Below are 922,746 nucleotides of genomic sequence, written 5' to 3'. Positions count from 1 at the left end.
AACCTATGCCGGTGCCGATGCTATTTCTGACGCCGCGATGAGTGATATCCGCTCTGATAAAGCCAAAGTGCGCGACGAGTATCGCAACCCTCAACAGACATTACGTTTTTTTGGTCTACAGCCAGACATGACCGTTGTTGAAATCTCGCCAGGTGGCGGATGGTATGCCGACATTCTTTATTCTGTTGTAAAACAAGACGGAAAATACGTTGCAGCCCACTTTTATGTAGACGATGAAACCAGCGGCTACTACAAAAAGTCAGTAGAAGGCTTTAAAGAGAAAATGAAGCCGGGCATGAAGTACGAAGGTGCAGAACTTACTGCTTTCGATCCTATTAAAGCATTAGACATAACTGAAGCTGGCAGCGCTGATATGGTGCTAACCTTTCGCAACGTACACAACTGGTATATGCGTCACGGTGACGAAGGTATCAACAATGCATTCGGCGCGTTCTTTAAAGCGCTTAAGCCAGGTGGCGTACTGGGCGTAGTGGAACATGAGCTTCCTGAAAGCGCAGATGATGAAGCAATGAAGAAAAGTGGCTACATGAAGCGCTCTTACGTCGTAGCAGCCGCTGAAAAAGCAGGCTTCGTGCTTGAAGCAAGCAGCAATGTCAACGCGAACCCGATGGATACCGCCGACCACCCGAAAGGTGTGTGGACGCTACCTCCTCGTTTGGCGCTAGACGACCAAGATCGTGAAAAGTATATGGCGATTGGCGAGAGCAATCGCATGACGCTAAAATTCACTAAACCAAAATCATAATATTAAACACTCAAAACGGAACAGTTAATGAACGTACTTGTAATTGGCGGCGGTGGCCGCGAACACGCGCTAGCGTTTAAAGCAGCGCAGTCTTCTGATGTTTCAACAGTATTTGTAGCACCTGGTAATGCCGGTACGGCTACAGAGCCTAAGCTCGAGAACGTGGCTATTGATGTAAACGACATCGCTGGCTTAGTTTCTTTTGCTCAAGGTAACGATGTTGCGCTTACTATTGTAGGCCCAGAAGCGCCGCTAGTTGCAGGTGTAGTAGATGCGTTCACTAACGCGGGTTTAATGATATTTGGTCCTACTCAAGCTGCGGCGCAGCTTGAGGGCTCAAAAGCGTTTACCAAAGACTTTTTAGCTCGCCACAATATTCCAACGGCTGAGTATCAAAACTTCACCGAGATAGACCCAGCCATAGCCTATGTTCGCAAGAAAGGCGCGCCTATCGTAGTAAAGGCTGACGGTCTTGCTGCTGGAAAAGGTGTTATTGTTGCGATGACCCTTGAAGAGGCTGAAGACGCTATCCGCGATATGTTAGCGGGCAATGCCTTTGGCGAAGCTGGCAGCCGCGTAGTTATTGAGGAGTTCCTAGACGGTGAAGAAGCGTCGTTTATTGTGATGGTAGACGGCAAGAACGTACTGCCTTTTGCGACCAGCCAAGACCACAAACGTGCAGCTGACGGCGACAAGGGGCCGAACACAGGTGGTATGGGTGCCTATTCTCCTGCTCCGGTTGTTACACAAGACATTCACGACCGTATTATGCAGGAAGTGATCATGCCGACGGTTGATGGTATGGCCGCTGAAGGCAACGACTATGTTGGCTTTTTATATGCGGGCCTAATGATTATGGCCGACGGTACACCAAAAGTCATTGAGTACAACTGCCGCTTTGGCGACCCAGAAACCCAGCCTATTATGCTTCGCTTAAAATCTGATTTGGTTCCACTTTGCCAAGCGGCGTGTAAAGGCGAGCTTGCGGGCAAAACCATTGAGTTTGACGAGCGCGCATCGGTAGGTGTAGTACTTGCCGCCGGCGGCTACCCAGGCAGCTATGATAAAGGCGATGTAATTACCGGTTTCGAAGAAGCCGCTAAATTAGATGGAAAGGTTTTCCACGCCGGTACTGCACTTCAAGATGGTAATGTTGTAACCGCAGGTGGCCGCGTACTTTGCGCCACTGCATTAGGCAACAACGTAACCGAAGCACAGCAAAAAGCATATGAACTACTAAAAACCATTCAATTTAAAGATGTGTATTACCGCACTGATATTGCGCACCGTGCGATTGCCCGTGAAGCTGAGGCTTAATAAGCGGCGCATACAACGAAAACACTAAAAACGCGGCGTAAGCCGCGTTTTTTATATCGCCTATTTTTTTGACTGTCTTACCAAGCTCTTACCAAACTCTCGCCTAACGCTCACATAACGCTCACATAACTCTCACTTAAAGGGTTAAAAACGCGCAACTTTTTACTTTGACCGTCTATACTTGAACTAAATCAAAGTACGAAAGAATTCATGGTGAATGAAAACCCTTAACATACTGGCAATATGCCTAGCATGCTTTACTTGTGCGGCAGAGAGTAGCGAAACACTCTCTGACTCAATAGGTATCAGTGGCTTTGCTAGGGTTGTTGGAGGACAACTAGACACTGACGAAGCTGAATTCCAAGGCTATTCAAATGATTTTAGCTTTTCTGAACAGTCCTTATTCGCGTTACAGGCAGACATAAGCATTAGTGAAAAGCTTAAACTGTCTGCCCAATTACTTGGGCATTCTAATGACGATAGAGATTCAGGTCTTGAATGGCTTTATCTAACTTATAACGCAAGCTCGAATTGGAGCTTTAAGTTAGGCAAATTGAGAACCCCATTTTTCCGCTATAGCGACGTACTTGACGTGGGCTTCGCTTACCCCTGGATTACGCCTCCCGAACAGGTTTATGGCGGTTTCTTATTTTCAAATTATGAGGGACTTAGCGCAACGTATCGCATCCACTTCAATAAATTAAATGTAGAAGTTGAAGCTTATTACGGTACTTATGATGGTACTTTTGACCGTGCAGGTGAAGAAACAGCCATTGAAGTAAACGATATTCGGGGTCTTATATTAGGCATGTCAAAGGGTGGCTTTCGCGCACGGGCGTCAGCCATAGTATCGTCTGACTTCTTCGCAGACATCCCGGGCTTTCAAGACTTTGCTACACTCTTGGAGCTTGCAGGATACACAGAAAACGCCGACGTTTTCCGATTTGACTCGGACGCGGTTGCGTACCAAGCAAGCTTGCAATATGACTCTCTCGATTATTTTGTTTACTCTGAAGTTATTAAAATTGAATCAGATTTAATCAGTGTTCCCGAAGTTAACGCATACTACCTAACCCTTGGGTATCACTTTGATGAGTTTCAAATATTTACTACTATTGCTTCTGCAAATAGCAGCAATGATGTTCCAACAAATCAAATTCCGAAGGGGCAATCACCACAACTCACTTCATTGTCTTTTGCCTATGATGCAATAGTCGATAGTCTTCCGCGCTATGACCTTGACTCACTTTCAGTAGGGCTTCGCTGGGACTTTAGACACAATATGTCTGCCAAAGCTGAAGTGACTTGGTTAAGTGGTGAGGAGGGGCAGAACTCATTTTACTCAGAAATTAAAAACCCGGCTTTTGATAGAAATGCGGTACTCACCCAGTTTGCACTAGAGTGGGTGTTTTAATGAAAATTCACTCGCTATTGTTTGCCATTCTTTTTGCCATGTTTGCTTCATTCGCAAAATGCGAAGAAGTCATGATTGTTGCTAACTTAGAATCACATGACGCGCCAACTGAAAAATGGCAAGTTCGAGACATCTTTATGGGAAACTCTTCTGACTGGGATATAGAGCCTGTAGGATTGCGCCCCCCCAATACCGCTAGGACAATATTCAACACTAAGTTTATTGCGCTCACAGAGTCTCGCATTCAAGGGTACTGGGCACAAATGCGCTTTAGTGGAAGAAAAACCCCACCAAAAGAGTTTAGTTCTCAAGAAGAGGCGTTGGCATACGTACTAAACAATAAAAACTCAATGACGTATGTTTTATCAACCACCGAAGTACCCCAAGGCCTTGTTGTTTTGTTTAAAGAACAGTAGCCACATTCGGCTTTGCCTATCGTTAATTCGATAATTGAATATGTGAGCACCCACAGCCAGTGGTTCGGCTTTATCTTATAGCAATGCACTGGCCGGAGGGAGCGCGCGAACTCATTTTTAAAACCCAAAAGCCTTGGTCAAGGTCTTCACTACTTCGCTAAAGTTACTTTCCCAAACACAGACGCATCTTTAAACCCTAAGTTTTTATCGCCGTTAACGGGAGTAATTTCATGAGAGCCTAAAAAGTGTTCTCTATCACCGCCATCGGCGTCACAGTAGGCCAACATAAAGCCCAGAGCCATGTTTTCTTTTAAGATTAATGGTGAGTTGTCTTTTCCATGCTGATAACTATCGTCAAATACACGCACAGCCGCTTCCCAATAAACCTTATGAGGCGCCGATATATCTCGCTGCCATTTGTTTTCAACATGATTGTTATACAGCTGCGGCACGGCTTCACCCGCTTTATTCGGACCAATATCAACAACTTGGTTGTCTAGCGCTAAGTGATAAGCGAACGCGTTGTAGTTATTAAAGTGATCGCCACCAGAGGCATCCGCATCAATAAAAATTTCTAGGCAATCATCATCCCAATATCGCTCAAGCGGGTTGGCATAGGTATCTGAGAGATGATCGTCTTCTATTTCTGCTAAAAGGTACAACGCCTTTTTATCCCAGCGTAGTTTATATCTACCAGAAAAGTCACTGGGCGCGGGACTGGTGCCCCACATCAGCGAGGTCATTTCGTGCCAATCACCTTCTTTCCATGCAGCATCATTTGCTACACCATCTATAACGGGTGCATGCACGGTAAACATAACACTGTCCGGCTTCGCCTGTGCTGTAGGAGTAAGCATTGCGATAAATAGTGCCGAAGTGAATGCTGATATTAGGGGTTTAGTACTTTTCAATTGAATACGCTCTTAGTTTGCCTTCCTGACGTTTAAACTAACATGTTTTTAGCCTTACTGCGTTTGAAAAGCTGCACAGCAACGCCTCTCTTGGGCATAAGCATTACCAATTTATCGCAGTTATTGATATAACAAGGTTAATCCTTTAATCACTAAAATAGCTATGTCATTTCGAAACGCGTGCTATCACATCCTTGCTCCCGCTAGCGAAGCCCACGAATACAAAAAACGTAGCACGTTGTTTGATATAGTGCTTATCGCGCTGATTATCGTAAATGTAGCGGCCATGATGCTAGAAACCGTACCGGGTATTCCTGCCCTTTGGCAGCGTGAACTGCATATCATTGAGGTCGTTTCGGTACTCATTTTCACTATTGAATACCTACTTCGCGTTTACAGCAGTGCGGCGGCGCCCGAGAATGGTTCCCAAGCTAACCGCAGCCCCCAAGAAAAAACGACGGTATGGCAAAAGCGTTGGGCTTATATAAAAAGCCCTATGGCGCTGGTGGATTTAATGGCAATTCTACCTTTTTACTTAAGCGTTTTCGTGGCATTTGACCTACGCATATTAAGGGTATTCAGAGTACTTCGAATTTTGAAAATTGGCCGCTATTCCCGTTCAATGCAAACCCTTATCACCGTATTGCGCAACGAGTCACATAGCCTCATCGCTGCTATTAGCGTACTTCTACTGTTCACTGTTATCGCAGCCACCTGTATTTACTATATTGAACACACCGCGCAGCCCAACGTTTTCAGCAGTATTCCAGCGTCTTTATGGTGGGCACTGGTCACGCTAACTACCGTGGGTTATGGCGATGCCGTTCCCGTTACAGCTTTAGGAAAGGTATTTGGTGGGCTTATAACCATCATGGGCATATGCTTTTATGCCTTACCAGCGGGTATTTTATCTTCAAGCTACACCACACAGATGCAGTTAAAACGGGACCGGTTCAAAGATACAGTGCAAAGTGTGTTAGACGATGGAAAGTTAAGTGAGCATGACATCCATCATTTAGAACACGTAAGAAAGTTACTTGATTTAGATGAAGAAGAAGCGAAATTAATAATACGTTTGTTGCAGCATCATCATAAGCTCGATCGTTGATTACGCGCAGGCTCCCGCCAAAACACATGAAATAAATAGACTTTGCGTGTCTGGTCGCCCCCTTGATTCTTGACGCGCATCAGCTTATAACTAGTACCCGTCATTTCTAAAAAGAATTCCTATGTCTGTCAAACACCCTATTATTGCTATAACAGGTTCTTCTGGCGCGGGTACTACTACCACGACCAATGCTATTCGCCATATTTTCAGGAACTTAAATGTTAATGCTGCAGTAGTTGGTGGTGATAGTTTCCATCGTTTCACTCGCCCAGAAATGGAAGTAGAAATTCGTAAAGCCCAAGAACAAGGCAGACATATCAGCTATTTTGGCCCTAAAGCCAACGACTTTGAACTGCTGGAGACGCTTTTTAGAGAATATGGCAGTTCGGGTACAGGGCAGTTTAGGCAATACCTTCACACCTTTGATGAAGCCGTTCCTTTTAACCAGATGCCAGGTACCTTTACCCCTTGGCAAGATTTGCCTCAAAACACCGACTTACTGTTTTATGAAGGCTTGCACGGCGGCGTAAAAACTGAAGAAAACGATGTAGCGAAGCACGTAGACTTACTGGTAGGCATGGTGCCGATTGTAAATTTAGAGTGGATTCAAAAAATTGTGCGTGATACCACTGACCGCGGTCATTCTCGTGAAGCGGTAATGAGCAGTATTGTTCGCGGCCTAGACGATTACTTCCACTATATTACGCCGCAGTTTTCGCGTACCCATGTTAACTTTCAGCGCGTGCCGACAGTTGATACCTCGAATCCGTTCAGTGCCAGGGAAATCCCAACCCAAGATGAAAGCTTTGTTGTAGTGCGGTTCAGGCGTGAAATGAAGAATGTCGATTATCCTTATTTGCTAAAAATGATCGACGGTTCCTTCATGTCTCGTATCAATACACTAGTTGTACCGGGAGGCAAAATTGCACTGGCAATGGAGCTTATTCTTACACCTCTGCTTGAAGATATTTTGAATAAGAAGCGAAGAGCTGGTCATCAAATGGATTGGCTCAGCACCAGCGAATAGCCGTAGGCTATATACACCGCTTCTATAGGCATGTATTTAAAACATTAAGTCGTAATGGCTCATTCCCTGCGTCAATCTAGGTTTATTATTGCTTAGCTTTTTTGACTAAGCTTTTTTTGACTAAGCTTTTTAACTGGGCCTTTTAACCCAGTTCTATGACCGTCGGGCACCTATTATGACTACAATTCAAAGCCAGCAAATTTGGATAGATCAGCAGAACCTTGCCAACACTAAAGTTGTTCACTGCGATATTAACGTAAGCGATTTACAGCAAGACGAAGTATTGCTTGAGACCGACAGCTTCGGCTTTTCTGCCAATAACATTACCTACGCGGCATTGGGTTTTAAAATGGGCTATTGGGGCTTTTTCCCACCACAAAGTGGTGACAATTGTGATAACCCAAACGGCTTTGGCATAGTGCCCGTTTGGGGCTTTGCTACCGTCAAAGCGTCTTGTCATCCTGACATCAAAGAAGGCGAGAAGGTATTCGGCTACCTGCCCATGGCGAGCCACTGGGTAATAAAGGCGGGAAAAGTCGCCCCACACGGATTTTCAGACGTACATGAAATGCGTAAAAGCATCAGCCCAGTTTACGACCAATATTTGCGCTGTGCGGCAGACCCTGGCTACGACAAAAACCGTGAAGCATGGCAGCTAAATTTTAGACCCCTCTATATGACGTCGTTTGTACTTGATGACTATGTTGCTGAGAAAACAAAGGGGGAAACCTTACTGCTATCTAGCGCTTCAAGTAAAACCGCGTTGGGTACAGCGCAACTACTAAAAGATCAAAAAGCGGTTCGAAACGCCAGCTACCAAGTGGTTGGGTTAACCTCTCAATCTAATGTGGATATGGTAAAAACAACTGGCTGCTACGATGCAGTGTATAGCTATGATGACCTATCCGCGCTTACGAGTGGCAGTAGCGATTCGCGTTACTGGCTTCTTGATTTTGCAGCTAACGGCACGCTAATCAATAATCTTAGCGAGCTGCTTGGCGATAGCTTAAGCGAAGTAACCTTAATAGGTGCTACAGATTGGAAAGCCGAAGAAAAGCCCAACCCCAAACTGCTTAACGCAGAGATTTTCTTCGCACCAGCTCGCGTAAAACTGCGCCAAAGCGAATGGGGGCATGAGGCCTTTTTAACGAAATATGCGGGTGCATGGCAGCGCTTCGCCTTAAAAATCAGCGACCAGTTCTTCGAACAGTCGCATCAGGGCGCTGATGCCATAACACAGTTATATCTAGAAACACTTAACGGCTCGGCCAATACCAAAGCCCTTAATGTCGCCACCTTTGATTAGCATTACATAAGCTACAGGGGTTCTTGTCTGTTTTAGACACTATTTGTAACAAACATGCTCTGCCTTTTACGCTTTTCTCGCTTTTGTATTTCACATCTTGTGGTTATAGTGAAACAAACGTAAAACAAAAGGTATGAGTATGGGTCAGGAAACCTCTAAAATTCTCGTTGTCGATGATGACATGCGTCTGCGAAGCCTATTAGAGCGCTACTTGCTAGAACAAGGCTATCAAGTTCGCAGTGCCGCCAACGCAGAGCAAATGGATAGATTGCTTGAGCGCGAGAATTTTCACCTTATGGTTTTAGATCTTATGCTACCTGGCGAAGATGGTTTATCTATTTGTCGCCGTCTTCGCCAGCAAGAAAACGACATGCCCATCATTATGCTTACCGCAAAGGGCGATGAAGTTGACCGCATTATTGGCCTTGAAATGGGTGCAGATGACTATTTGCCAAAGCCATTTAACCCCCGCGAGCTTTTAGCCCGCGCTAAAGCAGTATTGCGCAGACGCAGCAGCGAAGCGCCGGGCGCACCGTCTAAAGACGTGCAAATTGTGGAGTTTGGCAATTACAAACTTAATCTCGCCACACGTGAGATGACAGCAGGCGATACGCCGCTCACTTTAACTAGCGGCGAGTTTGCGGTATTAAAGTCTTTGGTTACCCACCCCCGCGAGCCTTTGTCGCGAGACAAACTGATGAACTTAGCGCGAGGCCGAGACTACAGCGCCCTAGAACGCAGTATTGATGTTCAAGTATCACGACTGCGAAGAATGCTTGAAGACGACCCAGCCAACCCTCGCTACATTCAAACCGTTTGGGGTTTAGGCTACGTATTTGTGCCTGATGGCGAGCAAGTATAGTAACTATGACGGATACGGCGGGTACCTCTGCCATAACCTATTCGCTAATGAAGTATGTTTACTCATGAAACCTAATTATGTTTTTACATGCTGCCATTGCAAGCACTGGTTCATGACACAAAGCGACGGCAAGCTATGCGTTTAATTCCCAAAAGTGCATTTGGTCAAACCGTCATGCTTATTGGCGTGTTGTTGCTCATAAACCAAATTGTGTCCTACATCTCGGTCACCTATTACTTTATTCACCCCAGCTACCAACAAATTAACAGCTTATTGGCAACCCAAGTTAAGTCTGTGCTGGCTAACGATTTACTGGTGACTAACCAAGAAACACGAGACCGCTACTTTCAGCAAACGCAGGTACAAGTATTTGATGAAAGCGTAGCGAGAAAGAATGGCCTAGAAAGCGCTGTCTATTACAGCTATATATCAACGCAGGTAAGTGAACAGCTTAGGCAGCTTGCTGACGTGCGCATTAGCACCACTACGCAGGCCAGCGACGAAAGTGCGCCTTACATTGTGTGGATATCTCTTAATCGCTATCCAGACACCTGGATTTCTATTCCTATTTCAGGGTTAAACGAAGCGAATATATCGCCCCTTACTATGTACTTAATGGTAATTGGTATATTGAGCGTAGCGGGCGGCTGGCTGTTTGTAAGGCGCATGACCCGGCCTTTATCCGCTTTACAAAAAGCAGCAATTGCCGTGGGCAAAGGTGAGCATCCAGCGCCGCTTCGCGAGCAGGGCAGTACCGAAATGATCCAAGTTACCCGCGCGTTCAACCGCATGAATCAGGGTATAAAGCAGCTTGAGAACGACCGTAATATCATGACAGCAGGTATTTCCCACGACTTGCGCACGCCGCTTACTCGTATTCGCCTCGCATCAGAAATGCTGCCAGAAGATCAGGACTGGATAAAAGACGGCATTGTGAATGATATAGAGGATATGAATGCTATTATTGACCAGTTCATTGACTATGCACGTTACGACACCGAAGAAGTCACACAAGAAACCGATTTAAACGCTATTATTGCTGAGCTGGTGCAAGCAAGGCATTTAGATGATAAACATCATATTGAATTAAAGCTAAACGCCATCCCTCCACTGTCACTGCGACGTATTGCAATGAAGCGAGTCATCGACAACCTTATTGAAAATGCCTTCAAATACGGCTCTGATGAAATCGCCATTAGCAGTTTCTATAACCGCCACGAAAAACGCGTGTACTGCAAAGTGCGTGATTTTGGACAGGGTATTCCAGAAGAAGAGCTTAACAGTGTTTTCATGCCGTTTGCGCAAGGTGATAAAGCCCGTAATTCATCTGGCTCTGGCCTAGGGCTTGCCATTATTCGAAGGATAATAGAGGCTCACGACGGAGAAGTGTCGCTTAGAAACCACCCGCAGCAAGGGCTGGTTGCTGAGTTTTACTTACCCTACCTTTCAGAGCTTCCTAAAAAGAAATAGCGCAGCGTTACGCCGTTAATTTGTAGCGCTTTGCATACCGGCTAGAAATGTTTGTTCTCGCAAAGCTATCTCTCTCTGCTTTCTTAGCCTTCTCAGCCTTCTCAGAGCGCTCAGCCTACGGGGTCTCTGTGGTACTTTATCTTTCTGCTATAACCGTAAGACGCTAGCCACAGCACGCATCCTCCCAATGGGATCACCCAAAACGCCGTGGTAAGGGGTACGAAGTTAGCCCAAAGCCCGGTAGAAAAAGAAGCCACTTGCACCCCGGTAGAATTACCGATAATAGCAATACCAGAAAGTACAGGGCCGTTGTCGCTGTCGATATTCATTGCCGCAGACAGTGCAAGCGGGAAAAGCCCTCCTAGCCCTAAACCTAGCAATAAATTACCCGCGCCTATGCCATAGAAAGTCGGCATCATTTTAAGAGCAAATACGCCAGCAAGCGAAGCGGTGGCCATGAGTACTATCATGCGATGCACGGACACAAAGCGAAGTAGAAATGGAAAGGTCAAGCGGCTTATCACCATACCCGCTGTAAAGCAGGCGAGTAAATTACGCGACTGTTCACCGCTAAAGCCTAAGCCGTTTTGCGCATAGCTTACAAACCAGTTAGCGTTACCAAACTCTACCGCGCCATAGCCAAACGTGAGCAGGGTTAGAAATATAAAAACAGGCTGTTTGATAATAGTGCCAAATGCCAAGGTTTTCTTCGGCTGTTTTGGTTGACCTTTAAGCACTTTTGCCTGCGACCGCGCCGCAATGAAGGTATAGCAGGATAGAATAATCATCACGCCTGCTACGACTTGAATAGGCAATCGCCAGTTTTGTTCAATGAGATATAACAGTGTTACAAAGAACGAGGCTGCAAATGTACCTAGGCTGAACATAAAGTCCATTAAGCCCATCATAGTAAAGCGCTTTTCTACGTACATCCGCGCAATCAATGTGTGCCCTATGGTAAAAATCGTTGAACTCACCACACCGATTAATACGGCTAACACTAGAAACCATTGCCAAGATGACAGTATTGAAACCAAAAGCAGAAGCCCCGTATTCATACTGAATAGGGTAGCTAGCAGGGGCATGTACTCAAATCGGCTGGCATATTTGCCACCAATTACGGCACCTAACATCATGCCCACCGAAAATAGCGAGAACAAAGCACCGCTGACGACCTCAGACATCTGCAAATCAGCGGCAATATCAGGCAGCAGTATTCCCCATAGAAGAAATAACTTACCAATTAAGAAAAAACCGGCAAAGATAACAATGGTAGCGGGAAGTCGACTCATTAAGGCTCCACGGTTAACGTCAGTTCGATGACATCGGATACGGGCTTGAGGGCACAGCGTTGATATGCCCCTTAATCACAAAGTGAACCTTCAGAGGACGCTGAACTTTACTGTGCAATAAAGAACAGCTGCCCTTAATTATCGCATAATCACTACCTTTACAGACTGCTGGTAGTCGCAGTTAAATGCAAGCGAAAGCGTTTTCCCTTTTTCATCCCATGCTACCGGTACGCTATGGCCATCTACTAAAACACGCGAAGGTTTTTGGCTAAAACCATGCACCACGTAGGTGATGTTGCGCTGCTTCGGCATACCGATATAGCTGCCCTCACTGCTAAGCAAAAGGGTTAACTCAGCGTTATCATCAACTGACGAGCGTAGCTGTAAACTAGTGTACAAACCTTTTTCAACAGACGCTGGATTCTTACCGTCATCTTCGTAATAGGTGTAAGAAGAGGAAGTTACAAAGCTGTCGTGCCAGTAATGTATCTCTAGCTCGCGAGCATTAAACTGCTCTGTACGGCTAAGCCCTTTTGACATCGGCATAAAGCTGCCTGCTTTAACCCATACAGGGAAGTTTTCTTTAGTTAACGGGTAATCTACCGTTTGCCCGCCTTGGTATTTGGTGTTTGAGAAAAAGTCGAACCAAACGCCTTCAGGAAGAGCTGTCGGCCATTGTGTCTGGTCAGGGCTAGTCACGGGTGACACTAACAGCGCGTCGCCCCATAAATAGCTGTCAGCGTTTTCAAACCATGAGCTTTCACCGTACGCCATAGCTAATGGGCGCATTAATGGCGTGCCGTAAAGCGCATTTTCAAAGGCCAATGAATAGTTATAAGGCAGCATGTCGTAGCGAAGTTGGATAAACTTGCGCGCAATAGACTTCACGGGGTCGGCATGGAAAACAGGCTCTGGGGCAATATTATCTTGAGCGTGAGGCCTAAATACCGGTGAAAAAGTACCGAACTGAAGCCAGCGGGTATAAAGCTCGGCATCAAAGGTTTCGCCTCCGGCAAACCCACCTAAATCAGAATGGGTATATGCCATACCAAAGACACTCATTTGAAGTGCTAATTCTACTTGTGGCTTAAGCCCGCCCCAGCTTCGGCTTACGTCTCCAGTCCAAGGCACCATACCGTAGCGTTGGCTGCCCAAAAAGCCAGAGCGCATGAGTACGAACGGGCGCGTATCAGGCTGAAGCTCTGTTAAGTTGTTATATACGGTTTTCGCCCACTGATGTCCGTAGGCATTGTGCACTTCTGCTCCACTTACTTTTTTCGACTGCCACATGTGCTGAACATCATCAGGGTGTACTTCAGGCTCGCCCAAGTCGCCCCACCAGCCAGCAACACCCTGTGCAGCAAGCTTTTCATAGTATTGCCAAAACCAGTCTTGGCCGCTTTCACTGAACACATCAACAAGGCCGGTATTGCCAAAATAAAAATCGAAGGTATACGGCGTGCCATTATCGTTTTGAACAAGGGCATTATTGGCAACAGCGCTTTCCCATTGCTTTGACGTCGTAAGAATAAACGGTTCTGTTATAAGCACGGTTTTTACGTCTTGAGCGCGTAGCTCGCTAATCATTTTTTCAGGCTCAGGGAAAGTGGCAGTGTCCCAGCTTAAGTTCCCCATGTGCCCTTTTATGTCTTTACCAAACCAGTAAAGGTCTAGTACCACAGCATCAACGGGAATATCTTGCGCGTTAAAGGCATCGACAACATCCATCACTTCATTTTGTGATTTATAGCCAAATCGAGACGCAAAGTTACCTAAAAGCCAACGCGGCGGAAGCGGCTGTTTTCCCGTGACTGCTACGGTATTCGTAACCGTATCTTCTAAATTTTCACCCAACACCATGATATAGCTAGCACGGCCGCCTTGTGCCTTGAATAGCAACTCGTCGCTGTTCGTTTTGCCAATATCTAGCTCACCAGAAGCGGTGTTATCGAACAATACGCTGTAATTTTTTGACGACATCACAGCCGACAAGCCAAAGTACATCTGATTTGAAGACGTGGTGTAACCATAGTGTGCTTTGTTATATAGCGGCATGCTATGACCACGACGATCCATACCTAAAACCCGCTGGCCGCCACCATAAAGTTTTTCGTTTTCATCTAATGCAAACGACAGGCTGACACCATCCTCGGTAATTGCCAGCCCGTCCCGCTCGTTGGCGACGACTTCACCGTTTAACGCATAGCTTATTGAGTGACTTTGCTTATCAATGCTCGCTGAAACATCGCTGTAGGTTAGCGTGATGGAAGTCGGGGTTTCAGAGAGTTCAACAGCAAGCATGCTTGTACTTTTACCTCCCGGAAGAGCCATAGACGGCAGGTTTTCATAGGGCTTACCGTTATCGTCTTTTATAAAAGTAACTTGGAAGCTCTGATTACCTAATGCTGTTACAACAAAGTCGTTAGTGTCTGTATCAACGTGAAGGGAGTGATCATCTAAAGAGAATTTCTCAACGTCGGCTGCTGCATTACCTGATAATAATGCAACAACAGGCAAAGTCGCCAACAGGCTGCGTGTGAACGCTGTGCTAATTGTGGAAGATAAAACCGAACGCGTGTGTCTTTTCGACATGCTAAAACCCTTTATACTATTTCGGTGTTGCACACACTGAAAACCTTTTTATGTTAATTAAATGATAACGGCAGCCAGTAGTGACTTAAATAAACATACGTATTCATTGTGTGAAAAATGTTAACGGGCATAAAAAAGCCCGCAACACGGTGCGGGCAAAACATCAATCACGTTGAGTGTGATGAACGTTGGGAAGGGGCGGACCGTGTGTTAGTTACCCGGTCCGGCTTTAACGATAGCGTCGCTAACGTCATATTTTTCAAAATTCTGTTTAAAGTCGTTAACTAAGTTAGCGGCGTATTCGTTGTACTTCTCTTTGTCAGCCCACGTGTTCTGAGGCACAAGCAAATTGCTGTCTACACCGTCTACTGCCACTGGCACATCTAGGTTTAACGCGTCAATGTGCTGGGTTTCAACATCAGCCAAATTACCCGATACAATGGCATCAATAATGGCGCGTGTGGTAGGGATATCAAAACGGCTACCTGTGCCGTAAGGGCCGCCTGTCCAACCGGTATTAACTAAGTAAACCTTTGCGCCGAACGCTTTAACGCGTTTAATCAGAAGCTCTGCATACACGCCTGCTGGACGTGGGAAGAAAGGCGCACCAAAACAGGTTGAGAAAGTAGATTCAATATCGCTAGTAGAGCCAATCTCAGTAGAGCCTACTTTCGCTGTGTAACCGCTTAGGAAGTGATACGCCGCAGCCTCTTCACTTAACACTGAAACAGGAGGCAATACGCCACTTACGTCACAGGTCAAAAATACGACTGAGCGAGGTTCGCCACCACGGTTTTCTGCAACACGCTTTTCAATATGTGAAAGTGGGTAAGCTGCTCGCGAGTTTTGGGTTAGCGATGTATCGGTGTAATCTGGCGTGCGTGTCTCATCTAACACTACGTTTTCCAAAATAGTACCGAACTTAATTGCATTCCAAATGACGGGCTCATTCTTTTGAGATAGGTCGATACATTTAGCGTAACAACCGCCTTCAATGTTGAATACGCTACCTGGAGCCCAGCCGTGCTCGTCGTCGCCAATTAGGAAACGCTTAGGATCGGCTGAAAGCGTAGTTTTACCTGTACCTGAAAGACCAAAGAACAAGGTCACATCGCCTTCTTCACCTACGTTGGCAGAACAGTGCATAGGTAGTACGTCTTTTGCTGGAAGCAGGAAGTTTTGCACTGAGAACATGGCTTTTTTCATTTCACCCGCGTAACGCATGCCAGCAAGCAACACACGCTTTTTCGCGAAGTTAATGATAACTGTGCCGTCGCTGTTTGTGCCGTCACGCTCTGGTTCACAGGTAAAACCAGGCACGTTTAGAATTTGCCAAGGCTGGTCGCCTTTAACATTCCACTTCTCTGGGATAATAAAAAGGTTACGAGCAAAAACGTGCTGCCACGCAGTTTGCGTTCTTACCTCAAGGGATAAAGCATGTTCAGGGTCAGAGCCCACTTGAAGGTGTGAAAGAAAGTGTTCTTGGGTAGACAGATAAGCTTCAACTCTATCCCACAGTGCATCGAATTTGGCAGCTTCAAAAGGCTTATTAACCTTGCCCCAGTCGATGTCGTTCTCTGTTGTTGGCTCTTTAACGATAAATCGATCGTTTGGAGAGCGCCCCGTACGTTTGCCGGTTTCAACGACAAGCGCACCGTTTTTGTCTAATACACCTTCGCCGCGCAATACTGCGCGTTCGATAAGCTCTGCATTTGGCAGGTCGATAAGTGGCGTTACTTTCAGTTCCGTTTGAATTGAGGCTGCTGCGGTCATGGCTGTTACCCTATATGTAATTTTTCAAAAGCACTTTCAAAAAAGTATCACCTCTTCAAGTGTAAAGTAAATAAGGGCCAGGGCGCATTTATAAGACATATAACCACTATTAAAAATGCTGAGATTTCATAAATATTGTAAATTAATTACAGTAAAAGCGTTTTCCCTAGATATAATTGCAGAAAATATGGGTAGCGAGGCTTGTATGATCGATGAATTTCATAATAAAAAATGCGTATTTTTTTTGAAAGTTGAAGCGAAAGCTTCCAATAAACCCAAAAAATAGGGAAGACAACAGGTCGTTGAAAACTTAAACACTTACTGCTGACTACTTTTTAACCACAAGTGAAGTATGAAGCTTCTTCTTTGGCTCTTTTAACGCATCTTTAGCATGAAAAGAAAAAGCCCTTTAAAGGAAGAGCTTTTTCTATAGTGCTTATGTAGGTGTCATGGTTTGCTTTGTGGCTAATGCCTAAAACCATTTACTGACTAAAATAGCTACTGATTAGAAGAGGATACGTCGAAGTTACCGCTGTGAATAGCCTCTACATCGATACTATCGAAGCGATATTCAGTATGACAGTATTGGCAGTTCATCTTTATTGCGCCTTCTTCAGCAATAATAGCGTGAAGTTCAGACTTCTCAACGTGACGAAGTGCTTCTGCGCTGCGCTCTTTTGAGCATGAGCAGGCAAAGGTTACGTCCTTCGCTGGATACATTTCCACGTCTTCTTGGTGATAAAGACGATATAAAATGTCTTCAACCGACAAAGAAAACATCTCTTCTTTGGTCAACGTTTCAGTCAATTTAGAGATATGAGCAAATTCATTGGCTTGCGACACATCAGTGGCGCTGGCATCGGTAGGTAAGACCTGAAGTAACACACCCGACGCTTTCGCGTTTTTGGGGTCACTCATGTCTGTCATTAGATGAACGCTGGTTGCAAGCTGTTCCGACTGCGCAAAGTAGCCTTCAATACATTCAGCAAGAGACGGTTTATCTAAAGCTACTACGCCCTGATAACGCTCGCCTTCATCTGGTGTAATCGTAATAACCAATACGGCCTGCGATAATAGTTCAGAAAAAGAATCTGGCAGTGTATCCAGTGTCTCATCCCACCGTGCCACACCGCGAAGCGTTTGCTCATGTGTTGCATTTAATACCGCGTAACTTACTGGCCCTTTGCTTTGAATTTGCAGTGAAATTTCACCTTTAAACTTAAGCGTTGCCGTTAAAAGTGACGTCGCCGCCGCCATTTCACTTAGCAAGGTTTGAATTTGCACTGGGTATTCGTAGCTGTGCACTATGTTCTTCAGGCTTTCATCTAGGCGTACTAATTCGCCTCGAACGTTAGCTTGAGTAAATAGAAAGCGGTGTAATTTATCGAAATCGCTCATAAATGATCCTGTTGAGCAGCAAATTATTGCTGCTTAAATTTAATAATCTGTCGTCGCTGCTTTTTATCAGGTCTATGATCTGGTTTGGGACTGTGAAACGCGCTCACTTTTCGAGCGGCTTGGTTTTCTTCACGTTTTGTTACACTTTCAGCCGTTTCTTCAAAAAGCGCCTGCGCCAAAGGCGCACTTAAACGCTTATCACTTAAGCCTAGCACCTTTATTTCACGAATATCCCATCCGGCGGGAACTTTAATCATGGCACCAAGCTCTACATGCTTACCAGGTTTGGCTCGTTGCCCGTTGTACTGGACCTTTCCCGACTGCACCATGTCTCTAGCGATGGCGCGAGTCTTAAAGAACCTTGCAGCCCATAGCCACTTGTCCAGCCTAATATTTTGTGGTGTATTGTTATTTTCCGATTGGCTCATGTAATAATTTCGTAATGGTGCGGCTTTAGTGTTTGACCCTCACCTTTACTAGGCTATTATGGGTTTGCTAAAGCGCGGTTAACCAAAAATTCACTATATTATAATAAAGCAGTACCATCAGTGGCAGCATGACATTCAATAAACCCAATTCACAATCTCTGGTTGTTTATCTAAGCCAGCATCAAAAACAGCTACATACCATAGTAGTGGTTCTGCTTAGCCTGTACTTAATTGCGTTTGCTGCCAAACTCGTGTGGCGAATTATACCTGAACCTCAACTATCTGCGACACCCACAGTAAGCCGAGCTCCGGTTATTTCATCGTCATCAGGCAAAAGTGGGGTCAACATAGCGAAAATACAACAGCTGAATTTATTTGGTAATGCGGCAGCTAAACCCGCTGAACCCGTTGCTGAAGTAACCGATGCTCCTGAAACGCGTTTGAATCTAACTCTAACAGGTGTAGTAGCAAGTTCAGAACAAGAAGCTGGTACGGCGATTATTGAAAACCGTGGAAGCCAAGCGGTCTATGGTTTAGGCGAAAAAATTGAAGGCACCAATGCCACGCTGCAGAAAGTGTATAACGATCGCGTCATTATTAAAAACGGGGTAAGAAACGAAACCCTGATGCTAGATGGCATTGATTACGACGAAGCTAATCGTCGCCGTGAAACACAGACCCGACAACGCCCAGCATCAAAGCAGGAAGAAGATAGATCACAGTTAAGCGAAGAAGCATTAGAAGCAACCGCGGCACTTCGTGAGCGGCCTGCTAGCTTTACAGATTTTATTTCCATATCGCCGAAAACCGAGGAAGGCCAGCTTATTGGTTATCAAGTTAGTCCCGGGAAAGAGCCTGAGTTATTCAAATCGGCCGGACTTCAAGCTGGCGATGTCATTACACAAATAAATGGGTTAGACCTTACCGACTTGCAACAATCGCAAGAGGCACTGTCTGAGCTACGCAATGCACAAAATATAGAATTAACGATTATTCGAGATGGCAGTTTAACCACGCTCTACTTAGATTTACCCGAGGCGTAACAACAACTAAAACGGTAACGGCTCGCTTTTTTACTAGTAAGCGTTTGTATGAGGTCAGCACTGTAACTGACAAGCAATTCAGCCATCGACATGTTAGGAAATGAAGGAAGTTAGAATGAAAAGGCGCACTAGCCACAAATTATTATCTCGCTTAGGCACAGCTATGTGTACGGCGCTTCTGTGTTTCTCGGTGACAGCCGCTGAATACATGCCTAATTTCAAAGATACTGACATTAATGAATTCATCAATATTGTTGGCAAAAACCTTGAGCGAACCATTATTGTCGACCCTAACGTACGCGGCAAAATTAGCGTACGCAGTTATGACATGCTTAATGAAGATCAATACTATCAATTTTTCCTAAATGTACTGCAAGTTTACGACTTCGCGGTAGTTGAAATGCCTAGCGGTATTTTAAAAGTTGTACGTTCAAAAGACGCAAAAACCTCTAATATTCCAGTAGTGGAAGGGGCGCAACAAGACGGCGATGAGTTTATTACCCGCGTTGTACCGGTCTATAACGTGCCAGTACGTGAGCTTGCTCCCATTTTGCGACAGCTTAACGATCAAGCAGGTGGTGGTAACGTGGTAAGTCACGACCCATCAAACGTTATGATGTTGACAGGCCGCGCCGCGGTGGTGAATCGTCTTGTGGAAATCATTGAACGGGTAGACCGCGCAGGCGATGAAGAAGTGGAAATCGTAAAGCTTCGCTACGCGTCAGCATCTGAAATGGTGCGAATTATCGAAAGCATCAATAAGTCGCAAGGCAAAGCGAATACCGGCGCAAAGTCAGAGCCTCGCGTGGTAGCTGACGATAGAACTAACTCGGTTATCGTAAGTGGCGATGTTAAAGCGCGTCAGCGTCTTATTAACCTTATTCAGCGTATGGACCAAGAGCTTGAGTCTAACGGCAACACTCGCGTATTGTTCCTTAACTACGCAAAAGCAGAAGATCTAGTTAAGGTACTTCAAGGCGTATCGGCCAGCATTCAAGCAGAAGAGCAAGGCAGCGGCACCACCTCACGCCGAGCAAGTTCGAACCGCGAAATCAGCATTGACGCACATGAAGACTCTAACGCCATCGTAATCACCGCCGAACCGGACATGATGCGCTCGCTTGAGGAAGTGGTGCGACAGCTAGATATTCGCCGTGCGCAGGTACAAGTTGAAGCCATTATCGTTGAAGTGTTTGAAGGCGATGGCAACACATTTGGCGTACAGTGGGTTTCAGAACAAGGTGGCGGCACGCAATTTAGCAACGGTGTAGTTCCCGTAGGTTCATTAGCGGTAGCCCTTAAACAAGCAGAAGATGATACAGACACCGAAGCCTATGTTACCGATGACGGTGAAGTGGTAACCGTTACCACCACTGATGAGGGCGACTATACTTCACTAGCAAGCCTTTTAGGCGGAGCTAATGGATTAATTGCTGGTATTATCGAAAATGGCTGGGGTGCAGTTGTCCAAGCGGTAAGCACTGATACCAATTCCAATATCCTTGCCACACCTCACCTAACTACGATGGACAACGAAGAAGCCTTTTTCATTGTAGGTCAGGAAGTACCGATTATTACCGGTACCACTACGGGCTCGAATAACTCTAACCCGTTCCAAACGGTGGACCGTCAAGAAGTGGGTATTAAGCTAAAAGTAACGCCACAAATTAACGAAGGCGATGCCGTTCAGCTATTGATTGAACAAGAGGTGTCGAGCGTAAGCGGTGCAACTTCAGTAGATATTTCAATCAACAAACGTGAAATCAAGACCACAGTAATCGTTGATGATGGTGGCACTATTGTACTAGGTGGCTTGATTGATGAAGACGTACAAGAAAGTGTTTCGAAAGTTCCTTTGCTTGGTGATATTCCTATTTTAGGTCACTTGTTTAAAAGTACATCCACCACTAAACGTAAGCGCAACCTAATGGTGTTCTTAAAGCCGACTATTGTCCGTGATGGTGCGACTATGAACGCTATTAGCCACCGTAAGTATAACTATATGCGTGCGCTTCAGCTTAAACGTCAGCAGGAAGGTATTACGCTAATGCCAAGTGCGGAAACACCTACAATGCCGAACTGGGACGATGAATTGTCGCTTCCTCCTTCTTTTGAAGAATATCTGACAGAAAAAGAGAAGCAAAAAGAAGGCAATGAGTAGTATGGCGGATGAACAACTTACTCAAGCACTAGAGGCGCAAGAAGAAGCCCTAGAAGCCATGGGTGAAGAGACTGGCTTACCCGAAGAAGAAGCCGGCCCTAAGCAGTTATCGTTTAGTTTTGCTAAGCGCAACCAAGTGTTGCTGGAAACCAACGAGACGCCAGCTATACTGTATTTTACAGAAAATACGCCGTTCGATGTATTTGCTGAAGTTAGGCGCTTTTATGGGGAACCGTTTGTACCTAAAACTATCCCTGCTGACGAGTTTGAAAACCTATTAACCAGTGCGTTTCAGCGCGATAGCTCTGCGGCGAAACAGCTAATGGAAGACCTTGGCAATGAAAGCGACTTGTTCGCCCTTGCCGAAGACTTGCCTGACACTGAAGACCTCCTAGACAGTGAAGATGATGCACCTATCATCAAGCTTATAAATGCCATGTTAGGCGAAGCGATAAAAGAGGGTGCGTCGGATATTCACATAGAAACCTTTGAGAATCAGCTTGTAGTTCGCTTCCGCGTAGACGGTGTATTACGGGAGATTTTGCGTCCTAACCGCAAGCTTTCATCTATGTTGGTTTCGCGTATCAAGGTAATGGCGAAATTAGACATTGCTGAGAAACGCGTACCTCAAGATGGTCGTATTACGCTTCGCATCGCCGGTCGCGCTGTGGATGTGCGTGTTTCTACCATGCCGTCAAGTCATGGCGAACGTGTGGTGCTACGCCTTCTAGATAAGAACAATGCGCGTCTGAATCTAGAAGATTTAGGCATGACGCTTCAAAACCGAAACCATTTTTCGTCTCTGATCAGAAAGCCCCACGGCATTATTTTGGTTACCGGCCCAACAGGCTCGGGTAAAAGTACCACCCTGTACGCAGGGCTAACCGAAATTAACTCGCGGGATAGAAACATATTAACCGTTGAAGACCCTATCGAATTTGACCTTCCAGGTATTGGTCAAACACAAGTGAACCCTCGTGTAGATATGACCTTTGCCCGCGGGCTTCGCGCTATTTTGCGTCAAGACCCTGATGTAGTCATGGTGGGTGAGATCCGCGACATCGAAACCGCGCAAATTGCTGTTCAAGCCAGTTTAACCGGTCACTTGGTACTATCTACACTGCATACCAATACTGCAGCAGGTGCTATCACCCGTCTAGAAGACATGGGTATTGAGCCTTTCTTGCTGTCATCTAGCTTATTGGCCGTATTGTCACAGCGACTTGTACGTACCCTTTGCCCAGAATGCAAAAAGCCACATACACCAGACGCTTCTGAACTTGAAGTACTAGGGCAAATTGCGACGAGCGACACCACTATTTTCAAACCCCATGGCTGCGCAGCGTGTAATCAAACTGGTTACCGTGGCCGTACCGGCATTCACGAGCTGTTGTTAGTTGATGAAAAAGTGCGTGAAATGATGCACGAAGGCGTGGGCGAACAAGCTATTGAACGTTATATCAGAACCTCGACCCCAAGCATTCGTGAAGACGGCTGCAGCAAGGTGCTAGTAGGAGAAACCTCTCTTGAGGAAGTGCTTCGAGTAACGAGGGAAGACTAAATGGCGGCATTCGCTTATAAAGCGGTTAATGCCCGCGGTAAAAATACAAATGGGGTACTTGAAGGCGATAATGCCCGTCAGGTGCGTCAACAGCTGCGTGAAAAAGGCTTAATTCCGTTAGAAGTCGAGCAAGTTGCAGAGCGGTCACAAACCGAAGGCAAAGGGCTTGCTTTTTCATTGTTTAAGCCACGTATTTCAGCATCGGACTTAGCGCTTCTTACACGCCAACTTGCTACCCTTGTCGAATCAGCACTTCCTGTTGAAGAAGCACTACTTGCTGTTGCCGAACAGTGCGAAAAGCCCCGTCAGAAGAACATGATGATGGCGGTACGCAGTAAAGTGGTGGAAGGCCACGGCCTTGCCGACGCGCTTGCACAGTTTCCCAGCGTTTTTGATGAGCTATACCGTGCAATGGTTGCAGCTGGCGAAAAATCAGGTCACCTTGATACCGTGCTTAATCGGCTAGCTGACTACACAGAGCGCAGACAGCAAACCCGCAGCCAAATCACTCAAGCGATGATTTACCCGTCGTTGATGCTGTTCTTTGCAATGGGTATCGTATTGCTGCTGTTGACCGTAGTAGTGCCCAAAATTGTTGGCCAGTTCGACCACATGGGGCAAGACCTCCCGGGCATCACCCAATTCCTTATATCGGTAAGTACATGGCTACAAAACTATGGTTTATTTATGCTTATCGGCATAGGCGTTCTTATTGTTATTATTCAGCGCGTGCTGCAGCAAAAGCACATGAAACTACGCTATCACAAAGCACTTTTAACCCTGCCTTTAATTGGCAGAGTTTCGCGGGGCTTAAATACCGCACGCTTTGCTCGCACCTTAAGTATACTAAGTGCCAGCGCAGTGCCGCTACTCGAAGCTATGCGTATTTCAGGCGATGTATTGGAAAATCAGCATATTAAAAATCAAGTAGCCGATGCGGCAGTCAACGTCAAAGAAGGCTCCAGCTTGCGCGCCGCGTTAGATAACACGAAAATGTTTCCGCCAATGATGATGCACATGATTGCATCAGGTGAAAAGTCCGGCGAGCTACAGCAAATGCTATCTCGCGCCGCAGATAATCAAGATAGGGAATTCGAAGCGCTTATTGGTGTCTCACTTAAGGTATTTGAACCCTTACTTATTGTATCGATGGCAGGCATTGTCTTGTTTATCGTTATGGCAATATTGCAACCAATTTTAGCATTGAACAACATGGTGAATATTTAATGAAAACACTTAATCGCAGTTCTGGTTTCAGTTTGATTGAAGTCATGGTCGTACTTCTAATCATCGGTATTATGGCCTCGATGGTTGCACCACAAATTTTGGGTAACCAAGAGGAAGCGCAGCTTAAAAAGGCCGCGGTAGACATTCAGCAAATGGAAAGTGCGCTTGAAATGTACAAACTGCGTAACAACCGCTTCCCAACCACTGAACAAGGTCTGGACGCGCTAGTAACAGCGCCGACTATCGACCCTATTCCACGCAACTACCCAGAAGGTGGCTTTATCAAGCGTCTACCTGAAGATCCATGGGGCAACCCATATGCGTTAATTAGTCCGGGAGAGCTTGGCGTAGTGGATATTTTCTCTAATGGTCCAGACGGTGAGCCGGGTACTGATGACGACATTGGTAACTGGAACATCAACGAATACTTGAACTAACCTATATGCGCTACCGCAGCAGTACATCGGCTTATAAAGCAGGCTTTACCTTATTAGAAGTCATGCTGGTACTGCTGCTTATGGGCTTGGCGGCGGGTTACGTTATGTTTAACGCCTTCGGCGCAAGTAAGTCAGACCTATTAAAAAACCAAGCACAACGTCTACAGGTGATTGTTGATATGGCCAGCGACTTTGCGGTGTTAAATCAGCAGCAGCTGGGCGTGCGTTTTGAAGCCAACAAAAACGAATACTACTTCGTTTACTTAGACGACGATGATGAGTGGCAGCGTATCGAAGGCGAAAAAACCTACGAGCCTTACACCTTACCCGAACCTTTTACCTTCACCTTAAATTTAGATGACCTCCCATGGGATGTTGAAGATAGACTATTTGACAGAGAATTATTCGACGAGAACCTAAGTGTTTCTGACGAAGGCGTTGAAATAGGTAAAGAAGAAGAGAAAAAGCTACCGCCACCGCAAGTGCTGATTATGTCGAGCGGAGAAATTACACCTTTTACCCTATCGTTTAATTATGAAGGCGATGACGGCGACGACCCTGTCTACTACAGCTTACAAAACCAAGACTTACCGCCTTTAGTGCTTGAAGGTCCCCTGGAGCGTCCACTATGAAACTGTCTATTATGAGTGCGCCCCGTATGAGCTCTACCACCGTAAGTACACTTGTAAAGCGCGGCGCTTATAATAAACGCCATAAGCAACGAGGTTTAACCCTACTTGAAGTTATGGTGGCCCTGCTTATTTTTGCACTAACAGGTACAGCGGTACTTAAAGCAGCTGGTGAGCATTTATCTAGCGTCGGCCAAATAGAGTCTGTCACTTTTGCCAATTGGGTGGCGAGCAACCGCCTAAACCAACTTCAGCTAGATACTACCTGGCCGCCAAAAAATAATTTAAAAGGCACCATGGAAATGGCAGACCGCACCTGGTACTGGCAACAAACCGTTGCGAAGACCAACGATAACGACTTACGTGCAGTTACCGTTTCGGTAGGCGAAGACGAAAGCTACAAAAGCTCAGTGACATCGGTTACCACCTTTGTGGCTAAGCCAACGGCGGGGAACTAGCATGCAGCGCGGTTTTACGCTTATAGAAATACTGATTGCCATGGCCATATTCACTCTCATCGGGCTGGCGTCAACGGGCTTACTCACCACAGTTATCGACAGTAATGATATTTCACAAGAGCGTTTTGCCAAGCTCCAATTGCTACAGCGGGCCATGATCACTATTGAACGAGATCTGCAACAAGCTGTGCCTCGCGCTTCTCGTGTAAACGGTGAAAAGCAAGATGTGGTAATGGCAGGTGGGGAAACCGACGACAGCGATGATGATGGTATTGGTTTTGTGCGAGGCGGTTGGCACAATCCGCAGCTAATGCTGCCAAGAAGTACCTTGCAGTTTGTTGCCTACAGGCTTAAAGAAAACAAGCTTGAGCGTCTTTATAGCAATTACGTGGATAATGTTATTGGCTACGAACCCAAAGTACGGGTGCTGCTAGAAGACGTTGAAAGTTTAAAAATTGAGTTTCTCGCCACCTCGAGCAGCAGCTCATTAGATGAAGACGAGGATATCTCGTGGAGTGAAAGCTACAAAGGCGCGGCACTACCTCGGGCAGTCGCGATAGAGTTTGTAAGTAAAGACTTTGGCAAAATTCGAAGGGAATTCACCTTAACCACGGGTGAATCGTCATAATGCCAAACACAGGAACACGCTTTTTAAAAAACCATACGCGCGCTAAGGCTGCAACATGTAAGCGTCTACTGTCTAGCCCACCTGCGAAGCAAAAGGGTGTGGCACTAATGATTGTGCTGATGATTGTGGCATTAGTGGCCGTGCTGGCTACAGAAATGGGCACGCGACTGCAGCTACAAGTGCAGCGCACTATGAATTTAAAAGATAATAATCAGGCCTATTGGTACGCCATGGGCGCCGAAGCTTTCGCACGCAAGTCAATTCAGTCGCTGATAGAGGAAAGCCCAGATACTATTTCTATTGACCAACCTTGGGCACAAGAATTTAGCTATCCGTTAGAAAACGGTGGCCTAACGGCTAATTTAGAAGACCTTCAAGCTTGCTTTAATCTTAACGCGATAACATCGGGTAGTGCTTCGAATGACGAAAATAGCGCCTCGAGTAATACCACCGAAGCTATGGAAGCCTTCCACACCATGCTGCTATCGCTAAGTGTAGATGGGCTGGATAACTTTACCGCCGATACACTGCGCGACAGCTTAGCAGACTGGGTGGATGAAGATGATAGTATGCGCCCCTATGGCGCAGAGGACAGCGAGTATGAGTCAAGAGAGTTTGCATACCTTGCGGCTAACGGACCACTGGCATCGAAAAGTGAATTGCGTATTATTAACGGGGTATCACCAGCGTGGCTGGGCGACTTAATGCCTTTGGTTTGCGTGATCCCAGATTACAGTGAATTGAAAATAAACGTTAATACGTTAGAAGAAGAAGATGCGCCACTGCTAGCGGGTTTAACAGGGCTTGATATACAGCAAGCTGCGAGTTTACTCAGCAGCCGTCCGCAAAACGGGTGGGATGATACGAATGCATTTTTAAATGAGCCATCTATTCAAGCGCTTAACCTAACAAGTTCTCGACAAGAATGGTTTGCAGTTAAAACTGAATATTTTATGTTGCATACAAAAACACAATACAACAAAGCAACCTTTAAGCTTTCCACCGTGTTTCATGCAAGTGCCGATAGTGGCGTTAGCATTGTGAATCGCGAGTTTGGGGGAACCTATTAATGGAACAATTATTGGTGCGTTTAGGCGCCAACTACACCGACCCAATAAGCTGGCTCGTTTATTCAAAATCTGAAGACGAGATCATTGCTTCTGGCGAACTACCCAGTGCACAAGACTTATCTACGCTCACTGAGCGCGCTGGTCAGCGAAGCGTTATTGCGTTAGCACCTAGCAGCGAGATACTGCTTAAATGGGTAGACCTGCCGCCCAAAGCAGGGCGCAAAATTATCTCTGCCATTCCATTTATGCTGGAAGACGAATTGGCTACCGACATTAGCCAGCAGTTTTTCGCCATTGGCCCTAAGCGCGGCGACAAACAAGCTGTTGCTGTGGTTAGCCACGAAAAAATGGAGCAGTGGCAAACTTGGCTAAGCGAAGCAGAGTTATTCTGCGACACCATTATTCCTGACGTACTCGCTGTTCCAGTTACCGAAAACGGCTGGTCGGTACTGACTTTAGGTGAACAGCTACTGGTTCGCCAAGATGAATTTAAAGGGGTTCAAGGCGAACAAACTTGGTTGCTTCCTACATTAATACACTTTACTGCGCAGCAGGAAGCGCCTGTGACTATCACGAACTACGCAGGTATCGATTTAAGCAGTCTGCCGAATATTGAAGAAGCACAGGCCCCACTTGAATTGCCTATGCAAGTATTGGCTAAAGAAGCCATGCAAAACAGCTTTAACTTGTGCCAGGGCGAGTACAAAATTAAACGTAAGCGCAGCGGTGTGCTTAGCCAGTGGCGTGTAGCCGCTGTGCTCGCTGTACTTGCATTGTGTACTAGCTTAGTAGATAAAGGCGTTACTCTTTATCAGCTAAAGTCGCAAAACCAAGCACTTAGCAGTGAAATAAGTAGCGCAGTTAAAGCCGGCTTTCCTAACATTGGTACCTATCGCAACGTACGGTTGAAGCTACAAAGCGAACTTGCCAAGTTAGAGCAGGGTGGCGGGGATGCCTCTATGCTTATCATGTTAGACCAGCTGGCCCCCGCGTTTGCATCCACAGACGTTAAGCCGCAAACATTGCGCTTTGACGCTACCCGCACAGAAATTCGACTTCAGGCGCAGGGCAAAAACTTTGAAGCCTTGGAACAGTTTAAACGCAGCGCTGAAAACGTGGGTTTTGTGGTTGAACAGGGTGCTATTAATAATCGTGACAATGGCGTTGTGGGTACAGTGTCAGTAAGGAGTACGTTGTGAACGCGCTTTTAGAAAAATACAAAGCCCTCACTGAACGAGAACAAAAGTTAGTGCTAATTTCTGCAGTAATGGTAGTAATCGCACTGTTTTATTTTGCGGTTTGGTCACCACTTAATGCTGCGCTAGATAAACAAAAACAGCTGCTAGATAACCAACAGTCGCTTTTAGTTTGGGTAAAAGACAGCGCTGCTCGCGCACAACAGTTACGTCGAAGCACAGGCAGTAAGCGGGCTTTTTCGGGGTCGTTACCGCAAGCAGTGAACCGAACAACCGCCCAACATGATATTGCTATTTCCCGTATGCAGCCTCAAGGTGATGAGCTTCAAGTATGGGTAGATCAAGCGCCATTTAATGCGGTTCTAGAGTGGCTTAAGGCCATGGAAAACATGGGCGTAGTTATTCTTCAAGCCGATATAGCTGAAGCGGATGCGCCGGGCTATATCAAAATTCGCCGACTACAGTTAGGTAAAGCATGAAGTCGAAAGTTAGTTGGATCATAGGCGGAATTCTTGCCTTCCTATTGTTTGCTATTGCTTATATGCCCGCACTACAGGTTATTGGTCGTGTAACACTGCCGAATAATGTCTCGGTAAGCGGAGTAAGTGGCACCTTATTTTCTGGTAAAGCACAGACCTTAGTGGTTAACGGTTTGTCTGTTAACAACCTAAAGTGGGAACTTAGCCCACTTCACATGTTACTGGGTAAAATTAAGCTAGACCTTAAAGCAGGTAATATTCGCGATAAAAACGACATCGCGTTTGAAGGGCCTGTTACCACAGGGCTTTTCAGCCAAGATACAATCAATACCGAGAACTTTACGCTGTACTTGCCTGTAGATAGAGTACTTGCACAAGTTCGCCTTCCCTTACCTGTCAATGCAGGCGGACGCTTTAAAGTCTCGTTAAATGAATTAACCTTTGGTCCAGCGTGTGAATCGCTAGATGGCACAGGAGACTGGTTAGACGCGACGGTTGCGGGTACCCAAGGGCCCATTGATTTCGGTACTTACTCAGCGAAACTTCGTTGCGAAGGGAAAGACATTGGCATAATGGTAAGCGAGCCTAACTTGTTAAGTTTATCTATGGACGCGGTTATTCCTACCAACATGAAAAATATCCGCGTTAGCGGTAAATTTAAACCCGACGATAGCTTGCCAAACGAAGTACATCAAGCGGCTCGCTTATTTGGTGCGCCTAATAGCAGTGGCTATATCCCAATTAAGCTTTAACGTGCTAAACCCAATTAATATCACAGAAGACGCCCTAGTTTTCATACTAGGGCCACTAGGAAACACACTCAACAAAGGATTGTACAATGAACAAACCTCTTTTAGCTGGCGCTGGCGTGACTTTAGTTGCGCTTGGTATTGCCCCTTATTTCATCGGTTCTAGCGTTGAAGATAACGTTAACGCTGCAGTAAACGGACTTAACGAACAGGCTGTTTATTCAGCCGAAGTACTCTCGTACGACAAAGGCTGGTTCTCAACAAAAGCGGAAATCAAACTTGCTATAGACTTTCAAGCGCTTTTCAATGCGCAAAATGTCGATGCAGCAGAAATGCCTTTAGACGAAAACCCTAACATTACTGCTACTTTGGTTGCTCATCACGGTCCTGTGTACTTTGGTGACGGCATTGGTTTAGGGCGCGTTCATTACACGGTGTCGATTGATGGTGATGAATTAAGAGAGTACGTTCAATGGGATGCGCAACAGTCCATCTATCACAATGAAGGTGTGGTTGGTTTATTTGGCGGTCTGAGTTATGAAGACGTAGTTCCGGCCCTTAGCGCTACTAATGAGGAAGAAGGCTTTACTCTGCTATTTTCCGGTTATGCAGGTGAAGCGAAGCCTGATGGAGGGCAAACCTTATATACGTCCTCTGGCGAGTCGCTAACTATAAACACCGATGAGTTTTCAATGAAAATGGCTAATTTATCTATGGATGTAGCCTATGACGGCGGCATGATGGGAGCTTTCAAGGGCGAATTATTTGAATCTAAAATTGAAGCGCTCATCGAAACCATGGAAGTATCTGGCCTTGAAGCAGGCGCTACGGTGCAGCTAGAAAATATTGCACTGATTACAGACACTGACATTGATGAAGACAACAACACCGCCAACGTGTATGTGGAATACGCCATTGATAAGGTTGTGGGGCCAGAGCTAGAAGCCTCTGATATGGTGTTAGGCGTTGCCCTAAACAACTTAGATGTAGATTTCATCAAGGCCTATCAAGACTTTAGCAACACATCTTTAATGATCCCTTCAGAAGAAGTTCCCGCTAAAATGATGGAGTTTGTTGAGGCTAACTTACTTCCTCAACTTAAAGCCGAGCCAGAACTTAACATTACCACGCTTAAAGCGACCTTACCTGAAGGCTCATTTACCGCCAATGCTAATACGAAGCTAGTAGGCATTGATTCGCTACCGGGTACGATGGAAGATGTGACTTATTGGGTAACACACTTACTGGCCGATGCACAAATAACCGCTGACAAGGCCTTTGCGCATAGCGTAGCGTCTGGTTATATGATGGGCCAATTGATGGCAACACCACAAGCGCAAAACATGACGGCAGAAGAACTCGAAGCCGCAGTAGAGCAGCAAATACCAATGATGTTAAACACCTTTGCTCAGCAAGGCTTGATAAAAGAAACTGAGAAGGGTTACGAGACAAAACTGGAACTTAAAGACGGCAAAGCCAGCGTTAACGGCACGCCTATTCCGCTGCCTTTTGCGCCTCAGTAACTAGTAGAACAGTATTTTAAATACCCGAAAAGCTAAATATGGTAAAAAGTACGGTTGAAAGAACAGTTAAAAGTACGGTTAACACAAAGCGTTAATCGCGCGATACATTGACTTATTTAGACTGAATTAAACATGCCTTATCTAAAAATGCAGAGCCCAAACGCTCTGCATTTTTTTTTGGTTCGCCCCACCGACTCAGCTTTAAACCTCCAAAACCCGCAAATCCCGACACTCTTATTACAGGGATGCGGGGGTGAGTTTTCTACTTGAAACTGCGGCTAGTTTTCATCAAGCAGCTTGATATTCATCAATTCTTGAGCAGCGTATACACGTCCTTCGGCCACAACCGTAATAGCCTCTGTAAGTGAGTCTAGACCCAACTCGCTTCGTTTCATAATATGAGACAGCACGATGCGTTTTGCTTTAGACTGGGCGGCGATATCGATGATTTGTGATGGTGTCATATGCAGATTCTTCGCAGCACGTCCCGCGTTATCGTCAATCGCGTTGTGCAGCACTAAAAGGTCAGCATTCTTAGCAAAGCGGGACAGGTTTCCCTCTTTATCGTTAGTATCACCAGAAAATACCGCTTCACATCCGTTAACCTTAACTTTCCACGCAAGTGTTGGTATAGGCCCGTGATTTACCGACATAGCTTCAACGCTAATGTCACTATTCACTGCGTATTCAAAGGGTTCCTCTAATGAAGCGTTTGCAACGCTTTTTGCCGATATTGTGTAGTCGTCTTGCCCTTTGATAGTGTAAGAAGACAGGTATTTAAACGCGCCTTCCTCGCCAATTAACGATGATACGTAGGCGTTAGTGGAGGGCATAGTATGGTTACCGTCTGGCCCCATTACCCATAAACTTTTCTCGCGATTGGTGAAATAGCCACCTTTCACGAAGCTAGGTAAATCAGCTGAATGGTCGGTGTGTAAGTGGGAAAGTAAAATCACATCGAGGGTTTCAAATGTCGCTCCCGCGGCGCCGAACTGGACACTGCTTCCACTGCCAGCATCTATCAACACACGGGCTTCGTTTTCAACCCAGACTAAATAGGCGCTAGATGTTCTTCCATCATCCAATTCAGGTCCGCCCGACCCTAACACCTGCACAGCGACCTTACCACAAGCCATAGATGAGGCGTTTGTACTCTCAATTTTTTGATGATTCGATTGTTGAGACCATGTATGAGGTGATATATCAGATTGGGATGATGTTTGAAGTAAGGCACTAGACGATGCCAACGCAACAGAAGAAAACAACAATATAGCAGTAGCAGCTAGGATGCTCAGCGAGCCCGCGCGCGCCTTTAGGCTTAGCTTCTCGCGCTTACTGGACCTTCTATTGTCCTTAATCTCAGTAATTAACCCTATACCGCTTATCTGTCTATGTAAGACCTTCATCGCCATCGCCCTGTGTCGCTTTATAAAAATTTATACATTCATATCAAAGGAAAAGACCGAAGATGGGCGCAAAATTATTCCATTGAAACCTAAAAGTAGCGTCGAAAGTTCGCAAATATAAAGGTAGGTATAAAAAATGGGGCACGTAAGATATGCCCCATTTTTAGATAATTTTTTACTTAGCTAATGGTTTTACTTAGCTAATGGCTTGATTTAACTAATAATCACTCAGCAGCGTTTTCGGCTACCATAATGGTTTTGATATTTACGAATTCGCGCATACCATAACCACCGTGCTCACGGCCATAACCACTATCTTTCACACCGCCAAAAGGTAGGTTCGGTTGTGCTAGAGAATACCCGTTAATGTTTACCATGCCAGTGTCAAATTCATCTTTCGCCAATGAAATTGCTTTATCAGTATCTGTACTAAAAATACCGCCACCTAGTCCATAGCGCGAATCGTTTGCGACTTCCATCGCTTGTTTATCGTCACGAGCTCGAATTAATGACGCAACAGGGCCAAACAGTTCATCATCATACGCCGGCATACCAGATGATACGTCTTCAAGCACAGTTACTGGGTAAAAGTAGCCGTTAGCGTCCGGGATTTCACCACCTAGGGTAAGTTTCGCCCCAGCTTCTACTGATTTTTTCACCTGCTCATGAAGTTCATCCCGTAAATCTTCTCTCGCCATAGGCCCAAGATCAGTATTTTCATCTGTTGGATCGCCTACTTTAAGCTTCTTACACTGCGCTACAAACTTATCTCTGAACTCGTCATAAACGCTATCCACGATTACGAAGCGTTTAGCCGCTACACAAGTTTCACCATTGTTGATAACACGGCCTTGAATACACATTTCTACCGCATGATCGATATCGGCATCTTCAAGTACTAAGAAGGCATCATTACTACCAAGCTCCATCACGGTTTTCTTCGATAAACTCGCTGCTTCTTTCGCTACTTGCTTACCTACTTCATCACTGCCGGTAAAGGTAACGCCGCGTACGTGTTTATGCTTAATTAAATCGCTTGCCGTACCGCCATTAATTAATAACGACTGATATACATTTTTCGGGAAACCAGCATCTTCGTACATCTGCTGAATGGCTTGCGCCATACCAAATACGTTTTTAGCGTGTTTAAGTACTGTCGTATTACCTGCCATGATGTTCGACACGCTGTAGCGAATAACCTGATAAAGTGGGAAATTCCACGGCTGAATGCCTAAAATAACGCCGATAGGTTGATAGGTGATGATTGCTCGCCCACCTTCAAAAATACGGTGTTCGTCTTCTAAAAATGATGCTCCATGCTCAGCAGTGTAGCGACAAATCTGAGCACACAACTGCACTTCTTGCTTGCCCTGCGCTGTCACTTTACCCATTTCGCGGGTCATCAGGCTGGCCAGATCGTCAATACGTTCTTCCATCAAATCCGCGAGGTTTTTGAATAGATCTGCGCGAGTTTCAAATGACGTGCGGCGCCAATTTAAATAAGCTTCTTGGGAGCGTGTTACCGCTTGCTCGGCGTCTTCAACTGACATCAAATGATAATGATCGATCTTTTCCCCTGTAGCAGGGTTGTAGGTATTAATTGTCTCACTCATTGTCACTCTCCTTAATCCGTTTGTTAGAGTGGAGGTGCAACTAAAAAGCCAAACTGCCAAAAAACATTTTTCACAACATATTCAAGTACATAGAGTAATCCCACAGCTAGAAAGGCGAGTGAGAATAAAACTAAAATCAGAAAAGATTACCTATCGAGGTAAAGATTTCAGAGCCAGCACTTCAGGAAAAAACAGGCGGCCCTCGAGGGGTTAAACTTGTTCGAGGGCCTATATGCTTCGTTTGGTAATGGCTAATGTAGTGAAAGGAAACTTAACCTGACTAGTCGGTATATAAATCGGGAAAATGAAACTTGGCCATAGCAAGGGTCAACGCAACTTCGTAAACACTTTGACGCGAAGCATGATTTAAAGTCAGTAACCCTATAGCACCGCCCTTTTGCTTTATATTTACCGTATCAAAAAGCTTGTCCATAACCGGTCCAAGCTCTTCGCCTCGCTGCAGCGCTTGATACACGCTAACAGGTAGCGGCAAACTCGCGCTTCGTGTTACCGACCAGTGACCTTCATGGTATATCGCCACGTAGGCAAAGGTCGCGGGGCCATCTTCAAATACATCAACACCCCCTTCGATTGCCACATACCAAGCATCGGTAAGCCCGCCCTGATGATGAGCCAGCATGGCCTTTACCCGATTAATAGCACCTAAGCGCGTTTCATCTTCATTCATTGGCTGTTCGGGTACACCGCTTGGTACTGCCATGCCTTGGGCGTCAAAATCGTGCTCTAGTGTGTCAGAAAGTGTATTGAGCGCAGCATTTATTTTTACCGGATTCAGCGACCCTACAAAAATTGTGCCAGAAACCATTTACTTTCGTCCTTTAAAAACGTCCTTTTGCAGCATCACCCACTGGGTTCTGCTGAATATCTTCTAGCATTAAACGGTAGTCGCGTACCGCTGGAAATTCGCTAATATTGCGATTTGGCAAGGTACTATCAGGGTTGTCGACAGCAAGTAAATGTTTGATACCGTACGTCTGTGCCGCTTTCAAAATAGGCAGTGAGTCATCCACAAATAGGGTGCGGCTATTATCAAATTGCACTCTCTTTTGTAGTCGCTTCCATAAAAGTTGAGATTCTTTGGTCACACCGAATTCATGGGTCGAAATAAGGTTGTCGATATGCGCATCAAGTTGGGTATGCTCTATTTTAAGCGCCAGACTATTTGGATGCGCATTGGTCACTAACACTACCTGCCGGCCTGATTCATGAAGCGCGTTGAGGAACGGAATAGTGTCGTCGCGAAGGGCGAGTAAATGTGCTAACTCTCGTTTCAGCGGCATAAACTCATTTTCTAAGTCCATTGCAAGGGTTTCAGCCCAGTAATCTAAGCAGTACCACTGAATTTGCCCAAATACTGACTCATATCTCGCGCTCATTTCCTGTTGACTCTCGGCCTCAGAAATACCTTTTATCTGAGCTAACCGTTTAGGTAAATGGTGCAGCCAGAACTGGTTATCATAATGAAGATCCAGCAAAGTACCGTCCATATCTAGCAGTACAGTTTCTATTTCATTCCAGGGCAGAAAGGGCAAGCGATTTTCCTTATAATGAAGTAAGCTAAGAAATTGTATACAAGTATGATAACAAAGTTGTAGCGAGAGACATGCCAAAAATTGACCCGAACAAACCGTTACCACACATTCATTCTCGTGAAATCGTTGCGCAAAGCAAACTCTTTAGGGTAGAACGCTTAGACCTTGAGTTTTCGAACGGCGCTACCCGTGAATTCGAACGGATGGCGGGTGGAAATCGGGGTGCTGTAATGATAGTACCTATGCTTGATGAAAATACCATGGTGTTAATTCGCGAATATGCAGCCGGCACACATTCGTATCAATTAGGCTTTCCAAAAGGCTTAATAGACCCAGGCGAAACGGCTATTGAAGCCGCTAATCGCGAACTGCAAGAAGAGGCTGGCTTTGCAGCAAACGATCTTATAGAGCTTCATAAGGTCAGCATGGCTCCTACATTTTTCAATGCCAATATGACCATAGTTTTAGCCCGCGACTTGTATCCTAAACAGCTTGAAGGCGATGAACCTGAACCTCTTGAGGTGATTCACTGGCCTTTAGATAAAGCAGATGCTTTACTTGCACGAGAAGACTTTGTTGAAGCACGCTGCATAGCCGCGCTGTTTTTAGCTCAAAAGTGGTTTAAGGAACAATAAACAATGCCCGATGACGCCCATGCCGACCTACTAGAACTTGCGAAAGAAATTGCCATTGAAGCGGGTCAAGCCGTATTAGAGGTATATGATAAAGGTGAGTTTGACGCTTATCAGAAAGAAGATGACTCTCCTGTTACCAGTGCAGACTATCTAGCAAACGATATCATTAACAAGCGCTTACAAGCTGCAACGCCCGATATCCCAATCCTCTCAGAAGAAAATAAGCACGCAAGTTTAGAAGAGCGAAAGCATTGGCCCCGATACTGGTTAATCGACCCAATCGACGGCACCCAAGAATTTATCGCCAGAAGCGGAGATTTTGCAGTAAATATTGCCCTAATAGAGAACAATGAGCCAACTATCGGCGTTATTTTCTGGCCTCCCGGGCAATCGTTGTATTATGCGGAAAAAGGCAAAGGTGCGTTCAAGTCATCCCCTGATGGCGATCACCCAATAAGCGTTCGCAAACTAGACGACCCTAAAAATAGCGTGGTGATGATTGCAATTAGCCGACGCCAGTCAAGAGAGAAAGTGCTTAGCAGAATGTGCGCTAAGCGCGTATACCAAACCCTTCCACTGGGCAGTTGCTCACTGAAAGCCTGCTTTATTGCCGAAGGCAAAGCTGATGTATTCATGCGCATTGGTATTACAGGTGAATGGGACACAGGCGCATCTCAATGCATTGTCTCTGAAGCTGGTGGGAGTATCGCCGCGGCCAACTTCGAACCGCTTACCTATAATCAGCGTCATTCGCTGGAAAACCCAGATTTTGTGGTAATGGGCGATCAAAGGGTGCCTTGGCAAGACGTAGTCCAGTATGATGACTTCGTAAACCCACATCAGCACTAGCGCGTATTATTTACTTAGCGCAGTGCTATAAACCTACGTATAATAGCGTAGTAATGTTGCTGGGCCACATTACTCTGGTATTGGTTAAATCAAGCCAGATGGAACCAAAAAGTAAAAGGAGTAACCTATGATGACTACACGTATTCGCACGTTATCTGCAGCATTGCTCGCATGTGGGCTAGCATTCCCTGCCGCAGCCGACTGGTCAATTGACGGCGAGACAAGTGCACTACATTTTTTATCAACTAAGAATGCACAGGTCACTGAAGTACATAAGTTTGATAGCTTTGACGGCACTCTGTCCGATAGTGGCAAGCTCTCTGTGGCGGTAGACTTATCGTCAGTTAATACCGCCATTGATATTCGCAATCAGCGAATGCAAGAGATGCTGTTTAACGTAAGCAAATATGCACAGGCTAAGTTTGAAGCCGATTTACCTAAGTCGATGATAAACCTGAAAGCGGGTCAAGTCGTTAACGGGAAAGTAGATGGCATTTTGATGTTACATGGAAAAGCCGTTCCTACATCATTCGCAGTTAAGGCGAGTAAAGTAGATGACGATACGCTAACTGTATCTACGACTGCTCCTACACTTATTAAAGCAGAGTCTTTCGGCCTTGCTGAAGGCGTAGCTGCGCTACAAAAAATTGCAGGGCTAAAGAGTATCACTACGACAGTGCCAGTGACGTTTTCCGTTACTTTTTCGCAATAAAATACTGCTATTGCTGGCCTCTATCGATAAGAGCTAGGCGGTGGTAAGTAAATACGAAGCATTAAAAAACCGCACGAAAACGTGCGGTTTTTTTGTTTTAAGAGCTTCTCTCTAAGACTGATGTAGTCTGTTAGGAAGTCTGTAACGCATAGGCAGTGGCTTTTGACTTAACGCTTGCTCTGGCATGCTTTGCCACACGTTATCTGGTAGTGACGGTACTTCTGCCTTGTGTTGAGAAATAGCGAAATACCCCATCGCAATACGTAGACGCTTCAGAGCTTTACACTCATTAACTTCCTGATCGATAACAAATACCCCCCACTTACGCATTGCTAATCCGAACTTATCACTACTTGTAAGGCGAATAATCGGCGCCGCCAAGACCATGCCAATCAGTACAGGTAGCAGCCACATAAATAGCGATGGTGTGAAGTAAAAAGTAGTTACGCCCCACGCTACAGCTAAACAGCTCATAATCTGAGTGTGCTTGATTGCTACGGTCCAGGGTACTTTGCGACCTTCACGCTCTTGCGCTTCCCATTTAACTGAGTGACCTATAAAAACACTGATCACAAAATAGCTGTGGTAGAACATCATCAGCGGCGCAATTAGTACAGCTATGGCTAATTCAATTGCAGATCCTTTAAGTAAAGACCACGCTCCACCAAACTCTTCGCGACGTTTGATTAAGGCTAACGCAATACCCAAAAGCTTAGGCAAAAATAGTAAGGCTGCAGTGCCCCACATGGTTACCATCATCATGTCCTGACGGGCTACCTGCCAACTAGGGAAAAGCTGATACTTAGATACGAAGAACTCTGGCACTGACATAGCGCGAATTAATGCATCTGCGGTACCTAACGCCAACATACAAAATAGTATTAATGAAGAGATGTACGCAAACGCACCAAATAAAAAGTGCAAACGATTCGCCATTTTAAGACCTTTCACCTTTAAGAGTCCTAAATGCTGTATGTTGCCCTGTACCCAGCGGCGGTCGCGAATGGCGTAGTCAACAATGTTGCTAGGCACTTCTTCATAACTACCTGTTGTATCGGTAAGTAAATAAGCCTGCCAACCTGAACGGCGCAGAAGCGCAGCTTCAACAAAGTCGTGACTTAGTATTTCGCCACCAAAAGGCGCACGTCCTTCAAGGGTGGGTAGACCGCAATGCTGCATAAAGGGAGCTATACGAATAATGGCGTTATGCCCCCAATAGTTCGCACTGTCCGTTTGCCAAAACGATAAGCCTGTTGCCAACATTGGGCTATACAGATGAGCAGCAAACTGCACGAAACGACCAAAGAAGGTGTTTTGTCGAACTGGCATGGGGATAGTCTGTACTAACGCGGTATCAGGGTTGTGCTCGATACGACGAGCCAAATCCTGCATACGCTCTCCAGACATTACACTGTCGGCATCTAACACAATCATCGACTCGTAATTTGCGCCCCAGCGTTCACAAAATTCTTTAAGGTTACCCACTTTTCTATGCAGATTTTTTTCGCGACGGCGATAAAACACTTGGTTAGAAAAAGCGCCTAAACGCTTTTTTAATCGCGTAAAAGCACGCAGCTCTGCTTCTGCTTTTTCCATATCTCGGGTATCGCTGAGCATGAAAAAATCGAAATTCGAGCTGTTCTCAGTTTCCATCAACTCGCGAACACAGGCTTCGAAGCCAACCATAATGCGGCGGGTATCTTCGTTATAAACCGGCATTACTACAGCGTGTTTTTGCTTTAACGGCGCTGAAACATCAGGTTTTACCTGGTTTCTACGCAAGCTCAGTGGATCTATATTGAAAAGCTGTAGAAAGAATCCAATGATACCTGTCCAAAACGCCATGCACAGCCACGCGAATAGAGTTAATCCCAAACCTAACTGCGCAATCTCCAAGTTCGTAAGGCCGTTCGGTAAAAATATCTCGTATAAGCTCCAACCGGCCAATGCCGTGCTTGGAATTACTAGCATTGCCATGATAAACAAACGCATATGCTCTCCTTTTAAGATGAAGTGTGAAGCACGTGCGGTGCTGTCACGTTTAACCAGAGGCACGGCTTTAGCCTCGTTCGATACTGATGTATGAGATGAATTATTTTGGCTGATAGACATAGTTCCAAACCTCACTCACGCGCTCGCCGTCTTTCTCAATGTAAGCGCGCATATCTACCGTTTGACTTTCGTTCGGCTTCACAAAGAAGGAGGCACGCCACTCTTGTCCGTCAGCAACAGGGTAAAGTCTTTGCTGAGAAATTGTGCCGTTAGTACCCTGTACCACAAGCTTCATAGTCTCGTTGTTAAAAGAAATGTCTGACGGAGCACTGAAGTCAACATTGAACTGGCGGGTAGTGTTTAAGCTATCATCTTTAAATTCATCGCCTGGTAACACGGCCTTTCCCTGACGGGTACGCAGAACTGAAGCAAATTCGCTTACAAAGGGGTTTTGCTCTACCGTTTTAAGGTCGTAAGAGAAATACAGGGACTCTCCCGATTTGAATGGCTTTTCAGGTGTCCAGAAAGCCACAATGTTGTCATGAATCTCAGACTTAGTTGGAATTTCCACAACTTCCAAGCGACCTTTCTCAAAGCCGGCTTCCGGGGTAACCCATAACCCTGGACGTATGTGATAGTTAGCCTCTGCATCGAGATAATTATCCCACTCGCCATCACGCTGAAGCATGCCAAACCCTTTGGGGTTAGTATCGCTAAGCGACGTTACCTGAAGGCGCGCAGGATTAGTTAGCGGGCGCCAAATCTCTTCTCCCGCATGAGTTACCATTAGCACACCGTCACTGTCGTGCACTTCAGGGCGATAATCGTCATGGCGCTTTTCTGTGTTCTCGCCATACAAGAACATACTGGTAAAGGGTGCAATGCCTAACTTACTTACGTCATCTCTGGCAAATAACCAACTCTCTACCTTTACGCTGGTATCAATATCAGGCTGGATAACAAACTTATAAGCGCCAGCCACAGAAGGACTCTCGAGTCGGGCATAAATAGTAATTGGCTTACCTTCACCAGGCTCGATAACCCAGAACTCTGTGAAGTGAGGAAACTCTTCGCCTTTCGCTAAAGCGGTATCAATTGCTAAGCCACGTGCTGAAATACCATAAACTTGATTTTTACCTACCAAACGAAAATATGAAGCGCCAAGGAAAACGGCAAATTCATCTTTGTACTCTTCGTTTTTAATGGGGTAGTGAACACGAAACCCTGCAAACCCCGACTTTTCATCCGTCATGCCTGCCAGACCTGCTGCAGAACCATCGTAGTTAAACATGTCACTATTAAATGCTAAGCGTTCAGGTTTATTGTTTTCGCCGATAGTGTGAATAGTGACAGGATATTCGTACAGAAAGCCTGGATGGAAAAACTGGAGTTCGTAGTCGTTCTCACCGTGCCAAAGACTTTGCTCAGGCTTAAAGCGAATAGAACGATAGGTGGTGTAATCAATTTCTTTTAACTTGCTGCTTAATCCGTGATCGTCTTGTTCATAGCTTTCTGTTGCTGATTTGCGAGCAGCATCAATAATAGATTGAAGAACGGGTGATGCTTTTAAAGGCTGATTGGTGTCATTAACCTCCACAGCGCCTGCTTGTTGAAATGCAAATAGGGCAATAACGCTGGTCATCGCTAAAAGAATGCGTGACAGCTTTCGGCGCTGGAACGCATTAGTTTGTAAATCTTTTTCGAAAATTAAAACTGGCTTAGCCATTTGTCCTCTCCTTATGAAAACAATGGTTATCCAGATGGTCGTCAATCTCTTAGCTTTATCGCTTAGCTATACATAGCGAGTAACAGAGTATCTGCTGCTTTAAAAGCGATGATGAGAAAAAGTATTCATTGAAACCATTCAAGAAAGGCGCTCTATTCCTTTCCTTATTCACTGGTATCGCAAAAAACCGAATTACGTGCCTGTTGGCAAAAGTGAATGCTGGATAACACACAAGTAGTTCAGCAAAAGCTGTTCCAACACTATAAAGACGGGCTTATTTATTATATTTACATTTATTTACAACAACTTAAAAACACAGACATTAAAGGTGGTGCGTAATTTCTTCGGTGTAAATTTGTCCGATGAGTTAGCCAAAAGGTTAATTGTTGTTTTTTAGAGACACTTCACCATGCCAATATGTTTATTTTTTAAACTCGACACGGCCTTTAGCTGTTTCAGCGTTCGCATAGAGCTTCTTCTTACTTTTAATTTCTCTATACTTATTAGATAGATAGTAACTTCTTATTTGAGTTTCAGCTGAGTTTTTTTCGAAGTTGGCAGACGCTTTGCACTTCACCACTTTGATAAGTACATCGGACACGATTTCTGAAAAGAAATAATTGAGATGACATGAAGACGTTTTTAGCTTTGTGTTCATCAACTAAGTAGCCCGCTGCAGTGCGATACATAAAGATAGCGCGGTGTAGAAGAGCAGTGCATCGCAAAAGCGCTGACTCTCGACACGCCTTGCAAACTCATTGAACGTTTGCGCTGCAGAAGGTGGGCTACTGAAAATACTAAGGAGTTATCACATGCGTAAATCAATCACACTTATTGCAGCGGCACTTACTGCGGCAACAATTCCTCTTACAGCAATGGCCGACAAGCCAGACTGGCGCTACGTAGAAGGTGGTTACACCAAAATGGACTTTGACGACAACGAGTCTTTCGAGCCAGACGGCCTAACCGTTAATGGTAAGTACCTTTTAAACAGCAACTGGTACTTAAACGGCGAGTACAGCTTCTTTGAAGAAGGTAATTTCGACTTCGATATGCTTACCCTAGGTGCAGGTTACCGCTTACCAGTAAACGCTACGACAGATGCCTATTTTGGCGCTAACCTAGAGCGTGTTGATGGTGACATAGATGATGAGACAGGTTACAGCATTAATGCAGGTCTTCGCTCGATGATTACAGAACAGGTAGAGCTTGCTGGTGAAGTAGGCTATTACGATGTAGACGACGGTGAAGCGACATTCAAAGTAGGCGCTAACTACTACATCACGCCTCAATGGGCTGTTGGTGCAAACTATAAAATCATTGATGATTTAGACATTATGCAGGTAACTGCACGCTACGCTTTTTAAGCCTTCCTCTCCTCAGGTAGGTAGCCGGGTTGCTCGACCCGGCTTTTTTGTATCTGCATTTCAATAAGACGGTTTTTCTTTCGCTTCGTTTTCTATTCAGCCGTGTCGCTGGGCTCAATATCTTCTTTTCTTTTTATATCCACACTTTCGTGAAGCTCTGAGTATACAAGTACTGCCTCGCCCGACTTTAGCCTGTCTAGCACCTGCTGAACTTTTACTTCTAGCTCAACTTCCTCAGCGCCATAGTCTGTGCCTTCGCGTAGTACAAAAGCTTCAGCCAAGCTATAAAGCGTATCGGCTTCTAACGCGTCGATGGGAATTATCATTCACCCTCCTGGGAAAAACGTTTTATAAAACTTGAACCACACCAATATCACTGCGGTATTAGCGGCTAACATAACCACAGGTTGAGTTTACCGGTAAGGCTTCGCTAACAAAGCGTTTGACGCGCTCGTGCAGCCAAACCTTCGGGTTTAATACAGAGCCTTGCATGAAGCCAACATGACCGCCGCGTTCGCTCAACTCTACGGTGACGTTACGCGCAAGCTCCTCTTCTTTTGGCACAATTAAGTGGTTCATGAAGGGGTCATCGATGCTATGCAATACTAACGTTGGGCAGTGGATGGCGCTTAAAAAGTGATACGCGCTACACTTTTCATAATAGTCTTGCGCATCTGCAAAACCGTGCAGGGGAGCCGTGATCTTTTCGTCAAATTGAGTAAAGCTAGTAATGCCTTCTACATCACTTTTTGTAAGCTGAATAAGCTTACGATAATCAATGTATTCCATCTTCTTACGCAAAGTATCTTTCATGCTAGTAAGTAAATACTTTTGGTATACCCGCGAAAACCCCTGATTAATTGACTTTGCGCACTCGGATAATTTAAGTGGAGAAGAGATGGCAACAGCCGCCTTCAGCCACTTTTGTGCCGGGTTTTCACCCAACAGTTTCAACAGCATATTACCGCCAAGCGAAAAGCCAATAGCTACTTTGGGAATACGAGGAAATTTATCGTGCAGCCACTCTAAGAAAAAACTGGGGTCTTCTGTTTCGCCACTGTGATAAGCGCGCGCTTTTAGATTTGGCACACCGCTACAGCCGCGATAATGCATCATTACCACCTGCCAACCATTCACAGACAGTTGGGCCATCATATCGTTCGCATAATGCGACTTGATGCTGCCCTCCAACCCGTGAAACATCACCACTATCCCTGATGTCTCTTGTGGTTTGGGGCCCCATGCTACGTCAACAAAATCGTCATCCGGTAAGGTTAAACGCTCCATATTGTAAGAAAGGGGTAAACGCTTTTGAATAAAACGCGGCCATATGGTTTGCACATGTCGGTTCTTTGCCCATCCTGGCACTTTAAAGCTACTTTTTATTATCTTTCCATGCGATAGCGCTGATTTGCTCATTGTATTTTCTTATTGTGTTTTTACGATAATTGATTAACCACAAGGCTCACTAACTGGCGCGCCTCGTTGTTGTCGCGTAACTCGTATGCATTAATGAACGCAGCGATAGACGCGTTAAATATATTCGCTGGCGAGGCCTGCTGACCCAAGTGCGTAACCGCCTGCTCATTAAAAGACGCAACGATATCTTGCTGCTGTTGTCTTTCGAGCTCTAATTCTTGCGCTTTAAGCGCATCGTAGGCTGTTTGCTCACCACCTTTTTCAGGACTTGCTGCTTTGCGCTTCTCACGATGCTGTTTTAGCTTTTCTTCAGTGGTCGCTGATGCCGCTATAACCGATTTAAGCTGAGGTAAATTAATAATGACATTATTCTCTAAACACCAGCAAATCAGCAAGAGAACGTTCACATTCACCTTGTGGTTGTCTTGAAGTAGAAGCGCGAGCGGTGCCATATCGCCTTTGGTGTAGCGAGACACGCTGTATTCCCAAAACACACTGCTTTTGATATTAGGCGCTGGCATTGTCATACTCTTGTCGTTTTTGTTCTATCTGCTCTTGAGCATCTAGCCATGCCATCTCTTCTTCTTCAAGCTGCTGCTTAAGCTGTGTTTGCTTATCGAGCAAGCCCATTAGTTCTGCTTTTTTATCGTCGGCGTAAAGCGAGGTATCGGCGAGTGATGATTCTACCTCTGCCAAGGCAGTACTGCATTTTTCCATGGCTTTTTCGTGCTTTTCGATGGCTTTTTTGAGCGGCGCGACGCTTTGCCTGAACTCGGCTTCGCGACGCTTTTCTTCTTTACGATCTAACTTGCGTTCCGGCTTGATCTGCGTTTCGTATTCAGCATCGCTATTGGCACTTTTAGCCTCACTGTTGGCCTTGGCTTTCTCTGCAGCCTGCTGTTTTAAAATCCAGTCGCGATAGTCATCTAGGTCGCCTTTAAATGGCTCAACTTCACCGCTGTCTACCAAATAGAAATCTTCACACACCGAGGAGAGTAGGAAGCGGTCGTGCGATACCAGCACCATAGCGCCTTCAAAGCCTTGAAGGGCAATATTAAGTGCATGACGCATTTCTAAATCTAGGTGGTTAGTGGGCTCATCCAGCAACAGTAAATTTGGCTTTTGGTAAACAATTAACGCCAATACTAAGCGCGCCTTTTCACCACCTGACATAGGTGCAACGGGCGCCAACGCTTCATCACCATTAAAACCAAAACCGCCCAGGTAGTCGCGAAGCTGCTGCTCTGTGGCTTTTTCGTCGATGCGCTGCAAATGTAAAAGGGGTGTGGCGTTAGCGTCTAGTGTTTCTAACTGGTGCTGCGCAAAATAACCAATCTTAAGACCTTTAGCGGTATTGAAAATGCCCTGCTTGGGCGCATGAACGCCCGCTAACAGCTTGATTAACGTTGATTTACCTTGACCGTTTCTTCCTAAAAGACCAATTCGGCTACCGGGTACTAAATTCAGTTTTACCTGTTGAAGGACTATATGGTCGTCATACCCCAACTGTATTTTTTCCATTTGAACCAGTGGGTTAGGAAGCGCTGTTGGCGGTGCGAAGGAAAAGCTAAACGGGCTAGCCATATGGGCAGGCATTAACGTTTCCATTTTTTCTAGCTGCTTAATACGGCTTTGCGCTTGCTTTGCTTTACTAGCCTTGGCTTTAAACCGCGTAATAAATGAGTTTAGATGGGCTACCTTTTGCTGCTGCTTTTCATATTCAAGGTTCTGTAAGCGTATACGCTCAGCACGCTGGGTTTCGTAAGCTGAATAGTTACCTGTGTAAGTAACAAGTTTTTGTTGCTCAACACTGATGATTTGCGCAATGGTATTGTCGATAAAGGCTTTATCGTGAGAAATAAGTAATAAGGTGCCGGCATAGCGTTGGAGCCATTTCTCTAACCATATTACGGCATCTAAGTCTAAGTGGTTAGTGGGCTCATCAAGCAGTAGTAGTTCTGACGGGCAAAGTAGTGCCTGCGCAAGATTCAAGCGCATACGCCAGCCCCCAGAAAAGTCGCTAACTGGTGCGCTTAACTGCCCATTGGTAAATCCGAGGCCGGAAAGTATAGTCGCTGCACGAGATTCAACATCGTAAGCCCCTGCCTGCTCTAGTTGCCCATGAATTTGGCCAATTTTGACGCCTTCGCCGCTTTTTTCAGCGGCATCTAGCTTAGCCTGTAAATCACGTAAATGTTTGTCACCGTCTATCACGTAATCTATTGCAGTTCGATCAGTTGCTGGCGTTTCCTGAGCTACACTCACAATTCGCCAATCATTTGGAACGCTGCAATTGCCGGCATCGACGCTTAATTCACTGCGCAACAGTGCAAACAGCGTGGACTTTCCGCAGCCATTGCTGCCTATAAGCGCCACTTTGTGGCCTGGAAAAACCTGTGCCGACGCTTCTTCCAGCAGCATTTTGCGGCCGCGAAGTAGCGATACATTTGAAAGCTTAATCATGACTAACCTGTGATAGAACAATCTAGGGCGCGTATAGTATCAAAAACTTAAGCTAAAAGCTGATCAACACATGCCATTTCAAGGTATAATACTGGCGAAACTCCCCAAAGGTGTATGTATGTCAAAACGTGTAAAACGTCGCTTTGTAGCAGGGGCTACGTGCCCAAAATGCCAAGAGCTAGATACTATTTCGTTATACTTTGAAAATAACGTGGAAAAGCTGGAATGCGTAGCGTGTGGGTACAACGAAGCGCAAACCGACGAAAAGGTCAGTGCCGCCACTCGTTCTAACGAAAACGTGATTGGTATCTTCAAACCTCACTAGCATTCCTACTCACTGTTAAGTAAATCTTACCGTTAGGCCTGTGTAATACCTTATCATACTGTACTCAGGCTTTTTAAAACCTTCTCTACACACTGCGCCAGTAGCGGCTAAGCCCTTACCCAGGAAAAACGCTCTCCAAGGCATGTTTTTTGTATTCCTTACTCTAAGGAGTGAAATATGAAACACGCTAAAAAACGATTTTGCTATGTAGTAGCAGGGCTATTGCTCATGCTCATCGCGCTTAGGTTGTACCTTCCTTACGCCGCAGCCACATACATCAACAACACACTAAGCCAATCGGACCAATACGATGGTCGTGTGGGCGATGTTGATTTAATGCTGTGGCGAGGTGCCTACAGCTTAGAATATGTGTTGCTGTATAAAGCGAATGGACAAATAGATAAGCCATTGTTTAAGGCTGACTATGTGGAATTTACACTATCGTGGTCACAGCTTTTTAAAGGTGCGGCCGTTGGCAGGGTGGTGGTAGATGCTCCCGAAATTAACTTTGTAGACGGAAACACGGAAGAAAAGAGTCAGTCGGGTAAGAACGAAAATTGGCTGTCTATTGCCGACCAATTGTTTCCGCTGCGTATAGATAAACTCACCATTAACGAAGGGAAAATTGCTTTTCACAACCCTGATACCTCTCCGGCTATCGACATTGCGCTGCACGATATTCATCTTGAAGTGAATAATTTGGTAAACAGCGACGATTTATCAGATACGCGCGTAGCCACAGCTTCAGCGCAAGGCCAAACCGCAGAGCAAGGTACTATTTCGTTAAACGCCAAGCTTAATCCTGCAACCAAAGCCCCTACCTTTGACCTAGACATTCAAGCAGACAACGTGGGTCTGGTGAACTTTAAAAACCTACTTGATACCTATGCACCTTTTGACTTAGAAGCCGGGACCCTCACGCTTGCGGCCGAGGTCGCATCTAACGAAGGGCAAGTGAAAGGCTATATCAAACCTATTTTGTATAACGTTGAAGTCTTTTCTTGGAAAGGCGACATTGAACGTGACGGGGACGGTTTTATTGAAGGCAGTATTGAAGCGATTTCCGCGTTTATCACTGAGCTGTTTGAAAATCAAAGCCAAGACCAAATTGCCACACGCATTCCTATTGAGGGCGATTTATCTAGCCCAGAAACTCAGACTTGGGAGGCATTTACGGCGATATTGAAAAACGCGTTTGTTAAAGCATTTCAAGGCGATGTGGAGGAAAGCGTAGAGCTCGACAGGTTGGAGTTAGACCGGTTGGAAAACCCTGAGGGGTCTAACTAAGGGCGCTGAGATTTTTCTTACGCGGCCAAGGGCGCGTTTAAAAGCTACGGGCGCTGTAAAGCCCGTAGCGGTTTAAATGATGCTATATGGTACAGCTATCACCACAATCGTTGGCACCGTCGCGCATGCCTTCAATTTCTTGGCTTTCTTGCTTATCTTTTTCAGCCTGCTTTTCGGCTACTGACTGCTCAACTGAGTCAAAATCGATGCTGTCAAACGCATCCATGTCAAAATCACTCATAATTTTCTCTCTCAAATAGTAAAAGGCTTCTCTAACTGAAGCCTTTGTATCGGGGCGCAAGTGTAATTCAATTAGATTGTCAGGATAAATGAAGTCTTAGCCTAACTCATAACAATATAAACTAGTGCTCGACGCAAAGCCTTTTACTGCTTAATACCGTCGATTATACTAATTTGGCGACTGTTTATGAGGCGCCCCTTTCAAACCAAAGTGGCGCTTACGCCATTTAAGGATGGCTAAAATTAGTAGTGCGGGGGCGGGGTCTCTTCTGATTGCTTAGCAATATTAGACGGTTCTATGCTTTTAACACGGTCTATTACGTGACTTACTTTAAACGCTAAATCATCAAGTTGCTTTTGTTGTGAAGCCAGCGCTTCATTAAGTGCCTCGATAGTGTGTTCTTGAAAGGCTACTTTCATCTGTAACTCTTCAATATAGCTATTGGCGCTATCTATTTGCTGTTGTAACTGCTCAGCGCTTTTGTCTGTCATGTAAATTCTCTATCTCTCTCGTTGCCATTCTTCGGCAAGGCCACTACTGCTTATAGACAATATATTATCATTGGGAAGGAAGCCGACGCCATAAACAACTGCGGTTGGCGGTGAAATAGACTCTCTCGATGCGACTTGAATTGACTGAACTTGTTCGCCGTTTTGCAAACTCCAAAGATAAACCTTCCTAGCTGGAGAGCCTGTTAGTAAATACTGACCATCTTTTGAAAACTCGACATCTGTGAAGATCTTTTGTCGTGATGCAAACTTCAGTGAAGTAACGGGCTGCCCGGTTTGTACATTCCACACTTGCGACTTACTTTGACTATCGGCAGTAAAAGCAAACCTTCCCTCATCATCTAGCGCAACTTTGGTCACTCGGGTGGGGTGCGTGAAGGTGTGGATAATCTGCCCAGTGTCAGTACTCCACAAATAGGCAATGTAGTCATTGCCACCAGTAAGGGCAAACTTACCATTTGGTGAGATATCAATGGAATTAACTTTTTCCTGATGCCCGAAAAATTCGAGACGGCGAGAAGTGCGCGGCTCAAAATACATCACCTTGCCGTTGGAGCGAGCGACGAGTATGCCATTACCATTATTGGTGACTACCACGTCGCGGATAGAGGACTCATCTATTCGCCAAAATCCTTCTGGCTCACCAGTTTCTAAACTCCACAGAGCAAACGCTTCACGGTCGGCAGTTACCACATAGCGCTTATCTGCACTGATGTGCACTGACATAACCAAGTTGTTACCTTCTCCCTGATGACTCCAATGATAGAGGGGCTCGCTCTGGCCAATTCGCCAAACGTTGACACCATTATTCACGCCAGATACCACCGCTAAGGTACCGTCGGTAGATATATCTGCCGCGTATGCACCCTCTTCTACATGACGCCACTGCTGTATTGGCGTAGTATCAGGGACAGAGCATCCCATGGAATTGCCAATAAGTAAGGTGAGTAACACTATTCTATGGAACATTTGAGGCCTAAACATAATCAAATGGGTTTCGCTTTGTAAACGCTAGGTTTAACATAGCATGGATCACGCATCTTTAACTATCGTGCAAACTGCCTTAGATGCAGCAGTATAGACATAGACGCATGATGATAATAATTAATGGAGACGTTTTTATGCAGAAGTCGCTCGTTGCCTTATCTACTATCGCTGCGCTAGGCCTTTTCGCTTGCCAGCCAAACACATCTGATGAGGCCGCTTCTACAAGCGCTGATAGTGCAAAAACAACTGCTGTTGCAGCAGAAGAAATGACAGATACACAAAAGCAAGCTTACGCCATGGGCGCGAGTATGGGCCTGTTTGTTAGCAACCGTGCCGAACAACAAGAGCAGCTTGGTTTAACCCTAGACCAAGATGCACTACAGCAAGGCTTTAAAGACGGCCTGAATGACACCCTTAAGTTCACACCAGAGCAAATTCAGCAAATCGCTCAACAAGGCGAAGAAGTATTGCGCGCTAAACAGCAAGAAATGGCTGAACAAGCTGCTGAGAAAAACATTGAAGCAGGTCTTGCTTACCTAGAAGAAAATGGTAAGAAAGAAGGCGTGACGACAACAGAGTCTGGCCTTCAATACGAAGTACTTGAAGAAGGCGAAGGCGCAAGCCCAGAAGCAACCGACATGGTAAAAGTTCACTACCGTGGTACCTTGCTTGATGGTACAGAGTTCGACTCTTCTTATAAGCGTGGCGAACCAGCTGAATTTCCACTTAATCGCGTAATCGCGGGTTGGACTGAAGGCGTACAGCTAATGAAAGAAGGCGCGAAATACCGCTTCCACATTCCATCAGAGCTTGCTTATGGCGCACGCTCAACGGGCGCAATCACGCCTAACTCAACGCTAATTTTTGATGTTGAGCTTTTAGAAGTGGTTAAACCTGAAGCCGAAGCGCCAGCTGAATAAGCTAAAGCTTTAAAAAAAGAGAAAGCCGACGCTATGCGTCGGCTTTTTTGTTTCAGTGAGTCAGCGTGATCCTTGCTTACCTTTTCCCTACGAGCTAGTGGATTTTCACCACGCGCGTACCCAAATAGTAATGTGGGTTATTCAATATGCTTGGTGCCTCGAATTACACTATTAAGCTTAGCCTAAAGTTAAAATATTTCACGGTCCTAACATAGGTTTTTTAGGAACAATTAAACCTTAAAAACTGGGGTTTAAAACCAAAGGTTTTAACGATTAGGTGCGCGTCGTCTTTCCGTATGGACTTTGAACGTCGCAAAGTGATTAAGCAGTGAGTGCCCTACTTTATACATAGCACACGCTAAGATCAGGTATATCACGGTTCGTACACTATTTAAGCGAACAACTATATCAAGTAAGGCATACAACAATAACAGCGCGCCGCTTAAAAACAGCATAAAACCTATGATAGTGCCACTGGTTTGAAGCGGATCGCTTCCCGACCTTCGGCGGTTCAACACAGGCATTCTGTTACGCATTCATTTCCCCTAATGGCTAATATGGTATTGATACTACGACACTGGCAGAAAGGTTTATGTTCAATAATTATTCAATCTGCCTGTTTTGTCACTTTTTACCTTATCGAAAGATTGCGTTTTGCCTTATTACCCACATAAAGTAGGGGTAATTAGCTGGATTATTTATAGGACATTGTGAAAACACCGCTTATCACTCGAAAGGGCTATTTAAAGCTTAAACAAGAATTGGATTTCTTGTGGCGTGAAGAACGGCCAGAAATCACTCGCAAGGTAACTTGGGCAGCCAGCCTGGGCGATAGGAGTGAGAATGCTGACTACCAGTACAACAAAAAGAAGCTTCGCGAAATTGACCGTCGGGTTCGTTATTTACGCAAATGCTTAGAGAACCTAAAAGTTGTTGACTATGATCCACAGCAAGAAGGAAAAGTGTTCTTTGGTGCTTGGGTTGAAATTGAAAACGAATTGGGCGCTGTTATGGCGCTTCGCTTAGTTGGCTATGATGAAATATTTGGCCGTAAGGACTACATCTCTATTGATTCCCCCATGGCTCGTGCTCTACTTGGCAAAGAAGAGGACGATGAGTTTATTGTTAAAACTGAGGCGGGTACTAAAGAGTGGTGGATAAACCGTATTTGGTACGACGCAACAGATAAACTTTGAATAAAGAGATGGTCTACTTAACTACTCAGTTGTAACACAATGATCAGACGACTTTCCCTACACCGCGGTGATATACTCACCGCTCTTATTTTCACTACTAACGCTGTGTATGTAAGCCTGTCACACACCGTTTATTCGCCATTGCCTAACGCGAACTTTTAGTATCTTAGAGCGACTTATGATTACCAATAAAATTGCAGAAGAGCTTAGCGTTCAACCCTCGCAAGTAACTGCCGCAGTAAAACTTCTCGATGAAGGAGCAACCGTTCCTTTCATTGCCCGATACCGCAAAGAAGTAACCCAAGGCCTTGATGATACGCAGCTGCGTAATCTAGAGCAGCGCTTGACATACTTACGTGAGCTAGAAGAGCGTCGCGACGTTATTCTTAAATCTATCGAAGAGCAGGGCAAACTAACTGACGAGCTCAAAAGCAGCATTACCAGTGCCGACAGCAAGACGACCCTTGAAGACTTGTACTTACCGTATAAGCCTCGCAGGCGCACTAAAGGACAAATTGCTATTGAAGCAGGTTTAGCGCCGCTGGCCGATGCATTATTTAGCAACCCTGACACAGACGCTGAAAGCAAAGCGCAAGAGTTTATAAACACAGACAACGGCGTTGCTGATACTAAAGCTGCGCTAGAAGGTGCTCGCTATATCCTTATGGAAAAGTTTGCTGAAGATGCCTCGTTACTAGCTAAAGTGCGCCATTACCTTACTGAAAATGCTCATATAAAAAGTACGGTTGTACCCGGTAAAGAACAAGAAGCGGCTAAATATAAAGATTATTTTGAACACAGCGAGAAATACAAAAAGGTACCCTCGCACCGCGCATTGGCAATGTTCCGAGGTCGCAATGAAGGAATGCTTCATATTCAGCTAGATGCCGACCCTCAATCAGAGGAAAAGGGCCCATCTCATTGCGAGCACATTATCGCAAGCCACTACGATATCATGCACCGCGGTCGTGGCGCTGATGATTTCTTAGCTCAGGTTGTGCAGTGGACGTGGAAAATCAAAATTGGTTTACACATGGAAACTGAGCTATTCAGCGCCCTTCGAGAGCGTGCTGAAGAAGAAGCCATTGAAGTATTTGCTAAAAACTTAAACGACCTGTTGATGGCTGCACCTGCAGGTGCCAAAACCACTATGGGCCTAGATCCAGGTTTGAGAACCGGCGTTAAGGTAGCGGTAGTAGACAGCACAGGTAAGGTGGTAGCGACCAACACCATATTCCCACACGCACCGCAAAATCAGTGGGATAAGTCTATTCGCACGCTAACAACCTTGTGCAAACAATACAAAGTAGACTTAATCAGCATTGGCAACGGAACAGGTTCCCGTGAAACGGACAAACTTGTAGGTGAAATGCTTAAGAACAACAGCGAACTTACTGCACAGAAAATTATGGTAAGTGAAGCTGGCGCATCGGTGTATTCAGCGTCAGAGCTTGCTTCTAAAGAACTGCCTGATCTGGATGTTTCAATCCGCGGGGCGGTTTCTATCGCACGCCGCCTGCAAGACCCACTAGCAGAACTCGTTAAAATTGAGCCTAAAGCTATTGGTGTAGGCCAGTATCAGCATGACGTAAGTCAAAGCCAACTAGGTAAGTCCCTTGACCGTGTTATTGAAGACTGTGTAAATGCCGTAGGCGTTGACTTAAACACGGCATCGCCAGCGTTATTGAGCTATGTATCCGGCTTAAACAGAACCTTAGCGCACAACATTGTGAATTTCAGAGACACCAACGGTGCTTTCCCAGACCGTAAAGCACTGTTAAAAGTAGAGCGCTTGGGCCCAAAAGCTTTTGAACAAGCCGCGGGCTTCCTTCGTATCGTCAATGGCAACAACCCGCTTGACGCCTCTGCGGTTCACCCCGAAGCATACCCGGTAGTCGATAAAATTGTAGATACGACTGCGGTTGCAGTTAATGACATTATCGGCAATACCGAGTTACTGAAAAGCTTATCGCCAGATACCTTTACCAGCGATGCATTCGGTTTACCTACCGTTAAAGACATCCTTAAAGAGCTGGATAAGCCAGGTCGTGACCCTCGCCCTGAATTCAAAACTGCTGCGTTTAAAGAAGGCGTTGAAAACATTAACGACCTTAAGCCTGGCATGATCTTAGAAGGCGTAGTGAGCAACGTAGCTAACTTTGGCGCTTTTGTTGATGTGGGCGTGCATCAAGACGGATTGGTACATATCTCTGCACTGACTAACAAGTTTATCTCAGACCCTCGCGAGGTAGTTAAAGCCGGCGATATTGTGAAGGTAAAAGTGCTAGAAGTAGATGTACCGCGCAAGCGTATTTCCTTCACCATGCGCTTAGACGATACAACAAGTCAAAGTAATAATGGCGGCAGCCATAGCGCTTCAGGTAAAACCCAGAACAAAGGGGCTGGGCGTGCTAACGCTAAAGCAAATCCTCGCTCAAATAAAGGAGGAGGCAATCGCAACAGCCAGCCTCAAAACAACGCCATGGGCAATGCCTTTGCTGACGCGTTTGCTAAAGCGAAAAAGTAAACCCTAGCTGTTTATTGTCGCTTATTTTGTCTTATAAAGAGCCTGTCGCACGGCAGGCTCTTTTTTATTGCTCTTCCATTTATCCTTTCGTTTTTGCTACATTAGTTCTGGTGCAATAGAAAGCATTAGCGCTCAGCAATGCTTGCTTAAAAAGCATTAATACCAATCCGTATAGATAAAGATACCGAAACAATGAAAAGGTGTGGGTCACTCCGAAACAGAAGTTCGGAAGTTCGTATATCGGTAGCGTTTAGCGAGTCCGTTGTCACGCTGTAGGCGCCTTAACGTTTAACGAAGGTAATGTTGCTCATTTGATCACAGCCTTTTTCCAGGCAGCACTATCGGACGACCATAATGAGTTAACGGCCACCGATCTTTGATGTACGCGCTTTTCATCTAGCTGTACAGCAAAGGTCATCTGCCCTAATCAGAGGATGATGTTATGAACTTACCTGTTTCAAAAGGCATGCTAAATGTCAGCGCAGACTACCCCGACCTTCGGGATCGCTATTACCAACCCAACCTCACACCGCTTAAACCTTTTATCGACCCGCCGGGTAACTTGGTTATATTAGACCAAGGCAAAGACGGTGCCTGTACAGGTTTTGCCTTGGCCGCCACCATAAATTTTATCTATCGCCACCAAGGTCGAAAACATATCGTGAGCCCATGGATGCTTTACGCCATGGCGAAGCGTCACGATGAATGGTTAGGCGAATCCTATGAAGGCTCTAGCTGCCGTGGTGCTATTAAAGGCTGGTATAACAGTGGTGTGTGCAGCGACTCACTGACAAAAGATATTAATCACAGCGACGAATTTGAAATGACCCTTGCCATTGCTAACGATGCTAGCAGCCATCGGCTAGGGGCGTACTACCGGCTTGAACGAGAAATTAGCGATTTTCATGCTGCACTCAACGAGGTGGGCGTAATCTTTGTTTCAGCCAGAATTCATGAAGGCTGGAAAGACGCCGAGGGTGACACGATAAACTTAAGACCTGAGCCCATGGGCGGCCATGCGTTTGCTATTGTTGGTTACAATGATGAAGGCTTTTGGATCCAAAACTCATGGGGTACAGATTGGAAAAAGTCCGGGCTGGCACTTTGGCGGTACGATGACTGGGCGTTAAATGTTATGGATGCCTGGGTTGTACAACTTGCGCTTCCTATTTCAGGCGCAGGTACTTACCATCAGGCTGCACGCTCTATCGCGCAAGGTGTGTTTTCTCGCTCTACGCCACGAGTAAGTATCCAAGATCACTTCGTTCATTTCGACGACGGGCATTTTGATACAAGAAGTAAATATTGGAGCAATAAAAACCACGTCGATGCCATTATTGAAAACCTCTCTGACAGTAATCATCGACATGTAATGCTTTACGCGCACGGCGGCTTAAATAGCATTAAAGCCTCGGCTAAACGCATTGCCGCAATGAAAGACACCTTTCTTAAAAATGATGTGTACCCCATTCATTTCATGTACGACACTGGCATGCTAGAAGAGCTAAAAGATATTTTAGGCTTTAAGAATGAAGAAATTAGCAACAAAGTTGGGGCATTTACCGACTACACCGACCGCATTTTAGAATGGGCGACACGTAAAGTGGGCGGCGCACTGTGGCGTGAAATGAAATCAGACGCTTGCACACCTTTTACTCGTACTACGTCTGATGGCACCTATTTTTTGACGAAGTTAGCCGACTATTTGAAAAACAACCCTACCATACAGCTTCACGTTGTGGGTCATTCCGCAGGCTCTATTTTTCATGCACACAGTCTTTCAAGGCTATTCAAAGTTAATACAAATATTAGAGTTAAAAGCCTTCATTTACTGGCCCCAGCCATTAGCTACCCGTTATTTAACGAAAAGCTTTCGGAGCTTTTAGAGGCAAAGTATGTCGAGTCGACCACGGTTTACAACTTATCCGAAGCCCTTGAGAAAGATGACCATGTTGCGCGTATTTACCAAAAATCGCTACTCTATTTAGTATCAAACGCCTTTGAATCTAAACCAGAGATGCCATTATTAGGTATGGCCGCGTTTCATCAGTCGCTGTCTAACGTAACGTTCAAATACAGCGAAGGAAAAGAAGGTGATGCGACGGCATCTACATCCCATGGTGGATTCGATAGCGATGTAGATACAATGAACTCGGTGCTTTCAGATATGACCGGTGGTGCGCCTAAATATCCGTTTACAAAAGCAATATTAGATTATTAAGGCTTACTGATTTAAAAAAACCTTCGCATAAATGAAAGTGCCACTCTTGCGATCTAGCTCGCAGCTTCTTAGGCTAGATCGTGAGTTATTCTGTGAGCTAAATTGTTGGTGTGACGTGATGTAGCCAGTGCTAACTTGACGCTATTATTCTTGAAGCTGGCTATTATGCTTGGAGAGATATACCTTCTCTAGATGGAGTGTAAGCTTGCAAATAAGCGTTTTGAATACGGCCTATTCTTGTCTGCATGGCGTCAGGCGCATTTGCGTCTAAACCCTGCGAAGATATAGCGTTTGCAGAGTTAGACGCAATATCCAACACTTCGTCTGCCGCCGCACCTGGCGTGAGACCAGCGTTAATTTCGGACTCAGTAATAGTTTCAATTCTTGAAGCTGTATCGACACTAACAGTTGGAGCCTGCTCTGTTGAAGATTCTGCGGCCGATAGGTTGTCAGCTTGTGCTTTGGCAATCTCACTTCGCGCCTCTGTCGCTTTTTGAGATGCCTCAGAGGCCACCTTTAAATCTTGTGAGGAAGGCTCAGCTGGCGCGAGAGCTGCGGCGCGCACCTGCTCCATTTTTTGGAGGGTTTCTTCTGGCGTTTTTTCTTCTGAGACGTCAATAGACACCTCGCCATCGGTAACATAGCGCTTGTTGTCAGGGCCTGTAGTGTATTCATATCGCGGCGCTCCAGCGTACTGCCCACCTGTTGCCGCATGCGCTTGCTCGTGAACTCTTACTTCCTGATCTCGAGCTTTTAGCTGTTCAATTTCCGCGGATTCTTGCTTTTCTTGTTGCTCTTGCTGCCTGTCTCTCGCGTCTTGCTTACCTGCACTCTCGTCCTGCGCATTGTCTTTTTCTTGCCCAAAAACGTTTTGGAAAGCGGCTTGAAGCTCGGTTTGTATTTGAGGACGTTCGTAGGTGACAGGGGCTGGCGGCTGACCCGGGCTTTTAGCCTTATCTGTTTCAGAACCTAAACCTTTTTGAGAAGCGCCTTGCTGGGAATCTGATGCTGGGGGGATAGTTTCCCGCTGCACGTTATCTCTACGAGCAGATTCTGTATTTACATTCGCCGTAGGATAAGCAATCGCGTTGAGGATTGGCGTTACTATATTCACCGTATCAGCTCCACCTAAGCCAATACGTCAATGATAGTGCCAAGCATCTCGTCGGCCACCCCTAAAACTTTGGCGGAAGCTTGAGCATTACGCTCGTTTACATTAAGCGCAATTAAATCGTCGGTTAAACGCGTAGTGCTAGAAGCCGAGTTAGAAGAGGTGTTGTTTGATTCGCTGGTAGCCACGGTAGGTTGTGCGGGTGCAATAGCATCTTCAGCCGTTCGCTGAGCAATATTTCCCGCTGCCTGCGATACGCCATCGCTTGCACTTTGTAACCCATACTGAGCCGCTGCAAATGCAGAGCCTGCACCTAAACCATCAATACTTGTCATACACTACCCCTAACCTCTCATGTGCAATTATTAACCAATTTCACACAAATAGAAAGACATGTATCAAACACTATCATTAACTTATTGTAAGCAGGCGACTTTTAATTGGCTATAACGAAAGGAAAAGCTTCAAACCACTGATTAATAGCAGCTTGAAGCCCTATTAAGGCGTTAGGTCAAGACGCTTTCTGCTGGTAAACACCCGCAGCAAAACGAAGTAGAATATCGGCGGTTTGCTGAGGATGAGAAATAAACGGTGCGTGGGAAGCATGTGGCAGTACGACGGTATCAGCTTGCGGATGAAGCTCGCAAATTCGATCTATACCACTGGTCGGCACCAAACTATCTAATCTCCCATACAATCGTAATGTTGGCGTAGTTATTCGCCCTACATCTTGCCGCATATCTTCAGTAGACAATATACGTAAGCCTTTTTTCAGCGCTTCCTCAGCAGGTTCTGGAAACTGCGTAACTTGCTCTCTAATGGCCTTAATATCTTGCTTTGCAGTTTCACTACCCATAGCTTGAATTGCTAAAAAACGTTCCAGTGTTTTTTGATAATTCTTTTCAAGCTGGGTTTCAAACATAGTAAGTAAGTCAGCCGCAATCCCCGGCCAGCAAGGTCCGGCTATAAAACGAGGCGTTGAGGCAATGGTAACTAGCCCGGTGAGCTTTTCAGGTGCGAGTAACGCTAATTTTTGCGCAACCAGGCCACCTAATGACCACCCGACTAACACACACTGATCTGGCAATTTGTCTACAATAGCTTGGGCAAGGGATTCAACGTTATAAGGTGAGGGCACGATACCTGCGTTTTCTCCAAACCCAGGAAGGTCAATGGTGGTAACGCGAAAATTATCGCTAATGTAAGGGATAAAGGATGTGAACGCGCCGCTGTTCATACCCCACCCGTGAAGAAATACTACATCTACGCCTGTACCCTTCGTACGGGTGACAAGCTCGCCGTTTGTATGCAAAATTTCCATTTACACCTCCTTAGGCAGAAACGTGTTTTTGAGGAAACACGAGATGATGAAAATAGGTCGACGTTCGACAATTCAAGGAAGTTGATGGAATCAACACTATGAACCTTTCATGCTTGCTATGTTATCAGGCAAGTCCTACGCCAGTATGTCACTGGTGTGAAGATGACATGTTTTTTTTCGAAGCGTCATTACATGGGAGTAACCTACTTCAATACGGCCCTGTGGCAGGCCACGTCAAGCATAGCCACTACGACGCACTATCAGTGCTGGGGCTCCATACATGGCCCATGTCATCGCTGGTTCACCAGTTAAAGTTTACGCATTCACTAACGTCAGGGAAAGTATTAAGTAACTGGTTTGTCCATAAAAAGCGACAGTGCACTCTATCAGTGCCAGATGTACTGCTTCCGGTTCCAATTAGTGCATGGCGGCTTGCAAAGCGGCACTACAACCAAGCTACGCTTTTGTGTGAAAGTTTAAGCAGTGAACTAGGCATACCCATTAATCAATCATGGGCAAGTCGCAAAGGCTTTAGTGTGCAGCACCACTTATCCAAAATGGCCAGAGCAGAGAACGCAAATCGTGTATTTACTTTATCCAAGCAATGTATCGATGACGAAATAGCGGCAGCGCGATGTAACGAAGAGGGCAGCGATTTCACCGTGGCGATAGTGGATGATGTTCTTACTACGGGCGTTACCGTAAATACACTTAGTAAAAGACTTAAGCAGCGCTACCCAAAGATACAGATTCAAGTTTGGGCAGCCGTATTTACGCCGCCACCTAAAAGTAGCTTATTCCAAAAAGCGTGAGGCTTGACAAGGAATACGAAAAGATAAGCTATTAAGGCGCGGCATGCACCGCGCTTCATAAACTGATTTAACGGATAAAGTGCGACTGGTAAATGGCATTGGCTAGCATTTTGTTCGTGCCGTACCAGTAGCCTCTAAATTGCGTGTTGTCGGTAAAACCAATGACTACACCACGCCCCATCTTCTGAGTCGTCACTGCGGTTGACTCAGCCATTAGCGCAACCATTCTTTTATCACTAAACCCAGCCATAAGTGGCTCGTCTGTGTAGCGTGCCGGTGTGACAAACGGCGAACTACTTGCTTCTACGACCATATTATTCGTTTTAAACATAGGTAGGGTATCATCGCTATAGCCATAAAAAAGTGGATGAGTATTATCAATATCTGCTTCAAATACAGCACCCGCCACCAACTTTCTGGCATAGAGCGACGAGCCATCTTCGTAGCTTAAATCGCTTTCATCGAAAGCATTATCTATGGTCTCTCTACTGACAATCTCCGCATCTAGCCACTTATGCTTTGCGAAGTAACGCAGTGCAGATTTCTGGCCTACGATAACACCACCGGCTTTCACCCAATCTTCAATTTTTTTTCTGTCGTTTTCAGTAAAACGATAGCGACCGCTAGGAAATAAAATATGAGTGTAGGTAACGCTAGGGTCATTAAGCGCACCTAATAGGTGTTGTTGCTCTACAATACTTGCAGACAAGCCGACTTTTGTATCGAAGTAGTGCCAAATTTCTCCCACTTCGTATTCACTGGTCCCCTCACCACCTACAATTAATACCTGCGGTAAGTCAACTGGCGCCATACTCCGGCTACCTAAATCATTACCTGTCGGCGTTAATCCACTGCGTAAGCTAAACACAGGTACCTGAAGTTGTTGCTGCGCTTTGCTCAAAATGGCCACTAAGTTTTCGGGCTGCCCCAAACCTTTAGGCACAACAATACTACCGGGCTGAAGGTCAACATTTTTGCCATCGTATTTAATAGCAGAAAACGCTTTTTCACTGCTTCGCACTTTCACTCCGGCTTCCAGTAAGGTTTGAAGCATGGCAGGCGCATAATAATGCTGCCATGAAAACGCGTAGGCATAAGCGTTTTCATGAATATCATTAAGTGTTGTTTGAGTAAGAGCAGAGTTGTCACTTAGCGTAAGACTTCGCACATCGCCTTGGTCTAAAGGCGCGTAGTCCAAGTTAAAGGCCAAAGCCAAATTCCACGTTGAAACATCATAGAAGGTGTTATTTTCAAATGATGTTTGCGTAGAAAAAATTGACTTTACTAGGCGGTATTGAGGTTGGTTAGTAGGGATAAATATTGCCTTCCCTGCCTTGTAGCTAATCTTCTTCGCGTTGAAGTTCTTTGTAAGCACTTCATATTCAATGTGATGCTGCTCAAGTAATGCGATAAAGGCGTTAAAACGAGCGGTATCATTGGATGCACTTACTACAAATCCAGCTTGGGCATCTTGCTTAGCCAAAGACTGCGTACTCTTCACAAAGCCCGATTGGTAGTCGAGGATTGCAGCCTTATTTGCCAATGCGCCCCTAAAGGTACTGAGAGACGTGGTAATTTGGTTCGCTATGGTGTCTTTAAAAGCAAGCTTGCCGTTTATAGAGTCTTGAAGGTGCCCTCGCGAACTGGCCTGCTCAAACAGAATACCCACGCTACCGTGTAAATCCGGGTAGGTAGACCCTTTACCAGCATAGAAGTCGTCAAATGCTTCTTCGGTGAAATACAGCTCGCCCTGTTCGTCAAACGCTGCAGCGTGATAGTGCGCAAGCGCTTCAGTTAAGGTGACGTTCTCGTCTGGCGTTAGAGGGTTTTTGCGCGAGCGTACGCCGGGCTGAAAGAAATAGGTACTGTCTGTGCCCATTTCGTGGAAATCGGTCAGAATATGTGGACGCCATTTGTGAAACTGTTTAATACGCGCCTGCGACTCTGGGTGCGCCAGCAATAGCCAGTCACGATTGAGATCGAACCAGTAGTGATTTGTTCTGCCAGACGGCCACCCCTCGTCATGTTCACGGTGGCGGCTGTCAGAAACTAACTGCTTGCCTTTGTGCATATTTGCCCACTGAGCAAAACGAGAGAGTCCATCGGGGTTGAAAGATGGATCAAACAGCACAATATTGTTGTTCAACAAGGCATCAATTTCTTCACCTTCAGCGGCGGCTAAGTAATAAGCCAGCGCTAGCGAAGCATTGGTACCGGAAGGCTCGTTACCGTGAATACTGTAGCCCATGTAAAAAATCAGAGGGGCGTCGTTACCTACTTTTTTGCCACTTTCCATGGCATCAATGTGCTGTTGCCTCATGGCTTCAATGTTGTTTCTGTTTGACGGCGCAGTGATAGTCATGAGTAAAAGCGGGCGATTTTCGTGGGTCCGGCCAGTTTCTTCGATGGTAATGCGGTCAGATTTTTCGGCAAGAAGCTGCATGTAATTTACGACTTGGTCGTGACGTACGTGCCACTCTCCAATGTTGGCACCAATTACAGATTCAGGCGTAGGAATAGCTGGGTTGAAGGATACGGAATCAGGTAAGTATGCTGTAACTGGCTGCCCGCCTGAATCAGGGGAAATTGTAACCACTGATGATAAGGCTGGCTGTGCCAATGCTTGCTGGCTGGTCGTCGCTCCAAGGCCGATAGTGCCAAGCGCCAACAATAAAGCGAGTGATAATGGGTTCTTTTTGGCGGAGTTTTTTAGCTTCGCTAACATAGCGCTTCCCGTCTTGTTGTTATGGTTGAAAGTAATAGCGGTGTACGTCACTCTCAACAAATTCGATTCACTGGAATTATTTATTTAATTAATACCTGACTGTTTTACTCAGGTAAATTTGATACAATAATCTAAATTTTCAAAATATGTAGGACTTGCTGATGATAACTATATCAGAAGAAGCCCAGGCTCACTTCGTAAAACTGCTGAGTAAACAAGAGTCTGGCACGAATATTCGTGTATTCGTCGTAAACCCAGGCACCTCGTCAGCTGAGTGTGGCGTGTCCTATTGTCCGCCGGACGCTGTCGAAGAAACAGACACTCGCCTTACGTTTAACGGCTTCGATGCCGTGGTAGACGAAGAAAGTGCACCGTACCTCGATGAGGCGGAAATTGACTACGTTACCGATCAAATGGGCTCACAATTAACACTTAAAGCGCCTAATGCTAAAGCGCGTAAAGTGGCCGACGATGCCCCTTTAGTCGAGCGAATCAACTACATGATCGAATCAGAAATCAACCCACAGCTAGCGAGCCACGGGGGTAATGTTGTACTTACCGAGTTAACTGATGATGGCTACGCCATTCTTCAATTCGGCGGTGGCTGTAATGGCTGCTCAATGGTAGACGTTACGCTTAAAGAAGGGATAGAGAAGCAAATGATTGAACAGTTCGCTGGCGAGCTTAAAGGCGTGCGCGATGCAACTGAACACCAAGCCGGTGAGCACTCTTACTACTAAGCGCAATACTGCGCTTATTTAGGTGCATATCACAATGCTGTCTCTATGTTGACGCAAGATCCACTTAAGAGCTGGCAACGATTTAAAATAGGCTTATCTATTTTCGTTGTCGGCGTCTTGCTGCTGTTTACCCTTAGCGAATTTCATATCGCGCTGCGCTACCTAAGCCTTGTGGTACTATTTCTTGGTTTTGCTATTGCTATGTTGGGCTACTGGGGAATTTTCATTCAGCGTTTCTCGTTTATAAAAGATAAAAAGCCGCCTCCTAAATTTTAGAAAACCAATTTTACCTATTTTTATCAGTTGTTTAATAACTCTTTCAGGACATTAAACACTCCTATCTTCCAGTCATACCCAACTATATAACACCGTTATCTTGTATAACCTTTTATCTACCATTTCATTGGCTTCGCTACTAGTCGTGAACACTTTTTATCGGTAGATTGAAAGTTGTACTAAGTACTCAAAAAAGGTGAATAGTGGAAAATGCTATAAACAAGCTAGGCTTGCTCGGCGGTATGAGCTGGGAATCAACGGTAAGTTATTACCAAGCTATAAACCGGGGCGTGAACGCGCGACTTGGTGGTCTTCACAGTGCGCCATTAATAATAAGCAGCGTCGATTTTGCCCACATAGAGCAGCTTCAACACAGAGGCGAATGGGATAAAACCGCCGACATTTTAATTCATGAGGCAAAGCATTTAGAAACAGCAGGTGCAAAAGCCATATTAATTTGTACCAATACCATGCACAAAGTGGCGGCTGAGATTAAGCAGAATATCAGTATCCCCCTTATTCATATTGCCGATGCAACGGGGCGCGAGCTACAGCGCAATAAGGTAAAAAAAATCGGATTGCTAGGCACACGCTTCACCATGGAGCAAACCTTTTATACATCCCGTCTTGAAGAGGTTTTTGGTATTGAGGTTGTTATTCCAAATGCGCAACAACGAGACACAATTCATAACATTATTTATGAACAATTATGCAAGGGCGTGATTTGTGTTGATTCTCGTGAGGCGTATATTGAAGTAATAGACGCGCTTGCGGCCGAGGGTGCTGAAGGCATCATTCTAGGCTGCACCGAAATTGCGTTATTAGTGCAACAACAGCACAGCAAGATTAGGTTATACGACACTACCGCTATCCATGCTAAAGCCGCGGTAGACTTCGCTTTAGGGCAATAAATAAACTAGAGCAGAGCACGAGTAACCTAATTTTATAAAAAGGGGTTACCCCTACTATTCCAGAGGACACAACTATGTTTAGCCACGTTATGTTAGGTGCAAACGACCTTGAGGCGTCGAAGAAATTCTATGACGCTATTTTAGGTGTATTGGGTTACGAGCCAGGCGTTTTTGATGAATATGGACGCGTGTTTTACTACACGCCCAAAGGTATTTTAGCCCTAACCAAGCCAATTAATGGCGAGGAAGCGACACACGGTAATGGAACAACCCTTGGTCTCGCAGCGCGTACACCAGAGATTGTAGATGAATGGCATAAAGTTGGAAGCGAAAATGGGGGAGTTCCATGTGAAGACCCACCAGGCATCCGGGGAAATGGCGAACGCCAATTATACCTTGCTTACCTGCGAGACCCGTCAGGTAACAAACTCTGCGCCACGCACATAGTAAGAAAATAAAAAGTATAGGCGTTACCTGTTGGCAGTTCTATGACCAAGGCTGGTAGCGTCTTACCCCCTTTCTGTACAAACTTTCCACTATACATTTTGGCTAGATGAATTAACCTTGAAGAAGCAAAATTTCAGCTAACAGATAGCATATGACTCCTGAAGAAACTGGCAAGGCCTACGACACCATTACTCACCGCTGGACGCGACCCGAGTTTAATCAGAAAAATGGCATAATTGCCTATCAAAAAGCTCTGTCATTTTTGCCGCAAGCCCCACAACCAGAGCAGGATAAAGTGCATAGTAAAGCGCCTAACAAGGGAGAAGTACTCAGTGAAAGAAAAACACAGGAATACGGCTACGCGCTAGACATTGGTTGCGGCTGTACAAATCGCTTTGTTCCCATTATCGAAAGTAATGGGCTAACGTACGAAGGCATTGATGTGTCTAGAGATATGCTGGCTATAGCTAAGTCTCAGTTACCTGCCCATACCTTCTATTGCGCCGATGTTTGCACGTTTACATTAACTAAGCACTATTCCTTCATTAGCGCTTGGGATAGCTTTTGGCATATCCCTTTGACGCAGCAAGAGCCTTTGCTTAAGAAGCTAATGAATCACTTAAACGATGGCGGCGTGTTACTTTTTAGCTGCGGTGGTACGTATGAAAGCGGTCAACATACTAACGAAGTGATGGGACCAGAAGTCTACTACGCCTCGCTTGGGCTACATAGATATTTAGAAATACTGATGGAAGCTGGCGGCTTTATTCGCCACGTTGAATTTGATCAGCACCCCGAGCAACACACTATTATCATTGTGCAAAAAAGAATAGAGCAAAAGTAAAGCGGAATAATGCATCAGGAAGACTTAAAGAAGCAGCGTGCTAGGCACGCTCTCCTTAAATAAGGACAGCGATACGCTCTAAAAACGCTAGCTTTGCGATGCCGCTAGTTCATCGCGTTTATCTAAACGGTAAAAACTCCACGCCAATGTTACGCCGCGAGCGAGTAAAAAGGCGAGTAGGGCGTACCACAGGCTAACGTTACCTTGGTCTTGCGTGAGGAACCAAACAGGGAAATACACAGCTAGTGCACTTATTATCATGGTATTACGCATTGCACTTGCTCGAGTAAGACCAACAAACACACCGTCGTACAAAAAGCACCAGTGGGCCAACAGAGGAAGCAATACCATCAAGCTTAGGTAAGGCCGCGCTGCGTCTACGATGCCGCCATGCTCAGTAAGCAGTTCGACAATGGCCTCACCTCCTAAACAGAATATCAGGCTGTAGATGAGGGCAAACACGCTTGACCAGGCTAGCCCTTGGTAAGTACGCCGTTTCACTTCACTGCTATCAGACGCCCCTTTAGCTTCACCCACCAGCGCCTCCACACCATAGGCAATACCATCTAAACCCAATGCGATTAAAACAAAGAACTGCATAAGTATGGCATTGACGGCCGCCGACGTTTCGCCGTAACGGGCACCTTGAATAGTAAGAAACGCTAGGCAGCCTTGCAGTGCCAGATTGCGTAGTAACATATCGCCGTTTAACTTCATTAGCACCTTACGTGCCGCCCGGTTAAACCAAGAAGCACTTACCGCTACACCGCCAACGTGTTTAAATGCCACCATAAACGCCATTATGGCCATAGTATATTCAGCAATAACACTGGCTAATGCTACACCGGCTACTGACATATTCAGTGAAAATACAAATACCATATCAAGTGCAGCATTTAGTAGATTGCCCACAATTTGAATAGTCATAACGCTGCGCGTTTTTTGCTGCCCCACTAGCCATCCTACCAACGCAAGATTAAGCATGGCAGCAGGCGCGCCCCATACGCGCACAGAAAAATAGCTTTGAAGGTGTAGGGCTACTTCGTTATTAGGTTGAGTTAAGGTTAATCCTAAAGAAAGGATAGGGGATTGAAGAACCAGTACGACTGCACCTAACAATAAGGCCACAGCCACCGTTTGCCACAATACTTTGGCAGATTCTAACCTATTATTGGGCGAGCCTTTCGCCTGCGCACTTAAACCTGTTGAAGACATGCGAAGAAACCCGCATACCCAGTATATTTGCGTTAAAATAAGTGCGCCTACCGAAGCGCCAGCAAGCATAGCAGGTAATGACATGTGCCCTAAAACTGCGGTATCTACTAAGCCTAATAAAGGCGTTGTGACATTCGCTAGGATCATAGGAAGCGCTAACGCCAACAGACGGGTATGGTCTTCAAAAAAAGAGCGCTGGCTGACTTCGGCACGGGACATAAATGATCTCAGTAAAGATTGGTTTCGCTATATACTAACAAGCTATGCATCAACATTAATGAAAGGTGAACTTGTCTATCTGCGTAATAGACAGTTAAGTTCTACTTTTTGGAAGTTTACCATGCTAATTAATTTAATCAGGCACTCAGTGGATGAAGATATGAAAAACAACTACCTAAATCAAAAAAGAACAAAGCAATCCACGGGACTGAAAGTTTTTTATTCAATGCTTGCAGGCGTTTTCTGTGTATTGTTAAGCACATCTGGATTTGCAACAAATTTGGATGCTAATGTGAATACGGCTACACGCGCGCAAGAGCAAGGCGCTGAAACCGACAAAATGAGTGTTAGCACCATACCTAACGCGGTCATTTTGCTTTATCACCACGTGTCTTCATCTACACCGGCCAGTACTAGTATTTCGCCTGAGACATTTAAATCGCATATGGAATACTTAGATACACATCACACTGTAGTGTCGATTCAGGACGTTGTTTCAGCTTTACAAGACAACAAAACACTGCCAGAAAAAGCAGTGGCTATCACATTTGACGATGGTTACGCGAATATCTTACACAATGCTCACCCAATACTGGCAGACCTAGGTTTCCCATACACGGTATTCATCAACCCTGATGAAATTGGCGTAGGTCCGAAGCAGCTGACGTGGGAGCAAGTTATTGCCATGCATAACGACGGCGTTACTTTTGCCAATCATACGCTTGACCATCTTCACATGCTAAACGGTGAACAAACAATGGGCAAAAGCGCATGGCTGGAAAAAGTATGGGAAAACGTAGAAAGTGCTGAAAAGAAGATAGAAGACAAGCTAAGTATAAGCCTCAAATATCTGGCGTACCCATTTGGAGAATACAATACAGCGCTAGCTAATAAGCTCAAAGCTGAAGGTTACATTGGGTTTGGTCAACACTCTGGGGCTGTAGGCCCAAATAGCGACATGCAGGCGCTTCCTCGGTTTCCAGCAGCGGGGCCTTACGCCAACCTTGCAACACTTAAGACCAAGCTAAATAGCTTGGCAATGCCAGTAACGCACAGTACACACGAAAACCCTCGCATGACGACACGAACCTTGTCCTCACCGATAAGCTTGACAATAGACAGTAACGATGTGCGCCTTACTCAGGTTAATTGTTTTTTTGGGGGCGATACCATCGAGACAAATCTTGAAGGTAAGGTGCTTTCGTTCACCTTAGATAAATCACTTCCTATAGGCCGTTCAAGGGTGAACTGTACAGCACCATCCAATACTCAAGCTGGTCGCTATTATTGGTACTCTACGCCTTTCTTTGTAGCAGATGAAAGTGGCAATTATCCTGACTAAGTAAATTAAAGATCTTGACTTGGAATTAGCCTAAAGCGGGGCGCGCGAGTTTTATTAAATGAACTCGCGCTTATATAAGGAAACGTTTACCTAAACGTTACGAGCAAATCTTATAAAGCCTTTATTTATAGACTCTTCTACAAACCCATGGTGTTGGTAAAAACGAATAGCCGGCACGTTCGACACTTCTACATCAAGCACAAGCTTACGTTTCTTTAACTTTTCCGCTCTTGAGTGCATTGCATCTACCAACATTGAGCCTACCCCCGTACGGCGGGCACTCTCTTCTACCGAAAGATGACCAATCATAAGCTCTGTATTGGTGGGGGGCGTAAGGTTTACCGCTACTGTTTGGTTACGCATGAGTACTGTCATAGCTTCATCAAGCGTAAAATATGACGTTATGCTGTCTAGAGTTGCTCTATCAAATGCAGCACCCAGTTTGCTATGCCAAGCAGTTACCACGCCTAGCACTTCGTCACCACTGCATGCCACCCAATGATTGTTGAAGCCATACTGACCGCCGCCTTGTTCCCAAGCATGAGCAAGGTAACCATCGGCTGTTTTATTCTTATTATGTCCAAAAATAGACGTTAATAATGACTGCGCCGCGTTCAATATGAGCGGCGTAGTTTGCGCGGCATCAGATGCCACACCTTGCCTAATTTCTATTTCCATACTACTGCTTCGAGGTAATTATCGGCATATCTGCCAATATTTGCTGAGAATCACTTATCGATAGCTTTCCTGGCTCTCTTTTTGGTTTGAATCTTCCTATCACCCTAGCCTCAGGGTCGACAAGTACAACAGATGCACTGTGATCAACTAAATAGTTGGGGTTATCGGTACTTTCAGCAATAGCATACATCATCCCTAAATTACGTACGAACGGGAATAGCGCTTTGTGCTCTCCGGTAACAGCGATGAACTCCTCATTAAAATAGCTCACATACTCTGAAAGTCTTTCTATTGAATCGCGATTCGGATCAACGGATACAAATACAACTCGAATTGGTTCGACAGTATTTAACGCTTTTAGTTCAGGGTATATTCCGTTTAACTCGGCCATGGTTGTGGGGCAGATATCTGGACAAAAAGTATAGCCCACAAATACTAAGCTCCATTGGCCTTTAAGCGAGGAATTATCGAATACGTCACCTTCATGTGACGTTAGTGTAAAAGGTGATAATGCCCTTGGCTCAGGGTAGGTTTGAAAATATTCAGGCTGACTTTCAACACCTGGAGGCGCGATATAAAGCGCCCCGACAATGCCTGCACACAACGCTAAAAATGCAACAAGACCGACAATAGTTCGTTGGTTCATAAACTCAATGGAATGTAATGATCTAAGAGTAATACTACAAACAATACCATGAGATGAATAATAGAAAACCTAAAAGTTTTCATTGCCGTTTGAGGCTGTGCATCAAATTTTAGCTTTAATGCATAATATAAAAAACCAATATTAAGCACGCTTGAACCAATTAAATAAATGAGGTCGCTCATACCTGTAAGGTAGGGCAGCAAGCACACAAGCCCTAGTAACACTGTATATAACAATACTGAAGTTTTCGTAAATGAAACACCATGTGTTACCGGCAGCATAGGCACCTTCGCTTTGGCATAGTCTTTTTCTCTATGAATGGCGAGGGCCCAAAAATGCGGAGGGGTCCAAGTAAAGATAATCAGTACCAAAAGTAGTGCATGGGCATGTATTTCCCCGGTTACTGCCGTCCAACCTAAAAGTGGCGGCGCAGCACCCGCCAAACCACCGATTACAATATTTTGAGGCGTAGCGCGTTTTAAATACATGGTATAGATGAACGCGTAGCCTACTAAGCTCGCTAGGGTCAGCCACGCGGTTATCATATTTACAAATAAGGCCAACACCACGAACCCTACCACACCTAAGATACCAGCAAACCACAGCGCGTTGTTTACACTGACTTTGCCTTTCGCCACAGGCCGGTTAAATGTGCGCGCCATCACGCTGTCTATTTTATGGTCGACAACGTGATTAATGACTGCTGCAGAGGCCGATAACATACCAATACCTAATAAGCCGCAGATGAGTACTGTTGCATTTACCCATGTAGGCGTAGCTAAACACATTCCCACCAGCGCAGTTAACAACAGCAGCATAACCACGTTTGGCTTAGTCATTTCGTAATAGTCGCGCCACGTTACTATAGTGTGTTGGCGGGAAGTACGTGCATGTAAAGAGACCGATTTAGCCATGGAAACCTCCTGGAGCTTTAGGGAGAATGTGCGAGGACGTAGACCCGCTCAAAGGATCTTGATAAGAGCCGCGTAAAGATGCGTATTCAGATTCGTGTAATGAAGTATTACGAGCTTGCTGGTTTCTAAAAGCCTGCTGTTTTCTATAGGCGCCTTGCAGCGGTTCAGGCACCGAGAATGGCGCTTTACTTTGCTTTTCTAAACCGAAAACCTGATCGTTTTCCAGAATTCGGAAAACGGTAAAAATAAGGTTTAGCAAGGATAGGAGCAATACCGCTGCAACCGCGTTATGCATGACGGCGACAGCCAAAGGCAGCATAAATACAATGTTACTAAGCCCCAAAGCCACTTGAGTACACAGCGCTACCAACATAAATGCGCTCACAAACTTTTGTTTATTTGTAGCGTAACGGCTAACTAACACGTTTATACCAAGTGCTAACAAGTATAAAAACGTAACCACTGCGCCAAACCTGTGAACGATATGCATAGTGACCCGCTCGCCGTAATCGTGAGCGCCAAATTCATAGTTGTCTGCGTCAGGTACGCTGAATGCACCTGCAATATCGATTCTGTCCTGCCATCCGCTTTCACAAATCGGCATTTCCGTGCAGGCTAACGCAGCATAATTGGCAGAAGTCCATCCTCCCAGTGCAATCTGTGTAACAAGTACGCCGAGTCCAACAAAGGCGAAAAGTTTAAGGTTTCGCTGAAAGATTTTGGCTTGAGGTAGGTCGGTAATATCCTGATCATGCATAGCTGACGCTATGGGCGCTTGTTTAGTTTTCGGTGCATCGCCTGCGGAATTGCGCAAGCGAAGATAGAGAATAAATAGGCAGGATATTACGGAGAAGCCTCCTAACAAATGCCCCATTACAACAACGGGAAGCAGGTTGAGTGTCACTGTCCACATACCAAGGGCTGCTTGAAATATTATGAGCCCCAAAAGTAAAAGCGGCAGTTTAACAGGCGTACCCTTATCGCGCTGCCGAAGGGCGATAACCGCGATAGCCAACACACATAGTCCTAATGTTCCTGCAAAGTAGCGGTGAATCATTTCATTCCACGCCTTAAATGCTTCAACTGGACGATCAGGATAGGCGGCATTGGCTTGTGCCACCTTTTCTTCACTTAAAGGCACAGTTAAATTACCGTAGCACCCAGGCCAATCGGGGCAGCCTAACCCGGCATCGGTCAAACGGGTATAGGCACCTAAAATGATAACAACAGCCGCTAAAAATATACTGAATAGGGTTAACTTTTTCATAGCGTTTATCCTATGCGTGATAGCTTTAATAGCTTTCTTATGTCTGCCAGCATGTTGCGGCTTTCCATCACGGCGTCTTTTCTATCGTCTTTGATCTCGTAAAAAAGCATAGCGTTATTTTGGGTATCGACGATATAGACACTGCTAGAGGCGAGGGCAGTTGGCATGGTAACCGGCAAGGTTTCTACAAAGGGATAGTCCGCTAAGGCTGCTATCGCTACTTGATCACTTGAATCACTTGTAACGACCACGGCTTGGGCGCGATCAGACTCTTTACCTAAAGCAAGCCATACCTGGTTAATACTAAAAAGTGCGTTCTCGCACACTGCATCGCACTCATTCGGCATGACATAAAGTAAACGCCACTTAGGCTCTGCGTCTTTCAAAAGTGCACTCATGTTGATTGTTGGCGCAAGCAGCTGACCTTTATTTGTAGCGCCTTTGGTAAACCAATCGTTATCAAGTGCAAGCTTCGCCATGACGACAGGCAAAACGAACACAGCTACCATGATAATTAACGTTTTTTTCGAAGCAGTATTACTCATAACTACGTCCTTTCTTATTTATTGCAAAACCACCTATGGCCGCAGCGGCAATGGCTAAACCGAACCACTGAACGGCATAACCCAGGTGCTTTTCGGGAGACATTACAACGGCCTGATGTTCGCGAATAAACGCAGGATCTGGCGTAGTAAGTTGAAGAATAAAAGGTAAAAAATTTCGATCTAAGGCATCGCTTAATTCGGGTAATTCGATGTGTTGTATAAGCGCGGGGCTTTGCGCCAAGGCCATGTTGGTTTCTTTAATTAAAGGGTTATTACCCGGCACACTGATGACACCGGTAAAATCGCGAATTTCGCTCGTAAAGCTTATATCCGGCAAGGTGCGAGTTAAATCTGGTGCGGGCACCCAGCCAAAGTTCACTAAAAGCCATCCGGCATTGGTATATACCGGCGCTATCACGTCAAACCCTACCCGTTGATTGTAAATCTGGTTGTCTAAAAGCAATAGGTGATTTGCATCTAAGGAACCACTGAAAGAAACGGTGATATCTCTTGGATCTGTGTGGTTCAGTGCCTCTTCTAAACTCAAGGTTCCATTACTTTGCTTTTGCGCTATGCTAGCTAAACGTTGTTGCTTTTGGACCATGCGATCAAGTTGCCAGTAACCTAACCCGCACATAATCGCCACACTAAAACCCGTGAGTAACCAAGGAATAACGTGGCGAGTGCGAAAAAGCATGATTATCTCGCACCCTGCAAAATGAGAATAAAAACAGAGGTGAGTATGTTGATAAAAATAGTCCTTGTTGCTTTGGTACTGTACATGATTGTTAATCTGTTCATGGCGATGCGCATTATGATAAAAAACGACACATCTAAGGGGCCAATGAGCAAATATATTGGTCGACGTGTGCTCACTTCTGCCATCATCGTCGTTATCATTCTTATAGCTATTGGTACTGGTTTAATTACCCCAAACCCAAGACCTTATTAAGTTTGGGGCGTTATTTTTAGAGCACGTAAACAAAGATGTAGAGCATGACCCACACCACATCTACAAAGTGCCAATACCAGCTTCCCGCCTGGAAGGCGAAGTGGTTTTCTGGCGTAAAGTGACCTTTTAATACTCTAAAAAACAGTACAATTAAAATGATGGTACCAAGAGTCACGTGCATGCCGTGAAACCCGGTCAGCATAAAGAAGGTGTTGCCGTAAATGCCTGACTGAAGCGTAAGCCCTAGATCGCGATAAGCATGTATATATTCTTCCACTTGCAAAAACAGGAACCCACACCCGAGTAAAATGGTAATGCCTAGCATTAGCGTTAACTGCTTGCGTTTGTTTTGCTCTAGACCCACATGGGCGAAGTGCAAAGTAATAGATGAAATGAGCAGGATAATTGTATTAATAGTCGGTAGCCCAGCAGCGCTCATTTCTTGCGTAGTAATGCCGCCTGGCGTTGATACCAGCGGCCACATGGCCTCAAACGTCGGCCACAAGACTTCATTGGTCATAGCGTTATTCGATGCACCACCAAGCCATGGAACCGAGATAAACCGTGCGTAGTAGAGCGCACCGAAAAACGCAGCGAAAAACATTACTTCAGAGAAAATAAACCAGCTCATCCCTTGGCGGTACGAGCGGCCTAGCTGGTCGCTGTAAAGCCCAGCCATAGACTCATCAATTTGGTTTTTAAACCAGCCCACTAGCATAACCAGCAACACGGCTATCCCCGCTAAAAGGATATGACCGCCATAGCCGGTTTCGCCTTTGGTCGCCTGCACCACATAATTGCCCGCACCTACGGCGATAAGAAATAGAGCAACGGCCCCAACAATGGGCCATGGGCTTTGTGCGGGTACATAGTATTTTTGGTATTCGTGATTCTGTACTTCGGTTTGCATTTTCTTCTCCTTATCCCTTCTGCTTATTCGCCAGTTGATGGTGTTGAAGCCATAAAGGGATTCGGTGTTGTCGTTAGGTCACTGGCTCGCGCTGTGACGTCATAGAGTGTGTACTGCAAGGTAAAAAAGGTTATATCTTCAGGAAGCTGCGGGTCGACGTAGAACTGCATAGGCATATAGGCCTCACTCCCCGCATCAAGTGGCTGCTGATTGAAGCAGAAGCATTCCGTTTTATTCAGATAGAGCGCTGCTGTGCCGGGGGATACAGAGGGTATGGCTTGAGCAACGATATTATTTGATGCAGGATTTCTCACATAAAACGATACCGTGTTTAGCTCGCCGGGGTGCACTTTCACACGCTTAGTTTCGGCGCGAAACTCCCATGGCATACCGGTATTTGTGCGAGTAATAAACTCTACGGTCACTTCTCGCGATTCATCAATCTCAACTGATTGGTAAACTGCTGCCGTGTTCTCGGTTTTGCCATTAATTCCCGCTACGTCACAAAATACGTCATACAAGGGAACCAAGGCAAAGCCAAAGCCAAACATGCCAATGACAATAGCAACAAGCTTGATAACCATCTTGTTATTTGCACTTTGCTGTGACATCACGCAACCTCCGGGTAACTTCAAAGATGGATGTTGGTAAACGTTCGCATAACCGCTTATCTACTCCACCGTCAGCAATGTGTGAAAGTCATTCATACCGCTGCTGCCTAGCCTTTTACAAGAATGACTAATTCACAAACCCCACCTATCGTTACTTCACGACAGGCGGTGTTTCAAACGTGTGATAAGGAGCAGGTGATGGAATTTCCCATTCCAACCCTTCTGCGCCATCCCAAACTTGCGCCGATACCGCTTCACCCTGCTTTTTGCACGCTTTTATAAGCAGAGCAAGGAAGATAAGCTGAGATAAACCGAAAGCGAAACCACCTAAGCTTATCCATTTATTGAAATCAGCAAACTGTAATGCATAGTCAGGAATACGACGTGGCATACCTGCCAAACCAACAAAGTGCATAGGGAAGAACAAGACATTTACCGATACTAAAGAGCACCAGAAATGCCATTTAGCTAAAGTGGTGTCGTACATTTTGCCTGTCCATTTAGGCAGCCAGTAATACACGGCTGCTATAATAGAAAAGACTGCGCCTGTTACTAGAACATAGTGGAAATGAGCCACAACGAAATACGTGTCGTGGTACTGGAAGTCCACAGGTGTTATCGCCAGCATTAGCCCTGACAACCCACCAATGGTGAACAGCACAATAAAGGCAATAGCGAACATCATTGGCATTTCAAAGCTTAGTGAACCGCGCCACATGGTTGCTACCCAGTTAAACACTTTCACACCAGTAGGTACCGAGATAAGCATGGTGGCAAACATAAAAAACATTTCCATGTATACCGGCATGCCCGTGGTAAACATATGGTGAGCCCACACCACAAAAGAAAGCAGCGCGATAGACGCTGTGGCGTAAACCATAGACGCATAGCCAAAGAGTTGCTTTCTGGAAAAGGTAGGAACAATTTGCGAGATAATGCCAAAAGCAGGCAAAATCATAATGTACACTTCAGGGTGCCCGAAGAACCAGAAAATATGCTGGAACATAACCGGGTCGCCGCCACCTGCAGCATCAAAGAAGCTGGTTCCGAAGAACTTGTCCGTTAATACCATGGTCACCGCACCGGCGAGCACCGGCATTACCGCAATAAGCAGAAATGCAGTGATAAGCCACGTCCACACAAATAGTGGCATTTTCATCCAGGTCATGCCCGGTGCACGCATATTGAAAATAGTCACTATCACGTTAATCGCGCCCATAATGGATGAAATACCCATAATGTGAACAGAGAACACGAAAAGGGCCGTTGAATCTCCACTATAGGTCGTTGAGAGCGGCGCGTAGAATGTCCAACCGAAGGCAGGGCCGCCACCTTCCATAAATAGCGAGCTAAGCAGAATCAAAAAGGCGCCAGGTAGAATCCAGAAGCTCCAGTTATTCATGCGCGGTAACGCCATATCTGGGGCGCCGATCATCATTGGAATAAGCCAGTTCGCGAGCCCAGTAAAAGCAGGCATAACAGCACCAAATACCATGATGAGTCCGTGTACCGTGGTCATTTGATTAAAAAAGTTTGGCTCAACAATTTGTAAACCGGGTTGAAACAGTTCAGCACGGATCACCATGGCCATCGCGCCACCAACTAAAAACATAATAAAGGCAAACCACAGATAGAGTGTGCCTATGTCTTTATGGTTAGTGGTAAACAGCCAGCGCGTTATTCCTTTAGGAATATGGTCGTGGTGTTCATGATCATCATGTAGATGATCGCCCTGTGAGTGACCACCATTTACTTGACCAATGTGAGTCGCAGAGGTATCTGGCGAAATAACTTCAGTTGCTTTGCTCATTTGTCTGCTCCTAGTTTCCGTTTGCCACTGCATTAACGTCTTTGGCTTGAACCATATCGCCAGTGTTATTGCCCCACGCATTGCGCTCGTAAGTGACAACCGCAGCAATTTCTTTAAGGCTCAGCATTTTGCTAAACGCCTGCATAGCTGTACCCGCCTTACCATGTAGGACAATGTCGATGTGACCTTGCTGATCTTCTAACGCCATCTTGCTACCTTTAAGTGCTGGGAATACGCCCGGTAGCCCCTCACCATTTGGCATATGGCACGCTGCACACGTGGCGTTGTAAACGCGCTCGCCTTCTTTCATTAATTCATCCATCGACATATTCATTGAAAGTAGGCGCTGCTCTTCTTCTTTCGCTTTACGCACAATTTCTTCTTGTTCGCCCATCCATTTATCAAACTCAGCGGGCTCTTTAGCGATAACCACTACTGGCATGTAGCCATGGTCTTTACCACATAGCTCTGCGCATTGACCGCGATAAACGCCAGGTTCATTGACCTTGGCCCAAGACTCATTAATAAAGCCTGGGTTGGCATCTTTTTTCACGGCAAAGTCAGGAACCCACCACGAATGAATAACGTCATCTGAAGTAATGAGAAAACGTACTTTCTTACCAGTTGGAATAACTAACGGGCGGTCAACTTCTAGTAAGTAGTTGTCGGTTTTCTGAAACTTATTTTCTATTTGCTCGCGCTGAGTAGCTAGCAGAGAGTAAAATTCGACGTCGCTATCCATGTACTTGTAGTGCCACTTCCACTGAGAGCCTGTGACTAACACTGTCATGTCAGGCTCAGACGTGTCTTCCATTGCAATAAGCGTGTTCGCTGCAGGCACAGCCATAAAGATAAGAATAAGAAAAGGGATAACGGTCCACGCTATTTCAACCTTCACATTCTCATGAAAATTGGCAGGCTTAGCGCCGCGAGACTTCCGATGCAGATACATTGACGCAAACATAACCCCAAACACGACGACCGCGATCCCTACACAAATAAAGAACATCAGCATATGCAGGTCATAAACCTGCCCGCTGATGTCGGTAGCACCGCGTCTTAGATTAAGTGAAGAGGCTTCTTCACTAACTTCTTGCGCAAGAAGCAACGGGGAAAAAAGCAAAAACGGTATTGTTGAACACCATTTTGCGAAAACGGTCGTTAGTTGTTTCACTCAGCACCTCCGTAATAGCAAGACCAAAAACGCTGATAATTTTGCGCGATGCCCTACCAAATGGTTTGCGAACGATTGACCCATCACCTCAACTTGTAAAACAAATTTAGAGTCATTGTTATTATTTTGTTAATCTCTGTATAAGAATTGCGCAATAATGCCGTGCCGTCTAGTCTTTTCTATTAAAAATTTAATGAAAAGGTTAATTTTTAACCATTTCATGTGGCAGGCTTACGTTACAAATTCTGTAGAGTAGGTATGAGGCGTGCTGGCGGCGGTTAAGAAATCAAACGCGCATTTTGAACGGGATGTTGATAAGGATGAAGCTTTATTTGGTCATAAAATCAACAGCTAACACATCATTGAATGTGTTTTTCAAACAAACTTTCAAATAATAGATACGTTTTAAACGTTTCATTCAGAGACTAAATAGCGCTTACCTTTTACATAAAAGTTATCTCAAATGCTATAGTCTTGAACCTTACTAACAGAGGCTAACATAAGAAAACTGGCTAAAATGTACCATTAAAAGGCATAAAAAAAGCGGCTATTACGCCGCTTTCAGTTGAACATGCCAAAACCTTACATCCAGTCGGCGTTTCTTATAACACCCACAGCAATACCTTCTATCGCAAAAGGCTCATTGGCAAGGTCTACTTTAATTGGCGAAAACTCTTCGTTTTCGGCATGAAGTAAGACCTCACGACCGCGTTTCTCTAAACGCTTAACCGTAACGTCTTCATCCACCCGCGCTACAACTACCTGGCCGTTGTGAACATCAGTGGTGCGATGCACGGCAAGAAGGTCGCCATCTAAAATACCAATGTCTTTCATACTCATACCATTCACACGAAGTAAAAAGTCGGCCTGAGGCTGAAACAAAGCAGGATCGACCTTGTAGTGGGATTCTACATGCTCTTGCGCCAAAATTGGCTCACCCGCAGCCACGCGCCCGATGAGCGGCAAACCTTCTTCTTCTGGTGCATTATCCTCAAGAGGGATATTGAGCTTAATACCACGGGAGGTACCAGGCAGGATTTCGATTACGCCTTTACGCGCCAAGGCTTTCAAATGTTCTTCTGCTGCGTTGGCAGAACGAAAACCAAGTTGACGAGCAATTTCCGCACGCGTTGGCGGCATCCCCGTTTCTTGCATGGTTGTTTTGATAAGTTCTAAAACTTCAGTTTGTCGAGCTGTGAGTGGGCGCATAAAAGACCTGTCTGTTCATACAGTTCCTGTAAGTATATACACCTAAAAACAAATAACAAGCACTTGCCACGTCTTTTGCCATACGCAAGCGTATAAAGTAATTGCAGTGCTCTTATTTCGCAAGAAGAGTTATATCTGGGCTACCTATTCTTAGCTTCAACTTTTCTTCGCTGTTTTCGCGGTAACGCATGCAATTTATTGATACGATTGTGGGGCTTAGCTTCGCCCGACTTCGCAAATCAGATGACAAAACTTATTGTGACTCCTCCTCCCATACTACTTGATTTCGGCCTTGCTCTTTCGCTTTGTAAAGGCATTTGTCTGCCGTCGATAAAAGCGCGCTAAAATCTGCGCCATAGGTGTTATCTATAAAGGTTGCACCAATACTAATTGAAAGCTTAATTGTGTCGGTTTTGTAGGTAACAACGCTTTCTTCAACAGCTATACGAAGCGCTTCTAGCTGTGTGTTAATTTCTTGCTTATTTTTACCCAACCTCACGATAGCAAACTCTTCACCTCCAAGCCTGGCCACCACATTGGGTGCGTTGTTTTGTTTAGCTATTTTCCTTGCAACTGTAATAAGCGCTTGGTCACCCGCATCATGTCCATAGGTGTCGTTTACCTTCTTAAAGTAATCAATATCAACAATAGCAACGCATGCGCTAAAATGCTGTTTTGAAAATGCGATGCATTCATCAATAAATGCTCTACGGTTATATAAGCCAGTCAATGAGTCAGTCATAGCTAGTTGTCGAAGCTTTTCTTCTGCAACAGCACGAGCTTCTTCTAATTCTACCGCATAGAAAAGACCTGCTAATGCATCTAATAAAGGCTGTATAAATTTCGCATCTTCCACCGTGTAGGGCTCAAATTTATTGGCTAAGCCAATCATGCCCACCACTCTATCTTTGACCTTTATAGGCAGCCCTAAAAATCGACTAATACGAGGATGTCCCTGTGGCACCCCTTTTGAGTTTGGATGACTCCCTGAGGTATTACTTATCGTTACCTCTCCGGTTAATATTGTGGTACCGAAAAGATTATCAAAGCTACTGAAATACAAGTTTCGCTTTTTATACTCGTTGTATTGCGTAAAGCTGCTGCTGTCCCACACTATTTCAGAAATGGCATGAATAAACAGCTTCGAGGCATCACCTTCGCCTTTCATTTGCCCTATGAAAGCAAACTGACTATCTGAAATATCAATAAGCTCAGGCAATACTGTTTGGCAGGCCATGGTTAAATCGTTGTTCTGAAGGTAAGAGGCACGGGTCTTATTGATAAACTGAAGTAGCTGGGTTTTCTTTATCTCATGAAGTTCACTTTCCATTCTCTGCGTAATGTCGCGATGAATGCCAGCAACGCGAATAGCCTTACCCGCGACGTCAAATTCGACAGTTTTCCCGTAGGTTTCAACCCAAATCCACGAGCCGTTAGTATGTTTCATGCGAAAAGTGGTATTGAAAACCTTGCTCTCACCTGTAATGTGTTCGTTTAATTGCTTTTCTACTTTTACATAGTCCGCAGGGTGAATTAACTGCCTGAAAAAGCGAGAGCTGGTGTCATAGTACTCATATTCAAGACCGACGATATCACACCAACGTTTGTTGACTTGGTTTACATCAGCGGCCAAATTCCAATCCCATGTTCCCAACTCGGAGGCTTCCAATAGCAGTCGCATGCGTTGATTCGTTTTGTGCAGTTTGTCTTCAACATATTTTTGATCGCTGGTATCGAAAAGAAAGGCTTGCACTGAATACAGCATCCCGTCCTCCCGAAAGCTCGCCGTAGAAATCATACTTACCCAAATAGTCCGCGTAGGGGTGGCTATTTGAAGGCGGCATGAATGGGTTTCCACACCTTCTATGTGCGCCTGCATAGCAAAAGTAAAGTCGCTTTCAGCTTCTTGAGTTAGGACATCGCCAAGCTCGACAGCGCCGCTGAGTAAGTCTTGTGCCGATATACCCAATACACGCTCACTGTTTTGAGAAATATGAACTAGCCGTAGTGACGTAGTATTGCGCCAAGTCGCCAACACTATAGGGGACTTTTCAATTAAACCATGTTCACGCTTAAGTGCTTCATGCTCTTTAGAAAGAGAAATATGCTGGCTAACAAGCGCGCCAATCCTGTTTAGGACTTCTAAATGTTTAGCATCGATTTCACGAGGTACAGTATCGATTAGACATACCGCGCCAATAATCTGCTCATTGATTTCAATGGGAGTTCCTGCATAAAAGCAGATGTGCGGCTCACCCGTCACTAGTGGATTATCTTTAAACCTGGGGTCTTCATGTGCATTGTTAACCACAACTTGTTCGCGTTCTTCCACAACATGACTACAAAACGCATGCTCACGGCTCACTTTAGAAAGTGTAGTTCCATATCGCGCTTTGAATGTTTCTTCAAATTCACCAACTATTCCTATTAGCGCGATAGGCACCTTATATGCCCCCGCTAGCACAACCATAAGGTCGTCAAGATCCAACGGCACCTCATTGCTGAGCAAAAAGTCATCAATCGTCTTTAATCGGTTTTGATCATCCACTACAACATGCTCATATTCGTTAATCTTTATAAAAATAGTAATAGTCACCACTTATAGCAATATAATAAATGTTGGATTGCCAACAGTCTCAGTGAGCCTTACCATAAATAGTGCTACACAAGGCTTAAAGACACAGATGCTTTTCAGCTTCTTGAACTTACTGGTAAGTAGGGAGTCAGTACAGCAAGCAAATCAATAAAATTGGCCCGTCGCGAGATTGTGATGCGTTTGTGTTACACTTCACCCGTTTTTATTTCATAGGATTACATAGTTCATGTCGTGGATGCGAAAAGCCCTTTTGTCGGTATTTCATTATCCTGTTAAGTTACTGGTTAAAGCCCACAGTATTCCAGTAAACGTTGAAACCGAATTAGGAATAGATAAAAGCAAGCCTATTGTTTATCTACTTCCCACTAACTCAGTGACAGATCAGCTTGCGCTGAGAATGTCGACTAAATTCCTAGGGCTACCGAGCCCAACAGACACGCTGACACTGGCAGGTCGAGAGTACTCATCTACTCTGTTTTTACGTAAAACTCAGCCTCTTTTTCGCTCATCAGCCAAAGATACGGGAATTGAAGAGGTCTTCACTGATCTTTTCCACTTGCATCGAGACCATGAAAACCTCGATCTACAAGTAGTTCCTGTTTATGTGACCTGGGGCCGAGCCCCAGGGCGCGGCAACCCGGGTTTAAGTGACTTAATTGCTGATAAAGCTGCTCCGAGCTGGCTACGCAAGCTTTTCATCGTGCTATTTTTAGGCCGAGATAACTTTATTAATTATTCTAAAGCTGTCTCTGCACGGGCCATGTCAAATCAACATGGTAGCGATCAAAGCATTGCTCACAAGCTCGTACGCGTAGCAAGTACTCACTTTCAGCGTAAACGACAAAGCATGACGGGCCCTACCCTGTTAGAGCGTCAAGAACTCAACAACAGTGTATTGGGTTCAGATGCGGTACGCCGCGCCATCGCCGAAGAGTCGAGAAGCAAAAAAGTCACTCATGAAAAAGCAAAGGAGCGGGCTCAAACCTATATCACTGAGATTGCTGCAGATTATCGTGAAGGGCTAATAAGGTTCGGCGACAGACTGCTGACTCGAATCTGGAATAAGATTTACAACGGCATTAGTGTAGGTCACGCTGAACGCATTCGTGAATTGGCCGCTAACGGTCACGAAATCATCTATGTGCCTTGCCACCGCAGCCACATGGACTACCTGTTATTAACTTACGTGATTTATCACGAAGGTATGGTAACGCCTCATATTGCAGCAGGTATCAATCTTAACTTTTGGCCTGTCGGAAAAGTATTCCGTAGAGGTGGCGCTTTCTTTCTCCGCCGCAGCTTTGCAGGCAATAAGCTGTATACGGCCGTATTCAGAGAATATTTAGAGCTGCTGTTTAACAAAGGTTACTCAGTAAAGTACTACCCTGAGGGTGGACGTAGCCGCACCGGTCGCTTAATACCGCCGAAAACCGGTATGCTGGCCATGACAATTCAAGCCATGCTTAAAGGCGTTAATCGCCCAGTAAGTATTGTTCCTGTCTACATTGGCTATGAGAATGTGATGGAAGTGAAGAGTTACCTGAACGAACTTAAAGGGTCAAAGAAGAAAAAAGAGTCCAACCTTCAGGTTTTCTCAGCCATTCGTAAGCTTAAGAATTATGGGCACGGATATGTGAACTTTGGTGAGCCTATTGCGCTTAATCAGTTCCTTGAAAGCCATGTGCCGAACTGGCGCGACTGTCGTGATGCCGAGCCAGAGAAAAAGCCTGCTTGGTTAACGCCTGCTGTTAATGAATTGGCCAATAACGTTATGACGCGCATTAACCGCGCTGCGGCACTTAACGGCATGGCTTTAGCTTCGCTATGCCTACTGTCTTCTAAAAGGCAGACCATGAGTGAAGTAGAGCTTAAACAGGCCATGGATGACTTCATGAACTTGTTCAAAACAGTGCCCTTTAGTAATGACGCCACTATTCCAGATTCATCAGCACAAGAATTGCTTCGGGATACGTTAAAATTAGGCCGTTTTGATATTAAAGAAGACGATTACGGACGTTTGATCAGTCCTCAGCCTAAATCTGCTGTATACCTGACCTATTATCGCAACAACATTTTGCATTTGTTCGCCATACCAGGTCTTATCATGGCGTCTATCTTCGCTAAAAAAGGCGCAACTAAGAACAGTATTTTACAACTAATTGCAGCACTTTATCCTTTGCTGCAAAAAGAACTGTTTTTACATTTAACACAAGATGAAGCGCTTGCGCATACTGATGCATTGATCACCGCGATGTTAGACAACGGACTATTGCGTCAAAAGGACGGAGAGCTTTTACCGCCAGATGCGCACTGCAAACAGTTCCATTCTGCGTGGTTACTAAGCCGCTGTATGCAAGAAACCTTGCAACGTTATGCCGTGGTGTTGACTATTCTTGATAAAGAAAAGGTGATTAGCCGCAGTGCATTAGAGCGAGAAAGTAAACAAGTCGCTGAGCGCTTATCAGCCCTTTACGGCTTAAGCTCTCCTGAGTTTTACGATAAGAACGTGCTGTCTAGCTTTATCGGCGCACTGAAAGATAACCACTGGTTAGATTCTGAAAAAGACGGTAGCTTAAAATATTCGGAAGAGTGTGAGGCCTTGCGCGCTGACGTGATGGCGCTAATATGGCCTGAGATGATTCAGCATCTAGAAAATGTTGCGCTTAACACAGCTAGCTAGCTTCGTTTGCCCCCCAAATTATCGCTTTCTTACAGGCGTAAAAAAACCCATGCTTTGCATGGGTTTTTTATTGGCCGTTTGCCTACCTAATAGGGCCTTTTATTAACAATGACTCGCTAGGGGTAGTAATAGTGCCGCTTTGTATCGCTCCTCGGTAAACCTGCGCTTAACGTGAAGCAATACAAAGCGAAAAAAGGTTTAAAACGAGCTAAGTTTCGCTTTTGAATGTATAGCTATCAAAGGCTGTTCTACATAGCCGACAAAACGTTATGCTGGTTGTGACAGAAAAAAGCGATACGCAGGGTTATCCGTTACTTCTTCTACCTTATAGCCCAATTCAGCTACATGCTGGTTAAAGTCATCCCGGCTTTCTGGCGCAATGTCAAAACCAGCCAGTACCAAGCCTTCCGCAGCGCCGTGGTTGCGATAATGGAATAAAGTGATGTTCCACTGCTCGCCTAATGTATTTAAGAAGTTTAGTAGTGCACCTGGGCGTTCCGGAAATTCAAAGCTGAACACCTGCTCGTTTAAAATAGTCGGCGGGCGGCCTCCTACCATATGCCGGACATGAAGCTTTGCTAACTCGTTGTCTGTTAGGTTAACGCAATCATATCCTTTACTTTCAAGGTCACTTTGAAGGGTCGCAAATTCTTGTTGACCGCCTTTTAGCTTTACCCCAACAAAAATATGCGCTTCGCTCTCACTTGCATAGCGATAGTTGAATTCAGTAATCGCTTTTGCCCCAACGCATTCACAAAACTGTTTAAACGCGCCTTTAGTTTCAGGAATTTTAACGGCAAAAACGGCTTCTTTCTGCTCGCCTAATTCACAGCGTTCAGACACATAGCGTAGGGTATGAAAGTTGATGTTTGCGCCACATAAAATACCGCCTAGCTTTTTACCTTTAAGGTCATGTTGCTTGGCATATTTGCGAATTGCCGCTACCGATAATGCACCAGCAGGCTCGGCGATAACGCGAGTATCATCGAAAATATCTTTTATAGCCCCGCAAATCTCATCATTGCTAACCGTAATAGTTTCATCAACTAAGCGGTTACACAGGCGAAAAGTTTCTTGCCCCATCACTTTCACAGCCACGCCATCGGCAAAAATACCTACGCTTTCCAGCTCAGTAGGCTCGCCTTGCGCTTTTGCTTTAATGAAACAGGCCGACTCTTCTGACTCAACGGCTACAATCTTAATACTGGGTTTGAGTTGCTTTAAGTACACTGCAATGCCCGCGGCTAGGCCGCCACCGCCTACAGCAATAAACAAAATATCCAGGTTTGGGTTTTGCTCTAACAGTTCTCGTGCAACCGTACCTTGTCCGGCGATTACATCGGGGTTATCGAAGGGCGGAACAAAGGTATACCCGTGGGTATCACACAATGCTTTGGCATGGTTGCTTGCCTGGTCGAAGCTCGTGCCATGCAAGACTACATTTACGTTATCACCACCGAAACGACGTACAGCGTCCACTTTAATGTCAGGGGTGGTTTCGGGCATCACGATAGTTGCTTGAATGCCCTTCATTTTTGCACTGTATGCTAAGCCTTGCGCGTGATTACCCGCCGATGCGCCAATTACGCCTGCTTGCAGCTGTGCTTCACTTAACGAACAAATACGGTTGTAGGCACCGCGCAGCTTAAAGCTTTTTACCGGCTGCTGATCTTCTCGTTTCAAAAAGATCTCGTTGCCAAGCTCCGCTGAAAGCAAAGACATATAAGACAGTTCACTCGCCACCGCCACATCGTAAACGGGAGCGAGTAATATCTTTTTCAGATACTCGTGGTCGCTAACGTGCTCGTTTTCCATTACAAGTCTTCCAACTTACTGACATCGCGCACTGCACCTTTGTCGGCACTGGTTGCCAGCGCGGCAAAGGTCTTAAGTGATGTAGACACTTCGCGCACGCGATTTTTCGGTTTCCAAGGCTTATCGCTTGCTTCCATTTTTGCACGGCGCTCGGCGAGTGCTTCATCAGAAATAACGATGTTGATGCTTCGGTTAGGGATATCTATTTCAATCTTGTCCCCGTCTTCAACTAAACCGATACCGCCACCGCTGGCAGCCTCCGGGGAACAGTGTCCGATAGACAAGCCGCTTGTCCCACCACTGAAACGTCCGTCGGTGACTAGCGCGCAGTGCTTGCCTAAACCTTTAGATTTCAAATACGACGTTGGGTACAGCATTTCTTGCATACCTGGACCACCGCGAGGGCCTTCATAGCGAATAAACACGACGTCACCGGCTTTTACTTCATCGCCCAATATGCCTGCCACTGCATCATCTTGGCTCTCGTAGATACGGGCAGTACCGTTGAATTTTAGAATAGATTCATCCACGCCAGCGGTTTTTACAATGCAGCCATCTTCGGCCAAATTACCGTAAAGCACCGCTAAGCCGCCTTCTTGGCTAAACGCATTCTCGATAGAGCGAATACAGCCGGTTTCACGGTCATCGTCCGCGTCATCCCAACGGCAGTCTTGACTAAAGGCTTTGGTAGTGCGTATACCTGCAGGGCCTGCGCGGAAAAAGGTAATCGCGTCTTTGTTCTCTGGATTAGTGATGTCCCACTCGCTGATAACCTCAGTAAGTGGCTTCCCAAGAACATGGTTAACATCGCTATTCAGCAAGCCTGCCTTGTTCAACTCGTTCAAAATGCCCAGTACGCCCCCGGCACGGTGAACGTCTTCCATATGATATTTAGGAGTAGAAGGCGCCACTTTACACAAGTGAGGCACCTTGCGAGACAATCGGTCGATATCATCCATAGTGAAAGGCACTTCACCTTCCATTGCCGCCGCTAACAAGTGCAGGATGGTATTGGTTGAGCCGCCCATAGCAATGTCTAAGCTCATGGCGTTTTCGAAAGCTTTAAAGTTGGCAATGTTACGTGGCAATACACTTTCATCATCATCGCCGTAGTAACGCTTACAAAGCTCTACAATTTGCTTGCCGGCCTGCTTAAACAAGCCTTCACGGTCGGCGTGAGTGGCTAGCATCGAGCCGTTACCCGGAAGCGATAGACCTAACGCTTCAGTTAAACAGTTCATTGAGTTAGCTGTGAACATACCCGAACAAGAGCCACAGGTTGGGCAGGCAGAGCGCTCAATCTCATCAGTATCTGCATCGCTAACTTTATCATCAGCAGCCGCTACCATGGCATCAACCAAATCAAGCTTGATAAGCTGGTCGGAAAGCTTGGTTTTACCCGCTTCCATAGGGCCGCCAGATACGAATATAACCGGTACATTAAGGCGCATAGACGCCATTAACATTCCTGGGGTGATCTTGTCGCAGTTTGAGATACACACAATGGCATCAGCACAGTGTGCGTTCACCATGTATTCCACTGCATCAGCAATGATCTCGCGAGAAGGTAAGCTGTAAAGCATTCCGCTGTGGCCCATAGCAATACCGTCATCTACCGCAATAGTATTGAACTCTTTGGCGACACCACCTGCTTCTTCCACGCTACGGGCCACTAGCTGACCAAGGTCTTTAAGGTGAACGTGCCCAGGTACAAACTGCGTAAATGAGTTAGCAATAGCAATAATAGGCTTGCCGAAATCTGAATCTTTCATTCCGGTTGCACGCCATAGCGCTCGAGCGCCGGCCATATTTCTACCTTGTGTGGTAGTTGCAGAACGTAACTTGGGCATAAATCCTTCCCGTTAATTTTAGGTACTAGGGGTTAATGCTAGACCTTTATGTGAAACTTAAAAACAGTGGTAAACCAGTAATGCTTTGGCTCGTTTTCCAATACGCGCTGTTTTACTCGAAATTGCATGTCATACTGATGATGTATTAAATCATTTTAGGTCGTACAAGCGAAGGGCGACAAAGCCTTACTGCTTACAGATCAGTAGCGCTTTGTTTTATATGATATCTTTGACTTATAATGCCGTATTCCTTTGGCATTATAAAAATGAAATGTTGTTCGTTAGGGGCTATGGCTTTACCCCTACACGCAATGCGCGGTAAAACGCGAATTGGTATTTCGCAAAGAAATAGCACGAAACACACGGTTTGATCAAGTTTTTTGCGGTAGAAATAGCGAGTTCTTAAGAGTAGTAAAAGGGTAATAAGCATGTTCGATTGGTTTCACTGGCTAAACCTGGCAGGCGTTGCCGTGTGTGCAATTTCAGGCACCCTTATGGCTTATCAAAAACGCATGGATGGATTTGGCGTGGTAGTGCTTGCCAGCGCTACAGCCATTGGCGGCGGAACCTTGCGAGATGTGATGCTAGATGTACCCGTGTTTTGGATTGCCGATACCGATTACTTGTATACCACGCTAATTGCCGCCTTTATTCCCATTATTTGGCTGCGCATAAGCCCACGCTTCCCTTTTCACTACCTGTTAATCGCCGATGCTTTTGGGCTAGCGCTATTCAATGTGGTTGGTATAGAGAAAGCCTTAGCCAACGACACAGGTATGGCTGTAGCGGTTGCAATGGGCACCATTACTGGCGTATTTGGTGGGTTATTACGGGACGTTATCTGCCGCGAGGTACCGCTGGTACTTAATGGCGAGCTTTATGCGATGACCTGTATTGCAGGTGGCGTGGTTTATGGAATAGGCATGCAAATAGAGCTCGCTACACAGTGGTGTGGTATTGCAGCCCTTGTCACTACCGTACTATTTAGACTCGGCGCTATGCGCTGGCATTGGCAGCTACCTGTATTTTACAACGATCATCATTAGCAACTAACTGTCCTCGCCGAGCACGGTAAACAATGCCCTAGCTCGGTGCGTTTTAAGAGTAAATCCCATCGTTAGTACAGTTACATCTTCATTCCACTCTCTCTAGAGTTTATGCCAAGTGCGTTGGCTATTTGGCGGCGGCAAGGCTTTAAAGTTTGAACTAACTGAACAATGAGCGTGTAAGAAGAGAGGATGTCCATAATATGGGAATGGCTGTTGTTAAAACCTTTGCAGGGCAGGGCGTGTCTGCTCCAGAGGTAAGTGTGGAGATTCACTTGGCTAATGGCCTACCTGCCTTTCAACTGGTCGGTATGGCGGAAACCAGTGTGAAAGAAGCCCGTGAGCGGGTACGCAGCGCGCTAATTAACAGTGGTTTCGAGTTTCCTGCCAAACGAATAACGGTTAATTTAGCGCCGGCTGATATCCCAAAGTTTGGCGGCCGGTTCGACCTTCCTATTGCCGTTGGCATTTTAGCAGCTTCGGGGTACATTTCAGATATTAGCCTGCTTAATATTGCCTTTGTGGGCGAGTTAGCGCTAAACGGTGAGATTAAACCGGTTAACGGGCTTATTCCTGTAGTGATGACGGCAGCGAACGAAGATATAGCCCTTGTTTATCCGGGAGATAACGATGTTGAAGCTGCCTTGGTTTCCCACGCCACACGCTTTCCCGCATTTGATCTCCTCTCTGTTTATGAACACCTTACTGGGAACAAAAAACTCGCTAAAGGGCAGCCTTTCACTTCTCACTCATCACGCAGCTCGACATCTGGTTGGGATGATATTATTGGGCAAGAGCAGGCAAAACGGGCTTTAATAATTGCAGCTAGCGGGGCTCACAACTTATTGATGGTAGGCCCGCCAGGCACAGGTAAAAGCTTGCTTGCCAGTCGAATGTTGTCGCTATTACCGGATATGAGTGAAGAAGAAGCCTTGGAAGTCGCTGCTATTCACTCAGTGAAAGGCGAAAAGCTAAATGCTGAACGTTTTCTAACCCGCCACCTGCGTTCGCCCCACCATACCAGTTCAGCTGTAGCGCTTACTGGCGGCGGGTCTAACCCTGTGCCAGGGGAAATTTCGCTGGCCCACAACGGTATTTTGTTTTTAGACGAACTCCCCGAATTTGGCCGAAAAGCGCTTGATGTATTACGCGAACCACTTGAAACTGGCGACGTTCATTTATCCCGTGCATCAGGAAGTGCAACCTACCCAGCCAACTTTCAGCTGGTCGCGGCAATGAATCCTAGCCCCACAGGGGATATTGATGACAATCGGCTTACACCACAGCAACAGCTGAACTACTTAAACCGTTTATCAGGTCCATTGCTCGATAGAATAGACATTCAAGTAGAAGTGCCTCGCTTACCCGACTACGACTTGCCAGAGCGGGGCAATAGACCTGACGACTCGTTACATGACATGCGGGAAAGGGTGATAGCTGCACGGCAAAAACAAGAGTCTCGACAAGGCAAACCCAATGGCGCTTTACACGCGGGTGAGCTTGCCGACATCTGTTTGCTAGATAACGCAGATCTCCTATTTTTACAGGCAGCCGCAAAACAACTTAATTTATCTATGCGTGTATTTCACCGCACGCTAAAAGTGGCTAGAACCATTGCCGACCTTGAAAAGGAAAGCGCCGTTTCCAGGGCTCATATCGCAGAAGCGCTGGGCTATCGAGCTCTCGATAACCTTATAAAGCAGCTCAGTGCTAGCTAAGTGCAATTAATAAATTAACTTATCCACGGGAGTGTAAGTTTAGCTGCATAAAGGCGTTGATAAGCGGTTCGTTTTGCTTATCTTGTAAACAACATAGGCCGAGGGCATAAGGCTCGATATCTTCAACCTGAATTTGGGTTACCGCATTAGCCATACTGGAGTGATCGAGTACTACTTTTGGCACAAAGCCTACACCACACTCTAGCGCTACCATGCTTACAATAGCTTCGTTACCGCCTACATAAGCATAGACATTAGGCCGAATACCGTGTTCGGCAAACCAATGATAAGCAGTGCGTCGCGTTGGCCCTGTTTCAGGCATTATTACCTGATGTTTGGTCCAATCTAGCTGGCTTAGCTGAGTAAGCCGCCACTCTCTTGGCGCAATAAGTACCAAAGGCACGTTATCTAGCGCTGTGAAATGCAAATCTGTCGGCATATCAGGGGTGTAAATAGCAATAGATAAATCACATTGCTTACTTTTTACTTTTTCAATAGCGAGGGCAGGGTCACCGGTTATTAGGCGTATATCAACCCCAGGGTGTTGCTGCCTAAACTGCCTTAGCATGGCGGGCAAATGGCTTTGACTAGCCGTTACCGAGCAAAAAACACTTAGTTCCCCCTGAAGTGCATCGCTATCTTCTTTTAAATCAATTTTTAATTGCTGCCAATCAGCTAACGCTTGTTTCGAGAATGACAGTAGCTTGTGCCCGCTATGGGTGAGCGCGACCTTACGGTTATCCCGTTTAAACAAGATGCAGCCTAACTCGTCTTCAAGACGCTGAATTACACGGCTTAACGTAGATGGCGATACATACATGGCCTCGGCGGTGACGCCGAAGTGTAGGCTGGTAGCCAGGTGGTTAAAGAGCTGTAAACTGCGAAAATCCATATACATTTCACTTTATGCAATATTATCTTGCAAATATATCATTTTCCAAAACAAAAGAAATCTTTTAGTCTCACTACCAAGTCGTCATAGACGAGGTCTGTCAACGCCAAGGTCGGTGTTTGATATTGACAAAAATGAATGTTGTTCGGAAATTTTTATGGCTAATTATTTCAACACCCTGTCACTTCGCCAGCAGTTAGATCAGCTTGGCCGCTGCCGTTTTATGGCACGCGATGAATTCTCTGACGGTTGTCAGTTCTTAAAAGGCAAGAAAATTGTCATTGTAGGCTGCGGCGCGCAGGGCCTTAACCAAGGCCTGAATATGCGTGACTCAGGGTTAGATGTTTCTTATGCGCTGCGTCAGGCAGCGATCGATGAGCAACGCGACTCTTACAAACGCGCTTCAAGCAATGGATTTACTGTTGGTACATATCAGCAGCTTATTCCAGAAGCTGATGTAGTTTACAACCTAACACCTGATAAGCAGCACGCAAGTGTAGTAGAGGCAGTAATGCCGCTTATGAAAAAAGGTGCAACGCTAGGTTACTCACACGGCTTCAACATTGTTGAAGAAGGCCAGCAAATTCGTAGCGATATCACAGTAATTATGTGTGCGCCGAAAAGCCCAGGCTCAGAAGTACGTGAAGAATATAAGCGTGGTTTTGGTGTGCCTACACTGATAGCTGTGCATCCAGAAAATGACCCGGAAGGTAAAGGTTGGGATCAGGCCAAAGCACTGGCAAGTGCAACTGGCGGTGACCGCGCAGGTGTACTTGAGTCATCATTTGTGGCTGAAGTTAAATCTGACCTTATGGGTGAGCAAACCATTTTATGTGGTATGCAACAAGTTGCAGCAGTACTTGCTTTTGAAAAAATGGTTGATGACGGTATCGACCCAGGTTATGCAGGTGCGCTGATTCAGTACGGCTTAGAAGCCATTACTGAAGCACTTAAGATTGGCGGTGTAACTAACATGATGGACCGTCTATCAAACCCTGCAAAAGTGAAAGCGTTTGAGCTTTCTGAGCAATTAACTGATTTACTTCGTCCGCTATTTGAAAAGCACCAAGACGACATCATCAGCGGTGAGTTCTCTCGCACCATGATGGAAGATTGGGCAAATGGCGATGCGAACCTACTTAAGTGGCGTGAAGAAACCGGTGAGACCGCGTTTGAAAACGCACCGGCTTATGAAGGTGAAATCAGCGAACAAGAATTCTTTGACCATGGCATCTTGCTAGTTGCCATGATCAAGTGTGGTGTTGAGGTTGCGTTTGACGTAATGGTTGAAGCTGGAATTCTGCCTGAGTCTGCGTACTACGAATCACTGCATGAAACACCGCTAATTTCTAACACAATCGCACGTAAGCGTTTGTATGAAATGAACGTGGTTATTTCAGACACAGCAGAATACGGAAACTATTTGTTTGCCAACGCAGCAATTCCAATTTTGCGTGAGAAATTTATGCCTGCTATTGATACCAGTGTTATCGGTAAGGGTTTGACTGCTGCTTCTAATCAAGTAGAGAACAAACGCCTTGTTGAGATTAACGAAGCCATCCGCTCACACGGTGTGGAATCGGTAGGTAAGACCTTGCGTGGCTACATGACTGATATGAAAGCCATCATAGGATAGGACAGTTTCTGTCGTTAGGTGCTTAACTAAGCCCTCTTGCCCGACCATTTTGGTCGGGCTTTTTTATGCCTGTAACTCAGTGAGTCACATATCCTTTTACAGCGAACTGCTTAGCTAACTCAAAGCAGTTACTAACAACCACTTATCTCTCTAAGAAACAACCACTTCCCGAACACGCTCAGCGAAGCGAACTGATGCGTAAGCTAATGCAAAAAAGATAAGAAAGCCCCAACCGATGGGCATTAAGTTTCCATTCAAAAAACTATCAACGATAAGGGCAACGGGCACCGAGAACAAGCTTGAAAAGCAACCAATAATTGCAGCACCTAAACCTGCCATATCGCCAAGAGGCTGCATGGCCATAGCGTTGAGGTTACCAAATAGAATGCCCACAAAGAAAAAGCCAACGAACATGACGGCCACGGTTGGAATTAGTGGCGGCAGACCATCGTACGCAAACAGCAATGCTAGATACGCCACCGCAAACCCATTTACACCTTTTAGCGCAAATCTACACAGCTTGCGCATGCCAAAACGCATTACCATTTTGCCGTTGAAGTAAGAAGCAAGCCCGATAGAAAAGGCAAGGGTAGCGAAGATATACGGGAACCACTCTCCAACATTGTAAAACACGGTAAATATGGTTTGTGACGCGCTTAGATACGCCAAAAACGCCCCGAAGATACAACCCATGGCAAAGGTATAACCCATAACTTCTGGATGGGTCAGAATAAACTTTGATGATTTAAAAAAGTGTGCCCGCGAGAATTTTCTGCGCTTTGCACGAGGCAAAGTTTCGCCTTGACGAGAAAAGAACCAAATCCCCGCCATAGTAGCAACTAGCAGAAATAGCGTGAATATATGGAACCAAGATGTCAACTCCATCACAGTTTGCCCAATAATTGGGGCCAACATGGGCACTAAGATAAACACCATCATAATAAACGACATAACTTTTGCCATCGCATCACCTACGTAGAGGTCACGTATAATTGCCATAGAGGCTATGCGAGGGCCAGACACGCCAAACGCTTGAATAACACGCCCCACCAGCATGGTTTCAAGATTAGTGGCAAGCATACATACAAAGGTACCCAACGCAAAAATACATAAACCCACTAAAATAGTAAGACGGCGACCACGGCTATCTGAGAACGGACCAAAAAACATTTGGCCAAATGCCATACCCAGAAAGAACACGGTGACAATTAAATGGGTCTGATGCGCCTCTTGCACATTAAGTGACTCACCAATTTGAATAAGGGCGGGCAACATAGCGTCTATACTAAGTGCGACCAGCGATGTCATGGTCGCCATCAAAGCAACAAATTCAACAAGGCCAAGCGCGGGCTTTTGCACAACTGCAGTATCATCAGATACGCCATTAGATGTCTGGGGCATAAAGTCTCGAATATGAAATTAAGTGAGGGAATTAAAAAAGGCGCGAAACCGTCGCGCCTTAATTAGTATACCTGAAACCTGGTTAAAAAGCCGTCAGATTTGGCTATCTTATCTTAAATACTATTACCTTTAACGAGTGTTATTCCTCTGACAGACTAGCTGTCACCGCCTCGCCGTTCTTAGTCGGTTTTAAGTATTGGTTTAAAAACACATCCATTTCTTTGAAGAATAGGTGACGGTTGCGCTGAATAGAAAGGCTGTGGTCTCCATTTTCAAGCTCCACGTATTTAAAAACTTTGTCGTAGTCTTCTAACTCATCAGCCATGTAGCGGCTGTGAAGAGGTGGAACAACGCGGTCTTCTTCGCCATGCACAAGTAGAATAGGCGTCTTGATCCCTTTTGCGTTGTAATAAGGCGAGCGTGCTTCCAAATCATCGTAGTCGTCACCAATTTGATTTTTAACGAACTCATTATTGAGAAAGCGACGAGAGTGAATGATAACGTGTTTAAGCGAACTCACGCCGGCAAAACTTACGGCGCATTGAAATAGTTCAGGGGTTTTAACCGTTGCCATTAACGCGGCATAGCCACCATAACTTGCGCCAACTATGCACATATTATCTTGCTCTGCGTATCCCTTTTCTACCATCCAAGTTGCGGCGTCAGTGATATCGTCTTGCATAGCTAGGCCCCATCCTTTCATTTGGCTTTGCGCAAAACTATAACCATAGCCTCTTGAGCCTCTAAAGTTTGGCCTCAACACCGCGTAGCCTTTCGAGGTGAAGTATGCAGTCCAGTAGTCGAAACCGCTGAAATCCCGAGCCCCCGGCCCGCCGTGAGGATGAATAATGGTTGGGAAGGGCCCATCCCCCTTAGGAAGGGTTAAATATGCTTCAATCTTGATGCCATCTCTGGCTTCGTACTCAATGAGTTTATGCTCGGATAGTTTTGTCGAATCTATTTGGCTGTATTGCTCAAATAGCACGTTCAGCGTGCCTTCCTTGCGATTACCCAATAAATACACACCAGGCAATATGTCAGACTCAGAGTAAACAATATAAGTTTGTTCATCCTCACTGAAACTAACTAACGTGTTGTGATAATCAGGAAGTCCCTGGTCGATTCCGTTTTGAAGTGCAACATAGCGTTCATCCCAGTAAAAACGACCATCATGACGCACACCGATAGCATCTCGCGTAACTGGCGAGTAAATAAGGCTTCCGTTGACGTCATAGCCTTCGTCGGCATATACCTCAGTTCGCTCGTTGGTTTTAAGGTTTAAGCTATATAATGCGCGATAGTCGCCCTTGTAGCCTTTGTAATAAAGAATATTTGGGTCTTTAGCAAAGCCCACTGGGTATTCGCCTTTCTCCGTCATCGCGTTATAGGCAAATAAGGTTCGCCAGCCATCTTCTTCTTTTAGAAAGACTTCGCGCTCACCGCTATCATAGTTGAGCGAAACGCCAATACGAACGTTACTTTGTTGGTCGGTAAGCCAATCTCTGATGCGCTTTTTACCGCGCATAATGCGACTTACGCCTCCTGTGTTAACATTGACTTTATACACTGAAGGTAAACCTAGCACCTCGGCATCTATTGCTATAAGCACATGATCCGGGTCATCAGGTAGCCAATCGATAACCTCATCTTGAAATTGGGGAATGTGGTTGGGGTTACCGGCCCGACGCTTAATTCGTTCCCATTCAACCATATTAAACGCGCCGCCCTCGCCATCGAATTTAATACTTAACAAGCGGGTGTCATGCACTTTTGTAGTACCACGGCGAGTTTCATAGCGCGCACTAACCACTACACGTTCATTGTTCACCCACTTATACCAATTAATTTTTACACGTTCATTGTCAGAGCGAAGTAGGTAATGCTTTTCACCCTTTTCCAAGTCGAAGGTGGCGAGCATGGCAAACGCCTCTTCTTGTTCAACATTTTGAACAAAAGCGATTTTAGTTCCATCGGGTGACAAAGATGGCGTCCAATAGGTTGGCAGCGTACTAAAAGCGTCGTAGCTATTATTCTGCGCAGCCGGTTCAGCGCTTAACGTGGTCGAAATAGCTAGCAGTAGTAGGGCAACAAGCGTAGCAGGTGAGAAAGCCTTTTTATAAGACATAACATTCCCTTGTAATTTTTTATTGTGGGCGGAACTTAGCTAGTGAGCAAACCTCAAAACTATGTTAATACGAGTATACAAATTTGTTGCCGTATGTACAAAAACAAACCGACATGCTTGATATAAACGATATTGGCGCGATAATTTGATCTCTCGTCGTACTTTGCGAATACAAAATACGGATATGGTATTATTAACCACAGATATAGTATGGATTTTACCCAATAGCGGTAAGCACCTAAGCCCAGCGTTATCTTAAGGATTTAGCCTTTTCATGCCTTCAATTTGGAGCGGGCTTGCCACTTCGCAAGACCTATTATTCCGACAACTTGTGCTCAGAACATCCAAAGCATCTTCTTTACTAGCAAGAGGGGTATGGTGTTTGCTGCTGTGCTTGTTATGCACGTTTTCGCATGCCCAGGAGACAATAACCTACGATATTCAGGGTGTTGAAGATGCAAAGCTTCGAAATAACATTCGGCTGCATTTAAACGGACTTGATGTAGAAAAAGCACTGCTAACTGACCCTTATTGGCAAGACGAAGTTGCAGAAACGGTGGCAACGGCAGTACAACCCTATGGCTTTTACAACAGTGAAACAAAGGTAAGCATACAAGAAGGGGACAAGGTCACCGTAAAAGTTGCGTTGAATACACCTCTTACCATCAACAAAGTTACCCGAGAAATTATTGGCGCTGGCCGTGAAGATAAGGCCTTTAGAGAGCGCTTTAACTCGCTTAAACTCAAAGAAGGCGACGTATTAAATCAGACTGTCTATGAGTCATTTAAATCTTCAATTTTTAACTACGCTCTTTCCAACGGTTACTTCGATTATTTCTGGCAGGCAACACGGCTAGATTTAGTACGTGGCGAAAAGCAAGCGAATGTGCTTTTAATTGCGCAAAGCGGGCCTCAATATAAGTTTGGGGAACTCAAATTCGTAGGTGATGATAAAGCTAAAGCGATTATTGAGCGCCTAAAACCTTTTAAAACCGGCGATGCTTATTCATCATCAGTGTTAGGCGACTTTAACAGACGTTTAAATCAGTCGGGCTATTTCAATCGAGTGATAGCAAGGCCAGTAGTGAGCGACGCAGAAGGGTTACTGGTTCCTATTGAGGTCTCACTTCAACACAGACCTACGGATTCATTTAATGTCTCGGTCGGTGCAGCTACTGATACAGGTCCGCGAGTACGTTTGGGTTGGGAACGTCCTTGGGTAAATGACAAAGGCCATTCGGTTTCATCAGATATTTTCATTTCAGAGCCTGAGCAGTCGGTTACCGCGGACTATCGCATTCCAATGAAAAATATCACTCGCGACTATGCCAGTATCGAAGCAGGCTATCAGTTTATTGAGTACGCCAATACGTCATTTGAAAGCGAAACCCTTTCTTTGTCAGCACATAGATACACGCAACAAGATGGTTCGCCCTGGCAACATGATTATTCCGTAACCTACCTTAGAGAGACTTACGATCAGGGGGACCTTGATACCAATACCACCTCGTTAGTTTTACCGGGCTATTCACTAACCTACCGAAATAAAGACGATGAACTAAACGTTAGCAAAGGCACCTATGTTCAAGCACTGGCTCAATATGGCAAAGAGGGTTTTGGCTCAGATATTGACTATGCCAAAACCGCCGTTGAAGCTATGTTAATTCGTACATACGCCGATAAGCATAGAATAACTTTACGCGGAGAAATTGGAGCAATTAAAACAAACTCTTTCGATGATGTACCTGCTTCACTTCGCTTCTACGCTGGTGGTGACCAAAGCGTTAGAGGGTTTAAATTTCGTGATTTGTCGCCTAAAGCAGATGTTATTAATCCAGAGACTGGCGAGCTTGACGTTGAGTCTATTGGTGGAAAGTACTTGGTCACATCAAGCATAGAATACGCTTACTCGATTGCAGACAACTGGCGAATAGCCGCTTTCTTAGACGCGGGTAAAGCAGCAAACGATATAAGCGACCCCCTCGCTTATGGTATAGGCCCCGGGGTTCACTGGCTGTCACCTATTGGCCCTGTAAGAGTATACTTAGCCAGAGGGCTATCAAAACAAGGAAATGATTGGCGCATTCACATCATTTTAGGGCCTGAGCTATGAGAAAACGTACGCTTTCGGCCATTTTACTATCGCCCATACTTCTGCTAGTTGCTATTTATGCGCTACTTATTAGCCCGCTGGGCGGCCCAACGGTAAAACTTATCGCGAATAGCTTGGTTACAAACCTTTCCATTGATGATATTGAGGGCGGTTTTGCCGATACGCTTCAAATACATAATGTACATTGGGAAAACGCGCAGTGGCGGGTGTCATTTAAGTACGCTTATATTGATGTAACGTGGCGTTGCGTCTTTGAGCCGAAAGTATGTGTTAATGAACTCTCGCTTGAAAATGCTACATTAATGCAACTCGCTGCCGCTTCTGAAGCCGATGAAGAAAAAGAGTCTAGTGGTGAGTTTAACTTACCTATACCCATAGAAGTAGGGTATCTGGCGCTTGCGAATATTAACATTGAGCTTCTTACCACAACCGTTGAAGTCGATGAGCTAGAGCTTGCGGATTTCAGCGGCGACCAGACGCTGGTTCTTGACAGTATAGCTACGAAAGGGGTTCGTATAGCTTTAGTAGAGGCAGATGAAAAAGCTAGATCACCAGCGGCGAATACGGCTTCTCAGACTCAGTCTTCCACGTCAAAACAGACGCTTGAACAAAGCGCTGATAAAACAGCAGGGCAAGCGACTCCAGATGAAGAAAGCACCTTGCCTAGCTCTTACTCGCTTAGCTATGAAGCACCTGAATTACCAACAATTAGCGCTCCTATTCCCGTATCGCTTGGTACTTTATTGGTTGAAGATTTACACTTTACACAAGCTGGTAGCACACAACAAATAGCATTGATCTCGCTACTTGATGCGCAGTTCAAAGACAGTGATATTGCCATTGAAGAAATGGTATTTGCGCATGAACAAGGGGAAGTAAAAGCAAAGGCAAGGGCCACCCTTAGTGGGAACTTCCCACTAAGCATTGCTGCTAGAGCTAAAACCGTGCTTGATGATGCTCCGCTTACCGTAAACTTAAACGCATCGGGGGCATTAGATAAATTAACCCTTTCCGTCAGTGCAACAGGAGCGGTAAACGCCGATGCTAATTTGGCGGCAAATGTTCTTAATACCGAACTCCCCATTGAATTCACTGCAAAATGGAAAGAACAACCCATTCCAACAATGGAAAACGCCACGTTAAAAGCAGGTACGCTGTCACTAGAAGGTACTATGGGCGATTACCAGCTAAAAGGCGCTGGTGCAGCAACCTTGCCAGACATAGGCAATGTGCCTGTATCACTGGATGTCGTGCTTAAAAAGAACAATATCTATGTCAATCAGGCGAATATAAAGGCGCTAAACGGAAGTTTAGTTAATACAGGCACTCTTTATCTAAACGAAAATATTGCTTGGGAAGGTAAAACTACGCTTTCAAACGTGTCAGCGCAGCAATTCAGCACCTACGCACCTAAAAACTTAAGCGGCGAGATAGAGAGTATTTTACAGTACTCAGAGCGCGGCGGGCTGCATATGAGCTTAAAAGATATGCAGGTATCTGGCGTGCTACAAGGTAAAGCGCTAAAGGTAAAAGGTAACGCCGTATACGCCGGCCCAAGCGACTTGTTCGTGACTAACGTCAATATTGTGCAAGAAGGGGAGAATGAAAAAAACGTTATTCGAGCTATTGCACAGGTTTTAAACAAGCGTCATTTAAACGCCGATATTACTATTGGCGCCAACGCTATAAATAGTCTTTATCCAGAAGTTTCCGGTGCGATAAACGGTAAAGTATCCGCCTCTGGCCCCTGGAAAAATCCTCGCGCTAACGGCAAGTTAAGTCTATCAAACATCACTGTGTCGCCAAGCTTAAATGCTTCTGCCGCTCAGCAAGGGCCATTGAGCGGCGAGATAACACTAGATGGAACTTATAAAGATCACCAAGCGCAGCTAGACGTTTCTGTGCCCAATAATCAAGTTGCGTTTAGCCTTAAAGGCGCATGGGCAAACAATCATTGGATAGGTGAGATTAGCGATACCCAGCTAGAGCTTGCTAATATGCAATGGGTGTTATCAAGCCCGTTCACGCTTGATATAGGCACTGCACCTGTTACGGCCAAAATAGGCCAGCACTGCTGGACATCACGTCGCGAAGGAGAGCTGTGTATCTCGAACGTGAATTATCAAGACAGCAAAGCAAGTTGGGATATTAAGGCAACGTCACTACCTGTAGGGCTGTGGGCGAATGAACTAGTGCCGACCGTGGTTTCATCTCCTTCAGAAGCGACGTTGAGTATTCAAACAATAGGCAGCTATTCACAACAAGATCCTATCGACGCCACCTTTACCGCGTCAATGAGCGCCGCCCCATGGCAATTAGGTGAAACCAGACCGTTAACGCTTACCATTAACTCTTTTGAAACTAGCGGTAAAATAAAGCAAGGGCAGTTGGAGTCAACTTCACTGATCTCCAGCCAAGACATTGGCGATGCTACGCTTACCTTAAACACCCGACCGTTTGAAGAGGAAATACCTTTGGACGGTAAGTTGATAATGGAGGGGCTTGATGTAGCGCCACTGAAACCTATTTCACCCGCTATTCGCACCTTAACAGGCGTGCTTAACGGTAATATCACCCTTAGCGGTTATGTCGATGACCCATCTCTAAATGGCGAGCTTACTGTTTCTAACGGCGCGATAGATATCCAAGATACGCCTGTCACATTAGCCGACTGGAATCAAAAAGTGGTGCTTAGCGACCAAACTGCAGCGCTCGATGGCAGTTTTATACTCGGTGGCGGTAAAGGTACGCTAAAAGGCGATCTCGACTGGTCATCTGAGCCTAGCGCGACTTTCAAGTTAAAGGGCAACAGCTTTGAAATAAGACAGCCAAACATACGCCTTAAGGTGTCGCCTAATATTGATGTTGCTGCAACCAAAGAAAAGGTCGATGTAACGGGCGAGGTCAACATTCCCTGGGCCCGTATTGAGGTAGAATCCTTGCCTGAAAGCGCAGTGTCGCCATCAAAGGACGTGCATTTGCGTGGAGAGCCAGACAAAGAAGAACCACTGGACATTGTTCATGCTTCGGTTCTTGTTAACATTGATAAAAACAAAACAGAAGAAGTAAAGCTTGAAGCCTTTGGCCTGACGGCCAGCTTATTCGGCGGTATACGCGTGAACACTCAACCCGCGTTAGTTGGCTATGGAGACTTACAAATAATAAACGGTCGCTACAGTGCCTATGGTCAGCAGTTGATCATTCAAACCGGAGAAGTGCAGTTCAACGGTCCTATCGACCAACCGCTGTTGCTGGTAGAAGCGATACGAGACCCCGCCAAAACCGATGATGATGTTATAGCGGGTATTCGTATAGACGGCGCCGCTGACGCACCGAGCATTAACTTATTCTCTGAACCCTCCATGGATCAACAGGGCGTATTATCGTATCTATTAACGGGGTCTGGGCCAGATTCAGGCAGTTCAGCAGATCCTAACTACGCAGCTCTGCTATTGGGTTTTGGACTGTCGAACACGGAAACCCTTACTGGGCAGGTAGGCAGTGCTTTAGGTATTGATGACTTTAGCTTAAGTACCAATGAAAATTTGCTTTCTGTTACCGGCCAAATCAACGATAGGCTTTCGGTGGAATACAATGTGGACGTAGGTATAAAAGATAATGATGCCAATAGCACCTTAAGACGTCGCCAGCTACCACCTGATTTAGCACTTAAATACCAGCTGCTTCCTAGCCTGTATTTAGAGGCAATCCAAACCACGCTAGAAGACCAGTCAGAGTTTGCGTTAGACCTTTATTATGAGTTCTTTTTAGGTGATACCAGAAACCGCAAAAGCGATAACGGCGATGATGACAGTGATGATATCGATGAGGTTGATAATAATTCAGAGTCATCACAAGAAAGCAATGAAGAGACCTCAAGCTCCAGCAAAGACAGCTAAACGCTCTGCGTGTTAATACAGTGTATTAGCTTGGTCCTATTTTCTAGCGCTGCTGCGCCATACCTTCTAGCGTTTTGAGCTGCCGCTCGAAGCGCTTTTGTCTTTTGTGTGCCCATACATACCACAATAGCATTCCGATACTAAGTGATGTCATGACTATCGCCATCTTAGTGGTTTTCTCTGGCGTAGGATCACCGAAAAAATAACGTTCCAACAAGAAGGCATATCCAAAAAGCACTGCAGTCCACGTTGAGTGCTTAGTGATAAAAGCAATCTTCACGTTGTTTTTAATTTGTTTAGTCAGCTGAATGAGGTGATCAACGGTTTGCGTATCTTTTGAAAATGCAGCCACTCTTCTTAGCCATAGCTGATAGACAAGCAGGGGAAGAGCAGTAATCAACATGAATACAAACATTGCGTGGGCGACGAACGTAAATTTATCCCAGCTATTAATTAAAAAATAAATCGCTGGGATAAATGCTAGCGAGTCTATCACCATATACCAACGCTGCTTTGTTCGTTCGCTGCGCAAACTGGATTTTACTTCCTCTAAATTAATAGCCGTAACAGGTTGAGCCTGCCAGAGTGCAGACAAGTTATCGTTTTGTCTGCACTCTGCAGTGTTATCTGTCGTCTTTTGATTTTCTTTATCTGAATTATGCATGCGGTTGCTCCTGCATGATACTTTGCTTGGCGCGTTTTAATACCACCCCAACATGGTTCTTGGTAAGGCCACATACGTCTGCAATTTCGTCGTAACTTAAGCCTTCAAGGGAAAGGGTAAGCACCTGTCTTGGCTGCAGTGGCAACGCTCTTACGGCGCGCAACAGGCGTTCTAAAGACTGGTGTTGACTAGACACTTCTTCTGGAGAGTGAGTGTTACTCGCGTACCCGTCAGTACCCGTATCATCGTGGTCGTATTGATGGGTATCAATACGCTTCACTTGACCTGCTACGTGAGTAACCGCACGGTTGTGAGCAATTTTCAAAATATAGGTTTTGACGCTGCTATCGCCTTTAAATCGAGACAATCCCTGCCACACTGCAATAGCAATTTCTTGCAATAACTCTTGTTGCATCGCCTCGTTTGCTTCATAGCTGTTAGCTACACGGCCAAGGAGTGCCCCATACTGCGCAAAAACATCTTCAAAACCCTGCCCCAAGGTCCCATCCCTAATAGTAAAAACTGCTGTTATTTTATTGTGTTACTTCTATCAGTCCGCCCATACCAGTTTTTATTACAAACTTTTTTTATTTCCGCTGTAATTTTTTTGAACAGCTCTCGACTACTTAACATAGAACTTGAAAATACCACACGAAGTAACGGGCGGTGAGGTCACTTACGCTAAAAAGCTTCAACTTTTAAATTTTGAAATTTAAATGAGGAAAACACTATGTCTACGCTAAGTTTAGTTTTGTTAATTGGCAGCATCACGTCGCTTGTGCTTTTGGCAAGCTACCTAGACGCAAAGTTTCAGTGGCGATTGAACGACTGGATGAACGGCGAGTGCAGCAACCCATTCGTTAAAAGCGTGACCGACAAACAGCAGCAGCGTTTAGAGGAAAAAGACGCGCAAATTGAAGCCTTGATGACGCGTATTGAAACCCTTGAAACCATCGTCACTGAGCCTGCTTACGAGCTAAACAAAAAAATAAATGCGCTTAAATAAATGATTTTACAGGGATTGTCGAATATCACGTGCAGCAAAGTTCAACAGGCCCTAGCTAGATACGGGTGGACGGCGCATAAAGCGGGGCACTTTTCCCATTGCAATAGCGTTACCCACTAGCACAATCACGACGCCAAGTACGGATAACACGCTCCAGGTATAGCCTTCAAAAAACGTTGAAATAATCAGTGCAACCATGGGGTAGACCAGCACGACATAGGCTGCCTTGTCAGCTCCCATCTGTTTTAAGAGCTTCATATAGGCGCCAAACGCGAACACGGAACCAAAAATTGCCAAATAGACGAGTGATAGATAAAACTCAATGTGAGTAGGGATCCGTAATTCACCAGGCATAGCCAGCGAGGTGATGAAAAGCAGGATCATGGCATAGCTCATGGCATAAAAATTCATTTGGATAACAGGTGTACCCGAAGTCAAAATACGCTCGGAAATAACGTTGCCCGTTGAAGCACAGAAAAAGCTGACAAACGCGATGGCAAGACCGGTGGCAAGCGCCGCGTCCATAGTTACTTTTGAAAACTCAGGCACAAACAAACACACGATACCTACCAAGCCAAAGGTGGCCCCAATGACCACTTCTTTCCTTATGGGTTCTTTTAACCACCAGCGACGAAGTACAACGTTAATGTAAATAATGCATGAGCTCATCAGTGCCAGCAGTGCACTAATGATATGAGCTTGCGCAATATACAACAGCGTGTAATTTAAGCTATACAAGAAGAGCCCTACTGCCGCCATTTTTACATGAACATGCAGGGGGAGCTTTAGCGGTAAACGTTTAATAACACAGTATGCTCCCAAACACGCCGACGCTAAGAAATAGCGAAGCGCTATGGCAAACGTTTCTGATGTGTGTCCGATTTGATAGGTTATTGCTATCCAGGTTGAACCCCAAATTAGGCAACAAAGAGCAAATAAGGTCGCGTTGTTCATAACCGCGTTTTACCCCAAAAACTCTGTTAAATGAGCAAGGGCTTTATCAAGCAGCTTTTGCCTGGCTCCATTCCCAATCCACGCATTATGTGGCGTCACCAATAAATTAGGTAACGGTTCTTTTAGTAATATATGATCGACGGGCGGTGGCTCTACGCTCAATACGTCTAAGCCTGCCCCACCAATCTTGTTGTGTTTAAGGGCGTGATAAAGCGCCTCTTCATCAACCAGACCGCCACGAGCGGTATTGATAAGGAAAGCCGTTGGCCGCATCAATGACAGTGAATCTACGTTAATAAGCTTTTCGGTGTCTTTCTTAAGCGGGCAATGAAGGCTTATGACATCGGCATCGGGTAAAAGGGATGTAAGGCTAGGGCGAGGGTCGTCTTGTTTACCGGGGCGAGCAGCAATACTCACTTTCATTCCCATAGCTTTGAACAATGCTTCTACACGCTTACCAAGTTCTCCATGCCCCACTATTACCGCGTGTTTACCTGCAAGCTCGATCACTGGGTGATTAAGCAAGCAAAAATGAGAAGAAGCGGACCATGCCTGTTTATTCATATCACGCTGATATGCCACAAAGTTCGTAGCCAAATTAAGCGTTAAGGTTAACGCGTGCTGCGCCACACTATCAGTGCCGTAGCCTTCTACATTTTGAACGGTAATACCCGCTTGCTTACAATAATCACGATCGACATTGTTTATACCAGTGGCCGTTACACCAATATACTTAAGCTGTTCTGCCTGCTTTAAATCTTCGGCGTTTAGCACAACTTTATTTACTAAAACCGCATCGGCTGCTCGAATACGCTCACCAACCTCTTCAGCATGGGTCTGCTGATAAAGTGTGACGTCGGCATTAAGACTATCGAGTACCGAAGTATCAAGGCTGGGTAAATCCATGGTTTCAGCGTCTAGAAACACAACACGCTTTTTTAGCCCGTTGTGAGATGATTGCGTTTGGTTATCTTCGACTTTACTTTTTGAAGCGTTGTGTTTTGTCATTGTCGATAGGCCTACATTACTTCCACAATAGATTCTAACGCCGCTTTCACGTTTACAGGAATGGGAATAGCTTTATCGGTCTTTCTATCTACAAACACATGCACGAATTGACCATGCGCCACCCGTCGCTTATTTTCGCCCGTATACACAGATAACCCATAGGTTACTGAACTTCTACCTATTTTTATTACCCGTAGCCCTACAAAAATGTCTTCGGGGTATGCCGCTGGTGCCACGTATTGACATTGACTGCTTACCACATACGCAACGGTTTGCCCGTTGTGTATGTCTAAATTGCCTTTTTCAATTAAAAAGCGGTTTACCGCGCTATCAAAGAAACCGTAATACACAACATTGTTGATATGACCATATGCATCATTGTCTTGCCAGCGGGTGGCAATAGTGACGTTATAAGGGTAGTCGGCAAGTGTTGGTGTAATGTCAGTCATGATCAATCCTTGGCATATATATTTAAGAGGGTGTTGTTGCCCAATCAATACAAACAGTGAACAAATATAGCGCCTAAGCGCTATATCGTATTCTATTGATAGTGCTATGAATAAAGCACCATGTCGTCACGGTGAACGGCAACATCGCTTGTTTCATAACCTAACACACTGGCGATTTCTTTCGACTTTTTCCCTTTTATAAGCGTTAAGTCTCTTGCGTTATATAAGCAAAGACCTTTAGCGATAATTTCTCCATCGCATAGCACTTCAACGGCATCCCCTTGTTCAAATGAACCAGTCACATCTACTATACCAGTGGGTAATAGCGACGCACCTTTGCTTACTAGCGCCTCTTTTGCACCGCTATCTACGACTATTCTGCCAGCGGTTTTTAGGGTGTGGGTAAGCCAAAGCCTACGGGCGCTGGCTGGCGTGCTGCTAGCAGTGAACAACGTCCCCGGCACCTTGCCTTCAAGTAAAGCATCGAAGGTTTCGCCTTTTCGCCCGTTAACAATAAGGGTTTGGATACCACTACTGGTGCACTTATCCGCAGCTTCAATTTTCGTACGCATACCACCTGTGCCTACCGCAGTACCTGCGCCCCCCGCTAGTCCGTAAATAGTACGGTCTATTTTATCCACCTTCGGAATAAGGGTCGCAGCGCCATCTTTTCTGGGGTCTGCAGTAAATAAACCGTCAATATCAGAGCAAATAATTAAGGTGTCAGCCTGCGCTACCAATGCCGTGTAAGCACCCAAATTATCGTTATCACCTACTTTAAGTTCATTAACAGCGACTGTGTCATTTTCATTCACAATGGGTAGTGCATTGTGATTTAAAATTTCACGCAAGGTGTTTTTGATATTTACGTAGCGCGTTCTATTGCGTAAATCATCTGCGGTTAGCAATACCTGCGCGCAGGGGAAGTCGAAAAAACGCTGCCAGTTGGCCATCATAAGATTCTGACCAATTGCAGCCATGGCCTGCTTCTCCGCAATAGAAGCGTTATGGCGAACTTTAACTTGGCTACGACCAGCAGCGACACTGCCAGATGACACAAGGATTATTTCTTTGCCAGCCTCTCGGCTTGCGGTAATAAATCGAGCAAGAGACAGAAGGTAGCGTCCGCTACACCCGCTACCTTCAGGAGCAATAAGGGCACTGCCAACTTTAATAACGGCACGTTGCCAATTAAAACGGTTCATAGAGGAGAAGATAAAAGATAACAAGAGCTTAAGAATACGACAGTTAAAGCGTTTAACAAAACGTTCTGTTACAGTTTTTTTGCGTTAAAACATGGCTAGTTTACGGTCAAAAAATTGGATTGTGCTTGTCATACTTATATACTAGCGAGTGTTATCTTATAACAATTCTAACTTACAAGTTGCAAGGAACCCGCATGAGCACCCCAAAACGACACTTTTTCTGGCTAGCGCCAGTGTTGTCTATGCTGATTTCTCTTCCTAGTACCGCCGCTATAAAACAAACAAAAGGCGACTTTGAAGATAAATTCCGTCAGCTAGACGAAGTACTTCCTACTCCCAATGTTTACCGCAACGCCGCGGGTGAGCCAGGTCATCAATACTGGCAACAGCAAGTAGATTACGATATCGACGTAAAGCTGCTTGAAGACGAGCGCCGTATCGAAGCAAGCGAAGAAATTACGTATTACAATAACTCGCCCGATACGCTTAAGTACCTTTGGGTTCAGTTAGATCAAAACAAGTTTCGTGATGATTCAATGTCTGCGCTTACTACCACGTTTGGCGGTATCGGTAATCGTGGACCAGGTACACAAGCAGCCAACGGTGATGCCCCAGCAAAGCTAAGCATGGGTGCTCTGCGCCGCCAGCAGTTTGTTGAAGACAATGAGCTGGGCTACACCATTTCTCGCGTTGAAGACAAAGCAGGCAACGACTTACGCCACACTATCGTTGGTACGCTAATGCGTGTTGACCTAGCTAAGCCACTAAAGCCGGGCAGTAAAGTAACCTTTGATATCGACTTTGCCTTTAATATTGTTGAAGAAGATGCGGTTTCAGCACGTGCAGGTTACGAGCACTTCCCAGATGATGAGCGCGAAGGCGGCAACGATATCTTCTTGCTAGCTCAGTGGTTTCCTCGATTAGCAGCTTACACCGATTACGAAGCATGGACTAACAAAGAGTTCATTGGCCGTGGTGAGTTCACCCTAGAGTTCGGTAACTACGAAGTAGATATTACGGTTCCGGCTGACCACATCGTATCGTCAACAGGTGTGCTTCAAAACCCGAAAGACGTGCTTACCAAAACACAGCGCGACCGTTTGAAAAAAGCAGAAAAAGCAGACCGTATCGTATTCATCGTTTCTCCTGAAGAAGCCATTGAAAACGAAAAAGAGGGCACCTCTAAGCTTAAAACGTGGACATTTAAAGCGGATAACGTACGTGATTTTGCATGGGCTTCGTCGCGTAAGTTTGCGTGGGATGCACGTGGCTACCAGCAAGGGGGTGACACTCAGCCGCTTGTAATGGCAATGTCTTTTTACCCGAAAGAAGGTGGTGAGCTTTGGCAGAAGTACTCAACAGAGTCAATCATCCACACCATGGATGTTTACAGCCGCTTTAGCTTCGATTACCCATACCCAGTAGCGCAATCAGTAAATGGTCCAGTAGGCGGCATGGAATACCCCATGATCACCTTTAATGGCCCGCGTACAGAACTTCGTGATGACGGTTCACGCACCTATTCGCTAGCAGAGAAACGCTTCCTAATTGGCGTAGTTATTCACGAAGTGGGTCATATCTACTTCCCTATGACGGTAAACTCTGATGAGCGTCAGTGGACGTGGATGGATGAAGGTCTTAACAGCTTCCTAGATGGCGTTGCCGGTCGCGAATGGGACCCTACAATTCCATGGGGTGTAGAGCCGCGTGATATTACAGGCTACATGAAGTCTCAGACTCAGGTGCCAATTATGACGCAGTCTGATTCGGTACTTCGCCTAGGTCCTAATGCTTACACCAAGCCAGCGGTAGCACTAAACATTCTTCGTGAGACAATTCTTGGTCGTGAGCTTTTTGACTTCGCGTTTAAAGAATACGCACAGCGCTGGATGTTTAAACGTCCAACTCCATCTGATTTCTTCCGCACTATGGAAGAGGCGTCGGGTGTGGATCTAGACTGGTTCTGGCGCGGTTGGTTTTATACTACAGATCACGTAGATATTAGTCTGGACAGCGTACACAAATTGCGTTTAGACACTGAAGATCCAGATATAGACTTTGCTCGCGAACGCGAAGCGGAAATGGAAAAGCCTAAGTCACTTACCGATATTCGCAATAAAGAAGAAGGTAGAAAGCTGTGGGTAGACCGCTTTGAAGATATCAGCGATTTCTACGATGAAAACGACCGCTATACTGTAACCAACAAAGAGCGCAACAAGTACAAGAAGTTCCTTGATAAGCTTGAACCTTGGGAGCGTAAAGCCTTTGAACGTGCTGTAAAAGAAGACAAAAACTACTACGTGCTAGATTTTAGCAACAAAGGTGGTTTGGTTATGCCGATTATTCTTGAGCTAGCCTTTGAAGACGGTACGACAGAAGAAATGCGCATTCCAGCAGAAATCTGGCGTCGTACACCTAAGGCTGTAAGTAAGCTTATTGTGACTGATAAAGACAAAGAGCTGGTAAGCGTAACGGTTGACCCACATTGGGAAACAGCGGACGTAGACGTGGAAAATAACCACTACCCACGCCGTATTATTCCTTCTCGTATTGAAGCGTATAAGAATAAGCCGCGTAACACTTACGAGTACCGCGACCTTATGCACGACTCAAAGACCGAGTTAAAAACTGACGACGAGGATAAAGATGACGAGTAAGTTGTCTTTAGCCCGCTTGCTGCAGGGCCCTCAGGCTCTGTTTGCAAGCGTTAGTGGATTGGTTATTGTGGCAGCGCTGTTCGTTAGCACGATGTCGTTCAGCACAACTGCCCAAGCGCATCAAATAAAAGCAGCGATAACAACGGTACTGTTCAACCCTAGAACAGAAAATATTGAAGTAATGCACCGCTTTAATTTGCATGATGCTGAACACGCGGTTAAAGCCTTGTTCGATAAGCATGCAGACATAATGGACGATGTTAAAACGCAGAAGCAGTTTGCGGTTTACGTTGCCAAGCATTTTGCTATTTTGAACGCGGCAGGTGAACCGTTACAGCTTGCTGATGTGGGCTTTGAAGTTGAAGGTAAGCACTTTTGGGTTTATCAGGAAACCGCTGAACCGCCTGTGCTAGAAGGCATTAAAATTCGCCACGATGCGCTGCGTGACTTATGGCCGAAGCAAGTGAATACACTGAATATAGAGGGTAAGGGCGATATTAAAACCCTCACCTTTGCTGATAGTGTAAACCTGCTGGAAGTGAGCTTTAAGAGTCAAGGTAGCGATCATCACTAAAATTTAGCGGTTTAAAGTTATTAAAAGCCCACCGCCTTTCACTGTTGAAGGACAGTTAAGGCCGGTGGGCTTTTTTGTATTTAAGCGTGCTCTAATAATATGTGGTGTGAGACCGAAGTCTTATAGTCATATCTGCAAGCATGCTCTACCTTATCAGTAGAAAATACGTTACTGACATCTAGTTAATGAGGTATATCATGACCAATAGCGCTGCAGCACCGTTGCCTTCACAGGTCAAGAAAACCCAATCAAGAAGTGAGCGCCGCGCTAGAAAAATGCGTACTGCTAACGCAGCAGAGCGCGCTGAGCAAAAGGTAAATGCTGAACTAACACCAGATGCTAATTTAGCAAAGGGTAAAACCAGTAATGCGTTCGCGGATAAGAAAAATATCATGTGGGTGCTGTTGAGCGGCGCCATGGCACTGACATTTATCGTAATGCTATTTCTGCCCGATACAGGCATGGGCGGCGGTATTATATCGACTTATTCTGCAATGCTATGGTGCGGATTCTTTGGTGCTGCGCTTTGGCGTTACAGAACAGCTAACGGCTGGGCTGGGTTTGCTTATGGCAGCGTTATTGGCCTAGTGCTTCAATTTATTTCACAGATCATCTAAATATATAGCAATGTGTAAACCGCACACTTATGCAGTGCTAAGTCATGTTTTTAAATCTCTGCCTGATTCTATAATCTTAACCTTACAATCAAGCTATTCGATTAGATAGTTGGTTGCTTATGACCCTTACACCCGATCCAGCCACCGTACTTAAATGTATAAAGGGTCAGAGTACTTTTTAAGTCATGCTTTAAACGATAAATATTAATGTTCCTTTCCATCTTCAATAAAACAGAGTGAACCTATGGCAGAGAAGCCAACTAAAACCGCTGTATCGCCACCCCGTTCAAGTAAAGCAGTACCCTCGTCTCGCTTATCTCGTATAGGTCGCTTAGGCACGTTAGCAGGTAGGATTGCAGGTAATGTGGTTTCTCAGGGCGCAGGCCAGCTGCTAAAAGGTGAGAAGCCGGTCTTGTCTTCGCTGCTTTTAACACCAAAGAATATTTCAAACATTGCCGATCAGCTTGCCAGTATGCGTGGCGCAGCTATGAAACTAGGGCAACTCATTTCCATGGATGCGGGAGATTTTTTACCCGAAGAACTCGCCGCTATTTTAGGACGGCTGCGAGATGATGCCGACCCTATGCCAAAGGATCAACTCATATCTACGCTTAAACAGGCTTGGGGTGAAAAGTGGCAGGATGACTTATTGTATTTTTCCTTTGCCCCCGTTGCCGCCGCCTCTATAGGCCAAGTTCATAAAGTCATTACGATGGACGGCAAGATGTTAGCTGTTAAGGTGCAATATCCAGGTGTTAAGAAAAGTATTGATAGTGATGTGGATAACGTGGCAACGCTCATAAAGCTTACTGGTTTGGTCCCCAAGTCATTAGATATAGGCCCGCTATTGCAGGAAGCCAAAGCACAGCTTCACCAAGAAGCGGATTACGAGCGAGAAGCCGATATGCTTAATCGTTATCGCAACCTAGTTGAAGCGACTGAAATCCGATGTGAAGAACAAAGCGCGTTTATTATTCCAAAGACCTATGCACCGCTTACCACAAGTACGGTGCTAGCCATGGATTTTATCGAGGCACAAGATTTGGATGTACTGATTGATGAACCTCAAGAAATTAGGGACGCCGTAATGACAGCGTTGATGACATTGTTTTTCAATGAAATTTTTCACTTCAAACTGCTGCAAAGCGACCCTAACTTAGCCAACTATCAGTTCAAATCAGATACCAAGGAAATCGTGCTGCTAGATTTTGGTGCCACTCGCGAAGTGCCTGAAAATATATCTCAGCAATACCAAACTTTACTTAAGAGCGCCGCAGACAATGATAAATCACTGATGCAGCAAGCTGCATACAATATTGGGCTTATTGATGACAGTCATTCTCAGATGCAAATTAATGCAGTCATCGATATAGGCATGGAAGCCTGTGAAGCCATTCGCTTTGAGGGGGCTTATGATTTTGGAAAAAGCGATTTAATCGCAAGGCTTCACGAAAAAGGAATGGCGCTTACAATGAAGCACAACTTTTGGCACACGCCGCCAGTTGACGCGCTCTTTATACATAGAAAGCTGGGTGGTTTGTTTTTGTTAGCTAAGCGGTTGCAAGCCAAAGTGAATATGCGCAAAGCCGCAGGCGACTGGCTTTCCTCTTAACGAGGTTTTGTTCCGTTTTACAATGGGCCCTATCGCGCTTTATGCAGTTAGCTTGAGGTTGAGATTATCGGCAAATGGCGAAAACTCAGATGTATGCCTTCGCCTAAATCTAGCACCTCCCATGGCGCTGGGCTGATATTATTGCGATAAATTGCGTTGTGTTTAGTAGGGCAATTCCATACTAAAAGGTAAGGCCATCTGCTCTTTGCTTTTCGGCGGGTTACCAATCATCTCGTCGTACGGCGTATCATGCTTCATTACAGCCTGCTGAACGCGACAATGGGCGAACGCTTCACGTATGTGCCCGGCACTAAAAAAGCGCATTGGCTTGTCTTTATTGTCGTAAAGCATGCCGCTTTGGTTATCGATAGTCAGATAAACCAAATACACGTTCATTTCATATGACTGAACTTCCAAGTAATCAATAACCGTCGGCGAGTCTTCAATATCCCGAAAATTAAACTTATGCATTTTTCTACCTCATGATGAAATCAGCGAGCGCATTACACTCGCCCTGCTTAGTTTTATTTTCATTGAATATAGCCAAGACGAGATAATGACGGTTATACGCTATGCGAGGTTTTCAGGTTCATTCACAAGATGAAGCGGAGGGCGGTGATTTTTATATCGCACTGCATTGGCTAAAACCAACAACGAAGCAATAGAAAAAGCGGTGTATACCAAAGCAGCTAACCCCATTCCAGTCGCAATCCATAAAAGTGGGAAAACCAACAACCGAGGCCCTTCTGCCGCTAGTGCTACTTTTGCTCTCGATAAGATAAAGCCATTTTGTATGCCCATAACAACCACGGTTATTACAGTAATAAGTTGATGATGCATTGGCAGACTATGCATATTCATAAATAGATAAAGCATTATCCCTAATGCAATAACGTATTGTATCGCTGTGTATCGTTTAACAGCTCGGTGTAACTTCGGATGATATGATTTAAATTTACTCACGCTTATTATCCTACAAAGGCACATTTAAGTAACACTGGATTTGGAACCTAAAATATTAATTACTGTAGATAGCAGTGCTCTAGCATTTGCTTTTCAAAGGTTAATCAACACATTAGTACACAAAACCGAAAATGTTAAACAATTGTTTTAAAAAATACTTTCATGTTTACATTCTATTATGATTCGGAAGAAGTAAAAAATGAGGAGTTCCCACTAATTTTTGCTCAAAAAAAAATCGAAAAGTGTCTTTTAGACGTTAAAACCTGTTCAAAATAAGGAATTTGGATTGTGAGGGAACAATTCTCTTGATTGATTTTCTAATTTTGGGTGTTATCTCTGATAGTATTACCGAAAGGATATTTTTGTAGCGGAGTCATTATGAGCGAATCGTCAGAAAAGAAATCGTTAGGCCCACATTTTATTATTGTTGGCATTCTTCTTATCGTTATTCTGGCTGTAGTTTTTTGGCCAAGCAACGAAGAGCCTGAGTCAGTGACTACACCCGAGCCTGAGGTGACCGAGCCAGAAGTCACTGTGCCGGAAGAACCGGAGGTTTTTGAGCCTACGCAGCCAGCGCCAGCTGTTGAACTCGAAGAAAACGACGACGTTGAACCACTGCCAGAGCCCGTTGAGCCAGACCCAGAGCCGTTAGATACTAGCGACCCAGCAGTTAAAGCGTCACTAATTGAGAGTTCGTCTGCAGACGAAGAAACTGTAAACCGTATGTTGGTTAACGAAGGACTTATCCAACGCTTTGTAGTATCTGTAACGAACCTAGCGAACGACGAGATGGCACCAAACCATCAACTCCTTACGCCGCCAGAACAAAACTTCCGAGTTTATTCTCAAGCAGGAAAACAGTGGATTGATGCAGCAAGTTATAAACGATATACGCCGTATGTAGATATGCTGGAGTCGTTCGATAATGAAGCACTGCTTAACATCTACGGTATTTATAAAGACGATATACAAGCGAAGTTTGCAGAAATTGGTGATCCAGACCAAGACTTTAACGGCGTATTGCTAAAGGCCATCGACCAGTTGCTTGATACACCAGAAGTACCGGTTCCTGTTGAAGTGTATACAGATTCGGTGGCATATAAATACGCAGACGATCGTTTAGAAAGCCTTAACGAGCCACAAAAGCAGCTACTGCGTACCGGGCCAGACAATATGCGTCGTATTAAAGCAAAACTACGTGAATTGAAAGTTTTGGTTGAAGAGCGTGGATCTAACTAGGTTTCAACATCAGCTTAAGGGCACGTCTTCAAAAGCGCGCCCTTTGCCCCCCGTTGACCAATGGAATCCAGATTTTTGTGGTGATATTAATCTGACGATAGCCCTCGATGGCCGATGGTTTTACGAGGGCAGCCCTATTGGACGGGCCAGCCTGGTTAAGCTTTTTGCCTCTGTACTGAAGCGGGAAGGCGATAAGTACTTCTTAGTCACCCCGGTGGAAAAAGTAGGAATTACTGTTGAAGATACGCCGTTTCTTATCACTCAGTGGCATATGGAAAGAAATGAAGGCGGCGAAGTGAGTGAAGTTGGGCAAGAAGGTGAAGCGGATAGCGATAGCGCCTATATATTCGCTACGCAAACAGGCGACATTATTCGCTTAGAGCGCGCAGACCAGCTAGAACTTCGAGTTCCGCCAAAAGCTATACAGGATTCACAGGCAACACCTATTCCTTACATTCGTGTTCGCAGTAACCTATGGGCTAGGCTACATCAAAACACTTATTATCAACTGTTAGAACAAGCCGAAGAGTCATCTGATGGTTCTGGCACACGATTTAGTATTCGATCTAGCGGTACAACATTTGTGTTAGGTGAAATACTTCAAACACCCTAATGCGCGTTTTTTATTGTTACGCTACTATTGTTATATTGCTATCCTGCACTTGTAACCTGTCCTGCCATTACATTATTTATCACCATTAATGTACCATTAACAGCACTTTGTTTTGCGTTATCACGTTGTGTGCATTACATTCGATGTAGTCTATAAAACAATTAAAAGAAGACCTACATCATGAAAAAGCCTTTAATCACCCTTGCGATTACAAGCGCACTAATCTCATCATCTTTGTCTGCGGTTGCCGATACCCTTATACACGCCGGAAAAGTATTTACTGGTACGTCAAAATCACTTCTGGAAAGAATGACAGTTGTTGTAGAAGACAACAAAATAACAGCGTTAAAGGAAGGGTTTGCCAAGCCACAAGAAGGCGACACCGTCATCGATTTAAGCGCTTCCACGGTTATGCCGGGTCTTATGGATATGCATGTTCATTTATCGTCGCAACACGGCGGGCCACAAACTTACTTAGAACGCTTTTCACTTAATGAAGCCGATTACGCACTGCGTGCAGCAAACTACGCGCAAATAACCTTAGATTCAGGCTTTACCACAGTGCGCAACCTAGGTGATGGCTATAACGAAACAGTGGCTTTAAGAAATGCTATTGCGAAAGGCTATGCTACCGGCCCACGTATTTACACAGTAGCTAAGTCTATTGCGACTACCGGTGGGCACGCTGACCCAAGCAACGGTATGTCTCACCTACTTCGACCTGACGTTGGCCCTAAACAGGGTGTAGTTAACGGCGAAGTGGAAGCCCGCGAAGCGGTACGAGCCCGTTATCAAGATGGTGCCGACCTAATCAAAATTACTGCAACTGGCGGCGTACTAAGCGTAGCTAAAAGCGGCCAAAATCCACAGTTTATGACCGATGAATTAGAAGCGATTGTCGATACAGCAAAAGACTACGGTATGACGGTGGCTGTGCATGCCCACGGTAAAGAAGGTATGAAGCGCGCAATAGAAGCTGGAGTAGATTCTATTGAGCACGGTACCTACATGGATAGTGAAATTCGCGAGCTGATGAAAAAACACGGCACCTATTACGTACCCACTATCTTGGCTGGAAAGTTTGTAGCAGATAAAGCCAAGATCGATGGTTTCTTTCCTGAGCTAGTTCGCCCTAAAGCAGCAGCCATCGGACCCTTAATTCAAAATACCTTTGAACAAGCGCACAAAGCGGGCGTAAAAATTGCTTTTGGTACAGACAGTGGTGTATCAGCCCATGGCGATAATGCACAGGAATTTGCATTAATGGTTGAAGCCGGAATGAACCCTGCTGACGCACTTCTTAGTGCTACCGTTAATAGCGCAGATTTATTGGGCATAAGCGATATATTAGGTACATTAGAACAAGGCAAGCTAGCAGATATTGTGGCAGTTCAAGGCAACCCGCTTGACGATATATCGCTTATGGAAAGCGTGTCTTTTGTGATGAAAGACGGGGTAGTTTACAAGCAGTAAAACAATAAAAGTGGTAGAGGTTACATGGCACTAGGTAAAAAAGTTAAGCACAAAACCAAAAAGCTTATCGATTCCAAACATATGTTAAAGGGTATTACTCTGGCGTCATTTTTAGAATCGACCATTGTTCCTATACCGCTTGAAGCCGTTATGGTGCCGTTAATGCAAGCTAGACGAGATTCGCTCTGGAAAATTGCGTTAATGGCCACCGTGGGCTGTGTGATTGGCGCTGTTTTTGGCTATGCCCTTGGCTATTACCTTTTCGACCTAGTTGGTCAGTGGGTTATTGATACCTTCTTTAGTCAAGATCAGTTCGACAGCGTTAAACAACAAATGCAAAACCAAGGCTTTTGGTTTGTGATGACGCTAGGCATTGCGCCTATTCCTTTTCAAGTGGCCATGTTAGCTGCCGGCGCCACCCAATACTCACTTCCACTTTTCCTTTTAGCCACGGTTATTGCCCGCGCTATTCGCTATTTTGGCCTTGCAGTAGTGGTGTACTACGCCGGTGACAAAGCAGAGCAGCTTATAAAGCGCTACAAGGTAAAAGCCGTATTCGCTATTACGCTGGTGGTCGTCTTATTATGGTGGCTGTCTAACATGCTTTCCTGAACAAAAGATTCCTTTGGCTAGAAGGCACTAGAGCCTTTAAAACCACGTTGCCAAAACAATACCAGCCACTTTTTAGATAGCCATTTCAAATCACGGCAATAGATTTTTTGAACTTTACATTTGATAATGATTCTTATTTGCACTAATGTTATAAAAAACAGGAGGTGCTTATGTGAATGTTCAACGTCTATGCCCAGTTTACAGAAAATGGCTACAGCTAAATCCTTCAAGCGCACGAGAGCATCGCTTAGCAATGCAGGCACAAACTCAGCAAGCTCACCAGCAGGGTAAATTAGATTGTGCCAGAGAGTTGGGGTATCAAACCTTTGAAGCCGCTAAGGCGATTCTCAATGCGCTGCAGCCCATATCTTCTGAAAAAGTGAGCGCTGTGCAAGAAGACGTACTCGCGTTCGGCACTATGGGCATGTACTTATCTTCTTTACTTGCTCAAGAAGATAAAAAGCAAGAATCTCACGCAATTTTGCAGGAGTGCCAACAACAGTTAATTGCCATATTGCCTTTGCATGCCACTAATCCATCTGTATGTAGGCTTATATCCGCTATTCAGCACACGCTTGAGCAAACCTATGAACCTAAAATTAGCAGGCCGCTGGCGTCTGCGGCCCTGCATTAAACCAAAAAGTTGAAGGAGCGAATGATGATGTCGAAACAAATACCAAATGAAGACGGCTTTGTCTCTTTGAGTGTGAGAGCATCTGTACTTCAAAAAATGCTTAAAGGTGAAGTTCTACATATGACAGACGTTCACTGCAATTGTGCCCACAGTAAACGTACACTTCAAAACTTGCTGCTAAAAGCTGCTGCAGACAGTTCAGAACGTTAACCTGAAATACTAGTTCGCAAGCGTAAAATACAGATACGAGCAAAACGGAACATAACTTGATAGCAGAATAACTAACTGAATCTTTTTTATTTTGTAATTAAGTTATGAGAGGACACCGTGGAACCTTCGTCTAAATGGAAAGAGATAACCGCTAGAGCGGGATATAGCGCCAAAACCGTCATGTACGTTATGCTTGGTGTCTTCATTCTTACATCTGTATTTACTGCGTTAAACCGTGAAAAAGCCTCTCAGTCCAATGTCTTTATTACACTTAAAGAGCAACCACTCGGACAAATTCTTCTGGGAATTCTTGTTCTCGGCTTAGCGTGTTATGCCTGCTGGCGTTGGCTGCAGATCTTTATTACTGACAAATCAAACGACGACAGTTTATTCATTCACATTATAAATAAGCTGTTCTTCTTTATATCAGGCGCGTTCTATTTTGTTGCGGCTTATGCGGGGGGTAAAACCTTATTAGAAGTACAAAGTAGCTCTTCATCCCAAGGCAGTGGAAAGAAGGTGAGTGAGTTTTTGATGCAATATGAATGGGGGCTGTTGCTTGTGGCCGCAATCGGGCTTTGCATCATCATATTTGCCGTTGTGCAGTTCAAACATGCTTACACCGCCGACTTTTTAAAGAAGTTTTCACTACACACTTTAAATCAGCGCATTAGAAAAAGTGTGAAAGTGACGGGACGCCTTGGGTATACCGCAAGAGGGGTCGTTTATTCATTAGTAGGTGGCTTTTTTATCCTTGCCGCCATATTAAGTAACCCGTCACAAGCCGGTGGGCTACAAAAAGCGTTAGAAACATTAATGAAGCAGCCCTTCGGCCCTTATCTCATTGGTGCAGTGGGCGCAGGCTTTGTTATGTTCGGCCTTTATTGTGCGCTAGAGGCGAAATACAGAAAGGTAGAATAGAAATTTAAATGGAAGGCGCTAAGAGCCTAAATTTGAAAGTAAAAAAGGCGCTTAAGCGCGCCCTTTTTTAATAACGTACTGGTAAGGCAAGGTCTCTGTTTGAGACGCTACCAACGTATGATCCATAAAGCGGCAAAAGCTAGGAATATCTCTTGCCGTCGATGGGTCATCAGCCGTGACCGATAAGGTTTCCCCGTCGGCCAGCTTACGGATATTCAAACGCACCATCATCACTGGCTCTGGACAACGAAGTCCTAGCGCATCCAAGTGTTGATTTGCAGCGCTGAAGGCGCTATCAAAATCAGATGCCATAGTTTTCACGGTAAGTGTTGATAGCGTTAATCTCGCTAGCATATCCGCCTTTTTCAGTCAGATAAGCCACCACATCGGCAAGCGATACAATAGAAATCACCTGAGTGCCAAAATCGCGCTCGACCTCTTGAATAGCTGACAGTTCGCCATTACCGCGCTCTTGTCTGTCTAATGCGATCAACACACCAGACAAACTTGCCCGCTGCTGTTCAATTAATGTCATTGATTCGCGAATAGCCGTACCCGCAGTGATCACATCATCCACCAGCATAACCTTACCCTCTAGTGGGCTGCCAACTAAATTGCCGCCTTCACCGTGTGTCTTTGCTTCTTTACGGTTGAAGCAATAAGGCACGTCAAGGTTGTGGCTATCGGCCAGTGCAACCGCGGTAGTCGTCGCAATAGGAATGCCTTTATACGCTGGACCAAACAGTACATCGAATTCGACACCTGCATCCATTAGCGCATCAGCGTAAAAACGCCCTAGCTTGGCCAAATCGCCGCCGCGATTAAACAAGCCCGCATTAAAAAAGTAAGGGCTAACGCGGCCAGACTTTAAAGTAAATTCGCCAAATTTTAGTACGCCACGCTCAATGGCAAACTCGATAAAATCACGCTGAAACGCTTTCATGATGACCTCTTAATTACTAACTAATACGTAGGCGTTAAATACGCTTAATTGCCTCGCTTACGCAAGCGCCGCTTTTTGAATATCAAACAATTCGCGTAAGCCGTGCTTACCAATTTTCAATAATTCATCAAGCTCTTCAAATGAGAAAGGTTCACCCTCAGCAGTACCTTGAACTTCAATCAGTTTACCAGTTTCGGTCATCACGATGTTCATATCTGTTTCTGCTTCAGAGTCTTCCGTGTACTCAAGGTCAGCAATTGGCGTACCTTCGTAAATGCCCACCGAAAGTGCAGCAATCATGTGCTTAAGCGGGTTTGTTTTGATAATGCCTTTTGCACGCATATAGGTAAGCGCATCAACAAGCGCGACACATGCACCGGTAATTGATGCCGTGCGCGTACCGCCGTCGGCTTGAATGACATCACAATCAAGTGTAATTGTGTTTTCGCCCAGAAGTTTTAAATCAATCGCCGCGCGAAGTGAGCGCGCAATCAAACGTTGAATTTCTAGCGTACGACCACCTTGCTTACCACGCGCCGCTTCACGACCGCTACGCGTATGGGTAGCACGTGGAAGCATGCTGTATTCGGCGGTAACCCAACCTTTACCTTGGCCCTTCATAAAGCGTGGTACACCTTCTTCCACCGTCGCATTACACAACACCTTAGTGTTACCAAACTCTACTAAAACAGAGCCTTCTGCGTGGCAAGTGTACTGGCGAGTAATAGTAACAGGGCGAATTTGACTGGCGGTTCTTCCGCTTGGACGCATAGTGTTCTCCACAACGTAAATGCTTAAAAAAGGGTAGCGTTTTACAGGTTTTTCGTGCGATATGGGTATAGAAAGCTCAATTCGCGGTCAATCCCTGTAAATTCGATATAGCTACGAAATTGCGCTTAAGTATAACGCATTACCCACAGCCGTTAAAAACGAACTTTACATGTTTGCTTATTGAATTACGTAAATGTGCGCTAATATACAAAATACAAGAAAACCTGCTCTAGATATTCACGTATACAACACGACGTTCGGGTTGTTTTTGCAGGCTTTCAGTTAAATTTAAAGGATAATTATGATTTACAGCATGACAGCGTTTGCGCGCGTAGAAACCAAAAAAGAGTGGGGCTCAGCCGTATGGGAAATACGCTCAGTTAACCAACGCTTTTTAGAAACTTACTTTCGCCTACCGGAACAGTTCCGCTCGTTAGAGCCGGTTTTGCGCGAGCGTTTTCGTAAAAAGCTGGCGCGAGGCAAAGTTGAATGTGCGCTTCGTTTTACCGCGAACGACGCTGCTGTAACCAAGTTAAGCCTAAACGAAGAACTGGCTAAACAAGTCCTTCACGCCGCCGATTGGGTGCAATCGCATGGCCAATCTACCGGAGTAAACCCACTAGACGTTTTGCGCTGGCCTGGCGTAATTGCAGCGGAAGAAGCCGACATGGATACCATTCACGGCGACGTAATGGCAGCGTTCGATCAAGCGTTAAACGTCTTTATCAGTGCTCGCGCTACAGAAGGTGAAGCCCTTAAAGGTATGATCACGCAGCGCCTAGACGCTATTGAAGTTGAAGCAGAAAAAGTAGCCGCGCGTATGCCTGAAATTATGGTGTGGCAACGAGAAAAAGTGCAAACCCGCTTTGAAGAAGCAAAGATAGAGCTTGATGCTGGCCGTTTTGAACAAGAAATGATTATGCTTGCGCAAAAAGTCGATGTTGCCGAAGAGCTAGATCGCCTAAACGCCCACGTCAAAGAAACGCGCAATATCCTTAAAAAGGGCGGGGCAGTAGGTCGCCGTTTAGACTTCATGATGCAAGAATTTAACCGCGAGTCAAACACCTTAGGTTCAAAGTCTATCAGTACCGACATCACACAATCAGCCGTTGAACTTAAGGTATTGATTGAGCAGATGCGTGAGCAAATTCAGAATATAGAATAGGTTCTTGTGTAAAAAGCAACCCGATCAAAGACGTCTTAAAAGCCCTGTTATTTGCTTGTAAAAACAGGGCTTCTTTATTTTCCCCGCTCAAACCGGTTTGCAGATAGTGCCCAAAATCATCTTAAAAGGGGAAGTTTTGCCCAAATAGCGCACCTTTACACTTTTACGCGCATAAAAATGTAAAATTCCACACTTTAATGCGCGAAAAATGTGGGATAAGTTATACTATAAGCAGTTAACAGTCTCAATTGGCGGGAAATGACAATGCAGCGCAACCTACTAAACGCTCTCATAGCATGGAAAAATCAACCTGTGCGTAAGCCATTATTGATCGATGGTGCAAGACAAACAGGTAAAACCTATCTGCTGCAAGAGTTATTTGGGAACACCTTTGCCAACATCCTTCGTATCGACTTCCTCGAAAACCCTACTTACAAAGAAGCGTTCGATGGCTCGTTGTCACCTGACGAGCTAGTAATGAACATTGAATTGTTAACCAACCAAGCGTTCAATCCAGGAACAGACTTGTTAATATTAGATGAAATTGGCGAGTGTGAACGAGCCGTCACTTCGCTGAAGTATTTTGCCGAAAAAGCACCGTCCTATTTTGTCGCAGCCAGCGGCTCTAACATTGGTTTGCTTAATACCTTCCCTGTAGGCAAGGTAGAACAATACAATTTACGTCCACTGACCTTCCAAGAATTTGTTTACGCATCCAACGAGCAAGCCCTGATCAAAGCGTTTGATAGTCAAGCAAGCACACCGGCAGTACACACTAAATTGATGGACAAACTAACCGACTATTTTTTTACCGGTGGTATGCCGGAAGCCGTTTCTGCTTGGTATCAGTTTAAAAATTCAAGCATTCTAGAGCGTGTTGAAAAAGTCACAAAAATTCATGCCGACTTAGTTGAAGGTTATCGTCGCGACTTCGGTAAGTACGCGGGCAAGGTCGATGCCACACTGATTGAATCGGTATTCAATAGCATTCCAGCGCAGCTATCACTTGTCAGCGATGATTCGGTTAAACGCTTTAAATTTAAGCATGTGCATAAGCGTAAATCTCGTTATAGCGATTTTGAAACCGCGATCCATTGGCTTAACTGTTGCCGCTTAGCTTTGCCAAACTACCCTATAGAAGGATTGCCGAAATCTCCGTTGGCGGCCTATAAAAAAGAAAATATGGTTAAACTGTTTCTTTTTGATGTGGGCCTGCTCAATCATATGCTAGGCAGCAGTTATAAAGAGATTAAGCAACAAAACTATGAATACAAAGGCTATGTAGCTGAAAACTTTGTGCAACAAGAGTTCACTGCTATTGGCGTTGACCCAAGCTATTCTTGGAATGACGCCCGCGCCGAAATCGAATTTATCTTGGCGACCGATGTTGGCGATATCGTCCCTGTTGAAGTCAAAAGTGGTAAACGTACAAGAGCAAAATCGTTGGCATCCTACATTGAAAAATGTAATCCAAGTAAAACTTTTAAGTTGACCGGTACACAAGGTTCTTCAGCGTTAGAAAAAACCAATATCGTGATGCCTTTGTATTTCACGCAGTATTTACCTGAAAGATGGTAAAAGCGAGCTGCTAGGCTCACTGTTAACGCGCGACCTGCCGCCAACAACTAACGCTTCAAATAATTCATTTCAAATACTGTGTTAAGAAGGCCTCGTGCGCGGGGAGTTTAGCTACATGGTTATCCACCTGCTGTTTTAATCCTGCCATAAATTGCTTTAAAGACTGCTCACTCATTTCATCGGCCACGCGGTGATATTGCTTGGGCGTCATGCCTTGGCCCATCAATACTTGAGTCCAGGAGTCGACACGAAAGATATCTCCATCATCTAAAAACACCCGGCCAGACTCGGCGAACAAAGCCAATTTATGTGTAAGTGACGGCGGTACGTCCATGCGCTGGCACTGTTGCCAAAATGGACTGTCTTCGCGCTGTGTCACCTTGTAATGCATAACAATGAAGTCGAGTATGGCCGACATTTCACTATCAAACTTGTTGTTGTATTCATCGATTGCGCTTTGGGTGATGCCATCAAAAGGGAATAAACGCATTAGGCGTATAAGGCCGGTCATTATTAGATGAATACTAGTCGACTCTAGTGGCTCAATAAAGCCACTGGATAGCCCTAACGCTACGCAGTTTTTATTCCAACCACGCCTGCGCTTACCGGGCGTAAAGCGAATCACTCTCGGCTCATTAATTGGCGCGCCCGGCACCTGCGATTTCAGTGTATCTATTGCTTCACCATCGCTCATAAAGCGGCTACAAAATACCAATCCGTTACCCATGCGTTCTTGAAGTGGGATCTGCCAGCGCCATCCCGCCTGATGTGCCACGCTTTTGGTGTACGGCACAGGTGGCGCAGTAAGCTCCGTTTGCATGGCAACTGCTCTATCGCAAAATAAATAGTGCTGCCAATCGTCATAGCCAGTGTGGAGCGCCTGTTCAATAAGCAGCCCTTTAAAACCCGTACAGTCTATGAAAAAGTCACCATCTACCACTTCACCGCTTGCTAATTGTAGGGATTGGATGTTGCCTGATTGCGGGAAAACATCGACCTTTTCTATATCCCCTATCTTGTGTGTCACCCCAGCTTCGCAAGCTAACGATTTTAAAAATCGACCGTAGGCGACGGCATCAAAATGATAAGCAAAGTTGAGCGGCATAGCTTCTGATGTAGCAAATTTATTCTGCTTAGCGGCAATCAGTTCAGGGCAATAATCACCAAACTCGCCACCAAACCCGTATTCTTTAGCCCGTAGCCAAAAATGGTGAAACTCGCCTGCCCAGCACTCTCTTCCGGTAATGCCAAACGAATGTATATAGCTGTGACCCTGTTCACGCCAGTTTTCAAACTCTATACCCAATTTAAACGTTGCTTGTGTAGCGCGCATGAAGGCTTTTTCGTCTATACCTAGCAACTTATGAAATGTTCTAATCGGCGGAATGGTGGCTTCGCCAACGCCTACAATACCAATATCTTTTGATTCAACTAGCGTAACCTTTATAGACTTACCCAAAAGCCGGGAGAGCGCCGTTGCCGCCATCCACCCTGCAGTACCACCACCTGCAATAACAACGTTTTTAACGGGCGTTTGATTGTTACTGCTATCTAAACCCGATACGGTCATAAGAGGTGTCCTTTTTATTTAAAGAGGTATTGTTATTTATATCTGTAGCGCTATTACTTTCACTTGAAGCGCAAGCGTGGCCATAGTCCTGACGTTGAAAATGCGCGTGAAGGTGTTTTTGTTCGTCGTTATAGCGCTTTGCGATATCTTTGAGCAGCGCATTATTAGTCGGCAGCCCCTGAAAATACGTATTTTTAGTTTGTTGTAACGTTTCGCGAATATGTAGGGATTTTCGCTTTTCTTTTTCGTTCAAGCATAGTGGCGGCGCTAGCGTAGTAAAGCCCATACCGTACAAAACATATTGGTAGCTAGCGGAGGGAAAAATCTCTTCGTTCTCGATAAGATCTAAGCGAGAAGGGCTTTGGAACTTCCACAGTTTAAGCAGCTCAGCGAGTGAGTCAGGAATTGAAGCATCACTTCTCTGTGCTACCCAATAAGGCTCTTCTCTATCACTCAGAACATAATGTAGCTTCAAAAAGTCGATGACTCGCTGCCAGCGGTATTCAAAGCGCGTGTTGTAGCGTTTACTGACTATTTCCATATGTGCTTTATTTTGCGGAAAAGCTTCACAGAGCATGCGTAAGCCAAGCTCAACCATGGCAATGGCTGATGCTTCTAGCGGTTCAACAAACCCCGAGGACATACCTAAGCTTAAGCAGTTTTCAACCCAAAACTTTGACCTGTAGCCAGGCTCAAAAGACAGTGTGCGAAAGGCAAGTTCATGCTCATTTGCACCAGGATAACGTTCACAAACATAGTCAATAAGGACCTGCTTTGCCTGTTCTGCATTTGTGAATTGAGACGAATAAACAAGGCCAGTACCCCGCCGGTGCTGCAATGCAATATCCCACGTCCACCCGCAGGTTTGCGCCGTAGCCATAGTGGTACTTTTTATTTCATTATCATTATCTGCGTAAGGCACTTGCAAGGCTATGGCTCTATCGTTAAGCATAGCGTGCTTAACGGGTACCCACGGTACATTGAAATGTTTATCAATAAGCAAACCGCTGCTTCCGGAACAATCGATAAACAAGTCGCCAAACACCTCTTGTCCACATTCTGTTACTACTTTTTCAATGTCGCCATTCGAATGTGAAGTGACCGAAGCAATATGGCCTATAAGGTGATTAACGTTCAGCTTCTCTACACAGTGCTTTTTCAATAAATCAGCGAGCTTTGTGGCGTCAAAGTGGTAACCGTAGTTAAGCACATGGGCATAGTCGGGCGTGGCAATTTGCTTGGGCGCCTTGCCTAATGCACACATTGCCGATTGTAGAGAAAAGGCGTCTTCGTATGGCATGTCGGGCGCAAAAGCTTGCCAACAAGCATGAATATTAAGTTCGTTGTAGCCCGTTGGAATAGTGAATGGATGGTGATAGCGATGCCCGCCTTTGCGCCAATTCACAAAACTAGAGCCTTGCTTGAAAGCACCTTGGCATAGGGTTAAAAATTCAGTTTCATTAATACCAATATCAAGAAGTGTATCGCGAAGTGACGGCCATGAACCTTCACCAACGCCGATGGATGAGATAGTAGGAGATTCAACAAGGGTAACCGAGTGTTTTGCGCTAAGCTTCGCTGCAAGAACGCCAGCAGCAAGCCACCCTGCAGTTCCACCACCAACAATGACGACCCGATGCAGACCGCATTGGTTTTGTGAATTACTCATATAACGATAACCACGCTATCTTGAAAAGCACTGTTTCTCTCACGTGTCGGATTTTTTGTTTACTATTCAAACAGCACTATGACAAAAAAGCCCGCTAAAGCGCAACCCTAAGCGCTATAACGGGCAAATACACCCCAATTTTTAGAATGTATATCTAGCACTTAACGCATACCTTGCGCCAAATTCATCCAAGTTCCAAAGCATTGCACTGGTGCGCCCATGTCGGCGAATATTTTCTTCAGTAATATTGATACCTTCAAAAGCCACGGTTAAGTCATCGGTTATATCGTAAGAGATACTCAAATCAATTTGAGAGTAGGCTTCGGTGTACCCTGGTTCATTAATATACTGAGATGTAGTGTCTAAGAACTTGTCACGCCAGTTGTATGCAATACGAGCTTGCAGCGCGTCTTTCTCGTACATGAATACTAGGTTTGCCGTGTCACTTAATCCCACTAGCGCGAACTGAGTAATAGAGGGTGCCGCTTCATTGTCAAACCCAATGTCACCTTTAACTGACGTATAGTTAGCTAACACACCAAAACCACTGTCGCCGAAGAAATGTTGTGCAGCCAATTCAAAGCCATAGATATTTGCGGCTTTATTGTTCACTGGCTTTGAGTTTATAAAAGTTATGAGAGGGTCGTCGCTGTTCGGTAAAATATCGAACTGTTGCTCAAATTGCTCATCGGTTAATGAGTCATATTCAATGCCGTTTTCTATGGCAGCAACCATATTAAAGAGAGATGTATCGTTTACTGGTATTCCACGGGCTTCTAACTCTGCACGCGCAGCTTCTGCGCGAGGGCCATTTGTCACATCTCTTAAGCCAAATACGTTCTCTTCAACTTGCTCGTTACCTATGAAGTTTTTCACTCGCTTGTCGTAAAAGCCCACAGACACATAGCTTGTTTCATCGAAATAGTACTCAACAGATAGGTCTAAATTATCGGACTCAAGCGGAATTAAAGATGGGTTACCAGAACTCGCCGTTGCTGTAATACTGTCGGAAAGGAGGGTAGGTCCACTCTGAGGTGATACAGATGCAGCAGCACTTAAGTTGTTGTATGTGGGTCGCGCGATGGTTTTACTGTAAGAAAAACGAGCAATGACATTTTCAACCACTTCAATATCGAAATCTAACGAAGGAAGTACATGGTCGTAGCTAGCCTCTACTTCAACGTCTTCCATTGCACTACCGAAACGCACGTTGAAGTCATTGTTCCCTTCCCAAGCTATACCGCTGGGCAGGCTGATATTTGCAATTGAAGTAACATCAGTATTTTCATAACGCACACCGGTCAGAAGGTTATATTCCATACCGTTTAACTCGCCCGATAGATCTAGCTCGAAATAAACGGCGGTAATATCTTCTTCAATGGTTCTGTTTGTTGCAAACGGGTTATTAGCAACCAAGTCGAAACCATACTGCTGCGCTGCAAATGCACCAATTTGCCCAACACTTCCGGTAAAGCCTTGAGAAAACATACCATCAGTATTGAAGTCATCAAACTCGTTAGCTAAATCGAGCGGGGTTAATGAACCTGAAGGTAGCTCTCCTGGATTTTCTATGCCCCAGTTACCCATAGTGTGGCGGGTTAGCGACTGAAGCGACGTACTTTCCATAGAACGAGATTCTATACCAAAGTTGATGCTTCCAGTGTCCATTGTATAAGAGCCATCAAGACGGGCTTGGGTGATTTCGGTATCTTGGGATGAAAAGTTCATGTCCAAAATTGATGTACCCACATCATCTTGGTCTAACACGCCGTTACCGTTCAAATTATCCCGCGCTGCATCGTCAAAATCGACAAACATAACAGGGAAATCACCGCTAAAGTCGACGCCTTGTCCTTTAACCACATTTGCACCTAGCCCTAAGTTAGTCCACGTCCCATAAGGGGCATCGGGGCGGCCTTCAGCTGACGAGTTATGAAGGTCAAAAACCAGAGTAAAGTCGTCATTAACGAAGTACTCAAGGTTTAGGCCAATCGATTTATTTTCGTTTACTTGGTTAAGTTCTTGTAGCGCTAAGCCTAAATCACGAGGAAGCAAATCCCGGCGCTCTTGTGAAATTAATATTGGTGTTTTAACCGCTTCATCATCGAAAGTTAGCTCAGCGAAATACCTATCGTCCATCCAAATAGACTGTTCAGCGCGCGCTTCATAAAGATCTTGTTTCGAATAAGTATAATCAAGCGTAGCCGTCATTTTTTCTGAGGGCGCAAATTGGAACGTTAGCTGTGCATTGGTTCTCTCACGCTCTCGGTCTGCCATGTAATAACGAAGGTCAGAAGGAATAGCAAACAGTTGTCCCATAGCTGGCGCATTATTTAATACAACAGGGTCACCGCTGTCTGGGTTCGCTGGGTCTGGAGATTGAGGAACAGTTCCATCGAAAGGATTTACTCTCCATTGATTAACAAATGCACCTTGTGCTGCGCTGTCACGCTGTTGGAAAGAGCCCGTAAATGTAACGCCAAAAGTGTTATCATCGTTGAGATAATTAATAAACCCTGACAGTTCTGGCGTAACATCATCGCCCACGCGATTGGTGGTATCGTGCAAGGCTTTCGCCCCCACGCTAGCAGTAATGCCATTGTCTGCTGCACCAAATGGGCGGGCAGTACGAATGTTAACCGTTGCACCAATACCGCCTGTTGCAATGCTAGCCCTGCCGGTTTTATACACTTCAACAGCCCGTACACTTTCAGAGGCAAGATCTGAGAAATCAAACGCGCGAGAATTTGGCGTACCGCCTCCTCCAGGTAAAGCAGAGCCTGGCATGGTCCTGCCATTTAAGGTAACCATATTGAAGTCAGGACCAAAACCTCGCGCTGTGACTTGGCTGCCTTCACCATTATTCCGGCTGATAGAGATACCTGTTATACGCTGCAATGATTCAGCTAAGTTGGTATCAGGAAATTTTCCGATATCTTCTGCTGAAATAGCATCGACAACACCCGACGAATCACGCTTTATTCCCATCGACTCTTGGACACTACTTCTGATACCTGATACTTGAATTACTTCAATATCGCTCTCTGATTCTTGGGCGGCGACCGGTGACATAACGCCACTGCTTAATGCGGTTCCCAGTATTAACGACAAGCTTGTTGCGATTTTACTTTTGTGTGGTGTTTTGTGTGTCACGATCGCTCTCTCTTTCATCTGTTATATAAGTGTGTTTGAACCTTTCGCGCCATGAGAAAGGGCTTTCCCTATAAATGAATGAAAAACCCTCAATAAGAAAGCGCTTTCCGAACATTAATTCAACAAAAGGATCAGATCAACACATTTTTTACAAAATATTCACAGAAGGTGCGTTTTGGGTAATTAAAAAAAAACTAATCACAAAAATAAATCCAATAAAATTAATAACATAAAATATAAACTTTAGTCTTAAAGTATTGCTCATTTTTTATGTTCGATAAGAGAAAACTATATACTCTATTAACGTTAACCTGACATTTTGTGAGAAAGCGCTTTCTAATTGTTTTTTATTTATGCTATAAATCACCTCTCATGAAAATTAGTCATACTGCTCTTTAGCGCAATATGTATTTTGCGCTTTAAGAAAAAAGGTTATCTATTATGCACAGTATTTCTCTACCCGCGGACAGCCCTTTGTTAAAGCGTTCATTTCTTTATGGTACCGCTACATCCAGCTTTCAGATAGAAGGTGATGCGGAAAATCGCTCAGAGTGTATATGGGATAGATTTTGTGAGCGCCCTTCTGCAATTGCCGATCACTCAAATGGCGAGGTGGCCTGTGACCACATAGCGCGTTGGAAAGAAGATTTCGAGATCTTGTTAGACTTAAATGTAGATGCTTATCGCTTCTCAATTTCTTGGCCTCGCGTCATGACGCAAGATGGTGAGTTAAACCCGAAAGGCGTAGCCTTCTACAAAACACTAATTGAAGCGCTGAACGAGAAAGGCATAAAGCCATTCGTAACACTGTATCATTGGGATCTTCCGCAATATTTAGAAGATAGAGGGGGATGGCTATACAGACAAACGGTTTATGAATTCCAAAACTATGTGGATAAAATCTCGCGCGCTCTCGGTGAAAACGTTTTTTCTTACGCTACTTTCAATGAACCGTTTTGCAGCGCTTACTTAGGTTATGAAATTGGCGTGCATGCGCCGGGTAGAACTGGAACAAAAAATGGGCGCACCGCAGCACACCACATTTTGCTAGCTCATGGTTTAGGCATAAAAACACTTAGAGAAAATGTTCCTAACAGTGAAGCCGGTATCGTATTGAATTTCACGCCATGCTACCCCGCCACTCAAAAACCGGAAGACTTATTAGCCACCCGCAAAGCAGATGAATATATCAATCAGTGGTATATGCTGCCAGTAATGGAAGGTAGCTATCCTGAAGTCATATACGAGCTAGACGAAGCAGATAGACCACCGATAGAGGAGGGGGATTTGGATATTATTTGTCAGCCTATCGACTTCTTAGGTGTTAACTTCTACACGCGTTTACACTATTCAGCGCCGAAGGAAAAAAACGCATTATTTTTCGAACACCCTCACCAAGGGCCGCTAACTGATATTGGGTGGGAAATCTATCCACAAGCGCTTTATGATTTACTTACATCATTGAATGAAAGGTATGCGCTGCCACCTATGTTCATTACTGAAAATGGCGCCGCTATGGCAGATAAATTAATAGATGGCGAAGTTAACGATGTCGACCGTGTTAAGTATTACCATGAGCATTTGAATATGGTCCACAAGGCAGTCAAAGAAGGAGTGAAAGTAAGTGGTTACTTCGCATGGAGTCTTTTGGATAACTTTGAATGGGCAGAGGGTTATGAAAAACGATTCGGGTTAGTTTACGTTGATTTTAACACCCAAAAACGTACGCCAAAACTTAGCGCTAATGTATACAAAACTTTGCTAGCAAGTCGAAAATAGTAATATTGGAAAAAACGATGGACCATAAACTAACGCTAAAAGAAAAGATAGGTTATGGCATGGGCGATGCTGCAGCTAACTTGGTATGGCGAGGCGCTCTCGCCTACCTTGCCGTTTTCTATACTGATACCTTTGGTATCACTGCTGCCGCTGCCGCCGTATTGTTCCTTGTGGTTCGTCTTTCAGACGGCGTTACCGATATCATTATGGGAATGATTGCCGACAGAACACAGACCAAAATGGGAAAGTTTCGCCCTTGGATATTAGGCTCTACGCCATTTCTCGGTCTTTTTATGGTCCTTTGTTTTACTACTCCAGAACTTTCTTACTCAGGTAAATTGGTTTATGCCTACCTGACTTACATCGGACTTACACTGGCGTACACGGCGAATAACGTCCCGTATTCAGCCTTAATGGGCGTAATGACAACTGACGATAGGGAGCGTACAAGTTTATCTGGCTTTCGATTTGCGGGAGCTTTCTTAGGCGGGCTGATAGTTATGGGGTGCCTACCTATGTTGGTAAATTGGTTAGGAAAGGGCAATGACGCTGCCGGCTATCAGTACACTATGTGGCTGTTCGCCACCTTACTTGTCACGCTAATGCTCATTACAGTATTTACCACGAAAGAACGTGTAACAGTACAACCACTTTCAGAGTCTGGACACTCTAAACCGCGTTTATCCGATGTAAAATTAGGTGACCAACTATCGTCCGCACCTCGCTCGCTATCATCTGAGCTTAGCGACTTGGGTAAGCAATTGCCGTTAATTTTAATCCCTCTTTCAGCTATTACCGCCTTTTTTTATTATAGAGACATCCTAACAGGCGCAATATTCATTATTGTTATGGCGCTTACTACTATCGCCATTAGACGTCTAATTCGTCGTCCAGAATCTAAAAACTCCCGTTCTCAGCAAGATATTATCGATCTGCTTTCAAATAGACCCTGGCTTATTTTGTTAGGCATGGGCTTCTTAACCATGATGTTTAATGGCATTAAGTATGGCGTTATTGCTTATTATTTTAAATATTACATAGGAAACGAACTACTTACCGGGTACTTTTTCATTGCTCTTCTGTTGGTATCCATTGTTGGAGCACTAGCAACATCAAAGCTATCTTCGATAGTGGGGAGAAAGAAGCTTTTTATAGTCGCGCTATTAGCGAGTAGCTTACTAACCTGTGGCATTTACTTTGTGCCCCAAGGTAGTGTGCGTGGAATATTCATTTTAGGCTGCAGTGCCGAATTTTTTGCCGCTATTTTACCCACCTTATTTTTCTCTATGCTGGGCGACGCCGCGGACTATAGTGAATATAAAACGGGACGCAGAGCTACTGGACTTGTGTATTCTGCTGGCTCATTTGTTCAAAAGACTGGGGGTGGCTTTGCAGGTGCCTTAGTACTGTTGGTGTTGGGTAGTTACGGTTACAACGGTCTCGATGTCAATACTATCAGCCAATCGCTTCCTGGTATGAAGTCACTGATGAGCTGGATACCTGCATTATTCGGTTTCGCTGGTGCAGCACTTATTTGTTTGTACCCTCTAGATGACGAAAAACAGCGAGAAGTTACTAAGGCATTGCTCACTCGACGTAGCGAACAACCGCCGATAACGGCATAATACAAAAACGTTAAGTGATTGTTTTAATAAACGAGGTTTTTTCACGTGCCTACCATTTACCAAGTTGCCGAGCGCGCAGGTGTTTCTTTATCTACCGTATCCCGCGTTTTAAACGGAAAAGCATCGGTAAATAAGGTGTTGAGAGAGCGTGTGGAAAAAGCGGTGGAAGAATTAAACTACCGACCGAATTCCGTCGCGCGCTCTTTGGCTAATAGCCGAACAGACAGTGTAGGTGTGCTTGTACCCGAACTAAATGCGCCTTTTTTCGGCGACTTGATGCAAGCAGTAGAGTCAACGCTACGTGCTGCAGATAAACACGTCATTATCACAGTAGGGCGAAATTGTCTTGAAACTGAAAAAGATGCGGTAGAATTTTTAATAAGCCGTAACTGCGATGCGCTTATCATGCACGCCGAAGCGCTGACCGATGAATACTTATTAGAACTTAATCAGTCCAAACTTCCTATTGCTTTAGTTAATAGACAACTAGAGGGTCTCTCTGAGGCCTGCACTACCTTAGACAATGAAAAAGGTGGATATATTGCCACCCGCCACTTGCTCGAATTGGGCCATAAGAACATTGCATATATTTCAGGTCCTATCGAAAAGGATGATGCCAAGCTTCGTTTGGAAGGACACAAACGTGCGTTGTCTGAAGCTGGACTTTCAATAAACTCCGAACTTATCTTCGAAGGTAATTATACTGAAGAAGATGGAAAGCTTGGCTTATTGGAACTTATGGCTCGCGACCTACCATTTACGGCACTTGTCTGTGCTAACGATTGGATGGCATCAGGAGTAATAAGCTGCGCCCGAGATTTGGGCATGAGTCTTCCTCACGACTTATCTATTGTAGGTTTCGATGACGTCGTTTTCGCACATCATGTGTTCCCACGCTTAACGACGGTAAGTAACCCTGTTGCTAACATGGCCGAAATGTCAGCGAAATATATTTTAAACAAAGTCTATGGGCTATCTAACGAGGTGAAGCTGAGCTTCGAGCCCACGCTTATAGTGCGAGAATCTACGATAAAGTATGATGGCTAAAGCAGGTAGCACCCCTTATCCGTTATCGAATTATTAAGGGAAGTCTGTTTGTATTAAGCAGGTGGAGCCAATCGAGACATTAGCTCCGTATAATGCGAAAAAATAACGCGTTAGAGACTGTTCCATGTGGAACCTGGTAGAACGGTAGCCACATCGTGGAAAATTAGATGGGAAGTGGACAGGAGGAAGTGATGAGGTATTTATTATTGGGTTTTCTATTGCTTTGTTTAGGAGTAGGGACTAACGTCAGTGCCAATACTGACAAAATATCGGTAAACCGAACTCTTGACGCGCTGCATCACAATGCCTCTGTTGCTGACTTTCAAGGTTATTTCGACTTATATCATGATAGTGCCATTTTCATCGGTACTGATGCGTCTGAAGTTTGGAACAAAGAAACATTTAAGGCTTACGCGAAACCTCATTTCGATAAAGGTACAGGGTGGACCTATCTCCCCAGAAACAGACACATATATTTCTCTTCAGACCGTAATGTAGCTTGGTTCGACGAGTTGCTGGACAATAAAAGCTTAGGCGAAACAAGGGGGACTGGCGTTCTTATAAAAGCTGGCGAGGATTGGAAGCTAACCCAATACCATTTAGCTATACCTATTCCTAATTCTCTAGCTGACAGCGTTGCCGAGCAAATTAAATCAATGGATAAAGCAAAAGCCCCGCTATGAAACGGGGCTTTTGCAACTTTAACTTACTACCTATTGACCGTTAGGTATTAGATTGAGTAAGAGGCTGAATTTCCATCTCGACACGACGGTTCATAGAGCGGTTTGCCGCACTGGTGTTAGGCACTTTTGGCGCGTATTCGCCCATACCTACCGTTGTAATACGCGTAGGATTAACTGAATAGTTAATCAGTAAGTTTTTAACCGCACCCGCACGACGTTCAGATAAAGACTGGTTGTACTGCTCAGACCCCGTATCATCAGTGTGCCCTTTGATCATCAAAACGGTTTTCTCATAGTTGTTTACGACTTTCGCAACATCTTGAAGGACTGGGTTAAAATTGGGGCTAATACTTGAGCTATCTGTAGCAAAAGTAATATCACCTGGCATAATTAATCTTAGGTTATCGCCTTCACGTACCACTTGAACGCCAGTATCAGAAAGTTCACTTCGAAGCTCTTCTTCCTGTTTATCCATGTAATTACCAATTGCACCACCAGCAACAGCGCCTACCGCAGCACCCCACGCGTAACGACTTTTATCGTTATCGCCAGTAGCCTTACCTAACAATGCGCCCACTACAGCGCCGATAGCGGCGCCTTTTTGAGTATTATTAGGATCAGTTGCACAACCAGCTACCGTTAATGATGCAGCAATTAAACTTACAGCAAGAGTCTTTTTCATAACTTCCTCTTATTACAATTAAAAGCCCTGCATTGAGAAGCGGCAGATGTCCTTTGCCGCGCTCAATAAGCTTTGTATAAAAACTTTTATAAATATCTTTACGTTAAATTAGCAATTTGTGTTCCATTCATTGAAGGTCAAATAGCCATCATCGAATAGATACTACTCTCTACACATTAGTTTTAATAAATTATTGCTGTTAGATCAAAGGCTAACGAGAGTCCCTTGTATCTTTGTTAGCAGTTATTGCTAAATTGTAGAAGACACATGCTGAACGTAAGCTAAATGAATCAGTTTATTTTTGCAGAAAGTGAAAAAAGAGGCGTAACCTCACAGTGTAAACTCTACACTCTGTTGCCAATCAGTAACGTTTTATCCAACCGAAACCGAACGCTCAAAGAATGCATTTACATCTATTTTGTAGTCTGAAGCGATAACAGCCTTTGTGATGCTTACGGTTTTATCTATAGATAGGTCAATATCTTTCGGTGTTAAATAATGACTGTTACGGACGGAATAGAAAACCTTTACTAATGGCGTAAGAGGTGAACCTTTCTGTTCCAGTACCATAGCTAGCCTTTCATTAGACAATAATACTAGGCTACCTACGGGATAAACACCTAGGCATTTTATAAATTGCTGAACAAGCGATTTATCAAGTCGGGTGGGGGCATCATTCATTAAAATAGAGAATGCTTTTTGGCTAGACATACCTGCTTTGTAAACCCTATCCGCAGTCAACGCATCGTACATATCTGCAATAGCCAACATACGTCCTGCTTTGCTAATGTCGTCACCCTTGGTTCCGGCTGGGTAGCCTAGACCGTCTAAACGTTCATGGTGTTCACTAATTGCCTGTATAAGCGGTTGCGCTATGTCTGTTTCTTTTAGATAGTCTACGCCGTGCTTTACATGCCCCTTCATAATATCCATTTCGCTATCTGTTAAGCGACCTGGTTTATGAAGTATTTCATCTGGAATTTTTATTTTGCCTAAATCATGCAAAAAACCCGCGTAAGAAAGATCTTGAACCTCTTCTTCTGACATACCTAAAAACTTGCCAAAATTCGCTAACAGAATAGCAACGTTAAGGGAGTGTTCTAGTAAGTAATCATCTTTTTCGCGAATTTTAGTTAAGCAAAGCAGCGCATCAGGATTTCTATCAACTGACTCCACCAGCTTGCTCGAAAATGCTTTTGGAATGCTTGCATCAAAAGGTGTTTCCTTTTGAACACTAGCAAGCAAAAGCTTTTGAATCGCTTTGCCTTGTTCGTGAAGTTTGGATGCCCTCGTTAGCTCATTTTCAAGGGAAACTTTTTTAGCTTTTTCAGCCTTATTCGAATTATTCGGCTTACTATTGTCCGTAGAAGAAGTTGAATTATTACTAGGATCAAATGCTTTCTCAGTATCGATAGCTAATGTTTTTACGCCTTGCTTCTTCAATACATTAACGACATCGTTTGATATAACACGCCCTTGGCTTTTAACCGTTAAAGTACCTTTTTGCTCTAATATTTGATGAACAAACATACCCGGTATTAGCTGATCTATCGTAATCTTTTTAATCATTCTAAATGCACAACACTATTTTCCAAATGCAGTTCGGTGCTATTAAGGAGTTTCATAACTGTAAACCCTAATACTTTAACTCTACCAGTATAGTGTGTAAATCTGGCGTCCATGCGAATTTTCTCATATTGACCCGGTTATTTTTAACTACAACACCTTCCGCTGTTAAACGCTGTCGTTGCTCCTCTGCTTTTTCCGAGCCAGCAGGAAAAGCAATTTTTCCGTCACTACGTAATACTCTATGCCAGTTACAGTCTATGGTTATCTCTCTTAAACATTTTCCCATCATTCTTGCTCTGCCAGGTAACCCACATAAATCAGCGAGTTGGCCGTAACTAATTACATGTCCTGATGGTACGTAAGAAAGCGTTTTCTCTACTCTAGATTGTACGGCTTCACCTGCCATGATGTATATTATCCTATCTGGTAAGTTGCGCTGTTAAATAGGTGATTGCGATAAATGAACGCAGTTAACATTGTAAAAAAGGTAGAGAAATTAGGTAATGCGCCTTTATTGTAAAAAATGTGGATACCCCGAAGCAACGTGTATCTGCGCCCATATTAGCACTGTGAATACGTCGTTGAATATCATCATTATTCAGCATGAAAAAGAAGCCTATCATGCAAAAAATACTGCAAGGCTAGTTTCTTTGTGTATTCCAACAAGTCGTATTGTTCTTACAAATGATGCGCAAGCTATGGGTAGCTTGCCCAACGAGTGCTCTCTAGAACATACAGCACTCATGTATCCCAGTGATACCAGTATGCCGATAGAAAGAACTGCACCAGAAAGACTAAAGCAATTGTCTACCTTGTTGTTAATAGACGGCAGTTGGAAACAGGCATTCGGCATAGTTAAACAACATCCATGGCTCGCTACTTTGCCTACATTTCACTTTTCATCGGCGCCAACGTCTAATTATGCAATCCGCCACACAAAATTAGAGCACGCGCTCTCTACACTCGAAGCGACTGCCTATTCGATAAGTTGTTTAGAAAAAACCGACGTATCTGCACTTCACGAAGCACAGTGTGCCTTACAAAAACATTGGCAAGGGCCAAAGTCCCATAGAAGACAAATCTAACGCTTAGAAGGCCACAGGTCTTTCTAAATGTTCATTGGTATAAAGCCTTTGTGCTCTTTAATTAAACTTATCCAATGGCGAATAGCAGGGTACGCCGACAAGTCGAAGCCGCCTTCATGAGCTACATGGGTATAAGCAAACAGTGATATATCAGCTAAGCTAATGGTATCGCCTATCAAATAGGGTGTGTTGTTAAGTTGATGTTCCATTACCTCAAGCGCTCGGTATCCACCCGCTTGCTTAGACTCATATTCCGCTTTTCTGTCATCAGGCAACCCTAAATAGATATTGATGTAGCGGGCAACGGCGATATAGGGTTCGTGGCTATACTGTTCGAAAAACTGCCACTGTAACAGTTGCGCAAAGTGATAGGGGGAAGAGGGAACGTAGGGCGTATTAGAAGCAAGGTAATGCATAATAGCGTTTGACTCTGACAACACCCTTCCGTCATCGAGTTCAAGTATGGGAATTTTACCGTTAGGCGTTTTTTCAAGAAAGGAAGGGGCTCTAGTCTCCCCCTTCATAATATCAACATCAACCCATTCACAGGCTTTGCCTAATAGAGAAAGAAGCAATTCGAGTTTGTAGCAGTTTCCAGAACGTTTATCGCCGTATATTCGCACAGTAGTAATCTCAATACAGTTAGGTAGAAGGCAACATGCAAGTGAATCAGCTTAAGCACGCTGATTCACTTAGCTACATTAACCTTTATCTATACACGCAGTAAAATTAGAATTGCAGTATTTTTCTTTCAGGCCAAGTAAATATTCTATTTCTTTGCTTCTTTCTGAGGTCACACTTTCTTTTATTAGGCACTCTATTCTTTTATCTAAATCGCTCGCCAGTGACTGTTTTGCCTTTCTTAATTTACGATAATAATTGATTAATGGCGAAACGAGTAGGAGCGTTAAAAACAGGCATAATGAAGATATAAAAACCATATCAAACAAATGAATTGATAAGTTCATCCAGAATACAGGCATTATTAAGAACACCAGTAAAATTGTGGCAATAGTGATTGCGGCCACGGTCATTACACTCTGATACATCTTTATTTTAACAATAAGCTCCATACCTTCTGTATTAAGAAACTTCCTGAGGTGCCGATTCACTGTCGTTATTTGGAATATGTATAGAGACATCAGTAACCAAAAAGGTATTGCTCCCACAGCAACGATAAAAACTTCTTTCTGGTTTATTCTCGAAATAACTCCTTCAGTTACCATATACAAAATAGGCATTATAAAACCTAAAGTCGCTGACCAAATCAGGTGCATTTTGAAGCGCTCTGATAAGGTTCTTCTATGTACCCAAAAACTATGACGCCGATTAGTTACATCAAGAATAAGTAAAAGGTGTTTGGCAACACTCTTTTGAATGACTCTAATAGATAAAAGAAACGCACCACTAAGTAGTGATGTTCCGATTGCCGTATTAAAGTCTCTCTGTGCATCTTTAGAGCTAATATCAAGCTGTATTGTGCCGCCAATAATGTGTAAAACGATCATGGAGGTTACGAGTAGTACGGGATACGTTAGGTTTTCTAGTAAATTAACTTTATTCATAAGAAGAAATTAGGTACAGGCTCTTATAAGTGCATTTTGAAGCTGGGGGAGAAAATTAAAACGATCCCCCAAGAAATAGCTATTAATAGAGCGCAAGCAATAAACCTTATTTTGTCTTTAACCCCGTATAGATTTATCGATAGCGAATTTATCCCTTCTAATTCTTGCTCGGATAGCACTAACTTTTCTGAAGACATCTCTTTGTTCACTCGTTCATTAAGCTCTTTGCACTTTTTATTTTTCCCGTTAAGCCACTGAGAATGTAACTTTAAAACTGGGTAAAATAGGTAAAACGCTATAATGCATAAAACCAATAACGTCATAGCAATATCCAAAAAAGGAACGTTCTTGTTTATCCAAAATATAGGGAAAAGAGAAAATGCGCCAATAGATAAAGTCGCGTTAGTTAAGGATAAACGAGCCAAAGAGGAGAGAGAGTTTAAATAGTCAATGTAGTTCTCAGTTTGACTTAGTACGTGCTTTTTTAGATAGCTTACGTTTGACGTAGACTGAATTAAAAAGAGAAAAAACAAAAACCAAAAAAGTACTGCACATCCTGTAATCACGTATTGATACAACTTTACCTCGGAAAAAAGCAGGTTTTCTACAATTACGTACATTACAGTCGCAAAAATAGCAGTAATAAGGCTATTTATGGTGTGTAGCTGGAATTTTGTGAAAAGTTTTTGCCTATGTTGGCTCAAATGACTCAACTGGTTTGTTTTTACCAATATTGAGATCATTGTGCTTAGTACATTCTTATGATTTAGTTGTAAACAAAGACAAAAATACCCAGAAAGCAAAGTCATGCCAATTGCTGAATTAAAGTCTCTTTGCTCACGAACGCTTCCGTTATTGTCCAGCGCTAAAACACCACTGAAGTAGTGTATAACTAGAAGAACAACAACCAATAAGAATGGATACAATCCTATAAATACACCGTTATGCGCATTTGAATATGGATTTAGTTTCATTATTTAAATAATTATTTAAAGGTAGTTCTTCTTACTTTCATTTAATTTAAAGAACGCTAAAGAAGCATACCCATGGGCTACTGATACCATCACAACCTTAAGCGTTAAAGCCAGCGTAAGCAATATAAATAAGCGTTAGAGAATGTGAACGTTCACTTTTCGTTCGACAATAAAAAACCCGCCAGATGGCGGGCTTTTTCAAAGCTGTGCTTTTTACTTGCGTAACTTCTGAATAAGACGAAGTTGTGCAATTGCTTCTGCAAGCTCGTGAGCTGCTTCGGCATAGTTAAAGTCAGCGCCTGGATTGGCGATGTGCTCTTCTGCACGTCGTTTGGCTTCTTGTGCTGCCTGCTCGTCAAGATCTTCAGCTCGAACCGCGGTATCAGCCAGTACGGTAATGTTGTTAGGCTGTACTTCTAGTACACCACCTGCAACATAAATAACTTCTTCTTCACCGTGCTGTTTAACCAAACGCACCATACCAGGTTTAATAGCAGAGATAAGTGGCGCGTGTCCTGGGTTAATACCCAATTCACCTTCGCTACCTGTCACCTGAATCGATTCAACGCGTCCAGAGAAAATCGCTTTCTCCGCGCTTACTACGTCCAAATGTACTGTCATTGCCATGTGAACCTCCTGATTAGGTACGTTAGCATGATGCTAGGCTAGCTAATGCTAGCCCCGCCATTATGCTTTCTTGGCTTTCTCTAGCGCTTCTTCGATAGAACCAACCATGTAGAAGGCCTGCTCTGGAAGGTGATCATACTCACCGTCTAGAATACCTTTAAAACCACTGATTGTGTCTTTTAGAGAAACATATTTACCAGGTGCACCGGTAAATACTTCTGCTACGAAGAACGGCTGAGATAGGAAACGCTGAATCTTACGAGCACGTGATACCACTTGCTTGTCTTCTTCAGATAGTTCGTCCATACCTAGGATCGCGATGATGTCTTTCAGCTCTTTATAACGCTGAAGAACAGTCTGTACGCCACGTGCTACGTCGTAGTGCTCTTGACCTATTACTAGCGGGTCTAGCTGACGAGACGTTGAATCTAGTGGGTCTACCGCAGGGTAAATACCAAGAGACGCGATATCACGAGAAAGTACTACCGTTGCATCCAAGTGAGCAAAGGTTGTCGCTGGAGATGGGTCAGTCAAGTCATCCGCAGGTACGTATACCGCTTGGATTGAGGTGATTGAACCAGTCTTCGTTGACGTAATACGTTCCTGAAGTACACCCATCTCTTCTGCAAGAGTAGGCTGGTAACCTACCGCAGATGGCATACGACCTAGAAGTGCTGATACTTCAGTACCTGCTAGAGTATAACGATAGATGTTATCTACGAAGAAAAGAACGTCACGACCTTCGTCACGGAACTTCTCAGCCATAGTTAGACCGGTAAGTGCAACACGTAGACGGTTACCCGGTGGCTCGTTCATCTGACCATATACAAGCGATACTTTATCAAGTACGTTTGAGTCGTTCATTTCGTGATAGAAATCGTTACCCTCACGAGTACGCTCACCAACACCTGCGAATACTGAGAAACCGCTGTGCTCGATCGCGATGTTACGGATAAGTTCCATCATGTTTACGGTTTTACCTACACCCGCACCACCGAATAGACCAACTTTACCACCCTTAGCGAATGGGCAAACCAAGTCGATTACTTTGATACCAGTTTCTAGTAGTTCTACCGAGCTAGACTGATCTTCGTAGCTAGGCGCTTCACGGTGAATAGACATACGCTCTTCTTCACCAATTGGGCCTGCTTCGTCGATTGGGTTACCCAATACGTCCATGATACGACCTAGTGTCTTTGTACCAACTGGAACCATGATTGGGTTACCGGTATTTTCTACTGCAAGACCACGTTTTAGTCCGTCAGTAGTACCTAGTGCGATGCCACGAACAACACCGCCACCTAATTGCTGTTGCACTTCCAGGGTTAGACCTGACAAGTCACCTTCGGTAACTCGTAGTGCGTCATAAACTCTTGGTACCGCATCTTGTGGAAACTCAATATCCACAACGGCGCCAATGATTTGGACGACCTTACCTTGACTCATAATTTGTCCTCGTTATCTCTTTTAAACCTTTGCCTACACCGCTGCGGCACCGCTAACAATCTCACTAATTTCTTGTGTGATCGCAGCCTGACGCGCTTTGTTATATACCAGTTGTAACTCATCAATAAGGTTACCGGCGTTGTCGGTTGCTGCCTTCATGGCAACCATTCGCGCAGCTTGTTCTGACGCCGCGTTTTCTACAACACCCTGATACACCTGAGACTCAATGTAACGAACCATTAGTGCTTCCAAAATTTCTTTTGGATCTGGCTCGTAGATGTAGTCCCAACGATGTTGATATTCTTCGTCTTCTGACTTTGGCAAAGGCAATAACTGATTGATCACAGGTTTCTGTGTCATGGTGTTAACGAAGTCATTAAATACCAAGAATACTCGGTCAATTTGCCCTTCGTCGTACGCCTTAAGCATAACGCGCACAACACCCACTACATCGCTCACAGACGGCTTGTCACCTAAACCAGATTCAGCAGCAAGCAACTTGCCACCAAAGCGGTTGAAGAAACTGCACGCTTTAGAACCTAATGCAGCGAAATCCACTTCTACACCCTGTTCACGCCATTTTTTGACGTCTTGGGTGACGAGCTTAAATTCATTGGTGTTCAAGCCACCACATAAGCCTCGGTCAGTGGAAATCACAATGTAACCGACGCGCTTGACTTCACGCTCTTCCAAATATGGATGGCGATATTCAAGGTTACCGTTTGCAATGTGACCAATCACTTTAAGCATATTTTGTGCATATGGACGGCCAGAAGCCATACGTTCCTGCGCCTTTTTCATTTTAGACGCAGCAACCATTTCCATCGCACTGGTAATCTTTTGAGTATTTTTGATACTCCCAATCTTACCTTTTATTTCTTTACCGCTGGCCATGACTATCTCTCCGATTACTCAACGAATTGCGCTGGTGGTTAAACACCAGCACCATTGATTACCAAGTTTGTGTCGCTTTAAAGTTTGTTAAAGCGTCGTTCAACTTAGAGGCAATCTCGTCGTTGTAGTTACCTGATTCGTTGATAGTCTTCATAAGGTCAGCGTGTTCGCTGTTCATGTAAGAGTGAAGAGCGGCTTCAAAATCTAGGATTTTGTTAAGCTCGATACCCTTAAGGAAACCTTTTTCTACCGCGAACAGAGATACACCCATGTTAGCAATTGATAGTGGAGCGTACTGCTTCTGCTTCATTAGCTCAGTTACGCGCTCACCGTGCTCAAGTTGCTCACGAGTTGCATCATCAAGGTCAGAAGCAAACTGCGAGAACGCCGCAAGTTCACGATACTGAGCTAGAGCTAGACGGATACCGCCACCCAATTTCTTGATGATTTTAGTCTGTGCAGCACCACCAACACGAGATACCGAGATACCAGCGTTAACCGCTGGACGGATACCTGCGTTAAACAAGTCAGTTTCTAGGAAAATCTGACCATCGGTAATTGAGATTACGTTAGTTGGTACGAATGCAGATACGTCACCAGCTTGCGTTTCGATAATAGGAAGCGCAGTCAATGAACCAGTCTTACCTTTCACTTCACCATTAGTGTAACGCTCAACGTATTGCTCGTTTACACGTGCAGCACGTTCTAGTAGACGTGAGTGAAGGTAGAATACGTCACCTGGGTAAGCTTCACGGCCTGGTGGACGCTTAAGTAGTAGTGAGATTTGACGGTAAGCAACAGCTTGCTTAGACAAATCATCATATACGATTAGCGCATCTTCACCGCGGTCACGGAAGTATTCACCCATAGTACAACCAGAGTAAGGCGCTAGGTATTGAAGCGCTGCAGACTCAGAAGCAGATGCTGCTACCACGATAGTGTGGTCAAGGGCACCGTGCTCTTCTAGTTTACGTACTACGTTAGCGATAGTAGACGCTTTCTGACCAACCGCTACGTACACACACTTAATGCCTGTACCTTTTTGGTTGATGATAGCGTCAACAGCCATTGCTGTTTTACCACACTGACGGTCACCGATGATAAGCTCACGCTGACCACGACCTACTGGGATCATGGCATCAACTGACTTATAACCAGTTTGTACTGGCTGGTCTACTGATTGACGTTCAATTACGCCAGGTGCAATTTTTTCAACTGGCTCGAAACCAGCCGCGTCAATTGCGCCTTTACCATCAATAGGTTCACCTAGTGTGTTTACAACACGACCAAGAAGTGCGGTACCTACTGGTACTTCAAGAATACGGCCAGTAGATTGTACTTTATCGCCTTCTTTCAGGTCCGCATAAGGACCCATAACAACTGCACCTACAGAGTCTCGCTCAAGGTTTAGTGCAATTGCGTAACGGCTTCCAGGAAGCTCAATCATTTCACCCTGCATTACATCTGCAAGGCCATGAATGCGGATAATACCGTCAGTTACTGCGACGATAGTACCTTCATTACGTGCTTCACTGCTTACATTGAACTGTTCAATTCTTTTCTTGATCAGTTCAGCAATTTCAGTGGAATTAAGTTGCATGCTCTTATCCCCGTTATGCTTGCAACGCGTCTGCTAGACGGTTCAATTTCGACTTTACGGAACCATCAATTACTGTATCACCGGCATTTATTACCATTCCAGCGATCAGGGCAGGGTCCACGTTACAATTAAGCTTCACTTTACGTGCCAAACGTTTTTCCAAAGATGCTACCAATTCATTTGTTTGGGCATCAGTCAGCGTAGATGCTGAGGTTACGTCCACTTCTACTTCTTTATCGTAATCTGCTTTAAACGCATCAAACAAAGTAGAAATTTCAGGCAACGCGGCTAAACGTTTATTCTCAGCCAGAACCTTTACTAGGTTTTGACCGTGTTCGTCGAGTTGCTCACCACACACATTATTAAAAATGTCGGCTAGTGTATCAGCGGCGATAGCACCAGTTAGCAACTGGTGCATATCTTCATTTACTGCTACTTCACCTGCGAAGGTGAGCATTTCTTGCCATTTTGCAACGGCATTTTTCTCGACAGCAAAATCGAAAGCAGCTTTAGCATAAGGACGAGCAACAGTAGTCAATTCAGACATGGCTCATCTCCCAATTAAAGCTCAGCGACAAGTTTTTCAACAATGTCGTTTTGTGCGTTAGCATCGATTTCACGTTGTAAGATTTGCTGTGCGCCAGCTACTGCAAGAGCAGAAACCTGCTTGCGCAAATCTTCTTTGGCACGATTGCGTTCAGCTTCAATCTCGGCATAACCAGAAGCGATAATTTTTTCGCGTTCCGCATGGCCTTTTTGCGTTTCATCGTCAACCAATTGGTTGGCACGCTTTTTAGCCTGCTCGATAATTTCAGCTGCTTGCGCTTTCGCATCTTTAAGCTGCTCAGTTGCTTTCGCTTGAGCTAGCTCTAGGTCTTTCTCTGCACGTTCAGAAGCTTCAAGGCCATCGGCAATCTTCTTCTGACGTTCTTCAATCGCTGCGATTAGCGGCGGCCATACATATTTCATGCAGAACACCACGAACACAGCGAAGGCGATTAATTGACCAATAAAAGTGGCGTTAATATTCACTATCGCCTCTCCTCATAAAAGTTCGCTAGAGTATGAATTAAAGTAGGTATTGAGGTGGAGCGAACAATAGGAATAGTGCGATACCAACACCGATCATCGCGATAGCATCGATAAGACCCGCTACGATGAACATTTTAACTTGTAGTTGTGGTGCAAGTTCTGGTTGACGAGCAGCAGACTCTAGGAATTTACCACCTAGAAGACCGAAGCCGATAGCGGTACCAAGAGCACCCATACCAATTAGGATAGCAACTGCGATTGCAAGCATGTTTAAATCTCCGATTTAAAGTTTAGTTAAGGTTAATGTTTAAAATAAAACTCGGTTAAAAACGGTACCGACAAACGTATTCCCGGTACCCGTTAATTCTTAGTGGTCTTCTGCCGCTAGGCTTAAGTACACGATGGTTAGCATCATGAATATAAACGCCTGAAGCGGAAGTACCAGAATATGGAACACAGCCCACATGAAGTGCAGTGGAAGCTGGAAGTAGCCAATCGTCGCGATAAGGATGAAGATTAGCTCACTCGCGTATAGGTTACCGAACAAACGTAGCGCTAGTGAAAGCGGACGCGCAAGCAAAGTAACGGTTTCAAGAATAAAGTTCACCGGAATGAAAAGCGGGTGACCGAAAGGCTGCATCGTAAGCTCTTTAGTAAAGCCACCAATGCCTTTCATCTTGATTGAATAGTAAAGAATTAGGATGAATACACCCGCTGCTAGCGCAAACGTAAGGTTAAGGTCAGTGGTTGGTACCGCCTTCATGTATACGTCATGAGGGTCCATACCAAACGCTGAAGAACCAATTAGGCCCGCGATGGTAGGTAGCAAGTCAACTGGAACAAGATCCATAAGGTTCATCAGCAATACCCAAACAAAGATGGTTAAAGCTAATGGCGCGATTAATGCGCTTTTACCGTGGAAAGTGCTTTTTACATTGTCGTCAACGAATTCAACAACAAGCTCAACAAACGCCTGCATTTTGCCAGGTACGCCCGTTGTCGCTTTTGATGCAACGCTTCTAAAAATGATTAGAAAAAGAAGACCAAGACCAATAGACCATGCCAATGTATCAACATGCCACGCCCAAAAACCGGCGTCAGAACACGCTTTGTTAAAAGCAATTCCGTTGTCAGTTGAGCACATGGTGGCATTGGTCAAGTGGTGCTTGATGTATTCTGAGGTAGTATATTCAGATGCCATTGTTTAACCCAAGTTGTAAAGTGTAAAAATTTGGTGACTGGTTCTTGTGTTTCGTTCGGTCGAATATATGGTTTTCGTTATCGCAACGCCTTGCGTTGTCTTTATTGTTTCGTACCGTAATGAAACATGGCTAGACCGTGGCTAGCCGTTGTAATCACAAACGCCAGAAAGATTTCTAATGGCGCGGCGTTTAAACCTTTAAAAGCAATTACAAATAAAATAATTGTCAATGCCAGCTTCAATTTCGAGCCTTGGCTAAAACTCCGTGCAACAAGTTGGTTTTTACTTGCCCCTGCGTAACGAAACGCAAACGCCGCAAACGCGATATTAGGCAAAATGCTAGTCACTGCACCTGCCGCTGCTGATACAGCTGAATGAGCTCCCCCAGAGGCGCCAGCAATGACTGTAACGAGCAGTGCCGTGACAACCTGAAAAAGTAGCCCTTTTTTAGCGAGGTCTAGCCCGCGTTTTGCTAACTTGTTCGTCACTTTTACCCGCAGCTTGTTCACGTCTTACAAAAAGCGTCAGAAGTATACTGTTTTACCGACAATTTTCAACAGTACATCGCTTTTTGAAAGTTATTCTGAAAATTTTCTATTGCTATAACCGGAAAGGAGAGTGTCCGCTAGTAGTATTGGACAGCATTTCAATTGCGGGTAGGCAAGGGAATTACTTCGGTTTTTATCAACTTAACCTATTGAATCTTAGAGATAATTCCGTCTAATTGTTCAAGGTCGCTAAAACTTATCGTGAGCTTACCTTTGCCTTTAGCGTTATGGTCGATAACCACAGGCGTACCTAAATTTTCTGAAAGTCGAGTCATAAGATTTTGAACATCAGGATCAACTTTCTTCTCAGGCTTAGGCTTTGCAGGCTCTAAAAGCTTTTTCACAAGCTTTTCGGTGTCACGTACGGTAAGGCCTTTGCCCGATACCACTTGCGCTGTTTCTGACTGGGTTTCACCTTCTAAAGCTAAAAGCGCCCGGGCATGACCCATTTCAATATCGCCATGCTCAACCAGCAGTTTTACATCGTCGTTTAGATTGTTTAAACGAAGCAGATTAGTGACAGTTGTACGAGATTTTCCTACCGCTTCGGCCACTTCTTGATGAGTTAACGCGAATTCGCTCATCAAGCGGTCTAGCGCCTGAGCCTCTTCCATTGCGTTAAGGTCTTCACGCTGAATATTCTCGATAAGGGCTATGGCAACCGCCGCTTCATCAGGTACGTTTTTGACTAAGCACGGCACTTCGTCTAGTTGTGCTAGCTGCGAAGCTCGCCAGCGACGTTCACCGGCGATAATCTCATAACGGTGTTCATCGACCTTTCTCACAACAATAGGCTGTATAATACCTTGTGCTCGAATTGAAGAGGCCAACTCTTCTAATGCCTCAGGCGACATGTCTTTACGAGGCTGATACTTGCCCGGCACTAAGTATTCAATAGGGAGCTTGCTTAACTCACCGTTGGTTGAATTTACCTCGGCGGCATCTTGTTCTTTTTGAGCAGATGATTGGCTGGTTGCGAGTAGCGCATCTAAACCGCGGCCAAGGCCTCTTTTACGTGCTGACATAGTGTCCTCTATGGCATGTGCTGATGGTATTCAGCTTATTGTGTTTAACTAGCTTTTGCCTGTTTAGGCGATGTTTTGTCCCTACGGCGCAGTATTTCACCGGCCAATGCTAGGTAGGCTTTAGCACCTGTCGATGACTTATCATAGTACATCGCTGGCGTGCCGAAGCTTGGCGCTTCAGCTAGGCGAACATTGCGCGGAATAACCGTACGATAAACCTGTTCACCAAAATGGCGCTTCAACTGTTCTGAAACGTCGTTAGCAAGGCGGTTGCGCGGGTCGTACATAGTACGCAATACGCCTTCAATCTTCAATTCAGGATTCACCACTGACGCCAATTTTTGAATGGTATCCATAAGAGCAGTAAGACCTTCAAGTGCATAGTATTCGCACTGCATCGGAACCATTACCGAATCAGCTGCAGCTAAGGCGTTCACGGTTAACTGGTTAAGTGACGGCGGGCAGTCGATAAAGACAAAATCGTAATAGTCCATAACTGGCTTTAACGCATTACGAAGCCGTACTTCACGGGCAAACATTTCCATCAGCTTAATTTCTGCTGCGGTAACATCACCGTTAGCGGCGATAAGGTCATACTTGCCGCTTGTCGCTTTAACGATAACATCGTTAATTGGCTTTTCTTCAATCAACAACTCAAACGCCGTAGATTCAACGTCGTATTTATCAACGCCGCTGCCCATGGTCGCATTACCCTGTGGATCGAGATCAATCAGCAACACCTTACGTTTGGTTGCTGCCATTGACGCTGCCACGTTAACTGCAGTGGTTGTCTTTCCAACACCACCTTTCTGATTCGCGATCGCGATTACCTTAGCCACGTTAGATCCTGTTCTCGTCTATTTCTATTTTTCGGCTATTTCTTTTTTAGCCAAACCAGATGTCGTTCGCCTACTAAATTTGGCACAGTGAGGTTTTCCGTTTTACTCACATGGAAGTAATTACTTACTTCTTCTATCTCATCTTTTGGAAACTGACCCTTAAGCGCCAAAAATTGACCTTCAGAATCTACCAGATGCTGACACCAGTGCAACATATCTTTTAGCGAAGCGAAAGCTCGGCTTAAAACAATATCGTAGGGCGTCTCGCCATTGTGCTGTTCGACGCGGCTTTGCACTGGAGTTACATTAGTTAATCCAAGCGTGTGCACACATTGCGTCATAAATCGTACGCGTTTGCCTAGTGAGTCAAGCAGCGTAAAAGATTTATCTGGGAACGCAATAGCCAACGGCATACCAGGAAGGCCAGGCCCTGTACCAACATCAATGATATTGTCGCCATCAAGAAAGGGGACAATCGCTAACGAGTCCAGAATGTGTTTGACCATCATTTGCTTAGGGTCGCGCACAGAAGTAAGGTTGTACGCCTTATTCCATTTATCCATAAGCATCACATAGTCAACTAACTGCTGCTGTTGCTTGTCACTCAAATCAAGTGAAAGAGCATCAAGTCCAGAAACCAAAATGGTGCGCAATTCTTGCTGTATCGTCATTAAAAAATCTTTCTGTTCGCGTTGAAGTTTTTAACTTAACTCAGTCTTTAGCATAAACATTAGCGGCGAACCGTAATTTGTTTTATGCATTTGTCACACTTTTTGCCATCGTTAACCAACGCAACTTCTTCACGTACAAATCAAATGTACTTTTAGTAGAAGCCGCACGACGCTAGTGAAAAGGAACAATAGAACTGTATGGTAAGCGCCTAGTTTTTCTAGTTTTCACATAGTTAGGCAATTATGATTAGCATAATACGCGAATAAATAGGAAAAACTAAGCGCTGCGAGTAGCCTGATGAGTTAAGCGCGTGTTTTACGCGCTAATTTTCTCTTGCTTACGTAACATGCCGTGTTTTTTAAGATAAACCAGCAGTAAAGAAATAGCCGCCGGGGTAATGCCCGAAATGCGCGACGCTTTACCGATTGTTTCTGGTCTAGCTTCCGTTAGTTTGGCAACAACCTCGTTCGACAGGCCAGAAATCTTGCTGAAGTCCATATCAACCGGCAACAATGTATTTTCGTGTCGCTGCGTTTTCGCAATCTCATCCATTTGACGGGCAATGTAGCCAGCGTACTTAATTTGAATTTCAACTTGCTCTGCCGCTATCGGATCTTCAAGGCCCGGACCTATGCTCTCAATTTCCATTAACTGACTATAAGTCATTTCAGGTCGGCGTATCAGTTCTTCAAGAGAATGCTCGCGGCTCACCGGATTTTTTAACATAGGATTGAGTTCAGGTGTAGCTGCATGATCAGGATGGATCCACTGTCCGCGAAGGCGCTGTAGTTCGCTTTCGACCGCTTCCATCTTGTCGTTAAATTTCGCCCAGCGCGCATCGTCAACAAGACCAATCTCGCGGCCCATCGCGGTTAGACGACTATCGGCATTATCTTCACGAAGCAGCAGTCTGTATTCAGCACGGCTAGTGAACATGCGGTATGGCTCTTTCGTACCCATTGTCGCTAAATCGTCAATAAGTACGCCCATGTACGCTTGATCACGACGTAAAGTCAGTGGATCCTTCTCTTGAACCTGTAGTGCCGCATTCGCGCCAGCTACTAAGCCTTGTGCGCCCGCTTCTTCGTAACCAGTAGTACCATTGATCTGGCCAGCAAAGAACAAGCCCTTAATAAATTTGGTTTCTAGCGTTTGTCTCAAATCCCTTGGATCAAAGAAGTCGTACTCAATAGCATAACCAGGGCGAACAATATGTGCGTTTTCAAAACCTTTGATCGAACGAACAAGGTTCATTTGCACGTCAAAAGGCAAGCTTGTAGATATACCATTAGGATAAACTTCAATGCTGTTTAAGCCCTCTGGCTCAACAAAAATTTGGTGCGAGGTCTTGTCAGCAAAACGGGTTATCTTATCTTCAATACTCGGGCAGTAACGAGGCCCAATACCTTCGATAACGCCGGTGAACATTGGCGAGCGGTCTAAGCCCCCGCGAATGATATCATGGGTTTTTTCGTTAGTATGTGTGATGTAACAAGGGATCTGCGTAGGGTGCATGGTTCTGTCACCCATAAACGAGAATACCGGTGTTGGATTATCACCCGGCTGAGGTTGCATCACAGAAAAGTCTAACGAACGCGCATCAAGCCGTGCTGGGGTCCCCGTTTTTAAACGTTCAACGCGAAAAGGGAGCGCACGTAGTCTATCTGCAAGTGCGATAGACGGTGGATCGCCTGCACGACCGCCGCGATAGTTTTCAAGTCCTATGTGAATCGTGCCGCCGAGGAAGGTGCCTACTGTGAGTACGACAGACTTAGCTTTAAACTTCAGCCCCATTTGCGTAACCACACCGCAGACCTGATCGTTTTCAACAATAAGATCGTCAACGCTTTGTTGAAACAAGGTTAAGTTCTCTTGGTTTTCAACAATATCTCGAATGGCGTTTTTATAAAGCGTCCTGTCAGCTTGTGCACGTGTTGCTCGTACCGCTGGACCCTTTGAAGAATTCAATGTTCTAAATTGAATTCCACCCTTGTCGATCGCCAGTGCCATTGCGCCACCTAACGCATCGATCTCTTTTACAAGATGTCCTTTTCCGATCCCGCCGATTGCTGGGTTACAGGACATCTGACCGATCGTTTCGATATTGTGAGTTAGCAAAAGCGTATTCACTCCCATGCGAGCAGCTGCAAGTGCCGCCTCTGTACCTGCATGTCCACCACCTACTACGATGACATCAAATGCTTCAGCATAAAACATGGTTAAACCTCACTATTAACTTACGATAAGCCGATTAAAAACTAATTTTTCTCAAGTCAACACTGTCGAAAAAAGGGCGCGTATTTTATCTGACTTATTGCATAAAGAAAATGATTAAATTTTCCTCAAAACCTGTTTTTAAAAACGCGTGATCGAATAATAAGATCTTAAGATCTCTTTTAGATCTGTTTATTTTTACTTTTATTAGGATCATCAAGATCTGTGGGTAACCGATCAAAGAACATAAAGATCATCAAGTTACGCGATCAACAACATTGGGAAACCCCGATCCATAACCCTACTTCAAACTTGTGTATAAATACCCTTTTTATCCACACCCTGATTTGTTTGAAAAGTTATTCTTTTTTGGATCAAAGCTTATACACAGTGGTTTGTAGGATCCTATCCACAGGGGTGATCAAGATGTGATCCAGCTGGGGATAAAATGTTTGCTATTTATGTATTATGATCTAAAGATCGTGTAACTACGTGCGTTATAGCGCGATCTTATTGTGGAGGAGATCTTCTCGAAAAGCTGTGATTAGATCGCCCGATCGCAATTGTGCGCTTTTCTAAAAAAGTGCATTGTTTTATCAACAACGAAATTATTTTTTTCAAGATAGGCTATTTTTCGAGAAAAAAACATTAATGCTGAACAAAATATAGTCGCAGTTAAAACCAAAATCTGAGGAATATAGAAGACTCAACCGTATAAATTAATGGGATCGATATTCATATCTATGAATTGTAAAAGTGGTCGCTTAGTTAAACGAGTGTTGAGCAGGCAAATTGATCCGTTCTCTAATAGCGCAAACTGAGAGGTGAATAAGCGTTTATAAAGGAGAAAGCGAAGAAAAGTAATATATTGAAAGGGTGTAAACCAGGTGCTATTAACGCACCTGGTTAGGTTGATAGCGTGGCTGTGCAACAGAACCTTGCATATCTTCTTGTTCGATAGTTAGGCCTTCACGGCGGCTAGGACCTTGGAATCGTACCTTGTAAGTGTCGTATTCTTTTATGGACTCGAAGCAATAACGACCAAGAGCATTTTCCAGTTCAGCTAAGTTGTGATTAGTGATTAAGATACAGTTTTTCTTATTTACTAAGCGCTGTCTCAGCAAGTTCCCAAACCAGCTCTGTGCGTTTTTCTTTAGTGCAGACTCGTTCACACAGACTTCATCTAAAATAAGCAGATCTACGTCTAAAAGCTCTTGGTTTATTTCTCGAAAACGCTGACTAGCATTATCGGTAGCGGAGAAATCAAAGGAAAAGTTGCGCATTTCGAGCAGAGTCGAAAGTTGACGGTACAGCACAGAAATCTCATATTGCTCGATAAGTTGATGGGCAATAGCACCTGCAATATGTGACTTACCGCGACCATAATCGCCATAGAAAATCATCATATGAGAGCCACTTTGGCGCCACGCTGGATCATCATGAGCCGCAATAAACGACTGCGCAATAGAAACCGCTTCTATGACATCGTCACTGTCTTCCACTAAGTTGGCAAACGTCCACTTCGGATTTAAGTCAGAACGGCCATGGATCGCTTCTACACGCGCTTTCTTACTGCGCTGCTGTAGTTGTGACACTTCTTCGTTAGCTTTCGCTTCATACTGCTTGCGCAGCGTCTTGTAGTCGATGTACTCACCATTGGGATCGACATCTTTTTTAAGCGCTTTGGCAAGATTAGCAATTTTGTCAGTTATACGATCCATAATGAATTAACTCTTCTTTGTTGCGGCATACTTTTCAACCAGCTTTCTTGCATTATCATCTGCTTCTATGCCGGCTGCAACTTTCACTTGCTGCGTTCCTACCACTTTTGTTGGAGCGTAGCCTGAAGCCAAGCGTTTGCGCTTGATATTGTTAGCAAATTTTTGTGTCCATTGAAATTCACTAAACACGGAGCTTGGTCTTCCCAACCAGTAGGCGATGAATTCACCCACCTCGTTGTCATCAAAAGTCTTGTCGATAATACCAAGTAGCGAGGCCATTTCTTCAAACAGCGCTTTATTAGGCGTCCAATTTGGGCTCATGGCACTATGACGAGCATGGAGTTGCTCAAAGTCTGACTGTGGCTCACTTAAAAGCGGAAGAAGAAGCGTTTTCCCATTAATCGTGTGATCAAGGTCAAGCTCCAGGGGCAGGGCAACTAAACCCACCTGTTCAAGCTGTCTTACTAAGCTGTTGACCTGCCGGCCACGCTGATAAGGCGCTTCTTTGTCATCGCCGTTTAGTAAATTTAATAGTTGCTTGTAATCAATAGGCGCAGACGATGTGGTCGCTGAATTTGCATCCGGGCGAAGGCCGAGTAAATAAAGTACCCGACAGTCGTTAGAAAGAGGGGATTGTAATGCAGCGAGTTCAGCTTGGGTGAGGTTGCTGTTCATAGCGCAATGTCCACATTGAAGCTCTTGTTAAGCATTTGCCAGCTTTTCTTCAAACCACTCTACTGCAGCATCTTCAGGAATAGGATGTTCAAGCACATCGATGTAAAGGGCATCAGTGATTAATGTTCCACCAGCCTTTGCTATGTGCTTCTCCATTTCTTTCGCACCGAAACAAAAGGTGTCGTAGCTGGTGTCGCCCAGGCCAATAACGTAGGCGTTAACTGAGCTTAGATCAGCATTTTCTAGCTGTTTTGCAAACGGTTGGATATTGTCAGGTAGTTCACCTGCACCATGGGTAGACGTACAAACGATCCACGTTGAGTCTGTATTGATCTCTTCTAAACTCGGTTCAGCATGAATAGTGTAGGTGTGCCCCTTTGCATCAAGTTTTTCTGCAATGGCATCTGCCACGTACTCTGCGGCACCTAACATAGTGCCAACAATTATTTCAAAGTGCTTGCTCATTAATGGGTTACTTCTCTATTTACAATTGTCGTCTTAACGCAAGTAAGTCTTATCCGTTAGGTTATTTACCATCTTACTTAACACTTTATTGGTTACGCTACTTGCCGATACAAAACGACGAAAAAATCTTGCCAAGCAAATCGTCGGATGTGAACTCACCGGTTATCTCACATAGCGCCTGATGCGCCAAGCGTAATTCTTCAGCAAGTAATTCACCGGCCATGGCATCGTGTAGCTGTTGTTCACCTGTGCTTACATAGCTGTAGGCTTGATCAAGTGCATCTATGTGTCGTCTTCGAGCAATAAACTGACCTTCAGTGGTCGTATCAAAGCCCATGGTTTTTGCTAGATGCGCTTTTAGCGTATCAACACCGCTACCTTCTTTGGCTGATAAGTTGATAATCGAGATATCGCCTTGTTCGGTAGCAACCGTGCTTTGTCCGATGTCTAAAGTACTTAAGTCAGCTTTATTGCGCACCACTGTAACGGGGATCCCTTGTGGCAGTCGCGCCATAAATTCTGGCCAAATCTCATAAGGGTCGATAACCGACGTTGCGGTAGAGTCCACAACAAACAGCACATGGTCAGCTTCGTTAATAGCTTGCCATGCGCGCTCAATGCCTATTTGTTCTACTTTATCTGGGCTTTCACGAAGACCTGCAGTATCGATGATATGTACCGGCATACCATCAATGTGAATGTGCTCTTTTAGTACATCGCGTGTAGTACCGGCAATATCAGTAACAATAGCGCTGTCACGTCCTGCTAAGGCATTTAACAAACTCGATTTACCCGCATTAGGGCGCCCCGCAATCACCACCTGCATACCTTCGCGCAACAAGGTGCCTTGTTTAGCCTGTTCGCGCACTTTTGTTAAGCTTTGCATAATTGCGCTTAAGTCACCTGAAACTTTTCCATCAGACAAAAAGTCGATTTCTTCTTCAGGAAAGTCGATAGCGGCCTCGACAAACATACGAAGGTGTACAATTTGGTCAGATAAGATCTGAATTTGTGTGGAAAACTCACCCTGCAATGAACGAAGCGCACTTTTCGCAGCCTGTTTCGAGCTTGCATCAATTAAGTCAGCAATCGCCTCTGCCTGCGCAAGGTCTAACTTATCATTCAAAAAGGCCTGTTCACTGAATTCACCCGGATTGGCTAAGCGAGCATGACCTGTAGCTAGTACAGCATCAATCAGCATATCCATCACTACCTGACCGCCATGGCCCTGTAATTCAAGCACATCTTCACCTGTAAACGAGTTTGGGCCTTTAAAAAATAGGGCGATACCTTGGTCTATCACACTGTTGTTGGCGTCAACAAACGGCGTATAGGTTGCAATACGTGGTGTCAACGCACTAGGAACCAGTGCCTCAGCAATGGCTTTAGCCTTTGGGCCGGATACGCGCACTATACCTACGCCGCCACGTCCTGGTGCCGTGGCCTGTGCGGTAATAGTGTCGGTAGAAAGGGTGAGTGATTCCATAAATTAGTCGCGGAAGTTCTTAAATTGAAAAGGTTGACCTAAATTAGATTCTTTTACGAGTGCTATCACTTGCTGTAAATCATCGCGCTTTTTACCTGTTACGCGAAGCTCTTCACCTTGAATGGCGGTTTGCACTTTAATTTTGGCGTCTTTAACTAGCTTTACAATCTTCTTTGCCGTTGGCTGTTCAATACCTTCTTTAAACGCAATGGTTTGGCGATAGGTTTTACCATGGGCGTCATAAGGCTTCACATCCATCGAAGAGGTGTCTACATTGCGCTTAGACATCGCTGTTCGAAACATGCTTTCCATCTGCTGAAGTTGGAATTCAGCTTCGGCTTTCATAACTACGGTTTTATCTTTGTATTCAAAACTGGCGTCGATGCCGCGAAAGTCAAAACGCGTGGATAGTTCGCGACTGGCGTTCTCGGTGGCGTTACGAACTTCTTCCATGTTGATTTCAGAAACAATATCAAATGATGGCACAGGTTAATCCTCTATCTTTTAAGACAAAACAGCCCGCATAGGCGGGCTGTATAATTTATTGATCAGCGTGTTATTTACTGCTGATGCCCCGCTTCTCCATGGAAGCATAAATCATTTTGGCTTGAACCAAGGTAATTACGTTACTCACTAGCCAGTATAGTACCAGACCTGCAGGGAACCACAGGAAGAACACACTCATTGCTACCGGCATCCACTGCATGATTTTTTGCTGCATTGGATCAGTAATGGTGGTCGGCTGTAGCTTTTGCAATAGGTACATACTTGCGCCTGTTAGAATAGGCAGTACAAAGTATGGGTCCTTTGTAGAAAGGTCAGTTATCCAAAGCACGAAGTCTGCGTGGCGTAATTCAACACTTTCCATCAGCACCCAGTAAAGGGCTAGGAAGATAGGCATTTGCAGAAGAAGGGGTAAACAGCCGCCCATCGGATTTACTTTTTCTTTGCGGTACAGCTCCATCATAGCTTGTGACATTTTTTGTCTGTCATCGCCAAAGCGGTCTTTAAGCTGTTGCATCTTAGGCGCTAAGTTGCGCATACGTGCCATTGACTCGTATTGTTTTTTAGTTAGCCAGTACATGGCACCTTTCACTACAATAGTGATAAGGATAATTGCCACACCCCAGTTATTAACTAAGCTATGCAGGAAAGTAAGTAGGGCGAACAGTGGCTGTGAAATCCAGAAAAGAATGCCGTAATCAACAGTTAGATCTAAACCGCGGGCAATCTTGGCAAGCTTATCTTGGTCTTTCGGGCCCATATATAGGGTAGACGCAATAGTTTTGGTTTCACCAGGGGCTACGCTTTCAGACGGTGATAGAACACCAATTACTGCATACTGATTTTTCAAGTTACGCGAGTAAAGCGTATTAGTTTGCTCTTGTGAAGGTACCCAGGCTGACACAAAGTAGTGTTCTAGCATGCCAACCCAACCGGCCTTGGTTGTTTCACGCAGCTTTTCATCTTCGATATCGTCAAACGAGTACTTTTGGTAGCGATCGTCTTCCGTTGAATAAGCGGCACCACGGTACGTTGGCATAAACATGTTGCCGTCGTCTTCAAACTCCATCACTTGCTTAAGCTGTGCATACGGCTGAACTGTTGCCGCACTCCCGGTACCATTTTCAACGCTATAGCTTACGTTTACGTCGTAGTGCCCTTTTGTGAAAGTGAAGGTTTTGGTGATAGCCAAGCCTTGATTGTTTTTCCAGGTTAGAGGAATTACAAGAGTGTCGCCCGTCATTTCATAGAATTCACTTTGCGCATTATATACGGGGCGGCCACTGCTGCTTGCATCTGGACCCTGAGCGCCAATAAGACCGCTTTGCGCGACATATAGACCGTTGCCAGAACGTAGCAGGCTGTAAGGAATGTCCGAACCTTGCTCTACTGGAAACTTAAGTAAGTCTGCTGATACTACATCACCGCCTAACAAATCGATGCGTAAGTCTAGCGTATCGGTTTTTACTTCAATAATACGGTTCGTGTTTTGCGCCGCAGCAACAGGCTGTGCAGCGGGCACGCTATCACTGCTAGGTACATCTTCACTACCGTTATCATTGAATGAAGGTACACCTTGTGCTGTTTCTTGCGTTTGTTGTTGCTCAACAGGCACAACTGGCTGCGGCCCATAATCTTTTTGCCATGATTGCCAAAGCAAAAAGCTAACTAGCGCAAGGCCAATTATCAGAAAACTACGTTGCGATTCCATAGAGGTCTCTTTATTTTGAGTGTTTATCTTGTTGTTTTTCCGGCACTGGATCATATCCGCCGGCATGCAAAGGGTGGCATTTTAATATGCGTTTAATAGATAACCAACCGCCTTTTACTAATCCGTGTGTTTTTAATGCGTCTATAGCATACCAAGAACAAGAAGGATGGAAACGACATCGTTGCCCTAATATCGGGGAAATGAACCATTGATAAAATTTTATCAAGGCCAAAGGCACAGCAATTAAGAGTTGCCGCAACGCTTGTTTAATTTTTTCCATAGCTTGTCCAATGTAGCGAAAACTTCTTGGTTGCTAAGGTTGTCAGCGCCTGACTTGCCAATAACGATAATATCGACATTGGGTAAGTTGTGCTGCTTATGCCGAAAACTCTCTCTAACTAATCGCTTTAACCGATTTCTATCGTGAGCTTTACGAATACGTTTTTTAGCAAGCGTAATACCCAAACGAGGATTAGAGAGTGTATTTTTTCTAGCTAGAACAGTAAAAGAGGGGGATACAGCAGGGGTTGCGTCATCAAACACAAAGGTAAAGTGGGTGGGAGTTAACAGACGTAACTCCCTTGAAAAATTATTCTCACCCACTTTTGGCGTCTTTCTTATTAAGCAGAAAGACGAGCGCGGCCTTTTGCACGGCGAGCTGCTAGTACTTTACGACCATTTTTAGTCGCCATACGAGCACGAAAACCGTGAGAACGCTTGCGCTTTAGATTGCTCGGTTGAAATGTTCTTTTCATGACCAAAGTCTCACTTATATTTAGTTAAACATAGGCGTTTTTGGTAACACATTATACTGTTGCCAGAACAATGCGGTGTTTTCACCAGAAAAGCCCATCGAAAAAGGACGCTGAATTCTAGAGATCTCGGGGCCTGCTGTCAATGCATATTCTCGCTTTTCGGACGAATAAGTGAACAATTTATGCTGTTTTTTGAACGATAACTCTGTTTTTTACACAATTTACTTGTGAATAACGCATAAATTTGACTCAGGTTATCCACAGCGAATTGTGAAAAACATGACGTTAGATGTAAATTGCAAGGCGATCTAGCGGTTTTCTTAGTGAAATTTAGAATGATTTTTTCTGCTTATAGTTAGATTTGATCTAAAGGTTAATGTTTTTTAAATCAATGAGTTAAGGTTTTGATCGAAAAGATCGAGCAGGATCGCCATTTACATTATGTTGATAACGTAAGATAATCCACAGCGATTAAAATGAAAACTTAAATTTCTCGCTGCTACTCTACACCTCCAACGCTATTTTCTTCTAATGGCGCGCTTTAGTGCCTGCTATTCTATGCTTGGCTTTCAAAAGGGTGGTTTCTTTAGCGAGTTACGGGAGCTAACAACGTACCATGTCCTTGTGGAACCAATGTCTTGAAAGACTGCGTCAAGAACTACCTACGCAGCAATTTAGTATGTGGATACGACCGCTTGTTTGTGAAGAGCAGGGCGATGTTGTAGCACTATATGCTCCTAATCGTTTCGTACTTGATTGGGTAAGAGACAAGTACCTAAATAATATCACTGCTCTGCTAAGGGAGTTTGCTGGAGCCGATGTGCCCCAATTGCGTTTAGAGGTAATGAGCCGCAATAGCGTAAACCGTTCTCAGCCGTCCGCGGGGAATGCCTCTGGTTCAGTACATAGTACAAATGGTGATAGCTACACCAGTAGTTCTACTACTGTAAATTCGCCGTATCCGGGAGCTAATTCGCATTCCAGCGCGCCGCAATTCACTAACCGCAACGACGAAAGCCAGGGCCAGCATTCGGCGTATCAGCGTCAGTCCACATTACCTCAAAACAGCAATGCGGCGATGGGGGCTAACGGTAGTGATCACTTTAATTATAAAGAGCAAAATAGGGATCAAGGCGCTTATTCACAGCGAGCTGATCACAATAACACTACTGCACAAAATGTAGATCCGAGTGGTCAGAATCATTACGGTAATCACGCGCCACGTTCGTCAACGTCGCCAAAGGTGATCCCGATCCCTGAAGCGATGAAACATAAAAGCAATATTAATCCGACTTATCAATTCGATAATTTCGTTGAGGGTAAATCCAACCAGCTCGCGCGTGCGGCGGCTACTCAGGTAGCAAATAATCCAGGCGGTTCTTATAACCCATTGTTTATTTACGGCGGAACAGGTTTAGGTAAAACTCACTTATTGCATGCGGTAGGTAATGGTATTGTTGCGAATAATGGCGATGCAAAAATAGTTTACATGCACTCTGAACGTTTCGTACAAGACATGGTTAAGGCGCTTCAAAATAATGCTATAGAAGATTTTAAACGTTTCTATCGAAGCGTCGATGCGCTACTTATTGACGATATCCAATTCTTTGCTAACAAAGAGCGTTCGCAGGAAGAGTTCTTCCATACGTTCAATGCGCTATTAGAGGGCAACCAGCAAATTATCTTAACCTCTGATAGGTATCCCAAAGAGATTGATGGGGTTGAGGATAGATTGAAGTCGCGCTTTGGGTGGGGCTTAACTATTGCTATCGAGCCACCTGAACTTGAGACCCGTGTTGCCATCTTAATGCGCAAAGCGGCTGAAAACCGCATTCACTTACCAAATGAAGTTGCGTTCTTCATTGCTAAGCGCTTGCGCTCGAATGTACGTGAGCTAGAGGGCGCATTGAACCGAGTTATTGCAAATGCGAACTTTACGGGCCGACCTATTACCATTGATTTCGTGCGCGAAGCCCTGCGCGACTTATTAGCGCTTCAGGAAAAGTTAGTAACCGTTGATAATATTCAGAAAACTGTCGCCGATTATTATAAGATAAAAGTAGCTGATATTCTGTCGAAAAGACGTAGTCGTAGCGTGGCCCGTCCTCGCCAAGTAGCGATGGCGTTGGCTAAAGAGCTGACCAATCACAGTCTGCCTGAATTAGGCAATGCCTTCGGTGGGAGAGACCACACTACCGTTTTGCATGCGTGCAGAAAAATAGAGCAGCTAAGAGAAGAAAGTCATGATATAAAAGAGGACTATAAGAACCTCATTAGGACTTTGTCTTCCTAACAACACGACTTTAGAGGCGAGATAGCACTGCGATGAAATTTTCTATAAGCCGCGAACAATTTTTACAACCCCTACAACTTGTGTCAGGTGCTGTCGAGCGTCGACATACATTGCCAATTCTTTCTAACGTTCTTATTAAGGTTAGTGAGGACGCACTTTGGCTCACCGGTACAGATTTAGAGGTGGAGCTAATTTCTAGTGTGAAACTAGAAGGCGAATTCACCGAAGGTGAAATTACTGTTCCTGCGAAAAAACTCTTCGATATCATTCGTGGAATTTCTGAAGGTACAGATATTCATTTTTCGTTAGATGGAAGTAAAGCGCTTATTCGGGCTGGACGAGGTCGCTATACGCTTTCAACATTATCTGCTAACGATTATCCTAATCTTGAAGATTGGGAAGGTGAGGTTGAGTTCGAATTATCGTGTAGCGACTTAAAACGTCTTATCGACGCAACTAGTTTTTCTATGGCTCAACAAGATGTGCGCTATTATTTAAATGGTATGTCCCTTGAAACTGAAGAGAATATCATTCGAACCGTTGCTACGGACGGTCACCGTTTAGCGCTTTGCCGTTTAAACTATGAAACTGCGTTACCGTCTCGCCAGGTGATTATCCCTCGAAAAGGGGTATTGGAAATTTCTCGTCTTATTAGTGAAGATGATAAATCGCTAAAAGTACAAATTGGTGCCAATCACCTACGTATATTCTCAAACGATTTTATTTTCACCTCAAAGCTTGTTGATGGTAGGTTTCCAGACTATCGTCGTGTATTACCTCAAAATGGTGACAAAGAGATTATTGCGAGCAAAGCGGTACTTAAAGAAGCTTTTTCGCGCGCAGCTATATTATCTAATGAAAAGTTCAGAGGTGTACGTTTAAACCTATCCTCTGGCGAACTTAAAATAACGGCAAATAACCCTGAGCAAGAAGAAGCAGAAGAAATCGTTGATGTTCAGTATCAAGGCGATGATTTAGAAATTGGTTTCAATGTTGCCTATCTTATAGATGTGTTAAATGCGCTTGGGTCTGATGGCGTAAAAGTAAGCCTGTCAGATTCTAACGCGAGTGCGCTTATCGAAGATGATGCTGATGATGCCGCGCTATATGTAATTATGCCAATGCGACTATAGTCTCCTCTATAGAAGTACTAGCATCGTTTTCGTATAACGACTCAATTTTGTTATTCACGTATCCAATCCAAGAAGCGATAAGTTTTGTTATTTATCGCTTCTTTTTTATCTTTAGTGTGACCTCATGAAACTGGACCGCGTCCAGATTACTCAGTTCCGTAATCTTACTTTTGTAACGCTTTATCCTTCAGCATCTTTAACTATTATTAAAGGTGCAAATGGCAGTGGAAAGTCATCTTTAATTGAAGCGCTCTACTACTTAGGTTTTGGCCGTTCTTTTAGAACGAATAAACATAGCTCTGTTATTCAAAATGAGAGAGAAAGCTTTAGTGTCTTCGCTTCTTGCAAAACGGAGGCAGGGGAAGAGTTAAAACTTGGTTTCCAACGAAGTCGAAATGAGACCTTTACCTGTAGTATTAATGGGGAACACTCAAACAAATTGTCCGATTTAGTGAGCCTTGTACCGGTCCAACTTTTTACCCCCCAAAGTACTGACTTAATTATTGGTTCGCCATCTGAACGTCGTCGATTCTGTGATTGGGGATTGTTTCACGTGGAACATCAATTTCAGTCTCTTGCTAATCAGTATGGCAAGTTCTTAAAACATAGAAACGCATTATTAAAACAGCAAGCAAACTTGACCGCACCACAAAACCAGTATTGGGAGTCACAGTTCGTCTCACTAGGTGAGACGTTAACGTCAATGCGGCAGAACTATGTCGATACTCTTACACCTATTTTTAAAAATTATGCAGAAGAATTTCTTCCGAACTTTAACGTGGAATTAAGTTACTATAAAGGGTGGGAAAAAGATGTCGCTTTATCAGAAAGCTTAGTTAAAAAACGTGAGTATGATGGTAAAATAGGACATACCTTCTCTGGGCCTCACAAAGCAGATTTAAGGCTTAAAGTGAATGGGGTAAACGCCCAGGAGCTTTTGTCGAGAGGGCAGCTGAGAATGGCTGTGGCTGCATTACAAATGGCCCAGACAAAGCTGTTCAACTCGGCAACGCAACGAAGGAGTATATTTTTACTTGACGATGTTGGTGCTGAGTTAGACTCTGATAAAAGAGAACAATTTATTGATGGGTTGCTCGAAATGGATACGCAGGTTTTCGTTACTGCAATTGAATCCTCGCAGCTCGCATTTATACAAAAATACAACGAAAAGAAAATGTTTCACGTGGAACATGGAAGCGTGAAAGAGGAGTAAAAGCTAGTATGTCAGAAGAGAACAACTACGACTCGTCCAGTATTAAAGTACTTAAAGGATTAGATGCAGTAAGAAAGCGTCCAGGTATGTATATCGGTGATACTGATGATGGTACCGGACTACACCACATGGTATTCGAGGTGGTCGATAACTCTATCGATGAAGCACTGGCGGGACACTGTTCTGAAATAACTGTGCAAATCCACAGTGATGGCTCAGTTTCCGTGTCTGACGATGGACGTGGTATACCTACAGAACTGCACCCTGAAGAAGGGGTCTCTGCAGCCGAAGTTATAATGACGGTACTTCACGCAGGAGGTAAATTTGATGATAACTCATATAAAGTTTCTGGCGGTCTTCACGGCGTAGGTGTATCGGTAGTAAATGCACTTTCTAGTCGACTAAAGCTTCGCATTCGACGCGCTGGTAAAGCTCATGAACAAGAATACCAACATGGTGTTCCACAGGCTCCACTAGCGGTTACAGGCGATACTGACAAAACAGGAACAATGATTCGTTTCTGGCCAAGTTCTGATACGTTCACAGATACACTTTACCATTACGATATTCTTGCTAAACGCCTTCGTGAGCTTTCATTCCTAAACTCTGGTGTGTCAATTCGTCTGAAAGACGAGCGCGACGGTAAAGAAGACCACTTCATGTACGAAGGTGGTATTCAAGCTTTCGTTGAATATTTAAATCAAAAGAAAACGCCTGTACATCAAAAAGTATTTCATTTCGCAAGCGAGCAAGAAGATGGCATTGCGGTGGAAGTGGCTATGCAGTGGAACGATAGTTTCCAAGAAAACGTATTCTGTTTTACGAACAATATTCCGCAAAGAGATGGCGGTACTCACTTAGCAGGCTTCCGTGGAGCGCTAACGCGCACGCTAAACAACTATATGGAAAAGGAAGGCCTGAATAAAAAGGCTAAAACCAATGCCAGTGGTGATGATGCTCGAGAAGGGCTTACTGCTGTAATTTCAGTGAAAGTGCCTGACCCTAAGTTTAGCTCACAGACAAAAGACAAGCTTGTATCTTCTGAAGTTCGTCCAGCGGTTGAATCTGCAATGAATGAAAAGCTAGCAGAGTTTTTATTAGAAAACCCTGCTGAAAGTAAAATCATTGCGGGTAAGATTATTGATGCCGCTCGCGCTCGTGAAGCTGCACGCAAAGCTCGTGAAATGACACGCCGCAAGGGCGCACTAGATCTAGCCGGTCTGCCAGGTAAGCTTGCTGATTGTCAGGAAAAAGACCCTGCATTAAGCGAACTATATATAGTGGAGGGTGACTCTGCGGGAGGTTCAGCTAAGCAAGGTCGTAACCGTAAGAACCAAGCTATTTTGCCGCTTAAAGGCAAAATCCTAAACGTTGAAAAAGCACGTTTCGATAAGATGCTTTCCTCACAAGAAGTTGCGACGCTTATCACTGCGCTAGGCTGTGGTATTGGTCGTGACGAATATGATCCAGAAAAATTGCGCTATCACAGCATTATTATCATGACTGATGCTGACGTAGATGGCTCTCACATTCGTACGCTTCTTCTGACCTTCTTCTATCGTCAAATGCCAGAAATCATTGAGCGAGGATATGTTTATATTGCACAGCCTCCGCTTTATAAAGTGAAGAAAGGCAAACAAGAGCAGTATTTAAAAGACGACGACTCTTTAACTAATTACCTCACAGGTATCGCTATTGATGGTGCATCATTACACACCAGTGATGAGGACCCAGGTATTAGTGGCGTAGGACTGGAAAACCTTGTTAAGCAATATCAATCAGTAGAGAAAATGATCGCGCGTATGAAACGCAAAATGCCTTCAGCAATTCTTTACCGTATGCTGTACACGCCTACATTAAACCTTGAAGACCTGAAAGATGAGTCAGCTCTAGAGCATGTGGCGAAACACTTCGTAGAACAGCTTACAGAGCGCGAAAACGACGGTGCTACATACCGATATGAAATTCGTACTGATGCTGAGCTTAGTGAATATTACATCACAATCATCATGCGGATGCATGGTATCGATTATGAGTATATTATCGATCACGAATTCATTGAGTCGTCTGAGTATCAACGCTTAAAAGAACTTAACCTTGCTATTAATGACATGATGGGAGCTGACGCTTACATCAAGCGTGGCGAGCGTAAACAACCAGTAGAATCTTTCAAAGAAGCGCTAGATTGGTTGATGAATGAAGCGAAACGCGGTCAATACATTCAGCGTTATAAAGGGCTAGGTGAGATGAACCCTGAGCAGCTTTGGGAAACCACTATGGATCCTGAAAGCCGACGTATGCTTCAAGTGACCATTGAAGACGCCATTGGCTGTGATCAACTGTTTACAACATTAATGGGCGACCAAGTAGAGCCGCGTAGAGAGTTTATCGAAGCGAATGCGCTGAAGGTAGAAAACCTAGACGTGTAGTATATTAATCGGTAGAAAAAAAGCGACCAAAGTGGTCGCTTTTTTTATGCCTATAGAAGGAGTGAACGCAGTTTAAACTAAAGTAACTTTATAGTGTGTTTACAGTAATGAAATTAGTAATCAACGAATGATGTAAAAAGATGCCGCAGTAGTACGGCATTCGTTTTAAATCTTGGTTACTACCAGTGCAACTTCACCCGCGCTTGCAGGGTTTACGGTGAAGCGATAAATACCTGTAGTAGAGGGAGTAAATTGCAAGTTCTCTGAGCCTTGCTCACAGACTAAATAAGCGGTAGAGCCTAACATTACAGGCTGACCTTTATATTTACCGCCACAACTCTGTGAAGGCGTCCATTTTGCGTCGGATAACCTGAAGTCATAGGGTTGTCCGTCTGCAATGAGTTCAACGTCTACGGTCCAACCTGAATTTGAGCGCTTAAACTTGTAACTTGGGTCAGCTTCCCACCAGTTAAACACACCTCTTAGAAACATGTTTTCGAATTGAATGCGGGGCACGTCCGGTGCAATTTCTGGAATCTTAAAGCTTCCACTGCTTGAGCATGCGGAAAGTGCTATGCACATAGAAGCAATAGTTAATAACTTTTTCACAGCGTCTCCATTAATAAAAAAGCCCAACGTTAAGGCTGGGCTTTTTGTTTTTTTGCGGCCTATAACCACATTAACTTTAGCTAGCCTACGACTTCGCGAGAATCGAGATATCCGCAGTAGTAAGGAAAAGTTGCCTTAAAAGCGATAGCAAAGCAAGTCGATTATTTTTAACTGCTTCGTCATCTGCCATAACCATTACGTTATCAAAGAAGTTATCGATTACATCACGCAGCGTTGCAAGTGCTGACAGAATACGTGTGTAGTCATGCGAAGGTAGCGCGCTATTTACTTCTTCCTGTGCAGCTCTGAGCTCAGTATACAGTGCTTTTTCGGCGTCTTCCGCTAGTAGCGATTCGTCGATATTAGCCGCGTTTGACACATCTACTTTTTGCTTAGCGAGAATATTTGCTACGCGTTTGTTAGCGGCAGCTAACGCTTCTGCCTCTTCTAATGCTTTGAATTTATCTACCGCATGGACACGGGCTAGATAATCAGATGGTTTAGTAGGGCGACGAGCGGCTACAGCTTGGATAACGTCAATGGCAATAGCTTGGTCCTGTAAAAGAGCATTGAAGCGACCTAATACAAAATCAACAACCTGAGATTGTGTTTCAGCATTCGTTAACTTATCGCCATACACATCGATGGCTTTGCTTACTAGCGTTTCAAGATCTAGCGGCAGTGACAGCTCAGTGACAATACGTAATACACCGATAGCTGCACGACGAAGCGCAAATGGGTCTTTATCACCCTTAGGTAACTGGCCAATACCAAAAATACCCACAAGAGTATCCAGTTTGTCAGCAAGCGCGACCGACGCGCTTACGCCAGAACTTGGGAGTGTGTCACCTGCAAAACGCGGCATGTACTGCTCATATAAGGCTTCAGCTACAGGTGTATCTTCGCCGTCGTTTAGCGCATAGTATTTACCCATAACACCTTGAACGTCTGGGAACTCCATAACCATGTTCGACATCAAGTCGGTTTTAGCTAGAAGACCTGCTCGTGCAGCTTGTGTTTCATTCGCCTCTATTTGCGAAGCGATAAACGCCGATAGGGCAGAAATGCGTTCAGATTTTTCTTTTAGCGTACCAAGCTGTTTTTGGAACAAAACGGTTTCTAAGCTTTCAAGGCGGCTTTCTAATGTCGACTTTTTATCGCTGTTAAAGAAGAACTCTGCATCGGCAAGGCGAGGGCGGATAACCTTTTCGTTACCAGAAATAACTTGAGACGCATCGCGACTTTCGATATTCGTTACGAACAAGAAAGTGTTTGAAAGTGCACCATCGCTATCTAGCAGCGGCACATACTTTTGGTCGTCCTTCATTGTGTATATAAGTGCTTCTTTCGGCACTTCTAAGAAACCCTTATCGAACCCTGCTTGCAGTACTACAGGCCACTCCACAAGAGAAGCAATTTCCTCGAGCAGCTCTTCATTGTAATCTGGCTTAAGAGATAAGTTTTTGGCTGCGTCTTCTAATTGCTGGCGCACTTTATCTTTTCGTGCATCAAAATCAGCAAGCACATATTGTTGCTCTAGGGCAGACGCATAATTATCAGCATGATCAAGTTCAAAACGACCTTCACCGTGGAATCGGTGACCTTGAACAACGCGGCCGCTTGTTAGTCCCAATACTGAAACGTTAACCACTTCGCTTCCATAAAGCACACAAAGGGTGTGAACAGGGCGAATAAACTGTGTGTTGTAGTTACCCCAGCGCATAGGCTTTGGAATAGGAAGCTTGCTTACAGCTTGATTAATTAAACCTTCTAACAACTCAGCAATGGTTTGACCAGGCACATGTGCTTTATGAAGAAGCCATTCACCTTTATCTGTAACTAAGCGCTCTGCGTCAGCAACGTCAATTCCATTACCGCGCGCCCAGCCTTGTGCTGCTTTGGTGGGGTTACCGTCTGCGTCAAACGCGGCAGATACTGCAGGACCGCGTTTCTCTACCACTTTGTCGGCCTGACCTTCAGCAAGACCAGATACGTACACCGCCAAACGGCGAGGCGCAGCAAACCAGCTTACCGAGTCAAAGCTTAAGTCTGCGTGGGTTAGCGCTGCTTCAAACTGAGTGGCAAAGGCTTCACCCAAAGACTTAAGCGCTTTTGGTGGTAGTTCTTCAGTACCTAATTCAACTAAACAATTTTCTGTACGCACGCTTATGCCTCCTTGTTACATAGCGGGAAGCCTAATGCTTCACGTGCTTGGTAATAGCTCTCTGCACACGCTTTAGCCAGCGTTCGAACGCGAAGAATATAGCGTTGGCGTTCTGTAACTGAAATCGCGTGACGTGCATCAAGTAAGTTAAATGCATGAGACGCCTTCATTACCTGCTCGTAGGCAGGAAGTGGAAGGTTATTCTCGATAAGCTTTTTGCTTTCGGCTTCACACTCATCGAAGGTTCTAAACAGTGCTTCTACATTGGCATGTTCGAAGTTATACGTAGATTGTTCTACTTCGTTTTGATGGAATACATCCCCATAGGTGACTTTACCCATAGGGCCGTCAGTCCATACCAGGTCGTAGATACTATCAACACCTTGAACGTACATAGCCAGTCGCTCTAGACCGTAAGTGATTTCGCCGGTAACTGGTTTACATTCAAGGCCACCTACCTGTTGGAAATAGGTAAACTGAGTCACTTCCATTCCGTTTAGCCATACTTCCCAGCCTAGACCCCAGGCTCCAAGCGTTGGTGATTCCCAGTTGTCTTCTACAAAGCGAATGTCGTGAACCAGCGGATCAAAACCTAACTCTTTCAAAGAGCCCAAATACAATTCCTGAATATTATCAGGTGAAGGCTTAAGCATTACTTGGAACTGGTAGTAATGTTGTAAGCGGTTTGGGTTCTCACCGTAACGACCATCTGTGGGTCTACGGCACGGTTGAACATAGGCGCTACTCATTGGCTCTGGACCTAAAGAACGTAGGAACGTCATAGGGTGAAAAGTACCTGCACCCACTTCCATATCCAGAGGCTGAATAATAACGCAGCCCTGACGCGCCCAATAATCTTGAAGCGCAAGGATCAACCCTTGAAAGGTCTTAATATCGTATTTCTGCATACATCCGCTGCTTATTAGTTAACTGACTAAAAATTAAGGTGGGATAGTATACAATTTGTGAGGCATAGTATGTAGGTGTAAAGGGTGAAAAAACGTCACGAATAAAGGCAATATGCCACTTCACAACAAGGATTTAATCTTTAGCCATGACCAATCAAATAAAAACAGAACAAAATATGCCATTACACCGATGTGGTTGGGTGAGCAATGACCCTGTTTATCTGGCTTATCATGACAACGAATGGGGCGTACCTGAGCTAGATAGCCGAGCTCTGTTTGCTAAATTATGCCTAGATGGTCAGCAAGCAGGTTTATCTTGGTTAACAATCCTCAAAAAACAACAGAATTTCGAGCGGGCATTTCACCAGTTCAACCCGGAAAAAATAATAAAGATGGATGCCTCTGACGTCGAAAGGCTTATGCAAGATAGTGGCATTATTAGAAATAAATTAAAAATAGAGTCTGTGATTAAAAACGCGAAAGGATACCTGGCCATAGAAGAAACTCGGCCGTTTAGCGAGTTTATTTGGCAATTCACTGGCGGACGTACTGTAATAAATGCATGGGATAACTTTAAGCAAGCACCCACCTCTACGGACGCGTCGAAAGCCATGTCAAAAGCATTAAAAAAGCACGGTTTTAATTTTGTTGGTGAAACGATTTGCTACGCATTTATGCAGGCAGTGGGAATGATTAATGATCACGAAGTAGGGTGTCACTGTTATCAGCGTACCTGTGACCTAGCAGTAAAGTGATATAGAAAGCGACATAAAACGCGGATATAGAAAGTAAGCTAGAGAAAAAAGACCGAGCACCTAATGATAATCGGTCTTTTTTATACAATGCCAAATGATTTTGTTTTACGCCGTAGCACTACCTTCTATTGAGCGCTTACCAGAGTTTCACAGTATGCTTTAAGCGGTGGTAATTCATCTAATACCTTAGACTCGTATTCAGATTCAATTTGCTCTCGTGCGATATCCTGTTTTCTTCGCTCACTTTTGGGAAGTTGTTGTCTTGCTTCTAAAATCGCGAAGCCACTGACTTCGGTGAAAAGTGCATGAACTTGCGGATACTGCGCTTTAAAATCAGGTGGCGACTTAATAGGAAGGGCGTTAAGCAAGTTAACGATGCGAATGACACCTTCAGATAGGTCACACTGCTGTTGCTCCATTGCCTTAGCAATCACTATGATGCTATCAGTAATATTAGCAATGCGAGATTGTCTTGCCGCTTCCTGTCGAGCTTTCTGCTGCTTTAGCATAAACAACAGTTTACCCGCGTAAAAGCCAAGCCCAATAATTGTTAGTAGCGCAATGCCTGAAAGTACTGCCCAAAGCATAACGTTTTCCCGTATCTATTAATGCTTAAAGTCGTCGATGTTAATAGCGTCTAAGTCGTTGAATGGATCCATATCGTCATCTTCATCATCGTCTTCCACTATACCTAACAGATCACAAAGAATGCGGTGACGTGCCATTTTTTCGTCTACGTATGCTTGTTGCTCGCGAGTAAGCGGCTTGTCATCATCAAGCTTATCGAGTAAATCTGTTAAGCGTTGATCTGCTTCTAGGGCTGCCAGCTCTTGGGCTGGAGTAGCGTACTTTTTCTTTTGAGCAGGGGTTGATGTTACTGCTGTTTTTACAAGCTGAACGGGCTTCTTACTGCCGTGACGAGGATCTTTATTCTCAGCACTCTTTTTACCAGTTACTTTTTTCTGTTCAACATTGTGGCGGCTACCAGCAGGCTTACCCTTGTGCTTTTTAGGGCGAGGCGAGTCTGATTTGCGGTTTTCGCTAGGTTTAAAGTCAGGGTCTTTACGAACGCCGATTTGACCGACTTTACGTGATTTCTTTGAACGTGCCATAATTTCCAAATAACAAAGAGAGTGAAAAAACAACGCTATTATAGCGCGAATTAGTGTCTACGTATTGATCTTTGGGTGTGTGGTTAAAAATCAATACGCCATATAGTTAGTGATAGATAATCTACTTCAGCGCTTCTTCATTAGCACCACGTCATTTGCTGGAAAACTAACATCATAGCCATCTCGTTGTGCCAAATACTGAAAGGTTGCTTCGCTGAAAAAGCTAACGTGGGTGACGTCGTTTTTATAGTGCCAATTTGCAAACCTGGCTTTATCAAGTACGCGCTTAGTCATGATGGCAAGAACGCCACCAGAAGCTACAAGTTTGTTAAATAGCGCCCATTCCATATGTGGCGCGTGAAAGTGTTCGATAGCCTCAGTACAAGTTACAATGTCGTAGCGTTTCTCTAGTGCCTTTAATGTGGGGGCATAGAAAGGATCGTATGTACTCATATTCACCCCATCTTCTGATAGCATGCTCGCTAGAACAGGCGCTGGGCCACAGCCAAAGTCTAATCCAGATAGCGCTTTTGCGTTAGTCGCTTTTATAAGAGGTGAAAGTGGCGTTAAAACTTTTCCTAAAAACTTTCGATAACCTTCATCTTCGAAACTATTTTCGTGGAGGTCATATTCCTGTTTTTCGATTTCTTTTGACGGTAGAAATTCAGGAGAAACATAAACAAGGTCGCATTGACTACACTGAAGGTATTCCCGCTTTTTATCAGTGTGGTAGTGAGACGATGTATTAGCGCTTTGACATAAAGGACAAGACATAAAAGGCGGATATTAATAAAGGGACTAAAAAAGAAAAAGGCGATGGTTTTCACCATCACCTTACATTGTATGAGTGTCAGATGACACCTCTCCCGTTATACACATCTATGTGTAGCTGGCTTCCCTAGCTGTGCTCCCCTTATTTTTATTTTTAGCAGAGCTGTATTGTTGTTTTTGGCCCTCGTGGCTCTTTATCCCGTCTTCCATGTTGCATTTTTATTATTATTCTTGTTATTTAGTTTGTAAATTTTCAAAGGCACCTACAAACTACGCCGTTAGATTACACGAATAATTTTAAAATACAACTTTTCTGGTAACAAAATTTTAACAACAGTGTGTAAAAACGGTAAGGCTTAGTGTAAGCCTGCGATATAGTTAGATAAAATTTCGATATCTTCGTCGGTTAATTTCATCGCAATATCACGCATCATACCATTCATATCGTTGTGACGTTGACCAGAACGGAAAGCTTTTAACTGAGATGCAGTGTAGGTAGCATGCTGTCCGCTGATGTCAGGGAAGCCTGCTAGTGCCATACCGTTACCTTTAGGTCCATGGCAAGCGATACATGCTGTTACGCCTCGTGACTCGTCACCACCTTGATAAAGTGCGCGTCCAGCTTCTACATATTGTTCTGGCGTTTCGCCCGCTTTAGGCTCTTGGCTTGAGAAATAAGCAGCTAAGTCTTTCATGTCTTGCTCTGATAGTGGAGCAGCCATACCGTTCATCACAGCATTGTTACGTCCTTCCTCGCCACCTGTTTGAGAGGCAAGCTTAAATTCGGTTAATTGCTTAACAATGTACTTCTCATGCTGGCCAGCAAGTTTCGGGTTCATGTCAATCATGCTGTTGCCATCAGGGCCATGACAGGCTGCACATACTGCAGATTTCGCTTTACCTGCCTCGGCGTCGCCTTCTGCTATAGCAGTTGCGCTCAAACCCAAAGACATACACACCAACAAACACAGTTTTTTCATAATAAATCTCTTAAATGGATCCAACGGCTCGCGTGATATACGTGATATCATGCGTATTTTACACATTTAACGCGTCAGAAAAACCTATTCCATGATAAAACTATGGTTTTTAGCTGGTTTATTCATTAAAAAACTGTAAACCGAAGGTTGAGACGCATGTGGAGGTAAGTCTAGATGTCGTATTACACCAAAGCAAAATTCTTTACGAGTGCACCTGACATTCGTCATTTAAAGAATGACAGCGGAATTGAAGTTGCATTTGCGGGTCGCTCAAATGCGGGCAAGTCGAGTGCGCTTAACACATTAACCCGTCAAAGAAACTTAGCGAGAACCAGTAAAACACCAGGTCGTACTCAATTAATCAATGTATTTGAATTAGAGGAAGACTTGCGCCTTGTCGATTTGCCGGGTTACGGATTTGCTAAAGTCCCGGTTGCGATGAAAAAGAAGTGGCAAGCGTCATTAGGTGAATACCTTCAAAAGCGTAAGTCGCTAAAAGGTTTAGTGGTACTAATGGATATTCGTCATCCTTTTAAGGATTTAGACCAAGACCTCATTCATTGGGCAGTGGCGTCCAATATCCCTGTACTCGCTCTTCTTACGAAAGCCGATAAATTGAAAAGCGGAAAGCGCAAAGCACAACTATTAATGGCCCGTGAAGCTGCTATGGCATTTATGGGTGATGTAACGGTACAAACCTTTTCGTCATTAAATAAACATGGTTTACCAGAGCTTGAGCGTATCTTAGATTCGTGGTTCGGGTTAGGCAAACCGGTCGATGAAGACACAGCTGATAGCGAAGTCCAATAAAGTAAACGAAGAATTTCACTTTTTCTGACTTCATGTATTTGGTTGGGCGGCTCGATGCGCCAGAAAAAAGAACGCCTCGCATAGAGCGAGGCGTAAACTGAGAGAAAACACATAAAAACCGTAGATATAGAGTAGTAGTAATCAAAGAAGTTCAGAAAAAATAGAAAGAAAAGTTATTTAAATGGTTATGTGTCTGATATTTAAAAGCTATTTATTTTCTACAGACATAAAAAAACCCCGACAAAACTGTCGGGGTTAAAGCAAAGGTTTGAAAACAGCTTTCTCACCTCTGTACCCTACATGTGTAATATTACAACAAAGCACAGAAAAGGCAAGGGCGTTATGTAATTAAATTACCAAATTTAATGAAAATAAACGCGCTTTTAATGTCAAAACTGTAATCTAATTACCAAACTAGTGAGCTTCATCCCAGTTTTCGCCCACTCCCGCCTCAACAACCAGCGGTACATTAAGCGTAGCTGCGCTTTCCATAAGTGCAGTAATAGTAGCGACATAGGTATCAACCTTGTCTTCTTTTATTTCGAAAACCAGCTCATCATGCACTTGCATCATCATGGTTACATCGTCAGATGCATTTTTCCTGATCCAGTCGTCAACTTTAATCATGGCCATTTTAATAATATCAGCCGCCGTGCCCTGCATTGGCGCATTGATAGCCGCGCGTTCTGCGCCTTTTCGGCGTGCGCCATTACTTGCTTTAATATCAGGCAAATAAAGCCTGCGTCCAAATACGGTTTCTACATAACCCTTTTCTTTTGCACTCTCACGAGTTGAGTCCATGTACTCAAGCACACCAGGATAGCGTTCAAAGTAAAGGTCCATATATTTTTGCGCTTCGTTACGCCCAATATTAAGTTGCTTAGACAATCCAAACGCACTCATACCATAAATTAATCCGAAGTTTATTGCCTTTGCACTGCGGCGTTGCTCGGTTGTTACCTCATCAAGTGGTACACCAAAAACTTCAGCAGCCGTTGCTTTATGGATATCTTTACCATGAGCAAAGGCATCGAGTAGGCCTTTATCGCCAGAAAGGTGCGCCATAATACGCAGCTCAATTTGAGAGTAGTCAGCTGCGACAAACTTATTTCCTTCTCTTGGTACAAATGCCTGACGTACGCGACGACCCTCTTCATTTCGAATAGGAATGTTTTGTAAATTAGGATCGGTTGAAGAGAGGCGTCCCGTGGCTGTTACCGCTTGGTGATAAGAGGTATGCACCCGACCAGTACGATGATTGATCATCTTAGGAAGTTTATCTGTGTAGGTGTTCTTAAGCTTAGTTAAGCCGCGGTATTCCATGATCTTTTGAGGCAACGAATACTCAAGAGCAAGTTCTTGCAGCACATCCTCAGAAGTAGAAGGCGCGCCTTTTGGCGTTTTCTTAATAATTGGCAGCGACATTTTTTCAAATAGGACATGCTGAAGCTGTTTGGTTGAGCCTAAGTTAAATGGCTCACCGGCTTCTTCATGCACTTCACTTTCAAGCTCGGTAATACGACTAGCAAGATCTTGGCTTTGTTGACTAAGCCTTTGGCTATCAATAAGTACACCTTCTTGTTCCATGCGAGAAAGTACGCACGCAAGAGGAACTTCAACGTCTATCAACAAGTTTTTAAGTTCCGGTATGTCTTTTAACTTAGTCCAAATAGCATTATGTAAACGAAGCGTAATATCAGCATCTTCTGCTGCATAAGGGCCTGCTTCTTCTAAGTCAATTTGATTAAAGGTAAGCTGTTTTGCACCTTTGCCAGCAATTTCTTCAAAATGAATGGTTTTATGACCAAGGTAGGCCAGGGCTAGCGAGTCCATATCATGGCGCTGGGCGGTACTGTTCAGTACATAGCTTTCAAGCATGGTGTCAAAGCCAATGCCGTTCAAGGTTATGTCATAGTTCGCTAATACATTTTTGTCGTACTTAATATGCTGGCCCACTTTGATAATCTTGTCTGATTCCAAAATTGGCTTTAATGCATCTAGTACGAACTCGCGCGATAGTTGTTCCGGTGCGCCTGGGTAATCATGGGCTACAGGTACGTAGGCCGCTTCACCTTCTTCTATACAAAATGAAACGCCAACTAATTCAGCATCCATGTAGTTAAGGCTAGTGGTTTCGGTATCAAAGGCGATTAGCTCTGCCTTTTCAAGTTTAGCGAGCCAAGTGTTAAAACTCGTTTCATCAAGCACGGTTTCGTACTTTGACTTGTCGATGTCTGCCGAGGTACTTTGCTCACTTTCTTGTGCACTGCTGTTATCTTCACTGGCAGTCGTTTCACTATTTGAGCTATCACCGCCCGCCACAAGCGCACTTACTTCTGTATGCCAGCGTTTAAATTCGTACTCAGCAAATAGATCGCGAAGTTTTTCATTATCGGGCTGACAAGGCATCAAGGCTTCAACATCATAGTCTAGGTCAAGATCGATGCTAATAGTGGCTAGGGTATAGGAAAGTCGCGCTTGCTCCTCGTACTCCTGCATTTTCGCCGCCATTGATTTGCTACCTCTAAACGATAGGTCGGCAATCTTATCTAAGTTTTTATAAATATCATCGATACCGCCAATACCATTAAGTAGGGCTTGAGCACTCTTATCGCCCACACCAGGAACGCCGGGAATGTTATCTACTTTGTCGCCTTTTAGTGCAAGAAAGTCGATCACAAGCTCTGGGGGAATGCCAAACTTAGTATTTACGCCTTCAACGTCCATTACCTGGTTAGTCATGGTGTTGATCAAGGTGACATGTTCATTAACCAATTGCGCCATGTCTTTGTCGCCAGTGCTGATAAGGGTATCAATCCCTTTCTCTGTGGCATGTTTGGCTAATGTACCTATAACGTCGTCCGCTTCTACGCCCGACTCGACAATAACGGGTAAGCCCATTGCCTTAATAATAGTGTGTAGTGGTTCGATCTGGCTTCTTAGCTCATCCGGCATGGGTGGACGATTTGCTTTATATTCTTTGTAGATGTCGTCGCGAAAAGTTTTTCCTTTGGCATCAAAAATTACCGCCATATGCGTAGCGTTGTATTGTTTGATCAAGCTTTTAAGCATGTTCACAACACCATAAATGGCACCGGTATCTTGGCCTTTTGAGTTCGTTAATGGTGGTAAACCGTGGAAGGCACGAAAAAGATATGACGATCCATCGACAAGAATAAATGGGGGCTTTTTAGAATCTGGCATAGCGGGCGATTTTCCAATATACAATATGAGCGCAAGGATGCCACAGGCTAGGGCAGATCGCCATATCATGAAGGAAGATTAAACGTGACATGCGATCACTATTTACCTGTGGATAACTTTGTGATCTAAAGTTTCAGGTACAGTGATCCCGATGATCTTTGTCAAGTTAAAGATCACCTTCTAAATCAAGAAAAATAAGGGAATGAGACTAAGGTGTGAAAACAGCGTACCTGCTACTAATCATTCCATTTTATGTGGATAACTTGGTGCACGTTTATTTTTGGTTTAACCAAGTTGGTCAAGTAATGTAGCATAACCGTTAACATTGTATACACGTATTTGTAAGAACTTTTTTTGTACACTTGTGTGTTTAATAGCCAAATTTTGAATAAGTAGATGGCATAACGTCTGGGAGGACAATATGAAACAAGTAGCCGTTATTTTAAGTGGTAGTGGTGTGTTCGACGGGGCTGAATTACATGAAGCGGTATTAACGCTCTTAGCCATTGAGCAAGAAGGGGCGACTTATCAATGTTTCGCGCCAGATGTTGAGCAACTTCACGTGGTCAATCATCTAACTGGTGAAGTAGCAGAAGGTGAAACCAGAAACGTATTGGTAGAGTCGGCCCGTATAGCCCGAGGCAATATAAAGCCTATAACTGATTGTGACGTTGATGCGTTTGATACACTTATATTGCCAGGCGGCTTTGGTGCGGCGAAAAACCTGTGTACCTTTGCCGTGGACGGCGATAAATGTACTTTTAATGAAGATGTACTTGCAGTCTGTAAGGCATTTGCACAAGCTAAAAAACCTGCAGCTTATGCGTGTATTGCTCCAGCCTTAGCCGCTAAAGTGTATAGCAACAACACCAAGTTGACTATTGGTGACGATGAAGCCACGGCTTGCGGCTTGAATGCGTTAGGTGCCACTCATGTGGAGTGCCCAGTAGATGAGGTTGTGGTGGATAATGATGCAAAGCTGGTAACCACGCCTGCCTATATGCTTGCGCAAAGCGTTAGTGAAGCGAATGCGAGTATTAGCAAAATGGTCAAGACTGTTCTTGCTATGAAATAGAAAGCTTGGGGCTGGCTTTTCTATACCGAAAAGTTAAGCTTCGTTTTGTTATAATTAGCTTAATGTTGTGGGGAGACAAAGGTTTCCCCTTATTGATTATAGTCCTATAATCAAATCCCTATACGAAACACATTGAGCTCTACCTTTCTTGTTTAAGGTAACGACGTTTGTTTTTTTGAATTGAGTTCAAAAAAACATTAAAACCAGGGTACTTAAGCCCTTATGCGCGCTATAAAAATAAAGGCATAATAAACAATGCACTACCGTGCCATCATACGAATACTCGGGTTACTAATAGCGCTTTTTAGCGTAACCATGATCCCACCAGCTATTGTGTCGTTGATTTATCAAGATGGTAGCGGTCTTCCTTTCACTCTCGCCTTTATATTCTGTGTCGTTGGCGGTATGGCCTTGTGGTATCCCAATCGTCAGCAAAAAAATGACTTAAGAGCGCGAGAAGGCTTTTTAATAGTTGCGCTATTTTGGTCGGTACTGGCGAGTGTGGGGGCAATTCCGCTTATCTTGCTTGAGCAACCAAGCATGACAGTGACCGATGCTTTTTTTGAGTCCTTTTCTGGTCTGACGACCACGGGCGCCACGGTTATCGAAGGGATAGATTTTCTTCCACATTCAGTGCAGTTTTACCGCCAGCAGCTTCAGTGGTTAGGTGGTATGGGTATCATTGTACTTGCCGTTGCCATACTACCTATTCTTGGCGTTGGGGGCATGCAGCTGTATCGAGCAGAGACACCGGGCCCGGTTAAAGATAATAAGATGACACCGCGCATTGCCGATACGGCAAAGCATCTATGGTATATCTACCTAACCATAACTATTGCGTGCGCTGGTGCATATTGGCTTTCAGGTATGAATGTCTTCGACGCCATCTGCCATGCATTCTCTACAGTAGCCATTGGTGGGTTTTCTAACCATGACGCGAGTCTAGGTTACTTCAATAGCCCCATGGTAAACGTGGTTTGTACGGTCTTTTTGCTTATTGCTGCGCTGAATTTTTCACTGCACTACGCCGCGGTTAGCTCACGCTCAGTGAAAGGCTATTTTAAGGATCCTGAATTCAAAGCATTCTTTATTATTCAAGCGTCGCTAATTGCTATTTGTTTTTTAGTATTAACACTATCAGGCTACTATAGCTCCGCGGAGCAAGCCCTAGATCAGGCTATGATTCAGGCTGTGTCCATCAGCACAACGGCCGGTTTCGCTACTACTGATTTTTCTGTATGGCCTACGTTTTTGCCCATTATGCTTATTTTTTCTAGCTTTATAGGCGGTTGCGCCAGCTCCACAGGTGGTGGCTTAAAAGTAGTCCGCGTGTGTTTGTTGTTTTTACAGGGCAAGCGAGAAGTTGATAGGCTTATCCATCCTAAAGCCGTGTACAGTGTAAAGTTTGGCGACCGCGCTATGCCCGACAGAGTGGTAGAAGCTGTATGGGGTTTTTTCTCAGCTTACGCCGTGGTGTTTGTGGTAATTATGATAGGCCTAATTGCTACAGGTTTAGATAACCTTAGTGCTTTTACGGCAACGGCGGCCATGCTAAATAACTTAGGCCCGGGCTTAGGCAGTGTGGCGGCAAACTATGCCGACGTGACGGATGTCGGCAAGTGGATCCTGGTAACGGGTATGGTGTTTGGCCGATTAGAGGTTTTCTCATTACTGGTATTGTTCTCGCCTACGTTCTGGCGAAGCTAATATTTTTATGGAAGGCTTTGCTCAATCGCAAGCTTAAAAGCAAAGGGCGATATCCATCGCCCTTTGTTCTAGATGTCTATATTCGAATAACTGTACCCGGGTATCTTTGCAAAGCTCCACAAAGAGTGGGGTATAGCGCTAGCCAAAGAAGAATGCACTGGGCTGGAAAAGCTTTTCTACATCATTGATGTACTTCTTATCCACCAAGAACAAAATTACGTGGTCGTTCGCTTCTATCTTGGTATCACTGTGAGCAATAATAACCTGATCGTCGCGAACGATAGCGCCAATTGTAGTACCAGGTGGTAGCTTAATATCGCCAATTTGCCTACCAACTACTTTAGACGTGTTTTCATCGCCATGGGCAATGGCTTCGATAGCCTCTGCCGCGCCACGACGTAATGAGTAGACGTTAACAATGTCACCACGGCGCACGTGCGTAAGTAGTGCCGAAATAGTGGCTTGTTGTGGTGAAAATGCTATGTCTATCTCGCCACCCTGAACGAGATCTACGTAAGCACTTCGCTGAATAAGTACCATGGCTTTTTGCGCGCCCATACGCTTTGCCAGCATGGCCGACATAATATTCGCTTCATCGTCGTTGGTAACCGCAATAAAGGCATCGACCTGTTCGATATTTTCTTCGCTAAGCAATTCAGGATCAGACGCGTCACCACTGAAGACAATGGTTTTATCTAAGTTGGCAGATAGGTACTTTGCCCGCTCTGGGCTGTATTCAATAAGCTTAACGTTATGATTGTGCTCAAGCTTTTTCGCTAACCCTGCGCCAATTAAACCACCACCGGCTATCATAATTCGCTTGTAGCTAGACTCGAGCTTTTGAAGCTCACTCATTACTGCACGAATGTGCTTGGTGGCGGCAATAAAGAAGACTTCGTCATCTGCTTCTATAACCGTCGTTCCCAGTGGACGAATAGGGCGTCCTCGACGGTAAATGGCTGCAACTCGGGTTTCAACGTTAGGCATGTGATCTTTAAGCGCTGATAACGCGTGTCCCACCAATAAGCCACCGTAATAGGCTTTAACCGCTACCAAGCTGGCCTTGCCTTCAGCAAACTCTACCACCTGAAGGGCACCGGGATAATCGATAAGGCGTTTAATTGCCTTGGTTACCAGTTGCTCTGGGGCAATAATGTGGTCTACCGGAATGTCTTGCTGCTTATATAGCTGCTCTTGGTAAATAATGTATTGTTCTGAGCGTACGCGAGCAATTTTGGTAGGCGTTTTGAAAAGGCTATAGGCCACCTGACAGGCTAGCATGTTGCTTTCATCACTATTGGTCACGGCTATCAGCATATCAGCATCTTCCGCTCCGGCTTTGCGCAATACATCAGGGTGTGAACCCACACCTGTAACCACCTGTAAATCAAGGCGGTCTTGCAGTGCGCGTAAAATAGTGGGGTCAGAGTCAATAACGGTAATTTCGTTATTTTCACCTACTAGGTTTTCAGCAAGTGTTCCGCCCACCTGACCGGCCCCTAAAATGATGATCTTCATCGTTATTATTTTGCCTTCATATCTGTGCAGGTCATATCTATGAAACCTGCACAACTATTTAACTCAGTCTGCCGACTTTACCAGCCTCGCATAATAGAAACCATCCATTTGTTGTTCCCCTGGCGTTATCTGACGACCAGGTTTATCTATGGTTTCTGTTTTCACTACAGGCGATAAGGTGGCATTTGGCGTGTCGGCTAAAAATTGCTGTATTTGCGCCATGTTCTCTTTTGGTAAAATAGAACAGGTTGCGTAGAGCAGCGTGCCGCCTGGTTTTAATAGGCCCCAAAGCGTATCTAATATGCGGCGCTGCAGCTGTGCTAAGTTATCGATGTCGTTCGATTTTCGAAGCCAGCGAATGTCAGGGTGACGTCGAATAACGCCAGTAGCAGAGCAAGGGGCATCCAGTAATATTCTATCGAAGGGCTTTCCATCCCACCATGCATCAGGATTAGCAGCATCACCTTGCTTAATATCGACAGTGTGTTGTAGGCGTGTCATATTTTCTTCAACACGTTTTAGGCGAAAGGCATCGGCGTCCAGGGCTAACACGTACTCTGTATCCGGTGCACACTCTACAATGTGCCCTGTTTTACCACCAGGCGCAGCGCAACAATCTAAAATACGCTCATTTGCTTGTGGCTGTAAGTAGTGCGCGGCTAATTGGGCTGCGCCATCTTGCACCGCAAAGTGCCCTTTATCAAAGCCAGGCAGGGCGGTAATGTCTTCACGTTTAGTTAGAATTACTGCATCTGCGTGATTTTCGCTAAGGGTATATTCTACGCCAGCACTATCGAGCGCCTCAGTAAATGCTGCCAATGTTGTTTGCAGTTTATTAACGCGAAGCCAGATGGGGGCCATAGCGTTAGTTTCGCTACGCACTTGATTCGCATCGTCGCCATAGGCGTTTTCTATCGCTTTAAACAACCACTTGGGTAAACCGCTGTTTATAATGGCATCGTCTACTGGCTTATCGGCAAGGTTCTCTCGCTGAAAGTTGCGCAGTACCGCATTTACCAAACCTTTGAGCGCTGCTGCATTTAAATAAGACGCTGCGGCAACGGTTTCACCCACGGCAGCGTGGTTACTAACACGTGAAAAGTTAAGCTGGTATAAACCAAGAAGTATAAGGTGTTCAATAACCTTTTTATTTCCCTTTAAGGGTCTATCTAGCAAAGAGCGAAGCCAATGCTGTAAAAGGGGAAGGCGACGCATTACCCCTAACGACATTTCTTGAATCCATGCGTTATCTTTGGCGTTATGTCTGCGCTGGACGCGTTCTAAGCATTCACGCGATGACTTGCCTTGCTCTAAAATTTGATAAATAACCCACGCACAATCTGCGCGCAGGTTCTTTTGTTTGGGTAGGGGTAATGGTTTCACGTTTAGTCCGCTTGTGTCAGACAACGACCCACTTCAAACCACGTTTGGCGAGCATTGATAACGTCTGACGCTGGTAGCGCCTTTTTACCTGGAATTTGAAGTGATGTGATGCAAAGTGCATCTTGCCCTGTCGCTATGGTTATGCCTTCTTTATTAGCACTGACTATCGTACCTGGCTCGACATCTTTATCTAGTGTTACAACGGTAGCTGACCATACCTTCACATTCTGATCTTCTACCTTCATCCACGTTACCGGCCAAGGATTGAAAGCCCGAATGTTTCGCTCTATCTGGGCGGCATCGTCTGCCCAATTGATAAGGGCTTCTTCTTTAGATAGCTTTTTTGCGTAGGTGGCTTGAGAATCATCTTGTTTGGTGGGCGTATAGCTTTCAAAATTATCCACGACTTCTACTAACGCTTGCGGCCCTAATTCTGCAAGCTTTTCATACAAAGTTGCGCTGGTGTCTTCAGATGTAATAGGTAATGTGGCAATGTGCAGCATATCACCCGTATCTAAACCTTCGTCCATTTGCATTATGGTTACGCCAGTTTCAGCGTCTCCCGCCCATATAGCGCGCTGTATAGGAGCCGCGCCGCGCCACTTTGGCAAAATAGAACCGTGCACATTAATACAACCTAGTTTAGGTGCATTGAGCACAGCAGTAGGTAATATTAGGCCATAAGCAACCACCACCATTAAATCAGCGTTTAGTGAGGCTAATTCTTCCTGTGCCTCTGGCGTTTTTAACGACTGAGGCTGGTACACAGGAATGGTATTTTCTTCAGCGAGCAATTTAACTGGACTGGCTGTGAGTTTTTTACCTCGTCCGGCAGGCCTATCCGGCTGGGTGTAAACAGCAATAACCTCGTGCCTACTCTCTAGCAACGCCGACAGATGTTTAGCTGCAAAATCCGGAGTACCGGCAAAAATCACTTTTAATGGAGTTGTCACGTTATTCCTTAGGCTTTTGCGGCAAGACGCGCTTCTTTCTCAAGCTTTTTACGAATACGCTGGCGCTTAAGTGGCGATAGATAATCGATAAAAAGCTTACCTTTTAAATGGTCGAGTTCGTGTTGAATACAGATAGCTAACAGGCCCTCAGCATCCAATTCAAAAGTGTCACCGTTTTGATCTAAAGCTTTAACCGTTATTGCTTCAGCGCGCTCAACTTTGGCGTAGTTACCCGGTACAGACAAACAGCCTTCTTCGCTAATTGTGGAACCATCTTTACGAGTAATTTCAGGGTTAATAAATACGCGAGGCTCGTTTTGATCTTCCGATACGTCCATTACAACAACTTGAACGTGGCGGTTAACTTGCGTCGCTGCAAGGCCAATACCGTTCTCGTCTTTCATGGTTTCGAACATATCCGATACCAATTGTTTAATTTCGTCGTTAACCTCTTCTACGGGCTTAGCTACCGTGCGAAGACGTTCATCAGGAAAACTTAATACGTCTAAAATTGCCATTTCTCGCTTACTTCACCTTTTCGCTGTATAAATTCATATACGATCTAATTGCCAGCACGCTTTACAGTGCTTATTAAGTTACTATTCTAACGTATATCGGGTGGTTTCGTGCAGTTTTTTGCCTAAACCCTATAAGAATACGTACTTCTGCCGATATAGTGCTATTGTCTGAAAAATCAACAATAAATGACAGTGAATAATTTGCAGGTGGTCAATTTGAAAAAGCGATTAACAAACGCGCGTCGTGCAGCAATATTTATTCTTGGAGTGCTTTTGTCTTTGCCTGCGTTCGCGCTTCAATTAAAAGACACGGCACCTGAGACATATACAGTGAAGCGTGGCGACACCTTATGGGAAATTGCGAGTATTTTTCTAAACGAGCCTTGGCTATGGCCAGAGCTTTGGCGAACGAATACGCAAATAGATAACCCTCACCTTATCTACCCTGGTGATGTCATCGTTGTAGGTTACATTGATGGTCAGCCTGTCTTAAGCGTGAAGCGCGACAAACTGGCTTACAATCTGTCTCCGTCTACTGATAAGCGAATAAAGCCAAAACCTGTTGACGTCCTGTCTTGGACAACTATCTCTCCTTTTGTAAGACAGCATATGCTGTTAGACGAAGACGACTATTCCGAATTGCCTAGACTCTTAGGTAACCAAGACGGAAATGTCAGGTTTGCGTCAGATGACTTTGTGCTTAGTCAGCAACAATTCAGTACTGACGACCAGTACAGAGTTATTAGAAAGCACGCTACTATCAAAAACCTAGATGGGGAAACGTTAGGCATTCAGGTTACGCACGTATCTAATGCTTCGTTGGTAGAGAAAGACCAAGCAGACGATACTATGCTGCTGTTTATCGATGACGCCAACCAAGAAGCAAAACGCGGTGACAAACTAATGGCCGGTGGCTTTACTCATCCAGAAGGTTTCGAGCTTACGCCTGCTACCTCACAACGAGGAGTAGTTGTTGGCGATTTGCATGATCATGACTTACTTGGCAAATATGATGTCGTCATTGTTGACCTTGGTGCGATGGATGTAGCGCCAGGCACGGTACTGGGGGTGTATGCTCAAGGACCAGCCATTATCGATGAAGATAGCCCGCGTTATGTTAATGAACCCGGTGCTAAAAACGGTGGTGAGTGGTTCATTGATACGGTAGCACAGCCCGCGCTCAAAGTAGGTGAAATTATTGTTTTTAAAACGTTTGATGCGGCAAGCTATGGATTAATAACGCGAGCGAACAGAGGAATAAAGCGCGGCTTTATTGTCGCAAAGCCTTAAGCGCCACAGATTTCATTGTCGCTCACAAAGGAGCGACAATGAAACAGCACACTTCTCAATCAGATAGCGAATTATTAGCATGGGTAGCACTGGCTTCCGCTCAGCGCATTTCTCCTAAAATCTGGTTACAGACACTTGAACACTATAAACTATCGCCCGCTGATTTAGCCGGTAATGCATCATTGCTTCCTGACGCTGTGATACAGCTCGTAGACCAAATATCAAAGCCCCTTATTGATGCCGCCCTTGCATGGCAGCAAACTGCTGATAATAGACACATTATTCACTATGCATCTTCATACTACCCACAATCGTTAAAACAATTGGACAGTCCACCCCTTGTACTGTTTGTAACGGGGGATAGTACTTTGCTGCGTAGCCCACAAGTTGCCATTGTCGGCAGCAGAAGGGCCAGCATTCAGGGTAAACGTATCGCCAGTGAATTTGCATTAGGGTTGTCTAATAATGGGGTTGCAGTAACAAGTGGCCTTGCTATGGGCATTGATAGTGCCGCGCATCACGGCGCTTTGTCTGGTAATACAGGAACAGTTGCGGTAATGGGGACGGGGCCTGAAAACGTCTACCCTGCTAAGAACCGTAATCTCTACGAATCGATTAATAATAACAAGGGCATTACCGTCACAGAGTTCTTTCCTGGGCAGGGGCCTAAACCTTGGCACTTTCCTAGGCGAAATAGAATTATCGCAGCGTTATCGCTTGGAACCTTAGTGGTAGAGGCAAAAATTAAGAGTGGCACCTTGATAACTGCGAATTTGGCCGCAGATATGGGGCGAGAAGTATTCGCTGTGCCTGGTAGTATCTTTCACGCGTACTCTGAAGGCTGCCATTGGTTAATCCAACAGGGCGCCAAATTAGTAACTAATATTAACGATATTCTTGATGAAATTGGTCTTCAGCCTGGACAACTGGGCTTGGATGTAAATGAGCAAGACGAAAAAAGTGCAGCGAATAGCTTGGCAACCGATCAATTATTAGCTAGTGTGGATTATGATATCACCGCTATTGATGTTATAGCTCAGCGCAATGCCTTATCAGTATCGCAAGCAATGGCATCATTATTAGAATATGAGTTGCGTGGTTTAGTAGCCGCTGTCCCTGGTGGTTACGTTAAATTGAGGGGAAAATAATATGTTCGATATCCTCATGTATCTGTTTGAAAACTTCATTCACAGTGAAACGGAAATTCGTGTTGATCAAGACGAGCTAACGGAAGAGCTTGTGCGCGCAGGTTTCCATCACGATGAGATTTATAAAGCCCTCGCATGGTTGGAAAAGCTAGCGGCTCTGCAAGAAACGGATATAAAACCGTATTTTTGCAAAGGGATTAGCACTAGCTTAAGCCGTATTTACACGCACGAAGAACAGATGCGTCTAGATGTGGAATGTCGTGGTTTTCTTATGTTCTTAGAACAGGTCAATGTATTAGATGCGTCTACACGTGAAATGGTGATAGACCGCGTTATGGAAATTGATTCCAGCGAATTCTGTCTAGAAGACCTTAAGTGGGTTGTGCTAATGGTACTGTTTAATGTACCGGGTAAAGAAAAAGCCTATGCGCAAATGGAAGATCTTTTGTTCGAAGAGCCAGATGGTGTTCTGCATTAATGCAGGCTTGCCCACTGCTCTTTACATCTATACTTAACTAAATGCGCTGTGCAACAGCAGCGCGTTTAAGGCTTTTACGTCCACAACATGTCTAAAATAGACCATTCACTTTTTTCTGCACACGAGCACGCTCTTGATGATAACTTCGGAGATTGCCCTGAGTGTGGCAAACCTCTTCATATAAAGAACAGTAAATCAGGCCCTTTTATCGGGTGTACCGGTTATCCTGAATGTAACTTTAGTAAGCCACTTCACGATAAACAAACCACAATACTTAAAATCTTAGATGGTATTGCCTGCCCCGAATGCGCTTCTGATTTAGCAATTAAAAAGGGGCGGTTTGGCATGTTCATCGGCTGTACCAATTTTCCTTCATGCCATCACATAGAGCCTATTAAAGAAAAAGAAGACACCTTGGTAGATTGCCCTAAATGTAGGAAAGGGCATTTGATCTCACGTACTAACAAATACGGCAAGCAGTTTTTCGCGTGTAACCATTATCCACAATGTCGATATGTGCTAAATTTCACGCCGGTAAATGAAAGCTGCCCAGACTGTGGTTGGGGAGTATTGATAGACAAAAAGGGGCAATTACAGTGTCCTCAGCCTACTTGTGGCTTTAAAAAGTAACTATATGATTAACTAAACGAACAACTAAACCAAGAACTATACAAAGAGATCAAAACCATGTCTGATACCCAAAATGGGAACGTAAATACGTTTACACCCGTTGAGGCTAATTCATCTGAAGTAGACCCTGATGTTGCCGCTTTTAAAGCGGGAAGTTTAATCGTTTATCCAACCGAAGCGGTGATGGGTATCGGGTGTGACCCAGACAACGAAGCAGCGGTAAATGCGCTGTTAGCGTTAAAACAACGACCAGTAGAAAAGGGCGTTATTTTAATAGCTGCCAATTACAGTCAGCTATTGCCCTATGTCAACGACAATGCCATACGACCACACCGACGTACCGATATTTTCTCAAGCTGGCCTGGCCCTAACACCTGGCTATTACCTAAGTCATCATCGGCGCCCGTTTGGTTAACCGGCAAACATAGTAAAATAGCAGTACGCGTAACTAATCATCCAGTTGTAGTAGAGCTTTGCAACAAGTTAGGGAAGCCTCTCGTTTCTACAAGCGCTAACCTAACCGGTCAACCGCCAGCCACCACCACCGAAGAAGCAAAAGCCGTATTCGCTGACTCTGTTTTCTACGTTGACGGTGTAGTGGGCGGTGCAACTAAACCCAGTACTATTCGCGATGGTGACACAGCAGAGGTAATAAGAGCATGACATCAGCAGAATTACTGGACGGTAAAAATGCCGCTGAAATAATAGAACAAGTAAAAAGCTATCTATTAGGGTTGCAGGACACAATCTGTCAAACCCTTGAGCTCGCCGATGGTAAAGGTCAGTTTGTTGAGGACAGCTGGCAGCGCGAAGAAGGCGGCGGTGGACGCTCTCGCGTATTAAAAAACGGCGCGGTGATTGAGCAAGGCGGTGTTAACTTTTCTCACGTTTTTGGCAGCCAAATGCCTGCATCAGCAACGGCAAATCGTCCTGAACTTGCGGGAAGAAACTTTCAGGCCATGGGCGTATCACTTGTTATTCACCCACATAACCCGTATATCCCAACCTCACACGCTAATGTTCGCTTTTTTATTGCGGAAAAAGCAGGCGAAGCTCCTATCTGGTGGTTTGGCGGTGGTTTTGACCTAACGCCGTTTTATCCGTTTAAGGATGACGTTGTGCATTGGCATGACACTGCTAAGAAATTGTGTAAGCCGTTTGGCGATGAGGTATACCCTAAGTATAAAAAGTGGTGTGATGACTACTTTTATTTAAAACATCGCAATGAAACTCGCGGCGTGGGTGGGTTGTTCTTCGATGACCTGAATGAGTGGGGCTTTGAACAGTCATTTGCGTTTATGCAGGCGGTAGGCAATGGATTTATCGATGCTTACGTTCCTATTGTTGAACGCCGCAAGCAAACCGATTTTGGTGAAAGAGAGCGAGATTTTCAGCTATATCGCCGAGGCCGCTACGTTGAGTTTAATCTAGTGTTCGACCGGGGTACCTTGTTCGGATTGCAAACCGGTGGGCGCACAGAGTCTATTTTAATGTCGATGCCGCCACTAGCCCGCTGGGAGTATTGCTATACGCCCGCACCGGGTAGCGCAGAGGCTAAGCTGACAGATTGGTTAAAACCTACCGATTGGTGATTAATTGGTAAATGGGGCAGCCCTTAAATTCTAAAACTTACCGCCTATAACAGCACTAATCTTGAATGACTGAAAAAGGCCGCATTAACGTTAATGCGGCCTTTTTTTTGATCTACATCAAGGTCGAATATCATCAGTGTTTCAGTGCGTTATCGAGCTTGCGCTGGATCAATGTTTCTTTTAAATAAGGGCGTAAAGTAGCGCCATCTTAGTTAAACACAAAAGAGATACATCATGCGCACACACACTTTATCTGCACTTTGTCTTACACTGGCTGCACTTTCACCTTTAGCTAGCGCTCATCAGCAGGGCGATTGGATAGTCCGTGGCGGCCTGACTACCGTTGCACCAGACGAATCGACGTCTAACATCGTCGCTGGTGGTACTGATCTTGGTGTTGCCCTTAATATCGATAACGATACCCAGCTAGGTTTGAACGTCGCGTATTTTATTACTGATAATATTAATATTGAACTACTTGCCGCAACGCCCTTTAAGCACGACGTTAACTTTTCCGTAGCTGACCCTCTAGGTACAGGAAACCAGCTTGGTGAAGTCACACACCTTCCACCTACACTAACGGCGAACTATTACTTTAACGATACAAGCTCTGCATTTCAGCCGTACATTGGTGCCGGTATCAACTATACCTTTATCTTTGATGAGGAATTTACGGGAGTAAATGAAACTGCGGGCTTAAGCGACCTATCGCTAGATAACTCATTTGGTTTATCAGCTCAAGTCGGTATGGACTATCAAATAGATTCCAAGTGGCATGTAAACGCATCGGTTCGTTACATAGATATTGATACAGAGGCCACCTTTAAAGTGGGCGATGCTGCTGGAAAGGTTAGTAATATTGAAATAGACCCTTGGGTGTACACGATATCGGTAGGTTACACCTTCTAAGGCCTAAACCTAACAGTTGAACCTTTCATAATTGCACTACTTTATACGCCAACAAGAGCGTAGACAGTAATAGGGGATTCGCGCGTTAAAAGGTTAACCCTTTCAACGCGCTTTTTTATTTTGTATTCACCATGTGATTGGCAAGTTGATCGAGTGAATCAATTAATTGTTGGGCTAAAGCGATATCATCAACCGTTTTAAACATAGCTTTGCGCATACAATACATCCACTGGGCCTTTAACTCTGGTGTTACTGTGTAGGGGAGGTGGCGTGCACGCAAACGTGGGTGGCCAAATTGCTTCTGATAATCATCAGGACCACCCAGCCATAAACTCAAATATAAAAAGAATACGTGGCGAATTCTGTTTAATGGCTGAGGGTGAATAGCAAGTAGTTCATTTGCAAGTGGGTCGGTCTCCATAATGTCGTAAAACGTATTTGCTAATTCCCGTACTTTCTCCTCTCCACCTACACGCTCATATGGTGTACTCTGCGAAGCACGACTATCGCTTTTCTTCTTTTTATTAAATAAGTCTCGTATTCCCATGAAAAAATTCGCTGTATTCGGAAATCCTATTGCACAGAGTTTATCACCAACTATTCATCAAATGTTTGCTGATCAAGTTGGAGAAAAGATTTCTTATGAAAAGATACTTGCGCCTGAAGATGGTTTTGTTGAAGCCGCCAAAGCGTTTTTAGCTCAGGAACATGCTGTAGGCTGCAATGTCACCATGCCTTTTAAGCTTGATGCCTTTAACTTAGCAAAGGTAGATGACCAAGCAGCTAAAGATGCACGGGCTGTTAATACTCTAATGAATGGTGACAGTGGTGAGCTATTAGGGTTCAACACAGATGGTGTGGGGTTGGTAAATGATTTACTTAATAGTGGAGTGGAAATTAAGGGCAAACGCGTGTTGCTTATCGGTGCCGGCGGCGCAGCCCGAGGCGTTATTTCTCCGTTGTTAAAAGCGGGTGCTGCTTCACTGACTATTGCGAACAGAACGAAAGCAAAAGCTGAAGAAGTCGCAAGCGCCACGTCTAACGCTAAAGTGCAGGTGGTGTCCCTTGAATATATCGCAACGATAGCACCTCATATTATTATCAATTCCACAGCCGCTAGTTTAAGTAATGAGTTGCCGTGTAGTTTGAATGATGGTGTTTTACAACACTGTGAAGTCGTTTACGACATGGTATATAAAAACTCGCCCACGCGGTTTATGAGAGATGCGGCTGAGTTAGGTGTAAGTACACAGATAGATGGGTTAGGGATGTTGGTTGAACAAGCTGCCGAAGCATTTTATATTTGGACGCAAAAGCGCCCTGATACCTCGGACATTGTGAGACAGGTTCGCGATATCGTTGAGCAAAGTGAGAAGCGAAACTAGTTCGCTTCTTCAAGGTACTCATCTTTCAATACAACATAGTTAACGGCAGACTGTTTCAGGAATGCCATTTCAGCGTCGTTGAGCGGTCTTTTCTTTTGCATGGGGTTCCCAACGTAAAGAAATCCGCTTTCTAATCTTTTGTTTGGCGGTACTAATGTACCTGCACCGATGAACACGTCGTCTTCAACAACAACGCCATCCATTACAATAGCGCCCATACCGACCAGAATACGATTACCCAATTGGCAGCCATGCAGCATACATTTATGCCCGACGGTAACGTCGTCACCAATAATAAGTGGGAACCCATCAGGGTTTTTCTCTGATTTACGGGTAACATGCAAAACACTGCCATCTTGAATATTACTGCGAGCGCCAATACGAATCTTGTTCACGTCACCGCGCGCAGCAACTAATGGCCAAATACTAGCATCATCTTTTAGTACTACATCACCGACAATTCTTGCCGAGTCGTCAATATAGACATTCTTTCCTAAAGTAGGTGAGACACCCTTAAAACTATCAATTGGTTTATGCATTAGAGCAACTCTTGTTTATTACCGTTTTACTGTGATGATTCTTCTATTCCTACGCGTGCCTTTATTACTTTATTCTTTTTAGTATCTTCACGTATTGCTTTGCTTCTCTGTAGCATTTCTGGCGTAACATATCCGCGTTTATGGTCAAGGTGTATACACACTGCGGAATAACGTATGCGTTTAGCTTTTAAGCCATAGTTAACTAATCGATCGCCAAATTCACAATCCTGACCACCATATTGCATGGTTTCCTCAAAACCGTTTACGGCCAGAATGTGCTCTTTGTAACATGAAGCGCTATGTCCATTCCAAGTCGGGCGAGCCGGGCTAATCTTATTTAAAAACTCTGCCCAGGCTCCTCTTGCAGTGAGCTTCATCGTTTTATGCGTCTTTTTTAATCCTTTACTCACTAACCAATCCACATTGAATGCTCGCTGACTTACGATATCCTCACGTGTGATTGCTTTACTTACACTCATGGGTAATTTGAAATACCCACCAGAAAGATAGGTATTTTTCTCTGATAGTCTTAGATGTTGCTCTACAAAGTCGTTTCGAGGAATGCAGTCGCCATCTGTGAAAATTAAGTATTCGCCCTCAGAGGCTACAATAGCTTTATTAAGAATACGGCACTTTTGGAAACCATCGTCTTCTTGCCAAACGTGTTTGATAGGTATATCTGTTTCTTGCTTGAGACGTTGGATAAGTTCTTTGGTGTCTTCACGAGAGCCGTCGTCCGCAATAACAATTTCGAAATTATCTGCGGTTTGTTCGAAGAAACCCCATAGTACTTTCTCTAACCACGCGGGTGAATTATAAGTTGTAAAAATGACGCTCGTTTTCATAATGCGTGATAGACCTCTATATAGTGTAGTTAAGCAATATTGATATTACGTATCCAACTTCCCGCTAACAGATGCTTATATACTGACAAAATTAAAAGCAAGTATCGGCAGGTTATTTCCCGTAGTTTATCTAAGTGTGGAGAGTAATGACACTGCCGCTGTTAATCACTATGAATCATATGATTATTTGAAAAAGGATTGTGCCCTGCCTATAGAGTTATTCTTTTTTACAAACTTAAAGCTAATGTGAGTATCCGAACTGACATATATAACAGTTCGATAAGTACTGTTTTATAGCTAAATAGATGCCAATGCTTTAGCTTGAGAGCTTTAAGTTGTTCGAATAAAGCTCATGTTGTGGGTAATTTGAGCGTTCAAAGCGAATATGACACTTTTTTTAAAATAAGTGTTGACGTGAGCGCTCATTTCCCTAAAATGCGCATCCGCTTCGGGGGAAAAGCAAAACAGCAAGCCTCCTGAAGTAAGTCTCTACTACCTACATAGGCCAGTAAAGACGGGGGTTTAGAAAAAACGCTTCAGAAAATAAATTTTCAAAAAGTGTTGACAACGAAAACTTCCAGCGTATAATGCGCACCTCACTCGAACAGGGTGAGTCACTAAGAAGCAACGGCTTCCGGTGAATTGCGACGAAGTCGCAACGTTCTTTAACAATTTAGACAAGACAATCTGTGTGGGCACTCGTTAAGGGTGTCAACATAACGACGATTCATATTTCGATATATTTAATTGAAGAGTTTGATCATGGCTCAGATTGAACGCTGGCGGCAGGCCTAACACATGCAAGTCGAACGGTAACAGGAAGTGCTTGCACTTCGCTGACGAGTGGCGGACGGGTGAGTAATGCTTGGGAACTTGCCTTTGCGAGGGGGATAACAGTTGGAAACGACTGCTAATACCGCATAATGTCTTCGGACCAAACGGGGCTTAGGCTCCGGCGCAAAGAGAGGCCCAAGTGAGATTAGCTAGTTGGTAAGGTAAAGGCTTACCAAGGCAACGATCTCTAGCTGTTCTGAGAGGAAGATCAGCCACACTGGAACTGAGACACGGTCCAGACTCCTACGGGAGGCAGCAGTGGGGAATATTGCACAATGGGGGAAACCCTGATGCAGCCATGCCGCGTGTGTGAAGAAGGCCTTCGGGTTGTAAAGCACTTTCAGTTGTGAGGAAAAGTTAGTAGTTAATACCTGCTAGCCGTGACGTTAACAACAGAAGAAGCACCGGCTAACTCCGTGCCAGCAGCCGCGGTAATACGGAGGGTGCGAGCGTTAATCGGAATTACTGGGCGTAAAGCGCACGCAGGCGGTTTGTTAAGCTAGATGTGAAAGCCCCGGGCTCAACCTGGGATGGTCATTTAGAACTGGCAGACTAGAGTCTTGGAGAGGGGAGTGGAATTCCAGGTGTAGCGGTGAAATGCGTAGATATCTGGAGGAACATCAGTGGCGAAGGCGACTCCCTGGCCAAAGACTGACGCTCATGTGCGAAAGTGTGGGTAGCGAACAGGATTAGATACCCTGGTAGTCCACACCGTAAACGCTGTCTACTAGCTGTTTGTGGCTTTAAGCCGTGAGTAGCGAAGCTAACGCGATAAGTAGACCGCCTGGGGAGTACGGCCGCAAGGTTAAAACTCAAATGAATTGACGGGGGCCCGCACAAGCGGTGGAGCATGTGGTTTAATTCGATGCAACGCGAAGAACCTTACCTACACTTGACATGCTGAGAACTTTCTAGAGATAGATTGGTGCCTTCGGGAACTCAGACACAGGTGCTGCATGGCTGTCGTCAGCTCGTGTCGTGAGATGTTGGGTTAAGTCCCGCAACGAGCGCAACCCTTGTCCTTAGTTGCCAGCATTAAGTTGGGCACTCTAAGGAGACTGCCGGTGACAAACCGGAGGAAGGTGGGGACGACGTCAAGTCATCATGGCCCTTACGTGTAGGGCTACACACGTGCTACAATGGCATTTACAGAGGGAAGCGAGACAGTGATGTGGAGCGGACCCCTTAAAGAATGTCGTAGTCCGGATTGGAGTCTGCAACTCGACTCCATGAAGTCGGAATCGCTAGTAATCGCAGGTCAGAATACTGCGGTGAATACGTTCCCGGGCCTTGTACACACCGCCCGTCACACCATGGGAGTGGGATGCAAAAGAAGTAGTTAGTCTAACCTTCGGGAGGACGATTACCACTTTGTGTTTCATGACTGGGGTGAAGTCGTAACAAGGTAACCCTAGGGGAACCTGGGGTTGGATCACCTCCTTACCATTACGTCGAAAGACGCACTTGATGCAGTGCCTACACAGATAGTCTTGTTTATATTTAAAGATGACTTAAATAAAAGCCCTTAGCTTTGATTTAAGATCAAACCTAAGTGTTTTGAATTAAGCACTATGCTCTTTAACAATTTGGAAAGCTGATATTAATAGTAATCAATCAAAATTGAGTAACTGAGAAGTCGAAAGACGTACTTTTTACTCTACTTGACTGAATTGCTTGTTATCAATTTATTGATAACAAGGCAATTCTTCCGATTAGCTTGTCATTCATGCGACATAACTTAGACAGAAGTCAAAAGGCTGTTTGGGGTTGTATGGTTAAGTGACGAAGCGTATACGGTGGATGCCTTGGCAGTTAGAGGCGATGAAGGACGTGTAAGTCTGCGAAAAGCTGTGGTGAGCCGACAAAATGCATTTGAGCCACAGATGTCCGAATGGGGAAACCCACCTGTTTACAGGTATCGTTACGTGAATACATAGCGTAACGAGGCGAACGAGGGGAACTGAAACATCTAAGTACCCTTAGGAAAAGAAATCAATTGAGATTCCCCTAGTAGCGGCGAGCGAACGGGGAACAGCCCTTAAGCTGTATTGAATGTAGTGGAATCCTTTGGGAAGAGGAGCGATACAAGGTGATAGCCCTGTACACGACGCAATCTTTACAGTGAAATCGAGTAGGTCGGGACACGTGTTATCTTGACTGAATATGGGGGGACCATCCTCCAAGGCTAAATACTCCTAACTGACCGATAGTGAACCAGTACCGTGAGGGAAAGGCGAAAAGAACCCCTGTGAGGGGAGTGAAATAGAACCTGAAACCGTATACGTACAAGCAGTGGGAGCCCTTCGGGGTGACTGCGTACCTTTTGTATAATGGGTCAGCGACTTATATTTAGTAGCAAGGTTAAGCGAATAGCGGAGCCGTAGCGAAAGCGAGTGTTAACTGCGCGTTTAGTTGCTAGGTATAGACCCGAAACCCGGTGATCTAGCCATGAGCAGGTTGAAGGTTGAGTAACATCAACTGGAGGACCGAACCCACTGACGTTGAAAAGTCAGGGGATGACTTGTGGCTGGGGGTGAAAGGCCAATCAAACCGGGAGATAGCTGGTTCTCCCCGAAATCTATTTAGGTAGAGCCTCGGACGAATTCCATTGGGGGTAGAGCACTGTTAAGGCTAGGGGGTCATCCCGACTTACCAACCCTTTGCAAACTCCGAATACCAATGAGAACTATCCGGGAGACACACGGCGGGTGCTAACGTCCGTCGTGGAGAGGGAAACAACCCAGACCGCCAGCTAAGGTCCCAAAATATTGCTAAGTGGGAAACGATGTGGGAAGGCATAGACAGCTAGGAGGTTGGCTTAGAAGCAGCCACCCTTTAAAGAAAGCGTAATAGCTCACTAGTCGAGTCGGCCTGCGCGGAAGATGTAACGGGGCTAAGCAATATACCGAAGCTGCGGCAGCATAGTTTACTATGCTGGGTAGGGGAGCGTTGTGTAAGTGGATGAAGGTGAGTTGTAAAGCTTGCTGGACATATCACAAGTGCGAATGCTGACATGAGTAACGATAATGGGAGTGAAAAACTCCCACGCCGGAAGACCAAGGTTTCCTGTCCCATGCTAATCAGGGCAGGGTAAGTCGGCCCCTAAGGCGAGGCAGAAATGCGTAGTCGATGGGAAACGGATTAATATTTCCGTACTTATATAATCAGTGATGGAGGGACGGAGAAGGCTAGGCAAGCTTGGCGTTGGTTGTCCAAGTGAAAGCGAGTAGGCCGAGAATTTAGGTAAATCCGGATTCTTAAAGCTGAGACGCGAGACGAGCTCCCAAGGGAGTGAAGTTGTTGATGCCCTGCTTCCAGGAAAAGCTTCTAAACTTATGATTATATGAACCGTACCCCAAACCGACACAGGTGGTCAGGTAGAGAATACTAAGGCGCTTGAGAGAACTCGGGTGAAGGAACTCGGCAAAATTGTACCGTAACTTCGGGAGAAGGTACGCCTCTGTTTGTGAACACTTCGCGTGGTAAGCAAATGGAGGCCGCAGTGACCAGGTGGCTGGGACTGTTTATTAAAAACACAGCACTCTGCAAACTCGTAAGAGGACGTATAGGGTGTGACACCTGCCCGGTGCCGGAAGGTTAATTGATGGGGTTAGTCTTCGGACGAAGCTCTTGATCGAAGCCCCGGTAAACGGCGGCCGTAACTATAACGGTCCTAAGGTAGCGAAATTCCTTGTCGGGTAAGTTCCGACCTGCACGAATGGTGTAACCATGGCCACGCTGTCTCCACCCGAGACTCAGTGAAATTGAAATCGCAGTGAAGATGCTGTGTACCCGCACCTAGACGGAAAGACCCCGTGAACCTTTACTACAGCTTGGCACTGAACATTGAACCTACATGTGTAGGATAGGTGGGAGGCTTTGAAGCACAGTCGCTAGATTGTGTGGAGCCGTCCTTGAAATACCACCCTTGTATGTTTGATGTTCTAACATTGGTCCCTTATCGGGATTGTGGACAGTGTCTGGTGGGTAGTTTGACTGGGGCGGTCTCCTCCCAAATAGTAACGGAGGAGCACGAAGGTTAGCTAATCACGGTCGGACATCGTGAGGTTAGTGCAATGGCATAAGCTAGCTTAACTGCGAGACAGACACGTCGAGCAGGTACGAAAGTAGGTCATAGTGATCCGGTGGTTCTGTATGGAAGGGCCATCGCTCAACGGATAAAAGGTACTCCGGGGATAACAGGCTGATACCGCCCAAGAGTTCATATCGACGGCGGTGTTTGGCACCTCGATGTCGGCTCATCACATCCTGGGGCTGAAGTCGGTCCCAAGGGTATGGCTGTTCGCCATTTAAAGTGGTACGCGAGCTGGGTTTAGAACGTCGTGAGACAGTTCGGTCCCTATCTGGTGTGGGCGTTGGATGATTGATGGGAGCTGCTCCTAGTACGAGAGGACCGGAGTGGACGAACCGCTGGTGTTCGGGTTGTGATGCCAATCGCATTGCCCGGTAGCTATGTTCGGAACGGATAACCGCTGAAAGCATCTAAGCGGGAAGCCGGCCCAAAGATGAGTCATCCCTGAACTTTAAGTTCTGGAAGGGTTGTTATAGACGATGACGTTGATAGGCAGGGTGTGGAAGCGTTGTAAGGCGTTAAGCTAACCTGTACTAATTGCCCGAGAGGCTTAACCATACAACGCCCAAAAAGCTTTAGGCTTTTGAGCGTTGTAGACAAGCTAAAGCAAGTAGAGTGAAAAGTAGTTACTCACTGATTGAATTGATATCCAGTTTTCTAGATTGTTACCAGTTTTTCCTGGCAGCCATAGCGATACGGTACCACCTGACTCCATTCCGAACTCAGAAGTGAAACGTATTAGCGCCGATGGTAGTGTGGGGTTTCCCCATGTGAGAGTAGGACACTGCCAGGTCCCATTAAGAAGAACCCGCCTAACGGCGGGTTTTTTGCTTTCTGCAGCAAAGAAAAAGTAATGGGGTCAGAGTCGCGACTCTTACCCCATTATTCTTCCATTTTTTTTCCTGGCAGCCATAGCTATACGGTACCACCTGACCGACATGTCGGCCCATCGAGTGGCGACCAACCACATCCCGAACTCAGAAATGAAACGTATTAGCGCCGACCGGTGACCGGCGCAGGGATAGTGTGGGGTTCCGGTGACCGGCCCAGCCTCATGTGAGAGTAAGACGGGCTGGCCCTCCAGACTGCCAGGTCCCATTAAGAAAAACCCGCCTAACGGCGGGTTTTTTTGCGTTTCGGAAAAGAAAAAAGGGGGTCAGAGTCACAACACTGACCCCATTTCATTAGAAATGGTAAGCGTAGGATAGGTTTAGGAAGTCTAATCCTGGGTTATCGTTGTTAAACCCGCCGTTTGAAAAGTGCATATAACGTAGAGCAACATGTTGCTTTTTATCGATCTCTACAAACACACCTAACCTGTCTTCAAATTGATAGTTAGAACCAATGTCTTTACCTGCAACTTTTTGATCGCCAATGTAACTTGCGCCAATACCTGCTTCTATATATACAGGATACTTGTCATATAGCGTGGATACCTGTTTCATGAAAACAGGAGTCAGTGACGCGCCATAACTAGTACTGTGCGTATCGTTCTCGCCATATTCCCAAACAACTGCACTAACTTCCCAATAGAGCTTTATGTCGCCAAACCAAGCTGTAGCTAATGTTTGTTCCAGCGGTCGGTATGCGAAGCGCATACCGTCAATATCATCAAATCCGTGCATATAGTCGACACTGACGGTTTGCCTTGCCTGCGCGCCATTAGCGGTAAAAATGATGATAAAAGAAAATAAAAGTAGTGATAACTGTTTCATAATTGCTCCTTGATTTGTTAATCAACAAGCAAAAAATCATCCAACCAAAAAAAAGCAATTATTTCAGTTGGATAGTGTTTTAAAATAGAAGAGAGTTAAGTTCTAGAAAGTCTACATTACTGACATTATTGAACTTTTTACAAGGGCTTCCATACTGCGTTCTTATTAATACCTTGCTCATTTATTAATTGTTTCTTCAGTTGCGTTGTATCTTCAATACCATATCTTTCTTTTATATCATTTATCTCGTCAGAATTAGTCAGCAAAAAGGCATTTAATTCGTCAATAATGTCTGCGTGATTTAACGTAGATAAGGAAAATGAGACAACATCATTAGGTAACGTTAAGTCGGCAACAAATGAAGCTGACTGCGGAAGGCGTTGTATAAAGTATAATGCAGCATTGTATTCCACATCAAAAGCGTCCACTTTATCGTCCTGTAAAAGCTTAAGGCCTTCATAAATACTGCTAACGCCTATTACTTCAACCGACCCGTTTTTAATGTGTTGTTTCCATTTAACAGGCGAAAAGCCTTCGGGCGTTGCAAGTTTTGAAATGTTGCTAAGCTCTGTGCCTTGGTTTTCTTTTTTAACTAGAGTTACTGCAAATGTGTCGGTAAGTGGCTCAGAATAAACTTTACCGAGCTTATGTGTTATTTGGTTATACCATTTAGGATTGTCAGGAAAGACGAAATCTACATTGCCCTTCTTTAACTCTATTTGAAGGCGCGTAACCGGCATGTTTAAGTAAATGAAATTATGTCCAGTTTTCTTGGAAAAGGCATCAAGGATAGCTCTACCTAGCCCTTTATCGTGCTCTGATGAAAAGTTGTAATACGGATAATATTCTATGTCTTGTGCACCTACGATATAGGTATGGGCACAAACAAATGAGCTTGAAACGGTAAGCGTCAGTAATAAAGTAACGACACGTAAAAAGCGACAGACATTATTTCCAAACCTCTTCAATTTTCAATCCTTGTTCGTTAAGAAGCTGTTGAGACAATTGCTCAAAAGGGGTTATTCCGTATTTCGCTTTTATACTATCAATTAATTCGGGGTTTGAGGATATGAAATCATTCAGTTCACTAATAATGTCTTTATGATATAGCGTAGACAAAGAAAAAGGGATTTCGTTATGAGGAAGCGTTAAATCTAAAGTAAATGCGCCTTTCTCATACGCTAGCGGTGCGGAACTTTGGCTGACAAAGTATTCCAAATCTAACCCGTCGACGCGCTCTTGATATAAGAGGGCTAAACCCTGTTGTATATTGTTAACCCAAGTTATTCGTGTATGTTTATTGTCTATTCTATCCTGCCAGTTTACCGGTGTGAAACCTAGAGGCATGGCTAAATGCTTTATCTCATCAATGCCTTCTCCTGCATGCTCTCGCTTAACGATTGTTCCTGTTACTGCATTGGTTAAGGGGAGTGAAAAATGCTTATCGCTTGAAGTGGTGATGCTGTTATACCAGCCTCTGTTATCAGGGTATACAAAATCAACATTACCTTTCACCAGCTCTAGTTGAAGCCGTCTTATCGGCAGACTCAAATAAATAAATTCGTGTCCAGAAGCGTCAGAAAAGGCTTCTAGAATTGACCATGCTACGCCTTTATCTACTTGCGAAGAAAAGTCGTAGTGAGGGAAGTACGCTAAATTTTGTGCGCCAACTATATATTTATCTGCGTAGCTATTACCACTGAATAAGCAGATAATACAAAGCGCCATCCATCGCATCATTTTATACTCCGAAAATGACAACTGTGCTCTACAGGTATCGAGAAATTACTTGTATGTTACCTCACAAAGAAAGAAATTATTAATCAAAAAATCATTGATTTGCGCACCATAACCTATCGCTTTGAAGCTCTAAAAGATTCAGTGAAAATCTCTAGAGTTTAAAGACAGCTTCTCGAGCCAAGACGTACGGTCGATAAGCTTACCCGCAATGATGTGAATAACCCCTTCTTTTGAATGTTCAATGACTCCGTTAACTTGAAGAAGTTTAGCTTTCAAAAAAGTTTTCTGCTGAGCGCGCGCTGTAGCTTGCCATACCACAACGTTCATATTGCCGATATCATCTTCTAAAGTCAGAAAGGTAACGCCTGCGGCTGTACCTGGGGCCTGTCGACCAGTTACTGCCCCAAGTACTTTAACAACAGATTTATTTTTTTTACCTTTAAGCGAATTAGACCAGCTTATGTCTTTAAGCTCATGTTGCTGCTTGAGCAATGAAATAGGATGGTTATTTACAGACAGGCCTGTCGAGGCATAATCTTCTAGTAAATTTTCTGCTTCAGAGGGGGCTGCTCCTAGCTTTTTTCCACTTTTATCTGCATCGTAATCATCGTTATCAAATAGCGGTAAACGCGTTTGTGTATCCATAATTCGCCAACGGGTTTCGTACCGGTTTCCTGAAATAGTACGAAGCGCATCTGCGCTGGCAAGTGCCTCGAGTTCATTACTTTTTAGCGATAGCGCCTGCAACTGTTCAACATTGGTGTAGCCTTTATCTGAACGGTTTTCCACAATAAGCTGGGACGATGCTTCACTTAAACCTTTAATAAGCTTAAGGCCAAGCTGTATGTACTTTTCTTGCCCCTTTGCAACTAACGTGTGCTCTGTGCTCGACTGGTTAACGCAGGGCGCCTCTACACGTATGTGATGACGCTTAGCGTCTTGAACTAACTGAGAAGGAGAGTAAAACCCCATGGGCCAGCTATTTAACAGCGCCACGTAAAACTCGATGGGGAAGTAAAACTTCAACCAGCAAGACACATAAGCTAATACCGCAAAAGACGCTGAGTGAGATTCAGGGAAGCCGTACCCTGCAAAGCCTTTAATTTGTTCAAATAAGTTATGGGCGAACGTACTGTCATAACCTTTATCCGTCATACCCTTAATGAGCTTATCTCTGAATTCAAAAATTCTGCCGTCCTTTTTCCAGCTAGCCATAGCACGCCGCAGTTGGTCAGCTTCTCCACCACTGAAGCCAGCGGCAACCATGGCAAGCTGAATCACTTGTTCTTGAAAGATAGGCACACCCATAGTTCTAGATAGCACCTTTTCCACATCTTTAGACGGGTAGCTAATGGTTTCATTGCCGTGGCGACGTATTAGATAAGGGTGGACCATGTCGCCTTGAATCGGTCCTGGCCGTACAATGGCTATTTGTACGACTAAATCGTAATAGCGACGGGGTTTAAGCCTTGGCAGCATAGACATCTGAGCCCGGGATTCTATTTGAAAAACACCAACTGTATCGGCTCGGCAAATCATATCGAAAACCTGCTTGTCATCCCCGAGCTTGGTGATAAATGGAATGCTGGTTTCAATAGGATACTGTTTATTGATAAGAGAAAATGCGCGGCGTATAGCGCTTAACATCCCAAGCGCCAATACATCGACTTTTAAAAGACCTAAGGTTTCAATGTCATCCTTATCCCATTGAATAATGGTACGGTCTTCCATTGAGGCATTTTCAATAGGGACAAGGTCATAGAGGGGGCCTGCGCTAATAACAAAACCGCCCACATGTTGCGACAAATGTCGGGGCGTGCCCAGTAAAGCTTCGGTAAGGGCAATTAATTGCTGTACTCTAGGCTCTTCAGGATTAAGCCCAAGCCCTGCCAGCTGAGATTTCCACGGAATAACGCTGTCTCGGCGGTTGATTTGTTTTACCACAAAATCAAGCTGAGACTCGCTAAAGCCCAGTGCCTTGCCTACATCTTTAAACGCTGACTTAAAGCGATAGCAAATAACCGTAGCTGCGATAGCGGTTCTTTCCCTGCCGTATTTTTGATAAATGTATTGAATGATTTCTTCACGGCGTTGATGCTCAAAATCCACATCAATATCGGGCGGCTCGTTACGTTCTTTGGATATGAAACGCTCGAACAGTACGCTTATTTGCCTTGGATCTACAGCCGTTATTTCCAGGCAATAACACACCACAGAGTTTGCTGCCGACCCTCGTCCTTGGTACAAAATCCGCTGCCGCTTAGCAAACTGAACAATGTCATAAATGGTTAAAAAGAAATACTCATAGTCTTGTTCGGCAATAAGCGTCAGTTCTTTTTCTATAATTTGACGGATTTCAGGGGTTATACCTTCTGGAAAGCGCACTTTAATACCGGCTTCTACGCGCTCCCGTAAATACGATGTAGGCGTATACCCTTCTGGCACGAGTTCCGAAGGATAGTGATAGCGCAGTTCTTCTAAAGAAAATGTGAATGCCTGGGCTAGGGCATTGGTATTGGCTACCCACTTCTCAGGGTAAAGCTTCTTTATTTTTTGTATGGTACGCAGACTACGCTCTGCGTTACTCAATGCTTCCCGACCTATTTTATCTACACTGGTATGTATGTTAGTAGCGTGCAGCACATGTTGAAGCGGTAGCCTGTCAGCGTGATGCATGAGTACACCCGTACAGGCAATAACCGGAAAGGGGTAGGCAGACTGTAAATGGTTGTAGTGCGCAAACCTCTGGTGATCCTGTCCGTCTAATAGGCGCTGAGCACCAATATAGGCATCGATGCTTGAGTGCTTTTGCAGCCACTCAGCCCAATGCTTATCATGGGCTTCTTTTCCGCTTGGTAGCCAAATGAACTTGCAGTGACGAATGGTACGTAAGTCCCACTCGGCTAGTTGATATTCTCCTTTTTCAGAGCGACGCCTCGCGTTAGTAATAATTCGACACAGTTCGCTGTAGGCTGCTTTGTTCGGGCACAGCAGTATAAAAGATAAAGTGTCATCAAATACAAAGTAACTGCCAACAATAAGCGTAATAGGTAGACCCTGATGTGTTATTTCATCGAAAGCCCGCACTACTCCTGCTACCGAGCATTCGTCAGTAATGGCAAGCGCGTCGTAGCCAAGAAAAGAAGCCGTGGTCACAAGCTCAGCAGGAGAGGAGGCGCCGCAGAGAAAGCTATAGTTACTTTGGCAAAAGAGTTCGCTGTATCTCATTATTTCGCTTTTACCTTTTCCTCTTCTTTAAGCGCATACGGCTAGCAAAAAAGGCCCTGTACCCACCAGCAGCTCTCTTCGTCTTTAAATACTAAAAGTCTTACACATTGCTCAGTCTGGGCGATGAAATAATCTCGCTTTGTTGGACTGTCGTGCCACCACTCGCTGTGTAACCGCACGGGGCCAAAGCAAATTTGGGTCGCCTGAATAAGCGGCTTAGGTGTATCAAAGGTAAAAGTGGGCGTAATGTCACTGCTATAAGCGTAATTACCGGTGCCGTCGCCAGCGCTCGATTCAGTTGCCGTCATGTATTCAAACTGATGACTGTCGGCAGCGCGAGGTTGAAACGTACTGTTATCGCCTAGCTTGGCATTTAAGCGCCCAACTAATTGTTTTTGTGCAACGTCATTAAACCTATCGCTAAAAAAGTCGCCATTCTGCGAATCTATTTCTTCAAATTGCTGACAGGTGAGCGCAATCGCTGTGGCAGGTTCGGGTAACTCCAAGTTCTCAGTTTTAAGGCTAAACAGCGGTAGCCAACTTTGTACTGAGGACTGAGGAAGAGCCGATTGAATATTAATATCCATTACAGGCGCTTCTCTGAAGTGTACGTGCACGCCGATGCTCGATGTATATAAGTTCCTGGCGCGTAAATAGTGGGACAAATGCTCAAATTGCTGCGTGACGAAAGGGGTTAGGTGCTGCGTGTTTTCAATATCAAAAGGCAATAAGGTAAAGTTATCAAAATGCTCTAAAGGCCTAAATAGCGTAACGCGGGGAAAAGTTTCTCCTCTGAGCGCAGTTAGATACATAATGGTGTTATTGTCGAAGCGCCGCCCCAGTTCTTGTACCGGCATGGCCAATAGCTGCTGTACACGGGTAACCCCCACCCTTGCCAGGGGCTCAATGACTTTAGGTGACAAAGCTGTAATAGAAAGCGGACACGTACTGAGCGCTTTTTTTATGTCATCGGGCGTATGTAAATAGGTATTGTGTTTATGAAGGGCTAATACCTTTGCGGCCTCAATTGTCCATGCACTGGCAAAATGATAACGAATATCTGCCTCTGCGAGTGCTTGAGTTAGGGTTTTCCATAGTGGCTTATGCCCGCCATAGTAATGAGTTAGGTTATCTAGCCTTACTGCCAGACCATTTACGCTATTCGAGTGAATGTGGCTGTCTAGTACGATGTCAGAAGCAAGAGGGTACAGCCGATGGGCTAGTTGTGTCAGCATATGCTTTTCGGCTTCTTCACTGAAAGGCAGAATATGCACGTAGGGGCACAGTGCCGCGGCTTGGGCAAGTCCATGATCAATTTCAATGCCTTCTTTTTTCGCAATATCATTACACTGCGTAATTTTGTTCGTTTTACTGCAATACACAGCAATAGGTGTATTCGACGGTAATGGCGAAGAACTTTTGTTAGCTTCGTTTCTAGCCCCTTGCCTGTGCGCACGTTTACTTGTAGCCGCTTGTATGTGGCTGTCTAAAGTAAGTTGATAACAGTAAATATAGGCCCACAGCATTATTAGTTCACAGAGTGTAAAGCCTGATCGGAAAGCGTGTTATGTGCCATGGCCCATTTAATGGCATGATTATCAGGGGTCCACCGATGAGAAATAACAATGTTATCTTTTGGCCACCCATGACGTTGTTTGCGTATGTTCACCGACACAGCGTGGGGTTTGCCAAGTAGCGCAATATCTAAAGTAATGGGCAATGAGTTATCGTTTTGGCTTGGTGTGTGCGAGCTTGTTTGTGATAACTGGTGTTGCGGTGGAGTATACAGCAAGCACAGCGCATCATTATGCGTTGCTGCAACTTGCAGACGGCGCGCTTCTTTTTGATTTACAGCATCGCTCCACAGTACCACGCAATGGCAAGCTGTGCTTTTTAAACATTGCTCTGCCGCCCACAACGCCTCCTGTGCTGCACTTGTTTTTACTACCAGCACTTGTTGCGCTTTAAGCCCCAGATTTTCTAACCAAGGTGACTGTAGTAGCCCCGGAGGGTTAATAAATACCACCAGTTTATGTGTGCGATGCTGGCAAATAACCCGTTTAAATAGCGAAAGTTCACCTACGCCAGTGAGTGAGGAAATACGTACAAGACCTGTAGAGGCAACGCCACCGTTAAGTGCTTTATCCAGACACGAAAAACCCAGCGAAAATTTAGTTTCACTTTGTTTCTGGTCTCTAGCCCGCCAAATATGCGGATGATTATTAAGCGTGGATAACGTTTTTTTCATAGCACTCAAAATAAACTGTATTTTTATACAGTATTATAGTGCAGCAATAACCCTTTTCAAGACAAAAGGTTTTTGTCTTGTTGTTTTAAGCGCTAACTTACTGATTAGTTTAAAAAGGTAAAAAGATTAAACTTTTAAAAGGGGAGGGAGTTTCGACTAGGGTCGCTGACCTCACTACTTAGCAAAGCGAGCGACCCTCTCATATAGTTAACACTGTATCAGCGCCAACTAGAGAAGTAGAGTATTACTCTTTAAGGGACGGTTCTTTTTGTGATTTTGCTGCAGTACCGCTTACGGTGGCTGTAACGGTTTGGCAAAAAGCAATAAATCCATCTGCGGTATTTTTTGCCCACACCATGCGAACGTTGCTAGGTAGGGCCTTCACCACTTCACGAATTTCCTCAAGCGTGACTTCTTCATTCTGCAACGCCTTATTCAAAGATTCTTCAAGGGACATACCTTTTTCACAACAAGCCATAATAATGGTTGAAAAGTTGCGCATAAGCGGGTGTAGCGCATTGTATTGTGTCTGGTCGATAAGACGGCTTTTATAGGCACTTTCAATACGCGCGGTAAGGTTCTTTTCCAACGCATCTGTAACAAGCACAAGGTTGCGATAAGCATACGTAACCTTATTGCTGGTTTGCTTATTCGAGTGGCGCAACAGCGCCAGCTCTTTTTGCAAATTCTGCGCTCGCAGCACAAAGTAAATTAACAGCAGGATAAGTAATCCTATAACACCAAATGCAACGATCATGTTTATTTTACCTTTTGTTCTTTTATAAACGTGTTGATGTTTTGTTCCAATATGAAAAGTGGAACTGAGCCGTTTTCTAATACGGCGCGGTGGAATTTACGCACGTCAAAACGTTCACCTAACGCTTGTTCTGCTTTCTTGCGAAGGCCTTTGATTTTGATTTCCCCAATCTTGTAAGACAAGGCCTGCGCTGGCCAAGAGATATAGCGGTCTATTTCCGTATTGACGTTGTGTTCTGAAAGCGCGGTGTTTTCCATCATATAGTCCACCGCTTGTTGACGACTCCAGCCCATCGTATGCATACCGGTATCAACAACCAAACGACATGCTCGCCACATTTCATAGCTCAAGCGCCCGAAGTTGTCGTACGGCGTTTCATAAATACCCGCTTCAATACCTAAAAACTCAGAGTACAGACCCCAGCCTTCACCAAACGCAGAAATGTAAGTATTGCGACGTACCATAGGTAAGTCTTCAAGCTCTGCTGCTAATGAAATTTGAAGGTGATGACCGGGCACTGCTTCATGTAATGTCAAAGCAGGTAGCGCATACAAAGGGCGCTTATCAAGGGCGTAGGTATTAACCCAGTAATATCCTGGCTGGTCATCGCGGCTAGGGTGGATATAACGGCCCGTAGTATATTTGGGCGCAATAGCATCTGGCACGGGTGCTACGCCGTAGGGCGTTCTTGGTAGATACTCAAAAAGAGAAGGGAGTTTCGCGTCCATTTTCTTTGCAATAAACGACGCTTCTTTTAGTAAATCTTCCGCACTGGTGGCATAGAACTGAGGATCTTCTCGTAAAAACGTAATGAAGTCGTTAATGTCGCCATCAAAGCCCAGTTCATCCACAATTTGCTGCATTTGTGCGCGAATGCGTTTTACTTCAGACAGCCCTAAATCATGGATTTCCTGAGGCGACATATCCGTGGTGGTGTAATGCTTAGCTCTATTCGCGTAATACGCCACACCATCAGGCCAACTGTTTGCGGCTATATCTTCACGGGCGTTAGGGATATATTCATCTACCATGAAGTCGTAGAACATTTGATATGCAGGGAGCACGCTGTCGTTTATGGCTGCTTTGCCTTGCTCTGTTAGTGCAGCTTTTTGCTCGGCAGTAAAGTACTCAGGAAAACGAGTAAACGGAGAATAAAAACCACTGTCCACTGCATTTTCAACAATATACGACGCAACTGAGTCTTCAAACCCTTTCAGCACGACTTTAGGCTGCGTGTAGCCTTCTTTTAGCGCCTGCTTCATGTAAGTAATTTGCTGGTCAAAATAAGGCTTAAGCGCGTTTAAGCGGCTAATGTATGCTTGGTAGTCTTCTACGCGCTTAAACGTAGATAAATTGGGAAGCGAGGCCATGGCACCATGAAAGCCATATTCTGAATTGATGGGCACTAAGTGTGCGCGATAGGTATACTCATCCACATAGTTGGCTAAACGGTATTGCTGCATTAGCAAAGCAATATAAGCGTCAGTAGAGATATTCTCTTTTTTATACTGACTTAAGGCTTTTTGAAAAGCGCGCCATTGTTCATTTTGTGCTTTAAGTGCTTCGGGCGAAATATCGGGTAGCACATGAGCTAGAGAGCTATCGCCTTCGCGAGAGGCTAAAAGCGGCGAAACCGAAAGCTCGTACTGCCAAATGTCATCAAGTAGTTGATACAGGCTTTCATCGTCAAGGCTATTTGCAGACGAACTAACGCTGCAAATAAATAGTAATGCTGCTAACAGATAGCGATACATAAGGGTCTCCGGTAACCTTCACCGGATTGACGCCGGTGGCTACTCTTTCGTTGGTGTATATATTGGACTAGGGAAAGCCGTTACTTTATCAGATTTATTTTCTAAATTAGTAATTTTGGCTGTTCCTTTTTTGTTTACGGCGTCAATGCGTAAAACGTTGTGCATAGGAACATAAGTTTTTGTTACTTCAGAAAATTCAGCTTTTAACCTTTCATGACTAGGATCTACAACAACACTCGTGTGGGTATCCCACACAAAGTCGCCTATCTCGATGAAGCCAAATAAAGCGCCTTGCATAAGGGTTTTTACATATAACTCATAACGTTCATTATTGCTGATAAATTGAACGCGATAAAGAATATCGTCTTTCGACATGGTTGCTGCTCTTAAGTAAAAAAATATAAATACTCCCGGAATCTGATCCGGCGTTTGGCTAACAATTTTACCTTGCTCCTAAAATGCGAGCAACGGTAGGAAACTCATGGTAAACGTATGCAGTTTAATAGTATTTCGGCTATTAACTGCGTTACCATGACGCACACTTAGTTATATGGTGAAATTACAATGATAAAAAAACTACTTATAGGTAGTGCAATGACGGCAATGACCTTTGCTGCTACTGCGCATAACCACGCATCGACAGACAATGCTTTCAACCCTGATACACAGCGTATTAAATCACATCTGTTTTTCTTAGCAGATGATTTACTTGAAGGTCGTGATACTGGCTCTCGCGGTCATGAAATTGCGGCGCTTTATATTGCTACCGAATTTGCCAAATATGGTTTAAAGCCGGCAGGTACAGACGGTTACGTACAAAACGTATCGTTTCGTAAAGCTAATCTGGTTCAAGAATCTCCTAAGTTTACCTTCACCCAAAACGGCGAGACCATCAATTTTGATTATCCAAAAGAGTACTTAGCTAGTCCGAGCTTGCTTAGCACCGAGGCCAATGTAAAAGGCGAAATGGTATTTGTCGGCTACGGTATCGTAGCTGACGAGCTATCTCACGACGATTACAAAGACCTAGATGTAAAAGGTAAAATTGTGGTGGCCCTTGCGGGCAAACCCAGCGACTTTCCATCAGAAGAGGGCGCTCACTTTGCCTCTGGCTATCAAAAGCAAAAGTATGCGGTAGATAATGGTGCTATTGGCATGATCACCATTACTACGCCTAAAAATGAAAAAGTGCGCCCTTATCAAAGTCGTTTGAACTACATTCATACACCGCGTATGGCCTGGTTAGACGACAAAGGTCAGCCTGCGAACCGCTTTTCTCAGCTTAAAGGCGGGGCTTATATGAGTGAAGGGGCTGCGATTAAGTTATTTGAAGGCGCAGAAAAAAGCCTTGATGATGTTTATGCACAGCTTGAAGCAGACAAAGTACCGCAAGGTTTTGCGTTAAACGGTGTGGTAGATATCAGCAAGAAGAGCGTGCACGACACCATTACAAGCCCAAATGTTGTAGGTATATTAGAAGGCTCAGATCCCGAGCTTAAAAACGAATACGTGGTTTTCTCTGCTCACTCTGATCACATTGGCTTTGCCAAAACAGTGAAGAAAGACAACATTAACAATGGTGCCATGGACAATGCGTCTGGTACGTCAGTGATGTTAGAAACTGCACGCCTGTTTAGCGAAATGAAAGAAAAGCCAAAGCGCTCAATTCTGTTCGTGTCGGTAACCGGTGAAGAGAAAGGCCTGCTAGGTGCAGACTATTTCGCTCGTAACCCAACGGTACCTGTTACATCAATGGTGGCGAACGTAAACTTAGATATGCCAATTCTAACCTACGAGTTTGCAGACGTTATTGCTTTTGGTGCAAACCACAGCGATTTGCAAGAGTCAGTGGAAAAAGCGGCTGCTAATGCCGATATTGAGCTAAGCCCAGATCCATGGCCAGAGCAGGCACTTTTCACTCGCTCAGATCACTATGCGTTTGTAAAACAAGGTGTACCTTCAGTGTTTATGGTGCCGGGTCTTAAATCTAAAGATCCTAACGTAGACGGAAGCAAGGTGTTTGGCCAGTTCTTATCTACGCACTATCACAAGCCTAGCGATGATATTAATCAGCCATTTAACTGGAATGCTGCAGAGACGTTCACTAAGGTCAACGCACAAATCGGTTGGACGTTAGCAAACCAAAAAGATAAGCCGAAATGGAACGATGGCGATTTCTTTGGTAACACGTTTAGTAAGTAAACGGCTATGTATGAGCTAGCAGTTCACTGCTAGCTCATAACGCTGTTATAGCTTTCTTTTAAGGACGGTAGAGCTAACGTTGGGTGTATAGTCAAAATAAACCATATCACAGGTTACGCTAGGATATTTTCCCTTCCAATCAGAACCCACTGAAATCGCATCAATATTGTATTCATCTACCACTCTTTGTTTATTTTTATCCACCTGAGGGATAACTTCATCCACATATCGGTTGGACTCGAGGATGGAAATTCGTTCCTCAAACGGGATAAGCGGTGGGCGTCCTTTAGACTTCTCGATGAGATCGTCGGTAGAGACGCCTACAATCAAATAATCACAAAGCGCTTTTGTCTTCTTCAGTATATTTAGGTGCCCTTGATGAAAAATGTCAAAGCAGCCTGATGTATACATTCTTTGATATTTTTTACCCGTCTCGGATGCGTTAGTAGATGAAAGTAATGCAAAGTCAGCGCGTAACGTTGCTCTTAATTCAGTAAAATAATCATCATCTAATTCAAGCTTTTCGCTTAAGACAGGTGGCTTAGGCCAATGTTTGTCTTCAAAAGATTCTTCGCAAAAAATCACTGGATGTTCATAACGGGGAATAACGTGGAAATGGACAGCAGGATCCACCATCATTAACATTAAATAGTTTATTTTGCAGAAGTTGAAGCGTTTTTTGAGCACCTTTTCTATATCTGCAACAACGATCTTTTGTTCTCTAGCCGCCTCTTCTGAAATATCAGAATAGTTAAAGACATTGTCTTTACATATAAGAACTAATGAACCAAGTGTTACCTGTCCAGGTCTGAGTAAAACATGCCAGTAGTCGTATGTTTTAAGAAGATTATCGGGATAACCAAATTTAGATAAGGTAGTGTTAAGCATAGATCATGTTTTATGAATGGCATTTTGCACACTGTAATACAAATAAGGTATTACGCACAGTCGCTTATTTCTTTTTGATACTTACAATAAATAATTATAAGAAAATTTATGAAGATAGCTTTTGACACCGTTAATGTATATTACTTACCTCAATTTATTCCTATATGTGAAGAACTTGCTAAGCGCGGTCATAAAGTTAAACTCGTTTGCTATAGCAATAAAAACAATGTTCAGAAATTCGAAAAAGTTTTATTGTCGCTAGGCTATGAGTTTTGCTGGGTAGATGATGATAAAGCCGCCAGAGACTTTTATTTGAAAGAGTCCCCTGATTGGATTTTCTTTGGCAATGGCTTTCCTTACTTAGATGATATTCACAAAGCCAGTAAAACCGCACAACTCGGTCATGGTATTGGGCCTAAACCTAGCTACTATCACAAATCAGCTACGCCTATGACGGTTAGGTTTATAGAGGGTAAACTACGTTTAGCTAAGATTAGAGAGCTATACCCGAATGACGAGTTTGTTCAGGTTGGCTTTTCCAAGCTCGATCCCTTATTCAACAATACAGAAACAGGTTTAAAGTACAATGAATTGGGTTTGGATGAGAATAAGCCGACCCTATTGTTCGCTCCCACGTTTAACCCAAGCTCACTTGAATGTTTTCCTGATAATTGGCCAAGCCACTTTCCTGATTTCAATATTCTTATCAAGCCACATACCTTTACCTACTCTCGTGAAGCTTACAAAAATCAGCGGAAAAAACTGAAAAAGTGGGAAGAGTTTAGCAACACCTATGTAGCAACTGAAACAGACATATCTTTACTTCCTTTTATGAAAGAAGCGGATATTTTAGTCAGTGAAGCATCGAGCACACTCTTTGAGTTTGTTGCGTTATCTAAACCTGTGATTGTATGTAATTTCTTTAAGTTGAAGTGGTCGTATCGAGGTATTTTCAAATACCGCTTTAAGAAGCGCTTTGGTAAAGATAACGTGATTTATCAAAATATCGGGCTTCATATAAACAGTTATAAAGAACTACGAGGCGCGATAGAAAAGCAATTAGAAAATAGAGATTTATATAAAGAAGAGCGTGAGGCATATACGGAAGATCACGTAGGCCCTACGGATGGTAAAAGCTCGCTACGCATAGTTGATTATATTGAGAAAAATTAACTGCGAATAGCTGTGTGGAAATGAAGCAGAAAAAGCATCAGTGATATGCGAAAAACTGATGCTTAGTCTAAATCTAATCCGTTACACAAACATCTGTTTAAATGCGGCCCACTGTTCATTGAACTGCTCGGTGGGCTTGCGGGTAAAGCCGCTGCGAATGAAGCCGTTGATACGTCCATCTGTATAGCAAATCATCATATTAGCGATGGTCGCTTCATCGGCGGAAAGGGTTTTCCCTTCACGCAGTTTGCGCTCTCTTAGCACTTGTTTAAGCTGGGTTTCTAAACGTTCAAAAAGCTTGGCGATACGCGCACGTAACCGGTCTTGCTCACCCATTAACGCATCGCCGTTCAAAATACGTGTAATACCTGGGTTCTTTTCGGCAAAGCCTAAAATAAGGTGAAGAATAAGCTGACAGCGCGTGAGTGAGTCTTTTTCTTCGTTCACAATTTTGTTGATACGCGTAAAAAGCGTTTCTTCAATAAACTCAATAAGCCCTTCAAACATTCGCGCTTTACTGGGGAAATGGCGATACAGTGCCGCTTCAGACACGCCGACTTTTTCCGCTAACTTAGCAGTAGTGATACGTTGACCTGGGCTGGTTTCTAACATTCCAGCAAGTGCTTGCAGAATTTGGGCTCTGCGATTTGTTTTTTTGACAGCAGGCATGACGAAAGTGGTTCCTCCGCTACCGAGTATAGCAACCCGGGCTCCGTGTTAAGTTGGCTTACGCCAAAGCGTTTATATTTATCGTTTTTATTATCGACACTTAATAAGTATCTGTTAGTTTTTATTATTTAAAGCGAAACGTTCTGCAATGAGCGTTAGCAGCTGCTCGGCTAAAGCAGCTTTGCTGGTGGCAGGCAATCGTTTATCGCCGTCTTGCCATATTACGTGCAGCGCGTTTTTATCGCTATTAAACCCCAGACCTTCAGCCGTTATATCATTTGCCGCAATCATATCTAGCTTCTTTTTGGCAAGCTTGCCGCGGGCGTAATCTTCTACATTTTGGCTTTCAGCTGCAAAGCCTACGCAAAATGGACGGTCTTGTCTGTTGGATACAGTTGCTAGAATATCAGGGTTTTTAACAAAAGTAAGTGTTAACTCATCCCCTGTTTTCTTTATTTTATTGTCCGCCACTGAGCAGGCCTTGTAGTCGGCAACTGCAGCGGTACTGATAAAGATATCAGTGGACGGGGCAAGTTTTTCACAAGCGTTAAGCATTTCATCTGCGGTGGTAACATCAATACGGTTACAATGGGTAGGCGTTGAAAGTGCTACTGGCCCTGCAACTAGCGTTACGTTCGCGCCCGCTTGTGCTGCAGCTTGTGCAATGGCAAACCCCATCTTTCCAGAACTGTGATTAGAGATATAGCGTACCGGATCTAACGGCTCTCTGGTTGGCCCTGCAGTAATGGTGATTTGCTTTCCCACTAAACCTTTTAATGCTAAATCCAACACTGAAGACTCAGTTTCATTTTTATTTAATACATTGGCGATATCTACAGGTTCAACCATGCGACCTGAGCCTACATCACCACAAGCTTGCTCACCACTTGCTGGGCCAATAAAGGTTACACCGTCTTCTTGAAGTGCAACAATGTTGCGCTGTGTCGCCGATGCTTTCCACATTTGCTGGTTCATTGCGGGTGCAACAAAAAGTTTAGCGGTTGTGGCCAAGTAAAGCGTGGTTAGTAAGTCATCTGCCATACCGTGAGCAAGTTTAGCGATTGTATTTGCCGTGGCTGGCGCAATAAGTAGGATGTCGGCCCATTTTGCTAATTCAATATGTCCCATAGCGGCTTCTGCGGCTGGGTCTAGAAGGTGCTGATGCACCGGGTTTCCTGACACAGCTTGAAGCGATAAAGTGCTCACAAACTCTGCAGCAGAGTCGGTGACTACAACACGTACGTTTGCACCTAATGCGGTGAGCTTTCGCACTAAATCTGGGGCTTTATAGGCGGCAATACCACCCGTCACACCCAGCAAAATGTTTTTATTAGCAATAGACATAAAAGAACACTAAATCTAAATATTGATATTAGCCTACCATGGTGACAAAAAATCGGATAGCTGAACAAAAGTCGATCTTGGCGTTTAGATACTGTTTGTCTTTTATCTGTTCAATTTCAACAAAAGAAACCCGCCTTTTATACAGTCGTTAATTTCTTTCAATTCAACTATAACCACTGTTTTATTGAGTTAACGGACCAAGAACATGTCGATAAAAGTATGGCCGATAAGTGAGAGGCCAAGAGAAAAGCTACTACAGCACGGCGCAGAAAGCTTGAGTGATGCTGAGCTTATCGCAGTGTTGCTGGGTAAGGGTATTGAAGGAAAGAATGCCCTATCTGTAGCGCATGAATTGTTAAACGAACTCGGATGTTTGCGAGGAGTGGTAACCGCAACGAAAGAAAGCTATTCAAAAGTGTCAGGTATTGGGCCGTGCAAGTACGCCCAGTTCCAAGCTGGGTTTGAAATTTTTAAACGTAATTTAGAAATAAAGCTTAAACGGCAAGATGTATTTAACAACGTAGATGACACTAAGCGTTACTTGCAGGCCAAATTAAGAGACTGCGAAAGGGAAAAATTTGCGCTTTTGATGTTAGATAGCCAACACCAACTTATCGCTTTTCGCACCATGTTCAACGGAACGATCAATAGCGCTGCAGTGTATCCGCGAGAATTGATCAAGCAAGTTATGATCGACAACGCGGCGGCGATCATTTTGGTCCATAACCACCCTTCAGGCGTAGCAGAACCGAGCCATGCAGACATTCGGCTAACAGCCGAGATCAAAAATGCCATGGCATCGATCGATGTGCCCGTGCTTGATCATTTTGTAGTGGGAGACAAAGAAACCATTTCATTTGCGCAGCGTGGCTTGCTAACATAAGATTTCTAAGTCATTTGTCGATTATAATCTAGTCAAATGGTTGAAAATGATTTAGCATAGGACTTAGTGGGTAATTTTATTAAAGGACTGTTATGAAGAAGTCAATTATTGCATTGTTTGCAGCTGCTACTATGGTAGCTGGTGTTAACGCACAAGATAACGAAGGTGGAACTTCAGGTATTGGTGGCGTAAGTGGTGGCATGATCGCTACTGGTGTTGTTGCTGCAGGTATCATTGCTGGTGTAGCAAACAACAACTCTGCAGATGCGCCAGGAAATGGTGGCACTACTCCAGGTGAACCTACTTGCGAAGGCGACGACCAAATCGTAGACGACGTATGTGTTGGTACAACTAACACTGTTACTGTGACTACTTCTGGTACAAGCACTGTAACTAAAACAATTACTGTGCCTGTTACATTTACTTACGCGCCGACCGTACAGTAAATTTAAGTGTATTCGAAAAAGCCGCTTCTTTTAGCGGCTTTTTTTATTTTTACAGCAAAACTTTCTCATTCTTAGTGTTTGTCGGCGTACTTTAATGAAACTATATATTCTATCGGCCTTTATCGGCTTTCTTTGCCTTTCTCTTTCGGGTTGTTCTACAACCACACTCGCTTATTACAATACGCTTAAACTTGCTTTAAAAGACCGCACAGTAACTTACACCGTTGAAGAAATCGCGGTGAGTAAGGCGGATATTATGCAAATTAAAGCGGGGGAACGAGACACAGCCTCTCTTGCATTAGCCTACATTGATGGTGATAAGTATAAATGGGTCTCGGGTGATAGAGTCATCTTCACCATGCACCACGGCATAATTGTTAAAACTGAAGGTTTAGATAACGACCTCTTTTATACAGGTAATTTGCAACATAATCCGTTAGCCACCAATGATGTATTGCCTTTTAGCTGGAAGCGTAAAGTGGATATCGACGCAATTGGCTACGGTGTTCCGGTGGACTCTTCATGGCGAATTGTGGGAGAGGAAACTCGCGAATATCTAGGCTTTTCTGTGCCTCTTATTAAAGTCGTAGAAACCGTAGACTTTTCAGAATATACCCCCTTTATAGACGTGGGACTGTCGTGGGAAAATACCTATTTCCTACATAAACACACGAAAGAGCTTATGGCCACGAAGCAACAGTTCAGCCCTGAGGGTGACGTATACGACATGGTTTATTTAAGCCGTGTGGTACGTGAGATGAACAAACAAGGAGTAACGCAATAATGAAGTTTATTTCTACGCTTTTTATTGCCTTAGGTCTTATTACATCTACAAGCTTGTACGCCAATGACGGTCTTGTAAGCGTGATGGTGAACAAGCAAACTTATCAGTTTGACCGACCAATCAGGTTATCAAGTGTGTTGTCCATAGTGGCTGACAATGGTGATTGGTATTGGCCTACAGCTTCTGCATTTGATTTAACCAATCCAACAGCTGAAAGAGAAAAAGAGATTGCGTTGTCGCAAATAAGAGAACTGCTAGCTAGCTTTGATAAAGACTCAGACACTCACAAAGCGCTACAAAATCTGTTTGAACAAGTGTCATCATGGACAGTGTCTACGCGCATCGATATGCCTATTTCTTACAACCGAGCTCGGTTGTTCTTCGAAGAGAATCCTATGTTCCAGCCGGGTAAATATTGGATCCGTCTGAACGGGCGACCTAACGTAGTGCATTTCTCGGGTGCGGTAATAAAGCCTGGTGCTTATCAGCATCAAAGTGATACCTCAATATATACAGCAGCTCATACGGTTGAAAAGGCGGTAGACGCCGACAGAAGCGTCGTTTATGTCATTGATCCAACGGGCAATATAGAAGAGAAGGGTATTGCATACTGGAATTTAGATTTTGCTCAGCTTATGCCTGGTAGCCAGGTTTATGTGCCTATTTCTTCAGAGCTTTTCAGCAATAAACTTAAGCAATTAAATGAGCGGGTTGCCGCGTTAGCTGTACATAGGGTTTTACCTCAATGAGTGCGCCATTATTATTTAAGAAAAAAATATCTAAGAAAAAAACACTCGCGCTGGTAATTGGCAGCGCATTATCTTCTGCCGCATTGGCTGATACTCAACTTCGCGTTACGCCATCGCAGATGGTACAAGGTGGTAATGGACTTATCCAAACTCCAACCGCGCGCATGCGAGAAGAAGGCGGAATGGCCATCAACTACACCGACAACGGTGAATATCGTTTTTGGTCAGTGAATATTCAGCTTTATGACTGGATGGAAGCAACCGCTCGCTATACCGATGTACGTACCCGTCTATATAGCCAAGTTGAATCATTCAGTGGCGACCAAACCCTAAAAGATAAGGGGCTAGACGTTAAATTCAGGCTATGGAAAGAAAGTTATTACCTACCTGACATCAGCGTTGGTTTTAGAGACTTCGGCGGCACAGGCTTTTTTGAAAGCGAATACATAAACGCCAGTAAATCTGTGGGGCCATTCGATTTTCACTTAGGATTGGGGTGGGGATATTTAGGTACAGCTGACGATATCACTAACCCGTTTTGTGAGGTTAGAGACAGCTTTTGTGAACGCCCAGACGGATTCTCAGGTCGTGGCGGTAAGGTCGATTACGATCAGTTTTTTAAAGGTACTACAGCTTTCTTTGGTGGCGTAGAGTACCAAACGCCGTGGGAACCGTTAACGCTAAAGCTAGAGTTTGAAGGAAACGATTACTCACGTGACAGAGCCGGTCAGTTAGAGCAAGATTCTCGCTGGAATGTGGGAGCGGTATATCGCTATAAAGCCTTTGATTTCTCGCTAAACTACCAACGTGGAAACACTATTGGTTTTGGCGTGACATATCGATTCAACATGAATACAGCATCACAGATCAAGTTTGACGATGCGCCGCGAAACTTATTGGGAAGAAATGCTCCGTCCGATGTTAAAGATGTGAATAAATCGCGTCTTTACAATGACCTTTATAATTCAGGCGGTTTCGTTTTATCCGATGCTGAAATTAAAGAAGACAGCGCAACTTTCTACGGAACGCAGGTTAAGTATCGCGATCAAGATGAAGCTATTGAGCGGGTAGGTCGTGTTGCGGCTTCTGAGCTTCCTGATAGTGTTAAAACTTATCATATGGTAGATAATCGTGGCGGCATTCCTATGGTCGATACACAAATAGATGCAGAAGCCTTTATCTCTGCCGCCCGCTATGAGTCAGTGGATGCTGATATAACTGAGACCTACACAAGAACATCACCTTCTGAAGAAGTGATGGACGCTTACGACCCCGCAAATACGTCAGGCTTTTTCTATAGCACCGACTTCTTTTTCACTCAATCGTTTGGTAACCCAGAGGACTTCTACCTTTATCAAACTGGGCTATTACTGAACGGTGGCTATGCGTTTAATGAAAACTTCTCGGTGGTGAGTAGTGCACGAGTGACGCTTCTTGATAACTTCGATAAGTTTAATTACCTCGTGGATGGTGAAGACGTGTCTTTACCTCGCGTGCGTACCCGGGTACGTGAATATGTGTCTGAAAATGATGTATGGTTAGATACCGCGTTTTTACATTACAAAGACGATATTGCCGACGACCTTTATGCTCAAGCATACGCAGGTTATCTTGAAACCATGTTTGCTGGTGTAGGTGGTGAAATTCTTTATCGCCCTGTCGATAGTAATGTCGCCTACGGCATCGATATTAACTACGTTAAGCAGCGTGATCCTTACAGCCAAACAGGCTTAGAGGATTACGACACGATAACCGGCCATGCAAGTGTCTATTGGCAGCCTGAATTCCTAGATGATACGCAAATTACGGTTAGTGCAGGTCAATTCTTAGCGAAAGATAAAGGTGTAAATATTGATTACGCCAAACGCTTTGATAGCGGCATTATAGTAGGTGCTTACGCTGCCTTCACTGATGTATCGTCAGAAGAATATGGAGAGGGCAGTTTTACTAAGGGCTTCTATATTTCCATTCCTACCGATTTGTTCTTGTTAGAGCCGTCGAAAGGGCGAGGATTATTCCCTTGGGTACCAATCTCTCGTGACGGTGGGCAAATGTTACGCCGACCTTCAAGGTTGATAGATTTAACTGAAGTTAGGTCGCCTTTTTTTGACTAAATAGAAAAGCGCCACGTGAATGTGGCGTTTTTTTTGCCCGTAGGTATTTCAATTTAGCTATGAAATTAAAGCGTAGATTGAGTATTTATTCGTAGCTTAACTGCGAAGAGAAAAGTACAATACAGGCCGTGAAAAATGAGTGCTGGTGGTATTTTGTGCAAAAATAGTACGTAAAAGTAACCTTTTTGTACTTTCTTATTGAAATGATCCTGCCTTTGCTGTATAAAATGCGCCCTCTAATTTATAGTAATACGTCATTTGACCCAACCACTGTTTGAGCGCTTGGGATTAACTGACGCGACAGTTATCGTTGTTCTGGAGACAAATACAATGTCAAGAGTATGCCAAGTAACAGGTAAGCGTCCAACGGTTGGTAATAACCGTTCACACGCACGAAATGCGACTCGTCGTCGCTTTTTACCAAACCTTCAAACACACCGTTTTTGGGTTGAGAGCGAAAGCCGTTTTGTAAAACTACGTTTGTCTGCTAAAGGCATGCGTATCATCGATAAGAAAGGTATTGATTCAGTACTAACTGACATCCGTGCCCGTGGTGAGAAAATCTAAGGAAGCCGACAATGCGTGATAAAATTAAACTAGTTTCTTCAGCAGGTACAGGTTTCTTCTACACCACTGATAAAAACAAGCGTAACATGCCTGGCAAAATGGAGATCAAAAAGTATGATCCCGTTGTGCGTAAGCACGTTATGTTCAAAGAGGCCAAAATCAAGTAATTAGCTTGCTTTTGTCTCCACGAAAACCCAGCCTTTGCTGGGTTTTTTGCTTTTTTACCTTTAGCAATTGTTCGTATACCTCCCAGATCTCTGCCAGATCGCAACGTAGCGTACAAATGATCCCTGATAATTAATGGGCCAATAATGTCCTTGTCTATTTCAGACCAAACGTTACCATCAGCCCGAAAAAAGTTTGCTTCTAAAATATCAAGACACATAAAGCTCAGCACCAAACGCTAAGTGGCCCATGGTTTATGTAAACAAATGCCCATACATTTTCAAAGCCATCTAAAAATATTGAGTTAGCTTATAAGAGAGCGAGGTATTACTATATTCCGGTATTTATAGTCGACCATTTTACAGGAACAACGCGTGGCAAGAATTTCTCAGCGGGCAATGAACAACGTCGTTATCATTGCAATGCTCATTATGATTGCACTATTCAATTTAGATAGTTTGGTACCAAAGAAAAACCCTGTACAAACGCGCAGCTTATTGCCCGAAGATGCTTACGTCCTAAAGATAGAGCATGATAACAATAGCCTGGAACGTGTAGGGCAACAATGGCGTCAAAAAGGTCTTAACACCAGCCTCGCAGTAAAACCTGATGAGCAGTTTTCACATTGGCAACGGGCTATGTTGAATCCAGCAACTGAGGTACCTGAATCGGTCTTGAATACACAGCCGTTTATTGTAGTGGTGTGGCTGGCGGGAAATAGCGACGGCAAGGTTTACGCTATTTATCCTAATACATCACCTGTAGTGATCAAATTCGAAAATAACTGGTACACATTAACCAATACCGACCTTGATAAATTATTACCTTGGACACGATAAATGCCTGAATTACCAGAAGTTGAAGTAAGCCGTTTGGGCGTATCACCTCATCTAATCGACAATACCATTACTCAGGTGGTGGTAAGAGAACGTAGAATGCGCTGGCCCATACCAGAGGAAGTCTCGCTGGTAGAAGGGCAAAAGGTAATAGCGGTAAAGCGTAGAGCGAAATATCTACTAATTGAAACTGTCACAGGTACACTGGTTTTACATCTAGGTATGTCAGGCAAACTGCGGGTTATTGACGCAACTACACCCGTTGTGAAACACGACCACGTGGACATTGTTTTAAATACTGGTAAGTGTTTGCGCTTAAACGACCCTAGACGCTTTGGGGCGGTTTTATTTCAGGCGCCCAATACGCAACAATCAATGTTCGACAACTTGGGCCCAGAGCCTCTTACAGACGACTTTGACGATAAACGTTTATTCAGTCTATCGCGCAACCGCAAAGGCCCGGTAAAGAACTACATCATGGATAACGCTATCGTTGTCGGTGTAGGCAATATCTATGCAAACGAAGCCTTGTTTCTAGCGGGCATCGACCCGAGAAGAGCCGCGGGTAATATCAGTGCCGCTCGCTATAAGTCACTTACTGCAACAATAAAACAAGTACTTGCTAAAGCCATCGAGCAGGGCGGTACTACGCTAAAAGACTTTGCACAAACCGACGGTAAGCCAGGCTACTTTGCTCAGCATTTAAACGTTTATGGAAGAAAAGGCGAGCCTTGCGAAGTGTGCGGCAAAGTAATTGAAAGCAAGGTGATAGGGCAGCGCAATACATTTTTCTGTACTCGCTGCCAACGCTAAATATAGCTAAAAAAGAGTCATAGCTAGTAGCTACTCAACACTGGAAAAGCCGGTTTATTTAGCTTTTTTTACCTAGCCTGTCTCTTAACGCTTGCTCTACTACGGGGTGACAAAAACCATTTACTGCACCCCGGTGCAGCGCTACTTCTTTTACTAACGTAGATGATATAAACGAATTTTCTTCCGCTGGGGTTAAAAATACACTTTCAAGTTTTGGATTAAGACGTCTATTCATATTGGCCAGTTGGAATTCGTATTCGAAATCAGACACCGCACGTAAACCACGAATCAAAATCGTCGCGTTTTGCTCATCCGCAAAGTCCGCGAGTAAACCCGTAAACCCTACTACCTCAACATTAGGTAGATCGGCGGTAACTTTCTTTATCATTTCTACCCGTTCTTCTAACGTAAATAGCGGCTTTTTGCTTGGATTAGAAGCGATAGCCACAATAACGTGAGAGAAGAGCTGAGATGCGCGTTCAATAAGGTCTGCATGACCGTTAGTAATTGGGTCGAAAGTACCTGGATAAAGTGCTCTAGTGTGCATAAAATTGAATCTTATTGTCGTATAGGGTTTATAGGTTCAACGGGGCTACTGTACCACATTAATGAGTAATGCTAAGTACTGCTGCAATTATGTTTATTATTCGCGGTTTTTAACGCTTTACCAATTCCTTATAGCCATCTAAGCATGCAGTCCAGTCGTCTTCTTTCCAGTGAAATACCGGGTTTTTGGCTCGCTCTTTATGCAAAGAACGCAATAGGCGATCTAAGTTACTTTGCTTCCAGCTATCCCCTTGACGCTTCGAGCATCGATCAAAGTCGATAAGCCAAATTTGCTTATCGCTATCAATCATAATGTTTCGAATATTCGCATCGTGATGATACACCTGGCAATTGTGCATTCGAGCTAGCGCTCGCCCTACCTCATACCATTCGCCTTTTGATAATGGTTGCTGGCACAAAACCTGGTGCAGATCTTGGCTGTTAGGAATGTTCAGGGTGATGATATCGCCCCGATAAATCAAGCCTCTGCGATGAATACGTGCAGCAACAGGCGTTGGTACCAAAAGGCCCTCAGCTCGCATGTATTCGAGCAGTGTAAATTCTTCGAAAGGTCTAGAGTGTTCAATACCATTAAAAAAGTACTGGTCGCTAAGTACTTTCCCCACTAGGCCGCCGCGCATAAAGTGGCGTAAAACCCATTGTTGACCTTCATGCTCAATGAAGATGGTTGTACCACGTCCTTTGGCTTGACCTGTTATCTTGTTTTGTAGCTGCCAAAATTCAGGGCTGAACATTTCTGTATTAGGCTGACTGACCAAGGTATTGTCGAATATAAAGTGGTGCCCAGCACCTATGTCTCGTCGCATTGTCGTCATGTTGCCCACAACTTATGGTAAATTTCACATTCTAATGATTTATTTTGGTTTTTCAGCAACGAGAGAGCTTCTGTGGGAAAAAAGATTTGTTTAATGCGCTTATCGGCCATTGGGGATGTATGTCATGCCGTCGCTATGGTTACTCGAATTCAATCACAGTGGAGCGATGCTGAAATTACGTGGGTAATAGGGAAAGTGGAGTATCAGCTCGTGAAGCTGATGCCAAACGTAAGGTTCATTATTTTTGATAAATCAAAAGGAAAAGCTGCAGTAGAGTCGCTCAAAGCACAAGTGGCGGGTGAAACCTTTGATGCTTTATTAATGATGCAGGTGGCGCTACGGGCGAACTTCGCTTCGCGAGTGATTAAAGCAAAACAGCGCATAGGTTTTGACTGGGCGCGAAGTAAAGAATTGCACTGGTTGTTTGCTAATAAACGGGTGGCTGCTACAGAACACGCTCATGTGCTTAAAGGTTTTATGGATTTTGCCGATGCATTGGGCGTACCCGAGTCAAAACCTGTCTCTTGGGATATTCCTGTTGCATCAGAAGATGCGAAGTGGGGAGAAGAACAAGCAAAAACGTTGGGTAAATATGTCGTTATCTCACCAGCGGCAAGTAAGGCAGAAAGAAATTGGTTGCCGCAACGATACGCTAGTATTGCTGACTATATCCAAGAGGCTGGAGTCACCGTGATATTATGCGGCGGTCCAGGAGAGTTAGACCGCAAAACTGCCGATGCAATTAAAGCGCGTGTGAAATATCCGCTTAAAGACTTTACTGGGCAAACAACATTGCATCAGCTGCTTATGTTACTAAAGCATGCCCACCTAGTTATTGCACCAGATACTGGGCCTGCCCATATGGCAACTACCGTGAGCACGCCTGTTATTGGGCTATACGCTCATTCTAATCCACGTAGAACAGGACCTTATAACAACCTTGATAGGTTGGTATCGGTATATGATGAATGCATAGAAGAGCAAAAAGGGAAACCCTGGAGCGCCTTACCGTGGGGAACGCGAGCCAAAGGGAGTCAGTTAATGGAAAAAATTACCGTGGACATGGTTAAGCAGAAAGTTGCGCCGTTCCTCGCTTAATTTTTTTATCTTAAGGTAAAACTACCAACTATTATCTACACTTAGCGTTGTGCTGTGTACTTCTTTTTAACAGGGAGTCATTACTGAATGAAAAAGCCCGCTTTGCGATGGCTGTCCGCGATTCATACTTTTGCTGAATCTAAAAAAGTACTGCTAACGCTAGCGGTGCTATTTTTGTGTGTGCCTAAAGCAAATGCATCGGAACTTAATGTCATGGTGAACGAAAGTGTAATGGTTGAAGAACTTAGTCGCTCAGAACTTCGACAGATTTTCACGGGGCAGCGCCAGTATTGGGAAAATGGCACTAAAATTACCGTTTTTGTACTGCAAGACAGCAATGAGTTACACCGTCAATTTTGCCGCGATATTCTCCAAATGTTTCCTTATCAGCTGTCTCGTCTTTGGGACCAAATTACCTATTCTGGACAGGGCATTACCCCTATCAGAGTAACCTCTTATCAAGCGCTAGTTGATGCATTGGAAAATACGGTAGGTTCTATCGGTTATGCTGAACGAACTGATATCGTTAAGCTTAGACGCGTTGAGGTAGATTTAGAATGAAAGTATACATCGCTTTAGCGCTTGGGCTATTCAGCTCGTCTTTTGTTAGCGCGCAATCAGACTTTACATGGCATGGCTATGTTTCACAGGGCCTAACCCAGTCGAAAGAAAGTAGTTTTATTACTGACGATAATAATGTGACGGGTGAACTCACCGAAATCGGTTTAAACGGTTATTATCAGCTTGCTGAAAATATATCTATTGCTGGCCAAGTTAACTATCTAGAAGGAGGGAACCGCTTCGAGCAAGGTGCCCGCCTCGATTATTTATTTGTCGACTGGAAACTGCCTAATTTACCTGGCAAGTGGCGAGGGCAAATTCACGCAGGGCGCTTTAAAAACATCCACTGGCTTTATTCATCGACCAGAGATGTCCCTCAAACGCGATATACCTCAATATTGCCTCAATCGGTATATAACGACGGGTTTCGCGATGTTGCATTGGGCAGTAACGGCATACTGACCAGTTTTTCTAATTACGGTAAGGAATATACTTGGGAGCTTAATTGGAGCTACGGACGCTCGAATATTAACGATTCTCAGCGCGAATTTCTCTTAGGTAACGAAGTTAAAGGCAAAATCAAACAAGACTTTGTGCACCAAGCAAGTGTGTTTTTACAACCCTCATCCATGACATGGAAAATAGGCGCTGGCTGGCTTAATTCCGATTTCAGGTACACGCCTTCGTCAGATGAAGATGGTTTGCCGGGCAGCGCGAATATAGAACGATTTATGGTGTCTGCACAATACTTTGCTGAACGTTGGGAAGTGTCTGCAGAAATAATTCGCGATAAACAAAACAGCCAAGGGCTGTTTGCACCTGACTTTACCGAAAAGCGCACTGGTGAAGGTGGTTTCGTTCAATTTAGGTATTTATTTAACAACGAAATCAGCGGTCTTATTGGCTACGATACCTATATTAACGATACCTCTGACAGTGACGGCAAAGACCTAGAGGAAAGTACAGGGGGCCTTATACCTGCCTACTTTGGGTATCAAGACACTTACACGGTGGGTTTACGCTGGGACATTGCACCGAAATGGCGATTACAGGGCGAATATCACTGGGTTGAAGGGGCAACGCGTGTAGTCAGTTTATTAAACCGTGATGTGGCATCCCACTCTGATAAGCATTGGGAAATGTGGTCAATACAATTGATGTATTGGTTTTAAGGGTAAAAGATGAAGGTTCAGGTATCTTTCACCACGAAAACCATTGCTATTTTGCTGGCTATGGTTTTAACCGTTACTATCGTTATATCCACCGTGCTAATTCAAGAGTCTGAAGCACAGGTTGTGATGCAGCAGCGGGAAAGCCAAATTAGCAACCAGCGTCGGGTTCAGCTATTCGAAGATATACTTCATAGCCGTATGATCACCCTTATTGATATCTTAAGCCGTAAAAATGGTACGTATTCTAATAACCTTGGTGATTTGCATAATACGCTAGATGACCTAAGCGAATACCTAACCCTCAATTTTCAGGTAGAAACCCTTTACTTATTCGACGAAAACGGGGTCGTGGGAAAGCCCACTTACCCTGTTAACGGCACTATCAAGCGGCTAGTAGATTCTACTCGGGCAACATTTGAAAGCCGTTCGTTACTGGTCTGCGAAAGCGTATGTACTCACTACATTTCCATACCTATAATGGCATCGAGTGATAATGTGCCGGTTATTATCTTGTCTACTTCCATGCGCGAGTTACTGTACCTGTTCAGTCGCGCCACTGATGTATATAAAGTGGCGGTTGTTCAGGCAGATGAATCACAGGTTGAGAAAATTGCGTTAAAGGTATCGAGTCAGGTTTCCGCTGCTAATAAACAATTTTTAAATTCGCTTATTAAGGCATTGCCTGAAAACTGGCGTGTTGACGACCTTGTGATAAAAGGGGTCAATGTAGAGTTAGACAGTAAGCAGCTTTTAGTTAGCCTTCTACCTTTCGACCATGCCGCTGGCGATCACCCTTATTTGCTTATCGTTCAAGATGTGTCAGCAATGATACGTCAAAACGAGCAATATCAGTACGTGGTTATCTCAAGCGCCATCGCTTTATTTCTTCTTTTCTCTTCATTGCTATACCTTTTCTTAAATCAATATCGCACAAGGCTGTTAGACATAAGCGAACGCCTGCCTATGTTGGCAGAACATAAATTTAGCGAGTTTTATACGGTTGCGGCAAAGCGTCGAAGGTTACCCGTATTTAAGCTTACCGACGAACTTGATGTAGTTGAAGAGGCGGCGAACGATTTAGCGCGGCAGTTAGAAAGTTTTGACGGTCAAATGGCGATAAACACCGCTAAGCTAGAGAAAATGGCGATGTTCGACGTGCTGACAGGGCTGCCTAACCGCAACATGTTGACCTTTCAAATCGAAAAACAACTGGCCAGTTCAATTCGCGATGACAGGCTAGTTGCGCTTATGTTTATGGATTTAGATGACTTTAAAAAAGTTAATGATAGTCATGGGCACGATGTTGGCGACAAGTTGCTTAAAGCTGCTGCAATGAGAATCTCAAGACCTATTCGGGAATCTGATATTGCGTCACGGTTTGGGGGCGATGAGTTTGTTATTTTGCTGTCCAATATAGAGAGCAAAAAACATGTCGATACGGTCGCGCAAAAAATTATCGACGAGTTCCAAGAGCCCATTATTGTTGATGGCGTTACTTTTTATGTTTCAATCAGCATTGGTATTGCCATTACTAATCACTCCCGCGCTACACCGGTAGAGCTGCTGCGCCATGCCGATATTGCAATGTACGAAGCCAAGGCAAAAAAAGGTGCTGAGTTCAGGGTGTATGACGCCACCATGAATCTCAAGGTGATGCAAAAAGTTGAATTGGAGTCTGAGGCTCGTGAGGCGCTAAGAGGCAATCAGTTTAGTCTTGCCTTGCAACCACAGATAGACATGCACAGCGGCAAGCTTATGGGCTTTGAAGCACTACTGCGCTGGTATCATCCTAAAAAAGGGCATATATCGCCGGGCGATTTTATTCCTCTGCTTGAAAACACGTCATTTATGCTTGAACTTGATTATTGGGTGATCACGCGCTCCACCCATTTAGTTAACGAGCTCAAAAACAGCGGCTACCCAGATATTAAGGTGGCAATAAACTTGTCTGCGGGGCAGTTCCTCGACCCTAGCTTGCCTGAATTTTTGCAGCACCAAATTATCAAAAACAATATCGCTCCCGACCAAGTTTGCCTAGAGCTAACTGAAACCGTATTGGTCTCTGATATCAAACGGGCAACAGGAGTAATGCAGACCATACGTGACATGGGGTGCATGTTAGCGATTGATGACTTTGGGACAGGCTATTCATCCTTAAGCTACTTAAAATCACTGCCAGCCGACTACATAAAAATAGATCGCTCTTTTGTTGCCAACATTGGCAGCAGTGCAGATGACAGAAATATTGTGCATTCCACCATATCAATGGTGCGTAATATGGGCATGCAGGTGGTAGCTGAAGGCATTGAAACCAATGAGCAATACGAGTTGCTTTGTCATTTCGACTGCCACCAGGGACAAGGGTATCTTATCAGCCGCCCTATACCTGAAGTAAACCTCTGGGACACATTAAGAGACAAAGTAGAAAACGGATTTTGGAAAGATTTTGCCTAGTACTTAAAACCAATTAGCGTGATTCAGGCGTTTTTCGTTGGGTGTGCTGAATAATTTACAAACTTAGTCGACAAACCCATTAAATACAGCGCATGGGTGTGTACCCTTTCACGCGCTTTCATTACACTAGCGGGTTTTATATACCCACACTTGGAGAATGGCATGTCTGCGGCATTTATTTCTCATTTGCAATCGCAAATTGAAGCCACGAAAGAAGATGGTTTGTACAAAAAAGAGCGTGTAATTACGTCGCAACAACAAGCGGATATTGGCGTTGCTGGTGGCGAGCACGTTATTAACTTTTGTGCTAACAATTACCTTGGCCTAGCAAACAACGAAAGCTTAATTGAAGCGGCGAAAGAAGGTTTGGATAGCCATGGCTTCGGTGTAGCATCTGTGCGATTCATTTGCGGTACACAAGACATTCACAAGCAACTAGAAGCCTCTATCAGCGACTTCTTAGGCACCGAAGATACCATTCTTTATCCTTCTTGCTTTGACGCCAACGGAGGTTTGTTTGAAACCCTACTTGGGCCGGAAGACGCCATTATATCTGATGCGCTAAACCACGCGAGTATCATCGACGGAGTTCGCTTGTGTAAAGCCAAACGTTATCGCTACGCTAATAACGACATGGCAGTATTAGAAGAGCAATTAAAGCAAGCCGATGCCGACGGCGCGCGCTTTAAAATCATCGCTACCGACGGCGTATTCTCTATGGACGGTGTTATTGCCGACCTTGCTTCAATATGTGATTTAGCCGACAAATACGGTGCCATGGTAATGGTTGATGACTGTCACGCCACGGGTTTCTTAGGCGAAAACGGTAAAGGGAGCCATGAATACTGCGGCGTAATGGGTCGTGTAGATATTATCACAGGAACGTTAGGCAAAGCCCTTGGCGGTGCCTCGGGCGGTTATACCTCGGGTAAAAAAGAAGTTGTAGAATGGCTACGTCAGCGCTCGCGTCCTTACCTATTCTCTAACTCAGTTGCGCCACCTATCGTTTCAGCATCGTTAAAGGTGTTTGAAATGATGAAAGAAGGCGATGAGTTACGCGCTAATCTATGGCGAAATGCCAACCATTTTCGCAAGCGCATGGAAGAAGCGGGCTTTACCCTTGCAGGTAAAGATCACGCCATTATTCCAGTAATGCTGGGCGATGCCCGCTTAGCCAGTGAAATGGCCGACAAACTGTTAGAAAAAGGCATTTACGTTATTGGCTTCTCTTACCCCGTTGTACCAAAAGAACAAGCCCGCATTCGTACGCAAATGTCAGCAGGTCATAGCCTTGAACACGTTGATAAAGCCATCGATGCGTTTATCGAAGTAGGCCGTGAAATGGGAGTGATTTCATGAAGTCGCTAGTAAAAGCGAAAGCGGAAAAAGGTATTTGGCTACAAGACACGCCAAAGCCTGAAGTAGGGCACAACGACCTACTGATTAAAATTCGCAAAACCGCGATTTGCGGTACTGATATGCATATTTACAATTGGGACGAGTGGTCGCAAAACACCATTCCAGTACCTATGGTAGTCGGGCACGAATATGTGGGCGAAGTAGTGGGAATGGGACAAGAGGTAAAAGGCTTCAAAGTTGGCGATCGTGTATCCGGCGAAGGTCATATTACCTGTGGTCACTGCCGTAACTGTCGTGCTGGCCGCGTTCATTTATGCCGCAACACCGAAGGTGTGGGCGTAAACCGCCCTGGCGCATTTGCAGAATACTTGGTTATTCCTGCATTCAACGCGTTTAAAATCCCAGACAATATCAGCGACGACCTTGCGTCTATATTCGACCCCTTTGGTAACGCTGTTCATACCGCGCTTAGTTTCGACTTAGTCGGTGAAGACGTACTTATCACAGGTGCTGGACCTATCGGGATTATGGCGGCAGCGGTCGCCAAACACGTAGGTGCCCGTCATGTTGTGATTACTGATATCAACCCGTATCGTCTAGAGCTTGCTGAAAAGATGGGGGCAACCCGCGCTGTTGATGTAAGTAAAGAAAACTTACAAGACGTTATGGACGAACTGGGTATGTCAGAGGGCTTTGACGTTGGCCTTGAAATGTCTGGTGTGCCGGTAGCTTTCAGAGACATGCTCGACAAGATGAATCACGGCGGCAAAGTGGCTATGCTAGGTATTCCTCCGCAAGACGTTGCTGTCGACTGGAACCAAGTTATTTTCAAAGGCTTGGTGATAAAAGGTATCTATGGCCGAGAAATGTTCGAAACCTGGTACAAAATGGCGAGCTTACTACAAAGCGGCCTGGACCTTTCACCCATCATCACCCATACCTTTTCCATTGATGACTTTCAGAAAGGGTTTGATACCATGGGGTCTGGACACTCAGGTAAAGTTATTTTGGATTGGCAATAATGACAACATTCTCACACATTAGCGTAAACGACGTGGCTAATTTTCAAGGCGACGTAACTATTGTGGATATTCGCGATCCTCAATCGTTTGCTAATGGCCATATGCCCAATGCGGCACCGCTTAACAACGATAACTTTGGGGCGTTTATAGATCAAACACCTAAAGATATCCCCGTTGTTGTAGTGTGTTACCACGGCGTAAGCAGCCAGCAGGCTGCGCAAGTGATTGCTCAGCAAGGTTTTGAGACCGTTTACAGTATGGACGGGGGCTTTGAAGCGTGGCGACAGGCGAACCCAGTAGTAACCGAATAGCGATTTTATAAAGGTGCACAATGTGCACCTTTATTTTATGTTTTGCAGGTCTTTCACTATTTCAGTATAAAGAGTCAGTGACGAGAGCTAGGATTCCACGTTCTCGCACATCTTTATCGCTTCACACTCTTTTTGCTTTTGGGGTAACAACTAGCTTATGGGTCATCCTTTAATTGCGTTTAATCAGCAAAGTCCAGCGCACCTTCTCGCCAACTATTTAACTAGTCAGCATATCAACGCTAATGTAGTACAGCACGAAAAAGAGTTTGTGGTTGTGCTGGATAACAATGAGCATATTGACCGCGCAAAAGTTATCGCAGAAGATTTTTTAGCAAATCCAACGAACCCTAAATATCAGCAAGCTGCATGGGACAGTGGGAAGAACGTGCATCTGGCCCCATCAGGTAGCGGCTTTTCGTTAAGCAAAATAATGTCTGATGCTGTTAAGGCACCGTTTACCTCTGTGGTGTTTGTGCTGTGCGCAGCGGTGTACCTATTGTCTTTATTTGGGTTATTTGCCCCCATTGCACAGCACTTATTGATGCAGCCGTTTTCTGTGTTGTTACAAAATCACGAATGGTGGCGGCTGCTTGGCCCAGCGTTCATCCATTTCTCGGCACTTCACATCATATTCAATTTATTGTGGTGGGGCATGCTGGGGGCCAAAATTGAACGTACATTGGGCATAAGCATGTTGCTTATTGTTTTTCTCGTTTCAGCGACGGTTTCAAATGCCGCACAAGCGCTATTTAGCGACCCTGTACAAGGTAACCTATTCTTATTCGGGGGCCTATCTGGTGTGGTATATGCCGTGATGGGCTTCGTGTGGTGGCTAGGTTGGCTGCGCCCTAGTTGGGGCTTATCGCTGCCAAACTCTATTGTTGGCTTTATGCTTGTTTGGTTGGTAATTGGCTATGCCGACATACTTTGGGTAAGCATGGCGAATGCTGCGCATACAGCCGGGCTTATTTCAGGCTGCTTACTTGCCGCCATACTAAGCTTGGGTTCTGCTAAGCGTTAGTAGCTAGCCAGCGCAGGTCTTAGCTTAACTTAAAAAGGTACTAAAGCGTCTAGTATTGCAGTGTATGGGATGGGATTGCAGGTCGCGCTTACCGAGAGGATTAGCGTATTACACGCTAATGAAATACGGTAAAGCTGCTATAGAAAAAAAAAGCGAGCTCGTTAAAAGCTCGCTTTTTTAGTAGCTTCGGCGGCGGTTATACTGCTTAAGCACCCTGGTATAAATACTTAGTAAAAATAACGTTCTTAATTACTTCACCACCGGTTTCTTGTTTCATGTGCTCTTGAAGCGCTTTTAAAATCGCGCGGCGAATATCTTCACGACCAGTTAGCGATTTTACTTTTTCTGCGGGCTGCTGCCCGAAAATTTCAATGGCGGTAGAGCGTAGCAGCGGCATATGGTGCTCGGCAATTTCCAGTTGGTTCACATCATTAATCATCAACTCTACCGACACGCGAACATAACCTAGCTTCTGCGCGCTGTCGCTAATATAGTTGGTAACAATCTCTGGCTCTAAGCCCAAATAAGCATAATTGGCTTTATCTTGCGCCAGCGCTGAATTGCACCCTAAAACAAAAAAACTAACCGCAAAAACACGTAAAACTAGTGACTTAAACATAGTGGAGTCCGAAACACCAAAGTAATAAATTCACTTGGTAGTGTAGCAAATCTCTGATCAAACACACTACTGCAAAAGTTTAACCAAGTGAAAATATTCTCACATGACGTGTTATCATACTAACAGATTCATTATTCGGGCTTTTCGTGTGAGTTTTAATGCCACTTTTCCAGTGGGTTTGGCGGTTGACTGGCAAGCACCTTCTGGCATCACAATTCCTAATGCGCAGCTTAAAAACTGGTTGTTAGACACAGGGTCATTAACCGAGCGAGTGCAATCCTTAAGCGACCATTTTTCACTGGAGCTTATTGGGCAGCGCGCGCAAATTCCTCACGACAACGAGCTATCGCTTTTACACAGTAACGGCAAAACCAGCTATCAAGCCCGCGAAATTCTGCTGTGCGGTAACCATCAGCCCTGGGTGTTTGCACGCTCTATTATCCCTCAAGCATTTGTAGACAGAGAGCTTTCTGACTTAGGATGCGAGCCGCTGGGAAAACGCTTGTTTAACGACTCACGGTTCACCCGCTCAGAATTTCAATTGTGTACTGCCCAAGCTTTCCAGTTTGGCATTAACAGTAACCAAACCTTATGGGGAAGACGCTCGTTGTTTACGTTGGATAACTACAGCATGATAGTGGCAGAAGTTTTTCTTCCACATTCTCCGGTTTACGGTCAGTTAGCGACAAGCGAAAAGGAAAGCGAACAACAATTATGAAACACAATTGGAATGCATACGCGCGACTTATGCGCCTAGACAAGCCCGTGGGTATTTATTTACTGCTGTGGCCTACATTGTGGGCACTGCTAATGGCGGCGCAAGGTTTCCCGCCTTTAGGTATTATGCTTATCTTTGTGGCAGGCGTAGTCGTTATGCGTTCAGCAGGCTGCGTTATCAACGACTATGCCGACAGAAAGGTGGACGGGCGCGTAAAGCGCACAACACAGCGTCCGTTGGCAACCGGTGAAGTTAAACCTAAACAAGCGCTGCAGTTATTTGGCACACTAATCGCCATCGCGTTTATATTAGTGCTGTTTCTTAACTGGCAAACTATCGCATTATCTGTCGTAGCACTTCTACTTGCAGCAAGTTACCCCTTTATGAAGCGCTATACCCACTTGCCGCAGGTGGTATTAGGCGCGGCATTTGGCTGGGCCATTCCCATGGCTTTTATGGCCGTGCTAGAAACTGTACCAACGTACGCTTGGTGGTTGTTTATTGCTAACTTACTATGGACAGTAGCGTACGACACTATGTACGCCATGGTAGACCGCGACGACGATTTGCAAATAGGTGTTAAATCTACCGCTATATTGTTCGGTAAAAACGACGTGGTAATTGTAATGTTGTTGCAAGCCTGCGCGCTAACTATTCTGTGGTGTATAGGCTTAACAATCAATGCGACATGGCCTTACTACACAGCCGTGCTGTTTTCTGCTTTGCTATGCGTGCGTCAATATCAACTTATTAAACGCCGCCAGCGTGAAGGCTGTTTCACCGCGTTTATTGAAAACCACTACATTGGCTTAGCCATTACGCTTGGAACGGCGCTGCATTTTTATTTGGTAAGGTAAAACTTACCAACAGCAAACTTCAACCTGTACCAATGTCCCCTTATAACTTATTTATAGCCAGTCTAAAGTATTTACTCGCTTTTATAGGCACGCGCTTGACTCACTAAATGTTTTTAAAGTCGTGCACAAAATATGCTACTAAGTGTTATACTTTAGGTGTCGAATGGAATCTATACGCATATATAAATTGAAGTGGTTCAAGAGGTGGGCGAGTAAGGAAGGTTTATCAGACAGCTTGCTAAAATTAGCAATCGCAGAAATGTAACAGGGATTAGTTGACGCCGATTTAGGTGCAAACGTATATAAAAAGCGAGTACCTCTTTTGGGGCAAGGCAAAAGCAGAAGTTTAAGAACCCTCATAGCTTTTCAAGTGGATAATAAAGCCTTTTTTATTTACGGCTTTTCCAAAAGCACCCGCTCTAACATTAGTGTTAAAGAGATGAAGTCTTTAAAACTCTTAGCTAAAGAGCTACTGAACTACAGCGAGGAAAAGCTTAAGAAAGCTATTGATTCGGGTAGTATTGAAGAGGTGAGATAACATGAAAGAAAGCATTTTAGATGTAGTACATAGTACTGCAAAAGATTTAAGCGAAGCCGGAGTAATGGATAAGCAGACTATGCATAAGTTTGATGCATTATGTTTACCCAAACTCAAGCAATATGATGGACAGCGGATAAAAGCGATACGTGAAAAAGCAAGAGTAAGCCAAGCTGTTTTTGCTGCCTATTTAAATATTACGCCATCTACAATCAAGCAGTGGGAGCAGGGTAACAAAAAGCCACGAGGTACTTCTTTAAAGCTTCTGAGCCTTGTTGAGCAGAAAGGTTTAGAGATCTTGATGTAACGTTTCTTTTGTTCTGCGCTTTTGCAAAGACAGAAGAGCATTCTTTATTTTATCGGTTTCAATAAAAAAAGCGCCATGAAGGCGCTTTGAGTTTTCTATAAGCTGTGAACAACTACTTTTCTGCTAGTTTCGCTTCAAGCTCGGCAATGCGACTTTCCATAGCGTCTAGCTTTTCGCGAGTGCGAATAAGCACTTGGCTTTGAATATCGAACTCTTCGCGAGTCACTAAATCAAGTTTCGACAGCTGCGACTGCAATACTGTTTTCACTCGGCCTTCTGCTTCTTCAGCCATATTTTTAACGCCTGGTGGTACGGCATCAGCAATTTGTTTCGCTAAATCTTCGAGTTTCTTCGGATCCAACATGGAATTCCCTTATAATGCGCAGCTCAAAATATGAAAGCTATTCTATCGGTATCGTCGCGACATGCAATGAAAACCGTGTTACGCCCAAATGTACGTTGTTTTAGGAATTAAATGAAACTAAATGAAGCTCAAGAATCTGCCGTAACCTATGTGTCTGGCCCATGTTTGGTGCTAGCAGGGGCGGGCAGTGGTAAAACTCGTGTAATTACCAACAAAATTGCTCATTTAGTTAGAAACTGCGATATGCCAGCACGCTATATTGCAGCGGTAACCTTTACCAACAAAGCAGCACGTGAAATGAAAGAACGTGTGGCGCAGACCCTGGGTAAACCAGAGGCGCGAGGGTTAAAGGTATCTACCTTTCACACCATGGGTTTAACCATTATTAAAGCCCATGTAAAAGACTTAGGCTTAAAACCGGGGTTCTCACTGTTCGATGACAAAGACTCGTTTGCCCTGCTTAACGACTTAACCTCTGACACCCTAGATGGCGATAAAGATCAGCTTCAGCTACTGCAAAGCTGCATTTCGAACTGGAAAAACGACCTTATTCTGCCCGATGCGTTATTAAAGTCGGCAACCAGCACGGGCGAACGAGAATTTGCAGAAGCCTACAAGCGCTACCAAGACAACCTAAAAGCCTATAATGCACTAGATTTTGACGACCTTATTCTGCTTCCCACACTGCTTCTAAAAAGTAGCGAAGCAATAAGAGCAAAATGGCAAAGTAAAATTCGCTATTTGCTGGTGGATGAATACCAAGATACCAACACCAGTCAATACGAGTTAGTAAAGTTATTAGTAGGCGAGCGCGCACGCTTTACCGTGGTTGGCGATGACGACCAGTCTATTTACTCATGGCGAGGTGCGAAGCCGCAAAACCTACATTTGCTGCAAGAAGATTTCCCTCGATTAAACGTGATTAAGCTGCAGCAAAACTACCGCTCGTCAGGGCGTATTCTGCATTGCGCGAATATACTTATTCAGAACAACCCGCACTTGTTTGATAAAACCCTCTTCTCAGAGCTGCAGTACGGCGAGCCGCTTAAAGTGATAGAGGCAAAGAACGAAGAGCATGAAGGTGAGCGAGTGGTGGCAGAGCTGCTGGCGCATAAGTTCATGAACCGTACTCAGTTTAAAGACTACGCTATTTTGTATCGTGGAAATCACCAAAGCCGTATTTTTGAAAAGCTGTTAATGAGTAACCGCATCCCTTACAAAATAAGCGGTGGCATGTCGTTCTTTGGTCGTGCCGAAGTGAAAGACATCATGGCCTATCTACGGCTATTAGTGAATCAAGATGATGATAATGCCTTGCTTCGTATCATTAACACGCCAGGGCGCGGTATAGGCCGCGCTACGCTAGAAAAACTAGGCAACTTTGCTAATAGTTTGGGCGTGTCTATGTTTGAAGCGGCTACCCACCCTAATTTAAATAGCGTGTTGCCTGATAAAGCCTTTCATTCCGTATCGACCTTTGCCCGTTGGGTAGTTGAGCTGTCGGACAACGCAGAGCGCGGGAACACTGCTGATGCAGTGCGCAGCATGATCCGCACCATGGGTTATGAAGAATGGCTTTATGAAACCAGCGCCAGCCCCAAAGCAGCTGAAATGGCTATGGCCAACGTAAGTACCTTGTTCGGCTGGGTTAACGACATGCTGGAAGGCAACGACCTAGACCAACCCATGACCTTAACCGAAGTAGTGAACCGCTTAATTCTGCGCGACATGATGGAGCGCGGCGAAGACGACGGGGAAGGGGACCAAGTTCAGTTAATGACCCTGCATGCCTCAAAAGGTCTAGAGTTTCCCATTGTGTTCTTAGTGGGCATGGAAGAGGGGTTACTTCCCCACCAAAGCAGTATTGATGAAGATAACGTAGAAGAAGAGCGTCGACTTGCTTATGTGGGTATAACACGAGCTCAGCGTGAGCTGGTGTTTAGCCTTGCCAAAGAGCGCCGTCAGTTTGGTGAAGTGATTAACCCAGAGCCAAGCCGCTTTCTATTCGAGCTACCTACCGATGATGTGCAGTGGGAAAACCAAAAGCCGAAAGCGACTAAAGAAGAGCGCCAGCAAAAAGCGCAGGTGGGTATTGCTAACCTAAGAGGTATTTTAGGGAAGAAATAGTATAGTTAGAAGCGAAAGTAAGTACTTACTGTTAGCCAGCTAACAATGCCATATCAAGCACTTTTGCGTGCTTTAATATCTTGCCCTGACCGTATGAACATTCAATTTCACTCAGGGCATCAAGCTGGGCCTGGGAATCCACTCCCTCTGCAATTACCTGAAACTTTAAATGTTCAGAAATAAGCATCACCGATTGAATAAGCTTTAAGTTACGCTGGGAGCGCGGAAGTGATTTTACAAATCGGTGATCAATCTTTATGAAGTCGAAGGGGTAGGCAAATAGATAACTTAACGAGGCTAATCCGCTTCCAAAGTTATCAAGAACAAGCGTTACGCCAGCGCGTTTAAGCTTTTTAATTGCCGGTAAGATAAACTGCGAACGCCGGTTCAAATCGTTCTCATCAAATTCAAACACAAGCTGACTTGGCGTAATATTAGATGCTGCAATTACATCTATCATTTGATTAACCATAGAAGCTTGTAGTAAATGGTTAATCGACACGTTAACCGCTATTTTGTTGATAGGCTCATCGGTATTTTTGTAGTGGTTCAGTAATGCACATGCTTTGTTGAGCTGAAATAAATCAAGGTCCAGCGTGAGGCCGCTCTGCTCAGCCACTTGTCTGAACTGCTCCCGGGCTATTTTGCCATAGGCCGGGTGAGACCAACGAATATACATTTCTTTGTAAAGCGTGCTGTTGTCATTTAAATCAATAACGGGCTGCAAAAAGTAATCGAACTCTTCTTCACGTAATGCACGTCTGAATTCATTTTCAAGCTCAAGTTCTTCTATCAATCTTTCGCGCATGCTTTTATCAAACATCACGTAGCGGCCACGACCAAGGGTTTTTGCTTGATACATTGCTGCGTCAGCGTCGCGTAATACTTCGTCGGCGCTGCGATAATAAGTTTCTAAGTGGGCGATACCTACACTGGCGCCGGAATACATTTCGCGACCATCCAGTAAGAATGGCTCTGAAATTGAAGAAATGATGCGACTAGCCACTTCTTCAACATCAGCTTCATCTTCAAAGTTATCCAGCAGCACAACAAACTCATCACCCCCTAAGCGAGCTAGTAAGTCGTGACCGCGAATGCACAGAGCAATGCGCCTTGCGACCTCAATTAAGAACTCGTCACCCGCATGGTGCCCTAGCGTGTCGTTAATAACTTTAAAGCGGTCTAAGTCGATAAATAACACCGCAAATAAGTTATCGCTGTAACGCTGCTTACTGGCTACCGCTAGCTCTAAGCGGCTTGTGAACATGGCGCGGTTGGGTAAATCGGTTAACGAGTCGTGGTGGGCGTCGTGAATTAGCTTAAGCTCAATTTCTTTACGCTCTTCAATTTGCTGCTTTAGAAACTTGTTCGCGCGGTTAAGCTCTGCAGTACGCTCTTTTACACGCTCTTCAAGCTCAATGTTATAGCGCTGCATCGACTCGGTGTTGCGCTTACGCTCAATGGCTACCGCAATATGGTGCGAAACAAATCGCAGAAGCTCTTGGTCGCGGGCATTGTATTTTGCCAGCTTGCCATAAGTTTGAACCGCAATAACCCCGGCTATCTCGCCTTCAACAACAAGTGGCGAACCAAGCCAAGAGTTAGCGCTATTTAGCATGGTCTGAGCGACAGACACATCAAGGTCTCCCGACTCTGCCAGTTCTAACACCTTTGGCGGGTTTACCAGCTCTGCTTGGCCCGTACGTAATACATATTCGGTAAGCCCTAAACCGAGCGGTCTGGAACTAATCTCTTTTTCCTTGGTGTCGCTGAAGTACGGAAACTCCAGCATTTCTTTGTCTTTATCGAGAATCGCTATGTAGCAGTTCGGGGCGCTAATAAGCCGTGCAAGAATATCGTGAAGGCTGGAGTAAAAGGCGTTCATGTCGCCTTCTAGGTTAGCCGCCAGTTCAGAGATTTCAAACAGCGCTTGCTGTAACGACTCGACTTTTTGTCGCTCTAAAATTTCTTCTTGAAGGTCGTCGTTAATTCTTCGAAGCTGGCGAGTACGTTCTCGTATGGTGCGCTCGGTAAGCTCTCTGTTTTTTACCCTATCTACCGTGGTGACGATATGCTGGGAAACAAAAAGCAGAACTTCTAAATCTTCTTGGCTGTAATGCACGCCTTCATCATAAGTCTGCACTACCATTGCGCCAATCACTTGGCTACCGCGTTTTAGGGGAACGCCCAAAAGTTCATAGGGCTGTGAGCCTACTAGCTTGATATCGTGCTCAGAGGCAAAAATTTCTTCTTCGTTGCGTTTGTAAAAAAGGTAATTGCCCGTTCTAAGAATATAGCCGGTCATACCGTCCATTAAAGCCTCAGCAGGAAGCTGAGGAACGGTTTGTTCGTCGAATTCATCAATAAAATAGGCAAAATCGACAACGTTGCTTTCGGGTTCGTAAAAGGCAACAAAGAAATTGTCGGCGTTCATGAAATCGGCAATGATTTCGTGAATAGCGGAGTAAAGGCGGTTAAGGTGGCTTACAGAGCTGGCTAATTCGGAAATATCAAAAAGCGCCTTCTGAACACGTTCAGCGCGCTTATATTTATCGGTGAGTTGTTGAAGCTGCGGTATGAGTTCGCGCAGTTCTTCTTCTGTCAACTCATGTTGCGTCGAATCTTGTGACATTCCGCTCGCCAGTAAAAAAAAGTAACGTTTCCCAACGGGTTAAATTACCCGATTAGTCGGTAAAACGCTACTTTTTCCATCAAGTTGTTGTGATCGTGTAGGTATTAGATACCTTCGATCATATACTCAATAGCGGCTTTGATTTCGTCATCAGAACAGTTGCCACAGGTACCGCGAGGAGGCATAGCGTTAATACCGTTCAGAGCATTTTGCCATACGCCGTCAAGACCGCGCTCGTCCAAACGAGGCTGCCAATCGGCTGCAACGTGAACCTTAGGCGCGCCCAGAACACCTGCAGAGTGACATGCTACACACGCAGAGTTATAAACGTCTTCGCCAGACTTTGCACCGCCAGCTGCGCCAGCACTACCTTCAGCTGCTGCACCAGCAACATGTACCTGACCTACCGGCTTAATGCGATCGGCAATTTCATCGTTACTCATTTCTTGTGCTTGTGCTGCAAAAACAGTTAGCGCAGTAGCAGCAACAGTTAACCAAGTCTTTAATTTCACATCTGTCTCCAGGCAATGATGAATTTGTTTAAAATATAACTGGCCAGATTATAACGGTTAATTGGGGCTGAACAACTATTTGAGGCCAATTACCCATAAAAAGTAAGGATTTTTAACACTTATGCCAAGCCATCTAAAGAGATTTTAATAAATGAGTTGAAGCCAGCCCGTAGCGTCAGTATTATTACGCCCCGTTTGCAGCATACGTGCAGTCGCGTATTCATTGTTGTAAACGCTCGGTGATTATCTCACTGGTTCTACAAACCGCCCTTAGCTCAGCTGGATAGAGCGCGGCCCTCCGGAGGCCGAGGTCAGAGGTTCGAATCCTCTAGGGCGGGCCATTTATTGAATATTCTTCGATCTATAACAGTACTTTCAATGCAGAGTTTATTCCCACACCCTTAAAAAACGTTTTAGCTACAATGGTCTACTTATATTGTGGTGAGAGCCCTAGCGGGTCCGCTCTTCTATCTGAAGAGAGCACAACTGCAGATACTAAAACGAAAAATAGTACAACGAGGCCTATGATTTTGTACGCATCAGCGAAGCCAATTTTGTCATACAGCATACCTAGTAATACTGATAAACCGCTTGCGGCAACTTGTCCCATGAATTGAAAGCCCACGATGTAAATTGTTGCCGACAGTCTTGCGTCAAAAATTGCGGCAATATATTTAAAAATGGCTACCAGCATAATGGGGAGTTCGGCGGCGTGTAGAAGTTTCATGGCTGAAATTGAAATAGGATCGCCGGCATAGCCAGAACCTATAATGCGCAACGCCATTATAGCTCCGCTTAATAATAGACCGTTTTTAGCACCGATCTTGTTAACAATGAAAGGCGCAATGAACATACCGCCAGCTTCAAGAAGAACTTGAAAGGAATTTAAGTATCCATACATAGAATTACCTTCAGCCTGGGTTGGAAATTGCGCTGCAAAGTAAACGGCAAATTGCTGATCGTAGACACCATAAATACAAGAAACACCTATAACCCAAGTCGCGAAAGCCCAAAATTTACGCTGACGAAATAGAGCAATAGCGTCACTTAATTTAAGCGCGTTAGCCTGTTGGTTAATAGCCGATTCCTTCGTAGTATTCTCACTTACCTTAACGAAGTAAAGGCAGGATAGAAATATGAGTGCACAAAGGCTGGCAAGCACAAAATTCAAGCTTGGGGATACATTAAAAATTTGACCTGTAAAAAACGTCGCTATCGCCCAACCTACCGAGCCCCACATACGGGCCTTGCCAAATTCAAATCCTGTCGTGCGTCCAACCCTTTCAATGTAGGTTTCGACAGCACCTACACCCGCAAAAAATGCGGTAGAGCAATAAAATCCACCAATGACTGCGCCTAGGTAAAGAGAATGCTTAAGTAATGGTGTGTATATATAGATAAAAAATGGGCCGCTGAGTAGCAGCATTACGCCAATAAACAAGAGTAAATTTTTACGCATACCTAATTTATCTTGCAGAAAACCGTAACAGGGCATTACGAAAAGAGCGGTTAAAGCATTAATGCTAAAAACTAACCCTGTCTCTGTACCGCCCAAACCAATCGACTGATTCAGCCAAATTGGGTAAATCGAAAAACAAAATGACCATGTTAAAAAAAAGCTAAGTATACAACCGCTCAGTAACCAGTAATTGCGTTTTGATATGGCATCGGTCATTAGTTTTCCTTGGTTTTGGTATTAGATAGCGCGGTGCGAATCACGCAAAAGTAATTGCCCGCTAATCTCTTGAATTTTGGTGTTTATTTGTAATGCTTTATCAATAGCTATTTGTGCGGCAATCTGCCCCATGTCAAAGTAAGGAAGGCTCACTGTAGTGAGTTTCGGCACAAGGTTTTCTGCAATCAATTTATAATTGTCGTAACCAACGACTGAAATGGTTTCAGGTATTTTGTACCCCATTTTTCGAATAAGCATAAAAACACGCATTGCCATTTTGTCGTTACCACAGCAGATCGCAGTAGGCCTTTCCGGCATAGACATAATGTCCTTTAAAATACCTTGGAGATTAGCGAACTCATCATCTGGGTTCTCACAAACACCCACTACAATCAATTCGTCTTCAACGCTAAGCCCCGCTTCTTGGTGCGCTTTTCTAAAGCCTTTTACTCGAAGAGGCGTTGCGGTCATCTCTTCAAATAATGTTAGGTAGGCAATTTTCTTATGTCCGGACTTGATCAGTTCATTGGTGAGATTGAACGCACCTAAATAATCGTCAGGTAGTATTGTTGGATGTCTCAAAATGCTTTCGTAACAGTTGACCAATATAAGCGGACATTTGTTGAACGACTCTTTAATGCTTACCTCTTTATGAGATACGGTAGCAAAAATAATTGCTTCGGCGCGTTGTCGCCTAAAATCATCGACAAGACGAGAAAAGCTTTTAACATTGCCACCTGACTCACCAATCATGAGTAATTTGCCGTGCTTTTCGCACTCGTGCTGGATTCCCGCAATAATGTCGAACGAGTCAGGGGTTGTAGTAAGGTTCTCGGTTATGAGACAAACGATGCCTTTTTCCTGTCCTCTCAACGCTTGTGCAGCAGCTGAAGGATAAAATTCTAACTCCTCCATCGCCTTATTTACCTTCAGCCTTGTTTTAGCGCTTACACCGTCATAATTGCTCAGCACTCTTGAAACTGTTTTAACTGATACACCAGCTTTTGCGGCTACGTCTTTTATAGATGACATGAATATATACTTCGATAAGTTTATGGAGACATAATTGTCTCACATTTGTTCGAATTTGTTGACAAACTGTTAAAATCAGTCATCATAATGACCAACGATAGACATTTAATCAAGTCTTTTTTCCCACATTCGTAATGATGAGTAAGTTATGCATAGTACCCTTCGCGAGACATCCCCATCGCAAAATGGCAAATGGGAGCCACACTTTCATTTTTACAAGTTTGGTCATTGGATAAATGACCCTAACGGACTGTTTTATCTAGATGGTAAATATCATCTTTTCTTTCAGCTAAACCCTGATGCAACTGTGTGGGGTAATATGCACTGGGGAGCTGCAGAGTCGACTGATTTAATTAATTGGGTGCACAAACCAATAGCGTTGTATGCTGAGCCAGAAGGTTTGGGATACATTTTCTCGGGTGGGGCAATAGTGGATGAAAAAAATACTTCAGGTTTTGGTATAGATAATGTTCCTCCAATAATTGCTACTTTCACGCAACAGTCTGTTAAAGAGGAGCAAGTACAGAGCATCGCCTATTCTGTAGATGGCGGTAATACGTTTAGCATGTTCAATGAAAACCCTGTGATTGCTAACCCTGGTATTAAAGACTTTAGAGATCCGAAGGTGGTTTGGTTTGATGGTCAAGACGGACAATACTGGGTTAAAGCTGTAGTCGCGGGGCATTGCGTACATTTCTACAAGTCTGAGAATCTCAAAACATGGACAAAATTGTCAGAGTTTGGTGAGGGCGTTGGCGCTCATGGCGGCGTTTGGGAATGTCCTGACTTGTTTCCTTTACTATGTGAAGAAACAGGGCAGCAGTTTTGGGTGCTATTAATCAGTATTAACCCTGGTGGGCCCTAATGGCGGATCTGCAACTCAATATTTCATAGGTAGCTTCGACGGTATCGAATTCGTACCGCAAGATGATGAAATTCGTTGGTTAGACCATGGTACAGATTGTTACGCAGGTATTACTTGGGATAATACACCAAACATACTTGAAGAAAGAGTGTATACAGCATGGATGAGTAACTGGGACTACGCAAATAATACCCCAGATGATACGTGGCGTGGTTCGATGACGCTACCTAGACGAATTAAGCTGGGTAAACGCAGTAATTCGTATCGGCTGTTGACGCCAGCTTTTCCAAATTTTAGCGAATATGGAACGCAAGAAGCAGATTTTTCGCGTAAACAGGCTCTACCTCGAGCCTACAAGCTTTCCTTAAATATATCGCCAAGCGAAGAGCAGACCGATATCGTATGGACTAACAAGGAAGGTGAGGTCTTTTCTATTTCTATTGATCTAAAAAGGTCTGAAATAACAGTTGATCGAAGCCAGACTGGTTTTTTTGAAAAAGGGTTTGATTCAGCGTCGACCATACCCATCGTGTTTGATACGAGCGATACTATTTGTTTAGAGATTTATGTTGACGCTTGTTCATTCGAATGCTTTTTTAACGACGGTGAGCAATGCATTACTTCGTTAGTATTCCCTTCATCATCTCTGAATAACGTAAATATTTCCGAGCATGTTACCAAGATTTCTCTAACGGACTTTACTTAGAAAATTAAGCGCTGCAATGTAATATTTAGTGGAGTCACTATACAAAATATTACGTTTCAGCGCTTATTCAAACTACATTTTACAGTAATTCTCTACGTAAGCGCCGTGTTCCGGCATCGACTTCGCGTTTACATCAATTATGTGTTTTATATCAGACATTCTCTTCTTCAGTTCTTGTTCCGAGTAGATGTCTGCATTTGCATCATACCCGCGAGAAGTAAGGCCCTGGCCAACCATAACTGCAAGCCAAGAATAACGGTTAAATAGCTCCTCGTTTTCTCTGAAGATCCGTCCTCGGCTTTCAAACAGCGAAAGCTTGCGTGATAAGCTATCTGGTATCTCCATGTTTTTGCAGAACTGCCAATAGCTTGAATCGGTGCGCTCTGTCACCTTGTAGTGACAAATTAAAAAGTCACGAATCTGTTGAAACTCGGTGACAGATTGCTCATTAAAGTGATCGATATCAATTTGTTCAAAATCCAAATCTGGAAACAGTCTAATGAGCCTAGATATACCAGACTGGATTAAGTGAATAGACGTTGATTCCAAAGGCTCTAAGAAACCAGATGATAGCCCGATTGCAACGCAGTTTTTCACCCAAAACTGGGCTCGATGTCCCGTTTTGAAGCTAATTTTTCGTGGTTCACCTACTAATTTTCCTTCTATATTTTGTAGCAGTGTATCTTGTGCACTTTGATCATCCGTGTGCACATTAGAATATACAATGCCATTGCCTGTACGTGATTGTAGTGGTATCCGCCATTGCCATCCGGCTTCTACAGCGGTAGAGCGGGTAAAAGGAGGTTGAGAAGTCAGCTTTTCACTACCCACGGCCCAAGCGCTATTGTTAGGTAAGTAGTGGCTCCAGTCGACGAAAGGTACCTTAAATACTTTATCTATAAGTAAACCGTAAAACCCTGAACAGTCGATAAATAAGTCGGCTTCTAAGGTTTGTCCGTTTTCCAATGTAATACTTTTTAAAAAGCCATTGTCATTTCGCAATGTAGTATTAACGACTTTACCTTCAATGCGCCTTACGCCCTTATTTTCTGCGATACCGCGCAAGTAAGAAGCATATAACGCGCTATCAAAGTGATACGCGTAGCCAATTTCAGATAGCGGCGTATTCTTCTGCTGAACGGGGTGTCTAAAGCGATGTTGTTTAGCTGCCATCGCCATTATGTTGTATTGATCTAAGGTGTCGCTGTGACCACAGGTCTGCAAACGTTGCCAAAACGCATGGAAACTCACGCCATCCATATCAACACCATATGGCCCGAAAGGGTGAAAGTATTGATGGCCCTTTTGCTTCCAATCAACAAACTCAATGCCTAATTTAAACGTGGCCTGAGTTCGGCTCATGAAATCTTTCTCTGTAATCCCTACGTGGCGATTAAATGTCTTTATGTGCGGAATACTTGCTTCGCCAACACCAATGGTTCCAATTTGATCAGATTCCACCAAGGTGATATCTACACTGTTTTTTTTAAGGGAGTTTGCTAAAGCAGAAGCACTCATCCATCCAGCAGTACCGCCACCAACTATGATTACTTTCTTTATTGCATTATCGGGTTTGCGCATATTTAAACTCTCAATATCAACCTGAAATATTCAGTGTTCTTATTAAATTCGTAAAATGTGCATAACGAAAAAAAGAGGACCAAAGGCCCTCTTTCACGCTCTTAAAACAAGAGCTACACACTGCTCTCACATGTCGGGTCCCACACAGACCCATAATGGAGAGACACACTTACACATTGCCATGTAAATTCATTTAGAAAGTATAGTTGATGCTTGCAACTGCACTTCTACCGCTAATTGAACGCATTCTCACATATTCATTAGTAAACGGCTCTGATGCACCTACAGCAGCATTCTCACCTTCAGTTAAACCAATTTCATCTGTTAAGTTGTTAACGTTAAGTGATACCGACAAGTCATCATTGAACCGATAAGTGGCAAACAGATTTGTTGTTAAATAACCAGGCATTACTAACACATTTTCATTTCGTACATATGAGTCAGTCGTGCCAACTATGTTTAGTCCTACCGTATATGACTCTGTATCGTAAGATGCTATAGCAGAATATACCCAATCTGCTTGGCGTTGCGGTACGTTTCCAACAAAGTCAGGGAATAAATCGTCGGCTGCAATCTCAGCATCTGTCCAGGTTACATTGCCAGAGAAGTTAAAGTTATTGATAGAGTAGAACGCTTCTACTTCGATACCTGAAGACTCATAATCGCGTAAAGATAATGGGCCGCCAGTAACACGGCTTTCGCCTACGACTTCTTGAGTTTCGGCTGAGAAATAAACGGCGTTGATATCTAAACTATCGAAACGATACTTAACACCGATTTCTAACATTTTTACTTGATCTTCAATGCGCTCATCGTCAATGTCACCCACTTTTTTACCAAAGGCTGAGCTATCTGGGTCGACAACATTCGCAGGTGTATAAACCAAGCCAATAAGACGTTCTGAGTTAGCGCGATAGCCTACAGAGTATCGGCCAAATACACTTAAATCAGTATCTACTAGGTAATTTGCACCAAGGGAATATGAGAAATAATCATAATCGAAATCGACAGCAAATTCAGGCTCAGGGTTATGTAAAGACACCTGACCTTCTACGCCCTCTATACTACCGTTGTTATTAACATCAAAGTCTGTAACACGAATTGAGTTAGCATCGAGCGAACGAGAACCCGTAGTGCGCCCTGAGTCGTAACGGAGACCCGCATCAAACGTGAAGTCACCACTGTAATAGGTAGTATTCACATAAAAGGCATCAATCTTCGTATCTAAATTGAAGCCCCCGTTACAGCAATTTCCCCATTCAGCGGGGCCATATGAAATTAATCCACCGCTAGTCAGGGTTTCTCCGCTCACGTCGTCTACAACATCAACATATGCAGTGTCGCCACCACCTTCAACTGATGTCAGATACGAAGGCCAACTCTGAAAGTTCTCAATTGCTTGTTCTGAGTGATACCAACCTGCGTGCACTTCTAACTCAGAATCATCAGATAAAGAGAATACCTTGCTCAAGTCTAAGTTATTCATCAGGTTGCTTAAATCTTGCATCTCTGTATTAAACGTGTGGATAACAGCCACAGATGTATCGGGCGCAAGTGCTTGACCTGTATTGGGGCCCGTTGCATAAATATAGCTAAAGTCTGTTCGACCTTCTGAGCCTGCTAGATAGTTTCCAACGAACGCGCCACGGTTGTCCTGGGTGCCTACCGAAGCAGGGAAGGGCACCACAAACTCACCGCTTATATCGGCCGTTTTAAAGCGGTTTAATAATGCCCAACCGCCGCCAATGTCATCTAAACTGGCTTCAAAGCCAAATTGCTTTACGTCAGATTGCATGCCGTCTGAAAGACGCTTTTGCACCACATTATTTTGCTCATCCAATACCTGAATAATATCTGTATGAACGCTTTGTAGGGTATCGCCATTAGCCGAGTAACCCGGAATAGAGCTATATGACGGATTCGCATTTGTACCACTTACGAACATAGGCGTTGGCATATAACCCACTGCACGGTCGTTAAGTATTTTCATATTACCGCGGATATAACCGCCATCAAATTCTTTCGTAAGGTTAGCCTTGATTTGACCACCTTTGTTAACATCATATCCAGCTTCACGAGGGCCTTCACCTACTCTGTAAAAGCCGCCGATATGGCCATACCAACCATTTTCCCAGTTATGACCGGCTTCAAAATCTAATCGAGTAGTATCGTAAGTTAGCCCTTTGGTAAGTCTTACTGTGCCGCCGCCTTGCTCACCCGTTTTACTGATAAAGTTGATAACACCACCGGGTGAGTTACTGGCAAGTATCGATGCCGAACCACCTCGAATAGCTTCAACTCGTGCTACGTTTGCGTCTGCTCTTAAAAAGATATCCGCGTTAGCAAAAGAGATATCGCCAAACTCTAATACTGGAAGGCCGTCTTCCCAAAGCTGCAAGAATTTTGCACCGCCAGAAGCTATTGGTAAACCGCGAATTGCAATGTTCGCATTACCGTCACCACCGGACGCTTCTGAACGGACTCCTGGAATCTGTCTAAGTATTTCAGCGGTTGTACGAGATACTTCAAAAACTGGGCTGTCTGAGTCTATGCTAGAAATTGATACTGACGACTCTAGTGGGTCTACGCTTCCCCCTGGCACTGCAGTAACAAAAATTCGTTCTATTTCTTTTTCTGGTTTTTCCGGCACTTCTTCTTGTGCATAGGCTAGGTTGCCCATTGCTAACATGCTTACCCCCGTGCATGCGAAAAGTGAAGATACTAAAATAGATAAGCGCTTTTTCTGAAAATGCTTTGTGTTGTGTTGACTTGTTTGACGATGACCCATGAAGCCTCCTGACAGACCTTGTAATTTTGAGTGTGCTTTTTACACCGAAAACTGCATACCGTAATAATGTGCATATTTATGACCAACGATGGACATTTTACAAATCTTTTACTCGTTTGCAACAACAAAATGAAGCATTTTTTTCTTTATATTTAAATTTATACTTTTGATTAATAAAACAGAGGCTAACGAATGACGCTTTTTTCTGTACGAAAGCCTCTCATAACTTCGCAAAAGCTATGGATATTTTCAGCTTGAGGAAGAGGGCGGGGCAAGATTGGTGTCTGAGGCTACAGAGATAGATTAATTGGCCTTTGGTTTCAACCAATGCTGAGCCAGCATACCAACAATCATGGCACCTACAAACAACAGCACGTCAGTTTGAAGCGAGGCAATCGCCACTACAGCAGGGCCTGGGCAGAAACCACTGATTCCCCAGCCAATACCAAACGCGGCAGAGCCTAATATCAACTTTGCATCAATGGTTTTGCTGGTAGGGATATCGAATTTATTCGCAAAAAGCGGTTTACTGCGCTTGCGTACCCAATACATACCTGGTGCAGCTACTAAAATAGCGCCGCCCATTACGAACGCTAATGTGGCATCCCAATTAGCGCTTAGATCTAAAAAGTTCAGCACGCGGGCAGGGTTGCTCATACCCGATACAATAAGGCCGAAGCCAAACAGAAGCCCGCAAATAAGCGAGGCGATAATTGCTCTCATAACATTCTCTCCTCGGTTACTTACAGATGTCTGATAATTGTGGTGGTGAGTACAGCCGCGCTCATAAACGTGAGTGTGGCAACAATAGAACGCGGGGATAGCCTTGAAAGACCTGCAACGCCATGGCCCGACGTACATCCAGAACCAAGGCGTGTACCAAAGCCCACCAACAAACCAGCCACAACCAACCATGCCGAGCTCATTTGTGTTTGAACCTGTAAATTACCAACAAACACCATGTAAAGCACAGCAGCTAATACAACTCCTAATAAAAACGCCAGCCGCCAGTAGCGTTCAATGCCGCGCTGTGTCATCGCGCCTGCTGCAATGCCCGATATTCCGGCAATACGACCCAGTGTATAAAGTAGAAGTACCACTGACGAACCAATAAGCAGCCCGCCTGCTAACCCAGCTAACGGTTCAAACGGTGTTGTTGTCCAGCTTTCCAATGCGCTCTCCTTTAAAATTCACCAATAAAAAACGTATAACACACGCCTTTATATAATAATAATCTAATGTTTTATATTCTACGTTTATTCAACCAAGAAGTCTGTTCATTCAATCGCGTAAATACATCCATCTGACCCGTTTCAGTGTTTAATTTATTAACCGGCCAAACGCTGTAATAAACATGCATAACATAATTCTGATAAACTGTTTTAAAAGATTGTCCGTTTAAAGCTTCATTGCACAATGGCATCGATAAAAAGTAAAACAAAGGATCGTGTATGAGTAGTAATACCCGTGATACGGCCTCGCCGAAGGTCTCCACTGAAAAGGAAAGCGCGTTTAGCGTAATTGATAAGCCAACTTTCTTTGGCTCTCTTATTCTTCTTCTTTCTGTCACCCTTCCTCTTATCATTTGGCCCGACCAAGGCGCACAGTGGGTAGCCTCAGCCAAAGAATTTGTTACCAGCAAGCTGGGCGTTTTATACCTATTGCTAGGTGTAGGCGCAGGTGGCTTCATGGTGTACATCATGTTTAGCGACATTGGCCAAATAAAACTGGGCGAGCCTGAAGAAAAGCCTGAGTTCTCGGCCGTATCTTGGGCCGCCATGCTGTTCTGTGCCGGTATTGGGGCGTCTATCTTGTACTGGTCTATGATTGAGTGGGTGTACTACTACCAAGCACCGCCGTTTCACATAGAGGGCGAAACCCCTGAAGCCGCAAAATGGGCCGCGGCCTACGGTATATTCCACTGGGGGCCGTTAGCCTGGGCTATTTACCTTATTCCTGCGGTACCTATTGCCTACTTCTACTACGTACGTAATCACAGCGTACTTAAAATATCCGAAGCCCTTATGCCGGTAATCGGCGAGAAAATGGCCCACGGCTGGTTAGGTAAAATTATCGATATCAGCTTTATTTTCGGCATGCTAGGCGGCGGGGCGACAACGCTTGGTTTAGCTGCACCTATGATAAACGAAGGGGTACACGAACTATTCGGGGTTCCAAAATCGTTAACTACGCAAGTAGTGGTGCTAATTACCTGTACCGCTATATTTGGTTACAGCGCCTATGTTGGCCTTAAAAAAGGCATTAAGCTGCTGTCAGACATTAACTTTTGGCTGGCGGTTGGTTTGCTGTTGTTCATCTTTATTGTGGGCCCAACTTTGTTTATGGCCAACACAGGTTTAGATGCCTTAGGCCGTGTACTTAGCAACATCATAAAAATGGCCACATGGCTAGAACCCTTCGCCGAGTTTAACGGCTTTGAAAACACGCACTTCCCGCAAGACTGGACCATATTCTACTGGGCATGGTGGCTGGTATTTGCACCAAGCGTAGGCTTATTTATCGCGCGTATTTCAAGGGGCCGTACCATCCGTACTATGGTGGCGGGCTCTATGTTCTTCGGTACCATGGGCTGCTTCTTATTCTTCATGGTAATGGGCAATTATGGCCTGTACCTACAGCTTTCAGGTGAACTAGACGTAGTCACCATACTTAACCAACAAAGCCCAACGGCGGCCATTTTTGCCATGCTGCATACGCTGCCTATGGACTACCTAGTTATCTTTGTATTCACCTTATTGGCGTTAATATTTACCGCCACTACCTTCGATTCTATTTCTTACATTCTAGCTGCTGTAGTGCAAAAAGAAGTAGACGAAGAGCCGCTGCGCTGGAACCGCTTATTCTGGGCCTTTGCGCTATCATTCATGCCCATAGTGCTTATGTTTGTGGGCGGGCTAGAAACACTACAAACCGCATCAATAATAGGGGGCGTACCGCTATTAGCTGTTGCCTTTATGTTGTGTATTGCCATTGTGCGGGCCGCAAACTACGACATGCGTTACCAGCCCGACTACTCGGTAAAAGAAATCAATATTGGTGAGTTCCCAGACGACGACCCATGGAGCGCAGAAGGCACGTGGGATATTGACGATGAAGGTGAGGAAGCCGAAGAAGAGGTACCTATAGCGGCAAAACCTAAACCTCGGGAACCAAAAGATCACATTGAAGGCGACCCGCACAGCAGGCCATCGCGGCTATAGGTTTTACTGGTTAAGTCATAAATAGTGATTAAGCTATTAAGCAAAGCGTTGCCGAAGGGTGGCGCTTTTTTCATTTTGAAACACCACAATTAACTTTCACGAACGGCTTGCTGTGTTAACGTAGCGACCACAAATAGCCCTGTTTTTTAGCAACAACTTTCAGATAAATAGCAGCATGTCAGTAAAGAATTACCAAAAATTCTATCAGCCACTAAGGGCCGTAAACTCAGAAGACTTCGGCTGCTGTTTTTACTGCGGCTGCGAAACCGCCCGCCAAGACTATATTCCGCCCATAAAATTCATACACGACTGGCAAAGCGGCCATCTGCAGGCCGACTTCATTTCCGTACCTTCATGTAACGAATGCTTCGACCTACTAAAAAACGAAAACAACGGCACCCTAGAACCCAGAATAAACACCTTAAAAAAGCGATTGGCAGTAAAGTACAAAAAGGCCATTAGGGTGTTTAACCATTGGAGCATGGAAGAAATAGAAGAAATGGACGCCGCATTTCAAATAAGCCTAAAAGGCGGTATGCGATTGGGCAAAGAAACCCTTTCACGCCTTCAATTTCCTGGGTTCGACTATGAAGTAAACGGCAACATAACGCGGGTAGCAAAACCACAGGGCGAAGTGCTCAAAGTATTCGATGAAGAATTTAGTAGCTTTAGAGAAGCGCTAGCCTTTGCCAGCGCTACCTACAAAATAAAAAAAAGCCGACTAAGCCAGCTTTATTTCGACAACGATGAAAGCTTTGATAAGGCGATTGAGGCTTTTCATGGGCAGGTTGAGGGTAAGCCATGAAAATTTAACTGTTACTCCTCAAAAGCAAAGTGTTTCAGTGGTCAATTTACTCATAGAATTTTGTTTTTTACTATTGTAGTCAACTGGTCTGAATAATTAGAACAAATAAGTATCTGCAATTAAGAGTTGTTACTATGACGTTTTCTAAATTCTGAGGGGGTAATCCCTTCTTTTTTATTAAAAAAAGTATAAAAAACTGACTTACTATTGAATCCCACGTCAAAGTAAATGTCGGTAATAGATTTGTTTACGTCCTCTACCAACAAAGTTTTAGCTTCTTCAATTCGGTAATTGTTAATAAATTCGTAAAAATTCATTTGAAAATGACGATTTAAAGTAACTGATAAATCTTTAGTTGAAACGTGCAGTTTTTTGGCCAATTCATCAATGGTAATATCTGATAAAAGATAAGGCTTTTCCTTCCGCATTATAGTTTCTATCCGTTCAATATAGACGGGTTTGTACACACTCTTTTCGTCAAAATTCTGATTTTCATCTGTTGTTGGAATGGGAATAATAGAATGGGATTTAGTTACACTATAAAATAATAAAGAGACTACTAGCAAAAAGGTAATGTAGTAAGAAAGTAGACCTATACTAATAAACGTTTCTACTTCAATTGCATAGCTAAGATTGATGACTTTCAATATGCTTAAAAAAGCTTCTGTGAGCATAATGGCCAAAAAACCTATAAGAAGTAAACGAAGCCAATTTAAATCAATAGTTGAAATATCCGCCCGCTCTTCTTTATGACGTTTATGGTATCTAGCGATTAAAACAAAGCAACCGATTAAGTAAGCTAACCTGAGGAGCTTAATAGAAGTATCAGTGGCAACATAGTGCCATGTGCTATACAGCCCCCAATTCTCAATAACGATTTGTTTTGCGATGTCACTAAGGCTGTAGTAATTAAAGATCAAATAGATGGCGTATAGGAAGAAAGGAATAAGGTGCACTAAATATTTTTTAGAAAATTTGAAATCACTAAACACCGATGACTTAATATAAAAGTAGAGCAATACTGCATCTAGACAATACGCGAGACTACCTACAAAAAGTATATTTGGCGCAAATTCCAAGGCTTCAAAACGAAACTTTTCTCCGAAGAAGGTCAACTCATGAAAAGCTATAAATGCGTGGGAAATTAAGAATGCTGCGAGTAAGTAAGCGCTATTATCATTCATACGGTGACTGGATAACAGCATTAAGGAAAACAAAATTGACAGAACAATAGTCATTACTAATGTGATGTCATTTAAGTTAAATACAACGCTACTCATAGAGCGTAACTACACATTTAAACGTCGACATAGGCGTAATTAAATAAAATCCTTCGAAAGGTGTCCACTGTACACCGCAATAATTTGTCAGAATATGTGAGTAATGAATCCGCTACCGATGCTATCGTAATTTTCAATCTCAACCAACGAATTTGTTGATAGGGAAGTTACCAATACCAATTACGATATATGCTCTAGCAACCTGCTGAAAACTTGTCCCAAGATATTGCGTTATTCTAAGAACAAGTTTTCTTTATCAGTTGTAGCCAGCTATCCGTTAGCTCAATTACAGCTAAATGTCGCTTCATCGGAAGGCTGCGGAATGAACCCTATTTCCGATAGTGATATTTGCATTGCACCTGCAGATTCTAATGAAAAAGGCGACACTAAGCTATCAAACTTAATACCCATTTTCGCAAAGCACTGCAAGTCAATATTCAGAGGATGCCACTCGTCAACCGGCAATGCATCGACTATTGAGCTGATATCTAGTCTCCCACTGCAACTGCCTGCGTCGTCGCCAAAACTTTCACAATTCATGGCGATGTAGACATTGTCGCTAGGTTTCTTAGTCACTTTGATTAACATTGATATTGTACTGCCAGCCAAAAATTCTTGGTTGAGGTCTTCCTTAAAATGACTTTCACTGACTATTTTCACACCAGACAATTGATTGCCATCTAAATTAACTAAAAACGAATCCTCTTGGACCTCTCTATCCACAGTGCGAAAAGTTAATCCGTTTAATTGATGAGAGTTAGAATTAACCGCAATTTCTTTCTCACCAGAAAATAAATGCATTTCCCATGGTTTGTGCATAGCGCCTGTATATAACATTGTGCGCTGGGTTTGATTTAAATTCAGCTCGACTTGCTCAGACAGATTATCAGCTAACAGGTTTTCATCTTGGTAGGTTAACCCAAACCCATAGGGTAATAGCGGCGCATAGTCTAAATCACCATGGTTTACAGTGGTTTGCTGAGCAGATTTAGGCCAAGAAAAAGATAGTTTACCTTTGAAATCGTGTTGAATGGATCCATCCGGATTTGCGAGTATTACTTCGGCGATACCATCTCCTTCAGAGCCTGGAAGCCAAGCAGCAACGAATGCGTCTGAAGTATTAAGTTCGGCGTTAACCCACATTGGTCGTCCCGATATGAAAACCGCAACCACGGGGATTCCTTGTGCTTTCAGTTTCTTCAATAGGGCGAGGTCTCGTTTGTTTCCTTGTTGATAAGCCAAACTAGCTCTGTCGCCATGCCCTTCTGCATAGGGTTCTTCGCCAAATACCACAATGGCAACGTCGGGCTTATTGGTAAAATCGCCGTGCTCATTTAGCTCTACCTGCCCACCAGCTGCATTGATCTGCTTACTTAACCCCGCAAATATTGAGCTTCCCCCTGGGAAATCTGCATTGCTATTGTTAGTGCCTTGCCAAGTAATCGACCAGCCGCCAGATTGTTTGCCAATGTTATCTGCTGCATCACCGGCAATCAGAATTGTCTGCTTCGGATCTAATGGTAGCAAGTGATTTTTATTTTTTAATAAAACTAAGGACTCGCGAACCGCTTGTCGTGCAACTTCTCTATGGCTTTTATGACCAATTAATTCGCTTTGCCCAGAAAATTTGCGCTTTGCTGGGTTGGGCTTATCGAATAATCCCGCACGCACTTTAACTCGTAAAATGCGCGTAACAGCGTCATTGATACGCGACATTGGAATAGTGCCGTTTTTAACCTGAGCTATGGTATTTTCGTATAAAGGAAGCCACGCACCTGTTGGCACCATGAAAATATCCAATCCTGCATTAACGGCTTGGGGGCAACTTTCATTGCTGCAATTTTCGACTTGGCCGTGGCCATTCCAATCACCGACAACAAACCCATCGAAGCCCATCTGTTTTTTAAGTACCTCGGTCAATAAATACTGATTACCGTGAATTTTATCGCCTTGCCAACTATTGAACGAAGCCATTACAGACTGAGCGCCTGCGGTTAGGCCTCCCACGTAACCCTGAGCATGGATATCAAACAATTCTTGTTCGCTACTGATATTGTCACCTTGGTCATCACCATCTAAAGTGCCACCATCACCAATAAAGTGTTTCACCGTACTAATCACTCGGTTGTCTGACAAAAAGTCTTTATTCGCCTCTCCTTGTAACCCCTTTACAATGGATGCGGCATAGTTTCTGACAATTTCAGGGTCTTCTGAGTAGCCTTCATAGGTGCGTCCCCATCGATCATCGCGTACCACTGCTACGGTAGGTGCAAAAACCCAATCAATACCAGTGGCCATTACTTCAGTGGCCGTAATGTTTGCAATTCTTTCAATTAAATCCGGATTGTTGGCTGCGCCCAACCCGATGTTATGAGGAAATAAAGTCGCGCCAATGACGTTATTGTGACCATGCACAGCGTCAGTTCCCCACATAGTAGGGATAGTTGTGCCATCTAAGCTGTCATCCACGGAGGCTAAATACATTTCGTCGGCCAACTTAACCCAATCATCGGCGCTGGAATGTTTCTTGTTGTTTGGGAAAGCTCCGCCACCGTTTAGATAAGAACCGAAGCCATATTTACGCATATCGGCCACTGATATATCGCGTATTTCTGGCTGAATCATTTGCGCGACTTTTTGCTTTAGCGTCATCGTCGCCAATATTTGTTTAACTTGTTCTTCTACCTGTGGGTCTTGCTTCACCGCAATATCCAATTTTGGCCATATGTCAGCGGCATTTTTGGCAGAAGGTGTTTGTGAATTATTTTCACTTTTACATGCAGCGAGACCACACACCAAGCTTAGGATTACACTTATAGTTATTAGTTTACTCATGTTCGTTTCCAATCACGTTAAGCTGTTACTCGGCTTCCTACCAAGCCGTAGTAAGCAATATATAGATAGCAAAAAAGAGGTAAAATAAAGGCTAATTGCACGCCTAGGATGTCTGCTAGTACACCCTGGATAAGAGGGACAATGGCACCGCCCACAATGGCTAAACACAATATGCCAGAGCCTTGAGGAGTCAGTTTTCCTAAGTTGTTTAAGGCCAAACTGAAGATAGTGGGAAACATCACTGAGTTGCACAAGCCAATCAGCAATACGGACCACATGGCAACGCTGCCAGAAGCTAGCACGGTAAACAGTAATAGCACACAGGCTGTAGCGGCGTTGAATGCCAGTACCTTTCCGCCAGAAACTTTTTGTAACGCCGCGGCGCCAATGAAGCGTCCGATCATGGCTCCACCCCAATAATAGGTTAAGTATTTTGCCGCCTCTGCTTCTTCTAGCGCCGCAATATTCTTCTCGCCTAAAAAGTTGACTATAAAGCTACCAATCGCAACTTCAGCACCGACATACACAAAAATACCCAGCGCACCTAATACTAAATGGCGCTGTTGCCATGCACTAGCGCCTATGGCTTCACTTTCAGTCACTGTAGCGCTGGGGATGTGAGGTAGTTTGATAAGCGCAAAGATTGCCGCTAACAATAATAACAATGCCACCAGCACTAAATAGGGCCCTTGCACCGACTCAGCAGATGGGCTAACTGAAACTGTGCTTACTGCTTCGTTAAGAATAAATAACGCCCCCAAATAGGGCGCAATTGTTGTACCCAAAGAATTAAATGCTTGAGTTAATGTTAAACGCGAAGACGCAGTCTTAGTTGGCCCTAGGAAGGTCACATAAGGGTTTGCTGAGACTTGTAAAATAGTGATTCCCGAGGCAAGTACGAACAACGCAGAAAGGAATAAAGGGTAACTATGGCTAGAGGCGGCTGGGTAAAATAGTAAACAGCCTAATGCAGCTATCACCAAACCCACCACAATCCCTTTTTGATAGCCGATGCGTTTCAGTAATTTACCTGCGGGTAATGAAACAATGAAATAGGCCCCAAAAAAACAGAATTGAACCAACATTGCTTGGGTGTAACTTAAGCTAAATGCTGCTTTTAAATGGGGGATCAGTATATCGTTTAAACAGGTGATAAAACCCCACATAAAAAACAATGAGGTGAGCACCGTTAGTGGGAACACGTACCCACTAGGGTTTTGCGTATGGTGCTGGCTATTGATAACAAAACTAGGAGTTGTCATCGCGCTTCCTTGGTAATATAAAATCAAGATAAATACGTTGATCAAGGCCTCGCGAATCTGAAGAGATATCACGAGGCCTTGCTTGTGCGGTCAACAAGACCAATTGGTATTGTCAGTTAAAAGTTGTATCCAACTCGAATGTTCCAGTTACGTCTTGCTTTACCAGCAACAGGTGTACTACCAGAATAGCCTTGCCACCAGTTCACATCTTCATCGGTAAGGTTATAAATTCCCCCTTCTATATACCAAGTACTATCAGCTGTCTCGTACTTCAAGTTCGCATTAATCATCGCCCATGCTTCTCGTTTATCAGAGTAGATATCTAAATCAATTCCTTCGTTTAATGCTTCCGCAGGAATATCCCATTTATCGGTATTGTCGATTGAGGTATAAGAGTCGTCTTCCCAATGAATATTAACGAATGGGATGATTCGCCCACCGTTACTCAACTCAAAGGTATGACTGATATTCAATGTAAACGAGACTTCGGGGGAGTAGGCTAACTGATTGCCTTTTAGGTTCCTAAACCAAGGCTGAGACGTATCTAGGGTTCCTGGTATCTCTACGTCGTCTGGATTAGCAAAAACTTGTGATGGTTCTGAGCCCCAAGCTTTCCAATAGTCAGATGTAATTTCGGTATCAAGAAAAGTTAAATAACCGCCAATGAAACCACCTTTCCAAGGTACTAAATCCATCTCTAACTCTAAGCCAGAGATTTTTGAGTTAGATGCATTGCGGGTTAAAAATGTCCCAAAATCTTGGGTCATTTCAATCATCTCACCGGTACGCGGGTCTTCCTGCATTTCAGTAATAGTGTCGTAAATTGTCCAAGTAGAGAACTGTTGGTTTTTATAATCACTGAAAAAGTAATTTGCGCGCAGATTCATCTTGCCGTCTAACAGTGTTGTTTTGGCACCAATCTCATAAGTCACCACTTCTTCACCATCGTAACTGGTATCAAAGCGTGTACCATCTGATTGCTTGATTAAAATGTCGCCAATACCGCCGCCTTTAAAGCCATTGGCAATATAGCTATAAAACAGGGTATCTGCAGTGGCTTGATAATCTAAGCCCACACGCCAAGTGGTTTTTGACCAGCTTTGTTTTACGTCATTTTCGCTGTCTACTTCAGCCCCTTCAACAGGCGAGTCGTAGTAATCAACAGGTAGTGCATTTAAATTCGCACGCACCGCGCTGGTATTCTCAATTTGCTCATCTAAAGGAATTGACCAATCAATATAATCCCAGACCTCTCCCCAAGCCACATCGGTATAACATTCGTTTGAGAAACACCCTAGGTTTCGGCCACCTTTATCTTCTTTCTGGTCTTCCGTATATCTAGCACCTAGGGTTAGAAACAACTTATCCGTAAACGCGTAAGTACCCTGCGCAAAAAATGCCTCAGACTCTACCGTGCGCGATGGTTGAAGCCACCATGAGACCCCTCCCATTGCCCCATGATATTGGCCGTTCATTGAGTTATCTTCTTTAAGATTGAAATAGCCCACAATCCATTGTAAATCGCTTTCACCCGTAGACTTAAACTGTAACTCATGGGACCAAGAGTCATAATCCGTATCAATCCATTTGAGTATTTGATCATAGAAATACATACCCTGATCTAAATCAACCTGTCCTGAACGCTCCTGGCTTTGAAAACCTGCTAAATAGGAAAACTGAATATCGTCGGTTATGTCATAGTGAATGCTCGAACGATAGCTATCTAGGGTCAAATCTACTTTACCCGGAACATTTACATATACGGTATGATTATCCTCCGTTCCCCACAAATCGGTACACGAGCCACCATTCACATCAGAAGGTCTATCTTTTATCTTCTCACAATCACGGGAAGCAGCTGTGCCAGCACCTTGATCAACATAACGCTCGAAAGTCAACTGCCAAGAAAAATCTATACTTGGGGAATATAGCCCAGAAATCCTGAAAGCATATTGGTCTGAGTTATTATAAAAATCAGCGGGATCGGCTTTTATGGGTTCATATAAGGTGTCATTAAAATAGGTGCGGTTGTCAGTATCGCGATCCGCTGGAGTGATGCCTTCACTGATGGGCGTAAGTTGTGATGTATCAAGACCTAGGTAACGCTGATCCCATTGGTTAGGGTCGTAATAACCGTTTAAATTAGAGTCTCTTGTTTCTTTAAAGAATGAGCCTCTTAACGCAAATGAATCTGAAATAGGAACATTTAATACTCCTTTGATGACTTGTTGATTCCATCGTCCCGCTTCTAATTCAATTTTGCCTTCTACCTCATTTAAATTCGGTTTTGCGGAGATGATATTCAAACTCCCTACCGTAGAGTTACGTCCAAATAACGTACCTTGAGGACCACGTAGTGCTTCAACTCGCTCTACATCGAAAATTAACGAAAGGGCACCTTGGGGGCGCGGTGAATAAATCCCATCATAATGCACACCAACGGCAGGATCTCCCCACTCAGTAGTATTGGTTGAGCGTACGCCTCGCATGGTAATGATTGGAGCTGAAGACTCTCTATCCGTCATGATGCTCATATTAGGCACCACGTTATTCAAATCTTTTACATTAGTAATGCCTATCTTGTTCAATTGCTCTTCGGTGAAGGCAGAAATTGCAACTGGCGTGTTCATTAGGTCTGTATCACGTTTGGTAGCAGATACAGTAATTCTCTCTAAAACTTCAATATCTGGGGCATCGTCGGTGTTTTCTTCCTTTTCAACAACGGGGACGTCGTTATCGATTTCTTGAGAAAAACTTGGCAAAGAATAAGTTAAATTGGCAGCGGCCATAGCGACAAAAATGGGACTAAGTTTTACACGGAAATTGAGCTGGTTTAGTTTCATATGTTTAGCCTTTTACTTTCATTTATGAGCAATATGTCAGCCATTTGAAAGTAACTTATTAAATTATTATTTTTAGGAAACAATCTTCGTCATACACGTTTTATAGCAGCACTTAGCGTATGCTATGCAGGCAGTACAATGACAATTTGTTATTTCCAGTTCTTGTATATGTTGATGTTTTAGAGTGGGTGCTTTACTCGAATAAGCAGCACTTTGTAAGTTTTATGGCAACTGCTAACTCGCCTCATAACATCGACAGGCTGGAATCTATGAAATTCATGTTTGCTAAGCGTCCTTTTTAACAAGCGCACATTCAAACAAGATGTTTTTGAGTTCTGATAAGGGTTCGTAAACTCGAACAACCCATAATTGACGGGCCTTGTAGCCCATTGAGCGAGTTAAAAATAAATCTCAAAAAAGTTAATTTATTACGATTAAAAGTTAATCAGTTGTTTATTGTTGGTGCCAAAGATAGATGGAATTTAGGCGTTTGTGGCGTTATTAGGAATGTACAACGCCTGAAATCTTCATAAGAGTTAATTGTGTAAAGTGGTTATCGGTGGCTACATCATCTTACGGCTAAGCGCGGTTTTTCCACCGACTTTAAGGTAGAAGCATCGCGTTGTTTTGATAGTCTTTGTTGCAAGGGCGCAACCATCATTCTTGACCGTTTTTTAAGAAGTACAAATCAGAAAACCCCATTTTTACAAATTCGGTATCTCTGAAGTTTCTTACGGTTTTTTTGTCTTTACTGATAGCGGCAAGTTGCTGTTCAGTTTGCAGGAATTGGGAAAGGTCTATTCCCTCAGCATCGGCCACGGCTTCATGCATATTTTGATGGCGGCTGTAAGAAAAATTAATCTCTTTTGCCACACCTTTAAACTTATAACGTACTTTATGGGCCATGTTCCACTCACATTGGTCGATGTAATTCAAAAGCTGTTTAACCGCTATTATAAACTGAATTGGCGCCAATAATTACCGAATTAAAAAAAGCGGGTGGCAAAACCGCAGCGTGAGGTGTTTAAAGTATTCGATGAAGAAGTTAGTAGCTTTGAAGAAGGGCTGGCCTTTGCCTGCGCTACGTACAAAATAAACAAAAGCCGACGAAGCCAGCTTTATTTCGACAATGATGAAGGCTTTGATAGGGTAATTGATGGCGTTCACGGGTTAGTATTGTAAATTTGAAGCTCTCAATGCCTATCCTTTCCTTCGGCTACGCTAAAGGAGCGATTCTATACGCTCTGCTATAGCATCATAAATAAGCTCACTCTCATGCTCAGATGCAGCTATCAGTGGTTCTTCTGGAGTGTTGATGGCCTGAAACTTAGCTATCGTTTCTTCTCTGATAAAACGGCATGGTTTCAGAATTACTGGAATTATCGTAGCGCCATCGGAACTGGCTTTTTCTAAAAGAGGAGGAAGTTCATTATCTACAATAAAATCAGACGCCAGAAAATCTGCACTCACTAGCAAAACTGCAACTTGAGTTTTATTAAGGGCGCTTTCAATCTGCTTTTTCCATAATTCGCCAGCAGATATACGTGTGTCACTCCACGGTTCTATTAGCCCCTTCTTTTCCAAAGGTTTTAAATGGGTGGAAAGTCGATCAAAATAAGTCTTATCTCGATGCGAGTAACTAATAAATACTTGCTTTCTTTTTGAAGTGGTTTTGACTTTTTCTTTCGTTGGTATTTCGGCATCAACGATACCTAACGTACTTTTCAACAGATCTATACGATCCTCGTTAATACCAATTGGGCTTCCTCTTTCGAGTAGTGAGATTACGGGTTGAGATACGCCAACTTCTTTAGCAAGGCTTGCTTGATTTATATTTTTTCTTTTCGTTTATTATGAATAATTTTGCCAAAAGATTCCCAATCTATTTCGCTCATAACATATTCCCTTATCTTTATGTAAAACTTTTGTTTTTATAACACGGGCATTCTAAACAATCCAATATTGTTGATTAAATTATGGACTCGATTATTTTCTTGTCTATATTCTTGCTGCCCAAGCCTAAATGTGATTTCTTACATATCCGTGTTGCTGACTCTTTAGTTTCGGTTAACGTAGAATGCGAATAAATTTCGAAAGTAAATACATAGCGGTACAGGGAGTCATAATGCTTAAGTCCCTTAAATATTCAATTCTTGTTTGCAAATAACGGCAAAGTCTTAACCGTTGAAGCGTGAGTGATATGCTGCTTAATTTCCACTTTGGCAATCAAGCAGTAATCTAAATTAGGTTTTTAAAACGCTCTTCAATTAAGTCTATTGGAATGGCATCAGTCATATGCGACCAAGACACTCTAATAGACCCTGCGATTTCGTCCTCAGTAAGCCCCATAGCAGTTAAAACATGTGATGGTTGGTAGCTTGAAGATGTGCAAGCAGAACCATTCGAAACTGCTATCACATCTTTCAGCATAACCATCGCTGCTTCTGAATTCACGCCGGGTATATAAAAATTAGTAACGAAAGGGGAAGTATTTTCGCCGATAACCTTTCCTCCAAGCCTACTAATCAAAGCCAAGAATTTTTCTTTTATTTTTGTGCTGTGGTTCTGCCAATCAACCTTATTCTTTTGAGCCAACTCACAGGCAAAACCAAAGCCTGCTATTAGCTGGACAGGAAGTGTACCTGGTCTAAGCCCTTTCTCTTGACCACCACCAAAATAGAGCGGCTTAAGCGGCGCTTTCAAGAAACCACGCTTTCGAGTTACTAATGCTCCCACTCCCTTGGGCGCGTAAAGTTTGTGCCCACTAGCACTGATAAAATCAATTCTTTTGTTATCCAGTTCGTCACTGAACTTACCAAAGCTTTGAGCGGCATCTACGTGTAAATAGGCACTGTGCTCATTGAGTAAATTACAAATGGCTCCAATTGGCTGAATACTTCCGGTTTCGTTATTAACATGCATAACAGAAACTAGAAGGGTATCTTCTCTCAGTGCTTTACCGATACTTTCTACATCAATTACTCCAGACTGATCGGGTTTGATGTAAGTTACTTCGAACTCATGGCTCACAAGGTTTTCAATAGGTTCAAGTACCGCTTTGTGTTCAATGGCGGTAGTGATGATGTGCTTCTTGTTATTCTTTTCGGCGTACCCTTTTAAGCCCAGAATCGCAATATTGTTACTTTCTGTGGCGCCGCTTGTAAAAATGACCTCTGACTTATCAGCGTTAACTACATCGGCTACCTGCTTCCTTGCTTTTTCAACAGCCTGTTTTGCGGTGGCACCGAATGAATGAGTTCTGCTTCCGGCATTTCCGTATTCCTCTACCATTAGTTTGTAAACTAAATCTGCTACTTCTGGCAGTACGGGGGTAGTTGCGTTGAAATCTAAATATGTAGTCATCACTTTCTATTAATACTTACCAAGGTACAGGCGACATCTTGAAATTTGTGTTGTACTATACCACCATTTTGTTCGTAAGAACATTTTTCGAATTGTACGAACGGTAATTAACTTTAAGTCAAAATATGTCACAGATAGCATCAGGGATGTCCTTTCCGGCAATCAAAGGACAGCAGGCAAATGACGAATATTTTATCGTAATGTGCCCCTTAAAAAGACTGAAAAAGATATTCAGTTTTGATGAAGGGCAACTGCCTGTAGATAAACGAGCGCAGCGGATCATCAATGAAGAGCGCATTCCTGATATTGCTAATTATATATTGGCCAACAGAGATGATTACGTATTCTCAGCGCTTACGGCATGTATTGACGGTGAGTCGGAGTTTTTAGCTATTGGCGAAGCCAAGCACGAGCAAAAAATTGGCACACTTGTTATTGATGAAGATGCCGAATTGTATATCACAGACGGTCAGCATCGGAACGCAGCTATTCAAGAAGCTCTAACACAAGACCCAACACTAGGTGATGAAACGATTTCTATTGTTTTCTTCGCAAGCAAGTCTTTAGAGGAACGTCAGAAAATCTTTAAAGATTTAAATCTCTATCCAGTTAAGACGGATTCATCATTAAGCATCACTTACGGTGATAGTCCTGACGCAAAGCTATCAAAAACGATAATTTTCGAAAGCGAGCAGTTACGAAAGCTTGTTCATATGGAGAAAAGCAACCTTGGGCCTCGCTCTAAAAAGCTGGTAAGTCACAGTGCAGTAAACACCGCTACAAAGGCGCTTTTGGGCAATATTACCGAGGCTAACTATCAAGAGTTAACGCCCATTGCTTCAGAATACTGGCATGAGGTTTTAGTAAACATGCCGAGTTGGATTCTCGTCTGTAATGATGAGGCCTCTGGCGGTGAAATCAGGGAAGAATCAATCAATGCGTACTCCGTGACTTTCCATGCGTTAGGGCTACTTGGCTGTTGGTTACTCAAGCATGACAAAAAGTGGAAACGAACACTAAAACGACTGAAAAAAGTCGATTGGTCTAGAAGTAACTCTGACTGGGCGGGGAGGTGTGTTGTAAACGGAAGCATGTACAACAACACAAAAGCAGCCAAGTTAACGTGTATCAAAATCAAACAATTGATGAGTATAGAGCTGTCTGAAAGCGAACTATTAGCGGAACAGGCGTTGCAAAAAGAGGTTACTCAACAATGAGCCAAGTAAGTATTCAATCAGCTTTTAATGAAGTTGGTTTAAAAAATTCTGTTTCTCAGTCAATCGAACACGTAAAAAAACTCTACCTTAGTGACAGTATCCCTTGGGTTATCGGTTATAGCGGCGGTAAAGACTCTACAGCTACACTACAATTGGTATGGTATGCCCTTCAAGAATTAGTGAAGGAAGGAAAGGCCGATAAGAAAGTACATGTAATCAGTACCGACACTTTAGTTGAAAATCCAGTTGTGTCTTCATGGGTAAATAAATCACTAGAAAAAATGAAAGCGGCAGCTGAAGAACAGAATTTGCCGATCGTTCCTCATAAGCTAGTTCCCGAAGTTAAAAACCGTTTCTGGTACAACCTAATAGGTAAGGGCTACCCCGCACCGCGAGCTAAATTTCGCTGGTGTACTGACCGTCTTAAAATATCGCCTTCTAATAGCTTTATTCAGAACCTTGCCGACAAGAATGGCGAGGCTATTTTGGTGTTAGGAACTCGCAAGGCAGAAAGTTCTGCCAGGGCGGCCAGCATGGATAGGTTTGAAAGCTCAGAAACGAATACTCGGAAAGCATTAGGTTTAACAGAGAACGGTTCGTTGGATAGAGTGTGGGTTTATACCCCGATAGGTCACTGGACCAATGATGATGTATGGATTTATTTAAACAGCATAAAAAATCCGTGGGATTTCCCAAATCATGACTTAATGGGTATGTATCAAGGCGCAACAGAAGGCGGAGAGTGTCCTTTAGTAGTTGATAAATCAACGCAAAGTTGTGGCGACAGTCGATTTGGCTGCTACGTTTGTACCATGGTGTCTGAAGACAAATCGATGAATGCCATGATCGCCAATGACGACGAGAAAGAGTGGATGATGCCGCTCGTAATGCTAAGAAACGAAATTGAAGTTAATGATGCTAGTCATGACAAGAAATTAGAAAAGCTAAGACGAGATAAAGGCAACCGCGATTTTAGGCGCATGAACGGAACTCTAACCGTACATGTAACTAAACACGGCGCAGACCTAGTGCCAGGACCATATGTTCAGTCGTTCAGAGAGCATATGCTTAGAAAAGTACTAGAGGCACAAGTAGCTGTTCAGCAAATGGCTCCTGCAGAAGTAAATGATCTAGAGCTAATTTCGATTGAAGAATTAGAGGGTATAAGAGAAGTATGGCTTAACGATAAGCATGAAGCGGAAGACTCATTACCCCTGATTTACGAACAAGTTATTGGAAAAGCATATCCGGGTAAACGCAGGGCGCATCACCCGATAATAAACAAGAGCGTGTTAGACAAGCTAAAAGCACATTGTGCAGAGCAGGGCGATGAAGATGGCTTGCTCTATCAGCAAATGCGAGCTGTGCTAAACGTTTCTAACAAATACAGAAATCAGCTGCGTCGTGCCAAGTTGAAAGATGAACTTAACGATGTACTAGATAAAGGTGCGTTTGATAACTTATTCGAGGCGAAAAAATTTGCGTTAGAACGAGAAAGGCACCGAAGACAGATAGAGCTAGAACATATCCAAATTAAGATAACTAATTCCCAAGCAGAAAGCGCGCATAGTGATGCTGTAAAAGAGCTGCAACAACAACAAGAGTCACTTGAAGAGAGTATCGCGATTATAACGAAGTCATTGAAAGAAGATGGTTATAGCTCTTTATTAATTGAGAGTGTGGAAAACGTCTAATGCAACTTAAATCATTAACCATAGAAAACTTTGGAATCTACAAAGGTACCCACACTGTCGATTTAACGGTAACAGAAGAAAAGCCTATTGTTTTATTCGGCGGCTTAAATGGCGGTGGAAAAACAACCTTCTTAGATGCTCTACAGTTGGTTTTATATGGAAAACACGCTAAATGCTCTAATCGTGGAACCCAAGCATTTGGCTCTTTTCTAGCAAGTACCAAAAATAGATTTTCTGACCAATCTGAAAATGTTTCATTAACGCTTGAGTTTACGCATAAAGCTGAAACTGATGAATACACCTATATCGTTAAACGCGCTTGGTCGGTTGCCAGCAGCCCCGAGAACACAAAAGATAAACTAAAAGTTTTTTGTAACGGCGAGGTAGATGAATTCGTAAGTTCAAACTGGGATGATTTCGTAAATGAGTTTATACCGCAGTCACTATCCGACTTATTCTTCTTCGACGGTGAGAAAATTGAAAACTTAGCGAACCCTGAAAGAAGCTCTGAGCTTATCCAAACCGGACTAGAGAATTTATTAGGCTTAGATTTACTCACTCAACTACGTTCAGATTTAACCGTTATCGAGAACGAACGTAAAAAAAGCAATATTGATGAAAACCTAATAAAAAGAGTTTCAGACTGTGAAGATGAAATAGGCGAGCACGATATTTTGTTACGCGCTTTAAGAAATGAAGCTGCAAGTTTAGAAGAAGAAATAAGTGGTCTTAATGTAGCAATCAAAAAAGCACGACAGACCGCTCGTATGTCAGGGGCTCACTTGATTGAAGAACGCGATTCAATCAAATTTGAACTTGGCGCGATAGATCGCCAATTAAAAGATAATTTACAGCAAAGGGTAAAGATTGATGCTGGCGCATGTCCGCTTGGACTTATACCAAAGCTGTTAGAGGAAACTAAACAACAGATAGCGATAGAAGCGAAAGCAAAACAAGCTAAAGAACTCGACGCTTCAATTTCTGACTATGAAGGACAGATATTGAATACTTTAACGCAAGGTAAGGTCGACACGAGTACTCTAAACGCTATTAATCAACTTGTTGAAGATAATCGAAACGAGCGCAGAGGTTTTGCTGCTAGCGACTGTTACATCGATTTACCACTAAGTATTTTTACCGGGCTTGATGAGCGTATTGCGAGCGAGCAAGCTGAGCGCAAAAAGCTTATAAAGGTTCGTGAAGAGCTAAAAGAGAAAGAAGCTTTATATATCAAGCAAGAAGAAGCAATACCAGACTATAACGATGTAAAGGCTATTCTAAGTGAACTTGCAGCACTCGAAGCAGAATTTGAGAGTAAGACTACGCTACTAGAACATAACAAAGCGCTGTTAGCACAAGCAATCGCAAAACGTGACGTGTTAAATACAAGATATACAAGTCTTTTAACTCAGCAGAATAAAGATACGTTTGAACAAAAACGTACGCTTCAAGTATGTGAGCATGTGAATAAGCTAAAAGCGACTATGCATAATTTCGCGAAATCTATGATCAAAGAAAACATAGCGCTAATTGAACAAAAAATAGCTGAGAAGTTTATCGGGCTAACTCGTAAAGATAGTTTGATTAACGCTGTTTCTGTGGATACAGAAACCTTTAGCCTAACGTTGCTTAGCCATGAGGGAGAAGAGCTAGCACCAAATCGCCTTTCTGCAGGTGAAAGACAGCTGCTTGCAATTGCTATTCTGTCAGCGTTGGCTGAAGCTTCAGGCAAAGAACTTCCAACGGTTATCGATACACCATTAGGTCGCTTAGATGGCAAACATCGAACTAAACTTATTAAAAATTACTTCCCAAAAGCGGCTAGCCAAGTACTACTTCTATCTACCGACGAAGAAATCACCGGTAAGTATTACGACGACTTGAAGCCGTTCGTAAATCGTGAATATCAAATTGCTTTCGACGAAGAGTTTAAATCGTCCACTATTTCAGAGGGCTATTTTAATGGCTAATACTATCGATACAATCAGGCTATCTGAGAAGCAAAAACAACAGCTTATCCGCCTCAAATCAAAAACAGGTATCGAAAACTGGAATGTGCTTTGCCGATGGGCATTGTGTATGTCGCTTGCAGAAGAGACTGTTCCACCTGTTGAAGATATCCCATCTGACAGTAATGTTGAGATGAGTTGGAAGGTATTCGCTGGGGAGTATGCGGATGTTTATCTTGCTGTTCTTCGGCAAGCTTACGAGAAGCAAAAAGAACTCTCAACGATAACTTTAGTTGACTTTGTCAAGCTACATTTAAGTAGAGGTATAAGTTACTTCCTTTCTAACAGTAACTTTTCGTGATGTCGCTTTTTTAACAGCAAAATCACTTTGTTTTCTACCTTTCTACCAAGTATAGAGAAATCGGAAAGCTATAATAAAAAACGTTCTTTCACTGAATCTCGTCGAATATATCTGTTTTCTCTATTATCATGGTCTTTACAAATAACCTTCATGCTCACAGGTGTGATTGCTTTGGAACTTCCCAGTTGTGAACATACAGTTAACTCCGAGTTCGTAATGTTGTTATTACACCCAGCTACTTCACATTTTCTTTTTAACCCTAAGGTTCTTATCACCCAATAATAAAAACTAGTAGGGAAAAGTTTACTAGCCCCGCTTACTTTTGTGCCCGTGCTGTATCCAGTAATGTGGTTGCTTTTTACTCTGTTAGCCCAACCACAAATTAAACGGTAGTTATTCAAATCATCTGGGCCTCCGTAAGAAAAAGGAAATAGATGGTCGACTTCGATACATAGATCTCTTTCATTTGTTCCTATTGGTCTGTATCTATCTACAAATGTGGGAAGTTGTATTGGCTGTTTATCTACTTTCTTAGCTGTAAAATTAAAAACAGCCTCTTGGGAAAATTTTAATCCTGTAAGCCAGCACCTCGGTTCTTGACCATAGATTGTCAATAAATCTTCTTTTATTGTTGTTGTTATGTTTTTTCGGTTTCTATCATCTTGCTTTAAAAAGTTGATACGTTGCTCAACACTGATACTTATTAGTTCAGAAATTTTTTGTTTGTCATCTTCGTCCTTCTGATTGCCTATCAAAAGTTCTATACTGTCTCTAACGTCAGTGTAAATTTCAAAAAAGTTTGTTTTTTCGTTAAAAAATCTCTTATCTACAAACTGGTCAACGATCCATTTAAACCACTCTCTTGAAATGTCCCCTTGAAGTAGGTCGACTCGAGGTCCAATTAAGTAATCAGGATTTTTAAAAGCCGATAGTTGTTTCTGGACAGAAATATCCCAGTTATTATTTGGTTGTAAAATACTTCCTGCTAGCTGGCTTTCTATATGTAATGTCATGATTTTTTAGCATTTCTGTAGCTTTTTGCTTGAGGAAGCTGATCTGGACTCTCTCTGTACTCCGCCCAGTTTTCGGCCCATCTAGCTCGAATACCAGGACTGTCTTTTTTGATCCCGGCCAATTCCCAGTCTTGGTCAAAGTAAGCTCTATTTACATCTTCAAGCCAGTCATTTACCAATGTATTAATGTCATCAACCGAGTTAATAACTTGTTTTGTTGTAACTAAAAATTTGAAAAAGTCTGAAGCTAAAATTGTTAAGGATATCTTGTTAAAAATATTAGATTTCCTCGTATTACCCCAGTAGTTATGGCGACTTGGATTTTCGTCTTGTGAGAGCTCTTGCTTTACTTTATTCCAGAACGCAATAAATACCTGTTGCCATGGTCCATCGAGAGCGCTCCATTCTTGATAAGCATCCATGAATTCGTCGGACCTGACTATTTCACTCTTGGTAAGAAACTTTTCCTTCCAACGCTTTGCGTAATCATTTTTAGCATGAAACAATTTCCCTCCTTTTAGCTCCCTAAATATACTGATTAGTGAACCCATTACATTCCATTGAAGTAAATCTTTCTGCTCGCTTTGCGTGCCCCTTTCAACAAGTCCATAGAAGGGGCTTGCGGCGTTCCTAACAGCCCACGTTATAGCTCTAGCATCATCAAGCGCAATCCCGGAAGCAAGTAATCGCTCGTTTACCGATTCCATTTCCTCGGAGGTTAGTGTCGTAGAGATGATAGTGCCTAATAGTGACCTACCTATTGGGGTTGCTTTTTGATTGATAACAACAAATTGAAAAACTTGCTCTTTTGGTTCGTCTTCCATCAATAGTGAAATAGGCAACTCTCTAGAATACTTATTTTTCAAACCAGAAAAAACTTCTTCTGGGGAAACTCCTTTCTTTATAAGGTCCAAACCTTCTTGTCTTTGATTATTTGCAATTTCTTCAGCCGCGAGCACTGCACCTTTCAAACGATGTTGTCCATCAACTAACGTTATAGGTAAAAGAAATGAAATTAACGAAACACGGTCGAAGCCAAGAAATTTATCTTTGTCAATTTCTTCATTATTTAACTCTTTAAGTAATTCATGCCTGATGGCTATATCTTCTAAAAAGTCATTTAGGTGGCTTTCTTCGTAAATAGCTGCTTCTATACCACCTTCACTATCTCCCTCAGTATCATCTTCTATGTCTTCGGAGTTTGCTTCATTATCTTCTGAAAATAGACCAACTCTTGATTTTAGTTCAAGATATTTGGGTGATGAAGTATCTACAGCTACTGCACCGATTCGCGACTCCAGCGACTCTCTCAGCAGGCCAAACAATGCAAGCCAGGATGCAGTGTAAAAGTCTGGGAACTCTATTATTAATTTCCCCACCATCTTTGAATGCTGGCTTTCTAAAAATTCAACCTTGCACCCCTTAAGCTTTCTGAGACTGCATATTAAATTGTTTTGAACTACATTTTCTTTATTTTGGTAAAAGCTGCTGAGTTGGCGTAATCGATTTTGATTTTCTGTCCTCTGAAAACCGGTCGTCTCAGCAGAGCCAGGGTTTAATGTTTTTTTCTGTGGAATTCCAGCCCATTGCTCAATATCAGTTGCTTTAGCCCCAAACAAAATTAACGGCTTACTATTTTCTGTTTGGATAACGCGTACAGCGTCGTATTCATATTTTTTTGTTTCCACTTTGATCATATCCCTTTTATCATGTTGTAACTTGAGCACATTGTATTCTTACTAACTTACCTTCGGACTTGAGATAAGCATCTCCTTTGCCATTAAGCACCTCCGCACCTTGGTCATCAAGAATTACACGGCTCTCTGTACCATTTTTCACTCGAAGTGCTAATTGTGCTGGAAGGTTAGAACGTAAGTTTGTGCTAATGACATCCCCACTGGGTTTTTGAGTGGCAATAATTAGATGGATACCAGCTGCACGAGCTTTCTGGGCTAGACGCTTAAGCTCGGCTTCGATGTCCTTCTTCATTTCTCTATCTGAAGTAAGATCCGCGTATTCATCTAGCACTAAAATCCACCAGGGAATTCGCTCTTCATCGCTCACTTTCGCGTTGTAATCCGGGAGAGATCTAACGCCAGTTTTTTTGAACGTGGCATATCTACTTTGCATCTCTTCTACCGCTTCACTCAATAGTTGGAGTGCGTCAGCGTCGTCCCAGCCAATTTGTCCTAGTAAGTGAGGGTATCGCTCAAAATCATTAAGCTCAGTACCTTTAGGGTCAATCAGCATTAGTCGCAATTCTGATGAGCTGTAATGTTCACACATGCCATACAAAATGGTGTTGAGAGCTTCTGATTTACCGCTACCGGTTGTGCCACCGATAAGAAGGTGAGGGCAGTTAGAAGATGAAAAGTTTATTTTCACAACGTTTCCAAACCGGTCCTCCCCCAATGGCACTTCTAATGCGTTGATTGGGCGTTGCCATGACGGCCAGATGTCCTCTTGGTCAACATAGTATCGCTGGCTGTCGCTTTTGGGCACATCGATTGTCACGCAACCCTTATCTATCGCGAACCCAACTTCTTGCTCTTGTTCAAGCCTTAGGTCGAGCTTTAATGCCTGCGACTTTTCAAATAGCTTTCTTGGGTCCGTGCCAGGGTTAAGTTCAACTCTGAAAAGTATTGAAGCGGGTCCTTCAACGTAAGGCGCTTCGCTTGTAGGTTTTGAAACTGGGATATTGTAGCTGTAGTAACAATCGATAATGCGTTGATAAAGTTCCAGTAACTCGCTTTCAGGCATTTTTTTGCGTTTTACTTCTGAATGCTTTGCATTGGCTGTTTCAGCAGGTGGCGCAGATGGTTCACCTATCGTATTGTTTTCTATTTCAATGTCAGTTTTAGTACTAACTGCGGGTACTGTCTCTTCACTTCCAGCATAAGACGCTATTGGTTCTATTTGCGTTTCGCCATCCAGAATATATTTATCTTCTATGTGATATAGGTTTACTGGTTTTAATTCGGCGTAAAGTTTTTGCAGTGGTGTTCGAAGTATGTGACTTATGTTGCCCTGTGAATCGGTCAAATCGCCGGCTGGAATCTCAATTTTTAAGACATCTTGAACCTGGGTAAAGCTGGCCTTAGTAAAGTCCTTATCTTCAACATTTACGAACAACATTGCCTCTGGATAGTTGGTTAATTGCGCTAGGCTATAATCACCCTGTAACCACCAAGCAAAGTTGTCTGTAACTGGTTTGAAATAGTCATTTGGGTATACGTCATAAAGCTTGTACTTATCGATTTGCATCATAATCTGACGAATAAACAAACCGCGATACAAATGACTGGCTAAACTCGTTTTACCTAATAGCTCTTCAAAGTAGCGTTTAAGCTCTTTAGCTTGCGTTACGCCTTTGCTGTGGGTCTGTCTTTTGCCCGTTTTAACTTCAACAGGTAGAAGGATAAGCTTATGGTCTTTGAAGCCTACAAATAAAACGTCGTCTGATATAGCGCCAGACTTGAAGCCTTGAGAGAATCTCGAAAAGTCACTTTCTTTTGCTTTTAAGCCAAGATTTCCCGCTACCCTTATGATTTCAGCGATAGAGAGTGGTACCCACGTAATGTCTGACTTGTGTAGTAGGCAGTTAACAAATTTGTATGCGCCTAAAATGCCTCTTTTTTCCTTTCGCTCATTACTATTAGCGGTAACCAAGTTAAGTAACCATTCACCATTGAATGCATTAAACTCTCCAATAAGGCCGCCGTTATCGTTATCCAGTACCTTGTGATACAGGTCAGTCTGCTCAGTTACCGTGATGGCATCATAGTTAACCGAGTTAGTGTAGTTATCTGAATAATGAATAAGCACCATATCCTTTTCACCCTCAAAGAAATCTAACGTTACTTTGGGATCGATGATGGTGGTCCAAATTGAATTTTTGTAAGAAACATCAAGCAGGTTTTTAAAGTTGTCGGTTACCACTAATGCCTGAGATCTTGTCGATGTATATTGCACATGATTTGAGCGAGCTGGTTTAATAAGTGCAGAGTACTTTTCTATAAGCTTCAGAGGTGCAGAGCTTTCCGTATTTACTCCCTCTAAACCAAAAGCTGTATAAAAGCTACCGTGCTTATTAGATGCAGCTTCGCCAGGCATTAAACCATGACATACAACTCCGCTTTTTTGCTTGAGGACGTTTATATCTTCTGCTCTAACACGCTCATTATTTTTGAAGAAACAGATATGTGCATACGCTTGGGAGTCGTGATTGTCCGTGATCTGGAACTTACTGTAGGTTAGTCGTGTGCGTAGCAGGTCAACAATCGTATCTGCCTGTTCTTTGATTGGTCCTCTGTTTAATTCACATAGGCTTTTTATTTCATCGTAACTTGCAGTGTCTGCAAACCTATCGAACCACGTGTAATGGTCTTCTTCGTTATATAGATTTACATGAATGCGCGTAATTTTACCTTTTTTACGCTTTACATAATCTACAACGCCTAAAAATAACTCTTCATTATGTAAGTTGTTTACAGAGTTTATGATTAGTGTTGTTTTACTACCGGCAGTAAATAGGTGCTTGAACGCTGCCGTGAACTTCTCGACTTTGTCTGAAACTAAAGACCGAACATAGTCATAGCTGCTATCTTGCTGTGGTATTAACCTAGACCAAAATACATTTTCTTTTTCCGCATGGTTATAGGAAAAATCATGAGTAGGGTCATAGATAAATGGTAGTAAACCTTGCGCACTCAATCGGTTTATTGTGATCGAAGGCAGTTCTTTGAAGCTGCCTGAGTCGAGTTTATCGCCAAGCAAAGCGTTTGCTACGTTCAAGTTATAGGCTAATACAGCTGGGTGGAATGGCGTAATATATTCCTGAACTATTCCTCGTTCTTCAAACTCAGCAAAGCCTATTAGTACTAACTTCTTATGCGCTTGGCTAAGCGGGGCATCGAATGGAATCTTAGAAATTTTATCGATATATATATCAACGATTCTTGATACGATTTCTCTGAACTCCGGCTCCCAACCGGCAATACTGATTAATGTTCTGTTAGTTACTAGGTAATCGAAAAGCTTGTTATATTCAGCGAAAAGATCAGGGTAATCGCTACTAATGCTGTCTAAGCAAACGTCATCTGAAGCGTAATGTTTTGAAAGTACTCGCTCATCTAGAAGTTGCGCTTCATTTTGAAGTAGTTCTAATCTTCGCTGCTTGGGCGCAATTTCTTTACCATCTAAAAGTACTTTTGATTTATTCCTGTTAAATTGGCCGTTGTAGCCTTTTTCAAATAAGTAGTTAAACCGCCCCTGATCTAACAGTAATGGAAGGGTTAACGATTCAGTCGATACTTCACCTTCTACATTGAATAACAGTTCACTGTACTGACCTTGTACGCAGAAGAAGATTTCATCTTTTTCTGAGGCAAGCTGTTTAAAGTCAACAATGCCGTAATCGGCAGCAGGAATTGTTTGGTAATTTTCGGTAATAACGAAGGTCGGTTGTTTATCACTGACTTGCAAAACTTGATCGTCAGTTTGTAGTGTTATCCATTTCTTAGCCGAGTCTACCAAGTATATATGTTCAAAGTGAGCTACATCAAAGTCACCTTTTCGAAGGACTAATACTCGAAATTTATGTGATTCTTGAGGCTTATCCGTTTTGACTTGAAGAGAAAAGAACCGAGCCTCTCCGTCGAAATTGCTAGTTAATACAATTCTGCTTCTAATCCCACCACTATTGTTAATATCTATAGATATTGGGGGTTGTTCTTTATTGTGCTGTATTGTGCAGCTAGACGTTGAAATGCGCCCATTAATAAAGGTAAATTCAAGGTTGAACTCGTTTTGTTCTTCTTCAAGAAGCAATATTAGGTGTCGTTCTCTTTTCCCAGCACCTTTATCGGACTTACCTTTTTTTAGTAGTTCGCCAAATAAAGTTGACTCTTTTTCCAATTCCAGAAGGTTTGTACGATTTTTTTGCTGCTCCTGATAGCACTGCTCAAGCTCAAGACTTTCACGCCACTGGTCGGGGTTTTCTGTTTCAAAATGCTCTTTTACAAACGTTTCACTGAAGTCTAGAGAAGCAAGCTTTTCCGGAAGTTCATTAGGAAAATGCTCTGTAATGAAGTTTAATTCATCACTTAGTTTTTTATTCTCTTGTATGCGAAAATGTATTTGTTCTTCGTTGTTCCACGACAAAATAGCTTCGTCGTTTAATAGCCCCAGCTCCGGAAATCTTAGGTCGCCATCAGACACCGCGTAATAAAGCTCTTCAAAGCCAAACATAGTCGCTTTATCATCGAGAATTTGATCAAACTGATAATCCAGTAAGCATTCAGATACTTTCAGCTTCTCATCATTCTGGTCAAGCTCTTGGTAAAGCATATGCTTTATATTTTCAGGGTTCCAGACATGCCCCTGTTGTGCAACGTCTTCAGCTGAATTGATTATTGTATCTAAAGAGGAGTTGTGAATAATGAGTAGGGCGCAGCCATCTAGTACTTCTGGCTGGGCTGCTATTTCGTCACGTAAATGTGATATGAAATTTTCTGAAAATCCGCTCTCATCACTATGAAAAACGGGAATTAGTGAAGCTTTCTCATACTCAATACAAGGAAGTTTGGTACCTTTTACTTCAACATATCTCGATTGCTGTTTTAAAAATGCAGAGTGAAGTTTCTGACCCCTAACATTGTCAGGGGTTGCAAATTGATAGCGATGCCCGGGAATCAGAGACTGCTTGGCCCAATTGTTAAAATGAGAGACAAGGAAATCTTCAAACTGTTTTTTTGACATATACTGCATCTCCGCTATCGCTCATTCTTTCAACTATTCCCATGCGTTCATAAAAATTGACTAAATTTTGTTGGCTCTGTTTGTCAAAATATATTCCACGACTTTCAAAGGCTTTTATTAACTCATGCAAACGCAACTTTTCATTCTCTCCGATTGCTAAGTTAGTGAGTAAAACAATATAGTCTTGATTGAACGTAAGTACTTGACCGGCTTGTCCACGTTTTTGAATGAAAGGGGCGCAAATGGTTTTTAAAACACCTTTAACTGCTGTTTGATTATATTCCTCCAAAGTGCCTCGCTTCTTATCAAATTGCCAGTAGGACAAGTTGAGTAGCTGCTGAAAAGCATCTTCAGTAAGTGTTTGTTCTTCTACAGATATGGGATTTCTGTAAAACTTTGAACGAGCTTCGCTAAAATCTTCCGTAAATTGATTCAAATTAGACAGGGCTGCTGTGTCACCTTTTATTGCCTCAAAGAGCTGCCACAAGGGTTTAGTCTCTCCTTTTTCTTGTAAGGTTTCATTTATAACTAAATAAGGGAAAAGGTAGTTCAAATACTCTACTAATTGCCCATAGCCATAGTTCTGAACGTGAGTCCGTTCTCTACTCGCTTTTTCGTTGTCAACAATGAAGAAACACGGTTTATGGGATGGAGCCCCATTTTTCCAATCTTTAATGTTTAGCGCCAACTGGGAAATGTATAGAAAGCTGTAAAGCTTTATGAAGTCAGAGAACTGCGCAACTAAATAACTGGGGCGCGAATTAAGAAACTCCAAATCCTGTTGGAAGCACTTTGTTAAAAACGGTAGGTATGGAGTTTGGTTCTTCTTAACCGGTTGTTTAACTTTGGTTGAAACGTAGAATGCATCAAATTGAGCTTTAATTTCTTTTGCAAGAATATTTAAGTTTGTCTCAGGCGAAGAATCCACAGAGAAATCGTTTAGCAGACTAGCAAGCGTATCGCCAAGCTTTTTGCTGTTAGGGTCAATTTCATCTTTTGTCGCTTTAAACATCAATAATTCTGGTGAAATCTTAAAAAGCTCTTCGTTCTCGAAGTACATCGCTTCTATTTCTTTCCAAAAGTTTGGCTCATCAAGTATTTCAGCAAATCGTTTTTCACAAAGTGCTTTAAAGCCGTCAAGTTCAATGTTTAACAATGCTCTGTTATAGGCAGAATGAACAAAATATCCAAGAACAGTATCCCAGCAAAATTTGTAATGTTTATCTTTTGTTCTCAAAAATGGGATAAATGTACTTAGGCTATTACTTGATGGAACTTTTAAATCTGACTTAAGCACATTAAACCTCACTTACTTCAATATCATCGTCTTCGACTTTTCGTAGCTCAAATCGCTTACGTCCTCTTACTACTTGGATATCGTGAGATTGGTTGGCTACCTTTGTGATGTCGTCGACTAATTCGTCAAGAATGACAATAGAGCTTTTGTCATGTTTGTTGGGTCTGAAACCATTCACTATTTCGATCAATAAACTAAGTAAATTTATGTTCAGTGGTATAGGCCTAATTTTAACTTCACTATCATTAACTTTAACCTTCAAATGAACGTTAAAATATGAAGCTGATTGAGGCTTATCGTTTTGGATGGACTTGTAATCTGGCTTTATATCTAACTTTGCAGTCAGCAGGTAACCGTTAACCTCGGCAGTTAAGTATTGATTTTTACTCAAATATGGAGCGTTTCGGTTGATATGTTTGCGAACAGCTTGGATCAAAGTCTTGTTGTAAAAGTTCTTTAAAAGCTCTCTTTCTGCTTTGTCGCCATTGAAGTCACGATGAAGCTTATAACAATGAATATACTTCTCGATTAGTGACTCTGAAAAGTCGCTTCTGAAATTCGCGTGATAGTTATTGCCGTAATTGTCATACCTCAGAGCGTAGAAGAGCCTTAGATATGAATGCGCTTTTTTTACGTTATTGATTCCAATGTTCGTAAGCGCTTCACTGAAGTCTTCAAAATCTTTGTCAGTCAACTTCAGTTCAAACGCTAAGATAAACCTATCAATTTGTTTGGTTCTTAAGTTCGCAGGATCGAATTCTGCAATTTTTTCAGCTAACTCGTTATCACCGCCACTAAATAGGTTGTCGAACAAATAGCCTGGTCCAGCTAGAAGCCCAAAAACGAAGTCGAGTAATGCCCTAGCAGTTAGGAATTGATCCTTTTTCAAACGGGCTTTGAAAAGCAAATCAATTATTACAGTCTGAACAGAAGGCAGACTTAAAAGCTCATAATTTGCGAATAACCTTTTACTGTCTACATCGTTTTTATTTGCTTTATCTCTATCGTAAAGCTGACGGAGGATATTATCGTTTTGCTGTGTAATTCGCTTTAGGAACTTTTCCGGAAATTCAGCATGGTACTCATTATCGCCAATTTGAAACTTGGGAAAGTCCTCAAAGTTGATGAAGATAAATTCATCACTGTAGCTCTGACGATCTAAGTATGCTTTTATACTTTGAGCAACATTTTCGTTAGCGCCTTCTTCGGCGTAGTTAGCCAGCATGCCCGTATTGATGCCAATAACGAGAGGAGCATTTCCCGATAGGTAATTTTCTATTTCGCGATCTAAAGTTTGAATAGCATTTTCGTTTGGAGCAAAGCTGTGCGTAGCATCAAGGTGGAAGCGCACTCTCGAGTCAAAAGTCTTTTTACATCGAGTAAGAATTTCAGATTTTCCGTCGCCGCTACTTCCACATAAAAACAAAATTTTTTTATTTTGGGTACTAAGTGCCGATATCGTAGAAAGAACTTTTTCTTCTACAGGCGACTGGATATATAAGTATTCTTTGATTTCGTTAAGAAGAGATGACTTTTGCCCACTGTTTTCTGTCGAGACAGCAAAAGGGGAAGATTTTGATAAAATGGATAAAGCCTCAATGAAGCTTACATTGTCTACCATGCGATGAACCTCCCTATTTCTTTTAGACAACACACAGCATTTCACCTGCTGCTCTAAAATATTGCTAAACCACACCTAAAGAGTATAACTAATTGGTTGTATTTAGACTTTCGTATAATCTACATTACTGGCAGAGTTTTTTCTATTGTTAATCGATAGTTAGAGTATAAGCAACAATTTAGTTTGTAGCTAAGCTGGCTCGCTATCGTAAGTGTATGTATTTAATAGCGCTTGCAAGTGACTTTCCTTAACCACGTTACTACGAATTTATTTAGGTCTACATATGAGCAAATTAACCATTGTTGAAGCAGCAGAAACGGCATTAGAAATTTTAGATGCTCCAAGTTCGGTTAAGCAAGTGTATGCCAAAATATTAGAAAGGTCGCTTTATAAGTTTGGCGCACAAGACCCTGTTAGCGTTTTGAGAATTCAAATGGAACGGCACTGTGTTGAAACGTCATGGGCAAGTGATGCGAAAGTTAAACGCTTCAGAAAGAACGAAGCCGGACTTTTTTCGAACATTGAAAGCGGTAATCTCCGAGAAAAAAATAGAACGGTTCGAGAAGTAAAAATCGATGATCTGACCTTAATAAATCAGCTCGCTCAAAAGCTAAAGAGTAATACTATTCGGCACATTATCGACCACTTATATGGCCTAGAGCCCGAGGATTTTGAGTCTTTCTGCCAAAGATTTTTAGAGCGTTACGGTTTTGAGAACATGACTGTCACTAAAAAAGGCAGAGACGGTGGAATAGACGTAAGAGGTTATTTAGAGGTTGGTATTTCTCAGCTTCACGTTGCAGCGCAATGTAAACGGTACAAACGAAACAATAAGGTATCTCGCCCTGATATTTCACAGTTCAGAGGTGATATTCAAGGGGAGTTTCAACAGGGAATATTTATAACTACAAGTGAGTTTACTCAGGAAGCAAAGGATATTGCTTTCAAACGAGGGTGTGTACCAATAGTTCTTATCGACGGTGAAACGCTCGCTGAGATAATGATAGACAGAGAGATTGGCGTTACTAAGAACAACATTCCAATTTATGATTTTGAGATAGATAGGGTTTAGAGCTAGTACGTCTATATTACTTCGTAGCAGACATTATCCCTTCACCACTTCAACCGTAACCCACTTCACATCATCTCGCTTTAAACCATCCTGACTCGGAACTGGGTTTAAATTACGTGCAGTTAGTCCATTATTTTTCGCTAAGGTTGCCAATTCCCCATAGCTTACAGGGTGCATGGGCCTTGCCTCATCATTTGGGCCGAATCGAAAGCTTATGTACATGGTTCCGTTTTCCGAAAGTAATTCAGCTAACCGATTTAAAGCAGGTGGCCTCTCAGCTTCCGGCAAGTGCATCCATACCGCTGAAAGCAGTATTAGGTCGTATGTTTTTGGCCGTTGGGGTAGGGCGGTAAGCGCGGGTAAACTAGCGTCACACCATGTAACACTGTTATGTGAATTGGCTTGTGCAAGGTTTCTTAGTTCATCGGCAGGTTCTGCGGCTATTACTTTCCAGCCCTGTTCAGCTAGCCAGTTAGCGTCGCGGCCACTACCAGCACCAACGTCTAACGCTGTGCCTGCTTTGGCGTCTTGTAGAAATGCTTTCCAATCGCCATGTACACTTTCGGCGTCTACCGAGTTATACAAATCGTAATAGTGTTGTGCTTTTTCGCTGTAATGCGTAATGGTTTTTTTTGTATTGCTGGTCAAAACGTCGATGTCTCCCTGATCTAAAGTACAGATTATCGCATTACCCTCAGCGCAGCCAGCGTTTAGCGATTTCACCTCTTGCTGAATTGTAAATAGTAATAATTATCATTTAAATTTGGTTTAAGCTGCTTTATACTCCCGCTCGAAAAAACAACCCTCCAAAACCAACAACAGAGAAAACCATGAAATTAAGCAGTTTATTTGCACTAACGCCTATCGCGTTTGCATTGTCGGTAAATGCGCAAACTACGCAAAACGATACGGTAGAAGTTAAAGAAGCAGACGTTGAAAAAATTCGTATTGTGGGCGTTCGTCAAAACCGTGTTAGCCGCGGTGCAACGGGCTTAACCATGGAAATTAGCGAAACGCCGCAGTCTATTAGCATTCTTTCTGAAGACTTAATGCAGTCGTTTGGCGCGTTTAATATTAATGATGCGCTAAAGCTTGCGCCGGGTATTAACGTAGAAGAGTGGGAAACCAACCGTACTAACTACACCGCCCGTGGTTTTGAAATTAAAAACACTCAAATAGACGGTGTGGGCCTGCCGAACGACTGGGGCATTGTTACCGGCTCTGTTGAAGCTTACGGTTATGAAGAAATTGAAGTTATTCGTGGTGCTAACGGCCTGCTAACCGGTGTGGGTAATGCGTCAGGTACCATTAACTATGTACGTAAGCGTCCAACCAACGAAGAAGGCGGTGAAATTGGCGCAAGCATTGGTTCGTACAACTTTAAGCGTGTTCAGGGCGACTATTCAATGCTGCTTACTGAAGATGGCAGCTGGGCAGCCCGTGTAGTAGGTAGCTTTGAAGATAAAGAGTCACACCTAGATGGTTTAGAGAACGATCGCAGCTTTGTTTATGGTGTTATCGACGGCCAGTTAACCGATAACGCTACCGTAACGTTTGGGTTGTCTTATCAAGATGCGAATACCGACGGCAACACCTGGGGCGGGTTAGTATTTAACTACACCGATGGCACCCAAGCCGAGTGGGACATTAGCGATACCACTGCCCAAGAGTGGAGCAAATGGGATACCGAAACTACTAACGCGTTTGTAGAGCTAGACTATGTGTTCGATAACGATTGGCAGCTTCTACTTAGCTATAACTACCGCGACTTTGAAGATCAAAGCAAACTGTTTTATGCCTACGGCGCAATTGATAAAGACACGGGTTTAGGCCTTGTTGGCTGGCCGGGTCGTTACGATTCTGAGCGCGATTCTCATCTTGTAGAAGGCCGTGTATTTGGTGATTTCGAGCTGTTTGGCCGCAATCACGAAGTGAACTTTGGTGTAAGCCACGCTACCAGCGACGATGTGTCTTCTGCTCACTCATTTGATTACGCTACTACGCCTGCATTCGGCCCAACGCCAGCGTTCCCATACGCGTTAGATGCTATTGCCGAACCTGAGTGGCTACCCGCTGCCGAGTACTCGAACATTGAGCAAAACCTAACGCGTTACTTTGGTTCTGCGCGTTTCAGCGTTACCGATGAAATGCATGTAATTGCTGGTTTCAACGCTATTGATTTCGAGCGTACAGGGCAAAACGCAGGCGCGGTTATCGATAACTCAGAAAGCGAAGCCAGCCCCTATGTTGGTGCTACTTACGCGGTAACTGAAGATGTGAACGCGTATGTAAGTTATTCAGATGTGTACCAGCCACAAGAGCAGTACGACATTAACGGCCAGTACCTAGACCCTACCAAAGGTCAAAACTTTGAAGCGGGTGTGAAAGCCCAGTGGTTCGACAACCGTTTATTAACAACGTTCGCTTACTTTACTGCAGAGCAAGACAACCTAGCCGCTTACGCTGGCACTAACCCAGAAACCCTGCAGTATTACTATGAGGGTGTGTCGGTAGAGTCTGATGGTTTTGAAATTGAAGTGGCGGGGCAGGTAACCGATGCACTGCGTGTTAATGCGTCTTATACCGCTATCGACGTAGAAGATGAACAAGGTAACGATGCTAACCTATGGGCGCCGCGCGACGTAGTAACCTTCCAACTAGCGTACACCGTACCGCAAGCACCAGAGGTAGAAGTAGGCTTTGGCGGTCGCTGGCAGTCTGAGATAAGTAATGTCGATTATAACGTTGAACAAGGTGCGTATTTCTTGGGTAATGTGTATGCATCGCAAGCGTTCACTGAAAACCTAACGGTTCGCATGAACATCAACAACATCTTTGATAAGAAGTACATTAACAGCCTACATACTGTGGGTTACTACGGCGCAGGCATTAACGCGCAATTAAGTGCTTCGTATAGCTTTTAATAAAGCGCTATTAAATGGCAAAGGTAGCTAATCTTTCAGGGTTAGCTGCCGCTTGTCTAATAACTACCCTGATTACAAAACCTTAAGAATAATTAACCCTTCTACTTTCAGCTCGCTTTACCTTAAGTAAAAGCGGCCCTAAATCCCATCCTTCAGAAAGCCCAAAAGCGACACTATCCTAAAGACTAATATAAATTACGCCTTATGAGTGATAATTATCTCTTTCAGGGTTCTTTTTTAGTTATTCCATTCTAATTGTTCGATGTTTATTAGTGTAACTGTCATGCGTATTTATTGGCAGTCACTGCTAAGTATTACCCACGCCAATAATAAAAATATTAAAACCATATAAAAAACAACAAGTCTTGAAGGAGAAACACAGTGGATCAAGGTAACTTCCCTAAGGGAAAAAAACTTAATCGAATAACTTCAGCCATTATTGCTAGTTCTTTACCGTTTTTTGCGGCAATGTCAGCGCCAACTTTTGCACAAGAAGCAGAAGAAAAAGCAGAAGACGTTGAAAATATCATTGTAACCGGTACGCGTATGAGCAACCGCTCAGCGGCAGATTCACCTGTGCCGGTAGACGTAATTACCGGCGATGAATTCCGCCAGAACTCATCTAGCGACGTGCAAGACATGCTGCGTACTAACGTACCGTCGTTCGATGTAAACACACAGCCAATCAGCGATGCAGCTACCATTGTGCGCCCGGCAAACATGCGAGGCCTATCACCAGATAACGTGTTGGTGTTGGTAAATGGTAAGCGCCGTCACCGTGGCTCTATCATTTCTTTCCTTGGCGGCGGTATTTCAGACGGTGCGCAGGGTGTAGATATATCAGCAATTCCTTCGCTGGCCCTGAAGCAAGTAGAAGTACTGCGTGACGGTGCATCGTCGCAGTACGGTTCAGACGCTATCGCAGGTGTACTTAACTTCTTGCTTCGCGACGATGATGAAGGTTTCGAGTTCCGCGCAAACTATGGCTCTACCTATGAAGGCGATGGCGACAACTACACTATTTCAGCCAACGCCGGTTTCTCGCTAGGTGCAGACGGCTTTGTGAACATCACAGGTGAAATTCGCGATGTTGAAGGTACCGTACGCTCAGTCGTGCGTGACGACGTACAAGGTATGGTCGATGCCGGTTACTTAAGTCAGTCAGATTTTTCTACCATTAATACCTATACCAATGAAGTACCTCAGTATTGGGGCCAGCCAGACGTAGAAGACGACTATAAAGTATTTATTAACTCAGCGTACGAGCTAAACGACAAAGCCGAGCTTTACTTATTTGGTAACTACGGTAAACGTACGGTTACCGGTGGTTTCTTCTACCGTAACCCGGTAACGGAAGGAAGCCAGCGCGGCGGTGTATATGCAGGCCCAACGGTTGACCCACTAACAGGTTTAGCCGACCCAGACGGCGTACACTCAGTACTTGTTGGCGACCTAGACGGTGTAGGCGTAGGTGGAAGCTGTATTGACGGTATTCCAATTGGCGGTGAAGGCAATGTATTCCCAGACCCAACATTCCTAGCACAAGTACAGGCTGACGATAACTGTTTCTCGTTCATTGAAACCATCCCAACGGGCTTTGTACCGCGCTTTGGTGGCGATAACGAAGACATGGCGTTTACCGTAGGTGTACGTGGTGACTTAGAAATTGGTAACGGCTTAGGCTACGACTTCAGTGCCCAGCGGGGCTCTAACCGTACTGACTTTTTCATTAAGAACACCATTAATGCGTCTTTAGGCCCAGATACACCGCGTGATTTTGTGCCTGGTGGACAAGAGCAAACCGAAACCTTGGTTAACCTTAACTTTGTATACGGTGTAGATGTAGGTTTAGCATCTGACTTAAACGTTGCGTTTGGTGCAGAATACCGCAAAGAAGAGTTTGATTTGTTTGCCGGTGATGAAGCGTCTTACGCACTAGGCCCGCTAGCAAGCCAAGGCTTCTCGTCTAGCTCGAACGGTTTTGGTGGTTTCCCTCGTGATACCAGCTCGTCGCAAGACAGTAACGCGGTTTATATTGATTTAGAAGCTGACGTTACCGATCAACTAACCTTGCAAGCAGCGTTGCGTCGTGAAGACTTCAGTGAGTTTGGCGATACTACCGACTTTAAACTTGCGGGTATTTTCCACGTAACTGACGATTTCCGTTTACGCGGTGCATACTCAACCGGTTTCCACGCGCCAACAGCGGGGCAGGCAAGCATTACTAACGTTACCACGCAAAACGTGAACGGTGTGCTAATTGACCAAGGTACATTGCCATTATCGTCAGCGGCAGGTCAGCTAGCGGCAGATTTCATTGAAAGCCAAGGTAACGGACGCCCAGACTTGGGGCCAGAGGAAGCAGTTAACTTCTCGTTTGGTGCATCAATTGATGTGGCAGACATGAGCTGGACCATCGATTTCTATAACATCGAAATGGAAAACCGTGTTGCACTAGGTGCCAACGTCAACTTCCTAGACGCACTTAACTTCGCAGGTGGCGGTACAGACTACGCAACCGTATCTGAAGCGCTTACCGAGCTTGATGCATCGGGCATTATCGACCGTTCAGACTTTATTGGTCTAGACGACCTATCACAGTTCCGCTTCTTCTCGAACAGCTTCGACACTACTACACGCGGTATCGACATCGTAGGTAACTACAGCTTCGATTTATGGGAAGGTAATTCACGTATTACGCTAGCGGCAAACTACAACGAAACAGAAGTGGACGATGTAGGTACGCTTAACCCAATTGGCGAAGGCCGTGTTGCTGCAATTGAAGACTTACTGCCAAACCTTCGCGGTAATATTTCTTGGACTCACACGCAAGGCGCACTTCGCACCCTAGTTCGTGCTAACTACTACGGTGGTTGGGACGACACAGGTAATGGCGTAGATGGTATTGATGCGGCTATTTTGATAGACGTAGAAGCCAAATACTCTTATAGCGAAAACTTAGATCTTGTTGTTGGTGTAAACAACTTGTTCGACGAATATCCAGAAGAAAACCCTAGCGCAGGAAGCTTAGGTCAGCTTTATTCTGAGTCTAGCCCGTTTGGCTTCAATGGTGGTATGTGGTACGTGCAGGCTCGCTACACTTACTAAGCCAGTTTTAGCTAGGTAATAAGCTAACTAGCTAGTTTATAAACAAAATTAAATACCGCTTCTTTGTTATAGGAAGCGGTATTTTTTTGACTGAAATTTATCCAAGTGCTAGTTTAAGAAATGTACAAGTAAAACAACGAGGAAGTTAATTGTGATAAACCCACGTAAATACGGGCTTCATGCCATTAAAACAGCTGCGCTTTCGCTAGCGCTTGCAGCAAGCTTTCAGGTAGCCGCGCAAAACGACAAAGAACGCGTTGAAAGCATTGAAGTATTCGGCGAAAAGACCACGCCGCAATTAAAGAAAGCCTTCGATAAACAGCGCTTCGAATTCTTAGAGCTGTACAATAGCATCAATGAAACTGCGAAATTCGATGTTATCTGCAAGTATGAAAAGCCCATTGGTAGCCAAATTGCCCGCAAGAGTTGCGAGCCCCGCTTTGTGAAAGACTTTCGCGCAATGAAGATTCGAACCTCTTCTACAGGCGTAGGAATTGACCTCAATCGCTTACCTAGCGATGACGATATTCGTTTTCTTACTAAAGACACGCGAGAAGAAGCTTTCGAGCATGTTGCAGCGTTAGTTGCCACACACCCAGACCTGTTCGACAGCTTTAGCAAGCTAGACGCGCTACATCAGCGCATCGAGCAGCGTAAAGAAGACAACTAGTTCTTTGAGCTTCTTAGAACCTATAAAAAAATGCGGCATTAAGCCGCATTTTTTATATTAGCTTTTGCTATTGGTATTTTTTTAACTCTAAGCGCGACACCATACCTTTATGTACTTCGTCAGGGCCGTCAGCTAGGCGAAGGGCTCTGGCGCCAGCGGCAAAGCGTGCTAGTGGGAAGTCGCTACACATACCTGCGCCGCCGTGAATTTGCAGTGCCATATCCACCACGTTTTGTAGCATGTTCGGCACTACCACTTTTATGGCCGAGATCTCTGTCATAGCGTGCTTAACGCCTAAGTTATCTATCTTCCACGCCGCGTGAAGGGTAAGTAATCGCGCTTGCTCAATAGCCATGCGAGCATCGGCAATGCGTTCTAAGTTACCGCCTAAACGGATGATAGGCTTACCAAAAGCAACGCGCTCATGACCGCGTTTAAGCGCAAGCTCTAAAGCTTTTTCGGCCATGCCGATTGCGCGCATACAGTGGTGAATACGGCCAGGGCCTAAGCGGCCTTGCGCTATCGCAAACCCTTTGCCTAAACCCATTATAATGTTGTCTTTACTTACGCGAACATTGTCAAAGTGCATTTCGCCGTGGCCGTATGGCGCGTCGTAATCGCCGTAAGCATCTAGCATACGCTTAATGGTAATTCCAGGCGTGTCTAGCGGCACTATTACCATACTGTGGCGGCTGTGTTTGTCGTTGTCAGGGTTCGATAAACCCATGAATATAGTGAAGGCCGCGTTAGGGTGCCCTAAGCCTGTCGACCACCATTTCTTGCCGTTAATAACGACGTCGTCACCATCTTCAATGATGGTTGCGGCCATGTTGGTGGCATCAGACGACGCAACGTCAGGTTCGGTCATGCCAAACACTGAGCGGATCTCGCCAGCCAGTAAGGGTGTTAGCCACTGTTCTTTTTGTGCATCGCTACCGAAGTGATAAAGCACTTCCATGTTGCCGGTGTCAGGTGCATTACAGTTAAATATTTCAGGGGCAAATAAGTATTTACCCATGCGCTCAGCCATTGGCGCATATTCAAGCGTGGTAAGGCCTTGGCCTAATTCAGCATCTGGTAAAAATAAGTTAGCTAAGCCCGCTTCACGTGCTTTGGCTTTAAGTGCTTCAGTGCCAGGGTGTAGCTTCCAGCTTTTCCAATCGCCGTGATTATTCTCTTTATGATGAAAGTCGTAAACTTCATTTTCAATTGGCGCAATATGCTCAGCAATGAAGTTATCAAGCTTTTCTAATAAAGCTTTGGTTTTGTCGTTATGTGAAAAATCCATAGGGCACCTTTTTCTTTATACCGTTTGCTCTAATTTGTAATGTTTAGGAGCAGCGTGTTTTAGCTTCGCGCTATATATTCGGGCTGTTTAATCAACACTTACAAACCATGTTTATTAGTAAGCACTGAAGCTATGCAAAAGCTATTCGTCAAGTTCATACTAGAGAAACTTGCTCGGTGAATGAAATGAAATATAATCCTTAAATAGTGTGAATTTCATTCATGGTGGTGCGGGTGTTAGAAAATAGGCAATTTGAAAAGCTAGATTTGAACTTACTCAAGGTTTTCGAAGCACTCTGGCAGCATAGAAACATGACCCGCGTGGCCGAAGCGCTGCACATTACGCCGTCGGCAGTGAGCCATGCCATGCGAAGATTTCGAGATATTTTAGGCGATCCGCTTTTTGTAAAAGAAAAACAAAGCATGTTGCCTACCGCTGCCTGTGAACGGTTAGCGCCCGCTATCTTAAAAGCCCTGGGCGATATTCGAAAGGCGTTAGGGGAGTTTGCCGATTTCGACCCGCTACACAGCCATCAACGTTTTGTTGTTGCCATGCAGGAGTCGTTAGAGTTAGGGGTTTTGCCTGTACTGCTTTCAACCTTAGAAAAGCAAGCGCCTAATATCGAAATAGTAAGCACTCGCTTACATCGCGATACCATGTTGGCAGACCTATCAAATCGAAATCTTCATTTAGTTATTGATATTGGTCGTGCCGTTGCCGCGCCTATTTCACATTCGCTGTTACGTCGCGATACTTACAAAGTGCTTATGAATAAGCAAAATCCTCTGGCACAGAGTTTAGATAAGAAAAAGTATGTAACGGCCCGTCATATTACGGTGTCTAATCGTGCTAAAGGTGCGTCGGTGGAAGAAATTGCGCTGCAACAGCTAGGCGTAAGTCGGCCCTCTTTGTGGCGCTGCCAAAACTATCGCGCTGCGGCAGATGTGGTGGCAAATACTGAGGCGCTATTAACTTTGCCGGGTTCGGTGGCCGATGCAGTAAGCGACGATAACTTGATCAGCACTAAACTCCCTTATCAAATACCCGCACTGGAAACACACCTTTACTGGCATAGCCAACAAGAAGGCGAGCCAGGATTGATGTGGCTACGGGATTTGATGCTACACTTGTTTGCTGAATCTGGTCATACCAGATAGGTTTTGATAAGGTTTATACCACTCGTCGCTGGGGAAAGGCGAATACCAGCAAAGTGTTTGTGCATTGTGGTGCTTCGCGACTTTATAGTAAAAGGCTGTGATGGTTTTGAAAGTGGGTAGAAGTAAGTGCGCGTGCTTCTTACGAAGTACTTTTAGCAAGCGCTGCAGGTTCGGGTGAAAAGGAAGTAGTAATGAAAATTCACACATTATCAGGCTACATACAGCATATTTATCTTGTTGAAGACAGCAGTGGCTTGCTGTTGCTCGATGGCTGTAGTCGAGCCGATGTAGACAATGTGTGTAAATACATTACCCAATCCTTGGAGCGCCCTTTAACAGACCTAAAGCTTATTGTGGTTACCCACATGCACCCCGATCATGCTGGTGGCGCCATTAAATTGCGTAAGCGCACAGGGGCACAGGTGGCCTCTCACCCCAAAGCTATCAACTGGTATGCAGGCTTTGCCGGGCGTGCCGCTCATGGTATCGATTTGTTGCTAACCTGGTGGGTGGCAAACCGTATTGGTAAACCTAGAATGCCTATTTGGTACAACCCAATTTTAGCGCCAGATATCACGCTTGCCGACAATCAGCTTTTGCCGGGTTTTCCCGATTGGCAGGTAATGTACACGCCCGGCCATACCGATCACGACTTAACGCTTAAGCACATACCTACGCGGCAGGCTTACATCGCCGATGTATTGGTACAAGTAAAAGGCGAACTAGTACCGCCGTATCCGTTATGTCATCCAAATCAATATCGCGAAAGCTTAAAAAAGCTGGCACAGTCACACATTGATACATTCTTTTGCGCCCATGTGCCGCCAACTAAAAAGTCGGATATTGATTTTGAGCACGTTATCGAGAACGCACCTCGCAAACCTAAGAACCACTGGCACTCCAGCAAAAACCGCATAAAGAAAAAGTTCTTTAATCAAACTCGCGAGCATTAGTTAACAGCCTGTAGACAAGGCTATGTTAACTGGAACCAAGCGTGTTTAAATGGCACTGCCCTTGCTTTTCCCCTACGAAACCGCATTACTCTTATATCGCTAACGCTATGCTAAAGTGGGGGCAATGAAGTGAAAGCTGCTCTCGCGGCACCTTATCTTCATGGTAATAGGTTCAAAGGTATAGGTTTAAAGCTATAGGAGCTGCAAAGGCAGAACACAAAACAATAATGCAGAAAAACATCGCTACACTTTTTGACAAAACTCGGGCTATGGCGTCGCTAACTGGCGACAAACTTAGCAGTGCGTTTAACAAAGAAACGCACCGTTTCACTATTACCGGGCTAAGTCGAAGTGGTAAATCTATGCTGTTCACGAGCCTTATCACCATGCTGAAAAGCCGAAGTGAAGAGGGCTATGCCTGTCTGCCGTTGCTGCGATATTTACCACCTTCCCAGGTGCTTGATATGCGCATAGCGCCCATTGAAGGCTATAAACCCTTTCCGCATTTGCAGAATATTGCTGATCTTGAAAACGGCCAGTGGCCTAAGGCTACTGAAGAAGCGTTTGGCTTTAAGTTAGTGGTACGTTTAAAAGAAACCGCTTCACTTAAGCGTCATGTTTTGCCCCATAGCGAAGTTGTGTTTGAATTCATTGACTATCCTGGCGAGTGGGTTACCGATATTCCCATGTTAAGTAAAACCTATGCTCATTGGTCAGACTCTGCATGGGCGCAGCTTAGCAGCGGGCCGCAGCAATACTTTGCAAGCCAGTGGAAAGCTTTTGTTAATCAGTTTGATTTTGAACAAGAGCCCACGGAACAGCGCATTCAGCTGCTTGTTAACGCCTACCGTGATTATTTGGTTGAGGCTAAAGCTAACGGCATATCCTTGCTTCAGCCGGGCAGTTTTTTATTGGAGTCGAGCGATTTTGATTGGCAGGCTTTTGGCTTTACGCCGCTGCCTTCTAGCATTACCAGCGACGTGTCGCACCCGTGGTTTAAAATATTTGATAAGCATTTTTCGAAGTTTCAAAGTGCTTGGCTAACACCGTTAAAGCAGTCCATTTTCAAAGAAACCGATAAGCAAATTATTCTTGTGGATTTGTTTGAAGGGCTTAACCACAGCAGACAGCATTTGTATCAGTTAAAAGAAACGTTAAGTCACTTGGCCGATACTTTTGTGTACGGCCAAAGTACTTGGTTTTCCCGCAATATATTGAAAAAAGAACAGATAGGAAAAGTGGCGTTTGTTGCCACTAAGTCTGACTTAGTGCCGGTAAATCAGCGCGTAAACTTACTTAACTTGCTCACCCAAATTACAGAGGGAGCCAGAGCACGGTTCGATGGAAAACCTATTCAGTTTGAACACTTTTTGGTGTCTAGCATGCAAGTCACTGACGACGGCAGTAACCCAGACGCTATTCGTTACAAAGACACCGATGGCCATTATGTAGAATCTACGTTTGAATCCATACCCCGTACATTAAAAGATATGGAAGAGGGCAGTCACTTCCCGGTACCTAATGTAAGTGTGCCGAGTGATTTCAAAGCGCGTATTTTAGCGGGTAAGGGCGTAGACAGATTGCTTCAGTTTTTACTGGGCAAAGGAGAGCAAGAATGAGCGATAAACCTTATACATTTGACGAAAGCCCAGAGCCGCCTCGCTCGTCCGATATTAGCAACTCGCCCAATATCAGAAGCGAAGCGCTTTATGGCGCAAATAGCGATCAGCAAGATGAAGCAAACCCGAAATCTCAAACAGCATCTCAGGGCGAGCAAAATAGTAGTGAAATAAACAAGCCGCAGTATAAAACCAAAGTGAAAACGCAAACTTTAGATATCGCGCAGCCTGAAACCAAGCTTCCACAGCAAGTCACCGAAGACGTCTGGGAAGTAGAAGCGAAAAAAGGTGGCTTTTCGTTAGGTGCAGCAACCTTGGGTTTTGGTGTTGTTTCGTTAATTGGCTTTTTTGTATTTGAAGCCTACACCACCCTTGCCGCGAACGCTTCTGAGCATCCCATTGGAACAGGCGTTTTAGGTGCGCTGCTGGTGGGGTTTGTTAGCTGTTTTAGCTTTCTAAGCTTTAAAGAGTGGCGTGGCTACAAGCAAGTAAACACAGCGATGGAAGATGCCAGCGTTATTCGAGATTTGCTGGCTAATAAAGGAAGTGAAACATCGCCGCAACAAATAGACCGCGTGTTAAATCAGCACGGCAAACGCTTTTCTCGAAGCTCTTACGCGGCGCATTGTTTTGACCGCTACAAACAGCAGCTTCAAGATGACATGACGGGGCCTGAGCGACTTGGCCTTTACGAAGATACGGTATTGAAGCCAGTGCAGGAAAAAGCACATAAGGTGTTAAATAAAGAATCGGTAACCGCAGGAAGCCTGGCATTTATTAGCCCTAACAACCTTATTCAAACCTTTGCCGTAGTATGGATTAGTTTTCGCACTATTCGCCGTATGGCGCGAGTATACGGGGTAAGGCCAAGCACAGCGGGAAACTGGAAACTGCTAAAAGTATTGGCGCAAAACATTGCAGCGCAGGGCGTATTCGACTTAGCTACCGACGAAGTGGCTAATCAAATTGGCGGTAGCTTGTCAGCCAAGTTTATGGAAAACTCGGCTGAAGCCATTGCCGCAGGTGCGCTTAACGCTCGCTTAGGAAGAGCGCTAATCAAGCTGCTTAAATAGCGCTTCTAGCTACGCTACCTTTTTAAAGCTGTCTTTTTTAAGCTTGTTTAGGGAAACCTGCCACTTACAAGTTAGCGTTATTAACTTGCTAAACAAAGGTTTGGTTTCCCGAGGCTGCGCCGTAACAAACGCTGTTACAGCGCCTTTTTGGTGGGCATAACCACGTTAGCAAAGATAAGCCCAGCTACTAGCGACATGAAAATCAAAAACACCTCTTGGCCCAAATGATCGGCCTTCACAAAGTCTTGACCGGTCATAAACGAGTTTAAGCCAATGTAGGTTTTCGACCCCGGCACTAGAACAATAAGCCCGTGCATTGCAACTATGGTGGCAGGCTGGTTGGCAATGCGGGTGAAGGCATTAGCAAAAATACCTAGCGCAAACGCGCCTACAAATGCACCTAACCCAGGGCTTATGTAATCTGAACTCCATGCAGTTGCACTGTAAGCGATAAACGCCGCTGCCAGTGCCCACGGGATGTGTTTAATACGGGTTCTAAATATCGCAACAAGCGCAATACAAAGTAAAAACACAGCAAGCCAAGTTGCCCAGTAAGGCAACGATTCAGCCGGGGTATACACGTTTTCACCAAATACGCTAAAGCCTACCGATACACCCAAAAACGCACCGAAATACAGTTTGAATAACTGCATAATGGCGTCCATAGTGCGGGCTGTGCCCGACACCATGTTACGGGAAGATAGTTCCGCTAAGCCCATCGTCAGCGCAAGCCCAGGCACAAATACAATGACCGATGAAAGCACAACCAAGGGAATGTTAATTCCCGGGTCAACATACTGGCTTATGGCACAGGTTAAAATGCCGCCTACGAATGCCGTAACAGGTTCTAGCATTAGGTTTACGCGCTTCGAGCGCTCTGCCCATAAGGTCCACAGGTAGGCTATAATGCCCAGTGCCGCAGACCAGCCAATTTCGCTCCAGCTTGCACCCATTAGCATAGCGAATGCGCCCGTGGCCATGGCAAACGCCGTTCCGGTAGATAATTTGCCGTAGGGGCTGCCCATCGCATCTATTTCATTTAGACGCTTATCGGCTTCAGTTAGCGAAAGGTTTCCCGATAATAGCTCGCTAGCTAATTCGTCGGTTAGCGACAGCGCGTTCATATCTAAATCACCTGGCTGTAATCGCGCTGAGTGGTTGTATTCGTCTTCGTGACGGTCGCTCCAGATTACAAAAGTGAGCGAGGTTGGAGTAGAGATAAAAGAAGCATGTACGCCTAAATACTCTGCCACGTCGCCAAGGTAGGCCTCTAGCCGAAATGCAGGCGTACCGTATTTGTGAAGCATTTTTCCAAGCTTCACAATAAATTTTCGAATTTGAATAAATTCAAAAGTATCCAACGCCAATTCCTTAACTTCTGATAAATGTAATATGGAACAAATAAGACGAAAAAGCCAGACGCTTAAAAATAGCGTCTGGCTAAAATTTGGGCGGATTTTACGGAGGGTTTTACACGAAAGCAAAACAAATTTTTTATTTATTTTGCCTTAAAAAAACTAATGTTTGATGGGCTATAAATCAGCGCTTTAATCATGCCTTGAGCGTTAGTAGGCATCCAGTGTAGTAAGCCTAAACACGTACTTCAAAGGGCATCCAATCCTTCCAAACAGGCTCTAGCCCTTTCCTTGCAATCGCATTTACCACTTCTGGCACCGAGCGACTGTCATCAATATCAAACTGATTTAGTGCCTGTGAAGGTTCACTGTAACCGCCGGGCTGAGTTTGTGACGCAGCGCTCATCGATGTGATACCAAGCGGCATTACGCCGTCTCTAAACGCAGCCGACTCGCGGGTAGACAGGGATAACTCCGCTTGCGGGTTGAACAAGCGGTGGGCGCAAATTAACTGCAACAGGTCTCGCTCATTTGGCAGCTTGCTGTTGGTGAGCGCATTCCCGCCAGTGCTATTACCTTCGCAGCTTCTAAGACGCGGAAAAGCAATAGATACACGGCTTTGCCAATAATGTTGCTGAATTAATTTGCCGTGAAGGGCGGTCATAGCACTATCAACTCTCCAGTCACCTAAACCAAGTAGCGCACCTATACCTATTTTATCTATACCGGCTTGCCCTATGCGGTCGCTGGCTTCTAATCGCCATAAAAAATCCTGCTTTTTACCTCGGGTATGGTAGCTGGCGTATTGCTGGGGAAAATAAGTTTCTTGATACACTAAAACAGCATCTAACCCTTGGTGTTTTAGGGTTTCGTATTGCTCTTTTTTTAATGGCTGCACCTCCATCATAAGGTAGCTTACCTTGTCGCGAATGGCGCTGAGGGTTTGCTCAAAATAGTCCATGCCCACCTTAGTTTCGTGTTCGCCTGTTACCAGCAACACCTGAGAAAAGCCCATGTCTTTAATAGCTTCGATTTCGGTAAGTACTTCACTTATAGATAGGGTCTTGCGCTTTATTTTGTTACTCATGGTAAAGCCGCAATAGGTACATTCGTTGGCACACAGGTTCGATAAGTACAAAGGCACAAATAGCTGCATGGTATTGCCGAACCGGTGGCGGGTGAGTGCTTGCGCGCGACTTGCCATGGCTTCCAAGTAATGTGAGCCAGCAGGTGAGATAAGCGCCATAAAGTCATCTAACGAAAGTGTATTTGCGTTTAACGCTCGCTCTACATCGTTCGCGGTTTTACTGTTAACTGACATAGCTAGATGAGCTAAGTCTTGCTGCATTAGCGCCCGTGCTACCTTCATACCGCTGGCTCCAAAAAGGCAGTAAGCGGGCTTGAAGCCTGCGCCAAATCAGATGTTGCCCCAAGCCCTGCTTCAAATGCTTTTCGGCCTGTTTCCACAGCATTTGCAAAGGCCTCTGCCATAGCAACAGGGTTTTGGGCAGTGGCAATGGCCGTATTTACTAATACTGCGTCGACGCCCATTTCCATGGCCGCCATGGCTTCACTGGGCTTGCCAATACCTGCATCTACAATGACCGGAATAGAGGCTTGTTCAACAATAATTTGCAAAAAAGGCTTAGTTTGTAATCCTTGATTGCTACCAATGGGTGCACCTAACGGCATAACAGCGGCGCAGCCTACTTCTTCTAAACGTTTACACAAAACGGGGTCTGCGCCACAGTAAGGCAGTACGTTAAACCCTTTTTTTACTAGTGCTTCGGCGGCCTGAAGGGTTTCTATGGGGTCGGGCAGCAAATAGCGCTGGTCAGGGTGAATTTCCAACTTTATCCATGGGCTACCAAGCGCTTCATAAGAAAGTTCTGCTGCAAATATAGCTTCTTGGGCATTTTTAGCCCCCGATGTGTTAGGCAGCAGGGTAACCCCTAACTCTCGAAGCGCCGTTAACGTTTCATCTTGCGCGCTATTACTTGCCACGCGCTTCATTGCTAAGGTAACAATGTTACTTTGTGCAGCGGCCACTGCGTCTTTCATAGTGGCGGCGTTGCTGAACTTTCCTGTACCGGTTAAAAGGCGTGATGAAAAAGTGTGGTTTGCAAGCGTTAGCATATTAGCCTCCTGCCACTAGGGTGAAGATATCAACGGTGTCGTTGTCTTTAAGGTAAGTGGTCGACCATTCTTTTTTACTCACTATGGCGGCATTTTTAGCAATGGCGGTACCGTCGTCATTCAGTTGTTTGAGGGAGATTAACTCGCTAAGTGAGATCGGCGAGATAACGTCCATAGGTTGATTGTTTACGTTTACTTTAATTTGTGTCATTGCAAACCTCACAAGTAGAAGAGGGGGGTAATGCAAAGCTTTGTAGGGAACCTAAGCCAGCATTCCCGGTCAGGTAGTGGCCCCATTTAATGTCGGCCTTAAACCCTTTTGCTAAAAACAACAAAGCTTGTGTTGCCTGATGGCATGCTGCCATACCAACTACGGGGCCAAGTACGCCTTTGCTCAGGCAGTCTTCGCGTACGGCTATGTTATTCACTATGCACTCGTAACAACCACAGGTCGCTGAGTTTTGAGGCAAGTTCAGCGCTTGCCAGGTGAGCCCGCTGGCCGCCGCTATAAAAAGTGGAATCGATGCGCGATAGGTCGCCGCATTTATCTGTCGTCTTACTGTAATATTGTCAGTGCAATCGAGTACACAGGTGGCTGATGAAATTAAGGTTGGTAAGTTATTACTATCAGCAAACTTACTTCTAAACTGTATGTTTAAGTGAGAGTTAACTTTGCGAAGTTCGTTATACAACGACTTAGCTTTGAGCTCACCTAAGTGCATTTCGTTGTAGCTAACTTGGCGTTGTAAATTACTGATATCGACAGTGTCGCCATCTATCAAAGTAATATTACCAACACCTGCGCCAGCTAAATATCGGGCGGTTAAGCTTCCTAGGCCGCCCAGCCCCACAACAACGGCATGGGCGTTCGCTAGATTAAGCTGACCATCGTGGTCAATACAGTCGAGTAAAAGCTGTCTGCTGTAACGCTGTATATCTTGGTGCGAAAGTTGGGGGCTAAAGCCGCTAGCGTTATTACGTGGGCCATTAGCGTAATTAAATGGGCCATTAGCTGTATGATGTACAGATTGACTAGGCAAAACCCGCCTCCTGCGTCAGCGCTTGGTAAGCTTTTAGCGGATGCTCCGCATGTGTAATGGCACTAACCACGGCAATACCGTCAACGCCGGTTTTAGCAACGTCACTTATGCGCGATAAGTTAATACCCCCAATGGCTACGGTGGGTATGCCTTCACACAGCTTCACATACTTTGCCAAGCGCTCTATACCTTGGGGTTTAGACGGCATGTCTTTGGTATTGGTTGGAAATATATGACCAAGAGCAATATAAGACGGGGTCAGTGCGCGAACGCGCTGAATTTCAGCGAATCCATGGGTTGAAATACCCAGCCTTAGCCCTGCGCTTCGAATGGCGTTTAAATCGGCGGCATCGAGATCTTCTTGGCCTAGATGTACGCCATAAGCCCCAAGCTCTATGGCTAACTCCCAATAGTCGTTAATAAATAACTGACAGTTGGTGTGCGCTACTAACTCAATAGCATCTTTTATCTGCTGGCGAATTTCTTGTTGTGAGCCTTCCTTTACCCTAAGTTGAATGATTTTTACGCCCGTCGGCCAAAGCCGCGCTATCCACTCAACGCTGTCTACCACGGGGTAAATGCCTAGGTTCGTATGAGTGAGTGTAGGGAAGCGGGCTATATTACCTTGCTCACTTTCTGAGGGGGGGACGCTGTTCGATAAATTCTCTAGGCACAAATCTTTATTGTAAAAAACAGTGCCACCTTGGTGAAAATTTACCTTTGGAAAACTTGCAGCGCGCGAGGGGAAACCGTTAGACCGCGGGAAGTGCGTGGGTAAACTATCCCCATGATTATGCGCCTTAGCGCTGTCCGTATCAGGCTCGCAAAGGGTACTTCGCCTTACTTCACACACATAGGCATTCGCTAGGGTTAGTGCATCTTCAATGCAATAGTCGTGAACGATAAATGCCGCAATCGCACTTGCTAGCATGCATCCCGTACCCCGAAGTTTGCCGTTATTGACCTTCACCTGACAAAAATGAAGAGTGTGTGAGGCACAGACAAAGGTGTCATATGCCTGTGCTTGCCATTCGGCGTGGCCGCCTTTTACGTAAACACTCTTTGCCCCTTTACCAATGAGCCGGTTTATTGCTGAAGCTAAGTTTGTATCATCGCTCACCGGTAAGTTAGACAGCCAGGCAAGCTCGTCGATATTTGGGGTAACCAAATCTACCGTATTTAACAACTCGTCGATGACACTTTCACTTAAGTCGGTTAACACGCCTCCAGATGACGATGACAGCACAGGGTCCCATATCACAAAGGGGCGAGGCTTTATTAACGACTGAATACGTGCGCATAGCAACAGCGCTTGTTCATCGTTTGCTATGGCGCCAATCTTAATAGCGCGTGGTGGTGTATCTTCGTATAGCACCTGCCATTGCTGATTTAACGCAGATGCACTCACGCTTTCTTTATTCAGCAACTGCAGGTTTGATTGCACGGTAAGCTGAGTGGTTAGCACGCAGGCATGAACGTTTAAATCGGCAAGCGTAATGGCGTCGCGGGTTATTCCCGCGCCACCACTCGAGTCAACGCCGCCTACACACCATATCACTGGCAGCCCCGCACAAGGTGGCTGTGAAATGGATGTGTTTTGGTGGCTGTTTGTCATGGCAACTCTACCTTGCTATCTGCACTGTGATAAAGCTGAGCACCCGACTGATTAAACGCATCAGCCATGTCTTTCATGCCTTTTTCTTTCTCAAACTCTTGTTGCTCTGCTTGTTTAGCGACATCGCGCACCTCTTGAGAAATTTTCATGCTGCAAAATTTGGGGCCGCACATAGAGCAAAAGTGCGCAACTTTACCAGACGCCTGAGGCAGGGTTTCATCGTGATAAGCACGAGCAGTGTGGGGGTCGAGGGCTAAATTGAACTGATCTTCCCACCTAAACTCAAAGCGCGCTTTCGACATGGCATTGTCGCGTATTTGCGCGCCGGGGTGGCCTTTCGCTAAGTCGGCAGCATGAGCTGCTATTTTGTAGGTAATAAGCCCCTGCTTAACGTCTTCTTTGTTAGGCAACCCTAAATGCTCTTTAGGGGTTACGTAGCAAAGCATTGCGCAACCGAACCAACCAATCATGGCGGCGCCAATGCCTGATGTGAAGTGATCGTAGCCAGGTGCAATGTCTGTAGTAAGTGGGCCGAGCGTGTAGAACGGCGCTTCGTGACAGTGCGTAAGCTGCTCTTCCATGTTCTCTTTAATCATGTGCATTGGTACATGCCCTGGGCCTTCAATCATTACTTGAACATCGTATTCCCAGGCAATTTTAGTTAGCTCACCCAGGGTACGTAACTCAGAGAACTGCGCATCGTCGTTAGCATCAGCCACGCTGCCGGGGCGCAAGCCATCACCAAGTGACAGCGCCACATCGTACTTGGCGCAAATTTCACAAATCTCGCGAAAGTGTTCGTATAAGAAGCTTTGCTGGTGGTGGCTTAAACACCACTTTGCCATTATCGAACCGCCCCGCGATACAATGCCAGTTACCCGTTTTGCGGTAAGGTGAACGTATTCAAGCAACACGCCTGCGTGAATGGTAAAGTAATCCACACCTTGTTCAGCTTGCTCGATAAGCGTGTCTTTAAACATTTCCCAAGTTAAGTCTTCGGCTACACCGTTTACTTTTTCTAGCGCTTGATAAATGGGCACGGTACCAAGAGGAACTGGGCTGTTACGTAGCAGCCACTCGCGAGTTTCGTGAATATTTCTGCCGGTAGACAAGTCCATGATGGTGTCGGCGCCCCAGCGCGTAGACCACACTAGCTTTTCTACTTCTTCTTCTATTGATGACGTTACTGCAGAATTACCAATATTCGCGTTTATTTTCACCAGGAAGTTACGGCCGATAATCATTGGCTCTAGTTCGGGGTGATTGATGTTACATGGAATGATGGCACGGCCTGCGGCTACTTCTTGGCGTACAAATTCAGGCGTAATGGTGTCGGGTAAATTCGCACCAAAGTGCTCGCCTTTGTGCTGTTGCGTAAGCTCGGCATCTTTAATGGCTTGGCGGCCCATGTTTTCACGAATGGCAATGTACTCCATTTCAGGGGTAATAATGCCTTGTCTTGCGTAGTGAAGCTGGGTTACGTTTTTGCCTGCTTTTGCCTTTAGTGGTTTGCGGCTTCGAATAAAGCGAAAATCTTCGGTAAAAATGTCGTTTTCTCGCTCTTTCGCGAAGCTTGATGAAACGCCTTCTAATTCGACAGTATCGCTGCGTTCTTCAATCCACTTTTGTCTAAGTGGTGCTAAACCCGTGTGTACATCTATGTTTTCTTGCGGGTCGCCGTAGGGCCCTGAAGTGTCATACACCGGAATCGGTGGGTTGGGCTCTAAGATAGGGTTTTCTTCGGTGCCACCGACTAAGCTGTCGTGCTGGTGGATAAGGCGCATGGCCACGCGAATGTCGTCGCGGCTACCACACTCGTAGTGGCGTGTTGAATTTGGGTAAGCTTCGCCCGCTAGTTCATTTATGAATTGCTGAGCTTGTTGGCGTTGTTCGCGTCTGTTCGACATAGCATTTTACCTTGTAAAAATAGGTTCTAAAAATGCTTGTCAGGAGTGAAGGAGAATACAGTGTGTAAGTGTTAAGAGGAGTAAACCTCTACTGTAGTAAGGTTGAAAGTAAAGATGCTAAGAATGAGCCCGTTACCTTTTACTGTTGTTTGCTCTTAAGGTCTGGAGCAATTTACTTTGAGTTGCAAATGGCATCGTTGGAATTTGATGCTTTATCTCAAAATTAACGCTTAGTGCCCGTTATAAAAGTGCCAAGCAAACCACTAAAATTCTAACCTTGCTTCACAATGCCAAACTGTTGCTTAACATCGTACACATTGTATTTTCTTGTTCCCTTCGCAGGTACTAGCCTGATCAGGTTCTACGGATCCCACTTTCGCGGTCTCAGCTTACTGGATTAACAGTGAAGCACTCCGACAAGTTGTTTGTTTCAATTCGGGCTGTTTTTTGCTGAAGCAGCCCGAATTGAGAATTCCTTTTTACTATAGCTTCAACTTTAGTTGAAATACAAGTACTACCAGAAAGCTAAACGAATATTCATTTAGCTAGCTAGTTGTTGACCTTCTTTGTAAAGCTGAAGGGCGGTGGCTGTGTCATGCTTGCGCTCACTAATGGCAGATAGCAGCAATAAATCTTCTTTACGCGACTGCATTTTAGTGGCTTTAAGCAAAGCTTTCTCAGCTAACACATCATCGCCAGAGTTAAACGCCACTTGGCCTAGCGTGGAATAAAGCTCAACGTTTTCTTCGTCCTGTTTTATCCAGCTTTCAAGTAAACGTAATGATGGCGATGCATCTGGAATATTAAGCTGTGTGAACAACGGGAATAGGGCGCTGTTCGGTCCACGTTTTTGCCATTCAACTAACAAATCCTGAGCGTCGGCATGCATGCCTTGGTCAAGTAGCTGTTGAACGTAAGCGGCGCGATAAGCGTCGTCGTGACGCAGCTTACGGGGCAGGGTGTCCCAATACGATTTAAGCTCAACGGCACCTTGCTTACTGGCAATTTCTGCAAACTTACCCTTAGCAATACGCTGGCTCCACGCGGTGTAGTCAGCTTTAGGCAAGGCTTTACGCCAGCCTGATAAATTCTCTTGAAGCACCTGCCACTTACCTAGCTTGGCAAGAATTTGTGCTTTCAATTGCACAACTTGCTTGTTCTCACGGTCTTGTTCGTCTAGCTCGTTAAGCTTTTCTAACGCCGCATCAAACTTTTCTTCAGCTACATCAATGCGTGCATGCATTACTGTTGCGGCTACTTTTGCTTTCGGAAAGTCAGTGGCTTGAACCAGAAAATAACGGGCTTTGGATAGGTCGTCGTTGGCAAACGCAATTTGCGCTGAGGCTAAATAGTTTACGCCTTCAAAGTCACCATTGGTGGTTTTACCTAATGCTTTTTGCGCCGAATCAAAATCACCTGCGGCCATGGCGTGTAAGCCATCGTAAAACGCGCGCTTGCGCTTACGTTCACCTAAGGTGCCAAACCATTTATGTGAGCCTGTAATTAAGCTTAATGCCCACAGAGCAAAACGAGATAACACATACCAGGCAATGACGGCACCTATGACCAAAATACAAAAGCTGATCACGGTCATTTCAATAGCTGTACTTCCTAAGGAAATAAGTACGTAACCTTTATCGCCAAGTATCATTGGACCAACAATAAGCGCAACAACGAATGCGGCTAATACCGCAAGGGCAATAGCTAACCATTTCATAGTGCACTTGCTCCTTGACCAAACACCTGTTTAACGCGGCTATCCAGTAAACGCTCTAGCGGTTTTTGTGACGCTAGCTCTGTTGGAATTGGGCGTGATACATCAGTAGCAATCAGGTTTTGAAGTGCATCAACAAAGCCGGTTACCTGGCTCTTCTCAGTATCATATTTTTCAATAAGCAGCGTTTGCGCATACTGAAGCGATTGGCTGTAAAGCCCGGCATCGCCCTGAAGCGCTGCGGTTTGTGCGTGCATAAGCTGTAGGCGAAGCTGCTCTTTTGCCAGGAACTGCGCTTCTAATGAAAGTACTGGCTCTACAGGACCTTCAATGGTTTTAACCGTAAGAAAATCATTCACCAACGAACGCCACACCTTCGCAAGGTTTTCCTGCCAGTCGTCAGCCGACTCTGACAAGGTGGTGTCTTCTGCGTTAGCATCTTCTGGCTTTTCAAAAGTATCAAGAGGAAGCTTATCGATTTGCGCAATCATACCGGTAAGGGCAAGCGCTACTGAGCTTTGCGAGACAGGGTTTAGCTGCTGTAGCGTTTGAATATCTTCAGCTAGGCTAGCGCGAACGGGTAGCACCGATGGGTCAGCCAATGATTTTAAACGCTTATCTGCATTAACCAGCAGCAAAATTGCTGTACGAACATCGTTTTCAAGCCATAGCTTTCTGCCTGCCATGCGAACTAAATAGTCGGCTTCAGCGATTAGCCAGTCGGCTGGGCGACGACCTTCCATATTGTTTAGCTGTTGAAGGGTAGATTCTGCTTGAAGACTAAGCTTTTCATTCTGTGCTTTAAGCTCGGCTACCGTACCTTGCAAAGCTTCATTTGTTCGCGACACGGCTTCTAGCGACGCTAGAATGTCGCTACGCTCGCGCTCGATAGTATTTAACTTGGTGGTGTTGCTTTGCTGTGTGGTGGCAGTATCTGCGCTTGCCGACTGCTGCTGCATGTAATACCAATAGCCTGCGCCAGCCATGCCTATCACTACCAAGAATAAGATGATAACGACGAACCACAACAGGCCATTGCCTGATGATTTCTTTTTCTTAGCGCCAGATTCAGTCGATTCACTCTGCGTGGCAGAAGACTCAATTACTTCTTTTTCAGCTTCCACTTTTACGAGTTCCTCTTTTTGTGGGCTATTTTCATTATTGTTGGCCATTCAATACTCCCAGTTATCCTTTACCCAGGCGATGAGTGCCTGATCGGTGGCTCGCTGACAAACCGCTACCTCTTCAACACCTTTGCTGTTAAGGGTTTGGGCGACTCGGTCACTCACTGTTAACCATTTAAAAGCTAACAAAGCGTTACCGAATTCTTCTATCAGTTGCAGTGCCATTGCTTCGCTTGTTGCGATAATGCCGCTAACTTCGCCCATTTTCCACCGTTTTGTGTAAACTGGGCGCGTAAGTTGCTCTCTTTTATAAACGCAAAAGCTATTCACTAAAATACCTTTTTCGTCTAATCCTTTAGCTATGGCGTCTCGCCCACCTTCACCTTTAATAATAACGACATGCTGACAGTTTGCCTCATTAAGTTGGTGCATTGCCAGTATACCTTCGGATGTATGGACCTTTGGAGTAACCACGTTGGCCGAAGAAAACGTTTCAAGGCCAGCCTGCAACTTGCGCGCAGTGGCATCGCCAACGGCAATAATCAAAGGGAGTGGGGTGGCAGTGTTACGCAGCCCCGAAATAACACTATTCACAGCGTATACGCTGGTAACAATAATTGCGTTTACTGTATTTGAAGCTAAATACTCTTCAGAGGCTTTTTGTTCAGATGGAATATCAATAATGTCAGAGGTGGCTACGCCTACCGCATTAATGCCCGCTTGTTCGAAAGCCGAAGCACTCGCTTTTAATTTTGGCAGTGGACGCGTGAACAGAAGCATTTTATCGAACTCTCATCCTTTTAAGTTTGTTGCGCATTCCTATGTGCCTAGAAATGCGCGCTTCTACTGAATATAACTTAGTTATAAAGTGCTTTAAGGATTTCTCCGGCACCTTGCTCTAAAAGCGCGTCAGCCACTTCGACGCCGATGTCTGCGGCTTTTTCACGCGACGCGGTAGCCGACGCAAACAGCAGTTCAGTACCATCTGGTTTTCCAACCATACCGGTTAAAGTAAGTACGTCGCCATCAAGGGTTGCAAAACTACCGATAGGTACTTGGCAGCCGCCTTCCAATCTTTCATTCATGGCGCGCTCTGCGGTAACACGGGTATTGGTATCTGTATGATTCAACGCTTGTAGTAAGTTAATCAGTTCTTCGTCGTCGTTACGGCATTCAATACCTACCGCGCCTTGGCCAACAGCTGGTAGCGAAATATCAGCAGGTAACGGCATACGAATGCGAGATTCCATTTCAAGGCGAATAAGACCTGCAGAAGCTAGGATAATGGCGTCGTATTCGCCCGCATCTAGCTTTGCTAATCGCGTGTTCACATTACCGCGTAAATCTTTAATGATGAGATCTGGGCGATACTTGCGAATTTGGCATTGTCTGCGAAGGCTAGATGTGCCCACTACTGCGCCTTGTGGTAACGCATCTAGGCTATCGTGATCGTTAGAGACAAAAGCGTCAAACGGGTTTTCGCGTTCACAAATAGCGTGCAAACCAAAACCTTCAGGAAACGCTACGGGCACGTCTTTCATTGAGTGCACTGCAATATCAGCACGGCCTTCCAACATAGCTATTTCAAGTTCTTTAATGAACAGGCCTTTGCCGCCAATTTTGGCCAGTGGCGTATCTAAAATTTTGTCGCCCTGAGTGCTCATTGGTACAAGCTCAACGGTCATCGATGGATAGTGCTCCATTAATTTTGCCTTCACATACTCTGCTTGCCAAAGCGCTAGCGCGCTTTTTCTGGTAGCAATTCGAACGGTGCGGGTAGTGTTGAGGTAACTCATGGCTATTCCAAACTCTGTAAAAAATAAACTTAAACGCTGTAACTCAGCGTTATACGAGATACTTTGTAGTATACGCATTTTCTGCGTTAATGTTTGAAATTAGACGCAGTTTTCTACTTGGTTTTCGCGTGGATATACGTCTATGCTGTAGATGGACAAAGTGTCTGCTTATAAATTTGGGGAGTAGAGTTGTTAGTATGGACAACACGCCAATTGGACAGTTACTAAGAAACGCGCAACAAGACGAAGCTGAAGTAAAAAGACGCAAACTTACGTTGTATTTCATTTCCTATGTTGGTGGCACCATAATCGCGTTTATGGCGTGGCTTAATTTTGGCACCAATAACCCATTATTGGTTAGCGTATTAGCTACATCTGCCACCGTTATTTACCTTAACGTTGCGCTCTCACATATTTTCCCAAAAAGTGATGTGTTTTATTATTTCGCAGGGCTTATTGTTCTTTTCACCATCAATGCCTTGGTTTATACCGGCGGGCTTAATAACACGGGCTTGTACTTCATATTTCCACTACTTTTTATACAAATAATAGTAGTGCGATTTAAGCCAGCTATGCTCTATGTTGCGGTTACCATAGGGCTGTCGATTTATATGCTCTATAACCAAGACGTTATCGTTGCAAAATATCCTGCTGAGCATGTTTCACGGTTTTTGATTGCAACATTCTGTTTTATTAGCGTTGCCTTTATAAGCGAAAATTTCTGGCACAAAAGCCGAAAAGAAATGCTGCGTGAAAACTTAGAGCGAATGAGGCAAGCGAATACAGACCCGCTAACCAAATTACCAAACAGACGCTTTTTAGAAACTGTCTTTTTTGAACGAGCCATGAAAGACCCTGGCGCCTATTTCCCTCTAACCGCGGTTGTTGTCGATATAGACCACTTCAAAAAGATTAACGACACCTATGGGCATGATATTGGTGATGAGGCGCTAATCCACTTCACTAGCATTATCAAAAGCGCAGTTAGAGCGTCTGACATTATTGCGCGCACCGGCGGAGAAGAGTTTTTAGTGCTCTTTCCTCTGGCTCCGCTGAGCCAAGGCGTAAAACTTGCGGAAAAAATGAGAAAGGTGGTTGAAGAAAGCCCATTTATAGAAGGGGATATCAATCACAATATTACCGCCAGCTTTGGCGTTGCAACTGCACTTACCGACGACAAACTTCACGCTAGCTTAAAGCAAGCTGACGATAATCTTTATAAAGCGAAAAATGGAGGCAGAAACCGCGTCGCTGAATAGCGCTATGTTTGAAACGTTTTGCTATGCATCTTAATGCAGAGTATGGGGGCGACGAGTACATATAACGGTAGTAGTCAGAAAGCTGCGGGGTTCAGTGTGATAGTTGGGCGTGTTGTAGCCAGCTATCACACTGGATAGTGCATGGTAAAATTTAGTTTAGAACTTTTTGAAGCCAAGCACTGATGTCGTTAAGTTCTTGCATACATACATTGTGTTGCATGGTGTAAGTCTGCCACGTAGCGTTAAAACCGCCCTCATTTATCGTTTTAAATGCCGCGTTGCCCATAAATACGGGTACCACTTCATCTTGGTCACCGTGGGCCATCATAATAGGCGTTTCACGGTTGGTGTCTGACGCCTCACTTTCAAGTAGTGATGGCTCACACATGTATGTAGATAGCGCGATAACCCCAGCAAACTTACGGGCATATCTAGGCGCTAGGTGAAGTGCAATCACACCGCCTTGAGAGAATCCAGCAAGCACTATGCGTTCACTGGGAATACCACTTTCAATCTGCGCTTCAATAAGTGCTTCTACTTGTGCAGCAGATTCTTTTACGCCTTCTAAGTCTGCACGGCTTTCAAAATCCAGTGATTTGATGTCGTACCATGCACGCATACGCATACCACCGTTAATGGTTACGGGGCGCTCAGGTGCATGGGGGAATAGAAATTTGACGGCCATTGATTCAGGAAGCTTTAGTTCAGGCACGATAGGCGCAAAACCGTGGCCTGAATCGCCTAGACCGTGTAGCCAGATAACGCAGGCATCAGGCGTAGTGGAAGGGTTTATCTCTACGCACGGCAGAAGTTGCTGAGTCATTCTTTGTTTCCTAATTTTGTTGTTACCCTATTACCAATGGTTATCCTTTCTCACGGGCAATCTCTGTCTTTTCCGAGAATGATGGGGTCAGAGTCACGACTCTGACCCCATCATTCTTAGGAGCTTATTATTGTTATTTGGTTGGTTTGCGCCGGCTATAATTGAAATGGGCGAACCATCAATGGATAAACCAGATAATCGCAGTTACGGCGCAATGGCTTCATATGCTATCATTGCCACTTGAAATAACCACATTTTGATAGAATTTTAATATCCTATGGCTTCACTACTTGGCAATTTATTTATTCTTGCAGCTCCGTCTGGTGCTGGAAAATCAAGCCTTATCAAGGCGCTAATGGAAAAGTACGAAGGTAATGAAACTTCGCCTATGCAGGTGTCTGTGTCTCATACCACGCGTCAACCGCGTCCGGGTGAAGTAGACGGTGTGCATTACCATTTTGTAAGCCGAGAGCAGTTTGAAGCGCTTATCGAACAGGGCGTATTTTTTGAATATGCTGAAGTGTTTGGCAATTATTACGGCACATCCCGCGTAACTATCGAGCAGACACTTTACCGTGGTATTGATGTTTTCTTAGATATCGATTGGCAGGGTGCTCGCCAAGTTAAAAAACTCATGCCAGATACTTGTGGCATTTTTATTCTTCCACCATCACTTGATGTATTAGAACAACGCTTAAACAACCGCGGCCAAGACAGTGAAGAAGTAATTGCAGGGCGCATGGCACAAGCCGTATCAGAGATGTCTCATTTTAGTGAGTTCGATAGCGTGATCGTTAACGACGATTTTGCGACTGCATTGAGTGACTTAGAAGCCATTGTGACAGCTCAGCGTTTGCGTACACTAAAACAGCAAATGCGTCATCAAGTGCTATTGGACGAACTGCTCGGTAGCGCTTGAAATTAGAAATGATTCAATTAATAAAAAGGTAAATATCTTCGATTGAGCAATCTTCAGTTGATGCTCGACCTAAAGCCGTAGTTAGCTTCATTGTAGCGTGAAACCCAATTAAGATGAAAAACTGAGTTGCTATAATAAGTTTATGCAGCGAAAATTACAGGGTACAAAAAGAGAAGCTTAATTTTCAGCTTCTCTTTTACACAACTTATCGGTAAACTTTTTAATTACGCATACTTTTCCTGTCTGAGAAAAGACGGTAACTGCCTCTTAATTACCGCCAAATCTTCGGTGTATGCGCTTTAAATATTCGAGGAGTCGTTTTACCGATATGTGTCAACCGGATATTCACCACCTTCTTCCCCTATTGCCATAGTGGTATAGATAGGAAAATATTTAAATACAGGGTATCTAGGTGGAGGCGCAACGCCAGTAAGTCTATCGTCAAAAGTTTGGCCGTCAGTTAGCTTAAAACCGTTCGATCCACCAGTGACTAAGTTTATTGCTTGTTTATTCAATGCAAATGGGTGCATAGTTTTTCCTTATTACATTTTGTTTACGATAAGCCTTCCCGCCAGAAGACTTATCTTTCGGCACACGTGATCACTATGGATCACTTCTTTTCTCATCGAGCAAATACTAGGGAGCAATTTTTGTAGAATTCGAATGAGTATTTAATTAAAACTATATCGCTAATTTTGAAAGTTATTGCAAATTAACGAGTAATAACAGGTGGGTACTCCCCGCCTTCTTCACCGAGAGCCATGGTTGTGTAAATAGGTGGAAACTCGGGGAAAACACCAATTTTTCTATCGTTAAGTGCTTTTCCATCGTTAGGTGTAGTTACATTAGCCCCGCCAGTTACTAATGCTGTTGCTTTTTGATTTAATGCAAATGGATGCATAATTTTTTCCTTATTACATGTTTAAAGTTAATGATGCTTTCTTTCCGAAAGCTTTTTTTTTCAGCAAATTATACTGAAACTTAGTTGCATCTAAGCCGTAACTCGATGCATATCTTTTACTTGTGAAAACCCTGGTTTGCCCTTAGCTAAGAACGAAATCAGATGGTCTGTGATTGAAATGCCAGTCTGAACTTCAAACCCATAAAACATAGGCGACGGATTCGCCTCTAGGAAGTAGTAAACACCGCTCTTGTCTCTTCTCCAATCAATAGCAGTCCAAGTCATATGCAGGGTTTTCATAATTGATATAGCCTGTAAGGCAATATCTTTCGGTGTTTCGATTGGAATGACATCCGTATTTTTATCCTCGCGAAAATCAACACTATCACTACGTATTTCCGCAGAGAAAACTTGGTCACCGATAACAAATGTTCGAATGTTAGTGCCTTCAATATATTCCTGGACAGTTATTGGCGCTTTTGATAACGCATCGGTAATGTGAGCACTGTCAAAATGGGCGGCACACAAAATCTCTGTGTGTGTGCCGCCTGTGACAGGTTTGAATATGCTTTTTTCTAAAGATGTATACCAACTTTTAATCTCGCGAATATCGTTAGTCACTAATGTTCTTGGAATGTTTAGGCCTAATTTTTTTGCCTTCGATAACTGCCAAGGTTTTTCTTTGTGGTGCTCATAGGCTTGCCAACTATTAGCCCATAGTGTGTTTTCAGAAACATTGAACCAGCTACGCAAACATGCCATGCTATCTTTTGCCGAAATATATTCAGCTGTGCCAAAATTGCCTCGATGTGCTTCATCTGATACGCCACAAAAATTACGCCAGTAGACAGACTTAACTTCTTCGAAAGCCAATTTATTGCCATCACTTGAAATTAAATGGCCAAAACCATTTGACGGTGAGTAAGCCAATTGAATACAGCGAGGAAAGTCACTTGACTGCAATAGATGTGCGTTTAGCCCTTTTTTTCGCATCGCGTCAAGCATATAAGTAGCGTGCAGGTCTTTCTGGTGGCCTAGTATGACGTGGTGCATGAACGTTTCCCTTCTCAAGTTTTCAATATTGGTTTCGATGTGGACAAGCCCTTAATCAGTTAAGCTTATTAAGCTGAGCATGCCCGCTAACGTTTTCTAATTTAGTTTTCCTATTCGTGAAGCTATTATTTATTCAAGGTAAGGAAAAAATCAAACTCTGCCTAAATGGTAAATATCTAGTAATTTCAGACAGATATATCTAATTGTTATCTTTCGATAATGCTATTTTTTAAAAGGTATGGTTTGCTAAGAATATTTTTTCAACAATATATTTCTCATAGAAAATAGCAATTCTTGTAGCTAGTGTAGAGAAGTGCTTAATCGATGTTTATATCGATCTATTAAACAAATATTGATAATAAATTTGACTGATTATGGCAAGGCTTGGGAGTAGAAAATGGTACGGAGATTTTAATTTTTAGAGGAATTTAGGGACTTTATTTAAACGCTCATGTGTTAACTTCTCATTGGAAGTTGTACGTTCGTAATTCCTCATTACTTAAGATGAATATTTAGTTAAATTGAACAATGAGATCTTAAATGGCGGGAAAAGCTATTGCTGTTTAATTTAGGATTGTAAACAGGAAGTATTGTTGAGTTAGTTAAATAAAATCTGAATGATGGCGGATATGTAAGAAAGGGCGAAAATGCTTTCGCCCTTTAAAGGACAATTAATAGTTGTCAGTGTAAGACCGAAATTTAGTTAAGGTTAAGCGCGAAGAGTGCCCAATGTGGCATCGGATACCCATAGTGTTGTTCGAACAATATTGGGTTATCAGCGAATAACGCACCGCCTGAAACATTTTTGATTTCATTTTGTTTAAGAGTTTCCATTATTTTTCCTTATTACATTTAATAGTTTTGCTCTTTGAATCAGAGCAATTTTGCAGTTGTTGCACATTTAGTTACGAGTATTCTCACTCGCTACCAAATTAGTTTCAGCTAAGCTAATTCAAAATCTGAACCGAGTGGTTCATATTCGCCCGTGGTCGGCTCAGCGTCGATATTAAGAACAGTAGATGTTGAGCTTTCATCATCTTTGTAGTGTGTAGGTTCTACGCGTTCTATTAGCTTTCCATACCTTAGCTCTAAAACTCGGTCTGCACTGGCAATTGTTTCGGGGCGATGGGCAATAATAATTCGGGTTACATCTAGCGATTTAATAGCATTATTTACAGATGCCTCAAGCGTCGTATCTAAATTGCTAGTGGCCTCATCCATAAATAAAATTTTTGGTTTTCTGTAAAGTGCTCTAGCGAGCAATAAGCGCTGAATTTGGCCGCCAGATAAAGCTGCTCCCATGTCACCCACCAAGGTATTGTAGCCCATGGTCATTTGGCTAATATCTTTATCTATGGCTGCGATATTAGCCGCCCACTCAACGCGTTCCATATCTTTTTGAGGGTCAAAAAAAGAAATATTATCCGAGATTGAACCTGATAGAAGCTGATCATCTTGCATAACGGCGCCAACTTGCTTTCTATATTCACCCAAGCCCATTTGCTTTATATCTATTCCATCTACTTCAACTTGCCCGCACTCAGGAGAGAATAAACCTAGCATGACTTTCGCCAGAGTGGTTTTTCCACACCCTGAAGGGCCTACAAGCGCCACGGATTCGCCGGCGTTGATGGTTACGTTTAAGTTAGAGAAAACGGGGCGGTCTTTTTCATTGTAGCGATAAGTCACGTTTTTCAAATTTAGCGTACCTTCCAGGGGGCGAGACGTTCTGCTTCCTGTAAGATTCTGCTCTTTTTCGGTCAGCGATATATCTGCCAATCGGTTGAAATGCAGGTTAAGCATCTTAAATTCAATGAGTTTTTCAATTAGGTTAGCTGCTTTTTCTGTAAACTGACGTTTGTATGACATGAAAGCGAATAGCATACCAACTGTAAGGTCACCACTCATTACAAGCATTGCGGCGAAGTAAACAACCAGAACGTTTTCGATGCCAAAGATAAAGCTATTGAAAGCTTGGTAACCAATGTTTAAATGCCCAACTCTGATACCAGCATTTAAAGAGTCAGCAAACTTGTTGTGCCATACACCTTGGCGTTGTACTTCACGACCGAACAATTTAATTGTCTGAATACCCCTTATTGTTTCCATAAAGTTGGATTGTTCTTTTGCTTGACTAACAATGACTTCCTCAGACATCTGCCTAAGAGGCTTGTACATCGCAATTCTAAAAGCGGCATAAATGAGCATGGCAATTAGAACAACTAAGCTCAATTTGGGACTGTAAATAAAAATCATTACTAGTGTTGTGATCGCCATAAGGCCATCGATAAGGGCTGCAATAACACCTTCGGTCAAAAGGCTCTTAACCTGTTGTAAAGAGCCGAATCGTGATACAACATCTCCGATATGTCTTTTTTCGAAATATTGCAAGGGCAGCCTGACTAAGTGGTGAAACAGGTTTGCACCAAGCTGTATACTCAATAAGTTTCCAAAGTGAAGTAACAGTGTACTTCTCACTGCCCCAGTAATCATTTCTATGAGCATAAGTATGGCAAACCCTATTGCCAGAACAGTAAGCAAATTTTGGTCGTAGCTAAGGATAACCTCGTCAACAACAAGCTGCATGTAGTAGGGGCTTGCAATGGCAAAGACTTGCAACAGTATTGACAGTACAAATACTTTTAGAAGGGTAGACTTTAATCCAGAGATGGAGTCCCAAAAATCCGATAGCTTCATATTTACACGGCTATCTTGGGACTTGAACTCTTTGGTAGGAGAAAGCTCTAATGCAACTCCGGTAAAATGCTTGGAAAACACTGCTTTGGTGTAACGTCGAGTACCTAATGCGGGGTCGAGGATTTCGACATGGTGCTTACTCACTTTTTTAAGGACTACAAAGTGGTTCATATCCCAATGTAGTAAACATGGCGTTTTCAGCTGATGTAAATGCTCAAGCTCAAGTCTGAGTGCGCGGGAGCTCATATGCATTTTGTCTGCAATCTCCATCAGCTCTTCTAAGCTGGCGCCTTTTAACGATATGGAAAAGCTCTGACGTAGATGTGTAAGATCGGTCTTGTACCCGTGATAGCCCGCAACCATTGCAAGGCACGCTAGCCCGCATTCAGCAGCCTCTGTTTGCATGATCATTGGTAGCTTTCGCGAGCCACCAAACTTCAGGAGATGTCTTGGATTTTCCATTATACGGCTCCCTTAATACTGTAGATGGGTTCCAGAAGCCATTCGAATAAACTGCGTTTATCAACCATTATATCGGCCTCGAGCAGCATTCCAGCCTGTAGAGGAACAGTAACGCCGTAAGCCATGGCACCCTGCTTTTTAAGTGTAACGACTACTTGGTATACGGGTTCCTGAAAACTAACAGGTAAAGAGGCTTCATTTGGTAAAATAACTGCTTTGGAAACTTCCGTAATATCACCTTCATAAATACCAAATCTTTGATAAGGGAAGGCCTGATAACGAATGCGCGTTTGCTGACCAGTACTAACAAAACCGTAAGCTCGGGTGGGAACGTAAAGGACAGCTTCGAGTGAAGCCTCAACGGGTAGTATTGTCATGATGGGCTGATTAGTATTAGCCATCATCCCACTATTGACGAGTAAGTTTGTTACCTCACCGGCTTTGTTGCTAACTATTTCAAAGCTACGTTGTGAATCAGCTTGTGATATTTGCTGATTGATTCCTGCAAGTTGTGACTTAAGCTTCGAGATTTTATCCTCGTGTTCTACAGGAAGCTGTTCGTACTGGTAATCTAACTGGCTGAGATTGTCTTTTGTTGAAAGAATCTTAGACTGGACGTCTTCGAGCTGTTGTTTAATTGCGAGTAATGAATCTTGTTGATTTTCTAGCTCTCTTTGGGATGCGAAGCCTTGTTCAATGAGTGCCTTAATATCGTCTATCTTATTTTGACTTAATTTAACCCTTTCCTTTAATAGTGTTCGTTGTGACAAGGCTTGTTCGAACATTGCTGAGGTGTTCTTCTTCTGGCTCTGTAGTCGTTTCTTGTTTGCCTGATAAAGCTGTTGCTCGTGCTCGATATTATTCTTAATCAGTTCTTTCTGTATTACTAACTCTTGTATGATGGTATCGTTGGCACCTTTTCCCGAACTCAATTGTCGATCCATTCTAATTCGGGCAAGTGGCTGCCCTTTTTTTACAACATCACCTTCTTCCACATAAACTTCATCTACAAGTCCCGGTGCGATAGCGTAGACCTTGCTTAATCCGGTTGTGGGTCTTAAATACCCAGGCACTACTTCTTTTCTGTGATACTCACCCCAAAACAAGTAAGCAATACAAATTAAGACTACTGAAACCAATAAAAATGCGACAATACTGAAAGACATATGAGTAGCAAGTGTTACTTCACCGTCTAGCCTTTGCCCTTGATGTGCAATGGCTTCCTTTCTAAACAAGTTAGCCATTTTGCTTACGCCTCTTTTACTCTTAAGCATGCAGTACTATGAACCTTCCAATCTTGGTCGGGCTTTCGAGTCATTACATGCAAATTTTCCGATTGGTTAGACATGACCTGTGCTCCCTGCTTTCCTTGAAAATTAATTTTATCGCGGATAACTAGTAGGTCATTTTGCTTGGCGACCAGCTCAATAGAGAGCACTTCAATGGTCATCTCAAGCTGTTGGCGAATTGACTCATACTGCGCTTTTACATTAGCCAGAAAAGGGGAATCACTATGATAAAGCTCGTCCAATGCATTTAAGTCGCCGTTACAAATAACATCGTAGTAGTGTTTAAAAAAATCGTTAACTGTCATATTTTAATCCTCAGCGTGCCGGTATAACTTGAACAGTTAACCTTTTCACTTTCGCTTTATTTCAAATAGTTATTTCTGGCTCAATTGAAATGAAATATCTAATTCCTGCGGTTTTGTAGATTCAAGAAGAACCATTAATTCTGACAACTGGTCTTGCGATGAAAAGTAGAGAAAGTATCTGTCGTCATGCTTCGTGACATCGCTTACTTGAACTGTAAATGATTCCTCGTTAACAACAATGCAGCAGTACTTTCCTATACTTAGTTGATCGGTTATTTGTGGATTGACATCCAAACTAATAACGCCGTCAACGTACTTTGTTTGCAACACTGCTACGAAATCTCCAGCTTGCAGGTGCTTGTCTACCTTTACATTGGAGCCATAGCGCTTCAACTCACCTCGTTGAGGGGCTTTGATAACGCTGCTAACGTCTCCTCCTCGCACAAGAATAAGAGCATCGCCTTTTTCCAACACGTCTCCCACTTGCGCCAATATGTCGTCTATATCTCCGCCCTTTCTTGCCAGAACAACGGCTGCGCTTGGTTTAAATAGCTGGACTTCTGTGCCATTAGTAAACCCGGAAACAATTGTACTAAGCGCAGCTGTCACGGTTATTAAAGGCATTGTCTTCATTTCTTTTAAAGCCGTGGATATGTAGAGCTAAAGGTAATATTGGTCGACGCGGCTCGCACATTTTCTTGTCTGTAAAAACCGTCGACTTGTTCTTTGTCATTTGTCCCTCCAACAACGGATCTTGTTGCCTCTCTGGGAATTACCGCACCGTCTAAACTTAAGTTCTTCAATGTTGTTTTATTAAGCATGAGCGTTGGTTGGTTGTTGTGTGCCATAGTATTTCCTTATCGTTTTATATTGAAAATATTTTGTGAGAGTGCATTCTATAAGCATCGCAAATCACATGCACCGCAAAATGATGATTAACGAATTGAGAGGAAAAGTCGCTTATGAAGATGTTAGAAAATAAAAATAAGATTGTGATTTATGTTTTTGTTATATATAGCTTTTTATTTTTTGCTAAGTTTTAATAATGTTGACATAAGATAAGAATGGCCTTGAAAAAAGGGAATGTAGACCTTACTATTTAAATTCCTTATTACATTTGCAAAATCTCGCACTTGTAAGGAAAGCCTCGACACCGCCATGTTGAGGCTTTTTTATGCCCCGAATTCAGCTCTCAAGCGCATTACTTACATAGTTTTTCAATAAGACTGCAAAAGTTAGCCGAAAATGAGCTCATCTCTATCGCTAAAGATAAAGCAGCTTTCAACCTCTGTAATCCTCTGATACGTTTCTATGTATAAATTGTCGAAAGGGTAGCATGTAAGCAGTTGCTATACGTTGGTAGAAGATGCTGTAAAGGCAGTCGTGTGATGCGTAAGATTATATGAGTCCGCACTTAATACAAGATTTAAAGCAAGTACATCATTATTTAACTTATTTGTTTATGAGGCAGGCTTTAATGATGCTATTTTAATTGCTAATTTACCGTTACATAATGGAATAAACGGTGTTTTACAATGAAGCAGACTAGTGCTCCTGATGGTTTTTTCGTTCTTCGTATACCAAGATTACCTTTTGATCTTCTCAAGCCACTGTTTATCGCGTCTAATGATGCAGACGAACTCTTATTAAATTGGCTGAATCGCGAACAGGTAATGGAAAGCTTATATATTGCTAGCCCATCTTTGCATTCGCGTATTGCCATATGGTCAAAGCGGCCGCACTCTAAGCAAGGCAAAAAAATACGAAATACCCTGATTAAGTACTTTATTCGTATGTCGTCAAGACCTACGCCCTTTGGGCTGTTTTCTGGCATAAGCATGGGTAAGCCATCGGAGCATACAAAATTAATAGTACCCGCTTATAGTAGATATACGAGAAAAACACGGTTTGATATATTGATGCTTAGTCAGCTTAAAGCTGCCGTATCAAAAAGAGAGGTTAAAAATCTATCTTATCGCGCGAACCCTTCCATAGCTGCTTGCGCTGAGACGATCCGTTACATCGAGTCATATGACAGCGAAGATGCAAAGCAGTATAGACTCTCATCCGTTCAAAAAACTGATATTCTAGACTTTGTATTATCGTTTTGCGACTTGCCAGTTTCTTTCGACGACATAACGCTGAAATTACATGCACAATACGAAAGCTTCTCCGTCGCAGAACTTGAAGCGTTTGTGAAGCAACTGATAGATGAGTCTATCATTATTCCACACTTACCACTGTCTTTAACTGCTTCATCACCTGATAAAGCATTGCTAGCCTCACTTGAACCATTTGCCGAATATGATGGGTTAAAAAAAGGTGTGGAATTATTGCAACGTATTGATGAAGACGATTGCGCCAGCATAGAAGACTATAAAAACGTAATTACTACGCTGCGTGATTTACCAATCAATATTCAAGAGAATAAACTGTTTCAGGTAGATATAGCACCTGAAATGGTTAAGAGTGAATTAGCGGTGGATGTTACCTCCACAATTCAGCAGGCCATTGAGTTGCTCTCTCGAGCAAGTGCGGTCACACATAATCCATTTTCTAATTTTATTTCACAGTTTACTAAACGCTTTGATCAGCAGCTCATCCCTTTAACAGCAGTATTAGACGATGAATCTGGTATTGGTTTCTCAGAAGATACGGGTTATGAATCGAGCTTGCTATCAAATTTAAATCTACGAAGTCGTTTATCAAGTCGTAAAACCAATGAATTGAGCCCTATGCATAAGCTAATCTTGCAAAAGATGAGCCTTCCGAATTATCAGAACACAGAAACACTTACATTGTCTTCGAAAGAACTAGCAGATGCGATTGACTCAACACAAGACAATACAAAGCTTCCATATTCTTACGGCGCGGTTGTCTCTATGTTTAAAAATGACGACAAAGAGTTAATCAAACTTATATCAGTTTATGGTCCCTCGGCGGCAAATCTAATCGGTAGGTTTTGTCATCTCGATGAAAATTTGAAAGAACACGTTAAAGTACACCTTAAGCAAGAAGAGCTTCACTCTGAGGATGTCGTTTTTGCCGAAGTCGTTCACATGCCGGATGGACGTCCGGGTAACGTGATTGCGCGTCCGCGCTTAAGGGATTATGAGATTGTATTTATGGCTGATAGCGATATTGAAAATGAATATTCTATCTCAGTAAACGATCTATATGTTTGGGTGGAAGAAAATAGAATAAAGTTATGGTCTGAAAGACTGAAAAAGCAAGTGATACCAAGAATGTCGAATGCCCATAACTTTTCGAATCGAAGTTTAAGCGTATACCGATTTTTGTGCTCGATTCAGTATCAATATTACTCAATACCCACAAATATCATGCCCGATGTATTTTCGACATATTGTTTTACACCAAGAGTAATGTTGGATGATATCGTGCTGCACGAAAAAACGTGGCGTATTCCCCACTCCGCTTTATCCAGCGTTCTTGAGAAAAACAAATATTGTGATAACCGATATAATGCGTTGAAAGAAAAGTATCAGCTTGATGATGTTGTAGTCTTTTCTGTTGGTGACAACGCACTGACCCTCGACCTCAAAAATCCCTTACTTTTTACTATGCTCGTTGAAGAATCGAGAATGTTCAAAGAAGTAGTTCTTAAAGAGTCACTACCCAATCAGTATGTTTCATCAGTCAAAAACGAAAAGGGTGAGGGATACGCTAATGAGATTATCGTCCCTTTGGTGAACAAAAAAGCGGCTTCTTATAAAGCCATTCGGTTAAATCAACGCCATACAATGATTGACAACAAACCGCGAAGCTACTCGCCAGGTTCAAAATGGATGAGCATTAAAGTGTATTCCGGCAATAATCAAGTTGAAGGTGTATTAGCTTATCACCTGGCGTCATTTATTAAATCGTCGACATCACTATTTGATAAATGGTTTTTCATTCGTTTTGGTGATCCTGATTGGCATCTGAGAATTAGGTTTCTAGGTGAGCCTGAGGTGCTATATGGGAAGCTTTTGCCCCGTATACACCAGCATCTTCAACCCTTTATTGACAACAATGAGGTCGATCGTGTCGAGCTTTTTACTTACCAGAGAGAGTTAGAGCGCTATGGAGGCGAACAGCTACTAGAACACTGTGAAACACTTTTCAGGTTGGAAAGTGACTTAGCTACCGAGTTAATCCCATTGGTTCATATTTATGGAGATGATATTCGATGGAGGGCTGCCGCGCTTTGTATTGACCGAATACTGACCTATTTTGGTTACAGCTGGCCTCATAAACTTGCTTTGGTAAACGCTTTAAGAGAAGCGTTTGGAAGGGAGTTTAACGAGAATGTAGAGTTACGAAAGCAATTAGGCGAGAAATATAGGAACTTAAAATCAGTATTAATCAATGATTTTCATTTTGTCCTACGGCCCGAAGAAAAAAACGGCGCAGAGACACCGCAAGAATTATTCTCTAAGATTGAAAGCTGGGGTCGTGAATACGAACAAGCCGTCGCTGCTGCAAGCTCAGCTCTGCGATCATCAAGTATAAATAAAGATGAGCTGGTAACGTCTATACTACATATGCTTAATAATCGGTTGTTCAACGCGTACACGCGAGAACACGAATTCGTTATGTATGACTTGCTACGACGTTTTTATCTATCTCTTACTAGTAGAAAGGCATTTGTAGACGAAATGAAGAACGGTTTTTATCAACAATAAAAATTTGACGATTTCACTCTACCACTAGCCAATTGTCGTGACTGCATCATCACTTATCTGGGCTAGACTGGATAAGTAATTCCAAATAGCTGTTGTCATCAATGTGACTGCACTGAGATGCTGATTGCCTATCAGAGACAGACTTCCTCAGATTTTGTTAAATCACTTCAAGGTTAAACTCAGTAAAGTCTGTCTGATTTTAAGGCTACTGAATTTTTAATGTTAAAACGGCTATGAGATTTAGTATCTAAAATAAAGTGATAAGAAGAAAAAGTATTATCAAAACGTATTAAAACATATCATCCAGTTTTTTAAGAGTAATAATCTGATCTCACTTTCAGATTTTTAATGATTATTCTGTTTTTTTTGAAGGTTTGACTTGCTGTCTAAAATCAATCATCGTTTATTTCGAAACGAGTTTAATATTTAGTATTTTAAGGTGAAGAAATGTTAAAAAATTTCGCGTCAGCGCTTTGCTTGTCAGTAATCTGTAGTTTATTTTTCTTGATGTTTGATTGGTTAAAACCCGTTTATCTTATTTTCGTGGTGTTCAGTATAACGTTCACGTGCTTACTCTTTGGGGGTATTTCACGTCTTCTGAGCGGCGGTCAAGTTCTTAAGATTGAACGAGGTTTTTTTTCGGTTGTTAGAAAATAAATCTCGGAATTGCCAGCGATTCATTAGACCCTTCTTAGTTGAGTAAATTAATTAAAAAGAAAGGTGCACACGAGCGGTAAGGCTAACCTCAAGAACTTAACATTGAAGCGATAAAATACTGCTTAAACCAATGGCAGAAGCTGGTTCGATACACACTCGATGGTCACCTCGCCAGCGACAATAACCCTGCAGAGCGCGCGATAAAACCGTTCGTCATCGGCCGGAAGAACTGGTTGTTCAGCCAGACTGCTAATGGTGCGAATGCCAGCGCAGTGCTCTACAGCATCATCGAAACCGCCAAAGCCAACGACCCTAATGTGTTCGAGTATGTGATGACTTGCCTGGATGAGCTCGGTCGAGCCAATGACGATATCGAGCAACTACTACCATGGTAATTCGCTAAGCGCTAGGTGGGATTAGCGGACGCTTACATTCTGTTGCTGCTTTCATTAGATTTTAGACTTTGAACCTATAGAGAAGTCCGCACCTATTTTTTTGCCGATTAAGCCGAATATCAACATAAAAATAAATACAACTGAACCTTCATTTAAGCCTACATTAAGACCAAATATTCGTGTGATAACTAAAGCAAGTGAGCCACCCAGAAATATGCCAATTCCTAATCCAATCCAATTTAAATTCTGCATGCTAATACTAATTTAAAAGAAAAGGGCCTTGAAACTAGACCCCAAAAATAGTTTCTTAATCCAGAAACTCATTCATGAACAACCCAGCACCAGCTGAAGCTACTGAACCCGCAAGACCCGCTTCTGATCCAATGGTAGCACCAGCCCACGCCCCATTGAGAGCAGTCATACCGATATCCCTCATTGTACTGGATACCGACTGAGAACCAATGAGAAAAGCTTGCACGTTAAACACTCGACGGCCAGCTGAGTATCGATAATATTCGCTCTGAGCGCTAGCTGGGATTAGCGGACGTGTACGGCCGAGTAATGTATGCCTATGAAAATAAGCACGGTTGCTCGCTCTACAACTTCAAGCCTGGAATCCTCTCCCTACACGATTTCGTGTCTATGTAGTATTTTGGTGGGAACAAAAAAGATATCTCTTTAACCGCTCCGTTATTTTTCTCAACGATGATATGCTTTTTCTCGATAGTAACGTTAGCAACTTGCGCGAGTGAAAAAGAAATGTATTGAGGAAAAGAAGCGACGACGAGCTTTTGCCCTTTTACAAACATCGAATATCGAGAACAGGCAAGGATTAACAATAGAAGAGGACCTAACACTATAGCGATTAGAAAAGCGAAACCATAATCGTGATTTTCTAGTGTTTGAATAAAAATGGCGAGTAAAACACCCCAAATAGGAGCGTATATGCCCAAATATATAATCAGTAAAAAAAAAGACTTTATGTTCATAGGTGTACTCTGGCTCATTAATAACTCATCTTTTAACGCTTAAAAATGAGGTAGCTAACCGCTACCTCCAAAGACGCTTATGGGTAACAGAAGTAAGCGCCAGCCGCTCCTCCAAGTATTGCGCCACCGGCAATTCCATAGCGAGCACCAGCAAAACCGCCAAAATAACCACCGGCGAAACCTCCAAGAACACTCCCGCCAATCGTGAATGCATCCATACAATCGATACCGCCGTTAACAGACTGTATCTCTTTTTGAGCTAATGTTTTCATGACCACTCCTTAGTTTATGGATAACAAACAGCGCTACCAATTCTAGAACCCAGACCCGCTCCCCACAGTGCTCCTGGCCCCATTCCCAACCCTGCAGTAGCAATACCACCAGCTATAAAACCACCTAGTGCGCCTAATGCAGTGAAGCCGCTATAACATGCAAACTCTGCAGCACCGCCACCGTTTACAATTGATAGGTCGTTACAATTTAGTTCTTTCATTACAAATCTCGCTTATAAAATTAAATTAACAATAACGAACCATATCTCCCGCCAGAGAAGTTATGATTCTTGTGAGTAACTTCAATCATCGGTTTTAGTCTTAAATCCCAAAACTTGTTGAAGTACGGTCTCTAAATTGTCTTTATTTTACGGCCTTGTCAAAAATTACATAGTTTACTATTTTCAATAGTTTGCGTTTAATTGTTATTGTTTAGTAACGATTTATTAGCATTTATAATATCTGTAATTTGATATGTTTTTGCCATTTAAAACTAGTAATGGGTGAATATGCAAAGGTGCTATCTAATTAATTAAACCTCATGCAGGCAATGCTTAGCTAAAAAGCTACAATACATTGAAAAAAGCCATGTGTAGAGCAGTCTTCGAATGAATGCTTATTTGTCTTGTCAGGTTAAATCGAAATTGTCTATGTCATTTGCCGGGCGGCGAACGAGCCGCTATGGGCATTTAGAGGCTTGAGGCGTGTAAAAAATCGAACCAAAAGAATAGTCTACGCTAAAGCTCGCGACCCTTACCGCAGGACCAAAGATAAATATGAGTGACTCACCGAATGTACCTTAGCGTAGTTCAAAAGCCTTGCTTGCTTAGCGGTAAGTAATGCCAAGCCAGTTTATTCCTATAGGCTTGGCATTACTAAAAGTAGCGGTGGTGTGGCGTTAAAGTTGCTCTATTTTATATCCTTTATTTTCTAGTAACTTAAGGACGTTACCTTCACCTACAAGGTGACCTGCACCAACCAATATAAACTCTTGATCTTCGTCGCCGAACATGGCCTCAATATGTGGCACCCAGTTCGCGTTTCGCTGAGTAAATACTTCGTTAAAAGATACGGGTGACTCACGTTTAAACTTTTCAACAACATATTCGTTTATTTCTTCGGTATCGCCGTTTCTCCATGCCTTAATAGTTTGTGTAAGCAGTTCTTTAAGTTCGGGTAATGTGGTTAGGGTTTCAGAGATAAAGCGATCTTCTTCGCCTTCGCCCATGTTTGCCATCATTTGGATTTGAAAGTCTAAGGTCTCCAAGTAATCTCTTGTTTTGCCGTCGCGTTTTGCTAGTTGGTTAAAATAGGCATCAACTCCTTCGCCTGCCAATTGGTTACGTTGGGCTTCCATAGCAACAAGCATAGAGACGACCATTCCAGGCTTGAAGCTCGCCACTTGGTCTGCCGTGGCACCAAATGCGCTTAAATAGGTATTGAGAGCGCCATAGGTTTCTTCGGAAAGCTCATCTTTAAGAGACTGGCCATCTTCGTAGGCGACTGCGGCCATTATTTTTCGTTGTGCAGCTAAATCAGTAGGGGCTGGTAATTCTGCTTCAAGCACTATTGTATCGCTTTTCTCATAGGTAGTGCTAAAAGCGTCTGGTAGTGGAAATTCTGATATTGGCAAAATGTGTATAGTGCCACCTATATACACTGTGTCTTCCCCATTTGATACTTTCCAAACCGACGTTGTTGCGTCGCTTGCTAATGTGTTAGTTGACCAGCAAGCCAGGGCAAGTGCAAGTGTTACAATTTTTAATGACAGGTTTTTCATAACGTTAATCCTTATATGTTTAAAAGTGAATCAGTAAGTGTTTCAAGTAGCGGTCCTTACTGCTGTGCACGATCACGCTCAAGTTTAACCGGAGAAATTAAACTATTCTCTTACGAAAGCCTTATAGTTTTATCCGTAAGTAAAAGCTTTTTCGTAACCTTCTATCTATATTTGTAGGGTTTTTGATGAAATCTTATGAGGGTATTATCACGCAAAAAAAGTATGAGTGTTGAATTGCTGTATAGGTTTTTACTTATGTGTCGCGTAAGAAATATGAGGGAACGATTGATACTCGAGCCCAAAGCACTAAGTAAAGAGTTTGATAACCAGCTACCTCAATTATTGGCACGCTTAGCTGTGCCACCCCGATTGTAGAAGATGTTAGCCGACCACTTCCTCGGTATATGATTCGACCTTCGTGACTTCACGCTTCACCTGAACGAATTTACTACTAGTTTGCTGAAGCTGAATATCATGACGTCGATCATAGTAGGTTTGAACGTTAGTCTGCTGCTGGCAACTAAATTCTACCGCAGCGAGTCCGCTTTGTTTATTTGCTCAAATTAGTTGAGACAGTCTTGTACTTCTCTTCGTTGATGTTGCTGAGGGTCATTCTCCTTTGCAAAGAGAAAACTTTGCGTAGCTCACTTATTAATTGAACGTAGAGATTACCAGACGGACACTATGTACTGCTTACATTGTACTTAGTAGTAAAAACTTGACTCCGTTCCCACGGTAACAAAAGGCGGAATATGCTAAATGTAAATTACGGATGTAAAATTTCTTGGCACCTATATTTAAATGGATCCTCGAACACTATTATAAATTATTATAAAAGCCGTATGGTTTCGTAATATAAGGTTGCAAGTTGTTGTTTTCTTGTGTGTATTTGGGTTTTTTCTTAAACTTGTGATTTTAACGCTTTTGTTTAAATATCTATTTGGCGACTTAATACTGTCGCTCAACATTCAATAATATTAATGGATAAATTTGGCGGATATTTCATTAATTTCAGAATGTAATAAGGTAAAGATGAAAAATTATTCATTTTTTTTAACACATAAATAAGGAATAAATCATGAGTGAATTAACAATTGAACAAGTGCAAGATGTAAACGGTGGGCTATTATTTTTAGCAGCAGCCCCTGCTTTTATTAAAGGTGTAGGTGCTGGTCTTGGCTTAGTAGCGGCTGGCGCAGGCATTTACGCAGCATTGAAATAAGGGGAAATACATGACTAATTTTGATTCAAGCAATATTCAAGAATTAACGCTGGAGCAGGTGCAAGAAGTTAATGGTGGCGTCGTTCCTTTCATCATCGGAGTAGCTGTAGGAATAGACATTGGTCTTAATATCGCCTTAATTGCATTAACAAGCGAATAATGATCTAAATCTAAGATACCACAGTGAGCGTCCGCTCACTGTGTTCACAAACGGAGCCTAGAATGAAAAAAGTTAAAGTTATATTTGACATCGCGCTGATAGTATTTTTTTCCTTCTCAATTTATTACCTATTGAATGATAGCATCCAGTTTAACAAATCGTTATTAGCGATATTAGTCTCTTTAACTGTAATGTACTTAACTTTGAAATCCATAAAAGCGCGTTAGTGATTTTTAAGTTCTTTTTCGTTCATACCACTATTATCCCGTATTAACCTGCTGTAAGTTTTTATTGGCAGGTCATGTAAAGTGGTACTTCTTGAGACGTTTATACCAGAGTGCAAAGCCCGTTTTATCCCAATTGAGTACTTTGACGTTATTGCGCTTTTTGTTGCTCAAAATAAGATTTCCACTTCCCTATTAATAAGACAAACTTAATTGGAGTTTTCTGCAATTATTAACGCAGGACGCGACTATGAAAAAAGTGTCCGTCCGGTAATCCCCACATTCAATTCATAAGTTAGCTACGGCATGGTTTTCTCTTTGCTAAGGAGAATGACCATGCAGCAACATCAACGAAGAGACATCCAAGACTGGCTCAATCTATTTGAACAAACAAAACAAAGTGGACTTACTGCGGTGGAGTTCTGTCGCCAACAGCAGATGCATGTGAGTGAACAGCAGTTACAGTGGCTATTATCGGGCTACGATGTCACAGGCCATCAGCCGCTGCACTACAATACATCCGGCTTATAACCTGTGATCATAAGTAGCAATTAAAGATCACGAAATAGTCTTAATAATGTCGGGTAGTCAGCGGCTTATTACATGATAACAACGTCATGAATATTGATGTCGAAAACTTACCTGACGACCCAGCGACACTGAAAAAGATGTTGTCGCAAGTTATGTCGCGCTATCAATATCTTGAAAAGCAGTTTCGTATTGCCCAGCACAAGCAGTTCGGTAAAAGCATTGAAGGCGACCCTGGGCAAGATGTGTTGTTCAATGAAGCGGAAGAGCTGGTTGTTGAAACTGAGACAGCCGAAGAAGCGATTCGCTACACCCGTAATAAGCCGACACGTATCCCCTACCTAAAGACCTACCTCGTGAAGTTATCGTTCACGACATTACGGATGAAGAAAAATCTGTGACTGTTGCTCGGGCGACTTATATCGCATCGGTGAAGATAAGTCAGAGAAGCTTCAGTTTATCCCAGCTCAGGTTAAAATGATTGGGCATGTTCGCCCCAAATATGCGTGCCGTACCTGTGAAAAGGACAGAATAAGCAACGGGGTAAAACAAGCACTTGTGCCTCACAGCGTTATCTCCAAAGGTTATGCGACGCCAAGCTTGTTAGCGCAAATCATTACCAGTAAATATCAGTATGGGTTACCGCTTTATCATCCAGAGGCGATGTTTAAACAGCATGGTATCGAACTAAGCTGTAAAACGATGGCTGATTGGATAATCCGTTGCGCAAAGCTGTACAAACCACTTTATGAGCAGCTTCATCAACAGCTGCTACAACAGCGGGTTATCGCGGCGGATGAAACCACGTTGAAAGTGGTTGAGTCTGAGAAAGTGCGTAGCTATATGTGGCTGTACGCTAGTGGCGCTGACTCACCTACTGGTAATGCACCCAATTCACCAACATTCATATCGTGCTGTATGACTATCACAATAGTCGCGCTGGGCAATGCACGGGATTACTGAGCATTGATAATAATCGCGCTGAGCGCGATTAAGCCGTTCGTCATAGGCAGAAAAAACTGGCTGTTCAACCAGACCGCCACAGGTGCAAACACCAGCGCCGTGCTCTACAGCTTCATAGAAACCGCAAAAGCCAACGACCTCAATGTGTTCGAGTAAGTGAGCACTTGCCTTGATGAACTCGTCAACCCGGAACCTAACATCGAGCAATTACTACTATGGCAGTTTGCCAAGTGCTAGGTGGGATTGCCGGACGCTTACTGAAAACCGTATTTTACTAACGCAAGTAATCAATCACGACTTTTCGAGAAAGAACCTATTGTAATAAGATATTTCAAGGGCAAGAGTCCACCACCAATTAGAATTATCAATCTAATGAGGCTATATTCAATGAACATATCTGGGGTAAAAAAACACGCAATTATGACCATACAGGTGATAAGTGAGAAAATTAAATTACTCCAATAGGATAAACGGTTTTTCATCTTTCGTTTACTCGCCCCGATGCATACTTCTAAATTGGGCTGTTGTTAGATGATTTGAAGCAGGGCCAGAGGGCCCCGTATTGCCTGAAGGTGAAAAGTCATATGTTAAGCCCATTAAATAAGCAGCGCCTGCCATTACGAATCCATTTCCTCCTGATACCGCGCCAGCAAACATAGATGCCATAAGTTGGTTTGTTTCTCTGTCTGCGTTTCCACCTGTTACATTTGACAAGTTAGTTTCGGTTAGTTCGTACATAAATAGTACTGTCCACTTCCCCTTTAAGTTAACAACATATTGACCGAGCGGCCTCTATAAGGCGTCTCGATTCTTAGTAGTACTAACAACTCGATAATTTGATAAAAGCAACCCCAAGCTGAAAGTCCATCTAATCCTGTACCTAAATTACGGCTAAGTCAAAAATCAACAAAGTGTATTAATAACAGCTACTTATGCGTAAACATTACTGTTTCATAATGATGTCTCAGGAATTAATAATATTAACATTTTTAAAATGTAACTAAATATGTACAAATATCGCGTTTAATAAGTGTTGAATCCGCGAGTTTTTGAATAGTCTAGGTTATCTTCGACACTAAATTGCTTTTTCAGTATGTGTACTAAGGAGTAAAGATGTCTTAGCGATTTACAGAAGAGTTTAAAATACAGGCCACTAAAAAGTTATTGACCGAGATAATTGGGTGGCAAGCGCTTGCAATACAGTAAACCAAGTTCTATGCATGGATGGATAAGCCAAAGTCAAAACGACAGTTAGAAGACGAAAGTCTAAAAGCAGGTACGTACAAACTCAGATCAGATTAGTCAATTTACAAGCTATGAATGCAGCGACTTTATAACAGAGTACGAACTCAAGGCTACAATAATTTGTCGAAGCGACTGCAAAGATAATGTTGTAGCAGAAAGCTTCTTCGAACTATTCGAGCGAGAACGAATAAAGAGAAGAATTTAAACAGAAAATCAGTCTAGTATAGTCTGGTCGATTCATTATGGTAGCTATAAACCGAAACTAAAATCCATCAATCGAGGGGCGCTTTAAATTCGATATCAAGCTTTAACAGCATATTATTTTTCTGCTCTATTAATGTGAGGAATAGCTCCGGCTGCTTTCCGCTATTATTAGCTGTTAATCGCCATATTTCCTTTTCATGCGTATGCGCAACCTTCTTTACCTTATTGTTCTGATCATTTAGAGGTACTTGGTATACTGTGGTTGCATCTTCAGTGTAATAAATAAATCGTTCATTAACTGTCCAGCGCAGCTTAGCTGCTGCAGATAGTTCTACCACAATAGTTTTCTCTCCAGTATCAAGGTTTTGCTTAACAAGATTATGATCGTAGTTCAGATAAACTAAAGTATTGCCATTAACGACTCTTGCAGCGCCGAGGACGTCTTTGGCAATCAACACATATTTTTTTGAATCAAGGTCATAAAACCAAGCATTTGCTTTGTCGTCCACTTCATATGTGATGAGCAATGTGTTGTTGAACGGCCACGAAAAATCGCTGATCAAACCGGGTGGACTAATTTCATCTACTAATTCAAGTGACTTAGTGTTGTAGATGTAAATTGAGTCTTTATTTGCCAACCCAAATTTAACGTCATTTGGGGCAACGGCCATATAGCTGATTTTTTTATCCGGCATCGAATCAAATAACTCTTGCCTAGACCCGTTTTCGGCCTTCCATAGCGCCTGTTTTTTCCAGCCAACTAAGTACATTATGGCCTCGTTATTGTGTAATGAGGATGCTGTTATTTCTAAACGATTTGTGCTCGAGAAATCTTTTGGCTGAAGTTCGTTGGTACTTAGACTATACAAGTTTGAGTCTGCATAATCGGTTGCTATAATCATTGTGCTTTCATCCACCAGGTTAATACCAATTTTGCCACCCTCTACCGATTCTGTGTCCAACGTGTGATAAGACAACTCCAAAGAGTTTATTGATAGAGACACAATTGATGTGCCATCGCGATTAAGCCAGAAAAGCCGAGAGTCATCTTCTGACCAGCCAATTGCATCGACGAAGTAATCAACAGAAATCACTTCTCGAGGGCTACTTCCATCTTTGTTTGCAACAAGTATTTTAACGCCTTTAGCTTGTTTGCGTAAAATAGCTACTTTTTTGCCGGAATGTGAGATCTTAACAAAATAGTCTCCGAATTCTGAAACCTGAGGCGAAGATATTTGGAACTCAGTGTTTTTTTCTAGGTCTCTATGTACAATAGAAGATAAATTCGGAATGTTGCGGTAGTTAAATTTAGTGTATAGCAGGGTTTTGCCATTGTCAGAAGTATCAGCGTGCAGTAAGTTAATGCCGTAACAGTCGAATAATTTGCTATGATTACTGTTAATACCATTTTCTGCCAAATCGACTTTCCATACTTGACAGGGTTGTTCCGCTTCCATATCCACCATTTGATAAAAGAGACTGTCTTCTTCTGACCATGCAATGGGATATAGCTGTGCGCCATCTTCCGAAAGACGCATCTCTTCAAGTGTTTCAGTATTCTTAATGTATAAACCGAAAGAAGTGTCGTCAGAACCCTTGTATGTGTAGGCAAGATAGCGCTTGCTTTTAGACATTAACGGCGCCACTGAAACACCTTTTTTCCATGATAGTAATGTTTCTTTTACTGTAACGGGGCTCTGTTCCTGTGATTTAGATGCTCTGCTTGAAGTAAAGTAATATGCAGCCGCGATGGCAAATACGAGAGTCAGTAAGACACCAGGGAAGAATTTCATCTTTTTTGTTATTTTAAAGTCAGTGCGTTCAGCTATGTCACTGCTTTCTATCGCTTCTGAAGGAGCAGGGGAGACTGGTGTTTCTTTTTGCTTCGATACATCAATATACTCAACTTCGGGCACTACAGAGAGGCTATAGCCAACGCGATAGTGGGTTTTGATGATCTGTGCACGTTGTTTTTCTGACTTCAGCGCTTTTCTTAGTTCAGACATCGCTCGATTTATCGCGTTGTCGTCAACGTAGTTTTGTTTCCATACTTCATCGGCAAGCTCTTGCCTAGTAATGACTCTGTCGTTGTTTCTGATAAAATATACGAGGATACCAAAAATAAGGGGTTCTAGCTCTCTAGAAATGTCACCGTCGTTAAGAGTTTGGTGTTTAATTGATAGATGCCAGTGACCCAAGATAACATGCTTAATTTTTCTCGAAAAACTGATCTCGTTATCTACTACATGTCCCATTTCAACACACAATTCCCTTTGATACAAAAATGAAGTGCTAGGTCGGGCTCTTCAGGTATATTACGATTCAGATTAAAGAAATAGCCTAGCATTCTAATATTCAATCAATAGTAAAACACTACACAAAACCTAACCATTATGATAGGTTAAGGAATCATTTTTTAAAACATGTTTTGTAATATTTAATATTACTTTTTTATTACAATATATAATACGACGATAAATTAACTTATACAGTAAATCTCTAGCCTGTTGATGCTCTATCTTTATACCTCGGGTTTCACGGTTTAGTGGTACGATCGCGACTACCTTTGGTTAGTATTGTCCAAGTTAGGAATAATATTTCATTAACGATAAGGTCGCCCTGCGATCTGACTGCTTCAAATTCAAACAAAATACTAGGATCGTGCAGTGTATCTGTGTATACTACGCGGCCGTTTTTTGAATAACTTGCTCAACCTAATTTTCGGAGAAATACATGGCTCGCGTAACTGTAGAAGATGCCGTAGATAAAATTGGTAACCGCTTTGACCTAGTGCTTGTTGCTGCACGCCGTGCTCGTCAAATTGCCACTGGAGGCAAAGATCCTATGGTTGACGTTCAAAACGATAAGCCAACGGTAACAGCGCTTCGTGAAATTGAAGAAGGTTTGGTAACTGCATCGACTCTTGAACAAGCAGAACTTCAAGCACAAGAGCAGCAAGAACACGCTGAATTTGCATCAGTGGCAAATATTCTATCTGATCAATAAGACCTCTTTTTAACGGTTTTATCGATATTTTGGCGCCAGTGCTTTGAAAAAAGCACTGGCGCTTTGCTTTTGGTGTATTGGCTTATTGCACAATTAAACGTATTCTTAGGGTGTCAAGATATATAAGGGTAACGCTTCACTGTGTATTTGTTTGAAGGTTTAAAGCAGAAAGTTGTAGAGTACTTGCCAGCAGAGCGCGTTCAGCTGGTTCAGGATTCTTTTGTGCTAGCTCAAGATGCGCACGATGGGCAAATGCGTTCAAGTGGCGATCCGTATATTACTCACCCTGTGGCTGTCGCGGGTATTCTTGCCGATATGCACCTTGATCACGAAACGATCATGGCAGCGCTTCTTCACGACGTTATTGAAGATACCCATTACAGCAAAGAAGATTTAGCTGAAGCGTTTGGTGAGACCGTTGCCGAACTGGTAGAAGGTGTTAGTAAGCTAGATAAACTTGCTTTTAGCACTAAACAAGAAGCGCAGGCGGAAAACTTTCGCAAAATGATGATGGCCATGGTGCAAGACATCAGGGTTATTCTTATTAAGCTTGCAGACCGCACCCACAATATGCGCACGCTGGGCTCTCTACGTCCTGATAAGCGCCGTCGTATAGCTCGCGAAACGCTAGAAATATATGCACCTATAGCCCACCGTTTGGGTATTCACGATATTAAAAATGAGCTTGAAGATTTAGGTTTTCAGGCCATGTACCCCATGCGTCATCGGGCATTAAAATCTGCGGTACGTCAAGCGCGGGGAAATCGTAAAGAAATCATCGAGAATATTCGCGAAGAGCTTAACACGCGCCTTGATGCCTACGAGATAGAGTCTGATGTATTAGGCCGTGAGAAGCACCTGTATTCCATTTACCGAAAAATGAAAAACAAAGAACTTATGTTCAACGAGGTAATGGATATTTATGCGTTTCGTATAGTCGTTAAATCAGTAGACAGCTGCTATCGCGCGCTTGGCGCCATGCATGGTTTGTACAAGCCAATTGAAAACCGCTTTAAAGACTATATTGCTATTCCTCGTACTAACGGCTATCAGTCGTTACATACGTCGTTAATTGGTCCTCATGGTATTCCTGTTGAAATTCAAATTCGAACCCAGGAAATGGACCAAATGGCAGATAAAGGGGTAGCTGCGCACTGGCTTTATAAAGAGCCGGGCGATAATGGTACTACTGCACAGCTACGTGCTCGCAAGTGGATGCAAAGCTTGCTTGAGCTACAACAATCGGCTAGTTCATCGTTTGAATTCATCGAATCGGTTAAGACTGATCTATTTCCTGATGAAATTTACGTATTTACGCCAGACGGGCGAATTATCGAGCTGCCAACGGGCGCAACCGCCGTCGACTTTGCCTACGCGGTACACTCTGATGTAGGTAATACCTGTGTAGGTGTGCGCGTTGAGCGCAGGAACTTCAGCTTAAGTAAGCCCCTTGAAAACGGCCAAACCGTGGAAATTATTACCTCGCCTAAAGCGAAGCCTAATGCGAACTGGCTAAACTTTGTGGTGAGTGCCCGCGCGCGAACGCGTATCCGCCAATACCTGCGTAAACAGCATTCTCAAGAAGCTGTGAACATGGGGAACCGACTGCTTCGCCATGCGTTAGGTAGCGTTAAATTAGACGATATTCCAAATGAAGATATCGAACGTGTGGTAGCGGAAACCAAGCACGCTAATTTTGACGATTTGTTAGTAGATATTGGCCTTGGTAACGAGCTAAGCGCCATCGTAGCGCGCCGTTTATTAGGTGAAAGCACCACTGATTTATCTGACAAAAAAGGCAATGTGGCTATTCGCGGTACAGAAGGCTTGCTTGTGCACTATTCTCGCTGTTGCCATCCTATTCCTGACGATGAAATTGTAGCGGTATTAAGCCCAGGCCGCGGTATGACTATTCACCAAATTGGGTGCAATAACATTCGCAAGCTTACTCGAGAAGAGCCTCAGCGCGTGCTGCCTATGCAATGGGACGACAACCCGCAGGGTGAATTCAAAGCATCACTGCGCATAGAACTGATAAACCATCAGGGCACACTGGCAACTTTAACGAACACTATTTCAGGGTGCGATTCCAACATCATTGGTCTGCAAACTGAAGAAAAAGAGAGTAATATCTACTTTATCGACCTAGAACTTACCACGCACAACCGAGTGCACTTGGCGCGAGTAATGAAGAAAATACGCACCATGCCGGAAGTTCAGAAAGTGTCTCGTCATAGTCAATCACGACACTAATTACTACAAAATTTAGGAACTACTATGTCTAAGTCTATTATTCAGACCGATAAGGCACCTGCTGCTATTGGTACTTACAGCCAAGCGGTAAAAGCAGGCACCACTGTTTACCTTTCAGGCCAAATTCCATTGGTTGCAGAAACCATGGAAATGGTTTCTGACGATTTTGAAGCGCAAGCGGTACAAGTTTTTGAAAACATTAAAGCTGTTTGTGACGCTGCTGGCGGCACCACGAACGACTTAGTAAAAGTGAATATCTTTCTGATTGATCTGGGTCACTTCGCAACGGTTAACGAAATTATGAGCCGTTACTTCAATAAGCCTTACCCAGCTCGCGCTGCCGTTCAGGTATCAGCGCTGCCTAAAGGCGCACAAATTGAAATTGATGGTGTGATGGAACTGCCGGAGTAAGCCATGTCACCTGAGCGTTACCAACGCATTAGAGATGTGTTGGAAAAAAGGCAAACTGACCTTACGGTTTGTCTTGAAAATGTGCATAAGCCTCACAATGTTTCTGCCATAGTGCGAACCTGTGACGCCGTTGGAATTCATCGCGTTCACACCGTGTGGGAAAAGAAATACCAGTTTCGACGTGGCACGGCCATGGGCAGCCAGCAATGGGTGCGCCAAACCAACCACGATGGTATTAGCGATGCAATGGCTGAGCTAAAAGGCCAAGGTATGCAGGTGCTGGTCACTCATTTATCTGATACAGCGGTAGATTTTCGCGATGTTGATTACACAAAGCCTACTGCTATCTTATTCGGCCAAGAGAAATACGGTGCCTCTGATGAGGCGAAAGCCATTGCCGATCAAGACATCGTTATTCCCATGATGGGCATGGTGCAGTCGCTAAATGTATCGGTAGCCGCAGCGTTGGTGCTTTATGAAGCCCAGCGTCAGCGTACTATTGCGGGTATGTACAACACCCAGCAGTTACCTGAAGAAGAATGCCAGGCATTGGCATTTCAAAATGGTTACCCTCGTTTGTATAAACTTTGCCAACGCAAAGGTTTGCCACTACCTGCTATTAATACTCTAGGTGAAGTGGATGCCGAAGATAGCTGGTGGCAAGAAATGCAAATTACGAAAGCAGAAGCTAACGCGCTAGAAGCCGACTAGTAACTAACGTACAAGTTTTGCTTTTACTTTTGCTCTCACTTGCATAGGGCCAGCGTAAAAAACTGGCCTAAAGCGTACTCGCCAACCCTGCTACAATCCTTTACACTTCTTTTCTAATAATACGTTGAATAACACCAGCTTGTGCCCTTTAAAGGCTAAGTAAACTATGTTTCATAAGAAGGATGTCGCTTGATGCAAGCACTGGCCACTACACCCATAACTGCGCTTAAAGGCGTAGGCGCAAAGGTGGCAGAAAAGCTCAATAAAATTGGCTTGTTTACCCTTCAAGATATTCTGTTTCACCTCCCTCATCGCTACGAAGACAGAACCCGTATTTACAGCGTGGCAGAATGCCGCCCGTTTACCCATGTAAGCGTACAGGGCGAGGTAATGAGTGCCGACATTCAATACGGCAAGAAACGCATGCTCGTGGTAAAGCTAAGCGACGGCACAGGTACAATAACCCTTAGGTTTTTCCACTTTGGCGCCGTACAGCGGTCTATCATGACGCCAGGAAACACGGTGCGCTGTTTCGGCGAAGTGCGTACTGGCAAGTGGGGCATTGAAATGATGCACCCTGAATTTAAGCTAGTGGACGAAGACGCGCCACCCACAGAAGAGTCACTTACGCCGGTTTACCCGACGACAGATGGCGTAAAACAACTTACTTTGCGCAATTTAACTGACCAAGCCTTACAGCTTTTAGATAAAGGCGCGTTGGCCGATTTGCTACCAGAAGGCATTTATGACGATCAGATTAGCCTTAACGAAGCGCTTCATTTGGTGCACCGCCCGCCGCCTGATGTAGACGTACATGAAATGGAAGAGGGGCTGCACCCTGCTCAATATCGATTAATTCTGGAAGAACTGCTGTCTCATCATTTAAGTGTGCTTAAGGTACGAAAGCAATCAGACGCGCAGCCTGGTATTCCTATTAAGGTTAACCAACCGCTTATCGATAAAATGCTAGCTCAGCTGCCGTTTTCGCCTACCGGTGCACAGGCAAGGGTAGTCGAAGATATACAAAAAGATATGCAGCACGCGCGGCCTATGATGCGCCTTGTACAAGGTGATGTGGGCTCGGGTAAAACCTTAGTTGCAGCACTGGCCGCGTTATCGGCCATTGGCGCTGGGCACCAGGTAGCGTTAATGGCACCAACAGAGCTATTGGCCGAGCAACACGCCAATAACTTTCGAGGTTGGCTAGAGCCACTAGGTATTGAAGTGGGCTGGCTTGCCGGAAAGCTGAAAGGTAAAGCGCGCAATGAAGTTATGGCGCGCTTAGAGGCTGGTGATATTCAAATGTTGGTGGGTACTCACGCCATTTTCCAAGAAAGCGTGAACTATCAGCAGCTAGCGCTGGTTATTGTGGATGAGCAGCACCGTTTCGGTGTACATCAGCGTTTAGCTCTGCGTGATAAAGGCGAACAACAAGGTCGCTATCCTCACCAGTTAATTATGACGGCAACGCCTATTCCAAGAACATTGGCCATGACAGCTTATGCCGATTTAGATACTTCGATAATTGATGAACTGCCGCCCGGCAGAACGCCGGTACAAACCGTGGTGCTTCCTGATACACGCCGCGCCGATGTGATAGAACGCGTGCGTCAGGCGTGTAAAGATAATGGCAGACAGGCTTATTGGGTGTGTACGCTTATCGATGAGTCGGAAGTGTTGGAGTGTCAGGCAGCTGAAGACGCTGCGGTAACCTTGCGTACCGCATTGCCAGATTTGCAAGTAGGCTTAGTTCATGGACGGTTAAAGCCTGCTGAAAAAGCACAGGTTATGGCCGACTTTAAAGACGGTAAGCTGGACTTACTGGTGGCTACGACGGTTATTGAGGTAGGTGTAGACGTACCTAATGCCAGCATCATGATAATAGAAAACCCTGAGCGCCTGGGTTTGGCACAGCTTCACCAGTTACGAGGCCGAGTTGGTCGTGGTGCAGTAGAAAGTCAGTGTGTACTTATGTACCAAAGTCCGCTATCTAAAACCGCTACTCAGCGCCTTGGTGTACTGCGTGAGTCTAACGACGGGTTTTATATTGCCCAGCGTGATCTGGAAATTCGAGGGCCGGGTGAATTTATGGGTACGAAACAAACCGGAATGGCGGAGCTTAAAATAGCTGATCTAGTACGCGATGCTGCTCTTATTCCTAAAGTACAAGAAATTGCCTATACCCTTTGGGACAAATACCCGTCTCACGCTCAAGCTATCATTAATAGATGGATAGGGCATAAGGAGCAATACGGCCATGCTTAAAAGTGTGCCTTTAGTTATCTTCAATGACACAAGTCGCGATGACGCCGAATTAATAAGCGCAATCAGCGAAAAATGGGGCTTTCCTGTTATCAGTGATGGTGAAAAGCCCGACGAAGGCTTGTATCTACAGGTGCAAAATGGCGTGCTGGGCCTTGCTGACGCAGGTGAGAAAAAAGTGCATCCCGTTGAAGTAGATTTTGCGTCACCGGCCAGCTTATATCGCAAGCAACATGGCGGTGGGCGAAAAGAACCCATAGTTAAAGCTATTGGCCTTAAAGGCAATGAAGCGTGGCATGTGGTAGATGCAACGCCAGGACTTGGGCGTGATGCCTTTGTGTTGGTTAGCGTGGGCTGCAAGGTCACTATGATTGAACGATCGCCTGTGGTTGCCGCCTTGCTTGAAGATGGTATTCGCAGATTAGCACTTAGTTTTCCAGAACTTGCAGCTAAAATGTCGCTTCAGCATGGAAATAGCGCTGAGGTAATGCAATACTTCACTGGTGAGAATGTGAACGCTATTTATCTAGACCCCATGTTCCCACACAAAAAGAAGTCAGCCTTGGTGAAAAAGGAAATGCGGCTGTTTCAGCAACTGCTTGGTCATGACCCAGACGCAGATGCGCTGTTACCGCCAGCACTAAAGCTAGCTACGCACCGGGTAGTGGTTAAACGCCCAAACAGTGCAGATGTGCTGGCAGGAATAAAAGCATCAATGGCTATTGAAAGCAAAAAACACAGATTTGATGTGTATTTGTGTCAAAAAAATCTAGGAGAGTAGCATGATACAAGTTGGGGGCACTTTGCCTGAAGTAGATTTTAGCCTTTTAGAAAATGGCGAAATAACTAACCCAGGAACGAACGAAATGTTTTCGGAAAAGCGCGTTGTACTATTCGCAGTACCTGGCGCTTTTACACCTACTTGCTCACAAGCACATTTGCCAGGCTATGTAGCGCTTGCTGATAAGCTTAAGGCAAAAGGTGTTGATAGTATTATTTGCCTTAGTGTGAACGATGCATTCGTTATGGATGCATGGGGTAAAGCAAATAATGCAGAAGAAATTACTATGCTGGCCGACGGTAATGGTTTCTTTACCAAGCAAATTGGCTTAGACATGAGTACAGGTAACTTCGGTGGCTTGCGTTCGCTACGCTATTCTATGCTAGTAGAAGATGGCGAAGTGAAAAAGCTAAACGTTGAAGACCCTGGTCGTTTTGACGTAAGCGATGCCCAGAGCATGTTAGATAGCCTTTAATTTTTTCAAAAGGCGTTAATTACTCAAAGCCCGCAACAATTGTTGCGGGCTTTTTTCTTTTAGCTTTTTGTGAATATTCATTAATTTATATATGCGTATACTTGGCCGCTATTTTCATTAAAATGTAACCAAACTATGATCTCACAGTTTGCTAATTGCGTTGAATATCAAAGTGTTCAGCGAAGGTTAATCATTTAACCTGCATTATCTTGGTGAAAAACGTAGAAAAATTAAAGCCTAGCGTAAGACCGATGCACTGCGTTACTTAGCATGTAGCCTCGGTTAGTTACCTTTACTTGCTTAATGATAATAAGTATCATTTGCGAGATAAGACAAATGTTTTAGGAAAAAATATGACAACAACACTGAAAAAAATAAGTGCTTTGGTACTGGCTTCTGCGGTTACTTTCTCAATGCTATCCTCTCAGGCGCTTGCAAATGGTGCCATTGGCGAACACGTGAACAATCTTCATGCGCACATCGGCGAATATACCGAAGAAGTACATTGGTTAGAAAGCAAGTTTGGTAGTGTTGTTGACGCGTATGAAGCGAAAGATAAGTCTGTTAAGACAGACGCGCTTATTGAGTACTGGGAGGAAGTAGATTTTCACTCAGCTATAGAAACACAATACGTGCCTATTTACGCCTCAATTTGGCAAGGTATTTATGGTGTAAAAGTAGCTATTGATGAAGGTAAGCCAGTTGCTGATGTGCGCGTCGAGCAAGAGAAGCTAAATCATGCCTTGTGGCAGGCGTTAGGCGCGGTTAAACTTGCGTCTCAATATCAAAAGAAAGGTCTGGTAGGCCAAGTTCAAACCACTGAAGAAGAACCTACTACAGGCCCTGAAGTTATCGATGATATTAAAACACGTCTTGATCGTGTTGTTGCCAAGTACGCAGAACAGCTTCACGAAGTCGCAACAACATTAGTTCACGACACCTACCTTCAGCGCTTTGAAGGTGTTGAAGGTGACTTAATTGCGAAAGACGCAGCCTTGGTAGAAGACCTAGAAAAAGACTTTAACGTAACGCTTCCTCAGGCCATTTCGAAAGATACTGGCGTAGATTCAGTACGCAAAGTTGTAGAGTCTATGCAGGCTAAACTCGATCGCGCTCGCGCACTTTTAGTTGAAGTTGAACAAAGTCGCAAAGACGTATTTTAAGGAAGGGGTATGCAACGTAGAACATTCTTGCAAGGTCTAGCCGCAGCTGGTGCATTAACTGGCTTGCCGTTTAGCTTTGCTCACGCTATGACCCAAACAGGCAGCGTGTCAGTAGAGTCTTTGCCTAAACTAGAAGGTGATCTCACCTTATATTTGGGGCGTGGTGAAGGCGGCCTGTACGAAAATGTTCTAAAAGCCATCGAAAAACGCAACCCTAAACTAAACTTAAAAGTTAGACGCGGCGGTTCAGCAGCACTGGCAAATACCATTGTTGCTGAAACAAAAGCTGGCGTTAAACGTGCTGACCTGTTTTGGGCTGTAGATACGGGCTCTATTGGTGTTGTTACTGATACCGGCGCTGCAAAGCCGTTGCCTGACGATTTGCGTTCACAGCTTCGCGAAGACTTTCAGTATCCTAGCTGGTCACCGGTAACAGGTCGTGTGCGCACACTGCCGTATAACACAGAACGTGTTAAGCCCGAGCAAATCCCAGAAAGCGTGATGGCGTTAGCAGATAGTGATTTAAAAATTGGCTGGGCTCCCGCTTATTCGTCATTCCAGTCTTTCGTTACCGCCATGCGCATTTTGGAAGGCGATAAAGCGACCAAAGCGTGGCTTAAAGGCATTAATAAGCACTCTAAAAAGTACGCCGGTGAGCTTGGTGTAGTGATGGGCGTTGAACGTGGTGAAGTAGATATTGGTTTTGCTAATCACTACTACACCCTTCGTCTTAAATCAGGTAAGCCAAACGCGAATGTGGCTCTTGCTTACAGTAAAGGCGATGCGGGATGCCTCGTTAACGCTTCAGGCATTGTGGCGTTGAGCGACGGTGATTTGCCGGTTAACTTTATTCGATACCTGCTGTCGCATGAAGTGCAGTCTTACCTTGCTCGCGAAGCATATGAAATACCTTTGGTTCAAGGGGTTGAACCACCACAGGGCTTAGCGGATTTAAGTACGCTTTCGCCACCTGAAATGGACCTTCGTAAACTGGCTGATTTACGCCCAACACTTAACCTTATGAGGGAAGTTGGCGTACTGTGACAAAATGGCCAAAGTCGTATCCACTGGCACTACTTATTGCGCTGATGGCTTTATTGCCCGTCGGCGTTTTATTTTCTTTAGCTCAAGATAGTGCGCAACTTTTCGATACCCATAACCTTCGTGTGCTAGGCAATACTATCTCATTGGTAGTGCTTACTATCATTGGTTCGGTGCTTATAGGTGTCCCCCTTGCCTTTTTAACTGCCTATGTGCAAATGCCATTTAAACGGTTCTGGCTTATTTTGCTGGCCGCGCCGCTGGCCCTGCCAAGCTATATTGGCGCATTCGCCATGTATTTTTCTTTCGGTCGTGGTGGCGAAATAGAAAATATATTAGGGTTTTCTACCCCGCCAATTAGCGGTTTGTGGGGCTCTGCTTTGGTTATGAGCCTATACACCTATCCTTTTGTGATGATGACAACCCGTTCAAGCTTGCTGAGTTTAGATGCCAGTTTGGTTAACGCGGCGCGTACACTAGGGCTATCGCTAGGCGCAAGTTTATGGCGTGTGGTGCTACCGCGGGTAGTAAATAGCGTTGCTGCGGGAGCATTGCTTGCTGCGCTTTACGCGTTATCTGATTTTGGCACGCCCGCGATAATGGGCTTTGACACCTTCACTCGCGTTATTTTTGTTGAATACAACGCTTTTGGTTTAAGTCAAGCGGCTATGCTAAGCCTGCAGCTTATGGTGATTGTTGGGCTTATTCTGTTTATAGAAAGTCGAATAGGTGGGGCTCAAGAACGCCCAGGAAAGCACTTGTCCTTGTTTCCTGCGCGCTGGCAGCGAAACCTAATGCTGCTTGCGACTATGCCCGTAGTTTTTATGGCCATTGTACTTCCCCTTGCTATCTTTACGCTGTGGTTAGTGCGAGAGGGGACAGGCGGCTTTGAATTAAGCTATGCGTGGAATTCAGCCCATGCGTCGTTTATCGCCGCGATTGTAGCCGTGCTACTTGCCATTCCGGTGGCTCACGCGGCCATTGCAGGTAAAGCTGGCCGCTTTATGGAGCGTATTACTTATTTCGGCTTTGGCGTTCCGGGCATTGTTATGGGAACAGCGCTGGTTTATGTGGGCCTTAAATATCTGCCTGCGCTGTATCAAACCTTAACTTTGTTGGTGATGGCCTATGTACTGCGTTTTATTCCTCTTGCGGTAGGAAGCGTTAGAAGTACCGCTGAGAATATTGATTCGGGATTAGTGAAGGCTGCACGCGTGCTTGGTGCTAGCCCAAGAGAAGCCTTTATACGAGTTACGCTGCCCTTAACCCTTCGTGGTATGATTGCAGGGGCTGCTTTAGTATTTTTGGAAGCCATGCGTGAGCTGCCCGCCACCTTAATGTTGGGGCCTACAGGTTTTGAAACCTTAGCTACTTACATGTGGCGTGTTTACGAGGCAGGTTACTTTGGACGCGCTGCCGTACCTGGGCTTCTACTGGTTTTATTATCTGGCGTGGGGCTGGTTCTCATGCTGTCGGGCGAAAGAAAAGCCCAGTTTACTGTTACCGAGGATGATCGTTCGTAATGCTTAGTGTAAGTAATTTGTCAGTGAATTATGGGTCTACCCGCGTTGTCGACAAGTTAAATCTTGAGCTTGGGCAAGACGAAATCCTGATGTTGGTGGGGCCAACTGGCTGCGGTAAAACTACTATTTTGCAAGCATTGGCAGGGCTTATCCCTATTTCAGAAGGCGCTATGAGCCTAGGTAATTGGGAAAGTACAGCAAATAAACACGTGCCGCCTGAAAAGCGTAACGTTGGTATGGTGTTCCAAGACTTTGCGTTATTTCCCCATCTTACCGTTCAGCAAAACGTATGCTTTCGTTTAAAAGACACTAAGCTTGCGGATCACTGGCTTAAACTGTTAGGTCTAGATAATTTCCGCGATGCTAAACCTGCACGTCTTTCAGGTGGTCAAAAGCAGCGTGTTGCATTAGCCCGTACCCTAGCGCACGAACCTTCTTTTGTACTGCTAGACGAGCCCCTTTCAAACTTAGATGCAGCGTTAAAAGACAGCTTGCGTTGGGAAATTCGCGATGCGCTTAAAAAGGCAGGCGTACCCGCAATTTGGGTAACGCACGATCAGGAAGAAGCATTAAGTGTTGGCGATAGAGTAGGGATACTGAATAAAGGTGTACTGGAGCAATTAGACACCCCTGAAGCCTGCTACTCTTCACCAGCTAGCCGCTTTGTGGCGCGTTTTATGGGTGAGGCAAGCTTTTTAAGTGCAACATTTGATGCTAGTGAAGTAAATACAGACAAAACAGTTGTTACAGAGATCGGCAAGGTGCCAGGCACGCCGCTTCAAGGCGCTAACGGCAATGTAGATTTGCTGGTACGCCCTGATGATTTAAGTTTAGATGCAGCCCATAGCGAAACTAACTGTACGGTGAAGTGGGTGCGTTATGAGGGCGAAAGTCGACTTTACGCTGTTGTACTAGATAGCGGTGATGAACTTAAAGTACGTGTAAGTCATGAGAATGCGGTTAAGCCAAATTCTCGTGCTTTCGTTCAGTTAATTACTACTCATCCTTTAGCCGTATTTCCAAAAAACTAAATAGTAAGTCGCTTAAAACTCACTAAAAAAAACAGAATGCAAAAAGGGCAGCCTATGGGCTGCCCTTTTAATCACTAGCACGTTATTTTTTACATACGCGCTATGCGTTTTCGTTTACCACAATCACTTTACGGTGCGGGAACGGAATTTCAATGTTAGCTTCATCTAGCGCTTTCTTAACTTGCTCTGGCACTGAGAACAGAATGTCGAAATAATGCTCACCGTGACAGAATGGACGAACAATAAAGTCTACTGAGCTATCGTTAAGCGTAGATACCTCAACAAATGGCGCTGGGTCTTTAAGTACGTGCGGGTGGTTTGCCAGTACTTTATCTATAACGGCGCGAGCGGCATCAATGTTTTCGTTGTAGGCAATACCAAAGGTCATGTCTACACCACGAATTTCATGATGGGAGTGGTTAACAATTTGCTCGCCCCAAATTTGGCTATTCGGGATAATAATTTGCTTATTATCGAAGGTCTGCAAAATAGTAGTGAATAAGTCGATTTCAGTCACCTTACCGAACTTGCCCGCTGCATCAACAAAGTCATTAACTTTGTAAGGGCGGAAGATAAGCAGCATGACGCCCGCAGCTAAGTTAGACAGTGTGCCCTGAAGTGCTAAACCAATAGCAAGACCGGCAGCACCTAAAAGCGCAATAATAGACGCGGTTTGAACACCAAAGCGATTCAGTACCGCTATGCCCACGAAGGCAAGAATGGTATAGCGCGCTACGCTACCAAAAAACTTAAATAGTGTGTCATCGAGTTGAGGGTGGCGGTTGGCAATTGAAACAATGCCTTTGTAAACCTTGCTAGCAACCCAAAGACCAATAATTAGAATGGCTAGCGCTAGGAGTATATTGGTCGCCCAAGCTAATGCTGCAGGCAGGTACTCGTTAATATCGAGTGATGCTAAGAACTCTTCCATGGATACAATCCTCTGTAATTTGTGAAGTAGTTACTGCTTGTTTTGTTCGTTTGTTCGTTCAAATTGAGTTGCACCTCAATTCTGGTGCGTAGTTATAGGTGAATTAAAAATCTTTTAGTATTGTTAAAAAGTATTAAAACCCATAATTTTCTACTAAAGAACTAGATTAAATTTACAGTAAGATTCGGCTTTGCATTGTGTGGTATGGCTTATTACGTATAATCCCGAACTCCTAACCTACGCTGCAAAATGCGTGATTATTTTTGGCTTGATGTAAGGTAAATACAGAGTGATTGAGCGCGATGTTATAGTTATTGGAGCAGGTGCCGCAGGGCTGTTTTGCGCCGCACAAGCAGGCGCGCGCGGGCGCAGCGTAGAAGTGCTCGATCACGCCAAAAAAGTGGGCCGGAAAATTCTAATGTCAGGCGGTGGACGGTGTAATTTCACCAATATGTATGCCGAACCTGCTAATTTCTTATCGCAAAACCCGCACTTTTGTAAGTCAGCACTAAGCCGCTATACCCAGTGGGACTTTATTGGCTTGGTAGCCGAGCATGGTATTGCCTACCACGAAAAGACCCTGGGCCAATTGTTTTGTGATGACAGCGCAAAAGACATCGTCGATTTATTGCTTAATGAATGTAATAAAGCGGGCGTTACCATTACTACACGCTGTGAAATTCAGACTGTAGAGAAAGTGGAAAGTGGGTACTTACTTAAAACGTCGAACGGCGAATATAGCTGCGAGTCTTTAGTTATCGCAACCGGTGGCTTAAGTATGCCTAAACTTGGTGCCACTCCATTTGGTTACAAAATTGCTGAACAATTTGGGTTGAAAGTATTACCCACTCGCGCAGCACTCGTGCCCTTTACCTTGCACGATAAAGACAAAGAGACGCTGGCAGAGCTTAGCGGTATTGCCGTTGATGTTTACGCTAGCTGTAACGATACTACTTTCAAAGAAGCGATGCTTTTTACCCACCGCGGTTTAAGCGGCCCCGCTATGCTGCAAATTTCAAGTTATTGGGAGGCAGGTGATAGCTTAAGCATTAATACATTACCCAATGACGATGCCACTGCACTTATACAAAGTGCACGTACCGAAACGCCAGATGCATTGCTTGCTACCTGCTTAAATAAAGTGTTTCCCAAACGCATGGTGCAAAGCTTTATCGAATATCACAACTGGCGTAATGTACCAGTGAAGCAGCTCACCCACAGCGAGTGCGACGCTATTGCTGACACGCTAGAAAATTGGCAAATAAAGCCCAATGGCACAGAAGGCTACCGAACAGCGGAAGTCACCATAGGTGGCGTAGACACCAACGAACTTTCGTCAAAAACCATGATGGCCAAAAACGTCGAAGGCCTTTACTTTATTGGTGAAGTGGTTGACGTTACCGGCTGGCTAGGCGGCTTTAACTTCCAGTGGGCGTGGAGCAGCGGCTGGGCAGCAGGGCAGGTGGTTTAAAACGACATACCAATCGCAAGCCCCGCAACAACCGCGCTTTTGTGGTTACGATGATAGTCGTAATGAAGCTGCGGCGACACGGTAATGCCCGACATTTCAAATTCGTATAGAAAGCCCAACCTTGCCACTTCCATTTTATGGCTACCGTGAAACTCAACGCCAGGGCCTATCTGTGCAATAAAGTTATTTGTAATATGAAGGTCGGCAACTAGCAAATAAGTATAAGCGTCTAAGTCTTCAAAAGCGTATTCTGCAACAAACCCCACGCCTAAAAAGTCGCTAAGCCGATACTCATAATCGATGCCCAATGTGAATGCGTTGCCACACTCTTTTGTGTAAGTGGTACCTATTAGTGCCGATAAATGATGGGGTGACGTTTCCCAATGATGAGCAGCGCCACTTGCAGCCCCCTTAGCTTCAGCAATGGGGGGAAATACCAAGAAAGTGGCAATACCTAAAAGTGTTGATACTCGCATAGTGGAGCTCGCTTTTTTTACCCGTGACTTCTTAGAAGATTAAACCTCTAGCACTTAATAAAGCGTAGGTGTTATGCCTCATCCTCACCAATGAACTTTAGTTGTACCCATCAAAAACAGTAGAAAAACAATACTGGACCTTTGGTAAAGGCAGCTATCTAAAACTAGCAAATACCGCTAAGGTATACAGGCAAATAAAAGGGATGCGAAAATGCAAAACGAGAGTGAAAAACAACTATTTTTAGACGCCTGCAAAGCGCAACTGGTAAGTCTTTACAAGGCAAGTAAAGATGGGAAAAAAGTAGAGGCAGAAAAATATCGCGTGCAAGGGTTCATGCACGCCGGTGAAGTAATAGGCTTAATCAGCAAAGAACAAGGTAAGGCCCTTATAGCCGATTTGCACATGGAAGTATTTGGAGAAACCATTAACGAAAGGGCACAGAGAAAGCGCAAACTCGACGCTTTAAAAGAATCAGACTTAGATGCTTACTTTGCTATACCAGCCATTGAGCGACGCTAAATAAAAGTAACTTTTTTCGAGCGAACTGAAATTTATAAACTAAACTTAATGTGTGTTGGTTTTTATACCTAAATATAACCAAGCATAACTTATCTTAGTGTAATAGCCGTACAGGGATATTTTTGCTACATGGATTTGGCTGCGGTATCAGTAGGAAGCAAATCTATGACATGGCGTGTGTCAGGTAGTTTTATTCGCTTATTTATAGGGCTTGTTTTATGTGTAGCAAGTGCCCACTCGCTTGCTAAATGCAACTTTGAAAACGAAATTGATGCGCCCACTACAACAGCCTTTCTTCTTAAAGCGGGCGATCAGCGACTTGTGTTAAGCTGTAATGTCGATGCGCAGTATGTTTTGTATTTCCCGCGTAATTATATTAATTACAACCAGCTATACGATAGCAAAATGCGCAAAGTTGAAAGGTTACCTAGTGCCTTTGAAGCATACTTAATTGACAGTTCAAGCAACCGCTTTTATCTGGATATTAATGCTCAGGTGGAACGCCGCGTATCGTTTAAAGTAACATCGCTTGGTAATTTCCATAAATTCGCATCTATTCACACCCTCACGATGAGCCTATTTATTGGCTTTTGTCTGGCGCTTACTCTATACGTAGGCATGCTGGGGGCAAGTATGCGCAACTATGGCCTGTACTCCTATAGCTTTTACGTTTTCAGTGCTGGTGTATTCTTTTTACTCCAAGAAGGGTTGTTAAACATTGTATTTCCGCAAGTCGCTTTGCTTGCGAATTTCCAACTGCATTTACTATTTGCTGGGATCACCCTTTTTGCAGGCGTGAAATTCTTAGATCAGCTACTTGATTTTAAAGCGCTTCTAAAAGGGTGGCAGCGCCAATTTATGTTAGGAATGGCATGTGCAGCACTCGCGTTTTCCGTAGTCCAGCTTATTCTTCCAGTCTCAGATGCCATGAAAATAAACAGCATGTTGAGTCTAATTACCCTTATTACTATGACGTGCACGCTATCAAGTTGTGTTTACGCTGCCTATCGCAAAGTGCATTGTGCAAATTTAGTAATGCTGGGGATCGCAGCGATGGTTTTGTCCATGCTTTTCCGTTTAGTTTTTACAGAAGTATCGCCATTTTTGTATCGATACTCCCTTGTGTTAGGGATAACTATAGAAGCCTTTATTTTTGCTATTGCTACGTCAAGAAAAGTTAAAAAACTTAATGACGACAGGCTTAGTGCATTTAAACGCGCATCGACAGACTCGTTATGTAATGTGTTAAACCGCAGCGGTTGGGAAGGGGTGGCGCAGTCGCTGCTGAATAATTTCAACAAAGAGGGGGGCTACTTAACACTGCTCTTCATTGATATTGATAAGTTTAAAGAAATTAATGACCATTATGGACACCACGCAGGGGATAAAGTCTTGCAGGTGGTTGCGAAGATTTTAATGAGCCGCTGTCGCGAACAAGATGCCGTGGGGCGCTTGGGGGGTGATGAGTTTGTGGTATTAAGTCACTGCTATAGTGAAGGCCAATCCGAGCGACTGGCCGCCCGCATTGAGGAAAGCTTCTCTGAGCGGGACATTAGAACGGAAAACGTTGTAATAAACACCACGGCGAGTGTAGGCGCTTACATTACAAAAGAACGCTACAAAGACTTGCCGAGCTTATTAAACAAAGCTGACAAGTTGATGTATAGCGTGAAAGAAAAGCGTAAAAACGCCGAGTGCGCTACTAGCTCGTAATACGGTGTTATCTTAACTGAACCTTCGCGACCTTTGTAACAGCTTTAGTAAGGTCGGCAAGTGCAGCCGACTCAAGTGTTGTGTAGTGCCAAAAAAGAGGAACAGCTAGCGCTTTGTCTGGGAACAGTGCAACAAGCTCGCCTTCTTTCACCTCTTGTGCCACTTGAAGAGTGGGGAGTAACGCCCAAACCACGCCATCCAGCGCCATTTTTACGAAGCCATGTGACGAGGGATACCAGTGACACGTGGTAAACGTAGGCGAAATATTCAAACATTCTCTTTGAAAGTCAGTGAGAAGGGTCACATCGTATTCGTCGTACAAAAGGCCTGGCGTGTTCATCACATTTTCAGGCGTTATGCCTTTGTGAAGGTATCGCTCAATAAACCGCGGTGACGCATATAGCTGATAGCGCATGGTGCCCAGTCTTACCGATTGACCGCCAGTAACCGGTGTACCTGTTTGACTAATACACGCCATAACACGGCCTTGCTGAAGAATATCTCTGGTTTGTGTTTGATCTGCATTAACAATGTGAACAGGATTAGCGCGCTTATCGCTAAATGCTGCCATAACTTGCGAAAACCAAGTAGCAAGCACATCGTTATTTACCGCCACGCTGATAGGTACCGCCGAAGCCGCTAGACCACTTTTTATATTCAGTGCTTCTTCCAGCACGCTCACTTTTTGTATATGCGAAAGCAATTCTTGCCCCAATGGTGTAGCACGAAGTGGTTTGGTTCGCACCATAACAGGTCCGCCAACGCTTTGTTCAAGGCGTTTAATTTTTTGCGAAACCGCAGACTGCGTAAGGTTTAACGCTTGAGCACCTTTTTCAAAGCCACCGTAGCGCAGTACCTCATGGAAGCATCGAAGCGCATCGTAATCGAGCATTTTTTAAAACCTGTAAAAGGAAAGTTAAAATTATTAATTTTACTAATTAAATACTAGTATCATTAATTTAATTAAGTGTTGCAAGGTGTATAAAATAGCGCCACTTCGAATTCTTGTTTAGCTGGCGATAACCAAAGTTAGGCAGCACAAAGCCAAGCAACGAAAGACCGAGAAATAAAACCGTACATTCAATTTATTATTTTAAGAGGCATTTAGCATGTTAGCGGCAGCAACTAGTGGTTTTGTAATGGGCGGTACCCTTATTATCGCAGTAGGTGCGCAAAACAGCTTTCTGATTGAACAGTCAATGAAAAGACAGTGGACAACTCTATTTGTCTTGCTGTTTATTCTAAGTGATGCCATTTCCATTAGCTTGGGCGCAATGGGCTTTGGCTTGTTGCTGCAAGAGTACCCAATGCTAGTAACGGTGACCAAGTGGGCTGGCGTAGCCTTTTTGCTGTGGATAGCGTTTAACAAGATAAAGTCTTCGCTGGCAAATGACGCCCTTGTTTTAGAAATGGCACAAAAGCAGCTGTCGTTTAAAAAGGCGCTACTTATTGCACTAGCGGTAACCTGGTTAAATCCACACTTCTATTTAGATACATTGTTGCTAATGGGAAATTTGGCGAGCCAGTGGCAGGAAAATAAATGGTGGTTTGTGGGTGGTGCGATTGGCGCATCGGTTGTGTGGTTTATAGGGTTAAGTACCCTTACTGCCCGTTTTGCCCATCATATGCAGCGTCCCAATTTTTGGCGCTGGTTTAATCGCTTAAATGCAGCAGTACTTGGAATGGTAAGTATCCAACTGGCGAGCCTCTAGTAAGAAAAACGCTGAATAGCAAATTACTAAGGTGCGTTGAGTATCTTGCTTTCGACGAATAAGTATACTTTTACAAGTAAGCCAAACCTGCTGTTTTTAAGGATACATAAGTGAGCTGGATTTATTTGATTGTTGCGGGCTTACTAGAAATTGGGTGGCCCGTAGGACTTAAAATGTCACAAGAGGCGGAAACCCGTATTATGGGAATTCTGCTAGCCATAGGTTTCATGGCTGCCAGTGGTTTTTGCCTCTGGATGGCACAAAAGCAAATACCCATAGGTACAGCGTATGCTGTATGGACGGGAATAGGTGCCGCGGGCACGTTTTTAGTGGGCGTGATGTTTTACGGCGACCCCTCGTCATTGGCGCGTTACTTCGGCGTGGCGCTTATTGTGGCCGGCGTAGTGGTGCTCAAACTCGCGCACTAGTATAAAAAAGAACTCTGGTTTCAATTGCCGCTTAAACCAAATCGATTGAAAGACCAAAAAAAGCCCGTCAGTAATTCACTGACGGGCTTTTTAGTTTGCATTTATTCTTTAAGGTGAGCTTAGTGATAACCTAGCTGGTTTCTTAACTCGACCATAAAGGTTTCAATTCGTTCAGCATTTTTGCCTAAGTCGCTCTTGCCTACTCGCGACTTGCTGCGAATATCAACAAGCGTATCATCACTTTTAACTGTTAAGCGAATGACCACATCGTCCTTAAAGCCGAACCATGCCGTTGTATCCGTGGCTTCTAGCGTGTTGGGCAGTGCGCCTTCATTTATGCGCTCCCACCCCAGAACTTCTATGGCTTTTTCGGCAGCCATATAAACTTGATTTATAGGTTGAGGAAGCAGCTGAGTTTTAATCTCAGGGTACGCTTCAAGCTGTTGCTTCGTCACATCACCGCCTTCATAGGCAATAGAATTTGGCGCACCTTCTCTAAGCGGTGCAATGGCAACAAATTCAGGTGGGTTTGTTACGTCGGTAGTAATATCGTGAATTGGCGGAACGGCGCTAGCTTTGCTCATCATACTAACGGGCATGCCAACGGCTACTAAAGCAAGAACAGCGCATATGAATGTACTACCCCAGCTTACGTTCTTGCGATTAATCAATACTTGTAAAATAATCAGTATTAGCGCTGCACCACCTACGTATACACCAAAGCGAAGTGACGTAAATGCAGTACCTAAATTAACACCAGCATACTGATAGAGTGGTCCGGGTAGTACCACCATCAAAAAACCAACAATACTGGTAAGGGCAATGAGTGCTTTCAAGGGAACTCCAAGGTTATTCTTTTTAGTTTGACCAATCTACTTTAACAGCGAAAGCGGTAATTTGGTTTACTTTTGTTAAAGAAAAATTCAACTAGGCCCACGCCTAACATATTTGTACACTGGTCCTGTCTTTTTTATCGGCATTAAGTTAAAGGTACCAGGTTTTGTATACACAATCGGACGCCAGTCACACGTACGCAATCCAAGCTGAACTTCTTGTTGATATCTTATCAACGCAAAAAAGCCGGTTTATTAATGGTATTACTGAGTATGCGCTTATTGAGGTGCTAAAAAAGCCGCCTTATCAGCTTTTCGATGAAGGAGCCTTGCGAGACCCGCTCATGCTTTTTAAAACGCACTTTATTCTGTTTCATGCACTGTATCAGTTAAGGCAGCATTGGATAGAACAAAACGAAGGTGTGCTAGAGATCCACGCACTTGGCATAAAGCTAAACCTGTTTAACGAGAGTGCTTTAACGCCAAGCAATGATGCACTTGGTGTGGTAGCTTTAGAGAGTCCTGGTCCACTTGCTGAGTATTATCTCAATTGGCGTAATTTTGAAGAAGCTGACCGCGATACCGTGGATACCCTGTTAAACGCGTTTTGGCAAAAAATGTCGCGTGGAGATACCAGCAGCTATACGCAAGGTGGTATCGAAAAAGCGCATGCTGTACTTGGCCTTTCCCTAAACGAGCCTGTCACGCTTTTGCAGTTAAAACGTGTTTACAAACGCAAATTGCAATCGGCTCATCCTGATAAAGGTGGAACACAACAAGAAGCTCAAGCGGTCATTTACGCCTATCAAACTCTTACCCGTTATTATTCGTTTAAATAGAACGTGTATCGGCGTTTAACTTCGTATTATTCGCATAATGTATACAGGCTTCGGTAATTGACCGACAACATCGGTAACTTCAGCTTCATTGACTTTTCTTGTATGTGATAAATGCGCACAATATGACCTATAAGAGCGTAGATTCGTATCAATAATCGCTTAACTATGCCACGTCTTTTCCGATAGTTCCCACGTCCAAGTTATAGGATTAGGATGAATCGGCGCATTGGAAGCAAAACTTACGTTTAATTTATCCATATAGAACACAAATCGCGTTCTATATGAAAGTTATTGGGAAATAGAAAATTTATGAGTCGCATTTTTTATGTTACTGCAGCACTAATAACACTGTTCGGTGTTGTTGGCTGTTCGAATGAAGGCGAGCAAGCGCAGCAAGGTGCTCAGCAAGGTATGCCTGCACCTTCGGTGTCGGTAGTTACGCTGAAACAGCAACCTGTAGTACATGAGATGGTATTGCCAGGACGGATAAGCCCGTCGCGCCAGTCGCAAGTGCGTCCTCAAGTAGATGGCGTTATTACTGAGCGCTTGTTTGAAGAAGGCGCATATGTGGAAAAAGGGCAGCAGCTGTATCAAATAGATGAAGCGCGCTACCTGGCCCAGTTAAACAGTGCCAAAGCAGATCTGAAAAGCGTTCAAGCCAATCTAAAGACCTTAGAAGCCAAGGCGCGACGTTACGACGACCTTGTCGCACAAAATGCAGTAAGTAAACAGGAATACGACGACGTAATTGCGCAAAAAGATCAGGCGCAAGCTGCTATTAGCGTGGCGGAAGCGGCAGTCGATGTCGCAAAGGTAAACATGGGCTACACCAAGGTGTACGCGCCTATAAGCGGTCGAATTAGCCGTTCATATGTGACCGAAGGCACCTTGGTTACCACGAACCAGGCACAGCAGCTAGCCACTATTACCCAATTAGACCCTGTTTATATTGATATGCAGGAATCTGGCTCTTCCATCATTACGCTACGTCAGTCTATGCGTAAGCAAGGCTCAATGGATGTTGAGCTCACAGTAGACGAAGTGACTGGCAAGCGCTACGAACAGACAGGTAGCGTGAAGTTTTCTGAAGTGACCGTAGATGAATCTACAGGCTCGGTTACCCTTCGCGCCGAAATGCCAAACCCTGATGGCGTGTTGCTTCCAGGTTTGTTTGTAAAAGGTCATGTTATTACTGGTCGTGAAAATGCACTATTAGTTCCCCAGCGTGCGACGACCCGACAGCCAGACGGTTCGCTTTCAGTATACGTAGTAAATCAGAATAATGAGGTAGAGGGCCGAACATTAGAAATTGGCAAGGTATACCGTGACCAGTACGTTGTACTAAGTGGCGTAAGTGAAGGCGAAAAAGTTATTGTAACTGGTTATCAGAAGGTAAAGCCGGGGGCGAAAGTTAACCCGTCAGAATGGCAACCTTCATCACGTGGCTCGCGATAGCAAACAAGGGATTTAAGTAATATGGCTCGTTTTTTCATAGACAGGCCCGTGTTTGCATGGGTGCTGGCAATTATCACAATGATGGCGGGTGTGTTGGCGATAACCTCACTCCCCATTGAACAATACCCTAAGGTAGCGCCACCATCGGTCACTATCTCGGCAACCTATCCTGGTGCATCTGCTGAAACCGTCGAAAACTCGGTGACGCAGGTAATTGAGCAAAGCTTAACAGGCATAGACAACCTCCGTTACTTTTCGGCAAGTAGCTCTAATAGCAGCATGTCTATCACCCTGACATTTGCGCCGGGCGCAGACCCTGATATTGCACAGGTACAAACGCAAAACAAGGTGCAGGGCGCGTTACCGTTACTGCCGACCCAAGTTCAACAGCAAGGGGTTACCGTTACAAAGGCAAATAGTGCATTTGCACTCGCCGTAGGCTTCTACTCTGAAGACGATTCGATGACGCAGTACGACCTCAGCGACATGCTCGTTTCAAACTTTCAGGACCCTATTTCCCGGGTAAACGGTGTAGGTAACGTAAGGGTGTTTGGTGCGCAGCGCTCTATGCGTATTTGGCTAGACCCAGACAAACTGTACAGCTATAACCTAACGCCAACTGATGTACAGGCTGCAGTTCAGGTCCAAAATACCGATGTTTCTGCAGGTCAGCTAGGCGGGTTACCCGCTATCGAAAACCAGCAAATCAACGCTACTATTCAGGCGCAAAGCCGCCTTCAAACCGTAGAAGATTTTGAAAATATCGTGCTACGTGTGAACACTGACGGTTCCCAGGTACGTGTGCGTGACGTGGCTCGAGTAGAACTGGGTGCGCAAAGTTACGATGTTATTGTTCGTTATGATCGCAAACCTGCATCGGGTATGGCAATAAGCCTTGCGTCTGGCGCCAACGCGCTAGATACCATCAAGGCAGTGAAAGCCCGCGTTGAAGAGTTGCGCTCAAATCTGCCTGACACTGTAAAAGTGGTCTACCCTGTAGATAGTTCGCCTTTTATCGAGCTTTCTATAGAGTCGGTGGTACATACGCTTATTGAAGCGGTTGTGTTGGTATTCTTAGTGATGCTGCTGTTTCTTCAAAATTGGCGCGCAACGCTCATTCCCACCATCGCCGTACCGGTTGTATTACTTGGGACTTTTTCGGTGTTACTGGCGTTTGGTTTTAGTATCAACGTATTGACTATGTTTGCCATGGTACTGGCTATCGGTCTTCTTGTTGATGACGCTATCGTTGTTGTAGAAAACGTTGAGCGAATCATGGAAGAAGAAGGCTTACCGCCAGCAGAAGCGACGAAGAAGTCTATGTCGCAGATTACTGGCGCACTTGTGGGCATTGCCGCTGTGTTATCAACGGTATTTATTCCCATGGCGTTCTTTAGCGGTTCTGCCGGGGCTATTTATCGTCAGTTTTCAGTAACTATTGTATCTGCGATGGCGTTTTCTGTGCTGGTGGCCATCGTGCTTTCGCCTTCTTTATGTGCAACGTTATTGAAACAGCACTCGGAAGATCACGATAAGAATAAAGGTTTCTTTGGCTGGTTTAATCGCACGTTTAACAAAGGGCGCGACCGCTATCAGAAAACGACCAACCATATGGCGAATCGTTTTAAGCGTTACTTCGTTGTATATGGCTTACTTGTCGGTGGAATGGTGTTTATCTTTAGCCAGCTTCCTGGTGCCTTCCTTCCCGACGAAGACCAAGGTCGAATGATGGTGTTGGTAAGCACACCTCCGGGTGCTACTGCGGGTCGTACTCTTGAATCTATTAAACAGGTGGAAGATTACATCCTTGAAGAAGAAAGCGAAGCGGTAAACGGTATGTTTGCGGTAGTGGGCTTTAGCTTCGCGGGACAAGCACAAAATGCCGGTATGGCGTTCTTAAACTTCAATGACTGGAGTGTACGTGACGAGAGTAACTCGGCTTTCGCCGTAATGAAGCGAGCTTTTGGCGCATTTAGTCAGATTGAAGATGCGTCAGCGTTCCCTATAGTACCGCCGCCTATTATGGAATTAGGTAATGCCACGGGCTTTGATATGCAGCTAGTGGACCGGGGTGGTAACGGCCATGAAGCGCTTATGAATGCGCGTAATCAGCTGTTAGGTATGGCTGCACAAAATCCGAAATTGGCGGGCGTTCGTCCTAATGGTTTAAGCGATGTTCCGCAGTTTAAGATTAACATCGATAGTGAAAAGGCTTCAGCCCTTGGCCTGAACTTGAGTGAGATTAACAACGCACTACAAATTGCTTGGGGTTCCAGCTATGTGAACGATTTTATCGACAAAGGACGGATTAAGCGGGTGTACATGCAGGCGGACCTTCCCCATCGTATGACGCCAGAAGACCTCGATAAATGGTTTGTGCGCAATAGCGACGGTGAGATGGTGGCTTTCAGCACGTTCTCAACAACCGAGTGGGTATATGGCTCGCCCAAGTTAGAACGTTTTAACGGTATTTCTTCGGTAAATATTCAAGGTAGTGCGGCACCTGGAGTCTCTTCCGGCGAAGCCATGGCTGAAATGCAAAAGCTGGTTGAACAGTTGCCTGCTGGTTTTGCAATTGAATGGTCAGGCTTATCTTATGAAGAACAAGAGGCTGGCTCGCAGGCGCCTATGCTTTATGCGCTCTCAATATTGGTGGTATTCCTTTGCTTAGCCGCACTGTACGAAAGCTGGTCGGTACCGTTTGCGGTAATGCTAGTGGTGCCGTTAGGGATTTTGGGCTCAGTTACCGCTGCCTTTATCTTTAATTTACCGAATGATGTTTATCTGCAGGTAGCGTTTCTAACGACGGTAGGTCTTGCAGCGAAAAACGCCATTCTTATCGTTGAGTTTGCTAAAGAGCAGTATGAAAACGGTGAAGACCTAATGACGGCTGTGTCTAACGCGGCTGCTCAGCGCTTCCGCCCAATATTGATGACGTCTATGGCGTTTATCTTGGGGGTTACGCCTTTGGCACTTGCCAGTGGCGCAGGGGCTGCGAGCCAGAATGCTATTGGTATTGCGGTAATGGGCGGCATGTTTGCAGCGACCTTCCTGGCTATATTTTTCGTTCCCATGTTTTACGTTATGGTAGAAAAACTATTTCATAAGGAAGACAAGTAACAAGTAAGTACGCTAGAGTGAGAAAAATTTTTCATTTTTTACATAGGGATATTGGTAATGACCACGGTTGTTTTTTCTCACGGTAAAGAAAGCGGGCCATGGGGCAGTAAGATAACTACGCTTTCGAATGTAGCAAACGATATGGGCTTTGGTGTTGAGAGTATCGATTATCAAGATCTCGACTGTCCCGAAGCCCGCCTAGAGCGGTTAAAAGAAACTATTGCTGAAAAATGTAATGACGTTGTATTAGTAGGCTCCAGTATGGGCGGCTATGTATCACTTGCCGCGGCCAGTCAGATCTCTGCCAGAGGCGTATTTTTAATGGCACCTGCGCTTTATTTGCCTAACTATAAAGTTCAGCGCTTCCCGTACGATGGCTATGTTAGCTTAGTGCACGGTTGGAACGACGATATCGTGCCTATTGAAAACAGCCTGAAGTACGCACGCCATCAAAAGGCGCAGCTGTTGCTGCTAAATGATGGACATCGCCTTGCGAACAGTAAGTCGGTTATTTCACCTTTCTTCAGAAATTGGTTGGAAAAATTCCGCTACTAGGGGGTAAAGTGCCAACACAGTCGCTGTAGGGTTTTAATCTTCTTTAGCTATGCTATCGCGCTTCGTTAGGGACCCATGCTAAATAATCAAAACGCGGCGACCTATACTAGGCAATGCCTGGCAATTAAAAGCTAAAAACACTGTTAGAAGCCTACTTATCGATAAACGCATGAGGTGATTATCGATTATGTAGGCTTTTTTGTATCTGCGTTTCATTAAGACTAATCGCTTATAGTGCTGCGTCGGGTTAATACATGAAATTGCCGGTATTTATGGCATGATGGGCTATTGCTTAAAACAGGGCAGATGGAAATGGCATTTAACTTACCTCAAGCGCCGCAATGGTCGTCGCTGATAAAGTCGGGTTGTCGTGTCTTTGTTGGCGGAAATGCGGCGGTACCGCACGCGCTGGTTCAGCATCTTATAGATAACAGCGAAGGTTTCAGCGACATCGAACTGGTGCATATGTTGGCATTAGGCGATACCCGATGGGTCAAGGAAGAGTACAAAAATCTTTTTAAAGCCAATACATTCTTTATTGGTGGTGAAGCCATGCGAAAGGCTGTCGATGAAGGTCGCGCCGATTATACACCCGTTTTCCTCTCTGAAATTTCAAGCTTGTTTAGCGATGGCACGCTGGCGCTAGATGCTGCCTTGGTTAATGTAAGCCCTCCTGATGAATTCGGCTACTGCTCACTAGGCCCAGCTGTAGATATTGCTATGTCTGCTATTAGGCAAAGCAAAAAGGTCGTTGCTCAAATTAACCCTCAGGTGCCGAGAACCTCAGGGCACTCTTATATTCATATAAGTGAGATAACGGCGTGTATAGAAGCGGAGGAGCCACTAGTAGAAGTGACGCCGCCGCCAATAGATTCAGTCGCAGAACGTATTGGCCAGTACGTATCTATGCTGGTGGATGATGGCGCAACGCTTCAGTTTGGTATTGGAAAAATACCCAGCGCCACGCTGAAATACCTGTGTAATCACAAAGATTTAGGCATCCACAGTGAAATGCTTACCGATAGTATTATCGAACTGTTGGAATCTGGTGCTATCACCAACAAGAAAAAGACGTTTCACCCCGGTAAAATTGTTACCAGTTTTGCTATTGGTACCCGCCAGTTATACGATTTAATCGACAGCAACCCGCATATTGAATTTTACCCAAGCAGTTATGTAAACAAGCCGACTAATATTGCCAAAAACGACAATATGGTTGCTATAAACAGTGCCCTAGAAGTGGACTTAACCGGGCAGGTGGTGGCCGACTCACTGGGCTATGACTTTTACAGTGGTATAGGTGGACAGGTAGATTTCGTCACTGGCGCGTCTATTAGTAAAGGCGGTAAAGCCATTATTGCACTTCCTTCAACTGCGAAAAATGAAACTATCTCGCGCATTACACCGCGTATAAGTGAAGGCGCAGGCGTGGTAACTTCCCGCGGTAATGTACAGTATGTGGTAACCGAATATGGTATAGCGTCACTTAAGGGTAAAAGTATTCGAGAACGTGCTCTAGAGCTTATACGCGTGGCCCATCCTAAGTTCCGCGCGGCACTTTTAGAAGAAGTGCGTCAGCATTATTGGGTGCCCCATTATCAAGAAAAATACCCCACAGATATCCCAGAGCTGGGCGCTATTCAGCTTAAAAAGCTCAACATTCAAGGGGAGACGTTTTATATGCGCCCGCTGAATCCGGCGGATGAAAGACGGCTGCAGGAATTTTTCTATTCCCACACTAAAGAGACGTTAAGGTTGCGCTACAACTACGACCCCAAACAAATGTCTCGCGAGAAATCGTGTAACCTGGTGTCGGTGGATCAAAGTGCTGATGCGGCGCTGTGTATTGTGAGGCAAGAAGGCTCGCGCATTACTATTCACGCGGTAGGCCGCTTCTACTACAACCCAAACGACAATACCTGCGAAGCTGCCTTTGTTACTCGTGAAACCCAGCAAGGGAAAGGCATGGCAAGCCGCTTGTTGAACGAGCTTATCACAGTAGCAAAAACAAGGGGCATAGCGAAAATGATGGCCTATGTACGTGGAGATAATAGCCCCATGATCACTATTTTTGAACAAGCCCAATTTAAACGAAAATTTACTGGCGACCCCAGTGACATAGAGTTAGTTCTAGACGTGGCAGCACTGCATGACAATTAAAATTTTTCGCGGCAAGCACGGTACTAAACACGACTTAGGCAAGGACCACCCCGAATCGCCAGACCGTTTATTCGCCATTGACGACCAATTACTTTCTTCAGGGCTCGATATGGTATGTGAGCATGCTGATGCCACTCCCATTGCTGAAGCCTACCTGAAACTAGCGCACGACCCATATTATGTGAAAAGTGTGTTTGAGCATGCAGCTCAATCTATCTTTAATGACCACGAGAAAACGCTGTATTCAGATAACAAAGACAATGTGGCTTGGTTAGATGAAGACACAGGTTTAATGCGCCACAGCTTAAATGCTGCGCTGGAGTCAGCCGGTGCAGGGTGTAATGCTGTCGATTGGGTTATGAAAGGCAATGATAGGCAAGCCTTCTGTGCCACTAGACCCCCTGGGCATCATGCGACATACGACAGTGCTATGGGATTTTGTATTTTCAATAACATTGCTATAGCTGCTCGCTACGCGCTTCAAAACTACGAACTAAAACGAGTAGCCATTGTCGATTTTGACGTGCACCACGGTAATGGCACCGAGCAAATAGTTGCCGGTGATCAGCGCATTATGCTTTGCAGTAGCTTTCAGCACCCGTTCTATCCGCACAGTGGTTCTCCGGTGTTAGCAAGTAATATTCTGTCCGTACCACTCGAGGCAGGTGCTACCGGTGAGGTTTTTAGGGAGAAAGTAAAGCATTGGTTTGACGCATTACGCAACTTTCAACCTGAACTAATTTTTATCTCTGCCGGTTTTGATGCTCATGCTGAAGATCCAATGGCCCATCTACGCCTAGTAGAAGATGATTATTTTTGGGTAAGCCAACAGCTTCGCGCCGTTGCCGATGCTTGTTGTGAAGGCCGCATAGTAAGTATGCTAGAAGGCGGCTACGACTTAAGTGCGTTAGGGCGCAGCGTGGTGTCGCACCTAAAAGGCATGAGTCGTCCTATTGAAGAAACACAATAGGACGACGGGTTATATAACCTCAACAATCTTTCAGCCTACGCCAGCCAAGCTGATAGCATATAAAGTCCTGCGCCTAGCATAGCTAGGTTTTCGGTTAATGAGATAAAGCCAAGAGGTAAGTCTGAATTACCGCCCACGCAGGCACATTTAAGCTCCCGGTTATCAATATATACCGCTTTAATAACGGAAACCGCTCCAATAGCGCCGATAAAAATGGAAACCGGTGAAACCAATAGCGCAGGGAGTCCAGCAAGCATGCCAAGCCCAGCAAACGCTTCTGCAAAAGGGTATACATAAGCGTATCGAACCTGTTTCATTGCCAGTAAGTCATAGGTGATAAACTGGTTTGAGAAAGCCACTAAGTCTTGTAGCTTTTGCAGGGCAAGTATCACCATTGCCACACCAATAAAATTCAATACAAAAGGCTCAATGCCTGTTGGTAGACCGCCTTTGAACATAAGCGCGAATACCATAAGTGCCGCTAAAGAAAAAATTACGATAATAGGTGTGTAGCGCGACCCAAATTCACTTTCTTGCTTTAAATTGAAGTAATCTCTTAAATCGTCATAACCGCCAATACGCCTATCGTCTATAAACGTCTGTGGGGTTGTTTTCACACCGTGCTTCTCTTTAAATGCGTCGGTTTCACTTCGGTTAGTTAAATGATGATCATCAACCTCATAGCCTTTCCTCTCGAGCAAGTCTTTCGATTTGAGTCCAAAAGGGCAAATATGCTCTGGGGTAACCATGCGATAAAGTACTGCGCGCTTAGACATTGGGAACTCCTTGTAAAGCTTTCAGATAAAAAGCAATGTGCGTGCAAGATTTGCCCGTTTTTTGCTCTATCTAAAGTGATATTGCGAGATACAAAGAGGGTTACATAATTTGTGCCAGCGTTTTAGCAGAAGCAACCTGTAGCATCGGTATTTATAACGGCACCTGCATAGGGAAGTTGCGTGGTGTAGCTTACCACTTGTTCGACGAGGTTTTTGCCCGTAAAGCAGCCGTAGCCCGTTGCGTAAGGGCCTAGATAGCGAAGTTGGTTTTGTTTGTCTAACACGATAAGTGCTGGCACGGCCTCAAGCATAGCCGCTAGTTTAGGTACATCTTCCACATTCAATCTAACTTGGTGAAAGTCGTCGCCGAGTTTCGAGAGAAGCTGAGACTGGTGTGGTGTTGTAAGCGTGTCGCAATAGCAGCGGGACTGTGTACCCACATGAATAACTGATCCTGCGTAGATGTTCTTACTTTTTAACAATTCAACGAGGGATGCGTCAAAGTTTGGCGCCGTAGTGCGGTGCAGCAATTCGCCGTTGGGGTCGAAGTCTGATAGCTGACGCTGACTATATACTAATAGGGCAGAGAGTAGCCCTATCGCCCATATTACAAGTAGCAGCCAGCTCGCCTCTTTACGCATGAGGCAAAACGCCTTCATCTTTGTTTTACGTTTTGTGTTTAGAGCTTAAAGCTTAAAGCGCTCAATTGCGCTGCGCATGCGCTGAGATATTTGTGATAACACTTCCACTTCACCTGCAAGCGACTCAGCGGTAGCAAGCTCTTCAGAAGTAAGCTCACTCAAACGCGCAGTGCTTTGTGCAATGGATGCTGAAGCGGTTTCTTGTTCCACAGCAGAGGTGGCAATTTCAGTCATGCTCTCACTGGCTTCGCGAATTTGCTGCATAATTTCGGTCATAGCCGAGGTAGCGCTTTCACTTGAAACAACGGCTTCATCGACCAGTTGTATGCAGGTTTGCATTTGATCAACCGAGCTTGCCGTTTGGGCAACAAGTTGTTCGGTAATACTAGTAATTTGGTCTGCACTTTCTTTTGAACGAATTGCAAGAGTGCGTACTTCGTCGGCTACCACGGCGAAGCCGCGACCGTGTTCACCAGCGCGGGCTGATTCAATAGCAGCGTTAAGCGCCAGCAAATTAGTTTGTTCAGCCACAGCAGTAATTGAGCGCATGGCATCAGAAATATGAGAACACTGTTCATTTAGCGCTGTGTTAGTTTGCGCTGCCGCATTCAGTGTATTACGCAACGAGTCGATAGTATGGCTGGATTTAGATATAGAATCCCGCGTAGACTGAGACGCATTTTGCGCTGCCGACGCTTTGTCACTAGCAAGGGTAGTTTGCTCTGTTGAAAGCTGCATGGTTTGCGCAATTTCTTCTGAAGATGCCGATACCATGGCAAGCTCTTGGTCGGTATTTTTGGTGATTTCAAACATGTTATTTGCCGCTAACTCCATATTTGAAGCCCCTTTCACCACTTCATCAGTCAAATTAGAAGCAAGCTCAATGAGCGATTTCACTTGATCAATAAGTTCAGCGAAAGGCCTTACTATTTTATTGTCGCGATTTAGCTCAACAGACAAATCAAGTTTGCCATCAGTTTGCTGCATGGTTTCAATGGCTAGGCGCAGTTCGGCGGCGCCTGCGCCTTCTTGGTGGGCTTGCTTGGCCATGTAAATCAACACACCACCCTCTGTTAATGCAAATGCTGCGTGCATAAGTAACATAGTAAAGGCGACATGACCCTCTTCAAAAATAATTACTGGCGCACCGCCTGCCTGCAGGAAAAAGAACGAAATATGATGAACAGCCACAACCGCAGTTCCTGTTGCAACCACTTTCCAGTCTCGGAAATAAGAAAGAAAGGCAAGAAGTACGAAGATTTCAAAATGAACTTCAATTAACCCAAAAGATTGATGAATATGAAGTGCAGTGAGTAGCTGCACACCTATAGCCATTGCATGACGGCTTATCGCCGAGTAAGGGTTTTGAAGGCTGAGTATAAGGGGCAAAGCTGCAATGGGAACTCCAAAGATAAACGCAGGTAGAAGTTCACCAGTAAACACACCAATAGCTACAGCAATCAGTAATTGTACAACAATGACAACGCGAAAAATTTTGTGACCTTCAAGGAGCCAAGGGTACTGCATGCCAATCTCCAATGATTGTTTTGGAATAAGTGTAGGTTAAAAATTGTAGGTGTGCTAATTTCGCCCCAGTCTACGCAAATCGTGGCGTCTACGCTATTTGACTTTGGTATAGGTGTTATAATTCTTACAAAACTTTAATGCGCTGAAGCCCATGTAAACTAAGGACTCGTTTATGCCCGCTATCGCTTTTTTGTCGACCGATAATCTTGAAGATTTTTTTGTCTATGACGAACTGTTAATCCCGTTTTTTGAAAAACGCGGGTGGACTGTTAAAACCGTCTCTTGGCGTAGCACATCAGCAAATTGGGATAAGTTCGACTATGTTATTGTTCGCAGCACATGGGATTATCAGCAGCACGCTGAAGACTTTTTAGCTTGTTTAGAAAGCATTGAAGCGTCGAGTGCGGTGTTATTGAACCCGTTATCGTTGATGAAGTGGAATATTGAAAAGCACTACCTGAAAGACTTACAAAGCAAAGGGGTTCCTATTGTCGAAACAATGTGGGGAAGCGAGTTTAATAACAATGTTATAGAGGAAGCATTTGCACAATTTAGCTGTGACACCGTGGTGGTTAAACCCACGCTTAGTGCTAACGCTGATGATACCTTCAAACTTTATGCTGCTGACTGGCGTCAGGGGCATGTGAATCAGGCAGTACTTTACAACACATTTCATCAGCGGGATTTTATGGTCCAGCCGTTTTTAAGTAGTGTTGTTGATGAAGGGGAGTACTCATTATTTTATTTCGGTGGGGATTTCAGTCACGCCATTAAGAAGGTGCCACAAGAAGGCGACTTTCGCGTACAAGAAGAGCATGGCGGTAGCTTACACTCTATTTTTGTAGACAGTGAACAATTGACTATTGCTGAAAAAGCCTTGGCAGCTATGCCGTGTGATGCGTTGTACGCGCGGGTTGATTTGGTGAAACAAAACAATTACTGGGCGATAATGGAGCTTGAGCTTATCGAGCCCTCACTGTATTTCAACTTAGATGCGCAATCCCCACTTCGCTTTGTAGAAGCTTTATTAAAATTTCACGAACCCGCACACTGAGCCGATTGTAAAAAGGCTTGCGACTGAATATCGCAAGCCTTTTAAAAAATATAATATCCCTTCGCGTTTTGCTTAAAGCCTAGTGTTTATAGCTGTTTCCCTTTGAAGCACTGCGCTCTACACGAGATATTTGTCTTTGCGACTTGTCTCGACTGGTGTGTTTCACCGACCTATTGCTACTGGCTCGCTCGATTCGTTTGGGCTTGCTTGTCTCGCGAGCAATTGAGCGATGTTGCGGACTTGTTCTCTCAACACGCTGGCGGTTGATGTTTTGCTTCGTCGGTCGTTGCGTTGTTTGACCTTGGTTAGCGTAGCGCTTCGACTCTGAGACCGACGTTATGCGAGCGGGTTTGTCCTGTTTTAACGCTTTTAATGTATTATCTCGTGTTGGCCTCTTACTGCTAGCTACCGCTTGATTTCGTTTCAGCGCATGCTCTATCGATTGCTTGCGCTTTACAGTATCTTGCTTTCTCTGAAGGCGACTTTCTCTTAGCGGTGTTACTTGTTTAGGCTCAATCGTTCGCTTTATCGGTTTAGCATTATCGGTACGTGTCACAGATTTAACTGAGCGCTTGTTGTCGTTATGCGTTGCACGGTTTGCCGTTCTAATATGTTTATTAGACACATGTTTTGCACGCGTTACACCACTATGTTCATAGCGCGCAGGCGCACTGTGAACTACGCGGTTAGAATAACGTGCCCGGCGATGCACAGCGTTGTGCTCCCATCGGCGATAGTCGCGGCTAACTACGCGTTTTCTCGGGCTGCCGTGATAATACTTGCGCAAGGGTTCGCGATGAATGACCACATGACGGTTGTGCCAATGCACACCGCCAAAGAAAAAGAATGCAGAAAGGCGAACGCTTGGAGACCAATATACATTGCTATGGTGATGGTAGCTTACATGGTGTCTCCAACGAATTGGAGAGACTGGGTGCCACCAGTGACCGTATACAACATGTGGGTCGTAATAAGGTACATATACCACTTCTCGATTGCGCGGCTCTATGTAAATGATTTCTCGAGTGCTTTCACGTTCTCTTTCAACTTCAATGTAGTCGTTAGTTACCAAGTTACCTGTGTTATGAGCATGCTGCCTAAGCACCTGAACACGATCTAACACTCGGCTTTGATCAATAAGTACATTGTCGCCAAGCTGCTGTAACCACTCAAGATCATTGGCCATAGTATTAAGTAGCTCGGTGAATGGAGCGAGCGCTTTTACGCTCGGGTCCCAACTTACGCCATCTAATACACCCTCTACTTGCTCAGGCGTTAGATGCTTATTACTTTGACGCCAACGATCGGCTGCAACTACATCTAAAGGGTAGGTAGAGGCGATTAAAATATGAGTAAGCAGGGTGTCGGGGTATAGGGCAATGGGCGCAAGTGCACTATCTAATTCTGCATCAGAATATTGCTGAGTTGCAGACGACACCTGAGCAAGGCTTGTATTCGACTGAGCAAGTGCAGGCAGTGCCTGCGCACTGGACAGTGCTATAACTATTGATAAGGTTATGTTTCTCATACATTCTCCTTACATTGCTATGCTGCAAAGCCGCTGCTTTTTGCGCGCAATGTGGTAAGTCTGTATACATTATGCTCGAACGATAATTAACCGAAACTGAATAGAAAACGCCCACGTAGATGTGGGCGCTTTTAGAAGATATTAATATTAGCGTTTATGGCTTTGCCAATGTCCCTAGTTATTTGAATACATGCGGGTCGAAGGCGTGACCGAGCTTCTCTGTCTTCGTTTTAAGGTAGTGTTTGTTGTCTTTAGTAATACCGTGATCGATCGGTTTTCTTGCTACAACATCTATTCCCAGTGCTTTTAGCGCGGCAAGCTTCTTAGGGTTATTTGTCATTAGCTCCACGTGTTTAACATTGAGGGTGTCTAACATAAGCTTGCAGATGTCGTAGCTTCTAAGGTCTGCGTCAAAACCAAGGTGTTCATTAGCTTCAACGGTGTCCATGCCACTATCTTGAAGGTTATAAGCGCGGATTTTGTTTAAAAGACCAATGCCCCGACCTTCTTGGCGTAAGTAAAGCAGTACACCATGACCGTTATCTACAATATTTTGCATGGCTTTTTCTAACTGAAAACCACAGTCGCAGCGGGTACTAAATAAAGAGTCACCGGTTAAACATTCTGAATGAATACGAATAGGCACTACGTCATCTTCTTTCCACTCTCCGTAAGAAAGAGCGACGTGCTCTTGACCACTGGCTTCAACAAAGCCGTGTATTTTAAAATCACCCATGCGTGTGGGTAATTTTGCGGTACTGACATATTCGTATTTAGGCTGTTTGCTACTCATGTTACTTCTACACTTTGGACAGTGGGCAATAAGTGGGGATGACTTCTATTTTTGCAAGTCTACCACTTTATTATACGCGAGTTGACGCTTGTGCTATCACTTTTTTCGTAAAGCGTGTATCAGGGATAGTTATCAGAGGGGTTTAAACTCTCGTAAAGGCGCGGGTTTAGCAACACCGTAGCCCTGGGCGAAATCAATACCCATTTTTCCTAGCTGTGCCATGGTACCTTCATCTTCAACAAATTCGCCAACTGTTTGCATACCCATGGCCTTTGCTACATCGTTAATTGAAGCAACCATAGCCGTGTCTACACTATCGTTGAGCATGTCTTTAATAAACATACCGTCAATTTTTACCTGACTCACGGGTAGGCTTTTAAGATAGTTGTACGACGAAAATCCACTGCCGAAATCGTCTAGGGCAAAAGAGCACCCGAGGCGGTTAAAGGTACGCATGAAGGCGAGGGTGACTTCCATTTTAATGATGGCTACCGACTCTATAACCTCAAAACATATTTTGTTATAAGGGATATTGAAGGTTTCGAATGCATTTAAGATGAACAAGGTAAAATCTCTATCTGCCAGTGAGTGGCAGTTAAGGTTGATGCTGCATCGTTTCAACTTTGCAAGGTGCTCAGGGTTTTCAGCCAGCCATTTGAATGTGTTCGTTACGACCCATTTATCAACACTGACATTCATCTCAAACCGCTCAGCAGTGGGTAAAAAGTTGGCGGGCTCAACAAGGTTTCCGTCTTTTTCCCTAAGGCGTAGAAGGACTTCGTAGTAGTGCCCGTCGCTGGCTTTACTTAATGGTCTTAGCGATTGATAAAAAAGCTCGAAGCGACCTTCTTCTAACGCGTTGTTAATAGAGGATACCCAATCAAGCTCGCGCTGGTAGCGCTGCATACTTTCATCATCTTTGTTGTATCTATGAACCTGATTTCTGCCTTGCTCTTTAGCGAAGTAGCATGCGGCATCGGCCATACTCAAATATTGACCTGGGTCGACGTCGGTATCGTCGCATACCACCATACCTATACTCACGCCTAAGTTGAAAATGCGGTTGTCCCACATAAAGCGATAAGCCTGCACAGCGTTGAGGATCTTTATGGCATTTACATAAACGGCATCGCTATCGATATCTGAATAAATAATACCAAACTCATCGCCACCAAGGCGGCCTAATTGCGCGTCTGGAAGCAAGGTGTTCTCAATCAAGCGGGCAATATCTTTAATAAGTACATCGCCAGCTTTGTGGCCACAGGTATCATTAACGACTTTAAACCTGTCGAGATCTAAAAATAGTAAACAAACTGGGGTGTCGATTGCGTTCACTACTTTATCTTTAAACATGGATTCAAACTTGCGTCGGTTATAAACGCCAGTCAGCGAGTCATGGGTAGCTAAATACTGCAGGCTTAAGTCTGACTGTTTCTTTTCTGTGATATCTACAATAGAGCCGTAAAGAAAGTTACCTTCGTCATTTTCTCGGATTTGACAGGATAGGGAGAACCAAAACTCACTGCCGTCGCGTCGCCTACCTCTAATTTCCTTTCCAGTAACATGGCCGTTTTGTGAAATTTCGCCGAGTAAAACCTGCCGGTCTTCCACACTGGCGTAGAACACTTTTGTATTTTCTGCTTCAGCAAGCATCTCCTCTTCGTTTTCATAGCCGAATACGTTACACATGGCCGGGTTGACGGAAATAAGCTTTCCATCCCACGTTGAGGTGTAGTGCCCTTCCGCTGAGTGTCGGAATAAGTCATAGAAGTGATTCAAGCTTGATATTGTTTCAGCTTGTGTAGAAAGCTGGCGCTGATTTAACACGTCTTCTTTAGCGATGACAGCAAAGCCAAAACACAGAAAGCCGATAGTGAGAAAGAACAGCATTCCGATAGCAACGTCTGCGGTATAAACCAAGTTACTGAACAGGTTTTGTGTGACTAACGCATAAAATGCAAAAAAGGAAAGCCAGGCAAGAATGTAGGTGATACTTACTGTGCGACTCCCTTTATCTTTAAATACTAATGCCAGTAAAACATGATAAAGCCCCATGCCCGCGGTTAGCAGCAGAATCGTGATGGACGTTGTATAAGTGTTAACCGTAAAACAGAATGCAGTAGCTGCAACAGGTGTAAGATAACTCAAAGAGCGCAAAACAATGGGAATACGGATGAAAAGATGGTGTGTTACTTTAGCAATGCACAGTAACAACATGCAAAAACAGACCGCATAGAAGTGCTCGCTGCCGTTAGTCAGTCTTGGCCAAATTGCGAGTCCTCCTGCCGTTATAAATAACAGGGTTATAAGAACGAGCGAGGACATGGTGAGCCAGAACCGGGTGGCAATGCGCTGATACAGATAAGAAAACAGGAAATAGAGCGCAATTAACGCCATGATACCCGTTACCGCACCAAGCAGAGTAAGCATATTGGTGTCATGCTGTGCGAGTAAATCTCTTTCCCACAAAGTGATTGGAAAGTACTTAAGCCCTTCGTCTTTTACTGCGATGAGTAAGCGAGCATCCTGATAAGGCTGAAGAGTAAAAGAAAGTCGTATATTAGGCAGTGGCTGCTTTAAAGAGTAATCACCTTTCCCTGCTTGGTACCGGTAGGATTTGATGATTCGTTCGCTGCTATCAAGAAGAAATATCTGTAAATCGTCAACGTTCAAGCGGTCAATATTAAGCACTAACGGGATAGGGCTATAGCCTGTATGAATCAGTTCGGTGGAATACCATATGCGTTCATCGGAAAAAGAGGCGTTGGCTGAGGTGTCCTTTGTGTTTCCATTTAAAACATCAAAATATGTGGCGCTAGTGGGGGCGACAGACAAACGTGCATGGAGATTAATAATCTCCCGCTCAAAGGACTCATTGACAGTAAGCTGATTACTAGCCGAAACGTTTAGGCTTAGCAACATCCAACTGACGAGCAAAGCTGATACGTACTTAAATAGCCGGGCTATTACCACTCGTTAATTCCTTGAACCACATAGTAAGAGGATGTTTATAAAGGCGAAATATGTGTCGTTAAGCCCTCTGATCCTTCGGATGCTTCCCTTAGAATAATACTAGTTTTAACGAAAAGCCAAACCCAACGTACAGTGGTAATTCAGGTGTTATGCTTGCAAAAGGTAGTTAAAAATTACCGATGGCGACTGCTGCGTGCCTATGGGCTCTAGCCATATCGCTTCGCAAAGCCACTCTATACAAAGCATACACTGTAAATCTGCGTCGCTCGCATTTACTGTGATGACCGCTTGAAACCGGTCAGCTCCCCAATCTGTTTCTGAGAGTTTGAAATTAAACAAAGCACAAAATTGCTCCGCCCACTGTTGAGTTTTAAGTGGGGTAGCGGGTAACGCCACGCGAATTTCTACACTGCCTTCGTTAACAAGAACGTGTTGTAGAATGTCTTCTTTAGTGAGGTTTTGCATAGAAGTTATCAATTTATTGGCTTTAGTAAACCCGCTCGCTTTAAAAAGTGTATATAGTACAACATAAAAACAATAGCGTTAAACTAAGCGTATTAAGGACGAGGTATGCTAACACTTCACCATTTGAATAACTCTCGCTCACAGCGAATTTTGTGGCTTTTAGAAGAGCTGGGCTTAGAGTATAAAATAGAATTCTATCAGCGAGACAGCAATACGAATCTAGCGCCTGATTCGCTGCGGACTGTTCATCCATTGGGGCGCTCGCCGGTGCTTACTACGCCACATGGAGCGATTGCAGAATCTGGCGCTATTGTGGAATATTTAGTACGCCATCACGCTATCGACGCCTTTGCTGTGCCCCAAGACCCCGAGGCACTTCAACAATATTGGTTCTGGCTGCATTTCGCTGAAGGTTCATTAATGCCGCCATTGGTGGCGAATTTGGTGTTAGAAAAAGCACGTCAAAAAGGCTCGAAACCCTTTTTTATCAAGCCTATCACCAACAAGTTAATAGACGGCATTCTCAATGCCTACTATGGCCCTAACTTGGCGCAGAGTTTACGATACGTAGAATCTTACTTAGCGAAAAATAATTGGTTCGCAGGTGATGCGCCTAGCGGTGCCGATGTTCAGATGATATTTCCGCTTGAATCACTGGTGGCCAGTGGACGAGCTAAAGACTTTACCGCTATCCAAGGATACGTAAAGCGTGTTCATGCTAGAGAAGCTTACAAAGCAGCGTTAAAAAAAGGCGGTGAGTACGCTTACGCTTAGCGTGTGCGGCTCAATGTGTTGCTACACGCTTTGGCCGGTGGGAAGATAATCCTATAGCTGGCTGTTAAGCCTTTAGTGATCGCGGTTTATATAGTCGTTGATGAGCTGAATAAAGGCCTCTCCATAGCGCTCGAGTTTGGTTTGGCCCACACCACTTACCTCTAGTAGCGTGTTGCGCGTAGTAGGGAGTTTACACGCCATGTCAACCAAAGTAGCGTCGCTAAATACCACATACGGCGGCACTTCATTTTCTTCTGCCAACACTTTGCGCAGGTGTTTAAGGCGCGTAAACAGGGTTCTGTCATAGTTAGCGGGCGCTTGCTTAGCCTTTTTCTTATCGGGCTTAAACTCAAGTCGCGGTACGGCCAATTGAACGGCGACTTCGCCTTTTAGCACAGGCCGCGCAGCTTCTGTCAATCTCAACGCGGCGTGAGCAGTTATATCAACGCGAATAAGCCCTTTGTGAACAAGCTGGTTGATAATATTATGCCAGTAGCTGTCCGATTTATCCTTACCTATGCCATAGGTAGAAAGCTGATGATGGCCAGCTTCCTGAAGGCGTCTTAGCTGCTTGCCTCGCAGAACGTCAATTACATACTGGCTAGACGCTTGTTGTGAAAGCCTTAGTACGCACGACAGTACTTTTTGTGCTATCACTAAACCGTCAATCATTTTAGGCGGGTCTAGGCAGATATCACAGTTGCCACAGGCGCTGTCGCTGAATTGTGAAAAATAGTTCAGCAGTACTTGCCTGCGGCAGGTCTGCGCCTCGGAAAAGGCTTCCATAGCCGCAAATTTTTGCAGCTCTATTTGGTTACGTTCGGCTATTTCGCCTTGCTCTATCCATTGTTTTACCCGAGCCGCGTCTTTTTCGTCAAATAACAATAAAGCTTCAGACTCTAAGCCATCTCGCCCGGCGCGCCCGGTCTCTTGGTAATAGCTTTCAACACTGCGCGGTACGTCATGGTGCACGACGTAACGCACATTTGATTTGTTGATACCCATTCCAAAGGCAACTGTAGCAACCACAATATCGATTTTGTCGTTTAGGAATTGGCGTTGTACCAATTCTCGTTCGTCGTTATCCATACCGGCGTGATAAGCCGCGCAGCGAAACCCCTGCTTAAACAACTTTGCGTGAAGGTCGTCGACTTTAGCGCGGCTGTTGCAGTAAATAATGCCGCTACCTTCTTGCTGCTTTACATAAGCCACAACTTGATCGAAAGCCTTGTACTTACTCATTACACGGTAGCGAATATTAGGTCTGTCGAAGCTTCCTTTGTAAACGAGCGGGTCGTTTAGGTTTAGCTGCGTCAGTATGTCTACTTGAGTCGCTGAATCTGCTGTGGCCGTTAAGCCGATGACTGGAATAGTGGGAAAACGAGACTTTATTTGCCCTAGAGCGCGATAATCTTGCCTAAAATCGTGACCCCAATGGGAAACGCAGTGCGCTTCATCAATGGCAAATAAGGCTATATCGGCGTGCGCTAGCGACTGCTGAAAGTAGTACTGCATTAAACGTTCAGGCGAGACGTAAAGCAAATCTAGTTTGCCTGCTTGGAGTGCATCGTTTATGCGCGCTTGTTCGTCGGCTTCCAACGTTGAATTAAGGTAGGCGGCATTTACGCCCAGCGCTTTTAGCTGCTCTACCTGATCTTGCATCAAGGAAATAAGCGGTGAAACAACAATAGCGGTACCAGTTCGCACCAGTGCAGGAATTTGATAGCACAGCGATTTACCGCCACCTGTAGGCAGCAGAACAAGTGCGTCTTTTCCTTCACATACTTGGTGAATGACTTCGCCTTGACCATCGCGAAAAGCATCGTAACCAAATACCTCTTTTAAGATGGTTTCAGGTGTTTTTGCTCGCTGGGTTTCAGGCGTTAATTCTGATGGCGCTATTGCAGTTGTCATGGTGCAGGATTTTACGCGTTTTTAGGCTTGGCTTCACGGGTCAATTTAAAAAACTAGACTAAAATGCAGCGATGACGTGGGTAATCACTGTGTAACCGAACAAGCTCGTATGCTTTTTGAACAAGTAATGTGTCGGGATGACGCCGAACCAACGAAGGGCCTAATGTCACATAAACGAATCTGATTAGGTGATATTGGTTGGATTAATTTCCTCGCTTGATGTGTTCAGTAGTAATGTTGTGGGTACAGTCACAATAAGTGGATTACACAATGCCTATCAATGAAGAGACTACGGTTAATAAGAATTTAAACCACCAAATTATGATCGATCATGTCATTACGCTTTTTCGTGATAATATGCCCTTTAATCAACTGTTAGGCTTGGAGTTTGTTACACAAGATACCGGTCTAGATACACAGATTTCGTTGCATCTTAATTGGCAACCTACGCTTACCGGTAATCCTTTGCAAAAAATTCTACACGGCGGCGTAACAGCGACTATGCTAGACACCATCGGTGGTTTAGTTTCAATTATAGAGACCATCAAGCAAACCACAGAAGAGCACCTTGCAGATTTGCAGATTAGATTGCCCACCATGGGTACAGTTGATATGCGTGTTGATTACCTGCGGCCAGGACGAGGCGAACGCTTTATTGCGACCGCAGCGATTATACGCAAAGGCACTAAATTAGTGGTTTGCAGAATGGAATTGCACAACGAAAAAGGCGATCACATAGCCTTCGGCACAGGTACTTACATGCTGGGATAGCATTCTTATCGATAGGTATGCACCATCCCTTAACTTTAGTGCTTATGTGAGTAAAGGACGTTAGCGATATAATGGGAGGTGTAGCATGGCAGAGCCATTACCTGATTTAATTGAAGAGATTGTCACTGAAAGTATGGCAGACGATCCGGCTACCTTACTTGCTGCTTTAAGCGGGCAAGATGAGGTTTATATCGCATCACTGCTAGAGTCACTGCCAGTTGAAGAGCGTTTAGCCGTGTGGGATGGCATCTCTCGCGACCGTAAGCTTGATGTACTTGTTGAGATGCGTAGTGACCCGCGTGAAATCCTTATCGACAATACGCCTCACAATGAATGGACGTCGATATTTGCTGATATTGACGCAGAAGATCTACTGGAGCTACTTGATTCGTTGCCAAAGCGCCTCGTCGATATGGCGTATGAGTCACTTGACTCCAAAGAGCGAAAGTACTTCAGAGAAGCCACACAATTTCCCGATAATCAAATAGGGCACTGGGTGAACCACGAACAGTTAGTGCTGCCGTCGAACGCAAAAGTACGCGAGGGTTTGCGCTTATTAAGGCGCGATATACCTCAGCACTGCGACAGTATTTTTCTTGTGAATCGGTCCGGCCAGTTTTCAGCCCTGGTTAAAATTAGCCACCTGTTTAATGCACAAGATCACGTGTCGCTATTTGATTTATCTGAAGAAAACGTGACTACTATCCAAGGAGAGGATGACACCATGAATGCATCGCTCCTTGTGCAGCGTTCAGGTCTGGCGTCGCTGCCGGTAGTTGATGAGAGCAACAAACTGTTAGGTCGATTAGATGTGTCCTCGGCGAGTGAATTGGTCAATGAATTTTACGAACGCCAGGTGATGGCTTCGGCCGGTATGGATGAAGACGAAGATTTATTCTCGCCTGTAGCAAAAAGTGCGAAAAACCGCGCCCTATGGCTTGGCATTAATTTGCTTACCGCGTTTATGGCATCATGGTTCATAGGGCTATTTGAGGGCACGCTTCAACAGGTTGTTGCCCTAGCGGTTTTAATGCCAGTAGTGGCAAGTATGGGTGGCATTGCAGGTAGCCAAACGCTTACCTTGATTGTACGCGGGCTTGCATTAGGACAGGTGACCCCAGCTAACTTACGGGCGCTAATGGTTAAAGAGCTCAAAGTAGGCGGGGTGAATGGCGTAATATGGGCGCTGGTAATAGGTGTTGTGGCATATTTCTGGTTCACCGACGCTATGCTTGGCTTAGTAATTTGTCTAGCTATACTGTTCAACATTGTGGCTGCAGCCTTGGCTGGAGTGTTTGTCCCCGTCATTTTGGACAAGCTAAAAATAGACCCTGCGCTATCTGGCTCGGTCATCTTGACTACTGTCACCGATATTGTAGGTTTTGTGGCGTTTTTGGGTTTGGGAACGCTCTTCCTTCTGTAACCCGTATACTGCGGTATGCTTAAATATTGCATAAAGGCCTCGTGCTTATAAGGTAACGGCTTATAAGTACGAGGGGCTCTTCATAATCAGCTAGGCCTTAAACGCGGAACATTTCGCGCAGTTTACAACCTTTGCCGCATTGGAAAGCGTTAAGGGTTGAGTATTCATCTAACCTGATGAACAATACGCGCCTTCTTACCCTGAATCTCGTTGGAGCCCGCCGTGTCTAAGCAAGCCAGTGCCGCCCAAGTTGGCGTAATTTGCGCGATTGCCGCATACAGTATGTGGGGTGTTGCACCTGTTTACTTCAAACAGTTGATGGTATTACCCGCCGCTGAAATACTTATGCACAGGGTAATTTGGTCTGTTGTGCTTTTAGTTGGACTTATCGCTGCATTAAAGCAATGGCCAAAAGTGGGGGCAGCGCTTCGCAATAAGCGGGTTATGCAGATTTTGTTCGTAGCCGGGCTGCTGCTGGGAGCAAACTGGCTTTTGTTCATCTGGGCGATTAATAACGACCATATTCTTGATGCTAGCCTTGGCTATTACATTAACCCTCTTATCAACGTTTTCTTAGGCCGGTTATTTTTAGGTGAGAGACTACGCAATCTTCAGCGCGTAGCGGTTGGGCTTGCTGTGATTGGCGTTGCCATTCTTATTTTCTCTTACGGTCACGTGCCGTGGATTGCCTTAGTACTTGCAGGAAGCTTCAGCGTGTACGGTTTGTTGCGTAAGCAGGTGGCAGTAGATTCGCTACCGGGCCTTTTTATTGAAACCTTAATGTTATCGCCACTAGCTATCGTCTACTGGGTATTCTTTGGTTCTGAATACAGTAACTTATTTAATAACGACGCCACCCTAAACTCCCTTATCCTAGCGGCTGGTATTGTTACCACTGCGCCGTTACTTTGCTTTACCGCTGCAGCGCGACGTATTATGTATTCAACTTTAGGCTTTTTTCAGTATATAGGGCCAACGCTTATGTTTATATTGGCCGTCTATCTTTATGGCGAGCCCCTTGAAGAGTCGCGTTTGGTTACTTTCGGGTTTGTGTGGCTTGCGCTTATTTTGTTTAGTGCCGACTCGTTGGTTAATTACCGCAGCCAACGAAAAGCTCAAAAGCTTGTAGTAGAGTAGGGGGCTGTTCTTGCAGTCCTGCGAGACGTAAAACCATACGCAAAGCAGCAGTTTAAAGCGCCCAGTTGCACAAGCAGTGCGCTTTTATCGATAGTAGTGCAGTGTGGGAAAATACTGAGTTACGCCATGTAGGTTAGGCGAGGTTTGTTTAAGTAATGAAGCTAAAGCCAAAGCAAAAAAGTTAAAGTAAAGAACCTTGCTCTTGGTGAGGTGCATCGGGTGGCTCGCACTTGACCTGATTTCGTCCGCTATTTTTGGCGGCGTACAGCTGTTTATCAGCCAGGCTTAATAGTTTATCCACCCTTTGGGTGTGGGCGCCACTTGCTCCAATACTGCAGGTAACTTTTATATCGGTTTTGGGAAGCTGGATAACTTCAGCTTCCACCACTTTTCTGAAATCTTCCAAGCGTTCGCAGGCTTCATCAAGTTGCGTTGAAGGCATGTAAATACAAAACTCCTCACCACCAAAGCGCGAAATAATTTCATCAGGGAAGTAAAACTCAATAAGTGCGGCTACGGCCTTAAGCACAATGTCACCGGCGTCGTGACCATGGGTGTCGTTAATCGACTTAAAGAAGTCCAGGTCGATAAGTGCCAGGGCATGATCATCAGATAAATATTGATGCTGTACCGTGACCATGTAAAAGAAGTGGCGTCTGTTGGGTAGGCCGGTTAAATAATCCGTATTTGCTACGCGGCGTATTTCCTCAACACTTTCGATATATTCCACGTTTTGCATTACGCGACACAAAAACTCTTCATGGCAGTAAGGTACGCGTAAGAAATCATTAGCGCCGCTTTTGATAAAGTGCGCAGACATTAGCATGCCTTTACCTCCAGCAATGCCCATTATGGCTAGCTGTTCTTTAGAAAATGCTTTCCTTAAGCTGGCGACAAAATGGGTGCCCGTCATGTCGGGTAGCGTGTTATCGGTAATAACAAGACGCACATTTTTATGTTCAGAAAGGCACTGCATTGCGTCGGTAGCCGTTAAACATTCAAACGCTATAAAGTTATGTCGCTGAAGTAATGAAACCGTTTTTGAGCGCAAAACACGATTGGTACTTACCACTACAACGCCGGTAGATTTGTTTTTTTCTAGACGGCTTATCAGACGGTTTAGGTAGTCGTAGTTTTGTGAATTTTCTTTAGGAATGTAATCGACAACATCTCGTTCAAGCACCTTGTCGCGAATAGCATTGTCTAGGTTTTCGGTTGTCGCAATGGTAGGAATGAAAGATTCAACGGCAAAGTCGATGGCTTCACCTTTTGGCGCATCGGGTAATGAGTAAGCAACAATGGCGCACAAAAAACTTTCAGGTATTTCTTGTGCAAAGCGTGCCTTTCCTTCGGTAAGCGACGTTGCGCCCACAGGCGTAAGACTCGAGCGGCGTACTAGCTTCGCGATTAGTTCAAGGTTACCTTCACCATTTTCGATGATCAGCACGTGTTGCTGCATACATTCCAACTTAGAGTTAGGCTACCTTGCCAATTAATAACGTTACGCTTTCTCCAGCTTTGCGTAAGCAAGTACCAGCCATTTGCTGCCAAATTCATCGAAGTTTACTTGAACTCGGCCATGCTCACCACTACCTTCGTAGTTAAGCACAATGCCTTCCCCGAATTTACGGTGCACAACGCGCTCACCTAAACTAAAGCCTGTTTCTTCAAAACTGGCGTGCGAGGTCGCTTGGCTAAAGCGATTATGTACAGGCCGCGAAATGGTGGATTTAAGCCTGACTTCTTCCACACAATCTGCTGGCATCTCGCGAATAAAGCGCGAAGCCGTATGATACTTGTCTTGACCATATAATCGACGACTTTCTGCGTAAGTGATATACAACTTTTGCATAGCGCGGGTCATACCAACATAGCAAAGTCTGCGTTCCTCTTCCATTCGACCTGGTTCGTCGTTAGTCATCTGGCTAGGGAACATACCTTCTTCCACGCCGGCTAAGAACACCAATGGAAACTCAAGGCCTTTGGCTGTGTGGATAGTCATCATCTGCACCGCATCTTGGTCTTTATCCGCTTGGGTTTCCCCGGCTTCAAGTGAAGCGTGGGCCAAAAACGCGGCCAGCGGCGACATTTCTTCGGCTTCTTCGGGAACGATAAAGGTTTTACAAGCACTGACCAGTTCTTCTAAGTTTTCCAGTCGTGCCTGGGCCTTTTCACCGCGCTCAGCTTGGTACATGGCGTACAGGCCAGATTGGCGAATGGCTTTATCGGCCTGCTGATCCAGAGGCTCGTCTAATGTGGCTTGTTCAAGCTCTGTAATTAGTAATACAAAGCTTTGCATAGCGTTTAGTGCACGGCCTTTAAAGCCACCTTCGTTTATAAGCAGCTGGCTGGCTTGCCACATAGAACAGTTGTGCATGCGCGCAGTATCGCGCACTTGCGAAAGGGTTTTTTCACCAATACCGCGACTTGGGGTATTTACCACACGCTCGAAAGCAGCGTCATCGTGCGGGTGGCTCACCATACGCATGTAGCCTAAGGCATCTTTAATTTCTTGGCGTTCGAAGAAGCGCAAACCACCGTAGATGCGATAGGCCAACCCTTCATGTAATAACGCTTCTTCCAGTACACGGGACTGGGCGTTGTTTCTGTAAAGAATAGCGGTGTCGCTAAGAGCGTTGCCTTGATTTAGCCAGTCTTTAATTTTTGAAACAATAAAGCGCGCTTCGTCGAGCTCGTTAAAACCCGCATAAACAGAAATAAGTTCTCCCTGGGCGTCTTCTGTCCACAACTCTTTCCCTAAACGGCCAGTATTATTGTCGATAACCGTATTCGCTGCTTTCAGAATGTTCCCGGTAGAACGGTAATTCTGCTCAAGGCGAATAGTGGTAGGCTCATTAAAGTCTTTTAGGAAATGCTGAATATTATCTACGTTTGCACCGCGCCAGCCGTAAATAGACTGATCGTCGTCGCCAACAATCATAATGTTATTATTGTCGCCGCTGCATAGCATACGAAGCCATGCATATTGGATGTTGTTGGTATCTTGGAACTCGTCAACTAACACAGCACGGAAACGGCGCTGGTAGTGAGCCAACACCTCAGGGTTCTTTGCCCACAATTCATGAGCGCGCAGCAATAGCTCAGCAAAATCAACCAAGCCTGAACGGTCGCAGGCGTCTTGATATGCAGCGTAGACCTCGCGCATGGTCTTTTGGATATGATCGCCATGGGTCTCGATGTGCTGAGGGCGCAGACCTTCGTCTTTATTACCATTTATATACCACTGGATTTGTCGAGGGGCCCAATGTTTTTCATCTAAATTCATGGCTTTCAGAATGCGGCGAATCAGACGATACTGATCGTCAGAATCGATTATCTGAAAGTTTTCAGGCAAATTAGCTTCAGCGTGGTGCGCACGCAATAGGCGATGTGCAAGCCCGTGGAAGGTACCAATCCACATATTGTGCAGGCTGCGCCCCATTAATGATTCAATACGGCCGCGCATCTCTTTCGCTGCCTTATTAGTAAAGGTAACCGCTAGAATAGAAAAAGGTGCGATGTTTTCGACTTCCATCAACCACGCAATGCGATGCACTAATACACGGGTTTTACCACTACCTGCACCAGCTAATACTAGAGCATTAGATAATGGGGCTGCTACTGCTTCACGCTGTTTGTCGTTAAGCTCGTCTAGCAGTCGAGATACATCCATAGTTGGCACCTGTAAGTTGATATTGTTACACATTCAGCAGCACGCTATTATGCCATCAGCCTGTTAATTTATACAGTCCAGTTTTTTTACCCTTTTCGCCAAATAAAAGAACGGTTATTTACCTATTTTAAGGCGTGCGGTTATACGCATCCCTTAATGAAATAAACGGGCGTTTTAACTAGTGTAATTAAATAGTGATAGAGCCAAGTGCGGTCAAAGAAAGATTCAAAGGTGCACAACTGAAAGATACAGTTATTAGCTATAACGAATTAATACGATAAATTGATCGAATTATGCGCTTGGCAGGTATCACATCGGTATTGCATCACGCCAAACTCGGGTAAACTTTCCGCTCGTTTATCTTGGTTATCTCTGCACTTTCATACAAGGCGAGAGTTAGCAAAAGAGTTAAGCTATTTTAGACAAGCTGAAAAAGCACACAGCCCCAACTTTTAATCGACAAACATTGGCACACAAACAGCACATTAACGGGATATGCTTATGACCGCACTTTCTACGCCCATCGATTTCTGGTCGACGCTCAAACAAGAAGCGCAAATTGTTGCTGACAACGAACCTTTGCTATCTAGCTATGTACATGCCAGTGTTCTTGCGCACCATAATTTCGAGTCGTCGCTAAGCTTCATTCTGTCAAACAAAATGGCAGATGACGTAATGCCTGCGCTTGCTATACGTGAGGTGTTTGACGAAGCCTACTTGTTAGAGCCAGGCATTAGCGAGGCCGCTATTGCTGACATTATGGCGATTAATGCGCGCGATGCCGCAGTGAACGATTACCTTACCCCTTTACTGCACTTCAAGGGTTTCCATGCCGTGCAGGTGCATCGAATGGCGCATTACCTTTGGGTTCACGGGCGCCATCAGTTAGCCCTGTTTTTGCAAAGTCGTAACTCATCAAGCTTTGGCGTAGACATACATCCAGCAGCGCGAATTGGTAAGGGTGTTATGTTCGACCACGCTACCGGTATTGTCGTGGGTGAGACTGCGGTAGTAGAAGACAATGTATCTATTTTGCAAAGCGTTACGCTGGGCGGTACGGGTAATGAATCGGGCGATCGTCACCCCAAAATTCGCCAAGGCGTGTTAATTGGCGCTGGAGCCAAAATCTTAGGAAATATCGAGATAGGTGAAGGCTCAAAAGTCGGCGCTGGTAGCGTAGTACTTAACAGTGTTCCAGCCCACGTGACCGTGGTGGGCGTTCCTGCGAAAGTGGTTGGGAGACCAGTTTGTCAAAGCCCCTGCGAATCCATGCGCCAAAACGTCCTAGAAGATAACTAAAATTGCGGGGTCAGAGTCCTGACTCTGACCCCATTATTTATAGGAAGTGGGTTAGCTCGTTGAGGTTGTCTAGTGCTACGTGGGGCAGTACGCTCACAGGTTCGTAGGATAACTTCATGGGCCTGTTACAGGCAAACCATGCTGCCTGATAGCCAGCGTTAATTGCTCCTTGTACGTCTTTGATGACGTTATCGCCTACGTGAAGAATGTGTTTTGGTGCAATGTGTAAAAGTGCTGCGGCTTCATCATACATGTCGCGGGCTGGTTTCATTGGCCGTGATGTGCTGGCGTGAAAAATGGTCTTAAAATAGCCATCAATACCTACCTTTTGTGCGTTTACGTTACCGTTAGTAATACCAATAATCGGCAGCTTACTGCTCACGGCTTTTAACGCTTCGTGCACATCGTCTGCAAGCTCAAAGTTACTTCTCGCATCGTAAAAGCAGTTAAAGCATGCCTCTACTGCCTCACTAAGTTCACCACTGTTGGCCAGGTCTGTTTTTAATTTTTCAGGTGCCGTATTAGACAGTGCGGCGGTAAGCACTACACGTCTAAGCTGACCCATATCAGAGGCTAAGCGCAGATCTTTTTTAATTGCAGCTCGCTTTAGTGCTAACCAGTCGTTTGCCGACAACGCGGCGGCTGACTTGTGGTGCTTAGCAATATGCGCTTGAAGCGCTTCCTCGGCCCGTCGAATAATAGGGTCGTTATTGTAAAGGGTGTCGTCAAGGTCGAAGGTCATTGCTTCGACTTTGTTAATAGACCTAAAAAACTGCATGGTGAAACCTTAGGTTAGCTTTATTTCTTGTGCGCCCGTGGATGAGCGGCATCATATACGTTGGCGAGATGCTGGAAGTCGAGATGAGTATAAACTTGTGTTGTCGATAAGTTAGCGTGACCTAACAACTCTTGAACCGCACGTAAATCGCCACTGGATTCTAATACGTGGGTAGCGAAAGAATGGCGCAGTTTGTGAGGGCTTACTTTTTGCGATAGACACTGTTCTTGCGCCATTTTGTCCAAACGATTTGCGACTTGCCTATTCGAGATACGGGTTTTACGCTTACTTACAAATACTGCACTTTCATAGGGCGATGCATAGGCGGGGCGTACTTTTAACCAGGCGTTAAGTGCTTTTTGCGCGTGCCGCCCTAGTGGCAGTATACGTTGCTTACTCCCTTTACCCATGACCTTTACCGTACCGTCTTTTAAACAGTCGGATAAATTAAGCCCGGTAAGTTCGCTTAAGCGCAGGCCACAGCCATATAGCAGCTCAAACATAGCTACATCCCGTAACTGCATGCCTTCATCGTCGTCACTGCTTCGAGGCGAGGCATTAAGCAACTGCTGCATCTCATCCACGCTTAGCTGCTTAGGTAACGGCTTTCCCTGTTTGGGGGCTTGAATGCCCTCAACAGGGTTGCTGAATAGCTGCTGGTGGTCGATTAGGTATTGGCAGAAGGTTCTTAGTGCCGATAGCCTAAGCGCAATACTGCGTGGGCTGTGCCCAGACATTTTGGCATCGGCCATAACGCGCTTAATATCGCTTGGCGTGAGCCCAGACCATTCATAAAGCCCAAGTAGCTTTGCCACTTCGGTTAACTGGCGCTGGTAATTTTTGATGGTATGTAGGGATAAACCGCGCTCTACCTGCAAATGAAGTAAAAATTTATCGAGCCATTGTTGGCAAGGTTCGCTGATTAAGGCGTCCCTAGACACAGCACTTAATATCCCATCATTTCAGGTAAGATAATATTTAGGACTTGCTGAAGCTGTTGTAGCAAAAGCGTATCCATATCCGGTGTGAAATGGCTAGCATCGCTGCTGCTGATGCCTAAAATGCCTAACTCACGGTTATCACCAAGTAGCATTAACGCGACAGATTCCGCAGGACTTTCTCCGAAGAGAAGTTGACGTTCGTGCTGTGACAAACGCCCAAAGAAGAAGTTGGTATTTTTAAAGCGCTTTTCCGTGAACAAACGTTGTTGCAGTTCAGGAATGGCGTGCGGGCCTTTAAAGCTCTTGATTACCGCAGAGGACAATTGCAAACGCTCTTGCAGCACATCTTCTAAGGTAAACTGTACTTCGGCGACGCTTTCACAGCGTAGTAGCTGCACATTTAAGTCAGTGTAAACGCGATAAATCTTCTCGTTTTGCTTCGCGATAGTCACCAACTGGTTTAGCTTGAAGTTAAGCTGTCTAACTTTTTGTCTTAACTGTTCACTTTGAATTTCAACAAGAGAGACACTGCCTTTGTGCTCATGGGGAAGCTTAATTTTTTCGAGAAGGTCGGCATGCTCGGTAAAGAACTCAGGGTTTTGTAATAAGAACGCGCGCACATCGGCACTCGACAATTCCGTTGTGTCGTCAAATGGCTCAATTAATTGCGTGGCGTTAGATTGCCCTGATACTTCGCTCATAAGTTTATATGTCCATCATATACGTGTTCGGCAGGTCCTGTCATTTTTAACACGTTATCTGGTCCTGGCCAGCGTATACGTAAACTGCCTCCGGGCAAATCTACCCGTACGTCTTTGCTTAATTTACCCTGTATTTGGCCAATTGCAACTGCTGCACATGCACCACTACCACAGGCTAGGGTTTCACCTGAACCTCGCTCAAATACGCGAAGTTTAATATGCGAGTCGTTGATAATTTGCATAAAGCCCACGTTTACGCCTTCGGGAAAGCGTTCGTGCTTTTCAACAAGCGGACCAATTTCGGCTACATTGGCCGTATTCACATCGTCAACTTCCATTACGCAATGGGGGTTGCCCATAGATGCTGACCCAATAAATAAGGTGCGTTCGCCCACACGCAAAATATACGTATTCTCTTGTTTATTAGCTGTAAGCGGAATATTCGCAGGCTCAAACTCAGGTTTGCCCATATTAACGGTCACTTGGCCGTCTTTCTCTAGATATAGCACCATCTTGCCTGCTTTGGTGCTTACTACGATCTTATTGCGATTTATAAGGCCTTTTTGCTTAACAAAACGTGCAAAACAACGGGCGCCATTGCCGCACTGTTCTACTTCTGATCCGTCAGCATTGAATATGCGATAGTGGAAATCTTGTTCAGGGTCGTATGGCGGTTCTACCATCAACAGCTGGTCGAAGCCAATACCGAAGTTTCGGTTAGCTAATTGCTGAATTTTCTCTTTAGAGAAAAAGACGTTTTGAGTAACGTTATCAATAACCATGAAATCGTTACCCAAGCCGTGCATTTTAGAAAATTGAACCTGCATTAAACGCGCATCTATCTTGTTAGTTTGTCTCTAGTTTACGGAAGTTTGTACTCACCTTGCCAGAGATCTTTTTGTTTTTCTCTTTCGCGAACCACAATTGCTTTGTCACCGTCTACCATAATTTCCGCTGGACGACAGCGGCTATTGTAGTTTGACGCCATTACAAAACCATAGGCACCGGCGCTGCGAACCGCAAGTAAGTCGGTTGGCTCAATAGCTAATTCTCGATCTTTTCCTATAAAGTCACCGGTTTCGCAAACAGGCCCTACAACATCATAGGTGCGTGGCGTTGCCGTACTTCCTTCTCTTACAGGAATAATATTTTGCCATGCAGAGTAAAGCGCGGGGCGCAATAAATCGTTCATTGCGGCATCAACAATGGCAAAGCTCTTCTCTTCACCTTCTTTTATAAATTCGACTTCAGTGACCAAAATACCCGCGTTAGCTGCAATAGCTCGGCCAGGCTCAAGAATAAGCTTGAGGTTTTCACGACCTACCATTTTTTCCGCCATGGCTTGCGCGTAAGCTTTAGGATGAGGCGGTTGTTCATCGTTATAAGTTACGCCAAGACCACCACCAACATCTAAGTGCTCAATAATAATGTTGCGCTCAGCCAGTTCATCAATAAGCAGAAGTAAGCGCTCTAATGCATCGACAAAAGGGCCAATTTCGGTGAGCTGTGAGCCTATGTGACAGTCCATGCCAACCACATTTAAATGAGGTAGCGATGCAGCTAATTCATAGGTAGCAAGTGCGCGCTCACGAGCAATACCAAATTTGTTGGCCTTCAAACCCGTAGAAATGTATGGGTGAGTTTTGGCGTCAACGTCAGGGTTTATGCGTAGTGAAATAGGGGCTTGTACGCCCATTTCACCAGCCACTTGGTTGATGCGATGAAGTTCTGGCTCTGATTCTACGTTAAAGCACATAATGCCTTGCTCTAGCGCATAGCGAATTTCGTCGTGTTTTTTGCCTACGCCTGAAAATACGACTTTGCTCGCGTCACCACCGGCTTCGATTACTCGGGCGAGTTCACCCGCTGAAACGATGTCAAAGCCTGAGCCTAACTTCGCTAAAACACTCAACACACCAATGTTTGAGTTAGCTTTTACTGCATAACACACAAGGTGAGGGTGTTCACCGATAGCATCATTAAAAGCGTGCCAATGGCGCTCTAACGTAGCGCGTGAGTAAATATAAACCGGCGTTCCGTGCTGGGCTGCAATATCAGAAACAGCCACTTGTTCAGCGTGCAGCTGACCTTGGCTGTAGGCGAAAAAATCCACTAGTTCAGCTCTCCAGAAGTAGTTGCGGGGGAAGGGGTATTGGCACTTGTCGAAGCATCGACTTCTGCATTTTCAGAAGACGTTGGTTCAGTAGAGGTGTTTTGTGCAGGCGCGTCAGGAATATAGAGCGCCCCTTTATAACCACAGCCACATAATGCTGTGAACGTTAACAAGAAAACAACTGACTTTTTAAGCACGAAAAATCCCGCAAAGAATACGACAAATGCCGCTATCATCGCATTGCGGTGTTAAATTGCAAGAGCCAATAATCGTTCTTGTGTTTTATCGCCGTATTGAACGTTTTTCCAAAGCGTATCGCACAGGCTTTTGGTATCAGAAAAGTCTTTATTTTTAAGCCAGTCAATAAGGATATTCGGGTTGTCTGGAAAGGCAATAGCTTCGTTTTCAGGCGCCTCGAGCCATTCTTCCACAATATCGGTATCAAGTTGAAACAGGGTCTGGCATAAATCCAATTTGTTGAGGGTTAACACATTGGATAGCTGCTCAAACTGCCCGTGTAACGGCTTAATGAGTAGCTTTTTGCCTAGTTGAAGTGCTTCGCTTGATAGCTCAAAGCCGCCATTAGCAATTACGCCACTGGCATGTTGTAGCGCTTTTTGAAAGTGCTTTTTAGAGGTTGGGTGCCAATGGATATGACCCATTTCTTTCGCTTCATCGATGTTCGGATGAAAGCATTCGAATACCTGATCGCTCAGCGGCTCAAGCATTTGTTGAATATCTTCGATATCTTCAAAAGGCAAGTAAACCAAAACGTGGCCATTACCGGAAGACACAACGGGTTTTTCTGAAACGAAAGGCGGGATGATAGGCTGATTAAAATGATACCAGTGTACACCTAACTGAAGGTCGGTAGGCGCGAATAGCTTCATTATCAAGCTATCAAAAATGGTATGGCCACTTTTAGGTACATTATAGGTAAAAGCCGCTTGATGGCTTATGGAGATAGACTTTAATCCCTGCTGTTTTGCTGCCCATGCCGTAACGGGTTCAAAGTCATTAACCAGCAAATCGTAGCCGCGTGTATCGAATGCTTTTATATCCTTATTGAGCTGGCGAAGGTTCGCGTCTTTAACGGTAGACCATTTGTCTACGCGCCCGCTTTTGGTAATAAAGCTCAGCCCCTTGTATGTTTGGTATTTCCCAAACACTTCCATATCAAAATATTTTTCTGGGGCGCGACCGGTAAACACAAAATCAACGCTAATGTCGTCTCGTTTCGCCAGCGCCGCAGCCATAATTCGTGCTCGGGCAATATGTCCGTTACCTGTGCCTTGCACACCATACAATAGTTTCATGCTACCCCAGAATTGAAATGCTTAATGTCGCAATTGTTACGCCTAGCAATGACCCTGCGACCACATCAGAAGGATAGTGTACGCCTAGAAGCACGCGCGATAACCCAATAAGTGCTGCCCAGCTGTAGGCAAGTAAGGCAAATGGAGGATAATAGTGCGCGACTATACAAGCCATTAGTGTGGCAGCAGCAGTATGACCCGAAGGAAGGGAAAACTTATCAGATGGGGTGACATGTGCTGTTAAATTCATTAGAAAATCGCAAGGGCGAGGGCGCTTGAACATTTTCTTAAGCAGCACATAGATGGGTAATTCCAGCGCATATGCCATCAGCGCTGTGTAAAGGAAAAGCTCACCGTGCTCTGGCTCAAAAGCCCAAAGCAGCATACCGATAACAAAGTATAAGTATCCGTCACCTGTTTTCGACAGCCATACAATACTTCTGCAGTTTCTTTTTTGCGTCAGTTTGTAGAGGCGATAAAATAAGTCAGTGTCGTATTTGGTCAAGGATTTCATCAACATCGCCTTGTCCCCTATCGGTTAATTACTGCACAGGCTAAAGTGCGTCTGTGACCAGTGGGTGACGGAAAAAAGAAACTTTTTTGACAACTAACGTGATTTCCATTTTTAGCACTGTACCCTTTGCACATACGGGGAAAGTGGTTAATAAACAAAATTTTTTAGCAAATGAATCTCAGCTAAATGCATGAAGCAAAATACGTGCTCAACTAAGAGCGTTCTGCGCTGAATCACTGCTTTTTTAACAAAACATAAAAATTTGATGAAACGCGCTAAATCAACCATTTGCATCATCGGAATAAATGCTATGCTAGGTCTAACGAGCATAGAGCTTCAATGCTTCTCAACTTTAGTAAGGCAAAATAATGGAATACAACACATCTGAATTATGCGACTTGTTTGCTGACAGCGTAGACGTAGTAGATCCGATTTTCGCAAGCTTTGGTGGTCGTTATTCTTTTGGTGGCGAGATTACCACCGTTAAATGTTTTGAAGACCGAGGCCTTATCGACCGCGTGCTTGCTCAGCCTGGTGCGGGTAAAGTACTGCTGATAGATGGCGGGGGCTCAAGTCGTCGCGCATTGTTTGATGCATCATCTGCTCAAATTGCTATTGATAACGATTGGGAAGGGGTTGTAATTTACGGTAGCGTACGTGAAGTCGATAGCCTTGCCGAACTTGATATTGGCGTATTAGCCGTAGCAGCAATTCCAGTAAATGCCGAGTGTGAAAGCATTGGTGAAGTTGACGTGCCGGTTAACTTTGGTGGCGTTACGTTTTTACCTGAAGACCACCTATATGCTGATAGCACGGGTGTTATTCTATCTCCTGAGCCGCTAGATTTAGATTAAAGCTAAACGATAAACAGAAGCTACCACTTGCTTTGAGAAGACATGAAAAAACGGAGGCGTAGGGCCTCCGTTTGTGTTTTTAATATTAGCGGGGTTTCCGATAGCACCAATAAGACTAATTGATCAGCTTTGAAACAACTGCGAATGGTTGCAGATGTTACTTAAAAACTACTTGTTCGCTTCTTCAAACACTTGGTTTAAATACATAGCGATGCGAATACCGGCCATCTGCAAACGCTTTTTAGCAGTAGGCAGATGATTGTATAAGTAGTCATAGCTCATGTTATTTGCGTCATCTGGATAAATGGTATCGCGAATAGCGGTGCTTTCCTCAATCCACACCATAGGGTCGGTAGTTGCCCAGCTGCGAATGTCTTTTGAGGTAATGGTTTGAGTAAGCCATTCAGTCCACTCAGAGTACGACAAGTCGCGTTGATCTAGCATTTGTGAATCCCACACTCGGTGCAAGTTAGAGTCTTGCCAGAAAAAGCGTACTTTTACATCGTTACCACCACGGTCAGTGCCGTTTCCAGCGTGCAGTGGTTGATGCAGGTCGCCAATAATATGCACGATAAACTGAAGCGCTAGGCGCTTCTCTTCAATACTGGCGGTGTCGTTTTTTAAAGTTTCAGTGAATTGTTTTAACGCGGTGACTGCATCACCTTGCTTTGGTGCACCCACTTCTTCATAAGTTTTACCTTTAGGCACAGATACATAGTGCCAAGGACTAGCCGTTTTTTGCCAAAATTCGCTGGGGTTAGAACGCATTTCATCAGCATGGGTAGAAGCTTCAGCCAGCGAACCATATGGCAGTAAATCCATAAGCGCCGCCTGAGAAAGGGGGCTTAAATACTGTTGGGCAATAGCGCCCGTTATTCTATGACCTGTTTGTCCCCAGCCAAAGGCAGGTGAGGCAACGCACAACGTAAATAGTGTGCTCAGCGCTACTGCGCAAATCTTGTTTGCAAATGCGAACATAATTAATCCTCAGAATGTTTAGAAGACTGATAGCCCCATCTTGCGACAAGAGACTGCTCAATACCTAGGTGGTCTAGTATGCGGGCCACAACAAAATCCACCAAATCATCGATAGTTTTAGGGTTGTGATAAAAGCCTGGCGCAGCAGGCATAATAGTAGCGCCCATTTGCGAAAGCTTGAGCATATTTTCTAAATGAATAGAAGAAAGCGGCATTTCACGTGGCACCAAAATAAGTTGGCCCCGTTCCTTTAATACCACATCAGCTGCACGCTCAATAAGGTTGTCGCTTGCGCCAATACTAATCGCCGAAAGGGTGCCTGTAGAGCATGGACATACCACCATTTTAGCCGGCGCAGCCGAGCCTGAAGCTACTGGTGAAAACCACTCTTCTTTTCCAAACACTTTTATTTGGTCTGGTTTAGCACCGCAATGCTCGGTAAAAAACGCCGCTGCGTCTTCGGGGCGGCCCGGTATTTTTACGTTCTCTTCAGTGGCAAATACCACCTTGGCCGCTGAAGAAATAAGTACGTAAACTTGATAGTCTGCATTAACCAGCGATTGCAGCAGTGTTAGAGCATAAGGTGCGCCAGATGCACCTGTAATAGCAAGCGTAACTTGCTTGTCGTGTTTCATTTTATAGCCTCTGTAGATAACCAGCCTTGCGGCTTGCCTATCGAATATAACGTCGTTTTTATTTTTAAAGTTTGGACTTCATTTTTAAAGCGTCGAGAATACGGCTGTGGATGCCTTCGAAACCGCCGTTACTCATTACAAGAATATGATCGCCCGGTTGTGCTACGTTGCAAACGTCTTGAACGATCTTCGCTACATCTCTGAAACAGTGAGTAGGCGCACTGCTGTGCGCTACTGAATCGACTAATGACCAGTCCATGCCTTCAGGTTCATAAAGGTACACCTCATCGGCTTTTTGCCACGAATTAGCCAGCGTATCTTTGTGTACACCCATTTTCATGGTATTCGAGCGCGGCTCTAGCACAGCCAAAATACGTGCATTGCCCACTTTTTTGCGCAGTCCATCCAGTGTAGTTGCTATTGCGGTAGGGTGGTGTGCAAAGTCATCATAAAGCGTGATGCCGTTGACTTCGCCCTTGACTTCCATGCGGCGCTTAACATTTTTGAAAAATGAAAGCGCTGCTATCGCGTCGGTTAACGTAACGCCTGCATGGTGGGCTGCTGCTATTGCCATAAGGGCATTGTCTACGTTGTGCTGACCTACAAGTGACCAGGTTACGGTTCCGGCTATAACGCCGTTATGTAATACATTGAATTCACTGCCGTCTTTCTTTAGCAGCTCAGCATGCCACTCTTTGCCCAGTGATTGTCGAGAAGACCAACAGCCTTTCTTTAACATATCTTCAATGGCAGGTGTGTTGTTTGGCGTAAGAATAAGCCCATTTTCTGGCACCATGCGAACCAAATGGTGGAACTGGGTTTGTATAGCTCCAAGATCTGCAAAAATATCGGCATGATCAAACTCAAGGTTATTGATAACCAAAGTTTTTGGGCGGTAGTGTACAAACTTAGAACGTTTATCGAAAAATGCGCTGTCGTATTCGTCGGCTTCTATGACAAAAAAGGGGCTTTCACCCACGCGAGCCGATACGCCAAAGTTCTCTGGAACGCCGCCGATCAAGTATCCAGGGTTAAGGCCTGCGTGTTCAAGAATCCACGCCACCATACTGCTGGTTGTTGTTTTACCGTGGGTACCAGATAGACCAATTACCCAACGATCTTTGAGTAGGTTGTCAAGTAACCATTGCGGGCCGCTGGTGTAAGGTAAGTTACGATTTAATACGTACTCTACTGCCGGGTTGCCGCGCGACATGGCGTTACCAATAACTACCATATCTGGAGCTGGATCAAACTGGCTCTCGCAATAGCCTTCGGTCAGTTCGATGCCTAGTGCCTCCAGTTGGGTACTCATAGGGGGATAAACGTTTTTATCAGACCCTGTAACCTTGTGGCCGAGTGCTTTCGCAATGGCAGCGATGCCACCCATAAAACTTCCACAAATGCCTAAAATATGTACATGCATAGCGCATTCTCGGTGATTTATCATGATATTGGGATACTGTATCAGAACCCTACGACTGATAGATAATCCAATTTACATCGAGTAATAGTGGCTGCCAGCCTTTGTTTAAAGCAAACATTTGAATATTCGCAGCTTTCAAACTGGTATGGTGTGTGAATGACTTTTTGAAGGTGTGTTCCACTTAACTAAGAACACGGTTACAATCTAACCACAGGTAATAAACCTGCGTGCCCCAGGTCAAAGCCAGTAAGGAAAGCTGAGCGGCTGGTTGCACAACACCCTACATACAAAAAAAGGCTTACATTCAATGAAACGTTTAAATTCCCAATTGCAACAAGACGGTGCACCGCTTGAGTTAATACTACTCATTCGTACACTGCTAGCGGGCTGTAAAGAAATTTCTTTCCGCGTGAGTCAAGGCGCACTTGCTGGCGTGCTTGGTTCGACTCTTTCAGAAAACGTACAGGGCGAAACGCAGAAAAAGCTCGACGTTATTTCAAACCATATTCTAAAGGATACGCTTAGGGAATCTGGTTACGTTAAAGCCATTTCATCTGAAGAAGAAGACGATGTTGTTCCGTGCAATCCGGAAGGTAACTACTTAGTGAGCTTCGACCCGTTAGATGGCTCGTCAAACACTGAAATTAATAGCCTAATTGGCACTATATTCTCTATTACCCATGCACCGCAGTGGATGAAGCCAGACGACCCGTCTGCTTTCTTGCAGCCTGGTACGCAAATGGTTGCGGCAGGTTATGTGCTTTACGGCCCCTCTACTATGTTAGCGCTGACTACAGGTCGCGGCACGCACATCTATACCCTTGATAAAACTCACGGTGGCTTCCTACTGACTCATCCAAATATTCAAGTGCCTGAAGAAACATCTGAGTTCTCGATTAACGCATCTAACCAGCGACATTGGGAACCGGCAATGCAAGCTTATATTGCTGATCTACTAGCGGGTAAAGAAGGCCCACGTGGCAAAGACTTTAACATGCGCTGGGTAGCGGCAATGGTGGGTGATATTCACCGTTTACTTTGTCGTGGTGGTATCTTTATGTATCCATTCGATAACAGAGATCCGTCAAAACCAGGTAAATTGCGTTTGCTTTACGAGGCAAACCCAATGGCATTTTTGATGGAACAAGCCGGTGGTAAAGCGGAAACGGGTGCAGGCCGAATTCTAGAAGTTATGCCTGAAGAAATTCACCAACGCGTACCTTGCATTATCGGTTCGAAAGACGAAGTTGAAATGTGCTTAAGCTACAACGACAAAGCGTAGTAGAGAAAATGGCCCTTCGGGGTCATTTTTTATTAAAAAGCAGCAAAATTTAGCGAAAAATAAAGAGATTAGTACGACTTGGGTCGTAAAGCGTTTTTATTTTGCTGCTGTCACCGTATACTTACGACCAAAATTTTTAATCCAATATTGAAAGGACCTAAGAATGAGCTTGAGTGCTATTTCTGCTGGTAAAAATGTACCAGATGAAGTGAACGTAATCATTGAGATTCCAGCACACGCTGACCCGGTGAAATACGAAGTAGATAAAGACACAGGCGCAATGTTTGTTGATCGCTTCATGGCGACTTGCATGCATTACCCAACTAACTACGGCTACGTGAACAACACTTTGTCTGAAGACGGTGACCCAGTTGACGTTCTTGTTATGACGCCGTTCCCACTACTTTCTGGCTCAGTTATCAAATGTCGCCCTGTAGGTGTACTAAACATGACTGACGAGTCGGGTAAAGACGCAAAAGTACTAGCAGTACCAGTAGACAAGCTTTCTACGATTTATCGCGACGTACACGAAATTGCCGACGTACCTCCGCTTCTTCTTAAGCAAATTGAGCACTTCTTTGAGCACTATAAAGATCTAGAGCCAGGTAAGTGGGTGAAAATTGACGGTTGGTCAGATGCAGCTGCTGCAAAAGCTGAAATTACCTCAAGCATCGAGCGTTTCGAGGCAGAATAATTCACGCTGCCTCAAATTAATGATACAAAGGGCTGGTGCAATACCAGCCCTTTTTGTATGTGGCTAAAAAATTAAATTGAATACGAAAAGCAAAAGCCGATTCAAACGAGCGAACAGAATAGTCAACGATAGAGAGCAGTATGACCTACCTAAAATTATCCGTGACCTCATTATTTGCTGTACTAATGATGGTACTAACTTTCGACGCTATTGCAGATGAAGCGTCGGTTCAAGATCCTGTAGAAGTATACTGGGAAGATCTGGTGCCCGAGGGGTTTAATGAGCTTGCGCCTCCTTCAGTTCAACACAATGGTGAGATGAGCCAGCTTCAACCCGACGCGCCAGTGGTCGATACTTTTGATGGAAAGCGTGTGAAAATACCGGGGTTTGTTGTGCCGCTAGAAGGTACGGCTGAGCTTACAACCGAGTTCTTACTTGTTCCGTATTTTGGCGCCTGTATTCACGTGCCACCACCACCATCTAATCAAATTGTGTACGTGAAATTTGAAGAAGGTGTGCGAATAGATAATATTTACGACGCGATTTGGGTAACCGGCGAACTGTCGACTGACGGTTGGAAAGGCGATATTGCGTCTGTAGGTTATCGCTTAACGGGCGAGGCAGTTGAAGGATTTTAAAGGGTAAAGTTCTGAGGATAGGACTACTCTAGGAAAAAGGCTCTACTACCAAAAACGCCACAGCGTACTCAACGTAGAGACTGCAAAAAGATAATGTTCTAACGTTAAGAAACACTAAACGTTTAAAAAGGATATCAGGTGTTTACAGGTTTATCAGCGTTTCCCATTACCCCATTTAAACAAGAGACTATCGACTACAAAGCGTTTCAAGGGCTTGTTGATAATTTAGCCTCAGCTAACGTAGATTCAATTTGCGCGATAGGCTCTACTGGCCTGTATCCTTACCTAACGCGAGGAGAAAAGTACAACGTAGCAAAGCTCGCCGTCGACCATGCAAATGGCATTCCTGTTATGGCCGGCGTTGGGTCCTTGCGCACCTTTGACGTGCTAAAAAATGTTGAAGCTGTGCAGCAAGCGGGCGTTAATGCTGTATTGTTGGCTCCTGTCTCATATCAAGTGCTTAACGAAGAAGAAGTGTTTGGCCTTTATGAAGCTGTTAGCCGTGAAGTATCTGTTCCCATCTGTATATACGAAAACCCACGAGTCACTAATTTTACCTTTAGCGATGACTTATATCGCCGCCTAGGGCAGTTACCGAATATAGGGGCGATTAAAATACCGGGTTTTCCGTTTGGCAAAAGCGCAACTGATGGTAGTACTAGTAACGGTGTTCACCGTTTAGCATCATTACGGGAGGTAATGCCTGCACACATTGCTATAGGCGTGAGTGGTGATAGTTTTGGCGCAGCAGGAATGAGTGAAGGTTGTGACCTTTGGCTTTCTGTTATTGGGGGAATATTCCCGCAGACCGTTATGCGCCTAATTGAGGCAGCACAGTCTGGTAATGCTGTTGATGCACAAGCCCAGTCACAAGCGTTAAGCGGAATATGGAATATGTTTGCACGAAATGGCGGCGGCTTGCGTGTGGTAGCAGCCGCAGCAGAAATTTTGGGTTATTGTGAAACGCCTAGCTTGCCTGCTCCCTTCTTGCCTATCGTCAACAAAGAGTACGCCGAGCTAGAACAGATTATTGAGCAGCTGTCGTTAAGCTAGGCTCGCTTAGGCCTGCGTATAAATCTGCTCAGCGCGGTTAAATAGAAGCCACGACGTTAGAATGTACTTGTCGTTACTTTTTGGAATTTGGCCGCGATGGGTGTGAGTAAAGTAGGCTGGCGCAATAACCATTCTGCCTGCTTTGGGTGTAACCGCACGGTTTTGGTAGTAAAATTCTGTCTCGCCGCCTTCGTCCACATCATTTAAGTAGTACATAAATAGCAACACGCGGTGCAGGGCATCGTTATGTTGAAGCTGTGGATACACTTCTGAGTGCCAATACGGGTAGCCACCGTTGCCCGCGGTGTATCGCTGTGCATTAACATCGCCTACACGGAATAGGTAGTTAACCAGGTTGGCTAAATTTGGCTTACCCACTTCTTCAAAATTCTCCCCAGTTACTTTCACCGGTTCACCCGTTTTGGGGTGGCGTACGGTTAAGCCAATAGGCCCAACAAGCGTAAAATAGTATTTTTCGATATAGGCAACCAGCTGTTTTCCAGTGTACTGCATTACTTGCTGGAATAAGTCTTTGAATTCCGGGCTTCGGCTTATCGACACATCCATGCTGCGCTTTTTATCTAGGTCAACGCCACCACCGGTGCGACCTTGACTTAAATTAGGGCTGCTTTCAAAGCGCGCCATAAGCTGTGAGCACAGCTCAGGTGGTAGTACATCGTCAATAACTTCAATTAAATCGCTCATGGATACCTCTTGCTGCGCTTTATTACTTAGTGGGTAGTTCTTTAAAATGTGACTGTAGTTCCGACTTCACATTATCTGGAATAGGCGCAGAACGCTGCGTTTTATAGTCAAAATGTACCATGGTCGTTACGCCAGTTGAGCATAGCTTGTCGTCTTGCCAAAGCTCCTGAAACACGTCGAATGCACTGTTTCCCAGCCGACTAATGTAAGTTTTAACCGTTACTGGTTTTCCATAAAAAATTTGAGCTAAAAAGTCGACCTTGTAGCTGGCTAAGATTAGTGGCCAGTTTTGTAAGTCTAGCTCAGGCGTAAACATTCTGAAAATGGGTTCTCTGGCTGCTTCAAACCACGTAACTAGTGCCGTATTACTAACATGTTGTAAGGCATCGGTTTCGCAAAAACGCACGTCAAAAGAAGTGATAAGTGGTGCTGTATTACTCATAATTATTTGTAGGCATTGTTATAAGTTTAAATCCTACTCTAGCATTATGGGCAGGAGTTTTCAGTAAGCCCTTGTGTAAGCGATTGTGTTTAAGGCAAATCGTTGTGTTTTGATTAGCTTTCAGGGGGTGTGCCGTTAGGTTCTTTTGCATTACAATCCGCTTCTAACTTTTTGAGCGAACATACTATGACTGCGATTGGGATTGACTACGGTACATCAAATTCTGAGGTTGTGTATTTTGATGGAACGGCCCATCAGCACATCAAACTTGACCCGCTAGATAAGAAGGGCAATAAAATTCGTTCCTCGGTGTTCATCTACTTTGAAGATGAACTGCCGCCGCCTCCTGATGCTATGGTGGAAGCGAAAGTTGCGCAGTTACAGCGAGTAATCAGCGAACAAATAGACAAAGCTAAAGACGGCTATTACTCGGCGAAAGACCCGAAAGAGCAGGCGATGTATAGCAGCCGAATCGACTCGTTGCGTGGTGATCTGCATAACAAACCAGCCCTTCAGAGAAAAGCAATTCAGCAGTTAATGCACGCTATGTCGCTAGATGAAATTCCTTTGCTACGCTTAGTAGAGCACGGCAAGTTTGCGTTTGGTGAAGAAGGGTTTAGACGCTTCCTTAAAATGCCTGACAAAGGCCGACTTATCTATTCGCCTAAGAACTTTTTAGGCGCATCACTAGACGGCGACCAAAAACAGGCGTTCATTGGTATCATAGCTAAGCAATTAGCGTACTTTAAACAGTGTGCCGAACAACAGCTAGGCAAGGTGGTAAACAATGCGGTTGTCGGCCGCCCTGTTAAGTTCCATGGTACCCGCGGTGAAGAAGGCAATGCTCAAGCCATTCAAATTATGACTGAAGCGGCGACGAACGCAGGCTTTACAGGGGTTAATTTCTTAGATGAACCTATTGCCGCGGCGTACAAAATTGAGCAAACCTTGCCAAAAGACACTACCACGCTAATTGTTGATATTGGTGGGGGAACCACGGATATTTGCTGTATTAAGCTTTCTCCTGAGCGTTCCAACCAGCTTGACCGCAAAGATGATGTGCTAGCGGTTACAGGCAGACGTTTAGGCGGCATGGACTGTGATAAAAGCTTAGTTCTTAAAGGCATAGCGCCAGAAATGGGTATGGGCCTTAAAATGATTAACGGGCTTCCTGTTCCGCCTACCTATTTTTCAGACATGTGCGCAGTTGATAACATTCCAGCGCTTACTCGCTTTTTCTCTGATGATTACGGCTTAGATATTTCACAAACCATGTCGGTAATTAAAGAGCCCGCCCAGTTAGAACGTCTGCTTATTGTGCAAGAAAACAAGTTGTCTGCTCGAGTTGTAAATTCAGCGCGATTGGCCAAAGAACTACTGTCGAGCAAGCAAAACATTACGCTGCCGCTGCATTACATTGAAGATGACTTTGACGTAGAGATTTCACAAGACTCACTTAAAAAGGCGTTAAAACCTTGGCTAGATAAAGTGAAAGCGTTAGTCGTGGAATGTTTGGAAAACAGCAGTGAAAAACCAGAAGTGGTGATGATAACCGGGGGGATGAGTTTATCGCCTATCGTGGTTGATGCACTCTATGAAAAACTACTTACGGGGTTGCCTCGGTTAGAAAACGACGCATTCAACTCGGTGTGCGAAGGACTAGCGATTCAAGCAGCTAAGCACGCTTAATCTTTTCTAATTTATTTCAGGTGTGAAAAACACTAAGCCTTAGCGCAGTAACATAGACTACGCTAAGGCTTTTTTAATTAGTGCTTAAGAATATTGTGTTCTTTCAAATAAACTGCGATAGCCTCTGGCGACTCGAAAGCATTTAACAGCATTTCTTGTGCGCGCGCTTTCACATCATTATCTTCAGATGATGAAAGTAAGTGGTACCAAGTCTTAACTAAGGCTAGTGGTGGCGTTTGAGTCATTGGGTTTCGCTCCAGCAATTCTTACTGCAAAATTCACATAAATCATCGTAACGTATGATTTGCCAAAACAAGCTCTGACCAGCGTAAAAAACAAGTAAATAAACGTCAACGCGCACTTTTTACAAGCTGCCGTGTAAATTACACAGCAGTTAGTAAGAAGAAGTCGTGCGCTTGACGCCTAGGAATTTACATCATCACCGGCTCAAGCTTGTGTGAGCATGGGTTTCAGAAAACGTCCAGTATGTGAAACTTCTTGTTGTGCCACATGCTCAGGAGTTCCTTCTGCAATAATCTGGCCACCTCCAGATCCGCCCTCCGGTCCAAGGTCGACAATCCAATCTGCGGTTTTAATTACATCTAGGTTATGCTCAATAACCACAACGGTATTACCATGATCGCGCAGTCTGTGAAGGACGGCTAACAACTGCTTAATATCGTGGAAGTGCAAACCTGTAGTCGGCTCATCCAAGATATAAAGTGTCTGCCCAGTGTCTCTTTTTGATAACTCTTTCGCCAATTTCACGCGCTGCGCTTCACCGCCAGATAACGTGGTAGCAGCTTGGCCTAGTCGAATGTATGACAAGCCTACGTCCATGAGGGTCTGCAATTTACGTGAAATAGCCGGAATAGCATCGAAGAACTGACGGGCATCTTCCACCGTCATTTCTAATACTTCGTGAATGTTTTTATCTTTGTACTTTATCTCTAGGGTTTCACGGTTATAGCGTTTGCCCTGGCATACATCACATGGCACGTAAACGTCTGGCAAAAAGTGCATTTCCACTTTAATCACGCCGTCACCCTGACACGCCTCACAACGACCGCCTTTAACGTTAAAGCTAAAGCGGCCAGGCTTGTAACCTCGTGAACGCGACTCTTGTGTTCCGGCAAACATTTCACGAATAGGTGTGAAAATACCAGCGTAAGTCGCCGGGTTAGAGCGCGGTGTTCTGCCGATAGGGCTTTGGTCAATATCGACCACTTTGTCGAGTTCATCCAACCCCGTCATCGACTTATGCGGCGCCGGTTCAGAAGTGGTCGCCTTGTTCAGCTCGCGCTGAGCAATTTTGTAGAAGGTGTCATTAATCAGCGTTGATTTACCCGAGCCAGATACACCGGTTACACAGGTCATCACACCCGTAGGAATACGTAAATCTACGGATTGCAAATTGTTACCAGTAGCGCCTAAAAGCTCTAGCCACTTGTCGTCTTTCACCGGAGTGCGTGTTGCAGGGATTTCAATCTTCTCTCTACCAGATAAGTATTTTCCGGTAAGTGAGTCCTCACTGTTTTTAATGTCTTCCAGTGAGCCCTCGGCAATTATTTCACCGCCGTGTACACCCGCGCCCGGGCCAATATCCACGATGTAGTCAGCTTCGCGAATCGCATCTTCATCGTGCTCAACAACTAATACTGTGTTACCTAGGTCCCGCAAGCGCGTAAGTGTACCGAGTAATCGCTCATTATCTCGTTGGTGAAGACCAATAGATGGTTCATCGAGTACGTACATCACACCAACAAGGCCCGCGCCAATTTGGCTTGCCAGACGGATACGTTGAGCTTCACCGCCCGAAAGAGTGTCGGCGCTGCGCGACATAGAAAGATAATTAAGGCCCACGTTTACCAAAAAGCTCAAGCGGTCCATAATTTCTTTTAAAATCTTCTCAGCTATTTGCGCTCGCTGACCTTCCAGGTTCAGTGACTCAAAAAAGCCAAACGCATCTGCAATCGACATCTCGGCAATGGCTGGCAGATTGGTATCTTGAATAAACACATTGCGCGCTTCAACCCGCAAGCGCGTGCCGTTACAACTGCTACAATGTTGCTGACTTAAATATTTAGCGAGCTCATCGCGTACCGAGTTTGACTCGGTTTCGCGATAGCGGCGCTCCATATTAGGGATAATGCCTTCAAATGGATGCTTACGCTCCATGACATCGCCACGTTCGTTGATATATTTAAACGACAGCGACTTGCCTTTAGACCCGTAAAGCACGATGTCCTGGTGCTTTTTATCAAGTTCTTCAAATGGCACGGTAAGGCTAAACTTATAATGGTCTGCTACCGCCTGCAGCATCTGGAAATAGTAGTAGCTACGCTTATCCCAGCCGCGAATCGCGCCGCCAGAAAGACTTAATTCGGTATTACCGACCACGCGTGCCGGATCAAAGAACTGTCTTGTACCTAGCCCGTCACAGGTGGGGCAGGCACCTGCTGGATTGTTAAAAGAAAACAAGCGCGGTTCTAGTTCGCTAATGCTGTAACCGCAGTGTGAACAGGCGAAGTTAGCAGAAAACACAATTTCTTCTGCGTCTTTGTCGTCCATATCAGCCACCACCGCGTTGCCGCCAGCAAGGTTGAGGGCTGTCTCAAATGATTCTGATAAACGCAGTGCCATGTCGTCACGCACTTTAAAGCGGTCGACCACAACTTCAATGGTGTGCTTCTTATGCAAATCCAGTGGCGGCGGATCGGACAAATCACAAACCTCACCATCAATACGAGCGCGTATAAAGCCTTGTGCTGAAAGGTTCTGCAGCGTCTTAACGTGCTCACCTTTACGCTCTTTAACAATGGGCGCAAGCAGCATCAGCTTACTGCCTTCTGGCATAGCTAACACTCTGTCTACCATTTGACTAACCGTTTGTGCATCCAGTGGCACATCGTGCTCAGGGCAACGTGGTGTGCCTACGCGGGCAAACATCAAACGTAGGTAGTCGTAAATCTCTGTGATTGTACCCACAGTGGAGCGCGGGTTATGAGATGTTGATTTCTGTTCAATGGATATTGCTGGTGATAAACCCTCAATATGATCAACATCCGGTTTTTCCATCATAGATAGAAACTGACGGGCATACGCAGACAAAGATTCAACGTAACGACGCTGACCTTCTGCATATAGCGTGTCAAATGCAAGAGACGATTTACCCGAGCCAGAAAGGCCGGTTATCACCACCAGTTTGTCTCGTGGCAGTGTTAAATCGATGTTTTTCAAGTTATGGGTGCGAGCACCGCGAATTTCGATTTTATCCATTGAAGCCTAAATGAGAGAAAAAGAATCAGTATGCCATAGGTGTCAAGTAAAGTGATATGACATTCAAGTTATACTGTGAGTGGAGTAAGCAGATCACCTTAACGCGTAAGCTTACGATTAGATCTAACGACACTGTATTGTAAAGTGGTGATTTTATCCCCACTTTTAAACCCCTATGAAGGCGAATGGGCTAAATCAACCTCGCGAGTTGAAGAAAATGCCAATTGCATTAATCGAATTTAAGGTAAGTGGGCATAAATGCAATTTATGCTACACTTCGCGACCTTATTTTTAATGCAGCAGAAACTGGTGTTCTCTGCGCGCTTTCACGTTTTTTGATTATATTTATTGAGGGAAACAGACGCTTTGAACGCTTTGGAATTACGCGCCGCGCTTGCACTCGCCTCCGTTTACGTATTACGCATGATGGGGTTGTTCATGGTTATGCCCGTATTGGCCGTGGCCGCTATGGACTACCCAGATTACTCGCCTTTACTGGTGGGACTCGCTGTGGGTGGATATGGTCTGACTCAAGCTGCGCTGCAAATTCCCATGGGTATGATGTCTGACAAATGGGGACGTAAGCCTGTTATTTTGCTAGGGCTAGCCGTGTTTGCATTTGGCAGTTTTGTCGCGGCTAATGCCGACAGCATGGTTATGATGATTGTTGGGCGTATCCTTCAAGGAGCAGGCGCGATTGCAGGTGCGATAATGGCACTTGCTACCGATGTTAGTCGAGAAAGTCAGCGGGCTAAAGTGTTAGCGATTATAGGCATCGCCATTGGTTTCTCTTTCTACTTAGCCGTTATTCTAGGGCCTCTTATTGCTAATAGTTATGGCCTGGCTGGTGTGTTTGGAATTACTGGCATTTTAGCCATTCTGTGCATGCCGTTGGTTAAATGGGTAGTGCCAAATGGTGTACAACTCAGTAGTGGCGATACACTTCCGCAAAAAGACCAGCTAAAGCGCTTGGTTTTTTCTTCTCAGTTATGGCGTTTAAATGTCAGCGTAATGATTCTGCACATGTTAATTACGCTATTGTTTGTTCAACTGCCCGTTACGCTTTTGAATTTTGATATGACGTTAGACAGTCACTGGACGGTTTACTTACCTGTACTTGGTGCGTCAATAGTTGGTCTCATCATTATGATGGGAGCAGCAAGAGGCCGCACCCCAAAATCACTGCTTGTAACAGGTGTTGTGCTGATGGGCGGCGCTTTTTTAGCGCTTAGCTTAGAAGACCAAAGCTGGTGGTGGGTCACCGCTGCAGTCGTGCTGTTCTTCACTGGCTTCAATTATTTAGAAGCGAATTTCCCTGCTTTGGTATCAAGTATTGCTCCTGCTGGTCAAAAAGGAACGGCCATGGGGCTTTACGCCAGTTTTCAGTTTTTCGGTGCGTTTCTAGGTGGTGTAATTTCAGGTTTCGTTACCGATATTTGGTCGCAAGAATTAGCTTACGGTATTGGCGCGGCTAGCACCCTGCTATGGCTCTTCATTATTTTTGGTGTGAAGGAAGTGAGCCGGGTCAAACGCGTGATGATGAACGCAGAGTTTGATAACTCAAAAGCTTCCACAATCGAATCAGAATTAATGCTAGTACCAGGCGTGCTGGAAGTCACTTTAAACGGTCAAAATAATGCGGTATATCTTAAGGTTGACCGTGACTTTGACGCGGTAAAAGCGCGAGACGTACTGTCAGCGTAAAAAGGGCCGTACGTTAAATACCAAGATAGGTTAACACTATCCAATTTTTAAAAAGGACTTGAGCACCATGATTGACCTAAGCCGTTATAAAGCCATTATTTTTGACATGGATGGCACTTTGGTTGATTCAATGGGCGCGCATATTGATGCTTGGCAGATTACCTGCAACGCGTTTGGTTATCCCTTCGACCGAGATTATCAATATAGTCTAGGTGGGGTTCCTACCTTCGAAACCGTACATCTTATGAATGCCAAGTATGATAAAAGTCATGATCCAGCAGAAGTGGCTCTGTATAAAAAACAAGCCTTCGAAGGGCTTGAGCATGTGCCAAAGCTAATTCAGGACACGCTAGATGTGTTCAATCATTACAAGGGAAGTATGCCCATCGCTGTAGGGACGGGCTCAGAAAGGCAACATGCAAGATGGGTGTTAAGTGAGCATGGATTACTGGATCAACTGTCGGCGCTGGTAACCGCAGATGATGTGACTAAAGGTAAACCACATCCTGAAACCTTTGTACGTGCCGCGGAATTAATGGGCGTTGCTCCACAGCATTGTGTGGTATTTGAAGATACCGAAATGGGCAGAAAAGCCGCCGTCGATGGTGGTATGACGTGCTTTATGGTCGATAACACGCGGCTTATCTACTAAAAGCTTTGCGAGTAAGTCTAAGTATTTACCGCTTTATAGCCACTTAAAAAATATTCTCGGAAACAACATTCTTAAAAGTAAGATGGCCTTTGGTTATTGCCGCAATATTTTAAACTGCCTCTAGTTCGTTAAGCGCATCGCCACAGTTATGCAAAAGTGATGACTTTATACGTTTGGTAGCATCATCAATGGCAGTTTTCATCGCATCAATGGCAATTTGATTGCTTTGCTTTTCACCCGTATTCACGTTCATGCTTCTGCCTTTAAAAACAGTAATGGGCGAATACTCTTCTGCATAGGCGGGCTTGTAGCTTACGTTAAGAACAACGGTAGCAACCAAATTACTTCCTAAGCTTTTTACAAAAGCGCGGTTAAGCACAACTTTCACGCTATTACTTGCATCAATGTTCGGGCTTACATTCATGGTCTCCAAGCTTTGCTGTAGCATCGTATAAAGCGCATCTTCGGTGACGTTACTGCTGCCTACTAATAAATCTTTACTAGACCGAGTATCGACAAGCTCCGCCAAGTTTACCGGGCAAGCCTTTGCTTTAGACATTGTCAGTCGGTAATCGGCCTTTTGCGACTCGGGTATTAGTGACGAATCGAATTCGGGCGGAGTAGACTCACAAGCAACGAGTAAAGGCAGAGCGCAGCAGGCAAGACAGACTCGTGCTAATGGCGCAATAGGGGATGAGAAAAATGTTTTATTTTTCATTATTTTAATTTTTTCTTATGGATAGCTTATGTCAGTAATATAGACTCAAGTATAAGAAAGTTTGTAGCGTGAAGAAACTTAACAACTGTTGCAAACTGTTACAGCTGGTTTAGCATAGCAAAGCGCAAAGTTTGTTCAGCAATGTGACCTTCAAGCACTCATAGGTTAAATATAAATTCTCCTATTACCAATCAACACGGACAGTTCTTAAATGATGACCTTTAAAAACGCAGTAATCAGTGTAGTTGCCAGTGTTTCACTATTGGGGTGTGCAATTAACGTATCTCCTTCAGCGTTCTTTTATCAAGATACGCAACAAAAACCTCTGGATACCACAAAGTTGCACGCTGCTATTCAGAAAGATAAAACCTCAGCAGGTATTACTCGTGTTGAAGTTAAAAATGAAGCTGGATTAACCCTTAGAGGTGTTGCCGTTGCATACCCTGAACCTATCGTTAATATTGTTTTCTTCGCAGATAATCGTATGCCGGTAAGCGAGAATAACAGTATTATCCACAGACTAGGAAAACTGCCAGCTAACATTTTATGGCTCGATTATCAGGGAGTAGGGGCCAGCGATAAGGCAGAAAACTTGAGTATAAACGCTATAAAACAAGACGCGTTAACTCAGTTCGATTATGTTGAAAATGCTTTTGATGCCTCGCTTCCCACCATAGTGCATGGGCGCGGTATAGGCAGTTATTTTGCAAGTTATGTCGCTGCCAATCGAAACATTGATGCACTGGTCCTAGACGGGGCTTTTAACAACATATCTGATTTGATTGCTAATATGGTACCAGGGTTCTCTAATTCATTTACCAATATGAAGCTTCACGACGAGGTCCACAGTATGCAGATTGCGCCTATTCTTCGTCACTATGAGGGCCCGCTGTGGTTGTTGGTAGGTGAGCAAGACAAGATAACCCCTTATCCAATCAGTCAACAGTTGCTAGAAGATGCGTCTAGCAGTGAGAAATACATCTCCGTCATTCCTGGGGCTACACATAACGCGACGTTAAAAAGTGACTATGCTATTGAACAGTACAAACAATTTTTAGCGAGGTTCACACAATAAGTGAGCTTTATCTTCTGTGGATAAATAGTGGAAAACCTTGTTGGTAAGTCTGTTAATAGCCATATATACCGGCAGATCACGATCTTACAGCAGCCTTCTGGTCGGATCACGAAATGGTAGTGAAATCAAGCGTTGTAGAGCATTCCATGCTGATCTTAATGTTTTTTGATCGTAAATATGCGCAGGATCAGGCAGTTTTTCTGATTGGGGATAAAAGTCTAGGGTGAAACGATCAGGCGAGTATTTTTGTCAATAGTTTCGTGTAATAAAATTTTTAGAATACAGTTGCACGGTATTGCATCGAATTGCGATTAATCACTCATCAAACAGACTTATTACTGATTAAAAACAATACCCGCCGAATGCGGGTATTCGTCAATTTCTACTTTCGTTAAATATGAGATAACGGAAGACTACACCCTTACCACAGAATCTCGCTTAACAACCGTGGGTGTATATTTAAAGGTTAAGCCTTCTTCTGGTTTACTTCCCGAGGCGTACTTCAGTGCCAGTTCAGCGGCCTTTGCTGCCATCATTTCTACCGGATAACGCAGAGTAGTTAATTTAGGTCGACAGTATTTGGCTAGCAGTACATCATCGTAGCCCATCACGGAAACTTGTTCGGGAACGGAAATACCGTGGTCCTGCAGCATGGTCATTGCACCGGATGCCATCGCATCGTTATAAGCCAATACTGCGGTGAATTTTGCGCCGGTGGCTAGCAAGTTTTGCATGGCTAGTTCGCCCCCTTCTTGATCAGGCGTGGCGTACTCAATCATACTCTCAGGTAGGCTTAGCTTTGCGCTATCGATAGCGTTTCTAATTCCCTCCAGACGATGATTCGGATCGTCGATACGGTATTGGCTGCTTATTACCGCCACATGTTTATGCCCTTGATTAATGGCATATTCTGCCATTAGCCGACCACCGGTCACGTTATCAAGCCATACACAGCGGTTCGCTATTTCTGGGATGTATCGGTTAATTAGAACAAAGCCTGGTACTTGACTAGCAAAGCCAATCAACGTCTTATCATCAAGGGCTTTGCTGTGCACTACCATGGCTTCAACGCGGTGTTCTAGCAGAGTTTCAATAGCCCGCAGCTCTGTTTCTTTTTCAATTGACCCAGCACTTAACAGTATTTGAACGTTATTTTTGCGTGTTATGGATTCAACGCCATGGGCTAACATTGCGAAAAATGGATCGTGGAGTTCAGCAATAACCACACCCAATGAGGCACTGCGTTTAGTTACAAGAGCCCGCGCATTTGCGTTGGGACGGTAGCCCATTTCTTCCATGATTTTTTTAACGCGTTGTCGAGTATCGTTGCCTACTTTTGGGCCGTTATTGATAACCCTGGATACTGTGGCTAACGAAACGCCAGCGGCTTGGGCTATATCTTTTATTGTTGCCATTTTCTCTTTAACTTTGTTTTTTTAATGCATTGAAGACCTTGGGGTCTGATTGGCATAGCGTACATTATATTTACATAAAAAGGTAAAATTCTCACTTTCTGTGCTATGGCGGCACATCTCAAGCAATAGATAAAACTATCAAGTGGTTTTACCATACGCAGTTCTTCACCAAACCCCTGTCAAAAAAGATGGAAAACGTATAACCTTTTAGCATTTCTAAACGCTCTACCGATTCTAAAACTTTGCAGGCGAGCACGATAAATTGCCCGAGCTTAATTAAACGAGCTCCCGATAAGGTAAAATAATTGTTATGAAAATAAACGTATCTACATTTGGTGAAGTAAGCGGCAAAGCTGTTAATGCTTTTACTTTAAGTAATGATAACGGCATGTCAGTCACCTTGCTCAACTATGGCGGTATTATCAAGGAACTCTATTTTCCCAATGCGAAGGGCGAATTGATTAGCTGCGTTCAAACCTTTGATACGTTGCAGGGCTATATCGATGACCCTAGCTATCGCGGTGCAATTGTAGGGCGCTACGCTAATAGAATAGGGAATGGCACATTTACCTTAAACGGCCAGCAGTACACGTTAGATAAAAACGGCGGAGAACATAACCTTCATGGGGGCTATGTCGGCTTTCACAAAAAGTTGTGGCAAGCTAGTACCCAAGAATCTCCCGAGAGTGCCAGTGTAACATTTACCTTATCTAGTCCAGACGGCGAGGGTGGTTTTCCAGGAAATGTTAATGTCGAGGCTTGCTATACACTTAATCAGGAAAATGAGTTAACGCTTGTAATCAAAGCAACGACAGATCAAGAAACACCACTTAGTTTCACACAGCACGCCTATTTTACGCTAAGCAATGATGACAAAGTGGGTAATACGCTGCTACATATCGAGGCGAAAAAGGTGACAGACGCTGATAGCACGTTATTACCAACAGGGGATTTAGTTGAAGTCGCTGATTCACCCTTTGATTTCACTTCATTTAGTGCAATCAAGGAAAGGGCTGAACAAGACAATTCACATCCGCTGTTTGACCGAGTAGGTGGCTACGACCACAACTATGTGCTTCAAGCAGCTTCTTCGAGTATCCCACAAGCTACAGTTAAAGCGCCCGATACTGGCGTTACGATGGAATTATACACTAGCCTTCCCGGGCTTCAGTTTTATACGGGGAGCCTGCGAGAAGATGAGCAACTTGGCGCCCTGTGTTTAGAACCCCAGCATTTTCCCGACGCACCTAATAAACCGTCGTTTCCGAATTGCTTCGTAAAGCCGAGTGAAACTTACGAAGAAACGATTCGATATAAGTTTAGCGCCGAGTAAACTCACGGAAGTATTAAAAGAAAATTAATTGTTATTGATTTAACAATTAATTTTCTTTGTTAGTTAATTGATAAACAGCATAGCTTGCTATATTATTGCTAGGGTAAACGTTTAACCCCTAAGTGTTATGCAAAAGCGTTATGTGAAAGCGCTATGCTAGAGCTTAACCAGTCTATTCAGAGAGAGTGATTATGGGAACCCCTTTCGACCCAACCAATGATCCGCATCGCCGTTATAACCCATTGTTGGGCGAGTGGGTGCTAGTATCGCCACATCGTGCTAAGCGTCCTTGGCAGGGTGCTTCTGAAGAGCCGAATAACGAACAAAAGCCGTCTTACGACCCTACCTGTTACCTTTGCCCAACTAACACTCGGGTGAATGGTGAGGTAAACCCGGATTATAAAGGAACGTTCGTTTTTCAAAACGATTTTGCTGCGCTGAAGCAAGACACTGAGCAGGCCAGCGAGAAAAAAGGCCTGTTCCAATTTGAAACAGAGCAAGGCTGTAGTCGCGTTATATGCTTTTCACCTGATCACAGCAAAACACTTCCAGAGCTTACTGACGAAGAACGAGTAGATGTAGTTAATACGTGGAAAGAACAAACCGCTGAACTAGGTGAAAGCTATCGTTGGGTACAGGTTTTTGAAAACAAAGGCTCAATGATGGGGTGTTCAAACCCTCACCCGCATGGTCAGGTATGGGCGCAGCAGCACATCCCTACAGATCCAGCAAAAAAACTAGTACAGCTGAAACAGTACTTTGGTGAAAACAACGCCCCTATGTTGTTGGACTACGCTGAGCAAGAAGTTATTAAGCAAGAGCGCGTAGTATGCCAAAACGATGATTGGGTGGTTGTGGTTCCATATTGGGCTGCATGGCCATTTGAAACGCTATTACTGCCCCGTTTTGATGTTCAATCTTTGCATAAGCTATCTGACTCGCAATCGTTTTCACTTGCCAAAATTATTGGTGAAATAACGGCGAAATACGACAATTTATTTGAAACGTCTTTCCCATATTCAATGGGTTGGCATAGTGCGCCATTTGATAATGAAGACCACCCTGAGTGGACGCTCCATGCTCATTTCTTCCCGCCGCTATTGCGCTCAGCAAGTGTTCGCAAGTTTATGGTTGGATACGAAATGATGGCCGAAGCACAACGAGATTTGACCCCTGAACAGGCGGCAGACAGATTAAAAGCACTGCCTACGGTGCACTACAAGCAACGTGAGAATACTAATGGATAACCAAGTACTTTCTTCTACATTTGAAGCGCATTACGGCAACGAGCCAACGCTAATCGCACACGCCCCTGGTCGCGTGAACATCATAGGTGAGCACACCGATTATAACGAAGGGTTCGTCTTTCCGGCTGCTATCAACTTTGGTACTTGGGTTGCGGCAACTAAGCGCGACGATAATGAGATTCTAGTTACTGCTATGGACTACGAAAATCAGCAGAATCAGTTCTCCTTATCAGACATTAACTACGACGAGGAACAGGGTTGGGCAAACTATGTTCGCGGCGTAGTGAAAGTACTAAAAGAGGCTTTGCCAGATTTTGGCGGGGCAAACTTGTTGGTTACAGGTAACGTGCCACAAGGCGCCGGTCTAAGCTCTTCAGCGTCTTTTGAAGTGGCTATTTTAAAAGCGCTTAGCGCGCTTTACGAGCTACCACTCGACGGTGTACAAGCCGCGCTATTAGGTCAAAAAGCAGAAAACACTTTCGTAGGCTGTTCGTGCGGAATCATGGATCAGTTAATTTCTGCCATGGGCAACGAAGGTATGGCAATGCTGCTTGATTGCCAGTCATTAGCCATCGAGCATTCACCGCTGCCAGATTCGCATCAAATCGTAATCATTAACTCGAATGTAAAACGTGGTTTGGTAGACAGCGAGTATAATTTGCGTCGCCAGCAGTGCGAGCAAGGTGCATCGCTACTGGGAGTTTCATCGTTGCGCGAAGCAACCATGGAGATGCTAGAAGAAGCCAAAGCACACATGCCTGAGGTGGTTTATCGCCGTGCGAAGCATATCATTACTGAAAACGCGCGTACGTTAGCAGCAAGTCAGGCGTTAAAGTCTGGTGATATTGAAACGGTAAGTGACGCTATGGCGCAGTCTCACGTTTCTATGCGTGACGATTTCGAAATTACCGTACGCCCAATTGATTACTTGGTTGAGATTATTGGTGAAGTACTTGGTAAATCTGGAGGTGTCCGCATGACGGGCGGAGGTTTTGGCGGCTGCGTTGTAGCGCTTGTCCCTACAGACAAAGTCGATGCTGTGAAGCAAGTAGTCGCAGACAAATACTTTGACGAAACTGGCTACCATGCAGACATCTACGTGTGCACTGCAACACAAGGCGCATTTGCCTAAAGATTCATCAGCAGGAACAAAGATTTTAGGTACAGAACGTTCCCTTTTCTAAACAATCCTATTCGCTAGAATTGTTTGTGTCCCTTAAGCCGCTTCCATAGGTAGCGGCTTTTTTTTTAACAGAAGTACACATTTCTTGTTAAAAAAAAGCAACAAAGTGTGTTACTAATACTATCCGCAATAACACGGTGCATGTGTCGGTGGTTTTCTGACCAATGGATGCTTTATCGTAAAATGCGAAACGCGTTTTCATACGCGACACTGGTGTGGCAAAAACCAATAAAATAATAAAAACAATTTTTCACCTGTGTACCCTGCATATTAATCGCCGCACCCAAAATAAAAACTTTGGGAAAAATTATGAAATTAGCATCAATAGATATCACATTATTCGTGATATACGTCGTCGCGCTAGTCACAATTGCCTGGTGGGTCTCACGCGAGAAGCAGGGGCATCAAAAAGACACAAATGATTATTTTTTAGCAGGCTCAAGCTTGCCATGGTGGGCAATTGGCGCATCGTTAATTGCCGCCAATATTTCCGCCGAACAAATTATTGGTATGTCTGGCTCAGGCTATCAATTAGGTCTTGCTATAGCGTCTTATGAATGGATGGCCGCCATAACATTGCTCATTGTCGGCAAATTCTTTTTACCTATCTTTTTAAAACACAAAATATACACCATGCCTCAATTCTTAGAGCAGCGGTATGATCATCGCGTGCGCAAAGTAATGGCAATATTCTGGTTAGGCGTTTATGTATTCGTAAACCTTACTGCTGTGTTGTGGTTGGGTGCTCTGGCTATTAACACTATTTCCGGTGTAGATATGGTTTACGGTATGATGTTTTTAGGTCTTTTCTCGCTAGCCTACTCACTTTACGGCGGCCTGAAGGCGGTAGCGTTAACCGACATTATTCAAGTGGTGCTGTTAGTTATTGGCGGGTTATTTCTATCGTATACCGCATTAAACCTAATCAGTGATGGAAACGGTGTTATTCAGGGTTTTGTCGATTTAACCAATAAACTACCTGAAAAATTCGACATGATTTTGTCAAAAGACAACCCGCACTATATGGACTTACCGGGCATTTCTGTACTGGTCGGCGGTATGTGGATAATGAACCTGTCGTACTGGGGCTTTAACCAGTACATTATTCAGCGTACGTTGGCGGCAAAAAGTGTGCAAGAAGCCCAAAAAGGTATCGCGTTTGCGGCATTCCTTAAGTTACTTATGCCGTTAATAGTGGTGTTGCCTGGCATAGCTGCGGTACTCATTGTGCCTGACCTAGCTAAGCCTGACCAAGCTTATCCAAGCTTGATGACGCTAATGCCTGTAGGCCTTAAAGGTATTATCTTCGCCGCGCTTGTGGCGGCGATTGTCTCATCACTAGCCTCAATGACAAACAGTGTTTCAACTATCTTTACTATGGATCTTTATAAAGATAAGCGCCCGAATGAGTCGCAGCAACATTACGTAAAAGTAGGGCGGATCGTAAGCTTGATAGCGCTTATCATAGCAATGGTTGTGGCTAAACCACTTTTAGGCAATTTCGATCAAGCATTCCAATACATTCAAGAGTTTACCGGTTTCTTTACACCAGGTATCTGCGCGCTGTTCGTTTTGGGTATGTTCTGGAAGAAAACCACAGCAAACGGTGGCCTATTAGCCGCCTTAGGTTCATTTTTATTAAGCATTGTGTTTAGACAGTTCTGGCCTGAACTGCCGTTTATCGACCGTGTTGGGCTCGTATTCCTGCTTTGTGTTGCTTTAGCTGTGGTTGTTTCTCTGCTAGAGAAGAAAGGCATTAGTGAAAACGCGGTTGACCTGAATGAAGTGCAGTTCAAAACCACAAGTTGGTTTAACGTAGCGTCAATCGCCGTAGTGATTTTGACCGCAGCGTTTTATATTACATGGTGGTAGCAAGTATAAGAGGGCGTTTTTAATCGTAACGCCCTAACTAAGCTTTGCTCAAAACAACGCGAAAGTTCAGAAGACGCTGACAATAAATTTTGTTAAGTTCTAGAATGTGTTGCAGTTAGTGAAGTAAACGTGAGGCGAAAAATTTCAAATTTTCCACATAAAATACGATATACTAACCGGCTAATATTCGATGAACTTTCGCGCTTGCTGATGTCTTACTTAATGAAGAGTTATACAGCAAGCCACTAAAAACGTTACAGGAGACATCAATGGCAACGAAAGGCGTTAATAAGGTTATTCTTGTTGGAAACCTTGGCAATGATCCTGAAGTTAGATACATGCCTAACGGAAACGCCGTTGCGAACTTAAGCCTAGCAACTAGCGAAAGCTGGAAAGACCAACAGGGTCAGGTTCAAGAGCGCACTGAGTGGCACCGCCTTACAATGTACCGTCGCTTAGCAGAAATTGCCGGAGAGTACCTGAAAAAGGGCTCGCAGATTTACGTTGAAGGTAAATTGCAAACGCGCAAGTGGCAAGATCAGCAAGGTCAGGACAAATACACTACCGAAATTATCGTAGACCAAATGCAAATGCTTGGCGGTCGCGGCGGTGAAGGCGGTGGCGGTAACGGTGGTTATCAGCGTCCTCAAAACAACCAGGGTGGTTACAACCAAGCACCAGCGCAGGGCGGCTATAACCAAGCGCAACAGCAAGGCGGTGGTCAACAAGGGGGTTACAATCAAAACCAAGGTGGCGGCTACAATCAAGCGCCTCAAGGTGGTAACCAAGGTCAGCCTAAGACCCCCCCAATGGCCGAGCCAGACTTTGATTTCGACGACGATATTCCGTTCTAGGGAACCAAAATCGAAACTGTAAAAGTGTAAATATAAATCACTTTATATTAAAAGATTTGACTAAACCCAGTGTAAAAGCTGGGTTTTTTATTCTCGCTCTGTGTTTGTTGTACTGTACATAAGGCACGTGGTTACGGCTTTTGGAAGTTACTTTCCTAAGACCTGTGTTTCCTGTTAGCAAGCTAATTGAATGCAGTAAAGGCAGTACTAGCCTTGTTTTAGAAAGCCGTATTTTAATTTAAGGGCTATAAAGAGAACTGAAATTCTTAGATTAATAAGTGACCCTTCTAGGAAGCGTCATGAATTGAAAGGAGTAATACGTTTCACCTTTTTAATCATTACTTCTTATTGTTTCTAATTACCATTATAAATAACGCATATCTTGCTCCTCACTCGTTAAAAGGTATTATTATTTTATTAACTTATTAAAAAAATGCCTATCATCATGAAAACGTTATCCCTACTTGCTAGTACGTTCGCTTTGGTTTCAGCAACCACCATCGTTTCACCCACAGTATCAGCTGCTCAAAAGCTGTATAAGCCTTTTCCTGCCGACGTGATGCCGTCGCTCAGTGAGAAAGGTACACATACAGTTGGCGTAAAAACTATTGAAGCCACGTATCCTGAAAAAGTAAAAGATATCGCCGGAAATGATATCAAGCGCAAATTGACGCTAGAGGTCTGGTATCCAGCTTCAAGTGCTGCTGAGACGGCGACGTATGTTAATGAAACACGAAGTGGTCAAGTATTTGAAATTGAGGGTGATGCCAGCCGCGATGCGCCTATTGCCGCAGCAGAATCTGATTACCCGGTGGTGGTTATATCTCACGGGTATACTGGTTATCGCACGCTTATGTATTATTTAGGTGAACACCTTGCGTCTCACGGCTATGTAGTAGCAGCAATCGACCACACAGATTCTACGAATAAAGATGTTAATTTTGCAGAAAACCCGTATTCAGGTTTTCCAAGCACATTACTAAACCGCTCACGAGACCAAGTACTTACTTTAAACAGCATCAGCGAAAACGAATTTTTCAAAGAGAGTGTTGACGCAAGTAAAGCAGGGGTAATTGGTTACTCCATGGGAGGCTATGGTGCGGTAAGTACAGTAGGTGGTTGTTATGCATTTAACGATCAAACAGCAGCAACCTTTACCGGTACGCAAGACCCTAAAGTGGCCGCCCTTATCAAAGATGCGCTAAATACGTGCGCAGGTGGCGAAGAAAGTAGCAAAGATGTGCTGCCAGCTTGGAAAGCAGCGCTAGCGCTTGCTCCATGGGGCGGGCAACATCAGCTATTTGATGTTGAATCACTTAACAATATCAAGGTGCCGGTTCTTTATGTGGCGGGTGATAACGACGATATTTCTGGTTACGATGGTATCAAATGGTTATTCGAAAATACCGGCAGTAAAGGCTCTAAGCTACTTACCGTTAAAAATGCGCGTCATAACGTAGCGCCACACCCAGCACCTAAAGAAGCCTATGGCAGCGAGTTTGATTTGGGCAGCTACATTGAACCTGCATGGGAAGTGCAAAAGTTGAACGCTATCAACGAGCACTTCGCTTTGGCGCTTATGAACTGCCATGTGAAAGGCTTAAAAGATGATTGTGAATACCTGAACGTGAGTGGCAGTAGTGCCCAAGTACCCGTAGACGGTAAGAAGCCAGAGCCTTGGAAGGGCTTCGACGACCGATGGGCATTGGGGCTAGAAATGGACAGTAAATAACAGTTTGAAAAGGATGCTTCGGCATCCTTTTTTAATTTTGTTACATATTTATTTTTCTATCGTAACGCATAGTGGCGTAATATAAGACTGCTTCTACCAATCATTGATAATAAAAAGCGCTCTAAAGCGGCATCTCAGAATACCTTATCGAACAAAGCATAAACTAAACCATAAGGAAGTGAAAATGCGTAAATATACTGTGTCAGCACTATGTGCCTGCTCTATTTTGTTAATGCCGCCCATGGCTATTACCGAAAGCTATGCAGCAGCACAAGACGTTGCTGCAGCAAGCGCCGATGAGGTAGCAAGGCTAAAGGCCTACTTCAAACAAGGTGACTTTAAATACGTTGTAGAATCCCTCGAAGCCGTTAAAGGCAAGTCGCCAGAACAGCACAACATGCTTATTTCTGCCCTGATGAACATAGATTTAGATGAGGCAGAAGAGGCAGCAGAGCAGTTTATTCAGGATTACAGTGATAACTATAAGGCTTACCATACACACGCCAGCGTGATGGGAGCCCAAGCCTCAAGTAGTATATTTTCAGCTCTAGGCTATGCGAAAAAAGCAAAAGAGAGTTTAGAAAAAGCAGTGGAAATCGCCCCAGAAGAGGTTGCTGTTTACCAAGCCTTAATGCAGTTTCACTTAATGGCTCCTTCTATTGCTGGAGGGGACATGGATGAAGCCATGACACTTGCGCAAACAATTTCAAAACTAGATGCTACCGAAGGCCAGTTTGCCTTAGCTAAGGTTTATTTGGAAAAAGATAAACAGGAAGAAGCAGAGGTGATCTTTGCCTCTTTAATTGAAGGTGACAGCACCCAAATTCGCGCTAGGGTTGAGCTAGGTAGTTTCTATTTAGGTAGTGAGCAGTACGCGGCATCTTACGATACTTTGTTGCCGTTATCAGATACAGATGTGGCTGCGGTTTCCAAAGCAGATACTGAGGCTTGGGATACTTATCAAAAGCGTAAAGCCAGTCTTATGTATGGAAAGTATCGCTTAGGGCAAGTTGCTGTTGAAAGTGGCGAGTACACAACTTCAGGTATTAACGCGCTAAAAAGCTATTTGGAGGACTACCAGATTGCGACCATTGATACTGAAGGTCTACCAACAGCTAATTGGGCTCAGCTACGCTTAGCTGAACTTCTTCTTAATGCAGATAAAGTTATTGAAGCGCAAAACGTTGTTGAAGCGATAAAAGAAGAGAAAAATGAACGTTTTGCTAAGACACTCAAAAAAATCAAAAAGGCACTAAAAAAGCGAGCGGCGGTGTAATACCGCATAGCTCGCTTAATTGTATTTTCCTTAGGCAGCGCTTAGAAAGCTAAAGCGCTTAAAAAGCTACAGGGCTTTAACAGTATAAATCAGCGCTGTTTGTGGGAAGAGTACCGGCAGTTGCATACCGTATTTCATCAAGACTTCGCCAGAGAACACTTGTCCTTCAGTTTGCTGTAAAATTGAAGGAGTGTATTCTTTCAGCTTTTCAGGCCACACACGCTCAATGGTGTATTGCTTGTTAGCGTCAAGCCCTGCGAAGTAGAAACGGTTAGGCGTAGTACGTACGGTTTCTGTAACACTGTTATATGCAAAAATACCCTCCTGCTTGTCTTTCGACACATAACCAAATTTCACATTCATGCTGTCATCATCCATGCGGAATAAATCGCCGCCGTGGGTAATATGGCGATATTTCTTATAAAGCGAAATAGCGTCTGTTAGCACGCTTTGCTCGTGGTCTGTCAGTTCACGTGGGTCCATTTCTATGCCCATATGACCAAACAAGGCTACTGCTGAACGAATCTCAATAGGTAGGTTACGACCTGTAATATGGCAGTCACGCGGACCTACGTGCGCGCCCATTACTTCAGATGGGAAGAAGTAAGAGCAGCCGCGCTGAATATATAAACGGTCTAGTGCATCGTTAGAGTCTGACGTCCAGAAGCGATCCGTGTGTGGCAATATGCCTAAATCTACTCGTCCGCCACCTGAACAGCAGCTTTCTATTTCAATGCCTGGCTTAGCTGCTTTTACGCGGTCAATCAAGCCGTAAAGCGCTGCCATTTGGCCGTGCATTGCCGGTTTGCCTTGCAGGTTGCCCGGATGGTTTACGTCGCGGTTCATGTCCCATTTGATGTAGCTTATTTTGGGATAGGCTTTAAGTACATCAGTAATAACTTTATAAAGGTACTCAACCACTTCTGGATTGGTTAAATCTAGAACGTATTGGTTTCTAAATGGCACATGAGGGTTGTTTTCAGTTTGAAGTGCCCATTCAGGATGCGCGCGATATAAGTCGCTATCTGGGTTAACCATTTCTGGCTCAAACCAAATGCCGAATTCCATGCCAAGACCAGTAACATGGTCAATTAACCCGTCTAGTCCTTCAGGGTAGATGGCTTCATCTACAAACCAGTCACCAAGCCCAGCTTTGTCGTTTCTGCGGCCTTTGAACCATCCATCGTCTAAAACGAAGCGTTCAATACCTAGCGGCGCTACCTTGTCAGCCAAGGCTTTAAGTTCGTCTTCGTTATGATCGAAATAAATCCCTTCCCAGGTGTTGTAGTGAACTGGGCGAGGCTTAGACTCAGCGCTATGGTTTAGCACATTGCTACGTATAAAATTGTGGAACTGTTGCGACAGGGATGAAAAACCTTCACAGCCATAGCCTGTGTAAAGAACTGGTGATGTATAGCTGTCCCCAGCGTTAAGTACTACTTCACCTGGAAATAATAACTCACCAAACTGTACGTAGCTTCTACCATCAGCCATTAGCTCGGCGCGAAGCTTGTGATTTGCAGAAGCGCCCAGGTGATAACCATAGCACTCACCGTTAAGTTCACCCGTACCTTGAGGGAATGCAATAAGGCCAGGGAAGGTGTCGTGAGAGGTTTTGCCACGGCGGTTTTCACGTACATAGCTGCCAAAGAATAGGTCGTGATCTTTGGTTTGGAATTCAGCAGACCAACGACCTTCGAATGTTTTGATTTTACTAACCGTTGTAGGAAGTGGAAGGCTAGCAGCATTTAGGTAATTGAGGTTCAGCGCACTGCTGCCGGTGTTTTCTACACGAGAAACATATTTTACAACGCTGGTCGCAGTATCAAGCTCTACACTTGTGATAAGGCGCATACCGCGATGTGCATCTTCAGCAATGAAGGCAACCGATTGAGCGTCTTGATCTATTTCTACTAAATTAAAGCCTGCTGACCACTGGTCCGCATCACCGGAAACTTCAAGGCCTGGCTGTCCTGTCCAACCTTCACCATGGGTTGGCACTAAAGTAATGGGTGGCTCTATTACTGGCGCACACTTAGCTTCTTGGCGTGTGTTTAAAACGCTAAGCATTTCAGGCGTTGTGCTGTCACTTAATGGCGCACCATAGTAAATGACTTTTGGCATACGACCCTGACAGTCGAATATTAAGGTGACTTTTTCGTTCGACAGGCGTACGAATTGAGAAAGTGACGACATAAAAACCTCAGCGTTAATAAAACGTAAATTAGGTGGTGATACAACTTTTTTACAACGTAAGTAGTGTCTTCTTACGCCATAATTTCGCATATTAAATCACGTTCACTATACCTATTCTACAATTTTAGGGTAAACGTTTTACTTTCAATGGTAGTCTGCATTTCGAAGGAAATGAAGTCTGACCAATAAGTGTAAAATATAGACGATATTAATTGTTAAAAACAAAAAAGGATGCCAAAAGACATCCTTTTTCTAGATGTTGCTAATTTGTTAGGCTTCTTTTTTATAAAGCTCTAACGAAAACTCTGCCTTCTGGTTAAACACCACACGGTTCACAATAAGAGCAAAGGCGACACAGCCAATGAGGGTTGCGAACATTAGGTGTATGTAATGAAGTCCAAACGGTGCATACAGAGGTGAAGCTTCAAAGCTCATTAACGCGTAAATTGAAACACCGAACAACACTGCCCCAATGGCTGCGAATGCATGCACATTTCTAAACAGTAAGCCAACAATGAATACCGAAAGAATAGGCATACTTAATAGGCCATAAAGCTTTTGAACCAAGTTAATAATACTATCAGCTTGTTGGTATACTGGGATTAGCGCAAGCGATACTAGGCACAATAAAACCGTAACGTAGCCGCTTAGCTTAGGTACGTTAGGTGTTTTGTTGATATAGCTTTCGTGAATGTCGCAAACGTAAAGTGCAGTAGCAGAGTTCAGGTTACTGTTAAACGTGGTTAACACCGCAGCTGCCATGGCCGCTGCGAATACGCCAGAAAGCCAATCAGGCAATACCGTTGCAACAATTTTTCCGTAAGCACTATCACCAATATCACCAAATAGTTTGTATGAAACGATACCTGGAATAACAATAATGGCAGGTACAATCAGCAAGCGAATGCCGGCCGCAGCGAATACGCCTTTTTGCGCTTCTTTCAAAGAGGGTGCTGCCATTGCGCGCTGAGTAATTACTTGGTTAGTACCCCAATAAAACATTTGGATAAAGATCATACCGGTAAGTAGAGTGTGCCAAGGGATCGGAGACTCATCATCGCCAATTAGCGTAAGTCGCTCTTGCGGAATTCCATCAAAGTTATAGTCGATGGCTTGAAGCGCTAAAATAACCACCAATACGGCCATGGTTAATAGAAGCACGCCTGAGTAGGTATCAGACACGGCTACCGCACGAAGACCGCCGAAGATAGCATATAGGGCACCAACGATAACGAATATAACTGCAATGTACATAAGCGGCAGTTCAACGTTAAACATAGACTGCATGAACAAAGAGCCAGAATAGATTACAGCCGGGCAAAATATTAAAGCACTGCCTGCGAAGAAGAGCGCACTAATAACTGCGCGTATATGCTTGTCGTGATAGCGCTGCTCTAGAAGTTCTGTTGTGGTTGTACACTTGAATTTGTAATACACAGGCAGAAATACTTTTGCCAGTACGAAAAGGCCTACAACGGCTGCTAGTTCCCATAGGGCTAACAAGGCCATTTGGTTACCGTTCATACCTACTAGCTGGTCGGTACTTAGGTTGGTGAGCGTGATACTACCTGCAACGAAATACCAAGCTAGACCTCCGCCTGCAAGAAAGTATTCGCGGTTTTGGTTTTGGGCATTTCTATTTTGTCCGCGGCAACTTAAATAGGTTAGAAAACCAATTAAAGCAGTCACAAAGACAAAAACAGACACCTGAATAGTGCTGGAAAACATGTTTTACTCCTAGAGGGCAGTTATGACTTGCTGGTTTCGAACTTAATGTTGTTAACAGCGCGATCAGGGAATTTAGTGTTATGAAGACGGATAACGCGGTTCACCTGCAAAATAGAGCCAAGAATATTAAAAAGCACGTTTAGCAGGCCCTTTTGATTCAAATTAGCTAGTTCTTCACCTGTAAGGCTTTGCAAGCGCTGTTCATTCACCGTAGCTAATCCGCCCACGCGTTGATTGGTGTTGTCCTTGTACTCTATGATCAAGTCAACAGTATGAATGAGCCCCATCTCGCTAATTTGATTCATCATTACAGCGGTTTGCTGCATGGCGGTAACGCGCTCATCTAGCAATTTCTTTTTGTTATCTAAGTACGCAGTAGGGCGCTTTGAAGGCAAAAAGAGCGCTTCACCGTTTTGAGAAGAAACGGCTGGCGAGTCGACATCAACTAAAACTTCTTGCTGCTCAGCATCATTTCCCAATCGCACGATAAAAGGTAAGGTGCGAAGACTAAGCGGTGCATAGTGACCAAGCCATGTACCTTGCGTTTCAAACACGTTTTCTTGGGGAGCTAGGCCGCACAGGGCCGAAATTGTCCAATACTGCGCTTCAGTAGGTTTACTGAAAAACAAAGGGAAGTCGCTAGATGCTTGAACGGCTTCCTTTATCTCAATGTTGAGAAGATGAAATTTCGAATAAGTACTAGCAAGCTTGCTCTCGTCAATAGTAAGAGCACTGTGGGTATCAGCCGATAAGGTTTCAAATGTTGGCATATTATAATTCTCGTTAGCTTGCCAACCACTGCTCAATGTAGTCGCGGTGATTAGGTAAGCTGCTTAGTTTTTGCTGCGTGATTAGCTGATTTTGTTGAATTACTTTATCTGCTAGGTCACGTTCGTTGTAGAAATGAGATTGCAAAGAAAAGTCTGGAGAAAATCCCATTCCGTATAACACATACTGATAGCTGGCGGCAGGGAATAGCTCTATTGCCGCTGAAAAATCAGCAATTTGTGGTCCGCGATACTTCCAAATTTCCAAATCTTCTTTTAAAGAGTCGGGGATAGAAGACGCATCGCGATTGGCAACCCAGTAAGGTTCACTGCGTTGATTAAAAATATAATGAAGTTTCAAGAAGTCGATAATGCGTTGCCAACGATAGTTCATTTGCTTGTTAAAGCGCTGGCTGACTATAGGCATAGCTGTGGCGGGCAACGGCATTTGCTCTGCAATATAACGTGCTGAAATCTCAATAAGCATAAGGGCGGTTGCTTCTAATGGCTCTACAAACCCTGCGGAAAGGCCCACGCCAATGCAGTTGCCTTTCCAAATACGCTTCTTGTAACCAGAGTTAAAGCGAATTGTGCGCGCTTTCAAGTCACCCTGCTCGTCACCTACGTATTGACGCAATACTTCTTCCGCCCGTTCGTCGGTAGTAAAATCGGTCGAGTAAACATGGCCTACACCTCTTCGAGAAGACAAACCAATATCCCAAATCCAGCCTGCTTCTTGAGCTGTTGCTTGGGTATAGGGCTTAATTTCAAAGTCTTCTTCGTGGGGTACATGAAGGGCAAGGGCAGAGTTATTAAATAACACATCGTCTGTAGAAACAACGCTTTCACCGAGGGTTTCGCCAAGTAATAGTGAGCGAAAACCAGAACAGTCGACAAATAAATCGGCATGTAAAACCATGCCGTTGTTAAGCGTAACGCTTTCGATATGTTCGTTTGAGGTTGCGGCTACGCTTTCTACAGTGGCGACAATGTGTTTTACGCCTAGCTCCGTTTTGCTGAAGTCTCGCAACATGTCAGCAAATGCACCAGCATCTAAATGATACGCATAGTTCGACTGTGCGCTGCTGTATTCTTGTTCGCTTAGCGTACGAGGCGCCATATTGCGTTCACACACGTGCTGCTGAAAGTTAGTGGCATTGGCAAAATTTGCAATGTCGCCTACGTAGGGAGCCATCTCAACGCGGCCATAACCTAGCGGTACGGTAAACGGGTGATAGTAAAAATCGCCATCGCCATTTACCCAGTTAACAAACTTACCGCCCTGCTTAAAAGCAGCGCTACAGCGTCTAAATACTTCTTTTTCAGATAGGCCAATATCTTTAAGCGTGTTACGCATCGTTGGCCACGTACCTTCACCTACGCCTACAGTAGGAATGTCACTAGATTCGACCAGAGTAATGTCTAAGCCACATTCACCCATTGCTACCTTGTGTTTAGCTGCGACTATGGCGGCAGTAAGCCAGCCAGCGGTGCCGCCACCTACGATGACAAGACGCTGTTTTTGAGATCTATAAGATGAATGGTTCATGAAACAACACTGCTTAAATGGAATTATGACTGTTTTCTACATTTATCCATAAACGTACTCGTTTTGCCAATAGGCTTATGGATAAATGGCAGGGTTTTACCCCTGCCAAAACACACACACAAATCTTAGAATGAGCCTCGGATACCTACAGAGTAGCGAGCACCATTGTCTTCAATTGAGTATATTTGGTCTGGGAAGCGGCCTATCTGCGAAAGCTCTTCTTCCGTTACGTTAATACCTTCAACAAATACCGTAAGATGTTCGTTGATGTCGTAACTTGCACTTACATCCCACTGACCGTAGGTTTCAGTCGTAATTGGCTCGCCTGTCGCGCCGCCAACTTCAGTATTATCTAGTGCAAATAGGAACGACTCTCGGTTATTAAACGCTACACGAGCCTGGAACGCATCGCGCTCGTAGAACACGATAAGGTTTTGTGAATCACCAAGACCTGCTAGCGCAAACGTCTGTGTTGTATCGCCAGATACTTCCGCATCACTGTTAACTACAGTAGCGTTAGCGGTTACACCAAAGCCGTTATCCCAAACGTGGGTAATCGCTACTTCGTAACCATTAACCGTTGCCGTTTCGCCGTTTTGAGGCCGTGTAACAGTATAAACTTCGCTTGCGCCATTAAGCTCTTCTGTGTCAGCCACTACGTCGCGATCAGGGTCTTGTGGGTCAAGCGATACGCCCACCGCACAATCTTCCGCCGCACAGCGATAGTCATTTGGAAGACGGTTCGTCATGGTATAAGTTTCATCGCCAGAAAGCGTGACAATGAAGTCTTCTACTTCTTTGCTAAATACTGCAAACGAGAACACAGAATCATCGCTGTAATACCACTCAAATGATAAATCCCAGTTTTCAGCGCTAAATGGCTTAAGATCTGGGTTACCGCCGCTTGCCTGTAGGTTTTGACGACGAGGCTCGTTGAAAGTGGTCGCTGGAGACATCTGAGACATAGTAGGGCGTGTCAAAGAGTCGTAGCGAGAGAAACGCACAATCATATCTTCTTGTACTTCTAACTTAACGTTCAGGCTAGGTAGAAGGTTGGCATATGAAGATGAACCTGTAATGTTTTCTGATGGAGCGAAGACATTTGAGAACAAGGTTAAGTCAGTAGTAGGAACAACGTCGGCGATAAGCGCTTGTACTGCAGAAACTGAAACACTGGTTTCTTCGTAACGGGCACCGAAGTTCATGGTTAACGGCATGTCACCAATGTCATAACCAAATTCGAAGTTAGCGTAAAGCGCCGTTACGTCTTCTTCAATGTTGTAATAGTTCGGCTGAAGCGTAGGTACTACTGGCGCACCTTGTGATGCAAGGTAGTCTAGGTATGCATCGCCATCGTAAGTATACCAAGTGTCAATCAGACCGCTGAAGAAGTTGTTTGCAGTAAACGGACGAATGTTCAGTTCATCGATTGGAGCCTCTGTGCCATAACCACAGAATGCACATTGTGACGCAAACTCTTGGTAAACAAATTTTTCACGCTCTGAACGTAAGATACCGAAATCTACCTTACGAAAAACGTCAGAATCGGCTAAATAAGTGAAGTCAGCTTTGTATTCTGTTACTTCATCTTCTGAGGCAACAACGTTACCTAAGTCGTTATAGTGAAGGCGGTTTAGTGAGATATCAGGCAATTGCCCATCGGCGAAACCATCGTGAATTACAGTAGGTGTGCCGCCTGTGCTATCGAACTCGTAGTTGTTGATGATACCAACAACATTAAAGCGACCTTCGCCAGCTACATCATTTTCAGCTTCAGAAGTTGAAACATCAAACGTTGCAGATAACGCGTCAGTCACTTGCCAATCAACATTTAAACCAAAGCCTTTGTTAGTTACATCACGTACACCACGAGTTGATGATACGAAGTCAGATGCAGGGTTACCGCTACCTTGGTGTAAGTCAATTTCTTGTGTAAATTGTAAAGCCGTACCAAACTCAGAAATAGTTGCAGAACCAACACGATCTGGTTCAAACCATGATGCAAGGTCAGTAACTTGAGAATCAACCTCAAACTTTGAAATAAAACCGTCTAACGTGATGGTTACATCATCAGATGGCGCGAACTGTGCAACAAGTGATGCGTTAGTACGAGTTCTGTCTTGTTGATCAACAACTTGGTCCCAGTTACGTGGCAAATAAACGTCAGTAGCAATAATCTCAGCCGTTTCGCCATCGCCACGGTTAGAAAGTGTTAGACCTGGACGCCAGCCTGCCGTTTGAATACGGTTAATTTGAACTTGACGCTCTTGATGCGATACCGCTAGAAGTAAACCAAACTTATCGTCGGCAAATGTATTACTTACCAAGAAAGAGGCTTGTGGAGACGTTTCTTCAGAAAGGGTTTCATAAACACCCTTCACGCTACCTACCGCTTGGAAACCGTCATAGTCAAATGGGCGAGCAGTAGATACATTGATGGTTGAGCCGATGCCACCGGATTGAAGGTTGGCAACGCCACTTTTGTAAATACTAGCGCCAGTAATTTGGTCGGCAGCGAGTACGTCGAAGTTAAACGCACGGCCAGCATCGTCGGTAGCTAGTTGGCGACCGTTTACAAGTACAGTGTTAAACTGTGGGCCGAAACCACGTACCGTAACTTTTTGGCCTTCACCACCGTTACGGTCAATAGAAACACCAGTAATACGCTGAAGTGATTCAGCAACGTTTAGATCTGGGAATTTACCTAAATCTTCCGCTGCGATACCGTCTGAAACAGCGAGGTTTTCTTTCTTATCAGACATTGCTCTTTTCAAGCTGCTTACAATGCCGCGAACTTCAATAACTTCAACAGGTGCATCGTTTACACTTTGAGTGTCAGCATCTTGAGAAAATGCTACCGGTGCGTGTAGGGCAGAGGCGATAGCAACACCTAAAAGTGAGCGTTTCGCAATTGGGCCTAACTGTGATGTGTTAATTTTATGTGTCACTGTGTTTTCTCCGTGAGTAGGCTACGTTTTAACGTACTTTGCACTTAAATTACGTTTTTAGTATGTGCGGATCAAGCTTATTAACATTACTTTTACACATTTAACGTTATATTTTCTCGATTATTATTTGTAACTTTATGAAATATATAACGTTTCTATTTCAAGGTAAAAGGTGAAACGTTTACCTTAGATCCAATACTAGCACAAAATGACAATGTAATTACAATGTTATAAAAATTTTTTTGTATAAAAAAAGTGCGGTATATAACCGCACTTTATTAACAATAGGAAAAATAAGGAGAAATTAGCTACAACGGATACGGTCTACAGCGGCCTTCCAACCGTCATAGGCTTGATCACGTTCCTGCTTCGATAGTCTGGGGGTGAAAACGCTATCACTTTTCCAGCATTGGGTTAGATCATCAATACTACTAAACACACCTGCTTGTAATCCAGCAAGGAAGGCAGCGCCTAACGCGGTTGTTTCGGTGATTTCAGGTCGCTCTACTTCAGCACCTAAAATATCCGACAAAAAGCCCATGACCCAGTCATTACGCGACATTCCGCCGTCTACACGTATATTTGTAGGGCGAGCTCCGTCGCTTTCCATCGCCTTTTGAAGGTCTTTGGTTTGGTAGCAAACCGATTGCAGGCCTGCCGCAACGATTTCGCTTATTCCTGTATCACGAGTAAGTCCTAAAATAGCGCCTCGAGCATCGGGGTCCCAATAAGGCGCGCCTAAGCCGGTAAATGCGGGAACTAGAAACACACCGTTATCTTCTCTAGCGCGTTGTGCTAACGCTTCAGATTCTGCCGCATCATCAATAAGCTTTAAGCCATCGCGAAGCCACTGTACGGTAGCGCCAGCCATAAAAATACTGCCTTCTAGGGCGTAAGTCGTTTTACCATTAAGCCGATAGCCCACTGTTGTAAGTAAGCGGTTCTTAGATTGAAGAGGGGCGTCGCCGGTATTAAGGATCATAAAGCACCCCGTTCCGTACGTGCTTTTTGCCATGCCTTTTTCAAAACACGCTTGACCCACCAGTGCTGCTTGCTGATCGCCTGCAACACCCTGAATAGGGATAGCTTTGCCGATGATATCTTCTTTAATTACCCCAAAATCCGCGGCACAGTCCATAACTTCCGGTAGCATTGAAGCAGGGATATTAAATTTATTGAGTAGTTTTTCATCCCAACACTGATTATTAATGTCAAACAGCATGGTTCGAGACGCATTTGTGGCGTCAGTTTTGTGTGATTCACCGCCCGTTAAGCGCCAAATCAAATACGTATCCACGGTACCAAACAGAAGCTCGCCATTTTCCGCCTTCCCTCGGGCGCCTTCAACATTATCCAGTATCCATGCGACTTTTGTTGCTGAGAAATAAGGGTCAAGTAAAAGCCCTGTCGACTCTGTAATATACGAAACGAAGTCTTCGTCTTCGCTAAAATCTCGGCAATATTGTGCTGTGCGTCTGTCTTGCCAAACAATAGCAGGGTAGACAGGCTTTCCTGATTGTTTATCCCAAACTAGCGTGGTTTCGCGCTGATTTGTGATACCAATAGCGGCGATGTCAGAAGGGGTTATATTACATTTGTCAAAAACTTCCTTCAGGGTTGCGACAACGCTTTCCCAAATTTCTTCCGGGTCGTGTTCAACCCAGCCATCTTTAGGGTACTTTTGAGAAAACTCCTGTTGAGCGATGGCCTCTATACTGCCTTTTGCAGAGAAAATAATGCTGCGAGAGCTTGTTGTGCCTTGATCAATGGCAAGAATATGTTGTCCCATAAGGTCACTCCTGAAGATAATTTTCATAGAGTTTGCATCATTTACAGGTGTTTAACAATGCCATATTTTCGAAAACGAACATTTGGTTTTCGTTTTATCGCGTGAACTTTGTTGTTAAGCACGTATAATTATTGTCGATTTTACTTTTGAGGATGTGTGATGAACCAAACGCAAAGACACGAAAAAATTGTTGGGCTAATAAAGCAACATGGTTTTATGTCTATTGATGATTTGGTTAGTGCTTGTGAAGTGACGCCACAGACCATTCGAAGAGATTTAAATCAGTTGGCTGAAAACGGTGTAGTTAGTCGCTATCACGGTGGCGCTGGATTAAACAGAAGCTGGGAGAATACGCCCTATCAAGAACGGAAAACGCAGAACAGTGAAGTAAAAGAAAAGATTGCTGAAGCGGTTGCAGCCATGATCCCCGATGGTGCGTCTTTGTTTATAAATATTGGTACTACGACTGAGCTTATCGCTACTAAGCTGCTAAATCATAAAAATCTACATGTAGTAACAAACAACATCCATGTGGCAACTATCTTATCTGCCAAAGAAGACTTCTCGGTGATTATCGCCGCAGGTGAAGTACGCTACCGCGACGGTGGTATTATTGGCGAAGCGACCTGTGATTTTATCAGTCAGTTTCGCATGGACTACGGCATTATCGGTATTAGTGGAATAAGCTCAGACGGCGCGTTATTAGACTTTGACTTCAGGGAAGTGAAAGTCTCACAAGCTATTCTAGAACATACCCAACACGTCATCCTTGCGGCCGACTACAGTAAATTTGAACGCCGCGCCATGGTTGAACAGGGCCATATATCCCAAGTCGACTGTTTAGTTTGCGAGAAAACACCACCGCCAAGTATAGGTAAAATTATAAAAGAAAATAACATTACTTTTGTAAAAGCATAACTATAAGTCGTCTTACTCATTTATCATCATAATCACAGATCTGTCATAAATCTGGACTAGCTTTAACACTCGATAACGTTGCGCGTTACTGCAATGCTAATTACTCCTTGCACATGGTTTTGTGTTGATTCACTCGGCTAGTTGTATTTTCAAGCATGCGACTCAGTGCCTATATATTAGCTAAACCTTTTGTTCTTTCTTTGCTTTATATATCAGCAAACTAACACATAATTGGGTTCATTTAACTTTCTTTAATGTTCGATTATGTTCGTTTTGTGTTGACATGTTTTCTTTTTGATTGTCAAATAGCCAATAATTAGATAAGGCAAATGTGAATACGAGCAGGGGCAAACTATGAGTCACAGCAATGAATCTGAAAAAACAGTCGACGTTTTGGTCGTAGGCGGCGGCGTTAACGGTGTCGGCGTAGCGCTTGACGCTGCAGGACGCGGGCTTTCAGTAGCATTATGTGAGAAAGGTGACCTTGCTGGCGCTACATCTTCATCAAGTAGCAAGCTCATTCACGGCGGCCTTAGATATCTAGAACATTACGAGTTCCGTTTAGTAAAAGAAGCGTTAGCCGAACGGGAAGTATTGCTTCAAAAAGCCCCTCATATCATGTGGCCCTTGCGCTTTCGCTTACCGCATCAAAAGCATTTACGCCCAGCGTGGATGATTCGAATTGGTTTGTTCCTTTACGATTCGCTGGCGAAACGCAACATGCTGCCTCGCTCACGTAAGCTGTCGACAACAAGTGAAAGCCCGTTAGTTAGCGATATTACCACCTGTTTTGAATATTCTGACGGATGGGTAGATGATGCACGCTTAGTGGTATTGAACGCACTAGCCGCACAAGATCAAGGCGCACAAATTTACACCCGCACTGAATGTGTTAAAGCTGAAAAGCAAGACAACCTGTGGAGTGTTGAGCTTAGAACAGCAAAAGGGAAAACGTTTACAGTAAAAGCGAAGTCTATTGTCAATGCTGCAGGCCCTTGGGCGGTATCCTTCTTAGATCGTTTAGTAAATGTTAACAACCCAAATGCTATGCGTATGGTGAAAGGAAGCCACTTCATTGTGCCTAAACTTTACGATACTGATGAAGCATACATACTGCAAAACAAAGACGGGCGTATTGTTTTTGTTATTCCGTACGAAGGGGATTTTTCTCTGGTAGGCACTACTGATGAAGACTTCAAGGGCAACCCATCAGATGCTGCTATCTCGGACGAAGAAACCGAATACCTGATAGATGTAGTAAACACCTACTTCAAGTCAAAAATCACTTTAAGCGATATTGTTCACTCTTACAGTGGCGTAAGACCTCTACTGGAAGAAAAGAATGCTTCTGCTCAAGAGTTAACCCGAGACTACAAAGTTGAGCTTAAAGGCGAGACAGGTAAGCCAGTGCTGCTTAATATTTTTGGCGGGAAAATAACGACCTACAGAAAATTAGCTGAGCATGCGGTAGACAAACTGACTACATGTTTCCCTAAGGCCAAGAAAGCATGGACGAAAGATGTGCCTTTACCAGGGGGGGCCTTCGAAAGCCAAGACGAGCTTGTTGATAAGTTAACGGGTGAGTTTCCGTGGTTGAACAAAGATATTGCCCAACGTTATGCGCGTCAGTATGGCCTTTTAAGCTACAAATTTTTAAAAGGAAAATCGTCAATTGCTGAGATGGGAGAAGACTTTGGCGCAGGAATGTATCGCGCAGAAGTAGACTATTTAATTGAGTGTGAATGGGCATATACCTTGGAAGATGTTATTTGGCGCAGAACTAAGCATGGTTTGCGTTTAAGCAAAGCGCAACAAGACGCGCTATCCCAATACATTGAACAAAAAGCGCACTCCCTTGATAGCGAGCAACCCGCTATTGACCCAGTATTAGCGAGTGCGTAACTTTATTAAGTGGTTACGACAAATTGAAAGGGCGTTGCATTTAAAATGACGCCCTGTATTTCCGTATACTCTAGGTCTTATTAATCTAGTGCCGTTTTGTAGAATCTTTTACGCTAGTTAGAACACAATCTCGAATTCACCGGATCGAAAATGAACACGGATGTCATGAAAGAAAGCGCAGTGAAAGAAGTGATTTTCATTCGCCACGGAAAGCCACTTTCAGCCCACAATGAGAAAGTGAATGCTGCGGAATATGCAAGCTGGGTTCGTAACTATAATAAATCTCCTCTAGACCCAGCCAGCCAACCAAAACAAAAAATAGATATAACCGGTAGCTACATCGCCGTCAGCCCGCTTTTAAGAGCAAGGTTAACAGCAGCTCAATATGGGGCCACTTCAATTGATGAAGAGCTACCGGAATTAAGAGAAATGGATATACCTTATTACAAGCTACCTTTCACTTTGCGCAGTTGGCACTGGGTTGTGCTAAGCCGTGCTCTTTGGTTTATGGGAACTAAAGGCCGCTTTGAAAGTTTCAAATTTGCTAAAAAACGGGTTGAAAAACTTTCCCTGCATATTAATAAACTTAGCGAAAAACACCCTAGAGTGGTTCTTTTTGGGCATGGGATGACGAACTACTATACGCGAAAAGCGCTAATGAAAAGCGGGTGGCAGCTAAAGCAAAAAGACGGTGATTTCTGGGGAATCACTATTCTACAAAAAAACGTTTAACCAAGCGTCTTCCTGCGAATTATCGATACTTGTAAATAAGTTAGACCTAAGGTTTCGTTTAATTATCTATGCGGACTAATGGTATAACTTCATATTTCCTTCAAAATGCCGATAAACTAACAACATAGCGATGTGGTTTTCACAGCTATAGCAATTTCATATTGCGCAAATAGCGACAAACCCCACGCTAAACAGGGTTTAATACTTCAGTTATAAGCTGAGGAGCCACAGATGAATAAAAATAATAAAGATACCGACACCATTAAAAACGTTATTAAAGCTTCTATTGCCGTTGCTTTCGCGCTCTTGTTAGGCATAGCGATTAACTATTTTCACATTGGCGAAGAAGATACGACTACAAAGGCCTTTGCTGAGCGTTTAGATACGTTCAAGCGGCATGTGGTTTCTTCACATTGGCAATGGCGAGTACGCCAACCTACCACTATGATAATGCTTATTCACTATGATGACTCAGGCAGCGAAATGAACCGATCGCCAGTTCGTATGAACCATAATGGGTGGCCCACGGCAGAAATGTCAGATAAGGGATGTGAAAAAATCTGGTCATCATTAGTGGCATCTCCATTACGAGTCGACGGGTTCAAAGTGCATGCAAGATACTACGCCGAGCTTGAAATGAATGAGGATAACTACTGGTGTCGCTTCAGTTTAAGTAAAGGAACCTACTTCGACTATTATCCAGCAAGCGGTTCGGTAACTGCCCTAGAAGACTAGTCAGGTATTCATATACATCCATATTAATATAAATAATCCCCTATGTAGGTATTTGGTTTATTTAGGTAATTAGTCTACTTTTGAGTTAGCGCCATGTCACAAACTGGCACCTTAAGGTATTGTTGATAATAAGATAATACTCGACACTAACGAATTAAGTAGACATATGCTTGCTAGCTTATTCTCTTCGCAAAAGAACAATACAACGCTCACTGTAGGTGTGTCTGTGAGTGCTGCTGAGTTACATATTGTCGCTGTCAACTTTGGGGATAGTGGTTATGTACTCAGTTCTGTTGCGTCTGTTCCCTTTGATAATCGGCAACCTCTTGAACAGCAATTAAGTAACGTGGCGCGTGATTTTGAAAAAGAGGCGTGTCGAGTCTCCGTCGTGCTTTCTCAAGAGATGTATCACATGGTTCAAGTGGAAAAGCCTGATGTACCGGAAGAGGACATCACGACAGCACTACCTTGGACTCTTGGCGAGCTGGTTCCTTTTGATTCTAGCAATATGGTTTTGGACTATATCGATTATCCAGTTCAAACACGAACCGGCGGTAAGAAAATAGATGTGTTTGTTGCCGATAAGTCTTCGCTTTCTTCACTGGTTCAAAGTCTATCGAAAAAGAAAGAGGTTAAGCTCACCCATATCCATGCCAAAGAAGCATTGGCTACAGAAATGGTGCCTGATGATGATTACGCGCGATTACTCATCATTCAAGAGCCCAATAGCGAACCATTTTTGATGATCGTACGTTCTCGTGCTATTTGGCTATCGAGACGGTTAAGGGGCTTTGTTAAAAAATCCGCCGCGCAAGAAGATCTGGCCCAGTTAAGCGATATGCTTGGGTTAGAAATCCAGCGTTCAATGGATTTTTACGAGTCGCAATTGAAACAGCCTCCGCTAAAAGAAATCTTATTCAGAACTCAATTTGATTGTGAGCCTGTTATCGAACGCTTAAAGCCATTTCAGCCTGCGGCTATGAAAAAGTTCGTTCCGCATCTCGAATTAGCTGATGTTGTTGAGCCCGCTTGCCACTTTGCCTTGGCCAGTGCACTTGTTGCAGCGAGGGAAGCACAGTGAAACGTACGATTAACCTTTATCACCCCTCGCTTAAGCCTAAAAAAGAGCGCTTACCCTTATCAAAGGTGCTTTGGGTTAATGGCCTAGCGTTTGGAGTAATGCTCATTGCCGTTGTGGCTTTAAATGTGATGCTAAACGCTAAACAAGAAAAAATAGAACAGCAATCTGCTTCAACCCGCCAAATCAATAACGAAATTAAAACGCTGAATGACGCGCTAGAGAAAAAGCGCGATACCAAAGCGCTTCAACAGCAGCTTGAGCAAATAAATGCCAAGATTGAAAACAGAAAGCAGTTGCTTGCCTATCTAGAAAGTGGAGAGCTGTCTTTTGACGCCACCAAGTATGGCGAAGTAATGGATGATTTAGCCGACTATCACAACCAAAACCTTTGGCTTACCAGCATAAACATAGATACTCAGAAAATTCGTTTGTTAGGGCAGACGGTGGCTCCGTCGTCTATCCCTCTTTGGTTAAAGAAGTTACAGCAGTCACCTTTCTTTCAAGGTAAGTCATTTTCATCAGTGAAGTTTGACGAAGTAGACGGTGATGAAAACGTGAAGCAATTTTTGATATCAACTGACTTTGAAGGAGATGCTGATGAGCCAGTACCAACAGCTCTCTGATAAGTTTTCTGCGCTTGAGAACAGAGAAAAGCAGCTTATTTTGTGGGTGAGCTTAGGTCTTATTATTTATCTGTTTTTTTGGTTCGGCGTATCACCAGCACTTGATGATATGTCTGCTGCTGACAAAACCGCTACTCGAAAAGAAAGTGAGTACAAGGCGCTAGTCATTCAGCGAGATGCCATTGTGCAAGCACTGACAGTCGATTACACGCAACGTATGCAACAGGAACTTGATAACGCGAGAAAAGAATTGCTTAACGTCGACGAAGCACTGCTTTCGTTGAACGAAGGCTTCGTGGCTGCCGACAGAATGCCTGAGTTGCTAATGACGCTGTTAAATGAAGAAAACAACGTGAGCTTGGTTAATTTTAACGTGGAAGCCACTCAAGCCATTCGTTTTGGCGAAGGTGAAACGCAAAGCACATCATTCTATCGTCACAATATGCGTTTAGTTATTGAGGGAAGTTACTTCGACTTGCGTAGTTACCTCGCGCGTCTTCAATCGGCACCTGAAAAAGTCATTGTGACTGACTTCGCTTATAACGTCGTCGAATATCCCAACGCATCACTGACGTTGGGGTTAGCGACAGTAAGCAATAACGCTACCTTCATTTCGCTTTAGGGAGTCTAGGTGAAGACAATGAAATGCTTCATATTTAGTTTGTTAGTGGTAGGCAGTGTTCTCAAGCCTGCAATAGCTTCCGTAGACCCAACCAAACCTGCCCAGTTCAAGGGGGCGAGTGCAAGCGAAAGCAACCTTTTAGATGGCGAGCTGGCACTGCAGTCAATTTTTAAACGCAGTTCCGGTTACAGCGCGATTATCTCAGGGAAATCTTATCGAGAGGGTGACACGCTCAATGAGTTCACGGTGTCCAAAATAAACCGTAAACACGTGATTATAACTGACGGTCGTCAGCAGAAAATACTAAGAATGTATGCATATGAAATTAAAAAATAGCCTTATTTCTAACGCACTGGTCCTAGCTGCGGCGTTTGTTATAGCGGGTTGTCAAACCTATGGTGTTGGCGAGGAAGTGAAACCGCATATTCGCGATGAACTCAACCGCTCCCAAAATGCACCTGTTACCAAACCAGCGCCTCCACCGCAGTTAAACCAAGAATTGCTGTCAGAAGTGGCTCGCTATCAGTCGCTACCCGCTCCTACCACTCAGAAGATGTTTGCAGTGTCCGCCAATAATGTGGATGTTCGCCCGTTCTTCGATGCGCTGGTGGAAGATACGCCATATAGCGTGGCTGTGCATCCAGCAGTGTCTGGTCAAATCAGTTTAACGCTTAAAGACGTGGCCCTTGATGATGTACTTACTATTATTTCAAGAATGTATCCGCTGGATGTATTTTTAGAAGGTAAGGTCATTCAGGTGATGCCGTCGCAACTAAAGACAGAATCTATCCCGGTTAACTTCCTAATGATCAAGCGCTTTGGTGTTTCGAACGTGAGCGTGATTGCCGGAGGCGTCAGCGAGCAGGATCAGAATAACGGTGGAAACAACGGCGGTATTAACGGAAACAACAATATCAGCGGTAACGCTCTGGGCGGTCAGAGTGGAGTAGGAGGTAACAACAATATACAGCAACTCAATGGTTCAAATATTCAAACCACCAGCGAAAACGATTTTTGGAGCGACTTGAAAGAGGCATTAAAAGTGCTGGTCTCGCCCACAGAAGGTCGCCAAGTTGTGGTTTCACCGCAAGCTGGTTTAGTCACTGTTCGTGCGCTTCCTAGTGAGATTGCCGTGATCAAGGATTTCTTAAAACAAAGCCAAGAAAGCCTGCAGCGTCAGGTGGTATTAGAAGCTCGCATTATCGAGGTAACTCTTGATGATGGCTATCAACAGGGCGTTCGATGGGATCGGATTGCCAGCGGTTTAACTGGCAGCCTCAATTTTGGGTTTAGTGGTGGGGCACTTGCTTCTAATTTTGCGGCAAACACTGCTGCGGGAATTGACCCAGCTATCAACGCAGTTAATGCTATCGGCAATACTATCTCTACCGATATCGGTGGGGTATCGACGTTACGTATTTCCCGCGGTGACTTTGATGGCGTTATCAATATGCTTCAAACCCAGGGCGATGTGCAAATGCTAAGTAACCCTCGAGTAACGGTAACTAACAACCAGAAAGCCGTTATTAAAGTAGGGCAAGATGAGTACTTTGTTACTGATGTGTCTACAAGTGAAGATGAGAGCACAACCAGTACTGAAAGCGAAAACGATATCGAACTTACCCCCTTCTTTTCTGGTATTGCGCTAGATGTAACACCACAAATAGACAGAAGTGGTTCTGTGATACTGCATGTTCACCCTTCGGTAACAGAAACGGCGGAACAGACAAAGGTTATCCAAGTTGGCGACCAACAAATCTTGTTACCGCTTGCACAAAGTAACATTCGTGAATCAGATACTGTGATCCGCGCCCGTGACGGCGAAATTGTAGTGATCGGCGGTTTGATGGAAACCGTTACCAGCGAGCAGGAATCTAAGACGCCGCTGTTAGGGGATATACCTATTATCGGTAACGCCTTTAAAAACATAGCAAAAACTCAGAGCAAGCGCGAACTGGTCATTCTTATTCGCCCTTCTGTGGTGCAGCCGGATACGTGGGAAAAACAGCGCCTTCGTACCCAGTCACTGCTTGATCAATGGTATAGAAACTAATTATGTACCAAGGCTTTTATCACTTCACAGAAATGCCGTTTTCGCTTACGCCGAATACAGATTTCTTTTGTGCGCTGGCGCCGCACAATGAAGCGTTAAAAGTCATTTTGTCTGCGTTAAGTATGTCTGAAGGTTTTATCAAAGTGACTGGTGAAGTAGGTACAGGTAAAACCCTGTTGTGCCGCAAACTGATAAACCACCTGTCGGACAAATTCGTAGCCTGCTACTTGCCGAATCCATACCTAAGTCCTGATGAGTTGCGTATAGCTTTCGCCAATGAGTTAGGTATTGATACAGGTAAAAACGAAGCTTCTCAGGGGTTACACAGTGCCATAGAGTCAAGGCTTTTAGCACTTAAGCAAGAGGGGCGGCAAGCGGTACTGATTATTGATGAAGCGCAATCGTTAAGCTGGGATGCACTTGAGATGCTGCGCTTATTTAGCAACTTAGAAACTGAGAAAAGTAAGCTGCTTCAAATCGTTTTATTTGGTCAGCCAGAGCTTGACGCTAACCTGTCAAACCCCAAGGTTAGACAAATCCGTCAGCGCATAAGCTTTTCGTACACGCTGCGTACAATGACGTCGGCAGAAGTGGACTATTACATAGGGCACAGGCTAACAACGGCCGGAGGCAGCGAACAATTAATTACTAAAGGTTTACGCGCTTTTATTGCGTTAGTCACCCGTGGAACACCACGGTTGGTCAATATTGTTTGCCACAAAATTCTTCTTCGTGCTTACGGGCAGGGTAAAAGCGCTGCGAATTGGCAACATACGATAAATGCTGTGTTTGATACTGATGACTGTAAGCGAAGGCTTGTTCCTAGACAAAGCATTGTTATTTTATCGATTGCTGCCGTTGCTGTAGCTAGTGCGCTTCACCTTTACGGGGCACCGGGCTTATGAGCATTTTAAATGACACTTTAAAATCGCTAGATGAGCGAAACCAGAGTGAAGATTTTGGTTTGCCACCTACGGTTCACGTCGCAAATCGCTCGATTTGGCCAAAAGCGCTTATTTTGCTCATTGTACTAGGTCTAGTTATATGGTTAGTGTTGAGCATTATGACTGGGCCTGTGGATAGTAATAGTGCTAGTAATACAGGTAGCACTGATACTGTTGCAAAAGTCGATATACCGGATACAGCAGCAAGCCCAATTCAAAATGAGCGCATTGAAACGGACAGTGAAAGTACTTCCAAGCAAGATGTCGATAGTGCCGAACATCGGTTAGAAGGCATGAAGTCTACGCCGTTATCCGAGCAAGATTTAGCAAATCAAAATACGCCGTCAGATGTGGCCGAGATTGTATTTAATAGTATTGATGAGACGGTAGCCGACGACGAGGCAGAATATAGGCAGCGTACGCAAGTTGCTAGTTCTTCAAGCCTAAACTCGAATACCCAGTCAAATAAAAAGTCAGATAAAAAGGCAACCGAAGTTGAAGACGAAACCATATCTGCCGCAAACATATCAGTAGAGACAGAAGAAACGGGCTCGGCAGTAGTGAAAGCCTCAGGCTTAACCCAAGAAAACGCCAATATACAAACGGCCAACAAGACAAACGTTAAAACAATCGGTGAATTAAGCACGTCCAGACCAGAAAGCATTATTTCACGTCAGCCCACAATCGACGTTACGCCGAAATCACCAGCGCAGCAAAGCGCTATTCATTTAGAGGCAGGGCTCAAAGCTTACAACTTTGGTATTTTCGACGAAGCGCAAAAAAGCTTTACCCTTGCACTGTCTACTTACCCGCAAAACATCGAGGCCCGCAAACAATTGGCCGCGCTTTATTTTGGTCAAAACAACAACCTACAGGCGTTACAGGTACTTTCAGAAGGCGTTGTGATGTCGCCAGAGTCGTTAGTGTGGCGCGAACTCATGGCCAAAATTTTGGTTCAAGAAAGCCGTTTTGAAGAAGTACTGAACCTTATGCCAGACAGCTTAGATGCTAAAGCACTGGCTGAAAAACGTATCGATTACCTGATATTAAAAGGGACGTCTGCTCAAACAGTTAATAAACCAGAACAAGCTATCTCGGCGTTTAGCGCCATGACCTCGCTACAACCGAATAATGCAAAATGGTGGCTGGCACTGGGCGTTAATTACGATGCACTGTCTGACAAGCGTTTAGCCATATCTTCATATTCCAAAGCCCTTGCGATTGGTGACCTCTCTTCTACATCATCGCAATATGCTAGTGCCCGCCTAACTGATTTACAGGAGCAGCCTTAATGCGTCCTCGATTAAAGATGCGCCTCGGCGATTTATTAGTTCACGAAAATATTATCACCAGCGAACAGCTTGATGATGCGCTATCGGCGCAGCGTTCATCTGGGCGCAAACTTGGGGATACGCTTATTGACCTAGGGTTTATCAGCGAGCCTCAACTTCTTCGCTTTCTCGCTCAGCAGCTCAATATTCCTTTTTTAGATATTACCCAGCGTCGAATCGATCCAGAACAAGCACAACTTATCCCTGAAACTTATGCAAGACGTTATCGCGCGCTAGTACTAGAAGCTGACGACGATGAAGTGCTGCTAGGTATGAGCGATCCCACTGACTTAGGGGGCCTCGACCAGTTAGGACCGCTTATTGCGCCCCGTAATATTGAACTAGCAATAGTACAAGAGAATCAGATGCTGGAAGCGTTTGACTCGGTTTATCGTCGTACTCAGGATATTGCGTCATTCGCTGAAAAGTTAGGTGAAGAGTACGCCGATGAAGCCGACTTTGAACTCTCTGCCTTAGACGATACCACTTCCGATGCCACAGTAGTAAAGCTACTACACTCTATTTTTGAAGATGCGGTTCAGGTGCGCGCCTCTGATATTCATATCGAGCCGGATGAAAATATCCTGCGAATCAGACAGCGTGTAGACGGTGTATTGCAAGAAAATACGCTAAACCAGGTAAAAATTGCCTCGGCATTGGTGCTTAGGTTAAAGCTAATGTCTGGTCTCGACATATCAGAAAAGCGTATTCCTCAAGATGGACGTTTTAATATAAAGGTGAAAGGCCACACCCTTGATGTACGTGTTTCCACCATGCCTGTAGCCAATGGCGAAGCGGTGGTTATGCGATTGCTAGATCAATCCGCAGGTCTTCTGACGTTAAATCAGACGGGTATGCCTGATGCAATGGCCGAAAAGTTTCGCGCTGCCATAAACCGACCTCATGGCATGATCTTGGTTACTGGACCAACGGGTTCGGGTAAAACCACCACCTTGTATGGCGCACTAAGCGAGCTCAATAAGCCCGATTTAAAAATTATTACCGCCGAAGACCCCATTGAATATCGCTTGCCTCGTATAAACCAAGTACAAGTTAACTCAAAAATTGGCCTCGACTTTGCGTCTATTTTGCGTACCACCCTTCGACAAGATCCTGACATTATCATGGTGGGGGAGATGCGCGACCAAGAAACCGTAGAAATAGGGCTTAGAGGCGCGTTAACTGGCCACTTGGTATTGAGCACGCTTCACACCAATGACTCTGTAACTAGCGCTATACGTCTTATCGATATGGGGGCAGCGCCCTATCTAGTAGCTACTTCACTACGCGGGGTATTGGCGCAGCGTCTGGTACGCCGTTTATGTGAAAACTGTAAAGAGGAGCGGGCGCCCAGTGCGCAAGAGCAAGCTTGGGTTGGCTTCTTAAAACCAGAATTAGCAAATGCGACCTTCCACAAAGGTAGAGGCTGCAATAGCTGTAACCATACAGGCTACAAGGGTCGTATTGGTGTTTTCGAATTTTTAGAAATGAACGAAAACATGATGGAGGCCCTGCGAGATGATAATACTCAAGGTTTTGTTGATGCCACAAAGACTAATAAAGACTTTGTGCCCCTTTCACATATGGCACTTGATTATGCCGCAGAAGGTAAAACCTCGTTAGATGAAGTTTTTAAGGTGGCCGAATTTGTGCCTGAGGTAGTGAACCACTAATGCCTCAGTTTAGTTATGCGGGTAAAACGGCTCAAGGTGGCCCTCAAAAAGGCATTATTGAGGCTGCGTCTGCCCAAGCAGCGGCGCAAGCCTTGTTGTCTAAAAACATTGTTCCTATTTCAATAGAAGAAACTAAAAAGGCAGCGAAAGCGAGCAGTGGTTTAGACATAGGTCATCTATTCGAACCTAAAGTGGGATTGGATGAGATGATCATCTTTTCTCGACAAATGTACTCGCTTTTAAAAGCGGGTATTCCAATTATTCGGGCAATTAAAGGGTTAAGTGAAAACGCCTCGCATAAGCGTTTCCAAGAGATTTTAAAGGACATTGCCGATCAGCTTGAGCAAGGCAGAAGCTTATCTTCGGCTATGTCGAAGTATGAAAAAGTCTTCACGCGGTTAACCATTTCTGTTGTCGTAGTAGGTGAAAATACCGGTAAGCTGGACGATGTTTTCCTGCAATTAGCGCTTTATTTTGAACGGGAACAGGAAACGCGAAAGCGCATCAAATCGGCGTTGCGATACCCCACTTTTGTTTTGATAGCACTCGCTATTGCCATGTTTATATTAAATCTTTTCGTTGTGCCCGTTTTCACACAAATGTTCGAGCGGTTCGACACCGAGCTACCCATAATGACTCGCGTTTTAATAGGAACTTCAAACTTCTTTGTAAACTACTGGTGGTTAATTTTAATCGTATTAGTTGGAATAATTTTCTCTGCTAAACAATACGTTAATTCGACTAATGGACGACTTAAATGGGACAAATTTAAACTAAAGTTGCCTGTCGTAGGCAGCATTATTGAGCGATCATTATTATCAAGATATAGCCGTAGCTTTTCTATGATTTTACGTGCAGGTGTGCCGTTGACGGCGGGCCTGTCACTAACAGCGGATGCTGTAGATAACGCTCATATGCAAATGCGCATTAAAGAGATGCGCCAAGGCATAGAAAAAGGCGAAAGTTTGCTGAGAGTTTCGAAAAATAGCGAACTGTTTTCTACACTTGTACTACAGATGATAGCTGTGGGTGAGGAAACGGGTCGATTAGAGCCGCTTTTAGAAGAAAGTGCAGACTATTACGAACGTGAAGTCGATTTCGACCTTAAGAGCTTAACCGCCAAGATAGAACCTATTTTGATCGGTTTTGTGGCGGTCATGGTGTTGATACTGGCGCTTGGCATCTTTACACCAATGTGGAACATGATGTCGGCGGTGAAAGGCGGGTAATAGGTTTACTTCAATGGGGTAAAACGTGGCTAGCACTAGAGCAGGGTTATTTAACTTTATCGTGATCGGGTTGGTGCTCGCTGTTTTGGCTACATCGTACGTGTATCACGCAGCACCAGTGATAGAAGAAGCTGAACAAGTAAACAAAGAAAATGCAGTGGCTCAGTTTCAGCGGGTTGTTATGTTAGCCAGGGCCCAATGGATAAAGACGAAGCAATCCACGGTTTTGATTTACGAAACTGATTTTGATGCCAGTGGCGGCATAAAGCATCAAAAAGAAGTGGCTGCAGAGTTATTTGTAAATACAAAGGGTTGGCCTGAGGGGCTGGAACCGAATCGAGGAAATGCGTGTGAATACATGTTCACATTGGCCACATTAAGAGAGTTTGATGTGTCGTCTAAAATATCGGTAAGCGATAAATACGTAAACGGATATTTGCAATGCGCATTCTTTATCCAAGACAAAGTTTGGTTTGAATACAACGCCGGTAGCGGCGTAGTAAGAGAAAGAAAAAGTTAACTAGGCGTCGGAGTTATGCGCTTATTTGTAATCTAGGAGATGCTATGAACACGAGACAACAAGGCTTTACGCTAATAGAGCTCATCATTGTTGTAATTATTTTGGGCTTGCTTGCGGCTACGGCGCTACCGCGTTTTATCGACGTTACTGATGAAGCACGAGAAGCCAGTGTAGAAGGTGTAGCAGGTGGCTTCGCCGCCGCTGTTGGTCTTGTGCGCGCACAGTGGGAAGTGGAAGGTCGCCCCAGTGGCAACAATGGAAACGGCAATGGCACAGTAGTCACTTATGACCAAACGCCTGTGGGCGTTGACGGCACCATTGGCTACCCTACCGGCAGCTCTACTGGTAATACGCTTATTTCTACGGTTAACAACACCGAATGCAAAAACACATTTGACCTAATCTTACAGTCGGCGCCTACCAACACGACATCAACGAACGATACGGTTGTTGCTGACTTCAGATACGCGGTACGTTCAGATGACTCTGGCGCAAATACGCTTTGTGTTTACTACTTAGTCGAGTCTATGGGCTTACCTAATAATTCAGCACCAGCAGACGGCACGCCTGACGGTACCTCGTTTGACGGTTTCACTTACAACCCAGCCACTGGCCAGGTTACTGTTTTTTAATTAATACTCAGGAAGTTTGATTATGCAAAAAGTATCAACACAACAGGGTTTCACCCTAATCGAGTTAATCATTGTTATTGTATTGCTGGGTATTCTAGCGGTAACCGCAGCACCTAAGTTTTTGAACCTTCAAGACGATGCGCGTGATTCTGTATTGCAAGGTATTGCTGGATCAATAGAGTCAGCAGCATCTGTTGTTTACGGTAAGGCCTTAATTAATGGCGAGGCGAGTGCAGCAACAGGTTCGGTTAATGTAGGGAACGGCACGACTATTAATACGGTTTATGGTTACCCAGATGGTGGAACGGCAACCAACTTGACCAACCTTTTAGATGCAGATATTGATAACGCTGGTGACTATTTGACTACTACTGTCGCTGGTTCTGACCCTGCTGAATTACTAATTTATTACAAAGGTTACACAGGTTACAGCACGACTGCTCCTACTGCAGCTAACGCACCATGTACGATTACTTACACGAATTCATCTGGTGAAGGTGTTCGTCCAACCATCAATGTTGTTTCTTGCGTCCAGTAATGTGAAGAAAAACGGTTTTACACTAGTAGAACTTATTATAACCATATTGGTTATTGGGGTGCTGGCGGTAACCGCCGCACCCCGCTTTCTTGGTAGCGACACCGAAGAAGCCATCGCGCTTCGTGACAGAACCCTTCAGCTAGTGCGCAATATGCAGCTTCGCGCTATGCAAAACGTACAAGACAGCAGCTGCGTGAAAATAACGAGTACAGTTATTGCTCCCCCTGCAGGACACGATTGCGCAAATGCTCTTTCCACTGCTTTTGATGACGACCAAGTTATCAATGCTTCTAATACTGATTTCACTTTTCAAACTGCAGATGAAAACGGCGATAGCTTTTCTCAAATTCAGTTTGACGGATTCGGCCGACCAAGCAATATTGCCTGCTCAACTAACTGCAAAATTCAGATAAGTACCTTTACCCTGTGCTTGCAAAGTGAAGGAGCTATTTATGCGTGCTAGCGGAATGTTTCCTACGCCTAGAAAACGCAGTGAAGGCTTTACTTTATTAGAGCTAGTAATTGGTATTGTTGTATTTACTATCAGTCTAACAATAGTGCTGTCGCTTATTGTGCCCCAGGCTGAACAAACGGCTGAGCCATTTCGTCAAGTAAAAGCTGCGAAGTTAGGTCAGTCGTTAATGAACGACATTCTAAGCCGCTCCTATGATGAAAACAGCGACAGAAGCCCGCCTTTCGAAACCTGTAATGCCAAAGGAAATTGCTCAACAACACTCGGACCTGATGAAGCGAGTGAAGACGACTATGACGATGTTGATGATTACAACGGCTATGTGGTTAGTAATGTGGGAGGAAACTATAACAATTTTAGTTTTGCAGTAACGGTAGATTACGACAGTGACTTAGATGACAGTACGCCAACAGACGGTCAAACGTACAAGCGTATTGATATAGCTGTTACCGCACCAGACGGCCAAGTCTACAACTTCAGCGCTTATCGAGGGAGCTATTAGTGACTCCACGAAAAGCACAGCGCCAGCGAGGTTTTACGCTTATAGAGCTTATTTTAGTTATCACCATTTTAGGCGTAATTAGTGTATCTGTGGCGCAGGTCATTTCTTTAAGTGCACAAATCTATATAACCGGTGCAGAGCGTACTCGTCTTGTTTCAGACGCGCGCTTTATTATCTTGCGACTGGAAAAGGAGCTACGCAATGTGGTGCCAAATTCAGTGTCGTTTGATGCGAGTTTAGGGTGTCTGTCTTATTACCCGATTAAAGAAAGTGGCACCTACGTAGGTGATGCGTTTAACAACCCCATGCACGTGGTTGTCTTCAATAGTCAGTTGAGTGAGGGTGACACCCTCGTCATTTACCCCACAAACCCGCAGAGCGTGAATGATAACGGGCGAACCATAGATGCTATTGCGGATGCGGCTTCTGAGCCGACTAGCGATAATCAATATGATCTTACGCTTAGCGCCGCGAACACACAATCCTCTCCAGGCAAACGCTTCTTCGTTCCTGAAGAACAAGTGACAATATGCAGAACATCTACCGCGCAAGGAGAGCGTTTAATAAGAAACCAAGGTGCTCACTCCGGCGTTATAGGTACTAATGTGGCTTCGTGGAGCGCGAACGTAGTAACCGCGGGGCTACGACAAAATGGTCTTATAGAGCTGCAAATGACCTTAGAAAGCAGTGATGATGAGCTGATATCGGTTGTACACGAGGTTCACTTCCCAAATGTGCCATAAAAATACGCGACCAAACTTTTACCATAGCAAACACCGACGGCCTGTCGGTCTATGTCATTCGCCAGTCCGGCAAAAAGGTTCTACGACTATCGTGGCTATTATTATAAGCATTGTTCTTTTAGGGCTTGGTATTGCATTGTCTAATCAAATTTCATCAAACATCCGTCAGCAATCTATTGAATATTATGGCGCTCGCGCTTATTTAGCCGCGCAGAGCGGAATGGAAGTTGCGATATCGAGACTGATTAACGGAAATAACCCCGGGTGTAGTGCTATTACTCAGCCAGTAACTATCAGCGCAGCTAACGTGCAAAATTGTACAATTACACTATCTTGTGAGCTGGAGCCCGAGGTTGAAGAGCCAGAGGTAGCCGCTGGTGAAATTAGAGTATATGCATTAGGGGCAGAAGCGCAGTGCAGCGCAGGGCAACTTGAAACCTCAAAACGCGTTCTTGTTGAAGTAAGGCAGGAAGAATAATGACACACCGTATATCTCTTTTTCGAGCCCTATTTATTGGGATGCTATCTGTATTAGCTTTGCCCGTGCTAGCCGTCCCTCAAATCGAAGGCAGGTTCATCGAACTCCAAAATACCTACAATAAAGCTGAGTGGACAACCATAAGCTTTTCGCAGGTGTACGACGAGCCGCCAGCGGTATTTATGCTATCGACCAATCAGGGGGGGAACCCTGCTATTGTTAAAATCCGCAACGTTACCAGAACTGGTTTTGAAGCACTGCCGCTTGAGCCCTCTGGTGAAGATGGCCCTCATATCACTATGGGAGGTCATTACTTAGCTATTGCCTACGGCGTTCATGAATTTCCTGACGGCGATATCGTTGAAGTGGGCAAAATGGAGGTGGGTGCTGATACTATACAGGCATCGGTAAATTCTCCTTGGTACGAGCCCAATGGGCCATTGAAGGTTGGCGAAGAAGACGCGCGATACGCACAAGTGCCACTGCAAACAGATTTTGGCGAAAAGCCGGTATTTTTCCATTCGCTTCAAACTGTCAATAACCAAGTTGATGTACGAGGGGAGGCCCCCCCTGACACTTATCTTCTTCCTTATTTGACGGTGGCTGCGAAGTACGACGCTATTGGCAGCAATGCCCAACCGCCTACTCCTCAGCTCAGCCAAGCTTATTTTGTTGCACTGGAGGCATCAGAAACGCTCTATGAACCCGTTACACGCACAGAGACACTGGCATATATGGCAACTACAGAAGGCGATGGCCGCGCTTTCTTTGACGACAACGGGGTGCAAGTTGATTGGGAAGCATTCTTTGCCGATGACCAAATAGTGGGGTGGAGTGACAGGTGTACGTACAATTTTTATAGAAATAATTATGCCCAAACGCCTCTTGTTGCTGCCAGTAAAATTAGTCGCAACGGTGGCGATGGGGGATGGTTGAGAAGCTGTGGTGTAAATAGTAACCGTTTAGGTCTTCGCGTTGACGAGGACAGAAGTCTTGATAGTGAACGAAATCACGACCCAGAAGATGCCAGTATCATTGCGATGACTTCGGAGTTTGTTTTTAGTGGCGAATTCCCTAGCTGTGAGGTTGCTTTCCCCGGCGCTTTGGCTACCTTCGGAGGCTCTGAAATTTATCTAGGCGCTGATAGCCGAGTCTTTGATGATAACGGTGGGGTTTTAACTACCCTAGGTATTACTAGTGATTCAGATACTGCCGAGACTTTTCCTAAGTGTGGTGAAAATGCCGTTGCATGCTTTCCTTCAAATACGGATGCGCTAAGTGAATCTCAAGCGCGTGCTATACCTTCCATTACTATTGATGACAGTGGCCCAGGAATTACGCCGGGGGATTTAGCCGGGGATTATTACTTCAGTCGAACTACCGTTAACATGGGGTTGGGCATTTATAATGTTATTGCACCAACGCGAATTTATATCAATGATCCGGGGGATAACCCTTTAGGGGTTTCAACGATTTTCTCGATGGTAGATGCAAGCATAAATGTCGCTGACGGCGCTTACCTTGCTATCTATGTCAACGGCGATGTAGTGATTGATGGTTCAAATCCACAGGCTGTAGTGCTTGCAACAGGAAGTATAACGTTTGTAAATGTATCAGGCGAAACCATTGTGGGCTCTTTTACCGCAGGTGGTGGTATAGACTCGCAAGCAGCGTTAAGTGTTCAAGAAACGGCCGTTCCAAGCAATATACCGGGCATTTGCGGGCGAGAAGTTATCGAGGTATTGAATCACTATCGATTTGAATTAGCCGACAATAGGGGCAGTAGTTGTGCCGCGAAAGAAGTGACATTAAAAGCGTGTGCGGACGTTAATTGTGACTTGTTGTATTCTCAAAGCGCAACAGTAGGCCTATTACCAAGCTCCAACAATTATACATGGGCGCCAAGCGACAGTGTTACCTTCATTGGGCAAACATCACTTACCATAGATAGCCTAAACGGAAATGACCCCACGCTCGCTACTTCAGGCGAATCGCCTTCGTCACAGCTTCGATGCTTTATCGGTGGCGCAGAGGTAAACCTCAATAGCTGCAAGGTAAATTTTGAAGCTGATGGCCTTACCTTTAAAAACCTTACAGACAATAATGATACCTTGCTCACTCAATTGTCAGGTAAGCCTTCGGATGTGGGCTTCAACGAGAAGCAATATGCTATTGAGGCTTGTGGAGATACAGACTTACTTAGAAACAAGCTTGTAGATGTTGAATTGAATTACAACTGTGGAAGCGCGTCTACCTGTTCAAATAAACTGGTATTTGAAAATAATGGCAATGAATATGAACTAGGAACGAGTTCAGAGACATTCTCGCTACAGTTTGACGATAATTCGCAGGCTATTTTTTCTATTCAGTATCCTGATGCTGGCGAACTATCCCTAAGTGCTGAAATTGCTGATCGTAGTCCTATTTCTGGATCATCCAATACTTTCATAGTTAGGCCGTTTGGTTTTGCTCTTGATATATTAGACGATTCAGGTAGTGCGACAAACCCAAATGGCTATGCGAACAACGCCAACGATTCACTACTTAAATTAACGGGTGAAGATTTTATTCTAGGGATAAAAAGTGTGCAGTGGGTTGATGGTGAAGACGCCAATGATGATGGTATTCCCGATAATTATGGGCAACTGCAAAACAACCGCACGGCAGAGCATTTCTCTGGAAGCGTTTCGCTTTCGCCTACCACTTCACTACCAGCAGGTGGAGCCACAGGTACGCTAGCTGGAGCTGAAAGCGGTGTACTCTTTGATGATGAAAGTGAATTAAATATAGCGTTAAATTACAGTGAAGTCGGGATAATAAGTATTGCCGCCACAAGTAACTACCTCGCTAGTACTACAGTAACAGGCTTAGCATCGAACGTAGGTCGTTTTGCGCCCTCAAACTTTACTTTGTCTGGCGAAGTGACCCCAGCTTGTAGTGCAAATGGAAACTTTACTTACTTTGACCAACCGCTTCAGAGCGTTACCTATACCCTTGCTGCAACAAATCATTTGGGCTCGGTTACTCAGAACTACTTTGCAGGTTTTGATAAGTTAAACGCTATGGGGCTAGAGATTGCCTACGACACGCCGCTAACAAGGCTAGACAGGCTTATTAATGACGATACCGGCATGTGGCCGCAAAGCGGGGCTACAGGTGTATTGAGTGTTATCGATAACGACGTGATATTTACGCGTTTGGGGAGTTCTGCAACAGATACAGACGGACCTTTTGAGGATACGTCGCTAGTGCTAACGTTTGCGTCGTCACTTATTGATGGTGCCACGGTAAATAACATTTCTTGTGATAGCGATTGTGTTGCCATTATTGATAACGATTTAATGTTCGCCTATGGCCGAGCCACGCTAATAAACAATTACGGCGGAGCTGATGAAGCCTTGTTGCTTCCCCTTCGCACCCAATACTGGGATGGTCAAACGTGGCGCATAAATACGTATGATAGCTGCACAGATTTTGCCCACGCAAATATCAATGACGCTTCCGGTGAGCTAGTTTCCTCTGAAGACGGAACCCTTAATGAAGGGGCGTATACCACCGGTGAAGGCATGCGTTTATCATCGCCAAATGGGGCGGGTAATTATTCTGTGACTTATACCCCTGACGCTTGGTTACTGTGGGATTGGGATGGGGATGGCGAAGCTGATAATCCGCCTAGCGCCACGCTAACCTACGGTGTTTATAGAGGGAACGACAATATCATTTACAAGCGTGAGCAAATTAACAATTAACCAGAAAGGTGTGTTATTTGGTTGTGATATTGCGTTCAAAGAAGGGCATCGCCCCACCTATATAAAAAAGACTTGTACAATCCATGGATTGTTTTTTGAACCTTCCATTTTTCATGGGGTCATTAGTGGGTCTAAAGTAGGAATCAATCGATTAACGCGTAAGTGCTATGCCTTTATGGGGCAGACGCAGAATTTGCTTGTTAATAAAGTAGTTATTTTGGCTCTAAGTGACAGCATCACTTGCCCAAAATTGCCCCCATTGTTAAAGTGTGCGAATAAATATCGACTTCACGTTAAAGCGTCGCCATCTCACCTTTGCAAATACGCGTTAACATAGGAACAGGAATACACACTTCATGTTTAAAAAGCTTCGAGGCATGTTCTCTAATGATCTGTCCATCGACCTCGGAACAGCTAACACGCTGATTTATGTAAAAGACCAAGGTATTGTTCTAAACGAGCCTTCAGTAGTAGCTATTCGTCAAGAGCGCGCAGCAGGACCGAAAAGCGTTGCTGCAGTAGGTGCAGAAGCTAAGCGAATGCTTGGTCGTACGCCAGGCAATATACGTGCTATCCGCCCGATGAAAGACGGTGTTATTGCCGACTTCTACGTAACTGAAAAAATGCTTCAGCACTTTATAAAGCAGGTGCATGACAACAATTTCTTGCGTCCTAGTCCACGCGTATTGGTATGTGTACCTTGTGGTTCAACACAAGTAGAACGCCGAGCGATTAAAGAGTCTGCACTTGGAGCCGGAGCGCGAGAAGTTTATCTAATTGATGAGCCAATGGCTGCGGCGATCGGTGCAGGTCTGCCTGTATCAGAAGCGCAAGGTTCTATGGTAGTAGATATCGGTGGTGGTACTACTGAGGTTGCTATCATCTCACTAAACGGCGTGGTCTACTCATCTTCTGTTCGTATTGGTGGTGATAAGTTCGATGAAGCTATCATCAACTATATTCGTCGTAATTTCGGTTCTCTTATTGGTGAAGCTACTGCTGAGCGTATTAAACACGAAATTGGCGCGGCATATCCAGGCGAAGAGGTTCGTGAAATTGAAGTTCGTGGTCGCAACCTTGCAGAAGGTGTACCTCGCGGATTCACGCTAAACTCAAATGAAATTCTTGAAGCGCTTCAAGAGCCGCTGACGGGTATTGTTTCTGCTGTAATGGTGGCGCTAGAGCAGTCTCCGCCAGAGCTTGCGTCTGATATTTCTGAGCGCGGCATGGTACTTACCGGCGGTGGAGCACTTCTTAAAGACCTAGATAGGCTACTTATGGAAGAAACGGGGATCCCAGTGGTTATCGCTGATGACCCGTTAACCTGTGTAGCACGCGGCGGTGGTAAGGCTTTCGATATGATTGACCTTCACGGTGGCGACCTGTTTAGCTACGAATAAACAGGAAAGGCAACCGTAAGGTTGCCTTATTTGTATCATGGATACTATTTTTACTCGCGGCCCTTCTCTAAATATCAGGCTTACGCTGGCGCTTGTGCTGTCAGTAACACTGATATTTGTTGATCATAAAATGGATGGCTTCAAGTCTACGCGGGTGTACCTCAATTCCTTAATGAGCCCACTTCAATACATTGCTAATCTTCCCGGATTGATGCTTAGCGAAAGCGCACAACGCCTTACCTCTAAAGAACAGTTACTTGCAGAAAACCAAACGCTTAACAATCAACTGCTGTTGATGAGTGAAAAACTTCAGCAGTTCGAGGTTATCGAAAAAGAAAACGCACAGCTTCGAGAATTGCTGCAAGCACCTGTGCGTCTATCTTCAAAAAAGATGGTTGCCGAACTGATGGCGGTAGATAAAAATCCCTATAGTCAGCAGGTTGTCATTAATAAAGGGGCAATAGATGGGGTATATCCATCGCAACCGGTCCTAGATGAAAAAGGCATTGTGGGCCAAGTCATGGAAGTGGGGTCAACCAACAGTCGCGTATTGCTGATTGCTGATGTGACGCATGCCATTCCCGTGCGCTCTCTTCGAAATGATATCCGCTTTATTGCCACCGGCAGCGGGGCTTTGAACGAGCTGTATCTTGAGCATGTACCGCACAGCGTCGATATTCAAGAAGGGGATACGCTTATTTCATCGGGTTTGGGTAAAGTATTTCCAGAAGGTTACCCGGTAGCAACGGTCAAACAGGTAGTGAGAGATGAAAGTCGCCCTTTTGCTCGGGTTATTGTTACACCGATGGCGAATTTAGACAGACTTCGCCATCTTTTGCTTTTATGGCATGAAGATGGCCCATCTCAAAAGTCTGAGCCAGATAAGGATGAAAAGGTAAATAAACCTGCTACCAACGAGGAAGAGTCTTCAGATGCGTAAACGTAACCTCGTTATTTGGTTAAGCCTGCTAGTGGCGCTGGTACTGCAAATTGTTCCTTTGCCCACTCAAGTCGATGTGTACCGCCCCGACTGGGTGCTCGTTGTGCTGGCATACTGGAGTATGGCATTACCCCACAGAGTGAACGTTGGGGTAGCATTCCTAACTGGCGTTGCAATGGATGTGCTCGTCGGCACAACATTGGGCATTCACAGCTTTGGTTTGAGTATTTGTGTTTATGTGCTGGCTGCCAATTACCAGAGGCTCAGAAATTACTCCGTGTGGCAGCAGGCAATTATCATTGGTCTACTTGCTTCGCTTTACCATTTATTGACGTTTTGGGTTCAGCACCTCTTAACGGATATCTATTTCCAAGTCGATTACCTGTGGCCAGTTTTAACGTCTATGGTGCTTTGGCCGTGGGTGTTTTGGCTCCTTAGGCGCACGCGTAGACAACTATCAATTTCTTAATGTAAACACCTTCACGATTAAACCAAAGGTAAGCCAATGACAAAATCGGTAGTGTTAGCGTCAGCCTCACCACGACGCACTGCTTTGCTCAAGCAAATGAACATAGCCCATACAATACAAGCTGCCGATATTGATGAGTCGCCCCGTGACAATGAACCACCGCTGGAGCTTGTAGCAAGGCTTGCTACTGAAAAAGCCCTAGCAGTAAAGGCGCAGTTAGTGTCTCAGCAAGCAATGACGAAGGACAAACTCATTTTAGCTAGCGACACCCTGATATCTTTCAACGGGCAAAGTGTGGGTAAGCCCGAAGATAAAGCCGACTCAAAACGCATCCTTACCATGCTTTCTGGTAAAACTCATGACGTACTTACTGCTATCTGTGTACTCGATAACGCTCAGCAACAGACTCAAGTCATTACTACGTCTGTAACTTTTGCAGCATTGACGGATGCGCAAATTGACGCATACTGGGAAACAGGAGAACCTGCTGATAAAGCAGGGAGTTACGCTATTCAGGGTATTGGTGGTGAATTTGTGGTCTCTATCAACGGTAGTGCAAGTGCCGTAATAGGCCTACCGCTATACGAAACCCGCCAATTACTTAATGCATTTGGACTGAATGAATTTGGAGTAGTATCGTGAGTGCTGAACTGCTTATTAACGTTACCCCGTCAGAGTCACGGGTGGCGCTTATTGAAAACGGAATACTGCAAGAAATTCACGTTGAGCGTCATACTAAACGGGGTTTAGTTGGCAATATTTATCGTGGAAAAGTAAGTCGTGTATTGCCGGGCATGCAGGCGGCATTTGTAGATATAGGCTTAGAAAAAGCGGCGTTCTTACATGCCTCTGATATCGTTATCCATAATGAAATCGCTGAAGAAGTCTCGGCCAGTCATATTCAAAAGCAAGACATACGCGAGCTGGTGCGTGACGGTCAAGATATCGTGGTTCAAGTGGTAAAAGATCCCATCGGTACCAAAGGAGCGCGCCTTACCACAGATATCACTATCCCAAGTCGTTATCTTGTATTTATGCCTTCGGTAACCCACGTTGGTGTATCGCAACGCATTGAAGAAGAGTCAGAGAGAGAGCGTTTAAAATCTCTTGTACAAGAGTTTTGTGATGAGAACGGCGGCTTTATTCTTCGTACCGCTGCAGAAGGCGTGGGTAAAAATGAATTGCAGTCAGACGCCGCGTTTTTGCGAAGACTGTGGGATAAAATTCAGTCTCGAATGAAAAAGCGCAAGTCGAACGTGCTTTACGAAGACTTACCGCTTGCGCGACGGGTGTTACGAGACTTTGTAGGTACAGAGTTAGACAGAATTCGTATCGACTCGAAACTGTCATTCAACGAACTACACCAGTTCACCAAGGAGTACGTGCCTGAAATGAACGGCAAACTCGAGTACTACCCGGGTGATAGACCCATTTTTGATTTGTATGATGTGGAAAACGAAGCGCAACGAGCGCTAGAGCGTCGTGTAGACTTAAAATCAGGCGGCTATTTGATTATCGACCAGACCGAAGCCATGACCACTATCGATATCAATACGGGCGCTTTTGTTGGCCACCGAAACTTAGAAGAAACGATTTTTAACACTAATATTGAGGCGACGCAGGCGATTGCTCGCCAACTGAGATTGCGTAATTTAGGCGGTATGATCCTCATCGACTTCATCGATATGATTGAACCAGACCACAAACGACGTGTCTTACACTCATTAGAAGTGGCGACGAACAAGGACAGAGCTAAAATAAATATTCACGGTTTCACTGCGCTAGGGCTTATTGAAATGACCCGTAAGCGCACCCGTGAAAGCATTGAGCATATACTGTGTGGTGAATGTCCGGTGTGCAAAGGCCGTGGCACAGTAAAAACAATTGAAACCATTTGCTTTGAAATTATGCGTGAAATTGTACGGGTGAATCGCGCCTACGACGCAGACAAGTTTGTGGTTTATGCATCACCAAAAGTGGCAGAAGCCTTAATGGGTGAAGAGTCTCATATGCTGGCGGAACTTGAAGTATTTGTGTCTAAACAGATCAAGGTTCAAACCGAAACACTGTACAATCAGGATAAGTACGACGTCGTCATGATGTAATGCATTAACGTATACGAAGGCAAAATGTGACAAATTTTTCGTCGGTAGCCGCTTATCTACTTAAGAAGTTTTGGCTACTACTTGCCGTATTGCTTGTACTTTTCGCGCTTGTTTTAAGCGCTGCACGCTATGCTCTGCCGCATATTGAGCACAACAAACACTTGTTGGAAAATTATATAAATGAGCAGTATGGCGTAAATCTATCCATTAAAAGTGTGCATGCTGTTTGGCAGCGCAGTGGGCCCAGCATTGTGCTCAATTCTGTGTCGCTGGCTAAAAATGATGCATCCCCCGTGGCGTTGGATATCAGACAAATCTATGTTGAGCTAGATTTTTGGGAATCGCTACGCCATCAGCTCATTTCATCCAATCGTTTTGAACTTCGGGGCTTAGAACTCGATATTGATGCTGACCGCCTTTCTGGTGACGGTAAAAATAACTTTCCCGTGGTGAAGGCCCTTGAGAGGCTTTTTCTAGAGCAACTTCAAAGCTTCTCGCTAGAGGATGGTGTGGTTTCTGTTACCCATTTCAGCGAAACCAATTCCTTTGATATAGAGAGCTTATCCTGGAACAACGATGAAGAAAGGCACCAAGGTTTAGGGCAACTGAAAGTGGCAGATTTAGCCGCGAATTCAGCCTCTTTCATTATTGATATAACGGGAAAGCGAGAAGAGTTTGAAGGCGTGTTCTACGCCAAAGCCGAAGAGCTTGATATTTCTCCTTGGGTAAGCGATCTGATTAAAACGAAGCGTCCGTTAGCTCAAAGTCGTGCAAACTTCGAGGTATGGACTCACTTTTCTCAAAGTGAAATTACCAGTATACAAGCCGAGCTAAGTGAAAGCCTTTTGGAATGGGGGAGTGGCCGCGCGAAAACGGTAACGGGCGTCAGCGGTGGCAGTCTTCAGGCGTTACCAAACCCTGAAAGTCATCAGGGCGGTTGGAATGTCAGAGTCGATCAGCTCGTGCTTAATTCCAGCAATGAATCACTGACCACCGATCTTATTGGTAGCATTAGTGCAAACGGTGACGTGCTGATAAATACCATGAAGCCCGTGCAAATTAACCCCTTTTTATTGCTATTACCCCTTTTTATGGATGATACCAGTGAAGAAGAAATACGCGGGCTAAATCCAAAAGGTGAGTTAGCTACATTGCAAATTCAACTGCATAACGGCCAGCCTTCTTTGGCCGCTAAAGTACTCGATTTGCAGTGGGATAAAACGGACAAGGTACCGGGGCTTTCTTCCCTCAACGCCGAGCTCTTTTGGTATAAAAATAATGGTGCCGTTTACTTAGAAAGTCACGATAGCGTGTTAAGCGCTGATGGCGTCATCAAAAAAGACATCAATATAAAGCAGCTTGAATCTCGATTTTATATTTATCCAGAGCAAGCAGGCCAAACAGAGAAACAGTGGATAGTGAAAGGTAGTGACATGCTACTAGATAGCGATGCTGTTACTTTGCATCCACAGTTTAAACTGAATACGGCAACGGGGTTTATGTCGCTGTATGTCGATGTAAGCCCGCTGGCTTTAAATGAAGTGAGTAGCCTGTTTCCGACTTCCCTAATGGGTGCTAATACCGACAAATATCTTACTCGAGCCTTTACTGGCGATGGCGAAATTACAAATGCGCGTGTGCTGTGGCATGGCCGAACAAGTGACTTCCCCTTTGAAGACAATACCGGTATTTTCCAAGCTTATGTCGATATTAAGCAAGGGGATTTTCTTTTTGCGCCTAACTGGCCTGCGCTCAATAACTTAGATTTGTCTTTGTTTTTTGTGAACAATGCCTTAGTGATGGAAAGCCCAAGTGCAACCCTTGCCGATGTAAAAATAAGCAATATGTCGGCTGCTATACCAAGCTTTAAGCCTGGTACTCGCTTGGAAATCTATGCCACCGGCAAAGGTTCTGGTGAGGCGCTTACGGTGCTAATGATGGACTCATCCCTTAAAAATTCGCTGGGTAAGGTATTAAGCGATGATGTGCAAATTAGCGGGCCCCTGTCTGCTGATATTAAATTAGATATACCTTTTAAAGGCAAAGATGTGGTGGCATCGGGTATCGCGCATTTATCCAATAACCCTGTCTATATCACAAAAACTAACATGCTTTTTGATAAAGCGTCGGGTGATGTGTCGTTTACTAATGGAGATATAGACGCAAGCGGTCTTACCGCCCAATTTCTTCAGCAGCCGGTGAATTTGTCGCTGTCTGGCAGGCAGGGCGACATGTACGATCTCAACGTAGAACTAGATGGACGTTGGCATGTCCACCCGCTGGCTAACTATGTAAACACGGACCTCACTGAGTACATCGATGGTGAAGGTGATTGGAATACCAAAGTAGAACTTACCCTTTCTAAAGATGGCTTTGAATATTCCGCAAATCTCACGGCAGATTTAACGGCAACACAAAGTATATTACCTGCTCCCTTCGATACTTCAGCTGGCAGTAGCTTTCCTCTACAAATAATAAGCACTGGCGATGGTAAAGCATCGAACGTTAAAGCTACGCTTGGCAGCAATATCCGTTTTGACGGCGTGCTTCCTCACAAAGAAATGAAGTTCTCGCGGGCGCATTTGGCTCTGGGTGAAAGCGATATTGCCAATATTGGAACCGGTTTTAGTATCAGTGCAAATTTGGCTCGAGCCGATGTACAAGAGTGGTTTAGCACTATCGATATGTTACTTTCTGGCAAAGGGAAAGACACCGGCGATGCCTCTGCAAAAACTAATGATCAGTTAGCTAGCCAATCAAAAATTACTGAAGGTAAGCGCACGAACCTGTTCGGAACACCCTCGCGTATATTTGCTAAAGCCGACATGCTTAATCTTGCCGGTCATACCATTAAAAAGGCAGAATTGAACGCAACTGAGCGCAATAAGGATTGGATCTTAGACCTCGCTTCACCTCAGGCTAGAGCAACTATTCGCATCAACAGTGATTTAGATGAGCAAGGCATTGAAGTAAATGCCGACTACTTGTCGTTAGATAAACCTGCTGAACCTGAAGCATCTGCCACAGCAGATAATAATAACGCGTTAGCCGCTACTGGCGTTGCTCCAATTGAGGAAGATGAGTCACCTTATAGTATTGACCCCAACACGCTGCCCCCCATTTATTTTTACTGCCAGTCTTGTGGCGTGCATGGTATTGATTTAGGTGAAGTAACGTTAGACGTTGCGAAAGAAGATGGTGGTCTAGCCATACGCCAGCTCTTAGTGAAGTCTGATGAAAGCAACCTAACCGCTACGGGTTACTGGAAGCACATTGGCGGCGAGGTTAAAAGCGCGTTAAACGGGACATTAACGTCTCCAGATGTTGGGCAAATGCTGAAAGAGTACGGCGTTGAATCGGGAATTAAAGACTCTAGTGCAAATGTTCAGTTCGACATTAACTGGCCCAATGCGCCAATGGACTTTGGGTTTGAGCAGCTTAACGGTAACGTAGAGTGGTCGCTGTCTGATGGTTATCTTACAGAGTTAAGTGACAAGGGCTCGCGTATTTTTACTCTATTTAGCTTAAACTCGTTAGTAAGAAAGCTGAGCCTTGATTTTCGAGACGTTTTTGCCAAAGGCTTTTTCTACGACGACATGGGCGGCACCTTAAGCATTGTTAACGGCAAAGCGTATACTGACGATACTGAAATTGACGGCGGCGCTGGGGAAATAGAAATTACCGGCTTCACCGATTTAAATACGGGTGGGTTAAATTACAACGTGTCGTTCGCGCCCAATGTAACCGGGAACCTTCCGTTTCTTGTGTATTTTTTAGCAACGCCGCCTACCGCATTAGCTGCCCTTGCCATTGACCAAGTGTTGACCTCTGCGAAAGTCATTTCAAATGTGAACTATCGCGTAACGGGTACCATAAAAGAACCTAAGTTCGATGAAGTTGAACGTAACAGTAAAGACATTAGCTTACCTGCCCAAAATGTGCCTGTTCCAGAGAACCCCCAAGACAGGCCATTAACGGATGATGACGTACGCAGGCTGAAAATGGAGGTGATCGATGGTTAATTTAGTAGCACTACAAATGACTTCTACGCCAAACGTGGAAGAGAATCTCGATACGGTGGCAAGTGAAATGGCGGCGGCCACTATCGCAAAAGACAGCTTGGTCGTGTTGCCAGAGTGCTTCGCTTGCTTTGGCGGTAAAGACAAAGGTCAACTTGACGTCGCTGAAGTAAAAGGTGATGGTGCAATACAGCGCCGTTTATCGTCACTTGCTAAGCAACACCAATGCTACATAGTGTCAGGTACATTTCCGGTCAAAACTGAAGACCCTGAAAAGTTTTCTGCGGCATGCATGTTATTTGGCCCAAGCGGCGAGCTTCTAGCTGATTATCGTAAAATTCATATGTTCGATGTATCGGTAAACGACAACACGGGCAGCTACAAAGAGTCGGCTACCACCGAAGCAGGAAGCGAAGTGGTCACTGTTCAAACACCAATAGGCAACATTGGGCTTGCGGTGTGCTATGATGTACGCTTTCCAGGGTTATTTACTGCAATGGGCGATATCGATATTTTGGTGTTGCCTGCGGCCTTTACCCAGCGCACTGGAGAGGCGCATTGGCATGCGTTGTTGCAAGCCAGAGCCATCGAAAAACAGTGCTATGTGGTAGCGCCAAATCAAAGTGGTGTGCACGCTAACGGTCGCGAAACTTATGGGCATAGTATTATCCTATCGCCTTGGGGCGAAACCCTTGCCGAGCGAGCTTCCGAAACAGGGCTGGTATCGGCAAACGTAGATATTGCAGCAAGAGAAACCATTAAACAGAATATGCCGGTTGTCGAACATAACCGATTCAGGAGTCATTTTGTCTAAATCTGTTGAGCGTCATTTATTATCTGACTCAGGCCTAGATATTACTAAGCTAGAAAGCGCGCTAGCGACCATTCATCGCCACGACACCGACTATGCCGATTTATATTTTCAGTCGAGCCAACATGAAAGTTGGGTATTAGAAGACGGTATTATCAAAGAAGGCAGCTATAACATTGAGCGCGGAGTAGGCGTGCGTGCTATTAGCGGTGAAAAAACGGGTTTTGCTTATTCTGATGAAATAAGCGAAGAAGCGTTAACTAAAGCATGTAAAGCGGCTCGCGGTATTGCGCCAAGCGGCGGAACCCAACAGGTAGCTGGCTTGGGTCACAAGAGCGTTGAAGCACGTTACTCTGAAAACAATCCCATTCTTGCGATGCAAGACGCTGAAAAAATTGCTTTGCTTAAAGCTGTAGATACCTATATTCGTAAGCAAGAACCTTCGGCTAACCAAGTAGTAGTAAGTCTAAGCGGCGTGTATGAAGAGATATTAGTGGCTGGTAGTGACGGTACGCTAGCCACAGACATTCGTCCGTTGGTGCGTTTAAACTGCTCAGTATTGCTAGAACAAGGTGATAGACGCGAGCGCGGTTCAGCGGGGGCTGGTGGTCGATATGCTTACTCATTCTTTAAGCAAGATGACGATGGCAAACCCTATTATGAGCAACTAGCCGATGATGCCCTACACATGGCGCGAGTTAATATGCAGGCAGTGGCTTCACCAGCAGGTGCTATGCCTGTGGTATTAGGCAACGGTTGGCCTGGCGTATTGCTTCACGAAGCAGTAGGGCATGGTCTTGAAGGTGATTTTAACCGTAAAGGTGCATCAACTTTCAGCGGTCGCATTGGCGAGCGCGTAGCCGCCAAAGGTGTAACGGTTGTTGATGACGGTACATTAAGCGACCGTCGCGGTTCATTATCAGTGGATGACGAAGGCACGCCAACGGCGCACAACGTGTTAATTGAAGACGGTGTTTTGAAAGGCTATATGCAGGATAAACACAACGCTAAGCTGATGGGTGTTGCGCCTACCGGAAATGGCCGTCGTGAATCTTACGCTCACCTGCCTATGCCACGTATGACCAATACTTACATGCTGGAAGGTCAGCACGACCCGCAGGAAATTATCGCCTCTATCGACAAAGGGATTTACGCGCCTAACTTCGCTGGCGGTCAGGTAGATATTACCTCTGGTAAATTCGTGTTCTCTAGCGCTGAAGCTTACCTTATCGAAAACGGTAAAATTACTGCACCAGTTAAAGGGGCAACCTTAATTGGCAACGGCCCTGAGGTTATGCAAAAAATATCAATGATCGGCAACGACACTGCGCTAGATAAAGGCGTGGGTGTGTGCGGTAAAGACGGTCAAAGCGTACCAGTAGGTGTAGGCCAGCCTACGCTTAAAATTGACGAGCTAACAGTAGGTGGTACGGCTTAGTTCAGCTCACATAGCCACTCATAGAACTAAAAAAGGTTGGGCATAAGCACCAACCTTTTTTGTATCTGAAGATCACTCAATGCCGAGAAGGCGATAAGTTAATCTTCGTGAATAACGTCTTTCAAATACTGAAACAGCTCTCTGAACGCTTTCGGTGGCGCATTCTTTTCACGCTCTTTTTTAATTTGGCGGTGGAATTGACGCAGCTTTTGGCGATCAAGCTCAGGGTGCGCTTCAATCAACTTCTGAATAGCTGGGTCGCCCTCTTCAATTACCGCTTCTCTGGCCTTCTCTAGCGCATGAAAAGCCGCGTTTGAAGCTTGGTGCTGGTGGGTAAGTTTCGCAAGAGCTTCTTCTATGTCGGCAGTATCGCGATTACGCAGTGCTTTACCAATAAACTGAAGTTGGCGTCGATAGCCATCTTTTTTCTTGTTAACTTTACGGGCAATAGCAACTGCATCGGCCAGCTCTTCATCCATAGGAATAGTGGCAATGTTTGCATCGGTTAAGTTAACCAAGGTTTCGCCTAGCTTGTGAAGCTCTTTTGCTTGACGCTTTAGCTCAGTTTTACTGACAAACTCTTCCTCTTCGAACTCATCTGCTTGCGCATCTTCGAAGTAAGGATCTTCAGGAGAATTGTATTTCTGATCACTCATTTCAAACTCATTAGTGTTACACTTTAGCTAAATTGTAACTATCACAGTCGAATTAAGACAGCGAAACTTACTATGCAAATTGAGCAGCAGTTAGCCGACATTCAAAATGTCGTAGATGATGTACTAAAATTAGCCGTTTCAAAAGGCGCAACGCAAGCCGAAGCCAGCATGTCGAAAGTGCAGGGCATTGCCGTATCTTCACGTATGCAAGAAGTTGAAAACGTTGAATTTACCAACGACGGTGGCTTAGGTATAAGCGTATACGTAGGCAAGCGAAAAGGTAGTGCTTCTACTGCTGATTTAAGCAAAGCAGCATTAACTTTAGCGGTAGAAAAAGCCGTAGATATTGCACGTTACACCAGTGAAGATCCTTGTACTGGTTTGGCCGACGCTGACCTTATTGCTACTGAATTCCCAGATTTAGACCTGTATCACCCTGAAGAGTTAGATACTGAGAAGGCCATTAAAACCACTATTGAAGCTGAAAAAGCGGCAATGGATTACGACTCACGCATTACTAATTCCGATGGCGCGTCGTATAACGCAAACTTAGGAATGCGTGTTTATGGTAATACTCATGGTATTAATGCTGGTTATCCTAGCAGCCGTTATTCACTAAGCTGTATGGTGATTGGCGCACAAGATGACGACATGCAGCGTGATTATGCCTACACGGTAAGCCGTAAGGCCGATTTGTTGCAATCAGCAAGTGCTGTAGGCATTGACGCTGCAAAAGCGACTGTAGACCGCTTAGGCGCCCGTAAGATTAATACGGCGAACGTACCTGTACTTTTACACCGCGACATTGCATCTAGCTTGTTCGGTCATTATGTTGGTGCTATCAGCGGTGGCAGCCTTTATCGTCGTTCTAGTTTCTTACTTGATAGCCTTGGCGAGCAAGTTTTCCCAGAATGGCTTAATGTTGAAGAGCGCCCGTTTATTAAAGGCGGCTTAGCAAGCTCTAGCTTCGACAACGAAGGTGTAGCCTGTTCAGATATGACCATTGTAGATGGCGGTAAATTAGCCACATACCTTTATACTACGTACTCTTCGCGTAAGCTAAATACTCGGTCTAACGGCCATGCTGGTGGTATTCACAATTGGCTAGTAGGCGATACAGGGCATAGCGACGCTGAGCTTCTAAAAGAAATGGGCACAGGACTATTTGTGACCGAGCTTATGGGGCAGGGCGTTAATGGTGTAACCGGTGATTATTCAAGAGGCGCTGCGGGCTATTGGGTTGAGAATGGCATCATTCAATACCCAGTCCACGAAGTAACCATTGCTGGTAATCTAAAAGATATGTTTAAAGGCATTGTGGCAATCGGTGCTGAAAAGGATGTGCGCGGCAGTGTACAGACTGGTTCTGTACTCATTGACCAAATGAAGATAGCGGGCAGTTAGCTCGCAGTTTCTCGAAACGCTGAAGGAGAAAGACCTGTCGATTTCTTAAAGCGTTTTGAGAAAGTAAATACATTTGTGTAGCCCACATAGCTTGCAATGTAGGAAACGGGCCACTGCGTGCTTAACAATAAGCTTTTGGCCCGTGCCATCCGCAAATGAATAACGTGCTGTTTTGGGCTTCGCCCAAACACTTGTAAGCACAACCTATGAAGGTGAGGAGCAGAGTAATGCGCCTTTTCACTTAAGCTTTTCATATCCCAGTCAAACTGAAGTTGTTTATCCACCACTGAAAACAGCGCATGTACCCGGCTTATTTGGCGCCGCTCCTTATCGTCACAGGCATGCTTTTTACCTAATGGAGCATCAGCTATGCGGTACAGATAACGAGAAACAAACTGCATGGCAGCGCGACGGCTATCAAGGTCGCGTTCCAAGTACACAAGTTCCATGGCGTGATGGAGTCCTTCTAGCATGGCGTTATCTACAACTAAGGCATCGTTCTTTCTAAATGACTTCCAGCGCTCGGTATTAGCTAAATTTACCCAAATTATGTCCCACTGCTCGCTGATAATGGAAACTTCAAAGCTTTGTCCAGCAGGTAAAATAATAAGCTGCCCTTCATTTAGCTGTAGTTCGCCTGATGGAACGCGAAACTTTCCTTGCCCTTTTATGCTGTAGAACAAGGTATGGTTAGGCGGAGAAACACGCCCCACTGTATAGTTCCCTGATAAGTTAGAGCATCCTGCCAGTTCAATGCCTAGGTTGCTGATTTCTGGCGCGTTGCTACTATCTATAAAGCGTTCGAAGCAGTTGGGGCCAATATCTACAATGTCTCTGAAGCTAGGTTGCATAAATGTAAAATGATAGTTTTGGATAAATAGATGTAAGTTTAGAGCATAAAGGATCTGTAGAAAGTTAGCTATATTTCGCTTAACGAAAAAGTAAAGGATATGACATGCTTAATGTTTCCCAAGTAGTCGCTCAAAAAGACTGGCAAAACCCAGTTGTGTTTCAAAGAAACCGCATCAGTGCCCACAGTCCACATTACGGGTACAAAACGCTAGAAGATGCACTGCACAGTACCAATGCGCAAAAGCGCAGTTTAAATGGTCAATGGGATTTTCGTTTGTTTGATGCCCCAGAAAGCGTACCTGACAGCCTACTTACTAAAACGTTGAGTAACGATGAATCTGAAAACTGGCAGCCTATAGCCGTGCCGTCCAACTGGCAGCTGCAGGGGCATGACAAACCTATTTATTGTAACGTTAAGTATCCGTTTGCAGTAAACCCTCCTGTGGTACCTAGCGACAATCCAACGGGTTGCTATCGTACTACGTTCAACGTTACCGATGATGAACTAAAGCAGCGTAACCACATTGTGTTTGAAGGCGTAAATAGCGCCTTTCACCTTTGGTGTAACGGCGAGTATGTAGGTTATTCTCAAGATAGTCGCTTGCCTGCTGAATTCGATTTATCCCGCCTCTTAGTAGAGGGAGAAAACCGCTTGGCTGTTATGGTGATCAGATGGTCTGACGGCAGCTATTTAGAAGACCAGGATATGTGGTGGCTCAGCGGTATCTTCCGAGACGTTAATTTGGTCACCAAGCCTCAGCATCACATTCAAGATGTGTTCGTTACACCAAAGCTTGATGCGTGTTACCGCGACGCTACGGTTTCAGTTCGTACTGCCATCAATGCGCCATCTACCTTTAAAGTGGGCATCCAGCTTTTTGATGGTGATAACGCTGTTACCGAGCAAGCTATTACCGGCACCAATAATAAGCGTATTGATGAAAAGGGAGGCTGGGATGATGTGGTTTTCCAAGCGCTAGACGTGAAAGAGCCCAAACATTGGACCGCAGAAACGCCAAGCTTATACCGCATTGTGGTATCCCTTATTGATGAGAGCGGTAACACGGTGGACCGTGAAGCCTACAGCGTTGGCTTTAGAAATATTGAAATGATAAACGGCCAGCTATTGGTTAATGGCAAAGCTGTGCTTATTCGCGGTGTAAACCGACATGAGCACCATCAGTTTAAAGGTCATGCCATCAATGAAGATGACATGCTTGAAGACATAAAGCTTTTAAAGCAGAACAATTTTAATGCCGTGCGTACTGCGCACTACCCCAATCATCCTCGCTGGTATGAGCTTTGCGATGAATATGGGCTCTATGTGGTCGATGAAGCGAATATCGAAACCCACGGTATGTTTCCCATGGGTAGGTTGTCTCGCGACCCGCTTTGGGCAGGCGCTTACATGGCTCGCTTTACCCAAATGGTTGAACGAGATAAAAACCATCCAAGTATTATCATTTGGTCGCTAGGCAATGAGTGTGGCCACGGCCCTACCCACGACGCCATGTATGGCTGGGCGAAGTCATTTGACCCATCACGACCTGTGCAATATGAGGGTGGGGGCGCTGACACAACGGCTACCGATATTATCGCGCCTATGTATGCGCGGGTAGATACGGATGTAAAAGACGATGCTGTACCTAAATGGGCTATCAAAAAATGGTTGTCGATGCCGGGTGAAAACCGTCCCGTTATTTTATGTGAGTACGCTCACGCGATGGGTAACAGTTTGGGCAGTTTTGATGAATACTGGAAAGCATTTAAAGACTATCCACGTCTTCAGGGCGGCTTTATTTGGGACTGGGTTGATCAAGGGTTAACCAAGTACACAGACAGTGGTGAAGCCTACTGGGCTTACGGTGGCGACTTCGGTGATACCGATAACGACCGTCAGTTCTGTATTAACGGCTTGCTGTTCCCAGACAGAACGCCTCACCCCCACTTATTCGAAGCAAAATATTGTCAGCAGCACTTGAGCTTCTCGCTAATTGAAAGAGACAACAAGTTTGAGCTTACCGTAAGCAGCGATTACCTATTTAGACATACAGATAATGAATTGTTGTGTTGGCAAGTACTAGAAGACGGAAAACCAATTGCTAATGCAAAGGGTGAATGCGAAATCAATATAGGTCCGCAGCAAACAAAAATGCTGACGCTAACCCCTGAAATTACGTTTAAAGTTGGGGCTGAGTATCACTTAAATATTGATGTGGTATTAGTGAATGACTGCACGTGGGCTAATGCTGGGCATAATATGGATATGGCCCAGTTAGAAATAGTCAACAAGGCGGGAATAATGCCGTTTTGTACCAATGAGAGTGACATAGTTAACGGCACGAGTGAGCTGTCAATTGAAGCTCAAGATGGGGTGTTGCTGGTACACGCCCGAAACAACGTGTTTAGCTTTAATAGTGAAAGCGGGCTATTGACGTCGTGGCTTAAAAACGCAGAGGAAGTTCTGAGCGCGCCGCTAGAGGATAGTTTTTTCCGGGCACCGCTAGATAACGACATTGGGGTAAGTGAAGTTGATAACCCAGACCCTAATGCTTGGGAGTCTCGCTGGCGTCGTGCTGGTATAGGTGAGTGGTTACGCACTTGCACGGGCGTAAACGTCGAGCAGGGCGCGCAAGACGTGCGTATAACATCGTTATTTGAATATCATTATGATCAAAAGCTGGTGGCTTCAACCAAGTGGGTTTATACCATAAACACGCAAGCCGAACTTTCAGTAGAAGTAGAGGTGTTATTAGACGATGGCTTACCTCCCATGCCGCGTATTGGTATGCAAACCGCAGTGCCAGAGTCACAGGAACAAATGCCAGTAACATGGCAGGGGCTAGGGCCGTTTGAGAACTACCCAGACAGAAAAGCGGCGGCGCGCTATGGTCACTACACCTTGCCTTTAGAAGAGATGCAAACGCGCTATGTATTTCCTACCGACAATGGCTTACGCAGTCACTGTAAAGAACTGGCTATCGGCGAATTTACTGCCACCGGGCAGTTCCACTTCAGTGTAAGTGAATATGGGCAAGCACAGTTGGAGGACGCAAAGCATACCTGTGATTTAGTCCCTCAGGATTGCGTGTTTGTTTACATTGACCATGCACATATGGGCGTGGGCGGCGATGACTCGTGGAGCCCAAGTACACACAAAGCATTTTTATTAGAAGAAAAGTATTACCGCTATTCGGTTTGCTTTCGCGCTACTGCTAGCTAGTCTGATACCATCACGTACAAAAAAGCCGCTACATGGTAGCGGCTTTTGTATTAACTTAATATCCATTCAAGTAGCGACTTAGCCGTCAACCTGACCGCAGAAGCGGTAACCTTCACCGTGGATAGTTACAATCAATTCTTCATCTGTTGGATCTGACTCGAAGTGCTTACGAATACGACGAATAGTTACGTCAACCGTACGGTCGTTTGGACGAAGCTCGCGTCCAGTCATTTCCATAATTAGCTGTTCACGGGTAAGGATCTTACCTGGGTTACTTAGGAAAAGGTGAAGCGCACGGAATTCACTACGAGGTAGACGGAATTCTTTACCGTTAGGAGAGATCAATGAACGGCTATCACCATCAAGGGTCCAACCATTAAAGCTCACACGGCTTGGCAAATCGTCATCTTCTGAAGAGTTTGTTGTACGAGACAGTAAGTTGCGCGCGCGGATAGTTAATTCACGCGGATTGAACGGCTTAGTCAGATAGTCGTCTGCGCCAATTTCAAGACCTAGAATGCGGTCAACGTCGTTGTCACGGCCTGTTAGGAAAATAAGACCAACGTTCTTACGATCGCGTACTTCACGCGCTAGAATTAGGCCGTTTTTACCTGGAAGGTTAATATCCATGATAACCAAATTGATAGCGTGATTCTCGAAGAAATCATGCATTTGATCACCATTTTCGGCTTCAAATACATTATACCCTTCCGCTTCAAATAAACTCTTAAGCGTGGTACGGGTTACCACCTCATCTTCAACAATTAACACATTTGGCGTCTGCATGGTGTTTTACACTCTTTCTAAAATACGATTTAAGCAACTAACTGGTTAAATTTTAATATTCATGTACTTGATTGCAAGTAACTTGTGAATATTCTTATTGTTAAGGTATTGGGGTTAGCCAATAAAAATCAAGAAAAGTTCATACTTTATACAACTATTCTGATGTTTTCGCATTAACAACAGGGAAGATAATGACAAATTCTACCCCGTTGCCCTCCTCGCTGGTAATCGAAATTGAACCATTAAGGGCTTGCGTCACTAAGTTGTACACTAAGTGCATTCCCAATCCGGAGCCGCCTTGACCACGCTTTGTGGTAACAAAGGGGTCGAAAATCCGCTTGCGGATTTCCGGGGAAATGCCTTTTCCGTTATCGGTATAAACAAGCTTGAGCTTATCACTGCTAACCAACTCGGCACGAATATCAATGGTGCCTTCATCCATGGTTTCAAACCCATGAATTACCGAATTCATGATTAAATTAATCAAAATTTGATTTATCGGGCCAGCCTTCGTTTCAACGCTAAGGGTAGGGTCGCAATTTACGTTGATGTTGTGTTTTAATTTTTTAAGTCGAGGCTGCAATGACAACAGTATCTCATTAACTAGCTGCACAACGCAAAAACTTCTACTAGATTCTGAGGTTTGATCTACGGCAACCTGCTTAAAACTGCTAATAAGCTCGGCAGCTCTATTCAAATTACGGTAAATAATATTGAGGTTTTCGTTACTTTCTTCCAAGAAGCGCTTCATTGCGCTGGCTTTCAGGGTTTTATTTTCAAAGTCCTTGTGAATAACAGCTAACCTATCTAACATCATGGTTGATGCAGTTACGCCTAAGCCAATTGGTGTATTAACTTCATGGGCGACACCGGCAACCATGTCACCGAGAGAAGCCATTTTTTCGTTCTGCACGATTTGACGCTGGAATTGATGCAGCTTTTCTAGCGTTTGTATAAGCTCTTGGTTTGCGTCTTTAAGTGCTGTCGTTCGATGGCTGACCATATCTTCAAGACTGGCATTTAGTTTTCTGTGTTGCTCCTCTGCCTGCCTCTGTTTTTGCATGTATTCTTGCATGCGAAGCAGCATTACATTGACCGCATCAGCTAAAATATCGAGTTCTTTAATGCTTGAACCATTAGCACGGGCTGAATAGTCACGCTGTCGAGACGTGCGCTGTAAAAAGTTAGCTATGCCTTCCACTGGGCCGGTTACAAAGCGCTGCATTCTAATAGCAGAGTAAAAGCTTATGGCTAACAGCACTAAAGCGACTGCTAAATTTAGCCAAATTGACTTTCCAACCAGTTGATTAAAGTTTTCCGAGGAGACCCTTAAATATACCCAACCCAACTGGATGTTCGTTTCCGGGTCAAACACTTTGGCGCTCAGTTCAAGGTAGTGCCCGTTATCTGCCAGTATTGGATTCATAACCATGGGAGCTAACTGGTTTTCCTTGCCACCTAATAAAAGCTGCCCCTCTTTATTGTACGAAGCAAAAATTTCTGGCTGCAATGCACCGTCTTGAGCTTTGTAAACGTGAGCATTGAGTACATGCTCAGCAGCGGTAAGATTACTTAACGCAACTTCTATACGTTCAGGGGTGTCATCATAAAGGTAGGTCGATGAGCTTCTAGCCACCAACTTGGCCAGCATCATTGCGTTAGATTCAAGCTCATGGCGATAGGTTTTTATTTGCGTATAAACAGCAAGGCCTGACAACACTGCAATTGAGAAGGTAATAATAGACATCACTACCCAAAGAAAGAGGCTTTTTATAGAAAGCTTTACTGCCTTATCCGTCATACCTGCCTTGTGTACTGTCCATTTACGTCATCCGTTTTTTAATAGTGGCGCAAAAGTAAGCAAAAAGAAAGGCGCTTATAAACAATAATTAATGTAGAAGGTAATGAAGCTATAACCTACTTCATCTACGGTTTTTGTGCGCTTTTGTCGTTGCTAACTATGATAAAAGACACAGTTAAAAAACGGTACAAAACGATAAAAGAACAACAAATTAGCGTCTAGTTAGTCGCCGATAAATACAGCTGCTGATAACTTTTAGCTGACGTTTCCCACGTAAAGCGGGTTCGCATACCTCGTTGTTGCATTGCTCTGAACTGGGCCGCATCTTCATAGAAAGCCAGTAGAGCCCGACGAATACAAGCTAACAAAGCACGGGGCGTAGGTTCATCAAACACAAATCCCGTACCTTCACTATCGTTGCTATAGTCGATGACTGTGTCTTTAAGCCCTCCTACTGAGCGCACAATAGGGATAGTGCCGTAAGCCAGGCTGTACATTTGATTTAATCCACATGGTTCAAACTGTGAAGGCATAAGGAAAAAGTCTGCGCCAGCTTCTACTAAGTGTGCATGCTCTGAACTAAACCCATTAATAAATGAAAATTTGTCAGGATGTTGTTGAGCAAATTCACCAAGGTCCATACATACTTTGGGGTCGCCAGTACCTACAATGACCATTTGAATGTTATGCTTAATAAGGTCGTCTAAAATGGGCAGTATATACCCGAAGCCTTTTTGTTCTGTAAGGCGGCAGACCATTCCAATAAGTGGGATGTTGCTATTCTCAGGCAGTGCTGACTTTTCTTGCAATACTCGCTTACAGGCCGTTTTTGGATGAAGGTTCTCTACGCTGTAGTGCTCTGGTAGAAATGTATCTGTTTCGGGATTCCACTGCGTATAATCACATCCGTTGAGAATGCCGCTTAAATCGGCTTGACGGTTAACAAGACGTTCGTGAAGCCCATGACTGCCTAAGTCGGTAAGCAACTCCCTTGCATAGTTAGGACTTACAGTCGTCACTTTCGAGGCAAACTCAATACCGCTTTGCAACATGTTGATGTATCCGCCATGTACCTGCGCCAAGATGTTCGGGTGATGCCGAAGAAACGGGATGGTTTCTAGTTTATGTACGCCTTGGAAAGCGGCATTATGAATAGTGAATACTGTTTTGGTGTTATCGAAATACCCAGATTTGTCGTGAGTAAGTAAAAACGGAAGCATGGCCGTGTGCCAGTCATGACAGTGAATAATATCCGACTTTTTATCAATCGCTTTAAGCGTCTGTAGAACAGCGCCGCTGAATAAACTAAAGCGCTCACCATTGTCTTCGTAAGCTTCAAAGGCGTTGGCGTATAGTCCCTCACGCATAAAGTAATCAGGCGCGTCTACAAAGTAAATTGGAATGTCGTGCCATTGCATGTAGCGAATATCGAAGTGGTACACTTGCCCTTCAGTGAACAGTGTTTGTTGCTCGGTTACCGTGGGCAGGTTTAATTGCTCTGCCAACACTTGGTAATAAGGCATTATTATCGTGATGCTTTCGCCCAAACTATGTAGTGCGAGAGGGAGCGCTTTGCCAACGTCAGCAAGTCCGCCAGTTTTGACCAACTCTTCAACTTCTGAAATAGCAAATACAATATTCACAGGTAATCTCCCAGAGCGTACATGTAGTGCACTCGTAATGCTTAAGTTTAGTGTACGAAAAGCGCTGAGTGCCATTGTGAAGTATTCACAATGGCATAAGCAACAGGTAGAAAAGCTAAGTTAGCATAAGCCAATGGCTTTTTTAATTACAATGCAGCCTGATAAACAGAAAATTGCGATGTTTGTGCTGTGGTATAAACCGTTTGGAAGTGCTCAGCAAGCAAACCAGGGTAGGGTAAAAATCGGTTTGCCACCATTTGCATAGTGCCACCACGGCTTAAGGTTGCCTTTGCGTCTGAGATAAATCGCTTCGTAATGGTGTAGTCGGTTTTAATGCCAGTGTGAAACGGTGGGTTGGTCACAATATGCTGTACTTTTTGAGTTAACCCATGTAAACCATCCGCAGCATATAAGGTTGCTGCCAACCCGTTTTCAGCTAGGGTCAAAGCACTACAATACACCGCAAGGGCGCTCACATCGGTAAGGTGCAGCTTTAAATGCGGGTATTTCAGCATAATGTAGCTACCAATCACGCCGGCGCCACACGCGAAATCTAATACATCACCGCTCAGTGACGCCGAAAGCTTTTCAAGCAGCAACTCTGTTCCCGCATCCAGCTCTTTGTAGCTGAATACCCCAGGCATTGAGGATACTTGCCATTCTGTACCTTCAACTTGATAGGTATTCATGTCAAGCCAAGCATCGGGCTCAAAGGCAAGGTGGGGTTCTTCAACCATGACGGTAATCAGGCTGCAGTGGCGCGCCGAATCAACCTTTTGTGTAGGGCCATATTGTTGCATTAATTTAGCAGCACTTTTAATACCGCCTTTGTTTTCACCAACCACATGAATGCGACCATGTTGGCCGACCATACTTGCGGCCATTCGCAATAACATTTGAAAATGGGTTTTTGCTTTGGGTAAGAAAATCATCACGTCACTGTGAGATTTTTCTAAAGCCAAGAAAGGCGCAAAAATATGCGTATGATTGCCAACCTTTTGCGTCACCTCAAAGCCTGTGTGTGTAATGTCTCTGCTATCAAACGATACTGAAGGTATGACGCGCACGCATTCCGAAAAAATATCGAAATACTGGTGAAGAACCGTGACTTCTTGCGATTTAAGGCCGTCTAGGAAATACGCGTCAGCAGGGTTAATAAATGCCCACTGGCCTTCATCGAAAAGCGCAATATTACGTTCTAACAGCTGACTTTGAGGAGATAAAATCATTACTTAGTTCGCTCGAAAATTAGATCCCACACTCCATGGCCTAATTTCTGACCGCGAGTTTCAAACTTAGTAATTGGACGGTAGTCCGGACGAGGCACATAATCGCCATCGGTTGCGGTATTAGTGTAGCCCTCAGCATGGGTCATAACGTCTAGCATGTGTTCAGCGTATTGTTCCCAGTCAGTTGCCATATGAAAGCAGCCGCCAATAGCTAACTTGGTGCGAACTAATTCAACAAACTCGGGCTGTACAATACGACGCTTGTGGTGACGCTTCTTGTGCCACGGATCTGGGAAAAATAATTGCAGGCGGCTCAATGAGCCATCAGGGATCATATTTTTCAGCACTTCAACCGCGTCATGCTCCATTACACGCAAGTTCTCAACGCCTTGCTCACTGGCGTCAGCTAAGCATGCACCTACGCCAGGGCGATGTACTTCAATGCCAATAAAATCTTTTTCAGGTGCGTTTGCCGCCATCTCAACTAGAGATTTACCCATGCCAAAGCCAATTTCCACAACCACTTCTGCGTCTCGGCCAAACACCTCTGGTAAATACAAGGGGGCGTCAACATAGTCTATGCCTTTGGTTGGCCAGTAATCTGCTAGTGCTTTTTCTTGTGCTTTTGTAAGTCTGCCTTCGCGCTTAACAAAGCTCTTTACTTTACTTACGTATACTCCAGCGGCTTCTGCTTCCGCCTGACTTTTGAATTGCCTCATTTGCAATGCCTTTCTAACCCAATTTTCTGGTGGCGCATTATCCACTTACCCACGGCTTATGCAACGCTATAGTGGTAAATATGATGTAATTTTATACGCTAATTTGTTTCGCAATAATAGACGCTACGGCGTCAGTTTGCTCAAGCACCAGCATATGTCCGGCATCACCAATGGTATGGAAAGTTGCTTTAGGCAATACGCTTTTAAGTCGTTGTATTGCATCTGCTGGCGCAATCGCGTCCTGCTGAGCGGTAATTAACGTTAATGGCGCATTGATCTTCGCCAGTGCTTTTACGGTACTCTCTCGTGGTGTTGTGGCGAGCGTGTGGTTAAGAAGCGTTGTTTTACCTAAATCCTGAGCCATTGATCTTACAACGCCAGCCACGTTTTCATCCTCTAAACGAGAAGGGTGAATAAACCGCGAGAGATAAGCATCATTGTCGGGTTTAAACTTTCCTTGCTTAAGCATAGTAGTCAGCTGCTTACGTTTGGCAATTTCTTCTTTCGACAAGCCTTCTGGGTTGTAACCTATCAGCGTAACAGAGGCTACATTGTTAGGGTTGCGCTGTGCGACTAGTGCCGCAATAAACCCACCCATGGAGTAACCTACTAGGTGCACTTTTTCGTTATCGAGAATACGGTCTTCACTTAATGCCAGCATTTCTTCTTGCGATGCTGCCCACTGGAGTGGCACATAGCGACGTTGCGGAATGTTTAGCTTACGCCAAAGCGGTAAAAATACGCGCTCGTCGCAAAGTGTACCGGGAAAAAACAAAACAGGGTGCTGCACAGACACGTGTGCTCCTTAACATTAAACTAGCTAGTTACATGCTACCATAGCGCGCTTGTTAATGAATGGTCGTTAGAAAGAAAGCATTAAGCTTTGTGGCGCTAACCTTTATTAGTAAAAGAATCAGCAGCAACTACCCATATAGATAATTATGACAGAACAACAATATTCAGGAAGCTTTGCAGAGCGAGTGCTTGCCTGGTTTGAAAAGCACGGGCGAAAGCATTTGCCTTGGCAGCAAGACGTAACGCCTTATAAAGTATGGGTGTCGGAAATTATGCTGCAGCAAACCCAGGTTACTACAGTAATTCCTTACTTCGAACGTTTTATGGCGTCATTTCCCACCGTACATGACTTAGCTAAGGCGTCTCAGGACGACGTGCTTCACCATTGGACGGGGCTTGGCTACTACGCAAGAGCAAGAAATTTGCACAAAGCGGCAAATACACTGGTGGATAAGTACGACGGTGAATTTCCTTACAGTCTTGAAGAAGTAATGGATTTGCCCGGCATAGGACGCTCAACGGCTGGTGCTATATTGTCGCTGTCTCGCAATATGCGCTTTGCTATTTTAGATGGCAATGTAAAGCGTGTATTGGCCCGTTACTACGCAATAGGCGGATGGCCGGGGCAGAAAAAAGTTGAAAATCAGCTTTGGGAGGTGGCCGAGAAAAACACACCTACCAACCCAGAAGGCGGACGTTGTGCCAGCTATACCCAAGTAATGATGGACTTGGGCGCAATGATCTGTACGCGAAGCAAGCCAAAGTGTGATGAATGCCCGCTTCAAGCCGACTGTATTGCCTACGCCCAAGGCGCGCAAACTGAGTATCCAGGTAAAAAACCGAAAAAAACGCTGCCCGAGAAATCTACCTATATGATGGTGGCACAGTTTAACAGCCAAGTGTATTTAGAACAGCGTCCCTCGACAGGACTGTGGGGCGGTTTGTATGGCTTTGTTGAGGTATCTTCAATAGAAGAGGGGCTTGAGCAGCTTAACAAGCGGGGGATCAGTGTCGAAGAAACCCGAGAGCTTGAAGGTTTCCGCCATACCTTTAGTCATTTTCATTTAGATATCACCCCGGTAATGGCCGTGGTAAACTCTGCTCCAACAAAGCGCGTAGCTGAAACGGCATATCGCTGGTTTTCGTTGAACGAGCCTATTGAAGTTGGTTTAGCGGCACCTACAACCAAGATAATTCAGCAGTTAGTGCGTTAGGCTTGTAAAGGTAGCCTTATATTAATTGCTAAGCAGATAGCGAACGAAAGGAAATAACATGGCAAGAACGGTATTTTGTCGCAAGCTTCAAAAAGAAGCAGACGGCTTAGATTTCCAACTTTATCCAGGTGAGCTGGGTAAGCGTATTTTCGACAACATTTCTAAAGAAGCATGGGCCGAATGGCAAAAGAAGCAAACCATGCTAATTAACGAACATAAGTTAAATATGATGGAGCCGAATGCCCGTTCATTTTTGGAAGAAAAAATGTCGGCCTACTTGTTTGACGACGTAGAACCTACGATTGAAGGCTACGTTCCGCCTGAAAAATAAGCAAAAAAGCGTTTTTTGAGCAAACAATGCGCAAACAGTAATAAAAGCGCAAAAAAAGCGAGAAAAACGGTTGACTTGTGAAGGCGAAAACCGTTTAATACGCACCCACAGCAGGACAGGCAGTAAACGCCTAGAACGCTAACAAGTTTCAGCCTCGATAGCTCAGTTGGTAGAGCAGCGGATTGAAAATCCGCGTGTCCCTGGTTCGATCCCGGGTCGAGGCACCATCATTCAAGCCCTTGCAGAAATGCGAGGGCTTTTTTGATTCCGGCGGTTGAAGAACCAGGCACACGCTAACGTGTCCCTGCGGCTGCGCCGCGCGTTACAATCCCGGGTCGAGGCACCATCATTCAAGCCCTTGCAGAAATGCGAGGGCTTTTTTGATTCCGGCGGTTGAAGAACCAGGCACACGCTAACGTGTCCCTGCGGCTGCGCCGCGCGTTACAATCCCGGGTCGAGGCACCATCATTCAAGCCCTTGCAGAAATGCGAGGGCTTTTTTGATTCCAAATCCTTTCCCCTAGTTTGAAATCGTTTTTGTAAATACTCGGATGGCAGCTTTAGCGCTTCGCATCGTATAATGCGAAGACTATATGCAAAGAGTTTGAGAGCAGGGTATGAATCGTCGTAAGAAAATTTTCACTAAACTTAAGAAAAAAGATAAGAAAGCTAAGGCTAAACTTCATAAAAGTAATAAGCCAGCTTACATCTCTAAAGCGGAACGGGCAAAGCTTGCAGAACAAGAGCACGATGAATTGTCTGTGACAGAAAAAAGTACTAAACCAGTCGACAGATAAAATAGCGGGCAAAATTGGCGATGAAGTTACCCAGCTTAAACAATGGGACCGATTTTTCTGCCCAGCTGGGGTGAGCAATTTCGAGTACAAATGCCACAGTGAAACACCGTTATCGATTTTGGAATGCTATCCGGGTAATACACCCTAACGAACTGTTTTGTCTCGCACTATTTTGAATTATAAAAAGATAAAGTAACGATATAGCCAGCTTGTAATGAAGCTGGCTATCTTTCAAGGGTTATTTAGTCATGCGTTACATCAAGCGCATAGAAGGTCGCTTGAACATAATCATCACCATCGCCCGTATTATTTTGATTGTAAACGCCTGCCTTGAAGTACATGTAGTCATCAGCAACATCATAACCACTATTACTCATATCCACCTCTTCAGTTAGCGTAGGTTTACCCTCGCGCAATATTTTAACGGTAAGGGTGTTGCCCGTTACGTCAATTTCGTAACTGAACACTTCATTCAGTGCGATACCGTCGCTAGGCTCACTTGCTGAGCTAGAGCGTGAACCAATCATTTCATACCATTGCTCGGCATTGCCATTGCCAGGCTCATGGGCAAAGTAAATCGAGCCTTTGTCATGTCCTGGTAGTTTTCTGTAGTAAAGGCGTACCGGTTCATCTGAATCTGCATGTATCTGCCCTATGATCACACGACCTACTTGCCCGCTATCGCCCGTTGTGGTTACGTGATTAACAGCAACAGTAGCTTTCATATTCCCATCAACACCGCCTGCCGCATTCTGTGCAGAAGAGGGCGCAGAACTAAATACCCAATTGTTTTTATTAACACCTTGCGTATCTATAGAAGTGTCACCTGCCCTTAGCATCTCCCGGAGCTCAGAACGAGTATAGCTAGTGTTAGTTGATGTTTTATAACCATCTATTTCACTTCTAAATGTCATTCCACCATCGTTAGCCGTATAAAAGAAACGACTATCTTCAAAACCTGCGTTAAGTTCGTCTTCTTTAATTGAATCTGCCTTTCCATTGCCATCATCGTCGGTTTGAATGCTGAGGTACCAACGAGACAAATCAAAATTGGTTGATGGTGGCGCGCTTGGATCTAATGAAGGGTTTGATGTCGGAGGCGTAACAGAGCCGCCTTCATAGACTTCAACTTCTGTAATATTCGTCCAAGTTGAATTTGCTGTGTTAGAAAACGTTTTGATGCGAATTTGTTGAGCTGCAATATCATCAATATCAAAAACTTCAATATCGGACGTATTTCCACTGCTCACGTCATCAAATACTTTTGTCCACGACCCGCTAGTTCCCGGGCGCGCATATATTTCAAACGTGTAAGCCTGCGTATCCCCTCGTCCCCACGCTATACCAACTTCAGATACCGTAGTGGTTTGGTTCAGCTGAACCGTTAAATTCACCGGCGAGCCGCTACCTGCCCAACGTGATGAGAAGTCGGTATTTCCGTCAATAACATTGGTCGCGGGATAACTGCCATGGCCGCTACCATCGTCAAAAGCGGTGTTAATTGTCACAGAGTTCCCAGCATTGCCCGTAGATGGCGAATCTGCGTCTGTTCGAGTTAGTTCCCATTGTTGGTTTACATTACTGTTGTTGGAAGACCAAAGATATAGCGGTTGTTGTCTCGTTGCGCCGTTTCCTCCATCAATCGAATAGCCAGAGGCGTTACGCTTCTCGAAGCGATAAATTTCTGTGCCGCTAAACACCTTTATTTTTTCCCAATGTTGATCGTAATTCGATGCATCACAAGGTTCTAAAGTTATAGCTTGGCCATTAGAGCCGCCGCTACCACCATCCCAACAAAGGTTTGTATCTTGTTTTTTATATGAGTAATAGCCATCGCCATGACTAATCTGCACCCACTGCTGGTTAACATTGTTGAAATTCGTGTTCCATAAATAGGGCTGTTGGCCAACAACAGCACCACCGTTTCCATCTATAGAAAACGCAGTGTTATTTTTTTCCATTACAAAGGTTGCTGCGTGCGCATTAGTAGCGGCAATAGCTAGCAATGCACAAGGTAGGGTAAAGGCAACTTTCATTATTAAATCCTTACTTAATTATTAAAAGGTATAACCAATTTAATGCCAATTTGTATAAAATTGGTTAACATAATGTAAGTGCATATTTGAAATAGATCAAAATAACAATGATATTTATTTTTATTATCAAGTATAAATAAATGAAAATATTACTTATTTTTATTTTATGATATTTTTCTATAAATATTTTGGTATTACCAATTTAACTTTATTTTAAACGGTTAATAGTAAGACTCGTGATCAAAGAGACACAGGCAATCGCTGAAACACCGTTCCAGCCGAATTGAGCATAAAGCTTCACGCCTGCAGATGAACCTACAGCACCGCCAATGTAATAGCCCAACATGTATACACTGTTCACACGACTTTGCGCTTGTGCATCTATGGAAAAAACTCTGACTTGGTTAGCAACTTGGGCGCTAAATACGCCAAAATCGATAAGTACAATGCTTGCAACTAGCCCCCAAAGGATGTTCTGAGTAAAAGCTGAAAGGGCGAACCCTGAGATGATAACAAGAATTGAAAAGGAAACGCTTTGTGCTGCCCCTACTTGGTTTACCCATTTGCCCGCTAATTTAGCACCTGCAACACCGGCCAAAGCGACTATGCCGAACATACCCGCTTGTTGAGCATTGAAATAGAAGGGGGCTTCGCTGACGTGTAGCGCTAATGTAGCCCACAATGCGTTAAAAGCTGCAAACCAAATCATGCCGGTATAGGTCGCTTTTCGTAGCGTTTTGTGCTCGTTAAAAAGCTGAAGCAAGCTTTTTAACAGCGCCGTATATGACATAGAAAGGGTAGGCTTTCGATTGGGTAAAATGCGGTACAGCATTAGGCCCACTATGCCAGCTAAAAGTGCAGACATTACAAAAACCGCGCGCCATCCAAAGTGAGTTGCTATCGCGCCGCTGACGGTTCGAGAGAGTAAAATGCCTACGGTAAGCCCCGTCATTACGGTAGCAATGGCTGGCCCTTTTTTATCGGCACTCATCATAGATGCCACTAGGGGGATGATTTGCTGAGTAATATTGGCACTTAAGCCAATTAATACACACGCTACACCTAGCATCACGATATGACTGGAAACTGATGCGATACACGCTCCAATAAACAGTAAAACTGAGAGCACCGCAATGATTTTGCGCCTTGCTAGGACATCGCCTAAAGGTGATATGAAAATAATCGCCATGGCATATCCTATTTGCGCAAGAGCGGGAATGGTGCCAAGTGCGCTTTCTTTAACACCTAGGCTTTTGCCTATTAAAGGCAGTATAGGTTGGGTGTAATAAAGGTTAGCTGCAGTTGCTGAAACGGCGCAAGCTAATAAAAAAAGCTGTTTTTTGGTAAGTTCTGAAAAAGAGGATGGCAAAACAATCTCCCATGTCTTATTGATGGAAAAATTGTACGCGCCCACAACTTATACTAGAAATGATATTAATGGAGAGGCTTAATCTCGTACTGACATAAGTGGCTATCAGATACGAAACGTTCCTTCATGCTCTTCGTACCAGGTTAACCAGGCGCTAGTCACGGCTGATGGCTGTTTGGACCAATGCATACAAAGCTTAACGTTCATGCCGGGATTCAAAGGGATGAAAGTACAGCCATAGGTTTGCAAGTTCTGAACACAGCTAGGAGCAAGCGCGACACAATTGCCACTTGCTACTTCTGTCAGTAAAGCTTGCATCGAATGGGGTTCACTTACTAGATCTACACTTAAGTTTCGTTCGTGAAATAATGCCATCAGGTTATCAAATTGGTCAGGCGCATGTGTTCTTGAAAACAAAACCAACGGATGCTCGGCCACAATCTCCGGCGAAACTTCATTTAGCGCTCGCAATTCATGCTCATCTGATACCACAGCTTGGATAGGGTCATAAGCAACAGACTTTTCCTGTAGCAATGACTTGTATGTATTTGATGCTGGGCGTGAGAATCCTATATCAATAGAGTTTTCACTAAGTGCTTGAAGTTGCTCAGCCACTGTCATTTCGCTAATTTTCACTTTTACGTTTGCATGCTGCTTGGAAAACTGGCGTAACATGTCTGGCAAAAAATGCGCTGTTGAAGAGCTAAGATAAGCAATTCTAAGTAAACCTTTGTGTCCGCTCTGCACTAATTTCGCCTCTTCTTTGGCATCGCTGCAGTGCTTAACAATAGCCAGAGCGTGGCTAAAAAAACTTTTGCCTGCTTCAGTTAGCTCAACCGTGCGGGTATTACGCAATAGCAAGGTCACGTCTAAATCTTCTTCTAAAGCATTAATATGGCGGCTTATAGCACTTTGCACTGTGTGAAGCCGAGTAGCCGCGGTTGAAAAACTCTTACTCTGCGCAACTTCAATAAATGATTTAAGGTGCTTAAAATTCATGCTTATGCCGTTTTGAGATTAATGAGATTGAATAATATCATTTAAGGGATGGCTAGCAAGCCGTTACCATTGCGCCTAGTTTCAATACAAAGGGAGCACTTTATGAATATCTCTAATAACCTTTCGCGCACCGGTGAATTTACATTGCTCTTATGCGCCACCCTTACAATTATGGTTGGAGCAGCTGTTGCACCGGGGCTGATTCCGATAGCCGAAGGGTTGTACTTCACCGAATATCCATCGTTACTCATCACATTACCCGCGCTTGGCGCTATTGTCTTCGCTCATTTCTTTGGACGCTGGATAGACAAACACGGCGCGCGAAAAACGCTGCTATTTAGCTTATGGAGCTACTGCGTAGTTGGCGTATCTGTCGTCCTGCTTAGCGGTGAAGCGGCGGTTGCTGCTAACCGCATTATATTGGGTGGGTTTGCCGCTGGTGTTATGGCGTCAGGAACTGCCCTTATATCCCAATGGTACGATGGTGAAGCGCGTTTAAAAATGATTGCAAAACAGGGAATGGCTATTGAGCTTGGTGGCGTTATTTTCCTGTTTATTGGTGGATTACTTGCGCAAGTTCATTGGAAAGCCGCGTTTTTACTATATGGAATTGCTGCTGTGTGTGCTTTTTTAATCATCTTTTCTGTACCCAGCAAATCTAAGTTATCCGTTTCAAAAGTTAGCGCTAGCCGCACTAAAGTGGAACACACTGCAACAAATCCAACTAGCATTAAATCAATTCTAAGTTTTGCTATATGTGCGATGATCCTATTTTTCAGTATGGTTGTCTCTCTACCTCAACACCTTGAAGCGCTTAGTTACTCAGAAGCGCAAATTGGCTATATTTTATCGTATATTTCGCTGGTTGCTGTCTTTGCGGCTTTGATATTGCCCCGTGTTGTTAAAGCAATAACTGAGAAAAGAACACTGTCACTTTCATTTCTTTGTTTTGGCGCAGCGCTGTTGATTTTCGGTATGTTTAGTGAGATCCAGACTATAATCCTAGCAGCGACATTTGCAGGTGGCGGCTTTGGTTTATCAATACCACTACTCAATCATGCTACGGTAGAAATAAGCCAAGAGGGGAACCGAGGGCGAAACCTGTCGTACTTTGCGATGGCCGTGTTTGCCGGTCAATTTTTCACGTCTATTATCGATTTTCTTCCTCTAAATCTGAACCTAGTATTTCTGATTTTCTCAGCGGTGGCAGTGTGCATATCGATAGGTACTTTCCTGACGACATTTGCTAGCACGTTAGACACAAATAGCGACTAAAACCTGCTCACATCATCAAAGACTTTCGTCCAAGAGCCGCAAGTTCCTGGGCGTGCGTATATTTCAAATGTGTATGCCTGCGTATCGCCTCGACCCCAAGCTATGCCAACTTCTGATATCGTAGTGGTTTCGTTAAGCTAAACTAGTTAAATTTACTGGCGAGCCGCTACCAGCCCACCGTGATGAAAAGTCGGTATTACCGTCAATAATATTGGTCGCAGGATAGCTACCATGGCCGCTACCACCTTCCCAGCAAAGGTTTGTATCTTTTTTTTATATGAGTAATAGCCATCTCCATGACTAATCTGCACCCGCTGCTGGTTAGCATTGTTGAGATTCGTGTTCCATAAATAGGGTTGCTGTCCAACAACCGCTCCACCGTTTCTATCTATAGAAAACGCAGTGTTATTTTTTTCCATTACAAAGGTTGCTGCGTAAGAGCATACGAAAGGGTACTTAACTTAGCGAGTGGTGTACTTGTTGATTTTTAATCTAAGTAATTTCATGCACTTAATTGTCGAGGTTTGATTTAATGCGTTTTGCTTTATGCATGGGCTACGACTAGGCTTTAGTTGCGGACTTTCACAATTTAAATTAAGAGGGAGTTTTAATTATAATGCCTAAGTATATTCATAATTCTCTATCATCGAATAAAAGCCATCGAACACGTTCGAAGTCGCCAAAATTAGTCAAATTAGGTACTTATGTATCACTCTTCGTGGTTTCATTTATTGTATTTTCTGGTTCCACATTAGCAAAAACGGTTTGTAGTACTGAAGTGGTAGAGGAAAAAGGCACCCCTAATCTTAGTTCTGGGCTGATTGATGCAATGTATGAAGCAATTAGCACTAACACTTTTGACCTTGACGAACCTTATACTTTGATAAGTAAGAAGCATTTCTGTACGGGTGTAGGAGATTCTAATAAAGGAGCCGATAGTTCTTTTGAAACTCTTAACAGTGTTCCAAATCCTGATCCAGCACCGAAAGAAGGTGATAAGCAAACAGTCAAGCAGACTAGAGCTGATGGAACCAGGGAGTGGACTTATACTTATGTGGATGGAGTTTTGGTATTGACTGGATACAAGTACATACCTTTGCCTGATACTGATAGTCTGGAGCCATAATTGATCGGCCTCTATTAAATAGATCCGCAAGATAGATGAATTTGGGCATGATAATGCCCCCTAGTGGGGCTTATCGATAAAATCGAAACTGAACAGATATTTTCCTCTATTAAACTGAATGAAGCGGAATTGAAAGGCCAATAAACGCCTCTAGTAATTGATAATGACGAATACACAAGCGCTACGACATCTGAACCAAAATTAAAAACTCTTGAAGCGAAGACACATGGAATTGTGCTTTTAGTGGCTTTTTAACGCCCGTTCGAAGTATCTGAACCGTTTTCATGCCTAAACTATTACCTGCACTAATTTCGGACTCCCTACTGTCTCCAATAACCCATACCTCATTCGTAGCTGAATTATATTTTTCAACCGTATAGTCCAAAGGCTTACCTCAAAAAAACAGACGCATTTCTTGACTTAAAGAGGGAGTTAAATCGTTACGCTTATCTGACTCAATGACAGTAAATAGAGGTAACAAAATGTCTTCACCTACACTATCGCTCGGTGTTAAGCACTTGTCGAAATCAAAAATTAATAATGGCATATATGGCTAAATTACTAGGAAGTGGTGTGCATCATAGGCGCACTTGAATGTTTCGATTTCAGAAAGAGCACCCTGCATAGTCGCATAGTGGAACGACGCCAAATACTCTGAAAACAAGCCTGATAAGAACTAGTTTACGCTTTTTAGACGCAGTTAAAGCCAAAGAGAGCTTTTTTTATAAAAAACTTATGCTTGTTCTTGCCTACTTTTCAAAATGGGTACTACGCTTACTTCATGTGTGCAAAGACAATTAAACATAACTTTGTTACCTACCTTGTCTAACAAGGTTATGTGGTCTTTGCGTTAGGCGGTTTTGCCTATTGGCGCTCGCAATGGCGAGCGCTGTACTTTGTAATTCGTTAATAAGTAACGTGCTTTAGTATGAAAGAGTGCTGCTGGTGTTAAGTCACAGTGTTTTTTCAAGGAGAGTTTTTTTGTCAATTAATAACTTACCTTCAACGCAGCAAGGGGCTTTAAAAAGTATATATGTACTTTGTGGAGTAGGCATAGCTGCTTCTTGGGCTTTATTCTTTTTTGTGTCTGGTGTTACAGCTTTAGTGGTACTGACAGGCATAGTCATAATAAGTGCTGTCGTTTCTGCAAAGGGGACGGGTGATGTCGAAGAGATTTACGCCAATAATGAAAACCTGGCGCAAGGCTTACAAGCAGATAGCACTGAAATTAAGAAGGCGAGCGACGAGCTTGCTCTATCTTTAAGCACGTGTGATACCAATTTATCGTCCATTAAATCTACGCAAGATGACGCCGTAGAAACCTTATCTAATGCCTTTAGCAGCCTAAAAGCGCTTGTTGCACAGCAAATTCAATGTATCGACGCGTTATTAAGCGTTGATAGTACGCAGACACAATCGTATTCAGAACGCATGCGTACGTTTGCACAAGAAACAGATGGAACTCTGACCCAGTTTATCGATTCAACCGAACAAATGTCCTCGTCAACCAAGCACCTTATGGAACAGGTGCAAACCATTCAACAGGCGATGCCTACAGTTATAGATGCACTTAGCGGCATTGATGATATTGCCGCGCAAACTAACTTGTTGGCCCTAAATGCCGCGATAGAAGCGGCAAGGGCGGGTGAGGCTGGTAGAGGTTTTGCGGTGGTGGCAGATGAAGTACGCGCATTATCAACTCGCTCTACACAGTTTAGTGACGTCATTAAAACCCAAGTTGAGAACATTCGTAGCTTGGTGGATAAGCTCACCGACACAGCAGAATTTGTAGCCTCGCAAGATATATCTCAGGTAGTTAACGCTAAATCACATATAAGTGATCAACTAGCCGAAATCATTAGAAAAGCAGAAGCTGACCTTGTTACTACTAAACAAATTGAAGATATAGGGTCACAGCTTGATGAGTCGATAAACGCCGCTATCCGGGGGATGCAGTTTGGGGATATAAACGGTCAACACATTCAGTATACCCAAGACATGATTACGTTCATTCTAGAACAGTTGGCTACGTTAGATGCTGGCAATATTGAGAGTTTCGTCGATGCATTAAGCGAGTACCAAAAAGGGCTTGCAAAAAAAGGTAAAAATGATCACAACCCGGTGTCTGCAACCTCTATGGACGCTGGAGAAGTGGAATTGTTCTAAGCTAAGAAAGGAACAGGAAGCACGGTCAGTAATGACATACTTTGGAGAAGTGAGCATATGAGCAAACATATTTTAGTTGTCGACGATTCAGTGTCGATTCGTCAAATGGTAGAGATGACACTAAAGGGCGCCGGATATACCGTTACCACAGCCCAAGACGGTCAAGAAGCCCTGGATAAATGTAAGAGTCAGCAGTTTAACTTTGTGCTCACTGATCAAAACATGCCTCGTATGGACGGTCTTACACTTATAAAAAATTTACGTGGGTTAGGTGCCTACAGCAGAACTCCCATTGTCATGCTTACTACAGAAGCGGGCAACGATATGAAAGCAAAAGGTAAAGCCGCAGGTGCGACAGGCTGGATGGTAAAACCTTTTGACCCAAACAAACTTCTTGATGTTACTAAGCGCGTCTTAGGTTAAGCCCATCTTCTAATACCTTAAGTCTGGAAGGATTCAGAATGAGCATCGATATTGAACAGTTCCATAGCGTATTTTTCGACGAGAGCGATGAGCACCTCGACGATATGGAACAGCTATTGATGAGCTTAGACGTCGAGTCTCCGGATCCCGAAGAACTCAATAGTATCTTTCGCGCTGCTCATTCCATTAAGGGCGGAAGCGGTATTTTCGGCTTTGATGCGTTGATGAATTTAACGCATGTGATGGAGAATTTACTCGACAAAGCCCGTAACAATGAACTTAGCGTCACAGCTGACATTGTCAATGTACTTTTAGAAACTCTCGATGTCTTAAAAGACACGCTAAATGCCTACCGCGATGAAACACCAGTTCCGCAAGAAAGTATTGTTGAGCGCATCAAAATACTAAACGACGTAATGAATGGGCAAAGTGCTAAACTTACGCCGGATGGAACAGGCGAAGAAGAAGGCGCAAGTAAACAAGCCGAAAGTGCTGAGGATGACAGCTTTGGCTTCTTTGATGATGAGCCCTCTGAGGCTAGTTCAGCTACTGACGATGGTTTTGGCTTTTTCGATGAAGAGCCTGTTCACAATCAATCTAGCGAAAGCAGCGAAGCAGACGATGATGACTTTGGGTTTTTTGATGACGTATCGGATGATAGCGACCTTCAACACAGTGAAACACCCCAATCGTCACCCCAAGCTGACGACGGCTTTGGGTTCTTCGATGATGAAGAAACCCAAAGTAATGGTCTGGAATATCAAGCGGAAAAATCAGAAGCCGCAAAAGCTGAAAGTGATAATAAAGAGGAAAGCCAAGGCTTTGGCTTTTTCGAAGACGTACCTTCGGCGAGTCAAATAAATACTGCACCAAACACAAGTAGCGCGCCGCAAGGGCAAAATGCAAATACATCTCAAAATCTTGCACCAGCATCTAACGATGTAAAAGCACCACAAACAGGGGCGGGCTCTACCCCCGCACCGGCTAATAAGAAAACTAAACCATCTGCGAAAAAAAGCACTGCTCGAGAGTCTGCTTCAATTCGGGTAGATACCACTAAAATTGACGCCATGGTTAACTTGGTAGGCGAGCTGGTTATCACCCAGTCAATGCTGTCCATGATAGGGCAAGACGTTGAAGGGCAAGTTGGCGAGCGGCTGCAGCTTGCTATTGACGAGCTACAGCGAAACACAAGGGAAATTCAAGAGTCGGTTATGTCTATGCGTATGCTCCCGCTAACCGCAACCTTTAATCGCTTCCCGCGTTTAGTAAGAGATCTCGCTGGGAAGCTAGGTAAACAGGTAGAGCTTGTGCTTCAAGGCGGCAGCACGGAAATCGATAAAAGCTTAATTGAAAAGATTGTCGACCCGCTTACTCACTTAGTGCGAAACAGTATCGACCACGGCATCGAAATGCCCAACAAACGCGCTGCTGCTGGCAAGCCAGAAAAAGGCACGGTTATTCTAAGTGCCGAACAAAAAGGCGGCAGCATTATTATTAGCATTATTGATGATGGCGGTGGTCTTCATCGTGACAAAATTCTCGATAAAGCGCGAAGTAACGGGCTTGATGTATCTGATGATATGTCAGACGCAGAAGTATGGCAGTTGATATTCCAGCCCGGTTTTTCAACTGCCGAAGCCATTACCGATGTGTCTGGAAGAGGTGTTGGTATGGATGTAGTGCGTCGCAATATCGAGTCAATCGGCGGACGTATTGATATTGAATCGAGTGCTGGGGAAGGCTCAGCTTTCTTCATTCACCTACCGCTTACGCTGGCCATTGTTGACGGCATGTGTGTGTCAGTGGGTAAGCAAATCTTTGTTATTCCTCTTTTAAATATTATTGAATCTTTCCAGCCTACAAAGCAGCAGCTGAAAACCTTGGGCAACGACACCGTACTGTACATCCGAGACCAATATTGGCCTTTAGTGCCCCTTTACGACTTTATGGAAGTAGAAGACGCCGCGCTTTCTCCCACAGAAGGAATTGTGGTGCTACTTGAAAGCAGTAAAAAACGCTTTGGTATTTTAGTTGATGCGTTAGTAGGCCAGCAGCAGGTGGTTATTAAAAGCTTAGAGGAGCATTACCGCAAAGTGGCTGGAATCGCGGGGGCAACCATTATGGGGGACGGTAAAGTGGCACTTATTATCGATGCAGACTCCATTGCTACAACCTACACCTCCAGCCAAATAGAGGAGTTACTTTCATGAGTGAAACTGCCTTGCATCAAGCGGTTACCGGCGGACAAGACAAAGAATACTTAAGTTTCGTACTTGGCGATGAGCATTACGCCTTGGACATAACCACAGTGAAGGAAATAAGAGGGTACGAACAAGTTACCAAAATTGCGAATGCGCCGGCGTTTATCAAAGGCGTAATTAATTTACGTGGTGACATAGTTCCTATCGTGGATTTGCGTATTAAGTTTAACGTAGGCGAGGCCACATATAACGACTTCACAATTGTGATAATGCTGAATATACAAGAGCGTATTGTTGGCATCGTGGTAGATGGTGTATCCGATGTAATCCGCTTGTCTGAAGAGCAAGTACTTCCGCCACCAGAGTTTGGCGTAGCTTTTGACAGTAGGTATCTGCATGGCTTAGCCGATGTAGATGAAAACATGGTCATTCTGGTGAACATCGAAAGCTTAATTACCAGCGAAGAACTGGGTTTAGTTGCACCTGATAGCGTTAACGATGACGCGTAGTAACAAGGTCCTCCACTAAACGGAAACACCTGAAAATGGGAAATATTAGTTATGGGCGTATTTAATTTTCTTAACGGCGAAGAGTTAAAAATAGCGAAACACGACGCGCTATTAAAGTCGAATATTTTAAAGGCTAGCGCCTCAAACTTGTTAGTTATCGACAAGTCCGGGGTTATTCACTACTGCACGCCGGCATTCCTGCACATGGCAAAAGCCTATCTCAAGGACTTCTCTGTCGGCAGTGGCGAGTCGACATTATCAGGAAGGCATATTGACGATATTACTGTTGGTGCAAGTTCAGCAGAAAATCCGTCCTATTTACTCACCCATGCTTCAGGTGACAAAAAGCAGCTTGTTTCACTCGCTGAACATAGCTTTTGCGTAAGTGCATCTGCAATAACAGTGGACGAAAACGGTACTCAGCTTTTCGTCACAGAGTGGCGGGACAATACAGAAAATAAACGCAATAAAGGCATGGTCGATGCCATTATGCGAAGCCAAGCTGTGATCTCGTTTACTACAGATGGGGAAATATTATCCGCTAACGACAACTTTTTATCCGCCATGGGGTATAGCGAGGGTGAAGTAGTCGGAAAGCACCATCGTATTTTTGTAGACAGTGACTACGCACAAAGCGATGAGTATAAAGCGTTTTGGGCAAAGCTTAAAAGCGGAGACGTACACAGTGGTGAGTTTTGCAGAGTCAATAAGCAAGGCGACGAGGTATGGATCCAAGCTACCTATAACCCTGTATTTGACGACAACGGCGAGGTGGATTACATCATTAAATTTGCCTCTGACATTACTGCGCAAAAACAGAAAAATGCAGATTTCGAAGGGCAAATTATTGCAATTAACAAGTCTCAAGCCGTAATCGAGTTCGACCTTGAGGGAAATATTTTAGACGCCAACGAAAACTTTCTTGCCGCAATGGGCTATAGCTTGTCAGAAATTAAAGGGCAGCATCACAGTATGTTTGTCGAGCCAAGGTATAAGCTCAGTTCAGATTACGCCGCTTTTTGGCAGAGTTTAAAAGCAGGAGAGCATACCGAGGGTGAATACAAACGCCTTGCAAAAGGCGGCAAAGAAATATGGATCCGCGCGTCTTACAACCCCATTTTTGACAGTACAGGCAAGCCATTTAAAGTGGTTAAATTTGCCACCGACGTAACGAAAGATAAGCTAAGAAACGCGTATTTCGAAGGGCAAATTAAAGCTATTAGTAAATCTCAGGCGGTCATCGAGTTTGATGTAGATGGCAACATCATTACCGCTAATGACAATTTCCTCAACACCATGGGTTACCGTCTAGATGAAATCAAAGGTAAGCATCATCAGTTATTTGTAGATGAGGAAAACAGACAAACAGACTCATATCAACGTTTTTGGTCTGAACTTAAAGAAGGCAAATTCTTCTCTGGCGAGTTTAAGCGCGTAAGTAAGTCGGGTAAAAGTGTTTGGATTCAAGCCTCGTACAACCCTATAGAAGACATGAACGGCAACCCGTTTAGGGTAGTAAAGTACGCAACTAATATTACTGAAGATAAATTGAAAAATGCTTACTTTGAAGGTCAGTTGAACGCCATAAGTAAGTCTCAGGCGGTCATTGAGTTTGACCTTGAAGGCGTAATCTTGAACGCGAACAGTAACTTTTTAGCCGCGATGGGCTACACCCTTGATGAAGTAAAAGGTAAGCACCACAGCATTTTTGTGGACCCTGCCTTTAAAAACAGCCCTGAATACGCAGCATTTTGGGATCAGTTGCGCCAAGGCGTTTATGCTAGCGGTGAATATAAGCGTTTCGATAAATCAGGAAAACCAGTTTATATTCAAGCCTCTTACAACCCTATTTTAGACCAAAACGGTAAGCCGTTTAGAGTAGTGAAATACGCGACAGATGTTACGGGTAGAACCTTAGCAGTAGAAAGTATCAAATCTATTATGGCTAGCCTAACAGAAGGCGATTTATTGAAAACAATAGATGAGCCCTTAGACGGCGACTTTAAAGTGCTTGGTGAATCCATTAATCATTTTATTGGCGAGCTGCGCGACACCATAGTCAAAATTCACACCGCTGTGGAAACCATCGACACTGCTTCAAATGAAATAGCCACGGGCAACGCCGACCTATCCAGTCGTACCGAGCAACAAGCGTCTAGCTTAGAAGAAACAGCGTCAGCCATGGAGGAGCTAACGGGGACAGTGAAGTTAAACGCAGAAAATGCCGATCAAGCAAAAGGGTTAGCAAGCCAAGCGTCGGATGTAGCCTCCGAGGGCGGCAAGGTTATTGAGCAAGTGGTGCATACTATGGGAGAGATTAATGACTCTGCTCAGCGTATTTCCGACATTATCGGTGTGATTGACGGCATTGCTTTTCAAACCAATATACTGGCGCTAAACGCAGCCGTTGAAGCTGCAAGAGCCGGGGAGCAAGGTCGCGGATTTGCGGTTGTTGCCTCTGAAGTAAGAACACTGGCCCAGCGTTCAGCAGAGGCAGCAAAAGACATTAAGGCGCTAATTTCCGCATCGGTGGATAAGATTGGCGATGGTAATGTATTGGTGAATAAGTCTGGTGAAACCATGGCTAATATCGTTACAGCCATAAAGCGTGTTAACGACATCATGTCTGAAATTGCTGCGGCATCATCTGAGCAGGCTACTGGCATTCAAGAAGTCAGTAATGCAGTAGTTCAAATGGACGAAATGACCCAGCAAAACGCCGCGCTAGTTGAGCAGGCAGCGGCCGCCGCTGACAGTATGCGGCAGCAGTCGGGCGAACTTGCGCAGCGGGTATCGGTTTTCAAAGTAGGAAATAATCGAAAACCAGAACAGGTTTCTGACGTACGCTCTTTAAATGGCAGTCACGCATTACCTAAAGAGCGCGAAGTGCCAAAACAGCGGATTAAAGCGCTGAATCCAGCCGCGCCTGATGCGTCGGATTGGGAGGCATTTTAGTGTATGTCGGCCATACAAAGCACAGACGCGCAAAGGGAGTTTTCATATAGTCGAAGAGACTTCGAACGCGTAAAAGGTCTGCTTTTTAAACAAGCTGGCATTAACCTAGCCGACTCTAAAGACGCGATGGTATACAGCCGCCTAGCAAGGCGGCTGCGCACGCTCGACATAAATAGCTTCAAAGAATATTTAGCTTATGTTGGAAGTTGTGAAGATGAAATGGAGCACTTCATTAATGCGCTTACCACCAATCTCACTGCGTTTTTCAGGGAGCCACATCACTTTGAGGCGTTGGCTAACCATCTTCGAAAGCGTCCGCAAATTAAACGTATTTGGTGCGCGGCGAGCAGTTCGGGTGAAGAGCCTTACAGTATCGCGATGACGGTGGCGTCTGTGTTCGGCACCTTTACGCCTAATATACAAATACTTGCCACCGATATTGATAGCAAAGTGTTGCAGAAGGCCCGCCAAGGCGTTTACGCCCAAAACAGTATTAGTCAGCTTTCTTACGATTATAAAACCCAATTCTTCTACAGAGGTAAAGGTTCACAAACCGGAAGAGTAAGGGTGGTAGATGAGCTACGAAAAATGGTGCAGTTCGAACCACTAAACTTGATGTCGCCAAACTGGTGCTTAGATGCGCCAATAGACGTAATTTTTTGTCGCAACGTCATGATTTATTTCGACCGACCTACGCAGCGCAAAATTTTAGCGCGCATGGTGAAGTTGATGCATAGCGACGGCATGTATGTGGCAGGGCACTCTGAAAATTTCACTATGTATCCTGAACTGGTTGCGCCCATGGGGAAGACTATTTACCGGCCCGTTGTTTAAAGGAATTAGCTGTATGAGTCAGGATGAAAACCCCATACGTTATTTTGATAATCGACTTCAAAAAGAGGCCGTGAAGCTCTTACCAGGGCAATACTATGCAACTGCTGCAGATAAAGCACTGGTCACTATCCTCGGTTCGTGCGTAGCGGCGTGTATTTTCGATCAAGAAAAGAAAATTGGCGGTATGAATCACTTCATGCTGCCCGATCTCAACTTCACCAGTAATCTCGATGGCTGCCTTGCCACAAAGTATGGCGTGCACGCTATGAATATGCTGATAGACCAGCTCGTGCATTTGGGCGCGCGACGTAACAAGCTGGTGGCTAAAGCATTTGGTGGCGGAAAGGTGCTACCAGGGTTTGTTCAGCAAGACATTGGGCGAGTAAATGCTGAGTTTGTCTCAGAGTATTTAGATAATGCGAATATTCCCCTTATTAGCAGCGACTTATTGTCTACTTATGCACGCAAAATTTATTATTTTCCGGTTGACGGGAAAGTTTATATGAAGCGAATTCGCGAGTTCAACAATGCTACGCTTTACGAGCGTGAATCTACGCATCGCGTTTTACTTTCTGAGCAAGCGAAAACGGGTGTTATTTCATTTTCGGAACAGTCACATGCCTATAAAAGTTCTCGTCGTTGACGACTCTGCCTTAATACGACAAATTTTGTCAGAAATCGTCGGGAAAGCGCCTGGGTTATCATTAGTTGGCGCAGCGCCCGACGCCTACGTAGCTAAACGAATGGTCCAAGAATTTAGACCTGATGTTATTACCCTAGACATTGAAATGCCGAAGGTAGACGGGCTACGTTTTCTAGAAGTAATGATGAAGGCGATGCCGACCCCGGTGGTGATGATTTCTACGCTTACTGAACGAGGTGCTGATGCAACATTGCGCGCACTGGAGTTGGGAGCTGTTGATTTTATGGCAAAGCCAAAGTTAGGTGTCGCGCAAGGTATGACTGAATATGCCGCTGTTATCATTGAAAAGATAAAAGCAGCTGCTCACTCCAAGTTAGGTCACCCCACCGAAACACGCTGCACTAAGCATGCCTCCATGCGCTATACCGGCACGGAGAAAATAATTGGTATAGGGGCGTCAACGGGAGGCACGGAAGCGATAAAAGATGTCATCATGCACTTTCCTCGCAATGCCCCCGCCACCGTGATCTCCCAGCATATGCCACCAGGCTTTACCACCACCTATGCAAAGCGACTTGATAATCTTTGTGAAATAAGCGTAAGAGAAGCGCAGGGGGGAGAGCGATTGTTGCCAGGCTTTGCCTATTTAGCGCCAGGAAACAAACATCTGAAAGTAGAACGAAGTGGTGCCGATTATCGCTTGAGCCTTGATGATGGGCCTAAGGTATCGGGGCACAAGCCCTCGGTTGACGTCATGTTTGATTCGCTCGCTGAGCATGCAGGCGCAAACGCGGTGGGTGTATTGCTTACTGGTATGGGGCGTGATGGGGCAAAAGGCTTGAAAAATATGCACACTAAAGGCTCTATCACCTTCTGCCAAGACGAAAAAACCTGTGTTGTATACGGCATGCCTAAAGCCGCAGTAGAAATGAAGGCTGCAAGCTTCATTAAGCCTTTAGAAGAAATTTCTGACGCTATACTCGACACTCTCGAAGCATTAGGCGCGGGTAGTCGCCTTTGAGTGGTTCTTACTCATCCTATTGCTTCAGTTTCTCCCACAATCCTTTCTTTTCCTTTCCCTATTTCTACCCCTATATCCACTTACAATTTTTTTACTCACAACTGCGCGTGTCGCAAATGTCACAAAAGTAATAAATTAATAAAAATATTCAAAAGTATAATTGTTGAAGCGAGAAATTTGACCATAATTTGATTGTGTTTTGTACAGTCGTTAACGCGGTGGTAACAATTGAGGTGTATTTGTGGTCGCCATAGCAGCAAATTATTTTGACAACTTCTTCTCTAGCAAGAGCAATGCTTTCATTGTGGCATTTTTAACGATGTTAGGGAGCTGGAGTTTATCCTTTACTTCAGTTTCGCATTTAGGCCTTGCTCTCAGTTCTGCTTGCGTTATGTTTCTGTTGTTCGTATTACTGAAAGTGACAAGTGTAAGTCAGGCATTAGAAACACACGGTGCGCACCCTTCTACAGTTCACGAACCTTCTTCAATTGAGATTTCGCTAGCGTCTGATTCAATGGTGGGTGCCGTATCCGACGCAAGTGAAATACTGTCTGTTACTTCATTAAATATTGGCGACATCTTTTCCACACAAACCGACGCGGTCGCTACTTTAAGTAACTCGTTTATCTCGCTTCAGACACTGCTTGGTCAGCAAGAAATAAGTATAAACAATTTGCTAAAAGACGATGATGACAGTGACTACGCTTACGCTGACAAGATGCGCGCATTCGCCTCAGACACCGATAAAACGCTAACGCAATTTATCGCGTCAACCACTCAAATGACCGATTCTACAAGAGCGTTAGAAACCCAAGTTCAAACAATTCAACAAGCAATGCCTACCGTGATTGAAGCGTTAAGCGGCATCGACGATATTTCTTCTCAAACCAATCTGTTGGCGCTCAACGCAGCTATCGAAGCCGCCCGCGCTGGTGAGGCGGGTCGCGGATTTGCCGTTGTTGCGGATGAGGTTCGCGCGCTATCTACCCGTTCTACGCAGTTCAGCGATGTGATTAAAACCCAGATAGAAAATATCAAATCGCTTATCGATAAATTGACTGAAACGGCTGAAGTGGTGGCTTCCCAAGATATCTCTCATATAGTCAATGCAAAAGGTGCCATTAGCGCGCAGCTTAGGGGCATTATCAAAAAAGCGGAAGCCGATATACAGGGGGCCAGCGAGCTTGAAGCCATTCGACAACAGCTTGCCGACGCTACTTCCGCAGCCATTCGCGGCCTTCAATTTGGCGATATAAATGGCCAAAACCTCACGTATACCCGCGAAATTATCGACTTCATTGTTGAGCAACTTTCAGAGCTCAACCCAGAAAGTGCAGCACGTGTGCGAGAAAACCTAGAAAACTATCAATACTCGCTTACGGAAAAAGGCCAGGCAGATCATAACCCTGTTTCTGCTACTTCTATGGATGCAGGTGATGTGGAACTTTTTTAGCGATAACAAAAAATCGCTTCAAAGCAAGCTTAGAGCAACTTTGACAATTCAAAAGGTGATTGAATTATGAGTAAAAGCATATTGATTGTTGACGATTCTGTATCTATTCGTCAGATGGTTGAAATGACCCTCAAGTCAGCAAATTACAACGTAACTACTGCGCAAGATGGTCAAGATGCATTGGATAAATGCCAAAGTGCTCGCTTCGACTTCGTGCTTACCGATCAAAACATGCCTCGCATGGATGGCTTAACGCTCGTTAAGTCTTTGAGAGGCTTAGCTAACTTCCGGTCGACGCCAATTGTCATGCTTACCACAGAGGCTGGCGATGATATGAAGGCCAAAGGCAAGGCGGCGGGTGCCACGGGGTGGATGGTGAAACCTTTTGACCCAAACAAGCTGCTAGATGTGATGAAGCGAGTGTTGGGCTAATCGAACGTCGGTTTTAATAGGGCAAATGGGAGTCAACCATGACCATTGATGTAAACCAGTTTCACGGTGTGTTTTTTGATGAGAGTGATGAACACCTCCAAGACATGGAGCAGTTGCTCATGACTTTGGACGTGGAGGCTCCCGACCCCGAAGAATTGAATAGTATTTTTAGAGCAGCACACTCCATAAAAGGCGGAAGCGGAATTTTTGGCTTCGACGCTTTAATGAACCTTACTCATGTAATGGAGAATCTGCTTGATAAAGCCCGCAACCAGGAAATACAGGTAACGGCAGAAATCGTTGATATTTTCCTGCAAACCTTAGATGTACTCAAAGACACCCTATCTGCTTACAAAGAGCAATCAGAACTTCCCCAAGCGCAAATTGATGAAAGCATAAAAGTACTCGAAGCTACGCTTGCTAGCGCTTCGGGAGATATAGCACATGAGCCTCCTGAGCAATGCGAAGCCCTTGACGCTACCTCTGATAATGAGATTGAAGGATTTGGCTTCTTTGATGAAGAAGAGGCTGAGGCGCAAAGCGGCACGTCTGAAACTTCGCAAAGTCAAAAAGATATTGAGGAAATTGAGGGCTTCGGTTTCTTTGACGACGACAAGGTCGATGTGGATAAACTGCCTGAAGCGACGCCTGAAGCCTGCAAAAACGACGAAGGATTTGGCTTCTTCGAACCAGAGAGCCTTCCTGTTAAACCAGATGTAACACAAATTGCTTCACCACAAGACGCTCCCAAACAACCTATCGTCAAGCCAGTAAAAACCAAGCCTAAAGCGGCCACAAAAGAAGCCGCATCAATTCGTGTAGACACCACCAAAATTGATGCCATGGTCAACCTAGTGGGCGAGCTTGTTATCACACAGTCAATGCTTTCTAACGTTGGGCAAGAAGTAGAGGGGCAAGTCGGTGAGCGCTTACAGCTTGCCATTGATGAGCTACAGCGCAATACCCGCGAAATCCAAGAGTCGGTGATGTCTATGCGCATGTTGCCGGTGAACATGACATTTAATCGCTTTCCTCGTGTTGTGCGCGACCTCTCCTCAAAGTTAGGCAAAAAAGTTGATTTGGTCATTCAGGGTGGCAACACTGAAATTGATAAAAGTCTTATCGAAAAACTGGTAGACCCGCTTACTCACCTAGTTAGAAACAGTATCGATCATGGAATAGAAAGCCCGGAAAAACGCCTTCAAGCAGGCAAGGCCGAAAATGGTACGGTTATTTTAAGTGCAGAGCAGAAAGGTAGCAGCATCATCATTGGCATTATTGACGACGGTGCGGGCTTAAATAAAGCGCGTATTTTAGATAAAGCTACGCAAAATGGTCTAGCGGTTACTCCGGAAATGCCGGACAGCGAAATTTGGCAGCTTATATTTCAGGCAGGTTTTTCTACTGCCGCCGAAGTTACCGATGTGTCGGGCCGTGGCGTGGGTATGGATGTGGTTCGCAGAAACATTGAGTCTATTGGTGGGCGCATTGAGATTGAATCGTCGCAGGGCGAAGGCTCAGCGTTTTACATTCATTTACCCCTCACGTTAGCTATTGTTGATGGCATGTGCGTATCGGTAGGCGACCAAATATTTGTTATTCCTCTGCTCAATGTTATCGAGTCTTTCCAGCCTACGACTTCTCAAGTAAAAACGCTCGGCAATGACAGGGTACTGTGGATTAGAGATCAGTATTGGCCTCTGGTATCGCTTACTCAGCTTATGCAAGTGGACGACGGCATCACAGAGCCGACCCAAGGCATAGTAGTACTGCTAGAAAGCAGCAAGAAACGCTACGGCGTGCTAGTGGACTCTTTGGTAGGTCAACAGCAAGTCGTCATCAAAAGCTTAGAGCAACATTACAGAAAAGTAGCCGGGATTGCAGGCGCCACCATTATGGGCGATGGCAAGGTGGCCATGATTCTGGATGCCGACTCGGTGGCAGCAAATTGTACCAATATTCCAAATGAAGAGGTTTCACTATGAGCGAAGCAGCATTACAGCAAGCCGTTAGTGCGTCAAAAGAGAATGAATTTTTAAGTTTTGTATTGGGCGAAGAACACTACGCCTTAGACATCACAACGGTGAAAGAAATTCGTGGCTATGAACAGGTCACCAAAATTGCCAATGCCCCAAGCTTCATCAAGGGGGTGATAAACCTTCGTGGCGACATTGTGCCTATCGTGGACTTGCGGATTAAGTTCAATGTAGGCGAGGCCACCTACAATGACTTTACTATCGTCATCATGCTCAACGTGCACGAGCGTATTGTTGGCATTGTGGTCGATGGGGTGTCTGACGTTATCCGCCTTTCAGAAGAGGACATGCTTCCCCCACCTGAGTTCGGTGTAGCGTTCGATAGTAAATATCTTCACGGGTTGGCTGATGTAGATGAGCACATGGTTATTTTAGTAAATATCGAGAGCTTAATTACAAGTAACGAATTGGGCTTAGTTGAAACAAAAACACAAGCGGTTGAGGGCTGAGACAATGGGAATTATGACGTGGTTAGAAGACTTCACGAAAGCAACGGACGTTAACCAAGCATTAAGAAACAAACAGGCGCTTGATGTCACCACCTGCTGCATCATGATGGCTGACGCAGACAGAAATATTATTTATGCCAATCAGTCGGTTAAAACACTGCTTAAAGAAAATGAGAAGAAGCTACAGGCGGTTCTTCCCAGCTTTTCTGCTGACAATCTTGAGGGGCAGAACATCGATCAGTTCCACCGTAACCCGTCGCATCAACGTAATATTCTTGCTGAACTGAAATCGACCATGACCTCTACAATAAGCATAGGCGACTTGAATTTCAAACTTACGCTTACCCCTCTTTTCGACCAAGATAGCAAAAACATAGGCACTATGGTTGAGTGGGTTGACCAATCTGAGTTGCTCATTAAAAGCACCATGCTAGATGCCCTTAACAACGCACAAGCGGTTATAGAGTTTAATGCTGATGGTGTAATTCAAAACGCTAACGACAATTTCCTTATTGGTCTTGGCTATAGCCTTAACGAAATTGTAGGCAATCATCATAAGATGTTTTGTGATGCTCAGTATATTCGTACTGAAGAGTACGCACAGTTTTGGCGCGACCTTAAAGCGGGCAAGCTACAAAGTGGCGAGTTTTGCCGCTTTGATAAAATGGGTAAAGAGGTTTGGATTCAAGCCACCTACAACCCGGTATTTGATGGTGATGGTAAGGTCATTCGCGTAGTGAAATTCGCCACCGATATTACCGAAAGCAAGCTTCGTAACGCCTATTTCGAAGGACAAATTGAAGCAATAAACAAAGCGCAGGCGGTAATTGAATTCGACCTTGACGGAAAAATTTTAAACGCCAACGAGAATTTCACCAACACGGTTGGCTACAGCCTAGACGAAATTGTCGGCAAACATCACAGCATGTTTGTAGAAGATGAATACAAGCGCAGTGTCGAATACAGCCAGTTCTGGGAACAGTTACGCCAAGGCGTACAGTTCACCGATGAGTTTAAGCGTATAGGTAAAGGCGGCAAAGAGGTCTGGATCCAAGCATCTTATAACCCCATTTTAGATCAAAATGGCAGGCCGCATCGCGTGGTGAAATATGCCATCGATATTACGGGTAGAAAGCAGGCTATAAGTGATATCAAGACAGCTATGAATGAATTAGTTCAGGGAAATTTAGACTGTCGCATTGAGCATGAGTTCGACGGCGAGTTTAAAGAACTAGGTACATCAATAAACCGCTTCATTGATGATATGCGCCGTATTATCGGCTCAATAAGTGATGTGATGACCCGCTTGTCGGATGGCGACTTAACCGCAGAGCTTGATGAACAGTTCCAAGGCGAGTTCCAAGTATTGGGGGATGCCATAAACCAGTTTGTCGGTGAAATGTCCGGCACTATCGGTTCTATTTACCAAGCAGTAGAAACCATTAATACTGCATCGTCTGAAATAGCCACGGGTAACGCTGACCTTTCAAGCCGTACCGAGCAGCAAGCGTCTAGTCTTGAGGAAACCGCGTCAAGCATGGAAGAGCTTACAGGTACGGTAAAACTCAATGCTGAAAACGCAGAGCAAGCTAATAGTCTGGCTTCGCAGAGCTGCGATATTGCCACAAAAGGGGGGGAGTTAATTCGTCAGGTAGTCGATACCATGTCGTCGATTAACGAGTCAGCCCAAGAGATTTCAGACATCATCGGTGTTATCGATGGCATTGCATTCCAAACCAATATACTTGCTTTAAATGCTGCTGTGGAGGCGGCACGAGCGGGTGAGCAGGGCCGTGGCTTTGCAGTGGTGGCCTCAGAAGTAAGAAGCTTAGCTCAGCGTTCTGCTGAAGCGGCGAAAGAAATTAAAGAGCTTATTTCGGATTCGGTGAGCAAAATTGACGGGGGGAATAAACTCGTTAATCAGTCTGGTGACACCATGGAAGAAGTAGTGACGTCTATCAAGCGCGTTAACGACATTATGTCGGAAATTGCGGCGGCGAGCTCTGAACAGGCGTCCGGAATTGAAGAGGTCAGCAAAGCCGTTGTGCAAATGGATGAAATGACCCAGCAAAATGCGGCTTTGGTAGAAGAAGCTGCGGCAGCTGCTGAAAGCTTGCAACAGCAATCCGGTAATCTATCTGAGCGTGTATCGGCGTTTAATATTGGTGATAAAGCTGCAATTGCAGAAACGAGCCCGCAGAAAGCGCCAAAGGTAGTGTCAGAGAAAAAGGTGGCTTCAGTAGCCATGTTAAAAACAAATAAGAAGCTAGCTCCTAAAGTACCAAACAATGACGAGTGGGAGTCTTTTTAGTTAACTAGAGGCGAATTCTTCAAAAGGGAATTCGCCTTTTTTATTACTTGCAGTTTTATTCAGCGCTCCAAACACGTAGCGCTACAAAAAATAGGTGATGCTATGGGTGTTTTTAATATATTTCACAATGAAGAATTGGTTGCTGCTCAAAGCCTTTCGCGTTTTCAAGAGCAGGCGTTGAGTGAGAGCACGGCATGTTTAATGCTGGTGGATGCATCGGGAATAATAACCTTTGCCAATAAAGCGTTTAAACAACTTGCAGCAGAGTATCGGGCACAGTTCAACCTCTCCCTTCCCAATATTAACCTTGACGCTATAACCGGTACCTCGGTTACAGGCTTTTTTACTAATAGCAAAGAACTGAGCCAGCGATATAGCGCCTGTAATAGTAGCGATACCTTTTTACTACAAGTAGACGACCTATTATTTACTCTAAAACTGACCACAATTAAAAGCGTTGAGGGTGAGAAACTTGGCACAATGGTGGAATGGATAAACGACCAGGAGTTGCAGCATAAGTCTGGCTTACTGGAGGGCCTCGACCGTTGCCAAGCCGTTATTTCCTTCACTCCCGAAGGGATAGTTGAAGATGTTAACAACAATTTTCTAAAAGTAACAGGCTATTCGAAAGAAGACATTATAGGTCAGCATCACCGACTATTTGTGTTACCTGATTATGGCATATCTGAAGAATACAACCGTTTTTGGGAAGACCTGAGAAATGGAGAACTCAGCAGTGGAGAGTATTGTCGTGTAGCTAAAAACGGTGACAAAATTTGGATCCAAGCCTCGTATAACCCTATCTACGATAAGTTGGGCAATATTGTTCGCGTTGTTAAATTTGCCACAGACATCACCGCGCAAAAGCGCAAAAATGCAGACTATGAAGGACAGATAAACGCTATCGATAAATCGTTAGCTGTCATCGAGTTTGACCTAGATGGTGTAATTCAATACGCCAACGAAAACTTCTGTGCAACAACAGGCTATGAGCTAGGTGAAATAAAGGGACAACATCACAGCATGTTTGTCGAGCCCAACTATAAAATGAGCCCTGAATATGCAGCATTTTGGCGAGATTTGAATAAAGGCGAGTTTAAGTCAGGGGAGTTTAAACGGGTAAAAAAAGATGGTAGCGAGCTATGGATTCAAGCGTCTTACAACCCTATTTTTGATGAGTTCGGTCAGCCTCAAAAAGTGGTGAAATACGCTTCCGATGTTACTGAACAAAAGCTGCAAAACGCATTTAATACCGGTCAGATAGATGCGATCGGTAAATCTCAAGCAGTCATCGAATTCGATTCCAACGGCAACATAGTAACCGCAAACGATAACTTCTTGGCCACGGTTGGATATGCACTAGATGAAATTCAGGGTAAACACCACAGAATTTTCGTCACTAGGGAAGAGCGTGAATCTGAAGAATACCGCACCTTTTGGAAGAAGTTGGCTGAAGGCCAGTTTTATTCTGGTGAGTTTCACCGTGTTGCGAAAGATGGCTCTGATATATGGATTCAAGCCACCTACAATCCCATTTTCGATATGAGTGGCAACGTTGTCAAAGTGGTGAAGTATGCCAGCAACATTACCGAGCAAAAGGTTAAAAATGCGTATTTTGAAGGGCAGTTAGCCGCCATTGGTAAATCTCAAGCGGTTATTGAATTTAACATGGATGGCATTATCCAAAATGCCAATGAAAACTTTTTAAATACAGTGGGTTATACCCTAGAAGAAATCAAAGGTAAGCACCACAGCATGTTTGTCGACCCCGCTCATCGCGCAAGCCCTGAGTATGCTGCATTTTGGGATGCGTTGCGCAGCGGTACTTACTCTTCAGGTGAATATCGCAGAGTAGGTAAAAACAACAAAGAGATTTTTATTCAAGCTACCTATAACCCCATTTTAGACCACAATGGTAAACCCTTCCGGGTAGTGAAGTTCGCTACCGACATTACAGGCAGAACCCAAGCGGTTGATGAAATTAAGCACGTTATGACTAAGCTTACTGAAGGAGATCTAACGGTTAACATTGACCACGCGTTAGATGGCGATTTTGCCGTGTTAGGCGAAGCAATAAACCAATTTATTAATGAAATGCGTGGCACCATCACCAGTATTAATGAAGCGGTAGAAACTATCAATGTAGCTTCAGGTGAGATAGCAACGGGCAACGCTGACTTATCAAGCCGCACAGAACAACAGGCCTCTAGTCTTGAAGAAACTGCATCAAGCATGGAAGAACTAACTGGAACCGTGAAGCTTAATGCCGAAAACGCTGAGCAAGCAAACAGCCTTGCAGCGCAGGCAAGTAAGATTGCCTCTCAGGGCGGAGATGTCATCGGTGAGGTCGTGGATACCATGACCGAAATCAATGATTCTGCGCAAGAAATTTCAGACATTATTGGCGTTATCGACGGGATTGCCTTCCAAACCAACATACTGGCATTAAACGCCGCAGTAGAAGCTGCGCGTGCTGGAGAACAAGGGCGCGGTTTTGCGGTTGTCGCCTCTGAAGTGCGCAATCTAGCACAGCGCTCTGCTGAGGCTGCAAAAGACATTAAAGAGTTAATTTCCGACTCGGTGAGTAAAATTGCAAGCGGTAACCAGCTAGTAGTGAAGTCGGGTGAAACCATGGCCGAAGTTGTGACCTCAATTAAAAGAGTGAACGATATTATGTCTGAAATTGCAGCGGCTTCCGCCGAGCAAGCTTCAGGAATAGAGGAAGTAAGCAAGGCCGTAATTCAAATGGATGAAATGACGCAACAAAATGCTGCGCTGGTGGAAGAGGCAGCCGCTGCGGCCGACAGCCTTAAGCAGCAATCGCTGCAGTTAAATGAACGGGTGTCTGTATTCGTAATAGGAAAAGGGCTAAACAGTGACCAGCAACATATAGCGGCTCTTACTCATGGAGATTTTCGCCAGCCGCAGCGCTTATCTGCGGGACCCGTTCATCGCGTGCCTCAAGCCAAGACGCTAACACCGGCTATGCCTAGTGAAGCAGAGTGGGAGTCATTCTAATGACAGCGGCTGTTACAACAAAAGATAGCACCAGGGAGTTCGCCTTTGAAAAGGCGGACTTTAAAAATGTGCAGCAGATGTTGTTTAAAAAGGCTGGGATAAATCTATCTGACGCTAAAGAGGCAATGGTTTACAGCAGGCTAGCTCGTCGGATAAGAGCAAGAAACCTGCGTAGTTTTAATGAATACCTGGCCTTGGTAAATACATCGGAATCGGAGTTAGAGCAATTTATCAATGCACTTACCACGAACCTTACGTCTTTCTTTCGCGAGCCGCACCACTTTACTGCACTATCTGACTATTTAAGACAGCATAATGTTACTAATATTTGGTGTGCTGCTAGCTCTACTGGTGAAGAGCCATATTCAATCGCGATGGTAGTAGCGGAAGCGTTCGGAAGTTTTAAAACACCCGTCAAAATCATTGCTTCAGACATAGACAGCAAAGTTTTAGCAAAAGCCAGAGCCGGTGTTTACCCCTTAGCTTCGATAGCGAAAATACCGCAACACCAACAAAAGCAGTTCTTCCACAAGGGCAAAGGCGCCAACGAAGGAAAAGTAAAAGTTGTCGATGAGCTTCGCAATATGGTGCAGTTTAAAAAGCTCAATCTGACCGAGGCGAAGTGGGATGTTAAGGGGCCGCTAGACGTTATATTTTGCAGAAATGTAATGATCTACTTTGATAAACCAACGCAGCTCAAAGTACTGCAAAAAATGGTCGGTATGCTAAAGCCAACGGGGTTATACATGGCCGGGCATTCTGAAAATTTCAATATGTATACTAATCTTGTTAGACCGGTGGGGAAAACTATTTATCGCCCCGTCGATTAGGAGATATTGTGGCGCCCCCCAATTTTGAACTGCCCATAAGTTACTACGACAAACGTTTTTCTACAGAAGCGGTAAAGCTTTTACCCGGTCAGTATTTTGTTACCACACAAGACAAAATGTTGGTTACGGTGCTCGGCTCTTGTGTAGCGGCTTGCTTGTTTGACCCCAATACGGGAATTGGCGGTATGAACCACTTTATGTTGCCAACCGTGAATAAATCGGCGGGTGAATTTAAGCAAGTGCAAGGAATGGCTGCAAAATACGGCGTTCACGCTATGGAAATATTGATTAATGAACTCGTTAAAGTAGGTGCACAGAAGAACCGGCTTAAAGCAAAAGTCTTCGGCGGCGGTAAGGTTGTTCCTTCTTTTGTTCAAAACGATGTGGGTAAGTTTAATGCCGAGTTTGTAACCCAGTTTTTAGAAACCGAAGGCGTACCTATTTTAGCCAGCGACTTGTGCGATGTTTATGCGCGAAAGGTGTATTTCTTTCCAAGTAGCGGACACGTGATGATGAAGCGCATTCACGAGCTTAACAATGCAACAATTATTGAGCGAGAAAGTCAGCACCGCTGGGAATTATCGAAGCAAGCGCCAAGTGGCAGCGTAGATTTATTTGAGGACTAGACATGACAATAAAAGTGTTGGTAGTTGATGATTCAGCGCTTATCCGCCAAATACTCAGCGAAATAATAAAAAGCGAACCAGATATGACGCTGGTAGGTGCAGCGCCAGATGCGTTTGTTGCCAAAAAGCTAGTACTTGAGAAGGCGCCCGATGTCATAACATTGGATATTGAAATGCCAAAAGTAGATGGCTTGCGCTTTCTCGAAGTGCTTATGAATGCCAGACCAACCCCTGTGGTTATGATTTCTACCTTGACAGAAAAAGGAGCGGAAGCCACTTTGCGATCGCTAGAATTAGGTGCGATTGATTTTGTAGCCAAACCAAAAATTGGCGTGGCACAAGGCATGGCTGAATATCACGATTTAATTGTCGATAAAATTCGAACTGCCGCCCGTTCAAAAGTAAAAAAAGCTTCGCCTGCTAAAGTATCTTCCGTCAATAAAGTGAGTTACTCAGGAACAGAAAAGCTCATTGCAATAGGCGCTTCTACAGGCGGTACTGAAGCTATAAAAGAGGTACTGCGAACCTTTCCAGCTAACGCCCCAGCAACAGTGATTACGCAGCATATGCCGGCGGGCTTTACCTCTACTTATGCACGGCGGCTAAACTCTGTGTGTCAAATGCAGGTGAAAGAAGCGAAGGGAGGTGAACGTCTGCTTCCTGGGCAAGCATATTTAGCGCCGGGCGACAAACACATGGAAATAGAAAGAAGCGGTGCAGATTATCGCATTAAGCTTACTGACGGTGCGCGGGTATCAGGTCACAAACCCTCTGTTGATGTGCTGTTTAATTCGTTGTGTAAAAGCGCGGGCAACAACGCGATAGGCGTATTGCTAACGGGGATGGGGAGTGATGGCGCTATCGGGCTTCATGAGTTATTCAATGCGGGCTGTGAAACCTTTTGTCAGGATGAAGCAAGCTGTATCGTTTTCGGAATGCCGAAAGTAGCCATCGAGAAGGGAGCTGCAAAGCATGTACTTGGATTAGATGATATGGGTAAAGCAGTTATGCAGACGGTAGAGAAGCTTTCCGCTGGCAGTCGCTTGTAGTGTTACGAGGCATAAAACATCTCGTATCCCCTGATTTATGTAAAAGGATTGTTATGCTTCCCTTGTCCCTAAAAAGCTAAGGTGTTTTAATAGCATCGCTTAATAAGTAGGTAATGCTGCTTCAGAATGCTGTTACTGAAGCCGATACTATGGATAGGCTTACTTGGAAGTGCGTAAAAATATAAAAATCGATACGTAAGTGGAATGGTAAGGTCAAGCGTTGTTGCCATAATAATAAAAAAGACAACGGTTTATGTGTAATAGCGGCGGCAAAGTAGTGAAGGTTTTATTACTACGTATATTTTGCTGTACCTAATAACAAAAAAAGGCCTGCTATATTCCTTACAGATTTGAGAGCAAGTATATGCTCATTCTTACGGTAAAACACTAACCCGAGATAATAACGAGTAGTTGGGGACTCTTATGAAACAGCAAACGCTAATTGCGCTATCAGCCTTAATGTTTTCTTCTTCAGTTTTAGCTAACGGTGGCTTTGAACCGAATAAAAAAGCATGCGTTAACGTCGGAAAAGAAATCACTCGCGTAAGCACTGAAATGGACGTAGCAAAGTCCGGTATTCAAAAATCATGGCTTAAGCGTCAGCTAAGTGCATTAGAAACTAAGCGATCTTCATGTAGTACAAAGGGCTTTAAAGCTAACCGACCAGAGTTAGCAAAGCTTTAATTGCGAAGCGTGTTTAGAAACAAAAAAGTCTTACCTAGGTAAGACTTTTTTTGTTTGTACAATAAATGAAGTTAGTCAGTCACTATACTTATTAAATCATTTAGCGAACTAATACTGTGATCAGGTACTAGCCCTAATGGATACATCATTTTACCTGAACGTTCTACAAATGTAGTCTGCATACCTGTTGCCTTAGCGCCGCTTACATCCCAGCCATGGGCCGCTACCATCATGGCATCTTCGTTCTTCACATTTGCCTGTTGGCAGGCCCAGTGATAAACCGCTGCATGTGGCTTGTAAGTTCGCACGCTTTCCACACTTAATACATGAGAAAAATACGGCTTAATATTGGCGTATTCAAGCTGCGCATCCAGCCCTGCTTTTGATGAATTTGAAAGTGCCACCAAAGAGAACCCCGCACTTTGAAGTGCCTTCAACGCTGGGATGACGTCACTATGAGCGGGCAGTTTAGTTATATGCTGTTTAATGGTGTCTTTCGCGGTAGTCTCATCAAGGGCTATTCCCTTACTGTGGGCCACCATGGTAAGTACTGCTGCTCCAATATCGATGAAGTCATGAAACTGCCCCGACGTTACATCCACCAAGCTATGATGTAGCAAGTTAGCAAACCATAAGTCGACTAGTGTCTCATCGCCATTTAATACTGATGCCAAGCCTGTTTTAATAGCCTGCATATCTAAAAGTGTTTCATTGATATCGAAAAAAATAACCCTTGGCTTCACAATTCACCTTCCTATTATTAATGGCAGAAAACGTTGCGTGTTGTCCTAAACCGCTTGTTGCTTATACCACTGTAAAACAGAATTGGTTTTGCTAAAGCCTTATACGACCAATGTCGATGGATTGGCGTTGAAGGAGATTGTGAGGAAACGGGAAGCGCGGCACTGCAAATGTGTGTCGCGTTTTTTATTTAAGCTAATCGGTTTCAATGTGGCTGCTCATATCAATCGACATGGCGATGTCATCGAGTATGTCGTTTAGACCAGTAATTTTTTCGTTAGCAATAAAGACGCTCATTTGAGACTTAACCACAATGTTGTTGTCTGAGTTGTCGCTCTCAAAGGTGTTTTCTAGTGCACTTTGTACTCGGTCGAAGAATTGGCGTGCGCTTCGTTCTTCAATATTGTGAAGACATAAAATGAATTGATCGGTTCCAAAGCGGCCTACAATATCGTTGCCACGAGTTACGTTCTGAAAGGTTTGTGCAATTTGTCGCAATACAAGATCGCCTTTTGTTGAGCCTATTTTTCGCGTTATTTCACGTAGGTTGCTGATGTCGAATATTGCAATAGCAATGGCTCGTCCTTTTTTAGGGGCATCCAGTTTATTGATGCGGGCAATAGCTGAATCGGCATTAAGTAACAGTGTTACTGGGTCAATGGCTTTCCGTGCTAGATGCTTTTTACGTAAAACGTAACCGGCAATAACAACCAGCAATAAGAACACAGCAATAGCGGTATATAAGGTATTTCTTCTTTTTTCTTCAGCTTTTTCAATGGTTGATTCAAGATCATAAATACGCGTATACAAGTTGGCGGCACCGACAATCATCGCGGTATCTTGGGTAACTTCTCTTCGCTTAATGACCTCTTTTGAGTAGATACTATGGGCTTCTTTTGCGCGCTCTATATCGCCTAAAGCCAAAAATATTGAAACGTTGAAGCTCAAATAGTCTAGGTTGGTTTCGAAAATCCTTGGAATAGCATTTTTATCTAACGCACCTATGTCAGCTAGGTATTGCTTTATACAGGTTAGGTTATTGTTGTGTAAGCATAGTTCAGCTTTGTGCCAATCAACCAGCATTTGACCAAAAGAGCTAGAGATATTGGCTGTTGCTTCTTCTAAATCGGACAGAGTATAGGCTAGGTTATTGTAATCTTGCGTTTTTCTATAATAGATAGACAGTGCATATTGATACAAAAAATTGCTAAGCGGCGTGTTTATTTCGCTATTCAGTGCACCTAACTCCAAAATGCTTTGATAAGCTTTGTCGGTTTGACCGCTACTTAACAGTGATACAATGGCACTAATGATAATACTTACCTTATTACTGCCTTTGTAAACAAGCAGACCCATTTCATGGGCTTTTAGATACTGCTCCGCGGCCAAAGCGTGTTGTTCTAAATCGCCATAGAGAAGGCCGATAGCATTGTGGATATGCGCCAACTCGCCTGGGCTACCGTTGTCGGAATAGCGTTTAAGCACGCCAAACATTTTACCCAGCCTTACCTCGGGTGACGTAGACTCAGAACAATAGTTAATAAGCCCTAGCGAAGAGCTGGTAAAAATATCACTGTGGCGCTCTGGGGAAGATAAATCTTGTGCTTGTTTGTAGTACTTGCAGCGCGCCGGGTTTTCTCTGGCATCATAAGAAAAGCCAATTTGATAAATAGCCGATGCAAACGCGTACGAGCTTTCATCTATATTGCTCTGCATAATGGCTTTAAGCAGCATCTTTTCTGCTTCTTCATACTTGCCGCGACAAATCAAAAACTGCCCTTTGGCTACGGTCAAAGCAAAACGTTGTTGGGGTGTGAGGCTTTCTAAAGTAAGCGTTTGTTCTAGTTCTGGCAGCAACGATTGACTAGGGCAATCGTACGAGGGCGAGCGAACTTTTTCGATAACGGCATCGACATCAGTATTTGCCAGAGTCGCAGAAGACGCGAACAACACGCTGAAAAAAGATAAGAGTGTTAAATATAACCTTCGAGTCATAAGGGATAACGTTTACGTTTTTTCTTTATAATATCGATTTGAGCCAATAACTACTATATAAAGCCCGTAAATCTTACTGCTTTTTTGTATCTTTATGCGTATTTTGTGTCTGAACTTAGCAGCTACTAAAAAGTGGTAAGCACATTATCCCTAATGCACAGGCGACCCAAAACTTACCAAAATGGCGACCCCGACTAAGGCAACGGCAGACCATGCAATGGTGGCTTTTGTCGCTTTTTCACCAAGCACCCAGGCTACCCCTAACGACATTAACGCACTTGTGGCAATTAACGTTTGAACAACGGCGGCTTTGGAATAAGCGAACGCAAACATTTGTAAGTAGATAGCGGCAGTAGTGCCAAGTAGCGTGGCCAACACAAAAGCGGGCCACACTCGTTTTCCGCTGTCGCTTTGGTAATTAATAACAGGCATATAGCGGGTTTTGGTTAAGGCTATAAGCGGTATCACAAAGACCATACCGCCTACTAATCGCAAAAATGCTGCACTTGCAGCATCAATTTCACCGGCGCTTAAAATGTCGCGGCTTACTACTGCTCCGATTGCCTGACACAACGCTGCCCCAACACCATATAAATAACCACTGGTAGCAAACACATGAGTAGTGCTGCGTTTACGTGCCTTTATGACCATATCTACCGAGAATAAAACTACTGCTACGCCAACCCACTGCTGCCAGGTAATCCATTCGCCAATAAAGGCCATAGCAAAAAGTGCGGTAAATAAAGGCGCAAGGGTTTCGGCAACCAGTACCGCTTGGCTATCGCCAATGCTCTGTAGGGCTTTAAAGAAACAGGTGTCGCCAATGCCTATGCCTATTAGGCCGCTAAGCAATAGCCACAACACTGCGCTGGTGGTAAGCCCAGTTGGCTGAACGAAAAGTAGCACAACGGCCAAGATGGCAATTGAAATTAAGCCTTTCCAAAAGTTCATCGTAAGCGGCGAAAACGCGTTACCCGTACCACGGAATAAGCGCGCAGCAATTGCCCAACAAAGCGCAGTACCTAGCGCAGCAAAAACACCCATAGATTACCTGTTAACAATATGAATAAATGAGAAGGGCAAAGTTTAGTCTGCCAAAAAGAGCGGCTATGCTAATGCAAGGTGTAGTTGGCGTAAACTTAAATCATTCAGTTAGTTTTTAGCCAAAACATCATAGCCTTAAGTAAACGTAACAGAAGCTGAAGGGCTTTCGTGGCATTATACGGATAACAAAAAAGGAGCGAGACCGCGCTGAACTATTTTAGGTGAGCGTTAATCGAGTCTCTAGAATATTACTGAAGTGAAAGGGCTAGAAAACCGTGAGTATTGAGCAGATGAACTTAAGCGGCATAAAAGGTGTAATATTCGATTTAGACGGCACCTTGGTAGAGTCGAGCCTTAATTTCACGCAAATGCGCGCCGACATAGGTTGCCCACAAAACCAAGACATTCTTACCTTTGTTGATGCCCTTAACTGCGCCGAAACCAAAGCGAATGCACACCGCACTATTTTGCAGCATGAACTAATTGATGCAGAAAATGCCAAGTGGTTACCCATTGGCAAAGCCATGGTAGAAAAAGTGCAGGCACACAAACTACCCATGGCGATAGTTACCCGTAACTGCCGCCAGGCCACTGCAATTAAGGTAGCCAATAACAGTATACCCATCGATTACGTGCTAACCCGCGAAGATGCCCCAGCCAAACCCGATCCAACCGCCTTATTAATGGTGGCGAACACATGGCAGCTTCAACCTGAAGACTGCCTGTATGTGGGCGACTTTATTTACGACCAGCAAGCCGCCGAAAATGCTGGGATGAAGTGGTTGTTGGTTTAGATGTCATCTATCCACATCTGGTTTTTTGGGTTTTATCGGCCCTATTGGTAAAATAAAATAATAACCTTCATCCAATAATGGCACGTTAATCCCTGCATATACTTTAGTATAGTCTTCCTCTTCCAGCTCTTGCATGTTTGTTTTTTGTTCGATATTCATGTCCCTTCCTATTTTTTTTAATCTTCCTGCTCTTATGAGCAATTAAAAAGTACACGTTATACAGGGATGTAAGATATGACTACTGAGACAGTTCATCGATATCGACTGAAGACTCATTCTTATGTCCTAATTTTCCTTGTCTATTTGATTTTTCTTCCAAAAACGGGCCAAGCCATAGGTGTGAATTTAGAGGGTAGGACCACCTTCGGCGGGATTCCTTCAGGTGTAATCCGCGATATGGAGGTTTCAAACAGAGTGGTTTATATAGCCGCGGAAAATGGTGTGTTCGAAGTAATTGGGAAGGAGTCCGAGCGTTTAAAATTCAACACGACCAGTAATGCTACGGGTATCATCTCTGATATTCACTTGATTGGCGTTAGTTTGTGGGTTGTCGAATATGGCGTGGGTATTTTCGAAATTAATTTGAAAACCAAAGAAGCAAAGCAGCTATTTGCCGATAGAAAGTGGTCACGCTCTGTTTGGGCCATGACAATGACTTCCACAAACTTTTATTTTTCTGTCATCGACGATGTTATACAAGTGAATAGACAATCTAGTCATTCAACCAAGTTAAGCTCCCAATTGGCAGCTTTAAAGTTAAATGGTGTTTACTCTCTTTTCTCTGAAAAAAGTAACGTGCATATAGCTTCAGACAAAGGTTACGTCTCAATCTCAGAAACGGCAGGTAATGTGGAAGAGTATAAACTAAGAGACAAATTACCGTTGCTATCTAGTGCGACGTTTATCAAGGTGATCGATAAAGAGCTATACATTGGAGGTCCAGAGGGACTTTACATATTTGGCAACAAAGAGCGATATATTCCTACTGAGGGAATTAGTGGTACTTATATAAACGATGTAATTAAAACAGAAGATAACAAAGTTTGGGTATCGGATGGGAGGCTATTAATTTTAGAAAACGAGAAGCTTTCAACGCCTCCCTTTATGAACCCAGTGCTTACATCTGAGGCGATTCGATCTATAACCAAAATTGCGGTTGGTCCTTATGATTCAATGCTTATTGCTTCATCTCAATTGGGCTTAATTTCTTTACCCAAAACAAAGTTGTCGACAAACCTAGTATCGCTTAACGGGAACGCTCTAAGAGAAAATATTCAGAAATCTGCTATCGACGAAACGGAAACATTGGTCAGAATTGAAAATGGTCTATTTACTTTAAATGAATATAGTGGGGAGCTAACTGAGAAAACTCTAGTAAAAAATAAAGTCGCCCATTGTACGTCACACAAAGAAGAAATTTTTGCTCGGTTAGCAGGTTTAAATCCATTGGAACTGTGTAGAAGTGATTTCATCCATTTTATTCAAGTCAATAAAGACGCTTTCTATTTTTACTTCGATGATGGGGTTAGCGCCAACTACTATTATTTAGTGAATGAAGCCATAAAAGACACCATCAAAGCTCCTCGTAAAATTGTTTATAGCGCTTTGTTAAGTGGTGGTGAGCTAGCTGCTTTTGATGTGTTTGATAATGTGCACTTTCAGTTGTCTAGGTTTAATTGGCGGACAATTAGCTCAGACGAAGGGAATTGGTTTGGACTTCAGTGTTTAATTGAGTTTGAAAACGCTTATTTGTTATGTACATCTGGGGCAGGCTTAAAAGAAATCGATAAGAAGAGTGGCTCGGTCAACTCTTCGTTTATTCAGGGGCTAAGTGAACTAAGGTTTATTCGAGGGGCTATGGTTACCGAGAGCGGTAATCTATGGGTGGCCTCAAATATGGGGCTTTTCATAAAGCCTCGGTCAAGCGAGTCAGCTTTTAATGTAGACATGCAGTTTGGTCTTTTTGATACAGACTTTGAGTACAGAAGTTTTGAGGAACTGCGCACAAAAGTGTTAGTGAAAGGGGATAAATACAGTTATTTGCTCGATGAAAAGGAATTAATACAAAGCCTTAAAAATCTACCCACTAGAGTGGAAACTACTGTTCTAACGCAAATTAAATGGAATGATAAAAGGGGACAGAACGAGCTCCACTTTCCTGAGCACCTCAATTTTAACTTCGACAGCGGTTTTAAAGAGGTCACCTTTAATTTTGTCGATAGTGATGTTTATAGCAAGAGCGAGGGAATTGAGTTCAAGTTAGATGATGATGCTTGGTTCTCACATAACAAAACATCAATGAGTTTAACTTTAAGTGACTTGGGCTTTGGTACTCACACGCTTAAAGTCATTACCAGCCACAATAGGGATACTTCAAATGGGTTGACTATAAAGTTTGATATAGCTCCGCCTTTCTGGGCTTCTAAATGGGGCATCATTTTATATCTTTCTATCGTCATATTGTTTTTTTACTTATGGAAGGTGGGTATAGCAAATAAGCTTTATGAAAAAATCAAAGCCACCAATCTATACGCACATCTAACTCGTTATGAGATTACAGATGGGCATTCAAAGTTCGAAAAAATGCTGCGTAGTAAAGAGCGTTTCATCAACGAAATTACCTCTGAACTTCGAACACCTATTCAAGTGATTAACGGTTCGTTAGAAAAAATTTCTGATGCAGATAAGGGCACGCGCAAAGAATTAGTCTGTATTCAAGACAATGTGAAAAGGGTCGAGCAATTAATTAACCAGATGAGTCAGGACGTCCCTACAGCTTTCAAAGCAGAAGATTATTACAAGTCCTATTCACCCGAAAATATCCGTTTTATTTTGCTATCTCTAGAGCCCCTAGCCAAACAAAAGAGGCAAAATCTTGAAGTGCGGATAAAGGTCAAAAAAGGTGTGTCTCTGATCAGTGAAAGCCTAGAGAAAATCTTGGCTAACTTGGTTCAGAATGCTATTAAGTTTACACCTGAACTTGGCACGATAAAAGTTAGCGCAATACAGGATAGCAAGGCGCTAAAGATTATTGTAAATGATGATGGTGAGGGGATAGAAGAGAACTTGCAAAGCAAAGTGTTTGAAAGGTTTGCTAAGGGCAACACAAAATTAGATGGAAATGGTGTGGGATTGGCTAAGGTTAAAACTCTAGTAGAGTTAAACCAAGGAGAGATTGCGCTTCAAAGCCAAAAAGGTGTCGGAACAAAAGTAACCGTAACGCTGCCGGTTGATGATATTACTTTTGTGAATTCGCACGCTGAAGATCTTTTGCCAGCGGACGCTAAAACAAATAAGAAATCGCTGTTAATTGTTGACGACAGCAGAGAATTCCGTTCTTATCTTTTCGACCTGTTCTCAGACAAATATCGCTGTCTAGTCGCGCGAAATGGTGTGCAAGCCTTAGATGTAATGCAGCATTATTTGGTGGACTTGGTAATAACGGATCAAATGATGCACGAAATGGATGGGCTTGGTTTAACTAAGGTTATTCGCCAAAACTCTAGCTACGCAAACATTCCGATATTAATGCTCACTGCTGAAACCGGAGCTGAACTGGAGAAAGCAGCGCTAGAGGAAAAGGTCGATTACTTCTTAGCAAAGCCAGCCTCAAATGAAGAAATAATACTGCGTGTTGAACACTTATTGTCGGTCAGAGAAGCAAAAGAAAAAGAAGAAGATGAAAGTGCGCTTCCCGTTTTCAAATTCGGGTGCTTAATAATTCCAGAATTTGATAACGAGAAGGATATGGCATTCTATCTAAACTTCATCGCTGTTCTTGAAAAGAACTATCAAGATGAAGCATTCAATAGAGATCAAGCTGCTTCCCAGTTATTGATAAGCCCAAGAAGTTTAAATCGAAGGATGTCTGAGTTGTTCGACTACAATTTCAGCGAGTTTCTGTCGCGCTTTAGAATCGAAAAATCTATACCACTGCTGCTAAAAGGAAATAGCATTTTAGATACATGTCTAGACGTGGGTTTTGGAACAGCTGCGTACTTTTCTACCTCGTTTAAAAAGGTCATGCATCTACCACCTAAAAAGTACATAGAGCAATATAGTAAAACAGTCGCTTAGTCTTTCGGTGCACGACAATAAGGCTTATCAAACATACCTACGCCTTTCAGCCAAAAAGCCAATCAACAGAAATGATGCCACATAGCCTGCTCCTTGGTAAGGCCAAGGCAAGTAGGCTAGGGTGTGTTTCAAAAAGGGGCCGCCGTACAAGGTTAGTGCACCATAGCCAAAGGCACACAGCACTACAAACAAACTAACGCGAATAATAAAGTGATAAGGTGCCAGTATGCGTTTTACATGGCCGTTAATCAGGTCGCCATACACCACCAAAATTGTGGCCATAAGCATAATGCTCATTTCGGTGTAATAGGGGCTTAATGCGCGAGAAAGGGCACTGAAAAGTTCACTCATAAAATTACTACTATTATGATGCTTTGCTATGTGCCCATTATAACCACGGCAAGGTCAAAAGCGTTAGCTAACGCCTTTATTTAATGCGCTTACTGCTTTAAAGCCTTGTTCAATAGTGGCTATGCGGTCGGTGGTTTGGTCGCGCTCTACAAATTTATGTTCAATGCCAGCTAACTTACCGTGCGCAAATATATCTTTAAAGTTAATAGTGCCTGTGCCCACGTCAGCAAAGCTGCCGTCTTCAGCCAAATCTTTCACATGCCAAAGCTTAAATCGACCTGGGTACTGCTTGAAATAATCAACCGGGTTTTTACCTGCTTTTACCGCCCAGTATAAATCAAGTTCCATGGTAACAAGGTCTGGATCGGTTTGGGTAATTAGTACGTCTAACGGCGTTTTGCCGTCGCGTATTTCAAATTCGAAATCGTGGTTGTGGTAGGCAAGGGTAATGCCTTCTTTCCTACAGGCTTCACCAATGGTATTTAGCTTATCGGCTAGGGCTTGGTAAGGCGCTATACCCGTACCGCGCTGGGCTTCGCTAAGCCAAGGCACCACTAAGTATTTGTGGCCAACGGTGTGAGCGTCATCTAAAATTTGTGAAAGGTTAGTATCGAACGCATCTAACTGAATATGAGCCGATGGCGCAGTAAGGCCGTTTTCATCAAGCAGTTGCTTAATCTCTTTTGCGCTATGGTCAAAGTAGCCTGCAAATTCCATTTCTGTGTAGCCTACGTCAGCGACCAGTTTAAGCGTAGCTGGTACACTTACCTTCATAATATCTCTTAGGGTATAAAGCTGCAGGCCAACCGCGCTATTATGCATGCCCTTCATCATTGCTCCTTTATCACCGCCATGCCCCTTAGCCGAACTAGTATGTGCCAAAACAGCCGGAGCGCTCATAGCCGCCAATAAACCAGACGAGTATTTAATGAACTGTCGTCTAGAAACGCCAGAGCCAATGTCGCTGGCCGCGTCTAAAATTACTGTCTTGCTTAAGTTTGCTTTACTTAAATTCACTGCTTGCTCCTTTTCTGTAGTGGTACATAGGTGATGAAGCATGGCTATCATCAATTAACCCAAAGCTTTGCCCGTACTCTCGCGCACAATAAGTTCAAACGGCATGATAACTTTGGGAGCCTTGCGAATTTTTCCGTTAAGTAAGTCCACTAAAAGCGTAACCGCTGTTCTACCAAACTCTTCTGCGGGTTGTGCAATGGTAGTTAGTGGCGGGTCAACAAACGCTGAGAATGCAATGTCGTCAAAACCTGCCACAGAAATATCGTTTGGAACATGCAAGTTAGCTTGCTTGAAGGCTTGCATGGCACCAATAGCGGTTTCGTCGTTTTCACAAAAAACAGCGGTGGGTCTGTCTTTCAAACGGGCGATAGTTTCACCGGCGTTGTAGCCGGCCTGCAACGTAAAGTCGCCTGGAAACAGCAAGTTTTCCTCAAAGGAAATACCAGCTTGCGTTAGTGCGTCTTGGTAGCCAGCTAACCGGTCTTGGGTTAGCGGGCTTGAGTTTGGCCCTTTGATCATGGCGATGCGGGAATGCCCTAACGATATTAAGTGTTCGGTCATTGCCTTGGCTGCAGCACGATTGTCTAACGACACAACAGGGTATTGACCATCGTCAATTACTTCACAGGCATTGACCATGGGAAGCAGACCGTTGTCGTTAACCATAGAGGCATCAAAAGGATTGTGTGCACGCAATTGTATAAGTCCATCAGCCTGTGAAGTGCTGACCATTTTGGCGTAATGACTTTCTATTTCACTATTACCAAGGGTGTTGGCAAGTAAAATGGAATAACCTAGTTCTGCGGCGGCTTCCTGCATACCGCTAATAACACGGGCAAAAAATACGTTCGCTACCGTGGGCACAAGCACCACCAAATTGTGGCTTTTACCCGAGCGAAACTTAACCGCCATTAAATTAGGTTTGTATCCCACAGCCTGAACCGCAGCCATCACCTTGTTGCGTGTTTTAGGAGAAACACGCTCAGGTTGTTGTAGTGTTCTTGATACGGTAGCAACCGAAACGCCGGCACTATCTGCTACATCTCTAATATTTGCCATTGATATTTTTATTGTTTGTTAGTTCATGTATGCATTGTAAACCCAACCAGCTAACGGTAGGCGTTATACGATGGTAGCGAATTCAAATTTACTTAAATTTAAAATGTAACCGTTTTCATTTTAGGTAAGAGAATACGTACTTTAGCGAGAACGTCAAAGGTTATTTGTAGATTAATTGTAAATTAGAGGCTATTTGCGTTTCAAGCTTAGCAATTTAAGTAGCTATTAAAGCTAGTTAGAAACTGAGTTTACGCCCAAAATGTAAACTTTAGATTAATAAAATGCTGTTTTTTGTGTTGACCAATAAAATGTAACGGGTTACATTTTGTCGCATTAGCGACACCAATAGTGCAATTGCACAATGAGGAATTTCGATGCAACCAATACGAATGGGAATGATCGGCGGCGGGGAAGGCGCATTTATCGGTGCCGTACATCGCCATGCCGCAGGGTTAGACGGGAACTACCAGTTAGTGTGTGGGGCATTTAGTCGCAATGAAGACAATAACTCACGCACTGCCACATCGTTAAACGTGCCGTTAACTCGCGCATACAGTAGTTGGCAGGCAATGCTTGACGAAGAAGCTAACTTACCTGAGCAAGAGCGCATGCAGGTGGTGGTAATCGTCACACCTAATCATCTTCATGTGCCCATTTCAATTGCCGCTATTAAAGCGGGCTTCCATGTGTTCTGTGAAAAACCAGCAGGCGTTAGCTTTGCAGAAGTAAAAGAGCTGCAAGATGTTATTCACGCAAATGAATCACTATATGGCTTGGCCCATACCTACCTTGGCTATCCAATGGTATGGCAAGCACGTCACCTTATTGAAAGTAAAATGCTGGGCAACATTAGAAAAGTATATGTTGAGTACCCTCAAGGCTGGTTGTCTGGCGAAGAAGAAACGCACAATAAACAAGCGCAGTGGCGCACCGACCCAGCAATTTCTGGGGCAACAGGTGCAATGGGCGACATCGGCACTCATGCCTTTGGTCTAGTTGAGTTTGTATTAAACGACAGTGTTACCTCGCTATGTGGCGAGTTGAACACGCATGTTGAAGGGCGTCGATTAGATGATGACGGCGCTGCGCTTATTAAAACTAGAAAGGGCGCGTCGGGTGTGTTGATTGCTTCACAGGTATGTGCCGGTGAGGAAAACGCATTGAAGATCCGTGTATACGGTGACAAAGGCGGTTTACAGTGGTGTCAAATGGAGCCTAACTCTGTTACTTATCGTCCCATCGATGCACCTTATCAAGTGTTAAGAGCGGGCCAAGGTCAAGTTGGGCTATGTGATGAGGCATCTGCACGTTGTCGTGTTCCAGCTGGTCATCCAGAGGGTTACTTAGAAGCCATGGCAAATTTGTATACCGACTTTGCCAAAGCAGTGCGCGCTAATCAAAAAGGCAAAGCCGAAGGCGTTCCCGGAATAAATGCTGGCTTACGCGGAATGGTATTTATCGACGCCATGCTAGCGAGTACTGACAGTGACACTAAATGGGAATCGGTTAGTCAGGAAGGAGTGCAGTAATGCGACTACAACTTAATACGAAAAAGGTGAGCGCTTATGGCTACTAACCAACAACCTATAAAAGGGCCCGCAATCTTTCTTGCTCAGTTTATGGGAAAAGAGGCGCCTTTCGATACGCTTGAAAATATGGCGAAGTGGGCAGCGTCGCTTGGCTATAAGGGAATACAAGTTCCTACCGACCCTAGTCTTTTTGATTTAGAAAAAGCGGCTGAAAGCCAAGAGTACTGCGACAACATTGCTAAAATTTGCAAAGACGCAGGGGTAGAAATAACAGAACTTTCTACACATTTACAAGGTCAGTTAGTTGCTGTTCACCCCGCTTACGACGAATTATTCGACAACTTTGCGCCAAAGCATCTGCATGGTAAGCCACAAGAGCGAACCGAGTGGGCAATCAACCAGCTGAAATGTGCGGCTATTGCTAGTAAACGTTTGGGATTGAAAGCTCACGCTACCTTTTCAGGTGCATTAATGTGGCACTTAGTTTATCCATGGCCTCAGCGTCCAGCTGGTTTGGTTGAGCAAGGCTTTGCTGAACTCGCTAAGCGTTGGAAGCCCATTCTAGATGCATTCGACGATGCGGGTGTTGACGTATGCTACGAAATTCACCCTGGGGAAGACCTGCATGATGGCGCTTCGTTCGAACAGTTTTTAAAAGCTGTAGATAACCACCCACGAGCAAATATTCTTTTCGATCCAAGTCACTTTGTTTTACAGCAGCTTGACTACCTTGACTTTATTGACCGCTACCACAGCCGAATCAAAATGTTTCACGTCAAAGATGCCGAGTTCAATCCTGACGGTAGAAACGGTGTATATGGCGGCTATCAAGACTGGCAAGAACGGGCTGGCCGTTTTCGCTCTCTTGGCGATGGGCAAGTCGATTTCAAAGGAATTTTTAGCAAGCTTACCCAGTACGGCTTCACCGGCTGGGCAGTACTTGAGTGGGAATGCTGCTTAAAAGACAGTGCACAAGGCGCTGCAGAAGGCGCACCGTTTATCGCTTCACACATTATCGAGCCAAGTAAATATGCGTTTGACGACTTTGCTGGCGGTGCCGTGAGTGAAGCGAAGAATAATCGTATTTTAGGGCTTGAGCGCTAAGCGCCATCAACAGGATAGCAATAACTATGATAACCCTACGCCTGAGTTTGATGATGTTCCTTCAGTTCTTCATTTGGGGAGGCTGGTTTGTAACATTAGGTACGTATTTGTCGAATACCTTGGCTGCTAATGGTGGGCAAATCGGTATGGCTTTCTCAACCCAGAGTTGGGGCGCCATTATTGCCCCCTTCATTGTGGGACTTGTTGCCGACCGATTCTTTAATGCAGAAAAGATCCTTGGTTTCTTACACCTCATTGGCGCTGTACTTATGTATTGTATGTACCAAGCGAATGATTTTGTCAGCTTCTACCCTTATGTGTTGGCGTACATGATTGCCTATATGCCTACGCTGGCACTGGTCAACTCGGTGTCATTTGGGCAAATGGTCGACCCATCAAAAGAATTCGGAAAAGTTCGTGTGTGGGGCACTATCGGCTGGATTGTGGCTGGTCTTATGATTAGCTATGTATTCTCATGGGATTCTGCCCAATCTATTGCCGATGGTATGCTCAAAAACACCTTCTTATTATGTAGCATTGCCTCCTTAATTTTAGGTGTGTTCAGTTTTACGCTACCTAACACGCCTCCTCAATCTAGCGGCAAAGCCGTAACCATACGGGATATTCTAGGCTTAGATGCGTTGGCATTGCTCAAAGATAAGAACTTCTTTGTGTTCTTTTTATCTTCGGTACTCATTTGTATTCCGCTGGCCTTTTACTACCAGAATGCTAACCCTTTTCTTACCGAAATAGGCGTTGAAAACGCCACGGGAAAAATGACATTGGGCCAAGTATCTGAAGTACTGTTTATGTTGGCTCTGCCAGTATTTTTAAATCGCTTCGGCATTAAAGCCACCTTAGTGATTGGTATGGCTGCATGGGTAATTCGCTATGCGCTGTTCGCATTTGGAAACGCTGACGAAAGTTTGTTCATGCTTATTATCGGTATTGCACTGCACGGTATTTGTTACGACTTCTTTTTTGTATCAGGGCAAATCTATACCAATGCAAAGGCGGGAGAACATGTAAAAAGTGCCGCGCAAGGGCTAATTACCTTGGCCACGTACGGCGTAGGTATGTTGGTGGGTTTTGCCGTAGCAGGCGCAATTACCGATACCTACACGATGGAAACAGGTGCGCATAGTTGGCAGCAGGTTTGGTTATTCCCAGCAGCGTTTGCCGCGGTGGTGTTAGTGCTCTTTGCCGTTCTATTTAGAAAGGAGAAGGTAAATGCCGATGCATAACAATGCCCGCAGAAAATTACTTCAAAGCATGGCAATGACTGGGGTAGGAATAGCTGGAGTAGGGCTAACCGCCTCTGGTTTAGCAGCAGCCGAGTCAACCACAGCAGGTAAAGGTAGTAATGCCATGAATACACCGCTTAAAGGCAATGTGAATCACTCGGTAAGTCGATGGACATACGGTGATTTAAGCATTGAAGAGTTGTGCCAAACCGTAAAAGATCTGGGCTTTAGTGCGATTGACCTAGTTGGCCCTGAAGATTGGCCCGTGCTAAAGCAATATGGCATCGACTCTTCTATGTGTAATGGTGCCGAGATAAGCCTTGAAGACGGCTTCATTCACAGCGAATTACACGATGAATTAGAAGCGCGCTATTTAAAGCACATCGATTTAGTCGCCAATGCAGGTTACACCAACCTTATTTGTTTTAGCGGTAATGCCAGAGGCATGTCGCCAAAAGACGGGCTTGAAAACGCCGTCAAAGGATTACAGCGAATTCTACCTTACGCTAAAAAACGCAACGTAGTGATCTTCATGGAGCTATTCAACAGCAAAGTCGATCACCCTGATTACATGGCCGACAACTCAGCGTGGGGCATAGAGCTTTGCAAACGCCTTGGCTCCAAACACTTCTCACTACTTTACGATATCTATCACATGCAAATTAATGAGGGAGATATCATTCGAACTATTCGCGAGAGCCATCAGTACTTCGGTCATTATCACACGGCCGGCGTTCCTGGACGTCACGAAATAGATGCTTCACAAGAACTCAACTATGAAGCCATTGCTAAAGCCATTGTTCAGACCGGATTCAAAGGCTATCTAGCACAAGAGTTTATACCCACATCGAAAAGCAAAGCCAGCAGAATCGCGTCGCTACACCAAGCGATTCAAATCTGCGATGTATAACGTGCGAACAGGCACAGCGACGAATGAAGTTTTAAGGACGTGTTATGGCGAGTAACGAATACGATGCAATAGTCATTGGATCTGGTATCAGTGGCGGCTGGGCAGCTAAAGAGCTTACAGAGAAAGGCTTAAAAGTGCTTATGCTCGAGCGTGGTCAAAATATTGAACATATAAAAGACTACAAAAATGCCCATAAAGAGGATTGGGATTATCCACATCGAGACTTACCTACACAGGCGATGAAAGTAGATTATCCCGTACTCAAGCGCGACTACCCCTTAAATGAAAAAACCTACGGTATGTGGGCAAACGAAAAAGCAAATCCTTACACAGAGGATAAGCGCTTTGACTGGTACAGAGGCTACCATGTAGGCGGGCGCTCACTGTTATGGGGGCGCCAAAGCTACCGTTTGAATAAAGAAGATTTTGAAGCCAATGCTAAAGAAGGTATAGCGGTTGATTGGCCTATTCGCTACGAAGACTTGGCACCCTGGTATGACTATGTAGAGAAATTCGCAGGTATCAGCGGTAACCGAGATGGTTTAGATGTGTTGCCAGATGGCATTTATCAGCCGCCGATGCCAATGAATATTGTAGAGGAAAGTGTTGCAGCCCGCGTTAAAAAAACCTATGAAGGCGCGCGCCACATGGTGCATGGCCGCACTTCAAACATGACACAAAGTAAACCTGAAGAAGGGCGTGTTCATTGCCAGTACCGCAATAAGTGCTGGTTGGGTTGTCCGTTTGGTGGCTACTTTAGTACGCAAGCGTCTACGCTTCCGGCTGCTGTTAAAACAGGTAACTTAACACTTCGACCTTTCTCGATTGTGAAAGAGATCTTGTTCGACAAAGACAAAAAGCGCGCGACGGGCGTAGAAATTATCGATGCAGAAACTAACAAGACCTATGTATTCAAAAGTAAAATCGTTTTCGTTAATGCGTCAGCACTTAACTCGGCTTGGGTACTAATGAATTCAGCCACGGATGTGTGGGATGGTGGATTGGGGAGCAGCAGCGGTGAGCTGGGCCACAACGTTATGGATCATCACTTTAGAGTAGGTGCTTCTGCTGAGGTTGAAGGTTTTGACGACAAATACACCTACGGTCGCAGACCAAGTGGCTTCTATGTGCCAAGGTTTAGAAATTGGGGTAGTGATAAGCGTGACTATCTACGTGGGTTCGGCTACCAAGGAAGCGCAAGCCGTTCGGGCTGGCGCAAAGACATTGCCGAGCTTGGTATAGGTGTAGGGCTCAAAGATGCGATTACCGAGCCGGGTCTTTGGACCATCGGCATGACAGCTTTCGGTGAAATTCTTCCGTACCATGAAAACAAAGTGTACCTGAACAAAAAAGTCACCGATAAGTGGGGCTTGCCAGTACTTGCCATGGACGTTGAGATCAAAGAAAACGAACTCAAGATGCGTAAAGATATGCAGCAGGACGCCGTTGATATGTTCGAAGCGGCTGGACTTAAGAATGTTCAAGGATGGGATGCCGACTATGCTCCTGGCATGGGTATTCACGAAATGGGTACGGCCCGTATGGGCAGAGATCCAAAAACCTCCGTGTTAAATGCGCATAACCAAGTATGGGACGCACCTAACGTATTTGTTACAGACGGTGCAGCAATGACATCAGGCAGCTGTGTTAACCCGTCGCTAACCTATATGGCGCTAACGGCTAGAGCTGCTGAGTTTGCCGTGGAAGAGTTAAAGCGAGGAAACCTTTAATGGAGCGCAGAGAACTACTTAAACTTATCGCGACAGCCACGGGTACGGCGTTATTTGCGGGGAATGCGTTTGCATACAAAGATATTCCTGCGGTACCGCTAAGCAACACATTATTTAATGAAAAAGACGTGGCTCTACTCAATGAGATGGGGGAGGTGATCATCCCCCAAACAGATACGCCTGGAGCAAAAGCTGCAAACGTTGGTGCAACAATGGCTGTGCTGGTAACAGATTGCTACACACCCTTACTTCAAAAGACGTTTGTCGATGGTATAAAGAAAATATCTTCATTAAGTGAAAGTCGCTTCAATAAGTCATTTATCCAGCTTACCAAGCAAGAGCGCGAAACCTTCTTCAACGATTTGGATGTGGAAGCAAAAGCGGCAAACCTTGCTAACGGCGTTTATCAAGGCGTTGAAACAGGAAAGCCAAGTCAATGGGAACCTGGTACCGATGAGCCAACGCCTCACTACTTCACCTTATTAAAGCAGCTGACACTTTATTGCTTTTTCACATCTCAAGTTGGCGCAACCAAAGTACTTAGATATGTCGCTATTCCTGGGCGTTACGATGGTGCATTTCCTTACAAGAAGGGCGACAAAGCTTGGGCCACGTAAGCCTGGTATACATAGGCTTGATAGACATAAGCCTGATACAAAAGCTTAGTGAATAAAGCAAAAACAAGAAAGCCAATCGCTACATAGTGATGAAACAGATTATAAAAGGTACTTACACAATGAATAAGACTCTTCTCGCCTCTACAGTGGCGCTACTCATGCCACTTACCGCGTGCGCTGCAACAGAAGCAAATTCAGAGAAAAGCGAGTCACGTCTATCTCGTGAACAGCAGGCAGCCAAAACAGAAGTTTGGGAGCCGGTTCCGGAAGTTGTTTTTTTTAGTGAGATTGGCGTGCCTTCTGATGCCACCATTTTAATTGGCAATGACTTATCAAATTGGAGTTCGGTAAAAGAAGGTGAGGCTAAGTGGGCGCTTCAAGATGGTGTACTTACCGTAAAACCGGGCACGGGTGATATTAAAACGAACGAAGCATTTTGTGACGTCCAGCTGCACGTAGAGTGGAAAGTACCGCAACCAGAGGCGGGTATGGAAGGACAGCAGCGCAATAACAGTGGTATCTTCCTTCAGCAAAGGTACGAAATTCAAGTATTAGACTCATATCAGAATAAGACCTATCCCAATGGTCAGGCGGCAAGTGTATATAAGCAAACAATCCCTTTAGTTAATGCTATGAAGGCCCCTGGCGAGTGGCAAACCTATGACATTATCTATAAAGCCCCTACCTTTAAAGGTGAAGAGTTAGCAACCAAGGGCTATGTTACTGTTATACACAATGGCGTAGTAGTTCAAAACCATACCGAGATCCAAGGAACCACAGAATGGATAGGTGCACCAAAATATAAAGCTCACGGATGCGCGCCGCTTCAATTACAAGATCACGGTAACTTAGTGAGCTTTAAAAATATGTGGGTAAGACCGCTTTAAAACGCGAGTCGGTATATATCTTCAATCTCTTTAATACTTAATTGCTTGGGATTATTGCGAAGGAGGCGAGTTACTTTACTCGCTTCTTCTGCTAGTTCCCCTACACAAGTTGGCGAAATATTAAAATGGGTGAGTGAATTTGGTATGTCTACATCCCTACACAGCTTTTCTATAGCACCTAATAGCAGTTTAACTGCTTCTTCCTTTGAATGGTGGCGCTCACATACCTTCAGTAGCTTAGCTACGCAATAAAGTTTGTCTTGGCAGAAAGGCGCATTAACTTTCAAAACGTGAGGAAGCATTACCGCGTTACTCATGCCGTGTGATAAATGAAAGCGCCCTCCTAATGGGTAGGCCAATGCATGTACTGCGCCCACGCCGGCATTTCCAAATGCAAGACCTGCCATTAAACTGCCGGTGGCCATATCTTCACGAGCTGATAAGTTCTCTCCATTATTATAAGCGTGTGATAATGAATTAAATATAAGCTTAAGCGCCTTCTCTGCAAGCGCGTCGGTAATGGGGCTGGCATTAACACTTATATAGGCTTCAAGCGCGTGAACAAATGCATCTATACCGCTCGCTGCTGTAATTGAGGGAGGGCACGTTTTTGTCATCTCAGGTGCAACAATTGCTACATCGGGTAATAAGCAGTGACTAACAATGCCTTTCTTCATTTGTGCTTTAGGATCAGACAAAATAGCAATGTTGGTAACTTCGGAACCTGTACCTGCGGTAGTGGGAACAACAATAAGAGGGAGGTTTCTTTGTGTAAGCGTATTTTCACCGAAGAGATCTACAAGGGGGCCGGTATAGTCATATGTAGAGGCAAGTACTTTAGCGCTATCAATAGCACTGCCTCCGCCCAGCGCGATTATTCCGTCTATCTGTTTTTCCCGAAGCAAGCACAACTTTCTTTCTATAACATCTACTTCAGGCTCAGGAGGTATGTCATCAACAATAAGTAAAGGTTTAGAAGGAATGAGCGTGAGTATTTGGTCGAGAAGCCCTGAAGAAGATACGCCTTTATCAGTTATCACAGCACAGTTATTTATGCCTAAACGCTTCATTTCATCAGTAAGGGCTTTAATAGCACCTAGTCCAGTAATGAGTTTTCCCGCGGTCTTAAATTCCGAAACCTTCATAGAGTGCTCCTGATAAGAACGTACTTTTAATAGCTACGAGTTAACTAATTTATAGTACAACACAGCGGATACCACTTAACTAACCTTATAGATGGTTAAAAGTGAGATGAATTCGTGGTTTTAATGAACGTTTTGTGTGTTGTTTGTGCAAACGATCGAAAAATAAGGTTTTTTTCGAAATAAGTGTTGACGTGAGCGCTCATTTCCCTAAAATGCGCATCCGCTTCGGGGGAAAAGCAAAACAGCAACCCTCCTGAAGTAAGTCTCTACTACCTATATAGGCCAGTAAAGACGGGAGTTTAGAAGAAACGCTTCAGAAAATAAATTTTCAAAAAGTGTTGACAACGAAAACTTCCAGCGTATAATGCGCACCTCACTCGAACAGGGTGAGTCACTAAGAAGCAACGGCTTCCGGTGAATTGCGACGAAGTCGCAACGTTCTTTAACAATTTAGACAAGACAATCTGTGTGGGCACTCGTTAAGAGTGTCAACATAACGACGATTCATATTTCGATATATTTAATTGAAGAGTTTGATCATGGCTCAGATTGAACGCTGGCGGCAGGCCTAACACATGCAAGTCGAACGGTAACAGGAAGTGCTTGCACTTCGCTGACGAGTGGCGGACGGGTGAGTAATGCTTGGGAACTTGCCTTTGCGAGGGGGATAACAGTTGGAAACGACTGCTAATACCGCATAATGTCTACGGACCAAACGGGGCTTAGGCTTCGGCGCAAAGAGAGGCCCAAGTGAGATTAGCTAGTTGGTAAGGTAAAGGCTTACCAAGGCAACGATCTCTAGCTGTTCTGAGAGGAAGATCAGCCACACTGGAACTGAGACACGGTCCAGACTCCTACGGGAGGCAGCAGTGGGGAATATTGCACAATGGGGGAAACCCTGATGCAGCCATGCCGCGTGTGTGAAGAAGGCCTTCGGGTTGTAAAGCACTTTCAGTTGTGAGGAAAAGTTAGTAGTTAATACCTGCTAGCCGTGACGTTAACAACAGAAGAAGCACCGGCTAACTCCGTGCCAGCAGCCGCGGTAATACGGAGGGTGCGAGCGTTAATCGGAATTACTGGGCGTAAAGCGCACGCAGGCGGTTTGTTAAGCTAGATGTGAAAGCCCCGGGCTCAACCTGGGACGGTCATTTAGAACTGGCAGACTAGAGTCTTGGAGAGGGGAGTGGAATTCCAGGTGTAGCGGTGAAATGCGTAGATATCTGGAGGAACATCAGTGGCGAAGGCGACTCCCTGGCCAAAGACTGACGCTCATGTGCGAAAGTGTGGGTAGCGAACAGGATTAGATACCCTGGTAGTCCACACCGTAAACGCTGTCTACTAGCTGTTTGTGGCTTTAAGCCGTGAGTAGCGAAGCTAACGCGCTAAGTAGACCGCCTGGGGAGTACGGCCGCAAGGTTAAAACTCAAATGAATTGACGGGGGCCCGCACAAGCGGTGGAGCATGTGGTTTAATTCGATGCAACGCGAAGAACCTTACCTACACTTGACATGCTGAGAAGTTACTAGAGATAGTTTCGTGCCTTCGGGAACTCAGACACAGGTGCTGCATGGCTGTCGTCAGCTCGTGTCGTGAGATGTTGGGTTAAGTCCCGCAACGAGCGCAACCCTTGTCCTTAGTTGCCAGCATTAAGTTGGGCACTCTAAGGAGACTGCCGGTGACAAACCGGAGGAAGGTGGGGACGACGTCAAGTCATCATGGCCCTTACGTGTAGGGCTACACACGTGCTACAATGGCATTTACAGAGGGAAGCAAGACAGTGATGTGGAGCGGACCCCTTAAAGAATGTCGTAGTCCGGATTGGAGTCTGCAACTCGACTCCATGAAGTCGGAATCGCTAGTAATCGCAGGTCAGAATACTGCGGTGAATACGTTCCCGGGCCTTGTACACACCGCCCGTCACACCATGGGAGTGGGATGCAAAAGAAGTAGTTAGTCTAACCTTCGGGAGGACGATTACCACTTTGTGTTTCATGACTGGGGTGAAGTCGTAACAAGGTAACCCTAGGGGAACCTGGGGTTGGATCACCTCCTTACCATTACGTCGTAAGACGCACTTGATGCAGTGCCTACACAGATAGTCTTGTTTAAAAATGAAGAACGACACAAGTTTATGGGGCTATAGCTCAGCTGGGAGAGCGCCTGATTTGCATTCAGGAGGTCAGCAGTTCGATCCTGCTTAGCTCCACCATCTACTTGACACTGAGCTTGCATAAGCGAAGTACTGAAGGCTTGTAGCTCAGCTGGTTAGAGCGCACCCCTGATAAGGGTGAGGTCGGCAGTTCAAGTCTGCCCAAGCCTACCATTCACCTGCACTTGCTTTGCAAGTGGTCGTGAAAAAGCCGCTTAACCGGAAGGGAACCTTCCTGACGGTTTTTCTACTCGCTAAAGTTAGCGGTAGTCAAAGGCTAAAGTGGAAACCGATTTTATGTGTCACGTTGGACCCTAAATCCTAATGAATATTTACTGTTTCAGTAAGCATTGATTAGGGTTTTTTACTCTAAAGTGAAATGACTCGTCATTTTGCGAATGTTCTTTAACAATTTGGAAAGCTGATATTAATAGTAATCAATCAAAATTGAGTAACTGAGAAGTCGAAAGACGTACTTTTTACTCTACTTGACTGAATTGCTTGTTATCTAAAAGCGCTGAAAAGCGTGCCAATCGGCAAGCCGATTAGCAAAAAGATAGCAAGGCAATTCTTCCGATTAGCTTGTCATTCATGCGACATAACTTAAGCAGAAGTCAAAAGGCTGTTTGGGGTTGTATGGTTAGGTGACGAAGCGTATACGGTGGATGCCTTGGCAGTTAGAGGCGATGAAGGACGTGTAAGTCTGCGAAAAGCTGTGGTGAGCCGACAAAATGCATTTGAGCCACAGATGTCCGAATGGGGAAACCCACCTGTTTACAGGTATCGTTACATGAATACATAGTGTAACGAGGCGAACGAGGGGAACTGAAACATCTAAGTACCCTTAGGAAAAGAAATCAATTGAGATTCCCCTAGTAGCGGCGAGCGAACGGGGAACAGCCCTTAAGCTGTATTGAATGTAGTGGAATCCTTTGGGAAGAGGAGCGATACAAGGTGATAGCCCTGTACACGACGCAATCTTTACAGTGAAATCGAGTAGGTCGGGACACGTGTTATCTTGACTGAATATGGGGGGACCATCCTCCAAGGCTAAATACTCCTAACTGACCGATAGTGAACCAGTACCGTGAGGGAAAGGCGAAAAGAACCCCTGTGAGGGGAGTGAAATAGAACCTGAAACCGTATACGTACAAGCAGTGGGAGCCCTTCGGGGTGACTGCGTACCTTTTGTATAATGGGTCAGCGACTTATATTTAGTAGCAAGGTTAAGCGAATAGCGGAGCCGTAGCGAAAGCGAGTGTTAACTGCGCGTTTAGTTGCTAGGTATAGACCCGAAACCCGGTGATCTAGCCATGAGCAGGTTGAAGGTTGAGTAACATCAACTGGAGGACCGAACCCACTGACGTTGAAAAGTCAGGGGATGACTTGTGGCTGGGGGTGAAAGGCCAATCAAACCGGGAGATAGCTGGTTCTCCCCGAAATCTATTTAGGTAGAGCCTCGGACGAATTCCATTGGGGGTAGAGCACTGTTAAGGCTAGGGGGTCATCCCGACTTACCAACCCTTTGCAAACTCCGAATACCAATGAGAACTATCCGGGAGACACACGGCGGGTGCTAACGTCCGTCGTGGAGAGGGAAACAACCCAGACCGCCAGCTAAGGTCCCAAAATATTGCTAAGTGGGAAACGATGTGGGAAGGCATAGACAGCTAGGAGGTTGGCTTAGAAGCAGCCACCCTTTAAAGAAAGCGTAATAGCTCACTAGTCGAGTCGGCCTGCGCGGAAGATGTAACGGGGCTAAGCAATATACCGAAGCTGCGGCAGCATAGTTTACTATGCTGGGTAGGGGAGCGTTGTGTAAGTGGATGAAGGTGAGTTGTAAAGCTTGCTGGACATATCACAAGTGCGAATGCTGACATGAGTAACGATAATGGGAGTGAAAAACTCCCACGCCGGAAGACCAAGGTTTCCTGTCCCATGCTAATCAGGGCAGGGTAAGTCGGCCCCTAAGGCGAGGCAGAAATGCGTAGTCGATGGGAAACGGATTAATATTTCCGTACTTATATAATCAGTGATGGAGGGACGGAGAAGGCTAGGCAAGCTTGGCGTTGGTTGTCCAAGTGAAAGCGAGTAGGCCGAGAATTTAGGTAAATCCGGATTCTTAAAGCTGAGACGCGAGACGAGCTCCCAAGGGAGTGAAGTTGTTGATGCCCTGCTTCCAGGAAAAGCTTCTAAACTTATGATTATATGAACCGTACCCCAAACCGACACAGGTGGTCAGGTAGAGAATACTAAGGCGCTTGAGAGAACTCGGGTGAAGGAACTCGGCAAAATTGTACCGTAACTTCGGGAGAAGGTACGCCTCTGTTTGTGAACACTTCGCGTGGTAAGCAAATGGAGGCCGCAGTGACCAGGTGGCTGGGACTGTTTATTAAAAACACAGCACTCTGCAAACTCGTAAGAGGACGTATAGGGTGTGACACCTGCCCGGTGCCGGAAGGTTAATTGATGGGGTTAGTTTTCGGACGAAGCTCTTGATCGAAGCCCCGGTAAACGGCGGCCGTAACTATAACGGTCCTAAGGTAGCGAAATTCCTTGTCGGGTAAGTTCCGACCTGCACGAATGGTGTAACCATGGCCACGCTGTCTCCACCCGAGACTCAGTGAAATTGAAATCGCAGTGAAGATGCTGTGTACCCGCACCTAGACGGAAAGACCCCGTGAACCTTTACTACAGCTTGGCACTGAACATTGAACCTACATGTGTAGGATAGGTGGGAGGCTTTGAAGCACAGTCGCTAGATTGTGTGGAGCCGTCCTTGAAATACCACCCTTGTATGTTTGATGTTCTAACATAGGTCCCTTATCGGGATTGTGGACAGTGTCTGGTGGGTAGTTTGACTGGGGCGGTCTCCTCCCAAATAGTAACGGAGGAGCACGAAGGTTAGCTAATCACGGTCGGACATCGTGAGGTTAGTGCAATGGCATAAGCTAGCTTAACTGCGAGACAGACACGTCGAGCAGGTACGAAAGTAGGTCATAGTGATCCGGTGGTTCTGTATGGAAGGGCCATCGCTCAACGGATAAAAGGTACTCCGGGGATAACAGGCTGATACCGCCCAAGAGTTCATATCGACGGCGGTGTTTGGCACCTCGATGTCGGCTCATCACATCCTGGGGCTGAAGTCGGTCCCAAGGGTATGGCTGTTCGCCATTTAAAGTGGTACGCGAGCTGGGTTTAGAACGTCGTGAGACAGTTCGGTCCCTATCTGGTGTGGGCGTTGGATGATTGATGGGAGCTGCTCCTAGTACGAGAGGACCGGAGTGGACGAACCGCTGGTGTTCGGGTTGTCATGCCAATGGCATTGCCCGGTAGCTATGTTCGGAACGGATAACCGCTGAAAGCATCTAAGCGGGAAGCCGGCCCAAAGATGAGTCATCCCTGAACTTTAAGTTCTGGAAGGGTTGTTATAGACGATGACGTTGATAGGCAGGGTGTGGAAGCGTTGTAAGGCGTTAAGCTAACCTGTACTAATTGCCCGAGAGGCTTAACCATACAACGCCCAAAAAGCTTTAGGCTTTTGAGTGTTGTAGACAAGCTAAAGCAAGTAGAGTGAAAAGTAGTTACTCACTGATTGAATTAATATCCAGTTTTCTAGATTGTTACCAGTTTTTCCTGGCAGCCATAGCGATACGGTACCACCTGACTCCATTCCGAACTCAGAAGTGAAACGTATTAGCGCCGATGGTAGTGTGGGGTTTCCCCATGTGAGAGTAGGACACTGCCAGGTCCCATTAAGAAGAACCCGCCTAACGGCGGGTTTTTTGCTTTCTGCACCTGAAAAAGTAATGGGATCAGAGTACATTCACCCATTCCTCCCCCAGCAAACACTCAAAAATGGGGTCAGAGTACTTTAGTACTATCAAGATCAGAGCGCGGTTATAACCTTATCTCCAGTACAGAAAATTCAAAGAAATATACTCTCGTTTTTATTCAAACGAAAAAATGTACTCTGACCCCATTGTTATTTTTTATCACACTGATATCGCTATATTATTTGTGGGGATAACTCAGACCCCTTTATTTAAAGGGGGGAACGATTTTACACGATTAAACTCGCCTAACGAGGGTTTTTATCAATATGCTTCCATCATTTATTTCATCAAGAACCGCTTACCAGTAAGCGTTAAGCGTTTACGCGTAGTAATATCTTACAAATGATTTTAAAGCCTACATTACAGAATGTTAGGCATTTCAACCTTGAAAAGGGTATTGTAAGAAATCTCAAATTTAGTCTAGCTAACTTGCTATTGGTGTATTAGCGGTAAGTCATTTCATACATTGATTAGCTAGACGCTTTAATAGGCTATAAGAGGGAACTGCTTATGTCTGAAAAGATAATTATAAATGCCACCTTTAACCCGGCGGTAAAAATTTACTGGCTTATAAATTTATTGTTATTGTCTACGATTACTGTAGTCGGTATACCTTTTTTGATCATATCTATCCCTTTGTTCTTTCTAATAAGTAGCAGAATATTGGCTGCTATGTCTGCAACAGTGACAGAGCGAAAACTCGTCGTGAAACGGGGCGTGTTTCAAAAAGAAGAGAAATCTATCCCGTTAGAAAAGATAACGGATGTTGCTATGGTGCAAGGGCCATTAATGCGAGTGTTTAACTTATATAGACTTTCATTTGAAACAGCAGGGCAGTCTGCGCAAGGTGCCTTAGTCTCGCTAATTGGTATCAATGATGCTGATATATTTAGAGAAACTATCCTTGCGCAAAAAGATAAGTTACTAACGGGTAATAGCGAAATGCCGGAACACAGAAATTATGAAAACAGCGATATGAAGGCGTTAGTTGAAAGTGTTAAACGAATAGAGTTGCTGCTTGATAAAGCACTAAAAGAGCAATAGCGGCGGATATGGGGTGTTGTCAGTATTTCTAGACATTCTTATTCGATAAAAGCCTTAATAGAATCGACTTACTTTTAGCAATGTGGAGGTTTTTTGGTAAACTCTTGCGAATATCATTTTAGTCGAAGTAAATAGGACGAACTAATGGCCGTATTCGGTACAGTATTCATGCCACAAATGGCACTTGCTACCTTTGTCAACGATAAATGGACTGACACCGAATTTGTCAGTGCAGACAGTATTTCACTTCATCCTGGCGCACACGTGCTTCATTACTCAAGTACGTGCTTTGAAGGTTTAAAAGCATTTAAGCACGAAGATGGCAGCATCAATATTTTTAGAATGGATAAAAACATTGAGCGTTTTGCTCAAAGTAGCCGTCTTTTAAATTTGCCAGAAATAGATAAAGCGCAAGTTGAAAAGATGATCATCGATATTGTAGCAAAGTATGCCTCTGAGGTTCCAGAGCCTCCTGGTTCTATGTATATTCGTCCTACTCATATCGGTACAGAAGCGTCTATTGGAAAAGCAGCTGCACCGTCTGCAGATTCGATGCTATACGTATTATTGTCTCCAGTCGGTGATTATTTTGCGGGCGGAGCAAAGCCGCTTCGCTTGTTACTAGACGAAACAGGGATGCGCTGTGCATCGCATATGGGAATGGTAAAAAGTGGCGGTAATTATGCCAGTGCGTTACCACCTATTCTCAAAGCCCGCGCAGAAGTGCAAGCTGATCAAATCTTGTTTTGTCCCAACGGTGACGTTCAGGAAACAGGTGCAGCTAACTTCTTACTTATTGACGGAGACGAGATCATTACGAAAGGGTTGGACGCTAGCTTCTTACACGGAGTAACCCGTGCAACCGTTCTTCAAATTGCCAAAGATCACGGCATGAAAGTAAGTGAGCGTGATATTACAGTTGAAGAGTTACTAGAACGCTCTGCAAAACCAAATACAGAAGCTGCGCTGTCTGGTACAGCGGCTGTGCTTACGCCAGTGGGTACTTTTATTCATAACGACAAAGAGTATCAGGTTGGAAGCGGCGAAGCTGGCCCGGTGACAATGAAACTTAGACAGGCGTTAAATGATATCCAATGGGGTAAAGCCGAAGATACCCACAACTGGCTAGTCAAAGTGCCAAACTAGTATAACATCCATAAAAAAGCCTGCTAACGCAGGCTTTTTCGCATTTACTAAGGCGCTCGCTTATTTCGCTTGGCCTTGTTTAGCAACTGCATCCATCATTGCTTTAATTGCATCCGCATCGCCAAGATACTCTTTAGAGATTGGCTTAAGGTTTTCATCTAGTTCGTAAACTAGTGGCACACCTGTAGGGATGTTAAGACCTAATACTTCTTCGTCTGACATACCATCTAAATACTTAACAAGCGCGCGAAGGCTGTTGCCATGGGCCGCTATAATGACACGCTTACCAGCTTGGATGTCTGGGCGAATAACGTCATGCCAGTAAGGTAATACACGTTCGATAGTAAGTTTCAGACTTTCACCACGTGGTAGAATATCAGCATCTACATTATTATAACGTGGGTCGTGACCTGGGAAATGTTCACTGTCGTCTTCAACTGCCGGAGGTGGAATGTCGAAGCTACGACGCCAGATTTTCACTTGCTCTTCGCCGTGCTTAGCAGCCGTTTCCGCTTTGTCTAGACCGGTCAATGCACCGTAGTGACGCTCGTTCAAACGCCAATGGCGCTCAACTGGAAGATAGTGTTGACCCATTTCTTCAAGGGCAATATTAAGCGTTTTGATTGCGCGAAGAAGTACAGACGTATATGCCTGGTCAAATGTAAATCCAGCATCTTTAAGAAGCTGACCTGCGGTCTTTGCTTGTGCTACACCAGTGTCGGTCAAGTCAACGTCGTGCCAGCCCGTGAAACGGTTTTCTAAGTTCCACTGACTTTCTCCATGACGAATAAGTACCAATTTATACATAGTTGGGTTACCTGCGGCGTTAAAGTGAAGTAGTCTGAGATAATTCCAGAAGTTGGACGTTCAGACGTATATTTAAAATCTGTTGTCATCATCCTTGATTGGCGCTAAAAAATCCAGTTTATGCACTCATAAAATCGCAGGTAAGACGTGTGTTTGCTGTCAAAATAAGAGATTTATTAGATAAACCGTGTAAGGTCTGGGTGGGCCACTTTTATCCATTCTTTCATTGATGGTTCTTCAATAAAGCTAAAATCTTTAAAATCAAACCCTGGCGCAACTGTGCAACCTACAAGTGAGTAATCCCCCATAGTTGCAGCCGCTTGAAAATTACCCGCTTCAACTACCTCAACATAATCGTTATTGCCACCACCTATACGGCGTTCCCATAACTGTTGTTGTTGAATTTGGAATAGCTGTAAGGGAGCCCCTTCGTAGTGATTCCATACCTCATCGTGCAAAACGCGATGAAAGCGACTGACTTGCCCCTTAAGCAACAGAAAATAGATATGGGTGAGTGCTGGACGACTGGCACTATGAACAAACGAAGTAGTCTGATTTTCTGAACGGAAAACCTGACGATAAAAACCTCCCTCAGGATGAGGTTCAAGGTTGTATTTCTTAATAAGGGGATGGGTCATGATAACGTCTTTATTGTTGTTATTGCTTTTTGTCGGCGCTCGCCCTTCAAGGATTTTCTGAGCATATATTAAGGCATTAGGCGTTTAGCGTGGTACTAAGCATAACGCTTGCAAGATTATAAGAAAATAAAAATGTTACATAATTGTAAATTGGTGGGCTGTCTGACATTTCATTCTTAATAAAGGTTTCCGCTTCAGTACAGACCAAAGCTTCTATTTGCTCACAATAGCTAACTATTTTAACTCGTAGTCTATTGCTGACATGAAACGCTTTATCCGTTCACCTTTTTAAAAGCATAAGTTGAAACGAAAAAGAGGTGATACCAATAACTAATGGTAGGTGAACTTTTTTTCATGTTTAGGCCGTACAAACTTGAAAATAACGCGACGGATTAAACACGTCGCTCGTTTCTTACGATGGTAAATTTGAAACGCAGACAACATTCACGAACAGGCAAAGAAGGATGAGAGCGTATGACATATAAGTCTTTTTCGCAGCTTGAAGTAGACGGTAAGAACTTCAAGGCGGTCAATTTTGATAGTATAGGTAAACAGTATGCGCTCGACCGGCTACCTTTTTGTATCAAAATTCTCCTCGAGAACCTAATTCGACATGAAGATAAAGAGTTTGTTTCAAGCAGTGATATTGAGGAAGTAGCTAAGTGGGATACTGAAAACCACGCTGATCACGAAGTATCATTTGTTCCTGCGCGGGTTATTCTTCAGGACTTTACCGGCGTTCCTGCCATAGTCGATTTAGCTGCTATGCGTGATGCAGTTAATCGCTTGGGAGGCGACGCGCAAGCAATTAATCCTTTGAACCCGGTAGAGCTGGTCATTGACCACTCTGTGATGGTTGATCATTTCGCTGAAGAGAATGCACTAGAAAAGAATACCGATATAGAGATTGAGCGCAATAAAGAGCGTTATCAATTTCTAAAGTGGGGACAGTCTAGCTTTGATAACTTTAAAGTTGTCCCTCCAGGTCGCGGTATCGTACATCAAGTTAACTTAGAATATTTAGCTCGTTGTGCGTTCACCAAAGAACAAGATGGTGAGACATTGGTTTATCCGGATACACTCGTGGGTACCGATTCTCATACTACAATGATTAATGGCCTTGGCGTACTTGGCTGGGGTGTAGGTGGTATTGAAGCAGAAGCGGCAATGCTTGGGCAACCCGTTACTATGTTACTGCCGAAAGTCGTAGGCTTTAGATTGTCAGGTAAATTACCTGCTGGCGTCACTGCTACAGACATGGTGCTTACTATCACTCAGCAGTTGCGTGGACACGGAGTTGTCGGGAAATTCGTAGAGTTTTACGGCCCGGGCCTTAAACACTTAACCACAGCAGATCGAGCAACAATTGCAAACATGGCACCAGAATATGGTGCAACGTGCGGTATTTTTCCAATAGACGACGTGGCGCTAGATTACCTGCGACTTACAGGTCGAGATGAAGACCAGATAGCCCTTGTTGAAGAATACGCTAAATTTAGTCACCTATGGCATGATGACCATTCAAAAGATGCTCAGTACCATGAAACACTTGAACTAGATTTGGGCGAAGTAGTGCCATCACTTGCTGGGCCTAAGCGCCCACAAGATCGGATAGCGCTTGATAAAGCCGCAGAAGCATTCAATGAATGGCATCGTTCACAAATTGATGTAAAAGTACTAGATGAAGAAACCGATTTAATTGCCGAAGCTGGGCTGGGCACCAGTGATGATGTAGATGAGGGTCATGACTCCTTTGTTGAATTCAGAGGTAACAAGTTTAATTTAGAAGATGGCGCTATCGTCATTGCTGCTATAACCAGTTGTACTAATACATCGAATCCCTCTGTGCTTGTTGGGGCAGGGCTACTTGCTAAAAAAGCAGCGGAAAAAGGGTTGACCCGTAAACCGTGGGTTAAAACTTCATTGGCACCTGGCTCTCAGGTTGTTACTCAGTATTTAGAAGATGCTGGCCTTATGGACCCGTTAGAATCCCTTGGATTTAACTTAGTGGGTTATGGCTGTACAACCTGTATCGGCAACTCTGGGCCTTTGCCTGACGCAATTACTGATGCTATCAGAAAAGCTAAACTCACGGTTACATCTGTGCTATCAGGTAACCGTAATTTTGAAGGTCGCATTCACCCCGACGTAGCTGCAAATTACCTTGCATCGCCACCGCTCGTAGTAGCGTATGCGTTAGCGGGGAACATGAATGTAGATATCACCAAAGAGCCACTGGGCCAAGCAAGCGATGGTTCACCTGTTTACCTGAAAGATATTTGGCCTTCTGAAGATGAGATTCAGCAATATATTGCTGAAAACGTAACAGGCGACCTATTTAAAGAAAAATATGCGGATGTGTTTAAAGGCGCCGGCGAGTGGAATGAATTAGAAGTAAGCAAGACATCAGTTTATGACTGGCCAGAGTCGACTTACATTAAACATCCACCTTTCTTTGAGGTCATGGGTAAAGAGCCAGAAGCCCTGACCGTAATCGAAAATGCACGATGCCTAGTAAAAGTTGGCGACTCAATTACAACCGATCACATTTCACCAGCAGGTGCCATTGCTAACGATAGTCCTGCTGGAGAGTATTTACAGGCTCAAGGCGTTGAGCCTAAAGACTTCAATTCATACGGTTCTCGTCGTGGTAACCACGAGGTTATGATGAGAGGTACGTTTGCGAACGTTCGTCTTCAAAACCAATTGGCGCCGGGTACACGAGGCAGTGCAACAACCCATTTCCCAAGTGGTGATAGCATGTCTATTTTTCATGCTGCGATGCGCTATAAAGATGATGGTGTTCCGGCAGTTGTCATTGGTGGTAAGGAGTACGGTACTGGTTCCAGTCGAGACTGGGCAGCTAAAGGCCCGTCTCTTATGGGCGTGAAGGCCGTGCTAGCGGAAAGCTATGAGCGTATTCACCGTTCTAACCTAATAGGAATGGGTATTCTTCCACTTCAATTTAAGCCGGGTGAAAGTGCTAGTGCTCTAGATTTGAGAGGCAATGAAACTTTTTCAATTGGCGCAGTAGAGCGTGGGCAATCAGAGGTAGAAGTAAATGTGGTTACTGACGAAGGAGAAAGTAAATCCTTCATGATGGATATTAGAATTGACACCTCTAACGAGTTCACTTACTTCGAAAATGGTGGCATTCTCCATTACGTCATTAGAGAGTATTTGAAGAAGTAGCATTACAGGTTTCTAACAATGAACCCAAGACTAAGCGACCCTTTAAAAGGGTCGCTTATTTTTTAGAACTAGTAATAACGTTTTTCGCAAATAATTTCTTTAATATTAGAGCCAATAGCGGCACGCTTTTCACATCGTAAATCTTGCGCTTTTGCGCCATACAGTGAAATGTATTCGTCTACGTAAGGTTTCAAAGCGGTTATGTAGTCGTCAGGGAGCGCGTCTTTAATTTGTCGGTATGAACGATTCCACTCAGCCGTTTTCTGCTCCATAGCTACGCTCAACCATAACCAACCTTCTTCGTAATTTACTGGTGTGCCCCATCCTTGGAAGTACATCTGTGCCAAATAATATTGACCTTCTTTATTTCCCATTTTTGCTGAAGCAGTCAGCTTTTCCATAGCCTTATCGTATTTTTCAGCTTTCAAGGCATGAAGGCCTAACTCTAAAGTTGATAAGTATTCTGATTTCCAGATGTGATTCTTTGTTTTAACCTGGGCTAGTGTAGAAGCCGAAAACGTCAAACATGAAATAGTTAGAACTAAGGTAATAAGTTTTTTCATTTGGTATCCCTTCCTTTTTTTATGTATTTATACGGTACTTTAAGGTGCAAGTGAACCGCTTGAAAGTACAGTTTTGTAAGATTTATAGTTACAGCGTTTAAAGAAACGCCATTATTCTCCTCCTATAATTTGCACTTGTGCTAGGTCGGTGTCTCCTTTTAGCACTTTGAAAATGGCATCTTGTACAAGGGTGCGCATGCCATCAGCAGCAGCCTGAGATTTCATATCGGCAACGCTGGCTTCTTTATACACCATTGAGCGAAGCTCTGGCGTCATACCCAATAATTCGTGTACACCTGTCCTACCTTTATAGCCCGTATTCCCGCACTCGTCGCAGCCTTTGGCCCTGTAGAGCTCTAACGGCGTTTGGAGTTTAAGCTCTGACAGATGTTCTTGGCCGTATTGTCGTTCAATAAACGCCATATCTTTCTCGCCTGCAACATACTTCTCTTTACAGTTCCCGCACAGGGTTCTAATTAGTCTTTGGGCCAATATGCCCACACATGCATCAGAGAAGTTTACCGGATCAAGACCTAAGTCAAGTAAACGGGTGATGGTTTCTGGTGCGGAGTTAGTATGGAGCGTTGAAAGTACTAAGTGACCAGTTAATGACGCTTCAATACCCGCATGAGCGGTTTCCTTATCACGCATCTCACCAATAAGAATGATATCTGGGTCTGCACGCAAGAACGCTCGTAGTGCCGCGGCAAAGTTAAAGCCGATTTTAGGGCTTACCTGAACTTGTTGCAGACCAGGCTGGGTAATTTCAACCGGATCCTCAGCCGTCCAAATCTTCTTTTCTGGCGTGTTCAAATATCCCAATATCGCGTGAAGAGTGGTCGTTTTACCTGAACCTGTAGGACCTACAACAAGTAAAATGCCGTGTGGCTTTTTAATCATTTCTTCCAACCTTGTGCGGTTGGTAGGGGCCAAATTCATTTTGTCGATAGGCATTGCGCCACCGGAGGCCAAAATACGCATTACTACACCTTCACCGGCAACGGTGGGAATGGTAGCTACACGCACTTCGACAAGCTTACCGTTCATTCTAAACGCGAGTTTACCATCCTGAGGTACGCGCTTTTCCGCAATATTAAGATTTGACATGATTTTAATACGCGCAATCACCGCATTATGGTGCGAGTGAGGTACTTGGTTCATATCGCGGCATACGCCATCTACGCGCATACGAACACGAGTAGGGGCATTCTTTTCAGGGTCTATATGAATATCTGAGGCATTTAAACGTTTAGCGTCGTGAAGTATACGACTTACCAAACGGACAACAGCCGGCGCGTCATCTGAAAGCTCATCAATATGATCTTCATTGTCATCGGTGGATGAGCCAATTTCATCGAGAATATCGCTCATTTCACCAGGGCCGCCGCCACCGCTATTCTCCCCTAAATATTGAAGAATAAGGTTGGGTAAGCTTACCGCGATTTCGTAGCTATCTATGCCCATTGCACTTTCAATTTCCATTAGAAGCGCGGCATTGTTTGGTTCAGCCATCAGAACAATGGGCTTGTCGTGGGCATCGGCAATAACTGCCACGTAGTTTCGCTTAAGATAAGAAACGTTTAAGCGACTTTCGTTTTCAAACCTGTGATATTTTTCTGGCAAGTAAGAAATGAACGGCACTTGATAGTGAATTGAAAGAGAGTTACCTATTTCATCTTCCGATATGCGATGTTCAGATATTAACCGCTGAACCAAGGCGCGTATATCCGGAGTTGTCGTTTGTATGTCGGCGAGGGTCGCTTCTTCTAGCAAGCTTTTGTGAACTAAAAGGTCAAACGGGTTATTAGTGCCGCCTAATTCAAATCTGAATTTATCACCGAGAATAAGCGCCAATGCATTCCCGCGCTTGAGGTCCTCTTCGGTAAACCCGCCGCTTGCCTTGTTGATGATTTGAATGACACCCATTAACACCCCTGCGTTCATTATCGGTACGCAGAGGATGTTTTGTGTTCTAAAGTCATTGTCTTTATCGAACTTGTCGGCAAAGCGAAGACGAGGATGGATGCTTTGAAGTAGCGTAGGGCTGTACGGATCATCAATGACCACAGGCTTTTGGGAAAGCGCAACGTAGCCAGCAATAGACATGGGGCTTATCGGTACTTTTATTTCCAGGGTTTCTTTCCCTGTTTTGAATCTGGCGACCAAGTCTTGATGTTGACGACGACGTTGAAAAATACTCATGCGAGTGGCGTCAAACAAGCCCAGTATCATAGGTTCTAATAGGCTGTAGGCATCTAACAACGTAGAGTGGTTATTTAAGATGCGTTTTATTTGTGCAAATGTTTGCTGGTTATTTACTACTTCCATATTCTCACTACTAATAATGTTGGCGCCCATTCCTTTACGCTTGTGGCGCTATAAGCATATTTTGCTAGGGTATCAAGATATACTGTTACCACGAAAGCAACAATACTACTTATAGACAGTTACATACACTGTTATAGCGTAAAAATATGTGTATAAAAAGCAAACTGCCACTTGCATTGCCCTCTGCTTTCTGTATAATTCGCGCCCACTGCCCAATTAGGGTATGAAGTTTTTAGCCGCAACCTCACTGTTTTTAGGGTGGTTGCCGAAGTGACGGATTTATCATTACTGATTAGCCTGTTGCTGGCGTGCTAGAAAAAAGAACAGGGTTCCGATAGGGAACCATCGGTTTACGCACATCTTTTCTTTCCGAAATTAATGGAAGAGAAAAGGTGAATTTTTTTGTTCTTTCGATTGGAGCTTAATCGATGCCAAATCAAAGAATTCGCATTCGTTTGAAAGCGTTTGATCACAAGTTGATCGATCAGTCTACGGCTGAAATCGTTGAAACTGCGAAACGCACTGGTGCTCAGGTAAGTGGTCCTATTCCTCTACCTACTCGCAAAGAACGCTATACAGTTCTGATTTCTCCGCACGTTAACAAAGACGCGCGTGATCAATATGAAATCCGTACTCACAAGCGTTTGGTAGACATCATCGAGCCAACTGATAAAACAGTTGACGCGTTGATGCGTTTGGACTTGGCTGCTGGCGTTGATGTTCAAATCAGCCTGGGCTAATAAGAGAGGGTTATAACAATGGCGATTGGTCTAGTCGGTCGTAAAGTGGGTATGACTCGCATCTTCACTGAAGATGGTACGTCTATCCCTGTGACTGTTATTGAAGCGACCCCAAACCGCGTTACTCAGCTTCGTACTGAGGAAACTGACGGTTATCGCGCTCTTCAGGTTACTGCTGGAACTAAGAAAGCTAACCGCATCAACAAAGCTGAAGCAGGTCACTTTGCTAAAGCTGGTGTTGAAGCTGGACGCACTCTAGTAGAATTCCGCCTAGAAGAAAACGAAGGTGCCGATATTGAAGTAGGCAGTGAAATCACTGTTGAAATCTTTAACGACACTAAAAAGATTGATGTAACTGGTACATCAAAAGGTAAAGGTTTCCAAGGTGCTATCAAACGCTGGAACTTCAGTTCACAGCGTATGACACACGGTAACTCTTTGTCACACCGCGCACCTGGTTCAATTGGTCAAAACCAATCACCAGGTAAAGTATTCAAAGGCAAGAAAATGGCTGGTCAGCTTGGTAACAAGCAAGTGACTACTCAGTCTTTGGAAGTTGTACGTGTTGACGTAGAGAACGGCCTTATCCTAGTTAAAGGTGCCGTACCTGGCGCAACTGGCAACGATGTAATCGTAAAGCCAGCTGTTAAAGCGTAACGTCTGGGGAGTGAACTGATGGAATTAACATTGAAAGACGCGCAAAGCGCTCTTGAAGTATCCGAAGCGACCTTTGGACGTGAATTCAACGAAGCCCTGGTACACCAGGTAGTTGTAGCTTACGGTGCAGGCGCTCGTCAGGGTACAAAAGCGCAGAAAACTCGCGCTGAAGTTCGTGGTGGCGGTAAGAAGCCATGGCGTCAAAAAGGTACTGGCCGCGCTCGTGCTGGTACAATCCGTAGCCCAATTTGGGTTGGCGGTGGCCGTGCTTTCGCAGCAAAGCCTCGTGACTTTGACCAAAAAGTTAACAAGAAAATGTATCGCGGTGCACTTAAGAGCATCCTGTCTGAACTAATCCGTCAAGACCGTTTGGTTGTTGTAGAGAAGTTCGGTGTTGACGCACCTAAGACTAAAGCTCTTATTTCTGCACTTAACGAATATGAACTAAATGATGTTCTAATCGTTACTCCAGAAGTTGATGAGAACTTGTTCCTTGCGGCACGCAACTTGTACAAAGTTGACGTACGTGATGTAGCAGGCATCGACCCAGTGAGCTTGATTGCATTTGAAAAAGTGCTAATTACTGCTGATGCGGTTAAACAACTTGAGGAGGCGTTAGCATGAAAGAAGAACGTCTACTGAAGGTGCTAGTAGCACCTCACGTTTCAGAAAAGTCTACAATGGCTGCTGAAGCGAACAACACAGTTGTATTTAAAGTAGCTAAAGACGCGAACAAAGCTGAAATCAAAGCTGCAGTTGAAAAACTGTTTGAAGTTGAAGTTGAAGGTGTTCGTACTGTGAACGTTAAGGGTAAAACCAAGCGTCACGGCATGTCTTTCGGTAAGCGCAGCGACTGGAAAAAGGCCTACGTGGTTCTTAAAGAAGGTCAGGACATCGACTTTGTCGGTGGTGCTGAGTAAGAAGGGGATTAGAAATGCCATTATTGAAAGCTAAGCCAACTTCTGCCGGTCGTCGTCACGTTGTTCAGGTCGTAAATCCTGACCTGCACAAAGGTGCACCGTACGCACCTTTGCTTGAAAAGAACAGCAAATCTGGCGGTCGTAACAACAATGGTCGTATTACCACTCGTCACATTGGTGGTGGTCATAAGCAACACTACCGTGTAATCGACTTTAAACGCAACAAAGACGGCATTCCAGCCAAAGTTGAGCGTTTAGAATACGATCCAAACCGTTCTGCAAACATTGCACTAGTATTGTACGCAGACGGTGAACGTCGTTACATTCTGGCTCCAAAGGGTATGAAAGCAGGTGATGCAATCCAGTCTGGTTCGGGCGCTCCGATCAAGTCTGGTAACACGCTACCTATGCGTAACATCCCTGTAGGTACTGTTGTACACGCAATTGAAATGAAGCCTGGCAAGGGTGCTCAAATCGCACGTTCTGCTGGTGCTTACGCTCAGATCCTAGCACGTGACGGAAACTACGTTACCCTACGTCTACGCTCTGGCGAAATGCGTAAAGTTCTTTCTGATTGCCGCGCCACCATTGGTGAAGTTGGTAATGCAGAACACATGCTTCGTTCACTAGGTAAAGCTGGTGCTACACGCTGGCGTGGTATTCGTCCTACCGTTCGTGGTGTTGCCATGAACCCGGTTGATCACCCACACGGTGGTGGTGAAGGTCGTACATCAGGCGGTCGTCACCCAGTAACTCCTTGGGGTGTTCCTACCAAAGGTAAGAAAACCCGAAGCAACAAGCGTACTGATAAACTTATCGTACGTCGTCGTAACAAGTAATAGCGAGGATTCACCATGCCACGTTCTCTCAAGAAAGGTCCTTTTATTGACCTTCACTTGCTGAAGAAGGTAGAGGCTGCAGTGGAAAAGAACGAACGTAAACCAATCAAAACTTGGTCTCGTCGTTCTATGATCATCCCAGATATGATTGGGTTGACCATTGCGGTCCATAACGGTCGACAACATGTACCTGTCATTATTAGTGACGAAATGGTCGGCCACAAGTTGGGCGAATTTGCGCCAACGCGTACTTACCGCGGCCATGTCGCGGATAAGAAAGCTAAACGTTAAGGGGTAGGAAGATGGAAGCATTAGCTAAACACCGTTTTGCCCGCACGTCGGCTCAAAAGGCACGCTTGGTTGCGGATCAAATTCGCGGTTTACACGTTGAGAAAGCTTTAGAAGTTCTTGCGTACAGCCCGAAGAAAAGCGCAGCGCTAGTAAAGAAAGTTTTGGAATCTGCGATTGCTAACGCAGAGCACAACGAAGGCGCGGATATCGACGAGCTAGTCGTTGCCAAGGTTTTCGTTGACGAAGGTCCAACTATGAAACGTATCAAGCCACGTGCTAAAGGCCGTGCTGATCGTATCTTTAAGCGCAGCAGTCACATCACTGTGGTTGTAGCGGATAACTAGGAGTAGATAATGGGACAGAAGGTACATCCTACAGGTATACGCCTGGGTATCAGCAAACCATGGACATCTACCTGGTACGCTAATACTGCAGACTATGCAGACAACCTGTATAACGATCATCAGGTACGTCAGTATCTGACTAAACAACTTAAGAACGCTTCACTTTCTAAAATCGTGATCGAGCGTCCTGCTAAGAGCATCCGTGTGACTATTCACACTGCTCGTCCAGGCGTAGTAATCGGTAAGAAAGGTGAAGACGTAGAGAAGTTGCGTAACTACGTATCTAAGCTAGCCGGTGTGCCAGCTCAGATCAACATCGCTGAAGTACGTAAGCCAGAGCTAGATGGTCAGCTAGTAGCTGACAGCATCTCTAGCCAGCTAGAGCGTCGTGTTATGTTCCGTCGTGCTATGAAGCGCGCTGTTCAAAACGCAATGCGTCTAGGCGCGAAAGGTATTAAAGTTGAAGTTAGCGGCCGTTTGGGCGGTGCAGAGATTGCACGTTCTGAATGGTACCGTGAAGGTCGCGTTCCTCTGCACACTTTCCGTGCGGACATCGATTACGCAACCTCTGAAGCGTCAACTACTTACGGTATCATCGGCGTTAAAGTATGGATCTTCAAAGGTGAAGTTCTAGGTGGTCTACCTACAACTCAAGAGCAAGCACCAGCTGCTCAACCTAAGAAGAAAGGCCGCAACGCTAAGCGAGAGGGCTAATCATGTTACAACCAAAACGCATGAAGTTCCGTAAGATGCACAAAGGCCGCAACCGCGGCTTCGCAGCGGGTAGCACTGTTGCCTTTGGTACTTACGGCCTTAAAGCAGTTGGCCGTGGTCGAATGACTGCGCGCCAAATCGAAGCAGCGCGTCGTGCTATGACTCGTCACGTTAAGCGTCAAGGTAAAATTTGGATTCGAGTTTTTCCTGACAAGCCAATTACTGAGAAGCCTCTTGAAGTGCGTCAAGGTAAAGGTAAAGGTAACGTTGAGTACTGGGTATGCCAAATTCAGCCTGGTCGTGTTCTTTACGAGATGGAAGGTGTTCCTGAAAATCTTGCACGCGAAGCGTTTGAATTGGCAGCGGCTAAACTGCCATTTAAAACAACCTTTGTAACTCGGACGGTGATGTAATGAAAGCGACTGAACTGAAAGACAAAAGCGTAGAAGAGCTGAACGCAGAGTTGATTAACCTGCTACGCGAACAGTTCAACCTACGCATGCAGCACACAACAGGTCAGCTTGAAAAAACTGATCAGTTGAGAAAAGTACGTCGTAACATCGCGCGTGTTAAAACCATTCTGACTCAAAAGGCTGATGCGTAATGACTGAGCAAAAAATTCGTACAGTACAAGGTCGTGTGGTTAGCAACAAGATGGATAAAACCATCACTGTTGTAGTTGAACGTTTTGTTAAGCACCCAATCTACGGGAAGTTCATCAAGCGCTCTACTAAGCTTCACGCCCACGACGAAAACAACGTGTGCAACCAAGGTGACGTAGTAACAGTACGTGAATGTCGCCCGCTATCTAAGAACAAATCTTGGATGCTAGTTGACGTTGTTGAGAAAGCTGGCGTTTAATCGCTAACTTTTTTCAAAGTCTTAAAAAAGCCGCTTTCGAGCGGCTTTTTTGTTTTTCTTGACCGCTAAAACACACAGGAAAAAGACGCGGTTTTATCGATACAATAGTGCCTAATTTATATTCAATAAATAGTCATGCTTCATGTCACTCACGCATTAGTAATTTGGTTATAAAGTACTGTGTACTCTTTTGCCATATTCTCTATACTGAAGTGCGTTTTCACATGCTTGTGAAGTGCGCTAGCTAATGCTTTATTTTTATCAGGTTTCGTGAGTAATAAAGTTACTGCTTCCACAATACTGCTAACATCCCCAGGCTCAACCATTAAACCCGTTTCCTGATGTTTTACAATTTCCGGTATTCCGCCAACGGGGGTTGATACAACAGCACATTTGCTTATCCCTGCTTGAAGAAGTATAACGCCAAGGCCTTCGGCGTAAGCGGGGTGAACCAGCGCGTCTATATTAGGCAAAATGCTAGCGACTTCATTAGTAAACCCACACAGCTTTACATTACTGTGCAGATTATACCTGTCGATTAACGACTTATAGTGTTCTTCTTGAGAGCCCTTACCAAAAAGCAGGCACGTTAAGTTATTAAATTGCGCTGTTAGTTCACGCATAGCGAGTATTAAATCAGCTTGCCCTTTTCGGGGGATATATTGTGCAAAATTAGCGATAACGAAATGGTGCTGTGGAATATTATACTTATTCTTTAACCACTGCTGGTTAGCCGGCTGTGCGTATTCTTCCTGGTCGACGGCAGAGTGAATAACTTCTTGGTATTTTACTTTTTCGCAATGCTTTGAGACAATTTTTCGTACACCCTCCGATATGCTTATTACAGCTTGGTACTCTCGATATTTAAAGCGAGCGAATTTACTTTCAGTATTGTCTACACGGCGGGTACATATTGCCGGTATTCCAGTGAATTTTGCTGCCAGTGCGCCCCAGACATCAGCGCCACGTCGACTATGTACGTGAATTACGCCGGGCTTAATACGCTTTACAACATCAAGCAAACGCTTAAAGCCTATTAGGTCGGCATCGCCTTTGTAGCCAATAGAAAAAGTTTTACAGCGGTCAAAATTGTAATTACTGATTTCGCTATTAGCGGCACAAACAAGATGTTGAGTAAACCTACTGTCTTTATCTAGCGCATCTATAAGATAAGTTACTTGCTTCGCACCACCGTATAAATGCCTACCCAATTCGATATGCAACACGTTAATGTTGGAAGAATGCTTATTGCCCATACTAGTGACTTATATATGCTTTAAGCTGATTAAAGACTTGTTCAGGAGTAACGAGCGTCATACAGTCAAAGTGTCCATCACACGTAGGTTTTCGCTTACAGGGAGCGCACGCCATGTCTTCAAACAGTACATGGGTATATGCATTGTCGGTTACGGTGTAGGGTCTCGTTGAACCAAAAATGGCAACAGTAGGTTTTTTATAGCTTGTTGCTAAATGGGTAAGACCCGTATCTACACCAACAAATGCATAGCAAAGCGATAGCACGCTCACTGACTCCTCTAAGCTAATTTTTCCTGCCAGCGAAATTACCCCTTTACACTCAAAGGTTAAGGCTTCGGCTTGTGCTGCATCCCTAGGGCCTCCTAAAATGGCTATAGGTAAATTAGAGTGTTTGCGTATCTTGCGAATTAAAGTTTGCCAGTGCTTAGAAGGCCAATGCTTTTGAGGGCGAGTGGTAAAAGGCGCGATGACTATAAAGGGTTGTGTTAAGCCTAAGTGACTAGTTTTCGATATCGCTGACTGCATCGCAACATTACTAGATCTAATACACATTTCGTAACTCATGCTGTCATGGTCTTCAGCGCTGCAAAGTGAATGTAGCGTTTTCGCGAGGTGTCGATATTCGCTGCTAATCTGTTGTGATGATGGCTTATTTAGCGCGAGAGTGAGTAATCTTTGGCTATTTTCTTTGCTTTTAAAACCTATACGTTGCGAGGCCCCGCTGAGGTAAGCGAAAAAGGCGCTTTTCAACAGGCCTTGTCCTTCTATAGCCACTGTGAAATTCTTTTCTCGAAGCTGTTTTCTAAACGCTTTGATAGCATTAAAAAGCGCCCAGTATTTTCTAGCCTTTAATAGAGCTCGCCATTCGCTTTTGGGCCACGTAATAACGTGGTCGACATAAGGGTGATTGCTAACTAACGCCTCATAGGGGGCTTCTACTAGCCAGGTTAATTCAACGGCTTTACCGTTATGGGAATAACTTTGTTTTATGCTAGACGGTAAGCCAGAAGCCATTACAATATCGCCAATGGCGCTAAGCCTGATAAAAAGAATTTGTTGTACGTCTTTAGGCATTAGAATAGGCTTTCAAAATTCATGTGGAGCTAACTAATTAGCTATACCAACACAGTTTGACGACACTTTAATGACGCACACTCCATTAACGGCTATGTATGCGTTTATGTTTACCATTAAGGACAATTTATGTTTGCTGCCGAGCGTAACGGCTACAAACCCACACTTATCGAAGATATATGCCGATGGGGGTACTCGCTGGTATTAGTGTTCATTATTCCCTTCGCCTTTTTACAGTTAATGTTAAGAGGTTCCACGAGAAACAAAGACTATAACCGAAGAAGGTTTGAACGTTTTGGGTTCGTCGCACATGCCCCTAAAAAAGATGGATACTTATTTCACTGCGTTTCAGTGGGAGAGGTGGTAGCGGCTTCATGTTTGATTAAGCGTATCATGACGGACGAGCCCGATTGTCAAATTACTGTGACCACCACTACGCCTACAGGTTCTGCACGTGTTCGCGCGATCTTCGGTGACAGTGTGCATCACTTTTATTTACCTTACGATCTGCACATGGCTATGGCAGGAATGCTAAAAAGAATTCAGCCCAAAGCTGTGCTAATTACTGAGGTAGAGCTATGGCCTAACCTTATCCATGCATGCTGGAAACGAGACATCCCTGTAATGGTCGTTAACGCCCGTATGACAGATAGGTCTTCCAGGCGTTATAAAAAGATTGGTAAGTTGTTTAACCCTATGCTTGCTAAGCTTTACCATATTTGTGCACAAGGACAGCGCGATTACAAAAATTATGCATGGCTTGGTGTGCCTGAAGAAAAACTAACGCTTACTAATAACATCAAATTCGATCAGGTGGCATCTGCTACAGCACCCGGCCAGCCGTTTTTAAGTTTGAGTCAAGCGGATTACCCCATACTTGTAGCGGGGAGTACCCATGACCTTGAAGAAGAAGCAGTACTTAAAGCGGCAAAACAGTTGTGGCAAAAAAGCCCTTCATTGAAAGTAATTATTGTTCCTCGTCATCCCGAGCGTTTTGATGCAGTAGCTAAGCTTATTGAAGCTAAATCGCTACCCTTTGTACGAAGTTCTCAGGTGCAGTCCGTACCTCAAAATACCAATGTGGTTTTACTCGATGAGATGGGTAAGTTAAATGATGCCTATGCGGTAGCTTCTTTCGCCTTCGTTGGTGGCTCCATAGCTGATAGAGGGGGGCACAATGCCCTAGAGCCTGCAAGCTTTTCTATTCCGATAATAATGGGCCCTCACACGTATAATAATCCGGTGATCTGCAGTTACTTAGAAGAATGTGGCGCGCTGCTAAAAGTGGAAAGTGGAGAAGCAATGTCGACGATTGTTGATAGGTGGCTCCATAACCCCAATGAGCGAAAAAAGGCGGGCCAAGCAGGTCGTAAAGTACTTGAAGAAAATAGCGGAGCACTTGAGGCTACTGTTCAGTGCATACGAAAATACGTTAACTAATTGTTTTATGGTTAAAAATTGAGCCCCTAAATAGTGCGTCTGTGCACTTAAATGGGGTTTTCTATGATGTGATTGTAAAGCTAGAGCATGTAAATTAGTGTAAGTTTTTGTAAAATATGATTTTTACTAATATGGTCTACTCCTTGCTATAAAGGCTACGACAGCGTAGCGACAGTAAAATCCAAATAAATATGCACCTTTAAAAAAGGGCACTGTGTTACGTGTTCTCCAGGGAGAGACCTCCTGCCGAGAGGCAGGAGGTTTTCTTACTTTTACTCTTCTACTTTGTGCTCAGGCTCAGGCTCAATCAAGCTGATAATACGCCAGCCAGCTTTAGGCTTAATACTGTTTCCGTTAATAAAGGTGTAGCTTTTACCTTCGGCGTTAATGGCAATAAGCGGCGTAGCCCGTTCACCATACTGCTTCGTATACTGCTCAAAGGTAAACTCTTCTGAAAGCCGAGTCGTTTTAACTGCAGATTCACGGGCAATGGCTGATGCTAAATAGCCATAGGTAACACCTTCATCAAATAACGTAAGCTTTTTAGCATACTGCTCGCTAACTTGGTGACTAGGACGCGTAGACTGTTCATTATTAGTCAGTGCCCACACTTTGTCTTTACCCATAGTGTATTCAAAGTGATAAGCAATAAGCGGGTTTAATTGTTTGTAGGGCGACATAATTAGCACGGTACCAAAGGTGTTTAAATCGAGGTTTCGCGCTGCATGATCTGACATAGGATTTCCGAAATATACCGGAATATCCATCATGCGCGCCTCTCTAATAGCATCCCAGTTGGTATCTGCAATAGTCACCTCCAATTTTTGATTCAACATCTCACTCGCAAGCGCACGGTTAAATCTGCTCCCCCCAAAAATAAGGTAGCCAGTAGGTGCAGGCGCTCTAACCTTAAGAAGAGATGCAACACTGCGAGAGGTAAGGCTTTGCACTACAACTGTTGCGATAATCACCATAAAGACGATAGGCACTATAATGCCCGCTCCTTCATAGCCGATTTCTTCAAGCTTCAGAGAGAATAGTGCAGAGACCGCTGCAGCAACGATACCACGCGGTGCAATCCAACTTAGCAACGCTAATTCATTAAGCTTAAGTCCAGTACCAATAGATGATGCTAATACTGACAGGGGCCGTGCTACAAACATAATCGCGGCTAGAACAACAATCGAGCCCCAACCTACATCTACGACAGACTGTAAGTTCAAACGCGTGGCAAGAAGTATAAATAAGCCTGAAATAAGTAAAACGCTTAAGGTTTCTTTAAATTCGAGAATGTCTTCTACATCGACATCTTTCATATTGGCCAATACCATGCCAGAGATGGTCACGGCCAGAAGGCCCGATTCATGCGCTACGTAGTTCGATGCAGCAAATACACCTAAAATAACGGTTAGCACAGCCGTGTTAAGCAGATAGTGGGGGATCCATTCCTTGCGAATGGATAGGCCCAGTAAATAGCCTGAGGCGAGCCCCAGTACAGAGCCAATACCAACAGTTTTTCCAAAAGCAATGAGCGTGTGTGTGATGGCTGTTTCTTGCGATGCTACGATAAATTCGAATACCAATACCGCTAACAAGGCGCCAATAGGGTCAATAACAATTCCTTCCCAGCGTAAGATATTGGCTAGGTTGGTTTTAGGTCGCACAGTCCTTAGCATAGGAACAATAACAGTTGGTCCAGTTACAGTAACAATAGCACCGAACAAAAAAGACAGCTGCCATGAAAGGTCTAAGCTATAGTGAGCGGCTGTTGCCGCGACCACCCAGGTGACTAATACACCGATAGAGCACAGATTTCTAACCATATTGCCATGACCCGCAATATCGCTAAATTTCAGCGTCAGTGAACCTTCGAACAGGATAATGGCAACAGAAAGAGATACCACGGGAAACAGTAATTCGCCGAATAAGTCGTCCGCATTAAGCACACCGAATACCGGGCCGACAACAATACCGACTATTAAGAGTGGCAAAATTGCAGGAAGCCGTACCTTATAAGCTAAGTATTGGCATGTTATTGACAGCAGTCCTACTGCAACGAGTGAGAGAAGCGGGTCTGACAAAGTGAATCCTTATCGCGTTGTTATTTATCCATCCTATATCAGCCTAAATATTTGTCATATAGAGACTTTAGGCCAAGCATTAGCTTATAGCGATATACGCTTGGGCTTGAAGTTTAGACCAATAGACCATTTTTAGCGCGCTAATTGCATATTCGATGTTTAAAACCTTTGTTATTATGGCAAAAGATTACTGGCCTTTTCGGAGCGACTTCTTTGAACTCTTTTTCTAAATCTGCACTTGTATCGTTAGCGTTTTTTTTAGCATCAGCGTGCGCGTATCAATATCCTACGACGGTTGCTTCGTTTGACGTTAAGAGTGTTGTTGAATTGCCTGAAGAGCTTTCGGAAACATCGGGTTTGTTTTGCGAAGTTGAAGGTATGTATTCGCTCAATGACTCAGGCAATGCACCAGTAATTTACCGTATTAATTACCAAGGTGACATAACTGAGCGTACGCGCTTACCTCTTACCAATAGGGACTGGGAAGCAATAACCGCTGACAGCACGTCTTTTTATATTGCAGATGTTGGAAACAATAAGGGAAAAAGAGAGAAGGTTGAAGTTCACAAAGTGAGTCGCCGTAACACAAACGATATAACTACCTTCACGCTAAAATATGCAGGAAATAATGCTTCAAGCAACATTCCTTACGCACACGATTTTGATTCCGAAGCGATGGTCAAATACGGGAATGAACTGCTTCTGTTTTCAAAAAGCTGGAGAACGGGCATTACTCATGTTTACAAGGTTAACGAAGGGGAAATCGAGCAAACTATCAGCCCTTTTGCATCGATTGATGGCTTGCCTGGTGTGGTAACCGGCGTTGACTTCGACCGCCATCAAGGCAAATTTGTTATCACAGGGTATAAATCAGATCCCTTTGGCAACTTTGCTACGTTTATTGCGCAAATCTCGCAAGACTACAAGCTTCTTGACGTATGGCAGTTAGAGCAATTTAAACAAGTTGAAGGTGTTTGTGTGGATAACAATGGCACCTATTGGTTTAGTGAGGAAGCAACTGAAGGGCGCAAAGCGTCATTGTCTAGTGCTCAGGTAACACCAAAATAAGCGGAATTTGGCCGTTACATTTATTTTATCTTATACACGACCGTGAACACGCACGGTCTCATCATCAATAGTAATTCTTTTTAAGTTATCTTTTAGCTGTTGTTAGTAAAATGGCTAATACCCAACTTGCTATTTTCCCGTCTATACTGAAATTGTGTTCGAATAAGTTGTAGCCAACCACAAGCTCAGAGGCAACCAAAATGCGACGTTTACACCAGTCCCTTTTATTGATGTGCATTTGCCCATGTTTATTAATGGCCAATGCAGCTAATGCCTCAGTGGTTGAAAAGGCGCAACAATGGCTGAACAAATATTCAGACAGCGACGATATTTTCTCTTTAACCCTTACCAAAAACAAAATTAAATTCAAAGGCTGTAAACAGAAGCAGTACCAATTAGCGTTCAGCCAAAAGATAGCGCCTACGTTTAACGTTGAAGCCATAGTGCACTACAACAAAGGGCTTCTTGACTACGGTGTTTTATCACAGCGCGTAAAAAGCCACGAATTTGAAGTAGTCAGCTGGTGGGACAGAGGAGTTTACCGTTTAGGGTTGAGCCACAAAGTGCGCCCTCGCCATGAAATGCGTATTCCGGTTGCCGATACTATTAGACTACCAACTAGCACGACGGCTGGCTTATACGTTGAAGTTCCGTTTAACGAAGACAAGCACTTACTTACCATTGGTGCTATGAGAGAGTCGTGGGAAAGTGGTGATGCGTCACTTCAACTGCCATGGCGTTCAAGCCGCGATAATCAGGTAACAGTGCAATACGCCATCACGTTCTAAATGATGGCGCACACCTAGATAATAAAAACAGTGCGATTAGCGCAAAGCGATCCCCTCAGATCCATCCGTAGGCTCGCATTACATGGGTTGTAGTCAACGAAGCTGCTACAGTTTGAATCTGCTTACCTCTGACGCAAGTTCTTGTGCTAGCTCATCGAGTTTATCACTTACATTCACCAATATTTGCGTTGCATTTAAGGTTTCTTCACTAGATGCGCTGATATCGTTAATGTTTCGATTTATATCTTCAACCACAGTCGCTTGTTCTTCGGTGGCAGTGGCAACCTGCGTATTCACGTCATTGATATGAGCAATCTCTTCGGCAATATCTTGAAGCAATTTGTCTATCTCAGTGGTAGCGGTTACTACATCAGTAGTGCGTGCACGGCTTGACTCCATTTGCGAAACCGCCGATTTGGAATCCTGCTGGAACTTGTCAATTTTGACCTGAATTTCATCGGTCGCTTGGGCAGCACGTTGCGCCAAAGTTCGTACCTCATCGGCAACAACAGAGAAGCCTCGACCGTGATCCCCAGCCCGCGCTGCTTCAATTGCAGCATTTAGTGCAAGTAGGTTAGTTTGCTCCGAAATACCTCTTATCGTATCAAGAATACCGCCAATGGCTGCGGTGTGTTCATCTAGCGACTGAATAACCCGTGATACATCTTGAATTTGTTCTGACAGGCCGTTTATCGCATGCACCGCACGCTGGGTAATTTCGCGACCGTGCGCCGAATTTGTAGTTGCTAAATTCGCATTTTGCGCTGCATGAGTTGCTGACTGGGCCACTTCATTTACCGTGCTGCCCATCTCTGTTAAGGCCGCCGCTGCTTGCAGGGTTTGATCGCGCTGACTTTTGGTGGAATTCTCAGTCTGATGCGACTGCAGTGCTACATCTTCGGCAGATGTTTTTAATGCATGGCTTGTTTTAGCTACTTGAGAGATAGTGCCGTGAAGGTGGTCGATAAAGTTATTAAACCCTTCTACTAAGCGGGCAATTTCTTTTTGTTCAGGCATAGGAATTCGAGAGCGCAGATCACCTTGACCTCTGCCAAGCTGTTGGAAGACATCCGCGAGTGATTCAAGTGGTTTAGTTAGGGTGCCAGCCAGCCATATTCCGATAAATGCAAAAGCACCGGCTATTATCAACGCCCAAATAATGATTTGGCGACTACCAGCATCTAAAGATGCATAGAGTTCGTGCTCGGGAACTTGCGCTACCACATACCAACCCGCTTTTTCCACATAGGTACTGGCAAATAGCTGAGTATCGCCTGCTGAGTCGCTGGTGGCCATGGCGAATCCCTGACGATTAAGCAGTTGCCCCGCTGTGTTCGAATCGCTTATTGAAGCTAATTTGGCTTTGCCCAGTAACTCAGTATTGGGGTGAGCGATAATAGTGCCGCTACCGTCTACAAGAAAGACAAATCCCGTTTGCGCAATTTTAACGGCATTGATAATACCTAATAACTCATCTACCGATTTAGCTACGCCCGACATACCTCTGCCGTTTACTTGCTGATAATTAGCAAACAGGCGGTAACCCTGTCCGGGTTCGTTGTACAAGCTCAGCGAGATGGGTTCGCCACTATTTTTGTAAGCGAAAAACCACCCATCGAATTCATCGTCTTTAAGTACACGCAAAAAGCCATCTTGGTTCCAATATTTGTAGGTGTTTCTGTCTACGAACGAGGCTACCGTTAAATCGTTAAATCCAACGATATTGTTTAGATAGCCCAGTAGACGCCGTTCGCCAGCGCTATCGGCACCGGATGATGACCAAGCGAGAATATCCGGGTTAGAGGCAATACTATGTGCTACGGTAAGCATCACGCTAGCCTCTCTGTCTACGCGGTTGCCAACCTGTTTCAGTAAAGATGGGAGCTGTAGTTCTTCCATGTTCTCTTTAACGAGATCACGGGCAATCCATTGGCTAATTGAACCTACAAGAATAGCTGCGGCAAGTACTGCCACAATAAGAGAAATAATAAGTTTTTGTTTAATACTGAAAGTCATGACTTTCGACCACGTAAGTTAATGCTGAAAATTAATAGATCAAAGGTGACGTGGCATTGCAGGCACAGCAACGTCTGATACTGAATCCTAGGCGGATCAGTACTACTTGATGATTCTTACGCCCATGCTTTTATTATTTTTTGAAAGCGCAGATAAATTATCGACCTATTCCTTGCAAAGTTTATACTTTTTACTAATAAATAGGATAAATCGATTGTGAGGCATAATTGACCAACAGGTCAATAAAAAGATTAGGCTTTATACCAGTCTGCATAAATAAAAAGGCTCTCGAATTTGTCGAAACAAAAACGAGAGCCTAAGCATTTTAGCAGCGGGTTTGCGTAGTTACAGGCATTAGATTAACCCGCTGCGATCGCCATTTTTCCTACTCTTTGTTTTCCTTAGGAATAGGGAAACCACGGTCACGCATTAGTGCGTCTACCTTGGCGTCGCGGCCGCGGAACTTGCGATATGCTTCAGCTGGATCCATTGCGTTACGTACGGCGAATAGATATTTCACTAAGCGATCGCCTACTTCTTTATCGTAGAAACCACCCGGTGCTTCCATAAAGGCTTCTGCTGCGTCAGCGGTTAATACCTCTGCCCACATGTAGCCATAATAAGCCGCTGCATAACCTTCGCCTGAGAATACGTGGCCGAAATGAGGTGAGCGGTGACGCATAACAATTTCTTCCGGCATGTCTAGTTTCTTAAGTTCTTCACGCTCAAAAGTGTCAGGGTCAATCTTGCTAGGATCGGTAGTGTGGTACTTCAGATCCATGATGGCAGAAGCCATGTACTCGGTCGTTTTAAAGCCTTCGTTGAAGGTTGAAGCCTTTTTAATTTTTTCTACCAACTCAGCAGGAATAGGCTCACCTGTTTCGTGGTGAACCAAGTAGTTGTTGATAACCTCATCGGTAGTTAACCAACGCTCTAATAACTGAGACTGGAATTCAGTGTAATCGCGTACGCCAGAATGCGATGACGGGTATTCGACGTCAGACGCTAAGAAGTGAAGTGCATGACCAAATTCGTGGAAGTAGGTTTCAGCATCGTCCCACGAAATAAGCGTGGCTTCACCATCAGCGCCTTTTACGAAGTTCGAGTTGTTAGAAGACAATACGGTTTTCTTGCCATCGAAGGTTGTGTAAGAGCGGTATGTGGTTGCCCAAGCGCCAGAGCGCTTACCTTGACGTGAGAATGGGTCAAGATACCAAAGACCAATGTGTTCACCGCTGTCTTTATCTGTTACTTCCCATACTTTCACGTCTTCGTGGAAAACCGGCACTTTGCCTTCTTCAACAGGTGTAAAGTTGAAGTTGAACAAGCGACCTGCAACGTAGAACATCGCTTCGCGAAGCTTATCAAGCTGTAAGTACTGCTTTACTTCGTTTGAGTCTAGGTCGTATTTAGCCTGACGCACTTTCTCTGCATAGAAGCGGTAATCCCAAGGTGCAATAGTGATGTCTGCACCTTCCTCATCGGCTATGGCTTGCATGTCAGCCACTTCTTCTTCAACACGAGCAATGGCGGCAGGCCATACTTTCATCATCAGGTCCATGGCGTTTTCTGGGTTCTTTGCCATGCGATCTTCTAAGCGCCACTGAGCGTAGTTTTCGTAACCTAATAGCTCAACGCGCTCGTCTCGAAGGGTTAAGATACGCTTAATAATGTCGTTGTTATCAAACTCGTCAGCATTGTCACCTCGGTTGTAGTAAGTACGCCATACTTTCTCGCGAAGCTCTCGATTGGTGGAGTATGTTAAGAACGGATCCATTGATGAACGCGTGTTGGTAATTGCATATTTACCTTCTTCGCCGCGAGACTCGGCTGCCGCTTTTGCTGCCTTAACAAATGAGGCAGGCAAACCGTCAAGCTGGTCTTCAGTAATATAGGTAACGTAGTTTTCTTCATCTGCTAGTACATTGTTAGAAAACTTAGTGTGTAGCGTAGCAAGCTCTTGGTTAATTTCAGCGTAGCGTTTTTTCGCTTCGCCATCTAAAGTCGCGCCATTGCGTGCGAAGCTATTGTAAGTCATCCATGTTATACGCTGTTCTTCTGGCGTAAGTGAATCTAACTCGTCAGATTCATATACCGTTTTGACTCTTTCAAAAAGCTTTTCGTTTTGAGTAATTTGCGTGAAGAAAGCTGATAGCTTTGGCGACATTTCTGCCTGAATTTCGCGGAATTCAGGGCTCGACTTGTTTGAGCTCCAAATACCGTAGTAAGTGAATACGCGGCTAAGTTCTGCACCAGCCCGCTCCATTTCTACAATAACGTTTTCAAAAGTTGGCGGAGCTTCATTGTTCGCGATAGCTTCAATTTCTTTAAGATTCAGCTCCATGGCTTTCTCTAGCGCTGGCTTTAAATCTTCAAGGTTCATCTTATCGAAAGCAGGCACTCCGCCATAGGGGCCTTTAAATTCTTGAAGCAGCACGTTATCAAACTGTGCTTGTTGAGATGCCGTAGTATTTTGCACATCTGTGCTAGACGTTTCTGGCGCCTTTTGTTCTGAACATGCACCCAGTGCGACCACAACCGCCATAGCGGTAAGTGATGTTTTAAATTTACCCATGAGTTTTCCTGTCTGTTTTTATCTATAGGTTTTTTGACAAAAACCATCTTAAGATAATGTAAAAATAAGTTAAATGCTCTTTAACGTAATTCCTTGCAGTACAACGGTTTGGAGGGGAAATCGTACTGGTATGCAATTCGTCGAAATTGCACAAATTTTGATTGGCTTTGCGCTGGTTGGAAATTACACTGCGCGCGTTCTGAATTAGCTGTATTCCACAGCGTGTAAACCACTGACTTATTTACTGTGATCACCATGTTTGAATTACTTCTTCACGGGTTTCCCGTAGCATTCGCTTTGGCCTCTTTTTGGTCGAATACTGAGCGCAAATTACTGCTGCTAAATTTAGGGTTATGTATTGCTATTGGTTCTCTTTTGGCTTTTGAGCAAGCATGGGGAGGAGTTGTAGTTATCACGGTAGCAGGAATGAGTACCAGCTATCGCATAGTAAAAAATAAGCTACTGTCGCCTATTGCAACTTACATTACTTTAATCACTATGATGGTGATTGTACTGACAGTAAATAATTTAACCGGCAAAACCTCGCTGATTGAGGCTATGCCTGTGTTAACTTTCATGGCTTATCGCTTTGGTGAACTGCACTGTAAAGAAGCAGGCCTTCGCGTGTGTATGATTATTGGTTCAATCAACTTCACAGCATACGGTGTTATTACTCAAACATGGGGGTTAGCTATTACTGAAGCGCTATTTGCAGTATCAAACCTGTGGTACTACATGAAGCTTAGACGTGCCATGCGCACTAGCCCAATTTAGTTGAATATATAGCCGTTTTGTGATGTATTTATTGTCAAACGGAATTGAATCCACAGGCAAGGTAATGCAACGCAAACCCATCGACAGAGTAATATTTTTTTGTGTTCCGGCTTTTCTATTGGCACTTTTTATTTTAAATATAAATGCAGACGGTGAAGTGAAACTAGCGGCTATCCTTGGTAGCGTAGGGTTATGTGTTAGTTATTACTCTTTCTTAAGAAGCGGCTGTGTCAGCAGAAGGTACCCTATCGAGGATTTGATAGAGAGAGATGGCGAGTCCTTGATCTTTCATTATTTTCACCGTCACGAGCGCCAGCCACTAAAAGTGAACGCTGACACAATTTATGCGCTTAATTTTTCTCACCGATATCTAGGGGTAATTTTAGATAGGAATGGCAGAGGATTTGATTTTCACTATCCACACAAAGAAGCCGTGATAAAAGCTAGGCTTCAAGAGGTACTTGGTGAATATAAGTTCAATAACGTGAAAAAAAACGTCTAGATAAAGCGAAAATAGACCAAATCAAAGCCCGAGAGTAATTTTACTGTCGGGCTTTTTCATTAGGTAATCGTAAAAGCTTACGCAAACACCACGGTTTTGTTTCTGTGAATAATTACGCGGTCTTCTAAATGGTAGCGCACGCCGTGAGCTAGCGCGGTTACTTCACAATCTTTACCTTTGCGTACCATGTCTGTAGCACTGTCACTATGACTAATACGCTTCACACTTTGCTCAATGATGGGCCCTTCATCCAAGTCTTTGGTGACATAATGACAGGTTGCGCCAATTAATTTTACGCCGCGATCATACGCTTGCTGGTATGGCTTAGCGCCGGCAAAGCTAGGTAGGAAGCTGTGGTGAATGTTAATGGCTTTGCCTTCCAGCTCCTGGCATAGCGTATCAGGTAAAATCTGCATGAAACGGGCAAGTACGGTCAAATCAATCTTGTACTCTTGTAGTAAGGTGGTGATTTGCGCGAATGCCGCGTTTTTGCCTAACGCTTTAAAGTCTACCCAATGAAAAGGGACTTTGTACCAGTCAGCAAACTGTTTCATTTGCGGGTGGTTGCCAATAATCACTGGGATATCACAGTGCAGCTCGCCAGTATGCCAGCGGTGAAGCAGGTCAACTAAACAGTGAGATTCAAGGCTCGCTAACAAAGCAACGCGCTGTTTTTTGTCTGAGTCACTGAGTTTCCAGTTCATCTGGTACTCGTTAGCAAGTGGGGTGAACTCTTTAACAAAGCTTTGGTGGTCTAGTTTTAGCGAATCGGTACTAATTTCATGGCGCATGAAAAAGCGGCCGGTCTGTAAATCGGTATGATGGCTGGCTTCAACGATGGTAGCGTTATGGTCGGCTAAAAATTGCGACACGCTGGCAACTAGCCCGATTTGGTCAGGACAGTCTATAACTAATCTAAATGTTTGTTGCATGTGGGCAGTTTGAATAAAAAAACAGGCTATCTTTTTACCCGTGACGCTAGGCGTTGTAAAGGCTATAGGCAATTTAAAACCAGCTTAAATTGCTATAACTCATAATTATACTCATCGTTCAGAGCTACTTAGCTCTTTTACTCGTCCGTAATTCCTCGGCGAAGTTTCTCTCTTACCGACATATTGTGTTTCAACGGCCAAGATTGGCGAATAGGGTAGGTTACCCCCTGCGGCGTAGTTACAGATTCAAATAGGTGAAATGCTGAGATGTGAACGTCTACGCTCGGGCTGTAAAGCGGTAGCGGCAATGTCGACGTAGCCTTTCTTACAAGAGTGACGTGAGGCTTATACTCTCTGTTTTCTACTTCGATTGCCGCTTTACGGGCCGCTTTTCGCGACAATTTAGCGAGCTCATTAAGGGCTTTTGGTGTATCTGTAGGCGCAGCAAAGAGTATTTTAGGCCCATTCCACAACCCTGTGGCATTGAGAGTTAGAGAGAATGGTTCACTGACGAGCTGATCGAGTTCATACACAAGCGCTTCGTGCTGGCGGTGGTTTATCTCGCCTAAAAAGCAAAGCGTGATATGAAAGTTTGCTGCTGGCACAGCATAAGGTATTGCGGGGCCTTGGCTGTTGATGTGCTCGTTACGCTGGTTGCCAGACTTACGAGTACGAGTTACCTCACTTTTCACCCATTGACGTGGCATTACTTCAGGCAATGCCTGTTGACGCCAGCTATCTAGAGCAAGTTTTTCTGTGGCGCTAAGATCTAAACCTATAAAGCTTCGCATAGCTTTCCTCCTTTAAATTTGCCCTATCTATGTACATTAAACAGTAGTACTGCCCACAAGCTTAAGACGGCAGCGGACGTCCGTACGATAATAAGTTTATCATGGCGCTGTGGACGAGTTCCAAAACAAGTCGCGCGTATTGAGTATTTACCAAATTTAAAAAAATAGCTGTGATGTTCGAGTGCATTGTTTACATCAGGTACACTATACCCACCAACTTATAACACCTATATGCCCTTTATGTTACAGCCGTTTTCTCACCTACCCGCTTATGAACTTGTTACGCCGCTACTAGAAGCCGTAGCGACTAACAACATCATCATAGGGGCGCCTCCGGGGGCGGGGAAATCTACTGTGCTGCCTTTGTCGCTGCTGCAATCTTCGCTAAAAGGAAAAATATTGCTAATGCAGCCACGTCGCGTGGTGGTGAGAAATCTTGCTGACTACTTAGCAAAGCAATTAGACGAAGAGGTTGGGGAAACCGTTGGTTATCGTATAAAGGGCGAGTCGAAAACCTCGTCAGCTACTCGGCTTGAGATAATAACCGAGGGCGTGTTAACGCGCATGATTCAGCAAGATCCAGAGCTTACTGGTGTAGATGCTATTGTGTTCGATGAGTTTCATGAGCGCAGTATTCATAGTGACTTTGGTTTGGCGCTGGCACTTGAAGTCCAGTCTGGGCTTCGCGATGACTTACGCCTAGTGGTGATGTCGGCCACCTTAGATATTGCGCCACTTCAAACACTGTTTAATGCGTTTAGCGCACTGCCAGTAGTGAACTTGGAAACTCAAGGTCGTATGTTTCCTGTTGATGTCCGCTACACCCAGGACGTGCAGGCTTACGAGTTGGTATCGAAAACCAGTAATCTTATAAAACAGGCAGTAAGCGAGCACGATGGTTATATCTTAGTGTTCCTCCCCGGCCGAGGTAGCATAAATGCTGTTGCCAGAGAGATAAAAGGGTTAGCTGAGAGTGCGGACATAGCCGTACACATGCTCTACGGTGCTTTAGAAAAATCAGCGCAACACGCAGCCATAGCGCCAGACCCACAGGGCAAGCGAAAAATCATATTATCTACCAATATTGCAGAGACAAGTTTAACCATTGAAGGCGTGACAGTAGTTATTGATACTCTGTGGGAGAACAGTGCTCAGTATCATCCTTTAAGCGATATTACCGCGCTTACCCAGCAACGTATTTCACAAGCATCTGCCATTCAAAGAGCAGGGCGAGCAGGACGGGTAATGGCCGGTACCTGCTATAGGTTATGCAGTAAAAGCAGCTTCGAGCGCTTGGCCAAACATAATGCAGCGCAAATTGAGAAAGAGGACTTAAGCAGCTTCTTGCTTGATACTCTAGCGTGGGGTAGCAACCCAGATACGTTGGCATTGTTGACTAAACCTACACAAGCACAACTGCAGGTCGCACAGCAAAAGCTTTGCCGAGTTAATGCTGTTTCAAAGGCAAACATTACCCCTTATGGAAGAGCGTTAGCCAAGTTGCCATGTCAGCCGCATTTAGCCCACTTATTGCTAACGGCAAAAACAGGTATAGAGGGGCTAAGTGCTGATGAAAATAGCGCGCTTCGTTTTGCTGCACCGTTTGTTGTGGCAATAAGCGAAAGCAATATTAATGTGAATGGTGCGACAAACGTAATGGATGCGCTGCTTCTTGCCAATAGCAGCACTCGCAATCAGCTAATACAACAAGCTTCCCGTTATGCGCGCTATGTGCAAAGCGAGAAGGGGAAAGCGCAGACTTTTAAGCCTGACATTAATGCATTAGACGAAAGCGCCCTTGGCCTCTGTATCGCCATCGCATTTCCTTTGCAAGTGGGCTACCGGCGAAATGCGCCAAGCAGTTATGGCGGTAACTCTGGTAATTCGAAAGTTACGACGAAGGGGGCTACACGGAGCGGTGCTTCTCAATCTCATATTATTGAGTACAAGTTGGCGAATGGGAAGGGGGCTGAGCTAACCGCTACAGCCGGTAATACATTTTCCAATGAAAGCGAGAAAGATAATGAACCTTGGATAGCGGTACTTGAGGGTCAGCTTATTAAAAGCATAGTGGCAATACGCCTAGCTCAGCATGTGCCCGAACGCTGGTTGTGTTTGGCTTTCCCTGACGCATTTAGCGAAAAGCGTAGCGTTATTCTTAACAGCGACACTGGCGTAATGGAAGCCAGAGTAAGTACGGGGTTTTATGACATAACGCTAAATAGTGCGCCAGTATCAGGACAGGAAAAAAGCCGCGAAAAAGCGTTTTGGGATAGCGCAATGTGCGATGCCTGGTTTGCCTATCTCGATACCTTGCCGTTATCCAATTGGCCGCTGTCGGATGCCGATTGGCAATGGTGGCGAAGAGTTCTGATGGCCGCAAAGCTCAATCTACCGCAAGATAAAGCTTTTGACGAACCGGAACCCTGGCCATTGTCATTAAGCGACCTGGTGCATAAGGCAAAAGACAGCCTAGCGCCTGTTTTAAAAAACTGTAAAAGTATTAAAAACCTTAAGCAGTTACCGTGGAAAACAGCCTTGAATAATGGGTTATCTTGGCCTCAGCAAGATGCATTGGCCACGCTTTTGCCCACTCACATGACTATACCCACGGGCAGAGAGGCTAGCCTAGATTATCGCGACAATGGGGATGTGGTGCTGTCGGTCAAAATGCCAGAATTGTATTCGCAAAACACGCCATTAACCTTAGCGGGTGGGCGAGTGACTGTTGTTTGCGAGTTGCTCTCGCCAGCAGGTAGACCACTGCAAACCACCAGTGATTTAGGTGCGTTTTGGCAAGGTAGCTATAAGGAAATACAAAAAGAGATGAAGGGGCGTTACCCCAAGCACTTTTGGCCGGATGATCCTGCCAATGCATTGCCGACCAGCAAGATAAAAAAACATATGTAGCCGCTACTGCGGCCATACCTCTTACTGTTTTTAGTTGATTGTTGTGTATTTCAAACACCAGTCATTGCTTATACATCAGTTTCTTACACAGTCTGTTTTTAACGACAGTGGTTATACAATAAAAACTAAGCTAAGTTGAGGGTAGCAATTACAAACTTTCATTTAGGTAACCTTAAGCTATGAAATTATCCAGTTTAGCCACCGCGGGCTTTCTGTTTGCTACATCTTTAAGCGCTCAGGCTCATGACTTTTGGTTAGAGCCAGCAAGCTACCGCTCACAAGAGCCAAGTGCTGTTGCCTTGCAGTTTAAAGTAGGCCATAAAGAAGATACCTCTCACTGGAACCTGTCATGGGATAGGATAGTCGCGTTGCGCACTTATTCTTCTAACGGCGTGAGTGATATGGCCGCCAGCGTAGTACCTAAAACGTCAATGCTGCCCGGCATGGCTAAAACGGCCAAGCTTTCACCTGGCACCCACGTTATAGGGTTTGAAAGCTATCATGCTACTAGTGTTCTAAAAGCGAAGAAGTTTAATCAGTATGCGAAAGATGAAGGTTTAACCGAAATACTAGCCCATCGCGAGGCGAGAGGGCAAAACGATATCGCCGGAAAAGAGCTGTACTCAAGGAAAGCGAAAACCATAGTACAAGTGGGTGAGGCAATAACGGGCAATGCCCTAAAACCCATTGGCCATACGTTAGAAATAGTGCCCCTTGAACACCCATATAAACTTTCAGATAACACCCTACCTGTTCAGGTGTTATTCAAAGGAAAGCCCTTAAGCAATGCACTTATCAGTGCAGTATCCTTAGTTGATCACCAGGCCGAAGAGCAAGCGGTTAAAACTGACAGTGAAGGAAAGGCGACGTTTAAAGTTAATGTGGAAGGGCCTGTTATGCTAAATACGGTTTGGGGCGTACCCCTTACAAATAGTACTGCAGCAGATTTCGAGACCTATTTTTCAAGCCTAACGTTTGAATACCTGCAGTAACCTGAGCTGCTTTTACCTTACTGGTCACTGAAAATACCAAGTGATTAAGGCGCCCCTCGAAAGGGCGCTGTTTTAATCAAGATTGAGAGGTAGCTTTGCCTGCTAGGTCGATATTAAGTGCAGCCATCACTTCCAGACCTGGGAACCCATCTGCAATCATGTTGTTGCGAATTTGGTAGTTGCGGATACCCTCGCGAGTGGCAGGGCCAATGATGCCGTCGGGTTTGCCCACATCGAAGCCTAAATTATTTAGCTTACTTTGAAGCGCAATAATGTCTTTGCGACTGTAGGCGGGGAGATCAGGTAAGCTTGCTTTAATACCAGACGCCCCAGCGATGCGGTCGGCCAATACGCCTACGGCGATTGCATAAAACTCAGAGTTGTTCCAGCGCATAATAACGCGGAAGTTCTTGTAGGCGATGAAGGCAGGGCCGTTATGCCCAGCAGGCACAATAACATAAGCTGTGGTATCGCCTTCGCCCAGCGCAGAGCCATCGGCTTTCTTCACGCCTTGAGCGTTCCATTCGCTAAGAGGTTTTCTATTTTTATAGCCAGACTCTTGATAGTCAAAGTTCTCAGGCAGCTGCACTTCACGACCCCAGCGGAAGCTGCGCTCCCAACCTAGGCTTGCAAGGAAGTTTGCGGCAGAAGATAAGGCATCTTCTTCACTTGCCCACAAATTAATTTGTCCGTCGCCGTCGCCGTCAATGGCATAGTGGGTATAGGCTGAAGGCATAAACTGAGTGTGCCCCATAGCACCAGCCCACGAACCAATCATGTCTTCTTTTTGAAGCTTTTCCCGTTCCATTAGCTTCACGGCCACAAGGAACTCTTGGGTAAAGTACTTACTTCTTCGTTTGTCACAAGCCAGCGTAGCAAGAGAATCAAGTACCGGCATTTTGCCTTTGTAAGAGCCAAAGTTTGTTTCTAAGCCCCAGAAAGCGAGCAGGTAGTGAGGAGGCACGCCGTACTTATCACTTAGTTTGTGCAAAAGCGCTTCGTGCTTAGCGTACATCTCTTTGCCTTTTTCAGTGCGCCAATCGGTAACGCGCTTACTAAAGTATCCTGGAAAGGTTTGTACAAATTCGGGTTGGCTTCGGTCTAACTCAATCACACGGTCCTGGTGAACAAGGTGAGGAAATACATCATCAATGGTTTGCTGGCTAACCCCTGCTTGCTTTGCTTTATCTGCAAGTACGGCGGTGCAACTAGCAAATTGTTCATTGGCATACGCGGAGTTAATCGACGCACTAGCAATAAGCAGAGCCAAAGATGTACGAATGAATGAGGTGTAAGACTTGGTCTTCTTAGGCGAACAATCCGAAAGAAAAGAAGACTTAAATGAAGCTAAGCGCATAGTACGATTCCTGTGTTACTTGCCAGCATGCTATCGCATTGTGACCGTGAAACGCGAGTAAAATTCACTTTTCCTAGTGCGTACAGAAGTACTTTATCCCGCATCAATAGTAAATGGACAATAGGTGTGCATATTTGGAAACAGTTGTTGAGCGGCGGCCCGAATGGTAATGTTGATACTATTAAAACTAACGTTTTAAGCGACGTTTGTTAAACCTATATCGCAAAGTATGCGATGTCATCCTCAATGATCTTCATGGCGTTTTCACGTGGCAAAAAAACAGACACAAAACAAAACATCTTCAAAAAGCAAAGCAACCAACAAGGGTAAGAGCTCAGCCAAGCGCTCGTGGTTTTTCAAGCTGTTCTGGCGAGTCACTTTAATTGGCTTAGTGGTGCTCGGGGCTTATGCGTTTTATCTCGACGCACAAATTAAACATGCGTTCTCGGGTAACAAGTGGGAAGTACCTGCGCAAATTTTCGCACGTCCTTTAAAAGTGAGTAAAGGCGAGGAGATCACGCCACAAGAAGTTATTGATGAACTCAATTTGCTGGGCTATCGCAAGGTGACTTTTGCTGACAGTAGCGGTGAATATAGCTATCAAAACAAGGTGTTAACCGTGCAGCGTCGAGCGTTTCAGTTCCCTGAAGGCGCTGAGCCTCTTCGACACTTGGTAATAACGTGGGAAGGTGCACGCATTGGGGAAATTTATGACAAATCGCAGGGGCGCCCTTATGGTTCTGTAAAACTAGAACCTTGGTTAGTGACGCGTATGACAAGCGGTTCGCAAGAAGACCGAATGCTTGTGACCCTCGATACTATTCCTGAAATGTTACCTAAAGCGCTGACGCTGGTGGAAGACCGCAATTTCTATAACCACCATGGTGTTGCACCACTTTCAATATTGCGCGCCCTAATGGCGAATATTGCTGCTGGTCGTACGGTTCAAGGTGGCAGCACGCTGACGCAGCAGCTGGTTAAAAACATGTTTTTAACCCGTGAACGCTCAATTGTGCGTAAGGCAAAAGAAGCTATCATGGCGGTGATCATTGACGCACGCTACAGCAAATCAGAAATTATTGAAGCTTATTTGAATGAAGTGTTTTTAGGTCAAAACGGTGACATGGCCGTACATGGTTTTGGACTTGCCAGCTATTTCTACTTTGACCGACCAGCCAACGAGTTAAGCACGCCTGAAATAGCCACGCTCGTTGCCATTATTAAAGGCCCATCTTATTACAATCCACGCAAATATGCCGAGCGAACAAAAGAGCGACGTGATTTAGTACTTCGCATGTTGTTCGATGAAAATGAAATAAGCCGTCAAGACTACGAACGTTTCGTGAATATGCCGTTAGGGCTTGCCAGTGGTGCGAGTTTAGCAAGTGGCAAACACCCTGCTTTCATGGAGCAGGTACGTCGAGAGCTTAATGAAATTTTAGCAGAGCCAAGTTTAAGAGACTCGGGCGTTAAGGTGTTTACAACACTTGATATCGTAGCTCAGCGCCGTGCAGAAAGTGCATTGTCAGGCACATTAGACGGTTTGCAAAAAGACAGACAAGTGCCATTACAGGGGGCGATGGTTGTGACTGACAGTGCAACTGGTGAAGTGCGCGCAATTGTAGGCGGTAAAGACTTTGCGTTTAAAGGTTTCAACCGAGCACTAGATGCTAAGCGGCCAATAGGTTCTCTGATTAAACCTGCTGTGTACTTAACTGCTTTGGAAGATCCTACCCAATTTAACTTGGCTACCCCCCTTGAAGACGAGCCAATTACCCTTGAAAGTAGAAACGGAACCGAATGGTCGCCGCAAAACTACGATAAAGAGTTCAGAGGGCAGGTGCCTCTGCTTCAGGGGTTAGTCGAATCTTTGAACGTGCCAACAGTTAATTTAGGCATGCAGATAGGCCTAGATGCGTTAGCCGATACCATTGAGCGCTTAGGAATTACTACGCCAGTAGATAAAGTACCGTCGTTAACCCTAGGCGCCTTCGAACTGACGCCGTTTAGCACTAATCAAATGTATCAAACCCTATCTAACGACGGGCGTTATATACCTCTTCACACAGTGACTTCTGTAGTGACAGCGGATAATGCTTTGCTTTGGAAAAAAGCGGAGTTCTTTAGTCAGCAAACTGATGAGGCTGCCACCTATCTGCTTAACTACGCGTTGTACAAAGTAACAACAGAAGGCACTGCGAAACGTATAGGCTGGAACTTTGGTAATGTAAACATGGCCGGTAAAACGGGAACCACAGACGACTACCGCGACAGCTGGTTTAGCGGCTTTGATAGAAACAATGTGGTCACGGTTTGGGTAGGTAACGATGATAATAAACCCGTCAACTTAACCGGTGCAAGTGGCGCGCTTCCCGTTTTCATTAACTACATGAAGTCTCAATCACCTAAATCATTATCAAGACGTTTCCCTAAAGGCTTAGGAATCGCACATTTCGATGCAAAAACCGGGGCAGTCGTTGTTGCAGGTTGTGCTGAAAGCTTAAGCGTACCGGCTATTTTGGATGTACTACCTCCGCCTCAGCAAGACTGCTCGGGTCGCCCAGTAGATAAGGACAGCGATAAAGACGAAAAAAGCTGGTGGGAACGCATATTCGGATAAAAAAACTCCAGTAAGAAGATAGAAAACACAATCACTTGGCTCTGGGAACGCATAGCTAGCGTACAGTCCGTGCTTTCTATCTCCCTCTGGAGTAAAAGGCCCAGGGAAGGCAAAACAGGTTGTGGTAGTCGGTTTGGCACCTATTTGTTTTTATTGCGTTTTCAATGCCCTTTCTGTAGGAATAGGCGCGCTGTAGAAAACACCAGCGCACTCACAGCAAACGCAATAACCGGCCCGAGTACTATCATAAATAGGGTGGCGGCGGTTAACATGTGCACTCTCCTTATGCGTCGTTATCGTCCGAGCTGATAGGCTCAATCGGGGTTATAGTTATCTCTGCAACTAACGAATGGGCTTCTTCTACCTCTGGTTCAAATGTGTGGCTTGTAGTTAACACGTCATAGGTCACATCCAGCGCTAAGTTCTGCTTTACGTCGTACATGGCGCTTTCAACGATAAAATCTGTATGTGAAACAATGTTGCTCTGAGATTCGTCAGCGAATACTGCTGCGCTCAATACGCTAGTTGCTAAAGTTAGTGCAGTGAAAGTTTTGCGACCGATAAACATAGTAATCTCCTAAAAAATAAGTTGGACACTGCACTTGAACATACTGCGTGGCAGCTATCATGTTGCTAAAGGTTTCGATAATAAGTCGTTATCAATTAACAATTAGTTTATAGCGAGGGATGTGCCAACTCGTTATAAATACATATGTAATTGAAATTCTTAAATTTTATTTTTTGTGGGAAAGTGAGTGAAAAGTTTGCTTGTAACAAAGATACTAAAATTTAGTGTTTTTCATTTGGAGGTGGTCAAAAAGACTAACGCAGCCTTTTTGAGAGTGTGGATTAAGGTATCTTTTGTCAGATTAAGTGCTAAACGGAGGGGCAGCGGTACAGAAAGCCGCGACGCCCTCGCTTAAAAGAGAAAGTGAAAAAGCAAAGTAAAAAGACTAAACAAAAAGGTAAAGCACAGAGCACGGCCCTAGGATTTTTTGCCTTTGAATTTCGAAACCATTGTCACAGCCAGCGCAATGACCACACCCGCAGCAATACCAACCACACCATCAGCGAGTATAGACATAACTAGCGAGGCATCTGGGACAAGCGCAGTAAACCAGTCGGTAAAAATATGTAAAAAGCCTATGCTGTGAGTAAGGATTCCGCCGCCCACCAAGAACATAGCCACCGTACCCACTACCGCAAGGGTTTTCATTAGTGCGGGCGCGGCAACTAACAATGCTCTGCCGATAAATCGTTGAAGGCTGTTCATTGAACCTGTTAATGACTTGCGAAGCATGTAAAGGCCCACATCGTCCATTTTAACTAAGCCCGCGACTAGTCCATATACGCCAAGTGTAATGGCCAAGCTTAGTGCCACTAACACACCAATTTGCGTTGTAAGCGTTGCATCTGTCACGGTACCTAACGCAATAACAATGATTTCAGCAGATAATATGAAGTCGGTGCGAATAGCGCCTTTAATTTTATCTTTCTCAAATGCCACCATATCCACATTTTCGTGGGTAAGTGCCTCTATTCTGGCTTCTCGTGTTTTTTCCTCATCTTCGTGGGGGAGGTATTTATGCAGCAGCTTTTCTGCCCCCTCAAAACATAAATATAAACCGCCTAGTACCAAAAGGACGGTTATTAGTGAGGGAACAAAAGCACTTATGGCTAACGCGGCGGGAACCAAAATGGCTTTATTGATAAGTGAGCCTTTTGCTACCGCCCATACAACGGGTAGCTCTCTATCTGCTTTAACACCTTGAACCTGGTCGGCATTCACCGCTAAATCGTCGCCTAAAACACCCGCTGTTTTTTGTGCAGCGACTTTTGACATGGTCGCGATGTCGTCCATTAACGTTGCTATATCATCAAGTAGGGCAAGTAAGTTAGCTGCGGCCAAAGTGATTTTCCTTGTGTTCGTTGTTATAAAGTGTGCTGTTTTTATATTTCACTAACATAGCGAATCGGCAAGCGATAAGTAGTTGCGGCATACAAAGAATACGCGCAGCATATTACCTTTGGCAACTTATGTATAACGAGACATCAGAGAAAAAGGCTGGAATCAGTGTGAGTAACGATAGAGAAATAGTTGAAGCAACAGAGTTACCCTCGCTTTCAGTTCGTTCTTATGCCAGAAAAGCCCGTAGACACGCACACCCTTTTTATCAATTAGTATTGCCCGTAAACGGGCATATAGAAATAGTACAAGACTATTTTACAGGCAGCGTCGGTGTAGGGGAGGGAGTGTGTATTGCGCCACTCGAAGTACATAGTTTTAGTGCAAACGAAAATGCAAAGTTTGTGGTCGCCGACTTACTTTCAGTACCGGTACAGTTGCAAGACAAACACCATCCTATTTTTCAGGTTAATACCGCCCTTCAAGCTTTCTTAAGTTTTGTCGAAGTGCAGTTAACGCATTACGCTTTTTACGGGCACGATGAAATGACCGCGTTATTTCAGGTATTGCTGGCAAAAAGCGAGGTGGGCACGGGAGCAGACAAGCGAATCACCCAAGTAATAAGTCATATACATGGAGACTTAGGGACATCGCATACGTTGCAGTTGCTTTCAGAGATGGCTTGTATGGGAACCACACAGTTCAAAACTCGGTTTAAACAAGCCACTGGGCTTAGCTTACGTGATTACCTAGTGAAGATAAGGATGGAGAAAGCCAAAGCGCTTCTTAGAAATACCGATACGCCTATGTCGAGCATAGCTCAAATCACGGGGTATGAAGATGTTGCGGCATTCAGTCGTCGGTTCAAAGCGTATTTCGGGCAACCACCAAAGTCTTTTAAGAGGAAGTAATACGCCTTGCTAAAGGGGGCCCTCGCCGGATATGGACAAATTAAAAAAAGCACAGAAATAATTAATACGGCCTAGTTTCGATTTTCCTCTAGGGGTAATTTATTAACTCTGGCGTCTATAAAACGTTTGTGATCGTCCATTTTGGTGCATTTTAAGGTGCCACCGGCAATCCCACTCAATATCGCCAAGGTTTTATTGGTCGTACTGCTACAGTTTACACGTTTTGAAGGACGTCGATTTTCATTAGCTTGTATTTGCTGTGTGCTTGGCCCGCTGAGTACTGGGCTATTTTTATGCTCTTGAAACGCTCTCGCTGCTTGTTCAGCTTCTTCAGAGACTTTGTCACTGTGGTACTTTTCAAAGTAATGGGCCGCACCATCTTTTGCCGATAGATTCAACGAGCCAGCGCGCCGATTGGCATCTTTTGAAGTAGTGGGCGTTGGTAGCACATTGGTCGGTTTACTTTCTACGGGGACTTGCTGTATGTCGGGCTCAGTAACTTTCTGCTGCTTTGTTTCAGGAATTTCAGAAAATTTATCTTTACTATCAGTTGCTTCAGTGGTTTGAGTGACATCTGACTTCAACTTAATTTCTTGCCTTTCTGAGGAAACATCGACTGCTTGAGTGTCTTCTGTTTCGGCTTGAACCGAGGGGCGCGGAATTGGAGGGTAATAAAGTCTGGCACTAATCTCGGGCGTTCGCTCTAAAGCATTTACTCGCACTTTTTTATCGTTGATTGTCAACTGAGAAAGTATGACTACCACAATGACCCCAATAACATGCGCACTACCCGAAATTAGTAGCGGCCGCCACGCCGTTTTTTTTGCAACGGAATGGTACTCAAAGCTGCGTTCTGGCGCAATAAAAGAGGGGGTGATAGTCGTCATAGTAAACAACAGACCATCCGCGCTACCGAATAGTTCCATCCTAATTTCACCGCACTTTTTAGTCACCTTACCTCAGTTATTCCTTTATCCGCTTCATTGTTGGGCATTTTTTACCTTGTGCACCATAAGTGTGCATTATTTTTGTGCATGACCTGGCTGTTTGTGATTATGTCTATGATTTGTATGGGGAAACATTTATGGCATGGCTCTTGGTTTATCTTCCCGTAGTTGGAAACACGACCATAAATCACAGAATAACCAAAACAAACTGGGAGCAACTCATGAAACTAGTCACAGCGATCATCAAGCCGTTCAAGCTAGATGATGTTCGTGAAGCCATTTCAGAAATCGGTATCGACGGTCTGACCGTCACCGAAGTGAAGGGCTTTGGACGTCAAAAAGGACACACTGAACTTTACCGTGGAGCGGAATATCAGGTCGATTTTCTACCTAAAGTCAAACTGGAAATTGCTGTTCAGGATGATCAAGTAGAGCGCCTGGTAGAAGCCATCGTTGGCGCTGCCAAAACAGGCAAAATTGGAGACGGCAAGGTGTTTGTTTATGACCTTGAACACGCCGTTCGTATTCGAACTGGTGAGTCGGATAGCGACGCGCTGTAAGCCACAACGATATATTTGCGGAGAAAACCATAATGGAAATCACTTTTGAACTTGGGTATGCGCTAGATACCTTTTATTTTCTAATCTGCGGTGCACTGGTTATGTGGATGGCTGCAGGTTTTGCGATGCTTGAAGCCGGTCTTGTTCGAGCAAAAAATACCACAGAAATTCTAACTAAAAACGTGGCACTATTTGCAATTGCTTGCACCATGTACATGATCTGCGGCTACGGTATTATGTATGGTGGTGGCGACTGGGGTCCATTCCTAAGCGGGATCATGGGTGATGGCGCGACAGGTGTAGCTGAAGATCCAGCAACATACGCACCTTCTGCTGACTTCTTCTTCCAAGTAGTTTTTGTTGCTACAGCAATGTCTATCGTATCTGGTGCGGTTGCTGAGCGTATGAAGCTTTGGGCATTCCTAGCATTCGCAGTTGTTATGACAGGTTTCATCTATCCAATGGAAGGCGCTTGGACGTGGGGCGGCGAAGCGGTATTCGGTATGTATACCCTTGGCGACCTAGGTTTCTCTGACTTTGCCGGTTCTGGTATTGTTCATATGGCCGGTGCGGCTGCGGCGCTTGCTGGTGTGCTTGTACTTGGTGCCCGTAAAGGTAAATACACTGCAGACGGTAAAGTAAACGCGATTCCAGGTGCTAACCTGCCGCTTGCAACTTTAGGTACATTCATCCTTTGGATGGGTTGGTTTGGTTTTAACGGTGGTTCAGTACTGGCTACTGCAACAGTTGAAAGTGCAAACTCAGTTGCAATTGTATTTATGAACACGAATGCTGCAGCTGCAGGTGGTGCTATTGCTGCACTTATCGTAGCACGTATTCTATTCGGTAAAGCTGACTTAACTATGGTACTTAACGGTGCGCTAGCTGGTCTTGTTGCTATCACGGCGGAGCCATCTACACCAACGCCTCTTCAAGCTACTCTATTTGGTGGCCTAGGCGGTATCCTAGTAGTGCTTAGCATTGTTGCACTAGATAAACTTAAGATTGATGATCCAGTGGGCGCAATTTCAGTTCACGGTGTGGTTGGTCTACTAGGTCTAATCCTTGTACCTTTCACAAATGACGGTTCAAGCATCTCTGGTCAGCTAATTGGCGCCGCGACTATCTTTGTATGGGTATTCGTAGTAAGCCTAGTGGTATGGCTAGTGATTAAAGCGGTAATGGGTGTACGTGTGAGCGAAGAAGAAGAGTTCGACGGCGTAGACATGAGCGAGTGTGGTCTGGAAGCATACCCAGACTTTACAAGCGGCCGCTCGTAAGAGAGTCTCGATTAGGCAAATGAAATAACAATAATAATGCCTTATTACTTCGTTTAAGCCCCGCAGTTGCGGGGCTTTTTTCGTTTGAAGTCATGTACTTTTTAGTTGCTATAAGACTAAAGAAAAGGGCCTAGGCGTAAAGTGACAATAACGCTACACTATGTTTAAAAATGCTTAGGTTTTAAAATGCTTAGGTTTTAAAATGCCTAGGTTTTAAAGGGCTTAGGCTAGATTTATCAACGGCAATGTTTTAGTAAAAGGATAGTTATGACTGCATGTGTGCGACTACTGCCTTTGATATTGGCTTTTTTCAGTATCAATTGTTTGGGCTATGACAGAGTAACGGGGCAACCCTTTGCAAGTCGCTCAGAAGTTATTGCAAAAAATGGCATGGCAGCCACTAGCCAACCATTAGCTACGCAAGTGGCTTTGGATATTTTAAAGCAAGGTGGCAGCGCGGTTGATGCGGCTATTGCGGCCAACGCAATGTTAGGGTTGGTTGAGCCTACGGGTAGTGGTATTGGCGGCGACTTATTCGCTATTGTGTGGGACGCAAAGGAAGAAAAGCTGGTGGGTTTAAACGCTTCTGGCCGTTCACCCAGACAACTTACCAAAAAGGTCTTTGCCGAACGCGGTCATCATCAAATACCCAAATTTGGGCCCCTGCCCGTGTCCGTCCCTGGAGCTGTGGATGGTTGGTTTGCGCTACACGAGAAATTTGGCAAGCTGCCCATGTCAGCGTTGCTCACGCCATCTATCAAATATGCCCGTGAAGGGTTTCCGGTTTCAGAGGTCATTGCTTACTACTGGCAGATGAATCAAGAACGGATTGGTCATTACGATGGTTTTGCAGAGACCTTCCTTATCAATGGTAAAGTACCGCAGAAAGGTGATATTTTTAAAAACCCTGGGTTAGCCGTGACCTATGAAAAGATAGCAACTGGGGGGCGTGATGCCTTTTATAAAGGGGATATCGCCCGTACTATCGATGCCTATATGAAGTCCCAAGGGGGCTTTTTATCATACCAGGATTTATCTTCGCATACCTCTGAGTGGGTAGAGCCTCTTTCCGCTAACTATCGCGGCTATGATATATGGGAGCTTCCGCCAAACGGACAAGGTATAGCGGCACTACAGATTCTTAACGTGCTAGAACACTATGATATTGAAGGGATGGGGTTTAACTCAGCTAACTACATACATACCTTCGTTGAAGCCAAAAAGCTTGCCTTTGAAGACCGTGCTAAATTCTATGCTGATCCAGATTTTAATCAGATTCCAGTGGACTGGCTAATTTCGAAAAAGTACGCCGCTAAGCGTCAGAAGCTCATTGATAATGAACGCGCTGCAGAGCGTGTTGACGCGGGCATTTATGATGGAGATACCATTTACCTCACCGTTGCTGATAAAGAAGGTAACATGGTGTCTTTGATTCAAAGCAACTACCGCGGTATGGGGTCAGGTATGACACCGCCTGGACTTGGTTTTATCCTTCAAAATAGAGGCGAGATGTTTACGTTAGAAGAAGGGCACTTTAACGAGTACCGCCCGGGTAAGCGTCCGTTCCACACGATTATTCCAGCTTTTGTAACAAGAAACGGTAAACCCGTGATGAGCTTTGGTGTAATGGGCGGAGGAACACAACCTCAAATGCATGCGCAAATTATAGTGAACATTCTCGACTTCGGTATGAACTTGCAAGAGGCGGGGGATGCTCCTCGTATACTACACAGTGGTTCAAGTAGCCCCACTGGGGCACTTATGACCGATGGCGGCTATGTGAGCTTAGAGTCTGGCTTTAGTGAAACCGTTCAGCGAGAGCTCATGGAGCGGGGGCATAAGCTTCAGCGCGTTGTAGGGGCATTTGGTGGCTACCAAGCAATAGCTTGGGATGAGCAGAAAGGCGTCTATTTCGGCGCCTCAGAAACGCGAAAAGATGGACAAGCCGCTGGCTATTAAGCACACTAGTGTAAATATTGAGCGATAGGTTATCTGCTTAATAAAACTTAGCTTCACTTGAAAAGGTTTTTAAGTTTGAAGTAGTTGCTACAATTAATAAAAAGGTTCGCAATACAAAGCGTGGCGAATGTTCGTCAGCAGCGAAACGTCATAGTGAGACGTTAATAACAAAAAGAGCGGCAATGACACAACCACAAAAAGGCCTCTGCGCTGAGCCCAACTTACATGCACAGTATTTGTTACTGAACGTAATTGACGATGATAGCCAAGCCGTGCGAGCAAAATTGTCTCGCGTGCTGGATATTTTTGAGCACTTCGAAAATGAGCATTATGAGGCTATGGTTACAGGAGTAGTAGCCATAGGTACTGGTTATTGGGCAGAAGTCTACCCGGGTTTGATACCTGTTGAACTTGCCCCCTTTCCCGATATGCAGTGCGAAGACCGAAGTGCGCCCACCATGCCCTGTGATCTCTTTATTCAAATTCGCGCTGATAGGCTAGATATCTGTCATGCCGTTGGCATTGAAGTGATGGATCTGTTGCGCATTCACGTTGAGCTTGTTGAACAGATAAGAGGGTTTAGATATTTAGATGGCCGTGATCTCAACGGGTATCTTTATGGTACGGATAACCCTCGGGGAATGAAGCGCAGAAAAGTGGGTATTATTGGAGAGAGTGACCCCGATTTTAGCGGTGGCAGTTATGTGCATATTCAGCGCTACCGCCATGATTTAAGGCGCTGGAACAGCCTTTCTAGCCGCCAACAAGAACAGGTAATGGGCACAACTCAAGAGCATAACTTAGTCAGTAGCGAGCAGTCAGAGTCGTCACATAGTGTAAGGGCAAGTACGGTTGCCCCTGATGGCGATGAACCAAGACTAATAAAGCAAGGCATGCCTTACGGCGATATGATTTCCCAAGGGTTATTCTTTGTAAGCTGTAGTGCGAGTGCGCGCCCTTTTAAACAAATGCTGCATAGTCAGATCTACGGCAACGGTGAGGGTGACTACGACCGCTGGCTAGACTTCACCAGCGCTGAAACAGGCGCTGCGTTTTTTGCGCCATCGGTGACCTTTATTCGTCAGCAGGCGAAGCTTTCAGATAGCTGAGAACATTGAAACAATACCCCTCTTCATTGGAAGAGGGGCATGCTCCAACAAGTAATTAACAGTCGCAAGATGTCGGGTGGATTAAGCTAGAGAATCAAAGCGCCGTCCCAGTCAGAGGCAAGATCTAGGCTTCTGTAAATACGGCACACGTCAAGGTGGTGATGGACAAGTGAGTCATTGGGGCTTATTGCAAGCGCCGTTTCAAAGTATGCAATCGATTCGTCCCACTGCTGATTAATTCTGCACGCCAGACCCGCTGCAATTTTCGTTTGCACCGCAAGTTTCTTCTCTTGCTCTTGTTCTGGAAGATGACTAAGTATTTCGTATATCTCAATAGGCGCTTTTCGCCCTTTAACTCTCACCCAGTCAAGAAGACGCGTTTTAATTGGATATCCAGGACCTATAATTTGTAGCACCTGAGCACTTACAATAATGTCGGCCTGGTATTTGGGCGTTAGGGCTTCTAGTCGAGAAGCGATATTTACACTGTCGCCTATAACCGTGGTATCCATTCTATCTTCCGAGCCCACGGTCCCCATAATGACTTGGCCGAAATGAATACCTATACCCATATTAATTGCTTCGTAGTCGCAGTTTTTCCGGTGCCCGTTATAGATAGTTAATGCTTTCCGTAAATCCAATGCCGCTTGCACCGCATCCAATGCTTTTTCCTTGGAGGTGCCGCCTTGATGGTCGAATAGCGCCATAATGCCGTCACCCATAAACTTATCGATAAAGCCTCGGTTTTGGTGAATAGGGTCATTCATACGCGTGAAATATGAATTGAGGAAATTCATCAGTTCTTGCGGGGTAATACGCTCGGAAAAACCTGCAAAGCCTCGAATATCACAAAACATGATAGCAACATCGTTTTCAGCCGCATAGCCAAGCTCTAACGAATCTACATCTGTGGTAGCCATATGTTCAACGAACTGGCGGGGCACAAATTTTTGAAAAGTTTGGGTAAGTTTTAAGGCTTCATCAGCAGCTGCCTGAAATCGGGCTTCGTCTGCAGCCTGCAGTGTGGCTTCATACTTACTTGAGTTGCGGGATAGGGCTTTTCTGAGTCGAATTTTAAAGCGCCTGCTTCGCCTGACATAAAGAATACTTATAACAGTACTATAAGCAGTAAGTGCAACAAGCGCGCTTATTTGCCAATCCATTGTTAATCACACCTTTCAATTTCCTACAGAAAAACAGCAAAAATGTGGTCATAAATTATGCTGCCAAGAAAGTATAAAGGAGAATTCGGCGTTAACAAATTACTTTTAATTACATTTACAAAAAGTGTTAGCGCCGAGCTTTAATTAACGGTAAAGGGCAATTAATTTATAGGGTTGAGAACACTTTATCTGCCGCAGCCAGAGTTTTTTCAATGACATCTGCATCATGTGCTTTCGATACAAAACCTGCTTCGTAGGAAGCGGGGGCTAAGTAAACACCCTGTTCTAACATACCGTGATAAAACTTATTGAATTGCTCGGTATTACAGTTAATCGCCTGCTTGTAGTTAGTGACTTTCTCTACGTCCGTAAAGAATATCCCAAACATACTGCCAGCTATATTAGTAGTTAGGCTAATATTGTGTTTGTCAGCCAGTGCCTGAAATCCATCAACTAGCTTTTGAGTATTCTCAAAGATGGAATCGTAAAGACCAGGCTGTTTAATTTGGGTTAATGCTGCAAGGCCTGCCGCCATAGCAACAGGGTTACCCGAAAGTGTACCTGCCTGGTAGATAGGGCCAGTTGGAGCGATATGAGTAATGATGTCGCGGCGTCCACCGAAACAGCCTACAGGCATACCACCACCGATAACTTTACCCAAGCAAGTTAGGTCTGGTTTAACCTTGTAGCGCTCCTGAGCGCCGCCACGAGATACGCGGAAACCTGTCATCACTTCATCAAATATAAGTACGCTGCTGTACTCATCGCAGATAGCACGAAGCCCTTCAAGGAAACCTTCCACTGGAGGGATGCAGTTCATGTTGCCCGCGACTGGCTCAACAATAATACACGCAATATCATCGCCGTGGGCTTCAAAAATTTCTTTTACGCTATCTAAGTTATTGTATTCAACTGTCAGCGTGTGCTCGGCTACGTTAGAAGGTACGCCCGGAGAGCTAGGTACACCAAGGGTTAACGCACCAGAGCCTGCTTTTACTAAAAGTGAATCGGCATGACCGTGATAGCAACCTTCAAACTTAACAATTTTGTTTCGGCTGGTATAGCCGCGAGCTAGTCGAATGGCTGACATAGTGGCTTCTGTGCCAGAGTTAACCATGCGTACCATTTCCATAGATGGTACCAATTCGCTGACAAGTTCAGCCATGATCACTTCGGCTTCGGTAGGTGCACCGAATGAAAGGCCACTGTGTGATGCTTCAATCACTGCTTCGCGGATTTTTGCATTGTTGTGACCTAGTACCATCGGCCCCCAAGACTGGATATAGTCAATGTATTGTTTACCGTCCGCGTCCCACATATAAGCACCATCAGCTTTGGTAATAAAGCGGGGTGTGCCGCCTACCGCTTTAAATGCTCGAACAGGTGAGTTTACGCCACCAGGAATGGTTTTTTGGGCGCGGGTAAATAGGGCTTCAGATTTTTGCATGTAATTACTTACTCTTATTGCTGTACCAAACGACATCGCGCTCGTATTTGGTGAGAAGGTTTTCTACACCAAGGGTTAGCGCAAACAGGGCCATTCTTACAAGCACACCATTGTCGGTTTGCCTAAAGATAGCGAGGTTTGGATTAAGGTTTAGATCGTTATCTAATTCGTTGGCTTCCATACGTGAGTCGCGAGGAAGTGGATGCATAATAACGGTCTTCGACTGAAAGTGTTTCGTATAAATCGATTGATTTAAGCGGAACTTACCTCGGTATTTGTTCGCTTCTTCTTGAGAAGGGAAGCGCTCTTCTTGAATGCGAGTCTGATAGCATATATCCGCATCCATATTTCCTTCGAGCGTATCTGTAATAGTAAGCTGATGTCCAGCATTCTCAATTGCATCAATAACTGGCTGAGGCATGGCCAGCTCTTTTGGTGATATCAGCGTAAAGCGAATATTCTGAAACAAGCATAATAGCCGCGATAATGAATGCACCGTTCGCCCGTATCGCAAGTCACCAATCATCGCGATATGCAAACCGTCAATGCCGTGACCATTGTATTCAAGCTCACGTTTGATTGTGAATAAATCTAACAGTGCTTGCGTGGGGTGTTCGTTTGCGCCGTCGCCGCCATTAATCACAGGTACTCGGCTACCTTCGGCAAACTCGGCAACGGAGCCGGCTGCAGGGTGTCGCATAGCGATAATATCAGAGTAGCCGCTTAGCACCCTGGCAGTATCATAAAGCGATTCGCCTTTAGCGAGTGCAGAGCTAGACATGCCGGTAGTTTCTCTTACTTCACCACCTAGTAGATTAAAAGCGGTACCAAAGCTTACGCGAGTACGTGTGCTTGGCTCAAAGAAAAGGTTTCCTAAAATAGCGCCGTCTAATACGGTCGTGCGTTTTTGTCGCTTAGCATAAGGCTTCATGGAGTTGGCGACTGAGAATATTCTCTCAATGGCGTCGCGATCGAATTGATTAACCGAAAGAATGTGGTTACCGGTAAAGTCAGACATGCGCTTCTCAATCATCAACGAAAACGCCGCTAGTTTATAATACCGCTGATGTTAAGTCATTAGCGTAAGGTTAATCTTGCTTTACGTTTTTCCCGGTTTGGGCCATTGGTAAAATGGTATTTGTGCTGTTTAAAAAGGCTTCAATAATTTCAGCGTTAACTACTTTGCTGCGTGTAATGAGTAAAAAGCAGTAGAATCTTTTCAGCAGCGCTGTCAACGTGAGCTGTGATTTCGTCGTCTTTTAGCGGAGATTGTATGCCGCATAGCATCATAGTGTGGTACTCACCTTTAAGGAGTGCGCAATAATCCACGGCTAACTGCTGAGCAACATCAGCACTTAAACTGCCTTGCCCAAATTTTTCAATCACATCGCTTAGTGTAGCGAGCGACGCTTCAGGACCTGCTTGATAAAACAGTGTGGCCACATGGGGGCTATTTACTGCTTCGGCTATAATTACGCGAAATATAGCGATAGCTTCAGGGTCCTGTAATAGGCGTACAAATTGACAACCTACTTTTCGCAAGCATTCAAATAGTGAAAGCGAGCCTAATGAAGCCTCGATAAGCTGTTGAGTGTCGAGTTGATACGACACGCATTTAGAAGAGATAGCCGCTTTGAACAGAGCATCTTTGCTATCGAAATGGGAGTAGACCGTTTGTTTTGACACCCCAGAAGCCTTAGCCACGGTGTCCATTGATGTACTAGCAAACCCTTCCTTTAAAAACAGGCACGACGCTGCGTGTAAAATAAGGTGATATTTCTCTTCACTTTTGGGACGGCCTTGCTTTTTGATGATAGCCACGTACGTTCTCACTTTATTGCAGAGTATTTAAATATCAAACTGGACGGTCTAGTATTTATATACTAGCATAGCACAATAAGTATGCAAATATAGCCTAAAGCACACGCCGAATTGGTTAAAGGAACTGTTATGACTGCTGCAAATACCCCATCTAAAAGTGGCAAATTCACGTTACTTATTTCGATTGCCGTTTTTACAGCAGCACTGGTGGTATTACTGATGACTGCCGGTTTGGGTAACGCCACGCAAACGCCAGAAGCCCGGCTACCGGTTGCGGTTTCCACGGGTACCATCACCATTCAATCAGGCTTTGAAACGCCTATTAATGTGTTCGGTTTAGTTGAATCGCCGAAGGCGACATCGGTGTCATTTGATGTTGCGGGTCAGATTACCCAGCTATTGGTTGAAGAAGGAGAGGTAGTAAGTAAAGGCGACATTCTTGCCTATCAAGATCTACAGCGCCTAAATGCAAGAAAGCGAGAGCTACAAGCGGCACTTGAGCGGGCAAATGCAGACTTTGCTCTTGCTAAAGTGAACAGTGATAGAACCATCTCATTGGTGGAAAAAAAGCTAGAGTCAGCGCAACGTTTAGATGAAGCAAAAGCGAGTTTGAACGTAGCGAAAGCGCAAGTTAGCGAAATACAGGCTGCGCTCGAATCTCTCAATGTAGAGATAGAAAAAACTACCCTCGTTTCACCTTTTGATGGTGTGGTAAATCGCCGGTTTTTTGATGAAGGCAGTGTGGTTAGTGCAGGAAGCCCTGTATTTGGCATTACGAGTATCGATAACTATCAAGCGCGCTTTGCGGTACCTGCTGACGTCGTAGAGCAGTTTGATGTAAATGAACCCGTACTTGTGCGTGTTGGTAATATCGATGTTGCGGGGACGGTATCTCAGCGCCTTCCCGTGCGTAACGTGCAAACTAGAACCGTGGATATTCTGGTCACACTTAATAGTAACGAACAGGTTCGTCCTGGCGATATGGCGATCCTGTCTGCCTTTCGTTCCCATTCTGAAACTGGCGCTTGGCTTCCGGTAAACGCGCTCAGTAACGGTCTTAGAGGTTTGTGGCGTGTTTTTGTCTTATCCAGTGAGGCAAATGCAACCTTAGAAGCACGTGTTGTAGAGGTGGTATACACAGATGGAAATAAAGCGTTTGTTCGCGGCGCGCTTGAAGATGGTGATATTTACGTTAATGACGGCACCCACAAATTAGCGCCTGGACAAATGGTAGCGATACCCAGTCAACAACACGCTGGGGCCCGTTAATGAAGTCATTTAATTTCGACACCGATAAATCCTACCCCTGGTACACACTCTTTTATCGACGCGGTCACTTGCTGATTTTAAGTTTATTGATTTTGATTACCGCAGGGTTATCAGCCTTAAGTTCATTGCCGCGAATAGAAGACCCGCGAATTGATACAAGAAACGCACTGATTATAACGTCGTATCCCGGCGCTTCAGCCGAGCGAGTTGAAGCCCTAGTCAGCGATGTACTTGAAGATAAATTAAGAGAAATATTTGAAATTAAAGAGGTGAAATCCACGTCTCGTGCGGGGATTTCCATCATATTAATTGAGACACAGGACTGGATTGATAACACTAGTAACGAACAATTATTTAGTGAGATCCGCGATGCAATAGGTGCTGCCGCTGAGTCATTTCCAGAAGGCGCAATGGCGCCAGTTTTTGATGAAAAGCGCGGTGCGACAGCCTTTACCCTGTTGCTTTCTGTTCGGGCGGAACACGTTGAAAATATCCCTATAACGCTTACCGCTCGTTTAGCTCAAGAGCTTACCGACCGACTCCGCAATGTTAACGGCACTGAGTTAGTGCGTGTATACGGCGCACCGGAGGAAGAAATTAGTGTAAACATAGACCCTATTAAGCTTGCCGCTACGGGCCTTACACTACAGCAAGTTAGCAGTGCAATTAGTCGCGCTGACCCTAAATTGCCTGCAGGCATGCTGAACACCGAACAAAATAACCTTCGATTTACGGTGGCTGAGGGCTTAAATGGTGTAAATATGATAGCGTCTATCCCCCTTGTTAATGAACAAGGGCGCTACCTGAGAGTAGAAGATGTGGCGTCGATAGAACGCAGTTACTCCACCCCGCGAGAAGAGATAGCTTTTTTAAATGGTGAAGAGTCCATCTTTGTAGCAGCTCGCATGCAGCCGTCATTGCGTTCTGATGTATGGACGAAAAATGCATTAGCGGTGGTAGAGCAGTTTAATAAAGATTTCAGCGGAACATTAACCGCTACGGTGGCATTTGAGCAAAATGAATATACTGCCACCCGACTTGCCGATCTATCGATGAACTTATTGATGGGATGTGCGGTTGTTATGATGGTTATTCTACTTTTCATGGGGTTTCGCGCAGCATGGATTGTGGGGTTAGCACTACCATTGTGCGCGGCTTTTGCGTTGTTTTCATTGAGCTTTTACAACGAGCAAATACACCAAATGTCAATCTTCGGCATGATCATCGCCATCGGCCTGCTTATTGATAACGCTATCGTAATTACTGATGAAATACGCATTAACTTACAAGACCCTAACCTAACGCGTGTTGGGGCTATGGCAAAAAGTGTTTCTCACTTATTTGCGCCACTTTTAGCTTCGACACTTACGACTATTCTCGGCTTTATGCCTATCTTTCTTCTTGATGGAAATATAGGTGATTTCGTAGGGCCAATAGCGATAAGCGTAGTTATGGCACTCATTGGCTCTTTGTTTATTTCACTGACTATTATTGCCGCGCTAGCCGCAAGATTTTTACCAAAGCACGATAATGCTTCGCAAGGTAAAGCCGTATCCAATACGTGGTGGAAAGTTGGTCTTCAAGCGCCGCAGTTAAGTCTAGCTTTTAAAAGGCAATTAGGTCGTTGGATAAAACAGCCCATTCTCGTGCTACCGGTTGTTGCCATGCTTTGCCTATCTGGCTTTGTGCTGTCTTCGACACTGGCCAATGTGTTCTTCCCAAGCGCAGATAGAGACCAGTTTGAAGTTTATCTGTGGACGAAAGAGGGAAGCAGCATTGACAACACTACCCACTACGTTAAAGAAATTGATGCCGCTATTCGCTTAGAGCAAGGTGTGAAACAGGTTAGCTGGTTGGTGGGCGGCTCTGCCCCTTCGGTGTATTACAATCAAATGATGACCCGTGACAACATGCCTTATTTTGCCAATGCCGTGGTTTCTACTCACACGGTAGAAGAGGCGGTAGCGCTGGTGGGCGAATTACAACATTCTCTTGATAGCGAATATCCTGAGGTACAAATTGTAGTGCGAGCGTTTGGCCAAGGTCCACCAATTGCCGCGCCGGTAGAAGTCGAAATATTCGGTCCAGATCTTAATATACTGAATGACCTTGGCGATAAAGTACGTATGTTGATGTCACAAGTTGACGGCATATCTCAGTCGATCCCCAGTATCTCAATGGGCGAGCCCGAGCTTAAAATCAATGCCGATAGCGATAACTTGTCCTATCTCGGCTTATCCCTTTCTGAACTTGCTAACCAAATGCAGATTAACTTCTCGGGGATCACAGGTGGCTCGGTACTGGAGAGCACAGAAGAAATTCCTGTTAGAGTAAGGCTGGATGAGGCTTACAGACGAAACGTCACCGGCGTGGATGCAATGCCCATACCTGTAGCCGGTGACAACGCTATCTCATGGTCGCCACTTGCCGCGGTTACTAATTTAACGCTACAGCCTGCAACCAGCAGTATTACCCGTGTCGATGGAGAGAGGCTTAACCGTATTCAAGCTTTTCTACTTCCAGGTGTCCCGGCAATTGATGCCAGTAACCAGTTAAGAGATCTGCTTGAAAGTCAGCTTGTATTGCCCGAAGGCTACAGGATCCATCTGGCAGGCGATGCCGATGAACAGCAGCAAGCACTAGGTAAGCTTGCCACTTATGCGCCTGTTTTATTGGTTCTTATGATAACCACGCTCATATTGACATTCACAAGCCTGCGTATGGCAGGTGTTATCGCCTTAGTCGCGATACTTTCAGTGGGACTGGGAATGTTTAGCTTATGGATCTCAGGCTTGCCAATAGGGTTTAACCCTTTACTTGGCTGTGCAGGGCTTATTGGTGTTGCAATTAACGGTTCGATAGTGGTCATTGCTGCAATCAATGCCAACCCCAAAGCAAAGCAAGGCGATACCAAGGCCATTGTTGAAGAAACTATGAGCTGTAGCCGTCACATACTTTCGACAACCTTTACAACGGTGGGCGGTTTGATTCCACTGCTACTATTTAGTGAAGGAAGCTTCTGGCCACCACTGGCCGTCGTGCTCGCAGGTGGAGTCGGTTTCTCGGTTATTTTGTCGTTAGTATTCACCCCAACCATAGTGGCAGCATTTCAACGATATCGTTATAGAAACCATACATTAGCTTAATTTTGCGGTTAAACTATCCCTTTCTAATAAGCGTATTGAGAAGGGGTTATCAGCGTATGCGAAAATCACATCCAATATTACGCTGGTGGCAGACTGACTGCGTGAAGTGTAAACGCGTCAGACTCTATATCGTTTGGGCCATAATTATGTTGGTGGTGTACTTGTATGTCTGGCACTAGTGTTGAACCTATCTATATCCGAGCCGCGTCAAAAAGTAACGGCATTACTAGCCTGGTATTGGGCTGCGTAGGACTGTTTGTCGCAGCCTTGTGGCTGGCCTTTTTGCCAGATTGGTTGTTTTTAGCCGGTATCTTTCTGACAAGTGCGGCGCTGGTGTGTTTGCTAGTTGGTTATTTTAAGGTGCGCGAGCCAGACTACAGCTTGGAAATCGCCAAAGATTACATCACCTACCGCCATCGCCTTGGCAGTTGGCGAATTCACTGGGATAACCTACAGCGCGCAGATTGCCCGCGTGTACGCCATGGGTTGGATCACGTTCCCTTAGAAACAATCGGCTTCAAAATAAAAAGTTATACTGATTTTCTAAACACAATATCGCCTAGGCTTGCGACACATCTACTGATGGAACAACGACCTTTGCTTATGCAAAATATTGGCGAAAACTGCGCGTCGGGAAGCTGTTACGAACAATCGATGTTTGACGATAAGCAATACGTTATGGAAGACGGTACTATTATCAAAGGGATAAAAGCTATGTTAGCTCACCGTATGGTAGAGCTTCGAAAACGACTCGGTTTCGATATTTTTATTGCAAGTTCTGAGTTAGATAGGGACGCCAGCGAATTTGCCAGATTAATTGCTGAATGTCAGCAATCACGGCAGTCTTTTCCCGAGGAAAAAGCCACGCAATAACCAGTGCGATATGCGTGGCGAATAATTCGTTATACACTGGGCTTACTCTCCCGCAACACTTTCTCGGCTTCAGCGATAAGTGCAGGCAAATGCTCACCTACAAGTTTATGTTGGCCTAACTTGAGCGCGCTTTCAGTGTCATTCGCCAAATGCTGCATGCGCGGCAAACCAGTATAACAGCATGCCCCGTGAAGCTTGTGTACTTCGGTTTTAAGCGAGTCATAATCTTGTTCTTCCAACAGCGCTGAAAGTGTATCAATGGTTTCCGGAAGAAGCGCGATAAAGCCGTTTAACATTTCTTTTGCGGTGTCTTGGTTTTGATTAGCGCGGTTTAGCGCGAGTTGCCAGTCAACAGAGGGAAGCTCTATTTCCCCTGGTTCAATGCTATGACACCAGGATTTGATTAGGTTAATTAGTAATTCTACTTCGATAGGTTTAGGAAGATAATCATCCATACCTGATGCGAGCAATCGCTCCTGTTCTTCCTTAAATGCGTGAGCGGTGACAGCGATAATGGGCGTGCCCATATTTACAGGCGACTTTCTAATTTCTCTGGTTGCTTGTATACCATCCATCCCTGGCATCTGAACATCCATTAAAATCAGGTCGAACTCTTGTGTCTGACACCGATTTACCGCATCTTGCCCGCTAATGGTTGTAATGAGCTCTACAGGTGAATGGTCAAGCCATGTATGTAAGAGTTTTAGATTCATTTCCATGTCATCAACAGCTAATATTCTCACGTTCGGTAAGCTGCTAATCTTTTCTTGCATGGCGTTTTTCGCAGGTGTTGCATGCTGGTTGACTAAGCTATCCAACTTAGTCAACGTTATTGGCATACGTATCTGCGAATGGAAGTGCTGCGATAGACTTGGATATTGAGCGTACGGCTCTGGACCAGAGTACCAAAGCACTCGTTTTTGAGCAGAAAACTGAACAAATCGGCTTAAGTAAGTATCGCGCAATGCCAATTTACTTACCGGTACTGTTGCCATAAAGAAGTCATATTGACCACTTAGCGTAGCTAAATAATCTAAGGACTCCACTGAGGTGACCTTGGCCCCCAATATAGACAACATATTCGCGCTTGAACGCCGGGTTGCGGGAATGGGGTCGAAAATAACGACGTTTTTCTCTTTCCAATCTTCGCTACTTGTCAACGAATACTTTTGACTAAGCTGATTCATGCGGAGGGAAACGCCAAACGTGGAGCCCTGTCCCAGCACACTCTTAAGCGTAAGGTCTCCGTTCATCAGGCGAACGAGTTCTCTGCTAATAACAAGACCTAAGCCCGTACCTTGATAATTGCGATTTAGCGCATCGTCTACCTGTGAAAAGGCGCTAAATAGCTTTTTCCTATCTTGTCGACTAATGCCAATTCCCGTGTCTTCAACGAGAATATTCAATTCGTGGATACCATGGGGAAGCGAGCGCCCGCTTGCTGAGAATGTAATAGCGCCACTAGAAGTGAATTTAAGCGCGTTACTGAGTAAGTTGTTAAGCACTTGCTTAATGCGAAATACATCGCCGATAAGTTTTTCAGGCAGCGGATTTAAGTCAAAAACGAACTCTATGCGCTTACTGTGCGAAGATTTAGCCATGATAGTGACCATCTCTTCGAGCAGTTTATTGGGTGAAAAAGGTTGGTTGTTTATTTGTAGTTTGCCCGCTTCAATTTTTGAAAAGTCGAGTACGTCATTAACAATAGTGAGCAGGTTTTCAGCTGCAGTATTAACTATTCGCACCTGCTCTTGCTGGTCAGTAGGTAGCAATGCGTTGTTAAGTTCTTTGCTAAACCCTAATATTGCATTAAGCGGCGTCCGTATCTCATGACTCATATTCGCAAGGAACTGGGATTTTACGTTACTGGCCTTTATGGCATCTTTTCGCGCAATGTCTAAGCGTGCATTCTGCTCTTCAATAAGCTCAACATTATTACGTAAATCATCGGTTGCTTGTTCTACTTCACTTTCAAGCTGACTCCTGCTTTTCTCCATGAGAGCAAAAGAAAAGAGCCCAGCTTCAAGGAAAACGCCAACTTGGAAGCAGTAGGTAGTAAAGTCGTTTGAGGGCAGCGCGCCGATAAGGCTCAACATGCCAATAATAGCGCCGGTAGCAAGCATGCCCCACGCAAAAATAAAGTAGCGTGCAGGTCTGAAATTATTAAAGAAGGCCTCAACTCCTGCGTAGATATAGCTCAAAATCGCTACCAGTCCTACGCCATATACCAAGTTGTTTTTCCAAATGGGGGGAAGTAGATCTACGAAGCAAACGAGTCCAGTCAGTGCCTGACATGCCAATAATAAGTTTATAATAGGATGAGCAGTGGGTGAGTGCTTTTCGGTTTCTAAGAAGGTCATGGTAAACAAGCCTGAACTGATACCTATAATGACGAATATCAATTCTGAATGACCGACCAGCCACAAAGGGATTCCTTGGGTGAACAATAGATGTGTATGTCCGCCCCACACAAATTGCCACAAGATAACCGCTAATATGTATCCAACATAAGCAATCAGACTTTTTTCTTTTACGCCGAAAAATAAGGCCAAATTGTAAATGGCAAGTATGAGTAAGCCGCCGTAAAAAAAGCCCCAGAGCAAACTGTCCATTTGGAAATAACTGCTGTGCAAAGGCTCAGCTTGTATGCGAAGTGGTGCGATGAGACTTGATGAGTGGCTCTCAATGCGTATGTAAAGGTCAACGGGGTCGCTGTTAGCGAGTTCAACCCGAAAGGTAGGAACGCGAAAACGCTGTTCTTTTTGCGCCTTACCTTGATGACTTTGGCTAATGACCTTTCCATTTTGTACTAAATAGAAATCGACGTTATCGAGCTGACTGAAATTTATTGAAAATACCCAGTTCTTGTCGTTTGAAACATTGGCAACGGAAGTTAGTAACCACATACCATTATTGCGAAAACCGAAATTCGGGTTACCGTGAGGATGCATAAGGAAGTCATTTCGCCTTCTTGATACATCACCAATGGTAAGCTGATAATCGGTTTCGAACAAAAAGTACAGCGAGTCTGATAAATCTAGCGTACTTTGTTCGTCAAAAAGCTGCTCAACATGTTGCGCATGGGAACAAGAAGGCCAGAAGCTACCTAGCAAAATAAATAGGAAAGAAAATGCGCGAAAGGTTGCCATATTATTCTGTACTTTAACTACCATTTAAATAAGGGTTTTATTATTTTTAGGGCGAATACTGAATGGAAAATTTAACCCGTTCTATTTAAACACTCTATTTGCAGAATAACAAAGCAAACAATTAACACATTGATAGCGTTCAGAGAGGGAGAGTCTTTGCTGCATAGCCAAGCCAGTTAGGCTTGGGCTATTTGAAAAGTGATGACAATTGTTTTCAAAGATTGCACACAATTGCGGTTTACCCCACAATAGCCTAAACGCTCGCGTACATTTAGTAAGTAGTGCGCTACACAAAACGCGAATGGCGGCCTTTCTATTACGAGCGCATTGGTATTAATAACAAAACGAAAAAACTATCATGAGTGACGAGATCATCATTAATCGCGATGGGGTAGAGCAACTTCCTCTTCGACGTTTCACCGAAGACGCTTATCTTAACTATTCCATGTACGTCATCATGGACCGTGCTCTTCCGCATATTTCAGATGGTTTAAAGCCGGTACAGCGACGTATTATTTACGCGATGTCCGATTTGGGCTTAAGCGCGAATGCAAAATATAAAAAGTCTGCCAGAACCGTAGGTGATGTACTGGGTAAATTTCACCCTCACGGTGACTCTGCCTGCTACGAAGCCATGGTGCTTATGGCGCAGCCTTTCTCATACCGCTATCCCTTGGTTGACGGTCAGGGAAACTGGGGCGCACCGGATGATCCTAAATCCTTTGCAGCCATGCGTTATACAGAAGCTAAGCTTTCCCGCTTCTCGGAAGTGCTGCTAAACGAGCTTGGCCAAGGCACGGTAGACTGGGTGCCTAACTTTGACGGTACGTTAGAAGAGCCAAGTGTACTACCCGCCCGTTTACCGCACATTTTACTTAACGGTGTGACAGGTATCGCAGTGGGTATGGCAACCGATATACCCCCCCATAACGTAAGAGAGCTGGCTAACGCGTGTGCTATGTTACTGGATAACAGTAAAGCAGAGCTCAGCGATGTTTTAGAGCATGTAAATGGGCCTGACTACCCAACTGAAGCCGAAATTATTACGCCAAAAGCCGACATTAAAAAGCTTTATGAGACGGGGCGAGGCTCAATAAAAATGCGTGCTGTCTACGGCGAAGAAAATGGGGATGTGGTTATTACCGCTCTACCTCATCAGGCGTCTGGCGCAAAGATTCTAGAACAAATAGCTTCGCAAATGCAGGCGAAAAAGCTGCCAATGGTAAGCGATCTTCGTGATGAGTCTGATCACGAAAATCCGACTCGCTTAGTGATTACTCCCCGTTCAAATCGCATTGACGTTACCCAATTAATGCAGCATCTGTTTGCAACTACCGACCTTGAGAAAAACTACCGAGTTAACCTGAACATGATTGGTCTGGACGGTCGTCCTCAGGTTAAAGACTTGCGTACTATTTTGACTGAGTGGTTACAGTATCGAAAAGATACGGTAACGCGTCGGTTACAGTATCGTTTAGATAAAGTACTAGCTCGCCTGCATATTCTAGAAGGTTTGCTAATTGCGTTTTTGAATATCGATGAAGTTATCGAGATCATTCGTACTTACGACAAACCCAAGCCAGAGCTGATGTCGCGTTTTGGTTTAAGTGATAAACAAGCTGAAGCCATTTTAGAACTGAAACTTCGCCACTTAGCCAAATTAGAAGAAATGAAAATTAAGGGTGAGCAGGATGAGCTAGCGGCCGAGCGTGACAAACTACAGCAACTGCTTGGTTCAGATCGTCGCCTTAAAACCCTCATTAAAAAAGAAATCCTTGCTGATGCCGAAAAATACGGTGACGACAGGCGTTCACCTATTGTCGAGCGTAGCGAAGCTAAAGCGCTGTCTGAAAAAGAGTTGGTGCCTGCTGAATCAGTTACAGTTGTGCTTTCAGAAAAAGGCTGGGCACGCTGTGCAAAAGGTCACGACATTGATGCCGAAGGGCTCAGTTATAAAGCGGGTGATGCTTATTTATCTAGCGCCGAAGGCAAAAGTAATCAGCCAGCGGTATTTATGGATAGCTCAGGGAGAACATTCTCGTGCGATGCTCACGGGCTTCCGTCTGCACGAAGCCAAGGCGAGCCTTTAACCGGCCGTTTCAGTATTGTTGGTGGGGAATCCTTCCAGCACGTCATTATGGCGCAAGACGAAAGTAAGTTCTTGGTAGGTTCTGATGCGGGCTATGGTTTCGTTGGCACATTTAAAGACATGGTTAGCAAGAATAAGGCGGGTAAAGCCTACTTGTCCTTACCTACAGCAGCGAAAGTAATGAAACCAATGCCTGTGACTAATCCTGACTCTGATTGGTGTTTAAGTATTTCTAACGAAGGCCGCATGCTTATGTTTCCGCTTCGTGACTTGCCAAGTTTAGGCAAAGGAAAAGGTAATAAGCTGATCAATATTCCTTCGGCAAAATCACAGTCCCGTGAAGAGTATGTGAAAGTACTGACCGTTGTGCCTGACGGAGCAGCCATCAAGGTTGGAGCAGGGAAACGCAACATGACGTTAAGTGCTGAAGATCTTACGCATTATCAGGGGGAAAGAGGCCGTAGGGGGAATAAATTGCCTCGTGGGTTACAGCGGGTTGATAGCGTAGAAGTTGTGCTACCAAATAAGAACGAAGCACCTGAAGATTTGTCATAAAGTTTAAGTTGTTCTTATGCTTAGGTGAACTACACTCATTAAAGGAACGAATGAGGAATTTACATGTTAGGCATAGTTTTTACATCGTTAATCGATATGCTTGAGGAGAAGGTATCTCCCGAGTTCGCTGATGATGTCATCATGGAAGCTGAGTTAGAGAACGACGGAGCTTATACCGCAGTGGGTTATTACCCGTTCGAGCAGATGCAACGCCTAGTAGGTGTGCTGGTGGAAAGAACGGGTAAATCTGCCAATGAACTCTTATACGACTTTGGTTTTTATTTATTTGGTAAGTTAGGCGCTGTACACGGTGACGTATTAGCCAATACCAATAGCATGCTAGACATGCTCGAACACTTGGACGGCGATATTCATGTCCAAGTTAAAAAGCTTTACCCTGACGCAGATCTCCCCCGTTTTAAAGTGCTGTCACGCACAGACACCTCCATGCGCCTACAATACTACTCTGAAAGAGAGTTATACCCCTTAGCGGAGGGCTTGATGGACGCCGCTGCAGCCCATTACAACTGCAAACTTGAAAGGGAAACCCATCAGCTAGAAACGCCTTACACGTACGAATTTAGCATATCTCTTGTTGTTTGACGGGGGATGTAATGTCAGATGAAACATCGAATGGCAAGCCCGGCGATAATGACGCTTCAGCTTTAATTGGGCGTCGTTTAAAACGAGAGCGAAATGCCAGAGAGCAAGCAGAAACGTTGCTCAGAGAAAAGACGCAAAGCTTATATGCTACTTTACAGAAAAGCCAACGTGCGCAAAAGGACTTGGAACTGGCCCTGTGGGCATCACAAGAGTCATTTTGGAGTTGGGAGGCGCAAAGCGACGTCATGGAGATTCGCTCGTTTTCTCTTCACTCACAAAGCGTGTCTACGTGGTCGGGCACCTTAATTCAGCTTCTCGAGCGGGTACATGAAGACGATTTAGAAGGGCTTCAATTTCACTGGACTATGGCACTTCACGGTAATCGCGATCGCGTTGAATTTTCCTTTCGTTTAATGTTAGAAAAAAGCTACCAATGGGTAAGATTGCGCGGTCGTGTACTGGAGCGGGGAAGCGCGGGTGAAGCACTGCACATTGTGGGAACCACCAAAGATATTACCCAGCAGCGCAAAGCCGAACAATCTTTTCATTTAATGGCCTCTGCGTTCGCTAGCTCAAGAGAGCCAATGTTAGTCCTCTCTCCCGATCTCGCTATTACAGAGTGTAATGATGCCTTTATAAGGTTAATTGCTGCCTCGGTTAAAGAGCAGTGCATTGGGCTGGATTTTAACCAAGTATTTATCGCAGAGAAAGTTGACAAAGCTCAACTGGCACTCGACAAACAGGTTCGATTTGAGTCTAAGATCAAAACACAAAGCGGCGAGATAAAGGCGGTAGATATTTCTGTAGCTTTGTTCGAAACCTATCAACAAACCTCGTCTTATTTAATCGCAACTATGCGCGATATCAGCGATAGAAAGCGCAACGAGGCGAAGCTTCGTCAACTCGCGTTGCATGACGAATTAACAGGCCTTTCAAATCGTAACTCGCTACGTGAGTCTATTGCAGCTTTAGTGAAGAAAGTGCAGCCTTTTTCTCTTGTATTTATAGACCTAGATGGATTTAAAGCCATAAATGACAACGCAGGGCACGAAAGGGGGGATGTAGAGCTGCAGCGCATAGGCGCATTACTTACCGGTATGTTCGGTCCTATTGGCGAAGTTGGTAGGTGGGGCGGTGATGAGTTTATTGCCGTGGTGCCTAATCAAAATATTGAAGAAATTGGCGAACGCTCACAGGAGCTTATTAGCCAAATTGAAGAAGACACCATTGGTGTAAAAGGGACGGAGCTCAGACTGTCGGCCAGTATTGGTATTGCTGAATTTCCAGAACACAGCGCTAACATTGAAGGCTTAGTGCAGTGTGCCGATGCGGCAATGTATCGCGCAAAAGAGCTTGGGAAAGGGCAAACCTTTGTTTATGAGCCAGGGCTTTATGAGAGCATGACGCAGCAGGTCAGTATGGTAAACGACTTGCGCAAGGCTGTAGAGAACCACCTCCTTGATTTTTATATTCAGGGTAAATATGACTTAAATGGTGTATTAAAAGGTGGTGAAGTGCTATGCCGCTGGATTTCTGGCTTGCACGGTGTTGTATCGCCAGCAGTATTTATACCCATCGCAGAAGAGCACAAGCTAGATAGCGCCATTGGTCTACAAGCGTTAGAAGCCGCATGCGACTATATTTCGATAATGGAGTCGCAACAAGGCGAAGCTATTCCGCTATCGGTTAATATTAGTGCTAATCAAATGCTCGACCCGGAATTCCCTGACCAGGCAGCCTCCGTTTGTCTGGACAACAACATATCTCCCGAGTTTATAGAGCTAGAGCTCACTGAGTCAGTGTTTATACGGGACGAAAAGTCAGCGCTAAGGGCATTAAATACATTGAGAGAGAGTGGGTTTAGGTTGTCTTTAGATGACTTTGGCAGTGGTTTCTCATCACTTAGCTACCTGAGGAGTTTTCAGTTTGAAGTGGTCAAGGTAGATAAAAGCTTAATTCAAGGTATTCACCAAGATAGCAAAGCGAACGCGCTTTTTAATGGTCTGATAGCTATGTTGAAGAGTCTGCAAATAGATGTAGTGGCTGAAGGGGTAGAGTTAGAGTCTTATTTGCCTTTTATGGAGCAAGCGGATATTAAGTTAATGCAGGGGTTTTACTTTGATAAACCTATGCCTTACGATCAGTTTCTTGCCAGACATACCACTGAGCCTAAGCGGTAATGTCTTTTGCTAAGCTTAAACAAAAAAAAGCCCTAACGGGCTTTTTTTAATGACTAAGCAAGCTCGTTACTTAGCATTGGTACTTTCAAAGATCTTGTCTGCCGATGCAGCAACAAAGCCTTTGTAAAGCTTGCCGTCGGGCATCTCATAGCGTTGTGCGAATTCGTAAAAACAGCTTGGAATAGCCACAGTTTCATCGCTAAATGCTACGTCAGCACGGTCAGCCATAGTTGAAGATTGGGCTAAAAATACGTCTGGACCGCCTTTTATCTCACCACCCGAAGTGTTCAGCACAAAGCCTGCTTCTTTAAGCAATGTGTTTACGTCGGACAGCTCGTCAGTGGTGGTTAAGTGATTAACACTTACCGTGAAGTGGTTAGCACGAAAGCCCCATGCCGCCATCCACGCCGCGTATTCTGACTCGTTAAGCAGTGTGTCGTACTCTACTTTAGTGACGTCCCAATGCTTACCCGAGTACAAGAAGTTATCAGCATCCACTACAGATTCAGGCATTTGCTCTACCATCTTTTTGATAATAGCTTGAGCCGTCTCAGAAAGCTCGTTTACCCGAAGCTCGCTGATAAATACTTTTGGTTTAGTATCGTCAGGGTGCTCAAAGTGCTTTGCAGTGAGCTTTTTAGCTTCAAAGTCATAGTCGCCTTTCGCTTCATAACCCAATGCTAAGAAGTGCGCAGCAAGCTTGTCTAAGCGGGTTTTATCAAGAGCAAAAGTTCTAAAAGCTACATGGTCGTTAACGATATCGTTCGTGTTTTCCTCACCCGCCAAAAGTGCATGGATTTTATGCGCTGAAGGAGTGATGGTTACGTAATCGTCCCACATGTTGCTAAACAACGTATCGATGTTGCTATGCATGATGATAGGGTCCTTTCTGTCGTCGACTATTTCTAAATGAATAGTTCGTATAGGGTTGGTGCTTAATAGGCCGACGCACTCTACATCGGCCTTTAGAACGCTGTAAAAGCTTAGGTTACATCGACAAACCAGGGCTTAACTTGCCCGGCATAGTGACTTTATCAAGCTCTACGGATGCAACTGGGTATGCACAGTAATCAGCGGCATAAAATGCGGAAGCTCTGTGGTTACCACTATCGCCCACACCGCCAAACGGCGCAGCACTGCTAGCACCCGTGATAGGTCTGTTCCAGTTTACGATGCCAGCACGAATACGCGCGAAGAAGTAGCGGTAGTCTTCTTCGTTGTCACCTAGAAGGCCTGCTGACAGGCCAAAGCTGGTGTTATTCGCTTCTTCAATAGCAGCATCAAAGTCGCTGTAGCGGATTACTTTTAGCAGTGGGCCAAAGTGTTCTTCGTCTGGCAGTGAAGCAAGCATGTCGGTAACATCAATAATACCTGGGGTAGCAAAACCTTTGGTTTTGTCTTTTTGTTCAAGGCGAACCAGCACTTTACCACCAAGGTTTTCAAGTTCTTGCTGTGCTTTTACCATTAGAGCAGCAGCATTACTTGAGATCATTGCGCCCATAAACGGCTGATCTTCAGCATCGTATTCGCCAACTTTAATGTTTTTGGTTACTTCTATTAGGCGAGCAAGGATTTGGTCGCCCTTAGCGCCAGCTGGTAAAAATAGACGACGTGCACACGTACAGCGCTGACCTGAAGTAATGAAAGCAGACTGTACGATATCGTGTACAGCTGCATCAACATCCGCCACGTCTTTCACGATAAGAGGGTTGTTGCCGCCCATTTCAAGGGCCAAGATTTTACCCGGGTGTCCAGCGAACTGCTCATGCAAAATTTTTCCTGTACGCGAGCTACCTGTGAAGAAAAGGCCATCGATGTCGTTGTGCGACGCCAACGCTTTGCCTGTTTCAACTTCGCCTTGTACCAAGTTAAGTACGCCCGCAGGCAGGCCAGCAGCGTCCCACAATTTCACCATTTCTTGTGCAACCATAGGCGTCAAATCGCTTGGTTTAAACACAACTGTGTTTCCTGCAATAAGGGCTGGAACAATGTGTCCGTTTGGCAGGTGACCAGGGAAGTTGTATGGGCCAAATACAGCAACAACGCCGTGAGGTTTATGGCGAATGAATGCTTTACCTACTGGCATTGGGTTTTCAACGTTGCCCGTGCGCTCAAAGTAAGCTTTTTCAGAAATGCCGATTTTGCCCATCATGGCACCCACTTCAGTAGCGGTTTCCCATTCTGGTTTGCCCGTTTCTTTTGCCATAACTTTGGCCAGGTGCGCTTTAGCTTCTTCTAGCTTAGTGCCGTAAACCTTGATAATTTCAAGACGCTCTTCAACGGTTTTCATGCTCCAGGCTACAAGCGCAGAACGAGCGGCGTTAATGGCGTCATCAATTTGAGAAGCAGTCGCAGACTTCCCTTCCCAAATCACTTCGTTTTTTGCAGGGTCAACTGACGTTAAGTCGTGCCCTTGCCCGGCAACCCATTCACCGTTGATAAAATGTGTATGTAGCATAGTGGGTGTCCTTTTAATCTCTGAATGTAACGGGGGCAAAACGCACGTGCTCACCCTCTGCGACATTCAATGCAGCAGCGGCCTGGCGAGATAGCACAGCAACTTGCTTTTCTTCGCTTACCGTCATCTCGGTGGCGACTGCACGGAAATCAGATACTGATGTGTTAATGATGTAGTGCGTTTGCCCTTGAGCAGCTGCACTATCGTCAATGACTACAGGCAGTTTTAAGCTCGACTGAGCCGTGCGGATGTGGCTCAAGTTTGCTTCTACCGTTGGGCCTGCGTCGAAAATGTCTACGTAGCCACGGCAAGAAAAGCCTTCCTCTTCTAAAAGCTGAAGTGCAGGGCGTGTTTTGTCATGGACTTCGCCAATGACTTCTTGCGCTTCTTTGCTAAGCAGATTCACGTATATTGGGTACTTTGGCATAAGTTCAGCAATAAACACTTTATTACCAATGCCGGTTAAGTAGTCGGCAGTCGGGAAGTCCATCGAGAAGAAGTGGGTTTCTAACCACTCCCAAAACGGTGAACGCCCTTCTTCGTCACTTACGCCGCGCATTTCAGCAATTACTGTCTCTGAGAAGCGTTCGCGATGCTCCATCATGAACAAGAATCGAACCTTCGAAAGAAAGCGGCCGTTAATGCCTCCGCGGGCTTGTTCACGAAGAAACAGGGTACATATCTCAGTAACCCCTGTGTAGTCATTACAAAACGTTAGAATGTCTACCGTGTTGTGAATGTTCAGTTCGCGTGAGGCATGCACAACCTTGCTTAGGTGATAATGATAAAACGCATCATCTATGCCTACTGCGGCTTCAATACCTGTCGTGCCCACTACCTGTCCGGTAGTGGTATCTTCCATTACAAACAAGTACGACTCATCGCCAGGTTCTGTTACGTTTGGCTTGTTAAACGCGGTTTCTGCACGGTCAATTTTACGCTGCAGCAACGCGTCGTTGACAGGTAAAGACGTAAAGCCAATACCCGATTCGACGGCGATTTCTTTAAGCGCGTTATAGTCGGCCTTCGTGATAGGGCGAATGATATTCATGTTCGCTACTCGTGTTGTAATTATTCGGCGTTTACAACGGCGGCAACGGCGCGCTCAAAACGTGCAAGACCTTCTTTAATATCTTCGTCAGGAATAACCAGTGAAGGTGCGAAACGAATAACGTTCATGCCAGCAACAAGGCACATAAGGTTCTCTTTGGTCGCTGCCATCATGAAGTCGCGTGCGCGGCCCTGATATTTTTCATTTAACGCACAACCTAACAGCATGCCTTGACCACGTACCTCTTCAAATACGTTGTACTTGTCATTGATAGCGCCAAGTAACTCGCGGAAAAGCGCTTCTTTCTTAAGTACGCCTTCAAGCACTTCTGGTTGATTTACGATATCTAACGCTTTTTCTGCAACCGCACAGGCCAGTGGGTTACCGCCGTAAGTACTACCGTGGGTACCTGGCTTAAGGTGTGCAGCAATTTCATTTGTTGTTAGCATAGCGCCAATTGGGAAGCCACCACCAAGGGATTTAGCTGTAGTTAGGATATCGGGTGTTACGCCAAGGCCCATGTAAGCATAAAGGTGACCAGTACGACCAACGCCTGACTGAACTTCATCAAAAATCAGTAGTGCATTGTGTTTGTCACAAAGCTCACGTACACCTTTTACAAAGTCGGTGTCCGGTGGAATGATTCCGCCTTCACCTTGAAGCGGCTCCATCATTACCGCACAAGTTTTATCTGAAATTAAGGCTTCAAAGGCAGCTAGGTCATTGTAGTTACAGTGATCAACAGCGCCTGGCTTAGGGCCAAAACCATCAGAGTAAGCCGCTTGACCACCTACCGTTACGGTAAAGAAAGTACGACCGTGGAAACCTTTATTAAAAGCAATGATTTGATTCTTGTCTTCACCGTGCTTATCAAGTGCCCAACGACGAGCTAGTTTAAGTGCCGCTTCGTTGGCTTCTGCACCAGAGTTGGCAAAGTAAACTTTGTCAGAGAAGGTTGCGTCGTTAAGCTTTTTAGCAAGGCGAAGGGCTGGCTCGTTGGTAAATACGTTACTAAGGTGCCAAAGCTTGCTGCCTTGTTCGTTAAGCGCTTTAACTAGTTCAGGATGGCAGTGACCTAAAACGTTTACTGCAATACCGCCTGCAAAGTCGATGTACTCAGCTCCATCTTGATCCCATACGCGTGAACCTTCACCTCGAACAGGTACCATGCCTGCTGGGTTATAGTTAGGAACCATTACATCATCAAATGTAGCGCGAGTTACGTTCATCTTTGTTACCTCTGCATTGGGCGCCAATCACAATATGTGAGCCTGCTTGTCTAATCGATGCGCACGTTTTATTCGTGCTGCGTGAGTCGATAAGCATCAATTGGGCGCATAAAAACTAATCGGATTTAATTTACAGTATGCCATTTTTTTTAACATTTGTCTTCTATGCGAAGGGCTGCAGCCCTTTATTTATAAGGACTGTGGCTTAATTTGCAGGAAAAGTGAATAACTATTAACTACTGGGCTATATCAATTAGTAATAATCAACTTTTACGCTAAGAAAAGCGCCGCGTGGTGATTTAACGGAATAAAAAGGGGGGATGGGCCGTAACGAGCTTGCCGATTTATTTAAGCATAAAACAGGCAAACCACTGAGTTAACGTCAATATTTTTGAGTGTCAGACACCAAGGACGAAAAAAGTGCATAGCCAATGCATGAATATCCACAAATTATTTAGCGTTTTGTACGCTATGTTGCCCGATTTTTGTTCTAAATGGGCAGGGTGTGGCAATAAGCCCTAGTAACTATCCTCATTTTTCACTAGCGGAAGAGTAAAGATATCCGTGCTCTTAAGTGCCTCTAGTGCACCTGCAGGGTATTTTTGTTCTGCAAAAAGTGGTTTAACTTCTTTTATATCGACAAGCTTTAACTGATGCAGCATTCGTATTTGCGTGTAAGCGCGCGCTTGGTGGAGTATTTTGCTCAACGTTTTGGCCTGTGCAGGCTGTTTATCAGCACACGCACGCATTGGTTGTGCAATTGGCAGGCGGGTAAAGTGCATCCACTCCATAATGTCTGCGCTAATTGCATCAGCAAATTCTTGCTGTAAGGCAATAAGATGATTTGCTGATGGGGCAATTTTTAGTAAAGCCTCGTGACGCTTTTGTTCTTTATCTTTTTGACACTCTTGCAGCAGGTGCAGTTGAATTTTATCGAACAGTTTGAAGTAAAGCCGCGTAACGGCGCAGCGACCAAGGTTACTTACCATTGCCAATACATAGGCTTGATTTTTGTTGAGGTCACTTAATGTAGCGAGACGTTTGGCAGTAAGCGCAACGCCCGTGGAGTAATGCGTCAGTTTTTGTTTTATCAACGGGTAAGGGTCAGTAATTTGAGGCATTGCCCGCTTTAAAATCAATGAGGGAATTAGCGTACGTAAGTTTTCGATGCCTAAAAAGCTTAACGCAGTGCGTAAAGTTTCCACCACAATAATACGTCCCCGCGAGTCTTTTCGTCTAAATTGGGGAGTATTTACTACCACGATAAGTTCGTCGTAAAGCCATGGCATGGTGGCGACTATCGGCTCTAGTTTTGAAACTGAGCACGCTTTTACAGATAAAGCATCTAGTAGCTCACCAATGTTTTCAGGCAAGTTGAGCACTTTCTGTACGAGTTCGTCGGTATAGCTCAGTTGTTCAGTTAGTTCACCAAGCAAAATCTCGTGAAGGTGGTGGCTTACTGATTCTAAATAAGAGGCTTCTGTTTTTTCCTGCAGGCGCTTGTTTTCAATTGCCACTTTTTCAACGTGAAGTAAAAGCCTACGTGCGTCTCCCTGTTCTGACTGTTCGAAGCTGACTTCGCCCACCTTGCGCTTCCCTAGCATTTCAAGCACACGCTCGGGTGATATGATCATATTTTCAAATCGATCATCTATCGTCGGCGGTGTGGTTGCCCCCATTGTCATATTAAAAGCACTCCTGCTCATAACTTTTTGGTGAACGGTAATATTATCGTACATTAGGGGCCTTTATAACTTTCGCTACGTAATGATGAAGATGTAGCTACCACTTAAAAGCACAGTTAGCACCCTGCAATGATTAATATCGCTTATGTAACTTTCCACATAAAGCTCTGTTAGCACCTTGGCTAAACTTGATTATGAAAAGTTAAACGAAAAATCAGTGAATTGCGAATTTTAACGGCCTTCAAGCGTAACCTTTTACACTATCTAGGGTATCGGCAACGAGTCTGTAGACTTAAACGTTTTTACAGTGAAGAAAAGCCCTAAGTACGCTATGACCGTGTTCGGTAAGCAACGACTCAGGATGGTACTGAACCCCCCATATAGGGTAACGATTATGGGAAACCGCCATAATTTCTTTGGTCCCTAAAGCTGTCTCGCACCAAGCATCGACGCGCAGTGATGACGGTAAAGACCCAGGGTCTAACACCAACGAATGGTAGCGGGTCACATTAAAGGTGTCAGGTAGCCCTTTAAATAAGCCTGTATTGGAATGGGATAACGCTGAAACTTTACCGTGTTTAATTTCTTTTGCGCCTACCACGTCAGCACCAAAGACTTGACCTATGGCTTGATGACCTAAGCAAACGCCCATTATGGGGATTTTACCGGCAAAGTGCTCTATTGCAGATAAACTGATACCTGCTTCGTTAGGCGTGCAAGGACCTGGGGATATAACAAGCTGAGAAGGTGCTAAGCGCGATATATCGTCAATATTGAGGGCGTTGTTTCGCACTACTTCAACGTCAGCCCCGAGCTCTGTGAAATACCTGGCAAGGTTATGAGTGAACGAATCGAAGTTATCAATTAACAGCAACACAGCAGCGTTAATCCTTGGTATGTTTATAAAGCTACGGTTGAGACATGAAGCGCTCTATTAGCGCTTCATGCCCTTTGCATACTGTATTTAAGTTACGGCTTTGGAATAAAACCCACTGCTTTGTAAACTTTGGCCAGCGTCTCTGCTGCACGGGCTGATGCTTTCTCAGCACCCTGGCGCATTACCTCATCCAAGTACACTCTATCTGCACGAATTTCAGCGTAGCGAGTTTGAATAGGTTCAAGTAAAGATACCACTGCATCCGCGACATCACCTTTCAAGTGACCGTACATTTTATCTGTATACTCAGGCTCGAGCTCTTTTACCGATTTACCCGTAGCTAAAGAGAGCAGGGTAAGTAAGTTAGATACACCTGGCTTCTCGGTTGGATTGAAGTAGATATTAGCTTGTTCGTCAGAGTCGGTTACCGCGCGTTTAATCTTCTTAGCCAGTTTTTTAGGGTCTTCTAGCAAACCAATGAAGTTATTTGGGTTGCTGTCTGACTTTGACATCTTCTTTTCTGGCTCCTGCAGGCTCATGATACGAGCTCCGAACTCTGGAATATAAGGGTCAGGTAATTGAAACACGTCGCCATATAAGTTATTCACGCGGGTAGCAATGTCACGTGTTAACTCAAGGTGTTGCTTTTGATCTTCACCCACAGGCACTTTGTCCGCTTGATAAAGCAAAATGTCTGCTGCTTGAAGCACAGGGTAGCTATACAAGCCCACATTTATGTTGTTCTCATTTTTCGCAGATTTATCTTTAAACTGCGTCATGCGGTTTAGCTCGCCCATTTGAGCATAGCAATTTAATACCCACGACAACTGCGCATGTTCTGGCACATGCGATTGCAAAAATAGCGTGCTCTTTTGCGGGTCAATACCGCACGCTAGGTAAAGAGATAGCCCGTCCAGGCAAGCTTCGGCAAGCAGCTTTGGATCTTGTCTTACGGTGATCGCATGTAAATCGACAATCATGTATAAGCAGTCGTGATCGTCTTGCATGGAAACCCACTGTTTAAGTGCACCCATATAGTTGCCAAGGGTAAGTTGTCCTGAAGGCTGGCAGCCACTTAATACAACGGGTTTATTACTCATTTCTATTTACCTGTAATACGTTAAATACTGTTAAAAACTATGCTTTAGATAGCGATGAAAGTTCTTCGCGCATTTGCGCAATCACATCGCTGTAATCGGGCTGAGAAAAAATGGCCGAACCAGCCACAAACATATCTGCACCAGCTTCTGCTATTGCGCGAATGTTATCGACTTTTACGCCACCGTCAATTTCAATTCGAATATCGTAGCCGCTTTGTTGCACGCGCTGCTTCACCGCACGCACTTTATCTAGGGTGCTGGGTATAAACTTTTGACCACCAAAGCCAGGATTCACCGACATAATAAGTATATGGTGTAGTTTATCCATAACATGATCTAGGTAGTGTAGCGGCGTGGCCGGGTTAAATACCAAGCCAGGTTTGCAGCCCGCGTCAATAATAAGCTGAAGTGAACGGTCTATGTGCTCAGACGCTTCTGGATGAAAGCTGATATAGCTTGCGCCAGCGTTGGCGAATTTCTCAATAAGGCCATCTACCGGCTTTACCATAAGGTGAACATCAATCGGCGCGGTTATACCGTACTTTCTCAATGCTTCGCAAATCATTGGCCCAAACGTAAGGTTTGGCACATAGTGGTTATCCATTACATCGAAATGCACCACATCGGCGCCTGCGTCTAATACTTTTTCTACATCTTCACCAAGTCTAGCGAAGTCGGCAGAAAGTATTGATGGGGCAATTAAAAACGGTTTCATTGCGTGTCCTTCAAATCAAAAACAACAAGGTGCGTTGCCACTTACGTTATAGGGTTGCGAAAGTTTACCCAAAACCATGCTTCTTTACTATGCAAAGGGCGCAACAAGGATGATTTGACATGAATTTAAGACAAACAACCGTGAATGGTACCGTTGCCCAATTGTGGGGAGGCTGCGTTTTATTGGTGCATTTTTAAACGACAATTGAGTCGTATAAATTACGAGAGCGATAGTGAGTGAATTTATAAATTGTTATTTATCAGTGGATTATAGTTATTTTTGCGAGCTTTTTTAATGAACCATAAATGGGCATCAACCTTGCGTTACCCAGTCCAAAAAGAAAAGACAGACAGAAAAAACGAATTACAACAAGTTTGAATTTGACTGGAGAACACACATGAAAACATCTACAAAAAGAACCTTACTTGCCGCTGCTATTTCTTCAGCGTCTCTACTAACTGCAATGCCGAGCTATGCCGAAGGCGAATTTACTGCCAATGCAAGTGCAACCAGCAACTACATTTGGCGTGGTCTAACACAGACAACTAACGAAGCTGCTGTACAGGGCGGTATCGACTACGCTCACGAAAGCGGTTTTTATGCAGGTACGTGGGCGTCTAACGTAAATTACGGTGCAGGTGATGTATATTCATACGAGCACGATATGTATTTTGGTTTTGCTGGCGAGTCTGATGGCATTGCGTATGATTTCGGTTACCTTTACTACAACTACGATGATGAAGCGAACTTCGACTTTGCGGAATTATACGGCTCAGTAGGCATGGGAGGCTTTAGCCTTACCGTTTACTTACTAGCTCACACTGAAGCCGATGAGCCAGAAACAATGGATTTTGGATTCGCTCAAGCATCATACACATCACTTGATTACAGCACGGAAATTTTAAACGGTACTGAGCTTGGTTTTCACGTTGGTTACCACGAAGGTGACTTTGCTGAGGCGTTCAATGGCGTTGAAGGTTATTTAGACTACGGCGTTTCAATTGCAAAAGACGGATTTAGTTTTGCGATTACGGGCACTGACCTTGATGATATGGGCGGTGACGACGAATTCGATAACGATGCAGTTAAATTTACTGTAGCTTATTCAGTAGACTTCGAGCTTTAATTTTTAAAAAAGAGTTCGATGGAACGGCCTCTTAATTAAAACGTTGAGTTGTAAAAGCCTGATGTCATTGCATTAGGCTTTTCAATTTGAACAGCAATGCATTTTTAACTTGTTCGTTACCTGCTTTTGATTATAATGAGATTAAATTTTAAACGAGTGTAAGGGGTATTCAGGATGAAAGTTCTTCCTTTTTTTGCGATTTGTGGAGCCGTCGCCCTAGTTAGCGTAGCCGTTACAAATCCGCCCAGCTCACGCTCGTCTGTTTGTGAATTTCAACCTGTTACCGAATTTAATCCAAAACTTCCTGCAAGCCACATTCAAAACCAATGCGCCCGTCATCAAGAGGGAGTAGAAGAAGTCAGCTGGCTATCATGGATAGCAGGAAAATCTCCTTCCTTTCAGTTTCACTTTTTAGATTTACTAGAGTTGCTTCACAGCGACGATGGCAATCGGGATTTCACCTCACCCTCAAACGACTCTTAAGGGAACATTATGCAATCTGGTACTGGTTTTTGGTCAGTTCTAGGTAGTGTAGTGGCAAGCCTGTTCGGTGTTCAAAGCCATAAAAACTATGAACGTGACTTTACTAAAGGTACTTTTATCAGCTTTGCTGTTATAGGTGTTATTTTAGTTGTGATATTCGTTGTTTCGCTTTTCATGTTTGTAAAGTGGTATACAGGCTACGGCTGATAATTCTTTCACACTTAGCAGAAGCGCTGAGTATCTTCTTGCTTCAAATTGGTATTCTCTAACCTCTTTTGCAGTAATTATTCAGCAGAAGAACGCGGGGCTATTTTTTCTTACGTGTTTTTCGCTTCGCAATAACTTTTGCCGGTGGAAAATAAGCCAGTATTTCATCTACTGGCTGTCGCTTCGCGCCATTTTGACTAATCGAGCGTTTAACTGAAAGCATGCTAAAGTCTGCTCCTTGATATAAAGCACGGGTTAGCGGTAGGTCGTGGTTCGATATCAACACCGGTATACCACGCTTTTTAGAAGCTCGGGTGGCTAATTCCGCTAGCTTTTCTTGAGATTCTTGCCCAAAACTTCGCGCTGCATAACTGGTGAAGGCTGCTGTCTTACTAATAGGTGCATAGGGAGGGTCACAATAAATAACATTGCCTCGTCTAGCCCTCGAAAAAACCTTCTCAAACGGTAGGCAGGTAAAGGTGGCCTTTTGTGATTTTTCAGAAAACACAAACATTTCGTCTTCTGGAAAGTAGGGCTTTTTGTAACGGCCAAACGGCACATTAAAACGACCTTGAAGGCTATATCGACATAAACCGTTATAGCCGTGGCGGTTCAAATAGAGGAAAAGAATAGCGCGATAGTATTCGTCTTGTGTGCCGTTAAACTCTTCTCGTAAGTCATAATACATCTTTTCTTCATTGCGGCTCCCGTCAAAAAACGAGCGCGCGTCGTTAATAAGTGCGTCGGGTTGGGCTTTTAAGAAGTTGTATAAGTTAATGAGGTCAGGGTTGATGTCATTAAGCAGGTAGCGTTTGTATTGCGTATTCAGAAATACAGATCCGGCACCAACAAACGGTTCTATAAGTTTGTTAGCTTGCGGTAATCTGGCCTGAATGTGCTCAACCAAGCTGTATTTGCCACCGGCCCACTTTAAAAAGGCACGGTTCTTTTTCTGCATCATGCTTAAACGTTACTACCTAGACGGAATGAAGACGGTGGTTTTTCCTTGCGCCGCCGTTCCAAGGGAAAGGGTCGTCTTTATACTTTTATGCTGATCAGTATCAGATATCACCACGCTAAAGGTAGATTGTAACTTTCATCAGTAAAACGGACAACCAACAAGTGTCGCAAGAGTGGAATTTTGCTAAATAATCAGAACTAATTACGCCTTTTGGTCTTTGAATCGGCTTAATTTTGCGCTTTGTCTATTTCAGCTAGGATCTGACTACCTCGCTTTATAAACGCATTTTGTTTGCCCGGATATTCAGGTAACGCTGCGCGAGTTTGCTGTGCTTGGGATAGTGACGGATAAACTTCTCGAAAAACAACCACAAACCAATCGCCACCGTAGCGTTCAGTTTTATAAATGCGGGTTTGCGCTACAAGATTGTTTTCACGCAAGAACGCATTGAGCACCGATTCGCTTTTCATCGCTAGCATTTGAATGGCGTAATCGTTAGCGCTAATCCACTGCTCTAGCTGAACTGTTGGTTGGTTCAGCGTTTCGCTACCAAGCGCTGTATCAGTGTTTTGCGGGCTCGTTAGTGTTGTTTGTGTATTATCTGCAGCCCTTTGGTCAGTAGTTTTACCCGCACTAGTATCGAGTGAGGAAGAACTTCCACTTTGTGCGCTTGGTATAATATTACTATTATTGCTTTCTGGTTCAGGCGACGAACCTGCATTAGGCAGTGATGATACTGCGCTTTCCCAATCGGTAATTAGCGAGTCATTCTCTGCTATTTCATTCTCTACTGGCTTATCAAGGGTTGGCTGACTGGTTAACACAGGTGTTGCACTTGGTGTTGAAACAATTTCCACATTACCGGTTTGCGTGTTCACACGGCCTTGCATACCATCAGTTGTATCTTCTTCGATTTTCTCAACAGCGACGTTGCGCCCTTCTTCATCCTCGCCGCCAGCAATGAGCTTATCGTAGGCGGAACCCGGTTCTACCTGGGTGTCGTTAGCTTCAAGAGTTTGTCGGCTAATAGGAGAGAAAATTGATGCGAGCTTTTCACCGTATTGCCAATAGATAAGGCCACAGAAAGTGGCCAGAAACACCAGAGCTACGCAAGCATAAAACCATTTTGTTTTTAGCGGGTTAGTGAATGTCTTAGTATTTTCACGCTGTCTATTTTCTAAATGAGCCTGAAACGCTTCTCTGCGGGAAGCTATCATTTTGTCGAGGTCTGACTCGTAGTTACGCTGCTCGCTAATAACAGACTGGCTACTAATAATAAGAGGAGTTTCAGTATTTTTAGCAGGAAGCCATTGTTTAGCGCGCTCAGCCCATGCGTTATTTGCGAATAACAAGACGTTTAAATGCTGTTTGTTTCCAGCGAATCGGCTTTGTAAAACTAAGTCCCACAGCTCTTGTAACAGCGCATCAGGAAGGTTATGAGCTTGGGTGATAGCAATTAGAATTGGGCCTTCGTGGCTATTCAAGTCAGAAAGCAACTCATTTAGGGGGCGAACAAAGCTTCCTACTACTTGGCCAAGTAGCTGCCGACAAAGCTGTCTACGATAGTCAGAAGGCTCCATATTATCTTGCGCAGTCAAATACGCAATTTCGGTATCATCGTGCTGTTGGAAGACAAAGGCTTCAAGGGTTTTTTGTTGCTGAGCAATAGACTCGCCGCTGACAAAGATCAGCTGAGAAGAGTAATTAACCAGATATTCCAAACGTTCATGCAGCTCACTTTGCATGGGAGTTTGCCCTTATTCACCGTTGCTTTAAAAACTGTCTAGCAACGCACCTTATTAAAAGTTTCCCGCGTATCAGGAATAATAAAAGGACACGCTGCCAGTTTGTCGCGAACGCGAATGACTAAGATAGAATGTCAGTAAGGATGGCGTCTGTAACGTCTTTGGTGACAACCGCTTTGCCAATGCCTTGAGGAAGTACAAATCGAATACTGCCCGCTTCCACTTTCTTATCGCGTTTCATGTGCTTAACATAGTCGTCTTTCGTCATGCTACTAGGCCCTGCAATAGGCAGCGCAAAAGCTTCGAACAGCGCTGACACGCGTCGGGTTTCTGACGCTTCAAACCATGTTAATGCTTCAGCAGCTTTACAAGCAATTATAGTACCAGCGGCTACCGCTTCGCCGTGTAGCCAATTGCCATAACCTTGTTCGGCTTCAATAGCATGACCAAACGTGTGGCCTAAGTTAAGAATGGCGCGTAGGCCACCTTCCCGTTCATCTTTCGCAACAACTTCTGCTTTTATTTCACAGCAGCGGGAAATGGCGTAGGTAAGGATTTCAGTATTAAGAGACGTAAGTGCGTTAACGTTTTCTTCAAGCCACGTAAAAAACGATGCATCGTAAATGATGCCGTATTTAATAACCTCTGCCATACCAGCAGCAAATTCTCTTGTCGGTAGTGTCGCCAGCGAGTCGGTATCGATAGCAACATAAACAGGTTGGTAAAAAGCACCAATCATGTTTTTACCCAGAGGGTGATTTACTGCGGTTTTTCCGCCTACCGAGGAATCAACTTGAGAAAGCAGGGTAGTAGGCACTTGAATAAAAGGCACACCGCGTTGGTAAGTTGCTGCAACAAAGCCTGTGAGATCTCCTATCACACCACCACCAAGGGCGATTAATGTGGTGTCTCTTGCCGCATTCAATTCGAGCAGGCGAGTCATGACCACTTCGAATTGTTCTAAATTCTTGTACTGCTCGCCATCTGGCAAAATGATAGTTTCAACGTGAACGTCACCACATGCTGCCTTGGCGGTTTCTAAGTAAAGGGGCGCAACGGTCTCGTTTGTTACGATAACTGCCAGCGGACCTTTTATACAGGCACTAAAAAGGCCGGGTTGCGAAAGCAGCCCAGCCTCTATCTGTATAGGATAGCTACGTTCTCCAAGTTCCACAGTTAAGGTTGACATTGGCGTAGCACCTCCTAATACATATTTAATTTATAGACCGATTTTACTGATAATTTGATTTGCTACAGCACGCGCGCTCTGGTCGTCTGTATCAACAATGTAATCAGCAACTTCTTCGTAAAGCGGGTTGCGCATTTCTGCAAGATCGCGAAGAACTTGTTCCGGATCTTCGTTTTGTAGCAAAGGGCGACGTTTGTCGCGTTGTGTACGTGCAACTTGCTTATCGATTGTGGTTTGAAGGTAAACAACAATGCCGCGAGCAGATAAACGATTACGCACCGCTTTAGTTACAATAGAACCGCCGCCAGTGGCAAGTACAATACCTTGCTTATCTGTCAAATCGTTAATGACGTTTTCTTCACGATTGCGGAAACCGTCTTCGCCTTCTAAATCGAAGATCCAAGCGATATCTGCACCTGTACGGCGCTCAATTTCCTGATCCGAATCAAAAAAATCTAGGTGAAGTTCGTCTGCCAGATGTCTACCGATGGTACTTTTGCCAGCACCCATTGGGCCAACTAAAAAGATATTACGTTTTTCAGCCATATTTGCTTATATCACAACTTAATCATGTTAGGGGCAGTGCACTGTTGCCTTACCAGCCTACCCATTGACTCGTGCCTATTTAGTTTCCAATAAGCACCACTCCTTAAACCTCGCTTAAATTTCGAGGCAGGGATTATCTCAGTTTCATGCAAGGCGATGCAAGTTTTGTTACTAACAAATAGTGTATACCTGTAAAATTAGTTACAAAAAAAGCCTCAAAACAAAAAAAGCGCATCAAGATGCGCGTTTTTTGTAGGTGAAAATGTACTTATGGTCTTTCGGTTACTATTTTAGGCGTAACAAAGATAAGTAGCTCTCGCTTCTGTTGAAGTTGTGAGGTATTTCTAAATAAGGCGCCTATAAAAGGTAAATCACCAAATAAAGGAACCTTTGATACGCCGTCCGAACTAGTCTGTTGGAAAATTCCGCCAAGTACGATAGTTTCACCATTTTCTACCAGTACTTGGGTTTTAATTTCCTGGGTATCGATGGCTACTGCATCGCCGGTTGATGTAGACACAGTTTCACCGCGCGTGTCTTGAGTTACAACTAAATCCAAAATTATGCGATTGTCTGGCGTAATGTGCGGGGTAACTTTAAGCGATAGCACAGCCTTTTTGAACTCTACCGACGTTGCACCGCTCGATGTTGCCTGAACGTAAGGAATTTCTGTACCTTGTTCAATATAAGCTTCGTGCTGATTGGCGACGGTAATACGAGGGCTTGCAATGATTTCACCCTTGTTCTCTGATTCCAAAGCAGAAAGTTCAAGGTCTAAAATTGTGCCGTCAACTAAGCTCGCAATTTGAAAGCCGATGCTTCCCGCAGCGCTAGTTACCGGAAGATTCACATTAAGACGGTTATCAATGCTAGGCACCACGCCTCCGGCAATGGTATCGGCCGCTTCAAGAGTACCTGATACGCCGTTATCGTCTTGGCGGTCGCTAAACCCCCACCGAACGCCTAACTGCTCGTCAACATCATCAAGCACAGTAACCATGCGGCTTTCTATCAGCACTTGCTTCACTGGAATATCTAACGCATTGATAGTTTTTCTTGCTTCATCAATAGAGGCTAAGGTATCGCGAATAAGTAATGTATTGGTTCGTTCGTCCACGGTAACGCCGCCACGGTCCGAAAGTATCCCACCCTCGGTAGATTTCAATATGGTGGCTAACGCTGAGGCTTTAGCATAGTTAACCGAAATATTTACCGTGTGCAGTGGGGCTAAATCCGACACCTGCTTTTTAGACTGGAGCGCTTGGGTTTCACGTGCAGATAATTCGTCGGCAGGCGCAATTAACAAAATATTGCCTTCCAAACGCTTGTCTAAGCCTTTAACGCGCAGAATCATGTCTAGGGCTTGATCCCATGGCACGCCAGACAAGCTAATTGTGACGTTCCCTGAAACTGTGTCTGTTGTGACTAAGTTAAACCCATTTACTTGCGCGATAATTTGTAGAACCTGCCTTACAGGAACATCTTGAAAATCTAAAGAAATGGGGTCGCCAGTGTATTTTTGTTCTGCGTCTAAAGCTTCTTGTTGTTCGCTATCCATAGGCGAAATGGCTACGCGCAGTACACTGTCTTTTACCGTATTTTTAACGGTAACTTGGCCAGAGTAGTTAATCTCAATACGTGCATCATTTTCATCTTCAAAGGTTTCTATGGTTGAAACAACAGTGCCAAAATCGGCCACACTAAGCTCGATGAGCTGGTCTTCAGCTAAAGCGGTATTGGTAAGTGTAAGAGACACCTTTCCCTGCGACTCAATGAGCTGCACTTTGGGTACTGAACCGACGAACTCCACCAGGGTTACCGCTGTACTATTGGTCGCTTGTGTGAAGTCTACATTCGTAACCGTAGTAGCGGGAGCCGTTTCGTTTTGTTTAGCGCTGGGGTCTACCAGCAGGGGTTCCTGTGCTCTTACGGGGTGAGACACCAAAAAAGTAAATGAAAATATTGCAGCGACAGCAAAAGCCAGCCAATACCATCTAGGCGCTCTTCGGTTGAGAGACTTATTAAAAATGTATCGTTCGGCCATGCTTACTCTCCCGCCTTCGATGCTGTAGTCATTGTTGTTGTTTTCCTTTGCCAGCAGCCTGCACCATCAGGTAATAATTGTTCAATAGTAATTGAGTCGGTGCCAATTTGCATAATTTTGCCATAAAACAGGCCGATACGGCTTCCTACTTTAGCTTTATGTAGCGCGCCATCGTTGCTTTTTAGTAATGCCCACTTTTCTCCCTTGACGGCAAAATTGCCCGCGAGGGCGAGGGCATCTACACCATAAGCCTCCAATGCTTCCTTCGGGCGTTGAAAGTTGGGCTGTAGACAGTTTTCAACCCTTGCTTTAGCTACCGGCGTCGTATTTTTGCGCGGACGGTCGAAAGGACTTCTAAGTGTGCTCGAAGTATAGCTAAATGGCGGGTGCGTTTTGAACTCCGGGTAGGGTTCAATTTGAGGCTGTGCACGTTCCTTGACACTTTGGGTATAGACGTGAAGATCATCAAGCTTTGGTGAACAGCCCGTTATGAGTAGTATGATAAAAAGAGATAAAAGTGAACGAATCATTGTTTATCTCCTTCAACATCCGAAGCATTTTCAGAGCGGTAAGTTTTTGCTTGTAGTTTAAGAGATAAACCGCCGACTTCGCGCTTAATATCGAAATCATGTAGCGTAACGATACGGGGTAAGTCGGCTACTTTAGATACGAATTCGCCGAAGTCATGATAGCCTCCGCTCACTTCCATCTCAATTGGAAGCTCGGTATAAAACTCTTTTGGTACTTCTTGTTGCCAGTTAAGTAGCTCAAACGTCAGGCCAGACGATGTGCCGACATATGTGATGTCATCAAGCAGTCCTGGCGTTTCGTTACTAGTTGGCAAACTTTTAAGCATTGAAGAGAAGTCTTCTTTTATTTTCGCAAGCTGCTCTTCATACGCTTCTAGATTAGCCGCAATACGATATTTTGCTTCAAACTGTAGCTTAAGCTCTTGCTCCTTTAGCTCGGCGGCATCCTTAATGGGTAGTTTGGGACTTACCAAGGTGTAGTAGCTTATTGCGCCTACCAATATGGCAAGGAACGCAGCAACAACAATGCGGACTTCGTTCGGCCAAATCGCAATTTGTTCAAAGTCGAGTTCGTTGAGTTCTTTTAGTTTCGAAACATCAAACTTCATGATTATTGCGCCTCACTACTTACAATTTCTAAGGGAGCAACGTTCGGGTTTATCGAAAACGTAAGAGTAAAGTTGCTAATCGCTCTGGCAGCACTGCTGTCAGATTTTATGGTAGAAAGCTCTGCGCCCATGAATACTTTCGAATTGTCTAATGCACGCATAAAATCTGATAAGCGGTTGTTTGAGTCGCTGATCCCTTCTATTCTGATGATGTTATTGGTTCTTGTCATTGATTCGAAAGCCACACCTTGGGGCACTAGCTTGGCGAGTTCATCAAACACAATAGGTGCAACGTTACGGTTTGCCTGGAGTTGCTCAATGAGCGCCATGCGCTGCTCTACCGCGCTCTTTCTCTCTTTTACTTTTTTAATCTCACCAATTTGCGCATCGAGCACGGCTATTTCGCGTTCAAGATATTGGTTACGAGAGTTTTGATTATTAATCTGCTGGTCGATAGCTTGACCAATAAACCAAAAAATTAAGCCCACAATAGCTGCAACTGCAACTAAGCCCGCTAAATATTGTTGCTTTTGATGTTGGCGCTGCTTTTCTCGCCAAGGCAGTAAATTTACATGTGCCATGGCGTAAAGCTCCGGCTCGCCAGACCCGCAGCAATTGCAAGCTGAGGTGCAATTTTGCTAAGTCGCGTAGTATCAAGTTTTGGGTTTATCGTCATATTGCTAAACGGGTTGAAGCAATCAACCTCAAGGCCTAAGTCTTGTTTCAGTATATCCACCAATGGCTCAATGGTCGCCGCACCACCACTTAATAGAATTTTCGTTGGTCGCTCAGCATGTAAAGTACTCATATACATTTGAAGCGCTCGGTTGATATTCTGCTGAAGGTTAGCGGCGAAAATAGGCAGTGTATCTTCCACCCAGTTAGCTGAAAGCGTTCCGTCTAGTAACTGGCGTTCTGCTACCTCGCGTTCAACCATATGAATGGCGCTGATATCATTGACTAGTTGGTTAAGCCCGAATGCGTGCTCTTTCGTGTAAATCACATCACCATTTTTAATTACGCATATTTGTAGCAGAGAGGCACCCACATTTATGCAGCAAAGCGGTTCATCTTCAGCATGAGGCTCGTGGAAAAAGTCTAATGCATTACCAATGGCGTAATTTTCCATATCGACAATTTTAGGTTCGAAGTTAGCTTCTCTTGCTAGCAATAACCGACTGTCGACGAGGTCTTTATGAGCGGCAGTTAACAAAACATTGACTTTACCCGTGTGAGTCGGGCTTGGTCCCATTTCTTCAAAATCTAAATATACTTCCTCGAGGGGATAGGGAATGAGACTGTCTGCTTCTATCTCAATTTGATTTTCAAGGTCGTAATCGTTTTGTTCAGGATCCATATAAACAATTTTGCTAATGACAGACGTGCCTGCTACCGCAACATTCGCCAACTTTAATTTGGTTTTTAACGATTTACGAATTTTTTTAAGTGCGACGCTTACCGATTCATAATCTTTAATATCTCGCTCTGAAAAAGCGATTTTAGTAATGGGTTCGCAGGCATACCCTTGAAGGACGAACCCGTCTTTTGATTGTTCTAGCCATACCGCTTTTATTTGACGCGTGCCTATATCTAAGCCCACAATGGGCGGCAGCTTTTTTTTGAACAGCGATTTCATGTGCAAGTGTCCAGTTTCAAAGGTAGTTGCTCTAAAGTACAATATTACTCTATTAGTATTGTGCGTATGGTTCTACAGATAACACATACGTATAAAATATACGTCATTTCAACAAAATGTCTTGGTATCCGTTACAGTGAAGTACATTAAACCACTTATTTTATTTAGCTTTCTATCAGGCCTTCTTGGTTTTGCAGCGCTGGTAGGTATTTACTTTTATATCAAACCTGACCTACCAAGTGTTACTGTACTTAAGGATGTAAGGCTGCAAACCCCCATGCAGATATACACCAAAGACGGAAAACTTATTTCGCAGTATGGAGTTAAACGGCGGATCCCGGTAAAACTTGAGGAAGTTCCGCAAGAATTAATTGATGCCATCCTTGCAACTGAAGATAGTCGCTTCTACGAACACCACGGTATCGACCCTATAGGTATTGTTCGCGCTGCAGTGAGCCTGGTGCTTACTGGTGAGAAGCGTCAGGGTGCAAGTACGTTAACCATGCAGCTAGCAAGAGGATTCTTTCTTAGCCGTGAAAAAACCTATATTCGAAAAATAAAAGAAATTTTTATTGCGCTTCATATGGAGCAAGAGCTTTCTAAACAAGAAATTTTAGAGTTGTACCTAAATAAAATTGAGTTGGGACACAGGGCGTTTGGTTTCGGTGCTGCTGCTCAGGTGTACTATGGCAAACCGCTAGGCGAACTTTCTTTAGCACAGATTGCTACTATTGCTGGTCTGCCCAAAGCACCCTCGTTACTCAACCCTATTAGTGGGCCACAGCGCTCTGTCGAGCGTCGACGTGTTGTACTTCTTCGAATGCTCGATGAAGAATACATAACTAAAGCTCAGTTCGATGAAGCGGCTAATGCGCCGGTTACAGCGAAGAAGCACGGGGCCGAAATCGAAGTCGATGCGCCGTATTTAGCAGATACCATTTACAACGAAATGGTAGAAATTTATGGAAAAGAAGAAGCAGAAACGGGTGGTTACCAGGTTTATGCTACAGCAACCTCTGATCTGCAACTTGCCGCGCAACGAGCAGTGGTGAGAAACCTTCACGATTATGATGAGCGTCATGGGTATAAAGGTGCACTCGGATATTTGTGGGATATTCCTAAGTCAGAAGGAAAAAATGACCCTATCCCTCAACTTTCAGTAAGTTTTGATATCAGCAACAAAACAACACGAGAAGACTGGGACAATGAGTCTCTCATGCGAGTGCTTGAAGAAATTCCTCACATCAAACCCTTGTTACCCTCTGTCGTTACAAAGGTTAATGAACAGTCGATAGATGTGCTGACAGTTGATGGTAGAACGATAACTGTCGAGTGGGACGGTCTTGATTGGGCCCGTCGTTACATTACAGACTTTAGACAAGGTAGCGACCCTAAAACCGCTTCAGATGTCACCCAAGAAGGCGCGGTAATTTACATCAGGCAGCAAGATGGGCAGTGGCGTATCTCGCAAATTCCAGAAGTTAGCGGGGCTTTTATCGCGCTTAACCCTAAAAACGGCGCCGTTGAGGCTGTGGTTGGCGGCTATAGCTTTTATCAAAGCCAATTTAATAGGGCTACTCAGGCCAAACGGCAGGTGGGTTCAAACATTAAACCTTTTGTTTATTCAGCAGCAATAAACAGCGGTTACACACTCGCATCTATTATAAACGATGCGCCTATCAATCAATGGAATGCCGCTACAGGCGTTGCTTGGCGACCGCAAAACTCACCGGCAGAGTACGATGGACCGATAAGAATGCGTAAAGCCCTAGGTAAATCTAAAAACGTAGTATCGGTTCGTTTACTTCGCGGTGTTGGACTTAGAGAAACGGCAGATTATTTAACCCGGTTTGGTTTTAATAAAGACGATATCCCGCTGGATGAAACTGTATCTCTTGGCTCGAGTTCGCATACGCCACTTGAAGTAGTAAGAGGTATGTCGGTCATTGCGAACGGTGGCTATCTAGTAAACCCTCACTTTATCAGCAAAGTACTTGACGAAAACGGTGATGAACTTTGGAAAGCAAATCCGGTGTGGGCGTGTAATCGTTGTGAAAATCAAAGCGAGCAAGAAATGCTGCCTGAAGATGAAGAGGCGGATATTGAAGCCTTGCTGGCCGCTGAGTTAAACCAAGATATCTTACTCGGTGATAGTGACGTGGATGAAAGCGGAGAAAAAGCAATAGCGCCTCAGGTTATTACGCCTCAAAATGCCTTTTTGGTGGCGGAGATGATGCGCACTGCTGTTCGAGCTAATGGTAACTGGAATAAGAAAACTTATTGGCTTGGTACGGGATGGCGTGCTCGCAACATCCTTCAGCGTACTGATATTGCTGGTAAAACAGGCACCACAAATGATTCGCGGGATACCTGGTTTAGTGGCTTCCATAAAGACTTGGTGGCCACGGCCTGGGTCGGGTTCGATAACATGGGCCGTCAGTTAGGTCGTGCAACGCGTAACCAAAACCTTATTAATAAGAATCCTGATAAGTTCAACTGGATTGGTAATGCTTTGATCGGCATCGAGGACGGTGCTAAAGCGGCAGAGCCGGCGTGGATCCGTTTTATGCAACACGCCCTTGAAAGTAAACCGCATACACCTATGCCCGTACCAGAAAATATAGTACGTGTTCGCATTGATCGTACCAGTGGGAAGTTGACCAGACGTACAGACCATACGACACTATTCGAATACTTCCTGCAAGGTACTGAGCCGACGACTTACGTTCGCGATGACGAAGTGTTGGATCCAGCCACGCAGGATGAGACTACTGCACCAGAGCCAGAAGAAATATTCTAATTACAAAAAGGGCACGCCATGGGCGTGCCGCTTCAGGCTTTAGGTGATGTATTTGCCTGAACACATTATCGGAAAACCAATGTCAGAAGATTCACAGCGATATCTTTATATTCCTCATGCCGGCCCTTCATTGCTGGAAACCCCCCTACTGAATAAAGGTAGTGCCTTCACAGCACGTGAGCGTGCGGCCTTTAACTTAACTGGTCTAGTACCTCCAAGGTATGAAACGATTGAAGAGCAAGTGGAACGTGCTTATATGCAATACAGCAGCTTTGATGAAGCGCTAAACAAGCATATATATCTGCGCGCTATTCAAGACAACAACGAAACCTTGTTCTATCGCCTCATTCAAAAGCACATTGATGAAATGATGCCAATCATCTACACCCCAACGGTAGGTGATGCATGCGAGCAATTCTCTGATATATATCGCAGTTCTCGTGGCTTGTTTGTGTCTTATGAAGAGCGTCATCAGCTAGATGACATCGTTCGCAATGCGACAAAACGCAAAGTGAAAGTGATCGTTGTGACTGATGGTGAGCGCATACTAGGACTGGGTGACCAAGGTATCGGTGGTATGGGCATTCCTATCGGAAAGCTGTCGCTGTACACCGCTTGCGGTGGTATTAGCCCGGCGTATACTTTGCCTGTCATGTTAGATGTTGGAACTAACAATGAAAAGCTACTTAATGACCCTATGTACATGGGCGCCCGCCACCCCCGTATTGGACAGGAAGAATACGACGAATTCGTTGATATGTTCATTAACGCTGTGAAGCGACGCTGGCCTGATGTGATGATTCAGTTTGAAGATTTCGCGCAACCAAACGCTATGCCGTTATTAAACCGTTATCGCAACAACGTGTGCTGTTTTAACGACGATATCCAGGGTACCGCTGCGGTTACGCTTGGTACTATTTTGGCGGCGTGTAAAACTAAGCAGCAAAAACTACGCGACATGAAAGTTGTCTTCGTGGGCGCGGGTTCTGCGGGCTGTGGTATTGCCGAAATGCTTATTCAGCAGATGGTGTTTGAAGGCCTTACAGACGAACAAGCGCGTAAGCAAGTGTTTATGATTGATCGTTTTGGCTTGGTTACCGAGGGTATGGAAGGTTTACGTGACTTCCAGCAAAAGCTTCAGCAGAAAAATGCAGATTTGGCTGATTGGACATTCAGTGGTGATTACGCATCACTGTTAGACGTTATGTACTGCGCGCAGCCTGATGTACTTATTGGTGTTTCTGGCCAGCCAGGTTTGTTCACCGAACAAGTTATTCGCGCTATGAAGCAAGGCTGTGAACTGCCAATTATCTTCCCGTTAAGTAACCCATCTCGTCAGGTTGAAGCACGTCCTGAACAAGTAATTGAGTGGACCGAAGGTAAGGTGATCATTGCAACAGGCAGCCCGTTCAAGCCTGTTGAGTACAATGGCAATATTATTCCTATTGCTCAGTGTAATAACTCGTATATTTTCCCAGGTATCGGCCTTGGTGTTGTTGCATCAAAAGCAAAGTTAATTAGCGATGAAATGCTAATGGCAGCAAGTAACGCGCTTGCGGCAGCGTCGCCATTAGTCAACACTGGTCAAGGTTCACTATTGCCACCCCTTGCAGCCATTGCAGAAATTAGCCGTGAGATAGCTTTTGAAGTAGGTAAAGTAGCGATGGAGCAGGGACTAGCCTTGGAAATGTCTGATGACGCACTGCTTGCCAGCATTGAGCGAAACTTCTGGAAAGCTGAATATCGCCCTTACAAGCGGGTGAGTATTTAATTACCATAAACGTTATAAAAAAGCAGGCGAAGCCTGCTTTTTTTGTGCCTGTAAACTAGGTTTACGCCATTACTTTTCTACCATCAGCAGAAATAACTAAACGCTTTCTGTTTGCTTTTCACCCATCTCAAAGAATTATCTCTACCAAATGTAAAATGGTGTTGCCTATGCGCAACATTTCCTTCGTTTTATCAACTCTTTCTGTGTATGGGTTTTAATTAAGTGGCTGAAAATATGAGGTTAATTTCAGTTGGCACAATGATTGATACATCTCTTATCAGTTACAACAAGGAGCAAGAGGTGTTATTGATGACAAAGTTAAAAACCAAGATAAATCCTTTCTGTGCGCGAGTTATTAAGCGCTCATTCTCTACGTCGTTAGTTATGGCAGCTCTTGCAACAATTTCCGCTTGTGATGCAAATAATGTTGATGTTGTAGCACATGATGAAAAGGCTACGGAAAAAGCTATCGAACCTGCTTCAGAAAGTACCGTAGATGACCAAAGTGAAATGTTTGCCTATTTGGATGAATCCGATCTAATTGACGCCTACTACAAGGTTAAGTAACTCACGATTACACGCTATCGATATGGCCACCGTTTTTTCTTTTGAAATTTAAACAGTGAGTATCGAGCAGCACCAGTTTGCGGGCAATGGACTGCTCGCCTTTTATTCTTAAAGCCGTGCTTTGTACCTTTACCAAGTGCGGCTTTTTTATGTCAGTAACCGTATATCACCGTTTATTAGTCGACAGTGTTGAGCTATATGTCTTTAAAAGCTGTTCTTAGTAGCTATGTATTGCAGTAATTTGATCAATAATGAACCTCGAAGGATTTGCTATGTCGACAGAAAATAATTATACGCCTCCAGAAGTTTGGACTCAGGCCGAAGATGATGGTAACAAGTGGGCCAGTATCAACCGTCCAGTCTCGGGCGCGACTCATGATAAAGAGCGACCTATGGGAAAACATGGTTTGCAGCTTTATTCGCTTGCCACACCCAACGGCCAGAAAGTAACTATCATGCTAGAAGAACTGTTGGCTGCCGGCGTGAGTGAAGCAGAGTATGACGCTTGGCTCATAAATATTGGTGAGGGCGATCAGTTTTCTTCTGGGTTTGTTGATGTGAACCCGAACAGTAAGATTCCGGCAATGGTTGATACTACAACGGCTCCAGAAACTAAGCTTTTTGAATCAGGCTCGATATTAGTTTACCTTGCAGAAAAATTCGGTAAGTTTATTCCCCAAGATGCCCATGCTAAAGCTGAGTGTTTTAACTGGCTATTCTGGCAGGTAGGTTCAGCGCCATACTTAGGTGGTGGTTTCGGGCACTTCTACAGCTACGCGCCATATCCGATGGAATATCCTATTAATCGCTTTACTATGGAAACTAAGCGTCAGCTAGACGTGCTAGACAAGCACTTAGCTAATAACGAATTTATGGCGGGAAGTGAATACAGCATAGCTGATATGGCTATATGGCCATGGTATGGCAACCTAGTACTTGGCAACCTGTACGATGCAGCGACGTTTCTTCAAGTACACGAGTACACCAATTTGGTCCGATGGGCTAAACAACTAGAGCAGCGAGAAGGAATAAAACGTGGCCGTATTGTCAATAAGACCTGGGGCGACGACGGTCAGTTAGAAAACCGCCACAGCGCAAAAGATATTGACGACGCCCTCGCCAACACCTAAATAATGGGGTCAGAGTACATTACTTAAAGGACGGGGTCAGAGTACTTTAGTTGTTTTTATCATCTTTTTAGCATCAGAATGGCTGAAGAAGAGCATCGACAAAAAGCGGGACCAAAAAGCACTCTGACCCCAATTTTTAGATGAGTTCGGCGACACTCTTTAAGTAGGCTTGTTGAAGTGGTGTGAAATCCCATTCGTTTAGGGCTTCATCGAACTCAAAGTCGCCCACACGGGCTTGCCACCTCTCTGTAGGTGCGGTTGCCCAGTTTTTCATATACACCAGCTTTCCATGCAGGCAGTGTAATACTTCACGTTTTGTTGGTTCTGCCTCACCGTAAGCTACATGCTCCGAGACAATAGCGCCTTCTTCACAGTCTTGGTCAAAAAATACAAAGCCGCGATAATTTCCGCTTTCAGTAATGGTAATAAGCGAAGCATATTCTTTGCTGTCGGATACTTTTCTCAGTGCCGGCAAATAGCCATCGACTCGCTTAATTTGAAGCCCTTGTGATTTGTTATGCCACTGCCAACCAGAACTGCCCATAAACGCTAGCTCATTGTTCTTGTCGTCAATATGAACAAGGGTTTCGAAGGTGTTCCAAGACGCAAAGATAATGATGCTTAACATAATAAAACCGGTAATGAATATGAGTGGCTTTGTCATTACGCAAGCCCTTAGTATTTGACGAACTGTTGTTTCTTTATTTACGGACAAAAGCTAACGCTAGACCTTTATTGCAAAAAAGTAATATGTAGAGGAGTGGACGTGCCGCAGCCTTAAGGCGCCCTAGTGCTGAATTCATAGCTAGAGAGGCTTAATACTAGTGTCTCTTTTTTATTTTAACATCAACTAAAGTTGCATTTTTTAGGTGCAAGGCTGTCAAGAAAATATACAAAAAAGTCGTGTTAAAAATATGTAAATCATTGAAGTGCATGAGTTTATTAGAGTTTCAAAGTTGGTGTGATTTTTGCTTTTTAAAGCCAAAAATGGTACGCTAACAGAACCATTTTCATTTCCGAGTATTTTAGGCAGCGTCCTTAAAGGACTAGCGCTTTTTCTAGTTTCGCTAACACGTTGGGTAGTCGTTTTATGCGTTTTGCACTTTTTTTTGTTTTTTGCGTTGTTCAATTCACCGCTGTAGCGGCTGAAACCGCCAGCACGAGTACAACGACATCGAATGTGCTCGGCACTTATAATCTTATTTTGCTAGAAGATTACAACTTCCAAGGTGGAGATGTTGAAGGACAGGCATTTATTGGCGGAAATTTGAACGCTCAAGGACGCACTGCTGAGTTTGGTAGTCGGTTAGCCAATACCGACACAGCTATTGATGCGGTTACCATTGTAGGTGATGTCAACGCGAATGGTATTCGGGTGCTTAGAGACAATAATCTCGTCTACGGCGGGGCCTTAAATACATCGACGGTAGAATTGAACGACGGTGATGACGGTCAGGCTATTTATAACCCCGATGTGTCTATTACCGACATTGCTAATTCTTTATACGCAGATACTGCTTACTACTCAAGCCTTACAGAAAATGGAACATACAGCAACGGCACGTTTAATTATACAGGTATTGATGAAATTGCTGTGTTTAATGTTTCAGCCAGCGAAGTGTTTGCCCAGAACAGTTCATTAAACTTAATTGCAGGCAGTGCTGAAACTATTATCATTAATGTGTCTGCCAGCGACTTGCAAGGCAAGAACATTGTTATTGGTGGTGGCGTAAACAGTACAGGTGATTTCACCCAGCAAAGTTACTATTCTAATATTTTGTGGAATTTTTATGATGCTGAAAGCATTGATTTCAATAACCTGAATGTAAAAGGGTCTGTACTTGCGCCTTTTGCAGACACTACAGGCGGGTCATCATTTGACGGCGCCTTCGCGTCTGAGTCTTACACTGGGGCTCGTGAGTTTCATAACTTTGTATTTAACTATGAACGTGAAACGAATGTTGTTGAAGTTCCAGAGCCCCACTCAAGCTTGTTCTTGATACTTATCGCCAGTATATTGATGGTTACACGCAGGCTTAAAGTAACCCGTTAAATAATGAGAAAACGAATTTGTGTAAGTGTTTTTAGTTTCATACTTACACTTTCATTCACGGCATTAGCCAATGCTGATCAAAAAGATACTGCGAGTGTAGATTATGAATCTGCCATTGTTAGTTATGAAGCCAAAGCTTTCAACGACGCGTTTATCCATATAAAGAATGTGCTACAAGCTAACCCCGATTATCTTCCTGCACACCTACTTTTAGCCAATCTTTATTTCGAAACAGGGTTGTGGGAACAAGCCCACAACACCTATTTACATGCCTATGAAAAAGGTGCGGACCCCAATTTGGTGTTGCCTAATTGGTCCAGAGTATTGGTGCGCCTGCAAAAGTCAGAGCAAATACTAGCCATAGACGTATCTACCGACTTATCTAAGGCCCACTTGGCACAATGGCGCGCTACTCGTGCTGAAGCGTGCCTGATTGAATCGAGACGGCTATGTGCCCAAAGGGAATATGATGAATTGCTTACCCAATTACCAGAGCATCCCCTGGGATTAAACGGCTTGGCCTTGTTGGCCATTGAGGATGGTCAATATAAACAGGCAGATACCTTGCTTCAACGCTCGCTTGCTGAGGACGACAGTCAAGCCTTCACATGGTGGGCGCTTGGCCGTCTTGCAAGTGCAAGAGGGGATGTGCTGCTGTCACAGCGTTATTTCAACAACGCCTATCGAATTTCGCCCAATAACGCGAAAATTGCACGAAGTTTAATTGATGCTTATTTGGCCATAGCCGATTTGGACGCTGCGTTATTAGTCACCGAAGATTTGTTATTGGAAACGGAAGATGACTTATACTTAATGTTTGTCAATAGTTGGCTTACTAGCCAGATAGATGCCTTATCTAATATTCGCCCTCAACTAGAGCAAATCGATCAGCGTTTATCTATCGTGCCAGAAGAAATGATGATAGCGGAACCTTCCTTGCTCTATTTGCGGGGTATGGTGGCCCTGATGCAAGGCAATTTTGAACAAGCAAGAGATAGCTTTAATCTATTTACAACTTACAGCGAACAAGACCTGCAAACCGCGATTTTGCTAGCAACTACTAACATGGCGTTGGGCGATAAAAAAGCCGCCATGTTAGGGCTGCAAAATCACGAGGAGGAATTGATAGAACAACATATTGAGCAGGCAATTTTTCTAGGAAGTTTGTATTTAGAAAACGCCCGTAATTTTAAAGCAGTAAGATTGCTATCTTCCTTAACTGAACTGTATTCCGATAATGTAGACGTTGCTTTGTTTGCGGTACGGGTAGAATTCTCCCGAGGTAAATTTAAAGAAGCTGCAGAACAGTTAAACAATTTATTAGAGCAATACCCAGACAATCGACAAGTGTTAGTGGCCTATTCTCTTTATTTTCTCGATATCGGCGAAACCCAAAAAGCCGCAAAAGCCATCGCCACTTTAAGAGCGCAGTTTACTGATGATATAACGATTCTGAATATGTACGCTGCTCAATTGCTGATTGAAAAAAAATACGCAGAGGCTGAAGTTGTACTATCCGATGTTCTCAACCAGGCGCCTGATCTTTTTGCTGCGCGATACAATCAAGCAACAATGCTAATCAACAAAGGATTGTTAGACGACGCTGAAGTTATTTTACTTTTGCTTGAAGAAGAAAAAGGAAATCATCTTCAAGTGGTGTTTCAATTGGCGAATATTGACATGCGTCGAGGCGATTTTGAATCGGCCGATAGACGGTATAGATACCTTTTACAAGAATTTGGACCAATAGGAAAAATCACTTTCTCCGCCGTGGCTGCAATGAATCAGCAACGAGACTACAGAAGTGCCATTGCTGCATTGCGTGAATTAGAAGTGAAGGAGCCTGGCAATCCTTTGGCATTAGTGCAACTGGCTACGTTTTACATCAAAGCAAACGATGTAGAAAATGCAAAATCAACTCTTCTAAAACTAGAATTAATATTTGATAGGCCGGTAAACGTACTGGTAAGTGAATCGCAAAATTGGTTGGCTGTGGGTGATGAAGATAAAGCCCTGAGTAGTATGGATAAAGCTCGATTATTGCAACCAAAAAACCTAAATTTACAACTTCAGTGGGTGAAGCTTTTATTAGCATTAAATAAAGTTGAACGTGCAGAATCTAGTCTGTCAGCAATAATAAAAAGTTATCCTAAGCACCCTCAGGTGTTATTCAAATTTGGTGAATTAGCCCAGCAAAAAGGTCGTTTCACTCAAGCGATGACATTTTATCAAAAGGTGCTGAATGAAGATGAAACCTTCGATTTAGCCTTCGCCAAACTGTATGCCCTAAGTGTGAAAACAGGTGATTTTTCGGCGTTGATTAAGCGTTTAACTGCGACGGTAGAACAAGAGCCCGATAGGTATTTCACCCGTAATTTACTGGCGCAATATCACTATTATTATGGCGATGCTAACACCGCAATCAACCACTATCTTTATATGTTAGAGGTAGCACCAGAAGCAAACCGGTTTGCATTATATAATCGATTAGCGGAGCTTCATTTACTGATAAATAACGAAAAGAGCTTACACTTTGCTGAGCAAGCGTACCGATTACAACCCAAAGACGCCGGTGTGCTGCACACTTATGGTTGGGCGCTAACCATTAATGGCAAACCACAGGCCTCGCTGCCCCTGCTTCGACAAGCGTCAGTGCGAAATGCGACATCTTTGTCACTACAATATCATCTTGCCTATACCTTGGTAGAATTAGAAAACTACTTAGAAGCGAAACGCATTTTAAGTCGCTTAGTCAAGTCATCAACGCCTTTTGAACAACGAGAAAAAGCAAACGCACTGCTGTCTCGCATGGAACAAATACGCTAGTTTTCCACAAGCTCTACCAAAAACTGAAAGGTTTGGGGCCAGATGTACTGATATTTTTGTGAGAAAAAACTTCATATGACCTATTTCTTTCCCCTTAAAATCGCTAGGGTGAAGCATCTTTATTTGTGCGCTGACGTTAGGAAATATTCGCACTACATTCTCTACATTTTTTAAGTTAGCAATGGCATTATCAGCGGCGAGTAACCATTTTGATGGTAGTGTAATGTCATCGTAAAAATGGGTGTAAATGTCTTATTGGAACGCAGTTTCGACATTGCCATTGCCGTTACACCATCGCTGCCATTGTTTGACTATTTGCTTAGGTGGGGCGCGCCCATGACTACCCACTGTAATTTGGTATGCCCAAGGAGCAAGCTACTGAGCGGTATAAACACCTTCGTAAAAAAGTACGCTCTGAACAACTAGCGCCCACTTTTCCCAGCCACACTAAGCTTGCTTATACATGCCCCTGCAATACGAAGCCCCCGATAGTTAAATAATAAGTGTCAAACCTGCCATCTAGTAACAAGCGCTTCAGCGTGATTTGAAATCACGATTAGTACTATCTATTTTGTTCGTTTTAATTGCTTTAATAAATCAGCGATTATATTTCTAAATGAAAAAGGTAATTAACAAAGCGTTGTTAATTATTAAAGTAAGCCCCGTTTTAGCGAGACTGTTAGTAAAGCTGAAAAGAGGGGCAGAAATGAACTAGAAGGAATTCGCAATGAGTAAGTGTCCATTTTCAGGTACAGCTATAAACCCTACTACGCTAACGTCTAGCAATGGTGCGCCCGTTGCCAATGACAATCAAAGTCGAACTGCAGGCCCACGTGGCCCGGTTACTTTCGACAATCACTATTTGTTCGAGAAGCTTGCGCACTTTAACCGCGAGCGAATTCCAGAGCGGGTTGTTCACGCTAGAGGCAGTGCAGCGTATGGTACTTTTACGCTAACCAAAAGTTTGTCTGATTATACTATTGCCGACTTCTTGCAAAAAGAAGGGCAAAAAACCAATGTGTTCTTACGTTTTTCTACTGTAGGTGGGGGGCAAGACTCAAGCGATTACGCTCGGGACCCTCGTGGTTTTTCGGTGAAGCTTTACACCGAACAGGGTAATTGGGATATGGTCGGCAATAATACCCCCGTATTCTTCTTACGAGATGGTATTAAGTTTCCTGACTTTATTCACAGTCAAAAGAAAAACCCGCGCACTAACTTGCCTGACCCGCAGGCGGTCTATGAGTTTTGGGCGAACAACCCACAGTCATTACACCAATCAACGATTTTGATGTCTGATCGCGGTATCCCGCTTTCATATCGTCACGTGAATGGTTATAGCTCACATACTTTAAGCTTTTGGAACAACGCAGGTGAGCGCTATTGGGTGAAATGGCACTTTAAAACGAACCAAGGTATTAAAACGCTAACTAATGAAGAAGCGGCGAAAATGCCTGCCTTCGGTGCCCAGCAGGACCTTGTCGAAAGTATCGATAACGGTGAGTTCCCATCGTGGACAGTGAACGTGCAGATCATGACTGAAGAGGAAGCCCGTAAATATCATATCAATCCGTTTGATTTGACTAAAGTATGGCCTCACAGCGATTTCCCATTAATTGAAGTAGGACAATTGGAGTTAAACCGCAATGTTGATAACTACTTTGCAGAGACTGAGCAAGCAGCGTTCGCGCCGAGCAATTTGGTACCGGGTATTGGTGCGTCGCCAGACAGAATGCTTCAAGCGCGACTAATAGGATATCAAGATGCACACAGATACCGCATAGGAGCCAACTACAACCAAATACCGGTAAATGCGCCACGTTGCCCGGTACACAATTATCAACGTGATGGTGCTTTTGCAGGGATTAACCCAGCACTTGCGGGGAGCGGGGCAAACTTCTACCCAAATAACCGTGCTCGCATTGGTGAACCTGCTGAAATGTCAGAGGTACAAGAGCCACCAATGCCACTAGAGCAAGATGCGTGGTTAGACATTTATGATAACCGTGATGAAGACAACTACTCTCAGGCTGGAGATCTGTATCGCATTATGAGTGAAGATCAAAAGCAGCAGTTGGTAAACAATATTGCGGAAGGTCTAAGCCAAGCTACGAAGGATGTACAGGAAGCGATGTTTGTACAATACGAATTAGCCGATAGCGACTATGGAGCACGGGTAAGAAAAGCGGTGGCGAGCAAGTAGCATATACGGGGATCAGAGTAAATTAATGCAACATTACTCTGATCCTTTTTATTCGAGAAATATTTACAATTTTAAAGGTAAGAAAGCCTGCATATTTTGTAATAAGAGTTACGGCAGTGATAAAACGCATTCCCTTTCATTAATTATCATCAGCCTGTAAGCCTTATGGGCTCTACAATAGCTAAGATGAATTTTCAAGTAGGCCCATGGCTTGCTACTAAAATATTAAATGACTTTAACTGACGAAATAAGGAGATATATTATGTTACGTTGGGCTTTAATATTTTTAGTTGTCGCATTAATTGCAGCGGTTTTAGGGTTTGGTGGAATTGCCGGCTCTGCAGCGGGTATTGCCAAAATTATATTTGGTGTTTTCGTTGTTTTACTGATTATTTCAGTTGTCATGAATCTGGTTAGGGGCAAAAGTTAAGTCACGACCGGATTTGAACTTCATATTACGGACAGAAAAAGACAGCTGTCAGTCGTTTAGCAGTAGGCGGCTGTTTTTTAACTTTAGTAACATCAGCGGATAGAACTACCGGAGAACACCATGAGTAATAAAGAACTCATTACGAATGTGGGCATTGGTCTCGCCGCAGCGTCTGCAGGAATTCTCGCGAGAAAAACGCTCCAAAAGTCTTGGGAAAAGGTAGCTAAGCAACCTGCACCTAAAGATAAAAAAAGTGAAAATACAGACCTCAAAGAAGCCGTTACTTGGGCTGTTATATCGGGCATTGGAGCAGGTGTTGCAAGAATGGCCGTTCAATATGGACTAGACAAGCGTAATTCAAAATAGCACAAGAAGATTGTACTACAGGGTAGTTAGCGCGAAGGCATAAAACAGAGCATTAGCAAAATCAAACCGCGCCAGCGACTTTATTTGCTCGATGCTATGTGGGCTCACCTCACAAACGCTTTCCCTTTTGCATTATTGCGTAGCGACTAGGGCGTAAACGTGTAGGCGAATGGCTTGCAGCGCGCGTTCTTTCCAATTGTTCCAGGTAATACGGTTGCTAATTTCATGCTGGTTCAATGTAATATAGCCGTGATTAAGCGCCCAGACCTGCATCGCTACATCTTGTTTTTCTTCGACAGACAGGTCTTTTTTTATCAACGCAGCGGTAAGCTTAGTTAGTGAAATAAAGGCTTTTTCACCAGCTTCTATTGCTTCATCTGAAGGGGTATAGTCTTTCAAGTCGGAAGCGAAAATTAGCCGGTAATGAGCTGCATGGGTTTCTGAAAACGTTAAAATACGCTCACAGCCATTAATCACTTTTTCTGCCGCAGTATTACCATCCGCCGCCAGCATTTCACGCTCTACAAGCTCGAAACCTTCAATATAAAGCGCATCAAGAATGCCTTGTTTACCTTTGAAATGGCTATAAATGCCAATAGTTGACATACCCGCGCCTTCAGCAATAGCACGCACGCTAAGTGCATTTGTACCGCCTTTCAAAAACAGCGCTGAAGCAGCATCTAAGATCTTTTGTCGCGTATCTTTTTTCATTTACACATCATTTACATGTTGCGCAATATAACATCGTTATGTAAAGTTGTTTAATAACGCTGTTATATTTCTAGGTTTAACACTTAACCTGCCTGCCCGCAGGTTATTCATAAGGACACTATATATGAAAACTGAGCAATTAACCTGCGATTATTTGATAGTAGGCGCTGGTGCTGTAGGTATGGCATTTGCCGACGTGTTGTTGCATGAAACCGATGCCAACATATTGATTATAGATAAAAACGCTAAGCCGGGTGGTCATTGGAACTACGCTTATCCCTTTGTGACACTCCATCAGCCTTCAGCTTTCTACGGCGTGTGTTCTAAAGAATTAAACCGCGGCATAATTGACAAGTGTGGTATGAACGAAGGGTTAATGGGGCTTGCTTCAGGACAAGAAGTCAGCGCGTACTTTGATGCAGTGATGAACGAGACCTTCCTTCCTAGTGGACGAGTTCAGTACTACCCAATGTGTGAATACCAAGGAGATAAGCAATTCATTTCATTATTAAATGGTAAGCGCTATGAGGTTAGCGTAAAGAAAAAAATAGTCGACGCGACTTACTTAAATACAAGTATACCGCTTACTCATACCCCAAGTTTCAGCCTAGACAGCGACGTAGATTTCACGCCGGTAAATACAGTCGTCCCTCGAATTGGTAAACACCAAAACTACGTGGTAATTGGCGGTGGAAAAACCGGTGTTGATACCTGCCTGTGGCTGCTTCAAAACCACGTGTCGCCAGATAATATTCACTGGGTTGTATCACGTGATGCTTGGTTACTGAACCGAAAGAATACGCAGCCATTAGATAGTTTTTTCTTTGATACCATAGGCGCTCAAGCTAATCAGATGGAAGCCATAGCATCTTCCAGCTCGATAGATGATATGTTCGACAAGTTAGAAGAAAGGGGCGTTTTACTGCGTATTGATAAAGATGTGCGGCCCAGCATGTTTCACGGAGCTACAGTAAGCGAGTTAGAGCTAAGTGCGTTGCAATCGTTAACTTCTATTGTCCGACACGGCCGCGTTACTCACATAAGTAAAGATGAGCTGCACTTTAATGGCGCTACATGGCGTATGCCAGAGAGTTCCCTAGTTATAGATTGCTCGGCCTCTGCAATAACTAATTTAGATATTAAGCCGGTATTTGATGGTGATGTAATTACACCTCAGACGGTGAGAGCGTATCAGCCTGTGTTTAGTGCGGCGCTTATTGCTCACGTCGAAGCAGCTTATGCTGATGAAAAGCAAAAGCAAGTATTAACACAGGTGGTTCCGTTGCCTAATAGAGATCTAGATTGGCTACCAATGACGGCTGCAATGCTACGCAATATGAAAGTTTGGGGCGAAGATGAAGGGTTAAGAGCTTGGATTTATCATTGCCGACTTGATGGTTTTTCTCGCATTGTACACGGTGTGGCAAAAGACGATATGCAAAAAATGCAAGTGTTAGGTCGGTTAAAAGAGGCAGCCGTCCCTGCAATGCAAAAATTGATGACTTATATTCATGACCTAAAAGCCAAAGGCCAACTTTAAAAGGGGATAAGTAATAATGGAACAATTTCAAGTTGATAAGACTGACCCTAGTCGTTACAGAGTCGTCACCACCGGTGATATGAATAGTAAAGCTCAAACGACGGATAAAAGCCTAGTGCTTGAAGTGGAAAGATTTGCGTTTACTGCTAACAATTTTACTTACTATATGGTGGGGGAAAAGCTAGGTTATTGGCAGTTTTTTCCGCCGATTGTGCCTGAGTCACTGGAAAAAGTTAGCGATAATAATTGGGGGGTTATCCCCGTTTGGGGAGTGGCCCGTGTGCTAAGTTCCACAAATGATGCTGTGCCGGTAGGAAGTCGCTTTTTCGGGTACTTTCCTCCTGCAACTCGCCTTGTTATGAGTAATACCACTTTGAACAATAATACCCTGGTCGATTGCAGCCCCCATCGTTTAAAGTTGCCCCAAGGCTACAATATTTATCGCCCGCTTCCCGCTCAAGCCGAAGGTGTGAACAATGAGATTAGTGCGAAGCAGCATATGCAAGAAAATTTGCAGATGCTGCTTTGGCCTTTGTTTGCAACGTCATTCTGTCTGTGGGAAGTAGTAAACGGTATTCCATCGTCGAAAAGAGAGCAATTGCTAGTATTAAGTGGCTCAAGCAAAACAAGTTTAGGCCTTGCCTTTGCGTTGAAAAATGCAGATGTAAAGGCCATTGGCGTCACTTCCGAAAAACGTGTCGAAGCTCTTACTTCTCTAGATATCTACCACAGCGTTATCAGCTATGAACAGTTAGAGTCTCTGCAGTGTATACCGACTGTGGCGGTAGATATGTCAGGTAACGCTAAAGTCAAAGCCCTAATAAGTGAGAAACTTAAAACGCATTTAACCCGATACGTCAACGTAGGCTTAACTCACTGGCAAGATGTTGAAAGTGAAGCGGAAAATGATGACGCCGACAGCGATTTCTTCTTTGCTCCCGCCCATATTCAACAGCGAATGAACGAGATAGGCGCCGCTGAATATCAAAAGCAGAGTAGCGAATTTGTATTTAAGGCAATAACATGGAGCAGTAGTTGGCTAGAGGTGAACGAACGCTCGGGTTTAAAAGCACTAGAGGATGATTTTAACGACCATCAGCAAGCTCGAATACCGGTAAAGGAAGGGCGTATTTATACGCTTAAATAAGCACTCAATTTATCGCTGCCCTTAATTTTACAGGGCAGCCAAAGGTCAATACGTGGCTTAGCTAACTAATTAAGCTTACCCTACAGGAGAGAGCGTACGACTCAGCAATTCGCTGCTTTCCGAGGACATTTTCGCCACCTATTAAGTGTACTGATTAAAGAATTCCGTGATCTTAGGCCATAAGTGCTGACATTTCCGTGAGAAAAACTTCATATGGCCTATTTCTTTTACGTTATTAGCATGAGGATCGAGTTCCTCCACCTCAGCTTCCATATTGGGGAAAACGCTAATCATATCGTGGACGTTGTGAATGTTAGCAATGTCGTCGTCCTTGGCGAGTAACCACTTAGAAGGCATTTGAATGGTGTCGTAGTGGTGCTGGTTAACATCACTGCCAAACCCTGTTTTTACGTAACCTTTACCGTTACACCATTTTTGCCATTGGCGCGCCACTTTTTTAGGTAATGGCTCGCCCATACCGACCCACTGGGATTTAGTATGGCCGAATAGTAAATTACTCACGGGTATATAAAAATTCATGAAAAAGTGAGCTTTAAGCAAATAGCTTTTACGCATGTTTCGCAAGCTACCTGATGAACTACCAAAGTTACAAAAAGCAGTGAGGTCATGTACGTTATGCATCAAACCTAGTAGCTGACCTCCTGCGCTATGACCAACAAGAAAATAAGGCACATTAGGGAAGTGAAACTTTAGTGTCTCTAACACCGCCGGCATATCTTGCTCACCCCAGGTTACTAGCGATGCATCACTTTGTTTAGGGCTGCCTTTTGCCGACCCTCCAATGCCTCTGTTATCAAAAGTGATAACGCCATACCCTTGGTCACATAAATAGGTGGCAAACGCACTATAGAATTGACGTTTGATACCCGTAGCAGGGCCAATCATGACTGCTGCCTTCACTGACTGCTTAGGGGTGAAAAGCGTTGCGCTTAAACTTATGCTGTCCTTGCACGTAACAGTAATATTGTTAGGTTTTGGGATGCTCACTAGGTGTACCTTACTCTTTAACTCTCATCTGGTCATACCAGTAAAGCTTTGTTAAACAGAGTTTGCAACAAAAAGATTTATTACAATTAGTGATAAACGCATATTACGTTTAACCAAATCGTTGGAATTTTAGTTACGCCTGCACTTTTGATTCGCTAATCCAGTGTTCGACGGGAGCCGGTTTACCGAAAAGGTAACCCTGAAAATGTTTAAACCCCATCTGTTTTAGCACTGCCAACTGGGCACGCGTTTCTACACCCTCTGCGATTGTCTGCATTTCTAAACTCTTCGCTAGATCTAAAGTCATCTGAACGATTTTTCGGTGTCGTTCAGAAGTTTCCACACGGTCAACAAACTCCCTATCAACTTTCATGACACTTGCTGACATGTCTATCAGCTGAGAGAGGGAAGCGTGACCTGTTCCAAAGTCATCGATAATAATTGTCGCACCTACGTTAGCTAAAGAGGTTAGACGACGCTTTGTTTCACTGTGGCTTGCCAGTACCGAGGTTTCAGTGAGCTCTAGCTTTAATTTTTGGCATAGTTCTGGGCTTTCTGAAAAGCGGCGTAAAAGCTTTTCGTAGAAAAGGTCATTTAATAGTTCAGGGCCAGATAGGTTAATAGCGATAGGCACTTGCGGTAGGCTAGCAGGCCACGTATCAAGAAGTGACAGAGTTGCGTCGATAACCTTTTGAGTAAACAACACCTCCCAACCGTTCGCTTCTATCAAAGAGAGAAAATGATGGGGCTGTAATATCGACCCAGTCGATGGGTCTTTTAAACGCGCAAGGACTTCAAAACCGATAATAGTTTCATCGATTGACACCTGGGGCTGTAGATAAATCGCAAGGCAGCCATTATCAATAAGCGCTTTTACTCTATCTTTTTGTTGAGTATTTTCCCTAATAGACTTCACCGTATTAATACTAAAAGACATGTAGGGCGACAATTCACTGCTTTGGCTTAATGCAATAGCGCAGCACTCAGCTGCGGCATCAGGACTTATTTCACGACTAACATGATAATGCCCTACACGCCATTTCAACGTGTGTTCAACACTGACATTATTCGAGGTAACAGTGATAGTATTTGGCAGTTTTCGAGTTAAAAAATGTTCGATAGAACTAGAAAATAATTGCTTGGCGTTCAGAGTAAATAAAAATTTCGCGCCGGGAAAGTGATAGAGCCTCGCGCAGTTAGAGAGTTCGTTTTGTAGCTGCGATGTCACTTTTATCAAAAGTTTATCGCCTTGACTATAGCCATACTGAAGATTTATTTCGCGAAGGTTAGCCAGCTTTAATAGCACTATATGTTGGTTCACAATGCTATCGCTAGTTTCCATCTGTTTCCAAAAGTGATGGTTCTTTAAACCTGTAAGTTCATTAAAGTAGTGCTTTTCGTACTGCTGCTTTTTGTACGCATCGAATTCCAGCAGATTTTTTTTATTTACAGACAAGTCATGGCAATGAATGAGCTGTTTTTTATGGTGCATTAAGCTAGCTGGCTGGATTTCAAATTCTTGTTCAGGGTTATTATAGATTGAAGCAGTTTGATTAACTCCACGTGTTATAGGTAAGCTCAAAGAAAACAGGTCTTGAATGTATTCACAATTAGGGCGAAATTTTTTAACTAGGGTTCTAGCTGCTTTATTTGCTTGCAGTATTCGCCCTTGTTCATCACAAAAAAACGAGGGAGTGCCCCCGTTATTAAATATTTCTTGGTACCCTTTTACTATCTTGTCGAGTTTCCTGCTTTGTAATTGATTGTGTTCAGACTGCTTTTCTAACGAAGACATGACACGTAATACAGCAATTGGGATACAGAAATTAAAGAATAAGAATAGTAATGAAGCCAGATAAGTGTGCGTATCGGGTAATGTAATATCTATACCAAACAAAGGTGAAACTTTAGTTTTGGTAACTAAAAGAAAATAGGGAACAAGGTTTAAAAGCATGGTAATAATTGATGCTTTTATACCGTATAAAATACGAACAATAATAGGAAGTGTGAAAAGAAAGAGTAAGCCGTATTGAGCTGAAATTAAATCGGTAGTAAAAAACAAAATACACAGTGAAGCTGCAACAACGACTAAAACTAAAAACGCTGAAGCTATTTTTATGTGTTTTAAGCCTATAGAGAGTGTTGCAAAAAGAAAGGCGGTAAACCCTGTCGTTAAGTAAAGAACATAATAGAGTTCTTGAACATAAGCGGTATAGGATGAATGGACAACAATGGCTGATGTAAGAATGACACCGATAACTAATATCGACCGTAGCACGCTAAGCCGCCATATATTAGCGTCAGTTGTTTTTAAGTTGTCGTCGTTAAGTAGAAGGTAGTTTTTTATTATTTTTAATGCGCGAGATATCACTATAAAACCGCTGGACTAGTATTAGTTCAATACAAACAGTTGAAACTAATTCACGTAATTAGATGAGTTAATATAACCGCTAAATAGTGCTAGGGATAGGCATTAGGAAGGATTAATGTTAATTTTCACAATATGTTACAAAAACATACGAAACACCATATTATTTGATAAATTAGTGTTTCGTATGACCTGAATTGACAAATTAGACTGTCAGCGTAAATACCTTAGAATTACGCTGAAAGTTGTACAGCTCTTTTTTCACGGCAGGTAAAGCACTAATGTCTGCTGGCTCAAACCCTTGTTCTAAAAACCAGTGTGCCGTTACCGTCGTTAGTACAAAGATACGGTCAATATCTGCTTCTTTAGCACGGGTGCGCACTTCATCTAAAATACGTTCACCGCGGTTTTTGCCGCGATAGTCTTGGTGGGTCGCCACACAGGCTAATTCAGCACAGCCATCTTCTGGGTACAAGTACAAAGCCGCACAGGCGATGATCATACCGTCGCGCACAATCACTATGAACTGGTTAATTTCGTTCTCTAAACGCTCGCGTGAACGCTTCACTAACACGCCGCTTTCTTCTAAGGGCTTTATTAGTTTTAAAATACCGCCTACATCCTCGATGGTTGCCGCCCGCAATTGCTCGTAATGGTGCTCCATTACAAGCGAGCCAGTCCCGTCGCGGGTGAACAATTCCTGAAGCAGAGCCCCGTCTTTTTCAAAACTGATACAGTGCGCACGTGGAACCCCAGCAGCTACACTGGTGGTAAGCGCGCTTAGTACCGTATCTTCGGTGGTTATATCACCTGCTAGAGTTAGCTGTTCTAACTGAGGACGTTCTATGGTTCGAAGTAATCTTCCGTCGCGGTTGTATACGCCATCATAGTTTGAAAACACAATCAGCTTGTCGGCCTTAAGGGCAATAGCTGCCTGGGTAGCTACATCTTCGTGAGACAAGTTAAATACTTCTCCCGTTGATGAATAGCCCATAGGCGATAACAACACAATCGAGCCGTCGTTTAAGTGGTCGTTAATGCCGGTAGTATCGATACGACGCACTAGACCCGTATTTTCAAAGTCTACACCGCCTCGCACGCCCATAGGTTTGGCTACTACCAAGTTACCCGAGCACACGCGTATTTGCGCGCCGTGCATCGGTGAGTTCGGTAAACCCATAGTAAGCAAAGCTTCTACCTGCGAACGAACCGAGCCTGCGGCGTCTTTTACACATTCAAGGGTCTGCTTATCAGTAATGCGTACGCCGTTTTCGAAGCGGCCTTCTATACTGCGTAACGCAACGCGCTGGTCTATTTGTGGTCTGGCACCGTGCACAACTACCACACGTACGCCAAGGCTGTTCAATAGAGCGATGTCTTGAATAATGTTGGGGAAATTAGGATGTTCAATGGCTTCGCCACCGAACATCAATACAAAGGTTTTTCCCTGATGAGCATTAATGTATGGCAGTGAACTGCGAAACAGTTTTATGCCATCTTGCTGCGCTAGTACCATCTAAGTAGTTCCTTACCGCTACCCTTGCTTATCCAAATCTTCCAACTCTTGATACAGTGCTTTAGTAACTGTTTCTTTGCTGGTTCCACCAAGGATGTTGCGCTGGTTTACACCGTATTCCAATTGAAGTACTGGATAAACATCGTCTTCGATTTTATCGCAAATTGCCTGCATGTCGCTTAGCGGCAAATCTTCAATAGCACAGCCTTTATCTATCGCCTGAAGCACTACACGACCCGCGATATCGTGGCCTGTTCTAAACGGTACACCTTTGCCTACCAGATAATCGGCAAGCTCGGTTGCATTGGAAAAGCCTTGGGTTGCTGCAGTACGACAGCGTTCTTCATTAAGTTGCAGTGAGTCGAGCACTTCGCTGGCTATGCATAAGCAAATATGCCACTGATTTACCGTATCGATAGCGCCTTCTTTGTCTTCTTGCATATCTTTGTTATACGCAAGAGGCAGGCCCTTCATAGTAACTAAAAGTGCTTGTAATGAGCCGAATACACGACCACATTTACCGCGCATAAGCTCTAGCGCGTCCGGGTTTTTCTTCTGTGGCATAAGCGATGAACCTGAGGTCACGCTATCGCCTAACTGTAAGAACCCAGCTTCACCAGAGTTATAAAAAATCATATCTTCAGCAAGACGTGATAAGTGCATCATGCTGGTACTGGCGACAAACAAAAGTTCAAGAACAAAGTCTCTGTCCGACACGGCATCTAGGCTATTAAGGCAAGGAGAGTCGAAGCCCAGTTCCTCTGCAATAGCGTGGCGGTCTACAGGAAACGTGGTGCCTGCGAGTGCGCCAGAGCCCAGAGGGCACTGGTTCATGCGTACTTTTAAGTCATCTAAACGACTTAAATCGCGCTTTAGCATTTCCACATACGCTAGGCACCAGTGTGCAAAGTGAATAGGCTGTGCACGTTGTAAGTGAGTGTAACCTGGGATAATAGCTTCTTGATGACGGCTTGCGGCATTTAGAAGCGATTTGATAACACCTAAAACATCAGCGCGAAGAGAGGCAATATGTTCCCGTACCCAAAGGCGAAAGTCAGTGGCTACTTGGTCATTTCGGCTGCGCCCTGTGTGAAGTTTACGACCAATATCGCCAAGCTTTTCAATAAGCGCAGCTTCTACAAAGCTGTGAATATCTTCTTCGCTCGATGCGTTAAAGTCTAATTCACCCGCATCGGCTTTCGCTTTCAACTCGCTAAGTGCTGCTTCAAGCTGGGCTTGCTCGTCCGCGGTCAATACGCCTGCTTTTTGCAGCGCACGGGACCAGCTGATAGAGCCTTGGATATCTTGGCTTGCCATAACTTGGTCAAACGGCAGAGAGTCGTTAACCTGTTTAAACATACTACTTGCACCGGACTCGAACCGGCCACCCCACAACGCCATGTGATGCTCCTTAAATACTGTTTTTTGTCTTTGCTACCTGCGCGTAGCGACTAAAAACTACGCGCGGGATACAATTAACCTTGATTTTTTAGTGCTTCAATACGACTTGAAAGGCTGAATAAGCGGATAAAGCCCTCAGCGTGTTTCTGGTCGTAAACATCGTCAGCACCAAAGGTAGCAAAGTCTTCAGAGTAAAGGCTGTTTGGCGATTTACGCTGGGTAACGGTAGCTTGGCCTTTATAAAGCTTAACGACAATATCACCCGTTACTTTCTTCGCAAAAGACGCAGCACCAGCAAGCAGTGCATCGTTAAGGGCAGTAAACCAACGGCCATCGTACATAACGTGTGAGAATTCAAGACCAATCTGCTCGCGGTATTTAAGTGCTGCTTTATCTAACACCATGGTTTCTAGCGCTTTATACGCTTTAAGTAATACAGTGCCTCCAGGGGTTTCATAACAGCCACGAGACTTCATGCCTACAAGGCGGTTTTCAACAATGTCGATACGTCCAACACCGTGCGCTGCTGCTACTGTATTTAGCTTAACAAGTGCTTGATAAGGCGATAATGCTTCACCATCAACGTGGGTCAGCTTACCTTCGTTAAAAGACAGGGTAACGCGCTCAGGGCTATCAGGCGCATCTTCTGGGTCAACCGTCATGGTCCACACTTGCTTAGTAGGCTCTTGCCATGGGTCTTCAAGCTCGCCACCTTCGTGTGAAATGTGCCATGCGTTTGCATCACGGCTGTAAATTTTTGTCGCTGACGCTGTTGTCGCAATATTGCGCTCGGCTAGGTAAGCAAGCAAGTCTTCGCGGCTTACCATATCCCACTCACGCCATGGCGCGATAACGGTAAGATCTGGGGCAAGCGCGGCAAAGGTGCTTTCAAAACGCACCTGGTCGTTACCTTTACCGGTACAACCGTGACATAGCGCGTCCGCGCCCACTTTGCGGGCAATCTCAACTTGCGCCTTTGCGATTACCGGGCGTGCCATTGACGTACCAAGTAAATATTCGCCTTCGTATACCGCACCAGTGGTGATAGTTGGAAAGATATATTCGCTTACGAACTCTTCTTTCAAATCAACAATGTGGCATTCGCTCGCGCCAGACGCGATGGCTTTTTCATGAAGACCTTCTAGCTCTTCATCACCTTGGCCCACATCTGCCGCAAATGCGACAACTTCACAGCCATAGTTTTCTTTAAGCCATGGAATGATGGCTGATGTATCAAGCCCGCCTGAATAGGCTAGTACGATTTTTTTAACATTTTGCATCTAAGTAAACCTTTTAAGCGTCTTTTTAGGTGCCTTTTTAGGCATTAAGTAATTGAGTAAGAATGGCGTTTTGGCCATGCATTCTATTTTCGGCTTGCTGCATTAATAGCGACTTATCACTATCAATTAACGAGCCTGTTATTTCTAAATCGCGATGGGCAGGCTGGCAATGCATGACGTAGCTTGCACCCGTTGCCTCCATTAGCGCTTCATTTACCTGATAAGGCATGAACTTCTCTTTGATCACCTCAAGCGGTGTATCGTCACCCATTGAAAGCCATGTATCCGCATAGATAACGTCTGCGCCGTTAGCAGCACTAAGCTCTGTACTTTCAACAATCGATACGCCGGTTTTCTCGGCGATCGCTTTGGCTTGTGCCACAATTTCAGGCGTCGCTTCGTGACCTTCTGGTGTCACTACAACCTGGTTGCAACCTAAAAGCGCACCAACGATGAGTAATGAATGGGTCACATTATTGCCATCGCCTACGTAAGCCATGGTAAGACCCTCGGTCTTGCCAAAGCGTTCAAACATAGTGAGGTAATCGGCAAGGCCTTGGCATGGGTGGTATTTATCGCACAGCGCGTTAACTACTGGCACTTTGGCTGCCTGAGAAAAGGTTTCTAACGTTTCGTGCGAAAACACGCGAGCTACGATAGCGTCAGCCCAGCAGGCTAGGTTAGCAGCAGTATCCACTGCATCTTCTCGACCTGCTAATTTGCCCGACTGTGCATCTAAGTACACCATGTGGCCGCCAAGCTTGTTGATACCAATATCAAAGCTTACGCGGGTTCGCAATGACGGCTTTTCAAACAGGGCAACAATTGATTTTCCCGCTAGCACATTGCTGTAACTTGCTGGCGCTTGTTTAATTTCTACAGCCAATTGCAGCAAGTTTTTCATTGCGTCTGGTGTCCAGTCTGCAAAGGTGAGTAGGTCCTGTTTCATTGTACTTCTCCGGCATTGCCTTTTGTAAAGTCGGTTTGGGGTAAATCAGCGTTTGTCGACTTTGTATTTGTCAGAGCTGCGGGCAGTATTTGTGTACCCGTTTTCTTATTTAAAATATCGTTGATATCAGCTGCCCAGCTTGCAATGTAAACTGCGCGGTCTAGGCTTTCTGCAGACGCAAGTGCCGCATCTACTTTTACTTTCATTCCGTCAGTGATCACGCCTTCATCTGCATATTTCGCAATGCTTGCGGCGTTAAGTTCACTAATTAGCGATTTATCACCGTCAAGTACACCTTCAACATTGGAAAGTAATAAAAGCTCCGCGTTAAGCAATTCGGCGATAACCGTGGCAGCTTGATCGGCATTTACATTGAGTAATCTACCTTGAGGGCTTGAGCCAATAGAGCTAATTACTGGAAGTGTCGACTGCGCTAGTACGTTTTGTAAAAACGAAGCATCAGCGGTTGAAGGCACACCTACCGCACCATATTGATCAGCCAGTGGTTCGCAGACCACCATATTTCCGTCTAGCAGCGATAATCCAACGGGAGTAATACCCGTGGCCAGTGCCGCTGCACAGAGCTGTTTGTTCGCAGAGCCTGCAAGTGCGCCACAAATATAAGGCATGTGTTCATCGGGAGTAACGCGAAGGCCATCAATTTTTGTACTTTGAAGACCAAGACTTGCCATTAGGGTTTCGACTAACGGGCCGCCACCGTGCACTACCACTACGGGGCGCGCGGCTTGAACTTCTTTTACGCTTAAAAATAAGCGTGTCATTGCTGCTGCATCGTCAAGCAATGCACCACCAACTTTGATTACGATAGGTGAAACACTCATAGTACTAACCCTGTTTCTATTGGTTGTTTCGTCATTATATTAAGGCATTGAATAGCCTGAGAGGCTGCGCCTTTCATTACGTTGTCTATAGCAGCGGTAACCACTGCATATCCAGATGCTTCGTCTAGCTTCCAGTGAAGATCAACAAATGGAGTATGAGCAACGTCGTCAATTTTTGGAAAACTTGTGCGCAAACGCACAATAGGCTTATCAGCATAGGCCTCAGTGTACGCTTGTTCAAGCTGCGCGCTGGTGGTACCAGCTTTAACTTTAACAGTGACTGTTGCCAAGATACCTCTTTTGAAGTTCCCAAGATGCGGCGTGAAGATAACGGGTGTGCCTAAATATGCTTCAATTTCAGGCGTATGACGATGACCTAGCACGCCGTATGCTTGAAGACTGACCTCAAAAAAACTGGTGGTTAAACTGGCTTTTCTACCTGCGCCCGATACACCAGATACGGCGTTAATCACTGGGCGTACGTTTGCGTCAAGCAGGTTATTTTCAGCAAGTGGCTTAAGTGCACTAAGGCTGGCTGTGGGGTAACAACCCGGAACAGCAATAACATCTGCGCTGGCAATCTGAGCTTCGTGCCATTCAGCAAGGCCATAAACCGCCTGAGCTAGACTTTGCTCCTGCGTATGGGGAAAGCCATAAAACTGTTCGAAAATCTGGGTGTCTTTCAACCTAAAAGCACCTGATAAATCGAGTACTTTCGCGTTACCTGAAGATAAGACAGGCATCCAGTCGTGGCTTGCCTCATGCGGTGTTGCTAGAAAAATAAAATCAACATCGTTAGCCATCGCTTTTAGCGCAGCATCTGAGATAGGCGTTAGCGTTGCGTTAACATGGGCCAAGTTGCCATGAAGCTGTGCGATACTTTTACCTGCATCGCTACTTTTCTCAGATACATAAGTACCCGCTAACTCGAGTTTTGGATGTTGAATAACCAACTGAACAAGTTGTGCACCTGTGTAACCACTGGCACCAATAATTGAAACGCTATACATAATTTAAAAATTCAATAAAAGGAGAAAAAAATCACTTTTTACCTTTGTAAACTGGTTGGGCGAATAACCTTGCCTAACCGCGACCACATTACAAAGGTAAAAAGTGTGCTACTGAATAAGCATAGATGTGCACACGCATCGTCGTGCGCTATGCATGGTGTAGCCAGCCAGGGGAGAGATAAACTCTTTATCGTTGCTAGTGGTTGAACCAACAACGCGAGTTGGTTGTGTCATCATCAATTCCTATAAAGTTACAACCCCAATTTACGGGTTGGATGCTTTAACCGTGGACTAGTGTATCTAATTTGAATGTTTATGCAATAAAAATGTATAAATATTTTATCTTATATTTAGGCTGTTTAGTCTATAAAAAGATACTTAATAATATATTTATAGTTGTGACAGTAAGTTGACAACAAGACCAATAGAACTGAATATTTATATTTGGCACTCAATGAATAGTAGTTTTACTTGTTTGTGGCAGCGTTAATGCTTAATAAACTAGGAATTGAGTCTGTTTTTGCATTGAGCTGCCAAGGGTTAATAGGCCCTAGTGGCAAGGCGCTTATAAATTAAGACAGTGACAAAAGATAGGTCGCTACAGGCCTAAGTACAAAATTGTGAAAATAGGTTGTTGGGATTAAACTCGGAAAATAAAATGAGCAAACTTACTTTGGCGCTGGTGGCGCACGATCATAAGAAGCCCGAATTACTGGCATGGGTTAAACAGCATATTGACGTGCTAAAGCAGTGTAATCTGGTGGGGACAGGGACAACGGGCGGCTTAATTGCCAGCGAAACCGGTTTAGACGTCATACGCTATAAAAGTGGCCCGCTAGGTGGGGATCAGCAAATAGGCGCGTTGATTGCCGAAAACAAGCTAGACGCGCTATTCTTCTTTTGGGACCCGTTGAATCCAGCGCCCCACGACCCCGACGTAAAAGCGCTACTGCGACTGTGCTCAGTATGGAATGTACCAGTAGCCTGCACGCCAGCAACGGCAGATTTGGTGATCACATCACCATTGTTCCTATCTCCTGAATACAAGCCAGTTAAACCAAACTTCTAAAACCTGAAGGCTAATACTATTTTCGCTACGTACGCTTATTCAAAATAGAGGCTTAAAGGCCTCGTTGAACGAATTGGTAAGTAGCGTCTGCCGCTTTATTTGCTATTCCTGCCTTTATATCATTAGCCTCGATAGGCGTTGAAGCTAATACACCTTCGGCCGAAGACTGTGAAACACTATCAGTACTAATGTCGCTGAGGGAGGACGACACTAATGCTTGGCCCATTGACCACAGGTTATTTGAAATACTTTGTCCTGTAACGTTTTCTACGGCCAAGTCTACAGCGTTATACATAAGGCCGCCTATGCCCCCATATAAAAAGCTACCTGCCAAACTTGCCGCGGCAGCAGCGTGGCTAGAGGTGGTTGCCTCGTACACATCAGAAACTATGGGCAAGTGATTTGCAATATTTAAGACATCAAAGCCGTCTTTAAGGTTAAGCCCGTCCTCACCAAAGGCATTCGTGTATAGCGTGTCGAATAAGGTTGGGCTGGCTTCACTTTGATTAATACTCGCATTGCTCACGTCAGAAGTTCCGCCGGTAGTAGCAGTATTGGTGGTGCCGCTATTGGTTGATAACGCTTGAAATATATTGTTTTGTAATGCAGTTAACAGCGTACCTTGCATAGCTACAATGGCATCATCTGAAAGTGCATTATTCATATTTGTTAGTGATGAGAGAACACCCTCTGTAAGACTTGTTGCACTGGTAACTTCTTTGTTATCCGCAGTGGTGTTTGATGTACCTACTGGTTCATTCGTTTGATTCTGTTGTTCAAGTAACAATGAGAATATAGACGGCAAAGACTCGCCGCTTGTTGCCGCTTCATTACTTGATGTTGTTGAAGAACTTGTCGAATTTGTAGCTTCACTTTTATTGAAACCTGACACTAAATCTAGCTTTGATAACAGCGCATTGAAGCCAGTTTCAACTGTGTTAGTTGTTGCGTTTTCTAAGGCCATAACATCCCCTTACCCGCAGGCATATATTTGATTTGTAAAGGTTTTGCAAATAGTGCAAGCGAACGAGATTTCTTCTAATTTGTTCGTTTAAACTTGCTCCTGTCAGGTCATGGATGGCACTTAAATTACACACTGCATAAAAACAACACTGAGCAATGTCATGAAAGTTCGATGCCATATACACACACTTATCGCAATCTTTACACTTGGAGGTTGCGCCCAGACGATTACGGAAGAAGAGCAGGTGGTCCAAAATAGCCCTACTAATCCTAATGTGTCGCAAAGGGCAGTTAGCCAAATAGAAGAGGAGCCAAAACCCGGCCATCCGCGCTATTCACCGCCCAGAGCGCAGCCAACCGCAACTTTGCATGTGCCCACCGGGTCTTTATTTAACCCTGAACAATCTATAGGGCTTTATGAGCGCCATGCGAATTTTAAAGTGGGTGATATGATATTGGTTAAGCTCGATGAGCAGACCCAATCTGAGAAGTCTCTTGATTTTAATACCGACAAAAATACCTCGTTCGATTTAGCGCCAGTCACATTGAAACTAGGCGGCATTCGAGTTGAAGACGATGACGTAGAGGTAGAGCATGAACAAGACAGCGAGTTTTCAAGCTCCGCACAAACCAAACAGTCAAACTCAATGAGCGGCAGTATTACCGTGTACGTAACCGCGATAACGCCTGCTGGGAATCTACTTGTTACCGGAGAAAAGTGGATAACCATGAACAGGGGAAAAGAATACATTCGCTTTTCTGGGGAAGTACGTAAAAAGGACGTGGATGAAAGCAATACCGTGTTGTCATCAAAAGTCGGTAATGCATTAATTGAATACAGCGGTACTGGCGATCTGCAGGACAATCAGCAGCCTTCGGTAATTGGCAAGCTGTTTTCAATTTTTGGTTAAATACGAGAACTACATGTACAAAAGCCGATTACGTAAAACGCTTGCTGTGTTAGTTTTACTCTCATCAATAATAGTGACTGAGCAAGCTTTTGCTCAATGGGTACAAGGCGAGTCTACCGTAGCCCTCGCAGGTGCAGAGTTAAGCGATATTAGAACCAGTGCCATACAAAACGCTATCGCAGATGCGGCTTTTCAAAGTGGCAGTACGATATCAGCGCAAGATATTATGGTAGATGGTTTGTTACTTTCTAGTAAGGCAGAAATTCGCTCTCAAGGAAGAATACAGCGTGTGGAAATTATAAGTGAAACACTTAAAGACGACCTACTTACTGTAGTGGTGAACGTTAATATCACGCCTCTGTTTAACTGTACTAATAATGGGTTAGCTCATCGGATACTAGTAACGGAGTTTTCTTTAACTTCACCGCAGCAAGCAGCCACCGGCATGCTTTATTCATTTGGTAGTCATGTATCTCAACGTTTTACACAGCAGCTCAACGGGCTTTATAGCGGCAATAGTGTCAGCCAGATTCCAGTTTCGCTCATTAACGTAAATACTTGGCTAGTCTCTAGTCTCTCAGATGTCGATTTGACGGCGATGTCTACGTACCTTAGAAGTGAGTATGGTCAGCAGTTTGTGGTATTTGGTTTTGTTAAAGACATTTCGCTTTTCGAGCAAGTGTCACAAGCAACGTCGGTATTTGAAAGCGATAGCACGGCACTTCGCAGAAACTTTACCGTTCAGGTTTACGTGCTTGATACGTTTAAAGCGAAGGTTATTTTTAATGATAGCTATCACAGTGAAGCGGACTGGCCATTCTCTCAACATGACTCTGTAGATAGTAACAATAGCCTTTTGTGGCGAAGTGATTTTGGGCGAATGGTGCTAAATACTATACATGCTGCCATTACCGATATTCATGCAGCATTGCAGTGTGAAACAACTTATGCGCAGGTTATAGATATATCGCCGGACTATATTGCAATCGATCTAGGTAAAAATAGCGGTTTGATTGCAGGGGATAAATTTTCACTCGTAAAGCAACGCGCATTACCCACGCTAGGGTTATCTAGAAAGTCGGGTTTATTTTCAAGTAAAACCCTTACTCTAGAAGTGTTTGAGGTGGCTGACGAGGTTAGTTTGCTTAAGGCTCAGCCCGGCAGTGATAGCGTACATATTGGTGATTTTGTGACGCCACTTACCTTATCTGTAGAGCAAAAGGTGTCTGAGGCTCAGCCATAAAAAAGGCTGGCCGAAGCCAGCACTTTTTACGGTGGGTAAGGTGGGGAAGAGAAGCTAAGCGTTAAAGTTTGAATAGCTCGCGTAGCTTACGTTCTTCTTCACGTAGCGCTTCTAGTTTTGCTTGTTGCTCTGGTGACAAAATTTGAAACATGGCTTGGCGCTGCTTGGCTTTCTCAACCTTGGCACTTACGAGGTCTTCTTTGTATTGGGCGGTAAGCGCGTTCCAGGCGTCTTGAGAGAAAGACTCGCTACGAACTAAATCTCGTTGGGCATCTTTAAAACTGCGTAGCATCTCTCTATTCGTTTTAGATGTATCTTTGAATGACTCGCGAAGTTCTGCAAGGCTTGCTATTTGTTCGTCGCTTAATTCAATACCTTCAAACAAAAAGTCCTTAGGCTTGCGCTTGCGTTGAGGACCTTTACCTTCACCATTCATTCGTTTAGCAAAGCGAGTTTCTTGTTTTACAAAAGCATCATGATGTTTTTGTTTATCTAATTCTCTTTTAGCGTCTCGAGCCAAGAGAGTTTCTTGCTGCTCTTCATTCAGCACGTTGTAGATGTCGTGGCGCAGTTGAGCAAAAGCAAAATGTCTTGCTTCGCGCTCTTCAATCTGGGTTTGGATAAAAGCGCTGAACTGGGCCTCAGTGGCGGTAGCAAAATCCAAGTTAGGTTTTTCAATATCACCAAATTCAGGCCGAGGGTTAGCGTCCTTAAAGGCGCTTACGAGTGTTTTTATTTCTTCGCGCTGAGCGTCACTTAGGCTGATGCCACGAAGATGTTTAACAATTTCTTTAACCGGATCGTGGTGACGCATACCAGACCCTGCTGGCTGCGCCAATGCAAGGCCCCCTAAGCCAATCGCTGCTACAGTTACACTAGCAATTAATAACTTTTTCATTGTCGTCTCCTTTTTCGGACACGCTAATCCTAGCGTGCGGGGCTAAAAAAGCAGTCAATGCAGTGTAAAGCTTATGTAAAGGTAAGGCCGATTTGTGATTGTAAAGGTCTGAAAAGATATAGTACGCGTTTTGTCAGTGTTGTTTGTCGGCTTAAAGCCTGGCACTTCTGAAGCGTAGGTTGAGTTTTATCCAATTTACAGGCATTTTCATGAATCTAGCAGTTAAAGAGTTTAATACTATGAGTTCAGATTTTCACTTGCAGTCTATCCTTGTTATTGATGATGACCTAGAGCTGACAGAAATGCTTTCCACGTATCTATCGGGTATGGGTTATCAGGTGCAAGTGCGTAACGATGGCGAAGAGGGATTATCAGAAGCGGTATCTGGGCGTCATTACGACCTAATATTGCTTGATGTGATGATGCCCAAAATGGATGGGTTCGACGTATTGAAAAAGCTTCGAGCAAGTCACAGTACTCCGGTACTTATGCTTACCGCGAGAGGCGATGACTACGACCGCATTTTGGGCCTTGAGATGGGAGCCGATGACTATCTGCCCAAGCCCTTTAACCACAGGGAACTTGTAGCGCGAATAAAAGCTATAGTTCGCCGCCATAATTTGTCATCAACCGGCGGCGCTGTTGAACAAGACTTATTCGTCAACGGTATCTTTTTAAGCCCTAGCAGTCAGCTGGCAAAAGTGGTTGACGTTGAGTTAACACTTACAACAACTGAGTTTTTAATTCTGCGTCTGTTAATGCTCAATGCTGCTCAACGAGTAACGAAAGAAGAGATAAGCTTAAAGATATTGGGTAAACCACTGCAGGCTTTTGATAGAAGTATTGATATGCACGTGAGTAACTTGCGTAAGAAAATTGGTGCAGTGGCCGCGGATGAAAAAATCAAAACCATCCGAGGGGTTGGGTATATGTTAATTGCTGGAAGCCATTAATGGTAAAACTGTTACGCAGTATAAGCCCAACGCGGGCCATTATGGGCCGATTGTTTCTTTGGTTTTGGGCTACATTCATTGTTACCGCTTTATTGGCTATTTGGGGTAGCCGTCTTTTCTTTGAAGATTTAGAAATTGTCCCCATAAAGCCGCGAGAGGTTGCTGCCCTTAACCAAGTGGTTGAGCATATACAGAATGACCGCTTCCAAGATGCACCATTACGAGGCGCGCTAGAACGCCATTCTCGTGAACGGAGAGCTAGAATGGTGGCTATCGATATTAGTGATAACCGTATTATACCAGCCGGTGGTCCTCCGCTTCGTAATGAAGATAGGGATGATTTACTTCGATTAGTAAATCAAACGTCACCCATAGCAGTAAAGCGCGGGGCGTTTAAAATACTAGGGCCAGTTTTCTTCGAACGGAACAATACGCGATTTGCGCTTTTTTCAGTGAGACTCGAAATACCTGATAAGCAAACACCTCCAATTTTACTGTTTCTTACTATCGCGTTGATTACTACAATAGTGTTGAGTTGGCTGTTTGCAAAGTCATTGACTAACCCCATTCTGCGAATCCAAAGCTCAGCAAAACGCATAGCGAGCGGCGACTGGCAGGCGCGAGTGGGCCGAGCGTCTAATCGTCAGGACGAACTAGGGCAGCTTTCTCGTGACTTTAATAAAATGGCTGATCAATTAGAGTCTATGTGGGCAGCACAAAAGCGCTTATTAGCCGATGTATCTCACGAACTTCGTTCCCCCTTGGCCCGTTTACAAATGGCACTCGGGCTCGCTCATCAACAAAACGTAGACCCTGAAACCCTTTCTAGAGTTGAACGAGAGGCTAACCGCATGGAAGCACTGGTGGGCCAGTTGCTTACACTAAGCCGTGCAGAAGCTGGTGAAGCGACAATGGAAAAACAAATGCTTTCGCTAGTGCTCAACGATGTCTTTACTGATGCGAATTTTGAGGCAGTTAATAAAAACAAGCAGCTGAAAATTGATGAAATTCCCAAAAAGTTTGTCGTTGTTGACGGTATGATGATTTGCCGCGCTGTGGAAAATGTTCTGCGTAACGCCATACGACATAGTGAGTTCTTAACGCATATATCCTTTAGCGAAGATGCTAAACAATGGTGCATTCATATTACCGATGACGGAGAAGGGCTGACCGTAGAAGAATGCGAACGTATTTTTTCACCTTTTTATCGAGCTACGCTTGCCAGAGAGCGAGAATCAGGAGGTGTTGGACTAGGTTTATCCATTGCAAAAGCGGCGGTTGAGTTGCATCATGGGCGCATTATAGCTGAACCTGTTGAGCGCGGTGGGCTGCAAGTAACTCTGTCATTTCCTAAGTAGTAACCTATACTTTGACAGTTGTTTGTGGCTTTTGAAAGAGCGCGAACTGACCGATATAGGGTATTTATGAACTGGACGTTCACATCGGAAGAGAATTTAGCCAGCACCTTTGCCACACACATTAATCCGTTTTGGCAGAAAAGCATTACTGAAAGCCACTTCACTGGCAAAGATAATGTAAAGGTGCGCTATGCCTACTGTATTCCTGAAACGCCGCGGGCAACAATCGTTATTTGTTCTGGGCGTATAGAGTCTTACTTGAAATACAAAGAGTTTGTTTACGACCTCTATCAAAATGGCTTCGCCGTTTTTATTCTTGACCATCGAGGGCAAGGTCTCTCAGACAGAATGACACGCGACCCCCAACACGGTTATGTCGCGCATTTCGATGACTATGTTGACGATTTCGTTGCCTTCGTCGAGTCTATCGTTAAGCCATTGCAACAAGGTCCTTTGTTATTGGTTTGCCACTCAATGGGCGGAGCGATAGGTGCGCTTACGCTATTGCGTTTGCCCAACTTGTTTACTAAAGCCGTACTAGCTTCACCTATGTTCGGTATTAAACCTTCATTGCCCAATTGGTTGGCAAACGGCTTAATTCGCACCGGTCTTGCAGTGAACCGAATGAAAAAAGCTGACGCAGGCTATTTTTTTGGGCAAACCCCGTATATCGCGTTTCCTTTTTCGCTAAATAAGCTTACTCACAGTAAGACCCGTTACGCATTGTTTCGCGAGCTTTATGATGAAGAGCAAGATATTCAGCTTGGGGGCGTAACTACTGAGTGGTTGGCCGCAGCCCATCAGGCCATGAATAGAATCGAAAATAGTGCGGGGGCAATCACTACCCAAGCATTAGTTTTAAGCGCCGACGATGACGCCATAATAGACAATAGGCGCCAGCGGCGGGTGGCAAACCTAATGCCAAATGCGAAGCTTGAAATAATACCAAGGGCTTACCATGAGTTGTTCACCGAGTCAGACGATATTCGCGAGCGCTCTCTTTCGACCATTCTCGACTTCCTGATCGCAAAGTAGGGTGTTAAATAAGAGCAGGTTTTTTACTAAAAGTAGAGTGTTAGATAAAAGCCTATCGAGATAAGCTAGATGATTTCTTTTAAATGAAAGCTACCTAGTATGACTATCCGTATCAGATCGTCGAGATACCATTGATTTGCACTCACTCGTGTTAAAAAGCGTCAGTGAAGGTGATGAATCACTGTGTTTCGTTATAGAATAAATCGATTATTAACAGTGAAGGTAGTTTAAAAGAACATGCTTGATGTCGTACTTTATCAGCCAGAGATCCCGCCTAACACGGGAAATATTATCCGCCTATGCGCAAACAGTGGGTTCACACTACATCTAATTGAACCCTTAGGTTTTGAGTGGGACGACAAGCGAGTACGACGTGCAGGTTTAGATTATCACGAATTTGCTCACGTTAAGCGCCATGCGAACTTAGAAGCCTACCTTGAAGATGCAAAACCGAAGCGAGTATTCGCTTGTACAACAAAAGGCAAAGCGTTTCATAGTGATGTATCGTATCAAAAAGGCGATGCACTCATATTTGGCCCTGAAACCCGCGGCTTACCCGACGATTACATTCAATCGCTACCTCCAGAGCAGCGAGTTCGCATTCCTATGTTGCCAGATAGTCGCAGTATGAACCTATCCAATGCCGTATCTGTTTTTGTATACGAAAGCTGGCGTCAGTTTGGCTATGAAGGTGCCCGATAGAAGAAGGCAGGTAAAAACCGCCTGAATATATATTAACAACGCCCTGTTACAAGGGCTTTTTTATGCCCAATGTAAAGACAGTGTAAAGCCCCTCAAAGTCAGTTTTCGTTCAGCTTCATTCATTAGTATAGCCTTTGAATATACGCAGATGAGTTAGGAGTAGCATTATGAAACGTATCACACTGAATATCATTACCGGCGTTTGTTTAATGGTGGCCGGACAGGCTAGCGCGCACTCAGGCCATCACTCTCATGGTATAAGAGGCGGAAATGAAACAGTAACTGTTATCTCGCAGCCTGCTCGTTCTTTAGTTGACGCAGCTATTAGCGTGCCTGAGATTGGGCTGTTCGTTAACGTATTACCAGGTGTTCATAGGGTTGAAGTTGTTGACAACCATCGCTATTACGTTGCGAACAACCACTACTACCGCAAGCAGGGAAATCGCTATGTGGTCGTAGAATCACCCGATAAAAACGTAAAAAAAGCTAAACGTTATAAACGCACTCAGCATGGTTACCAAAGCAACAAGAAAGTTATTGTAGTGAGAGAAGGGCATTAAGTATTTGGTCTGAGTGAAAAGGCCGATAGCAGGAAGTAAAGCGAAGCGTAATGGGAAATTACGCTTCGTTTTTCAAATCTCGGCTAAGCAGTGCCAGGGCTGCTTCTTTCGGTGACTTACCATGATAGAGTACGGCGTATATCTGTTCGCAAATAGGCATTTCAACACCTACTTTTTCAGATAATACATGCACTTCTTCTGTATTTCGGTAGCCTTCAACAACCTGACCAATCTCTTCAATAGCAACATCTACACTCTTCCCTTGGCCCAATGCCAAGCCGAAGCGTCGATTACGCGACTGATTATCGGTACAGGTTAATACTAAATCACCAAGACCCGCCATACCCATGAAAGTCTCTGGGTTAGCGCCCAGCTTCACACCTAGACGAGAAAGTTCTGCCAAACCTCTGGTGATAAGTGCCGTTCGCGCATTTGCACCAAATCCAAGGCCGTCGGCTAAACCTGCGCCAATAGCGATAACGTTTTTAACCGCGCCACCTAATTGAACACCGGTAAAGTCTGAGTTTTTGTATACCCTGAATGACTTTGCACAGTGAAGCTTCGCCGCAAATTCGTCACTCAACGTATCGTCGGTAGAAGACAGCGAAATAGCAGTAGGTAAGCCTGCAACCATTTCTTTAGCGAAAGTGGGCCCGGATAAAACAGCCAAGGGGTAGTCAGTCCCTAGAATTTCTTCAGCCACATCTCGAAGCAAGCGTCCAGTCTTAGGTTCTAGCCCTTTGGTCGCCCAGATAATGCGTTGATGCGGTTTAAGCAATGGCCTTAAGCTTTTAAGCATGGCTGCAAATGCATGACTAGGAACAACGACCAAAATGTCTTGGCTTGAAGCGACCACTTCTTCTAAGTTGGCATTAACAACCAATGCATCTGGAAAAGTTGCGCCAGGAAGATAACGGCTGTTTTCTCGGTTCGCTTCCATTTCAGCAATGTGCTTTTCATCACGACCCCAAAGCATTGTAGGGTTGCCATTTCTGGCAAGACAAAAAGCAAGGGCGGTGCCGTAAGACCCCGCCCCCAATACTGAAACTGAATTCGACTTCATGTTCACCTGTTTAGGCGTCCATTTTTGGCGCTTCACCCTGCGCTTGCTGTGCACGTTTTTGTACGTAAGCTGCAAAGATAGCGTCGAAGTTAACAGGCGCTAGGTTAAGTGGAGGGAAGGTGCCACGGTTAACCAAGTTAGAAATAGTTTCACGCGCATATGGGAAAAGCATGTTCGGGCAGAACGAGCCTAGCGTGTGCGCTTTGTTTTGGTCTGGCATTTCGCCAATAGCGAAAATACCTGCCTGTTGTACTTCGCAAAGGAAAGCAGTCTCTTCACCTAGTGTTGCAGTAACGGTAACTGAAAGCACAACTTCAAAAGTGTTCTCTTCTAACTTGTTAGTGCTAGTGTCGATGTCTAGTTTTATTTCTGGCTTCCACTCTTTAGTGAAAATAGCCGGTGCGTTTGGAGATTCAAAAGAGATGTCTTTTGTATAGATACGCTGAATATTGAACTGAGCACCCTGCTGCGCTTGTGCGCTTGCTGCTTCGCCGTTGTTTGTCTGATTTTCGTCAGCCATGGTATTTCCTATTTAATTGTCGTTTTAATTTAATGTAGTGCGTTGCTGTATGCGCTGACGCTTTACGCTAAACCCAGCATAGGGTTTAATTTGCTTTGTGCTTCCAAAGCCATCATGTCGTCACAGCCACCAACGTGCTGATCGTCAATGAAAATTTGCGGAACAGTCCAGCCGCCATTTGCGCGCTCAATCATTTCGTCGCGTAGTTCAGGCTTAACGTCTATTGGGTATTCAACAAATTCTACACCTTTTTGCGTTAACAGTGCTTTTGCACGATGGCAGTAAGGGCAATGGCCCTTGGTGTAAAGTTCTACTTTGCTCATAAAGGTTACCTGTTATTTAGAAACGGGGAGGCTGGCACTTTGCCACGCATTCATTCCGCCTTTTAATACATTCACATTCGCGAAGCCGTCTTTTAGCATCGCATTTGCTGTACCACGAGCCTGATTACCCATAGCGCATACTACGATAATGGGTTTGTCTTTGCTGTTTTCAAGTTTCTTGAAGTTTTTCTCACGCACTTCTTCAGGTTTAATCTGTCTGGCTCCCAAAATGTGGCCAGCTTTAAACTCTTTTGCAGGTCGTGTGTCTAACACTATCGCATCATTTTTATTAATTAAAAGCGTTGCTTCGTGTGTGCTTAATTCTTTTACTGAAGATGTCCATGCACTGATATAGCTAAATATCAACATGGCAATCAGCGCAACCCAAATACCAGCAAGAATAATATTGTTGCTAGCAAATTCTATTAGTTGATCCATTACCTCTAACCCTGTCTACAGACCATGAAAAGAGTGCAAAGTATATAGAAAAATGGGCGAGAAACCAGCTTACCTTTCAGTTAGCTAAGAGACGGTCGCCATGCCTTTATCATAAATACTTTAGATGATTGATATTACGGATAAATTGCACTGGGCATATGGGAAGCCGTCAGATACACTGGATGTTGTTATTAATAGTAGTGGTGAAATACAACTGGTCAGGCAGTTGGCATCATTGCAAAGGTAGAGGTTTTAAGCGCACGTTATGTCAGTACGTTCTTTTCTTTCAGTTATCGGATGCATAGTAGCTCTGGCTGTTATGCCAATTGGAAGTGATGCGCTAGCGCAAGACGGCGACGCAAGTGCGCAAAGAGAAAAGTTAGCTAAACTTCAGGCCGAGTTACGTGCACGACAGCAAGTGCTTGAAAACAATAAAGCCAGTGCAGAAGAGCTAAAAGCCGTGCTAAAGGCTTCAGAGCTTGATATAGCAAAAGTTGCAAAAGCGTTATCTACCACCGAACAAGCGCTTAAAAGCGTTAAGCAAGAAGAAGCTACGCTAAAAGAAGAGCAGGATGCATTAAAAGTTGCGATACGCAAACAGCAATCTTTACTGGCAAGTCAACTCAAAAGTGCGTTCATGGCAGGTCACTACGACTACGCTAAAATGCTTTTTTATCAAGATGATGCGCGTACTTTTGAACGTGTTATTACCTACTATCAATACGTGGCGAAAGCGCGCCAAAAAGAAATCGAAAGTTTTAGAATTAATGTCGCTAGGCTGGAAGAAGTTACCGCCGAACTCAGTGAAAAAGCGTTGTCTCTCGCCGCGCTCAAAGATGAGCAAGAAGGTCAGCGGGCAGTGCTTATCACTCGGCAATCTGACCGCAAAGCAACGCTAAAGAAAATAAATAAAACCATTGCTTCGGAAAACCAGCGCATTGCGTCTTTGCAGGCCGATGAGAAAGCACTTAAAGGTGCAATAGAGGCAGCACGCATAGCGGCAGAGCGCGCTGCTCGTGCTGCTGAGTTTAGTATGAATGGACTGGCTAAGCGAAAGGGTAAACTTCCCGCACCTGTAAAAGGCAGAATACGTCATTTATTTGGTAGCCGCCGCCAAGGCCAGGTATCTTGGAAAGGTATTGTGATAGACGGTGCTGAGGGCGACCCTGTAAAAAGCATTGCGCCAGGGCGAGTATTGTACGCCGACTGGCTGCGAGGGTTTGGTCTCGTTGCTATTATCGATCATGGCGAGGGCTACATGAGTGTTTACGGACACAATCAAGCGCTGCTTAAACAAGCAGGTGATGATGTAAGTCAAGGTGAGCGCATTGCCCTTGTTGGTCGAAGCGGTGGGCAAGAATACCCAAATCTTTACTTTGAAATTCGCCACAAAGGCAAGGCGCTAAACCCGAAAGCTTGGTTGGACTAATTCGTTAAAGCCACGATAGAAATTAAGCAGTGACTTCAAACGTTGCAGTATCGGGTAATGAACGTTGAGGTTTTCCTTCACCTAAGCCTGCGAGCTCGCCAATTTGCTTTGCGTCAAAGCCTGCACTGCTAAGTGCACTTTCTAATGCCTTACCAGGTTCAATACCTTCGCTTTTTAGTTGTTCAACAATAGATGTCGCATCTTCACTGGTTAATGAGTCAGCATCATATTGCTCTAATACCGACTGAAGTGTTTGTGTTTGTTCGTCGGTCAGTGATGTTTGCTGCCCCTTAGGTGGCGGTGGTGGAGCACTTGGTCTTAGCTGTTGTGCTGCTGAAGAATCATTGATACCTGAAATCATAGTGAAGCCTTAAATGATGAGTGGTCGTTAACTATAAAGTATCGCCCACTCACTGATATTTTTAGTGCGCAGCACTGGATTTACGCAATATTTACCAATCTTTACAGAGGCTGTCGATAATCTGCTTTAATAAAACAGCAATAAAAGCCCTAGTTGTGTTGAAAGTGCGTTTGTTGTTGGTATGCTTAACGGTAAAGTGAAGTCATTCACACAGTGCGCTTAATAATAATGATGAAAAACGGATGTGACATAGATGCTTTTGCGTCTGCTAATGCCTTGTACAATCTTTGTTTTATGCGGGCTAATTAGCCTTCAAGTAAACGCAAAGTCAGACATAATAATAATCTTAGATGACCTGGGGTACAGGCCGTCCGATGTCGCTGCTTTTTCTCTCCCTAAAGAGATCACGTTTTCCATACTTCCACAAACGCCATTGGCATCTGACATTGCGCACCGCGCTGAGCAAGAGGGCCGGGCGGTTATGCTCCATATGCCTATGCAAGCGCAAAACGGTAAAAACATGGGCCCGCTTGGGTTAACCACGGATATGTTCGCTGGGGCTATTACCCACAACTTGCGCAAAGCGATGAAAAGTGTGCCAAACGCGGTAGGCGTAAATAACCACATGGGAAGTGCGTTTACCGGGCAGCAAGAAAGCATGGAAGCTCTGTTAAAAGAAGTTAAACGGCAAGGCCTTTTCTTTGTAGATAGCAGAACCACAGTGCTAACTAAAGGTGAAGAAATTGCAGAGCGCTTGGGTGTGCCTAGCACAAGCAGACAGGTATTTTTGGATCATAAATTAGAGCCTGCGTTTTTACTGAAGCAGTTTAACCACATGAAACGCATCGCTAAAAAGAACGGCCACGTTGTAGTGATTGGTCATCCTCACCCAGAAACCGTTGATTTCTTAAACACCCATTTACCCGCACTTGAGAAAGAGGGGTTTACCCTGACCTCCGTAGCCGACTATTTTTCACACGCACCTAAAGTGGCAAAACAGTTTGGCAAAGCACGGAACCAAACTGCCCAGCTCACTGGTGGTGGGGTGAACAAAAGCAGTGCTGAACTACGCGAACAGAGCACTTTTGTTGGCAGCGCGGTTGCGCAGAGCACCTTACCCAAAGATGCCACTGAACCCTCGACTGCAGCGCCTAACGAGTAACATCTGCGCCTTTTTTCTTACTTAATTAGTCTATTTTCATCTCGATAAGATCAAAATTTAATGTGGGAACGTTTCTCATTTTCGTGAGTCTGTTATAATATAACGTCTCTGGCGAATAATTCGCGTATACATTTTTTTAGCACGGTGGTAATTAGAGCAATGACTCCAATTGACGAGAATCCAACAAAACTAGACAAACTTGGCATTTGGGTGTCGAGCTTGTGTGCGCTGCATTGCCTTGCGCTGCCTGTTTTGGTGCCTCTGTTACCGCTTATCGGTTCTAGCTTTTTTGCACAAGTATGGTTTGAAAGAACTATTCTGACGTTCTCATTAATTGTGGGAGCGGTAGCCTTGATTAGCGGTGCCATTCGTTACCACGGTAAATACTATCCGCTGGCACTGTTGTTCACTGGCGGTGCAATCTATTGGCATAAAGATATTTTCGGACATCATTACGAGCCATTTACTATTGCAATAGGTGCGGCGCTAATTGTAGCGGGTCACTGGGTCAATATGCGCCTGTGTCGACAGTGTAAATGCTGCAAAAATACCGTGTTTTCAGACCACCTATCTACTGAGTTTAAGTAGCTAGTAAAACAGAGTTTTAAGAAACGAGCCAATGGCTCGTTTTTTGTATCTGGTGTTTTTAAGTGAACATAGGCTCAAGAGGAAACGTTACCTAATAAGATAGCGTATTAAGTGCTACATTTGGTAGGTTAGTAAATATGCCGGTTACCCCCCACTCTTTAAGCATTAGCATATCTCTAGGTTCGTCCACCGTATAAACGAATACATCAAAGCCTTCCTGCAGCGCAGTTTGTACAAACTGCTTATTAACCGCGTCTAGCGCAATATTTACCGAGTAAGCACTAAGGGCCCGTGCGCTTGCCGTGCAGTCTAATTCATAGCTTGCGGTTAAAGCGCCAATTTTTACTTCCGGCCATAGGAGTGTAACCGCTTTAAGCCAGTGGTGATTAAAGGAAGAAATAAGTAGCTTATCAGTGCTAATGCTACTTTGCTTTATTGCCTTCTTTACGTCTTTTACCCAGCTATGTACGTCATTCAGGTGTTTAATTTCAATGTTGCACCACTTATCATTTGGAACACATTGAAGGCTTTGTGAAAGAGAGGGTATGTGCTCTCCATCACCAATGTCCATTTGTTTGAGAGATTGCCAAGGTGTATCTAACAAATAACCTGTCTCGCGGGCTCTGCGTTTAAGGGTTCTATCGTGAAAAACAATAATGCCACTATCATGTTGATAAGTATCAAACTCAATGCCGTCAGCATCTTGCTCGAAAGCCAGTTTAAACGCTTTTAGCGTATTTTCTGGGGCTACTTTACTGGCGCCACGGTGGGCAAAAATTAGCATCGACATTCCCTCCTCAAATTTCAGAGCGAACGTTACTTATCGTTCGCACTGTGTAACTTATGCGTGTTTAGCGTTTCATAGACTGACGCCGACGTTATAAGAATGCCGCCTATCAATGCGCTCAAGCCAGGCTTTTCATTCAGCAAAATAATGGCAAGAAAAACACCGTAAAGCGGCTGCATACAGGCAATGAGTGAAAATGTTTTTGCCCGTAGATGGCGCAGACTGGCCGCAATTAGGGCATGGGGAAGCGCGGTAAATACAGTGCCTAAAAGCAATAGCATTAGCCAGGAGCTCGTTGACGCTGACGCTAATTCCGCACTGCCTATTGGCAACATCAATACACTGATAACTAACGTTTGCCATGCCATAGCTTGCGCACCGCTATAGTGCTTAAAATGCTTACGGTGAATTAGGTTTCTAAACGAATACAAAATGGCAGAAACAACACCGATGAGCACGCCAAGTGTAACGTCATTTTCTAATGACGTTTCAGGCACAATTAGATAGACACCCACGACAACCGTTAGCGTAGATACAATGTCCTGCCACACCAGCTTGACCCGTTCGAAAAAAGGTTCGATAAGCACTGTAATAACAGGGAAGGTAAATAGCGCAATCATACCCACAGATACACCAGCATATTGCATTGCGGCGAAGTAGGTAACCCAATGTAGCGCCATTAAAAGCCCTAAACCAAGAGCAACGCCGTAATCTTTTCTGGAATTTAGCTTTATTTTATTTCCGGCCAGTTTCAAAAATGCCAGCAGGGCAATGCAAGCAAATACTGAGCGTACCAGCGTAATATCACTGGCACTTAGTGGTACAAGCCTAGAGAAAAGGGCTGTACCACCTAATAAAATAACCGTGAGGTGAAGCGAAATCAGGCTTTTTTTAACAGCATCCATAAATTAGCTGTCAGCGCCCTCAGGTGGTGTTTCTTTTTTTGTCTCACCTGCATCATCATCGAACTCATCGCTATTTTGCTCAGGCTCAGGCGAAGCAAGGTCTTGGGAAACTATCTCATGTGCAGACATTTTTGAAGCCATAGGCTCACCTAGGCGCGTAACCATGCCCGGGGCAATGTCTTCAAAGTTGATCATGTCTTTTTCAAAACATACCACGATGGTAGATCCTAATTTAAATCGGCCAAGCTCGGCACCTTTTTCGAGAAAAACAGAAGCTTCTGTGTCTTTCTCATAAGACCAGTGCTGAACGTTTTTACCTGCAGGTGGCGTCACTGTGCCTGCCCAAACAGTTTCAATACTGGCCACAATCGTTGCGCCTACTAATACCATCGCCATTTTGCCTACAGGTGTGTCAAACAGCGCTACAACACGTTCGTTTCTTGCAAATAGCCCAGGTATATTTTGTGCGGTAAGCGGATTTACTGAAAACAGTTCGCCTGGCACATACAGCATGTCAGTTAAGGTGCCCTCAACAGGCATATGAATTCTGTGATAATCGCGAGGGGCAAGGTAAATGGTAGCAAATTTACCATTTTTAAATGGTGCTGCTACCTCAGGCTTTCCGCCTAGCAAGGTAGTTAAGCTAAAGTCGTGACCTTTCGCTTGGAAAATACTGTCACTATAAATATTGCCAAACTGACTTACCGTGCCGTCGACGGCGTGAATCAGTACGTCTTCGTTTTCATCAATAGTGCGCGCTTCAGGTTTGAGTGGGCGCGTGAAAAACTTATTGAAGCTTCGGTAATGTTCGGGGTTTTCATGCAAAGCTTCAGTCATATCAACATTATATTGCTTGATAAACAGCTTGATGAAAAAGGTGGTCACGCTACCCATTTCCGCTTCTGCAAGTTTACCCACAAAGCGTGAAAGCAGGTGCTTTGGTGTAACGTATTGTAAATTAACTTTAAGCCAATCTAACACAAAATATCTCCGTTTCTTTTATGCAAGCAATAACGCATTACATAGATAGCATTATTGTATCGTAAGTCGTGGTAGTAAGAGCAACTTTAGGGTTATGAGTACTTACACAAAAGCATAAGCACATGGTTCACACTGTAATATTTTCTTTACTGGGTTAGCGTTGCCACTCAATGTCAGTAAACTTAATGCCGGTAATAAGTGATGTGCTCTTTTAGCGCTTCTGTGTTTCGGGCGTTTTAACGGCGTCACAACCCTAGGGTAGTTGTTATGCCCCCGGTGGCTGACTATGGCTGGGGCGCTGCTCTTCCATGGTTGTCAAAATTCTATGGTAGCTATCGAAGCGTTCGGCCCTAATTTTTCCTTCCTCAACAGCTTCTCTCAATAAGCAGCCGGGATCATTTAAGTGCTTGCAGTCTCTAAATTTACAGCCGCCCAAATAATCTCTAAACTCAATAAAGCCCCACGTAATTCGCTCGGTAGGAATATGCCACAAGCCAAACTCACGCACCCCTGGAGAATCAATTAAATCACCCCCAGCCGGCAAATGGAGCAGTTTAGCTGCTGTGGTCGTGTGCTGACCCAGACCTGAGTTATCTGAAATATCGCCGGTTAATTCATCGGCGTCTGGCAGAACTTGGTTAATAAGGCTCGATTTGCCTACACCGGACTGGCCTACGAAAACGCTGATATTATCATTAAGGTATTCATTTAGTTTGCTAATGCCTTCACCTGTTTTACAACTGGTAAATAGCACTTCATAGCCTAAATTTTCGTAGGTTTTAAGCTGCTCTGTAACGCTTGTGCGTTGTTCGTCACTAAGCAACTCAACTTTGTTGAGTACAATGAGTGGGGTAATACCGATATCTTCACACGCAACGAGATAGCGGTCGATAATATTCAGTGAAAGAGTAGGTAGAATAGCACTGACCACAATGATTCGGTCGATATTAGCCGCAATGGGCTTAATACCATCGTAATAATCTGGGCGAGTTAGTACAGAATGCCTGTCTTTTACTATTTCAATCACACCCTTTACACCCGACTCAGCATCATCTCCTTTGCTGAAAAATACCTTGTCGCCACACACCACAGAGTCTACCGTTCGACGAATGTGACAGCGGGAAACTTCGCCGCTGGCATCTTCAACATCGGCATGTTTGCCAAAGCGACCAATAACAGTGCCACTTTCTAGCGTACTTTCATCTAGGTTGACGGCACCTTTAGTGCCATGCTTTTCATTTAAGCGCTTGCTTCGGTTAGCTGCAACCTGTCGTTTCTGTCGATGTGTAAGTTTTGGTTTTTTCGCCACGATTCTTTTCTAGTTTCACGTATACTATGGCAATAATACCGTTTGTAAGGCGTGGTTGCCATGCCTGTAGCGCAAAGAGGAAAGTAATGAGTAAACACGACAGTAACCTTGTTTGGATAGACATGGAAATGACAGGGTTAGATCCTGAAACCTGTGTAGTAATGGAAATTGCGACCATAGTCACCGATGCACAGCTAAATGTTTTGGCCGAAGGCCCTGTGATTGCAGTACATCAAAGCGATGACGTGTTAGACAATATGGACGAGTGGTGCACACGAGTTCATGGTGAAAGCGGGTTAACTGCGCGCTGTCGAGAAAGTAAAATAAGTGTAGAAGAAGCATCGGCGCAGACCATTGCCTTTTTGGAGCAATGGGTAGATGCAGGCAAGTCACCGCTGTGTGGAAACACTATTGGGCAAGACAGACGGTTTATGGTGAAGTACATGCCCGAGCTTGAAGCTTACTTCCACTATAGAAATATTGATGTAAGTACAATAAAAGAGTTAACGCGCCGCTGGAAGCCTGAAATATTAGATGGTTTTGAAAAGAAAGGCGTGCACTTGGCGCTAGATGATATTCGCGAGTCTATTGAAGAAATGCGTTATTATCGTGAGAAAGTGTTTACGATTTAAGCATTCAAACGTTGAGGTGCAAAAAAAGTAGAATTAAAGGTTGCGTTACCCCAAAATTTTTGTAAAATGCGCACCACTTCAAACGAAGTACCTCTTTTGTTGCGGGAATAGCTCAGTTGGTAGAGCACGACCTTGCCAAGGTCGGGGTCGCGAGTTCGAATCTCGTTTCCCGCTCCAAATTTAAATCTGAATCTAATCAGATATCAAAAGATGCACAGCATCGACTCTATGCGGGAATAGCTCAGTTGGTAGAGCACGACCTTGCCAAGGTCGGGGTCGCGAGTTCGAATCTCGTTTCCCGCTCCAAATTTTAAAACCTCACGAAAATATAAACATTTGCAGATGTATTGATGCGACCCTTTGAAGGGCCCGCGACCGAGTGTCGGCCAGTTGACGAATCTCGTTTCCCGCTCCAAATTTTAAAACCTCACGAAAATATAAACATTTGCAGATGTATTGATGCGACCCCTTGATGGGCCCGCGACCGAGTGTCGGCCAGTTGGCAAATCTCGTTTCCCGCTCCAAATTTTTACACTTCTATTTTTGTAACAGACTTCGATTACCGTATCAATGCGACCCTTTGAAGGGCCCGCGACCGAGTGTCGGCCAGTTGACGAATCTCGTTTCCCGCTCCAGACTTTTTTTCAGTATTCATATCCCATAATCGCAGTTGCTTTGAAAGGAAAGTTACTCAGCACCCTCAGTAAAAATGAGGGGGTAACCATTGAGGATCGCGATTTCCCTTCTTCACCCGACTCTACAGCCGTCCAGGGAACAGTAAAGTGTAGGGATAACACTCGCTTCAATGATTATATTAATAGTCGACTATATAACGAATGACTTTTAAGTTTTTCGTTTAAATCACATTACTCTCTGGTTCTGGATATTAATTCCACCGTATTTGCATCAAATTGGTGCGCTCATGATTAGACTGTAGGTTAAAGTCTATAAGTAGTTGAAATATGTATTAAAAAATTATTTTTTGTGAGTTCTTATACAGTGCGCCTGCCTCTTCTTGTGTCATTTTTTGAGATTAATTGCACTTAATATGAATAAATACCCTGTTTTGATCTGGCTTTTACCGGTTTTTATATTAGAATGCGCGCAAATTCCGGCACGTATTCTGCTGAGCTATAGGCTCTAGACCCTTTTCAGTGAATAGTAACGATAAATAAGAGTAAGGCGACCAAGATCGAGCCGGTACGCATAATTACCCAATTCACGCTAGAAACACTCAATCAGAAGGACTCTGTTTTTCCAATGGAATGGGCTAGTGACTTTTTAGTAATGTCCATTTAAAGAGAGAGAACATGCAGAGTAAAAGTGCTCCTTTTCACATTTCCGCTGTAGCGGGCGCAGTATTAGCCGCTTGCTCAAGCCAAGGCGCATACGCCCAAACGGTTGCAGTAGATGAAAAACAAATTGAAAAAGTAGAAGTAACTGCAACGCGCAGAAGTGGCACCCTTCAGGAGGTGCCTATTAATATTTCTGCACTAACATCTGACGTGTTAGACCAACAGAATATTGAAGATCTTGACGGCGTAGCCCGTTGGGTACCTGGTCTTACTGTTACAGATCAGGGCGGGCGAAACGACTCTCCAATTATCGTACGTGGTCTAAATACTAATTCATCAGGTCCTGGTTCAAATGGGGGCACGGTAGCCACTTATTTTGGCGACATTCCTCTTTTCCTAAACATGCGTCTAGTCGACGTGGATCGGGTTGAAGTTCTTATTGGGGCCGCAAGGTACGCTTTATGGGGCCGGTACTTTAGGTGGCGCTATTCGCTACCTTCCTAAGAAAGTTGACCTAGAGTTTATGTCTGGTGAAGTAACAGGTGATGTATTCAGCATTAGCGAAAGTGACTCGCTAGGCGGAGAAAGCAGTATTGTCTTTAATGCACCTATTATTGATGGTGAATTAGCGGTACGTGCGTCACTAAACTATTTCAATAACCCTGGCTTCCTTGACTACAACTATGTAGTAAAAGAAGGCGGTGTATCGCTGCCTGACCCAGATTGGTCTAACGAAGAAGAAGTAAATAGTAACTTAAGGCAGGTTGAAGATGCCAACGGTGAAGATACGCTAACGGGCCGCATTGCAGTGCGCTGGGCACCAAACGATTGGTTTGACAGCACATTGACTTACTTCTATCAAAAGCAAGACGTTGAAGGTCGCTCAATTACCCATTACGACGCACTTTCCTCTGAGAATCCTTTGAGTGAAGTTATTGGTGAGTATGAGTCAGCGTATCGCTATGAAGAGCCTCGCGAGAAAGAAGATGAGTTACTAAGCCTTGAGATGAGTGCAGATTTAGGGTTTGCAGAATTAGTGTCCGCAACAGGCTTATCAAACTTTGAAGCCAATGGGCAACGTGACCAAACTGACCTTCTTATTCGCTTAGACTATAGCTATGAAGAATTTCCAGCGTTCTCTGCATACACCGAAGAAGAGGAAGAGCGTGAAATCTTCACGCAAGAACTTCGCCTAGTTTCGCAAACTGACGGCCCTCTTTCTTGGATTGTCGGCGGCTTTTATTACGATGTAGACAGTGAAGGCAGCAGTAAAGAATTTACGCCTAACTTTGATGTGTATGCTATCGAAGTGTGGGGTGTAGAGGGCAACTACCGTCCGGATTCGCTTGAATACTTTTCAGTAGACGAAAGTGAGGTTACTGAAAAAGCATTGTTTGGAGAACTTACTTACGAGTTAACAAGAGACTGGGACGTAACACTAGGCTTGCGCGCATATCAATATGATGTCTATTCACGTTCGGCCGTAGATTTACCGCTGTATAATTCTGTATTTGAAAGCCGAGCGTCTGATTCTATTGTGCTAGATTATGGCGAGACAGAGGCTGACGATAGCGGCACGTTATTCAAGTTCAACACTAGCTATCAATTTACCGCGAGTACTATGGGTTATTTAACCATCAGCGAAGGCTTTAGAATTGGTGGCGCGAATAGCGTTGGAGCTTGCCCTGATAATGTTGATGATCTGAACAACCAGATAGTTTGTGCTACTCCTGAAGAGCAACTTTTTGAGGCTGACACCACAACTAACTACGAGCTAGGCGTTAAAACCAGCTTCTTCAGAAACAAGCTACAATTAAATACGGCGCTATTCTACGTTAACTGGCAAGACCCTCAGGTGTCGGGTGCCACAGTCAATGGTCAGCAGCCAATTATTGTTAATGCAGAAGGTGCGGAGTCGAAAGGAGCGGAATTCTCGGTTCGTGGCATTATTGGCGACAATATCACGACTTATGCAACATATGCCTACACTCAAGCGGAGTTAACAGCAGACGCACCATTCTTATTTGGTGTGTTTGATGAGCAGGGCACAGAGCTTCAAGACTTTTACGATGGTAAAGATGGCGACCGTTTACCAGGAACTGCAGAGCATCAGTTCTCATTTGGTATTACATACAGCCAAGAAGTATTTGACGATAAAATGCTGAATGTGAACTACGGTATCACTGCGCAAAGCGATGTGTATACCACTGTTGGTCTTCGTCAAGATGGTGAAGCGTTACCCGGTTATGCGGTAAGTAATTTAAACGCCACTATTTCAGATGAAGACTGGTCGGTAACGCTTTATATCGATAACTTATTCGATAAGTATGCGTTTACTTCAACTCGTCGTAACGTGGGCGATATTGGTCTAGGTCAATTTAACGACACCCTAGAGCCAAATGGCACTGAGTTACAGCGAAACTATGGCCACTATGTGCTAACACCGCGTACTGTGGGATTGATGTTTAAGTATCAATTTGGCATGTAGTATAGTTATTGCTACACGATATAATATTAAAGGCGCTACGCTTAACGTGTAAGCGCCTTTTTCGTATTTAAACGGTTTTAAAAAAAAGACAAAAATGAATACAAGCCAAACTCGTTTAGACGATGCGGTCCGGTTTTTATCACACCGTGACTATACACAAGCACATCGCTGTTGTGTTGAAGTCATTCAGCAATTCGGGCCGCATGCTCACGCCTATTTTTTACTTGGCATTATTCATATTGAAATTGGCCAAATAGAAAAGGCAATTGCCTTGTTAACTAAGTCTAATGAGATAGAAAACCGTCCCATTACCTTTGCCTATCTAGCGAAATGTTTTGCACTGAAAGGCGATATGCAGCAAGCGCTTGAGTTTGTATCGTGTGCGCCAGTGGAGAGCCTTACTCGTGCCCTCGACTTAGATACGGTTGGCGTTTCGTTATCCAGAGTAGGGCTGCATGAAGATGCAATTGCCTATTTTGAAAAGGCCCTTGCTTTGGCGTCAGCAAATCCACAATACCACTACAACTATGCTGTTAGCTGCAAGTTTGCAGGAAAATTTGAGCTAGCCAGAAAGCATTTTGAACAAGCTATCGATAGCCAGCCTAATTTCTTTCAAGCGCATTTTGCCCTGTCTGATCTGGGCGGTGTTTCGCCTGAAAGTAATCATCTAGCGCGACTTGAGCCTCTAGTTGAAAAGGTAAAGGAAAATCCTGATGCGCGTCTACATGTAGGGCATGCACTCGCGAAAGAGTACGAAGCATTAGGTGACTATACTCATGCTTTTGAAGCACTAAACCACGCAAAAGCACCCCAAAAAGCACGTAGCGAAAGCACGCTGAAAGATTATCAGGCTATATTCAGCACTCTTCACAGTAATTTGCAGGCACAGGTAAACCCCGATTACTTTTCTAGTCGTGGTTCCCAAAGCGACGCTCCAATTTTTGTTGTAGGTATGCCTCGCAGCGGCACAACGTTAGTTGAGCGGATACTAAGTCATCATTCGTTAGTTGCCTCTGGAGGAGAGCTACAAGATTTTGGCGTTGCTGTTAAAGAGGTAACCCAAACTCGCAGTCAACTCGTGCTCGATACATCTACCATTGAACGGGCATATAAAAGTGATTTAGGAAAGGTTGGAGAACGCTATCTCCAGCGCACGGCCTTCCTTCGACAAGATTCAAAACACTTAGTTGATAAACTGCCGTTTAACTTCTTTTATATCGACTTAATTCGTCAAGCTTTGCCTAATGCAAAAATTGTGTGTTTACTACGCAATCCTATGGATACTTGTATAGGTAATTTTAGACAGTTATTTTCTATTCACAGTCCTTACTACGCGTATGCATACGACCTTAATGTGATAGGGCAGCTTTATCAAAGCTTCGAAAAGTGGGTGAGAAAATTTGCTGAGACTTACCCAGATGCTATTCGTCTGCAATCATATGAACAACTTGTTCAACATCCAACTGCTGAAGTTAAAGAGCTGTTGGCGTTTTGTAATTTGCCTTGGGAAGAGCAGTGTCTACGGGTCGAAAACAACAAGCTTCCCGTATCTACAGCAAGTAAAGTTCAGGTAAGAGAACCAATAAATACTCGTTCAATAGGCCGCTGGAAGCGCTATGCCTCGCAAACTGAGGCACTGCAGAAGTCATTAGGTATTATTTAATAGAAAAAATGCAGATTCGTTTGCAACCGTTAAACGTAACGATTATGTTAACGTTATGCGCACTGGTCTAACCAGATGATCAAGGCGACGGTGCAGAAGCACTATGCTCCTGAATTAGTTATTTCTAAAAAATCGGCGTGAACAATTATGTCAAAGAACTATGTACTCAATACTTATAATAAATTCTTAGAACTGCCTTTCGGCAAGAAACTGTTTAGCTGGTATTCAGCGCGCAGAGCGCCTTATTTCTCAACCGTTTCACCGCTTATTACAGACATTAAACCTAACTACTGTGAAGTGCTTATCAAAAAGCGCAAAGGGGTAGAAAATCACATTGGCACGGTTCACGTGATTGCTATTTGTAATGGTTTAGAAATGGCCATGGGCTTTATGTGTGAAGCGTCAATCCCTAAAAGCCTTAGGTGGATCCCAAAGGGTATGGAAGTGAAATACCCTGCAAAAGCGGACTCAGACATTCGCTGTGTCGCCGAAGTGCCCGCTGATGCATGGAAACCGGGTGATTTACCCATTTCTGTTAAGGCTTACAACGCTGAAGGGACAGTGGTTGTAGATGGCACTATTACGGTGTGGGTTAGCGAAAAACGCTAAACTATGTCTAGTTATTTGAAGGTCGCTTTTGCGACCTTTTTTTATATCTGTTTTAAAGAGCTATATTAAGTTTTTACGACACGTCTATTTCTAATTGACAGTATTCAAAAACACATCTAAGAATAATGTGGTAAGCGATTAAGGCGCTATATCGGAAGTCTATTTCATTCAACTTTTAAGTGGCAATCCTCTTTTCAAGCAACCCGAGGAGCCGCAATGAAAGAGGTTAAGATGTCTGTAATCACAAAAGAACAGGTCACCAGAAAACCCTTCGCAGATAAGAAAAACTACCCTTACGGCTTCGCGCGTTCAGGAGATTTTTCAATTAATGAGAGCAAGCTTTTACAAGCACATGGGAGCTTGTTTGCCGCTTTGGTCGACGGGAAAATCACGCCAGAAAACGACGAAGAACAAGCCTATTTAGAATCGGCTCTTGGCCATCGCGAACCCGCGACGCCTCAAGAAAAAGCGTGGTTAAAATACCAAGCGCGAATCAATAGACCGAAAACTGCAAGCATTTATGGCTCTAGGCGCCCAGCTGTAGAAGAAGTTGACGATGATGAGGATATAAGCGATAACAGTGACATTAATATCGGCCTCGATGATTAAGGTTTCGCCTTTATCAACGAACGGTAGATAAAGGCATTTTCTTCGTGCCTATCATTTTTATTCTTCATGCTGTTAATTTTGTGTAAATAAACATCCTATTTTTCGTCAAAATCACACATTGGTCGAAATGTTCATCCTAATTATTGCGAATATTGGGATATATATCTCACTTTTACGCAATTTAGTGTTTTATCTTCCTATTACCTTAGATATAGTCGGGGCATCGTCAACGTACGCTGACAAACCCCCCAACCCATTACAGGAGAAAGCACTGTGAAAATGATGTCGGGCGCAGCCATGGTGGTTGAAGCGCTAAAAGATGTAGGAGTGACACACGTGTTCGGCTACCCAGGTGGTGCCGTACTAGACATTTATGATGCGTTATTTGCGCAAGATGATGTCAAACACGTCCTCGTACGTCATGAACAGGCAGCCGCCCACATGGCGGATGGTTATGCACGTTCAACTGGCAAAACCGGCACAGTGCTCGTCACATCAGGTCCAGGCGCAACGAATACTATTACAGGTATTGCTACTGCGTACATGGACTCTATCCCGATGGTAATTTTATCGGGACAGGTGCCGTCGAAGCACATTGGTGAAGACGCATTCCAAGAAACTGACATGGTAGGGTGCTCGCGTCCTATCGTTAAACACAGCTTCTTGGTTAAGCGCGCGGTAGACATTCCAGAAGCGATTGCTAAAGCCTATTACATTGCAAACACAGGTCGTCCTGGCCCTGTGGTTGTAGATTTACCAAAAGATATTGTGAACGTAGCGGAAGAACACCCTTATGTGTATCCAACTGACGTTACCATGCGTTCTTATAACCCGACAGAAAAGGGCCATCCCAAGCAGGTTAAGAAAGCGGTTGAGTCGCTTCTTAAAGCAGAACGCCCTGTATTGTATGTTGGTGGCGGTGCAGTAGCTTGCGATGCGTCAGAAAAAGTTATTGAATTAGCTGAAAAGCTGAATGCTCCGGTAACTTGTACGCTAATGGGCCTTGGCGCTATGCCGGGAACGCATAAGCAATTTATTGGTATGCTTGGTATGCACGGCACGCTTGAAGCAAACAAAACCATGCACAACGCCGATTGTATTATTGCGTTAGGCGCACGTTTTGATGACCGTGTTACCAATAATGTAGATAAATTCTGCCCTCATGCAGATATTATCCACGTTGATATCGACCCCGCATCAATTTCTAAAACCGTCAATGCACATATTCCTGTTGTAGGTTCGGTGGATAAAGTACTTGATCAAATTTTGAGTCAGGTAAATAAGAAAGATTTATCAGGTCAAAGCGAAAAGCTAGCCGACTGGTGGCAGCAAATAGAAACATGGCGTTCTCGTGAGTGCTTGAACTACGCGCAAGGTGAAGAAGTCATTAAGCCACAGCGCGTTATTGAAGCCTTGTATAAGCATACCGACGGAAAAGCCTATGTAAGCTCTGATGTAGGTCAGCACCAAATGTTTGCTGCGCTTTATTACCCTTATGATAAACCGCGTCAGTGGATTAACTCAGGTGGTCTTGGCACTATGGGCTTTGGTTTACCGGCTGCAATGGGCGTTCAGTTTGCGCACCCAGGCTCAACATCTGTGGTTGTAACAGGTGATGGCAGTATTCAAATGAATATTCAAGAGCTGTCTACCTGTTTGCAGTACAACTTGCCTATCAAGATTATTTCATTGAATAACCGTGCCTTAGGTATGGTTCGTCAATGGCAGGATATGATTTATAAAGGGCGTCACTCACACTCGTATATGGATTCAATGCCAGACTTTGTGAAGTTGGCGGAAGCTTACGGGCACGTAGGTATTAAAGTAGACAAGCTCGACGAACTAGACGCAGCAATGGAGAAATGTTTCAGCTACACAGATCGCTTAGTGTTTATGGACATAGCAGTAGACCAAAACGAACACGTATATCCAATGCAAATTAAGTTTGGCGCAATGGATGACATGCGCTTAAGCAAGACGGAGCGAACCTGATGAAACGTATTATCTCTGTATTAATGGAAAACGCCCCTGGCGCACTTTCTCGAATTGTTGGTGTATTCTCACAGCGCGGTTACAACGTCGACTCACTGTGTGTGGCACCGACCGATGATGCGAGCCTTTCGCGTCTAACAATTATCACCCACGGCGATGACAAGGTTATCGAGCAAATCACTAAGCAAGTAAACAAGCTAATTGATGTGCTAAAGGTCGTGGATCTTACTGAAGGTACGCACATCGAGCGTGAGCTGATGCTGATTAAAGTCGCTACCCGCACAGAGTCGGTACGCGCTGAAGTGAAGCGGAATTCTGATATTTTCCGTGCGCGCATAGTGGATGTGAACGTAAACAACTACACCATTGAAATTACGGGCACTACAGATAAGTTAGATGCATTTGCTGCAACCATGGGGCAATGTGCTGAAATTATCGAGTCATCGCGCACCGGTGTGTGTGGTCTTGCTCGAGGTGATAGGGCGCTTCGCCCTTAGTCTTCAGGTGTTTAATCGCTTACAGAAGGCTGTCTGACGACAGCCTTTTTTATAGGTGTTCACTTAAGTTATATATCTCGCCCATAATAAGCTTCAACGCGCAAAGCTAAGCCATAAGAGGTTTTGAAATCCTCTTCTCTTAACCATAATACGAAGGGTTCAACTTCAAAGAAAAGCCAATCGCGCAGCATGTTATTTCGCCATCTAAACCCGCCGTAGATTTCTTCCACGCGATAATTAGGTTGGCTCAACCCCTCCACCATTAAGTGGGGTATAACAGCGTTGTGTTGGTCTACCGAAAACAAATGATGTACTTCGTGGCGCCACAACCAGTCATTCGTATCGTCTCGAAAGTAAAAGCGATTGTTTTGGCGAATAAGATGTTTTTTACTCATCTCATATTGAACTGCCCATCCAAGTTCAGCCCCTAATCGGTCACGGGTGTAATAATAAAGCTCTGCGTCATAAAGCATGGCCCACTGCTTGGAAAAGGCGAATGCGTCTTTGTATCGCGTCATGGCATAGAGTTGGTCGCGACGTCCCGCGCCAACTCTATACGAATAATGTGAATCTTGTTCTGGGCGAAACCTTAATGCAATAGTCGTTCTATCTCGGTCGTTATTTCCGGTATCTCTCGCTGCCCGTATTGTATTGTTCTGCGTTTCATCTTCATTGTCGCTCAATAGTAAATCAACGCGCTCTTTTAAAGCCGGCAGTCGAACACGAATCCGAAAGCGTAAGTCAGTATCCGAGAGCATGTTGCTTCTTGGCTCCCATGAAAGTTGAATACGCCCTTCCGCATTTGCTTCTTTGCGTCCTGAAATGTTTTGAGTGCTATCGTTTTCAAATAAGCCATCTAGTTGCTTAACGGTAAAGTCCATAGTGTCAGTAAAGCTTCGCTGCCAGATATCAAACCACTGTTCATTGTCCTGTGCCAGTGTAAGAGACTGCGTGTCATTTACTTGCGTGACGATATTTGATGAATGGGCATGTGAAGGTCTTACGGCGTCTGGGTAAGCAGCACTTCTACTGGTCGTGTTTACGGGGTGATTCAACGTGTGTGCTTGATTATTCAGCGGTGAGGGGGCAGAGAGCAACAAATGACAATAGACAATGGTAAGGCACAACATTGCTCACTAACTCCTTGTAAAAATTAGAATAGTTGAATGTATTCACTATTCGCTTTTAAGATATACAGAGAATGTATTGTCGCTGCCAAAACGTCAATCTTTATTCATTCGAGTAAATATTCAGGTGAAAGCATTTGCGGGCAATGGCATACTGTGTACAACGATGTAATGGAGATCATTTTTATGGGTGGTATTAGTATTTGGCAGTTGCTGATCATACTGGTTATCGTAGTACTATTGTTTGGTACAAAACGACTTAAAGGTATAGGCACTGACTTAGGCGGTGCAATCAAAGGCTTCAAAAAAGCTGTGAGCGAAGAAGATAAAGACGCCGACTTTGAACAAAAGAAGCAAGTTGAAGAAAAGTCAGCGGCTGAACCTGTTTCGACAAAGACGCAGAGCGACGTTAAAGAAAAATCCTGATGTTTGATATCGGCTTTTGGGAGCTATTGGTAGTAGGCGTGTTGGCACTCCTTATTTTGGGGCCCGAACGACTGCCAGGTGCCATGCGTTCTACTATAAATACAATTCGCAGCGTGCGTAATGTAGCAACGGGCTTTAAGCAAGAAGTTGAGCATCAGCTGCGCGTGCATGAATTGCATGAAAACTTGAAAAAAGCAGAGCAGCAAGGGCTTAAAGATCTTTCACCTGAACTTGAACAAAGTGTCGATGAGCTAAAAAAAGCCGCCGAGTCGGTTCAAGAACCATATAAAAAGCAATAGATGTCTGACGCTAACAATCTCATTTCTCATTTAATTGAATTACGCAGCCGTATTCTTAAAGCGCTTTTGAGCGTGCTGATCGTATTTGTGTGTCTTGCCGCTTTCGCACAAGACCTTTACCAGCTGTTGGCAATGCCATTACTTGAAACGCTACCTGAGAATTCAAGTATGATTGCAACCGATGTGGCATCGCCGTTTTTCGCGCCTTTTAAGCTTACGTTGGTGTTGTCGTTTTTCGTTGCCATTCCCTATGTACTTTATCAAGTATGGGGCTTTGTTGCGCCAGGCTTATATCGAAATGAAAAACGCCTTGTTGCGCCACTGCTTTTATCTAGTACCTTACTATTTTATGCCGGTATGGCCTTTGCCTATTTTGTTGTATTTCCTATCGCGTTCGCATTTTTTACCAGCGTGGCGCCGGAAGGGGTGACGGTAAGTACTGATATATCGAGTTACTTAAACTTTGTATTGAAACTGTTCTTCGCATTTGGGGTCTCATTTGAGATACCGATAGCCATTATTTTGATGTGTTGGACAGGCGTGACTGATGCGAAGTCGCTAAGAGCCAAACGGCCGTATGTGGTTGTCGGTGCCTTTGTAGTAGGCATGTTGCTAACGCCACCAGATATTATCTCTCAGACTCTGTTAGCTATACCAATGTGGTTGCTATTTGAAGTTGGCGTTATCGTAGGTGGCTTTTATGCGGGTAAAAAGCCAAGCGAAGATGAGTCAGAAGAAGCCACTGATAATACATAAAAGAAAAAGAGAAAGGAATAAGAATGAAAACTCAACTGCTTTCTATTGCCACTTTACTGTGTGCTTTTAGTGCGACCCAAGCATACGCTGAATCTATCGGCGAAGCGATGGAAAAATGCCGTATTACAGACAATAGCCTTAAACGTCTAATGTGCTATGACGGTGTGGCAAAGTCGTTAAACCAATATGAAGGTGCTAACGAGCAAGTGAGTCAGCTTAAGGAATATAAGCCAAGCAATAGCGCGCAAGCTCGCCCACGCCCAGCTCAGGTTGGTCAACAACCCGTGCCCACAAAGCCGGAACATGAATTTGGTTTAGAGCACAAGCGCGACTTAACAAAAGCGACCTCAGAAATTGCAGTTACTATTAACGCAATTAAGAAAAATCTTCGCGATAAGTATGTGCTAACCTTCAGCGATGGTTCTGTTTGGCAGCAAACGGATCAAACCTATTTGAAAATTAAGGAAGGGCAAGCTGTTACTGTTGAACGTGGTCTTCTTGGAGCCTTTTATTTAGGGGTTGAAGGTCTAAACAAGCGCATGAAAGTGAAACGCATTAAGTAAATGCCTTGGTTCGATGCGGGCGTCAATCTGCTCGATAAGCGTTTTGACGCCGAAGAAGTCATACAACGTGCACAAGACGCCGGTGTTGAAAAGCTGTGCGTCATTACCACTCATCCCAACGAGTGGGACGCTGCCGTAGCGCTTTATGAAAAGCACCCTGATCATTGCTGCTTCACCATTGGTGTACACCCTCATAACGCCAAAGATGTCACTGAAGGCGACTACGACCGATTACGTGAACTTGCTCAGCATCAAGGGTGTGTAGCTATAGGTGAGTGCGGGTTAGACTTTAACCGTAATTTTTCTCCCAAAGATGTTCAATTAGCGGTTTTTGAAGCGCAGTTAAACCTAGCTACGTCATTGAACTTACCAGTGTACTTACATGAAAGAGATGCCTTTAACGAACAGATTGGCTTGTTAACTCAGTACATGCCGAGTTTGAAAGGGGGAATTGCCCACTGCTTTACCGGCACGGCAGAACAGGTTAAAGCGTATGTGTCATTAGGTCTTTATATCGGTATCACAGGGTGGGTATGCGACGATAAGCGGGGTGCTGATTTACGTGATGCTGTAAAGCATATCCCGCCAAACAAACTTATCCTTGAAACTGATGCCCCATATTTATTTCCAAAAACACTTCGTCCGCGTAAACGCAATAATGAACCCGCTTTTTTGCCCCATATCGCTCAGCAATTAGGCGAATATCTGCAAGTTGACACTGATAAATTGCGTATTAGCAGTTATGCTAATAGCTGTGAGTTGTTTTCTCTCAGCTAAACATAGGTTTATATGCAGACAAATCTAAAAGCGATGCGCAAGTATGATGCGGGTCTCATTCTTATCACTGCCCTTGCTGTGGTGGCATTTGCTTTAGTTCTGCTTAACCTCTCACCAGCGACAAGCCTCTCCCCTCGGTTTTCACAGTTAACCTATTTGAAAGAAACTCAAGGGGCGACACTTGATTTCAATAGTGTTGTTCAAACTTCTGCTAGTGAATGGACTCAAGTTTCATCCCCAGTAAATTTAGGAATGAACACCGATGTGCACTGGTTTTCAATAATAGTCGAGCCAACAAAAAGCAACCAAAGCCGGTTTCTCTTACATATAGATTATCCCTTGTTAGATAATTTGGATGTAGCGGTATATAGCCAAGCGGGCACTAAACCCATAGTGACTTACTCTAGCGGCGACGGACAAAGCTTTGATGATAGACCTATTGCGCACGTCAAACCCTTGTTCCCGTTACCTGACAGTGCGCAGTCTCAGCGCGTCATTATTAAACTGCAAACATCGGGCAGCGTTCGCCTTCCCATTCGTATTTGGGGGGAGACAGAATTTATAGAATACACATCAACTAGAAACTTGGTGTTAGGCATCTTTTTTGGCGTATTGCTAGCAATGGGAGTGAGTAATGCGTTTTTAACTGTCACAACTAAAAATGCGTCCTTTTTGTTTTATTCGGGTTACGTAATTAACCTAGCGCTTGTTTTAATGACGCTTCACGGTTACGGCTTTTCTTATGTTTGGCCCACAAACATTTGGTTTCAGAGTAAAGCAATTATCGTATTTGCAAACGCGACTATAATGTTTGCGGCGCTATTTACTCGTAGTCTTCTGCCTATTGAAAATTACAGTAACAAGCTTGATAACGTGACCAAAGCTATTAGTTGGGCTTGCGGCTTGAGTATTATTGCGGGTATTGTTTTGCCCTATTGGCTGATGATAAAAGCGTTTCTTCTATTATTAAGCCTTGTTGTCATTTTTATCCTAGCTCTAGGTGTGTGGCTTTCGCTTAAGCGAGAAGCCGTAGCGCGCTATTTCACAATCGCTTGGGGCTTTCTGCTAATTAGTGGTCTGTGTGCAAGTCTAGATAATGTAAATATTATCCAGCTACCTATTTCGTCTAATGACTTGTTAGTTATAGGTGGAACCGTAGAAACCTTAATATTGGCGCTGATACTGGCGATCAATTACAGCCACAGTCGTGACGACTTAATTGATGCACAGCAGTTTGCCCTTGAGCAAGAAAAACAAGCGAATACCGCTAAGGAAAATTTGTTGGAAGTGCAAAAGCGCTACCAAGATGATCTGGAATATAAAGTTCAGGAACGCACGCTCGAGTTAGAGATAACGCTGCGTGAGCTTTCTGATGTGAACCAAGAGTTGGAAAGACTTAACGCAATAGACCCGCTCACAGGGGCACACAACCGACGACACTTTGATAAACGCTTGCGGTCGGAGGGAAGGCGAAGCCGCCGTGAGCAAACGCCGTTATCACTGATCATTGTTGACGTGGACCACTTCAAAAAAATTAACGACGAATTCGGGCACGATGGTGGAGATGCGTGCTTAATTCATGTAACCAATGTCTTTCAGAAACTCATCCATCGCCCAACAGATGATTTGTGTCGCATAGGTGGTGAAGAGTTCGCCATTATATTGCCTAATACCGATTTGAACGGCGCGTACCACGTAGCTGAGAATATTCGACATAGCTTAGAAAACAGTCCACTTGAATACGAGGGACAAATGATTAAGCTAACCGCTAGCGCAGGTGTTTCTACAACCATTATCGCGGATGAAGAGCACGCGCAAAGATTATTTAAATATGCTGATGACTGCCTGTACGAAGCGAAAGCTTCAGGGCGAAACACAGTGATACACAAATACTTACAGGAAAAACTATGACGTCTTCACCTTTCCCTCTCCGTCGTATGCGTAGACTACGTGCCAAAGAGGCGTTAAGAGGGCTTGTGGCAGAGCACAGGCTAACTACGGATGATTTAATTTACCCCGTCTTTGTGTTGCCTGGTGAAAACACCAGGGAAGCCGTACCCTCTATGCCTGGTGTTGAAAGGCTTTCTATCGATTTGCTGGTTCGAGAAGCCGCAAATTGGGTAGCATTAGGTATTAGAACCATTGCACTTTTCCCTGTAACACCTATGTCGCTAAAAACGGAATGTGCAAGTGAAGCATTTAATCCTGATGGCCTTGCTCAACAAGCTATGAGGGCGCTTAAAAAGGCTTTCCCTGAAGTCATACTGATGTCTGATATTGCATTAGACCCTTTCACGTCTCATGGACAAGATGGTCTTCTAGACGAAACCGGTTATGTGATGAACGATGAAACCGTTGAGGTTCTCATCAAACAAGCTTTGTCACATGCCGAAGCTGGTGCTGACATTGTTGCGCCTTCTGACATGATGGATGGACGCATTGGCAGTATTCGTAAGGCACTTGAAGAGGCAGGCCATATTAATACATGTATTATGGCTTACTCGGCCAAATACGCCTCGGCTTACTATGGTCCATTTCGCGATGCAGTCGGCTCTGCCGCAAATATCAAAGGCGGCAACAAGAAAACCTATCAGATGGACCCAGCAAATACCGACGAGGCGCTTCATGAGATTGCCCTTGATATAGAAGAGGGCGCAGACATGGTAATGGTGAAGCCCGGTATGCCTTATTTAGATGTAGTAAGACGCTGCAAAGATGAATTTAAAGTGCCAACATTTGCCTACCAAGTAAGTGGCGAATACGCTATGCATCAAGCTGCCTTTGCGAACGGTTGGCTAAACGAAGAAGCGGTAATTTTAGAGTCGTTACTTGCATTTAAACGCGCAGGTGCAGACGGCATCTTAACCTATTTCGCACCTAAAGCTGCGGAGCTACTAGCAAAGCAAAATGGTAAATAGACGCCAAGCTTAAGTGATATCTGATTATGTATCTTAATAAAGAGCCGTGCTTAGCACGGCTTTTTTAACTCATATGACATGGGTGTGAGTGTTTACTTACACACTAGCTCACACCCAGCTTTGTGTTGTAACCAGCACTCGTTTGCTAACTCAGCATTGATTAAAGGGTGAGACTTTAGCCAGCCTTCGGGGAAAGTAAGCGTCCACTTACTGTCTTCACATTGCAGAGAAACTTCTGGGATATGTTTGTTTTGTCGGCGAAGACATAAAACCACGGCTATGCGTAATACTCGAAGCATTCCCTTTAGCATAGGGCGATAATCTTCGTGATACTTATCAAAAATTTCCGCATCAATTGTTAAACGGTGCTGCGCAACAAGATCGCGAATTGCTGAGCGTTGCAAACGAGTAAACCCCGGTAAATCTATATGACTTAGAATATATTCACCATGTTCGTGATGGCGTTTATATTCAATGTGAAGACCAATTTCATGCAATTGTGCAGCAGCCCCTAAAATAGTTTCCGTATCTAGGTGACAAATATTTTGTTGGGCACAAAGCTGGTGGCATAAAGCAAGTGCTACATGGCGAACCGAATTAGCGTGGTTTCTATCAACGTGATAACGCTGCTTTGCTTGGTTGAGCGTTTGTTGACGTCTATCATTTTCAGTAACGTTATCTAACATCCCGTAGATAAGCCCTTCGCGCAAAGCTCCGCCAGAGATATTCATATGTTTGATATTCAGCGCTTCAAACAAGCTGATAAGAATCGCCAAGCCAGAAGGGAAAATAGCTTTTCTATTGTCTTCTAAACCGTCTATATCGAGGCTTTTTATACTGCCGCATTCGACGCACTGCTTTTCCAAGTGGTACAGATAATCTAAGCGAATGGCGTCGCTGATACCCTGCGCTACCAAAATCTCGGTAATCGCTTGTGGCGTTCCCGACGCACCTAAACAATTTTCCCAGTCGAAACACAAAAAAGCACTCGATACATTATCAATCAATGCATGGGCCGCTTTTTTAGCGTTTTCGAAGTTATCTTCGGTTATGGTACCGCCCGTGAAATAGCGCTCCATAAAAGTCACACAGCCCATATCCAAACTTTTCAAGTGAATAGGTTGCATATCGTTCCCGATAATAATTTCGGTGCTGGCACCTCCAATATCAATGACTAGACTGTTACCTTGGTTAGCTGATGTATAGGCTACGCCAAGGTAAATTTGTCGCGCTTCTTCCTCGCCGCTTATCACGTTGAGCTTGTGATTAAGAATTTCTTCAGCTTTGCGAACGAAAACATGCGCGTTGGTCGCAAGGCGTAGAGTAGCCGTAGCGACTATTTTGATATTAGAAGAAGGGATATCTTGCAGGCGTTCCGAGAAAACTTGCAGGCATTGCCAGCCGCGCTCCATGCTTACATCATCAAGTACTAAGTCATCGTCTAGCCCTGCCGCTAAACGTACTTTTTGCTTAATTTTCCCTATTATTTGCACACTGCCATTAACGACGTGAACAATCACCATATGAAAGCTGTTAGAGCCCAAGTCTACGGCTGCGTAGTACTCGCCGTAGGTTTGGGCATCGTGCTGGAGTTCTGCCTGCATAAAATCTCGATTCTTATTAACTACCTTACGCTTTGTTATTGCGTTGTTGGGGTTTCCCACGACCTCTGCCGTTACCACGACGTGACGAATTGCGGTTGTTAGGCGTACGTCGTCTGCGTGGCTTGGGCGGCGTTACATCATCAAGCAGGGCACTGCGGTCATAATCGGTAACCGGGATCGCTTTTTGGATGTATTGCTCGATAGCAGGTAAGTTTAGTGCGTATTTTTCACATGCAAAACTAATTGCGACGCCGCTTTGACCTGCGCGACCAGTACGGCCAATTCGGTGCACATAGTCTTCAGCATCGTCAGGAAGGTCATAGTTAAATACGTGAGTTACCGCGTCGATATGAAGACCTCGAGCCGCAACGTCAGTTGCTACCAAGATATCTAGGCTACCCTTTGTAAAGCCTTCTAGAATCCCCAGGCGTTTTTTCTGCGGTACATCACCGCTTAGTAAGCCTACGCGATGTCCATCAGCGGTTAGCCAGTCGGTGACTTTTTCACAGCTATTTTTAGTGTTGGCAAAAACAATCGCTTTATCCGGCCACTCTTCTTCAAGTAGCGTAAGAAGAAGTAACATCTTGTCATCATCAGACGGATAAAATAACTCTTGAGAAACGCGAGTCGCCGTCGTTTGTTCTGGAGCAACCTGAACGTGAGTTGGGTTATTCATATGCTCATAGGCAAGTTCTTGTACGCGATAGCTAAGCGTAGCAGAAAATAGCATGCTTAAACGGTCGCTTGCCGGTGGCATACGGCGGAACAAAAAGCGGATATCTTTAATAAAGCCTAAATCGAACATGCGGTCGGCTTCATCAAGTACGGCAACCTGAATATTATTCAGAGTAAACACATTCTGTTTGTAGTAATCAAGAATGCGTCCTGTCGTACCAATTATAATATCCACCCCTTCTTCCAAAGTTTCACGTTGACTTTGGTAACCTTCGCCCCCATAGATCAAACCAAGCGACAATCCGGTATGCTCACTAAGCAGTTTGGCGTCGTTATAAATTTGAACGGCGAGCTCTCTGGTCGGCGCCATAATAATTGCGCGAGGGCCATTTGATTTGCTGTTATCTGCATTTTCTGCTTTGCTTAGCAAATAGTGAAATGTAGCCACCAAAAAGGCAATGGTTTTACCGGTTCCTGTTTGAGCCTGACCTGCAATGTCGTGACCTTCCAATAATGGAGGCAGTGCAAGTGCTTGAATTGGTGTACAATGTGAAAAATTAGCTGCCGTTAAGGCGTCAACAACCTTGCCGTTAATCGGCAGGTCGGAAAAATGAGTATCAGTTAAGTGAGTAGGCATAGCTTATAGCTTATCAGTGCTTGCATTAAAAAACAGTTTCTATATAACACTTATGGTCGGGCTGAGACAAATCAGCGACAGACCAATAATGGAGAAAAGAATGAGCGACAAAATTATCCAGTTATCTGACGATAAATTCGAAGCAGATGTTATCAATGCTGAAGGTCCTGTACTGGTTGACTTCTGGGCCGAATGGTGTGGCCCGTGTAAAATGATCGCACCAATCTTAGAAGAAGTTGCGACCGAGTTTGAAGGCAAGTTAACAGTTGGCAAGTTGAATGTCGATGAAAATAACGAAACTCCACCTAAATATGGTATTCGTGGTATTCCTACATTACTACTTTTCAAAAACGGTAACGTAGCTGCTACTAAAGTTGGCGCGCTATCAAAAGCTCAATTAACAGAATTTCTAAACGAAAATCTGTAATTGAAACAAAATAAAAAAACCGGTGCGAATAAAGCGCCGGTTTTTATTTGCACCACAGGTACTTGCATTTAGTTTTAGGAAAGGGCGCTTCAATTTATTTAACATTTCGGTGGTAAAACGCTGGACGTTGATTAAATATAGTGCTAACTTTTCCTTAGCGCTCATCCGAGCAGCATTCTGCTTACGCCCACATCCGGGTGATATCAAATCTAAACTAGAACAGAGTGACTTTAAGTCCTGTAAGCGAAGTTCAAGCACAAAGACCCACCAGTATGAATTTAACTGAATTAAAGAACAAACCAATAAGCGAGTTGGTTAACCTGGCCGAGGAAATGGGCCTGGAAAACATGGCACGCGCCAGAAAACAAGACATCATTTTCTCAATACTAAAGACACACGCAAAAAGCGGTGAAGATATCTTTGGTGATGGGGTACTAGAAATTTTACAGGACGGTTTCGGCTTCTTACGCTCAGCTGACTCTTCGTATCTTGCAGGGCCAGACGATATCTATGTATCGCCAAGCCAAATTCGACGCTTCAACTTGCGTACAGGTGATACAATTGCCGGAAAAATTCGTCCACCTAAAGACAGTGAACGATATTTTGCTCTGCTAAAAATTCGCGAAGTAAATTTCGACAAGCCTGAAAATTCACGTAACAAAATCCTTTTCGAAAACCTTACACCGCTTCACGCGGCAGACCGCTTGCGTATGGAACGCGGTAACGGTTCAACGGAAGATATCACGGCTCGTGTACTTGATTTAGCATCGCCAATCGGTAAAGGTCAGCGTGGCCTTATCGTTGCACCGCCTAAAGCCGGTAAAACGCTCCTTCTTCAGAACATTGCCCAGTCAATCGCTGCTAACCACCCCGATTGTGAGTTAATGGTATTGCTTATCGACGAGCGTCCGGAAGAAGTAACCGAAATGCACCGCCTTGTACAGGGTGAAGTGGTTGCATCAACGTTTGATGAACCGGCAAGTCGTCACGTACAAGTGGCTGAAATGGTAATTGAAAAAGCGAAGCGTCTTGTAGAACATAAAAAAGACGTGGTTATCTTGCTTGACTCAATAACTCGTTTGGCGCGAGCGTATAACACGGTTATTCCTTCATCGGGCAAGGTACTTACTGGTGGTGTCGACGCAAATGCATTGCACAAGCCTAAGCGCTTCTTCGGTGCTGCACGTAATGTTGAAGAAGGCGGCAGCCTAACTATTATTGCAACGGCATTAATCGATACCGGCTCTAAAATGGATGAAGTTATCTACGAAGAGTTCAAAGGTACAGGTAACATGGAACTTCACCTTAACCGCAAGATTGCGGAAAAACGTGTATTCCCAGCTATCGACTTCAACCGCTCAGGTACCCGTCGTGAAGAGCTACTTACCGCGCAAGACGAACTACAGAAAATGTGGATCCTGCGCAAAATTGTTCACGAGATGTCTGAAATTGATGCCATGGACTTCCTCATCAGTAAGCTGTCGATGACCAAGACCAACGATGAGTTTTTTGACGCAATGCGTAGACAAAAGAGCTAATTCAGACTTAGCAATAAGTTGATATGTATATAAATAAGGCGCCTCATGGCGCCTTATTTGTTTCCAAAATCACTCAGCGGCTCGCATTATACTTCTGTCTAATATTCACAGGTGGGTGAATGGGGTATTTTCAAGTGCCTGCTAATTCTTTACTGCAATTGTAGAAGCATTGGTGTGTTCTCCTTTAAGATGATTTACTCTAACTAAAAACATCAAAGGAAATAAGAGATATGAATCGGAAATTGCTCTCACTTGTATTTGCTGGTCTAGCCTCTTTCGCAGTTAGCGCTAACCCAATTAACGTTGATGAACTGGCTAACAAAGTCGAGTCAGACGTTATTAAATGGCGTCATCATTTTCATGAGTTTCCAGAACTGTCGAACCGCGAGTTCAAAACCGCTGAATATGTAGCTGATTACCTTAAAAGCCTAGGCTTACAAGTCCAAACCGGCGTAGCTAAAACCGGGGTGGTAGCAATATTGGACTCTGGCAAACCTGGTCCTGTTGTCGCGCTGCGCGCTGATATGGATGGCCTCCCAGTGAAAGAACAGAACGATTTAGCCTATCGCTCAAAGCAGGTAGGCGAATACAATGGTAAGGAAGTACCAGTGATGCACGCCTGTGGTCACGACACGCATATGGCCATGCTGATGGGAGCAGCAAAAATCCTCACTGAGATAAAAGGTGAATTAAAGGGCAAGGTGAAGTTTATCTTTCAGCCTGCTGAAGAAGGGGCGCCGGCCGGTGAAAAAGGCGGTGCAGAAGTCATGGTAGCTGAAGGCGTATTAAAGAATCCTGATGTCGATGCAATCTTCGGTTTGCATATCAATGCCAACACCGATGTGGGTAAAGTACGTTATAACGCTGGCGGTACCATGGCCGCAGTGGATCCGTTCAAAATTGTTATTCACGGCAAACAAGCGCACGGTGCTTATCCTTGGAAGAGCGTAGATCCAGTAGTCACTGCTGCGCAAATGATCATGTCCATTCAAACCATCGTTAGTCGTGAATTAAAATTGATTGACGATGCAGCAGTGGTATCTATTGGCTCTATTCACGGTGGCAACCGCTCTAATATCATACCAAACGAAGTAGAAATGGTAGGGACCATCCGCACACTTAATGAAGCCGCTCGCGATCATATTTACGAGTCACTACCCCGTAAAGTAAAAGCGATCGCAGAGAGTATGGGTGCAGAGGCAGAACTCACATTACCACTAGATTACTATTACCCAATTACGTACAACGACCCAGCACTTACCAAAGCTATGTTACCTACCATGCAGCGTACCGCTGGTGTTGAGAACACTTTACTTTCTAAACCGGTGACCGGGGCAGAAGACTTCTCATTTTTCCAAGAGCAAGTTCCAGGCTTATACGTTTGGGTAGGCGGTAAGCCGCTAGATGTATCAGAAGAAGACAGCCCTGCTCATCACACGCCAGAGTTCTACGTTGATGATGAGGGAATGAAGCTGGGCGTGAAGCTACTCACTAACTTTACTTTAGATTATATGGCGCAACACTAACGTTGGTGGCTGGAGACATGTATTGAAAATTGGCAGTAATTCGTTTTCCATTTCATGGTCTCTGGCCCTCCAAATACTGACTGTATGCGCGCTGGGCGCTGGATTAAATGCACTAAACTCACCTTTTGACAGCACTGGGATCGCCACATTTGGCATAGGAGCGGCGGTTTATGCCTCCCTTCGCTTTTCCCCTTTCATTTCAATCCCCATTGCACTTTTAATCAGTCTTCCATTGTGGCTTAACGAAGGCAGTATCGTTGGAAAAGAAAGTCTCACTCTTTTGCCAATAGTGCTTAGCTTTTTTGGCTATGACAAATCACTAAAACAAGTGATTAAAGTAGGCGCAGGCTTCTGGTCTATCGTTTTTTTACCTATTTTGCTGTTAGAGCACTCGCTCTTTGATTATGACAACGTAAATATGCTGTTCTCTGGCGTTTTAGTTACCTGGGTCAGTGGGGTATTTGGCTTGATCATTGGTCATTTTGCTTACTTAGCCATTTATGGCCTAAAGCGGCAGACTTCGAACAAGTCGGAGCGGGTCACACTTCACTTTCTCTTCGGGTATTTCTTCTCTGGGTGCTTCTTTGTTGCTTCTATGGCGGTGATATATCTGTCGGTCAGTCTGTTTCAGCTCCAACAAGAGCAGCAAATTCACAGCTATATGAGTCAGCGCGTAAAAGTGCTGGAATTTCAGCTTTCAAACTTTTTACGTCAACATCAAAATGCCATCACCACCACAGCTGCAATCCTTTCTAATAATTATTTGGAAAAAAATTTAGAAAACGCTGCTGCCAAAAATTTACAAATTGTATCTTCTCACAACCCAGAGTTTTTAACCTTTCTAGTAGCGAATGCAGATGGTGATATAACACATGCCTATCCGCCAGACATGTTGGAAAAAGCAAAACAAAACGGGCGACCCAATGTGTCCTATCGGCCTTACTTTTATGAAGTTATACGGTCAGGCGAACCATTTTTATCTAATGTTTTCCAAGGTCGTGGCTTTGGTAACGACCCAATTGTTGCTCTATCAGCACCTATTTTAGATAGTGAGGGGTCACCTAAAGGTATTGTTGAAGGTTCATTATCTTTGAAGAGCTTTCATGCCATTGATAGCCTTAGTCTTGACGGGTTTTCCATGCTTATTGAAGATCAAAAAGGTGAGGTAATTTATGCCTCTGATGCATTAGCGTTAAAGCCCTTAACCAAAGCACCGTTTTATTCATGTGAACCCAAATGTGTCAATGAAGTTGAAAATGGACCTCTAGGTAAAACGTGGCTTAGATTCACTGAAAATATCTCTTTTGCCAATTGGAAGGTTAGTTATTACTTCGATAAACGGCTTTTGATGGCATCGATGAGTAGTTATTTACTTAAAGATTTGCTGTTACTGCTGGCTTTATCTGCATTCGGGACCTTTACAGGTTATGTAGTAGCGAAAATGGTGGGGGCACCTATTCGCCGTCTTATCCGTTATATAGCCGACTTCGAACCTACCCAGAAAAAAGGGAAAAAAGCCCCGCAAAGAGCGCTCCATATTCAAGAACTATCTTCACTAAGTGATGAGTTTATGCGCTTAGAAACACGTTTATTAGGAGCCTTTGATGAGCTTAAAAAAGCGAGAGAAATAGAGCAGGGGCTAAACGTAGAACTTAATGAGTTAAACCTGTCTTTAGAAAAGCGCATAGAGGAAAAGACTGAGCATTTAGCCTTAGCGTTAAAAGAAGCTGAGGCTGCTAACGTTGCCAAAACCCAATTCCTTGCCAATATGAGCCACGAGATAAGAACGCCTATGAACGGTATTGTGGGTTCTTGTGAGTTGATGTTAGACAACGAACTACCAGAACATATTGCTGTTCGAGCGAAAACGATTTCTCGTTCGGCCACCAATCTACTCATTATTTTGGACAGCATTTTGGATTGGTCGAAAATCGAGGCAGGAAAAATGCTCTGTGATATTCAGCGCTGTGATATTCGCGAATTGCTCATTGCCTCTTGTGAACTTTATCGTCATACAGCACAGGTTAAGGGTTACGATATTGCGCTTAATATCAGTAGTCATGTACCCGATAGCTTAAATATTGATGCTGGGAAAGTTGCTCAAGTTATTAATAATCTTCTTAGCAACGCAATTAAATTTACCAACGAGGGGGAGGTTGCGGTTGACGTTAGTTACGCACATCAAGAGCTTAAAGTTTCAATAAAAGATAGCGGCATTGGTATTGCGCCTGACAAAATGCACCTTATCTTTGAAAAGTTTGAACAAGCTGATACATCAACTACACGCCATTTTGGTGGAACCGGACTTGGATTGGCCATATCCAAAGGACTGATCGAGTTGCTCGGTGGCGAGCTCTATGTAGAAAGTGAGCTGGATAAGGGGACTAATTTTACCTTCCATATACCAGCTGATATGAGTAATAGCGATATGCAAGTGCAACGTCAGGCCCCAGCAACACTCCCCAATGGTCTTCGCGTACTTCTTGCAGAAGATAATGATATAAACGCCGACATCGTGATGGACATGCTTAAATCAGCGAACATTAAATGTATTCGGACTAAAAATGGCAGAGACGCTGTTCAGGCAGAGAAAAAACATGATTTCGACCTTGTGTTAATGGACTGTCAGATGCCCATAATGGATGGATTAGCTGCATCCACACTTATCCGCAAAGAAGGTAGAAATAAAACTAAGATTAAAATTATAGCGCTAACGGCCAATGCCTTTATTGAAGATAAAAATGCCTGCTTAGAAGCAGGCATGAATGCGCATTTAGGTAAGCCTATTCGCAAGCAAGTGCTATTTGACTGTATTGCCCGTGAACTTGCTAGCGTTTGAAGCTACGTCTGCATCATCACTCGGGGCATCACTAACGAGTCGCAGTACAATGTAGCCTAAGCACGCAGACACAAGTGAGCCTGCTAAAATTCCGACACGCTCATCAAAAATTTGATTAATGCCGGTTTGTTCAAAGGCAAGTCCTCCTATGAACAGGCTCATAGTAAAACCAACGCCGCAAAGCAGCGCACAGCCATAAATATGCTTGAAATTAAGGTCGTCAGGTAACTTCGCTAGTTTAAGCTTTACCATTAGATAGCAGAACCCAAATACACCTATTTGTTTACCAACAACCAAACCAAGGAAAATACCAAAGGTTACAGGGTGGAAAATACCTTCTGGGCTAATATTCCCAAAACTAATGCCTGCATTAGCAAAGGCGAACAAAGGTAAAATAGCAAAACTCACAGAGCCATTTAATCCGTGCTCAAGTCGTGTTACAGGAGAGTATGACGCGTCTTTTTGATCCCGCATAGGAATAAAGCTAGCCAGTACCACACCCGCCAATGTAGCGTGTACACCGGATTTCAGCATAGCCACCCACAAAATAATGCCTACAAAAACATAGGCTGGGATATCCACCACATTTCGCTTGTTCATTTGCCACAGCAGGAATAAGCAACCTGCGGCAACGTATAATGCGCCAGCGGTAATGTTGTCGGTATAAAACAAAGCAATAATTACAATAGCGCCGATGTCATCGATGATCGCCAGCGTAACTAGAAATACTTTAAGGCTGGTAGGTACACGACTACCCAGTAACGCTAGAATACCCAACGCAAAGGCAATGTCAGTGGCAGCGGGAATAGCCCACCCTGCAATCGCTACAGGGTTATCCCAGTTTATGCCTACATAGATTAATGCAGGCAGTGCCATACCGCCCAGTGCACCCGCAGCAGGTAAAATAATATCTTTAGGGTTTGCCAGCTCACCTTCACAAACTTCTCGTTTAAGTTCTAAGCCTACATGAAAGAAGAACACCGCCATCAAGCCATCGTTAATCCATAACAGCAAAGGCTTATCAATAGCCCATGTGCCCGCTGAGATCTGCACTGGCATGCTGATTAAATGGTCGTAAAAGGTATCTAATGGGGAGTTGGCGATAATGAGTGCCAGTATTGTCGCTGCCATCAGCAAAATACCGGGAGCGGCCTCGCGGTTTAAGAAGTCAGAGACCACGTCCTGTACTTCTTCTATCACTTCATCAAGTACGTCCGGTTCATGCTTATCTGTCATCAATAACCTCTTGCGCCATTTAACTACTAACACCGCAAAGCTTGAAGAATAGCGGTTGTTCATTCGTGTTATAAGGCATTTTTTCTACACAAATTAATTATAGTTAATACGGAATATTAGGTTTAGATAGATCACCCCCAAACAGAGAGAGCGTTGACACGTTTGTACTTTATAGCGCTATATTTCACACCATTTACGGTGGGATTTTGAACGGTTTTAAGCTACAATCGCGGCCTTTCCAAGGTTGTCCATTTTACCTACCCCGAGGATCTCTAGATGGCAAAAGTCGCGATTGTAATGGGTTCAACTTCAGACTGGCCTACCATGCAGCAGGCCGCAAAAATGCTGAAGTCGTTTGGTGTTGAATTTGAAGCGAAGGTGGTGTCGGCACATCGAACACCTAACTTGCTAGTAGAGTTTGCTGAAGGCGCTGCCGATGAAGGTTTTAGTGCAATAATTGCTGGCGCGGGCGGCGCGGCACACTTGCCGGGAATGATTGCCGCACACACCCACTTGCCGGTGTTTGGCTGCCCGGTGAAATCAAAAGCGCTTAACGGGTTAGATTCATTGCTTTCTATCGTTCAAATGCCGAAAGGCGTAGCGGTAGGCACACTAGCCATTGGTGAAGCTGGCGCAGCAAATGCAGGTCTACTCGCGGCACAAGTTGTTGCACTGCAAGATAAGAGCGTGCGCGAAGCAGTTATCGCGTTCAGAAAGTCTCAAACCGAGACAGTACTTGCTTCAAGCAACACATTGGAGCTAGATGAATGAGAGTAGTTGTTTACGGCGCAGGCCAACTTGCTCAAATGATGTACCTGGCGGGAAGTCCATTAGGTATTGAGGTTCAAGCTGTGGACGTAAACAACGATACCGTTGTACATCCAGTTAGCAAAAGCCCACTTGATACACCATTAGCGCAAGCGCTAGAAGATGCCGATGCATTAACGGTAGAGTTTGAGCATGTACCTGAAAAACTGCTTGAAGACGCAGCGAAAACAAACAAGTTGATGCCTAATATCGACAGTATTCTTGTGGGGGCCGACCGCGTACGTGAGAAAAAGCTGCTTGAAGGTATGAAAGTAGCAAACTGCGACCACCAGGTAGTAACCAACCTTGCACAACTAGATGATTGCGTAAAGCAGCTTGGTAGCAAACTTATTCTTAAAGCTAGTCGCGATGGGTACGACGGTTACGGTCAGTGGCGTTTAAGTGATGAAGCTGACTTGCCAGCACTAAAAAGCTCGCTACAAGGCTTAGACTTAGAGAACGTGCCTTTAGTGGTAGAAAAAATGGTGGCGTTTGATAGAGAGTTGTCGTTAATCGGTGTGCGTAACGCTAATGGCGACGTAAGAACCTATCCACTTGCTGAAAACCTGCACCACCAGGGGCAGCTTCACGTGTCGGTCGCGCCAGCGACTAACGTAGATGACGCCCTCCAGGCTCAGGCTCACGATATTTTCGTGAAACTAGCTGAGGGTATGGACTACATAGGCGTGCTGGCTGTTGAGTTATTCCAAGTGGGCGACAAACTGCTTGTTAATGAACTTGCTCCTCGCGTGCACAACTCCGGTCACTGGAGCCAGTCTGGCGCCGTAACCAGTCAGTTTGAAAACCACTTACGTGCAGTTTGTGGTCTGCCCCTTGGCGATACCTCTGCCATAGGGCCAAGCGCGATGGTCAACATCATTGGTTGCAGTAGCTTTTCACGAGACTTGCTGAGCATTGATGGAAGCCATCTGCACTGGTACGGGAAGTCCGTTCGTGAAAAACGCAAGATGGGGCATATCAATGTCACCACCAATAGTTATGAAAGTTTAGGTGAAAAGCTCATGGCATTGAGCAAATATTTACCACTTGAGTACTTCCCGAAATTAGTTGGTGAAGCAACGCGATTAAAAGGTTGACACCCACGCGTTTATCGCTAGAATACGCATCCGCTGTCTAGGCAGCGGTTTTTAAAGTGTGCCGACTTAGCTCAGTTGGTAGAGCAACTGACTTGTAATCAGTAGGTCGCCAGTTCGATTCCGGCAGTCGGCACCATTTTTCTTTTTTCCTATGCCAAACTTACGTACACTTGCTTACGAATATTCATTCGGAGCATACGGTATGTCACTTTTTTCCAAATCGCTTAAACCGTTAGTTATCCTTACTGGCTTATTTTCTTTAAGCTTGTCTGGGACTATTTCCGCCCATGGCAATGATCATGATAACCACCACAAGCTAAAAGAGCAGCATAAGCACACTACTAAGCAAACTGACGTTATGGTGATGAATGGTTACGCCAGAGCAACCTTTGCCTTGGCAAAAACCGGCGCAGTGTACTTTACTCTACATAATCAAAGTAAAAGCGATAAAACGCTGCTATCTGTTTCCGTACCCCAAGGTATAGCAAGTGATGCGCAAATCCATACAACGGTTATGCAAGAAGACGTCATGAAAATGCGTGAGTTAACTGAAGGGGTTAAGGTAAAAGCGGGTCAGATGGCTACGTTCGAACCAGGTGGCCGTCACGTAATGTTGTTAGGGCTAACCAAAGGGTTAGAAGAGGGGAGTGATATAGCGCTAACGCTTAAGTTTGACGATGCGAGCGAGACCAAGGTAAGACTGCCTGTTAAAAAAGAGCCGTCAGCTAAAAAAGAGCCGTCAGCTAAAAAAGAAACGGGTGATGGCCATCATCATCACCATTAGTCAGGCATCTCAAACAAAACGCATCAGGTCATCGATTAATACGATGAAAGCAATTAACTAAACCGTTAATCTAAATCAAAAATTTTAGAGTATTATTAAACTATATTATTAAGACCTAGGTTTTTGATGACCAATGAACTGGTTTCACGAAAATCTCTAAAAGGGTTTCAACGTTAAGGAGTGTGACATGAGCAAGATTGATATTGGTATTTCTGAAAGCGATCGTAACGCAGTAGCAGAAGGCCTGAAAAAGCTATTGGCCGATTCTTACACTTTATACCTTCAAACGCATAACTTCCATTGGAATGTAGAAGGGCCGCAGTTCCGTGAACTGCATCTTATGTTTGAAGAGCATTACACTGAGCTTGCAGAAGCGGTAGACGAAATCGCAGAGCGTATTCGTACTCTAGGTGTTTCAGCGCCGGGCACATATAAATCGTTCGCTGAGCTTAGTTCGATTGAAGAAGTAGAAGGTGTGCCTGAGGCCAACGAAATGGTTCGCTTACTAACTCACGGTCATGAGCAGGTAGTGAAAACGTGCCGCGAATCATTAAAGCTAGCGCAAGATGCTGACGATGAATCATCTGCAGCGCTAATCGGTGACCGCATGCGTGTTCACGAGAAAACAGCGTGGATGCTTCGTGCAACGCTTCCAAAATAAATACGGCGCCGTGGTGAAGGTGGTTCGCATCGTTTAGACGACAAACTAACTTTATCGCATTAGCGAGTAAAACTATCACAAAGGGTACAGCAGCGCTGTACCCTTTTTTGTATACTGCTATAACTTAAAAAATAATAGAAGAAGTCTGTGCAACTAAACGCAGCTTCTGTAAAAGAGGCGTCTAACGATGAAACCACAAAGCACTTTAGCAGTTAAGTTCAAACCCATAAGCACACTAGCGCGCCCAATAGCGTGCGCAGTAGCATGTGCAATGGCGCTAACGGTAAGCCAATTTGCCCTAGCTCATGGCGATCATAAACATGGCGAAGCGCATGAAATTACTGACAACGATATAACCGTAACCACGCTTGCTGAAGGTTTAGTGCATCCATGGGGGATGGTGTTTTTACCCGATGGCGACTTGCTGGTAACTGAACGAGCGGGTGGTATTCAACGTTTGTCAAAAGACGGGAAATTGTCGGGGCGCCTAAATAACGTACCTGATGTGGTGGCGCAGAACCAAGGTGGTATGTTAGACATTACCATCGACCCAGACTTTGCCAGCAACAAAACGATTTACTTCTGTTACAGCAAAGAGAGCGAGACAGAAGGCAAACCTGGCAGCAGTAGTAGCGTTGCAAAGGCCACGCTTACTGATTCAGGCCTTGAAAATGTTGAAGTTATCTTCAGTGCAGACTCTATTGTTGATAACGGCTTTCACTTTGGCTGTCGCTTAGCATTCGATGCCGAAAAACATTTGTACGTAACCATGGGCGATCGCTATAAGTACATGAAAGAAGCGCAGAACACCGATAACCACTTTGGTAAAATTGTGCGTATCAACCGTGACGGCAGCGCAGTAGAAGATAACCCATTTACTGATGGCAATGCCCCTGAAATATACAGCTATGGTCACCGCAATGTCCAAGGCGTAACTATCCATCCAGAAACTGGCGCAGTATGGGCAATGGAGCACGGTCCGAAAGGCGGAGATGAAATTAATATCCTAGAGCGCGGTGCGAACTACGGTTGGCCAGAGATTACTTATGGTATTGACTACAGCGGCGATATCATTAGCGATAAAACCCATATGGATGGTATGAAGCAGCCTTGGTTGTACTGGGACCCGTCTATTGCACCAAGCGGCCTAACCTTCTACCAAGGCGACATGTTTAAAGAGTGGAACGGCGATATATTAGTGGGTTCTTTGAAATTTACCCACCTTCGCCGTATCAAGGTAGAAGATGGAAAGCCGGGAGAGCAGTTCGAATATGTACGCGACAATCACGACCGTATCCGCGACGTAGAAGTGGGTCCAGATGGTGCTATTTACTTATTGACCGACGCCCCTAATGGAAAAGTACTAAAGCTCACCAAATAGGGTCAATGTTGAAGAAAAGAAAGGCGTCACTTCATTTACTGAAGGGCGCCTTTTTTCTTAAATAGAGCTAAGAATTTAATCCGCTTTACTCGCTGTCTTTGTCTTTCTTGTAGCGTTCAAACCACGCCACAATATTTCCCACTTTTTGAATCAAACGAGAAGGGCGGCTTGCGATGCCATGTGAAGCCCCAGGAATGCGTACCATCGCCGCATCCACACCTTGCAGTTTCAAGGCTTGATAGTATTGCTCGGTTTCACTAATAGGGGTGCGGTGATCGGCTTCGCCGGTTAGCAGCATGGTTGGCGTTACTACGTTACCCACTAAACTTAGCGGGCTGCGCTTCCATAGCTTATCGGCAATGTTCCACGGCATATCAGCCATCCAATATTGGCTAAAGTAAGGATACGCATCGGCCGTCAACGAAAAGCTCATCCAGTTGATAACGGGTTTTGCCACTACAGCTGCACTAAAACGCTCAGTTTTACCAATAGACCAAGCGGTAAGTGTACCGCCACCTGAGCCACCGGTAATAAATAAGTTCTCAGAATCAACATAGCCTTGTTTAACAACAGCGTCTACCACATCCATCAGGTCGTTATAGTCTTGTGACGGGTAGTTATGGTGAATCAGATTACCAAAGTCTTCACCGTAAGAGCTACTACCCCTTGGGTTAGACCACACCACTACATAGCCCTGCGCGGCCATTAGCTGAATTTCCATGGCAAAATGAGGGCCGTAGGCTGCGTGTGGACCGCCGTGAATTTCTAATATCAGCGGGTATTTTTTGCTGCTATCGAATCCTGGCGGCAATGCAATCCAAGCGTCGATAGGTAGCTCATCAACACTTGAAACTACCGAAAGGTCTTGCACTTCTGCCAACGTCTTATGGCCAAGTGCGTCGTTATTTAAATCGGTAAGCTGTATATCATCTTTACCTTTTCTGTAAAGCGCTAAGTCGCCCGGCATGGTGCGACTGGCAGTAGTATAAACGATGTCCCCTTTTTCACTAACTGCAAAGTCACCTGACGTGTAAGGGCGTCCAAAGGCCTGACCGCCAATGCTCACGTTGATAGTTTTTACATCACCTTTAAGGTTCACTGCAGCAAGCTTAGTCTCTCCATGATCAAGGTAAGAGAAAATTAATCCGCGACTGTCTTTACGCCACGTGAACTTACCTAAGCTTCTATCTAACGATGTAGTTAAGCGAGTAATATCACCACTTTTAAGTTCTAGTACAACGATGTCACCGTTTTGATATGAAAGCTTTCTGTCGTTAAGTTGGGTAAACGCAAGGTATTTACCGTCGGGGCTTAAAGTTGGTCTGCCTTCAGGCCCTTCAATATTGGTAACTTGTTCAACTGACGCTGTGCTTACGTTCACTTTGTAAATATCGCCAGACAAAGGGTGCAGCGCATAGTCTTCTCGCTGCGCAGTGGCGAAATAAATCCAGTCATTGTCCTTAGAAAAGGCTAGGGTACCGCCGCTTGGGAATTTCCCCGTTGTTAACTGACGCGGGGTACCGCCATCGACAGGTAAAACAAAAATTTGGTCGAAGCCTTCACGTAAGTAGCCTCTGCCGTCACCTCTATACTGCACCGCATCAATATACGAGCCTTTATCAGCCCATTTTGCTCCTTTAGGTTTACTCGGCATACCGGTAAACAATGGCTTTTGCTTTTCTTCAGTAAACTGGGTAAAGGCTAAGGTTTTACTGTCGTGAGACCAAGTTAACTGACGCGGTGTTTCGCTGGTATTGGTTAAACGCACTGACTGCATAGTGTCTAAGTAATAAAGGTGGATCTGTGCACGGCCGTTGACCGATTTTGTATAAGCCACCATCTTACCGTTGGGCGACAAAGTCGCCTGTGACAAGTTCTCGTCTACTCCAATAAACGGGCGATGCTCACCTGACTTAATGTTTACCTGCCACAATCGACTTTGTCTTCCGTCAGTCATGATATCCATGCTTTGACGAGAATAAATAACCGTTTCCTTATCAAGGAATTGAGGGTTAGTGACATATTCCAAGTTAAAGGTATCTTCGTATGTTAGCGCATTTACGCTATCTGAATCAGAGCCAGAATCTTGCAATGCACTGGCTTGGCTTATACCTAAAACTAACAATGATAATGCTGTCGAAGTAGCCAACAGGCCTTGTCGCATAGGGCGAAGGGGGAAACGAGACACAAACATGTTTGTTCCTTTTGTTATTCTTTTTGCGCTAAGCGCGATAGGTAGTGTGTTCTCAGTTATGCTTTAACCTTAACTTTACGGTTAGTTTAGTAAACTGTGAACCTTATTCTAACCATATCGCTTTCGTTTCTGGTATGTAAAGCGTGTGCGGTGAAGGGGCTGGATTGTCCGTTAAAAGTGCTTATCCCTACGTAAATCGCAACACATTCCGCAACGCATAATAACGCGGGGCGCTAGCAACGGGTGTTGTCGATATAAACGTAGGGCTAGCCTTTGTGAAATCGTTATGAGCCTTTAAGACTAATTTTGCCTACAAGAATATCCTTAAACATAACCCAGTCGCCCATCAAGCTATAAAGGGGGTGTTTAAATGTAGCGGGGCGATTTTTTTCAAAAAAGAAATGACCTACCCAAGCAAAGCCATAACCTACTAGCGGAATAAACCATAGGAGCGACCAGCTCGCCATATATATTGCTAGTGCGATAACGCTAAGAACTAGCCAAGAGCCGATAAAATGAAGCGTGCGGCAAGTGCCGTCTTTATGCTCATTTAAATAAAACGGGTAAAACTCTTTGAATGAAGCAAACTGAGTGTCTGTGCTGGTTTGTGTAGTCATAAAACCCTCTCGGCCAAATTTTATAAAAGTAGGGTGGCTTAATAATAAAGTCACACAATAGCGCGGTTTTACACTACATTAACATTCATGATAGAAAGAGATTGTCGTGAAAGCGACAAATGCGAAACGGCTTATTTTTCGGAAAAAGAGTATGCCTTCTTTTTTTTGAAGCTAAAGATAACTTCCGTTAGCCTTGTAATTTTCCAGCGCCTGCCCCATATTCCTCTCAATACAAGAAATTAAAGGCCTGCGTTATGGAAAATCTCGTTGCGAATAGCCAAGCAACCATCGTAGATATTACGGTAGAAAACTTTCAGCAAATTATTGTAGAAGCATCGCAAGAAAAACTGGTGCTTATCGATTTTTGGGCAGATTGGTGCGAACCCTGTAAAGACCTAATGCCCATTCTGGAAAAGCTTGCAGGTGAATATAGCCAGCATTTGATTTTGGCCAAAGTTGATTGCGAAGCACAGCAAGAAGTAGCTGGACAGTTTGGTATTAGAAGTTTACCAACCGTTATGGTTGTGCAAAATGGTCAGCCTGTTGATGGCTTTGCGGGTGTTCAGCCAGAGCAGCAAATTCGCGAAATGCTAGATAAATATCTACCTAACCCGGAAGACGATTTACTGGCTGCTGCGGGTAAAGCGATTCAGCAAGGTGAGTATGCAGAGGCACTACCCGCGGCAAAAGAAGCCTTAACGCTTAACCCTGATAACGTAAACGCTAAGTATATGCTTATTGATTGTTACGTTGAGACTGGCTCTATCGATGCAGCTAAAGCTTTGCTTGAAGAGATTAAGCTGGTGGATCAAGATTCTCGTTATAAGAGTTTGGCAGGGAAAATTGAACTTGCAGAACAAGCGGCAGATACGCCTGAAATACGCCAGCTTCAAGCGGCGGTAGAGGCAAACCCCGATGACCTGCAGCTTAAGGTGGACTTAGCTGTTCAGTTGCAGCAAGCAAACAAAGCACAAGATGCACTAGAACTTCTTTATACTGTATTAAAGAAAGAACTTGGCTTTGGCGATGCCAGAAAGTTAATGATGGATATGATGAACGCACTCGCTGACGGCGACCCGCTTAAGTCAGAGTATCGTCGTAAAGTCTATAGCTTGTTGTACTAAGCTTATTTGGGTTTTAGCGTTCACCATAACGCTAAAACCGTCGCCTTAGGCTAAAAAACAAGCTGCATGGTTAGTGGAGCTGGCTTTTACAACTAACCCCAATAGGTGTGAAAATAAGCGTATTTTCGGGTCGATAATGGTGTTCGTTAAAAACTAGCGAATAGGTGAAAACCCTTCTTCATGCAGCCAGTTAAGCGCCTCAAAGTATTTTTCAAAGTACTCCCGTTCATAGTTGTTTGTTTCAAAGTCACGTTGCTTGGAAGGATGGGTGCGTTCTAGCTGAGCGCGCTTGACCATTCCGCTATCTAACACATACGCTGAGCGAGTAAGCCCCTTCGAAATATTCACCTTTATTGCATCCGCTAAGCGGGTCTGACATTCAGGCGTAGATAATACCCAACGGCGTCCGTCCATTAAGGCGGCCCAAGGCTTATTGTTGAACCTATTAATAAGCCCATGCATTTCCTCTATAAAAAATTCTGTTGTTTTAAGGTTCCACGCTCCGGTAGCAAACACTTCAAGAACGTTACCTGAGATATCCAATGAATAATTTCCGTATTTAGGGAAACGCATAAAGTACCTTTAATATGTGTCTGCGTGGAACAGATGGAACTTGCTAACTAGACCTACAAAACAACTTACCTCTATAGGGTATAGCAGAGTTTTTCAATTTTGCAGTGGGTGTATGTATATAAGAAATATCGTTAAGCGCAATGATTTGGGCAAAACTATTTACACCTAATTTGTAAATAAATGTTTTGCTGTAGGTGCAGATTTATGCGAAATACGTCGAAGTTTGATAGGGTTTAAGCGGTTTTTATATTAGGCAACAAAGCATGGCATATCAGCAGTTCTATACGGGTTTTCTCAACGCCAATGAAGGCAAACAGCATTATGCGTGTCATAGTCATTATTTTTGGCCAGACTGCACACGCGAAGCAATGCTCAACTATTGGGATGACAGTGCGAAATACGTAGACGAAAAATGGGGATATTTTTTCCAAACTTTAGTGCCGGAGCTGCAACAGCGCATTAGCAACATACTGAATACTGGTGCGCCACAGCAAATCGTTTTTGCGCCAAATACTCATGAGTTGCTTTATCGTATTATGAGCAGCATAGAAAGTGCTGCACCTTATAAAGTGGTGTCGACAGACAGTGAATTTCACAGTTTTCAGCGCCAAGCGAGTAGACTAGAAGAGCAGGGGGAGATAGAACTTATAACCGTACCTACCAAGCCCTATAATACCTTTGCTTCACGCTTTAAGGCCGCTATTACCGAACACAATCCTGAGCTAGTTTTCTTTAGTCAGGTCTTTTTCAATTCTGGTTATGTGGTAAGTGACGTTGCAGATATTGTACGTAGTGTAACTAACGACAATACTCTCGTAGTAGTTGATGGTTATCACGGCTTTATGGCAAAGCCTACTGACCTTTCCGATATTGCACATCGTATTTTTTATCTTTCGGGCAGTTACAAATACGCCCAGGCGGGAGAGGGCGCGTGCTTTGCCCACGTGCCGGTGGGGTGTAAGCTACGACCTACGTATACCGGCTGGTTTGCAGAGTTTGGCGAGTTAGACAAACCCCGAGAAATGGGCGGTGATAACAACGTGCAATATAGTCTAGATGGTATGCGCTTTGCCGGTGCCACTATGGACTTTACCGCGCTATATAGATTGAGAGCTGTGCTTCGCATGTTTGAAGAAAATAGTATTGATGTAGCAGTAATCAATAGTTACGTAATGAGCATGCAGCGTACCTTTCTAGAGAAACTTGCCACCTGCAACCATCCCTTGCTAAACGAAAAACATCTAGTCGTAAGTGATGAAGCAAACCGGGGGCATTTTCTTACCTTCGAGTTAGATAATGCCGATGTAACAAAAGCCCTTGCCTCAAAGCTCAAAGCACACCATATTCTTACTGACTTCAGAGGCAACCGGTTACGTTTTGGTTTTGGCTTATATCATACGCCCGAATATATTGATTTATGCGCGCTGTCGGAAATACCTTAAAAGGTAGCTTAAGTCGACACTAGAAAGCCAGCACAATATGTCGCGTAAAACGTGGCAAAATCTTAACGATATACTTATTAACAGCTCATGACTTTAAGGATAAATTTATGGAGTGGCTATTACCCGCTATTGCTTTGGTACTTATTATAGAGGGAATAGGGCCACTGCTTTTTCCAAATAAGTGGCGCAATTATTTACTTCAAATTAGCCAGCAGCCGAGTAATCAATTACGCCAAATTGGCGGTACCCTTGTGATAATTGGCGCGCTACTGCTTTTTTATTTCAGTTAACGTTAAAAGAAGCTGTTTTGTAAGTTGCGCAATCTATAATTGACCGTCTGTTCAGGTTTTGTGCTAGCTAATGTTTAGAATGCTATTAAAATTAGCGCTTTAGGGAATATGTTTTATAAAACAATTAGCAAAGCCTTATTTTAAAAAGCCGCCGACGACGGTTGGGCATCTTTGTGATTTCAAAAATAAAAATAAAATAGTCGTATTTTTGTTCGAAAAAGAGATGATCCTTGCCCTAGAATTTTGTAGAATCCCCGCCTAATTTTCTTACACATATGATTCATGGCAAAGAACGTTGTGGTACTCGGCACTCAATGGGGTGACGAGGGTAAAGGCAAGGTCGTAGACCTACTCACTGATCGCGCAAAATATGTTGTTCGCTACCAAGGCGGACACAATGCAGGTCACACTCTAGTAATCGACGGTGAAAAAACCGTACTTCACTTAATCCCATCAGGCATTCTACGCGATAATGTTACCTGTATTATTGGTAACGGTGTTGTGCTTAGCCCAGACGCACTAATGAAAGAAATGACTATGCTTGAAGAGCGTGGTGTTCCAGTGCGCGAGCGATTAAAGATTAGTGAAGCTTGTCCGCTAATTCTTCCTTATCACATTGCACTTGACGTAGCGCGCGAAAAAGCCCGTGGCGCAAAAGCAATTGGTACAACGGGTCGAGGTATCGGTCCTGCTTATGAAGATAAGGTAGCTCGTCGCGGTTTACGCGTAGGCGACTTATTTAACGCCGAAGACTTCGCAGCAAAGCTGAAAGAAGTGCTAGATGTGCATAACTTCACACTTACGCAATACTATGGCGAAGAAGCGGTAGACTTTGATGAAACCTTGAAAGGTGCAATGGAAGTTGCTGACATTCTTAAAGCAATGGTTGTTGATGTAACTGACGAACTAGACAAAGCGCACAATGCCGGTCTTCCTATCATGTTTGAAGGCGCCCAAGGCACACTTCTAGACATCGACCACGGTACGTACCCTTATGTAACCTCGTCTAACACTACCGTTGGTGGTGTAGCAACGGGTGCTGGTTTCGGTCCGCTTAAGCTAGATTACGTATTGGGTATCGTAAAAGCATACACCACGCGTGTAGGCTCAGGTCCTTTCCCTACTGAACTAGATTGTGAAGTAGGCCAACATTTAGGTGTTAAAGGCCACGAGTTTGGCGCAACCACAGGTCGTAAGCGCCGTACAGGTTGGTTCGACGCTGTTGCGATGAAACGCGCAGTGCAAATTAACTCTATCACCGGGTTCTGCTTAACCAAGCTCGACGTCCTAGACGGTCTTGAAAGCCTTCAAATTTGTGTAGGCTACAAAGATGCAGAAGGCAATGTGAAAGACGTTCCACCTATGGCCGCTGACGGTTACGACAAAGTAACGCCAGTATATGAAGAAATGCCAGGTTGGACAGACAACACCTTTGGTGTAACTGAGTTTGAAGCCCTACCACAAGCGGCGAAAAACTACATTAAGCGTCTTGAAGAGCTAACAGGTGTGCCAGTTGATATCGTGTCAACAGGCCCTGATAGAAACGAAACTATCGTTTTACGCAGTCCTTACGACGCGTAATAGCGCGATATTAGATACATTTAAAAGCCCGGTGTTTACTGGGCTTTTTTGTTGCTGACAAACTTTACCTCTTTTTCATTTACCTCTATCACGCCTCATTTTTTAGCGCCTGTATCTTATACATATAAATCTCTCATTTAGTGTTTGGGACGACGCGCATTAAACATTAATTAACAATTTAGTTGCGTTGTCTTCGAACATCCCTACTAATATAAGATAGTATCAGTTAATTACCACGCTGCTTTACCCAGCAATAATACCAAAGCGAGTCATAGAATTGTTGCGGTGGGGTTATGCTATCGGAGCCTTCTTATGCCAAATAGACCTTCTCTTCACGCAGTGGAAACTGGCGTGTGTTTCGTTGACGTTGTTCACAAGCTTAACGACAGTTTCGATACGGGGAAAACCCAGTCCCTGGAGTGGCGCAAAAGTCAGCTAAAGGCATTAGAAACTTTACTGAAAGACAATCAGCACGACATTTTGCAGGCGCTTAAAAATGACTTAGGTAAATGTAAGACTGAAGCCATGGTGGCCGAACAAGGCTTTCTGCTCTCTGATATAAAACATACGCTTAGGCACTTGGACAAATGGGCAAGGCCACGCAAAGTATCTACGCCAATGGTAGCGTGGCCCGGTAAAAGCTTTCGCAAGCCTGAACCCCTTGGCACCGTGCTTATCATTGGAGCGTGGAATTACCCGCTCCAGTTACTACTTGCGCCTTACATTGCTGCTATTGCGGCGGGTAACTGCGCGGTATTAAAACCTTCCGAACTAGCACAAGAAACATCGTCGCTGGTGGCTAAGCTTATCCCTCAATACATGGATAATTCATGTGTTGCTGTGGTTGAAGGCGGTAAGGATGAAGCCACAGCGTTACTTGCCTGCAAGTGGGACCACATTTTCTACACTGGCGGTGAAGTGGTGGGTAAAATTGTTATGAGTGCTGCAGCAAAGCACTTAACCCCGGTAACCCTAGAACTTGGCGGAAAGAGCCCATGCTTTGTTGATAAGAACACAAACCTTGCAGTAACTGCCCGTCGCCTAGTGTGGGGGAAGTGGATGAATGCTGGCCAAACCTGTATTGCCCCTGACTATGTCATTGTAGAAAAGGGCTTTGAGCAAAAGCTTATTGAAGCGGTTAAAAAAGAACTTAAAAAACAATACGGAAAAGCCCCCTTATCGTCACGAGACTACGGCAATATTGTCAATCATCGTCATCTTAAGCGCCTAGAGAGCTATCTTGAAAACGTCAATGTAGTGTATGGCGGCGAACTGGATGAGTCCCGACCAGCAATGGTACCTACCCTTGTACTAGAGCCTTCGTTAGATAGCCCGCTGATGAAAGAAGAAATCTTTGGTCCAATCCTGCCTATTATCACTGTCGATAATATGGATGCAGGCATCAAGCTTGTGAACAGTAGACCTAAGCCACTCGCTCTATACGCATTTAGTGACAAAGATGAGGTGCTTGATAATATCATCAGCAAAACCAGCTCAGGCAGTGTGTGTACTAACGACACTATGCTGTTTATGACTAACCCTGAGTTGCCGTTTGGCGGTGTCGGGAGTAGCGGTATGGGTAGCTACCATGGGCAAGCAGGTTTTGATACATTTAGTCATATTAAAACGGTGATGAAGCGTTCTTTTGCATTAGACGTGTTCTTTCGTTACGCGCCGTTTTCAAAATTGAAGCTATCGTTACTTAATAAGTTCTTATAACAGGAGTGTTCATGGTTCAGCCTTTTCACCTTGCCATACCGGTCACTAATTTAACTGATGCAGAAGCCTTCTACGGCGAACTATTGGGGTGTGAAAAAGGGCGCAGTGATACTCAGTGGATTGACTGGGATTTCTTCGGTCATCAATTGGTCACACACTGTGTAGAGGCTATGCCATCACCGCCTGCTCACAACGGGGTTGATGATCATGCCGTGCCTGTACCGCACTTTGGCGTTGTGTTAACTATGAGCGATTGGCAAGCGCTGGCAAGTAAGCTAGAGGCTTCAAGAATCGAGTTTGTTATCGAACCTTACATTCGCTTTAAGGGAAAGCCCGGTGAACAAGCCACTATGTTTTTCAAAGACCCTTTTGGTAACGCTTTAGAGTTTAAAGCGTTTGCAGATATTAATCAGTTGTTTGCAAGTTAAGAAGCCTCGCATAGGCTAAAACAATATGCCTATTGAGATATCTCAATAGGCATATTTCGATAGGGCCCGATCACGGCTTTACTGATCCACTTCAATGTAGTTGCCTTCTAATTCGACATCAGGATCGCTTTTTTCAACCGCAACTTCTGGGTCTGGTTGCGCTACTTCTATTTCAGGGTCTTGTTGTTTTACATCTACGGCAGGCTTTCCTGCTTTAATATTCACTCTAGGCTGAGCTTGAGAGATAGTTACCTCAGGGTCAGGCTGATCTATAGTGATATCTGGGTCATTAGTGGTGATCGTAATCTCAGGTTTAGGCTGACGCACTGTGACTTGAGCAGGCTTTTGGTTAATAGTCACTATTGCAGGCTTTTGCGTTACGGTGACCTTGTCGCCTTTACGTTCACTGCTTTGTTCACTGGCCATATACTGAGCTAACTCACTTTTATCAAGCTCCCCGTTTTTGTTTTTATCGTAAGTACGCATAATTTCATCGTACTTACTTGGCTCTAACGTCGAACTCATTGTTTCTTGTGCGAAGCTACTCGTAGTAAACATCGCAGACGTTAGTAGTGCTGATGTTACTAAGGCTTTACTCTCAATTTTCTTGAAATTCATAGTCATTTCCTTTGGTATCTGGTTTGCGTTGATCATCTATTGAAAAATGGCGAAAATCATTCAGCTGACAAAAGGTTTTCTAATGTCTGCTGCTTTTCACTTATTGATGAATATCGAGATTCAACGTACTCAGGAAACTGCTGAATTTCTCTATTTGAAGAAAGCAGTAAATTACCACCTTCTAATTTCACTTCATTTAGAGGAATGACGTTCTTCTTCTCGCCAAGACCCATCATGCCGCCTGATTCCACAACAAGAAAAACATCGCTGCTTTGCTTTTGCATCACAACTTCTTCAATTGAGGCGACTTCTTCACCGCTGGTATTTACAACGTCGTTGTCTTCTAATTCGTTAATAGTCATGTGCGCCACCATGGCCTTATCACTATCTTCCCGTATGTCGCCACTAGCGTCTCTGCGGACGATGTTTATTTCGGGTTCGCTACTCTCAATAGTGATTTCAGGCTCTGCCTGATTCACAGTTACCTTTGGTTTCGCTGCATTAACTTCTATCTGAGGTTCTGCTTGCACAACATTTACTTCAGGCTCTTGTTGCTTCACAGAAATCTCTGGGTCCTGATAGTCTATATCAACTTCAGGTTTACCTACCGCTACATCAACTTGAGGATCTTGTTGTTTAACATCTACTGACGGAGCAGGTTGCTTAACATCAACATCTGTTTGCCCCTTAATTACTTCAATTTGAGAGCGCTCAGCTTCATCCAATTCCTGTGCATTTACACCACTACTTAGCCCAAGTGCTACGACAGCAGCAATGGAACTTTTCTTTAATAGCGATGTGTTATTGTGTCTTTTACGAATATCCATCTTTTTCTCCTTAAAAATTAAACTACCTTGAATTGCGTCTACCGCTTTAAGACAAAAATAACTGTGCAACGGGTATACCGTCTATTAAAGGAACTGTGCTTTTAGTAGTGCGGGTAATTACCTTTAGGAATTGATAATTGGGAAGCAATAATTAAAATTTGAATACTTTATTTTTGTGTAGGTGTCTGATTAATTATGAATTTTTTTCTTTTTAAGTTGTTTTTAATTTTTTTGTTCTATTTAATTAAAAAGTCAATTTACGATTGCAAAAAGTCTTTTTCATTAATAGTTAATAAAAGAGAAGAAGCATTGTCTTACCAATTTTATACATAATAGGGTTACGTATTTACACACGTTAGACCAATCTTTACATTGTCTTTAATATTGTTTTTACGTTTTCAATAAAAAACAATGATTGATTGACGGGGAGTATGGTTTTATCTGATTGTTTATTAAAGAAATTGTCATCACCTCTGAACGCTGGTATTTATGTTGCTTTCTATTGAGTGACGACACGAAGTTACTTCAATCTGGAACAAGGAAATCACCATGCGTAAAATAAATTATCTTTTTTTGGCGAGCATATTATTACTGCCCTCCTTAGTTAGCGCCCAAGCCGTAGTAGAAGATACAACCTCATTGTCAGGCGTATTTTTTACTAGTGTTATTACCGGTGTTGTTGTTGCGGTAGGTATACAATTTCTTTTGAGTAATTTGGCTATTGCATCAGGTATTAGTGCTATAGGAGATATTTCCGATAATAGCGATAATAATTCTAGTAGTAAAAATAGTAATTCTTCACACAATACTAAAAAGACAGGTAGGAAAGTTTCTTCTGCTTTCGGTATTTTTACCATGGTGACTATGTCTATTTCCGTTTTTATTGCAACTTTATTAGCTATCGAAATTAGCGTGGCAGAAAGCCTTTTAAATGGCATGATTTTAGGTGTAGTTATTTGGTCACTGTTTTTTATAAGCGCGCTAATTTTAGATGCAAAATTAACTTCATCGATTCTTGGCAACATGATTGGCTACTTACGCAAAGGTGCGGCGGCAATAACAGACGCTACCGTGAACAGCTTTTCTCAAAGTGATGAAGCCAAAGCAAAGACGTTTGCTAAAGAAACGGTTAAAGCGGTTCATGATGAAGTGCGTGATGAGTTTAATACTTCAGACATTGATAAAAAAATCAAACAGTATATCGATAGAACGACTCAGTCTCAGTTTTCGGCAAAAGACTTGCGAAAAGAGCTGGAAACCTTGATTAATGAAATTGAAGTGGAAGAGCAATACTCTACGGACGATTCTGGCGTCGCGAAAAAGCTTATTCTTGATATCGCGAACCAACGCCCTTCGTTAAATGACGAACAGAAACAGCAGCTATCTCAAACTTACGATGAGGTAAAAAATACCCTTAAAGAAGAAGGTTCAAACAAACAAAAAGCAACGGCATTGTTTGACAAGTTATCTCCAGGAGATGAAGAGAAAGGTAAGCAGTATCGTCAACAGTTACTTACTTATCTGAACGATTCTGACCAAGAAGCGGTAACACCTGAAACATTGGAAAAAGATCTTAATGACATCTTTGATAACCCTAAAGGTGCATATCGCATCTTATCTAACCGCGCGGCGAGTGTAGATAGAGAGTCGCTTAAAGGTTTGCTGCAGCATCATGATAATATGGATGAGCAAAAGGCAGATAAAGTACTTAAAGCTTATGATTCTGCAATTTCATTCATGCAGAGCAAAACTACCTCTAATGATGAAAATTATGAAGAGCAGGCAAGTAATTTACCCGCAAAACGTTCAAAGGTAGAGCAACGAATTCAGGCTTGGTTCGATCGTTTAGACAGACCAGAGCTTCAATACCGCAATCTTAAAGCCGATTTCATGGAAATTTTGGATAATCCAAGTCATACACCTGATGTAGTGTTAAATCGCGTCAAGAAGATGGATGAAACCTCTATTCGCGCTCTATTAACTAACAATCAGGCAATCAGTGAACAAGATATAGATAACTATATCGCCAAGTATAATGATGCCCGTAACGATCTTCTTAAAAGATACGAAGATGTAAAAGCGGAAACGGCAAAACGTATTAGTGCCCTCAAACAGGCTGCATTAGACGAAGCCGAAGGTGTAAGAGCAACTGCTGCATCGGTAGCTTGGTGGTTGTTTGCCAGTGCTTTGGTGTCGTTATCGAGTGCTGCTATAGCAGGTGCGGTGGCAACAAACCTTATTTAAGCACATGTAAAACCTTAGTAGAGCACTGTATTAAAACGGCAAAGTTTAGCTTTGCCGTTTTTTTCGTGGTTTGAACCTTTGATACAGTAAGCCTACACCAGTCAACGTAAATAGAAGGGCACTGCCAGAGAAAGCAATGAGCCAAGGCGAGTTAAAGTTACTTCTATCTTTATAATCCATGATGTGTAGCATCCACATAAAATCAAAAAGTCGCCATGTGTCGGTACGTACCCGTGAAACGCTGCCTGTATTTGGGTCGATGTAAAACCGGGTATTGAGCTCGTCGTTAAAGCTGACCTGCCACAAAGGTGCTGACAAGTTTTGTACTTCTTGCGGTAGCTCATCTAAACGCTGTGCCTCGACAATGTCACCATCACCTGCATATTGCTTTGTAGCTGCTTTTCGCACAGCTTTTTCCTGCAGTGCGTTTAACCGTTCACCTGTTAAGGCGCTATAGCGATAAGCATTATCGCTATCCACGACATAATAAACTGGGATAGCATCAAGCGAAGATTGTGAGGTATTCACGCGATGGGTAAGAGAAAGCGACGCTGAGCTACTGTGCTCACTTAATATATCTGAAGGGGAGAACGCTGCTTTGTGCCAGGAAGTGGTGATACTGTTCTTTAAGTGGTTACCTCTTACTTCATCTATGGGTAACAAGGCCATGACTAAGCCACTTAAAAACCATAGACCTATTTGCACAAACAAAATTAAGCCCAGGTAATTGTGCGCTTTGCGCATATATTTCATCATCAGGTTTTTTGGTTTTACTAGCAAAAGGCTATAACATCAGAAAACATTAACTGAGTAAATCGATAAAGAGAGTGGTTTTGAAAAAAGCTTTAGTGCTTGTAGACGTACAAAACGTATATTACACCTGTCGTCAGGCGTACAAACGTAACTTTAATTACAACCAGTTTTGGCGTGAGCTTAGCTACAACTTAGATATAACCCATGCTTTTGCATACGCCATCGACCGAGGCGACAGCAAACAGCGTGAATTTCAAAACATTCTTCGCGCCATTGGGTTTGAGGTGAAATTAAAGCCTTTCATTCAGCGCGCCGACGGGTCGGCTAAAGGCGACTGGGATGTAGGTATTACGGTGGATGCGCTAGAACACGCCAATCAGGTTGATGAAATTATCCTGGTGTCAGGTGATGGTGATTTCGATATTTTGGTAAACGCGCTTAAAGAAAAAGGGAAAACTGTAACTGTGTACGGCGTTCCCGCGTTAACGGCTGAAAGTATTCAAAAAGTGGCGTCGAAGTATGTGCCTATCGACACCGCTCTGTTGCTGTAGTTACTAGTTTTTACCTTGCTGAATGCCGAAACCTTAAGGCAGAGCCAATACGGCTCGCCTATAGATTTAAGTTCATGACTACAAGCTAATAATGCTGTGCTAGAACGGCTGTGCTAATAAGGTTGTACTAGGCTTTTACCCCGTCCGCTTTTTTCAGACGCCGCTTCCACCCCGTTCTTAGTGCGTTTAATTAAGTGCACATCACCAAAACGACGGTTATCGATGGTATAGCCCATGGCTTTCAGTTCATTAACGGTAGCCTCAGTAAACCCGTCATGCATACGAATGGTGTCTTTTGGCAGCAACTGGTGATGAAAACGCGGTGAGTTCACGGCTTCTTCTGCACTCATATCGTAAAGCAGTGCATTCAGTAGTGACTGAGCAACTGACGAGATAATGGTGGTTCCGCCCGGAGAGCCTGTTACCAGAACCACTTGGTCGTTTTTAGTAACAAGCGTTGGTGTCATAGAAGACAACATACGCTTGTAGGGCTCAATCGCATTCGCTTCGCCACCTACAGCCCCAAAGAAGTTTGGCACACCAGGCTTAGCGCTAAAGTCGTCCATTTCATCGTTCAACAAGAAGCCGGCGCCAGTTACAACAACGCCACTACCAAAAGTAAGGTTTATGGTAGTGGTATTGGCAACGGCGTTACCCCATCTGTCCATTATTGAGAAGTGAGTTGTATCTTCGCTCTCTTTCAAGCCAGGCTTCACGGTTGGCGTATCAGAAATGCTGGCGGGCTGAATCTCTGCTGCGCGTTCAGTAATGTAGTTAGCGGCTGTGAGCGCTTTTACCGGAACACTGACAAAGTCAGGGTCGCCCATGTATTCAGCGCGATCGGCAAACACACGCTTGCCTATTTCAGACATAACGTGAATATATTCAGTGCTGTTTTGCGCAGGCAAATCGTGGGTTGCATCATAGGCTTCCAGCATGCCTATCCATTGCGCTACGGCAACGCCACCTGAACTTGGAGGGGGAGCAGTAACGAGCTCGTAGCCCTGCCAGTTTAAGTGAAGGGGCGCACGCCACACGGCTTTGTAAGCTTGCAAATCTTCGTAGGTAATAAGGCCGCCATTTTGCTGCATAAAATCAACAATATGTTTTGCTACATCGCCTTTATAAAAGCCGTCTTTGCCCTGTTGCTGAATAGCTTTAAGTGTTTTTGCTAGCTCAGGCTGCTTAAAAGTAGCGCCTGCTTTTGCATCTGCAAAGTATTCACTGAAGTTGTTGTCGATGCCTTTTTCTTGGGTGCGCGAAATATAACGGGCGATGTTATTTGCTAATTTTTCATGTACCACAAAGCCCTGTTCAGCCAAGTCTACTGCTGGCGCAAGTAGGCGTTCCCAATCCAATGTGCCGTATTTTTTGTGTGCCGCCCACATACCCGCAACAGTACCAGGAATACCCGACGCTTTAGCGCCAAACAAAGACTCTTTGTGCTTTACGTTACCCTCTTCATCAAGGTACATGTCGCGGTGAGCCTTTTCAGGCGCCATTTCACGGTAATCAAGAAAGTCGGTACTATCTTCAAACTTTATTGTCATAAAGCCGCCGCCGCCAACGTTACCCGCCTCTGGCAATGTTACAGCTAAAACAAACTGAGCAGTAATAGCCGCATCAATAGCGTTGCCGCCTTCCTGAAGTACCTGCATAGCAGCATCCGCGCTATAGCTATCAGGCATAGCAACGGCCTGCTGACTTAAGCCTACGGCATTTTCTCCAACAGTATTAACCGAGTCGTTTGGCGAATGTGAACATGCTGCCACTACTGAAATGAATGCCACTATCATCGAGATAAACCCGATGTTTGCTATCCGTCTTTTCATTAAAAAACTCCTTGCTACAGATATTGCTAACGCCTTGATATTAGCAATCGGCTACCAACAAACGTTAGTCACGTGTTTAGCCAAGCATGACTAAGCTTGCTACAAAATAGGCAATAAGCGTAAGTGCACCGGCAAATAGTGCGTAAGGGAACTGGGTTTTAACGTGCGTTAATACGTCAGTACCGGCAGCTAGCGAAGATACGGCTGTGGTATCGGAAATAGGCGAACAGTGATCGCCAAATATACCGCCACCCAATATAGCGCCAATAACCAAAGAAGGAGGCAATCCTAAACTCTGAATTAGTGGTACACCAATAGGTATAAGGATGGCGAACGTACCCCACGACGTACCTGTGGTAAACGACATGATCCCGCCGGCAATAAACAACATGGGAACAATCAGCACCATTGGAAGGTATTCACCCACTATTCCTGCAACGAATACGCCTGTTCCTAGCACCTTAAGGCTATTGCCTAAGGTTAATGAAAGTAACACTATGGTAACTAGGGGGAGTAGTTCACCCATCCCTTTAAAACCGATGTCTACCGCTTCTTTATGAGTAAAGCGCTTATGAACGAGAAGCAGACCGTATGCAATAGCAGTAGCAAGAGCCGTAGCATAAAGAACAGACTTACTGCCACTGCCTTCAGATAAAACACCGTTACCTGTCCAGAACATGAAGCCAACCATACTCAATACCATCACCAGCAGCGGAACCAGCATAAATCGCGCTTTAGTGGCAGGCTCAGGTGTGTGACTTACCTCAACATGAGACAGTGCTTTTTCTTCTTCAGCCATAGGTCCGTGCACTTTATCAGCCGAAATTGTGTAAGCCACAATAAGTAAGGTGAAAATAGCGTAAAAGTTAAAAAATACGCTGCCCCATAAAATGGAAGCTGACGAAGCGGGTAGTTCGTAGGCGTCGAGTAGGCTGAGTATAAACGCCCCCCAGCCGTTTAATAAAATCAAAATACAAACTGGCGCGCTGGTGGAATCAATTATGTAAGCCAAACGTGCGCGGCTCATGTTGAATCGATCAAATAACCCTCGGGCGAAGATACCTGCAGTAAGCACACTTAGGTTCGATTCTATGAATACGGCAATACCGGTAAACATGGTTAAACCGCCTACTTGTTTGCGGCTTTTCGCTACGCCTTTATTAACCAGAAAGTTAACGGTTGCTGTTACGCCACCAGAATCACGTATGAAGGCTAGTAACGCGCCAACTAGTACAGAGAAAATGAGCACCCGCGTGTTACCCGGGCTAGCAGCGGTATCAACCACGCGCTCTATGGCATTAATAGGGGCCATGTAGCTGGTTGTGATATCAGCGTTTACCAAAATTAAGGCTTCAGCAGACAGTACGGCCAGCGCCAGTGCTAGTATGACTTCTTTTTTCCAAAAAACGACGGCAATAGCCACAAGAGGGGGGATGACTGACATCCAATCCATACTTCTTTCCAAACTAAAATTTATGTGTGCCTAAGACCTGCTGCTTTTTATTGTTTACTTAAGTTCAACTTGCCCTACAGGTATGTCTTTTTACGTAGCATATTATATAAACTAACGCGTAAGAGAAGGTATGAATACAGTTCAAAGTTGGCGAACATGCTTCTCTCATTTATGCTAGCGTACCGTATTGTGCTCTGTGTTACCAAGGATTAGATAAACATTGTTATTCCAGCAAGTTATTTGTAAAAAGCGTGCTTCTGTATTGGGTTTAAGCCATATTCTTTCAAGCATTTTGGTTTTATGCAGTGTCGGCATTTTTGCTGCTAGCGCAACGGCAAATGCTTTAAACGCCGACGCATCTACCCTAATTGCCACCAATACAGAGTTGCCCCCAATCAGCGCCAAGAAGGTAAGCGGTACAAAGGGGGACGCTAAAAAGGCTGTGGATGAAACGGCTAGCGTGGAAATGATTAGTGCCGAAGATGTCAACGCAGTAAAGAATATGCTTGGGCAAAAAATCATTTTGGATTTTCGCTATTTCTGTGAAGACGATACGCCATCATCGCGCTGTCGCACGCCTATGACCGAAATCCCTTCTTCGCTTTTGAGTGTGCTCAGTACACACAATATAGGTGGCGTTATTTTGTTTTCGGAAAACATACAAAATGCCGAGCAGTTAATTACGCTTAATTACAGCATGCAGCAACATATGGTAAATGCAGGTAGACAGCCACTATTTATTGCAGTAGACCAAGAAGGCGGGAGAGTTGCGAGGTTGCCTTCAGATATGCTTTCACCGTTCGCAGGTAACATGGCCATCGGCGCTACCTTTCACCAACGGGGCAATGCCTTTGCCCAAAGCGTAGCGTCGCATATAGGACAAACGCTGTTACCGTTGGGGATTAACACTAACTTTGCGCCGTCGCTGGATGTAAATAGCGAGCCGAAGAACCCGGTTATAAACGTACGCAGCTTTTCTGAAAACCCAGAACAAGTGGCTGCACTCGGTCGAACATTTGTTAGTGCCATGCAAAGTACGGGTGTCTTGAGCGCTATTAAACATTTCCCGGGTCATGGCGATACCCATGTGGACAGCCACAGTGGCTTACCCCAAGTCACCCATACTAAAGCTCAGGCTATGGCAGGTGATATTCTCCCTTTTGCTAATATTATTAATAGTGCAACCCCGCCTGCAATGGTAATGAGCGCACATATTCAGTACCCGTCGTTGGATGATACTGAAATTTTAGACAAGAATGGCAAGCTACAAATTGTTCCTGCTACCTTGTCGAAAAAGATATTAACCGACATGCTTCGTAAGCAATTGGGGTATAAAGGCCTGGTGGTTACAGATGCGTTAGATATGGCTGGTATTACACAGTTCTTTTCGCATGAAGAAGCACTCGTTCGCGCATTCAGTGCTGGTGCAGATATTGCGCTTATGCCTTTTACTATAAGAAATAAAACAGATATCGACGCATTCTCAAAGCTTTTAGATAAAGTAGCAGTAAGGCTTGTAAACAAGTCAACAGACTCATTTTCAGAAAGCGCTTTCTTAGTGCCTTCCTTTAACCGCATTCTCGAAGTAAAACAACAGTTTAATTTAGAAAGCTTCGTTTCCAAGCCTGTATCTTGGTGGCTTAATGAAGCAAAAGAAAATACATCGATTGATAATCCTAACAGTCTAAAAAACAAGGGGATTCAGATTGAGAAAGCGCTTTCCAGGGCTTCGGTTTCAGTATTGTACGGAAAGGGGAAACTTCCTTTAACATCAACGCGCTGGCTTGCGCTAATGCCTGATGCCGCAAGGTGTTTAGCATTTGAAAGTGCACTGATGCAAGCAAGTTCAAAAAGTACCAATAAGCCCTTAGAGTTTGCTTGTCTACCCTTAACGGCATTGCCAAAACAACAATTAGCTATGAATCTTTTAAAACAAGCAGATGTGCTAGTAGTTGGCAATATTAGCCCACTTCACGCTAACTACGAGTTAGGTGGGTTCGATTTACCTACACATGTAAAGCGACGCGCAAGTGAACTTGATGTAATGGCATTTAGCAAAATGATGATGACTGCTGCGAAAACAAAAAACAAAACTGTGGTTTTTGCTCCGCTACGAATGCCGTATAAAGCGAAAGACCTCAAAAATGTGGCAGACATAGCTATCGCTACATTTAGTTATGCGATAAGTATAGACAGACAAGGTAATAAGGGTGATAACAAGGTTACCAGTTATAGTCTGAAAGCATTGGCAGATGTTTTAGTCGGTAACGTACATGCCGAGGGGCGTTCACCAGTTTCGTTAGAGTAACTGTCACTAGACTCAAAAGCATTACTTTGAACGAGAACGTGAAAAGCTAATTTAACAAGTGCTTCTTAAAATAACCTTAGAGGGAAACCTGTGGATACAGAAAAATTATCGGGTACTGCGCGAACATCACTAATGGATACCGTGTTCAGTGCGTTTCTTGATTTTGTTCCTCTACTCATCGCTATAGGTTTGGTGCTAAGTACTCTAATTACATTACATTATCTCTTTCTTGCAAAGCAGAGCCATCTTACCAGCGAACAGAAGTTGCCCCGTCAAGTCGGTATGTTGGTACTTACTATTATTGGGGCCGTTGTTATAGCGATGACTCTTCCAGTGAGTGAAAGTACGCGAAATCAGGTTATCGCACTTATCGGTGTACTTATTTCTGGAGTCATTGCATTTTCATCTACCACCATGGTAGGCAATTTGATGGCAGGAATAGTACTTCGGGTAAACCGCCCCTTCAGGGTCGGCGACTTTATTAAGGTGGAAGGTTATAGCGGACGCGTTACCGAAATGGGTTTACTTGATGTCGAAATTCAGACCGAGAGTAGAGAGCTTATTGCCTTTGCCAACACGTTAATGGTGAATTCGCCTGTCTCAGTCACTCGTGCTTCTGGTGCAATTGTTAGCGTGGATATTAGCTTAGGCTATGATATTCACCACAGCGTTATTGAAAAGCATCTACTTGCTGCGGCCGAAAATGCGAAATTGACAGAGCCTTTTGTTCAGGTAATGGGGCTAGGCGATTTCTCTGTAAGTTATCGTATTTCCGGGTTACTGACCGAAGTAAAGAGCTTGCTCAGCGCCCGGTCAAGGCTGCACAAAGCTGTACTTGATGCCTTGCATGATTCCAATATTGAAATTGTTTCGCCTAGTTTTATGAACCAGCGCCCTCAGACGGATGGTTTAAAAATGATTGCCAAATCACCTCGGCAAATCACTAAAGAAGAAGCGTCTCCAGAAGACGTGATTTTTGATAAGGCTGAACAAGCAGAGCAAAAAGAAAAGAGTAAAGAAACGCTGTTGCAGATGATTGCCGATATTGATGCAAGGCTCGCAGAGAATGATGGTAAAAATAGTGATGAGCTAAAGCAAAAAAAAGCCACAGCAGAAGCTAGCCTCGCCGCTCTAGTAAAAATGAAAGCTGAAGAAGGTTAGTTGTTACTAACTTTTTATGGGCTTTTAAAATAAACATATAGATTGAGTAAGTGTTTACTTACAAGTTTATCCTTTCTATTGCCACCACTAGTCCTCGCCCACGTTTGTCTTTCTAAAAGTTCGTTAAATCGGCGAGGTTACATGAGTTACTTCTACCGTCTTACGATATTTTCATAAAGTAGATAAGCCTTTCTTTTTTCTCTGAACGCATTCAAACTTTCTTGCCAGCTCTGGCGAATCTCAGCAGATGTTTTACCGGTTTGGATTTGCATTCGTAGTGCATCAGTACCCGCTAATTTATCGAAAAATTCTGGGCGAGTGAAAAATGTTTCTTTAGAACTTCCAGTGGCGGTGGCAATACGGTTGTATTCAGAAAAGCGAGAATAGGCATTAATCAAGGTTTCTATTTTTAATCCACTAAATGGTGAACCTTCTCGATTCTGTAACTTAAGGCTCGAGTTTTCCAAGTTCATATATTCAGAGTTGATAAGAACTGCGCCGGTAAATACGTGTGCATTTAGTACAGAGTTTTCATGTTTAGGTTGAGGTGCTGCACTATTTGCTTTTACCGGTATTTTAGTTTCATCGAATTCGACATTCGGGTGTCCAATAAGCTGAAATGGAAAATTAGTGCCACGACCAATGCTGACATCGGTTCCCTCGAAAAAGCATAGCGTGGGGTATAGCTGGATAGATAAGTCGTTTGGTAAGTTAGGACTAGGTGCCACCGGCAGCGAATAATGAGAAGTGCGTTTATAATCTTCTACCGGTACTACGGTAAGTTTTGCGTTCTTGTAGCTGGTTGCCTCAATATCTAACCAGCGTTCTCCCACGATCATCTGAGCAAGTTCACCTAATGTCATACCGTGCAAAACGGGAATAGGGTGCATGCCAATAAACGATGAAAATGCTGGCTTTAACACTGGGGCCGTCGACATATCGGCCATTAGGGTTTGGTCTATCTAGCACCACAATCTGAATGCCTTGGGTAAAAGCGGCTTCCATTACATAGTGCAAGGTACTTAAGTATGTGTAAAAACGTACGCCCACATCCTGAATATCGAAAATAATTACGTCGGTATTTTCCAACATGTCCGTTGTGGGCTTTTTAGTTGACCCGTAAAGCGAATGAATAGGTAAACCTGTTTTAGCATCAATATCGCTATTTACCTTTTCACCAGCGCCTTTATCCCCTCTGAATCCGTGCTCGGGAGACATAATGCTTACTAAGTCAACGTTACGTTGCAATAAGGCATCCACCAAATGCTGATAGGGTTGGTTTGCTTTTGTTGGCTTTGAATGAGAAGTTAATTGGTTATTTTTAACCAAATTATTTCTAACCAAAACATTTCTAACCAAAGAGCTTTGGTTCACCACTAAACTAACTCGCTTACCTTCTAACAAAGGCAGGTATTCTGAAAAGCGTTCAGCACCTACAGTAAGCTGATTAGCGTTTAAATTTTCGTTAGCCAGTTTTTCTTGCTTTGCTTGTAGACTGTTATTATCGGTTGTATATACATGTGTAGATAAGCTGTTCTGCGCACATGAGGTTAAGAAGGAAAAACTGACCAGCTGGAGAAACGCAATGATCAATGCGCTCTTTATATAGCGTGTAATAGTTGTACTCATATTGATTAAACCGGCCCCCTTATTGCAGTCCCTTATTGCAGTGAACTGCGTTAGCTATTTGCTTTCTTCTACGGACTTACGCAAATAACCATCGTTGGCATTTAGCTGCGCGGATGCCTGCTCTGCGGTTTGCCCTGTTAGTACCATTAAAATTGCCACTTTTGCTTTGTTGTTACATGCACTAAGTGCTGCTAATGCGGTGTCTTCACTACAGTCGGTAGCCTGCATAACAATGCGAAGGGCACGAGCTTTAAGTTTTTCGTTAGTGGCATTCACATCTACCATCAAGTTTTGGTAGGTTTTTCCCAACTTAATCATAGTGCTGGTGCTTATCATATTAAGAACTAGCTTTTGGGCTGTACCCGACTTCATGCGGGTGCTGCCCGTAAGTGCTTCAGGGCCGACAACGGGGCATATGGCCGCGTCAGCATACTCAAAAATAGCGGCATTAGGGCTGCAAGCAATTGCACCAGTAAAGCACCCTAGAGAACGAGCATAGTCCAGTGCACCACTTACATAGGGCGTCCGACCGCTAGCTGAAATACCAATAACTGTATCGGTTTGGGTTAAAGATAAATTTTCAAGATCAGTGCGACCTGCATCAAAATTGTCCTCCGCGCCTTCCACTGCGTGCTGAACGGCCTTCTCTCCGCCCGCTATTACACCCACAACCATTTCATCGGGTACGCTAAAGGTAGGGCGACACTCAACTGCGTCCAGAATGCCTAACCTACCGCTGGTACCTGCACCGATATAAATAAGCCTTCCGCCGTTTTTAATGCTGACAGTTGCGGCATCAACCGCTTTCGTTATTTGGGGTATTTGAAGTGCTACCGCGCTTGCGACTTTAGCATCCTCGTTGTTAAGGCGGGTTAGAATGCCTTGGGTACTTAACGTATCTATATCCAAGGTATCGGGATTTCTGCCTTCAGAGACAACTTTATTCAGTGATTTAGCTAATTCGTTCACGGTGGGAGCATCATCTGCCGCGTTGATTTTAATACGAGTGGTTGCGGGCGAATCTGAAGTAGAGGGGTTGTGCGAAGACATGTTAAACCTTGAAGCAACGAAATGATTAAAATAAGCGAGCGCAAAGCATAACGGTATTTTAAACCATAAGAAACCTTGCGTTAGCCAGCAGGTTTTTCAATATTAATCCTGCGCCCCAAATGCGCTTCTCGTGGTACACTTAGGCTTTATATGTTTCCCCATTAAACATTTAAGGAACGTGTTTTTCAGTGAGCCGACAAACGCAAGCTATTATTCATGCTGACGCCATTTTACATAATTTCAAAGCCCTTGCCGCTTTAGCGCCATCTAGTCAATCTATGGCTGTGGTCAAAGCCGACGCTTATGGTCATGGAGCCGTAAATGTGGCGCGTATTCTTCAGCATGTTTCTTCGCGTTTTGCTGTAGCTATTATCGAAGAAGCTGTTGCCCTTCGCGATGCGGGAATTACCGCACCAATCGTTGTTTTAGAAGGGGCGCATCAGGCGAAAGAGTGCCAAATGGCGTTTCAGCATAACTGCATTTTAGTTATGCATTGTGAAGAACAGCTTGCTTGGTTAGAAAGCTGCCCCGAACAGCAACGCCCCCACATTTGGTTAAAAGTAGATAGCGGTATGCATCGCTTAGGCTTTGCGCTTTCAAACATCGAAGAGATTACTGAAAAATATCGACACCTATTGAGTGATAACACGGTTATTGCTACGCACTTTGCGTGCGCTGACGATATAGATAATAACTTTACCACCACGCAAATCGATGGGTTTAATCAGGTTGCTGAAAAGCTGGGCTTACCAACTAGCGTGGCTAACTCACCGGCTACGGTAAATTGGCCCGCAAGTCGAAATGCGTGGAACCGATTGGGAGTGGGCGTTTACGGGGGGGCTGTTTCAACGTCACAAAACATTGATGTTGAGATGTATCCGGCCATGACGCTTCGCTCTAGCGTATTGGCAGTGCGAACTATACCGGCAGGCGAGGGTGTCGGGTACGGGCAAACCTGGGTGGCGAATAAACCCAGCAAAATTGCAACCGTAGGTATTGGTTATGCCGACGGCTACCCTAGACATTGTAAAAACGGTACGCCAGTCATGGTTAGGGGGAAGCGCGCTTATTTGGTAGGCCGCGTATCTATGGACATGATCACCATTGATGTGACGCATATCGACAACGTAGCAGTGGGCGATGAAGTAGAGCTTTGGGGGCAGAATGTACCTGTTCAGGAAGTTGCAGCTAATGCCGACACCATCGACTACGAATTAATGACCCGCGTTTCTCAGCGTGTACCGCGCATTGTGAAATACCTCTAGTTATCAACGCAGTGCCAGTTTGAGCAATCTTTATACAATACCAGTCCGCATAGATCATTGCCCACTCAGCGAGAGTTAAAATGTTCGTAATCGCGGCGTGTTACCGCAGGTATAGTGGTTCTACATCAAGGTGACACAACAAAGAGTACGGGCATTTTAAACTCGCCCTTCGGGAAGGTCTGGCAAGCTTCCTAGCTACATTCTGGGAATTTGAAAGGGAACAGCCATTCCTGCATTCCCACGCTTTGCTAGGAAACTTGCCAGCGCCTTCTGAGTGGGCAATGATCTATGCGGATTGGTATAATTTAATAAAGCACTATTCATTAAAAGAATGAGACTTTTACCCCTAATTTGAGCTTTACTGTTAAAGCTTAGTTATGGGATTGCGGCGAATATATCGCCTCCAACTGTTCTGAGCACCAACTCATAAGTGAGGTTTGTATGCGTACTTCGTTTTCTCGTCCGAGAGTGAATCGTGGAGTAGTTAGTCGACCGTCAAGACCAGTTCAAAAGAAGCAATAGGTTTGTTGTAGGCGTCAAGGAATACAAATAAAAGATACAATAAAGCCCGGTTAGGTAGCGCCTAACCGGGCTTTTTATTTATTGCTTATGTGAGTTGTTGTTTACCTTCAGCTTGGCGCTATCTGTTTAGACGCTTACGTCTTTAAACAAACGCAAAACCATAAGCACTGACTACCAACTTAGCCGTTTTGGGCGCGAAGCTCGCTTTCCAAGCTGCTGTGCTCATTGCTATCCACACGCTTCGCGTCAGCCTTTTTTGATACTGTTTTAGCCTTGTCTGAACTGTCTTCGCCCGATACTGGGAAGTAACGTTCAGGTCTATGGTTAAGCGAAATAACCATATTTAAACAAAACGCCGCGAGTATCGAGATAAGCACCAATGGCCACGAGATAAAATACAGCGCGCTAAGCAATATGCAGCTATCTACAGTTAACTGGAAAGTCCCAGCTCTGATATTAAAGCGTTGCTGTAAGTAAAAGGCCATAATACCAACGCCGCCTAGGCTAGAGCTGTGACGGAACATCATCAGCATGCCAACACCAATTAAAATGCCGCCAAATACCGCAGCGAAGAAAGGGTTAACGTGGCTGATATCTACAAATGCCGGAATTTGCTCGGTCAATACAGAAACAGTGGTAACAGAGATAAACGTGTTAATAGTGAAACGCTTGCTAATTTGCGTCCACGCTAGGGTATAGAAAGGTAGGTTAATCAAAAAGAATAACAAGCCGAAGTCCATGTCAAAACCATAAGTACCCAACAGCGCAAGTCCTGCTGCGCCACCTACCATTAGATCCTGAGACTGAAAAAGATATACGCCAAAAGCAACAAACAAGCCGGCGCTTATCAGGGCGAAAACATCCTCGATGAAACTGTGTTTTGTTTTTTGCATAGAAATGAGTTTGCGTTAAGAAGACACAGCGTAATTATACGTTTACAGCACACTCGGTGACAGCGGGATGAAAAGTTAAGTCGGTGCAATAAAAGTAAGAAGGTAAGTTTGCCTTTACGACTTTTAGCGCTTCAGTGAATAGGGTGTTGCGGCAATGTAAACGCTGCACCAAGGTGGTTCACTTTTATAACCTAGAGGGCGCAATGGTCTCTTAATATATGAAGGTTGTATGATTATTCAACAATAGAGAACACCACAATATCCTGCTTATTAAATTCTACACTGCATTTCATGATACCTAAGTGCAGTGGACTATATGCTTCAATTTTGCTGCCATTTGCAACAAACTCAGTATCCCACAACAATAAGTCTGCGGTGCCTAGCTGGCGTTCAACGCTTTTTTTCGACACCCCTGGCGTAAAGTTGTCGCAAAGAATAATGACCTCACGTCTTGCTTCAATCCAGTAAAAGGTAGTGGTGATCAAAAGTGCTATCGCCGCTATTGCAACAACATCTGCAATAATAGAGCGTTTCATGGCCTGCACGTTTTACTTCTCCTCTACGTCTTCACTGCGGGTGATTAAACCTTGTGATACAAAATGCGCTACAAGCAAGGTGCACCTGTATAAAGTGCTATTCAGTGGTTTGGATCAAATCCCACATATTGCCAAACTTATCTTTAAAGATGGCTACCGTACCATAAACTTCTTCACGGGGAGTTTCTAAAAACACCACCCCTTTACTTTGCATTTCGTAAAAGTCGCGCCAAAAGTTATCGGTATTTAAAATTAAAAAGACCTTGTCTGCGGCTTGGTTACCAATAAGCGCTAGTTCAACGTCGTTTTTAGCTTGCGCTAGCAGCAAGCTAGCTGAACTGTTTGGTGGTGTTACCAATACGAAGCGCGAGTGTTCTCCAGTTGCTTTATCTTCAGTTAAGTTGAAATTTAAAACCGTTGTAAAATACTCAATTGCGTTGTCGTAGTCGTCTACAAAGAAGGTAATCGCCGAAAGGTGTTGTGTCATAAATGTGGTTCAGTTAAAAATGGTTGAGTGAACTCGGCATACTACCTAAAAGCTCACCGAGCTGAAATGTGGGTTATCAGTTATTGCATGAAGTTGAGCGATTTCATTAAGAGCAATGTTTTCTACATTACCGTTAATGCGCATTTGTATACATTCTGTGGGCACATTGCTGCGTTTATCTATAACAGTATTTATTGCCTTGCCGTTTTTTAGCTCCCCACTTTTTAATACAGCGCTTACCTCAAGTTTATACATGCAGGCTATTTCTATGTAGTCATAAAGCTGACAGGCTATATTCACAGGCTTTCCTATAATTGCATTTAAAGTGTTGCTCAAATTTTAGATAAACCCTGACGTTCACGGCAAAAACTTCTTTATTTACCGTACGTTTATTCCACTTCACTTTAAACATTCAGCTGCGAATGTTTAAATGCTGCCGCCTATCGGAGTGGCGGAATTTCTCAACTTAATTCACAGAAGTCAGACCTTAACAAATGATCTTTTTTTAAGGTTTGCTCAGTATTGTTAGTACTGAAGGATTTATTTTGGTGCGCGAAATACTTAAGCGCTTAAACGCCCCTTTACTCTATTAGAGGCAATTTTTAGCAAAGGGTTCCCGCCAAAAATTCAATACAGGAACAGTAATGAACAAGCTACTATCCGCATTTTCTTTAGTTTCAATTGCTACGTGCGCTTCGACCGGCATAAAGGCCGACGAACTTCCCTTTAATTTAAGCGGTCACGTTAGGGTTAATTACGGGCATCAAGATTGGCAAATCCCCGAGTTTAGAGATGGTTTTGAGTTCGAATCATTCAAGCTTGGCGTATCCGGCGAGTCAGACCAGTTTAGCTATAAAGCAGAGTACCGTTGGTACGAAAATACTGATTTTGATACCGTTCGCTTCGCTGATCTCACGTATCATTTTAATGATCAAACCGAAATCACCGCAGGTATAACTCAAACCCCGTTTGGTCTACAGCCCTTTGCCAGCAACAACTTTTGGTTTTCAGTTAATTATTATCTTGGCTTCGAAGATGACTACGATGCTGGGGTTAAAATAAATCACGATTGGGGCAAATGGGATTTTCAAGCCGCTTACTTTATGAATGATGAGTACAATGACGCAGCCGAGTTTGGTCGTTACTCATTTGATGTGGCTGATGACGGGGAATACCGAAATAAAGAAGACGGGCAGTACAACCTACGTGCCAACTACTCAGCGAATTTTATTCGCGGTGCGACTACCGACATCGGCGTGTCGTATCAGTACGGTAACATTCTAAACTTAGATACGTTAGATGATGGTGATATGAATGCCTATGCTGTTCATATGCGTCATACTCAAGGTGACGTGAAAGTTGAGCTTCAATATATCGACTATGAATATGATTTGGCTGCACCTGAAGGGCAGGCTAACGACCGTATAGCGCTATCGTCTTTTACCTTTCCATTTCTGGCGGCCGCTGACGGTAAAACGTATTCAGCGAACCTTGTGTATTCGGTGCCCTATAAATTTACGCATATAGAATCACTTACCTGCTATTCAGAATACAGTGTTGCCAAAGGCGAAGGAAATGAAGGGAAAAACTCTTCTCAATGGATAAATGGCTGTAGCTTTGGCTGGGATAAATTGTTTGTATATGTAGATAGTATCCAAGGCAAAAATATGTGGTTTTCAGGAGGCCCTGGCGTTGGGCTAGATTTAGGCGGCAGACAAGAAACCACCCACCGGTTGAACATAAACCTTGGCATTTACTTCTAATTAAAAACAGGACTTTGACATGCGATTACTACTTATAGCGACATTTATACTAGCGCTAATTCCAATGCAAAGTTTTGCCCATTCATGGATGAAACTGCGCATAGCGACCACAGAATATGCGCCTTACACGTCAACTGAAATGCAGCACGAAGGTTACATAAACCATATCATCGCCGATGCATTTTTAGAAACTGGCGTTGTGGTGGAGTTCGTATCCTTACCGTGGGAAGAAGCCTTAGAAGCAACGCTAAAAGGTGAATATGACGCAGTTTCTTACGGCAACTTTGTACGCTCTCGTGAAAGCGAGTTTTTTCACAGCAACCCAATAAGCGCAGAAAGCCTAGTCTTCTACGTAAACGCTGAAAAAGGCCCCGATAGTTGGAGTGACCTTAGCGATATGCAAGACCTAAAAATGGGGATCACAGAAGGGTATTTATACAATGATGAGCTTGCCGCCTATATAAAAAGCAACGAGGGCGTAGTTGAACGCGCGACCGATAAAGCCAACCTAGAAGCGCTGATAAACGGCGATATCGATGTATTTCCCATTGATGAACTTACCGGTTGGTATTTGCTACAGCGAGACTTTAACAGCAGCGACCGTCGTGATGTTATGCCTATTAAACCGTTTATTTCTACGGTAACCACGCATTTGTTAGTGCCTAAAGGGCAAGGCGATAGCCAGCTTATTTTGTCTTTATTCAATAAAGGGCTAGAAGAGCTAACGTTGGAAGGTAAATTAACTCGCTTCAAGCGACTGTTAAAAGAAGGGTATTATCAGCACCCGCAGAAAAAGGTAAATTTTGACCGACGCTAACACACAGCCGTGTTTTAAACGCGTGCTAATCCACGACTTTTCAATTTGAAATAAAGGTTGCGAACCAAATGCGGTTCGCAACCTTTATTCATGCTGCTTTCTCATCATTTAGTGTCTTTTCTGCTGATTATTAAACTGATATGGTTAACGGCTATTTTCTAATGCCCATTTAGAGGTTGCCTTGCCGTACTCAGCTGAAACACCATTCCTTGCTCGCGTTACCGCCTTACTAAAATTACTCGGTCCTGGTGTGCTTATGGCGACAGCGGCGGTAGGTGGTAGCCATTTGGTGGCCTCAACTCAGGCGGGAGCAAAGTTCGGATGGCAGTTAGCGCTTCTCATATTGGTGGTAAACCTACTTAAATACCCGTTTTTCAGGGCAGGCGTAAGTTACACCATCAGTACGAAGCAAACCCTGCAGCAAGGCTATTTAGAGATGGGTAAACGCTACCTAGCCATTGCCTTATGCTTAAATACTATCGCATCGGTAGTCAATGCTGCGGCACTGTTACTGTTTGCAGCAAGTCTGTTGTCGTATTTTATTCCATTTGAAATAGCTATAGCGGTGTCTGCCTCAGTAGTTTTAGCGCTTATATTACTGATTTTGCTGGCAGGGCATTTTGAAGGACTCGATAACATTGCCAAAGGCATAATGGGTGTGCTTGTGGTGGCAACCATAGCAGTATTTATCGTTGCACTTAGTAATTATACCGCGCCAGCGGTACAAGCTGAATCTCAACCTTCGCCGTGGACGCTCGCCACATTAGGCTTTTTAGTGGTAACAATGGGGTGGATGCCTGCACCTATTGAAATATCCTCTATTACTTCTCTTTGGTTAAAACGACAGTGTAAAGGTCAAGCGGTGACGCCGAAGTCGGCCCTTTTCGATTTTAACTTGGGCTATGCGGTAACTGTATTACTTGCGCTGTTGTTTTTGGGGCTAGGTGCATTAATTTTGTATGGTAGTGGCACAGAGCTTAGCACTAGTGGTATTGGCTTTTCTCACCAGCTAATCAGCATGTACTCGTCAACCATCGGGGAGTGGGCGCATCTGCTTATCGCGATAGTGGCGTTTCTATGTATATTCGGCTCGGCGCTAACCGTATATGACGGCTATGCGCGAGTGGTTGCAGAAGCAATTGCGCTATTGTTTAACAAGGGTAAAGCCGCCCGCAATACGCTTGTAACACCAGTATTGCTTTTCATGGCAATATTCAGCTTTATTATTGTGCTCTTTTTCAAGTCGGCTTTATTAGCCATGTTAGGCTTTGCGATGACGTTAGCTTTTGTAACCACGCCCATGTTTGCTTGGCTTAACCATAAGCTGGTGGCACAAACTAAGCTGCACCCTGATGCCGCGCCTAATAAGGTAGTAAAGTTACTCAGTTTGCTAGGCCTAATTTACCTGTTTGGGTTTCTTTTGGTATTTGTTTGGTGGAAGTGGTTTAGCTAACGACTAACCCCAGAACACAGCCTTACTCGCCACCACCTTTGCCAGCCGGTTACTGCTATTGCTAGCCGGCCAACTTCAGCAATTTAATACGAATCTCTTGAAAGCGCCTAAAGACATGAGAACCCCTCGGTTGGTGCTTTATTTCTTCGAGCAGTAGTAAATTAGTTTAATTATTTATACCAGTCTAAGTATTCATTTAAGACTCATCTATACTAAAAGCGACGCTGCTAAAGGAGTGCGCAATTCGGTGCGTAAAGTAAAATTATTTCCATCACTACATTCAGACAAATACATTAGCTTTGTGTTGCTTTGCTTCGTATGTATAACGATGTGGGGATGCACAAAAGATGAGCCGATGTCCATACAGTGGAACAATGCCTATGATGTTGAAAGGGAGCTTCACCTTTTAGGGCAGCAGGATGACCCGCGAGAAATTTATAAGCGTTTGCAGGGCATGAAACTGCAAGCATCGCTTCAGCTATCCCAGCTTCGCAAGACAGGACAGCACGACCCACTATTTACCGAATGGCTAGAGTCATTAAGAATAAGTTTGTCGCTAGCGCCACTGTATAGCAACACAATCGAAACCTGTGACGTGTGGCAAAATGCAATGGAAGAAGCGTGGGGCGTTCAAACTATTGAGTTTAACGAACGAGCTAAACTCGTGTGGCGGGTAATGGTCGCTACCTGTAATGCACGAGTTCGCTCTTTGTAAACCGCTAGATTTTACTTAGTGTAAACAGGGCGGGCAGCAGTTAGCGTAGCAACCTTATCTTTTATTTGCTGAATAAGATTACTGTCTTCAGGTTCTGACAACACATCGCAAATCCAGTTAGCTAACTGGGCACAATCAGCCTCGCTAAAATTACGAGAAGTCACCGCTGGCGTACCTATCCGAATGCCACTTGTCACAAAAGGCGACTGTGGGTCGTTAGGCACAGTATTCTTATTAACAGTAATATTCACACTATTTAAAATAGCGTCTGCCTCTTTACCCGTCATTCCCTTACTAACCAGACTTAGTAAAAACATGTGGTTGTCAGTTCCGTTAGAGACCACATCAAATCCACGCTTCATAAATACGTCTGCCATAGCGCGTGCATTGGTAACCACTTGCTTTTGATACGCTTTAAATTCGGCTGTCATGGCTTCTTTAAACGCTACAGCTTTAGCCGCGATAACGTGCATAAGCGGGCCGCCCTGAATTCCCGGGAAAATAAGTGAGTTAAACTTCTTTTCAAGTTCAGGGTTTGACTTACACATAATGAGTCCGCCGCGAGGGCCACGTAGTGTTTTGTGGGTAGTGGTAGTAACCACATGCGCGGCGTTAATTGGCGAAGGATAAACACCCGCTGCGACAAGACCTGCTACGTGCGCCATATCTACCAGCAAATACGCGCCTACACTATCGGCAATCTCTCTAAACTTTTGCCAATCGACAACACGAGAATATGCTGAAAACCCTGCCACGATCATTTTTGGGTTATGCTCTTTAGCTAAGGCTGCTACTTGGTCGTAGTCAATCTCACCGGTTTCGGTGTTTAGCCCATATTGAATGGCATTGTATAGCTTGCCTGAAAAATTAGGTTTTGCACCATGGGTTAGGTGACCACCGTGATCAAGACTTAACCCGAGTATGGTATCGCCAGGGCTTAGCAGTGCCATGTAAACCGCAGTATTGGCTTGCGAACCAGAATGGGGCTGAACATTAACATAATCAGCTTCAAACAGGGCTTTGGCTCTGTCGATAGCAAGCTGTTCAACTTTATCCACGGCTTCACAGCCACCGTAATAACGCTTACCCGGATAGCCCTCTGCATACTTGTTCGTTAGCTGACTACCCTGCGCCTGCATAACGGCTTTACTGGTGTAGTTCTCTGATGCGATTAGCTCGATGTGATGTTCTTGGCGTTCGTCTTCTTGTGCAATAAATTGGGCGATATCTGGGTCTTGCTGAGTAAGGTTTTGGTTTAGCGTATTCATGCTGCCTCCTAATTGTCGTTGTTGTGTATTCGATACTAGAAGTGCAAAATGAATAAATAAAATTAATAAAAAATATGGCATTATAATTTTATTAAATAACTGCAGCTGTACTTTTGGCACGGCACGTTTGTGCTTTGTTTGTAGTAAAGTGGCTAATAAAGTGAGCTTTTAAACTTCGTTGGTGAAAGGTCAGTGTTTAGTTGAAGCTATAAAGAAGGTGTAAAGCAAAGAAATGAAGAACTTGTCCATAGATTTCTTACGCTCGTTCGTCCTTATCGCACAGACGGGAAGCTACACACAGTGCGCCGAGCAGCTGCAACGGACTCAACCGGCAATAAGTCTTCAAATTAAAAAACTAGAAGAAATGGTTGGGGAGAAGCTTTTTTCTCGCGACAAAAATCGTTTAGCGCTTACTGGCGCTGGTAGTCGCTTGCTGTCATATGGTGAGAAAATAGTAGCGCTTAATGACCAAGCTATGGCTGAGTTCGGTAAGCCTCAGGTGACTGGAAATATTAAGTTAGGTATTCCCAGTGAATTTAGCACCACGCTTATGCCTAAAATCATTCGGCGGTTCACACAAACTTACCCGGAAATATCGCTAGAGGTGCATTGCGCGCTAAGCAAAGATTTGTTGAGCGAACCGTTAAAAAGCCAGTTCGACTTAATTTTGTCATTACAGGAAACACCAAATCCACAGCAGGATGGCTTCATCATCTCAGATCAACTGGTATGGGTAGGCAGTCAGCGCTTTGTTAACAATGTGCCTGCTAAGCTCCCTATTATTGCAGCCCCCTCACCGTGTATTTATCGCAAGCGCGCCACTAACCTTTTATCCGCAATCAAAAAGCCGTGGCAGGTGGTATACACCATTGCCGATTTAAACGGTATTCAAACTGCTATTAATGAAGGGCTAGGCATTACGGTACTGGCAAAAAGCTCAGTACCGTCAGGATTGCACATTTTATCTAATTCAGAAAACTTGCCTGAACTTGGACATGTAGGCGTTTGCTTAGTTAACCCTCAAAAAGTGTCATCTAAAGCGATTAGTCTGCTAACCGAAACCATTACTAACGAGGTCGCTAACTTCTAAAGTGATATATTGTTTGTCTATGCTTTTTTAACAAACTGCGCGGTAAGCATCATTTCACCGGCACCATCTACTTTACAGTCTAGCTGGTGGTCTTTGGCATCTTTCACATGACGGATAACCGCTTTGGTACCAATTTTAAGTACAAGCGAGCTGCCTTTTACTTTCAAATCTTTTGCCAGCGTTATCTTGTCACCAGCAACTAACGGCGTACCGTTATAATCTTTTGCAGAGACTTCTTCTTCAACCTCGTTCGGGTTCCACTCGTGACCACATTCGGGGCAAATAAGTAAAGACTGGTCTTCATATACATATTCAGACTGGCAATGCGGGCAAGGGGGTAGTGACATGTGGAATTCTCTTAAAATTTTAAATTAAAGCGCTCGGGTCATAAAGTGACTGTTAGGGTCAAGCGAATAGCTACCAAAAGGGCCGCAGTCGACAAAACCGAACTTTTTATAAAGCGTTCTTGCCGCTAAAAAGTAGTCTTGCGTTCCTGTTTCTAAACTTACCGAACTAAACCCTTTCATTTTCGCATGTTCTAAGGCAAAAAGTAATAACTGAGAAGCCACGCCACACCCTCTATAGGGCTTTGCCGTTCTCATAGATTTTAGCTCTGCGCTATGTGTATCAAGGGCTTTAATAGCAACACACCCCGCAAGCTGTTGCTGCTTCCAACCACTAAAAAAAGTAATGTTAGGCGCTTTTAGTGCATCAACATCTAATGCGTGTACGCACTCTGGAGGCGACGTTGCATACATATCTGACAAATGCTCTTCCAAAAGCGCTAGTACATCTCCTCCGTTAAGATCATCAATTATAATCTTCATGTACTTTGTCCTTTAGATGTATTGGGAATGGGCGACTATAAAAGCCAGTGGGTTAATTGTTTAAAGGTTTAACCATGTTATAAAAGCGGTCGTCTTCACTACTTATAACAAAGCCTACTTTGTTATAAAGCGAAACCGCTGGGCTAATTTTGAAAACCCGCAAAGTTAGCGAGTTGACCTTAGCCGCTAGAGCAAGCTTTTCCGCTTCTTTAATAGCCTCACTGCCTATGCCTTTGTTTTGTGCACTTGGTATAACTTGAAGATCGCGTAAAACACAGGTGTTATCTTCAAACTGTAGGCGCATAACACCCACTGTTTGGTTGTCTAATTGAATGTCGTAGTTAACTAGTTCAGCCGTAACTTCTAGCACTTTTTCAGCGTTCCAGTCGGGAGCGAATTTAGCGTAATATTCTTGCATGTTCGCAAAGGTAAATTCGGCTGCTCGCTGAAGGTTTGTAGTTTGAAAGAAAGTAATTTTCATAGTTATAACTACACCTCAAATTCCGTCTTTACTACGAACTCAAACATAACAATAAACATTGGTATATCCTCCAACCGCTATTCGCAAGCCATTGCGGCTTGTTGCTTACACTTTGAAATAGATTCTGCCTCTGTATTACCACCCATGCAGAAATCTAACCTCAATAGCTTTTCTTCGCGTGTAGGAGCTTTGCTCTTAACCAATGACCATTCCTAATCTTGAATAACTTTCGTTACCGGCTTAGGATTAAAAACGCGAGTAATTTCATCAAATAATTCCTTTTATCTCTCGCTACACAGATTAGCACATATTTTCGCCTAGCCTATAAAGAGTGCGAACTAGGTTCTTCCTTATGCAGCCAACGCCCCGCCAGTATATTTCCCCGCTCGCGAAACGAGTGTGTTGATTAGCTCTTTAAGCATGTTCACCCATAACCTTCAGTTGCGATATGTCCATTACCCTCACATGCGTTTGATAATAGTATTTACCAGTAGGTTTAACACCCAAATAAGGGGCGCAAACATAGCGGCTATAATCGGAAAGAAGTGACACAGCCGGCATGTTTGTGTCCCAGCGAGTGTTGATGCGTTTGTTATACGCAATTTGCCACACCTGTAGCGCATTGCTACAATGTGATGGCGAACCATTAGGAGACATATTATGGCAACTGCGAGCGTAAGACTAGACCAAGATCTAGTTGAGAAAGCTACAATTATGGGCAAAGCACTAAACCGAACTATGCCAAAACAGATTGAGCATTGGGCAAAGATAGGTGAAATGATGGAAGATAACCCTGATTTGCCTTACGAATTCGTCAAACAGGCAATTATTTCCAAAGCTGAAAAAGAGGCCGGAAAATTGGAGCCTTACGATTTTGGCTAAGATTACCAGTGTTTTACAGACAGCTAATTTTAAGAGAGCAGTAAAGAAGTTACATCAGAATCAGAAAAAAGACTTGAATAAAGCCGTTAAGGAACTAATGGCCGATCCTCTTCTAGGAGAGCAGAAAAAAGGCGACCTAGCCTTTCTTCGCGTGTACAAATTCAAGATGGTCAAGCAGTTAACTTTACTTGGTTACAGCTACGAGGATGGCACTGTAATACTTGAATTGATAGCACTTGGCTCTCATGAAAACTTTTATCGCGATGTGAAAAAGTTATTCTGACCAATTGCGTATAGACACAATGACTCCCTGAGAAATGCTAGCCTCCGCATTTTCGTGGGTTAACTTTTCAGCCAGAGCCATAATTAGTTTGTTCAATACTAAATCAATTTGGAGGCTAGCATGAACAAACATAGCATGATTTTTATCGGGTTGGATACGCATAAAGAGTTTCATGAGGTTGCTTATTGTGAAGAACAGCGTGGAGCGACACCAGTTCATTATGGGCGTATTCCCTCGTCTAAGGTCAGTGTAAAAAAGCTGCTCCGCCAGTTTGAATCCAAATATCCTGGCGCAACGCTTCACGTTGTTTATGAAGCTGGACCGTGTGGTTATTGGATTTATCGGCTGATTACGAGCTTGGGACATTGTTGCTATGTCGTGGCTCCATCTCTTATCCCTAAAAAGCCAGGGGAGCGAATCAAAACCGATCGCAGGGATGCGCTTAAACTCGTTAGGTCACTAAAATCTGAAGACCTTACACCCATCTATGTGCCTGAGCCGGAGGATGAAGCAGTTCGAGATTTATCCCGAGCCCGTGAAGCAGCAATGAAGGATTTAAAAGAAGGTAAATATCAGCTTAAAGCCTTACTTTTGCGCAACAACATACGTTATGAAGGCACTGCCAACTGGTCGAAGAAGCACCTGCGCTGGCTCACTGAACTGATATTGCCTCACCCGGCCCAGCAAATTGTCTTGCAGGAACAATTGCAAACCATAGAAGAGCGTATTCGCCGGCTAGAAAGGCTCGACAATGAGTTAACCCATCACGTTCACCAGTGGCGTTATTATCCTGTGGTGAAGGCTATTCAGGCTATGCGTGGCGTTCGATTGCTAGTCGCCGTTGGTGTGGTGGCAGAGCTTGGTGATTTACACCGCTTCGACCACCCAAGAAAACTCATGGCGTATTTAGGTTTAGTGCCCAGCGAACAATCCTCCGGTGGTAAACGTCACTTAGGTGCCATTACCAAAGCAGGTAACGGCAGAGCACGGCGTCTACTAATTGAAGGTGCGCACAGCTATCGGTATTCAGCGAATGTCTCTACCGAATTACAGTTAAGGCAAGAAGGCTTACCCAAAGACATCGTCGATATTGCTTGGAAAGCACAATTGCGACTGTGCAAACGCTATCAGCGTATGAGTAAAAAAGGTAAACACTACAATTTAATCATTACCGCGATAGCTAGGGAGATGGCGGCTTACATATGGGCCATTGCAAAGGAAGTGGTACTCACGCCGGTTAATCCAAAACTAAGACTGAGCCGAGTACCTGCATGATAAACGAGTTTGAGCTAACGCATTCGGATCAGGCCGCGGGATGTGGCACAACCTACGAGGGCGTTATGATGGCAATCACTTAATCGTGATTGACCCACGAGCATAGACTGATGAGAAGGTGCTACGGCGGAACATGTAAGGTCAGCACTGCTCATTCAACGGATGAGTAACCTACGAATACCAGCATACTAACCGACGACATTACTGCCTCATCTGGTGCGTTAGCTCAATTTATTATGAGTGAGAAACAAAGCTAATTATGGGCTGAAAGAGTGTCAGGGAAGCGTTCGTTCAGGGTTGACAAAGGGAGTCATACCAACGCCCGCATAACGGGCAAATGTACGTTGGCTATAATACCGAGCGAAGCGAGGGGAGCCTACGTACATTTGTCCCCCGCGAGCGTAGCGAGTGTTAATGCGTTTGTTATGTATCGTTCTTACTACGAAGAAACAGTGAGACTACCATTACTAGAGATAAAAGGATTAAAGCAAACCCAGTTTCTTTATCTGAGTTTTCGACATCTTCTAGCGAATAAATCTCTCTTCCCTCCAATTCAAACTGATATGCTGATTGTGATTCTGCTGATTCAGATAGCACTGATGCCACTGCGCTTTTACCAACCAGAGAATTCTTCTTTTCGTCACAGTTCGTTCGAAAGGAAAACTCCTCTAACAAACTGATGTGGCGAAGTCCATCAACTGTTTCAAGCTGCAAGCTTGGAGGGCCATCTTTGCTTCCTGAGGCACAATTAATAGACTTGATAACTCCTGTGATACCGAATAGGTGCTTGTCGGATATTGTATCCCGATTCAGTTTATGGACACCCAAAACTAAAAAAAGAACTGTCAGTATTAACCAGCCTACATTCTTCAAAGCTTCACCATAGATACATAACTTTTAAATAAGGGGCGCAGACTTGTGGGCTAAAATCCGAACGAAGTGAGCAGCCCACATGTTTGCGTCCCAGCCCGCGCAGCGGGCGAACTTAATTTTTTTGTTATGTGCCAGCACACTTTCTACTGCCGCCACAACTTTACTGTGCCAAACAAATAAAACGTACCATAAATACAGCATATAAATGAGCTTACTAACCAAAAGGTTATTGAATTTTGATGTACCACAGGAGCTGAAGTTAGAAATGGACCAACTAAGCCTGCGATACCACGTAACAAATAGATGGCCGTGATCAAAGCTAAACAGGTTTTTAGTAGTGGTAGTTTAATGATGATGCCTGCACCAGAAAAAGCATATAAGCCCCAACCAGTAAGAATTGAGGCAATTACCAAAGTTGCAATTGTGGGGTACGGGTCGCCATGAGCGGCGAGTTGAGCCATGCGCTGACCAGCACCAAAAAAGATATACCAGTCAGGACCGCCGAAAATACAACCAATATGAAGTAATGCAGCCAAGATGCTTAAGCTGCCAGCGATTATTAGTTGATTATTCTTGTGCATTCAAATTCCTTTTGGCACATAACTTCCCAATAAAGGGCGCATACATGTGGGGCATAATGGCGCAGCCGCCCCGCGTGTATGCGTCCCAGCGAACGAAGTGAGTGCGTTAATTGGTTTGTTATATTGCATGTTTAAACAGCCTAGCTATTGACTCTTTTGAGCATCACGCTGCCAATTATCGTTGATATTGCGCAGCTAATTAAAAATGAAGCAAATGCGGCAAATAAATAAAAAGGATCAAGCTGTCCAAGGTTTAAATATGCTGCAAGCTGAAAAACTGACGCACTGAGTATCCCCGAAACAAAGACCGCTATAACGAACTTTTTAATAAATAAATGAGACACAAACGAGCAAATCGTCGCAATTGTGGCAAGAACAGCAATACCGAATATTCCGTCATTCATTAAATTACCTTTGCAATATAACTTTTAAATAAGGGGCGCAGGCATGTGGGGCATAATGGCGAAGCCGCCCCGCATATATGCGTCCCAGCGAACGTAGTGAGTGACTTAATTTTTTTGTTATGCACTTGCGGTCTCTCGCCTACCTAAGAAGTGTCTTATGTACCGCTTACAAATGAAGTGAACGCCGAGAAACATAAACACCAAATCCACTAAAAAAGTAAAACCGATAACGCCCAATAGGATAGAAGGTTCAAATTCTGGAGAGTTCGGTTGATTTAGGTGGTACATCAGAGCGAATGACTCGCAAACCACAGCCCACAACGTTAAATATGCGATAAGCCTTATTTTTTCATTTTTGGCAAATTGACGTTCATAGTGCTTTGCAAAATGCCAAGATACTGGAAACAAAGCAATATATAAAATTATAACTAAGCCCATTAAACCCAGATTTTGTTCTGGGAATATTTGACTGAATAATGTGCCGAATCCTAGCCATATGACTGGGAGAATTAGTGAATAAAGGAATAGTTTAGGTCTTGCTAAGTTGTTCATATTCGAATCATCCTTGTCGAGTGCATAACTTTAAGCTAAGGGGCGCAGATGCGTGGGGCATAATGGCGAAGCCGCCCCGCGTATAGGCGTCCCAGCGACCGAAGGGAGTGGCTTAAGCGCTTTGTTAGAAGCAGAGCCTGCACCTTTGGCCTTATTAAAAACTAATAAAGTCAGCATACGATTGATTATTAACACAAACAAGTAAAACAACAGTGCAGTGATGTAGTTGATTTGACTGAAGCAAGCCGCCCTATGAATTACCAAGTGCAATGGCGCTTGCTGACGGTGAATAAGAACTTGGCGGTAAAGCGCCTATTGCGCAACCTTTGAAGTTAATGCGGCGAAGTTAAAACCACCAAAAGCCAGAGCGATGTTGGTGAAAGCAGGTGAGGGTAGTTGCATTGACATTTGTATTAAGCCAAACGAGTTTTAGGCTGGCGCCTTCTAACTTTTAAATAAGGGGCGCAGGCATGTGGGCTAAAATCCGAACGAAGTGAGCAGCCCACATGTTTGTGTCCCAGCCCGCGCAGCGGGCGTGCTTAATTTTTTTGTTATAAGCCATTTTTAATACGACCTAGTTTAGCTAAATTAATCACCACAGCAACCACCAGAATCTGAACCTTCATTACCTGAATATAAGTTGCTACTACCAGAGCCGTCCGCAACAGGATTGCCGCTATTCACTTTAGGGTTTATTGAGCGAAGGACAAGCAAAGTAATAGCTGGGCCACCTACTGGAATAAACCAATTAACAAGTAACGTAATAACTCGAGAGTTATTATTGATGAACAATGTGCCGTTAACAGCCAGAGTATTAAAAAATGCCCAAGCCAAATGAACACAAACAATTCCAGCTAATAAGTAAACCATAAGTTAGGTTTTCCTGGTGGCATATAACTTTAAGCTTTGGGGCGCTAGCACGTGGGCTAAAATCCGAACGAAGTGAGTCAGCCCACGTGTTAGCGTCCCAGCGACCGAAGGGAGTGCCAACAGCGTTTTGTTAGGCGTACAACTGAAAGTACGCAGCTTTGCTGCCACCACTAGCCGACAAGGCCACTTATTTAAATTATTGAAATTAAGATAAAGCAACCCTGTGCGAAATGCCAGATGTTAAGGACATTGCTGGATAAAAGAGCGAGTTTAGAAAGCTGGTGATGCAGAATGTTGGCGTTGTGATGTTGATTAAAAGCGCGTTGCTAAAGCCGTTGAAACTACCGAAAAAGCAAGCTGTAAAGACAACCTAGTGAAACAACCTTGATGCTTGAATGTCACGGTTTAACCCACATTTTAATACTGTAAGTAAATGACGCCTAACTTTAAGCTAAGCGGCGCAGTTGCGTGGGGCATAATGGCGAAGCCGCCCCGCGTAAATGCGTCCGAACGACCGAAGGGAGTGGCTTCAGCGCTTTGTTAGAAGCAGAGCCTGTTCCTTTGGCCTTATTAAAAACTCATGAAGCCAGCATACGATTGATTATTAACACAAACAAGTAAAACGATAGCGCGGTGATGTTTTTGATTTGACGGAAGCAAGCCGCCATTTGAAATAACAAACGCAATGGCGCTTGCTGACTTAAAATAAGAATTTGTCGATAAAGCGCCTATTGCGCAACCTTTGAATTGAAAGCGGCGGATTTAAACCTACCACAAGCCAGAGCGGTGCTTATGGAAATAGGTGAGGGCAGTTGCACTGGGATATTTATATAGCCAAACGAAGCTTAGGCTGACGCCTTATAACTTTCCAATAACGGGCGCAGACATGTGGGGCATAATGGCGAAGCCGCCCCGCGTGTATGCGTCCCAGCGAACGCAGTGAGTGAGTTGATTGGCTTGTTATGGCCGCGCCGAAAATCCCCACTGATCTCTGTTGGCATAAAACACCCAATCTAACTTACTGGATACTAAGTACAAAAACAAAATATCTGTATTTTTTTGAAATGTGTCAAAGTTATCCCAAGTTAGAGAGAAACTTGAGGTAATGCGCTTTTTTATACCTGTTTTTTTTGATACACGCTCAAATGTTTCGAAGGCAAAAACTTGTTGGTTGATGTATGGCGTTAAAAGGGAATTGAATTCATTTTTGTTGAGCCACCCTGTCGAAGCAGTAATTGAGCGGATTACTTTTGACCAATCAGAATTTCTAACTGAAAGCTCTATATCAGTATCAGTATTGAGAATTTGGTTCAGTTCAATAAATTCCATTCTTTCCCTGAAGGCTATAACGCTAAGCTTTGGGGCGCTAGCACGTGGGCTAAAATCCGAGCGAAGCGAGCCAGCCCACGTGTTAGCGTCCCAGCGACCGAAGGGAGTGCCAACAGCGTTTTGTTAGGCGTACAAAGGAACGTACGCAGCTTTGCTGCCACCACTAGCCAAATAGGCCGCGTGTTTAAATTATTGAATTTAAGATAAAACAACCCTGTGCGAAATGCCAGATGTAAAGGATATTGCTGGATAAAAGAGCGAGTTTAGAAAGCTGGTGATGCAGAATGTTGGCGTTGCGGTGTTGATGAAAAGCCCGTTGCTAAAGCCGTTGAAACTACCAAAAAAGCAAGCCGTAAGGACAGCCTAGCGAAACAACCTTGATGCTGTAATGTCACGGCTGAACCTACCTTTTAATTCTGTAAGTAAATGACGCCTAACTTTAAGCTAAGGGGCGCAGATACGAGGGGCATAATTGGCGAAGCCGCCCCGCGTATAGGCGTCCCAGCGACCGAAGGGAGAGGCTTAAGCGCTTTGTTAGAAGCAGAGCCTGTTCCTTTTGCCTTATTAAGAACTAATAAAGTCAGCATACGATTGATTGTTAACACAAACAAGCGAAATGCCAACGATGTGATGTCGGTGATTTGACTGAAGCAAACCGCCATTTGAACTGACAAACGCAATGGCGCTTGCAGAATTGAAATAATAACTCGGCAATAAAGCGCCTATTGCGCAACCTTTGAAGTAAGCGCGGTGTCATTAAAGCTACCAATGCTTGGGCGATGTTTGAAACAACAGGTGAGGGTGGTTGAACTGTCATTTGTATTAAGCGAAACGCAGTTTAGGCTGACGCCTTCTAACTTTTAAATAAGGGGCGCAGGCATGTGGGGCATAATGGCGAAGCCGCCCCGCGTGTATGCGTCCCAGCCCGCGCAGCGGGCGAACTTAATTTTTTTGTTATACACAAGGCTATTCCTTAACAAGTTTAAGAACTTCACTGTTTTCGGAGTCGAAGACAGATAGCGATGTGCTGTTTAACTTGATTGTAACGAAAACATATTTGTCTTCGTAGCCATTGTACATTTCCCCAACCCACTCAGTTTCTGTTGATTGAACAATATTTTTGATGATCGTGAGGCCTGAGTTTTGTTTATGAGTCTGGTGTTCTTTAACACTTGCTACACCAGTTGTTAAATTGAATTCGATTAGAGCTGGTTTTGTTGCGTGTTTCCAAACGCCTTCTATTGTAGATGAAGCAAATGTACCCATAGTTACGAAACAAGTGCCTATGAAGGCAGAAAATAGAAGAGACGTTTTGGTTTTATTCACTTTAATCTTCCTGATATTGCGCATTGTGTATAACATTAAGCTAAGCGGCGCAGTTGCGTGGGGCATAATGGCGAAGCCGCCCCGCGTAAATGCGTCCGAGCGACCGAAGGGAGTGGTCTTAAGCGCCTTGTTATAAGCAGAGCCAGTTCCTTTGGTCTTTTTAAAAACTAATGAAGTCAGCATACGATTGATTGTTAACACAAACAAGCAAAACGACTGTGCACAAATGTTTTTGATTTGAGAGAAGCAAGCCGCCATCTGAGCTATCAAGTGTAATGGCGCTTGCGAGGTTCAACTAATAACTTGGCGACAAAGCGCCTATTACACCACCTTTGAATTGAAAGCGGCGGATTTAAACCTACCACAAGCCAGAGCGATGCTAATGAAAACAGGTGAGGGTAGTTTTACTGGAATTTTTATATAGCCAAACGAAGTTTAGGCTGACGCCTTATAACTTCCCAATAAAGGGCGCATACATGTGGGGCATAATGGCGCAGCCGCCCCGCGTGTATGCGTCCCAGCGAACGAAGTGAGTGCGTTAATTGGTTTGTTATATTGCATGTTTAAACAACCTAGCTATTGACTCTTTTGAGCATCACGCTGCCAATTATCGTTGATATTGCGCAGCTAATTAAAAATGAAGCAAAAGCGGCGAATAGATAAAAAGGATCAAGTTGTCCAAGGTTGAAATAGGCTGCAAACTGAAAAAATAATGCACTAAGTAATCCCGAAACAAAGACTGCTATAACGAATTTTTTTATTAATAAATGAGTCACGATCGAGCAAATCGTCGCGATTGTGGCAAGAGCAGCAATACCGAATATTCCGTCATTCATTTAATTACCCTTTGCTATATAACTTTAAGCTTTGGGGCGCTAACATGGGGCTATAATCGCGAAGCGGCCCCGTGTTAGCGTCCCAGCGACCGAAGGGAGTGCCAACAGCGTTTTGTTAGGCGTACAACTGAAAGTACGCAGCTCTGCTGCCACCACTAGCCAATTAGACCGCATGTTTAAATTATTAAATTTAAGATAAAACAACCCTGTGCGAAATGCCAGATGTTAACGACATTGCTGGATAAATGAGCGAGTTTAGAAAGCTAGTGATGTTGAATGTTGGCGTTGCGGTGTTGATGAAAAGCGCGTTGCTAAAGCCGTTGAAACTACCGAAAAGCTAGCCGCAAAGACAACCTAGTGAAACAGCCTTTATGCTGGAATGTCACGATTGAACCCACTTTTTTAAGCTGTAAGTAAATGACGCCTAACGCTAAGCTTTGGGGCGCTAGCACGTGGGCTAAAATCCGAGCGAAGCGAGCCAGCCCACGTGTTAGCGTCCCAGCGACCGAAGGGAGTGCCAACAGCGTTTTGTTAGGCGTACAAAGGAACGTACGCAGCTTTGCTGCCACCACTAGCCAAATAGACCGCGTGTTTAAATTATTGAATTTAAGATAAAACAACCTTGTACGAAATACTAGGTGTTAACGGCAATGCTGGATAAAAGAGCGAGTTTAAAAGACTGGTGATGTTGAATGTTGGCGTTGCGGTGTTAATGAAAAGCGCGTTGCTAAAGTCGTTTAAACAACGGAGAAAGCTAGCCGCGAATACAACCTAGCGAAACAGCCTTGATGCTGTAATGTCACGGTTTAACCCACACTTTAATGCTGTAAGTAAATGACGCCTAACTTTCCAATAACGGGCGCAGACATGTGGGGCATAATGGCGAAGCCGCCCCGCGTGTATGCGTCCCAGCGAACGCAGTGAGTGTGTTGATTGGCTTGTTAGCCACGCTTCACTTACGAAGTACCTTTTTGAAATTTACGCATCGCCCTGACGACATTAATGATGGGCAGTGCTGAAAAGAATACAAAAATAGCTGCGAACAGCAAAAGGTCGAAACCAGCTAAATAAACCAACGCCCCGACCATGATTAGTACTACACCAGATAATAAAAAGCTATTCCCTACGTATTTGCAGAAAGAAGATAAGTCGTTAATTTTAGAGAAATCGATTCCGTTAAGCATATTGGCTTTTTGCTTGAAGGTAAGCAGGAAGCCTATAAGTAAATATATAAAACCGCTTAAGCAGGATATCGAAAGTATTAAAACACCTGATTCCATAAAAAATCCTTTTTAGGGGCTAACACCCCAAGAAGGGGCAATTACACGTGGGCTATAATACGGAACGAAGTGACGGGAGCCCACGTGTTATTGTCCCGCTTACTTGGTTTGTTATGTTTCATTTACTCTGTATCTGGGTACTCTGATAAAAATAACTCAATACCTAGCTTTGCCATTATTTCCATAGATTTTGTGCTCAAAACGGCACCTCCTCCGCATGCATCTTTTCGAATATCAAATCCCACATCCGCAACATACTTACCAGTTGGTAACGTGTGCTGGTTTTCTATGAGCCACGTCTCCAAATCATCTATTTGAGTTGGAAGTTCCCAGGAATCATCACTTAGCCAAGCAACCCTCTCTGAATTATCACTGTTGTAAATATTTACTGGCAAAAATTACCTCTAGGAAACATAACTTTTAAATAAGGGGCGCAGGCATGTGGGGCATAATGGCGAAGCCGCCCTGCATGTTTGCGTCCCAACGAACGAAGTGAGTGACTTAATTTTTTTGTTAGGTGGCATTTGTTTAAAACGAAGTGCTGACTATTTGATACATCCACCATGAACAAACACCGACTTGAATTGTAAAAAATAGAAACCTTACCTGGGTTGCAATGTTGCTCCCTGAAAGCAAATGAGTAAATGATTGGGCTATTCTTGCAAACAGACAAAGTAAAGAAAGTGGGTTCGTTATGTCGGTTGTATTAGTGATGACAGCTAAAATGAGAATGCCACCAAATATTGGGAAAAATTCATAGCAATTTGCATGTGCTCGAGTAAGTCTGTGCCCGAATTCAGTCGTATCGCTGCCGCTTGTATTGAAGCTATTTGATTTTCGACCAGAGGAAATGACCAAATAAGTGCGAAATGCTTCTAATGCAAGCAATAGCAGTAACATCCAAGTAATGTATCCAGAAATTGCTAAGATAGTTAAATTCATAGAAGTTCCTTTTCTTCGTTTATTCCACTGATTTATCAGTGTGCGCTGACACCTAACTTTTAAATAAGGGGCGCAGGCATGTGGGGCATAATGGCGAAGCCGCCCCGCATGTATGCGTCCCAGCCCGCGAAGCGGGCGTACTTAATTTTTTTGTTATGTGCCAGCATACTCTCTACTGCCGCCATAACTTTAATGTGCCCAATAAATAAAACGTACCATAAATACAGCAAATAATTGAGCTGACTAACCAAAAGGTTATTGAAGTTTGGTGTACCACAGGGTCTGAAGTTAGAAAGGGGCCAACTAAGCCTGCGATACCACGCAACAAATAGATGGCAGTAATTAAAGTTAAACAGGTTTTTAGTAGTGGCAACTTGATGATGATACCTGCACCAGAAAATGCATATAAGCCCCAGCCAGTAAGAATTGAAGCAATTGCTAAAGTTACAATTGTTGGGTACGGATCGCCCTGAGCTGCGAGTTGAGCCATGCGTTGACCCGCACCAAAAAAGAGATACCAATCAGGGCCGCCGAAAATACAACCAATATGAAGTAATGCAGCCAGGATACTTAAACTGCCAGCGACTATTAGTTGATTATTCTTGTGCATTCAAATTCCTTTTGGCACATAACTTTTAAATAAGGGGCGCAGGCGCGTGGGCTACCATGCGAAGCAGCCCACGTGTATGCGTCCCAGCGAACGCAGTGAGTGACTTAATTTTTTTGTTAGGTACCGTTCTGCGCGATACAGCCCCAACCATCAATTTCGACATTATATAACTCTGCTATACAAGTCATGAAGCCTGATACACAAAGCAAAATATTTTGAGTAACAGGCATCTCGATCAGCAACTGAACCATGTACAGATCTTCTTCAACAATTACAGATGCTTTTCCATATTGGAAGTCATCCAGAAAGCCAGCGACGGTATCAGCTTTGTCTTTACTCTCACATTTGAAAGTGAAATCGACCTCTCTAAACTTACTGAAATCATCTCCCTCAGCGTTCAATCTTCGAAGCACATCTGTATCAGCTTCAGATGCTTCCATTAATTTAGAAATTACAGACATTCCTAGGTACCTAACAATTTAATCGTTCCCTAAATGGGGCGATTTAACAAACCAGAACGGGGTTTTTGTCCGTTTGGTTATAAATATGGTTAAACCATAACCTATCGATAGGATTAGTAAAATACGTTTTTGGTGTATTTTGCTCAAAAGTTAAAAACACCAAATCGGGTTGCAGGTGAATTTGGGGTATTTCGTGAATACTCTTGCAATAAAACAGGTACTAAAGTCAGTTATCTCGTTGTGATTTTTTAAATAGACTTTTTTATTTTGGAGTCGAACATGAAGTCTAAGTTTATTAAATCCCTGTACGAGCACATGATGCTTAAGCGCTATGCTAAGCGTACTATACAAACCTATATCAACTGGATTTCAGACTACATTCGTTTTCACAAATTTCAACACCCGAAAGATCTCGACGTTTTGCATGTTGAAGCATACCTTACGCATTTATCCACCAAGCGAAAAAATGCGCGGTCTACACAAGCCACTGCACTAAATGCGCTGGTTTTTCTCTACAACAAGTATTTAGAGCAGCCGCTACCTACAGACATGAACTTTGTGGGAAGCGGAAGGGAAAGAAAACTACCGGTTGTGCTAACCCAGTTAGAAGTAAAAGCATTGCTTGGTAGAGTGCCTACCCACCATTACTTAGCGGTAGCACTTCTTTATGGAAGTGGGCTTCGGTTAATGGAGTGTGTTCGCCTTAGAGCGGGCGACATAGACTTCGACTACAAGTGTGTGAGGATTTGGTTTGGGAAAGGGGGCAAGCATCGAGTGGTAACGCTGTCGGAATCGCTGATTCCACTTTTAAAAAATCATATCAGTGAAAGTGAAAAACTTCTGCAACGAGATTTGATGGTGCCAGACTTTGCTGGTGCTTGGATTCCACATGGATTGAGGAAAAAGTATCAACAGCGTAATAAAACGCTGGAATGGCAGTATTTGTTCCCTGCATCAAAGTTAAGTATTGATCCAGAAAGTAAGCTATTGCGGCGACATCATACTGATGAAAAACAGATACAGCGTGCGGTAAGTCGTGCTTCAGGTGATGCGGGAATAATCAAGCATGTTACACCTCACACGCTTCGTCATTCTTTTGCTACGCATTTGCTGCAATCAGGTGCAGACATCAGAACGGTGCAAGACCAGTTAGGGCATGCCGATGTTAGAACTACTCAAATCTATACCCACATACTTCAACAAGGGGCTAATGGTGTAGTCAGCCCACTTTCTAATTTAGCTTTTTGATTTTAAATATGCGCTGCAACAAAAAAGGACCCGAAGGCCCTTTTAAAAAACTTAGCTAGTTAAATGCTAATATAAGCGCTTAAACACGCTCAAATACAGTAGCAATACCTTGGCCTAAACCAATACACATAGTCGCTAAGCCTAAGCTTACGTCTTGTGATTCCATTAGGTTGATAAGCGTACCCGAGATACGTGAACCAGAACAACCTAGTGGATGGCCTAGTGCAATCGCACCACCGTTAAGGTTAATCTTAGTATCTAGATGGTCCATCCAACCTAGTTGCTTAATGCACGATAGTGCTTGTGCCGCGAACGCTTCGTTAAACTCAGCAAGTTCAATATCGTCCATAGTAAGGCCAGCGCGCTTAAGGGCTTTTTGTGTAGCCGGAACTGGGCCATAACCCATAATTGCCGCATCACAACCAGCCACAGCCATTGCGCGAATTTTCGCACGAGGCGTTAGGCCAAGCTCTTTCGCACGGTCTGCCGACATAAGCAGCATACCTGATGCACCGTCAGACAGTGCAGAAGACGTACCCGCAGTAACGGTACCGTTTACTGGGTCGAACACTGGGCGAAGTGCCGCCATGCTCTCAGCTGTGCTTTCAGGGCGTACTACTTCATCGTAGTCAATTAGCTTTAATACGCCGTTTGCATCATGACCTTCGATAGGCACAATCTCGTTAGCCCAGCGGCCTTCAAGGTGTGCTTTGTGCGCTAGCTGATGCGAACGCGCACCAAATGCATCTTGTTGCTCACGAGTAATACCGTTTTGACGGCCAAGTAGCTCGGCGGTCATCCCCATCATGCCCGACGCTTTTGCCGTGTACTTAGCAAGACCAGGGTGGAAGTCGATGTTGTAGTTCATCGGTACGTGACCCATGTGCTCAACACCACCAATCATGTAAATATCACCACGGCCGCTCATGATGCCACTTGTTGCATCGTGAAGGGCTTGCATTGATGAACCACATAAACGGTTAACCGTTACCGCGCCTGTTGTGCGTGGAATTTGTGTGAGTAGTTGCGCGTTACGTGCAACGTTGAAGCCTTGTTCTTTAGTTTGCTGAACACAGCCCCAGATGATGTCTTCAATTTCCGCTGGGTTTACGCCAGGGTTACGCTCTAGTAGCGCGGTCATTAGCGCAGCAGAAAGATCTTCTGCACGCACATTTCTGAAAACACCGTTTTTTGAACGACCCATAGGGGTACGTACGCAATCGATTACGACCACTTCTTTCATTAGTTTTTCCTCCGGGTCTTATGCGAAATAGGATTTACCAGCAGCGGCCATTTCACGAACGCCATCTGAAATCTGATAAATTGGACCAAGTTCAGCGTACTTGTCTGCCATAGCAACAAAGTTCGCCAAGCCAATGGTTTCAATCCAACGGAAAATACCACCGCGGAATGGAGGGAAACCTAAGCCGTAAAGTAGCGCCATATCTGCTTCAGCTGCGCTATCTACAATGCCTTCTTCTAGGCAGCGAATTGCTTCGTTTGCCATAGGGATCATTAGGCGTGCAATAATGTCGTCAGCTTCAAAGTCAGTCTTCTCGGCGACATGTGGTGTCATTAGCGCGTATGCTTCTTCAGCAGGTGTTTTCTTAGGCTTACCGCGCTTATCAACACCGTAGTTGTAGAAACCTTTACCGTTCTTCTGACCTAAACGCTCTTCTTTATAGAAAAGAGTTACAGGGTCGTTGTCTAGACGAGCCATACGCTCTGGAATACCTGCTGCCATAACGTCTGCTGCGTGATCGCCAGTGTCGATACCTACAACATCCATAAGGTAAGCCGGGCCCATAGGCCAGCCGAAGATTTTTTCCATTACTTTATCAACTGCAACGAAGTCAGCGCCGTCAATAAGTAGCTTACTGAAGCCTGCAAAGTATGGGAACAATACGCGGTTTACCAAGAACCCTGGGCAGTCGTTAACCACAATTGGGGTTTTGCCCATTTTAAGGGTAGCGGCTACTACTGCATTGATGGTTTCTTCAGAGGTTTTTTCACCTCGAATAATTTCAACTAGCGGCATGCGGTGCACTGGGTTAAAGAAGTGCATACCACAGAAGCGCTCTGGCTTGCCTAGGCTTTCAGCTAGCTGGTTAATAGAGATGGTAGAAGTGTTTGAACAGATGATAGCGTCGTCAGCTACATTGTCTTCTACTTCTTTAAGCACAATACCTTTTACTTTCGGGTTTTCTACAACCGCTTCAATAACAAGGTCTGCATCTTTTAGCGTGCTGTACTCAAGGGTAGGCGTGATAGCGTTAAGTGTTTGCGCCATTTTAGTCGCATCAACTTTGCCGCGCTTCATACCTTTACCAAGGATCTTCGCTGCTTCTGAAAGGCCAAGGTCTAGTGCACCTTGGTTAATGTCTTTCATGATTACCGGCGTGCCTTTCACCGCGCTTTGGTATGCAATACCGCCACCCATGATACCTGCACCTAGTACAGCGTTAAGCTTAGATTGTTTAGTGGCAGCTTTCGCCTGCTTTTTACCTTTACCTTTAACCAGCTGGTCGGCAAGGAAGATTCCAATTTGCGCTTTCGCAGCATCGGTTTTCGCAAGCGCTACAAAGCCTTCGTTTTCAAGCTTAAGTGCGCCTTCACGGTCTAGTACAGAGGCTTTTTGAACAGTCTCAACCATTTTGTGAGGAGCTGGGTAGTGTTTGCCAGCTTGTGCAAATACCATCGCTTGAGCAGTACTGAAGCTCATCATAGCTTCGTTTTTGTTTAGCTGTAGTGGGGCTTTCTTAACCGCACGACGTGCTTGCCAGTCAAATTTACCGTCAGCAGCGTCTTTCACCATTGAAAGTGCGCCTTCAACTAGCGCTTCTGGTGCTACAACCGCATCAACTGCACCTTCAGCAAGGGCTTTCGCACCTTTTCTGTCGCGGCCAGTAGTCATCCACTCAAGTGCATTGTCTGCACCAATAAGGCGAGGTAGACGAACCGTACCACCAAAACCAGGCATAAGACCTAGCTTAACTTCTGGTAAACCAATAGACGCTGTGGTGTCGGCAATACGCATGTCACATGCCAATGCCATCTCACAGCCACCACCTAGCGCAAAGCCATTAACAGCAGCAATGGTAGGGAAAGGTAGGTCTTCGAAGCGGTCGAATACTTGTGACGTATTAGCAACCCACTGTAGTACTTCAGCATCGTCCATAGCGAAAAGGCCAGTGAACTCGGTGATATCAGCACCTACGATAAATGCAGGTTTTGCACTGTGTACTACTAAGCCTTTAACATCGCCTTTAGCAAGTAGGGCTTGGGTTGCTTCGTCAAGTTCGCTCACTGTTTGGCGGTCGAACTTGTTTACTGAACCTTCGGCGTCGAATACCAGCTCAGCAAAGCCGTCATCTAACAGGCTGACGGAAAGACTTTTGCCTGTGTATATCATTATCATCTCCTTCGGCATTGGCCAGGATGTTAGTGAAGTAATCCAACTAATTTGTAGGGTCGTATGCATTCACTAACGCGTTAGGGTGGCTAGATTCTTTACAAAGCCACACAAAATTTCAACAAAAAATCAAACAAGCGTTTCAATTTGTCTAAGGTAGTGGTCCGATGACTTAAATTCAAGTGCAAATATCGAATTCAAGCTTCATTTCGGTATTAGTGGTTGTATAATGAGCGTTATTGGCGCAAAGCGCCAATCCAGCAAAAGAATAATCTACAATCATGTCAACTATGTTTGTAAAGCATAGCTAACGACAGCTGGCACAACATCTTCTTTGGCACGGAGCCAGACTGAAATTTTCCCTTTGTTTATAGAACAAATGTAGTGGGTCAGTCGTAATGCTGCTTTATCGGCAACATTTTACAATCAGCTCGATTAGGCTAATTTTTTGGCTTTCATAGGTCATTCGAGTGTAAAGCAGGGTAGGAGTTCTATTGTGTCTGGTTTTTATTTTAGTTCGAAGTTAGGTCAGCACTCGTTGGCAAAAAACAATAAATTACTCGCCACGCTAGTGGGGGCGCTAGCTTGCTCGCTTTCCTTAGTTTTCTCTATCAGCGCATGGGCTACACAGCCGTTAACGCTACCCAATGATATTTTTGAAAAAGATCGTGCCCGCTATTTAGAAGTTGAAAGGAAGTTACTTAGTTACTCGAAATACCGCCTTCAACGCCTTGATAACGACATTTATGAGTTAGCGCATTATCCACTTTATCCGTACCTGCTGCGGCTTAGACTAGAGCGCACAATGTCAATCAAAACAAAGCGCGAAGTTAAGCAGTTTTTAGATGACTTTAACGGCCAACCCGTTAGCTATGGCCTGCGTTACAAGTGGTTGAAGTATCTTGCAAAGAACAATTACCGCAGTACGTTTTTAGACAATTATCGCCCCGGCATGGGAGCAAGGCTTACCTGTATTGCGCTTAACTACCGTTTAAAAGAGGGAGAAAGCGAAAAAGATATTCTGCGTGAAGTAGATGCGCTTTGGCTTCATGGTCAGTCGCAACCCGATGAATGCGATCCGCTTTTTGCAAAGTGGAAAAAAGCGGGCATGATGACACCAGACATGGTGATAAAACGTATTGAAATTGCGGCAAAAGAAGATAACCGAAGTATTATTTCTTATCTGAAGCGCCAACTTCCTAGTGATAAGCAATACCTTGCTGACGCATGGCTTTCGGTAACCCGCGACACCAGCCGCGTTAATAAAACCGCGCTTTTTCCACTTAAAAATGCATCTCATGAAGCTGAGGTGATGGTATGGGCAATAGAAAAACTAGCGTGGCGAAACCCTGATTTAGCGGGCAAGGTATTTAACCGCTACAACGATAAGAACGTATTTTCCAACGCCCAGCAACACGTTATGCGTCGAGCGATTGCGCTTAGCTACACGTTAGATCGCCTTCCTCAAGCCCATCACTGGCTAGAACTTGCCGATGTTAGCGGTGCCAGTGAAGATATAAAACTGTGGCATATTTCCCATTTGCTACGCACAAAAAAATGGAAGGAAGTGGTTAGTGTTATTGATAGCGCCTCCGCTAGCCTGCAACAAGAGGAAAACTATCGATACTGGAAAGCCCGTGCCTTAGAAGCGCTCGGTCAAACTATGCAGGCTACTGTGCTTTATAAAGAACTCGCGCAAGAGCGTCACTATTACGGGTTTATGGCAAGTGCGCACATAGGCGAAATTCCGTCGCTCGCACACACGCCAGCGCCAAGAAACACGGCGGCTATTGCTAGTGTGGCGAAAACCCCTGCCACCATGCGCGCTGTAGAATTTTTCCGGTTAGACAGAACCACAGAAGCGCGCAGAGAGTGGTATTACTTGCTTTCCCACTTGCCTGAGTCGAAGGTGACCGATGCGGGCATACTCGCTTATGAGTGGGGGCTGTACGACCAAGCAATTACCAGTTTCGCGAGAAGCGGCTATTGGGACGATGTCGAACGCCGATTTCCACTAGCGTTTAGCGATGTATTTAGCGAAAAATCGCAGGCATACAGTATATCGAAGTCGCTTGCGATGGCTATTGCTCGTCGTGAAAGCTCGTTTAGAAGCGATGCTATCTCTCCGGTTGGGGCAGCAGGTTTGATGCAGCTTATGCCAGGAACAGCGCGCTACGTGGCAAAAGAAAAAGTAAGTAGAAACAAGCTGTTCAAAGTCGACGACAACGTGGACTATGGCGTGCAGTACCTACGTTATTTAATGGACAAGCTCAATAACAACCCAGTGCTGGTATCTGCATCGTACAATGCCGGTTGGCGCAAAGTGCTGGAGTGGTTGCCTGCTAATGAAGCGTTACCGGTTGATATCTGGATTGAGAATATCCCTTATAAAGAAACCCGCGCTTACGTAAAAGCGGTAATGGCTTATCAGCATATTTACGATCAGCAGCTAGGCGGAAACGAGAATATATTCCCTCAACTTACCCGCGATATGATCCCATCTGCAGATGCGGTAAGTACACATCCGGTAACAGGAACACTTCAACTAGCGCCACATTAGCTACATAGAGTTAGGCGTATGCAGATACGCCTTCAACTACGTCTTTGGCGGCGAGAATTGGCGACTTAACGTAAACGATAGCGTAGCGGTCTGAGCCAGTATGCATGACATACTGGCCTCGTGATACACTAGTAGCTAATGTGTTCCACCTAACGATTAAAAAGATAAGAGGGGCTATGTCGCAACATCAAGCAACCTACCAACAGCATATCGAAGAGCTTCAAGCTCGTACCCGCGAAGCATTACAGCGAGAAGGGCTAGACGGACTGGTGATTCACTCGGGGCAGGGCAAGCGCCTTTTTCTAGACGATAATCACTACCCGTTTAAGGTAAACCCGCAGTTCAAAGCATGGGTGCCAGTTATTGCTAACCCTAACTGTTGGCTGGTGGTGAACGGTGTAGACAAGCCTACGCTTATTTTCTATCGTCCCGAAGACTTCTGGCATAAAGTGCCGCCAGAGCCAAATGATTTCTGGACTGACAGCTTCGACATTAAATTGCTTCAACAGGCCGATGCAGTAGAGAAGTTCCTGCCTTATGACAAAAGCCGTTTTGCTTATGTAGGCGAATACATAGAAGTCGCTAAAGCGCTAGGCTTTGATAACGTAAACCCAGACCGTGTATTGCATTATTTGCACTATCAACGTGCTTATAAAACCGATTACGAGCTGGACTGCATGCGCGAAGCTAACAAGCTTGCGGTAGCTGGGCACAAAGCGGCTGAACAAGCTTTCCGAGAAGGAAAAAGCGAGTTTGATATTAACCTTGCTTATGCAGCGGCAAGCCGACAAGGTGACAACGATGTGCCTTACACCAGCATTGTGGCACTTAATGAACACGCTTCAATTCTTCACTATATGCAGTGCGATACTGTAGCGCCAAAAGAGTCACGTTCGTTTTTGATTGATGCGGGGGCGAATTATCATGGCTATGCGGCAGATATTACCCGTACTTATGCGCAAGATGGTGTTAAGAATTCTGCGATGTTTCGCGACCTTATTCAAGCGGTAGACAAGGTAACGCTGACTTTAGTCGATTCGTTGAAACCTAGTGTAGCTTATAGCGATATACATTTGTTAGCCCATGATGGCATTGCACAAATTCTCCACGACACTGGCATGGTAAATTTAACGCCGCCAGAAATCGTAGAAATGGGCATTACTCGCACCTTCTTCCCGCACGGTATTGGCCACTTCTTGGGCCTTCAGGTGCACGACGTAGGTGGTCTTGTAAACGACGATCGCGGTACGCCTAAGCCTGCGCCTGATGACCATCCGTTCTTGCGCTGTACGCGAATGGTTGAAGCCCGTCAGGTGTTTACTATTGAACCTGGCTTGTACTTCATTGAAAGCTTGCTTCGTGACCTGAAAGCGACGCCAGCTTCTAAATACATCAACTGGGATACTATTGATGCATACAAGCCGTTTGGCGGCATTCGTATTGAAGATAATATTATTGTGCATCGCGATAAGAACGAAAATATGACCCGAGAGCTAGATTTAAATTAATCGAGCTTTTTTGAGCATAGTTAACCGCAAGCTCAAACTATTTTCTGGAGTGCAAAGAGCAGCGCAAGGCTGCTCTTTTTTATTGAGCGCGTAGAAAAAGATTCTGAAATTTATATTTATACCAATTCGCATAGATAATTGCCCACTCAGAAGGCGCTGGCAAGCTTCATAGCGAAGCGTGGGAATGTAGGAATGGCTGTCCCTTTCAAATTCCCAGAATGAAGCTAGGATGCTTGCCAGACCTTCCCGAAGGGCGAGTTTAAAATGTACGTACTCTTTGTTGTGTCACCTTGATGTAGAACCACTATACCTGCGGTAACACGCCGCGATTACGAACATTTTAAATCTCGCTGAGTGGGTAATAATCTGTGCGGACTGGTATTATTTGTAAACCAATGGTGCTGTGTGAAGTAATTAATTAATAAATAAACATGTACTGACAAAAGCGAGAAAGGAGTCTTTATGTCACAAGGCGATATTGTAGGTTTATTGGTAATGGCAACGGTAGCTGGCCTTGCGATGCCTGCGGGCGCTATCTTAGCGACGTATCAGGGCATCCAACCTAAGTGGTTAGAAAAAGAGTTACGCCATGGCATTTTAGCGCTTGGTGCGGGGGCGTTGATCTCTGCGGTAGGTTTAGTACTTGTGCCCGAAGGGATAAAAGACGTATCGGTATTTGCTGCCATAATATGTTTTATTGGTGGCGCTTTATCTTTTATGGCCCTAGATATCTATTTAGCGAAAAAGAAAACTGCAGGCAGCCAGCTAGCCGCTATGCTGAGTGACTTTGTGCCAGAATCTATCGCTCTTGGTACTACAGCAGCATTAGGCGGTGGGACTATGCTATTAGGCCTATTGATCGCGGTTCAAAATTTACCTGAAGGTTTTAACGCCTACAGAGAAATGCTGCCCAAAAACAAACAGCGTAGCAATAAACTCATTGTTATCTTTGTTCTGATGGCCTTACTCGGGCCGTTATTCAGTTTGCTAGGCTTTTACTATTTAGCCCAGTTCCCAGTGGTCATGAGTGGGATTATGTTGTTCGCTGCAGGTGGTATTCTTTATTCAGTGTTCCAAGATATCGCCCCGCAAATTCGCATGGAGAATCACTGGCTACCTCCGCTTGGGGGGATTCTTGGCTTCTTAGTAGGGCTTGTAGGTTTTATGCTTGAAGGCTAGCTCATAAATAGTGCCCTTAGCCTAAACGTTTGTTTTGATGATGAGTCAACGCAGAGAAAGTTCTCTGGTGAAATGGCTTGTAAGACCTTCGAAAAGGTTCTGAGTATCTATAAGTTGAAGCCTACGCTTTAAAAGCTATGCAGGCGTCGCCCACAAAAAAGGCGTGTTGGTTACAACACGCCTTCTCATACCATTTATTGTAATTAGCTCGTACGCTCAATTGAAATATGTGCCAGCGCAACAAGCGCGTCTTTGTATTCAGAGTTTTCTATAGCGTTTAAGCTATCAATGGCCATTTGCACTTCTTTTTGTGCGCATTCACGTGTGTAGTCCAAAGCGCCGGTTTCTTCCATAATACCTTGAATACGCGTTAAATGTGGAAGGCCATTGCTTTGTTCAATAGCTTCTTGGATAAGCGCCTTGTCGTCGTCATTTCTTGCGTGCCACATAGCGTACAGTAATGGCAGCGTAGGCTTACCTTCAGCTAAGTCGTCGCCCGCATTTTTGCCCATTTCTTCGCTGTCTGCCATGTAGTCCAGAATATCGTCAGCTAGTTGAAAGGCAGTGCCTAGGTGTTTGCCGTATTCTTGCATGGCGTGTTCAATGTGCTCGTCCTGGTCAGTCAAAACAGCCGCTAACTGTGTTGCTGCTTCAAACAGGCGGGCCGTTTTACCATAAATAACATCAAAGTAGCGGGCTTCTGTAGTGCTGGCATCGTTACAATTCATCAACTGCAACACTTCGCCTTCTGCTATTTGGTTTGTAGCTTCCGACAATATTTCCATAACGCGCATGCGCTTAAGGCTCACCATCATTTGGAAAGAGCGGGTGTAAAGAAAGTCACCTACTAATACAGACGCCTGATTACCAAAGATAGCATTCGCAGTCTCTCGACCTCTACGCATGGTCGACTCGTCAACCACATCGTCATGCAGCAGGGTCGCGGTATGGATGAATTCCACAATGGCTGCAAGGGTGTGATGGTCGTTGTTACCTATGCCCATTGCCCGCGCACTTAACACGGTAAGTAGGGGGCGTAAGCGTTTGCCGCCACTGTTTACAATATAAAAGCCAAGCTGATTAATAAGGGCAACATCAGAATCGACTTGTTGTTGGATCAGCTGGTTAACCGCCTGCATATCATCATTAGACAGGGCGCGGATTTGATCTATATCCATAGGCATGGCAATAAATACTTACTCTTACGTCTTGGGCAATGGTTGCTGGCGATTGTACCTTAATCATCGGTACTATCCACCAAATTGTCTTAAAAAATGACGGCTTAACGTATTTACGTGTAATTATAGGCACTCTTAGTTGTTTTTCCTTTCAAAGGGAGATTTTTTTACGTTTTACGTTCGGATAGTAATGCGCTCCATTGGTAACTAAACCTAACAGTTACACGACTGAACTGGGCGAGTATTTAAAGAGGGTGGTTAGTTCCGTAAATTAATGGATCCCGCCTCAAGCCTATTTGATGAGGAAACGATCTAAACTGGCGATCCCATATACAATCGAAAAGTAAAACTATAAAGAGTAGTGGCTATGTCCAAAAAGCAATTGGGGGCACAGTTAATCTCGTACGAAACGGCCTTTTACGTTTTATCTGATAGTGCCGATCTCTTCGAGATCTCATTTGTGCGACCGTTAATGTCCTTTGTCGGATCGCTAATACCCTTTGTCGGATCGCTAATGGCTTTTATCAGATCGCTTGTTACTTTTGTCGGATAACTATCGGCGCAAGTCCAACCGTTAGTGGCCTTAATGAATTCGCTGTAGTCTTGCTCTCGCTTTTCGTTAATATTCTGTAGAAATAGCTCAGGTTTCCATAGTTAGCGATCCTACTTTTTTTGCTGATTTCTCAAAATAATTTGTGATTTTTAATAGTTTCTCAGTATTTGAAGCTGCATCAAATAAGCAATTGAGGCATAATTCGCCCCATGTTGGAAAAATAATCATTTTTTCTGCGAATCGGGCTTGTGATTTACGGATGTTTCACGTACAATTCGCGCCCTGTTTTTTGAATTGAAGCGTCAGTGGACGCAGAGCGGAGTTAACTATGTACGCGGTTTTCCAAAGTGGCGGTAAACAACACCGTGTGGCCGAAGGCCAAACCGTTCGTCTTGAAAAAATCGAAGTAGCCCCAGGCGAAACGGTTGAATTTGACAAAGTTTTAATGGTAAGCAACGGTGACGACGTAAAAATCGGCACACCAATCGTTGCTGGTGGTAAGGTGACTGCTGAGGTTGTTACACACGGTCGTGGCGATAAAGTAAAAATCGTTAAGTTCCGTCGTCGTAAGCACTCTCGTAAGCAAGCGGGTCACCGTCAGTGGTTCACAGAAGTGAAAATCACTGGTATCAACGCATAATAGGAGCACGAACACATGGCACACAAAAAAGCTGGTGGTAGTACCAAAAACGGTCGTGATTCAGAGAGTAAACGCCTAGGTGTTAAGCGCTTTGGTGGCGAATCTGTTCTTGCTGGTAACATCATTGTTCGTCAACGTGGTACTCGTTTCCACGCTGGTGACAACATGGGTATCGGTAAAGACCACACGTTGTTTGCACTAAAAGACGGTAAAGTTCAGTTCGATGTTAAAGGACCGAAGAACCGTAAATTTGTAAGCATCGTAGCTGAGTAAGCGCGAAAGCTTCTCGCCGAACAGGCTTAGAAAAACCCCGCGCTTGCGGGGTTTTTTGTTTTGTGAAACCTTTCTTTCTTTTACTGTTCTTATTTATAGCGTGTAAATTCTAGAACGAATTAGCGCTAGGCAAGGTTTTACTTCTCGTTTTTTAGAATGCTAAGCAGACACAAAAGCGCCAATGGGCAATTTGGTGTAAACTTAGTATTCGCATTAAAAAGTTAATAACCCACGGCATTACAGCCCGGAGTGATAAATGAAATTTGTAGATGAAGCTGAAATTCGCGTTGAAGCCGGTGACGGCGGCAACGGTACCATTGGCTTTAGAAGGGAAAAATACGTACCTAAAGGTGGCCCGGATGGCGGCGACGGTGGTGACGGCGGCAGCGTATTCTTACAAGCCGATGAAAACCTAAATACATTGATCGATTATCGCTTCGAGCGTTTTCATCGCGCTGAACGCGGTCAGAATGGCCAGGGTAGCAATTGCATCGGTAAGAAAGGTCAAGATCTTACCGTGATGGTACCCGTGGGTACACGTGCTACTGACAGCGACACGGGCGAAGTATTAGGTGACCTAACCCGTCATGGTCAAAAGCTTAAAGTGGCACAAGGCGGTTTTCATGGTTTAGGTAATGCTCGCTTTAAAAGCAGTACTAACCGCGCACCACGTCAAAAAACTAATGGTACGCCAGGTGAAATTCGCAACCTTAAGCTAGAGCTTATGCTTCTAGCAGATGTGGGCTTACTTGGTATGCCAAACGCGGGTAAATCAACCTTTATTCGCTCTGTATCGGCGGCTAAACCTAAAGTGGCTGACTACCCGTTTACTACACTTGTACCTAACCTAGGTGTGGTTCGCCAAGATTCACAGCGTAGCTTTGTTGTCGCTGACATTCCTGGTTTGATTGAAGGTGCCGCCGATGGTGCTGGATTAGGTATACGCTTCTTAAAGCACTTAGAGCGCTGTCGTATTTTGCTACACGTGGTAGATATTTTCCCTGTAGATGAAACTGATCCGGCTGAAAATGCTAAAGCAATTATAGAAGAACTTGAAAAATACAGCCCTAAGCTAGCAGAAAAACCACGCTGGTTGGTATTTAACAAAGTTGATTTGTTGCTTGAGGAAGAAGCCGAAGAGCGCTGCCAGCAGGTTATCGACTCGTTAGAGTGGGATGGCCCAGTTTATCAAATCTCTGCGTTCCAGAAGATGAATTTAGATCCACTCTGTAACGACGTTATGGACTTCATTGAAACTCTTCCTGCAGAAATAGAAGAGGAAGAAGAGAAGAAAGAAGTAGAATTTAAGTGGGACACATACCACAAGAATACCCTTGAAGCTCATGATGAATTCGAAGACGACCTAGGTGATGATCTGGATGATGACGACTGGGACGAAGACGACTACGACGTGGAAGTTGAGTATCGTCGCTGAGAAACAGTCGTTGAGAAACAATCGCTGAGAAACAGTCGTTGAAAAATAGTCTTTGAGAAACGCTCGCTAAGAAACAGCCATTGAGAAGCACTGGTCGAAGAAGTTTCTGAAAGTTAGTGATTTAAACAGTTATAAGCAATCAGCTCACAAGACATTAAGCTCGTACATTTGCCAAAGCAAAGTGCGAGCTTTTTTGTATAGTGCACACCATTTCTACACCGCAAAGCGCAGTGGTATTATGTTGTTAGCAATATTGTTAGAGGCTTTTATTACAGTATGGGCTCTGTCTACTATGGCATTTCTGTGATGGGTAAGTCTCAAATGAAAATAAATATCTTCAAGCAAACTGGTCAAGTTCATAATTTTAGTCGTCATAGCGCTGTTTTCGCCACCATCAACTTCAAGCAATATGACGGCGATATCAAATGCACAACCAAGATAGGGAATCGCTTCACTTAACTGGCCACTTTGCATAAGCATAGTGCCCTGCATTTCGTCCCGTGCCATTACGTGTAGCGCTTCCTCTGGATTGTTGTAAACCCAGTCTGCATGTTTAGGGCATAAATAAGTTATAAGCATTATAGCCACCTCCTAGCTCTACACTAAAATACTTTTATAGCACATGCAAATGATAATTGTTATTGTTTGCTTCAAGGGTTTGGCGCATTTCCTATTTGATGTTGATATACTTCACCTTGAAGAATTGGAACTTAGCCTGAAGGTGTAAAAAATGAAAATAGCGATGATTGCTGCTATGGCAAAAGACAGAATTATTGGCGCAGACAATGATATGCCGTGGCATTTACCCGCTGACTTGAAGCATTTTAAAGCTATTACTCTGGGCAAGGCCGTTATCATGGGGCGAAAAACTTATGAGTCGATTGGCAAAGCACTTCCTGGGCGGCCAAATATTGTTATTACCAGCAATGCTGACTACAGCTTATCTGACGCTACTGTGGTCGACTCGCCGGAGTCAGCGTTTGAAGTAGCAAAAGCGCTAAGTCACGACAGTGGAAAAAATGACGAGGTAATGATTATTGGTGGCGGCACTATCTACCAGTCATTTTTAGATAGAGCGGATACCTTGTACCTTACACATATTGATTTGGCGGTAGAGGGGGATACTCAGTTCCCAGATTATAAAGCAGCAGCACGCTGGACTGAAGTATCACGAGAAGCGCATAGCGCCGATGAAAAGAATGCGCATGCTTATACCTTTGTAACACTCATGAGAAACTAATATAGATAGATCTAGTGAAGAGTTGCTAGGTTACTTCGAGTTTAAAATAAAAAAATGCCAGTGTTGAAACGCTCGTTTAAGAGCGTCACAACACTGGCATTTCAGCGTTACTCTACAATGTGAGCAGGAGCTACTTCATTTGGTCGAACAAGTTCTCTAATGAAAGACCTTGGTGACCCAGCATATCCCGAAGGCGTCGAAGTGCTTCCACTTGAATTTGACGAACACGCTCGCGTGTTAAGCCAATCTCTGCACCTACATCTTCAAGAGTTGAAGGTTCATATCCCATAAGACCAAAACGGCGAGCGAGTACCTCGCGCTGCTTAGGATTTAGCTCTTCAAGCCAAGTGACAATATTACTCTTAATATCAGAGTCTTGTAAGCTCTCTTCAGGGCTAAACTCTTTCTCATCAGCAATAATATCAAGCAGTGCTTTATCATTTTCTCCGCCAATAGGTGTATCGACAGAGGTAATACGTTCATTTAAACGAAGCATCTTCGTTACATCTTCCACTGGCTTATCAAGTGCTGCCGCAATTTCTTCTGCAGTTGGCTCATGGTCAAGCTTTTGTGAAAGTTCACGAGAAGCACGTAAATAAACGTTTAATTCTTTTACTACGTGAATTGGCAAACGAATAGTACGCGTTTGATTCATAATAGCGCGTTCAATAGTTTGGCGAATCCACCAGGTTGCATACGTTGAAAAGCGGAATCCGCGTTCAGGATCAAACTTTTCCACTGCACGAATTAGACCCAAATTACCTTCTTCAATTAAATCGAGAAGTGCTAATCCACGGTTGTTATAACGGCGAGCAATCTTAACAACAAGGCGAAGGTTGCTAACAATCATACGTTTGCGAGAGGCTTCGCAGCCTTTCAGTGAGCGGCGCGCAAAATAAACTTCTTCTTCTGCGGTTAGCAGTGGTGAAAAACCAATCTCGCCTAGATAAAGCTGTGTGGCATCTAGGTTTTTAGGTTGGTCATCCTGACTGAAAATGGCATCGTCATTTTCTAGTTCAGCGTCGTTGGTTAAGGTTTCGTCAGCTTTCATATCAGCTGGCATATCGATGACATCTAAGTCATCTTGCGGTTTTGATTCCAAGGCTTTATTTGACTTACCCATCATGAATCTCCTGCTACAAGGTTTACCTTATGACGTTTCTCCTTTGTCTTTTTTTATTGTTATTTATTTTTATTATTTTAATACTGGCAGGTATTTCATCGGGTCTAATGATTTCCCTCTATACCTAACTTCAAAGTGAAGTTTTACCGAATTTGTTCCGCTATCACCCATGGTTGCAATTTGCTGCCCCGCTGACACCCATTCTCGTTCTTTAACTAAAATAGTGTCGTTGTAGGCGTAAGCACTTAAGAAAGTATCGGTATGTTTGATAATAACTAACTTACCGTAACCTCTTAAGGCACTCCCTGAGTAAACAACTTTTCCATCTGCTGCTGCGACAACTTTACTGCCTTTAGCACCAGCAATATCAATTCCTTTGTTGCCTGACTCTGACTTACTGAAGGTATCAACTAACTTACCTTCTGCTGGCCATACCCACTTTTGTACTTTGCTTGGGAAGCTCGTTGGCGTTTGTTTTTTGACGCTTTGTGACGGCTTCTTGACAGTCGTAACTTTTTGTGGCTTAACAACTTTTTCACTTTCACGATACGCTTGTGGCGATGGGCGGTCAACCAAACTTTTGTCTACTTTTGGAGTGGTCGGAGTTGCTGACTGTTTAGTCTTAACCTTAGATTTTATGGGGACTGCAGCTACATTTGAGGGTGGTGTAACCTTTAAAGTTTGACCAGGGAAAATGGTGTAAGGGGCTGATAACTGGTTGTATTTTGCTAGATCGCGATAGTCGTTTCCGGTGTACCAAGCTACTGCGTAAAGGGTGTCGCCTCGTTGTACTTTATAGGTATTTTTTGTGTATTCCTCGGTTCCATCCGAAACTTGGCTATTTAATAAAACAACAGGGGCTGGTGCTTTTCTTCCTGCACACCCCCCGATAAGTACACAAATATATAACAAAAAACCTATATAAAAAAGAGGCTTATGCATATCATCGCAGCAGTAAATAGGCGAGTACTACAAGGATGACAACTGCCCACCCAAGCACTTCTACATACTGTCTTAGCTTTTGCTCCATTGCGGCCCCTCCCCAGCGCATAAGTGCAGCGACCAAGAAGAATCGCGCGCCACGTCCTACCGCTGATGCAAGAATAAAGGGAAGAAATGCCATCTGTAAAAAGCCTGCACTTACTGTGAAGATCTTATAAGGGATGGGCGAGAAACCCGCTAAGAAGACTACCCATACACCATAGTCTTTAAACCATTGCATTGCGGTTTCAATTTTATGGGTATACCCCCAGCTTTCTATAAGCGGAGCTAGCCAAGCATCAAACGCAAAGTAACCAAGCCAGTAGCCCGCAATACCACCCAAAATAGAGGCAATGGTAGTAATCAGAGCAAACTGCCATGCCTTATTAGGCTGAGACAAGGCCATAGGTGCAAGCATAACGTCAGGAGGAATGGGGAAGAAAACTGACTCTGAGAAGCTTAACCCACCTAAATATTTGGTTGCGTGGCGATGTCTCGCCCAGCGTAATGCCATGTCATAACACGGCTCAAAAAGCTTCACATTAGCTCTCCTGCTACAAGGGGAACAAATCGAACCGATTCAATGGTCGACGTTTTAAGTTCCCCTTCAATCCTATCAATACACAGTAACGATTGTTGTTCGTTACCCACGGGAATTATAAGTCGCCCACCTTCTTTTAGCTGTTCGCACAAATCTTGGGGAAGGCTCGCAGCGGCAGCGGTAACAATAATAGCATCGTATGGGCCTTTTGATGCCCAGCCTTTCCAACCATCGCCGTGTTTCATTGCAATATTGTGAAGGTCGAGTTGATTCATTCGGCGCTTCGCTTGAAACTGCAATGATTTAATACGCTCTACACTAAACACTTTCGCAAATAGCTGTGCAAGAATAGCCGTTTGATAACCGGAGCCTGTGCCTATTTCCAGCACTTTTTCAGGTTTGTTGGGGCTATCAAGCAATAGCTCTGTCATTTTCGCAACAATGTAAGGCTGCGAAATTGTCTGGCCTTGGCCTATAGGCAATGCCGTATTTTGATAAGCCTTATGTTTTAGCGCATCGGGCAAGAAGCTCTCCCGCGGCGTACCAGCAATGGCGTTTAATACTGCTTGTGAACGTATTCCCTCGTTATAAAGCAGTTGTGCTAACGCGTCTCCTTTTCTAGAAGCTCTCATGATGTTGCGTACTTTCCTTTATTTTTATTCACAGCTACGCGAGGTTAAATCTGTTGCGCGCCACACTTTTATCAAAACTTTTTAAACCCGGTTAATGGGGGATAAGGTCTCCACGCACTCCCTAAGGACCGAGGTTGCAAAGCAGCCGCTCGGAAGCGCAAAGGAGATAGTAAATGTATCACCCTTACTCTGCCATTCAAGCTGTGAAGGCCAAATTTTTATCGCTCGGCGCTCTTGTTCGAACCCGCACTGGCTTAAAAAGTCGATAACTTCACTATTTTGCGCTGCTACTGACTGCTCCAATGCTAAGGCGTCAGCTTGCGTAACGAGAGCTCCTTTACCCCAAAGCGGGGCTGATGGGCACACGTCTTTTGCAGTAAAACGACGTTGTGCATCTTGTTGCTGTTCCGAGCCGTCAGCACCTTCGTTAATGAAAAAGCTATTTGACCCGGAAAGCACCAGTGCATCGCCTTGGTTTACTTGGTCGAATATGCCTTTTTCAAGGCGCGTTGAAAGCATTTCATTGAACAGCCAACTGCGCAGAGCAGAAAGCGCCATAGAGCGTTTGTTACGGTGCCTGATGGTTTCACCATTTACCATGCGTTCGGCCATTACCAGATTTCCGCCACGCTGTACTTCACCCATATCATTTAAGCGCATTACACCGAAGCGTTGCTCGCCGTAGTAATTAGGTACCCCGTGCTCTGTAATTTCTTGCAAACGCTCTTCAATAGCTTCTGGGTGTAATACCTGACGCAGAGTAATTGTAAAGTGATTGCCTTTAAGTTGACCCGTACGTAGCTTTTTGTTGTGACGCATTTGTTTGAGTACTTTAACGCCCTCCAGTTCGAAATTGCTAAAATCGAAATCTGGTTTACCGGGGGCGTGTATGCCAAACCACTGTTGTGTTACTGCGTATTTGTCTTTACGGCCAGCATAAGTAATTTGGCGCAGTGGCAGGTTAACGAAGCGCGCCAGTTGCTCAGCTACAAATGCGGTATTTGTGTTGGTTTTTTCAATAAACACAAACTGGTGCTCGCCTTCGCCGCAGGGCGTGTAGCCTAAATCTTCAACAACTTGAAAGTCGTCGGCTTGGAATTTAAAGATGCCAGTAGATACAGGCTTTGTGAAATAGTACTGCCAATGATCAGTGTTTAAGGGCTTCATAGTTTTTCCAATAGCACGACAGCATGAGAGGCAATGCCTTCTTTGCGGCCGGTGTAACCGAGTTTTTCAGTCGTCGTTGCTTTAACATTAATGTCGTCAAGCGCTACATTGCAGTCTTGCGCGATGATCTCGCGCATAGCTTTAATATGCGGGGCCATTTTGGGCGCCTGGGCCACTATCGTCATATCGGCATTGCTTAATTTGTAGCCTTTTTCTTTTACTACATTCACTACGTGGCGCAGCAGTACGCGACTGTCTGCACCTGCATAAGCATCGTCTGTATCAGGGAAATGCTTGCCGATATCCCCCAATGCTGCCGCACCTAGCATTGCATCGCAAAGTGCATGAAGCAACACGTCGCCATCAGAATGTGCCACAAGGCCTTGTTTGTAGTCGATGCGCACGCCACCTATGGTGATGGGGCCGTCGCCGCCAAATTTGTGTACATCAAAACCGTGTCCTATTCGCATTATAAGTTTGCCTTTTTATCTTGCGCGTTATGGCTTTGTAGATTATCGCCTTGCGCGCTAAATTTTTGCTTAAGATAGAATTCTGCCAAAGGAAGGTCGGCTGGGTGGGTAATTTTAATATTTGCTGGGCTTCCATTAACCATAGCTACCTTGTAGCCAGCAAGCTCCATAGCCGACGCTTCGTCAGTAATCGCTGCGCCTTTTGCTAAACCTTCCTGAAGGGCTCGCTTTAAAAGTATTGCGGGAAAAAGCTGTGGGGTTAGCGCATGCCACAGGCCGTCTCTGTCCTCAGTGTGAGAAATAATACTAGTATCAGTATTAGGCGCAACTCGCTTCATGGTATCTCTAACGGGGGTTGCCAGGATACCACCAGCCACCGACTCATTGTCTATCAAGGCAATAAGCGCTGAAATATCGCTCTTTTCAATACACGGGCGGGCAGCATCATGCACTAAAGCCCAATCATCCTCGCCCAAAGACATGATGCCGTTGAGTACGCTGTCAGCTCGTTCTTTGCCACCATCTACCACGTGAATTGGTTTTTCCCGCAATCTATAGGTATCAAAGTATGCATCGCCTGGGCTAATGGCCACCACAACCTCGTTAACTAATGGGTGGGTTAACAACGCGTCTATGGTGTGTTCAAGAATAGTTTTACCGTTTAAGGTAAGGTATTGTTTGGGACGGTCGGCTTTCATTCGGCTGCCAACTCCGGCTGCGGGGATAACCGCAACAACGCGGGGCGATGTCATTTTCTTCACTTAGAATCTGCGGGCAAAATACGGTAGAAGGTTTCTCCCTTTTTAATCAGACCGAGTTCATTTCGGGCTCTTTCTTCAATGGCTTCTAGACCAATTTTTAAATCGCTAATATCAGCTTTAAGTAGGGCATTGCGCTGAGCGAGGTTGGCATTTTGAAGGGCTTGAGAGTGAACTTCTTGTTTTCGGTTGAAGTAATCGGGAATACTATTTTTTCCAAACCATAGCCTGTATTGCAATAGACCAAGCAGTACTATCAATACAATGGGAAGCCATTTACCTTGTAACACAGATTCACCTGACAATGTGGTTAAGCGGAAAAAAAGCAGAGGCTCTTCGCCTCTGCTGTGTCTTATTATGCCGCGAAGCAGCGTCGAGTCAAAGGCGCATTATTCACCTTGGCCCAATTTTCCCTTCAATTTATCAAACAGCTTACTTTTTTGCTGCTCAACAACGTTGTTAAGTTGAGCTTGAAGCAGCTCCTGAAGGGCGGCACTGTCGCCTTGGGCTGCGCTAAGCATACTGTTTACGTCAACAAGCTCGCCTGATAGCAATGATTGCTCGTTACTTATCATGCTGTTGAGTTTGTTGTTTAATTCATCCAGCTTGTCTTTTTGGCTGGCAGTAAGCTGTGAAAGCGCCGCTTTAGCCAGCTTATTATCAAGATCAGACTTAATGTTAAAGCCAGGGTTAGAAAGGGTGCCATCGAGAAGCATGGTCATGTTTAGGCTACTTAAGGTTTGCAGCGCTTGAGCGATAGCGCTGGTAATATCACTGGTGCCCGTTGCTTCCATAACAAGTTGCTGGAGGTCGACTTCGCCTGTACCTGTAAGCATGTTATCAGTCACTTTCATCGACCCATTGGTTTTCATCAGCGCTGATTTAAGCACCGCATTGAGTGCTTCATTGCCGCTAAAAGAAATGTCAGACATATTCACGCCAGCTAGCTCCCATACTTGGCTAGCGTCAACGCCTTCGCCATCAATCCAAAATTCACCGCTAGAGGTAAACGACTTTAATAAGTCGCCAGCTGCTTCAATAGTAAAGGTGGTTGGATTACCAAATACTTCGTGTACGTTAGTGATATTGTTCCACTTGCTAGTGATAGATTCGTTTTGCCATAGTACCGAGACATTAGCTTCTTTTACTAAAATTGAGGGTACTTCGGCAGGCGCTTCGCTTTTTTCTTCGCCCTGAATAAGCGGCATAACTATTTGCATTGCGGCCATCAGGTATTCGGTGTATTCCGCAGCTTTGTCACCAAATACAAAATATGTCACCTGCGAAAGGGCGGCTTGATCACCCGCAATAACACCTTTTAGTAAAGCATAGTCTTCCTGAGGTGCTTTTTTGAGTGCTTCAACACTTTCACTTAAGGCTTGTTTGGCATCACTTGCTTTTTCGGTGAAACTGCTAATAAGCGCGCGGTCGGCCTGCATTTCTTCTTTTAATTTATCAAACGAAGATTTCGCCTGAACCAGAGCCTGCGGGTCTTTGTAGTTAGTTTCTTTTAGCTGAGCGACCTGTGTTTTGTAGTAGTCAATACGCGCTTTGTCAGGCAAAGATTCATAATCATCTTTAAGGCCTTTCCCATACGTTTCGTAGGCAGACTTAGCATTTTCGATAGCAGCCGTCGTTTTTAGCGGGTTGCGTTCAAGTAGTTCATCAACCGTAGGCACGGCCTCTTGAGCTTTTGCTTTAATTTCATCAAACGACAATGAACGCTCTGGAACGCGATATACTTCACCTTCCGACTCACGCTCAGTATCAAACTGTACTTTAAGTAGGTTTAGGTTATTAACAATAACTTGATCATCAAGCAGCGGCTTCAATTCGACGTCCGCATTAGCTTCACCCACGAAAACTTGGTTATGTTTTGGTTTGGTTGGGTTGGTTAGCGCGATCCCTTTTAGCGTAACGGTAGTTGGGAAAAGCGAGTGGTCGAATTCTTCAATGTTGACTTCGGCGCCGTATGACTCCCCTAATTTGGACTCAAGAATAGATTTTATAATGGTGTTGGCGAACAAAAAGTACACCAAGAATAGCAACACAAAAAAACCGGCAACCCATAATAAAATAGGCTTACCCTTAGAACCACTACTCATATTCAACTCCTTGATTTGATACGCGTCTAACATTACAAGCGCTTAAGCCACTGCCGAATTACATTGGCATAGCCGATCGCAAAGCAGAAATCGGCACACGGCCACTTGATGTGCTTCTGAGTGTAATGCACTGAGACCTTTTGTTCCACATGCAGAGCTTATCACTGATGCTTTAAGAGCGCCTAAATGTTACAAAGTTTCGTTTTTAGTCTCGAAAATAATGGCATTAGAAGTAAGAGTTAAAGCGAGGAAAAGCATAAAGTAAGGTCTAAGCGGCCTGAACATGTGCGAATTGCTTCGCGGGCTTACAGGCCGCATTCGATAGAAAGGTTTACAGCTTAAAACGGTTGGCTATATCCATGATTGCTAAACAACTGCTTTTAAGTGCTTGGCTTGCAGCTGCCAGCTCATCAGCGGTTTTCAAGCTACTATCGGCAGCCCCTGACAAGGCGTTTATACGCATATTCGCTTCAGTGGCAGCCTCTGCTTGCTGTTCAGTAGCCCGAGCAATTTCGCTGCTCATATCAGCAATTTCCGTCATTAAGCGGTCAGCTTCTTGAAGATTCTGGTTTGCTTGTATGGCATTGTCTACGGTTTTGGCTGACGCAGACTGACTGATTTGTACAGCGTCTACCGCACTTTTCGCGTTATTCTGTAACTTCTCAATCATAGCTTGAATTTCATCGGTACTTTGTCCGGTTCGACTTGCTAAGGTGCGAACTTCATCTGCTACTACGGCGAAGCCTCTTCCTTGTTCACCGGCCCGAGCTGCTTCAATCGCGGCATTAAGGGCGAGTAAGTTGGTTTGTTCCGCAATGCCTCGAATTACGTCTAGCACAGCTCCGATACTATCTGTTTGCGCAGCAAGTTCAGTCACTACGTTGCTCACGCTTTCTATGTCAGAAGTCAATGAGCGGATATCTTGTACCGTACTATCTACCACTGCTGCACCGTTTTGAACGTTCCCTCGAGCACTACTTGTACTCTTCTCCGCAGAGTCCGCATTGCTGCTTACGTCGTTAATCTGCGTGGTCATTTCCTCCATTGCTGCGGCAACCTGCAGCATATTTTCGTTTTGTGTTTGCGCTTGTGCATTACTATTTTGGCTGGATGATTCTACGAGTTCAGCTTGCTGGGTAAGGGAGCTGATATTTTCTCGAATACCAATCAAAGACTGGCGCATTTTATCGGTATACTCGTTGAAGTAGCGCGCTAAGCGTGTAATTTCGTCTTGCCCAGTTTCAGGAAGGGAGCGGGTGAGGTCTCCTTCTCCTTGGGAAATATCTTTCATACGCTCAGTCACTTCTTGGACTGGTTTTACAATGCTTCCACCTATTACATATACAAGTAGTACAACCAGTACAATGCTCACTAAGCAAAACACCACAATGAGGTTGCGAAGATGTGCGAACTCTTCTTCAAGGTTTGTAAGATATATTCCTGAACCTACGGTCCAGCCCCAAGGTTTAAACTCTTTTACATAGGAAATTTTGTCAGTAGGTGTTTCTTCGCCTGGAAGAGGCCACACATAATCGACAAAGCCATCCCCATTGGTTTTCACTTTTTGCGCCATTTCTATAAAAAAGGTTTTGCCGTTTCCGTCTTTAAATGATCTTAGGTCTTTACCGTCGAGAGCGGGCTTAATGGGATGCATAACCATAGAGGGGGTTTGGTCTTGGATCCAAAAATAGTTACTGCCGTCATATCGCAGTGCTTTTACTGCTTCTAGCGCCTGTCGTTTAGCCGTTGACTCGTCTACGTCCGTGCGTGCTTCGAAGCTGGCAAGCATAGTATGAACTACTTCAACCAAGTGTTGATTTTCATCATAAGATTTTTGCTTTAATGCTTCGTAGTGCCTGTTTAGGACAACAGTAGTAAGGAGTACAAACAACAGCGTTATTAGGGCAACGATAATGCCCAGACGTTGAATCAAACTAAATTTTCGTAACCACATTGGCAATACCTAATTATTTTTGGTTTTTTAATAGTGTAGTCGGTTTTTAGTCAACCGCTTTTTGTAGCAATTAAAAATACATCATTTTCAAGAGTCTTTTACTACGACGTTGGGCGTAGTTAATTAATGGGCTAAACAACTAAAAGTAGCGTGTTTTTCAAAGACTGGTATATGTCATCTAACGCACTGAATACGTAGCTTGACAGAGAAGTTAAAAAACTTTGAGTGTGGGGGCTTGGCAGGGGATTTTTGTGTGCTACCATCCGCGCAAATTTGGCACAGTCGTGATCTTCATCCAAAAGTACAAAGTTAAAAGAAGTACGACAGGTCAATGCAAAGTTCAGACTTTGCTTGTTTTTTAGCCGCTTCCATGTGACCGTGGGCAATCTTACACGGCGGGAACGCTTTTTGTTACAGCTATTTCTATGAAAGGGTTGCAATGCTCATTAACGACACGCTTCATACAACTTCCCCCCTACGCCAGCGTATTAGAGACTACTATCGCATTAGTGAATCGGTGGCTGTGGATCAAATTCTTCCTATCGCTGAGGTTAACCCGCGTGCGCGAAGCCGCGCGTGGGAACGAGCTCGAAAGATGGTGCTTCAAATTCGCCGGGAACAAGAAGGGCACGGTGGTGTTGACGCATTATTAAATGAATACTCGCTTTCTACATCAGAAGGTGTGGTATTGATGTGCTTAGCTGAAGCTTTACTCCGAGTGCCCGATAAGGCTACCCAAGATGAACTTATTCGTGACAAGCTGTCTCAAGGACAGTGGACACCTCATTTAGGCAATTCAGAATCTCTATTTGTTAATGCGTCTGCCTGGGGCTTATTGTTCACAGGCAACATGGTGAACTATGCCGACAAGCGTAAAAAAGAGCAGTTTGGCCTTCTAAAGCAAACTCTTGGACGTCTAGGTGAGCCAGTTATCCGCCGTGCTATGAACATTGCGATGCGCGTCATGGGGCGTCAGTTTGTTATGGGCGAAACCATTGAAGACGCGGTAGAGCGTGCTAAAGATAAAGAAACCAAAGGCTATGTTTATTCTTACGACATGCTAGGTGAAGGCGCGCGTACCATGCATGACGCTGAGCGTTACTACGACGCCTACGTTAAAGCGATAAAGGTAATTGGTAAAGCGGCCAATGGTCGTGGGCCCAAACGCTCGCCAGGTATCTCTGTAAAACTTTCTGCTATCCATCCACGTTTTGAATTCTCTCACCGCGAACGCGCCATGGTTGACATTCCTCCGCGCTTAAAAGCGCTGTGTATGATGGCGAAAGAATACGATATCGGTTTAACGGTTGATGCTGAAGAAGCCGACCGTCTTGAGCTTTCTCTAGATATCATCGAAGCTGTATTCCGCGATGAAGATTTAAACGGCTGGACGGGCTTTGGCTTGGCAGTGCAGGCCTACCAAAAGCGCGCAATTCACGTAATCGAGCACTTGCGCCAGCTTACCCTTGAAGTAGGCCGCCCGTTGATGGTGCGCTTAGTGAAAGGTGCGTACTGGGATACTGAAATTAAGCTAACTCAGCAAGCGGGTCTTGAAGAGTTCCCTGTATTTACCCGCAAATCATCTACCGACGTTTCATATCACGCTTGTGCTAACCGCCTGCTTGAATATCGCGACACTATTTACCCACAGTTTGCCACCCACAACGCTTACACGGCGTCTGTTATCGTTGAGCTTGCTGGGGATGACAAGGAAGGCTTCGAATTCCAGTGTCTGCATGGCATGGGTGACACTCTTTATGATCAAGTGGTAACGGAAGATAAAATCCAGTGCCGTGTGTACGCGCCAGTTGGCGAACACGAAGATTTATTGGCCTACTTAGTGCGCCGTCTTCTTGAAAATGGCGCTAACTCTTCATTTGTTAACGCTATTGTTGATGATGAAAAACCGGTTGAATCGTTACTTGAAGATCCGGTAGAGAAAACACAGCGCTTAAAAGTGCGTTATAACAAGTTAATTAAAACGCCACGTGGGCTGTATGCACCAGAGCGTGACAACTCTCGAGGGTTAGACCTTACCGACACCAATGCGGTAACGGCACTTAAGCATGAACTTGAACGGTGGCAGGATTACTACAAAGTTACAGGTGAAGTACCAGAAGGTGCTACCGCCGTGCTTAGCCCCACGGACCACAACGACGTGGTGGGTTATCATTACTATGCCAAACCTGATGAGATGCGCAAAGCACTAGATGAAGCTGAGGCCGGGTTCGAAGCATGGTCAAAACGCGATGTAAGTGAGCGTGCTGAAATTCTAAATCGCACGGCTGATGCACTTGAGCGCCATATGGCTGAGCTAATCGCTATTTGTATGCGTGAAGCCGGTAAAGTGGCGCAAGACAGTATTGATGAAGTACGGGAAGCCGTTGACTTTTGTCGCTATTATGCAGCGCGAGCCCAAGAGCTTGCTGAAGATCAGCGTTTAGTGCCTCGTGGTGTTGTATTGTGTATCAGCCCGTGGAATTTCCCTCTGGCCATTTTCTTAGGTCAAGTTACTGCTGCACTGGTAACAGGTAACACCGTTATCGCGAAACCTGCTGAGCAAACTAGCATGGTGGCTCAGCGCGCGGTAGATATTATGCATTCGGTAGGTTTACCAGAAGATGCACTGAAACTTATTGTATCGCCTGGTAAAGAAGTGGGCGAAACCCTTCTGCCAGACGAGCGCATCAAAGCGGTAATGTTTACAGGTTCAACGCAAACCGGTACGTTAATCTCTCAAGTGCTTGCAGAGCGCGGTGGCGAACAGGTACCGCTTATTGCAGAAACGGGCGGCCAAAACTGTATGATAGTTGATTCAACTGCACTGCCAGAGCAGGTAGTTGATGATGTTATACATTCTGGTTTCCAGAGCGCAGGTCAACGCTGTTCAGCACTTCGTGTACTGTTTGTGCAGGAAGAAATAGCAGATGATCTTATCGAAATGCTAACCGGCGCTATGAAAGAGCTCACCGTCGGCGACCCGACGCAGCTTGCTACTGATGTTGGCCCGGTGATTGACGAGAAGGCGCTTAAGAGCTTAACCGACCATGAGAAATACATGGAAGACAAGGCGACCTTGCTCTATCGCAACGAAATGCCTGTAGGCTATGAAAACGGTACTTTCTTCGCACCGACCTTGTATGAAATCAAGAACATCGATGTGCTTGAGAAAGAAGTGTTCGGTCCCGTGGTGCATATTGTTCGCTTTAAGTCGAAAGATCTAGATAACGTGCTAGAGCAAATCAATGGCACTGGATACGGCCTGACTATGGGTATTCACTCGCGTATTGAAGAGCGGGCTAACGAACTAGCAGCGAAAAGCCGCGCGGGTAACGTATACATTAACCGCAACATGATTGGCGCCATTGTTGGCGTTCAGCCGTTCGGCGGCCGTGGTCTATCTGGCACAGGCCCTAAAGCGGGTGGTCCTAACTACTTGCCGCGTCTTATGATGGAACGTGCCACGCCTAAACCTTCGCACATTGACGATGTAGACGGCACCGACGCAGCGCTGGTAGGTGATGAAAAGATTGCTGAGCGCGCGCACGTAATGATGGATAAGGCGAAGGCAGTAGAAGTACAGTGGCGTCACACGCCGCTCAATGACCGCATCTCCATGGTGCGTCAGCTACTGGCTAAAATTGCGAAAGTAGACATTGTTGATGAACTTGCCGACGACTTGAACCGCACGCTTGCAACAGCCCGTCAGCAGCTAACCAGTGTCGAACGCAAGCTTGCCAAGCCTCAAACCTTGCCAGGTCCCACAGGTGAATCGAACAAACTTTACCTGGAGCCTCGCGGTATCCTAGTGTGTTTTGCTGATAAAGAAGTAACGTTCGAATACTGGTTGCTCTCTATTGTGACGGCACTATCGACGGGTAATCCGGTAGTATCAGTTGTGTCTGAAATCTTCTATGAAGAAGCAGTGGAAATTCAAAACAAGTTTGAATCGACTGGCGCACCAAAAGGCTTGTTCCAGGTAGCGCGTCTTGCGCATTTGGATACCTTGTTAATGGATGAAGACTTGTCTGGCGTGGTTGTCGATTCTGGTACTGAGCGTACTGCGCGTATTACGGCAATGCTGTCATCACGCGAAGGGGCAATTTTGCCGGTTATCACGGCAGAGTATAACGATAACCTTATCCAGCGTTTGATGACCGAAAAAACCATCAGTATCGATACTACGGCATCAGGTGGTAACACGTCATTAATGACCCTTGTTGAAGATGATGAATAAGCCTTAGCGCTTTTCATGAGCGACCGTTGAATTAAGTCGCTATCTTCATAACGCTTGAACTAAAGGCCAGTGCGGCAAAGCGCTGGCCTTTTCTTTTGCTTCCACCCTATCTCTTTCTTACTTTTCTAAATTTTTTAAGCCTTAACCCTGCCTTAACCCCGTGTTTGAAATACTAGTGCCAGTTAAATTGAAAAGTTGCGCGTAGAGCTGCAAGAGTGAGCGATGCGCCGAGCAATAGGCACGACTAATGAGCAAAACAAAACTGACGGTAAATAGTATTACCCTTTGCATTTTGCTGTCTGCATGCACAAGTACTGATGACAGAACGTTGAGCGAATCAGCATCTTCGTCAACGGGGAACAACGTTGTGTGGCAGTCTCAAGTACAGCAACAGATATCAGAGCAAACCTTGTCACTGGATTCAGACACAGCGTTAACAGATGTCATTGCTATCGATCAGCTGCCGTACTTAGCTGACTATATTGAGGAAGCATTGTCTTCCAATGCTAGCCTTCAACAATCGTTGATTACGCTTCGAAAAGCACAAGTTGCCATTGATAGTGCAAAAGCAAAGAGAAACTTGAATGTTGACGCGAGTGTTTCGGCATCAAAAAGTGAAACCACAAACACGAGCTCATCTACTACAACGGTGGTAAGTACAAATACAAGCAATCAGCTCAATAACCCAAGCTACAGCGCAAGCTTAAACGTGAGTTGGGAACTGGACTTATGGCAAAAAATTAGCGATGGAATAAGTGCCGCAAACTTAGATGCTGCAAGTGCCAGAGCAAGCTACCAATCGGCTAGAGATTCACTAGTTGCCAGCGTAATAAGAAGCTATATCGATGTACTCACTCAACAGCAATTACTGAATATTGAAAAAGCTCGGTTATCGGTACTAGAAAACAATGAAGCCGTGATATTAACGCGCTATCGCACCGGGCTGGGAAGTCTGGACGATTTAGATACTGCGCGTACAAGCAGCGCAAATACCCGCGCTACTATAGCCGAATATGAAAATGCACTATCATCGGCAAAACGCACATTGGCAGTACTCCTAGGTAGGCAAAACCAATCGCTTATAGAGCTTGATACGCAGGTTAGTTTTCCCGACGTGTTACTACCGCTAACTACTTTGCCCAGACAAGATCTTGCGCGAAGACCTGACCTTCAGGCCGCTTTCTATACGTTAAAAGCAACTGAGTTTGAAGTTGATGTGGCCTATAAAGCTTTGCTGCCTAGCATTAGCTTGTCTGCTTCTCTCTCTAATAGTGCCTCTACACCTTCACAAGCCTTGTTTACTAATCCTTTATGGAGTTTGCTGGGGCAAATGACCGCTCCGCTATTCCAGGGGGGGGCACTAAGAGCGCAAGTAGAAGATGCAAAGCTAACCTCAGCTAACGCGTGGTGGCAGTATCGTGAGACGCTTTTAACGGCGGTTCAGGAAACCCAAAACGCGCTAGATAGTGAAACCGCGTTAAGCGCTCGAATTAGCCATACGAATGTGGCGTTAGCGAATGCAGAGCGTAGTGTCTCAACCATTGAAGGTCAATATCGACAAGGCCTTGCTGATATATTGGACTTACTTTCCGTGTATGACACGCGCTTCAACCTACAAGCTCAGTCAGTCGAGCTGCACGCCCAGAAACTACAAAACCGAATTGACTTAGGCCTGGCCCTTGGCCTTGGAGTGTCGCAATGAGAAATAAACGAATTATTGTAACCTTACTCGCCGCTGCAACGATTGTACTGGCGATCATGTATACCATGATGAATATGGGGGCGTCGCACCCTGGTGCTCGACCGCAGGGGGCACCTAAGTCAACGTCGCCGTCTTCGCAATTACCTGCTGATACTGAGCGATTAAAAGGTGACGCTGCAGCAATGAGGCCGACAGGTGGTGGAAGACCACCAAGAGGTGATATGGCTGAAGATAGTATGCGTCGCCCACCTAAGCAAAACGAGTTTGAGGATACTAAAGGGGCAGGCGAAAGGTCATCTGCAGATAGCACTACTTACCAAACCCAAAAAGGAGAACAAAGCGCTGATTCTCAGCTGGCTCAGGTAGGGGTTGTCAAAGTAACCACCAATAGCTATACCGCAAAGGTCACGGGTTATGGTCAGGTTGTTCCGCAAGATAGTTTGAGCTTAGTCGCTCAGGTTAGTGGTCAAATTACTGATATAGCCTCATCTTTTAAAACTGGCGCACTGGTGTCTGGTGACACTGTGTTGGCAAAAATTGATGACACTAGCTATCAACAGGCATTAGCGAGTGCTAATGCGACTTATCAAGCCGCTGTCGTAAGTTTAGAAGAAGAGCGTTTGCAGGGCGTTCAAGCGAAAGATGAGTGGACTCGTTCAGGGCTTAACGGTGAACCATTATCCGCATTGGTATTAAGAGAACCACAGCTAAAAGCCGCCAAAGCGACCTTAGATGAAGCCGAGCAGACGGTAAACTCTGCGAAGCGAGATTTGGCGTTTACCTCGTTACGTGCACCTTTTAATGCGTTGGTGGTCAGCCGCGATATAGCGTTGGGGAGCTTTGTTCAAGCTGGCAGCACCGTTGCCACCCTTTATTCTGCGGATATTGCAGAAGTTGCTATTGGGCTCTCACCTAGTCAATGGGCTCAACTACCTTCTGATGCTGAGACGCAGCTATCTGGTGATGCGTCCCTTAATTGGTCGGTCACGCTTACCGATACCACCACGGGAAACACTTGGGATGCCAATATTTTGCGCGCTGAATGGCACCAAAGCGATACGACTCGCCAGCGTAACGCCATTGCGGTTATTGAAAAGCCGTTAGCGCAATCAACGCCCCTTTTATTTGGCAGTTTTGTACAGGCAGACATCGAAGGGCGAGTACTTGACAATGTGTGGAAACTGCCAGCTTCTGCTATCTCACAAAAGCAAGAAGTTTGGTTAGTATTGCCATCTACCGGGCAGTTGGCAAAATTTATGCCCTCGGTACTGTTTGAAAGTGAAGGTTATGCCTATATCACCCCACCGAAAACCAATGAAATTACGGGCAATGTTACTGGTGATATTAGGAAGGAAGACGTGCTAGAACAGGCAGGCGAACTACGCCAAGCGCTGGTAGTTGCGCGCCCTTTAAATAGCTATCTGGTAAACACCAAAGTAAAACCTATTGTTGAAGGTAAGATAGGGGGGCAAGTCGATGACCAATAATCGAGGTGACAAGCCTTTCGGCGAGGGGGAAAGCCCAAAACATAATGGGAATAGCTCTGGCGGGATTATAGCTTGGTTTGCACAGAATTCAGTGGCGGCCAATTTGCTAATGGTCAGCCTTATTGTGCTTGGCTTGGTTTCCATGAACGATATTCGAAAAGAGGCGTTTCCAAGCATGGAGCCACGCTTCGTTACTATTTCAATGACATACGATAGCGGTGACCCCAAGCAAGCTGAAGAAGGGATTGCCATCAAAATTGAATCCGCTTTAGAGGCGATTCCCGGTATTAAGCGAATTACCTCTACCTCGAACGCCAGCGGCGCAAGTGTACAGGTGGAAAAAGAAACCGAATACGATTTAGATACGCTTTTCAACGACATCAAAACCGAAGTAGACAGTATTTCTAACTTCCCATCTGATGCCGAAAACCCCGTTATCAGCAAAGCGCGTCGTCAAGAACACGCTATTTGGGTGCAGCTTTATGGTGATGTGGATCACGCTACACTTCAGTATCTAGGTGAACAATTAGAACGTGATTTGTTGGCAAAAGATGACATTCGAGAAGTCAGTGCGGGCAGCTTTGTCGAACCCATGATGTCTATTGAGATAGATGAAGGTAAGCTACAGGCCTATGGGTTAACGCTGTCAGATGTCGCAGATGCAGTAAATCAAGAATCTAATACCGCCCTTACAACTAGTTTGCGTAACAAAGAGAAGGTCATTCGCTTAAAAGCCTCTGAGCAGTCTTATTGGGCGAAAGACTTTGCCGACATTCCGCTCATCACCGATGTAAATGGCGTCATACTTACCGTTGGCGATGTCGCCATAGTGCGCGATATGTTTGCCGATGACAGCTATTACTTGGCCCGCTACAACGGAACCAATGGGTATGGTATTCAGGTACTCATGGACGAATACGGCGACGTAACCAAAATGGTGCAGCAGGCTCACGAAGTCGTGGACGCTTGGCACGACAAAGGCTTACTGCCTGAAGGCGTAGAAATTGAAACCTGGTATGACAAAAGCACGTTGATTACCGAGCGTTTGGAGCTACTCACTAGTAACGCACTCATGGGCATTGTGTTGGTTTTTGTCACCCTTGCGGTGTTTCTTAATTTACGCGTCGCTTTTTGGGTGGCGGCCGGCTTGCCGTTTATCTTTTTCGGGACCTTGTACTTCATGACCGATAGTTACACGGGAATGACGTTAAACGAGATGACCACATTCGGTTTTATTATGGCCCTAGGCATTGTGGTGGACGATGCCGTTGTGGTGGGGGAGAGCATTTACGCCACGCGAAAACAGCACGGCGATACACTGCAAAATACAATTTTAGGTACCCATAAAGTAGCGGTGCCCACACTGTTTGGGGTGTTAACCACGGTAGCAACTTTCTTCGCTTTATCGAACGTATCTGGCGGCTTGGGTACCTTGTACTCACAGTTTGGCACTATCGTTACCTTGTGCTTGTTGTTGTCGGTGGTGGAATCAAAACTAATCTTGCCCTCCCATTTAGCTCATCTACCAACTAAGCAAAAAGCTCGGAAGGGAATGGGCGGCCTGTGGAATAAAGTGCAGCAAAAAGCAGATGGTGGACTTCAGTGGTTTAACTACCGCGTATATCGACGGGTGTTGAGAGTCACTGTAGCCTACCGCTATGCAGCCGTACTCTTGTTTATCGCCTTGTTTGTCATGGTGGTTAGCTTACCGCTTACAGGCGCGATAAGGGTGAGCTTCTTCCCCAGTATGCAAGGCGATACCGTTTCGGCCAACATGTCGCTTTACAGCGATGCCAGCTATGGGCAAAACGAGCGCAACTTAATGCTGCTAGAGCAAAACGCACTTGAGGCAGACCGCCAATTAACTCAAGAAAACGGCGCAGATAAAAGTGGTATTAGTAGTTTGCAAGTAACGGCAAGTGGGGATCAAAGCGGCACAATCACTATATCGCTTGATGAAGATTCTTCTTATTCTTTGGACGAGCTGTCGGCACGCTGGAATGCGCTAACCGGCAATTTAGAGGGCGTTAAAAGCCTTAAAATACGCTCTCGACGAGAGATAGTCGACGGGTTTAACATTGAAATTAAAAGCATAAACGACGATACCCTGACTGCTGCTAATGACGCCTTTGTTGAGGTGCTCAACAGTATTGACGGCGTGTATGCGGTAGAGAGCTCGCTAACACCCGGTGAAGCCATGATGCGTTTCGAACTTACTCCCGAAGGACGAGCGTTGGGACTAAATACGCAAAGCTTATCGCAGCAGCTATTAAAAGCATTTGGTGGAGAAATTGTTCAGCGCTATTTGCGCGATAAAAATGAAGTGAAAGTGCGGGTGCGTTATCCTGAAAAGGAAAGGATGAACCCGTCAGACGTAATGAATAGCCAAGTACGTCTAGACGATGGCACAGTGGTGCCACTTTCTGTAGTGGCGAATGTTATTCAAGATGTACAAGAAAAACAGGTTGTACGTATTAATGGCCTACGCGCCCTTACCGTGAGTGCGTCGGTAGATAGCGATGTTATTACTTCTACAGAGTTAGTTAACTATCTTAATAGTGAGTTTGTACCTCAGTTAGAACGTCAATACCAAGATTTATCGCTTTACTTTGCCGGGGAAGCTGAGCAGCAAGCGGAAACGCAAAGCTCAATGGAAAGCGTGTTCATCTTAGCCTTGTTGTCTATTTTTGCGTTGTTGGCAATACCGCTCAAATCTTACGTGCAGCCGCTCATTATTATGACTGCAATCCCCTTTGGTATTGTTGGCGCTATTATCGGGCACTGGTCAAATGGACTGATGATAAGCCTACTGTCGCTAAACGGCATATTGGCGCTCAGTGGCGTGGTGGTTAACGATAGCTTGTTGTTAGTTTCTCGATTTAACGCCTTGCGAGAAGAGGGAATGGCGGTGGAATCGGCGGTAATTGAAGCGTGTACCAGTCGCTTGCGTGCTGTCCTTTTGACCTCAATCACTACCTTTGTAGGCTTATACCCTATTTTGGGGGAAACTTCGGTACAGGCGCAATTCTTAATTCCGGCGGCGGCGTCATTGGGTTACGGTATTTTGTTTGCCACCGTCATCACGCTTTTATTAATCCCGGCATTACTGTTAATTTATGATGATGTAAGCCGTTTAATGGCAAAGTATTTGGTTAAACCCTTAACGGAGAGTACGGTAAATGATTCGCGTGTTACTAGTGGAAGATGATATGGGCCTCGCTGGCAATATCATCGACTATTTAGAGCTTGAAGACATGGTATGCGACCACGCTGCGAACGGTATAGCCGCCCTGTCATTTATTCAAAAACACCCGTTTGATGTTGTGGTGTTAGACATCAATTTACCAAAGCTCGATGGCTTAAGCGTATGCGAAAAAGTGCGCGGTGACGGCAACGATACCCCTATCATTATGCTCACCGCCCGAGATCAGTTGGAAAATAAGCTCGAAGGATTTGAAAAGGGAGCTGATGATTATCTAGTAAAACCTTTTGATATGCCTGAACTGGTAGCACGGGTTTCAGTGCTGGCGCACAGGCGCTCATCGCAGGTGAAAAAGTTGAGCCTCGGTAATGTAAGTTTAGAATTGGGCAGCGAGGTGGTCAATGTTAATAACACGCCTATTAAGCTAAGTCCTACTGGCTATACCTTACTAAAAACATTATTGCAGCAGCACGGAAAGGTTATGTCACGACAGCGGTTACTTGATGCGGTTTGGGGAGAGGATGCACCCGAAAGTAATGCACTAAAAGTCCACCTTCACAATTTGCGCAAATCGCTAGCGCAAGCTAACGCAAACATAGAAATTAAAGCCGTACCGGGCGCAGGGTTTTGTGCTGCGCTAAAAACTGACCAAACGGCAAATGAGGGTTTTAATGACACATTACCAGTAAGCGAAAATAAGGAAACTGATTAATGGTAAACGGCCTTCGCATTAGCTTAAGACGCTACGTTTTATGGTCGTTACTGAGTTTAGCGACCATAGTCATTGTGCTCTTTTCTATACAAAGTAGTGATAGCTTTTTCGATGGAATGGACGGCATGCTGAGAAATACCATGATTCGGGCCGCAAAAAGTACAGAGCTTGATAAGAACAATCATGCGCAGATCCTCGATTTGCACGTTTATGCTCATTACGATGATTTGCCTGATGAGGTAAAGCAAAGTTTTTCCAAAACCAGCTTTAAGCCATATACGTTATTAAAAAATATCAACAAACCTGATTGGTTTTCTCGCCCTGTTTCGGCGCATTTTGCGGTATTGGTCCCGTTAGATGATGGCAACCAGCGCTATGTTACCCAAATATTTTTCGCGCCTCCGTCTGATGGCAAAAAACACGTGAGAATAAACCATACCATTTACAGTGCTATTGTAGGTGTCGCTGCGCTTATTTCCTTTTCTGTCGCGCTGCTATTTCTAATGCGCAGCGTGTCCCGTCCCATAGAATCATTGCAACGCTGGGCGGCCTCCCTTGATGAGAAAGAACTCGACAAGCCTATTCCAGAATTTCGCTACAAGGAGCTTAACGCGCTTGCGGCGATAATACACGGCAGCTTGCAAAACGTACGTACTACGCTTAACCGAGAGCGGGAGTTTGTCAATCACGCCAGTCACGAACTTAGAACGCCCATTGCCGTTATTAGAAGTAGTGCAGCATTGCTGCACCGAGTGATAGATAGTGGGAATACCAAAGGCAATAACGCACTAGCACGGGTGGATCATGCCTCAAAAACCATGGCAGATTTGACAGAAACTTTATTGTGGTTAGGAAGAAATGAAGAGACAGCGCTGCCCAAAGAAAAAGTCAATTTAAAAACGATGGTTGAGGCACTTAGCCAAGACTTAATGTATTTGCTGTCAGGTAAAGAGGTGAATGTGCATTTACACTTGAGTGAATGTGTACTATTGCTACCGAAAACAGCGAGCGAAATAGTGATAGGAAACGTTATTCGAAATGCTTACCAGCACACGCAGCAAGGCAATGTCACTATCACGCTTTCAGATTCAACGCTTACCGTGCTTAATGAAGAAAATGGCGTAGAGCAAGACGAAAGTACTTCCTTATCGGTAACGCAAAATAGTAAATTAGATGGCGGTTTTGGAATAGGCTTAAAACTCATTGATAAGTTATGTGCGAAGCTAGAATGGGGATATTCACACAAGAAAGTCATTGCTCGGGATACACCTAGAAGCCGAGGAGATACGGACTCTGAGGCAAAGGGGTATGGTGTTGTGCTTAAGCTACAGTAACCTGCAAACAGGGCACGCACGAATAAGTAAATATACTATTATTGATAGCCCCCCAAAGGCACCTACAAAAAACGCCAATGTTTACATCGGCGTTTTTTTCGTTTAAGCATTTTTTATAAATACTAGCACTACATCCATTCGCTGTTTCTGCGTTTGCGCTTAGGCAGATAGGTTAGCATTACACCAAGCAATATCCCCACGCCTGCCACTATGCCACCGCGAGTAAACCAAGTAACAAGCTCATCTTTATTCGCGCTTTCAACCTTGGCGGTTAAACGAATAATTTGAGACGCTTGCTCGTCGTTTGTGGTGGTAAGTTTAGACACCTTTTGGCGAGCATCGTTAAGCTGCTGACGAAGTCTGGCGTTTTCTGATTGCGCAGCTTGAAGACCGCTTTGGCTTTCAGCAAGCTTCTCACTAACAATAGGAAGCTGTTCAGCTTGCGACATAGTATTAGACACAAATTTACTTTCAACCCAGCCTTTACGTCCTTCGTCGTCGGTAATTTGCGTGAATTCAGCATCATTGTCGCGGGAAAGCACAGTAATAGGTGTACCAGCTTCAATAGAACCTAGGATACGATAATTACGACCAGGTCCAGTATGCATAAAGATAAACAAGTCATCTCTAATATAATGCGAAGAAGATGCTTCTAAATCAGCGGTATCTTGTAGCGAAAATGCTTGAAAAGAGCACGCAATAAGGGCTGCTGCTAACCACTTTCGAATCATATGAAGTCCAATTTTAGAATTTAAAACGTGAAGATGGTATTGGTTGACCGCGATAAAGGCAAGTTTGTTCCACTTTTGTCTAATTTAAACGACGTGTTTAACAGCAGCAACATTGCGAAAAGTGAGCGACAAAGGTAAGGTGTCAGCATAATAAGCTGTGCTTAGCGCAACCATGTCAGAAATAGAATTAAAATTTGTAACGGGTGACAATGCTCACCAAGCGTTTACCCAACGCGTACTCCCTCTTTTTGAAAAACACAATATCCAGGTTAATTCTCACCGCGAAATGCGCTTAGAGAATGACTATTACGATACGGATAAGCTCGACTTTCAAAATAACAAAATGGGCTTTCGGGTGCGTGGTAATAACGGCGAGTATGAACAAACGCTTAAGACCAATGGTGTGGTAAGCGGTGGCTTGCACAAACGCATGGAATATAACGTAAGTCTTGATAACGCAAGACCGGATCTCACGTTGTTCGAGTCAAATGTATGGCCCGAAGGTTGGGACATCACAACAAAGAATGCGAGTCTATCTAAACAGTTTAGTACACACTTTACGCGCAATGCTTATGTGGTTGCTTTAGGCGATAGCCTGGTTGAAATTGTCTTAGACTGCGGTGAGGCGAGTACGGATAAAGCCAGCTCTCCCATCAATGAGATTGAGCTTGAGTTGATGTCAGGGGATCTCAACAGTCTGTTTTCTCTCGCTGTGCTAATAAACGACAATATGCCAGTGCGTCTAAGCGATGTGTCAAAAGCCGCTCAAGGCTATCAATTACTCCACGGCTTTAACGCTAAGGTGCGTCACCTACCAGACTTTTTAGCCCTTGAGGAAACCACCACTACTGAAGAGGCATTTGGCCAAGCCGTGCAGACGGCTCTGGCACATTGGCAGCATCACGAGCATGTATTCTGCGAGAGCGGCTCGATAAAAATGCTGGCTGAGGTTGCTAAAAGCGTTAGGTTGCTGCTGCAGAGTGTGTCGCTTTATCTACCTGTTTTGCAGTGCCCAGAGCTATTAGCCCTGCATAAAAAACTGGTAACCCATGCGCAAAAGTGGGGCTGGCAAGACGATTTACAGAGCTTGCGTTACTTACTGTCTAAAAAGAGCATGTTTAACAAAACCTTAAGCAAACACCCAGCGGTAGTAAGCTACCTGCAAGGGCGACAAACCGGTTTAATGCAGGCCCACGAGCCTGAAAAGTTATTTTTCGACAATGACGCTACAGATATTAAACTTCACGCTATAAGTCTTATACAAAATAAGCCTTGGCAAAAGGTAGCAACGGGATTTGACCACCCTGTACTTGATCATGCAAAAGGATGGTTGTCGCAAGGGTGGCAAACCGTGCAACAAAGCATGCCCCTGAGTAAAACCATGGGGCCAGCTAATTACAGTGCAGTGGAAATAATGCTAAGGCAAACCCTATGGAGTGGCTTTTTGCTTGGCGATCTGTTTGTTGAAGAGCGGGGTAACTTTCGTGCGCCCTGGTTAGACTTGCTTACCGGTATTGATGAGCTGAACGCACTGCTCATGCTGAAGCAATCAATAGACGATGCGGAAGTGGACTCTCACGATGAGGTACGCAAATGGACAGCAGAGAAACTCAGTACGTTAATTCGAATTATGGAGCGAACGCGCACTGTGGCTATGCAACGTGAAATCTACTGGTAACCCATGTCGCTGGACCCGTATTGCGTTAGCCGATTTTATCTCAGGGAAGGAGGGCGCTGATGACTTCAAACTACTATGAATACTTTCTTTATTCGCTACTGGGCGTTTATATTTTCTGTTTTGCGCGCCTGTTCGTTCAGAAAGTAAATTTAAGCAGCATGCGCTGGCTAATCGGCGCGTTTATTTGCTGGCCACTATTTATGCTAGATGAATGGCTGAGAATAGCTCAGGCGAGCGTATTAGCTATCTTGTATGGTTTATCTGACGTGTTTGCGGTAATCGCAATTACTTGTTGTTATCGCGCCATAAAGCCTATGCTATTAGCTTATCCAACGGCAAGAAAACGGCTATGGTGGCCTGCAGTGGTGACGGCAGTTTTTCAGTGTACCGTGCTCCTCATACCGATTGATGACAAGCAACAATGGCTTTCATCGTCGCCGAGCGGTAACCCTTTATTGCTATGGCCTGCCTATTTTGCTTCACTTCTAACAGGATTCAGTGTTTTGCTTATTGGCATTCTTATTACTGAACACATTCAAATGTATCACAGACATTTACCTGAGCAGGCGGTGGACATTAAAAATTTAAAAATGCCTAAGCTAGCCGGTGTAATGGGGAGCTTAGTCGGTGTTGCCTTCATGAGTATTTTACTTGTTACCGCCGCAACCTTTGGCTTTTTCCCCGTACCTTTTTGGGAAAGCTTTCATCACTTAATGATTGGTTGTGCGCTGTTAGTGGTATTGTTTTCATTGACCTTTATTCGCCGAACTGCGCCTTCACCACTAAACTACGAACGACTGGATGAAGGCAAAGCCACACCCTATGAGATAAGCAGTATTATTTCTAAAGCAGAGCGCTATACCATTGAGTCAAAAGCCTATAAGACCCGTTTCCTTACGCTCAGTGAATTTTGCAAAGGGGCTGATATCGACCCTACATCTTTGGCTATTGCGCTTCAGCTTACTGAAAAGAAAAACTTTAGGCGGTTTATATTCCACTATCGCCTGGAGTACGCGAAAAAAGTACTGCTTCACAGTGACGCTAAACTAGAAGCTGTAGCAAAACGTCTTGGCGTTAATTCAGAGAAATTTTTAAGCGAGTACCTCGTAAAGCATTTGAATACCGCGCCTACAAAGTAAAAAGCGTTATTACGCTTGCAACGTGTACTTCAAACACCAAATGCATTGCGCAGTATTTGGTGGGTAAAGGTTTTGCGCAAGTAAAAGCCTCTAGGGCGAGTTTTAATACGCTGACCCTCTGGTCCTAATGCATCAGTAAGCACCTTACCGTTAGCTGCTTTAGGGCGAATATGAAGTGCCTCGCCTTGTCGAGAAGTAATAGATTCCACCTGTCCCGTAGCAATGTGCTCTACCAACTCTTCCCAATCATGCTTGAGTATTGTGTCTTCAATCTCATTGGGGCGCCAGTAAAACCCAGTAGCCACACGCCGATGTGCTAAAGGAATGGCTCTGTCGCCTTCAATGGGTAGCCACAACACCTGCTGTAGTTTGTTTCGCACATTCGAGGTTTTCCACGTAATTCCCGGCGCCATTAAAAGGGGCGCAAAACAGACATAAGTAGTTTCTAGTGGCGAAAAGTTTGCATCGATGGGGATAGTTTTAAGTTCTATGCCTAACTCAGGGAAGTCCTGTTGAGGCTTTGAACCTGCGCTTGCGCCTAGCCATTTTTCAATAAGCATGCCTGGCCATCCTTTGTGACGCTGTAAATTGGCAGGGATGGCAACATTGGCCATGTCAGCCAACTCTCCCAAAGTTAAACCCGCAATGGCGTGACATCGCGCTAAAAGAGTGTCTGGTGAAGAGGGAGGCGATGAAGGGGGTTGCATAACGGTGGTTAATTTCCTGTTTAAAAGCGAAGGCGAACATTAAGACTATGATTGGAGCATAGTTTGTGGAAGAATGAAAACATATACAAGTATAGTGTGCCCGGGAGTCTATGTGATAGATGCCGATGGATTCCGTGCGAATGTGGGCATAGTGATTTGCAACAAAATGGGTCAAGTATTTTGGGCAAGACGTTATGGTCAACATTCATGGCAGTTCCCTCAAGGCGGAATTGATGAAGGGGAATCTGCTGAACAAGCTATGTACCGCGAGCTTCACGAAGAAGTAGGGCTGACACCGAAAGATGTCACCATTTTAAGTGTTACCCGTAACTGGCTTAGATATAAGCTACCGAAGCGATTAATTCGACAAGGCAGCAACCCTGTTTGTATAGGGCAAAAACAAAAATGGTTCTTGTTGCAGCTAGATTGCAACGAGCGCGATGTTAATGTGCTTAAAACGGGCCATCCTGAATTTGATGATTGGAGGTGGGTAAGTTACTGGTATCCCATTAGAAATGTTGTGTCGTTCAAGCGAGATGTATACAGACGAGTGATGAAAGAATTCTCGCCTGTAGTTATGTCTGCGCAACATCGACCTCAACAGCGCCAAAATGTAGCCCCGCATAAGCGTGGTAAAAAACGCCGGCGCGGTTAAGCGTGGAATGGGAAAAAGTGTGAGGTGGCAAAGATGCTAGAGGTATTAAAGGTAGCGATATGCAACAGTAAGCGACGAGCAAACTGCGATTACACAAGGAAAAACCGGTGAGCCCTCAGAGCCAACAAGGCGCAATGTTAACCACATTAAAACGTATCGTGCAGGAAATGAATCAAATTTCTGCACTCGATACCGCATTGTTTAGGCTAGCCTCTCGTGTAAAGCACACTCTCAGTGTTGATTCATGCTCTATTTACCTCGCTGATTACGATACTCAGGAGTTTACCCTTAAAGCCACTGACGGACTCCACCCCGATGCGGTGGAACAAGTTCGCATTGGTTTTTCAGAAGGTCTTATCGGTTTAGTTGGCCAGCGTGAAGAACCGCTAAATATCGTCAATGCCCACAACCACCCTAGATTCAAACACTACCCCGAAGTAAAAGAAGAAAAGTATAACGCTTTTCTAGGTACGCCTATTATCAATCAAAGGCGCGTACTGGGTGTTATCACACTTCAGCAATCTCAGATGCGACGCTTTAGCGAAGATGAAGAGGCATTTTTAGTTACCCTCGCTGCACAGCTTGCGCTAGAGATCACCAATGCCGATATACGTGGTGCATTGACGTTATCAAACTCTAACGACAACACGGCACGTCAAAAAAACGTTCGTGGTATCGCAGGCTCACCAGGATTAGCTATTGGTAAAGGAGTCTCACCAGATAAGTCTATCAACCTCAAAAACTGGGTGGTGAAGCGTACACAATCACCGCAAGAGCAAATTCAGCTTTACCGCAAAGGCGTTGAGGTAACACGAGGCCACGTAGACGCACTATCTAACCGATTAGATGATGGTATTCCCGATGACGTTAAATCTATTTTCCAGCTCTATCATCATCTGTTAGATGCCAACAGTTTAGGTCGTGAAGTAGAAGAAAAAATTCGTCAAGGTTGGGATGCTGCCTCGTCTCTGAAAATGGTAGTCGAAAGCTACGCCGCTCGATTTCGGGCTATGGACGACCCTTACATGCAAGAGCGTGCTATTGATATTGTCGATTTATCCGACCGTATTCTTGCCAACATTTTGTATGAAGCGAATGGCCAGAAGGCTGCTGAAAAAACGATAACCGAAGCCAGTATTCTAGTTGCTGATGAAGTATCAGCGCCTATGCTCGCCGAATTCCCGCGAGGGAAGCTTAAAGGCATTATTTCTATTCGCGGGTCAAATAACTCTCACGCCGCAATATTAGCAAGGGCTATGGGCGTGCCCGCAGTGATGGGCTGTCAAAACGTCACGCCCGCGTTACTTGAAGACAAAGAAATATTGCTTGATGGCTATTCTGGCGAAGTTATTGTTTCACCCGAACGCAATATTAAGACTGAATTTATTCAGCTTATTGATGAAGAGTCGGCCATTGCAGAGAAAATAGACGCAGAGGCAGATAAACCCTGCGAAAGCGTTGATGGTTGTAGAATGTCTCTTTATATCAACGCGGGTCTTTCAGCTGAAGTAGAGCTTAACGCAGAGCAGATTGGGGCAGGGGTTGGTTTATATCGTACAGAAATACCTTTCATGCTGCGCGAACGGTTTCCTTCGGAGCAAGAGCAGGTAACCCTGTATCGCCAAGTTCTTGAGGCTGCTCCATCGTTACCCATCACCATGCGTACTTTGGATGTGGGGGGCGATAAGCCACTCCCCTACTTTCCTATTAACGAAGAGAATCCGTTTTTAGGCTGGCGTGGTATTAGACTTACCCTTGATCATCCCGAAATATTCTTGGTACAAGTCCGCGCTATGCTTCGGGCGAGTGTAGGGCTAAGCAACTTGCAAATTATGCTACCCATGATTTCTACGGTATCTGAAGTGCAGGAGTCCAAACGCCTCATTAATCAGGCGTTCTATGAGATATCTGACGAAATTGCAGAATCAGGGCAAACCCTAAATAAGCCAAAATTGGGTATTATGCTTGAAGTGCCGTCGGTACTTTATCAGCTACCTCAGCTGGCCAAGCATGTCGATTTCTTTTCAGTAGGCAGCAATGACTTAACCCAATACCTATTGGCAGTAGATAGAAACAACACGCGGGTGGCGGGGCTTTATAATAGCTATCATCCGGCCGTTTTAGGGGCCCTTTACGATGTGGTTCAAAAAGCTAATCAAAGCCAAGTGCCCGTGACTATCTGCGGAGAAATCGCGGGGGAGCCAGCGGGGGCGCTGCTGTTAATGGGTATGGGCTACCGCCGCTTGAGTATGAATGGTTTCAACTTAAGAAAAATAAACTGGCTTATTCGAAAAGTAACGCTTGATGAGTGTAAGCAGTTACTTGCATTAGCGCTAACCTCTGTTAGCCAAGACGAAGTTTTTGTGCACTTGAATCAATATCTTGAAACTAAGGGCCTAGGAGGCCTTATCCGAGCAGGTGCTTAACAAATGGATCCACTTGTTGTAATTGTTGTCAGCTGTCTGATCTTAGGTTCTGTTGTCGGGATCCTTGCGGGAATGCTGGGCATTGGCGGCGGCTTAATTATCGTGCCCGCGCTGTCATATTTAATGATTCACTTTCTAGGGATGACCACCGAAACGGTTATGCCTGTCGCTATTGCAACCTCTTTATCTACTATTATTTTTACGGGTATGTCGTCGGCTCTAGCGCATTATAAACTGGGTAATATTCAACGGCATATCGTGCTTTATACAGGGCTAGGGATTGCGTTTGGTGCAATTGCCGGTGCTCAAGTAGCAAGCCATATCTCAGGTGAATTGCTAAAAGATGTGTTCGCCGTACTGGTTATATTGATAGCCCTACAGATGATTTTTGGCAAACAAAAAGCGTCTGGAAACGAAGCCTCCAAAGGGGCGTTAGCCACTGTTGGTGCCGGAGCCGGTATGTTAAGTGCGTTAATGGGGATCGGCGGTGGCGCTTTACTTGTACCCGCTTTAGTGTGGTTTCGTGTTAATGTACGCGCGTCCATAGGTTGTGCCGCTTTTTGTGGGCTAGTTATTGCCGTCTTTGGTACCACCAGTTTCGTTATAGCTGGGTGGGGTGAGATAGATGTACCAGAATACAGTATGGGTTATGTTTATCTGCCTGCTACAGCTGGTATTGTTGCAACCTCCATGTTTACCGCAAACATAGGAGCGAAGCTTGGACAGCGCGTTAATATACGTGTTTTAAAAGCGATGTTGGCATGTTTACTTGTTTTAGTAAGTATTAGAATGATTTTAGGAATTGAATAAAGTAATGGAACAGAGCAGTTATCTGGTATTTCCCAGTATCGACCCCGTTATCTTCAGTGTCGGTCCATTAAGTGTACGCTGGTACGGCTTAATGTATTTGGTAGGGTTTATCGCAGCGTATTTGTTGGCACAAAAGCGCCTATCACAAACCAACTGGAGCAGAGAGCAGTTAAGCGACCTGCTATTCTGGAGCTTTGTGGGTGTAATTTTGGGCGGCCGCATCGGTTATGTGTTTTTCTACCAGTTTGGCATGTTCTTAGATGACCCTTTGTACCTATTTAAAATTTGGGCGGGTGGAATGTCTTTCCACGGAGGCTTGTTGGGGGTATTAACGGCGCTTTTCTGGCGAGCGAAGTGTATGAATACCACGTTCCTAAGATTAGGTGATTTCGTGGCGCCACTGGTACCCATTGGCTTGGGAGCTGGTCGTATCGGTAACTTCCTCAACGCAGAGCTTTGGGGGCGTACAACGGATGTACCTTGGGCTGTCATTTTCCCTAACGCAGGTTATGTTCCTCGTCACCCATCTCAGCTGTATGAATTTGCTTTAGAGGGCGTACTGCTCTTTATTATCCTATGGCTTTACTCTGCTAAAAAACGTCCGGTAGGGGCGGTAAGTGGTTTATTCTTACTTGGTTACGGTAGTTTTAGGTTTGTCGTCGAGTACTTCAGAGAACCTGACGCTCATATCGGCTTATACCAAATGGGCCTAAGCCAGGGGCAACTTCTTTGTTTACCTATGATAGCTTTAGGAATAGGATTAATAGTCCGTGCATACATGCGCGGAAAAGACCGTGTTGAACAACAAAAAATATAAGAATAACGATGAAAGAATATCTCGCACTAATGCGCCATGTACGTGATACGGGTGTGAAAAAGGAAGATCGAACTGGTACAGGTACATTAAGTGTATTCGGCTATCAGATGCGCTTTAATTTGCAGGAAGGTTTCCCTTTGGTGACAACAAAAAAATGTCACTTAAAATCAATCATTCACGAACTACTGTGGTTCTTAAAAGGCGAAACAAATATTGCCTATTTAAAAGAGCATGGGGTAAAAATTTGGGATGAATGGGCTACCGATGAAGGCGAGCTTGGCCCTGTTTATGGCCATCAATGGCGTAGTTGGGATCGCGGTGACGGTACCTCCGTTGACCAAATTGCCGAAGTGGTAGAGCAAATTAAAAATAACCCTGATTCACGTCGTCTTATCGTTAGCGGCTGGAACCCTGCGGTATTGCCTGATACTAGCTATTCACCAAAAGAAAATGCGGCAATGGGCAAGCAGGCGTTACCTCCCTGCCATACGCTTTTTCAGTTTTACGTTTTAGAAGGCAAGCTAAGCTGCCAGCTTTACCAGCGTAGCGGTGATATCTTTCTTGGCGTTCCGTTTAACATTGCAAGCTACGCACTGCTTACCATGATGATTGCACAAGTGTGTGACTTAGAGCCGGGAGATTTTATCCATACGCTAGGTGATGCGCACTTGTATTCAAATCACCTTGAGCAGGTAGAACTTCAGCTTAGTCGCGAACCTTTTGCCCGCCCAACGATGGAAATTAACCCAGATATTAAAGATATCTTTGGTTTTTCCTACGAAGACTTCACGCTAAAGAATTATCAGTCACACCCGCATATTAAAGCCCCTGTCGCTATTTAAGGAGTTACCATGAGTACTCCAATATTGATTTGCGATGACTCGGGCTTCGCAAGGCGACAAATGGCGCGCAGTTTACCCGATGGGTGGGATGTAGATGTCTCGTTTGCCGAAAATGGTGAACAAGCCCTAGCTCTTATCAAAGAAGGTAAGGGCGACGTGGTCTTTCTCGATTTAAACATGCCGGTGATGGATGGCTACCAAACCATGGAAGCCATTCGTCAACAGGACCTGCCGTGCTTGGTGGTGGTAGTGTCTGGTGATGTTCAGGCGCAAGCGCGGGAAAAAATGCTTGCCCTAGGTGCTTTAGACTTCATCCGAAAGCCAATTGATAATGAAAAGCTCAGTTATATCTTATCTTCCTACGGCATCTATAGCGGTGAAAGCCATTCATCTGGTGCTAGGTTGCAAAAGGTGCAGGGGCTGAGTGAGTCAAGTGCGCCCAAAGCTAAAGGTTTAACAAGTAAAGAAGAGCAATTAGACGCATGCCGTGAAATGGTCAATATCGCGATGGGGCGCGCGGGAGAAAATCTAGCCCAGCTGCTAGGTGAGTTTATTGACTTACCCATACCCAATGTTAACTTAATTGAAAGCAACGAACTGTCTATGGCGATTGCCGAGATTAATCGTAATGACAGCGTTTCTGCGGTTTCAAAAGGGTTTATTAGCGAGGGTATAAGTGGTGAAGCCCTGGTTATTTTCAACGATACAAATACGCAAAACATTGTTGAGCTGTTGAAATACCCATCGTCTGCCTCATCAGATAAACTTGCCCTAGAAGCCCTTATGGACGTATCGAATATTCTAATCGGTGCTTGTTTAAATGGCTTGTCAGAACAGCTCAATGTTGCTTTTAGTCACACGCATCCTATCTTACTCGGGCAGCACCAAGGCTTATCAACGCTTTTAAGTGATAACGTACAGCGCTGGGGGAAATTAATGGCTATTGAGATTGGCTATGCAATAAAGTCGAAAGATATTTCCTTTGACCTTCTATTGTTGTTCCCTGGTGATGCTATGAGTCACATTTATGCGCGGCTGTTCGATGATGGCTTTATAAAACAAGACAAGGAAAGTCTATGAACGCTTCAATTGGTACACTCGCTGCAGAGGCTCTCGTTAGTTCACCTCACGTACCTGCACAATTACTCGATTCAATTGAAGTAGGCATTGCGGTAATTGATCGCAACTTCAACGTGCAAGTTTGGAATAAGTTTCTCGAGAACCATAGTGCTAAGAAAGCAAACGCTATTATTGGTACTAGCTTATTTTCACACTTTCCAGAAATAGAAGAGAAGTGGCTGCGGACCAAAATTGACCCTGTATTTAATTTAAAAAGCCCAGTGTTTATCATTTGGGAGCAACGCCCTTACTTATTAAAATTCGATTGTAATCGTCCGGTCACTTGCGCCGCAGAATTTATGTACCAAAACGTGACCATGTTCCCTATCGTAGATAAAAGCGGGCGAGTAGAGCGGTTTTGTATGCTGGTTTACGATGTTACCGAACAGGCCCTGGGTAAATTAGGGATGGAGCATCTTAACGAAGAGTTGAAAACGGCAAGCCGGGTCGATGGGCTTACTGGGCTATTTAACCGCCGCTATTGGCAAGAACGCTTTGATGAAATGCACAAGCTATGCGTTCGCCGTGAAAAGCCCAGTACCGCACTTATGCTGGATATCGACCATTTTAAGCGCATTAATGATACCTACGGGCATCAGGCTGGCGACAAAGTGATAAAAATGCTTGCTGCATTGATTAAACGCTGTGTGCGGGAAACCGATCTTGCGGGGCGTTATGGCGGTGAGGAATTTGCTATTATCCTCAACGATTCAACGGTAGACGATGCAAAAGCGGTAGCCGAGCGCATTCGTCAATTTGCACAGCGCTTAGTGGTTGAGCATGAGGGCGAGTCGATAAATTTCACGGTAAGCCTTGGGCTTGCCCAGTTCTCTCCCGACTTCAAGGAATCGATGGCATGGCTTGAATGCGCTGACCAAGCGCTTTATCAGGCGAAAGAAAACGGTCGAAATCAGTACCGTATCTACACTTAGAAAAACACCTACTTGGTAAGCGCAAGACGTAAAGTGTTTTTGAGTTCTTGAAAGGTAACAGGCTTCACGAGGTGATAGCGAATACCTGCCTGAAGTGAAGCCTCTTTGTCGTTCCTGTGGGCGTTGGCAGTTAGCGCTATGATGGGAAGGTCAGGGTGCCCCTCTTTTATAATACTCGCCACTTCCAAACCGCTAATGTCAGGCAGATTAATATCAAGTAATATACAGTCAAAAGTCGTCTCGTTTACCCGGCCTATTGCGTCGTCGCCGGTGTAGCTTACGGTAACATCGTGGCCCATACTTTGTAGCATGTACTCCACCATTTCTGCATTTATTGGCTCATCCTCTACCACTAAAATGTTAGCTTTGGCCTGCACTTTGATGGCCTTTGTTTTATTCCCTGTGAGTTGGTGGATGGCATCTACAAACCGGTTTCTGTCAATGGGCTTAACAAAACTCTGAAATATAGGTAGCTCACTTTTGGCGATAATATTGGCAATATCCGGTGTGGCAGACAATACGATGACCGGCGGTACGCGCTCCCCGTAAATGGCGTTGAGTGTTTTAACCAGTTCAAGACCATTCATTCCTGGCATATAGAGGTCGGCGATGATGCCGGAGAACTGAAGCAATTCTTCGTGAAGATTTAAAAGGTTGGCGCCAGATGAGAATGTGCGTACGCTAAAGCCTTCTTTCGTGACTATAGACTGTAAATGTAGCCTTGATATTTCTAAATCATCGACGATGGCAAACTTGGCATTAGAAGGCGTCGATGTTACGGATGGCGAGTCTTCTAGGGGCGTAATTGGCAGTGATATATTGAACTCGGAACCGACACCTACCGTACTGTTCACCTGTAATGTACCGCCAAGTTTATCAAGACTGCGTTTAGCAACCGATAGCCCAATTCCCGCCCCCGGGTAGCGCTGACTTTGCGAGTGCTCACCTCGATAAAAACGCTCGAACATGTGTTTTTGGGTTTGTTCATCAATGCCAATACCGGTGTCATTAACAATGATTTCTAGAAAGACTCTTTTGTCTTTAACCAACGTTGTAACCGTCACGTCAATTAATCCCGTCGAAGTAAACTTCACGGCATTATCAAGTATATTCACTATAACTTTGGAAAGGGCCATAGCGTCGGTTTCAGCATAACTTGGCACGCTATGACTACAATGCATGTTAAGTTCGAGTTTTTTGTCTTTAACTCTTACCGAAAAAGGCGAGATGCATTCGTCTAACAAACTAATCAAGTCTACCTTTGAAACCAGAAGATCATCCTCTACATGATTACTGAGTATATCTGTAAGGTTACTGGTTAGATTAAGTAGTCGATAGCTTGATTGCTCGGCTTGTTGAATTAACCTAGTACGCTGGTCTTCCAAGTTCGGAATAAGCTCTAAGGCGCTTATTATGGCGCTAATCGGCGCTCGAAACTCATGGCTAATAAGCTTCAAAAATTCTTTGTTCTGCAAGTCTTGTCCATTATCAGCAAACTCAAGCCGTACATTTGACTTGTTGAGCTTTCGCAGAGATTTCTTGGGTGTGCTTTTGCTAGCAAGCCAAGCACCAAGATACCAAAGAGCCAGAACAACCGCGCCAAGTAAGGTAGTTATCAACATCTTTTTACGCAGGCCCTGGATTCGGAGTAGCGCCGCATTTTCGTCCGTTTGTAAGGTAGTTAGAAGAGGAAGAAGGCTAAAGCCATCATCGATATAGGGTTTCATTTCAGTAGGGGGGAGCACTATAAGCGTGTATAGCAATATTTGCGTTATTTTGGCGCTTTCTTCGGCTGTGGCTCTATTTAAGCCACTATATGCTTTTGTAAACTCTTCTTTAGAAACGGGGGCTAGAGCGCTGCTGACCCTCCATCTGTCTTGTAGATATCGATTTAATCCTTGGTACGTTACCTGTAATTGATGGGCTAAAGCGGTATGAGTGCCATTATTACTTTGCGTATGGCTGTTGAATTGGCGAATTCGATATTCAGCGGTGATTATACTGTCTTCTAAATCACTCTTTTGCTTGAGGTTAGTGATAAAAGACTGCTGTTCGATGTTCAGCGCAAACAAAATTGAGATAATAATGACACCGAAAAACATTGCCGTAGCGTTTACTTTTGAAGAGGTAAAAGCGGTGGATACCAATGATGACTTACGTTGCGGTGGATCAGCCTTGTTTGCGCTCAATTTCCTTCCTTGCAAGAGTTTGCATTTACTACCTTCTTTAAATGTAGGCAACTAACTCAAACTTGCAAGGTAACTAAATGTAGATTGCTTGGAAATGTAAGGAATTTATGGCGCTTCAACGCGCTTTATATGCTCCCTTATTGAATATAAAAAGCAAAGGCTAGGCATCACCATGACAGCTGTCAAAATGAAAAACAAACTCCAGTTTCCGTTAAGGCTATCAACAACCAAACCACTGCTAGAAGCAACTAATGTTCGTCCTGCAACACTTAGTGAGGCCATAAGTGCATATTGTGTTGCGCTAAAAGCGCGGTTACATAATAGCGATATAAAGGCGACCATAGCAACAGTGCTCCATGCTCCGGTAAAACCATCGACAATTACTGTGATGGCTAACAGTGAAGTTGAAGGTCCAGTCTGTGCGATAAGAGCAAAGAGTAGGTTTGAAGCCGCCATGGCGACACCCGCAATCATCAGCCCTCGGTAAATGCCATAGCGAATGTTTACTAACCCGCCAAGTAGAGAGAATATAATGGTCACCCACCAGTTAAGTAACTTTGAGTAAGTGGCGATATCGCTATTGGAAAAACCGACTTCTTTGTAGAAGACAATGCTCATACGACCTAAAAAAGCTTCACCAATTTTAAAAAGAAAAATAAACAACAAGAATGAAGCGGCCAGCTTTACACCGTTTCGGTTAAAGAACTCCGAAAATGGTGTTATGAGTGTTGTGCTTATCCAGTTAATTACAGCAGATTTATTAGCGTCTGGACTCGTTACCTTCTCCAGCAAGGCTTCCCTATTAACAGCGGGTTCGTTTGCGAAGGCGGTAGCTATTGCCAAAGAAGCCATGATAACGCCAAGCAATAAGTAAATATCTGGCCATGTCCAAGAAGTGAGGTCGGCCAAGAAAAAGGGGATAGCGCCAAGGCCACCATAGCCCGTCCACCACCCGGCTGTTGCCACAGATGAAGCAGCAGACATACCATCTTTATCTTCTTTTTCAATGCAATCAATACGAAATCCATCAATAGCAATATCTTGGGTGGCAGAAGCAATGGCAATTAATAAACCAATTAAGGCTACGTAGAATAAGTCTTGGTTTGCGGTAAGTTGGGACATGGCCAGACACAGTAAAACAACACCGCTTTGCATCAAAAAGATCCAGCCGCGCCGTTGTCCTAACAAGGGTGGCTTAAGCTTATCGACAAGAGGCGACCATAGAAAATTAAATGAGTAGGTGGCGAAGATAATACCAAAAAGACCAATTGCCGAACGCGATAAACCTTCATCTTTTAGCCAAGCCGATAACACTGAACCAATCATGATCCAAGGAAAACCACTGGAAATGCCAAATAGAAAAATCGTTAGGTAGCGTTTGTCGTTGAACGTTTTTAATGCAGTAAGCAATACTTCGGCCTTCAGCGGTAACTCAAAAGGGTATTGAGCCACGAACTACTGTGTTTAGCAATAAAACTGTGAAGGCGATATCAATAAATTAGAGGTAAGCAGGAGAAGCTAATAGTGTGAGGTGAGCCACGGTGTGAACCGTGTTCACGGACGTATACCGACACAGTCTAGAGGACAATGCCCTAAACCTTCCAGAAAATTAACGCAGTTTGTCAACTCATCAACAAGAAACTGGTCCTTTGTTAGTTTATCTTCATTCCAGTAATGCACTTGATGAAGCAAATGCCAAAAAACACGCTCTTTTTGCGTATATGGCTGGGTTAGTGTGCATTCAATTTGCCCCCATTCTTCCATGCTATCCCAAAAGAATAGCTCGATCTCCTCGATAGGAAGCTCTCCGTGCCAAAATGCTCTCAAATAGAAACACAGCTGTTTCGCTTTGTTATCTACAAATTCCTGAACATTCACAAGTCACTCAACCGCCGTTGTTTGCTAAAAAATAGTATAGCCCATAACATGATTACCATTGACTACAACATCCCATTATTCGTCTGAATATGGGTAGGTAACTGTTTTGGATACTGATTTAGCCTAATCCTAAGATAGAGGAATTACCAGCCTAGATGTCTGGTCCAGCCTATGATGGTATTTGCAACTATATGAATGTTTGGAGTTTTGTTGATTTCTTTTATACTAAAGGTTAAAGAATTATTTGGCAGGTGGACTTGTCTATAATGCAACTTTAGTTCGTTTTTTGCGCGAACCTTTCTTTTCAGTGCGGTGCTTGCTTCCCAGTCGTTAAAGTTTATTAAAGACAGGTCAAGAATAGGAAAGCTCGCTTTCGCGATAGTATCAATCACTAAGTTATTTGTTTTTTCTTGTGGCCAAAATGGCGATATAGCGACAAGCGAGTCTGGTTGTAAACCAGGCTGCACTTCTATTGCAGTCAAGTAGGCCGAAGCAAGCATTCCTTGCGCAATGACCATGCGGTATCCGGTTTTATCTTGCAAATAATTATCTAAAGCACTGAGTTGCAGGGTTAGTGCCGTCGTCGTTGATTCAAAGTCAAGGTACTGAGTCAGTTGATCACTTCTAGGGTGGATGATTGATTCGCTATCCATCGATGGAGATGCGCTTTCTGCTCGCGCTTCACTGGTTTGTTCTTCAGTAGTTAGAACTGATGGTAAGTTTGTCGACAAATTAAATGGGCTGATAACTACGTTCCATCCTTTCTCAGCAAGCATACTCGCTAAGCTGTTACCTTGAGCAAGAGTAAGACTAGATGGAAAGGGCTCAGTGAGTACCACTGCAACACCCAAAGGGAGCGGAGTTTGTGCCTCAATGAAAATAACAGGGGCTTTGTCTTCGCCTACCATTAACGTGTCCACTTCACCGGGCAAATAGGCATTACTTACATCTGTGAAAAAATCACAATGAGCCGTCACAGGCAGCAGCGAGACGATAACTGCAAATGTTATAAGGAGAGCGTGCCTTTTCATAAAAAACGGTTTGCCTTTACCTATTTTTGATTTGCGCAGTCGAGGCAGCATCAAATCAATTCATACACCAAGCATTCTACAAAGGTTATCGGCAGAACCTTATAAAACTGAAATGAAGTCTATAGACAATACCAGTTTGCATAGATAATTACCCACTTAGTGAGAGTTATCTATGCGGATTGGTATAACACACTACTCAATACTTTCAGAAAGTGCTTTGGGTTGGTACTGGCTAAAAGGAATAGGGATGTGGAAATGCTGCCAATGCCTGAGTGTAGGGTGGGAAAAGCTTAAGCTTTCTGCATGTAGCTGTAAGCGAGATGCCATAGATAATGCTTCTTCATGGGCATAAAGTCTGTCACCTAAAATAGGGTGGCCTAAAGCAAGCATATGCACGCGCAATTGGTGAGAGCGACCTGTGATGGGGTAAAGGGCAATTAAAGAGTAGGGCAAACCTTTTTCATCATGGGTACGCTCGACAACGTCAAAATGCGTTACTGCTTTCTTACCGCGCTCGAAATCTACCATTTGCTTCGGTCTGTTCGGCCAGTCGCAAATAAGGGGTAAATTAATCTCTCCACTGTCTTGTGCTACATGACCGTGTACCCGTGCGAAATACCGCTTTTTGGTTTGTCTAAGCTCAAATTGTTTTGATATATGGCGATGACTCTCTTTATTCAGTGCCAGCACTAAGATACCCGATGTCGCCATATCTAGCCGATGAACTACCGTAGCAGTGGGGTATACAGAGTTCACCCGGCTAATGAGCGAGTCGCGGTGCTCTAAAGCCTTACCAGGCACGCTCAATAGCCCGCTAGGCTTATGAGTTACCACCATATCCTCATCTTGATACAGAATATCAAGATAAGGCGTCATAGGCGGGTTATAAACAAAACTCGGGTTTGCCATTATGTACTCGTTACTTCAAGGATGTTCTTTTAGTGTCTAATATTTCGCATCTACGGGTTGTTCACCACAATACGTATGGCATCTAGCTGAACATCAGCTTCCTGAATGACCTTATCGAGCGCATTCATTTGTGTTTCAATAAATTCAATTTCGCTATCGCGCACAGCAGGATTGCGCTTTTGAAGATCGCGCAAGCGCTGTATTTCATCATTCAATGTGCTGTGCATATCGTTAAGAGCATCATGCTGCTTTTGGTTAGCCTCATGATGGGCAAGCTTACGTGCTTTCTCGATAGCAAGCTCAAGCGGCTGCTGCAGTGCTTTTAGAAGTTGAGAAGAAATCTTGCGACCAATTTTACGCTTAACATCAAAGCTCAAATCAGATGGATTGCCCTGCGCATCTAAACAAACGCGTACCGGCGTTTGTGGCAAGAAGCGCCCCAATTGAAGCGCTTTCGGCGCTTGTGCATGCAGCACGAAAAGGGTTTCTATCCAGTAGGCGCCTTTCGGCAAAGAAGGCTCAGCAATAAAGCCCATGCTACTTTTTCCGTGAACGTCGGTCAGCACTACATCAATAGCGGTATGTACGAGCGGATGGTCCCAGCTAAGAAACTGTACGTTTTCGAGCGTGGTAGCAACACGGCGTTTGTAAGTCACCGTCATACCCTCTGGATCAAGCCCTGGAAGCTGACTCACCATCGATTCGGTTGGCATAAGGATAAAGCAGTCGTTGCCTTTTTCGTCTTGCTGGACGCCAATAGCGTCAAAGACACGGCCCATAAAACGCGATAAATCTTGTTCGCTATCAAGGGTGATAATATCTTCAAGCAATTGCTCCACACGGCCTTCGCCAGAGGCATTAAGCTCAAGAAGACGATCGCGACCGGCTTCAAGCTGTGCCACCAGTTGGCTATTTAGCGTAACACTCATGTTTACAAGCTCGTCACGGGCGCTCATATCGTCAGGATGTAAGCAGGCACCAATAAGCAAAGGTTTGACGTCGTCGAACACGCCAGAGCCGGTCGGACAGGTCTTCTCAAAGGCATTAAGCCCTTCGTGATACCAATCTAACAATACGTGCTGAGCGGTTTTCGCTAAATACGGCACGTGAATTTGTACAGTTTGGGTTTGCCCGATACGATCAAGACGCCCAATGCGTTGTTCAAGCAGGTCTGGCGTAATAGGTAAATCAAACAATACTAAGTGGTGAGCAAACTGGAAGTTGCGGCCTTCGCTGCCTATTTCACTGCACAGTAAAATTTGTGCGCCATCTTCTTCGTCGGCAAAGTAATGGGCCGCCTTATCGCGCTCTACTATGCTCATGCCTTCGTGGAATACACTATGGCGTATGCCGGTTTGCGTGCGAATAACTTCGCCTAGTTCTTGTGCCGTACGAGCGCTGGCGCAAATAAGCAGAATTTTTTCTGGCTTAACGCTTTGCATAAAGTCTAGCAGCCACTCAACGCGAGGGTCGTGCTTAGTCCAGCTGTTAACCACACTTGCCATACGCTCAGGATAGAGTGAATAGGTTAAGTCGGCGCCGCTAACTGCCTCTGAATAAACTTCAGGCAGTGCCAATTCATAAGCGCTTAGTTTACGCATTGGAAAGCCTTCAATATTGGCGCGACGGTTTCTGAACAACATGCGACCTGTACCGTGACAGTCAATAAGTTGATGCAGCAACGCATGGCGATTTTCTTGCGAGTTTAAGTCTCCCGCATGTTCCATAACGTCGGGCGCAAACTCAGCAAGTTTGCTGCGCTGTTTGTCGTTAGGCTCGGCGTCTGAAAGTAATGGCGCTACCGCATCGGCGAGTTGGCTGTATTTCGATTCTTCATCTAAGAAAGCGTCGTAACTATGAAAGCGTGCCGGGTCGAGTAGGCGTAAGCGTGCAAAGTGGCTTTCGTGACCAAGTTGATCAGGCGTTGCGGTAAGTAGCAATACGCCAGGTGTTTGGTTGGCTAATGCTTCAACACACAGGTATTCGGCAGAGGGAGCTTCACTTGACCAAGCAAGGTGGTGGGCTTCATCGACAACCATTAAGTCCCAACCTGCGGCTTGAATTTGCTGTTGGCGTTTTTCACTTTTACTGAGGAAGTCGATACTGCAAAGTACCAGCTGATCGCTTTCAAATGGATTTACTGTGCTTGTAGCAGACGCTTCGTCATCTTCTAAGCCTTCACTTAATCCTTCACTCTTCTCTATTGCTTCGCAACGACTCTCATCGTAAATGGCAAAAGGAAGGTTCACACGGCGTAGCATTTCAACTAGCCATTGATGCATAAGCGAGTCTGGAACCAAGATAAGCACGCGCTCGGCCCGGCCTGTTTTAAGCTGCTGGTGAATAATTAATGCTGCTTCAATGGTTTTACCAAGCCCTACTTCATCAGCAAGCAACACGCGAGGCGCGTGTCTGCCGCCTACCTCTGATGCTATGTGTAGCTGGTGTGGGATAAGCGATATGCGGGCACCGGCAAGACCGATAGTACTTGAACGCAAATATTCGTATTGATGATCTAGGGCGCGTTCCCGTAAGTCGAACCATTTCGGATTGTCTAGTTGCTGACTGAACAGGCGCTTTTCAGGTTGGTTTAAGCGAATGTGGCTGTCTAGCATGGTTTCAGGTAAACGCACTTGGGCCTTGGTATCTTCCCGGAGCCCGTGATATACAAATAAACCTTGGCTTTCTTCTTTTTCAGTAATGGTCATTTCCCAGCCGTCTTGGCTTTTGACCGTTTCGCCAATTTCGAATATTAGTCGCGTAAGCGGCGCGTCTTGCTTCGTGTATTTTCGCGCTTCGCCTGTTGCCGGATACAACACTTCAACTGAACGGAAATCGTTACCGATAACTACGCCCAGCCCCAGCTCTATTTCTGTGTTGCTTAACCAACGCTGACCAACTAAAAATTGACTATCTGAACTCATAAATCACCAACCTATTTTTCGGGGGCGGTATTGTACGCATTGCGTTGTGATAAGTCATTAATACTAGACCATTGGTTGTCGTTTTTACTACATAGGCGTTGAAAGGACTAGTTCATCTGATATAGCGCTTCAACTCCTTGAATGGCTTTTAAAGCATCATCACTCGTTGCATTATTTATGGCGTCAATAAGTTCCGGTGCGTTATAAGGCTCAAGTAATGCTATGAAGGTTGCTGTGCCAGGCGGCATGCCTCTACTCACTGCTTTTTGAAGTCGTTTCCATACGGTGAACAGCGACTCCTCACCTAACGTTTTTTGCTGCACTACGCTGTCGATGGCGCGGTGTATTACCATTCCGCAAGAATAATAAAGGTTGAAGTGTCCGCTCTTGTAAGCGTTGGCAAGTGTGCTTTGCGTTAAACCTTGCGTGCAGCTTTCAAACGCGTGGGTTATACGCCTTTTTACATAGCTTTTGGCATCTTCATAAAGATAGTTCATAGCGAGTGCCGCAAAGTAGTCGGCGCTACCTTCATGTAACCATGATTGTTCGTCATTCTCTGAAACACCGGCAGTATTACCCGGCTGATATAAATGTGCAGCTTCATGGGCAAAGAACCACAACGTCTTATTGGCAAAGTCGCTATTCTCAGCGCGCTTGTCCAAATCATTTCTGTTCCAGTGCATAAAGATTTGATTTGGCAGCGTGCCGCCTTGTGAAGAATGACCGTCAACCATGGCGTAGGAAGCAAATAGCATAGGTTTCTCAGTGGCAAGTGGGGCAAGGGAGTGAGAGAAATAAGCCATTAAATTGGGCATGTCGTACTTAAGCTTCGCTAGTATGCTTTCAGGTAGAGCAGTGTCGATAAGAGCAACAGCGCTGTCGGTGATAATAGGTTGCTGCTTACCTACATAAACCTGCCTGCCATTATTTTTATCTACCCATGAGGCGCTGCCACTAACTACTTTTCCGTTTAAAACGATATGTTCGCCGCTTGGCGCTTTAAGGGTTATAGGCCATTCATTATGTTCATCTTTACAAGTATTAGCACAAGCAAACAGGCGACCAGAATGAAAGGCATTGCCACCGTTTGAAAAGGGTGAAAACGGCGCATAGTCTTTGCTTAAGTGTTTGTAGGTGGGAGTTAAAACAAAGGAAACCTTAGAGATGGGCTTTCCCGTTTTGGATCGCACAATCTCCTGTTGTGCAGCGACGTCATAGACAATCTCAATGTCACTACTTTTGGGTAGCCAGCGAGTGGTTCTAGAAGCGTCAGGATTTCGGACAAATACTAGCTGTTGTGAGGGCGTATCAAGGGTATAGCTTAACTCCCAGGTAGCACCGCTCTCTGTCTGAATTTTTTCAATTACGGTGTCGACCTGTTTAGCGAGACTCACGCCACTCGTAAAGTTTGTGATTAACAACACAAAAAGAGTAAGAAAGGGGGAAACTGTAGTTCGTAGTGGGGAAGTCACAATTAAAAGATCCTTTTTAAGTGTAGTGATAATGGCTTACTTTCGCGTATTACTACTGTAGCTAATATCATCGTTAGCGCGTATTTTCCGCAAGCGGCGTTAAAATAATGTTAATGAGTGTTGACTGATTTAATGTTAATTTATCTAGGGATAGTAACGCACTTTTTGTTTTTATCTGCTATTTAAACTTACATCTAATGAATACTGGAAATTATATAATGCCAAATTTAGCGGGTGATGTTGTTCACCTTCTTACCCGTACGTCGGTACCTAAAAAGGCGATAGGGTTGTACTTGCTATGTTTGGTTTTTCTACTTTGCACCAATTTTACTTATGCACGCTCTATTACGCTGGCAACATCTGAGGTAAGCCCATTCAGCGACGGCAAAGATGTGTCAAAAGGCTATGTGAATGAAGTGGTAATAAGGGCCTTTGAAGAGTTAGGGGAACAGCTTAATGTAGAGCGCTATCCTCATGCCAGGGCTCTACTGTTGGCGGAGAAGGGAGCCATAGACGGTGTATTCCCTGTTCACGACTACGAGCGCGTCAATGACGCATTTCTTCTATCTGATGCTATTCCAGCGGGAGCAAGTGGATTCCTAATTAGGACGAAAGACTTTAAGGATAGGAGTGAAATACCTAATCTAGTTGAATGGCTCAAACGACAAAACTTGCGAGGAATTGGGTACCTAAGAGGCACAGTAGCACCTCAATTTTTATCAAATGAAGCGTTTTTCAATATGTACCCAGGAAAGTCTACGGTTAATTTATTAGATTTATTGGGAAGAGAGAGAATTGATGTTTTATTTATTGATAAATATAGCGCCAAAGAGGCATTAGTTAATGAGCGTCCTAGCCTCATAGGTGAGTTTATATTTATCCCTAAAGAGGAAGTGCAAAGCTCTTTTCATCTAGCGCTTTCAAAACAAAGCCCTGAATCTTCCAAATTAATTGAGAAATTCAACCTAGCGTTACAGAAACAAAAACAGAATGGGCTTTTAACTCACACACTTGAAAAATATGGCGTATATAAGGCCTCACTAAACGAAGACGCCTTAATTGTTGGTGCGCCAGATATTAATGCTGTTTTTCATGCAAAAGCATACCTGGATAAATACGACTCCCCCCTGTCACAGTCAAATATCCAATGGCGAATAATGGATGAAACCGTTTTGCGTCGTAGGTTACTCGGTAATTTTTCAGTAAATGAAAATAGCTTTGACTTGGTACTAATTGGCAACTACGGGCTTCCCATTTGGGCGAAGCGAGACATTCTCGTTCCTTTTAAAACGCATCCAGACAATTATGATATCAATGATGTCATTCCTGCTGCCCTACATGCCAATACCGTTGACGGACAGCTCTACGGCTTGCCGTTTGTCGCTGAAACTACATTAACTTTTTACCGAAAGGACCTGCTAGATAAGTTTAATTTAAGCCTTCCCTCAGTGCTTACATATACCGACATTAAGGCGCTCGCTAAACAAATACATATACCCGAAAAGGAAGTTTATGGGGTAGGGCTTAGAACGCGAGTGGGGTGGGGGCAGAATATGGCATTAGTGAGTACTATGGCCAATACCTATGGGGCTTCGTGGTTAGATGAAAAAATGCGGCCCACGTTAGACAGCAAAGCGTGGTTTAATGCAGTGAGTATGTACGCTGACCTTGCAAAGAACTTTGGCCCCCCAGAAAACGAAGATATGGGGTGGCAAGAGAACCAAAAACTCTTTGCTCAAGGCAAATTAGCGTTTTTCATTGACGCTTCTTCTTTAGGTGGCGCGCTATTTGACAAAAGCTTTTCTAAAGTTACTCAATTCACTGGCGTTACTTATGCGCCGCTCGGAAAGCAACAAAAAGGGGCGCAGTGGTTTTGGTCATGGAATTTTGCCATTCCGAAACAATCGCGCTATGTGAAAGAGTCCCAGCGACTTGCGCATTTTTTAACATCAAAAGCCTTTATTGATGACCTTAAAAAAGTCCGCGGTGAATACGCAGCCCCTTCAGGTACTAGGCACTCAACCTATTCCGACGCCTATCAGCAAGCTGTGCCCTATGCTGCTTTTGAGCATCAAGCGTTAAAGTTACTTTCAAGCGATGAGCCGAGTGAATCCTTGATAGGGAGCCAGTTTATTCCTATCCCAGAGTTTACTGCTATTGGTTACGCAGTAGGTGCACAAATTAATGATGTAGTTACCGGTAAAACGAGCGTTAAAGCAGCGTTAGAAAGCGCCCAAAATCAAACAGAGATAATTTTAGAGCGGGCTGGGTATTTCGCAGAAAAGGAAAAGTAGAAGGCTTGCACCATAGTTATTATTGAGTGTATGGAAAATGGATAGTGCTGAGTGGCGTACAAAATAAAAAAGAAAAAACAGTGCTAAATCTTAAAAACTGGATTATGGTGGAATTAAGGGTTCGCTAATTCAACTGACGAACCTTTGAGGCAGAAAGTGTAGTACTGCTTCTCAGTCGACGCGAGTAGGGGAAGAAGTCCTGTTTCGAGCGGCATTCTCCTACAACCGTAACTGTAGCTTGTTAGCGCGTGCGTTCACAAATGAACTATACGCCTAACCTGGCTTTATTTACCGGAGTGAAGGATGCCAAAAAAAAATTCTACCGATACTAAGATTTACGTCCTCGATACCAACATATTGCTGCACGAACCTCACGCTTTTCTCTCCTTTAAAGAACATGATGTTGTTATTCCAATGACCGTATTGGAAGAGCTCGACTATATCAAAGACAGTAAAAAAGACGTGGCTCGCGATGCTCGGGTATCCATTCGGGCGATGGAGGATTTGCTCCACAACGCAACACCAGAAGATATGCTTGCAGGCGTATCGATGGAAGGGTTGGGCGCGGGTCAAACGGCACCTACAGGTAGTTTATCTATCTTCGCTGATCTCAATATGGTCGAAGCCCAGCAAGTTTTTACCAGCAATGAGAACGACAACCGTATTATCAACGTTGCGCTGCACTTGCAAAAGACCTTCGCGCCGCAAAAAGTGGTGTTGGTAACCAAAGACTTAAACATGCGTCTTAAGGCGAAAGGGGCAGGCCTTGCTCATGTTGAAGACTACCGCACTGACCAGCTTATTACTGACATCAAATATTTATCTCGAGGGTTTCATACCTTTGAAGGTAATTTTTGGGACAGCGTAAAAAGCGTGGATAGCCGCAGTGAAGGTCGAGACACCATTCACACCATCCCTAAATCCATGCTGCCTGAGGCGTACGTAAACGAGTTCTTACTCGATGAAACTAGGCAGTTTGCGGGCCTTGTTGAAGAAATTACCGATGAGCATTTAGAAGTACTGGATTTAGGTTACGAACGCTTAATGGGTCGCCACGCTTGGGGCATTACACCAAAAAATATCGGTCAGGCAATGGCGCTTCATGCCCTCCTAGACCCGCATATTGATATGGTTATTCTCACAGGCCCTGCAGGCAGTGGTAAAACGTTACTTGCGCTAGCGGCTGCCCTTGAAATGGTGGTAGAGCGCAACATGTATGACAAAATCATTGTTACGCGAAGTACACCAGAAATTGCTGAATCTATCGGCTTCTTACCGGGTACGGAAGAAGAAAAAATGCTGCCTTGGTTGGCGGCGATTACTGACTCACTTGAAGTACTTCACAAGCATGATGAAAACACCAAAGGCTCTATGAACTACATCATGGAAAAAGCCAATATTCAGTATAAGTCGGTAAACTTTATGCGGGGGCGAAGCATTCAAAACGCTATCGTGATTTTGGATGAATCGCAAAACTTAACGGCGTCACAGCTTAAAACTATCATCACGCGTTGTGGTGAAGGTACTAAGCTCATTGTAGGCGGTAACCTGGCACAAATAGACAGTAACTACTTAAGTGCTGTGACCTCGGGCTTAACCTACCTAGTTGAGAAGTTTAAAGACTTCTCAGGCAGTGCCACTATTAACCTAGATGGCGTAGTAAGGAGTCGACTAGCGAGCTTTGCAGAAGAAAACCTCTAGCGATTAACTCTTATCAGTTATTTTATTTAAAGCGCCTTAATCGAAAAGGCGCTTTTTATTTTCACCTTCAGTGAAGATATTCTCCCAATACCCTAAGGGGTGAATTAATTCCTATTACTCGACAGTTTCAACTTGATAGCGCCCGGTTACAATGTGGCGTTCGGTATCCTCAGATACTTGTCCAAATGGAATAAGTGCTGGGCCAGTTGGGTCGTAGAGAACATAGATGTCGCCGTCGTACTCTATGGTTCTGTCATCGGTCATGGGCGTTAAAGCAACCCCGAGCAAGGCATGATTAGGTAAAAATACCATGATCATTTTTGTAGAAGGTAAAAATGCGCGCACCATCGACGATGCCAGTACTGCCTTACTATCGCAATCACCAAGGTTCTGCATAAGTACACTGACAGGCGGCGCATAGCCAGAGCCATTACTTATAACTCTGTCTTCCAATGTGTCGTAAGGGATACTTTGAAGCCAACTAAGGAGTAATGAAAAATAGGCTCTGGAATCTGATTTTGAAGCTACCTTTTCATAAAACGCTTGGGACGCTGCTATCAAAGGTTTTACCGACTCAGCGACATATCGAACGTGATCCGGTTTTATCGCTTTTTGATTAAACAAGGTAGTGAAGCGAGTAAAGTAATGATCTCGCAAGTACTTATCGTACTCTTTCTGCTGAATAGCTTTTAAATTATTGAGTATTTCTTCAACTTGCGCTTCGTCTGAGCCTGTAACTTGGATATCAATAGACTCTCTTTTTGGCGTTATTTTCACACGCGCAACTTTTGGGTCTATTTTTTTTGCCTCTTTGGTTAATGCAACAATGATGTATCGCTGTGCTATTTTCGGTTTATAGTTAGCTTGCTGAGAGGGCGCTTCTTTCAATGCACTATTAGATAACTCAAAAGAAATAGATTGGCGCGTGTTATCGTTATCTAGCCATTCATAGCGCAAATTAACTCCAGTATCCGTGCTAACTTTGCTGTATTTGAGTTGCTCGCCATGTGCAGCAGTCAATAAAAAGAGGCTAGAAGACAGCATAAGCATGCTGACTGGTTTTAATGTGCTAAGCGCGTGAAATTGAGACATGAATACATATCTTTTCAACGCATTTCTAATCATTGTCTGTGCAACGCACTTCACACGATTTACCACATCATATCTCACATATTTATCTCATTACTGAGTATGCGCGCCTATGGGTAAAAAACAAGTTTATGCTGAATTCGATTTGGGGGGATTGAAAAACGCGATCGTGTCGAAATGTTTTTTAATTGAAAAAGGCGACATGTGTCGCCTATTCTTTAAACCAGTTTAATTCATCGTGAAGGCTTACTACGCTACCTACAATAATAAGTGTTGGCGGCTGAAGCTGGGCTCTTTCCTGCTTAGCCACAATGTCTTCAAGCGTACCCGTTAACACCTGCTGCTTTTCAGTGGTGGCCGACTGAACTAGTGCTATTGGCGTTGAGGCATCAAGTCCATGTTCAATCATTTTTTCACAAATGATAGGCAGACCTGTTAGCCCCATATAAAACACAGCGGTTTGATTTTTTTGCGCAAGGGCAGGCCAGTTAAGTTCTATAGTGCCGTTTTTTAAATGGCCTGTAGCAAATACGACAGACTGTGCATGGTCTCTATGGGTAAGCGGAATGCCAGCATAGCTTGATGCGCCGCTTGCTGCGGTAATACCGGGAACTACTTGAAACTCAATACCATGCTGAATAAGGGTTTGAATTTCCTCTCCGCCACGACCAAATATGAAAGGGTCGCCGCCTTTCAAGCGCACCACGCGATTACCTTTTTTCGCTTCATCAACCATTAGCTGATTAATATCGTCCTGAGGAAGCGTGTGATTGCTTTTGGCCTTACCTACATAGATTTTCTCAGCATCGCGACGCACAAGCTCAAGAATTTGTGGGGAAACTAAGCGGTCGTAAACAACAACGTCAGCTTTTTGCATTAAGCGAAGGGCACGAAAGGTAAGTAGGTCTGGATCGCCAGGACCTGCCCCTACCAAATACACTTGTCCTTCGACTTTTTTGTCTTCAGCGGCAGCTTGCAATGCTAAGTCAAATGCTTCATCAGCTTTTTGGTCTTGGCCTTTTTCAACCATTTCTGCAATGTCGCCGTCAAGAACGTCCTCCCAAAAGTAACGTCTTGCAGTTACACCGTTAAGTGTCTGTTTTACTTTTTCGCGGAATTTTTCAGAAAACGCGCCCAATCGACTTAAATTGGCCGGCAGAACAGTCTCTAATTTTTGTCGTAAATAACGCAGCAAAACTGGCGCAACACCGCCACTACTCATAGCAATAATAATGGGAGAGCGGTCAACAATAGAAGGGGTAATAAACTGGCATAGTGGCGTGTTATCTACCACATTAACCAACACTTTGTTGGCGCGAGCTAAGTCATGAATATGCTGGTTAACATCGCCCTTGTCGGTGGCAATAAACACCATGTCTTTATGGGTAAGGTCGCTATTTTCAAACTCACGTTCTATCAGCGTGACTTTCTCATTTAACGCTAGTTGCTTAACCGTGTCACAAACCCAAGGTGCAACCACTGTAATGGTTGCAGGCGTCTTCATAATAAGCTCTAGCTTACGGGCTGCCACTTCACCGGCCCCAACAATAAGGACATTGAGTTTTCTAGCGTCTAGGAATAGCGGAAAGTAATCCATAAAGGTTTTCTTAGCTTTAAATACAAAAAAAGAACTGACACTATTTTGCGCCAATTCTTTTTAATTAGAAAACAACGAAAACAGCCTTCATATTGCAATTAGTTATATAAAGGCTGAATGTGTTGCTATTTAGTTCTTACGCTTGCGGTTTTCGCGGTTTTCGCGGTCTCCGCGATTGCCTCGGTCTTCACGGTTGCCGCGAGGTGCTCTGTCACCGCGATTACCACGATCGCCACGACCTTCTCGCTTAGCCGGTGGCGTATCAGACCATTCGCGAATATTTAAACGCTGACCTGCAACACGTGTGCCTTGAAGCGTATCGCGGGTTTCCTTAGGCATGCCGTCAGGAAGGTCTACCGTGCTGAAGTTGTCATAAATTTCGATAGCACCAATGTGCTTCGAGTTTATGTTTGCTTCGTTCGCAATAGCGCCAACGATGTTGCCAGGCTTTGCACCATGTACGTGACCCACTTCAATACGGAAGCGCTGCATGCCTTCTTCTGGCTTGCGGTTACCACGTGGCACTCTTGGCTTTCTTTCGCGACCATCACGACCATCGCGAGAGTTTCTATCACGATTATCGCGCGGAGGCTTGCTATTGATGTCTGGTCGGTCTGACTCTTTAAGAATTAACGGCTCGTCGCCTTGCGCAATTTTAAGTAGCGCAGCCATGATGGTTTCAGGCGATGCTTCATTTTCTTCTTTAATCATCTCAACAATAGGCATTAATGATTCAATGCTATCGTCTTGAGTAGCTTCGGCAACCGACTGTTTAAAACGGCTTAAGCGTGTTTCATTGATTTCGCTAATTGAAGGAATTGGCATCGCTTCAATAGGCTGCTTAGTGGTTTTCTCAATAGAGAACAACAAGCGCTTTTCACGGTGAGAAATAAACAGGATTGCGTCACCTTGACGACCAGCACGACCTGTACGACCAATACGATGTACGTAAGACTCGCTGTCATACGGGATATCGTAGTTGATAACGTGGCTTACACGCTCAACGTCAAGACCACGGGCTACTACGTCGGTAGCAACAAGGATATCAATGTTACCCTGTTTAAGCTTTTCAACGGTACGCTCACGGGCTGCCTGAGGAATGTCACCGTTTAGCGGCTCTACATCGTAACCACGAGCAGAAAGTTTATCAGCTAGTTCAACCGTAGCGGTTTTCGTGCGTACGAAAATGATCATACCGTCGAACACTTCCACTTCCATGATGCGGGTTAGCGCCTCAAGTTTGTGGTGCGGTGCGATTTGGCAGTAACGCTGGCGGATTGTGCTAGCAGTGCTTACCTTTGAGGCAATTTTAACGTGCTTAGGATCTTTTAAGTAACGCTGAGTAATTTTCTTAATTGGACCAGGCATAGTTGCCGAGAATAGCGCAGTTTGGCGTTCTTCTGGTGCATGGCTAAGAATAAGTTCAACGTCATCAATAAAGCCCATGCGAAGCATTTCGTCGGCTTCGTCTAACACTAGGAACTTAAGTTCGCTTAAGTCTAGTGTCTTGCGCTTTATGTGGTCGATGATACGGCCTGGTGTACCCACAACCACTTGAACGCCGCGCTTAAGCTGGCGAATTTGGTTGTCGTACGACTGACCGCCGTATACTGGAAGTACTTTAATTTTTTGACTAAAGCTCGCATAAACCTGAAACGCCTCTGCAACCTGAATAGCTAGTTCACGGGTTGGGGCCAATACCAGTAATTGCGGCTTACGTTGCTCAGGATCGATATTTGCCAACATAGGCAGGGCAAACGCAGCGGTTTTTCCTGTCCCTGTCTGTGCCTGACCGAGTAAATCGTGCCCTTCAAGAATAAGAGGAATACTCTCAGCCTGAATAGGAGACGGTTTCTCGTAGCCAACTTTTTCAAGGGCTTGTAAGATTGGTTCTGGTAAATTGAGGTCTTTAAATGTCATGTCGACAGTTGTTGTCATTAAGGGTCCTGGTGCATTAAGTAAGGAGGGTGCGGCATACGACTAAACCGTACTTTTTCGGTTTATTATCGCAAGACGCTATACAGCGTTGAACTGGCCTGTCCGGCGAGTTAATGAAGCGTATTCTTAGCGTATTTCGCGATATGCTTGCCAGCAGTGTTGCAAAAAACAGTATTATATTCGAATAATGGACAGGTTGCCACGAAATTGCACAAATTCGATGAAATAATAAGCAGTTTAGCCCGTGCTTTTGAAAAAAAGCAGGAATGTGACGACAAAAATCTGAGGAAGGGCAAGGAATTACAATGACAAAGCATAGAACTAATAAATTAATTAAACGCACAACGTTAGCAGTTATGTTAACCAGTGTACTTTTGTCAGGGTGTAGCGAGAAGTCGATGGAAAGCCATTTGGCTGATGCGAGAAACTATGCCTCTCAACAGCAGCTTGATGCCGCCATCGTTGAATACAAAAACGCTATTCAAAAGGGCCCTAATGCGGCCCAGCCTCGCTTTGAGCTAGGAAAACTGTACCTGCAACAAAGCAATTATGCGGCGGCAGAAAAAGAACTCAACAAGGCGATGGATTTAGGCCACCCCGTTAGTCAAGTTATTCCACTGTTATCCGTGGCCTATCAACAGTCAGGAGCAGAAAACGCCCTCGCTGAAGTTGATTATCGTGCAGAGGGAATGACCGCGGTTGAATCAGCAGAAGTGGGCTTTTATAAGCTTCAAGCACTTATGCAGCTTGGTAAAAACGAAGAGGCGCAAGCGCTTCAAGCAGAACTCGCTACCCTTGATACCAGTTCGGTATACAAAGGGCTTATTGATAGCTATGCGTTTGTGTTAGACAACGATATGGAAGGCGCCTTAGCCGCGACAGAAGCGTTGCGCGAGCAAGCGCCGACCAACAAAGACGTTTTGCAACAGCTTGCCAAGATTTACCTGCAAAATGGCGAACCTGAAAAAGCTGCAGAGGTATACGGCGTTTATGTTATTCAGTTTCCAGATGACGTCACCAGCAAATTTGCGTATGCCGCGCTTCTTATTGAGATAAGAGATCTAGATAAAGCCCAGCCTGTTGTGGATGAACTGTTGGTGCTGAATGAAAACCATCCGTTGCTAAATACTTTTAAAGGCATTATTGAGTCGGCCAACGAAAATTACGCGAAAGCCCTTAAACACCTGGAAATCGCCGTTCAAAACGGTAGGAGTGATCAGGTTGTGCGTTTGGTTGCGGGTTTTAGTGCGTATCAAATTCAAGATTTCGAGGCGGCCCAGCGCCACTTAACCATGGTGGCGTCTAGCTTGCCTGATAATCACCCAGGCCTTCGAATGCTGGCAGACAGCATGCTCCAACTTGGTGAAAACGATGAAGCCCTTGAGGTTCTAGCTAGAGTTGAAGGTGAACAAGGTGTTGATGCGGCCCTGTTTTCGAAAGCGAGTTATCAGTTGCTTAGAGAAGGCAACGTAGTTGGTGCCCAGCAGATGATAGAAAAATCAGAAGGGGTTAGTACTACAGCCGAAGACTTGTCACGCTTAGGTGTTTTACAGCTTTCATTAAACGACATTGATGGTTTAGTTAACCTTGAACAAGCGGTTGAACAGTCACCAGAATCAGTAACTTCACAAGCAACCTTACTGCGGGCATATATAGCGACCAATCAACTTGATAAAGCGAAAAGTGCGGCAAAAGAGTGGCATGAGGCTTCGCCAGAAAAAGCAGTGCCCTTAATTTATTTGGGAAACATTGCAACAGCAGAAGGCGCTTACCAAGAAGCGGCGAAATACTTAGATGAAGCGAGCGAGCTTAGCGATGCGGGTAATGAGGTTACGTACTCCAGAGCTAAATTACTTGTTGCAGAGGGCAAAAAAGAAAATGCAGTAGCGTTTATCCGCGCTTTTATCGATGAGAACCCTGCTGACGTCCAAGCCTTGGCGCTATGGTTTGCGTTGGCAATGGAAAGTGGAAATGCCGACGACGTCATTGAGCATGCACAAGCACAGTTTGCTGCTAATAAGGGCGATATTAATCTGCGCCTTTTACTCGCGAGAATGTACTCGCTGAATAACCAGCTAGATAAAACTGTTTCGCTGTTGACGGCTGTTGAAGGTGACGAGTCATCACCCCAGACCTTTTGGAGTTTAAAAGGTCAGGCGCTTATTGCCGCTAATAACGTAAAAGAAGCAACGACCTTTTTTGACCGCTGGTTATCGTTCTACCCGCAAGATAAAAATGCGGTGTTGGGCAAGCTGCTTATCGTCGACTCTCAAAAGCAATTCAAGCAAGGATTGGAGTTAACGAACAAGGTTTTGTCTAAGCGACCAGACGCACAACTAACGCTCTTGAAAGCGTATTTTCATAGCCGTCTTGGTCAATCAAAACCGGCATGGGAGATCATCAATAATGTCTCTGAAGAGGTTAAAGCATTGCCGTTTGTAAGGGGCGTTATTGCACGTTTACATCTTATAGATAAAGCGCCAGAGCAGGCCGTTGACCACGCCAAAGCGGCTTATGATGCTACTTCAAACTCAGACAATGCGTTGCTGCTTGTTGCAGCCCTTGAGATGTCAGGTAAAAAAGAGCAAGCGTTTAGCTTCCTACAAAAGCACGTAAATGCGCACAATAACGACGTACAAAGTGCGATGTTGTTAGCTGAGCGTCAAATTGGTAGTGATAGAGCCGCAGCCATTGATACCTATGAGCTTATACTTACTAAAACGCCAGATAATTTTGTGGTGCTTAACAACCTGGCGTATTTAGCGTTTGAAGATAAAGACCTTCAGCGAGCAGAAGAGCTAGCCAAAAAAGCGGTATCGCTGCAAAGTGAAAATGCTGATGCTGTAGACACACTAGCGCAGATTTATATCGCTAAAGGTGAGAAAGAAGAAGCGCTAACCCTGTATGAGCAAATATCAACAGGGCCCATTGCTAGCGATGAAGTGTATCTAAATCACGTGGCCTTATTGCTTGAGCTCGATAAAAAGGCTCTAGCAAAGCGACGCTTAGCAAGTAGGGAGTTTACTTCTGAAGCTGCGAAGCAAAGAGTAGAAAGCCTTAAGCAGCAATTTGGCGTATAAAGCGCTTTAATAAAGGTTTAGCTAACCTAGTTAGCTTTCTTTAATAACAAAAACTGAAACGAAAGAAGGCCACTTTGTGTTGTGGCCTTCTTTTTATGTTTGCTAAGGCATCTGCCGCCTTAGTTACCTACGGTTTACTATTTTGTGACGCGACCTGCGCTTTTAGCTCTCGCAACTCTTTGAGAACATCATGCAATGTGGGCTCAATATTGCCTTGTGCGATTTGCTCTTCAAGTAAGGCTGCTTCTTTTTCTGCTCTTGCCTTCTCGTTTTCTCTTTCCATCACATTTACCACAATGCCAATGACCATGTTCAAGAACGCGAACGCAGTAAAGAAAATAAAGGTAAGGTAGAAAATCCAGCTTAGCGAGTAAACCTCCTGAGTCTCGTACATTACATCGGTCCAATCTTCGAAGGTCATAATTCTAAAGAGCGTTAGCATCGAGATAGTGATATCGCCCCACAACACGGGATTGATGGTTTCGAATAAAGTACTGCCTATAGCTGCGTAAATGTAGAAAATGATAAACATCAACAACATGACATAGCCTAGTTGGGGCAAAGCTTTCACTAGAGAAACGAGTAGTATTCGAAGCTCTGGGATAATTGAAATCATACGAAGTACGCGGAAGACCCGCACTAAACGCGCAATCAGCGCAAGTTCAGTGTCGTCTGCCGGGATCAGACTGATAACTACAATGAGGGTATCAAACCAGTTCCAGAAGCTTTTGAAAAAGTAACGCTTCTGCTTTTCAGCTAAAAAGCGAATGGTGATTTCAGTTAAAAAGAACGCGCTGATAAACCAGTCTAAAAACAACGTAATAGACGACATGCCGGTAGGTAGTTCGTAGGTCTTTGCTCCGACTAATAGCGCCGATATCACGATGACGCTGATAACAAAGGCTTCAAACCATTTATTTGCTCTTATGCGCTCAAATTTATTTTGTAGTTCAGAGGCTTGCATTTTTATTTATCACTCAAGAAAAAAACAATAAACCAAGAGGCTTGTCGTAAGCTTACCTGGCGTTATACTAAAGTCGTTGGTCGCACGCTTTATGCGCCAAAATGTAGGGTCAAAAAGGCGAATTTAAAGCCTTAAACCCGGCAGAAATAACATCACCAAAGGTAGAGAAAAGTTAAAGGGCATAATCATGGATGATGAGTTACAGCTGTTGCAAGAGAAATTACGCGTCGTTTCAACGCGTTTATCTAACTTTGTAATGACAAAGCAAAATGCTGAAGCCTTATGTGCTGAGTACCGGCAGCTGCTAGGTGCTTTACAAAAGTTTTCTTGCGGCAAATAAACATTCTTTTAAATAACAAAACACGGCTTATAAACACCCGACGCGTACAAAAAAGGGCAGCCAGTAGCCACCCTTTTTACGATGTATTCAATGCTTACCTAGCGATATAACAAAACCTATTTGTTGCTATTGCTCTCTACCGGCTTGAGACCGCGGTTTATTATGGCCACATCTTCACCTGTAAGGGTTCCCGCCGCTTGCTTAAGTGTAATAACCGACTGAATGAAGTCGTAGCGTGCACCAGCAAGATTACGACGGGCGTCAAACAAATTACGTGTGCTATCAAGTACATCGACGATAGTACGTGTACCTACATCAAACCCAGCTTCTGTTGCTTTAAGTGCGCTATCTGCTGACACAACAGACTGCTCAAGCGCGCGAATAGTCGAGATAGATGCTTTTACATTATTAAACGAGCTACGAACCGATTGTACAGTTTGTCGATACGTTTGCTCTGCGGCTTGGCTCGCAGCAACATAGTTGTACTTCGCCTGCGACGTTTGTGCGCTAACGCTACCGCCTTGGTAAATAGGCACGCTTAGTGTCACGCCAATAGACTGACTGTTTAAGTACGGCGTTTCATAACCAAACGGGGTCGTTGAGCCATCATCGTTAAGAATTTCAGCGTCTACATCGTCTTTAGAGCGACCATAGCTGCCTGACAAAGACAGAGTCGGTAGATGGCCAGAACGTGCAATGGCAATATCTTCTTTCGCCACATCCATAGCTAAACGGTCTACCAACAATGCTAAGTTTTTCTCTTGGGCAGTTTCTAGCCAGCTATCTACGGTTTCAGGTACCGGCATTGTGGCTGAGAAATTATCTTTATTAAGGCCGTAAAGACGGTCGTGATATTTACCTGTAATCACACGCAGCGCTTCAAGGGCAAATTCAAGTTCGTTTTTAGCCTGAATTTCTTGGGCAACTGTGCTGTCGTAGTTTGCTTGTGCTTCATGCACATCAGTAATAGCAGTTAAACCAACCTCGAAACGCTGACGGGTTTGCTCAAGTTGACGTTCAATCGCACGTTTTTCTGAGCCTACAAACTCTACGTTGTCACGGGCGCGCAATACGTCAAAGTAAGCCGTAACCGTACGTACAATAACGTCCTGCATGCTAGCTGCTAGCTGCGCATCGCTTTGCTCAGCAATTTTTTCAGCACGGTCTAAGCCCAACCAGTTAGCGTGGTCGTACAACGACATAGAAAGTGTTAACCCGTAGTCGATGGTGTCTACTTCTGTATCTGTCGTGAATACCTGAAGGCCATTGTCGCCCGCTGCCTGTTGAAAACGTTCTGAATCTGACATGGTGTAGCCCACAGAGCCAGAGATTTGCGGTAGCAGACTTGCACGGCTAATACTAATTCCTTCAAACGCAGCATCACGTTGCGCTTTCGCTTGGTTTACCAATGGATCGTTTGCCAGTGCTTGTTGATATACCTGCATTAGGTCATCGGCCAGTGCACCAGTTGTCATCGAAACACCGATAACCAGCGACAGAAGTGTTCGTTTCATGCTTACGTCTTCCTGTTGTGTTCAAGTTGCGTCGTCATTTATTCGTTAAGACGACTTATTAAAACCAAGTGTATGAAAATTCAACCACAAACCGAAAGTCCAAACTCGTAACAGTATTCGATTAACTGTAACAGAATATGTGATCTACCCACGCAATTTTTATAGTAATAGACGACTTGTAATATGAGTTTTCTGTTATTCGTACACACTCAATATCGCATTTTTCATGCGTATACATGGTTGGTGTGTAAATGTACTATGTATGATAAATCTATTTGAACCATAAGTGTCAGCAAATGAGCAAGGAATTCCTTTCATTTACCTCAAATGACGTCGAAATCACCGACATTAAGCCAGTGTATCGTGGTTTCTTTACCATGAATCAGTATCAATTTAAGCACAAGTGTTTTAATGGAGAATGGAGCGACACGGTTACACGCGAAATTTTTGAACGCGGTCATGCGGTAGGCGTTTTGCCCTATGACCCCATTCTCCAAGAATTCGTGCTAATTGAGCAGGTTAGAATTGGGGCGTTAGCCACATCTTCAAGCCCTTGGTTAATAGAAATTATTGCAGGCATGATAGATAAGGGTGAAACACCTGAAAATGTGTGCCATCGAGAATCAATGGAAGAGGCGGGTATAAAGTTACAAAACTTGACCAAGGCCCTAAGCTATCTATCTAGTCCAGGTGGTACTACGGAAAGATTACATATATTTATAGCAAAGACTGACGCAAGCTTGGCAAAAGGTATTCACGGGCTTGAAAGCGAGTCTGAAGATATCAAAGTGCATCGTGTAAAAGAGAATACCGCCCTTGAATGGCTGGAAAATGGCCATATAGACAACGCCGCAGCAGTAATTGCGCTACAATGGTTCTTTATGCATAAGACACAACTTCTGGAGCAATGGCAGACATCGTGATACAACGCAATCAACGAAAATACATCCCTCATCTGCCGTCAATGCAGGCGCTTTGCGAACTGAACTATGCTTATGTTCTTAAAATGCTACCTGACTGCGATACGGAAGACTTGAGTTATGAATTTTCCGTTGGTGTGGGGTTGGCCTATGAAATTAGGATAGTGGACTCTGCTCGCTACACCAGCACGTTGAGCATAAAACAAACCACTAAAGACATGCCTTCGTACCTAACGCCAAGTATGACGGTTCGCCTATATCATGATGCCCGCATGGCTGAGGTGATAAACAGTCAAAATACAGGGGCTCTTGAGCCTTCTTATGAATACCCTAATCTGAAAATGCGCCAGCGCAACGAAAAGCATATGGTAAATATCTTTTTAGCTGAGTGGTTAAACTTTTGCCTGCAACATTCAACAAACGTTACCTCCGAAGCGTGATATCACTAATACAGATAAGTGATTGCCACTTATTTAAGGACAAAGACAAGACCGGTTACGCGGGTATAGCGCCCTATCATTCATTGACGCGTGTACTTAGCGCGGTTCAACAGTACGTAGCAGATATTACTGACTCAAAAAATCAAATCGCTAATCAAGGAAATAACGGGCAAGAACAGAAAATGATAGTGCTGGTAACTGGAGACATCAGTGGCGATAACTCCCCCGAAAGCTATCAGCATTTTACCGCACTGATGGAGCAATATATTGAGTCAGAAAATATAGACTGGTTTGTTCTCGCTGGAAATCACGACAATAATCCACATTTCGAAAGCTACCTTGGCAGTCGTCACTTACAGAGCGCCAACCCGATAAGCTTTTCGAACTGGCAAATACACGGTATGGATACCCGAACTTCAGGCAATATGCACACAGCAGCGGGCGAGGTAAAAGAAAGCGATTTAATTGCATTAAAGCAATCGCTAGATGCATTACCGCACTTTAATCATCTTGTTGCGCTCCATCACCATATATTGCCTTCAAAAAGCTGGATGGATAAACATTTTTTGGCTAATGCACAGCACCTAGAATCGCTTATAAACGAAAACCCGCAAATAAAGGCGTTAATTCACGGACATATTCATTCGCCATTGCGCCAAGAAATAGGAACGAATAGCACGCCTTCTTACGGAAGCCCATCGACTTGCTGGCAGTGGCAAATGTGCGATGAATTTGGTGTAAGCGAAGAGGCACCTGGGTACCAGGTAATTAATCTAATGGATAATGGAACGATAGACGTTAACGTTACCGAGGTCTAGGTTTCAAATAGTCCAAAGCACAGAGAACAACACAGTAGAGAGCAACATAGTAGAGAACAGCATGCAGCACATCTTATATCTTCATGGCTTTTTGAGCTCCCCGAAGTCCATAAAGGCACAAGCCACTAAACAATATTTTGAGCAGCATCACTCAAACGTCACCTTACATATTCCTGAACTGTCTAATTTTCCTAGTAAAGTTGAAAGCCAGCTGCTTGAGCTTATTGATAGCACCCCAGCACTGCTTGAAAACGGGCTTAAACTGATTGGTAGCTCTATGGGCGGCTATCTCTCTACATTTTTACTTGAAAAGTTCGGTGGCAAAGCCGTATTAATAAATCCAGCGGTACGGCCTTATGAACTGTTGCAAAACTTCATAGGCACTCATGAGAACCCATATAGCAGAGAAAAATTTGAGATAGTAGAAAGCGATATGGGGGTTATAAAAGCCTTAGAGTCTGCTTCAATTAAACAGCCAACTAGTTACAAAGTGCTGCTTCAGACTGAAGATGAAACGCTAGATTATCGCTTGGCTGCAGAGAAGTACCAGCATAGTCATTTAGTTATTGAAGAAGGTGGAGATCACAGCTTTGTGGGTTATGAAAATCATTTGCCAGCTATCGCTGAGTTTTTGCTTAAATAAGCGCATTGCTAGTCTTTACTAGCCCTGCTAACATCAAATATACGCTGAGTGCTGTGATTACTGTAACTGACCATAGTAGTGCGTGCTTTCTTTCCTTATTGCTGGCTTAAATAACAACCATAACTATGTCAAATCAATACAATTCAGAAGCTATCGAGGTTTTAAACGGCCTTGACCCCGTAAAACGCCGTCCTGGTATGTATACCGACACCACCCGCCCAAATCATTTGGGGCAGGAGGTCATCGATAACAGTGTGGATGAAGCGCTTGCCGGGCATGCCTCTAACATCAAAGTTATTTTGCATGAAGACCAATCATTAGAGGTTATCGATGATGGTCGTGGTATGCCGGTAGATATTCACCCTGAAGAGGGAATATCTGGCGTAGAACTTATTTTGTGTAAGCTTCATGCAGGAGGTAAGTTTTCAAATAAAAACTACGCCTTCTCTGGTGGTCTTCACGGGGTGGGGATCTCGGTAGTTAATGCGCTTTCAACCCGTGTTGAGGTGACAATAAGACGGGACAGTAGCGTATACCAAATCGCCTTTGAAAACGGCGACAAAGTCGAAGACTTACAAGTAATCGATACCTGTGGTAAGCGCAATACAGGAACTCGCGTTCATTTTTGGCCCGACCCGCAATATTTCGATTCTGCAAAATTCTCGGTAAGTCGACTTGTGCATAATTTGCGTGCAAAAGCGGTGTTAAGCCCGGGTTTGCGCATTCGCTTTGACAACAAAATTACCAAAGAAAGCCAAGAGTGGTATTACGAAGATGGTCTGAAAGATTACCTTTATCAAGCGGTAGAAGAGTTCGAAACCTTACCGTCAGATACGCCATTTGTAGGCACATTCAGTGGCAATACGGAAGCGGCAGATTGGGCTGTAATGTGGTTGCCCGAAGGTGGAGATTTGGTAACAGAGAGCTACGTCAACCTTATCCCTACCGCGCAAGGTGGTACACACGTTAATGGGCTGCGCCAAGGCTTACTGGAGTCGATGCGCGAGTTTTGCGAATTTAGAAACTTAATGCCTCGTGGCGTTAAGCTATCGCCTGACGATATTTGGGACCGCTGCGCCTACATTCTTTCAACCAAAATGCAGGACCCTCAGTTCGCGGGTCAAACGAAAGAGCGTTTGTCTTCACGTCAGGCAAGTGCGTTTGTATCAGGTGTGGTGAAAGACGCATTCAGCCTTTGGTTAAACCAGCATACTGAAATAGCTGAAGCGCTGGCTGAAATGTGTATCAACAATGCACAGCGTCGTCTTCGACAGGTGAAAAAGGTCGCCCGTAAAAAGGTTACACAAGGCCCTGCACTCCCAGGCAAATTAACCGACTGCTCGTCACAAGATATTTCTTACTCTGAGTTGTTTTTAGTAGAGGGTGACTCGGCAGGCGGCTCGGCTAAACAAGCGCGAGATAGAGAGTTTCAAGCAATTATGCCTTTGCGCGGTAAAATCTTAAACAGCTGGGAAGTAGACTCGTCTCAGGTACTGGCATCACAGGAAATTCACGATATTTCTGTGGCGCTGGGTATAGATCCAGATTCAACAGACCTGTCTGGTTTACGCTATGGCAAAATTTGTATTCTTGCTGATGCTGACTCTGATGGACTACATATCGCGACCTTGTTATGTGCACTCTTCGTACGTCATTTTAGAACCTTAGTTGAACAGGGCCATGTGTATGTTGCCATGCCTCCGCTCTTTAGAATAGATATTGGCAAAGAAGTACATTACGCCCTAGATGAAGGTGAGAAGCAGGGGATCCTGGATCGTATTGAAGCAGAAAAGAAACGGGGGAAAGTGAACGTACAGCGCTTCAAAGGCTTGGGTGAAATGAACCCGCTACAGCTTCGCGAAACGACCATGGACCCGAACACCCGTCGCCTTGTTCAGCTGACTATTGAAGATGCTGAGGAGATGATGGAGCTAATGGACATGCTGCTTGCTAAGAAGCGTTCTGGCGACCGTAAAACCTGGCTTGAAAGCAAAGGCAATATGGCAGAAGTGGCGCTTTAACTTGCCGGTTTTGGGCTTGTTTATATAATTGTATTGATATCTCTGTTCAAACAAGTGACTGCTAAACAGGCAACCTCCTTGCTACACAAAACAAATAGAAAACGCCGAGAAATTATCCTGATACGGAAATTTCTCGGCGTTTTAGTTTGTGCATCTGCAATAAAATACTGCCACGCATTATAACACTGGTGCCGTTTAAGATGAGTAGCGGCCAGCTTTGGCTTAACGGCATTGTTAAGCCGAACATTAAGGTGCTAACGTCTTTAATCAAGATGTTCCGAAATAACGCAAACGACAGCGAGCCTACTTTTTGTCTGCGCTGCAACACAAGCCACTGATGCAGCGAACCTTGAAATAATATGACGGTGACTACCAGCATCAACGTATTTGCGCCAAGTTGCGCAAGCGTTGGGAAGGGGCGAAAAGCGATGGAAAGGGTACCGCCAACAAGCGCAAGCAGAGCAATAGCGGTAACGTAGCCTGAAATTGTATTTCGCCTGAGTTGCCATATTTTCCAAATTATTGTGAGCGTAAGAATGAGCGCGCCAAAACGCGTCCAAACTAAGTAATGGTTAAAAGGCTCTACCGAAATGCCGAATAGGAAAATAGAGAAAAACGCAAAATAGCTAGAGCCAAACTGGTTTAGCGACAGACTGTGGTTAGCGTCGCTCTGCTCGCTAGCGACAGATACTTGGTGGTGCGTCATAGCTTTAATTTGTGACCATAAGCCTAACCATGTCAGTAAAAAAAGCGCGGCACTGGCAAAGCCTAAAATGTGGTAAAGCACGCAGTTAGCTCCACGTAAACAATATTTAAACTGGTGAGAGGCTTCCAGTATACCACGTAGCAGTCCGCCTATGCTTACAGGAGTAAGGCGGGCGCTAAGAAATAACGGATAAAGACGGGATCTTAACGTGGAAGGAAATCGGTTTTTCGGTGCCGATAGCATTCTGTGTATTTTTCAACACCGAAATTTAGTTTTAATAGCAAGGAGGTTTATTTTGGCATTGCATTCAGCTTCTTCATCTACACGCCAGTTAGCGGTGAGCGATAACACCACAACGCTATTATTTGATCACGATGGTACCCTGATTGACTCAGAAACCGTACATTTTGACCTTTGGAAAGACATTTTATTGAAATATGATGTTGAGCTAAGCAAGGATTTTTATTGCGAAGTAATGGCGGGAATACCGGTAAAACAAAATGCGGTGGACTTAGTTGAGCATTTTAATATTGATATAGAACCGCAGTTACTGGCTGAACAGAAACACAAAAGCGTGAGTGACTACCTCGATAAGCAAGCTTTTCCTTTGATGCCATTTGTTAAGGAAACCATTACACAGTGTGCAGAAAATGGCTTTACCATTGGTATAGTGACCGGGGGAAGTAAAAAGGCGGTAGAAAAAACGTTATCTCAATATGAGTTGAGTGATTATATTTCCTGTGTGGTCGCCGTAGAAGACGTAGAAAACAGTAAGCCCGCCCCCGATTGTTATGTCCTCGCAATGGATAAGCTAGGTAAATCGTCCAGCGACTGTGTAGCCATTGAAGACACGCATACCGGCATGTCAGCGGCACTTGATGCACGGCTAGCTTGTATCGTAATACCGACAGACTTATCGCAGCATCACGATTTGTCCCGTGCTACCGTGCGTTACGGTAGTTTGAAAGAATGGAGCGATAGTGAGCTCAAGTCGCGTTAACTAATAAAGTTACATACGAACTACTTGTCATTCCACTTGTCACTGGTGGCGCGAAAATAGATAACGTAGTATAACCAGCACCTTAGCGCCTATTGTGTTTCGTTTCGTAACAAAGCATTTGGGCGCTAAGTTTTTTTGATTAGTTGTATTTACAGGTAAAGCTGATTTCTTATGATTTTGCGTAGCCTTAAGTGGCTTTTGATAACTATCGCCATTATCGTTGTTCTTCTCGTTGTAGGCGTGACGACGGTTACCGTTATGGCGGTACAAAAAGCGCCCCTAGTGGCATCGACAGCGCCGACGCAGCTCGATGGTGCTGACAGTGTTAACGAGCTACTCGGCCAGTTAAAACGGGCATTCTCACGCCGAGAAGAAGGTCACCAGGTAACGCTCACCGAAACCCAAGTCGAAAGCTTGGTGGGCGTGTTACAGCGGGCCTTACCTGAGTTTAAAGGCGTAGTAAACATCACCCCATTGGGAGGCACTGTTAATGTTACTTACGCCATTGATAATATGGGCTATTACATTAATGCCTCGGCATTAGTATTACCTGGTGATAGCTTGCGTATAGAACAAGTTCAAGTAGGTGACCTAACCATTCCAGGCCGCTTTTTACTCGACTTTTTAGAACGCACAGTAAACTCTTATACCCAATCAGAAATAGCAACCATTGCGTTATCGCGGGTTGAACGCGTGACCATGGGGCGCGGCGAGCTTACTCTTGATGTTGGGCGTTTAGATGAGCTGCTAAGCGAGTTAAACGTGGTGGCGTCGAACATGTCGGTCAGCGAACAGACCGAGCTTCAGCAGTTATCTGCGTACTATCTTCGTTATTTGTCTGGAAGAGAAATAGCCCTGTCGAACAAACCGGTATCTCTCATAGAATACTTACGCGAAGGGATGGCAAGGGCAAGAGAGCAAAGCAAAACACCTGATGATGCAGTATTGCACAATAACGCAGTAATCTTAGCCTTAGCAGTTTACGTGGGACATCATCGAGTTGGTACCTTGGTGGGCGACATTCAGCCGGACTCCGAAAAGGCATTAAAACCCCGCAGAGGTGCTGTGCTACATAAACGTAACGATTTGGCTCGTCACTTTATTATCTCTGCGGCATTAGAGCTAATGGCCGAACAAGGTATGTCCTTAGCAATTGGCGAGTTCAAAGAGCTAATGGACCGGGGCAATGGCGGCTCTGGCTATAGCTTTGTTGATTTGGCGGCTGATATGTCGGGCACAGAGTTCGCAAAAGTCGCCACTAATCCAAGTACAGCGCTGGATGTTCAAAACGCGATGGCACGTATTCAAAATGAACTTGAAATCATTCCCCCCATCGAAGGTCTGCCTGAAGGCTTGAGTAAGCAAACGTTCACTGAACAATATCAGCGAGTGGACAGTGAAGCCTACTTAAAAGAAGTAAAGGAAATTAAGCGTAGAATCAGCTTGCTGCCGCTTTACCAACAATAAGCGCTTAGGCGTGTAAGAGTGCGCCGAAAGTGAGACGCTAATCTATAAAAAAGCCCGCTGTTAAAGCGGGCTTTGTTTTACTCACTTGCCGTTCTACGCTACTTTTTAGCAAGAGACTGCTGAAACTGTGCAATGGTTACTAGAGCCAACTCTATTTTTTTAACCAATGGCGCTAGGGCTTGTTTGGCCGCATTATCATCCAGTTCCTTTAGCGATTGCCAGTCGTTTGCAATTTCTTGCACATAAGGCCCAAAACGCTTGGCGGATGTAGTAAAACCACTGTCGTCAGCAAACACGGCCGCAAACTTACCTTTTTGATTGCGCTGTAAGTTATCTAAAACTTGGTCGGCATCAACGGCTTTTCGGTGTAGCGTTTGAAGTGTTTCTTGAAGTTGTTGATGGACAGCTTGCATCTCTTGGCTCTGTTGCATGTTCACGCCTTTTGTTTCTAAAGTAATTCGGTGTACGTGTTACCTGTACACCTTAGTTTTAATAGTTTGTGTCGCACTTATTTGTGCAAATTGGTATCACGGTAAATAATGGTTAAAGTTTCGCCTTTCAAAGCCGATAACTTGTCGATAGTGTAAATTACATAACCTGCGATTCACTCAAAAATTTGCTGGTTACGTAATAATCAACACATCGTAAGGGTGGGCAATTCTGCCCATTTTTTTACTTTGCTACAAGCAACAAAGGAAAATGGTATGGATCTACAAGGTGCTAGTGCCTCTGGAGCGTCCGGTGCGTCACTTGAGTTGGCCTCTCTTAAGTTGGCAAAAAGCCAACAAGAGCAAGAGGGAAAAGCGTCGCTTCAGCTGCTGGAATCAGCCGCTGACGTACCAAAATCGTCATCCTCAAACCCCGCGTTAGGCGCCAACATCAATACCTACGCGTAAGTTACGGATGCAAATGTAAGTCGATAGGCGTTTTGCCGGGTTGACCGCCAATTTCTCTTACCAGTTTTGGCACTAAAAAGCCCGGCAGACGCTTTATCGCTTCTTCCATAATCAGGCGACCTTCATTATCACTCACATAAAAATGACTCGCGCCTTGTACTTTATCCAAAACGTGCAAGTAGTAAGGCAGGACACCCGCTTCAAAAAGTGACTCGCTTAAATCACTAATTGCACCGCCAGAGTCATTGACTCCTTTTAGTAATACCGACTGATTGAGCAAGGTCACGCCTTTACCTCGCAATGTGCGCAGCCGCATTTTTAATGGCTCAGAGATTTCATTCGCGTGGTTCGCGTGCAGCACCAGCACTTTTTGAAGAGGCAATGCAGTGAACCATTCAATAAAGTCATGACTGATTCTTTCTGGCAGTACCACAGGCAAGCGGCTATGTATGCGCAGGCGTTTTATGTGGGGAATAGCGGCAATTTCATTAGCTAACCATGATAAATGGTCATCTTTCGCCATCAGTGGGTCGCCACCTGAAAAAATCACCTCATTAATCTTGCTATTGCTGCGAAGGTATTCGAGTACATCAAGCCATTGATGTTTGCTTACCGAATTGTCGGCGTAGGGAAAGTGGCGGCGGAAACAGTAACGGCAGTTTATCGCACAGCCAGTGCGAACCATCAATAACACCCGAGAATCGTATTTGTGCAAAATACCCTTGCCTGCTGTGTCATGCTCGTCTAACGGATCTTCGCTATAACCAGGCGACGTTAGAAATTCGTCGCTAAGCGGCATGACCTGTAAAAACAGGGGGTCGTTAGGGTTTCCCTTTTCCATTAGGTCTGCGAAATGCCGTGGAACACGCATTGGAAAAAGGCGGCGCGCTTTAATATGTTGTGCGTATTTTTCTTCGTCTAAATCTAAGTGCTGCAACAGTTTTGCAGGATCGGTATAGCTACTTGCCAATTCTTTTTGCCAGTTATGCTCTACAGAAATCGGTTTTTTAGGTATTATTTGTTCCACGAAACTTTTTGTACCTTATGTTTAGACAGAGGAATTATGGCTAATTACAGCACTAACGAGTTCAAAGGCGGCCTGAAAATCATGCTGGACGGCGAACCTTGCAACATTCTAGAAAACGAATACGTAAAGCCGGGTAAGGGCCAAGCGTTTAACCGCGTAAAAATCCGCAAGCTTATTTCAGGTAAAGTTTTAGAAAAAACTTTCCGCTCAGGTGAATCAGTAGAAGGCGCTGACGTAATGGATACGGAGCTTGCCTACCTGTACACCGACGGCGAATTCTACCACTTTATGAATAATGATACATTCGAACAAATCGCTGCAGACGAAAAAGCGGTAGGCGAGAATAAAAAGTGGTTGGTAGAAAACGACGTTTGTACTATTACACTGTGGAACGGTTCACCTATCACAGTAACGCCACCAAACTTTGTTGAGCTTGAAATCACTGAAACGGACCCTGGCCTTAAAGGTGATACAGCGGGTACAGGCGGTAAGCCAGCAACACTTAGTACAGGCGCAGTTGTTCGCGTTCCTCTATTCGTTCAAACAGGCGAAGTTATCCGCGTAGATACGCGCTCTGGCGAATATGTGTCTCGTGCACAAAAATAATATCTAAAACTGAGGCGCATATAGCGCATTCTGTTTACGTGTAAAGCCGGTGCCTTCGTGTACCGGTTTTTTGTTTTAGCTATTCTTCTTAGGTTTGAACAAATGCAATCTTGGCAGCCGACTACCACACATGATGCGCGTGTAGCGCGTGCAGAATTACTCAGAACCATTCGTGAGTTTTTTTACGCAAGAAACGTGTTAGAGGTAGATACACCTTTACTTTCAAACGGCACAGTAACCGATGAACATCTAGATGCTTTTGATACGCAGTTTAATTTCGCCACATCTGGTAAGCCAAGTAAGCTGTATCTTCAGACCTCGCCAGAATATGCTATGAAGCGCTTACTATGTGCTGATAGCGGCAGTATTTATCAAGTGTGCAAGGCGTTTCGCCACGAAGGGGAAGGGCGCTGGCACAACCCAGAATTTACCATGCTAGAGTGGTATCGTTTAGGCTTTGATCACTTCGCGTTAATGGATGAAGTAGACGCATTGCTAAAAGAAACAATACACACGGCTTCTGCTGATAAAATGACATACCAAGAAGCCTTTCAGCGCTATCTAAATATTGACCCACTAAGCGCTGATGATGAAATTTTGCTAAGCGCAATGGCGCAGCACCATATAGATATTCATGCGCCGCAAAGCTTAAGCTATGACAGCAAATTACAACTTTTATTCAGTTATGTTATCGAGCCTAAAATCGGTATTGAACGGCCTTGTTTTGTCTACAACTTTCCGGCCTCTCAGGCTGCGCTTGCAAAGTTAAGTTCTGCTGATGAGCGGGTTGCTGAACGCTTTGAGGTGTATTACCAAGGCGCTGAACTTGCCAATGGGTTTCACGAGCTAAGTGCGGCTAAAGAGCAACGAGTGCGCTTTGAAACTGATAACAAGAAGCGCAAAGAAGCCGGACTGCCCGTAAAGCCCATTGATGAAAATTTTTTAGATGCTCTTAATGCGGGGTTACCCGCGTGTGCTGGCGTAGCCTTAGGTATCGACAGATTACTTATGCTAAAAATAGGCGCTTCACACATTAAAGAAGTCATTAATTTTAATGTAAGCAGAGCCTAGACGCTTTTTGCATATAAGGAGGCGAAAATTGGCAACTTGGCCCTTAAATAGTCACAAAGCATTAAATAACGTTAGATAAGTGAAAAGTTACGTTGTCCTGCTGTTGACATGAGCAGGTCAATGCTGAAAAATGTTATAACATCACTAAATAATGTTATAACATCCTCAGAGGAATACCCATGAAAATGCGTTCACTGCTAAGTTTGTCCATAGCAGGGCTGTTAAGTGCGCCTGTGTATGCCACCACAGTAACTGGAAAAGTAACCGATACTGCTGGCCAACCTGTAGCTGGTGCAGAAGTTAAAATTGAAGGCAGCCGCCGCGTAGCTTACACCGATGTGAACGGTGTGTACCGTTTTGACGATGTTAAGCAGCCACATATACATTTACATGTTTATTCTTCAAATTATATCCATGGGGATAACGACTTAGGTGACGTAAACGCAGATCAAAACGTCGACTTTATTTTACAGCCAGCATCTGTCGAAAATATTGTTGTAACCGCTAATGCGCTTCAATCATCTGTACTTGAATCGGTTACGCCTGTAACTGTTATCGGCGCTGAAAAACTGCGCAAAATTGAAGCGCCAACCCTAGGCGAGACCCTTAAAAACGCACCGGGTGTGCACAGCACCTATTTCGGTCCAGTATCAAGTAGCCCAGTTATCCGCGGTAACGATGGCCCTCGCGTAAAAATAGTTCAAAATGGCTTAGATGTCTCTGACGTATCTCGTGTTGGACCAGACCATAACGTAGCGACTACGCTTTCAAGCGCAACCCAAGTGGAAGTGCTTCGCGGTCCTGCGACCCTTCAATACGGCAGTGGCGCTATCGGTGGCGTTGTAAACGTGGTTGACAAGCGTATTCCACAGTACCAGATAGACGGCGTCGAAGGCGAAGCAGAAACCAGCTACAGCACAGTAAATAATGGTTCGTACACCCGCGCAGATGTGACCGGCGGTAGCGGCAATATTGTATGGCATGTAGATGGCTTCTATCGCGATACCGATAATGCAGATATTCCTGGGTACGCATCTGTTGAGCCAGATGAAGATGAGCCTTACGGTGAACTAGAAAGTAGTGCCATGGAGACGCGCAACGTGGTTGCAGGCCTATCTTATGTAGCAGAAGAAGGTTACTTCGGTTTCGCGGTTGAGCAGTTAGACAATGAATATGGCGTACCGGGTCACAGCCATGAGCACGAAGAAGAACATGACGAAGATGAGCTTGATGGTGAGCATGACGAAGACGATCACGATCATGAAGAAGAAGAAGGCGTGCTACTTGATGTAGATATGACTCGCTACCAAGCTGCCGGTGAGTGGCATTCTCCTTTCGAAGGATTAACTAACCTTAAATTTGCGGCCGCCTATACCGATTATGAGCACGCGGAAATTGAAGACGGAGAGCCGGGTACTGTATTCACAAACGAATCAAGCGACATCCGCGTGTCTGCTTACCATGAAGAAGTGAACGGGTGGCACGGCGTATTCGGGCTACAGTTTAACCATAGCGATTACAATGCTGTTGGCGAAGAAGCTTTCACACCAGCCAATACCACGTCAAGCTATGCACTTTATGTTGTTGAGCAGAAAAAAGTAGGTGACGTTACCTTTGAGTTGGGCGGCAGACTTGAACGCACAACCTTGGACGCTGAAGCAAGCGAAGTAGAGCTAGACGTTTTACACGAAGATGAGGAGCACGAAGGCGAAGAGCATGATGAGGAGCATGAGGATGAAGAACATGAAGAGCACGCTGTTGCTTTCAACTTCCCAGATTATGACTTCACCAGCCTGTCGCTTTCAGCGGGTGCCAACTGGGAATATCAGGAAGGCCACTCAATTGCAGTGACTTTATCACGCAGCGAACGCGCGCCTAGCCAGCAAGAGCTTTTCTCTGCAGGTCAGCACTTAGCAACTCAAAGCTACGAGGTTGGTTTGGTATTCGATATGGACGAAGAAGGCCATATTGAAGAAAACTTAAGAAGCGTAAACGAAGAAGTTAGTACAAACTTAGATATTACTTTCCGTAAATTTACCGGAAGCTGGGGTTACAGCGCATCTTTCTTCTACAATCAGGCTGATGACTATATTTTCCAGTCGAGTACGGGTTTGCTTGCCCTAAGCGAACACGAACATGAAGAAGAGCACGACGAGCTTGAAGAAGAGCACAGCGATGAAGAGGGCACGCCGGTTTATTACTTCCAGCAGGCTGACGCTGACATATGGGGCTTTGAAGCAGAAACTTACGTAGACTTAACAGACACGCTACGCTTAACTGTATTTGGTGACTATATTCGCGCTGAAGTAGAAGATGACAACCTTCCGCGCACGCCACCTATGCGCTTTGGTAGTGAATTAAGCTATGTGAACAATGGTTTAAGTGCTGACGTAGGGTTCACATGGTACGACGATCAAGATGAAGTTGCCTCGTTCGAAACCTCAACCGATGGCTACACACTGGTTAATGCTAGCGTTCAATACGAATTTGGTTCGCAAGGTATCGACTGGGTGCTATTTGCTCGTGGTGAAAACCTGACTGATGAAGAAGCTCGTGTTCATACATCGTTCTTAAAAGACCAAGCCCCGCTTCCTGGTAGAAACTTTACTATGGGTGTGCGAGCGTTGTTTTAATTAACAGTTTTACTGTAGTAAGCAAAGGCGGTGTAACTTGTTACACCGCCTTTATCATTTATGAAGCGTGAAAAAATATTTATGCGGTATGAAAAAATGCGTAACGCAATTTTTTCTTTGGGTTATACAAAGTAAAGATAAACAGCCCTAAAATAGTGATGATGAAGCAGCTATGAAGTTGAGGTGAGAATGAATGAGATAGCGAAGTGGTTAAGTACGCAAACCGAAAAGCACATGGTTTTAGGTTACGGAAGCTTACTCAGCAAAGATAGTCGAGAGCGCTACTCGAACATTTTCACAAAAGGGATCCCGGTAACCGTATCAGGGTTCGAACGAGCTTGGGTAACGCGCAGCATTCATGAACAGCAAACCTATGTAGGCGCCGTAGCTAACGCCCATAGCCAGCTGAACGCTCAGCTTATCCCCACGCAAATTAACCCAGCATTACAGGAGCGCGAGAAAGACTATCGATTTGTTGAAGTAAGTCCTAAATCGCTTAGTTTTCAACTTCACCAAGGTGAGGTAACAGATGCGTTAAATGAGCGATTCTCGCAGTTCACTTTCTGGATTTGTGAAACACTAGCTTGCGAGCCAGCAAGCGAAGCATTCCCGGTTAACCAAACCTATATTGATACCTGTATGGCAGGTTGTCTAGAGCATGGTGGCATTAAAGAAGCAGAACGATTTGTAATGCATACGTCACTATGGGAGCATCCAAGAGTAAACGACAGAACACAGCCTAAGTACCCGCGCGCAGCAAAAGTAAATAATGAAACTATTGAGCGTATAGACAGAATTCTAGCGAAGCGCTAGTTTTAGCGGTAACAGGCGCCCTTAGGCAGAGAGTTTAGTGTGAATACAGAAACATCAATTTTAACCTCCGATAATATTACCTTAAGACCGCTCACGTTTGATGATCAACGCTGGATTTTAACGTTACAGCAAGACGAGCTGTGGCTTAAGTTCATTGGAAGTAAGAATGTAAATACGTTAGATGATGCCTGTGACTACATCGGAAAAACCAATGCTCAACGAGAAGAGTGGGGGTACGGTCTACTTGCCGTTGAGTCAAATGACACTAAACAGCCGTTAGGAGTTTGTGGTTTATTTAATCGCTTTGCCTTTGAATGCCCAGATTTGGGCTTCGCCATGCTGCCTGAAGCAAGAGGAAGCGGTTTATGCCACGAGGCTTGCAGGAAGGTTATAGCGTGGTCTGCTTCTAAAGGGTATGGCTTTTTAACCGCAATGACGCATCCAGACAATAAGGCATCGCAAAAGCTATTGCAGCGACTAGGGTTCAATAAGCAGGGCCTTTACTTCGATAAAATCTTTCCAAAACAGCATTTGTTTAGGTTGGATCTCCAGCCATAGATGAGTTCTCTCTATGGCTGCCTGTCTGACGATTTTCGGCCAAAGGCGCTTTACTTCACAGCGGTGGTAATACAGTTACTTTTTTAATAATGATTGGCTCAATCGGGACGTTATTCGCGTTCAGGCGAATTGAATACTCTGTTTCTACTTCCGACATAGCATCAACAATATCTTCGCCTTCCACAATCACGCCGAAAACTGCATAGCCCCAGTCTCTGCCTGGGTTTAAGCTACTGTTGTCATTAACATTAAAGAAAAACTGTCGGTTTGCGGTATGCGGGTCATTTTGTCTTGCCATAGCAATGGTGTGTAGGTCGTTGGTTAAACCGTTACCTGATTCATTAAATATATCGGGGAAGTTTGACTTGCCATTGAAGTCAGCGGTGTAGCCGCCACCTTGCACAACAAAGCCGGGCACGATGCGATGGAAAATTGTGTCTTCATAGGCTCGCTTATCTACGTAACGAAGAAAGTTGTTTACCGTAATTGGTGCACGTCTTCTGTCTAACTCAACCACGATATCGCCCATGGTCGTTTCAATCTTTACTCGTGGGTAATAGTTATCTGGCTGAACCTGAGACCCATCGTCTTTCTTGGCCATAACCGATGAGCTGCTGCCAATCAGCATAAAAGCGGTCATAAGTGATAAAAGTATTTTCTTCATAAAAATGCCTTTAAATGTATTCCTTAATTTGCGTACTTCTTTTATACGCTTAGCGTTTTGCAGTGCCTAAGATAACGAACTTTTTATCACTGGCAAGTACCTTGGCGCCACCAAATAGCTTTTTGAGTTTAATGTGATAGTCGAGGTGGCGGTTGCCAACCACCACCAAGTGACCACTTTTAATCAGCAATTCACGAGAGTCAGTAAACATTTGCCATGCAATATGATCGGTAATTGCGTTTTGCTGATGAAAGGGAGGGTTACACAAAATCTTGGTAACAGCAGGTTTATTTTCACGATTTATGAGTGTTTCTAAGCAGTTACTTGCCACAAACTCGCACTGGTCGATTTTATCCGGGAAGTTGTTTAGCACATTAAGCCTAGCGCTTTCCAAAGCCATGTATGACTCATCCACAAATATCACTTTGGCGTCAGGAGCGAGAGACAGCGCGTTTACACCCAGGACACCATTGCCGCAACCTAAATCTACCACTACGTCATTGGCACTCACCGTCATGTGCTCAAGCATAATACGTGCACCAATATCTAGCGACTGCCGAGCAAATGTGTTGGCAAGGTTATCTATAGTAAGCTCTGTGCCCATGGTGCTTTTACACTGCCAGCGCGTGGGATAGGGAGAGTCAGCGAGTTTCAGAGACGCACGGGGCGTTGCAAAAATAAGCCGAGATTTCTTTTTAGCAAGAGAGGTGGTTGTAGGGCCAATATATCGTTCAAACAGGTTAAGTACAGACTTCGTAATCGCTTTCACTTTTCCCGTTGCGACGATACGAGTATCAGGCGTAACATATTTCTGTAAATCGATAAGCTGTTGTTCCAGCAGAGCAAGGGCGCGAGGGACCTTTATGACAATAAGGTTAGGTGCAGTTTCTGGTTTAAACGTTAAGCTTTGTACGCTGGTTAACGTTTGCAGCGGTGCGGTTTGGAGCTCACTTGTGTAGCTTGTCTCTGCGCTATTCAGTAAATTATTGGCTTTCAAATTCTCAAACAGTGAACGCAATGAAATATAGGAATCGGACACCCAGTAAGGCGCTAAATGGGAAAACCAGCAGCCTAACGCACCAAAATCATCATTGAAGATCATCATTGACCCATCATTCTCATTGCTGCCAACTGAGAGTGATGTTTCACTTAATAATGTTTCGATGTGCTCAATAACAAGCTCATCGGCGCTATCCCATGCTTGAAGACTTATGTGCTGATGCTTTTCAGGGTAGCGAATCAGCGAGAACTGGCGGTCGGCAAATATAAATTCTGTATTCATTGGGGTCTGTTTTTAGAGAAGGCTCAAAGCATTATCTACTAGGGAATGCTCATTCAGTTTACGTGCTAATGTCTATCTTATCATATCAACCACTTGGCTCTAGCGAATAACCCGTTATTCTTCGGTATTGGATGCACCTTGTATAAAGCACGACATTTAACGATGACAGAGCAATCCGCACTGGAAAAGCATGCGTACTCATTGAAAATAAGGTGTAATTACACAAGCTCTAAAGGGGGCATTGGCACCGTCAACCGCTATGTAGATAGCTAGTATTAAATATCAAAGGAATTATAGTTCTTACACATGCAATTTTCCCTGTTCGACACGGCTGAAGACAAGCGCACGTCTTATAAGCTCCCGTTAGTTGAAGGTGATGTCACTTATTTTCCTAACGCGCTATCGCAGGCTTCTGCTGATACCTTCTTTACAAAGCTACAGGCAGAGTTACCTTGGCGTCAGGATATGATTAAGCTGTTTGGCAAGCCGGTAAAAATCCCTCGGCTTCAAAGCTGGCATGGCGACCCTGAATGTACTTACACCTACTCAAATTTAACCATGTCGCCGAACCCGTGGACTGAAAGCCTTGCAGACATCAAAGCGCGCTGTGAGCAACTGTGTGAAAAATCGTGCGCCTCAGATTACAAAGCAAGGTTCAACAGCGTGTTAGCAAACTGGTATCGCAATGGGCAAGACAGCATGAGCTTTCATTCCGATGATGAACCAGAGCTAGGCATCAACCCAGTAATTGCATCAGTTACCCTAGGTGAGGCAAGACCCTTTGTTTTTAAGCATAAAGAAACAAAGGAAAAGCATACGCAGGTACTTGAACACGGTAGCGTGTTGATTATGGCGGGCGCAACACAAAGCCACTATGTGCACGGTATTGCAAAGACGGCTAAGCCTATCGGTGGTAGAATTAATCTTACATTTCGACATCTTATTCAAAGAGCAAGGTAAGCCAAATGCAAGTAAAAGCGTTTCTAGAAACTACGATCGAGTCTGCACTTAGTCCACATTATCTCGAGGTTGTAGATGAAAGCTTCATGCACAATGTGCCAGACGGCGCGCAGAGTCACTTTAAGGTTACCGTTGTGAGCGATGCCTTTGAAGGTAAGCGATTAATAGCAAGGCACAGAGAAATTAACGGACTTGCGGCAGAAGCGCTGCAAGGGCCTGTTCATGCTTTGGCGCTTCACACGTATACACCTGCCGAGTGGGAAGCACGAGGTGGGGAATCGCTAGCATCGCCCAACTGTCTAGGCGGCAGCAAGCACGATAAGTAGCACCCTCAATCGTACTAAATGGAAGTAGAAACATGACAAGCAGTGAAAAGACAAAAAATGGCGCCATCGCCGATTATTTAAGCATGATTAAAACACCCGCTATTCAAGTTTTACTACTTGGAACAGGCTTTTTGTTAATGATGCTGTTTGTCTACATGGGCGTTCTAACGTCATTTGATAATGCAGTGTTTAACACAATTAGCGAGTTAGGCGATGTGTCGGGGTGGAAGCGTGATGTGCTTAGAGATACCACGGCGCTAGGCAGCAATACGGTGCTAATTTTTGTTGTGGCAGCTGTCGCGGGTGCTTTGGGTATGGCGGGAGAGAAGAAAAAGGCTGTTACCTTTATTATTGCCGTTGCGGCGGGAATTGCGATGACTTTTCTACTTAAAGCGGGTATCGACAGACCGCGCCCATCGCTGACCATGCAGCATGTTGATGTGTATACCCAGAGTTTTCCTTCGGCTCACGCCACCCTATCAACCTTGGTTTACTTTTATGTGGCTCATTTGCTCACACATTTAACGCAAAGTACGAAGGTACGAGTATGGATATACCTTGCGACTACTCTGCTGGTATTTTGCATTGGCCTTAGCCGTGTCTTACTGGGCGTGCACTGGCCTAGTGATATTATCGCAGGCTGGTTTGCTGGCGGAAGCATGGCTGCATTTTGCTTTTATATTATTAAGTGGAAACGAAAGCTGCGTATTAAAGAAAAAGCTTAAGCGTGCAAGATCTCAAACGGCTTGGCGATATCATCAGTCGGGATCCTTTCAAAATGGACTGCCTTCATGCCTTGCGGTCGCTTGATTTACCGCAGGGCTACATAGGTGCAGGGTTTGTGCGAAATGCAATATGGGATGAATTACATGAAAGGGTTAAACCAACCCCGCTTAACGATATTGATGTGATTTACTTTAACGATGAAATCACAGTATCTCAGAATGTTGTAATAGCCCAGACTTCAACAGAACCAGCATTTCAACAACAAGAACACTTACTAATAACTGCAGCCGCTAAATCAGAAATAAAGAACCAAGAAAAAGCCATTGAACGCGAGTTAACCCAAATAATGCCCCAAGCTAATTGGCAGGTGAAAAACCAAGCGCGTATGCATTTGTCTCACGGGCATTCTCCCTATAAAAGCAGTCACGAAGCCATTTCATATTGGATAGAGCGGGAAACTTGCGTAGCGGTTCGCTTATTAGCGAATGATGATTTAGACGTACTTGCACCATTTGGCTTAGCAGCAAATTTCGCGGGCACCATAAGTATTAACCCCCAATATCCAAGACCCGATATTTTTAGTAAGCGACTTGAATCTAAGAATTGGCTTGATGTGTGGCCTTTACTGCAGTTATGCGAATAAAGACTGAAATAGCTGTAGCTACTTTCTCAAAGAATTTTTCGTAGTAATATCTACTATCTTAGTGGCAATAGCCGCTATGGTTGTATTTTCGCTCATCGCTTGTTTTTGCAGTCGGCGATACGCATTGTTTTCGCTTAGTCCAAATTGTTCCATTACTACCAGCTTTGCTCGGCTTATCAGCTTCTGATCTTGAATTGCACGCTTAGCCTCTTCAAGCTCTCGTCCCATGTCTTCTATATGCTGGGCTTGTGAACGCAGTAAGTCGTAAAAAGAGCGGTGGGCCGATAAGGTTTTAGTCTGCTCATCGAGTGACAGCGTTTTAATCTCGTCGTCTTTTGTATCTTCCGCTAAGCCGGGCATGCTGGGGTCAAACAGTAAAGTGAGCGGCGAGCCATCATTGGCGTGCTCATTGTTAAAGCGTGTAAGCAACTGTTGATGATTGGCCATTTCATTTTTTGCATTGGCTACTTTACTGTTAGCTTGCTGTGTTAAGGCTTCGGTCAATGCTACCTCGATATCCTGCATTGCATCTATACGTCGGGTTGCAACATCGAACCAAACTTCTGATATTTCGCCGGCAATAGGGCTGCCGTCTCCTAGCTGCGCGATCATATTTCTAAGCTGTGTAATATCTATTGCGGCAGGGCTTTTATTTAATGCTTCCAATGCCTCTTTATGCGGCTTACAGCTAAATTCACAGAATATATTGAAGTGATGCTCTTGGGCATGCTGAAGCGCAGTAAGCTTTTCACATAGGCGCACATCGAAATGGGTTTCTGCAAAACCAATTGCCCCCCACGCTCGCTCTTGCCCTGCATATTCTTTGGCCTGCATGAAGTTGAACAAAGCAACCAGTAAGCGGGTAATGGTTGGATCGCTTGCAATATCTGCTGCTTCAAAAATGACAGTAAGTAAACTTGCCACTAAACGGCTGTAGGCTCGTGTTGATTCTAGTGGCGTTAGCTGCTGCTTACTGACTTGTTCTCTTAAGCGTGGCAAATAGTCTGTCGCCTGCATGGCTAAAGTAATACTGCTTAATAGGCGCGGGTTACCAGAAGTGATCTCATCAGTTAAGTAGAGAGACTTCAAATGGCTTTTTAGCATTGACTCTGCTTGTTCACTAGCACTGACATACTGCATTCGCTCAACTTGGTAGCGCTCGGCTTTAGACGCAAGAAAGATATTGCTGGCTCCGCGCTCTTTTTGCAGTTCATGTATAAGCTCACGAACCGCAATAACAATACGACAGTTACTAGAAAGCTGTTCTAACACAGTGATTTCTGCATGTTTTGCGGCGAGCAAAAAACGTTTGGTCGCATCGCTACAAAGCGCAATGGTTTGTTCAGGTTCGTGCAGCATAAGAGGCCCTGCTAAATGTTGGTTTACGCAATTCGCTTTTTTATTGATAGTTTTTTGCGAAGTATTGCTTTCAAGCACAATAAATTAAGCAACACTTATGCCCTGTTTATAAGAATGTAGTTATGCAAGGTTTAGATGGGGGGCGTAATGCGCTGAATGCTTAGCAAACCTGATTTTTACAGGTGATAAGCAGAATTGATTGTATGTAACGAGTTACAACTGATGGGCAGGTTAAGAAAGATCGCAAGCGGTATTGCACTTTAGTGGTGCAATCCGCCTTTAGATACTTAGATTTAAACTCAGAAGCTAGTTTCGAACCACGCGAAGAAACCAACCAACAAAGAGAGAAATCAAAAAGCCAAAGAAGGCAATCATAGTCGTAATGGTAAGCATCTGCCCCGAGAAGTCTGCATTTTCCCCGGTATGTTCGCTTACAAGCATTCCTGAAGCCTTGAAAATAAACAGCGCAGCGACAGAAAATAATAAGATAACGGCGGTAGACATAATAGTGGCTTTCCAATAAGCCTTTGGCGACATCCAATGAATCGCGCCTGCCACTAGCACGCACAAAATGGTAAGAATATAAGGTACCACGTAAACTCCTCGTTAAATAAGACCTATGCCTTACATCATTGCCACATCATCATGTGCGACTTAGTGCAAAGTAGCGGGTTAATAATACGAGCTAATGCTACGAACTAATGCTACGAACTAATACTACGAGCTAAGCGCACCGATGGGCTGGGTTGTTAAAATACTGCAATACGATGCCACGTAACATGCCTTTTGTCAGCAAAGGCTCATAAATTTAGTGCGCTTGAAACTAATTCGAGAAGCGGTGTTAACGAGAGATGAAGTGACTTTTACTCTTCTTCTCTTGCGGCCGTGCTCTCTAAATTGTGATTATGCGATAGTAACAATCTATTAAAAGATTTTAAGCTACAATGGTGATAGAATCGCCGAAAAATCATTCTACCTACCTGGTGTACTGCTATCACGCGGTTTACGCCACGGTGGGTTGTTGTGTTTAACATCTTAGCTTCTGAGAGAACATGTTCGATTTAATTACCAGTAAAGACAGCAACGTTAAGAACGACGTGCTATCAGGCATTACAGTGGCACTTGCCCTTGTCCCTGAAGCCGTCGCATTTGCATTTGTAGCCGGCGTAGAACCAATGATTGGTCTTTATGCGGCCTTTATGATGGGCTTGATTACGTCTGCTATTGGCGGTCGCCCTGGAATGATTTCTGGTGCTACCGGCGCCATGGCCGTTGTAATGGTGGCATTGGTTGCCCAACACGGTGTGCAATATCTGTTTGCCGCAGTTATTTTGGCCGGTTTGCTGCAAATAATGTGCGGTATATTCAAGCTCGGAAAGTTTATACGCTTAGTGCCATATCCGGTAATGCTGGGCTTTGTAAACGGTCTTGCGATCGTTATTTTCTTAGCTCAGCTAGGCCAGTTCAAAGTTACTAACGCTGCTGGAGAACTACAGTGGATGGAAGGTACGCTGCTATACTGGATGCTAGGGCTCGTGGCGTTAACCATGGCCATTATCTATTTGTTACCTAAGCTAACCAAAGCTGTTCCAGCCTCGCTAGTAGCGATTGTTACGGTAACAGCATTAGTACACGGCCTCGACTTAGAAGCACGTACGGTAATCGACTTTGTTCGTGACCTGCTACCGGCTGACCAGCGTGACACCGCAACCCTAGCGGGTGAACTTCCTAGCTTTGCTATTCCTATGGTGCCGTTCACCTGGGAAACTTTCATGATAGTACTACCAACCTCAGTGATTCTTTGCTTGGTGGGTCTTATTGAATCGCTTCTTACGCTTTCATTAATTGATGAAATGACCGATACCCGAGGGCGCGGTAACAAAGAGTGTGTTGGCCAGGGCGTTGCAAATACCGTTAACGGTTTCTTTGGCGGTATGGGCGGTTGTGCCATGATTGGTCAAAGCATGATAAACATTAATTCTGGCGGTCGTGGGCGCTTATCTGGTATTACAGCCGCGCTTGTATTACTAGGCTTCATTCTATTTGCTGCACCGCTTATTGAAATGATCCCGCTAGCTGCTCTTGTTGGCGTAATGTTCGTAGTGGTAATCGCTACCTTCGAGTGGGCCTCATTCAGAATTATTCGCGGCGTAAACAAAGAAGATGCCTTTGTACTATTTCTAGTGACAGGCGTTACCGTTATTGCTGACCTTGCTATTGCGGTGGTTGTGGGTGTTATCGTTTCTGCCCTTGTATTTGCATGGAAACACGCTCGTCATATCGAAACTAAGTCGCACATTGATAATGACGGCTGGAAAGTCTATGAACTAGATGGCCCGCTTTTCTTTGGCTCGGTATCGCATTTCAAAGACTTGTTTGATATCGCTAACGACCCGCAAGATGTAGTTATCGATTTTAAAGACTCTCGTATCTGGGATTCATCAGGTATCGACGTATTAGATACCCTTGCAGATAAATATGAAGAGCAAGGTAAGAAGCTACACATTCGTCACATCAGCGATGAGTGTCGTTCACTGCTTCGCAAGGCCGACAAATTTGTTGAAATTAACGTAGTAGAAGACCCTCGCTACCGCGTAGCGACGGATAAACTCGCCTAAGTTATTCGATAGCACTTAATGCACCAAGTAAACACAGTTTTGCGTTTGTTTGGTGCAGTTGTGAAGTCTGTATAATGCTTATTTTACGGTAAATTTAATAAAAACAATGTATTACGAATTTGGCACTGAACTTGGATAGCTATAAGCGTAAAGTGTGTTTTAGTGATTTGTGTCAATCGCTGAAAAATTGTGTGATTTATAACACTCCGTAAAATGTGTTAGCTAGATTCTGCTGAACTTTAGCGTCAGTACTAGCAAAATAGGCAACGAAGCCCGCATCAACGAAAGTTGAAGCGGGCTTTTTTTTGTCCCGAAAAAAGGGGAATACCATGACTTCATTGGACTCAAAAACGCAAATTGTCGTCGTAGGCAACGGCATGGTGGGGCACCATTTTGTTGAGCAGCTTCACCAAAGCGATGCCAATGTAGAAATAACCGTTTTATGCGGCGAATCTCGCCTCGCGTACGACCGCGTTTATTTGTCATCTTTTTTTAGTGGTGCGAGTGCTGACGACTTAGCGCTTACTACACCCGCTCAGTATGCCGAGTGGGGCATAAATGTTGTTACCAATGCCTTAGTTACTGATATTGACCGTGATAATAATAAAGTCACAACGTCAGAAGGGCAGGTGTTCAACTACGACAAGCTGGTTCTTGCCACCGGTTCTTATCCTTTCGTGCCCCCCATTCCAGGTAACGATCAAGAGCATTGCCTAGTGTACCGCACCATTGACGACCTACTCGCTATTGAAGCGTCAGCAGCGGTGAGTAAAGTAGGTGTTGTTGTTGGTGGTGGTCTTCTAGGTTTAGAAGCCGCGAACGCCTTAAAGCAAGCTGGACTAGATACTCACGTGGTTGAATTTGCGCCACAGCTTATGGCGGTGCAGTTAGACCAAGCCGGTGGTACCGTACTTAAAGACAAAATTGAAGATTTAGGCGTAACCGTTCATACCCAAAAGGCAACCCAAACTATCGAAGCTGGTGATACCTGCCGCTATAAAATGGTGTTTGCTGACGGAACCGCGCTTGAGACCGATATGATTTTATTTTCTGCCGGCATTCGTCCGTCAGATCAGCTTGGTAGAAAGTCAGCATTAACATTAGGCGAGCGCGGCGGTATTGTCATTGATAACCACTGCGTGACCTCTGACCCTAATATTTACGCAGTGGGCGAATGTGCGCTGTGGGATAACAAAATCTTTGGCCTGGTTGCACCTGGTTATACCATGGCACGCACGGCAGTAAGTCATATAACCGGTGGCGATGCCGAGTTCGTTGGCGCAGATATGAGTACCAAACTGAAGCTAATGGGCGTAGAAGTGGGCTCAATTGGCGATGCGCACGAACGTACAGAAGGTGCCCTTAGCTACACCTACTTGAATCAGCCTGAAGGCGTGTATAAAAAGCTGGTGGTAGATAGCGAGCAAAAGTACATACTAGGTGCTGTTCTTGTTGGCGATACCAGCGACTACGATACGCTTTTACAGTATACGCTTAACAACATCGAATTACCTGAACACCCAGAAAGTCTAATTCTTCCATCATCCGATGCCGCACCAGCACTAGGTGCCGATGCTCTGCCAGACACCGCGTCTATATGCTCGTGCCTAAACGTGACAAAGGGCGACATTGTTTCAGCTATTGAAGGTGGCTGTTGCAGCGTTGGCGACGTAAAAGGTGAAACTAAAGCCAGTACTGGTTGTGGGGGTTGTGCCGCCCTGCTTAAAAATGTGGTAGACAGCGAGCTTGAAAAGCGCGGTGTTGAAGTATCGAAAGCGATTTGTGAGCACTTCAATTACACCCGACAGGAGCTGTTTCACATTGTTAAAGTTAACGGTATTCGCACTTTCGATGAGCTACTTGAACAACATGGTGAAGGCCTAGGTTGTGAAATTTGTAAGCCTGCTGTGGGGTCTATTCTGGCATCAGTCTACAACGACTACATCCTAAAAGCTTCACACCTTCCTCTACAAGACACCAATGACATCTATCTTGGCAACATGCAAAAAGACGGTACCTATTCTGTGGTGCCTCGCGTGCCGGGCGGAGAAATCACGCCAGAAAAATTGATTTTGTTAGGCGAAGTGGCGAAAGAATATAACCTTTACACCAAAATCACTGGTGGGCAGCGCATCGATTTATTTGGCGCGCGTGTAGAGCATTTACCTGATATTTGGGAAAAGCTCGTCGCCGGTGGATTTGAAACCGGTCACGCGTATGCGAAAGCACTGCGTACTGTGAAATCTTGTGTGGGAAGTACTTGGTGCCGCTACGGTGTGCAGGACTCAGTGGGCACGGCTATTGATTTGGAAAACCGATACAAGGGCTTACGTGCGCCGCACAAAATCAAATTTGCCGTATCAGGCTGTACCCGCGAGTGTGCAGAGGCACAAAGCAAAGACATTGGTGTTATCGCTACCGAGCAAGGTTGGAACCTGTATGTGTGCGGAAATGGCGGTATGAAACCACGACATGCCGATCTGTTTGCCACCGACCTAGATACGGAAACGCTTATTAAATACATCGACCGCGTGCTGATGTTTTATGTGAAAACGGCCGACCGCTTACAGCGCACATCAGTGTGGATGGACAACTTAGAAGGTGGGTTAGCTTACCTGCAAGATGTTGTGATCAACGATGCACTTGGCATTAATGAAGAGCTTGAAGCACAGATGGATGCTGTGGTTGATGCTTATCAGTGCGAATGGAAAACCACCATTGAAGACCCTGAGTCGCGCAAACGTTTCCGTCAATTTGTAAACAGTAGTGCCAGCGACACCAATATTCAGTTTGTTTCAGAGCGCGGACAGGTTCGCCCAGCCACGGAAGCTGAAAAAGTAGCAGGGAAAGATCAGTTTATTCCCGTCTCTATGGTGTAGCCCATAGACTTAATGGTGTAGCCACTGGCTTATCAACCTTGTTAGGAGATACAAATTATGACAGCTGCGCAAAACGTAATAGCATCGGAACAGGCAGTGCAATGGCACCTAGTTTGTGAGACGAACGACCTAGTGACAAACAGTGGCGTTTGCGCCCTTGTTGACTCACAGCAAGTGGCTCTTTTCTGTTTGAAAATAAAGGGCGAAACTCAGGTTTTTGCCATTAGTAACTACGACCCTATTGGTAAAGCAAACGTGCTTTATCGCGGACTTTTGGGGTCGATAGGCGGCGCACCAGTTGTCGCTTCGCCGCTGTACAAAGAGCATTACTTTTTAGAAACGGGGCTGTGTAAAGAGCACGATGATGTATTCGTCACGGCTTACCCTGTAAAGGTAGAGGGCGAGAAGGTATTTGTAGGCATTTAAGCGAACTGCCCTTATTTGAATGCCCATATGAATAAAACCTTCTTGCAAAAACGCATTCAATTACTGCGAAATCGAAAAAGGTAATGACATGAATATGGCTACACGACAACCCGACATGATGTCTGAACAACTAAGACAAACAACATGCCCATACTGTGGCGTAGGGTGTGGTGTAGATATCAGTTGCAACGTAAGCAAGCGTGCCGTATCCCTGGACACTGTTAAAGGCACGCCAGAGCATCCCGCCAATTATGGAAGATTGTGTGTTAAAGGAACAAACCTGCTTGAAACAAACGACCTAAATGGACGTTTGCTTCACCCAACCATAGCGGGTCAACCGGTGGATTGGGACACGGCCACCGGTGTGATTGCGGACAAGATCACATCTACCATTGCGCAGTATGGCGCGGATGCCGTTGCTTTTTATGTATCAGGCCAGCTTCTTACCGAAGACTACTATATTGCCAATAAACTAATGAAAGGTTATATCGGCAGTGCCAATATAGATACCAACTCTCGTCTTTGCATGTCATCAGCCGTAGCCGCTTATAAGCGCGCCTTTGGTGAAGACGTGGTGCCTTGTGATTACACCGACTTAGAGTGTACAGATTTATTAGTCATCACCGGCAGCAATACGGCGTGGGCGCACCCCGTGCTTTTTCAGCGCATTCAGCGAGCAAAGCTGAAGAACCCAAATATGAAGGTCATCGTTGTCGACCCTCGCAAAACGGAAACCTGTACGATAGCTGACCTACACCTGCCTATAACACCAGGTAGTGACGTTGCGCTGTTTAACGGCTTACTTAGCTATGCAAACGCACAAGGTAGAATTGATAAAGCCACCGTTGAAACCTATGCCGACGGGCTTGATGAAGCGCTTGAAAGTGCAAGTACCTTAACACTGGATGACGTGGCTAGCGTATGCGGTATAGAACTAAGCAAGGTTAAGGCTTTTTTCGACGCATTCTGTAAAGCGTCTAGTGCAATTACTTTTTATTCTATGGGCGTTAATCAGTCTTCAGCTGGTGTAGATAAAGCCCAAGCCATCATTAACTGTCACCTGGCTACAGACTTAATTGCCAAAGACGGTTGTGGTCCATTTTCCATCACAGGTCAGCCCAATGCCATGGGAGGGCGTGAAGTAGGTGGGCTAGCTAACATGCTTGCTGCACATATGGATTTAGACAACCCTGAACATATCGAATCAGTAAAAACCTACTGGGATGCACCCGTTATGCCCAAAGGGCAGGGGCTCAAAGCCGTAGATCTATTTAATGCTATTGAGGAAGGAAAGGTAAAATTCGTTTGGATAATGGGGACTAACCCTGTTGTCAGTATGCCTAATCGAGTCCAAGTTGAGCGCGCACTTTCAAAGTGCGAGATGGTCGTAGTGTCTGATATTGTCGAATCGAATGATACGCTTGCCTACGCTCATATTGCTCTTCCCGCCACGGGATGGTCGGAAAAAGACGGTACGGTGACAAACTCAGAACGCCGTATTTCACGTCAGCGCGGTATATTGCCACCGCCAGGTAATGCAAAACACGATTGGCAAATTATGTGCGACGTGGCGACGAAAATGGGCTTTGGCGAGGCATTTAATTTTACCCATCCGTCACAAATATTCTGCGAATACGCTGGGCTAACCGGCTATCACAATAATGGGAAACGACAATTAGACCTTTCTCCCTTACAAGCGTTAAGTGAAGTTCAGTACAACGGTCTATCGCCTATCCAGTGGCCTTTTCAGAACGCAGTTTTAAATACGTCTTCATGTAGCGCTAAGCTCAGTGCAAACAATAAGCCTAACCTTATTAGCAAGCGTCCTTTTGAAGACAAGCAGTTTTCAACCCCTAGCGGTAAAGCTAGGCTCATTCCTGTAACCTATAAAGCCCCGTTGCAGGTAACGTCAGATGCTTACCCTTTTGTCGTTAACAGCGGCCGAGCGCGAGACCAATGGCACACCATGACGCGCACAGGTAAAGCCGCAAAGTTACTCGCCCATATGCCCAGCGCCTCTGTATACATAAACCCTAAAGATGCTGCTGATTTGGGTGTTGCAAATAATGACCTCGTCTCTCTAACAAGTGCGGTGTGTCAAGACGCCCCAGTTATTTACCCGGTTAAAGCGGATACGGATATGCGCGAAGGGGAAGTGTTCATTCCCATTCATTGGTCGGCACAATGGGGCTCTCACAGTAAGCTAGGTGCACTTTACGCCAGCGCGGTAGACCCTATTTCAGGACAGCCCGAACTAAAACACGCTGCTGTGGCTATTGCGCCTGTACGCTACGCTACGTATGGAAAACTGTTTTTATCGTCAAAAATACAATCGTCACACGACTTAAAAAACAGCATCGATAATCCCTGCATCGATAATCAAGAAGCGCTAAAGAAAGTATGTGATTACTGGAATAAAACACCGCTTGAGGCCGAAGGCGCTACATCAAAGGGAAGTAGTTCTGAAGAAGCGCTATCAGTATTAAACGTAGCTTCGAACAAAGGCCGTCGAGAATTTACACAAGCGTTGATACCTCTACTGTCGCAAAACGCGGTGCTATTGCAGTTTCATCATCATAAGTACTCAGTATGCCTTGCGCTTGTCGATGACATACTCTGCTTTGCTGCGTTTCTAGGCGATGAGCCAGAAAAAGCTGCAAGGTCACCAGCAGCCACACGTACAATAGCGCAGCCAGCGCCGCATTCAAAAAGCACATGGTCAGTGCCTAACGCATGGCTTGCTAGCCTTTTAAATACGCCTATTTCTAGTGAGTCACAACGCAACTTATTGCGAGGCCAGGTGGATGAAGCGTTTCTAAATGGCGATGTAGTTTGTAGCTGCTTTGAAGTACGAGAAAAGACGATTACAGATGCCATCATCAAAGGCTGCTCATCGGTACACGAACTTGGTAATCAGTTAAAATGTGGCACTAACTGTGGTTCTTGTAAGCCCGCCTTGTCTCAGCTTATAGACAAGCATTTAGTTATAGAAACCCAATCTGTTTAGGAGCGTTAAATTATGTCAATTGCATCTAGCTGGTCGTTACCGTTTTTGCGCACCTTATTCAAACAGCAAAAACCTTTGTTTAATTTCTTTTATCGCGATGCTAGTTCCGCTAAGACTTCGGCTACACGCCAGCGTCCTGAAAATAGCAAATCTTTAGTTAAGCATTCGTACCTAGACAAGTGGCTGAAGACAGCAAACCTACGAAATGCGAATCATAAGCAGGGCCAGGTGTTTATCGTCGGCGCAGGCCCTGGCGATGCAGAGCTGCTCACCTTAAAAGCGCTTCGCCTTTTACAGCAAGCCGACGTGGTATTGTTTGATGCACTTGTAAGCGAAGATATTCTATCGCTCATTCCCTCGAGCGTAGCGAAAGAATACGTAGGAAAGCGCTGCAAAAAGCATAGCTTTACCCAAGAAGAAATTTGCAAGCGAGTGGTTGAACTGGCCAGCTTGGGCCATACTGTGGTTCGGTTAAAAGGTGGCGACCCTGCCTTATTCGCCAGAACCTGTGAAGAAACGGATGCGCTTACAAAAGCTAATATCCCGTTTGCTATTGTGCCAGGGATTACAGCGGCATCGGGTGTGTCGGCCTATACGGGTATCCCTCTAACCGATAGGCGCTGTGCTCAGTCAGTAAGTTTTATGACGGCACATTTTAAAGATGCAGAGCAATGGCCTGAAATGGCGCCCATGGCGCAAAATGTGTTAAAGCAAACCATGGTAGTTTATATGGGGTTAAGCCGACTTGAGGGGCTTTGCAAAGGTTTGATACAGCACAAAGTACCAAGTACGTGGTCGGTGGCAGCAATTGAAAATGCTACATCGCCTCAACAGCGCGTAATTACTGGTGAGCTCTCCGATATTCATCGCAAAGTAGAGGCTGCAAATTTAAGCGGGCCCACGTTACTTATATTTGGAAAGGTGGTAGAGTCTCGTCAACAGGTAAATACACTTCTACTACATTCATCTGAGCATGCAACAACCATTTAGCGAATACATAAAGATTATTGGTAAGGGTCAAAAAGGGGGGCGTAGTCTTACCCGTGATGAAGCTTACCATGCCATGAAAATGGTATTGGCCAATAAGGTGACCGGCGATCAACGCGGCGCATTTCTTATGTTACTTCGCACCCGTGAAGAAACCCCAGAAGAAGTTATTGGTTTTGTTGATGCATGCCGAGAACTCATTGAGCCAGAGGTTAAGACACTTACCCCGACGTTAGATATTGGGTGTTATGCAGGAAAACGTCGCCAGCTTCCTTGGTACTTACTGGCGGTAGCTGTACTGGCCAAAAACGGTTATTCAATTATGCTTCACGGTGCCCATGAGCCGGGCTCAGGACGCCTCTATGCAAGCATAGCGCTACCCAAGTTAGGCCTTGTTGAGGTTACCAGTATCGCTGAGGCAAACCAGCAGCTTGCTGATAAATGCGTAACCTATCTCGATTTATCTTATTTGTTACCGTCCCTAGATACCATTATTAAGCTGCGAGACGTGTTTGGGTTGCGTTCTTGTGCCAACACTCTAGCCAGGTTATTGAACCCCACTGGCGCAGAGTTTTGTGTGCAGGGGGTGTACCACATGCATCTTGACCATAAGCACTGCCGTGTAAATGAAAATTACCCGTCGATTAACGCCCTCTGCTTTCGCGGCGACGGTGGCGACCCTGAGGTAAACGGAGAGAGGGAAACCGAACTATTCATTACCCGAAATGGTAAAACTGAAGAAGTAATAATGCCGGTGGTTGCCGACAAATGGGCGCTTAAAGACAAACATATGAACGTAGACGATATGCTAGATGTTTGGGCGGGTAAAGCGAGTAGCCTTTACGGTGAACAAGCCATATTAAGTACACTAGCCAGCTACTTAGTGCTTCTTCAAAATTGTGATGCTGCAGATGCCTTGTCGCAAGCAAGGCTGCTTTGGTCAAAAAGACAAAAAACGGCAATGCCATTCTAGCCTTCCTGCATTCCCACGCTTCGCTAGGAAACTTGCCAGCGCCTTCTGAGTGGGCAATTATCTATGCGGATTGGTATAAACTTCAATTCCTCTGCTATCTTTAATCAAAACCAAAAAAATTTAGCTTATCGTTTCAGACACTAAGCGTAATTGCGAGTGACGGAGCAGGGTCTATCTGTCAAAGACTGTATCGCCGAAAGCTTACATGCTGAAGAATAAGCGCCGCTTAGTTCATCAGGAGCAGAGAATGTTTTTTAAAAATAAAGAGTTGATAGCTGACAACTCACGTTTGCAAAAAGAAATTGAGGCATATCAAACAGTTCAGGAAGAGCTTCGCGAAGAGATGCTTTACATAGAGTTAAGCCCTGACGGCAGAGTTAATACTATTAACGACTTGTGTTCTCAAGCAACTGGCTACTCAATAGGTGAATTAGAAGGAAAGTCTCTTGAAAGTATGATGAGCCAAAATGCGCTCAGAAAGCCTGCCGCCCAGGATATGCTCGGAGCTATAAAAACGCATCGCCATTGGCACGGTGCTGTTAGCTTTATGGATGCGAAAGGCCAAGAAATATGGGTGCGAGGTATTGTGCAGCCCGTTGATGATGCGCAGGGTAGCGTAAAATATATCGCCTTCTACATGGCCGAACAAACGCGAAATATTACGCATAGCAACGAACTTCGCGACATGATTGCTGCTCTCCATCGTTCATCTGCTGTCATTGAGTTCAATTTAGATGGAACGATAATAACAGCGAATGACAACTTTCTTAAAGGTATGGGTTACACCTTGGAGCAGATAGAAGGTAAGCATCACAGAATCTTCTGTACCGAACAAGAAGCTAACTCAGAAGAATATAAGCACTTCTGGAGGGACTTAGCTCAAGGGAAGTTAGAGTCAGGTAGGTTTAAGCGAATAGACAGTAGGGGCAACGAAGTCTGGTTAGAAGCGTCGTATAACCCAATTAGAAATGAAGACGGAAACTTTTATAAAGTCGTCAAGTTTGCCACTGTCATTACTGAGCAAATGCAGCGTGAATTCGCTATATCTGAGGCGGCTAACGTGGCGTTTAACATATCGCAAGAGACGGGAGAGCAAGCCCGCAAAGGTAGTGAAGTTCTCAATGCTACAGTGAAAGCAATGAACGAACTTACTACCCAGATGGGTAATGCGAGCGAAGGCATTAAAGACCTTGATGAGCAATCTCAAAAAGTTGCTGATTTGGTTAAAAGTATTAGCGGAATTGCCGATCAAACCAATTTACTTGCGCTAAACGCCGCTATTGAAGCCGCTCGTGCAGGAGATCAAGGTAGAGGGTTTGCTGTGGTGGCAGATGAAGTAAGACAATTGGCCTCACGGACAAGTAGCGCTACGGAAGAAATAGTAAATGTGGTGGTAGAGAACAGGAAACTTACTGAAAATGCCGTTCAGCTTATCGAGGCTGGGCAAGAAAAAGCCCGCGATGCATTAGAATATTCAACCCAATCAGGTAACGCGATGGGTGAAATTCAAAGTGGAGCGAACGAGGTAGTTAACGCTATCGGACAGTTTACTAAACGTCTGTAGAACAAAGCGCCTACCCCTCGAATTGAGCTCACCTGTCCATTCGGATTAATTCAATCGTGGTGCCTATTTACTCGCACCATGGTTGAACACCTCCACCGTTTTGGTGCACCAAACCTTTCTTTTTGTGCTAATCATACGCCCCGGTTTCAAATTATTAATATAATAATCAGTAGCTTAAAATTTTGGCACGTTGACTGCTAAGTAAAACGTGCAAAATAACGTTGCCGTATAGGGCAGCGAATGCTACACGGCTGTTCGTGCATCGTGTAAAGCACAACATTTTCCATAGTGTGAATAAGAAAAATTGTTAGGAATCAGTGGAGAGTAGTAAGGAAGCTCCATCTTCTCCAGCATTTGTGGCAAATGATAATAACAATAAAAAAGATGGTTTTATTAAGCTAAAGCTTTTATATAACCTCCCTTTAAGATGAGGTGTGTGAGCGGGAATTCCTGACTTACCAATACAACTTGATGCGTTAGTAATTACTCCGATGTTACTAACACGGCAACGAAGCCCACCATGCTAGACAGTGAAATGTCTTTAGCTGGTGGGTTTTTTTTTGGCTACGAGGAACATGTATGACTGGATTAAAGGCAACATCATTACTAGAACGCTTTAGAACGGTGGGCGCTAGCGTTTGTGCTGCACTTGTCGTCTCTGTAGCAACATTTTCAACATCTGTTTCAGCACAAGCGCCCGCAGTAGGATGGCCAGAGAAAGAAGAGCTGAAGTTTGGCTTTATTAAACTGACAGATATGGCGCCGCTTGCAGTGGCCTATGAAAAAGGCTTTTTCGAAGATGAAGGGCTTTACGTCACATTAGAAGCCCAAGCTAACTGGAAAGTGCTTCTTGATCGGGTTATTGATGGCCAGCTAGATGGCGCGCATATGCTTGCAGGTCAGCCACTGGGCGCGACTATTGGCTTTGGTACGGAATCTCATGTTGTTACTGCGTTTAGCATGGACCTAAACGGCAATGGTATTACTGTATCAAATGAGATTTGGGAAAAAATGAAGGCCCACATTCCACAGGAAGATGGTAAGCCAGTTCATCCAATCAAAGCTGATTACCTTAAACCGGTCGTTGATGAATACCGCAACGCTGGGAAACCCTTCAATATGGGCATGGTATTTCCTGTGTCTACCCACAACTACGAACTGCGTTATTGGCTAGCTGCAGGTGGCATTCACCCAGGCTATTACGCCCCTCATAAGGGGGATACCGCAGGCCAAATCGATGCACAAGCGCTATTGTCTGTAACGCCACCACCTCAAATGCCGGCGACAATGGAAGCGGGCACTATTTATGGCTACTGCGTAGGTGAGCCATGGAACCAACAAGCGGTGTTTAAAGGTATTGGTGTACCTGTAATTACCGATTATGAAATCTGGAAAAACAACCCAGAAAAAGTATTTGGCGTAAGCCAAGGTTGGGCTGATAAGTATCCAAATACTCACATTCGCGTGGTAAAAGCCTTAATTCGTGCAGCAATGTGGTTGGATGAAAACGACAATGCTAACCGTCCTGAAGCAGTAAAAATTCTTGCTAAAAGCAACTACGTTGGCGCAGACGAAGACGTACTGGCTAACAGCATGACGGGCACCTTCGAATACGAAAAAGGTGATAAGCGTGAGGTGCCAGACTTTAATGTGTTCTTCCGCTACAACGCCACTTATCCATACTACAGTGATGCAATTTGGTATCTCACACAAATGCGCCGCTGGGGACAAATTTCAGAAGCTAAGTCTGACGATTGGTACAAAGAAACGGCCAAAAAAGTCTACAAGCCAGAAGTTTATGCTCAAGCTGCTAAAGCGCTAATCGCTGAGGGCAAAGCAAAGGCCTCTGATTTCCCTGAGTTTGAATCGGAAACAGGCTACAAGCCGCCTCAGAGTGAGTTTATTGATGGCGTAACGTTTGATGGAAGTAAACCTAACGCCTATTTAGAGCAATTTGATATTGGTCTTAAAGGCGACACTGTTCTGTAAGTGTCTAGTACAGCAGCCCCGTCGACCCTTGAGTGAAGGCGGGGCATTCACAGCGCATTAGCGCACATTAAGTATCAGGAGCAAGCAATGAGCAAGATGACAACCATTCTTCGCCTTCCATCATCGCCGTCAAACGCAAACTCTTTATTGAGTCGTTTATACCAATCCACGCCTGCGTTGTTGCTGCCTGTAATTGGCTTGCTGATGTTCTTGGCCATTTGGAATGGCGTTGCAAAAAGTATCGATACATCGTTAGGACAATTCCCAGGCCCTGCACAAGTTTTTGAGCAAGCAGGTGCTTTAATAGACGAGCATGTCGCACAACGTGAAAAGGCAGATGCCTTTTATCAACGTCAAGAAGCTCGAAATGCGGCAAGAGTGGCGCAGGACCCTACTTACGAGCCGAAGATACGAGATTTTACCGGTTCGCCCACTTTCTTCGATCAAATTTGGACCAGCCTTTATACCGTTATGGTTGGATTTTTTATTGCATCCGTAATAGCTGTTCCCGTAGGCATTTTGTGTGGTTTAAGCAAATCTGCCTACACGGCTATAAACCCGCTTATTCAGTTATTTAAACCTGTCTCTCCACTAGCATGGTTGCCACTAGTCACTATGGTAGTGAGTGCACTTTATGTCAGTGATGACCCGGCGTTTTCTAAGTCGTTTGTAACTTCCGCCTTCACGGTCTCGCTCTGCTGCTTATGGCCAACCCTTATTAACACTGCAGTAGGGGTGTCAAACATCGAAAAAGATCTTATCAATGTGAGCAAAGTACTGCGTCTTACACCTTTTGCGCACCTTACGAAAATAGTACTGCCATCTTCAATTCCGATGATTTTCACTGGGCTTCGATTATCGCTCGGTATTGGGTGGATGGTACTTATAGCTGCAGAGATGCTTGCCCAAAACCCAGGGTTAGGAAAGTTTGTCTGGGATGAGTTTCAAAACGGTAGTTCTGAATCTTTAGCCCGAATTATGGTGGCAGTGCTTACTATTGGGGCAATTGGTTTCGTTTTAGACCGCTTAATGTTATCAATTCAGCGCGCGGTAAGCTGGGATAAGTCGAGCGTATTACGCTAATTTTGAGGAGAAATTTATGCACACTAAACACCTAGAGTTAGAGCAGGTAGGTATCGACTTCCCAACACCGAAGGGGCCATTTACTGCGCTTCAAGATGTAAATCTTAAAATTAGCAAAGGTGAATTTGTTTCATTAATTGGCCACTCTGGCTGCGGAAAATCGACGGTACTAAATATTATCGCAGGTTTGCATCAGGCTACTTCTGGTGGCGTGATATTAGATGGCGCTGAAGTAAAGCAGCCTGGACCAGAGCGCGCCGTAGTATTTCAAAACCATTCGCTATTGCCGTGGCTTACTGTATATAAAAATGTTGAACTGGCGGTTAAATCGACCATGCGAGGCAAGAGCAAAGGCGAGATGCGCGACTGGATCATGCATAACTTAGAGCTTGTACACATGACCCACGCACTCGATAAATTACCAAGTGAGATCTCAGGTGGTATGAAGCAGCGTGTGGGTATTGCGCGCGCGCTTGCAATGGAGCCTAAAGTGTTACTTATGGACGAACCGTTCGGCGCGCTAGACGCGTTAACACGCGCTCATCTTCAAGACTCGCTAATGGAAATTCATGCTGATTTAGGTAATACCGTCATCATGATTACTCATGATGTGGATGAAGCAGTATTGCTATCTGACCGCATTGTTATGATGAACAATGGCCCTGCAGCCACTATTGGCGAAATCTTAGATATTGAATTACCTCGTCCGCGAGACAGATTAGCACTTGCAGACCATAAACAATACAACCACTACCGACATGAGGTATTAACCTTCCTATACGATAAGCAGAAAAAGGTTGAAACCGTTACTTCACGTACTAACAACGGAACATCAAAACCCAGCGGGGTGACATCTGAAAAAAAAGACACTAAGAAATCAGATGCTGCCTAGCACTATCGGCATCTGATAAGGGCGGTAGTTTTACCGCCCACCACCTATAACTTTCACTTTTCAACCAGCGTTTTAATGCTGGCTGGGTAAGTGCTGACTAATAAAAATTTAAATTTAAACCGATAGGGAACACGCATGAACACGTTTAAAAAACTAAGCATTAATATGCTTGCTGCCTCTGTTATGACAGTATTAGGCGGCAGCGCGATGGCTGCTGATATTCACTCTGCGCTAAGTGACTCAAAAGCATGGGCTGACCTGAATTTGCGTTACGAGGCTGTAGATCAAGACAATGCATTAGAAGATGCAAGCGCGCTGACCTTACGTACCCGTTTAGGCTTTAGCTCAGGAAGTGTCAATGGTTTCTCATTTACCGCTGAGGTTGAAGACAGCCGCATTGTAATGGGACAAGATGAGTTTACCGTAGGGCCTACTGGCTTCAATGTGGGTGAATACTCTGTCATTGCTGACCCAGAAACCACCGAAGTTGACCAAGCTTTTATTCAATACAAAACAGATGGCTTTACAGCCAAGGTTGGTCGCCAAGTTATTACGCTAGATGACCACAGATTCGTTGGTCACGTTGGCTGGAGACAGGATCGCCAGACCTTTGATGCCGTAAGTACAAAATATGCCGCAACAGACAATTTAGAGCTTTTCTATAGCTATTTGTACAAGCGCAACCGCATTTTCGCAGAAGCCGCTGATTTAGATTCAAAAGATCATATTCTTCACGCATCTTACAAATCGAAAATCGGTAAGTTTGTAGCCTATGCGTATTTATTAGAAGTAGATAATGATACGGACAATGCGCTGGATACATATGGTGTAAGCTATGACGGAAAGATGAAAGGTGACAGTGTAAATTGGGCTTATGGCGCTGAGTTTGCGACTCAATCGAGCGAAGCCGGCGCAGGAGAAACAGCCACTGATTTCGACGCGTCTTACCTAAATGCTTATTTAGCCGCAACCTTCTCTGGTGTAACCGCTAAAGTCGATTATGAAGTTCTGGGTTCAGATGATGGACTGTATGGATTTGCTACGCCGCTTGCCACACTACACAAGTTCAACGGTTGGACCGATCAGTTTTTGGGTACGCCAACACAAGGCTTACAAGACCTTAAGTTTTCACTTTCTGGTGGTTTAGCCGGCGGTAAGTGGCTTTTGGCCTATCATGATTTCAGTGCTGACGACAGCAGCAATGGTGTTGATGATTTAGGTAGCGAATTCAATGTTCAATACACCAAGAAGTTTGCAGGTAAGTATAACTTCGGCATCAAATACGGTACTTACGATGCGGGCGATATAAAAGTAGATGCTAACCGCTTTTGGATGTGGGTTGGTACACGCTTTTAATCGCCGCGCGAATCAACCTGCAGACGCTAGCATCGCGTTATAGATAAATTAGACTCAGATTGGCTAAGTCATTATCGACTTAGCCAGCCTTTTTCAACGGCAGTATCTAACTGCTGCATAACATAGTCCCATAGTGCTGGCGCACAAGATTTCAAATGGGCATTTCGCGCTTCAATTTTCTCTCTTGCAATACCGTGACGCTTCCAACTTCCTCCATTGTCTTTCATATTTTGAAATACAGGAAGTACTCGGTCCATAGCTTTCGCAAATTCAGCATCAGCGGTTTCTGCAGCTTCAAACTCAAGCCATAAGTCGAGCATTTCGCTATCAAGTGGACTAGGCAACAAACCAAAAATACGCTTAGCGGCCGCGAGTTCCTTCTCAGCTTGTGCGTCATGATCGCTTTGCTGGTTAAACGCAAACATATCACCAGCGTCAATTTCTACGATATCGTGAATAAGGATCATGCGAATAACTCGCGTGATATCAATTGGCTTGGCTGCATATTCACTTAACATGTTTGCCATTAATGCGACATGCCAGCTGTGCTCTGCAGAGTTTTCCTGACGATGGTTATCACTTGGAAGCGTAATCTGACGCTTAACCGCTTTAAGTTGATCGAGTTCGCAAATGAATTCGGCGAAATCACTAACAGCATGCATGTGAAAAAACTCCTGGGCGTAAAAATGGGCGCCTTAGCGCCCATTCAATTATTAAGGGATTAATGTGAAGCCTAATTGATAACAGGCAATTACTTCTGTTCGGATAACCACACGATGAGGTCAGCGATGTCATCAAAGGTCATATCAGAGGTGAACGTTGGCTGATATTTACCGTTGATAATAAAGCTAGGCACACCTGTTAGGTGTTCACGGTATTCATCGATTTGCTGTTGGTTTTTGCGCACCATGCTGTTAACGCCGAAGCTCTTAGCCATTTTGTCAAACTCTGCGCCGTCTACGCCGTTAACAACAAAGATGTTGCGAAGGTCTTTCAGCCCTGTGATAGACGCACGCTGCTTATGAATATAGTTAAAGATAGCATTGTTCATTGCGTCTTCTTGCTTCATTGCGCGAGCAATAAGCATGGCTTTGGTCGCATCGTCCTGAACTTCGGGGCCGGTAAAGCGCATAAAGTTTACGTGTACTTTATTGAACTTAGTACCGTCGCTTTTCTTCTCTTTAATTTGTGCAACGATTGGCTCAAATTGGAAGCAATGCGGGCACCAAAATGAGAAGTACTCAGTAATTACTGGTTTATCTGTGGCTTCTTTATCAAGCACTTTATAGTGCGTGCCTTCTTTCCATTTAGACGCCGGCTCTTGAGCGCAAGCTGTTAAAGGCAAAAGTATTGCCATGACAAACATTACTGCAAACTTTTTCATGGATTATGATCCTGTATTAATAAACGATTATCAATGTTGAGATTATCACAGCCTTATTCGCTTAACTAGGACCTGTTTTACAACAAAGTATTAGTACGCGATAAGGTTAACATTGTCTGCGATAGGATAAGCGATTGTCGCAGAATAAACGTCTTACCATGAATAGAAGATGAATAGCATTAACTGCAAAGGCGAGGGTTGGGGATGAGAAAGAGAATGTGCTGAAGCCTAAGTCAGCGGTAAAAAAGATAGAAAGGATTATTAATAAAATAGACGCCAAACTATTGAACGAAAAACGGCTACACCAAGGTGTAGCCGATTAAATTGCTAGCTTACGCCAATTATTACGTCGCGAACCAGGCTAAGCCTAAATTAACTACATCGTATAGTTAACAGAAAACAGCGCTCGTCGCTCCTGCCCCGCATAACCCACGATGTCTTCATAGTCGGCATCAAATGCATTGTCGACTTTCAACGAGACCTGCCACTGACTATCAATTTGATAACCTAAGTTAACCGTAGCAAGGGTATAAGCTGAAAGCGCTAACGTTTGAGACGGCTCAGGGTATGGTGGGAAGAAAGTATCGTAACGACTACCTGTGTAGGCAAGCTTGGTGTAAAAACTGAACTTTTCTGTACCGAAGTCAGTGGTATAAGTTATCGAGCCTTGATGGCGAGCACGACGTAACTCGGTGCTTGTGATGCCACTGTCAGTTTGTTCAGCGTCTAGATAGCTGTAGGCAGCGGTAAGGTCACCATAGCCACTGTCCCAGTTTAACTCAACATCAATCCCTTCTCGTGAACTTTCACCGTCGATATTATCAGCACTGAATGCACCCAAGTCAGATACAAACACAAAGCCGTTAATTTCGTCTTCAAGATCAGTGGTATAGGTACTGATTTGACCAGAAAGCGATTGCCAGTTGGCTTTAATACCCACTTCCCATTCTTCACTGGTCTCAGGCTCTAGGTTAGGGTTACCTATAAAGCTTGCAGAGAAATAACCGAAACGCTCGGTAAAAGTAGGCGTTTTAACCGCTCTACCATAGCTTGTGAAAACAGCGTAGTGGTCGTTAAGTTGCCACGTGAGACCGCCGCGATAACTAACGGCATTGTCAAACTCACTATTGTTGTCGAACCTTGCGCTCAACGTTGCCGTTAGCGACTCGGTTAGCTGGCTGTTTGCTTCTGCAAATACGCTGTAGGTGTTGTCGTGTTGTTTTTGATTAGGATCGCCAAATACAATAGGGCCGCGCTGTTCAAAAAGGCGCTTCAGATATTCAACACCGCCTGCAAGATCCCAATTGTCGATGGTGTAAAAACCGGTCCAATTTAACTCAATACGTTCACCTGTGGTGCCGCCTGTATCAGTACCCGATTCAGTATTGTCGTTTTCATCTTTACGATAGTGTGCACTTAATGCCGAGCGGAAAGCCTTACTTTCAGGGGCAAACTCCCATTTTAACTTTGCACTAACTTGCTCGCCATCTGTCACGTTATCTGAATCAGCGGGAAGGCCGGTTATTACAAAGTCAGTACTATCATAGTCATTTTCATATTGAACAGTACGTAAATTGGCTATGAAGGTATGCTCGGTGGTGGCGGCATAATTGAGATTTATGCCGGCAGTCATATTGTCATAGCCATCGTCTTCGTTACCAACGCGAGACACATTATCGCCGTCAGTTCGAATGTAGCTCGCGTAGGCTGACACACCCACGTTATCGCTTTGTGAGCGCGCATTCATACTGCCCTGAAGGGTACCCTGAGTGCCAACGCCAGCAGAAAAATCTACGTGAGATATATTGTCGGCAAATTGGCCAGATTTGGTGGTAATGCTTAGTACACCACCAATTGCACCGCTACCCCACCTTGCACTTTGTGGGCCGCGAAGTAGCTCAATGCGCACTACGTTAGCACTGGTAAGGTGCGCAAGGTCAACAAGACTCCCTTGGCCTACGTCATTGGCAACAACACCATCAATTAAAACAAGAAGATGGTTGGTTTCACCGCCGCGCACGCGCAGTTCGGTTAAACCACCAGGGCTGCCTGACTGAGACAAGCTAACGCCAGGTAAGCCGCGAACTAAATCTGTAATTTGAAGCGCGCCTGAAGCTTTAATATCGCTTTCAGTCAGCACCGAAACTGAGCCAGGCAGTTTAGTTAGTGAAATAGGCAAACGGGTGCCGGTAACGGTTAGCGTTTCAATATCTTGATTTGAGGTTTGAGCAAAGGCAGGTGTGCTTAAGCACGAAATAACTGCAGCGCTAAGGGCTGCTTTAGTAAAATGTGTACGCATGGTTTTATATTGTCTTTGATGCGCTCCACCCGAGCACATGATGAGTGAAAGTGCACGTTGTTGCGTAACTTCTTTTGAAAGTGAGCAAACAAACGACACCATGAAGTACAGGCCGGTATCCGGGCTTACTCACCATTACTAAGAATGTAATAGCTCTTTTGCCTTCCCATCTAGTGGCGTTTTATTGCGCAGTAGCGCGTTAACGTATAAAAGACAGTGGCGATTGAAAAGAAAACGACAATGCGTTGAGTTTACCGTTGCGGGGGCAGCATCAGCTTTTCACTGATTTCCCGTTTACCTCTTGTCATGTGGTTGTTATAGAGCGAGACAAGAGCACCTACACCGCGTGATTATATAGAACTTAAAAAGTGATAGCGAATACGGTTTCTTATAACTTACGCTTTTTCGAAACCTATAAGAGTATCGAAAAAGCGCTCTGTTACGTAGTGTAAAAGTCTAATCAGTAACCCAATTTCAGCGGTGGCTCCTGGAGTGCAGATAGCTGTTCTTTTAGGGCAAGTATCTGGCCTTCCCAATATTTGTCTTCAGCAAACCAGGGAAATGCACGAGGGAAAGCAGGGTCTTCCCAACGACGAGAAAGCCATGCCATGTAATGCACCATGCGCATGGCTCTAAGAGGTTCAATAAGCGGTAGTTGTGCCGTATCGAATTCATGGAATTCTTCGTAGGCCTCTACCAGAGTATCAAGTTGCAAAAGCTGTTGTTGGCGGTCGCCACTTAACATCATCCATAAATCTTGTATAGCTGGCCCCATACGGCAGTCATCAAGGTCAACGAAGGTCGGCCCGTCACGCCATAATATATTGCCAGGGTGGCAGTCACCGTGTAATCGAATATTCGATGTGGGTTTGTAAGCCTTAAGGGTCGCGTCAATCACAGGGTTGAGTATGGCAAAAAAGGCCGTTTTTAGATGTTCGGGTAGCAGGGTACTTTGTTCAAGGACTTGTTTGGGCTCTTTAAGATAACTTTCAATCTCAATAGAAGGGCGATGAGTAAAACCTTTAGCTGAAGCGACGCGGTGTATACGGCCAATAAAACGCCCCATCCATTCGAGCTGGTCAAGGTTATCGTTTTCAAATTGTCTACCGCCTACCGAAGGAAATAGCGTAAATCGATAGTCAGTCTCAGCCACCGTGTGATGGTGTAGCGTACTGCCGTTTAAAACTATAGGCGCGGCCAACGGGATGTCATTATCCATAAGTTCAGCGGCGAACTCGTGCTCTTCAAGAATTTGCGCGTCTGTCCATCGACCAGGCCGATAAAATTTTACTACGTAGCGCTGCCCGTCTTCAGCCAAAAATTGATAAACGCGGTTTTCATAGCTGTTTAGCGCTAGCAGTCCGCTTTGAAGAAAAATGCCCTGGCTTTCCAGGGCATCTAATATGGTGTCTGGACTAAGCCCAGAAAAAGAAAAATCTGTCATCGATAAAGGAATTTGGTTGGTTCATCAACAGTAACCGTCTCCCCATCAATAGTGGTGGTTACACTGATAAAAATATCGGTAACCGTATCTTCCAGATTATACGCGTCAGTTGCAACAGAAATCGGCGTACTATAAACCGCACCGCCTTTAACTGTCACTTTCTGCTCACCTATGTACTCATAATCAGGAAGACCTTTTACAGCAATAGTGTATGTTTGCTGTTGTTGGGTTTTATTGAGCACCTTGATGGTATATACGTTTTCAATAAGCCCTTCATTGGTCTCGCGGTACAATGAGTTTCTGTCGCGGATGATGTCGACTTCGGTTGGGCTGCGCATCCAAATATTGGCGAACAACAAACCTGTCATAACTAAAAGAACGATAAAGTAACCAATTAGCTTAGGACGAAAAACGTGAGTCTTACCTCCCGCAAGCTCTTCTTCTGAGGTAAAACTTATCAAGCCCTTGGGATAACCCATCTTGTCCATTACGCCATTACAGGCATCAACACAGGCGCCGCAGTTGATGCATTCGTATTGAAGTCCATTGCGAATATCAATACCGGTTGGGCATACTTGAACACACAAATTACAGTCGATGCAGTCACCTAAACCTTTTTCCTGAACCTGTTCATGGCTGAGCTTACGAGGGCGCGGACCGCGTTGTTCGCCACGTTTTGCATTGTACGATACGGTAAAGGTGTCTTTGTCGAACATGGCCGACTGAAAGCGTGCGTATGGACAAATGTGCGTGCACATGATTTCACGCATATAGCCTGCATTACCATAGGTACAGACCGCAAAAAAGATAACAGAGAAACCCGCCCAGAAGCTGGTATTAAATGTCACAAAGTCCACAAACAGGGTATCAATAGGGGTGAAGTAGCCGACAAAGGTTAGTGCAGTTAATAGTGCTACCAGAACCCAAGCAGTATGCTTTGCCGTTTTACGCAAGAATTTGTCGGTATCCATTTTGCGCGCATCAAGAGCTATGCGCTTATTTCGTGGGCCTTCAAACTTCTCTTCAAACCATGTGTATATATATACCCATGTTGTCTGTGGGCACATGAAGCCACACCACACTCTGCCAGCGAAGGTAGTGACAAAAAACAATGCGAAAGCGGAAACAATAAATATATAAGCCAGTAAGGTAAGGTCTTGAGGCCACAAAGTAAGCGAGAAAATAGTAAAACGCTGTTCGCCGATATCAAGCAGTACCGCCTGATGGCCGTTGTACTGAATCCACGGAATGATGGCAAAAAGAGCTAAAAAGAAAAGACCAAAGAAACGTCTAAACGTTTCCAGAGGGCCCTGCACAGCGCGCACATAAATACGGCTGCGTGAGTCATGCCGTTTGCCTTCTGTGGTTCCTTTGGGTTTATGTACTTTTACCGGTGTTACGTTTTTGACCGGTATTTGTTCATTCATAGCTTAACCTTATGTGACGTAACAAACTGCCTGTGCAGTATAACTGCGTTTAACACGTCATATTTAATATAGATCAATAATGCGGCGTATGGTCTACCTTTTTAAACTTTCAGTCAATACTGAAAGTTCAGAAAGTAACATGAGAGGCGGTTATTCTCAGTGACATTAGTTCATTTTGTAAATTTTAAAATACAGTAACATGATTGATGAGCATAAGATTCGTTAACTGCTTAGCCCTACAAAGTGTCGGTTTAAAAAATCTACAAGTTATACCTTGGTATAAACTACTGTATTTACAGCGAGTTAGATATCTCATTACTATGATGCGCAATAATATGGTTAATAAGCGCCCAAATCATGTACAGTGAACCTTGTTGTAATATAAATTAGCAACGCATTTATTAAGCATATTGTTGATAAAAGGCGCACAAAGTGGCGCTACATGTTGTAAACCTCTATCAAAGTTAGCTGAGAAGTCATGTTACGGTTCTTTATTATCGCTGCGGAAATTATTGTTTTGGTAATAGTGCTGCGCTCTTCTTTTGTTCAGTATCTATTTGAAGATATCCAAAATTCTTTTTCTGACTGGCTGGTGACCGTTGCCACGCTTCCGGAGCGAAAAGAATTACGTAGTTTGCAAGATAAAATAAATATCGAATTAAGCCCTTTGAAACCTTACCAGCAAAGTTACGTTAAACAAATTACTGCCGATGCTGCGAGCGTAAAACGCTTTCACCACACCTATTGTGATAACGATGATATAAACCCTAACTTTACGGGAACTAAACGCGCGAAACTGTGCCTAATTGTTAAGCAGTCTCCGGTTATGCAAGTTTCAAAGTGACATTAGCGTTTTACGTAAGAAAAAGTTGAACCTAAAACTTTTCTAATGTTTTTTTGATTAATAACTTTCCCAACGCTTGCTAACTTAAGGTTAAACGACTGAATTTAGGAGCATGAAAGTGAATAAATTACGTACTTTTTCTTGTTTAAGTTGCGCCGCAGCAGTAGGGGCTCTTGTGGTTTTCGCACCAACCCAAGCCGCTGAGGTAGAGATAACATGGGAAGAGCCAGAGTCTTACAGCGACGTCAGGCCAGCCAATGAATCTCGTAAACGCTTTCGTGAGCGAACCTTAAAAGACCTGGAAGAGCATATTACAGAATTGGCCAGCGAATTACCCGAATCACAAGTTCTGTCGATGACAGTAACAAACGTTGATTTAGCGGGGCAGGTTTGGCCGAGTCAGTTTGTAGGTTTTGGCAGCGGGGCTGGCAGCGATGTGCGAATAATTAAACGCATCGATATTCCAAGAATGACGTTTAGTTACTCGCTATCTAATTCTGATGGTCAGGTCATTTTGAGTGGTGAAGATGTGAAGCTTAAAGACATGGACTTTATGGAATCGAATATTCGTCATAATCGCACCGAGTCGTTGTCGTACGAGAAAGCCATGCTTAACGACTGGTTTGCTGATACGTTCTCCACGCAAGTCGCGGCAAACGATTAAAACATTCCCTTAAAAAGGCAATAAAAAAGGTCACGTGTAGTGACCTTTTTTGTGTTCTTAGCCCAACTTTATTGGGCTAGGAAAGCGTATGTCGCTTACAGGTAATCAAACTCATTACCCGAAATAGCGAGTGTGCTTTCAGGGCCCGCTTTGTAAGCGGCTTTATGCGCGTCACGGCGTACTAAAATGCGTTCCATATAGAAGTCACGTGTTTTCATCTTAGACGCTGCTAGTACCGCGTTACCTGAAGCCTGAGCTTTGTCGGCCATGCTGTACCACAGTACACCAATAAGTGAGTAAGCACTGTAAGCGAGATAGTCGCAAGCGGCGGCGGCTGCGGTTGTCGCATCCATCCCTAAACAGTCTGCTGACGATGCGCGCCAATCATCAAGAATACCTTGTGCTAGGCCTTTCGCTTCACTGTCTTGAATATCGTTAACCAGTGCACTGAACGCTTTATAAGTCGCTTCCATCATCTGTCCGCCATCGCGGGTAAGCTTACGGCCGATAAGGTCTAGCGCCTGAATGCCGTTTGTTCCTTCGTACAGCATTGCTATGCGCACATCGCGCATAAGTTGCTCCATACCCCACTCACGAATAAATCCGTGACCACCGAAAACCTGAACACCTAAGCTGGTGGTTTCAAGGCCCATATCCGTCATAAAGGCTTTGCAAATTGGTGTTAAAAACTGAAGTATTTTGTCGGCATCTTCTTTTTCCTGGCCTTCACCCAGCTTTTCTACGTCCATAAATTTCGCGTAGAAAAGTGAAAGTGCACGGCAGCCTTCAATCAATGATTTCTGCGTAAGTAACATACGCGCTACGTCAGGTTGAAATACGATTGGGTCTGCTTTGCCTTCTGGGTTTTGGATACCCTGAGGTGCGCGAGACTGTACACGTTCGCGAGCGTAGGTTAGCGCGCCTTGGTACGATGCTTCTGCCGCACCTAAGCCTTGAAGGCCTACCTGGAAGCGGGCGTCGTTCATCATAGTGAACATGCATGCTAAGCCTTGGTTTTCTTCACCGACAAGGTAGCCTGTTGCGCCGTCGAAGTTCATCACACAGGTTGGGCTGGCCTTAATCCCCATTTTGTGTTCAATGCTTCCTACCGAAAGGCTGTTCGCCTCACCAGGCTCATTGCTGGCGTCTGGAAGGAACTTAGGTACTAAGAACAGACTTATACCCTTAACACCTTTTGGCGCGTCAGGCAGTCGAGCAAGAACAAGGTGAATAACGTTCGAGCTCCAGTCGTGATCACCGGCAGTGATAAAAATCTTATTACCCGTTACTTTATAGGTGCCGTCGGCTTGTGGATCAGCTTTGGTGCTAAGCAAGCTCAAATCGGTTCCCGCGTGAGGTTCGGTCAGGTTCATGGTACCTGTCCATTCACCACTGATTAGCTTAGCAAGGTAAATATCTTTTAATTCTTTACTGGCGTGTTTAGTCACTGCAAGTGTCGCGCTTTCGGTCAGCATAGTAGTTAAGCGCCAGCTCAAATTCGCCGCGTTTAGCATCTCGTGAACAGGCACAGCCATGGTGTACGGCAAGTCTTGCCCGTCGTACTCGGCAGTGCCTAGCATCGCATTCCAGCCGTTAGCTACATATTCCTGATAGGCATCTGCAAAGCCTTTAGGCGTAGTAATTTTACCGTCTTCAAGCTTACAGCCTTCTTCGTCGCCTTCACGATTAAGAGGGGCTATTACATCAAGAGCAAATTTTGCGCCCTGCGCAATAATCTCATTGGCTAGGTCGCTATCAAAGTCGCTGATACCGAGCTTTTCGTAGTGAGCATCGAGTCCAAGCCAGTCTTTTAGTAAGAATTGAAAATCAGTTGTAGGGGCGTGGTACAGAGGCATGGATGACTCCTTTTTCAAACAAGTGTTTTAATTTTGCTTATTATAGTCACAAAAAGCGTAGTCCGAATAGTCCGTTAAAGGAAAGTTAATAATAAATTTGGATGATATGGGGATTGAGCTATAACTGAAATTACTGGAGATCACGCCTCGCGCATCAATGTTAATTTAGAATGGAGAACACAAGTGCTAAGCTCTCTTGCAATTCAGACTCCCACTGGCATGCTTAGCTTACTTAAAAGTAACGCATTCACAGACACACCAGCAACACGGTATATAAAAACATGAATTCAGATAGCGCGAAGAAAAATCTTTACCATAGTAGTGAATATTCGCCGGGCCCAGTTTGTATTGTAACGGGGGGAAGCTTAGGCATTGGTTTTGCGGTATGTAAGTTGTTTAGTCAAAACGGTTATCACGTCGTTAATTTGGATATTAGAGACTTTGAGCAACCAATACCCAATGCTATATGGAAGCCTTGTGATGTAAGCGTGGTAAGTAATATTGAGGCTGCAATCGATGAAGTTATTGCGTCTTATCAGCGTATAGATGCGTTGATATGTAATGCAGGTATCCACGTATCTGCAACTATTGAAGATACTGACGAAGCCTTGCTTGATAAGGTGCTTAGTCTTAACGTAAAAGGCGCCTATGGCGCAATTAAATCATGCTTGCCGACGATGAAAAAGCAGGGAAGTGGAGCCATTGTGGTAATGGGTTCAGATCAGTCTTTTGTAGGAAAGCGAAACTCCTTTGCCTACGGGGTAAGTAAAGGTGCACTGGCGTCTATGGCAAAAACTACCGCGCTTGACTATGCACCCTATAACATTCGCGTTAATGCGGTGTGCCCTGGTACTATCGAAACGCCTCTTTTTCACAATGCCATTGACAATTACGTGGCACGTTCTGGGGCAGATAAAAGTGAAGTAGTAGCCGAAGAAGCTGCTGCGCAGCCTATTGGTCGCTTAGGTCAGCCTGAAGACGTAGCTGAACTGACCTATTTTTTATGCAGCGATAAAGCATCTTTCATCACGGGTAGTTTGTACGCTGTTGATGGGGGCTATACAGCTCAATAGAAAGAGCTCAATAAGAGGCACAGAAGGCGCTGCTTAATAGTGAGGGTCAATTAGCACTACGGCAAGTAGGCGATGTAAAAAACGCTACACGCAAGTGCACAAACTCAGGGTTAAAGAATAAAAAATGGTTCAGCATTCACAAACGTGGGTAGACCCTCATATCCATCTTTTTGCTTTGGATGAAGGTCAGTACAATTGGCTAAAACCCACTAATGCGCCTTTTTGGGCTGATAAGAAAAGTATTGCTAAAAATACCACAGAGGCGATGCTTCATCGCGCTTCTCTAGGTCAGCTTTGTGGGTTTGTTCATATTGAAGCTGGCTACGATAACAGTAGACCGTGGCGAGAAATTGCCTTTCTAGAGCGTCATTGTACGCTGCCATTTCGCTCCGTTGGTTGCATAGATTTAGCTGCAAATAGCGTTGGCAGTCATATCGATAAGCTAGCGCTTTACCCCTCAGTACGCGGGCTTCGCCATATCTTAGATAACGACGCTGAAACCCTTCTACGCGCTCCTAAAGTAAAGTGGGCGCTTAGTCATATGGCTTCTAGAGGCTTGTCTTTTGAGGCGCAGCTAAATATTGCAAATAGCAATGCCGTGAGTGCATTACTTAACGTATTAGAACAAAACCCAGCTTTGAAAGTAGCGATTGATCACGCTGCTATTGCGCCAATTGATATAAATAGCTTTGCGTTTAAAACGTGGCGACAAAATATTCGAGTCTTGAGTGAAACCGGGCAGGTTGCATTTAAGTTTTCGGGGTTAGAAATGCAGGAGCGCAGCTGGCGGTGGCAGCGGGCTTACTATATTTTTGAAAACTTGTTGAACATAGTTGGCACAAATCAAATTATGCTTGCTAGCAACTTCCCGCTGTGCCAGTGGCGAATGCCTTATGCTGCACTTTGGCATGGATTCTCAGATATGGTAGCGCCGCTTTCCGAGGTTCAAAAAGTGGCGCTGTTGTCTAGAAACGCTAAGCAATGGTACAACATTGCTTAAAGGCTAGCCTGGAACATGCTTCATAGCTTACTCCGACGCTGTTAAGCTACCCAGATACCCAATAAGAATAGCTTGTGCAGACACCGTGCAAGCATATCCTATGTAGTTAACTTACAAGCTTACAAGATTGCCGGTATGCGTCTTTGCTATTTAAGCTCAGTTACCGTCATGTGTGGCGAGCGGTAAACCACCTCATCGTTTAGGTCGATACCAATTCCCGGCGCGTCAGGTGCTTCAATAAAGCCGTTTACAGGCTGAGGATCTTGAATACAAAGTTCACGGTTCCAGTCTTTAATGGCGTAGGTGTGGTGCTCGTGAATTAGGAAGTTTGGAATGGCCGTTTCTAGATGTAGGCTTGCCGCTGTCGCAACTGGACCTCCGCAAACGTGTGCCTGAACGCGTACATCGTAAATGTCAGCATAGTCACATACCTTTTTCGCTTCGGTGAAACCACCACAAAGGCCAACATCAGGTTGAAGTACATCAATTGATTGGTCTTCAAGGTAAGGGCGTACATCCCAGCGATGGTACAAGCGTTCACCGCCCGCAATAGGCACATTGACGTTCTTCGCCACTTTATCGTGAAGCTTAGAGTTGAGATAATTAACCGGTTCTTCGTAATACAAGCAGCCAATTTCTTCAACAATACCACCCAGTTGAATGGCCGTTGACGCACCTAACAAACTGTGACATTCAAAGATGATGTCGCCATCTTCGCCCATGGTGTCTCTAATCGCCTGAAGGCGAGCTTTGAAAAGTTTAAGCTCGGGTTTAGTAAACAGCTTCGTTCTGTCAAAGTGAGTGTTACCGTCTTTATCGTAAACGATGGGGTCAACTTTCACCGCATCGTAACCGTCTTTCAGGGCTTTTTCAGTGGCGCGAGCATAATCTGCGGGGTCATTAAGCTTGGTTACTTCTTTATCCCAGTCAAACTGCAGCTGACTAGCGTAGCTACGAAGTTTGCCATTCGTTTTACCACCAAGCAATTCATATACAGGCAAACCAAGCGCCTTACCTTTGATGTCCCAAAGAGCAGTATCAATCGCGCTCATCGCGGCATAAATTACCGGGCCGCCGCCTAGTCCCCAAAAGCCCTCGCGTAGCATTCTCGACCAAAGCAGTTCAGTGTGAAAAGGATTAAAGCCAATCAGCATCGCCTCGGAAATCTCTTTAATCATATGCGCGGCGGCGCTGTGACCCCAGTCATAAGCAAGCCCTGCTTCACCTACGCCAGTAATGCCTTCATCGGTGTAAACACGCACGAATACAGGGTTCCACTGTGGGCGTTTAGGGCATTCGATATCGAAAATTTCTACTTTGGTGACTTTCATGTGTTAAAACAATTCCTGTTTAAAATGAGTTGGCGTTTAGCTAAATAAGCTTAATTATTCGCAAAAACTTGGGTCTAATTTATAGGCTTTGCGCAGCATGGCAGGCCATGCTTTTTGTCCGCCTGTTTCGCCGCTGTGAACCACATTTGCCTGGGCGTATATACCATCAATAATGCTTTGCGGTATTTCGATAACCTCTTCGTTAGACTGCATCAGGGCAAGCTGAATTTCGCACGCACGCTGTAAATCGTAAAAGCGCATAAAGGCGTCGCCAACCGTTGGGCCAAGGGTTAAACCGCCATGGTTAGGCAAAAGCATATGATTAGTATCGCCAAGATCGTCTTGCAAACGCTTCTTTTCGCTATCGTCTACGGCCAAGCCTTCATAGCTGTGATAAGAAAGCGAAGGAAGCGAAAACATTGAATATTGACTCCAGGGCTTCAATCCGCCTTTCACCGAAGCCACAGAGATGGTAGCTAACGTATGTAGGTGGATAACGCACTGGGCGTCGTGGCGCACTTCGTGAATTGCACTGTGAATAGTGAATCCGGCCGGGTTAATCCCATAGGGTGTGTCGTCAAGTATATTGCCGTCTAAGTCGACTTTGACCAGGTTAGAAGCCGTAACTTCCTCAAAGGTAAGCCCAAAGGCGTTAACAAGATAATGGTCTGTGCCCGGAACCTTGGCGGAAATGTGAGTATAGATAAGATCGCCCCATCGCATATCAGCCACTAATCGGTAGCATGCGGCTAAATCGATACGGGTTTGCCATTCCTGTTCAGATACTTTGCCTTTTAGGCTTAACGTTGGCAGTGAAAACAAGCCACTTCTCCTGTTTATTCTATTGGGACAATTTACCAATCCCCGGCACAATGAACAATGCTTTGTCAGTGCTGCTTTATAACGAATTGGGTGTAGCCATCGCGCAAGGGAATAAGATCGTCGGCATAACGTAGCGCATCATGGTCGAGCAAAAATGGGTCAACTTTAACGAGGCTGACAACTTCTATCTTGGCCCACGAAGGCGCCTCGAAAGTGTTCGGAAGTTTTTCAATGCCTGCGTCTGTATGACAGCCAAATATGACTAGGCCATTGACCGTGGTCGATAAATATTCCTTCACTTCAACGTTAAAACCCGTTTCCTCCCATGTCTCTCGATGGGCGGTGCAGGCAAGTGATTCACCTTCAACTAGCCCTCCACCGGGGAAGTCTAATTTGCCAGACAGGCGGTGTTTGATTAGCAACACTCTCTCATTGGTTTTTATTAAACAGGCCGCGCCAACAGGCGAAATTTTAGCGTTTATCTGACCGTTAACATTCTTAGATAACAGTGCATCTGAAACACGGCACATTGGGGTACTAGGCGCTGACTGTGAACATGCGAAAAGCGTTAAAACAGCGAATATAGCTGATAAGCGAAATAAGATGACCATTGATTTGGGTAAAATACTCTAGCGGGTGTTTGCGATTGTTGTAAAAGCAATCAATATTATCGAACAGACTCTACGCAAAAATAATACAACAAACAATAATAACGCGGTACACAAAAATATGTTTGGGAAAGTTTGTGCTCGAGTAAAGCGAACTTTGTGTACTTGAGTATTCGTTGATCTTTTTAAAAAACTTCAGGCTCAACGCAATGCTATTTTACCAATAGGAAAGGTTATGTCTTCACGATTATCGTTATCGCCCTTATTACTTGGCGTGGTGTTGCTTGCTGGTGTTGTGGCATATTTGAATGTGCCTCAGGAAGAAAGTAAAGCAAACGCTGCCGCTAGAGCCACACCAGTAAATACAGCAGTAGTTTCGTCACAGGCATTTCCTATCACTATCGAGTCGCTCGGCACAGCTACTGCGAACGAGTCGGTGAATATTACGGCGCAAGTTACCGATACGGTAAAAACAATAAATTTCGATGATGGCGATAAAGTCGTTGAGGGCGAGCTTTTGGTGCAGCTTAACAACACTGAAGAGCGCGCCAGAGTGGAAGAACTCAAAGCGAACATTGATGAAGCAAAACGCCAGTTTACCCGCATAGCCGATTTACGTCAGTCAAATGCTACCTCTGAGCAGCTTCTCGATGAACAACAGGCCCGAGTAAAAGCGTTACAGGCCCAGTTAGATGTCGCGTTAGCACAGCTCAATGATCTACAAGTTCGCGCGCCATTTAACGGGCTTTTGGGTAACCGCGAAATCAGTATTGGTTCACTTATCCAGCCAGGCGATACCATCACCACGTTAGATGATATTAGCCAAATCAAAGTTGATTTTAGTATCGCTGAAAACCACCTTGCCAGCGTGGCTAAAGGGCAATTGGTAAGTGCGTCATCAGTCGCTTATCCTGGAGAAGAGTTTACAGGAAAAATCACTAATATTGATACGCGCTTGGACCCCATTAGCCGCTCTATTCGCGTGCGCGCAACTATTGACAACCAAGACAGTCGTCTACGCCCAGGTATGCTGCTGACCGTCGTGGTAGAAAAACGTGTACTTAGTGCTTTAGTCTTGCCAGAAAAGGCACTGGTGCCAGTGCAAGACAAACAGTTTGTTTATGTAGTTAAAGATAATGTAGCACATCAAACCGAAGTGGAAATTGGTGAGCGTCGTCCAGGGCAAGTGCAAATTGTCAGCGGTTTAAGTGAAGGAGATGAAGTAATAACCGAAGGTACACTTCGCGTACGTGACCAATCTCCGGTTAATGTATTAAACCGCTAGGGAGCAAACAGTTATGCTATTGTCAGACGTTTCTGTAAAGCGCCCGGTTTTTGCAACCGTACTCAATTTACTACTGATTATTTTTGGTATTGTCGCATTCTCTATGTTGAGTTTACGGGAATATCCCGATATAGACCCACCTATAGTATCGGTTAATACAAACTACACTGGGGCTTCAGCGAATATAGTCGAGACCCGAATTACCCAGCTTTTAGAAGACAGAATTTCGGGTATTGAAGGTATAAAGAACGTAACTTCCACGTCTCGTAATGGTCGCTCAGACATCACTATCGAGTTTAAACTTTCCAGAGATATTGATGCGGCAGCCAACGATGTGCGCGAGCGAGTCAGCCGAGCTTTGAATAACTTGCCCGACCAAGCCGATCCACCTGAAGTGTCTAAAGCGAACTCAGATGAAAGCGCCGTAGTGTGGTACAACTTACGAAGCACTAACCTCAATACCATGGAGCTGACCGACTACGCAGAGCGTGTACTGGTTGACAGGCTATCCATTGTGGATGGTGTGGCTAGAATTCAAATTGGTGGTGGTAGACGCTACGCCATGAAAGTGTTTTTAGACCGCAATGCCATGGCGGCTAGAGGCATAACAGTTAGTGATGTAGAGCAGGTGATCCGTGCCGAAAATGTTGAGTTGCCTGCCGGTGAAGTAGAAAGTAATGATCGTGACTTTGAAGTAAGGGTAGCGCGCACTTTCCTAACGCCGGATGATTTTGCAGCCCTAACCGTTGCAGTAGGGGATAACGGCTATCTTGTACGCCTAGGTGAAATAGCCCACGTTGAACTAACCGCTGAGGATGATGAAACAGAGTTTCGTGGTGATGGCGTCAATATGATAGGTCTTGGCATTATCAAGCAGTCTAAAGCCAATACTCTCGAAGTAGCCCGGGCAGCTAAAGCGCAGATAGAAAGAATAGAAGCGACCCTTCCAGATAACATTTTTATTGTACCAAGCTACGACTCATCAGTTTTCATTGAGGCGTCGATTGACGAGGTATATGAGACTTTGGGGATCGCAATGCTGATGGTGGTGATAGTAATATACCTTTTCCTAGGTAATATTCGCGCCACCTTGATTCCTGCGGTTACCGTTCCCGTTTCTATTATTGCGGCTTTTATCGTGATGTATGCGCTGGGCTTTTCGATAAACCTGCTTACCTTGCTTGCTATGGTGTTAGCGATTGGTCTTGTGGTAGATGACGCTATTGTTGTACTTGAAAACATCTATCGACGCATTGAGATGGGCGAACCGCCTATTTTAGCTGCCTATCGCGGCGCAAAAGAGGTCGGGTTTGCCGTGATTGCGACCACACTTGTACTTATTTCAGTGTTCGTTCCTTTGGTCTTCCTTGAAGGGAATATTGGCAGGCTGTTCACCGAATTTGCGTTAGCTATTGCTGCAGCCGTGGCATTTTCTAGTTTTACTGCGCTTACTTTGTCACCCATGATGGCGTCGAAAATACTTAAAAAACGCCCACGTTCATCAGGCTTTGGAAGCTGGATGGATAAGCGATTTTCAAAGCTCGAAACCCGTTACTTCAATACGTTGGGTAAAACCTTACACCAACCTTTTCTTATGCTGCTAATGCTTGTTATTGCGGTTGTTGCGTTAGTTCAGCTATCAGAGAAGATTCCAAGCGAGTTCGTTCCTAAAGAAGATAGAGGTAACTTTTTCATCTTAATGAACGCTCAAGAAGGGGCGAGCTTTGAAAGTAACGCAAGGAATCTAGAGCAAATAGAAAGCATATTAATGCCCTATCGTGAGAGCGGTAAAATTAATCGTCTTTTGGTGAGAACACCTGGTTTCGGCGGAAATGCGGGGATTGCGATCGTCGGTTCTGCAGATTGGGACGAACGTGATTTCAGCACATTTTCACTCATGGATGAAATCAGCGGCAAGCTTAACAGCGTGCCCGATGTTCGCGCGTTTGCAATTATGCGAAGCGGTATATCAGGAGGCGGGCTCGGACGCCCAGTTCAGTTTGTCTTACAGGGTGACACTTATGAGAACCTCGTAGAATGGCGCGACATAGTGTTAAAAAAAGCAGCGCAAAACCTGGGATTAATTCGGCTAGACTCTGATTATAAAGAGACGTCACCACAGCTGTTAGTTAATATTAATCGCGACAGAGCGGCTGACCTAGGTGTATCAATTAGCGATATTGGCGGCACATTGGAGGTTATGCTAGGTCAGCGTACGGTGTCTACTTTCCTTGATAGAGGTGAGGAATACGATGTCATCATGGAAGGCATCGAAGAAGACTTCAGAAGCCCTAACAGTATTGAAAATTTATACGTGCGTTCGTCACGTACGGGTGAGCTTATTCCTATGGATAACTTACTAACGTTTGAGGAGCAAGCAACATCTGCGCAGCTTAATCGTTATAACAGAATGCGAGCTGTAACCATATCGGCGAACTTGGCAGAGGGTTATACTCTTGGTGAGGCACTCGCCTATTTAGAAAATATTGTGGCTACTGAACTGCCCGATAACGTATCTATAGATTACAAAGGTGAGTCACAGCTTTATCAAGAAGCGGGCAACTCATTTGTTTATGTCTTTATGCTAGCGCTTGCGGTCACTTACTTAATATTGGCCGCGCAGTTTGAAAGTTGGGTGCATCCTTTAGTGATAATGCTTACTGTGCCTTTAGCCCTCGTCGGGGCATACATCGGGCTGTTTTTCAGTGATATGACGATTAATATCTACAGCCAAATTGGTTTGGTGATGCTTATCGGGCTTGCCGCTAAAAATGGTATCTTGATAGTAGAATTCGCTAATCAGCTTCGTGATGCGGGTATGGAGTTTGAACTCGCACTTAAGCGTGCTGCCGCACAGCGCTTGCGCCCTATCGTTATGACAGGTTTTACCACCGTGTTTAGTTCTTTGCCTTTGGTACTTGCATCAGGGCCTGGCGCTGAGAGCCGTATGGTAATTGGTATGGTTATTTTCTCAGGCGTACTTGTTTCGGCATTTATGACCCTTTATGTTGTACCCACAGCGTATAGTTGGCTAGCAAGAAATACTGGCTCTCCAATGCAGCGAACCAACGAAATCGAAGCGCTAGAAAAAGCGATTCCTTACAAGAAAGGTGAGTCGTAGAAATTCTCTCGTAGTTTATTGATTGCCTTTTGAACTCGTGCCAACACAAATTGGTGCGAGTTCAAAAGAGTTAGGTATCTTTTTTCATACTCTAATATCGGTTTTTATTACTTCTGCTATAGCGTCTGATTTTTTTAAGTTGTTGATATTGTTAAGGTAACTCTTCTTTTTTGTCTTGCATTTATTTTTCTTATCGGCCTTCATACACGCTAACAGTATGTATTAGACAATCGTATAGTTGTTTAACTTTCCACTTTCACTACACTGCGCACAATTCTCAAGTACTTATATAAGCTATTAATTTATATAAGATAAATATTTAAAGCTCAAAGTGGCGAATATTGCGTTTGTGACCAATACTTATCACGTAGTAAATGTTTGGACACACAAGCACCTGTTTGCTTCATATCGCTCAAACACGCAAATGTCGTTTTTAGCGCCTTCAAAGAAAGTGAAGAGCGATGGGCTAGCATTCACAAAGACTCCAGAGGACATATGATGAAAAAATGGATACTTGCAGCCGGACTATGCTGTAACGTCGCGATCGCTGACGTGGCAGTCATCGTGCATCCTAGCAATGGCGATTCACTAGATAAAGACAGCATTAGCCGACTTTTCTTAAACAAGGCCAAAGCATTTCCTAGCGGTACAAAAGCAGAGCCTGTTGCGTTAGCTGAAGGTCAATCTGCCACAGACGAATTTAACGGTAAGGTACTAAACAAAACCGCAGCTCAACTTACTGCGTTTTGGTCGAAACTTGTTTTTACGGGTAAAGGTCAGCCTCCTAAGGCGTTGGGTAGTGACGCAGATGTTATATCTACAGTTGCAAGTAATCCTGGCGCTATTGGTTATGTCGACGCTGGCGCCGTTAATGACAGCGTACGTGTTGTCGCTACCTTCTAACTTACCGTTAATACAAAGAATTTAAGGAACACGCATGAAAACCAAATTAGCTATCTTATCTATGGCTGGCCTTTTGGCTACACCAGTACTTGCCGACATTCAAATTAACGGCTTTGCAAACCTTATCGGCGGAATGACACTAGACGATGACGAGTCAGTGTACGGCTACGACAGTGATTTTAACTTCGACCCAGCCAGTGTGTTTGGTCTGCAAGTTCGCGGTGACGTTAGCGATAAGCTTTCTGCTACAGCACAGTTAGTTGGCCGCGGTAGTGAAGACTACGACGCCGATTTCGAATGGGCTTACATGACTTACATGTTGAACAACAACGTCAACATTAGTGCTGGCCGCTTACGTATGCCACTTTTCAAATACTCAGCATCTCTTGATATCGGTTACTCTTACCACTGGTTAACACCACCTGATGCAATTTACGGTATCGACTTTAACAATATCGATGGTGTTCGCGTTGATTACACGAATTACTCGGGTGATTGGGAATACGGCGCTCAGCTAACTATGGGACGTGTTGAAACTGATACGACGATTTCAGGTACGCCTGCAGCGCTAGATCTAAAAAATGTAGTGGCAGTTTCTTTTGAGGCGACACGTGACTGGTTCAGCGCTCGTACCTTGCTTGCACGCGGTACGACTAGTGCTGCGAATGAAGATTTTGACTCGTTCATAGACGGAATGTCGGCGTTCGGCGCAGTTATTCCCAATGCGTCTGCTGCGGCTGAAGGCTTCAGTGTAAATGATGATACTGGGACCTTTTTTGAAGTAGCAGTTGATATCGACAAGTACGATTGGTTTGTAGGCGCAGAATTCACCCAGACTGAGGTTGATGGTTCTGTTATCGCTGATAATAAAGCGTGGTACGTTACTGCGGGTATGCGCTTCGGCAAGTTTACGCCGCACATTACCTATGAAGTTGAAGAAGCGGATAACGGTACTCAGCTTGGTCTAGTAGCTGCGCTTCCTTCTACTATCTCTACTGGAGATGCGGTTACCGATGCGACTTGGGCTTCTATCTATCAAGGTGCTGCCGGCATTGCTGCTCAACAAGAGCTAGATGTATCAGCGGTTACTGTAGGCCTTCGCTACGATGTTGAACCAGGCTTTGCACTTAAGACCGATGTAACTTGGTACTCAGACGACCTAAATGATCTAAATGATGCAACTCTGCTTAAAGTTGGCGTAAATTATACGTTCTAACTACCTATTTATGGCCTTGCACGTGTGCGAGGCCATAATTTCGTTAAAGTTTTTTACTAACAGGTAGATAAATTAGGTAGACCAAACAAAGTGCAGCGCTTTTTGAAAAGTTAGGTGAAAAGTAGTTGTACGATCATAAAAAACAGTGGGATAGTTGATGAACTTTCTAAAGAAAATGCCAATTGCGACTAAGATCTTTCTTATACCGGGGATCGCAGCGCTAAGTTTTATTATTTATTTGCTTATCACTGTTTACACTGCGCTCAATAATGGCGCAACGCTAGAAAAAGTACAGAAAGTTCAATTCCCAGCCTTACAGTTATCGGCATCGACATTGGTCGACATGCAAAAAGTGCGTGATACCCTCGCGAGCGCGGTAACAACAGGTGATCAAGATACCCTTACCGTGGCGAAAGAGTTAGCCGAAGAAGCGAAGAAAGGGCTTAATCAAATAGCGAACATCAGCCCGGAATTTCGTTCAGATATCGCTCGTATATCTTCAGGTTTTGACAAATATTTTGACGTCGCCTACGACGTTTCACAGTCTATGGTAAATGGCACAGCTGACTTTAGTCGGTTGGGCGAACTGTCGGCACAAATGAACCAGTCTTATGACGGCGCGATTGCCGCTATGTCACAGTTTCGCGACGCACAACAAACCGCGTTCGAAGAATCGTTTGAAAATACAGATAGCGCTAATACTTCGCTTATTAGTACAGGCGTTATTTTAGCTATTGTTGTAACCGTTTTGTTATTTGCCACAGCAGTGCCTATTGTGCGCGGCATTAAGCAGAGTATTGATGATGTCGTTCGTTCTCTTAAAGATATTGCGCAAGAAAATGGCGACTTAACAGTTCGTATTGATACAAAGAGTGAAGATGAAATTGGTGAGCTGGTATACTGGTTCAATCAATTTATGGATAAACTTCAAGGTGTAGTACGTGACGTGGTTGAAGCGAGCTTACCGCTATCGAACTTAGCGCAAAACCTTCGCGGCGTAACTGAAGAAACTCAGCGCACCATTGATGTACAACAGAAGTCTGCAACAAATGCTAAGCAAGCGGTAGATACTATGAGCGGCTCTGTTGATGGCGTTGCACATAGTGCAGCCCAAGCAGCAAGTGACGCCAATGAAGCGACTACAGCGGCAAGTGAAGGTCGTCAAATCGTACAGCAAACCGTGACTAGTATTCAGCAGCTTGCTGAAAACGTGCGCGAGACAGCTGACGTTATTGGGCGCTTAGAGTCTGACTCAAACAAAGTCGGTTCAGTGCTAGATGTAATCAAGGGCATAGCGGAACAAACCAACCTACTTGCACTTAACGCGGCTATCGAGGCAGCAAGGGCCGGTGAACAAGGGCGAGGCTTTGCGGTAGTCGCCGATGAAGTAAGAACGCTCGCATCGCGTACCCAACAGTCTACAGAAGAAATTCAGAGCACTATAGAACAGCTTCAAAGCGCTGCACATTCGGCGGTTGAGGTAATGGCTCGTGGCACCGAACAAGCCACAAATAGCGTTGAAACCGCCAATAAAGCGGGTAGCAGCTTAGAGACGATTACCAGTACAATCGGTCGCATCAATCAAATGAATGAGCAAATTGCCCACAACACTGAAGATCAGCGCACTGTTGCGGTTGACATTGTACGTCACGTTGATGAAATTCATCAGCGCACTGAGCAAACTGCAAGTCGTTCAGGTGAATTGGGAACTATGTGTAATGAACTTGCTGACCTTGCGCAACACCTCGAGTCAATTGCTAAGCAGTTTAGGGTGTAGGTTGTAGTTAACTACTCTAAAGCGTATTGAAAGCCTCCTAACGGGGGCTTTTTTGTGGGTCTAGCGAAATGCTAAAGCAACGAGTTGCAGCTTTTTACAGAAAGAACTTCGGGAAATTAAAACAAAAAAATCCCCAGCCAAGGCCGGGGATTTTTAAACAAAGCAATGCTTTTTCTATTCGTCTAAGAAGCTGCGTAGCTGCTCAGAACGGCTAGGGTGGCGAAGCTTGCGAAGTGCTTTAGCTTCAATCTGACGGATACGCTCACGGGTAACGTCAAACTGTTTGCCTACTTCTTCAAGCGTATGGTCAGTATTCATATCGATACCGAAACGCATACGTAGAACTTTCGCCTCACGAGCCGTTAGGGCCTGCGAGTACTTCTTGCGTAGCGCCTTTTAAGCTACCGCCAGTAGCTGAATCGAGGGGCTGAATAATAGTGCTGTCCTCGATAAAGTCGCCAAGATGTGAATCTTCATCATCGCCGATAGGTGTTTCCATCGAGATTGGCTCTTTAGCAATCTTAAGTACTTTACGAATCTTGTCTTCAGGCATTAACATGCGCTCTGACAATTCTTCAGGCGTAGGTTCGCGACCCATTTCCTGAAGCATTTGACGTGAGATACGGTTTAGCTTGTTAATCGTTTCAATCATGTGCACAGGGATACGGATAGTACGCGCCTGGTCAGCAATTGAACGAGTAATCGCCTGACGAATCCACCATGTAGCATACGTAGAGAACTTATAACCACGACGGTATTCGAACTTATCTACCGCTTTCATCAGACCGATATTACCTTCTTGGATAAGGTCAAGGAACTGAAGACCGCGGTTGGTATACTTCTTCGCAATCGAGATTACAAGACGAAGGTTAGCTTCAACCATTTCTTTTTTCGCACGACGCGCTTTCGCTTCACCAATCGACATGCGACGGTTAATGTCTTTAATATCAGCGATAACCAAGCCAGTTTCTTGCTCAACCTGATTCATCTTGCTAATGCAGCGTTCAATCTCTTCTTGGTTAACTGCAAGCTCAGCTGCGTAAGGCGCACCTGACTTAACTGCTTCGTATAACCACGCAGTAGATGTTTCATTACCCGCAAAAGCTTTTATAAAATCTTTCTTAGGCATTTTTGCATTAACAACACAGAACTTCATTACAAGACGTTCTTGGATACGTACTTTGTCCATCATTGCACGCATGTTCTTAACCATGCGATCAAATTGCTTAGGAACTAGACGGAACTCTTTAAATACGTCGCTTAAAGCGTTTATTTGTGTGCGAGAATCGGCATGAGAACGACCCTTCTTCTCGATAACATCACGAGTTTTTAGGTACTGTTCACGAAGTTCTGCGAAGCGTTCGCGTGCAAGCTCTGGGTCTACGCCGCTATCGTCTTCATCTTCGTCGTCATCATCATCATCATCGCCATCTTCGTCATCTAACTCTTCTTCAGATAACTCTGAGCCTACGTGCGTCGCAGTTGGCGCGAGATCTTGATCATCGTTAGGATCAACAAAGCCAGAGATAATATCGCTTAGGCGAATTTCTTCGGCTTCGTATAAATCCCACTGATCTAACAGGTAAGTGATCGCTTCTGGATATTCAGCAACCGAGCACTGTACTTGGTTAATACCGTCTTCAATACGCTTAGCGATTTCAATTTCGCCTTCACGAGTAAGAAGTTCAACGGTACCCATTTCACGCATATACATGCGAACTGGGTCAGTCGTACGGCCAATTTCACTTTCTACAGTAGCAAGTGCTTGAGCTGCTGCTTCTGCAGCATCTTCATCAGCATTCGCTTCTTGCATGAGAAGTTCATCTGCATCAGGAGCTGATTCAGAAACTTGAATTCCCATGTCATTAATCATGCGGATTATGTCTTCGATTTGATCAGAATCGACAATATCTTGCGGCAGGTGGTCGTTTACTTCTGCAAAGGTTAAGTAACCTTGCTCTTTACCTTTTGCAATCAGGAGTTTAATCTGAGACTGCTTGCTTTGCGCCATATAACCTACACTTCTCACATTCAATTAGTTTGCAATAGAAAAGACAACATACGCCTAGGTATGTTCCCCGTTCTGCTGTAGTACTGCATTTGTATCAAGGCCGTTAATGCTAGATGCCACGCTGGTATAAACCAATATGTTTACGATGCACATCTGCTCGGGTTCGGTTCTGCCCGTTATGTTCGGCTATATCTTTGCTACTCGTGTTGCTGCATTTTTGTTCACATAAAAGTGTGAACCATGTTCAAACATGCCCGCAGCGAATTAGCCAGTATAGCAGAATAAGCGGTGGTTTTACCAGATTGACGGCCGATTTTTTAGCCAGTGCTTTTTACATTTCCGCTTTTATTACTTGCATAGTGCATAATTGCAAGGTGAAAGCGAATTAATCGTAAAGCTTACTACGCAAAAACAGATCAACCCGAAGTTCATTACCCCTAGGTTAACTCTTCTGTCTTTCCCTCATAAGCAGGTTCAATTCCTGTTTTTCCGCTTGCGTTAGCGGCTGAACCCGCGAGCGTGAAATTAAGGTTTCAATGCGGCTATCGAAATGCCCGTCCAGTAAGCGAGCGAAGCTGTCGTTATAAACACGCTCAGCATCCTCGTCTTTAACTAAGTGTTCTTGTAACAATAATTTCGCGATAGTAGAAGAATGGGGATGGTCGCGGAAATTTTCAACAAGCTGTGCGGTTTTTGCTTGAGGGTGGCTGACACAATAGCTGTGAATATCACGCAATAAATCCATACCGGCAGCCTGACTGCCTGCGAATATATCGATCTGTACATCTTCGCAACGTGCGGCTAACTCAGGCTTATCAAGCAATAAGCGTATCAACATACGAAGTGGCGATAGTTTTGGTTTGTTTACTTGGTTACGATTAGGAGAATATGCTTGCTTCGACCCTTGATTCGCTTTGGTAATATCTTGCTGAAGTTTAAACCTATCGAACTCTCCGGTGTGCTTGGCTAACTCTTCTAATAGCATTTGCTTTTGGTCATCGCCTAAGGTGCTTTCAATCAGCGGCATTGCTGCTTTTTTAAGGGCAATTTTACCTTCTGGCGTACCCACGTTGTGGGTTTTTAGCAAATTCTCAAAAAAGAAGCGAGATAGTGGCATAGCGTTATCGAGCATTTCCATGAAAGCATCTTTACCTACTTGGCGTACCATAGTGTCTGGGTCTTCGCCGTCAGGTAGAAATAAAAACGATATACGCACACCGTCTTTTAACGCAGGTAAGGCATTCTCTAGCGCGCGCCATGCTGCTTCACGGCCAGCTCTGTCGCCGTCGTAGCAGCACACGATATGTGAAGTGGCGCGAACCAACATCTGAATATGCTCAGGTGTGGTGGCCGTACCTAAGGCAGCGGTAGCAATATTAATGTCGAACTGACTCAATGCCACTACGTCCATATAGCCTTCAACAACAACAACAGTATCTAGCGTTCGATTGTTCTGGCGCGCTGAGTAAAACCCAAAAAGCTCACTGCCTTTATGAAATATTCGGGTCTCTGGCGAGTTTAAATACTTGGGGCCGCCGTCATCTAATACACGTCCACCAAAGCCTACCACTCGACCCCGTTTGTCCCTGATAGGAAACATTATGCGGTCGCGAAAGAAGTCGTAGGTACGTCCTTGGTCGTTTTTATTGACCAGTTTTAAATCTACCAGCTGCTTGATGCGCTGTGGATCTTTGCCAAAGGTACTTAGCAGGGCGTCCCAGCTGTCAGGGGCATAGCCAATTTCCCATTGCTTGACGATGTCGCCACTAAGCCCACGGTTCTTTAAATAGTCGATGGCTTTTTTACTATTACCGTTTTGGCGCAACTGGTGCTGGAAAAAGCGTGTAACTTGTTCCATCACTGCATAGTCGTCTTGTTGTTGCTGCTTTTTCTCTTCGCTCATGGCAGGGCGACTGCCTTTTTCTCGAGGTACTTCAAGCCCGTGATAACGCGCTAGCTCTTCAATAGCCTCTACAAACTCTAGACGGTCGAATTCCATAATAAAGGAGATAGCATTACCGTGAGCGCCGCATCCGAAACAGTGATAGAACTGCTTATCTTGGCTGACGGTGAAAGACGGTGATTTCTCATTGTGGAATGGGCAGCATGCTTGGTAATTCTTACCTGCTTTTTTGAGTTTGACTCGGCTATCCACTACTTCTACCACGTCAGTACGTGAAAGTAGATCATCTATAAAATCGCGAGGTATTTTTCCAGCCATGAGGGTATTTTCAACAAGGATTAGTAAAGCACAAGTCGTGATGGCTTTCTAAACAAAAGGCAACGACATGATGAAAGCAGTGGAGTACTGTAACAGGGAAGTGTATAAATGAGAATAACGAAGGTGTGGATATACACACCTTCAAAATACTTCACTTAAATAAAGGACTAAGCCTAAGCGTTCAAGCGTGCCTTTATTTTAGCACTCAATGCACCCATGTCGGTGCGGCCTTGAACTTTTGGCTTCAATGCGCCCATGACTTTACCCATATCTTGCATACCCGACGCGCCAGTCGCCGCCATAGTTTCGTCGATAAGGGCATTTAGTTCATCGTCAGTCAAAGGCTGTGGCAAGAAATCTTCAATATAAGTGATTTCTTCACGCTCTTTGCTAGCGAGGTCTTCGCGATTGGCGGCGTCGTATTGGGCAGCCGCGTCTTGACGCTGTTTAACCATTTTGGTCAATACCGCTAAGATTGCGCTATCGTCTAGCGTGATTTGTTCATCGATTTCTTTTTGCTTAATGGCAGCCATAGCCATACGAATAGTACCAAGACGTACTTTTTCTTTTGCACGCATCGCATCTTTCTGCGCTGCTTTTAAATCATCAATTAGTGCCATGATGCTTCCTGATTTTTATTAGTAGATTGCTTATACCAATCCGCATAGAGCATTGCCGGCTCAGAAGGTAATGATCTATGCGGACTGGTATTATTAAGCCCCAGGTTGAAAATCAAATGCAACCATTTGAAAAGGAAAAATGGAGTCGTTAAATAATAAGGCCAAAAAATAGAGGCCCAGAAACGCGAAAGGTGCTGCAATTGCAACACCTTTCAGACTCGTTACTTAACCCTATATTAGTAGAGTTTTACGCGACGTGCGTTTTCACGAGCTAGCTTCTTAAGATGACGCTTCTTAGCGGCAGCTTTCTTGCGCTTGCGTTCCCAAGTTGGCTTTTCGAAGAATTCACGACGACGAACTTCAGAAAGAACACCTGCTTTTTCACAAGAACGCTTAAAACGACGCAGCGCCACATCAAACGGCTCGTTTTCTCTAACTTTAACGATAGGCATTAAACACTCACCTCAAAACTTTTACTGTGTAAATCCGGGTAAAATTGTGCGCTAAAAAGGCCACCCGGGTTAAAAATGGTGCGAAATTCTAATCATATCTACAGAGAAAGTAAAGGATGAATTGCTAAAAAATAGCCAATATTGTGCATTTACCGTTCATTTACCTGTTCACTGGCATTCCATGAATGCAGGATTAAAGGTAAACTCTGCGCTCGTTAAGCATCGTGTTGTTTAACGCGGCTTGTATAAGCGCCCTTTTCAGAATGCTTTTTGCTCACTTTTCATTTGAACTGTAAGTGTGATCAAAAATAGAAAGCAAATGATCCTGACGAGGGTAGTGTTATGATCGCGCCGGGATCATAAAGATGATCCCGCCAGATCGCCAGAATTATTTTCACAGTTTTTGGTATTCGCTTTATTACGTGCTGTTTACAGCACTATCAATGAGCAATTCATGTGTTAGGCAGCTTTGTAAATCCAGAGGCTAGGCGTTGAAGTTAGTAGTAGAAAGGGTTACTCCCCATGCGTATTTTAGGAATAGAAACATCTTGTGACGAAACTGGCATCGCCGTTTATGACGATGAAAAAGGCTTGTTGTCACACGAACTATACAGCCAAGTAAAGCTGCACGCTGATTATGGCGGTGTCGTGCCCGAGCTTGCTTCACGGGATCACGTTAGAAAAATCATTCCTTTAATTGAAAAAGCCATGGAAGATGCGAATACCAAACCATCAGATATCGACGGCGTTGCCTTTACCCAAGGCCCGGGTTTAGTAGGGGCGCTGTTAGTAGGCTCATCGGTAGGGCGGTCGCTCTCCTATGCGTGGAACGTACCTGCAGTAGGCGTTCATCACATGGAGGGGCACTTGCTAGCGCCTATGCTTGAAGACGATGCGCCAGAATTTCCTTTTGTTGCACTGTTGGTGTCGGGCGGTCACTCAATGCTGGTTAAAGTAGAAGGCATTGGTCAGTATGAAGTACTCGGCGAGTCTATCGATGATGCCGCAGGCGAAGCTTTTGATAAAACCGCTAAACTACTTGGTCTTGATTATCCTGGCGGCCCTCTCTTAGCAAAATTGGCCGAAAAGGGCGAGGCGGGACACTACAAATTCCCACGCCCAATGACCGACAGACCGGGCTTAGATTTCAGTTTTAGCGGTTTAAAAACCTTTGCTGCAAACACCATTCGTGATGCTGACTTAACCGATGGTGATGCTGAACAAATCAAAGCTAATATTGCCTACGCATTCCAAGAGGCCGTAGTGGATACGCTTATTATTAAATGTAAGCGAGCGTTGAAGCAGACAGGAATGAAACGATTGGTTATTGCTGGCGGCGTCAGTGCAAATACAATGCTGCGCAGTGAGATGAAAGCCCTGATGCAAGAGCTGAAAGGTGAGGTGTTTTACCCTAGCTTAGCGTATTGTACAGATAATGGTGCCATGATTGCTTATGCGGGAATGCAGCGCCTGAAAGCTGGTGAAACCTTGTCATTATCTTCACAAGCCAAACCGCGCTGGCCTCTTGATACCTTGTCTGTAATTTAAGAGCGCCGACAGGGTTTAAACAATGTTGTGAAATCGATACTGCATATCATCGGTATGCATAAGATGTGTATAAGGCAGATATTGAGCACAACAAACAGGCAACACAGTCAAGCAAAGAGCAAAGGCAATGGGAGCGCATCCCATTGCCTTTTGTTTTACCACGGCAAATATTGAGTAAGGACGTAAAAGAATATGCGCTTAGCAACAAACGAAAGAAAACAAAATGCATCGCTATTATTGTTAGCCCTGTCGTTATTTATTTCGATTTTCTTTGCAGCGCTCACCGCGTCTAATGCATTTGCCTCAAGTAAAGCACTTTCAAACGAAGCAGACAAAGTGCTAAAGCAAGAGCAGTATGTAGTGTTAATTTCTCTTGATGGATTTCGCCATGATTACATCGAGTTACACGATGCCAAGCACCTTGGTGCCATCGCAAAGCAAGGGGTAAGAGCATCATCGATGACCCCTGTTTATCCGTCAAATACCTTTCCCAACCATATTTCGTTGATCACAGGGCTGCTTCCTAAACACCACGGTATTGTGAATAACCGTTTTTATGATAAATCCCGTCCTACAAAAGAGGGTTATGCAAAATATCAGTTGGGCTATGGCGGGATGGATAGCACGTGGATCACGGCAACGCCGCTATGGAACTTAGTGGAATATCATGGGATGAAGGCCGCTACCTTTTTCTGGCCAGAGTCTGATGCTCGTATTTCGGGGACACAGCCCAGCTACTTTTTCCACTACTCTAAATACGCCGATTATCAGCAACGAATCGACCAAATTATAAATTGGCTTAAACTTCCTGAAGTATCACGACCTCGTTTTATCGCTGGCTATTTTTCGTTAACCGATACGGTAGGCCATGATGAAGGACCGTTGGCTGATAAAACGAATGATGCGGTGCAAGAAGTAGATGCACTTATTGGTCAGCTTTATGAGCGTATAGCTGCATTAGATTTGCCGATAAATTTAGTGGTGGTGTCAGACCACGGTATGACACCTATCGATGAAAGCCAGCTTATTGAAGTAGAGTCTTTATCCATTCCTGATAGCTTCATTATTGAAAATGAAGGGGCGCAAGTTCATCTTTACGCCAGAGAAAACGTGCTCGATAAACAAATCACCGAAGAAATAGAACGTCTTACCTATATAGCCGAAAACCGCTTCATTGTGCTCAATGACACCCAGCGCGCTCAGCGTCACATGGAAGTAGGAAGCAGAACGGGCGATATCATTATCGAAATTGCGCCACCAGCCCGTTTCAAAAACGCCAACAGTACGCATGTTAGCAAAGGTGGCCATGGCTACGTAAATACGTTACCTGATATGGGAGCGACCTTTGTTGCAGTAGGGCCGGCGTTTAAAACGAACACCACTATACCTACATTTAGCAATTTAGAGGTTTATCCAGCGCTGGCTAAAATATTGGGTATTTCGCCTGTTACGCCTATAGATGGAAAGCTGGATGTACTGCAGCAGGCACTTACTCTTTAACTTTGCCTTTATCCCACACTTTACTTTCATTGCCTGCTAACAGGCGGGCAATGTTGTCTTTATGGCGTAAAATAATAAGCAGTGAAAGCATTGCTACCGGCACGGTGTACAAAGGCTTAATTAAAAACGTGAAAAGCGGCGCAAGCGACACCGCAACGAGCGCACCGAGCGAAGAATAGCCGGTAAGAAAAACCACTACTACCCAGCTTAGAACAAGCAGCCCTGCTAAATCGAGCCCAATAGGCAACATGGCACCAAAGGCGGTAGCGACGGCTTTACCGCCTTTGAAACCAAAATAAAGCGGAAATATATGACCTAAACAGGCAAAGATTGCAATTATGCCCAGCATTATTGGTTCTATACCCAAAAAATAGCTGCCGTACACCGGAATAGTGCCTTTCAAAATATCCATAACAAGCACGAGCAGCGCGGGAATTCGACCACCCAAGCGGTACACATTAGTTGCTCCAGGGTTTTTAGAGCCAGCGGTTCTTGGGTCGGGTAGACCAAATAATTGGCTAATAACCACTGCACTTGAAAGTGAACCGAAGAGGTAGGCAACAGCAGCCATTAAAAGCGTTAGCGAAATCATTTTTTCATTCTAATTATCAAAAGCGTTTTCGAAGTACGACCTTCTATCAGGTTTCACTTCTCTTATAAGAGGTTAAAGGCTTGTGTCCTATTAAATTACAAAACCTTGGTTGCCCCCAGTTGTCATACAGCGTTATAGTTGTGCCACACAAGCGTAAAGCTACTCCATCCAAACGCGATATACCACCGTTTACCAGCAATATGTGGTTGAAAGCGCAGTAGTAAGACCAGTATTGAAGCCGGAAAGTAGGGCAATAAACTGGTTTGATAACAGACAAGATGAAAAAATTCCATGGGAAAAATTTATATAACAGGGCTTGAAGTAGACACCCTGATTGGTGTTTATGATTGGGAACGAGTTAGAACCACCCAACTACTTCTCGATGTAACACTTGATGTCGACTTAAGCACAGCGATGCAAAGTGATGATGTTGCTGATACGGTAGATTATGCAAAAGTAGCCGAGTGCATCGTGGAAGTTGGTAAAGAAAGTACGTTCGAACTACTAGAGGCTTTCGGGAGTAAGGTTATGGATGCCGTACTTGAACACTTCTCGGTTGCTTCAATAACGCTTAAAATCGTTAAACCTAATATTCTTCCTAATGCGCAAACCGTTGCCGTTGAAATGCGAAAAGAGCGCATCTAATGCCTAAACATACCATTTTAATCAGCATTGGTTCTAATATTGAGCGCGAGCATTATACGAGACAGTCTTTGGTTGCCCTAAAACAACACTTCTCAGATGTTTCAGTGTCTTCCGTTTATGAAAGCGAAGCTGTAGGCTTCAACGGGAGTCCTTTTTATAATGCTGCCGCCCGGGCGACAACATCAAAAAATGTTGAAGAGGTGTGTGCAATACTGAAAGCAATTGAGAAAGACAATGGAAGAGTGCATACCGATAAAAAATTCTGCGCTAGAACCCTTGATCTCGATTTGCTTACCTATGATAGTAAGGTAACCACATCCCCTGTGGTTTTGCCTCGCGAAGAGATTTGTTACAACGCGTTTGTGCTTTGGCCGTTAGCTGAACTTGTTCCCGACGACATTCACCCTGAAACGCAAGAAACCTATGCCCAAATGTGGCAAAACTTTGATAAACAGAAACAACAATTATGGCCAATTGACTTTACTTGGAGTTAAGCAAAGGAATGACACTTTTCGAAATCATTATTTTAGCAATCATTCAGGGCGTTACTGAATTTCTTCCAATCAGTAGTTCTGGGCACTTGCTGCTACCCGCTGAGCTTTTCGGTTGGGTAAGCCAGGGTTTGGCGTTTGACGTAGCAGTACATGTGGGAAGCCTTCTTGCAGTTATGATCTATTTTCGTCAAGAAATAGGGCAGATGACAGTAGCATGGGTGACTCAAGGCTTCAGCAAGCAGCAATCTACCGACAGTAAACTTGCGTGGTACGTTATTGTGGCGACTATTCCAGCGGTCATCATTGGCTTTTTGATGAAAGGCTGGATAGAAGATAATGCACGTACAGCATTGGTAATCGCAGGTACCACCATCATTTTCGGTTTGCTTTTATGGTATGCCGATTCGACAGCAAAGCGGGAACAAGAGCTTGAAGGCCTAACGCTAAAACAAGCCATTTATATCGGCTTAGCCCAGGTGTTAGCGTTAATTCCGGGGACATCTCGCTCGGGTATAACTATGACTGCTGGCTTGATGCTAGGATTAAAACGCGAAGCCTGCGCGCGCTTTTCTTTCTTACTGTCTATACCTGTCATCTTAGGTGCAGGGTTGCTAGCCACCTTAGATTTACTCAAAGCAAATGAAGCGGTGGACTGGTATGCATTGCTGTATGGCGCAGCATTTTCATTTGTAAGTGCTTACCTTTGTATTTATTTATTCCTAAGCTGGATATCTCGTATAGGCATGCTGCCTTTCGTTATCTATCGCTTAGCGTTGGGCGTAATACTTCTATGGTTTGTTTTCGCTTAATACAAGGCATCGAGCCGAGTAAAAACACTGTAGTTTAGACTTTGTTATTGCATTGGCGAGAGAACAACCATCGATCGCTAACGCAATAGTTAAACACCTGATTAAAAAGGAATGTGAGACATGGCAGAAACAATTTTTGATAAAATTATCAGCAAGGAAATTCCAGCAGAGATTTTGTACGAAGACGAACTAGCGCTGGCGTTTAAAGATATAAACCCTCAGGCGCCTACTCACTTTTTGGTTATTCCTAAAAAGCAAATTGCCACGGTAAATGATATTGCTGAAGAAGATCGCGAAGTAGTAGGGCACTTGTCATATGTAGCAGCAAAAATTGCCAAGGAGCAAGGATTTGCCGATCAGGGTTTTCGTACCGTCATGAATTGTAACGAATACGGCGGCCAAACCGTATATCACATTCACCTTCACGTGTTGGCGGGCAAACCGCTGGGCTGGCCTCCGTATACTGAGAATATGAAGCAGCACGTAGAGTAACGTTTTCGCTTAAAGATAAAAAAATGCCGCCTTCTATTTAGAAGGCGGCATTTTTGTTTACGCTGCAGCTATATTAGCTAAATAATTGAAATAAAATAGCTTATTCAGCAAGTCCTAACACTTTCTTACCTTGATTAAAGTGAATATCAACCGGGATGCTGGCTGCTTCTAAGCGTGCTAAATCTGACGCGAGGTCAGGCTTAATTACACCCATAGTTTCGACCAGTTTTGCGACACCGTCGTAATCGCCGTCACCTTGAAGCGTAAGGATCAATTCAGAAAGTGCCTCTACTGCAGCACCCATCTTCTCCATATTCACGCGATACATGCCGTCTTCTGTTTTCTCAAACGCACCTTGCTGTGCAAAAAAGTTAAAACGAATCATGTTCGCTTTGCCGTGAGCAGAGCTTGCACCGAAACGCACTGAACGGAAAATTCCCGCCATAAAAGTAACGTAATAGTCTTCCAGTGTACCTTCGGTAATTTCACCTTTTTCTAGAAGGCTTTGTACCATGTACAAACCTAGAATATCTGCTTTACCTTCTTCAAGGGCTGAAGCATGTTCCTTAAGTGCGCCGCGCACGGTACCCGAACCGTCTAAGGTGTTTTTAATGCCAAGACCATGAGCCACTTCGTGAAACATAGTATTTGCGAAAAAGGCGTCAAACGTAATGTGTTCACGTTGTTCAGGCACAATTAGCGTATCTGCAATAGGTACTAAAATAGTATCGAATTTGGCGCGCATTGCGTTTTTCAGCTGTAGACGGCGGGTGCCTTTTTCTAGCTGTACGCGCTCGTCATTTGGCAGGTTAATCGCAATGGTTTTGCTACCGGCATTAGAGTGGCCTGCGTAATAAATAACGTCATACGCATTGAGGTCTGCATCAGAGCCAGGCATCTCAGCTTTGTAAGCATCAGCAACAGGAAGGCCTTGCTGAAGCTCAGGTAGGAAAGCGGCGTACTTAGCTAGCTTCTCACTCCACGCTAAATCTTTAATAAGCACGTAGGCTTCAAATGCCGCGCGATAGCCAAAGAGTTGATCTTCGTAGCTTTCAATAGGGCCAATAACCAGCTCAACAGGGTTGGTCTTCATATCCATCCACGCCATATCGGAAGCAAGATAGTCGTTAGACAACAATGCCTCAGAACGCAGTTGCAGGTATTGCTTGAAGCTTTCGTCTTCAGCCAGGGTAGACGCCTCCTTAAGCAAATCAGATGCCTTCATTAATTCGCTTTTAAATGCTTCAGAGTAGGGCACAGAATAAAGGTTACCGGCTTCATCGCGCTTCACCATAGAATACAAGCCTTGTTTGTCGGCAAACTCAGCCGTAGCAAATTCTTCCTTTTCCATATCGTGAGGGTAAAACTCAGCGCCTAGGGTTTTGTCTGCATAGCCGCTGATAAATGGTGTATCGCCGTTAAGTCGATCCCAAGGTCCATAGTTTATGGCGGCAAAATGGCGTACTTTTTCGTCGCTTATTGAGGAAAGGAAGGCGTCTTTATCTTCAAAAAATGCCTGCTTCCAAAACAGGTCATCCATAATTTTTGACGCATCTATTAAAAGCGAAAGCATTTTATGCTGGTTGTCACTAAGGTGTGATAAATCGCTGGTAAGGTCTACACCGTGATAAATAGACAAGCGGGACTCGTCTACAAGTAAAGTTTGCGCTGTATCGGTTTCAGGCTTTGCCGTTTGAGTTTGCGTTGTATCGGCGCTTTTGCTGCAGGCGGTCAGCATAAATAGCCCTGCTACTGCAGCAGCAATAGGCGAATAAGTTGAAGTCGTTTTTTTAATCATAAGGTTTACCGTGTCGTTTTCCCGTATTGATTTAAGTATGTGGGGAGGTGTTTGCGTAACTCACTATAGCTATGCTTTTGATTTTATACAAAAGTATGAAAATTATTTGCTTAATATCAATAGTGGTTTGCTGCTTGTTGTCTATACTTTGAGTGAGCTCTTGGGCTACTGCGGCCGTTAAACATTCGCATTAAGCCCGTCTTTTTTAGTTGGTCGAAACGAGAGAGCTACTATAGTATGGTGATAGAAATACCATAATAAAACAATAAACGGTTTGTATTTTAGCGTGAAACATAGAGGCCTATGTGAATAAGCGCAGGGAATGCAACGCACAAATACTCAATTTATTTGGCGCATCAGGTTGATGTTGGCTAAATGGAGTACGGGTAACGCAAACTATCGCCTTATCAAGGCAATTTGGAACTTTCTAAGGGTAGAAATATGTCTACACAGAACGCGCTTTCAACTATCTTGGTTGAAAAAATAAACAATGACACACTGGTCCTTCCTACACTTCCTGCTATTGCATTGAAAGTCCGTAAAGCAGCAGATGACCCCGACATTAATCTTAATGCTATGGGCGAGGTAATCGGACAAGACCCATCACTTAGTGCAAGAATGATCAAAATTGCAAACAGTGCTTATATGGGGCGCAGTGTTAAAGTAACCTCTATCAGTCAGGCAGTAACGCGTATTGGCCTGCGACAAATTAAGAATATTTCTACCGCACTGGCAATGGAGCAGCTGTTCGTATCTAAAAACGATGTAGTTGCTCGTTATCTGCAACAGGAATGGGCGAATACGGTAAACATAGTTGCCAGTGCAATGGCGGTATTACAGCTTTACATAGCTCGCACCAAAAAGCGGGAAATGAGCATGGATACTATGACCTTAGCTGCATTGGTACACAATATTGGCGTACTGCCTATTTTGACCGAAGCTGAACGTCACCCTGAGGTTTTTGCTAATCCTTCTTTCCTTGAAGTGGCGATAGATAAACTCGCGGGCCGCATTGGCGCGAGTATTATGCGGGAATGGGGTTTTGGTGAAAGCTTCGTTAATGTAGCGAAAAACTGGAAAGACTTAAGCTATCTCCCTGATGCGCTAAGTTATATTGACTTTGTTCGCGTAGGTGCGGCGGTTTCGGGTGCTGCAGGTAGCCAAAAAGACGCTATTTTGAACTTAGCTATACAACGTGGTGTGGTCGAAGATATGGGCGAGCTTCACTCTGATGAATTTGAAGAGCTAACAAGCGCCGCGAAGCAAATTTTCTTATAAGCAGTTAAGCTTTTGAGCTACCCCCCAATTCTACAAAGTAGTGTTAGGCCGATACAGAGGTGCATCTTCAAACGTATCGGCCTTTTTATTATGTAGGTTAGCTATAGGTACAGCGCTTAATCAGCAAACCTACGCGCTAGCAGGTTTCTTTTGAACATACAGTAATAGTAAACCTAGCCCCAATCCCCACACCGCTGAAGTCATAGAAAATAAGCTAAAGCCTGACGCCGTACATAGCATGGTAAGCAGTGCTGGAGCCCTGTGGTGCTCAACTTCCATAGCGCGAACTATCGCCCCTTGTAGCGTAGCTAAGAGAGCTAGTCCAGCAAGTAGGTGAATAATGATACTGGGCATGCTAACAAATAATGCTACGACAACTGACGCTAATAGCCCCATAAATAAGTACGCCACGCCGGCCGCTATGGCAGCTCTATAGCGCTGTGACTTTTCACTATCCGCTTGCTCACCCATGCACAATGCGGCCGTGATTGCCGCTAAGTTAAAGGTAAAACCACCAAACGGTGCTAATAGGGCCTGAACAATGGCGATACCTGATAAAATAGGCTTATGGTCGGGCGTATAGCCGTGGGCGTGATGAATAGCTATGGCAGGCAAGTTTTGAGAAAGCGTAGTGATAACGAAAAGGGGAAAGGCTAACCCAATAGTGGCACTTAAAGAGAAAGTGGGCGTTACCCAAATAGGCTCGGGCAGGGTAAATATTGATGACAGCCCTGATGAGGTGCTTGGTAAAGCAACAACACCGCTGGCACTCCCCATAAACAAACTAATTCCCACAGACATAACCAGTAATAACAGCATCAGATAACGGGGAAATAGTCGGCTCCCTATTAGGTAAGCGGAAATAAATAACGCAACTAGGTGCGGCGCTTCTTTTACATCGGTAAATATCGCAAGGCATATGGGTAAGAGGATACCGGCCACAAGTGACGATGAAATTGAAGGAGGAATGCGACTTATTTGTTTAAGCAGGCTACGACTTTGCGCCGTTACAAGAGAAAGCATTGCGCATATTACAAAAGCGCCAATGGCTTCGCTTAATCGGTAATCACCAATACTGGTTAACAAGAAAGCCGCGCCAGGCGTAGACCACGCTGTAACAACAGGCAGTTTGGATAGCCAGGAAAATAGAATGCAGGTAATACCCATACCAAGCCCTAGCGCGAATAACCAGCTTATTACCATGTCATCGCTAGCGCCGGCTTTGCGCGCTACGTCAATAATAATGACAACAGAGCTACTGTAACCTACCGTAACGGCGGTAAGCCCCGCGCTGATATGGCTTAACTTCCATTTACTCATGAAAACCCTCGTGATGGAATTTCGATTTGGACTCGACGAGTGATAAAAACACGCTTTTAGTGTCTATCAATGTGCTACTCTACCTTTTCGTGCGCTATAACGTACAATAGGTAATTTACCATTTGTGCGTTATAGCGCACAAATGCTTTGTTCATATCAGCGACGAAATAAAAGGCCTTCAATAAATGACAAAAGCGAATGCGCAGCCTTCTGCTATTTCAAAAAGCATTGCCCAACACCTGCAATCAGTTCGTAAAGAGCGAGGCCTTTCGCTTGATAAAACAGCCAAATTAACCGGGGTGTCCAAAGCCATGCTTGGGCAAATAGAGCGAGGTGAGTCCAGCCCAACTATCGCTACCTTATGGAAAATAGCCACAGGTCTTGCGTGCTCTTTTTCTTCTTTCTTGTCTGGTGATGAAGCAGCACCTACGTCTCAACACGCAGATGATAAGTTCGCTAACGACCCAAACGTAACCATTAAAACGCTATTCCCGTTTAGTGCAGTGACTCAGTTTGAAATGTTTGAGCTTTGCTTGAAGGATTTTCATGAGCAGCACTCTTCGGCCCATCAAATAGGTGTGACAGAACACATTCACGTACTACAAGGAAAGTTAGGGGTTTTGCAAGATGGACAGTGGAAAAGCTATCAGGCTCAAGAGCAATGTATGTTGCGTGCAGACCAGCCCCACGGTTATCGAGACGAAGTAGGAGAAACGCGCTTTGTTGTGGTAATTCACTACCCCGCTTGAAGTGGCTAAGTAATGTTTTTTGAGCGGCTAGAAAGCTTTTGTAAAAATCGCCTCTACAAAAGCAAGCTAATTAAAAAGGGTACGCTAGGGATATTTATGAAAAGCCTAATTACTGTAATAGTGATTAGGCTTTGAATTAAACGGTTAATTGAAATTTGAGAATAGATTGCGCTTTATTGATCGCTCGCTTACAAACTATCGTCGTTAAGATTGAGCGCACCACTAAGGAAATTGAGCAGCGTACAAATTTCTGCTGACATTAGCGCGAACTCTGCATCAAGGCGTGCTTCTACCTGATCCTTTGGTACGTCGTCAGTTTCTTCTTTGATGCGGTCGGTGAACTTAATACGTTTAATAGCACCATCTTCACACATAATAGCCGTTAAGGTTTCTGCATATTCAAACGCGACTTTTTGAACTAGCTTACCGGCATCCAAGTGAATACTGATTTCTTCGCTATCAAGGGGTTGGTTCTTACAGCGAATGACACTGCCTGTATCATCGGTAGATTTAAGCTCTGCTTCTTCAAGTAGCCCAACACCTTCTGGTGTTGACTCAGTAACCCAGTGCGTAAGTTCGCTTTGAAGGCTTCTGCGCGTAAAGGGAACGACCGGTAGTGAACCAATGGCTTTTCTTACCATAGCCAAAAAGGCTTCGGCTTTGCCGTCAGATGACGCATCAACTACTACCAAATTGTCTGCAAGCGAGATAAAACCGTGCGTGTAAGTGTTTTTTGTAAAGGCCTGAGGCAGCAGGCGAGTTTGAATTTCTTGCTTAAGGTCTGCTTTAGCTTTTTTGCCGACTGGCGAACCCGTTTCCATCTCAATTTTAGCCACCATTTCGTCAAGCTCTGCATTGACTACAGCACCAGGCAATATTTTTTCTTGTTTCTTTAGCGTTATCCAAAAGCGCTGTTGAACAACATGAAACATGGTGCCTTGCTTACCAGCTTGAGAAAACGGAGAGGCAAACCCCATGGTTGCTAAATCTTGGCTGCCGCACGGGCGAAAAGCATGTTCGTTTAAGACTCGCTCTAAATCACCCTCGTCTAGCGATAGCGGCTGAGTAATTTGATAGGCTTTTACATTTTTAAACCACATAGTGTAAGCATTCTCTTGATAAAAATAGGGCGCAAGCGTACCAACGTAAGACTTGCGGTGCAATTGAATAAAGGATTGTTAGATACATAAACGGGCGCTTGAAGTGCGCGCCCTAATTAAAAATAGTAAAAAAGGTTACACACTCTTTTTGGGAAAACGAATGGTGTACTGTAAGCCGTTGCCGACCGTGCTGTTTGCTTCGATGTGGCCATGCAGTGACTGCGTCACCAAGTTATACATAATATGTGTGCCCAGACCGCTGCCACCTTCTCCTCGTTTAGTGGTAAAGAAAGCATCAAATAACTGACTTAATTCATCTTCACTTAAGCCCCTGCCGTCATCATTATAGGAAATAACAACATTATCACCCTCTTCTTTCACATCGAGTGTTACTGTGCCAGCGGCTTTACTTTCAAAGCCATGCATGAGCGAATTAACGACCATATTTGTCACAATTTGAGCAATAGCGCCGGGGGCACAGGTTACAACTAAATTATCAGGGCAGGTTACGTTGATTTGATGTTGGGTTTGTTTAAAGCTTGGCTTGAGAGATTGAATGATTTCCTTGATGTAGTCACCTAATACAAACTCGCGCTCGGTTTCACTGGTTTGGTCAACGGCCACTTGTTTAAAGCTGGCGATAAGGTCAGAGGCGCGCTCTAAGTTACTTAAGAGTAAAAGCGCAGTTTGCTCTGCTTCATCAATAAAACTTGCCATATTTTTACTGGTCAGGCTTTTATCTTCAAAATCAGTCTTCAGGTTGTTTAGTCGCTCTTGCAGAAAACTGGCTGCGGTAACGCTCACGCCTAAAGGCGTATTAACGTCGTGTGCAATACCGGCAACAAGCCCGCCAAGTGAAGCCATGCGCTCTGATTCTACTAACTGCTCTTGCGCTTGGTGAAGCGTGTCCATTGAGCTTGCGAGTTCTTGGTTGCGTTTGCGAAGCTCTGCTTCTATATACTGGCGATTTTCGTTTTCCTGGCGAAGCTCCCGCTGGTGGGCAATAAGCTCGTCTTTTTGCTGCTCTAAATCGAGCATGATTTGTGACAAAGACGCGGTTTTTTTCGCCACTTCCTGTTCTAAAATAAGGTTTTGATCATCTAACTTTTTATTGGCAAGCGTTAGCTCGCTTTGCGCATTATTCAGCTTGTTATTTGAAATGATAAGGTCATCAATAACATTGTTATACGACTCTTTAAGTTGCAATAGCTCGTTGTCATCATCCGATTTGATGTTGAACTTACTCTCTGCAGGGTGCTGAGGGTCGAAGTTACCCATTTGCTCAGTGATGGACTGTAAGGGTTCAGAGAGCATAGTGCGAAAGGCTGTCATAAATAAAAAAACAAGGAAGGTAGTCTTCACTATCGCGTTGCCGATAAGAAAGAAAACACCTACTTCAATACGGCTAAATATAGTATCGAAGCTTGAGTATAAAGTAACATCGCCTACGGTAGACTCGCGGCCAGAGAATTTGAAAACGAGTGGAAAGCTATAGCTAAAAACGCCACCGGGATGATCCTCTATCAATTCTTGATTGATAGGCGCGGGAGAGCGCTGAACCCGAATGCCGTACTCAGCAATGTAGTTGCCATTTTCACCCCGTACTTGAAGTCCCTCCACAATAGGCAATGACATTAGCCCTTCAGCGATGGCTCGCACTTGGTCATTATTGAGCTCCCACAATGCGCGAGTAAGACTAGAAGAAAAGGTGTTTTTTAACGTTTGAAGCTCGCTTTCAACGTGATTTTTAGTACTAAGGTATTCTGTAAAAATTTGTCCTAATGTCACAAGAAGTGTGAGCGCAAAGTACACCGACAATACCCTTGCTAAGAGCTTCCTTGATAACCCTGTCTTGACCGCAGCCATAGAAAAACACACCCCTGTTACTTCAGACTTTTATGATTCTCACACTTGTGATGAAAGCGCCATTTTGAATTACATACGTGTAGATATTTTTGACAATTCAAGAATATGCGCAATTGTATGAATAAACAAGATTCTATGTATAAACTTTGGTCAAACCGTGTTTTATAACCGTATTAAACTTGACACATTAATGTAATCGTTTTAATAAAACTGTCACAGACCACATTAATAATAACGGCGTTTATAAATGAGCAGGAATATTACGATGTCTCGTACAGTGTTGGTGGTTGAGGACGAAGCGCCTATCCGTGAGATGCTTAAGTTTGTACTTGAGCAGTCTGGTTTTAACATTATTGAAGCCGAAGATTTCGACATCGCGCAGGAAAAAATTTGCGAACCTTACCCCGATTTGATCCTACTGGATTGGATGCTGCCGGGTGGAAGCGGTGTGCAGCTAGCAAAAAGTTTAAAGCAACACGAGTTTACTCGTGACATTCCCGTCATCATGCTTACTGCCCGGGGGGAAGAAGAAGATAAAATTCGAGGCCTAGATGCAGGTGCTGACGATTACGTGACTAAACCCTTCTCGCCAAAGGAGCTAGTGGCAAGAATTAAAGCGGTAATGCGTAGAGTTACGCCCACATCAAATGAAGAGCCGATTGAGTTTAACGGGCTTAAACTTGAACCTGTATCGCATCGCGTTATGGCAAATGAAGAGCCACTGGATATGGGGCCGACAGAATTCAAGCTATTGCACTTTTTCATGACCCATCCAGAGCGAGTATACAGCCGAGAGCTTCTTCTTGATAACGTGTGGGGCACCAATGTTTACGTTGAAGACAGAACAGTAGATGTTCACATCCGACGCTTGCGCAAAGCTATCTCTCGCCACGGACATGATGCTATGATCCAAACCGTACGCGGTGCGGGTTATCGTTTTTCTACTAAGCTTTAATAAGATGTAGTGTTCAGGGAGTGGTATGGCACCATTCCCTCCACGTCTCTGCGCCACGCGAGCGTGCGTTTATTTCCACTTTCAACAACGCGAGCTATTTCATGTATTACCCGTTCTCTTGGTTGAGAAGTACATTGCGCTTAGTGCTATTCCTGGTGATTTTTGCGCTGGTCGGGTGGTATCTGGACGATATGCTATTCGCTGTCGCCATTGGTGCGACTTTGTTACTACTATTCAACTACTGGCATCTTTATAAGCTGAATCGCTGGCTGTGGCACAGTCGCAAAATGTCTCCTCCTACTGTTCGAGGTGTATGGGAGCATATTTATGAAGGTATTTATTACCTTCAGCGCCGAAATCGCAACAAGCGTAAAGAACTTGGCGAGTTAGTAAAACGCTTTAGAGAGGGTTCTGAAGCCTTGCCAGATGCAGCAGTAGTGGTTGATTCAAAAGCATGTATTATGTGGTGTAATCGCCTTGCGCGGTTAGATTTAGGCCTAAAGTGGCCCCAGGACTCAGGCCGTCGAATCGACAATTTGTTGCGTCATCCTGAATTTATTCAGTACTTCCATGCGGGTAACTACAAATACCCTATTGAAGTACCATCGCCGACGAACCCCAATAAAACCTTTGAATATCGAATAATGCCTTATGGCGACGAGCACCTTCTTCTGATTGCCCGGGATATAACGCGCGTATCTCAGCTTGAAGAAATGCGTAAGGATTTTGTGGCGAACGTATCTCATGAGCTTCGAACGCCGCTAACGGTTATCAATGGATACTTAGAGATCCTTCCGGTTGACGAACAAACCGATCCGTTTATGCACAAAGCGATGAAAGAAATGACATCGCAAACTCATCGCATGCAAAACTTGATAGAAGATTTGCTTGTGTTATCGCGTATCGAAGCAAGTTCTGAACGTATTTACGAAAACGTGGTGAATATTCCTGCTGTGCTTGCCCAAGTGGAAAGAGAAGCACTGGCCCTTAACAAAGAAAAGAACCACTCTATCAAATTCCATATTGATGAAGAGCTGTATGTTTTTGGTGTAGAAACTGAGCTTCGCAGTGCCTGTTCTAACTTAGTATTTAACGCCGTTCACTACACCCCTGCGGGCGGGGAAATCAACGTATATTGGCAGCGCGGTGCGAGCGGTGCCCAGTTTTCTGTAGTAGATAACGGTGATGGCATTGAACAAAACCACCTTAATCGCTTAACAGAACGCTTTTACCGTGTAGATAAAGCACGCTCCCGTAAAACCGGCGGTTCAGGCTTAGGGTTATCCATTGTAAAACACGTGCTAAGTCATCATAATTCCCGCTTAGAAATAACCAGCACGTTGGGCGAGGGCAGTAATTTTTCCTTCGTGCTGGATAACGAGTTAATTGCAGAGCAGCTGTAAACTTAAGAGGCAGTAAACCTTGGTGAGCAAATGTCATAACATAGTGAATGGGCTATACCGCGGTGTTGTAAGTTTATCGTTGGTAATAGGTCTGTTGTCTCCACTAGCATTATTCGCGAATCCTCAGGCTGCCCAAAGCGTTTCTTCTGCTTCAAGCACTTATCAAGTCCCAGCCTACGAACGCAAGCCTGGTGTGGCTGGGAAAATATCCTCAGTGGGCTCAGACACGCTGGCAAACTTAATGACCTTCTGGTCACAGGAATTCAAAACTCTCTATCCTCAAGTCGGTTTTCAGATACAGGCCTCTGGTTCTTCTACCGCCCCGCCTGCGCTGATCGAAGGTACTGCCACCATAGGCCCTATGAGCCGAGAGTTAAAGCCCAGTGAAATACGTGATTTTACGCGCGTTCACGGTTACCCGCCTACGGTATTAAAAGTGGCAATGGATGCCATCGCCATTTTTGTGGATAGGCGCAACCCGCTGCCGGGGATGACCCTTGAACAAGTTGATGCGGTATTTTCTGAAACCCAGTTTTGTGGCAGCATTACAGCCATCACCAATTGGTCTCAGCTCGGCGTTGACGACATAGGATATCGTTCTCCTATCAGGCTGTACGGCCGGAATTCAGTGTCGGGTACTTACGGCTTGTTTAAAGTGATGGCGCTGTGTGATGGTGATTTTAAAAACACAGTAAACGAACAACCTGGCTCTGCATCTGTAGTACTGTCCGTGGCTAGCGGTACAGGTGCCATTGGCTATGCCGCTTACGGTTATAAAACCGCAGGTGTCCGCGCGCTGCCATTGGGTGAATCGCTAGATAGCTTAATCCCTCTTTCTATTGATACGGTGCGCAACGAAACGTATCCGTTTGCCCGTTTTCTTTATTTAGTGATAAATAAAAAGCCCGGTGAGCCTTTACCTACTCTGGAAAGAGAGTTTTTGCGCTATATCTTGTCACAGGAAGGACAGCATCAAGTGTTAAGGGACGGGTATTTCCCTATTCGCGAAGACGTACTGGTACGCCAACGCCGATTGTTGGAATAGAAAAACTAAAGTAGAAGCCGTATCACTCGCCGTTAAAAGCAAAGGATAAAATAGTGTCGTATATGCCGCCTGCGTGGAAACAATGGGTTGTCAAATGCTTGCTGTCAGGGACAGCTGTGCCAACTATCGTAACCACCCTAGTGGAAAACGGCTTTTCTCCCTACACGATCAAAAAAGTGCTCGGCGCCAATCTGCCCACCGATTATCAGTTTTCTCCCTCTTCAAATTTCTACGAGAAGCTAGCAAAAAGTGCTATCACCCACGCGGAAGAGGCTAAGCCACTTGCCGAGCCCAGTGACATTCAGCTCTTTGCGTACGATAACTTCTTGAGTAGCGAAGAGTGTGACGACATTGTCGCGCTAACCAAAGATAAACTTGCGCCCTCTAAACTAGCAGGAGCCGCTAGCGCTGATGACATTAGAACTTCTTCAACATGTGAATTAGCCTTTCTTGGTAATGAGCTAGTCAAAAACATTGATAGTCGCATTGTTTCAACACTTAGCTTAGGCGTGGGAGAAGGGGAAGTTATTCAGGCTCAACACTACAACGTTGGGGAATATTACAAACCGCACTACGACTTCTTTCCTCCAGGTAGCCCGCAGTATAAAGCGCATTGTCTATCGCGCGGTCAGCGAACATGGACGTGCATGATTTACCTTAATGATGAATGTGACGGCGGTTACACACGTTTTACTAAGCTAAATATTGCAGTAAGCCCTAAAAAGGGAAAGGCACTTTTTTGGAACAATTTACTGCCCTCTGGCGACCCCAACTTTGACAGTGTTCATTTCGCAGAACCTGTCACCCGCGGTCACAAAACTGTCATCACCAAATGGTTTAGAACGAAAAACTAATCAACTTGGGTTAAGCTTTTAGTTTTATTTTTAATCAATTTTGTTTTATCTAATTGAAAAGCAATAGCTTTATATAGGCTTTAGTTCAAAGCTGAAAAAGTTCAAATAAATTCGATAAGTTTTTTGCTTTGTAACAAAAATGTCACCGATCTCATTTACTCTCTAGCAAACCTTAGAATCCGTATTACAAAAATCTGGAGAATTTAATGGAAATTCGTAACATATTTAAGGTAAGCGCTATAACGACTGCGCTTGTCCTTGCAGGCTGTGGCGGTGACATCAATATTAATGAAGGTGATGAAGTAGTAACAACTCCAACAACACCAACTACACCTACAACACCAACGACACCGACTACCCCTGATGTAGATACGCCGTTCTCCTTAGGCTTTGCCACTGACGTATCAAGCGAATTCTCAGGAACGATTACAGACAAGCCCGTCTATCGTCTAGATACTGATTTAACTATCACTCAAGATATGACCTTAACGAACGATGCTCACTGGATCATCAAAGGTCGTACGGCTGTTGGTAACGACAACGCTGATGCAGCGGTACTAACTATTCAAGAAGGTACTACAGTAATCGGCGAAGACGGCGATGACTTCTTGGTTGTACGTCGTGGCTCTCAAATTGACGCATCTGGTACGTCTTCAGCGCCTATTGTAATGACATCGGTACAGGACGTTACTGGTGAAGAAACTTCAATCGGTCAGTGGGGCGGTGTCGTTCTGCTAGGTAATGCACCAACTAACCTTTGTAATACGGGTGACGATGCAGATACATCTGATGAAGAACTAGCAAACTGTGGTGTTTCTGCAGAAGGTGACGCGGGTCTTTACGGCGGTAATAATCCAGAAGATAACTCAGGTACCCTAGAGTATGTTGTCGTTAAGCATGCGGGTAAAGCACTGGCATCAGGTGACGAGTTAAACGGTATTTCATTCGCTGGTATCGGTTCAGGCACCACAGTTAACTATATTCAGGTTCACCAAAACCTTGATGACGGTATTGAGTTCTTCGGTGGTACAGTTAATGTAAGTAATGTTGTACTTACTGACATCGGTGACGATTCACTAGATTGGTCATTTGGCTGGACTGGTAGCGCAACTAACGTTTATATCCAACAGTCAGCTGACGGCGGCGACAACGCAATCGAAGCGGACAACAACGAAGACAACCCGTCATGGTTACCGCTAACTAAGCCAACTGTTTCAAACGTGACGATTGTAAGTGCTGATGGCACAAATGGCGTACGTTTACGCAACGGTACGGCAGGTGTACTTTCAAATGTACTGATTACAGGTTCTACCCTGGCGAACAATTGTCTTCGCGTAAACGGTGACGAAGCGATTGCAAATGCTGAGTCGGGCGAGCTTTCAATTACTGATTCTATCGTTGCGTGTGAAACGCCTGCGAACAACTTTGGCTCTGACACCATTAATGGTGGCACTACTCAAGCATGGTTTGAAGGTCAAGATGGCAACAGCGTTTTAGCTGCGTCTGCATTAATGCTTGAAGATAACGGTTACTTCCCAACTGCCTCTTCTCCTGTAGCACTTGGCGGCGGTCAATATATTGGTGCATTCAATCCTAACGGCACAGACTGGACTGTAGGTTGGACGGTAGGCGTAAACGGCGGTTTCCCAACTGACGTTCAAAACGCATTTGCACAAGGTCTAGCAACAGACGTATCGGCTGACTTCGACCTAGACAAGCCGGTTTACGAAATTGCTGCAGACACCACATTCACATCTGACGTTACACTTACTAACGATGCTTACTGGCTAATTAAAGGCCGTACTGCAGTAGGTAACGATAACGAAGACAGCGCAACACTATACATCGAACAAGGTACGACTGTGTTTGGTGAGCAAGGTGATGACTTCTTGGTAGTACGTCGTGGCTCAATGATTGAAGCTAACGGTACAGCAAGTGCACCTATCACGTTTACCTCTGTACAAGACCTTATCGGTGACGAAACGGGTATCGGCCAATGGGGCGGTATCGTTCTTCTAGGTAATGCACCAACTAACCTATGTAATACCGGTGATGATTCAGATACCTCTGACGCTGAACTTGCTGCGTGTGGTGTGGCTGCTGAAGGTGACGCGGGTCTTTACGGCGGCAATAATCCTGCAGATAGCACAGGTTCACTTCGCTACGTAGTAGTTAAGCACGCAGGCCGCGCGCTTGCAGCGGGTGACGAGCTAAACGGTATTTCATTTGCAGGTATCGGTTCAGGCACTAAAGTCGAGTACATTCAAGTTCACCAAAACCTTGATGACGGTATTGAGTTCTTTGGCGGTACCGTTAGCGTACGTAACGTTGTACTTACTGATATCGGTGATGACTCGCTAGATTGGTCTTTCGGTTGGACAGGTAACGCGCAAAACGTTTATATCCAACAATCAGCTGCGGGTGGCGACAACGCTATTGAAGCGGATAATAACGAAGACAACCCAGCGTGGCTTCCACTCACTAAGCCTACTATTTCTAACGTGACTATCGTTGGCGCTGACACAACTAACGGCGTTCGTCTACGTAACGGTACTGCGGGTAACATCCGCAATCTAGTTGTTACTGCTGGTGAAGGCTATTCTAACTGCCTACGTGTTAACGGCGACGAGTCGATTGCTAACGCAGTATCTGGCGAGCTTTCTGTAGAACATTCAGTGGTTGCTTGTGAAGCAGGCAATAACTTTGGTTCAGACACTATTGGTGGTGGTACTACTCAAGCATGGTTCGAAGGTCAAACAGGTAACAGCGTGCTTACCGCTGATGCACTAATGCTTTCTAACGATGGCTTTACACCTCGCTCTGGCTCACCACTTCTTGGCGCGGGCGTTGATGTATCACAAGAGAATGACTTCTTCGCAGCAACTGACTATATCGGCGCATTCGACGGTGACAACAACTGGATGGACGGTTGGACTGTTGCGGTAAATGACAGCATTCCTGCTGACGTTACAACGGCACTAGAGCAAGGCTTGGCGACCGACGTGTCTGCGAGCTTCCCTGATATCACTGATAAGCCTGTTTATCAGCTCGCTGCTGACACCGTGTTCACGTCTGACGTATCGCTAACTAACGATGCTCACTGGCTAATTAAAGGTCGTACAGCGGTAGGTAACGACAACGCTGACAGCGCTTCACTTTACATTCAGCGTGGTACTACGGTATTCGGTGAAGACGGTGATGATTTCTTGGTTGTCCGTCGTGGCTCTAAGATTGAAGCGTCTGGTACTGCAACACTGCCAATTACCTTTACATCTTCAGAAGATATGACTGGCGGCGAAACAGCCATTGGCCAATGGGGCGGTCTGGTTATTCTAGGTAACGCACCAACAAACCTATGTAACACAGGTGACGACGGTGATACGTCTGAAGCTGAACTGACAAACTGTGGTGTAGCCGCAGAAGGTGATGCAGGCCTATATGGTGGTGCAGACAGTGAAGATAACTCAGGTACGCTTCGCTACGTTATCGTTAAGCACGCAGGTAAAGCACTTGCAGCAGGTGATGAGCTAAATGGTATTTCATTTGCGGGTGTCGGTAGCGGCACTGAAGTAGACTTCATCCAAGTTCACCAAAACTTAGATGATGGCGTTGAGTTCTTCGGCGGTACAGTGAACGTAAGTCACTTAGTTTTAACAGCTATCGGTGATGATTCTCTAGACTGGTCATTCGGTTGGACAGGTAAGGCGCAGTACGTAGTTATCAAGCAAGATGCAGCGGGCGGCGACAATGCCTTTGAAGCTGACAACAACGAAGATAACCCTGCGTGGACACCACTGACTACACCAACAGTCTCTAATGTAACAATCTTAGGTGCAGACAATACAAACGGTGTACGTCTTCGCAACGGTACAGCGGGTACAATCAAAAACCTAGTGGTTACCGGTGGTGCAAACTACAGCAACTGCCTACGAGTGAATGGTGACGAGTCAATTGCTAACGCAGCAGCAGGTTCACTAACTGTTACACACTCAACAGTAGCATGTTCATCTGCGAGCGCATTTGGTTCAGATACAATAGGTACAGACAGCACCCAAGCGTGGTTTGAAGGTCAAGACGGCAACAGTGTACTTGCTGACACTGCAGCACTTGGCTTTGATTCAACAGGTTTCGTACCTGCAAGCAATTCAGTTTTATTAGGTTCAGGCTTCGACGCTTCTACTTTGGACGCTTTCTTTGATAGCACAGACTTCCAAGGTGCATTCGACGGTGAGTCTGACTGGACACTGGGTTGGGTAACTGTTGGTCTTCAAGACTAATAAGTGAATGCGAGACACAGTAAAGCTAAGGCGTTTTAACGCCTTAGCTTTTGTGTAAGCGCAGCTACCTGATTACAGTTTCTTAGGAGTTACACAATGAAAAACAATCAAACGTCAGCATTTAAAGTCGGTGGACTTTCGCTGGCTATCGCGTCCATTCTTGGCGCAAGCGCGTTACCGTTATCAGCAGTAGCACAGCAGTCAGAAGACGAAGTAATTGAAGAAGTCGTTGCTACGGGCACGCGACTTAAAGGAACCGCAACGGCGGTTTTACAAGAGCGTCAAAATCAGGCGTTCGTTGCGGATATTCTTGGGGCAGAACAAATTTCTCGTACCGGTGACGGCGATGCAGCTGCTGCACTTCGACGTGTGACAGGTCTTACGCTAGTTGACGGTAAATTTATCTACGTTCGTGGTTTGGGTGAGCGTTATTCAAGCACACAGCTAAATGGCATGACGGTACCAAGTCCGGATCCTACGCGCTCGGTTGTACCGCTTGATTTATTCCCATCAAGTATCATCGAAAGCCTAAACGTTCAGAAATCTTACTCACCCAACATGCCTGGTCACTTTGGTGGTGGTAACGTAAACATTCGTACTAAATCAATCCCATCTGAGTTTGTATTTAACGTAAGTGCAGGTGGCGGTTGGAATACGCAAAACAGCGATACCGGTGTTTTCTATTCTGGTGGCGGTGATGATTGGACAGGTCGTGATGACGGTACCCGTGCACTGCCTGACATTATCAGCTCTGGTCTTGCTGCAAATGGTTCTGCAGGCTTCGAGGGCGACCGTACAAGAACACTGGCTGAAACGCAGGATATCCTAAGTTCATTTAACTGGGACATCGGCCCAGACGAAAAGTCTGTAGACCCGAACTTCAGCTTGGGTACGACCATTGGTAACAATTACGTTTTCGACAACGACTCTGTACTTGGTTTCCTTGCAACGGTTTCTTACAGCAACGAATGGACCGTTGCCGAAGAGATGTTAGGTAACGATATTGGTGGTGGTCAGGAAAATCCACGTTTCACTAAATATCGCGACATGGTGTCTACTGAGCAAAACGTACGTTGGAGCGGTATGTTCAACGTAGGTTACGAATATAACAGTAACCACAAGGTAGAACTTGTAAACATGATACTTCACGACATGCGTGATCGTGTTCGCGATGGATACTACTTCGATGAAAGTGAATCTAATCCTGGCGTGGAAGAGTTTCGCCGCATGGATATCATTTTCGAAGAACGTGAAATGGTTTCTTCACAGCTGAAAGGCACGCACAACTTCCTTAACTTGTTAGACGGTGTGTTTTTCGATTGGTACGTTGGAACTAGCCGTGCGTCTCGTGAAGCGCCAGACATCATGGAAGTAACATTCCAGCAGTTCTATGACGAGTCGGGTGCACTAGAGCTTGAACGCCTTGATGATACGCCAGGAACTAACTTAAACCGTCAATATCAGGTGCTTTATGATGAGTCTGACACCTATGGTTTCAACGTGTCTACCGCATTCTTTGGCGACGGTTACGATGTTGAACTTAAAGCCGGTATGGATTACTACGACAAAACCCGTGACGGTAACAATATTGACTTAGCGGTGCGTCACTTTGGTATTTCTTCTGACTTTAAAGAAGGTAGCCGTTTGAATAAAATTTTCTCACAGGAAAATATCTATAACGACGACTTCTACACCAGTTCAACGGGGCGTTCTGTGTTTCAGGACAACACAGGTGCAGGTGATAAGTACTCAGCGGCAACCAAACTTACCGCAGGCTATTTCATGGTTGATGCATTCTTCAACCAGAAGTTCCGCGTAAGTGGCGGTGCTCGTTATGAAGATTTCCAGCAAGTATCGATTCCATTTGTCGAGCATTCTGATACGTTTGCAGATGATACCGATGCTATTGTTGACAGCATCTACAGTGAAACTGATGTACTACCGTCATTGGCTTTCACTTATATCCCAAGTGAAGAAATGCAGTATCGCTTTAACATCAGCCAGACGCTAATTCGTCCTGACCTACGTGATATCAGCTCAACCTTCTTTATTGACCCGCTGACAGAATTCCTTGTACGTGGTTCTCCTTCACTGGTTGAGACTGAACTGACCAATATCGACTTCCGTTGGGAGTGGTATATGTCACAGGGTAACAACTTGTCTATTGCACTCTTCTACAAAGATATGGAAAACCCTATCGAGATGGTGCAGTTTGACGGTGGTGAAGGTGTGCCTCAGCTATTAACGGCTAACGGTCAGGAAGGTGAACTGTATGGTATCGAATTTGAATTCTTGCACGACCTTGGCTTTATTGGTGATAACTTCAGTAACTTCTTTGTATCAGGAAATATGACGCTTTCTGACTCAGAAGTAACCATTGGCAGTGGCGATCAAGAATCACTGTTTTCTCAGCAGGCTCGTGAAGCTTACGGCGGTACTATCACGGCGACCATAACTAATGACAAACGTCGTCTAGTGGGTCACTCAGAGTGGGTTGCTAACCTTCAGCTGGGTTGGGATTCTGATAACGGTGAGCATTCAGCATCAATAGTTTATAACTCATTTGGCGAGCGTATTATTGCGCCTGGCGTGCGTGGTTTTGAAGATGGTATTGAAAAACCGTTCCATTCATTGGATGCTGTTTATACTTACTACCCAGACTTCAACACTACGATTAAATTCCGTGTACAAAACATTTTCAATGATGAAAAAGAAATTGAGCAGGAAGGTCTTACGCTTCGTAAGCTAAGCGTAGGTACAGGTATTAACGCTTCAATTACTTATAACTTCTAAGAAATAACACCCAGTTTGGCTTCTTTGAAAAGGGAACCACAACATTCACCTAAAGCCCGGTTTTTCTTCCGGGCTTTTCTTTTTGTGACAATAGTCATCGATTTATGACAGTTCCGTAATAAAACTGTCACAGAAAAATCCTATCCTACGCGCAGAAATTTATAGTCGGATACAACCGATTTCTTTTAACTTTAAAGGTTTGAATGTATGAAGCTTATCAATGCCTTGCTTGTAGCAGGTGCGCTAGCAGCGACACCCGTGCTTGCACAAGACGATGAAGTCTTAAAACCCGTTGTCGATGAGGCAGCGAAAATAAACGAGTCAGCGGCGAAATCGCAAGAAAAGATCAACGGTATTACCGACCAAATCGACAGCAAACTTCAACAGTTCAAAACATTGATGAAAGAAATCGAAGGCCTTGAGGTTTATAACACTCAGCTTCGCAAGCAAATCAATAACCAAGAGCAAGAAATGGCAGACCTAAACGCTGCTATCGATGAAGTGTCTGTTGTTGAGCGTCAAATTACGCCGCTAATGATGCGCATGATTGACGGCCTAGAACAGTTCGTTGCTTTAGACGTACCTTTCCTTCCAGAAGAGCGCGCGAATCGCGTCGCTGACCTTCGCGCTATGATGGACCGCGCCGACGTTGCTGCGTCTGAAAAATTCCGTCGCGTAATGGAAGCGTACCAAGTAGAGATGGACTACGGTCGCACTATGGAAGCGTACAGCGGTATTCATTCAATTAACGGTCAAGAGCGTGACGTTGAATTCCTACGCCTTGGTCGCACAGCGCTAATTTATCAAACACGAGATGCAAGCATGCAGGGTGTTTGGAACAAGCAAACTCGTCAGTGGGAAGAGCTTGATAGCAGCTACCGTACACAAATTACAAAAGGTCTGCGCATGGCGAAGAAGCAACTTGCACCAGACTTGCTAATGCTGCCAGTGGCAATTACAGACTAAGAGGTTGATGAGAATGTTTAACACAGTAAAACGTATCGCTGTTGGTCTAGCAGCCCTTAGCATCAGCGTTGGTGCTTTCGCACAAAGCGACCGTGCTATGGACTTAGACGCGCTTCTTAAGCAATTAGAAGAAGGTCAGTTCGCACAATCTCAGCAAAACAAACAGCGCGAGCGCGATTTCCAAGCACAACGTGCAGAGCAAGATCGCATTCTTCGCGAGACCCGTGAAAAGCGTGACCAAATGCTTGCACAATCTGAGCAGCTTGAAACACAGTTTGAAGAAAACGAATTTAAACTGGCTGACTTGAACGGTGCACTAGACACACGTCTTGGTTCACTAAAAGAGCTATTCGGTGTACTTCAGCAAATCGCTGGCGACACCAAAAACAAATTCTATAACTCAGTTATTTCTGCGCAGATTCCAGGTCGCGCTGACTTCCTTGATCAAATGGCGCAAGACATGGGTTCAAGCTCTAAGCTTGCATCAATTGAAGAAATTGAGCGCGTTTGGTTCGAAATGCAGCGTGAAATGACGGAAGCCGGCAAAGTCACCACCTTTACTACTGATGTTGTTGAAGCGGGCGGTGAAAAAGTGAATAAGTCTGTAGTACGTGTAGGTCCATTTGCACTCGTTGCTGATGGCAAATACTTAGAGTACAACGGTGTAACAGGCACAGTGTCTGAACTAGTACGTCAGCCTGCTGACCGTTACATGAGCTCTGCCGCTGAACTACAAGGCTCAAACGGTGAACTAGTGCAGTTTGGTATTGACCCAACGGGTGGTTCAATTCTTGGGCTTCTTGTTCAAGCGCCTAACCTTCAAGAGCGTGTAGAGCAGGGTGGTGTTGTAGGTTATATCATCCTTATCGTTGGTGCATTCGGTCTTCTACTAGCTCTAGAGCGTCTTGTAACCCTGTCGCTTATTCGCATGAAAGTGAACAAACAGCTTAAGAGCAAAGAAGTAAACACAAACAACCCGCTTGGCCGTGTACTTAAAGTACGTGACGAGCATCCAAACGCTGATGTTGAAGCGCTTGAACTTCACCTTACAGAAGCGATTTTGGGCGAAGTGCCTAAGCTAGGCCGCAACCTAACTATCATTAAGATTATCTCAGTAGTTGCACCGCTTATGGGTCTACTAGGTACGGTAACGGGTATGATTAATACCTTCCAGGCAATTACCTTATTCGGTACAGGTGACCCTAAGCTAATGGCTGGTGGTATTTCAACTGCACTTGTAACAACTGTATTAGGTCTTGTTGTAGCGATTCCAATGACACTGCTTTATGCAATGCTAAACACACGTTCTAAGAACATTGTGTACATCCTACAAGAACAAGCATCTGGCGTAATTGCAGAGCGCGCTGAGCGAGGCTAATCATGATCGAGTTTCTAGAAGCAATTCGCGATTTCACAGAAACAGGGGGCCAGGTTCTCCTGGTCATC

The 922,746-nt window shown here is 44.5% G+C and carries 780 protein-coding genes, 7 tRNA genes, 6 rRNA genes, 8 pseudogenes and 2 riboswitches (2 of these 803 only partly in view); of the genes and pseudogenes, 432 read left to right on the top strand and 369 right to left on the bottom strand.

All coding sequences use genetic code 11. The annotated features are described in order from the left end of the window. From D1814_RS08310 to D1814_RS08295, 4 genes are all read left to right on the top strand, one after another. On the top strand, window positions 1-766 hold the 3' portion of the coding sequence (locus tag D1814_RS08310) for a class I SAM-dependent methyltransferase (protein ID WP_118491282.1). Its footprint begins 50 nt before the window's first position; the window shows 766 of its 816 coding nt (coding positions 51-816); the start codon falls outside the window, past its left edge; its stop codon occupies window positions 764-766. 27 nt (window positions 767-793) lie between these two features. Then, on the top strand, window positions 794-2,083 hold the full coding sequence (gene purD, locus D1814_RS08305) for a phosphoribosylamine--glycine ligase (protein WP_118491280.1): 1,290 nt from the start codon (window positions 794-796) through the stop codon (window positions 2,081-2,083). A 217-nt stretch (window positions 2,084-2,300) separates the two neighbouring features. Next, the gene (locus D1814_RS08300) at window positions 2,301-3,497 is read left to right on the top strand and encodes a hypothetical protein (RefSeq protein ID WP_118491278.1); all 1,197 of its coding nucleotides are present in this window, start codon (window positions 2,301-2,303) and stop codon (window positions 3,495-3,497) included. Beyond that, window positions 3,497-3,913: a hypothetical protein gene (locus D1814_RS08295; RefSeq protein WP_118491276.1), complete on the top strand. Its 417-nt coding sequence runs from the start codon at window positions 3,497-3,499 to the stop codon at window positions 3,911-3,913. Before D1814_RS08300 ends, D1814_RS08295 begins: the two co-directional genes overlap by 1 nt. Window positions 3,914-4,062: 149 nt before the next feature. On the opposite strand, the gene D1814_RS08290 is transcribed toward D1814_RS08295, so the two are convergent. Then, window positions 4,063-4,824 carry a sugar-binding protein gene (locus D1814_RS08290; protein WP_118491274.1) on the bottom strand — a complete coding sequence of 254 codons (762 nt, stop codon included), beginning with the start codon at window positions 4,822-4,824 and terminating at the stop codon, window positions 4,063-4,065. 157 nt (window positions 4,825-4,981) lie between these two features. On the opposite strand from D1814_RS08290, the gene D1814_RS08285 reads away from it, so the two are divergent. From D1814_RS08285 to envZ, 5 genes are all read left to right on the top strand, one after another. After that, complete coding sequence (locus D1814_RS08285) at window positions 4,982-5,932, top strand: ion transporter (protein WP_118491272.1); 951 nt, start codon at window positions 4,982-4,984, stop codon at window positions 5,930-5,932. Between the two features lie 121 nt (window positions 5,933-6,053). Next, entirely contained in the window at window positions 6,054-6,959 is a 906-nt protein-coding gene (locus tag D1814_RS08280) for a phosphoribulokinase (protein WP_025257298.1), read from the top strand. A 175-nt stretch (window positions 6,960-7,134) separates the two neighbouring features. Continuing rightward, window positions 7,135-8,265, top strand: a complete 1,131-nt coding sequence (locus tag D1814_RS08275) for a DUF2855 family protein (RefSeq protein ID WP_118491270.1) — start codon at window positions 7,135-7,137, stop codon at window positions 8,263-8,265. Window positions 8,266-8,404: 139 nt separating this feature from the next. Continuing rightward, window positions 8,405-9,127, top strand: coding sequence for an osmolarity response regulator transcription factor OmpR (gene ompR / locus D1814_RS08270; RefSeq protein ID WP_118491268.1), 723 nt, complete (start codon window positions 8,405-8,407; stop codon window positions 9,125-9,127). 135 nt (window positions 9,128-9,262) lie between these two features. Then, a complete protein-coding gene (envZ, locus tag D1814_RS08265) occupies window positions 9,263-10,597 on the top strand; it encodes a two-component system sensor histidine kinase EnvZ (protein ID WP_118491266.1) in 1,335 nt (444 codons plus the stop codon). Between the two features lie 110 nt (window positions 10,598-10,707). On the opposite strand, the gene D1814_RS08260 is transcribed toward envZ, so the two are convergent. The 5 genes from D1814_RS08260 to hslR form a co-directional block, all read right to left on the bottom strand. Then, complete coding sequence (locus D1814_RS08260) at window positions 10,708-11,889, bottom strand: MFS transporter (RefSeq protein WP_118491264.1); 1,182 nt, start codon at window positions 11,887-11,889, stop codon at window positions 10,708-10,710. A 138-nt stretch (window positions 11,890-12,027) separates the two neighbouring features. Continuing rightward, window positions 12,028-14,481, bottom strand: a complete 2,454-nt coding sequence (locus tag D1814_RS08255; RefSeq protein WP_118491262.1) for a TIM-barrel domain-containing protein — start codon at window positions 14,479-14,481, stop codon at window positions 12,028-12,030. 210 nt (window positions 14,482-14,691) lie between these two features. Beyond that, the gene (locus D1814_RS08250) at window positions 14,692-16,254 is read right to left on the bottom strand and encodes a phosphoenolpyruvate carboxykinase (RefSeq protein ID WP_118491260.1); all 1,563 of its coding nucleotides are present in this window, start codon (window positions 16,252-16,254) and stop codon (window positions 14,692-14,694) included. Between the two features lie 498 nt (window positions 16,255-16,752). Continuing rightward, window positions 16,753-17,652 (bottom strand): Hsp33 family molecular chaperone HslO, encoded by a 900-nt coding sequence (gene hslO / locus D1814_RS08245; protein WP_118491259.1) that lies wholly within the window; start codon window positions 17,650-17,652, stop codon window positions 16,753-16,755. 23 nt (window positions 17,653-17,675) lie between these two features. Continuing rightward, window positions 17,676-18,080, bottom strand: a complete 405-nt coding sequence (gene hslR, locus D1814_RS08240; RefSeq protein ID WP_118491257.1) for a ribosome-associated heat shock protein Hsp15 — start codon at window positions 18,078-18,080, stop codon at window positions 17,676-17,678. 128 nt (window positions 18,081-18,208) lie between these two features. Between hslR and gspC the strand changes: the two genes are divergently transcribed. From gspC to D1814_RS08175, 13 genes are all read left to right on the top strand, one after another. Beyond that, window positions 18,209-19,123: a type II secretion system protein GspC gene (gspC, locus tag D1814_RS08235; RefSeq protein WP_118491255.1), complete on the top strand. Its 915-nt coding sequence runs from the start codon at window positions 18,209-18,211 to the stop codon at window positions 19,121-19,123. A 115-nt stretch (window positions 19,124-19,238) separates the two neighbouring features. Next, a complete protein-coding gene (gene gspD / locus D1814_RS08230) occupies window positions 19,239-21,284 on the top strand; it encodes a type II secretion system secretin GspD (RefSeq protein WP_118491253.1) in 2,046 nt (681 codons plus the stop codon). A 1-nt stretch (window position 21,285) separates the two neighbouring features. Next, complete coding sequence (gene gspE / locus D1814_RS08225) at window positions 21,286-22,845, top strand: type II secretion system ATPase GspE (RefSeq protein ID WP_118491251.1); 1,560 nt, start codon at window positions 21,286-21,288, stop codon at window positions 22,843-22,845. Then, on the top strand, window positions 22,846-24,072 hold the full coding sequence (gene gspF, locus D1814_RS08220) for a type II secretion system inner membrane protein GspF (protein ID WP_118491250.1): 1,227 nt from the start codon (window positions 22,846-22,848) through the stop codon (window positions 24,070-24,072). Next, the gene (gene gspG, locus D1814_RS08215; RefSeq protein ID WP_012520130.1) at window positions 24,072-24,509 is read left to right on the top strand and encodes a type II secretion system major pseudopilin GspG; all 438 of its coding nucleotides are present in this window, start codon (window positions 24,072-24,074) and stop codon (window positions 24,507-24,509) included. The genes gspF and gspG overlap by 1 nt, the downstream gene beginning before the upstream one ends. Window positions 24,510-24,514: 5 nt before the next feature. Beyond that, entirely contained in the window at window positions 24,515-25,141 is a 627-nt protein-coding gene (gspH, locus tag D1814_RS08210; protein ID WP_118491248.1) for a type II secretion system minor pseudopilin GspH, read from the top strand. Between the two features lie 26 nt (window positions 25,142-25,167). After that, window positions 25,168-25,596, top strand: coding sequence for a type II secretion system minor pseudopilin GspI (gspI, locus tag D1814_RS08205; protein ID WP_118495347.1), 429 nt, complete (start codon window positions 25,168-25,170; stop codon window positions 25,594-25,596). Window position 25,597: 1 nt separating this feature from the next. After that, window positions 25,598-26,224: a type II secretion system minor pseudopilin GspJ gene (gene gspJ, locus D1814_RS08200; RefSeq protein ID WP_118491246.1), complete on the top strand. Its 627-nt coding sequence runs from the start codon at window positions 25,598-25,600 to the stop codon at window positions 26,222-26,224. A gap of 107 nt (window positions 26,225-26,331) precedes the next feature. Then, window positions 26,332-27,294 carry a type II secretion system minor pseudopilin GspK gene (gene gspK, locus D1814_RS08195; RefSeq protein ID WP_232369021.1) on the top strand — a complete coding sequence of 321 codons (963 nt, stop codon included), beginning with the start codon at window positions 26,332-26,334 and terminating at the stop codon, window positions 27,292-27,294. Then, window positions 27,294-28,493 carry a type II secretion system protein GspL gene (gene gspL, locus D1814_RS08190; protein ID WP_118491243.1) on the top strand — a complete coding sequence of 400 codons (1,200 nt, stop codon included), beginning with the start codon at window positions 27,294-27,296 and terminating at the stop codon, window positions 28,491-28,493. The genes gspK and gspL overlap by 1 nt, the downstream gene beginning before the upstream one ends. Next, complete coding sequence (gene gspM, locus D1814_RS08185) at window positions 28,490-28,969, top strand: type II secretion system protein GspM (RefSeq protein ID WP_118491241.1); 480 nt, start codon at window positions 28,490-28,492, stop codon at window positions 28,967-28,969. Before gspL ends, gspM begins: the two co-directional genes overlap by 4 nt. Then, a complete protein-coding gene (locus D1814_RS08180; protein WP_118491239.1) occupies window positions 28,966-29,721 on the top strand; it encodes a type II secretion system protein N in 756 nt (251 codons plus the stop codon). Before gspM ends, D1814_RS08180 begins: the two co-directional genes overlap by 4 nt. Window positions 29,722-29,807: 86 nt before the next feature. Then, window positions 29,808-31,241 carry a YdgA family protein gene (locus D1814_RS08175; RefSeq protein ID WP_118491237.1) on the top strand — a complete coding sequence of 478 codons (1,434 nt, stop codon included), beginning with the start codon at window positions 29,808-29,810 and terminating at the stop codon, window positions 31,239-31,241. Window positions 31,242-31,519: 278 nt separating this feature from the next. On the opposite strand, the gene D1814_RS08170 is transcribed toward D1814_RS08175, so the two are convergent. The 4 genes from D1814_RS08170 to yrfG form a co-directional block, all read right to left on the bottom strand. Next, window positions 31,520-32,647 carry an MBL fold metallo-hydrolase gene (locus D1814_RS08170; RefSeq protein ID WP_118495345.1) on the bottom strand — a complete coding sequence of 376 codons (1,128 nt, stop codon included), beginning with the start codon at window positions 32,645-32,647 and terminating at the stop codon, window positions 31,520-31,522. 224 nt (window positions 32,648-32,871) lie between these two features. Next, entirely contained in the window at window positions 32,872-34,260 is a 1,389-nt protein-coding gene (locus D1814_RS08165; RefSeq protein ID WP_118491234.1) for an NAD-dependent succinate-semialdehyde dehydrogenase, read from the bottom strand. A gap of 280 nt (window positions 34,261-34,540) precedes the next feature. Continuing rightward, window positions 34,541-35,086: an inosine/xanthosine triphosphatase gene (yjjX, locus tag D1814_RS08160; RefSeq protein WP_118491232.1), complete on the bottom strand. Its 546-nt coding sequence runs from the start codon at window positions 35,084-35,086 to the stop codon at window positions 34,541-34,543. A gap of 13 nt (window positions 35,087-35,099) precedes the next feature. Beyond that, window positions 35,100-35,813, bottom strand: coding sequence for a GMP/IMP nucleotidase (gene yrfG / locus D1814_RS08155; RefSeq protein WP_118491230.1), 714 nt, complete (start codon window positions 35,811-35,813; stop codon window positions 35,100-35,102). 71 nt (window positions 35,814-35,884) lie between these two features. Between yrfG and nudE the strand changes: the two genes are divergently transcribed. The 3 genes from nudE (at window position 35,885) to D1814_RS08140 (ending at window position 38,009) form a co-directional block, all read left to right on the top strand. Beyond that, the gene (gene nudE / locus D1814_RS08150; protein WP_118491228.1) at window positions 35,885-36,448 is read left to right on the top strand and encodes an ADP compounds hydrolase NudE; all 564 of its coding nucleotides are present in this window, start codon (window positions 35,885-35,887) and stop codon (window positions 36,446-36,448) included. Window positions 36,449-36,451: 3 nt separating this feature from the next. Then, complete coding sequence (gene cysQ, locus D1814_RS08145; RefSeq protein ID WP_118491226.1) at window positions 36,452-37,297, top strand: 3'(2'),5'-bisphosphate nucleotidase CysQ; 846 nt, start codon at window positions 36,452-36,454, stop codon at window positions 37,295-37,297. A gap of 127 nt (window positions 37,298-37,424) precedes the next feature. Further along, entirely contained in the window at window positions 37,425-38,009 is a 585-nt protein-coding gene (locus D1814_RS08140) for a YceI family protein (RefSeq protein ID WP_118491224.1), read from the top strand. A 111-nt stretch (window positions 38,010-38,120) separates the two neighbouring features. Here the strand turns inward: D1814_RS08140 and mdoH are convergent, their stop codons facing one another. Further along, complete coding sequence (gene mdoH / locus D1814_RS08135; protein ID WP_118491222.1) at window positions 38,121-40,121, bottom strand: glucans biosynthesis glucosyltransferase MdoH; 2,001 nt, start codon at window positions 40,119-40,121, stop codon at window positions 38,121-38,123. After that, complete coding sequence (locus D1814_RS08130) at window positions 40,102-41,727, bottom strand: glucan biosynthesis protein (protein WP_118491220.1); 1,626 nt, start codon at window positions 41,725-41,727, stop codon at window positions 40,102-40,104. Before D1814_RS08130 ends, mdoH begins: the two co-directional genes overlap by 20 nt. An 812-nt stretch (window positions 41,728-42,539) precedes the next feature. Here D1814_RS08130 and D1814_RS08120 point away from each other — a divergent pair. Then, a complete protein-coding gene (locus D1814_RS08120) occupies window positions 42,540-43,094 on the top strand; it encodes an outer membrane beta-barrel protein (protein WP_118491216.1) in 555 nt (184 codons plus the stop codon). A gap of 92 nt (window positions 43,095-43,186) precedes the next feature. Here the strand turns inward: D1814_RS08120 and D1814_RS08115 are convergent, their stop codons facing one another. From D1814_RS08115 to D1814_RS08100, 4 genes are read right to left on the bottom strand one after another with little or no spacing between them, the layout of a single operon-like run. After that, window positions 43,187-43,420 carry a YheU family protein gene (locus D1814_RS08115; protein ID WP_118491214.1) on the bottom strand — a complete coding sequence of 78 codons (234 nt, stop codon included), beginning with the start codon at window positions 43,418-43,420 and terminating at the stop codon, window positions 43,187-43,189. 58 nt (window positions 43,421-43,478) lie between these two features. After that, window positions 43,479-44,513, bottom strand: coding sequence for a hydrolase (locus tag D1814_RS08110; RefSeq protein WP_118491212.1), 1,035 nt, complete (start codon window positions 44,511-44,513; stop codon window positions 43,479-43,481). A gap of 20 nt (window positions 44,514-44,533) precedes the next feature. Continuing rightward, window positions 44,534-45,034: a TIGR02444 family protein gene (locus D1814_RS08105; protein ID WP_118491210.1), complete on the bottom strand. Its 501-nt coding sequence runs from the start codon at window positions 45,032-45,034 to the stop codon at window positions 44,534-44,536. Continuing rightward, window positions 45,021-46,976, bottom strand: a complete 1,956-nt coding sequence (locus tag D1814_RS08100; protein ID WP_118491208.1) for an ATP-binding cassette domain-containing protein — start codon at window positions 46,974-46,976, stop codon at window positions 45,021-45,023. Before D1814_RS08100 ends, D1814_RS08105 begins: the two co-directional genes overlap by 14 nt. Before the next feature lie 118 nt (window positions 46,977-47,094). On the opposite strand from D1814_RS08100, the gene D1814_RS08095 reads away from it, so the two are divergent. Together D1814_RS08095 and D1814_RS08090 are read left to right on the top strand one after the other, a co-directional pair. Then, a complete protein-coding gene (locus tag D1814_RS08095) occupies window positions 47,095-47,301 on the top strand; it encodes a YheV family putative zinc ribbon protein (RefSeq protein WP_012520152.1) in 207 nt (68 codons plus the stop codon). A 177-nt stretch (window positions 47,302-47,478) separates the two neighbouring features. Further along, the gene (locus D1814_RS08090) at window positions 47,479-48,588 is read left to right on the top strand and encodes a DUF748 domain-containing protein (RefSeq protein ID WP_118491206.1); all 1,110 of its coding nucleotides are present in this window, start codon (window positions 47,479-47,481) and stop codon (window positions 48,586-48,588) included. Window positions 48,589-48,670: 82 nt separating this feature from the next. Here the strand turns inward: D1814_RS08090 and D1814_RS19420 are convergent, their stop codons facing one another. The 3 genes from D1814_RS19420 to D1814_RS08080 form a co-directional block, all read right to left on the bottom strand. Continuing rightward, window positions 48,671-48,829: a hypothetical protein gene (locus D1814_RS19420; RefSeq protein WP_012520154.1), complete on the bottom strand. Its 159-nt coding sequence runs from the start codon at window positions 48,827-48,829 to the stop codon at window positions 48,671-48,673. 242 nt (window positions 48,830-49,071) lie between these two features. After that, window positions 49,072-49,320 carry a SlyX family protein gene (locus D1814_RS08085; protein ID WP_012520155.1) on the bottom strand — a complete coding sequence of 83 codons (249 nt, stop codon included), beginning with the start codon at window positions 49,318-49,320 and terminating at the stop codon, window positions 49,072-49,074. 9 nt (window positions 49,321-49,329) lie between these two features. After that, complete coding sequence (locus D1814_RS08080) at window positions 49,330-50,262, bottom strand: WD40 repeat domain-containing protein (RefSeq protein WP_118491204.1); 933 nt, start codon at window positions 50,260-50,262, stop codon at window positions 49,330-49,332. A gap of 197 nt (window positions 50,263-50,459) precedes the next feature. Here D1814_RS08080 and fkpA point away from each other — a divergent pair, with 197 nt between their 5' ends. After that, window positions 50,460-51,245, top strand: coding sequence for an FKBP-type peptidyl-prolyl cis-trans isomerase (gene fkpA / locus D1814_RS08075; RefSeq protein WP_118491202.1), 786 nt, complete (start codon window positions 50,460-50,462; stop codon window positions 51,243-51,245). A gap of 266 nt (window positions 51,246-51,511) precedes the next feature. Here the strand turns inward: fkpA and D1814_RS08070 are convergent, their stop codons facing one another. After that, a complete protein-coding gene (locus tag D1814_RS08070; protein WP_179985024.1) occupies window positions 51,512-51,781 on the bottom strand; it encodes a hypothetical protein in 270 nt (89 codons plus the stop codon). A gap of 174 nt (window positions 51,782-51,955) precedes the next feature. Here D1814_RS08070 and greB point away from each other — a divergent pair, with 174 nt between their 5' ends. The 3 genes from greB (at window position 51,956) to D1814_RS08055 (ending at window position 57,189) form a co-directional block, all read left to right on the top strand. After that, a complete protein-coding gene (gene greB / locus D1814_RS08065) occupies window positions 51,956-52,441 on the top strand; it encodes a transcription elongation factor GreB (RefSeq protein ID WP_118491200.1) in 486 nt (161 codons plus the stop codon). A 178-nt stretch (window positions 52,442-52,619) separates the two neighbouring features. Next, on the top strand, window positions 52,620-54,968 hold the full coding sequence (locus tag D1814_RS08060; protein WP_118491198.1) for a Tex family protein: 2,349 nt from the start codon (window positions 52,620-52,622) through the stop codon (window positions 54,966-54,968). 442 nt (window positions 54,969-55,410) lie between these two features. After that, complete coding sequence (locus D1814_RS08055) at window positions 55,411-57,189, top strand: C1 family peptidase (protein ID WP_118491196.1); 1,779 nt, start codon at window positions 55,411-55,413, stop codon at window positions 57,187-57,189. Window positions 57,190-57,352: 163 nt separating this feature from the next. Here the strand turns inward: D1814_RS08055 and D1814_RS08050 are convergent, their stop codons facing one another. From D1814_RS08050 to bioH, 3 genes are all read right to left on the bottom strand, one after another. After that, a complete protein-coding gene (locus tag D1814_RS08050; RefSeq protein ID WP_118491194.1) occupies window positions 57,353-58,303 on the bottom strand; it encodes a putative metalloprotease CJM1_0395 family protein in 951 nt (316 codons plus the stop codon). A 14-nt stretch (window positions 58,304-58,317) separates the two neighbouring features. Further along, complete coding sequence (locus D1814_RS08045; RefSeq protein ID WP_118491192.1) at window positions 58,318-58,635, bottom strand: hypothetical protein; 318 nt, start codon at window positions 58,633-58,635, stop codon at window positions 58,318-58,320. Between the two features lie 176 nt (window positions 58,636-58,811). Continuing rightward, entirely contained in the window at window positions 58,812-59,621 is an 810-nt protein-coding gene (bioH, locus tag D1814_RS08040; RefSeq protein WP_118491190.1) for a pimeloyl-ACP methyl ester esterase BioH, read from the bottom strand. Between the two features lie 98 nt (window positions 59,622-59,719). Here bioH and D1814_RS08035 point away from each other — a divergent pair, with 98 nt between their 5' ends. Then, a complete protein-coding gene (locus D1814_RS08035; protein ID WP_118491189.1) occupies window positions 59,720-60,433 on the top strand; it encodes a ComF family protein in 714 nt (237 codons plus the stop codon). 67 nt (window positions 60,434-60,500) lie between these two features. Here D1814_RS08035 and D1814_RS08030 read toward each other — a convergent pair whose 3' ends face one another. Further along, a complete protein-coding gene (locus D1814_RS08030) occupies window positions 60,501-63,158 on the bottom strand; it encodes a M14 family zinc carboxypeptidase (protein ID WP_118491187.1) in 2,658 nt (885 codons plus the stop codon). Window positions 63,159-63,319: 161 nt separating this feature from the next. Here D1814_RS08030 and nfuA point away from each other — a divergent pair, with 161 nt between their 5' ends. The 5 genes from nfuA to D1814_RS08005 all read left to right on the top strand — a co-directional run bounded on the left by nfuA (window position 63,320) and on the right by D1814_RS08005 (window position 66,376). Continuing rightward, a complete protein-coding gene (gene nfuA / locus D1814_RS08025) occupies window positions 63,320-63,898 on the top strand; it encodes a Fe-S biogenesis protein NfuA (protein WP_118491185.1) in 579 nt (192 codons plus the stop codon). Between the two features lie 45 nt (window positions 63,899-63,943). Then, on the top strand, window positions 63,944-64,174 hold the full coding sequence (locus tag D1814_RS08020; protein WP_118491182.1) for a hypothetical protein: 231 nt from the start codon (window positions 63,944-63,946) through the stop codon (window positions 64,172-64,174). Between the two features lie 215 nt (window positions 64,175-64,389). Beyond that, window positions 64,390-65,085 (top strand): aspartate/glutamate racemase family protein, encoded by a 696-nt coding sequence (locus D1814_RS08015; protein ID WP_118495344.1) that lies wholly within the window; start codon window positions 64,390-64,392, stop codon window positions 65,083-65,085. A gap of 74 nt (window positions 65,086-65,159) precedes the next feature. After that, window positions 65,160-65,543 (top strand): VOC family protein, encoded by a 384-nt coding sequence (locus tag D1814_RS08010; RefSeq protein WP_118491180.1) that lies wholly within the window; start codon window positions 65,160-65,162, stop codon window positions 65,541-65,543. Window positions 65,544-65,683: 140 nt separating this feature from the next. After that, window positions 65,684-66,376 carry a class I SAM-dependent DNA methyltransferase gene (locus D1814_RS08005; protein ID WP_118491178.1) on the top strand — a complete coding sequence of 231 codons (693 nt, stop codon included), beginning with the start codon at window positions 65,684-65,686 and terminating at the stop codon, window positions 66,374-66,376. An 87-nt stretch (window positions 66,377-66,463) separates the two neighbouring features. Here the strand turns inward: D1814_RS08005 and D1814_RS08000 are convergent, their stop codons facing one another. Further along, on the bottom strand, window positions 66,464-67,810 hold the full coding sequence (locus D1814_RS08000) for an MATE family efflux transporter (RefSeq protein WP_118491175.1): 1,347 nt from the start codon (window positions 67,808-67,810) through the stop codon (window positions 66,464-66,466). Between the two features lie 121 nt (window positions 67,811-67,931). Here D1814_RS08000 and D1814_RS07995 point away from each other — a divergent pair, with 121 nt between their 5' ends. After that, window positions 67,932-69,152, top strand: coding sequence for a polysaccharide deacetylase family protein (locus tag D1814_RS07995; protein ID WP_118491173.1), 1,221 nt, complete (start codon window positions 67,932-67,934; stop codon window positions 69,150-69,152). 90 nt (window positions 69,153-69,242) lie between these two features. Here D1814_RS07995 and D1814_RS07990 read toward each other — a convergent pair whose 3' ends face one another. From D1814_RS07990 to D1814_RS07965, 6 genes are read right to left on the bottom strand one after another with little or no spacing between them, the layout of a single operon-like run. Then, window positions 69,243-69,830 (bottom strand): GNAT family N-acetyltransferase, encoded by a 588-nt coding sequence (locus D1814_RS07990; protein WP_118491171.1) that lies wholly within the window; start codon window positions 69,828-69,830, stop codon window positions 69,243-69,245. 1 nt (window position 69,831) lies between these two features. Beyond that, window positions 69,832-70,476 carry an SCO family protein gene (locus D1814_RS07985; RefSeq protein WP_118491169.1) on the bottom strand — a complete coding sequence of 215 codons (645 nt, stop codon included), beginning with the start codon at window positions 70,474-70,476 and terminating at the stop codon, window positions 69,832-69,834. Beyond that, window positions 70,473-71,390, bottom strand: a complete 918-nt coding sequence (cyoE, locus tag D1814_RS07980; protein WP_118491167.1) for a heme o synthase — start codon at window positions 71,388-71,390, stop codon at window positions 70,473-70,475. Before cyoE ends, D1814_RS07985 begins: the two co-directional genes overlap by 4 nt. Continuing rightward, window positions 71,383-72,657, bottom strand: coding sequence for a COX15/CtaA family protein (locus D1814_RS07975; RefSeq protein WP_118491165.1), 1,275 nt, complete (start codon window positions 72,655-72,657; stop codon window positions 71,383-71,385). The genes cyoE and D1814_RS07975 overlap by 8 nt, the downstream gene beginning before the upstream one ends. 5 nt (window positions 72,658-72,662) lie before the next feature. Continuing rightward, entirely contained in the window at window positions 72,663-73,202 is a 540-nt protein-coding gene (locus D1814_RS07970) for a hypothetical protein (protein WP_118491163.1), read from the bottom strand. After that, a complete protein-coding gene (locus D1814_RS07965) occupies window positions 73,195-73,899 on the bottom strand; it encodes an SURF1 family protein (protein ID WP_118491161.1) in 705 nt (234 codons plus the stop codon). The genes D1814_RS07970 and D1814_RS07965 overlap by 8 nt, the downstream gene beginning before the upstream one ends. Before the next feature lie 45 nt (window positions 73,900-73,944). Here D1814_RS07965 and D1814_RS07960 point away from each other — a divergent pair, with 45 nt between their 5' ends. After that, window positions 73,945-74,154, top strand: a complete 210-nt coding sequence (locus D1814_RS07960; protein WP_118495343.1) for a DUF2909 domain-containing protein — start codon at window positions 73,945-73,947, stop codon at window positions 74,152-74,154. A 16-nt stretch (window positions 74,155-74,170) separates the two neighbouring features. Here D1814_RS07960 and D1814_RS07955 read toward each other — a convergent pair whose 3' ends face one another. From D1814_RS07955 to D1814_RS07930, 6 genes are all read right to left on the bottom strand, one after another. Further along, window positions 74,171-75,064 carry a cytochrome c oxidase subunit 3 gene (locus tag D1814_RS07955; protein WP_118491159.1) on the bottom strand — a complete coding sequence of 298 codons (894 nt, stop codon included), beginning with the start codon at window positions 75,062-75,064 and terminating at the stop codon, window positions 74,171-74,173. A gap of 23 nt (window positions 75,065-75,087) precedes the next feature. Further along, window positions 75,088-75,675 (bottom strand): cytochrome c oxidase assembly protein, encoded by a 588-nt coding sequence (locus tag D1814_RS07950; RefSeq protein WP_118491157.1) that lies wholly within the window; start codon window positions 75,673-75,675, stop codon window positions 75,088-75,090. A gap of 151 nt (window positions 75,676-75,826) precedes the next feature. Then, window positions 75,827-77,485, bottom strand: coding sequence for a cytochrome c oxidase subunit I (gene ctaD / locus D1814_RS07945; RefSeq protein ID WP_183037588.1), 1,659 nt, complete (start codon window positions 77,483-77,485; stop codon window positions 75,827-75,829). A 10-nt stretch (window positions 77,486-77,495) separates the two neighbouring features. Next, the gene (coxB, locus tag D1814_RS07940; protein ID WP_118491155.1) at window positions 77,496-78,659 is read right to left on the bottom strand and encodes a cytochrome c oxidase subunit II; all 1,164 of its coding nucleotides are present in this window, start codon (window positions 78,657-78,659) and stop codon (window positions 77,496-77,498) included. A gap of 582 nt (window positions 78,660-79,241) precedes the next feature. Then, complete coding sequence (gene lexA, locus D1814_RS07935; RefSeq protein ID WP_118491153.1) at window positions 79,242-79,868, bottom strand: transcriptional repressor LexA; 627 nt, start codon at window positions 79,866-79,868, stop codon at window positions 79,242-79,244. 253 nt (window positions 79,869-80,121) lie between these two features. Beyond that, window positions 80,122-82,416 carry a sensor domain-containing diguanylate cyclase gene (locus tag D1814_RS07930; RefSeq protein WP_118495341.1) on the bottom strand — a complete coding sequence of 765 codons (2,295 nt, stop codon included), beginning with the start codon at window positions 82,414-82,416 and terminating at the stop codon, window positions 80,122-80,124. 274 nt (window positions 82,417-82,690) lie between these two features. Here D1814_RS07930 and plsB point away from each other — a divergent pair, with 274 nt between their 5' ends. Continuing rightward, window positions 82,691-85,144 carry a glycerol-3-phosphate 1-O-acyltransferase PlsB gene (plsB, locus tag D1814_RS07925; RefSeq protein WP_118491151.1) on the top strand — a complete coding sequence of 818 codons (2,454 nt, stop codon included), beginning with the start codon at window positions 82,691-82,693 and terminating at the stop codon, window positions 85,142-85,144. A gap of 267 nt (window positions 85,145-85,411) precedes the next feature. Here the strand turns inward: plsB and ilvA are convergent, their stop codons facing one another. After that, window positions 85,412-86,959, bottom strand: a complete 1,548-nt coding sequence (gene ilvA / locus D1814_RS07920; protein ID WP_118491149.1) for a threonine ammonia-lyase, biosynthetic — start codon at window positions 86,957-86,959, stop codon at window positions 85,412-85,414. Then, a complete protein-coding gene (gene ilvD / locus D1814_RS07915) occupies window positions 86,959-88,809 on the bottom strand; it encodes a dihydroxy-acid dehydratase (RefSeq protein WP_118491147.1) in 1,851 nt (616 codons plus the stop codon). The genes ilvA and ilvD overlap by 1 nt, the downstream gene beginning before the upstream one ends. A gap of 428 nt (window positions 88,810-89,237) precedes the next feature. On the opposite strand from ilvD, the gene D1814_RS07910 reads away from it, so the two are divergent. Beyond that, window positions 89,238-89,855 (top strand): trimeric intracellular cation channel family protein, encoded by a 618-nt coding sequence (locus D1814_RS07910; RefSeq protein ID WP_118491145.1) that lies wholly within the window; start codon window positions 89,238-89,240, stop codon window positions 89,853-89,855. Window positions 89,856-90,058: 203 nt separating this feature from the next. After that, window positions 90,059-91,573: a YifB family Mg chelatase-like AAA ATPase gene (locus D1814_RS07905; protein ID WP_118491143.1), complete on the top strand. Its 1,515-nt coding sequence runs from the start codon at window positions 90,059-90,061 to the stop codon at window positions 91,571-91,573. Window positions 91,574-91,592: 19 nt separating this feature from the next. Here D1814_RS07905 and ilvY read toward each other — a convergent pair whose 3' ends face one another. Continuing rightward, complete coding sequence (ilvY, locus tag D1814_RS07900) at window positions 91,593-92,465, bottom strand: HTH-type transcriptional activator IlvY (RefSeq protein WP_118491140.1); 873 nt, start codon at window positions 92,463-92,465, stop codon at window positions 91,593-91,595. A 157-nt stretch (window positions 92,466-92,622) separates the two neighbouring features. On the opposite strand from ilvY, the gene ilvC reads away from it, so the two are divergent. Continuing rightward, the gene (gene ilvC, locus D1814_RS07895) at window positions 92,623-94,101 is read left to right on the top strand and encodes a ketol-acid reductoisomerase (protein WP_118491138.1); all 1,479 of its coding nucleotides are present in this window, start codon (window positions 92,623-92,625) and stop codon (window positions 94,099-94,101) included. A gap of 150 nt (window positions 94,102-94,251) precedes the next feature. Here ilvC and D1814_RS07890 read toward each other — a convergent pair whose 3' ends face one another. Continuing rightward, window positions 94,252-95,502, bottom strand: coding sequence for a multidrug effflux MFS transporter (locus D1814_RS07890; RefSeq protein WP_183037589.1), 1,251 nt, complete (start codon window positions 95,500-95,502; stop codon window positions 94,252-94,254). Between the two features lie 139 nt (window positions 95,503-95,641). After that, window positions 95,642-97,627 (bottom strand): alpha/beta hydrolase family protein, encoded by a 1,986-nt coding sequence (locus D1814_RS07885; protein ID WP_118491136.1) that lies wholly within the window; start codon window positions 97,625-97,627, stop codon window positions 95,642-95,644. 274 nt (window positions 97,628-97,901) lie between these two features. On the opposite strand from D1814_RS07885, the gene D1814_RS07880 reads away from it, so the two are divergent. Continuing rightward, on the top strand, window positions 97,902-99,740 hold the full coding sequence (locus tag D1814_RS07880; protein ID WP_118491134.1) for an autotransporter assembly complex protein TamA: 1,839 nt from the start codon (window positions 97,902-97,904) through the stop codon (window positions 99,738-99,740). Beyond that, window positions 99,737-103,639 (top strand): translocation/assembly module TamB domain-containing protein, encoded by a 3,903-nt coding sequence (locus D1814_RS07875; RefSeq protein ID WP_118491132.1) that lies wholly within the window; start codon window positions 99,737-99,739, stop codon window positions 103,637-103,639. The genes D1814_RS07880 and D1814_RS07875 overlap by 4 nt, the downstream gene beginning before the upstream one ends. Window positions 103,640-103,682: 43 nt before the next feature. On the opposite strand, the gene D1814_RS07870 is transcribed toward D1814_RS07875, so the two are convergent. Both D1814_RS07870 and D1814_RS07865 read right to left on the bottom strand, forming a co-directional pair. Further along, window positions 103,683-104,303: a hypothetical protein gene (locus D1814_RS07870; RefSeq protein ID WP_118491130.1), complete on the bottom strand. Its 621-nt coding sequence runs from the start codon at window positions 104,301-104,303 to the stop codon at window positions 103,683-103,685. Next, window positions 104,296-104,802, bottom strand: a complete 507-nt coding sequence (locus D1814_RS07865; RefSeq protein ID WP_118491128.1) for an RNA polymerase sigma factor — start codon at window positions 104,800-104,802, stop codon at window positions 104,296-104,298. Before D1814_RS07865 ends, D1814_RS07870 begins: the two co-directional genes overlap by 8 nt. Before the next feature lie 231 nt (window positions 104,803-105,033). Between D1814_RS07865 and D1814_RS07860 the strand changes: the two genes are divergently transcribed. Next, window positions 105,034-105,309: a hypothetical protein gene (locus D1814_RS07860; RefSeq protein ID WP_118491126.1), complete on the top strand. Its 276-nt coding sequence runs from the start codon at window positions 105,034-105,036 to the stop codon at window positions 105,307-105,309. Between the two features lie 51 nt (window positions 105,310-105,360). Here the strand turns inward: D1814_RS07860 and D1814_RS07855 are convergent, their stop codons facing one another. From D1814_RS07855 to proB, 4 genes are all read right to left on the bottom strand, one after another. After that, window positions 105,361-106,263, bottom strand: a complete 903-nt coding sequence (locus tag D1814_RS07855) for a DMT family transporter (RefSeq protein WP_118491124.1) — start codon at window positions 106,261-106,263, stop codon at window positions 105,361-105,363. 9 nt (window positions 106,264-106,272) lie between these two features. Next, window positions 106,273-107,271: a D-2-hydroxyacid dehydrogenase gene (locus tag D1814_RS07850; protein WP_118491122.1), complete on the bottom strand. Its 999-nt coding sequence runs from the start codon at window positions 107,269-107,271 to the stop codon at window positions 106,273-106,275. Window positions 107,272-107,282: 11 nt separating this feature from the next. Then, window positions 107,283-107,720, bottom strand: coding sequence for an acyl-CoA thioesterase (locus D1814_RS07845; protein ID WP_118491120.1), 438 nt, complete (start codon window positions 107,718-107,720; stop codon window positions 107,283-107,285). Window positions 107,721-107,824: 104 nt separating this feature from the next. Then, window positions 107,825-108,925, bottom strand: coding sequence for a glutamate 5-kinase (proB, locus tag D1814_RS07840; RefSeq protein WP_118491118.1), 1,101 nt, complete (start codon window positions 108,923-108,925; stop codon window positions 107,825-107,827). A 194-nt stretch (window positions 108,926-109,119) separates the two neighbouring features. Between proB and D1814_RS07835 the strand changes: the two genes are divergently transcribed. From D1814_RS07835 to D1814_RS07820, 4 genes are all read left to right on the top strand, one after another. Next, window positions 109,120-111,582, top strand: a complete 2,463-nt coding sequence (locus D1814_RS07835; protein ID WP_118491116.1) for a M1 family aminopeptidase — start codon at window positions 109,120-109,122, stop codon at window positions 111,580-111,582. Further along, window positions 111,572-112,156, top strand: a complete 585-nt coding sequence (locus D1814_RS07830; RefSeq protein ID WP_118491114.1) for a DUF6702 family protein — start codon at window positions 111,572-111,574, stop codon at window positions 112,154-112,156. The genes D1814_RS07835 and D1814_RS07830 overlap by 11 nt, the downstream gene beginning before the upstream one ends. A 197-nt stretch (window positions 112,157-112,353) precedes the next feature. Further along, window positions 112,354-112,773, top strand: a complete 420-nt coding sequence (locus D1814_RS07825) for a hypothetical protein (protein ID WP_118491112.1) — start codon at window positions 112,354-112,356, stop codon at window positions 112,771-112,773. Window positions 112,774-113,017: 244 nt separating this feature from the next. After that, complete coding sequence (locus D1814_RS07820; protein WP_118491110.1) at window positions 113,018-114,385, top strand: ABC1 kinase family protein; 1,368 nt, start codon at window positions 113,018-113,020, stop codon at window positions 114,383-114,385. A 162-nt stretch (window positions 114,386-114,547) separates the two neighbouring features. On the opposite strand, the gene D1814_RS07815 is transcribed toward D1814_RS07820, so the two are convergent. Both D1814_RS07815 and D1814_RS07810 read right to left on the bottom strand, forming a co-directional pair. Further along, the gene (locus D1814_RS07815) at window positions 114,548-114,856 is read right to left on the bottom strand and encodes a DUF6482 family protein (RefSeq protein ID WP_118491108.1); all 309 of its coding nucleotides are present in this window, start codon (window positions 114,854-114,856) and stop codon (window positions 114,548-114,550) included. Window positions 114,857-114,955: 99 nt separating this feature from the next. Then, window positions 114,956-115,348: a hypothetical protein gene (locus tag D1814_RS07810; RefSeq protein WP_118491106.1), complete on the bottom strand. Its 393-nt coding sequence runs from the start codon at window positions 115,346-115,348 to the stop codon at window positions 114,956-114,958. A 378-nt stretch (window positions 115,349-115,726) separates the two neighbouring features. Here D1814_RS07810 and D1814_RS07805 point away from each other — a divergent pair, with 378 nt between their 5' ends. From D1814_RS07805 to D1814_RS07775, 7 genes are all read left to right on the top strand, one after another. Continuing rightward, window positions 115,727-116,587, top strand: a complete 861-nt coding sequence (locus tag D1814_RS07805) for a DUF3014 domain-containing protein (RefSeq protein WP_118491104.1) — start codon at window positions 115,727-115,729, stop codon at window positions 116,585-116,587. Further along, complete coding sequence (locus D1814_RS07800) at window positions 116,574-117,200, top strand: DUF1285 domain-containing protein (RefSeq protein WP_118491102.1); 627 nt, start codon at window positions 116,574-116,576, stop codon at window positions 117,198-117,200. Before D1814_RS07805 ends, D1814_RS07800 begins: the two co-directional genes overlap by 14 nt. 180 nt (window positions 117,201-117,380) lie before the next feature. Then, the gene (locus D1814_RS07795; protein WP_118491100.1) at window positions 117,381-118,673 is read left to right on the top strand and encodes an amidohydrolase family protein; all 1,293 of its coding nucleotides are present in this window, start codon (window positions 117,381-117,383) and stop codon (window positions 118,671-118,673) included. Between the two features lie 24 nt (window positions 118,674-118,697). Then, on the top strand, window positions 118,698-119,285 hold the full coding sequence (locus tag D1814_RS07790) for a YqaA family protein (protein WP_118491098.1): 588 nt from the start codon (window positions 118,698-118,700) through the stop codon (window positions 119,283-119,285). Between the two features lie 172 nt (window positions 119,286-119,457). After that, window positions 119,458-119,919: a hypothetical protein gene (locus D1814_RS07785; protein ID WP_118491096.1), complete on the top strand. Its 462-nt coding sequence runs from the start codon at window positions 119,458-119,460 to the stop codon at window positions 119,917-119,919. Window positions 119,920-119,946: 27 nt separating this feature from the next. Further along, window positions 119,947-120,129, top strand: coding sequence for a hypothetical protein (locus D1814_RS07780; RefSeq protein ID WP_232369000.1), 183 nt, complete (start codon window positions 119,947-119,949; stop codon window positions 120,127-120,129). Between the two features lie 117 nt (window positions 120,130-120,246). After that, a complete protein-coding gene (locus D1814_RS07775; protein ID WP_118491092.1) occupies window positions 120,247-121,050 on the top strand; it encodes a DUF1206 domain-containing protein in 804 nt (267 codons plus the stop codon). Window positions 121,051-121,101: 51 nt separating this feature from the next. On the opposite strand, the gene tusA is transcribed toward D1814_RS07775, so the two are convergent. Genes tusA through rph form a run of 3 tightly spaced genes read right to left on the bottom strand, consistent with a single transcriptional unit; the run spans window position 121,102 to window position 122,764 of the window. After that, a complete protein-coding gene (gene tusA, locus D1814_RS07770) occupies window positions 121,102-121,362 on the bottom strand; it encodes a sulfurtransferase TusA (protein ID WP_025257197.1) in 261 nt (86 codons plus the stop codon). After that, on the bottom strand, window positions 121,352-121,993 hold the full coding sequence (gene pyrE, locus D1814_RS07765) for an orotate phosphoribosyltransferase (protein ID WP_118491090.1): 642 nt from the start codon (window positions 121,991-121,993) through the stop codon (window positions 121,352-121,354). Before pyrE ends, tusA begins: the two co-directional genes overlap by 11 nt. A 57-nt stretch (window positions 121,994-122,050) precedes the next feature. Beyond that, window positions 122,051-122,764 (bottom strand): ribonuclease PH, encoded by a 714-nt coding sequence (gene rph, locus D1814_RS07760; protein ID WP_025257195.1) that lies wholly within the window; start codon window positions 122,762-122,764, stop codon window positions 122,051-122,053. Window positions 122,765-123,065: 301 nt separating this feature from the next. Between rph and D1814_RS07755 the strand changes: the two genes are divergently transcribed. Together D1814_RS07755 and D1814_RS07750 are read left to right on the top strand one after the other, a co-directional pair. Next, window positions 123,066-123,929, top strand: a complete 864-nt coding sequence (locus D1814_RS07755; RefSeq protein WP_118491088.1) for a YicC/YloC family endoribonuclease — start codon at window positions 123,066-123,068, stop codon at window positions 123,927-123,929. Between the two features lie 264 nt (window positions 123,930-124,193). Next, on the top strand, window positions 124,194-125,507 hold the full coding sequence (locus tag D1814_RS07750; RefSeq protein WP_118491086.1) for an ATP-binding protein: 1,314 nt from the start codon (window positions 124,194-124,196) through the stop codon (window positions 125,505-125,507). Between the two features lie 64 nt (window positions 125,508-125,571). Here D1814_RS07750 and D1814_RS07745 read toward each other — a convergent pair whose 3' ends face one another. The 3 genes from D1814_RS07745 to D1814_RS07735 all read right to left on the bottom strand — a co-directional run bounded on the left by D1814_RS07745 (window position 125,572) and on the right by D1814_RS07735 (window position 131,818). Further along, complete coding sequence (locus tag D1814_RS07745) at window positions 125,572-127,077, bottom strand: tryptophan halogenase family protein (RefSeq protein WP_118491084.1); 1,506 nt, start codon at window positions 127,075-127,077, stop codon at window positions 125,572-125,574. Beyond that, window positions 127,055-128,746, bottom strand: a complete 1,692-nt coding sequence (locus tag D1814_RS07740) for a tryptophan halogenase family protein (protein ID WP_118491082.1) — start codon at window positions 128,744-128,746, stop codon at window positions 127,055-127,057. Before D1814_RS07740 ends, D1814_RS07745 begins: the two co-directional genes overlap by 23 nt. Before the next feature lie 141 nt (window positions 128,747-128,887). Continuing rightward, window positions 128,888-131,818: a TonB-dependent receptor gene (locus D1814_RS07735; protein WP_232369020.1), complete on the bottom strand. Its 2,931-nt coding sequence runs from the start codon at window positions 131,816-131,818 to the stop codon at window positions 128,888-128,890. 522 nt (window positions 131,819-132,340) lie between these two features. On the opposite strand from D1814_RS07735, the gene D1814_RS07730 reads away from it, so the two are divergent. The 4 genes from D1814_RS07730 to D1814_RS07715 all read left to right on the top strand — a co-directional run bounded on the left by D1814_RS07730 (window position 132,341) and on the right by D1814_RS07715 (window position 137,033). Further along, complete coding sequence (locus D1814_RS07730; RefSeq protein WP_118491078.1) at window positions 132,341-133,678, top strand: GH1 family beta-glucosidase; 1,338 nt, start codon at window positions 132,341-132,343, stop codon at window positions 133,676-133,678. Between the two features lie 17 nt (window positions 133,679-133,695). After that, window positions 133,696-135,303, top strand: a complete 1,608-nt coding sequence (locus D1814_RS07725) for an MFS transporter (protein ID WP_118491076.1) — start codon at window positions 133,696-133,698, stop codon at window positions 135,301-135,303. 45 nt (window positions 135,304-135,348) lie between these two features. Further along, a complete protein-coding gene (locus D1814_RS07720) occupies window positions 135,349-136,350 on the top strand; it encodes a LacI family DNA-binding transcriptional regulator (RefSeq protein WP_118491074.1) in 1,002 nt (333 codons plus the stop codon). A gap of 191 nt (window positions 136,351-136,541) precedes the next feature. Next, complete coding sequence (locus tag D1814_RS07715; RefSeq protein ID WP_118495339.1) at window positions 136,542-137,033, top strand: nuclear transport factor 2 family protein; 492 nt, start codon at window positions 136,542-136,544, stop codon at window positions 137,031-137,033. 40 nt (window positions 137,034-137,073) lie between these two features. Here D1814_RS07715 and D1814_RS07710 read toward each other — a convergent pair whose 3' ends face one another. The 3 genes from D1814_RS07710 to D1814_RS07700 form a co-directional block, all read right to left on the bottom strand. Then, a complete protein-coding gene (locus D1814_RS07710) occupies window positions 137,074-137,715 on the bottom strand; it encodes an OmpA family protein (RefSeq protein WP_118491072.1) in 642 nt (213 codons plus the stop codon). Between the two features lie 372 nt (window positions 137,716-138,087). Then, complete coding sequence (locus D1814_RS07705) at window positions 138,088-139,284, bottom strand: HD-GYP domain-containing protein (RefSeq protein ID WP_118491070.1); 1,197 nt, start codon at window positions 139,282-139,284, stop codon at window positions 138,088-138,090. A gap of 67 nt (window positions 139,285-139,351) precedes the next feature. Further along, window positions 139,352-139,690, bottom strand: coding sequence for an MGMT family protein (locus D1814_RS07700; protein WP_118491068.1), 339 nt, complete (start codon window positions 139,688-139,690; stop codon window positions 139,352-139,354). 97 nt (window positions 139,691-139,787) lie between these two features. Between D1814_RS07700 and D1814_RS07695 the strand changes: the two genes are divergently transcribed. Continuing rightward, on the top strand, window positions 139,788-140,369 hold the full coding sequence (locus tag D1814_RS07695; protein ID WP_118491066.1) for a tRNA-uridine aminocarboxypropyltransferase: 582 nt from the start codon (window positions 139,788-139,790) through the stop codon (window positions 140,367-140,369). 23 nt (window positions 140,370-140,392) lie between these two features. Here D1814_RS07695 and D1814_RS07690 read toward each other — a convergent pair whose 3' ends face one another. The 25 genes from D1814_RS07690 to rpmH form a co-directional block, all read right to left on the bottom strand. Beyond that, the gene (locus tag D1814_RS07690; RefSeq protein ID WP_118491064.1) at window positions 140,393-140,992 is read right to left on the bottom strand and encodes a glutathione S-transferase family protein; all 600 of its coding nucleotides are present in this window, start codon (window positions 140,990-140,992) and stop codon (window positions 140,393-140,395) included. A 78-nt stretch (window positions 140,993-141,070) separates the two neighbouring features. After that, entirely contained in the window at window positions 141,071-141,877 is an 807-nt protein-coding gene (locus D1814_RS07685; RefSeq protein WP_147402511.1) for a hypothetical protein, read from the bottom strand. A gap of 80 nt (window positions 141,878-141,957) precedes the next feature. Then, window positions 141,958-142,908 carry a hypothetical protein gene (locus tag D1814_RS07680; RefSeq protein ID WP_118491060.1) on the bottom strand — a complete coding sequence of 317 codons (951 nt, stop codon included), beginning with the start codon at window positions 142,906-142,908 and terminating at the stop codon, window positions 141,958-141,960. Between the two features lie 213 nt (window positions 142,909-143,121). Continuing rightward, the gene (locus D1814_RS07675) at window positions 143,122-143,535 is read right to left on the bottom strand and encodes a F0F1 ATP synthase subunit epsilon (RefSeq protein WP_012520215.1); all 414 of its coding nucleotides are present in this window, start codon (window positions 143,533-143,535) and stop codon (window positions 143,122-143,124) included. A 60-nt stretch (window positions 143,536-143,595) separates the two neighbouring features. Beyond that, window positions 143,596-144,981 (bottom strand): F0F1 ATP synthase subunit beta, encoded by a 1,386-nt coding sequence (gene atpD / locus D1814_RS07670; RefSeq protein ID WP_025257162.1) that lies wholly within the window; start codon window positions 144,979-144,981, stop codon window positions 143,596-143,598. 33 nt (window positions 144,982-145,014) lie between these two features. Continuing rightward, window positions 145,015-145,875, bottom strand: coding sequence for a F0F1 ATP synthase subunit gamma (gene atpG / locus D1814_RS07665; protein ID WP_012520217.1), 861 nt, complete (start codon window positions 145,873-145,875; stop codon window positions 145,015-145,017). A gap of 58 nt (window positions 145,876-145,933) precedes the next feature. After that, window positions 145,934-147,475, bottom strand: coding sequence for a F0F1 ATP synthase subunit alpha (gene atpA, locus D1814_RS07660; protein WP_118491057.1), 1,542 nt, complete (start codon window positions 147,473-147,475; stop codon window positions 145,934-145,936). 13 nt (window positions 147,476-147,488) lie between these two features. Then, window positions 147,489-148,022 carry a F0F1 ATP synthase subunit delta gene (gene atpH / locus D1814_RS07655; protein ID WP_025257159.1) on the bottom strand — a complete coding sequence of 178 codons (534 nt, stop codon included), beginning with the start codon at window positions 148,020-148,022 and terminating at the stop codon, window positions 147,489-147,491. A 14-nt stretch (window positions 148,023-148,036) separates the two neighbouring features. Then, window positions 148,037-148,507, bottom strand: coding sequence for a F0F1 ATP synthase subunit B (gene atpF / locus D1814_RS07650; protein ID WP_118491055.1), 471 nt, complete (start codon window positions 148,505-148,507; stop codon window positions 148,037-148,039). 37 nt (window positions 148,508-148,544) lie between these two features. After that, entirely contained in the window at window positions 148,545-148,775 is a 231-nt protein-coding gene (gene atpE / locus D1814_RS07645; RefSeq protein WP_075177146.1) for a F0F1 ATP synthase subunit C, read from the bottom strand. A 99-nt stretch (window positions 148,776-148,874) separates the two neighbouring features. After that, a complete protein-coding gene (atpB, locus tag D1814_RS07640; RefSeq protein ID WP_118491053.1) occupies window positions 148,875-149,708 on the bottom strand; it encodes a F0F1 ATP synthase subunit A in 834 nt (277 codons plus the stop codon). 101 nt (window positions 149,709-149,809) lie between these two features. Beyond that, window positions 149,810-150,196 carry an ATP synthase subunit I gene (locus D1814_RS07635; protein ID WP_118491051.1) on the bottom strand — a complete coding sequence of 129 codons (387 nt, stop codon included), beginning with the start codon at window positions 150,194-150,196 and terminating at the stop codon, window positions 149,810-149,812. Between the two features lie 206 nt (window positions 150,197-150,402). Continuing rightward, on the bottom strand, window positions 150,403-151,281 hold the full coding sequence (locus D1814_RS07630) for a ParB/RepB/Spo0J family partition protein (protein ID WP_118491049.1): 879 nt from the start codon (window positions 151,279-151,281) through the stop codon (window positions 150,403-150,405). A gap of 44 nt (window positions 151,282-151,325) precedes the next feature. Further along, window positions 151,326-152,120, bottom strand: a complete 795-nt coding sequence (locus tag D1814_RS07625) for a ParA family protein (RefSeq protein WP_118491047.1) — start codon at window positions 152,118-152,120, stop codon at window positions 151,326-151,328. Between the two features lie 35 nt (window positions 152,121-152,155). Next, the gene (gene rsmG, locus D1814_RS07620) at window positions 152,156-152,791 is read right to left on the bottom strand and encodes a 16S rRNA (guanine(527)-N(7))-methyltransferase RsmG (protein ID WP_118491045.1); all 636 of its coding nucleotides are present in this window, start codon (window positions 152,789-152,791) and stop codon (window positions 152,156-152,158) included. A 316-nt stretch (window positions 152,792-153,107) separates the two neighbouring features. Next, window positions 153,108-155,009: a tRNA uridine-5-carboxymethylaminomethyl(34) synthesis enzyme MnmG gene (gene mnmG, locus D1814_RS07615; RefSeq protein WP_118491043.1), complete on the bottom strand. Its 1,902-nt coding sequence runs from the start codon at window positions 155,007-155,009 to the stop codon at window positions 153,108-153,110. Window positions 155,010-155,899: 890 nt separating this feature from the next. Beyond that, window positions 155,900-156,727 carry an ATP-binding protein gene (locus tag D1814_RS07610; protein WP_071960318.1) on the bottom strand — a complete coding sequence of 276 codons (828 nt, stop codon included), beginning with the start codon at window positions 156,725-156,727 and terminating at the stop codon, window positions 155,900-155,902. Window positions 156,728-156,733: 6 nt separating this feature from the next. Then, window positions 156,734-157,402, bottom strand: coding sequence for a DnaT-like ssDNA-binding domain-containing protein (locus D1814_RS07605; protein ID WP_118491041.1), 669 nt, complete (start codon window positions 157,400-157,402; stop codon window positions 156,734-156,736). Between the two features lie 27 nt (window positions 157,403-157,429). Beyond that, entirely contained in the window at window positions 157,430-157,867 is a 438-nt protein-coding gene (gene mioC, locus D1814_RS07600) for an FMN-binding protein MioC (protein ID WP_118491039.1), read from the bottom strand. A gap of 97 nt (window positions 157,868-157,964) precedes the next feature. Then, window positions 157,965-159,353: a tRNA uridine-5-carboxymethylaminomethyl(34) synthesis GTPase MnmE gene (mnmE, locus tag D1814_RS07595; protein ID WP_118491037.1), complete on the bottom strand. Its 1,389-nt coding sequence runs from the start codon at window positions 159,351-159,353 to the stop codon at window positions 157,965-157,967. A 3-nt stretch (window positions 159,354-159,356) separates the two neighbouring features. Beyond that, the gene (locus tag D1814_RS07590; protein ID WP_118491035.1) at window positions 159,357-159,839 is read right to left on the bottom strand and encodes a YajQ family cyclic di-GMP-binding protein; all 483 of its coding nucleotides are present in this window, start codon (window positions 159,837-159,839) and stop codon (window positions 159,357-159,359) included. A 70-nt stretch (window positions 159,840-159,909) separates the two neighbouring features. Continuing rightward, window positions 159,910-161,568 carry a membrane protein insertase YidC gene (yidC, locus tag D1814_RS07585; RefSeq protein WP_118491033.1) on the bottom strand — a complete coding sequence of 553 codons (1,659 nt, stop codon included), beginning with the start codon at window positions 161,566-161,568 and terminating at the stop codon, window positions 159,910-159,912. Between the two features lie 10 nt (window positions 161,569-161,578). Next, window positions 161,579-161,827, bottom strand: coding sequence for a membrane protein insertion efficiency factor YidD (yidD, locus tag D1814_RS07580; protein ID WP_205422076.1), 249 nt, complete (start codon window positions 161,825-161,827; stop codon window positions 161,579-161,581). Further along, on the bottom strand, window positions 161,812-162,171 hold the full coding sequence (rnpA, locus tag D1814_RS07575; protein WP_118491031.1) for a ribonuclease P protein component: 360 nt from the start codon (window positions 162,169-162,171) through the stop codon (window positions 161,812-161,814). Before rnpA ends, yidD begins: the two co-directional genes overlap by 16 nt. A gap of 17 nt (window positions 162,172-162,188) precedes the next feature. Further along, window positions 162,189-162,323 carry a 50S ribosomal protein L34 gene (rpmH, locus tag D1814_RS07570; protein WP_014290886.1) on the bottom strand — a complete coding sequence of 45 codons (135 nt, stop codon included), beginning with the start codon at window positions 162,321-162,323 and terminating at the stop codon, window positions 162,189-162,191. A 616-nt stretch (window positions 162,324-162,939) separates the two neighbouring features. Between rpmH and dnaA the strand changes: the two genes are divergently transcribed. The 4 genes from dnaA to gyrB all read left to right on the top strand — a co-directional run bounded on the left by dnaA (window position 162,940) and on the right by gyrB (window position 169,391). Continuing rightward, a complete protein-coding gene (dnaA, locus tag D1814_RS07565) occupies window positions 162,940-164,616 on the top strand; it encodes a chromosomal replication initiator protein DnaA (protein ID WP_118491029.1) in 1,677 nt (558 codons plus the stop codon). A 32-nt stretch (window positions 164,617-164,648) separates the two neighbouring features. Beyond that, window positions 164,649-165,749: a DNA polymerase III subunit beta gene (dnaN, locus tag D1814_RS07560; RefSeq protein ID WP_118491027.1), complete on the top strand. Its 1,101-nt coding sequence runs from the start codon at window positions 164,649-164,651 to the stop codon at window positions 165,747-165,749. Window positions 165,750-165,873: 124 nt separating this feature from the next. Continuing rightward, window positions 165,874-166,962 (top strand): DNA replication/repair protein RecF, encoded by a 1,089-nt coding sequence (gene recF / locus D1814_RS07555; RefSeq protein WP_118491025.1) that lies wholly within the window; start codon window positions 165,874-165,876, stop codon window positions 166,960-166,962. A gap of 8 nt (window positions 166,963-166,970) precedes the next feature. Then, on the top strand, window positions 166,971-169,391 hold the full coding sequence (gene gyrB / locus D1814_RS07550) for a DNA topoisomerase (ATP-hydrolyzing) subunit B (RefSeq protein ID WP_118491023.1): 2,421 nt from the start codon (window positions 166,971-166,973) through the stop codon (window positions 169,389-169,391). Window positions 169,392-169,556: 165 nt separating this feature from the next. On the opposite strand, the gene D1814_RS07545 is transcribed toward gyrB, so the two are convergent. The 3 genes from D1814_RS07545 to glyQ all read right to left on the bottom strand — a co-directional run bounded on the left by D1814_RS07545 (window position 169,557) and on the right by glyQ (window position 173,072). Next, a complete protein-coding gene (locus tag D1814_RS07545) occupies window positions 169,557-170,000 on the bottom strand; it encodes a hypothetical protein (RefSeq protein ID WP_118495337.1) in 444 nt (147 codons plus the stop codon). A gap of 85 nt (window positions 170,001-170,085) precedes the next feature. Then, on the bottom strand, window positions 170,086-172,164 hold the full coding sequence (gene glyS, locus D1814_RS07540; RefSeq protein WP_118491020.1) for a glycine--tRNA ligase subunit beta: 2,079 nt from the start codon (window positions 172,162-172,164) through the stop codon (window positions 170,086-170,088). A gap of 2 nt (window positions 172,165-172,166) precedes the next feature. Next, the gene (gene glyQ / locus D1814_RS07535) at window positions 172,167-173,072 is read right to left on the bottom strand and encodes a glycine--tRNA ligase subunit alpha (RefSeq protein ID WP_014947716.1); all 906 of its coding nucleotides are present in this window, start codon (window positions 173,070-173,072) and stop codon (window positions 172,167-172,169) included. Window positions 173,073-173,218: 146 nt separating this feature from the next. Between glyQ and D1814_RS07530 the strand changes: the two genes are divergently transcribed. Continuing rightward, window positions 173,219-173,827: a DNA-3-methyladenine glycosylase I gene (locus tag D1814_RS07530; protein WP_118491018.1), complete on the top strand. Its 609-nt coding sequence runs from the start codon at window positions 173,219-173,221 to the stop codon at window positions 173,825-173,827. A 125-nt stretch (window positions 173,828-173,952) separates the two neighbouring features. Here D1814_RS07530 and D1814_RS07525 read toward each other — a convergent pair whose 3' ends face one another. From D1814_RS07525 to D1814_RS07510, 4 genes are all read right to left on the bottom strand, one after another. Next, the gene (locus tag D1814_RS07525; protein WP_118491016.1) at window positions 173,953-174,414 is read right to left on the bottom strand and encodes a DUF2489 domain-containing protein; all 462 of its coding nucleotides are present in this window, start codon (window positions 174,412-174,414) and stop codon (window positions 173,953-173,955) included. Between the two features lie 18 nt (window positions 174,415-174,432). Continuing rightward, a complete protein-coding gene (gene yihI / locus D1814_RS07520) occupies window positions 174,433-174,939 on the bottom strand; it encodes a Der GTPase-activating protein YihI (protein ID WP_118491014.1) in 507 nt (168 codons plus the stop codon). A 126-nt stretch (window positions 174,940-175,065) separates the two neighbouring features. Continuing rightward, complete coding sequence (locus D1814_RS07515; RefSeq protein ID WP_118491012.1) at window positions 175,066-175,713, bottom strand: class I SAM-dependent methyltransferase; 648 nt, start codon at window positions 175,711-175,713, stop codon at window positions 175,066-175,068. 353 nt (window positions 175,714-176,066) lie between these two features. Beyond that, window positions 176,067-176,690, bottom strand: a complete 624-nt coding sequence (locus tag D1814_RS07510) for a c-type cytochrome (protein ID WP_118491010.1) — start codon at window positions 176,688-176,690, stop codon at window positions 176,067-176,069. A gap of 174 nt (window positions 176,691-176,864) precedes the next feature. Here D1814_RS07510 and yihA point away from each other — a divergent pair, with 174 nt between their 5' ends. Continuing rightward, on the top strand, window positions 176,865-177,500 hold the full coding sequence (yihA, locus tag D1814_RS07505) for a ribosome biogenesis GTP-binding protein YihA/YsxC (protein WP_118491008.1): 636 nt from the start codon (window positions 176,865-176,867) through the stop codon (window positions 177,498-177,500). A 414-nt stretch (window positions 177,501-177,914) separates the two neighbouring features. Here yihA and polA read toward each other — a convergent pair whose 3' ends face one another. Next, complete coding sequence (gene polA / locus D1814_RS07500) at window positions 177,915-180,704, bottom strand: DNA polymerase I (RefSeq protein ID WP_118491006.1); 2,790 nt, start codon at window positions 180,702-180,704, stop codon at window positions 177,915-177,917. 421 nt (window positions 180,705-181,125) lie between these two features. Between polA and elbB the strand changes: the two genes are divergently transcribed. Continuing rightward, window positions 181,126-181,779 (top strand): isoprenoid biosynthesis glyoxalase ElbB, encoded by a 654-nt coding sequence (elbB, locus tag D1814_RS07495; RefSeq protein WP_118491004.1) that lies wholly within the window; start codon window positions 181,126-181,128, stop codon window positions 181,777-181,779. 255 nt (window positions 181,780-182,034) lie between these two features. Continuing rightward, window positions 182,035-183,486, top strand: coding sequence for a TrkH family potassium uptake protein (locus tag D1814_RS07490; RefSeq protein WP_118491002.1), 1,452 nt, complete (start codon window positions 182,035-182,037; stop codon window positions 183,484-183,486). 138 nt (window positions 183,487-183,624) lie between these two features. Here the strand turns inward: D1814_RS07490 and trkA are convergent, their stop codons facing one another. From trkA to def, 4 genes are all read right to left on the bottom strand, one after another. After that, window positions 183,625-185,004: a Trk system potassium transporter TrkA gene (trkA, locus tag D1814_RS07485; RefSeq protein ID WP_118491000.1), complete on the bottom strand. Its 1,380-nt coding sequence runs from the start codon at window positions 185,002-185,004 to the stop codon at window positions 183,625-183,627. Window positions 185,005-185,067: 63 nt separating this feature from the next. Then, window positions 185,068-186,387, bottom strand: a complete 1,320-nt coding sequence (rsmB, locus tag D1814_RS07480; RefSeq protein ID WP_118490998.1) for a 16S rRNA (cytosine(967)-C(5))-methyltransferase RsmB — start codon at window positions 186,385-186,387, stop codon at window positions 185,068-185,070. Between the two features lie 2 nt (window positions 186,388-186,389). Further along, complete coding sequence (gene fmt / locus D1814_RS07475; RefSeq protein ID WP_118490996.1) at window positions 186,390-187,340, bottom strand: methionyl-tRNA formyltransferase; 951 nt, start codon at window positions 187,338-187,340, stop codon at window positions 186,390-186,392. Between the two features lie 8 nt (window positions 187,341-187,348). After that, window positions 187,349-187,858, bottom strand: a complete 510-nt coding sequence (gene def / locus D1814_RS07470; RefSeq protein WP_118490994.1) for a peptide deformylase — start codon at window positions 187,856-187,858, stop codon at window positions 187,349-187,351. A gap of 216 nt (window positions 187,859-188,074) precedes the next feature. Between def and D1814_RS07465 the strand changes: the two genes are divergently transcribed. The 7 genes from D1814_RS07465 (at window position 188,075) to D1814_RS07435 (ending at window position 193,905) form a co-directional block, all read left to right on the top strand. Continuing rightward, window positions 188,075-189,148 carry a LysM peptidoglycan-binding domain-containing protein gene (locus tag D1814_RS07465; protein ID WP_118490991.1) on the top strand — a complete coding sequence of 358 codons (1,074 nt, stop codon included), beginning with the start codon at window positions 188,075-188,077 and terminating at the stop codon, window positions 189,146-189,148. Window positions 189,149-189,186: 38 nt separating this feature from the next. Further along, complete coding sequence (gene dprA / locus D1814_RS07460; protein WP_118490989.1) at window positions 189,187-190,296, top strand: DNA-processing protein DprA; 1,110 nt, start codon at window positions 189,187-189,189, stop codon at window positions 190,294-190,296. Window position 190,297: 1 nt separating this feature from the next. Then, window positions 190,298-190,774 (top strand): DUF494 family protein, encoded by a 477-nt coding sequence (locus D1814_RS07455; protein WP_025257120.1) that lies wholly within the window; start codon window positions 190,298-190,300, stop codon window positions 190,772-190,774. 87 nt (window positions 190,775-190,861) lie between these two features. Next, entirely contained in the window at window positions 190,862-191,404 is a 543-nt protein-coding gene (locus D1814_RS07450; RefSeq protein ID WP_118490987.1) for a DNA topoisomerase family protein, read from the top strand. A 57-nt stretch (window positions 191,405-191,461) separates the two neighbouring features. Next, on the top strand, window positions 191,462-192,067 hold the full coding sequence (locus D1814_RS07445; protein WP_118490985.1) for a Sua5/YciO/YrdC/YwlC family protein: 606 nt from the start codon (window positions 191,462-191,464) through the stop codon (window positions 192,065-192,067). After that, window positions 192,064-192,996 (top strand): oxygen-dependent coproporphyrinogen oxidase, encoded by a 933-nt coding sequence (gene hemF / locus D1814_RS07440; protein ID WP_118490983.1) that lies wholly within the window; start codon window positions 192,064-192,066, stop codon window positions 192,994-192,996. Before D1814_RS07445 ends, hemF begins: the two co-directional genes overlap by 4 nt. Before the next feature lie 234 nt (window positions 192,997-193,230). Then, entirely contained in the window at window positions 193,231-193,905 is a 675-nt protein-coding gene (locus D1814_RS07435) for an OmpW/AlkL family protein (protein WP_118490981.1), read from the top strand. A gap of 115 nt (window positions 193,906-194,020) precedes the next feature. Here D1814_RS07435 and D1814_RS07430 read toward each other — a convergent pair whose 3' ends face one another. Further along, entirely contained in the window at window positions 194,021-194,452 is a 432-nt protein-coding gene (locus D1814_RS07430; RefSeq protein ID WP_118490979.1) for a group II truncated hemoglobin, read from the bottom strand. On the opposite strand from D1814_RS07430, the gene aroE reads away from it, so the two are divergent. Then, on the top strand, window positions 194,451-195,290 hold the full coding sequence (gene aroE / locus D1814_RS07425; protein ID WP_118490977.1) for a shikimate dehydrogenase: 840 nt from the start codon (window positions 194,451-194,453) through the stop codon (window positions 195,288-195,290). The genes D1814_RS07430 and aroE overlap by 2 nt on opposite strands. Here the strand turns inward: aroE and D1814_RS07420 are convergent. Then, window positions 195,287-195,829, bottom strand: coding sequence for a gamma carbonic anhydrase family protein (locus D1814_RS07420; RefSeq protein WP_118490975.1), 543 nt, complete (start codon window positions 195,827-195,829; stop codon window positions 195,287-195,289). The two genes, aroE and D1814_RS07420, sit on opposite strands and share 4 nt — an antisense overlap. A gap of 26 nt (window positions 195,830-195,855) precedes the next feature. Next, on the bottom strand, window positions 195,856-196,674 hold the full coding sequence (locus D1814_RS07415; RefSeq protein WP_118490973.1) for a glycosyltransferase family 2 protein: 819 nt from the start codon (window positions 196,672-196,674) through the stop codon (window positions 195,856-195,858). 744 nt (window positions 196,675-197,418) lie between these two features. On the opposite strand from D1814_RS07415, the gene D1814_RS07410 reads away from it, so the two are divergent. From D1814_RS07410 to rrf (D1814_RS07400), 3 genes are all read left to right on the top strand, one after another. Then, window positions 197,419-198,951: ribosomal RNA gene (locus tag D1814_RS07410) — 16S ribosomal RNA — on the top strand. Window positions 198,952-199,281: 330 nt separating this feature from the next. Further along, window positions 199,282-202,159: ribosomal RNA gene (locus D1814_RS07405) — 23S ribosomal RNA — on the top strand. A 119-nt stretch (window positions 202,160-202,278) separates the two neighbouring features. Beyond that, window positions 202,279-202,394, top strand: a 5S ribosomal RNA gene (gene rrf, locus D1814_RS07400). Together the 16S, 23S and 5S rRNA genes form the textbook arrangement of a ribosomal RNA operon. Before the next feature lie 391 nt (window positions 202,395-202,785). Here the strand turns inward: rrf (D1814_RS07400) and D1814_RS07390 are convergent. The 9 genes from D1814_RS07390 to D1814_RS07350 form a co-directional block, all read right to left on the bottom strand. After that, entirely contained in the window at window positions 202,786-203,316 is a 531-nt protein-coding gene (locus D1814_RS07390; RefSeq protein WP_118490969.1) for an acyloxyacyl hydrolase, read from the bottom strand. 137 nt (window positions 203,317-203,453) lie between these two features. Beyond that, window positions 203,454-204,284, bottom strand: coding sequence for a substrate-binding periplasmic protein (locus D1814_RS07385; protein WP_118490967.1), 831 nt, complete (start codon window positions 204,282-204,284; stop codon window positions 203,454-203,456). Next, window positions 204,265-205,056: a hypothetical protein gene (locus tag D1814_RS07380; RefSeq protein WP_118490965.1), complete on the bottom strand. Its 792-nt coding sequence runs from the start codon at window positions 205,054-205,056 to the stop codon at window positions 204,265-204,267. The genes D1814_RS07385 and D1814_RS07380 overlap by 20 nt, the downstream gene beginning before the upstream one ends. A gap of 138 nt (window positions 205,057-205,194) precedes the next feature. Next, complete coding sequence (locus tag D1814_RS07375) at window positions 205,195-208,284, bottom strand: error-prone DNA polymerase (RefSeq protein WP_118490963.1); 3,090 nt, start codon at window positions 208,282-208,284, stop codon at window positions 205,195-205,197. A 41-nt stretch (window positions 208,285-208,325) separates the two neighbouring features. Then, window positions 208,326-209,810, bottom strand: a complete 1,485-nt coding sequence (locus tag D1814_RS07370) for a Y-family DNA polymerase (protein WP_232368999.1) — start codon at window positions 209,808-209,810, stop codon at window positions 208,326-208,328. A gap of 2 nt (window positions 209,811-209,812) precedes the next feature. Next, window positions 209,813-210,532: a recombinase RecA gene (locus tag D1814_RS07365; RefSeq protein ID WP_118490958.1), complete on the bottom strand. Its 720-nt coding sequence runs from the start codon at window positions 210,530-210,532 to the stop codon at window positions 209,813-209,815. Window positions 210,533-210,776: 244 nt separating this feature from the next. Then, complete coding sequence (locus tag D1814_RS07360; RefSeq protein WP_118490955.1) at window positions 210,777-211,289, bottom strand: hypothetical protein; 513 nt, start codon at window positions 211,287-211,289, stop codon at window positions 210,777-210,779. 2 nt (window positions 211,290-211,291) lie between these two features. Further along, entirely contained in the window at window positions 211,292-213,043 is a 1,752-nt protein-coding gene (locus D1814_RS07355) for a DUF885 domain-containing protein (protein WP_118490953.1), read from the bottom strand. A 39-nt stretch (window positions 213,044-213,082) separates the two neighbouring features. Further along, entirely contained in the window at window positions 213,083-213,418 is a 336-nt protein-coding gene (locus D1814_RS07350) for a DUF1820 family protein (RefSeq protein ID WP_118490951.1), read from the bottom strand. Between the two features lie 189 nt (window positions 213,419-213,607). On the opposite strand from D1814_RS07350, the gene D1814_RS07345 reads away from it, so the two are divergent. Then, entirely contained in the window at window positions 213,608-215,245 is a 1,638-nt protein-coding gene (locus D1814_RS07345; RefSeq protein ID WP_118490949.1) for a M28 family metallopeptidase, read from the top strand. Window positions 215,246-215,290: 45 nt separating this feature from the next. On the opposite strand, the gene D1814_RS19565 is transcribed toward D1814_RS07345, so the two are convergent. Further along, entirely contained in the window at window positions 215,291-216,133 is an 843-nt protein-coding gene (locus D1814_RS19565) for an adenylyltransferase/cytidyltransferase family protein (protein ID WP_232368998.1), read from the bottom strand. Between the two features lie 108 nt (window positions 216,134-216,241). Here D1814_RS19565 and D1814_RS07330 point away from each other — a divergent pair, with 108 nt between their 5' ends. Then, entirely contained in the window at window positions 216,242-217,306 is a 1,065-nt protein-coding gene (locus D1814_RS07330) for a CDP-glycerol glycerophosphotransferase family protein (protein WP_118490947.1), read from the top strand. An 81-nt stretch (window positions 217,307-217,387) separates the two neighbouring features. Here D1814_RS07330 and slmA read toward each other — a convergent pair whose 3' ends face one another. Beyond that, complete coding sequence (gene slmA / locus D1814_RS07325; protein ID WP_118490945.1) at window positions 217,388-217,975, bottom strand: nucleoid occlusion factor SlmA; 588 nt, start codon at window positions 217,973-217,975, stop codon at window positions 217,388-217,390. Between the two features lie 114 nt (window positions 217,976-218,089). Next, a complete protein-coding gene (gene coaBC, locus D1814_RS07320) occupies window positions 218,090-219,319 on the bottom strand; it encodes a bifunctional phosphopantothenoylcysteine decarboxylase/phosphopantothenate--cysteine ligase CoaBC (protein ID WP_118490943.1) in 1,230 nt (409 codons plus the stop codon). Between the two features lie 205 nt (window positions 219,320-219,524). On the opposite strand from coaBC, the gene radC reads away from it, so the two are divergent. From radC to mutM, 9 genes are all read left to right on the top strand, one after another. Continuing rightward, the gene (radC, locus tag D1814_RS07315) at window positions 219,525-220,202 is read left to right on the top strand and encodes a RadC family protein (protein ID WP_118490940.1); all 678 of its coding nucleotides are present in this window, start codon (window positions 219,525-219,527) and stop codon (window positions 220,200-220,202) included. Window positions 220,203-220,294: 92 nt separating this feature from the next. Continuing rightward, the gene (locus D1814_RS07310; RefSeq protein ID WP_118490938.1) at window positions 220,295-220,648 is read left to right on the top strand and encodes a hypothetical protein; all 354 of its coding nucleotides are present in this window, start codon (window positions 220,295-220,297) and stop codon (window positions 220,646-220,648) included. A gap of 94 nt (window positions 220,649-220,742) precedes the next feature. Next, window positions 220,743-221,432: a YjbF family lipoprotein gene (locus tag D1814_RS07305; RefSeq protein WP_118490936.1), complete on the top strand. Its 690-nt coding sequence runs from the start codon at window positions 220,743-220,745 to the stop codon at window positions 221,430-221,432. After that, complete coding sequence (locus tag D1814_RS07300) at window positions 221,432-222,181, top strand: capsule biosynthesis GfcC family protein (protein ID WP_118490934.1); 750 nt, start codon at window positions 221,432-221,434, stop codon at window positions 222,179-222,181. The genes D1814_RS07305 and D1814_RS07300 overlap by 1 nt, the downstream gene beginning before the upstream one ends. Next, window positions 222,178-224,295, top strand: a complete 2,118-nt coding sequence (locus D1814_RS07295; protein WP_118490932.1) for a YjbH domain-containing protein — start codon at window positions 222,178-222,180, stop codon at window positions 224,293-224,295. Before D1814_RS07300 ends, D1814_RS07295 begins: the two co-directional genes overlap by 4 nt. Before the next feature lie 330 nt (window positions 224,296-224,625). Beyond that, the gene (gene rpmB / locus D1814_RS07290; RefSeq protein WP_012516576.1) at window positions 224,626-224,862 is read left to right on the top strand and encodes a 50S ribosomal protein L28; all 237 of its coding nucleotides are present in this window, start codon (window positions 224,626-224,628) and stop codon (window positions 224,860-224,862) included. An 11-nt stretch (window positions 224,863-224,873) separates the two neighbouring features. Continuing rightward, window positions 224,874-225,029 carry a 50S ribosomal protein L33 gene (gene rpmG, locus D1814_RS07285; RefSeq protein WP_012516577.1) on the top strand — a complete coding sequence of 52 codons (156 nt, stop codon included), beginning with the start codon at window positions 224,874-224,876 and terminating at the stop codon, window positions 225,027-225,029. A 372-nt stretch (window positions 225,030-225,401) separates the two neighbouring features. Beyond that, the gene (locus tag D1814_RS07280; protein ID WP_118490930.1) at window positions 225,402-225,866 is read left to right on the top strand and encodes a hypothetical protein; all 465 of its coding nucleotides are present in this window, start codon (window positions 225,402-225,404) and stop codon (window positions 225,864-225,866) included. Beyond that, the gene (mutM, locus tag D1814_RS07275; RefSeq protein ID WP_118490928.1) at window positions 225,867-226,676 is read left to right on the top strand and encodes a bifunctional DNA-formamidopyrimidine glycosylase/DNA-(apurinic or apyrimidinic site) lyase; all 810 of its coding nucleotides are present in this window, start codon (window positions 225,867-225,869) and stop codon (window positions 226,674-226,676) included. A 58-nt stretch (window positions 226,677-226,734) separates the two neighbouring features. Here mutM and coaD read toward each other — a convergent pair whose 3' ends face one another. Both coaD and D1814_RS07265 read right to left on the bottom strand, forming a co-directional pair. Further along, the gene (coaD, locus tag D1814_RS07270) at window positions 226,735-227,223 is read right to left on the bottom strand and encodes a pantetheine-phosphate adenylyltransferase (protein WP_025257092.1); all 489 of its coding nucleotides are present in this window, start codon (window positions 227,221-227,223) and stop codon (window positions 226,735-226,737) included. A gap of 109 nt (window positions 227,224-227,332) precedes the next feature. Continuing rightward, on the bottom strand, window positions 227,333-228,058 hold the full coding sequence (locus D1814_RS07265) for a 3-deoxy-D-manno-octulosonic acid kinase (RefSeq protein ID WP_232368997.1): 726 nt from the start codon (window positions 228,056-228,058) through the stop codon (window positions 227,333-227,335). A gap of 93 nt (window positions 228,059-228,151) precedes the next feature. On the opposite strand from D1814_RS07265, the gene D1814_RS07260 reads away from it, so the two are divergent. The 8 genes from D1814_RS07260 to glpG all read left to right on the top strand — a co-directional run bounded on the left by D1814_RS07260 (window position 228,152) and on the right by glpG (window position 237,056). Further along, entirely contained in the window at window positions 228,152-229,156 is a 1,005-nt protein-coding gene (locus tag D1814_RS07260; protein ID WP_118490924.1) for a glycosyltransferase family 9 protein, read from the top strand. 87 nt (window positions 229,157-229,243) lie between these two features. Beyond that, window positions 229,244-229,717, top strand: a complete 474-nt coding sequence (locus D1814_RS07255; RefSeq protein ID WP_118490922.1) for a hypothetical protein — start codon at window positions 229,244-229,246, stop codon at window positions 229,715-229,717. Beyond that, window positions 229,714-230,889 (top strand): hypothetical protein, encoded by a 1,176-nt coding sequence (locus D1814_RS07250; protein ID WP_118490920.1) that lies wholly within the window; start codon window positions 229,714-229,716, stop codon window positions 230,887-230,889. Before D1814_RS07255 ends, D1814_RS07250 begins: the two co-directional genes overlap by 4 nt. Window positions 230,890-230,898: 9 nt before the next feature. Further along, on the top strand, window positions 230,899-233,343 hold the full coding sequence (locus D1814_RS07245; protein ID WP_118490918.1) for a bifunctional diguanylate cyclase/phosphodiesterase: 2,445 nt from the start codon (window positions 230,899-230,901) through the stop codon (window positions 233,341-233,343). A gap of 162 nt (window positions 233,344-233,505) precedes the next feature. Beyond that, on the top strand, window positions 233,506-234,702 hold the full coding sequence (locus D1814_RS07240; protein WP_118490916.1) for a glycine C-acetyltransferase: 1,197 nt from the start codon (window positions 233,506-233,508) through the stop codon (window positions 234,700-234,702). Beyond that, window positions 234,699-235,724, top strand: coding sequence for an L-threonine 3-dehydrogenase (tdh, locus tag D1814_RS07235; protein WP_118490914.1), 1,026 nt, complete (start codon window positions 234,699-234,701; stop codon window positions 235,722-235,724). Before D1814_RS07240 ends, tdh begins: the two co-directional genes overlap by 4 nt. Beyond that, window positions 235,724-236,035, top strand: coding sequence for a thiosulfate sulfurtransferase GlpE (gene glpE / locus D1814_RS07230; RefSeq protein ID WP_118490912.1), 312 nt, complete (start codon window positions 235,724-235,726; stop codon window positions 236,033-236,035). The genes tdh and glpE overlap by 1 nt, the downstream gene beginning before the upstream one ends. Before the next feature lie 157 nt (window positions 236,036-236,192). Further along, window positions 236,193-237,056, top strand: a complete 864-nt coding sequence (gene glpG, locus D1814_RS07225) for a rhomboid family intramembrane serine protease GlpG (RefSeq protein ID WP_118490910.1) — start codon at window positions 236,193-236,195, stop codon at window positions 237,054-237,056. A gap of 205 nt (window positions 237,057-237,261) precedes the next feature. Here the strand turns inward: glpG and D1814_RS07220 are convergent, their stop codons facing one another. Further along, window positions 237,262-237,675 carry a flagellar basal body-associated protein FliL gene (locus D1814_RS07220; RefSeq protein ID WP_118490908.1) on the bottom strand — a complete coding sequence of 138 codons (414 nt, stop codon included), beginning with the start codon at window positions 237,673-237,675 and terminating at the stop codon, window positions 237,262-237,264. A gap of 148 nt (window positions 237,676-237,823) precedes the next feature. Between D1814_RS07220 and D1814_RS07215 the strand changes: the two genes are divergently transcribed. From D1814_RS07215 to D1814_RS07200, 4 genes and pseudogenes are all read left to right on the top strand, one after another. Next, the gene (locus D1814_RS07215; RefSeq protein WP_118495335.1) at window positions 237,824-238,393 is read left to right on the top strand and encodes a chorismate--pyruvate lyase family protein; all 570 of its coding nucleotides are present in this window, start codon (window positions 237,824-237,826) and stop codon (window positions 238,391-238,393) included. Beyond that, window positions 238,390-239,250 (top strand): 4-hydroxybenzoate octaprenyltransferase, encoded by an 861-nt coding sequence (gene ubiA / locus D1814_RS07210; RefSeq protein ID WP_118490906.1) that lies wholly within the window; start codon window positions 238,390-238,392, stop codon window positions 239,248-239,250. The genes D1814_RS07215 and ubiA overlap by 4 nt, the downstream gene beginning before the upstream one ends. Window positions 239,251-239,527: 277 nt before the next feature. After that, a pseudogene (locus tag D1814_RS07205) lies at window positions 239,528-239,788 on the top strand (type II toxin-antitoxin system RelE/ParE family toxin); the annotation flags it as partial. Between the two features lies 1 nt (window position 239,789). Next, complete coding sequence (locus tag D1814_RS07200; protein ID WP_071816592.1) at window positions 239,790-240,095, top strand: helix-turn-helix domain-containing protein; 306 nt, start codon at window positions 239,790-239,792, stop codon at window positions 240,093-240,095. A 112-nt stretch (window positions 240,096-240,207) separates the two neighbouring features. Here D1814_RS07200 and ubiK read toward each other — a convergent pair whose 3' ends face one another. Next, on the bottom strand, window positions 240,208-240,459 hold the full coding sequence (gene ubiK / locus D1814_RS07195; protein ID WP_012516595.1) for a ubiquinone biosynthesis accessory factor UbiK: 252 nt from the start codon (window positions 240,457-240,459) through the stop codon (window positions 240,208-240,210). A 111-nt stretch (window positions 240,460-240,570) separates the two neighbouring features. Here ubiK and rep point away from each other — a divergent pair, with 111 nt between their 5' ends. Next, the gene (gene rep, locus D1814_RS07190; RefSeq protein ID WP_118490904.1) at window positions 240,571-242,586 is read left to right on the top strand and encodes a DNA helicase Rep; all 2,016 of its coding nucleotides are present in this window, start codon (window positions 240,571-240,573) and stop codon (window positions 242,584-242,586) included. A 31-nt stretch (window positions 242,587-242,617) separates the two neighbouring features. Here rep and D1814_RS07185 read toward each other — a convergent pair whose 3' ends face one another. Both D1814_RS07185 and D1814_RS07180 read right to left on the bottom strand, forming a co-directional pair. Beyond that, window positions 242,618-245,218 (bottom strand): sensor domain-containing phosphodiesterase, encoded by a 2,601-nt coding sequence (locus D1814_RS07185; RefSeq protein ID WP_118490902.1) that lies wholly within the window; start codon window positions 245,216-245,218, stop codon window positions 242,618-242,620. Window positions 245,219-245,322: 104 nt separating this feature from the next. Then, a complete protein-coding gene (locus D1814_RS07180) occupies window positions 245,323-245,730 on the bottom strand; it encodes a c-type cytochrome (RefSeq protein ID WP_014947775.1) in 408 nt (135 codons plus the stop codon). Between the two features lie 264 nt (window positions 245,731-245,994). On the opposite strand from D1814_RS07180, the gene D1814_RS07175 reads away from it, so the two are divergent. Further along, window positions 245,995-246,071, top strand: a tRNA-Arg gene (locus D1814_RS07175). Window positions 246,072-246,157: 86 nt separating this feature from the next. Here D1814_RS07175 and D1814_RS07170 read toward each other — a convergent pair. Together D1814_RS07170 and D1814_RS07165 are read right to left on the bottom strand one after the other, a co-directional pair. Next, window positions 246,158-247,405: an MFS transporter gene (locus D1814_RS07170; protein ID WP_118490900.1), complete on the bottom strand. Its 1,248-nt coding sequence runs from the start codon at window positions 247,403-247,405 to the stop codon at window positions 246,158-246,160. 21 nt (window positions 247,406-247,426) lie between these two features. Next, on the bottom strand, window positions 247,427-248,437 hold the full coding sequence (locus tag D1814_RS07165) for a LacI family DNA-binding transcriptional regulator (protein ID WP_118490897.1): 1,011 nt from the start codon (window positions 248,435-248,437) through the stop codon (window positions 247,427-247,429). Window positions 248,438-248,585: 148 nt separating this feature from the next. On the opposite strand from D1814_RS07165, the gene D1814_RS07160 reads away from it, so the two are divergent. Next, window positions 248,586-249,302 carry a glycoside hydrolase family 32 protein gene (locus tag D1814_RS07160; RefSeq protein ID WP_118490895.1) on the top strand — a complete coding sequence of 239 codons (717 nt, stop codon included), beginning with the start codon at window positions 248,586-248,588 and terminating at the stop codon, window positions 249,300-249,302. Then, a complete protein-coding gene (locus D1814_RS07155) occupies window positions 249,292-250,008 on the top strand; it encodes a GH32 C-terminal domain-containing protein (protein WP_118490893.1) in 717 nt (238 codons plus the stop codon). The genes D1814_RS07160 and D1814_RS07155 overlap by 11 nt, the downstream gene beginning before the upstream one ends. Window positions 250,009-250,080: 72 nt before the next feature. Here the strand turns inward: D1814_RS07155 and D1814_RS07150 are convergent, their stop codons facing one another. The 4 genes from D1814_RS07150 to D1814_RS07135 all read right to left on the bottom strand — a co-directional run bounded on the left by D1814_RS07150 (window position 250,081) and on the right by D1814_RS07135 (window position 255,549). Then, on the bottom strand, window positions 250,081-251,589 hold the full coding sequence (locus D1814_RS07150) for a tryptophan halogenase family protein (RefSeq protein WP_025257072.1): 1,509 nt from the start codon (window positions 251,587-251,589) through the stop codon (window positions 250,081-250,083). A 193-nt stretch (window positions 251,590-251,782) separates the two neighbouring features. Continuing rightward, on the bottom strand, window positions 251,783-254,377 hold the full coding sequence (locus tag D1814_RS07145; RefSeq protein WP_118490891.1) for a TonB-dependent receptor: 2,595 nt from the start codon (window positions 254,375-254,377) through the stop codon (window positions 251,783-251,785). Window positions 254,378-254,680: 303 nt separating this feature from the next. Then, entirely contained in the window at window positions 254,681-255,100 is a 420-nt protein-coding gene (locus D1814_RS07140; RefSeq protein ID WP_118490889.1) for a YeeE/YedE family protein, read from the bottom strand. 20 nt (window positions 255,101-255,120) lie between these two features. Continuing rightward, entirely contained in the window at window positions 255,121-255,549 is a 429-nt protein-coding gene (locus D1814_RS07135) for a YeeE/YedE family protein (protein WP_118490887.1), read from the bottom strand. Between the two features lie 279 nt (window positions 255,550-255,828). Between D1814_RS07135 and D1814_RS07130 the strand changes: the two genes are divergently transcribed. Together D1814_RS07130 and D1814_RS07125 are read left to right on the top strand one after the other, a co-directional pair. Continuing rightward, on the top strand, window positions 255,829-257,598 hold the full coding sequence (locus tag D1814_RS07130) for a BCCT family transporter (RefSeq protein WP_118490885.1): 1,770 nt from the start codon (window positions 255,829-255,831) through the stop codon (window positions 257,596-257,598). A gap of 175 nt (window positions 257,599-257,773) precedes the next feature. Next, window positions 257,774-258,403, top strand: a complete 630-nt coding sequence (locus D1814_RS07125) for a hypothetical protein (protein ID WP_118490883.1) — start codon at window positions 257,774-257,776, stop codon at window positions 258,401-258,403. Window positions 258,404-258,522: 119 nt separating this feature from the next. Here the strand turns inward: D1814_RS07125 and D1814_RS07120 are convergent, their stop codons facing one another. The 5 genes from D1814_RS07120 to D1814_RS07100 all read right to left on the bottom strand — a co-directional run bounded on the left by D1814_RS07120 (window position 258,523) and on the right by D1814_RS07100 (window position 267,529). Continuing rightward, a complete protein-coding gene (locus tag D1814_RS07120) occupies window positions 258,523-259,683 on the bottom strand; it encodes an AraC family transcriptional regulator (RefSeq protein ID WP_118490881.1) in 1,161 nt (386 codons plus the stop codon). Window positions 259,684-259,965: 282 nt separating this feature from the next. Further along, on the bottom strand, window positions 259,966-262,518 hold the full coding sequence (locus D1814_RS07115; protein WP_118490879.1) for a glycoside hydrolase family 3 protein: 2,553 nt from the start codon (window positions 262,516-262,518) through the stop codon (window positions 259,966-259,968). A gap of 17 nt (window positions 262,519-262,535) precedes the next feature. Further along, the gene (locus D1814_RS07110) at window positions 262,536-263,780 is read right to left on the bottom strand and encodes a sugar MFS transporter (protein WP_118490877.1); all 1,245 of its coding nucleotides are present in this window, start codon (window positions 263,778-263,780) and stop codon (window positions 262,536-262,538) included. A gap of 116 nt (window positions 263,781-263,896) precedes the next feature. Beyond that, window positions 263,897-266,623 (bottom strand): TonB-dependent receptor, encoded by a 2,727-nt coding sequence (locus tag D1814_RS07105; protein WP_118490875.1) that lies wholly within the window; start codon window positions 266,621-266,623, stop codon window positions 263,897-263,899. Between the two features lie 657 nt (window positions 266,624-267,280). Continuing rightward, a complete protein-coding gene (locus tag D1814_RS07100; RefSeq protein WP_071950446.1) occupies window positions 267,281-267,529 on the bottom strand; it encodes a DUF2960 family protein in 249 nt (82 codons plus the stop codon). Between the two features lie 90 nt (window positions 267,530-267,619). Between D1814_RS07100 and D1814_RS07095 the strand changes: the two are divergent. Then, window positions 267,620-267,805 (top strand): annotated as a pseudogene (locus tag D1814_RS07095) (hypothetical protein); the annotation flags it as partial. Window positions 267,806-267,844: 39 nt separating this feature from the next. Here the strand turns inward: D1814_RS07095 and D1814_RS07090 are convergent. Beyond that, window positions 267,845-268,351, bottom strand: a complete 507-nt coding sequence (locus D1814_RS07090; protein WP_118490873.1) for a toll/interleukin-1 receptor domain-containing protein — start codon at window positions 268,349-268,351, stop codon at window positions 267,845-267,847. A 510-nt stretch (window positions 268,352-268,861) separates the two neighbouring features. Then, a complete protein-coding gene (gene dndA / locus D1814_RS07085) occupies window positions 268,862-269,986 on the bottom strand; it encodes a cysteine desulfurase DndA (RefSeq protein ID WP_118490871.1) in 1,125 nt (374 codons plus the stop codon). 125 nt (window positions 269,987-270,111) lie between these two features. Between dndA and dndB the strand changes: the two genes are divergently transcribed. The 4 genes from dndB to dndE are packed head-to-tail and all read left to right on the top strand — an operon-like array spanning window position 270,112 to window position 275,207. After that, window positions 270,112-271,203, top strand: a complete 1,092-nt coding sequence (gene dndB, locus D1814_RS07080) for a DNA sulfur modification protein DndB (RefSeq protein WP_118490868.1) — start codon at window positions 270,112-270,114, stop codon at window positions 271,201-271,203. After that, on the top strand, window positions 271,200-272,897 hold the full coding sequence (gene dndC / locus D1814_RS07075; protein WP_118490866.1) for a DNA phosphorothioation system sulfurtransferase DndC: 1,698 nt from the start codon (window positions 271,200-271,202) through the stop codon (window positions 272,895-272,897). The genes dndB and dndC overlap by 4 nt, the downstream gene beginning before the upstream one ends. Beyond that, a complete protein-coding gene (gene dndD, locus D1814_RS07070; protein WP_118490864.1) occupies window positions 272,897-274,867 on the top strand; it encodes a DNA sulfur modification protein DndD in 1,971 nt (656 codons plus the stop codon). The genes dndC and dndD overlap by 1 nt, the downstream gene beginning before the upstream one ends. Next, window positions 274,860-275,207, top strand: coding sequence for a DNA sulfur modification protein DndE (dndE, locus tag D1814_RS07065; RefSeq protein ID WP_118490862.1), 348 nt, complete (start codon window positions 274,860-274,862; stop codon window positions 275,205-275,207). Before dndD ends, dndE begins: the two co-directional genes overlap by 8 nt. A gap of 68 nt (window positions 275,208-275,275) precedes the next feature. On the opposite strand, the gene D1814_RS07060 is transcribed toward dndE, so the two are convergent. The 5 genes from D1814_RS07060 to dptF are packed head-to-tail and all read right to left on the bottom strand — an operon-like array spanning window position 275,276 to window position 285,897. Next, window positions 275,276-276,220, bottom strand: coding sequence for a hypothetical protein (locus D1814_RS07060; RefSeq protein ID WP_118490860.1), 945 nt, complete (start codon window positions 276,218-276,220; stop codon window positions 275,276-275,278). Next, a complete protein-coding gene (locus D1814_RS07055) occupies window positions 276,217-277,908 on the bottom strand; it encodes a hypothetical protein (RefSeq protein ID WP_205422071.1) in 1,692 nt (563 codons plus the stop codon). The genes D1814_RS07060 and D1814_RS07055 overlap by 4 nt, the downstream gene beginning before the upstream one ends. 19 nt (window positions 277,909-277,927) lie before the next feature. After that, a complete protein-coding gene (gene dptH / locus D1814_RS07050; protein ID WP_118495333.1) occupies window positions 277,928-282,979 on the bottom strand; it encodes a DNA phosphorothioation-dependent restriction protein DptH in 5,052 nt (1,683 codons plus the stop codon). Then, on the bottom strand, window positions 282,960-284,276 hold the full coding sequence (gene dptG, locus D1814_RS07045) for a DNA phosphorothioation-dependent restriction protein DptG (RefSeq protein WP_118490858.1): 1,317 nt from the start codon (window positions 284,274-284,276) through the stop codon (window positions 282,960-282,962). The genes dptH and dptG overlap by 20 nt, the downstream gene beginning before the upstream one ends. Window position 284,277: 1 nt before the next feature. After that, window positions 284,278-285,897 carry a DNA phosphorothioation-dependent restriction protein DptF gene (dptF, locus tag D1814_RS07040; RefSeq protein ID WP_118490856.1) on the bottom strand — a complete coding sequence of 540 codons (1,620 nt, stop codon included), beginning with the start codon at window positions 285,895-285,897 and terminating at the stop codon, window positions 284,278-284,280. A gap of 283 nt (window positions 285,898-286,180) precedes the next feature. On the opposite strand from dptF, the gene D1814_RS07035 reads away from it, so the two are divergent. Next, window positions 286,181-286,969 carry a restriction endonuclease gene (locus D1814_RS07035; RefSeq protein ID WP_118490854.1) on the top strand — a complete coding sequence of 263 codons (789 nt, stop codon included), beginning with the start codon at window positions 286,181-286,183 and terminating at the stop codon, window positions 286,967-286,969. Window positions 286,970-287,002: 33 nt separating this feature from the next. Here the strand turns inward: D1814_RS07035 and D1814_RS07030 are convergent, their stop codons facing one another. Then, window positions 287,003-287,617: a class I SAM-dependent methyltransferase gene (locus D1814_RS07030; RefSeq protein WP_118495332.1), complete on the bottom strand. Its 615-nt coding sequence runs from the start codon at window positions 287,615-287,617 to the stop codon at window positions 287,003-287,005. 182 nt (window positions 287,618-287,799) lie between these two features. Here D1814_RS07030 and D1814_RS07025 point away from each other — a divergent pair, with 182 nt between their 5' ends. From D1814_RS07025 to D1814_RS07015, 3 genes are all read left to right on the top strand, one after another. After that, on the top strand, window positions 287,800-289,893 hold the full coding sequence (locus D1814_RS07025) for a TonB-dependent siderophore receptor (RefSeq protein WP_118490852.1): 2,094 nt from the start codon (window positions 287,800-287,802) through the stop codon (window positions 289,891-289,893). Between the two features lie 381 nt (window positions 289,894-290,274). Beyond that, window positions 290,275-293,001, top strand: a complete 2,727-nt coding sequence (locus D1814_RS07020) for a TonB-dependent receptor plug domain-containing protein (RefSeq protein ID WP_232368996.1) — start codon at window positions 290,275-290,277, stop codon at window positions 292,999-293,001. Between the two features lie 151 nt (window positions 293,002-293,152). Continuing rightward, entirely contained in the window at window positions 293,153-293,671 is a 519-nt protein-coding gene (locus D1814_RS07015; protein WP_118490850.1) for a hypothetical protein, read from the top strand. A 67-nt stretch (window positions 293,672-293,738) separates the two neighbouring features. Here D1814_RS07015 and D1814_RS07010 read toward each other — a convergent pair whose 3' ends face one another. Beyond that, window positions 293,739-294,959, bottom strand: coding sequence for an acyl-CoA dehydrogenase family protein (locus D1814_RS07010; protein WP_118490848.1), 1,221 nt, complete (start codon window positions 294,957-294,959; stop codon window positions 293,739-293,741). Window positions 294,960-295,180: 221 nt separating this feature from the next. On the opposite strand from D1814_RS07010, the gene D1814_RS07005 reads away from it, so the two are divergent. From D1814_RS07005 to D1814_RS06990, 4 genes are all read left to right on the top strand, one after another. Beyond that, complete coding sequence (locus D1814_RS07005) at window positions 295,181-296,116, top strand: LysR family transcriptional regulator (RefSeq protein WP_183037583.1); 936 nt, start codon at window positions 295,181-295,183, stop codon at window positions 296,114-296,116. A 191-nt stretch (window positions 296,117-296,307) separates the two neighbouring features. Beyond that, window positions 296,308-297,069, top strand: a complete 762-nt coding sequence (locus D1814_RS07000; RefSeq protein WP_118490846.1) for an MBL fold metallo-hydrolase — start codon at window positions 296,308-296,310, stop codon at window positions 297,067-297,069. Between the two features lie 227 nt (window positions 297,070-297,296). Further along, window positions 297,297-298,688, top strand: coding sequence for a YcjX family protein (locus D1814_RS06995; RefSeq protein WP_118490844.1), 1,392 nt, complete (start codon window positions 297,297-297,299; stop codon window positions 298,686-298,688). Beyond that, window positions 298,685-299,761, top strand: a complete 1,077-nt coding sequence (locus tag D1814_RS06990; RefSeq protein ID WP_118490842.1) for a YcjF family protein — start codon at window positions 298,685-298,687, stop codon at window positions 299,759-299,761. The genes D1814_RS06995 and D1814_RS06990 overlap by 4 nt, the downstream gene beginning before the upstream one ends. A 134-nt stretch (window positions 299,762-299,895) precedes the next feature. Here D1814_RS06990 and D1814_RS06985 read toward each other — a convergent pair whose 3' ends face one another. The 11 genes from D1814_RS06985 to hemC form a co-directional block, all read right to left on the bottom strand. Next, complete coding sequence (locus D1814_RS06985; RefSeq protein WP_118490840.1) at window positions 299,896-301,122, bottom strand: threonine/serine ThrE exporter family protein; 1,227 nt, start codon at window positions 301,120-301,122, stop codon at window positions 299,896-299,898. Window positions 301,123-301,351: 229 nt separating this feature from the next. Continuing rightward, on the bottom strand, window positions 301,352-302,485 hold the full coding sequence (gene thiH, locus D1814_RS06980) for a 2-iminoacetate synthase ThiH (RefSeq protein ID WP_118490838.1): 1,134 nt from the start codon (window positions 302,483-302,485) through the stop codon (window positions 301,352-301,354). Further along, window positions 302,482-303,252 carry a thiazole synthase gene (locus D1814_RS06975; RefSeq protein ID WP_118490836.1) on the bottom strand — a complete coding sequence of 257 codons (771 nt, stop codon included), beginning with the start codon at window positions 303,250-303,252 and terminating at the stop codon, window positions 302,482-302,484. Before D1814_RS06975 ends, thiH begins: the two co-directional genes overlap by 4 nt. A gap of 1 nt (window position 303,253) precedes the next feature. Then, a complete protein-coding gene (gene thiS, locus D1814_RS06970) occupies window positions 303,254-303,463 on the bottom strand; it encodes a sulfur carrier protein ThiS (RefSeq protein ID WP_118490834.1) in 210 nt (69 codons plus the stop codon). Next, window positions 303,450-304,187 (bottom strand): HesA/MoeB/ThiF family protein, encoded by a 738-nt coding sequence (locus D1814_RS06965; RefSeq protein WP_310794137.1) that lies wholly within the window; start codon window positions 304,185-304,187, stop codon window positions 303,450-303,452. The genes thiS and D1814_RS06965 overlap by 14 nt, the downstream gene beginning before the upstream one ends. 97 nt (window positions 304,188-304,284) lie before the next feature. Continuing rightward, entirely contained in the window at window positions 304,285-305,907 is a 1,623-nt protein-coding gene (thiE, locus tag D1814_RS06960) for a thiamine phosphate synthase (RefSeq protein ID WP_118490829.1), read from the bottom strand. Next, the gene (gene thiC / locus D1814_RS06955) at window positions 305,904-307,814 is read right to left on the bottom strand and encodes a phosphomethylpyrimidine synthase ThiC (RefSeq protein WP_118490827.1); all 1,911 of its coding nucleotides are present in this window, start codon (window positions 307,812-307,814) and stop codon (window positions 305,904-305,906) included. Before thiC ends, thiE begins: the two co-directional genes overlap by 4 nt. 314 nt (window positions 307,815-308,128) lie before the next feature. Further along, window positions 308,129-308,240: riboswitch (TPP riboswitch) on the bottom strand. A 115-nt stretch (window positions 308,241-308,355) separates the two neighbouring features. Then, the gene (locus D1814_RS06950; protein ID WP_118490825.1) at window positions 308,356-309,531 is read right to left on the bottom strand and encodes a heme biosynthesis HemY N-terminal domain-containing protein; all 1,176 of its coding nucleotides are present in this window, start codon (window positions 309,529-309,531) and stop codon (window positions 308,356-308,358) included. Beyond that, window positions 309,528-310,700, bottom strand: a complete 1,173-nt coding sequence (locus D1814_RS06945) for a uroporphyrinogen-III C-methyltransferase (protein WP_118490823.1) — start codon at window positions 310,698-310,700, stop codon at window positions 309,528-309,530. The genes D1814_RS06950 and D1814_RS06945 overlap by 4 nt, the downstream gene beginning before the upstream one ends. After that, window positions 310,701-311,432, bottom strand: coding sequence for a uroporphyrinogen-III synthase (locus D1814_RS06940; RefSeq protein WP_118490821.1), 732 nt, complete (start codon window positions 311,430-311,432; stop codon window positions 310,701-310,703). It lies immediately after the preceding gene. Window positions 311,433-311,509: 77 nt separating this feature from the next. Further along, window positions 311,510-312,448 carry a hydroxymethylbilane synthase gene (gene hemC / locus D1814_RS06935; protein ID WP_118495330.1) on the bottom strand — a complete coding sequence of 313 codons (939 nt, stop codon included), beginning with the start codon at window positions 312,446-312,448 and terminating at the stop codon, window positions 311,510-311,512. Between the two features lie 197 nt (window positions 312,449-312,645). Here hemC and D1814_RS06930 point away from each other — a divergent pair, with 197 nt between their 5' ends. Beyond that, window positions 312,646-313,707 carry a GGDEF domain-containing protein gene (locus tag D1814_RS06930; protein ID WP_118490819.1) on the top strand — a complete coding sequence of 354 codons (1,062 nt, stop codon included), beginning with the start codon at window positions 312,646-312,648 and terminating at the stop codon, window positions 313,705-313,707. 151 nt (window positions 313,708-313,858) lie between these two features. Here D1814_RS06930 and D1814_RS06925 read toward each other — a convergent pair whose 3' ends face one another. Continuing rightward, on the bottom strand, window positions 313,859-314,530 hold the full coding sequence (locus D1814_RS06925; protein ID WP_118490817.1) for an alpha/beta hydrolase: 672 nt from the start codon (window positions 314,528-314,530) through the stop codon (window positions 313,859-313,861). 277 nt (window positions 314,531-314,807) lie between these two features. On the opposite strand from D1814_RS06925, the gene gmk reads away from it, so the two are divergent. Further along, window positions 314,808-315,449 (top strand): guanylate kinase, encoded by a 642-nt coding sequence (gene gmk / locus D1814_RS06920; protein ID WP_118490815.1) that lies wholly within the window; start codon window positions 314,808-314,810, stop codon window positions 315,447-315,449. A gap of 320 nt (window positions 315,450-315,769) precedes the next feature. Here gmk and D1814_RS06915 read toward each other — a convergent pair whose 3' ends face one another. The 9 genes from D1814_RS06915 to D1814_RS06880 all read right to left on the bottom strand — a co-directional run bounded on the left by D1814_RS06915 (window position 315,770) and on the right by D1814_RS06880 (window position 323,004). Beyond that, entirely contained in the window at window positions 315,770-315,979 is a 210-nt protein-coding gene (locus D1814_RS06915) for a hypothetical protein (RefSeq protein WP_118490813.1), read from the bottom strand. A 182-nt stretch (window positions 315,980-316,161) separates the two neighbouring features. After that, window positions 316,162-316,350, bottom strand: coding sequence for a hypothetical protein (locus D1814_RS06910; protein WP_118490811.1), 189 nt, complete (start codon window positions 316,348-316,350; stop codon window positions 316,162-316,164). A 90-nt stretch (window positions 316,351-316,440) separates the two neighbouring features. Beyond that, window positions 316,441-317,403 (bottom strand): ATP-grasp domain-containing protein, encoded by a 963-nt coding sequence (locus D1814_RS06905; protein WP_118490809.1) that lies wholly within the window; start codon window positions 317,401-317,403, stop codon window positions 316,441-316,443. A 699-nt stretch (window positions 317,404-318,102) separates the two neighbouring features. Next, entirely contained in the window at window positions 318,103-318,237 is a 135-nt protein-coding gene (locus D1814_RS19690) for a hypothetical protein (protein WP_259462613.1), read from the bottom strand. Window positions 318,238-318,345: 108 nt separating this feature from the next. Next, window positions 318,346-320,562 (bottom strand): peptidase domain-containing ABC transporter, encoded by a 2,217-nt coding sequence (locus D1814_RS06900; protein ID WP_118490807.1) that lies wholly within the window; start codon window positions 320,560-320,562, stop codon window positions 318,346-318,348. Next, entirely contained in the window at window positions 320,562-321,806 is a 1,245-nt protein-coding gene (locus tag D1814_RS06895) for an HlyD family secretion protein (protein WP_118490805.1), read from the bottom strand. The genes D1814_RS06900 and D1814_RS06895 overlap by 1 nt, the downstream gene beginning before the upstream one ends. Before the next feature lie 5 nt (window positions 321,807-321,811). Continuing rightward, on the bottom strand, window positions 321,812-322,156 hold the full coding sequence (locus D1814_RS06890) for a hypothetical protein (protein ID WP_118490803.1): 345 nt from the start codon (window positions 322,154-322,156) through the stop codon (window positions 321,812-321,814). A 69-nt stretch (window positions 322,157-322,225) separates the two neighbouring features. Then, window positions 322,226-322,780 (bottom strand): hypothetical protein, encoded by a 555-nt coding sequence (locus tag D1814_RS06885; protein ID WP_118490801.1) that lies wholly within the window; start codon window positions 322,778-322,780, stop codon window positions 322,226-322,228. Between the two features lie 14 nt (window positions 322,781-322,794). Beyond that, complete coding sequence (locus D1814_RS06880) at window positions 322,795-323,004, bottom strand: hypothetical protein (protein WP_118490799.1); 210 nt, start codon at window positions 323,002-323,004, stop codon at window positions 322,795-322,797. A gap of 687 nt (window positions 323,005-323,691) precedes the next feature. On the opposite strand from D1814_RS06880, the gene D1814_RS06875 reads away from it, so the two are divergent. Further along, the gene (locus D1814_RS06875) at window positions 323,692-326,841 is read left to right on the top strand and encodes a lantibiotic dehydratase (protein ID WP_118490797.1); all 3,150 of its coding nucleotides are present in this window, start codon (window positions 323,692-323,694) and stop codon (window positions 326,839-326,841) included. Between the two features lie 761 nt (window positions 326,842-327,602). Next, a pseudogene (locus tag D1814_RS06865) lies at window positions 327,603-327,893 on the top strand (IS66 family transposase); the annotation flags it as partial. A gap of 1,066 nt (window positions 327,894-328,959) precedes the next feature. Here D1814_RS06865 and D1814_RS06850 read toward each other — a convergent pair. The 3 genes from D1814_RS06850 to D1814_RS06840 form a co-directional block, all read right to left on the bottom strand. Next, the gene (locus D1814_RS06850) at window positions 328,960-329,154 is read right to left on the bottom strand and encodes a Blp family class II bacteriocin (RefSeq protein WP_118490789.1); all 195 of its coding nucleotides are present in this window, start codon (window positions 329,152-329,154) and stop codon (window positions 328,960-328,962) included. A gap of 14 nt (window positions 329,155-329,168) precedes the next feature. Next, a complete protein-coding gene (locus D1814_RS06845) occupies window positions 329,169-329,375 on the bottom strand; it encodes a bacteriocin-like peptide (RefSeq protein WP_118490787.1) in 207 nt (68 codons plus the stop codon). A gap of 677 nt (window positions 329,376-330,052) precedes the next feature. Then, window positions 330,053-330,934 (bottom strand): TraB/GumN family protein, encoded by an 882-nt coding sequence (locus D1814_RS06840; protein ID WP_118490785.1) that lies wholly within the window; start codon window positions 330,932-330,934, stop codon window positions 330,053-330,055. A gap of 1,078 nt (window positions 330,935-332,012) precedes the next feature. On the opposite strand from D1814_RS06840, the gene D1814_RS19415 reads away from it, so the two are divergent. After that, entirely contained in the window at window positions 332,013-332,156 is a 144-nt protein-coding gene (locus tag D1814_RS19415) for a hypothetical protein (RefSeq protein WP_162889824.1), read from the top strand. Between the two features lie 10 nt (window positions 332,157-332,166). Further along, the gene (locus D1814_RS06830) at window positions 332,167-332,316 is read left to right on the top strand and encodes a class IIb bacteriocin, lactobin A/cerein 7B family (RefSeq protein ID WP_118490783.1); all 150 of its coding nucleotides are present in this window, start codon (window positions 332,167-332,169) and stop codon (window positions 332,314-332,316) included. 299 nt (window positions 332,317-332,615) lie between these two features. Here the strand turns inward: D1814_RS06830 and tnpB are convergent, their stop codons facing one another. Continuing rightward, complete coding sequence (gene tnpB, locus D1814_RS19805) at window positions 332,616-332,714, bottom strand: IS66 family insertion sequence element accessory protein TnpB (protein WP_162889823.1); 99 nt, start codon at window positions 332,712-332,714, stop codon at window positions 332,616-332,618. Window positions 332,715-332,876: 162 nt separating this feature from the next. Here tnpB and D1814_RS19560 point away from each other — a divergent pair, with 162 nt between their 5' ends. Both D1814_RS19560 and tnpC read left to right on the top strand, forming a co-directional pair. Continuing rightward, a complete protein-coding gene (locus tag D1814_RS19560) occupies window positions 332,877-333,071 on the top strand; it encodes a hypothetical protein (RefSeq protein ID WP_232368995.1) in 195 nt (64 codons plus the stop codon). 86 nt (window positions 333,072-333,157) lie between these two features. After that, window positions 333,158-334,268, top strand: a pseudogene (gene tnpC / locus D1814_RS19800) (IS66 family transposase). A gap of 252 nt (window positions 334,269-334,520) precedes the next feature. Here the strand turns inward: tnpC and D1814_RS06810 are convergent. Continuing rightward, window positions 334,521-334,769: a hypothetical protein gene (locus tag D1814_RS06810; RefSeq protein ID WP_118490779.1), complete on the bottom strand. Its 249-nt coding sequence runs from the start codon at window positions 334,767-334,769 to the stop codon at window positions 334,521-334,523. Between the two features lie 779 nt (window positions 334,770-335,548). Continuing rightward, a complete protein-coding gene (locus D1814_RS06805; protein WP_118490777.1) occupies window positions 335,549-337,735 on the bottom strand; it encodes a winged helix-turn-helix domain-containing protein in 2,187 nt (728 codons plus the stop codon). Window positions 337,736-338,213: 478 nt separating this feature from the next. Here D1814_RS06805 and rpoZ point away from each other — a divergent pair, with 478 nt between their 5' ends. The 11 genes from rpoZ (at window position 338,214) to D1814_RS06750 (ending at window position 350,137) form a co-directional block, all read left to right on the top strand. Next, entirely contained in the window at window positions 338,214-338,486 is a 273-nt protein-coding gene (rpoZ, locus tag D1814_RS06800) for a DNA-directed RNA polymerase subunit omega (RefSeq protein ID WP_118490775.1), read from the top strand. 141 nt (window positions 338,487-338,627) lie between these two features. Further along, entirely contained in the window at window positions 338,628-340,739 is a 2,112-nt protein-coding gene (spoT, locus tag D1814_RS06795; RefSeq protein ID WP_118490773.1) for a bifunctional GTP diphosphokinase/guanosine-3',5'-bis pyrophosphate 3'-pyrophosphohydrolase, read from the top strand. 24 nt (window positions 340,740-340,763) lie between these two features. Beyond that, window positions 340,764-341,150, top strand: a complete 387-nt coding sequence (locus tag D1814_RS06790) for a RidA family protein (protein WP_025257011.1) — start codon at window positions 340,764-340,766, stop codon at window positions 341,148-341,150. 3 nt (window positions 341,151-341,153) lie between these two features. Continuing rightward, window positions 341,154-341,861 carry a tRNA (guanosine(18)-2'-O)-methyltransferase TrmH gene (trmH, locus tag D1814_RS06785; RefSeq protein ID WP_025257010.1) on the top strand — a complete coding sequence of 236 codons (708 nt, stop codon included), beginning with the start codon at window positions 341,154-341,156 and terminating at the stop codon, window positions 341,859-341,861. 192 nt (window positions 341,862-342,053) lie between these two features. Then, window positions 342,054-344,126: an ATP-dependent DNA helicase RecG gene (gene recG / locus D1814_RS06780; RefSeq protein ID WP_025257009.1), complete on the top strand. Its 2,073-nt coding sequence runs from the start codon at window positions 342,054-342,056 to the stop codon at window positions 344,124-344,126. Then, window positions 344,119-344,904 carry a class I SAM-dependent methyltransferase gene (locus D1814_RS06775; protein ID WP_118490771.1) on the top strand — a complete coding sequence of 262 codons (786 nt, stop codon included), beginning with the start codon at window positions 344,119-344,121 and terminating at the stop codon, window positions 344,902-344,904. The genes recG and D1814_RS06775 overlap by 8 nt, the downstream gene beginning before the upstream one ends. Window position 344,905: 1 nt before the next feature. Then, window positions 344,906-345,379 carry a peroxiredoxin gene (locus tag D1814_RS06770; RefSeq protein WP_025257007.1) on the top strand — a complete coding sequence of 158 codons (474 nt, stop codon included), beginning with the start codon at window positions 344,906-344,908 and terminating at the stop codon, window positions 345,377-345,379. Between the two features lie 353 nt (window positions 345,380-345,732). Beyond that, entirely contained in the window at window positions 345,733-346,542 is an 810-nt protein-coding gene (locus D1814_RS06765) for a hypothetical protein (protein ID WP_118490769.1), read from the top strand. A 9-nt stretch (window positions 346,543-346,551) separates the two neighbouring features. Next, entirely contained in the window at window positions 346,552-347,586 is a 1,035-nt protein-coding gene (locus tag D1814_RS06760; RefSeq protein WP_025257005.1) for an extracellular solute-binding protein, read from the top strand. Continuing rightward, window positions 347,583-349,106, top strand: a complete 1,524-nt coding sequence (locus D1814_RS06755) for an ABC transporter permease (protein ID WP_118490767.1) — start codon at window positions 347,583-347,585, stop codon at window positions 349,104-349,106. Before D1814_RS06760 ends, D1814_RS06755 begins: the two co-directional genes overlap by 4 nt. Further along, window positions 349,106-350,137, top strand: a complete 1,032-nt coding sequence (locus D1814_RS06750) for an ABC transporter ATP-binding protein (RefSeq protein ID WP_118490765.1) — start codon at window positions 349,106-349,108, stop codon at window positions 350,135-350,137. Before D1814_RS06755 ends, D1814_RS06750 begins: the two co-directional genes overlap by 1 nt. Window positions 350,138-350,237: 100 nt before the next feature. Here D1814_RS06750 and D1814_RS06745 read toward each other — a convergent pair whose 3' ends face one another. Next, entirely contained in the window at window positions 350,238-351,068 is an 831-nt protein-coding gene (locus D1814_RS06745; RefSeq protein ID WP_118490763.1) for a mechanosensitive ion channel family protein, read from the bottom strand. Window positions 351,069-351,357: 289 nt separating this feature from the next. Here D1814_RS06745 and D1814_RS06740 point away from each other — a divergent pair, with 289 nt between their 5' ends. After that, window positions 351,358-352,539, top strand: a complete 1,182-nt coding sequence (locus D1814_RS06740) for an NAD(P)/FAD-dependent oxidoreductase (protein WP_118490761.1) — start codon at window positions 351,358-351,360, stop codon at window positions 352,537-352,539. On the opposite strand, the gene D1814_RS06735 is transcribed toward D1814_RS06740, so the two are convergent. After that, window positions 352,536-353,015 carry a hypothetical protein gene (locus D1814_RS06735; RefSeq protein ID WP_118490759.1) on the bottom strand — a complete coding sequence of 160 codons (480 nt, stop codon included), beginning with the start codon at window positions 353,013-353,015 and terminating at the stop codon, window positions 352,536-352,538. The genes D1814_RS06740 and D1814_RS06735 overlap by 4 nt on opposite strands. A 211-nt stretch (window positions 353,016-353,226) precedes the next feature. Here D1814_RS06735 and D1814_RS06730 point away from each other — a divergent pair, with 211 nt between their 5' ends. After that, window positions 353,227-353,535: a hypothetical protein gene (locus D1814_RS06730; protein ID WP_025256999.1), complete on the top strand. Its 309-nt coding sequence runs from the start codon at window positions 353,227-353,229 to the stop codon at window positions 353,533-353,535. Between the two features lie 129 nt (window positions 353,536-353,664). After that, window positions 353,665-355,248 carry a diguanylate cyclase gene (locus D1814_RS06725; protein ID WP_232368993.1) on the top strand — a complete coding sequence of 528 codons (1,584 nt, stop codon included), beginning with the start codon at window positions 353,665-353,667 and terminating at the stop codon, window positions 355,246-355,248. Window positions 355,249-355,255: 7 nt separating this feature from the next. On the opposite strand, the gene D1814_RS06720 is transcribed toward D1814_RS06725, so the two are convergent. Then, entirely contained in the window at window positions 355,256-356,140 is an 885-nt protein-coding gene (locus tag D1814_RS06720; protein WP_118490755.1) for an ArgP/LysG family DNA-binding transcriptional regulator, read from the bottom strand. A gap of 217 nt (window positions 356,141-356,357) precedes the next feature. Here D1814_RS06720 and D1814_RS06715 point away from each other — a divergent pair, with 217 nt between their 5' ends. Beyond that, window positions 356,358-356,960: a LysE/ArgO family amino acid transporter gene (locus D1814_RS06715; protein WP_118490753.1), complete on the top strand. Its 603-nt coding sequence runs from the start codon at window positions 356,358-356,360 to the stop codon at window positions 356,958-356,960. A 110-nt stretch (window positions 356,961-357,070) separates the two neighbouring features. Further along, the gene (locus D1814_RS06710) at window positions 357,071-357,388 is read left to right on the top strand and encodes a DMT family transporter (protein ID WP_118490751.1); all 318 of its coding nucleotides are present in this window, start codon (window positions 357,071-357,073) and stop codon (window positions 357,386-357,388) included. 119 nt (window positions 357,389-357,507) lie between these two features. Here the strand turns inward: D1814_RS06710 and D1814_RS06705 are convergent, their stop codons facing one another. Continuing rightward, on the bottom strand, window positions 357,508-358,224 hold the full coding sequence (locus tag D1814_RS06705; RefSeq protein WP_118490749.1) for a DUF1499 domain-containing protein: 717 nt from the start codon (window positions 358,222-358,224) through the stop codon (window positions 357,508-357,510). A gap of 164 nt (window positions 358,225-358,388) precedes the next feature. Between D1814_RS06705 and D1814_RS06700 the strand changes: the two genes are divergently transcribed. From D1814_RS06700 to D1814_RS06675, 6 genes are all read left to right on the top strand, one after another. Further along, on the top strand, window positions 358,389-359,060 hold the full coding sequence (locus D1814_RS06700; RefSeq protein ID WP_118490747.1) for a DNA-J related domain-containing protein: 672 nt from the start codon (window positions 358,389-358,391) through the stop codon (window positions 359,058-359,060). Window positions 359,061-359,369: 309 nt separating this feature from the next. After that, window positions 359,370-360,515, top strand: a complete 1,146-nt coding sequence (locus D1814_RS06695; RefSeq protein WP_118490745.1) for an efflux RND transporter periplasmic adaptor subunit — start codon at window positions 359,370-359,372, stop codon at window positions 360,513-360,515. 21 nt (window positions 360,516-360,536) lie between these two features. Beyond that, a complete protein-coding gene (locus D1814_RS06690) occupies window positions 360,537-363,635 on the top strand; it encodes an efflux RND transporter permease subunit (protein ID WP_118490743.1) in 3,099 nt (1,032 codons plus the stop codon). Between the two features lie 57 nt (window positions 363,636-363,692). After that, complete coding sequence (locus D1814_RS06685) at window positions 363,693-364,190, top strand: alpha/beta hydrolase (RefSeq protein ID WP_118490741.1); 498 nt, start codon at window positions 363,693-363,695, stop codon at window positions 364,188-364,190. 312 nt (window positions 364,191-364,502) lie between these two features. Beyond that, the gene (locus D1814_RS06680; protein WP_118495329.1) at window positions 364,503-366,350 is read left to right on the top strand and encodes a bifunctional acetyl-CoA hydrolase/transferase family protein/GNAT family N-acetyltransferase; all 1,848 of its coding nucleotides are present in this window, start codon (window positions 364,503-364,505) and stop codon (window positions 366,348-366,350) included. Continuing rightward, the gene (locus tag D1814_RS06675) at window positions 366,340-367,320 is read left to right on the top strand and encodes a histone deacetylase family protein (RefSeq protein WP_118490739.1); all 981 of its coding nucleotides are present in this window, start codon (window positions 366,340-366,342) and stop codon (window positions 367,318-367,320) included. Before D1814_RS06680 ends, D1814_RS06675 begins: the two co-directional genes overlap by 11 nt. Before the next feature lie 35 nt (window positions 367,321-367,355). Here the strand turns inward: D1814_RS06675 and D1814_RS06670 are convergent, their stop codons facing one another. The 3 genes from D1814_RS06670 to D1814_RS06660 all read right to left on the bottom strand — a co-directional run bounded on the left by D1814_RS06670 (window position 367,356) and on the right by D1814_RS06660 (window position 370,264). Continuing rightward, window positions 367,356-368,096: a MauE/DoxX family redox-associated membrane protein gene (locus D1814_RS06670; protein ID WP_118490737.1), complete on the bottom strand. Its 741-nt coding sequence runs from the start codon at window positions 368,094-368,096 to the stop codon at window positions 367,356-367,358. Window positions 368,097-368,218: 122 nt separating this feature from the next. Then, the gene (locus D1814_RS06665; protein WP_118490735.1) at window positions 368,219-368,737 is read right to left on the bottom strand and encodes a DUF6436 domain-containing protein; all 519 of its coding nucleotides are present in this window, start codon (window positions 368,735-368,737) and stop codon (window positions 368,219-368,221) included. A gap of 45 nt (window positions 368,738-368,782) precedes the next feature. Continuing rightward, window positions 368,783-370,264, bottom strand: coding sequence for a methyl-accepting chemotaxis protein (locus D1814_RS06660; protein ID WP_118490733.1), 1,482 nt, complete (start codon window positions 370,262-370,264; stop codon window positions 368,783-368,785). Between the two features lie 172 nt (window positions 370,265-370,436). On the opposite strand from D1814_RS06660, the gene D1814_RS06655 reads away from it, so the two are divergent. Beyond that, window positions 370,437-371,318 carry an ATP-grasp domain-containing protein gene (locus tag D1814_RS06655; protein ID WP_118490731.1) on the top strand — a complete coding sequence of 294 codons (882 nt, stop codon included), beginning with the start codon at window positions 370,437-370,439 and terminating at the stop codon, window positions 371,316-371,318. A gap of 79 nt (window positions 371,319-371,397) precedes the next feature. Here the strand turns inward: D1814_RS06655 and D1814_RS06650 are convergent, their stop codons facing one another. The 4 genes from D1814_RS06650 to D1814_RS06635 all read right to left on the bottom strand — a co-directional run bounded on the left by D1814_RS06650 (window position 371,398) and on the right by D1814_RS06635 (window position 377,077). Beyond that, entirely contained in the window at window positions 371,398-372,846 is a 1,449-nt protein-coding gene (locus D1814_RS06650; RefSeq protein WP_118490729.1) for a DUF3300 domain-containing protein, read from the bottom strand. Between the two features lie 178 nt (window positions 372,847-373,024). Continuing rightward, on the bottom strand, window positions 373,025-373,639 hold the full coding sequence (gene ribA / locus D1814_RS06645) for a GTP cyclohydrolase II (protein ID WP_014947836.1): 615 nt from the start codon (window positions 373,637-373,639) through the stop codon (window positions 373,025-373,027). A 132-nt stretch (window positions 373,640-373,771) separates the two neighbouring features. Beyond that, window positions 373,772-376,612 carry an EAL domain-containing protein gene (locus tag D1814_RS06640; protein ID WP_118490727.1) on the bottom strand — a complete coding sequence of 947 codons (2,841 nt, stop codon included), beginning with the start codon at window positions 376,610-376,612 and terminating at the stop codon, window positions 373,772-373,774. Between the two features lie 147 nt (window positions 376,613-376,759). Further along, window positions 376,760-377,077, bottom strand: coding sequence for a DUF3630 family protein (locus D1814_RS06635; RefSeq protein ID WP_118490725.1), 318 nt, complete (start codon window positions 377,075-377,077; stop codon window positions 376,760-376,762). Between the two features lie 105 nt (window positions 377,078-377,182). Between D1814_RS06635 and D1814_RS06630 the strand changes: the two genes are divergently transcribed. Next, entirely contained in the window at window positions 377,183-377,851 is a 669-nt protein-coding gene (locus D1814_RS06630) for a glutathione S-transferase (protein ID WP_118490723.1), read from the top strand. A gap of 72 nt (window positions 377,852-377,923) precedes the next feature. On the opposite strand, the gene recQ is transcribed toward D1814_RS06630, so the two are convergent. Further along, window positions 377,924-379,765 (bottom strand): DNA helicase RecQ, encoded by a 1,842-nt coding sequence (recQ, locus tag D1814_RS06625; RefSeq protein ID WP_118490721.1) that lies wholly within the window; start codon window positions 379,763-379,765, stop codon window positions 377,924-377,926. 270 nt (window positions 379,766-380,035) lie between these two features. Here recQ and D1814_RS06620 point away from each other — a divergent pair, with 270 nt between their 5' ends. The 3 genes from D1814_RS06620 to rarD all read left to right on the top strand — a co-directional run bounded on the left by D1814_RS06620 (window position 380,036) and on the right by rarD (window position 383,096). Continuing rightward, window positions 380,036-380,536 carry a thioesterase family protein gene (locus tag D1814_RS06620; protein WP_118490719.1) on the top strand — a complete coding sequence of 167 codons (501 nt, stop codon included), beginning with the start codon at window positions 380,036-380,038 and terminating at the stop codon, window positions 380,534-380,536. An 85-nt stretch (window positions 380,537-380,621) separates the two neighbouring features. Beyond that, window positions 380,622-381,959 (top strand): magnesium transporter, encoded by a 1,338-nt coding sequence (locus D1814_RS06615; protein ID WP_118490717.1) that lies wholly within the window; start codon window positions 380,622-380,624, stop codon window positions 381,957-381,959. A gap of 222 nt (window positions 381,960-382,181) precedes the next feature. Next, complete coding sequence (rarD, locus tag D1814_RS06610; protein ID WP_118490715.1) at window positions 382,182-383,096, top strand: EamA family transporter RarD; 915 nt, start codon at window positions 382,182-382,184, stop codon at window positions 383,094-383,096. A gap of 181 nt (window positions 383,097-383,277) precedes the next feature. On the opposite strand, the gene D1814_RS06605 is transcribed toward rarD, so the two are convergent. Beyond that, window positions 383,278-384,555, bottom strand: coding sequence for a GGDEF domain-containing response regulator (locus D1814_RS06605; protein ID WP_118490713.1), 1,278 nt, complete (start codon window positions 384,553-384,555; stop codon window positions 383,278-383,280). 42 nt (window positions 384,556-384,597) lie between these two features. Then, on the bottom strand, window positions 384,598-386,769 hold the full coding sequence (gene uvrD, locus D1814_RS06600; protein ID WP_118490711.1) for a DNA helicase II: 2,172 nt from the start codon (window positions 386,767-386,769) through the stop codon (window positions 384,598-384,600). 501 nt (window positions 386,770-387,270) lie between these two features. On the opposite strand from uvrD, the gene cysE reads away from it, so the two are divergent. Continuing rightward, the gene (gene cysE / locus D1814_RS06595; RefSeq protein WP_118490709.1) at window positions 387,271-388,068 is read left to right on the top strand and encodes a serine O-acetyltransferase; all 798 of its coding nucleotides are present in this window, start codon (window positions 387,271-387,273) and stop codon (window positions 388,066-388,068) included. Window positions 388,069-388,105: 37 nt separating this feature from the next. On the opposite strand, the gene D1814_RS06590 is transcribed toward cysE, so the two are convergent. Genes D1814_RS06590 through D1814_RS06555 form a run of 8 tightly spaced genes read right to left on the bottom strand, consistent with a single transcriptional unit; the run spans window position 388,106 to window position 394,431 of the window. Further along, on the bottom strand, window positions 388,106-388,846 hold the full coding sequence (locus D1814_RS06590; RefSeq protein WP_118490707.1) for an HAD-IA family hydrolase: 741 nt from the start codon (window positions 388,844-388,846) through the stop codon (window positions 388,106-388,108). Between the two features lie 20 nt (window positions 388,847-388,866). Next, entirely contained in the window at window positions 388,867-389,787 is a 921-nt protein-coding gene (xerC, locus tag D1814_RS06585) for a tyrosine recombinase XerC (RefSeq protein WP_118490705.1), read from the bottom strand. 5 nt (window positions 389,788-389,792) lie between these two features. After that, on the bottom strand, window positions 389,793-390,488 hold the full coding sequence (locus D1814_RS06580; protein WP_118490703.1) for a DUF484 family protein: 696 nt from the start codon (window positions 390,486-390,488) through the stop codon (window positions 389,793-389,795). After that, window positions 390,485-391,315 carry a diaminopimelate epimerase gene (dapF, locus tag D1814_RS06575; protein ID WP_118490701.1) on the bottom strand — a complete coding sequence of 277 codons (831 nt, stop codon included), beginning with the start codon at window positions 391,313-391,315 and terminating at the stop codon, window positions 390,485-390,487. The genes D1814_RS06580 and dapF overlap by 4 nt, the downstream gene beginning before the upstream one ends. A gap of 35 nt (window positions 391,316-391,350) precedes the next feature. After that, window positions 391,351-392,601 carry a diaminopimelate decarboxylase gene (lysA, locus tag D1814_RS06570; protein ID WP_118490699.1) on the bottom strand — a complete coding sequence of 417 codons (1,251 nt, stop codon included), beginning with the start codon at window positions 392,599-392,601 and terminating at the stop codon, window positions 391,351-391,353. Further along, entirely contained in the window at window positions 392,601-392,798 is a 198-nt protein-coding gene (gene lptM, locus D1814_RS06565) for an LPS translocon maturation chaperone LptM (RefSeq protein WP_232368992.1), read from the bottom strand. The genes lysA and lptM overlap by 1 nt, the downstream gene beginning before the upstream one ends. A 51-nt stretch (window positions 392,799-392,849) precedes the next feature. Then, a complete protein-coding gene (locus D1814_RS06560; RefSeq protein ID WP_118490695.1) occupies window positions 392,850-393,917 on the bottom strand; it encodes an MJ1255/VC2487 family glycosyltransferase in 1,068 nt (355 codons plus the stop codon). Between the two features lies 1 nt (window position 393,918). Then, window positions 393,919-394,431, bottom strand: coding sequence for a phosphatase PAP2 family protein (locus D1814_RS06555; RefSeq protein ID WP_162889822.1), 513 nt, complete (start codon window positions 394,429-394,431; stop codon window positions 393,919-393,921). A 368-nt stretch (window positions 394,432-394,799) separates the two neighbouring features. Between D1814_RS06555 and rraA the strand changes: the two genes are divergently transcribed. Then, entirely contained in the window at window positions 394,800-395,285 is a 486-nt protein-coding gene (gene rraA / locus D1814_RS06550) for a ribonuclease E activity regulator RraA (protein ID WP_118490690.1), read from the top strand. 168 nt (window positions 395,286-395,453) lie between these two features. On the opposite strand, the gene D1814_RS06545 is transcribed toward rraA, so the two are convergent. The 3 genes from D1814_RS06545 to mpl form a co-directional block, all read right to left on the bottom strand. Beyond that, the gene (locus D1814_RS06545) at window positions 395,454-396,263 is read right to left on the bottom strand and encodes a S1/P1 nuclease (protein WP_118490687.1); all 810 of its coding nucleotides are present in this window, start codon (window positions 396,261-396,263) and stop codon (window positions 395,454-395,456) included. 2 nt (window positions 396,264-396,265) lie between these two features. Continuing rightward, complete coding sequence (locus tag D1814_RS06540) at window positions 396,266-396,898, bottom strand: flavin prenyltransferase UbiX (RefSeq protein ID WP_118490685.1); 633 nt, start codon at window positions 396,896-396,898, stop codon at window positions 396,266-396,268. Between the two features lie 64 nt (window positions 396,899-396,962). Further along, a complete protein-coding gene (gene mpl, locus D1814_RS06535) occupies window positions 396,963-398,321 on the bottom strand; it encodes a UDP-N-acetylmuramate:L-alanyl-gamma-D-glutamyl-meso-diaminopimelate ligase (RefSeq protein WP_118490683.1) in 1,359 nt (452 codons plus the stop codon). 307 nt (window positions 398,322-398,628) lie between these two features. Between mpl and D1814_RS06530 the strand changes: the two genes are divergently transcribed. The 4 genes from D1814_RS06530 (at window position 398,629) to D1814_RS06515 (ending at window position 401,988) form a co-directional block, all read left to right on the top strand. Continuing rightward, window positions 398,629-399,603, top strand: a complete 975-nt coding sequence (locus D1814_RS06530) for a class 1 fructose-bisphosphatase (protein WP_118490681.1) — start codon at window positions 398,629-398,631, stop codon at window positions 399,601-399,603. A gap of 163 nt (window positions 399,604-399,766) precedes the next feature. Then, the gene (gene ppa / locus D1814_RS06525; protein ID WP_071968025.1) at window positions 399,767-400,297 is read left to right on the top strand and encodes an inorganic diphosphatase; all 531 of its coding nucleotides are present in this window, start codon (window positions 399,767-399,769) and stop codon (window positions 400,295-400,297) included. Between the two features lie 140 nt (window positions 400,298-400,437). Beyond that, complete coding sequence (locus tag D1814_RS06520; RefSeq protein WP_118490679.1) at window positions 400,438-400,935, top strand: DUF3299 domain-containing protein; 498 nt, start codon at window positions 400,438-400,440, stop codon at window positions 400,933-400,935. A 138-nt stretch (window positions 400,936-401,073) separates the two neighbouring features. After that, the gene (locus D1814_RS06515; protein ID WP_118490677.1) at window positions 401,074-401,988 is read left to right on the top strand and encodes a dihydrodipicolinate synthase family protein; all 915 of its coding nucleotides are present in this window, start codon (window positions 401,074-401,076) and stop codon (window positions 401,986-401,988) included. Window positions 401,989-401,994: 6 nt separating this feature from the next. Here the strand turns inward: D1814_RS06515 and D1814_RS06510 are convergent, their stop codons facing one another. Both D1814_RS06510 and D1814_RS06505 read right to left on the bottom strand, forming a co-directional pair. After that, on the bottom strand, window positions 401,995-402,693 hold the full coding sequence (locus D1814_RS06510) for a 2OG-Fe(II) oxygenase (RefSeq protein WP_118490675.1): 699 nt from the start codon (window positions 402,691-402,693) through the stop codon (window positions 401,995-401,997). Window positions 402,694-402,715: 22 nt separating this feature from the next. Continuing rightward, window positions 402,716-403,135 carry an acyl-CoA thioesterase gene (locus D1814_RS06505; RefSeq protein ID WP_118490673.1) on the bottom strand — a complete coding sequence of 140 codons (420 nt, stop codon included), beginning with the start codon at window positions 403,133-403,135 and terminating at the stop codon, window positions 402,716-402,718. Between the two features lie 186 nt (window positions 403,136-403,321). On the opposite strand from D1814_RS06505, the gene D1814_RS06500 reads away from it, so the two are divergent. Next, entirely contained in the window at window positions 403,322-404,824 is a 1,503-nt protein-coding gene (locus D1814_RS06500) for an Hsp70 family protein (protein WP_118495328.1), read from the top strand. 77 nt (window positions 404,825-404,901) lie between these two features. Here D1814_RS06500 and D1814_RS19410 read toward each other — a convergent pair whose 3' ends face one another. Both D1814_RS19410 and uvrA read right to left on the bottom strand, forming a co-directional pair. Further along, complete coding sequence (locus D1814_RS19410; protein ID WP_025256952.1) at window positions 404,902-405,069, bottom strand: hypothetical protein; 168 nt, start codon at window positions 405,067-405,069, stop codon at window positions 404,902-404,904. Between the two features lie 202 nt (window positions 405,070-405,271). Continuing rightward, a complete protein-coding gene (uvrA, locus tag D1814_RS06495; RefSeq protein ID WP_118490671.1) occupies window positions 405,272-408,103 on the bottom strand; it encodes an excinuclease ABC subunit UvrA in 2,832 nt (943 codons plus the stop codon). A 366-nt stretch (window positions 408,104-408,469) separates the two neighbouring features. Between uvrA and D1814_RS06490 the strand changes: the two genes are divergently transcribed. Next, on the top strand, window positions 408,470-409,807 hold the full coding sequence (locus tag D1814_RS06490) for an MFS transporter (RefSeq protein WP_118490669.1): 1,338 nt from the start codon (window positions 408,470-408,472) through the stop codon (window positions 409,805-409,807). A gap of 67 nt (window positions 409,808-409,874) precedes the next feature. After that, window positions 409,875-410,459: an HAD family hydrolase gene (locus D1814_RS06485; protein ID WP_118490667.1), complete on the top strand. Its 585-nt coding sequence runs from the start codon at window positions 409,875-409,877 to the stop codon at window positions 410,457-410,459. Window positions 410,460-410,568: 109 nt separating this feature from the next. Here the strand turns inward: D1814_RS06485 and D1814_RS06480 are convergent, their stop codons facing one another. Beyond that, complete coding sequence (locus D1814_RS06480; protein ID WP_118490665.1) at window positions 410,569-411,177, bottom strand: hypothetical protein; 609 nt, start codon at window positions 411,175-411,177, stop codon at window positions 410,569-410,571. A 211-nt stretch (window positions 411,178-411,388) separates the two neighbouring features. Here D1814_RS06480 and D1814_RS06475 point away from each other — a divergent pair, with 211 nt between their 5' ends. After that, window positions 411,389-412,252: an alpha/beta hydrolase gene (locus tag D1814_RS06475; RefSeq protein ID WP_118490663.1), complete on the top strand. Its 864-nt coding sequence runs from the start codon at window positions 411,389-411,391 to the stop codon at window positions 412,250-412,252. A gap of 413 nt (window positions 412,253-412,665) precedes the next feature. Here D1814_RS06475 and D1814_RS06470 read toward each other — a convergent pair whose 3' ends face one another. After that, complete coding sequence (locus D1814_RS06470; RefSeq protein ID WP_118490661.1) at window positions 412,666-413,667, bottom strand: LacI family DNA-binding transcriptional regulator; 1,002 nt, start codon at window positions 413,665-413,667, stop codon at window positions 412,666-412,668. A 310-nt stretch (window positions 413,668-413,977) separates the two neighbouring features. Here D1814_RS06470 and D1814_RS06465 point away from each other — a divergent pair, with 310 nt between their 5' ends. From D1814_RS06465 to D1814_RS06435, 7 genes are all read left to right on the top strand, one after another. After that, on the top strand, window positions 413,978-415,000 hold the full coding sequence (locus tag D1814_RS06465; RefSeq protein WP_118490659.1) for an aldose epimerase family protein: 1,023 nt from the start codon (window positions 413,978-413,980) through the stop codon (window positions 414,998-415,000). 191 nt (window positions 415,001-415,191) lie between these two features. Beyond that, the gene (locus D1814_RS06460; protein WP_118490657.1) at window positions 415,192-416,247 is read left to right on the top strand and encodes a UDP-glucose--hexose-1-phosphate uridylyltransferase; all 1,056 of its coding nucleotides are present in this window, start codon (window positions 415,192-415,194) and stop codon (window positions 416,245-416,247) included. Beyond that, entirely contained in the window at window positions 416,240-417,379 is a 1,140-nt protein-coding gene (galK, locus tag D1814_RS06455) for a galactokinase (protein WP_118490655.1), read from the top strand. The genes D1814_RS06460 and galK overlap by 8 nt, the downstream gene beginning before the upstream one ends. A 360-nt stretch (window positions 417,380-417,739) precedes the next feature. After that, window positions 417,740-419,302, top strand: coding sequence for a sodium/sugar symporter (locus D1814_RS06450; RefSeq protein ID WP_118490653.1), 1,563 nt, complete (start codon window positions 417,740-417,742; stop codon window positions 419,300-419,302). A gap of 269 nt (window positions 419,303-419,571) precedes the next feature. After that, a complete protein-coding gene (locus D1814_RS06445) occupies window positions 419,572-420,156 on the top strand; it encodes a single-stranded DNA-binding protein (protein WP_118490651.1) in 585 nt (194 codons plus the stop codon). A 445-nt stretch (window positions 420,157-420,601) separates the two neighbouring features. After that, window positions 420,602-421,888, top strand: a complete 1,287-nt coding sequence (locus D1814_RS06440; protein WP_183037584.1) for an alpha/beta hydrolase family protein — start codon at window positions 420,602-420,604, stop codon at window positions 421,886-421,888. Window positions 421,889-422,072: 184 nt separating this feature from the next. After that, window positions 422,073-423,164: a tetratricopeptide repeat protein gene (locus tag D1814_RS06435; RefSeq protein WP_232368991.1), complete on the top strand. Its 1,092-nt coding sequence runs from the start codon at window positions 422,073-422,075 to the stop codon at window positions 423,162-423,164. Between the two features lie 66 nt (window positions 423,165-423,230). On the opposite strand, the gene D1814_RS06430 is transcribed toward D1814_RS06435, so the two are convergent. The 6 genes from D1814_RS06430 to glpK all read right to left on the bottom strand — a co-directional run bounded on the left by D1814_RS06430 (window position 423,231) and on the right by glpK (window position 434,141). Next, on the bottom strand, window positions 423,231-425,360 hold the full coding sequence (locus D1814_RS06430) for an alpha-galactosidase (RefSeq protein WP_118495327.1): 2,130 nt from the start codon (window positions 425,358-425,360) through the stop codon (window positions 423,231-423,233). Between the two features lie 270 nt (window positions 425,361-425,630). Further along, window positions 425,631-427,088: an SLC5 family protein gene (locus tag D1814_RS06425; protein ID WP_118490645.1), complete on the bottom strand. Its 1,458-nt coding sequence runs from the start codon at window positions 427,086-427,088 to the stop codon at window positions 425,631-425,633. A gap of 20 nt (window positions 427,089-427,108) precedes the next feature. Then, on the bottom strand, window positions 427,109-427,858 hold the full coding sequence (locus tag D1814_RS06420; protein WP_118490643.1) for a SapC family protein: 750 nt from the start codon (window positions 427,856-427,858) through the stop codon (window positions 427,109-427,111). Window positions 427,859-427,871: 13 nt separating this feature from the next. Next, window positions 427,872-429,404 carry a tryptophan halogenase family protein gene (locus D1814_RS06415; RefSeq protein WP_118490641.1) on the bottom strand — a complete coding sequence of 511 codons (1,533 nt, stop codon included), beginning with the start codon at window positions 429,402-429,404 and terminating at the stop codon, window positions 427,872-427,874. Window positions 429,405-429,529: 125 nt separating this feature from the next. Continuing rightward, a complete protein-coding gene (locus D1814_RS06410) occupies window positions 429,530-432,352 on the bottom strand; it encodes a TonB-dependent receptor (RefSeq protein ID WP_409049182.1) in 2,823 nt (940 codons plus the stop codon). Window positions 432,353-432,656: 304 nt separating this feature from the next. Then, window positions 432,657-434,141, bottom strand: coding sequence for a glycerol kinase GlpK (gene glpK, locus D1814_RS06405; protein ID WP_118490639.1), 1,485 nt, complete (start codon window positions 434,139-434,141; stop codon window positions 432,657-432,659). A 159-nt stretch (window positions 434,142-434,300) separates the two neighbouring features. On the opposite strand from glpK, the gene D1814_RS06400 reads away from it, so the two are divergent. The 29 genes from D1814_RS06400 to tldD all read left to right on the top strand — a co-directional run bounded on the left by D1814_RS06400 (window position 434,301) and on the right by tldD (window position 466,800). Continuing rightward, the gene (locus tag D1814_RS06400; protein ID WP_118490637.1) at window positions 434,301-435,059 is read left to right on the top strand and encodes a DeoR/GlpR family transcriptional regulator; all 759 of its coding nucleotides are present in this window, start codon (window positions 434,301-434,303) and stop codon (window positions 435,057-435,059) included. A 354-nt stretch (window positions 435,060-435,413) separates the two neighbouring features. Beyond that, window positions 435,414-436,961, top strand: a complete 1,548-nt coding sequence (gene glpD / locus D1814_RS06395; RefSeq protein ID WP_118490635.1) for a glycerol-3-phosphate dehydrogenase — start codon at window positions 435,414-435,416, stop codon at window positions 436,959-436,961. 150 nt (window positions 436,962-437,111) lie between these two features. Next, window positions 437,112-437,693 carry a phosphoglycerate mutase family protein gene (locus D1814_RS06390; protein WP_118490633.1) on the top strand — a complete coding sequence of 194 codons (582 nt, stop codon included), beginning with the start codon at window positions 437,112-437,114 and terminating at the stop codon, window positions 437,691-437,693. 231 nt (window positions 437,694-437,924) lie between these two features. Further along, the gene (locus D1814_RS06385) at window positions 437,925-438,428 is read left to right on the top strand and encodes a hypothetical protein (protein ID WP_118490631.1); all 504 of its coding nucleotides are present in this window, start codon (window positions 437,925-437,927) and stop codon (window positions 438,426-438,428) included. Window positions 438,429-438,594: 166 nt separating this feature from the next. Continuing rightward, the gene (locus D1814_RS06380; protein WP_118490629.1) at window positions 438,595-439,509 is read left to right on the top strand and encodes an agglutinin biogenesis protein MshI; all 915 of its coding nucleotides are present in this window, start codon (window positions 438,595-438,597) and stop codon (window positions 439,507-439,509) included. After that, on the top strand, window positions 439,506-440,132 hold the full coding sequence (locus tag D1814_RS06375; protein ID WP_118490627.1) for a PilN domain-containing protein: 627 nt from the start codon (window positions 439,506-439,508) through the stop codon (window positions 440,130-440,132). The genes D1814_RS06380 and D1814_RS06375 overlap by 4 nt, the downstream gene beginning before the upstream one ends. Further along, entirely contained in the window at window positions 440,107-440,754 is a 648-nt protein-coding gene (locus D1814_RS06370) for a type II secretion system protein M (protein WP_118490625.1), read from the top strand. The genes D1814_RS06375 and D1814_RS06370 overlap by 26 nt, the downstream gene beginning before the upstream one ends. Window positions 440,755-440,772: 18 nt before the next feature. Further along, complete coding sequence (locus D1814_RS06365) at window positions 440,773-441,090, top strand: agglutinin biogenesis protein MshK (RefSeq protein ID WP_118490623.1); 318 nt, start codon at window positions 440,773-440,775, stop codon at window positions 441,088-441,090. Further along, complete coding sequence (gene mshL, locus D1814_RS06360) at window positions 441,074-442,807, top strand: pilus (MSHA type) biogenesis protein MshL (protein WP_118490621.1); 1,734 nt, start codon at window positions 441,074-441,076, stop codon at window positions 442,805-442,807. The genes D1814_RS06365 and mshL overlap by 17 nt, the downstream gene beginning before the upstream one ends. 2 nt (window positions 442,808-442,809) lie before the next feature. Beyond that, complete coding sequence (locus D1814_RS06355; protein WP_118490619.1) at window positions 442,810-443,712, top strand: ExeA family protein; 903 nt, start codon at window positions 442,810-442,812, stop codon at window positions 443,710-443,712. After that, a complete protein-coding gene (locus D1814_RS06350; RefSeq protein ID WP_118490617.1) occupies window positions 443,709-445,043 on the top strand; it encodes a tetratricopeptide repeat protein in 1,335 nt (444 codons plus the stop codon). The genes D1814_RS06355 and D1814_RS06350 overlap by 4 nt, the downstream gene beginning before the upstream one ends. Continuing rightward, window positions 445,043-446,755, top strand: a complete 1,713-nt coding sequence (locus D1814_RS06345; protein ID WP_118490615.1) for a GspE/PulE family protein — start codon at window positions 445,043-445,045, stop codon at window positions 446,753-446,755. The genes D1814_RS06350 and D1814_RS06345 overlap by 1 nt, the downstream gene beginning before the upstream one ends. Beyond that, window positions 446,755-447,984, top strand: coding sequence for a type II secretion system F family protein (locus tag D1814_RS06340; protein WP_118490613.1), 1,230 nt, complete (start codon window positions 446,755-446,757; stop codon window positions 447,982-447,984). Before D1814_RS06345 ends, D1814_RS06340 begins: the two co-directional genes overlap by 1 nt. 25 nt (window positions 447,985-448,009) lie before the next feature. Continuing rightward, complete coding sequence (locus D1814_RS06335; protein ID WP_118490611.1) at window positions 448,010-448,504, top strand: hypothetical protein; 495 nt, start codon at window positions 448,010-448,012, stop codon at window positions 448,502-448,504. Window positions 448,505-448,548: 44 nt separating this feature from the next. After that, window positions 448,549-449,136, top strand: a complete 588-nt coding sequence (locus tag D1814_RS06330) for a prepilin-type N-terminal cleavage/methylation domain-containing protein (protein WP_118490609.1) — start codon at window positions 448,549-448,551, stop codon at window positions 449,134-449,136. Window positions 449,137-449,158: 22 nt separating this feature from the next. Continuing rightward, window positions 449,159-449,674: a type II secretion system protein gene (locus D1814_RS06325; protein ID WP_118490607.1), complete on the top strand. Its 516-nt coding sequence runs from the start codon at window positions 449,159-449,161 to the stop codon at window positions 449,672-449,674. Continuing rightward, window positions 449,628-450,137: a type II secretion system protein gene (locus D1814_RS06320; protein ID WP_232368990.1), complete on the top strand. Its 510-nt coding sequence runs from the start codon at window positions 449,628-449,630 to the stop codon at window positions 450,135-450,137. The genes D1814_RS06325 and D1814_RS06320 overlap by 47 nt, the downstream gene beginning before the upstream one ends. Then, window positions 450,127-450,648, top strand: coding sequence for a prepilin-type N-terminal cleavage/methylation domain-containing protein (locus D1814_RS06315; protein ID WP_118490604.1), 522 nt, complete (start codon window positions 450,127-450,129; stop codon window positions 450,646-450,648). Before D1814_RS06320 ends, D1814_RS06315 begins: the two co-directional genes overlap by 11 nt. Continuing rightward, the gene (locus D1814_RS06310) at window positions 450,648-451,391 is read left to right on the top strand and encodes a type II secretion system protein (RefSeq protein ID WP_118490602.1); all 744 of its coding nucleotides are present in this window, start codon (window positions 450,648-450,650) and stop codon (window positions 451,389-451,391) included. Before D1814_RS06315 ends, D1814_RS06310 begins: the two co-directional genes overlap by 1 nt. A 91-nt stretch (window positions 451,392-451,482) precedes the next feature. Further along, entirely contained in the window at window positions 451,483-451,869 is a 387-nt protein-coding gene (locus D1814_RS06305) for an agglutinin biogenesis protein MshP (RefSeq protein WP_232368989.1), read from the top strand. Continuing rightward, window positions 451,869-455,618, top strand: coding sequence for an H-type lectin domain-containing protein (locus D1814_RS06300; RefSeq protein ID WP_118490598.1), 3,750 nt, complete (start codon window positions 451,869-451,871; stop codon window positions 455,616-455,618). Before D1814_RS06305 ends, D1814_RS06300 begins: the two co-directional genes overlap by 1 nt. Window positions 455,619-455,974: 356 nt before the next feature. Continuing rightward, the gene (locus D1814_RS06295) at window positions 455,975-457,018 is read left to right on the top strand and encodes a rod shape-determining protein (RefSeq protein WP_118490596.1); all 1,044 of its coding nucleotides are present in this window, start codon (window positions 455,975-455,977) and stop codon (window positions 457,016-457,018) included. 37 nt (window positions 457,019-457,055) lie between these two features. Then, window positions 457,056-457,958 carry a rod shape-determining protein MreC gene (gene mreC / locus D1814_RS06290; RefSeq protein WP_118490593.1) on the top strand — a complete coding sequence of 301 codons (903 nt, stop codon included), beginning with the start codon at window positions 457,056-457,058 and terminating at the stop codon, window positions 457,956-457,958. Next, on the top strand, window positions 457,951-458,427 hold the full coding sequence (mreD, locus tag D1814_RS06285) for a rod shape-determining protein MreD (RefSeq protein ID WP_118490591.1): 477 nt from the start codon (window positions 457,951-457,953) through the stop codon (window positions 458,425-458,427). Before mreC ends, mreD begins: the two co-directional genes overlap by 8 nt. Before the next feature lie 36 nt (window positions 458,428-458,463). Next, the gene (locus D1814_RS06280) at window positions 458,464-459,069 is read left to right on the top strand and encodes a Maf family protein (protein ID WP_118490589.1); all 606 of its coding nucleotides are present in this window, start codon (window positions 458,464-458,466) and stop codon (window positions 459,067-459,069) included. Beyond that, window positions 459,066-460,532: a ribonuclease G gene (rng, locus tag D1814_RS06275; RefSeq protein WP_118490587.1), complete on the top strand. Its 1,467-nt coding sequence runs from the start codon at window positions 459,066-459,068 to the stop codon at window positions 460,530-460,532. The genes D1814_RS06280 and rng overlap by 4 nt, the downstream gene beginning before the upstream one ends. Window positions 460,533-460,558: 26 nt before the next feature. Continuing rightward, on the top strand, window positions 460,559-464,554 hold the full coding sequence (locus D1814_RS06270; RefSeq protein WP_118490585.1) for a YhdP family protein: 3,996 nt from the start codon (window positions 460,559-460,561) through the stop codon (window positions 464,552-464,554). Then, complete coding sequence (locus tag D1814_RS06265; protein ID WP_118490583.1) at window positions 464,547-465,365, top strand: carbon-nitrogen hydrolase family protein; 819 nt, start codon at window positions 464,547-464,549, stop codon at window positions 465,363-465,365. Before D1814_RS06270 ends, D1814_RS06265 begins: the two co-directional genes overlap by 8 nt. Further along, entirely contained in the window at window positions 465,358-466,800 is a 1,443-nt protein-coding gene (gene tldD, locus D1814_RS06260) for a metalloprotease TldD (protein WP_118490581.1), read from the top strand. The genes D1814_RS06265 and tldD overlap by 8 nt, the downstream gene beginning before the upstream one ends. A gap of 98 nt (window positions 466,801-466,898) precedes the next feature. Here the strand turns inward: tldD and yjgA are convergent, their stop codons facing one another. Further along, window positions 466,899-467,456 (bottom strand): ribosome biogenesis factor YjgA, encoded by a 558-nt coding sequence (gene yjgA / locus D1814_RS06255; RefSeq protein ID WP_118490579.1) that lies wholly within the window; start codon window positions 467,454-467,456, stop codon window positions 466,899-466,901. A gap of 72 nt (window positions 467,457-467,528) precedes the next feature. Between yjgA and pmbA the strand changes: the two genes are divergently transcribed. Further along, the gene (gene pmbA / locus D1814_RS06250; RefSeq protein WP_118490577.1) at window positions 467,529-468,860 is read left to right on the top strand and encodes a metalloprotease PmbA; all 1,332 of its coding nucleotides are present in this window, start codon (window positions 467,529-467,531) and stop codon (window positions 468,858-468,860) included. Here pmbA and D1814_RS06245 read toward each other — a convergent pair. Beyond that, window positions 468,857-469,711: an AraC family transcriptional regulator gene (locus tag D1814_RS06245; RefSeq protein WP_118490575.1), complete on the bottom strand. Its 855-nt coding sequence runs from the start codon at window positions 469,709-469,711 to the stop codon at window positions 468,857-468,859. The genes pmbA and D1814_RS06245 overlap by 4 nt on opposite strands. 104 nt (window positions 469,712-469,815) lie before the next feature. On the opposite strand from D1814_RS06245, the gene D1814_RS06240 reads away from it, so the two are divergent. After that, a complete protein-coding gene (locus tag D1814_RS06240) occupies window positions 469,816-472,935 on the top strand; it encodes a beta-galactosidase (RefSeq protein WP_118490573.1) in 3,120 nt (1,039 codons plus the stop codon). A gap of 78 nt (window positions 472,936-473,013) precedes the next feature. On the opposite strand, the gene arcA is transcribed toward D1814_RS06240, so the two are convergent. The 6 genes from arcA to D1814_RS06210 all read right to left on the bottom strand — a co-directional run bounded on the left by arcA (window position 473,014) and on the right by D1814_RS06210 (window position 479,909). Beyond that, window positions 473,014-473,721, bottom strand: a complete 708-nt coding sequence (gene arcA, locus D1814_RS06235) for a two-component system response regulator ArcA (protein ID WP_014996957.1) — start codon at window positions 473,719-473,721, stop codon at window positions 473,014-473,016. A gap of 154 nt (window positions 473,722-473,875) precedes the next feature. Next, window positions 473,876-475,522: an ATP-binding protein gene (locus tag D1814_RS06230; protein WP_118490572.1), complete on the bottom strand. Its 1,647-nt coding sequence runs from the start codon at window positions 475,520-475,522 to the stop codon at window positions 473,876-473,878. A 218-nt stretch (window positions 475,523-475,740) separates the two neighbouring features. Further along, window positions 475,741-477,165 carry a glycogen synthase GlgA gene (gene glgA, locus D1814_RS06225; RefSeq protein WP_118490571.1) on the bottom strand — a complete coding sequence of 475 codons (1,425 nt, stop codon included), beginning with the start codon at window positions 477,163-477,165 and terminating at the stop codon, window positions 475,741-475,743. A gap of 146 nt (window positions 477,166-477,311) precedes the next feature. Beyond that, window positions 477,312-478,394, bottom strand: a complete 1,083-nt coding sequence (locus tag D1814_RS06220; protein ID WP_118490570.1) for a methyltransferase — start codon at window positions 478,392-478,394, stop codon at window positions 477,312-477,314. Continuing rightward, complete coding sequence (gene trmB / locus D1814_RS06215; RefSeq protein ID WP_118490569.1) at window positions 478,394-479,113, bottom strand: tRNA (guanosine(46)-N7)-methyltransferase TrmB; 720 nt, start codon at window positions 479,111-479,113, stop codon at window positions 478,394-478,396. The genes D1814_RS06220 and trmB overlap by 1 nt, the downstream gene beginning before the upstream one ends. Before the next feature lie 91 nt (window positions 479,114-479,204). Next, window positions 479,205-479,909: an alpha/beta fold hydrolase gene (locus tag D1814_RS06210; RefSeq protein ID WP_118490568.1), complete on the bottom strand. Its 705-nt coding sequence runs from the start codon at window positions 479,907-479,909 to the stop codon at window positions 479,205-479,207. Between the two features lie 145 nt (window positions 479,910-480,054). Here D1814_RS06210 and mutY point away from each other — a divergent pair, with 145 nt between their 5' ends. The 4 genes from mutY to D1814_RS06190 all read left to right on the top strand — a co-directional run bounded on the left by mutY (window position 480,055) and on the right by D1814_RS06190 (window position 482,249). Continuing rightward, window positions 480,055-481,122 carry an A/G-specific adenine glycosylase gene (gene mutY / locus D1814_RS06205; RefSeq protein ID WP_118490567.1) on the top strand — a complete coding sequence of 356 codons (1,068 nt, stop codon included), beginning with the start codon at window positions 480,055-480,057 and terminating at the stop codon, window positions 481,120-481,122. A 58-nt stretch (window positions 481,123-481,180) separates the two neighbouring features. Continuing rightward, complete coding sequence (locus D1814_RS06200) at window positions 481,181-481,453, top strand: oxidative damage protection protein (protein WP_025256893.1); 273 nt, start codon at window positions 481,181-481,183, stop codon at window positions 481,451-481,453. A gap of 151 nt (window positions 481,454-481,604) precedes the next feature. Continuing rightward, a tRNA-Phe gene (locus tag D1814_RS06195) sits at window positions 481,605-481,680 on the top strand. A gap of 389 nt (window positions 481,681-482,069) precedes the next feature. Then, a complete protein-coding gene (locus D1814_RS06190) occupies window positions 482,070-482,249 on the top strand; it encodes a DUF2986 domain-containing protein (protein WP_071968065.1) in 180 nt (59 codons plus the stop codon). Between the two features lie 242 nt (window positions 482,250-482,491). On the opposite strand, the gene D1814_RS06180 is transcribed toward D1814_RS06190, so the two are convergent. The 3 genes from D1814_RS06180 to D1814_RS06170 all read right to left on the bottom strand — a co-directional run bounded on the left by D1814_RS06180 (window position 482,492) and on the right by D1814_RS06170 (window position 486,653). Next, window positions 482,492-484,285, bottom strand: coding sequence for a polysaccharide lyase family 7 protein (locus D1814_RS06180; RefSeq protein ID WP_118490566.1), 1,794 nt, complete (start codon window positions 484,283-484,285; stop codon window positions 482,492-482,494). Window positions 484,286-484,493: 208 nt separating this feature from the next. Further along, a complete protein-coding gene (locus D1814_RS06175) occupies window positions 484,494-485,654 on the bottom strand; it encodes an MFS transporter (protein ID WP_118490565.1) in 1,161 nt (386 codons plus the stop codon). A 105-nt stretch (window positions 485,655-485,759) separates the two neighbouring features. After that, entirely contained in the window at window positions 485,760-486,653 is an 894-nt protein-coding gene (locus D1814_RS06170; protein WP_118490564.1) for a LysR family transcriptional regulator, read from the bottom strand. A 102-nt stretch (window positions 486,654-486,755) separates the two neighbouring features. Here D1814_RS06170 and D1814_RS06165 point away from each other — a divergent pair, with 102 nt between their 5' ends. After that, window positions 486,756-487,928: an MFS transporter gene (locus D1814_RS06165; RefSeq protein ID WP_118490563.1), complete on the top strand. Its 1,173-nt coding sequence runs from the start codon at window positions 486,756-486,758 to the stop codon at window positions 487,926-487,928. A 152-nt stretch (window positions 487,929-488,080) separates the two neighbouring features. Here D1814_RS06165 and D1814_RS06155 read toward each other — a convergent pair whose 3' ends face one another. Beyond that, on the bottom strand, window positions 488,081-488,347 hold the full coding sequence (locus tag D1814_RS06155; protein WP_118490562.1) for a hypothetical protein: 267 nt from the start codon (window positions 488,345-488,347) through the stop codon (window positions 488,081-488,083). A 197-nt stretch (window positions 488,348-488,544) separates the two neighbouring features. Here D1814_RS06155 and D1814_RS06150 point away from each other — a divergent pair, with 197 nt between their 5' ends. After that, entirely contained in the window at window positions 488,545-489,054 is a 510-nt protein-coding gene (locus tag D1814_RS06150; RefSeq protein WP_118490561.1) for a hypothetical protein, read from the top strand. A gap of 181 nt (window positions 489,055-489,235) precedes the next feature. Here D1814_RS06150 and D1814_RS19540 read toward each other — a convergent pair whose 3' ends face one another. Then, complete coding sequence (locus D1814_RS19540; RefSeq protein WP_232368988.1) at window positions 489,236-489,439, bottom strand: HAD hydrolase-like protein; 204 nt, start codon at window positions 489,437-489,439, stop codon at window positions 489,236-489,238. Between the two features lie 1,046 nt (window positions 489,440-490,485). Between D1814_RS19540 and D1814_RS19795 the strand changes: the two genes are divergently transcribed. The 18 genes from D1814_RS19795 (at window position 490,486) to D1814_RS06055 (ending at window position 512,697) form a co-directional block, all read left to right on the top strand. After that, window positions 490,486-491,220, top strand: coding sequence for a methyl-accepting chemotaxis protein (locus D1814_RS19795; RefSeq protein WP_442857722.1), 735 nt, complete (start codon window positions 490,486-490,488; stop codon window positions 491,218-491,220). A 57-nt stretch (window positions 491,221-491,277) separates the two neighbouring features. Continuing rightward, window positions 491,278-491,643, top strand: a complete 366-nt coding sequence (locus tag D1814_RS06135) for a response regulator (RefSeq protein ID WP_118490559.1) — start codon at window positions 491,278-491,280, stop codon at window positions 491,641-491,643. 38 nt (window positions 491,644-491,681) lie between these two features. Continuing rightward, a complete protein-coding gene (locus tag D1814_RS06130) occupies window positions 491,682-493,856 on the top strand; it encodes a chemotaxis protein CheW (protein WP_118490558.1) in 2,175 nt (724 codons plus the stop codon). Then, on the top strand, window positions 493,853-494,356 hold the full coding sequence (locus D1814_RS06125) for a chemotaxis protein CheW (protein WP_025256887.1): 504 nt from the start codon (window positions 493,853-493,855) through the stop codon (window positions 494,354-494,356). The genes D1814_RS06130 and D1814_RS06125 overlap by 4 nt, the downstream gene beginning before the upstream one ends. Before the next feature lie 51 nt (window positions 494,357-494,407). Next, a complete protein-coding gene (locus tag D1814_RS06120) occupies window positions 494,408-497,311 on the top strand; it encodes a methyl-accepting chemotaxis protein (protein WP_118490557.1) in 2,904 nt (967 codons plus the stop codon). A gap of 3 nt (window positions 497,312-497,314) precedes the next feature. Next, window positions 497,315-498,145 (top strand): CheR family methyltransferase, encoded by an 831-nt coding sequence (locus tag D1814_RS06115; RefSeq protein ID WP_118490556.1) that lies wholly within the window; start codon window positions 497,315-497,317, stop codon window positions 498,143-498,145. 13 nt (window positions 498,146-498,158) lie between these two features. Next, window positions 498,159-498,788 carry a chemoreceptor glutamine deamidase CheD gene (gene cheD, locus D1814_RS06110; protein ID WP_118490555.1) on the top strand — a complete coding sequence of 210 codons (630 nt, stop codon included), beginning with the start codon at window positions 498,159-498,161 and terminating at the stop codon, window positions 498,786-498,788. After that, entirely contained in the window at window positions 498,763-499,809 is a 1,047-nt protein-coding gene (locus D1814_RS06105) for a protein-glutamate methylesterase/protein-glutamine glutaminase (protein ID WP_118490554.1), read from the top strand. The genes cheD (D1814_RS06110) and D1814_RS06105 overlap by 26 nt, the downstream gene beginning before the upstream one ends. Window positions 499,810-500,050: 241 nt before the next feature. Further along, window positions 500,051-501,262 (top strand): methyl-accepting chemotaxis protein, encoded by a 1,212-nt coding sequence (locus D1814_RS19685; RefSeq protein WP_118490553.1) that lies wholly within the window; start codon window positions 500,051-500,053, stop codon window positions 501,260-501,262. 66 nt (window positions 501,263-501,328) lie between these two features. Next, window positions 501,329-501,694 carry a response regulator gene (locus D1814_RS06095; protein WP_118490552.1) on the top strand — a complete coding sequence of 122 codons (366 nt, stop codon included), beginning with the start codon at window positions 501,329-501,331 and terminating at the stop codon, window positions 501,692-501,694. Window positions 501,695-501,732: 38 nt separating this feature from the next. Beyond that, window positions 501,733-503,679 carry a chemotaxis protein CheA gene (locus tag D1814_RS06090; protein WP_118490551.1) on the top strand — a complete coding sequence of 649 codons (1,947 nt, stop codon included), beginning with the start codon at window positions 501,733-501,735 and terminating at the stop codon, window positions 503,677-503,679. After that, window positions 503,676-504,179 (top strand): chemotaxis protein CheW, encoded by a 504-nt coding sequence (locus tag D1814_RS06085; RefSeq protein ID WP_118490550.1) that lies wholly within the window; start codon window positions 503,676-503,678, stop codon window positions 504,177-504,179. Before D1814_RS06090 ends, D1814_RS06085 begins: the two co-directional genes overlap by 4 nt. Window positions 504,180-504,183: 4 nt before the next feature. Beyond that, a complete protein-coding gene (locus D1814_RS06080) occupies window positions 504,184-506,490 on the top strand; it encodes a methyl-accepting chemotaxis protein (protein ID WP_118490549.1) in 2,307 nt (768 codons plus the stop codon). Between the two features lie 102 nt (window positions 506,491-506,592). Next, window positions 506,593-509,508 (top strand): methyl-accepting chemotaxis protein, encoded by a 2,916-nt coding sequence (locus D1814_RS06075; protein ID WP_118490548.1) that lies wholly within the window; start codon window positions 506,593-506,595, stop codon window positions 509,506-509,508. Next, entirely contained in the window at window positions 509,508-510,338 is an 831-nt protein-coding gene (locus tag D1814_RS06070) for a CheR family methyltransferase (protein WP_118490547.1), read from the top strand. Before D1814_RS06075 ends, D1814_RS06070 begins: the two co-directional genes overlap by 1 nt. 8 nt (window positions 510,339-510,346) lie before the next feature. Further along, entirely contained in the window at window positions 510,347-510,964 is a 618-nt protein-coding gene (cheD, locus tag D1814_RS06065; protein WP_118490546.1) for a chemoreceptor glutamine deamidase CheD, read from the top strand. Between the two features lie 2 nt (window positions 510,965-510,966). Next, window positions 510,967-512,013 carry a protein-glutamate methylesterase/protein-glutamine glutaminase gene (locus tag D1814_RS06060; RefSeq protein ID WP_118490545.1) on the top strand — a complete coding sequence of 349 codons (1,047 nt, stop codon included), beginning with the start codon at window positions 510,967-510,969 and terminating at the stop codon, window positions 512,011-512,013. Window positions 512,014-512,436: 423 nt separating this feature from the next. Beyond that, window positions 512,437-512,697, top strand: a complete 261-nt coding sequence (locus D1814_RS06055; protein ID WP_118490544.1) for a hypothetical protein — start codon at window positions 512,437-512,439, stop codon at window positions 512,695-512,697. Between the two features lie 71 nt (window positions 512,698-512,768). On the opposite strand, the gene D1814_RS06050 is transcribed toward D1814_RS06055, so the two are convergent. The 3 genes from D1814_RS06050 to D1814_RS06040 all read right to left on the bottom strand — a co-directional run bounded on the left by D1814_RS06050 (window position 512,769) and on the right by D1814_RS06040 (window position 516,477). Beyond that, complete coding sequence (locus D1814_RS06050) at window positions 512,769-513,440, bottom strand: haloacid dehalogenase type II (RefSeq protein WP_118490543.1); 672 nt, start codon at window positions 513,438-513,440, stop codon at window positions 512,769-512,771. A gap of 193 nt (window positions 513,441-513,633) precedes the next feature. Further along, window positions 513,634-515,433, bottom strand: a complete 1,800-nt coding sequence (locus tag D1814_RS06045; protein WP_118490542.1) for a GGDEF domain-containing protein — start codon at window positions 515,431-515,433, stop codon at window positions 513,634-513,636. Window positions 515,434-515,583: 150 nt separating this feature from the next. Then, the gene (locus tag D1814_RS06040) at window positions 515,584-516,477 is read right to left on the bottom strand and encodes a DMT family transporter (protein WP_118490541.1); all 894 of its coding nucleotides are present in this window, start codon (window positions 516,475-516,477) and stop codon (window positions 515,584-515,586) included. Between the two features lie 275 nt (window positions 516,478-516,752). Here D1814_RS06040 and D1814_RS06035 point away from each other — a divergent pair, with 275 nt between their 5' ends. After that, window positions 516,753-517,271 carry an HAD family hydrolase gene (locus tag D1814_RS06035; protein ID WP_118490540.1) on the top strand — a complete coding sequence of 173 codons (519 nt, stop codon included), beginning with the start codon at window positions 516,753-516,755 and terminating at the stop codon, window positions 517,269-517,271. A 3-nt stretch (window positions 517,272-517,274) separates the two neighbouring features. Here the strand turns inward: D1814_RS06035 and D1814_RS19405 are convergent, their stop codons facing one another. After that, window positions 517,275-517,430, bottom strand: a complete 156-nt coding sequence (locus tag D1814_RS19405; RefSeq protein WP_162889821.1) for a hypothetical protein — start codon at window positions 517,428-517,430, stop codon at window positions 517,275-517,277. 75 nt (window positions 517,431-517,505) lie between these two features. Between D1814_RS19405 and D1814_RS06030 the strand changes: the two genes are divergently transcribed. Next, window positions 517,506-521,348 carry a hybrid sensor histidine kinase/response regulator transcription factor gene (locus D1814_RS06030; RefSeq protein ID WP_118490539.1) on the top strand — a complete coding sequence of 1,281 codons (3,843 nt, stop codon included), beginning with the start codon at window positions 517,506-517,508 and terminating at the stop codon, window positions 521,346-521,348. A gap of 27 nt (window positions 521,349-521,375) precedes the next feature. Here the strand turns inward: D1814_RS06030 and D1814_RS06025 are convergent, their stop codons facing one another. From D1814_RS06025 to D1814_RS06015, 3 genes are all read right to left on the bottom strand, one after another. Continuing rightward, window positions 521,376-521,699, bottom strand: coding sequence for a DUF3392 family protein (locus D1814_RS06025; protein ID WP_118490538.1), 324 nt, complete (start codon window positions 521,697-521,699; stop codon window positions 521,376-521,378). Between the two features lie 63 nt (window positions 521,700-521,762). Further along, complete coding sequence (locus D1814_RS06020) at window positions 521,763-522,716, bottom strand: sugar phosphate isomerase/epimerase family protein (protein ID WP_118490537.1); 954 nt, start codon at window positions 522,714-522,716, stop codon at window positions 521,763-521,765. A 54-nt stretch (window positions 522,717-522,770) separates the two neighbouring features. After that, window positions 522,771-523,775 carry a LacI family DNA-binding transcriptional regulator gene (locus tag D1814_RS06015; RefSeq protein WP_118490536.1) on the bottom strand — a complete coding sequence of 335 codons (1,005 nt, stop codon included), beginning with the start codon at window positions 523,773-523,775 and terminating at the stop codon, window positions 522,771-522,773. Window positions 523,776-524,149: 374 nt separating this feature from the next. On the opposite strand from D1814_RS06015, the gene D1814_RS06010 reads away from it, so the two are divergent. From D1814_RS06010 to D1814_RS05980, 7 genes are all read left to right on the top strand, one after another. Beyond that, complete coding sequence (locus D1814_RS06010) at window positions 524,150-525,304, top strand: Gfo/Idh/MocA family protein (RefSeq protein ID WP_118490535.1); 1,155 nt, start codon at window positions 524,150-524,152, stop codon at window positions 525,302-525,304. Window positions 525,305-525,340: 36 nt separating this feature from the next. Next, the gene (locus D1814_RS06005) at window positions 525,341-526,408 is read left to right on the top strand and encodes a sugar phosphate isomerase/epimerase family protein (protein ID WP_118490534.1); all 1,068 of its coding nucleotides are present in this window, start codon (window positions 525,341-525,343) and stop codon (window positions 526,406-526,408) included. 26 nt (window positions 526,409-526,434) lie between these two features. Continuing rightward, window positions 526,435-527,652: a nucleoside permease gene (locus D1814_RS06000; protein ID WP_183037585.1), complete on the top strand. Its 1,218-nt coding sequence runs from the start codon at window positions 526,435-526,437 to the stop codon at window positions 527,650-527,652. Beyond that, window positions 527,645-528,562: a hydroxypyruvate isomerase family protein gene (locus tag D1814_RS05995; RefSeq protein ID WP_118495324.1), complete on the top strand. Its 918-nt coding sequence runs from the start codon at window positions 527,645-527,647 to the stop codon at window positions 528,560-528,562. The genes D1814_RS06000 and D1814_RS05995 overlap by 8 nt, the downstream gene beginning before the upstream one ends. A gap of 44 nt (window positions 528,563-528,606) precedes the next feature. Beyond that, entirely contained in the window at window positions 528,607-530,292 is a 1,686-nt protein-coding gene (locus D1814_RS05990; protein ID WP_118490532.1) for a GMC oxidoreductase, read from the top strand. Next, window positions 530,292-530,909, top strand: coding sequence for a gluconate 2-dehydrogenase subunit 3 family protein (locus D1814_RS05985; RefSeq protein ID WP_118490531.1), 618 nt, complete (start codon window positions 530,292-530,294; stop codon window positions 530,907-530,909). The genes D1814_RS05990 and D1814_RS05985 overlap by 1 nt, the downstream gene beginning before the upstream one ends. A 119-nt stretch (window positions 530,910-531,028) precedes the next feature. Then, window positions 531,029-531,796: a 3-keto-disaccharide hydrolase gene (locus tag D1814_RS05980; protein ID WP_118490530.1), complete on the top strand. Its 768-nt coding sequence runs from the start codon at window positions 531,029-531,031 to the stop codon at window positions 531,794-531,796. On the opposite strand, the gene D1814_RS05975 is transcribed toward D1814_RS05980, so the two are convergent. Further along, window positions 531,793-532,941: an iron-containing alcohol dehydrogenase gene (locus tag D1814_RS05975; protein WP_118490529.1), complete on the bottom strand. Its 1,149-nt coding sequence runs from the start codon at window positions 532,939-532,941 to the stop codon at window positions 531,793-531,795. The genes D1814_RS05980 and D1814_RS05975 overlap by 4 nt on opposite strands. A gap of 521 nt (window positions 532,942-533,462) precedes the next feature. Between D1814_RS05975 and D1814_RS05970 the strand changes: the two genes are divergently transcribed. The 7 genes from D1814_RS05970 to D1814_RS05935 all read left to right on the top strand — a co-directional run bounded on the left by D1814_RS05970 (window position 533,463) and on the right by D1814_RS05935 (window position 541,116). After that, window positions 533,463-534,995 (top strand): 16S ribosomal RNA (locus D1814_RS05970). 79 nt (window positions 534,996-535,074) lie between these two features. After that, window positions 535,075-535,150, top strand: a tRNA-Ala gene (locus D1814_RS05965). Window positions 535,151-535,187: 37 nt separating this feature from the next. Further along, a tRNA-Ile gene (locus D1814_RS05960) sits at window positions 535,188-535,264 on the top strand. A gap of 464 nt (window positions 535,265-535,728) precedes the next feature. Continuing rightward, a 23S ribosomal RNA gene (locus D1814_RS05955) occupies window positions 535,729-538,606 on the top strand. A gap of 119 nt (window positions 538,607-538,725) precedes the next feature. Next, window positions 538,726-538,841, top strand: a 5S ribosomal RNA gene (rrf, locus tag D1814_RS05950). Window positions 538,842-539,436: 595 nt separating this feature from the next. Further along, on the top strand, window positions 539,437-539,970 hold the full coding sequence (locus D1814_RS05940; protein WP_118490527.1) for a PH domain-containing protein: 534 nt from the start codon (window positions 539,437-539,439) through the stop codon (window positions 539,968-539,970). Between the two features lie 144 nt (window positions 539,971-540,114). Beyond that, complete coding sequence (locus D1814_RS05935) at window positions 540,115-541,116, top strand: branched-chain amino acid aminotransferase (RefSeq protein WP_118490526.1); 1,002 nt, start codon at window positions 540,115-540,117, stop codon at window positions 541,114-541,116. A gap of 60 nt (window positions 541,117-541,176) precedes the next feature. Here the strand turns inward: D1814_RS05935 and gpmA are convergent, their stop codons facing one another. Then, window positions 541,177-541,923, bottom strand: a complete 747-nt coding sequence (gene gpmA, locus D1814_RS05930; RefSeq protein ID WP_012516952.1) for a 2,3-diphosphoglycerate-dependent phosphoglycerate mutase — start codon at window positions 541,921-541,923, stop codon at window positions 541,177-541,179. Between the two features lie 176 nt (window positions 541,924-542,099). Then, the gene (locus tag D1814_RS05925) at window positions 542,100-542,561 is read right to left on the bottom strand and encodes a cupin domain-containing protein (protein ID WP_118490525.1); all 462 of its coding nucleotides are present in this window, start codon (window positions 542,559-542,561) and stop codon (window positions 542,100-542,102) included. A gap of 474 nt (window positions 542,562-543,035) precedes the next feature. Between D1814_RS05925 and acnA the strand changes: the two genes are divergently transcribed. Beyond that, window positions 543,036-545,753: an aconitate hydratase AcnA gene (gene acnA, locus D1814_RS05920; protein WP_118490524.1), complete on the top strand. Its 2,718-nt coding sequence runs from the start codon at window positions 543,036-543,038 to the stop codon at window positions 545,751-545,753. Window positions 545,754-545,821: 68 nt separating this feature from the next. On the opposite strand, the gene D1814_RS05915 is transcribed toward acnA, so the two are convergent. Both D1814_RS05915 and D1814_RS05910 read right to left on the bottom strand, forming a co-directional pair. After that, window positions 545,822-546,316 carry a sel1 repeat family protein gene (locus tag D1814_RS05915; RefSeq protein ID WP_025256852.1) on the bottom strand — a complete coding sequence of 165 codons (495 nt, stop codon included), beginning with the start codon at window positions 546,314-546,316 and terminating at the stop codon, window positions 545,822-545,824. 111 nt (window positions 546,317-546,427) lie between these two features. Beyond that, window positions 546,428-548,644, bottom strand: coding sequence for a GspE/PulE family protein (locus tag D1814_RS05910; RefSeq protein ID WP_118495323.1), 2,217 nt, complete (start codon window positions 548,642-548,644; stop codon window positions 546,428-546,430). Window positions 548,645-549,072: 428 nt separating this feature from the next. Here D1814_RS05910 and rpsJ point away from each other — a divergent pair, with 428 nt between their 5' ends. Genes rpsJ through rpsQ form a run of 11 tightly spaced genes read left to right on the top strand, consistent with a single transcriptional unit; the run spans window position 549,073 to window position 554,010 of the window. Beyond that, window positions 549,073-549,384 (top strand): 30S ribosomal protein S10, encoded by a 312-nt coding sequence (rpsJ, locus tag D1814_RS05905; RefSeq protein WP_010179497.1) that lies wholly within the window; start codon window positions 549,073-549,075, stop codon window positions 549,382-549,384. Window positions 549,385-549,402: 18 nt separating this feature from the next. Continuing rightward, window positions 549,403-550,041: a 50S ribosomal protein L3 gene (gene rplC / locus D1814_RS05900; RefSeq protein WP_014947975.1), complete on the top strand. Its 639-nt coding sequence runs from the start codon at window positions 549,403-549,405 to the stop codon at window positions 550,039-550,041. An 18-nt stretch (window positions 550,042-550,059) separates the two neighbouring features. After that, entirely contained in the window at window positions 550,060-550,665 is a 606-nt protein-coding gene (gene rplD / locus D1814_RS05895; RefSeq protein WP_118490523.1) for a 50S ribosomal protein L4, read from the top strand. Then, window positions 550,662-550,961 carry a 50S ribosomal protein L23 gene (rplW, locus tag D1814_RS05890; protein WP_012516959.1) on the top strand — a complete coding sequence of 100 codons (300 nt, stop codon included), beginning with the start codon at window positions 550,662-550,664 and terminating at the stop codon, window positions 550,959-550,961. Before rplD ends, rplW begins: the two co-directional genes overlap by 4 nt. A 14-nt stretch (window positions 550,962-550,975) precedes the next feature. Continuing rightward, window positions 550,976-551,800: a 50S ribosomal protein L2 gene (gene rplB, locus D1814_RS05885; protein WP_012516960.1), complete on the top strand. Its 825-nt coding sequence runs from the start codon at window positions 550,976-550,978 to the stop codon at window positions 551,798-551,800. 15 nt (window positions 551,801-551,815) lie between these two features. Beyond that, complete coding sequence (rpsS, locus tag D1814_RS05880) at window positions 551,816-552,091, top strand: 30S ribosomal protein S19 (RefSeq protein ID WP_012516961.1); 276 nt, start codon at window positions 551,816-551,818, stop codon at window positions 552,089-552,091. 11 nt (window positions 552,092-552,102) lie between these two features. After that, the gene (rplV, locus tag D1814_RS05875; RefSeq protein WP_012516962.1) at window positions 552,103-552,435 is read left to right on the top strand and encodes a 50S ribosomal protein L22; all 333 of its coding nucleotides are present in this window, start codon (window positions 552,103-552,105) and stop codon (window positions 552,433-552,435) included. A 9-nt stretch (window positions 552,436-552,444) separates the two neighbouring features. Continuing rightward, window positions 552,445-553,149 carry a 30S ribosomal protein S3 gene (rpsC, locus tag D1814_RS05870; RefSeq protein ID WP_014947978.1) on the top strand — a complete coding sequence of 235 codons (705 nt, stop codon included), beginning with the start codon at window positions 552,445-552,447 and terminating at the stop codon, window positions 553,147-553,149. Between the two features lie 2 nt (window positions 553,150-553,151). After that, window positions 553,152-553,562, top strand: coding sequence for a 50S ribosomal protein L16 (rplP, locus tag D1814_RS05865; RefSeq protein ID WP_012516964.1), 411 nt, complete (start codon window positions 553,152-553,154; stop codon window positions 553,560-553,562). Next, window positions 553,562-553,753, top strand: a complete 192-nt coding sequence (gene rpmC, locus D1814_RS05860) for a 50S ribosomal protein L29 (protein ID WP_012516965.1) — start codon at window positions 553,562-553,564, stop codon at window positions 553,751-553,753. Before rplP ends, rpmC begins: the two co-directional genes overlap by 1 nt. Further along, entirely contained in the window at window positions 553,753-554,010 is a 258-nt protein-coding gene (gene rpsQ / locus D1814_RS05855; RefSeq protein ID WP_012516966.1) for a 30S ribosomal protein S17, read from the top strand. Before rpmC ends, rpsQ begins: the two co-directional genes overlap by 1 nt. 149 nt (window positions 554,011-554,159) lie before the next feature. Here rpsQ and D1814_RS05850 read toward each other — a convergent pair whose 3' ends face one another. Together D1814_RS05850 and D1814_RS05845 are read right to left on the bottom strand one after the other, a co-directional pair. Continuing rightward, the gene (locus D1814_RS05850) at window positions 554,160-555,266 is read right to left on the bottom strand and encodes a glycosyltransferase family 4 protein (protein ID WP_118490522.1); all 1,107 of its coding nucleotides are present in this window, start codon (window positions 555,264-555,266) and stop codon (window positions 554,160-554,162) included. Window position 555,267: 1 nt separating this feature from the next. Beyond that, window positions 555,268-556,341 carry a glycosyltransferase family 9 protein gene (locus tag D1814_RS05845; protein ID WP_118490521.1) on the bottom strand — a complete coding sequence of 358 codons (1,074 nt, stop codon included), beginning with the start codon at window positions 556,339-556,341 and terminating at the stop codon, window positions 555,268-555,270. 129 nt (window positions 556,342-556,470) lie between these two features. On the opposite strand from D1814_RS05845, the gene waaA reads away from it, so the two are divergent. Next, window positions 556,471-557,781 (top strand): lipid IV(A) 3-deoxy-D-manno-octulosonic acid transferase, encoded by a 1,311-nt coding sequence (waaA, locus tag D1814_RS05840; RefSeq protein ID WP_118490520.1) that lies wholly within the window; start codon window positions 556,471-556,473, stop codon window positions 557,779-557,781. 272 nt (window positions 557,782-558,053) lie between these two features. Here waaA and D1814_RS05835 read toward each other — a convergent pair whose 3' ends face one another. Continuing rightward, complete coding sequence (locus tag D1814_RS05835; RefSeq protein ID WP_118490519.1) at window positions 558,054-559,862, bottom strand: cation:proton antiporter; 1,809 nt, start codon at window positions 559,860-559,862, stop codon at window positions 558,054-558,056. A gap of 213 nt (window positions 559,863-560,075) precedes the next feature. On the opposite strand from D1814_RS05835, the gene D1814_RS05830 reads away from it, so the two are divergent. Both D1814_RS05830 and D1814_RS05825 read left to right on the top strand, forming a co-directional pair. Then, window positions 560,076-560,930, top strand: coding sequence for a hypothetical protein (locus D1814_RS05830; protein WP_118490518.1), 855 nt, complete (start codon window positions 560,076-560,078; stop codon window positions 560,928-560,930). A gap of 200 nt (window positions 560,931-561,130) precedes the next feature. Then, window positions 561,131-561,718, top strand: a complete 588-nt coding sequence (locus tag D1814_RS05825) for a hypothetical protein (protein ID WP_118490517.1) — start codon at window positions 561,131-561,133, stop codon at window positions 561,716-561,718. 105 nt (window positions 561,719-561,823) lie between these two features. On the opposite strand, the gene D1814_RS05820 is transcribed toward D1814_RS05825, so the two are convergent. Together D1814_RS05820 and D1814_RS05815 are read right to left on the bottom strand one after the other, a co-directional pair. Further along, on the bottom strand, window positions 561,824-563,734 hold the full coding sequence (locus D1814_RS05820; protein WP_118490516.1) for a methyl-accepting chemotaxis protein: 1,911 nt from the start codon (window positions 563,732-563,734) through the stop codon (window positions 561,824-561,826). A gap of 385 nt (window positions 563,735-564,119) precedes the next feature. Further along, a complete protein-coding gene (locus D1814_RS05815) occupies window positions 564,120-566,309 on the bottom strand; it encodes a M3 family metallopeptidase (protein ID WP_118490515.1) in 2,190 nt (729 codons plus the stop codon). A 255-nt stretch (window positions 566,310-566,564) separates the two neighbouring features. Here D1814_RS05815 and D1814_RS05805 point away from each other — a divergent pair, with 255 nt between their 5' ends. Together D1814_RS05805 and D1814_RS05800 are read left to right on the top strand one after the other, a co-directional pair. Beyond that, entirely contained in the window at window positions 566,565-567,083 is a 519-nt protein-coding gene (locus D1814_RS05805; RefSeq protein ID WP_118490514.1) for a YgjV family protein, read from the top strand. A 31-nt stretch (window positions 567,084-567,114) separates the two neighbouring features. Continuing rightward, window positions 567,115-567,585, top strand: coding sequence for a hypothetical protein (locus tag D1814_RS05800; RefSeq protein WP_232368987.1), 471 nt, complete (start codon window positions 567,115-567,117; stop codon window positions 567,583-567,585). Between the two features lie 77 nt (window positions 567,586-567,662). On the opposite strand, the gene purU is transcribed toward D1814_RS05800, so the two are convergent. Both purU and thpR read right to left on the bottom strand, forming a co-directional pair. Then, window positions 567,663-568,517 carry a formyltetrahydrofolate deformylase gene (purU, locus tag D1814_RS05795; RefSeq protein ID WP_118495322.1) on the bottom strand — a complete coding sequence of 285 codons (855 nt, stop codon included), beginning with the start codon at window positions 568,515-568,517 and terminating at the stop codon, window positions 567,663-567,665. A gap of 137 nt (window positions 568,518-568,654) precedes the next feature. Beyond that, window positions 568,655-569,308: an RNA 2',3'-cyclic phosphodiesterase gene (thpR, locus tag D1814_RS05790; RefSeq protein ID WP_118490512.1), complete on the bottom strand. Its 654-nt coding sequence runs from the start codon at window positions 569,306-569,308 to the stop codon at window positions 568,655-568,657. A gap of 186 nt (window positions 569,309-569,494) precedes the next feature. On the opposite strand from thpR, the gene hrpB reads away from it, so the two are divergent. Then, complete coding sequence (gene hrpB, locus D1814_RS05785) at window positions 569,495-572,218, top strand: ATP-dependent helicase HrpB (protein WP_118490511.1); 2,724 nt, start codon at window positions 569,495-569,497, stop codon at window positions 572,216-572,218. 179 nt (window positions 572,219-572,397) lie between these two features. Next, a complete protein-coding gene (locus tag D1814_RS05780; protein ID WP_118490510.1) occupies window positions 572,398-573,210 on the top strand; it encodes a DUF4198 domain-containing protein in 813 nt (270 codons plus the stop codon). Window positions 573,211-573,286: 76 nt separating this feature from the next. Here D1814_RS05780 and D1814_RS05775 read toward each other — a convergent pair whose 3' ends face one another. Beyond that, the gene (locus D1814_RS05775; RefSeq protein ID WP_118490509.1) at window positions 573,287-574,567 is read right to left on the bottom strand and encodes a lytic murein transglycosylase; all 1,281 of its coding nucleotides are present in this window, start codon (window positions 574,565-574,567) and stop codon (window positions 573,287-573,289) included. Between the two features lie 268 nt (window positions 574,568-574,835). On the opposite strand from D1814_RS05775, the gene mrcB reads away from it, so the two are divergent. Continuing rightward, entirely contained in the window at window positions 574,836-577,187 is a 2,352-nt protein-coding gene (gene mrcB, locus D1814_RS05770; protein ID WP_118490508.1) for a penicillin-binding protein 1B, read from the top strand. A gap of 283 nt (window positions 577,188-577,470) precedes the next feature. Here the strand turns inward: mrcB and D1814_RS05765 are convergent, their stop codons facing one another. Next, the gene (locus D1814_RS05765) at window positions 577,471-577,755 is read right to left on the bottom strand and encodes a hypothetical protein (protein ID WP_118490507.1); all 285 of its coding nucleotides are present in this window, start codon (window positions 577,753-577,755) and stop codon (window positions 577,471-577,473) included. Between the two features lie 417 nt (window positions 577,756-578,172). After that, a complete protein-coding gene (locus D1814_RS05760; protein ID WP_118490506.1) occupies window positions 578,173-579,096 on the bottom strand; it encodes a DUF808 domain-containing protein in 924 nt (307 codons plus the stop codon). Window positions 579,097-579,263: 167 nt separating this feature from the next. On the opposite strand from D1814_RS05760, the gene D1814_RS05755 reads away from it, so the two are divergent. Continuing rightward, on the top strand, window positions 579,264-580,004 hold the full coding sequence (locus D1814_RS05755; RefSeq protein WP_232368985.1) for an AraC family transcriptional regulator: 741 nt from the start codon (window positions 579,264-579,266) through the stop codon (window positions 580,002-580,004). 71 nt (window positions 580,005-580,075) lie between these two features. Here the strand turns inward: D1814_RS05755 and D1814_RS05750 are convergent, their stop codons facing one another. Then, window positions 580,076-580,930 (bottom strand): hypothetical protein, encoded by an 855-nt coding sequence (locus tag D1814_RS05750; RefSeq protein WP_118490504.1) that lies wholly within the window; start codon window positions 580,928-580,930, stop codon window positions 580,076-580,078. Window positions 580,931-581,172: 242 nt separating this feature from the next. On the opposite strand from D1814_RS05750, the gene glnK reads away from it, so the two are divergent. The 4 genes from glnK (at window position 581,173) to D1814_RS05730 (ending at window position 585,859) form a co-directional block, all read left to right on the top strand. Further along, entirely contained in the window at window positions 581,173-581,511 is a 339-nt protein-coding gene (gene glnK / locus D1814_RS05745) for a P-II family nitrogen regulator (protein ID WP_012516988.1), read from the top strand. A 32-nt stretch (window positions 581,512-581,543) separates the two neighbouring features. Beyond that, the gene (locus tag D1814_RS05740; protein ID WP_118490503.1) at window positions 581,544-582,791 is read left to right on the top strand and encodes an ammonium transporter; all 1,248 of its coding nucleotides are present in this window, start codon (window positions 581,544-581,546) and stop codon (window positions 582,789-582,791) included. A 267-nt stretch (window positions 582,792-583,058) separates the two neighbouring features. Beyond that, the gene (gene ggt / locus D1814_RS05735; RefSeq protein ID WP_118490502.1) at window positions 583,059-584,750 is read left to right on the top strand and encodes a gamma-glutamyltransferase; all 1,692 of its coding nucleotides are present in this window, start codon (window positions 583,059-583,061) and stop codon (window positions 584,748-584,750) included. A gap of 182 nt (window positions 584,751-584,932) precedes the next feature. Continuing rightward, window positions 584,933-585,859: a Dyp-type peroxidase gene (locus tag D1814_RS05730; protein WP_118490501.1), complete on the top strand. Its 927-nt coding sequence runs from the start codon at window positions 584,933-584,935 to the stop codon at window positions 585,857-585,859. An 86-nt stretch (window positions 585,860-585,945) separates the two neighbouring features. Here the strand turns inward: D1814_RS05730 and D1814_RS05725 are convergent, their stop codons facing one another. From D1814_RS05725 to D1814_RS05710, 4 genes are all read right to left on the bottom strand, one after another. Next, window positions 585,946-587,022, bottom strand: a complete 1,077-nt coding sequence (locus D1814_RS05725; protein ID WP_118490500.1) for an adenylate/guanylate cyclase domain-containing protein — start codon at window positions 587,020-587,022, stop codon at window positions 585,946-585,948. A gap of 166 nt (window positions 587,023-587,188) precedes the next feature. Further along, entirely contained in the window at window positions 587,189-588,469 is a 1,281-nt protein-coding gene (gene hemL / locus D1814_RS05720) for a glutamate-1-semialdehyde 2,1-aminomutase (protein WP_118490499.1), read from the bottom strand. A gap of 4 nt (window positions 588,470-588,473) precedes the next feature. After that, entirely contained in the window at window positions 588,474-589,487 is a 1,014-nt protein-coding gene (locus D1814_RS05715; protein WP_118495321.1) for an aspartate carbamoyltransferase, read from the bottom strand. A 155-nt stretch (window positions 589,488-589,642) separates the two neighbouring features. After that, window positions 589,643-590,290: a TetR/AcrR family transcriptional regulator gene (locus D1814_RS05710; protein WP_118490498.1), complete on the bottom strand. Its 648-nt coding sequence runs from the start codon at window positions 590,288-590,290 to the stop codon at window positions 589,643-589,645. A 129-nt stretch (window positions 590,291-590,419) separates the two neighbouring features. On the opposite strand from D1814_RS05710, the gene D1814_RS05705 reads away from it, so the two are divergent. The 3 genes from D1814_RS05705 to D1814_RS05695 all read left to right on the top strand — a co-directional run bounded on the left by D1814_RS05705 (window position 590,420) and on the right by D1814_RS05695 (window position 595,578). After that, a complete protein-coding gene (locus D1814_RS05705; RefSeq protein WP_118490497.1) occupies window positions 590,420-591,559 on the top strand; it encodes an efflux RND transporter periplasmic adaptor subunit in 1,140 nt (379 codons plus the stop codon). Then, window positions 591,559-594,705: an efflux RND transporter permease subunit gene (locus D1814_RS05700; protein ID WP_118490496.1), complete on the top strand. Its 3,147-nt coding sequence runs from the start codon at window positions 591,559-591,561 to the stop codon at window positions 594,703-594,705. The genes D1814_RS05705 and D1814_RS05700 overlap by 1 nt, the downstream gene beginning before the upstream one ends. Window positions 594,706-594,870: 165 nt before the next feature. Further along, entirely contained in the window at window positions 594,871-595,578 is a 708-nt protein-coding gene (locus D1814_RS05695; RefSeq protein WP_118490495.1) for a DUF2982 domain-containing protein, read from the top strand. Between the two features lie 29 nt (window positions 595,579-595,607). Here D1814_RS05695 and D1814_RS05690 read toward each other — a convergent pair whose 3' ends face one another. Further along, window positions 595,608-598,727, bottom strand: coding sequence for a hybrid sensor histidine kinase/response regulator (locus D1814_RS05690; RefSeq protein WP_118490494.1), 3,120 nt, complete (start codon window positions 598,725-598,727; stop codon window positions 595,608-595,610). A gap of 358 nt (window positions 598,728-599,085) precedes the next feature. On the opposite strand from D1814_RS05690, the gene parC reads away from it, so the two are divergent. The 3 genes from parC (at window position 599,086) to D1814_RS05675 (ending at window position 604,154) form a co-directional block, all read left to right on the top strand. Further along, window positions 599,086-601,371 (top strand): DNA topoisomerase IV subunit A, encoded by a 2,286-nt coding sequence (parC, locus tag D1814_RS05685; protein WP_118490493.1) that lies wholly within the window; start codon window positions 599,086-599,088, stop codon window positions 601,369-601,371. A gap of 63 nt (window positions 601,372-601,434) precedes the next feature. Continuing rightward, a complete protein-coding gene (locus D1814_RS05680) occupies window positions 601,435-601,974 on the top strand; it encodes a heme NO-binding domain-containing protein (protein ID WP_118490492.1) in 540 nt (179 codons plus the stop codon). 11 nt (window positions 601,975-601,985) lie between these two features. Beyond that, window positions 601,986-604,154 carry a putative bifunctional diguanylate cyclase/phosphodiesterase gene (locus D1814_RS05675; RefSeq protein ID WP_118490491.1) on the top strand — a complete coding sequence of 723 codons (2,169 nt, stop codon included), beginning with the start codon at window positions 601,986-601,988 and terminating at the stop codon, window positions 604,152-604,154. 66 nt (window positions 604,155-604,220) lie between these two features. Here D1814_RS05675 and D1814_RS05670 read toward each other — a convergent pair whose 3' ends face one another. The 8 genes from D1814_RS05670 to rpe all read right to left on the bottom strand — a co-directional run bounded on the left by D1814_RS05670 (window position 604,221) and on the right by rpe (window position 613,269). Next, on the bottom strand, window positions 604,221-605,027 hold the full coding sequence (locus D1814_RS05670) for a DUF1338 domain-containing protein (protein ID WP_118490490.1): 807 nt from the start codon (window positions 605,025-605,027) through the stop codon (window positions 604,221-604,223). A 115-nt stretch (window positions 605,028-605,142) separates the two neighbouring features. Further along, window positions 605,143-606,612 carry a succinylglutamate-semialdehyde dehydrogenase gene (gene astD, locus D1814_RS05665; protein ID WP_118490489.1) on the bottom strand — a complete coding sequence of 490 codons (1,470 nt, stop codon included), beginning with the start codon at window positions 606,610-606,612 and terminating at the stop codon, window positions 605,143-605,145. Between the two features lie 13 nt (window positions 606,613-606,625). Then, a complete protein-coding gene (gene astA, locus D1814_RS05660) occupies window positions 606,626-607,663 on the bottom strand; it encodes an arginine N-succinyltransferase (protein WP_118490488.1) in 1,038 nt (345 codons plus the stop codon). A gap of 20 nt (window positions 607,664-607,683) precedes the next feature. Then, window positions 607,684-608,892, bottom strand: a complete 1,209-nt coding sequence (locus D1814_RS05655; protein WP_118490487.1) for an aspartate aminotransferase family protein — start codon at window positions 608,890-608,892, stop codon at window positions 607,684-607,686. Window positions 608,893-609,410: 518 nt separating this feature from the next. After that, window positions 609,411-610,577 carry an HDOD domain-containing protein gene (locus tag D1814_RS05650; RefSeq protein WP_118495320.1) on the bottom strand — a complete coding sequence of 389 codons (1,167 nt, stop codon included), beginning with the start codon at window positions 610,575-610,577 and terminating at the stop codon, window positions 609,411-609,413. Between the two features lie 292 nt (window positions 610,578-610,869). After that, window positions 610,870-611,454, bottom strand: a complete 585-nt coding sequence (locus tag D1814_RS05645; RefSeq protein WP_118490486.1) for an anthranilate synthase component II — start codon at window positions 611,452-611,454, stop codon at window positions 610,870-610,872. 92 nt (window positions 611,455-611,546) lie between these two features. Then, a complete protein-coding gene (trpS, locus tag D1814_RS05640) occupies window positions 611,547-612,554 on the bottom strand; it encodes a tryptophan--tRNA ligase (protein ID WP_118490485.1) in 1,008 nt (335 codons plus the stop codon). 37 nt (window positions 612,555-612,591) lie between these two features. Then, window positions 612,592-613,269, bottom strand: coding sequence for a ribulose-phosphate 3-epimerase (gene rpe / locus D1814_RS05635; RefSeq protein ID WP_118490484.1), 678 nt, complete (start codon window positions 613,267-613,269; stop codon window positions 612,592-612,594). 397 nt (window positions 613,270-613,666) lie between these two features. Here rpe and D1814_RS05630 point away from each other — a divergent pair, with 397 nt between their 5' ends. The 3 genes from D1814_RS05630 (at window position 613,667) to D1814_RS05620 (ending at window position 615,085) form a co-directional block, all read left to right on the top strand. Then, window positions 613,667-614,395 (top strand): TorF family putative porin, encoded by a 729-nt coding sequence (locus D1814_RS05630; RefSeq protein ID WP_118490483.1) that lies wholly within the window; start codon window positions 613,667-613,669, stop codon window positions 614,393-614,395. Between the two features lie 174 nt (window positions 614,396-614,569). After that, on the top strand, window positions 614,570-614,878 hold the full coding sequence (locus tag D1814_RS05625) for a hypothetical protein (RefSeq protein WP_039217648.1): 309 nt from the start codon (window positions 614,570-614,572) through the stop codon (window positions 614,876-614,878). Window positions 614,879-614,887: 9 nt separating this feature from the next. Then, window positions 614,888-615,085 (top strand): DUF2970 domain-containing protein, encoded by a 198-nt coding sequence (locus tag D1814_RS05620; RefSeq protein ID WP_118490482.1) that lies wholly within the window; start codon window positions 614,888-614,890, stop codon window positions 615,083-615,085. A gap of 100 nt (window positions 615,086-615,185) precedes the next feature. Here the strand turns inward: D1814_RS05620 and D1814_RS05615 are convergent, their stop codons facing one another. From D1814_RS05615 to pilM, 9 genes are all read right to left on the bottom strand, one after another. Next, entirely contained in the window at window positions 615,186-616,046 is an 861-nt protein-coding gene (locus D1814_RS05615) for a Dam family site-specific DNA-(adenine-N6)-methyltransferase (protein ID WP_118490481.1), read from the bottom strand. Window positions 616,047-616,273: 227 nt separating this feature from the next. Beyond that, a complete protein-coding gene (locus tag D1814_RS05610) occupies window positions 616,274-617,791 on the bottom strand; it encodes an SPOR domain-containing protein (protein WP_118490480.1) in 1,518 nt (505 codons plus the stop codon). A 121-nt stretch (window positions 617,792-617,912) separates the two neighbouring features. Beyond that, a complete protein-coding gene (aroB, locus tag D1814_RS05605; protein WP_118490479.1) occupies window positions 617,913-618,980 on the bottom strand; it encodes a 3-dehydroquinate synthase in 1,068 nt (355 codons plus the stop codon). A gap of 30 nt (window positions 618,981-619,010) precedes the next feature. After that, window positions 619,011-619,526: a shikimate kinase AroK gene (gene aroK, locus D1814_RS05600; protein ID WP_118490478.1), complete on the bottom strand. Its 516-nt coding sequence runs from the start codon at window positions 619,524-619,526 to the stop codon at window positions 619,011-619,013. Window positions 619,527-619,794: 268 nt separating this feature from the next. Continuing rightward, window positions 619,795-621,570 carry a type IV pilus secretin PilQ gene (locus D1814_RS05595; RefSeq protein ID WP_118490477.1) on the bottom strand — a complete coding sequence of 592 codons (1,776 nt, stop codon included), beginning with the start codon at window positions 621,568-621,570 and terminating at the stop codon, window positions 619,795-619,797. 2 nt (window positions 621,571-621,572) lie between these two features. Beyond that, window positions 621,573-622,100 carry a pilus assembly protein PilP gene (locus D1814_RS05590; protein ID WP_118490476.1) on the bottom strand — a complete coding sequence of 176 codons (528 nt, stop codon included), beginning with the start codon at window positions 622,098-622,100 and terminating at the stop codon, window positions 621,573-621,575. Beyond that, a complete protein-coding gene (locus tag D1814_RS05585; RefSeq protein WP_118490475.1) occupies window positions 622,097-622,708 on the bottom strand; it encodes a type 4a pilus biogenesis protein PilO in 612 nt (203 codons plus the stop codon). The genes D1814_RS05590 and D1814_RS05585 overlap by 4 nt, the downstream gene beginning before the upstream one ends. Window positions 622,709-622,710: 2 nt before the next feature. Beyond that, complete coding sequence (locus tag D1814_RS05580; RefSeq protein WP_118490474.1) at window positions 622,711-623,289, bottom strand: PilN domain-containing protein; 579 nt, start codon at window positions 623,287-623,289, stop codon at window positions 622,711-622,713. Next, complete coding sequence (pilM, locus tag D1814_RS05575; RefSeq protein ID WP_118495319.1) at window positions 623,277-624,344, bottom strand: type IV pilus assembly protein PilM; 1,068 nt, start codon at window positions 624,342-624,344, stop codon at window positions 623,277-623,279. Before pilM ends, D1814_RS05580 begins: the two co-directional genes overlap by 13 nt. 136 nt (window positions 624,345-624,480) lie before the next feature. Between pilM and D1814_RS05570 the strand changes: the two genes are divergently transcribed. The 4 genes from D1814_RS05570 (at window position 624,481) to yghU (ending at window position 630,612) form a co-directional block, all read left to right on the top strand. After that, window positions 624,481-627,144 carry a penicillin-binding protein 1A gene (locus D1814_RS05570; RefSeq protein WP_118490473.1) on the top strand — a complete coding sequence of 888 codons (2,664 nt, stop codon included), beginning with the start codon at window positions 624,481-624,483 and terminating at the stop codon, window positions 627,142-627,144. A 79-nt stretch (window positions 627,145-627,223) separates the two neighbouring features. Next, window positions 627,224-628,915: an NAD-dependent malic enzyme gene (locus tag D1814_RS05565; protein ID WP_118495318.1), complete on the top strand. Its 1,692-nt coding sequence runs from the start codon at window positions 627,224-627,226 to the stop codon at window positions 628,913-628,915. Between the two features lie 309 nt (window positions 628,916-629,224). After that, entirely contained in the window at window positions 629,225-629,482 is a 258-nt protein-coding gene (locus D1814_RS05560) for a hypothetical protein (protein WP_118495317.1), read from the top strand. 272 nt (window positions 629,483-629,754) lie between these two features. Next, the gene (yghU, locus tag D1814_RS05555) at window positions 629,755-630,612 is read left to right on the top strand and encodes a glutathione-dependent disulfide-bond oxidoreductase (RefSeq protein WP_118490472.1); all 858 of its coding nucleotides are present in this window, start codon (window positions 629,755-629,757) and stop codon (window positions 630,610-630,612) included. A gap of 136 nt (window positions 630,613-630,748) precedes the next feature. Here the strand turns inward: yghU and D1814_RS05550 are convergent, their stop codons facing one another. After that, window positions 630,749-631,276, bottom strand: a complete 528-nt coding sequence (locus D1814_RS05550; protein WP_118490471.1) for a hypothetical protein — start codon at window positions 631,274-631,276, stop codon at window positions 630,749-630,751. Window positions 631,277-631,702: 426 nt separating this feature from the next. Here D1814_RS05550 and D1814_RS05545 point away from each other — a divergent pair, with 426 nt between their 5' ends. From D1814_RS05545 to D1814_RS05525, 5 genes are all read left to right on the top strand, one after another. Next, window positions 631,703-632,665 carry a choice-of-anchor A family protein gene (locus D1814_RS05545; protein ID WP_118490470.1) on the top strand — a complete coding sequence of 321 codons (963 nt, stop codon included), beginning with the start codon at window positions 631,703-631,705 and terminating at the stop codon, window positions 632,663-632,665. A 3-nt stretch (window positions 632,666-632,668) separates the two neighbouring features. Continuing rightward, window positions 632,669-635,491, top strand: a complete 2,823-nt coding sequence (locus tag D1814_RS05540; RefSeq protein ID WP_118490469.1) for a tetratricopeptide repeat protein — start codon at window positions 632,669-632,671, stop codon at window positions 635,489-635,491. A 727-nt stretch (window positions 635,492-636,218) separates the two neighbouring features. Next, window positions 636,219-637,694: a catalase gene (locus D1814_RS05535; protein ID WP_183037619.1), complete on the top strand. Its 1,476-nt coding sequence runs from the start codon at window positions 636,219-636,221 to the stop codon at window positions 637,692-637,694. Between the two features lie 262 nt (window positions 637,695-637,956). Next, window positions 637,957-638,124: a DUF1328 domain-containing protein gene (locus D1814_RS05530; protein ID WP_118490468.1), complete on the top strand. Its 168-nt coding sequence runs from the start codon at window positions 637,957-637,959 to the stop codon at window positions 638,122-638,124. Window positions 638,125-638,244: 120 nt separating this feature from the next. Further along, complete coding sequence (locus tag D1814_RS05525) at window positions 638,245-638,490, top strand: DUF4235 domain-containing protein (RefSeq protein ID WP_118490467.1); 246 nt, start codon at window positions 638,245-638,247, stop codon at window positions 638,488-638,490. A 132-nt stretch (window positions 638,491-638,622) separates the two neighbouring features. Here the strand turns inward: D1814_RS05525 and D1814_RS05520 are convergent, their stop codons facing one another. Beyond that, entirely contained in the window at window positions 638,623-639,201 is a 579-nt protein-coding gene (locus D1814_RS05520; RefSeq protein ID WP_118490466.1) for a TetR/AcrR family transcriptional regulator, read from the bottom strand. A 124-nt stretch (window positions 639,202-639,325) separates the two neighbouring features. On the opposite strand from D1814_RS05520, the gene D1814_RS05515 reads away from it, so the two are divergent. Beyond that, complete coding sequence (locus D1814_RS05515; RefSeq protein WP_118490465.1) at window positions 639,326-640,741, top strand: NAD(P)-binding protein; 1,416 nt, start codon at window positions 639,326-639,328, stop codon at window positions 640,739-640,741. Window positions 640,742-640,757: 16 nt separating this feature from the next. Next, window positions 640,758-641,888, top strand: coding sequence for a DUF2855 family protein (locus D1814_RS05510; RefSeq protein ID WP_118490464.1), 1,131 nt, complete (start codon window positions 640,758-640,760; stop codon window positions 641,886-641,888). A gap of 141 nt (window positions 641,889-642,029) precedes the next feature. On the opposite strand, the gene D1814_RS05505 is transcribed toward D1814_RS05510, so the two are convergent. The 9 genes from D1814_RS05505 to D1814_RS19680 form a co-directional block, all read right to left on the bottom strand. Further along, a complete protein-coding gene (locus D1814_RS05505) occupies window positions 642,030-642,896 on the bottom strand; it encodes an alpha/beta hydrolase family protein (RefSeq protein ID WP_118490463.1) in 867 nt (288 codons plus the stop codon). 133 nt (window positions 642,897-643,029) lie between these two features. After that, window positions 643,030-645,174, bottom strand: coding sequence for an EAL domain-containing protein (locus D1814_RS05500; protein ID WP_232368984.1), 2,145 nt, complete (start codon window positions 645,172-645,174; stop codon window positions 643,030-643,032). Between the two features lie 295 nt (window positions 645,175-645,469). Continuing rightward, the gene (argA, locus tag D1814_RS05495) at window positions 645,470-646,780 is read right to left on the bottom strand and encodes an amino-acid N-acetyltransferase (protein WP_118490461.1); all 1,311 of its coding nucleotides are present in this window, start codon (window positions 646,778-646,780) and stop codon (window positions 645,470-645,472) included. 18 nt (window positions 646,781-646,798) lie between these two features. Next, window positions 646,799-648,181: an argininosuccinate lyase gene (gene argH, locus D1814_RS05490; protein ID WP_118490460.1), complete on the bottom strand. Its 1,383-nt coding sequence runs from the start codon at window positions 648,179-648,181 to the stop codon at window positions 646,799-646,801. Window positions 648,182-648,255: 74 nt separating this feature from the next. Then, entirely contained in the window at window positions 648,256-649,461 is a 1,206-nt protein-coding gene (locus tag D1814_RS05485; protein WP_118490459.1) for an argininosuccinate synthase, read from the bottom strand. Between the two features lie 37 nt (window positions 649,462-649,498). Beyond that, window positions 649,499-650,410 (bottom strand): ornithine carbamoyltransferase, encoded by a 912-nt coding sequence (locus D1814_RS05480; protein WP_118490458.1) that lies wholly within the window; start codon window positions 650,408-650,410, stop codon window positions 649,499-649,501. Continuing rightward, window positions 650,407-651,252, bottom strand: coding sequence for an acetylglutamate kinase (argB, locus tag D1814_RS05475; protein ID WP_025256775.1), 846 nt, complete (start codon window positions 651,250-651,252; stop codon window positions 650,407-650,409). Before argB ends, D1814_RS05480 begins: the two co-directional genes overlap by 4 nt. Then, entirely contained in the window at window positions 651,249-652,262 is a 1,014-nt protein-coding gene (argC, locus tag D1814_RS05470) for an N-acetyl-gamma-glutamyl-phosphate reductase (protein ID WP_118490457.1), read from the bottom strand. Before argC ends, argB begins: the two co-directional genes overlap by 4 nt. Before the next feature lie 108 nt (window positions 652,263-652,370). Then, on the bottom strand, window positions 652,371-652,496 hold the full coding sequence (locus D1814_RS19680; RefSeq protein ID WP_259462663.1) for a hypothetical protein: 126 nt from the start codon (window positions 652,494-652,496) through the stop codon (window positions 652,371-652,373). Window positions 652,497-652,920: 424 nt separating this feature from the next. Between D1814_RS19680 and D1814_RS05465 the strand changes: the two genes are divergently transcribed. Beyond that, complete coding sequence (locus D1814_RS05465; protein WP_118490456.1) at window positions 652,921-653,331, top strand: methylglyoxal synthase; 411 nt, start codon at window positions 652,921-652,923, stop codon at window positions 653,329-653,331. A 52-nt stretch (window positions 653,332-653,383) separates the two neighbouring features. On the opposite strand, the gene D1814_RS05460 is transcribed toward D1814_RS05465, so the two are convergent. After that, the gene (locus tag D1814_RS05460; RefSeq protein WP_118490455.1) at window positions 653,384-654,295 is read right to left on the bottom strand and encodes a hypothetical protein; all 912 of its coding nucleotides are present in this window, start codon (window positions 654,293-654,295) and stop codon (window positions 653,384-653,386) included. Window positions 654,296-654,539: 244 nt separating this feature from the next. Between D1814_RS05460 and D1814_RS05455 the strand changes: the two genes are divergently transcribed. Both D1814_RS05455 and D1814_RS05450 read left to right on the top strand, forming a co-directional pair. Then, entirely contained in the window at window positions 654,540-655,205 is a 666-nt protein-coding gene (locus tag D1814_RS05455; protein ID WP_232368983.1) for a flagellar basal body L-ring protein FlgH, read from the top strand. A 13-nt stretch (window positions 655,206-655,218) separates the two neighbouring features. Next, window positions 655,219-656,448: a flagellar assembly protein T N-terminal domain-containing protein gene (locus tag D1814_RS05450; protein WP_118490453.1), complete on the top strand. Its 1,230-nt coding sequence runs from the start codon at window positions 655,219-655,221 to the stop codon at window positions 656,446-656,448. A 61-nt stretch (window positions 656,449-656,509) separates the two neighbouring features. Here D1814_RS05450 and D1814_RS05445 read toward each other — a convergent pair whose 3' ends face one another. Further along, entirely contained in the window at window positions 656,510-657,346 is an 837-nt protein-coding gene (locus tag D1814_RS05445; protein WP_118490452.1) for a Spy/CpxP family protein refolding chaperone, read from the bottom strand. Between the two features lie 209 nt (window positions 657,347-657,555). Between D1814_RS05445 and D1814_RS05440 the strand changes: the two genes are divergently transcribed. The 5 genes from D1814_RS05440 to D1814_RS05420 all read left to right on the top strand — a co-directional run bounded on the left by D1814_RS05440 (window position 657,556) and on the right by D1814_RS05420 (window position 661,954). Continuing rightward, a complete protein-coding gene (locus D1814_RS05440) occupies window positions 657,556-658,299 on the top strand; it encodes a response regulator transcription factor (protein ID WP_118490451.1) in 744 nt (247 codons plus the stop codon). Beyond that, window positions 658,299-659,657 carry an ATP-binding protein gene (locus tag D1814_RS05435; RefSeq protein WP_118490450.1) on the top strand — a complete coding sequence of 453 codons (1,359 nt, stop codon included), beginning with the start codon at window positions 658,299-658,301 and terminating at the stop codon, window positions 659,655-659,657. Before D1814_RS05440 ends, D1814_RS05435 begins: the two co-directional genes overlap by 1 nt. A 66-nt stretch (window positions 659,658-659,723) precedes the next feature. Beyond that, on the top strand, window positions 659,724-660,692 hold the full coding sequence (locus D1814_RS05430; protein ID WP_118490449.1) for an alpha/beta fold hydrolase: 969 nt from the start codon (window positions 659,724-659,726) through the stop codon (window positions 660,690-660,692). A 237-nt stretch (window positions 660,693-660,929) separates the two neighbouring features. Then, a complete protein-coding gene (trmL, locus tag D1814_RS05425) occupies window positions 660,930-661,394 on the top strand; it encodes a tRNA (uridine(34)/cytosine(34)/5-carboxymethylaminomethyluridine(34)-2'-O)-methyltransferase TrmL (protein ID WP_118490448.1) in 465 nt (154 codons plus the stop codon). A 167-nt stretch (window positions 661,395-661,561) separates the two neighbouring features. Further along, window positions 661,562-661,954: an NAD(FAD)-dependent dehydrogenase gene (locus D1814_RS05420; protein WP_118490447.1), complete on the top strand. Its 393-nt coding sequence runs from the start codon at window positions 661,562-661,564 to the stop codon at window positions 661,952-661,954. Window positions 661,955-662,012: 58 nt separating this feature from the next. On the opposite strand, the gene gpsA is transcribed toward D1814_RS05420, so the two are convergent. The 4 genes from gpsA to D1814_RS05400 form a co-directional block, all read right to left on the bottom strand. After that, window positions 662,013-663,017, bottom strand: a complete 1,005-nt coding sequence (gene gpsA, locus D1814_RS05415; protein ID WP_118490446.1) for an NAD(P)H-dependent glycerol-3-phosphate dehydrogenase — start codon at window positions 663,015-663,017, stop codon at window positions 662,013-662,015. A gap of 10 nt (window positions 663,018-663,027) precedes the next feature. Further along, window positions 663,028-663,537 carry a protein-export chaperone SecB gene (secB, locus tag D1814_RS05410; RefSeq protein ID WP_118490445.1) on the bottom strand — a complete coding sequence of 170 codons (510 nt, stop codon included), beginning with the start codon at window positions 663,535-663,537 and terminating at the stop codon, window positions 663,028-663,030. A gap of 62 nt (window positions 663,538-663,599) precedes the next feature. Then, window positions 663,600-663,860 (bottom strand): glutaredoxin 3, encoded by a 261-nt coding sequence (grxC, locus tag D1814_RS05405; RefSeq protein WP_118490444.1) that lies wholly within the window; start codon window positions 663,858-663,860, stop codon window positions 663,600-663,602. Between the two features lie 12 nt (window positions 663,861-663,872). After that, window positions 663,873-664,298 carry a rhodanese-like domain-containing protein gene (locus D1814_RS05400; RefSeq protein WP_118490443.1) on the bottom strand — a complete coding sequence of 142 codons (426 nt, stop codon included), beginning with the start codon at window positions 664,296-664,298 and terminating at the stop codon, window positions 663,873-663,875. 265 nt (window positions 664,299-664,563) lie between these two features. On the opposite strand from D1814_RS05400, the gene D1814_RS05395 reads away from it, so the two are divergent. Next, window positions 664,564-665,727 carry a murein hydrolase activator EnvC family protein gene (locus D1814_RS05395; RefSeq protein ID WP_118490442.1) on the top strand — a complete coding sequence of 388 codons (1,164 nt, stop codon included), beginning with the start codon at window positions 664,564-664,566 and terminating at the stop codon, window positions 665,725-665,727. 22 nt (window positions 665,728-665,749) lie between these two features. Here the strand turns inward: D1814_RS05395 and D1814_RS05390 are convergent, their stop codons facing one another. Beyond that, window positions 665,750-666,088: a hypothetical protein gene (locus D1814_RS05390; RefSeq protein ID WP_118490441.1), complete on the bottom strand. Its 339-nt coding sequence runs from the start codon at window positions 666,086-666,088 to the stop codon at window positions 665,750-665,752. A 253-nt stretch (window positions 666,089-666,341) separates the two neighbouring features. On the opposite strand from D1814_RS05390, the gene D1814_RS05385 reads away from it, so the two are divergent. After that, window positions 666,342-667,250 carry a divergent polysaccharide deacetylase family protein gene (locus D1814_RS05385; protein ID WP_118490440.1) on the top strand — a complete coding sequence of 303 codons (909 nt, stop codon included), beginning with the start codon at window positions 666,342-666,344 and terminating at the stop codon, window positions 667,248-667,250. A gap of 159 nt (window positions 667,251-667,409) precedes the next feature. After that, complete coding sequence (locus D1814_RS05380) at window positions 667,410-667,838, top strand: MerC domain-containing protein (protein WP_118490439.1); 429 nt, start codon at window positions 667,410-667,412, stop codon at window positions 667,836-667,838. A gap of 91 nt (window positions 667,839-667,929) precedes the next feature. Here D1814_RS05380 and D1814_RS05375 read toward each other — a convergent pair whose 3' ends face one another. The 4 genes from D1814_RS05375 to rsgA all read right to left on the bottom strand — a co-directional run bounded on the left by D1814_RS05375 (window position 667,930) and on the right by rsgA (window position 671,820). Then, window positions 667,930-668,628 carry a glycerophosphodiester phosphodiesterase gene (locus D1814_RS05375; protein WP_232368982.1) on the bottom strand — a complete coding sequence of 233 codons (699 nt, stop codon included), beginning with the start codon at window positions 668,626-668,628 and terminating at the stop codon, window positions 667,930-667,932. Window positions 668,629-668,654: 26 nt separating this feature from the next. Continuing rightward, window positions 668,655-669,530, bottom strand: a complete 876-nt coding sequence (locus D1814_RS05370; protein ID WP_118490437.1) for a DMT family transporter — start codon at window positions 669,528-669,530, stop codon at window positions 668,655-668,657. Between the two features lie 3 nt (window positions 669,531-669,533). Then, complete coding sequence (asd, locus tag D1814_RS05365) at window positions 669,534-670,511, bottom strand: archaetidylserine decarboxylase (RefSeq protein ID WP_118490436.1); 978 nt, start codon at window positions 670,509-670,511, stop codon at window positions 669,534-669,536. A 265-nt stretch (window positions 670,512-670,776) separates the two neighbouring features. Continuing rightward, complete coding sequence (gene rsgA, locus D1814_RS05360) at window positions 670,777-671,820, bottom strand: small ribosomal subunit biogenesis GTPase RsgA (protein ID WP_118490435.1); 1,044 nt, start codon at window positions 671,818-671,820, stop codon at window positions 670,777-670,779. An 86-nt stretch (window positions 671,821-671,906) separates the two neighbouring features. On the opposite strand from rsgA, the gene orn reads away from it, so the two are divergent. The 9 genes and pseudogenes from orn to ilvN all read left to right on the top strand — a co-directional run bounded on the left by orn (window position 671,907) and on the right by ilvN (window position 681,605). Then, window positions 671,907-672,452, top strand: a complete 546-nt coding sequence (gene orn, locus D1814_RS05355; RefSeq protein ID WP_025256755.1) for an oligoribonuclease — start codon at window positions 671,907-671,909, stop codon at window positions 672,450-672,452. A gap of 101 nt (window positions 672,453-672,553) precedes the next feature. Next, window positions 672,554-672,629: transfer RNA gene (locus tag D1814_RS05350), tRNA-Gly, on the top strand. Window positions 672,630-672,682: 53 nt separating this feature from the next. Then, window positions 672,683-672,758, top strand: a tRNA-Gly gene (locus D1814_RS05345). Between the two features lie 1,004 nt (window positions 672,759-673,762). Continuing rightward, a pseudogene (locus D1814_RS05340) lies at window positions 673,763-676,235 on the top strand (TonB-dependent receptor). Window positions 676,236-676,329: 94 nt separating this feature from the next. Further along, entirely contained in the window at window positions 676,330-677,898 is a 1,569-nt protein-coding gene (locus tag D1814_RS05335) for a tetratricopeptide repeat-containing sulfotransferase family protein (RefSeq protein WP_118490434.1), read from the top strand. A gap of 147 nt (window positions 677,899-678,045) precedes the next feature. After that, window positions 678,046-678,507, top strand: a complete 462-nt coding sequence (locus tag D1814_RS05330; RefSeq protein WP_118490433.1) for a hotdog fold domain-containing protein — start codon at window positions 678,046-678,048, stop codon at window positions 678,505-678,507. A gap of 216 nt (window positions 678,508-678,723) precedes the next feature. Further along, the gene (locus D1814_RS05325; RefSeq protein ID WP_118490432.1) at window positions 678,724-679,116 is read left to right on the top strand and encodes a DUF413 domain-containing protein; all 393 of its coding nucleotides are present in this window, start codon (window positions 678,724-678,726) and stop codon (window positions 679,114-679,116) included. Between the two features lie 273 nt (window positions 679,117-679,389). After that, window positions 679,390-681,108 carry an acetolactate synthase 3 large subunit gene (locus tag D1814_RS05320; RefSeq protein WP_118490431.1) on the top strand — a complete coding sequence of 573 codons (1,719 nt, stop codon included), beginning with the start codon at window positions 679,390-679,392 and terminating at the stop codon, window positions 681,106-681,108. After that, entirely contained in the window at window positions 681,108-681,605 is a 498-nt protein-coding gene (gene ilvN / locus D1814_RS05315) for an acetolactate synthase small subunit (protein WP_118490430.1), read from the top strand. Before D1814_RS05320 ends, ilvN begins: the two co-directional genes overlap by 1 nt. Before the next feature lie 68 nt (window positions 681,606-681,673). Here the strand turns inward: ilvN and D1814_RS05310 are convergent, their stop codons facing one another. Then, window positions 681,674-682,735: a hypothetical protein gene (locus D1814_RS05310; protein WP_118490429.1), complete on the bottom strand. Its 1,062-nt coding sequence runs from the start codon at window positions 682,733-682,735 to the stop codon at window positions 681,674-681,676. Between the two features lie 177 nt (window positions 682,736-682,912). Here D1814_RS05310 and tatA point away from each other — a divergent pair, with 177 nt between their 5' ends. Genes tatA through hemB form a run of 7 tightly spaced genes read left to right on the top strand, consistent with a single transcriptional unit; the run spans window position 682,913 to window position 688,471 of the window. Next, window positions 682,913-683,158 (top strand): Sec-independent protein translocase subunit TatA, encoded by a 246-nt coding sequence (tatA, locus tag D1814_RS05305; protein WP_232298316.1) that lies wholly within the window; start codon window positions 682,913-682,915, stop codon window positions 683,156-683,158. Beyond that, window positions 683,158-683,457, top strand: a complete 300-nt coding sequence (gene tatB, locus D1814_RS05300; protein ID WP_012517066.1) for a Sec-independent protein translocase protein TatB — start codon at window positions 683,158-683,160, stop codon at window positions 683,455-683,457. Before tatA ends, tatB begins: the two co-directional genes overlap by 1 nt. Next, on the top strand, window positions 683,458-684,213 hold the full coding sequence (gene tatC, locus D1814_RS05295; RefSeq protein WP_118490428.1) for a twin-arginine translocase subunit TatC: 756 nt from the start codon (window positions 683,458-683,460) through the stop codon (window positions 684,211-684,213). 23 nt (window positions 684,214-684,236) lie between these two features. After that, complete coding sequence (locus tag D1814_RS05290; protein WP_118490427.1) at window positions 684,237-684,776, top strand: hypothetical protein; 540 nt, start codon at window positions 684,237-684,239, stop codon at window positions 684,774-684,776. Then, window positions 684,777-685,553 (top strand): TatD family hydrolase, encoded by a 777-nt coding sequence (locus D1814_RS05285; RefSeq protein WP_118490426.1) that lies wholly within the window; start codon window positions 684,777-684,779, stop codon window positions 685,551-685,553. It begins immediately after the preceding gene. Between the two features lie 12 nt (window positions 685,554-685,565). After that, the gene (locus D1814_RS05280; RefSeq protein ID WP_118490425.1) at window positions 685,566-687,464 is read left to right on the top strand and encodes a sensor domain-containing diguanylate cyclase; all 1,899 of its coding nucleotides are present in this window, start codon (window positions 685,566-685,568) and stop codon (window positions 687,462-687,464) included. After that, window positions 687,461-688,471 (top strand): porphobilinogen synthase, encoded by a 1,011-nt coding sequence (gene hemB, locus D1814_RS05275; RefSeq protein WP_118490424.1) that lies wholly within the window; start codon window positions 687,461-687,463, stop codon window positions 688,469-688,471. The genes D1814_RS05280 and hemB overlap by 4 nt, the downstream gene beginning before the upstream one ends. 92 nt (window positions 688,472-688,563) lie before the next feature. Here the strand turns inward: hemB and D1814_RS05270 are convergent, their stop codons facing one another. Both D1814_RS05270 and rhlB read right to left on the bottom strand, forming a co-directional pair. After that, on the bottom strand, window positions 688,564-690,075 hold the full coding sequence (locus D1814_RS05270; protein WP_118490423.1) for a Ppx/GppA phosphatase family protein: 1,512 nt from the start codon (window positions 690,073-690,075) through the stop codon (window positions 688,564-688,566). A 25-nt stretch (window positions 690,076-690,100) separates the two neighbouring features. Continuing rightward, window positions 690,101-691,387 carry an ATP-dependent RNA helicase RhlB gene (rhlB, locus tag D1814_RS05265; protein WP_118490422.1) on the bottom strand — a complete coding sequence of 429 codons (1,287 nt, stop codon included), beginning with the start codon at window positions 691,385-691,387 and terminating at the stop codon, window positions 690,101-690,103. A 100-nt stretch (window positions 691,388-691,487) separates the two neighbouring features. Here rhlB and trxA (D1814_RS05260) point away from each other — a divergent pair, with 100 nt between their 5' ends. From trxA (D1814_RS05260) to D1814_RS05240, 4 genes are all read left to right on the top strand, one after another. Continuing rightward, window positions 691,488-691,814, top strand: a complete 327-nt coding sequence (gene trxA / locus D1814_RS05260; protein ID WP_118490421.1) for a thioredoxin TrxA — start codon at window positions 691,488-691,490, stop codon at window positions 691,812-691,814. A 272-nt stretch (window positions 691,815-692,086) separates the two neighbouring features. Then, the gene (gene rho, locus D1814_RS05250) at window positions 692,087-693,352 is read left to right on the top strand and encodes a transcription termination factor Rho (RefSeq protein ID WP_014948094.1); all 1,266 of its coding nucleotides are present in this window, start codon (window positions 692,087-692,089) and stop codon (window positions 693,350-693,352) included. A gap of 230 nt (window positions 693,353-693,582) precedes the next feature. Beyond that, on the top strand, window positions 693,583-694,878 hold the full coding sequence (locus D1814_RS05245) for an amidohydrolase (protein ID WP_118490419.1): 1,296 nt from the start codon (window positions 693,583-693,585) through the stop codon (window positions 694,876-694,878). A gap of 22 nt (window positions 694,879-694,900) precedes the next feature. Next, on the top strand, window positions 694,901-697,717 hold the full coding sequence (locus D1814_RS05240; RefSeq protein WP_118490418.1) for an ATP-binding protein: 2,817 nt from the start codon (window positions 694,901-694,903) through the stop codon (window positions 697,715-697,717). Here the strand turns inward: D1814_RS05240 and nhaA are convergent. Then, window positions 697,679-698,953, bottom strand: coding sequence for a Na+/H+ antiporter NhaA (gene nhaA / locus D1814_RS05235; RefSeq protein ID WP_118490417.1), 1,275 nt, complete (start codon window positions 698,951-698,953; stop codon window positions 697,679-697,681). The two genes, D1814_RS05240 and nhaA, sit on opposite strands and share 39 nt — an antisense overlap. A 276-nt stretch (window positions 698,954-699,229) precedes the next feature. On the opposite strand from nhaA, the gene purE reads away from it, so the two are divergent. The 6 genes from purE to D1814_RS05205 all read left to right on the top strand — a co-directional run bounded on the left by purE (window position 699,230) and on the right by D1814_RS05205 (window position 703,683). Then, on the top strand, window positions 699,230-699,724 hold the full coding sequence (gene purE, locus D1814_RS05230) for a 5-(carboxyamino)imidazole ribonucleotide mutase (RefSeq protein ID WP_118490416.1): 495 nt from the start codon (window positions 699,230-699,232) through the stop codon (window positions 699,722-699,724). Next, complete coding sequence (locus D1814_RS05225) at window positions 699,721-700,857, top strand: 5-(carboxyamino)imidazole ribonucleotide synthase (protein ID WP_118490415.1); 1,137 nt, start codon at window positions 699,721-699,723, stop codon at window positions 700,855-700,857. The genes purE and D1814_RS05225 overlap by 4 nt, the downstream gene beginning before the upstream one ends. A 60-nt stretch (window positions 700,858-700,917) precedes the next feature. Next, a tRNA-Thr gene (locus D1814_RS05220) sits at window positions 700,918-700,993 on the top strand. Between the two features lie 66 nt (window positions 700,994-701,059). Further along, the gene (locus tag D1814_RS05215; protein ID WP_118490414.1) at window positions 701,060-701,641 is read left to right on the top strand and encodes a copper chaperone PCu(A)C; all 582 of its coding nucleotides are present in this window, start codon (window positions 701,060-701,062) and stop codon (window positions 701,639-701,641) included. A 187-nt stretch (window positions 701,642-701,828) separates the two neighbouring features. Next, window positions 701,829-702,302, top strand: coding sequence for a Dps family protein (locus tag D1814_RS05210; RefSeq protein ID WP_118490413.1), 474 nt, complete (start codon window positions 701,829-701,831; stop codon window positions 702,300-702,302). Window positions 702,303-702,489: 187 nt separating this feature from the next. Next, complete coding sequence (locus tag D1814_RS05205; protein ID WP_118490412.1) at window positions 702,490-703,683, top strand: PQQ-dependent sugar dehydrogenase; 1,194 nt, start codon at window positions 702,490-702,492, stop codon at window positions 703,681-703,683. Between the two features lie 85 nt (window positions 703,684-703,768). Here the strand turns inward: D1814_RS05205 and D1814_RS05200 are convergent, their stop codons facing one another. Then, window positions 703,769-705,877, bottom strand: coding sequence for a S9 family peptidase (locus tag D1814_RS05200; RefSeq protein WP_118490411.1), 2,109 nt, complete (start codon window positions 705,875-705,877; stop codon window positions 703,769-703,771). A 284-nt stretch (window positions 705,878-706,161) separates the two neighbouring features. Next, the gene (locus D1814_RS05195; protein WP_118490410.1) at window positions 706,162-706,494 is read right to left on the bottom strand and encodes a DUF962 domain-containing protein; all 333 of its coding nucleotides are present in this window, start codon (window positions 706,492-706,494) and stop codon (window positions 706,162-706,164) included. A 254-nt stretch (window positions 706,495-706,748) separates the two neighbouring features. On the opposite strand from D1814_RS05195, the gene trxA (D1814_RS05190) reads away from it, so the two are divergent. Continuing rightward, window positions 706,749-707,618, top strand: a complete 870-nt coding sequence (gene trxA, locus D1814_RS05190) for a thioredoxin (protein ID WP_118490409.1) — start codon at window positions 706,749-706,751, stop codon at window positions 707,616-707,618. A 153-nt stretch (window positions 707,619-707,771) separates the two neighbouring features. Here trxA (D1814_RS05190) and D1814_RS05185 read toward each other — a convergent pair whose 3' ends face one another. Then, the gene (locus tag D1814_RS05185) at window positions 707,772-708,191 is read right to left on the bottom strand and encodes a hypothetical protein (RefSeq protein WP_118490408.1); all 420 of its coding nucleotides are present in this window, start codon (window positions 708,189-708,191) and stop codon (window positions 707,772-707,774) included. A 263-nt stretch (window positions 708,192-708,454) separates the two neighbouring features. On the opposite strand from D1814_RS05185, the gene D1814_RS05180 reads away from it, so the two are divergent. The 5 genes from D1814_RS05180 to D1814_RS05160 all read left to right on the top strand — a co-directional run bounded on the left by D1814_RS05180 (window position 708,455) and on the right by D1814_RS05160 (window position 713,651). After that, the gene (locus D1814_RS05180; protein ID WP_118490407.1) at window positions 708,455-709,633 is read left to right on the top strand and encodes an aminotransferase class V-fold PLP-dependent enzyme; all 1,179 of its coding nucleotides are present in this window, start codon (window positions 708,455-708,457) and stop codon (window positions 709,631-709,633) included. A gap of 107 nt (window positions 709,634-709,740) precedes the next feature. Further along, complete coding sequence (locus D1814_RS05175) at window positions 709,741-709,923, top strand: DUF2065 domain-containing protein (protein ID WP_118490406.1); 183 nt, start codon at window positions 709,741-709,743, stop codon at window positions 709,921-709,923. Between the two features lie 282 nt (window positions 709,924-710,205). Continuing rightward, window positions 710,206-711,504 (top strand): adenylosuccinate synthase, encoded by a 1,299-nt coding sequence (locus tag D1814_RS05170; protein ID WP_118490405.1) that lies wholly within the window; start codon window positions 710,206-710,208, stop codon window positions 711,502-711,504. Between the two features lie 312 nt (window positions 711,505-711,816). Beyond that, the gene (locus D1814_RS05165) at window positions 711,817-713,223 is read left to right on the top strand and encodes an aldehyde dehydrogenase family protein (protein WP_118490404.1); all 1,407 of its coding nucleotides are present in this window, start codon (window positions 711,817-711,819) and stop codon (window positions 713,221-713,223) included. An 11-nt stretch (window positions 713,224-713,234) separates the two neighbouring features. After that, on the top strand, window positions 713,235-713,651 hold the full coding sequence (locus tag D1814_RS05160) for a VOC family protein (RefSeq protein WP_118490403.1): 417 nt from the start codon (window positions 713,235-713,237) through the stop codon (window positions 713,649-713,651). Between the two features lie 78 nt (window positions 713,652-713,729). Here D1814_RS05160 and D1814_RS05155 read toward each other — a convergent pair whose 3' ends face one another. Both D1814_RS05155 and D1814_RS05150 read right to left on the bottom strand, forming a co-directional pair. Further along, the gene (locus D1814_RS05155; protein ID WP_162889820.1) at window positions 713,730-714,269 is read right to left on the bottom strand and encodes a DUF6470 family protein; all 540 of its coding nucleotides are present in this window, start codon (window positions 714,267-714,269) and stop codon (window positions 713,730-713,732) included. Between the two features lie 56 nt (window positions 714,270-714,325). Then, on the bottom strand, window positions 714,326-715,096 hold the full coding sequence (locus D1814_RS05150; protein WP_118490401.1) for a PRC-barrel domain-containing protein: 771 nt from the start codon (window positions 715,094-715,096) through the stop codon (window positions 714,326-714,328). A gap of 549 nt (window positions 715,097-715,645) precedes the next feature. On the opposite strand from D1814_RS05150, the gene D1814_RS05145 reads away from it, so the two are divergent. After that, window positions 715,646-717,340, top strand: coding sequence for a hypothetical protein (locus D1814_RS05145; protein WP_118490400.1), 1,695 nt, complete (start codon window positions 715,646-715,648; stop codon window positions 717,338-717,340). A 45-nt stretch (window positions 717,341-717,385) separates the two neighbouring features. Here the strand turns inward: D1814_RS05145 and D1814_RS05140 are convergent, their stop codons facing one another. Continuing rightward, a complete protein-coding gene (locus D1814_RS05140; RefSeq protein WP_232368981.1) occupies window positions 717,386-718,084 on the bottom strand; it encodes a PepSY domain-containing protein in 699 nt (232 codons plus the stop codon). Window positions 718,085-718,173: 89 nt separating this feature from the next. Here D1814_RS05140 and D1814_RS05135 point away from each other — a divergent pair, with 89 nt between their 5' ends. Further along, window positions 718,174-718,644: a LabA-like NYN domain-containing protein gene (locus D1814_RS05135; protein WP_025256717.1), complete on the top strand. Its 471-nt coding sequence runs from the start codon at window positions 718,174-718,176 to the stop codon at window positions 718,642-718,644. Between the two features lie 113 nt (window positions 718,645-718,757). Here the strand turns inward: D1814_RS05135 and ggt (D1814_RS05130) are convergent, their stop codons facing one another. Both ggt (D1814_RS05130) and D1814_RS05125 read right to left on the bottom strand, forming a co-directional pair. After that, window positions 718,758-720,476 carry a gamma-glutamyltransferase gene (ggt, locus tag D1814_RS05130; RefSeq protein WP_118490399.1) on the bottom strand — a complete coding sequence of 573 codons (1,719 nt, stop codon included), beginning with the start codon at window positions 720,474-720,476 and terminating at the stop codon, window positions 718,758-718,760. Between the two features lie 76 nt (window positions 720,477-720,552). After that, window positions 720,553-721,929, bottom strand: a complete 1,377-nt coding sequence (locus D1814_RS05125; RefSeq protein ID WP_118490398.1) for a Na+/H+ antiporter NhaC family protein — start codon at window positions 721,927-721,929, stop codon at window positions 720,553-720,555. A gap of 220 nt (window positions 721,930-722,149) precedes the next feature. On the opposite strand from D1814_RS05125, the gene D1814_RS05120 reads away from it, so the two are divergent. Both D1814_RS05120 and D1814_RS05115 read left to right on the top strand, forming a co-directional pair. Continuing rightward, window positions 722,150-724,237 carry a glycoside hydrolase family 3 N-terminal domain-containing protein gene (locus tag D1814_RS05120; protein WP_118490397.1) on the top strand — a complete coding sequence of 696 codons (2,088 nt, stop codon included), beginning with the start codon at window positions 722,150-722,152 and terminating at the stop codon, window positions 724,235-724,237. A 90-nt stretch (window positions 724,238-724,327) separates the two neighbouring features. Then, complete coding sequence (locus D1814_RS05115) at window positions 724,328-725,398, top strand: mechanosensitive ion channel family protein (protein WP_118490396.1); 1,071 nt, start codon at window positions 724,328-724,330, stop codon at window positions 725,396-725,398. Window positions 725,399-725,550: 152 nt separating this feature from the next. On the opposite strand, the pseudogene D1814_RS05110 reads toward D1814_RS05115, so the two are convergent. Together D1814_RS05110 and murQ are read right to left on the bottom strand one after the other, a co-directional pair. Next, window positions 725,551-727,027, bottom strand: a pseudogene (locus tag D1814_RS05110) (exo-beta-N-acetylmuramidase NamZ family protein). A gap of 54 nt (window positions 727,028-727,081) precedes the next feature. Further along, window positions 727,082-728,077, bottom strand: coding sequence for an N-acetylmuramic acid 6-phosphate etherase (gene murQ / locus D1814_RS05105; protein ID WP_118490395.1), 996 nt, complete (start codon window positions 728,075-728,077; stop codon window positions 727,082-727,084). 188 nt (window positions 728,078-728,265) lie between these two features. Here murQ and alr point away from each other — a divergent pair, with 188 nt between their 5' ends. Continuing rightward, entirely contained in the window at window positions 728,266-729,342 is a 1,077-nt protein-coding gene (gene alr / locus D1814_RS05100) for an alanine racemase (RefSeq protein ID WP_118490394.1), read from the top strand. A gap of 701 nt (window positions 729,343-730,043) precedes the next feature. On the opposite strand, the gene D1814_RS05095 is transcribed toward alr, so the two are convergent. From D1814_RS05095 to D1814_RS05080, 4 genes are all read right to left on the bottom strand, one after another. Continuing rightward, window positions 730,044-730,757 (bottom strand): YitT family protein, encoded by a 714-nt coding sequence (locus tag D1814_RS05095; protein WP_118490393.1) that lies wholly within the window; start codon window positions 730,755-730,757, stop codon window positions 730,044-730,046. A gap of 233 nt (window positions 730,758-730,990) precedes the next feature. After that, window positions 730,991-731,302, bottom strand: coding sequence for a hypothetical protein (locus D1814_RS05090; protein WP_118490392.1), 312 nt, complete (start codon window positions 731,300-731,302; stop codon window positions 730,991-730,993). Window positions 731,303-731,390: 88 nt separating this feature from the next. Continuing rightward, window positions 731,391-731,780, bottom strand: a complete 390-nt coding sequence (locus D1814_RS05085; protein ID WP_118490391.1) for a VOC family protein — start codon at window positions 731,778-731,780, stop codon at window positions 731,391-731,393. A 45-nt stretch (window positions 731,781-731,825) separates the two neighbouring features. Further along, entirely contained in the window at window positions 731,826-732,080 is a 255-nt protein-coding gene (locus D1814_RS05080; protein ID WP_118490390.1) for a Rho-binding antiterminator, read from the bottom strand. A 344-nt stretch (window positions 732,081-732,424) separates the two neighbouring features. On the opposite strand from D1814_RS05080, the gene D1814_RS05075 reads away from it, so the two are divergent. The 4 genes from D1814_RS05075 to D1814_RS05060 all read left to right on the top strand — a co-directional run bounded on the left by D1814_RS05075 (window position 732,425) and on the right by D1814_RS05060 (window position 736,528). Further along, the gene (locus D1814_RS05075; protein ID WP_118490389.1) at window positions 732,425-733,543 is read left to right on the top strand and encodes a porin; all 1,119 of its coding nucleotides are present in this window, start codon (window positions 732,425-732,427) and stop codon (window positions 733,541-733,543) included. 19 nt (window positions 733,544-733,562) lie between these two features. Then, on the top strand, window positions 733,563-734,360 hold the full coding sequence (locus D1814_RS05070; protein WP_118490388.1) for a substrate-binding periplasmic protein: 798 nt from the start codon (window positions 733,563-733,565) through the stop codon (window positions 734,358-734,360). Window positions 734,361-734,541: 181 nt separating this feature from the next. Next, the gene (locus D1814_RS05065) at window positions 734,542-735,813 is read left to right on the top strand and encodes an NRAMP family divalent metal transporter (RefSeq protein WP_118490387.1); all 1,272 of its coding nucleotides are present in this window, start codon (window positions 734,542-734,544) and stop codon (window positions 735,811-735,813) included. A 355-nt stretch (window positions 735,814-736,168) separates the two neighbouring features. Continuing rightward, window positions 736,169-736,528: a hypothetical protein gene (locus D1814_RS05060; protein WP_232368980.1), complete on the top strand. Its 360-nt coding sequence runs from the start codon at window positions 736,169-736,171 to the stop codon at window positions 736,526-736,528. A gap of 11 nt (window positions 736,529-736,539) precedes the next feature. Here D1814_RS05060 and glyA read toward each other — a convergent pair whose 3' ends face one another. Next, window positions 736,540-737,796, bottom strand: a complete 1,257-nt coding sequence (gene glyA / locus D1814_RS05055; RefSeq protein WP_118490385.1) for a serine hydroxymethyltransferase — start codon at window positions 737,794-737,796, stop codon at window positions 736,540-736,542. A 232-nt stretch (window positions 737,797-738,028) separates the two neighbouring features. Here glyA and D1814_RS05050 point away from each other — a divergent pair, with 232 nt between their 5' ends. Next, window positions 738,029-738,886 carry a LysR family transcriptional regulator gene (locus tag D1814_RS05050; RefSeq protein ID WP_118490384.1) on the top strand — a complete coding sequence of 286 codons (858 nt, stop codon included), beginning with the start codon at window positions 738,029-738,031 and terminating at the stop codon, window positions 738,884-738,886. 17 nt (window positions 738,887-738,903) lie between these two features. On the opposite strand, the gene D1814_RS05045 is transcribed toward D1814_RS05050, so the two are convergent. Genes D1814_RS05045 through D1814_RS05035 form a run of 3 tightly spaced genes read right to left on the bottom strand, consistent with a single transcriptional unit; the run spans window position 738,904 to window position 740,194 of the window. Continuing rightward, the gene (locus D1814_RS05045; RefSeq protein WP_118490383.1) at window positions 738,904-739,233 is read right to left on the bottom strand and encodes a zinc ribbon domain-containing protein YjdM; all 330 of its coding nucleotides are present in this window, start codon (window positions 739,231-739,233) and stop codon (window positions 738,904-738,906) included. A 24-nt stretch (window positions 739,234-739,257) separates the two neighbouring features. Continuing rightward, window positions 739,258-739,713, bottom strand: a complete 456-nt coding sequence (locus D1814_RS05040) for a GNAT family N-acetyltransferase (RefSeq protein WP_118490382.1) — start codon at window positions 739,711-739,713, stop codon at window positions 739,258-739,260. Between the two features lie 52 nt (window positions 739,714-739,765). Further along, the gene (locus D1814_RS05035) at window positions 739,766-740,194 is read right to left on the bottom strand and encodes a GNAT family N-acetyltransferase (protein ID WP_118490381.1); all 429 of its coding nucleotides are present in this window, start codon (window positions 740,192-740,194) and stop codon (window positions 739,766-739,768) included. Window positions 740,195-740,854: 660 nt separating this feature from the next. Here D1814_RS05035 and D1814_RS05025 point away from each other — a divergent pair. The 3 genes from D1814_RS05025 to D1814_RS05015 all read left to right on the top strand — a co-directional run bounded on the left by D1814_RS05025 (window position 740,855) and on the right by D1814_RS05015 (window position 742,634). Next, on the top strand, window positions 740,855-741,076 hold the full coding sequence (locus tag D1814_RS05025; protein ID WP_012518669.1) for a TA system antitoxin ParD family protein: 222 nt from the start codon (window positions 740,855-740,857) through the stop codon (window positions 741,074-741,076). Continuing rightward, a complete protein-coding gene (locus D1814_RS05020; RefSeq protein ID WP_118490379.1) occupies window positions 741,069-741,359 on the top strand; it encodes a type II toxin-antitoxin system RelE/ParE family toxin in 291 nt (96 codons plus the stop codon). The genes D1814_RS05025 and D1814_RS05020 overlap by 8 nt, the downstream gene beginning before the upstream one ends. A gap of 120 nt (window positions 741,360-741,479) precedes the next feature. Further along, window positions 741,480-742,634 carry an IS110 family transposase gene (locus D1814_RS05015; protein ID WP_118490378.1) on the top strand — a complete coding sequence of 385 codons (1,155 nt, stop codon included), beginning with the start codon at window positions 741,480-741,482 and terminating at the stop codon, window positions 742,632-742,634. 423 nt (window positions 742,635-743,057) lie between these two features. Here the strand turns inward: D1814_RS05015 and D1814_RS19400 are convergent, their stop codons facing one another. The 13 genes from D1814_RS19400 to D1814_RS04930 form a co-directional block, all read right to left on the bottom strand. Then, complete coding sequence (locus D1814_RS19400; RefSeq protein ID WP_147402523.1) at window positions 743,058-743,348, bottom strand: hypothetical protein; 291 nt, start codon at window positions 743,346-743,348, stop codon at window positions 743,058-743,060. Between the two features lie 302 nt (window positions 743,349-743,650). Then, window positions 743,651-744,088: a hypothetical protein gene (locus D1814_RS05005; protein ID WP_118490376.1), complete on the bottom strand. Its 438-nt coding sequence runs from the start codon at window positions 744,086-744,088 to the stop codon at window positions 743,651-743,653. A gap of 140 nt (window positions 744,089-744,228) precedes the next feature. Next, window positions 744,229-744,492, bottom strand: coding sequence for a hypothetical protein (locus D1814_RS05000; protein ID WP_118490375.1), 264 nt, complete (start codon window positions 744,490-744,492; stop codon window positions 744,229-744,231). 117 nt (window positions 744,493-744,609) lie between these two features. After that, window positions 744,610-745,044, bottom strand: coding sequence for an ABZJ_00895 family protein (locus tag D1814_RS04995; protein ID WP_118490374.1), 435 nt, complete (start codon window positions 745,042-745,044; stop codon window positions 744,610-744,612). A gap of 588 nt (window positions 745,045-745,632) precedes the next feature. Further along, window positions 745,633-745,914 (bottom strand): hypothetical protein, encoded by a 282-nt coding sequence (locus D1814_RS04985; protein WP_118490373.1) that lies wholly within the window; start codon window positions 745,912-745,914, stop codon window positions 745,633-745,635. A 960-nt stretch (window positions 745,915-746,874) separates the two neighbouring features. After that, window positions 746,875-747,243, bottom strand: a complete 369-nt coding sequence (locus D1814_RS19395) for a hypothetical protein (protein ID WP_162889805.1) — start codon at window positions 747,241-747,243, stop codon at window positions 746,875-746,877. Window positions 747,244-748,209: 966 nt separating this feature from the next. Further along, a complete protein-coding gene (locus D1814_RS19530) occupies window positions 748,210-748,839 on the bottom strand; it encodes a hypothetical protein (protein WP_232368979.1) in 630 nt (209 codons plus the stop codon). A gap of 302 nt (window positions 748,840-749,141) precedes the next feature. Then, window positions 749,142-749,405, bottom strand: coding sequence for a hypothetical protein (locus tag D1814_RS04960; protein WP_118490370.1), 264 nt, complete (start codon window positions 749,403-749,405; stop codon window positions 749,142-749,144). Window positions 749,406-750,361: 956 nt separating this feature from the next. Continuing rightward, window positions 750,362-750,685: a hypothetical protein gene (locus D1814_RS19390; protein WP_162889804.1), complete on the bottom strand. Its 324-nt coding sequence runs from the start codon at window positions 750,683-750,685 to the stop codon at window positions 750,362-750,364. A 122-nt stretch (window positions 750,686-750,807) separates the two neighbouring features. Further along, window positions 750,808-751,080 (bottom strand): hypothetical protein, encoded by a 273-nt coding sequence (locus D1814_RS04945; RefSeq protein WP_025256685.1) that lies wholly within the window; start codon window positions 751,078-751,080, stop codon window positions 750,808-750,810. Between the two features lie 133 nt (window positions 751,081-751,213). Next, the gene (locus tag D1814_RS04940) at window positions 751,214-751,627 is read right to left on the bottom strand and encodes an MAPEG family protein (protein ID WP_118490367.1); all 414 of its coding nucleotides are present in this window, start codon (window positions 751,625-751,627) and stop codon (window positions 751,214-751,216) included. A gap of 172 nt (window positions 751,628-751,799) precedes the next feature. Next, complete coding sequence (locus D1814_RS04935; RefSeq protein ID WP_118490366.1) at window positions 751,800-752,237, bottom strand: hypothetical protein; 438 nt, start codon at window positions 752,235-752,237, stop codon at window positions 751,800-751,802. Window positions 752,238-752,353: 116 nt separating this feature from the next. After that, window positions 752,354-752,698, bottom strand: coding sequence for a ribonuclease E inhibitor RraB (locus D1814_RS04930; protein ID WP_118490365.1), 345 nt, complete (start codon window positions 752,696-752,698; stop codon window positions 752,354-752,356). A gap of 279 nt (window positions 752,699-752,977) precedes the next feature. Between D1814_RS04930 and D1814_RS04925 the strand changes: the two genes are divergently transcribed. Then, window positions 752,978-753,946, top strand: coding sequence for an integron integrase (locus D1814_RS04925; protein WP_118490364.1), 969 nt, complete (start codon window positions 752,978-752,980; stop codon window positions 753,944-753,946). 79 nt (window positions 753,947-754,025) lie between these two features. On the opposite strand, the gene fadA is transcribed toward D1814_RS04925, so the two are convergent. Continuing rightward, window positions 754,026-755,189, bottom strand: coding sequence for an acetyl-CoA C-acyltransferase FadA (fadA, locus tag D1814_RS04920; protein WP_118490363.1), 1,164 nt, complete (start codon window positions 755,187-755,189; stop codon window positions 754,026-754,028). An 18-nt stretch (window positions 755,190-755,207) separates the two neighbouring features. Further along, window positions 755,208-757,358, bottom strand: coding sequence for a fatty acid oxidation complex subunit alpha FadB (gene fadB / locus D1814_RS04915; protein ID WP_118490362.1), 2,151 nt, complete (start codon window positions 757,356-757,358; stop codon window positions 755,208-755,210). Window positions 757,359-757,854: 496 nt separating this feature from the next. Between fadB and D1814_RS04910 the strand changes: the two genes are divergently transcribed. From D1814_RS04910 to D1814_RS04900, 3 genes are all read left to right on the top strand, one after another. Further along, the gene (locus tag D1814_RS04910) at window positions 757,855-759,918 is read left to right on the top strand and encodes a transglycosylase SLT domain-containing protein (protein WP_118490361.1); all 2,064 of its coding nucleotides are present in this window, start codon (window positions 757,855-757,857) and stop codon (window positions 759,916-759,918) included. Window positions 759,919-760,094: 176 nt separating this feature from the next. Next, entirely contained in the window at window positions 760,095-761,426 is a 1,332-nt protein-coding gene (gene pepQ / locus D1814_RS04905) for a Xaa-Pro dipeptidase (RefSeq protein WP_118490360.1), read from the top strand. 462 nt (window positions 761,427-761,888) lie between these two features. After that, a complete protein-coding gene (locus D1814_RS04900; protein ID WP_118490359.1) occupies window positions 761,889-762,605 on the top strand; it encodes a ZIP family metal transporter in 717 nt (238 codons plus the stop codon). A 203-nt stretch (window positions 762,606-762,808) separates the two neighbouring features. Here D1814_RS04900 and ispB read toward each other — a convergent pair whose 3' ends face one another. Then, window positions 762,809-763,783, bottom strand: a complete 975-nt coding sequence (gene ispB, locus D1814_RS04895) for an octaprenyl diphosphate synthase (protein WP_118495314.1) — start codon at window positions 763,781-763,783, stop codon at window positions 762,809-762,811. Window positions 763,784-764,664: 881 nt separating this feature from the next. Between ispB and rplU the strand changes: the two genes are divergently transcribed. From rplU to cgtA, 3 genes are all read left to right on the top strand, one after another. Further along, complete coding sequence (rplU, locus tag D1814_RS04885; protein WP_012517169.1) at window positions 764,665-764,976, top strand: 50S ribosomal protein L21; 312 nt, start codon at window positions 764,665-764,667, stop codon at window positions 764,974-764,976. Between the two features lie 15 nt (window positions 764,977-764,991). Then, window positions 764,992-765,249, top strand: coding sequence for a 50S ribosomal protein L27 (rpmA, locus tag D1814_RS04880; RefSeq protein WP_012517170.1), 258 nt, complete (start codon window positions 764,992-764,994; stop codon window positions 765,247-765,249). Window positions 765,250-765,505: 256 nt separating this feature from the next. Next, window positions 765,506-766,684: an Obg family GTPase CgtA gene (gene cgtA / locus D1814_RS04875; RefSeq protein ID WP_118490357.1), complete on the top strand. Its 1,179-nt coding sequence runs from the start codon at window positions 765,506-765,508 to the stop codon at window positions 766,682-766,684. A gap of 213 nt (window positions 766,685-766,897) precedes the next feature. Here the strand turns inward: cgtA and D1814_RS04870 are convergent, their stop codons facing one another. Beyond that, window positions 766,898-767,263, bottom strand: a complete 366-nt coding sequence (locus tag D1814_RS04870; RefSeq protein WP_118490356.1) for a hypothetical protein — start codon at window positions 767,261-767,263, stop codon at window positions 766,898-766,900. A 163-nt stretch (window positions 767,264-767,426) separates the two neighbouring features. Here D1814_RS04870 and folA point away from each other — a divergent pair, with 163 nt between their 5' ends. Beyond that, window positions 767,427-767,924 carry a type 3 dihydrofolate reductase gene (gene folA, locus D1814_RS04865; protein WP_118495313.1) on the top strand — a complete coding sequence of 166 codons (498 nt, stop codon included), beginning with the start codon at window positions 767,427-767,429 and terminating at the stop codon, window positions 767,922-767,924. A 130-nt stretch (window positions 767,925-768,054) separates the two neighbouring features. On the opposite strand, the gene rpoS is transcribed toward folA, so the two are convergent. From rpoS to D1814_RS04815, 10 genes are all read right to left on the bottom strand, one after another. Continuing rightward, entirely contained in the window at window positions 768,055-769,047 is a 993-nt protein-coding gene (rpoS, locus tag D1814_RS04860) for an RNA polymerase sigma factor RpoS (RefSeq protein ID WP_118490355.1), read from the bottom strand. Between the two features lie 72 nt (window positions 769,048-769,119). Continuing rightward, window positions 769,120-769,989 (bottom strand): peptidoglycan DD-metalloendopeptidase family protein, encoded by an 870-nt coding sequence (locus tag D1814_RS04855; RefSeq protein WP_162889819.1) that lies wholly within the window; start codon window positions 769,987-769,989, stop codon window positions 769,120-769,122. Window position 769,990: 1 nt separating this feature from the next. Then, on the bottom strand, window positions 769,991-770,569 hold the full coding sequence (locus tag D1814_RS04850) for a YqaA family protein (RefSeq protein ID WP_118490354.1): 579 nt from the start codon (window positions 770,567-770,569) through the stop codon (window positions 769,991-769,993). Continuing rightward, a complete protein-coding gene (locus D1814_RS04845) occupies window positions 770,566-771,201 on the bottom strand; it encodes a protein-L-isoaspartate(D-aspartate) O-methyltransferase (RefSeq protein ID WP_118490353.1) in 636 nt (211 codons plus the stop codon). Before D1814_RS04845 ends, D1814_RS04850 begins: the two co-directional genes overlap by 4 nt. Before the next feature lie 81 nt (window positions 771,202-771,282). Continuing rightward, window positions 771,283-772,368 (bottom strand): tRNA pseudouridine(13) synthase TruD, encoded by a 1,086-nt coding sequence (gene truD, locus D1814_RS04840; protein ID WP_118490352.1) that lies wholly within the window; start codon window positions 772,366-772,368, stop codon window positions 771,283-771,285. Then, window positions 772,365-772,838 (bottom strand): 2-C-methyl-D-erythritol 2,4-cyclodiphosphate synthase, encoded by a 474-nt coding sequence (gene ispF, locus D1814_RS04835; RefSeq protein WP_118490351.1) that lies wholly within the window; start codon window positions 772,836-772,838, stop codon window positions 772,365-772,367. The genes truD and ispF overlap by 4 nt, the downstream gene beginning before the upstream one ends. After that, window positions 772,838-773,590: a 2-C-methyl-D-erythritol 4-phosphate cytidylyltransferase gene (ispD, locus tag D1814_RS04830; RefSeq protein WP_118490350.1), complete on the bottom strand. Its 753-nt coding sequence runs from the start codon at window positions 773,588-773,590 to the stop codon at window positions 772,838-772,840. Before ispD ends, ispF begins: the two co-directional genes overlap by 1 nt. A 5-nt stretch (window positions 773,591-773,595) precedes the next feature. Further along, window positions 773,596-773,886, bottom strand: coding sequence for a cell division protein FtsB (ftsB, locus tag D1814_RS04825; protein ID WP_014948164.1), 291 nt, complete (start codon window positions 773,884-773,886; stop codon window positions 773,596-773,598). Window positions 773,887-773,985: 99 nt separating this feature from the next. Next, window positions 773,986-775,701, bottom strand: coding sequence for a TIGR03545 family protein (locus tag D1814_RS04820; protein WP_118490349.1), 1,716 nt, complete (start codon window positions 775,699-775,701; stop codon window positions 773,986-773,988). Window positions 775,702-776,032: 331 nt separating this feature from the next. Next, window positions 776,033-777,655: a methyl-accepting chemotaxis protein gene (locus tag D1814_RS04815; protein WP_118490348.1), complete on the bottom strand. Its 1,623-nt coding sequence runs from the start codon at window positions 777,653-777,655 to the stop codon at window positions 776,033-776,035. A 439-nt stretch (window positions 777,656-778,094) separates the two neighbouring features. Here D1814_RS04815 and putA point away from each other — a divergent pair, with 439 nt between their 5' ends. The 6 genes from putA (at window position 778,095) to D1814_RS04780 (ending at window position 790,329) form a co-directional block, all read left to right on the top strand. Beyond that, window positions 778,095-781,892 (top strand): bifunctional proline dehydrogenase/L-glutamate gamma-semialdehyde dehydrogenase PutA, encoded by a 3,798-nt coding sequence (putA, locus tag D1814_RS04805; RefSeq protein ID WP_118490346.1) that lies wholly within the window; start codon window positions 778,095-778,097, stop codon window positions 781,890-781,892. A 247-nt stretch (window positions 781,893-782,139) separates the two neighbouring features. Beyond that, window positions 782,140-783,594, top strand: coding sequence for a TolC family protein (locus tag D1814_RS04800; protein WP_118490345.1), 1,455 nt, complete (start codon window positions 782,140-782,142; stop codon window positions 783,592-783,594). Further along, entirely contained in the window at window positions 783,591-785,081 is a 1,491-nt protein-coding gene (locus D1814_RS04795; protein ID WP_118490344.1) for an efflux RND transporter periplasmic adaptor subunit, read from the top strand. The genes D1814_RS04800 and D1814_RS04795 overlap by 4 nt, the downstream gene beginning before the upstream one ends. Continuing rightward, entirely contained in the window at window positions 785,071-788,289 is a 3,219-nt protein-coding gene (locus tag D1814_RS04790; RefSeq protein WP_183037618.1) for an efflux RND transporter permease subunit, read from the top strand. The genes D1814_RS04795 and D1814_RS04790 overlap by 11 nt, the downstream gene beginning before the upstream one ends. Further along, complete coding sequence (locus D1814_RS04785) at window positions 788,261-788,995, top strand: response regulator transcription factor (RefSeq protein ID WP_118490343.1); 735 nt, start codon at window positions 788,261-788,263, stop codon at window positions 788,993-788,995. The genes D1814_RS04790 and D1814_RS04785 overlap by 29 nt, the downstream gene beginning before the upstream one ends. Then, window positions 788,995-790,329 (top strand): sensor histidine kinase, encoded by a 1,335-nt coding sequence (locus tag D1814_RS04780; RefSeq protein WP_118490342.1) that lies wholly within the window; start codon window positions 788,995-788,997, stop codon window positions 790,327-790,329. The genes D1814_RS04785 and D1814_RS04780 overlap by 1 nt, the downstream gene beginning before the upstream one ends. A 128-nt stretch (window positions 790,330-790,457) precedes the next feature. Here the strand turns inward: D1814_RS04780 and D1814_RS04775 are convergent, their stop codons facing one another. Beyond that, the gene (locus tag D1814_RS04775; protein ID WP_232368978.1) at window positions 790,458-791,060 is read right to left on the bottom strand and encodes a TIGR04211 family SH3 domain-containing protein; all 603 of its coding nucleotides are present in this window, start codon (window positions 791,058-791,060) and stop codon (window positions 790,458-790,460) included. A 172-nt stretch (window positions 791,061-791,232) separates the two neighbouring features. Here D1814_RS04775 and D1814_RS04770 point away from each other — a divergent pair, with 172 nt between their 5' ends. Both D1814_RS04770 and D1814_RS04765 read left to right on the top strand, forming a co-directional pair. Beyond that, window positions 791,233-792,738: a CYTH domain-containing protein gene (locus D1814_RS04770; protein WP_118490341.1), complete on the top strand. Its 1,506-nt coding sequence runs from the start codon at window positions 791,233-791,235 to the stop codon at window positions 792,736-792,738. A 59-nt stretch (window positions 792,739-792,797) separates the two neighbouring features. Next, a complete protein-coding gene (locus D1814_RS04765; protein ID WP_118490340.1) occupies window positions 792,798-793,877 on the top strand; it encodes a helix-turn-helix domain-containing protein in 1,080 nt (359 codons plus the stop codon). Window positions 793,878-793,906: 29 nt separating this feature from the next. Here the strand turns inward: D1814_RS04765 and mutH are convergent, their stop codons facing one another. Continuing rightward, window positions 793,907-794,584: a DNA mismatch repair endonuclease MutH gene (mutH, locus tag D1814_RS04760; protein WP_118490339.1), complete on the bottom strand. Its 678-nt coding sequence runs from the start codon at window positions 794,582-794,584 to the stop codon at window positions 793,907-793,909. Between the two features lie 112 nt (window positions 794,585-794,696). Between mutH and rppH the strand changes: the two genes are divergently transcribed. From rppH to D1814_RS04725, 7 genes are all read left to right on the top strand, one after another. Next, on the top strand, window positions 794,697-795,239 hold the full coding sequence (rppH, locus tag D1814_RS04755) for an RNA pyrophosphohydrolase (protein ID WP_118490338.1): 543 nt from the start codon (window positions 794,697-794,699) through the stop codon (window positions 795,237-795,239). 134 nt (window positions 795,240-795,373) lie between these two features. Then, complete coding sequence (gene ptsP / locus D1814_RS04750; protein ID WP_118495310.1) at window positions 795,374-797,665, top strand: phosphoenolpyruvate--protein phosphotransferase; 2,292 nt, start codon at window positions 795,374-795,376, stop codon at window positions 797,663-797,665. 3 nt (window positions 797,666-797,668) lie between these two features. Next, entirely contained in the window at window positions 797,669-798,475 is an 807-nt protein-coding gene (locus D1814_RS04745; RefSeq protein ID WP_118490337.1) for a sulfite exporter TauE/SafE family protein, read from the top strand. A gap of 4 nt (window positions 798,476-798,479) precedes the next feature. Next, the gene (lgt, locus tag D1814_RS04740) at window positions 798,480-799,292 is read left to right on the top strand and encodes a prolipoprotein diacylglyceryl transferase (protein ID WP_118490336.1); all 813 of its coding nucleotides are present in this window, start codon (window positions 798,480-798,482) and stop codon (window positions 799,290-799,292) included. A gap of 8 nt (window positions 799,293-799,300) precedes the next feature. Next, window positions 799,301-800,134 (top strand): thymidylate synthase, encoded by an 834-nt coding sequence (locus D1814_RS04735; protein ID WP_118490335.1) that lies wholly within the window; start codon window positions 799,301-799,303, stop codon window positions 800,132-800,134. A 9-nt stretch (window positions 800,135-800,143) separates the two neighbouring features. Then, window positions 800,144-801,214, top strand: a complete 1,071-nt coding sequence (locus tag D1814_RS04730; protein ID WP_118490334.1) for a response regulator — start codon at window positions 800,144-800,146, stop codon at window positions 801,212-801,214. After that, on the top strand, window positions 801,211-802,185 hold the full coding sequence (locus tag D1814_RS04725; RefSeq protein ID WP_118490333.1) for a sensor domain-containing diguanylate cyclase: 975 nt from the start codon (window positions 801,211-801,213) through the stop codon (window positions 802,183-802,185). The genes D1814_RS04730 and D1814_RS04725 overlap by 4 nt, the downstream gene beginning before the upstream one ends. Before the next feature lie 8 nt (window positions 802,186-802,193). Here the strand turns inward: D1814_RS04725 and D1814_RS04720 are convergent, their stop codons facing one another. From D1814_RS04720 to D1814_RS04690, 7 genes are all read right to left on the bottom strand, one after another. Next, a complete protein-coding gene (locus D1814_RS04720) occupies window positions 802,194-804,374 on the bottom strand; it encodes a response regulator (protein WP_118490332.1) in 2,181 nt (726 codons plus the stop codon). A gap of 105 nt (window positions 804,375-804,479) precedes the next feature. Next, window positions 804,480-805,826: an AmpG family muropeptide MFS transporter gene (locus D1814_RS04715; protein ID WP_118490331.1), complete on the bottom strand. Its 1,347-nt coding sequence runs from the start codon at window positions 805,824-805,826 to the stop codon at window positions 804,480-804,482. A gap of 102 nt (window positions 805,827-805,928) precedes the next feature. Then, complete coding sequence (locus tag D1814_RS04710; RefSeq protein WP_118490330.1) at window positions 805,929-806,252, bottom strand: hypothetical protein; 324 nt, start codon at window positions 806,250-806,252, stop codon at window positions 805,929-805,931. Window positions 806,253-806,395: 143 nt separating this feature from the next. Then, the gene (locus tag D1814_RS04705) at window positions 806,396-807,283 is read right to left on the bottom strand and encodes a DUF3530 family protein (protein ID WP_118490329.1); all 888 of its coding nucleotides are present in this window, start codon (window positions 807,281-807,283) and stop codon (window positions 806,396-806,398) included. A gap of 192 nt (window positions 807,284-807,475) precedes the next feature. Continuing rightward, on the bottom strand, window positions 807,476-808,192 hold the full coding sequence (gene rluA, locus D1814_RS04700) for a bifunctional tRNA pseudouridine(32) synthase/23S rRNA pseudouridine(746) synthase RluA (RefSeq protein ID WP_118490328.1): 717 nt from the start codon (window positions 808,190-808,192) through the stop codon (window positions 807,476-807,478). Window positions 808,193-808,242: 50 nt separating this feature from the next. Then, window positions 808,243-811,116 carry an RNA polymerase-associated protein RapA gene (gene rapA / locus D1814_RS04695; protein ID WP_118490327.1) on the bottom strand — a complete coding sequence of 958 codons (2,874 nt, stop codon included), beginning with the start codon at window positions 811,114-811,116 and terminating at the stop codon, window positions 808,243-808,245. Window positions 811,117-811,223: 107 nt separating this feature from the next. Continuing rightward, window positions 811,224-812,588, bottom strand: coding sequence for a M1 family metallopeptidase (locus tag D1814_RS04690; protein WP_147402522.1), 1,365 nt, complete (start codon window positions 812,586-812,588; stop codon window positions 811,224-811,226). A gap of 218 nt (window positions 812,589-812,806) precedes the next feature. On the opposite strand from D1814_RS04690, the gene D1814_RS04685 reads away from it, so the two are divergent. Together D1814_RS04685 and D1814_RS04680 are read left to right on the top strand one after the other, a co-directional pair. Beyond that, complete coding sequence (locus D1814_RS04685) at window positions 812,807-814,882, top strand: extracellular solute-binding protein (protein WP_232368977.1); 2,076 nt, start codon at window positions 812,807-812,809, stop codon at window positions 814,880-814,882. 303 nt (window positions 814,883-815,185) lie between these two features. Next, complete coding sequence (locus D1814_RS04680; RefSeq protein WP_118490324.1) at window positions 815,186-816,583, top strand: PhoH family protein; 1,398 nt, start codon at window positions 815,186-815,188, stop codon at window positions 816,581-816,583. Between the two features lie 114 nt (window positions 816,584-816,697). Here the strand turns inward: D1814_RS04680 and D1814_RS04675 are convergent, their stop codons facing one another. From D1814_RS04675 to D1814_RS04665, 3 genes are all read right to left on the bottom strand, one after another. Then, entirely contained in the window at window positions 816,698-817,675 is a 978-nt protein-coding gene (locus tag D1814_RS04675) for a hypothetical protein (RefSeq protein ID WP_232368976.1), read from the bottom strand. Window positions 817,676-817,883: 208 nt separating this feature from the next. Beyond that, window positions 817,884-819,269, bottom strand: a complete 1,386-nt coding sequence (gene cysG, locus D1814_RS04670) for a siroheme synthase CysG (protein ID WP_118490323.1) — start codon at window positions 819,267-819,269, stop codon at window positions 817,884-817,886. 129 nt (window positions 819,270-819,398) lie between these two features. Next, window positions 819,399-821,207, bottom strand: coding sequence for a DEAD/DEAH box helicase (locus D1814_RS04665; protein ID WP_118490322.1), 1,809 nt, complete (start codon window positions 821,205-821,207; stop codon window positions 819,399-819,401). A 305-nt stretch (window positions 821,208-821,512) separates the two neighbouring features. On the opposite strand from D1814_RS04665, the gene prsT reads away from it, so the two are divergent. Further along, complete coding sequence (gene prsT / locus D1814_RS04660; protein WP_118490321.1) at window positions 821,513-824,287, top strand: XrtA/PEP-CTERM system TPR-repeat protein PrsT; 2,775 nt, start codon at window positions 821,513-821,515, stop codon at window positions 824,285-824,287. Window positions 824,288-824,414: 127 nt separating this feature from the next. On the opposite strand, the gene D1814_RS04655 is transcribed toward prsT, so the two are convergent. Further along, complete coding sequence (locus D1814_RS04655; protein WP_118490320.1) at window positions 824,415-825,251, bottom strand: ion transporter; 837 nt, start codon at window positions 825,249-825,251, stop codon at window positions 824,415-824,417. Between the two features lie 187 nt (window positions 825,252-825,438). Here D1814_RS04655 and D1814_RS19385 point away from each other — a divergent pair, with 187 nt between their 5' ends. Further along, window positions 825,439-825,591: a hypothetical protein gene (locus D1814_RS19385; RefSeq protein WP_162889818.1), complete on the top strand. Its 153-nt coding sequence runs from the start codon at window positions 825,439-825,441 to the stop codon at window positions 825,589-825,591. A gap of 116 nt (window positions 825,592-825,707) precedes the next feature. Here D1814_RS19385 and tolC read toward each other — a convergent pair whose 3' ends face one another. Then, window positions 825,708-827,105: an outer membrane channel protein TolC gene (gene tolC / locus D1814_RS04650; protein ID WP_118490319.1), complete on the bottom strand. Its 1,398-nt coding sequence runs from the start codon at window positions 827,103-827,105 to the stop codon at window positions 825,708-825,710. A 296-nt stretch (window positions 827,106-827,401) separates the two neighbouring features. On the opposite strand from tolC, the gene nudF reads away from it, so the two are divergent. The 5 genes from nudF (at window position 827,402) to parE (ending at window position 831,947) form a co-directional block, all read left to right on the top strand. Continuing rightward, window positions 827,402-828,028, top strand: a complete 627-nt coding sequence (gene nudF, locus D1814_RS04645; protein ID WP_118490318.1) for an ADP-ribose diphosphatase — start codon at window positions 827,402-827,404, stop codon at window positions 828,026-828,028. Window positions 828,029-828,069: 41 nt separating this feature from the next. Next, window positions 828,070-828,465: a DUF1249 domain-containing protein gene (locus tag D1814_RS04640; RefSeq protein ID WP_162889853.1), complete on the top strand. Its 396-nt coding sequence runs from the start codon at window positions 828,070-828,072 to the stop codon at window positions 828,463-828,465. After that, window positions 828,462-829,283, top strand: coding sequence for a metallophosphoesterase (locus D1814_RS04635; RefSeq protein ID WP_118490317.1), 822 nt, complete (start codon window positions 828,462-828,464; stop codon window positions 829,281-829,283). The genes D1814_RS04640 and D1814_RS04635 overlap by 4 nt, the downstream gene beginning before the upstream one ends. A gap of 61 nt (window positions 829,284-829,344) precedes the next feature. Then, window positions 829,345-829,926, top strand: a complete 582-nt coding sequence (locus D1814_RS04630) for a YqiA/YcfP family alpha/beta fold hydrolase (protein WP_118490316.1) — start codon at window positions 829,345-829,347, stop codon at window positions 829,924-829,926. 125 nt (window positions 829,927-830,051) lie between these two features. Beyond that, complete coding sequence (parE, locus tag D1814_RS04625) at window positions 830,052-831,947, top strand: DNA topoisomerase IV subunit B (RefSeq protein ID WP_118490315.1); 1,896 nt, start codon at window positions 830,052-830,054, stop codon at window positions 831,945-831,947. A 112-nt stretch (window positions 831,948-832,059) separates the two neighbouring features. Here parE and D1814_RS04620 read toward each other — a convergent pair whose 3' ends face one another. Continuing rightward, window positions 832,060-832,734 carry a hypothetical protein gene (locus tag D1814_RS04620; protein WP_118490314.1) on the bottom strand — a complete coding sequence of 225 codons (675 nt, stop codon included), beginning with the start codon at window positions 832,732-832,734 and terminating at the stop codon, window positions 832,060-832,062. A gap of 214 nt (window positions 832,735-832,948) precedes the next feature. Between D1814_RS04620 and D1814_RS04615 the strand changes: the two genes are divergently transcribed. Beyond that, on the top strand, window positions 832,949-833,653 hold the full coding sequence (locus D1814_RS04615; RefSeq protein ID WP_118490313.1) for an HAD family hydrolase: 705 nt from the start codon (window positions 832,949-832,951) through the stop codon (window positions 833,651-833,653). 171 nt (window positions 833,654-833,824) lie between these two features. After that, window positions 833,825-835,120: a hypothetical protein gene (locus tag D1814_RS04610; protein ID WP_118490312.1), complete on the top strand. Its 1,296-nt coding sequence runs from the start codon at window positions 833,825-833,827 to the stop codon at window positions 835,118-835,120. A 98-nt stretch (window positions 835,121-835,218) separates the two neighbouring features. Here D1814_RS04610 and D1814_RS04605 read toward each other — a convergent pair whose 3' ends face one another. Beyond that, window positions 835,219-835,551, bottom strand: a complete 333-nt coding sequence (locus D1814_RS04605; RefSeq protein ID WP_118490311.1) for a hypothetical protein — start codon at window positions 835,549-835,551, stop codon at window positions 835,219-835,221. Between the two features lie 273 nt (window positions 835,552-835,824). Between D1814_RS04605 and D1814_RS04600 the strand changes: the two genes are divergently transcribed. Further along, window positions 835,825-836,016 (top strand): hypothetical protein, encoded by a 192-nt coding sequence (locus tag D1814_RS04600; RefSeq protein ID WP_118490310.1) that lies wholly within the window; start codon window positions 835,825-835,827, stop codon window positions 836,014-836,016. A gap of 1 nt (window position 836,017) precedes the next feature. On the opposite strand, the gene epmB is transcribed toward D1814_RS04600, so the two are convergent. Beyond that, complete coding sequence (gene epmB, locus D1814_RS04595; protein ID WP_118490309.1) at window positions 836,018-837,043, bottom strand: EF-P beta-lysylation protein EpmB; 1,026 nt, start codon at window positions 837,041-837,043, stop codon at window positions 836,018-836,020. 36 nt (window positions 837,044-837,079) lie between these two features. Here epmB and efp point away from each other — a divergent pair, with 36 nt between their 5' ends. The 5 genes from efp to D1814_RS04570 all read left to right on the top strand — a co-directional run bounded on the left by efp (window position 837,080) and on the right by D1814_RS04570 (window position 842,724). Beyond that, complete coding sequence (efp, locus tag D1814_RS04590) at window positions 837,080-837,649, top strand: elongation factor P (protein WP_014975647.1); 570 nt, start codon at window positions 837,080-837,082, stop codon at window positions 837,647-837,649. Window positions 837,650-837,751: 102 nt separating this feature from the next. Beyond that, on the top strand, window positions 837,752-838,720 hold the full coding sequence (gene epmA, locus D1814_RS04585; protein WP_118490308.1) for an elongation factor P--(R)-beta-lysine ligase: 969 nt from the start codon (window positions 837,752-837,754) through the stop codon (window positions 838,718-838,720). A 179-nt stretch (window positions 838,721-838,899) separates the two neighbouring features. Continuing rightward, window positions 838,900-841,353, top strand: a complete 2,454-nt coding sequence (locus D1814_RS04580) for a TonB-dependent receptor (protein WP_118490307.1) — start codon at window positions 838,900-838,902, stop codon at window positions 841,351-841,353. 189 nt (window positions 841,354-841,542) lie between these two features. Beyond that, complete coding sequence (locus tag D1814_RS04575) at window positions 841,543-842,166, top strand: gamma-glutamylcyclotransferase (protein WP_118490306.1); 624 nt, start codon at window positions 841,543-841,545, stop codon at window positions 842,164-842,166. 39 nt (window positions 842,167-842,205) lie between these two features. Beyond that, entirely contained in the window at window positions 842,206-842,724 is a 519-nt protein-coding gene (locus D1814_RS04570) for a GNAT family N-acetyltransferase (RefSeq protein WP_118490305.1), read from the top strand. Window positions 842,725-842,779: 55 nt separating this feature from the next. Here the strand turns inward: D1814_RS04570 and D1814_RS04565 are convergent, their stop codons facing one another. Then, a complete protein-coding gene (locus D1814_RS04565; protein WP_118490304.1) occupies window positions 842,780-843,388 on the bottom strand; it encodes a peptidylprolyl isomerase in 609 nt (202 codons plus the stop codon). 49 nt (window positions 843,389-843,437) lie between these two features. After that, entirely contained in the window at window positions 843,438-844,670 is a 1,233-nt protein-coding gene (locus D1814_RS04560; RefSeq protein WP_118490303.1) for a methyltransferase, read from the bottom strand. Between the two features lie 306 nt (window positions 844,671-844,976). Here D1814_RS04560 and D1814_RS04555 point away from each other — a divergent pair, with 306 nt between their 5' ends. The 4 genes from D1814_RS04555 to D1814_RS04540 are packed head-to-tail and all read left to right on the top strand — an operon-like array spanning window position 844,977 to window position 847,325. After that, window positions 844,977-845,630 carry an alpha-ketoglutarate-dependent dioxygenase AlkB family protein gene (locus D1814_RS04555; RefSeq protein ID WP_118490302.1) on the top strand — a complete coding sequence of 218 codons (654 nt, stop codon included), beginning with the start codon at window positions 844,977-844,979 and terminating at the stop codon, window positions 845,628-845,630. Window positions 845,631-845,635: 5 nt separating this feature from the next. After that, the gene (locus D1814_RS04550) at window positions 845,636-845,956 is read left to right on the top strand and encodes a BolA family protein (protein WP_025256584.1); all 321 of its coding nucleotides are present in this window, start codon (window positions 845,636-845,638) and stop codon (window positions 845,954-845,956) included. Window positions 845,957-845,988: 32 nt separating this feature from the next. Further along, a complete protein-coding gene (locus D1814_RS04545; protein ID WP_118490301.1) occupies window positions 845,989-846,681 on the top strand; it encodes a phosphatase PAP2 family protein in 693 nt (230 codons plus the stop codon). 2 nt (window positions 846,682-846,683) lie between these two features. Next, window positions 846,684-847,325: a nucleotidyltransferase family protein gene (locus D1814_RS04540; RefSeq protein WP_118490300.1), complete on the top strand. Its 642-nt coding sequence runs from the start codon at window positions 846,684-846,686 to the stop codon at window positions 847,323-847,325. An 18-nt stretch (window positions 847,326-847,343) separates the two neighbouring features. Here D1814_RS04540 and D1814_RS04535 read toward each other — a convergent pair whose 3' ends face one another. Both D1814_RS04535 and D1814_RS04530 read right to left on the bottom strand, forming a co-directional pair. After that, on the bottom strand, window positions 847,344-848,684 hold the full coding sequence (locus D1814_RS04535) for a nitrate regulatory protein (protein WP_118495307.1): 1,341 nt from the start codon (window positions 848,682-848,684) through the stop codon (window positions 847,344-847,346). A gap of 306 nt (window positions 848,685-848,990) precedes the next feature. Next, window positions 848,991-849,278 (bottom strand): hypothetical protein, encoded by a 288-nt coding sequence (locus D1814_RS04530; protein WP_014948232.1) that lies wholly within the window; start codon window positions 849,276-849,278, stop codon window positions 848,991-848,993. A 458-nt stretch (window positions 849,279-849,736) separates the two neighbouring features. On the opposite strand from D1814_RS04530, the gene D1814_RS04525 reads away from it, so the two are divergent. The 12 genes and pseudogenes from D1814_RS04525 (at window position 849,737) to D1814_RS04470 (ending at window position 866,458) form a co-directional block, all read left to right on the top strand. Further along, complete coding sequence (locus tag D1814_RS04525) at window positions 849,737-851,302, top strand: SulP family inorganic anion transporter (protein ID WP_118490299.1); 1,566 nt, start codon at window positions 849,737-849,739, stop codon at window positions 851,300-851,302. A 329-nt stretch (window positions 851,303-851,631) separates the two neighbouring features. After that, window positions 851,632-854,181, top strand: coding sequence for a nitrite reductase large subunit NirB (nirB, locus tag D1814_RS04515; protein ID WP_118490298.1), 2,550 nt, complete (start codon window positions 851,632-851,634; stop codon window positions 854,179-854,181). A 57-nt stretch (window positions 854,182-854,238) separates the two neighbouring features. Next, window positions 854,239-854,607 carry a nitrite reductase small subunit NirD gene (gene nirD / locus D1814_RS04510; RefSeq protein ID WP_118490297.1) on the top strand — a complete coding sequence of 123 codons (369 nt, stop codon included), beginning with the start codon at window positions 854,239-854,241 and terminating at the stop codon, window positions 854,605-854,607. An 88-nt stretch (window positions 854,608-854,695) separates the two neighbouring features. Continuing rightward, complete coding sequence (locus D1814_RS04505) at window positions 854,696-857,614, top strand: nitrate reductase (protein WP_118490296.1); 2,919 nt, start codon at window positions 854,696-854,698, stop codon at window positions 857,612-857,614. A gap of 12 nt (window positions 857,615-857,626) precedes the next feature. Beyond that, window positions 857,627-858,604, top strand: coding sequence for a uroporphyrinogen-III C-methyltransferase (gene cobA / locus D1814_RS04500; protein ID WP_118490295.1), 978 nt, complete (start codon window positions 857,627-857,629; stop codon window positions 858,602-858,604). Continuing rightward, a complete protein-coding gene (locus tag D1814_RS04495) occupies window positions 858,588-859,574 on the top strand; it encodes a glycosyl transferase family protein (RefSeq protein ID WP_118490294.1) in 987 nt (328 codons plus the stop codon). The genes cobA and D1814_RS04495 overlap by 17 nt, the downstream gene beginning before the upstream one ends. A 205-nt stretch (window positions 859,575-859,779) precedes the next feature. Continuing rightward, window positions 859,780-860,550 (top strand): annotated as a pseudogene (locus D1814_RS19790) (PAS domain-containing protein); the annotation flags it as partial. A 48-nt stretch (window positions 860,551-860,598) separates the two neighbouring features. After that, window positions 860,599-861,138, top strand: coding sequence for a methyl-accepting chemotaxis protein (locus D1814_RS19785; RefSeq protein WP_442857721.1), 540 nt, complete (start codon window positions 860,599-860,601; stop codon window positions 861,136-861,138). Between the two features lie 579 nt (window positions 861,139-861,717). Beyond that, window positions 861,718-863,127 carry a CmpA/NrtA family ABC transporter substrate-binding protein gene (locus tag D1814_RS04485; protein WP_118490292.1) on the top strand — a complete coding sequence of 470 codons (1,410 nt, stop codon included), beginning with the start codon at window positions 861,718-861,720 and terminating at the stop codon, window positions 863,125-863,127. A gap of 87 nt (window positions 863,128-863,214) precedes the next feature. After that, window positions 863,215-864,210 (top strand): ABC transporter permease, encoded by a 996-nt coding sequence (locus D1814_RS04480; RefSeq protein WP_205422069.1) that lies wholly within the window; start codon window positions 863,215-863,217, stop codon window positions 864,208-864,210. Window positions 864,211-864,226: 16 nt separating this feature from the next. Continuing rightward, a complete protein-coding gene (locus D1814_RS04475) occupies window positions 864,227-865,102 on the top strand; it encodes an ABC transporter ATP-binding protein (RefSeq protein WP_118490291.1) in 876 nt (291 codons plus the stop codon). Window positions 865,103-865,237: 135 nt separating this feature from the next. Then, window positions 865,238-866,458: an alginate export family protein gene (locus tag D1814_RS04470; protein ID WP_118490290.1), complete on the top strand. Its 1,221-nt coding sequence runs from the start codon at window positions 865,238-865,240 to the stop codon at window positions 866,456-866,458. Window positions 866,459-866,529: 71 nt separating this feature from the next. Here the strand turns inward: D1814_RS04470 and D1814_RS04465 are convergent, their stop codons facing one another. The 5 genes from D1814_RS04465 to ccoG all read right to left on the bottom strand — a co-directional run bounded on the left by D1814_RS04465 (window position 866,530) and on the right by ccoG (window position 873,012). Next, window positions 866,530-867,120 (bottom strand): HD domain-containing protein, encoded by a 591-nt coding sequence (locus tag D1814_RS04465; RefSeq protein ID WP_118490289.1) that lies wholly within the window; start codon window positions 867,118-867,120, stop codon window positions 866,530-866,532. 89 nt (window positions 867,121-867,209) lie between these two features. Continuing rightward, window positions 867,210-867,842 (bottom strand): thiol:disulfide interchange protein DsbA/DsbL, encoded by a 633-nt coding sequence (locus D1814_RS04460; protein WP_118490288.1) that lies wholly within the window; start codon window positions 867,840-867,842, stop codon window positions 867,210-867,212. A gap of 376 nt (window positions 867,843-868,218) precedes the next feature. Next, window positions 868,219-870,141, bottom strand: a complete 1,923-nt coding sequence (locus tag D1814_RS04455; RefSeq protein ID WP_118495305.1) for a TonB-dependent receptor plug domain-containing protein — start codon at window positions 870,139-870,141, stop codon at window positions 868,219-868,221. A gap of 93 nt (window positions 870,142-870,234) precedes the next feature. After that, window positions 870,235-870,497, bottom strand: a riboswitch (cobalamin riboswitch). Window positions 870,498-870,601: 104 nt separating this feature from the next. Beyond that, window positions 870,602-871,585, bottom strand: coding sequence for a serine/threonine protein kinase (locus tag D1814_RS04450; RefSeq protein ID WP_118490287.1), 984 nt, complete (start codon window positions 871,583-871,585; stop codon window positions 870,602-870,604). Further along, entirely contained in the window at window positions 871,582-873,012 is a 1,431-nt protein-coding gene (gene ccoG, locus D1814_RS04445; protein WP_118490286.1) for a cytochrome c oxidase accessory protein CcoG, read from the bottom strand. The genes D1814_RS04450 and ccoG overlap by 4 nt, the downstream gene beginning before the upstream one ends. A gap of 478 nt (window positions 873,013-873,490) precedes the next feature. On the opposite strand from ccoG, the gene D1814_RS04440 reads away from it, so the two are divergent. Beyond that, window positions 873,491-873,856: a hypothetical protein gene (locus D1814_RS04440; RefSeq protein ID WP_118490285.1), complete on the top strand. Its 366-nt coding sequence runs from the start codon at window positions 873,491-873,493 to the stop codon at window positions 873,854-873,856. A gap of 118 nt (window positions 873,857-873,974) precedes the next feature. Then, on the top strand, window positions 873,975-874,520 hold the full coding sequence (locus D1814_RS04435) for a DUF3016 domain-containing protein (protein WP_118495304.1): 546 nt from the start codon (window positions 873,975-873,977) through the stop codon (window positions 874,518-874,520). 95 nt (window positions 874,521-874,615) lie between these two features. Here the strand turns inward: D1814_RS04435 and D1814_RS04430 are convergent, their stop codons facing one another. Next, a complete protein-coding gene (locus D1814_RS04430) occupies window positions 874,616-876,376 on the bottom strand; it encodes an acyl-CoA dehydrogenase family protein (RefSeq protein ID WP_118490284.1) in 1,761 nt (586 codons plus the stop codon). A gap of 281 nt (window positions 876,377-876,657) precedes the next feature. Here D1814_RS04430 and D1814_RS04425 point away from each other — a divergent pair, with 281 nt between their 5' ends. Both D1814_RS04425 and D1814_RS04420 read left to right on the top strand, forming a co-directional pair. Continuing rightward, entirely contained in the window at window positions 876,658-877,449 is a 792-nt protein-coding gene (locus tag D1814_RS04425) for an SDR family NAD(P)-dependent oxidoreductase (protein ID WP_118490283.1), read from the top strand. Window positions 877,450-877,573: 124 nt separating this feature from the next. Further along, window positions 877,574-878,449, top strand: a complete 876-nt coding sequence (locus tag D1814_RS04420) for an amidohydrolase family protein (protein WP_118490282.1) — start codon at window positions 877,574-877,576, stop codon at window positions 878,447-878,449. A gap of 146 nt (window positions 878,450-878,595) precedes the next feature. On the opposite strand, the gene D1814_RS04415 is transcribed toward D1814_RS04420, so the two are convergent. The 3 genes from D1814_RS04415 to D1814_RS04405 all read right to left on the bottom strand — a co-directional run bounded on the left by D1814_RS04415 (window position 878,596) and on the right by D1814_RS04405 (window position 881,213). Beyond that, window positions 878,596-879,780 carry a mandelate racemase/muconate lactonizing enzyme family protein gene (locus D1814_RS04415; protein WP_118490281.1) on the bottom strand — a complete coding sequence of 395 codons (1,185 nt, stop codon included), beginning with the start codon at window positions 879,778-879,780 and terminating at the stop codon, window positions 878,596-878,598. A gap of 54 nt (window positions 879,781-879,834) precedes the next feature. Further along, the gene (locus tag D1814_RS04410) at window positions 879,835-880,602 is read right to left on the bottom strand and encodes a class II aldolase/adducin family protein (protein WP_118490280.1); all 768 of its coding nucleotides are present in this window, start codon (window positions 880,600-880,602) and stop codon (window positions 879,835-879,837) included. Window positions 880,603-880,667: 65 nt separating this feature from the next. Beyond that, a complete protein-coding gene (locus D1814_RS04405) occupies window positions 880,668-881,213 on the bottom strand; it encodes an NUDIX hydrolase (RefSeq protein WP_118490279.1) in 546 nt (181 codons plus the stop codon). Window positions 881,214-881,445: 232 nt separating this feature from the next. Between D1814_RS04405 and D1814_RS04400 the strand changes: the two genes are divergently transcribed. The 5 genes from D1814_RS04400 (at window position 881,446) to D1814_RS04380 (ending at window position 889,512) form a co-directional block, all read left to right on the top strand. Continuing rightward, window positions 881,446-882,495: an efflux RND transporter periplasmic adaptor subunit gene (locus D1814_RS04400; RefSeq protein WP_118490278.1), complete on the top strand. Its 1,050-nt coding sequence runs from the start codon at window positions 881,446-881,448 to the stop codon at window positions 882,493-882,495. Between the two features lie 13 nt (window positions 882,496-882,508). Next, entirely contained in the window at window positions 882,509-885,616 is a 3,108-nt protein-coding gene (locus D1814_RS04395) for an efflux RND transporter permease subunit (RefSeq protein ID WP_118490277.1), read from the top strand. Window positions 885,617-886,114: 498 nt separating this feature from the next. Continuing rightward, on the top strand, window positions 886,115-886,519 hold the full coding sequence (locus tag D1814_RS04390) for a substrate-binding domain-containing protein (protein ID WP_118490276.1): 405 nt from the start codon (window positions 886,115-886,117) through the stop codon (window positions 886,517-886,519). Between the two features lie 34 nt (window positions 886,520-886,553). After that, window positions 886,554-887,735 carry a topoisomerase IV gene (locus tag D1814_RS04385; RefSeq protein ID WP_118490275.1) on the top strand — a complete coding sequence of 394 codons (1,182 nt, stop codon included), beginning with the start codon at window positions 886,554-886,556 and terminating at the stop codon, window positions 887,733-887,735. A gap of 157 nt (window positions 887,736-887,892) precedes the next feature. Next, on the top strand, window positions 887,893-889,512 hold the full coding sequence (locus D1814_RS04380) for a methyl-accepting chemotaxis protein (RefSeq protein WP_118490274.1): 1,620 nt from the start codon (window positions 887,893-887,895) through the stop codon (window positions 889,510-889,512). Window positions 889,513-889,686: 174 nt separating this feature from the next. On the opposite strand, the pseudogene rpoD reads toward D1814_RS04380, so the two are convergent. The 4 genes and pseudogenes from rpoD to rpsU all read right to left on the bottom strand — a co-directional run bounded on the left by rpoD (window position 889,687) and on the right by rpsU (window position 894,816). Then, window positions 889,687-891,523 (bottom strand): annotated as a pseudogene (gene rpoD / locus D1814_RS04375) (RNA polymerase sigma factor RpoD). 442 nt (window positions 891,524-891,965) lie between these two features. Continuing rightward, window positions 891,966-893,744 (bottom strand): DNA primase, encoded by a 1,779-nt coding sequence (dnaG, locus tag D1814_RS04370; RefSeq protein WP_118490273.1) that lies wholly within the window; start codon window positions 893,742-893,744, stop codon window positions 891,966-891,968. A gap of 173 nt (window positions 893,745-893,917) precedes the next feature. Beyond that, window positions 893,918-894,364, bottom strand: a complete 447-nt coding sequence (locus tag D1814_RS04365) for a GatB/YqeY domain-containing protein (RefSeq protein WP_118490272.1) — start codon at window positions 894,362-894,364, stop codon at window positions 893,918-893,920. Window positions 894,365-894,600: 236 nt separating this feature from the next. After that, window positions 894,601-894,816, bottom strand: coding sequence for a 30S ribosomal protein S21 (gene rpsU, locus D1814_RS04360; RefSeq protein WP_012517258.1), 216 nt, complete (start codon window positions 894,814-894,816; stop codon window positions 894,601-894,603). 522 nt (window positions 894,817-895,338) lie between these two features. Here rpsU and tsaD point away from each other — a divergent pair. Both tsaD and D1814_RS04350 read left to right on the top strand, forming a co-directional pair. Next, entirely contained in the window at window positions 895,339-896,364 is a 1,026-nt protein-coding gene (gene tsaD, locus D1814_RS04355) for a tRNA (adenosine(37)-N6)-threonylcarbamoyltransferase complex transferase subunit TsaD (protein ID WP_118490271.1), read from the top strand. Window positions 896,365-896,556: 192 nt separating this feature from the next. Continuing rightward, on the top strand, window positions 896,557-897,864 hold the full coding sequence (locus D1814_RS04350) for an alkaline phosphatase family protein (RefSeq protein WP_118490270.1): 1,308 nt from the start codon (window positions 896,557-896,559) through the stop codon (window positions 897,862-897,864). Here D1814_RS04350 and plsY read toward each other — a convergent pair. After that, window positions 897,854-898,456, bottom strand: coding sequence for a glycerol-3-phosphate 1-O-acyltransferase PlsY (gene plsY / locus D1814_RS04345; protein ID WP_118490269.1), 603 nt, complete (start codon window positions 898,454-898,456; stop codon window positions 897,854-897,856). The two genes, D1814_RS04350 and plsY, sit on opposite strands and share 11 nt — an antisense overlap. 291 nt (window positions 898,457-898,747) lie before the next feature. On the opposite strand from plsY, the gene folB reads away from it, so the two are divergent. From folB to D1814_RS04325, 4 genes are all read left to right on the top strand, one after another. Further along, window positions 898,748-899,101 carry a dihydroneopterin aldolase gene (folB, locus tag D1814_RS04340; protein ID WP_118490268.1) on the top strand — a complete coding sequence of 118 codons (354 nt, stop codon included), beginning with the start codon at window positions 898,748-898,750 and terminating at the stop codon, window positions 899,099-899,101. Then, window positions 899,101-899,595 (top strand): 2-amino-4-hydroxy-6-hydroxymethyldihydropteridine diphosphokinase, encoded by a 495-nt coding sequence (folK, locus tag D1814_RS04335; protein ID WP_118490267.1) that lies wholly within the window; start codon window positions 899,101-899,103, stop codon window positions 899,593-899,595. The genes folB and folK overlap by 1 nt, the downstream gene beginning before the upstream one ends. Window positions 899,596-899,603: 8 nt before the next feature. Continuing rightward, window positions 899,604-900,404 (top strand): undecaprenyl-diphosphate phosphatase, encoded by an 801-nt coding sequence (locus tag D1814_RS04330; protein WP_118490266.1) that lies wholly within the window; start codon window positions 899,604-899,606, stop codon window positions 900,402-900,404. Window positions 900,405-900,524: 120 nt separating this feature from the next. After that, on the top strand, window positions 900,525-900,896 hold the full coding sequence (locus D1814_RS04325; protein ID WP_118490265.1) for a histidine triad nucleotide-binding protein: 372 nt from the start codon (window positions 900,525-900,527) through the stop codon (window positions 900,894-900,896). A 100-nt stretch (window positions 900,897-900,996) separates the two neighbouring features. On the opposite strand, the gene D1814_RS04320 is transcribed toward D1814_RS04325, so the two are convergent. Then, on the bottom strand, window positions 900,997-902,691 hold the full coding sequence (locus tag D1814_RS04320) for a dipeptidyl-peptidase 3 family protein (RefSeq protein ID WP_118495303.1): 1,695 nt from the start codon (window positions 902,689-902,691) through the stop codon (window positions 900,997-900,999). A 444-nt stretch (window positions 902,692-903,135) separates the two neighbouring features. Between D1814_RS04320 and D1814_RS04315 the strand changes: the two genes are divergently transcribed. Continuing rightward, window positions 903,136-903,972, top strand: coding sequence for an HDOD domain-containing protein (locus D1814_RS04315; RefSeq protein ID WP_118490264.1), 837 nt, complete (start codon window positions 903,136-903,138; stop codon window positions 903,970-903,972). 129 nt (window positions 903,973-904,101) lie between these two features. Here D1814_RS04315 and D1814_RS04310 read toward each other — a convergent pair whose 3' ends face one another. Then, window positions 904,102-905,292 (bottom strand): benzoate/H(+) symporter BenE family transporter, encoded by a 1,191-nt coding sequence (locus D1814_RS04310; protein WP_118490263.1) that lies wholly within the window; start codon window positions 905,290-905,292, stop codon window positions 904,102-904,104. 185 nt (window positions 905,293-905,477) lie between these two features. On the opposite strand from D1814_RS04310, the gene D1814_RS04305 reads away from it, so the two are divergent. Next, on the top strand, window positions 905,478-906,041 hold the full coding sequence (locus D1814_RS04305; protein WP_118490262.1) for a helix-turn-helix domain-containing protein: 564 nt from the start codon (window positions 905,478-905,480) through the stop codon (window positions 906,039-906,041). 188 nt (window positions 906,042-906,229) lie between these two features. Here D1814_RS04305 and rdgC read toward each other — a convergent pair whose 3' ends face one another. Beyond that, window positions 906,230-907,141, bottom strand: coding sequence for a recombination-associated protein RdgC (gene rdgC, locus D1814_RS04300; RefSeq protein WP_118490261.1), 912 nt, complete (start codon window positions 907,139-907,141; stop codon window positions 906,230-906,232). A 135-nt stretch (window positions 907,142-907,276) separates the two neighbouring features. Further along, window positions 907,277-909,007, bottom strand: a complete 1,731-nt coding sequence (locus tag D1814_RS04295; protein ID WP_118490260.1) for a sensor histidine kinase — start codon at window positions 909,005-909,007, stop codon at window positions 907,277-907,279. Between the two features lie 265 nt (window positions 909,008-909,272). Between D1814_RS04295 and phoB the strand changes: the two genes are divergently transcribed. The 9 genes from phoB to D1814_RS04250 form a co-directional block, all read left to right on the top strand. After that, complete coding sequence (phoB, locus tag D1814_RS04290) at window positions 909,273-909,962, top strand: phosphate regulon transcriptional regulator PhoB (RefSeq protein WP_118490259.1); 690 nt, start codon at window positions 909,273-909,275, stop codon at window positions 909,960-909,962. A 101-nt stretch (window positions 909,963-910,063) separates the two neighbouring features. Continuing rightward, window positions 910,064-911,365 (top strand): phosphate regulon sensor histidine kinase PhoR, encoded by a 1,302-nt coding sequence (phoR, locus tag D1814_RS04285; RefSeq protein ID WP_118490258.1) that lies wholly within the window; start codon window positions 910,064-910,066, stop codon window positions 911,363-911,365. 22 nt (window positions 911,366-911,387) lie between these two features. Next, window positions 911,388-912,410 carry a PstS family phosphate ABC transporter substrate-binding protein gene (locus tag D1814_RS04280; RefSeq protein ID WP_118490257.1) on the top strand — a complete coding sequence of 341 codons (1,023 nt, stop codon included), beginning with the start codon at window positions 911,388-911,390 and terminating at the stop codon, window positions 912,408-912,410. A gap of 62 nt (window positions 912,411-912,472) precedes the next feature. Continuing rightward, window positions 912,473-913,264 carry a prolyl hydroxylase family protein gene (locus tag D1814_RS04275; RefSeq protein ID WP_118490256.1) on the top strand — a complete coding sequence of 264 codons (792 nt, stop codon included), beginning with the start codon at window positions 912,473-912,475 and terminating at the stop codon, window positions 913,262-913,264. Between the two features lie 206 nt (window positions 913,265-913,470). After that, window positions 913,471-917,541 carry a beta strand repeat-containing protein gene (locus D1814_RS04270; RefSeq protein WP_118490255.1) on the top strand — a complete coding sequence of 1,357 codons (4,071 nt, stop codon included), beginning with the start codon at window positions 913,471-913,473 and terminating at the stop codon, window positions 917,539-917,541. A gap of 96 nt (window positions 917,542-917,637) precedes the next feature. Beyond that, window positions 917,638-920,334 (top strand): TonB-dependent receptor domain-containing protein, encoded by a 2,697-nt coding sequence (locus D1814_RS04265; protein WP_118490254.1) that lies wholly within the window; start codon window positions 917,638-917,640, stop codon window positions 920,332-920,334. Window positions 920,335-920,541: 207 nt separating this feature from the next. Further along, entirely contained in the window at window positions 920,542-921,300 is a 759-nt protein-coding gene (locus D1814_RS04260; RefSeq protein WP_014948287.1) for a DUF3450 domain-containing protein, read from the top strand. 13 nt (window positions 921,301-921,313) lie between these two features. Further along, window positions 921,314-922,678 (top strand): MotA/TolQ/ExbB proton channel family protein, encoded by a 1,365-nt coding sequence (locus D1814_RS04255; protein ID WP_118490253.1) that lies wholly within the window; start codon window positions 921,314-921,316, stop codon window positions 922,676-922,678. A 2-nt stretch (window positions 922,679-922,680) separates the two neighbouring features. Beyond that, window positions 922,681-922,746 carry the beginning of a MotA/TolQ/ExbB proton channel family protein gene (locus tag D1814_RS04250; protein ID WP_025256525.1) on the top strand. Its footprint extends 453 nt past the window's final position, so only the first 66 of its 519 coding nucleotides appear in the window; its start codon is at window positions 922,681-922,683; its stop codon lies off the right edge, out of view.

The sequence above is a fragment of the Alteromonas sp. BL110 genome (assembly GCF_003443615.1).
Taxonomy (GTDB): Bacteria; Pseudomonadota; Gammaproteobacteria; order Enterobacterales; family Alteromonadaceae; genus Alteromonas.
The sequence above is the reverse complement of the archived record's forward strand: the minus strand, read 5'-3'. Positions and strand labels throughout refer to the sequence as shown.

Excerpts from the sequence above, each read along its gene's own strand:
- D1814_RS04770 (WP_118490341.1), top strand. The coding sequence starts at position 791,233 with ATGTCAGAAATAGAATTAAAATTTGTAACGGGTGACAATGCTCACCAA.
- rpsU (WP_012517258.1), bottom strand. The coding sequence starts at position 894,816 with ATGCCTATCGTTAAAGTTAGAGAAAACGAGCCGTTTGATGTGGCGCTG.
- folB (WP_118490268.1), top strand. The coding sequence starts at position 898,748 with ATGGGAAAAATTTATATAACAGGGCTTGAAGTAGACACCCTGATTGGT.
- D1814_RS07910 (WP_118491145.1), top strand. The coding sequence starts at position 89,238 with ATGTTCGATTGGTTTCACTGGCTAAACCTGGCAGGCGTTGCCGTGTGT.
- D1814_RS07860 (WP_118491126.1), top strand. The coding sequence starts at position 105,034 with ATGTCTACGCTAAGTTTAGTTTTGTTAATTGGCAGCATCACGTCGCTT.
- D1814_RS08045 (WP_118491192.1), bottom strand. The coding sequence starts at position 58,635 with ATGACAAGTATTGATGGTTTAGGTGCAGGCTCTGCATTTGCAGCGGCT.
- D1814_RS08080 (WP_118491204.1), bottom strand. The coding sequence starts at position 50,262 with ATGGGATGCTCTGTCCCTGATACTACGCCAATACAGCAGTGGCGTCAT.
- dnaA (WP_118491029.1), top strand. The coding sequence starts at position 162,940 with ATGTCCTTGTGGAACCAATGTCTTGAAAGACTGCGTCAAGAACTACCT.
- rplC (WP_014947975.1), top strand. The coding sequence starts at position 549,403 with ATGGCGATTGGTCTAGTCGGTCGTAAAGTGGGTATGACTCGCATCTTC.
- D1814_RS04425 (WP_118490283.1), top strand. The coding sequence starts at position 876,658 with ATGAATTCAGATAGCGCGAAGAAAAATCTTTACCATAGTAGTGAATAT.
- D1814_RS06425 (WP_118490645.1), bottom strand. The coding sequence starts at position 427,088 with ATGTTTTCCAGCACTATTCAGGTGTCTGTTTTTGTCTTTGTGACTGCT.
- D1814_RS04795 (WP_118490344.1), top strand. The coding sequence starts at position 783,591 with ATGAGAAATAAACGAATTATTGTAACCTTACTCGCCGCTGCAACGATT.
- D1814_RS05725 (WP_118490500.1), bottom strand. The coding sequence starts at position 587,022 with ATGGATTGGCAAATAAGCGCGCTTGTTGCACTTACTGCTTATAGTACT.
- D1814_RS04960 (WP_118490370.1), bottom strand. The coding sequence starts at position 749,405 with ATGAATGACGGAATATTCGGTATTGCTGCTCTTGCCACAATCGCGACG.
- argH (WP_118490460.1), bottom strand. The coding sequence starts at position 648,181 with ATGGCGTTGTGGGGTGGCCGGTTCGAGTCCGGTGCAAGTAGTATGTTT.
- D1814_RS04260 (WP_014948287.1), top strand. The coding sequence starts at position 920,542 with ATGAAGCTTATCAATGCCTTGCTTGTAGCAGGTGCGCTAGCAGCGACA.
- D1814_RS08140 (WP_118491224.1), top strand. The coding sequence starts at position 37,425 with ATGATGACTACACGTATTCGCACGTTATCTGCAGCATTGCTCGCATGT.
- dndC (WP_118490866.1), top strand. The coding sequence starts at position 271,200 with ATGAGCCAAGTAAGTATTCAATCAGCTTTTAATGAAGTTGGTTTAAAA.
- ubiA (WP_118490906.1), top strand. The coding sequence starts at position 238,390 with ATGAAACACAATTGGAATGCATACGCGCGACTTATGCGCCTAGACAAG.
- D1814_RS05510 (WP_118490464.1), top strand. The coding sequence starts at position 640,758 with ATGGAACAATTTCAAGTTGATAAGACTGACCCTAGTCGTTACAGAGTC.
- D1814_RS04525 (WP_118490299.1), top strand. The coding sequence starts at position 849,737 with ATGTTCGATTTAATTACCAGTAAAGACAGCAACGTTAAGAACGACGTG.
- rpsJ (WP_010179497.1), top strand. The coding sequence starts at position 549,073 with ATGCCAAATCAAAGAATTCGCATTCGTTTGAAAGCGTTTGATCACAAG.
- D1814_RS05085 (WP_118490391.1), bottom strand. The coding sequence starts at position 731,780 with ATGACACAACACCTTTCGGCGATTACCTTCTTTGTAGACGACTACGAC.
- pmbA (WP_118490577.1), top strand. The coding sequence starts at position 467,529 with ATGCAAATTGAGCAGCAGTTAGCCGACATTCAAAATGTCGTAGATGAT.
- D1814_RS05125 (WP_118490398.1), bottom strand. The coding sequence starts at position 721,929 with ATGGATTGGATGTCAGTCATCCCCCCTCTTGTGGCTATTGCCGTCGTT.
- D1814_RS06765 (WP_118490769.1), top strand. The coding sequence starts at position 345,733 with ATGACAACAACACTGAAAAAAATAAGTGCTTTGGTACTGGCTTCTGCG.
- D1814_RS06890 (WP_118490803.1), bottom strand. The coding sequence starts at position 322,156 with ATGACAGTTAACGATTTTTTTAAACACTACTACGATGTTATTTGTAAC.
- D1814_RS04310 (WP_118490263.1), bottom strand. The coding sequence starts at position 905,292 with ATGAGTAAATGGAAGTTAAGCCATATCAGCGCGGGGCTTACCGCCGTT.
- D1814_RS06695 (WP_118490745.1), top strand. The coding sequence starts at position 359,370 with ATGAGTCGCATTTTTTATGTTACTGCAGCACTAATAACACTGTTCGGT.
- D1814_RS05395 (WP_118490442.1), top strand. The coding sequence starts at position 664,564 with ATGTCAGTACGTTCTTTTCTTTCAGTTATCGGATGCATAGTAGCTCTG.
- D1814_RS07985 (WP_118491169.1), bottom strand. The coding sequence starts at position 70,476 with ATGAACCAACGAACTATTGTCGGTCTTGTTGCATTTTTAGCGTTGTGT.
- D1814_RS08295 (WP_118491276.1), top strand. The coding sequence starts at position 3,497 with ATGAAAATTCACTCGCTATTGTTTGCCATTCTTTTTGCCATGTTTGCT.
- D1814_RS06690 (WP_118490743.1), top strand. The coding sequence starts at position 360,537 with ATGGCTCGTTTTTTCATAGACAGGCCCGTGTTTGCATGGGTGCTGGCA.
- D1814_RS07700 (WP_118491068.1), bottom strand. The coding sequence starts at position 139,690 with ATGGCAGGTGAAGCCGTACAATCTAGAGTAGAGAAAACGCTTTCTTAC.
- D1814_RS07120 (WP_118490881.1), bottom strand. The coding sequence starts at position 259,683 with ATGAGTAGCGTTGTATTTAACTTAAATGACATCACATTAGTAATGACT.
- rplB (WP_012516960.1), top strand. The coding sequence starts at position 550,976 with ATGCCATTATTGAAAGCTAAGCCAACTTCTGCCGGTCGTCGTCACGTT.
- D1814_RS05740 (WP_118490503.1), top strand. The coding sequence starts at position 581,544 with ATGGAAATCACTTTTGAACTTGGGTATGCGCTAGATACCTTTTATTTT.
- D1814_RS05485 (WP_118490459.1), bottom strand. The coding sequence starts at position 649,461 with ATGCAAAATGTTAAAAAAATCGTACTAGCCTATTCAGGCGGGCTTGAT.
- D1814_RS06040 (WP_118490541.1), bottom strand. The coding sequence starts at position 516,477 with ATGGGTGTTTTTGCTGCGCTAGGTACTGCGCTTTGTTGGGCAATTGCT.
- D1814_RS04265 (WP_118490254.1), top strand. The coding sequence starts at position 917,638 with ATGAAAAACAATCAAACGTCAGCATTTAAAGTCGGTGGACTTTCGCTG.
- D1814_RS05215 (WP_118490414.1), top strand. The coding sequence starts at position 701,060 with ATGTCACTTTTTTCCAAATCGCTTAAACCGTTAGTTATCCTTACTGGC.
- thiC (WP_118490827.1), bottom strand. The coding sequence starts at position 307,814 with ATGTCGAACAGACGCGAACAACGCCAACAAGCTCAGCAATTCATAAAT.
- D1814_RS05550 (WP_118490471.1), bottom strand. The coding sequence starts at position 631,276 with ATGACAAAGCCACTCATATTCATTACCGGTTTTATTATGTTAAGCATC.
- D1814_RS07110 (WP_118490877.1), bottom strand. The coding sequence starts at position 263,780 with ATGACAACTCCTAGTTTTGTTATCAATAGCCAGCACCATACGCAAAAC.
- D1814_RS05140 (WP_232368981.1), bottom strand. The coding sequence starts at position 718,084 with ATGCGCAAAGCGCACAATTACCTGGGCTTAATTTTGTTTGTGCAAATA.
- D1814_RS06045 (WP_118490542.1), bottom strand. The coding sequence starts at position 515,433 with ATGACTCGAAGGTTATATTTAACACTCTTATCTTTTTTCAGCGTGTTG.
- argB (WP_025256775.1), bottom strand. The coding sequence starts at position 651,252 with ATGAGTGTTTCACCTATCGTAATCAAAGTTGGTGGTGCATTGCTTGAC.
- gpmA (WP_012516952.1), bottom strand. The coding sequence starts at position 541,923 with ATGTATAAATTGGTACTTATTCGTCATGGAGAAAGTCAGTGGAACTTA.
- D1814_RS05980 (WP_118490530.1), top strand. The coding sequence starts at position 531,029 with ATGAATAAGACTCTTCTCGCCTCTACAGTGGCGCTACTCATGCCACTT.
- D1814_RS06465 (WP_118490659.1), top strand. The coding sequence starts at position 413,978 with ATGAAAATAAACGTATCTACATTTGGTGAAGTAAGCGGCAAAGCTGTT.
- D1814_RS19410 (WP_025256952.1), bottom strand. The coding sequence starts at position 405,069 with ATGACTCAAACGCCACCACTAGCCTTAGTTAAGACTTGGTACCACTTA.
- D1814_RS04675 (WP_232368976.1), bottom strand. The coding sequence starts at position 817,675 with ATGTCTCAATTTCACGCGCTTAGCACATTAAAACCAGTCAGCATGCTT.
- D1814_RS06060 (WP_118490545.1), top strand. The coding sequence starts at position 510,967 with ATGACAATAAAAGTGTTGGTAGTTGATGATTCAGCGCTTATCCGCCAA.
- mdoH (WP_118491222.1), bottom strand. The coding sequence starts at position 40,121 with ATGTCTATCAGCCAAAATAATTCATCTCATACATCAGTATCGAACGAG.
- tusA (WP_025257197.1), bottom strand. The coding sequence starts at position 121,362 with ATGGCATCTGATTTTGATAGCGCCTTCAGCGCTGCAAATCAACACTTG.
- D1814_RS04900 (WP_118490359.1), top strand. The coding sequence starts at position 761,889 with ATGTCACAAGGCGATATTGTAGGTTTATTGGTAATGGCAACGGTAGCT.
- gspC (WP_118491255.1), top strand. The coding sequence starts at position 18,209 with ATGACATTCAATAAACCCAATTCACAATCTCTGGTTGTTTATCTAAGC.
- D1814_RS07125 (WP_118490883.1), top strand. The coding sequence starts at position 257,774 with ATGTCAGTAAAGAATTACCAAAAATTCTATCAGCCACTAAGGGCCGTA.
- grxC (WP_118490444.1), bottom strand. The coding sequence starts at position 663,860 with ATGAGCAAAGTAGAACTTTACACCAAGGGCCATTGCCCTTACTGCCAT.
- D1814_RS04560 (WP_118490303.1), bottom strand. The coding sequence starts at position 844,670 with ATGAATACAGAATTTATATTTGCCGACCGCCAGTTCTCGCTGATTCGC.
- D1814_RS05825 (WP_118490517.1), top strand. The coding sequence starts at position 561,131 with ATGCGACGTTTACACCAGTCCCTTTTATTGATGTGCATTTGCCCATGT.
- ccoG (WP_118490286.1), bottom strand. The coding sequence starts at position 873,012 with ATGAATGAACAAATACCGGTCAAAAACGTAACACCGGTAAAAGTACAT.
- fadA (WP_118490363.1), bottom strand. The coding sequence starts at position 755,189 with ATGAAAGAAGTGGTCGTAATCGATTGCGTACGTACCCCTATGGGTCGT.
- D1814_RS04925 (WP_118490364.1), top strand. The coding sequence starts at position 752,978 with ATGAAGTCTAAGTTTATTAAATCCCTGTACGAGCACATGATGCTTAAG.
- D1814_RS07365 (WP_118490958.1), bottom strand. The coding sequence starts at position 210,532 with ATGAAAAAAACGTTATCCACGCTTAATAATCATCCGCATATTTGGCGG.
- D1814_RS08030 (WP_118491187.1), bottom strand. The coding sequence starts at position 63,158 with ATGTTAGCGAAGCTAAAAAACTCCGCCAAAAAGAACCCATTATCACTC.
- D1814_RS04640 (WP_162889853.1), top strand. The coding sequence starts at position 828,070 with ATGCAGGCGCTTTGCGAACTGAACTATGCTTATGTTCTTAAAATGCTA.
- D1814_RS07220 (WP_118490908.1), bottom strand. The coding sequence starts at position 237,675 with ATGTTTAAGTCACTAGTTTTACGTGTTTTTGCGGTTAGTTTTTTTGTT.
- glyA (WP_118490385.1), bottom strand. The coding sequence starts at position 737,796 with ATGAATACGCTAAACCAAAACCTTACTCAGCAAGACCCAGATATCGCC.
- D1814_RS05245 (WP_118490419.1), top strand. The coding sequence starts at position 693,583 with ATGAATCGGAAATTGCTCTCACTTGTATTTGCTGGTCTAGCCTCTTTC.
- D1814_RS04800 (WP_118490345.1), top strand. The coding sequence starts at position 782,140 with ATGAGCAAAACAAAACTGACGGTAAATAGTATTACCCTTTGCATTTTG.
- rplU (WP_012517169.1), top strand. The coding sequence starts at position 764,665 with ATGTACGCGGTTTTCCAAAGTGGCGGTAAACAACACCGTGTGGCCGAA.
- rpmB (WP_012516576.1), top strand. The coding sequence starts at position 224,626 with ATGTCAAGAGTATGCCAAGTAACAGGTAAGCGTCCAACGGTTGGTAAT.
- D1814_RS05565 (WP_118495318.1), top strand. The coding sequence starts at position 627,224 with ATGTCAGAAGATTCACAGCGATATCTTTATATTCCTCATGCCGGCCCT.
- D1814_RS05165 (WP_118490404.1), top strand. The coding sequence starts at position 711,817 with ATGCCAAATAGACCTTCTCTTCACGCAGTGGAAACTGGCGTGTGTTTC.
- D1814_RS05590 (WP_118490476.1), bottom strand. The coding sequence starts at position 622,100 with ATGATTCGTTCACTTTTATCTCTTTTTATCATACTACTCATAACGGGC.
- D1814_RS06435 (WP_232368991.1), top strand. The coding sequence starts at position 422,073 with ATGCGTAAATATACTGTGTCAGCACTATGTGCCTGCTCTATTTTGTTA.
- D1814_RS05915 (WP_025256852.1), bottom strand. The coding sequence starts at position 546,316 with ATGAAAAAACTTATTACCTTAGTTCTAACTATTTCATGTTTGACGTTT.
- D1814_RS05560 (WP_118495317.1), top strand. The coding sequence starts at position 629,225 with ATGACAAAGTTAAAAACCAAGATAAATCCTTTCTGTGCGCGAGTTATT.
- D1814_RS06510 (WP_118490675.1), bottom strand. The coding sequence starts at position 402,693 with ATGAGCGATTTAATTGAAGTTATTGACGATGTACTACCACCTGAGCTG.
- D1814_RS05700 (WP_118490496.1), top strand. The coding sequence starts at position 591,559 with ATGAAGTCATTTAATTTCGACACCGATAAATCCTACCCCTGGTACACA.
- ubiK (WP_012516595.1), bottom strand. The coding sequence starts at position 240,459 with ATGTTGGATCCGAAGAAACTCGAAGATTTAGCGAAACAAATTGCTGAT.
- D1814_RS06245 (WP_118490575.1), bottom strand. The coding sequence starts at position 469,711 with ATGCAACCTAGCTTCAGAGACATTGTAGATATTGGCCCCAACTGCTTC.
- D1814_RS05445 (WP_118490452.1), bottom strand. The coding sequence starts at position 657,346 with ATGAAAAAGTTATTAATTGCTAGTGTAACTGTAGCAGCGATTGGCTTA.
- rpmG (WP_012516577.1), top strand. The coding sequence starts at position 224,874 with ATGCGTGATAAAATTAAACTAGTTTCTTCAGCAGGTACAGGTTTCTTC.
- D1814_RS06745 (WP_118490763.1), bottom strand. The coding sequence starts at position 351,068 with ATGGAAGAGTTCTTAGCATCACTCGATATTAACGAGTACCTGCCTGCA.
- D1814_RS06995 (WP_118490844.1), top strand. The coding sequence starts at position 297,297 with ATGCAGAAAAACATCGCTACACTTTTTGACAAAACTCGGGCTATGGCG.
- phoR (WP_118490258.1), top strand. The coding sequence starts at position 910,064 with ATGTATTACCCGTTCTCTTGGTTGAGAAGTACATTGCGCTTAGTGCTA.
- D1814_RS04385 (WP_118490275.1), top strand. The coding sequence starts at position 886,554 with ATGAAAACCAAATTAGCTATCTTATCTATGGCTGGCCTTTTGGCTACA.
- D1814_RS07060 (WP_118490860.1), bottom strand. The coding sequence starts at position 276,220 with ATGACATTACATATAGAAAGCCAGCTAGCAGGAAGTATTTTACAACCA.
- D1814_RS04305 (WP_118490262.1), top strand. The coding sequence starts at position 905,478 with ATGACAAAAGCGAATGCGCAGCCTTCTGCTATTTCAAAAAGCATTGCC.
- D1814_RS04855 (WP_162889819.1), bottom strand. The coding sequence starts at position 769,989 with ATGCATAAGCCTCTTTTTTATATAGGTTTTTTGTTATATATTTGTGTA.
- yihA (WP_118491008.1), top strand. The coding sequence starts at position 176,865 with ATGTCGTATTACACCAAAGCAAAATTCTTTACGAGTGCACCTGACATT.
- D1814_RS06095 (WP_118490552.1), top strand. The coding sequence starts at position 501,329 with ATGAGTAAAAGCATATTGATTGTTGACGATTCTGTATCTATTCGTCAG.
- D1814_RS05615 (WP_118490481.1), bottom strand. The coding sequence starts at position 616,046 with ATGATGCAGAAAAAGAACCGTGCCTTTTTAAAGTGGGCCGGTGGCAAA.
- D1814_RS05335 (WP_118490434.1), top strand. The coding sequence starts at position 676,330 with ATGAATACAAGCCAAACTCGTTTAGACGATGCGGTCCGGTTTTTATCA.
- polA (WP_118491006.1), bottom strand. The coding sequence starts at position 180,704 with ATGCCAGATTCTAAAAAGCCCCCATTTATTCTTGTCGATGGATCGTCA.
- D1814_RS06105 (WP_118490554.1), top strand. The coding sequence starts at position 498,763 with ATGCCTATAAAAGTTCTCGTCGTTGACGACTCTGCCTTAATACGACAA.
- D1814_RS06850 (WP_118490789.1), bottom strand. The coding sequence starts at position 329,154 with ATGAAAACATTAGCTCAAAAAGAGATACAGTCTGTTAACGGCGGTATC.
- D1814_RS07250 (WP_118490920.1), top strand. The coding sequence starts at position 229,714 with ATGAAAGTATACATCGCTTTAGCGCTTGGGCTATTCAGCTCGTCTTTT.
- D1814_RS08260 (WP_118491264.1), bottom strand. The coding sequence starts at position 11,889 with ATGAGTCGACTTCCCGCTACCATTGTTATCTTTGCCGGTTTTTTCTTA.
- nudE (WP_118491228.1), top strand. The coding sequence starts at position 35,885 with ATGCCAAAAATTGACCCGAACAAACCGTTACCACACATTCATTCTCGT.
- D1814_RS05715 (WP_118495321.1), bottom strand. The coding sequence starts at position 589,487 with ATGTCTGACTTTACCGGTAACCACATTCTTTCGGTTAATCAATTCGAT.
- D1814_RS07025 (WP_118490852.1), top strand. The coding sequence starts at position 287,800 with ATGAAATTAAGCAGTTTATTTGCACTAACGCCTATCGCGTTTGCATTG.
- rpsQ (WP_012516966.1), top strand. The coding sequence starts at position 553,753 with ATGACTGAGCAAAAAATTCGTACAGTACAAGGTCGTGTGGTTAGCAAC.
- lgt (WP_118490336.1), top strand. The coding sequence starts at position 798,480 with ATGGAACAGAGCAGTTATCTGGTATTTCCCAGTATCGACCCCGTTATC.
- D1814_RS08170 (WP_118495345.1), bottom strand. The coding sequence starts at position 32,647 with ATGAAGGTCTTACATAGACAGATAAGCGGTATAGGGTTAATTACTGAG.
- D1814_RS19560 (WP_232368995.1), top strand. The coding sequence starts at position 332,877 with ATGCAGCAACATCAACGAAGAGACATCCAAGACTGGCTCAATCTATTT.
- D1814_RS05000 (WP_118490375.1), bottom strand. The coding sequence starts at position 744,492 with ATGAATGACGGAATATTCGGTATTGCTGTTCTTGCCACAATTGCGACG.
- murQ (WP_118490395.1), bottom strand. The coding sequence starts at position 728,077 with ATGTCTTCGCACAACCCCTCTACTTCAGATTCGCCCGCAACCACTCGT.
- D1814_RS06880 (WP_118490799.1), bottom strand. The coding sequence starts at position 323,004 with ATGGCACACAACAACCAACCAACGCTCATGCTTAATAAAACAACATTG.
- plsB (WP_118491151.1), top strand. The coding sequence starts at position 82,691 with ATGTCGTGGATGCGAAAAGCCCTTTTGTCGGTATTTCATTATCCTGTT.
- D1814_RS06420 (WP_118490643.1), bottom strand. The coding sequence starts at position 427,858 with ATGCCAACATTTGAAACCTTATCGGCTGATACCCACAGTGCTCTTACT.
- D1814_RS04565 (WP_118490304.1), bottom strand. The coding sequence starts at position 843,388 with ATGAAGAAAATACTTTTATCACTTATGACCGCTTTTATGCTGATTGGC.
- rplV (WP_012516962.1), top strand. The coding sequence starts at position 552,103 with ATGGAAGCATTAGCTAAACACCGTTTTGCCCGCACGTCGGCTCAAAAG.
- D1814_RS07905 (WP_118491143.1), top strand. The coding sequence starts at position 90,059 with ATGGGAATGGCTGTTGTTAAAACCTTTGCAGGGCAGGGCGTGTCTGCT.
- D1814_RS07455 (WP_025257120.1), top strand. The coding sequence starts at position 190,298 with ATGTTCGATATCCTCATGTATCTGTTTGAAAACTTCATTCACAGTGAA.
- D1814_RS07390 (WP_118490969.1), bottom strand. The coding sequence starts at position 203,316 with ATGAAACAGTTATCACTACTTTTATTTTCTTTTATCATCATTTTTACC.
- D1814_RS05695 (WP_118490495.1), top strand. The coding sequence starts at position 594,871 with ATGTCTGGCACTAGTGTTGAACCTATCTATATCCGAGCCGCGTCAAAA.
- recQ (WP_118490721.1), bottom strand. The coding sequence starts at position 379,765 with ATGACAACTGCAATAGCGCCATCAGAATTAACGCCTGAAACCCAGCGA.
- D1814_RS05170 (WP_118490405.1), top strand. The coding sequence starts at position 710,206 with ATGGCAAAGAACGTTGTGGTACTCGGCACTCAATGGGGTGACGAGGGT.
- mutM (WP_118490928.1), top strand. The coding sequence starts at position 225,867 with ATGCCTGAATTACCAGAAGTTGAAGTAAGCCGTTTGGGCGTATCACCT.
- D1814_RS07885 (WP_118491136.1), bottom strand. The coding sequence starts at position 97,627 with ATGTCTTATAAAAAGGCTTTCTCACCTGCTACGCTTGTTGCCCTACTA.
- D1814_RS08005 (WP_118491178.1), top strand. The coding sequence starts at position 65,684 with ATGACTCCTGAAGAAACTGGCAAGGCCTACGACACCATTACTCACCGC.
- D1814_RS05380 (WP_118490439.1), top strand. The coding sequence starts at position 667,410 with ATGACTCCAATTGACGAGAATCCAACAAAACTAGACAAACTTGGCATT.
- D1814_RS06915 (WP_118490813.1), bottom strand. The coding sequence starts at position 315,979 with ATGCACCCATTTGCATTGAATAAACAAGCAATAAACTTAGTCACTGGT.
- D1814_RS19795 (WP_442857722.1), top strand. The coding sequence starts at position 490,486 with ATGCGTACGTTTGCACAAGAAACAGATGGAACTCTGACCCAGTTTATC.
- D1814_RS06325 (WP_118490607.1), top strand. The coding sequence starts at position 449,159 with ATGCAAAAAGTATCAACACAACAGGGTTTCACCCTAATCGAGTTAATC.
- D1814_RS06790 (WP_025257011.1), top strand. The coding sequence starts at position 340,764 with ATGTCTAAGTCTATTATTCAGACCGATAAGGCACCTGCTGCTATTGGT.
- D1814_RS07955 (WP_118491159.1), bottom strand. The coding sequence starts at position 75,064 with ATGCAAACCGAAGTACAGAATCACGAATACCAAAAATACTATGTACCC.
- D1814_RS05650 (WP_118495320.1), bottom strand. The coding sequence starts at position 610,577 with ATGACAATGGGGGCAACCACACCGCCGACGATAGATGATCGATTTGAA.
- prsT (WP_118490321.1), top strand. The coding sequence starts at position 821,513 with ATGACAAAGCATAGAACTAATAAATTAATTAAACGCACAACGTTAGCA.
- D1814_RS04580 (WP_118490307.1), top strand. The coding sequence starts at position 838,900 with ATGAAAATGCGTTCACTGCTAAGTTTGTCCATAGCAGGGCTGTTAAGT.
- D1814_RS07805 (WP_118491104.1), top strand. The coding sequence starts at position 115,727 with ATGAGCGAATCGTCAGAAAAGAAATCGTTAGGCCCACATTTTATTATT.
- D1814_RS06680 (WP_118495329.1), top strand. The coding sequence starts at position 364,503 with ATGGCATTTAACTTACCTCAAGCGCCGCAATGGTCGTCGCTGATAAAG.
- mreD (WP_118490591.1), top strand. The coding sequence starts at position 457,951 with ATGCGTAAACGTAACCTCGTTATTTGGTTAAGCCTGCTAGTGGCGCTG.
- D1814_RS06720 (WP_118490755.1), bottom strand. The coding sequence starts at position 356,140 with ATGCTCGATTACGATGCGCTTCGATGCTTCCATGAGGTACTGCGCTAC.
- D1814_RS06830 (WP_118490783.1), top strand. The coding sequence starts at position 332,167 with ATGACTAATTTTGATTCAAGCAATATTCAAGAATTAACGCTGGAGCAG.
- D1814_RS08250 (WP_118491260.1), bottom strand. The coding sequence starts at position 16,254 with ATGACCGCAGCAGCCTCAATTCAAACGGAACTGAAAGTAACGCCACTT.
- rpsC (WP_014947978.1), top strand. The coding sequence starts at position 552,445 with ATGGGACAGAAGGTACATCCTACAGGTATACGCCTGGGTATCAGCAAA.
- pepQ (WP_118490360.1), top strand. The coding sequence starts at position 760,095 with ATGTCGCAACATCAAGCAACCTACCAACAGCATATCGAAGAGCTTCAA.
- D1814_RS08070 (WP_179985024.1), bottom strand. The coding sequence starts at position 51,781 with ATGCGTAACAGAATGCCTGTGTTGAACCGCCGAAGGTCGGGAAGCGAT.
- uvrA (WP_118490671.1), bottom strand. The coding sequence starts at position 408,103 with ATGGATAAAATCGAAATTCGCGGTGCTCGCACCCATAACTTGAAAAAC.
- D1814_RS07975 (WP_118491165.1), bottom strand. The coding sequence starts at position 72,657 with ATGAAAAAGTTAACCCTATTCAGTATATTTTTAGCGGCTGTTGTTATC.
- thiS (WP_118490834.1), bottom strand. The coding sequence starts at position 303,463 with ATGACACAAATTAAAGTAAACGTAAACAATCAACCTATGGACGTTATC.
- D1814_RS04725 (WP_118490333.1), top strand. The coding sequence starts at position 801,211 with ATGAACGCTTCAATTGGTACACTCGCTGCAGAGGCTCTCGTTAGTTCA.
- tatC (WP_118490428.1), top strand. The coding sequence starts at position 683,458 with ATGTCTGACGCTAACAATCTCATTTCTCATTTAATTGAATTACGCAGC.
- D1814_RS05545 (WP_118490470.1), top strand. The coding sequence starts at position 631,703 with ATGCGTTTTGCACTTTTTTTTGTTTTTTGCGTTGTTCAATTCACCGCT.
- ilvD (WP_118491147.1), bottom strand. The coding sequence starts at position 88,809 with ATGCCCAAGTTACGTTCTGCAACTACCACACAAGGTAGAAATATGGCC.
- mreC (WP_118490593.1), top strand. The coding sequence starts at position 457,056 with ATGGATACTATTTTTACTCGCGGCCCTTCTCTAAATATCAGGCTTACG.
- D1814_RS05820 (WP_118490516.1), bottom strand. The coding sequence starts at position 563,734 with ATGACTTTCAGTATTAAACAAAAACTTATTATTTCTCTTATTGTGGCA.
- aroK (WP_118490478.1), bottom strand. The coding sequence starts at position 619,526 with ATGGCTGAAAAACGTAATATCTTTTTAGTTGGCCCAATGGGTGCTGGC.
- D1814_RS06030 (WP_118490539.1), top strand. The coding sequence starts at position 517,506 with ATGACTACTGAGACAGTTCATCGATATCGACTGAAGACTCATTCTTAT.
- recG (WP_025257009.1), top strand. The coding sequence starts at position 342,054 with ATGCAAGCACTGGCCACTACACCCATAACTGCGCTTAAAGGCGTAGGC.
- D1814_RS05815 (WP_118490515.1), bottom strand. The coding sequence starts at position 566,309 with ATGGGTAAATTTAAAACATCACTTACCGCTATGGCGGTTGTGGTCGCA.
- D1814_RS05620 (WP_118490482.1), top strand. The coding sequence starts at position 614,888 with ATGCAATCTGGTACTGGTTTTTGGTCAGTTCTAGGTAGTGTAGTGGCA.
- D1814_RS04705 (WP_118490329.1), bottom strand. The coding sequence starts at position 807,283 with ATGAAAAGGCACGCTCTCCTTATAACATTTGCAGTTATCGTCTCGCTG.
- glpG (WP_118490910.1), top strand. The coding sequence starts at position 236,193 with ATGGGTCATCCTTTAATTGCGTTTAATCAGCAAAGTCCAGCGCACCTT.
- D1814_RS07265 (WP_232368997.1), bottom strand. The coding sequence starts at position 228,058 with ATGACGACAATGCGACGAGACATAGGTGCTGGGCACCACTTTATATTC.
- mutH (WP_118490339.1), bottom strand. The coding sequence starts at position 794,584 with ATGCAACCCCCTTCATCGCCTCCCTCTTCACCAGACACTCTTTTAGCG.
- D1814_RS06470 (WP_118490661.1), bottom strand. The coding sequence starts at position 413,667 with ATGGCAACAATAAAAGATATAGCCCAAGCCGCTGGCGTTTCGTTAGCC.
- ptsP (WP_118495310.1), top strand. The coding sequence starts at position 795,374 with ATGTTAACCACATTAAAACGTATCGTGCAGGAAATGAATCAAATTTCT.
- D1814_RS07260 (WP_118490924.1), top strand. The coding sequence starts at position 228,152 with ATGCGCTTATCGGCCATTGGGGATGTATGTCATGCCGTCGCTATGGTT.
- D1814_RS05990 (WP_118490532.1), top strand. The coding sequence starts at position 528,607 with ATGGCGAGTAACGAATACGATGCAATAGTCATTGGATCTGGTATCAGT.
- D1814_RS06010 (WP_118490535.1), top strand. The coding sequence starts at position 524,150 with ATGCAACCAATACGAATGGGAATGATCGGCGGCGGGGAAGGCGCATTT.
- D1814_RS06635 (WP_118490725.1), bottom strand. The coding sequence starts at position 377,077 with ATGCAAAACCTCACTAAAGAAGACATTCTACAACACGTTCTTGTTAAC.
- D1814_RS07965 (WP_118491161.1), bottom strand. The coding sequence starts at position 73,899 with ATGCTTTTTCGCACTCGCCACGTTATTCCTTGGTTACTCACGGGTTTT.
- dptF (WP_118490856.1), bottom strand. The coding sequence starts at position 285,897 with ATGGTAGACAATGTAAGCTTCATTGAGGCTTTATCCATTTTATCAAAA.
- D1814_RS07130 (WP_118490885.1), top strand. The coding sequence starts at position 255,829 with ATGAGTAGTAATACCCGTGATACGGCCTCGCCGAAGGTCTCCACTGAA.
- D1814_RS04555 (WP_118490302.1), top strand. The coding sequence starts at position 844,977 with ATGCAATTTTCCCTGTTCGACACGGCTGAAGACAAGCGCACGTCTTAT.
- D1814_RS06505 (WP_118490673.1), bottom strand. The coding sequence starts at position 403,135 with ATGAGTAATACAGCACCACTTATCACTTCTTTTGACGTGCGTTTTTGC.
- D1814_RS05160 (WP_118490403.1), top strand. The coding sequence starts at position 713,235 with ATGGTTCAGCCTTTTCACCTTGCCATACCGGTCACTAATTTAACTGAT.
- D1814_RS06390 (WP_118490633.1), top strand. The coding sequence starts at position 437,112 with ATGAACACGGATGTCATGAAAGAAAGCGCAGTGAAAGAAGTGATTTTC.
- trkA (WP_118491000.1), bottom strand. The coding sequence starts at position 185,004 with ATGAAGATCATCATTTTAGGGGCCGGTCAGGTGGGCGGAACACTTGCT.
- dprA (WP_118490989.1), top strand. The coding sequence starts at position 189,187 with ATGAAACAGCACACTTCTCAATCAGATAGCGAATTATTAGCATGGGTA.
- D1814_RS06240 (WP_118490573.1), top strand. The coding sequence starts at position 469,816 with ATGCTTAATGTTTCCCAAGTAGTCGCTCAAAAAGACTGGCAAAACCCA.
- rph (WP_025257195.1), bottom strand. The coding sequence starts at position 122,764 with ATGCGTCCAAGCGGAAGAACCGCCAGTCAAATTCGCCCTGTTACTATT.
- glyQ (WP_014947716.1), bottom strand. The coding sequence starts at position 173,072 with ATGCAGAAATACGATATTAAGACCTTTCAAGGGTTGATCCTTGCGCTT.
- D1814_RS05390 (WP_118490441.1), bottom strand. The coding sequence starts at position 666,088 with ATGATTTCAGGTATCAATGATTCTTCAGCAGCACAACAGCTAAGACCA.
- parE (WP_118490315.1), top strand. The coding sequence starts at position 830,052 with ATGTCAAATCAATACAATTCAGAAGCTATCGAGGTTTTAAACGGCCTT.
- D1814_RS04765 (WP_118490340.1), top strand. The coding sequence starts at position 792,798 with ATGACTTCAAACTACTATGAATACTTTCTTTATTCGCTACTGGGCGTT.
- yghU (WP_118490472.1), top strand. The coding sequence starts at position 629,755 with ATGTCGACAGAAAATAATTATACGCCTCCAGAAGTTTGGACTCAGGCC.
- D1814_RS08095 (WP_012520152.1), top strand. The coding sequence starts at position 47,095 with ATGTCAAAACGTGTAAAACGTCGCTTTGTAGCAGGGGCTACGTGCCCA.
- gspI (WP_118495347.1), top strand. The coding sequence starts at position 25,168 with ATGAGCTCTACCACCGTAAGTACACTTGTAAAGCGCGGCGCTTATAAT.
- D1814_RS05150 (WP_118490401.1), bottom strand. The coding sequence starts at position 715,096 with ATGGATATTCGTAAAAGACACAATAACACATCGCTATTAAAGAAAAGT.
- D1814_RS06685 (WP_118490741.1), top strand. The coding sequence starts at position 363,693 with ATGACCACGGTTGTTTTTTCTCACGGTAAAGAAAGCGGGCCATGGGGC.
- D1814_RS05205 (WP_118490412.1), top strand. The coding sequence starts at position 702,490 with ATGAAACCACAAAGCACTTTAGCAGTTAAGTTCAAACCCATAAGCACA.
- D1814_RS07755 (WP_118491088.1), top strand. The coding sequence starts at position 123,066 with ATGATTTACAGCATGACAGCGTTTGCGCGCGTAGAAACCAAAAAAGAG.
- D1814_RS04465 (WP_118490289.1), bottom strand. The coding sequence starts at position 867,120 with ATGCATGCTGTTAGTGATTTCGCCGAATTCATTTGCGAACTCGATCAA.
- D1814_RS04545 (WP_118490301.1), top strand. The coding sequence starts at position 845,989 with ATGACAAGCAGTGAAAAGACAAAAAATGGCGCCATCGCCGATTATTTA.
- D1814_RS05630 (WP_118490483.1), top strand. The coding sequence starts at position 613,667 with ATGAAAACATCTACAAAAAGAACCTTACTTGCCGCTGCTATTTCTTCA.
- D1814_RS07835 (WP_118491116.1), top strand. The coding sequence starts at position 109,120 with ATGAGCACCCCAAAACGACACTTTTTCTGGCTAGCGCCAGTGTTGTCT.
- D1814_RS06025 (WP_118490538.1), bottom strand. The coding sequence starts at position 521,699 with ATGAGTGAACTTTTCAGTGCCCTTTCTCGCGCATTAAGCCCCTATTAC.
- D1814_RS07185 (WP_118490902.1), bottom strand. The coding sequence starts at position 245,218 with ATGTCACAAGATTCGACGCAACATGAGTTGACAGAAGAAGAACTGCGC.
- rep (WP_118490904.1), top strand. The coding sequence starts at position 240,571 with ATGAAACTAAATGAAGCTCAAGAATCTGCCGTAACCTATGTGTCTGGC.
- waaA (WP_118490520.1), top strand. The coding sequence starts at position 556,471 with ATGTTTGCTGCCGAGCGTAACGGCTACAAACCCACACTTATCGAAGAT.
- D1814_RS04330 (WP_118490266.1), top strand. The coding sequence starts at position 899,604 with ATGACACTTTTCGAAATCATTATTTTAGCAATCATTCAGGGCGTTACT.
- D1814_RS06330 (WP_118490609.1), top strand. The coding sequence starts at position 448,549 with ATGAACACGAGACAACAAGGCTTTACGCTAATAGAGCTCATCATTGTT.
- galK (WP_118490655.1), top strand. The coding sequence starts at position 416,240 with ATGGATAACCAAGTACTTTCTTCTACATTTGAAGCGCATTACGGCAAC.
- D1814_RS07350 (WP_118490951.1), bottom strand. The coding sequence starts at position 213,418 with ATGTCGAAAGACGATATTCTTTATCGCGTTCAATTTATCAGCAATAAT.
- tolC (WP_118490319.1), bottom strand. The coding sequence starts at position 827,105 with ATGAAACGAACACTTCTGTCGCTGGTTATCGGTGTTTCGATGACAACT.
- D1814_RS06750 (WP_118490765.1), top strand. The coding sequence starts at position 349,106 with ATGCTTAGTGTAAGTAATTTGTCAGTGAATTATGGGTCTACCCGCGTT.
- D1814_RS07375 (WP_118490963.1), bottom strand. The coding sequence starts at position 208,284 with ATGAGATACAGCGAACTCTTTTGCCAAAGTAACTATAGCTTTCTCTGC.
- D1814_RS06940 (WP_118490821.1), bottom strand. The coding sequence starts at position 311,432 with ATGCTTCTGTTCACGCGTCCACTGCCAAAATTAAAAGCGAGTGCTTCG.
- D1814_RS04780 (WP_118490342.1), top strand. The coding sequence starts at position 788,995 with ATGGTAAACGGCCTTCGCATTAGCTTAAGACGCTACGTTTTATGGTCG.
- D1814_RS04685 (WP_232368977.1), top strand. The coding sequence starts at position 812,807 with ATGCCAAATTTAGCGGGTGATGTTGTTCACCTTCTTACCCGTACGTCG.
- D1814_RS08100 (WP_118491208.1), bottom strand. The coding sequence starts at position 46,976 with ATGATTAAGCTTTCAAATGTATCGCTACTTCGCGGCCGCAAAATGCTG.
- D1814_RS07990 (WP_118491171.1), bottom strand. The coding sequence starts at position 69,830 with ATGGAAATAGAAATTAGGCAAGGTGTGGCATCTGATGCCGCGCAAACT.
- D1814_RS06655 (WP_118490731.1), top strand. The coding sequence starts at position 370,437 with ATGCCCGCTATCGCTTTTTTGTCGACCGATAATCTTGAAGATTTTTTT.
- D1814_RS06620 (WP_118490719.1), top strand. The coding sequence starts at position 380,036 with ATGCCTATCAATGAAGAGACTACGGTTAATAAGAATTTAAACCACCAA.
- D1814_RS06895 (WP_118490805.1), bottom strand. The coding sequence starts at position 321,806 with ATGGCTAACTTGTTTAGAAAGGAAGCCATTGCACATCAAGGGCAAAGG.
- D1814_RS08280 (WP_025257298.1), top strand. The coding sequence starts at position 6,054 with ATGTCTGTCAAACACCCTATTATTGCTATAACAGGTTCTTCTGGCGCG.
- D1814_RS05525 (WP_118490467.1), top strand. The coding sequence starts at position 638,245 with ATGAGTAATAAAGAACTCATTACGAATGTGGGCATTGGTCTCGCCGCA.
- D1814_RS06070 (WP_118490547.1), top strand. The coding sequence starts at position 509,508 with ATGACAGCGGCTGTTACAACAAAAGATAGCACCAGGGAGTTCGCCTTT.
- D1814_RS07150 (WP_025257072.1), bottom strand. The coding sequence starts at position 251,589 with ATGCGCAAACCCGATAATGCAATAAAGAAAGTAATCATAGTTGGTGGC.
- D1814_RS06715 (WP_118490753.1), top strand. The coding sequence starts at position 356,358 with ATGTTAGCGGCAGCAACTAGTGGTTTTGTAATGGGCGGTACCCTTATT.
- D1814_RS07415 (WP_118490973.1), bottom strand. The coding sequence starts at position 196,674 with ATGAAAACGAGCGTCATTTTTACAACTTATAATTCACCCGCGTGGTTA.
- slmA (WP_118490945.1), bottom strand. The coding sequence starts at position 217,975 with ATGCCTGCTGTCAAAAAAACAAATCGCAGAGCCCAAATTCTGCAAGCA.
- D1814_RS06810 (WP_118490779.1), bottom strand. The coding sequence starts at position 334,769 with ATGTACGAACTAACCGAAACTAACTTGTCAAATGTAACAGGTGGAAAC.
- D1814_RS04845 (WP_118490353.1), bottom strand. The coding sequence starts at position 771,201 with ATGAGAGCTTCTAGAAAAGGAGACGCGTTAGCACAACTGCTTTATAAC.
- D1814_RS05025 (WP_012518669.1), top strand. The coding sequence starts at position 740,855 with ATGGCAACTGCGAGCGTAAGACTAGACCAAGATCTAGTTGAGAAAGCT.
- D1814_RS19690 (WP_259462613.1), bottom strand. The coding sequence starts at position 318,237 with ATGGAAACTCTTAAACAAAATGAAATCAAAAATGTTTCAGGCGGTGCG.
- D1814_RS06005 (WP_118490534.1), top strand. The coding sequence starts at position 525,341 with ATGGCTACTAACCAACAACCTATAAAAGGGCCCGCAATCTTTCTTGCT.
- ilvN (WP_118490430.1), top strand. The coding sequence starts at position 681,108 with ATGAAACGTATTATCTCTGTATTAATGGAAAACGCCCCTGGCGCACTT.
- D1814_RS08010 (WP_118491180.1), top strand. The coding sequence starts at position 65,160 with ATGTTTAGCCACGTTATGTTAGGTGCAAACGACCTTGAGGCGTCGAAG.
- D1814_RS05975 (WP_118490529.1), bottom strand. The coding sequence starts at position 532,941 with ATGAAGGTTTCGGAATTTAAGACCGCGGGAAAACTCATTACTGGACTA.
- D1814_RS06975 (WP_118490836.1), bottom strand. The coding sequence starts at position 303,252 with ATGCTAACGCTTGCAAACCACACTTTTTCATCACGCCTTTTAACCGGT.
- rpe (WP_118490484.1), bottom strand. The coding sequence starts at position 613,269 with ATGAAACCGTTTTTAATTGCCCCATCAATACTTTCTGCCGACTTCGCT.
- D1814_RS08090 (WP_118491206.1), top strand. The coding sequence starts at position 47,479 with ATGAAACACGCTAAAAAACGATTTTGCTATGTAGTAGCAGGGCTATTG.
- coaBC (WP_118490943.1), bottom strand. The coding sequence starts at position 219,319 with ATGTCTATTGCTAATAAAAACATTTTGCTGGGTGTGACGGGTGGTATT.
- D1814_RS06520 (WP_118490679.1), top strand. The coding sequence starts at position 400,438 with ATGACCTACCTAAAATTATCCGTGACCTCATTATTTGCTGTACTAATG.
- cysG (WP_118490323.1), bottom strand. The coding sequence starts at position 819,269 with ATGGATTACTTTCCGCTATTCCTAGACGCTAGAAAACTCAATGTCCTT.
- D1814_RS05460 (WP_118490455.1), bottom strand. The coding sequence starts at position 654,295 with ATGGCCTTAGAAAACGCAACAACTAACACAGTTGAAACTGGCTTCAAT.
- D1814_RS05420 (WP_118490447.1), top strand. The coding sequence starts at position 661,562 with ATGAAACGTATCACACTGAATATCATTACCGGCGTTTGTTTAATGGTG.
- D1814_RS04365 (WP_118490272.1), bottom strand. The coding sequence starts at position 894,364 with ATGGCACTAATTGATGATTTAAAAGCAGCGCAGAAAGATGCGATGCGT.
- D1814_RS04575 (WP_118490306.1), top strand. The coding sequence starts at position 841,543 with ATGAATGAGATAGCGAAGTGGTTAAGTACGCAAACCGAAAAGCACATG.
- D1814_RS05515 (WP_118490465.1), top strand. The coding sequence starts at position 639,326 with ATGAAAACTGAGCAATTAACCTGCGATTATTTGATAGTAGGCGCTGGT.
- D1814_RS19405 (WP_162889821.1), bottom strand. The coding sequence starts at position 517,430 with ATGAATATCGAACAAAAAACAAACATGCAAGAGCTGGAAGAGGAAGAC.
- D1814_RS05805 (WP_118490514.1), top strand. The coding sequence starts at position 566,565 with ATGTTTGAATTACTTCTTCACGGGTTTCCCGTAGCATTCGCTTTGGCC.
- D1814_RS06350 (WP_118490617.1), top strand. The coding sequence starts at position 443,709 with ATGAGCATTTTAAATGACACTTTAAAATCGCTAGATGAGCGAAACCAG.
- D1814_RS04610 (WP_118490312.1), top strand. The coding sequence starts at position 833,825 with ATGATTTTGCGTAGCCTTAAGTGGCTTTTGATAACTATCGCCATTATC.
- D1814_RS05540 (WP_118490469.1), top strand. The coding sequence starts at position 632,669 with ATGAGAAAACGAATTTGTGTAAGTGTTTTTAGTTTCATACTTACACTT.
- D1814_RS04475 (WP_118490291.1), top strand. The coding sequence starts at position 864,227 with ATGCACACTAAACACCTAGAGTTAGAGCAGGTAGGTATCGACTTCCCA.
- epmA (WP_118490308.1), top strand. The coding sequence starts at position 837,752 with ATGCAATCTTGGCAGCCGACTACCACACATGATGCGCGTGTAGCGCGT.
- D1814_RS05480 (WP_118490458.1), bottom strand. The coding sequence starts at position 650,410 with ATGAAACAGGACCTACTCACCTTTGCAGACTGGACACCAGACGCAATG.
- D1814_RS06080 (WP_118490549.1), top strand. The coding sequence starts at position 504,184 with ATGGGAATTATGACGTGGTTAGAAGACTTCACGAAAGCAACGGACGTT.
- D1814_RS06090 (WP_118490551.1), top strand. The coding sequence starts at position 501,733 with ATGACCATTGATGTAAACCAGTTTCACGGTGTGTTTTTTGATGAGAGT.
- D1814_RS05850 (WP_118490522.1), bottom strand. The coding sequence starts at position 555,266 with ATGGGCAATAAGCATTCTTCCAACATTAACGTGTTGCATATCGAATTG.
- D1814_RS07140 (WP_118490889.1), bottom strand. The coding sequence starts at position 255,100 with ATGAGAGCAATTATCGCCTCGCTTATTTGCGGGCTTCTGTTTGGCTTC.
- gspE (WP_118491251.1), top strand. The coding sequence starts at position 21,286 with ATGGCGGATGAACAACTTACTCAAGCACTAGAGGCGCAAGAAGAAGCC.
- D1814_RS06415 (WP_118490641.1), bottom strand. The coding sequence starts at position 429,404 with ATGAACCATTCATCTTATAGATCTCAAAAACAGCGTCTTGTCATCGTA.
- D1814_RS06675 (WP_118490739.1), top strand. The coding sequence starts at position 366,340 with ATGACAATTAAAATTTTTCGCGGCAAGCACGGTACTAAACACGACTTA.
- dnaG (WP_118490273.1), bottom strand. The coding sequence starts at position 893,744 with ATGGCTGGAAAAATACCTCGCGATTTTATAGATGATCTACTTTCACGT.
- D1814_RS07245 (WP_118490918.1), top strand. The coding sequence starts at position 230,899 with ATGAAGGTTCAGGTATCTTTCACCACGAAAACCATTGCTATTTTGCTG.
- atpG (WP_012520217.1), bottom strand. The coding sequence starts at position 145,875 with ATGGCCAGCGGTAAAGAAATAAAAGGTAAGATTGGGAGTATCAAAAAT.
- D1814_RS06300 (WP_118490598.1), top strand. The coding sequence starts at position 451,869 with ATGACACACCGTATATCTCTTTTTCGAGCCCTATTTATTGGGATGCTA.
- D1814_RS05655 (WP_118490487.1), bottom strand. The coding sequence starts at position 608,892 with ATGAACGTAACTCGCGCTACATTTGATGATGTAATGGTTCCTAACTAT.
- D1814_RS07200 (WP_071816592.1), top strand. The coding sequence starts at position 239,790 with ATGAAAGAAAGCATTTTAGATGTAGTACATAGTACTGCAAAAGATTTA.
- D1814_RS04550 (WP_025256584.1), top strand. The coding sequence starts at position 845,636 with ATGCAAGTAAAAGCGTTTCTAGAAACTACGATCGAGTCTGCACTTAGT.
- rdgC (WP_118490261.1), bottom strand. The coding sequence starts at position 907,141 with ATGTGGTTTAAAAATGTAAAAGCCTATCAAATTACTCAGCCGCTATCG.
- gspH (WP_118491248.1), top strand. The coding sequence starts at position 24,515 with ATGCGCTACCGCAGCAGTACATCGGCTTATAAAGCAGGCTTTACCTTA.
- D1814_RS07715 (WP_118495339.1), top strand. The coding sequence starts at position 136,542 with ATGAGGTATTTATTATTGGGTTTTCTATTGCTTTGTTTAGGAGTAGGG.
- ispD (WP_118490350.1), bottom strand. The coding sequence starts at position 773,590 with ATGACATCGCCCCGCGTTGTTGCGGTTATCCCCGCAGCCGGAGTTGGC.
- D1814_RS04275 (WP_118490256.1), top strand. The coding sequence starts at position 912,473 with ATGCCGCCTGCGTGGAAACAATGGGTTGTCAAATGCTTGCTGTCAGGG.
- D1814_RS07430 (WP_118490979.1), bottom strand. The coding sequence starts at position 194,452 with ATGGGAATACGAGACTTATTTAATAAAAAGAAGAAAAGCGATAGTCGT.
- D1814_RS04495 (WP_118490294.1), top strand. The coding sequence starts at position 858,588 with ATGCAACAACCATTTAGCGAATACATAAAGATTATTGGTAAGGGTCAA.
- D1814_RS04430 (WP_118490284.1), bottom strand. The coding sequence starts at position 876,376 with ATGCCTCTGTACCACGCCCCTACAACTGATTTTCAATTCTTACTAAAA.
- purU (WP_118495322.1), bottom strand. The coding sequence starts at position 568,517 with ATGCAACAAACATTTAGATTAGTTATAGACTGTCCTGACCAAATCGGG.
- purE (WP_118490416.1), top strand. The coding sequence starts at position 699,230 with ATGGCAAAAGTCGCGATTGTAATGGGTTCAACTTCAGACTGGCCTACC.
- D1814_RS07725 (WP_118491076.1), top strand. The coding sequence starts at position 133,696 with ATGGACCATAAACTAACGCTAAAAGAAAAGATAGGTTATGGCATGGGC.
- D1814_RS07115 (WP_118490879.1), bottom strand. The coding sequence starts at position 262,518 with ATGAGTAAACTAATAACTATAAGTGTAATCCTAAGCTTGGTGTGTGGT.
- truD (WP_118490352.1), bottom strand. The coding sequence starts at position 772,368 with ATGAAGCCCTTAAACACTGATCATTGGCAGTACTATTTCACAAAGCCT.
- D1814_RS05290 (WP_118490427.1), top strand. The coding sequence starts at position 684,237 with ATGAAAACTCAACTGCTTTCTATTGCCACTTTACTGTGTGCTTTTAGT.
- atpA (WP_118491057.1), bottom strand. The coding sequence starts at position 147,475 with ATGCAACTTAATTCCACTGAAATTGCTGAACTGATCAAGAAAAGAATT.
- D1814_RS06485 (WP_118490667.1), top strand. The coding sequence starts at position 409,875 with ATGATTGACCTAAGCCGTTATAAAGCCATTATTTTTGACATGGATGGC.
- rraA (WP_118490690.1), top strand. The coding sequence starts at position 394,800 with ATGGAATACAACACATCTGAATTATGCGACTTGTTTGCTGACAGCGTA.
- mioC (WP_118491039.1), bottom strand. The coding sequence starts at position 157,867 with ATGAGCAAGCACTTTGAAATAATTGTTGGCACTATGTTAGGTGCCGCA.
- D1814_RS06130 (WP_118490558.1), top strand. The coding sequence starts at position 491,682 with ATGAGCATCGATATTGAACAGTTCCATAGCGTATTTTTCGACGAGAGC.
- D1814_RS04415 (WP_118490281.1), bottom strand. The coding sequence starts at position 879,780 with ATGAAAGTCACCAAAGTAGAAATTTTCGATATCGAATGCCCTAAACGC.
- D1814_RS07300 (WP_118490934.1), top strand. The coding sequence starts at position 221,432 with ATGAAGTTTATTTCTACGCTTTTTATTGCCTTAGGTCTTATTACATCT.
- D1814_RS05595 (WP_118490477.1), bottom strand. The coding sequence starts at position 621,570 with ATGGCCGAACGATACATTTTTAATAAGTCTCTCAACCGAAGAGCGCCT.
- D1814_RS07170 (WP_118490900.1), bottom strand. The coding sequence starts at position 247,405 with ATGACCGATGCCATATCAAAACGCAATTACTGGTTACTGAGCGGTTGT.
- D1814_RS06015 (WP_118490536.1), bottom strand. The coding sequence starts at position 523,775 with ATGGCAAATATTAGAGATGTAGCAGATAGTGCCGGCGTTTCGGTTGCT.
- D1814_RS07875 (WP_118491132.1), top strand. The coding sequence starts at position 99,737 with ATGAGAAAACGTACGCTTTCGGCCATTTTACTATCGCCCATACTTCTG.
- glpD (WP_118490635.1), top strand. The coding sequence starts at position 435,414 with ATGAGTCACAGCAATGAATCTGAAAAAACAGTCGACGTTTTGGTCGTA.
- D1814_RS06885 (WP_118490801.1), bottom strand. The coding sequence starts at position 322,780 with ATGCCTTTAATAACCGTGACAGCTGCGCTTAGTACAATTGTTTCCGGG.
- D1814_RS06480 (WP_118490665.1), bottom strand. The coding sequence starts at position 411,177 with ATGAAAAATAAAACATTTTTCTCATCCCCTATTGCGCCATTAGCACGA.
- D1814_RS05535 (WP_183037619.1), top strand. The coding sequence starts at position 636,219 with ATGAGTAAGTGTCCATTTTCAGGTACAGCTATAAACCCTACTACGCTA.
- D1814_RS05995 (WP_118495324.1), top strand. The coding sequence starts at position 527,645 with ATGCATAACAATGCCCGCAGAAAATTACTTCAAAGCATGGCAATGACT.
- D1814_RS07605 (WP_118491041.1), bottom strand. The coding sequence starts at position 157,402 with ATGAACAGCAACCTCACCCAAGCTGAACTCGCTGCATTACAATCCCCT.
- D1814_RS07160 (WP_118490895.1), top strand. The coding sequence starts at position 248,586 with ATGCATAGTACCCTTCGCGAGACATCCCCATCGCAAAATGGCAAATGG.
- D1814_RS05175 (WP_118490406.1), top strand. The coding sequence starts at position 709,741 with ATGGAGTGGCTATTACCCGCTATTGCTTTGGTACTTATTATAGAGGGA.
- dndA (WP_118490871.1), bottom strand. The coding sequence starts at position 269,986 with ATGACTACATATTTAGATTTCAACGCAACTACCCCCGTACTGCCAGAA.
- D1814_RS05060 (WP_232368980.1), top strand. The coding sequence starts at position 736,169 with ATGTCCATACAGTGGAACAATGCCTATGATGTTGAAAGGGAGCTTCAC.
- D1814_RS05330 (WP_118490433.1), top strand. The coding sequence starts at position 678,046 with ATGTCAAAGAACTATGTACTCAATACTTATAATAAATTCTTAGAACTG.
- rsmG (WP_118491045.1), bottom strand. The coding sequence starts at position 152,791 with ATGACGATACAGCAAGAATTGCGCACCATTTTGGTTTCTGGACTTGAT.
- D1814_RS07675 (WP_012520215.1), bottom strand. The coding sequence starts at position 143,535 with ATGGCAATGACAGTACATTTGGACGTAGTAAGCGCGGAGAAAGCGATT.
- D1814_RS04935 (WP_118490366.1), bottom strand. The coding sequence starts at position 752,237 with ATGCACAAGAATAATCAACTAATAGTCGCTGGCAGTTTAAGTATCCTG.
- D1814_RS05730 (WP_118490501.1), top strand. The coding sequence starts at position 584,933 with ATGACACAACCACAAAAAGGCCTCTGCGCTGAGCCCAACTTACATGCA.
- ilvY (WP_118491140.1), bottom strand. The coding sequence starts at position 92,465 with ATGGATTTTCGCAGTTTACAGCTCTTTAACCACCTGGCTACCAGCCTA.
- D1814_RS06560 (WP_118490695.1), bottom strand. The coding sequence starts at position 393,917 with ATGAAACTATTGTATGGTGTGCAAGGCACAGGTAACGGACATATTGCC.
- D1814_RS07830 (WP_118491114.1), top strand. The coding sequence starts at position 111,572 with ATGACGAGTAAGTTGTCTTTAGCCCGCTTGCTGCAGGGCCCTCAGGCT.
- D1814_RS05270 (WP_118490423.1), bottom strand. The coding sequence starts at position 690,075 with ATGCAGGCAGAACTCCAGCACGATGCCCAAACCTACGGCGAGTACTAC.
- D1814_RS05310 (WP_118490429.1), bottom strand. The coding sequence starts at position 682,735 with ATGTTGTGCCTTACCATTGTCTATTGTCATTTGTTGCTCTCTGCCCCC.
- D1814_RS06180 (WP_118490566.1), bottom strand. The coding sequence starts at position 484,285 with ATGAAAGTTGCCTTTACCCTACCTTGTGCATTGCTAGCTATTGCCGCT.
- mnmE (WP_118491037.1), bottom strand. The coding sequence starts at position 159,353 with ATGGAATCACTCACCCTTTCTACCGACACTATTACCGCACAGGCCACG.
- D1814_RS06950 (WP_118490825.1), bottom strand. The coding sequence starts at position 309,531 with ATGAAATGGTTAGCTATTGCCCTTGCGGTATTAGCCGCATTCGTTGTT.
- D1814_RS05985 (WP_118490531.1), top strand. The coding sequence starts at position 530,292 with ATGGAGCGCAGAGAACTACTTAAACTTATCGCGACAGCCACGGGTACG.
- D1814_RS08110 (WP_118491212.1), bottom strand. The coding sequence starts at position 44,513 with ATGAGCAAATCAGCGCTATCGCATGGAAAGATAATAAAAAGTAGCTTT.
- D1814_RS04315 (WP_118490264.1), top strand. The coding sequence starts at position 903,136 with ATGTCTACACAGAACGCGCTTTCAACTATCTTGGTTGAAAAAATAAAC.
- D1814_RS05045 (WP_118490383.1), bottom strand. The coding sequence starts at position 739,233 with ATGTCACTACCCCCTTGCCCGCATTGCCAGTCTGAATATGTATATGAA.
- D1814_RS06220 (WP_118490570.1), bottom strand. The coding sequence starts at position 478,394 with ATGATTTTATCTCCTCAAAGTCAGCTGTTAGAACGTAATATTGCGCTT.
- D1814_RS05585 (WP_118490475.1), bottom strand. The coding sequence starts at position 622,708 with ATGAAGTTTGATGTTTCGAAACTAAAAGAACTCAACGAACTCGACTTT.
- thiH (WP_118490838.1), bottom strand. The coding sequence starts at position 302,485 with ATGAAGGTAGCACGGGCGCTAATGCAGCAAGACTTAGCTCATCTAGCT.
- D1814_RS06075 (WP_118490548.1), top strand. The coding sequence starts at position 506,593 with ATGGGTGTTTTTAATATATTTCACAATGAAGAATTGGTTGCTGCTCAA.
- plsY (WP_118490269.1), bottom strand. The coding sequence starts at position 898,456 with ATGATTTCGCTAACGCTTTTAATGGCTGCTGTTGCCTACCTCTTCGGT.
- D1814_RS04455 (WP_118495305.1), bottom strand. The coding sequence starts at position 870,141 with ATGCGTACACATTTTACTAAAGCAGCCCTTAGCGCTGCAGTTATTTCG.
- yihI (WP_118491014.1), bottom strand. The coding sequence starts at position 174,939 with ATGGCACGTTCAAAGAAATCACGTAAAGTCGGTCAAATCGGCGTTCGT.
- gspK (WP_232369021.1), top strand. The coding sequence starts at position 26,332 with ATGATTGTGCTGATGATTGTGGCATTAGTGGCCGTGCTGGCTACAGAA.
- D1814_RS06605 (WP_118490713.1), bottom strand. The coding sequence starts at position 384,555 with ATGCAGCAACACGTGCTGATCATCGAAAATGGTGAAGGTAACCTTGAA.
- rluA (WP_118490328.1), bottom strand. The coding sequence starts at position 808,192 with ATGGCAAACCCGAGTTTTGTTTATAACCCGCCTATGACGCCTTATCTT.
- D1814_RS19415 (WP_162889824.1), top strand. The coding sequence starts at position 332,013 with ATGAGTGAATTAACAATTGAACAAGTGCAAGATGTAAACGGTGGGCTA.
- ppa (WP_071968025.1), top strand. The coding sequence starts at position 399,767 with ATGAGCTTGAGTGCTATTTCTGCTGGTAAAAATGTACCAGATGAAGTG.
- nhaA (WP_118490417.1), bottom strand. The coding sequence starts at position 698,953 with ATGACAGATAAGCATGAACCGGACGTACTTGATGAAGTGATAGAAGAA.
- D1814_RS07850 (WP_118491122.1), bottom strand. The coding sequence starts at position 107,271 with ATGACAAAACACAACGCTTCAAAAAGTAAAGTCGAAGATAACCAAACG.
- rpmH (WP_014290886.1), bottom strand. The coding sequence starts at position 162,323 with ATGAAAAGAACATTTCAACCGAGCAATCTAAAGCGCAAGCGTTCTCAC.
- D1814_RS06530 (WP_118490681.1), top strand. The coding sequence starts at position 398,629 with ATGAAACGTTTAAATTCCCAATTGCAACAAGACGGTGCACCGCTTGAG.
- D1814_RS08000 (WP_118491175.1), bottom strand. The coding sequence starts at position 67,810 with ATGTCCCGTGCCGAAGTCAGCCAGCGCTCTTTTTTTGAAGACCATACC.
- D1814_RS04470 (WP_118490290.1), top strand. The coding sequence starts at position 865,238 with ATGAACACGTTTAAAAAACTAAGCATTAATATGCTTGCTGCCTCTGTT.
- gspF (WP_118491250.1), top strand. The coding sequence starts at position 22,846 with ATGGCGGCATTCGCTTATAAAGCGGTTAATGCCCGCGGTAAAAATACA.
- D1814_RS05775 (WP_118490509.1), bottom strand. The coding sequence starts at position 574,567 with ATGCGCTTAGCTTCATTTAAGTCTTCTTTTCTTTCGGATTGTTCGCCT.
- D1814_RS05435 (WP_118490450.1), top strand. The coding sequence starts at position 658,299 with ATGGTAAAACTGTTACGCAGTATAAGCCCAACGCGGGCCATTATGGGC.
- D1814_RS07435 (WP_118490981.1), top strand. The coding sequence starts at position 193,231 with ATGCGCACACACACTTTATCTGCACTTTGTCTTACACTGGCTGCACTT.
- D1814_RS07310 (WP_118490938.1), top strand. The coding sequence starts at position 220,295 with ATGAAGAAGTCAATTATTGCATTGTTTGCAGCTGCTACTATGGTAGCT.
- D1814_RS06540 (WP_118490685.1), bottom strand. The coding sequence starts at position 396,898 with ATGAAACACGACAAGCAAGTTACGCTTGCTATTACAGGTGCATCTGGC.
- D1814_RS05440 (WP_118490451.1), top strand. The coding sequence starts at position 657,556 with ATGAATCTAGCAGTTAAAGAGTTTAATACTATGAGTTCAGATTTTCAC.
- D1814_RS05210 (WP_118490413.1), top strand. The coding sequence starts at position 701,829 with ATGAGCAAGATTGATATTGGTATTTCTGAAAGCGATCGTAACGCAGTA.
- D1814_RS05145 (WP_118490400.1), top strand. The coding sequence starts at position 715,646 with ATGCGTAAAATAAATTATCTTTTTTTGGCGAGCATATTATTACTGCCC.
- rpoZ (WP_118490775.1), top strand. The coding sequence starts at position 338,214 with ATGGCTCGCGTAACTGTAGAAGATGCCGTAGATAAAATTGGTAACCGC.
- D1814_RS06630 (WP_118490723.1), top strand. The coding sequence starts at position 377,183 with ATGCTAACACTTCACCATTTGAATAACTCTCGCTCACAGCGAATTTTG.
- radC (WP_118490940.1), top strand. The coding sequence starts at position 219,525 with ATGTCGATAAAAGTATGGCCGATAAGTGAGAGGCCAAGAGAAAAGCTA.
- D1814_RS07515 (WP_118491012.1), bottom strand. The coding sequence starts at position 175,713 with ATGTCTTGTCCTTTATGTCAAAGCGCTAATACATCGTCTCACTACCAC.
- D1814_RS06445 (WP_118490651.1), top strand. The coding sequence starts at position 419,572 with ATGGCAACGAAAGGCGTTAATAAGGTTATTCTTGTTGGAAACCTTGGC.
- cysQ (WP_118491226.1), top strand. The coding sequence starts at position 36,452 with ATGCCCGATGACGCCCATGCCGACCTACTAGAACTTGCGAAAGAAATT.
- nfuA (WP_118491185.1), top strand. The coding sequence starts at position 63,320 with ATGATAACTATATCAGAAGAAGCCCAGGCTCACTTCGTAAAACTGCTG.
- efp (WP_014975647.1), top strand. The coding sequence starts at position 837,080 with ATGGCTAATTACAGCACTAACGAGTTCAAAGGCGGCCTGAAAATCATG.
- D1814_RS06990 (WP_118490842.1), top strand. The coding sequence starts at position 298,685 with ATGAGCGATAAACCTTATACATTTGACGAAAGCCCAGAGCCGCCTCGC.
- D1814_RS06450 (WP_118490653.1), top strand. The coding sequence starts at position 417,740 with ATGAAATTAGCATCAATAGATATCACATTATTCGTGATATACGTCGTC.
- D1814_RS07345 (WP_118490949.1), top strand. The coding sequence starts at position 213,608 with ATGATAAAAAAACTACTTATAGGTAGTGCAATGACGGCAATGACCTTT.
- ggt (WP_118490399.1), bottom strand. The coding sequence starts at position 720,476 with ATGAAAAGACGGATAGCAAACATCGGGTTTATCTCGATGATAGTGGCA.
- recF (WP_118491025.1), top strand. The coding sequence starts at position 165,874 with ATGAAACTGGACCGCGTCCAGATTACTCAGTTCCGTAATCTTACTTTT.
- D1814_RS06840 (WP_118490785.1), bottom strand. The coding sequence starts at position 330,934 with ATGAAAAACCTGTCATTAAAAATTGTAACACTTGCACTTGCCCTGGCT.
- D1814_RS19785 (WP_442857721.1), top strand. The coding sequence starts at position 860,599 with ATGCAGCGTGAATTCGCTATATCTGAGGCGGCTAACGTGGCGTTTAAC.
- D1814_RS08165 (WP_118491234.1), bottom strand. The coding sequence starts at position 34,260 with ATGAGTGAGACAATTAATACCTACAACCCTGCTACAGGGGAAAAGATC.
- D1814_RS07960 (WP_118495343.1), top strand. The coding sequence starts at position 73,945 with ATGTTGATAAAAATAGTCCTTGTTGCTTTGGTACTGTACATGATTGTT.
- D1814_RS07000 (WP_118490846.1), top strand. The coding sequence starts at position 296,308 with ATGAAAATTCACACATTATCAGGCTACATACAGCATATTTATCTTGTT.
- D1814_RS07295 (WP_118490932.1), top strand. The coding sequence starts at position 222,178 with ATGAGTGCGCCATTATTATTTAAGAAAAAAATATCTAAGAAAAAAACA.
- gmk (WP_118490815.1), top strand. The coding sequence starts at position 314,808 with ATGGCTTCACTACTTGGCAATTTATTTATTCTTGCAGCTCCGTCTGGT.
- D1814_RS07165 (WP_118490897.1), bottom strand. The coding sequence starts at position 248,437 with ATGTCATCTATAAAAGACGTAGCCGCAAAAGCTGGTGTATCAGTTAAA.
- ggt (WP_118490502.1), top strand. The coding sequence starts at position 583,059 with ATGACTGCATGTGTGCGACTACTGCCTTTGATATTGGCTTTTTTCAGT.
- D1814_RS04730 (WP_118490334.1), top strand. The coding sequence starts at position 800,144 with ATGAGTACTCCAATATTGATTTGCGATGACTCGGGCTTCGCAAGGCGA.
- hslR (WP_118491257.1), bottom strand. The coding sequence starts at position 18,080 with ATGAGCCAATCGGAAAATAACAATACACCACAAAATATTAGGCTGGAC.
- D1814_RS07630 (WP_118491049.1), bottom strand. The coding sequence starts at position 151,281 with ATGTCAGCACGTAAAAGAGGCCTTGGCCGCGGTTTAGATGCGCTACTC.
- D1814_RS04605 (WP_118490311.1), bottom strand. The coding sequence starts at position 835,551 with ATGCAACAGAGCCAAGAGATGCAAGCTGTCCATCAACAACTTCAAGAA.
- D1814_RS06340 (WP_118490613.1), top strand. The coding sequence starts at position 446,755 with ATGCCTCAGTTTAGTTATGCGGGTAAAACGGCTCAAGGTGGCCCTCAA.
- rpoS (WP_118490355.1), bottom strand. The coding sequence starts at position 769,047 with ATGGGTAAGTCAAATAAAGCCTTGGAATCAAAACCGCAAGATGACTTA.
- D1814_RS05280 (WP_118490425.1), top strand. The coding sequence starts at position 685,566 with ATGCAGACAAATCTAAAAGCGATGCGCAAGTATGATGCGGGTCTCATT.
- D1814_RS06615 (WP_118490717.1), top strand. The coding sequence starts at position 380,622 with ATGGCAGAGCCATTACCTGATTTAATTGAAGAGATTGTCACTGAAAGT.
- D1814_RS04390 (WP_118490276.1), top strand. The coding sequence starts at position 886,115 with ATGAAAAAATGGATACTTGCAGCCGGACTATGCTGTAACGTCGCGATC.
- D1814_RS08300 (WP_118491278.1), top strand. The coding sequence starts at position 2,301 with ATGAAAACCCTTAACATACTGGCAATATGCCTAGCATGCTTTACTTGT.
- nirB (WP_118490298.1), top strand. The coding sequence starts at position 851,632 with ATGACTTCATTGGACTCAAAAACGCAAATTGTCGTCGTAGGCAACGGC.
- ctaD (WP_183037588.1), bottom strand. The coding sequence starts at position 77,485 with ATGAGCAAAGCAACTGAAGTTATTTCGCCAGATACCTCTGCGACTCAC.
- ispF (WP_118490351.1), bottom strand. The coding sequence starts at position 772,838 with ATGCGAATAGGACACGGTTTTGATGTACACAAATTTGGCGGCGACGGC.
- D1814_RS05070 (WP_118490388.1), top strand. The coding sequence starts at position 733,563 with ATGCGATTACTACTTATAGCGACATTTATACTAGCGCTAATTCCAATG.
- D1814_RS07445 (WP_118490985.1), top strand. The coding sequence starts at position 191,462 with ATGTCTGATACCCAAAATGGGAACGTAAATACGTTTACACCCGTTGAG.
- D1814_RS04930 (WP_118490365.1), bottom strand. The coding sequence starts at position 752,698 with ATGTCTGTAATTTCTAAATTAATGGAAGCATCTGAAGCTGATACAGAT.
- D1814_RS05625 (WP_039217648.1), top strand. The coding sequence starts at position 614,570 with ATGAAAGTTCTTCCTTTTTTTGCGATTTGTGGAGCCGTCGCCCTAGTT.
- D1814_RS05935 (WP_118490526.1), top strand. The coding sequence starts at position 540,115 with ATGGCCGTATTCGGTACAGTATTCATGCCACAAATGGCACTTGCTACC.
- D1814_RS04775 (WP_232368978.1), bottom strand. The coding sequence starts at position 791,060 with ATGATTCGAAAGTGGTTAGCAGCAGCCCTTATTGCGTGCTCTTTTCAA.
- rho (WP_014948094.1), top strand. The coding sequence starts at position 692,087 with ATGAATTTAACTGAATTAAAGAACAAACCAATAAGCGAGTTGGTTAAC.
- D1814_RS06845 (WP_118490787.1), bottom strand. The coding sequence starts at position 329,375 with ATGAAAGAACTAAATTGTAACGACCTATCAATTGTAAACGGTGGCGGT.
- D1814_RS08275 (WP_118491270.1), top strand. The coding sequence starts at position 7,135 with ATGACTACAATTCAAAGCCAGCAAATTTGGATAGATCAGCAGAACCTT.
- gpsA (WP_118490446.1), bottom strand. The coding sequence starts at position 663,017 with ATGAAGTCGAATTCAGTTTCAGTATTGGGGGCGGGGTCTTACGGCACC.
- D1814_RS05385 (WP_118490440.1), top strand. The coding sequence starts at position 666,342 with ATGCTTTTGCGTCTGCTAATGCCTTGTACAATCTTTGTTTTATGCGGG.
- D1814_RS07780 (WP_232369000.1), top strand. The coding sequence starts at position 119,947 with ATGTCGAAACAAATACCAAATGAAGACGGCTTTGTCTCTTTGAGTGTG.
- D1814_RS04940 (WP_118490367.1), bottom strand. The coding sequence starts at position 751,627 with ATGAATTTAACTATCTTAGCAATTTCTGGATACATTACTTGGATGTTA.
- trmH (WP_025257010.1), top strand. The coding sequence starts at position 341,154 with ATGTCACCTGAGCGTTACCAACGCATTAGAGATGTGTTGGAAAAAAGG.
- dndD (WP_118490864.1), top strand. The coding sequence starts at position 272,897 with ATGCAACTTAAATCATTAACCATAGAAAACTTTGGAATCTACAAAGGT.
- D1814_RS07035 (WP_118490854.1), top strand. The coding sequence starts at position 286,181 with ATGAGCAAATTAACCATTGTTGAAGCAGCAGAAACGGCATTAGAAATT.
- glnK (WP_012516988.1), top strand. The coding sequence starts at position 581,173 with ATGAAACTAGTCACAGCGATCATCAAGCCGTTCAAGCTAGATGATGTT.
- D1814_RS04485 (WP_118490292.1), top strand. The coding sequence starts at position 861,718 with ATGACTGGATTAAAGGCAACATCATTACTAGAACGCTTTAGAACGGTG.
- D1814_RS06380 (WP_118490629.1), top strand. The coding sequence starts at position 438,595 with ATGCTTGCTAGCTTATTCTCTTCGCAAAAGAACAATACAACGCTCACT.
- bioH (WP_118491190.1), bottom strand. The coding sequence starts at position 59,621 with ATGGAAATTTTGCATACAAACGGCGAGCTTGTCACCCGTACGAAGGGT.
- D1814_RS07820 (WP_118491110.1), top strand. The coding sequence starts at position 113,018 with ATGGCAGAGAAGCCAACTAAAACCGCTGTATCGCCACCCCGTTCAAGT.
- D1814_RS04600 (WP_118490310.1), top strand. The coding sequence starts at position 835,825 with ATGGATCTACAAGGTGCTAGTGCCTCTGGAGCGTCCGGTGCGTCACTT.
- D1814_RS08120 (WP_118491216.1), top strand. The coding sequence starts at position 42,540 with ATGCGTAAATCAATCACACTTATTGCAGCGGCACTTACTGCGGCAACA.
- trxA (WP_118490409.1), top strand. The coding sequence starts at position 706,749 with ATGGAAAATCTCGTTGCGAATAGCCAAGCAACCATCGTAGATATTACG.
- D1814_RS08255 (WP_118491262.1), bottom strand. The coding sequence starts at position 14,481 with ATGTCGAAAAGACACACGCGTTCGGTTTTATCTTCCACAATTAGCACA.
- folK (WP_118490267.1), top strand. The coding sequence starts at position 899,101 with ATGCCTAAACATACCATTTTAATCAGCATTGGTTCTAATATTGAGCGC.
- elbB (WP_118491004.1), top strand. The coding sequence starts at position 181,126 with ATGAAACAAGTAGCCGTTATTTTAAGTGGTAGTGGTGTGTTCGACGGG.
- D1814_RS04325 (WP_118490265.1), top strand. The coding sequence starts at position 900,525 with ATGGCAGAAACAATTTTTGATAAAATTATCAGCAAGGAAATTCCAGCA.
- D1814_RS05035 (WP_118490381.1), bottom strand. The coding sequence starts at position 740,194 with ATGAAAATTACTTTCTTTCAAACTACAAACCTTCAGCGAGCAGCCGAA.
- D1814_RS06440 (WP_183037584.1), top strand. The coding sequence starts at position 420,602 with ATGAAAACGTTATCCCTACTTGCTAGTACGTTCGCTTTGGTTTCAGCA.
- ilvA (WP_118491149.1), bottom strand. The coding sequence starts at position 86,959 with ATGGAAAACGAGCACGTTAGCGACCACGAGTATCTGAAAAAGATATTA.
- D1814_RS08130 (WP_118491220.1), bottom strand. The coding sequence starts at position 41,727 with ATGGCTAAGCCAGTTTTAATTTTCGAAAAAGATTTACAAACTAATGCG.
- fkpA (WP_118491202.1), top strand. The coding sequence starts at position 50,460 with ATGCAGAAGTCGCTCGTTGCCTTATCTACTATCGCTGCGCTAGGCCTT.
- D1814_RS07005 (WP_183037583.1), top strand. The coding sequence starts at position 295,181 with ATGGTGGTGCGGGTGTTAGAAAATAGGCAATTTGAAAAGCTAGATTTG.
- D1814_RS07145 (WP_118490891.1), bottom strand. The coding sequence starts at position 254,377 with ATGGGTCATCGTCAAACAAGTCAACACAACACAAAGCATTTTCAGAAA.
- D1814_RS04380 (WP_118490274.1), top strand. The coding sequence starts at position 887,893 with ATGAACTTTCTAAAGAAAATGCCAATTGCGACTAAGATCTTTCTTATA.
- D1814_RS04400 (WP_118490278.1), top strand. The coding sequence starts at position 881,446 with ATGTCTTCACGATTATCGTTATCGCCCTTATTACTTGGCGTGGTGTTG.
- ribA (WP_014947836.1), bottom strand. The coding sequence starts at position 373,639 with ATGAGTAGCAAACAGCCTAAATACGAATATGTCAGTACCGCAAAATTA.
- mutY (WP_118490567.1), top strand. The coding sequence starts at position 480,055 with ATGACAGAACAACAATATTCAGGAAGCTTTGCAGAGCGAGTGCTTGCC.
- D1814_RS07970 (WP_118491163.1), bottom strand. The coding sequence starts at position 73,202 with ATGAGTAATACTGCTTCGAAAAAAACGTTAATTATCATGGTAGCTGTG.
- D1814_RS19420 (WP_012520154.1), bottom strand. The coding sequence starts at position 48,829 with ATGAGTGATTTTGACATGGATGCGTTTGACAGCATCGATTTTGACTCA.
- D1814_RS07870 (WP_118491130.1), bottom strand. The coding sequence starts at position 104,303 with ATGCATAATTCAGATAAAGAAAATCAAAAGACGACAGATAACACTGCA.
- thiE (WP_118490829.1), bottom strand. The coding sequence starts at position 305,907 with ATGACAAACAGCCACCAAAACACATCCATTTCACAGCCACCTTGTGCG.
- D1814_RS07695 (WP_118491066.1), top strand. The coding sequence starts at position 139,788 with ATGCGCCTTTATTGTAAAAAATGTGGATACCCCGAAGCAACGTGTATC.
- D1814_RS07950 (WP_118491157.1), bottom strand. The coding sequence starts at position 75,675 with ATGTCACAGCAAAGTGCAAATAACAAGATGGTTATCAAGCTTGTTGCT.
- gspJ (WP_118491246.1), top strand. The coding sequence starts at position 25,598 with ATGCAGCGCGGTTTTACGCTTATAGAAATACTGATTGCCATGGCCATA.
- D1814_RS06085 (WP_118490550.1), top strand. The coding sequence starts at position 503,676 with ATGAGCGAAGCAGCATTACAGCAAGCCGTTAGTGCGTCAAAAGAGAAT.
- D1814_RS07880 (WP_118491134.1), top strand. The coding sequence starts at position 97,902 with ATGCCTTCAATTTGGAGCGGGCTTGCCACTTCGCAAGACCTATTATTC.
- D1814_RS07730 (WP_118491078.1), top strand. The coding sequence starts at position 132,341 with ATGCACAGTATTTCTCTACCCGCGGACAGCCCTTTGTTAAAGCGTTCA.
- argA (WP_118490461.1), bottom strand. The coding sequence starts at position 646,780 with ATGGTACTAGCGCAGCAAGATGGCATAAAACTGTTTCGCAGTTCACTG.
- uvrD (WP_118490711.1), bottom strand. The coding sequence starts at position 386,769 with ATGGATGTATCTCGACTGCTAGACGAGCTTAACGACAAACAGCGTGAA.
- D1814_RS07490 (WP_118491002.1), top strand. The coding sequence starts at position 182,035 with ATGCACTACCGTGCCATCATACGAATACTCGGGTTACTAATAGCGCTT.
- D1814_RS06345 (WP_118490615.1), top strand. The coding sequence starts at position 445,043 with ATGCGTCCTCGATTAAAGATGCGCCTCGGCGATTTATTAGTTCACGAA.
- D1814_RS07100 (WP_071950446.1), bottom strand. The coding sequence starts at position 267,529 with ATGGCCCATAAAGTACGTTATAAGTTTAAAGGTGTGGCAAAAGAGATT.
- D1814_RS06590 (WP_118490707.1), bottom strand. The coding sequence starts at position 388,846 with ATGCAGTTTTTTAGGTCTATTAACAAAGTCGAAGCAATGACCTTCGAC.
- D1814_RS19385 (WP_162889818.1), top strand. The coding sequence starts at position 825,439 with ATGGATGATGAGTTACAGCTGTTGCAAGAGAAATTACGCGTCGTTTCA.
- D1814_RS05325 (WP_118490432.1), top strand. The coding sequence starts at position 678,724 with ATGAAAGAGGTTAAGATGTCTGTAATCACAAAAGAACAGGTCACCAGA.
- D1814_RS05015 (WP_118490378.1), top strand. The coding sequence starts at position 741,480 with ATGAACAAACATAGCATGATTTTTATCGGGTTGGATACGCATAAAGAG.
- D1814_RS07790 (WP_118491098.1), top strand. The coding sequence starts at position 118,698 with ATGGCACTAGGTAAAAAAGTTAAGCACAAAACCAAAAAGCTTATCGAT.
- nirD (WP_118490297.1), top strand. The coding sequence starts at position 854,239 with ATGACAGCTGCGCAAAACGTAATAGCATCGGAACAGGCAGTGCAATGG.
- aroE (WP_118490977.1), top strand. The coding sequence starts at position 194,451 with ATGAAAAAATTCGCTGTATTCGGAAATCCTATTGCACAGAGTTTATCA.
- D1814_RS04815 (WP_118490348.1), bottom strand. The coding sequence starts at position 777,655 with ATGTGGTTACGAAAATTTAGTTTGATTCAACGTCTGGGCATTATCGTT.
- D1814_RS07355 (WP_118490953.1), bottom strand. The coding sequence starts at position 213,043 with ATGTATCGCTATCTGTTAGCAGCATTACTATTTATTTGCAGCGTTAGT.
- D1814_RS04350 (WP_118490270.1), top strand. The coding sequence starts at position 896,557 with ATGCGCTTAGCAACAAACGAAAGAAAACAAAATGCATCGCTATTATTG.
- D1814_RS05225 (WP_118490415.1), top strand. The coding sequence starts at position 699,721 with ATGAGAGTAGTTGTTTACGGCGCAGGCCAACTTGCTCAAATGATGTAC.
- D1814_RS06155 (WP_118490562.1), bottom strand. The coding sequence starts at position 488,347 with ATGGAAAAAAATAACACTGCGTTTTCTATAGATAGAAACGGTGGAGCG.
- D1814_RS04460 (WP_118490288.1), bottom strand. The coding sequence starts at position 867,842 with ATGAAAAAGTTTGCAGTAATGTTTGTCATGGCAATACTTTTGCCTTTA.
- D1814_RS06900 (WP_118490807.1), bottom strand. The coding sequence starts at position 320,562 with ATGGAAAATCCAAGACATCTCCTGAAGTTTGGTGGCTCGCGAAAGCTA.
- D1814_RS06000 (WP_183037585.1), top strand. The coding sequence starts at position 526,435 with ATGATAACCCTACGCCTGAGTTTGATGATGTTCCTTCAGTTCTTCATT.
- D1814_RS06760 (WP_025257005.1), top strand. The coding sequence starts at position 346,552 with ATGCAACGTAGAACATTCTTGCAAGGTCTAGCCGCAGCTGGTGCATTA.
- D1814_RS07750 (WP_118491086.1), top strand. The coding sequence starts at position 124,194 with ATGCAGCGCAACCTACTAAACGCTCTCATAGCATGGAAAAATCAACCT.
- D1814_RS06135 (WP_118490559.1), top strand. The coding sequence starts at position 491,278 with ATGAGCAAACATATTTTAGTTGTCGACGATTCAGTGTCGATTCGTCAA.
- D1814_RS05195 (WP_118490410.1), bottom strand. The coding sequence starts at position 706,494 with ATGACTACACAAACCAGCACAGACACTCAGTTTGCTTCATTCAAAGAG.
- D1814_RS05285 (WP_118490426.1), top strand. The coding sequence starts at position 684,777 with ATGCCTTGGTTCGATGCGGGCGTCAATCTGCTCGATAAGCGTTTTGAC.
- atpE (WP_075177146.1), bottom strand. The coding sequence starts at position 148,775 with ATGCTTGCAATCGCAGTTGCTATCCTAATTGGTATGGGTGCTCTTGGT.
- D1814_RS07815 (WP_118491108.1), bottom strand. The coding sequence starts at position 114,856 with ATGCATAAGTTTAATTTTCGGGATATTGAAGACTCGCCGACGGTTATT.
- D1814_RS06400 (WP_118490637.1), top strand. The coding sequence starts at position 434,301 with ATGAACCAAACGCAAAGACACGAAAAAATTGTTGGGCTAATAAAGCAA.
- dndE (WP_118490862.1), top strand. The coding sequence starts at position 274,860 with ATGGCTAATACTATCGATACAATCAGGCTATCTGAGAAGCAAAAACAA.
- D1814_RS06475 (WP_118490663.1), top strand. The coding sequence starts at position 411,389 with ATGATGACCTTTAAAAACGCAGTAATCAGTGTAGTTGCCAGTGTTTCA.
- D1814_RS07330 (WP_118490947.1), top strand. The coding sequence starts at position 216,242 with ATGAAGATAGCTTTTGACACCGTTAATGTATATTACTTACCTCAATTT.
- D1814_RS07845 (WP_118491120.1), bottom strand. The coding sequence starts at position 107,720 with ATGACTGACATTACACCAACACTTGCCGACTACCCTTATAACGTCACT.
- D1814_RS06545 (WP_118490687.1), bottom strand. The coding sequence starts at position 396,263 with ATGTTCGCATTTGCAAACAAGATTTGCGCAGTAGCGCTGAGCACACTA.
- D1814_RS05520 (WP_118490466.1), bottom strand. The coding sequence starts at position 639,201 with ATGAAAAAAGATACGCGACAAAAGATCTTAGATGCTGCTTCAGCGCTG.
- D1814_RS07370 (WP_232368999.1), bottom strand. The coding sequence starts at position 209,810 with ATGCTGTGGGCCTATATTTACTGTTATCAACTTACTTTAGACAGCCAC.
- D1814_RS04395 (WP_118490277.1), top strand. The coding sequence starts at position 882,509 with ATGCTATTGTCAGACGTTTCTGTAAAGCGCCCGGTTTTTGCAACCGTA.
- D1814_RS05940 (WP_118490527.1), top strand. The coding sequence starts at position 539,437 with ATGTCTGAAAAGATAATTATAAATGCCACCTTTAACCCGGCGGTAAAA.
- atpB (WP_118491053.1), bottom strand. The coding sequence starts at position 149,708 with ATGGCATCTGAATATACTACCTCAGAATACATCAAGCACCACTTGACC.
- D1814_RS07010 (WP_118490848.1), bottom strand. The coding sequence starts at position 294,959 with ATGGATTTTTCACATAACGACAAAACCAAAGCTTTATTAGAAAAGCTT.
- glpK (WP_118490639.1), bottom strand. The coding sequence starts at position 434,141 with ATGGGACAACATATTCTTGCCATTGATCAAGGCACAACAAGCTCTCGC.
- cysE (WP_118490709.1), top strand. The coding sequence starts at position 387,271 with ATGACCGCACTTTCTACGCCCATCGATTTCTGGTCGACGCTCAAACAA.
- D1814_RS05925 (WP_118490525.1), bottom strand. The coding sequence starts at position 542,561 with ATGACCCATCCCCTTATTAAGAAATACAACCTTGAACCTCATCCTGAG.
- hemB (WP_118490424.1), top strand. The coding sequence starts at position 687,461 with ATGACGTCTTCACCTTTCCCTCTCCGTCGTATGCGTAGACTACGTGCC.
- tatB (WP_012517066.1), top strand. The coding sequence starts at position 683,158 with ATGTTTGATATCGGCTTTTGGGAGCTATTGGTAGTAGGCGTGTTGGCA.
- D1814_RS05400 (WP_118490443.1), bottom strand. The coding sequence starts at position 664,298 with ATGGATCAACTAATAGAATTTGCTAGCAACAATATTATTCTTGCTGGT.
- D1814_RS04665 (WP_118490322.1), bottom strand. The coding sequence starts at position 821,207 with ATGACAACAACTGTCGACATGACATTTAAAGACCTCAATTTACCAGAA.
- D1814_RS07105 (WP_118490875.1), bottom strand. The coding sequence starts at position 266,623 with ATGAAACTAAACCAGCTCAATTTCCGTGTAAAACTTAGTCCCATTTTT.
- D1814_RS05095 (WP_118490393.1), bottom strand. The coding sequence starts at position 730,757 with ATGCAAAAAACAAAACACAGTTTCATCGAGGATGTTTTCGCCCTGATA.
- D1814_RS06265 (WP_118490583.1), top strand. The coding sequence starts at position 464,547 with ATGGTTAATTTAGTAGCACTACAAATGACTTCTACGCCAAACGTGGAA.
- D1814_RS06365 (WP_118490623.1), top strand. The coding sequence starts at position 440,773 with ATGAAATGCTTCATATTTAGTTTGTTAGTGGTAGGCAGTGTTCTCAAG.
- D1814_RS07855 (WP_118491124.1), bottom strand. The coding sequence starts at position 106,263 with ATGAACAACGCGACCTTATTTGCTCTTTGTTGCCTAATTTGGGGTTCA.
- hemL (WP_118490499.1), bottom strand. The coding sequence starts at position 588,469 with ATGCAAAAATCTGAAGCCCTATTTACCCGCGCCCAAAAAACCATTCCT.
- D1814_RS06930 (WP_118490819.1), top strand. The coding sequence starts at position 312,646 with ATGGACAACACGCCAATTGGACAGTTACTAAGAAACGCGCAACAAGAC.
- D1814_RS05075 (WP_118490389.1), top strand. The coding sequence starts at position 732,425 with ATGAACAAGCTACTATCCGCATTTTCTTTAGTTTCAATTGCTACGTGC.
- D1814_RS05610 (WP_118490480.1), bottom strand. The coding sequence starts at position 617,791 with ATGCAAAGTGAGCTGCATGAACGTTTGGAATATCTGGTTAATTACTCT.
- coaD (WP_025257092.1), bottom strand. The coding sequence starts at position 227,223 with ATGCACACTAGAGCACTTTATCCAGGTACTTTCGACCCAATTACTAAC.
- D1814_RS07995 (WP_118491173.1), top strand. The coding sequence starts at position 67,932 with ATGCTAATTAATTTAATCAGGCACTCAGTGGATGAAGATATGAAAAAC.
- D1814_RS06370 (WP_118490625.1), top strand. The coding sequence starts at position 440,107 with ATGAGCCAGTACCAACAGCTCTCTGATAAGTTTTCTGCGCTTGAGAAC.
- D1814_RS07380 (WP_118490965.1), bottom strand. The coding sequence starts at position 205,056 with ATGATGCGATGGATGGCGCTTTGTATTATCTGCTTATTCAGTGGTAAT.
- D1814_RS04790 (WP_183037618.1), top strand. The coding sequence starts at position 785,071 with ATGACCAATAATCGAGGTGACAAGCCTTTCGGCGAGGGGGAAAGCCCA.
- D1814_RS07740 (WP_118491082.1), bottom strand. The coding sequence starts at position 128,746 with ATGAGTAATTCACAAAACCAATGCGGTCTGCATCGGGTCGTCATTGTT.
- cyoE (WP_118491167.1), bottom strand. The coding sequence starts at position 71,390 with ATGGCTAAATCGGTCTCTTTACATGCACGTACTTCCCGCCAACACACT.
- D1814_RS04870 (WP_118490356.1), bottom strand. The coding sequence starts at position 767,263 with ATGCTTATAACTTATTTATGCCCTAAACATGCAGACTGGGTTTACAAC.
- phoB (WP_118490259.1), top strand. The coding sequence starts at position 909,273 with ATGTCTCGTACAGTGTTGGTGGTTGAGGACGAAGCGCCTATCCGTGAG.
- D1814_RS06670 (WP_118490737.1), bottom strand. The coding sequence starts at position 368,096 with ATGTCTAAGCGCGCAGTACTTTATCGCATGGTTACCCCAGAGCATATT.
- D1814_RS04295 (WP_118490260.1), bottom strand. The coding sequence starts at position 909,007 with ATGGCTGCGGTCAAGACAGGGTTATCAAGGAAGCTCTTAGCAAGGGTA.
- D1814_RS06910 (WP_118490811.1), bottom strand. The coding sequence starts at position 316,350 with ATGCATCCATTTGCATTAAATCAAAAAGCAACAGCATTAGTAACTGGC.
- D1814_RS05050 (WP_118490384.1), top strand. The coding sequence starts at position 738,029 with ATGAAGAACTTGTCCATAGATTTCTTACGCTCGTTCGTCCTTATCGCA.
- dndB (WP_118490868.1), top strand. The coding sequence starts at position 270,112 with ATGTCACAGATAGCATCAGGGATGTCCTTTCCGGCAATCAAAGGACAG.
- D1814_RS06725 (WP_232368993.1), top strand. The coding sequence starts at position 353,665 with ATGGATTTGGCTGCGGTATCAGTAGGAAGCAAATCTATGACATGGCGT.
- D1814_RS05200 (WP_118490411.1), bottom strand. The coding sequence starts at position 705,877 with ATGTTTGTGTCTCGTTTCCCCCTTCGCCCTATGCGACAAGGCCTGTTG.
- D1814_RS05750 (WP_118490504.1), bottom strand. The coding sequence starts at position 580,930 with ATGGAACTATTCGGTAGCGCGGATGGTCTGTTGTTTACTATGACGACT.
- glpE (WP_118490912.1), top strand. The coding sequence starts at position 235,724 with ATGACAACATTCTCACACATTAGCGTAAACGACGTGGCTAATTTTCAA.
- D1814_RS06385 (WP_118490631.1), top strand. The coding sequence starts at position 437,925 with ATGAATAAAAATAATAAAGATACCGACACCATTAAAAACGTTATTAAA.
- D1814_RS05690 (WP_118490494.1), bottom strand. The coding sequence starts at position 598,727 with ATGGCAACCTTTCGCGCATTTTCTTTCCTATTTATTTTGCTAGGTAGC.
- parC (WP_118490493.1), top strand. The coding sequence starts at position 599,086 with ATGAGTGACGAGATCATCATTAATCGCGATGGGGTAGAGCAACTTCCT.
- D1814_RS04405 (WP_118490279.1), bottom strand. The coding sequence starts at position 881,213 with ATGGTCATCTTATTTCGCTTATCAGCTATATTCGCTGTTTTAACGCTT.
- putA (WP_118490346.1), top strand. The coding sequence starts at position 778,095 with ATGCTCATTAACGACACGCTTCATACAACTTCCCCCCTACGCCAGCGT.
- D1814_RS05430 (WP_118490449.1), top strand. The coding sequence starts at position 659,724 with ATGAACTGGACGTTCACATCGGAAGAGAATTTAGCCAGCACCTTTGCC.
- D1814_RS04820 (WP_118490349.1), bottom strand. The coding sequence starts at position 775,701 with ATGAGTAGTGGTTCTAAGGGTAAGCCTATTTTATTATGGGTTGCCGGT.
- ilvC (WP_118491138.1), top strand. The coding sequence starts at position 92,623 with ATGGCTAATTATTTCAACACCCTGTCACTTCGCCAGCAGTTAGATCAG.
- rplP (WP_012516964.1), top strand. The coding sequence starts at position 553,152 with ATGTTACAACCAAAACGCATGAAGTTCCGTAAGATGCACAAAGGCCGC.
- D1814_RS08020 (WP_118491182.1), top strand. The coding sequence starts at position 63,944 with ATGTTGACGCAAGATCCACTTAAGAGCTGGCAACGATTTAAAATAGGC.
- D1814_RS07525 (WP_118491016.1), bottom strand. The coding sequence starts at position 174,414 with ATGCTTTGGGCAGTACTTTCAGGCATTGCGCTACTAACAATTATTGGG.
- D1814_RS04995 (WP_118490374.1), bottom strand. The coding sequence starts at position 745,044 with ATGAACAACTTAGCAAGACCTAAACTATTCCTTTATTCACTAATTCTC.
- D1814_RS04450 (WP_118490287.1), bottom strand. The coding sequence starts at position 871,585 with ATGACAGATTTTTCTTTTTCTGGGCTTAGTCCAGACACCATATTAGAT.
- D1814_RS05450 (WP_118490453.1), top strand. The coding sequence starts at position 655,219 with ATGTACAAAAGCCGATTACGTAAAACGCTTGCTGTGTTAGTTTTACTC.
- D1814_RS19680 (WP_259462663.1), bottom strand. The coding sequence starts at position 652,496 with ATGACACAACCAACTCGCGTTGTTGGTTCAACCACTAGCAACGATAAA.
- D1814_RS05530 (WP_118490468.1), top strand. The coding sequence starts at position 637,957 with ATGTTACGTTGGGCTTTAATATTTTTAGTTGTCGCATTAATTGCAGCG.
- D1814_RS04480 (WP_205422069.1), top strand. The coding sequence starts at position 863,215 with ATGAGCAAGATGACAACCATTCTTCGCCTTCCATCATCGCCGTCAAAC.
- D1814_RS07680 (WP_118491060.1), bottom strand. The coding sequence starts at position 142,908 with ATGAAACTAAATCCATATTCAAATGCGCATAACGGTGTATTTATAGGA.
- D1814_RS08105 (WP_118491210.1), bottom strand. The coding sequence starts at position 45,034 with ATGCCAGCGCCTAATATCAAAAGCAGTGTGTTTTGGGAATACAGCGTG.
- D1814_RS05780 (WP_118490510.1), top strand. The coding sequence starts at position 572,398 with ATGAAATTATCCAGTTTAGCCACCGCGGGCTTTCTGTTTGCTACATCT.
- D1814_RS07890 (WP_183037589.1), bottom strand. The coding sequence starts at position 95,502 with ATGCCCCAGACATCTAATGGCGTATCTGATGATACTGCAGTTGTGCAA.
- D1814_RS06295 (WP_118490596.1), top strand. The coding sequence starts at position 455,975 with ATGTTTAAAAAGCTTCGAGGCATGTTCTCTAATGATCTGTCCATCGAC.
- thpR (WP_118490512.1), bottom strand. The coding sequence starts at position 569,308 with ATGCGAAGCTTTATAGGTTTAGATCTTAGCGCCACAGAAAAACTTGCT.
- fadB (WP_118490362.1), bottom strand. The coding sequence starts at position 757,358 with ATGATATACACAGGCAAAAGTCTTTCCGTCAGCCTGTTAGATGACGGC.
- D1814_RS04630 (WP_118490316.1), top strand. The coding sequence starts at position 829,345 with ATGCAGCACATCTTATATCTTCATGGCTTTTTGAGCTCCCCGAAGTCC.
- hslO (WP_118491259.1), bottom strand. The coding sequence starts at position 17,652 with ATGAGCGATTTCGATAAATTACACCGCTTTCTATTTACTCAAGCTAAC.
- trmL (WP_118490448.1), top strand. The coding sequence starts at position 660,930 with ATGCTTGATGTCGTACTTTATCAGCCAGAGATCCCGCCTAACACGGGA.
- def (WP_118490994.1), bottom strand. The coding sequence starts at position 187,858 with ATGGCAATTTTAGACGTATTAAGTTTTCCTGATGAACGTCTTCGCACG.
- D1814_RS04745 (WP_118490337.1), top strand. The coding sequence starts at position 797,669 with ATGGATCCACTTGTTGTAATTGTTGTCAGCTGTCTGATCTTAGGTTCT.
- D1814_RS06500 (WP_118495328.1), top strand. The coding sequence starts at position 403,322 with ATGACTGCGATTGGGATTGACTACGGTACATCAAATTCTGAGGTTGTG.
- yjgA (WP_118490579.1), bottom strand. The coding sequence starts at position 467,456 with ATGAGTGATCAGAAATACAATTCTCCTGAAGATCCTTACTTCGAAGAT.
- hemF (WP_118490983.1), top strand. The coding sequence starts at position 192,064 with ATGACATCAGCAGAATTACTGGACGGTAAAAATGCCGCTGAAATAATA.
- D1814_RS05180 (WP_118490407.1), top strand. The coding sequence starts at position 708,455 with ATGGCATATCAGCAGTTCTATACGGGTTTTCTCAACGCCAATGAAGGC.
- D1814_RS19395 (WP_162889805.1), bottom strand. The coding sequence starts at position 747,243 with ATGGAATTTATTGAACTGAACCAAATTCTCAATACTGATACTGATATA.
- D1814_RS06125 (WP_025256887.1), top strand. The coding sequence starts at position 493,853 with ATGAGTGAAACTGCCTTGCATCAAGCGGTTACCGGCGGACAAGACAAA.
- D1814_RS06430 (WP_118495327.1), bottom strand. The coding sequence starts at position 425,360 with ATGTCGTCACTTTCTCAATTCGTACGCCTGTCGAACGAAAAAGTCACC.
- D1814_RS04535 (WP_118495307.1), bottom strand. The coding sequence starts at position 848,684 with ATGCTGCACGAACCTGAACAAACCATTGCGCTTTGTAGCGATGCGACC.
- rplW (WP_012516959.1), top strand. The coding sequence starts at position 550,662 with ATGAAAGAAGAACGTCTACTGAAGGTGCTAGTAGCACCTCACGTTTCA.
- gspG (WP_012520130.1), top strand. The coding sequence starts at position 24,072 with ATGAAAACACTTAATCGCAGTTCTGGTTTCAGTTTGATTGAAGTCATG.
- proB (WP_118491118.1), bottom strand. The coding sequence starts at position 108,925 with ATGAACCGTTTTAATTGGCAACGTGCCGTTATTAAAGTTGGCAGTGCC.
- D1814_RS05370 (WP_118490437.1), bottom strand. The coding sequence starts at position 669,530 with ATGGATGCTGTTAAAAAAAGCCTGATTTCGCTTCACCTCACGGTTATT.
- D1814_RS07420 (WP_118490975.1), bottom strand. The coding sequence starts at position 195,829 with ATGCATAAACCAATTGATAGTTTTAAGGGTGTCTCACCTACTTTAGGA.
- D1814_RS08175 (WP_118491237.1), top strand. The coding sequence starts at position 29,808 with ATGAACAAACCTCTTTTAGCTGGCGCTGGCGTGACTTTAGTTGCGCTT.
- argC (WP_118490457.1), bottom strand. The coding sequence starts at position 652,262 with ATGTATAGCGTTTCAATTATTGGTGCCAGTGGTTACACAGGTGCACAA.
- hemC (WP_118495330.1), bottom strand. The coding sequence starts at position 312,448 with ATGAGTTACCTCAACACTACCCGCACCGTTCGAATTGCTACCAGAAAA.
- D1814_RS07745 (WP_118491084.1), bottom strand. The coding sequence starts at position 127,077 with ATGACCGTATCGGGTTTAGATAGCAGTAACAATCAAACGCCCGTTAAA.
- astA (WP_118490488.1), bottom strand. The coding sequence starts at position 607,663 with ATGAATATCATTCGCCCTATCACGAAGGCCGACTATAACGCGCTTAAA.
- rpsS (WP_012516961.1), top strand. The coding sequence starts at position 551,816 with ATGCCACGTTCTCTCAAGAAAGGTCCTTTTATTGACCTTCACTTGCTG.
- D1814_RS19390 (WP_162889804.1), bottom strand. The coding sequence starts at position 750,685 with ATGGAATCAGGTGTTTTAATACTTTCGATATCCTGCTTAAGCGGTTTT.
- D1814_RS06665 (WP_118490735.1), bottom strand. The coding sequence starts at position 368,737 with ATGCGTAAAGAGGCGAGCTGGCTGCTACTTGTAATATGGGCGATAGGG.
- cheD (WP_118490555.1), top strand. The coding sequence starts at position 498,159 with ATGAGTCAGGATGAAAACCCCATACGTTATTTTGATAATCGACTTCAA.
- D1814_RS08115 (WP_118491214.1), bottom strand. The coding sequence starts at position 43,420 with ATGATAATTCCCATCGACGCGTTAGAAGCCGATACGCTTTATAGCTTG.
- D1814_RS06115 (WP_118490556.1), top strand. The coding sequence starts at position 497,315 with ATGTCGGCCATACAAAGCACAGACGCGCAAAGGGAGTTTTCATATAGT.
- D1814_RS06775 (WP_118490771.1), top strand. The coding sequence starts at position 344,119 with ATGCTTAAAAGTGTGCCTTTAGTTATCTTCAATGACACAAGTCGCGAT.
- atpD (WP_025257162.1), bottom strand. The coding sequence starts at position 144,981 with ATGAGTCAAGGTAAGGTCGTCCAAATCATTGGCGCCGTTGTGGATATT.
- tsaD (WP_118490271.1), top strand. The coding sequence starts at position 895,339 with ATGCGTATTTTAGGAATAGAAACATCTTGTGACGAAACTGGCATCGCC.
- D1814_RS07450 (WP_118490987.1), top strand. The coding sequence starts at position 190,862 with ATGTCTAAAATAGACCATTCACTTTTTTCTGCACACGAGCACGCTCTT.
- mnmG (WP_118491043.1), bottom strand. The coding sequence starts at position 155,009 with ATGTTTTATGCTGAAGCATTTGATGTCATCGTAGTAGGTGGTGGACAT.
- pyrE (WP_118491090.1), bottom strand. The coding sequence starts at position 121,993 with ATGAAAGCGTTTCAGCGTGATTTTATCGAGTTTGCCATTGAGCGTGGC.
- D1814_RS07530 (WP_118491018.1), top strand. The coding sequence starts at position 173,219 with ATGACCAATCAAATAAAAACAGAACAAAATATGCCATTACACCGATGT.
- D1814_RS06230 (WP_118490572.1), bottom strand. The coding sequence starts at position 475,522 with ATGACGGATAAGGCAGTAAAGCTTTCTATAAAAAGCCTCTTTCTTTGG.
- D1814_RS05185 (WP_118490408.1), bottom strand. The coding sequence starts at position 708,191 with ATGCGTTTCCCTAAATACGGAAATTATTCATTGGATATCTCAGGTAAC.
- trxA (WP_118490421.1), top strand. The coding sequence starts at position 691,488 with ATGAGCGACAAAATTATCCAGTTATCTGACGATAAATTCGAAGCAGAT.
- D1814_RS06945 (WP_118490823.1), bottom strand. The coding sequence starts at position 310,700 with ATGGCCAACAATAATGAAAATAGCCCACAAAAAGAGGAACTCGTAAAA.
- rpmC (WP_012516965.1), top strand. The coding sequence starts at position 553,562 with ATGAAAGCGACTGAACTGAAAGACAAAAGCGTAGAAGAGCTGAACGCA.
- D1814_RS06055 (WP_118490544.1), top strand. The coding sequence starts at position 512,437 with ATGAAACAGCAAACGCTAATTGCGCTATCAGCCTTAATGTTTTCTTCT.
- folA (WP_118495313.1), top strand. The coding sequence starts at position 767,427 with ATGATTGCTGCTATGGCAAAAGACAGAATTATTGGCGCAGACAATGAT.
- D1814_RS06875 (WP_118490797.1), top strand. The coding sequence starts at position 323,692 with ATGAAGCAGACTAGTGCTCCTGATGGTTTTTTCGTTCTTCGTATACCA.
- gyrB (WP_118491023.1), top strand. The coding sequence starts at position 166,971 with ATGTCAGAAGAGAACAACTACGACTCGTCCAGTATTAAAGTACTTAAA.
- D1814_RS04505 (WP_118490296.1), top strand. The coding sequence starts at position 854,696 with ATGAATATGGCTACACGACAACCCGACATGATGTCTGAACAACTAAGA.
- D1814_RS04255 (WP_118490253.1), top strand. The coding sequence starts at position 921,314 with ATGTTTAACACAGTAAAACGTATCGCTGTTGGTCTAGCAGCCCTTAGC.
- D1814_RS04420 (WP_118490282.1), top strand. The coding sequence starts at position 877,574 with ATGGTTCAGCATTCACAAACGTGGGTAGACCCTCATATCCATCTTTTT.
- D1814_RS07710 (WP_118491072.1), bottom strand. The coding sequence starts at position 137,715 with ATGAAAAAGACTCTTGCTGTAAGTTTAATTGCTGCATCATTAACGGTA.
- gspD (WP_118491253.1), top strand. The coding sequence starts at position 19,239 with ATGAAAAGGCGCACTAGCCACAAATTATTATCTCGCTTAGGCACAGCT.
- rplD (WP_118490523.1), top strand. The coding sequence starts at position 550,060 with ATGGAATTAACATTGAAAGACGCGCAAAGCGCTCTTGAAGTATCCGAA.
- D1814_RS07305 (WP_118490936.1), top strand. The coding sequence starts at position 220,743 with ATGAAACTATATATTCTATCGGCCTTTATCGGCTTTCTTTGCCTTTCT.
- D1814_RS05040 (WP_118490382.1), bottom strand. The coding sequence starts at position 739,713 with ATGAAGATTATAATTGATGATCTTAACGGAGGAGATGTACTAGCGCTT.
- acnA (WP_118490524.1), top strand. The coding sequence starts at position 543,036 with ATGACATATAAGTCTTTTTCGCAGCTTGAAGTAGACGGTAAGAACTTC.
- D1814_RS06770 (WP_025257007.1), top strand. The coding sequence starts at position 344,906 with ATGATACAAGTTGGGGGCACTTTGCCTGAAGTAGATTTTAGCCTTTTA.
- D1814_RS06905 (WP_118490809.1), bottom strand. The coding sequence starts at position 317,403 with ATGCACCACGTCATACTAGGCCACCAGAAAGACCTGCACGCTACTTAT.
- D1814_RS06580 (WP_118490703.1), bottom strand. The coding sequence starts at position 390,488 with ATGAGCGAAGTATCAGGGCAATCTAACGCCACGCAATTAATTGAGCCA.
- ispB (WP_118495314.1), bottom strand. The coding sequence starts at position 763,783 with ATGGATATAGATCAAATCCGCGCCCTGTCTAATGATGATATGCAGGCG.
- orn (WP_025256755.1), top strand. The coding sequence starts at position 671,907 with ATGAGTAAACACGACAGTAACCTTGTTTGGATAGACATGGAAATGACA.
- ompR (WP_118491268.1), top strand. The coding sequence starts at position 8,405 with ATGGGTCAGGAAACCTCTAAAATTCTCGTTGTCGATGATGACATGCGT.
- dnaN (WP_118491027.1), top strand. The coding sequence starts at position 164,649 with ATGAAATTTTCTATAAGCCGCGAACAATTTTTACAACCCCTACAACTT.
- D1814_RS04655 (WP_118490320.1), bottom strand. The coding sequence starts at position 825,251 with ATGCAAGCCTCTGAACTACAAAATAAATTTGAGCGCATAAGAGCAAAT.
- D1814_RS04440 (WP_118490285.1), top strand. The coding sequence starts at position 873,491 with ATGTTACGGTTCTTTATTATCGCTGCGGAAATTATTGTTTTGGTAATA.
- trmB (WP_118490569.1), bottom strand. The coding sequence starts at position 479,113 with ATGAGGCAATTCAAAAGTCAGGCGGAAGCAGAAGCCGCTGGAGTATAC.
- tdh (WP_118490914.1), top strand. The coding sequence starts at position 234,699 with ATGAAGTCGCTAGTAAAAGCGAAAGCGGAAAAAGGTATTTGGCTACAA.
- D1814_RS06355 (WP_118490619.1), top strand. The coding sequence starts at position 442,810 with ATGTACCAAGGCTTTTATCACTTCACAGAAATGCCGTTTTCGCTTACG.
- rhlB (WP_118490422.1), bottom strand. The coding sequence starts at position 691,387 with ATGCCTACTCACTTAACTGATACTCATTTTTCCGACCTGCCGATTAAC.
- arcA (WP_014996957.1), bottom strand. The coding sequence starts at position 473,721 with ATGCAGACGCCAAATGTGTTAATTGTTGAAGATGAGGTGGTAACCCGT.
- atpH (WP_025257159.1), bottom strand. The coding sequence starts at position 148,022 with ATGTCTGAATTGACTACTGTTGCTCGTCCTTATGCTAAAGCTGCTTTC.
- cgtA (WP_118490357.1), top strand. The coding sequence starts at position 765,506 with ATGAAATTTGTAGATGAAGCTGAAATTCGCGTTGAAGCCGGTGACGGC.
- D1814_RS06805 (WP_118490777.1), bottom strand. The coding sequence starts at position 337,735 with ATGGGACATGTAGTAGATAACGAGATCAGTTTTTCGAGAAAAATTAAG.
- D1814_RS07685 (WP_147402511.1), bottom strand. The coding sequence starts at position 141,877 with ATGATCGTTTTACACATTATTGGCGGCACAATACAGCTTGATATTAGC.
- purD (WP_118491280.1), top strand. The coding sequence starts at position 794 with ATGAACGTACTTGTAATTGGCGGCGGTGGCCGCGAACACGCGCTAGCG.
- D1814_RS05705 (WP_118490497.1), top strand. The coding sequence starts at position 590,420 with ATGACTGCTGCAAATACCCCATCTAAAAGTGGCAAATTCACGTTACTT.
- D1814_RS08060 (WP_118491198.1), top strand. The coding sequence starts at position 52,620 with ATGATTACCAATAAAATTGCAGAAGAGCTTAGCGTTCAACCCTCGCAA.
- mpl (WP_118490683.1), bottom strand. The coding sequence starts at position 398,321 with ATGCATGTACATATTTTAGGCATTTGTGGAAGTTTTATGGGTGGCATC.
- D1814_RS04270 (WP_118490255.1), top strand. The coding sequence starts at position 913,471 with ATGGAAATTCGTAACATATTTAAGGTAAGCGCTATAACGACTGCGCTT.
- rapA (WP_118490327.1), bottom strand. The coding sequence starts at position 811,116 with ATGAGTTCAGATAGTCAATTTTTAGTTGGTCAGCGTTGGTTAAGCAAC.
- D1814_RS08035 (WP_118491189.1), top strand. The coding sequence starts at position 59,720 with ATGAACCTTTCATGCTTGCTATGTTATCAGGCAAGTCCTACGCCAGTA.
- D1814_RS05155 (WP_162889820.1), bottom strand. The coding sequence starts at position 714,269 with ATGAATTTCAAGAAAATTGAGAGTAAAGCCTTAGTAACATCAGCACTA.
- D1814_RS05005 (WP_118490376.1), bottom strand. The coding sequence starts at position 744,088 with ATGCACAAGAATAATCAACTAATAATCGCTGGCAGCTTAAGCATCTTG.
- D1814_RS07610 (WP_071960318.1), bottom strand. The coding sequence starts at position 156,727 with ATGGATCGTATAACTGACAAAATTGCTAATCTTGCCAAAGCGCTTAAA.
- D1814_RS06660 (WP_118490733.1), bottom strand. The coding sequence starts at position 370,264 with ATGCAGTACCCTTGGCTCCTTGAAGGTCACAAAATTTTTCGCGTTGTC.
- D1814_RS08085 (WP_012520155.1), bottom strand. The coding sequence starts at position 49,320 with ATGACAGACAAAAGCGCTGAGCAGTTACAACAGCAAATAGATAGCGCC.
- D1814_RS06925 (WP_118490817.1), bottom strand. The coding sequence starts at position 314,530 with ATGACTCAGCAACTTCTGCCGTGCGTAGAGATAAACCCTTCCACTACG.
- D1814_RS07240 (WP_118490916.1), top strand. The coding sequence starts at position 233,506 with ATGTCTGCGGCATTTATTTCTCATTTGCAATCGCAAATTGAAGCCACG.
- dapF (WP_118490701.1), bottom strand. The coding sequence starts at position 391,315 with ATGCAGGTTCAATTTTCTAAAATGCACGGCTTGGGTAACGATTTCATG.
- D1814_RS05375 (WP_232368982.1), bottom strand. The coding sequence starts at position 668,628 with ATGTCGATGCTAATTTTTGCCCACCGTGGCGCCAGTAAAGTAGCCCCA.
- envZ (WP_118491266.1), top strand. The coding sequence starts at position 9,263 with ATGCGTTTAATTCCCAAAAGTGCATTTGGTCAAACCGTCATGCTTATT.
- D1814_RS06460 (WP_118490657.1), top strand. The coding sequence starts at position 415,192 with ATGGGAACCCCTTTCGACCCAACCAATGATCCGCATCGCCGTTATAAC.
- D1814_RS06555 (WP_162889822.1), bottom strand. The coding sequence starts at position 394,431 with ATGAAATCCTTGACCAAATACGACACTGACTTATTTTATCGCCTCTAC.
- D1814_RS05910 (WP_118495323.1), bottom strand. The coding sequence starts at position 548,644 with ATGGAAGTAGTAAATAACCAGCAAACATTTGCACAAATAAAACGCATC.
- D1814_RS04785 (WP_118490343.1), top strand. The coding sequence starts at position 788,261 with ATGATTCGCGTGTTACTAGTGGAAGATGATATGGGCCTCGCTGGCAAT.
- pilM (WP_118495319.1), bottom strand. The coding sequence starts at position 624,344 with ATGAAATCGCTGTTCAAAAAAAAGCTGCCGCCCATTGTGGGCTTAGAT.
- D1814_RS08055 (WP_118491196.1), top strand. The coding sequence starts at position 55,411 with ATGAACTTACCTGTTTCAAAAGGCATGCTAAATGTCAGCGCAGACTAC.
- D1814_RS05580 (WP_118490474.1), bottom strand. The coding sequence starts at position 623,289 with ATGGCACATGTAAATTTACTGCCTTGGCGAGAAAAGCAGCGCCAACAT.
- D1814_RS07360 (WP_118490955.1), bottom strand. The coding sequence starts at position 211,289 with ATGATCGTTGCATTTGGTGTTATAGGATTACTTATCCTGCTGTTAATT.
- aroB (WP_118490479.1), bottom strand. The coding sequence starts at position 618,980 with ATGTCAACCTTAACTGTGGAACTTGGAGAACGTAGCTATCCTATACAG.
- D1814_RS19565 (WP_232368998.1), bottom strand. The coding sequence starts at position 216,133 with ATGCTTAACACTACCTTATCTAAATTTGGTTATCCCGATAATCTTCTT.
- D1814_RS06735 (WP_118490759.1), bottom strand. The coding sequence starts at position 353,015 with ATGCGAGTATCAACACTTTTAGGTATTGCCACTTTCTTGGTATTTCCC.
- cobA (WP_118490295.1), top strand. The coding sequence starts at position 857,627 with ATGTCAATTGCATCTAGCTGGTCGTTACCGTTTTTGCGCACCTTATTC.
- D1814_RS05675 (WP_118490491.1), top strand. The coding sequence starts at position 601,986 with ATGTCAGATGAAACATCGAATGGCAAGCCCGGCGATAATGACGCTTCA.
- D1814_RS06190 (WP_071968065.1), top strand. The coding sequence starts at position 482,070 with ATGAATCGTCGTAAGAAAATTTTCACTAAACTTAAGAAAAAAGATAAG.
- D1814_RS07825 (WP_118491112.1), top strand. The coding sequence starts at position 112,354 with ATGACCAATAGCGCTGCAGCACCGTTGCCTTCACAGGTCAAGAAAACC.
- D1814_RS04985 (WP_118490373.1), bottom strand. The coding sequence starts at position 745,914 with ATGGTTTACTTATTAGCTGGAATTGTTTGTGTTCATTTGGCTTGGGCA.
- D1814_RS05465 (WP_118490456.1), top strand. The coding sequence starts at position 652,921 with ATGAGCAAACTTACTTTGGCGCTGGTGGCGCACGATCATAAGAAGCCC.
- mshL (WP_118490621.1), top strand. The coding sequence starts at position 441,074 with ATGAAATTAAAAAATAGCCTTATTTCTAACGCACTGGTCCTAGCTGCG.
- D1814_RS06150 (WP_118490561.1), top strand. The coding sequence starts at position 488,545 with ATGCCTAAGTATATTCATAATTCTCTATCATCGAATAAAAGCCATCGA.
- D1814_RS06280 (WP_118490589.1), top strand. The coding sequence starts at position 458,464 with ATGACAAAATCGGTAGTGTTAGCGTCAGCCTCACCACGACGCACTGCT.
- D1814_RS08180 (WP_118491239.1), top strand. The coding sequence starts at position 28,966 with ATGAAGTCGAAAGTTAGTTGGATCATAGGCGGAATTCTTGCCTTCCTA.
- D1814_RS06730 (WP_025256999.1), top strand. The coding sequence starts at position 353,227 with ATGCAAAACGAGAGTGAAAAACAACTATTTTTAGACGCCTGCAAAGCG.
- dptH (WP_118495333.1), bottom strand. The coding sequence starts at position 282,979 with ATGTCAAAAAAACAGTTTGAAGATTTCCTTGTCTCTCATTTTAACAAT.
- D1814_RS05845 (WP_118490521.1), bottom strand. The coding sequence starts at position 556,341 with ATGCCTAAAGACGTACAACAAATTCTTTTTATCAGGCTTAGCGCCATT.
- D1814_RS05680 (WP_118490492.1), top strand. The coding sequence starts at position 601,435 with ATGTTAGGCATAGTTTTTACATCGTTAATCGATATGCTTGAGGAGAAG.
- rpmA (WP_012517170.1), top strand. The coding sequence starts at position 764,992 with ATGGCACACAAAAAAGCTGGTGGTAGTACCAAAAACGGTCGTGATTCA.
- trpS (WP_118490485.1), bottom strand. The coding sequence starts at position 612,554 with ATGAGTAATAAACCCGTTGTATTAAGTGGCTGCCAGCCTTCAGGACAA.
- gspL (WP_118491243.1), top strand. The coding sequence starts at position 27,294 with ATGGAACAATTATTGGTGCGTTTAGGCGCCAACTACACCGACCCAATA.
- secB (WP_118490445.1), bottom strand. The coding sequence starts at position 663,537 with ATGGCTGACGAAAATCAGACAAACAACGGCGAAGCAGCAAGCGCACAA.
- yjjX (WP_118491232.1), bottom strand. The coding sequence starts at position 35,086 with ATGGTTTCTGGCACAATTTTTGTAGGGTCGCTGAATCCGGTAAAAATA.
- astD (WP_118490489.1), bottom strand. The coding sequence starts at position 606,612 with ATGCTACATACACATTTTATCAACGGTGAATGGGTTGCCGGGCAAGGG.
- D1814_RS06650 (WP_118490729.1), bottom strand. The coding sequence starts at position 372,846 with ATGAGAAACATAACCTTATCAATAGTTATAGCACTGTCCAGTGCGCAG.
- D1814_RS06165 (WP_118490563.1), top strand. The coding sequence starts at position 486,756 with ATGAATATCTCTAATAACCTTTCGCGCACCGGTGAATTTACATTGCTC.
- yidC (WP_118491033.1), bottom strand. The coding sequence starts at position 161,568 with ATGGAATCGCAACGTAGTTTTCTGATAATTGGCCTTGCGCTAGTTAGC.
- D1814_RS07735 (WP_232369020.1), bottom strand. The coding sequence starts at position 131,818 with ATGTCACCGGTCGCCGCCCAAGAATCAGAGAGCGATATTGAAGTAATT.
- nudF (WP_118490318.1), top strand. The coding sequence starts at position 827,402 with ATGAGCAAGGAATTCCTTTCATTTACCTCAAATGACGTCGAAATCACC.
- lexA (WP_118491153.1), bottom strand. The coding sequence starts at position 79,868 with ATGCGCCCACTCACAGCTCGACAAACTGAAGTTTTAGAACTTATCAAA.
- D1814_RS04680 (WP_118490324.1), top strand. The coding sequence starts at position 815,186 with ATGCCAAAAAAAAATTCTACCGATACTAAGATTTACGTCCTCGATACC.
- D1814_RS07255 (WP_118490922.1), top strand. The coding sequence starts at position 229,244 with ATGAAAAAGCCCGCTTTGCGATGGCTGTCCGCGATTCATACTTTTGCT.
- D1814_RS05765 (WP_118490507.1), bottom strand. The coding sequence starts at position 577,755 with ATGTTTATCGGTCGCAAAACTTTCACTGCACTAACTTTAGCAACTAGC.
- D1814_RS04735 (WP_118490335.1), top strand. The coding sequence starts at position 799,301 with ATGAAAGAATATCTCGCACTAATGCGCCATGTACGTGATACGGGTGTG.
- D1814_RS06170 (WP_118490564.1), bottom strand. The coding sequence starts at position 486,653 with ATGAATTTTAAGCACCTTAAATCATTTATTGAAGTTGCGCAGAGTAAG.
- D1814_RS06200 (WP_025256893.1), top strand. The coding sequence starts at position 481,181 with ATGGCAAGAACGGTATTTTGTCGCAAGCTTCAAAAAGAAGCAGACGGC.
- D1814_RS07705 (WP_118491070.1), bottom strand. The coding sequence starts at position 139,284 with ATGATTAAAAAGATTACGATAGATCAGCTAATACCGGGTATGTTTGTT.
- D1814_RS07795 (WP_118491100.1), top strand. The coding sequence starts at position 117,381 with ATGAAAAAGCCTTTAATCACCCTTGCGATTACAAGCGCACTAATCTCA.
- D1814_RS06120 (WP_118490557.1), top strand. The coding sequence starts at position 494,408 with ATGGGCGTATTTAATTTTCTTAACGGCGAAGAGTTAAAAATAGCGAAA.
- D1814_RS07510 (WP_118491010.1), bottom strand. The coding sequence starts at position 176,690 with ATGAAAAAACTGTGTTTGTTGGTGTGTATGTCTTTGGGTTTGAGCGCA.
- D1814_RS05670 (WP_118490490.1), bottom strand. The coding sequence starts at position 605,027 with ATGCATAGCAACATCGATACGTTGTTTAGCAACATGTGGGACGATTAC.
- D1814_RS06315 (WP_118490604.1), top strand. The coding sequence starts at position 450,127 with ATGCGTGCTAGCGGAATGTTTCCTACGCCTAGAAAACGCAGTGAAGGC.